Below are 907,477 nucleotides of genomic sequence, written 5' to 3' on the forward strand. Positions count from 1 at the left end.
GCCGCCTCGCCGCCGTGGACGTCTGGCAGTACGTAGCACTTGGACAGTTCGACGGCCGGCCGTTCCGGCACGGCGCGTTGGACGTCGGCGTCGTCGGCCACGCCGCGAATCAGCATGGTGTAGCCCAGGATTCGGGCCTCATCGTGAGCGATGAACACGGCTCGCTCGGGATCGCGCAGGTACTCACCGAACCGATCGGCGGACAGATTGCCGGCGATGAAGGCCGCGATGTCGTCGGGCGTCGATGACGGCGGGCAGGCCAGCGGGAACGTCGCGGCGGCCACCTGGGCCAGTTCTGCGACGTCCTCGGCTTGCGCCACCCGCACCTGCACCGTCATCGGGATCTCCTTACCCACGAACACAAAACTGCCCCTGTCCGCGAGGGGCAGGGGCAGTTTATGTCCGATCGTCGGAGTCTCAGGGCAACTGGTCGCCCGGCTGCCAGATGTTCCACTGCGCCAGGTGGGTGCCGGTGGCCGGGTTGAGCATGACCACATTGGTCACCAGCCCGCGGTAGACGTCCCAGTAGACGACGCCGTCGACGGTGGAGCCCGCGGGCGCGCTCAGCAGCTTGAGTTCCAGCGCGTTGGGGTCGTCGGTGTGCTTGGACGCGTAGGCGTCGGCGTACGGGGTGACTCCACTGAAAGTGACGCCCGAGGCCATCCAGTGGGGATTGGGCGTCGAGATGACGTGCACGGTGACGTCGGCCCTCCAGGGGCCGCCCTGATTGCGCCAGCGTGGCGAACCGTTCCAGGTCCAGCCCGGCGGTTCGTCCGATGGCTGCACGCTGCGGACGGTGACGTCCGCAACGAGGCCCTTGAAGTCGACGTGGAGGGTCTGGCCGAGGTTGCCGATGCTGGTCTCGGCCACCGCCGATGGCGCCATTGTGGCGGCCAGGAGGGTCAACGCACCGAGCAAGCCCGCCAACCAGCGGTAGGTCCTGTTGCCGTTCACGCCCGTGCTCATCGCGTCCTCTCCGTAATGACTGCATCGCATGATGGCATACCGCCATCATGGCCTCGCCGGAATGGACTAGATCTGGCCACTTCGTGGAGGTCAGTGGGCCGTTTCGTCCCTGTCAGTGGACACTCCTGCTTGCCCGGGCTGTTCCGCGGCTGATTTTTGGGCGGCGACGAAGTCGGTGAGCATCCTCTCGAGTTCGGTTTCGAGGCGGCCCTTGTCGACGCCGAGACGGGTCAACGGGCCGTCCGCGTCCTCGGATTCGAGCAGTGCCAACAGGATGTGTTCGGTTCCGATGTAGTTGTGCCCCAACCGAAGTGCCTCACGGAAGGTCAGTTCCAGCACCTTTTTGGCGGCGCCGTCGAACGGGATCAGGGCCTTGGGTTCGGCGGTGCCTGCGGGTACGGCGGCGGCCGCGCGGATCTGGTCGGCGGTGATGCCTTGGTTGCTCAGCAGGACCATGGCCAGTGATCCCGGGTCGGTGAGCAGTCCGAGCAACAGATGGTCCGGGGTGATCTCGGTGCTGCGGGACGTGTGGGCGGCTTGTTGGGCTTCGACGACGGCGGTGCGGGCGCGAGGGGTGAACCGGCTGAACCCGTCCTTGGGATCCATGGTGTCGAGCCTGGGTTCCTTGGGGACGAAGCGTTTCTGGGCGGCCTGCTTGGTGACGCCCATGCTGCTGCCGATGTCGGTCCACGACGCCCCGGAGCGGCGGGCCTGGTCGACGAAGTGGCCGATGAGATGGTCGGCGATGTCGCCGAGGTGTTCGGCGGCGAGCATCGCGTCGGTGAGTTGATCGAGTGGTTCGGCGTGCACCTTTTTGATCGCCTCGATCAGGTCGTCGAGGCGGATGGTGCCGGCAATCGGATTGGGGGTGGAGGTGTGCGCGGATTCAGGAGATGGAGACATACGTCAACCGTAGGTTGACGATCGGTGATCGTCAACCACAAGTTGACGATGCTACGAGTGGCGCAGCGTGTCCCAGTCGTGCTCGGTTTCCAGTTGCTCGATGGCCTTGGCGGTGCGTTCTTTGAGCACCAGGGTCACGGTCAGGGCGAGCAGGCCACCCACCAGCAGCGCAACCCAGGAGAACCGCGCCAACCACTTCTCGGCGGCCACGCCCAGGTAGTAGACGACGGCCGTGGTGCCGCACGCCCACACGATTCCGCCGGCTGCATTGGCGGCCAGGAAGCGCGTGTAGTGCATCTTGAGGGCTCCGGCCAGTGGCCCGGCGAAGATGCGCAGCAACGCGACGAAGCGGCCGAAGAACACGGCCCAGACGCCCCAGCGGCTGAAGAGCCGGCGAGCGAGTGCGACGTGGCCCGGACCGAAGTGTTTGGGGAACCGGCGGCCGAGGCGTTCGAACAATGACATGCCGAAGCGGCGGCCGATGCTGTATCCGATCGAGTCGCCGATGATGGCGCCGGCGGCGGCGGACAGTCCGACGCCCAGCGGGTCGATGTCCAGGGTGTGCCGAGACGACATGACGGCAGCCGTGACCAGAATGATCTCGCCCGGCAGCGGGATGCCCAGGCTTTCGAGCCCGATCACGAGCCCGACCACGAGATACACCGCTAGCGGCGGGATCGATTGCAGCAGCGCGTCGACGTCCATGCCGCTAAGGATGCACTACTACGGGGTAGCTGGCGGCGCAGGCGCCGCCGGTGCCGGGGCCGGCGCCGGGGCAGGAGCACCGCCGCCTCCGCCGAGGGTGCCGAGAATCGCGATCGCGGCGCGGGCCTGCGGGGAAATGTTGGGCCCCGGCCCGGCGGAATCCGGTGCGGCATCGGTGACGTGCCACGGCTGGCAGCCGCTGGTCTTGAACGCCTTGTCCGTCTCGTCGATGAGCACGACCTGGGGCTTGGCGGTCATGGCGCTGTCGATGACGTTGTTCTTGGCGTGTGGGTCCACGTTGTTCATCCGCCGCCAGTAGCAACGCTTGTCGCCGACGGGTCCGGCGGTGGCGTAGGTACCGGGTGCGATGTCCTTGCCGACGATGAACAGTCCGTCACTGTCGATGCTGGTCTTCAGTCCTCCGGCGGGGGCGGCGGGGCCCGGAGGGGCGGGCGTGGGGTCGGCCACGGCGGTGGCCGCCGATACGCCCCAGCTCACCACGGCCAGTGCCGCGGCGGCGGCGATCGACGTCTTTGAGCTCATGACGTCAAAGTTTAGCTCTTCTAGCTATGTGTGTGGAGCGCTGAGTGGCGGAGAAAACAGCGCAGGGCGTGGGCCGTTGCGGCCCACGCCCTGACGACGTCGTGCGCGAGGATCAGTGCTGCGGTGCGAAAACGCCGCCGACCAGGCCGACGAGCTGCTTCGTGGCGAAGGTGCCGAGCTGGCCCGCACCCTGCTCGTAGTAGGTGCCTGCAGTGCCTGCGGCCTGGTTGTAGTAGGTGCCGGCCTTGCCCAGGGCCTGCTCGTTGTCGGTACCGAACTGGCCGATCGCGTGGTTGAGCTGCGTGCCGAACTGGCCGATCTGCTGGATCGGGTTCGGCGGCGGGGTCGGGGCCGCGGAGGCTGCGCCGGCGCCGGCGAGCGCGACGATTGCGGCGCCTCCAGCGAGAGCGATCGATCCTGCGATGCGGGTGGTGATGTTAGCCATGATTGGTGTCCCTCCTGGAGCGAAACTCGCTTACAGCAAACATTTGTAGTCCACATTTGCGTGTGGCGCAACCAAGTGAGCGAACTTTTCGCAAATTGCTCGTTTGCAGATTCGGATTTGCTGACAGAAACGAGCGAGTTCCGCCGGCTGTTGCCTGCTGGGGCTGGTGTGGCGGCGCGGCGGTCTCGGCGTCCCATGCCCGGTTGAGCGGTCAATAAGCGGCATGAACTGGCCTGATGGCCGTCGCGCGCAACCCCTTGAGTGCGCTGGTCACCCGCGGCGCTCGAGGCGGGGATGTCGGGCCTGCGAATTAGCTAGGCCGAAGGCCATCATCGCCCACTGGCTATTGATAACGCTGCGCCGAGTTGGTTCATCGGCGGATGGCAGTAAATCGTTACGCACCGTGTGAGGCAAATCCACCGGTGTTCACTGTGTCTGCGCCTTCGGGGCGATCGGTGGTTGTGGGATGCCCTGGTGCCATGGGTTGCAAACGCGTAGGCTATGACTGAATGACCAAAGGAGTCATAGCAATGGCAGTGGCGTTCACGCCCGATGAGAAGGACCGCATTGCGCGCACCCTGGTCGATACGGCCGAGCAACTGTTCGCGACCCAGGGCCTGAAGAAGACGTCCTTGGACGAACTTGTCCGGCCCGCGGGGATTGCCAAGGGCAGCTTCTATGCCTTCTTCGACTCGAAGGAGTCGCTCTATCTTGAGGTGATGCTCCGGCGTGCCCCGCTGGTCGGCGCCGGGCTCGCTGAGGCGCTGGGCCGGCCCGTCGATGAGGAGAACCTCGTCGGCCTCATGCGCGCCATCACGGACGTGCTCGTCGACGATCCGTTGTACCGGCGGCTGCTGATGCGTGCCGACGAGCTGACGGCGGTCACCCGCCGCGTCGGGCCCGAACAACTCGCCCGGGTCCTGCCGCAGATCGTCAGTCCTGTGCTCGATCACCTCGCGGCCGGGCAGCGCGCCGGCGTCCTGGTCGACGACATCGCGCCGGAGACGCTGCTCGGCGTCATACGGTCCGTCGGGCTGCTGGTGATGAACCGCGACAGGTTCGGCGCCGAATACGGCGACGTGCTCGAGGCAACCATCCGCACTTTGGCAAGGGGAATGCTCCGATGAAGCTTCTGGACAAGTACGCCCGCGCCGCCGGTATGAGCGACGAGGCCTGGCGCCGCCATGCCAACCCGTGGAGCGTATGGACGCGATTCGCGGCCATCCCGCTGATGATGCTGGCGATCTGGAGCCGCGTTTGGATCGGGTGGTGGGCCCTCGCGCCCATCGGCCTGGTCGTCCTGTGGCTGTGGTGGAATCCGCAAGCGTTCGCACCTGTCGACAGACCGGTCGCCTGGTCGTCCCGTGGTATCTACGGCGAACGGCTGTGGATGCAGGACCGTTCCCGCATGCCGGCGGGTTTCGCTGTGGTGCAAAGAATTTGGATAGTCGGCGCGTTGGCCGGGGCCGCGCTGCTGACGTGGGGGCTCGCCGCCCTGCTCATCTGGCCGGCGGTGTTCGGCGCCGTCCTCGTCGGGTACGGGCAGCTGTGGCGGATCGACCGGCTGGGCATCTTCTACGACCAGGTGGCCGCCGGTTGGTGACCGGCGCCCCTAGCGTGCGCTGATCAGCCTTCGCAGGCGATGCCGTCGTTGTCGCGGTCCTGGGATGCCTTGTAGTCGGGGTCGCCTTGCGGGATGTTGTAGCGGCCGTCGGCGTGGGCCGCCGAACAGTTCTTGTACCCGGATGCCTGCGCGACGGGGGCGATGGCCACCCCGGCGGAAGTGATCAGGGCAGCAACGATCAACGCACGCAACATTTCGACCTCGGAGAGTTAGCTCGGATCGGCAATATGCCGATATTGCGAGCTGGACGCTACAACCATCTTCACTGGACTGGGCATGGATTCGAGAAAAAACAGCGCGAAGGTACGAATATATTGCGGGTTGCTGGTTGTCGGCGCAGCCGCCAGGGCGAAAAAGAAAGACCCGGTTCGGAAACCGGGTCTGTTCTGAAACTCTGGTGCGCGATACTGGGATTGAACCAGTGACCTCTTCCGTGTCAGGGAAGCGCTCTCCCGCTGAGCTAATCGCGCCGGGTTGAACCTTTTGGAGGTGGAGACGGGAATCGAACCCGTGTGCACGGCTTTGCAGGCCGTTGCCTCACCACTCGGCCACTCCACCACTGGGGCTGATGCCATTCGCACCTTCGAGCGGATGACGGGATTCGAACCCGCGACCCTCACCTTGGCAAGGTGATGCGCTACCAACTGCGCTACATCCGCGTTTCGCTTCGGTTGAACTTTGTTCGTCCGTTGCGATGCAAGACATTAGTGCACGAATGCGAGCAGACACAAATCGCGTGAAAACCGCTGGTAAACGGGCTGGTTCGCGCAGGTGACCGAGTCTTGGCCGGTGTTGCGGGCGTTGTGTCCCGTGACTCCTGAGGCGATGCGGGGGCGGTCCCGGGTGCCGGACGTGTGTGACCGGAGACGTCGGGGTGCGATTCCCGTTCGGGTCGCCGAACGTGTTAGTGTCTGTCGTCGCACCGATCCGATCGGTGAGATTCCCCGGTCTCGTAGCTCAGGGGGAGAGCGTCCGCCTCACACGCGGAAGGTCACTGGTTCGATCCCAGTCGGGACCACCACGCAAAACCTCCGTCACGCATCGTCGGGCATGACGGTTTCCCATTGTCCGAACAGCTGCAGTTTCGCGCTGGCCGCCAGCTTCATCGAGGCGGAGTTATCGAGCTGGCACCGGTATTGCGGCTCGTAGCCCTCGTTGAGCGCATAGCGAAACATCTCACGTACCAACGTCTTTGCGTGCCCTTGACCGCGTACGGCACCGAGGGTCAGCACTCCGATGTCTGCCAACGGAAACTCCGCGTCCCACGGATACATGCTGCCGATACTGACGAGGCGTCCGTGTTCGTCGAACGCGCCGAAAACTGCCCAGTGGTCGAGTTCGACGTACGCGCCGTCCCAGTCTTCTTCGGACACAGCCGCTTTGAACGACGCAAAGATGTCGGCGTCGCCACCGGTGAGCGGTCGGACATTGGTCGAAGCTATCTCGTCGAGGATGTCGTCGGCCGCCGATTCTGAGAGATAAAACACATTGTCGGCGCCGTTCAGCGCGACGCCCCGGGCCGCGAGCGCGGCTCTGATGTCGGCCTCGGTCGGATTGCCGAGTGCGGCAATGTCATTGGTCAACACGTCCGCGATGGCAGGGCTTACAGCGATCGACACGCGGTCGTCGCCTGCGGTGCGGAGGATGGCGACGCGTTCGTCGTGCGCGCGGTCCGGGTTGACGGTAATCGTCACAGTTTCGTTGCCGTGCAACGGTTTCCCGCTGAACGCGGCAGTCCAGTAGTCGGTGATGACCGGTGAGAATTCGGGCACTGAAGAAACTCCTGGAGGCGCGCTGGTGGGGTGTGGCAGGCAGGTCGCATCTTCCAGAGGCTTCGTTCGATTGGCAACGCATTTTCTCGCGCCACCGACCGGGCTGCTACCTTAATGAACATAGTTTTCATTATCGTTAGCGGGGCGGAGGGACTGGTGATGGCAATGCCGGTGTGGATGGCGTCGCCGCCGGAGGTGCATTCGGCCTTGCTCACCAGCGGTCCCGGCCCAGGACCGCTGCTCGCGACCGCCGCTGAATGGACCTCGTTGGGCGCGACCTACACGGCGGTCGCCGAGGAACTTCGCGCCCTCCTCGCCGCAACGCATGCGGGGGCGTGGCAGGGACCGACAGCCGAGATGTATGTGGCAGCGCACGCCCCGTATCTGGCGTGGCTGACCCAGAGCAGTCTCGAAAGCAACGCCCGTGCGGCCCAACATCAGGCCATCGCCGGTGCGTACAGCGTCGCACTGGCCACGATGCCCACCCTTGCCGAACTTGCCGCCAACCACGCCACGCAGGCCGCGCTGGTGGCCACAAACTTCTTTGGTATCAACACAATTCCTATTGCGGTCACCGAGGCCGACTATGTCCGGATGTGGGTGCAGGCCGCCACCGCGATGGCGACGTACGAAGCCGTGTCCGACGTGGCGACGACGTCAGCGCCGCACCCCACGCCCGCACCGTCGATCGTGGAGCATGACGACCACGATCACGACGACCATGACCATGACCACGATCACGACCATGACCACGATCACGACCACGGCCACGGCGATCTGGACCCCACCGACCTGGAGTGGTGGTTCGACGTGGGTGCCGAGATGGGCGAGCATCTCGAATTGCTGTGGAACAACTTGCTGACCGATCCCGCTGCGCTGCTGACCAATCTCCCGATGGTGTTGGCGGACGTGACTTTTCACGCCTCCCAGCTGGCTTCGGTGCTCGGCCAGTTCGCGCCGGCGTTGATCCAGCCGGCGTTGGGGCTGGCGATTGCCAACCTCGGCTGGGTGGCCGGATTTGCGGGGCTGGCCGGTATCCAGGTGGCCCCGGAGACAGTCGGCGCGGAACCTCTGCCCGCGGCGCAGGAACTGCCCACGCCCGCTACCGCGGCAACCCCCGCGCCCAGCGTGGCTTCGACGGCGACGCCGGCGTCCGCACCGGCAAGTGCTCCCGCGTCGGCAGCGACCGGCACCGTGTCGTCGCCCGCTCCGCCGCCCACCTCACCGCCGCCGATCGCAGACCCGGGCTTCCCCTACGCGGTCGGTGACGGCTCGGGTATCGGCGCGAGCGTGTGGCTTCAGCGTCAGACTCGCGCTGAATCCACGGCATCAGCACAGGCATCGACAACTGCCCGAGAAGCCTCAGCTGCGACGGCGGCGGCCCGGCAGGCACGCAGGCGCCGCGGCCGACGTAAACAAGAAGGGGACGCCGTCGAATACATGGACCTGGGCGTCGCCCCGGAATGGGAATCCGGCGTCTCCGGCAGCGGCGCCGGCCCCATCGGGTTCACCGGCGCCGTATCCCGGTCCGGCGCGACGCCGACGGGCTTGACGGCGGCGACGAGTGACGAATTCGGCGAAGGAGTGCGAGCACCGATGCTGCCCAGTACCTGGAATCCTGCCGAGACCGACGTCGCCGACTGACGGCCATTGCTCGGCCTTTCGTTCCTGGTCCGAGTCCGATCGTCGGGGGTGGCGAGGCGTTACCAGGGGGCTTCAGCCCAGCCGAGGTAGGTCGCGCCGGGGGTGGGGTTCCAGTTCGGGAGGACCTGCACGGTGTGTCCGGCGCCGGCCAGGCCGTGGTAGCTGCGGCTTACGCCACCAGAAACGAAGGTGCCGTCTGCCTGGGCGATGTCAACGTGGCCTTGATGAACGCCGTTCCACACGTCCAGGTCGCTGACCGAGAAAACCAGCGCCCCGGGCGGCGGGGTGCCGTCCATGCGGATTTTTCCTTGGCTGGCCAGTCGGTCGTGGAACGCCAGTGCTGATGTGGCGCCGAGCGCGGGCTGGCCGTAGGCGTTGGCGACGAACTTGCCGCAGGCGAAGTCGTAGGCGTCCGAGCCGATTTGGCCGTTTGCCCAGGCGACGGCGTTGGCCGCTTTCGACGAAGACTGGGCTGGTGGCGGCGGAGCGGCCCCGCCGCCGGAGCCACAATCGCTGGTCACGTCATTGAGGGTCCCGGTTTCGATGTCGACGTCGGCGACGAAGTGCCCATCGGAGGTTTGGTACCAGAGGTTGTCCCAGCCGCCCGGGATGTTGAAGCTGAAGAAGCCCTTCACGGGCTGGCCGCGTCGGGAGCACACCAGCGTCACCCTGTCGCCGGGGTTGTACCAACCGTCTTGATGGGAGCCGAGGTTGGCATCAGACATGCGCTGGGTTTTCACTTTGACGGTGGCGGTCGGATCCGCATGGGCCGGCGCGGCCAGTGCCATGGTCAGCAGCGCGCCCGCGGCGCAGATCGCCGTGATCGTGCTTCGTTTCCCGAGAGCCGCGCTCTTGTGCCGCAAATAGCCAGATGTAGTGAAGTCTTGAGCATTGGAGGTCGAACTTGTATGCGCAAACTTTCCTGTGCGTCTGTTCACGGAACCTCCTCATGTGCGGGAGCTACCAATGTGGCAGCGGTCCAATAGATATCAGATTGCGTTTGCCTGCGGCAATGGAATGCCGGCGCAAATGTGGCAAACAGGAGAAGATCCGTCCGATCGGATGACACAGCAAACCATCCGCACTATTGGCGCGGCCGGCGGGCTGCCATCTCGGAGATCGAACCGCTGACTTGGCGACTCACGCAAAAATGACACGACCCGAGAAACCCGGGCGTGGCGCAGATTGAGGGGGCCGATCCTCTTCGCACGTCACACGTGCGTTCTGTAAAGGCCTGTGTGCCAAGGACTTCCGTGCGAGTCTAGGCGGACTCGTTCTTCTCGACCTTGTCGGCCGCGGCCAACGCGTTGAGCTGGTTCTGCAGCAGCTGCATCGAGGTGCGCGCGTAGATCATCTGGCTCGTGATCGCCATCTGGGCGCGCCCGCGGCCGAGGAAGGTGACGAACCAGGTGAACAGCGTCGTCACCCGGTTCTTGTACCCGACGAGATAGACCAGGTGCAGCACCAGCCACGAGAGCCACGCGAGCGGCCCGGCGAATTCCAGCTTCTTCTTCGTCAGTGGCACCGGGACCTGCGCGACCGCATCGAAGCGCGACACGGTGGCCATGCTGCCCTTGTCCCAGTATTTGAAGGGCTCGCGGTTGGCGGGGTCGTCGTGGCCGGCCAGCGACTGCTTGATGATGTCGGTGGCGTAGGTGGCGCCCTGGATCGCGCCCTGCGCCATGCCGGGCACGCCCGGCACGGCCATCAGATCGCCGACGACGAACACGTTGGGGTGTCCCTTGACGGTGAGGTCGGGTTCGACGAGGACGCGGCCGGCGCGGTCCGTCTCGGTGCCGTCGGACTGTTCGGCGATGAGCTTGCCGAGCGGACTCGCCTGCACACCGGCCGACCAGACCTTGCACGCGCAGTCGATGCGGCGCTCGGTGCCGTCCTTGTCCTTGACGGTGATGCCCCGGTAATCGACGTCGCTGACCATGGCGTTCAGCTGGATTTCGACACCGAGCTTCTCCAGGCGTTTCTGTGCCTTGGCGCCGAGCTTGGGGCCCATGGGCGGTAGCACCGCGGGGGCGGCGTCCAGCAGGATCACGCGGCAGTCCTGCGGCTCGATGCTGCGGAACGCCCCCGCCAGGGTGCGTTCGGCGAGTTCGGCGATCTGCCCGGCCAGTTCGACGCCGGTGGGTCCGGCGCCGACGACGACGAACGTCAGCCGGCGTTCACGCTCCGCGGGGTCGGTGACCACCTCGGCGGCCTCGAACGCACCCAGAATGCGGCCACGCAACTCGAGGGCGTCGTCGATGGTCTTCATCCCCGGGGCGAACGTCGCGAAGTGATCGTTGCCGAAGTAGGACTGCTGGGCGCCGGCCGCGACGATCAGGCTGTCGAACGGTGTGACGGTCTCCTGCGACATGAGCTTGGAGGTGACGGTCTGGGCGTTCAAGTCGATGTGTTCGACCTCGCCGAGTCGGACCGTGACGTTCTTCTGCTTGCGCAGGACCAGTCGCGTCGTCGGGGCGATCTCGCCTTCCGACAGGATGCCGGTGGCGACCTGGTAGAGCAGCGGCTGGAACAGGTGGGTTGTCGTGCGCGAGATCAAGGTGATGTCGACGTCGGCGCGTTTGAGGGCCTTGGCGGCTTGCAGGCCACCGAATCCCGATCCGACGACGACGACGCGGTGACGCGGCGAAGCGATGGTCATGTTGCTCCTTCGGGTACAACCGTGAGGACCGAACGACAGGGCAAACATACTGGGAGTTGACGAACTATGGGCGGCAACGGGTTGACCCGCGGTGGAACGCCGCCGGCCGGGGCACGTTGACGCGCGGGCCGAGGGGGATTCGTCGTCGCGCCGCCTAGCGATCTGCCGGCATTTCGATCCCCATCTGCCGCAAGGCCTTTCGCATGGAGCTGTCTCCACGGTCCAGGTAGCCGCTCAGCTGGTCGAGTGCGGCGTCTGCGGTGCCTGGCGTCATCATCGTGCAGACGTGCGCGAACGAGCGAAAGTTGTCGATGCTGTCCTGCAACGACGAGTTGACTTCTTCGTCGGGGGTCGGCAGGTTCTTGCCGAGATCGTCCAAAGTCCCTTGTAGCTTGGTGCAGTCCCGCGACATGGTGACGAAGTCGTGTGCGGTCATCGCTTCCCCGACGGTGCCGAGGGTGCCACCCAGGCTGGACACCGAATCGGTGATGGGGCGTTGCCACTTGAGATCGTCCGGCGCGCCGGCCTGCCCGGGCACGGTCTGCGTGCAGGCGCTGAGCAGCGCACCTGCCACTGCCAGTGCCGCGATTCGACGCATACATCCAGCGTAGGCGAGTCGGTGGCCTCGTGAGAGCCTGGCGGTATGAGGCGCACTGTGATCCGAGGCGCGTCGGCGCTGGTCGTCGCGTTGGTCGTCACGGTGGCCGCGGGGTGCGGCGCGCCGGCCGAATCTCCGCCATCGGCGCTGAAGGTGTGCAGTACCGGCGACTACCGTCCGTTCACCTACCGCGACCCCGACGGCCAGTGGAGCGGCATGGACATCGATCTGGTCCGGGATTTCGCCCGGGCGTCCGACGTGGAACTGCAGCTCGTGCCGACCAGTTGGCCGACGCTCATGGCCGATCTGGGCCAGAAGTGCGAGCTGGCCGTCGGGGGTATCAGTATCACTGCCGACCGGGCCGCCAAGGCGCTGTTCTCCGCGCCGTATCTGCGCGACGGCAAGGCTGCCGTCGTGCGGTGCGCCGACGCCGCGAAATACCGGTCCCTGCCGGACATCGACCGCGGGGGAGTGCGGGTGGTCGTCAATCCCGGCGGCACCAACGAACAATTCGACCGCGCCCATCTGCGCCACGCGACCATCGTCGAATACGCCGACAACAACCGCATTTTCGATCAGGTCATCGACGGCAAGGCCGATGTCATGATCACCGACGGCAGCGAAATCCGTTGGCAGGTTACGCAACATCCACAATTGTGCGGGGTGTCGACCGACCAGCCGTTCACCGCAGCACAGAAGGCCTACCTGATGCCGGCGGGCGCCACGGCACTGCAACAACGAATCAACAAGTGGCTCAGTGCCATTCAACGCAACGGGAGCTATGCGACCGTCAGCCGGAAGTGGCTGGGTGCGGATATCGGTCCGAAGTGACGGTCTGTCAGCGCAGCGCGCCGTTGATCACCGGCTTGTCGATGACACCCATCTCCACGCCCCATTTGGTGGCGATCTCGCGGTATTCGCCGGTCTGCATCAGGTGTTTCAGCGCCGCCTGCAGCGCGGCGGCGAGCGACGAGCCCTTGGCCACGGGCCACCCGTACGGCTGCGCGTCGACGATTCCGCCGGCGGCTTCCAGCTTGCCGCCGCTGAGTTTGATCGCGTAGCCGGTAACGGGCGAGTCGGCTGCCATGGCGTCGACGGTGCCGGCCAGCAGCGCCGCGGTGACGCCGTCCTGACCGGCGATGGGGACGATCTCGATCGGCGCGACGCCCGCTGCCACACACGCGGCACTGCGGGCCGGCAAGTGGTCGGTCTCCTCGACCGAGCCCAAGTGCACGCCCACCCGGAGTCCGCACGCCGCGTTGGGATCCACACTCGATCCGACCCGCCGCGCCCACAGGACACCGGCTTTGAAGTACGTCACGAAGTCGGCCGACTTCTCGCGCTGTTTGGTGTCGGTGGTCGAGGACGCACCGACCGAGATGATGCCGTCGTGCACCGAGGCGACGATCTTGGAGATTCCGATCTCGCGAAACTCCGGTTCCAGCCCGAGCACCCGGCTCACCGCGGTCATCAGGTCGACGTCGAAACCCGTGAACTTTCCGTCGGGACCCTTGAATTCATTTGGCGCATAAGGGATGTTGACCCCGACCGTCAGCCGGCCCGAGTCCTTGAGGTCGGCAGGCAGCTTGGCGGCGATCGACGGGACCGACCCCGACGGTCCGACTTCGTACTGCCGCGACCAGTAGAGCCAGGCGGTGCCGGCACCGGCGGCCAGCACGACCACGGCGCCGACGGCGATGACGATGCGCCGGGTGCGGCCCTTCGGTTCGGCGGTCTGGACCGAATGACGGCCCGATCCCGATGGCCGCGATCCCGACGGCTTCGAGGCCCTGACCTGCGCACTCAGTGCGGCGCGGGCGTCCGCGGCGAGTTCGCCGGCGTGCTGGTAGCGCTTGGCGGGCTTCTTGGCCATGCCTTTGGCGATCACCTCGTCGAACGCGGCGAGGCGCCGGTCGACGTCGGACGGCTTCGGCGCGGGAGCGCTGACGTGCCCGGCGATCTGGTGCTCGAGACTGTCGGCCGGATACGGCCGCCGGCCGGTGAGGCATTCGTACAGCACGCAGGTCAGCGCGTAGATGTCCGACCGCGGATCGGCCTGGCCGCCCTCGAACCGCTCGGGCGCCATGTAGGCCAGCGTGCCCAGAGTGCTTCCGGCCGTGGTCAATCCGTGCTCACCGGCGGTGCGGGCGAGGCCGAAGTCGATGAGGTACGCGAAGTCGTGGTCGGTCACCAGGATGTTGGACGGCTTGATGTCCCGGTGGATGAGTCCGGTTTGATGTGCCGCGTCCAGCGCCGCGGCGATCTGCTCGACGACGCCGACAGAGAATGCGGGAGTCGGGCGGTGCTCGATGTCCGCCAGGATTTCGGCGAGGGTGCGGCCCTCGATGAGGCGCATGTCCAGGTACAGCTGGTTGTCGATCTCGCCGAAGCCGTGAATGGGGACGACGTGCGGCTCGTTCAGGCCGGCGGCGGCCTGGGACTCGCGCTTGAACCGCTCCTGGAACACCGGGTCCTTGGCGAGGTGCGGTGGCAGCACCTTGAGCGCGACGGTGCGCTGCGTGTGCGTGTCGTAGGCGACGTACACCTCGCCCATACCGCCGCGGCCTATGAGTTCGCGCAGCTCGTAGTGCCCGAATCGTGTCGGCTCCAACCAGCACTCCTTGGCAGTGTCAGTGTCTCGTGAAAGCTACAACACGTGGTCGGCGGTGGCCGGGTGAATCACAGTCGCGTGGTCTGGCGCGGTCGGCGGGCATCGGATCGCGTGCGAAATTGACCCTTGCCGTTCGAACATTTGTTCGATAGAATAGGGCATGGAAATCGCGCCGGTGTGATGTATCAGGACTTCGGTGACAGTTCTGTATCAGGACATCGGTGACAGTTGATGTATCAGGACATCGGTGACGTTTCGTCTGGTTTGGGGTGTGAGCCGCGGGGTTTTCCGTTGCCGACGTAGGTCACTCCGGGTGCGGGCCGGGTGTGCTCGATGAGGATTTCGCCGTCGAGGTCAGCCACGATGATCTTGTCGCCGTCGGTGGCGACCAAGACCTCGTGCAGGCCGTGTCGGCCGCCGACTTTGTAGATGACCCCGCCGAGCATGAATGTGCCGGCGGTGGTCAGCGTCCGGATGCTGGTGGTCGCGGGTAGCTCTGGTGGGGGCTGGAGCTGTTTGACGGCGGCCTGGATCAGCAGAGGCGGGTCGGGCTGGGGTCGGGGCGGGTCGGCTTTGGCGGTCGCTTCCCACGCGGTCAGCGGGGTGATGCGCCCGGGAAGCCCCTGATGTGGGCGCTCGGTGTTGTAGATGCGGTCGAACTCGTCGACCTGGGCCTGTAGTTCGGCAAGGGTCTCGGCGAGAGGCTGTTTATCCAGGTAGCGGAACAAGGTCTGATGGAAGCGTTCGTTTTTGCCTTGGGTGGTCGGTTTGTAGGGCTTGCCGGTGATGGCCTGGACTCCCAGGGTCCCAACATGATTAACGAATCTTCCGGTCAATCCGCGGCGCGAAGGATTGAGCGCGAGTCCGTTGTCCGACAGCAGTCGTTGGGGCACCCCGTGAGCGGCGACGGCCTTGTCAAAGACGGCGATCGCTGCCTCAGTGGTCTCGCCCCACGCCACGTGCGAGGCGACCGCGTAGCGGGAGTGATCATCGATGAGCTGGAAGATCACACATTTGCGTCCGCGGGCCAGGACGTACTCGGTGCCATCGAGTTGCCAGCAGGCGTTCGGGGCCGGGTAGACGAACCGTCGCCACGCCGAGCGGGGCTTTTTCTTCGGCTCCCGACGCGCCACGCCCGCTTCGCGGAAGATGCGGGCCAATGACGCCGTGGACGGGACCTGCGCCAGGCCCATCGCGTGCATCTTCTCGTGCACGCTGACCGGCCCATGGTCCAACCCGCAGGACTCCAGGGCAGCACGCACTCCGACGGCCTGTTCCTTGACCTCATCGCGCAACGTCGACGGGCTCGACTTCGGCCGTCGGGTCCGCGGTTCGAGCACCGCGGCCGAGCCGTCAGTCTTGGCGCGGTTACGCAACGCGTAGAACGACTTCCGCGAGATTCCATGCTCGGCACAGAACGTCGAGACCGCCCCACGAGGCGCGTCATCGGGCCACTGTGCGATCGCCAGACGGACACGAGGATCGATCGGTTCATGAACAGCCACCACCTGAGCCTGCGGACCCAAGTGTCACCACCAAGACCACCCAAACTGTCACCGATGTCCTGATGCAGAACTGTCACCTATGTCCTGCGACATGACACGGAAATCGCGCCGGATCTCACCCCACTCCTTGATCGGCTGCGTGACGTGGTCGTCCCTGAGGACATTGCGGGCGAGGACGCTGTCAACGTCATGCGGGTGCTGCAGCTGATCCGCGGCGTGATCGATCATCTGGCGGCGACGGTGGCTGGGGTGCTGGACCGCAGTGGTGTGGCGGCGGCGCAGGGCCGCACGGTGCGGGAGCTGTTGACGTCGCTGGGGTGTGCGCCCGCGGTGGCTGAGCGGCTGGTGCGGGTCGGTGGCGCGCTGCCGTTGTTGCCGACGCTGGCGGCGCATGCCGGCGATGGGGTGGTCTCCGGTGAGCATGTCGATGCGATCGTGAAGGGCATCAACCACATTCAGGCGCGTGCACCCGGTCCGGTCAGCGAGGCGGCCCGGTTCGCGCAGGTGACGGATTTGTTGGGGCAGTTCTTCTCCGGTGCTACTCCGGCCGCGATCGGCGACCGGGCCCGCCGGCTGGGGAACCGGGTCGCCGCGGCCGAAGGCGGGTTGCCCGCGGCGGAGGACCGCTCGATCAACACCCTCGATCACCGCGTCACCAGCGATGGACGCCTGCAGGTGCGGGCCGACCTGGATGCCGAAGTCGGCGCCAAGTTGGTGGCCGCGGTCGAAGAGCTGTCGGCGCCGCGCCCCGAACCCGACGGCAGCACCGACACCCGATCAGCAGGACGGCGCCGGGCCGACGCCCTCGAAACCGTGTTGGACATCGCGGCCCGCGGCGGAGATGTCGCGTCGGCGCCGCGCACACAGTTGTTGGTGACGGTGCCCGCCGACACCCCCGACCTCGCTCGGTTGGAGTTCATGGGGTCGATCAGCACCATGACCCTGGAGCGGTTGACCTGCGACACCGCGGTGACGACGGTGATCGTGGACGGCGAACAGGTACCCCTGGACATGGGCCGCGAGAAACGTCTGTTCCCGGCGCCTCTGCGCAAAGCGTTGTATCTGAGGGATCAGTGCTGCATCAAATGCGGCGCCCCACCCGGGCGCACCCACGCCCACCACATCGTGCACTGGACCCACCACGGCGAAACATCACTGGGCAACGGGTGCCTACTGTGCCCGGCCTGCCACGCCAACGTCCACCACGACGGCTGGGACGTCGTCATGGGCCTGGACAAACACCCCTGGCTCATCCCACCCGCCAGCGTCGACTCACAGCGCACACCGATCCCCGCCTACAACCGCCGCACCATGCGACTCGACGTAGCTGCATAGCACATAAAGCGTTGTGCACCTTGATAACTGAACAGTGTTGCGGTGACCGCCGGATCGCTCACACCGCGCGCAGATAGCGCTCGCCGATGAAGCGCTGCGCCACCCGGGCGACCGGCGCACCAAGCCGGCTCCACCACAGCGCCGGGCGCGAGAACGCGGTGATTGCGGCATACACGTCATCGGTGTCGGGGTCATAGCGCACGCAGAACAACTCTTCGCCGGACTCCGGGTGGCCCGGAAGCGTCCCGTACGCGAAACCGCGCCGGTCGGGTTCGTCGACGACATAAACCACGCGGCAGGGCACCCGCATCGGTCCGAGTCTGCCGAGCATGTCGGTGCCGGACGCCGCGGTCACGGTGGTCGCCTCCACCTTCATCCCGACGCCGCGCTGCATGCCCCAGCGCATGACGGCGTCAGCGCCCGCGTCGAATCGGGCTCGGCCGGAGCCGATTTGGCGCGCCGCATGGACATGGTGGTAGCCGCTCGGCAGGTTCCCGGCGGTCGCCCCGACATCGGGATAGGTGAATGCCAGCCCGGTCAGGTCGCTCAGTCGCATGAGGCCACCTTGCCACCGTGATAAGAGAAACAGGTGGACAACACCGAGGCCGTGCATGCAGGCGGGGGATTCAATCCGCCCCGACCCACCACCCAGGGCGGGCCGGATTACGGCCGGTTCGTCGAATCCGTCCGCGCCGCCGGTGACCACGCCCGCGGCGCCGACGCGCCCGATGACGTGATCACCCAGGCCGCGAATCTCATCGAGCAGGCCAACGCCCTGCTGGCGCCGTACCGCGCAGACGAGTGGCACTCACCGTCGGGCCGTCGCCTCGACCTGCCGAACCGCGGCAACGTCCTGAACGTCCCGTCCGATCTGAAGGTCGTCGACGGCCGGATCGCCGGTCCGGTCCGGTTCCGCCGCTTCCATCTGGGCCGCAACGGGGCTGCGCACGGCGGGTCCATCGGGCTGCTGTTCGACTCGGTGCTGGGGCATGCCGCCTACCGGCTCACCGACAGCCCGTTCCAACGCACCGCCTACCTGCACATCAACTACCGGAAGATCGTTCCCGTCGAGCGGGACCTGCACGCCACGGCGACCCTGGAGCGCGTCGAGGGCCGCAAGATCTTCATCACGGGCGCGCTGCTGGACGGCGACACGGTGCTCGCCGACGCCGAGGCCCTCTTCGTCAGGCTCAAGCCGGGTCAGCCTTGAGGCGGCGCTGGGCCGCGAAGCGATGACCGGTGCCGATAGCATGGTCGCGATCGTCACCTAACCAGTAGGAGTGTCTCGATGACCGCCGTCGCAAGCCCCGCACCAGCAGCCCCGATCCGGGTCGCTGCCGGGACTACCGCCGGCGCCGCGGTCCGCGAGGCCGGACTGCCGCAGCGCGGCGAGGTCGACGCCGTCGTCGTGGTCAAGGATGCCGACGGCCGCCTGCGCGACCTGTCCTGGACTCCGGAGGTCGACGTCGAGGTCGTCCCGGTGGCCGCGAATACCGAGGACGGCCGCAGCGTCATCCGCCATTCGTGCGCCCACGTGCTGGCCCAGGCCGTGCAGGACCTGTTCCCGGACGCCAAGCTCGGCATCGGGCCGCCGATCACCGACGGCTTCTACTACGACTTCGATGTCGCCGAGCCGTTCACGCCCGAGGATCTGGCGAAGCTCGAGAAGCGCATGCAGAAGATCATCAAGGACGGTCAGCTGTTCGACCGCCGCGTGTACGAGTCGAAGGATCAGGCCCGCGAAGAGCTGGCCAAGGAGCCGTACAAGCTCGAGCTGGTCGACGACAAGTCCGGTGACGCCGACATCATGGAAGTCGGCGGCGACGAGCTGACGGCTTACGACAACCTCAATCCCCGTACCCGCGAACGGGTTTGGGGTGACCTGTGCCGTGGCCCGCACATCCCGACCACCAAGCACATCCCGGCGTTCAAACTCACTCGCAGCAGCGCCGCGTACTGGCGTGGTGACCAGAAGAACGCCAGCCTGCAGCGCGTCTACGGCACTGCGTGGGAGTCGCAGGAGGCGCTCGACAAGCACCTCGAACTGATCGAGGAGGCGCTGCGCCGCGACCACCGCAAGTTGGGCGTGGAGCTGGACCTGTTCAGCTTCCCCGACGAGCTCGGTTCGGGCCTGCCGGTGTTCCACCCCAAGGGCGGGATCATCCGGCGCGAGCTGGAGGACTACTCGCGCCGCAAGCACCAAGAGGCGGGCTACGAGTTCGTCAACACCCCGCACATCACCAAGGAGCAGCTGTACATCACCTCGGGCCACCTGGAGTGGTACGCCGACGGCATGTACCCGCCGATGCACATCGACGCGGAGTTCAACGAGGACGGCACGCTGCGCAAGCCGGGGCAGAACTACTACCTCAAGCCCATGAACTGCCCCATGCACCACCTGATCTTCCGGTCGCGGGGGCGGTCGTACCGTGAGCTGCCGCTGCGGCTCTTCGAGTTCGGCAGCGTCTACCGCTATGAGAAGTCCGGTGTCGTCCACGGCCTGACCCGCGTGCGCGGCATGACGCAGGACGACGCGCACATCTACGTCACGCGTGAGCAGATGCGCGACGAGCTCACCACGCTGCTGCAGTTCGTGCTCGACCTGCTGAGTGACTACGGTCTGGACGACTACTACCTGGAGCTGTCGACCAAGGACCCGGACAAGTACGTCGGCGATGACGAAATGTGGGAAGAGGCCACCGAGACCTTGCGTGAGGTCGCCGAGGCCTCCGGCCTGGCCCTGGTGCCGGACCCGGGCGGCGCCGCGTTCTACGGCCCCAAGATTTCCGTCCAGGTCAAGGATGCGCTGGGGCGAAGCTGGCAGATGTCGACCATCCAGCTGGACTTCAACATGCCCGACCGGTTCGAGCTGGAGTACACCGCGGCCGACGGCAGCCGGCAGCGCCCGGTGCTCATCCACCGGGCCTTGTTCGGCTCCATCGAGCGGTTCTTCGGCGTGCTCACCGAGCACTACGCCGGCGCGTTCCCGGCGTGGCTGGCCCCGGTGCAGGTCGTCGGCATCCCTGTCGCCGACCCCCACCTCGACTACCTGTATGACGTTGCAGCCCAACTGAAGTCGCGCGGCGTGCGGGTCGAGGTCGATGGTAGCGACGACCGGATGGCGAAGAAGATCGTCAATCACACCAACCAGAAGGTGCCGTTCATGTTGCTCGCAGGCGACAAGGACATCGAATCCGGCGCGGTGAGTTTCCGGTTCGGTGACCGCACCCAGATCAACGGGGTCCCGCTGGCCGAGGCCATCGACCTGATCACGGGGTGGATCGCCCGCCGCGAGAACGCCGTCCCGACAGCAGAACTGGTGAACGAGGCGCGGGGCGCGCAGGCGTGACCGAGGATCGGAGCATAGTGGACCGAGGCGTCGGCGACGTCGACTATCTGCAGCGGCTCTGGACGCCGCACCGGATGAGCTACATCGTCGACGCTCCGATGAAGGGTGGCGAGGGCACGTCCGCGGGCTCGAAGCAGCCCTTCATCGACATCCCCACGATGTCCGACGAGGAGGGCCTGATCGTCGCGCGCGGCGAGCAGGTCTACGCGGTGCTCAATCTCTACCCGTACAACCCGGGCCACCTCATGGTGGTGCCGTACCGGAAGGTCTCCGAACTCGAGGACCTCACCGAGGCCGAGAGCAGCGAGCTGATGTCGTTCACCCAGAAGGCGATTCGGGTGATGAAGTCCATCTCGAACCCGCACGCCTTCAACGTCGGGCTCAACCTGGGCACGTCCGCCGGCGGCTCGCTGGCCGACCATCTGCACATGCACGTCGTGCCGCGCTGGGGCGGCGACGCCAACTTCATCACGGTCATCGGTGGCACCAAGGTGATCCCGCAGTTGCTGCGTGACACCCGCAAGCTGCTCGCCGACGAGTGGGCGGCGCAGGACGGGAAAACGAACCCGTGAGTGACTTCTACCTGCTGACCCGCGCGGCCTACACCAAGGTGAGCCGCCCGCTGGCCCGGGGTGCACTGCGCATCGGGCTGACGCCGGACAGCGTCACTGTCATCGGAACCACCGCGTCGGTCGTCGGTGCGCTAACTCTCTTCCCGACGGGGCACCTCTGGTACGGCGCTCTGGTCGTCTGGTTCTTCGTGTTGGCCGACATGCTCGACGGCGCCATGGCCCGCGAACGCGGCTACGGCACCCGCCTCGGCGCGGTACTCGACGCGACGTGCGACCGCATCGGTGACGGTGCGGTGTTCTGCGGCCTGCTGTGGTGGATCGCCTTTGAGATGCACGACAAGCCGCTGGCCATCGCCACGTTGATCTGCCTGGTCACCTCGCAGGTCATCTCGTACGTCAAGGCCCGCGCCGAGGCCAGTGGACTGAACGCCGACGGCGGCATCATCGAACGCCCGGAACGGCTGATCATCGTGCTGGTGGGCGCCGGGTTCTCGGACCTGCCCGTCCACCCGCTGCCGTTGGCGCTGCCCATCGCGATGTGGCTGCTGGCCGTCGCGAGCATCATCACGCTGGGCCAGCGGCTCGCCTCGGTGCGCCGGTCGCCGGGCGCAGATGCACCGCTGCCGTCGAGTTCGCCCACGAAGGAGCCGCAATGAGCGTCCCTACCGGCGGGGTGCCGTCCTTCGGGGGCTTCGACGTCCCGATGGGCGAGCAGCTCAAGGACCTCGGTTACGCCGCGGGGTGGGGTCTGATCCGGACCATGCCGGAGTTCGCCGCCCGCAACGTGTTTGACGCGGGTGCGCTGTATGCGGCCCGCGGCGGCGGCCCCGAGCAGTTGCGCAAGAACCTGTCCCGGGTGCTCGGCGTCCGGCCGGCCAAGGTGCCGGGCCGCGTCATCCGAGCCTCGCTCGCGTCGTACGGCCGGTACTGGCGGGAGGCCTTCCGGCTGCCGTCGATGAACCAGCGCACCCTGGGTGAGAGGCTCCGGCACTGTCTGGTCGGGACCGAGAACATCGCGGCGGGACTGCAGCGCGGCAAGGGCGTCATCCTGGCGGTGCCGCACAGCGGCAATTGGGACATGGCCGGCGTCGCGGTGGTGCACCAGTACGGAAAGTTCACCACCGTCGCCGAACGGCTCAAGCCCGAGTCTCTCTACAACCGTTTCGTCGAGTACCGCGAGTCGCTGGGATTCGAGATTCTGCCGCTGACCGGGGGAGTGCGCCCGCCGTTCGACGTGCTGAACGAGCGGCTGCAGGAAGGCCGCATCGTCTGCCTCATGGCGGACCGGGACCTGTCGCGAAATGGTGTGCAGGTCAACCTCTTCGGCGAGCCGACCCGCATGCCGGCCGGCGCGGCAAAGCTCGCCGTCACCACCGGTGCGACGCTGCTGACCGTGCACTGCTGGAACAAACCCAACGACTGGCAGTTCGACGTCTCCGGCCCGCTCGACACGTCCAGCGGCGATGTTGCGACCATCACTCAGGATCTCGCCACGCGATTCGAGGCGAGCATCGCCGCGCATCCCACCGACTGGCACATGCTGCAGCCGCAGTGGCTGGCCGACCTGTCCGAGGAACGTAGGGCCCGGTTGGCCGGGAACGACTGATGCGCATCGGCATGGTGTGCCCGTACTCATTCGACGTACCGGGTGGCGTCCAGGCACACGTGCTGCAACTGGCGCAGGTGATGCGCGGCTACGGCCACGAGGTCAGCGTGCTGGCACCGTCGTCGGCGGAGACGCACGCCGACCTACCGGACTTCGTGGTCTCCGGCGGCAAGGCCGTGCCCATCCCGTACAACGGGTCCGTCGCCCGGCTGCGGTTCGGCCCGGCCACCCGCCGCATGGTCAAACGCTGGATCGTCGAGGGCGACTTCGACGTACTGCACCTGCACGAGCCGAACGCGCCGAGCCTGTCGCTGCTGGCCTTGATGGTGGCCAGCGGACCCATTGTCGCGACGTTCCACACTTCGACCACGAAATCGTTCACGCTCAACGTCTTTCAGGGAATTCTGCGACCCTGGAACGAGAAGATCATGGGCCGCATCGCGGTGTCGGATCTGGCGCGGCGCTGGCAGATGGAGGCCCTCGGCTCGGACGCCGTCGAGATTCCCAATGGTGTCGACGTGTCGGCGTTCGACGACGCGCCGCTGTTGCCGGGCTATCCGCGACCCGGCCGCACCGTGCTGTTTCTCGGCCGGTTCGACGAACCGCGCAAGGGCATGCAGGTGCTCGTCGGCGCACTGCCCAAGCTGGTGGCGGCCTGCCCGGACGTCGAGGTGTTGATCGTCGGCCGCGGTGACGAGGAAGCGCTCAAGGAGACCGTCGGCGAGCATGCGGGTCACCTGCGGTTCCTCGGCCTGGTCGACGACGCCGAGAAGGCGTCGGCCATGCGCAGCGCCGATGTGTACTGCGCGCCGAACACCGGCGGCGAGAGCTTCGGCATCGTGTTGGTCGAGGCCATGGCGGCAGGCACCCCCGTGGTGGCGAGTGATCTGGATGCGTTCCGGCGTGTGCTCGACCAGGGTGCGGCGGGACGCCTGGTGCCGGTCGACGACGCCGAGGCCCTCGGCGATGCGCTGGTCGAGATGTTGTCGGACGAAGTAGCACGCCGCCGGTACGCCGAGGCGGCGACCCAGGCGGTGCGCCGCTACGACTGGTCGGTGGTCGCGCAGCAGATCATGCTGGTCTACGAGACGGTGGCGGGGGCTGGGATGAAGGTCCGGGTGGAGGCCTAGATGCACTGGCTGCTGATCGTCGCGCTCGTCTGCCTGGCGCTGGTAGTCGTGATCACGGTGGTGTGGGCGTATCAGACCGCGCACCGGCTGGACCGGCTGCACGTGCGCTATGACCTGTCGTGGCAGGCCCTGGATGGCGCGCTGGCCCGGCGCGCCGTGGTGGCCCGGGCTGTCGCGGCTGACGCGTACGGGTCCCGGCCGGCGGGCCGGCGCCTGGCGGCCCTGGCGGACGACGCCGAACGGGCGCCGCGCGCGGCCCGCGAGGTTGCCGAGAACGAACTGTCCGCGGCCCTGGCGCAGGTCGATCCGGCGTCCGTCCCGGTGACGCTGGTCGCTGAGCTTGCCGATGCCGAGGCCCGCGTACTGCTGGCCCGCCGCTTCCACAACGATGCCGTTCGTGACACCCTGGCCCTGCGCGAGCGCACGCTGGTGCGTTGGCTGCATCTGGGTGGAACCGCGGCCATGCCAACCTATTTCGAGATCGTTGAGCGGGCAGCCGGATCGGGCCGGTGGCACGACTCCGCCCCTGCCGGACGACGCACGTCGGCCCGTGTGGTGCTGCTCGACGAGGATGGGCAGGTGCTGCTGTTCTGCGGCAGCGATCCGGCCGCCGACCCGCTGCTGGCGCCGCGGTGGTGGTTCACCGTCGGGGGAGCAGTTGAACCGGAGGAGTCGCTGCCCGACGCCGCCGCCCGTGAGATCGCCGAGGAGACGGGACTGAAGGTCGACCCGGCCGACCTGACCGGACCGGTGTGGCGCCGGGAGGCGGTCTTCGAGTTCAACGGATCTGTGATCCGCAGCGAGGAGTTCTTCTTCGTGTACCGCACCTCACGCTTCGAGCCGGTGACCAGTGGCCACACGACGGTGGAACGGCAGTCGATCCACGCCCACCGCTGGTGCGACGCGACGGTCATCGCCCGGCTGGCCGCAGATGGTGAGACTGTCTACCCATTGCAGCTCGGCGAATACCTTTCGCTCGCAGGCGAATTGGCCGACGGGAAGCATCCGTCGGCGACAGCGGGTGCGGAGCCGCAGTCGATCCGCTGAGGTTGGCGTGACCTGCGCGGATAACCGATTTGGACTGGCCACTAGACTTGACCCGTACCAAATTCTTGAGGGAGATTGCAGTGGATACCGCAGCGGATAACAGCGGTCAGACGGGCACCGCCCGGGTCAAGCGCGGCATGGCCGAGATGCTGAAGGGCGGCGTCATCATGGACGTCGTCACACCCGAGCAGGCACGTATCGCCGAAGGCTCAGGCGCCGTCGCCGTCATGGCGCTCGAGCGCGTACCCGCCGATATCCGCGCGCAGGGCGGCGTCTCGCGGATGAGCGATCCGGACATGATCGAGGGCATCATCGACGCCGTCACCATCCCGGTGATGGCGAAGGCCCGCATCGGCCACTTCGTCGAGGCGCAGATTCTGCAGAGCCTCGGGGTGGACTACATCGACGAGTCCGAGGTGCTGACCCCGGCCGACTACACCCACCACATCGACAAGTGGAAGTTCACCGTGCCGTTCGTGTGCGGCGCCACCAACCTGGGTGAGGCGCTGCGGCGCATCAACGAGGGCGCGGCGATGATCCGCTCCAAGGGTGAGGCCGGCACCGGTGACGTTTCGAACGCCACCACGCACATGCGCAAGATCGGCGGCGAAATCCGTCGGCTGACGTCGTTGTCGGAGGACGAGCTGTACGTTGCCGCAAAGGAATTGCAGGCGCCGTACGAGCTGGTGGTCGAGGTCGCGCGGGCCGGCAAGCTGCCGGTGACGCTGTTCACCGCCGGCGGCATCGCCACTCCGGCCGACGCCGCGATGATGATGCAGCTGGGCGCCGAGGGCGTGTTCGTCGGTTCGGGCATCTTCAAGTCCGGTGACCCGGCCGCCCGCGCCGCGGCGATCGTCAAGGCGACGACGTTCTACGACGACCCCGACACGCTGGCCAAGGTGTCGCGCGGTCTGGGTGAGGCCATGGTCGGCATCAACGTGGAGGATGTGCCGGAGCCTCATCGGCTCGCCGAGCGGGGCTGGTAAAACCTACCGGTGGCAATCGAGCAGATACTCGACCTCGAGCAACTCGAGGTCAACATCTACCGCGGCAGTGTGTTCAGCCCGGAATCGGGTTTCCTGCAGCGCACTTTCGGTGGCCACGTAGCCGGTCAGTCGTTGGTGTCCGCGGTGCGCACCGTGGAACCGAAGTACCAGGTGCACTCGCTGCACGGGTACTTCCTGCGTCCCGGTGACGCCCGCGCACCGACGGTCTACATGGTGGAGCGCATTCGCGACGGAGGGTCGTTCTGCACCCGCCGCGTGAGTGCGATCCAGCACGGCGAGAACATCTTCTCGATGTCGGCGTCGTTCCAGACCGATCAGTCGGGTATTGAGCATCAGGACGTCATGCCGGTGCCGCCGCCACCTGACCTGTCGAAGGGATTCCGGTCCGCCGGCGCGTTCGACGACGCCGGGTTCGCCCAGTTCGCAGAGTGGGACGTGCGCATCGTGCCGCGCGACCAGGTGGCCCGGGTGCCCGGCAAGGCGTCGCAGCAGCAGGTCTGGTTCCGGCACCGCGACCCGCTGCCCGACGACCACGTCCTGCACATCTGTGCCCTGGCCTACATGAGCGATCTGACCCTGCTGGGTTCGGCGCAGGTGAATCACCTCGAGGTACGCAAACATATGAACATCGCCTCGCTGGACCACGCCATGTGGTTCATGCGGCCGTTCCGGGCCGACGAATGGCTGTTGTACGACCAGTCGTCGCCGTCGGCAACCGGCGGCCGGGCCCTGACGCAGGGCAGGATTTTCACCCAGTACGGCGAGATGGTGGCCGCTGTGATGCAGGAGGGGCTGACCCGCTACAACCGCGGCTTCACCCCGCCGGCCGAGTGAGCCCGCACGTCGGTGTCCTGGCCTTGCAGGGGGACACCCGAGAGCATCTGGCTGCCCTGCGTGCGGCGGGCGCCGAGGTGTCCACGGTCCGGCGCCTGGCGGAACTGAATGCTGTTGACGCCCTGGTGATTCCGGGTGGGGAGTCCACCGCGATGAGTCATCTGCTGCGCGAGTTGGAGCTGTTGGAGCCGCTGCGCGACCGCTTGGCCACGGGCCTGCCGTGCTACGGATCGTGCGCCGGCATGATCCTGCTGGCCACCGAGATCAACGACGCGGGCGTGCCCGGGCGCGAGGCCCTGCCGCTACGCGGGATCGATATGACGGTGCGGCGCAACGCTTTCGGTCGTCAGGTCGACTCCTTCGAAGACGACCTCGACTTCGTCGGGCTCGACGGCCCGGTCCACGCGGTGTTCATCCGGGCGCCGTGGGTCGAGCGCGTCGGCCCCGACGTCGAGGTACTGGCCCGCGCGGCCGGACATCCCGTCGCCGTCCGTCAGGGCCGCATGCTGGCGACGTCGTTCCACCCCGAGGTCACCGGCGACCGCCGCATCCACAAGCTCTTCGTCGACTCTCTCTGATCGCGACAACCAGACGCGCAGACGCTCGTAGATCCGCTCGTCGTTGAGCAGCGTGAAGTGGTGCGCCTCCGGCAGATGGAGCCGGTTGTCGCGTTCAAATCTCATGTCGCGCTTGCGGCTTCGGCCCTGCGCGCTGCGCACCTGCACCAGCCCGTCGCCGAGCACCCAGCCGATCGGGTTGGCCGGCGTGCGGGCGAGGGTCGCGGTCACGCAGTAGTAGGAGACCCTGTCGAGCAGCGGCACGTCGATCGGCGGCGCCGCGCGCAAGGCGTCCGGTTCGCGGTCGCGCCAGTCGCGTTCGTCGAGTGAGCCGAAGCGCAGATCACGGATTCCGGTGCTGCGCCGCCGTAGCAGGCTGCCGAACGGGCGGGTCTCGGGCAGCGCGCTGAGCGCTGCCGACCCGAAATGCACGACCTTCTCCAAGGGCGCTCCGGTGTGCGGGGTGCCGAGCATGACGACGGTGCGCACCCGGTCGACCCAGGTCTGGTCGGGAACTGCGCAGGCCGAGCGGATCACCAGGCCACCCATCGAGTGGCCGACCAGCGAGATCGACGTCACCGGTACCGGCCAGGCGGCCACCAGTTGGTCCAGGAGTTCGGCGAGCAGCAGGCCGTTGTCGGAGATGTGCAGGCCGGTGTTGTAGCGGATTTCGACGCCGGTGATGCCGATGTCGGTCCCGAGTCGCTGGCTGTACGTCGGCCGCTTGCCGAGCGCCCAGAAGGCCTCGGTCTCGATCAAACCGTGGAGAAACACGACGACGTCACCCGTGGCGCCGGGATACGCGGCCCGCAGGCTGTCGGGATCGAGGGTCACCGGCCGGCCGTCGACGCGCACCGACATCGTCGTCGCCAGTACGGAACCCTGCTCGTGCAGCTTGTCTCCGATCAATCCCTGCAGGACCGCGAGGACACGCGCGCCGCCGGACTGATCGGACAGCTTGCCGGCGGTCTGGTCGTGCACCGCCTTGCCTGCGATGGGCGCGGCCGTCGTGGCGACGTGACTGATGGTGGAGTAGACGCCGTCGGTGATGGCGTCGTAGACCACTTTCACGGGCTTGGCGGCGGGGCCGACACCGAGGCCGACCAGCCGGAACACCCGCTCGGAGATGGCGCGCTGGACCTTGTGGATGCCGTCGACGGCGGTGCCCAGCTCGGTGAGGCCCAGCTCGGCCAGGGCGCCGGCTTCGCTGGCGATGGGGTCGTCCATGAACTGAGTGTACGAGTGTTCACTGTAGAAATGTCTGTGAATCCGCTGACTGTGAGCAGTTTCATCGCGGCCCGATGTCATAGCGGCGGCTCGCCCGCTTCACAGCTCGGCCATAGCTGGGGCTGCCTTAATGGTCGGGTGACTACGACATCCGCCGCCGTCCTGGACGCCCCGACGGCCGAGCCGGAGACCACGGTGCCCACCAGGACCCGCGAGCGTGCGGCGCTGGCCCTGCTGCTGATCGTCACGGCCGTCGGCTACCTGTGGAACATCACGGTCAACGGCATGGGCAACCAGTTCTACGCCGCCGCGGTGTGGGCCGGTTCGCGGAACTGGGAGGCGCTGCTGTTCGGGTCCATCGATCCGAACAACGTCATCACCGTCGACAAGCCGCCGCTGTCGCAGTGGGTGATGGCGCTCTCCGGCCAGATCTTCGGCTTCAGCAGCGCGAGCATGCTGATCCCCGAGGCGTTGATGGCCGTCGGTTCGGTGTGGCTGCTCTACGCCGCGGTGCGCCGGATCAGTGGTCCGACGGCGGGCCTGCTCGCCGGCGCGGTTCTCGCGCTGACCCCGGTGTCCGCCATGATGTTCCGCTTCAACAACCCCGACGCGGCCATGGTGCTGTTGATGACGCTGGCGGCGTACTTCACGGTCCGGGCCCTGAAAGAGAAGGGCGCCAAGTGGATGGCGCTGGCCGGTGTCGCACTGGGTTTCGCGTTCCTGGCCAAGATGCTCGAAGGCTTGATGGTGATGCCGGCCCTCGGCCTGACATATCTGATCGCCGCGCCCGTCGCGCTGCGCAGCCGGCTGTGGCACCTGTTGGGCGCATTCGCCGCGATGCTGGTCTCCGCCGGCTGGTTCGTGGTGCTGACGATCCTGTGGCCGGCGTCGTCGCGGCCCTACATGGCCGGCTCGACCGACAACAGCTTCATGAACCTGGTGTTGGGCTACAACGGCTTTGGTCGCGTCCTCGGCAAGAACCACATGGGCCGGACCGACCCCGACAAGCCGTCGACAGTGCACACCCTCACCGGTGAGCACGCCGGGCATGCCGCCGGCGAGGCGATCAAGACGGCAGGCCATCACGGCTTTGGCATGGGCGATCAGACGCAGGGCCTGCCCCGGCTGTTCACCGGCGAATTCGGCTTCGAGATCGGCTGGCTGGTGCCGGCGGCGCTACTGGCCACGGTGTTCGTGGTGATCTCCCGCGGGCGCGCGCCCCGTACCGATCGGGTCCGCGCCGGCGCCCTCCTGTTCGGCGGCTGGTTGATCAGTGTCGGCCTGGTGCTGAGCTTCATGAAGACCAACGTGCACCCGTACTACTGCCTCGCACTGGCACCGGCGATGGCTGCGATGTTCGCGATCTTCGTCATCGAATTCTGGCGCCGTCGGGAGTCCCTGTTCCACCGGATCGGTTTGGCGACAGTGCTTTTGGTCAGTGGTGGATGGGGCTTCTGGCTGCTGCGTCGGAATGCCGACTGGCTGCCCGCACTGCGTTGGGTGATCCTGGCCGCCGCCGTGCTCGGTGCCGCGGCACTCGTCTGGGCGGGCCGCGTCAACCGCAAGCACATCGCGACCCTGGCGCTGGGCCTGGCGATGTTCGGAGCGGTGGGGGGATCGGTGGCCTACTCGCTCGCGACCTTCGGCCAGCCGCACCTCGGTGGCGGGCCGTCCGTCGGCCCGGCGGACAAGGATGACAAGGGGCATGGCGGCTTCGGTCAGCGTGACGCCAATCCTGACCTGAACGCGCTGCTCAAGGCCACGACCACCAAATGGTCCGCGGCGATCGACCGGTCGTCGGCGGCTGCCGGTCTGGAACTCGACACGCGCACGCCCGTCATCGCGATCGGCGGGTTCGGCGGCTCCGACCCGGCGCCGACGCTGCAGCAGTTCCAGTCCTACGTGGCGGGCCACGAGGTGGCGTACTACGTCGTCTCCGACAACAAAGGGCACTGGGGTGCGGACGCGCACAGCGACATCGCCGACTGGGTGGGTGCCAACTTCGCGCCGATGAAAGTCGGGTCCGACACGGTATACAACCTGACCGTGCCCTCACGTGTGAGCTAACAAACCACTCGGCATCGGAAATCGGGCCACCTGGCGGTGGCAAGTCATCCGTTCGACCGATATGAGCAGCATTTCGTGCTGTGCTGTAATCCAGCGGATTGCTATCGGGCGAGGGAGTGGCGATGCCGAATTCTGATGCTGGACAGAACGAGTCGGGGAGTAGTGCCGACCCGCACGGCGTATTCCGGCGCCAGCCCACGCAGCCGTACGGCTCGGCCGCACCCTCCCCGCCGCTGCCGCAGGGGCCGGCGCAGTTCGGTGCCGCACCCGGGGCACCGCAAACTGATCCCAGGTCCGGTTTCTACCGCCCGCAAGCTCCGGTGAACGGAACCGGTTATGCGCGTGGTGTGGCGCCGGCCCCGATGATTCCGCTGCGTGCAATGACGGTGCCCGAACTGTTCAGTGGCACCGCGAAGATCATGGTCCGGCACTGGCCGGCGCTGCTGGGCATACCGGTGGCGATCTTGGTCGGCTTCGCGCTGTTCGTCTTTGCGTCCGCCGAAACGATCGGCACCGTCATGGTGAAGGCATCGATGTCCCTTGGCGCCGGTGGCCTGGACAGTCTGAGCAGCCTGATGACCGGAATGTTGGTGGTCTGGGTTGTCTACTTCGTGGTTGTCGCGGCGATCGCCCTGCCCGCGGACGCGCTGTTGATCGCGCTGTCGGTAATCGCGACCGACAGCGCGGTGCGGGGTCGGCCGATCCAGCCGCGCGAGGTACTTGGTCAGGCTCGCCGGCGGATGTTCGCCGTGTGCCGGCTTACGTTGGTGTTCTACGCGATCCTGTTTCTGCCGCAGGTGGTGTTCTACCTGATGCTGACCAGCAGCCCGAAGATGATGATCGCACTGGCCGGGCCGGGCGGTTTGGTACTGACGTTCCTGGTGATGTTCCCGATCTACTTCGGTCTGGGCCTGGTGCTCAGCCTCGCGCCCATCGCCGTCGTGATCGAGGGACGTGGCGTCGGTGCAGCGCTCCGACGGTCGGTTCAACTGCTCAAGCCCGCGTTCTGGCGCATCCTGGGCATCCACGTGCTGTGGAGCGTCTGCATGCTGCTGGTCCTGTGGGCCTACTTCGCGCTGTTGGGTGAGCAGATGCTGACGAACCTGATCGACAGCCCGCTGTCGGCTGCGGGCGACCTGCTGCTGTTCGCCGGTGTGGTTGGGGTGATGATCGGCTTTTTCCGGGTTCTCCAGGCGCTCATCTACACCGACGTCCGAATTCGGCAGGAGGGCTACGACCACGAGCTTATCGCCGACTGGAACCGGGCCGCGGCAGCTGGCGTGGCAACCGGATCTGTGGCGACCGGCAAGGCGCTGCTGGTGGCGGGCATCGGCATCGCGGTCGTCGTGGCCATGTCGGTGGCGGTGTCGGCGTTCAGTGGGCCATCCGATGATGACGTGGTTCAAGCGCTGAAACGCTCCGACACGGCCGGAATATTCAAGAACGGCCGGCCGCTGTTCCACGTCACGGATATCGACGAAGCAGGAGCGGGCTGGTACGTGGCCAGGATCAAACGTGACGACGTCCAACTCGAGACGGGCACCGTGATCCTTCAGCGGGGTTCGGAGGGTAGGTTGACGGTCTTCATGGGACCTGGGACGGCGTTCCCCTGCAAATCGCTGGTCAAGTCGGTTGCGAAACAGGTGATCTGCTTCGACGGAAACTGATCGTGCGGACTGAGTGCGTCGAATGCCGCGCTGCGGTCCCCGCCTGCGCAGGCCTTGTGACTCGCCCACGTAAACTGGTCAATTGAAGTTTCACCAGAAAGAGGGCGTACACGCATGAGCGGCCATTCCAAGTGGGCGACTACCAAGCATCAGAAGGCCGTCAAAGACGCGCGCCGGGGCAAAGAGTTCGCCAAGCTGATCAAGAATATCGAGGTGGCCGCGCGTACCGGTGGCGGCGACCCCGGCGGTAACCCGACGCTGTACGACGCCATTCAGAAGGCCAAGAAGACTTCGGTTCCCAACGACAACATCGAGCGCGCGCGCAAGCGCGGTGCCGGCGAAGAAGCCGGTGGCGCGGACTGGCAGACCATCATGTACGAGGGCTACGGGCCCAACGGTGTCGCCGTGCTCATCGAGTGCCTGAGTGACAACCGCAATCGCGCCGCCGGCGAGGTCCGGGTCGCGATGACCCGCAACGGCGGCAACATGGCCGACCCGGGTTCGGTGTCCTACCTGTTCTCCCGCAAGGGTGTCATCACCCTCGAGAAGAACGGCAAGACCGAGGACGACGTGCTGATGGCCGTCCTGGATGCCGGCGCCGAAGAGGTCAACGATCTCGGCGAGGCGTTCGAGGTCATCTGTGAGCCGACCGACCTGGTCGCGGTCCGCACCGCGCTGCAGGACGCCGGCATCGACTACGACTCTGCCGAGTCCGGCTTCCAGCCGTCGGTGTCCGTCGAGGTCGACCTCGAAGGTGCCCGCAAGGTGTTCAAGCTCGTCGACGCGCTCGAAGACAGTGACGACGTGCAGAACGTCTACACCAACGTCGAGATCCCGGACGACGTCGCCGCGCAGCTCGACGAGGAATAGCCGCTCCGGCGGTAGCCTGCCGAGCATGCCCGAGCCGCCGCCGTTCAGCCCGACCGTCGCGCTGTTGACGGTCAGTCGCGTGTGGGACGCCGCATTCGCCGACGCCCTGAAGCCTCTCGGTCTGACGACGCGCAAGTACGGGCTGTTGGGGCACATCCGGGGCAGCGCCGGAATCTCGTTCAGTGAACTCGCCCGGCGCTCACGTATCACGGTGCAGAGTGCGCACGCAGCCGTCGCGGCCTTCGTCGAAGCGGGTCTCGTCGACGACGGCACCGCACATGCCGGTGCTGCCTCCACGTTGCGCGTGACACCCGCGGGGGAGTCGCTGCTGAAGCGCGCCGCGGACGTCGTGACCGATCTGGACGCCGAGTTCGCGGCGCAACATCCCGAACTGACCGAGGCGCTCCGTGCGTACATGAGACGGGTCACATCCGTTTCGTCGTAACCTTCAGTTAGGCTGAAGGTTATGCAAGCGTTGCTGCTGTCCGTCCATGTGGTGGCGGGCATTCTCTTCGTCGGGCCAATTGCCGTGGCCACCAGCCTGTTTCCCCGATATGCGCCCGTCGGCGGTCCCTCGGCGGACCCCGATCGCAACGACGGTGTCGCGCGCCTGTTGCATCGGATCACCCGGGTCTACGGCGTGCTGGCGCTCGCGGTACCGGTCCTCGGCCTCGCGCTCGCCGGTGTTCAAGGGCGCTCGACCGAGGTGTGGATCATCGCGGCGATGGTGCTCACGGCCATCGCCGGGGGACTGCTAGCGGCCCAGATCGCGCCGCGTCAGCGCAAGGCACTCGCCGCGCCGGGCAGCGCCGCCGAACTGCGGTCCCTCGGCATGGTGACCGGTCTGTTCAACCTGCTGTGGGTGGTCGTCGTTGTACTGATGGTCGTGCACCCTGGATCGAGGTACGTGTGAGCATCCGCCATTATCTGCGGCGACCGCCGGCGGTCACGGCAGTCGAAGCGCTTCGTCTCGTCGGCGAGGGTGCGTTGGTCGTTGATGTGCGCCGCGCCTTCGAGTGGAATCGGGTGCACATCCCGAGTGCCGTGCACCTGCCATTGGAAGCATTGCCCGGCGGGTGCCTCGAACTCCCGGACGATCGCCTGCTCATCACCTTCTGCACCGGTGGCATCCGGTCCGCTGGTGCGGCAAATCTGTTGGTGGAGAACGGTTTCGAGGCCGTGAACATGACAGGCGGGCTCATTCAGTGGCGGGCCGCCGGAGGTCCGCTCGTCGCCCGGTGAATCCGGTCAGCCGAGTGCTGTGGTGATCGGGGTGTCCCCGGAGATCAGCTCGAATGTCCGCCCGGCGGTCTGTGGCGCATCCAGTACCGCCAGGAGAACGGCTGCGACATCTCCGCGCGGAACGCTGCCGCGGCCCGTGGTCTCCGCGATGCGCACCCGGCCGGTGCCGGGTTCGTCGGTGAGCCGTCCTGGCCGGACGATCGTCGTCGCCAATCCGGTGCGGGCTCGCACGTCGGCGTCGGCCTCCGATTTGGCGCGGATGTACGCGCGGAACACCGGGTCGTAGCCCGGGTCCAGGCTCCGGTCGTCGGCCGAGATCGCCGAGACCATCACGTAGCGCGTGACCCCGGCGGATTCGGCCGCGTCGGCGAGCAGGATCGCCGCGTCCCGATCCACCGTCTGCTTACGTTCGGCGCCGCTGCCCGGGCCGGCGCCGGCCGCGAACACCACGGCGTCGGCACCAGCCAGTTGTGCCGCGACGTCGGCCACCGATGCGTGCTCGAGATCGAGCACTATCGGGATGGCGCCGATCGCTTCGAGGTCGCGCGCCTGCGCCGGATTGCGGATCAGCCCGGCTGCCGTGTCGCCCCGGCCGGCGAGCAGTTGCTCCAGCAATAAGGCGATTTTCCCGTGCCCACCCGCGATGACGACCCGCATGGATCCACTGTGTCACGTGCCCGCACGCATCTGGGGCGTGTCCCTCGCGGGAACTGTCGCCGCCGCCCGCTAAGCTATCGAACAGCTGTTCGGGACCTAGTGAGGAGTGGGCGTGCGGGTAATGGGCGTCGACCCCGGTCTGACGCGCTGTGGCCTCTCGATGATCGAGGGTGGCACGGGGCGCAAGGTCACCGCGCTCGACGTCGACGTGGTGCGCACTCCGTCTGATGCCGAGCTGCACCGCCGGTTGCTGGCCATCAGTGACACCGTCGAGCATTGGATGGACATCCACCGTCCCGATGTCATCGCCATCGAGCGGGTGTTCGCCAACCAGAACGCCAACACCGCCATGGGTACCGCGCAGGCGGGTGGCGTCATCGCTCTGGCCGCCGCGCGGCGGGGCATCGACGTGCACTTCCACACGCCCAGCGAGGTGAAGGCCGCGGTCACCGGTAACGGTCGTGCCGACAAGGCCCAGGTCACCACCATGGTCATGAAAATCCTTGGGCTGCAACAGAAGCCCACTCCGGCTGACGCCGCCGACGCGCTGGCTCTGGCCATCTGCCACTGCTGGCGGGCGCCCATGATCGCCCGGATGGCCGAGGCGGAGGCCAAGGCCGCCGAGTTCAAGAAGCAGTACGCAGCGAAGGTGAAGGCGGCGCGCGCATGATCGCATCGGTCCGTGGCGAGGTTATCGACATCGCACTCGATCACGCGGTGATCGAGGCCGCCGGCGTCGGCTACAAGATCATGGCCACCCCGGCGACCCTGTCCACGCTGCGTCGCGGCACCGAGTCGCGGCTGATCACCGCGATGATCGTGCGCGAGGATTCCCAGACGCTGTACGGCTTCGCCGACTCCGACGCCCGCGACTTGTTCAACGTCCTGCTCGGCGTGTCCGGCGTCGGCCCCAAGATCGCGCTGGCGACCCTCGCGGTCTACGACGCCCCGACCCTGCGGCAGGCGCTGGCCGACGGTGACGTCACCGCCCTGACCCGGGTGCCGGGCATCGGCAAGCGCGGCGCCGAGCGGATGGTGCTGGAACTGCGCGACAAGATCGGCGCGACGGCGGGCGCCGGCGCCGGCGTCGCCGGTGGGCACTCCATCCGCGGGCCGGTCGTGGAAGCGCTTATCGGACTTGGCTTTCCGGCCAAACAGGCCGAGGAGGCCACCGACAAGGTGCTGGCCGACGATCCCGAGGCCAACACCGCCACCGCGCTGCGGGCGGCGCTGTCGATGTTGGGTAAGAAGTGAGCCGGTTCGAGGACGACGGTACCGAGCCCGACGAGCGGGACGTCTCACCCGCGCTGACTGTCGGCGAGGGTGACGTCGACGCCAGCCTGCGGCCCAAGTCGCTGCGCGAATTCATCGGCCAGCCCCGGGTGCGTGAGCAGCTGCAGCTGGTGCTCGAAGGCGCGAAGAACCGCGGCGGGACCCCTGACCACATCCTGCTGTCCGGACCACCCGGCCTCGGCAAGACCTCGCTGGCCATGATCATCGCCGCCGAGCTGAGTTCGTCGCTGCGCGTCACCTCCGGCCCGGCCCTGGAGCGCGCCGGCGACCTGGCCGCAATGCTCAGCAACCTGGTCGAGGGCGACGTTCTGTTCATCGACGAGATCCACCGCATCGCCCGGCCCGCCGAGGAGATGCTGTACCTCGCCATGGAGGACTTCCGGGTCGACGTGGTGGTCGGCAAGGGTCCGGGTGCGACGTCGATTCCGCTGGAGGTCGCGCCGTTCACCCTGGTCGGCGCGACGACCCGCTCGGGAGCGTTGACCGGCCCGCTGCGTGACCGGTTCGGCTTCACCGCCCACATGGACTTCTACGAACCGCCTGAGCTGGAGCGGGTGCTGGCCCGTTCGGCCGGCATCCTCGGCATCGAACTCGGTGCCGAAGCCGGCGCCGAGGTGGCCCGGCGGTCCCGCGGCACACCGCGTATCGCGAACCGGCTGTTGCGCCGGGTCCGTGACTACGCCGAGGTTCGTGCCGACGGCGTCATCACCCGGGACGTGGCCAAGGCCGCCCTCGCGGTGTACGACGTGGACGAACTCGGCCTGGACCGTCTGGACCGGGCCGTATTGACCGCGCTGACAAAGAGTTTCGGCGGCGGTCCGGTCGGTGTCTCGACGCTGGCGGTCGCGGTCGGGGAGGAGGCCACCACCGTCGAGGAGGTGTGCGAGCCGTTCCTGGTGCGGGCCGGGATGATCGCCCGGACGCCGCGGGGGCGCGTGGCCACCCCGCAGGCATGGACACATCTGGGACTGCAGCCACCGATAAACGGACTTGGACAGGCCGGACTGTTTGAATAGGACCCATGCTGACTGCAGGGTTGATCGTTGCCGGCCTGGCCGCGCTGTTGCACGTGTACATCTTCGTGATGGAGTCACTCACCTGGACCTCGCCGCGAACCAGGGCCACGTTCGGACTCACTGAGCAACAGGCAGTGGACACCAAAGAGCTGGCCTTCAACCAGGGGTTCTACAACCTGTTCCTGGCCATCGTCACCGCCGTCGGTATCGCGGCAATCACGTTGGGTCACTGCGGCGTTGGTGTCGCCCTGATCTTCGCCGGAGTGGGCTCGATGCTGGCCGCGGCGTTGGTGCTGCTGCTGTCCTCGCCGGACAAGGCGCGCGCGGCCATCACGCAGGGCCTCTTCCCGGCGATCGCCGTTGTACTGCTGGTGATCGTGACGCTGAGGTGATCCGTCGGTGGGCGGCCACGGTCGCCGCCATCGTGCTGGCGTTCGCCGGCTCCGCCGAAGCCGTTGCGGACCCGCCGGATCCGGTACAACTCGCCGACACCCTCGTCGCCGACGAACAGGCCGTACGCGATCCGTCGACGCCGGAACCCGCATTGATCGACGCTGCGCACCGGCAGCAGGTGGCGTATCGCGAGATCGCCAGGCATCCGGAGTGGGATACGGTCATCGCGCCGCGCATCCCGCCCGCGCTGGCCGGGGCGTACAACAACAACGTCGACGCCGGTCGACAGCTGGCCGGGATGACACCACCGCGCGACACGCTCCCGCCATGGACCATCCAGCCGCCGGCGCCTGCCGACGAACTGCTCGGCTACTACCGCGAGGCCCAAACGGCCTCCGGTGTCAACTGGAATTACCTGGCGGCGATCAACCTCATCGAGTCCCGGTTCGGGCGGATCAACGGCGACAGCACCGCCGGGGCGCAGGGACCGATGCAGTTCCTGCCGTCGACGTTCGCCTCCTACGGCTCCGGTGACATCCGCTCGCCGCGTGATTCCATCCTGGCGGCCGGTCGCTACCTGGCGGCCAACGGTTTCGCCGGCGATCGCGACGGCGCCCTGCATCACTACAACCATTCCGGCGCGTACGTCCGCGCCGTCAACGACTATGCGGCGGTGCTGGCCGCCGATCCGGCCGCGTTCGCGGGCTACTACCAATGGCAGGTCTACTTCCGCACCACCTCGGGCGACGTGCTGCTGCCGGTCGGGTATCCCGCCACCCGTTAGTTCGTCGCCGGTTGCGGGCACGGACGCCCGTGATGGCACACTGGTCACTACCGCGGCACGGCGATCGGCTGGTCCGGCTCGCGTGCCTGTTCACAGACTCAACAGAACGAAAGATTTTCGCTGTCATGGATTTGGTTGTCTTTCTGCCGCTGCTCCTGGTCATGGGTGCGTTCATGTTCTTCGCGTCGCGCCGCCAGCGGAAGCAGATGCAGGCGACCATCGACCTGCACAACTCGCTGACGGTCGGCGACCGCGTGCACACGACGTCCGGTCTGCTGGGCACCATCACCCGGATCGACGACGACAATGTCGATCTGGAGATCGCTCCGGGCGTCGTGACCACCTGGATGAAGCTGGCCGTGCGCGACCGCATCGAGACCACCGAGGTCGAGGCCGCTGACGACCTGTCCTCGGCTGCCGTCGAAGAGGGCGCGCCGAAGACCGAAGGCTGATATTCCCGCACCAACACGTACCCTTTGCGGGGCTGACGTACCGATCTCAAGGAGACCCTAGAACCGTGGCATCGTCTTCGGCGCCGGTGCACCCATACCGCTATTTGTCGTTGTTCCTGGCGCTGCTCGTCGGTGCCTATCTTCTGGTGTTTCTCACCGGCGACAAGCAGGCCAAGCCCAAGCTGGGCATCGACCTGCAGGGCGGTACCCGGGTCACCCTGACTGCACGTACCCCTGATGGCTCGACGCCGACCCGCGAGGCGCTGATCCAGGCCCAGGAGATCATCGGCTCCCGTGTGAACGGGCTCGGTGTCTCGGGTTCTGAGGTCGTGATCGACGGTTCGAACCTCATCATCACCGTGCCCGGACAGGACGGCAGCGAGGCCCGCAACCTGGGCCAGACCGCGCGGCTGTACATCCGGCCCGTCGTGCACGTCATCCCGGCTCAGGGCGCGCAGCCCGCGAAGCCCGCCGCGCCGGCTGCTCCGGCTCCCGGTGGCATGCCCGGCGCACCCGGTGGGATGCCCGGTATGCCTGGTATGCCACCGCTGATCGCCCCGGCAGAGCCCGAGGCCCCGATCACGCCGCCGACGCCCGGCATGCCCGCGCATCCGGCATCCACCGCTCCGGCGCCTGCCCCGGCCCCGCAGCCGCGGCCCTTCCCGGAGGAGCCGACTCCGGCGCCGTCGGACACCTCGGCCGCCCCGGCTCCTGAGCCGGCCGCTCCCGGGGCACCCGCCGCTCCGGGCGCGCCTGAACCCGGTACCCCAGCCGCACCGGCCCCTGCCGCTCCGGGTGCCCCGGCTCCGGGTGCGCCCGCGCCAGGCCCGCACGGCCCCAAGGCCGAACTGGCCCAGCGCATCGCCGACGAGAAGGCCCTGCGCCAGAGCACTCAGCCGCAGATTCAGCTGCTGGCGCTGCAGTTCCAGGCCACCCGCTGCGACCAGCAGGACGTGCTGGCCGGCAACGATGACCCGAACCTGCCGCTGGTCACCTGCTCCAAGGACCACAAAGAGGTCTACCTGCTGGACAAGTCGATCATCAGCGGTGACGAGATCAAGGACGCGTCGTCGGGGCTGAACCAGCAGCAGGGCGAGTACGTCGTCGACGTGACGTTCAAGGAGAAGGCCGCCGACGTCTGGGCCACCTTCACCGCTGCCAACATCGGTACCCAGACCGCGTTCGTTCTCGACTCGCAGGTGGTCAGCGCCCCGGCCATCCAGGAGGCCATCCCGGGCGGACGTACGCAGATCACCGGTCACTTCAACGCCTCGACGGCGAAGGACCTGGCCAACGTGCTGAAGTACGGCTCGCTGCCGCTGTCGTTCGAGTCCTCCGAGGCGGAGACGGTGTCGGCCACCCTGGGTCTGACGTCGCTGCGCGCGGGTCTCTGGGCCGGTCTCATCGGCCTCGGACTGGTGCTGCTGTACTCGCTGGCCTACTACCGCGTCCTCGGCATACTCACCGCGCTGTCACTGGTGGCGTCGGGTGCCATGGTGTTCGCGATCCTCGTGCTCTTGGGCAGGTACATCAACTACACGCTGGACCTGGCAGGTATCGCGGGTCTGATCATCGGTATCGGTACGACGGCCGACTCGTTCGTGGTGTTCTTCGAACGCATCAAGGACGAGATCCGCGAGGGACGCAGTTTCCGCTCCGCGGTGCCTCGCGGTTGGGCTCGGGCCCGCAAGACCATCGTGTCGGGTAACGCGGTCACCTTCCTGGCCGCCCTGGTGCTGTACATCCTGGCTGTCGGCCAGGTGAAGGGCTTCGCCTTCACCCTGGGCCTGACCACGATCCTCGACATCGTGGTGGTGTTCCTGGTGACTTGGCCGCTGGTCTTCCTGGCATCCAAGTCGGCCCGGATGGCCAAGCCTGCGTACAACGGTCTCGGCGCCGTGCAGCAGATTGCGCGCGAGCGGCGAGCGGCCAGCCTGACGGGACAGGGGTAACACCGACATGTCGAAGCATTCAACTGACGACACCGATCTGGAACTGACCGAATCGGCTGCGACCGAAGAAGATTCGGCCACCGAGATCGAGGAGACCGCTGCCGCTGAACAGGGCGGCAACCTGCCGCGGCACGGATTCTTCGTCCGCCTCTACACCGGCACCGGCGCCTTCGAGGTCATCGGCAAGCGCCGCATGTGGTACGCGATCAGCGGAGTGATCATGCTGGTCATGATCGCCAGCATCCTGATCCGTGGTTTCAACTTCGGTATCGATTTCGAGGGCGGGACGAAGATCGCGATGCCGGTGGTGGGCGTTTCCACCACCGCCACGCCGCAGGCTGTCGAGGACGTCTTCAACAAGACGCTCGGCCATGCTCCGGAGTCGGTGGTTCGCGTCGGCAACGGCGACTCGGCCACCCTGCAAATCCGTACGGGGACGCTTTCTACGGCCGATACCGACAAGGTGCGCAACGCCTTGTTCGACGAGTTCCAGCCGAAGGGCGAGGACGGCAAGGCGTCGAAGGCCGTGATCAGCGACTCGGCCGTGTCATCGACCTGGGGTGATCAGATCACCAAGAAGGCGCTGATCGCGCTGGTGGTGTTCATCGTCATCGTCTCGATCTACATCACCATTCGCTACGAGCGCTACATGGCGCTGGCGGCGCTGGCCTCGCTGGCCTTCGACCTGGTGAGCACGGCGGGCGTGTACTCGCTGGTCGGGTTCGAGGTCACGCCGGCCACCGTCATCGGTCTGTTGACGATCCTCGGCTTCTCGCTGTACGACACCGTCATCGTGTTCGACAAGGTCGAGGAGAACACCCACGGCTTCGAGCACACGACCCGCCGGACCTTCGCCGAGCAGGCGAACCTGGCGGTCAACCAGACCTTCATGCGGTCCATCAACACCAGCCTCATCTCGGCACTGCCGATCATCTCGCTGATGGTGGTCGCGGTGTGGCTGCTGGGCGTGGGCACGCTCAAGGACCTGGCGCTGGTGCAGCTGGTCGGTGTCATCGTCGGTACCTACTCGTCGATCTTCTTCGCCACTCCGCTGCTGGTGTCGATGCGCGAGCGGACCGACCTGGTGAAGAACCACACCCGCCGGGTGCTCAACCGCCGCAAGTCTTCGATCGAGCGGGGAGTTACCAGCGGCGACGAGGTGACCGTCGGTGCGGTGGATGCACCGGAAAAGCCGGCTCCGGGGGCCAAGCCGTTGCGGCCCACCGGTAAGCCGTCGGGTAAGCGAAACGCCCGGGGCTAGCCCTCGATGCCCGCCCGGTTCCGCCGAACCGCCTTGGCCGGTGCGGTGATGTTGGTGGCCGGTTTCGGCCTGTCCGGTTGTGACAGTGCGGCTGACGCCGTCGACTACGTGGTCGACGGCGCGCTGCCTACCTACAACACCGCCTCCGTCATCGGCGCGGCTTCTGGTGCGCCGCAGGCATTTTCGCGGGTGCAGACCGGGTTCAACTTTCGTGGGCCCGACGGGCAGGTGGTCGCCGACCGCGACTTCGGCACCGTCTCGGTGATGGGTCGGGCTCCGCTGACGCTCGACTACAAGATCAACGACAGTGCCGTCTACTCGGACGGCAAGCCGGTCACGTGTGACGACATGGTGCTGGCCTGGGCCGCGCAGTCGGGGCAGTTCCCGGCGTTCGACGCGGCCAGCCGCGCCGGGTACAGCGACGTGGCGGTCGTCGACTGCACCCCGGGTCAGAAGCGAGCCAGGGTCACTTTCGTCCGCGACCGTGACATCACCGACTACGGGCAACTGTTCGCGGCGACGTCTCTGCTGCCGGCGCACGTGCTGGACGACACGCTCGGGCTCGGCGACGGCGGCGTGACGAAGGCGCTGCAGAGCGGCGACGCGCCGACCATCGAGAAGATCGCCGAAGCCTGGAACACCACGTGGGATCTGAAGCCCGATGCGGACCTCAAGCGGTTCCCATCGGCCGGCCCCTACAAGCTGGCGTCGGTGGCCAAGGACGGCTCGATCACGTTGGCGGCCAACGACAAATGGTGGGGCGCCAAGCCGGTGATCGACAAGATCACGGTGTCGCCCCGCGGTGCCGATATCGCGAGCCGGATCAAATCGGGCAAGGTTGAGGTCGTCGACATCGCCGCCGGAGTTATCGGCAAGGACGATGTGCCGACGAGCTACGTGCGCACGGACAGCGCGTCCGATGACATTCAGCAGTTGATCTTCGGCGCCCAGGGCGCGCTGGCCGATCCCGGTATGCGGCGTGCCGTCGCGCTGTGTACGCCGCGGGACGCCATCGCCGCCGCGGTCGGCGTTTACGTCAGCAACGCCCGCCTGAACACCGCTTCGGACGATTCCCTGGTGGTGGCCGAAAACGTCGACGCAAGTGGGCAATTCGGTGCCGCCGATGTGGACGGGGCGCGCGCTGCGGCAGGCAATCAGCCCCTGACGGTGCGGATCGGGTATCGCGGGCCGAATGCCCGGCTGGCCTCGGCGGTCGCCGCGATCACCAAATCGTGCGCCGCTGCGGGCATCACCGTGCAGGAGGTGGCCTCGCCGACGGTGGGCGCACAAAGCCTGCGGGCCAACGACATCGACGTACTCCTCTCCGGCGGCGGGGGAGCTGCGGGCAGCAGTTCCAGCGGTTCGTCGGTGGTGGATTCGTACGCCTTGCACAGTGGTAACGGCAACAACCTGTCGGGCTATGCCAATGAACGCGTCGACGGCGTCATCGCCGCACTTGCCGTGACCACCGATCCCAAGGAACAGGCGCGTCTGCTCGGTGAGGGAGCCGGCGTGCTGTGGGGCGACGTGCCGACCTTGCCGCTGTACCGCCAGCAGCGGACACTGCTGGTGACGAAAGACCTGACGTTGGTGCGTGCCAACCCCACGCGGTGGGGCGCCGGCTGGAACATGGACCGCTGGGGGAGCAAGTGACCGACCTGAACACCCTCTTCGCCGAACTGGTCCGTGAGGTACCGGATTTCCCGGAGCCCGGCATCCAGTTCAAGGATCTGACGCCGTTGCTCGCCGACGGCCGCGGGCTGGCGGCGGTGACGGCCGCGCTGGCCGAGGTGGCCGACGGCGTCGACCTGGTCGCCGGCATCGATGCCCGCGGCTTCCTGCTGGGCGCCGCCGTCGCGACCCGGTTGGGTACCGGCGTCCTGGCGGTCCGCAAAGGCGGGAAGTTGCCGCCGCCGGTACACACTCAGTCCTACGCACTGGAGTACGGCACAGCCACGCTGGAGATACCTGCCGACGGGATCGATCTGACCGGCCGGCGCGTTGTCGTGATAGACGACGTACTCGCTACCGGCGGAACGGTTGCTGCGACGGTCCGTCTGCTGCAGGCGGCAGGTGCGACGGTGACGGCGGCCGCTGTCGTGCTGGAGCTGAACGGCCTGGGTGGACGCGATGTCTTGGAACCGCTACCGGTCACCAGCCTGTACTTAGTCTGAGGGTCTATTCTCGACAAACCAGGTGTAGGAGGTGTGCGGCGTTGGCTGACGACAAGGTGACGCAGGTCCAGTCGGCGCCGCCCGAGCCGCCGCCGGGGGTGTCACTGGAGGCCGCCAAAGGCACCGTCAGCGCATCCCGGCGCGTACGTGCCCGGCTCGCCCGCCGGATGACCGCGCAGCGAAGCCTGGTCAACCCCGTCCTCGAGCCGCTGGTCGCGGTGCACCGGGAGTACTACCCGAAGGCCGACCTGGCGATCCTGCAGCGCGCCTACGACATTGCCGAGGAGCGGCACGCGCCGCAGCTGCGCAAGTCCGGTGACCCGTACATCACCCATCCGCTGGCCGTCGCCAACATCCTGGCCGAGCTCGGCATGGACACCACGACGCTGGTGGCCGCGCTGCTGCACGACACCGTCGAGGACACCGGCTACACGCTCGAGGCGCTCACCGCCGAGTTCGGCACCGAGGTCGGCCACCTGGTCGACGGTGTCACCAAGCTGGACAAGGTGGTGCTGGGGTCGGCCGCCGAGGCCGAGACCATCCGCAAGATGATCATCGCCATGGCGCGCGATCCCCGCGTGCTGGTCATCAAGGTCGCCGACCGGCTGCACAACATGCGCACCATGCGGTTCCTGCCACCGGAGAAGCAGGCCCGCAAGGCGCGCGAGACGCTGGAAGTCATTGCGCCGCTTGCTCATCGCCTCGGAATGGCCACCGTCAAGTGGGAGCTCGAGGACCTGTCCTTCGCGATCCTGCACCCCAAGCGGTACGAGGAGATCGTGCGGCTGGTCGCCGACCGGGCGCCGTCCCGCGACACCTATCTGGCGAAAGTCCGTGCCGAGATCGCCAATTCGCTGCTCGCGATGAAGATCAACGCGACGGTCGAAGGCCGGCCGAAGCACTACTGGTCCATCTACCAGAAGATGATCGTCAAGGGCCGCGACTTCGACGACATCCACGATCTGGTCGGTGTGCGCATCCTCTGCGACGAGATCCGGGACTGTTACGCCGCCGTCGGCGTCGTGCACTCGCTGTGGCAGCCGATGGCCGGGCGGTTCAAGGACTACATCGCCCAGCCCCGGTTCGGCGTCTACCAGTCGTTGCACACGACGGTCGTCGGCCCCGAGGGCAAGCCGCTGGAGGTGCAGATCCGCACCATCGACATGCACCGCACCGCGGAGTACGGCATCGCTGCGCACTGGCGGTACAAGGAAGCCAAGGGCCGCAACGGATTACCGGCGGGCGGGCACGCCACCGAGATCGACGACATGGCGTGGATGCGTCAGCTGCTCGACTGGCAACGGGAAGCTGCCGACCCAGGTGAGTTCCTGGAGTCGCTGCGGTACGACCTTGCCGTGCAAGAGATTTTCGTGTTCACGCCGAAGGGTGACGTGATCACACTGCCGGCCGGGTCAACGCCCGTCGACTTCGCGTATGCGGTGCACACCGAGGTCGGGCACCGCTGCATCGGCGCCCGGGTCAACGGCCGACTGGTCGCGCTGGAGCGCAAGCTCGAAAATGGCGAAGTCGTCGAGGTTTTCACCTCCAAGGCGCAGAACGCCGGACCGTCACGCGACTGGCAGACGTTCGTGGTGTCGCCGCGCGCGAAGGCCAAGATTCGGCAGTGGTTCGCGAAGGAACGCCGCGAAGAGGCACTGGAGACCGGTAAGGACGCCATCGCGCGTGAGGTGCGCCGCGGCGGAATGCCGTTGCAGCGGTTGATGAACGCCGAAATGATGGCCGCGCTCGCGCGGGAGCTGCGGTACGCGGACGTCTCGGCGCTGTACACCGCTGTCGGTGAGGGACATGTCTCGGCCCGGCACGTCGTACAGCGGCTGGTCGCCACGCTCGGTGGTGACGACGACGCCGCCGACGAGATTGCCGAACGGTCGACACCGGCCACCATGCCGGTGCGGCGCCGCACGAACGACGATGTCGGCGTGGCGGTTCCGGGCGCACCCGGTGTGCTGTGCAAGTTGGCAAAGTGCTGCACACCGGTACCTGGCGACAACATCATGGGTTTCGTGACCCGTGGCGGTGGCGTCAGCGTCCACCGGACCGACTGCACCAACGCCGCGTCGCTGCAGCAGCAGGCCGAGCGCATCATCGACGTGAAATGGGCGCCGTCACCGTCATCGGTGTTTTTGGTGGCCATCCAGGTCGAGGCGCTGGATCGGCACCGACTGCTTTCCGACGTCACCCGGGTGCTGGCCGACGAGAAGGTCAACATCCTCTCGGCATCGGTCACCACGTCCAACGATCGAGTTGCGATCAGCCGCTTCACTTTTGAAATGGGTGATCCGAAGCATCTGGGTCACGTGCTGAACGTGGTGCGCAACGTCGAGGGTGTGTACGACGTCTACCGCGTGACTTCGGCCGCCTAGCACTGGTTTCTGCTGCCGCTCGTGATCTGAGCAAACTCGTGCTCAGTGCTGCGCGAGATTGGTGCAGGACTGGGGTTGGTGGTGCGGGTAATCTCAGATGCGGGACTGTCCAGAAGTGGGGGTGGACGCGTTGAGCGAGCATTTGAGTATCGATCTCGAGACTATGTCGTGGTCGGCTGGCACGGTGAAGCCGGCTGAGGCCGTGAACATCCCCGCTAAGGCCGACCCAGTTAGCCTGATGCTTTCCTCATACCTGCCGACCTTGGTCGACGGTGCGAACGAAAAAGTCGCGGCGGCGCAGGCCAAAGATCATGAATTTGCGGGCAAGGTGTCGTCAGCGAAGGCTGCATACCAGAGCGGGGACGAAGCGGGCGCGCAGACGATCCAGAAGGCCAGTGCCAATCTGGATCCCGCATCCGGCGCAGGCAAGACTGGCGGCGCGGACGGCGGCATAGGCCAGTTTGGCCAGATGATGGGCATGGCGATGCAGGCGTTCCAGGCGCCCGCTCAGGCCATGCAGGCGCTGGGCTCGGTGCCGCAGACCGCGATGCAGGCTGCCCAGCAGATCGGGCAGCAGGTCCAACAGCTGGCTGGCCAGGCCGGTAAAGACGGTGGCAAGCCCGGCGATGCCGGCGCCGGCGCAGTCGGTGGGGCAGCCGGCCAACAGGTGAAGCCGGAGGACCGTAAGCCGGGCGACGAGAAGGCCCGCGAGGAGAAGCGCGACGAGAAGCCCGAGGAGAAGAAGGACCCCGAAGCCGACAAGAAGCACGCTGCCGCGGGTCCGTCCAGTGGTCCCAGCGCACCGGTTCCGCCTACCACGCCTGCGCCGCGCTCCGGCCGCCATGCCGCCAATCCCGCGGTTGATGTGTAATTTTCGATCTTGACTGTTTTGCGTTGTGAAGTTCTGAGGGAGGGCGATCTGTGACGCAACCGCCGACGTGGGGTGCGCCCCCGCCGCAGCAGCCGGGTGGCTGGCCAGGCCAGCCGGGACCGGGTGGGCAATGGGGTCCGCCTCAGCAGCCGTGGCCGGCTCCGGTTCCGCCGAAAAAGGGCGGCGCCGCTAAGTGGGCCATCGGTGCGGTGTCCTTGGTTGCGGTGATCGCTGTGACAGCCGTGGTGGCGGTGTCATGCACCAAGAACAGCGGTGACAGCAACGGCGGCGGTGGCGGCAGCAGCACTTCAGCTGCAGCATCGGATGTCGCGAGCGCAAACGACACCGGGCCGGTCGGCGTCATCACGGAAGACCCATCGTGTGCGCCATGGGCGCCGGTTAATAACACTTTGTATGACGTCGAGAACAAGGGTTGGCTACAACGCGATCCAGCCATTCCGGCTTCGTCCTGGACGCCGGAAATTCGAGCTCAATATGACGCGGTAGGAAAGGCTATGCGCAAGGCCGCCGATCAGGCGGTGCCACTGGCTAAAATGACCACCCACAGGGTGATGCGTGAGCTTTATGGGCAATTTACTGCGTATCTGCGCGCCTATGCCGATAGCATCCCCACCTACACAGCTCGCGACGATAACCTGGCGCGCGCCGGATCGACTGCGGAGAACACCATCATGGCTGTCTGTGCGGCCATTACATCAGGTTCGGCCGTAGCTCGGGCGGCTCTGGTTCCATCTCCGGCGCCACCAAGTTCGATCGCCCCTATTGGGGATTTGTCCAATCCGCAGCGCATGTTCAATACTCCCGACGCTGTCTGCTCGGATATTTCTGCAACTATTGATCAATTGCTATTGAGTCCGGCGTTTAAAAATTGGGTGAACACCGATCCCCAAATTGCTGTCGGCAATTGGTCTGCAGAGCAGCAGGTGCTGACGGATGCGGTCGTCCCAGTGATGAGTTCAACCGCAGACTCATTGGAAAAATTGGCTCGTACAAGTGCGAATCCCGTGGTTCAGGATTTCATTCAACTCGGAGTGCAATATCGGCGGACGTATGTCCAGTCTTTGCAGACTTATCAACCCAGTGATCAAGATATCTATGCAGCCGGTCAGAGGGCGCCCGGAGTACTGCTAGGCGCTTGCAAGTATGCGGCAGGGTGAGAATCAGCGGTCATGTGTCAGGAGTTGGCCTAGTTCTTCGAACAAGGAACCGAAGCAGCGTTGTCGACCAGGAGCTTTTCGTGATCCCGGAGTATCGCGGAGAAGGGTGGTGACCCATGGCAATTCCGCGTTTTAGCCCAGGTGATTACGGCCCGAAGACGGTCGAGGGCCCTGCGTTTCCGGATATTGATGAGAATGCACTGAACGATATGGCCGTGCGACTCATGTCTTTGGGGGATCGCCTCGACGGCGAGGTGATTCCGCACCATGCGCGGCAGCGGATGGAGCTAGCTGACTGGCAAGGCGAGGCCGGTCGACTTGCGATGGATTCGGCGAGCGGTGTTCTTGGTTCGTATGGGGATGCCTGTGCCGCTGTCTACGCTGCGGCGCGAAAGGTGTTTCGTGCCGAGGCGGCGGTAGTGCAGACGAAGCACGCGGTCAACAACACCGCGGAGACTACCGAGCGGGTCTGCAAGATATTCGCGCAGGCAGCCCTTCAAATGCTCACCGCTGGCTGCGCCGCAGCACGGTCGGGGGATGCGGCCGGAGCCAATTCATTCTTCAACACGGCCGTGACGTTCATTAAGTCGATCCAGTCGTTGGTGGCTGCAGGCCTTGCCGAGAACACCGCAGCGGTCGCGGCGTGCGCTGCTGGGCTAGCTCAGGAGTTGGATGTTCCTTCCGGTACACCCGGAGCAAAGGGCGAGATGCCGTCTCCTCCGCCGCCTATTCAGAATCCCCTGCCTCCGGGTGCCGTACCGACACCGGGATCGCGGGGCGGTCTCGCGAGTCCAGGTGGCGGCCAGGGTGAAGGGTTGGGAGATAGTGGCGGGGCAGGTGGGTCTACGTCGACAGACGCCGGGAAAAGTCCGCCCGCGACCGGTCATGGGAACGCCGAAGGCGATAGTGGTGGAGCAGGTGGGCTCCAGCCAACCAAGACGGTCCCCAACCCGCCGCCGGCCGCACAGGGCGACCGCGCCGGTGATTCCGGCGGTGGTACCCCGGGCAAAGTCTTGCCCCGGGCGGTGCCTTCAAATATTCCCGATGGGGGGCCTCCCGGTGGGAATGAGGCTCCCGCTGGCGGCATAAACCCGGCGATAGGGACACCGGGTTCACGTTCAGCGCCGTCCGGGACGACATCGACCGGTTCGCCCTCGACGTCGTCTGCCTCCAGTGCAGCCATAGGCGGTCCGTCAGGAACCCCAGGCGGTCCAGGGTCTGGACAGCAGGGCACAGGCCAAGGCACGGGACAAGGCACAGGACAGCCGACCGGCCAGCAGGCGCCGGATACTCCGAAGAACCCGTTCGGCCAACTTCCGACACAGCCCCTGGCCGCGGCGGCGAATGCCGCGTCACTCGCGACTCCCGACCCAGCAACGCAGACCCCAGCCGCGTCCGGTACCGCGGCTGCAAGTGGAGCAGCGACCGGCACCGGCGGCGCGGGTGCGGCACCCGTGTCCCAGGCGTCGGCGAGCACCGCGGCGGCGCCGCCGACGGGTGCACCGGCGGGCGCGGCACCGGCCGCTCCGCTGGGTCCGGCCCCGACGCCGTCCCCTGCCGCGCCAGTCGCAGCGCCGGCTACAGGTGCCGCAGGTGCAGGTCCAGGCGTCGCACCGATGTCGGCCAACCAGCAGCAGAACGCCGCTGCGGCGGCGCCGATCCCGGTGACGGCGGCGCGCGCCGAGCGTGACGCGATGGCCGCCGCGGCGCGGGCCGGTCTGGTGCGTAAGTCTGCGGGCGACGCGGATGTGCAGTTCGCCGAGCGGATCGCGGCCGCGTTGCACGCGCCGCCGTCGATCCCGCCGATGGCATGGAACTTCGTGTGGGCGGTCGGCGTGACGACCGATGGCGAGATCATCGCCGCGAATTCCTATGGGGTGTCGTTCATTCCGGACGGGATGTGCCTGCCGTCGCAGGTCATCTTCGTCAGCGCCGACGAGCGCGTCCCGGCCGGTCAGCGCGGCCGCTGGGTTCGTGAGCCGTTCGTCGCGCTGCAGGCGTGGTGCACCTTCCACGAGAAGACACTGAAAGTGGTCATCGGCACCGAGCAGGAAGTGCAGCCGTTCGCCGGCAGCCTGCAGACGAAAGTCATTCCGCCGGAGGATATTCCGACGGATGGCCTGATGAAGGGCCGCACCCGCTTGGAGGTCATCGCACCCGAGGCGGCGGCGAAGCTGGCGGAGTGGCCAGACGCGCAGCTGCATGAGGCTCTGCCGCCGCAGCCTGTTCAGTTGGTCCCGCCGGACCCTGCGGTCATCGGCAAGGCGTGGATGGAATCGATTCGGCCGCTGATGCAGACGACGGGTGAGACCTATCGGACCGCGCACCTGGAGAAGCTGGCCGCCTACGGCCGGCTACAGGAATCGGCTGCGCTGTACCGCGCCTACACCGCGCCGTACGCGGCCGACCTGCGGGCAGCGATCACCGATTGGGTATGGTGGCAACAGTTCTCGACGATCCAGGGCGATGCTCAGCTGGTGGAACTGGGCGCCTAACCGCGCGGCAGCATCGCCAACTGTCGGCTCTGCACGACAACCTGACCGGTGGAGTCGAGGATGACGTGGTCCTCCTCGAACCACGTCTCGCCGACGACGGTCGAACTGGCCTGCACCCGCAGCCAGCCCGGCGCCGGCCGCCGACGAACATAGGTGGTGAGTTGCACTGTGGGGGTCCAGCCGAAGTGCCCCTGATTCATGGTGACCGGGGGCGTGATGTCGCCCGCCATCAATGCGAACAGCAGGGCGGTGTCCGAATTGGCCTCGTCATCAGCGAAGGGCCGCAACCACATTCGGTTGATGGGGTCGCCTTCTTCGCCGGATAGGAATGGTGTAGTGGCATCGAGCAGGAACTCGCAGCCCTGCGCCACGTGCACAATCGCACCGACCGAATGGCCGGCGGTCACCGGCACCGCATCCGCGGGTGGTTCGACGGGCAGGTAGGACACCCCGAGCGATTCCTGGTAGCGCGGCGGCTTGGCGTCCAGCGGGCCCAGCGTCACGGCACAGCTGACCGCCGCGCGGCCATTCTGCGACAGCTGGACGTCGACCAGCGCGACCTGGCGCCCGTGCTTGCGGACCGTCGTCGTCAGCTGCACTTCACCGGGGTCGGGGGCGTTCAGGTAGTTGGCGCTCACGGCAACCGGCGCCAGCTCTGATTCTGAACCGCTGGCCTGCTGCGCGGCCGCGGCACACACCGCCATCATGCAGCCGCCGTGCACCTTCGGACCGATCGTCCACACCGGGTCGATGGTGGCCGTGAAGGTGCCATCGCCCGCCGCGGCGACGGCGGTGAGGTCGGTGAACGGGTGCGCAGTCATTTCATCTCCAACGGCCACGTGATGCTTGCTGATTCCGGGACGGGCAAAGGTCACTGCCTGTTCTGCCTGATTTCGATGTCACCTGCGGAAACGGTGGCAGTATCTAGATTATCGGTGACGATCACGCCAACCCGATTGCCGGACTCCCGGTCGACGAAGCAGAGCGGGCCCCGGCCGCCTTTCTGCAGGTGTTTGTCGCCCCACTGGCTCATCGCCAGATATACCGGCAGGAGGTCTTCACCGGCTTCGGTCAGCCGATACTCATCGCGGGCGCGTTTGCCGGGCTCCTGATACGGCACCCGAACCATCAGTCCGGACGTCTCCAACTGCTTGAGGGCGCGCGACACCGCTGGCGCCGACGTCCCGATCCGCTCGACGAAGTCTTCGAATCGTGTTGTCCCGAAGAGGCTTTCGCGGACAGCGAGGAATACCGTCTTGGTGCTGAGCAGGTCCAGCAGCTTGGCGACCGAGCAGCCATTGCCGATCGACCACTGGCGGTCGCGCAGCTTCTCTTCGAACTCCATCACACCCCCTTTTTTGGATAACGCTTGCGTTACTCAGATATCCGTGCTTCCATCTTAGTAACGGCATCGTTATTCAGCAAGGAGTGTGGTTCAGATGGTCGCAGTGGCAGGCAAGGTGGTTGTGGTGACCGGCGGTCGACGGGGCCTGGGTGCCGCCCTCGTCGACGAGCTGCTGGCCAGGGGCGCGCGCAAGGTCTACTCGACAGGCCGCTCGTCGTTCACCGACGAACGCCCCGAAGTGGTCCCGCTTGAACTCGAAGTACGTTCCGAGGCATCGGTTTCCGCGTTCGCTGAGCTCGCATCGGACGCCGAGATCATCTTCAACAACGCGGGCATCCTGCTGCCCGGCTCGCTGCTGACCGGCGGCTTCGACGATATCGAAGCGACCTTCGACATCAACGTGTTCGGGCCGCTGCGGGTGGCTCGGGCCTTCGCCCCGATCCTCGCGTCGAATGGCGGCGGGGCCCTGGTCAACATGCACTCGGTGCTCTCGTGGGTGGCCGGAAGCGCGGCCTATGGCGCCTCCAAGGCCGCGATCTGGTCGGTCACCAACTCGCTGCGCGGTGAGCTCGCCGCACAGGGCACGCAGGTGGTCGGTGTGCACGCCGGACTGATCGAGACCGAGATGGTTGCAGACATCCCGGGCCCGAAGACGACGGCGGTAGACATCGCGACACGCATCATCGACGGACTGGAAGCGGGCGCGGTCGAGATACTGGCCGATGACGTGTCGGTGGGCGTGAAGTCTGCGTTGTCCGGTCCCGTGGAGGACCTGACCTTCGCGATGGCGGTCTGAACAAGCATGCCGCTGTGGACCATTCACCACACGCCGGACTTCTTCACCGCAGAGGATAAGCGTGAGCTGGCAGGCCGCATCACCGATCACTACGAGAAGGCCGGTTTGCCGCGGTTCTACGTCGTCGTGATGTTCAACGAAACCCGCTCGGGCGACCTGTATGTCGGCGGTGAGCAGACCGACGTCGGGCTGCGGGTGGTCATCGACCACATCGCCCGGCGCGCCGCCGACAAAGAGCATCGCCATCGGATTGCCCACTGGATCAAGGCGATCCTCAGCCCGTACCTGGAAGCGCATGACAACCCGCACTGGGAGTTCCACGTCGATGAGACCAGCGAGGATCTCTGGATGATCAACGGTTTGATCCCGCCTCCGATGGGCTCTGACGCTGAAAAGCGTTGGGTCTCAGAGAACGCGGTGTCCGCGTACTGACCGTGACGATGCTGCTGCTGGGGTTAGCACCCCAGCGGCAGCATTGCCATTTGTCGACTCTGTACGACCACCTGGCCGTTGGCGTCGACGATGAGGTGGTCCTCCTCGAACCAGGTGTCGCCGATGACGGTGGAACTTGCCATCACTCGCAACCACCCGGGCGCCGGCCGGCGGCGCAGATAGGTGGTCAGCTGGACCGTCGGCGTCCACCCGAAAAGCCCACGGTTCATCGTGACCGGCGGTGTGATGTCGCCGGCCATCAGTGCGAAGAGTAGGGCGGTATCCGGATCAGCTTCATCGGAAGCGAAGGGGCGCAACCATATCCGGGTGACCGGGTCCCCTTCTGTGCCGGTGAGGAACGGTGTCGCGGCGTCCAGACGCATGTCGCAGCCCTGCGCTACATGGACCACCTGCCCGACGGCGTGGTCCGGCGTGACGCGAACCGCGTCGGTGGGTGGCTCGACTGCCATCGTGCTCGCCGCCAGCGGAACCTGGTGGCGCGGTGGCTTCGCGTCGAGCTGCCCCAGCGCGACCGAGCACGTGACGGCGACCCGCCCGCGTTGGGAGAGCTCGACTTCGACCAGGTTCACCTGCCTGCCGCGCTTGCGGATGGTGGTGCTGAGCTGGACCTCGCCGGGATCGGGTGCGTTGAGATAGTTGGCGCTCAAGGCGATCGGGGCCAGGTCGGCCGCGTCGGGAACGCTCTGTCGGGCCGCGGCGGCACACAGCGCCATCATGCAGCCTCCGTGCACCTTGGGACCGATCGTCCACCGGTCGTCGATGGTGGCGGTGAACATGCCGGCATCGACTGCGGCGACGGTGGTCAGGTCGGTGAAGGGATGCGGCGTCATGCCATCTCCAATTCCGTTGTTGTGCTTACGGTTTGCGTGGTGCGGGCGGGGCGCGTGCGGACCTTCAACGGCCACCAGAACCAGCGTCCGAGCAGCGCCGCGATCGATGGGGTGATCAGGGAGCGCACCACAAAGGTGTCGAACAGCAGACCGAGCCCGATCGTGGTGCCGATCTGTCCGACCGACCGCAAGTCGCTGGCGATCATCGAGATCATGGTGAAGGCGAACACCAGGCCCGCGGCGGTGACGACACCGCCGGTGGCGCCGGTGGCGCGAATCAGTCCGGTGCGCAGGCCCGCGCCGATCTCTTCCTTGAAGCGGGACACCACCAGCAGGTTGTAGTCGGAGCCGACGGCCAGTAGCACGATCACCGACATGGCGATCACCAGCCACTGCAACTCGACGCCCAGGAAGTACTGCCAGATCAGGACCGACAGGCCGAAGGACGCGGCGAGGGACAGCACCACGGTGCCCACGATGACGATCGACGCGACCAGCGCCCGGGTGATCAGCAGCATCACCACGAAGATCAGGATGATGGCGGCCAGGGCCGCGATCAGCAGGTCGTAGTGCGCCCCCTGTTGGATGTCCTTGTAGGTGGCGGCGGTGCCACCCAGGTGGAACTTCGCACTCGCCAGCGGCGTGCCCTTGACGGCCTCCTTGGCGGCCTGCAGCTCGGCGTCGACGTGCGAAATACCCTCCAGGGTGGCGGGATCCACGTCATGGGTGACGATGAAGCGGGCGGCTTTGCCGTCGGGGGAGAGCATGAGCTCCATGCCGCGCTGAAAGTCGGGGCTGCTGAACGCTTCTGGCGGTAGGTAGAACATGTCGTCGTTCTTCGCGTCGTCGAACGTCTGGCCCATGGCCGCCGCGGTGTCGGTCATGCGCTCCATCTGGGTGACCATGCCGTCGAAGGTGCTGCGCATGGTCTGCATCAGATCGCGGACGTCGGTGGACAGGCTGATCAGCGGTGGTAGCTGCGCGGCGATCTGCGGCGTCACCACATCGAGCTTGCCCATCGCGTCGGACAGCGCCTTGGTGTTGTCGGCCAGTCGGTCGAAGCCGTCCGTGGCGTCGAACACCGAACGCAGGGCATGGCAGACCGGAATGTCGAAGCAGTGCGGCTCCCAGTAGAAGTAGTTCCGCAGCGGCCGGAAGAAGTCGTCGAAGTCGGCGATCTGATCGCGCAACTCGGCGGTGGTGGCCGACATATCCTGTGCCGCAACATCGCCGGCGTGCGTGGCGTCTGCCAGCTGCACGCTGAGGTCGTGCATGTGCCGCATGATGCCGATCATCGAGGTGAGGTGGTCGGTCATGGTCTGCACGTCGCCGAGACGGGCCTTGAGGAACTGCAGGTTCTCGTTCATCGAGACGGCCTGAGCGCTGATCTGGAACGGCACCGAGCCGTGTTCCATGGGCGGGCCGAGCGGCCGGGTGATGCTCTGCACCCTGGCGATACCCGGTACCCGGAAGATGTTCTTCGCGATCCGGTCCAGGACCAGCATGTCCCGGGAGTTCCGTAGGTCGTGATCGGCTTCGACCATCAGCATGTCCGGGTTCATCCGTGCTGAGGTGAAGTGCTTTTCGGCGGCCGCGTAACCGATGTTGGATGGCACGTCGGCGGGCACGTAGAAGCGGTTGTCGTAATTGGTGCGGTACCCGGGCAGGGCCAGGACCCCGACCAGCGCGGCGGCGGTGGCCGCGACCAGGATGGGTCCGGGCCAGCGGACGACGGCGGTACCGACGCGACGCCAGCCGCGGGTCTTGTTGGCCCGCTTGGGGTCCAGCAACCCGAAGTGGGTGCTGACGACCATCACGGCGGGTGCGAACGTCAGCGCCATCACCAGGATGACGACCATGGCGGTCGCGCACGGCAGGGCCAGGGTGTTGAAGTAGTTCAACCGGGTGAACAGCAGGCACATCATGGCGCCGGCAATGGTCAGGCCCGAGCCGAGGATCACGTGATAGACACTGGAAAACGTTGAATAGTAGGCGGTTTCCCGGTCTTCACCGGCATTGCGGGCTTCGTGGTAGCGGCCGACCAGAAAGATCCAGTAGTCGGTGCCTGCGGCGATCGCCAGCGCGGTCAGCACGCTGACCGCGAACGTGGACAGGCTGATCAACTGGGCGTTGCCCAGTACGGCGACCAGCCCGCGGGCCATGCTCATCTCGGTCAGCACGACGAGCAGAGCGATGAATGTTGTTGCGAGGGATCGGTATACGACCAACAGCATCACGGCGATGACGACGAGCGTCACCACGGTCATCTTGACCATGCTCTTGTCGCCGGCCTCGTTGGTGTCGGCAACCAGGGCGGCCTGACCGGTGACGAAGGCCTTCACCCCGGCCGGTGGATGGCTGCGGTCGACGATGTGCCGGACCGCGTCGACGGATTCGACGCCCTCGGTGGACCCCTGGTCGCCGCGGAGGTTGACCTGGACATAGGCCGCCTTGTGGTCCTCGCTCTCGGAGCCTGCGGAAGTGATGCGGTCGCCCCAGAAGTCCTGCACGTGCTCGATGTGCGTGGTGTCCTGCTCGAGCTGGTGGACCAGATCGCCGTAGTACTGGCGTGCGGTGTCGCCGAGCGTCTGGTCGGACTCGATGATGATCATCAGGACGCTGTCGGAGTCGAATTCACCGAACTTGGTGCCGATGTGCTTCATCGAGATGACCGACGGGGCGTCCTGCGGCGAGAGGGAGACGGCGTTGTTCGCGCCGACGACTTCCAGTTTGGGCACCAGCAGGTTGGTGGCGGCGGTGGCTGCCAGCCAGATGAGGATGATCGGCACCGACAGGATGCGGACGAGGCGGGGATAGCCGCCGCGGGTGCTGTGCTGGCCGCTCATGCTGCCTTCACCAGGCAGAAGGTCGTCGCCGATGCGCCCTCGGCAGCCTGGTGGTCGCGTAGTTCACCGTTGACGGTGATCCGGCAGCTCAGGCGGCTGCTGTCGCCTTGGGCGACCAGGTTGGCGAACACGCTCGGCACCGTCGTGGTCAGGGTCTTCGACCACGGCAGTGCGGTGAAGCGCTCCTGCTGCGGCTGGGCCCTCTCGTCGACGTAGCTGATCATGCCGGTGGTGCCGGGTGGTCCGTCCACTTCGTACGTCACGTACTTCGGGATCGTGGAAACGATGTTGTCCGTGTGGGATTCGGCGGAATGCTGGCTGCCGAACACGCCGTGGAAGCGGTCGATGATGAAGCCCCCGACCGTCACGACACCGGCAACGGTCAACAACACCCAGCCGCGTTGCGCGGTCTTGAGCAACCAGTTCATGAGGAGCACCATACGACCGTATGTATACGCATGTATAGTTAGAGTGCGGTGGCGACGATCACACCTGGTCACCGACGGCGATTAGGGTGAAGGCATGGCGGGGTCGACACGGCAGCGGAATGTGCGAGGACAGGGCGCACTGCTGCGCGACGAAATCCTGGCAGCCGCGATTCGGGTCGTCGACTCGTCGGAGTCCACCAACGAGGTGTCGTTGCGGAGCATCGCGCGCGAGGCCGGCATCTCCAACATGTCGGTGTACGCCCATTTCGACAGCCGTGAGGACGTGCTGGCGGCCGTCGCGGAGCTGAGCTGGGACCAGGTCCGCCAGGACATCGCCGAGCAGGTACCGGGCGGCAAGACGCAGCGTGAGCGGCTACTGCTCGGCTGCCGCGCGTATGTCGCTTTCGCCCAACGTTTTCCATTGCGATACGTGTTGATGGTGAAGGTCGACGAGATCACCCCGTCGGCGCGCCAGGCTCTTCAGGTCGTGACGCGCGGCCTGCTGGCCGCCGGCGGCATGGACCCCGACTCTGAGCCGGGTCCCGATGCGCAGCGGGTGGCCGCGGCGCTGTCGGTGGCACTGCACGGCGTGGCGATGCTGCACCGCACGGACACCCCGCATCTGTGGATGAGCGATTTCAGTACCTGCGAAATCATCCAGACCATGGTGGACGCGGCCATCCTGCAACTCGAACAGGCGGCCGCGACGCCGCGGCCGTAAACCCTACTTCTTCTTCGACTCTCGCCAGCCGCGTTCGAACGGCAACCGCCAGGCGTTGGGTGCGATCAGTTGATGAATGGCGTTGGGACCCCAGGTGCCCGGCGGGTAGTTCTTCACCGGCGGCGGGTCCTCCAGCAGCGCAGCCGAGTTCGCCCACAGCGACTCGATACCCTCTGCGGTGGTGAACAGAGTGTGATCACCGCGCATGGCGTCCAGGATCAGTCGCTCATAGGCCTCCAGCACCTGGTCGGCTCCGTCGGCCTCGGTCGCCGAGAACTGCATGGACAGCTTCTCCAACCGCATCCCCGGCCCCGGCCGCTTGCCGTAGAACGACAGCGACACCTTCGAGTTGTCGGCCAGGTCGAAGGTCAGGTGGTCGGGTCCCTGGGAGCCGACGCCCGAGCCCGACGGGAACATGGTGCGCGGGGCCTCTTTGAAGGCGATCGAGATGATGCGCATGCCCTCGGCCATCTTCTTGCCGGTGCGCAGGTAGATCGGCACGCCGGCCCAGCGCCAGTTGTCCACCCGAACCTTCAGTGCGATGAACGTCTCGGTGTCGGAATCCCTTGATACGCCCTCTAGTTCGCGATAGCCGGTGAACTGGCCCCGGACCACGTCTGAACACTTGATCGGCAGCATCGATCGGAAGACCTTGTTCTTCTCCTCGCTGATGGCCCGCGGTTCCAGCGCGGTCGGCGGCTCCATCACGACGAAGGCCATCACCTGCAGCAGATGGGTCACCACCATGTCCTTGTAGGCGCCGGTGCTCTCGTAGAAATTCGCCCGCTGGTCCAGTCCGAGCATCTCCGGGATGTCGATCTGAATGTGATCGATAAAGTTGCGGTTCCAGATCGGTTCGAAGAGGCCGTTGGCGAACCGGAACGCCAGGATGTTCTGCGCCGCTTCCTTGCCCAGGAAATGGTCGATCCGGAAAATCTGTTCCTCGTCGAAGGTTTCGTGCACGAAGTCGTTCAGTTCGACGGCGCTGGCCAGGTCGGTGCCGAACGGCTTCTCCATGACGACGCGGGAGCGCTCGACCAGGCCGGCCTCGTCCAGCGTCGCGATCACGGCTCGTGCGGCTTTCGGCGGCACCGAAAGGTAGTGCAGGCGGCGCACATTCGGGCCCAGCTTCTTCTCCGCCGCGGCGACCGCAGCCGCCAGCCCCGACGGCCCGGCGCTCTGCGGCACGTAGGTGAGCGTCGCGGCGAAGCGTTCCCACTGCTCGGGCGTCAGGTGATGGCTGCCGAATTCGTCGATCGCCGCCTGGGCCAGCGCCCGGAACTCGTCGATCGTCAGGTCCTCCAACGAGGTCCCGACGATCTGGATGTCGGGGGCCAGCTCGGACTGGTCCAGATAGGCCAGGCCGGGAAGCAGTTTGCGTTTGGCGAGATCGCCGGTCGCGCCGAACAACACGATGACGTGCGGGTCGACGGCGACATCGTCGTGGCGGTTCGGCCGCGAGCCGGGCGCCGGGTACGAGATGGTCTGCGGTTTGGTGTTCGCCACGTTGCGCATGATTCCACCGCAGCCCGGTCTGTGCAGGGCCTACCGACAAGAAGGCCCGGTCACCGTGATCGGTGACCGGGCCTCATCGTGAAAATGTCAGTCCAGCTGGATGTACTTCACCGCGACCGGCTGCGCGGGCTTGCCGTCGCCGGCGCCGCCCTCGATACCGTTCTGGGCGATCTTGTCCAGGGTGGCCAGCCCGGTGGCGTCGACGGTGCCGAACGCGGTGTAGCCCGGAGGCAGCTGCGAGTCCTGGTACACCAGGAAGAACTGGCTGCCGTTCGTGTTGGGGCCGGCGTTGGCCATCGCCAGGGTGCCGCGCGGGTAGACGACCGGCTGGCTCAGCGCCGGGCTGTCGGGCTGGTACTGGTTGGTCGGGTACTCGTTGGCGAACTGGTAGCCGGGGCCGCCCATACCGGAGCCGGTCGGGTCACCACACTGCAGGACGGCCAGGCCGCCCTTGGTGAGCCGGTGGCAGGGGGTGTCGTTGAAGTACCCCTGCTGCGCCAGGCTGGCGAAGCTGTTGACCGTGCAGGGGGCCTTGGCGTTGTCCAGTGTCAGCCCGAGGTTGCCCTGGTTGGTGCTCATGCTGGCCGTCACCGTCGGCGGGGTGGTGGGGATCTTGCCGGTGTGCGGCGGGTTCACCTTCTTGCTGGCCTGCTCCGACGACGCCGGGTACTGGCAGTTCTCACCGAGGCCCGCGGGTGCCACGAACGGCGGCAGCTTGCCGTCGGCGGGCGGGTTCTGCGCCGGGGCGGTGGAGCTCTCGGTCGACGCCGAGGCCGTCGCGGACGAGGACTTGGAGTCCTTGTTGAGGTAGATGACGCCGCCGACGACGCCACCGATCACCGCGAGCACCACGACCACCGATGCGGCGATCGTCATGATGCGCTGCTTACGGGCCTTTTCGGCCCGGCGCTCCAACTGCCGGTCCAGCTTGCGCTTGGCAGTTTCCCGCCGTTGTTCATTCGTCGGCACCGCCGAAGTCCTCCTCGTGACGGTCGGAGCCAAAATGCCCCGACGTACAGCTGGTCGGCACCGAGTGTGCCAGGTCACGCTGAATGCGGGGGCCGCGACCCGCGTGACCAGCTGTCAATTGACGGACTTGAGCTGGTCCAGGAGCGCCTGCGGATCGGGATTCTGCAGCACGGCGTCGCCGATATCGGTGCCGTTCAGCAGCACCGTCGGCGTCGAGTTGATGCCCGCGCTCTTGACGGCGTTGTTGACCATGTCGCGGTTCTTGCCGCTGGTGATGCAGTCGGCGACCGAATCGGGAGCGCCGGCCTTCGCGGCCTGGGAGATCAGTTCGTCGTCAGACGGGAACGTGTACGCCGACTCGTCGGGCTGCTGCGTGAACAGCGCGGCATGGAACCGTTGGAACGCGGCCGTGTCGGCGTCGGCCACGCAGTACGCCGCTGCGGCAGCCCGCACCGAGTACGACTTCAGGTCACCGCGGCCCAGGATCGACACCATGGTGTAGTCCACAGCGATCCGGCCGTCGGTGATCAGCTTGCCGATGGTGGGGCCGTAGACCTGCTCGAACCGGCGGCAGAAGGGGCACAGGAAGTCTTCGTACACCGTCAGCGTCGCCTTCGGCTCGGAGCTGCCCGGTTTGGTGGCCACGTTCGGCGCGGCGAGGCGGATGGACCGCAGCGGCATCGGACCGGCGTCGGCGGACGACGTCTCGGCGGCCCCACCGACGGGCTTGTTCTCGTGGCGAATCACGATGAAGGCGGCGACACCCGCCGCGACCAGTGCGATGACCGCGATGACGGAGAACATCGCCCAGCCCGTGCGGGGCTTCTTCGGCGGCGGAAAGCCCGGAACATATTGCGGCGCACCGTAGTACTGGGGCTGATCGGGCGGCGGCGGCCCCCACGGTCCTGGCTGCGTCATGAGGGCAGTTTCCCACGTGGGAAAATGGTCGCGTGTTGTTGACGGGGTTTCCGGCCGGGATGTTGCAGTGCAACTGCTACATCCTCGCGGCGCGCGCCGGGTCGGACGCCATCATCGTCGACCCGGGTCAGCGGGCCATGGGTCGCATCCGCGAGATTCTGGATGAAAACCGGCTCACCCCGTCGGCGGTGCTGCTCACCCACGGCCACGTCGACCACATCTGGTCGGCGCAGAAGGTGGCGGACACCTACGGCTGCCCGGTGTACATCCACCCCGAGGATCGGTTCATGCTGACCGATCCGATCAAAGGGTTCGGTCCGCGACTGGCCCAGCTGGCGTTCGGGGTGCTGTTCTCCGAGCCCAAGCAGGTCGTCGAACTCGACCGGGACGGCGACAAGCTGGATCTGGGCGGGATCACCGTCACGGTGGACCACACCCCGGGCCACACCCGGGGCTCGGTGGTGTTCCGCGTAGGTGACGGCCCCGCCGAGCTGGCATTCACCGGCGACACCTTGTTCAAGCAGTCGGTGGGCCGCACCGATCTCCCGGGCGGCAGCGGCCGGGACCTGCTGGACTCGATCGTGACAAAACTGTTGGTGCTCGACGACGACACCGTGGTACTACCTGGGCACGGCCCACAGACCACGATCGGCGCCGAACGTCGTACCAACCCGTTCCTCGAAGGCTTATCAAGTTGAGCGATTTTCAGGCGCCCAAGGGCGTCCCGGACTACCTGCCCCCGGACTCGGCGGAATTCGTCGCGGTGCGCGACGGCCTGCTGAACGTCGCGAGACTGGCCGGGTACGGCCACATCGAGTTGCCGGTGTTCGAGGACACCGCGCTGTTCGCCCGCGGTGTGGGGGAGTCCACCGATGTGGTGTCGAAGGAGATGTACACCTTCGCCGACCGCGGTGACCGCTCCGTCACGCTGCGCCCCGAAGGCACCGCCGGCGTCATGCGCGCCGTCATCGAACACGGCCTGGACCGTGGCGCGCTACCGGCCAAGCTTCGGTACTCGGGCCCGTTCTTCCGCTACGAACGTCCGCAGGCCGGCCGCTACCGCCAGCTGCAGCAGGTGGGGGTGGAGGCCATCGGCATCGACGACCCGGCGTTGGACGCCGAGGTGATCGCGGTGGCCGACGCCGGCTTCCGTTCGCTCGGACTCGACGGTTTCCGCCTGGAGATCACCTCGCTGGGTGACGACACGTGCCGCCCGCAGTACCGGAAGCTGTTGCAGGACTTCCTGTTCAAACTCGACCTCGACGAGGACACCCGCCGCCGTGCGGAGATCAACCCACTGCGGGTGCTCGATGACAAACGGCCGCACGTCAAAGAGATGACCGCTGACGCCCCGGTGATGCTCGACCACCTGTCGGAGGCCGCCAAGGAGCACTTCGACACCGTCCTGGCGCACTTGGACGCCCTCGGCGTGCCGTACGTGATCAACCCGCGCATGGTCCGCGGACTGGATTACTACACCAAGACCACCTTCGAGTTCGTGCACGACGGCCTGGGCGCGCAGTCCGGTATCGGTGGCGGCGGCCGGTACGGCGGCCTGATGAAGCAGTTGGGCGGGCAGGACCTGTCGGGCATCGGGTTCGGGCTGGGTGTCGACCGCACGGTGCTGGCGCTCAAGGCCGAGGGCAAGACGGTCGCGTCTCCTGCTGCCGTCGACGTGTACGCCGTGCCGCTGGGGGCGCCGGCCAAGCTGGAACTGGCGAAGATCGTTGCGGCCCTGCGTGGTTCGGGTGTACGCACCGACATGTGCTACGGCGACCGTGGGCTCAAGGGCGCGATGAAGGCGGCCGACCGCTCCGGCGCGAAGGTGGCGCTGGTGGCCGGTGACCGCGACATCGAGGCCGGCACCGTCGGCGTCAAGGATCTGTCGAACGGCGAGCAGGTCGATGTGCCCATCGCCGACGTTGCTGCTCACGTGCGCTCGCGCCTGCAATAAACCACCTCCCGCGGGAACAACACCTCCCGCGAGCGGCCGTGTTTGTATACGACACGCCGCCCACCCCTGGCATTTTGGGGCCGCTCGTCAGTCGTGAGCGACCCCGAAATGCACACACAACACGGCGTGTCGCTGTGCAGACACGGCCGCTCGCGGGTTGTGGTCAGTGGGTCATGCGGCGCAGCATGCCGTCGCGCAGCGTCAGGGTGTGCAGCAGGATGGCACTGACGTGCGCGGCGATGGCGGCCACCAGCAGGTAGGCCACCACTGAATGTGCCTGGCGCAGAATGCCGTACAGGTCGGCGTCGAACGGGACGAGGTCCGGGAGCCGTAGGTTGCCGAAGATCCGGACCGGTGTGCCCGACGCCGACACCATGGCCCAGCCGACAAGCGGCTGCGCCAGCAGCATGGCGTACATCCCCAGTTCGGACCCGGCGATCAGCTTGCCTTCCAACGGCCCTACCGTGGCGGGCCATTTCGGCGCTTTGTGGGTGAATCTGTTTGCCGCCCGGACGATCACGATGACCAGGATGCTGATGCCCAGTGTCATGTGGACGGCGACCAAGGCTGCGTGGGAGCCGATGGCGTTGGTCATGGCGAAGCCGATCAGCAACGCGGCGAAGACCGCGACAGCGGTCAGCCAGTGCAATACGCGGGTGCGGACCGGGAAGCGGGATATCACGAGATAACCCGAACGGCCGGAGCGGTTTTCGGTTCGGTGGTGCGCGCCCGGTATGACCCGGCGTATACCGCAGACCGGGCACTGAGCAGCGGATCGTCGGACGGTTCGATGCCGTCGGGCAGGACCAGTGGGTCGAAGTTGATGTCGCGGGCGTTGCCGGCGGCATCGGTCTGGGCTTCGGTGAGGGTCAGGACGCCGGCGTCGATGACCTGACGGTCGGCCGGCCAGGGCAGCGTCGGATCGGTCGGGTCGCTGTCGTGTCCGACCGTCAGTCGCAGGTTCCATTGCAGGGGAGCCTTTTTCAACTGCAGGATCAGCGCGTCGAACAACGAGTTGGGGTCGTCGGACTTCGGTGGCAGTGCGGTCTGCTGCGGGACGAACGACCAGCGGACCGGGGTGCGGGTGCCGCCCCGGTCCACCAGATGGAACTTGTGCAGACCCGAGAACGTGCTGTCCGCGAAACCCGGTGTGGGCGGGCTCTTTTTGGCCAGTGCCATCGCCGCCGCGGTCTCGGGGTGCCGGCTGAGGAAGTCGGCCATGACCTTCGGATCGGGCTTGCCGCCGGCGACCGGTTTGGACGCCAGCAGCCGGTCGTAGAAGCCCTGCGGCGAATTGTCGAGGAACACCGGGAGGTTCAGCATCGCGGTCCGCCACTGGGCGGCGCCGGGAAAGCCGATGGCCAGGCCGAGCCCACGCGCCGCGCCGGGGGTGTCGGCGACGGTCGGGTTACCGCCGGCCAGGGAAAACCGGCCCGCGACGGGCGTCTCACCCGGCCCGAAGACCGCGGCTCGGGACAGGGCAGCCGCGTTGCCGTTGCTCATGAAATGGCCGACCACCGAGACCCCTTTGGCGTGGTTCTTCCGGAATCCCGGATGATCGCCGAAGACTCTCTGGAAGCCGTCCAGGAATGTCTGCCGGGTCAGCGTGCCGGCGCGGCTGGTGTACGCCACAATGCCGAGGTCTACGGCGAGGAACGCCCCGACGGCGCCGAGCCCGACGAGTATCGAACGCCGGGTCAGGGGAGTACCGCGCCAGGATGGGCCGTCCATGACCACCACAGGTACCACAAACTCCTGTGGCAACATCTGCGAACGTGCGGGTACTGGTGCAGCGGGTGACATCGGCGCGGGTGACGGTCGACGGGCAGATCGTCGGCGAGATCACCCCGACCCCTCAGGGCCTGGTCGCACTCGTCGGCCTCACCCACACCGACGATGCCGCGGTGGTGCGCAAGATGGCCGACAAGCTGTGGCGGCTGCGCATCCTCGACGGCGAGCTCAGCGCCGCCGACGCTGCCGCGCCGATCCTGGTGGTCAGTCAGTTCACCCTCTACGCCGACACCGCCAAGGGGCGCCGGCCGTCGTGGAATGCCGCGGCTCCCGGACCGGTGGCCGAGCCGCTGGTCGACGAGTTCGCGGCGGCGCTGCGGGCGCTGGGCGCAAACGTCGCGACCGGGCGGTTCGGCGCCCACATGCACGTCGAGCTGGTCAACGACGGGCCGGTGACGGTGCTGCTGGAGCTGCAGGCGGGGTGATACGTCTGATGCAGGGTGTAACGGTCCGGTACGGTCAGTCGATATGACCGGCATGCGTAAAGCGACAGTCAAGTTGTCAGTGGTGTGTGGCGCGGCAGCAGTGGCGGCCGCCGGGCTGATGGCGCCGGTGGCGTCTGCCGCCCCGGCCGGCCACGAGGTCCGATACACGCTGTCGGTGGGTGGCCCGGCCACGTTCGACCTGCTCTACCTGGTCAACCAGCCGGCGAACAAGGCGGCCTACAACGCCGACGCCTACGCCTATCTCAAGCGGGAGACGGTCACCGTCGCTCCGGATGCTCCGTGGGTGTTCACCACGACGCTGGCTGACCCGCAGTGGGCCATCTTCACCGTCAGCAGCACCACGCACGGTGGCCAGGCCGCCCCGGATTCGACATGCGACATCGCGGTCGACGGGCAGTCGGCGGCGCACCAGACCGCGCCGTACAACGTGCAGTGCCAGCTGAGCCAGTGGTAGTTCGCTAGCTGCGGCTGGCCCGGCGATTGGCTTTCTTGATCGCTTCCACCAACTCGCCCTTGTTCATGGTCGAGCGGCCTCGGATGTCGAGGCGGCGCGCGATCTCGAGTAGGTGTTCCTTGGTGGCCTCGGCGTCGACGCCTTCGGCGGTGGCACCTCGGGCGTTGGGTCCGCCGCTGTGCGACCGCTCGTCGGAGGGGCCTTTGTGGTCCTTCTTCTCCCAGTGGTCGCCGACCTTCTCATAGCTGTGCTTGAGAGCTGAGTACGCGACCCGGTGGGCACGTTCGCCTTCGCCGTATTCGTCGGCGGCCGAATCGTGCACCTTCGCGAAAGTGCGTTGCGCCTTGGCGCTCGACTTCTGCAGGGTGGCGGGCAGCTCGCTCTTCTTGGCCTGCCCCTGTTTCGTGGTCTTCGGCATGACGTTCCTCCTCGCGGTGTGAAAGCACTTGGCGCGGTGCAGACATCAGGCCGGCACCCGGACGCCCGCCTTGTTCGATGTTTCGTTCACCGTCGTGGGGTACCCGACGCGATTGGCAACAAACGCGGGGCCTGGCGCACCTGATTCACTGCGAGGCGGCCGGCGGATACTCCGGCGCGCACTGGTCTTCGTTCGACGCGGGGGCGACGCGCTTGACGAAGCCCGCGATGTAGTGGATTGCTCGGCGCCCTTCGGGCAAGACTGCGGCAGCGAGCGGGAAGTCGTGAATCTGCCCGTCCCACACGTGAAGGTCGCACTGTGCCCCGGCGTCGGTGAGCCGTTCGTACATCAGTTCCGCGTCGGGCCGGAGAAACTCGTCGCTGCTGACGTGGATCGTCACCGGTGGCATGTGGTGCAGATCCGCGTCAACGGGAGAGGCAATGGGTTGTCCCGACGGGTTCTTCTCGCCGTGCGCGGCCACATAGCGCATGAACGATGTCATGGCGCGCGCGGTGAACATTGCACAACGGTCTTTGCGGCCGGGGGACTTGTCGCGGGGGGTCAGCGTCGTCAGCGGAGAGATGGCCGCCACGCCGGCGGTGGGTGGGTGACCTTGCCGAAGTAGTTCGGCTGCGGTCTGCAGCGCCAGATATCCGCCCGCGGAATCGCCGGCCACCACGATGTCGGACCAGTGGTAGCCGCGACGCAGTAGCCAACGGAGTCCGTCCACCGCATCGGACAGCGCCGCCGACAATCCGTGGTCGGGCAACATCCGGTAGCCGACGTTGAGCACTTCGGCATCAGCACTGCGGGCCAGCCGTGCGGCGAGTGACCGATGCGTGTTGAGTCCGCACGTGAGAAACGCGCCGCCGTGCAGATAGAGGATGGCGCGGCGGGCCGATGTGCCCTCAGTGCCGATCAATTCGGCCGGACAGGACGGCAGGCGGACCCGGCGCACGGTCGCTGAGCTCGGTAGGGGGGCCAGCGCGGCGACCTGATCGATGGTGCTGAAGGGCCAATGAAGATTTGGTTGCAGGGCCCACATCCGGACCATGTTCTTGACGAATACCCGGCAGATGGCCCCTATTGCCTGGGACTGTGGGCTGCGTCGGCGATGATGATGCCGTACTCCCTGGTCATGCCCGGTATTTCGCATTTTGATCAACTCCTGTGCCCTCGGGTACCCGGCACGAAATTTGACGAAACGTTGCGCCAGAGGAGGTTTCCGATCGGCGTCGAACAGGTATGTCGGTAGTGCCGAACGGCGCAAGGCAAGGAACTGCTTGCGAAGCGCGTGGAATCGATCACGCCTCACAACCGCAAAACAAAGGAGAAACACCGTGGGAGAGCACAAGAGCGGTCCTGAAGAGGGCATCAAGGGCACCGTAGAGGGTGTCAAGGGCAAGCTGAAGGAAGCCGCTGGCAGCGTTGTCGGTCGGGACGACCTGGTCCGTGAGGGACAGGCCCAGCAGGACAAGGCCGACGCCGAACGCGATGCCGCCAAGCACGAGGCGCAGGCTGAGTCAGCCCGCTCCGGCGCGAAGGCGGCCGAGAAACGACAAGAGCAGAACCAGTAGCTCGAACTGGCCCGACCTTCCCGTTTCGTGGGGAGGTCGGGTCATTTCTTGTCGAAATCTATTGTGCGCGAGCGGTATCGTTGTGGCCGGTGTTCTGCATCACCAAGGGCACCAGCACCCAGAAGGTGCTGAAGCCGGCCAGGCCGATACCGCCGGCGACCCAGCCCGCCAATTGGCCCGCGACGGTACCGAAGATCAGCTCCGTCACTCCCGTCAGCGCTATGCCGAGCAGGAGCAAGCCGTAAAAGGCGCACCGGTGGGCCGCTGCGACGATGATCGACATGCGTCGCTGCCGAAACAGGATGCGGTGCATACCAACTGGCGCTATCAGCAGAATGGTCGAGGCCACGGAAAGGGCGACAGTCGCCAGGTAGACCATGCGATTTTGGGTATCCAGCGCGCTGAATCGCTGCTGGAACGGCAACGTCAGCAGGAAGCCGGTGAGCAGTTGCACTCCGGTCTGTGCCACGCGGAGCTCCTGAAGCAGACTCGACCAGTTCCGGTCCAGTCGTTCGATCTCGGTTTCGTGGCGGGCCATCCGGTCCCATTGCTGGTCGGATTCTTGGGGAGCACCCAGATCGCTGGCCATGGCTCACATCACTTTCTACGCCTGACCTTTTGAGCTCCGCCGACGGTGATGCGGTCATCGGGCCCCGCGCCGTAGAAGCTGAAGACGCCGTCACCCTTCGTCGAGATCACCTGGATTTCCTGGATGGTCAGCCAGCGACCGCCCGCAGGATCTTCGATAGTGTCGCCCTCCGCTAAGCGTGCGGGCTCGACAAGTTCGATGCGGTCGGTCGTGGTCATTGGATCCTGCTGTGTGTCAAGGGGTTTCGAAGGTCAGCGTGAGTACGACGAATCCGGCGATCAGGAGCGCCCAGGCGATCAGCGGTACCGCGATGCCGTAGCGCTTACGTGCGGTCACGAATGACAGCGCCACGGCCAGCACGGCGACCACCGGCGCACCATATTCGATCAGCCCGAACACGAACGGGCTGGGTCCCAGCCTGGCGCAGGTGCGTTCAGAACAGCCGGCGGTCGCAAGGACCTGGCCGTACTGGTAGAGGATGATGAGGAATGCTCCTGGCACGGTCAGGGCGGCCAGTATCCAGTTGGTGACTGTGCGTCGCCGGTCGTCGGCTCGCTGCGGCTCTGGATCATGTTGCGCGATCGCCCCGGCCTGGACCTCAGACATCGACACCTCCCGGTGGTAGCGGGCTTAATTCGGACTGTCTGCGGTGGAGGTACCCGGCCGGTTGCACCGTCAAACGCGTGTTTCGCCAGGTACCCAGGGGGTACGTGGCCTGCATGACGACGACTGTTGGGGACTACCTGCTCGAGCGGCTGCGGCAATGGCACGTCCGCCACGTGTTCGCGTATCCGGGTGACGGCATCAACGGAATCATTGCGGCATTCGGCCGGAGTGATGATGGGCCGCAATTCATTCAGACGCGCCACGAGGAGATGGCTGCGTTCGCCGCCACGGGATATGCCAAATTCGGGAATGCGGTCGGGGTGTGTATGGCGACATCCGGTCCGGGCGCCATCCATTTGCTGAACGGGCTGTACGACGCGAAGCTCGACCGGGTTCCCGTGGTGGCGATCGTGGGCCAGACAGCGCGTAGCGCGATGGGCGGTAGTTACCAGCAGGAAGTCGATCTCCATAGTCTGTACAAGGATGTCGCGAGCGACTACCTGGTCGAGGTCAATGTCGCCAACCAATTGCCCAACGCGCTCGATCGCGCGATTCGTACGGCTCTGGCCAGGCGTGCGCCCACCGCCCTGGTGATCCCGTCCGACCTGCAAGAGCAGCCGTACGAGGCGCCCGGACACGAATTCAAGCAGGTGCCGTCGAGTGATCCGCGGTATGTGCCGCCGGCGGTGTATCCGCAAGACGAACAGATCCGCAAGGCGGCAGATGTGCTCAATGCCGGTGAGCGCGTGGCGATTCTGGTCGGCCAAGGCGCCCGCCGGGCAGCCGAGCAGGTACGCGAACTCGCCGACAAGACCGGCGCCGGGGTCGCCAAGGCACTGTTGGGCAAAGACGTGCTGTCCGACGACTTGCCGTATGTCACCGGATCCATCGGGCTCCTCGGTTCACGACCCAGCTACGTGATGATGCGCGACTGCGACACCTTGCTGATCATCGGATCGAACTTCCCATACAGTCAGTTCCTGCCGAAGTTCGGCCAGGCACGTGCGATCCAGATCGACATCGACGGCACCGCGATCGGCATGCGTTATCCCACCGAGGTGAACATCGTCGCCGACGCGAGCGCGGCGGTCGGTGCGCTCCTGCCGCTGGTGGCGTCGAAACCCGATCGGAAATGGCGAGATACCATCGAGCACAACGTCTCTCGCTGGTGGGAGACGGTTGAACGACAGAGCATGTTATCCGCCCGGCCGGTGAACCCGATGCGCATCGCGTGGGAGCTTTCGCCACGGATCCCGGCGAACGCCATCGTGACCGCTGACTCGGGCTCGTCAACCACTTGGTATGCGCGGTGCCTCAAATTCCGTGACGGTATGCGCGGTTCATTGTCGGGCACGCTCGCCACGATGGGGTCCGGTGTGCCGTATGGAATCGGCGCGAAGTTCGCGCATCCGGACCGTCCGGTGGTGGCGCTCGTCGGTGATGGCGCTATGCAGATGAACGGGATGGCCGAGCTGCTGACCATCAAGCGCTACGAGTCGCAATGGTCTGATCCGCGACTGGTGGTGTGTGTGTTCCACAACGGTGATCTCAACCAGGTCACCTGGGAGCTGCGGGCGATGGGCGGCGCACCGAAATTCGTGCCTTCTCAATCGTTGCCGGATGTCTCCTATGCAGAAATCGCCTGTGCCATGGGGCTGGAGGGTATCGCGGTCGACAATCCCGATCGGTTGGGCGAGGCTTGGGACCGGGCGCTGGCGGCCGATCATCCGGTGGTGCTGGATGTCCGGTGTGACCCCGAAGTGCCGCCGATACCGCCGCATGCCACCTACGAACAGATCAAAGACATGACCGCCGCGGTTCTCAAAGGCGATCCCAATGGTTGGCACCTTGTATATCAGGGGTTGAAAACCAAAGCGCAAGAGTTCATTCCGGGTTGAGAAGCGCCACCCTCATTGCGTAATCCGCAACGCGGTGACGCGTAAACTCCGGCGGAATTCCGCCGGAGCATCGCCATTCCGGTGGTGGCGAAGAGTGGCCGCGTGTACTGTGAGAAGCACGGCGCTGTGACAAGCGTGGCCGCTTAGCCAAAAGCGGCGTTGGTCGAGGGACTGCTGCTCGGCGGGTGAATTTGGTCCAGAATGGGGCCTCGATTCCCGGTTCCGCCGATTGCGGTCCAAGCTCGACTCCGGCAGATTGCCGTTCCGTCGCAAGGCGGAAACCAGCACATCCCGACTCACCGTGTACTCGTTGTCATCTGTGCCGTAAACCGGTGGCGTCGTGCGTGCTGTAACACCCTGAAGGGGTGCTGCATGTCAGTTTCATTGTTGGAAAACAATTTTCGTGAAGTCAGTAAGTCGGCAGAGGTCGGTGCGGCCGGAGCAGGGCCGAATGTCGGCGCAGTGCCCGAAACGGATCAGACCCAGGACGAATACGCAGACGTCGTCACGATGCTCGCGGTGCTGCGTCAATTACCGCCCGACTCGAACGCGTACGCACGACAACTCGAACGCATCGTGTTGCGGTGTTGCCCACTGGCGGAGCGGGTGGCACGCCACTTCGATCGCCGAGGTGAAAATCTCGAGGACCTGATCCAGGTCGCCCGGGTGGGACTGCTGCAAGCGGTCAATCGATTCGATCCGGAGCGGGGATCCCGATTCGTCGCGTATGCCCTGCCCACGATGATGGGGGAGCTGCGCCGGTATTTCCGTGATTACGGCTGGAAGGTGCATGTCCCCAGGCGGATTCGCGACCGGCAACATGAAATTTCCTGTGCTACTTCATATTTGACGAGTGATCTGAGAAGGGCGCCGACCGTCGAGGAGCTCGCCGCCGAGTTGGAGATCGACCGCGGCCAGGTCGTGGAGAGCATCGTGGCAGCCAAGGCGTACCAACCCCAGTCGCTGGACGTGACCGTCGGCGACGACGACTCGCGGGCCCAGGTGCTCGGTGACTCGCTCGGTGAGGTGGATGCCGGCTTCGATCGGGTGACCGATCGCGAATCGGTGCGGTCCTTGCTGGCGGCGCTGCCTCAACGCGAACAGAAAGTGCTCTATCTGCGGTACTTCGGCGCCATGACACAGCGGCAGATCGCTGACTCGATCGGCGTTTCGCAGATGCATGTCTCACGGATATTGGACCGCACCTTGCGCGACCTCCGAACTCAAGTGGGTTGTGCCTGACCGGCACCCGTTCTCCGGCCGTCGGCGGCAGGCCGCGCCTGTCGCCGATGGCTGGTGTCGCACCACGGATAGGTTTTGCTGCGCTGGCAGCAGCAGATGGCAACCATGAATCTGTCCGAGCAGACGTGGGTGCCGTCTTCGAGTTCGACTTCGACGGGCCCCTGGATCAACATCGGGCCGCGGGGCACAATGCGTACGGTCCTTCGGGTGGCACTCATGGCTTGACCGCCTTGACGACGACCAGTTCTTCTGTTCGGCGACCAGGCGTCAATCGGCCGGTGTCCTCCAACCAGCTTGCCCGAGCGGCCATCACGGGCCCGAACGCGATGGTCCTGCGCGCCACCACGCCGGCGTGGAGCCCACCCTGACGCAGTGCTGTGACGCTGCGCGTGACGTCCGCGAACTCTGATTGGACGATGAGTGCGACGCCGCCACGCTTGAGCAGTGCAGGCGTTGCGGCGCAGAGGGGGTCGAGGACGAGTCGGCCGTCGGGACCCGCGTTGAACGACGTCGGCGGGCCACCGGCACCGATGATCTCCGCTTCGCGGTCCGCGGGTTGCGGTACATACGGCGGGTTGCACAACACCAGATCGAACGGCTCGAGTTCCAGTGCCGCCGACCAGGAGCCGAGACGGGCGTCGATCGTACGGCGGGCCAGTCGGGCGTTGGCGCAAGTCGCCGTGATCGCGGCCGACGACGTGTCGAACGCGACCACACTGTCTGCACCGGCGTCGGCCGCGGCGATCGCCGCGACGCCGCTGCCCGTGCACAGGTCGGCGACGCGCCTGCCCGTCGGGGGACAGCAGCGTTGCATGGTCTCGATCAACAATCGGGAATCACACTGCGGCAGATAGACGTTCGCGCACACAGGCGAGATATCGGAGCTCAGCATTCGGGCTTCCTCTCTGATCCGGCCTCTCCGATATAACCGCGATTCGGCACGGGCAAACGTATCGAACGGTAACGGCGCACAGGGACCAGAAAGGTGGTTGAGCTCGGCAGCTGTCTTTTTCTCCCGCGTTAGTTTGCCACCACGCACCCTTGGGTACTCCTTTCCTTGAGACCAGAGAGGTCTGTGTAGGAGGAGCCATGTTGCGAGGAAGCGTGGGCGTCATCGTGGTGGTCTGGCTGCTGGTCGGCGTACTGGCGGCCTGGCAGCGCGACTATTTCCGCGGCGGCGACACGAGCTGCGGCTCGGCAGGGCGTATCGCGCTGACCGTGGTAGCCGGGCCGTTGAACTACGCCGGGGTCAATCCGAAGGTCGTCGATTGCCGACTGCCACAACCAAGTTCGATGCGGTGAACCGCAACCGCGTGTGAGATAAGGAATCGATCATCATGATTGCTTTGGGAGTAGTCCTGCTCATCCTGGGCTTCGTCTTCAACGTGTATCTGCTGTGGGTCTTGGGCATCGTGCTCGTCGTGGTGGGCGCGATCCTCTGGCTCATGGGAGCGGCCGGCCATGCCGTCGCCGGGCGCCGTTACTGGTATTGATGCGAGCCGGCCCATTGCGGTCGGCGCCAGCGAAGAAAGAGAGCCCGGGCCTGAGGCCCGGGCTCTCTTCATGCTTGGGTCTTTACGCGGCCCGAGCCTTCGCCTTCTTTGCGGTACTGACCGCAGTACTGGCCAATTCGGTTGCCTGCTCTCGCGCGGTGTCGGCCAGCTCCGAGGCGCGTGCGCTGGCTTTCCGGTAGGCGGACTCCGCATACGGGGCAGCCTTCTCAAGGCCGTCTTCCAGCTTCTCGAGCGCCACACCGGCAAGTTCGCGGCCGTGCTCGAAACCGGTCTGCACCCCGTGCCCGACCTTCTCGCCCAACTCCGGCATGCGGGCGAGCGCTACTTCTGTCCTGGAAGGAACCGTCGACGAGAGGGTCTCCGCTGCCCGCTGGGCGGCGCGCCGTCCCCGCCAGCCCAGCGACGGCTTCCCTGCGGTGTCCGCCGACGCGAGAATCAGACCGCCGAGCAGGCTGAGGTCGGCCAGGAAACCCCGGCGTTTGGCGGTTTTGGCGGCAGGATCGTCCTCGGTCCAGAACATGTGGTTGCCCAGGTTTGCCGGAATCACCGTCGCCGCGAGCACCGCCGACGCGACGCGCGGAATGCGTCCGGTGGCCAGCAGCAGCCCACCGGCGACCTGGGCGGCCGCGGTCGCTTGTGCCACGGCGACGGCGTTGGACGGCACGTTGCGGGCAACGGGGTCCGGCATGTCCTTGAGGCCGTCCAGGGTGGGGCGCACAGCCTCGGCGCCGGAGTCGATGTTCAGCAAGGTTTCGACGCCCTGTCCGATGAACGCGGTGGCCAAAAGCGGACGGGCGATCCTACGAATGATCATGGGGCAGGGATTTCCCGTGCGACTCCCGCCCAAACATCATCCCGGCATCGTCTCGCCGCCGAGGGGTGCCAGTACCTCACCGCTGTAATACGACGACAGCTGGTCAGCGGCGAAGAACACGTACGACGGTGCGATCTCATCGGGCTGGGCGGGCCGCTCGAATGGCGTCTGACTGCCGAACGACCGAACCTTCTCCGGTGGCATGGTGGCCGGAATCAATGGCGTCCAGACCGGACCGGGCGCAACGCAGTTCACCCGGATACGGCGGTCCGTCAGCGATTGTGCCAGCGCATAGGTGAATGCGATGACGGCGCCCTTGGTGGCCGAGTAATCGATCAGCGAGGCGTTGCCGCGTAACCCGTTCACCGATGCCGTGTTGATGATCGCGGCGCCGTCCGGGAGATGGGGCAACGCGGCTTTGGTCACTTGGAAGTAGCTGTCGATGTTCACCGCGAACGTCCGCCGCCATTGTTCGTCGGTGATGTCGGTGAGATTCTCTGCGGGCGACTGGTATGCGGCGTTGTTCACCACGATGTCCAGTCCGCCCAGTTCGGCGAGCGTGCGTGCCACCACCTCGCGGCACTGGGCGGGCTCACCGAGATCGCCGGGGAACAGGGCGCACCTCTGGCCTGCCGCGCCCACCACGGCCGCCGTGTGGGTCGCATCGTCGTGCTCATCGAGGTAGGCGATGGCGATGTCCGCGCCCTCTTTCGCGAACGCCGCCGCGACGGCGCGTCCGATGCCGGAATCACCGCCGGTGACGAGGGCCCGACGGCCTTTCAGGAGATCGCGGCCGACGTACCGGCGCATCTCATCGTGCGGCTGCTCTGCCATGTCCTCGGTGTGCCCGGGATACGGGATCGGTGTGTCCATCTCAGGCGTCGCGTCCAAAATCGTCCTCGTCGGCGTCGATTTCGATGTCCTCGGTCTGTTCCAACCAATCGTGCGGTGCGGCTTCCGTCGGTGGGTTGTCGGGGCCGCTGACGGCGGCCTCGTCGTCGGGCACCTGCTCGCGCACATCGCGGGACTGCTCGACGGCGTCTGCGTCAGGGACTGCGTCCGGGATCTGTTCTGGCGTCATGTCAGAGCGGATACCCGTCGGGGACGTCGGAAACACCTCAACTGGTCGGCGGGGTGCGCGGTGCACCGGGATGGTCCTGGAGGTACTCCCGCTCGCGGCGTCGCACCCGGCGGTGCGTGATGGACAGCCACCAGCCGCCCACGAAGCCGACGACGACAGCGATGATCAGGGTTGTGCCCCCGACCGCCGGCTGACCATCGGCGAAGTAGTACAGGCTGACCACCAGGCCGACGACCGCTACGGCCACGGCGAGCAGGCCAGGGGCATTCCTGCCGTCCTTGACCGACTCGCCGGCGTGGGTTCGGGTGGTGCGAGCATGGTCGACGGGGTCTTTCATGTGTTACCTCCTGGGGACAAGTGCTCGGTGATGTAATGCCCGCTGCGGCGCGGTTTTACACCCCGCTGTGCGCCGACATGGGGTACCCGCAGTACCGGCGTCTACACCGTGAGCCCGCAATGCGAAGCGGGTTTAGCGGCGCTCGCCTGCGGGTATCGGGGAGGTCTCATGTGCACAGAAGAACTTGTCCAGCCTTTGCTACCGGACCCTCGTGGTCCCGTGTCCAGTGTGGTGATCGGACTGCTGGGCGAACGCCTGCCCACGCAGTATCTGGCGCGGATACAGCTACCGCTCGGAAACGCCGACCCCTTTGGCCTCGACCTGCAGCTGGCGCTGTATGTCTGCTACGAACTGCACTATCGGGGTTTCGCCGACACCGACGAAAAGTGGGAATGGAACCCCGCCCTGCTGGATGTTCGCCACCGCATCGAGGAGCGATTTCTGGCAGCGGTTCGGGAGCTCGTCGGCGAGATCAGCCCTGACAGTTCGGCGCACGCCGAACTGGAGCGCTGTGACACCGAGCCTGTCGATGATTCGAGTTTGTCTGTCTACCTACAGGATCAGGCGACGTGGCCGCAGATGCAGGAGTACTTCGTCCATCGGTCGCTGTACCACCTGAAGGAAGCCGATCCGCAGTCGTGGGTCATTCCGCGGTTGACCGGTCGCGCGAAAGCCGCGTTCGTGGCAGTGGAATACGACGAATACGGCGGTCGTGGCGGCTACGAGACCATGCACCAGCGGCTGTTCGCCGATCTGCTCGACGCCGCCGATCTGCGCAGCGACTACCTGCACTACCTCGGCAATGCGACGGGCAGCACATTGGCCGCGGTGAATCTCATGTCGATGTTCGGTCTGCATCGGCACCTGCGCGGCGCGGCCGTCGGCCATTTCGCCGCAACCGAACTGACCTCCTCGCCTGGGTCGCAGCGAATAGTCAAGGGCCTCAAGAGACTTGGTGCTCCGCTGCCGTGCATCGACTTCTATCGCGAGCACGTCGAGGCCGACGCGGTTCATGAACAGGTGGTTCGCAAGGACGTCGTGGCAGACCTGTTGTCACGCGAGCCGGGCCTCGAACTGGACGTCGTGTTCGGTATTCGGGCCTTCGACGCGGTCGAGGGACAGCTGGCCAAGCACATGCTGTGCAGTTGGGCGTCTGGGTGTTCGTCGCTACAGCACTGGCCCGTTTGACCGGGTGCGCCCTGGGTAACCGGTGGGGGACGCGCTCACAGCCCGGGCGCGCCACCCGTATTCACAGGAGGAAGCATGGCTGACAACGCCCTCAAGTCCCCGTCCGACGTGATCGATCTCCTCACCGATCAGCACGAGCAGATCAAGTCACTGTTCACCGAGACCCTGGTGCTGGCCGGCGACGAGAGAGTGCGCGCTTTTCGGGATCTGCGCCGGCTCCTCGCGGTGCACGAAACCGCGGAAGAAGAGATCGTCCATCCGCGCGCGAAGCAGAAGGTGCCCGGTGGCGAGCAGATCGTCGATGCCCGGCTGGAAGAGGAGAACGAGGCGAAAAAGGCTCTCGCAGAGCTGGAGTCGCTCGGCATCGACAGCGAGGACTTCACCAGCAAGCTGACAGAACTGCGCGACGCAGTGATCGCGCATGCGGAGCGTGAGGAGGCCGAGGAGTTTGCCAAGCTCGGCGCCGAACTGTCGCCGAAGGAACTCGAGCGGCTGGGGCAGATCGCCAAACTCGCCGAAGCCGTCGCGCCGACCAGGCCGCACCCCGGGGTGGAATCGCAGGCGGCGAACCTCATCGTCGGTCCGTTCGCCGCCATGCTGGACCGGGTCCGGGACGTGGTCGAGGCCGCCCGCTGACTCCGATGATCGAGCTGCTGCAGGAACTGTTGCGGGCGTACGGGCCCTGTGGCGAGGAGGATGCGGTTCGCGAGATCTGCCTGCGCGAACTCGCCCCTCTCGTCGACAGCGCCTGGGTGGACCGGGCGGGCAACGTGATCGGGCGGGTGTCGTCCTCGTCGCGAAACGAGGAGCACTCGCCCGTGCGCGTGATGGCCCACATGGACGAACTGTCGATGCTCGTGAAGCGGGTGCAGTCGGACGGCATAGTGCGACTGACGCCGCTGGGCACGATGTATCCAGGAAACTTCGGCCTCGGGCCGGTGATGATGCTCGGCGAGCGGGAACACGTATGTGGCGTTCTCACAGTGGGATCCGAACACACCACCCAGGAAAGCCCGCACATCTGGCAGACCAAACCGGACGGTGGCGACCGGGCCTTGAACTGGTCCGACGTATACGTTTTCAGTGGACGCACGTCGGCAGAGTTGGCCGAGGCGGGCATCCGCCCCGGCACGCGCGTGTGTGTGCACCGAAGTAAACGGGAACTCGTCGAGATCGACGATTACCTCGGGTCCTACTTCATGGATGACAGGGCGCTGCTGGTGGTTCTGCTGTCAGCGGCGCGCGAGTTGAAGGAGCGGGCGCAACGACCACCGCAGGACGTGTACTTCGTGTGCACGGTCAGCGAGGAGGTCGGCGGGCTCGGTGGCTCGTACGCCAGCCGGGCCCTGCCCGGCGAATTGACCCTGGCGCTGGAAGTCGGCCCGACCGAAGCCGAATACGGCACCACCGTGACGGGTGGGCCGATCGTCGGCTACAGCGACGCGCAGTGCATCTATGACAAGGCGGTCGCGGATCGCCTGATGGAGGTGGCGACGACACTGGGCACCGACCCGCAGCCGGCGGTGCTGGGCGCGTTCGAATCCGATGCGTCCCATGCGAAGTCGAACGGGCACGCCGCTACGGCGGGTCTGCTCTGCCTGCCCACGCTGAGCACCCACGGTTACGAGGTGGTGCCGCGCGATGGCATCAGTGCGCTCTCCGCTGTGCTGGTGGAGTTCCTGATGAATCCCAACGCTGTTTGCCGCGAGCCGTCCGGGGTAAACAACAGTGCCGAATCTGCCCGGTCGTGAAGCGGCCGGACAGCGCGGTGGCCCCAGGGCTTGCATCAGGAAAGGAATTGCCATGACCGCCTCCGACAATCCTGACCCCGACGTGATGCCGTCCGGTGTTACCGAGAAACTGTCGCTATTCGACCGATTCGCCACCAGCACCGCCGAGATCGTTTCCCGGGCCTGGTTCTTCCTGGCGTGCGTGCTGCTGGTGATCATCTGGGCGCCGACATTCGCTTTGATGACCGTCGACACGTGGCAACTCGTCATCAACACGATCACGACGATCATCACGTTCCTGCTCGTCGCGTTACTGCAGAACACTCAGAGGCGTTCCGATGACGCACTGCAGCACAAGCTCAATGCCATCGCCGATGCACTGGCAGATTTGATGTACCACCAAGCCAAGGACAATCCTGGCATCCGTACCGACGAGAAAGAACTGCGGGAGGCCGTCGGTCTCGAAGAACGCGAAGGCACCGGCTGAAGAAGCCTGACACGCCAGCACTGATCAGTGCTGCACATGGGCCTCGGCGCGCATCCGCTCCGACATATGTGGGTAGTGCAGCTCGAACGCCGGCCGCTCTGAACGGATCCGGGGCAGTTCGGTGAAGTTGTGCCGCGGCGGCGGGCAGGTGGTGGCCCATTCCAGCGAATTGCCGTGCCCCCACGGATCATCGACGACGACGGGCTCGCCGTAGCGCCAGCTCTTGAACACGTTCCACACGAAGGGCAGCACGGACAGCGCCAGGATGAACGACCCGATGGTGGAAACAACGTTGAGCGCGTCGAAGCCATCACCGGCAAGGTAGTCCGCGTAGCGGCGGGGCATACCCTGATCGCCCAGCCAGTGCTGCACCAGGAAGGTGGTGTGGAAGCCGATGAAGGTCAGCCAGAAGTGTAGCTTGCCCAGGCGCTCGTCGAGCAGCCGCCCGCACATTTTCGGGAACCAGAAGTAGATGCCGGCATACGTGGCGAACACGATGGTGCCGAACAGCACGTAGTGGAAGTGCGCCACCACGAAATAGGAGTCGGTCACGTGGAAATCCAGCGGCGGGCTCGCCAAGAGCACTCCTGACAGGCCGCCCAACAGGAAAGTGACGAGGAAGCCGACAGAGAAGAGCATCGGCGTCTCGAAGGTCAGCTGCCCCTTCCACATGGTGCCGATCCAATTGAAGAACTTGATGCCGGTCGGCACCGCGATCAGGAACGTCATGAACGAGAAGAACGGCAGCAGCACCGCACCAGTGGCGAACATGTGATGCGCCCACACCGACACCGACAGCACCGTGATGGCCCAGGTCGCGTAAACCAGTGTGGTGTAACCGAATACCGGCTTGCGGGAGAACACCGGAATGATCTCGGTGACGATGCCGAAGAACGGCAGCGCGACGATGTACACCTCGGGGTGCCCGAAGAACCAGAACAGGTGCTGCCACAGGATCGGGCCGCCGTTGGCGGCATCGTAGATGTGCGCGCCCAGATGACGCTGCGCCAAGAGACCGAACAGGGCCGCGGTCAGAATCGGGAAGGCAAGGAGAATCAGCACGCCCGTGGCAGCGATGTTCCAGGTGAAGATGGGCATGCGGAACATGGTCATGCCCGGCGCACGCATGCAGACCACGGTCGTGATCATGTTGACCGCACCGAGGATGGTGCCCAGGCCCGACACGATCAGACCGACCGCCCAGAGGTCACCACCAGACCCTGGCGAGTGGACGGCGTCGGACAGCGGCGTATAGGCCGTCCACCCGAAATCCGCTGCGCCGCCGGGGACGACGAATCCGGCCAGTACCACCAGACCGCCGAACAGGAACAGCCAGAACGACAGCGCGTTGAGCCGGGGGAAGGCGACGTCCGGCGCGCCGATCTGCAACGGCAGCACCAGATTCGCGAAGCCGAACACCACGGGCGTCGCGTACAGCAGCAGCATCAAGGTGCCGTGGACGGTGAACAATTGGTTGTACTGCTCGTTGGACAGGAACTGTAGGCCGGGCATGGCGAGTTCGGTGCGCATCAGCAACGCCATGATCCCGGCGCTGAAGAAGAACGTGAACGAGGCGGCCAGGTACATCTGGCCGATCACCTTGTGATCGGTCGTTCCGACGAGGCTGTACAACACGGCACCCAAACGCTTTCGGCGCGAGGGGAAGGGCCGTTGCGGTGACACCGGTACTTCGACAGCAGTCACCTCGGGGCCGTACCCGGAGCGACGCGGTGGTAAACGGTGTTTTACCGTCGGGCTCACCGGGTAGGCAGGGGTGACACCCGAGGAGTAAACACATGAGCGAATTCACCATTCCAGGGCTCTCCGAAGAGCAGAGCAGCCGTATCCGAGTCCTGTTGCAAATCCAACTGAGCACGTACAACGACCTGCACCTCACGCTCAAGCATGTGCACTGGAATGTCGTGGGCCCGAATTTCATTGGCGTGCATCAGATGATCGATCCGCAGGTCGAACTGGTGCGGGGCTATGCCGATCAGACAGCAGAGCGACTCGCGGCGCTCGGCGCGGCGCCGGAAGGCACGCCGGGGGCGATTCTGAAGTACCGCACCTGGGACGACTATTCGCTCGGCCGGGACACCGCTCAAGCACATCTCGCCGCACTCGACCTGGTCTATGACGGCGTCGTGCAGGATGCGCGCAAGGCCATCGAGGAACTCGACGACCTTGATCTGGTGTCTCAGGACATGCTGATCGGTCAGGTTGCCGAGCTGGAGAAGTTCCAGTGGTTCATCCGCGCACATCTCGAGAACGCCGGCGGCGAGTTGGCCACCAGTGGTGCACGTACCGAGCGGCAGGCCGCGGCTCAGGCGTAAACCGTCTGCTGGAATTCCGGCAGCACATCGCGCTCCCAGGCGTCGAAGAAACCGTCTATGTCGGGGCCGACCATCGCCTGACCGCGCTACGATGACGGCGGCTACCTGCCGACCCACGATGACATGAGTGAATCCGACGGCCAACTCGCCGACTCCGAAGCCTGGGACGTCGCCGCGGTATTCAGCGGCGGCGCTACGCAGCATGTCGGCAGCTTCAAGTTCAGTCTTGCCGAGCAGCGGTGGGTGTGGTCCGAAGAGGTCGCCCGCATGCACGGCTACGAGTTGGGGGAAGTCGAGCCGACCACCGAGTTGCTGCTGAGTCACAAGCATCCCGACGACCGGGCCAAGGTCGCCGAGATTCTGAAGCGAGTGCAGACCGGTGGTCTGTTCAGCAGCCGGCACCGCATCGTCGATTCCGGGGGCAAGGTCCATTGGGTCGTGGTGGTCAGCGACCGGATGACCGACGACGACGGCGAGGTGACGGGCACCCACGGCTACTACATCGACGTGACTGCCGGCATTCAGTCCGATCTCACGGTGGCCATGGCCTCGGTGGTGGAATCGCGCGCCGTGATCGACCAGGCCAAGGGGATCCTCATGGCGGCTTACGGCATCGACGCGGACCGCGCCTTCGACATTCTCAAATGGCGGTCGCAGGTCACCCAGGTGAAGCTCAGGACTGTCGCGACTCGCTTGTTGGAGGCCGTGATTCACCAGGGTCTGGACCCTGAGACCGTCACCGCGATCGATCACCTGTTGCTCATCGACGGTCCGCCCGACGACGAGGCTTGACAACAGGTCGAACAATTGTTCGAATGAAGTATGCGGTGGGACGGGCAGGCGGTGGCGTGGGCCGAAGCGGACGGGGCCCTGCCGGGTCTCGAACGGCTCGGGCTCGTCCGCAGCATCCGGGTCCCGAAGTTCGACGGCATCACATTCCATGAAGTGCTGTGCAAGTCGGCATTGAACAAGGTGCCGGAAGCGTCGAATCTGCCGTTCCGGTACACCGTCAATGCCTATCGTGGATGCTCGCACGCCTGCCGATACTGCTTCGCCAGGCCGACGCACGAGTACCTGGACTTCGACTCGGGAAACGACTTCGACCGCGAACTCGTGGTGAAGACCAACGTCGCAGAAGTGTTGCGGCGGGAGCTTTTTCGGCGATCCTGGACGCGCGACGCGGTCGCGCTGGGCACCAACACCGATCCCTACCAACGGGCCGAGGGCCGGTACGCCCTGATGCCGGGAATCATCGCGGCGCTGGCGGATTCCGGGACACCGTTCTCGATCCTGACCAAGGGCACGCTGCTGCGCCGCGACCTGCCACTGATTGTCGATGCGGGCAGTAGGGTCGGGGTGAGTGTTGCGGTGTCGCTGGCGATGTTGGACCCGGAACTGCACCGGTCGGTCGAGCCCGGGACCCCCACGCCCGCAGCACGATTGGAGCTCATCTCGGCCATCGCGCAGGCGGGGCTCGACTGCCACGTGATGGTGGCGCCGGTGCTGCCGTACCTGACCGACTCGGAAGTGCATCTGGCGGCGCTGCTGTCGCGGGTCGCGGCGGCCGGTGCCACCGGCGTGACAGTCTTCGGGCTGCATCTGCGTGGCGCGACGCGTGGCTGGTTCCTGGCGTGGTTGGGTGCGACGTATCCGGAGTTGCTGCCCAGATATCGCGAATTGTACGGGCGCGGTGCGTATCTCGGCCCGGAGTACCGCGAACAGCTGCGGAACCGGGTGGCGCCGCTGGTCGCCCGGTACGGCCTCGGCGGCAGGGCCAACAGACTTGACACCATGCGTACCGCCCCGGCGGCAGTGTCCGCCGGGGCGGTGCAGCCTGCCTTGTTCTGAATCAGCCGACGTCGAGGTCAACCGGCCCGGACGTGAAAGACGTCCGACAGTGGACGGCGCGGTGTCGGCGGTGGAACATCGTCGAGCACGGGCGCGACTCCGATCCGGACCAATGCCTGCGGTAGGGGATGGCCCGTGAGCGTGCTGACGATCTCGCGGGTGGCGGGGTGCTCGGTCACGTGGGTGAGCGTGCAGCTCGCCAGCCCGGCGCCGGTGGCTTCGATCAGTACCGCAGACAATGTCTCGCCGCAGGCCAAGATGTCGCTCGGGATGTCGTCGAATGCCGAGATCACCACGATGGTGGCCTGGTCGTCGCCGATGCCCTGCCGCCGTTCCCTGGTATGCGTCACCGGGAAGGTTCGTCCGACCTCGACCCGATCGGATTCCGCCGCCGAGACCAATGCGCTGTGCGGAATTCCGGTGGTTGCCCCGAAAGGAGCTGTCCACCAGGCTAATTCAGCGTGATACTCGGTGTCGTACATGCGTAGCGCCTCGGCGAGGTGCGAGGCTTCGGCTACTTTGTCGCGCTGCTGCGGCGCGATCAGGTCGACGTGGGTGGGACGGTCCTGGACTGCCAGTCGCAGCAGCATCTCGAACGCCTCACCGTTCTCCACCGGGTCGTAGGGCAGCCGGTCGGACCGCCGACTTGCGATGGCGTCGGCGTCCCGGCGCTGGGCCGGCGTGACGCCGGCCGATGGCCGGAACTCGATGTCGGCCAGGTGGTACCGGTTGTTCGGATTCGGAAAGCGGTCTATCTGGGCGTCCCAGCCGCGGGCCGCCATGGCCACCCGCAGATGGTCCAGGGCCGCACCACAACTCAGTAAAGCCTGACGACCCGAGTTGTCGGTGTCCACCAATTGGTCAGGATCGAGGAACAGCCGCAAGGTGGCCGATTCCAGCACCCACTGCCACGGCTGGCTGTTGTGGAATGACGGGGCGCGGCAGGCCGCATGTACAGCGTCCTCGATTTCCTGAAGTGCGACGGCGGTTTTCGTCATGAGTCCAGATTGCCCCGCCCCGAACCGGCTCAGACAGGGCCGGAAGTCATCAATTCTGCAATGCGCGCAGGCAGAACGCGTAGATGCGGTCGCTGCCGATCGGGGTGAGTTCGAGGCCCGGCCCGAGTGCGCGCAGTCGCAGGGCGCCGAAGATGGTCTGCATGACCAGCGCCGCGGTGGCTTCGACATCGAGGCCGGCAGAGAAGGTGCCGTCGGCCATTCCGCGTTCGACGATATCGACGATGAGTGCGTGCAACGGTGTCAGCACCCGGCCGTAGTCGTCCGGCATCGTCTCGGCCAGGCGATCGTGATAGAAGGTCAGGCCGCGATTGATGCTGTCCTGCGTGCTGGACGCCGGTGGCACACAGATCCGGTCGACCAGTTCACGCAGCGCATCCGTGGGCCCGAGCTGGGCTGCCTCGGCCTGCCAGGTCGTGGTGAACTCGGTCAGCATCGCGTCGATCAGTGCCAGCACCAACTCGTCCTTGGTGGCGAAGTGCTGATAGAAGGCCCGCAACGACGTCTTCGACCGCTCCACGACCTCGAGCACCGTGAATTCCGTGCGGCCGGTCTCGCCGAGGATGTCGAGGGCCGAGCGCATGAACTGTGTGGCGCGCGCCTGCGCGTCGAGACTGTTGTTTGCCACCTCGGCGTTCGACTTCGCCATGGCGACTGAGGTTACCCGGTCAGATCTTGAGATAACCCTTGTCTGCCGGGATTTGCGCAGCCGTTACCAACGACGACGCGTCGCTCGCCAACCACACGACGATGTCCGAGATCTGGTCCGGCTTGATCAGCGAATCCGTCGGCAGCGCGCCAGGGGAGAAGCTGTGGATGTACTGCGGATGATCCTGCAGGACCTGGTACATCGAGACGTCGTTGCCCATCGGCGTGTCGGTGCCGTAGGGGTGTATCGAATTCACCCGGATGCCGAACTCGCCGAGCTCGACGGCCAGCGCGTTGACCATACCCACGACGCCGAACTTGCTGGCGCAGTAGTGCCCGCAACCCGGCACCGCCTTGATGCCCGCCGCTGAACTGGTCGCGATGATCGACCCACCGTTGCCGGCCTCGATCATCGCCGGGACCACAGCCCGGATGGTGTTCCACACCCCGGTCAGGTTGATGTCCAAGGTGTCCTGCCACTGCTGCTGGGGAATCTCCCAGAGCCGCCCCCAGTTCAGCACTCCCGCGTTGGCCACCACGATGTCCAGCCGGCCGAACTGCTCGATGGTCTCCGCGACCATTCGCTGCTGGCCTTCCGCATCCCGGACATCGACCTCTTTGGCGTAGATCTTGCGGCCTTCGCCTTCAACGAGGTTCACCGTCTCGGCCAGATCCGCGGGAGTTGCCGGCTCGTAGCCGTTGCCCTCGGCCACCGGTGCGCAGGCGTCGATCGCGACGATGTCGGCACCGGCGCGCGCCAGCCGGACGCAATGTGAACGGCCCTGTCCCCGGGCCGCCCCGGTGACGTAGGCGACCTTGCCGGCCAGTGGTTGATCGGTCATGCGCTGAGCTCCTCACTCATCGTGGCGGCCCGAACGTCGCTGAACTCGTAGTCCGTGAGCGGCGAGCGTCGCGCGAAAATCCTTGCAGCGGTTATGGTTTGCGGGCGGTAGTACGGTGTCTCGTGCTGGGAGTTGACGAAATAGGTACGCAACTCGGGGTTGCGCGTGTAGTACGTGTGGGCGGTGCGACCGCGCCGATCCATCAGGTCATTCCACCGGTTGAACGCATCGCCCGTCACCGCGACGACCGGGGCGTCAGCGCGGCGGCTGGCTTCGGCGATCAGCCGAACTGCATGGGCGGCAACGGTTTCGACATAGTCCATCCACGCGAACCCGACATAGCCCAGCGGTCCGACGATCTCCCACCGGTTGGGCAGCCGGGGGTGCGCCGTGCCGGCGTAGGCACGCAGTCCGTGGGCGCGGTAGTACTCGGCGAGGTCGAAACCGCCTGATCCCATGATGGTTCCGGGGCGGTAGGTTTCCGGGTCGGTCCACAGTTCGTATCCGGTGGCGGTGACCAGCAGGTCGGCCGGATGGTCGACGCCGTCGACGGTGCGGACGCCATCGCGGGTGATCCGCTCGATCGGCGTGGTGATCAGGTGCGTGTCCGGATGGTTCAGCGCCGGCAGGAACGAACTGGAAATCACCGGACGTTTGGCCATGATGCCGTAGCGGGGCAGCAGCGCCTTGCGGGTCGCCGGGTCTCGCACCGTCGAGCGCAGCAGCAGTCGGTAGAGATTGCGGCTGTGGCCGTCGTACAGCGGCATGAGTTTGGTCAGCACCTTGCGGGGGAGCCGGGAGAAGACGTGGACGATCGGGACGACCATGGTCACGTCCATCAGCAGCCGTCCGAAAACATTGGCCGCACTGACGACTCCGGGCACCTTGAGCACCCGCCGCAGCCACGGCGGGATGTCGAAGTCAACCTTGGGCAGCACCCAGGCCGGAGTGCGTTGGTACACATCGAGATTGGCTGCCACTCCGGACAGCGCCCCGGTGATCTGCACCCCGCTGGAGCCGGTACCGATCACCGCGACGCGCTTGCCGCGGACGTCGTAGTCGTCGTCCCAGTCGTTGGGGCGCAGTTTGGTGCCCTCGAAGTCGTCGACGCCGTCGATGTCGATGACGTTCTTGGCATTCACATATCCGCCGACCGAGCTGATCAGGAACCGGGCCGTCACGTCCGGCTGATTGCGGATGGAGAGGCGCCACAGGCCGGTGTTGTCGTCCCACTCCTGGCGCAGCACTTCGGAATTGGCACGCAGGTGCGGACGCAGGCCGAGCTTGTCGGCGGTGTCGCGCAGGTAGGCGTAGATCTCGGGACCCGGCGCGAAGAACCTGCTCCAGTTCGGGTTGGGTGCGAACGACAGCTGGTACCACAGCGACGGGATGTCGACGGCGAGGCCGGGGTAGTGGTTGTCGCGCCAGGTGCCACCGAAGTCGTTGCCCCGGTCGACGATGACGAAGTCGTGAATCCCTTTCTGCTGCAGCAGGTGAGCGGCGGCGATGCCGCCGGGTCCTGAGCCGATGATGACCACTTCGTGGTCGGGTGAGGTCATGCTGTCTCTCCGGTGAGTCCGTTGATGATGTGGTCGGTGACGAAGCGCCGGATGGCGCGGGGGTTGTCGAGGTTGACGCCGATGGGCGGGAGGAGTTCGAAACTCAGCAGCACCCGAACGATCCACTCGCCGGCGCGGGCCGGGTCGACGTTCGCGCCGATCTCACCGTCACGTTGCGCTGCCTTGACGCGCGGCTTCCATAGCTCGACCGCGCGCTTCATCAGGTCTTCGCCGATGTTGCGCAACAGTAGGACGACAATGCCTTCGTTGATGCCCTTCTGCGGCGCCGAGGGGGAGTTCTGCCGGTGCGCACAGATCAGGACGGCGGCGGCGGCGACCTGGTCGGCCAGCGTGGACTGCTTGTCGATCTCGGCGGCCATGCCGTCGACGAACACGGAGGCCAGGTGGTCAAGTGCGACGCTGATCGCGTGGTCACGGCCGCCGAGCGCGTTGTAGACCGTGCCGCGTGACACGCCTGCGGCTTCGGCGACGGCGGTGAGGCTGAATTGCCTCGGCCCCAAGCGGTGGAGCGTCTCCGCGGTGGCTTCCAGTAGTGCCGGCGAGATGGTGCGGGGCGTCGGCGGCTTGGCGGGCATTTGCACACATTAACGAAATTTGTTCAATGTGGTCAACGATTCGGGAAACCGATTTGGGGGTGGTGCGAAACGGTGGGCGCGGGTACATTCGAACGTATGAGCGAAGTCCTGGTGGTGCTCGACTCCAACGCCGATGAGTCGGCGTTGTTGGGTCGCATGGCTGAGCTCGAACGCGGGAAGTCGGCTGCGGCGGCGGAGCAGGCCCGGTTGGCGGCCGCGTTGGAGGCGAAGCGGGTGGTGGCGGCGCGTGCGGGTGGTCCGCGGGTGTCGCGGGCGGCGCTGGGCTCGGAAGTGGGATTGGCGCGGCAGGAATCTCCGCATAAGGGTGAGCGGTTGATGGCGATGGCCCGGGTTCTGGTGGCGGATATGCCGTGCACGCTGGCGGCGTTGGAGTCGGGCGTGCTCTCGGAGCATCGGGCCGAATTGATCACGAAAGAAGCGGCGTGCCTGTCGGTGCTGGATCGTCAGCTGCTGGATGCCGACCTGTGCGGCGACCCGGGCCCGTTGGCGGGGTTGGGCAACGCCGAGATCACGGCGGAGGCCGCGCGGATCGCCTATGAGCTGGATCAGCAGAGCGTGCTGGAGAAGATGGCGCGGGCGCAGGCTACGCGGCACGTGCGGTTCCGGGTGACCGGTGACGGCATGATGTCGATGACGGTGCGGCTGCCGGCGGCCCAGGGTCAGCTGGTGCGCCAGACGCTGTCGCGTGAGGCGGCGTCGGCCGTGGCGGCGGGGGTGGGGCGCAGTCGTGCGCAGGTGTGGCTGACGTCGTGGTGGAGCGGGTGACGGGCCGCGATCCGGTCGACTCGCCGGTGCCGGTGACGCTGAACCTGGTCATGTCGGATGAGACGCTGCTGACCGGGGGCGAGGAGCCCGCGCGGTTGGACGGGTATGGGCCCATTCCGGCGGCGTTGGCTCGCGACATGGTGCTGGCCGCGGCGGCCGATGACACAGTGGGGGCGGCGTTGCGGCGCCTGTACGCCCAGCCGGGCACCAGCAAGTTGGTGGCGATGGAGTCGAGGGCACGGGCGTTTCCGAAGGCTCTCGCGATGTTCATCGGGTTGCGGGACCAGATTTGTCGGACCCCGTTCTGCAATGCGCGGATTCGGCATATCGATCACGTCACCCCGCACGCCAAGCGGGGGCGGACCAGTGCGCACAACGGGGATGGGTTGTGCGAGCACTGCAATTACGTCAAGGAAGAACCGGGTTGGCAGGCGGCGGCGAGTTATGACCGGTACGGCCGGCACACGATCGCGCTGACCACACCATCAGGAGCGGTCTACACCTCAACGGCGCCACCGACCCCGGACGGGTTGCGCATCTTCACCCGCGATGTCCACATCGCGCGGAGCCACCCTGCCGCCTAGCCCAGGTCCTGTGCGTTGTACGTGTCGCACTGCTTGGGGTCGCCGGTCTGATAACCGGTGGTGAACCACTTCTGCCGTTCTGCCGACGATCCGTGCGTCCACGACTCTGGATTGACGCGTCCGGTGGCCTGCTTCTGGATGTGGTCGTCACCGACCGACGAGGCCGCCGACAGCGCGTCGGCAATGTCCTTGTCGCTCAACGGCTGCAGGAACGGCACGCCCGTGCTCTTCTGCTTGACCGTCGACGCGTAGTGTGCCCAGACTCCGGCGTAGCAGTCGGCCTGCAGTTCGGTACGCACGCTGTTGCCCTCGGCGCCCTTCGGCCCCCGCTGCGCCTTGCCGATGTCACCGAGCAGGTTCTGCACATGGTGACCGAACTCGTGCGCCACCACATACTCCTGGGCCAAAGGTCCACCACTGGAACCGAATTCGTCGACCAGGGTCTGGAAGAAGCTGGTGTCGAAGTAGGCGACCTTGTCGCCGGGGCAGTAGAACGGGCCCACCGAGGTGTCGGCCGGGCCACATGCGGTGTTGACCTGCCCCCGGAAGAGCCGAATCTTCGGCGGTGTGTAGCCCTTCAGTAGCTGTGACCACACGCCGTCCACCGAGTTGCCGGTCGCCACGATGCGGCACTCCAGGTATTTGTTGGCGTCCGCGCCGGTCTTGCACTTGCTCAGGTCGTAAGCGCTGGATCCTTGGCTGGACTGGGGCGCCTGGTTCTGGTGGCCGAGAATTGAACTCGGATCCACTCCGAGGAACATGGCGACGACGACGATCACCAAGCCGCCCATGCCGCCGCCGATCGCGAGGCCCCGGCCGCCGAAGCCACCGCCCCCGCTGGTCGACGTGTTGCTCGTGTCGATCTGCATACCTTCGTTGAAGGACATCACCGCTCCGTCCGGGGCTCCAATACGACTGGATGTCAGCTTTCCACACCGGAACGACTGGTCGCACTCCTCAGCGCGATTCGTTCCTCATCGCTGGATCGTCGTACGACTAGGATTTCGGGTGTGGCCGTCCAGCCCGAAACCATCGACAGCTCGACCATCGTTCATACCGTCGCCGGCGCCCTCCGGGGCACCACCGAAGGCGGGGTGCACGTCTGGCGCGGCGTCGGGTACGCCGAACAGCCCGTCGGGCCGCTGCGGTTCCGCGGACCGCAACCGCTGATCCCGTGGTCCGGTATTCGCGACGCCATCGACCACGGACCCCTGCCGCCGCAGGGCAAGTCGTTCGTCGGCGGCGGGCGCGACGACCCCAAGATGCGCGACGAAGCCTGCCTGACCGTGACGGTGTGGTCACCGGACGTGACGGGCTCGCTGCCGGTGATGGTGTGGATTCCTGGCGGGGCGTTCGTATTCGGGGCCGGCCAGTTGCAGCTGTACAACGGATCCCGCCTGGCAGCCAACGGCAACGTGGTGGTCGTCAACGTCACCTACCGGCTCGGCGTCTTCGGTGGCTTCGAACTCAGCGACCTCGGCCCCGGATTCGAAGACAACCTGTGCTTGCGGGACCAGATCGCGGCGCTGCAGTGGGTGCGCGACAACATCGGCGCGTTCGGCGGAGATCCCGACCAGGTCACCGTCTTCGGTGAATCCGCGGGTGCGACGTCGGTGCTGGCATTGCTGGCCAGTCCTGCGGCCGACGGTTTGTTCAGCCGGGCCATCGCGCAGAGTCCGGCGCTGCCGCTCATCGCCGACCGGGAAACCAGGGCGCGTCAGGCCCACGAGTTCGTGCGCAGGCTCGGTGTGATGCCAGAAGAGTTATCCGCACTGCCGCAGCGTCAACTGCGCCGCGCCGCGGGGCAGTTGCAGGGCGAGAGCGCGGCCAACAGCCCCAAGTTGGCCTACGGGCTGACGTACGGCGTCGACTTGCTGCCCGCGCACCCGGTGCCGGCCGCCCGGGCCGGAGCCGTGGCGAAGGTGCCGCTGATCGTCGGCACCAACAGCCGCGAGGCGTCGATGTTCGCGTGGGGCAAGCCGCCCATGTTGCCCACCACCGTGCCGATGGTCGACGACTACTTCGCGCGCATCGCGCCGGCGGCCAAAGATGCTGTGCTGCAGGCATACCCGAGTTATCCGCGCCGCCGGGCACTGATCGGGATCGGCTCCGACGTCATGTTCGGCGCACCAACGTGGGCCTTCGCGGATGCCTACAGCGGGCACGCGCCGACGCACGTGTACCGGTTCGACCACACAACCTGGACGCTGAAAGTGCTCGGCCTCGGCGCGACGCACGGCAGCGAGATCGTGCACATCCAGCACAGCTACGGCTCGTATCTGGGCCGCATGCTGCATCCGCTGGGCCGTCAGGTGCAGCCGTCGGTCGGCCGGCGCATGCAACGCACGTGGCTGGATTTCGCGACGAAGGCGGACGGCATGGCCGATTGGCCGGCGTACGACACCGACCGCCGGGCCACCCGGGTGATCGGCTCGATGCGCGACGAGACCATCGACGACCCGGACCAGGTGCGCCGCGCGGCGTGGGACGGGCTCTACGCGCCGTAGCGTTCGTCGGTGTAGCGCCGCAGGTTGTGCAGGAACCGCTGGAACAGCCACGCCATCACGGGGCGCCCGGCCCGCATGCCGAGCTCACCGGCGAGGCCACTCGGCTTCATGGCCATCACCCACGTCAGGTGGCAGCCATCAGCGGTCTCCTCGACGGTGTAGCCCTCGGCGAAGGCCGAGAGCATGTTCGAGGTGCTCGTGTTGAACCGGAAAGCCATGTAGGAGAACGGCTCCCAGTCGATGAACTCCTCGTCGCCGACAATGTGGCCGCGCATCGTCACGGTGCGGGTGGTACCCACGCCGTACGGTTTCGGGCTGGTCCACTCCACGTTGGTGATCAGCGTCGCCCAATGCGGCCAGGACGTTTCATCCGAGAAGACCTCGAACAGCTGCTCCGGCTTGATCGCCAGGTCGACTTTGCTGACGAACCGGAACGGTGCGCTGTCGATGAAGTCGACGCCGACTTGCTCGCACTGGTAGGTCTTCATGAGTAGACACCCTAGAGCAGGTGTCTACTGATTCACGGTGTCCAGACCATCAGGTCTTCCATGCCGTTGTTCATGGTCACCGTCGTGGGGGCGGGACCGGTGACGTCGAAGTGGATCTTCCCGGTGGACTGCCCGCCCTGGGGGATGGTCGCGCCGCTGATGTTGATGGGGCTCGCGACCATCCACAGCACGCGGTATGCCGCCTGGTTCGGCGCGACGGCGTTGAACTGCGAAACGCCGGGTGTCACCGGGCCGCTCAGCGCGCGGACGGTGGCCGTGGCCTCCCAGAGCTTTCCGGCGACCCGGTAGCCCGGCATGACATCGGAGCTCGGCTTGAGGTCGGAGACCTGCCAGCTCAGCTGGACCTGACCGACGCTGTCCGTCATCGTCATGGCGCTGCCGAGCTTGCCGACGAGTGGATAGCCGGCCGACGCGATCGGCGCACTGGCGATGCCGATGACCGAGAAAACCGCAACAGCTGTTCCGGTGACCTTCACTTCTGCCTCCTCGAACGGTTTTTGTATGGCCCTGTCAATTACGGATTACCACTGAAAAGCGCTGATGGGAATAGGATCGGAACTACGCGAAACCATGAATCGAGACGCGTCTTTCGTGATCGTTCAGAAGCGGGGCGCGTACTGGCCGGTCTGCTGACGGCATATCGCGGCAGGCGCGATGTCGTCGTGCTCGGCCTGGCTCGTGGCGGTGTTCCCGTCGCCCGTGAAATTGCCGCCGCCCTCGAGGCGCCGTTGGACGCGCTGATCATCCGCAAGCTGGGCGTTCCCGGCCACGAGGAGTACGCCATGGGCGCGCTCGGCGGTGGTGGTCACATCGTCGTCAATCAGGATGTTGTTGGGCCGCTTCAGATTTCGCAGCAGACGCTCTCCGAGGTCGCCGCTGCCGAGCGCCGTGAATTACTGCGGCGCGAAGCCGACTACCGTCGGGGCCGGCCACCGGCCGACGTGAAAGGCCGAACCACGATCCTTGTTGACGACGGCATGGCCACCGGCGCGAGCATGCGGGTAGCTGCCGAAGTGGTGCGGGAAAGCGGGCCGCGGACGTTGGTGGTTGCGGTCCCCGTCGCCAGCGAAGCGGCGTGCCGGCAGCTCATGGAGATCGCGGACGACGTCGTGTGCGCCGACCTGCCGACACCCTTCGCAGCTGTCGGGGAGTCCTACCGCCACTTCGATCAGGTCAGCGACGCCGAGGTGCGCCGGCTGTTGCGTTAGCCCGGTCCGTCACTCGCCGCGGCCAGGAGCGGCACCAGCAGGTCACTGATCGGGGTGGCGATACCGTGCGCGGCACCCTTGCGCTGGATGACGCCGTTGCGGATGTCCCATTCCAGCGGACGGCGCGCTTCACGGTCGACCAGCATCGAGGTCGCCATCTCGGTGGGCGCTTGCTTGAGCATGTCGGCGATCTCGTCGACCACACTGTCGGGCAGCGTCGCGCCCTCGGCCCGCGCGACCGCCAGGCATTCGGTCAGGTATCTGCGGGCCAGCGCGGCGACGTCGTCGCGCCGGAACATCCCCGAGCGCCGGCCGGACAGCACCATGAAGCCCACCACGGCGTTGACCAGCAGCTTGCGCCACGCCGCGCTGAGGAAGTCCGGATCCAGTTCGACGGTGATCGTGCTGCCGTCCATTGCCGCAGCCAGGCGGGTCGCGGCCGCGTCGTCGGGCAGCACCAGCCGAGGCGCACTCAGCACCTGCACCCAGCCTTCGGGGCGGGTCTCCGCGGCAATCCAGATCGCCGCAGGTACGACGGCAGATCGGGGACAGTAAGGGCGCAGTCGGTCAGCCTGCTCGACACCGTTCTGGAGGGCACAGACCACGGTGTCCGGACCGCACAAGCGCGCCAGCCACGGGGCGGACGCCGCGTACTGGGTGTCCTTGACTGCCAGCAGCACCACGTCGACCGGTCCGGCGACGGTTTCGGGGTCAGTGTGCACCGGGCCGGGCACGACGATCGGCGCGTTGTCGTCCACCCGCACCTCGATCGCATCGCGCGGAGTGCGCCCGCACAGGACCACCTCACGGCCCGCGGCGTACAGCAGCGCGGCGATCGTTGATCCGATGGCACCCGGTCCCACGAGGGCAAAGCTCACTGTCGCCAAAATACCGGTCGAAGCGCCCCTTTAGACTTAGCGATCGAATTCAGACTTCTTGAGGAGATTTCGTGTTGCGCAGTCACGCCGCCGGTTCGTTGCGGTCCACCGATGCCGGTCAGACGGTGACCCTCGCCGGATGGGTGGCGCGTCGGCGCGACCACGGCGGCGTCATCTTCATCGACCTGCGGGACGCCTCCGGAGTCTCGCAGGTCGTGTTCCGCGACGCCGCCGTGCTGGAGCAGGCGCACCGACTGCGTGCCGAGTTCTGCGTCCTGGTCACCGGCGTCGTCGAGGTGCGGCCGGACGGCAACGCCAACAAGGACATCGCGACCGGTGACATCGAGGTCAACGCCACGACGCTCGAGGTGCTGTCCGAGAGCGCACCGCTGCCGTTTCAGCTCGACGAGACCCCTGGCGAGGAAGCCCGCCTGAAGTACCGGTACCTGGACCTGCGCCGGGAAGGCCCGGGCAACGCAATTCGGTTGCGCTCCAAGGTCAATGCCGCCGCGCGCGGTGTGCTCGACAAGCACGACTTCGTCGAGATCGAGACCCCGACCATGACGCGGTCGACCCCCGAAGGCGCTCGCGACTTCCTGGTGCCCGCGCGCCTGCAGCCCGGCTCGTTCTACGCGCTGCCGCAGAGCCCGCAGCTGTTCAAGCAGCTGCTCATGGTGGCCGGCATGGAGCGCTACTACCAGATCGCCCGCTGCTACCGCGACGAGGATTTCCGCGCCGACCGCCAGCCCGAGTTCACCCAGCTGGACCTGGAGATGAGCTTCGTCGACGCCGACGACGTGATGGGCGTCGCCGAAGAGGTGCTGGCGGCGCTGTGGAAGTTGATCGACGTCGACCTGCCACTGCCGCTGCCGCGCATCAGCTACGAGGAAGCCATGCGCCGCTTCGGATCGGACAAGCCGGACCTGCGCTTCGCCGTCGAGCTCGTCGAGTGCACCGACTACTTCAAGAACACCCCGTTCCGGGTGTTCCAGGCGCCGTACGTGGGTGCCGTCGTGATGCCGGGCGGGGCGTCGCAGCCGCGCCGCACGCTGGACGGCTGGCAGGAGTTCGCCAAGCAGCGCGGTCACAAGGGCCTGGCCTACGTGCTCGTCGGCGAGGACGGCGAGCTGGGCGGCCCGGTGGCCAAGAACCTCACCGACGACGAGCGGGCCGGTCTCGCCGAGCACGTCGGCGCGAAGGTGGGGGACTGCATCTTCTTCGCGGCCGGTCCGGCCAAGGGCGCCCGTGCCCTGCTGGGTGCGACCCGCATCGAGATCGCCAAGCGGCTCGACCTGATCGACCCGAACGCCTGGGCGTTCACCTGGGTGGTCGACTGGCCGATGTTCGAGTCGGCCGAGGAGGCCACCGCGTCCGGTGACGTTGCCGTCGGATCGGGGAAATGGACCGCGATGCACCACGCGTTCACGTCGCCGGCACCCGAGTCCGAGTCGACGTTCGACACCGATCCCGGCGGGGCGCTGTCCAACGCCTACGACATCGTGTGCAACGGCAACGAGATCGGTGGCGGTTCGATCCGTATCCATCGCAGCGACGTCCAGGAGCGGGTGTTCGCGATGATGGGGATCGGCCACGACGAGGCCCGGGACAAGTTCGGATTCCTGTTGGACGCCTTCACCTTTGGCGCGCCGCCGCACGGCGGCCTGGCCTTCGGCTGGGACCGCATCACCGCGCTGCTGGCGGGCGTGGACTCGATCCGCGACGTCATCGCGTTCCCCAAGTCCGGTGGCGGCGTCGACCCGCTGACCGACGCCCCGGCGCCGATCACCGCGCAGCAGCGCAAGGAGTCGGGTATCGACTTCAAGCCCGAGGCGAAGTAAGAAACCTCCGCAAGGCTTCAGCCATCTGGTCGCGGACGGGGACCCCGGACACCACGAGGTCGACCATGGTCGTCGACAGATGCGTATGGCCGCGCGCCTGGATGTGCTCGGTGGGCACCCCGGCCGCTGCCAGCGCGGCGGCATAGGCGTTGCCTTCGTCGCGGAGCGGATCGAACTCGCAGGTGATCACCATCGCCGGGGGTAGTCCGGTGAGGTCGCCGCGCAGCGGTGCCCGCCGCGGATCGTCGGCGGGACCGCCGTAGAGCTCGGCGAACCACCGCATGAGCGGCGTGGTCAGCCCGTAACCCTCGGCGTTGTCCTGATACGACGGGTACGGCTGCGTATCGGTGGCCGGGGTGAGCAGCAGCTGCCCACTGATGCGGGGGCCGCCGTGATCGCGCGCCCACTGGCACACCACCGCGGCGATGTTCCCGCCCGCACTCCAGCCGGCCACCGCCAGCCGGTCGGGGAGGCCGCCCAGGGTGGCCGCATTGTCGGCGGCCCACCGCAGCGCGGCGATGCCGTCGTCGATGGCCGCGGGGAACGGATGTTCCGGCGCGTGCCGGTAGTTCATCGAGACGATCAACGCGTCGGTGCGCAGGCACAGGTCGCGGCACAGTGGATCGTCTGATCGCGCGTCCCCGAGGACCCAGCCGCCGCCGTGGAAGTAGACGACCACCGGGTGCGGCCCCGGCGTCGGCGGCCGGTACAGCCGGTAGTCGAGTTCGCCTGCGGCCCCGGGAAATCCGCCGTCGATGATCTCGCCGACATCCGGGCCCGGCGGCCTCGTGCTGTTCGCCTCGGACATGGCGGCCCGGGCCAGCTCGACCGGAAGAGATTCCAGCGGAGGCGGATTCAGCGCCGCCACCATTTCCAGCACCATCTGGACATCGGGTTGCAGTCGGCGCACCACGCCGTCGTGGCATTGCGAGCCGGCCGGTCCGGTCAGTTGGAAGCCGAGATAGTTCCGGCCGACGACGTCGGCGCACGCCGCGCCGTAGAAGTCGACGCCCGCCGCGTACGGCATGAAGACCCGCGGCTTGCCGGGGATATTGGCGCCGACGTACCACGAATTCGCTTGGGGGAACATGGTGATGGCACCCGCATCGGCGACGTGTTGCATCCAGCCGGCCTCGGCGGTCGGGGTCGGTTCGATGGTGTCGAAGCCGTGCGCGCGTAGATATGCCATGGTGTCGGCGACGAGTTCGACGTGCTGCTCGATCGACACCGCCATGTTGGACAGCACCGAGGGGCTGCCCGGCCCGGTGATCAGGAACAGATTCGGGAACCCGGACGTGGTCAGGCCGAGGTAGGTCGACGGTCCCTGTGCCCATTTGGTTTTCAGCGCGAGTCCGTCGCGGCCGACGATGTCGACGGCCGCCACCGCACCGGTGATGGCGTCGAACCCGGTCGCGAGCACAAGGGTGTCGAACTCGAACGATTCACCGACGGTCTCGACGCCGGTTTCGGTGACGCCGACCAGTGGCTGCGTCCGCAGATCGACCAGCCGTACGTGGGATTCGTTGAACGTGGCGAAGTAGTCGGTGTCCAGGCACAGTCGTTTGGCGCCCACTGGATACCCGGTGGGGCACAAGAGTTCCGCGATGTGTGGATCGTCCACCGTGGCGCGGATCTTGTCGCGGACGAAGTCGGCGAACGACTCGTTGGCGGCCGGGTTGCTCATCAGGTCCGAGAACATGTTGAGAGTTTCCAGGAGTTCGCCGATCTGCCAGGCGCGTTCGTACCGCTGCTGGCGGTAGGCCTCGGGCACCGCGAACGTCGGGATCAGCGTGCGCTCCTGCGGCACCCCGCCGAACGACGCCCGCGCCGCCGCCCGGTACGCGGGCTCGTCGGCCAGCGCGGCCTCCTTCTCCTCCGACACCGGCCCGTTGTGCGCCGGGATGGAGAAACAGGGCGTGCGCTGGAAGACGGTCAGGTGCGCGGCCTGCGCGGCGATCAGCGGAATCGACTGGATGCCCGATGATCCGGTGCCGATCACCCCGACCCGCCGACCGGTGAAGTTGACCGGTTCGTGGGGCCAGCGGTTGGTGTAAAACGTTTCGCCCCTGAAGGTTTCGATGCCGGCGATATCGGGTTCTTTGGGGATGGACAGGCAGCCGGTGGCCATCACCAGGAACCGGCACGCGACGTCGTCGCCGCAGTCGGTACGGACGCGCCAGCCGCCGTCGGCCCAGTGCGCTCTGGTGACCCGGGTGCCCAAGGTGATGTCGCGGCGCAAATCGAACTTGTCCGCCACGTGGTTCAGGTACCGCAGGATCTCCGGCTGGGTGGCGTACTTCTCCGACCACTGCCAGTCGCGTTGCCAGTCCGGGTCGAAGCTGAACATGTAGTCGAGGCTGGGAATGTCGACGCGCGCGCCCGGGTACCGGTTCCAGTACCAGGTGCCGCCGATGTCGTCGCCGGCCTCGAAGACACGCACCGAGAAACCGTGTTCCCGCAGCCGGTGCACCAGATACAGGCCGGCGAACCCGGCTCCGACCACGACTGCGTCCACCTCTGGCGTCATCGGCACCTCCGTCAATATCAGGCAAGTATCGCGCCCGGACGGGAACATTTGGGCCGGTTTACGCGGTTGCGTCAGGCATGACCGAATTCACGGACGCCGCGTCCTTCCATGCCTTCAACGCCGCCATCGTCGACGAGTTCCGCGCCAACGGCGGCAAGGTGGGTGGTCAGTTCGAGGGCGGCAACCTGCTGCTGTTGCACACCACCGGCGCCAAGTCGGGTCAGCCGCGGATGTCCCCGCTGGCGTATCTGCCGGTCGACGGCAAGATCCTCATCGTCGGTTCGAAGGCCGGCGCTCCCACCCACCCTGACTGGGTACACAATCTGCGTGCCAACCCGGCCGCCCATATCGAGATCGGTAGCGACTCTTATGACGTCGTTGCCCGCGAACTGCCCGATGACGAGCGCGAGGCCACGTATCCGCTGATCACGGCCGTGGCCCCCGTCTTCGCCGACTACCAGGCGAAGACGTCGCGCGTCATCCCGCTGTTCGAGCTCGTGCGCGCCTGAGCGCTACAACCGCTCGATGATGGTGGCGTTCGCCATGCCGCCGCCTTCACACATGACCTGCAGGCCGTAGCGTCCGCCGCGCTGGTCGAGGGCGTTGACCAGCGTGCTCATGATCCGGGCGCCGCTGGCGCCGAGCGGGTGGCCGATGGCGATGGCGCCGCCGTTGACGTTGGTCTTGGCGAGGTCCGCCCCGGTGTCGGCCGCCCATGCCAGCACCACGGGCGCGAACGCCTCGTTCACCTCGAACAGGTCGATGTCGGACAGCGACAGGCCGGAGCGGGCCAGCACCTTCTCGGTCGCCGGGATGACGCCGGTCAGCATGTACAGCGGGTCGGAGCCCACCGCGGTCATGGTGTGGATGCGGGCGAGTGGCGTGAGTCCATGGCTGCGGGCGAAGGCGCCGCTGGTGATCATCACCGCCGCGCTGCCGTCGGACAGCGGCGACGAGTTGCCGGGCGTGATCTCCCAACGGATTTGGGGGAAGCGCGCGGCGTAGGCGTCGCTGTAGAACGCGGGCTTGAGTCCGGACAGGGTTTCGACCGAGGTGCCCGGCCGGATGATCTCGTCGGCGGTCAGGCCGGCCACCGGCACGAGTTCGTTGTCGAAGAGCCCGTCCTTGGCGGCGCGGGCCGCTTTCTCGTGGCTGGCGGCGGAGAACTCGTCCAGTTGGGTCCGCGAGAAGTTCCAGCGCGCCGCGATCAGCTCGGCGCTGATGCCCTGGGGGACGAGCCCGTCGGGGTAGCGCTCGGCCATGCCCACGCCGAACGGATTACTGCCGGGCAATACGGCGGCTCCCATCGGTACGCGTGACATGGACTCGACGCCGGCTGCGATCACCGCGTCGTAGGACCCCGCCAGCACGCCCTGTGCGGCGAACGAGATGGCCTGCTGCGAACTGCCACACTGGCGGTCGACGGTGGTGCCGGGCACGCTTTCGGGAAAACCGGCTCCCAGCAGGGCGTTGCGCGCGATGTTGGCGGCCTGGTCACCGGCTTGTGTGACGGCGCCGGCGATGACGTCGTCCACCAGGACCGGGTCGACGCCCGTGCGCTCGACCACGGACCGCAGGCTGTGGGCGAGCAGATCGGCGGGAAGGACGTCATGCAGCGCGCCGTTCGCCTTGCCCTTGCCGACCGGCGTGCGTACCGCCGCGACGATCACGGCATCGCGGTCTGTGTATCCCGACATGAGAATCCTCCTGTAACTCCACGCTGAGTACTGCTTCCTATACTCAGATCTAACACCTGGGTATGGTGAGAGCAACCCAGCGGTAGAGTGATTCGCATGACAGCGCTACAGGGTGCCCTCGCCGAACGCGACAAGTGGTCGGCCGTCGGCCAGTGCGCCATCGAGAAGACGATGTCGTTGGTCGGCACCAAATCCGCCATGCTGCTCATGCGCGAGGCCTACTACGGCACAACGCGTTTCGACGACTTCGCCAAGCGGGTCGGGATCACCAAAGCAGCCACCTCGGCCCGGCTGGCAGAGCTCGTAGAAGCCGGCCTGCTGACCAAACGGCCGTACCGGGAGCCGGGCCAGCGCAGCCGCGACGAATACGTGCTGACGCAGGCGGGCACGGACTTCATGCCGGTGGTGTGGGCGATGTTCGAATGGGGCCGCCATCACCTGGGCGACACCGGTTTGCGGCTCACCCACCTGGGCTGCGGCGCCGATGCCACTGTCGAGATCCGGTGCGCCGAGGGACACGAGGTCCCGCCGGATGAACTCGGGATGAAGCTGGCACGCCGGCGCGGTCGGTAATCTTCGGCGGTGCTGCATCTACGCGTGATCACCCCGCCGGAACTCGCCGACTCGGTGCTCGAGCTCTACCGGCACCACGGCGGCATCGCCAACGTGGTGGCTCACCCCGGCGCCGCGATCGATCCGCGCGGTGACGTGATCACCGCCGACATCGCCCGGGATGCGGCCGACGGACTGATCGGCGGGCTGCGGGCGCTGGGCATCGATCAGGACGGCGCCATCACGATGGAGGTGCTGGACACCGTGCTGTCGACAGCCGCCTACCGCGCCGAGGACGAGATCGACGGCGACGGCGAGGACGCCGTCGTCTGGGACGAACTGGTGCTTCGCACCCGCGAACAGAGCAGCCTCGGGATCTCCTACATGGCGTTCCTGTGCATCGCGTGTCTGCTGGCCGCCGTCGGCGTGCTGACCGATTCGGCGATCACCGTCGTCGGGGCCATGGTGGTGGGCCCCGAATTCGGACCGCTGGCCGCGCTGGCCGTGGCGGTGGTGCGGCGCAAGGGCTACCTGGCGAAGCGCGCGGCGCTGGCCCTGCTCGTCGGCTTCCCGGCGGCGATGCTCGTCACAGCGCTGGCCACGCTCGGCTTCGAAGCACTGGGCTGGGTTGAGCTGCGCAGCATTCACCAACTGCAGAATGTCGACTTCATCTTCCGGGTCGGACCGTTCTCGTTCGTGGTGGCGCTGTTGGCCGGTGCTGCCGGGATGCTGTCCCTGGTGACGTCGAAATCGGCTGCGCTGGTTGGGGTTTTCATCTCGGTGACGACAGTCCCGGCGGCCGGCATGTCTGTGGTCGCCGCCACCACCCGCGACTGGGATATCGCGCTGGCGTCGGCGGGACAGCTGGCGGTCAACATGGTCGGCATCGTGGCCGCGGGGGTGCTGGTCCTGGCCGGGTACAACCGGGCCCGCCGCAGATAGCTTTCTCCGCCCTGCGACCTGCCCGTTCTTGTGGTGGGATCGATCGCTATGGCAATCAAGGTGGCGCTGGAGCATCGCACCAGCTACACGTTCGACCGGCTGGTCAAGGTGTACCCGCACGTGGTGCGGCTGCGCCCCGCGCCGCACTCGCGCACGCCGATCGAGGCCTACTCGCTGCAGGTCGAACCCGCCGACCATTTCATCAACTGGCAGCAGGACGCTTTCGGCAACTTCGTGGGGCGCTTGGTCTTTCCGAACCGCGCCACCAGCCTGAGCATCACCGTCGGGCTGATCGCCGACCTCAAGGTCATCAACCCCTTCGACTTCTTCATCGAGGAATGGGCCGAGACCGTCCCGTTCGCCTACCCGGACAATCTGCTCGACGACCTCAAGCCCTACCTGCGTCCCGTCGATGACGCCGACGATCTGACGGCAGCCTGGGTCCGCGATTTCGACGTGGTGCCGGGTACCGGCACCATCGACTTCCTGGTGTCACTCAACCGGGCGGTCAGTGCCGACGTCGGCTACAGCGTCCGCCTCGAACCCGGCGTCCAGACACCGGATTTCACGCTGCGGACCGGCATCGGGTCCTGTCGGGACTCCGCGTGGCTCCTGGTCGCCATCTTGCGCAAGATGGGCTTCGCGGCCCGCTTCGTGTCCGGCTACCTGGTGCAACTGAGTGCCGACGTGGAGTCGCTCGACGGCCCGTCCGGCCCGGCGGCCGACTTCACGGACCTGCACGCCTGGACCGAGGTGTACATCCCGGGCGCCGGGTGGGTCGGCCTGGATCCGACCTCGGGCCTGCTGGCGGGGGAGGGCCACATCCCGCTGTCGGCCACGCCGCACCCGGAATCGGCCGCCCCGATCACGGGCGCCGTCGATCCCTGCGAATCCACGCTCGACTTCGTCAACGTCGTCACGCGGGTGCACGAAGACCCGCGCGTCACCCTGCCGTACACCGTGCAGGCGTGGGAGTCGATCCGCGTCCTCGGCGCCGTCATCGACGAGCGGATGGCTGAGCGCGATGTGCGGCTGACCGTCGGCGGCGAACCCACCTTCGTCTCGATCGACAACCAGACCGACGACGAATGGACCACGGCCGCCGACGGTCCGCACAAGCGCACGCGCGCCTCCGCGCTCACCACGCAGCTCAAGCAGCGGTGGGCCCCGGACGGACTGGTGCGCTGGGGTCAAGGCAAGTGGTATCCCGGAGAACCGTTGCCGCGGTGGGAAATCGGGTTGATGTGGCGCACCGACGGGACACCGCTGTGGTCCGATCCGGCACTGCTGGCCGACCCGTGGGCCGGTGCCGCCGCTACCGCGGCACCGGACACCGGACGCCGCCTGCTCACCGAGATCGCCACCGGTCTCGGGTTGCCCGACAGCCAGGTGCGACCGGCCTACGAGGATGCCCTGGCCTGGTTGGCGGCAGCCGTGCGCCGGCCGTCCGGCGACCCGGTCACCGACGATCTGGCCGACGACGGTGCCGCGCAGCGTAAAGCCTTGGTGGACAAGCTCGATGCCGCGGTGACCGAACCCGCCGCCCACGTCCTGCCGCTACACCGCCGCGACGACGACACCGGATGGGTCTCCGCCGACTGGCAACTGCGCCGCGGGCGATTGGTGCTCACGGGCGGCGATTCGCCCGCAGGCCTGCGGCTGCCGCTGGACTCGATCAGCTGGCAGCGGCCGCCGCCGGTACCCGACGCCGACCCGCTGGCGGGGGAGCGCGCCGAGGTTCCCACGCGGCCCGCCGCAGTCGTCAGCGCTGACGGCGCACCCCCCACCGCCCTGGTCGCCGAGGTGCGTGACGGCCTGCTGTACGTATTCCTGCCGCCGACAGCCGCATTCGACGATTTCGCCGACCTGGTCGGCCGGATCGAGAAGGCTGCCGCTCATCTCGGCGCCCCGGTCGTGATCGAGGGTTACGGACCTCCGCCGGACCCGCGGCTGCAGCAGATGACCGTCACCCCGGACCCGGGCGTGATCGAGGTCAACGTGGCGCCGACGGCCGGCTTCGCCGAGCAGGCCGCGCAACTGGAGACCCTGTACGAGGCCGCCCGGCAGGCCCGGCTGGGGACCGAGGCCTTCGATGTCGACGGCACCCATGGCGGCACGGGCGGTGGCAACCACATCACCCTCGGTGGCGTCACGCCCGCCGACTCACCGCTCCTGCGCCGGCCCGACCTGCTGGTGTCGATGCTGACGTATTGGCAACGGCACCCGGCACTTTCGTACCTGTTCTCCGGCCGGTTCATCGGGACGACGTCGCAGGCACCGCGCGTCGACGAAGGGCGCGCCGAGGCGCTGTACGAGCTGGAGATCGCGTTCGCGGAGATCGACCGGGTGGCCGAGGGATCACCGTGGGCCATCGACCGCGCCCTGCGGCACCTACTCACCGACATCACCGGCAACACCCACCGCGCCGAGTTCTGCATCGACAAGCTCTACAGCCCGGACAGTGCCCGCGGCCGGCTGGGCCTGCTGGAACTGCGCGGCTTCGAGATGCCGCCACATTTCCAGATGGCGATGGTGCAGTCGCTGCTGGTGCGGTCGCTGGTCGCCTGGTTCTGGGACGAACCGCTGCGCGCCCCGCTGATCCGGCACGGCGAGAACCTACACGGCCGATATCTGTTGCCGCACTTCATCATTCAGGACATTGCCGAGGTCGCCGGCGACCTGCGGGCGCACGGCGTCGCATTCGACACCAGCTGGCTCGACCCGTTCACCGAGTTCCGTTTCCCCCGAATCGGCAGCGTGATCCTCGACGGCGCCGAGTTGGAGCTGCGCAGCGCCATCGAGCCGTGGAACACCCTGGGTGAGGAGTCCACCGGTACGGGGACCGCCCGCTACGTCGACTCCTCGGTGGAGCGGCTCCAGGTGAGGCTGATCGGCGCCGACCGCGACCGCCACCTCGTCACGGTGAACGGCCATCCCATCCCGCTGCTGGCCACCGACACCCCCGACGTCCAGGTCGGCGGCGTCCGGTATCGCGCGTGGCAACCGCCGAGCGCGCTGCACCCCACCATCACCGTCGACGGGCCACTGCGATTCGAACTCATCGACGGGTTCACCGGATTTTCCCGAGGCGGCTGCACCTACCACGTCTCCCACCCCGGCGGCCGCACGTACGACACCCCGCCGGTCAACGCCGTCGAGGCCGAGTCGCGGCGTGGACGCCGTTTCGAAGCCATCGGATTCACTCCCGGCGCGGTCGACTTGGCCGATCTCCGGGAGAAGCGGGCCCGTCAATCCACCGATGGCGGAGCGTCGGGCATCCTCGATCTGCGCCGGGTGCGTACCGTTCTGCGGTAATGGTTCTCCGTCTTGACGACCCGATGGCCGGGTACCGCGCTGCGCGGGCCCAGGAGCCGCTGTTCGATGTCCGCGATGTGGCGCATCTCGGCTATGACGAACTCGTTTCCGAGTCCGGCGGGATTCGTCCGGCCTGGCAGGAACTGACGGACTGCGTCCGCGAGCGGGGCCGCCGCGGACTGGACCAGCTGCGCGGCATCGTGCGCGAACTCGTCGACAACGACGGCATCACCACCACCGACAGCGACGCCGAGGTCGACGCCTGGCAGCTCGATGCGCTGCCGCTGCTGCTGTCCGCCGCGGATTGGGCCACGCTGGAATCCGGTGTCGTGCAACGTTCCCGGCTCCTGGATGCGGTGCTGACCGATCTCTACGGTGCGCGCCGGTCCATCACCTCGGGCGTGCTGCCCGCACAGCTGGTGTACGGCCATCCCGGCTACGTGCGCGCGGCTCGCGGCATCGCGGTACCGGGCCGGCACCAGCTGTTCCTGCACGGCTGCGATATCAGCCGGCACCCCGACGGCAGTTTCGCGGTGAACGCGGACTGGACGCAGGCGCCGTCGGGGGCGGGCTACGCATTGGCCGACCGCAGGGTCATCGCGCACGCCGTACCCGATTTATACGAGCGGGTGGCACCCCGGCCCGCGTCGCCGTGGGCGCAGGCCCTGCGGCTGGCTCTCATCGACGCGGCGCCGGAAGCCGCGCAGGAGCCGATGGTCGTCGTGCTCAGCCCCGGTATCCACTCCGAGACGGCCTTCGACCAGGCGTACCTGGCCAGCGTCCTGGGCTTTCCGCTGGTCGAGAGCGCCGACCTGGTGGTGCGCGAAGGCAAGCTGTGGATGCGCTCGCTCGGCACCCTCAAACGGGTCGACGTGGTGCTGCGCCGCGTCGACGCCGACTACGCCGACCCGCTCGACCTGCGGCCGGATTCGCGGCTCGGTGTGGTGGGACTGGTCGAAGTGCTGCGCCGCGGCGCGGTCACGGTGGTCAACACGTTGGGCAGCGGCATCCTCGAGAGTCCCGGAATCATGCGGTTCCTGCCGGAGCTGGCGCATCTGCTGACCGGCGAGACCCTTGAGCTGGCGGGTGCCCGATGTTTCTGGGGCGGCATCGACACCGAGCGCGCACATTTGGTGAGCAAGCTGTCCACGCTGCTGATCCGGCCCGTGACGGGCGGTCCGGCGATCGTCGGACCGGGCCTGTCAGCGGTGCAGCGCGCCGAACTCGCGGCCCGCATCGAGGCCACCGGCTGGCAGTGGGTAGGGCAGGAACTGCCCACGTTCTCGTCGGCGCCCATGGATGTGCTGCCCAGCGGACTGTCGGCCGGCAGCGTCGGCATGCGGTTGTTCACCGTCGCCCAGCGCGGCGGGTACGCGCCGATGATCGGTGGCCTCGGCTACATCCTGGCCCGTGGTCACGCCGCCTACAGTATGAAAACCGTTGCGGCCAAAGATGTCTGGGTTCGGACACCGGACCGGTCGACCGCCGTCCCGGTAGCGCCTGCCGACCTGCCGGCCATCACGCCGAGCCCGACCCGCGCCGTCAGTTCGCCCCGGGTGCTCTCGGACCTGTTCTGGCTGGGCCGGTACGCCGAACGCGCCGAGTTCTCCGCGCGCCTGCTCACCGTCACCCGCGAGCGCTATCACGAGTACCGCTACCGCCCCGACGTCCCCGGGAGCGACTGCGTGCCGGTGCTGCTCACCGCGCTGGGGGAGATCACCGGCAGTGACACCGGTGGCGACGGGGACCACACCGAGCAGGTCGCGACGGCGCCGACCACGCTGTGGGCGCTGACCGCCGACCGGCACCGGCCGGGCTCACTGGCCCAGTCGATCGAGCGCCTCGGGCTGTCCGCGCGCGCGGTTCGCGACCAGATGTCGAACGACACCTGGATGGTGCTGGCCGCCGTCGAACGCGCGGTGCTGCATCCGGGTGACCGTGGCCGGCGGCGCGGCCCGCTGTTGCCGCCCGACTCGAAGGCCGAGGGCGAGGCCTACCTCGCCACCGCCCACAGCCAGACCCTGGCCGGGATGCTGGCCCTGTCCGGCGTCGCCGCCGAATCGATGGTGCGTGACGTCGGCTGGACCATGATGGACATCGGCAAACGCATCGAGCGAGGCCTGGGGTTGACGGCCCTGCTGCGTGCCACGCTCGCGACGGCCCGGGGCGCGGAAACCGACCGCACGGTCAGCGAGTCTGCGCTGGTGGTGTGTGAGTCGGCCGTGATGTACCGGCGGCGCACGCTGGGCAAGGTCAGTGTGACGGCGCTCGCCGACCTGGTGTTGTTCGACGAGGAGAATCCACGGTCCCTGGCCTTCCAGTTCGAACGCCTGCGTGCCGATCTGCGGGCGCTACCGTCGTCGACCGGATCCACCCGGCCGGAACGCATGATCGAAGAGATCGCGACCCGCCTGCGCCGTCAGGATCCTGCCGACCTCGAGCACCTCGACGGAGCGGGACGGCGCGACGAACTGACGGACCTGCTCAACAGCCTGCACGCCGACCTGCGGGAGCTGTCCGAACTCATCCGCGCCGCGCACCTGGCCCTGCCCAGTGGCATGCAGCCGCTGTGGGGTCCCGACGAACGGCGGCAGATGCCATGACGCGCGAATACCAGATCACCCACCGCACGCGGTACCGCTACTCCGACGTCGTCACCAGCTCATACGGCCGCGGGTTTCTCACGCCGCGCGACAGCGGGCAACAGCGCTGCCAGTCGTACCGGTTGCACATCGACCCCGAACCAGCCGACCGTTCCACGAGCCGCGACGCCTACGGCAACATCAGCTCGTACTTCCATGTGACACAACCACATAACGAACTCGTGGTGACCGGACGCAGCATCGTGGAGGTCGACCCGCCGCCCGCCGAGTGGTATGCGGCAGGAGCTGCCGTGGCGCCTTGGGAGGACTCCCGGCCTGCCGGTCCGGAAGGGGCGCTGGCCACCGAATTCGTCCTGGACCTGCAGCCCGCGGAGATCACCCACGAGGTAAGGGATTACGCCGCGCCGAGTTTCGTTCCCGGGCGGCCGCTGATCGAGGTGCTGCGCGACCTGAACTCGCGCATCTTCACCGACTTCACCTACCGGTCCGGGTCGACGACGGTGTCCACCCGGGTCGCGGAGGTACTGAACGCCCGTGCGGGGGTCTGTCAGGATTTCGCCCGCCTGGCCATCGCCTGCCTGCGCGCGAACGGCCTTGCCGCGAGCTACGTCTCGGGCTATCTGGCCACCGACCCGCCGCCGGGGAAGGAACGGATGGTGGGTATCGACGCCACCCATGCCTGGGCGTCGGTGTGGACGGCGCAGAACCGGTGGCTGGGGCTGGACCCGACCAACGACCAGATGGTCGACGAGCGCTACATCGTGGTCGGATTCGGCCGGGACTACGCCGACGTGCCGCCGCTGCGCGGCATCATCTACACCGACTCCGAGAGCAGCACCATCGACGTCTCCGTGGACGTCGCACCGATTGCGGGAGGGCAACTGCGTGCGTGACTTCAACTGTCCCAATTGCGGCCAGCGGCTGGCCTTCGAGAACTCGGTGTGCCTGAGCTGTGGCAGCGCGCTCGGCTTCTCGCTGGAGAACATGGCACTGCTGGTGATCGCGCCGCCGGACGGCACCGGCGACAACGACCACGCCGGTGCGGTGGCCTCGACCGACTACCAGCTGTGCGCGAATCTGCATTTGGCGCAATGCAATTGGTTGGTCCAGATCGAGCCGGTGCGGCAACTGTGTCCATCGTGCGCGTTGACCCGGACCCGCCCCGGCGACGACGACACCAAGGCCATGGCGGCTTTCGCCATCGCCGAGCAGGCCAAGCGCCGGCTCATCTTCGAGTTGGTCGAACTGGGCCTACCGATCATCGGGCGCGACAGCGACCCGGCGCAGGGGCTGGCCTTCGACCTCCTGTCCAGCGAGCAGCACCCGGTGGTCACCGGCCATCAGGACGGCATCATCACCCTGGACCTGGCCGAGGGCGACGACGTGCACCGTGAACAACTGCGGATCGCGATGGCCGAGCCGTACCGAACTCTGTTGGGCCACTTCCGTCATGAGATCGGGCACTACTACTTCTACCGGCTGGTGCAACCGTCGCCCGAGGCCGTTGCGCGCTTCACCGAACTGTTCGGCGACCCCGACACCGACTATCAGGAGGCGCTGGACCGGCACTACCGAGACGGCGCGCCGGCCGGCTGGGATCAGCAGTACGTGTCGTCCTACGCGACGATGCATCCCGCCGAGGACTGGGCCGAGACGTTCGCGCACTATCTGCACATCCGGGATGCCCTCGATACCGCGGCGGCCTTCGGGTTCGCACCCGCCGGTGCCACCTTCGAACGGCGGGTGCTGGGTCCCAGCGGGTTCGACACCCTGATCGAGCTCTGGCTGCCCCTGGCCTGGGCATTGAACATGGTCAACCGGTCGATGGGCAAGGACGATCTCTATCCGTTCGTGCTGCCGGCCGCGGTGCTCGAGAAGATGCGGTTCATCCATACGGCGGTGGACGAGGCCGGTGCCGCCCGCGCGGCGCGTTGACGCGGCCCACGGCAATAGAGCACGATCGCGCCCATGATGCGAGTACGGGTGGGGGCAGCGGTGCTGGTGGGTCTGGTGGCCCTCTCGCCGGCTGCGTGTAGCTCAAAGACCACGGTCAAGGCGGACGACGCGGCCAAGCAGGTGGTCAAACTGGTATCCGATCAGAACAAGTTCACCCCAACCGATGTGAAGTGCCCGTCCGACGTGGAGGCCACCAAGGGCGCCCAGTTCGACTGCCACTTCACCGGTCCGCGCAAGGTTCAGTACGTCGCGCACATGAAGATCGTGAAAGTCGACGGTGAGCGCATCACCTGTGACATCAAGGTCGAGAAGGCCCCGTAACCGGTCTGTGACGAAAACGCGGGTGGCGCAACCGGATCTGGCGCGCGATCGTTCCTAGGATCGGTGCCGTGAGCGACCGATACGGATCCGATGTACTGGCCCGCAACCCGAACGCCAGGAAGCGTTCGACCGAGCAGCCCGCCGAGAAGGGGCTCGTGGTCGAGTGCGCCACGACCGGCTTCGTGGGTGCCGTGGTCTCGGTCGAGTACGGCCGGATGGTTCTCGAAGACTTCGACGGCTACCGCAAGCCGTTCCCCATCGGTCCCGGCTACCTCGTCGACGGCAACCCCGTCATCCTCACCGAGCCGAAGCGCGCCGCGCCTGCCGCACCCAGTCGCACTGCGTCGGGTTCGGTTGCGGTGCAAGGACATCGGGCCCGCACCGCGTTGGCCAGCCGCATCTACGTGGAGGGCCGCCACGACGCCGAGCTCGTCGAGCAGGTGTGGGGACACGACCTGCGGGTCGAGGGCGTGGTGGTCGAGTACCTCGGCGGCGTCGACGATCTGGCCGCCATCGTGCGTGAGTTCCAGCCCGGACCCGGCCGCCGGCTCGGCGTGCTCGTCGACCACCTCGTGTCGGGCTCGAAGGAGGCGCGCATCGCCGAGCAGGTGCGGCGCGGACCCGGCGGTGAGCACACGCTGGTGGTCGGCCACCCGTTCATCGACATCTGGCAGGCCGTCAAGCCGGCCCGGATCGGGCGGGAGGCCTGGCCGGTCATCCCGCGCGGCATCGAGTGGAAGCACGGCGTCTGCGACGCGCTGGGCTGGCCGCACGCCGAGCAGGCCGACATCGCACAGGCGTGGCAGCGCATCCGCGGCCGCGTGCGCGACTGGAACGACCTGGAGCCCGAGCTGATCGGCCGGGTCGAGGAGCTGATCGACTTCGTGACGCAGGTCTAGCCGGCGCCACCCAGCAGGTCGGCATTCGCGCTGACCGCCAGCAGTGCGGCGCGATCCAGCAGCGACTCCTTCGTCATTCCGGCGGGGCGGTCGATCGCGATGCGCAGCGCGAGCTGCAGCATCATGCCCATGCCGAGATACAGCAGTTCGTCGACCACAGGGTCGGGCAGGCGTGGGTAGTGGTGCAGCAGGGCCAGCCGGGCAATGTGGTGCAGGTTGTCCTCGATGCCGGGCAGCACGTTGCTCTGGCTTCCCATCGGCAGGTCGTTGATCACGGCCGACATCACCCCGCGGTGGTCTTCGAGTGCGTCGACCAGCGCCGACAACACATGGCGGGCGCCGGCCACCATGTCCAGTGACAGCCCTTCGGCGAGCGCGCTGACCAGTCGCCGCATGATGTCCTCTTCGGTGCGGGCGCGCATGGCCACCACGATGGCGTCCTTGTCGGCGAAGTAGCGGTAGACGGTGCCGATGCTCAGGTGCGCGTGTTTGGCGATCTGATTGGTGGACACCGCGTGATAACCATCGCGCTCCAAAAGCTGAGCGGTTGCTTCGAAAATCTCGTTGATCGTCTGCTGAGAGCGCTTCTGTGTCGGGATACTGCGGTATGAGCTGGACATATGGTGACTCTCCCGACGCGGTCCATTGCGACAAAAAGTGAGTAGAAAGCGAGTTCTACTCAATTCTAGGTTGAGGTGAGCGAAAACAAGAGTCACGGGGAGGTGGCTGATCATGGCGTTGCTCGAAGACCTGATCCGTACGGTGGTGCCGGTCGAGGAGGTCATCCGCCGGATCGTCCCGCTGGACGACGGCTCGGTGCCCGATTTTTCCCCGATCTGGTCGGAAGTGCGCAGACGTCCCACGGCGCTGCTCAACCCGATGGACCTGTTCTTCGAGATTCAGCGGCCGGAGTACTTCAAGCACGTGCGTTTCGATGCGCCCGCAGGCGATCCGGGCTGGTTCGGCCCGGACAGCGCGGCCTGGTACGTGCACACCCACACCCCGTCGGTGTTCGTCGGGCTGGTCAACACCGCGATGATCGACATCCTGCATCAGGACATCCAGTACGCGGTGTACGACCACTCCAAGCTGGTCGGGCGCTGCCCGGACGGCAGTGTGCGGTCCGGGACGTTCTCGAGCGACGGCCTGATGATCCGTGCCGGACACAGCTTTTCGTTTTTCACCGGGGTCGTCTACGGCTCCACCGACTCGGCCGAATCGCTGTGCCGCACCGTCAAGGCGATGCACCACCGGGTGAAGGGGACGCGGCCGGACGGCAAGCCGTATGACGCAGACGAACCGGAGTTCTTCCGGTGGACCTACGCCACCGTGGTCGACGGCATGGCCGGCGCGCACCGCCGGTATCATCCGAAGCCGTTGCGCGGCAAGGATTTGGACGAGTTCTACCGGGACTACGCGAAGGTGGGCGAGGCGCTCGGTGGCACCGATCTGCCGCGGACCCGCGCCGAATGTCGCAGCGTGCTCGTCGAATCCCCGGCTGCGGCCGAGGTGGGTCTCAACGCCGACAACATCAAATATCTGCAACTGCTGAACCCGCCGGGCATCAATCCGCTGCGCCCGGTCTATGACTTCGCCTATTGGGTGATCATGGACATGATGCCCGAACCGGTGCAGCAGGCGGTGGGTTTCCATCAGCCGAACCTGCTGGTACGCAACGGATATCGGCAGCTGGCCCGCGCCATGCTGAATGCGCCCCGGCTGCTGGGCGAGATTCGTGAGGTGGAGGCCGCGACGCAGCGGGTACGGGAGCTCCGGCGGGCCGAACGGATCGCGTCATGACGGGCACCCATCCCTACGACTACCACTACCGCCCCGGTATGACGCTGCGGCCGGCGCCACCCCGGCTCAAACGCGACCCCGCATGGGCCGACCGCGCGGTGTTCGACGATTTCCGGGTGGCCATGCCCACTCAGCGCCAGCGCGACCTGCTCGAACTGTTCATCGACCACTACTGGCAGGGCGACCCGCTGATGGACGCCGTGGTCGAGCGGTTCCGGGTCATCAGCGTCGCCCGCGGTCGCCGCTTGCTCGACCAGGCCCTGGAGCACGGCATCGACAGCCTCGACGACCCACCGACCGAGCTCGTGAATCTGTTTGCCAGCCTGGACAATCCGCCTGCCTGGCACGACCCGCGGGACTGGGAACTCGGCCGGCGGCTGTGGATCGACTGCTCGCTGGCCGGCAAGGTCGGCATGGGTATCCAGGACGCCATCGGCACCTTTGTCGGCGCGGAGGTGTCGTCGGCGACCGGTGCCACCAAACGGTTCGTCAATGCCCCGCTGGTGCGCAACCTGGAGACCGCGAAGTGGTTCCACGACGCCACCAAGCCCGGTTTCGTCGACCGCTACAGCCCCGAGTTCAAGGACACCGTACGAGTGCGGCTGATGCACTCACAGGTCCGGCTCGGGCTGCGGAGATCGTGGGGGGACGAGCATTTCAGCGTGCACGGCAACCCGATCTCGACCAGCACCACGATGGGTGCCGCGGTGACCTTCGGCCTGCTGCCCATGCTGACCGACCACAATCACGGGCGGCGACGTTCCACGGCCGAGATGGACACCGTGATGCGCTACTGGTCCTATATCGCCTACGTATTCGGGGTCACGCCGGAGATCATCCCCACCACCGCGCAGGACGGAATCATGTTGGCGGACTACATGATCTCGACCGCCGGCGGGCCGACCGACTGGACCGCGCAGATGACGCAGGCGGCGGCGGACAACCTCGCAGGCATCGGCGGCGTGCCCGGCAGGCTCGCGCGCGCCGCCGTCGCCCCCGCTGTCGGCGCCGTCGCCTACTACAGCGGCGATCCGCTGGCACGAGCGTTGGTGTCGGCGACGCCGTACCGGGATGTGCCGATCCAGCCCTGGAAGACGCTGACCGGGCTGGCCGTGCACGTGAACGTCAAGTCCCGCATGATCCTCGACCGGGTTCCCGGAGCCGCGATTCGGCGCGTACTGCGCGCCCGGCACAGCGACCCGATGTGGGCACTGAACGTGCAGACGGCCAGGATGCTGGCCCGGCGCGGCGGGATCACCGGGACGCCCTACCGGCACCACGACCGGACGCCGGACACACCGGTCGGCTGTCCCATGCATTGAGGCATCGTCGCCGGGGCGTGGTATGCCTGAACCGTGTCTGACGGGTTGTTCGACGTAGGAGACGGCGCTGAGCCGGCAGCCGGCTCCGTCGTGCAGGCACCCCTGGCCGTGCGGATGCGGCCGGCCGGCCTGGACGAGGTTGTCGGCCAGGACCATCTGCTCAAACCGGGTTCGCCGCTGCGCCGGCTGGTCGAGGGCTCGGGCGCGGCCAGCGTCATCCTCTACGGGCCGCCCGGCACCGGCAAGACCACGCTGGCGTCGCTGATCTCCGGGGCCACCGGCCGCCGGTTCGAAGCGCTGTCGGCGCTGTCGGCTGGTGTCAAGGACGTCCGCGCCGTGATCGACGAAGCGCGGCGCAGCGCCATCCACGGCCGCCAGACGGTGCTGTTCATCGACGAGGTGCACCGCTTCTCCAAGACCCAGCAGGATGCGCTGCTGGCCGCGGTGGAGAACCGGGTGGTGCTGCTGGTGGCGGCGACCACGGAGAATCCGTCGTTCTCGGTGGTGGCGCCCCTGCTGTCGCGATCGCTGATCCTGCAACTGCAACCACTGACCGCCGACGCCGTGCGCACCGTCGTGGAACGCGCGATCGTCGACCCGCGCGGCCTGGGCGGCGCCGTCGAGGTCGATGACGACGCCGTCGGGCTGCTCGTGACGCTGTCGGCGGGCGATGCCCGCCGGGCGCTGACGGCGCTGGAGGTCGCGGCCGAAGCCGGGGAACGCGTGACCGTCGACGTGATCGAGCAGTCCCTCGACAAGGCCGCCGTGCGCTACGACCGCGACGGTGATCAGCACTACGACGTCGTCAGCGCGTTCATCAAGTCGGTGCGCGGCTCGGATGTCGACGCCGCGCTGCACTACCTGGCCCGGATGCTGACGGCGGGGGAGGACCCGAGGTTCATCGCCCGCCGCCTGATGATCCTCGCCAGCGAGGACATCGGCATCGCCGACCCGACCGCGCTGCCGACTGCGGTGGCGGCCGCGCAGACCGTGCAACTCATCGGGCTGCCGGAGGCCCAGCTGACTCTCGCGCACGCGACGGTGCACCTGGCGACGGCGCCGAAATCCAACGCGGTGACCGTCGCTCTGGGGGCGGCGATGGCCGACATCAAGGCCGGCAAGGCCGGCATGGTGCCCGCCCATCTGCGGGACGGGCACTATGCCGGCGCGGCCGCCCTCGGCCACGCGCAGGGCTACAAATACGCCCATGACCACCCGGGTGGCGTTGCGGCGCAACAGTATCCACCCGACGAGCTGGTGGGCGTCGACTATTACCGGCCCACTCCGTACGGGGCGGAGCGGGAGATCGGCGGCCGCCTGGAGAAGCTGCGCGCCATCATCCGGCGCAAGCGCTAGACGAGTTCAGGCACCCGCAGGTGGGCGATGGCGAGATCGAACGCGCAATCGTCGATCTCCGTCGCCCCGGCGGTCTGTACCGATTCGACCTTCAGTGCCGTCGCCTGCGGCCAGTAGTCCTCCATCAACTCGCGGGTGCGGAAGGACGCGGACGACACCGCACGGCCCGAGCCGCGGTCGACGAGCAGGCTGGCACTGCAGAATCCGGGCAGATGCTCGATCTGCCGCAGCACGGTGTCGCGGAAGTAGTCGATGCCGGCCTCCATCAGATCCGGCGGCACCGTGAGCCAGGTGGCCCGCACGCACGCGCCGTTGCCGCGCTCGCGGTGCAGGACGGCGATCTCCCACTCCTCGACCGTCGGAGCGCCGCCGCCGAAGCGTTCGGCAGCCAGGTTGCGGAGCCGACGGCCCTCGCCGGCGCTGTAGTGCAGGGCGTCCTCGGACTCCCACGCACTGGTGGCGATGCACCGTCCGGTTTCCCGGTCGACCATCAGAGAAAGACCGATGGAACCGGGAAGTTCCTGCAGCACGGGCATGACATCGTCGCGGATATGGGCAATGCCGGCATCGATCTGGTCGGGGCGCGCCATCATCGTGGTAGAACGTGCGAACACGGTCCACCCCCTCTTTATTCAGGGCGGCGCTCCGGTGGCGCCACCGGATAGAGACAACTGTCCTCCCCGGCGCCGCGACGCACAATGGATGTACGGGCTGGGGTCAAAGCGGTGAACCTGCAGACCGGTACTGTTATGCGGGCAACTACCCGGTCGATGAAGGACAGCAGCACGTGCAGACACACGAGATCAGGAAACGATTCCTCGATCATTTCGTGAAAGCGGGCCACACCGAGGTGCCGAGCGCATCGGTGATCCTGGACGATCCGAACCTGTTGTTCGTCAACGCCGGCATGGTGCAGTTCGTGCCTTACTTCCTGGGTGACCGCACCCCGCCGTACGACAAGGCGACCAGCGTCCAGAAGTGCATCCGCACGCCGGACATCGACGAGGTGGGCATCACCACCCGACACAACACCTTCTTCCAGATGGCCGGCAACTTCTCGTTCGGCGACTACTTCAAGCGTGGCGCGATCGCGCTCGCCTGGGATCTGCTGACCAACCCGGTGTCCGAGGGCGGCTACGGCTTCGACCCCGAAAAGCTCTGGGCCACCGTCTATCTCGATGACGACGAGGCTATCGGGCTCTGGGAGGAGATCGCCGGGTTGCCGCCGGAGCGCATCCAGCGCCGCGGCAAGGCCGACAACTACTGGTCCATGGGCATCCCCGGGCCCTGCGGTCCGTGTTCGGAGATCTACTACGACCGCGGCCCCGAGTACGGCATCGATGGTGGCCCGGAAGCCAACGAGGACCGCTACATCGAAATCTGGAACCTCGTGTTCATGCAGAACGAGCGTGGCGAGGGCACCAGCAAGACCGACTTCGAAATCCTCGGCCCGCTGCCGCGCCAGAACATCGACACCGGCATGGGTGTCGAGCGCATCGCCTGCCTGCTGCAGGGCGTCGACAACGTCTACGAGACCGACCTGGTCCGTCCGGTGATCGACAAGGTCGCCTCGGTGGCGCCCCGGCACTACGGCGCCGGAAACCACGCCGACGACGTGCGCTACCGCGTCATCGCCGACCACAGCCGCACCGCCGCGATCATCATCGGCGACGGCGTCACGCCGGGTAACGAGGGTCGCGGCTACGTGCTGCGCCGCCTGCTGCGCCGCATCATCCGGGCCGCCAAGCTGCTCGGTGTCGAGCAGCCGATCATGGCCGATCTGATGGCCACCGTCCGCGACACCATGGGTCCGTCGTACCCCGAACTGGTCACCGATTTCGAGCGCATCAACCGCATCGCCGTCGCCGAAGAGGTCGCCTTCAATCGCACGCTCGCGGCCGGCTCGCGGCTGTTCGAAGATGCCGCGGCGGCCACCAGGGCCGCGGGCAAGACCGTCGTCTCCGGTAGTGACGCCTTCACGCTGCACGACACCTACGGGTTCCCGGTCGAGTTGACGCTCGAGATGGCGGCTGAAGCCGGCCTGTCGGTCGACGAAGAGGGCTTCCGCGGCCTGATGGCCGAGCAGCGCGCCCGCGCCAAGGCCGACGCCGCGGCCCGCAAGCACGCCCACGCCGATCTGTCCGCCTTCCGCGACCTGGTCGACGCCGGCCCCACCGAGTTCACCGGCTTCGACGAATTGACTTCCGAGGCAAGGATTCTCGGTATCTTCGTCGACGGCAAGCGGGTTCCGGTGGTGACGCACGGCACCGAGGGTTCGGATCGTGTCGAGCTCGTCCTGGACCGCACGCCGCTGTACGCCGAGTCGGGTGGCCAGATCGCCGACACCGGCTCCATCACGGGCACCGGCTCCTCGGCCACCGCCAAGGCCGCGGTCACCGACGTGCAGAAGATCGCGAAGTCGCTGTGGGTGCACACCATCAACGTCGAGTCCGGTGAGTTCGTCGAAGGCGACACCGTGACGGCTGCGGTCGATCCCACGTGGCGCCGCGGCGCCACCCAGGGGCACTCGGGCACCCACATGGTGCACGCCGCGCTGCGACAGGTGTTGGGCCCCAACGCTGTTCAGGCCGGCTCGCTGAACCGTCCGGGCTACCTGCGGTTCGACTTCAACTACCAGGGCGCCCTGAGCGACGAGCAGCGCACCCAGGTGGAGGAGGTCACCAACGAAGCTGTGCAGGCCGACTTCGAGGTGCACACCTTCAACGAGAAGCTGGAGAAGGCCAAGGCGATGGGCGCCATGGCGATGTTCGGCGAGTCCTACCCGGACGAGGTCCGCGTCGTCGAGATCGGCGGACCGTTCTCCATGGAGCTGTGCGGTGGTACCCACGTGCAGCGCTCCGCGCAGATCGGCCCCGTCACCATCCTCGGCGAGTCGTCGGTGGGCTCGGGTGTGCGTCGTGTGGAGGCCTACGTCGGACTCGACTCCTTCCGGCACCTGGCCAGGGAACGCGCGCTGATGGCCGGTCTGGCTTCGTCGCTGAAGGTGCCCTCGGAAGAGGTGCCCGCACGCGTGGCCACCCTCGTCGAGAAGCTCAAGGCCGCCGAGAAGGAACTCGACAAGGTCCGGCTGGCCGGTGCCAAGGCCGCCGCCGCCAACGCCGCGGCCGGCGCCGAGCTGATCGGCAAGGTGCGCGTCGTCGCACAGCGGATGGCCGGCGGCATCTCCGGCGGTGACCTGCGCACCCTGGTCGGTGACATCAAGGGCAAGCTCGGCTCGGAGCCGGCGGTGATCGCACTCATCGCCGATTCTGGTGAGTCGGTGCCGTACGTGGTGGCCGTCAACGCCGCCGCGCAGGACCTCGGATTGAAGGCCAACGAACTGGTGCAGCAGCTGGGCACCGCGGTCGGTGGCCGTGGTGGTGGAAAGGCCGATCTGGCACAGGGTTCCGGTAAGGGGGCAGCGGGTATCGACGCGGGTCTGGCCGCGCTACGCGCTGAACTGGGCCGGAGCTAGCTTTGGCAGATACCGACCGCATGCCCGACCGCCCCGGGACCGACGACCCCGGTCGCGGTCGTCGCCTCGGCGTCGACGTCGGCACGGTGCGGATCGGTGTCGCGGTGTGTGACCCGGACGGCATCCTGGCGACCCCGTTGGAGACGGTGCGTCGCGACAAGACCGACAAGCACCTGGGCCGTCTGGTGAAGCTGGCCGGTGAGCAGGACGCGGTCGAGATCGTCGTCGGATTGCCGCGCACACTGAAGGACAAGTCGAGCGCCTCGGCGCGGGATGCGATCGAGGTGGCCGACGCGCTGGCGGTTCGGGTGGCCCCGACCCCGGTGCGGATGGCCGACGAACGGTTGACGACGGTCACCGCGCAGCGTTCGCTGCGAGAGGCCGGCGTACGTGCGAAAGGCCAGCGGCAGATGATCGATCAGGTGGCAGCCGTCGGCATCCTCCAGAACTGGCTGGACATGCGCCGGTCGGTGCTGGCCGCCGCAGAGCGCGAGGTCGGCGAGTGACTCCGGCCGAGGACATGAGTCCGGACGCCCCGGGCGATGACGATGAGTGGGGCAGCACCCGCATCAAGCCCGAGTCGGTGGGCCGACCACGTCGCGGCATGAGCCGCGCCGAGCGGGCCCGCGCCGAACGCAACCGCAAGCGGCGTCGTCGCCGTAGCGTGGCGGCACTGACGGTGTTCATCGTCGTCGTGGTCAGCGCGGTGTTCCTCGGATCACGGCTGTGGCACGGAATCTTCGGGTCGGGCACCGACTACTCCGGTGACGGTGGCAATGATCTGGTCGTCGAGGTGCACAACGGCGACTCGACGACCGCGATCGGACAGACGCTGCTCGACCACGGCGTCGTGGCGAATGTGAAGACGTTCGTCCAGGCCGCCGAGGGCAACAAAGCGATGACCGAGATCCAGCCGGGCTTCTACAAGCTGCGGACCGAGATCTCGGCCGCCAACGCGGTGTCCCGGCTCACCGAGAAGAACAATCGGGTCGGGCGCCTGGTGATCCCGGAGGGCCGCCAGCTCGACGACACCACCGACGTCAAGACCAACAAGATCAACCAGGGCATCTTCAGCCTGATCTCGGCGGCCTCGTGCGTCGACCTGGACGGCAAGCGCAAGTGCGTGTCCGTCGACGACCTGAAGAAGGCCGCCGGTGCCGCCGATGTCTCGGCGTTGCTGGTGCCGAGCTGGGCGGCTGGGCCGGTGAAGGCGCTGGGCGCCGATCACCGCAGGCTCGAGGGCCTCATCGCCCCCGGCACCTGGAACGTCGACCCGGCCGGCACACCGACGTCGATCCTGTCGGGGCTGATCAGCGCGAGCACCCGCCAATACGAACAGGGTGGCCTGCTCGACGCGGGTGCGACCGCCAACATGACGCCGTACCAGATCCTGATCGTGGCGTCCCTGGTGCAGCGCGAGTCCAACCCGCAGGACTTCGCCAAGGTGGCCCGCGTCATCTACAACCGGCTCGCGACCCCTGACCACCGCAGGCTGCAGTTCGACTCGACCGTGAACTACCCGCTGGACCGGCAGGAGGTGGCCACAACCGATGCCGATCGTGAGCAGCCGACGCCGTGGAACACCTATGCGCGCGAAGGCCTTCCGGTCACGCCGATCTGCTCACCCGGCCAGCCCGCGGTCGTCGCGGCGCAGGACCCGGCGCCGGGGGACTGGCTGTACTTCGTGACGATCGACCTGCAGGGCACAACGGTGTTCACCCGCGACTACCAGCAGCACCTCGCCAGCATCGAGCTCGCCAAGCGCAACGGCGTGCTCGACAGTGCCCGATGAGGGCGGCCGTCCTGGGCTCGCCCATCGCGCATTCGCGGTCGCCGCAACTGCACCTCGCGGCCTACCGGGAACTCGGACTGACCGACTGGACCTACGACCGCATCGAGTGCACCGAAGACCAATTGCCCGGGCTCGTAGGCGGTTTCGGCCCGGAATGGGTCGGGGTCTCGGTGACGATGCCGGGTAAGTTCGCGGCGCTGCGGTTCGCCACCGAGCGGACGGCCCGGGCAGAACTCGTCGGCTCGGCCAACACCCTGGTGCGCGTGGATGGCGGCTGGCGCGCCGACAACACCGACGTCGACGGGGTCATCGGCGCGCTGTGTGAGGTGTCGGGCGCCGCGGCGGTGCTGGGCTCCGGTGGCACGGCGCCCGCCGCTGTGGTGGCGCTGGCCGAGCTCGGTGTGCCGGACATCGCAATCGTCGCCCGCAACGCGGACAAGGCCGCGTCGCTGGTGGATTTGGGGGGCCGGCTGGGGATGGCGGCCCGGTGGGTGGCGCTCGGTGAGCCACTCGATTCCCTTGGCGTGGTGGTCAATACGCTGCCCGCCGCGGTTGCCGGCGAGTTCTCGGGCACGGTCGCCGGCACCGCGGTGCTGCTCGACGCCATCTACGACCCGTGGCCGACGCCCCTGGCTGCGGCCGTCACCGCGGCCGGCGGCCGTGTGGTCAGCGGCCTGCAGATGCTGCTGAACCAGGCCTTCGCCCAGGTGGAGCAGTTCACCGGGATGCCCGCGCCCCGCGAGGCGATGGCCGCGGCGCTCGCGGCGTCCTGATTTTCGTGTCGGGAAGCCCGGCGTAGCGCGCCTAGCCTCGAAACATGGGGGCGGGCTTGGTTGTTGGTGCTTGGATGCTCGCGCTCTGCGTCTACGACCTCCGCGAGCGACGGCTACCGAACTGGCTCACCTTGCCCGGTGCGGCAGCGATTCTGCTGACGGCCGTAGTACTGGGACGTGGCGTCGCGGCACTGGCCGGAGCAGCCGCACTCTTCGGCCTCTATCTCCTCATCCATCTGGTCAGCCCAGCGGCAATGGGCGGCGGTGACGTCAAACTCGCGCTCGGGCTGGGTGCGCTGACCGGGATGTTCGGCGCCGACATCTGGGTGCTGGCCGCCATCGGGGCACCGCTGCTGACGGCAGTCTGGGCGGTGGCAGTCCTGTTTCGGCGCCACGGCCGGACGGTGCCGCACGGACCGTCGATGTGCCTGGCGAGTGCGGTGGCCGTCGCGCTCGGTACCTTTGCCTCACCATGACCGTCCGCGCTGCCACCACCGCTGATCTGCCTGCCATCGCCGACATCTACGCGCACTACGTCGTGCACAGTGTGGCGTCGTTCGAGCTCGAACCGCCCGCGGCCGACGAGTGGCAGACCCGATTCGCGAACGTCGCCGCGGCCGGCCTGCCGTTCCTGATCGTCGAACGTGAGGACAGGGTCGCGGGGTACGGGTACTGCCTGCCGTGGAAAGCGCGGCCGGCCTACCACGGCACGGTGGAAGACTCCATCTACCTGGCGCCGTGGGCCACCGGGCAGGGCGCCGGCAAGGAACTGCTCGGCGCGCTGCTGGAGGCATCGCGTGCCGCGGGCGTCCGCGAGGTGATCGCCGTGATCGCCGACAGCGGTGACCCGTCGTCCATCGCACTGCACAAGAAGCTGGGTTTCGACGAGGCCGGCCGGCTGCGGCAGGTCGGCCACAAGCACGGCCGCGACATCGACACCGTGCTGCTGCAATGCAGCCTGCGCTGACGGATTTCAGCCGGTAAACCCCCTCATGGGACAATGGGACACGTGTTGCGATGGACCACAGCAGGTGAATCCCACGGTCGTGCCCTGGTGGCCATGCTCGAAGGCATGGTGGCCGGTCTTTCGGTGACCTCGGACGACATCGCCACGCAGTTGCAGCGGCGTCGTCTCGGCTACGGCCGCGGTGCCCGGATGAAGTTCGAAAAGGACGAGGTCACACTGCTCGGCGGCGTTCGGCACGGTCAGACGCTCGGCGGCCCGATCGCCATCCAGATCGGCAACACCGAATGGCCCAAGTGGGAGACCGTCATGGCCTCCGACCCGGTCGACCCGGACGCGCTGGCCAACACCGCACGTAACGAACCGCTGACCCGGCCCCGTCCCGGGCACGCCGACTACGCAGGCATGCTCAAGTACGGCTTCGACGACGCCCGCCCGGTGCTCGAGCGCGCCAGCGCGCGTGAGACCGCGGCCCGCGTCGCGGCCGGCACCGTCGCCCGCGCGTTCCTGAAGCAGGCGCTCGGCGTGGACGTCGTCTCGCACGTCATCTCCATCGGCGCGTCCAAGCCCTACGACGGTCCCGTCCCGCAGCCGCAAGACCTCGACGCGATCGACGACAGTCCGGTGCGCGCTTTCGACAAGGCCGCCGAAGAATCGATGATCACCGAGATCGAAGCCGCCAAGAAAGACGGCGACACCCTCGGTGGCGTGGTCGAGGTGGTCGTCAGCGGCCTGCCGATCGGACTTGGCTCGTTCACCAGCGGCGACAATCGGCTCGACAGCCAACTCGCCGCGGCTGTGATGGGCATCCAGGCCATCAAGGGCGTCGAGATCGGTGACGGCTTCGAGACCGCGCGCCGTCGTGGCACCGTCGCCCACGACGAGATGTACCCCGGTCCCGACGGCGTGATGCGCTCGACCAACCGGGCCGGCGGCCTGGAAGGCGGCATGACCAACGGCCAGCCGCTGCGCGTCCGCGCGGCGATGAAGCCGATCTCGACCGTGCCGCGCGCGCTGGCCACCGTCGACATGGCCACCGGCGAAGAGGCCGTCGCCATCCACCAGCGCTCCGACGTGTGCGCGGTCCCGGCCGCCGGTGTGGTCGTCGAGGCCATGGTCGCGCTGGTGCTGGCCCGGGCGACGCTGGACAAGTTCGGTGGCGATTCGCTGGCCGAAACCCGCGCCAACGTCGAGAACTACCTGCGTGCGGTGCAAGAGCGCGAACCGCAGATGTCCGGATAGCCGATGGTGCCCAAGGCTGTACTGGTCGGCATGCCCGGTTCGGGCAAGTCGACGATCGGTCGACGGTTGGCGAAGGCGCTGCAGGTGCCGATGCTCGACACCGATGCCAAGATCGTCGAGACCACCGGTCGCAGCATCGCCGACATCTTCGCCGAAGGCGAACCGGTGTTCCGCAAGATCGAAGCCGACGTGATTCGCGACGCACTGGCCGAACACGACGGTGTCGTGTCGCTCGGCGGTGGCGCGGTGACCACCCCGGAGGTGCGTGAGGCGCTCGTCGGCCACACCGTCGTCTACCTGGAAATCAGTGCGGCAGAAGGTGTTCGGCGTACCGCCGGTGGCGGCCGGCCACTGCTCGCCGGCGACGATCCCGGCGCCAAGTACCGCAAGTTGATGGCCGAGCGCGTGCCGCTGTTCCGGCAGGTCGCCACGCTCCGCGTGAACACCAACCGGCGCAATCCCGGTGCGGTGGTGCGCCACATCGTGCACCGGCTCGAGCAGCCGCGCTGCGACGAGCACTCCCGGCGCCGCCGCCGTGCGGCATGGCGCCGGCTGCCCACGGTCCTGAATCCGGGACCGACCAACGAGGCCCCGCCGAGCCCCGCGGCACTGGCGAAACGATCGAAAGGCTCCCATGACCGAGAGTGTCGCTGAACCTGTTGTGGTCGACGTGAACGTCGACCGGCCCTATCCGGTGATCATCGGGCGGGGGTTGCTCGGCGACCTCGGCCGCGTCCTGCAGGGCCGGCACCGCGTCGCCATCCTGCATCAGCCGGTGCTGACGCAGACCGCCGAGGCCATCCGTAGTTACCTCGCGGACAACGGAATCGACGCGCACCGCGTCGAGATCCCGGACGCCGAGGCAGGTAAGGAACTGCCCGTCGTCGGCTTCATCTGGGAAGTGTTGGGGCGCATCGGGATCGACCGCAAGGACGCCATCGTCAGCCTCGGCGGCGGCGCGGCCACCGACGTCGCCGGGTTCGCCGCGGCGACCTGGCTGCGGGGCGTGGACATCGTGCACGTGCCGACGACGCTGCTCGGCATGGTCGACGCCGCCGTCGGCGGTAAGACCGGCATCAACACCGACGCCGGCAAGAACCTCGTCGGCGCCTTCCACCAGCCGCTGGCCGTGCTGGTCGACCTTGCGACGCTGGAATCGTTGCCGCGCAACGAGATCATCGCCGGCATGGCCGAGGTCGTGAAGGCCGGCTTCATCGCCGACCCGGTGATCCTAGACATGATCGAGGCCGACCCGGAGGCCGCACTGGACCCGGCCGGAACCGTGCTGCCCGAGCTGATCCGCCGCGCCATCGCCGTCAAGGCCGAGGTGGTCGCCGCCGACGAGAAGGAGTCGGCACTGCGCGAAATCCTCAACTACGGACACACTTTGGCGCACGCCATCGAGCGGCGCGAGCGCTACCAGTGGCGGCACGGCGCCGCCGTGTCCGTCGGCCTGGTGTTCGCCGCCGAGCTCGGCCGGCTCGCCGGCCGCCTCGACGACGACACCGCTGACCGCCACCGCCGCGTGCTCACCGCGCTGGGCCTGCCGGTCAGCTACGACGCCGACGCCTTCGGTCAACTGCTGGAGTCGATGGCGGGGGACAAGAAGACCCGGTCGGGCGTGCTGCGTTTCGTGGTGCTCGACGGGCTGGCCAAGCCGGGCCGGCTGGAAGGCCCGGACCCCTCGCTGCTGGCGGCCGCCTATTCGGTGGTGGCGAAGGACTGAGCCGCGCTCAGTAGGTGGGATTGAAGTAGTCGGCGAGTCTTACACTTTTTCGCGAACACAAAATCGCGGCCCGTCTGATGACGGGCCGCGATTTTGTCTCCGCGTCTCAGGACTCGGGGTTTGTCTTCGGGGTGGCCTCGATGACCTCGGTTTTGCCTTCGGCGCCTTCGACGGGGACCGCGACGGCGACGGCAGCGAAGACGTCGGTGTCGGCGCGATCGCTCTCGCCCGGGTGGTCGTGCTTCGGCGGCGGCGGGGCGTGACGGTCGATCAGCCAGCGGCCGAGCGACACGCCGGAGACACCGCCCACGAACACGATCAGCGCGGTGAACGCGGCGAAGGTGGTGACCTCGGCGGCCAGCGCGTCGACGTAGATGTTGTCGTAGAACTGGCCGATGAGCCACGAGAAGAAGCCGCTGACGATGCCGGCGAACAAGCCGCCGACCAGCCACGCCATGGCCAGGTCCTCGCGGCGGTCGGGGTCGGGCTGCGCCTTCGCGTCGTTCTGCCCGTCGAGAACGCCCCAGGCGAACGCAGCGACGAAGTACAACACGACGAGCGTCACGCTGATCGTCAGAGACTGCTTTTCCCAGGCCCCGATCATCGCTCCCTGCAGCAATCGGACGATCACCATCAACGCCGCAAAGACGATTCCGCGCAGCAACCACTTACTCATGAGCAGACAGCGTAGCGAGTAGCGTCACATATCGTGACAATTTCCCACCGGCGCCACATTCTGCGTCGCCATCTGGCGGCCGCCGAGCTGGATGCGATTCTGGTAACCGACCTGGTCAACGTGCGTTATCTGTCCGGCTTCACCGGATCCAACGCCGCGTTGCTGATTCCCACTCACGGGGAGACGCCCGTGCTGGCCACCGACGGGCGGTACCGGACGCAGGCCGCGCAGCAGGCCCCGGATGCGCAGATCGTCATCGAGCGGGCGTGTGCGCCCCAGCTGGTGCGCGCTGCGGAGTCCGCCGGAGTGAAGCGGCTCGGCTTCGAAAGTCACGTCATGACGGTCGACGCCCACGCGGCGCTGCAACGGGTCAGCGGAGATCTCGAACTGGTGCGGGCACCCGGCATGGTCGAGGTGCTGCGGGAGGTCAAGGACGCCGGAGAGATCGCGATCCTGCGATTGGCCTGCGAGGCCGCCGACGCCGCGCTGAAAGACCTCGTCGAATCCGGCGGCTTGCGGGCGGGCCGGACCGAGAAAGAGGTCGGTCGCGAACTGGAGTCGCGGATGCAGGACCACGGGGCCGACGGCCCGTCGTTCGAGACCATCGTCGCGACCGGCGCCAATTCGGCGATACCGCACCACCGGCCGACCGATGCCGTGCTGGCGGCCGGCGACTTCGTCAAGATCGATTTCGGCGCGCTCGTCGAGGGCTACCACTCCGACATGACGCGCACCTTCGTGCTGGCGCCGGTGGCGCAGTGGCAGCGCGACATCTACGACCTGGTCGCGACGTCGCAGCGGGCCGGTCGGGAAGCGCTGGCTCCGGGCACGACGCTGGCGGCCGTGGACCGCGCGTCGCGCCAGGTCATCACCGATGCCGGATACGGCGAACAGTTCTCCCACGGGCTCGGGCACGGGGTCGGTTTGCAGATTCACGAAGCGCCGGGAATCAACTCCGCCGCCGCCGGTACACTGCTTGCTGGCTCTGTGGTCACCGTGGAGCCCGGTGTCTACCTGCCCGGCCGGGGCGGCGTCCGAATCGAGGACACGCTGGTCGTGGGCAGCGACAAGACACCCACACCTGAGTTACTTACCCGGTTCCCCAAGGAACTGGCCATCCTCTGATGACAGAGAGCTAGGAGCAGTACCGACCGTGGCATCTACCGCCGACTTCAAGAATGGTCTTGTCCTCAACATCGAGGGCCAGCTGTGGCAGATCACCGAGTTCCAGCACGTGAAGCCCGGCAAGGGCCCGGCCTTCGTGCGCACCAAGCTCAAGAACGTGCTCACGGGCAAGGTCGTCGACAAGACCTTCAACGCCGGTGTGAAGGTGGAGACCGCGACCGTCGACCGTCGTGACGCCACCTACCTGTACCGCGACGGCAGCGACTTCGTGTTCATGGATTCCGAGGACTTCGAGCAGCACCCGCTGACCGAGGCCCTCGTGGGCAACGCCGCGGGCTTCCTGCTGGAGAACCTGCAGGTGCAGATCGCGTTCCACAACGGTGTGCCGCTGTACCTGGAGCTGCCGGTCAGCATCGACATCGTCGTCGCGCACACCGAGCCGGGCCTGCAGGGCGACCGCTCGAACGCCGGCACCAAGCCGGCCACCCTGGAGACCGGCGCCGAAATCCAGGTCCCCCTGTTCATCAACATCGGCGACAAGCTGAAGGTGGACACCCGCGACAGCAGCTACATCAGTCGGGTCAATGCCTGACCGTCGCTCCGACAAGGGTCGGCACCAGGCGCGCAAGCGCGCCGTCGACTTGCTGTTCGAGGCCGAGGCCCGCGGGATCACCGCTGCCGAGGGCGCGAAGCTGCGCAACTCCATCGCCGACAGCGACCCCGAGGTCTCGGTGCTGAACCCGTACACGGTGACCGTCGCCAACGGCGTCACCGAGCACGCGGCGCACATCGACGACCTGATCTCCGCGCACCTGCAGGGCTGGACGCTCGAGCGCCTGCCCGCTGTGGACCGGGCGATCCTGCGCGTCGCGGTGTGGGAGCTGCTGCACGCGACGGACGTGCCGGAGCCGGTTGCTGTCGATGAGGCGGTCGAGCTCGCGAAGACGTTGTCGACCGATGAATCACCCGGTTTCGTCAACGGTGTCCTCGGCCAGGTGATGCTGGTGACGCCGCAGATCCGGGCGGCGGCCGCGGCGGTTCGGGGCGAGTAGCGGTGGACGAGCCGCAGGACTGGGCGCCGTACTCGAGTGTCGAGGACGCGGCGAAGGTCTACCTGCGCGACCCGGAGCTGGCGCTCGAACAGCTGCGCTCGGTGATCGACTTCCGGTCGATCAAGTCCTTCATCATGTCGCGCGGTGCGTCCGAGGAATCCTGGGGCGACGCCGTGTGGCAGGAGGTCGTCCTCACCGATGGTGAGCGGCTGATCATGTGGCGGGCCGACGACGACGCCAGTGGCGAGGACGAAGAGCTACGCCGGACGCTGGACACCTCGGTGCGGACGATCCTGTTGTCCACCATCACCGATCACATCCTGACCACGCAGTTCGAGGTGCTGGCCAACGGCACGCGGCGCCTGGCCGAGGTGCGGCTGCGGATGTACACCCAGCTGATCACCCGCAGCCGGCAGAAGTCGGCCATCGACAGCGACTTCTTCTGTGAGTCGTTCCGGTACACCAAGTCCGTCGACGACGGCGGCCTGGCTCAGATGCAGCGGCTGCTGCAGTTCGGCCGCGAGCTTTCGCGCGCCTTGTAGGCCATCTCCCGGACATCGGGAGCAATCGTGACCTGCGTCTCAGTAACACCGTTACAGTCGGACGATGGGAACCGAGCCACGTGTGATCGCCGAAGCCGGCGAAGACGGACTGCACCTGCACGCCTGCTGCCTGTGTGAAGCCATGTGCGGCTTGGAGATTCAGGTAACCGGCGGCAAGGTTGCGAGTATCCGGCCGAACAAGGCCGATGAGTGGAGCGCGGGGCACATCTGTCCGAAGGGCGCGTCCCTGGGCGCCCTGCACGAGGATCCCGACCGAATCCGCCGGCCGATGATCAAGGTCGACGGGCAGTGGCGCGAGGTCGACTGGGACACCGCTTTCCGGCGCTGCACCGAACTGCTGGCGCCGGTCATCGCGAAGCACGGCATCGGTGCCGTCGCGGCGTACACCGGAAACCCACTGGCGCACTCGTTTTCGCTGTCGCGGTACGCGGCGATCCTGCTCGGCCTGTCCGGCATGCCGATCACGTACTCGCCGGGCACCATCGACCAGTGGCCGAAGAACCTGTCGTCGCATCTGATGTACGGCAGCTGGTGGGCCTTCCCGACGCCGGACCTGCAGCGCACCGATCTGCTCGTGGTGATGGGCGCCAATCCCGCGGCATCACAGGGCTCACTGTTGGCCGCGCCCGACATCATGGGGATCATCGGTGGAATCCGTAAGCGCGGCAAGGTGATCGTGATCGACCCGGTGCGGACCCAGACCGCCGCCAAGGCCGACGAGTGGTTGCCCATCACGCCGGGCACCGACGCGGCGCTGCTGTTGGGCGTCATCCACGCGGTGTTCGACGAGGGGCTGGTGAACCTCGGCGACTTGGCTCAGCACTTGGACGGGGTGGCTGCCCTGCAGGCCGCCGTGGCCGATTGGTCACCCGAAAGAGTCTGCGCCGCAACAGGTATCGACGCCGGCCGGATTCGGGAACTGGCCCGCGAACTGGCCGGTACGCCACGAGCCGTCGTCTACGGCCGGATCGGCACCTGCAACCAGGAATTCGGCAGCCTCGCCAGCTGGCTGATCGACGTCGTCAACATCGTCACCGGACACTTCGACGTCGCCGGCGGCGCGATGTTCGCCACCCCGACCGCGTGGACCGTCACCAGTCAGACCATCCCGGGCCTCGAGGACGGGGCGCCGAATTTCGGTCGCTATCAGACCCGGGTGCGCGGGGCGAAGGAGGTCCTGGGGCAGGTTCCGGTCTCGTGCATGCTCGAAGAGATCACCACACCGGGGGAGGGACAGCTCAAGGCCCTCATCACGGTGGCGGGCAACCCCGTGCTCTCGACGCCGGGCGGCGACAAGCTCGACGAGGCGCTGCCGCAGCTGGACGCGATGATCTCGGTGGACCTGTGGCTCAACGAGACCACCCGGCATGCCGACGTGATCCTGCCCGGCGCCTCGTCGCTCGAACAGGCGCACTCCGCCGATCTCCTGCTGGGCACTGCCATCAACAGCTTCGCCCGCTACTCGCCGCCGGTGTTCCACCGCGAGGATCGGGAGGCGCCGGAGGAGTGGGAGATCCTGATCCGGCTCACCGGGCTCTGCACCGGTACGCCGGCCGAGGACGTCGACATCGCCGCGCTGGACGATGGCTGGTTCGACTACCTGTGCTTCACCCAGGGGCTCGACGGTGCCGAGATTCGCGCGAAATACGACCATGGCGGTCCCGAGCGCATGCTCGACCTGACGCTTCGCACCGCGGCATTCGGCGACCGGTACGGCGAGAACCCCGACGGGCTGACGCTCGAGAAGCTCAAGGCCCATCCGGACGGCATCAACTACGGCCCGATGGTGCCGCGGGTCCCCGAGGTGCTGGGGACCGCGGACAAGAAGATTCGCCTGGCGCCGCAGTACCTGCTCGACGACCTGCCCCGGCTTGCCGAGCGGCTGGAGCGGCCGGTCGACGAGCTCGTGCTGGTGAGCCGGCGGCACCTGCGGTCCAACAATTCGTGGCTGCACAACGTCGGCGCGTTGATGAAGGGCCGCGACCGTTGCACCTTGCTGATGCACACCCGGGACGCCGCGGCGCGGGGGATCGTGGACGGCGACAACGCCGAAGTCGCCTCCGGCGCAGGGAAGATCGTCGTACCTGTCGAGGTGACCGACGCCATCAAGCCGGGCGTGGTGTCCATGCCGCACGGCTGGGGCCACGGCCGTCCGGGCACCCGGCTGGGTATCGCCAACGCGTCGCCCGGGGTGAACACCAACATCCTGTCGTTGCCGGACTTCCTCGACGAGCCGTCCGGCAACGGCGCGCTCAACGGGATTCCGGTGACGGTGAGCGCGGCGGGAAGCTAGGGGCTGCGTTCTACCTGTTGATTGTGCGTCTACGCAGACGGCTACTCGAAGTTTCCCTGCGTCAGCGCAATCTCAACTACCGCAAGGGATTTGCTAGTCGGATGCCCAGCGGATACGGCCTGCCGAGTGCGCGGAGCGATACTTGGCTTCAATCACGAGGCGTCGTCGTACATCGTTATTGAAGCCAGGTACTGCTGCGGGGCGTCGGCGGTCCCTGAGCTCAATCACCACGCCAGATTGTCATCACGATTGAACTCAGGGAGTTTCGCAGAGTCGAAGGTTGTGCCGCGGGTAAACGCGATTCGATTCATCGAGATTCGAACTAGCGGGCGTTTTCGAGGTGGCGCAATGGCGCTCGAAGTGGGCATTTCCCCTGGTCACGCCGCTCAGAAGGCGGCGCAATGCAGGTACCTTCGAACCACCCGATTCGGGGGTGCAGACCTGATCGCCGCTGGTCCCTACCGTCATCCGCATGCCCGAGTCCTCCCCGTCGCTTCGCTCGCCCCGGGCGACCGATCCGACGCCGCTGCGGCGGCGCGCCGACCGCGCCCGCCAGGTGGCCGACGTACTGCGTCACCAGGTGCGTGACGGCGTCTACTCGGACGGGCTGCCGGGCGAGGCGGATCTGGTGGCTGAGTTCTCGGTCTCCCGCAACACCGTGCGCGAGGCCCTCGCGATCCTCAAGGCCGAGGGACTGATCGACCGCGGACCGCGGGTCGGCACCCACGTGACCCAGCGCAAATACGACCATGGTCTGCACGCCCTGGTCGGGCTGAAGGAGACCTTCAAGGACTACGGCGAGGTCCGCAATGAGGTGCGTGCCGCGACGCAGCTGCCTGCCCCCGCGGCGGTGGCGCGCCGGCTGCAGCTGAACCCCGGCGAGCCGGTCGTCTTCATCGAGCGGTTGCGGTACCTCGGCGACCTGCCGCTGAGCCTCGACCTGACCTATCTCGTACCGGATATCGGCGCCGCGGTGCTCGGGCACTCGCTGGAGACCAACGACGTTTTCGCGTTGATCGAGCAGGTCACGGCGCAGCGGCTGGGCTCGGCGGATATTGCGCTGGAAGCCGTTTCGGCCGACCCGCACACCGCGGCCACGCTGGACATCCCCGCGGGCGGCGCGATCCTGATGCTTGAACGGCTCACGACTCTCGACGACGGCCGTCCCGTCGACCTCGAATACATCCGACTGCGTGGTGACCGAATCACCATGCGCGGCAACCTATTACGGAGTGAATTATGACGCTGGTCAACAACCAACGAGCCGATGTACCGGTCACCATCGACGAGTCGCTGTGTATCGAGGGCTGCACCCTGTGCGTCGATGTCTGCCCGCTGGACTCGCTGGCCATCAACCCCGAAAACGGCAAGGCCTACATGCATGTCGACGAATGTTGGTACTGCGGGCCGTGCGCCGCACGCTGCCCAACCGGCGCCGTCACCGTCAACATGCCCTACCTGATCCGCTAAGGACACCATGAAACTCGTTACCGCCCTCGCTGCCACCGTCGTGCTGGCCGCCACCGGCTGCTCGGTCGATTCGGCAGGCAAGGACGACAATGTCGTCAACGTGGTCGTCGGCTATCAGTCCAAGACCATCAACACCGTCACCGCGGGGACTCTGCTTCGTGCGCAAGGATATTTGGAACATCGGCTCAGTGACATAACTTCTAAGACCGGCACGAAGTACCACGTCGAATGGCAGGACTACGACACCGGTGCGCCGATCACGGCGCAGATGGTCGCCGAGAAGATCGACATCGGTTCGATGGGTGACTACCCGATGCTCATCAACGGATCGAAGACTCAGAGCAACGAACGGGCCAAGACCGAACTGGTGGCGGCCACCGGGTCGAGCCCCACCGGGTCGCTGAACATGGTTGTGGTGTCCCCGGATTCACCGGTGCAGTCGCTGAACGAGCTGGCCGGGCAGAAGGTGTCCGCCAGCGTCGGGTCGGCCGGTCACGGCACCCTGGTCCGGGCGCTGTCGAAGGCGGGGGTCTCCGGTGTCGAGGTGGTGAACCAGCAGCCGCAGATCGGTGCGTCGGCGCTGGAATCCGGTCAGGTGAAGGCGCTTTCGCAGTTCGTCGCGTGGCCGGGGCTGCTGGTCTTCCAGGACAAGGCCCGCCTGCTGTACGACGGGGCCGAGCTGAACTACCCGACCTGGCACGGCGTGGTGGTGCGACGGGCTTACGCCGCAGCACATCCCGAGGTGCTCGACGCGTTCCTGCAGGCACAGCTCGATGCCACCGACTTCCTCAACACCAAACCGCTGGAGGCGGCGAAGATCGTCGCGCAGGGCAGTGGTCTACCGCAGGAAGTCGTGTACCTCTACAACGGCCCGGGCGGCACCCGGTTCGACACCACGCTCAAGCCCTCGCTCGTGGATGCGCTGAAAGGCGATGTGCCGTACCTGAAGTCGATCGGTGACTTCGCCGACCTGGACGTCGCCAAGTTCGTCGAGGACGGGCCGCTGCGCAAGGCACTGACCGAGCGGGGCCGCGACTACAACGCCGAGGTCGCCCGCACCGCGAATCCGTCGGTGGTGCACGGCACCGACCCGGTGTGCAACATTCCCGCCGACAATCCCGCGCTGGCCGGTGAGCTGTGGCTGGACGGTTCGGACACCACGCAACCGGCAGCCAACCCGGCCTGCCTGTTGAAGGCGATCCGGGCAGCGGAGGCCAAAGGGACCAAGGTCCGGGCCGCCTACGTGCCGGACGCCGAACTCGGAACCCGTTGGCTGGCCGACAAGTCCGTCTGGGTGCAGCAGGGCACGGACTTCGTGCCCTTCGACACCGACGCAGGCGCCCGCCGCTACCAGGCAGCCCACCCGGGTTCGGCGGTGGTGACCTACCAACAGGCGCTGGTGGGTGTGGCATGACAGCGATAGCCGCGGTGGCTGCCGCGCCGGCGCTGCCGATCGGGGTCGGGGCGTCGCGGCAGCGGGGACCGGCCAAGTGGCGCAGTTACCTCGTCAAGGCGCTGTCGGTCATTGCGGCCGTGGGCATCTGGCAGCTACTGACCGCGAGCCACGTCCGGTTCTGGCTGCGGTTCGACAACCTGCCGACGGTGACGCAGATCGCCGCGAAGTTCGTCGACCGCCTGGGTGCCACGCAGTACTGGCTGGATCTGACGCAGTCGGTGATCCGGATCGTCAGCGGCTTCGGGTTGGCGGCACTGCTCGGCGCGACCGTCGGTATCGCGCTCGGCCGGTCGCGGCTGTTCGCCGACATCGTCGGACCGCTGACCGAGCTGGCGCGGCCGATCCCGGCCATCGCGCTGGTGCCCGTCGCCATCCTGCTGTTCCCAACCGACGAGGCCGGCATCGTGTTCATCACGTTCCTGGCGGCCTTCTTCCCGATCATGGTCAGCACCCGGCATGCCGTCCGGGCCCTGCCGACACTGTGGGAGGACTCGGTGCGGACCCTCGGCGGCAGTCGCTGGGATGTGTTGCGGCAGGTCGTGTTCCCGGGTGTGCTGCCCGGGCTGTTCGGTGGGCTGTCGGTCGGGATGGGCGTGGCCTGGATCTGTGTCGTATCCGCCGAGATGATCTCCGGCCGGCTCGGTGTCGGCTACCGCACCTGGCAGGCCTACACGGTGCTGGACTACCCGAGCGTCTTCGTCGGCATCATCACCATCGGCGCGCTGGGATTCGGCACGTCGGCGGCGGTGGAACTGATCGGCCGGCGGCTGACCCGGTGGCTGCCGCGCGGTGAGGAGAATGGGTGATGACGACCCTGCCGAAGACCGGCCTACGCCTCGAACTCGACCGAATCCGGTTGTCCTACACCGGCGAGCCGGTCGTGGACGGATTGAGCCTGACGGTGCAGCCCGGAGAGATCCTGGTGCTCACGGGGCCGTCGGGCTGTGGCAAGTCGACGGTGCTACGGGCACTGGCCGGCCTGCTGAAGCCCGACGGCGGACGGGTTCTCGCCGATGATGAGCCGGTGACCACCACGTCACGTGATCGCGGCATGGTGTTCCAGGACAGTGCGTTGTTACCTTGGCGGACAGTGCGATCCAACATCGAACTGGCGCTGCAACTGCGCGGTGCGCCGCGTGCCGGCCGCCGGGAACGTGCCGAGCGCTGGATCGACGAGGTCGGGCTCGTCGGCTTCGCCGACTTCCTGCCGAAGAGCCTATCCGGCGGCATGCGCCAGCGGGTCCAGTTGGCGCGTGGACTGGCCGGAGCGCCGCGGGCCGTCCTGATGGACGAGCCGTTCGGCGCACTGGACGCCAAGACCCGAACCGCCATGCAGCACTTGCTGATCGAAACCTGGCAGGCCCACCCGACCACCATCGTGTTCGTCACGCATGACGTCGACGAAGCCCTCGCCCTGGGAGACCGGGTGGCGGTCCTCGGCCGCGCCGGCCAGCCCCTGCGCGCGCTGCTGGATGTCCCGAGTCCCCGTGATGCTGATGTTTCCCGCACCGAGCTGCGGGCCGAAATCCTTGGAGCACTACACCAATGAGCACTCTGGAGATTCCAGACCTCGACAATCCCGTCCGCATCGACTGTGACGTCCTAGTGATCGGCGGCGGTACCGCAGGCACCATGGCGGCGCTGACCGCCGCCGAGAACGGCGCCCAGGTCCTGCTGCTGGAGAAGGCCCACGTGCGGCACTCCGGAGCCCTGGCCATGGGCATGGACGGCGTCAACAACGCCGTCGTCCCCGGCAAGGCGACGCCGGAGGACTACGTCGCCGAGATCACCCGGGCCAACGACGGGATCGTCAACCAGCGCACCATCTATCAGACCGCGACACGCGGCTTCGCCATGGTGCAGCGGCTGGAACGCTACGGCGTGAAGTTCGAGAAGGACGAGCACGGCGAATACGCGGTGCGCCGGGTGCACCGCTCCGGTTCGTACGTCCTGCCGATGCCCGAGGGCAAGGACGTCAAGAAGGCGCTCTATCGCGTGATGCGGCAGAAGGCCATCCGGGAGAAGCTGCGCATCGAGAACCGGCTGATGCCGGTGCGCGTGCTGGTGCAGGACGGCCGCGCGGTGGGCGCGGCGGCCTTCAACACGCGCACCGGCGAATTCGTCACGGTGGGGGCCAAGGCCGTTATCCTCGCGACCGGAGCCAGCGGCCGGCTCGGGCTGCCCGCCTCGGGATACCTGTACGGCACCTACGAAAACCCCTGCAACGCAGGCGATGGCTACTCCATGGCGTACCACGCGGGCGCGGAACTCTCGGGTATCGAGTGCTTCCAGGTGAACCCGTTGATCAAGGACTACAACGGTCCCGCCTGCGCTTACGTCGCGAATCCGTTCGGCGGCTATCAGGTGAACGCGCTGGGGGAGCGGTTCGTCGACTCCGACTACTGGTCGGGCCAGATGATGGCCGAGGTCAAGAGCGAGATCGAATCGGCCCGCGGCCCGATCTACCTCAAGGTCACCCACCTGCCGGACGAGACCATCACCGCGATGGAGAACATCCTGCACACCACCGAGCGCCCGACGCGCGGCACCTTCCATGCCAACCGCGGCCACGACTACCGCACCCACGACATCGAGATGCACATCTCCGAGATCGGCTTGTGCAGTGGACATTCCGCTTCTGGGGTATGGGTGGACGAACATGCCCGCACCACGGTGCCCCGGCTGTACGCGGCCGGCGACATGGCGTGCGTGCCACACAACTACATGATCGGTGCCTTCGTCTACGGCGACCTGGCCGGTGAGCACGCCGCGTCGACCCTCGCCGATGTCGAAGCGCCCGTGGACCTTCCGCAGGATCAGCTGGCCGAGGCGCACGAGCTGATCTACCGCCCGCTGCGGCATCCCGACGGTCCGCCGCAGCCGCAGGTCGAGTACAAGTTGCGTCGCTTCGTCAACGACTATGTGGCGCCGCCGAAGACGGCGACCAAGCTGTCCATCGCGGTCCGCACCTTCGAGCGGATGGCCGAGGAGATCGAGCAGATGGGTGCCCGCACCCCGCACGAGCTGATGCGCACCGTCGAGGTGTCGTTCATCCGGGACTGCGCCGAGATGGCCGCGCGGTCGTCACTCACGCGGACCGAATCGCGCTGGGGCCTGTACCACGATCGCGCCGACATCCCCGAGCGTGACGACGAAGAGTGGCGCTATCACCTGAATCTGCGCAAGGGCGACGACGGTGAGATGGAGTTCCTGAAGCGGCCCGTCGCACCGTATTTCGTGCCCGTACCCGACCTGGACCACCTGCCGTCCGACCACGCGGTGCAGCATGTGCACCAGCCGAACCTGGTCGGGGGCAAGGCGCCGGCGACCGCGGGCTCGCGACTGCGCCCGGCCGAACCGGCGACGCCGCCGTCCCCGCGCATCGCCCATGTGGTCGCACTGGAGGAACCGGTGCTCGAGGATCTGACGGGCTTCCTGCAGGACGCCGACGCCGGGGTCCGCCGGGCCGCCGTCGCGGTGCTGGTGGAGAATTTGCCTGCGGGCTACCAGCCGTCGCTCGTAGCTGCGCTCGGCGATGACGACGGCGCGGTACGGGCGACCGCGGCCGATGCGCTGCGGGAACTGGTCGAGGTGCTGCCCGATCCGGCGACGGTCGGTCCCTATCTGGCGTCCGCTGACCCGGTCGTACGGGCGGTGACGCTGTACGTGCTGAGTTCGCGCCGGGTCGGGGCGGCCCCGGATTACCGTGCCGCAGTGACGGATTCCGATCACCGGGTGCGTATCGAGGCGGTGCGGGCGCTGGTCTCGGTCGATGACGTCGACGGGGTGGCCGCAGCCGCGGCCGACGACAATCGCGAGGTACGGATAGCGGCGAGCAATGGGCTGGCGACGCTCGGTTCCGGTGCCGACACCGTCCGGCAGCTGCTGGCCGACCGCGACCCGCTGGTGCGGGCGGCCGCGCTTGCCGCATTGGCAGCCGTCGGCTGCGCCGACCAGGACGTGCCGGAAGTGCAGCGCGCCCTTCGAGAATCGGCGTGGCAGATTCGTCAGGGCGCGGTGCGTGCGTTGTCGGGCGCTGCGCCCGCTGTTGCGGTGGCGCCGCTGTCGCAGGCGCTGCAGGACCCGCACCTGGACGTACGTAAGGCCGCGGTGCTGAGCCTGACCCGGTGGGCCGAATCCGAGGATGCTGCCCGGCAAGCGCTCGGCATCGCCCTCGAGGACGGCGATGCCGACGTGCGGGCCTACGCGCGGCACGCGTTGGCGACGCGCAACTAGGTGCGAACCGTCAGATCTCCTGTGCCGCAGCCTCATCGATGAGGTCGGCAACAGGGCCGGGCTGTGAGGCCAGTGAGGCATGGCTCGCCTCGAGTTCGATGACCTTGCGGGGGTTCATCCGCTGGGCCATCCGGCGTTCGTTGTCCGGGTGGATCATGCGGTCGGCGGCGGACACTTGGTAGAAGACCGGCTTGACCTTCCACGCCGGGTCTGTTGCGTTGTCCCCGAAAGTGGAAGCCAAGGGTGCCTTCTGTGTCACGGCCATGACCAATGCTTGGTCGGCCGGGAGGTCTTGGCAGAAGCTCTATACACACTGTGTTTCTTGCGTCAACGTGGCAGGTCAGTTCATCGCGCCCGCTGCCGATCGGCCCGAACTCAGCAGTGTGAAGGGTCGCTCGGCTTCCAGTAGGAAAGCCAATTCGAGCAGCGTGCGCTCGTCGCCGTAGGCGCCGGACAATTGGATGCCGACCGGTAGGCCGTCGGGCGACAGGCCCGCAGGCAGCGAGATCGCCGGAGTGCCCGCGATGTTGTTGAGCGGCGTGTAGGCGACGTAGCGACGGAGCCGGTCGATGAGATCGGGGAAGTCGACCGTCGGCGCAATGTAGCCGATCCGGGGTGTGGTGTGCGAAAGCACCGGAGACAGCACGACTTCGTGCCGCGCGAACATCTGCGCGTACTGGTCGGCGATGCCGCGCAGGCGCAGCAGTGCGCCCGGGGTGCGGTGCAGATTCCGGCGGTGATGCGCGCGCAGCCCCAGGGTGAGGCCGTCTGTCTTGGCGGCGTCGAACGACCGGTCCAGGATCAAGCGGCCGGTACCGACCGCGAGATCGGCCAGCAGCGCCCAGTATTGGACGAAGTCGTCAGCGAACTGTGCGGTGACCGGCAGCGTGATCGGCTCGACGAGATGGCCGGCGGCCTCCAGCAGCGCCGCGGTGTCTTCGACGGCCGTGCGGGTGGCAACGTCGACCGACTCACCGGTGACACTGCCGAACAGCACTCCGACCCGCAGGGTCCGTCGAGCCGGTCCGTTCACCCGGCCGATCGGTGCGAGTTTCGGGTTGCGCCAATGGTTCTCGCACGCCGCAACGAACGCCGCGGTGTCGCGGACGCTGCGGGTCAGCACGCCCTCGGAGATCATGTGGATCGGCAGGTGGCGCACCTGCTCGCCGTCGCGGTGCCGGCCCCGGCTCGGCTTGAGCCCGACCAGGCCCGCGCAGGCGGCCGGGATGCGGATGGACCCGCCGCCGTCATTGGCGTGGGCGATGGGCACGACGCCCGCGGCGACCAGCGCGGCCGACCCGCCCGACGAGGCGCCGACCGAGTAATCGGTATTCCAGGGGTTCCGGACCGGCGGTTCGGTCATGTATTCGGTGCTCGCGTTGAAACCGAACTCGGGCATCCGGGACTTGCCCATGAGCGTCATGCCGGTGCTGAGGAACTGCGTCGTGTAGGTGCCGTCCTTCTTCGCGGCTCGGGCCGTGAACGCCTCCGAACCGTGCGTGGTGGGCAGGCCGGCGACGTCGGTGTTGTCCTTGATGAACGTTGGGACGCCGAAGAATTCGGCGTTCGGATCGGTGCTGTGTCGTGGGGGCAGATCACACGCCACCGCCCGCAGGTCGGGGTCGACCAATCGCGCACGGGCGATTGCGGCAGCGGCGAGTTCGTCGGGGCTGACCTGCAGATCGCGGACCAGCTGGGCCAGCCCGACGGCGTCGTGGTCACCGAGTGCGTCATCGCCGAAAGCGTGGATCGTTGTCATCCGGGTCCTCATTCTCCGAGTACTTGGTGTAGGTAGTCGTTGGCGAAAGTCCGCCTGGGATCGAGCTTTTCGCGGACTGCGAGGAAATCGTCGAACCGCGGGTAGCTGTCGCGCAGATCCGCCGCGGTGCGGTTGTGCATCTTGCCCCAGTGTGGACGCCCGTCGTAGCGGCGCATGATCTGCTCGACCGCGGCGAAATACTCGGTCGGGTCGTCGCGCACATAGCGGTGCACCGCGATGTACGCGCTGCGGCGTCCGTACGCGGTGGAAAGCCAGTTCTCGTCGGCGGCCGCGGCGCGGACCTCGATGGGAAAGCCGATGCGCCAACCTCGTTCGGCGATCAGGCTGCGTACCTCGTCGAACGCGGCGCCCACCGCTTCGTAGGGGACGGCGTATTCCATCTCGCGGAACCGCACCCGCCGCGGCGAGGTGAAGACGCGGTCCGAGCGTTGGGTGTGCTCGCGATCGGACAGGAACCGGGTGACGGTGCGGTTGAGCGCGGGCACGGTCGCCGGCAGTGCGCTGCCGACGGCGCAGATCGCCCCCAGTACACCGTTCTCGACCAGTTCCTCCTCGATCCACTGCGACACCCGGTTGGTGGACTCCAGCGGGGTATAGGCGGGTAGCCGGATGTTGGCCTTGGTGAACGCGGTGTCGGTGTGCGGGAACCAGTAGAACTCGAAATGGTCTGTCTGCGTGCAGCGTTCATCGAACCCTGCGACGACGTCGTCGACCGGCTCGACGCGTTCGACGGCGTGGATCGCGAAACTCGGCACGCATTGCAGCGTCACCTCGACGATGATCCCCAGCGCGCCCAGGCCGACGCGCGCCGCCGGCAGCAACTCGCTGCTCTGCTCGTCGTCGATGCGGACCAACTCTCCGGTGCCCGAGACCAGAGTCAGCCCGACCACCTGGGTGGCCAGACCCCCGAAGGCCAGCCCGGTGCCGTGCGTGCCGGTCGAGATGGCGCCGGAGATGGTCTGGCGGTCGATGTCGCCCATGTTCTCGAGCGCGAGTCCGTGCCGCGCCAGCAGCTGCGTGAGCTGCCAGAGTGGCGTTCCACCACCGACGGTGACGCGCTCACGGTCCCGGTCGACGTCGATCAGCCCGGCCAGGCCACCCAGGTCCAGCTGGATATCGGGCGCGACGGCGATGCCGGTGAAACTGTGCCCGGACCCAACGACCTTGACCAGCCGGCCGGCGGCGCTTGCGCGGATGACCGCGTCACACACCTCCTGAACGGTCGTGGGCCGCACGACTTCCGTCGGCCGCGCGAACTCGCAGCGTCCCCAGTTCGTCCAGCTCACAGGAACGTCTTCCCTTCGCCTCGGTAGGTGGCAGCCGCGCCGATGGTCTTTCCCTCATGGACCACGGCGAACCGGTCGACGTGCTCACTGAGCTCGCCGGCCTTGCAGTGCCGGAACCACACCCGGTCGCCGACAGCCAGTGCGGCAGCGGCCTTTCCGCTCACCGGGGTCTGCACCTCGCCGGCCATTTCCGTGGACAGCAGGCTCAGCCCCGGCGGCCAGACCGGCAGCGGCACCCGGTCCCGGGCGGGCGGCCCGGAGGCGATCCAGCCGCCGCCCAACACCGTCGCGATCTGCGGTGTGGGTTTGCGCACCACCGACAGCGCGAACGCCGCAGCCGGCGCCGGCGTGAAACCGCGGTACGTGTCGAACAGATGCGGACCGAAAAGGCCACTGCCGGCGGCGATTTCGGTGACCGCCGGATCCGAGGCGGTGAACTCGACCGAACCGGTCCCGCCGCCATTGACGAATTCGAGCTCGGCGACCTGCCCGACCGCGGCCACGGCGAGACCGCGGCGTTCGAGGAGTTCGTCCTTGGACCGTCGTTGCATCCACCGGATCAGCTGGGACCTCGCGGCCTGGTCGCGGACGTCGTCACCAACTCCGGCGATCTGGGCTTCGTAGGACATCAGGCCGACCAGCGTGAAACCGGGACGGCCGGCGATGGTCGCGGCCAGCGCGCGGGCCTGCGCCGCGGTGTGGACAGGGGAGCGGCGCACCCCGAGGTGTCCGAGTACCGGTGCCTGCCACGACGCGTCGAGGTCCAGGCAGACCCGCAGCGACGGTCGCGTCGCCGGCGCGGCGACGCTGTCCACCAGATCGAGTTGGGCGGGTGCGTCGACCATGAGCGTGACCCGGGCCGCCAACTCCGGAGACGACGCCAGCCGGGCGATGGCGGTTCGGTCGGCCGTCGGGTAGGCGACGACGACGTCGTCGTGCGGGAGGTGCTCGTCGTCGCCTGCGGCCAGCCACAGTGCCTCGGGCAACGTGAACGCCAGCACGCCCGCATAGCCGTCGAGCGCCGTGACGGCGTCCAGGATGGTCCGCGACCGGACCGATTTTGACGCCACCCGGATGGGCGTTCCCGCCGCACGCCGGCGTAGATCGTGAATGTTGTGGCGCAACGCGTCGAGGTCGATCGCGGCCAGCGGGGTTTCCAGATGCGCGGTCGCGTCGGTCAATGCCGGCCAATACGTGTCCGGGAGCGCCCACGACCCCTCGACTGTGGGCGGCTCGGACAGATCGACCGGCATTGACGACACCATGGATCGGGAGCTAACCCCATGTCGCCGGGTGCGCACGAGGGCATCGGTGACCACAATGGGGGGAAAACCGGACACGTTGGGAGGTGTGGTGGACAGGCAAAGTGCGGCGTTGATCCCGACGTCGGTGCTCGTCAACGTCGTCGACGTCGCCGACCGCGCGGGTCTGCCCACGGAGCGGTGGCTGGCTGCGGCCGGCCTGTCCGCCGCGACGCTGAACTCTCCTGACACGCGCGTCTCGTTTCGGCAGGCCGCGATGGTCCTGCGGCATGCGGTGCGGGCCATGCCCGACCGGGGTCTCGGCATCGATGTCGGGGCGCGCGACATGTTCGTCTCGTTCGGCGTGCTCGGGCTGGCCATACGTTCCGCCGAAAACCTCGGCGTGGCAATGCAAGTCGGACTCGAGCTGCATCAGAGTGCCGGCAGTCTGATGGATGTCGGCGCCGAGCTGGTCGGTGACACGTTCGCGCTGCGCGCCTACGAGCGCCACCCGGAGCCGGAGCTGCTGCCGTTCCTGTGCGAGGAGTTGTTCTGCAGCGTGCTGGTCACGGTCCGGACCGTGCTCGAACTGCCTCAGCAGACGCCCGAGTACGTCCAGGTCAGCTACCCGCCGCCGGGGTATGCGCAGCGGTACCGCGAATTCTTCGGCTGTCCGGTCCTGTTCAACGCCGACGCCAACCGGCTGGCGTTCCCGGACCCGCTGTGGTCGCAGCGGCTACCGCGCGCCGATCCGGCGACGCACGCGGTCGCTGTGGCCGCCTGCCGCGACATGGTGACCCAGGGCGAGCAGCCGACCGACGTGGTGCAGACGGTCGAGACGATGTTGCGCGACAGCGTGCGGGAGCCGCTGACGATGGCCCAGATAGCGAAGCGGCTCAACGTCACCGAGCGGACCCTGCGCCGTCGCCTCAGCGCCGGCGGGCAGCAGTTCATCGCGTTGCGTGACAAGGTGCGCAGCGAGCGGGCGCGCTACCTGGTGCGCGAGACGGCGATGCCCATTCACGCCATCGCCGCGGAGGTCGGATTCACCGACCCGCGGGAATTCCGTCGGGCGTACATCAAATGGACGGGTCATCCGCCGACGTACGACCGGTAATCGGGCAGATCGATCGACTCTGCGGTGGAGAACCATTTGCGGCCGGCGTACAGCCGCAGCGGCCAGCGCTGGACCCACTTCATGGCGGACGCCGCACCGGCGATCTGGCGTTCGGACATCGGCGCATAGCCGTCGAGGCCGCCGGGCAGGTCCTGACAACGGTCGACGTACGGCCGCATGACCGTTTCGTAGCGCTGCAGGGCCGCCGGGATCCCGGCCGCGTCGAATTGCGCGGCCGGCCCGAGTTCGCCGGCCAGCACGTACGCCCCGACCAGTGCCAGGCTGGTACCCATGCCGGACAGCGGCGACGCGCAGTAGCCGGCATCGCCGCACAGCGTGACCCGGCCGGACGACCAGGTGTCCATGTGCACCTGGACGAAATCGTCGAAATAGAAATCCTCGGATTGCGCTGCGGCACTGAGTAATTCGTTGCAATACCAGCCCGCGTCTCGGAACCGCTCCGCCAGCAGCGCTCGCTGCGCGTCCGGGTCGCGGCGGTCGTACTCGATCGGCTCGGACCGGAACGCCAGGCCCGCCTTGGCTGTCGCCGCATCGTGCGACGGCCGCAGTGAGGCGTTCAGCCCGCCGGCCGCCTGGAACATCAGGAACCAGCCGTCCAGGCCGATCATGTCCGGCGCGGTGAACCAGGCGTTGTACCCGCCGAGGCGGCGGATGAACTGCTCCTCCGGGCCGAATGCCAACTGCCGCACCGCGGAATGTGGGCCGTCGGCGCCGACAACCAGGTCGGCCTCCACCACGGAGCCATCGGTCAGCGTGGCCCGGACTCCCGACTCGTCCTCCTCGAGCACGGAAATCCGCGTGCCGAAGCGGTATTCGGCCGTCTCGCGAGTTGCCTGGTAGAGCACATCGGTCAGGTCGCCGCGCAGGATCTCGAGTGCCGAGACGATCCCGTTGCCGTCGAACGCCTCGACCGGCATCTCCGCACGCCGGGTGCCATCGGCGCGCACCCAGGCGATGCCGCGCTGAACCAGGCACCGCTCGGTCATCGCGGACAGCAGGTCCATCCGGGTCACCACCTCGCGGCCCGCGCCGCGCAGGTCGACCGTCTGGCCGCCCGGGCGGATGCTCGGCGCCGCCTCGACGATCACCACCCGATAGCCGTTACCGGCCAGCCAGTGGGCCAGCGCAGGACCGGCGACCCCGGCGCCACTGATCAACACCGTTGGTTGCACCATGGCGAAAGCCTATGGCTTTCCCAGCATTGGCTCCTAGGCTGGCCCCATGGCGGACATCGACCGGCGCACAGTTCTCAAAGGCACGGCGGCGGTAGCGGGGGTGGCCGCGGCGGGGGTCGGTGGCTACCAGCTACTGTCCCGGACCGGCCGCGAGCACTCGGCGAACAGGCCGAACATCCTGGTGATCATCGTCGACCAGATGCGGGCGCCCCAATGGTTTCCCGATGCCAAACGACTCGGCGAACTGCTGCCCAACCTGGACCGGCTGCGGCAGCGCAGTGTGTCCTTCGAGTCGCACTACTCGGCGTCCAACATGTGCACGCCGTCGCGCGGCGTCCTGACCACCGGGTTGTACTCGCATCAGACGGGCTGCCTGTACACGGGTGAGGGGCCGACCGAATCCACCCTGGCGCCCCGCTTCCCGACCTGGGGCACCATGCTGCGGGACCAGGGCTACCGGACCTGGTGGTGGGGGAAATGGCACCTGGGTCAAATCTCCGACACCACTCCGGACGGCCTTGACGCCCACGGTTTTTCCGGCGGCACGTACCCATCGCCCAACGGTGGCCCGAACCAGGGACTCAAGGTCGACCACACCATCGCCGACCAGTTCGACGGCTGGTTCGCCAACCACGCCGGCACCGGCCCGTGGTGCACCACGGTGTCCCTGGTGAACCCGCACGACATCTGCTGGTGGCCGAGAAACCCGCTGCCGGAAGATGTCCCGCACGTGTTCTCCGGGACGCCAGTCAACTTCGAGAACTCTGACGACCTCCGCCGGCGTGGCAAGCCGCAGTTGCAGATCGACTACATGAACTTCATGTCGCCGTTGATGACCGGCCCGGTGCCGTATTCGGGTCCCGAGATGGCAGCGCAGTGGGCGCGGTGCCTCGACAACTATCTGTGGCTGCATCAGCAGGTGGACGTCCAGATCGGCCGGGTGCTGAACACCCTCGCCTCCCGCCCGGACGTGGAACGCGACACCATTGTGGTGTTCACCTCGGACCACGGGGAGTACGCCGGCTCGCACGGCCTGCGCGGCAAGGGCGCGGCGATCTATGAAGAGTCGATCCGGGTGCCGCTCTACATCCACGACCCGGCGGGGCACCTGACCCCCAAACCCGGTGAGCGACGCCGGCAGCTCACGTCCAGTGCGGACATCGCGCCGTTGCTGCTCACCATCGCTGCGGGCGGCAACCGCTGGCGATCGGACAGCCGCTACTCCTACCTGCAGGCGCGCGGCGACATCGCCGCCGTCGCGGCCGATCCGGGTGCGCCGGGCCGCCGGTGGGTGGCCCATGCCACTGACGACATGTCCGTCGAAGAAATGGCGACGCTGATGAAATCGCCTGCGGTGCAGAAGATGTTCGGCGGCGGTGCGGTGCCCACCGAGATACCGACATCGGCGCCCAGTCACATCGTGGCCGTGCGGACGCCCGACGCAAAGTTCGGCCGCTACTCGTACTGGCGGCCGGGCAGCATGGAGGCCGACCTCAGCCGCAAGATCGACTACGAGCTCTACGACTACGAATCGCCTTCGGGCGCACAGGAACTCGACAACCAGGCGGGTCGTAGCAGCAAACAGGCCAAGTTGCAGGGGCTGCTCGAGGGCGAGGTGCTGCCCGAGCTGCGGGCACCACTGCCGGCCTGGATGCGCGATGCCCAGGAGCAAGGCATGGCCGACATGCAGCGGCTCACCGCTGCTCGCGCCGGCTGATTACAGGCCGAGCGCCTGGTACGTCCGTTTCACGAATTTCGGTCGCGCGGAACGGAGTTTGGCCTGTGACGCGTTGCCGGCGACGGCAGCCGCGGCGTCGACGCTGAGCTCGGGCTGATTCTGGATCAGGTAGATCAGGATCAGGTTCGCGTTCGGATCGGCCTGCCACCAGGTACCGAAAGCGCCCGGCCAGCTGAACGAGCCGGGGCCGCCCGGACCGAAGAACGGCGTCGCCTTGGCCTCGTCGGTCACCAGCGACAGGTTCAGCCCGAAGCCGCGGCCGATCCAGAACGGCGCACCGAGGAAGTTCTGCGACTTCTGCTCGGCGGTCAACCGGTCGGTCCGCATGGACCGCACCGATTCCTCCGACAGCACCCGGACCCCGTCGACCTCGCCGCCGGCCAGCAGCATCCGCGCGAAGGTCAGGTAGTCGTCGACGGTCGACCACAGTCCACCGCCGCCGGCACAGAAGGTCGGCGGCATCACCTGCGGCGGCCCCATCTTTCCGGGCTGCAGGCTCAGGGTGTCGCCGTTGGCGGCCAGCTGGTACATGGTGGCCGCGCGACGCCGGCCCGAATGCGTCACCGCGAAGCCCGTGTCGACCATGTTCAGTGGTTTGAAGATGCGCTCCGCCAACACATCTGGCAGCGGCTTACCCTCGACGCGGGACAGCAGGAAGCCCAGCACATCGGTCGACTGGCTGTAGGTCAGCGCGTCACCGGGCTGGTGGGCCAGCGGCAGCTGTCCCAGCTCGGCCAGCCAGCGGTCCGGATCCTGCAGCGACTGCAACTTGTTGTAGGCCCTGCCCAATGGCGGCGGCACCGTGAACCCGTAGGCCAGGCCGCCGCGGTGGGTCATCAGGTCCTCGACGGTGATGGGCCGGCGCGCGGGCACGGACCGGTCCAACGGCCCCTCCGGGCTCGTCATCACACGCGGGTTGGCGAGCTCGGGAATCCAGTTCGCGATGGGGTCGGTCAGAGCCAGCCGGCCTTCGTCGACCAGAGTCATCGCTGCCGCGACCGTGATCGGCTTGGACATCGACGCGATGCGGAACACGGTGTCACGCTCCATCGGCAGCTTGGCGTCCACATCGCGGTGGCCGAGCGTGTTGACCTGCCGCACCGCGCCGTCCTGCCACACCAGCGTGACCGCGCCGGCCAGCAGGCCGGTGTCGATCGCCGCGCTGACCGATTCGGTGTTCGCGTCGAGATTCACCCCGGTCACGTTAGCCTGCCTGACGTGGCTGCAGACGTTTCGACCCCGAGCACACCGATGAACAAGGTGGCGTTCGCCAGTTTCATCGGCACCGCGATCGAGTTCTACGACTTCTACATCTACGGGACGGCCGCGGCGCTGATCTTCCCGCAGGTGTTCTTCCCCAACCTGCCGCCCGCCATGGCGACCATCTCGTCGCTGGCCACCTTCGCGGTCGCGTTCCTGGCCCGACCTGTCGGCGCGGCCGTCTTCGGGCATTTCGGGGATCGGCTGGGCCGCAAGAAGACTCTGGTCGCGACGCTGCTGATCATGGGGCTCTCGACCGTCGGCGTCGGTCTGGTGCCCAGTTCGGCGACGATCGGCCTGGCCGCCCCGATCATCCTGTTGATCCTGCGGGTGCTCCAGGGCTTCGCCGTCGGTGGGGAATGGGCCGGGTCGGCTCTACTGAGCGCCGAATACGCCCCGGCCGGAAAACGCGGCATGTACGGCATGTTCACCCAGTTGGGTGCCGGCGCGGGCCTGGCGGTCAGCAACCTGGTGGTGTTGATCGCCAACGTGACGATCGGGGAGAAGAGCCCGGTGTTCCTGGACTGGGGCTGGCGGCTGCCGTTCCTGTTCAGCGCGGTGCTGCTGGCCGTGGCGCTCTACGTCCGGCTGACCATCGACGAGACGCCGGTGTTCGTCGCCGAACAGAAGCGGGGGACGGTGCCCCGGGCGCCGTTGTCGGAACTCGTGCGCCGGCAGAGCAAGCAGGTGCTGCTCGGGGCCGGCTGCATGGTCGGCATCTTCACCATGAGCTTCCTCGGCGGCACCTATCTGATGAGTTACGCCAGTACCCGCATCCACCATCCGCGGACCCTGATCCTGTCGGTCGGCGTCCTGGCCGGGGCGTCGCTCATGGTGTTCTCCGCGATCTCGGCGGTGCTGTGCGACCGGTATGGCCGGCGTCGCGTCATCCTGGTCGGGTTCGGGCTCGCTCTGCCGTGGGCGTTTCTCGTCATGCCGCTCATCGACTCCGGGTCGCCGGTGGCCTTCGCGGTGGCGATCGCCGGCATCTTCTGCATCTTCGGGCTCGCGTACGGACCCATCGGGGCGTTCCTGCCTGAGACGTTCGCCACCCGCTACCGCTATACCGGTGCCGGCATGGCCTTCAATCTCGCCGGGATCGTCGGCGGCGCGCTGCCGCCCCTGGTCGCGGGGCCACTCGTCGCCGCGCTCGGGAGCTGGGCCGTTGGCCTCATGATCGCCGTCTTCGTGCTGGTCAGCATTGTCTGCACACTGGTGCTGCCCGAAACCCGGGGGTCCGAACTCGACGACATGCCCGACGAGGACGTTCTCGCGGCCTGCTAAGCTACGCGGCTAGTTAGACGTCCTTTAACGATCCGTCCAGAGAGGCGGAGAAGGAGGTCCGGTGTCTCGTGGGTGACTCCACTGACCGGGAATTGCTGTCCGCTGCCGATGTCGGCCGGACCATCTCGCGCATCGCGCACCAGATCATCGAAAAGACCGCGCTCGACGCGCCGGACGCGCCGCGCGTGGTGCTGCTCGGCATCCCGACCCGCGGCGTCACCCTGGCCGCCCGCATCGCCGAGAAGGTCAAGGAATTCGCCGACGTCGAGCTGCCCACCGGGGCACTCGACATCACGCTGTACCGCGACGACCTGAACTTCAAACCGCCGCGGGCGCTGGCCTCGACCTCGATCCCGGAGGGCGGCATCGACGACGCGACGGTGATCCTCGTCGACGACGTCCTGTACTCCGGCCGCTCGGTGCGCTCGGCCCTCGACGCGCTCCGGGACGTCGGCCGCCCGCGGATGGTGCAGCTGGCCGTCCTCGTCGACCGTGGGCACCGCGAGCTGCCCATCCGCGCCGACTACGTCGGCAAGAACGTCCCGACGTCGCGCAGCGAGAACGTCAAGGTGCGACTTCTGGAGACAGACGGAACTGATTCCGTCGCTATCGCCCCCTACGGAGGACCCACCCGCTGATGAGCGCTTGCGCGAAGAAGAGACGGCACGGATGAAGCATCTCTTAGCTGCCTCGGATCTGAGCCGCGATGCGGCCACGGCCATCCTCGATGATGCCGACAAGTTCCGTGAGGCACTGCTGGGCCGCGACGTCAAGAAGCTCCCGACGTTGCGTGGCCGCACCGTCATCACCATGTTCTACGAGAACTCCACCCGCACCCGGGTGTCGTTCGAGGTGGCCGGGAAGTGGATGAGCGCCGACGTCATCAACGTCAGCGCCTCCGGATCGTCGGTTGCCAAAGGGGAGTCACTGCGTGACACCGCGCTGACCCTGCGTGCCGCCGGCGCCGACGCACTGATCATCCGGCACCCGGCTTCCGGTGCGGCACAACAGCTTGCGGCCTGGACTCGGGAGGATGGGCACGGTGGCCCGTCGGTGATCAACGCGGGTGACGGCACCCACGAGCACCCCACGCAGGCGCTGCTCGACGCACTGACCATCCGCCAGCGCCTCGGCGGTCTCGAGGGCCGGCGCGTGGTGATCGTCGGCGACATCCTGCACAGCCGGGTGGCACGCTCGAACGTCTCGCTGCTGTCGACGCTGGGCGCCGAGGTGGTGCTGGTGGCGCCGCCGACGTTGCTGCCGGTGGGAGTTTCGGAGTGGCCGGTGACGGTGTCGCACGACTTGGACGCCGAACTGCCGGCCGCCGACGCGGTGCTCATGCTGCGCGTGCAGGCCGAGCGGATGAACGGCGCGTTCTTCCCGTCGGCGCGTGAGTATTCGGTGCGCTATGGACTGTCGGAGAAGCGCCTGGCCGGTTTGAGCGAGGACACGGTGGTGCTACACCCGGGTCCGATGCTGCGGGGCATGGAGATCGCGTCGTCGGTCGCCGACTCGTCGCAATCAGCTGTACTGCAACAGGTTTCGAATGGGGTGCATGTTCGTATGGCGGTGCTGTTCCAGCTTCTCGTGGGTGCCGGCCGGGAGGTGATCGCATGACCGTTCTGATTCGTGGGGTGCGGCTCTACGGCGAAGGCGATCCGGTCGATGTGCTCGTCGCGGATGGGCAGATTGCCGAGATCGGGACCGGTCTGAGCGGTGACGAGGTCATCGACGCCACCGGCCAGATCATGCTGCCCGGCTTCGTGGACCTGCACACGCACCTGCGCGAGCCGGGCCGCGAGTATGCCGAGGACATCGAAACCGGTTCGGCGGCAGCGGCACTCGGTGGCTACACCGCGGTGTTCGCGATGGCCAACACCGATCCCGCCGCCGACACCGTGGTGGTCACCGACCACGTCTGGCACCGTGGGCAGCAGGTCGGCCTGGTCGACGTGCACCCGGTCGGCGCGGTCACCGTCGGGCTCGACGGCAAGCAGCTCACCGAGATGGGCCTCATGGCCGCCGGCGCCGGACAGGTCCGGATGTTCTCCGACGACGGCATCTGCGTCGACGACCCGCTGGTCATGCGCCGCGCCCTGGAATACGCAGCGGGACTTGGCGTCCTGATCGCCCAGCACGCCGAGGAGCCGCGCCTGACGGTCGACGCCGTCGCACACGAGGGCCCGAACGCCGCTCGCCTGGGTCTGGCCGGCTGGCCGCGCTCGGCCGAAGAGTCCATCGTGGCTCGCGACGCGATCCTGGCCCGCGATGCCGGTGCCCGGGTGCACATCTGCCACGCCTCCACGGCGGGCACCGTCGAGCTGATCAAGTGGGCAAAGGCCCAGGGCATCTCGATCACCGCCGAGGTCACCCCGCACCACCTGCTGCTGGACGACTCACGCTTGGCCGACTACGACGGCCGCAACCGGGTCAACCCGCCGCTGCGCGAGGCCAGTGACGCCGAGGCCCTGCGCCAGGCTCTCGCCGACGGGGTGATCGACTGTGTCGCAACTGATCACGCCCCGCACGCCGAACACGAGAAGATGTGCGAGTTCGCGCACGCCCGCCCCGGCATGCTGGGCCTGCAGACCGCGCTGTCGGTCGTCGTGGAGACCATGGTGACGCGCGGCCTGCTGACCTGGCGCGACGTGGCCCGGGTGATGAGCGAGGCCCCCGCCGCCATCGTCGGCCTGCCCGACCAGGGCCGTCCGCTGGCAGTCGGCGAACCCGCCAACCTGACCGTCGTGAACCCCGACGCCACCTGGACCGTCAGTGGACCCGCGCTCGCGAGCCGTTCGGACAACACGCCGTACGAGTCGATGACACTGCCGGCCACCGTCACCCTGACGATGCTGCGCGGCAAGGTCACGGCACGGGATGGGGTCAGCCCCGCGTGAATACAGGGACACTGATCACCTACCTGGTGCTGGCCGCCGTCGTGGTGGTGCTGCTCGGGTTCGCGATCCGGCAGATGCTCAAGGGCTGGGTGCACCGGGTGCAGCGGCAGGCCGGCGCCGTCGGACTGCTGCCGGCCCTGCCCGACACCGTGGGCGCGCCGATCGTCTCGGCCACCAAGGGCATGTACATCGGCAGCACATTCACGCCGAGCTGGCAGGACCGAATTGCCGTGGGCTCCCTCGGGTTTCGCAGCAAGGCCGTGCTGACGCGCTATCCCGAAGGCATCATGCTGCAGCTCACCGGCGGCAGCCCGATCTGGATTCCCGAGGAATCCATCACCGCCATCCGCACCGAGCGGGCCATCGCCGGCAAGGTGCTCACCTACGACGGGATTCTCGCCATCCGGTGGCAGCTGCCGTCGGGCACCGAGATCGATACCGGATTCCGCAGCGACGACCGTCGCGAACTGGCCAAATGGGTTGAGGAGGACAGTAAGTGACGAGTGACCAGACCGCCGTACTGGTGCTGGAGGACGGCCGGGTGTTCACCGGGACGCCGTTCGGCGCCGTGGGCCAGACGCTGGGTGAGGCAGTGTTCTCCACCGGCATGTCCGGCTACCAGGAGACCCTGACCGACCCGAGCTACCACCGGCAGATCGTGGTGGCCACCGCCCCGCAGATCGGCAACACCGGCTGGAACGGCGAGGACAACGAGAGCCGCGACGACAAGATCTGGGTCGCCGGCTACGTGGTCCGCGACCCGTCGCCGCGCGCCTCCAATTGGCGGGCCACCGGCACCCTCGACGACGAACTGGTACGCCAAGGGATCGTCGGTGTCGCCGGCGTCGACACCCGCGCCATCGTGCGGCACCTGCGCAACTTCGGCTCGATGAAGGCCGGCGTCTTCTCCGGTCCCGCCCTGGCCGATACCGACACCCTGGTCGACCGCGTGCGCAACCAGCCGTCGATGCTTGGCGCCGATCTGGCCGGCGAGGTGAGCACCGGTGACCGGTACATCGTCGAACCTGATGGTCCGCAACGCTTCTCGATCGCGGCCATTGACCTCGGCATCAAGACCAACACCCCGCGCAACTTCGCGGCCCGCGGCATCCGCAGCCACGTGCTGCCGTCGTCGGTGACCTTCGACGAGATCGCCGACCTCAAGGTGGACGGCGTGTTCCTGTCCAACGGTCCGGGTGACCCGGCCACCGCCGACCACATGGTCGAGTTCACCCAGCAGGTGCTGTCGGCCGGCATCCCGTTGTTCGGCATCTGCTTCGGCAACCAGATTCTGGGCCGCGCCTTCGGCCGCGACACCTACAAGATGACCTTCGGTCACCGCGGTATCAACATCCCGGTGGTGGAGCAGGCCACGGGCCGCATCGCGATCACCGCGCAGAACCACGGCTTCGCGCTGGAAGGTGAAGCCGGGGAAGAGTTCGACACTCCGTTCGGCCGGGCCGTGGTCAGCCACACCTGCGCCAACGACGGTGTGGTGGAGGGTGTTTCGCTGCTCGACGGACGCGCCTTCTCGGTGCAGTACCACCCGGAGGCCGCGGCCGGCCCGCACGACGCCGAGTACCTGTTCGACAAGTTCGCCGCTCTGATGGCAGGGGAGACCAAGTAATGCCACGCCGTACAGACCTCAACCACGTCCTGGTGATCGGGTCCGGCCCGATCGTCATCGGCCAGGCCTGCGAGTTCGACTACTCGGGCACCCAGGCCTGTCGCGTACTGCGCGCCGAGGGCCTGCAGGTGAGCCTGGTCAACTCGAACCCGGCCACGATCATGACCGACCCGGAGTACGCCGACAACACCTACGTCGAGCCGATCACCCCGGACTTCGTCGAGAAGGTGATCGCCCAACAGGCCGAGCGCGGCAACAAGATCGACGCCGTCCTGGCCACCCTGGGCGGGCAGACCGCACTGAACACCGCTGTCGCGCTGCACGAGAACGGCGTACTGGAGAAGTACAACGTCGAGATGATCGGTGCCGATTTCGACGCGATCCAGCGCGGCGAGGACCGACAGAAGTTCAAGGACATCGTCGCCAAGGTCGGAGGCGAGTCGGCCCGCAGCCGGGTGTGCCACACCATGGACGAGGTCCGCGACACCGTCGCCGATCTGGGTCTGCCCGTGGTCGTCCGGCCGTCCTTCACGATGGGCGGCCTGGGTTCCGGCATGGCGTACACCAAGGAGGACGTCGAACGGATGGCCTCGGAGGGTCTGTCGGCCTCTCCCAGCGCCAACGTGCTGATCGAGGAATCGATCTACGGCTGGAAGGAATACGAGCTCGAGCTGATGCGCGATCACCGCGACAACGTCGTGGTGGTCTGCTCCATCGAGAACTTCGATCCGATGGGTGTGCACACCGGCGACTCGGTGACCGTCGCACCCGCCATGACCCTGACCGACCGCGAGTACCAGAAGCTGCGTGACCTGGGCATCGCGATCCTGCGCGAGGTCGGCGTCGACACCGGCGGCTGCAACATCCAGTTCGCCATCAACCCGGCCGACGGCCGTCTCATCGTCATCGAGATGAATCCGCGGGTCTCACGGTCGAGCGCATTGGCTTCCAAGGCAACGGGTTTCCCCATCGCCAAGATCGCCGCCAAGCTCGCCATCGGCTACACGCTGGACGAGATCGTCAACGACATCACCAAGGAAACCCCGGCCTGTTTCGAGCCGACCCTGGACTACGTCGTCGTCAAGGCCCCGAGATTCGCCTTCGAGAAGTTCCCCGGCGCCGACCAGACCCTGACCACCACCATGAAGTCGGTGGGCGAGGCGATGTCGTTGGGCCGCAACTTCATCGAGGCGCTCGGCAAGGTGATGCGTTCGCTGGAGACCAAGCGGGCCGGCTTCTGGACCGGGACCGACCCCGACAAGACCCTCGACGAGCTGCTCACCGGGCTGCGCACCGCGACCGACGGCCGGCTCTACGACATCGAACAGGCGCTGCGCCTAGGCGGTTCGGTCGAGGCCGTGGCCGAGGCCTCAGGTGTGGACCCCTGGTTCGTCGACCAGATCGCCACCCTGGTGGCGCTGCGCGGCGAGCTCGTCGACGCCCCGGTACTCAACGAGCGTCTGCTGCGCCGGGCCAAGCACAGCGGCCTGTCCGACGGTCAGATCGCCGCGCTGCGACCGGAATTGGCGGGCGAGACCGGCGTGCGCGCACTGCGAGAGCGGCTCGGCATCCGACCGGTGTACAAGACCGTCGACACCTGCGCCGCCGAGTTCGACGCCAAGACGCCGTACCACTACAGCAGCTACGAGCTGGACCCCGCGGCCGAGACCGAGGTGGCCCCGCAGACCGAGAAGCCCAAGGTGCTGATCCTGGGCTCCGGGCCGAACCGCATCGGTCAGGGCATCGAGTTCGACTACAGCTGTGTGCACGCGGCAACCACGTTGAGCGAGGCCGGTTTCGAAACCGTCATGGTCAACTGCAACCCGGAGACCGTCTCGACGGACTACGACACCGCCGACAGGCTGTACTTCGAGCCGCTGACCTTCGAGGACGTGCTCGAGGTCTACCACGCCGAGCAGGCCTCCGGGGCCGGCGGCCCGGGTGTGGTCGGGGTTATCGTGCAACTCGGTGGTCAGACCCCACTGGGCCTGGCCGAGCGGCTGGAGAAGGCCGGCGTTCCTGTCGTGGGCACCAGCCCCAAGGCCATCGACCTGGCCGAGGACCGCGGCGAATTCGGTGAGGTGCTGCGCGCCGCGGGGCTGCCCGCCCCGCGCTTCGGCACCGCAACGAGTTTCGAGCAGGCCCGCCGGATCGCCTCCGACATCGGCTACCCCGTGCTGGTGCGCCCGTCGTACGTCCTCGGCGGCCGCGGCATGGAGATCGTCTATGACGAGGAGACCCTGCAGGGCTATATCGAGCGGGCGACCGAGCTGTCGCCCGAGCACCCGGTGCTGGTCGACCGGTTCCTCGAGGATGCCATCGAGATCGACGTCGACGCCTTGTGCGACGGCACCGAGGTCTACATCGGCGGCGTGATGGAGCACATCGAGGAAGCCGGCATCCACTCCGGCGACTCGGCCTGTGCGCTGCCGCCGGTCACGTTGGGCCGCACCGACATCGCCGCCGTGCGCAAGGCCACCGAGGCCATTGCCCACGGCATCGGCGTGGTCGGTCTGCTCAACGTGCAGTACGCGCTCAAGGACGACGTGCTCTACGTGCTGGAGGCCAACCCGCGCGCGAGCCGTACCGTGCCGTTCGTCTCGAAGGCCACCGCGGTGCCGCTGGCCAAGGCCTGTGCCCGGATCATGCTGGGCGCGACCATCGCCGAGCTGCGTGCCGAGGGCATCCTGGTCGCCGAGGGCGACGGCGCCACCGTGGCACCCGACGCGCCGATCGCGGTGAAGGAAGCCGTGCTGCCGTTTCACCGGTTCCGTAAAGCCGATGGCTCGCAGGTCGATTCGCTGCTCGGACCGGAGATGAAGTCCACCGGCGAGGTGATGGGTATCGACAGCGATTTCGGTACCGCCTTCGCCAAGAGCCAGACCGCGGCCTACGGCTCGCTGCCCTCGGGCGGCACGGTGTTCGTGTCGGTGGCCAACCGCGACAAGCGTTCGCTGGTGTTCCCGGTCAAGCGCCTCGCCGATCTCGGCTTCCGGGTGCTGGCCACCGAGGGCACCGCGGAGATGTTGCGCCGCAACGGAATTCCGTGCGAGGTCGTGCGCAAGAACTTCGAAGAGCCCAGCCCGGACCGGCCGGCGATGTCGGCGGTCGACGCCATCAAGGCCGGTGAGGTCGACATGGTGATCAACACGCCGTACGGCAACTCCGGTCCGCGCATCGACGGCTACGAGATCCGCTCGGCCGCGGTGTCGGCCAGCATCCCGTGCGTCACGACGGTGCAGGGCGCGTCGGCCGCGGTGCAAGGTATCGAGGCCGGTATCCGTGGCGACATCGGCGTGCGGTCGCTGCAGGAGTTGCACAGCCAGCTGGGCGCGAAGTGAGCTTTGGGCCCAAACTGCGGGCAGCCATGGCACAGCGGGGTCCGCTGTGCCTGGGTATCGACCCGCACCCGGAGCTGCTGAGCGCCTGGGGCCTGCCGGTGTCGGCCGACGGCGTCGCGAAGTTCAGCGATATCTGTGTCGAGGCGTTCGCGGGCTTCGCGATCGTCAAGCCGCAGGTCGCGTTCTTCGAGGCCTACGGTTCGGCGGGTTTCGCCGTCCTGGAGCGGACCATCGCCCGGCTGCAGGAGGCCGGCGTGCTGGTACTGGCCGACGCGAAGCGCGGCGACATCGGCTCGACCATGGCCGCCTACGCGCAGGCCTGGGCGGGTGATTCGCCACTGGCCGCCGACGCGGTCACGGCGTCGCCGTACCTCGGGTTCGGCTCGCTGCAACCACTGCTCGACGTCGCGGCCGCCAACGGCCGTGGGGTGTTCGTGCTGGCCGCGACGTCCAACCCGGAGGGTGCGTCCGTGCAGCGCGCGGTGACCGGCGAGCGCACCGTGGCGCAGTCGATCGTCGACTCCGTGGCGGCGGTCAACTCGGCCGCCGACGGCTCGGTGGGTGTCGTGGTCGGTGCCACGCTGGCCGAGGTGCCCGATCTGTCACGGCTCGGGGGACCGGTGCTGATGCCCGGCGTCGGTGCTCAGGGCGGACGCCCCGACGCGCTGGCCGGGCTCGGCGGCGCCCAGCCGGGCACCCTCCTGCCCGCGGTGTCCCGTGAGGTCCTGCGAGCCGGGCCGGATGTCGCGGCCGTGCGGGCCGCGGGGGAGAAGCTGCGCGACACGGTGGCCTACCTGGCCTGACAGTGCCCGCACGAGACCGACGGCCCACCACGAAATGTGGTGGGCCGTCGTTTTCGTCGTGCTACCAGGCAGTCATCACAGCGGAATCCAGATGGGGCCCAGCCAGAAGCCCCAGGCGTTGAAGCCCTGGTCGAACACGGGGTTCACCCACTGGCCGTTGTACGCGAACGGCTGGTGGTCCCAACGGCCATCATCGATGCCGCGGCCATGCCAGTCGCGGCCGCGGTCATCGCGCCAGCCGTCGCGGTCGTTGTGCCAGTCGACGCCGCGCTGCCAGCCACCACGGTCGCCGCCGCGCTGCCAGCCACCATCACCGCGGTGGTCGTCGTGGCCCCCGCACGGTGCGCCGGGTGGGCACCAGCCCGGGTCGGCGCCGGCGGTGCCCAGTCCGATGCCCAACAGTCCGGCGGCGCCGATGCCGGCCGCCAGGGTGGACGCGGTCAATGCCCGCTTGATGTTCATAGGTGAACTCCGTTATCTGGGAAATCGGTTCTTCGGATATGGACCTCTGACGCTAGGCCCCTCCGATGGGCATGCACTTAGCTGAACTTATGTGTGTGCTGTGTATGCGACAACGGTGTGCAGACAAAGCACGCATCGGTTGCTTTCAGCTGCGTCGGTAGTTCTAAACGCTTTGTGCATCAAGATGTTTCGCCGCGTCTTTTCCGTCAGGTCAGCGGTGGGGTGATACCGAGACCGTCTGTAGGTGATTTGCCTGGTTGCGGGCCGGCGATCACAGCGGAATCCAGATCGGGCCGAGCCAGAAGCCCCACGCGTTGTGGCCGCCGTCCCAGACCGGGTTGACCCACTGGCCGTTGTAGTTGAACGGCTGATGGTCACCGCGGGCGTCGTCGATGCCGCGGTGCTGCCAGTCGCGGCCCTGGTTGTCATGCCAGTTGTCGTCCCGGTTGTCACCGGGTCCACGGTTGTCACCGGGTCCGCGGTTGTCGCCGCGGTGATCGTCGTGCTGACCGCACGGCGCGTTCGGCGGGCAGCCGGGGTCGGCATTGGCGCCGGCCAGGCCGACGCCGAACAATCCCGCGAGACCGATGCCCGCCGCCAGGGTGGATGCGGTCAGCGCTCGTTTGAAGTTCATCGCTGCACTCCTTCTCTTGCATGTGGGCATGTCGTCGCCGCACTAGAATTGAAGTTAGGGCCGCCTAATGTGTGCGCACTTTGGTCCTGTTAGGTGTGTGCTGTGCATGCCGCAACGGTTTGGCCACGGGGCGCTGATCGTTTCCTGTAGAGAGCCTTATCGCGGGGAAATTGTTGGGCGGGAAACGGTTTCATCACGATCGGCAGGTCGGAGCGATGCGGATGCGGTTGTCGGGGTCCGTTGATCGTGCAAAGACCGAGTTTGCCGAGGCGGTGTTGTGGCGATGTTCCGCGCCGTGCCGGCGGCCTCCCGGGGGTGCGCTACCGGTCGCAAAACCTGCCGCAACCTGTCGATTTGGGCGGTCGAACCGCCCAAATAGCGTCCCGGTGTCCTGGGCGCGTCACCGGCGACGTGCCAACCCGATCGGACTGGGCACCGACACGCCCGACACGCCGTGACCTGCGAAAATTTTCCTGAAAGACCCCGGATGGTGACCCGAAAATGCGCCAGGTCGGCCGCCCGCGGCTCGGCCGTCGTCCCACTGGGTGCTCAAAACCCTTGATACGCAGGCAGATCTGTGGCTGAAGCGCTCGACGCCGGGGCGGCCAGAGCTTGCACTTCGTGGTCGTCGAGAGCCGCTGTTCGCACTACACGCTGGGCTTTTAGCTTCGTTACCCGGGGGGTGGGGTTAGCGCTTGTCGGGAAGCGTGGGTACGGTCGTCGTCGCTGGCTGGTTCACCCCAGCCGTGAGAAGAAATTATTTGACGGAGATACGGAGGAACCCCGTGGCCCTTCCCCAGTTGACCGACGAACAGCGCGCGGCAGCGTTGGAGAAGGCTGCTGCCGCACGTCGAGCGCGAGCCGAGTTGAAAGACCGGCTCAAGCGCGGCGGCACCAACCTCAAGCAGGTCCTGACGGACGCCGAGACCGACGAGGTCCTCGGCAAGATGAAGGTTTCCGCTCTGCTGGAAGCCCTGCCCAAGGTCGGCAAGGTCAAGGCGCAGGAGATCATGACCGAGCTGGAGATCGCTCCGACCCGCCGTCTGCGCGGCTTGGGCGACCGTCAGCGCAAGGCCCTGCTGGAAAAGTTCGACTTTTCCTGATCTGACGCAAGACTGACGAGCAGTAGGGGCCGGCCGGCGATGAACCGTGTTGTTGTGCTGTCCGGCCCCTCTGCCGTGGGTAAATCGACGGTCGTGCGCTGCCTGCGTGAGCGGGTGCCCGACCTGCATTTCAGTGTTTCCGCCACGACGCGTGCACCGCGTCCGGGCGAGGTCGACGGTGTCGACTACACATTCGTCTCGGCCGACGAGTTCCAGCGCCTCATCGATGACGGTGAGCTGCTCGAATGGGCCGAAATCCACGGGGGACTGCAGCGCTCCGGCACCCCTGCCCGCCCCGTCCGGGAAGCCATTGCCGCCGGTCACCCGGTGCTCATCGAGGTCGATCTCGCCGGGGCCCGCGCCGTCAAACAGGCCATGCCCGAGGTGCTGACGGTGTTCCTCGCGCCACCCAGCTGGGAAGTGCTGAAGAGCCGGCTGGTCGGTCGCGGCACCGAGAGCGCCGAGGTGCAAGCCCGTCGTTTGGATACCGCGCGGGCCGAAATGGCCGCTCAGGACAGTTTCGATGTGACTGTTGTCAACAGTCAGTTGGAATCCGCCTGTGCAGAATTGGTATCCTTGCTGGTGGGCCGCTGAGCGGTCTGCGCGTTACCGCACAGATATCGCTGATAGCGACGCCAATCTTCACACCGAACGCCGGGAGAATTCTTCGTGAGCACCACTGTCGAGAGCATCGACTCCGACGCCGCCATCGCCTACGACACGCCGCTGGGTATCACCAACCCGCCGATCGACGAGCTGCTCGATCGGGTGTCGAGCAAGTACGCGCTGGTGATCTACGCCGCGAAGCGCGCGCGCCAGATCAACGACTACTACAACCAGCTCGGCGACGGCATCCTCGAGTACGTCGGCCCGCTCGTCGAGCCGGGTCTGCAGGAGAAGCCGCTGTCGATCGCCATGCGCGAGATCCACGGTGACCTGCTCGAGCACACCGAGGGCGAGTAAGGCCACCGAGTAGGGCCAGGAGGCGCCGACCATGGCCGACCGCAAGCGCATCGTCGTCGGAGTCGCCGGAGGTATCGCCGCCTACAAGGCGTGCACCCTGGTTCGTCAGCTGAGCGAGGCCGGTCACTCGGTCCGCGTGGTGCCGACCGAGTCGGCGCTGAAGTTCGTCGGCGCTGCCACCTTTGAAGCGCTGTCCGGCAATCCCGTGCACACGGGAGTCTTCGAGGACGTCTCCGAGGTGCCCCACGTCCGGTTCGGTCAGCAGGCCGACCTGGTGGTGGTCGCACCGGCCACTGCGGACCTCATGGCACGTGCGGTGGCGGGGCGCGGCGACGATCTGCTGACCGCCACCCTGCTCACCGCGCGCTGTCCGGTGCTGTTCGCCCCGGCAATGCACACAGAGATGTGGATGCACCCGGCCACCGTCGAGAACGTCGCGACTTTGCGGCGTCGCGGCGTCGTGGTGCTTGACCCCGCGTCCGGGCGCCTCACCGGCGCCGACAGCGGTGCGGGACGGCTGCCTGAGGCCGAAGAGATCACCACGTTCGCACAACTGCTGCTGGAGCGCGGCGATGCGCTGCCCCGGGACCTGACCGGGGTCAAGGCCGTCGTCACGGCCGGCGGCACGCGGGAAGCCATCGACCCGGTTCGGTTCATCGGCAACCGCAGTTCGGGCAAGCAGGGCTACGCCGTCGCCCGCGTCATGGCCCAGCGCGGCGCCGAGGTCACCCTGATCGCCGGCAACACCGCGGGCCTGGCCGATCCGGCCGGCGTCGAGGTCGTGCACATCGGCTCGGCGGCACAGCTGCGCGACGCGGTTTTCAAATATGTGCCCGACGCGCAGGTGCTCGTGATGGCCGCGGCCGTCGCAGATTTCCGGCCTACCGAGGTAGCGACCACCAAGATCAAAAAGACGCACGGCCCCGGCGACGCGGACACCGCGCCCGTCATCGAGCTGACGCGGACCGACGACATCCTGGCCGGAGCCGTGCGGGCCCGCACCGATGGTCAACTGCCGAACCTGCGCGCCGTCGTCGGATTCGCGGCCGAGACCGGTGATGCCAACGGCGACGTGCTGTTCCACGCCCGGGCGAAGCTGCAGCGCAAAGGCTGTGACCTGCTGGTTGTCAACGCGGTGGGAAACGGAAGGGCCTTCGAGGTCGACGTCAACGACGGCTGGCTGCTCGCCGCGGACGGGGCGGAGTCGGCGCTGGAGCACGGGTCCAAGACCTTGATGGCCAGTCGCATCGCCGATGCGATCACGGCCTTCCTGCGTGGCAAGGACGAATGAACATCACCTGAATGCGCCGCGGAACGAGTTTGCTGCGCAGGGGTACACGACAGTGACGAGCCGGGCGCGGATATTATGCGCCGGACCAAAGTTTCGGAAGGGATTTGCGACGTGAGTGAAGGTCGGCTGTTTACCAGCGAGTCAGTGACCGAAGGACATCCGGACAAGATCTGCGACGCCATCAGCGATTCGGTGCTGGACGCGCTGCTCGCACAGGATCCCAAGTCGCGGGTCGCGGTGGAGACCTTGGTGACCACGGGTCAGGTGCACGTCGTGGGCGAGGTGACCACCACCGCCAAGGAAGCGTTTGCCGACATCCCGCTGATCGTCCGTGACCGGATCCGCCAAATCGGATACGACCACTCCGACAAGGGCTTCGACTACGCCACCTGCGGCGTCAACATCGGCATCGGCGCGCAGTCCCCGGACATCGCCGCCGGCGTCGACACCGCCCACGAGGCGCGCGTCGAGGGCGCCGGCGACCCGCTGGACGCCCAGGGCGCCGGCGACCAGGGCCTGATGTTCGGCTACGCCATCAACGACACCCCCGAGCTGATGCCGCTGCCGATCGCGCTGGCGCACCGGCTGTCCCGGCGCCTCACCGAGGTCCGCAAGAACAACACCGTCGACTACCTGCGTCCCGACGGCAAGACCCAGGTCACCATCGAGTACCGCGACAACGTCCCGGTCCGCCTCGACACCGTGGTGCTGTCCACCCAGCACGCCGAGGGCGTCGACCTCGACAAGACGCTGGCCCCGGACATCCGTCGCCACGTCGTCGAGACGGTGCTCGCCGACCTCGGGCACGACACCATGGACACCTCCGACTTCCGGCTTCTGGTCAACCCGACCGGCAACTTCGTCGTCGGTGGCCCGATGGGCGATGCCGGTCTGACCGGCCGCAAGATCATCGTCGACACCTACGGCGGCTGGGCCCGCCACGGCGGCGGCGCCTTCTCGGGCAAGGACCCGTCAAAGGTGGACCGCTCCGCGGCGTACGCCATGCGCTGGGTGGCCAAGAACGTCGTCGCCGCCGGCCTGGCCGACCGCGTCGAGGTCCAGGTGGCCTACGCCATCGGCAAGGCCGCCCCGGTGGGTCTGTTCGTCGAGACCTTCGGCACCGAGCACTTCGACGTGGCCCGCATCGAGAAGGCCATCACCTCGGTCTTCGACCTGCGTCCCGGCGCCATCATCCGCGACCTGGACCTGCTGCGCCCGATCTACGCGCCGACCGCCGCGTACGGCCACTTCGGCCGCACCGACATCGAGCTGCCGTGGGAGCAGCTCGACAAGGTCGACGACCTGAAGGCCTCCGTCTGACGACGATCAAGCGGCGAGGGACGAGCCGCGTTGAGGAGTCAGACAACCAGGCCTCGGTCTAGTCTTTTCGCGCAACACCAATGCCCCCGCACTGCGGGGGCATTGGTGTGTGGTCAGCCGACAAGCTTCGGCTCCAGCCGACGGCTCCGGTACAACGCCAGCGCGACCAGCAGGCTGATGGCCGTGAGCGCCACCCAGATCAGTTCGGGCCGGCCGGCCGCACGCGCCGTCTCCATCAGCGCGCCGGTGGCCAGATTCCCCACCAGGATGCCGACGCCGACGATGGTGTTGTAGAAGCCGTAGTACGTCGCGACCAACCGGTCGCCCGCCAGCGACACCACGGTGTCCATCTCGAACGGGTACACCGCGGCGGATCCGACTGCGAGCAGCGCGGCCGTCGTCAGCAGTGCGGTCACCGCGGCCGCCGGCCCCCATCGGTCATCGGGCACGACGATCAGCGGGACGAACGCGGCCGCCAGCACCAGCACCCCGATCGTGAGCGACTGGGCGCGGCCGTAGCGTGCGGTGAACCAGGCCGTGATCCGGATTTGGCCGCCGATGGCGACCAGCCCTGACACCGCGAAAACGGCTGCCACGATGGCGGATTCATGGTGCGGTGAGAGCACCCTGGCGTGCAGCGGCAGCGCCAGATAAACCTGGAACGTCACCACGTAGGTGCCCACCATCGACGCGGCGAACAACAGGAACGGACGGTTGGCCAGCACGGTGCGCCAGTCATGCAGTACCGAAACACGTTCGGCGACAGTGGCGTGGTCTTTGGGCAGCGCGAACAGCTGCGCGATGGTCAGCACCGCGAACACCACCGCCGCCATGCCGGCGGTGGCCCGGAAGTCCAGCCCCATCAGGGCCAATCCCACCAACGGCCCGGCGAGAATGCCGCCCTGATAGAAGACGTTGAACACCGTGAACGCCGCCACCCGGCGCTCGCCCGAGTCCGCGGCGAGATAGGCGCGCACCGCCGGGTTGAACAGCGCCCCCGCGAAACCGGTTGCCGCCGAGGCGATCAGCAGCGTCGGTAGTGACTGCGCGACCGCCAATAACCCGAAGGCGGCCGTGCGCAACAGGCAGCCCGCCACGATCAGCGGCTTGTAGCCCAGTCTGTCGGCCAATGTCCCACCGACGATGAACATGCCCTGCTGCGAGAAGTTTCGCACCCCGAGCACCAGCCCGACGGCCCAGCCGGCCAGGCCGAGCGGGCCGGCGAGATACCCGGCCAGATACGGCATCAGCATATAGAAGCCGAGGTTGATGCCGAACTGGTTGAGCATCAGCACCCGGCTGGGCCAGCCGAAGCTGCGGAACTGGGCCAGCACCTCCATCAGAGTGACCCGGGCCTGCGCACCGTCGCGCAGCGTGTCCACGAATCCACCACGCGCTCAGTGGGATCGGCGATCACCGCGGGTTCGGCGGGCGGCGTGATCCCCAGCAGGTCGTGCCGGCGGCAGTAGTCGTCGTTGTAGACGGTGTCGAAATACCGCTGCGGACCATCGGGAAAGATCGCGGCGACCGTGGTGTCCGCGTCGTGGCGGCGCGCCGCCCAGCCGGCGACCAGCGCCACCGCGCCACCGCTCCACCCGCTGCTGGCGTAGCTGGTCGCCGCCAGCGCCCGGCACGCCCACACCGCTTCGGCGGGCGCCACCCAGTGCACCTCGGAGAAGGCCGCGTAGTCGACGTTGTCGGGGTAGATGCTCGACCCCAGCCCGCGCATCAGCCGGCTCTGCGCAGGTTGGCCGAAGATCGTCGATCCGATGGTGTCGACGCCGATCAGTTTCAGGTCGGGATTGAACTCGCGCAACACTTTTGCCACCCCGGCCGAGTGCCCGCCGGTGCCGACCGAGCACACCAGGACGTCGACGGCGCCGAGCTGCGAATGCAATTCCAGGGCGAGATCCCGGTAAGCGTCGACGTTGTCGGGGTTGCTGTACTGGTCGGGGTACCAGGCCGTAGGATCGGCGGCCAGGATCTCGGCCACCCGGTCACGACGGGCCTGCTGCCAGCCGCCGGTCGGATGCGGCTCGGTGACGAGGTCGATGTCGGCGCCGTACGCAGCCAGCATCCGCAGCATCATCGGTTCCATGCCCGGATCGGTCACCAGTGTGACCGGGTGCCCGTACACGGTTCCGGCCAGGGCGAGGCCGAGTCCGAGTGTGCCGCTGGTGGATTCGACGATCCGCGCGCCGGGCAGCAGGTCGCCGCGGGCACGGCCGCGTTCGACCATGTACATGGCGGGCCGGTCTTTCATGCCGCCGGGGTTCACGCCTTCGAGCTTGGCCCAGAAGCCACGGTCGTCAGTGGTGAACGGGGCGGCGATCCGCAGCACCGGGGTGCCACCGACCATGGTGCCGGGCCGGTCGTAGCGGGCCAGCCGGCAGGGGCCGGACGCCGGTTTCGAGGACTTTGTGGGCAGGGTGAGATTGGTCGAATTGTTCATGAGTGCATCACTTTTCGCTTAAGGCTGCGATGCGGCAGCGGGATCGGGCAGCGGACACCGACCAGCCACGAATGTGGCCGATCTGCGCTGACCGATCAGCGTCGGGAGATGCAGAGCCGGGTCAGGACCGCCCGGCCGGTGTGAATCGCGGCGGCGCGCCGGGGCGGGCCGCGACTGGTCACCGTCCGCAGCGCGCACCAGCACACCATGGCGACGCAGAGCGCCACGGCCAGGCCGAGAGCCAGCAGAGTGGAGGCGGAGCGGGGGAGTCCGGCGGTGGCCATCAGGTCCGGGGCCGACGGGATCGAGCCGTCCCGCGCGTGCGGGTGTTCGGCGGTCACCGACGGCAGCGAATGCCCGGGCGCGACGAGTACGGGTGCGGCGTGCGCGTGCGCCGTGGCAATGGGCCTGGCGCACAGTTGGATACCGATCCCGATGCCCAGCACACTCACGAGCAGCACGGCCGCTGCCCGCCATCGCATCGGCCGGGAAGTCACCTCCGCGACTGTACCGACGTTTCGGCGCCTATAGCCGTGCCGAGGTGCTCCGTGCGGGAAAAGTTACCGGGTTCAAAGAACTTTCACATGAGTGCGGACCCGAATACTCACGCGCTGAACTCATAGTCGTCGAGGTCGAACCGGCGACTGCGCACGTAGGCCTCGACCGTGGTGGCGGGCCGCAGCGGCACGTCGCCGTTCTTGTCGAAGTAGTAGCTGTTGGCCGACTGGCAGCTGTCCTGCCAGAACACCTGCCGGTGGCGCTTGCTCAGCATCTCCGCGAAGTAGCGGTCGTTGGCCTCCTGCGAGACCTCGACCCGCTGGGCGCCAACCTTTTCGGCCCGCTGCAGGCACCGCACGATGTGGTGCACCTGCGCTTCGATGAGTGCGAAATACGACGATCCCACGTACCCGTACGGCCCCATGACGGTGAAGAAGTTCGGAAAGCCGGGGATGCTGACGCCCTCGTACGCCTGCAGCCGCTGCGTCTCCCAGAATTCGCCGAGGGTGTGGCCGCCGGCGCCGGTGACGGGGAACGTCGGCACGCTGTCGACGTCCATCACCTTGAACCCGGTCGCCAGGATCAGCACGTCCACCTCATGCTCCTGCCCGTCGGAGGTGCGTACCCCGGTCGGCGTGATGCGCTCGATGGATTCGGTTACCAGGCTGACGTTTTCGCGGTTGTATGTCGCGAGGTAACTGTTGTGGAAGCCTGGCCGCTTGCAGCCGACGGCGTAGCGCGGCGTGAGCTTGTCGCGGACCACCGGGTCGTGGACCTCGCGGCGCAGGAACGACCGCCCCATCCGGGCCGCGCCGTCCGCCAGTGGGAACACGCTGTAGTACTGCGCCGACAGCGGAAACGTCAGCTCGACGTAGGCCTGGCTGGCCAGTCGCTGCAGCGTCTTGCCGCCAGGTATCCGCATGGCCCACCGGGCCGCGGCCGGCAGCGGCAGGTCCAGCTTCGGGAAGCACCAGATCGGCGTCCGCTGAAACACCGTGAGCTGCTCCACGAGCGGTGCGATCTCCGGGATCACCTGCACCGCCGAGGCGCCGGTGCCGATGATCGCGACCCGCTTGCCGCTCAGGTCGATGCTGCTGTCCCAGCGTGCGGTGTGCAGTGTGATGCCCGCGAAGTCGGTGACGCCCTCGATGTCCGGTGGCTTGGGCACCGTCAGCACGCCGCTGCCGTTGATCAGGAACCGTGCGGTGAGCGTGCCGGTGCCGGTGTGCACCCGCCACAGATCGGCGTCGTCGTCGTACTCGGCGCCGGTGACCTCGGTGCCGAACCGGATCCGGTCCCGCAGCCCGTACTTGTCGACGCAGTGCTCGGCGTACGCCTTGAGCTCGTGGCCCTTGGCGTAGGTTCGCGACCAGTCCGCGCTCTGCTCGAAAGAGAACTGGTAGGAGAACGACGGAATATCCACGGCGACACCGGGATAGGTGTTCCAGAACCAGGTGCCGCCGGGGCCGGAGCCGGCTTCGAGGATCAGGTAGTCGCCGAGGCCGGCCCGGTCCAGCAGGATGCCGGCCCCGATCCCGGAGAAGCCGGCGCCGACGATCAGAGTTTGGACATCAGGCGTTGTCATGGCTCCATACTTGCGCGAGCGGACGCAAAACTGTCGCTTTTGGCGAAGGAAACTCAGGCGTGGAGCGCAGCCTTGAGCGCCGCGAGGCCGCGGTCGGTGGCCTCGGTCGCCACCGGCGAAGCCAGTGCCAGGCTGACGAAGCCGTGCACCATGGTCGGCTCATTGCTCAACACGACCGGAACCCCGGCGGCGGCAAGCAGTTTGGCGTACTCGGCACCGTCGTCGCGCAGCGGATCGTGCTCGGCGGTCCCGATGTAGGCCGGCGGCAGACCGGCCAGGGACTCGGCGTTGGCCGGGGCCAGGTCGGTCGGCAGCGTCGAGGCGTCGCTGAGGTCCATGCCGGGCAGGTACCAGGACAGGAAGGCCGCGGTCACGTTGCTGTTGAGCATGGGCGCGTCGGCGTTCTCGGTGAACGACGGCAGCGACACGTCACCCGTGGCGACCGGGTACCAGAGCAGCTGGAACGCCAGTGCCGGGCCGCCCGCGTCGCGCGCCCGCAGCGCCATCACCGCGGAGATGTTGCCGCCGGCCGAATCCCCGGCCACCGCGAGGCGCGCCGGGTCACCGCCCAGTTCGGCGGCGTGCGCGGCGACCCACTGCAGCGCGGCCCAGGAATCCTCGATGGCGGCAGGGAAGGGATGCTCCGGCGCCAGCCGGTACTCAATCGACACGACGATGGCGCGGGCGCCGACCGCGTGCGCGCGCGCCACGTGGTCGTGGGAATCCAGGTCGCCGATGGCCCAGCCGCCGCCGTGGTAGAAGACCACGACCGGAAGTGGACGGGTCTCGCCATCGATGGGCGGCCAGTAGATGCGGGCCGGAATCTGGCCTGCGTCACCGCAGTCGAGCACGCGGTTCTCGATCCGCAGGTCCGGCAGCATCGCGGCGGGAGGCCGCATCGCGGCGATCTTGGCCCGTGCCACCTCGACACCGTCGTCGATGGTGAACTCCAGTGGCACGGCGTCCAGGAGGGCTTTGAGGATCGGGTCGATACCAGGGCGAGTGTCCGGCGTCACATCTGAAGTCATGGCTCAGGCTAACGCGGCCCGCAGCGCCACCAACGCCTTGTCGGCCGCTTCGGTCGTCGCCGGCACCACGCCGTAATAACCGAGGTAACCGTGCACCAGGGTCTCGGCGTTGTGCACCTCGACGGAAACCCCAGCCGCGGTGAGCATTTCGCCGTACCGGATGCCATCGTCGCGCAGCGGGTCGTATCCGGCGACGGCGATGTACGCCGGCGCCAGCCCGGCCAGCGACTCGGCGCGTGCCGGCACCAGTGCGGCCGGCGGATTCCGCAGATCGACGCCCTTGGCGTAGAGCAGCGAAAACCCACCGACGGCGTCGCGACCCAGAACCGGGGCGTCGGCGTTCTCGGTGAACGACGGCAGCGACGTGTCCCAGGTGGTCGCCGGGTACCAGAGCAGCTGGGCGCGCAGCGTGATGCCGGCATCGCGGGCCAGCTGCGCGACCGCCGCGGCCAGGTTGCCGCCGGCCGAATCACCGGCCACCGCAAGACGGTTCGGGTCGCCGCCGATCTCCTCGGCGTGTGCGGCCACCCACTGCGTGACGGCCCAGACGTCGTCCACCGCGGCGGGGAACGGGTGCTCGGGCGCCAGCCGGTAGTCCACCGACACCACGACGGCGCCGGTCCCGGCGGCATGCAGCCGGGCGGTGCCGTCGTAGGTGTCGAGATCGCCGACCACCCAGCCGCCGCCGTGGAAGAACAGCACGACGGGTGCTGAAGGTTCGACGTCCGCCGGCCAGTAGACCCGGACCGGCACCCCGTCGATGACGCGGTCCTCGGCGCGGACCTCCGGGAACACGGGCTTGCGGGGCAGCTCACGGAACCTGGCCCGAGCGGCTTCGATGCCACCGTCCATGGTCAATTGGAACGGAACGGCTTCCAGTACCTTTTGCAGAATGGGATCGAGCGGGGGACGCGCAGTGTCCGACATGGGTTCACCGTACGCACCGCGCCGGCGGCTGTGGGTAGCGGCCGCGGTGGTGGCCGCCGGCTACGGCATCTTCCTCATCGTGACGGCGTTGCGGCTGCCGCCGGGCGCCGACCTGATCGGGCAGTTCGCCCTGCAACCCGAGATCAAAGCGCTGCCGGCGCTGCTGCTGGCGGTGGCCGCGGCCGGACACGCCATCGTCCGCGAACGACGGTGGCTGGTCGCCGCGCTGGTGTTCTCGGCGGGCGGTGACTTCCTGCTGGCGATCCCCGGGTGGCAGCTGGGATTCGTGTTCGGGCTCGGCTCGTTCCTGATCGCCCACCTGTGTTTCCTGGCAGCTCTGCTGCCGCTGGCCCGGCGCACCCCGGCGGCCACCGCCGGCGCCGCCGCCCTCATCGTCGTCTGCGTCGGGCTGATCATCTGGTTCTGGCCGAGCCTGGTCGCACAGCAGATGACGATCCCCGTCACCGTCTATATGGCCGTCCTGGTGGCCATGGTGTGCACCGCCTTGTTCGCCGACCTGCCCACCCGCTGGACCGCCCTGGGCGCGCTGTGTTTCGCAGTGAGTGACGGGATGATCGGCATCAGCAAGTTCGTCCTCGGTGACGAGACGCTGGCCGTCGCGATCTGGTGGGCCTACGCCGCCTCGCTGCTGCTGATCACCGCCGGGTTCTTCGCGGGCCGGACGGTGTCGACGGTGTCGGCCGTGTCTGCTACACCGACTGCGTGACCGTCACCAGACAGCAGGCCGAGCACGAGCCTGTGGCTCGGGTGCTGCCGATGCTGTCGGTGCCGCATCTGGACCGCGAGTTCGACTATCTGGTGCCGGCCGACCTGTCTGACGACGCGCAGCCCGGCGTCCGGGCCAAGGTCCGGTTCAACGGCCGGCTGGTCGACGCATTCATACTCGAAAGACGTTCGGACACCGACCATTCCGGCAAGCTCGGCTGGCTGGAGCGCGTGGTGTCGGCCGAGCGGGTCCTGACCCCCGATGTGCAGCGTCTCGCCGAGGCGGTGGCGGCCCGGTACGCCGGCAGCCGGCCCGACGTGCTGCGGCTGGCCATTCCGCCCCGGCACGCGACCGTGGAGAAACAACCGCCGCCGGAGCTTCCGCCGTTCGTCCCGCGGGACGTCGACGCCGGCGCTTGGCAGCAGTACGGCCGCGGCGAGCAGTTCCTGGAGGCGCTCGCCGAGGGCCGCGCCGCGCGCGCGGTGTGGCAGGCGCTGCCGGGGGAGGACTGGGCCCGGCGGCTCTCCGAGGCGGCGGCCGTCGTCGTCAACGCCGGCCGTGGGGCCCTGCTGATCGTGCCGGATCAGCGCGACGTCGACGCCGTCCACGCCGCGGCCCTGACGCTCGTCGACGAGTCCCGGGTGGTGGCGCTGTCCGCCGGTCTCGGCCCGTCACAGCGCTACCGGCGCTGGCTGTCGGTCTTGCGCGGCCAGGCGCGGCTTGTGATCGGCACTCGCAGTGCGGTGTTCGCGCCGGTCGCCGACCTCGGGCTCGTCGTCGTGTGGGATGACGGCGACGACTCCCTCGCCGAGCCCCGTGCGCCCTATCCGCACGCCCGCGAGGTCGCGATGCTGCGGGCACACCAATTGCGTTGCGGCGCAGTGATCGGCGGCTTCGCGCGCACCGCCGAGGCGCAGGCGCTCGTCCGCAGCAAGTGGGCGCACGATCTGGTGGCCGGCCGCAGTGTGGTCCGTGCCAGAGCGCCGCGGGTCGTTGCCCTCGACGACGATGCGCACACCCACGAACGTGACGCCGCGGCCCGCACCGCGCGCTTGCCGTCGATGGCGCTGGGCGCCGCTCGGGCCGCGTTGAGCGCCGGGCGGCCGGTGCTGGTGCAGGTGCCGCGGCGCGGTTACGTCCCGGCGCTGGCGTGCGGCAAATGCCGGACCATCGCCCGATGCCGGCACTGCACCGGCCCGCTGTCACTGCCCGACCGCGACACCGTCGGCGCCGTCTGCCGGTGGTGCGGCCGCCAGGACGTCGCGCTGCGCTGCGGCCGCTGCGGCTCGGACGCGGTGCGTGCCGTCGTGGTCGGCGCCCGGCGCACCGCAGAGGAGCTGGGCCGGGCCTTCCCTGGCGTTCCGGTGATCACCTCGGGCGGTGACGCCGTGGTGGCGGAGGTACCCCACCGACCCGCTGTCGTCGTGTCGACCCCCGGCGCCGAACCGCGCGCCGACGGTGGTTACGGCGCGGCACTGTTGCTGGACGGCTGGGCCCTGCTGGGCCGCCAGGATCTGCGGGCCGCCGAGGACACCCTGCGCCGGTGGATGTCGGCGTCGGCCATGGTGCTCGACCGCGCTGCCGGCGGCACCGTCGCGGTGGTGGCGGAGTCGTCGATCCCGACCGTGCAAGCTCTGGTGCGCTGGGATCCCGTCGGGCATGCCGAGTCCGAACTCGACGGCCGCGCCGAGGTCGGACTGCCGCCCGCGGTGCACCTCGCCGCCGTCGACGGCGTCCCGGAGGCGGCGGATGCCCTGCTGGAGGCCGCCGCATTGCCGCCCGATGCCGAGGTGCTCGGCCCCGTCGACCTGCCGTTCGGCGCCCGCCGGCCGCCCGGCGTGGACCCGGGAGCACCGGTGCACCGCATGCTGGTGCGGGTCTCGCGCGACCGTGGGCTGGTGCTGGCGGCGGCCCTGCGGCGGGCGACGGGCGTGCTCAGCGCCCGTCACGATCAGCAGCCGGCGCGGGTGCAGATCGATCCGTTGCACATCGGATGACTGGGTTGGGCTTGTGCCCAAGTAGCCTGGTGGATCGTGCGTATCGTCTTCGCCGGAACACCGGAACCCGCGCTGCCGTCATTGCGCCGGCTCATCGCGTCGCCCCGCCACGAGGTGGTCGCGGTGCTGACCCGTCCCGACGCGGCCTCCGGTCGCCGCGGCAAGCCGGCGCCGTCCCCGGTCGCGGAACTTGCTCTGGCCGAAGGTATTCCGGTGCTGCGGCCGGCGAAGCCGAATGAGCCCGAGTTCGTCGCCGAACTGGCCGAGCTGGCTCCGGACTGCTGCGCCGTCGTCGCCTACGGTGCCCTGCTGCGCGACGAGCTGCTGGCCGTGCCCCGCCTCGGCTGGATCAACCTCCATTTCTCGGTGCTGCCCGCGTGGCGTGGCGCCGCCCCGGTGCAGGCCGCCATCGCCGCGGGCGACGAGGTGACCGGCGCGACCACGTTCCTCATCGAACGTGCCTTGGATTCCGGTCCCGTGTACGGCGTGCTGACCGAGGCGGTGCGGCCCATCGACACTGCGGGTGATCTGCTGGCCCGGTTGGCCGACGCCGGCGCCGGTCTCCTGGAGACGACACTCGACGGCGTCGAGGACGGTGCGCTGACGGCGGTGCGGCAGCCCACCGACGGCGTGACGGTGGCACCCAAGGTCACGGTGGAAGACGCGCGGGTGCGCTGGGACCTGCCCGCGCATGTCGTCGATCGCCGCGTGCGCGCCGTGTCCCCGAATCCCGGGGCCTGGACCGAGATCGGCGACCTGCGAGTCAAGCTCGGGCCCGTGGTCCCGGTTGAGGCAGAACCGTTGGCGCCGGGCGTAATTCGCGTGCAGAAGTCAGGCGTGCTGGTCGGCACCGGGAGCACGCCGGTGCGCCTGGGTACGGTTCAGCCGCCGGGGAAGAAGGCAATGAACGCAGCGGACTGGGCGCGCGGCGCCCGGCTGGACGAAGGTGTGGTGGCCCGGTGACCGAACGGAGCGGACGCGGCGGCGATCGCGGGCGGCAAGGCCGTTCCAGCAATCAGGGCCGTCCCAGTAATCAGGGGCGAGCCGGCGGCCGGGATCGGCAGGACCGGCAACCGGGCCGGTCGCAGTCCCGCCCGGCCGACGCCGAACGCCGGGCACCCCGCGGTCCGCGGCGCAAGCCACTCGATCCGGCCCGCCAGGCCGCATTCGATGTGTTGCGCGCCGTCTCCGAGCGTGATGCCTACGCCAACCTCGCGCTGCCGGCCATCCTGCGCGACCGTGACATCACCGGCCGCGACGCGGCCTTCGCCACCGAACTGACCTACGGCACCTGCCGCTGCGTCGGGCTGCTCGACGCGGTGATCGAGAGCGCCGCCGGACGGCCGACCGACCGGATTGACGCCGTCCTGCTGGACCTGCTGCGTCTCGGCGCCTACCAGTTGCTGCGCACCCGGGTCGACGCCCATGCCGCGGTGGACACCACGGTGGAGCAGGCCGCTATCGAATTCGATTCGGTGCGTGCAGGTTTCGTCAACGGTGTGCTGCGCACCATCGCGAGCAAAGACGAAGCAGCCTGGGTGGCCGAGCTCGCGCCGTCCGCCGCCGCAGACCCGATCGGCCACACCGCCTTCACCCATGCGCACCCGCGCTGGGTCGCGCAGTCCTTCGCCGACGCCTTGGGCGCCGATGCGGGGGAGCTGGACGCGATGCTCACCAGCGACGACGAACGGCCCCTCGTGCACCTGGCCGCCCGGCCAGGTGAAATCAGCGCCGACGAGCTCGCCGCGGCGATCGGCGGCGAAGTCGGCCGGTTCTCGCCTTACGCGGTGTATCTGCCGGGCGGCGACCCCGGCCAGCTGGACCCGATCCGGGACGGCCTGGCGCAGGTGCAGGACGAGGGCAGCCAGCTGGTGGCCCGGGCGCTGGCCGAGGTGCCGCTGGAGGGCAACGACACCCGCTGGCTGGACCTGTGTTCGGGTCCCGGCGGCAAGACCGCGATGCTCGCGGCCATCGCCGCGCAGTGCGGCGCCACGGTGACCGCGGTCGAACCGACGGAGCACCGCGCGGACCTGGTCGAGCGCAACACCAGGGGCATGGGCGTCGAGGTGCTCCGGGTCGACGGCCGCGAATCGGGCCTGGAGCCCGGCTCCTTCGACCGGGTCCTGGTCGACGCGCCCTGCACCGGCCTGGGCGCGCTGCGTCGCCGGCCCGAGGCACGGTGGCGCCGGCAGCCCTCGGATGTACCCGGCCTGGCCCGGCTGCAGCGTGAATTGCTGGCTGCGGCAATCAAACTCACCCGCCCGGGCGGTGTGGTGCTGTACGCGACGTGTTCGCCGCATCTGGCCGAGACCGTCGGCGTGATCGCCGACGCCCTGCGCCGCCAGCCGGTCGAAGCGATCGACACGCGTCCGCTGTTCGCCCCGGCCGATCGACTGGGCCCCGGACCACACGTGCAGTTATGGCCACATCGGCATGGCACCGATGCGATGTTCGCCGCCGCGCTCAAAGTAGTCTGACCGCCATGGCAGGCCCATCTCCCGTCGCTCCGCTCGCCCACGCCCCACTGATCGCCCCCTCCATCCTGTCCGCCGACTTCGCCCGGCTCGCCGAAGAAACAGCGGCCGTCGAGGGCGCCGACTGGTTGCACGTCGACGTCATGGACAACCATTTCGTCCCGAACCTGACGCTGGGTCTGCCGGTCGTCGAGAGCCTGCTGAAGGTCACCGACATCCCGATGGACTGCCATCTGATGATCGAGGACCCGAAGCGCTGGGCTCCGTCCTACGCCGAGGCCGGCGCCTACAACGTGACGTTCCATGCCGAGGCCACCGACGACCCGATCTCCGTCGCCCGTGACATCCGCGCGGCCGGTGCCAAGGCCGGCCTGTCGGTCAAGCCGGGCACCCCGATCGAGCCCTACCTCGAAATCCTGCGCGACTTCGACACGCTGCTGGTGATGTCGGTGGAGCCCGGGTTCGGTGGCCAGAAGTTCATCGCCGAGGTGCTGCCCAAGGTCGCCGCGGTACGCCGGCTGGTCGATTCCGGTGAGCTGACCCTGGTCGTCGAGATCGACGGCGGCATCAACGTCGACACCATCGAGGCGGCCGCCGCGGCCGGTGTCGACTGCTTCGTCGCGGGCTCCGCGGTGTACAACGCGGCGGATCCGGGTGCCGCGGTCGAGTCGCTGCGGCGGCAGGCCGCCGCTGCCTCACCACATCTGGTGCTGTGACGCCGGACCTCATCGACGCCGCGATGCGGCAGGCCATCGGCCAGGCTGCTGCGGTGAAGGGCACGACCTACCCGAACCCGCCGGTCGGTGCGGTGATTCTCGACCGTGACGGCGAAGTGGCCGGTGTCGGCGGCACCCAGCCCGCGGGCGACGCGCATGCCGAGGTCATGGCGCTGCGCCGGGCCGGTACGCGCGCCGCGGGCGGCACTGCCGTGGTGACGCTCGAACCGTGCAACCACCAGGGACGTACCGGCCCGTGCGTCGACGCGCTGTTGGCCGCCGGGGTGGCGGCCGTGGTGTTCGCCGTGGCCGACCCGAACCCGGTGGCCGCGGGCGGTGCCCAGCGGCTGACCGACGCCGGCGTCACGGTGTCCGCGGGCGTGCTCGCCGACGAGGTCTCCGGCGGGCCACTGCGCGAATGGCTGCACCGCCAGCGCACCGGCCGACCGCATGTGACGTGGAAATTCGGGGCCAGCATCGACGGCCGCAGTGCCGCCGCCGACGGCACCAGCCAGTGGATCACCGGCCCCGCGGCCCGGGCCGACGTGCACCGGCACCGCGCGGTGGCCGACGCCATCGTCGTGGGCACCGGGACGGTGCTGGCCGATGATCCGACACTGACCGCCCGCCGGCCCGACGGCACCCTCGCGGCCCGTCAGCCGCTGCGGGTGGTGGTCGGCGAACGCGAGATCTCGTCGGAGTCCAACATCCTGAACGATGACTCCCGGACCATGGTGATCCGCACCCACGACCCGCTCGAGGTGCTCAGAGCGCTGTCCGACCGGACCGACGTGATCCTCGAAGGCGGTCCGACGCTGGCCGGGGCGTTCATCCGGGCCGGCCTGGTGGACCGGATACTGGCCTACCTGGCGCCCACGCTGCTGGGCGGACCGATCACGGCGATCGACGATGCCGGGGTATCGACCATCTCCCAGGCGCGCCGCTGGCGGTTCGACGGGGTCGAGACCGTGGGTGCCGACGTCCGGCTCAGCCTGGTACCGAACTGATTGCTCGGGCGTTTCCAGCGAACTTTTCGCGCCGTGCGGGGAGCCTCGGCGTCTGCGATGCGCTGTCCGAAACACCCGAAGTGATTCCCGAAAGCGGCTGAGATGTGCGATTCACCATGGCGCTCAATGTGATTGGGCTCACCGTGCCCCATCTTTAGTTTTGCTAATCGTTATCAGTTCGAGATCAACGTCGCGACATTCGTGCAGGAAGCCTCGATTGCGCATCCGTAAAATTGGGGGCAGACACCGGATCACCTGGATCCGGCTGAAATATCGCGCTCACCGATGTCGTTAGAGCGAAGGTGATCACGAGCAAAGGATACGAGCATGACTGCACTGCAGGACTGGCTCAGCTTCCGTCCGAGTGAAGATGGCATCAGGGACATGATGTTCCGCCGGCCCCTGCGGGCGGTGCTGAGTGTCGTCGAAGAGTTCGACGAGGCCGTGGACGGGGCGTTGGAACGCCTCGCGGCGCACGCGAACGGGTTGCATCCCGAGCCCGCGGCCGCGCCGACCCCGGCGTACATCCCGGACAACGTGGTACTGATGCGCCCGGGTATCGAGCGGTGCTAGTACGCCGCCGCTGAACAGGCCACATGCAACGGAGCCGCAGAGTCGATCGACTCTGCGGCTCCGTTGTCGTATGGCCTAGGCCACCGGTGCGGGATCGACCTCGGGAGCCGTTTCGGGTTCCTCGGCCTGCTCGTGGCGGCCGGCGATCAGCAGACCGGCCAGCGCACCCACCACACACACGATGGCGGTGATCAGGAAGATCGAGCTGTACTGCATGGTGTACGCCGTCTTCACGTTCTTCGTGATCTGTTCCGCCGCGTCGGCAAGGCTGCCGCCCTTGGCCGGGGGCAAGGCTGCCAGGTTCTGGTTGAACTTGTACAGACCCCACGCGGACAGCGCCGCCATCCCGATCAGCATGCCGATCATGCGCGACACCACGACCGCCGCGGAGGCGATGCCGTGCTGGGCCGTCGGGACCACCCGCAGCGTGGCCGAGGTCAGCGGCCCGATGACCAGACCCAGGCCCAGACCGGCGATGACGAGGTCGGTCGGCAGCTTCGGCAGCGCCACGATCGCGAGATCGTGACTGGCCGTCAGCACGTTCATGTCCCAGTGCGACACCAACAGGTACGCCGCCGCCGCGATGAGCAGGCCGGCGAAGGCGACGATCCGGTCGCCGATGCGGGTGGCGATCCAGCCGCCGACCAGCGCGCCGACCGGCAGGGCACCCAGGAACCACGCCAGCTTGAAGATCGCGTGGGCCTGATCGATCCCGAGTACACCCCGGCTGAACAGCTCGACGTTCACCAGCGTGACCATCAGCGCCGCACCCGCGCACAGCGACGACGCTAGGCCCGCCAGGAACGGCCGGAAGTGCACGCCCACTGGATCGATCAGCTTGGTGCGGGCCACCTTCTCCCACACGAAGAACCCGACCGCGACGACCGCGGCCGCGATCAGCAACGGCGGGCCGTTTTCCGGGAGCACCTGCTTGCCGTCCGGGTTGGGGTTGTACAGACCCCAGGTCGCCAGCCCGAGCGCGACGGCCAGCAGCACGCCGCCGAGGACGTCGATCTTCTCCGGCGTCTCGGTCTCGACACGTGACGGCAGGCTGAAGTGGATCATCACGATGGCCGCCAGGGTCAGCGGCACGTTGATCCAGAAGACATCCCGCCAGTCGTGCAGGAGCCACACGACGCCGACGCCATAGAGCGGGCCGAGCACGCTGCCCAGCTCCTGCGCGGCACCGATACCGCCGAGCACACCGGCGCGGTTGCGCGCGGCCCACAGATCGGCGGCCAGGGCCAGTGTCACCGGCAGCAGCGCGCCGCTGGCGACACCCTGGATGGTCCGGCCGACGATCAGCTGGTTCAGCGGCTCGATCAGCTCGTTGGCCGGGGCGAACATGCCCGCCATCGCCGTGACGATCGAGCCCACGGCGAACAGCACCAGGCTGAGCTGCAGCACCAGCTTGCGGCCGAAGCGGTCCGAGGCCCGGCCCAGCAGCGGCATCGCCGCGATATAACCCAGCAGATACCAGGTGACGACCGGCGTGACCTGCTGAATCTTGTTGATCGGGATGCCGATGCCGTCCGGCGGGTCCTTCATCATGTCGGTCATGATCGTCACGACGACATAGGTGTCGAGCGCGCCGAGCAGGACCGCGAGGCTGCCTGCGGCTATGGCGACGTGGCGGTTGTTGCCCCCGGCCATTACTGAACGTCGGGCTTGTTGACGGTGACCGGCTTACCCCAGTCCGTCAGCGTCATCTGCAGGTTGTTGCCCGGGCTGGTCTCGAGCTGAGCCTGCGCCAACTGGTGGTTGCCGCCCTCTTCGATCCAGGCGGTGCCCGGCAGAGCGTTGGTGACCTTCAGCTGCGGGGCGATCTTGTTGACGGCCTCGGCGGTGACGGTGCCGGTGACCTTGACGGTCTTGATGCCGTTGATCTCCTCGCGGCCCACGGCCTTGGCCTCGGTGAAGTTGTCCAGGATGTTGGCCAGGCCGGTATCCGGGCGCAGGATCGCCGAGATGTCGTAGATGGCGTCGGCGGGGCCGAAGTCCGACAGCGGGCCGCCGGCCGACAGCGAGGCGTACAGGTGGTTGTCGTAGACGACGAACGGAGCGTCCTGGACGCCCATGCCACCCACCGACAGGTTGGCCTTGCCCTGGCCGGCGACGGCCGGGGTCAGCGTCATGTCGCCGGTGAGCTTGGTCACCGTCATCTTGGCGATCTTGCCGTTGACGGTCAGGACCAGGTGCACGCTCTGCTGGCCGCGGGTCGTGTCGGCGGACTGCTTGAGGAGCGCCGTGGCGTCGGGCAGCGGGGTCTTGGCCTCTTCGGACTTCGAGCAACCGGAGACCAGGAGCACCCCGGCCATCACGGTGGAGAGTAGGGAAACAAGCATGGCGGAGCGTTTGCGCGTCTGCATGTCCTGCATCGTAATAGGTGCGCCCGACTAACCAGTTGCCTCGACCGACCGGTAGAACCACAGACATGGTTGCTGAACTCGAATTCCGGGCGGTTCCGATCGACTGCGGCGACGGTGCCGCGCTGGTGGGAGCCATGGAGGCCGAGATGGCGGAGCTGTACGCCGACGTCCGGGGCGGACTCGATCTGAACGCGGCGGACATGCCCAAGGCCGGGCCCGCCGAGCTCGGCCCGCCGCATGGCGTCTACCTGGCTGGATACCGCGACGGCCGACCCGTTTGCGGTGGCGGCCTCAAACGGCTGCCGGATGGCGCCTGCGAGATCAAGCGGATGTACGTGACACCGGAGGCGCGCGGGCAGGGTGTGGCCCGAATCCTGTTGCGGGCCTTGGAGGACGCCGCCCGTGAACTCGGTTACACGGTAGCCAGGCTCGACACCGGAGCGCGGCAGCCGTATGCCCAGCGCCTGTACGAGTCGGAGGGGTATCGGCCGGTCGCCAATTTCAACGGCAACCCGGTGGCGCACTACTTCGGCGAGAAGCGGCTTTAAGCTGGGCCCCATGTTCACCGGCATTGTCGAAGAGCTCGGCGAGATCGTCAGCAAGGACCAACTCGCCGACGCGGCGCGGTTCGTCATCCGCGGCCCGTTGGTCACCACCGATGCCGGGCACGGTGACTCGATCGCGGTGAACGGTGTGTGTCTGACGGTCGTCGACGTGTTGCCCGACGGCGCGTTCTCCGCCGACGTGATGGCCGAGACCCTCAATCGGTCCAGCCTCGCCGGCGCCGAGGTCGGGGGACGGGTCAACCTGGAGCGCGCCGCGGCGATCAACAGCCGGCTGGGCGGACACATCGTGCAGGGCCACGTAGACGGAGTCGGCACCGTCCTTGCGCGCACGCCGTCGGAGCATTGGGAGGTCGTGCGCATCGCGCTGCCGGCGCAGCTGGCCCGGTACGTGGTCGAGAAAGGCTCGATCACCGTCGACGGGGTGTCCCTGACGGTGTCCGGCCTGGGCCGCGACGAGCAGGGTGACTGGTTCGAGATCTCTCTCATCCCAACCACGTTGCAGCTGACGACGCTGGGCCGCGCCCCGGTGGGGACCACGGTGAACCTGGAAGTCGACGTCATCGCCAAATACGTCGAGCGGCTGCTCACCCCGGCGCAGTAGCGCCCGGTCATGCCGTGTCCGCTGAGCGGACCGGCGGGAGTAAGTCGGCCTGTACCAGTGGTTCATACTGGTAGGTGATCAACATGGCCCCTGAGGTGGCCACGGCAAGGGTGGTGGAGATGACGAGGCTTGATTCCGTCGAGCGGGCGATAGCCGATATCGCGGCGGGCAAGGCTGTCGTCGTCATTGACGACGAAGATCGCGAGAACGAAGGCGATCTGATCTTCGCCGCGGAGAAGGCGACGCCGGAACTGGTGGCCTTCATGGTCCGGTACACCTCGGGATACCTGTGTGTGCCGCTCGACGGCGCGGTCTGCGACCGACTGGGCCTGCTGCCGATGTACGCGGTGAACCAGGACAAGCACGGCACTGCCTACACCGTCACCGTCGACGTGAAAAAGGGTGTGGGAACCGGCATTTCGGCATCAGACCGGGCCAAGACCATGCAGGCGCTGGCCGACCCGGACGCGGTTGCCGACGATTTCACCAAGCCCGGACACGTAGTTCCGTTGCGCGCCAAGGACGGCGGCGTGCTGCGCCGCCCCGGCCACACCGAGGCCGCGGTCGATCTGGCCCGGCTCGCCGGGTTGCAGCCGGCCGGCGCGATCTGCGAGATCGTCAGCCAGAAGGACGAGGGCGCCATGGCCCAGACCGACGAGCTGCGTGTCTTCGCCGACGACCACGACCTGGCGCTGATCTCCATCGCCGATCTCATCGAGTGGCGGCGCAAGCACGAGAAGCACATCGAGCGCGTCGCCGAGGCCCGTATCCCGACCCGGCACGGTGAGTTCCGGGCCGTCGGCTACACCAGCATGTACGAGGACGTCGAGCACGTGGCGCTGGTGCGCGGCGATGTCTCCCCGGAGAACGGCGACGACGTCCTGGTCCGCGTGCACTCCGAGTGCCTGACCGGTGACGTGTTCGGCTCCCGGCGCTGCGATTGCGGTCCCCAGCTCGATGCCGCCATGGAGATGGTGGCCAACGAGGGCCGTGGCGTGGTCCTGTACATGCGTGGCCACGAGGGCCGCGGCATCGGCCTGCTGCACAAGTTGCAGGCCTACCAGCTGCAGGACGCCGGCGCCGACACCGTCGACGCCAACCTGGAACTCGGCCTGCCCGCCGACGCCCGGGACTACGGCATCGGGGCCCAGATCCTGGTCGATCTCGGTATCCGCTCCATGCGGCTGCTGACCAACAACCCGGCCAAGCGCGTGGGTCTGGACGGCTACGGCCTGCACATCATCGAGCGCGTACCGCTGCCCATCGGCCCCAATGCCGACAACATCCGGTACCTGATGACCAAGCGGGACCGGATGGGTCACGACCTCATCGGCCTCGACGATTTCGCCGGTGACGCGACAGACGGAGAACTCAAGTGAGCGGTGTCGGTGTTCCGGATATGCCGGCGCTCGACGCGTCCGGACTGAAGCTGGCCATTGTCGCCAGCACGTGGCACACCAAGATTTGTGATGCGCTGCTCGACGGCGCGCTCCGGGTGGCCACCGCATCGGGGATCGCCGAGCCGACCGTGATCCGGGTGCTCGGTGCCATCGAAATCCCGGTCGTGGCACAGGAATTGGCCAAGACCCACGACGCGGTGATCGCGCTGGGCGTGGTGATCCGTGGTGGCACACCCCATTTCGACTATGTGTGTGACGCGGTCACGCAGGGTCTGACGCGAGTGTCGCTCGATGAGTCGACACCGGTCGCGAACGGGGTGCTGACGGTCAACACCGAAGAGCAGGCCATCGACCGTGCCGGCCTGCCCGGCTCGGCGGAGGACAAGGGCGAGCAGGCCGCATCGGCGGCTCTTGCCACTGCGATCACCCTGCGTGACCTGCGTCGATGACGAAGGAGACCACCAGCTGGGACCTGGAGGTCCGGCCGCAGCGGGTGAAGGTCGTCGCCTACGTGGCCGCCGCCGTCATCATCGCCGTGCACATCACGGTGGGCGCGCTGCTGAAAATTGGCGCCACCGGCGTGATCTTCCAGACCGCCGACCAGGTGTCCATGGCGTTGCTCGGGATCATCCTGGCTGGCGCGGTGCTGCTGCCGACGCGGTCGCGGCTGCGGGTCGGGCCGGCCGGCATCGTCGTCCGTAACGTGTTGAGCGACAAGACCATTGCCTGGCCCGACGTCGTCGGGGTGTCGTTCCCGCTGGGGGCGCGGTGGGCCCGCGTCGACCTGCCGGACGACGAGTACGTCCCGATCATGGCCATCCAGACCGTCGACAAGGCCCGTGCCGTCGACGCGATGGACCGCCTCCGCGACCTGGTCGCGAAGTACCGCCCGGACCTCAGCTCAACGTCAAAGACATCGTGAGCTCGTCTGCCGGACCGGGACCATGCGAACCCTCGGCCGCGTCGGCCGTGGCGACGAACCCGAAGGCGCGATAGACCCCCAGTGCGGCGGTGTTGTTGCGGTGCACTCGCAGCGTCACGGTGCGTGCACCCAGGTCCCGTCCCCAGTCGATGGCCGCGGTCAGCAGGGTGCGCGCCACGCCGTGGCCGCGGGCGACCGGATCGGTCCACAACGAGTACAGGTACACCGAGCCGGGACTGGCCCGATGCGCGGCGATCAGGCCTACCAGGCGGTCGTCATGTGCGAGGGCGAACTGGGCGTGGGCCCGCAACCGCCGGCGCCACTGCGTCCCGGTGAAGCTCATCTCGGTGCGATACTCGGCGTCGTCGGTCCCCGCCGAATCGGCCAGCGCGCGCAGTCGCAGCGCGGCGAACACCCGCCAGTCGGCTTCGGTGAGCCGGATCACCCCCACCTGGGTGCTCCCTCCATAGGATAGAATTTGCTGATAGTGACCGATTTTCGCATGCCTTCGCCGCCGCCGGACGTCGCGGCGATCGCACCCGCCGAACTGGTCGACCGCCTTGGTGCGTACCCGACGGTGACCGTGCCGATCTACCAGGGCCGGACCGTCGACACCGCGTGGCTGTGGCACCACCTCGCCGAACCCGCGGACTACTTCGGGCTGACCATGCCCACCCAGACCGATCTCGACCTGGCGCTGGCTCCGTTCTCGAGCGGGCCGGCCTTGGTGGCCGCGACCGTGACCATCACCGGCGAAGGCCGGTGTGCGGCGACGAGTGCGCCCTCCCAGGTGTATGCCCCCGAGCCCGTCCGGATCGGGTGGCGCGACGGCGACTGGACGGCGCCGGCCGCCACCGACGAGCAGTGGCTGCGGATGGCGGCCCGGACCACCAGCCTCGGCACCGTCGACCTGCTGCTGCGTCGGCTGGCCGAGCGGGGCTGCGTGGACGGCATCGGGCCCGGCCCCGACGTCACCCCGGCCGTGGCCGGTGCGCTGGTGCTCGACATCGGTGCCGAGCTGGTCGGCGTCGACAATCCGGAACCTGTCTCGATCCTCGAGCAGTTGCAGGCCTGTGGTGTCATGCGAGCCGTCGCGCGTCGCGCCGCCGTGCCGGTCGACCAAGTGCGCCACGCCTGGTGGATCTCGCCGCTGTACCGCACGCAGCCTGTCGCGCAATTCGGCGACCACGCTGTCCCCGTTGATTGTTCCCATCCGTCGTTCCTGGAGCAGCTGTGACCAAACCTTTTGTCCCACAGTCCTACAAGTCGTTCCGCATCGACGGGTACGACGTCGAGGGCGGCGTGTTCCGTGGGCGCTACACCATGTGCGGGGCCGATTCCGCCGACGACGTCAGCTTCGCCGAGACCGTCGATTTCGGGGACAGCCTGAGCGGTGGTCGTCCCGACGATCGGCTGCTGCGGTTGCTGACGCTCACCTGCTCGCTGAGCTACTACAAGGCCGCGGCGCCGCCGCAGATCGAAATCGCCTTCCCGACTTACGATTTCGAACGCGAATATCTGCGCCAGGTGCTGGCCGGTGGTCTCGGTGAATACGCATACCGCAACAACCTGCCCGGCGCGCTCAACCCGGAGATCATCGGTGACCGCGCGGATACCGGCCCGCACGACCCCGACACCTGGAACCCCGACGCGGCGCCACTGGTACCGGTCGGCGGTGGCAAGGACTCGGTGGTGACCATCGAGGCCCTCGCGCCGCTGCAGCCGGTGCTGTTCAACGTCAACAAGTTCGACCCCATCGACCGGTGCGTCGAGATCAGCGGACTGCCGCACGTGCGCGTCATGCGCTCCATCGACCGGACCCTCATCGACGTCAACGCCGCCGGTGCCTACAACGGGCACATCCCGGTCACCGCGATCAACAGCATCATCGGACTGATCGTGGCCGACGCCAACGGCCTGGGTCCGGTCGTGCTGTCCAACGAACGCTCGTCCAACGTCGGCAATGTCGAATGGATGGGCCAGGACATCAACCATCAGTGGTCCAAGAGCGTCACGTACGAGACGCTGCTGCGGGACACCCTCGCGTCGCACGGGCTGAATCCGGACCGGTATTTCTCGCTGCTGCGCGGCCTGTCGGAGTCGCAGATCGCCGATCGGTTCGCCGCCAGCCCACAGTATTTCCGGGCCTTCATCAGCTGTAACCGGCCGTTCGCGCTCGACGCCGGCCGGCGCGGCGCCACCTGGTGTGGCCACTGCCCGAAGTGCCAGTTCGTCTTCGTGCTGATGGCGCCGCGCCTCGGCCGCGACGAGGTGGAGGCGATCTTCGGGCGAAACCTGTTCGAGAACACCGACAGCCGCGCCGAGTTCGAGGACATTCTCGGAGTGGGTGCACACAAGCCGTTCGAGTGTGTCGGCGAGTACTACGAGGCCGCCGAATCGATGCTGACCATCCTCGACGACGACTCGTGGGCCGGTCTGCCGCTCGTCGAGCAGTTCCGCAGCGCGCGAGCCGATCTGGCGCGCGTCGCCGCCGACCATGACGACAGCCCGGCGGTGCAGTACGTGCCCGAGCGCTACCGCGCCGCCCTGGACCATCGGCCATGACGTCACAGCGTCCGCAGCTCACCGGCGCCGCTGTCGGCATCTGGGGTTTCGGCAAGGAGGGCCAGTCGCTGGCCCGGACCGCGGCGGCCGAGGGCGCGGCGCGGATCGACGCCGTCGACGACGCCGGCCGGGGAACGCTCGATGCCCCCGCAGATATCGCCAACCTGAACCTGTGGCGTGGTGCTGAGCACCTGACCCGACTGGCGGACTGCGACGTGGTGTTCCTCAGTCCCGGAATACCTTGGCATCAGCCATTTTTCGCCGAGCTGCGCGATGCCGGGACCACGCTGTCCAGCGCCGCCGACTGGTACCTGCGGCGGTATGCCGCGCAGACGGTCGGCGTCACCGGGACCAAGGGCAAGAGCACGACGGCGTCGTTCCTGTCGCACCTGCTGTGCCGGCTGGGCGCGGATGCCGTGGTGGCGGGCAACATCGGTACCCCGCTGTCGGATCTGGAGCCGGGCCCGGACGCTGTGGTGGTCGCCGAGCTGTCCAGCCAGCAGTGCGCACTGGTGACCGCCTCGCCGCGGATCTCGGTGATCACCAATCTCTTCGAGGACCACCTGGACTGGCACGGCGACATCTCGGCCTACCATCGCGCGAAGGCCAATATCTTCGCCTGCGGCGGTGAGGTTCTGGTCACCACACCACAGGTCCTGGCCGCCCTTGATCGGCTCGGCATCGTGTTGCCGCCCGTGGTGCGCACCGTCGACCCGGCGGGCGTGACACGTCCCGAAGGCGACTACGTCATGGCCTACGAGCACAACGTCGTCAACGGCGCCCTGGCGGCCGTCGCGGCCGCCGAGGTGCTCGGCCGGCCGGTGACCGAGGACGAATTCCTCGGCGCGGTAACGACATTCGAGGCCCTGCCGCACCGGCTCCAGGTGGTGCGCCGTACCGGGGGCGTGCGCTGGATCGACGACACCCTGGCCACCACCGGGGAGAGCGTGGTCGCCGCATTGCGCGCGATGCGGCCCGACGACCGGGTGGCCCTCATCGTCGGCGGCATGGACCGTCAACTCGACTATGACCAGATCGACGACTATCTGCTCGCCGGCGCACGTGACGTTCACCTCATCCAGGGGCCGACCAACGGGGCCGAGATCGGGCGCCGTTTCGCCGCGGCACACCCGGAGTCGGTGTACCCGGTGGACAGCCTGCGGGCGGCGGTGCGGACCGCGGCCGCGGTACCAGGCGTGACGGCCGTGCTGCTCTCGCCGGGTGCGGCGAGTTACGACCTATACGCCAACTACGTGGCGAAGGCCGCGGCGTTCTGCGAGTTCATCGATGCCGAGATCGGCGTCTCAGATGCTGTCAGCCAGTCGAACTAACCTGTAACAGTGCCTGATCCATCGACGTACCGGCCCGCGCCGGGAACCATCCCGTTGGAGCCGGGGGTGTACCGGTTCCGGGATCCGCACGGCCGGGTCATCTATGTCGGTAAGGCCAAGAGCCTCCGTAGTCGGCTGAACTCGTACTTCGCCGACCTGTCGGCGCTCGCACCGCGCACCCGCCAGATGGTAACCACGGCCGGCAGTGTCGAGTGGACGGTCGTCACGACCGAAGTCGAAGCGCTGCAACTGGAATACAACTGGATCAAGGAATTCGATCCCCGGTTCAACATCCGGTACCGCGACGACAAGTCGTACCCCGTGCTGGCGGTGACCCTGGGCGAGGAGTACCCGCGGCTGTTCGTCTACCGCGGCCCGCGTCGCAAAGGCGTCCGGTACTTCGGCCCGTACGCGCACGCCTGGGCCATCCGCGAGACGCTCGATCTGCTGATGCGGGTTTTCCCGGCGCGTACCTGTTCGGCTGGAGTTTTCAAGCGGCACAACCAGATCGGGCGACCCTGCCTGCTGGGCTACATCGACAAGTGCTCGGCTCCGTGCGTCGGGCGGGTGACCGCCGCCGAGCACCGCAAGATCGTCGACGACTTCTGCGACTTCCTGGCCGGCAAGACCGACCGGCTGGCCCGCGACATGGAACAGCAGATGGCCGAGGCCGCCGAGGAACTGGAGTTCGAGCGGGCCGCGCGGTTGCGGGACAACATCTCGGCGCTCAAGCGCGCACTGGAGAAGCAGGCCGTGGTGCTCGGTGACGGCACCGACGCCGACGTGGTGGCCTTCGCCGACGACGACCTGGAAGCCGCCGTGCAGGTCTTCCATGTCCGCGGCGGCCGGGTCCGGGGTCAGCGCGGGTGGGTCATCGAGAAGTCCGGCGAACCAGGGGAGTCCGGCGTGGACTACCTGGTGAGCCAGTTCCTCACGCAGTTCTACGGCGATCAGGCCGAACTGCGCGGAACCGGACCGACCGACGAGACCACCAACCCGGTGCCCAAAGAGGTTCTGGTGCCGGTACTTCCGGACAACGCCGGCGAACTCGCCGACTGGCTGTCCGGCCTGCGGGGCTCCCGCGTGCAGCTGCGGGTGGCGCAGCGCGGCGACAAGAAGGCCCTGGCCGACACGGTGCAGCGCAATGCGCAGGGTGCGCTGGCGCAGCACAAGCTCAAGCGGGCCGGCGACTTCAACGCCAGATCCGAAGCACTGCAAAGCATTCAGGATTCGCTCGAGCTGGACGACGCGCCGCTGCGCATCGAGTGCGTCGACATCAGCCACGTGCAGGGCACCGACGTGGTGGCCTCGCTGGTGGTGTTCGAGGACGGGTTGCCGCGCAAGTCCGACTACCGGCACTACGCGATTCGCGAGGCTGCCGGTGACGGCCGGTCCGACGACGTGGCATCCATTGCCGAGGTGACCCGCCGGCGCTTCGCGCGACATGTCGCCGACACCCAGGTCGTGGACCCCGAAACCACGGATACCGCCGGAACCCCCGCGCGGCCAAAGCGATTCGCGTATCCACCCAACCTGTTCGTCGTCGATGGCGGCGGCCCGCAGGTGAATGCGGCGGCGGCGGTGCTGGACGAATTGGGCATCACCGATGTGGCGGTCATCGGCTTGGCGAAACGCCTGGAAGAGGTGTGGGTTCCCGAACAGCCGGACCCGCTGATCATGCCGCGCAACAGCGAGGGCCTGTATCTGCTGCAGCGAGTGCGCGACGAAGCCCACCGGTTCGCCATCACCTATCACCGCAGCAAGCGGTCCAAGCGGATGACGGCGTCGGTGCTCGACGCGATCCCCGGTCTCGGCGAGCATCGGCGCAAGGCGTTGGTCACGCACTTCGGTTCGGTGGCGCGGTTGAAGGAGGCCGGCGTCGACGAACTGACCGCGGTGCCGGGCATCGGGGCGGCGACGGCGCAGGCAGTGGTCGATGCGCTGAGGTCTGATTCCCCGGGGCCCGATTCCCAGCCGGAATCGGGGGCGGCGCCGACCGATATCGGCAATGATCGGACAGGGCAGTGAGCGCAGCACCAGCGGATGAGCAGCGGGGGATGAACGAAGTCGTGACGGACGATCAGATGGACGGTGCAGCTGGTGACGCCGCCGGTGAAATCGACGTGGTCCTGGTCACGGGGTTGTCCGGCGCCGGCCGTGGCACCGCCGCCAAGGTGCTCGAGGATCTCGGCTGGTACGTCGCCGACAACCTGCCGCCGGAGCTCATCACCCGCATGGTCGAGCTGGGTCTGGCGGCCGGTTCCCGCATCACCAAGCTGGCCGTGGTGATGGACGTCCGGTCCCGGGGCTTCACCGGCGACCTGGATTTTGTTCGCCGTGAATTGGCGACCCGCAGCGTCGTTCCGCGAGTGCTGTTTCTGGAGGCGTCCGACGACATCCTGGTGCGCCGCTACGAGCAGAACCGCCGCAGCCACCCACTGCAGGGCAATCAGACGCTCGCGGAAGGTATTGCCGCCGAGCGGAGATTGCTGGAGTCGGTGCGCGCAACGGCCGATCTGATCATCGACACCTCGACGCTGCCGGTGCCGGCGCTGCGTGCCAGCATCGAACGCGCCTTCAGTGGGGAGGCTGTGGCCGGGACGAGCGTGACGGTCGAATCTTTCGGCTATAAATATGGTCTGCCGATGGATGCCGACACCGTGATGGATGTCCGGTTCCTTCCGAATCCGCATTGGGTCGACGAGTTGCGGCCCCACACCGGGCAACATCCGGCGGTTCGGGACTACGTGCTGGGACAAGAGGGCGCCGCCGAGTTCCTGGACACCTACCATCGGCTGCTGGGGGTTGTGATCGACGGCTATCGCAGGGAGGGGAAGCGCTATATGACGGTGGCCATCGGCTGCACCGGCGGCAAGCATCGCAGTGTTGCGATCGCCGAGGCGCTGGCCAACCGGCTGCGTGGTGGCGACCACCTGACCGTGCGGGTGCTGCACCGGGATCTGGGGCGCGAATGACGGAAGATCGCGCACCCGCGCGCATCGTGGCGCTGGGCGGCGGCCACGGTCTGTACGCGACGCTGTCCGCGGCGCGGCGGTTGACGCCACATGTCACCGCCGTCGTCACCGTCGCCGATGACGGTGGTTCGTCCGGCCGGCTGCGTTCCGAACTGGACATCGTGCCGCCGGGTGATCTGCGAATGGCATTGGCGGCCTTGGCATCTGACAGTCCGCACGGACAGCTGTGGGCCACCATCATCCAGCACCGCTTCAACGGCAGCGGCGCGCTGGCCGGTCACCCGATCGGCAACCTCCTGCTCGCCGGCCTCAACGAGGTGCTGGCCGACCCGGTGGCCGCGCTCGACGAGCTCGGCCGGATTCTGGGGGTCAAAGGCCGGGTGCTGCCGATGTGTCCCATCGCGCTGCAGATCGAGGCGGACGTATCCGGGCTCGAGGCCGATCCGCGGATGAGTCGCGTGATCCGCGGCCAGGTCGCGGTCGCCACCACACCGGGCAAGGTGCGCCGGGTCCGGCTGCAGCCGGGTGATCCGCCGGCCACCCGGCAGGCGGTCGATGCCATCATGTCGGCCGATCTCGTGGTGCTCGGGCCGGGCTCGTGGTTCAGCAGCGTGATCCCGCATGTGCTGGTGCCCCAGCTACTGGCCGCACTGCAGGCGACCTCGGCGCGTCGGGCACTGGTGCTCAATCTCGCCGCCGAGCCGGGGGAGACCGCCGGGTTCTCCGCCGAACGGCATGTGCACGTGCTGTCACAACACGCCCCGGGCCTGACGGTGCACGACATCATCGTCGATGCGGCGAGCGTGCCCAGCGAGCGGGAGCGCGACCAACTGCGGCGGGCGGCGTCGTTTCTCGACGCCCAGGTCGAGTTTGCTGACGTATCCCGACCTGGTACACCTTTACATGACCCGGCACGGCTTGCGGCTGCTCTGGAGCGGGTGCGTCTCAACGGCAGCGCACCGGCCCGGCCCGCATACGAGCCATCCACTCCCGCCGCTCGGTCGGCCGACGGATTCCGTCAGCAGCCGACCCCTGAAGGACCAAGAGGTGACGATTCGTGGCGATGACGTCGGAAGTGAAGGACGAGCTGAGCCGGCTGGTCGTCAACTCGGTGACCGCGCGCCGGGCCGAGGTGGCGTCGCTGCTGCGGTTCGCCGGCGGCCTCCACATCGTGGCCGGCCGCGTCGTCGTCGAGGCCGAGGTCGACCTGGGCAGCATCGCCCGGCGACTGCGCAAGGACATCTACGACCTGTACGGCTACAACGCCGTCGTGCACGTGCTGTCGGCCAGCGGCATCCGCAAGAGCACCCGGTACGTGGTGCGCGTCGCGCAGGACGGCGAGGCGCTGGCGCGCCAGACCGGTCTGCTCGATCTGCGTGGCCGGCCCGTTCGCGGTCTGCCGGCCCAGGTGGTCGGCGGTAGCGTCGGCGACGCCGAGGCGGCGTGGCGCGGCGCGTTCCTGGCCCACGGTTCGCTGACCGAGCCCGGGCGGTCGTCGGCGCTGGAGGTCAGCTGCCCCGGACCGGAGGCGGCGCTGGCATTGGTCGGTGCGGCCCGCCGGCTCGGAGTCAGTGCCAAGGCGCGTGAGGTCCGTGGCAGTGATCGGGTGGTGGTGCGCGACGGCGAGGCCATCGGTGCGTTGCTGACCCGGATGGGCGCCCAGGACACCCGGCTCAACTGGGAAGAGCGGCGCATGCGCCGCGAGGTGCGCGCGACCGCCAACCGGTTGGCCAACTTCGACGACGCGAACCTGCGCCGGTCCGCGCGCGCGGCCGTCGCGGCCGCGGCGCGGGTGGAGCGGGCCCTCGACATCCTCGGTGACACGGTGCCCGACCATCTGTCCGCCGCCGGCCGGTTGCGCGTCGAGCACCGGCAGGCATCCCTCGAGGAACTCGGCCGGCTGGCCGACCCGCCGATGACGAAAGACGCTGTGGCAGGCCGGATTCGGCGCCTGCTGTCGATGGCCGACCGGAAGGCGAAGTTGGACGGCATCCCCGACACTGAGTCGGCCGTCACCCCGGACCTGCTCGACGACGCCTAGCGCGAGTCTCCGGTACCGCACGTGAGGTTCCTCACCGCACTAGGCTGGCTGAGGATTCACCGCATGACCTGTCCAGGGATACCGGCAAAGGAGCACAGCAGTGACTATTCGGATCGGCGTCAACGGTTTCGGGCGCATCGGGCGTAACTTCTTCCGGGCCCTGGATGCGCAGCAAGCGCAAGGTCAGAACACCGATCTGGAGATCGTGGCGGTCAACGATCTGACGTCGACCGATGCGCTGGCGCATCTGCTGAAGTTCGATTCGATCCTGGGCCGGCTGCCCTATGAGGTGCGCGCCGAAGGCGACACCCTCGTGGTGGGCGACACCAAGATCAAGGCACTGGCCATCAAGGAAGGCCCGGCGGCGTTGCCGTGGGGTGAGCTCGGGGTGGACATCGTGGTGGAGTCCACGGGCATCTTCACCGACGCGGCGAAGGCGAAAGGGCATCTGGATGCCGGGGCCAGGAAGGTGATCATCTCCGCGCCGGCCACCGGTGAAGACATCACCATCGTGATGGGTGTCAACGACGACAAGTACGACGGCACTCAGAACATCATCTCGAACGCCTCGTGCACCACGAACTGCCTGGGCCCGATCGCCAAGGTGCTCAACGACGAGTTCGGCATCGTGCGGGGCCTGATGACCACGATCCACGCCTACACCCAGGATCAGAACCTGCAGGACGGGCCGCACAAGGATCTGCGCCGCGCCCGTGCGGCCGCGATCAATATCGTGCCGACCTCCACCGGTGCGGCCAAGGCCATCGGTCTGGTGTTGCCCGAGCTCAAGGGAAAGTTGGACGGGTACGCGCTGCGGGTGCCGGTGCCCACCGGGTCGGTGACCGACCTGACCGCCGAGCTGGGTAAGTCCGCGTCGGCGGCGGAGATCAACGCCGCGATGCAGGCCGCCGCCGAGGGGCCGCTCAAGGGGATTCTCAAGTATTACGACGCGCCGATCGTGTCGTCCGATATCGTCACCGACCCGCACAGTTCGCTGTTCGATTCCGGGTTGACCAAGGTCATCGACAACCAGGCCAAGGTCGTCTCCTGGTACGACAACGAATGGGGCTACTCCAACCGGATCGCTGATCTGGCTGCGCTGGTCGGCAAGTCGCTGTAGATGGCAAGTGAAGCAACAGAAAGACAGGTATGAGCATCAAGACCCTCGATGAGTTGCTGGGAGAAGGTGTAGAAGGGCGGGGCGTTCTGGTCCGTTCCGACCTCAACGTCCCGCTCGACGATGACGGCAACATCACCGATCTCGGCCGGATCATCGCCTCCGTCCCGACGCTGTCCGCGTTGGCCGACGCAGGTGCCAAGGTCGTCATCACCGCCCACCTCGGCCGGCCCAAAGGCGGGCCGGAGCCCAAGTTCTCGCTGGCGCCGGTTGCCGCAGCGCTGGGGGAGAAGCTGGGCCGGCACGTCCAGCTGGCCGGTGACGTCGTCGGCACCGACGCGCTCGCCCGCGCCGAGGGACTGACCGACGGCGACGTGCTGCTGCTGGAGAACATCCGCTTCGACCCGCGCGAGACCAGCAAGGACGACGCCGAGCGCGCGGCCCTGGCCCGTGAACTGGCGGCTCTGGTCGAGGGCCCCGACGGTTCGCCGGGCGCGTTCGTCTCCGACGGCTTCGGGGTCGTGCACCGCAAGCAGGCTTCGGTGTACGACGTCGCGAACATCCTGCCGCACTATGCCGGCACACTGGTGGACGCCGAGGTCAAGGTGCTCGAGCAGCTGACCAGCTCCACCGAGCGGCCCTACGCCGTCGTCCTCGGCGGGTCAAAGGTCTCCGACAAGCTCGCCGTCATCGAGAACCTCGCCACCAAGGCCGACAGCATCATCATCGGCGGGGGTATGTGCTTCACCTTCCTTGCGGCCCAAGGACTTTCGGTCGGCACCTCGCTGCTGCAGGAGGAGATGATCGACACCTGTAAGCGCCTGCTCGACACCTACGCCGACGTCATCCACCTCCCCGTCGACATCGTGGTGGCCGACAAGTTCGCCGCCGACGCCGCGTCGGAGACAGTCGCATCCGACCGGATCCCGGACGGCAAGATGGGCCTGGACATCGGACCCGAGTCGGTGAAGCGCTTCACCGCGCTGCTCTCCAACGCCAAGACGGTGTTCTGGAACGGCCCGATGGGCGTCTTCGAGTTCCCGGCGTTCGCCGACGGCACCAAGGGCGTCGCCGAGGCCATCATCACCGCAACGTCCAAGGGCGCGTTCAGCGTCGTCGGCGGCGGTGACTCGGCTGCCGCGGTTCGCCAGCTCGAACTGGCCGAAGACGGCTTCTCCCACATCTCGACCGGTGGCGGCGCGTCGCTGGAGTACCTCGAGGGCAAGACCCTCCCGGGCATCGAAGTGCTGGGGTCGTAGGCATGGCGCGCAAGCCCCTCATCGCCGGCAACTGGAAGATGAACCTCAACCATTTCGAGGCCATCGCTCTGGTGCAGAAGATCGCATTCGCCTTGCCGGACAAGTACTTCGCCAAGGTCGACGTGACCGTCCTGCCGCCGTTCACCGACCTGCGCAGCGTGCAGACCCTGGTCGACGGCGACAAGCTCCTGCTCACCTACGGCGCCCAGGACGTGTCACAGCACGACTCCGGTGCCTACACCGGTGAGGTCAGCGGTGCTTTCCTGGCCAAGCTGGGCTGCACGTTCGTCGTCGTCGGACACTCCGAGCGCCGGACCTACCACCACGAGGACGACACGCTGGTCGCCGCCAAGGCGAAGGCGGCACTCAAGCACGGTCTGACCCCGATCGTGTGTATCGGCGAGGGGCTCGACATCCGCGAGGCCGGTAACCACGTCGAGTACTGCACCAGTCAGCTCCAGGGCTCGCTGGCCGGGCTCTCGGCGGACCAGATCAGCCAGGTGGTCATCGCCTACGAACCCGTCTGGGCCATCGGCACCGGCCGGGTGGCCAGCGCCGCCGACGCGCAGGAGGTGTGCGCGGCGATCCGCTCGACCCTCGCAGAGTTGGCGTCGCCCGAGATCGCCGCGACCGTCCGCGTGCTCTACGGCGGCTCGGTCAATGCCAAGAACGTCGGCGAGCTCGTGGCGAAGCCCGATGTCGACGGTGCACTGGTCGGCGGTGCCTCGCTCGACGGCGAGCAGTTCGCGATGCTCTCGGCGATCGCCGCGGGCGGACCGCTGCCCTGATTCCGCGGTGTGGGGGCCGGCCCTAGTTGGCCGGCTCCAACACCATGGTGGGCAGATTGCCCCGGACCACGCCGCCCGGGAGCGGCCTCGTCGTCGTCAACGGCGCGTCAGCTGCCTTGGCAGGCGGCGCGTGGCAACCTGTCTCGGGATCCATGCCAGGGACGCCCCCGGAATCGATGCAGCACAGATCGGCGTTGCGGACCGTCTTTTTCATGCAGTTGTCGTAGGCCTCGATATCCCACGTGTCGTCGCTGGGCGCGGCGAGCGATATTGCCGGTGTCGTCAGCGCAAATGCGGCAGTCAGCAAAGCGGCGGAAACAATTTTGAGCGCTTTCACGGTGGCCTCCAATCAGGCCGATAACCGAACGTTTACCTGTCCATAGTGCGCCGTTGTCGGGAGTTGTGCCGCGAAACTGCGATGTTTCTGAGCAAATCTGGCAAACCAGCTGTGGTCGAGGTGGCGACGCCACGGTGGACCGCGGCAGGGGGACGGCGCCCTACCCGGTAAGCTGTGGGTCATGATTTTGGCCCTGCAGATCACGCTGATCATCACCAGCGTGTTGGTTGTGTTGCTGGTGTTGCTCCACCGGGCCAAGGGAGGCGGTCTGTCGACCCTGTTCGGCGGCGGCGTGCAGTCCAGCCTGTCCGGCTCGACCGTCGTCGAGAAGAACCTCGACCGGTTGACCTACTTCATCACGGGCATCTGGCTGGTGTCGATCATCGGCATCGCGCTGCAGATCAAGTACGGCGCCTAGCTTCAGACTCACAGAACCGGCCACGCCTGGCAGGCGTGGCCGGTTCTTGTTTGTCCGACAGCAAGTACCCAGCGTCCGCAGGGCGGGTGCTTATGCCGATGACAGGGGACGCTTAGCACCGGCACCTACGCTCGCCTCGTGGTGCATCTTCTTCGTATCGGCGCGAGCGCCGTGGCGATACTCGGCCTCGCCACCGGAGTGGCCGCTGCCGACCCACTGCCGGTCGCCGACGTGCAGCAGACCGTCAGCACCGAAGACGGTTGGCGCCTTGGGGTTTCGCTCACCCAGATGACCGTGAACTCGGTACCCAACATGGCCGCGACAGCCTTTACCCGTGAGGGTTTCGTCACCGGGCGGGCCGAGGCCACTATCGACGGGAGCGGTTCGTCTGCGGTCAACAACGGAACGCTGATCGTGGGCCTGCAACTCGGCTGCCAGGTCGACCTCAGCGAAGGTGCCAGCGTCGGCGGCGACGCCGACATCGGCATCAATCCTGGATTCAGCGGAAACGTGCTGAATGCCATCGGTCCCTACGCCGATCTGGGAGGAAACGTCTCGGTGAACCTGCTGCCGGGAACGATCACCAACGTGGTCCTGGGCAAGAAATCGCTCAAGGGCCGCACCGGTGGCATCACCGTGCACGACGCCCACGTCAAGGTCGACGCGTGCGGCGGTGCGGTGGCCATCCGGTTCTTCGCGACGGTGACCATCGACACCGACAAGAACGACGACAGTGTGAACGCCTACGGCGACGTCCTGCAGCTATGAGCGTCGCGCGAACGTCTGTCATATCGGGCCGTCGATGGGTCGCGGCGGCCGGCGTCGCGGTGGCGGCCTGGTTCACCGTCTGTCCGCCGGTTGCCCGTGCCGACTGCACCGGCGCCGGTGACTTCGGCGCCGGATCCGGTTGCGCGCCACCGGGTGGCGGCAGCTCGTCGGCCAAGGCCTGGCCGCCGACATCGGTCGACTGGCCGCCGACCGTGGACTCGGACAGTGGCAGCGGGGGCGGCGACGGCAGCGCCGATTCGCATCCGATCGTGCTGCCCGACGGGCAGAAGCCATCGACGACGACATCGCGTGCCTCCGGTGCCCCGGCCACGCCGTCGGTACCCATTGTCCCGGTCGGTTCCCCGTGATCCAGGCAGCCGTGCCCTGCGCCGCCGGCGCCGGGCGTCGATACTGAGGTGATGGCAGAGGTTCCGAACGCTCCCGACACCGCGCTGCTGCCGATCGGCTCGGTCCAGCGCACCGAACTCGGCCGCGAGGCCACCGAACCCATGCGCGAAGACATCCGATTGCTCGGGGCCATCCTCGGCGACACGGTGCGCGAGCAGAACGGTGACGCCGTCTTCGATCTGGTCGAACGTGCGCGCGTGGAATCGTTCCGGGTGCGGCGATCGGAGATCGACCGGGCGGAGCTGGCAGCGCTGTTCTCCGGCATCGACATTCATCAGGCGATCCCGGTGATCCGGGCATTCACCCACTTCGCGCTACTGGCCAATGTCGCCGAGGACATCCACCGCGAGCGGCGGCGCGCCGTGCACGTGGCGGCCGGCGAACCGCCGCAAGACAGCAGCCTGGCCGCGACGTACCGCAAGCTGGACGAAGCCGGGGGACTGGACGCGGCGGCCGTTGCCGATGCACTGCGCGGCGCGCTGGTGTCGCCGGTGATCACCGCCCATCCCACCGAGACCCGGCGGCGGACCATCTTCGACACCCAGAACCGGATCACCGACCTGATGCGGCTGCGACTGCACGGACACACCCAGACGCGCGACGGCCGCGACCTCGAGACCGAGCTGCGCCGGCACATCCTCACCCTGTGGCAGACCGCGCTGATCCGCTTGTCGCGGTTGAAGATTCAAGACGAGATCGCCACCGGGCTGCGCTACTACCCGGCCGCGCTCTTCGACGTCATCCCACAGGTCAACGCAGAGGTGCGCACCGCGCTGCAGGCGCGGTGGCCGGGTGAGCCGCTGCTGGAGACGCCGATCCTGCGGCCCGGTTCGTGGATCGGCGGTGACCGCGACGGCAACCCCAACGTGACCGCCGACGTGGTGCGCCTGGCTACCGGCAGCGCGGCCTACACCGCGTTCGACCGCTACTTCGCCGAACTCCTTGCGCTGGAACATGAGCTCTCCATGTCGGCACGGCTGGTCCGGGTCAGCGATGCGCTGCAGGCGCTGGCCGACCAGCATCCCGAGCCGGCCCATGCCGACGAACCGTACCGTCAGACGCTGCACGTGATCCGCGCGCGCCTGACGGCCACCGCCGCCGAGATCCTCGACCGGCAACCCGAGCACGAACTGGACCTCGGGCTGCCGCAGTACACCACGCCGGCCGAGTTGCTGGCCGATCTGGATGTCATCGACGCCTCGCTGCGCGCCGGTGGCACCAGTGTGCTGGCTGACGACCGGCTGGCCCGGCTGCGAGAGTCGGTGCGCGTCTTCGGCTTCCACTTGTGTGGGCTGGACCTGCGGCAGAACTCCGACGTGCACGAGCAGGTGGTCGCCGAGCTGCTGGCCTGGGCCGGTGTGCACCCCGATTACGCGTCGCTGCCGGAGGACGAGCGCGTCGCCGTCCTGGTGGCAGAACTGTCCACCCGCCGGCCGCTGGTGGGCCGCGAAGCGCAGTTGTCGGAACTGGCCCGCAAGGAACTCGACATCGTCGCGGCGGCCGCCCGGGCGGTCGAGGTCTTCGGACCGCAGGCCGTGCCCAACTACATCATCTCGATGTGTCAGTCGGTGTCCGATCTCCTGGAAGCCGGCGTGCTGCTCAAAGAGGCGGGCCTGCTCGACGCGGCCGGGCCCGAGCCGTACAGCCCGGTCGGCATCGTGCCGCTGTTCGAAACCATCGACGACCTGCAACGCGGATCATCGATTCTGGAAGCGGCCCTTGCCATTCCGCTGTACCGCTCGATCGTCACCGCCCGGGACGACCACCAGGAGGTCATGCTCGGTTATTCGGACTCCAACAAGGATGGCGGGTACCTGGCGGCCAACTGGGCGCTGTATCGGGCCGAGCTCGATCTCGTGGAATCGGCCCGCAAGACCGGAATCCGGCTGCGGCTCTTCCATGGCCGGGGCGGCACCGTCGGCCGCGGCGGCGGCCCGAGCTACGACGCGATCCTTGCCCAGCCTCCCGGCGCGGTCAGGGGGTCGCTGCGGATCACCGAGCAGGGCGAGGTGATCGCCGCCAAGTACGCCGAACCTCATGCGGCACATCGCAATCTCGAGACCCTCCTCGCCGCGACCCTGGAGTCGACCCTGCTCGACGTCGAAGGACTCGGCGACGCCGCGGCACCTGCCTACGATGTGCTGGACGACCTTGCTGCCCGGGCGCAACGTGCCTACAGCGAATTGGTCCACGACACACCGGGATTCGTCGAGTACTTCAAGGCGTCGACGCCCGTCAGCGAGATCGGTGCGCTCAACATCGGGAGCCGCCCGACGTCCCGCAAGCCGACCACCTCGATCGCCGATCTGCGGGCCATCCCGTGGGTACTGGCCTGGAGCCAGTCGCGCGTCATGCTGCCCGGCTGGTACGGCACCGGGACCGCGTTCGAGGAGTTCGTCGACAACACCGATGGCGGCCTCGACGTGCTGCAGGACCTGTACGCCAAGTGGCCGTTCTTCCGGACCGTGCTGTCCAACATGGCGCAGGTGCTGGCCAAGTCGGATCTCGGTCTCGCAGCGCGATATTCGGAGCTCGTGGACGACGAGGCGCTGCGCCACCGGGTGTTCGACAAGATCGCCGCCGAACATGAGCGCACCATCCGGATGCACGCGCTGATCACCGGTCACGACGACCTGCTCGCCGACAACCCGGCCCTCGCGCGGTCGGTGTTCAACCGGTTCCCGTACCTGGAGCCGCTGAACCACCTCCAGGTCGAGCTGCTGCGCCGCTACCGCTCGGGTGACGACGACGAACTCGTGCAACGCGGCATCCTGCTGACCATGAGTGGGCTGGCGACCGCACTGCGCAACAGCGGGTAGGGGCGGGCACGCGCGTCGAAGTGCCTAACGGTGCGAGGCGCGCTGGTGCGCAAAGCCGACGGTGCGAGGTTCACCCGCCGCGGCACGCCTCGGCGCGTCGTGATGCGGCGTAACCGAGCGTCGACTCAGCTTGTGGGACTGTCGCTTTCGCCGCCCTCGTCGTCGCTCTCGGGTGGGTAGAGGGTGGGGTGGTGGTATTGGTTGGTTCGCGGTTGGCCGACGTCCAGTAGTGGTGGTGGGGTCCAGTGGGTGCGGCCGTCGGGGCCCATGGTGGTGCTCCAGCCGCCGGTGTCGGCGGCTCGGTTGTCGGGCCCGCACGCCAGGGTGAGGTTGGTGATGTCGGTGGCGCCGCCGTGTTTCCACGGGACCAGGTGGTGGGCTTGGGAGCGCGAGGCGGGGGCGGTGCAGTTGGGTCGGGTGCAGCCCAGGTGGGCGGCGAACAACGCGAGGCGCTGGCCCGGTGATGCGGTGCGGCGGGCCCGGGCTAGATACAGCGGGATACTGGTGTGCTGGTCGAACACCGTCAGGTAGTGGTGCGCACCGCCGGCGGCCATGCGGATCAGGTCCCGGATCGGCAGTTTGGTGCCCGTATGTGTGACAGCGACACCGGTGCCGCGCTGCAGGTCGGTAACGGTGGCGGTGGCGACCACGGTGACCGGGAGGCCGTTGAGGTGACCGAGCATGCGCGATTGCAGGATCATGCGGCCGACCATTTTGTAGGCGTCGTGCCGGCGTTGGGCCGGGGTGCGGGTGTCGCCCGCGATCTGTTCTTGGGTGGGTGTGCCAGAGATGCAGGGCTGCGGGTCGGCGGGGTTGCACATGCCGGGTGCGGCCCACTTGTCGTTGATCGCGTCCCAGTAGGCGCGGGTTTCGGCGTCAATGGTGCCGCTGATCTCGGAGGTGTGGTCGGAGCGTTGCTTGCCGGTGGTCATGCCGCGTTTGGGATGCGGTTCTGAATCGTCGGGTTCGGGGCCGTCCGGATCGAGTGCGTCCATCAGCTTTTTCGCCACGGCCCGCAGTTCCTCGGGGGTTTGGTGCCGCGCCCCGGCCACTAGCGATTGTTCGCACTGGGTGGTGGTGGCCAGGTCAACCCACAACGGCAGATTGGCCAGCAAGTTCGCGATCACCTCGATGTGCTCGGCGTTGAGGTCACCGGCAGCCTGAGCCCGAGCCACCTCCTCCCACAAGGGCGGCAAAGCCTCTCCGGTCAGTCCGGTACGCGGGCCGACGTGTTCGCCGTGGCGGACCCGCCGCCGCGCATCCTCACTGCTGATGTGCAACCGGATGCGCAGCACGTCGGCCCAGTTCTTCCCGCCGATCTCTTTCGGTGTGGTTTGGGCCCGCAGACCGGCCAGCAGGGCGTGGTCGGCAGCCGGGAAGCGGCGCATCAGTTTCTCGCGGCGGGACAGCAGTTCGAGTTGGTCGCGGACTGACAGGCCGCTGTAATCGAATGAGTTGAGTTCGGTGACCACCTCCTCGGCCGCGGTATACGCGGCGAAGATGGCGGCCCGATCACTTCCCATACATCGAACACTAGTTCGAACCACCGACAAGAAACCGCCGCCCGTGTGACGCTAGTCACCTATCGTGACCAGCGCGCACAAAGTGACCAAAGTTTTCTTTACAACTGCGCTACGGAGCCCAGTCGCGTACTGACTTCAGCACGCTACGCACCGCGTTCTCTGTGACCGTGATCGGTGACAGGACTGTCTCGGCGACGCCGACGATGGCCTCGACGCGCGTCACGATCGCTTCCATTCGGTCGACCACGCCGAAGATGCGCGGCGCGAGCTCGTCGATCTGGGTGATGGTCTCGTTGAACCGCGACATTGTGGTGTCGAGGTCGCCCGTCAGTGTGCTCAGGGTCGACAGCGTGCCTTCCATGTCGACGAGCAGCGAGTCGACCTGGGACACCATGACGTCGGCGTTCAACGCGGCGTCCGTCAACGTTCGGATGCGGCCGCGCACGGGTCGTGAACGACCGTCGCCTTTGTCGACCATGGCTACAGTTTCGCCGCGGCGGCCTCGTCGAGCAACCACACGGTCGCCTCGGTGCCGATCGCGCCGGCCGCTGGAATGTCTTCTGCCGCTGCGCCACCGACGGCGGCTGCCACCGCGTCCGCCTTCTCCGCGCCGGCCACGACCAGCCAGACCTGACGGGAGCGACGGACCGCGGGCAGCGTCAGTGTGATCCGGCGCGGCGGCGGCTTGGGGGAGTCGGTGACGCCGACGACGTACCGCTCGGTCTCTCGGACGGCAACGGTGTGCGGGAACAGTGAGTTGACGTGTCCCTCGCCGCCCATGCCCATCAGGTGCACGTCGAATTCCGGTGTCGGCGAACCGTTCCCGGCTACCAAGGCCAGTTCGCGCTCGTAGGCGGCGGCCGCCGCGTCGATGTCGTCGCCGAACTCACCGTCACTCGCGGCCATCGCGTGCACGTTGTCCGCCGGGATGGCAACGGAATTCAGCAGCGCTTCCCGGGCCTGCTTGATATTCCGGTCGGCATCGTCGGCCGGGACGTAGCGGTCGTCACCCCAGAACAGATGCACCTTGGCCCAGTCGATCGGATGTCCACCGACATGCTTGAGCAGCTTGATGCCGGTGCCGCCGCCGGTCAATACGATGTACGCGATGCCGCGGGCCTCGATGGCGCTGTTGATGGCCGCGACGAGGCGATCGCCCACCGCGGTCACCAAAGCGTCAGAATCGGAATACTTTTCGATGATCTGCTCAGGCATAAATGACCTTGTCCAGGCCCTGCAGGGCACGGTGGTAGATCTCGTCGGCATCGAGCCGGCGCATCTCTTCGGCGAGGCAGTCGCGTGCTTCCCTGCGGGCCAAGGGAATCCGTGCCTCCGGCCGGCCGGTGCGGGTGAGCGACGCGGTGACTCCGGTTTGTGGCCGGCTCAACGTGATGGTTTCGGTCGGCCGGGTCAGCACGACTTTGAGCTCGCCGACCGCGCGCGTGACCGGCCCGTCGATGCAGGCCGCCAGCCAGCCGGCCAGAATGTCCAGGGCCGGTTCGTCTTTCAGCCCTGATACCAGCGCTTCGGTGATCGGTTCGTAGGGTGCCTGGTCCAAGGCGGCGGCGAGTAGCGCCCGCCAGTACGTCACCCTGCTCCAGGCCAGATCGGTGTCCCCCGATGTGTATCCGGCCAACCGGCTCTTGATACACACCTGCGGGTCTTCACCATTGGTGGCGTCGGTGATCCGGCGGATCGCCAGCTTGCCCAGCGGATCGGCCGCCGGCACCGCCGGTGCCACGTCGGGCCACCAGGTGACCACCGGGGTGTCCGGCAGCAGGAATGGCGTCACGACGCTACTGGCATGGCCGGCCAGGGGGCCCGAAAGGCGCAGCACCACAACCTCATTGGCGCCGGCATCGCGACCCACCCGCAGCTGCGCGTCGAGGCGGGCTTCGGTGGCCAGACGGTCACCCGGGATCACGACGATCACACGGCACGGGTGTTCGCGACTCGCGGTGTTGGCCGCCTCGATCGCCTCTTCCAGGATGGCCTCGGTGTCGGGAGCCACCACCAGGGTCAGTACGCGGCCGAGGGTGATGGCACCGCCCTCTTCGCGCAGGGAGACGATCTTCTTGTTGATGGCACCGGTGTTGGTGTCGGGCAGATCGAGAATCATGGCCGCCTCCATTCGCGGCCCGAGCGCCGCAGCATCTCGAACGCTGACTCCGGCCCCCAGGTGCCCGACTCGTAGGCCTCGGGCCGTCCGCCGTCCTTGTCCTGCGCGGCCCAATGCTCCAGTGCGGGATCGAGAATCTTCCACGACAACTCGACTTCGGCATTCACCGGGAACAGCGAGGGCTCACCGAGCAGGACGTCGAGGATCAGCCGCTCGTAGGCTTCGGGGGAGTCCTCGGCGAACGCCGAACCGTACGAGAAGTCCATGCTCACATCGCGGACCTCCATGAGATGCCCGGGCACCTTCGAACCGAACCGCAGGGTGATGCCCTCGTCGGGCTGCACCCGGATCACCAGCGCGTTCTGACCGAGCTCGTCGGTCATCGTGGCATCGAACGGCAGGTGCGGGGCCCGCTTGAACACCAATGCGATCTCGGTGACCCTGCGCCCCAACCGTTTTCCGGTGCGTAGATAGAACGGCACGCCGGCCCAGCGCCGGGTGTCGACTTCCACGGTGATGGCCGCGAAGGTCTCGGTGGTCGAAGTCGACGAGAACCCTTCTTCATCGAGCAGCCCGACCACCTTCTGCCCGCCCTGCCAGCCGGCGGCGTACTGACCGCGCGCCGTGGTCTCGTCCAGCGGCTCGGCCAGGCGGGTCGCCGACAGCACCTTGATCTTCTCGGCCTGCAGTTCATGCGGCGAGAAGTTGACCGGCTCCTCCAGCGCCGTCAGCGCCAGCAGTTGCAGGAGGTGGTTCTGGATGACGTCGCGGGCGGCGCCCACGCCGTCGTAATAGCCGCCGCGTCCACCGAGGCCGATGTCCTCGGCCATGGTGATCTGCACACTGTCGACGTAATGCGCGTTCCACACGGGCTCGAACAGTTCGTTGGCGAACCGCAGCGCCAAGATGTTCTGGACGGTCTCCTTGCCCAGGTAATGGTCGATGCGGAACACCGACGATTCCGGGAACACGCTGTTGACCACCCCGTTGAGGGCTTCGGCGCTGGCCAGGTCGTGACCGAACGGCTTCTCGATGACCACCCGGCTCCAGGACCCGTCGGGCTTGTTGGCCAGACCCGAGGTGGACAGTTGCTCACACACCTGGGGGAACGCGTTCGGCGGAATCGACAGGTAGAACGCGTGATTGCCACCGGTGCCGCGTTCCTCGTCGAGCTTGTGCAACGTGTCGCGCAGCCGTTCGAAGGCGGCATCGTCGTCGAACGTGCCCTGCACGAACCGGAATCCCTCGGCGAGGCGGTCCCAGACCTCCTGGCGGAACGGTGTCCGCGCATGCTGCTTGACGGCGTCGTAGACGACCTGGCCGAAATCCTCATCGGCCCAGTCCCGCCGCGCGAAGCCGACCAAGGCGAACGAGGGCGGCAGAAGCCCCCGGTTGGCCAGGTCGTAGATCGCCGGCATCAGCTTCTTACGGGCGAGATCACCCGTGACGCCGAAGATCACCACCGCGCACGGGCCGGCGATGCGGGGCATGCGCTTGTCGCGCTTGTCCCGCAGGGGGTTCACCCAATCCGCCGGCCGCCCGCTGCTGTCGCTCATTGCCTGTGTCCTCGGCTCTTCGCGCAAGCGCTCATCGCAAAGCGTCGAGTTGACCCTGCGTGGCTTCGAGCAGTTCGCCCCAGGACTTCTCGAACTTTTCCACGCCCTCGACCTCGAGGAGGTTGAACACGTCGTCCAGGTCGATGCCGACGGCCGACAGCTCCTCGAAGACGGCCTGCGCCGCGGCAGCCGTCCCGGAGACGGTGTCGCCGGTGACCTGACCGTGGTCGGCGACCGCTTCGAGGGTCTTCTCCGGCATGGTGTTCACCGTGTCGGCGGCGACCAGTTCGGTGACGTAGAGCGTGTCGGGGTAGTCCGGGTTCTTCACGCCGGTCGACGCCCACAGCGGACGCTGCACGCGAGCACCCTCGGCCTTGAGGTTCGTGAACTGCGGGCCACCGAAGACCTGCTCGAAGGCCGCGTAGGCCAGCCGTGCGTTGGCGACGCCGGCCTTACCGCGCAGACCCAGCGCCGAGCCACCGATCTTCTCCAGCCGCGCGTCGATCTCGGTGTCCACGCGGGACACGAAGAACGAAGCGACAGAATGGATCTTCGACAGGTCGTGGCCGGCTTCGCGGGCCTTCTCGAGCCCGGTCAGGTACGCGTCCATCACGGCGCGGTGCCGCTCCACCGAGAAGATCAGGGTGACGTTGACCGAGATGCCCTCGGCGATCACCGCGGTGATCGCCGGCAGGCCCGCCAGCGTCGCCGGAATCTTGATCAGCAGGTTCGGCCGGTCGACGATCTTCCACAGCTCGATGGCCTGCAGGATCGTCTTGTCGGTGTCGTGCGCCAGCCGCGGGTCGACCTCGATGGACACCCGGCCGTCGACGCCGCCAGAGGCTTCGTACACCTTGGCCAGCACGTCGCAGGCGTTGCGGACGTCATCGGTGGTGACAGTGCGGATGGTGGCGTCCACGTCGGCACCGCGGGACGCCAGCTCGTGCACCTGCTCGTCGTAGGCCGTGCCCTTCGACAGCGCGGCCTGGAAGATCGACGGGTTGGTGGTGACGCCCACGACGCTGCGGGTATTGATCAGCTCGGTGAGGTTCCCCGTCTGCAGCCGCTCCCGGGACAGGTCGTCGAGCCACACGGATACACCGGCGGCGCTCAGCGCCGCAAGGTTCGGGTTCTGAGTCATCTGAATGCTCCTTGTCGGTGGATCGGTTATCTGCGACGGCGAGCCGTCAGTTGTCCAACGAGCGTTCCGCGGCCGCCACAACCGCTTCCGCGGTGAAGCCGAACTCCCGGAACAGCGTCTTGTCGTCAGCCGACGCGCCGTAGTGCTCGATCGAGATGATCTCGCCGGTGTCACCGACCAGCTTGTGCCAAGGCTGGGCGATGCCGGCCTCGACTGCAACTCGTGCCGAGACGTCGGGCGGCAGTACCGCGTCGCGGTACTCCTTGGGCTGCGCCTCGAACCACTCCAGACATGGCATCGACACCACGTAGGCGACGATGTCCTTGTCTGCCAACAGCTTCTGTGCCTCGACGGCCAACTGCACCTCGGAGCCGGTCGCGATGATGATGACGTCCGCGTCGTCGGCCGGGTTGCCGCCACCGAGCACGTAACCACCGCGGGCAGCGCCCTCGGCGTCGGTGCCCTCGAGGACGGGTACCCCTTGGCGGGTCAGGATGAAACCGGTCGGGTTGTTGCCGTGGGTGCGCTGCAGGATGGTGCGCCAGGTGTAGGCGGTCTCGTTCGGGTCGGCGGGACGGACCACCGACAGGTTCGGGATCGCGCGCAGCGCGGCCAGGTGCTCGATCGGCTGGTGCGTCGGACCGTCCTCACCCAGACCGATGGAGTCGTGGGTCCAGATGTAGATCGGGTCGATGTTCATCAGCGCGGCCAACCGCACCGCCGGACGCATGTAGTCGGCGAACTGCAGGAAGGTACCGCCGAACGGGCGCGTCGGACCGTGCAGCACGATGCCGCTCAGGATCGAGCCCATGGCGTGCTCGCGGATGCCGAAGTGCAGCACCCGGCCGTACCAGTCGGCGGTGTAGTCCTCGGTCGAGATCGACGGCGGGCCGAACGACTTCACCCCGTTGATGGTGGTGTTGTTACTGCCCGCGAGATCGGCTGAGCCACCCCACAATTCGGGCAGCTTGGTGGCGACGTCATTGAGCACCTTGCCGAACGCCGCCCGGGTCGCGACGGCCTTGCTGCCCGGCTCCCAGTACGTCAGGTCGGCGTCCCAGCCCTCGGGCAGTTCGCCGGCGTGCAGGCGGTCCAGCAGCTTCTTGCGCTCGGGCTCCTTGGTGGCCCAGGCGTCGAACGCGACCTGCCACTCGTCGTGCGCCTTCTTGCCGCGGGCCACCAGCTCGCGGGTGTGGTCGATCACCTCAGGCTTCACGTCGAAGCTCTTGTCCGGGTCGAAGCCGAGCACCTTCTTGGTGGCGGCGACCTCGTCGGCGCCCAGCGCCGAGCCGTGCACCCCGCCGGTGTTCATCTTGGTGGGGGCGGGATAGCCGATGATGGTGCGAACCGAGATGAACGACGGCTTGTCGGTCACGGCGCGGGCGGCGGCCAGGGCCTCTTCGATCGCCACCACGTTCTCGCCGCCCTCGACCTCCTGGACGTGCCAGCCGTAAGCGCGGTAGCGGGCGCAGACGTCCTCGGAGAGCGCGATGTCGGTGTCGTGCTCGATGGAGATCTTGTTGTTGTCCCACAGCACGATGAGGTTGCCGAGCTGCTGGGTACCGGCGAGCGACGACGCCTCGCTGGTCACGCCCTCTTCCATGTCACCGTCCGAGGCGATGACGTAGATGAAGTGGTCGAACGGGCTCTCGCCGGGGGCGGCGTCGGGGTCGAACAGGCCCCGCTCATAGCGGGCGGCCATCGCCATACCGACCGAGGACGCCAGGCCCTGGCCCAGCGGGCCCGTGGTGATCTCCACACCCTTGGTGTGGCCGTACTCGGGGTGACCCGGGGTCAGCGAGCCCCACGTGCGCAGCGCCTCGATGTCGGCGAGCTCGAGGCCGAAGCCGCCCATGTACAGCTGCAGGTACAGCGTCAGGCTGGAGTGGCCACAGGACAGGACGAAGCGGTCGCGGCCGATCCAATGGGTGTCGGCCGGGTCGTGCCGCATCTGGCGCTGGAACAGCGTGTAGGCCAGCGGGGCCAGGCTCATCGCGGTTCCGGGGTGGCCGTTTCCGACCTTCTGAACCGCATCCGCGGCCAGCACTCGTACGGTGTCGACGGCGGCCGAGTCCAGCTCGGTCCAGTCGTCCGGGTGGTGCGGGCGGGTGAGTTCGGAAATCTCTTCGACTGTGGTCACGGGCGCACTCCTACTGGGGGACGTCTCGGGCTCGGCGAATTGCAAGCGAGCTGCATGACTACCCTAGTGCGCGCCGCTGGTGCGGTGCAGACCGCTTCACCTTTGGCCTGTCCGCGATTGGGTTTCCGTTCACCTGAATGCACCCTGCGGTGTGGAGCACTCAGGTGCGCGGTCTACCATCGTCTGTAGTAGAGGCTGCGCGGCCGTGACTTCCGAGGAGATATCTGCGTGAGCATTCGCGAGCGCCGTTCTGTCCACGGGGCGCACGGTTTCGGTCCCGGAGCTGCGGCGTCTGACGAGTCCGCCACCAAGTCGCCGAACCGTGTTCGGGACACGTTGCTGGCCTACATCGCCCTCACCAAGCCGCGGGTCATCGAACTGCTGCTGGTGACCACAATTCCGGCGATGCTCCTTGCCCACCGGTTCGATGTGGTGGCCAGCCAGGGCCCGATCAAACCGCTGTTGATCCTGAACACCCTGGTCGGCGGCCTGCTCGCGGCTGCCGGCGCGAACACCCTGAACTGTGTCGCCGACGCCGACATCGACAAGGTGATGAAGCGCACGGCCCGTCGGCCGTTGGCCCGCGCGACGGTGCCCACCCGGAATGCGCTGATCTTCGGCCTGGTACTGACCGTCACGTCGTTCCTGTGGCTGTGGCGCAGCTCGAATCTGCTGTCGGGCCTGCTGGCCCTGGCGACGATCGCCTTTTACGTCTTCGTCTACACGCTGCTGCTGAAGCGCCGCACCTCACAGAACGTGGTGTGGGGCGGTGCCGCCGGCTGCATGCCGGTGATGATCGGCTGGTCGGCGGTCACCGGCACCATTCAGTGGCCCGCGCTGGTGATGTTCCTGATCATCTTCTTCTGGACGCCGCCGCACACCTGGGCCCTGGCAATGCGCTACAAGGAGGACTACGAAGCAGCCGGCGTGCCGATGCTGCCTGTCGTGGCCACCGAGCGCGAGGTGACCAAGCAGATCCTCATCTACACCTGGGCGACGGTCCTGACGACGCTGGCACTGGCGTTCGCCACCGGCTGGCTGTACGCCGCCGTGGCTCTCGTCGCCGGCGCGTGGTTCCTGGTGATGGCGCACCAGCTGTACTCGGGTGTGAAGCGTGGCGAGCCGGTGAAGCCGCTGCGCCTGTTCCTGCAGTCGAACAACTACCTCGCCGTTCTGTTCTGTGCGCTGGCGGTCGACTCGGCGCTCGCGCTGCCGACGCTGTTCCACTGACCCGAGCCGCTAGCTTGGGGGCATGCCCCAACCGGTGAGCCCCGACAACTTCGCCCGCGCCGAATCCGATCTGTACTTCGGCGGTATCGTCCGCGACAACGGCTTCGGCGCCTTCTTCCACAACCGCGAACTCAGCTCGATCGACCACCAGATCGTCATCCGGCAGAACCGCGACACCCTCTACTCGGCAGCGGTATTCGACCTCGACGCCGGGCCTGTCACCGTCACTCTGCCGGACAGCGCGGACCGGTTCATGTCGCTCCAGATCATCAGCGAGGACCACTACACGATTCAGGTCGCGTACGCCCCCGCCGCGGTGACGCTCACGCGCGACGACGCGGGCACGCGCTATGTCGCGGCAGCGGTCCGGATTCTGGTCGACCCCGACGACGCCGACGACGTGGCTGCCGTGCACGCGCTGCAGGATGCGATCGCCGTCGCACAGGCTGTACCGGGCACGTTCGCGGTCCCGGACTGGGACCCGGTGAGCCAGAAGACCGTACGCGATGCGCTCATCACGCTGGCCACCACGCTGCCGGACACCAAGGGCATGTTCGGCACCGCCGCCGACACGGACCCGGTGCGGCACCTGATCGGGTCGGCCAACGCCTGGGGCGGCAATCCCGAGCGTGACGCGTTCTACCTGACCGTGGTGCCATCACAGCACGACGGCGCCACGGTGCACCGGCTGACCGTCAACGACGTTCCGGTGGACGGATTCTGGTCGGTCACCGTCTACGACAAGGACGGCTACTTCACCGCCAACGCGCAGAACGCGTACTCGGTGAACAACATCACCGCCGTCACGGAGACCGACGGCAGCACCACCATCCAGTTCGGCGGCACGGGTGCGGCCAACCTGCTACCGATCACCCCGGGCTGGAACTACACCGTGCGGCTCTACCGCCCGCGGCCCGAGATTCTCGACGGCAGCTGGACGTTCCCGGCCGCCGAGCCGGTCTAGGGCACCAGCACCACCGAGCCGACGGTCAGGCGGGCCTGCAGGTCGGCGTGGGCGCGGGCGGCGTCGGCCAGGGGATAGCGCTGGCTGACCGTCACATTGAGGGTGCCATCGGAGATGGCCTGCAGCAGTTCGCCTGCCCGCCACGAGAATTCGTCCGCATTGCGGGTGTAGTGGGCAAGAGTCGGCCGGGTCAGGAACAGGGACCCGGCACTGTTGAGGCGCTGCGGATCGAAAGGCGGCACGGGCCCGCTGGACGCACCGAACAACGCCAGGGTGCCCCGCACCGCGAGGCTGGCGATGCTGGCCTCGAACGTGGAAGCCCCCACGCCGTCGTACACCGCGGCGACGCCGGCGCCGTCGGTGAGTTCGCGAATCTTGGCGCCGAACTCGGCCGGGTCGGTGGGGTAGTCCAGCACCTCTACGGCGCCGGCCTGCCGGGACAGCGCAGCCTTGTCGCTGTTGGAGACCGTGGTGATGACGCGCACCGCCATACTCGTGGCCCACTGGGTCAGGATCAGCCCGACGCCGCCGGCGCCGGCGTGCAGCAGCACGGTGTCGCCCTGCTGCACGGGGTAGGTCGACTTGATCAGGTAGTGCGCAGTCATGCCTTTGAGCAGTGCCGCGGCGGCCACCTCGGGCTCCACGCCCTCCGGCACGTAGGCCACGTAATCGGCTGGCGCGACGCAGTATTCGGAGTAGGTGGCGTCCGCCGCGGCGGTGACCACCCGGTCGCCGACCGCCAGGGCGGCCACATCGTCGCCGACCGCGGTGATGGTGCCGCAGACCTCCTGGCCCGGGATGTAGGGGACCGGGCGGGGGTACAGCCCGGAGCGGAAGTAGGTGTCGATGAAGTTGACGCCGATGGCCTCGGCCTTGATCAGGACCTCGCCCGGGCCCGGCGTGGGCTCGGGGCGTTCGACGAAGGACAGGACTTCCGGACCGCCGAGTTCGGCGACTTCGATGGCGTGCATGCCCCCTATCATTCCAACGTGAAACTCGCGCGGCCCGATATCCGTCATCCCCGCATCGTTTTGGCTGGTTGCCGGGCTCTCGTCGACGGCGACGGCGACGACGACGGGTTGGTCAAGGCGTTGCGGGACCGCGGTTTGCACGCGCGTTGGCTGGCCTGGGACGACCCGGCCACGCTGCAGGCCGATCTCGTGGTCCTGCGGGCCACGTGGGACTACACCGAGCGGCACGACGAATTCCTCGCGTGGACCAGGAAGGTGCGCAATCTGCTGAACGCACCCGAGGTGGTCGCGTGGAACAGTGACAAGCGCTACCTGGCGGATCTGGCGGCGGCCGGGGTGCCCACGGTGCCCAGCAGCTTCTTCGCCCCGGGGGAGCCGGTGACGGTGCCTGCCGGCGAGGTCGTCGTCAAGCCCGCGGTGGGTGCCGGTTCGGTTGGGGCGCAACGATTCATCGATGCGGCCGCGGCCGCCGAGCACGCCGAGTCACTGCAGGCCGACGGTCGTACCGCGCTGATCCAGCCCTACGACGAGCGCATAGAGGCGGGGGAGACCGCGCTCGTGTTCCTGGCGGGCAAGCAGTCGCACGCATTCATCAAGGGGCCGATGTTGCCGCCACCCGGTGGCAGTCCGGAGATGCACGAATCCGGGACGTATGCCGAGGAACAGCTGCGACCGGCCGATCCCGATTTCGAATTGTGGGACGTCGGCTACGCGACACTGTCCGCGGCGGCAGCGCACCTCGGCATCGAGCCGGCGGAGCTGTTGTACGCCCGGGTGGACCTCATCGGCGATCGCCGGGACCCCCGGTTGCTCGAGCTGGAATTGGTCGAGCCGGGGTTGGGCTGGCGGCAACTGGCCGAGCCCGAACGTGCTCTGGCGCAACGGCAGTTCGCCATCGGCGTCGAGTCAGCTCTGGAGCGGCTCGGCCTCGGTCCGCTCTCGCATCGACGCCCATAGCGCCGCGGTTGCCGCGGTGCAGGCTCCGGCGCCCGCCACGTGGATGGCGACCAGCACCGCCGGCACGCCGGTGTAGAACTGGACGGAGCCGACCGCGCCCTGGGCGAGGACCAGCCCGGCAAGGACCGACAGCCGCAGCAGCACCGGCCTGGGGGCGCGCACCGCGAGCAGGGCGAAACCGAGGCCGATCACGAAGCTGAGGTAGGCCACCAACAGTGACGAGTGCAGGTGCGCCAGATCGGTGATCTCGACCTGGAGACGCTTGACCGGCTGCAGGGCACTCTTGTCGCCGGCGTGCGGTCCGGCTCCCGTGACCAACGTCCCGGTCACCAGCACCGCGGACAGCGTGACTGCGGTCAGGACGGTGAACCAGCGCAGTGGCTTCGGTACGACGAGTCGGTCGGTGCCCGAGTCGGGTTCGCCGATTTTGACGTAGAGCAACACCGCCAGCCAGACCATCACCATCGACACCAGGAGATGGACGGCGACGGTCCACCACAGCAGCCCGGTGCGGACCGTGATGCCGCCGATGACCGCCTGCACGACCGTCGACGCGGGCATCAGCCAGGCGTACAGCTTGACCTCACGGCGGCGGCCCGCGCGGATGACGGCGAGGACCGCCAGGGCAGCCGTCAGCACCACGCCGAATGTGAACATGCGGTTGGTGAATTCGACGGCCTGGTGCACCACGGGCACTTCGGCGTGTGGCACCGGCACGAAGCTGCCGGGGAAGCACTGTGGCCAGGTCGGGCAGCCCAGGCCGGACGCGGTCACCCGGACGATGGCCCCGGTGACGGCGATGCCGCCCTGGGTCAGGATGACCAGGAACGCGATGAGCCGCTGGACCCGAAGTGAGGGGATGGGCAGCTTGTCGAGCACGGCCTGATCGTAGAGCAGTGGTAACTACGCGGCGTAGTAGGGGCCGTCAGCTGAACCGGAACCAGCGCATCGCGGCCAGCCCGGCGAGCACGCCCCACGCGGCCAGCACCGCGATGCCGAACCAGTCCACCGACAGCGTCATCGCTTGTGTCAGCGATTCGGTCAGCGCGCCCGACGGCGTCAACCGGGCCACCCAGCGCAGCGCCTCGGGGACCACGCGGTGCTCGATGGTCAAGGCGCCGAGCGCGGCGAGGACGAACCACAGCAGGTTCGCCAGGGCCAGCACGATCTCGGCCTTGAGCGTCCCGCCGAGCAGCAGGCCCAGCGCCGCGAACGAGGCGGTGCCGAGCGCGATGATCACCGCACCGAGCAGCAGGCCCAGGATTGCGGGCCGCCAGCCGAGTGCAATGCCGATGCCGCCCAACAGGATTGACTGCAGAAACACCGTGGTGACCACGGCCAGCGACTTGCCGGCGATGATGCCCCACACCGGCAGCGCCGTCGCGCCGAGGCGTTTGAGTGCGCCGTAGCGGCGATCGAACGCGACGGCGATGGCCTGGCCGGTGAACGCCGTCGAGATCACGGCCAGCGCCATGATCGGCGGAGTGAACGTCCCCGGGCGGTGATCGCCGAGTGAGCCCAGCGGCAGCAGCGTGAGCCCGACCAGCAGCGTGATCGGGATGAACATCGTCAGCAGCAGCTGCTCGCCGTTGCGCAGCAGCAGTTTTAGTTCCAGGCCGTACTGCGCTGCCAGCATCGCGGGGATGCCGGCCGGTCGCGGATCCGGGGTGAACGTCCCCGGGGCGAACCGATTCGTCTCGGTACTCACGACCGCAGCTCCCGTCCGGTCAGGTCGAGGAACACGTCCTCGAGGCTGCGCTGCTCGACGCGCATGTCGGTGGCGAGCACGTTCAACCGGGCGGCCCAGGCCGTGACGGTGGCCAGCACCTGCGGGTCGATGTGCCCTTCCACCAGGTATTCGCCGCTGCCGGCTTCAGTGGCGCGGTAGTCCTCGGGCAGCGCGGAGATCAGCAGTGACAGGTCCAGCTTGGGCGGTGCGGAGAAACGCAACTGGTTCTCGGCGCCGCCGCGCGTCAGGTCCGCGGGCGTGCCGGCAGCCACTGCGGCGCCGTGGTCGATGATCACGATGCGGTCGGCCAGTTCCTCGGCCTCGGTCAGCTGGTGCGTGGTGAGCACGACGGTCACGCCGTCGCGGCGCAAGCCTTCGATCAGCTCCCACACCACGATTCGAGCGTGGGCGTCCATGCCCGCGGTGGGCTCGTCGAGGAACACCAGCTCGGGGCGTCCGACGATGGCGCATGCCAGCGCCAGGCGCTGCTGCTGTCCGCCGGACAGCCGGCGGTAGGTGGTGCGGGCCGCTTCGGTCAGGCCGAGGGTGTCCATCAGCCACTGCGGGTCGAGCGGATTGGCCGAGTACGCCGCGACCAGATTCAGCATTTCGCCGGCCTTCGCGGCCGGGTAGCCGCCGCCGCCCTGCAGCATCACCCCGATGCGGGCACGCAGCTTGGCGTTGTCCGCGGTCGGGTCCAGGCCCAGGATCGAGATGGCGCCGGAGTCGGGTTTGATGAAGCCTTCGCACATCTCGACGGTCGTGGTCTTACCGGCCCCGTTGGGTCCGAGCAGGGCCAACACCTCGGCGCGCTGCACCTCGAGGTCCAGGTTGTTCACGGCCTGGATATCGCCGTAGCGCTTGCTGACGCCGCGCAGCGATACGGGCGTCTCTCCGGAACTCACGGGGATTCAGCGTAAGCGTCGGGCCTGGCAGCGGCGCTACCAGGGGCGTCACCGTTGTCTGATTCCGGCAATCCGCGCCACGGCAGGCGACCGCGGGTCAGCGCGATCAGCAGCAGCACGATGACGGTGCTGGCCAGGGTGGCGTCGAGGATCTGGAAGAGCGCGAACCGGTCGCCGTTGGCCGTCGGGCCGAAGACGCCGACGACGAACGTCACCACGATGGTCGTGCCGCGGAAGCCCGGCCGGGTGGCCCAGCAGGCCAGCGGGATGATCGCCCACAGCAGGTACCAGGGCTGCACGACGGGGAACAGCAGCACCGTCGCCCCCATGGCGACGCCGAGCCCGCCCAGCGGATGGAGTCGGCCCCGCAGGACCGACAACAACAGCCAGCTCACCAGCACGCCGATGACGAAGACGCCGATCCCGCGGGTCAAGCCGAGGACCGCGGTCGTGTGGTCGCCAAGCCCCAGCAGGATGCCGACCTGCCCGGTGCCGAGCGCGACGAGCGTCGGCGGCGACATCCACGACCGCACGACGTTCGCGGTGCCGAGCGTGAAGAGCCAGCCGAAGCCGAGGCCGCTGGCCCAGCCGATGAGTGCCATCACCGCCAGGGCGACGATGCCCAGCGGCACACAGGCCTGGAAGAAGGCCTTGACCGTGCCACCGAGCCGACGCGCGAGGGCCATGGACACGAAGCCGAGGGCCAGCAGCGACGGCAGCTTGATCTGCGACGACATGGCGATGAGCACCGTGCCGGTGAGCAGCATCGCCAGCGGCCACCACGCCGCCCAGTCGTCGCGGTGTCGTGGCCAGTGCAGTGGCCGCGGGATGAACGGGTGGCCGGAATCGATTCCCCGCATGGCGAATTCGGTGCCGGCGAGCATCAGTCCGAGCATCGGCGCTTCGTTGTGGATGCCCGCGATGAGGTGCATGAAGAGCAGGGGATTACAGGGTCCCAGCCACAGGGCGCTGACCTCGGCCACGCCGCAACGCCGGGCCAGACGTGGCGTTGCCCACACTGTGGCGGCGACTCCGAGTAGTACGACCAGTCGATGGCAGAGCACTCCGGCGACGATGTTGTCGCCGGTGATCTCCGAGATGCCGCGCCCGATCCACAGGAACAGTGGTCCGTAGGGCGCCGGGGTTTCTCGCCACAGGCTCGGCACCGTGAGGGTGAAGACGTGGCCGAGCCCGAGGCCCGTGGCGGGGCCGACGCGGTAGGGGTCCAATCCGATGCTGGCGATCTGGCTCTGCGCCAGGTACGAGTAGACGTCCTTGCTGTACATCGGCGGCGCGATCAGCAGCGGCAGTGCCCACAGGAGCAGCGTCTGGTCCAGCTGACTGCGGGACATCCGGCGTTTGCCCAGCGTGTAGCGGCCCAGCATCAGCCACGCCAGCGCCATCATGACGGCGCCGGTCGTCGTCATGGTCAGCGAGACGGTCTGGATGCGGGACGGCAGGTTGAGCAGGCGCACCCCGAACGTCGGGTCCTGCACGACGGGCCGGGCGCCGGCGCCGAGTGCGCCGATGGCCATCAGTACCGTTCCGGTGGCGCCGAACCTCCGGGTCCGGCGCAGCGACGCGATCTCGGAGGCGTTGAGCGGGTAGCCGACGGACGGCTCGTCGGCATGCCAATGCGCGACGGCCGTGCTCAGGTGCTGAAGGCGGTCGGGCATCAGAGCAGATTAGCCGTAGGTCTCTTCGGCACCGGCCTACTCGGTGATAAGGGTTACCTTCCTAGATTCGGTTTCTGAATTCCGTCACAATGGTGTTGTGAAATTGCCGTCCGGAGCTCCCGAAGCTGTCGGCACCGCGACCGCGGTGGCGTCGGCAACGGCTGTTTCCGACGGTCACACCCGCTCGGCGATCGTGCAACTGCTGCTGGAAGGCGCCGTCACCGCCACTCAGATCGGCGATCAGCTCGGCATCTCGGCCGCCGGTGTGCGGCGTCATCTCGACGCGCTCATCGACGCCGGCGACGCGGAATCCAGCGCCGCCGCCGCGTGGCAGCACAACGGCCGCGGCCGGCCCGCCAAGCGGTACCGGCTGACCGCCGCCGGGCGCGCCAAGCTCGGCCACACCTACGACGACCTCGCCGCGGCCGCCATGCGCCAGCTGCGCGAGATCGGCGGTGACGATGCCATCAGGACGTTCGCGCGTCGCCGTATCGACTCGATCCTGTCCGGCGTCACCGCAACCGATGACATCACCGAGACCGCGGACCAGGTGGCCGCGGCGCTGACCCAGGCCGGCTACGCCACCACCACGACCCCGGTGACGGGACCGATCGGCGGGGTGCAGATCTGCCAGCACCACTGCCCGGTGTCGCACGTCGCCGAGGAGTTTCCCGAACTGTGCGACGCCGAGCGCGAAGCGTTCGCCGAGGTTCTCGGCACCCACGTGCAGCGCCTGGCCACCATCGTGAACGGGGACTGTGCGTGTACCACGCATGTTCCGGTCATAGCGGAACACGCAGTCTCATCAGCTTCTATAGCCATCCACCCCGCGACCCAAGAAGAAGGAGTGTCGCAATGACGACCACCCCGGAACAGTTGACCCAGGAGGAGACCATTGCGTCCCTGGGCACGTACGGCTACGGCTGGGCTGACAGTGATGTCGCAGGAGCCGCCGCGACCCGTGGGTTGAACGAGGCTGTCGTCCGCGACATCTCCGGCAAGAAGAGCGAGCCGGAGTGGATGCTCGACTTCCGGCTGAAGGCGTTGCGCATCTTCGACAAGAAGCCCATGCCGCGTTGGGGCAGCGACCTCGACGGCATCGACTTCGACAACATCAAGTACTTCGTGCGGTCCACCGAGAAGCAGGCCACGTCCTGGGAGGAACTGCCCGAGGACATCAAGAACACCTACGACCGCCTGGGTATCCCGGAGGCCGAGAAGCAGCGCCTGGTCGCCGGTGTCGCCGCGCAGTACGAGTCCGAGGTCGTGTACCACCAGATCCGCGAGGACCTCGAGGCGCTCGGCGTGATCTTCCTGGACACCGACTCGGGCCTGCGTGAGCACCCCGAGCTGTTCAAGCAGTACTTCGGCACCGTGATCCCGTCCGGTGACAACAAGTTCTCCGCGCTGAACTCGGCCGTGTGGTCGGGTGGCTCGTTCATCTACGTGCCGCCGGGCGTGCACGTCGACATCCCGCTGCAGGCCTACTTCCGGATCAATACGGAGAACATGGGCCAGTTCGAGCGGACGCTGATCATCGCCGACGAGGGTTCCTACGTCCACTATGTGGAGGGTTGTACCGCGCCGATCTACAAGTCGGACTCGCTGCACTCGGCCGTCGTCGAGATCGTGGTGAAACCCGGTGCGCGCGTTCGCTACACGACCATCCAGAACTGGTCGAACAATGTCTACAACCTGGTCACCAAGCGGGCCCGCGCCGAGGCCGGCGCGACCATGGAGTGGATCGACGGAAACATCGGTTCCAAGGTCACCATGAAGTACCCGGCGGTCTGGATGACCGGCGAGCACGCCAAGGGCGAGGTGCTCTCGGTGGCGTTCGCGGGTGAAGGCCAGCACCAGGACACCGGTGCCAAGATGGTGCACCTGGCGCCGAACACGAGCAGCAACATCGTGTCGAAGTCGGTGGCGCGCGGTGGCGGCCGGTCGTCGTACCGCGGCCTGATCCAGGTCAACAAGGGCGCGCACGGATCCAAGTCGAGCGTGAAATGCGATGCGCTGCTGGTAGACAACATCAGCCGCTCGGACACCTACCCGTATGTCGACATCCGTGAGGACGACGTCACGATGGGTCACGAGGCCACGGTCTCGAAGGTCAGCGAGGATCAGATGTTCTATCTGATGAGCCGCGGCCTGACCGAGGACGAGGCCATGGCGATGGTGGTGCGCGGCTTCGTCGAGCCCATCGCCAAGGAACTGCCAATGGAATACGCGCTCGAGTTGAACCGGCTGATCGAGCTGCAAATGGAAGGTGCTGTCGGCTGATGTGGGCGAGCGAAGCGACGGGAAGTAACGAGTGACCAACTTGACCGAGGCGACGGAAGGAATCGTCGCCAATAAGGGAGAGCTGTTTACGTCCTTTGACGTCAACGCTTTCGAGGTGCCGGGCGGCCGTGACGAGCTCTGGCGGTTCACGCCGCTGAAGCGCCTGCACGGTCTGCACGACGGATCCGCCGCTGCCACCGGCACTGCGCGGGTCGAGGTTTCGGAGCGCGACGGCGTCACCGTCGAGACCGTCGGCCGCGACGACGAGCGGCTGGGCCAGGGCGGCGTGCCCGCGGACCGCGTTGCCGCGCAGGCCTATTCATCGTTCGCCGAGGCGACCGTGGTGTCGGTCGGCCGGGACGTTCAGGTCGCCGAGCCCATCGAGATCGTCATCGCCGGACCCGGTGAAGGCAAGATCGCGTACGGCCACCTGCAGTTGCGGGTCGCCGAACTGGGCGAAGCCGTCGTGGTGATCGACCAGAGCGGCAGCGGAACCTACGCCGACAACATCGAATTCGTCGTCGGTGACGCGGCGCGGCTGACCGTCGTGTCGATCGCCGACTGGGCCGACGATGCGGTGAACATCAGCACCCACCACGCGACCCTGGGCAAGGACTCCGTGTTGCGGCACGTCGCCGTCACCCTCGGCGGCGACGTGGTCCGGCTGACCTCGCGCACTCGCTACCTGGCCCCCGGCGGCGACGCCGAGATGCTGGGCATGTACTTCGCCGACGACGGCCAGCACTTCGAGTCGCGTCTCCTCGTCGACCACGCGCAGCCGAACTGCCGCTCCAACGTGCTGTACAAGGGCGCGCTGCAAGGGGATCCGGAGTCGCGCAAGCCCGACGCCCACACCGTGTGGATCGGCGACGTGCTCATCCGGGCCGCCGCCACCGGCACCGACACCTTCGAGGTCAACCGCAACCTGGTGCTCACCGACGGCGCCCGCGCCGACTCGGTGCCCAACCTGGAGATCGAGACCGGCGAGATCGTCGGCGCCGGACACGCCAGTGCCACCGGACGTTTCGACGACGAGCAGCTGTTCTACCTGCAGGCCCGCGGTATCCCCGAGGATCAGGCCCGCCGCCTGGTGGTCCGGGGCTTCTTCGGCGAGATCATCCAGAAGATCGCCGTGCCGGAAGTCCGCGACCGCCTGACCGCCGCCATCGAACACGAACTTGAACTGACTGAAGGACGCAACAACTCATGACCACACTGGAAATCAAGGACCTGCACGTCTCGGTCACCGCACCGGACGGCGCCGATGTGCCGATCCTCAAGGGCGTCAACCTGACGGTGAAGTCGGGCGAGACCCATGCGGTCATGGGCCCCAACGGTTCTGGCAAGTCCACGCTGTCGTACGCCATCGCGGGTCACCCCAAGTACACAGTCACGTCCGGGTCCATCACCCTGGACGGCGCGGACGTGCTGGAGATGAGCGTCGACGAGCGTGCGCGCGCGGGCCTGTTCCTGGCGATGCAGTACCCCGTCGAGGTGCCCGGCGTCTCGATGTCGAACTTCCTGCGCACCGCGGCGACCGCGGTCCGTGGCGAGGCCCCCAAGCTGCGCCACTGGGTCAAAGAGGTCAAGGCAGCCATGACAGACCTGGACATCGACCCCGCGTTCGGTGAGCGCAGCGTCAACGAAGGTTTCTCCGGTGGCGAGAAGAAGCGCCACGAGATTCTCCAGCTGGGCCTGCTGAAGCCGAAGATCGCCATCCTCGACGAGACCGACTCGGGCCTCGACGTCGACGCGCTGCGCGTGGTGTCCGAGGGCGTCAACCGGTACGCCGAGGCCGAGCACGGCGGCGTCCTGCTGATCACGCACTACACCCGCATCCTGCGGTACATCCGTCCGCAGTTCGTGCACGTCTTCTTCGACGGCCGCATCATCACCTCCGGTGGACCGGAGCTGGCCGACGAGCTCGAAGAGAACGGCTACGAGCGCTACACGACTGCCGCTGCCGAGGCTTGATGTGACCGCGTCAGTTGATCTCGACCTGACGCGAATCAGGGCGGACTTCCCGATTCTCAGCCGCGTCATGCGCGGCGGGAATCAGTTGGCGTACCTGGATTCCGGGGCCACCTCGCAGAAGCCGCTGCAGGTTCTCGATGCCGAGCGCGAGTTCCTGACCACGTCCAACGGCGCGGTGCATCGCGGTGCGCACCAGCTGATGGAGGAGTCGACCGACGCCTACGAACAGGGCCGCGCCGACATTGCGGCGTTCGTCGGTGCCGACGACGACGAGCTCGTCTTCACGAAGAACGCCACCGAGGCGCTGAACCTGGTGTCGTATGCGGTGGGGGACAACCGGTTCGACCGGGCGGTGAGTGGCGACGGCCGTGACGTGATTGTCACCACCGAACTCGAGCATCACGCCAACCTGATCCCGTGGCAGGAGCTGGCTCGTCGCACCGGCGCCGAGTTGCGCTGGTATTCGGTCACCGACGACGGCCGCATCGACCTGGACTCGCTGCAGCTCGATGAGCGGGTGAAAGTGGTTGCCTTCACCCATCATTCGAACGTCACGGGTGCCATCGCGCCCGTCGCCGAACTGGTGTCGCGCGCCAAGGCAGTCGGCGCGCTGACCGTCCTGGACGCCTGCCAGTCGGTGCCACACCAGCCCATCGACTTCCATGCCCTGGACGTCGACTTCGCGGCGTTCTCCGGGCACAAGATGTTGGGTCCCACCGGGATCGGCGTGCTGTACGGACGTCGTGAACTGTTGAACGCGTTGCCTCCTTTTCTCACCGGCGGGTCCATGATCGAGACCGTCACCATGGAGTCGGCGACCTACGCGGCCGCGCCGCAGCGGTTCGAGGCCGGCACCCCGATGACCTCGCAAGTGGTCGGATTGGCCGCTGCCGCACGGTATCTCGATGCGATCGGGATGGCTGCCGTGGAGGCGCACGAGACCGAGTTGGTGGCCGCCACGCTCGATGGGCTGACTCAGATTCCGCAGGTGCGGATCATCGGGCCGACCACCACCGAGCACCGCGGTTCGCCGGTCAGTTTCGTGCTGGACGGTGTGCACGCGCACGATGTCGGCCAGATTCTCGACGATGAAGGCATCGCCGTCCGGGTCGGGCATCACTGCGCGGCGCCGTTGCACCGGCGGTTCGGTATTGCCGCGACGGCGCGCGCGTCGTTCGCGGTGTACAACACCCTCGACGAGGTGGACCGGCTGGTCGCGGGGGTCAAGCGAGCTGTGGAGTTTTTCGCGTGAGAATGGAACAGATGTACCAGGAAGTGATCCTGGACCACTACAAGCACCCGCACCACCGCGGCTTGCGCGAGCCGTTCGGCGCGCAGGTGCATCACGTCAACCCCACGTGTGGTGACGAAGTGACGCTGCGGGTGACGCTCTCCGACGACGGCGAGACCATCGCCGACATCTCGTACGACGGTCAGGGCTGCTCGATCAGCCAGGCATCGACGTCGGTGCTCACCGATCAGGTGATCGGCCAGAGTGTCGACGAGGCACTCAAGACCGTCGGCGCATTCACCGAGATGATTTCCTCCCGCGGCAACGTCGAGGGAGACGAAGATGTGTTGGGTGACGGCATCGCGTTCGCCGGTGTCGCCAAATACCCGGCACGGGTGAAATGCGCGCTGCTGGGCTGGACTGCGTTCAAAGCCGCGCTCGCCGAGGCGAGCGCCAAAGACACCGTGCTGGCAGCTGTCGGCACCAATGCGGAGGACAAGCGATGACTGAAGGCACACCCGAAGCCACCACTGAAGCCGCCACCAGTGCGGCCAACGCGGTAGACGACCCCGAACTGCTCGACGCCGTCGAGGAGGCCATGCGCGACGTCGTCGACCCGGAACTCGGCATCAACGTCGTCGACCTCGGGCTGGTCTACGGCCTGGCCCTCGAGGAGGGTGACGAGGGCACTGTCGCGAAGCTGGACATGACGCTGACGTCCGCGGCCTGTCCGCTGACCGACGTGATCGAGGATCAGTCGCGGACCGCTCTGGTGGGCGCGGGCCTGGTGACCGACCTCAAACTGAACTGGGTGTGGAACCCGCCGTGGGGCCCGGACAAGATCACCGACGACGGCCGCGAGCAGCTGCGGGCGCTGGGCTTCACCGTCTAGCTGGTTCTGCGCCGTAGAACGCGCGTCGATCACTGCCGCAGTTCGATGACATCGGCAGACAACGTCCCGCCGAATGCCTCCAGCGTGCCGGTGTTGCAGCCGCCCTTGACGCCGGTGGCACCGACGCTCAACTCATGGCCGCCGGCAGTTTTGGTGTAGGCGACCGGCGCCGTAACGGTGCTGCCGGGCCGCGCGATCGCGGGCGCACTGATCTGGCGGCCATCCAGGTAGAAACGCACCACGATGTCCGAACAGCCGTTGGCGTCGTTGTTGAACGACGCCAGCACCTTCTCGGCGATGTGGGCGTCGAAATGGATCGACGGTCTGGCATTGCAATCCTGGCCGTTGGGCGGGGAACAATATCCCCTGACGTATTCCCCGACCTGGTCGGCGACCGCAGGTGGTGCCACAGCGACACCCCCGGCACCGACACAGCCCATCAACGCCATTGCCACGCTGCCGAAGCGCCGGGTGGATACGAACATCTCGGTCCCTCTCTGTCGGCTGATGAAATCGACGCTAGGGTCGCGAGACCGCCGGGCATATAAGGGGATTCCCTACATTTCGTAACTCAGAGGCTGTGGACAACTCGGTGTTTCGGCTCCGCGCCCGGGTGTTCTTGTCGGTGGCGTTCTCTAGCTTCCAGCGCAACAGGACCACACAGGTCCGATACGACAGGAGGCAAACACCATGAACGCTGACATCGAACAACTGCGGGCCGCGTGCGAACGCGATCTCGGCGACCCCGTCGACTGGCCGGCGCCCGTCGGCTATCCGGATTCCCTGGCACTCTGCATCATTGACGCGATCTACGCCCCCGGCGCCCGGCATCTCACCGTCGACAAGATCATCGAGCGGTACCGCAGCTATCGGGCAGGGCAAGGTGGTGACGCCGACACCGACGGCGCTCCGGAATTGCTCGCCAACGTCGAGGCGCTCGGCGGGCCGCAGCAGTGGGCCGCTCAGATCGGCAATCGCCGGCCGACGTCGACTGCGAAGGATGCGCCGCTGCGATCGCTGGCACTGACAGAGGTGGCGCAATCCCTTGTCGCACTGGGGATTCGCACCACCGAGGACCTGCGCGTGATCTCCGCGGATCCCGAGCTGGCGTCGCAGGCCAGGCGCGTATGGTGCGCGGTGCCCGGACAGCGGTCGGGCTTCACGTGGCGCTTCCTGTTGATGCTGGCGCAGGTGCCCGGCACGGATCGGACGGTCGCGGCGTATGTCGCGCGCGAGATCGGTGACTGCGGGCCGGCCGAGGCGGCGGCGTTGGTCGGTGCCGTCGCGGGAGCGGCCGGCTGGGACGTGGCGGCGCTGAGCCAGGCGATCTGGCGGTTCGAGTCACGCCGTCCGGGGCAGTTGCCGTCGACTGCGTGACCGCCGCGGTGGCCGGTCGGTGGGTGCCCGCGGAATCCGATCCGCCATCACGGTGTTGCATAGGCTCATGACCGTCGATGCATCTGGACTCTTCGCCCCACTGGCCCTGCGGAACCTGACCGTGCCCAACCGGTTCGCGATGGCACCCATGACCAGGCAGGCGTCACCTGGAGGCGTCCCGGGGACCGACGTGGCGGAGTACTACGCCCGTCGGGCCGCCGGCGGTGTCGGCCTGATCATCACCGAGGGCGTGCGGGTGGGCGATCCTTCGGCCGCCGGCTCGCCGGACATCCCGACGCTCGTGGGCGCCGAGGCACTCGACGGGTGGCGCAACGTCACCAGCGCGGTGCATCGCCACGGCGCGACCATCGCCGCCCAGCTGTGGCACCAGGGCGCTGAGCGGGGCGACCGCGACGGGGTCGCCCCGGTCAGCCCGTCGGGCGTCAACGGCCACGGCGAACAGATCGGCCGCGCGCTGGCTGCCGACGAACTGCCGGCCGTCGCGCAGAGGTACGCCGCGGCGGCGCGCAACGCCAGGGAAGTCGGCTTCGACGCTGTCGAACTGCACGGGGCCCACGGCTACCTGCTCGACCAATTCCTTTGGGCCAGAACGAATCTGCGCACCGACGAATACGGTGGCTCGGTCGAGAACCGCACCCGCTTCCCGGCCGAGGTGGTCACCGCCGTGCGGGCCGCGGTCGGTCCGGACTACCCGATCATCTACCGCTTCTCGCAGTGGAAGGGCACCGACTACAACGCGACGCTGGTCGACGATCCGATGCAGCTGCAGGAACTGCTGGCGCCGCTGGTCGACGCCGGTGTCGATGCGCTGCATCCCTCGACCCGTCGCCACTATGTGCCGGCCTTCCCCGACGCCGACCCGGCCCTCACGCTGGCCGGCTGGACCAAGAAGGTCACCGGAACACCCGTGATCGCGGTCGGCTCGGTGGGCCTACAGACCGCGTTCCGGTCCGAGAAGCCCGGCCAGGTCATCGAGCCGGGGCCGGTGGACCAGCTGGTGGATCAGTTCGACGCCGGTGAGTTCGACATGGTTGCGATCGGCCGGGCCCTGCTCGCCGACCCCGGTTGGGTGAACCGACTGCGCAGCGGCACGCTGGACGGGTTCAATGGCTACGACGCGGCCAGTGCGCTGGCGCGGTTGAGCTGACCAGATACCGGGAACAAGCAGGTATATCGCAACGTTGGGAGAAGCGTGAGCACCAAGGACATCACCGCCGCCGAGTTCAACGGCATCATCAGCGACAACGACATCGTGCTGGTGGATTTCTGGGCGTCATGGTGCGGGCCGTGCCGGGCGTTCGCGCCGACCTTCACCGCATCGTCCGAGAAGCACCCCGACGTCTTCCACGCCAAGGTCGACACCGAGGCCGAGCAGGGTCTGGCCTCCGCGGCAGAGATCCAGGCCATCCCGACCCTCATGGCTTTCAAGAAGGGGCAGCTGGTCTTCCGGCACTCGGGCATGCTTGCGGCGAACCAGCTCGACGAGGTCATCAGCCAGATCAAGGAATTCGACATCGACGCCGCGATGGCCGACGACAGCGCGACCACCGACATCTGAGCAATCCGCACTGCGGGCAGGTGTGATATTCCGCACCCGCTAGCGTGCAGGGCGTGAGCGAACAGACCCCACTGGTACTCGTCGACCATCCGCGTCCGGGCGTGGCACTGGTCACCCTGAACCGCCCCGAGCGGATGAACTCCATGGCCTTCGACGTCATGGTCCCGCTCAAGGCGGCGCTCGACGAGATCACCAACGACAACGACGTCCGCGCGGTCGTCCTCACGGGCGCCGGACGTGGGTTCTCCTCGGGTGCCGACCACAAGTCGGCCGGCTCGGTGCCCCACGTGGCCGGGCTGACGCGTCCGACGTTCGCGCTGCGCTCCATGGAGGTGCTCGACGACGTCATCCTGGCTCTGCGCAAGCTCCACCAGCCAGTTATCGCCGCTGTGAACGGCGCAGCCATCGGCGGGGGCCTCTGCCTGGCGCTGGCGTGCGACATCCGGGTCGCCGCGACGGGTGCCTACTTCCGGGCCGCGGGCATCAACAACGGCCTCACGGCCAGCGAGTTGGGCCTGTCCTATCTGCTGCCGCGGGCCATCGGTACCTCGCGCGCGTTCGAGGCGATGCTCACCGGCCGCGACATCGACTCCCAGGAGGCCGAGCGCATCGGGCTGGTGTCGCGCAGTGTCCCTGATGATGAGCTTCTGCAAACGTGCTTCGACATGGCCGAGCGCATCGGCTCGTTCTCCCGCCCGGGAATCGAATTGACCAAGCGGACTCTCTGGAGTGGACTGGACGCCGGTAGTCTGGAGAGCCACATGCAGGCCGAAGGCCTGGGTCAGCTCTTCATCCGACTGCTCACCGCCAACTTCGAAGAGGCGGTTGCCGCGCGCGCCGAGAAGCGACCCGCGGTCTTCACTGACGACAAATGAGCTAAGGAGGCAGCTGCGTGATTACCGCAACGGACCTGGAGGTCCGCGCCGGAGCGCGCACGCTGCTGGCCTTCGAGGGTTCTGCGCTGCGCATCCAACCGGGGGACCGGATCGGTCTGGTCGGCCGCAACGGCGCCGGGAAGACCACCACGCTGCGCATCCTGGCCGGGGAAGGCCAGCCCTACGCGGGTTCGGTCGAGCGGATCGGTGAAGTCGGTTATCTGCCCCAGGATCCGAAGGAAGGCGACCTGGACGTCCTGGCCCGTGACCGGGTGCTCTCGGCCCGCGGCCTGGACGCCTTGCTCAAGGACCTGGAGAAGCAGCAGGCCATCATGGCCGAGGTCGTCGACGATGCCGAGCGCGACAAGGCAGTGCGCCGGTACGGCGTTCTGGAGGAACGGTTTTCGGCCCTGGGCGGTTATGCCGCCGAGAGTGACGCCGGCCGGATCTGCGCCAGCCTGGGCCTGCCGGATCGCGTGCTGACCCAGCCTCTGCGGACCCTGTCCGGTGGTCAGCGTCGGCGTATCGAACTGGCGCGCATCCTGTTCGCCGCATCCGAGGGCTCCGGGTCCAACACCACGCTGCTGCTCGACGAGCCCACCAACCACCTCGATGCCGACTCCATCGGCTGGTTGCGCACGTTCCTGCAGAGCCACACCGGAGGGCTCGTGGTGATCAGCCACGACGTCGAGCTGCTCGCTGACGTGGTGAACCGCGTGTGGTTCCTGGACGCGGTGCGCGGCGAGGCCGATGTCTACAACATGGGCTGGCAGAAGTACCTGGACGCTCGGGCCACCGATGAGCAGCGTCGCCGTCGCGAGCGGGCGAACGCCGAGAAGAAGGCCAGCGCGCTGCGGACGCAGGCCGCCAAGATGGGTGCCAAGGCCACCAAAGCCGTTGCCGCACAGAACATGTTGCGCCGCGCCGAGCGGATGATCGCCGAACTCGACGCCGAACGGGTGGCCGACAAGGTCGCCAAGATCAAGTTCCCGACGCCGGCGCCGTGCGGCAAGACGCCGCTGATCGTCAAGGGACTGACCAAGACCTACGGCTCGCTGGAGATTTTCACCGGCGTGGACCTCGCGATCGACCGGGGTTCGCGCGTCGTCGTGCTCGGCCTCAACGGTGCCGGCAAGACGACACTGTTGCGGCTGCTGGCCGGCGTGGAGACCGCCGACGCCGGCGGTATCGAACCGGGCTACGGCCTCAAGATCGGTTACTTCGCGCAGGAACACGACACCCTCGACAACGCGGCGACGGTGTGGGAGAACATCCGGCACGCCGCTCCGGACACCGGGGAGCAGGATCTGCGTGGCCTGTTGGGCGCCTTCATGTTCACGGGCCCGCAGCTGGACCAGCCGGCCGGCACCCTGTCCGGTGGTGAGAAGACCCGTCTGGCGTTGGCCGGCCTGGTCGCCTCGACCGCCAACGTGCTGCTGCTCGACGAGCCGACCAACAACCTGGACCCGGCGTCGCGTGAGCAGGTGCTCGACGCGCTGCGCAGTTATGCCGGTTCGGTGGTGCTGGTGACGCACGATCCGGGCGCGGCCGAGGCGCTTAATCCGCAGCGCGTGCTGCTGCTGCCGGACGCCACCGAGGACTTCTGGTCGGATACCTACCGCGATCTCATCGAATTGGCCTGACCTTATTCACCGAATCGCCCGCGCCGAGGGACCGCTGTTTCTTACGCTGATTCTCGTCAGCCCGGTATACCGCCGGGGGAGAGTCAGGGGACCGGCGATGAGGCAATCCAAGGCATCTCGCGACCAGCTGATGACCCAGCTGCGTAACGCCTACGAGCGCGGCGCCAGTATCAGGTCGTTGGTGGCCACGTCCGGCAAATCCTATGGGTCGGTGCACAGCATGCTGGTGCAATCGGGCGCGGTCATGCGCAGCCGGGGCGGCCCGAATCACCGCAGCCGCAAGATCGCCTGAACGCATCTGCGGCCCAGCCACTTTCGACGCGAATGGACATTCGCGGAACCGTCTTGCGCGTGTAACCCGTTAGCGCAGCCTAGATTTCGTCCGTCAACCGGACCGGGGCGATCATGTCGAAGACATCGCCCGGGCCGCGGTTCGTCGCAGCCGTCGACCCGCCGAACTGATCCATCACGGCCCACACCGCGTTGAGCGCCGTGGTGATCGCGCCCTCCGCCCAGCCCGCCGTCCACGAGATGTCGTCACCTGCCAGGTAGATGCCGCGATGGCGCGGGTCCAGCTCCCGCTGCATGAAGTGCGTGTACAGCGTCTCCTGGTAGCGGTAGTGGCCCGGTAGGTTCGCCTTGAACGCACCCATGAAGTTGCGCTCGGTCTCCCACGACACCGTCTTCGGGGTCTCGATGATGTGGCTGCGGATGTCGACGCTCGGGTAGATCGCCTGCAGGGACTTGAGCATCAGGTCCATGCGCTCGGTTGCGCTGAGCGGCACGATCTTCCGCGAGTCGTCCTCCCATGTGTACGACAGGCAGATGACGCCGGGCTTCTCGTTGCCGTCGGCGTCGAGTCCCTGGTCGAGCAGGTAGGTGCCGCGGCTCATCCGGTCGGTCAGCGTCATCGACATGACGTCGCGGCCCCGGGCGTCCTTGTCCTTCCAGAACGGGCGGTCCACCAACACGAAAACCTTCGACGAACCCATGTAGTGCGTCTGTTCGATCGCCGACCACACATTCGGTGGGAACAGGTCGTCATCGCAGCGAATGTTGTTGAGCAGCATCCAGGATTGGGCGGTGACGATGACGGCGTCGTACGTGCGGGTCTCCCCGGCGGCGTCGGTGATCGTGTAGCGATTCGGATGGGTGCGCCGGATGTCGGTGACCGCGCCGCGGGTCCGTCCGCCGTGCAGCGATTCGAGCGACGTGCCGGCGGGCCAGTGGGCGAGGCGCTGCGGCGAGCGCTTCCACAGCCGCAGCGGGAGCTGCTGGGAACCGCCCACCACACCGCGATGGTTGTCGTCGGCCTCGGTGAGGACGACGCGCAGGATTTCGAGCATCGAGCTCGGGTAGTCGGTGTCCCAGCCGCCGGTGCCGAAGCCGACCTTGCCGAATATCTCGCGCAGTTCGAACGACTTGAAGTGGTGCGACTTGGTCAGGAAGCCCCAGAACGTCTCGTCATCGAGTTCGCGAACGAGCTTGCCCCACGCCGATTTCAGCGTCTGGGTGTCACGCTCGCGGATGGCGTTCTGGATCGCGTGCAGGTCGGCGCCGTCCTCGAGCGTCTGGCGCCACGCGTCGGCGACGTCGGTGAAGGCCTGCGGCAGATCGGCGAGCTTCTCGGCGTAGTACGTCCGGCCCTTGAGGTCGACGACGGTGCTGGGCGCCGCGACCGAGAGCGGGTTCGGGAATTCGAAGGTCTCGATGCCGACCTTGTCGAAGTACTGATAGAGCGTCGTGGACGTCGGCGGGAAGCGCATCGAACCCATTTCGGCCATCGCGTCCGGCGCGTGCTCGAACGGGATGGACCGCATCCGTCCGCCGATCTGATCGGCTTCGTAGACAACGGGTTTCAGGCCCATCTTCATGAGTTCGTAGGCGGCGGTGATGCCGGCGCAACCGGCCCCGACGATGGCGACCTCGGTGCCGTGGCGCTCGGCCGGGATCGAGCCGAGGCCGTCCGCCGAGGACACGTAGTCGTCGTAGGCGAAGGGGAAGTCCGGTCCGAACATCGTGATGGGCTTGGCTGCCCGCTCGTCGGACAGCTGCGTTTCTTCGATGGGCTGGGGGACAGTCATCGGGTCTGATTCTCCTGGTAGAGATCTCGGCGACGATCGCTGAGATGTGTGTTGACTGCGCGGGACACGGCTACCGCGGTGGGATCGATGTGCGCGAGGAGCAGTTCCTCGGTTCGACCACCGCGACTCAGTTCGGTCGTGTCGGGCGCGATGGTGCAGCTCAGTCCGCAGTACTCGAGGCCGTTCTCGAACCCCGTGCGGTTGACGTATGACAGGAACAGCTGGCTCTCGTAGGCGCGGGCCGGAACGAGGTGTGTCGCAACGAAACTCCACGGCTCCATGAGTCCGGTCGGCACGACGAGCCACTGGGTTCCGGCGTCGGCGTGCGCGCGGGCGTTCTCGGGGAATTCGATGTCGTAGCAGATCAGCAGCCCGCAGGTGACGCCGTCGAGCTCGAACTGCGCGACCCACTGGGGTCCCGGGGTGAAGTAGTCCCGGTCGAAGCCGTAGAGGTGGGTCTTGCGGTAGTTGGCCAGTGATTCGCCGTCGCGGTCGACGACCTGGACGCTGTTGTACGGCTTACCCGGTCCCGCTTCGGGATATCCGTAGACGACGGCGATTCCGTTGTCGCGCGCGATCTTCCGGACGGCCTGGAAGATCGGGCCGTCGGAAGGTTCGGCACGTTCGGCGATCTCGGTGCCGATGTTGTAGCCGGTGGCCGACATCTCCGGTGTGATGACGATCTGGCAGCCGGCGTCGGCGGCCCGCCGCGCCGCCGACCCGATGGCGCTGAGGTTCTCGGCGACGGTCCCGGATTGCTGCGGGCCTTGGAACATGCCGACGGTGATCATCTATCCAGCCTGCACTCGCAGCTTGGACTTCCTGATGCTGTAGCCGAAGTAGACCACCAGACCGAGGGCACCCCAGATGCCGAACGCGATCCACGTCGCGATGGGCAGTGCCCACATCAGGTAACAGCAGAAGAGGAAGCCCAGTACCGGTGCGACGGGGAACAGCCGCAGCCGGAATGTGCGATGTAGGTCCGGGCGCGTGCGCCGCAGGATGATGACGGCGATGTTGACCAGTGCGAAGGCGAAGAGGCAGCCGATCGAGGTGGCGTTGGCGAGTTCACCCAGTGAGATGAAGCCGGCCAGCAGGGACACGACGACGCCGCAGATGACGATGTTCCAGGTCGGCACGAAGGTCCGCGGGTTGATCTTGGCGAACAGCGCGGGCACCAGGCCGTCGACGGCCATCGTGTACAGGATGCGGGTCTGTCCGTACTGGACGGCGAGGACGACGCTCGCGATGGCGATGACGGCGCCGATCGACAGGATGATGGCCGGCACGTTGCTGCTGGTGATGCCGCTGAGCGCGACGGCCAGGGTGGCTCCTTCGTCGGCGCTGAACTTGGTCCAGCTCATGGCGCCGAGCGCGGCCAGCGCGACCGCGAGGTACAGCACCGTCACGATCAGCAGCGAGGCCATGATCGCGCGCGGCAGGTCCCGTTTCGGGTCCTTGGCCTCGTTGCCTGCCGTGGATGCCGCGTCGAAGCCGATGTAGGAGAAGAAGACCTGGGATGCCGCGGCCGAGACGCCGAGGAAACCGAGCGGCATGAACGGGGTGAGATTGCCGGCCTTGAACGCGGTGAACGCGACCGCGCAGAAGAACACCAGGACGACGCACTTGAGGACCACCATCGCGGTGTTGACGACGGCCGATTCCGAGGCGCCCCTGAGCAGCAGGATCGAGGCGAGGACCACGATCGCGATGGCCGGGAGGTTGATGACGCCGCCTTCGCCGGGCGCACCGGTGATCGCGGCGGGCAGCTCGATGCCGAACAACTGCTGGAGGAGCGTGTTGATGTAGCCGCCCCAGCCGACCGCGACGGCGGCGACCGAGACTCCGTACTCGAGCATCAGGCACCAGCCGCACACCCAGGCCCAGAATTCGCCCAGGGTGGCATAGGCGTAGGAGTAGGAGCTGCCGGAGACGGGGATGGTGCCTGCGAGCTCGGCGTAGGACAGCGCCGAGAAGAGTGCGGTGACGGCGGCCAGGATGAACGAGAGCAGGACTGCGGGACCGGCTTTGGGCACGGCGGCGCCGAGGATGACGAAGATTCCGGTGCCGAGCGTCGCGCCGATGGACAGGGCGGTGAGATGGACGAAGCCCATCGACCGCTTGAGGTGGGGGCCGTCCGCGGTTTCGTTGGCGGCGACGATGTCGTCCACCGACTTTTGTGCGCTCATGGCGCGCAGAATGCCCGGCCGTGGGGCCGTAGTGATGGCCAAGGGGAGCTCCGTGGAGAGGAGGGCGCGCCACGAGATTTGTGACTCGGGTAACAGAGTGCGGTACGTCACTCCCATCTGTCAACATGTGGAGTGAGCTAGGAAACAATTGTTGCCTTTATCGGCGCCGGTGCCTACCCTGAGGCTCGGTGATCTGAGCCACATCAAAGGGGATGGCATGGCAGGTGCAATCGAGACGCGGTCCATCGACTGGATCCCGACCCGGGAACGCAAGGGCAAGGTGCACCACCAGGCGCCGTTCTGGTTCACCGGGAACTTCGTGCTGACCACGATGGTGACGGGCTTCCTCGGGCCCGCCAACGGCCTGTCCGCCGGGTGGTCGGTGCTGGCCGCCGTTGCGGGCGCCTGCTTCGGGACGCTGTTCATGTGTTTCCACGCCAACCAGGGCCCGACGATGGGGCTGCCGCAGATGATCCAGTCGCGCGCCCAGTTCGGCTCGCGCGGCGCGCTCGTCCCGTTCGTGGCCGTCATCTTCGTCTACATCGGCTTCAACGTCTTCAACACCATCCTCGCCACCTCCGGTTTCAAGACGGTGTTCGCCGGACCGAACTGGCTCTGGTACCTGGGGCTGATGGTGGCCGCCATCGTCATCGCCGTCGTCGGTTTCGACCTGATGATGGTCGTGCAGCGGTGGCTCACGTACGTGCTGATCGTCGTGTTCGGTGTCCTCACCGTCTACGCGCTGTCGACATTGCAGCTGAACGCCGCGGTTCCCGACGGCGGCAAATTCTCGCTGACGGTGTTCCTGATGCAGTTCGCCGCGGCGGCCGGCTATCAGATCTCGTACGCGGTGTACGTGTCCGACTATTCGCGGTACCTGCCGGAGAACACCTCGGCCAAGCACGTCATCTGGTGGACCTATCTCGGAGCCGCCGGGTCGTCGGTGTGGCTGATGTCGCTCGGCGCGGTGCTCGCATCGGCGTTGCCGACGCCCGACGCGATCGCGTCGATCCGCGCCGTCGGTAACCAATTGCTGCCCGGCTTCGGCACTTTCACGGTCGTGATCGCGTCGATCGCCCTGGTGACCATCATGTCGGTCAACGCCTACGGCGCGAGCCTGACGAGCATGAGTGCGCTCGACGCGTTCCGGCCGATCACTCCGACGGTGCGGTTGCGGGTGATCGGCATCGCGCTCACGTCGTTCATCGCGTTCGTCGTCGCGCTGTCGCTGCCCGAGGGCTACCTCGAATCGTTCAACACGTTCGTACTGCTGATGTTGTACTTCCTGATCCCGTGGACCGCGGTCAATCTCGTGGACTTCTACTTCGTTCGGCGCGGCCACTATTCGATCGTCGACATCTTTCGGCCGGACGGGATCTACGGACGCTGGTCGTGGCGCGGACTGGCGGCGTACATCGTCGGCATGGTGTCGATGGTGCCGTTCATCTCGTTGCATTTCTACGAGGGGCCCATCGCCAAGATGCTTGGGGGAGTGGATATTTCGTTCATCGTCGGCCTCGCGGTGTCCGGTCTCGCGTACTACGTCCTGACCCGCGGTGTCGACTTGGCACCCGAGCACGCCGCCGCCGAGCGCAGCCGCGACGAGCTGAGCGCCGCTTAGCTACTCGGCGGCCTCGGCCAGGCGCCGGTGGGCCAGGGCCGGGGTCAGCACCCACAACACCTTCGCGCCGGACTGTGCGTCGGCGTGAAAGGCATGCGGACGGTCCGCCTCGAAGGTCAGCGCGTCGCCCTGGTCCAGGGTGATGCGGCTGCCGTTGCCCTCGACGAAATCGATGTGGAGCCGGCCCTCGATGACCATGGCGAACTCGACCTCGGCCGGCAGGGAGTAGGTGTCGGTCCCGCTGCCGCCGCCCGGCGCGATGTCGCTCATCAGGACCTGGAAGCGTCGCTCGCCCGTCGGCGTCAGCTGAAACTCCGTCATCCGGGTGCCGCCGAACTCGATGCGCGGGTACTCGCCGGCGCGGACCACCTCGCCGACGGGCGTCTCGTCGAACAGGGATCCGACCTGGAGTTCCAGCGCTTCGCAGATGCGGATGAGTGCGGCCACGGACGCGTTCGACTGGCCGCGTTCGACCTTCGACAGGTAGCCCTTGGTGACGCCGCTGGCCGCGGCGAGTTCGTCGAGGGTCATGCGCTTGGCGCTGCGGGCGGCCTTCAAACGAGCGGCGATCGATAGTTGCGTTGCCGGCGAACCGCCCACGATTTCCTCCTAGGAAACAAAGGTTGACAATAATTCTACTGCCGGAAACAATGAGACCCAAGCCACACGCCACGACTTTGGAGAACCGATGAGTTTCGACCGGTACATCACGACCACCGCACCCGACGGCCGCGAGATCATCGGCCAGGTCGATGCGAGCCGCTTCCCGCGCTACGCCGAGCCGGCCACCTTCGCGCGAGTGCCGCGCCTGGACCAGGTGTCGTCACCCGACGTGACGATCCTCGGCGTCCCGTTCGACTCCGGGGTGTCCTACCGCCCGGGCGCGCGCTTCGGCCCCGGTCACATCCGCGCCGCGTCCAAGCTGCTGCGGCCCTACAACCAGGCGCTCGACGTGTCGCCCTTCGCCAATCAGCAGGTCGCCGACGCCGGTGACATCGGCGTCAACCCGTTCAACATCAACGAGGCCATCGAGACCATCGACACCGAGGTGACGGCGCTGCGCAAGGACGGCAGTGCCGTGCTGACGCTCGGCGGCGACCACACCATCGCGCTGCCGATCCTGCGCTCGCTCTACCGCGATCACGGCCCGATCGCCGTGCTGCATTTCGACGCCCACCTCGACACCTGGGACACCTACTTCGGCGCCGCGTACACGCACGGCACCCCGTTCCGCCGGGCCAGCGAAGAGGGCCTCATCGACATGGAGCGCTCGTTGCACATGGGTATCCGCGGGCCGCTCTACAGCAAGAAGGACCTCGAGGACGACGCGGTCCTCGGCTTCCAGGTGATCCGCTCCGACGACTACCAGGTCGACGGGCTGGCGAGTGTGCGCGAGCGCATGGTGAAGCGGCTCAAAGGCGGTCCGGTCTACGTATCGGTCGACATCGATGTGCTCGACCCGGCGCACGCGCCCGGCACCGGTACGCCGGAAGCCGGGGGGCTGACGTCGCGCGAACTCCTGCATTCGCTGCGCTCGCTCACGGGCCTGAACGTCGTCGGCGCCGACATCGTCGAGGTGTCGCCGGCCTACGACCACGCCGAGCTCACCGGAATCGCGGCCGCGCACGTCGGCTACGAGCTGCTGTCGGTGCTGAGCGCCAACCGCTGAAGAGCTGAGCCGCTAGGGCTTTCGGCGGACCGACGCCTCGACGATGTCGAGGACGGCGGCCAGATCCTCGCCGGTCTGACCGGAGGCCAGCCGGGCGATGAGGCCGTCGAGCACGAGGTCGAGATAGATGTGCAGCACTTCGGTGGGCACATCGTCACGCAGCGTGCCGGCGGCCTTCTTGCGTTCCAGGCGGGCGATGGTGGCCTGGTTGAGTTCCTCGTAGCGCTGCTGCCACTCGGCGCGGAACTCGGCGTCGGTGCGCAGCCTCCGGGCGATCTCCAGCCGGGTGCCCAGCCACTGGTAGTTCTCCGGCTTGGCCAGCATGTTGCGCATGACCTGGACGAGGCCGTCTTTCTCGACGGTCTCTGCCATCCGCTCGCCGTCTTCCTCCGCGAGCGCGAAGAAGAGCGCATCCTTGTCGCGGAAATGATGGAAGATCGCGCCGCGCGACATCGCGGTGGCTTCTTCGAGCAGCCGGACGGTCGCGCCCTCGTACCCGAACTCTGAAAAACAGCGTCGGGCGCCGTCGAGGATCTGAGCTCGACGGGCGGCGAGGTGATCGTCGCTAACTTTGGGCACCAGGACTCCTACCGGTGTTCGGTCGGGGCAGCCCCAGAGTCTGGGCCTGCCCCAACCGAATCAGCCAGATATCGGACTAGCTGCCCGACCGCAGCATGTTGCGCAGCACGTACTGCAGGATGCCGCCGTTGCGGTAGTAGTCGGCCTCACCGGGCGTGTCGATGCGGACCACGGCGTCGAACTCCACCTTGGTGCCGTCCTGCTTGGTGGCCGTCACGTGCACGGTCTTCGGCGTCTTGCCGTTGTTCAGCTCGGTGATGCCCGCGATGTCGAACGTCTCGGTGCCGTCGAGGCCCAAGGACTTCCACGATTCGCCCGCCGGGAACTGCAGCGGGACGACGCCCATGCCGATCAGGTTCGAGCGGTGAATGCGCTCGAAGGATTCGACGATGACCGCCTTGACGCCCAGCAGGCTGGTGCCCTTGGCGGCCCAGTCGCGCGAGCTACCCGAGCCGTACTCCTTGCCACCCAGCACGACCAGCGGAGTCCCGGCTGCCTGGTAGTTCTGCGACGCGTCGTAGATGAAGGACTGCGGGCCACCCTCCTGGGTGAAGTCGCGCGTGTAGCCGCCCTGCGTGCCCTCGAGGCCGATGCCGTCGAGCACGCGGTTCTGGAGGCGGATGTTCGCGAACGTGCCGCGGATCATCACCTCGTGGTTACCGCGACGGCTGCCCAGCGAGTTGTAGTCCTTGCGGGCCACCCCGTGCGAATCCAGGTACTGCGCGGCCGGGGTGCCCGGCTTGATCGGTCCGGCCGGGCTGATGTGATCGGTGGTCACCGAATCGCCCAGCAGGGCGAGGACTCGGGCGCCCGAGATGTCGGTGACCGGCGCCGGCTCCATCTGCATGCCGTCGAAGTACGGCGCCTTGCGGACGTACGTCGAGTTCTCGTCCCACTCGAACGTGTCACCCTCAGGGGTCGACAGGTTCTGCCAGCGCTCGTCGCCCGCGAAGATCGTCGAGTACGACTTGCGGAACATGTCCTGGCTGATCGCCGACTTGATGGTGTCGTCGATCTCCTGCGCCGACGGCCAGATGTCCTTCAAAAAGACGTCGTCGCCATTCTGATCTTGGCCCAGGGGATCGGTCTCGAAGTCGAAGTCCATGGTGCCGGCGAGCCCGTACGCGATTACCAGCGGCGGCGAGGCCAGGTAGTTCATCTTGACGTCGGGGGAGATGCGTCCCTCGAAGTTGCGGTTACCGGACAGCACCGCGGTGACGGTGAGGTCGTTGTCGTTGATGGCCTTGCTGATCTCGTCGGGCAGCGGGCCGGTGTTGCCGATGCACGTCGTGCAGCCGTAGCCGCCCAGGTAGTAGCCGAGCTTCTCGAGGTACGGCCACAGGCCGGCCTTCTCGTAGTAGTCGGTGACGACCTGCGAGCCGGGGGCCATGTTGGTCTTGACCCAGGGCTTGGTGGTCAGGCCCTTCTCGACGGCGTTGCGCGCGAGCAGTGCCGCGCCGAGCATCACCGACGGGTTCGAGGTGTTGGTGCAGGACGTGATGCCCGCGACCGCGACGGCGCCGTGGTCGAGGACGAACTCTCCGCGCTCGCCCTTGACCCGGATCGGCTTGCTCGGGCGGCCCTCGGCGCCGTTGGCGGCGGACTGGACGTCGACGGCACCGTCGTCGGCGAACGACAGGGCAGCCGGATCGGACGCCGGGAACGACTCTTCGACGGCCTCGTCAAGCTTGGTGTGGTCGGCCGGGTGCTGCTCCTCCACGTAGTTGTGGATGTCCTTGCGGAACGCGATCTTGCTCTCCGACAACAGGATTCGGTCCTGCGGGCGCTTCGGGCCGGCGATCGACGGCACGACTGTGGACAGGTCCAGCTCGATGTACTCGGAATAAGAAGGTTCGCGGGCTCCTTCTGCTTCCAAGTCGTGCCACATGCCCTGGGCCTTGGCGTACGCCTCGACCAGCGCGAGCTGCTCGTCGGTGCGGCCGGTGAGACGCAGGTAGTTGATGGTCTCCCCGTCGATCGGGAAGATCGCGGCGGTGGAACCGAATTCGGGGCTCATGTTGCCCAGCGTCGCGCGGTTCGCGAGCGGCACCTCGGCGACGCCCTTGCCGTAGAACTCGACGAACTTGCCGACCACGCCGTGCTTGCGCAGCATGTCGGTGACGGTCAGCACCACGTCGGTGGCGGTCACGCCGGGCTGGATCTCACCCGTCAGCTTGAAGCCGACGACGCGCGGGATCAGCATCGAGACGGGCTGGCCCAGCATGGCGGCCTCGGCCTCGATGCCGCCGACGCCCCAGCCCAGCACGCCCAGGCCGTTCTCCATGGTGGTGTGGCTGTCGGTACCCACACAGGTGTCGGGGTAGGCCTGGCCGTTACGGACCATCACGACGGGCGCCAGGTACTCGATGTTGACCTGGTGCACGATGCCCATGCCGGGGGGAACGACCTTGAAGTCGTCGAAGGCGCCCTGGCCCCAGCGCAGGAACTGGTAGCGCTCGCCGTTGCGCTCGTACTCCAAGTCGACGTTGCGCTCGAGGGCGTCGGCGGTGCCGAACACGTCGAGGATGACCGAGTGGTCGATGACCATGTCGGCGGGAGAGAGCGGGTTGACCTTGTTCGGGTCGCCGCCCAGGGTGGTGACGGCCTCGCGCATGGTGGCCAGGTCCACGATGCAGGGCACGCCGGTGAAGTCCTGCATGATCACGCGGGCCGGGGTGAACTGGATTTCGGTGTTCGGCTCAGCCGACGGATCCCAGTTGGCCAGGGCCAGGATGTGATCCTTGGTGATGTTTGCGCCGTCTTCGGTGCGCAGCAGGTTCTCCGCAAGAACCTTGAGGCTGTAGGGAAGCTTCTCGGTTCCCGGAACCGCGTCGAGGCGGAAGATCTCGTAGCTGTTTTCCCCGACAACGAGCGTGTCACGGGCTCCAAATGAATTGCTGCTCACATCAACTCCCGGCTAGATCTCGCCGCGACGGGCTGTGTCAGCGGCGCGTTGCTACCCTAACAGTACGCTTGTCCTATGAGCGCCCAGGGGGTGGTTACAGTCTTGTCGGGTTGTGGGTGCGCCGTCAGGGAGTTCGACGAAATTCCAGTACCGTTTGCCGCGTGACAACTTTCGCGGCGATGCCTTTCCTGCCGGCGTTCATTCCGCCGGATGTGTGCGCCACGGTCGGGCAGGACCCGGCCAAGACTCCCGTCGATGTCTGCATGGCGACGGTGATCACGCAGGTGCGTGACGGTGGGGTCAGTGCGCCGGGCATCGCGCCCGCCAAGACGCCGGCCACCCCGGGGGAAGCGAAGCAGGCCGCCGAGGCCGCCCAAGAGGCCGCCGCCCTCCGTCAGGTGGTCGCCGACGCCCACGCCAAGGGCATCGACCTCAAGATCGTGGTGCTGCCGACCAGCCCGGGTATCGACACCCCGCTGCGTGACATCGCCGCCGATGTCGGCCACCACTACCCGGAGTCGACGGTGTTGGCCCTCAGTCCCGGCTTCGCCGGCTCGGTGAGTCCGATCTATGACCGGGCGCAGTTGGAGGCGGGGCAGGACCTCGCGAAGACGCCGAGTGTCGTGCAGTCGTCGAAGAATTTTGTGAGCCAGCTGGAAACGCCGATATTTCCGTGGACGTCGTTCACTCTGGTGGTCATCGTCGGTGTGGTGGCGGCTGCCGTCGGCACCCGGTTTCTGCAGGTCCGGGCTCGGAAAGCGGCTACTGGAGCAGCTCCGGTGAATGCCGCGGCGAACTCCTCGGAGTAGCTGGGCGCAGCGCGCCGCGAATTCGAATATCACTATTCGGTCACACCTTTTTCAATTACAACGGTGTGGTTTGTTATCAACGTTTCATTTGTGCAACCTGTGACGTACGGTGCAGTTGGTACCGCATGTTGCAGTTGTTATGAATTGTGATTTCTGCGACTTACGGGACCACGGATCGAGCCCGCTTCTGCCTTACGCGGGCACCAGCGCGCTGGAGCCTTAGGAGACCTGAGTCAATGGGACGCAGCATTCGCCCCTTTAGCGGTGGGCTGGCCACCCGGCTGGGCAGCCGCGTCGGCACCGGGTCGCTGGTATTCGGTGTCATGACCGCGTCCGTTTTCGCGTCCGGTATCGCGTCGGCCCAACCCGGCGGCAATGAGATCGCGGCCCTGGTCACCGATCTCGCCAACGCCAACCAGAAACTCCAGGACCTCGGGGCGTCGATCCAGACCCGGCAGGAATCGGTGAACAAGGCCATCGCCGATGTCCAGACCGCCCGCGACAACGCCGCCACGGCGCAGGAGTCCATCGAGGCGAACCAGCGTCAGCTATCCGACGCAAACGCCGCGATCGCCGCCGCCCAGGCGCATTTCGACAAGTACGCCGAGGCCGCCTACATCAACGGCCCGTCCGCGTCGTACCTGACCGCCACCGACCCCGGCGAGATGATCAACACCGCCGCCACTGGCCAGGCCCTGACCATCAGCTCGCAGGAGGCCATCGCCGACCTGCAGCGCACCCGGACCGAATTGGCCAATCGCGAGTCCACCGCCCGCCTCGCCAAGCAGAAGGCCGACCAGGCCGTCAAAGATGCCCAGACCAGCCAGGACGACGCGGTCAAGGCCCTGACCGACGCCCGCACCACGTTCGCAGACCAGCAGACCCAGCTGGATCAGCTGGTCAGCCAGCGCAACGCGGCCCAGGCCAAGCTCGATGCGGCGCGCACGCAGTGGGCGGCCGCGTCCACCGGGCCGGGTACCGCGCCCGGCGCGGCCGCGGCCGACCCCGGCCGATACGCCGCCAACTGGGACGGCGCCCCCGCTGCTGCCGGCCCCCGCAAGTGGGACGACGGTGGCTGGGACCCGACCCTGCCCAAGATTCCCAGCGCCAACATCCCCGGTGACCCGATCGCCGTCATCAACAACGTGCTGGGCATGACGGCCACCTCGGCGCAGGTGACCCAGCAGATGGGCCACAGCTTCCTGCAGAAGCTCGGCCTGGTGCCCGCCGATGTCACCAAGACCGGCTACACCAACGGCGCCATCCCGCGCGTCTACGGCAAGCAGGCCTCCGAATACGTGATCAAGCGCGCCATGTCGCAGATCGGCGTGCCGTACTCCTGGGGCGGTGGCACGGCGGCCGGCCCTGGCACGGGGATCGACTCGGGCGCCGGCACCGTCGGCTTCGACTGCTCGGGCCTGATCCTGTACGCCTTCGCGGGCGTGGGCATCAAGCTGCCGCACTACTCGGGCAACCAGTACGAGATGGGCCGCAAGATTCCGACCTCGCAGGCCCGTCGTGGCGACGTCATCTTCTACGGCCCGGGTGGCAGCCAGCACGTCACCCTCTACCTGGGCAACGGGCAGATGCTCGAAGCGCCGTACACCGGTTCCAACGTCAAGGTCTCGCCGGTACGAACCAGCGGCATGACGCCGTACGTGATCCGTTACATCGAATACTGACTCAGGGCTAGCGACGGGCAGACTAGGAGTTATTGCATTGCAGGGCAAGGAGTTTCACCGGAGAGACCTGCTCGCGGGCGTCGGCGCGCTGGCGCTGGCATTCGCGATCGGGCCTGCGCCGAGTGCCGTTGCCGACCCAGACGGCGGGTGGGATCCGACACTGCCCATGCGGGCCAGTTCCGGCGCTCCCGGTGACCCGGTGGCCATTGCCAACGCGACATTTCAGGCCAGCCAGTTGGCCCTGCAGACCACCCAGAACCTCGGCCAGAGCTTCCTGTCCAGCCTGGGCATCGGCGGCAAGCCGAGTGGCGCCGGCGGCGGCAGTGCCGCGATGATGCCCGGCGGCCGCGTCGGCGGTAAGCAGGCCATCGAATACGTCATCCGGCGCGGCGGCTCCCAGATGGGCGTCCCGTACTCGTGGGGCGGCGGCACCCTGACCGGTCCCGGCCCTGGCGTGGATTACGACGCGGGCAAGATCGGCTACGACTGTTCCGGGTTCACGCGCTACGCCTACGCCGGCGTCGGTGTCCAGATTCCCAAGTACTCGGGCGACCAGTACAACACCGGCCGCGCCATCCCGCCGTCGCAGGCCAAGCGCGGCGACCTGATCTTCTACGGTCCCGGTGGCAGCCAGCACGTCACGATCTACCTCGGCGGCGGAAAGATGCTGGAGGCGTCCGGCAGCGCCGGCAAGGTGACCGTCAGTCCGGTCCGGACGGCCGGCATGTCGGCGCACCTGTCGCGCATCATCGAGACCTGATAATCACCTAAGTCCGTCGCGTCAACGTCGACGGATACCCGACCGCCTGGAATAGTTGAGTCCGGGCGCGCCGCTATATTGGCGGCTACCCGCTAGACCAGCGATTTTGTGTACGACGAATCAGACGAACAGTCGGTCTGAATAAACCCGGGAGGAAGCTAGATGACGTCACCGAGTGGGCCGCCCGACGGCGCCGGAGGCTACCCAGGCCCGGCACCCACGCAGGGTTACCCGCCCGGGGCGCATGCCGCGCCCGCCGCGCAGCAGCCCGTCAGCGGCACGTTGCAGTCCGAGGTGCACACCCTCGAGCGCGCCATCTTCGAGGTCAAGCGCATCATCGTCGGCCAGGACCTCTTGGTCGAGCGCATGCTGGTCGGCCTGCTGGCCAAGGGCCACGTGCTGCTCGAAGGTGTGCCGGGTGTCGCCAAGACCCTGGCCGTGGAGACCTTCGCCAAGGTGGTCGGCGGCTCGTTCGCCCGCATCCAGTTCACCCCTGACCTGGTGCCCACCGACATCGTCGGTACCCGCATCTACCGCGTCGGCAAGGAAGAGTTCGACATCGAACTCGGCCCCGTCATGGTCAACTTCCTGCTCGCCGACGAGATCAACCGCGCGCCCGCCAAGGTGCAGTCGGCGCTGCTGGAGGTCATGGCCGAGCGCAAGATCTCCATCGGCGGCAAGACTTTCCCGCTGCCCAGCCCGTTCCTGGTCATGGCGACCCAGAACCCCATCGAGCAGGAGGGCGTCTACCAGCTGCCCGAGGCGCAGCGCGACCGCTTCCTGTTCAAGCTGAACGTCGGCTACCCGTCGCCCGAGGAAGAGCGCGAGATCATCTACCGGATGGGCGTCAAGCCGCCGGAGCCCAAGCAGATTCTCACCACCGAGGATCTCCTGCGGCTGCAGGATGTGGCCGCCAACACCTTCGTGCACCACGCCCTCGTCGACTATGTGGTGCGCATCGTGACCGCCACGCGTGAGCCCGAGAAGTTCGGTATGCCGGACGCCAAGGCGTGGATCGCCTACGGCGCCTCCCCGCGTGCCTCGCTGGGCATCATCAGCGCGTCGCGCGCGCTGGCGCTGGTGCGCGGACGTGACTACGTCATCCCGCAGGATGTCGTCGAGGTCATCCCGGACGTGCTGCGGCACCGTCTCGTCCTCACCTACGATGCCCTCGCCGACGAAATCTCCGCCGAGACCGTCGTCAACCGCATCCTGCAGACCGTCGCGCTGCCGCAGGTGAATGCCATTCCGCAGCAAGGACATTCGGTTCCGCCCGTGATGGCCGGCGCAGCTGGGGCCTCTGGTCGGTGACCGCCTCCGGATCCGATCCTTCGGCTTCGCCGAGGCAAGGCCGGTCGGTCGACCTGCCGTCGTTGCAGCGCGGCCAGATTCGCGATCCCGAACTGTCGGCCGCGCTGCGCAAGCTCGAGCTCACGGTCCGGCGCAAGCTCGACGGCGTCCTGCACGGTGACCACCAGGGCCTGATCCCCGGCCCGGGCTCCGAGCCGGGGGAGTCCCGGCTCTACCAGCCCGGCGATGACGTCCGCCGGATGGACTGGTCCGTCACGGCTCGTACGACGCATCCACACGTGCGGCAGATGATCGCCGACCGGGAGCTGGAGACGTGGTTGGTCGTCGACATGTCGTCGAGCCTCGACTTCGGCACCGCCGGCTGCGAGAAGCGTGACCTCGCCGTCGCCGCGGCAGCCTCCATCGCGTTCCTGAACAGCGGTGGCGGTAACCGGCTCGGCGCGATCATCTCCAACGGCGACACCGTGCGCCGGGTGCCCGCGCTGTCCGGCCGGCTGCACGAGCAGGAGTTGCTGCGCGCCATCGCCACCACGCCCAAGGCCCCACCCGGGGTCCGCGGCGACCTGGCGGCGACCATCGACGCCCTGCGGCGGCCCGAGCGCCGCCGGGGCATGGCGGTGATCATCAGCGACTTCCTGGGGCCCATCAACTGGATGCGCCCGCTGCGGGCCATCGCCGGGCGCCACGAGGTGCTGGGCATCGAGATCATCGACCCGCGCGACGTGGAACTGCCGGCCATCGGTGACGTCGTCCTGCAGGACGCCGAGTCGGGCATCACCAAGGAATTCACCATCGACGAGCAACTGCGTGACGACTTCGCCCGCGCCGCCCAGGCGCACCGCGACGAAGTGGCCCGCACGCTGCGTCGATGCGACGCCCCACTCCTGACCCTGCGTACCGATCGGGACTGGATCGCCGACGTCGTCCGGTTCGTGGCGAATCGTCGCCGCGGGGCCATGGCGGCGCGCTGACCCTGCGCGCCGATTTCGGCCTCCACCGGCAAAGACGATAAGTTGACCAGCATGAGTGACACTGTTGCCACCGATGGCGCCACCACGGCTGCCGGCGGCCGCCCCGCCTTCGTTTCCCGTTCCGTGCTGGTCACCGGTGGTAACCGGGGTATCGGCCTGGCCATCGCGCAGCGTCTGGCCGCGGACGGCCACAAGGTTGCCGTGACCCACCGCGGTTCCGGTGCGCCCGAGGGCCTGTTCGGCGTCGAATGTGACGTCACCGACGCCGAGGCCATCGACCGGGCGTTCAAAGAGGTCGAGGAGCACCAGGGTCCGGTCGAGGTGCTGGTGTCCAACGCCGGCATCTCCAAGGACGCGTTCCTGATGCGGATGACCGAGGAGCGGTTCACCGAGGTCATCAACGCCAACCTCACCGGCGCGTTCCGCGTGACCCAGCGGGCGTCGCGCAGCATGCAGCGCAAGCGCTTCGGCCGCATCATCTACATCGGCTCGGTCTCGGGCATGTGGGGCATCGGCAACCAGGCCAACTACGCGGCCGCCAAGGCCGGCCTCATCGGCATGGCCCGCTCCATCTCGCGTGAGCTCTCCAAGGCCGGCGTCACGGCGAACGTCGTCGCCCCCGGTTACATCGACACCGAGATGACGCGCGCCCTCGACGAGCGCATCCAGGAAGGCGCGCTCGAGTTCATCCCCGCCAAGCGCGTCGGTACCGCCGAAGAGGTCGCGGGTGCGGTCAGCTTCCTGGCATCCGAGGATGCCGGCTACATCGCCGGTGCGGTGATCCCGGTCGACGGCGGCATGGGCATGGGGCACTGACCCCGAATTCTTTGGCTTACCCGAACTTTCGTTTAAAAGGAGTCAGACAATGGCAGGTTTGCTCGAAGGCAAGCGGATCCTGGTCACCGGGATCATCACCGACTCGTCCATCGCGTTCCACATCGCGAAGGTCGCCCAGGAGCAGGGCGCCGAGTTGGTGCTCACCGGCTTCGACCGGATGAAGCTCATCCAGCGCATCGCCGACCGGCTGCCCAACCCGGCGCCGCTGCTGGAGCTCGACGTGCAGAACGAAGAGCACCTGGCCTCGCTCGGTGCCCGCGTCACCGAGGTCATCGGCGAGGGCAACAAGCTCGACGGCGTCGTGCACTCCATCGGCTTCATGCCGCAGACCGGCATGGGCGTCAACCCCTTCTTCGACGCGCCTTACGCGGACGTCGCCAAGGGCATCCACATCTCGGCGTACTCCTACGCGTCGCTCGCCAAGGCGCTGCTGCCGATCATGAACGAAGGCGGCGGCATCGTCGGCATGGACTTCGACCCGACCCGCGCCATGCCGGCCTACAACTGGATGACGGTCGCCAAGAGCGCCCTCGAGTCGGTCAACCGGTTCGTCGCGCGCGAGGCCGGCAAATTCGGTGTGCGGTCCAATCTCGTTGCGGCAGGCCCCATCCGGACCCTGGCGATGAGCGCCATCGTCGGTGGTGCGCTGGGCGACGAGGCCGGTCAGCAGATGCAGCTGCTCGAAGAGGGCTGGGACCAGCGGGCGCCGATCGGCTGGAACATGAAGGACCCGACGCCGGTCGCCAAGACCGTGTGCGCGCTGCTGTCCGAGTGGCTGCCCGCGACCACCGGTTCGATCATCTACGCCGACGGTGGCGCCAGCACCCAGCTGCTCTAGTGGAGTTCGACGCACTGCTGCTGCTGTCGTTCGGTGGGCCCGACGGCCCCGACGACGTCCGTCCGTTCCTGGAGAACGTGACACGTGGGCGTGGCGTGCCACCGGAGCGCCTGGACGCCGTCGCCGAGCACTACATGCATTTCGGGGGCGCGTCGCCGATCAACGCCATCAACCGGGCGCTGATGTCGGAGCTCGAGGCGGCGATGCCGGAGCTGCCGGTGTACTTCGGCAACCGCAACTGGGAGCCGTATGTCGAGGACACGGTTGCCGCCATGCGGGACAACGGGATTCGTCGGGCGGCCGTGTTCACGACATCCGCGTGGGGCGGTTACTCCAGCTGCCGGCAGTACGTCGAGGACATCGCGCGCGGCCGGGCCGCGGCGGGACCGCAGGCGCCGGAACTGGTCAAGCTGCGCCAGTACTTCGACCATCCGCTGTTCGTCGAGATGTTCACCGAGGCCATCGGGGAAGCGGTCGCGCAACTGCCCGCCGAGCTGCGTGACGAGGCCCGTCTCGTGTTCACGGCGCACTCGATTCCCGTCCGGGTCGACGACCGGGACGGCCCGCGGCTCTACAGCCGACAGGTCGGGTACGCCGCCCGGTTGGTCGCCGCGGCCGCCGGCTACGACGACTACGACCAGGTGTGGCAGTCCCGGTCCGGGCCGCCCCACATCCCCTGGCTGGAACCGGATATCGGGGATCACCTGGCGACGCTCGCGGCGGCCGGCACCAAGGCCGTCATCGTCTGCCCCATCGGGTTCGTGGCCGACCACATCGAGGTGGTGTGGGATCTCGACAACGAGCTCGCCGAGCAGGCCGCCGGGGCCGGAATCACGTTGGTGCGCACCACGACTCCGAACGCCGACCCGCGGTTCGCGCGGTTGGCCGCGTCGTTGGTCGACGAGCTGCGGACAGGTGCGGCGCCGGCGCGGGTCGAGGGCCCGGACCTGGTGCCCGGCTACGGCTGCAGCGTCAACGGGGCATCCTGCCTGCCGGGCTGCTGCGGTTCCTGACGGGTCCTAGCGCTCCCAGGCCGAATGCAGGATGGCCGTCACGGCGGCGAGCCGGGCGGAGCGCACGATGTCTGACAGGGGCCGCATGGCCTCGGTGGCGATCTGCATCTCCGACGCGCTCTGCAGGCCGATGGGTGCCAGCCCGGCGCTGACGGTGATGATCGCGTCGATGTGCGCCGCCGTCTCCAGCACCCGCACCGCGCGGTTGGGCGCATGGTCGGGTAGCCGGTGCAGATGCCCGGCCTCGAGCAACTGCTCGACCATGTCGCGCGGATCATCGATGTCCGAACCGGGTTCGGCCCGCAGCCGGCCGAGGGCGTCGGCCGCAGACCGGACCGCGTCGCGCAGCCGGTACTCCTCTTCGCCGAGGTCGAAGTGGCCGGCCACCGGTGCGCTCGGCAGTGAGTACACCGTCCAGGACAGCGCCTTGACCTCGGCGTCGTCGGTGTCGTCCTCGTATTCGAAATCGGGGACCAGCCCCACGGCCTCGCCGTAGTTGGAGGTCACGACGATGGCTTCGCCCATGTCGACGGCGTCCTGCTGGAACTGGGTGCCCGGGGTCAGGCCGCGGACATCCCCGGGTACGGGGAGTACCAGATTCAGGGCCGGCTCCGCCCGCGCGGCACCCGCCGCGTGTCGCAGCGTCTGCAGCAAGGTCACGCCGCCGTAGTTGGTCAGGTCCGGCCACGGCAGGCCGGTTCGGCTGGCCGCGACGGCGTCGTACGCGGCAATGGAATGCCTTGGCGCCCACGGCGATAGCGCATCCAGGACATCGTCGGGCGCGGCCAGGCCGGCATGCCAGGCATTGGCCCACACCGTCAGCGAAACACTCGGACACCACATGATGCACGCAGTGTAATTCGCTCCGGCCGGTAAAGCCTGCAAGGCGCTACTCTGGTCGCATGCCGGTGCCGTTGCTGTGGCTCATCCTGGCGATCGGGCTTGCCGGCGCTGAAGCGCTGACTGGTGACATGTTCCTGCTCATGTTGTCCGGCGGGGCGCTGGCGACCGCGGGCCTGAGCTGGGCCACCGACTGGCCGATCTGGGCCGACGGCGCCTCCTTCCTCATGGTGTCGGTGCTGCTGCTGGTCTTGGTGCGGCCGACGCTGCGCAAGCGACTGGGCGCCGCGGGCCTGCCCGAACCGGTGAAGGCGCTGGAAGGCAAGACGGCCCTGGTGCTGGAACGGGTGGCCCGCCATGAAGGGCAGGTAAAACTCGACGGCGAAATCTGGACGGCGCGTCCGATGGCGGACGACGATGTCTTCGAGCCCGGCGATCACGTCACCGTGATGCGGATCGACGGCGCGACCGCGGTGGTCTTCCGGACCATCTGAAACGCAAGGAGAGCTGAAATTGACTGGTGCACTTGTTCTTCTGCTGATGCTGGTGGCGCTCGCCATCGTGGTGGTGGTCAAATCGGTGGCGCTGATTCCGCAGGCCGAGGCGGCGGTCATCGAGCGCCTGGGCCGCTACAGCAAGACCGTCTCGGGGCAGCTGACGCTGCTGCTGCCGTTCGTCGACAAGATTCGGGCTCGGGTCGACCTGCGTGAGCGCGTCGTCTCGTTTCCGCCGCAGCCCGTCATCACCGAGGACAACCTGACGGTCAACATCGACACCGTCGTCTACTTCCAGGTGACCAGCCCGCAGGCCGCGGTCTACCAGATCAGCAACTACATCGTCGGCGTCGAGCAGCTGGCCACCACCACGTTGCGCAACGTCGTCGGTGGCATGACGCTGGAGCAGACGCTGACCTCGCGTGACCAGATCAACGCCCAGCTGCGCGGCGTGCTCGACGAGGCCACCGGCCGGTGGGGCCTGCGGGTGGCCCGCGTGGAGCTGCGCAGCATCGACCCGCCGCCGTCGATCCAGGAGTCGATGGAAAAGCAGATGCGGGCCGACCGGGAGAAGCGCGCCATGATCCTGATGGCGGAAGGCAGCCGGGAGGCGTCGATCAAACAGGCCGAAGGCCAGAAGCAGTCGCAGATCCTGTCGGCCGAGGGCGCCAAGCAGGCCGCGATCCTGGCCGCCGAGGCGGACCGGCAGTCCCGCATCCTGCGGGCCCAGGGTGAACGTGCCGCCCAGTATCTGAATGCCCAGGGCCAGGCGAAGGCCATCGAGAAGACGTTCGCGGCCATCAAGGCCGGCCGGCCGACACCGGAGCTGCTGGCCTACCAGTACCTGCAGACCCTGCCGCAGATGGCAAAGGGCGAGGCCAACAAGGTGTGGGTGGTGCCGAGCGACTTCGGCTCTGCGCTACAGGGTTTCACCAAGATGCTCGGGGCGCCGGGGGAGGACGGGGTGTTCAGGTACACGCCGTCGCCGGTCGACGACGCCCCGGTCAAGGATGACGACGACGAGGTCGCCGACTGGTTCTCCACCCAGGCCGATCCGGCCATCGCGCAGGCGGTGGCGAAGGCCGAGGCCGAGGCCCGCACGCCGGTGCAGCAGCCGGGCTACAGCGCCCAGCCGTTGCCGCCTCCGGCGCCACCGACACAGCCCCTCCAGGCCCGTCCAAACCCTGAGATCGATCCGCCCGGACTACACGCGAGGTGACGATGAGTGCACTGACTTCCCCGAAGACCTACACCGCGCTGGCATTGCTGATGGCCGGCGATGCGGCGGCGTGTGCCGTCCCCGTCGCGCCCATCGAGAAGGCGCTCAACGGGGTGAACTTCCCGCTAGAGTACCGGTGGATCCTCGTCGGCTCCAAGGCGGCCGCAGCCGTGGGTCTGCTTGCCGGACAACGCAATTCAGCCCTGGCTCGGCTGACCACTGCGATGTTGGTGCTGTACTTCACGCTCGCGGTCACCGCACACATCAGGGCCCACGACAAGCCGCAGAACGCGGCGCCGGCCGTGTTGTTCCTGGCGCTGTTCACCGCGATGACGGCGAAGGGGCTGCCCGAGCGCGAGTGACGCTTACGACGTGGCGTCCACCGGGTGCTGCGCGGCGTGGGCGCGGCGATGGAGCCGAATCTCGTAGAGCAGCCCGCAGATCCCGATGGTCGCGGTGCAGGCCGATACGACGAGCAGCGACGGCCGAATCTGTCCGGTGAGCGCGTCGCCGAGGATGACGACGGCCGCGGTGCCGGGCAGCAGCCCGAAGAACGTCGCGAACGCGTAGGGCACCACGCGGACCGACGACGCCCCGGCCGCGTAGTTGAGCACCGAGAACGGCACCGCCGGGATCATGCGCATCGACAGGATCGCGGCCCAGCCCCGGTCCTTGAGCCGGGCGTCGAGGCTGTCGATGTGCTTGTGCGACAGCTTGCTCAACTGCCAGCCCAGCACCCGGACCAGCCACAGCGCGATCAACGCGCTGAGCGTGCTGGCGATGACGGCCAGTGTGACGCCGAGGGCGGAACCGAACAACAGGCCCGCGGCGAGGGTGAACGCGGTGCGCGGGAACGGCAGCACCGTGACGATGGTGTGTGCGACCAGGAAGGCCAGGGGGAACCACGGACCGGCCGCGGCGGCCCAGTCGCGCATCTGGACCGCGTTCGGCAACGGCACCCAGATCGCGATTGCGACGAGAATCACAATTGCCGTTCCGATGCCCACGGCCCTTCGCAACGGCATCTGCGCCGCAGTGGCTTGCACCGCAGACAGGACCGTGCGCAGCGCGCTGACAACGGAGTTCACGTCTTCCAAGGGTACGGGGCGACCAGCTGATCGCCGCCGTCAGGAGCTGTCCAGGATGCGGTCGATCGGGGCAGTCCGTCGTCGTCAGAGGTATGGACAGTCGGTGTGCCGTGGAGCTACTGGGTAGTAGCGACCTGTGTGATTTAGCCTGAAAATCGAATGTGATAGGCATTTCTGCATGCAGTGCCATATTTCTGATGGCCGAAAGATTGGGAGTCGCCGGTGACTGTCGACGCGTCCACCGTTCGGGACCGCTACGCGCGGTGGCAAGAGAACGTCGCAGGCGTGCTCGCCAAGAGCACCCGCAAGGCAGTCGAGGATCTTCCCGCAGACCCCGAGCGTCTGCTCGACTCGCCCACCTACGACGGTTTCCCGGTCCGTCCCCTCTACACCAGCCTGGACGGCCTGCCGGAGCCCGCGCTGCCCGGACACTGGCCGTTCACCCGTGGCGGTGACGCGCACCGTGATGTCCTCGCCGGCTGGAAGGTGACCGAGTCGTTCCCGATCGCCGGCGATGTTGATGCCGCTGACGTCCGTACGGTCAACGGCGCGATCCTGCTCGCCCTAACCGACGGCACCAGTGCCCTCGAGGTCCGGGTCGGGGCCGCGGGCGTGCCCGTCGACCAGCTGGACCGCGTGTTCGAGGGCGTCTTCCTGGATCTGGTTCCCGTGATCCTTGATGCCGGAGCCGACATCGGCGGTGCAGCCGACCAGCTGCTGACCCTGGTCAAGCCGTTCGACGCCGACCAGCGTGCCCGTCTGTCGATCGATCTGGGCGCCGACCCGCTGACCGCGCCGCTGTCCGGCCGTGCTGCCGCGACCGAAGCCGATGTCGTCGCCACCGCGGCGAAGCTCACCGAATACGACGGCGGAGTGCGTGCCGTCACGGTCGACGCCGCCGCGCTGCACAACCTCGGCGCCAGCGCCTCGCTGGAGCTGGCGGGTGCCATCGCTGCCGGGGTCGCCTACCTGCGCCTGCTCACGGAGAACGGCCTGTCTGCCGCGGATGCGTTCCGGCAGATCAGTTTCCGCTTCGCCGCCGATGACGACCAGTTCGCCACGATTGCCAAACTCCGTGCGGCCCGCCGGCTTTGGGCCCGGGTTGCCGAGGTCGTCGGTGCACCGGACTCTGGTGCCGCGACGATCCACGCCGTCACCTCGAAGGCCATGATGTCGCAGCGCGACCCGTGGGTGAACATGCTGCGCACCACGCTCGCCGCGTTCGCCGCGGGCGTCGGTGGCGCGGACACCGTGCTGGTCGAGACGTTCGACGCCGCCATCAACGGCGGATTGCCCGGTACCGCAGTCACTTTCAGCCGCCGCATGGCCCGCAACACCCAGCTGCTGCTGCTGGAGGAGTCGCACCTGGGCCGGGTCGTCGACCCGTCGGGCGGCTCGTGGTTCGTCGAGGATCTCACCGATCAGCTGGCGCAGCAGGCCTGGGCGAAGTTCCAGGAGCTGGAGTCGCTGGGCGGCTTCGTCGCGGCCCGCGATCACCTGAGCACCCAGATCGCCGAGGTTGCAGCCCGTCGCGCGGATGACATCGCGCACCGGCGCAACGCGCTCACCGGTGTCAACGAGTTCCCGAATCTCGACGAAACCGCACTCGCGCAGACTGATTCGCCTCCGGGCGTGGTCCGCTACGCGGCAGCTTTCGAGGCCCTGCGCAACCGCTCCGACGCCCACCTGGCCAAGACCGGGAAGCGGCCGCAGGCGGTGTTGCTGCCCGTCGGGCCGCTCGCCGAGCACAACATCCGCACGACGTTCGCGTCGAACCTGCTGGCTTCTGGTGGCATCGAGGCCGTCAACCCCGGCACCGTTGATGTTGCAGCCGCCGCATCCGCCAGCGCAGGACATGTCGCTGCTGTCCTCTGCGGCACCGACGCCCGGTACGCCGACGAGGCGAGCGACGTCATCAAGGCCGCCCGGGCCGCCGGCGTCAGGCACGTCTACCTCGCCGGTCCGGAGAAGGCAGTGGCAGCTGCCGCTGACCAGCCGGACGAGTTCCTGACCATGAAAATCGATGCTGTCGAAGCGCTTTCGACCCTGCTCACCCGATTGGGGGCATGACCATGACCGCTTCTGACGTAACCACGATCGGCAGTTTCGCCGACGTCCCGCTGCAGGGCGAGGCCGCTGCCGCGCCCACTGCCGACGCCGTCAGCACCCACGTCGCGGATGCGGCACAGGCGCACGGCTACACCGCGGAACAGGTCACCTGGTCGACGCCCGAAGGTATCGACGTCAAGCCGGTGTACATCGCCGAGGATCGCGATGCCGTGGCCGCCGCGGGCTACCCCCTGGACAGCTTCCCGGGCACCCCGCCGTTCATCCGCGGGCCGTACCCGACCATGTATGTGAACCAGCCGTGGACCATCCGGCAGTACGCCGGGTTCTCCACCGCCGCAGAGTCGAACGCGTTCTACCGCCGCAACCTGGCCGCCGGGCAGAAGGGCCTGTCGGTGGCCTTCGACCTGGCCACCCACCGCGGCTACGACTCGGACCACCCGCGCGTGGCGGGTGACGTCGGAATGGCCGGTGTGGCAATCGATTCCATCCTCGACATGCGTCAGCTGTTCGACGGTATCGACCTGGGCAGCGTCAGCGTCTCGATGACGATGAACGGCGCGGTGCTGCCGATCCTCGCGCTGTACGTCGTCGCCGCCGAGGAACAGGGCGTGCCGCCGGAGAAGCTGGCCGGGACCATCCAGAACGACATCCTCAAAGAGTTCATGGTCCGCAACACCTACATCTATCCGCCGAAGTCGTCGATGCGGATCATCTCGGACATCTTCGGCTACACCAGCACCAAGATGCCGAAGTTCAACTCGATCTCGATCTCGGGCTATCACATCCAGGAGGCCGGTGCGACGGCCGACCTGGAGCTGGCCTACACGCTGGCCGACGGCGTCGAGTACATCAAGGCCGGGCTGGACGCGGGTCTGGACATCGACAAGTTCGCGCCGCGACTGTCCTTCTTCTGGGGCATCGGGATGAACTTCTTCATGGAGGTGGCCAAGCTGCGCGCGGGCCGACTGCTGTGGAGCGAGCTGGTCGCCGAGTTCTCCCCGAAGAGCGACAAGTCGCTGTCGCTGCGGACCCACTCGCAGACCTCCGGCTGGTCGCTGACGGCGCAGGATCCGTTCAACAACGTCGCCCGCACCTGCATCGAGGCCATGGCCGCCACGCAGGGTCACACGCAGTCGCTGCACACCAACGCCCTCGACGAGGCGCTGGCGCTGCCGACCGACTTCTCGGCCCGCATCGCGCGTAACACCCAGCTGCTGCTGCAGCAGGAGTCGGGCACCACGCGGCCCATCGACCCGTGGGGCGGGTCGTACTACGTCGAGTGGCTCACCCACCAGCTCGCCGAGCAGGCCCGCGCCCATATCAAGGAGGTCGCCGAGCACGGCGGCATGGCGCAGGCGATCGGCGAGGGCATCCCGAAACTGCGCATCGAAGAGGCCGCGGCCCGCACCCAGGCCCGGATCGACTCCGGCGCCCAGACGGTGATCGGCGTCAACAAATACCAGGTGGACGAGGACCAGGAGATCGAGGTCCTCAAGGTCGAGAACAGCCGGGTGCGCGCCGAGCAGCTCGCCAAGCTCGAGCGGCTGCGGGCCGACCGCGACGAGGCCGCCACCCAGGCCGCGCTGGCCGAATTGACCCGTGCGGCAGGCGAATCCGGCCACGCCGGCGAGGACGGCCTGGGCAACAATCTGATGGCGCTCGCCATCAACGCGGCCCGCGCCAAGGCCACTGTCGGCGAGATCTCCGACGCCCTGGAGAAGGTCTACGGCCGGCACCAGGCCGAGATCCGGACCATCGCCGGCGTCTACCGCGACGAGGTGGGGAAGGCCGGAAACGTGAGCACCGCGACGGAATTGGTCCAGAAGTTCGCCGAGGCCGACGGCCGTCGCCCGCGCATCCTGGTGGCCAAGATGGGCCAGGACGGACACGACCGCGGCCAGAAGGTGATCGCCACCGCGTTCGCCGACATCGGCTTCGACGTGGACGTGGGCTCGCTGTTCTCCACGCCCGACGAGGTGGCGCGGCAGGCGGCGGACAACGACGTGCACGTGGTCGGGGTGTCCTCGCTGGCGGCCGGTCATCTCACGCTGGTGCCCGCGCTGCGCGACGCACTCGCCGAGGCGGGGCGGCCGGACATCATGATCGTGGTCGGCGGCGTGATTCCGCCGGGCGACTTCGACGAGCTGTACGAGGCGGGTGCCGCGGCGATCTTCCCGCCGGGCACCGTCATCGCCGACGCCGCGATCGGCCTGTTGGGCAAGCTCGCCGATCGTCTGGGCTACAAGCTCTGAGGACGCGGACTTGATTACGCCGGTTCCCGAGCTCGCAGCCAAGATCCGGGCCGGCGATCGCGCGGCGCTGTCGCGGGCCATCACATTGGTCGAGTCCACCCGGTCCGATCATCGCGATGCCGCGCAGCAGTTGCTGCTCGAACTCACTCCTGAAGCGGGCAGCGCGCTGCACGTCGGCATCACCGGGGTGCCCGGGGTGGGGAAGTCGACCACCATCGAAGCCCTCGGCATGCACCTGATCGAGCGGGGACACCGCGTCGCGGTGCTGGCCGTCGACCCGTCGTCGACCCGAACCGGCGGTTCGATCCTCGGCGACAAGACGCGCATGGCGCAGCTGGCGGTGCAGCCGGAGGCGTACATCCGACCGTCGCCGACGTCGGGCACGCTCGGTGGGGTGGCCAAGGCCACCCGCGAGACCATCGTGCTGCTGGAAGCGGCCGGCTATGACGTGGTGCTGGTCGAGACCGTCGGCGTCGGCCAGTCCGAGGTGACTGTCGCCAACATGGTGGACACGTTCGTCTTCCTGACCCTGGCCCGCACGGGCGACCAATTGCAGGGGATCAAGAAGGGCGTCCTGGAGCTTGCCGACGTCATCGTGGTCAACAAGGCCGACGGTGAGCACGCCATCGAGGCCAAGGCTGCGGCGCGCGAACTCGCCGGCGCGATCCGGCTGATCTACCCCCGCGACACCTTGTGGCGGCCACCCGTACTGACCATGAGCGCGCTGACCGGCGACGGTCTGGCCGCGATGTGGGACACCGTCCTCAAGCATCGTGAAACCCTCAGTGCGGCAGGCGAATTCGAAGCACGGCGGCGCGCCCAGCAGGTCGACTGGACCTGGACCATGGTGCGCGACACCGTGCTGGACCGGGTGTTGTCGAACGCGGCCGTCAAGGCGCATCGCGACGAGGTGGAACGTCAGGTGCGCGAGGGCGAGCTGACGCCCGCGCTGGCGGCACAGCGCATCATCGACCTCGCGAACTGACGGCCCGGGTTTCGGTCCGGGATTGCCGGTGGATTTTGCCGGCGCAATAACGAGACCGGACCCGGCGGGTATTCGGGCTGGGCTCTGGCGAAACCAAATTAGGGAGGGGTCGGCGGCCGGCCCGACGTACGAAGGAAAATGCTCCCGCCCGTGGGTGGCTAGCTGAGCATTTCGCCGGTTATATGTTCTGACATGCGAAATCGGTTGTAGACGGTGGACATCGCAACGTGTTACGTCGGCGTAAGTGCGATCTTGAAATGGGTTTACCGTTGCTTCGCAACCTGTGTATCCAGACTATTTAGCTAACAGATTGATAACGTCGGAGATGATCCGCGGCAGGCGCAGGTCATCATTTGGTAATGACCAACGCAATTCGCCGGGAGCGCAACGTCGCGCCTCTCCGGTCCGCCGGCGGGCCTCTCCCGCAGGGCGTTCACGGTGCCGCTGACCCGAACTTCGCGAGTGTGGTGCGGGCCTTCTCCGCCATGTTCCCCAGCCGCTATCTCGGCGGCGGCGCCTTGTCGGTGTACCTCGACGGCGTTCCGGTCGTCGATGTGTGGACGGGGTGGGCCGACCGTTGGGGCAGGCGGCGGTGGGACGCGGACACCGGCGCCATGGTGTTCTCGGCGACCAAGGGGCTGGCTTCGACCGTCATCCACCGACTGGCCGATCGGGGACTGATCGCCTACGACGCGCCCGTCGCCGACTACTGGCCCGCCTTCGCGGCCAACGGCAAGGCCGGCGTGACGGTGCGGGAGCTGATGCGGCACCGCGCCGGGCTGTCGCAGCTGAACGGCGCCACGCGCGACGAGCTGATGGACCATCGACTCATGGAGCAGCGGTTGGCCGCGGCGCCCATGAGCTGGATGAAGGGTCGGCCGGCGTACCACGCCATCACCTATGGCTGGTTGTTGTCCGGCCTGGCCCGTGCGGTGACCGGGCAGAGCATGCGGGATCTGTTCCGCACCGAGCTGGCGGAGCCGCTCGGCATCGACGGTCTGCACCTCGGGCGTCCATCGGCCGATGCGCCCACGCAGCCCGCGCAGATCATCGGCCCGCAGTTCCGCATCCGCAACCCGCTGTTCGACGCCGTGGCGCCGCACGTGGCGAAGTTGCCGTTCTCGGGCGGCTTCGGCTCGATGTACTTCACCGGCATGCGCTCCATGGCGCAGGGGGACACGCCGTTGCTGGACTCCGAGATGCCGGGCGCCAATGGGGTGGCCACGGCCCGATCGCTGGGCCGCCTCTACGGCGCCATCGCCAACGGTGGCCAGATCGACGGTATGCGCTTCCTGTCCGCGGGCACCGTGGCGCAGCTGCGGGGCACCGGCAGCGTATTTCCCGACCTGGGTCTCGGTCTGCCGATGGATTTCAATCTGGGGTATCACGGCGTGCCGTTCCCGGGCATCATGCCGGGCTTCGGGCACGTCGGTCTCGGTGGGTCGCTCGGGTGGGCCGACCCCGATCGGGGCCTGGCTTTCGGGTTCGTGCACAACCGCCTGTTGACGCCACTGATGGTTGCCGATCAGGCCGGTTTCGTGGCACTCGCGGCAATGGTGCGACACGGGGTCGCGCAGGCCCGCAGCAACGGTTTCTGCCGGGTGACGGAGTTCGGCTCTCCCTACGCCGATCCGGCGCCTGTTGCGGGCTGACAGAGTTTGCGCGCGCGAGATATGCGGCCGCATCGGAAACGGTGCGGACCGCCCTCAGCACCGGACTTTCGAATACGCGCAGATGTCTGGCGTGTTGATTTTTTGCCCGTATCGAGCGGAGTTCGTCACAGTAGGTATTTCATACCATGCGTATCGACCATTGCCGGAAATACGGCTTTATGGCCACAGCCAGTGGATATCGGATTTTTGAAATGTTGCTCTGTTTCTAATTTCGATATTTGCGCAAACATTTGCCCTGTCGCACCCCTCGTCTGCGCGCGGTGCTGGGGTGAACGATGTTCGCTACGGACCGCTATGCTTCCGCCCCGTGGCTGGTTCGAAAAGGCTCCGAACCAAACCCCTGCGCAACGGCGCGCCGGGCGGGTTGGGCCTTCCGCAGCGAGTGTGCTGCGGATATCCGGTGCTGACGGTCATCTGATAGCGATTCGGCCGAAACGGGTAGCCCCGAATCGTCGGATCAGTTAATTTGACCCGGTAGGATTTCGAGCCAGTTTGTTTAAAGCGGCAAAGACGATTTCGCAGAGATTTTGAGCGCGGTCTGCAAAGCCACCCGGCACAGCGTGTCGGGGTTCGGCCGGACTGCACGGAGAGGCGGTAGCTAAGTGGGTGGGTCACCGACGACACCCGTCGCGATCATCGGCATGGCATGCCGGCTTCCTGGCGGCATCAGTTCGCCGGACGAGCTGTGGGAAGCCCTGCTGCGCGGTGACGACCTGGTTACCAAAGTTCCGCTGGAACGGTGGGACGCCGAGGAGTACTACGACCCGGAGCCCGGTGTGCCCGGGCGGTCGGTATCCAAGTGGGGCGGCTTCCTCGATGACGTGGCCGGCTTCGACGCCGACTTCTTCAACATCAGTGACCGCGAAGCCACCGCGATCGATCCGCAGCACCGCCTGATCCTCGAAACCTCTTGGGAGGCCGTGGAGCACGCGGGCATCGATCCGGCCGCCCTGGCCGGCTCGCTCACCGGGGTGTTCGTGGGTATGACCCACGGCGACTACCAGCTGCTGGCCGCCGACGCCCACGCCATCGAGGGCCCGTACGGCTTCACCGGAAACAACTTCAGCCTCGCCTCGGGCCGCGTCTCGTACCACCTGGGTGCGCACGGCCCGTCGTACACGGTCGACTCGGCCTGCTCGTCGAGCCTGCTCGCCATCCACAACGCGTGCCGCAGCCTGCACGACGGGGAGAGCGACGCCGCCCTCGCCGGTGGCGTGTCGATCATGCTGGAGCCGCGCAAGATGTCCTCGGGTTCGGCCCAGGGCATGCTGTCGCCGACCGGCCACTGCCACGCGTTCGACGTCGCCGCCGACGGCTTCGTGTCCGCCGAGGCGTCGGTCATGTTCATGATGAAGCGCCTGGACGACGCGCAGCGCGACGGCGACCGCATCCTCGCGGTCATCCGCGGTACCGCGAGCAACCAGGACGGCCACACGGTCAACATCGCGACCCCGGGGGCCGACGCCCAGGTCGCCGTCTACCGCCGCGCCCTGGACCTGGCCGCCATCGATCCCGCAACCGTGGGCTACGTCGAGGCGCACGGCACCGGCACGCCGGTCGGCGATCCGATCGAATACTCAAGTCTGGCAACGGTTTACGGCAACCAAGGGCCGGTCGTGCTCGGCTCGGTCAAGACCAACGTCGGGCACGCGCAGTCAGCGTCGGGCGCCGTCGGCCTGATGAAGACCGTGCTGGCCCTGCAGCACGGCGTCGTGCCGAAGAACCTCTACTTCAACGAGATGCCCGCCGAGATGGCGGCCATCACCACCGGGCTGTTCGTCCCGACGGACCTGGTGCCGTGGCCGGCGACCGCCGACCACCCGCGGCGCGCCGCGGTGTCCGCGTACGGGCTGTCCGGCACCAACGTCCACGCCGTCGTCGAGCAGGCGCCGGCGGAATCGTCGCCGCGCGTCGTCGAGTCCGAAGGCCGGGGGAGCCTGGCCGGTAATGGCAAACTCCTGTTCCCGGTGTCCTCGACCTCTGCCGAGGAACTGCGCCGCACCGCGGGCAAGCTCGCCGACTGGGCCGTCGCCCAGGGCGAGGCCCTCGACCTGGCCGACACCGCTTACACGCTGTCGCGTCGCCGCGCGCACCGCCCGGTCCGCGCCGCGGTCCTCGCCGAGGACGCCGCGAGCCTGATCCAGGCGCTGCGCGACGTCGCCGACAGCGAAACCCCGTACCAGGCTGCCGCGGGCAAGGGTGACCGTGGCCCGGTGTGGGTGTTCTCGGGCCAGGGTTCGCAGTGGGCGGCCATGGGCGCCGGCCTGCTGGCCGCCGAACCCGCGTTCGCGGCCGCCATCGCCGAGATCGAACCGCTCATCGAGGCGGAGTCGGGTTTCTCGATCACCGAGGCCATCACCGCCGCCGAGACCGTCACCGGCATCGACCGCATCCAGCCCGCCGTGTTCGCCATCCAGGTGGCGCTCGCCGCGACCCTGCGGTCGTACGGCGTGCAGCCCGGCGCGGTCATCGGACACTCGATGGGTGAGTCGGCCGCCGCCGTCGTCTCGGGCGCACTGTCGCTGGCCGACGGTGTCAAGGTCATCTGCCGCCGATCGAACCTGATGCTCAAGGTGTCCGGCTCGGGTGCCATGGCCTCGGTCGAGCTGCCCGCCCAGCAGGTGCTCTCCGAGCTCGGCGCCCGCGGCGTCAGCGACGTCGTGCTGGCGGTCGTCGCCTCGCCGCAGTCGACCGTCGTCGGCGGCGACAAGGACGCCATCCGCACTCTGGTCAAGGAATGGGACGAGCGTGGTGTCATGGCCCGCGAGGTGGCCGTCGACGTCGCGTCGCACACGCCGCAGGTCGACCCGATCCTGGACGAGCTGGCCGACGCCCTCGAGGACCTCGAGCCCGACGAGCCGACCGTGCCGTACTACTCGGCGACGCAGTACGACCCGCGCGACCCCGCGGACTACGACGCCGACTACTGGGTGGACAACCTGCGCCACACCGTGCGCTTCGGTGCCGCCGTGCAGGCCGCGCTCGACGACGGTTTCCGGGTGTTCATCGAGCTGGCCCCGCACCCGCTGCTGGTGCACGCGGTCAACCAAAACGCCGCGAGCCAGGACATCGGCATCGCCGCCCTGGCTGCGATGCGTCGTGAACAGGATGTGCCGAACGGTCTGCGTGAGGTCGTCGCCGACCTGCACACGGCCGGCGCCGCCATCGACTTCTCGGCGATGTACCCCGACGGCGTACTCGTCGACGTGCCGTTGCCGACGTGGACCCGCAGCCATCTGATCCTCACGCGGGATCCGCACGAGCAGGCCCCCGGCGGTGCCTCGCTGGCGGTGCACCCGCTGCTCGGCGCGCACGTCCGGCTCCCCGAGGAGCCCGAGCGGCACGTCTGGCAGTCCGATGTGGGCACGGGTCTGCAGCCCTGGCTGGGGGACCACCAGGTCCACAACGTCGCGGCACTGCCGGGCGCCGCGTACTGCGAGATGGCGCTCGGCGCGGCCCGCGAGGTGCTGGGCGAGGCTTCCGAGGTCCGCAACGTGTCCTTCGAGGCGATGCTCCTGCTCGAGGAGGAGACCGCCGTGTCGGCGGTGGCCACCGCGGTTCCGTCCGGTGACATCGACTTCCTTGTCGAGACCTACCAGGACGGCGAGCAGGTGCGCCGTGCCGCTGCGACGCTGCACGCCATCGACGACGATGCGGCCCGCCCGGCGTACAACCTGGCCAAGTTGGTCGCCGCACACACCGACGACGTCGACGGTGGCGACCTGCGCACCTGGTTCGCCGAGCGCGGCATCCAGTACGGCCCGGCCTTCTCCGGTCTGACGGCGGCCCACACGACCGCGGGCACCACGGTGCTCGCCGCGGTCGCGCTGCCCGGTGCCATCCGCTCGCAGCAGAGTGCCTACACCGTGCACCCGGCGTTGCTCGACGCCTGCTTCCAGGCCGTGGCCGCGCATCCCGATCTGCACGGCGACACCACCGGCGCGCTGATGCTGCCGCTGGGTGTGGGCAAGCTGCGGGCCTACGAGTCGACCCGCAACGCGCACTACTGCTACGTCAAGCTGGTCAGCCTCTCGCCGACTGCGGTCGAAGCCGATATCGACGTGCTCGACGAGCACGGCGCGGTGCTGCTCGCCGTGAGCGGGCTGCGTCTCGGCACCGGGGTGTCCGAGGAGGGCCAGCGGGAGCGGTTGCTCAACGAGCGCCTGCTGAACATCGAATGGCGTAGCCAGGACGCGCCCGTCGCCAATGTGGTGGATCCGGGCCGCTGGCTGCTGATCTCGGCCGCGGCGGACGCCGACGGACTGACCGAGAAGCTGTCCGAGGTCCTGCAGTCCGACGAGGCCGACGTCTCCACCATGGCGTGGCCGGCCGACGCCGACCATGCGTCGAACCTCGAGGCGCTGCAGGCCACGCTGACGGCCAAGCCGTTCAAGGGCGTCGTCGTTGTCACGGGTGCGTCGGAGGGGCCGGCGGCTTCTGCCTCGGCGGCGACCGCGCAGCGCGGCGTGACACAGGTCGAGCAGCTGGTCCACATCGTGCGGGGCCTGCCGGACGTGCCGGGTCAGCCCGCGCGGCTGTACGTGCTCACCCGGGGTGCCCGCACCGTGCTGTCCGCTGATGTGGCCAACCTGGAACAGGGCGGCATCCGCGGCTTCATGCGGGCCATCGGCATGGAGTACCCGGCGATGCGGCCGACGCAGATCGATCTCGACGTGCAGGCCGACGTGGCACACGTCGCCGCGGAACTGCTGTCCGGCTCCGAAGAGGACGAGACGGCGTGGCGGTCGGGCGAGTGGTTCAACGCGCGCCTGAACCTGAGCCAGCTGCAGCCCGAGGAACGTCGCACCACCGTCGTGCGGCCCGAGACCGACGGCGTCCAGCTGCAGATCAGGACCCCCGGTGACCTGTCATCGGCGGAACTGGCCGCATACGAGCGCGTCGCTCCGGGACCCGGCCAGATCGAGGTGTCGGTCGCGGCGTCGAACCTCAATTTCGCCGACGTGCTGGTCGCGTACGGCCGCTACCCGAGCTTCGAGGGCCGGCTGCCACAGCCGGGCGCGGACTTCGCCGGTGTGGTCACCGCCGTCGGCCCGGGTGTCGGCGATCATCAGATCGGCGACCGGGTGGCGGGCATCTCGTTGACCGGTGCCTGGAAGACGTTCGTCACCTGCGATGCCAACCTGGCCGTGAAGATTCCGGACGACCTGCCCGAGGGCAGCGCGGCGGCCGTGCCCAGCGCGCACGCCACCGCCTGGTACGGACTGCACAACCTGGCCCGCATCCAGGCCGGCGACAAGGTGCTGATCCACTCCGCCACCGGTGGTGTGGGACAGGCCGCCATCGCCATCGCGCGGGCCGCGGGCGCCGAGATCTACGCCACCGCCGGTAGTGACGATCGTCGAAACCTGTTGCGCAGCTGGGGAATCCAGCACGTCTACGATTCCCGCAGCACGGCTTTCGCCGAGGAGATCCGCCGCGACACCGACGGCTACGGCGTCGACGTCGTGCTGAACTCGCTGCCCGGCGCGGCACAGAAGGCCGGTGTCGACCTGCTGACGTTCGGCGGCCGGTTCGTCGAGATCGGCAAGCGCGACATCTACGGCGACACCCGGATGGGCCTGTTCCCGTTCCGCCGCAACCTGTCGTTCTACGCGCTGGATCTGGCGTTGCTGACGTTGACCAACCCCGACGTCACGCGCGGCATGCTGGAGACGATCTTCGGGCAGATCGCCGACGGCGTGCTGCCGGTGCCGGACACCACGCACTACCCGCTGAGCGACGCCGCCACCGCCATCCGCGTGATGGGTGCGGCCGGCCACACCGGCAAGCTCGTGCTCGACATCCCGCACACCGGGGAGTTCCAGGCGGTGCTGTCGCCGGAACACGCGCCGGTGTACCGGGCCGACGGCTCCTACATCGTCACCGGTGGCCTGAGCGGCCTCGGCCTGTTCCTGGCCGAGAAACTGGCCGCCGGTGGTTGCGGACGCATCGTGCTCAACGCGCGTTCGGAGCCGAGTGCCGCGACGGCGAAGGCCATCGAGGCCGTCCGGAGCAAGGGTGCCGAGGTCGAGGTGGTGCTCGGTGACATTGCTGCCGCCGACACCGCCGCGCGCCTCGTCGCCGCTGCGGAGTCGACCGGCAAACCGCTGCGCGGCGTGCTGCACGGCGCCGCGGTGGTCGAGGACGCGACGTTGCCGAACATCACCGACGAGCTGATCGAGCGCGACTGGGCGCCGAAGGTGTACGGCGCTTGGTACCTGCACGAGGCGACGGCCGGGTCCGAGCTGGACTGGTTCTGCTCGTTCTCGTCGGCCGCCGCCATGGTGGGCTCACCCGGACAGGGCGCCTACGCCGCGGCGAACAGCTGGCTGGACGCGTTCACCCAGTGGCGCCGCGCGCAGGGCCTGCCGGCGACGGCCATTGCCTGGGGTGCCTGGGCCAAGATCGGCGCCGGGCAGGGCATGGCGGCCGACGAGACGATGGCGATCGATCCGGAGGACGGCGCGTACGCGTTCGACGCGATCATCCGTCACGACCGCGCCTACGCCGGCTACGCGCCGGTGGCCGGGGCGGACTGGCTGGTCGCTTTCGCCCAGACCAGCAAGTTTGCGGAGTCGTTTGCCAACATCGGGCGCGGCGGTGCGGGTACCAGCGAATTCCTCGCGGAGTTCCACGCCCTGTCGGAGGAGGAGCGGCCGGCTCGGCTGAGGCGCCTGATCACCGACGCTATGTCTATGATACTTAGGCGATCTGTCGATCCCGACCGTCCGTTGGCCGAGTACGGCCTCGATTCGCTCGGGGCGCTGGAACTGCGGACACGTATCGAGGCCGAGACGGGAGTCCGGATCGGTTCCTCGGACATCACGAATGTTCGCGCATTGGCAGAACGCCTGGGGGAGGCGATTTCGACGGCGATTTCGACATGACGGGTCAGGGTAGGGCGTCACAGAAGCCGCGCGCTGAATTCACCGAAGCACAGGAGAGTGAACATGGTTGCGATTAGGACCATCCATGACTGGATGGGTTCCTCGGGTGTTCTGACTTCCTGGAACCCTTCAGCTGCGTCGCTCACCAAGCTGCGCAACGCGCCGGTCAGCCCGGTGCCGGTGAGCTACCAGCAGAGCCAGCACATCCGCGCCTTCCGTTCGCACGAGCGCAACGGCACGGACATGGCCCGGTTGAACATCGCGGCGTGGGACATGCCGGGTAAGTGCGACGTCCGGGCGATGACACACGTCATCAACGCGTACGTCCGCCGGCACGACACGTTCCACAGCTGGTTCGAGCTGTCGGAGGACGACGTGGTCGTCCGCCGGACGGCGAAGAGCCCGCGCGACATCAAGCTGGTGGCCACCGAGCACGGCGAGATGAACGCCCAGCAGTGGCGCGACCACGTGCTCGCGACGCCCGATCCGCTGCAGTGGGACTGCTTCCACTTCGGCATCATCCAGCGCGACGACCACTTCACCTTCTACTTCAGCATCGACCACGTGCACACCGATGCGCTGCTGATGGGACTGGTGCTGGTCGAGATCCACCTCATGTACGCGGCCCTGGTCAGCGGTGCCCCGCCGATCCCGCTCGCCGACGCCGGCAGCTACGACGACTACTGCGTCAAGCAGGCCGAGTTCACCGGGGCGCTGACGCTGGAGTCGCCGGAGGTCAAGGACTGGATCAAGTTCGCCGAGGCCAACGACGGCACCCTGCCGTGCTTCCCGCTGCCGCTCGGCGACCCGTCGGTGCCGTGCGGCGGTGAGATGCTCACCGTCCGCCTGATGGACAAGCACCAGTCGGAGCGGTTCGAGTCGGTTTGCCTGTCCGCGGGCGCCCGCGTGATCGGTGGCGTCATCGCGTGCGCGGCGCTCGCCGAGCACGAGCTGACGGGCCGGCCGATCTACAACGTCATCACCCCGACCACGACGCGCCGCACTCCGGCCGAGTTCATGACGACGGGCTGGTTCACCGGCGTCGTGCCGATCAGTGTCCCGGTGGTGCCGGAGTCGTTCGGCGACACCGCCCGCGCCATGCAGAAGGCGTTCGACGCCGGCATGGATCTCGCGCATGTCCCGTTCGAGCGGGTGCTGGAACTGGCCGAGGGCAAGGTGGCCTCGATCCGCAAGGCGGACCCGGGCGTGCCGATGGTGTCGTATCTCGATACGAACCTGCCGCCGCTGTCGCCGGCGATCATGAACGAGTGGGAACGCTTGAACGGCCGCGTCTACAGCGATGCCCGCTCGGCGTACCAGATCGGCATCTGGGTGAACCGTTCCGAGAAGGAAACCTCGGTCACGATCGCCTACCCGGACAACCCGATCGCCCGCGAATCGGTGGACAAGTACCTGCACGCGATGCGTGCCGTGTATCTGCGCGTCGCCGACGGCGGTTCTGGTGCGGGGCGCTCAGACGCCTTGCGCCACAACGGATGCCGCAGCGAACTGATTCGAGCTGTGAAGGGCTGAGTTGTGACGACCTCCACGCGTCCGTCGCGTGTGCCTTTGTTGCGCCGCTGGCTGGCTGCGGGCAGCGACGACGAAGGCCGTGTGCTCGACTATGTCGATCAGGCGATGTTCCTGGGCCTGCGGGCCACCGGTCAGGCCGCGGTCATGCAGTTCGGCTGGGTTTACGAGCACCCGGTGGACATGGACGGACTGCGCCGCTTCCACTACAACTTCGGTCACGGTCTCGGCGGACGCCAGATCGAGCCGTCGGTCCTGCCGTGGGGCCGGCACCGCTGGGTGTCGGCACTCGGGCCGCCGGCGCCGATCCGGATGTATGAGACCGTGCGTCCCCGTTCGGAACTGGGCGACTTCCTGGACGAGCACGCCCAGATCCCGGTCGACCCCGAGTTCGGTCCGACCTGGCACATGGGCGTGCAACCGCTCGACGACGGTGCCACCGTGGTCAGCTTGGTCGGTTCGCACTGCATCGCCGACGGCGGCGGCGCCATGTTGACGGTCTTCGAGTCGGTGACGGGCCAGCGGCGGGACCTCGGTCTGCCGCAGCCGCACTCCCGGTCTCGGTGGGGGGCCGTCGGTGCCGACCTGCGCCAGACCTTCCGTGACCTGCCGGAACTCGGCCGTTCGATCAAGTCGGCGGCGAAGCAGGCCTACCAGAAACGCAGCGAGCTGCGGCGCTCCGGAAAGTCGGCGGCGGCCCATCTGGATTCGGCCACCGCCAACGAAAACCTGGTGGTACCGGCGATCTTCGCGTTCATCGACGCTGCCGAATTCGATGCCCGGGCCAAAGCGCTCGGCGGAAACAGCTACGCGCTGATCGCCGGGTTCGCCGCCCGGTTGTCCGAGCGGATGGGCCGGTTCAGCGAGGCAGAAGGCGTGGTGCCGTTGGTCGTGCCGATCAACGACCGCACACTCGAGGACACCCGCGCCAACGCCGTGCTGATCGGTGATGCCCGGGTCAACCCGAAGGGCGTGGCCGAGGACCTGACGGAAACGCGGGCGATCATCAAGGAAGCGCTGCGCAAGATGCGCGAAGAGCCCGACGAGAAGTTGGAGCTCCTGCCGCTGACGCCGTTCATCCCCAAGCGAGCGGTCACGCAGGCCGCCGAGATCGCGGTCGGGTTCGGTGAACTTCCGGTGTTCTGCTCGAACCTCGGGGTGCTGCCGGATGATCTGGCACGTGTTGACGGAACGCCGGCCGAGTACGTGATGGCACGCGGTGTCGATGGCCAGGTTCCACGTGGGGTGCTGGAGCACCGCAACGGCATTCTGACCGTCATCTCCATGCAGATGATCGGGCGGGTTTCGATGGCGGTCATCGGCTACCAGCCGGGCGCCGAGAATACGAAGGCTACGCTCCGCGCGTACGTGGAAGAGACGCTGGCCGAGTTCGGCCTGTCCGCGGTCTACGAATAATCCGCGTAATCCCAAGTTCGACAACCGAATAACCGAAGCGAAGGGCCAGGTCCATTTTGTCCACTGATACCCGGTCGAAGAGAACCGGCCGCGGCCGGTTCGGCAAGCTGCCACAGGAGCTGGACCGTCCGCAGGACCGTCTGGACTACATGGACGAGGCGACCTTCCTGTCGTACCGGGCCAGTGGCCGGGTGCAGGTCATGCTGGCGCTGTGGTTCTACGAAGGGCCCGTCGACCTCGACGGCCTGCGCCGTTTCCACGAGAACTTCGGCCGGAGTCTGGCGGCGCGGCGCATCGAGCGCTCGCCACTGCCGTTCGGCCGGGCCCGCTGGGTGGCCGCACCGGCCGTCGAGCGCCCGCTCGATGTCGTCGAAACCGCCCGTCCGCGTTCGGAACTGACCGACTGGCTCGAGGAACGCTCGCAGATCCCGATCGATCCGGAGCACGGTCCCGGCTGGCACCTGGGTGTCCAGAAGTTCAGCGACGGTTCGACGGGCGTCGCGCTGGCGTTGTCGCACTGCCTGATCGACGGCACCGGGGCGGTCGCCGCGATCATGGAGTCGGTGCTCGGTCAGGCCCGCGATCTGGGCTACGCCCAGCCGGGGACCCGCACGCGCTGGCAGGGTCTGCGCGCGGATCTGCGCCAGGCCCGGCGCGATTGGCCCGAGGTGCGGCGCACCGTGGTGGCCGCCGCGAAGATGCTCCACCGCAGGCGCCACGAACTCTCCGATTCGGGTGCCACCCGGCCGTCGGTGACGGCCGCCAACCCCGAGGAATACGTCCTGCTGCCGTTCGCCGGCACCCACATCGATGTCGAGCAGTGGGATGCCAAGTGCGCGACTCTCGGCGGCAACACCTACTCGCTGGCCGCGGCGTTCGCCGCCCGCCTGGGGGTACGGATGGAGCGGCACCGCAAGCACGACAACAACATCGCCCTCATGGTCGCGGTCAACGACCGGACCTCCATGGAGGACACCCGCGCCAACGCCATGGCGTTCGCCAACCTCACCGTCGATCCGACGCACGTGGCCAAGGACCTGACCGATCTGCGTGGCGCGCTGCGTACGTCGCTCTCCACCGCCAAGGAGCAGCCGGACGAGTCGTTCGTCCTGCTGCCGCTGACACCGTTCATCCCGCTGCGCGCGGTCAACAAGACGGCTGATCTGGTGCTCGGTGACATGCCGGTGACGTGCTCGAACTTCGCCGAACTGCCGGACCTGATGTGCCGCCCCGACGGGGTCAACCAGGCGACGTTCCTGAACTGCTGGGGCGTCGAGCAGAAGGTCAAACGGGCCGACATCGAGCGGCCCGGCGGCCTCCTCGTGGTGGCGTCCGGCCGGTACAACGGCCGGGTCAACCTCGGCATCGTCGGCTACCAGGTGGGCACCGAGAACACCCGGGCCATGCTCCGCGAGCTCGTTCAGGAGACGCTCGAGGAATTCGACCTCACGCCGCTCGTCATCTACTGACGGGCGTTTCCGCCCAGGCTTCTAACGGGCCTGGGCGGCCTTCTCCAACAGGTCCGCGGTGCGTGCGACGCTGTCCGCGGGCTTCGTCATGCGCGCGGCCGCGGCCCGCACCCGTGCGGCGCACTCCGGCTGCAGCGCGGTGCGCAGCGCGGCCTTGAGCGATGCCGGTGTGGTCTTCGAAAAGCGGCGTGACGCCCCGAGCCCCAGCTTCTTGACCTGTCCGGCCCACACCGGCTGATCGGCACTGACCCACAGCACCACCGTGGGTACACCGGCGCGCAGCCCCGCCGCGGTGGTGCCGGCGCCGCCGTGGTGGACCAGGGCCCGGCACAGCGGGAACACTGCGGCGTGGTTGACCGCACCGACCAGCTTCACGTGGTCGCCCAGCGGGGTGTCCGGCAGGTCCCAGACGCCCGAGCTGATCAGCGCCCGCTCGCCGAGTTCGGCGCACACCGCGTCGATCATCGCGACGGCCTCGGCGGGGGAGTCCACCGGCATGCTGCCGAAGCCGAAATAGATGGGCGGCTTGCCGTTCGCGATCCACGCCATCACGTCGGCGTCGGTGGCGGTCTGCAGCTCCATCGACATGGACCCGACCAATGGCTTGGCGTCGCCGTATTCGGCCGCCAGCCCGGGGAACAGCACCTCGTCGTACGCCTGGATTTCCAGTGCGCCACGGTCCTCCATCCGGCGGACCGCCCGTACGTCGGCAGATGGCAGCCCAAGGGCGCGTCGCTGGATGTCCTCGGCTTCCTTCAGCATGCGCCAGTGGAACCATTCGCCGACCGCGAAGCCGCGGCGGATGAGCGGCAGCGGCAGCGGTACCGGCAGCACCAGGCTGTTGGGGCGGAACGGGAAGTAGTGCAGCGCCGCCAACGGGATGTCGTAATACTCGGCGACGTTGGCCGCCACCTCTTGATAGGTGGTGCCGGCAAGGAGCAGATCCGCGCCGGCGGCGACCTCGGTCAGGGTGGCGCTCATCTCCTGCCAGCCCTGCGTCATGTAGTCCCTGAGTTCGCGGACCACGCTCACGGGGTTCTTGAGGCTCAGGTGGTCGCGAAAGATGTCCGCATCCAGTTGCTGCTGAGAATCGACGCCGTAGCTGGCGGGCTCCGGAAGACCGGCCGAAGCGACGAATGACACCAGATTCGGGGGCACGGCCATCCGCACTTCGTGGCCGCGGCGCAGCAATTCTCGGGCCACGGCGCCGCTGGGCTCAATGTCTCCACGCGTGCCGTGGATCGCGATAGCAAACTTCACAGGACGTCAAGCATATCGGTCTGCCGCTGATCTCCGCATTGCTGGGGCACCGATGGCAACGGGAAGGTGCGGCGCCCGGGGGTGCAGAGGGGGTTGGGTGACTTCATCACTGGCACACCCGATTACAGCATGGCGACAGATCTGCGGCTCTTTGACGGCACGGATATTGTGGTGCCGGTCGGTGCATCAGATCGGTTTGCGGCGTGTAGCCTGTCGGGGATGCTGAAACGTGCCAGGCCAAGCGGTGCTTTGGCACATGCGGGTTTCGCCGCACTCGGCAAGTTCGTGGTGCGGCGCCCCGTCATGGTTTTGGCGACCTGGGTCGGTGTGGCGGTCGTCCTGTTTCTCGCGCTTCCGACGTTGGTCGACGTTGCCAGCCGGCGCCCACCGCCCTTCCTGCCGGACGATGCGTCGACGCTGATCGCCAGCAACGCGATGAAGAACGCGTTCCGCGAAGCCGATGCCGGCAACATCGCGGTCGTCCTGCTGACCAACGACAAGGGCTTCAGCAAGGCCGACGAAGAGATCTACCGCCGCCTCGTCGACAAACTGAACGCCGACAAGACCAACGTCAAGTCCACGCAGGACTTCATCCACATTCCCGAGCTGCGCCAGGTGATGGCCAGCAAGGACGGGAAAGCGGTCCAGCTACCCGTCAGCCTTGTCGGCAGCATGGGCACCGGGCCGGGCCAGCTGGCGTACCGCAACGCCCAGAAGACCGTCCAAGAGGTGGTCAAGGGCAGCGATCTGACGTTGAACATCGTGGGCGCGTCGGCCACGTTCCAGGACATCAACGACATCGGCGCCCGCGATCAGCACATGATCGAAGCGGCCACCGGCATCCTGGTGTTCTCGATCCTGATGATCGTGTACCGCAGTCTGATCGCGATGCTGTTGCCTCTTGTCACCATCGGCGTCTCGCTGATCGTGGCGCAACAGCTCGTGGCCGGCCTGGGTTTGTTGGGGCTCGCGGTCGGGCCACAGACCCTGGTGCTGATGACCGGCATGATGCTGGGCGCGGGGACCGACTACGCCATATTTCTGTTCAGCCGATATCAGGAGTACATCCGGCAGGGCGTTGCCAGCGATCAAGCGCTGATTTCTGCGCTCACCTCGATCGGCGAAGTCATCGCCGGCTCGGCCGGCACTGTCGCCATCACGTTCCTGGCGCTGTCATTCGCCACCCTGGGCGTGTTTGCCACCATCGGGCCGGCGCTGTCGGTGACCGTGCTGGTGGGGTTCTTTGCGTCGGTGACGATGCTGCCCGCCCTGATCGTCCTGGTCGGACGACGCGGCTGGATCAAGCCGCGCAAGGACATGACGGGCCGGTTCTGGCGCCGTTCGGGCGTCAACATCGTGCGCCGCCCGGTGACGCACCTGGCAGGCAGCCTCGCGGTGCTGCTGGCGCTTGCGGGCTGCGCGACGATGGTTCGCTACAACTACGACAACCGCAAAGACCTCGACCCCGACGCGGCCAGCAACATCGCGTACGAAGCGCTGAACAAGCACTTCCCGGTCAGCACCACGATGCAGCAGTTCATCCTGATCCAGTCGCCGCGCGACCTTCGTGCCCCGAAGTCGCTCGCCGACATGGAACAGATGGCGCAACGCGTCGCCCAGCTGCCGCACATCGACGCGGTCCGCGGCATCACACGTCCCACCGGTGACGTCCTGGAACAGGCCAAGGCCACGTATCAGGCCGGTGAGGTCGGCAGCAAGCTCAAGGACGCCTCGAACCTCATCAACGGCAACGACGCCCTGCTGCAGAAGCTGGTCGATGGCGAGTACCAGCTCGCAGACGCGTTGAACCAGATCCGCACGCAGGTGCTCGGCTCCATCGGCCCGGTCCGGTCCATGCTCACCCAGATGTCCGCGCTGCAGAAGCAGTACGGCGGCTCCAAGACACTGGACGATCTGGACAAGTCGGCCAAGATGGTGTCGCAGATGACGTCGCTCGGCGACGCCGTGGGCGGGCAATTGGTTCGGGTCGGTGACGTCTACAAGTGGTCCGGAAAAGCGCTCGAGACGCTGAACGCGACGCCGTTCTGCAACTACTACCCGGCGTGCAACGACCTGAAGATCGGTCTGCAGAACGTCAACGAGGGCAACGATCCCGAGACTGTGCAGAAGGTCATCAACCTCGGCCACATGCTGCAGCAGTACAAGAGCGACCCCGGTATGGACGACAAGGTGCGCGGGATGGGCACCAACATCGAGGGCATCACCAGCCTGCTCAAGCAACTGCGCCTGTACGACACCGCGGACCTCGAGCGGCGCCTGCAGCAGGCGGTGGACGGCGTCAACCTGCTGGCCGATTCGAGCAAGCAGCTCGCCGACGGCGTGAAGCTGCTGGTCGACCAGGTCCGGGGGATGGGCGGCGGCCTGAACCAGGCATCGTCGTTCCTGCTCGGTATGCGGCGCGACGCCAACACCCCGCAGATGGCCGGTTTCTATGTGCCACCCGAGATTCTGACCCGGAACGAGTTCGAGAAGGCTGCGACGCTGTTCGTCTCCCCGGACGGCCACACGGTGCGCTACCTGGTGCAGACCGCGCTGAACCCGTTCGGCACGGAAGCCATGGACCAGACCAACGCGATCGTCAAGGCGGCCCAGACGGCGCTGCCCAACACGACGCTGTCCGATGCGAAGGTGTCGATGGTCGGTCTGTCCGCGGTGAACCGCGACATACGCGACTACTACAACAGCGACATCCAGTACATCGTCATCGTGACGCTGATCGTGGTGTTCCTCATCCTGGTGCAGCTGCTCAGGTCCGTCGTGGCGCCGCTGTACCTGGTGCTGTCGGTGGTGCTGTCGTACGGCTCGGCGCTGGGCATCGGGGTGGTGTTCTTCCAGTTCATCTTGGGCTACGACATCTCCTGGAGTGTGCCGGGTATCGCCTTCCTGGTGTTGGTGGCGGTCGGCGCCGACTACAACCTGCTGCTGATATCCCGAATACGTGACGAAGCGAAATGGGGCGTGCGCTCGGCGATCGTGAAGACGGTCGCCGCGACCGGCGGCGTCATCACCTCAGCCGGCCTGATCTTCGCGGCGTCGATGCTCGCAATGACGGTCAGCAGCATCCTGGGCGCAGTGCAGCTCGGTTTCATCATCGGTGTCGGCCTGCTGCTGGACACCTTCATCGTCCGCACGGTGACCGTGCCGGCGATGGCGGCACTGCTCGGTGACGCCAACTGGTGGCCGTCCAAGTCGCCGCGCCGCAAGCGGGAAGAGGCCGAGGAAGCCGAGGCGCTGGCCGCCACCGAACGGCTGCTGGCCGAGCGCAAGGCCCGTCGGGAGGCCGACGAGGTCGAGCCGTGCCCGGAGTGCGGTTACGCGGCGACCTGCGACGCGTGTCAGATGACGACGGCCTTCGAGGCCGCCGGAGCGGTGCAGCACCGCGGCTTCTTCGGCTGAGCCGATATCGAATTTCCGAGAAATTGAACTATCTCGTCAATAAACCTGGTTGAATTCCTGACGTCCGGTGGGGGATTTAGACGTCGATTGTGCGAAGGGCCCGACGCGCTCGCGCCGCGACTCTAGATGGACGGGATATTCGATCACCGATGGATCTCCGGAAATTCACTGAAGCATTGCGGCCACTGCCAGGATGGATCGGGGGTGGCATTCTCGACTGGTATCAGCTCGGGCTCAGAAAGCCGCGGGACGCGACCACCTATTACGGTGCCACCTTTCATTGCGACCCGGTCGATTCAATTCAGCGGAGCATCATCTATTACGGCGTGTGGGAACCCGCCATTTCGCGAATCATCGAAAGCCGTCTCACGCCGGGAGATCTGTTTGTCGACATCGGCGCGAACATCGGCTACGACACCATGCTCGCGGCTACCCGGGCCGACGTCATCGCCATCGAGGCGGCGCCCCACATCTACCGGAAGATGCTGCACAATCTCGACCGCAACCCTGAGCTCGCGCGTCGCATCCGCCCGGTGAATGTTGCGGTTTCCGACCATGTCGGCGAACTCGACCTGTATGACTTCGGCCCCCGCAACATCGGCGCCACCACGACGTTGCCGTCCCGCAACGGAAAGAAATGCGCGACCGTCGGAGCGGCTCCGTTGCTGGACATTCTGTCGGCCGAAGAATTGGCACGTGTACGGCTGATCAAGATGGATGTCGAAGGTGCTGAAACTACAATTCTCAATGATATTTTCGACCACATTGATGCGTTTTCCGAAGATATGAGCATCATCTTCGAGGCCAATCCCGAAGACGACCGAGCCGCATTCAATGACCTGTTCGAACGAATTCAGCAAAACTTCGTGGCTTACGAAGTGGAGAACGGCTACAGCAATGCCTGGTATCTGAAATGGAAAGAGGGTCCGCTCAATCAGCTACATGCGGCTCCGGCACGGCGGACCGATATTCTCCTGACTCGCGCATAGCGCCGGCGTCGTCCACCTCCGAGTCCCGGGCTGCGGCACGCGGCCCGGGACCGGAGGCGGATCACGCGTCGAGTCGCGCCAGTTCACCCTTGCGGTACAGCTCGGTGCAGGCCTGCCGGCGGATCTTGCCGCTCGTGGTGATCGGGATCGAGCCCCGGCCGACCAGCACCAGGTCGGCGGCGTTCACGCCGTGCACCTGCGAGATGGCCGAGGTGATGTCGTGCTTGACCTGGGCCAGGTTCTCGCGGACCTCGTCCTCGGTGTCGCCGCGCTTCTTCATCTCGATGACGACGGCGAACTGCTCGACACCGTCCTCCTCGAAGCCGACGGCGGCGGTGCGGCCGCCCGAGACCGCGCTGACGGTGGCCTCGATGTCGTCGGGGTACAGGTTGCGGCCGCGGATGATCAGCAGGTCCTTGATGCGGCCGATGATGAACAGCGAGCCTTCGGAGATGAAGCCGAGGTCGCCGGTACGCAGCCAGGTGTCCGTCGGGATGCCCTCGGGGGCGTCGACGAGCACGCCGCGGAAGGTCTTCTCGGTCTCCTCGGGCTTGTTCCAGTACCCGGCGCACACGTTCTCACCGTGCGTCCAAATCTCGCCCACGGTGCCCTCGGCGACCTCGCGACGGGTCTCCGGGTCGACGATGCGAACCAGCGGTGATGGCGAGAAGCCGTAGCTCACCAGCGGGCTACCCGACTCGACGCGCTCGACGATGCCGTCGGCCAGCTTGTCGGCATCGAAGTCCACGACCGTCGGCGGCTCACCGGATTCGCGGGACGCCACGTACAGCGTTGCCTCGGCCAGGCCGTAGCTGGGCCGGACGGACTTGCCCGGCAGGCCGAACTTGGCGAAGCGCTGAATGTAGCGCTTGACGGTGGTCGGCTGCACGCGCTCGGCGCCGCTGAAGACCGTCAGGACGGTGCTCAGGTCCTTGCCGGCCATGTCCTCGTCGGTGGTGCGCGCAGCGGCCAGGTCGAACGCGAAGTTCGGCGCGGCGGTGATGACGTTCCGGTGGCTGCCCATGAGCTGCATCCAGCGCGCGGGCTTGACCAGGAACGAGATCGGGCTGGTCATCACGGTGTGCCAGCCGCCGAGGATCGGCGTGCAGACGCCGAGCAGCAGGCCCATGTCGTGGTACAGCGGCAGCCAGGTCACCACGGTGCTTCCCGCTGGCGCGACCTTGCCCCATTCGGAGAAGAAGACCGCGATCATCTGCTCGTAGTTCGCGGACACGTTGCGGTGCGACACCATCACGCCGGCGGCGGTGCGGGTCGAGCCGGAGGTGTACTGCAGGTACGCGGTCTCCGGGCGAACTTCGCGGCGGGAGAACGGCTTCCGGCGGGTTTCCAGGTCCAGCTCGTCGACGGCCAGGACGGTCGGGCTACGGCCGTCGTCGTTCGGCGTCGCGTACTGCGCGACGGCGTCCTTGCTGGCCGCGGTGGTAAGGGCGACGACGGGCTGGGCGTCCTTCATGACCGAGATAACGCGCTCGTCGTGGTGGCCCATGATGGGCTGCGTCAGCGGGACGGCGATCATGCCGGCTTCGAGCGCGCCGAGGAATCCGACGACGTATTCGAGGCACTGCGGGGCGACGATCACCACGCGGTCGCCGATCTCACCGTGCTGGCGCAGTTCGTGGGCCACGGCGACGCTCTGCTGGTACAGCTGAGCCCAGGTAAGGGTCTTGGCCACACCATCGGGGTCGGTGTCGTAGTCCATGAACGTGAACGCCAGGTCGTTGGGTTGCAGGCTGGCGCGTTCGCGCAGGACGGCCGGCAGAGACGACTCGATCACGGACACTTCCTCCTCGGGGATGTTCGGCAGGGGGGTAGGCCGGGTGTCGTCGAAGGCCGTTGAACACAGTCAAACTGACACCGGGTGCCGGATAGCAGAGTAAGGCATACGCGCAGATTTTGACGTATCAGGCTTTTTGCTGACGAGTCGCCGACGGTCCGCGGCGGAGGCTCAGCGGGCCGCCTTCGAGAACCACTTGGTCTTGATCAGCCACGAGTGCGCGGAGGCCAGCGCGAAGACCCCGCCGCACATGCACGCGAACACCCAGACGAACTTGCCGTCTTCGAGGGGCTGCAGCTCCGGGACCAACGAAGTCAGGATGCGGGTGGCACAGGCCAGGATGCCGCTGCCGGTGGCGAACAGGTAGATATTGGCGATGCGCCGCGAGTCTTCGTTCTTGCGCAGGACCAGCAGGGCGCGCGCACCGAACACCAACAGGTAGGTCAGGGTCCCGCAGAGCACGAGCCAGTAGGCGGCCAGCCAGCCGTCGGTCGGCATGGTGAACAGGTCGGGGGAGTACTCGCGTCCGGCGACGCTCATGGAGAACAGGGCCAGCAGGATCGGGATGCACAGGGTGGCGGGCCGCTCGATGTACTGCGTGAACATCTTCTGCATGGCGGAATCGTCGGCCAGACGGCCGATGGCGTTGTAGACGATGGCGGAGGCGGCCACGATGTAGCAGTCGTGTCCGAGGTAGGCGGGCAGGTTCCAGACGCCGGTCATCGAGTGGATGGCGCGGCCCAGCGTGTCGGCGGCCATCGGGGACATCAGGGCGACGGCAGCAGCCTGCAGCGCGATGTTGAGGGTCGCCGCGACTTCCCAGCGGCAGGACCACGTGACGCGACGGATCCAGAGACTCCACGCCATACAGGCGAGAGTGATGGTGATGAGAAATGTGATAGCCATGGTTGAAGCCTTTGCCGGCGCCTGCGAACGCTCAGATTTTACTTGTCACAGCGGCGGTGCGTCAGCACGTCGCGTCATTTCCGACAACTTCGTGGCGCGTTTGGGGACCGCCGGCGCCGCCGTGGCAACCGCGAGGGGTGCCGACTGGATGTAGTTGATGACCTCGTCATGGCTCATCAAGCCGAACCGAACTTGCAGGTCGGGGTAGCTCAACCGGAAGTGATCGGCTACCAGGCGGAGCTCTTCCGCGTTGGGATAGTCGACTTCTTTGATCCTCCGGTAGTACGTACTGCTCGAGGTTCCGAGCGCACCGTAGATCTCCCTCGCTTCGACGTCGCCGTCGAAGATGTAGTCGAGCAGCGCTTTGAGCTGTCTGCCGTTCTGGTCTGTTCGGGGCACTCTGTCACGATAGACCCTTCCCCCCTTTGGTTGCTAGCAACTGTTTTTGCGACACATAAGCCGTAATTGACATGGGCGTCACAGTTTCGGGAGCTATGTCCCAAAATTGGGAATCGTGTTGTAGTGTGCATCACATGACTCTTGCGTACGCCGGTGAGTTCGACGCCGTTCTCCCTTCTGCTGCTGCGGCGACAATTCATGTCGCCGACTACGAGTTCGGCGGGTTCGACACCGCCGGTACTGCGGTCGATATGCGGCGCCTCGAGGCTCCGCTGTCGCCGGTGATCACCGCCGAGCTCGAGGGCGCTGTCGAATACCTGGGGGTCGATGCCGAGGTGTTGCTGATCGCAGCCCTCGGTCGCGCGATCGAGCGGGTGATCGGACCCGGCCGGGCCGCGGTTGACGTGGCCGCAGCGAAGGAACGCTCGGGCGGCGGGCTGGCCGTCATCCGACGGCTCGAAATCGACGCGGTCTCGGCATCCGACGTGGACGCCACGGCGATGGTTCAGGCAGTGCGCGGCGCCCTGGTGGACGCCGCCGCCGACCCGAATGACGTTGCCGATGTCTTGTTCAGTTACGGCATGTCCGCGATCGACGGCGAACACCCGGGCCCGGCCCACACGCTCGAGGTCCGCGCGTTCCACGCCGACGACGCACTGCACGTCGACTGGTGGTACGCGCGGCACCAGTTCGAGCCCTACACCGTGGAAGAACTCGCCGAGCAGTTCTCCTACGCCGTCATCGAGCTCGCCTCGGAGGCCATGCCGGTCGCGGAGTAGTCCGGCGTGATCCACGGCCGCCCGCGCCCGCTAGAATCGCTGCATTCGCATCGATCCGGCCATCACCGGGGAGCATTCGGAAGAACGGCCGGGGCCATCGAGGCTGCGGCTCAGTAGAACCGAACGGGTGGGCCCGTCATCGCCTGCAGTTGAGCGGCGCACGTGCGTGATCTTCCCTGGTCGGCCGCGCGCAAGCGGGGTGGTACCGCGGCGCTCGCGTCCAGACGCGAGATCGTCGTCCCCGTGCCTGGAACTGAGCACCTGATCGGTGCTGACGGCACTGGAGACCCTGACGTGAGCGCGTACCCCAAGACCGCAAGCGGCACACCGAATTTCCCCGACCTCGAAACCGAGGTCCTGGACTTCTGGGCCCGCGACGACACCTTCCGCGCCAGCATCGCGCGCCGCGACTCCGGTCCTGATGGCGCTGCCCCCGAATACGTCTTCTACGACGGTCCGCCGTTCGCCAACGGCCTGCCGCACTACGGCCACCTGCTGACCGGCTACGTCAAGGACATCGTTCCGCGCTACCGCACCATGCGCGGCTACAAGGTCGAGCGCCGGTTCGGCTGGGACACCCACGGCCTGCCTGCCGAGCTCGAGGTGCAGCGTCAGCTCGGGATCTCGGACAAGGCGCAGATCGAGGCCATGGGCATCGGGGCCTTCAACGACGCCTGCCGGGCCTCGGTCATGAAGTACTCGAACGAGTGGCAGTCCTACGTCACCCGCCAGGCCCGCTGGGTCGACTTCGACAACGACTACAAGACCCTGGACCTGACGTTCATGGAGTCGGTGATCTGGGCGTTCAAGCAGCTGTGGGACAAGGGCCTGGCCTATGAGGGCAACCGGGTGCTGCCGTACTGCTGGAACGACGAGACCCCGCTGTCCAACCACGAACTGCGGATGGACGACGACGTCTACCAGAGCCGGCAGGACCCGGCGCTGACCGTCGGATTCGTCGCGACCGACGGCCCGGCGGCCGGTGCCCGCCTGCTGGTCTGGACCACGACACCCTGGACGCTGCCGTCCAACCAGGCCGTCGCCGTCAACCCCGAGGTCACCTACGTGCAGGTGGTGGGTCCCGACGAGCAGAACTACGTCATCGCCGAGGCGCGGCTGGCCGCCTACGCGCGCGAATTCGGCGAGGAGCCGGTCGTCGTCGGCACCTACCTCGGCGCCGAGCTGCTGGGCTCGCACTACCTGCCGCCGTTCGCGTTCTTCGTCGATTCTGATAAGGCGGAGAACGCATTTCAGGTCTTGCCGGGCGACTTCGTCACCACCGAGGACGGCACCGGCATCGTCCATATGGCGCCGGCCTACGGTGAGGACGACAAGGCCACGTGTGACGCCGCCGGGATCGTCGCGGTCACGCCCGTGGACTCCACGGGCCGCTTCGACTCGACCGTGCCCGACTACCAGGGCCAGCAGGTCTTCGAGGCCAACCCGCAGATCATCAAGGACCTCAAGAACGGCACCGGTCCGGCCGCGGTCAATGCTCCGGCGTTGTTGCGCCACGAGACCTACGAGCACTCCTACCCGCACTGCTGGCGGTGCCGCAACCCGCTGATCTACCGCGCGGTGTCGTCGTGGTTCGTCAAGGTCACCGAGTTCAGGGACCGGATGGTCGAGCTCAACCAGCAGATCACCTGGTACCCCGAGCACGTGAAGGACGGCCAGTTCGGTAAATGGCTGTCCAACGCCCGCGACTGGTCGATCTCGCGAAACCGGTACTGGGGCAGCCCGATTCCGGTGTGGAAGTCGGACGATCCGGCGTACCCGCGCATCGATGTCTACGGGAGCTTGGACGAGCTCGAGCGTGATTTCGGAGTCCGGCCGGACAACCTGCACCGCCCTTACATCGACGAGCTGACCCGGCCCAATCCCGACGACCCGACCGGCAAGTCGACGATGCGCCGCATCGAGGACGTGTTCGACGTCTGGTTCGACTCCGGCTCGATGCCCTACGCGCAGGTGCACTACCCGTTCGAGAACGCCGACTGGTTCGACGGCGGCGCGAACGAAGCCGCCCATTTCCCGGGCGATTTCATCGTCGAGTACATCGGCCAGACCCGCGGCTGGTTCTACACCATGCACGTCCTGGCGACCGCGCTGTTCGACCGCCCGGCATTCAAAACCTGTGTGGCGCACGGCATCGTGCTGGGCAACGACGGCCAGAAGATGAGCAAGTCGCTGCGCAACTACCCGGACGTGTCCGAGGTGTTCGACCGCGACGGTTCGGACGCCATGCGGTGGTTCCTGATGGCCTCGCCGATCCTGCGGGGCGGCAACCTGATCGTCACCGAGCAGGGCATCCGCGACGGTGTCCGGCAGGTGCTGTTGCCGGTGTGGAACGCGTACTCCTTCCTGGCGCTGTACGCGCCGAAGAAGGGCACCTGGCGCACGGACTCCACGCATGTGCTGGACCGCTACATCCTGGCCAAGCTTGCCGATCTGCGGGACACGCTGACGGAGTCGCTCGATGCCTGTGACATCTCGGGGGCGTGCGAGCAGCTGCGCCAGTTCGCCGAGGCGCTCACCAATTGGTATGTCCGACGGTCCCGTTCGCGGTTCTGGGAAGAGGACGCCGACGCCATCGACACCCTGCACACCGTGCTGGAGGTGACGTGCCGACTGGCCGCGCCGCTGCTGCCGCTGGCCACCGAGGTGATCTGGCGTGGGCTGACCGACGAGCGTTCGGTCCACCTGACCGACTGGCCCGAGGCCGGCGTGGTCCCCGCCGACCCGGAGCTGGTCGCGGCGATGGACCGCGTGCGTGAGGTGTGCTCGGCGGGCTCGTCGCTGCGCAAGGCCAAGAAGCTGCGCGTGCGGCTGCCGTTGCCGAAACTGACTGTGGCGGTGGATAACCCGTCGGCACTCGCACCTTTCAAGGATCTCATCGCCGACGAGCTCAACGTCAAGGCGGTCGAGCTCACCGATGACATCGACACCTATGGCAAGTTCGAGTTGAGTGTCAACGCGCGGGTCGCCGGCCCGCGGATCGGCAAGGACGTGCAGGCGGCGATCAAGGCCGTCAAGGCCGGGGCGGGTGTCGTCAACCCCGACGGCACGCTGACCGCCGGCCCGGCCGTGCTGCTGCCGGCGGAATACAGCTCGAAACTCGTTGCGGCGGAGCCGGAATTCACCGCGGCGCTGCCGGAAGGCGCGGGCCTGGTCGTGCTCGACGCCACCGTCACTCCCGAGCTGGAGGCCGAGGGCTGGGCCAAGGACCGCATCCGTGAACTGCAGGACCTGCGCAAGGCCACGGGGCTCGACGTGTCCGACCGGATCACCGTGACGTTCGCCGTACCGGCCGACAAGCAGGCGTGGGCGACCACGCACGCCGACCTGATCGCCGGCGAGATCCTGGCCACCGGCTTCACCGTCGTGGATGTCGCGGCCCTGGCCGACGGCGCCGACGTCGGCGACGGTGTCCGGGCCGCGATCGCCAAGGCCTGAGCCGACTCAGCCCCCCGCGAACGTGCCGGCTTGCTTTTCAGCGTGCACGTTCGCGGGGCGCAGGCGGCGGCCGGTCGACGCGATCCAACCGAGGGTCACCACTGCTGCCGCGACGTACACCAACCCGGCCCAGGCCAGGTACCAGGGCCGGCCGAACTGCCACACGCTCGGTTCGGCGAGGGCAAGTGCGCTGGGAATGCCGAGAGCGGTGATGGCCACCCAGGTCCAACCGAGCGCGCGTGCTCCCGGCTTGTCCCGCCAGCATCCGCGGAACAGCCAGAGGATCAGCGGCACCAGCCATATCCAATGGTGGACCCACGAAATCGGTGACGCCAGCAAGCCGAACAGTTCGACCACCAGCAGCGACCCCAACGGGTCGCGAGGCGCCGCGTGCACACCCAGCGCGTGCCACGCCAGCGCGGCCAGTACCGCCGTTGCGGTGATCGCGGCCAATACCAGCGCGTTGTGGCCGGCATCGTGGCCAAGGATTCGGGAGATGCCGCCACTCCAGGATTGATTGATCGCGGTGCCCACCGGGACCGCGAAACGACCGATCAGACCGGTGAAATAGAAATGCGTTTCGCTCGGAAAGGCCAGCGCCGACACCGCCAATGTGGCGATGAAAACCAGCCCCGCGCACACCGCCACTGCCCACCGGCGCACGCCGACGAAGTAGAAGCCGGCGATCGCCGGGGTCAGCTTCACTCCGGTGGCCAGCCCGACCAGCAGCCCCGACACCCACCACCGCTTGCTGTAGACGGCATAGAGCACCGAAAGTGTCAAAAACACTCCGAGCTGACCCATGTTCAGACAGACACGTACCGGCTCGAGCCAGATCAGGCCGGCTGTCCACATCATCGCCTCGCGGTGATTGCCACTACGGATCAGCAACTGGCTGATCCGTACGATCCCGTAGACCGCCGCCAGAATCGCGAGTTGCCAGAGGATTCCCGTCATCCCGAACGGCAGCAGACTCAGCGGATAGAACAGCATCGCCGCGAAGGGCGGGTAGATGAATGGGAGCGGCTCGGTCGGTGTCCGTCCCTGCATGGGTGACTGGCCGGCATAGGTGAACGTGTACAAGGTGTTCGGATGCTCCAGCGCAGCGCCGCCCATCACGTACACGTGCAGATCGACGACATTGGGCGGGCTGGGGATGCTCACCGCGAGCAGGGCTGCGGCGCTGAGGAGAAGCAGCATCGGCGCCAACCACCCATGGCGGTCGATCTGCGCCGTCAGATCACGCACGCCGACCGGTCCTGACCATCCAGATCATGGTCGCCAGCGCCGCGAAGATGTACACAATCTCGGCCCACGCCAGGTACCAGGGGCGGCTGACCTGCCAGATGTTCGGCTGGGCGAACGACAGCAGGCTGGGGACGCTGAGCACCATGAGTGCCACCCAGCCCCAGCCCAGGAACCGGGCGCCCACCCGGTCGTGCCACGGGCCGTAGAGCAGCCAGATCATCAGCGGCAGCACCCATACCCAGTGATGCGTCCAGGACACCGGCTCGGCCAGCAACCCGAACAGTTGCACCACCAGTAGCGACCCGAGGCGGTCGCGCTCGCCCCCGAGCGCTCGGAACGCCAGCACCGCGAGCACCGCGGTGGCCACGATCGCGCCGATCACCAAGGGAGACATACCGATGTCGTGACCCGCGATGCGCGACAGCCCACCTTGCCAGGACTGGTTCCACGACGAGCCCACGGGCAGCGACTTTCCGGCCTCGGCCATCTGGTGCGGGAAGTAGCGCCGGGTCTCGTCGGGCAGAACCAGATACGCCAGGCCGACGGTCCCGAAGAACACCACGGCCGAGAACAGCGCGGCGCCCCAGCGTCGAACGCCGACGAAGTAGAAGCCGGTGATCGCGGGTGTCAGCTTGACGCCGGCGCCAACTCCGATGAGCAACCCGGACAGCCACCACCGCGAGTCATAGGCGGCGTACAGCACGGCGAGCATCAGGAAGATGCCGATCTGCCCGGACTGGATGCTGCTACTGGGCGCCTCCATCCAGAGCGCCCCCGCGGTCCACAGCATTGCCGTGCGCGGGCTGCCACCGCCGATGAACTTCTGGCTGAGTCTGACCGCCCCGTAGACGGCAGCCATCAGCGCGACCTGCCAGGCGAGCGCGACGAGCCAGAACGGCGCAAAGTGCAAGGGCGCGAACACGATTGCCGCGAACGGTGGATAGGTGAACGGTAGATGTTCGCCCTTTGTCGGGTCGACGTAGAAGAAGTCGTACAGGCCGTCAGGGTGCCCAAGCGTCGCACCCCCGAGCACGTACACCCGAAGATCGAAGAAGGCATCGCCCTTGACCAGGTAATAGCCCATCGTCGAGGCCACCCGCAGCGTTGCGCTGACGGCGAGGATCAGCGGCGCCAGAGTTTGCCAACGCGACAGCTCCGGACGCGTTGTCGAGATGGGCCCGGCGGTCACCGGCCGACTATATCGATCGGGTATTCGATCGTCCCGGTGAAACTGCTGGGAGCCGTCACACCCGTCGGCGCGATTCTCAGCGAACTCAAAGTTGCCACACAGCACCATGATTCACTTCGGGCTACGACAGCGAGCCAGAGAACACCAGATACAGACCCAACAGCGTCAACGCCGTCGCCATCACCCAGATCCGCCGCGCCCGTAGCCAATTCGGCACGTGCGCCAGATACTGCTGGGTCTTGGCGGGCGCTATCAGATAGCACAGCAACGGGATTTCGGCGAACGCGAACGACACGACTGCATACGTCACCACCGCGGCAACCTGGGTGGACTTGCACTGGCCGGACGCCAGGATCACGCCGAGTGCGCCGATCAATTCGACGTGCGGTCCTGGGCCCGCCCACAAGCCGGCCACGAACGACATCCACAACGACTGACTCCGCATCAGCTGACGTGCCCAGGTCGTCAACCACGCCGTCAGGGACGAGGCCGACGCCGGCGCCTCCGGTTCGACTTCTTGGTCGAGTTCCCCGACTGGGCCGGCAGTGCCGGCTGGCACCGCCACGGGCACCGGAGTTTTGGTCCCGGCCCGCAACAGCAGTGCCACCGCGACCAGCAGCACCATGCCGCCGATCACCAGTTTGGCGTCCGCCGCATCGATGGCGTCGGTGGTCGAGTTCATGTCGGCGATGAGCCGCTTGGTCGTGCCGTGCAGCAGGTAGACGGCGCTGAGGCCCACGAGCAGGCTCGACGTGAGACCGCCGAGGCAGAACACGAACAGGGCGGGGATGGGGCGGTTGCGCATCACGACGAAAACCGCCACCCCGAGTCGGACTGGATCCCACATCGCCATGACGGCGAACATCACTACGGTGGCCCACACGGGCCGGGACGCTACTGGTCGTAGCTGGCAACCCTCGCTCGGTTTCCTGCGAACGCCACCACATCGCCGGGCTTGAGCTGCCGACCACGGCGGGTCTCGACCTCGCCGTTGACTTCGACCAAGCCGTCGGCGATCACCGCCTTGGCATCGGCGCCGCTGTCGATCAGTGAAGCCAGTTTCAGGAATTGGCCCAGCCGGATCGACTCGTCGCGGATCGGCACGTCGTTCATGCCGAGAAGGGTAGCCACCTAGCATTGGCCACTGTGGATCGCTGGGTCATACATCTTGATATGGACGCATTTTTCGCGTCGGTCGAGCAGCTGACCCGGCCCACGTTGCAGGACCGTCCGGTCCTGGTCGGGGGTCTCGGCGGACGTGGCGTGGTCGCCGGCGCGAGCTATCAGGCCCGCAAGTTCGGCGCCCGCTCGGCGATGCCGATGCATCAGGCGCGCCGGTTGGTCGGTGCGGGTGCCGTGGTACTACCGCCCCGCGGTGCGGTGTACTCGGTGGCCAGTCGGCGGGCGTTGGATGCGGTGCGCGCGCTGGTGCCGGTGCTCGAGCAGCTGTCGTTCGACGAGGCGTTCGGTGAGCCGGCCGAGCTGGTCGGCGCCGACCTCGACCTGGCGCGTCAGTTCTGTGAGGACCTGCGGGCTGCGGTCCGCGCCGAGACGGGGTTGGTCGCCTCGGTCGGTGCGGGTTCGGGCAAGCAGGTCGCGAAGATCGCATCGGGCCTCGCCAAGCCGGACGGAGTCCGCATCATCGGCGGCGACGAGCAAGGGTCGCTCCTGGCGACGCTGCCGGTCCGCAAGCTGTGGGGGATCGGGCCGGTCGCAGAGGAGAAGCTGCACCGGCTGGGCATCGAGACCGTCGGCGCGCTGGCGGCGCTCAGTGATGCCGAGGCCGCCGACGTCCTCGGTGGCACTGTCGGCCCGGCGTTGCACCGGCTGGCGCGCGGCATCGACGACCGGCCCGTGGTCGAGCGTGCCGAGGCCAAACAGATCAGCGCCGAGTCCACGTTCCAGGTCGACCTGACCACCCTTGAGCAGTTGCGCGAGAAGATCGGGCCCATCGCCGAGCACGCGCATCGTCGGCTGCAGCGCGACGGCCGCGGTGCCCGCACGGTGACGGTGAAGCTGAAGAAGTCGGATATGAGCACGCTGACTCGTTCGGCCACGCTGCCGTACGCGACAACCGACCCGTCGACCTTGGCGGCGACGGCCCGTCGGCTGCTCCTCGACCCCGTTGAGATCGGCCCGATTCGTCTTGTGGGCGTTGGGTTTTCGGGTCTGACGGATGCCCGGCAGGAGTCCTTATTCCCGGAGCTGGAGCTGGTTGACGGTCCGGACGTGCCGATGTCGGCGGGTCAGGCTGTGCCGTCCAGTGCCGCGCCGGTCGAATCCCCGTGGCGCATCGGCGACGACGTCCGGCATCCGGACCACGGCCACGGTTGGGTGCAGGGCGCTGGGCACGGCGTCATGACGGTGCGATTCGAAACCCGGGCCAGCGGACCGGGGGTGGCCCGCACCGTCGCGGCCGATGATCCGCAGATCACGCGCGCCGATCCCGTCGAAAGCCTCGACTGGCAGGACTACCTGGCGCAGTTGCCGACCGACGACGGCGCGGCCTGACGCTAGCCTCTGTGGGGTTGAAGCCCGCGGGGCAGGTTCGGCGTACCGCTACCGCTGGTGACCAGCGCCGCCCGGCCTTGCCGATTGTCCGCGGTGGCGGACTTGTCGGCCGGCGCGAGGAGGGACATCACATCCGCGTCGACGATCGGGGCCAGCGCGGCGCTCATGTTCACCGTGAGATGGTGGCCGTCGCGGTAGACGAGCGTGTCCCCGAGGATGCTGGGGCAGACGGTGTCGTTGCACAGGTAGTCGCTGTAATCCAGATAGCTGAATGCGCCCCTGGTGGCCAGCTGCTTCTCGGCCTGGCGGACGGCCTGGTTCAGTGCTTTGGCCCGAGGCAGCGCGCACCGCTGGGCGTCGTCGGGGAATAGACCCAAGCAGAAGGTGGGCGCCACACCGATCGATGGGGTGTCGGCGAACACCGCGACGCGCGCTTGCGACGGCAGCTCACTGACGGTGTCCGTGAGGGCTTTCCCCCAGTGCGTCGTCGGGTCGGCATCGTTCAGCATGTAGCTGGACCCCCAAGCTCCGAGGAGAATCAGTGCCGGTTTGGCTGCTTCGAGGCTGGCGAGGACGTTTTCGCGCCATTCGGCACACCTCGGATAGTTGGCGATATGAATATGCGCCGAGGGGCAGTGACTCTTGGTGCGAGTGTCGAGGCGGATCAGGCCCTGATCGGCGAGCGCGGAAAGCGCCGGATACCAGTGCGCCGCATGGGAATCGCCGAACAGTACGACCAGCGGTGCCTGCGGGTTGGTCCCCACCGTGCAGCCCGCCGGGTCGGTGGCCCACTGTCCGCGGTGGCAGCCGTTCGCGTAGATGACAGGTTCGCCGCCGGCGCCGTCGGAGAGCTCCGGGGTGAGGTTGCTCGGCACGTACGGGGTCCCGGCGGGCTTCACGCTGAGCGCTGTGTGAAGCGCAGTACGGCCGGTATCGCGCCTGGGTGACTGCACCACGGCGACTGCGAGAACGACGGCGCAGACGGCGGCCATGACGCCCGCGGTCGCGGCGAGCGTCCGGCGCGGACGCGCGGCGTTCAGCCATGCCAGGTGCTGGCCGGGTTGCTCGACGTACCGGTAGAGCAGCCACGCCAGCGGGACACAGGTCGCCACGATCGCGCCACGCAGCCACATCGGCGAGGTGTGCATGTAGCCGGTGGCGGCGACGGGTAGGACGAGCAGTGGCCAGTGCACGAGGTACAGCGAGTACGAAATATCGCCTACCCAGGTGAGCGGACGCAGGCTCAGGAGCGCCGCGGGGCCCCAACGCACGGGGCCGGCGGCGATGAGCAGCGCCGTGCCGATGACCGGCACCGCCACCGCGTCGCCCGGATACTCGGTGGCGGTGGAGAACAGCACGCCGCTGCCGACGATCGCCGCGAGTCCGGTCCAGCCCGCGATGGCGCCAATGCGGTCGCCGAAGATCCGGTCGCGGTTCAGCAGCGCGAACGCGACCAATGTGCCCAGCCCGAATTCCCACATCCGCGGGAACAGGATGAAAAACGCGTTGGGTTGGGAGAAACCCGTCAGCCAGACACACAGCACGAACGACATCGCGATGATCCCGGCGATAGCTGCAACCCTGCGGGTGCGCTGCGTGAACAGCCCGAACAGCCACACGAGCAGTACCGGCCACAGCAGGTAGAACTGTTCTTCCACGCCGAGGGACCAGTAATGCATGAACAACGACGGGGTCTTGTCGGCGAGGTAGTCGGTGGCGCGGTAGGCGAACACGACATTGGGGACGTAGAACGTGGCGGCGATCGCGTCCTTGACGACGTACCCGAACTGTAGGGGAGACACCCAGCACGCGGCGGCCGCCACCGTGGCGACGATGACGGTCAACGCGGCCGGCAGCAGCCGTCGAACCCGCCGCGCATAGAACGCGCCGTACCGGATGTGCCCGCTGTCGCGCAGCTCGCTCAACAGGTGGGTGCTGATCAGGAAGCCGGAGATCACGAAGAAGACGTCGACGCCGACGTAGCCGCCGCCCACGCCGGGTATCTCGGCGTGGAACAGCACGACCAGGGCCACGGCGATCGCACGCAGGCCCTGGATGTCGAGGCGTTTTGGTTGTTTGCGCTGGCTACTTGTCGCCGTCAGCTCGGTGCCTTTCCCGGGAAGTTTGGCGAGGGGAAATTATCACTGGTTCGTCAATTGCGCGCGTCCTGAAACCGTGAGCCGTCCATCCAGTGGGACAGTCTGACTACGCCCACTCAGCGAACAGTTCTGACGCCGGTATGTCGGCGGCCAGTGCCGCCATCAGCAAAACCCGAGCCTGAGCTGCGCGCAACCCGCCCGCTGACACCGCTCCGGCGTCCAGCAACGCCCGTCCGGGACCGTAGCTCGACGTGACGCGCGTGCCGGGCACCCGCGTTGCAATCGCCACTGCCACACCCGCCGCGCACAGGCGCTGCACGCCGTCGAGAACTTTGGACCCCGCATTGCCCGAGCCCAGTGATTCGAGCACGATGCCGCCTGCCCCCGCCGCCGCAAACGCGTCCATGGCCAGTGCGTCGCTGCCGGCATAGGCGGCGACGATATCCACGCGCGGTGCCGTCGCCGCGGTCAGCGCGGCGAGCACGGGGCGCCGCTTGGCGGTGTCCGCAACGAACGAACCGTCGCTGATCGACCCGACTGCGGTGCCGACCAGGCCGTGCCCGGCCTTTGTCATGCCCAGGGGTTGCCACACCCGGCCGGCCATGCTGACCAGCACGCCGAGGTCGTTGGCGGACGGGCTGGCGGCCACGGTGATCGCGTCCCGCAGATTGGCCGGGCCGTCGGCGTCGGGTGCGTCGCTGCTGCGCATGGCGCCGGTCAAGACCACCGGCACGGTGCCGTCGTACGTGATGTCGAGCCACAGAGAGGTTTCTTCCATGGTGTCGGTGCCGTGCGTGATGACGATCCCGTCGGCGTCAGCGGCCGCGCGCACCGCGGCCCCGATCCGGTCCCAATCGGCCGGGGTCAGCTCGGAGCTGTCGACCGACATGAGGTCGACGGTGTCGACCTGGACGCCGGCACCGAGGGCACCCACCAGGTCGGTGGCGCTGCGTGTCGGCCGGGCTATTCCGTGTTGGTCGGTGCTGGTGGCGATGGTGCCTCCGGTGGCGATCACGACGACGCGAGTCATGGGCGGAATTGTTCCTCACGGTGTCTTTGGGATGATGGGGGAGTGACTGATGAATCCACGGAGCCGGAGGCGACCTCGGGCACCGGGCCGGAGACGGGCGAGCCGGCGGTGTCGGAGACGACTGAGCCGGCGGAGCCGGAGACGACTGAGAGCGCCGAATCTCCGGTGACCGCGACGCCGCAGGCGCAGCCCGTCCCGCGGCGGCTGCGGTTGTTGCTGATGGTCGCGGCGCTGGTGCTGGGGCTGGATGTGTTGACCAAGGTGCTGGCGGTGAAGCTGCTGGTGCCCGGGCAGCCGGTCGAGATCGTCGGCGACACCATCACCTGGACGCTGGTTCGCAATTCCGGGGCGGCCTTCTCGATGGCGACCGGTTACACGTGGGTGCTGACGTTGATCGCCACCGGCGTGGTGCTGGGCATCATCTGGATGGGGCGGCGGCTGGTCTCACTGTGGTGGGCGCTCGGCCTGGGGATGATCCTCGGCGGCGCGGTGGGCAACCTCATGGACCGGTTCTTCCGCTCGCCGGGGCCATTGCGCGGGCACGTGGTGGATTTCCTTTCGGTCGGCTGGTGGCCGGTGTTCAACGTCGCCGATTCCGCGGTGGTGTGTGGCGCGGTGTTGCTGGTTGGCCTCTCGATGTTCGGAATCGATTTCGACACCGAACGCAAGCAACCGGAAGTCGCTGACACGCAACAGGATTCGTCTACGTCGCCGGCGCCGGCCGCTGCGGCCGCCGACGACGCCGAAACCGGCCGATGAGTAGCCGATCGATGCCGGTCCCCGAAGGACTGGCCGGGATGCGGGTGGACGCGGGCCTGTCTCGGCTGTTGGGGTTGTCGCGCACCGCGGTGGCGACGATCGCCGAAGAGGGCGGGGTCGACATCGACGGCGCGCCGGCGGCGAAGTCGGACAAACTGGTGGCGGGCTCCTGGCTGGAAATCCGGTTGCCGGAGGCGCCGGCGCCGGTGGAGAACACGCCCGAGGAGATCGAGGGCATGGGGATCCTCTACTCCGACGACGACATCGTGGCCGTGGACAAGCCGGCCGGGGTGGCGGCACACGCTTCGCTGGGCTGGACCGGCCCGACGGTTCTCGGCGGGCTGGCCGCGGCCGGTTTCCGAATCAGCACCTCGGGTATCCACGAGCGACAGGGCATCGTGCACCGTCTCGATGCCGGCACGTCCGGCGTCATGGTGGTGGCGTTGTCCGAGCGGGCGTACACCGTCCTCAAGCGGGCGTTCAAGCACCGCACCGTGGAGAAGCGCTACCACGCCCTCGTGCAGGGCCACCCGGATCCGTCCAGCGGCACCATCGACGCGCCGATCGGCCGGGCCCGGGGCAACGACTGGAAGTTCGCCGTCACCGAGGGTGGCCGGCACAGCATCACGCACTACGACACCGTCGAGGCGTTCGTGGCGGCGAGCCTGCTCGACGTGCATCTGGAGACGGGCCGCACCCACCAGATTCGGGTGCACTTCTCCGCGCTGCACCACCCGTGCTGTGGTGACCTGACCTATGGTGCCGATCCGACGCTGGCGAAAAAGCTTGGGCTGGAACGGCAGTGGCTGCACGCGCGCTCGTTGGGGTTCGCCCATCCGGCTGATGGCCGGTGGATCGAGATCACCAGCGAGTATCCGCCGGAATTGCAGCACGCCCTGGATGTGTTGCATCGGCAGTGACCACTACCGCGACGGCCACGTCGAATCAGAACCGGGGATTGCTGCTCGGGCTCGGGGCCTACGGCTCGTGGGGTCTGTTTCCCGCGTTCTTCCCGCTGCTGAAGCCGGCGAGCGCGTTCGAGGTGCTGGCCCACCGCATCGTGTGGACCGTGCTGTTGATGTTCGTGGTGCTGGCTGTCTGTCGCCGCCTGGGTGACCTCCGGCGGCTGTCGGGCGGCACCTGGGGCCTGCTGGTGTGCGCGTCCGCCCTGATCTCGCTGAACTGGGGCATCTACATCTACGCGGTCAACAACGGCCACGTGGTCGACGCGGCCTTGGGTTATTTCATCAACCCGCTGGTGAGCGTGGCGTTGGGCGTCGCGCTGTTCGGCGAGCGGCTGAACCGCGCGCAGGCGGCAGCGCTGGCCATCGCCATTGTCGCGGTGGTCGTGCTGGCAGTCCAGGCGGGTGAAATCCCGGCGATCGGCCTCGGCGTGGCGGTGTCGTTCGGGGTGTACGGCGCGGTCAAGAAGGTGGTGCGCGCCGACCCGCGGGTCAGCGTCGGCGTCGAGGCCGGGGTGGCTGCCCCGTTCGCGTTGGCCTACCTCGCCGTCCTCACGGTTGCGGGGCAGGCGACGGTTCCCGCACTGGGCGCAGGCCACACGCTGCTGATGATGCTCTGCGGCCCGGTGACGGCGCTGCCGTTGTTGATGTTTGCCGGTGCGGCGCAACGGCTTCCGCTGGTCACCATGGGTCTCTTGCAGTACCTGACGCCGGCGCTGCAGATGGCGTACGGCGTCGTCGTCGGGCATGAGCCGATGCCGGTGGGCCGGTGGGCCGGCTTCGTCCTGATCTGGCTGGCGCTCGCGGTGTTCACCGCCGACGCGGTGTTGCGCGCCCGTCGCGCGCCGGTACCGGAAGCTCCGCAGAAGGATCCGATCGCGACGTAGGTGCTGCTAGGACGCCGCGGCGTGCCGGAAGTCGTAGGGCCGGGCGACGTTGCTCGGCTGCGGTACCGGGCGGTTGTCGACGACGCTGCGGAGCCTGGTGCGGAGCTGGTCCAGCTCCGCGCGCGCCGCGGCGACGCGCGACGTGACGGACTCGCTGTCCGACAGCATCTCGTCGAGGTAGGCGTTGATGGCAGCTGGTTCATCGGCCGGCAACGCGAAGCCACCGGGTTTCAGGGTGCGGATGGTCTTCTCGGTGGTCCAGTTCGACACCGCCAACGGGACGGCACCCTCGGTGGCGCCGATGATCAGCGCATGCAGCCGGTCGCTGGCGACGATCGCGGACTGCCGGTGGAGGGCGCGAACCTTGTCCTCGCACTCGGCATGAGACTGGTTGCCGAACAGCAGCGGCTCGGTACCGGGATGTAGCTGTTGCGCGAGTTTGGCCATGGCCTCGTCATCGTCCCGAACCTGGCTGAACACCTGAATCCGCAGCCCACGTGTTTGGGCGATGTCGCGCAGCAGGCGAATCTTGCTCGCGCTCAGGGTGTCTCGGTCCCACCGAGTGGATACCGCCAGGATTTTGCGTTCGCGGGGCGGGGCTCCCAGCCCTTCGGTCAGGGGATCGGGGCCTTCGCCGAACGCCCAGTCGGGCGCGACGTCGCCGACGCCGAAAGAGCCCAGCGTGCCGGGATCGCGCCAGGCCACCACCGCCATTTTGCGTCGTGCGTAGCGCTCCATCATCGGCACATCGACTGAGTTGCGGACTCGCCGGGTGCCGCGGGCTGCGGCTTTCCCGACCGTCGAGAGGCGCACGCCGGCACCGACCTGGACCGCGGTGCCACGGCGGGCCAGTGGCAGCAGCGCACAGAGTGCCGTCCACCAGCCCCAGTAGGAGCGAGTCCGTTCGGGATACACGATCTCGCCCGCCGGCATCACCATGACGGTGCGAGTAGCCATCGCGCTCGTCGCGTAGCGACTGAGCCAGCCGATAGCGGTGTCGTGTACGACCTCGTCGCCGCGCAGCCCGACGGCGGCGAGATACCTGTCATCGTTGGGGATCGGCATGAGCCTGCGGCCGACGAGCACGTGCAGTCGCGCACCGTCGATCCCGTGAAAAGTCCGCAACATGCCGCGCCGGAGGATCGAGTCGCCGATGTTGCCGTTATCTCCCCATGTGGACAGGAAAACTCGCGCCAATGTCCTACCCCCTTCGGCATCCCCGGTGCCAGAAAATTCTCGTCTCTGTGAGGATGTCCAGGACACTAACAGGTAGCTGTCAGCATTCAACTGCCCTTACGGACATTTCCCCTGAGGTCGGTGCGCACCCGCGTGGATTCTTTGCCGGCCTTCGTGTGAAAAAAGGCTTCCGCGCCTGGTCAGAGGGGTACTGTCCCGTCTGGAGATCGGGTCACACCGATGGAGGGCTATCGGGGGATGGCAATTTGAGCACGCTCACCGAGCACGGACATCGACGGGCTGACCGCTTGCTCGGAAAATTTGCCGCATATCGGCCGACGCCCACAGTTGCGGTCTCGCTGGTCGGGATATTGCTCGCGCTCTTTCTGGTACGCGCAATGTTGGCGACTTCGTTATCACACGATGACGGGATCACCATGTTGTCTGCCACCTGTAATCAGGGCCGCTACGCGCAGTCCATTCCGACCGGGCGGTGGGTATCGGTTCAATTCTGGCAGGACTATTGGAGCCTGCGTAATCCGGGATGTTTCGAACGGATTCGCGCCGACCTGGCGCATTCCGACATCCATCCGCCGCTGTATTTCTGGCTATTGCACATCTGGTTGTCGATTTTCGGTGTGTCGATACCGGCGGCAGTGACGCTGAACGTGCTGATCATCGTCATGACGGCGCATGTGCTCTATGCGGTGTGCGGGGTGCTCGACGTGCCAAGTGATTTGCGTTGCGTGGTTATTGTGACGTGGGCGCTCACGATGGCGGTCCGCTCGAGTACTTTCGCGATCCGCCAGTATGCCTTGCTCGGATTGTGGTCGGCGCTGCTGTTGTTGCTCGTAAGTTTGTGGTTCACGCGGCACAGATGTGTATATCTGTTGGCACTCGCCCCGGTCATCGCGCTGGGGCTGCTCACTCAGTACTTGTTCGTCGTTCCGGCCGGGGCGGCGTTGCTGCTCATCGGTGTGGCGACCGTAGCCCGGCGGCGGTATCGGGAGTTGGCGCTCTTGGTCGCCGTCGGCATCGTTGCCATCAGTGCGTTTGGCCTGGGCAACCCCGGTTTTTGGGAGTCCTTCCACCGCGGAGGTGAGCAGGCGCAGCAGTTCTCCTGGTCCACGTTGGCGATCCGGATCGTCGCGGTGCTCCGCCCGGTGTATGAGACGTTTCTGCCGATCGATCCCGCCTATCAGCTGTACGGCGTCAAGGTCGGCGCCGTGCTCGGCGGCGGTCTGACATTGGCGGTGGTCACGCCGATTCTGTGGATCGGCGCAAAGTGGTTGATTCGGGTTCGCGGCGGGTGGCATCAATTCATTCCGACTGCGCCGACGGTGCCCTTGTTGCTGTTCTTCGGTTGTTGGCTGAGCACCATCGTGCTGTACCTCTTTTTCATCATGCCGGTGCATTCCATGAGCCCGCTCCATGTATGTTTCCTCACCCCATTTCTCTTTGTCGGGCTTGCGGTGGCGGCTCGACAGTCCCGGGTGGTGACCGCGGTGTTGTCGCTGCTCCTGGTTTTCCAACTCTGCGGGGTGACGGCAGCGACTTTCCATTCCGGTTATCGCTACACGCAGAGGGCCGCGCTGCTGCCGGGGGAAAACGCGGCGATCATCATCGACTCCGACCGGCGTGGAGTCGTACCCGCTGCACTGTGGTCGATTCCAGCCGGCGCAGTGACGTATGTCGCCAGTCAGGACGAATTGCTCACACATTTTCCGGACCTCTCCGGAATCGCCGGCCGAATGGTCTTTTATGTGAGCAGAGTATTGCCCGCCGATCCGTACGGAAATTCAGTCGTCAAACGCAAACGGATTCTGAAGGAGTTCGCTGATCGCGGATATCTGCCTTCGGGTTCCGCAACCGACCCGGAACTCGGTGGTGCGGACGTGTACCGGCTGATGCGCGGATAGCCCCACGGGTCCGGATCTCGCGCGCCGACGGCGTCGGTGCCGGCCCGGGAAGCCCGTCTGGGGTTAGCTCGCCCGCGCCGCTACGGGCGTCGGCGATGGCGCCACTATTGACGAATTCGTCATTTGCGCGGGTTGCTGGAGTGTCGGCGGTAGCGGCCGGGGTCAGCGGCCGCTGAACACCTGACGGATGCTCGCCAGCTGCGCCGCGTTGTCCGGGTGGATGAAGATGAAGTTGTTCACGTAGTCGGGTGAGCGCTTACCGCCGACCGATTTCGCCGCGTCGGGCCGCTGCAACACCGCGGTGTCGAAGTCGGCGACGGGCCGGAGTGCGCCGCGGTGCAGGAAATACCCCTGATAACCCAGCGTGTCGAAAAACGCGAAGGTCTGTGCGACACCCCCGGCGTTGTGCCGCTCTTCGCATTCGACGATGCATGTCGGTTTGGTTGCCGCCAAGGTTCGCACGCCGCCGCGCAGAACGGCCGACTCGTGGCCTTCCACGTCGATCTTCATCACACCGATTCGACTGAGCTCGAGTTCGTCGATGGTCGTTGTCGGCACGGTGATGGTGCGCAGATCGAAACCCGGATTGGCATCTTGCTGCAGTGAACTCCGGGTGAGGACGTCGCGACCGCGGCGGGTGGGGATATGAAAGGTCGTCTCGCCGATGCGGTCGGACAATGCCACCGGCAGAACGCGGTTTTCGGGCTTGATGATCCGGCGTAATCCGGACGCCATGGCCGGATGCGCTTCGACGGCAATTACTTTGCGGAAGCGATTGAGTGCGTAGAACGAATAGACACCTGCGTTGGCGCCGACGTCGAGAAAATCCCGCCCCGAATCCTTGAGGATCGCAAGGAGTCTGAGTTCGGGTTCACCCTTGCGCAGCTCCCAGTTGACGAGCTGGCGGGCGCGGACGGCGTGTGGGGAGAACATGTTCGCTATTCGTTGCATTCTTTACGGGATCGGTGACGTGTTTCAGTGGCTGTAGCTGCGGTCGCGGAATACCGCGGCGGTGCGCGCGGCCGCCTCGCTCCAGTTGCTGTAATTGCCGGCCCAATCACGCATCGACTCACGGTCGACGCTACCGGCCTTTTCGCGCGCTTCGGTGAGGCCGACCGCCAGCCCGTCCACGCCGAGTTCAACCGGATAGAGGCGCTGTCCGCCGGCCAGGTCGACCAGGTGGTTGACCTCGGGCCCGATGACGGGGCAACCCATGCTCAGCGCCAGCAGGGCGCTGCCGGAGGTGAAGAAGCCGCGGTGCGCGATGACGGCGCCGTCTGCCGCGGCGAAGTACAACGGGACGTCTGATTTCGGAATCCGTTTCGCGCACACGAGGATTCGCGGGTCTTCGCGCGCGAGTGCGAGGTCGGCGGAGACGTCACCCTGAGGATTGCCGGCCAGGATCAAGCGGTCCTGTTCTCTGGCGACCTTCTGGAAGGCGTGAATGATGTCGCTGATTCCCTTGTAGGGACGCAGCAGTCCGAAGGACAGGGCGACGAAGCCGTCGATGGGCAGGCCCAGCTTGGTGCGCGCTTCCAACTGCGACGGCGGTGTCGGGTGTGAGTCGATGTAGTGCGGGTGCCGAACCACGGTGCAGGGCCCCGTGTATCCGAATTCCTTCGCCAGCGTTTCCTGGGCGCTGGGGAAGTGGATGAACACGTGGTCGACGAGCGTGAGCAGGTCCTTGCGGATGCTGCGACCCAGTTCGGGGTGGGGGTCGTCGTGCGGCACGAGGTTGTGCGCCGTCCAGGCAATGCGAACGCCGCGCCGTTTGAGTATGTGCAATTGGCGGTTGAACGCCGCGGCACGAGCTTCGTATATCCAACGCACATGGCTGGTATGCGCTTCTGTGGACCAATGGAGGTGCAACCAATCGCCGTCGTGGAGGCGAGCGGATTCGATGCTCAGAATATGCGGCGCAGAGACTTCCAGGCCTTCGCCGCGTAACCCATTGATCATGTTGGGTAGATACGGGTTGTCCAACCAGTGCGGCCACACCGCGACTCGAATCGGTTTTGTTTCCTTGGCGGCAGGTGCATCCAGAATTGGCTGTGCAGGCCGGGTTAGCGAACGAGCCATGCCGCGGACTCTACAGTTCCGCACCGCAAATCTGCCATACAACTGTGAATTAACTCGGGCGCGGGAAATTTCTTTGCTTACCAATGCAAACGATTATTCCGAACGTGGCCAGGGGATTTGCGATACGAGTGACGGCGATTTACATCCGGCGTGGTCGGAGGGTGTTCTCGACCGCAATTCTGACGACACGGGCAATTGCGTTGCCCCGCATATATCTGGCAAATAACGGTCGGTTGGATGGTTTGTCCTCGTTCAGTCCGGCCGGCAATCACGTGTGGCCGAATATCATGCGTTTTCGGGCGATAATCGGCGACATCGCATTTGCAGCACCGTTCCAGCAACTTCTGGGTGGGCCGATTCGGACCCGTCAGCGTCGATCGAGCAAATGGTGCGTGGCCATGCCCGGATGCCGGCTCCCGGCGTCGGCGGCAACGTCGGCGGTGCGGAGCGGTGCCCTCCGGGGGCCGGACCTCAGTTCGCGGCGTCTCGGCGAAGCCCCGGCGGCGCAGTGTGGTGTACTTAGCTGCGACGGCTGCTGCTCTCGAATAATCCCCGGGTCCGTGCGTCCCGACCGTGCGTTGAGCGCGCCGAGAATGATCGACCGGCGACCCTTCGGTGGTCGGAAAGTAACTGCGACGACGTGGAGTTCGGCTATATGAGATTGAGCGTGATTGGAACGGGCTACCTGGGTGCCGTTCACGCCGCTTGCATGGCACACATCGGGCACGAGGTCGTCGCGTACGACACCGATGCGTCGAAGATCGCCGCCTTGTCGGCCGGTACCTCGCCGTTTTACGAGCCCGGCTTCGACGAGTTGCTCGCGACGGTGCTCGCCACGGGACGGCTGCGCTTCACCCAGTCCGCGCAGGAAGCGGTCTCCGGCGCCACCGTGCACTTCGTCTGCGTCGGAACCCCGCAGTTGGCCGGCTCGGACGCCGCGAACATCGAGTACGTCGACAGTGCGTTCCGTGCGGTTGTCGCCAACGCTGACTGCGACGGGCTGATCGTCGGCAAGTCCACCGTTCCGGTTGGTACGGCCCAGCGCCTCTCTGCTGAGGTTGCCAAGACGTCGTCCGGTCTCGAAGTCGCCTGGAACCCGGAGTTCCTCCGGGAGGGCAAGGCGATCGAGGACACGCTGCAACCGGACCGTCTGGTGTTCGGGGTGACCTCCGAGTACGCCGAGAAGACGCTGCAGGAGGTGTACGGCGCACTGCTCGACGGCGGCACGCCCTACCTGACGGCGGATCTTCCGACGTCGGAACTCGTGAAGGTCGCGGCCAATGCTTTTCTGGCGACCAAGATTTCGTTCATCAACGCCATGGCCGAGGTGTGCGAGATCGTCGACGCCGACGTGACGGTGCTCAGCCGTGCGCTGGGATACGACGATCGCATCGGCAAGCGGTTCCTGAACGCGGGTCTGGGTTTCGGTGGCGGCTGCCTGCCCAAGGACATCCGGGCGTTCAGCGCCCGGGCCGGCGAACTGGGTGCCTCGGACGCGCTGAGGTTCCTGCACGAGGTCGACAAGATCAACCTGCGCCGGCGCGAGAAGGCCGTGTCCGTCGCGCGTGCGATCGTCGGTGGGGAATTCCTCGGCAAGAGCATTGCCGTCCTGGGTGCGGCGTTCAAGCCCAACAGCGACGATGTGCGGGACTCGCCGGCGTTGAACGTGGCCGCCGCGATGCACTTGAAGGGCGCCGACGTCCGCGTCCACGATCCGAAGGCGATCGACAACGCCAAGGCCCGCTTCCCGACGCTGGGCTACTTCGACAGCGCCGAGGATGCCTGCCGCAAAGCGGATCTCATCGTGCTGGCAACGGAGTGGGACGAGTACACCAACATCGATCCCGAGGCGTTCCGCTCGCTGGTGAAGGAGCCGCGCCTGCTGGACACCCGGAACGTCATCGACCGGGAGACCTGGTCGCGTGCGGGGTGGCAGGTGTATTCCCTCGGTCGTGGCGGATTGCACGTTTGATCCGCGGCCGCGCCGCTGCTCGACGAACTTGCGATAGGGGGGATTGATCCATGGCGGATCAGACGATCGAGGTGATCATTCCGGTCCGCGACATGGGTGATCACCTTCCGCGGCTGCTCCAGCCGTTGCTCGATCAGCTGTCCGACGGCGACCGGGTCACGGTCGTCGACGACGCATCGGTCGACGACACGGCAGCGGTCGCGCGTTCACTGGGCGCTCACGTCGTGACGCTGACCAACAGCCGGGGTCCGTACTACGCGCGCCAGGTTGCCGCGAGCCGGTCGGATGCCGACATCCTGCTTTTCATCGACGGCCGCTGCCGGCCCCTGCCCGGTCTGCTCGACGCCCACCGGGCACTGCAAGCGCGGCCGGGAGTTGCGTTGTCGTGCACCAACGTTCGCACGTTGTCGGGGCCGACCGTGGCCGCCCGGATGGCCGCGAAGATGCAGCCGTTCATGCTGCCCCGCGGCGGTGGCGCGATGAAGGCGGTCGTCGGCATGGTGCCGCCGCGGCCCGACTACTACCCGACCTGCAATCTCGGTATCGACCGGATCGCCTTCGAGAAGGTGGACGGGTTCCGGGCGATGCGTGGCGGCGGCGACCTCGATATCTGCTGGCGCATCCAGGATCAGTCGCTCGGCACCATCGCCACCGACACCCGGGTGCTGATGGAATGGGAGCCCCGGACGGCGATCCGCGATCTGGCCAGCCAGTGGAAGCGGTACGGCAACAGCAATGCGTACATCCGCTGGGCCCACCGCAATGACGCGGTCAGCAAGGGCGCCCAGGTGTCGACGCGACTCTCACCGGCCGAGGCCTGGACAACGCTGCGCGCCGAACTGCGGCGTCCGCCGTCGGAGCTCGCGGCGACCGCGATCCTCGGAATCGCTTTCCAGTACGGCTATTTCGCCGCGCAACTCAAGCGCAAAGAGTTCGAGATGCCGGTGCATTTCGACGTGTCCCAGTAGCCGGCTCAACCGTCTACTTTGCCGCCTTCGACTGCGGCGCGGTACGACCGCAGCGCCATCGGGACGACCACCGCCGCGATCACCACGAGCCACAGCAAGGCCACGGCGAGGGGTTGCCAGAACGCACCGTCGTTGGACAGCGCCCGCATGGCCTCGGCCGCGGGTGCGACCGGCTGGTAGTCGGCGATCGGTCGCAGCGCGGCCGGAATCTTCGCGGGCGGAATCAATGTCGCGAACGCGAGGCCCATGCACGCGGTGTTGGTCCACGTGAGGATCATCCGGCCCTGCGGTCGCAGGGCCAGGGTGATCACGATGGTCGCGAACACCAGCACGATGGCGACCGGGATCAACAGATAGGCCAGCATCGCGATCCAGCTGCCCGCGAATCGGAAGCCCATCAGGTAACCGGTCGCCACCACGAACGCCGACGCCAGGAAGGTGCGCAGGCCCTCGGCCAGCAGTGCGCCGGTCAGGGGAGATGTCCGCCGGACCGGCATGATCCACAGTCGGGTGAGCAGACCGCTGTCGCGGTCGTGGGGTACCGCGAGCCCGGCCCCGATGGCACCCGACATCGCGCCGGCCAGCGTGCACACGGGGATCAGGACATCCAGTCCGCTGTTGCCGGTGACGCGGACCATCGATTTGCCGACCAGGATGCCGTAGATGAGCAGCAGGAGGGTCGGGAACACCAGGGCCTGCACGGGCACCATCGGGTACCGGCGCCACTGGATGAACAGCCGACTGGCGAAGATCCAACTCTCGGTGAGCCGTGAATGTTGGTGCTGCTTGGTCGGATTCACGATGATCGCTCCTGAAGTCGAACGGCCGCAGTGCCGAAGACGACCAGCAGCCCGACGGTCCACGCGAGGCTGGCGCCGAGAATGCCCGTATCGATGTGGCCGCTCGTGAATCCGCGCAGCGCGTCGGTGATGAGCGAAACCGGTTGGTAGCGGACGAACGAATGCAGCCACGTGGGGAAGGCCTCGACGGGGGCCAGCCCGGTCGACAGCATCACGAGGAACAGCTGGGGGATCAGCAGCAACTGGCTGGCCACCTCGGCACGCCCCGCCTTGGAGCCGGTGGCGTCGGCGCCGAAAGACACCGCCAGGGTCAGCGTCAGCGCGAGCGCGATGAAGGCTGCCGCATGACCGATTCCGGTGGTGAGCCGGAATCCGAGCAGGTACGCGGCCAGTACCGATGCGACCAACGCCAGCAGGCCGCGGATCAGGCAGTAGGCCATCCGGGCCAGCAGCGGCGCATAAGGAGAGATGGGCAGCGTGCGCATCCGGGAGCCGAGGCCGCTGGCCTTGTCGCCGGCAGCCCGATCGGTCGTGGTGAGCGCACCGAACAACATCGCCTGCACGACGACCGCGGGCAGGATGTACTGCACGTAGCTCATATCGCCGGTGGCGATGACGCCACCGAGCATGAACGTGAGGCCGATCAACGTGGAAACCGGCACCAGTGCGGCGAAGACGAGGTCCAGCCAGCCCTTGCGGAGGATGCGGGCCGTCAGGAGTCCGAAAGCCGTCACTTCGACTTGACCGGGGTGGTGAGGTGCAGGAACACCTCGTCGAGCGAGGGGCGGCGGAGCGAGATGTCGATGAGTTCGACGCCGATCTCGTCCATCCGGCGGAAGACCTCGGTCAGGGTCGCGACGCCGCCCGGCGCCGGTACCGACACCGTCGTCGCGTCGGTATCGACCTCGATCTCGTCGAAGTCGGCCAGGGCCGTGGCGATCCGCGGCAGGTCGTCCGGGTTGAGCGGGGTCATCTCGCAGTAGCTCGAGCCCGTCTGGCGCTTGAGCTCGTCGGCCGTCCCGCGGGCGACGATCTGGCCGCCGTTGAGGATGACGATGGAATCGCTGAGGATGTCGGCTTCTTCGAGATACTGCGTCGTCAGAAGGACGGTGATGCCCTCGGCTTTCATCGAGGACACCAGATTCCAGACGTCGCGTCGGCTGCGCGGGTCCAGGCCGGTGGTCGGCTCGTCGAGGAACAGCACCTTCGGCGGGACGACGAGGGACACGGCGATGTCGATGCGGCGCCGCATGCCGCCGGAGTACCCACTGACCTGACGGTCGGCGGCGTGGCCCATGTCGAATTGGGCGATCAGCTCGTCGGCTCGGCTGCGGGCGTCGCCGCGCCGGAGTCCGCGCAGCCGCCCGAACAGGACGAGGTTCTCCCGTCCGGTCAGCCGGAGGTCGAGGGCGGCGTCCTGTCCGGTGACGCCGATCGCCTGACGGACCTTCGCCGGTTCCTTTGCCACGTCGTAGCCGGCAACTATCGCCTGTCCCGCGCTCGGCTTGAGCAAGGTGGACAGAATCTTGACCGTCGTCGTCTTGCCGGCGCCGTTGTGTCCCAGCAACGCACACACCGAGCCCGTGGGGACGGAAAAGCTCACGTCGCGGAGTGCGGGCACGGACCCGCCAAAAGTCTTGGCGACGTTAATGAGCTCGATCACGGACTCATACGATACAGAGAGCGACCGTGCATTCAATTCGCACAGCACCCGCCGCGATGTGGACATCATCACTATGCGACGCCCGTCGGGGGCGTCCGGCGGACCTCGGATCGGTTGCCCAATCTCTGCGTCGGCGACAAATTTTCGGGCAAATGAATTGCGGCGTGCGTCGGCGCCGCGGAACGGGCCGCCGGTCGAGCGTCCGGTGTGACGCCGTCTGTGCCGGTCATCGGACTGCATCGACCGATGGAGGCGGGATCCCTGAGCAAGTTGGCTGAGTGTTGACGAGGTAGCGGTTGACCACGTATCAGCAATGTCTTAGAGTTTGCTGAATTCGTAAATATCCCTTTCTGTGCGAGGACGTGGCATGGTGCATCTCGATGTTCTCCCAGTGAAGGCAACACGCCGCAGAGGTCGCCCGGCGGGTACCGATTCGGCTCAGACGAGGGCACGCATCCTGGGTGCCGCGCGCGAGGTGATCGCCGTCCGTGGCTACCACGCCACGACCATCCAGGCGATCGCCGAGATCGCCGAATTGAGCCGTCCCACGCTGCATTACCACTTCCAGACGCGTGAGGACATCTACCACTGCCTGCTGAATGAGATCGCCACGACGATCGACCTCTGCATCGCGCGGGCCGGCGCGGAATCGTCGCTTCCGTCGCAGATTTCGGTGCTGATCACCGAGTTCCGCAATGCCGGCGTCCATGAGCCGGAGAGCGTGGCACTGCTGGTCAGTTCGTACCTCGAGGCCGACCGCCTGCCGGCGCCGCGGCGGGACGCGAAGGCTGCCGTCCGCAAATTCATGGACCAGGCCGTGCGGGACGCCGTGGCGCGCGGCGAGTTGCCCGCCGAGACGGCTGTGGCCCCTGTTGCCGATCTGCTGTACACCATGGTGTGGGGACTCGGGTTCTACGCCGGGCTGGTCGCCGACCGAGATCGCGTCGAAGCGGTAACTAAGCAACTGCAACGGGTGTTGCGCGAGGGATTGCTGGTGGGTCCCGTGGCAACGGAAGTCGGCGCACCCGCAGACCGGGTGCCCGCGGGCGCCACGGCGTCGTCGTAGCCGCACGACGATCAAGCGGCGAGGGACGAGCCGCGATGAGGAGTGCGGCCAATCAGTCGTAGCCGCACGACGATCAAGCGGCGAGGGACGAGCCGCGATGAGGAGTGCGGCCAATCAGATCCAGCTCTCCCGACGACACAGCGCCCGACACGCCGAACCGTGTCGGTGGCCCGTTTTAGACTGGCAGCCCTATGAGCCAGTTCGTGCACCTCCACAATCACACCGAATACTCGATGCTGGACGGTGCCGCGAAGGTCAAGCCGATGGTGCAGGAAGCCATCCGGTTGGGCATGCCCGCCATCGGCATGACCGACCACGGAAACATGTTCGGCGCCAGCGAGTTCTACAACATCGCGACCAAAGAGGGCATCAAGCCCATCATCGGCATCGAGGCGTATATCGCGCCCGCGTCCCGCTTCAACACGAAGCGCGTCACCTGGGGTGATCCGAGCCAGAAGAGCGACGATGTCTCGGGTAGTGGTTCGTACACCCACATGACGATGGTGGCGGAGAACGCGACCGGTCTGCGCAATCTGTTCAAGCTGTCGTCGCTGGCGTCGTTCGAGGGCCAGCTCGGCAAGTGGTCCCGCATGGACGCCGAGATCATCGCCGAGCATTCCGCCGGCATCATCGCCACCACGGGTTGCCCGTCGGGTGAGGTGCAGACCCGGCTGCGGCTCGGGCACGAGCAGGAAGCCCTCGCAGCCGCGGCGAAGTGGCAGGACATCTTCGGCAAGGAGAACTTCTTCCTGGAGTTGATGGACCACGGCATCGAGATCGAGCGCCGGGTCCGCGAGGGTCTCCTGGATGTCGGCAAGAAGCTGGGCATCCCGCCGTTGGCGACCAACGACTGCCATTACGTCACGCGCGAGGCGTCGCACAACCACGAGGCGCTGCTGTGCATCCAGACCGGTAAGACGCTCTCGGACCCCACCCGCTTCAAGTTCGACGGAGACGGCTACTACCTCAAGTCGGCCGCCGACATGCGCGCCATGTGGGACCACCAGGTACCCGGTGCCTGCGACTCGACGCTGCTGATCGCCGAGCGGGTCCAGTCCTATGCCGACGTCTGGAAGTTCCACGACCGGATGCCGGTCTTCCCGGTGCCCGAGGGCGAGACGCAGGCCACCTGGCTGCGCAAAGAGGTGCTGCGCGGCCTGGACCGGCGCTTTCCGGCCGGCCCGCCTCAGGAGTACCTCGACCGTGCTGATTACGAGATCAGCGTCATCGTGCAGATGGGCTTCCCGGCGTACTTCCTCGTCGTCGGTGACCTCATCAGCCACGCCCGCGAAGTCGGTATCTGGGTCGGCCCGGGCCGTGGTTCGGCGGCAGGTTCGCTGGTCGCCTGGGCGATGGGCATCACCAACATCGACCCCATCCCGCACGGTCTGCTGTTCGAGCGCTTCCTCAACCCCGAGCGCGTGTCGATGCCCGATATCGACATCGACTTCGACGACCGCCGCCGTGGCGAGATGGTGCGCTACGCCAGCGAGAAGTGGGGTAGTGACCGCGTCGCCCAGGTCATCACCTTCGGTACCATCAAAACCAAAGCGGCACTGAAGGATTCGGCCCGAGTCCACTACGGGCAGCCGGGCTTCGCCATAGCGGACCGGATCACCAAGGCATTGCCGCCGCCGATCATGGCCAAGGACATCTCGGTGGCGGGAATCACCGACCCCACCCACGAGCGGTACAAGGAAGCCGCCGAGGTCCGTGCGCTGATCGACACGGACCCCGACGTGCGGACCATCTACGAGACCGCGCGGGGGCTCGAGGGCCTGGTCCGCAATGCGGGCGTGCACGCCTGCGCGGTGATCATGAGCTCCGAGCCGCTGATCGACGCGATCCCGATGTGGAAGCGCGCCCAGGACGGCGCCATCATCACCGGCTGGGACTACCCGTCGTGTGAGGCCATCGGTCTGTTGAAGATGGACTTCCTGGGCCTGCGCAACCTCACCGTCATCGGGGACGCGCTGGAGAACATCAAGGCCAACCGCGGCGTCGATCTCGATCTCGATCACCTGGGTCTGGATGACCCGAAAACCTATGAGCTGCTGGCGCGCGGTGACACGCTCGGCGTGTTCCAGCTCGACGGGTCCGCGATGCGCGATCTGCTGAAACTGATGCGGCCGACGGGCTTCGAGGACATCGTGGCGGTGCTGGCTCTGTACCGGCCAGGTCCGATGGGTGTGGATGCACACACCGACTACGCGAAGCGAAAGAACGGGCTGCAGGAGATCAAGCCCATTCACCCGGAGCTCGAAGAGCCGCTGCGTGACATTCTTTCTGAGACTTACGGTTTGATCGTCTACCAAGAACAGATCATGCACATCGCGCAGAAGGTCGCGGGCTACTCGCTCGGCCAAGCCGACCTGCTGCGGCGCGCGATGGGTAAGAAGAAGAAGGAAATCCTCGACGAGGCCTACGGCGGCTTCGCCGACGGCATGAAGGCCAACGGCTTCTCGCAGGCGGCGATCACCGCATTGTGGGACACGGTGCTGCCGTTCGCCGGCTACGCGTTCAACAAGTCGCACGCTGCCGGGTACGGCCTGGTGTCGTTCTGGACCGCCTACCTCAAGGCCAACTACCCGGCCGAGTACATGGCCGGTCTGCTGACGTCGGTCGGGGACGACAAGGACAAGGCCGCGGTGTACCTGGCTGATTGCCGCCGCCTGGGAATCACGGTGCTGCCGCCGGATGTCAACGAGTCTGTGCACAACTTCGCATCGGTCGGCAAGGACATCCGCTACGGGCTGGGCGGCGTGCGCAACGTCGGTGCCAACGTGGTGCAGTCCATCATCGCGGGCCGTACGGACAAGGGGAAGTACACCGATTTCTCCGACTACCTCAGCAAGATCGACATCACGGCCTGCAACAAGCGGGTCACCGAATCTCTGGTCAAGGCAGGTGCTTTCGACTCGCTCGGCCATGCCCGTAAGGGCCTGTTCCTGGTGCACGCCGATGCCGTCGACTCGGTGCTCGGCACCAAGAAGGCCGAGGCCATGGGTCAGTTCGATCTGTTCGGCGGCGGCGATGCCGGGGATGCGGGTGACGCGGCCTTCACCATCAGGGTGCCCGACGACGAGTGGGACGACAAGCACAAGCTGGCCCTGGAGCGCGAGATGCTGGGCCTGTACGTTTCCGGCCATCCGCTCAACGGTGTCGCGCACCTGCTCAATGCGCAGGTGGACACCCAAATTACGGCCATCCTCGAAGGCGCTGTCGCCAACGACACCCAGGTCCGCATCGGCGGCATTCTGGCGGGGGTGGTGCGACGGGTCAACAAGCAGGGATTGCCCTGGGCCTCAGCGCAATTGGAAGATCTCAATGGTTCGGTAACAGTGAACTTCTTCCCGAAGACCTACGCCGTGTTCGGTGCCGACATCATGGACGACGCCATCGTGCTGGTGAGCGGCAAAGCCCGCGTCGAAGACGAGCGGGTGTCGATCTTCGCGAGTGACCTTGTGGTGCCGGACTTTTCGAATGCACAGGCCGATCGTCCGCTCGCGGTGAGCCTGCCGACCCGGCAGTGCACCCCGGAAAAGGTCAGCGCGCTCAAGCAGGTGCTGGCCCACCACCCGGGCACCTCGCAAGTGCACCTCCGGCTGATCAGTGGGGACCGCATCACCACCCTGGAGCTCGATCAGACATTGCGCGTGACGCCGTCGTCGGCGTTGATGGGGGACTTGAAGGCGCTGCTGGGTCCGGGCTGCCTCGGAGGCTAGTCCCGGTTCAGAAGCGGTAGCGCAGGATCCTGGCCTTCCGCGCACCGGCGCGGGTATGCGCCGAAAGCCGGGTGGCGACCCGCAGAACTCCGGGAAACAGGTCGACCTCGGGCTGACGGGTCAGGCTGGCTTCCTCGACGAGCTCCATTCGGGGATTCCAGCTCAAGGGGTGCCGCGCATCTTTGAAACCCGCATAACCAAGTTGGCTGCCAACGTCTTTGAACATCTTCTGCGGCAGGTACTTGAAAGCGGCCAGGCTGATCGGTCCGAACTGTCCGTAGTCGTTGAACGCCAACTCGCCGCGGTGGAAGTGTTCGGTGACGCTGCGGAAAACCCGGGCGATGACGGCCTCGGTCAGGAAAGCGAACAGGCCGTCGGCCACGAGGATGGTGGGACGGTCCGCAGGAATCCCGGCGGCCCAGTCCGGATCGGCCACTGATGCCACCACCGTGTGAGAGTGCGGATTTGGCGGCAACAGCTGCTCACGCACCGCACAGATACCGGTCAGGTCCACGGTGTACCAATCAACCGTCGGTGGCGGATCCACCCGATGGAAGCCGCTGTCGAGGCCCCCGCCCAGATCGACGACGACGGCATCGGCATGTGATGCGGTGAATGCGCGGACGCGGTCGTCGAGCATCTTGGCGCGCAGCGCGGTCTGGCAGACCACGCTGGTCTGCACCCCGAGTGCGGCGAAGTCGTAGTCGATCGCCGCCACCACGGAATCTGCCCAGGTGTCGCGAAGGATCGAGCGGGGCTTGCGGTTGTCCAGGGCCCTGGCGTACACGGTCAGCAGGGCGGTCCGTTCCAGAGGCGTCAGCGACGTGACAGTTATTCCCATTGTTCCGACCATACGCCATCATTTGCGCTGAACAGTTTTCCCAAAACGTTTAGCGCCCTGTGGATTTCGCGCCGCGGCGCCATGAAACGCCCGCGATGTGCTTCGATCATGAGGCCCGTCGAGGAGGGACACCGGAATGTCTGAAGAGCTGCGGCCGACCACCTTGTGCGAAGCGTTCCAGAGCACGGCGTCGCTCGATCCGGACGCGGTCGCATTGCGTACCGCTGGTGGCGGCCCGGCACTGACCTGGGCGCAGTACTCCGATCAGGTGCGCGCCGCTGCTGCCGGGCTCAGTGGACTCGGGGTGGCCCGCGGCGACACCGTGTCGCTGATGATGGCCAACCGGGTGGAGTTCTATCCGCTGGAGGTCGGCGCGCAACACGTCGGCGCCACGTCGTTCTCGGTGTACAACACGCTGCCCGCAGCCGATCTGGCGCACGTCTTCGGCAATGCGGGAACCAAAGTCGTGATGTGCGAGGCGCAATACGTCGACCGCATCCGGGCGAGCGGTGCGCCAATCGACCACATCATCTGCATCGACGGGGCTCCGGACGGCACGCTGGGCATCCAGGAGCTGCTGTCGGCCGCGCCCGCGGACTTCGACTTCGACAGCACGTGGCGCGCGGTCCGGCCCGACGACATCGTCACGCTCATCTACACCTCGGGTACCACGGGCAAGCCCAAGGGCGTGGAGATGACGCACGCCAACATCCTGTTCGAGGCGTTCGGGGTGGACGAGGTGCTCGGCCTGCGGTTCGGCGACCGCGGGACGTCCTACCTGCCGACGGCCCACATCGCCGACCGGTTGACCGGCCTGTATCTACAGGAGGTCTTCGGCACGCAGATCACCGCCGTCGCGGACGCTCGGGCGGTGGCGGCGGCGCTGCCCGAGGTCCGGCCGACGGTCTGGGGCGGTGTGCCCCGGGTGTGGGAAAAGCTCAAGGCCGCAGTCGAATTCGCGGTCGCCGGCGAGGCGGACGAGACGAAGCGGGCGGCACTGCAGTGGGCGCTGTCGGTCGGCGCCAAGAAGGCGGCGGCGCTGCTCGCCCGTCAACCGGTGTCCGACGACGTCGCGGCCGAATGGGCCACCGCCGACGAGCTGGTGCTGTCCAAACTGCGCGAACGACTGGGCCTCGACCAGGTGCGGTGGGCCGTCTCGGGCGCGGCGCCGATTCCGGCGCAGACGCTCGGTTTTTTCGTCGGGATCGGGATTCCGATGACCGAACTGTGGGGCATGTCGGAGCTGAGTTGCATTGCGACGGTGAGCCATCCGCGGGACGCGAAGCTGGGCACCGTCGGCAGGCCGCTGCCCGGGGTCGAATGCCGGCTCGCTGATGACGGCGAGCTCCTGGTGCGGGCGCCACTGGTCATGAAGGGCTACCGGAAAGAACCGGCCAAGACGGCGGAAGCACTCGATGCGGACGGCTGGTTGCACACCGGCGACGTCGCGCAGATCGATGACGAGGGTTATCTGACCATCGTCGACCGCAAGAAGGAACTGATCATCAACGCGGCCGGTAAGAACATGTCACCGGCCAACATCGAGAAATCGATCAAGGCCGCGTGTCCGCTGATCGGCGTGGTCATGGCCATCGGCGACGCCCGGCCGTACAACACCGCGCTCATCGTGCTCGACGCCGAGTCCGCGGGCCCGTACGCCGAGCAGCGCGGGCTTGTCGACGCGTCGGCCGAGGCGCTCGCCGCCGACCCCGAACTGATCGCCCAGATCGCCGCCGGGGTGGCGCAGGGCAATACCGAATTGTCGCGCGTCGAGCAGATCAAGCGGTTCTCCGTCTTGCCGGCGTTCTGGGAGCCCGGGGGAGACGAGATCACGTTGACCATGAAGCTCAAACGGCGCCCCATCGCCGAGAAGTACGCCGCGCAGATCGACGCCCTTTACGCGCCCGAACTCAGCGCGGCCGTGCACGAACCGAAAGCGACTGTCGGCGCGGAGAATTGACTTCCCCGCCGCAGGTCACGCAGTGGTGCAGGCGAACTTGAGTCCGGTCCCTTCCGGCGCCGGGAGCACCGGTGTCAGGCAACCGAAGGTCTGGATGCCGGCATTGCTGAACCGGACCGCGGTGCGGCGCGCGTAGTTCACGCAGACCGGACCCGTGGCATCGGCGCGGCACTGGTAGTCGCCGAACCGCAGGCTCTGTCCGTCCTTCAGTTTGGGTCCGGTACCGGTGTTGAACCGCCCCGGATCCCCGTGCACCGAGCCGACTTCGGCGGTGGGCCCTTCGAAATCGACCCAGCCGGCCACCCAGTGTCCGTAGGTGTCGGCAGGTTGCGGCGGCGGGGAGGTCAGATGCATCAGGCAGGCCAGCGTGCCGTTGAAGGCCTTGTCTGTCATGCAGTTGGCGCCCGAGGCCGTGGTGAACGCGATGTCGGTACCCAAATCTGTGGGTGCGCCCTCACGAGTCGCGGTATGGAAACCGGCTGGGTCCGCCGGCGTGCCGGCCTCCACCCAGGCGATGACATCGGCGACGGGCGCGCCCGCCGGTGGCGGCGTGGCGGGTGCGGCTTTGGGCGTCGGGGCCGGGGGACGACTCGGTGGAGCGGCGACCGACAGGGACGGCTCGGAGATCGCCACGCCGGGCCGTCCGTGCTGGTCCGACGTCGCGGCACAACCCGCAACCAGGGCACATGCCGCGAGGACCACCGGGAGTCGCATGCCCGCCAGGGTAACGGGCACTGACCCAACACGCGGTTCAGGCACCCCGAAGGCGACACATTTTCGATAGTGTCCAGTTATGCACGAACGTACCGTCCGCGTGACCGTCGACAGTGGAACCATCGAGGGCTTCACGCGCGACGGCGTGCACCGCTGGCGTTCCGTCCCCTATGCGCGGCCGCCGGTGGGGCCGTGGCGCTACCGCGCCCCGCAGCCGGTGCAGCCCTGGCGCGGCGTGCGCTACTGCCACGGATTCACCTACTGCGCGCCGCAGGAGCGCAAGTACACGATGCTGAGCGTCGGCAAGTACCAGCCGATGGGCGAGGACTGTCTGACCCTCAACGTGGTGACGCCGGAGCAGCCCACCGGCGAGCCGCTGCCGGTGATGTTCTTCATCCACGGCGGCGGCTACATCCTGGGCAGTTCTGCCACCCCGATCTACGACGGTGCCGCACTGGCCCGGCGCGGCTGCATCTTCGTCTCCGCGAACTACCGGCTCGGTGCGCTCGGCTGCTTCGATGTGTCGACACTGGCAACTGCCGAACACCCCCTCGATGACAACCTGTTCCTGCGCGATCTGGTGGCGGCGCTGAAGTGGATTCGGGCCAACATCGCGGTGTTCGGCGGAGACCCGGGCAACGTCACCATCTTCGGCGAGAGCGCCGGCGCCCACGCCGTCGCTACCCTGCTGGCCGTGCCGGAAGCGAAAGGCCTCTTTCACCGAGCGATTGCGGAGAGTCCGGCCAGCGGCATGGTCCGTTCACCCGAGGCGGCCGCCCAGTTCGCGACGCAGTTCGCCGCACAGCTGGGTGCCGGCACGCGCGACGGCGCCGCCGCACTCATGTCGGCCAAGCCGGCTGAGCTGCTGGCCGCGCTGGACCGCGTCATCCACGGTGCGGTGGGCGAGATGCCCGGTGCCTTCCCTGCCGGGCCGGCGTACGGAACCGAGTTCCTGCCGGAAGACCCGATCGTCGCGATGCGCGAGGGCCGGGCCCACCAGGTGCCGCTGATCGTGGGCAGCAATGCCGACGAGGGTCGCCTGTTCACCAAGTTCATGCAGTTGCTGCCCACCAACGAGGCCATGATCGAACGCATCCTGGCTCACCTCCCTGCGGAACAGCGGGCCCGGATCACCGGTGCGTATCCGGGCTACCCGCGGTCGGCTGACGCCTGTATCAAGCTCGGCGGCGACTTCGCCTTCGGCACGGCGTCATGGGAGATTGCCGGCGCGCACATGCGCAACGCGCCGACCTACGCCTACCGGTACGACTACGCGCCGCCGGCACTGCATTGGACGGGTCTGGGCGCCACCCACGCCACCGAACTGCTCGCGGTGTTCGACGTGTACCGGACGCCGCTGGGTTCGGTGCTGACGGCCGCCCTGGACCGCAAGCCGGCGCTGCGGATCAGCAATGACGTCCAGAACCGCTGGCGGGCCTTCGCCCGCACGGGCGTCCCCGGCGAGGGATGGCCGAAATACGAGGCCGCCGACCGGGCGGTGCTGGTGTTCGACCGCAATACCCGCGTCGAATTCGATCCCCGGGCCGAGCAGCGTCGAGCCTGGGAAGGCTTTTCGCTGGTGCACGGCTAGGGCACTACTTCTTGACGACCTGAGTGCCGCCGGCGAGTTCGTCGTGCCGGCCCTGCTTGCAGGGGCTCGAGCTGATGGTGACGGCGATGAAGATGTACGCGATGAACGCCAGCAGCCCGCCGACCCACGGGATGATCGTCAGCAGGGTGAACGAGTTGCGGATGGCCGATTGCTTGAAGTCCGGCCTCGGCATGCCATGGGGCCCACGGACACTCAGCCCCAGCAGCATCTTGCCGGGCGTCGCGCCGGCCAGTACCTCGAACAGCACGAAGTACAGGAAGGTGCCCAGCCCGGAGAACAGACCGGTGACCATGATGTCGGACATCGAGCCGATCGAGAAGGCGCCGAAGAAGGCGAGCACCCCGACGATCAGCCCGTCGATGAACCGCGCGAAGAATCGGGGGAGCAGGTCGCCGGGGTGCACCGGGGTGGGTGCGCCGTAAGCGCCTGACGCAGGGTAGTTCTCGCCATAGGTCATGGCGCCAATCTACTGCCGACCGGCCAGCAATATCTGACTTAGCCGCGTAGTGGTGGCCTGGCCATCCGCGTTACCGCCGGCACCGTTCAAGGCATTCATGACGGCCAGCGTGAAACGTTGTCCGGGCCCGGCGAATCCGACGGTGTTCGTCACCCAGCCGCCCTGTTCGTCGGACCAGCCGTCCTTGTTGCCGGGCGCCATGTTCGGGCCGGCGCCCCAGACGCCCCACTGCTGGATCGGGTCGACGTTCTGCATGGCGTTCACAATCCAGGCGGTCTCGTTGGGGCGCAGCCGCGTCAGCATGTAGTTGACCATCTGGTCCAGGTCGTCTGTCGTGGACTTCTGAAAACCCCAGTAGGGGAACATGTCTCCGAATCCGCGTTGCGGTTGTACCCGCGTCATGCCGAAATGTGGGAAGTCGTTGTTGAAGATCGTGTGGTCGGGGCCGCCGTACCGCGTCCACAGGGTGTCGGCGGCGTCGTTGTCCGAGGTGTGCAGCATCTTGCCCATGAGGGCGATGTCGTTGTCGGTGAGCCGCAGCAGCCCGGCGCTCTGCCGGGCGAACAGGTCCACCACGATGCCGAGCTTGATGGTCGAGGCCGTCCACACCATGTCTCCGGCGTGCGAATTGCGGTACACCGCACCGGTTTTGCGGTCGCGCAGTACGTAACCGACGGCGCCGGGCCGGCTCGCCAGGTAGGCGTCTGCCGCTGCGATGCGTTGTTGCGCGTCGCAGGCGCCGGTGCATTCGGCCCGCGCGGCCGGCGCGGCCGGCGCGGTGAGACCGGTCAGCAGTGTCGCGACCAGTACCGCCCTGAGCAGTTTCACGCCGGTAGCCTCCCAGATCTCGGTGAATGTCATTCGGTTCAGACGGCCTCTGGGCGCGGCCACTTCGGCAGCGGCACCGGCCCGTTGCCCGGTCGTAGTCGGTCGAGCACCGCCCGCAACGGCGGCCAGTTGGTACGGCCTTTGCGCGTCACGGCATAGGCGGTGTGGATCACCGTCGGTCCGGCGAGCGGCACCACCTTGATGCCCGCGCTGGTGGGCCGCTCCAGCGGCAGCAGCCCGACGCCGTAGCCGGCGACGATCAGATCCTCGACCAGTTCCAGGCTGTCGATCTGATGGGCGATGCGCGGCGTGAATCCGCTGAGCGCGCCCAGCGTGCGGACGGCGTCCTCGTCAGCGGTGTTGCGCGAGTTGACGATCCAGGTCCGGTCCGCGTACGCGGACAGTTCGGCCGGTCCGTTCGCCTCGTCGGCCGGCAAGCCCAGTCCCCACGGAATCGACCACAGCGCAAAGCCTTCCAACAACGGACTGGGTGAGGCCGGCGCCAGGTTGTAGTCGTAGGTCAGGGCCAGGTCCAGGTCGTCGTCGGTGAGCAACGCGAAGGCTTCGATGGGCTCGTATTCGCTGATGGCAACGTCGATTCCGGGATGCTCCTGGGTCAGTTCCGTCAGGATCGGTAGCAGCGAGACGCGGATGCCGGTCGCGAAGCCACCGATCCGCAGGGTGCCGACGGGTTCGGCGCCGGAGTCGAGGTCGAGGCGCGCGGCGTCCACGGCGGCCAGAATGGTCACCGCATGGTCGGCCAGGCGCTGTCCGGCGGGCGTCAGCCTGACCCGGCGGCCTTCCGGTTCGATCAGCTGGGTCCCGGTTTCCTTGGCGAGCGCGGCGATCTGTTGCGACACCGTCGACGTCGTCAGATCGAGGTTCTCGGCGACGGCCCGCATCGACCCCAGGCGCGACAGCGCGAGCAGGAGGCGCAGCCGGCGGGTGTCCATCCCACTATTGTCCAGAAAATCTGCACGATTCCGCGTGATCTGGCCCGAAGTTATGAATATTTAGCCAATGTGCGACGATCCGAAAATGACCGCACGCCCCGCCCACTTCATCCCGATCGACGCCGACCGGGTTCAGCCGACCCGATTCGCCCAGAGCCTGTGGGGTGAAGACCACCTCAACGGTCCGGCGGTGGTGGGGCTGGCGGCCCATGCGCTGGAGGCCGCGTTCGGCTTGCCCGAGTTTCTGCCGGCCCGGCTCACGGTCGATCTGTTCCGCGCCGCGCGGGGAGTGCCGACGACGACCGAGGTGAAGTTGGTCCGGGACGGACGGCGGGTGCGCAACTCCGAGTGCGACGTGGTGCAGAACGGTGTGACGGTCGCCAGGGCCACTCTGGTGCAGTATCGGCTCGCCGAGGCGCCCCCTGGTGAGGAGTGGTTCGGCACAACCGATTTCGAGCCGCCGGCGGCGATCGATGGTGGCCTGGCACCGTACATCAGTAGTGACGGTGTCGGCTGGACGCGGACCATCGCCGAGCATCAGAACGCGGCCCGTAAGCGCTACGTCAACCAGCCCATCGATGTCATCGAAGGCGAGGTCAACACGCCGTTCGTCCGGGCTGCCGTAGCGGCCGAGGGCACCAGCATGGTCACGAACCTGGGCACCGCGGGCATCGGCTACATCAACGGCGACCTCACGGTGGCGTTGACGCGGCTGCCGCAGGGTGACTGGGTCGGCGTCGAGGCCGAGACGCACTGGGCGGCCCACGGCATCGCGGTCGGGGCCACCACGCTGTATGACAGCGCCGGGCCGATCGGCACCGGCCTGACCACTGCGGTCAGCAATCCCGCCGCGCAGATCGACTTCGGCCACAGCCGGTTCCCCGATCGGATCAGGCGCGAACTCTAGCGCGTCCGATTGTGAAGTGCTGCTGAAGGTTTAGCGCTGGGACTCCTGCGGTAACCAACAACTGTCCGAGCAATCCGTGGGGTGGACACCCCGCAATCATCTGATTGGAGGATCGCGATGAGGATGAAGAAAACAGCTGTCACCACTGCCGTTGCCGGTGCACTGTTCGCCGGCGCCGCAGGAGTCGGCACAGGCGTGGCCGGGGCCACCGTGGCACCGATTCCGCCTCCTGGACCCACCGTGGCGGCGCCGCCGGCCTGGGCACCCCCGAAGCCGGCTTACCCGATGTGGGCGATGGGCAATGCCCAGGTCTGGGACGCCGGATGGAACCACTGGGGCGTCTGGGTGAACGGCACGTTCGTTCCGACGTTCTGATCGGTTCGGTTTCTGATCCGGACCACGAAGGGGCCGTTGTTGCAGTCTTGCAGCAACGGCTTCATTCATAAATCATGAACGATATGTCCATGATTATCACGTGGACATGAACATTCTGGTTCCCGTTCAATACAACGATGACCACCGCAGCGGCGCGCAACGGCGCACTCATGACCGTCGCGTCCATGATGTCGGTGCAGCTCGGTGCTGCCCTGGCCGTGAAGCTGATGGACGGCATCGGTCCGGCCGGGGTGGCCTGGCTCCGCCTGGCCTGGGCCGGTGCGTTGATGCTGCTGTTCGTCCGGCCGCGGCCGGCGTCGTTCACCCGCTCGGCGTTCCTGTCGTGCGTGCTGCTGGGAATCACCACCGCCGGGTTCACGCTGCTGTTCATGGTGGCGGTGTCCCGCATTCCGCTCGGAACCGCCAGCGCCCTGGAATACCTTGGCCCCCTTGCCGTTGCGGTGGCCACGGGACGCGGACGCGGGCGGCTGCTGTTCCCGGCGCTGGCCGGCACGGGCGTCGTGCTCTTGACCGAGCCATGGGCGGCCGCCGTCAACCCCGTGGGGGTCCTGGCCGCGCTGGGGGCAGCCGTCTGCCTCTCTGCCTACATCCTGTTGACCCAGCGGGTGGGTGACGCGGTCACCGGCATCACCGGTCTTGCGGTGTCCATGCCCGTCGCCGGCCTGGTCGTCACCATGGTGGCCGGGCCGTCCGTCATCGGTCATCTGACGCCGCACCTGTTGCTGGCCGGCCTGGGCTTGGCCATCCTCCTGCCGGCCATCCCGTTCACGCTGGAGATGCTGGCGCTGCGCCGTCTGACCGCCGCGGCGTTCGGCACGCTGATGAGCCTCGAGCCGGCGTTCGCCATGATGCTCGGGCTGATCATCCTGCATCAGGTGCCGGGTCTGCCCGCCGTTGCCGGTATCGCGCTCGTCGTGCTGGCCGGTGTCGGCGCCGCGCGCGCCGGGGCCCGACCCGCAGCGGAGGCTGGCCAACACGAACCGGCCCTCGTGGTCGAATAGGGGAATGACGCCTCCGGCCACCGCGCTCACCGCCTCACCTTTCACCGGCCGCACCCCCAGCGGCGCCGGGGACATGTCGGTGGAGACCCATGGCATCGCCCCCATTCCGGCAGATCGCCGGTACGGGACGCCGGGCCGGCTGTTCACGGTGTGGTTCGCGCCGCAGATCAATATGACGTGCGTCTTCACCGGCGCGATGATCGGCGCACTGGGCCTGGGCTTCTGGCTGGCGCTGCTGGCGATGGTCGTCGGCACCGTGCTCGGGTCGCTGGTGGTCGGCTACCTGTCCACTCTCGGCCCCCGTACCGGCACCGCGCAACTACCCGGTGCGCGAATGGCTTTCGGCGGCTTGATCGTGGTTCCCGCTGTCCTGCAATGGCTCTCGTCGGTGGCGTGGGACGCGTTGGTCGGCCTGTTCGGCGGTGAAGCGCTGGCAGTGCTGCTCGATATCCCGTTCTGGGTCGCCGTGCTGATCGTGTTGGGCGTACAGGGTGCGGTCGGCTTCATCGGCTATGAGCTGATTCATCGGCTGCAGGCCGTACTCACCGTGGTGTTGTTCGTGACGTTCGTCGTGTTCGCCGTCAAACTTGTTGGCGGACACCAGGTCGTGACGCCGGCCGGCGCGCACGGTGCCGACCTCGCCGGCGCATTCGTGCTGGCGGTCACGATCGCGCTGAGCCTGGCCGTGTCCTGGGCCAGTTACGCTGCGGACTTCAGCCGCTACCTTCCGGCGGATTCCGCGCCGCGCAAGGTTTTCGCCTTCAGCTTCGCCGGGCTGGCTGCCGCGTACGTGTTCGTCGAGACCATCGGCATCGCCGCGGGGAGCCTGATCACCGACCAGACCGCCGAGGGGGTCCGGTCGGTGATGGGCGGGGGAGTACTGGGTGCCGTCGCGCTGGGGATCATCGCGCTGGCCTCGGTCGGCTCAGGCGTGATGAACGACTACAGCGGATCCCTGGCCCTGCAGACACTCGGGGTGCGCGTGCGACGGCCCGTCTCGTCACTGGTGGTGACGGCGCTGGCGTTCGGGCTGATCCTCTGGCTCCACACCGGCGACACTGCAACGCGATTCACCAATGTGCTGCTGCTGATCAGCTACTGGATTCCGGCGTTCGCGGCCATCGTGATCGTCGACTGGCGGCGCCGCAGCCGTGGCCGGCAGGCCGTGGACCCGGCGGCAGAGGCCACACCGCGGCAGGACGCCGTGGCCGCGCTGGTCGCATTCGTCGTCGCATACGGCGCCGCGATCCCGTTCATGAACACCACGCTGCTGCAGGGACCCATTGCCGTGGCGTGGCATGGTGCCGACCTGGCGTACTTCGTGAACTTCTTCGTCGCACTCGCGGTCTACGGCGGCTACCGGCGGTTCAGGGCTTCGTGACTCAGCGCACCGTCGCGAAGAACTTCCGCACATCGTCGACGAACAACTCGGGCTGCTCGAATGCGGCGAAATGACCGCCGCGCGACATCGTGGTCCAGTGGGTGATGTTGTAGTTGGCCTCGCACCAGGAACGCGGTGGGTGCCCGATCTCTTTCGGGAACGACGCGACGCCCGTGGGCAATTCGACCTTGGCCGCCCCGCCACCGAAGACCCGGAAGCTCTCCCAATAGATCCGGGCCGACGCCGCGCCCGTCGCGGTGGCCCAGTAGATCATCACGTCGTCGAGCATCTCGTCGCGACTCAGCGCGCTCTCCACATCGCCGTCGTGGTCGGTCCAGGACCAGAATTTCTCGACGATCCACGCCAGCTGCGCCACTGGTGAATCGACCAGGCCGTACCCGATGGTCTGGGGCCGGGTGGACTGCTGTTTGGCATATCCGGAGTCGTGGTCTTGATAATGCCGCAGCGCCGCCAAGGCCGCCTGCTCCTGCGCGGTGAACTCGGTCGCCCCCTTCGGGGGACGGCCCATCGGCATATTGGTGTGAATCGCGATGCAGTGTCCGACGTTTCGTCCGATCTGCGTCGTCACCGCACCGCCCCAGTCGCCGCCCTGGGCGCCGTAGCGGGTGTAGCCGAGTCGCACCATCAGCTCGTCCCACGCCCGCGCGATGCGCTCGACACCCCAGCCGGTCGCGGCCGGCTTGCCCGAGAACCCGAACCCGGGCAGCGACGGGCACACCACATGGAAGGCGTCCTCGGCGCGTCCACCGTGGGCCGTCGGATTCGTCAGTGGCTCGATGATCTTCTGGAACTCGGCGATCGACCCCGGCCACCCGTGCGTGATGACCAGTGGCAGCGCGTCGGGATGTGGCGACCGCTGATGGATGAAATGGATGTCCAGGCCGTCGATTTCAGTGACGTACTGGTCGAACCGGTTCAGTGCGGCCTCGCGAGCCCGCCAGTCATAGCCGTCCGCCCAATAATCGGCCAGCGCGCGGGTGTAACTCAGTGGGATGCCCTGGCTCCAGTCGTCGACGCACTCGGCCTCGGGCCAGCGGCTGTTGGTCAGGCGCTGGTGCAGATCGTCCAGCACCTCGTCGGACACGGCGATCTGAAAAGGCACGATGTCAGTCACAAGTATCCATTCTTATTCGATCGGTACGGAGGTGTGCGTGAGGCTCGACCGACCACGCAGCATCCGGCTGCCGCTGCTTCGCCAGTGCGGCCGTTCGGCGTTGTCGCACAGGCTGATCGCCGCGTCGGAGGCGAGGGTCCGGTGGGGCTCCTTCTTGGCGACATCGGCCAGCCGGGCGGCTTCGTTCACCGGGTCACCGATCACGGTGTACTCGTACCGGTTCTCGGCGCCGATGTTGCCGGCGAACACACTGCCGGCGCTGACCCCGATCCCGAAGTCGACCACCGGAAGCTGCTGCAGCGCAACGCCGAGCGTGCGAGCTGTCGCCAAGGCATCGGTGGCCGCGGAGTCCGAGCGCAGGGGAGCCCCGTAGATCGCCAGCGCGGCGTCACCCTGGAACTTGTTGATCAGGCCGCCGTGCTGGTCGACGGCGGCCACCACGATCCGGAAGAAGTCGTTGAGCACCGCGGCGATATCTGCGGGTGCCATGGTTTCGGCCATCCGGGTCGAGTTGGTCAGATCGATGAACAGCACCGCGACATCGCGCACCTCGCCGGCCACCGGCTCGTCGGACGACAGCGCCAGTCGCGCCACGTCCGGGCCGACGTGCCGGCCGAAGAGGTCCCGGAGCCGGTCGCGTTCGAGCAGTCCGGTCACCATGCGGTTGAATCCGCTTTGCAGGCGGCCGATTTCGGACTGCTCGTAGACGGGCACGGTGCGGCCGATGTGACCCCGTTCGACCTCGGCCATGGCGTCGACGACGTCGCGCACCGGATCGGAGATCGACAGCGAAACCACCATCAGCGCGCGCAGCCCCAGTGCCACCGACACCGCTGCCACGACCACGACGGGAATGTCCACCGACGCCGATTTGGGCATGAACCAGCCCATGTGGCGGCAGATGATCAGCACGGCGATGAACAGACTCGGCAGCGCGCTGTTCATCACCCACATGATCACCAGGCGCGCCAGCACCCCGGGCGTGCCGGTCCGGCCCAGATAGTCCTGAGTGGCCGCGGCCGCGAGGGGTCGGTAGCCGCGCTGGGTGAACAGCATGCCGGTGCTGAGCGTCGACATGGCGCCGAAGATGGCGGTCATGGCGAGCAGCGTCGCCGGTATCGGCTGATGATTGGTCGTGATCAGGGTGGCACCGCCGATGGCCCACACCACGGCGGACAGGGCCGCCTGCCGCTGCACGACGGTGACGGCGCGGCGCCGCTGGGTCTGGTCGGGTATCGCGGCGGCGGCGTACCAACGGGCGCTGTCGACAATGCTGCGATAACTGCCGATCGCCACAACCAGCGTGCCGAGCGTGACCACGGCGACCAGCGGCAGCAGGTTCGCCCGGCTCAGCAACGAACTGGCGGCACTGTGCGTTTCGGCGCACAGCGACACCACGGTCGCGACGACCTCGGCGGTGGTCAGCAGGTACGCGAAGGTGAATCCGACGGTGTAGCGGAGCGCGATGGAGGTGGCGCTTGGCCGGGTCGCGACGGGTTCGGTCACCGGGCACCCTCGACGATCACCACGTTCAGAATGCGCGGGCCGTGCACACCCTCGACGCGTTGCAACTCGATATCGCTCGTCGCACTGGGCCCGGAGATGAAGGTCAGGGGACGCGACGGGTCGAGCGCCGCGAAGGCTTGCGGCACGGTGTCGACGATCTGGTCGGCCCGGATGACGCAGATGTGATGGTCGGGCACCAGCGTCAACGCACGACGGCCCTGGGCCGCACCGGCATCCAGCACGATGGTGCCCGTCGCGGCGATCCCGAGGGCGCAGCCGGTCACCACCGCATCCACGCTGTCCAACACATCGATTCCGACAGGTGGGTCGTCGACGACGGTGCGCATGCCGGCCACCCAGTCCGGCGGTAGGTCGGCAGGGATCACCGCGGACCCGGTGCCGACAAGCGCCCCGATCGCCGTGGCGACCTCGCCCGCGCCCACGCGGTGGACCTGCGCCCGGTAGTCCTCGACCGTCTCGGCGAACAGCGCGATGTCACCGTTGCCGGTCAACGGTTGCCGCTCGTACTCGCGTGGCACGTGTACCGCGGCCGGCACATCGGATCCCAGTGCGGCGCTTATGCGGCCGAGCACGACCGCGCGGGCGTCGCTCATCGGTCGCCGCCGCGGTTGCGGGCCCACCACTGCCGGAACGTTTCCGCCGGTGGAGCCGGAATGTCGCGGCTCGCAGTCCATTTCGACGCCGGCCACGGTAGCCGGCTGATGCGGTGGTCCCTGCCCGCGAGCAGTCGCCCCGCGCCGAGAGCCTTCTCCGCCAATCCGAACCGCGCCGCGGACCCCATGGCCCATCCTGCGGTTTTCATCGCCAGATCCTGCCCGCTCGGCAACCCGCCGCGCTCTGAATCGACTTGGGCCGCACGCAGATGCACCAGGATCGACGGGATGTCGATGAGGACGGGGCAGGCGTCGAAACAGGCGCCGCACAGCGACGAGGCATACGGCAGGCTCGCGTTCGGATCGTCGTGACCGGTGGTGCCCGTCAGCTGCGGGCTCAGGATCGCGCCGATGGGGCCGGGATAGACCGAGCCGTATGCGTGCCCGCCGGTGCGTTCGTAGACGGGGCAGACGTTCAGGCAGGCGCTGCACCGAATGCAGTGCAGCGCAGCACGACCCACTTCGTCGGCGAGCACCCGGGTCCGGCCGTTGTCGAGCAGCACGAGGTGGAACTGCTGCGGGCCGTCGCCGCGGTGCACGCCGGTCCACATCGAGGTGTACGGGTTCATCCGCTCCGCGGTCGAGGACCGGGGCAGTAGTTGCATGAACACTTCGAGGTCGGTGAACCGGGGGATCACCTTCTCGATGCCCATGACCGTGATGAGGGTTTCGGGCAGGGTCAGGCACATCCGACCGTTGCCTTCGGATTCGACGACGGCCAGCGTCCCGGTCTCGGCGACCCCGAAGTTGGCTCCGCTTACGGCGACCTTGGCGGACAGGAACTTTCGCCGCAGGTGTGCGCGGGCGGCCATCGCCAGCACCCGGGGTTCGTCGGTGAGGTCCCCGGCGCCGGGCATCTCGCGTTCGAAGATCGCGCGGATCTCCGCGCGGTTGCGGTGGATCGCCGGGACCAGGATGTGGCTCGGCTTGTCGTGACCGAGTTGGACGATCAGTTCGGCCAGATCGGTTTCGACCGGCGTGATGCCCTGGGCCTCCAGGTACTCGTTGAGCCCGATCTCCTGCGTCGCCATCGACTTGACCTTGACGACCTCGTCGCTGCCGGTGGCCCGGATCAGTTCGGCGACAATGCGATTGGCTTCGTCCCCGTCGCGCGCCCAGTGCACGTGGCCGCCGCGGGCGGTGACATTGGCTTCCAACTCCGCCAGCAGTTCCGGTAGGCGGGCCAGCACGTCCTGTTTCAGTGCGCTGCCGGCGGCGCGGAGCTGCTCCCAGTCGTCGCATTCGGCAACGGCGGCAAGACGTTTGGCGCGGATGGCGCCGGTGGCATGGCCCAGATTGTGACGTAGCTGCGAATCGGCCAGTGCGGTGCGCGCCGCAACAGGGAAACTCTGGTCCCCACGCAGGTTGCCCACGCCGGGTTGTCCGAGAAACACCGCGGTCATGGTGTGGCCGCCAGGATTTCGGCCAGATGCACGGTGCGGACGGTGCTGCCGGCGCGGCTCAGGCCACCGCCGATGTGCATGAGGCACGACGAGTCACCCGCGGTACACACCTCGGCGGCCGTCACCGCGATGTTCGACATCTTGTCCTCGAGCATGGCCGTGGACACGTCGGCGTTCTTCAAGGCGAAGGTGCCACCGAAACCGCAACAGGATTCGGCATCAGGCAACTCGACGAGCGTCAGGCCCCGGACCTTGCGCAGCAATCGCAGCGGTTTGTCGCCGACGCCCAGCATCCGCAGCGAATGGCAGGTCGGGTGGTAGGTGACGCGATGTGGATAGTAGGCGCCGACGTCGTCGATGCCGAGTACGTCGACCAGGAACTCGGAGAGCTCGAAGGTGTGCGCCGCAAGTGTTTCGGCCTCGGCTGCCAGCTGACTGTCACCGGCGCGCCGCGCCACCATCGCATGCTGGTGACGCACCGAGCCGACACAGGAGCCGGACGGCGCCACGATGGCGTCGAAACCGGTGAACACGTCGACATGCCGACGTACCAACGGCACGGCCTCGCGCAGATAGCCGGTGTTGACGTGCATCTGCCCGCAACAGGTCTGCCCGGCGGGAAACTCCACGCGGTGGCCGAGCCGTTCCAGGAGCCGCACCGTGGCGATGGCGGCAGCCGGAAACATGGCATCGGCCAGGCAGGTCGCGAACAGGGCTATCCGCACCGGCCGACAGTACCCTTACTGTGCGTACCGGTCCGCCACGTCGAGGGCGCGGTCCAGGATCGCGAGCCCGGCGCGGACCTCGTCGTCGCCGGCGTTGCACGGCGGCACGACGTGGATGCGGTTGAAGTTGGTGAACGGCATCAGGCCGTTGTCCTTGCAAAATGCGACGACGGCGTTCATCGCATCGCTGGTGCCACCGTAGGGCGCCAACGGTTCCCGCGTGGCCCGATCCCTGACCAGTTCGACGGCCCAGAACACGCCCGCGCCACGCACCTCACCGACGCTGGGATGACGCTGCGCGAACTCGCGCAGAGCCGGTCCGATGATCTCCCTGCCGAGGCGGGCCGCGTTCTCTACCATGCCTTCGTCACGCATGGCGTTGATCGTCGCGACCGCCGCTGCGGTCGCCAATGGGTGCCCGGAGTAAGTCAGACCGCCCGGGTAGGCGCGCTCAGCGAAGGTCTGCGCGATGGCGTCGCTGATCGCGACGCCACCGAGCGGCACGTAGCCGGAGTTGACGCCCTTGGCGAACGTCAGCAGGTCCGGGACGACGTCGAAGTGGTTGATGGCGAACCACTTTCCGGAGCGGCCGAAGCCCGACATGACCTCGTCGGCGATCAACATGATGCCGTACTTGTCGCACAGGGCCCGGACGCCTGACATATAGCCGTGCGGCGGCACCATGATGCCCGCGGTGCCCGGGATGGACTCCAGGATGATGGCCGCGATGGTCGAGGCGCCTTCGAGCTCGATGACCCGCTGCAGCTCGGCGAGGGCCCGTTCGGATTCCTGCTGTTCGTTCTCGGCATGGAACACCGAGCGGTACAGGAACGGGCCGTTGAAGTGGACGACGCCGGCCGCGCCACGATCGTTGGCGAACCGCCGCGGGTCGCCGGTCAGGTTGATCGCGAGGTCGGTGCCACCGTGATAGGAGCGGTAGCGGGCGAGCACCTTGTGCTTGCCGGTGTGCAGCCGTGCCATGCGGACCGCGTGCTCGTTGGCGTCGGCCCCGCCGTTGGTGAAGAAGATGTGGTTCAGGTCGCCGGGGGTCAGCTCGGCGATCAGCCGGGCGGCCTCGGAGCGTGCGGCGTTCGCGTGCTGCGGTGCCACGGTGCACAACTTGGCGGCCTGTTCCTGAATCGCCGCAACGACTTTCGGGTGCTGGTGGCCGATGTTGGTGTTGACCAGCTGTGACGAGAAGTCCAGCAGGCGGTTGCCGTCGCCGTCCCAGAAGTAGCTGCCTTCGGCCGCGGTGATGGTCATGGGGTTGAGTGCGGCCTGGGCGGACCAGGAATGGAAGACGTGGGCGCGGTCGAGTTGGTAGGCGCGCTCGGCCTCGGCACGCATCGAGTCGATGGTGTGGCCGGCGGGCAGGACGTGGTCTGCGGCGAGGGTCATGTCAGGTCCTCTGTCTGGGTTTCGCGATCAGTTGTTCTCGGGGAAGCCCAGGTTGATGCCGCCGTGGCTGGGGTCGGCCCAGCGCTGGGTGACGGCCTTGGCGCGCGTGAAGAACTGCACGCCCTCAGGGCCGTAGGCGTGCGTGTCGCCGAACAGCGAGGCCTTCCAGCCGCCGAAGCTGAAGAACGCCATGGGAACCGGGATCGGGACGTTGATGCCGACCATGCCGACCTCGACCTCGTTCTGGAACCGGCGGGCCGCGCCACCGTCGTTGGTGAAGATCGCGGTGCCGTTGCCGTAGGGGTTGTTGTTGATCAGTTCCAGTGCCTCGTCGTACGTTTCGACGCGGACGACCGACAGCACGGGACCGAAGATCTCGTCGGTGTAGACGCTCATCTCGGGGGTGACGTTGTCGAGCAGCGTCGGACCCAGCCAGAAGCCGTCTGCAAGATCACCAGTGCCGTCGTCGATACCGACATTGCGGCCGTCGAGCACGACCTTGGCGCCCTCGGCCTCGCCGGCATCGATGTAGGAGGCCACCTTGTCGCGGTGCACCTTGGTGATGAGCGGGCCCATGTCCGAGTCCTTGGCACCATCACCGGTCTTGATGGCGGCGGCGCGCTCGACGATCTTGGCGACCAGGTCGTCGGCGATCGGACCGACCGCGACGCAGGCCGAGATGGCCATGCAGCGCTCACCGGCCGAGCCGAAGCCGGCGTTCACCATGCTGTCGGCGGCCAGATCCAGGTCGGCGTCGGGGAGGATCACCGCGTGGTTCTTGGCGCCGCCAAGGGCCTGCACGCGCTTGCCGGAGGCGGTGGCGGTCCGGTAGACGTACTGCGCGATCGGGGTGGAGCCGACGAACGAGACGGCCTTGATGGCGGGGTTGGTCAGCAGCTCGTCGACGGCGGTCTTGTCGCCCTGTAGGACGTTGAAGACGCCGTCGGGCAGGCCGGCTTCCTTCCACAGTTCGGCCATCCAGATCGAGGACGACGGGTCCTTCTCCGACGGCTTGACGACGACGGTGTTGCCGGCAGCGATGGCGATGGGGAAGAACCACATCGGCACCATGGCCGGGAAGTTGAACGGCGCGATGATGGCGACCGGGCCCAGGGCCTGCCGGATGTTGTAGACGTCGACGTTGGTGGAGGCATTCTCGGCGTAGCCGCCCTTGAGCAGATGCGGGATGCCGCAGGCGAATTCGACGACCTCGATGCCGCGGGCCACCTCGCCCATGGCGTCGGACAGCACCTTGCCGTGCTCGGCGGTGATGATCGCTGCCAGTTCCTCGCGGCGGGCGTTGAGCAACTCGCGGAAGGCGAACAGGGTCTGCACGCGCTTGGTGATCGAGGTGTCGCGCCAGGCCGGGAAAGCGGCCGCGGCGGCGTTGATGACGGCTTGCGCGTCCTCGACGCTGGCGAGCGCGACCTGACCGGTGACCTGGCCGGTGGCCGGGTTGGTGACCGGCGCGGCCTGTCCCGAGGATCCGGTGAAGATGTCGTTGTTGATCCAGTGGGAGATGGTCTGAGTCATCGTCTCGATTGGCCTTCCTGGTCGGAGCGGGTGTGCACTCAGCTTGCTCCGGCCAGACACCTGAATCGCCCGACAATCTGTATCAAGTTTCCATTCTCGATTTACACTTTGTAAATGCCGACCGTCGCCGCGATCGTCGCCCTCCCGGTGATTCAGCAGGGCGAGCCCGAGATTCTCTGTGCGCACGGTTTCGACAGCCCGATTCGTTGGGTGCACGTCAGCGACGTCCCGGACCTGTCGGACGTGCTGCAGGGCGGTGAACTGGTGCTGACGACCGGTGCCGCGCTGCGGGCCGCGCCCCTGGACTATCTGCGGTCGGTCGCCGCGGCGCACGCAGTCGGCGTGATCGTGGAACTGGGGGCGGGTGCCGTGCCGCTGCCGGTCAATGTCGGCGCCATCGCCGAGGAGCTCGGACTGGCCCTGGTCGCGGTACGCCGGGTGATCAAGTTCGTCGAGGTGACCGAACAGGTGCACCGCGTGATCGTCGCCGACCAGTACCAGGAGGTCGACTTCGCGCGGCAGACGCACGAGGTGTTCACCGATCTGAGCATGCGCCGGGCGACGCCCACGGGGATCGCGGAGGCGGCGGCGAATCTGCTTGGTGCGCCCGTCGTCCTCGAGGACCTCACCCACCAGGCGATTGCGGTGGCGACGGCCGGGCATCCCACCTCGGATGTGTTGCGGGACTGGCAACGTCGATCGCGGCAGCACGAGACCGGGGCCGAGCGGACGGACGACTGGGTGATCAGTGAGGTGGGTCGTGGCGACGAGGCGTGGGGCCGGCTGATCGCCCTGGGTGCGGCGGCGGAGGCAACGCGATTCACCATGGTGCTGGAGCGGGCGTCCCAGGCGCTGGTGCTGCACCGCATGGCCGAGCGCGGCCGCACTGACATCGAGCACCAGGCGCAAGCGGGATTGCTGGAAGACGTTGCACGCGAACGTATCCGATTCGAGGATGAAGCGACCGCGCGCGCCTTCGCGCTGGGCCTGCGCCCGGCGGCGCAGTATCTGCCCGCCACCCTGCGGATCGCCGGCTGGGCCCCGAAGCCCGGTTCGGACGCCGACCCGGTCTCCGAACAACGGCGCAGCGCACGCCTCCTCGACGTCGTCACCCGATCGGTGAAAGCGTTGGGACACAGCGGATTGTTCTCGCTGCGGGGGCCTGGTGAGATCGCGATGGTGCTGTCGCTCGACATGCGCCCGGGAGGTGGACTCGAACCGCTGGGCCGGGCGCTACGCCGCGATGCCGAACGCGCCGTCGACGCGCACGGCCTCGTGCTCGGCATCGGCACGCCGGCGCCGGGGTTGATCGACGCGATCCACCGCATCACGGACGCCGCCCACGTCGCCGAGGCGGCGCTGTCGCTGCCTGCTTCGCAGCGGGTCTGCTTCCGGGTCGCCGACATCCGGCTGCGCGGGCTGCTGTCGATGTTGCGGACCGATCCGCGGGTGCAGCGCTTCGCGGAAGGGGAGCTGCGTGCGCTGATCCTGCACGACATGGAAAGCGCCGGTGACGGGCTCCTCGATGTGCTGCGCGGATACCTCGAACTCGGCGGCAACAAGTCGGCGTTGGCCACGCGGCTGCACCTGAGCCGTCCGTCGCTCTACGCGAAGTTGAACCGCATCGAGCAGATTCTCGGCGTCGATCTCGCCGACGGCGAGTCGGCGACCTCGCTGCACGTGGCGCTGCTGATCCTGGAGACACGCAACGCTTTCGGTGGCGGCGGCGCACCGCTGTGACATGCTTCTGACCGTGTCGGGCACATCGCAGAACCGCCAGGGCAATGCCACCCGCGCCAAGTTGGTGAAGACGGCCGAGAAGCTGTTCGCCGAGCAGGGCGTGGACGCCGTATCTGTGCGCTCGGTCAACGCCGCGGCGGGCCTCGGCGCCGCGTCGGTGCACTACCACTTCGGTTCCAAGGACGAATTGCTGCGCGCGGTGGTCCTCGATCTGGGTGCGGCGGTGGGCACCGCCATTCAGGCCAATGTGGATGTGCTGGCTGCCAATTCGACTGCCGCGACGCCCGACGAGTTGGTCCGTGCCGTCACGGCGCCCTACCTGGAGCTGCTGCGCCGCCAGCGCACCCGGGGAATGCGCTGGATCAAGATCATGGCCCAGATCACGCAGGCCGGGCCGGCCGACGAGAACATCGAGCCCAAGCTGCGCGTCGCGCTGCTGGCGGAGGTCCGGCGGACCTTCCCGAACGCCGCCGAGGACCGGCTCGAGGCGCGGTGGGCGGTGTCGATCATGGGCTTCGTCCAGGGCCTGAGCCGCGCAGACGAATGGGACCGCGCCAAACTGTCGGCGCCTGCCCTGGAAGCGTTCTACGAAGACCTCGTGACGTTCGTCGTCGGTGGCACCGAGCGCCTGCTCAACTCTTAGCCCCAACTCCCGCGAGCCGGCCTGGGGGCACCTCCCGCTTGCGGGGGAGTTTGTACGGCAACACGCCGCGAACCGCGTGCAATTTCGTCACCCTCGCGGTTGGTGAGCGTACCCATATTTATGGATCACTTGATCCAATCAGTTGATCGGATTACAGTCGGCCGAGCAAGCCCGAGACATCCCTCACCGAGAACCAGGAGACCACCGTGAGCAGCGCTGCCCAGTGGAGCCCGACGTCCATGAAATTCGGGGCGTTCCTCGCTCCGTATCACCCGCTCGACGCGGACCCGGCGTTGCAGTTGCGCCGCGATATCGACCTGATGACCCACCTGGACCACCTCGGTTTCGAAGAGGCGTGGATGGGGGAGCACCACTCGACCGGCGCCGAGATCGTCCCGGCCCCAGACGTGTTCATCGCCGCGGCCGCCGAGCGCACCGAACGCATTCGCTTCGGTACCGGCGTGATGTCGCTTCCGTACCACCACCCGTTGATCACCGCGGACCGCATCACCCAGCTCGATCTGCAGACCCGCGGCCGCCTGATCGTCGGCACCGGCCCCGGCAAGATCCCGCTCGACGCGCACATGATGGGCATCACCACCACCAACCAGCGCCGCATGCAGGGCGAGGCGCTGGAAGCCGTGCTGCGCCTGCTGCGCGGCGAGGTGGTCAACATGGAGACCGACTGGTTCACGTTGCGCGACGCCCGCGCCCAGCTGCCCACCTACAACCCGGCGGGCATCGAGGTGGCCACCGCGTCGACCATTTCGCCCAACGGTTCGGTGCTGGCCGGCAAGCACGGCCTGTCACTGCTGTCGCTGGCCGCCAGCTCGCAGGCCGGCTACGAGTCGCTCGACCGCAACTGGGGTGTGTACGAACAGGTTTCGGCCGAGAACGGCTACGTGGCCGACCGGTCGACGTGGCGCCTGGTCAACCCGATGTTCATCGCCGAGACGCGCGAGGAGGCCGAGCGTGCGGTGAGCCGCCGGATCCATGCCATCGCCGAGTACGTCAACCGGCAGCAGAACATCAACCCCGAATGGGCGCAGACCCCGGCCGGCATCATCGACTACTGGCGTAACGAGTCGCTCGGTGAGTTCGGGCAGGCGATCATCGGCACGCCGGAGGACGCCATCGCCCAGATCGACCGCCTGATCGAGAAGACGGGCGGGTTCGGCACCCTGCTGATCATGCACGTGGACCTCGCCGACTGGGAGAACACCAAGCGCAGCTACGAGCTGTTCGCCTCGGAGGTCATCCCGCACTTCCGCCGGCGCAATGCCGGCCGCCAGGCGAGCCTGCAGTTCGCACAGGACAACTCCGAGCAGCTCATCGGCAACCTGGTCGGCGCCATCACCAAGGCCTACACCGATTACTACGGCAAGCCGACCGACTTGCCGGCCACCCCGGCGCCCGCCACTGACCTGACCACCGTAGGAGCCAAGGCATGAAGGCAGCACAGTTCATCGACGGCCGGTTCACCGTGACCGATGTGCCGGAGCCACCGGCCACCGGCCCCGGCCAGCTGCGGATCAAGGTGGCCGCCTGCGGCATCTGCGGCAGCGATCTGAGCATGTCCAAGGATCCGTGCCGGTTCGTGTCCGTCGCCGCGGGCGCCGGCTTCCCGTTCGCCGTCTTCGACGCCACCCGGCCGGTGGTCCTCGGCCACGAATGGGCCGGCGTCGTCGTCGAAACCGGTTCGGGCGTCGAGGATTTCAAGATCGGCGACCGCGTCACCGGCCTCGGTATCACCACCGAGCAGAACGGGATGCCGACGATCATCGGCTACTCCAACGACTATCACGGGGCCTTCGGCGAGTACATCGTCGTCGACGCGTTCTGGGTGCGGCATGTGCCCGACGGCCTGTCCCTCGAGCACGCCGCCCTGGCCGAGCCGTTGCACGTCGGTGAGATGCACATGCAGCAGTCGGGGCTGACGCCCGCGGACACCGCGCTGGTGATCGGCTGCGGCTCGATCGGCCTGGGCACCATCCTGGCCGCCAAGGCTGCCGGCGCACACCTCGTCATCGCCTCCGAGCCGTCGCCGAAGCGACGTGAGCTCGCCGCGAAGATGGGGGCCGACATCGTCGTCGACCCCGCTGAGCAGGACCCGATCGAGGTCTACAACGACTTGCTGGGCAGTGGCAAGACCGGTGGCGGTCTGCTGATCGCCTACGAGTGCAGCGGCCGGGTCGGCACGCTGAACACGCTGACCCACACGCTGCCGTGGGGGTCGCGGATTCAGGTGGTGGCCTCGCCGTTCGCCGAGGAGACGATCATCCCGGTGGTGGCGCAGATGCGGCAGATCGCGATCAACTTCGGGCACGGCCCGTACGAGCAGGCCTACGAGAAGGTGCTGGCCCGTCTGGCCGCCGGTGAGATCGACGCCGAGGCGCTGATCACCGGACGTACCGGGCTCGACGGCATCGCAGATGCCTTCTCGGCACTGCGGAATCCCGACGAGCACGTCAAGATCCTGGTACTCCCGTCTTGATCGTGAGCAGCGTTACCGACGTGTAGCCGTGTCGATCGCGGGACAGGCGGCCCTGGGTGCGGCACAGTTAACTGTATGGCCGGTCAAATGATTCCGAAGCCCAGCGACCTGAAGGCCGCGGCACAGTCCGCGGTCGATGCCGCCCAGTCCGCCGTCGAGATGACGCAGGCGGTGGCCAGCGGTGCTTTGCGCATTCCGCCGGCCTCCGTCCAACTCGCCGCGCAGGTACCCGATCTCATCGAGAACCTGGCGGTGGCCACCGAGCGGCTCAACACGACGATCGATCGAACCGAGCGGTTCATGGCGATGGCCGATCCCATGTTCCGCACGCTCGACGCGCTGCTGCCGCAACTCGAAGCCTTGGTGAACACCGGCAACGAGGTGTTCCGGCTGCTGTCGAACATTCCGGGGGTATCGAGGCTGAACCCGTTCGGCGCACCAAAGCCGCCGCCCCCGGCGAAATGATTGTCAGGGGAGCGCGGCGAAGCGGATGGCCAGCCCGTCGATGAACGACGTCAGGGCCAGTTCGAAACCGGCAGCGTCGATCTGGTCGGCCTTGCCGCGCAGCAGGTGCGCTTGGCCCATGTGTGGGTACCGGTCGCGGTAGACCTGCACGTCGTCGGTGAACCCGCGGGAGAAGGAGCCGACGGTCGAGCCCAGCACCAGTGACCGGGTGGCCGCGCCGATCAACGTCGCTTCCCGGGGTGGCCAGCCGGCGCCGACGAGGCCGCCGTGCACGGCATCGGCGATCCGCAGGCTGACGTCGCGACGGCCCGGTCCGGTCGCCAGGTAGGGCACGAGATTCGGGTGGGCTGCGAGCGCCGCCCGGTGGGAACGCGCCCACGCCGCCAGCGCGTCCTGCCAGTCGTCACCGCGGTCGAACCCGGACGTATCGATCTCCCCGGCGACCCGGCTCGCGACGGCATCGAGCACATCGTCCTTGGTGGGGTAGTGCTTGTAGAGCGACGACGCCTGCACGCCGAGTTCGGCGGCGAGTTTGCGCATCGACATTTCGGCCAGACCGTCGCGGTCGATCAACCCCAGCGCCGTGTCACGGATGAGTTCGCGGTTGAGCAGCGGCACGCGAGGCCTACCCATCTGCTTCTCCCTTGAATTAGCGAACGTCGTTAGCTTATGGTGACAGCAACAAGCTAACACTGTTCACCACTTCTGAGGAGATGTCTGTGAAACGCGAGGTCTACACCGAAGAGCACGAGGATTACCGGAAGATGATCCGGGCCTTCGTCGAGGCCGAGGTGACCCCGGTGTACGACGAGTGGTTCGAGAAGGGCATCGTGCCCCGCGAGTTCTACTACAAGCTCGGCGAACTCGGCATCTTCGGCGCGGAGATCCCGACCGAGTACGGCGGCGAGGGTCTGACCTCGTACAAGTTCCAGGCGATCCTCACCGAGGAACTGGCCCGGGCCGCGGTGTCCTTCGGTGGCTCCAGCGTGCATGTCGGCCTGTGTCTGCCCTACATCCGCGACATCGGTAACGAAGAGCAGAAGAAGCGCTGGTTCCCCGGCATGCTCAGCGGCGAGATCATGTTCGCGATCGCGATGACCGAGCCCGGTACCGGTTCGGACCTGGCCGGAATGCGCACCACCGCAAAGCTTTCCGAGGACGGCACCCACTACGTCCTGAACGGCTCCAAGACGTTCATCACCGGCGGTGTGCACGCCGACCGGGTGATCGTCTGCGCCCGTACCTCGGCCCCCAAGGAAGACGACCGTCGCTTCGGCATCTCGTTGCTGGTGGTCGACACCAAGCTGGAGGGCTACTCGGTCGGCCGTAAGCTCGACAAGCTGGGTCTGCGCTGCTCGGACACCGCCGAGCTGAACTTCACCGACGTCAAGGTCCCGGTCGAGGACATCCTCGGCGAGGCCGATCAGGGCTTCAACTACCTGGGCCAGAACCTGCCCCGCGAGCGGCTCGGCATCGCCGTCAGCGCTTACGCGCAGGCCAAGGCCGCGGTCCGGTTCGCCGTGCAGTACACCAAGGACCGCACCGTGTTCGGCAAGCCGGTGTCGTCGTTCCAGAACACCAAGTTCGAACTCGCCGCGTGCCAGGCCGACGTCGACGCGATGGAAGCCGTCGTCGACCGCGCCATGGAGGCCCACGACCTCGACGAGCTGTCCGCGGCCGACGCCGCCAAGGCGAAGTTGTTCTGCACCGATGCGGCCGCCCGCGTGATCGATCGCTGCCTGCAGCTGCACGGCGGCTACGGCTACATCAACGAGTACCCCATCGCCCGCCTGTACGCCGACAACCGCGTCGGCCGCATCTACGGCGGCACCAGTGAAGTCATGAAGATGATCATCGCCAAGGACATGGGCCTCTAAATCTGCTGTCGCACTGTGCGAAGGCGCCCGTCGGAGTAACTTCACTGTCGGGCGCCTTCCACATTTTTCCGGCTCGGGCGAGGTGCCCGAATCGAGGGAATGACGCAAGTGGCAGCCCCGCGACACCACGTGCACGTGTGCGACCACCCGCTCACGCGAGGGCAGGCGCGGCGACTCAGTCGGCGCTTCGCCGTCGCGGGCGTGCAGATCGAACCCGGACGCCTACAGGAGATCGCGGCGGGCGCGGCCACGGTCGGGGATGAACACATCGACGTCGCATTCGCGATGGTCGCGGTCGGCTACGTCGAGGATCGCCGCAGCGCAAAATTGACGCGCATTCGCCGCCGGATGGGCCGCTGGCTCCTGGTGGGTGCGATGATCGTGTTGAGTCTGTGTCTGCTCATCAGTTTGGCGATGGCCATGTTGACGCTGATGCAGCCGACGTTCACGGGGGTATGAGGAGTCGAGATCGAGAACGTACTGACGCGCTGGGCGATCGGCGTCATTGCCTTCGCGATGATCGTCGTCGCCGCTGTCCTGCCGTGGTACACGGCGCACAACGACCATGGCCGCGGTGCCATGAGCGGCTGGGGAATCTGGGACATCACGGGGAACCTCGGCGCCGAGCTGCGGCCGCTGCCCTTCGCCGTGCTGATTGTGCTCGCGGCCGGCACGATGATCGTCGCGGCGGTGCGCGCCATGTTCGGCATCGCGTTGGCGGCGGCGATCGCCTGCTTCGTCGTCAGCCTGTTGCCGTTGATGACGGGTGGCGCTGTCGACCGGCGGCTGGCCGGAAGTGATTCTGTCGCAGTGGTTCTCGGTCAGGCGGTGACTCCCATGATCGCCATCGGTCTCGTGGCCTGTGTGGTGACCTGGATCGGCTACGCGCGGTGCGTGCTGCGTGCGGCCCCGAAAGCCGAGGCCGAGGTCCAGCCGGCCTGACCGGCATTCCACTGATCGGACGTTCCACCTGTCCGGGCCGGCGCCCTGCGCTTTACTTCGGTCATGGGTGCACGAGAACTGTTCGGCGGCGGAGTCGCGGTCATCACGGGCGCGGGTTCGGGGATCGGGGCCGGCCTGGCCCGCTACGCGGCCCAGCTCGGGATGACGACGGTGCTGGCCGACGTCGACGCCGCGGCGATCGCCGCTCTGCGGGACGAGGTGACCGCCGCCGGTGCGACCGCCGTCGACGCGGTGTGCGACGTCCGCGATGCCGAGGCCGTGCAGGCCCTGGCCGACCGGGTCAACGGTGAGATCGGGCCGGTGCGGCTACTGGTGAACAACGCCGGCATCGAACAGTTCGGTTATCTGTGGGACACCCCCGTCGCCAACTGGGAACGCGTCATGGACATCAACGTCAGCGGCGTCTTCCACGGTGTCCGGGCCTTCCTGCCCGCCATGCTGGCGTCGGACCGGCCGGCGTGGGTGTGGAACATGTCGTCGGTCGGCGGGGTGTCGACGGTGCAGCTGCAGGCGCCGTACATCGTCAGCAAGCACGCCGTGCTGGCCCTGACCGAGTGCCTGCGCGTCGAGGTCGAACTGGCAGGTCACGACGACCACATCTGTGTGCAGGCGGTGCTGCCCGGTCCCGTGCAGTCGAACATCTTCACCGCGGCCGGTGGCGTGGACAACGGCGGGGGTGCAGGGGCTGACGCTTCAGAATCGGAGCGGACGGCGATGCATCAGCTCACCGCCATGGATCCGCTCGCGGCCGCCGAGGCCATCTTCGACCAGTCGGCCGCGGGCGGGTTCTACCTGACCACGCACCCTGACGCCGTCGCCGGCGCCATGGCCGAACGGGCCCGGGTGCTCAGCGAGCAGGCCGTCCCGAAACTGCGCGCCCGCCGCTTCGCCACCCAGTGACACCTCACTCCAGCGAGGCGAGCAGCGCGGCCAGACCGTACTCGAACACCGCGTCGTAGTCGGTGGGCGAACGCAGGGCCTCGACCAGATGCTGGTCGGGCCAGTCGTCACCCCACAGCGAAGGGTCTTCTTCCTCGTGCTCACCGCTGCGGATGGCCGAAAACTGCATCAGCGCAGACGAAATCACGTGCACCTCGATGGACCGCAACGCCAGGGCCGCCCGGTTGCCGGTGATGCCGAGCGCGGCCAGTTCGGCGGCGAGGGTCTGCTGCACCGGCTGGAACAGCGAGGGAGTGCGGTCGCGTTCGTGCGCGATCGCCATCAGATGCTGGCGTTCGATGAGCGCGGTGCGTTGTGCGCGGGCCAGCGCGGCGATGCGGTCCGCCGGAGTGTCGCCGGTCGCGGGCAGGCTCGCCATCACCTCGATGAGTCGGTCGATCAGATGGTCGAACAGTTTGTCGCGGCCCCCGACGTGCCAGTAGATGGACGTGACGGCGACGCCGAGATGCTCGGACAGGCTGCGCATGGAGAAGCCCTCGACGCCGTCGCGTTCCAACAGCGCCGCAGCGGTATCCAGGATCAGTTGAGCGTCAACAGTTTTCGACGTGCCATCCGACCCGCGTTGGGTTGCCTCGGCCATGGCCACCTCCTTCCGGTTTGCCGAACACCTAATCACACCCAATCGTGACCAGTCGCTAGATCTCCGTCGCATCACGGTGTAACACTGTTACAGTACTGCCGCTGACGGACGATCGCGGGCAGCGACAAGGGAGCAGATGTGTTCGATCTGAAGATCACCGGCGGCACTGTCGTCGACGGCACCGGCGCCGACCGGTTCACCGCCGACGTCGCGATCAAGGACGGCAAGATCGTCGAGGTCCATCGCCGCGGACCGAATGACCCTGTGCTGGCCGGGAATTCGGCCGAGACCATCGACGCGGGCGGCAAGATCGTCGCTCCCGGGTTCGTAGACATCCACACCCACTACGACGGCCAGGTCAGCTGGGACAGCGTGCTGGAGCCGTCGAGCAACCACGGCGTGACGACGGTGGTCGCGGGCAACTGTGGCGTCGGCTTCGCGCCCGTGCGACCCGGTCAAGAGGAATGGCTGATCGCGCTCATGGAGGGCGTCGAGGACATCCCGGGCACCGCCCTGACCGAGGGCATCACCTGGGGCTGGGAGAGCTTCGGCGAGTACCTCGACGTCGTCGGACAGCGTGAACTGGCCGTGGACATGGGTGCCCAGATCGCGCACGGCGCGGTCCGCGCCTACGCCATGGGGGAGCGCGGCGCCCGCAACGAACCGGCCAATGCCGACGACATCAAAGCCATGGCGAAGCTGGTCCAGGAAGCGATCGAGGCCGGCGCCCTTGGCTTTTCGTCGTCGCGGACACTGGCCCACCGCGCCATGGACGGCGAACCGGTGCCCGGTACCTTCGCCGCCGAGGACGAGTTGTTCGCTCTCGGCCGGGCCACCGCGGCCGGCGGGGCGGCGGTCTTCGAGCTGGCGCCGCAGGGCGCGGCCGGCGAGGACATCATCGCGCCACGCAAGGAACTCGACTGGATGCGCCGGCTGGGCGAGGAGATCGACTGCGCCCTGAGTTTCGCGCTCATCCAGGTCGACGCCGATCCCAACCTGTGGCGCGAGCAGCTCGACCTGTCGGCTGCGGCACACCAGGCCGGCAGCAGGTTGTTCCCGCAGGTGGCGGCGCGGCCGTTCGGCATGCTGCTCGGCTTCCCCGGCCACCACGCCTTCACCCACCGGCCGACCTACCGCCGGCTGGTCGCCGAATGCACGCGCGAGGAGCTTGCCGAGAAGCTGGCCGAACCCGCGGTGCGGGCCGCGATCCTGGCGGAAGACGACCTGCCGATCGATCCCACCAAGCTGTTCGACGGCATGTTCATGCTGGCCCAGAATGCGGCAAATCGCCTGTACCACATCGGCGAACCGCCGGACTACGAACCGACCGTCGAGCGCACCGTCGCGGCGATCGCGCAGCGGCGCGGCCTGGATCCATTGGCCGCGATGTACGACCTGATGCTCGAGGCCAGCGATGGTTCCCCGGCCGGCGCCATGCTCATGTACCCCATGTTCAACTATGCCGACGGCAACCATGACGCCATCCGCGAGATGCTCACCCATCCGGCCGGTGTGCTCGGGCTGTCCGACGGGGGCGCGCACTGCAGCATGATCTGCGACGCGTCGTACCCGACGTTCCTGCTCACGCACTGGGCCCGGGACCGCCATCGCGGCGAGAAGCTGCCGCTGGAGTACGTCATCCGGAAGCAGTCGCACGACACCGCCCAGCTCTACGGCATGTCCGACCGCGGCGTCATCAGCGTGGGCAAGAAGGCCGACCTCAACGTCATCGATCTGGAGGCGCTGACGTTGCATGCGCCGAAGATGGTGCATGACCTCCCGGCCGGCGGAAAACGGTTGGTGCAGGGCGCAAGTGGATACGACGCGACGATCGTCAGCGGTACCGTCACCCGCCGGCACGGCATCGACACCGGCGCACGTCCCGGCCGTCTGGTCCGCGGCGTCCGATAACCCACGGCCACCGGACCGGGCGCGCTCCTGCGCAGCGGTGCAGCCATTTTCAAAGCGCGCTGACGCGTCTGCGCGAGTCGTGGTGAGCGCCACAGCCAGTGACTGGTGTTCATGCCTAGGCTGGACCCATGACTCCGGGCAGCGGCCTTTTCCAGATCGAGGACTGCATCGACGAAGCGGGGACGGTGACGCTCCCGCCCGGCGCGACGCTGATCGCCTTGATCGAGGGGAATGTGGCACATCTGCCCGACACCGTGGCATACCGCTACCTGGACTACTCCGGCACTGAACCGCGAACCTTTGAATTGACCTGGTCCGAACTCGGGGTGCGCCTGGCCGCCATCGCCGCCCGGGTACAGGCCGTCACCGAGCGCGGCGATCGAGTTGCCATCATGGCGCCGCAGGGACTCGACTACGTTGCCGGCTTCTTCGCGGCGATCAAGGCCGGCGCCGTTGCGGTGCCGCTGTTCGCGCCCGAATTACCGGGGCATGCCGAACGTTTGGACACCGCGCTCCATGACGCGCGCCCGGCTGCGATCTTGACGACGACCGCGGCGCGGCCGGCCGTCACCGAGTTCCTCTGCGCGCACCAGGACTTGGGCAGCCCGGCAGTCATCGCCATCGACGAGGTGCCGGACGAGGCGGGCGTTTCGTTCGAACCTGTCCACCTCGAGATCGACGACGTCTCGCACCTGCAGTACACCTCGGGGGCCACCCGCCCGCCCGTCGGCGTGGAGATCACCCATAAAGCGGTGGGCACCAACCTGATTCAGATGATCCTGTCCATCGACATGTTGGATCGCAATACGCACGGCGTCAGCTGGCTGCCGCTGTATCACGACATGGGGCTGTCGATGATCGGCTTTCCCACGGTGTACGGCGGTCACTCGACGTTGATGTCACCCACCGCGTTCGTTCGCCGGCCGCTGCGGTGGATTCAGGCGTTGTCGGACGGCTCGAAGGTCGGCCGAGTGGTCACTGCCGCTCCGAATTTCGCCTACGAATGGGCGGCGCAGCGTGGTGCGCCGGGCCCGGGTGACGACATCGACCTGGCGAATGTGGTGATGATCGTCGGTTCTGAGCCGGTCAGCATGGACGCCATCAAGAGCTTCAACTCCGTCTTCGAATCGTATGGACTCCCGAAGACGGCGATCAAGCCGTCGTACGGCATCGCCGAGGCAACGCTTTTCGTGTCCAACATCGCGCCAGACGCGGAGGCGACGGTACGGTACTTCAACCGCGAGCAACTGGCGTCCGGGGTAGCCGTGCCGGTGTCCGAGGGCGCACCGTCTGCGGTTGCGCAGGTGTCCTGCGGCCAGCCGGCCAGTAGTCTCTGGGTGGTGCTGGTGGACCCCGCCACCGGGACCGAAGTGCCCGACGGGCGCACCGGTGAAATCTGGCTGCAGGGCAACAACATCGGCCGCGGATACTGGGGCCTGCCGGAGGAAACTCAAGCGGTTTTCCACGCTCGACTACGACGTGTCCTGCCACAGAACAGCCACGCCGACGGCGCTGATATCGACGGATTCTGGTTCCGCACCGGCGATCTGGGTTTCTACCTCGACGGCGAACTGTACGTCACGGGCCGGTTGGCCGACGTGATCACGATCGGCGGACAGAACCACTACCCGCAGGACATCGAGATCACCGCCGCTGACGCGTCGCCTCTGGTCAGGCGCGGCTACGTGACGGCCTTCACCGTGCCGGCAGCTACTGGGGAACAACTGGTGATCATCGCCGAACGCGCCGCCGGCACGGCGCGCAGTGACCCACAGCCCGCCTTCGCCGCGGTCCGCACTCTGGTCTCCGAGCGTCATGGTGTGACCGTCGCCGACGTACGGCTGCTGCCGGCCGGCGGTATCCCGCGCACCACGAGCGGGAAGCTGGCACGCCGCGCCTGCCGCGCCGCCTACCTCGACGGCACGCTGTAGTTCCGTTCGGGCCATCGGCGACCCGCTGCGCTATGAAGTTCTTCATAATCCAGTGGGCTCGGCGCAGCTATGGCGCGCGTTTTCCCGGCAGTGACGTGCGGTATTGACTCCCTGATATGAAACCCATCATAATTCGGGACGATTGATCCGACCGTCAGGAGTCGCCAGATGCCGCCCGACACTCGTCAGTCGATGGTGCTCGCCGCTGTCGAGCTGCTGCGCGAGCGCGGCGTCGACGGTGTCACGCTCGACGACGTGCTGAGCCGTAGCGGCGCACCCAGGGGGTCGATCTACCACCACTTTCCGGGCGGGCGCGCGCAGATCATCGACGAGGCCGCGCAGCTGAGTGGTGATGCCATCTCCCGGCTGATCTCCCGAGCGGCACCTGACGGACCTGCCGCCGTTGTCGACGCCGTGACCGGATTCTGGCGGAAGCTGCTGCGCCAGAACAACTTTGCTGTCGGGTGCCCGGTGGTTTCCATCGCGGTCAGCGCCGCGCCGGACACCGCCCTGGTCCGGCACGCGAGTCAGATCTTCCGCACCTGGCATCAGTTGGTCACCGACTGTCTGGTGGCGGACGGCCTCGACACCGCAGTCGCCCGCCGCCTCGCGACCATGTCGCTCGGCGCCATCGAAGGTGCCATCACCATGTGCCGGGCCACGGGGAGCTCGCAGCCGCTCGACGACGTCAACGCTGAGCTCAAGCTCCTACTGACAGCCCGGGCCCTGTTTGCCGCCGCCGAAACTACCCCGAAGGGAAGTTGAAATCATGGAGTGGACCGGTGCGGTGTATGCCGACGCCCCGACCGTCGAGGTTTCGACGTGGATCGACGCGCCCGTGGCACGGGTGTGGGAACTCGCCTCGGACATCACCGTGATGCCCGAGTGCAGCCCGGAGCTGAAGCGGGTCGAGTGGCTCGGCGGCTGCGACAAGCCTTGTCTCGGTGCGCGATTCGTCGGCTACAACAGCCACCCCGCACTCGGTGAATGGTCGACGGAGTCCGAGATCGTCGAGTACGAACCGCAGCAGGTGATGGCTTGGGCCATCGGCGATGCCACGAATCCGACCGCAACCTGGCGGCTCAGCCTGAACCCCGAGGGCACTGGAACCCGGCTCGCGCAATGGGTTCAGATGGGCCCCGCGCCTTCTGGTCTCTCGATCGCGATCGCCCAGATGCCGGACAAAGAGCAGAAAATCGTCTTCAACCGGCTCCGCGAATTCGAGGCCGGTATGCAGTGCGCCATCGAGTACATCAAGCAGCGGGCCGAAAACTGATGCGGGCCGCGACGACGGTCGAGGCCGACAGCCTCGGAAACTGGAACCACCAACGGACGTTCGTCTCCGAGGCCGAGAAGATGGGGCTCGACATCTGTTGGGTCGCCGAGGCGTGGGGCTCCGACGCACCGTCCGCACTGGGCTTCTACGCGGCGAGCACAGAGCGGATGTTGTTGGGCTCGGGCATCATTCAGCTCGGCACCCGCACGCCGGTGGCCATCGCCCAGGCCGCGATCACGCTGTCGAATCTGTCGGGCGGACGCTTCCTGCTGGGCCTGGGCGCATCGGGGCCCCAGGTAATCGAGGGACTGCACGGCGTACCGTTCGCCAAGCCGCTGGGACGGATGCGGGAGACCATCGACATCATCCGGCAAGCGGTCGCAGGCGATCGGGTCTCATACTCCGGCAAGCAGTTCCAGATCCCGTTGCCGGGCGGCGATGTGAAGCCCATGCGGTTGTCGATGCGGGCCGAGCACGAAATCCCGCTGTACATCGCCAGTCTCACGCCCGCCATGCTGCGTCTCACCGGCGAGGTCGCCGACGGCTGGCTCGGGACGAGCTTCGTGCCCGAGGGCGCGGACGATGCGTATTTCGCGCACCTCGACGAGGGGTTGACCCGCTCACAACGCACCCGCGACGATCTGGACATCTGTCAGGGCGCGGAAGTGTCATTCGCGCGTGACGAGGCGCATCTCAAAACCATGATCGACGCCCGGAAGTCAGAGTTGGCGTTCAGCCTCGGTGGAATGGGTTCGGCCTCAACCAATTTCTACAACCAGGCGTACAGCCGCCAGGGTTGGGCCGAGGTCGCGGCCGCGGTCCGCGAACGCTGGCAGTCCGGTGACCGCGATGGCGCGGCGGCGCTGATCACCGACGAGATGATCCTGGCCACCACCTTGATCGGCACCGCGGACATGGTGCGCGACCGCCTGCAGGTGTGGTGCGATGCCGGCGTCGACACCGTGCGCGTCTACCCGGCGGGTGACACCCTCGAGGAGCGGTTCACGACGCTCGGCGCGGCAATCGACTTGGTGCACTCGATCAGCAGGTAGGGCCGCCGCGAACCAGCCGCGAACCAGCCGCGAAGCTGACGGCGGCGGCAGATCAGCGGCACATCATAGGGAGATCCCTTATTTGCTGGATCGCGGTCCGGTCGTAGCGTCGAACCGTGGTTGAGGTTGGCCAGCACATCGCGATTTCATCTGCCAATTCCAGTGCCGAGGAGATGCCATGCCCGTCCGAATGAGAAGCCTGAAACGATGTGTCGTTTCGACAGTGGTCGCGTGTCTGTGTGCGTTCGGTTTGGTGCTGTCACCGTCGGCCGCTGCCGACCCGCTGTCCAACGGGCTCACCGCGTCCTGCACTCCCGACAGCGACGTCCATGTCACCTGCATCATCGGCGGATGCGCCCGGGTGCACGGCGATTACGTCATCGACGCCGTGCACGTCATGTGGAACGGGATCCAATCCGAATACGACTTCAAGTGCATCAACGGCGCCACCGCGCGGTGGGGACACGACAACGGCGGCAAGGCATTCAAGATCGCGGTTCAGGGCTGCCGCAAGAAGGACCTCGAGGGCGACTGGTGCGGGCCCTGGGCCGACTACAACTACACCCCGCCGGCCAAGCCGGAGGCGCCACAACCACCGGTGAAATGCCCACCAGGATCAAAGACTGCGACGGTTCCGGCCGGTCAGCAGTGCGAGGCAGCGCCATTGGCCGATATCAAGTGCCCCGACGGGTCGCCGACTCCGACGGTTCCGGCCGGTCAGCAGTGCGCTGCGATTCCCGAGGTGACCAATGCGATCGAGGCATCGTTCGGCGCTCCGGGTGCGACGAGCATTGCCTTCAACGTCACCAACACCTCGAAGCTGAGCGCGACGTGCAACTACGTTGCCACCACCAACTCGATCAATCCGTTGGTCCCGCCGAAAACCACCCGGCAGTTCACCGTCCCTGCCAACGGGAATCACACCGAGACCTTCAGCGGTGCCCCGACTTTCTCCACCTACAACGTCGTGTTGTCCTGCCATGACGCCAGTGGCAAGCAGAAGTCGGAGATCGGCCACGTCGAGACGTCGGTGACGTGGTGACCTGACGCGGCGCACGGGCGTCCTGCCACGGTCGGCAAAGGTGCCGGCCGTGGCAGGACGGCGTCTGCCTATGTGTAGGTGACGTGAACTCGGTGGATGTGCCCTTCGAACGGGAACGGTGCACGTTCGCGGTAGTCCATCGACACCGGTGACCCGAGGCACGTGCCGATGTCGAGGCAGTCGTTCGCGGTGAAGAGCAGCGGCGCGCTGACCGGCACCTGTCCGGTGGCCACCGTCTCGCCGTCCACGGCGACGGTGATGTCCAGCGGGCCGCCCGGTCGCACTTCGGCGTACTGGGTGGTCACCGTGATGGTGTGACGACCCGGTGCGATGGCGGCTCCGGACTGAATCTTGGTGCGCTGCAGGATGAACAGGTTGTACTCATAGTGCACCTGCCCGTTCTCGAGGTAGCAGGTCAAGCCGCCTGCGCCGCTGCCCAGGGCGTACAGCACGCCCGATGCGTTCTCGGGCACGTCGGCGTCGATGGTCACCACGTTGTTCTTGTTGCCCAACGCCGGCGCGCAGAACTCGGGCATGCGGATCATGTCGCCGGAGAACTGCCACTCCCTGAACGGCGGCGCGATGCGCAACTCCGGGTGGTAGACGGGAACCCAGAGCCCACCACCGATCGGCAGCACAGCGTTGCGAGCCGCCTCGATGGCGAACATTTCGCGCATCTGTGCCAGCTTCTCCGGCATCTGCGCCGCGAGATCATCGGCCTGCGACCAGTCTTCGTCCAGGTTGTACAGCTCCCAGACATCCAGATCGGGAGTCCACGTCGCGATGCCCGGGGGCTGTCCCGGCACCCACGGCAACCGCGGCCCGCGGGCCGACGCGATCCAGCCGTCGTGATAGATCGCCCGGCTGCCCATGATCTCGAAATACTGAGTCTTCTTGCCGCCCGGAGCGTCCCGGTCCGCCAGGGTGCGGGCGAAGCTGGCGCCGGCCAGCGGCATCTGCGGTTCGCCGTAGACGGTGCGCGGCGGTTCGATGCCGACCACTTCGTAGATCGTCGGCACGATGTCGTTGCAGTGCAGGAAGTTGTCCCGCGGCACGGTGTCGGCCGCGATCTTCGCGGGCCACCGCACCGCCAACGGATTCCGGGTGCCGCCGAGATGCGACGCCAACAGCTTCATGCCTTTGTACGGCGTGCTGCCGGCCCAGGCCCAACCCGCGTGGTACTGATTGTCGACCAGGGGAGAGCCCAGGACGTCCAGCCCGCCGAGTTCATCAAGTGCGTCGATGTGCTGGCGGACCGTGGTCGGAATTCCGTTCTGCGCCAACAGTTCCGAGATGGTGCCGTTCTGGCCTTCACCCGACGAACCGTTGTCGCCCCAGATGTACAGGAACAGGGTGTTGTCGCCGTAGCCGAGAGCATCGAGTTCGTCGCTGATCCGGCCGACCTGCACATCGACGTGCTCGGCGTAGCCGGCGGCGACCTCCATCAGGCGCCGCTGGAACGGCTTCTCGTCCTCGGGGATGTCGTCCCACGCCGGCAGGGTCTCATCGCGTTCGGTGAGTTCGCAGTCCTGAGGAATCCAGCCCTTGGCCTTCGCGCGCTCGAAGACCCGCTGCCGGTAGGCATCCCAGCCGTCGTCGAACTTGCCCGCGTACTTGTCCGCCCATTCCTTCATGATGTGGTGCGGGCCGTGCAGGCAGCCGCTCGCCCAGTACATGAAGAACGGCTTGTCGGCGTTGAAGGCCTTGTGCCGGCGAAGCCACGAGATGGCGTCCTCGGCCAGGTCTTCGGACAGGTGATAGCCCTCTTCGGGGGTCTTCGGCGGGGCGACCACGGTGGTGTTGCGCACCAGGTTCGGCTCGTACTGAGACGCCTCACCGGCGAGGAATCCGTAGAAGTATTCGAAACCCAAACCGGTGGGCCAGTTTTCGAACGGGCCGGCCGCGGTGGTCTCCTCCGCGGGGGTGTTGTGCCACTTGCCGAAAGCCGATGTGGCGTAACCGTACTGCTTGAGGACTTCGGCGACCGTGGCGCTGGACCGCGGAATCTTGCCCGCGTACCCGTCCCAGTCGTTGGCGAGTTCGGCGATCTGGCCGTTACCGATCTCGTGATGGTTCCGACCGGTCAGCAGCGAGGCCCGCGTCGGCGAACACATCGCAGTGGTGTGAAACCTGTTGTAGGAGACGCCTTCGGCGCACACCCGGTCGAGCGTGGACGTGGTCACCTCGCCACCGAGCGTGGACGGCAGGCCCGGGCCCGCGTCGTCGATGAGGACGATGACGATGTTGGGGGAGTCGTGGTGCAGTCGCTTGGGGACCGAGCGCGGCTGGTACGTCGACTCCTGCAGCGTCCGGCCGGCGATGCTGGCGGACGGCACTGGTGGAAAGGGCAACACGCCACCGTTCGGCAACACCGGTGCCACCACTTCGTCACGCGTTTCAGACAACTCGACCCCTCATTTCCGCAGATGACCGCAAAAGGATGTTCCCGAACCTGGCGTCTACTGTGCCGCACGCCACTTACGGTCACGTCAGCGGGGCGAGGTGTGTGCCGTGGCTGCTCAGCCCCGGTAACCGTCCAGGAACCCGGTGAGACCAGACGGGGAGTGCGGGCCGATGGCGATCTGTTCGACGACGCCGATCCCGGTGCGCTCACCCATGGTCGCCTTCACGACGTTCTGCAGATGCAGGGACGCGAAATCGGTGGGATCGAAATCGTCCAAACGGATCGATTCCCGGCCTGTTTCATACTGCCCGTGGTTGGAGCCGTGGCCCCAGTGTGGGTGCCAATAGCCGATGCCGCGCATCCTGAAGGTGTAGAGCGTCTCCAGCTCGATGTGAGTCTCGCCCTCGATGGGGTCGGTGAACCACAGGTGAGCCCGCTGGATCTCGCGGCGCCCGGGTTTCCAGTCGAGTTCGTAGCCGATGTCATAGCACTCGCGCACCCCGACCCGGCTGCACGGTGACGCGCCCACCGGCAACGGGTCCAGGATTTCGGCGGTTTCCAGCCAGCGGCGCCCGTCCTCGTGCTCGTGGAACGCGTAGTGGGTGAACCGGTCCTCGAAATGCAATGGCGCCCAAAGCCAGAAGACCTGGAACGGCATGGGCTGCCGCAGCACGGCGAGTTGTTCGCCGACGGGCCGGACACCCCAGGACCGATCCCGCGTTCCGGGCACGGCGCCGGCCTCGACCGTCAGGTCTTCGCCGTCGACGGTGATCGTCCCTTCCCACGACCCCCACTGCGTGAGCCGGGTGTGATCGGTCAGCACAATGCCTTCAGCGGTGCGCCGCTGCTGGCGCGGCTCTTCGATGGCCACGGTGGTGGCGCGGAAGGTCAGGTCGCAGGAGATGTTGTGTTCGTTGGAGTCGACCACGTACCGGACGGTGCGCAGCGGCTCGACCACCTCGATGCGGACCGGGCCGATGGTCGCCGATCGGTCCAAGGGCATCGCCCCGGAAGCGAACATCGAATGCTCGACACCGTCTTTCACCACGCTCAACGCGGCATCGATGACGCCGCGAACGGGGTAGAACCCCATGGCCGCACCGAAGTAGAAGTCGCCGTCGCGCTGGTGGCCGTTGAACCAGTAGCGGTCGTAGTGGTTGGGGTCGCCACTGGCCGGCACGCCCACCGGGTCGGCCGAGGAGTGGACCGGGTAGTCGTCAAACGGAGTCAGCACGGTGGCGTCACTGTCCCGGTTCGCTGATCGTCACCAGCATCTTGCCGATGTTCGCTCCGGTGAACAGGCCGTTGAGCGCGTCGATACTGGATTCCAGTCCGTCGTAGACGGTTTCGCGATGCACCAGCAGCCCCTGCTGCTCCCAGCCGCTCAGTGCGGCGAAGGCCTCGTCGAAGCGCGCCCACTCTTCGAGAGCGATGAAGCCCTGCATCGTCGAAGCCGTGGAGAGCAGGTTCACGTAGTTGGACGGACCGGGGTGGTCGCCGTTGAGGTATGTGGTGATGATGCCGCACATGACCACGCGTGCCCGGTGGGCGAGGTTGCCCAGCACGGCGTTGAGGATGTCGCCGCCGACATTGTCGAAGTAGACGTTGATCCCGCCCGGACATGCCGCCTTCAGCGCCGCGGGGAAGTCTTCGGCCTTGTAGTCGACGCAGGCGTCGAAACCGAATTCTTCGACAACGACACGACACTTCTCCGGACCGCCCGCGATGCCGACGACGCGCGCGCCGGCGATCTTGGCGATCTGCCCGGCCACCGATCCGGTGGCGCCGGCGGCGGCCGAGACGACCACCGTCTCGCCGGGCTGGGGCTTGCCCACTCCCGTCATCCCGAAGTAGGCGGTCGCTCCGGTGGGTCCGTAGATCGACATCACCGCGAGTGGATCCGTGTACCCGACAACGGGCGTGCTGAACAGATCGTCGCGGATGATCGCGTAGTCCTGGAGCCCGGTCAGGGTGGTCACGAGATCGCCGACTTTGTAGGCGTCGCAGCGTGATTCGACGACCTCGCCGATACCGGCCACGCGTACCACGTCGCCGAGTTCGAGCGCCGGTAGGTAACCGGGCTCACCGTCCAGCCAGGTCCTGGCGGCGGCGTCGATGCCGACATAGGTCGTCCGCAGCAGTGCTTCACCTTCGGCGGGGACCGGCGCCGGCACCGTCACCATCTCGGTGTCGTCGGGGGAGACCAGACCGTTCGGGCGGCGCCGCAGCAGGATCTGACGGTTTTCTCGGTTCATCGTGTCGTTTCTGTGGGGTGCCGGCGAGTTTTCATATTGATTATTAAAACTCATCTCGGTTATCGTCAACCCCGAATGTGAAAGTGGTCGCCAGGAGAGCCCGATGAGCGTCAACAACGCAGCGCCCCGCCGGGGGCGGCCGCCGCGCATTGACGAGAGTGCCATCGCCGCAGCGGTTTTGGAGATCGGGACCGAGAACGCCACCATGCGCCGGGTCGCCGAGCACCTCGGTGTCAGCCTGCCCGGGCTCTACCATCATGTGAAGAATCAACACGACCTGCTGCGCCTGGCCACCGTGAGCGCTCTGACGAACTCGCCGCCGCCGCGATACACCGGCGGGCACTGGGCCACCTGGTTGCGCGACTACGCGTCGTACATCCGGACGGTGCTGGCCTCGGAACCCGCGCTGGTGGAGAAATTCGTCAGTGGCGCCGTCGGCCACGACGTAGAGATGGAGTACACCGCGGAAGCGGTCGAAGCGCTTGCCGCGCAAGGCTTGTCACCGAGCGACGCCCTCGCGGTGTGGGCGTCGGTCAGCACGATGGCAGTCGGCAGCGTCACCGAAGCCCACCGCGAATACCTCTACTCCGAGAATGGGCAGCCGTGGCTGGCCCGGATTCTTGCCCTCACCGGCAAGCGTCCCCTGTCGGAGTACCCGACGCTGCGTGCCATCGCGAAGTCCGCCGACGACCCGTTCGGCGACAAGGCATTCCAGCATCGAATGACGTTGTTGCTCATCGGTATCGCGGCGCACTACGGGCTACCGCCGGAGCCGGCCTAGACCCGCGCGCCGTCAGGTCGCACGCTGGCCCTTCGCCCACGCCCACGACGCGATCCGCCAGCTGATGCCCTCCCGGCGCATGGCGAAGGTCAGGACCGCGCCGGTCTGGGTTATCTGAGTTCCCTTGAGGTTGAACGTCATCGACGCCGGTAGCACCACGTAGGCGGCGTCGTCGTTGATGTCGTTGTGCAGCGGCTCGCCGGCGGTCACGTGATAACCCGACGCTCCGAGATGTTCACCCTCGGCGAGCACGTCGCGGTACCAGTCCGCCGCGGCCGTCGGGCCCAGCCACTGGTGCGGTGCCATGCCGTCAAGAATCGAACCGTTGGGGGAGAAGACCGCCGACATGCCGTCTGCATCACCGGCATTGAACGCATCCAGGTACGTATGAATGGCGTCGATCGGGGTGTCGGTCATTTCGTGACCGTAACACCTGCTTGGGCACCCACGCGGCACCCAAGCAGGTATTCACGTCAACTGCGGGGGTACGTCGGGTACTCGATACCCGAGAGGAACTGCACGACGCGGACGACCTGGCACGAGTACCCGAACTCGTTGTCGTACCAGCAGTACAGGATCGCCTGATCGCCGTCGACGATCGCCGCGTTCGCGTCGATGATCGACGCCGCACGGGAACCGATGAAGTCGCTCGATACCGCGTCGGTCGCGGCGGTGTAGTCGAGGTTGCGGCTCAGCGGGCCCGACAGCGAAGTCTCGCGCAGGTGCGTGAGCACCTCTTCCTTCGTCGTCTCCTTCTTGAGCTGCAGGCTCAGGATGGCGATCGACACGTCGGGGGTAGGAACGCGGATCGAGTTACCCGTGATCTTGGCCTTGAGCTCCGGCAGCGCCTTGGCGACTGCCGAGGCGGCACCGGTCTCGGTGATGGTCAGGTTCAGCGGCGCGGAACGGCCGCGACGATCGGCCTTGTGGTAGTTGTCCAGCAGGTTCTGGTCGTTGGTGAACGAGTGGACCGTCTCGACGTGGCCGCGGATGATGCCGAACTTCTCGTCCATCGCCTTGAGCGGCGGCACGATCGCGTTGGTGGTGCACGATGCACACGAGAAGATCTGCTGGCTGACGTCCTGGCCGAGGTGGTTGACGCCGTGCACGATGTTCGGCACGTCGCCCTTGCCCGGTGCGGTCAGGACGACCTTGGAGATGCCGGGACGCAGATGCTGCTCGAGGCCGGCGCGGTCACGCCACTTGCCGGTGTTGTCGATGAGGATCGCATCGTTGATGCCGTGCGCGGTGTAGTCGACCTCGGATGGGTCGTTGGCGTAGATGAACTTGATGACGTTGCCATTGGCGATGAGGAGGTTGTTCTCCTTGTCGACCTTGATGGTGCCGTTGAAGTGCCCGTGAACCGAGTCGCGGCGCAGCAGCGAGGCGCGCTTCTTGAGGTCGTCGGCGCCACCGCTGCGGACCACGACGGCCCGCAGGTTCAGGCCGTTGCCGCCGCCGGCCTTCTCCACCAGCAGTCGGGCCACGAGGCGGCCGATCCGACCGAAACCGTAGAGCACCACATCGCGGGGACCCTGCGGCTCATCCTTGTTCTCACCGGTGACTGCCGAGAGGGCGTCGGCGACGAAGTCCGCGACGGAAAGGCCGCGCTCGTCGGCGCGGTAGGCGTGCACGAGCAGACCGAGGTCGATCTTGGCCGGGCCCAGATCGAGGTTCGCCAGTGCCTCCAGGAACGGGAAGGTCTCGACCACCGAAAGCTCTTCACCGGCGATCTGCCGGGCGAAGCGGTGCGTACGCAGGATGCTGATCACCGACTTGTTCACCAGCGACCGGCTGTGCAGCAAGACGGTGACGCCGCGCGTGCGGTGCAAGGTGCCGACGATCGGAATCATCGCCTCCGCCAGGGCTTCCTGGGTGTTCCAATTGGCAAGTTCTGGTGTATTCAACTCATCTGTCCTACGGGTCGCTTGGCCGATCGCGCTGAGCAGCGCATTCATGTTAGCGATCGGCATTTCCGGCTCTGCAGGTTGCTCCCGCTGGCAGGGCACGTAGGGGTTGACAGCCGCCCCAACAGGCGCTCACCCAGCGGTTACGGCCGCGTCGCAGGCTGTATCCGCCGCAGGATGGGCACCAGACCCACGAGGGCGATGACGTTCGCCACCACGATCAGCGCGATCGTGTACGTGGGGGAGATGTCGTAGACCACACCGAGCAGCCCACCGGCGATGAGCAACGCGACACCGCGCAACAGGGCCAGCCATCCGAAGGCAACCGCCCGCGTGTTAGCCGGGACCAACTCGGTGACGACGGATTTCACGGTCGAGTCGAGAACTCCGTTGACGATGCCCCACACTGCGACGCCGATCCACACCAGCGTCCGGTCTCCGGTGAAGGCAATCGCGGAGAATGCGGCGGCAATGGGGACCGCGACCAGAGTGACGGGCCCGCGCTTGTCGTACACCCGACCCATGACGAGACCAGCGGCGCCGTCGACCGCCATCGCAACCGCGAAGAGGACGGGGACCTGGGCGTCAGACAGCAGTCCGGTGCGTTGGGCATGGAATGCGAGCAACGGGAACGAGGCGACGCCGCACGACAACACCCCGATCGTGACGACGTACTGCCAGAATTGCGCGGGCAATCGCTTCGGTACCGCGTGGCCGGTGTTGGCTTCCGTGGCTTCGCGAACGGCCTCTTTCTCGTAGCTCCGCGGGTCGGGAACCCGAAAGCGAAGCCAGCCCAGCAGGATCAGGACCAGGACACCGGGAACGATCAGTACCCCGAAAGCCATTCGGTAGTCGCCCGCGTGGACGCTCAACACCGCGGCCAGCAGCAGTGGCCCGGCGATGGCGCCGGTCTGGTCGAGGGCCTGGTGCACGCCGAACGCGCTGCCGCGCCCGGTGCTCGTCGAAGCATGCGACAGCAAGGTGTCCTTGGCCGGCGAGCGGACGGCCTTGCCCAGGCGCTCGGTTCCGTACAGCAGCAGCGCCGGGACCAGGGAGCCGGTGACGCCGATCAGCGGCACACTCAAGACGGTCAACGCGTAGCCGGTGATGGTCCAGGCCCAGTAGTGCTGGGTGCGGGCAACGGCGTAGCCGGCCACAACGCGCAGCCCGTATCCGATGAATTCGCCTGCACCGGCGACCAATCCGACGATGGCAGCTGACGCGCCCAAGGTGGCCAGGTACGGCCCGATGATGCTGCGGGCGCCCTCGTAAACCATATCGGCGAGCAGGCTCACCATGCCGAAGACGAGGACGAAGTGCCAGGGCTTGAGTGGTCGGCCGGTCACGCACCGATTGTGCACGGGGCCCCGGGCGGAAGTGTCACCGATGTCCTGAGACACCCCACTTGTCGGACCCATCTGGCATAATCGAACATATGTACGAACACGTGGGAATCGGGGCCGGCGGAACGCTGGTACACGACGCCTCCGTGGTCGACGTCATCACTCACAGCGCCCGGGTGGAAGCGCGGGCTGCCTACATCCGCTTCGGTGCGATTGCCGACCTGGTTGCGCTACGTGTCGACGATCAGGGTGAGCGGCAGTGGTGGGCGTGTGATGGCTGGGATGTCGCGGCGGCTGAAGTCGGGGCGGCGCTGGGTATCGGGTCTCGTGAAGCGTCGGGGCAGTTGTCGATTTCGGTCGCGTTGCGGTTCCGCCTTCCTCGGGTGGCGGCGGTGTTCGCCGATGGTGGGGTGTCGGCGCGGACGGTGGGCGCGATCTGCTGGCGTACCCGTCTGGTGGAGGACCCCAACACCCTGGCGGTGATCGACGCGGCGTTGGCGGGGGCGTTGTGTGAGTGGGCGGGGTTGTCGCGCAAGAAGATCGAGAAGAAGATCGACGGCTGGGTGCAGAAGTTCGATCCCGCCGCTGTCTTGAAGGTGCGCTCGGCTGCCCGTCGCCGTGGGGTCGGGGTGGGCAAGCCTGATGATGAGACCGGGGTGGCGTCGATCTGGGGTGCGCTGCTGGCCACCGATGCGGAGTTGTTGGATCGGGTGCTGACCGAGATGGCCCGGCAGGTGTGCGACAACGATCCACGTACCTTCGGGCAACGCCGTGCCGATGCGTTGGGGGTGTTGGCGGTGCGTGGGGATCGGTTGGTCTGCCAGTGCGGCGTCCCGGACTGCCCGGCCGCGGGGCCTGACGCGCGGGCGGCGGCGGTGTTGGTTCATGTGCTGACCGGCGCACTGCCGGCGCCGGTGGCTGATCCGCTGCTGAGCGGGGATCCGGCCGCGCCGCTGGTGCCCACGCCTGCGCCCGAACCCCAGCCTGAGCCCGCGTCGAGTGTCACGTCCGGGTCGGCGCCAGCGGCCACGCGTACACATACTCCTGCGCCGGCGGCGGAGTCCGCACCCTCGCCAGCGCCGTCGTCACCTGCGTCAGCTCCCAGGCGGACCTCCGCGAAGCCTCCGGCGCCGGTGCGTACCCCGGTCGGTTATGTCCTCGGCGGCGGCGTCGTCCCTCCGGCGGTGTTGGCTGATCTGGTGGCCCGCGGCGCGAAAGTCCGCACCGTTGCCTCCGCCAGTGATCTGGCTGGGGTGCCGCGGTACCGGCCGTCGGTCGCGATAGATGAATTCGTCCGCATGCGGGCCATGACGTGCATGTTCCCCGGTTGCGATCACCCGGCCACCGCCTCCGATATTGACCACACGATCCCGTGGCCGGCCGGGCCGACCCATCCGGGCAACCTGAGCCCGAAATGCCGCAAACACCACCTACTCAAAACCTTCTACGGCGGGCCCGACGGCTGGCAGGACCGTCAACAACCCGACGGCACCATCGTGTGGACCGCACCCACCGGCCACACCTACATCAGCGTGCCCGGAAGCCGAATCCTGTTTCCCCGCAAGGTCACTGACACACCGTTGCCGAATCCACCACCGGACACCACCGATCTGGATACCTCGCCGGCTCCCGGCCGGGGCCTCATGATGCCCATCCGGGGCCGCACCCGCGCCCAGAACCTGGCGCAGCAGATCGCGTACGAGCGCACCCTCAACCAAGCCGATCTCGAAGCTGCAGCGGCCGCGCAAGAAGCTGCCGACCGACGCCGCGAAGAACTCAGAGCCGCCCGCGAAGCGGAAGGAGCCGCCCAGGCCGCAGAACAGCGAGACATCCCACCACCGCGGTGAATCTGCTAGCTAGTGCGCATGGTCGAACAGAACCAACGTGTCGGCCAGGTTGCCGTCGACGAAATAGGCGCGGCAGGTGAAGGGATCGTGAATCGTCCCGCCGGCTTCGGCTTGGGCGTCAACAGTTCCCGACACGTTCCACACGGTGATGCGGGAGTGGTCCATGCCCTTCAGCGGTTCGTCCGTCATCAGTGCGAACATGTCTTGGCCGTCGGCCTCCAGCGCGCCCGCCACCGCACGTACAGCCGAAAGCTTGGCTGATTCGGGTGCTGCCAGTTGTTTGCGCACATCGGCCTCGCACCTGTCGCGGGCCACGTCGTGCGCCAGACGGGGCGGCGGGTCCACGAGGCCGAAACCGTGTGTTTTCCAGGCAATCGCCGCCAGTACGCCGAGCACGCACGCGGTGGCGATGACGAGAAGTTGCCGCTTGGTCATGGCCCGAACGTAACCTGGTTCGCGTCGCATCCCGTCACCGGCTTGCCGGCAGGGAAGCCCCGCGGATCGACGTCCGGGATGACGCTGTCCCAGCGATACGCGTGCTCGGCATCGGCGGCGCAGCCTTCGTTTGCGGCGTCGTACAGTACCCGCAAGGTGTGCGGATCAGCGCCGGCGATCACCCGGTCTTGGTAGTAGGCCCGCTGATCGTCGACCGCATAGTTGAAGACGCTGTCATTGAGCCGACGGAAGGTCGCCGCGTTCGCGCCCGGGATGGCCGCGCACCGATAGAATACCGTTCGAATATCCTTGGCGTAGTCCAGGTTTCGGTCGTCGGGTGAGAAGTGCAGGATCTCGAAGTGTGCCGGGTCGTCCGAAATCTTCCGGTCCTTGCAGAACACCGCCCCGGCGTCCTTGGCCAGATCGCCGTTGATCATCACGAAATGGTCGGGGTCGTCGCTGATGGCTTGGGTGCCCGCCCAGATGTGGTTGCGGTCCTTGGCCCAGCCGTAATTCAGCCAGTCGAAGGTGGCGACATCGGCGCCGGCGATCGGAGCTCCGCGGTAATACGCCTGGGCTTTGTCGCGGGCGTAGCCGCTGGAAAGCTTCTGGAACGAGTCGGGGTCCGCGTCGGCGACCACCCGTGGTGACGAGTCGATGCCGCCCGTCCAGTAGACCTTGCCGCCCTCGACGTAGTAGCCGCCGACGACCTTGGGGCTGCAGGCGGGAACCAGGACCACAATCGAGACAGCCAGCGCGGTAATCCATCGGCGCACCTGCCCACCTCCTGTCTGCCCCGGGATTAGACGTTCGCACAAAGAAGGTGGCTGCGCATCTACCTATTGGCGGGTGTTCCGCGGAAGTGGTGCTCAGCAGGCTTGGGCTACTTGCGCACGAACCGGAAGGACGCTGGTGGGAATTCCAAGCCTGGACAACACAGCCGAAGAAGTGGTGGTGGCCCAACCCCGCGAACGCGGTCACGACATTCTCAACCGCGGCTTCGGATTTCGCGCCGCCCTGTCGCTGGCGTTCGCAGACATCTCACCGATCGTGGCCCTCTACGCCATCTTCGCGCTGGGTCTGTTCGCCGCGGGCCCCCGATTCTTCTGGGCCTTCCCGATCGTGCTGTGCGGGCAGCTGCTGGTCGCGCTCGTCTTCGGTGAGCTCGCATCGCGCTTCCCGTACGCCGGCAGCGTTTACCAGTGGGCCCGGCATGCCAAAGGTACGACGTGGGGGTGGACGGCCGCATGGGCGTACATCTGGGGCCTGACGCTGACGCTGTCGACCATGGCGTACGCCGCCGCGGGATTCATCCTCGAGGTGATCGGTGTCGCGTCACCCAGCCGCTGGCTCCTGGCCGCAGTCTCGATCGGCGTCATCTGCTTCACCACAGCGGCCAACATGATCGGCCGACAAGTCCTCAAGGTCATGATCGTCGCGAGCATCATCTGCGAGATCGTCGGCTCGGTCGGGTTGGGCACCGTCCTGTTGCTGTTCCACCGCGTCAACCCGATCTCCACATTGTTCGACGGCCTGCCCGACAGCTCGGGCAGCACCATGAGCACGATGCTCATCGCGGTCGCATTCGTGGGTTGGGCATTCCTGGGCTTCGAATCCGCCGGCTCGATCGCCGAAGAGGTGGAAGACCCCGAACGCAACGTGCCCAAGGCCATCATTTTCGCGCTGCTCCTCGTGGGCGTCATCGTGATGTACTCCGCCGCCGCGGTCATTCTTGCGATCCCCGACCTGTCTGCGGTGCTGACCGCACAGAGCGGTGATCCGGTGTCGGCGACACTGACGGCCCAGCTCGGCTCATCCATCGCCAAGCCGCTGCTGCTGATGTTCGTCATCGGCTTCATGTCCGCGTGCCTGGCCGTGCAGTCGGCAGTGTCGCGCGCCGTATACGGGATGGCCCGTGATCGCGCCCTTCCCGGCGCGGAATTCCTCTCGAAACTCGGTGGCCCCGAACGTATGCCGATCCGGGCCATCGGCCTGACGGCGGTCGTGGCCGCGTTCTTCTTGTTGTTCGCCGGCTCCGACCTCTACAACGTGCTCGTCAACTTCTCGGTGATGGGGCCCTACATCGCTTTCGCCGTACCGGTTTTCGCCGCTGCCTTCACCCGCCTCGCTGGGCGCTGGGTGCCTGGCGTCTTCTCGCTCGGGCGCTGGGGTGCGCCGGTGACCTATGCCGCGGCCGCGTGGCTCGCGTTCGAGGTGATCAACGTCCTCTGGCCCCGTACGCAGCCGGGCCAGCCGTGGTTCGTGAACTGGAGCATGGTGATCAGCCTGGTCAGTCTGGGGGCCGTCGGCGTCGTCGTGTACGCACGGTGCCGCAACCGCATCACCGAACCCGTCGGCGAACGACTGTGAACACTCCGGTTGTGCGAATGCTCAAACGAAGCCCGTCGGCTTATGGCAGAAACTGCTCGCAACCTGCCCTCGCGGGAAGCGATGCTGGCAATCGAACACCCCGCGAGTCGAGAGGCTGAACACGACAGATGAGCACCCGAAACGACATCATCGGCGCAGTTCCCGCCACCAAGGTGCCCCGGTACGCGGGGAAGGGCACATTCGCCCGTATCGCTGACATCCACGAGGTGTCCGACTACGACATCGCGATCCTCGGGGTGCCGTTCGACGGCGGCACGTCGTACCGGCCCGGCGCCCGGTTCGGCCCGATGGCGGTCCGGCAGGCGGCGCGCACCCTGCGCCCCGGTTACCACGTCGAGCTCGGCGTCGCCCCGGTGCAAGAGCTGCAGGTGGTCGACGCCGGCGACGTCGCCGTCACGCCGTACAACATCGACGAGGCCTGCCAACAGATTCAGGATCACGCCGCCGAAATCCTTCGCGGTGGTGACCGGCGAATCGTGTCCATCGGCGGCGACCACACCATCGCGCTGCCGAATCTCCGTGCGCTGCACGCCAAACACGGTCCGGTCGCGCTGGTGCACTTCGACGCCCACCTGGATACCTGGGACACCTACTTCAACGCGCCCGTCACCCACGGCACCATCTTTCGGCGCGCGTTCGAGGAGGGTCTGCTGATCGAGGACCACTCGATCCACGTCGGCATCCGCGGACCGATCTACGACCAGCTCGACCTGGACGACGATGCGCGCATGGGCTTCAAGATCATCCGTGCCGGTGACTTGGACGTGATCGGCATCGACGCGGCCATCGACGTGGTGCGTCGCCGGGTCGCGGACGTGCCGGTGTACTTGTCCATCGACATCGACGTGCTCGACCCGGCCTTCGCGCCCGGCACCGGCACGCCGGAGGCGGGCGGCCTGACGTCACGTGAGCTGCTGAAGATGCTGCGCAAGATGACCGGGCTGAACATCGTCGGAGCCGATGTCGTCGAGGTGGCTCCCGCCTACGATCATGCCGAAATCACCTGTGTCGCAGCGGCAACGCTGGTGTTCGACATCATCTCGCTGATGGCCGCCGGCGCGCGCACCGCCCTGCCAGTCAATGGTCAGGTTGCGAACGCGTTGACCTGACAGGCTACGATTGCGCAGACAACTCAATATGCCGACAACGCGCTGTGGGAGAACCTCCGGAAACGGGGGCGCCGTAGGAGCAAGTCCTCCCCGGGAATCTCTCAGGCTCAAATACCGCAGCGTCGAGGCAACTCTGGAGAACAGCGCGGATCCGTCGATCCACGCTTACCGAAGGTGAACGGCGCGCACGCGTCAAAGCTCTCAGGTGTCAGGACAGAGCGGGGAGGTGCTACCCAACGACGCGTCGAGCAGTCAGCGACGCCCCGCGAACCGGAGTCACCTCATGTCTTTTCCTGACCGTCATATCGGTCCCGACCACGCCGCCCGGCGGCACATGCTCGACGTCCTCGGCTACTCGTCGCTCGACGATCTGATCGATGCCGCAGTGCCCCAACAGATTCGCAGCACGCAGGGTCTGCACCTGCCGGCCGCGCGCTCCGAGCGGCAGGTGCTCGATGCGCTGCGCGTCCTGGCGGACCGCAACCAGTCCCGAGTCCAGATGATCGGCCTGGGTTACCACGACACCATCACGCCGCCGGTGCTGCGTCGCAACATGCTGGAGTCCCCGGCCTGGTACACCGCCTACACGCCGTACCAGCCAGAGATCTCGCAAGGCCGGCTGGAAGCGCTGCTGACGTTCCAGACGCTCATCGAAGACCTCACCGGTCTGCCGGTAGCCGGCGCCTCACTGCTCGACGAGGCGACGGCGGTGATGGAAGCCGTGCTGTTGATGCGCCGGGCGAACAAGTCCTCGAAGTCCAATCGTGTTGTGCTCGACGCGGATTGCCTGCCGCAGACCCTCGCGGTGGTGCGCGGGCGCGCCGCGGCGGTGGGCATCGAGGTCGTGCTCGCCGAGCTGAGCGAGGGGCTGCCCGACGGTGCTGCCTTCGGCGTCGTCTTCCAGTCCCCGGGCGCCAGCGGCGTCATCCGCAACCTCGCCCCGCTGATCGCCGCCGCGCACGACCGCGGCATGTTCACCACTGTCGCCGCCGACCTGCTGTCTCTGACCCTGCTCACCGCCCCCGGCGAGCAGGGCGCCGACATCGCTGTCGGCTCGGCCCAGCGGTTCGGGGTGCCGCTGTTCTTCGGCGGCCCGCACGCCGGCTACATGTCCGTGCGATCCGGTCTCGAGCGCATGCTGCCGGGACGTCTCGTCGGTGTCTCGGTCGACGTCGACGGCAAGCCTGCCTACCGGCTGGCATTGCAGACCCGCGAACAGCACATCCGCCGTGACAAGGCGACGAGCAATATCTGTACCGCGCAGGCGCTGTTGGCGAATGTCGCCGCGATGTACGCCGCGTATCACGGCCCGGAAGGGCTGTGCGCCATCGCATCTGAGGTACACGGACATGCTGTCGCGCTGGCTGCGGGGCTGCGGGCCGCCAGGCGGGAAGTCGTCCACGACCATTTCTTCGACACGGTGCTGGTGCGGGTTCCTGGTGAGGCAGCTCAGATTGTGGCGGCCGCAGACCGCGCGGGGATCAACCTGCGCCTCGTTGACGCCGATCAGGTCGCCATCGCGTGCGACGAGTGCACCACCGACGACGTGATTCGGCAGGTGCTCGCGGTTTTCGGTGCGACACCCGTCGCCTCTGACATCGCCGATGCACTTCTGGCGGTGGTGCTCCGCACCTCGGAATACCTGCGGCACCCTGTGTTCCATGCCCACCGGTCCGAGACGGCGATGCTGCGCTTCCTGCGCGAACTGTCCGACAAGGACCTCGCGCTGGACCGCACGATGATTCCGCTGGGCTCCTGCACCATGAAGCTCAACGCCGCCGCCGAGATGGAGCCGATCAGCTGGCCCGGGTTCGCCGGCATTCACCCGTACGCGCCGGCCGGGCAGACCGCCGGATACCTCGAGCTCATCGGCAACCTGGAGGACTGGCTGTCCGAGATCACCGGCTACGACCGGGTTTCGTTGCAGCCCAACGCCGGATCGCAGGGCGAGCTCGCGGGCCTGCTCGCCATCAACGCCTACCACCGGTCCCGCGGCGACGTCGACCGCGACATCTGCCTGATCCCACAGTCGGCGCACGGCACCAATGCCGCCTCGGCGGTCTTGGCGGGCATGCGGGTGGTGGTGGTCAACGCGGCAGGTAACGGCAACATCGACCACGACGATCTTGAGGCGAAGCTCGCCGAGCATGACGGCCGCGTTGCGGCGATCATGCTGACCTACCCGTCCACCCATGGTGTGTACGAAGCCGACGTCCGCACGGTGTGCGACCTCGTCCACAACGCCGGCGGCCAGGTCTACGTCGACGGCGCCAACCTGAATGCCCTTGTCGGCCTGGCCAAACCGGGTGAGTTCGGCGGTGACGTATCGCATCTGAACCTGCACAAGACGTTCTGCATCCCGCACGGTGGCGGTGGTCCGGGCGTAGGCCCCGTCGCGGTGCGCGCTCACTTGGCGCCGTTCCTGCCCGGCGATCCGCTGGCCGTCGACGGTCCAGGTCCGGTATCCGCGGCCAATTACGGATCAGCGGGCATCCTCCCGATCACCTGGGCCTACCTCGCGCTGATGGGTCCGGACGGCCTGACGGCGGCCACGAAGACCGCCGTGCTGGCGGCCAACTACCTGGCGGCGTCGCTCGGCGACCGCTACCCGGTGCTGTACGCCGGCGAGACCGGCCTGGTTGCCCACGAGTGCATCCTGGATTTGCGCGAGATCACCAAGCGCACCGGGGTGACGGCAGAGGACGTCGCGAAACGGTTGATCGACTACGGTTTCCACGCTCCCACGTTGTCATTCCCGGTCAACGGCACGCTGATGGTCGAACCCACCGAGTCGGAAGACCTGACCGAGCTGGATCGGTTCATCGCGGCGATGATCGGGATCCACGACGAGATCAGCCGGGTCGGATCAGGGGAGTGGACGCTGGAGCTGAGCCCCCTGCGCCAGGCCCCGCACACCGCCGAGCAGGTGACCGACGCCGACTGGACGTTGCCGTACAGCAGGCAGTATGCCGCGTATCCCGTTGCGACACTGCGGCGCAACAAGTACTGGCCACCGGTCCGTCGCATCGACGGCGCCCACGGTGACCGCAACCTCGCCTGTTCCTGCCCCGCGCCCGAAGCGTTCCAGATCGAATCCGCCGAAATCCTCGAGGAAGTTCTTGCATGACCACCGCCCCCGCATCCCCGCTGCTGGACGAACACCGTTCCCTGGCAGCCAGTTTCACCGATTTCGCCGGCTGGGAGATGCCGCTGAAGTACGGCAGCGAGCTCGCCGAGCACCGAGCGGTGCGCGAGGTCGCCGGCTTGTTCGATCTCTCGCACATGGGTGAGATCGCGGTGACCGGACCGCAGGCGGCCGCTGCCCTGGACTTCGCGCTGGCCGGTGAGGCCTCCAGAATTGCGGTCGGGCGGGCCAAGTACTCGCTGATGTGCGATGCCGACGGCGGCGTCATCGATGACCTCGTGGTGTACCGGCTGGGTGCGGAGCACTTCCTCGTCGTCGCCAACGCGGCCAACGCGCCGACGGTGGCACGGGAACTGGCCAGCCGGGCAGAGCAATTCGACGTGGTCGTCGACGACCAGTCACTGGCGACCGCGTTGATCGCGGTGCAGGGACCCGCGTCCGAGGCCATCGTCAGCTCGCTGGTGCCCGAGGACCAGCGCGCCACGGTTGCCGAGCTCAAGTACTACGCGGTGGCCGATGCTCAGGTGGCAGGTATCGACGTGCTGTTGGCGCGCACCGGTTACACCGGTGAAGACGGCTTCGAGCTATATGTGCCCAACGAACGGTCCGTGGCACTGTGGCAGACGCTACTCGCCGCCACCGTGGCGGCCGGCGGTGTGCCCGCGGGCCTGGCCTGCCGCGACACGCTGCGGCTGGAGGCCGGCATGGCGCTCTATGGGCACGAGCTCACCATGGCAACCAACCCCTTCCAGGCCGGCCTCGGCAAGGTGGTGCGCTTGACCAAGGACTTCGTGGGACGCGATGCACTGCAGCAGCTTTCGGAGCAGACCGTCCAGCAGGTTCTCGTCGGTCTCAAGGGTGACACCCGACGGGCCGCGCGGGCCGGGTACACCATCCACCACGACGACGAGGCCGTCGTGGGCACCGTGACCTCGGGCACGCTGTCGCCGACCCTGGGGTACCCCGTCGCCCTGGCCTACCTCGACGCCGCGTTGGCGGAGCCGGGCACCAAGGTGCAGGTCGACGTCCGCGGGCGAAAAGAGCAGTTCCAAGTCACCCCGGCGCCGTTCTACCGCCGCTCCTGACACCCCTACTTCAGACAAGGATCACCATGGCCACCAACACCATTCCCGCCGACCGCAGCTACACCGAGGAACACGAGTGGGTGCTCGTCGTGCCTGGTGCCGCACTTCCCGATACCCCGGTGCGGGTGGGAATCACCGCGGTCGCGGCCGCGGCCCTCGGCGATCTGGTGTACGTCGACCTGCCGGAGGTCGGGGCCACCATCACTGCCGGCGAAAGCTGTGGCGAGGTGGAATCGACCAAGACCGTCTCCGAGCTGTACCCACCGGTCAGCGGCACCGTCACAGCTGTCAACGCGGACGCCGTCGACGACCCCAGCATCATCACCGCCGACCCCTACGACGCGGGCTGGCTCTTCGAAGTGCAGGCGACCGCAACCGGAAACCTTTTGACCGCAGCGGAATACGCAACACGGAACGAGGGCTAGCGATGAGCATCCTGGATGAACGACTCGGCGATTTCGACCCCGAGATCGCCGCTGCGATCGGGGACGAACTGCACCGGCAGCGCCTCGGGCTGGAGATGATCGCCTCCGAGAACCACGCACCGCTGGCCGTGATGCAGGCCCAGGGCTCGGTGCTCACCAACAAGTACGCCGAGGGCTATCCCGGACGCCGCTATTACGGCGGCTGCGAGCACATCGATGTCATCGAACGGCTCGCCATCGCGCGGGTGAAGGAATTGTTCGGGGCCGAATTCGCCAACGTGCAACCACATTCGGGTGCGCAGGCCAACGCGGCGGTGATGCACGCACTGATCAAACCGCGCGACACCATCCTCGGCCTGTCACTGGACTGCGGCGGCCATCTCACGCACGGCATGCGGTTGAACTTCTCCGGCAAGCTGTACAACGTCGCTGCGTACGGGGTCTCCAAAGAGGCCTACCTGATCGACATGGACGCAGTCGCCGAGGCGGCTCGGGAACACAAGCCGCAGTTGATCATCGCCGGCTGGTCGGCGTACCCGCGCCGGCTCGATTTCGCCCGCTTCCGCGAGATCGCCGACGAGGTCGGCGCATACCTGATGGTGGACATGGCGCACTTCGCGGGCCTCGTCGCGGCCGGGCTCCATCCGTCTCCGGTACCGCACGCCCACGTGGTGACCTCGACGACACACAAGACCCTCGGCGGTCCGCGCGGCGGCGTCATCCTGACCAACGAGGCTGACATCGCCAAGAAGATCAACTCGGCGGTGTTTCCGGGTCAGCAGGGCGGGCCGCTGGAGCACGTGATCGCCGCGAAGGCAGTCGGTTTCAAGATGGCTGCGCAGCCGGAATTCGCCGAACGCCAACAGCGTGTGCTGCGGGGCGCGCAAATCCTGGCCGACCGGCTGAGCCGGCCGGACGTGAAAGCCGCGGGCATCACTGTCCTCACCGGCGGCACCGACGTGCACCTGGTTCTCGTGGACCTGCGCAACGCCGCCATCGACGGACAACAGGCGGAGGACCGGCTCGATGCCGTCGGCATCACCGTCAACCGCAACGCGGTGCCGTTCGACCCGCGGCCGCCCATGGTGACATCCGGTCTCCGCATCGGCACTCCGGCACTGGCCGCGCGCGGGTTCGGTGACGACGAGTTCGCGCGGGTCGCCGACATCATCGCCGCGGCACTCATCGCAGACAGTGCTGCCGATACCGAAGATCTTGCCGCGCAGGTGCGTACGCTGGCCGAACAGTTCCCGCTTTACCCGGAGTTGTAATGGCGATCAGCGTGTTCGACCTGTTTTCGGTCGGGATCGGGCCGTCGAGTTCGCATACCGTCGGTCCGATGCGGGCGGCCGGCATGTTCGTCGATGAACTCATCGCGCGCGATGTCGTCGACCATGTCACCGATGTCCGTGTCGACCTGTACGGGTCGCTGGCGGCCACCGGCGGCGGTCACGGCACGATGCCGGCCATCCTGCTCGGCTTGGAGGGCTACCGTCCCGAGACCATCGAGACCGACGAGATGCAACAGCGGTTGGCGGTCATCCGGGCCGACGGCACGATCCGGCTGGGCGGCCGGATCGTGCTCGCCATCACCGAGTCCGACATCGCCCTGCATCCGGCGCAGCAGCTCGACCGGCATCCCAACGCGATGACGGTCACCGCGACATCGGCGCACGGCGGGGTGCTCTACCGCGAAACGTACTTCTCGGTCGGTGGTGGCTTCGTGGCCACCGAAGCGGAGATGGCCCATCCACCCGAAGCGGGCTGTGGCGCCGACACTTTCACGTCGGCGGCAGAACTGCTGGCTCTCACGGACCGCGAGCGCATCTCCATCAGTGAAGCGATGATGGGTCAGGAGTCCACGAGCCGTACCGACACCGAGGTGCGTGCGCGGCTGCTGCACATCCGCGACGTGATGATCGCCTGCGCGACCAACGGGATGTCCCGCGACGGCTATCTGCCCGGCAACCTGCGGGTGCGCCGCCGGGCCAAGGACTGGTTCCTGCGCCTCGATGCCGAAGATCCGCACCGGGAGCCGGCGTTCGCCGAAGATTGGGTCAACCTGGTCGCGCTGGCCGTCAACGAGGAGAACGCCTCGGGCGGACGCATCGTCACCGCACCGACCAACGGCGCCGCCGGCATCATCCCCGCTGTCCTGTACTACGCCCTGCACTACACCTCTGCCGGTAAAGCCGATCCCGACGACGCCACCGTGAGGTTCCTGCTGACCGCCGGTGCCATCGGATCGTTGTACAAGGAACGCGCATCCATTTCCGGCGCCGAGGTCGGCTGTCAGGGCGAGGTCGGATCCGCGGCATCCATGGCGGCGGGCGGACTTGCCGAAATCCTCGGTGGGACACCGCAACAGGTCGAGAACGCCGCCGAGATCGCGATGGAACACAGCCTGGGGCTGACGTGCGATCCGATCGGCGGCCTCGTGCAAATCCCGTGTATCGAACGGAACGCCATCTCGGCGGGTAAGGCCATCAACGCCGCCCGGATGGCGCTGCGTGGCGACGGTACCCACCGGGTCAGCCTGGACCAGGTGATCGAGACGATGCGCGCCACCGGCATGGATATGAGCTCCAAGTACAAGGAAACCTCGACCGGTGGCCTCGCCGTCACGGTCAACGTCGTCGAATGCTGAGTTGACATGACCATTGCCCCGGACGGGCGCCGCTTGCTGCGGCTCGAGGTGCGCAACGCGCAGACCCCGGTGGAACGCAAGCCACCCTGGATGAAGGCCCGGGTCCGAACGGGTCCCGAGTACCGCGAGCTGGCCGCGCTGGTGCAGCGCGACGATCTGCACACGGTGTGTCAGGAAGCAGGTTGCCCCAACATCTTCGAGTGCTGGGAATCTCGCGAGGCGACGTTCCTGATCGGTGGTGACCAGTGCACGCGGCGCTGTGACTTCTGCCAGATCGCCACCGGCCGCCCTCAACCGCTGGACCGCGACGAACCCCGCCGCGTCGCCGAATCGATCGCGCAGATGCGGTTGCGCTACGCCACCGTCACCGGCGTGGCCCGCGACGACCTGCCCGACGGCGGTGCCTGGCTGTACGCCGAGACGGTCCGTCAGATCCATGCCGCATGCCCAGGCACCGGTGTCGAACTGCTCATCCCGGACTTCACCGGGACGCCGGCCCAGCTCGACGAGGTGTTCGGCGCCGCGCCAGAAGTGTTGGCGCACAACCTGGAAACCGTGCCGCGAATCTTCCGCCGCGTCCGTCCCGGCTTCGACTACGGCCGCTCGCTCGGTGTGCTGGAGCGGGCGCGTGGCGCGGGCCTGATCACGAAGTCGAACCTGATCCTCGGTATGGGGGAGACCAGGGCGGAAGCGCTGCAGGCGTTGTGGGATCTGCGCGAAGCCGGCTGCGAGCTCGTCACCATCACGCAGTACCTACGGCCCACGCCACGTCACCACCCTGTCGAACGGTGGTTCACCCCAGCCGAATTCGACGATCTCGACACCGCTGCTCGCGAGATCGGATTTCTCGGTGTCATGTCCGGACCGCTGGTGCGGTCGTCCTATCGGGCGGGGGAGCTGTATGCGCAGGCCCGTACCGTCATCCAACAGCAGAGGAGTCAGTCATGACCACAGCGGACGTCGTCATCCTGGGCGGCGGGCCGGGCGGCTATGCCGCCGCGATCCGTTCCGCACAGCTCGGTCGATCCGTCGTGCTGATCGACGAGGCCGCTGTCGGCGGCACGTGCCTGCACCGGGGCTGCATCCCGACGAAGGCACTGTTGCACGCCGCGGAGGTAGCCGACTCTGCCCGCACCGCAGCGCAATTCGGTATCGCGGCGTCGTTCGATGGTGTCGACACCGCCAAGTTGCATGCCTTCAAGAACACTGTCGTGTCCCGCCTGCACAAGGGCCTCACGGGATTGATTGCCGCGCTGGGCATCACGGTCATCAACGGCCGCGGCCGGCTGACCGGGCCGACCACCGTTGACGTCGATGGCACCACCGTGACCGGCGGGGCCATCGTCCTGGCCACCGGGTCGGCGCCCAAGGTTCCCGGGATGATCCAGACCTCGGACCGGGTGCTCACGAGTGATAAGGCGCTCAAGTTGGACCGCATACCGTCGTCGGCCATCATTCTCGGCGGTGGTGTGATCGGCGTCGAATTCGCCAGCCTGTGGACCTCACTGGGCGCCAAGGTGACCATCGTCGAAGCCCTTCCCCGGCTGGTGCCCAACGAGGACTCCGCCATCTCGGCTTACTTGGAGCGCTTGTTCCGCCGCCGCAAGATCACCGCCAAGACCGGGGTGCTGGTCACCGCGGTGAGCTCTGATGACGAGTCCGTGCGGGTCACCCTGGAATCCGGCGATGTGCTGACCGCCGACGTGCTGCTGGTTGCTGTCGGCCGCGGTCCGCGCACCGCGGATCTGGGCCTGACAGAGGCGGGCGTGCAGCTCGACGGTGGCTTTGTGTTGACCGACGCCAAGCTCCGCACCAGCGTGCCGACCGTGTACGCGATCGGCGATATCGTCGCCGGACTTCAGTTGGCGCACCGGGCATTTCAGCAGGGCCTCTTCGTGGCCGAGCAGATTGCCGGTCGGGAACCCGAGGCCGTGCCGGAGCTCGGCATTCCTCGGGTCACCTACTGCGACCCGGAGATCGCCTCCGTCGGCCTGACCGAAGATGCCGCGCGTGAACAGTACGGCGAAGGCGTCGAGACCGTCACCTATGACCTGGCCGGCAACGGCCGCAGTCAGATCCTCAAGGCGTCCGGCGCGGTCAAACTCGTCGTGGACCCGGCAGGCACGGTGGTCGGTGTGCATATGGTCGGTGCCGGGGTCTCCGAGCTGATCGGCGAAGCCCAGCTGCTGTACAACCTGGGCGTCAAGGCCGCCGAGGCCGCTCGTTTCGTACATGCTCACCCGACGCAGAACGAGGCGTTGGGCGAGGCGCTGATGGCAGTGTCCGGGGCGCCGTTGCACCTGCACGGGTGAGGCGGCACCGTGGCGGCGCCGTCGGCCCGGGCGGTGGAGGTTCGGGAGCAGCGTCGCCATGACCTCTCTCAGGCGTGGTTCGCGCTGGGACCCGTCACCATGTGCTGACACTGTCAGCACATGGTGACAATGTCAGCTGTTGCTGACAGGTCCCAGCGCGACATGTGCCAGAAACAGCCGACACGCCCGGGCTCACCCATCTCACCCATAGCGCGGCTCAGCCGCGGCGGTCCCCGAACTCCTCGTCAAGGATCGCGACCAGCCGGTCGACCATCCACTCGGTGAGCATCTTGCCCTTCTCGGCGCTCGCGGCTTCGGGGGAGGAGAGCACTCCGCTGGCCGTCGACATGCGGGTATCGATGGGCAGCACGTCGTAGTTCACCACCCGCTCGGGCGCGTCGGCCGCGATGTGCTCGGGCCGCACCAGGTGCGGCGCATGGTGCAGCAGCAGCGAGGTCTCGATGACGGCGGCGTGTTCGAGAGCGAGACCCGGGAAACCGTCGGGCCAGATGGCCTGCTGACGATCGGCGGTGAAGTCGGGATTGGCGTCCTCCATCACGAGGATCTTCAGCTCCGGGTGCTTCTCCGAGATGAGGAACGCCGGTTCGTAGATGAATCCGCTGTTCTCGTAGTGCCAGTTGTACAGCACGATGTTACGGAACCCGGCGCGCTTGAGTTCGCTCAGGATGTCCTCGAGCAGGGCGATGTACGTGGTGGCGCGCAGCGACAAAGTTCCCGGAATATGCTGTCCGCCACCGCTTCCCGGGCGGCTGCGATAGCCGAAGGGGACGAACTGTCCGACGATCAGATCGGTCCGCTCGCTGGCGGCTTCCAGCAGCTTCTCGGGGATGAGCCAGTCGGTACAGACCGGCAGATGATGGCCGTGCTGCTCGGTCGAGCCGATCGGAATGGCCACCGGGATGTCGGCGCGGGCGGCCTCGGCGATCTCTGGCCACGTCATCTCCCGGTACAGTCGGGACGGTTTCTGCTCGGTCATGTGAAACTCCTTGCGGGTCAGACGTTCTGGGAGACGCCGATGTTGCCGGCGGGGATGCACGTGGACCGTCCACCGTCGACGACGACATGCGTGCCCACCGCGTAGCTGGCGCGGTGGGACAGCAGGAACACCACGGCTTCGGCGATCTCCTGTGGCTCACCGAAGCGTCCGGCCGCGACGCTGGAGGCGATCTCGGCGATTTCGGCTTCGGGGTCTGCGCTGTCCTCGAATTCGACCATCAGCAGCGGCGTCCGGGTGGTGCCGGGGCAAACCGAGTTGACCCGGATGCCCCAGGACACCAATTCCGCTGCGGCACTGCGCGTCATCGCCACGATGGCACCCTTGGTGGCGGTGTACGCGACGAAGCCGGGCTGACCCATGAGGGCGAGTTCTGATCCGGTGTTGACGATGGCGCCCGCACCTCGGGGCTGCATGACCCGGGCCGCCTCGCGCAGCACGTAGAACGATCCGGCGACGTTGATCGCCAGGAGATCGTCGAAATCCTGGTCGGTGGTGTCGACAAGCGGTGCGACACGGGAGATTCCGGCGTTGTTGAGCACGGCGTCAATCGGCCCCAACTCGGCCTCGACGCGCTCGAATGCGGCTCGTACCCCGGCGGAATCGCGTACGTCGACACTCACCGGAAGGGCCCGACGGCCATGCGACGTCACCTGGCGCACGGCCTCGGACAGGTCATCTTCCGGCCGCGCGAGTACCGCGACGTCGGCGCCCTCCCGGGCCAGCGTCGCGGCGGTGGCCAGCCCGATCCCGGACGAGGCTCCGGTCACCAGTGCGATGCGGTTGGTCATCTCTCCCATGAGCGCGTTGTCCCTTTCGTCAGCGTTGCTCAGTGGACCGGATCCATTCGATCTGCGATTGCAGTCCCTTCTCGAGCTCCCATGCCGGCTCGTAGCCGAGGTCGCGGGTGGAGCAGGAGAGATCGAACTGAACCTGCCGGTCCCAGTCGGGCAGGTAGCCCGGGCCGATGTCGAAGTGAGCGTCGGGCAGGTACTTCGCGAGCAGTTCGGCGGTTTCGCACACCGTCATCCGATCGCCGCCGGAGACGAAGTAGGCCTGCTGGGTGAGCGTTTTGGTGTTGGCGGCCAGCCGGGCCGCGGTGGCGACGTCCTCGACGTGCACGAACTGGAAACCGTGGTCGCCGCCGGACTCGAGGGTGAAGGTCTCACCGCGCAGGCCGGCCCGGATCATGTCGCCGAGCAGGCTGGGCATCCACAGCCCAGGTCCATACACCTCGGTGATGCGCAGGGAGACGATCTCCATGCCGTACAGCGAGTTGTAGGCGCTGCCGAGCAGTTCGCCGGCCACCTTGGTCACGCCGTACACCGTGGTAGGTGCGGGCTTGACGTCTTCGGTGATGGGCCCGGGTTCGGAGATGTTGCCCAGCGCGCACTCCGACGAGAAGAAGACGATGCGACGGACGCCCGTCATCCGCGCTGCCTCGTAAACCGCAAGCGTGCCATCGGCATTCGCGGCGAACGTGGTGACCGGCAGTTCGATGGAGAGCGCCGGGTGGCTCTGCCCGGCGGTGTGGATGATGCGATCCACCTCGTAGGTGCGCAGGGTGTCGGCGAGGCGCGGAATGTCGAACAGCTCGCCAAGGACCGCGACTACTCCGGCTCGGGGGTCAACGGAGTAGTCGCGGTTGTACATGATGACCCGCTCGCCGTCGGCCAGGAGTTGGTCCACCAGGTGGCGGCCGACGAAGCCGCGGCCGCCGGTGACGAGTGTGGTCATCGTTGTCTTCCTTTTCCTTGGCGTTTGCCGTGCTGATCACACTGCCGTCGCCGCGCTACAGGCGGCAACGAGTGAACTGTCGAGGCTCGTTGTCTGTCCTTGTGCGATTGCACAAGGCGACTTCATGGGCTTGTGCGGATTCGCGGCCGCTCGACGGGTGTGATCCACGCATCATTGACCAACGGAAGTGACCGACTTGGAGTGCGACTGGTGAACACACAAAACATCGACGACGAGCCCGACGTCCTGATCATCGGGGCCGGAGCTTCCGGTGGGGTGGCGGCCCTCGAACTGGTTCAGCATGGCCTGAAGGTCGTCTGCCTGGAGCAGGGCGGCTGGAACCTGCCCGACGATTTCACCGCGGGCAAGCCGGAGTGGGAGCTGACCCGGCTCAAGCAGTGGAATGCCAGCCCCAACGTGCGCCAGAACCAGGCCGACTACCCGATCGACAGCAGCGACAGCCCGGTAGAACCGTTGATGTTCAACGGGGTTGGCGGCAGTACCATCATGTTCTCCGGGCACTGGGTGCGTCCCATGCCGTCGGACTTCCGGGTCAAGACCCTCGACGGGGTCGCCGAGGACTGGCCGTTCACCTACGACGACCTGCGGCCGTTCCTGGATGAGGTCACCCACCACATCGGCGCCTCCGGACTGGAAGGCGACCCGGCCTATCCCGACTCGCACACCTTCCCGCTGCCGCCGCTGCCGATCGGTAAGTACGGGCTGGTCGCCGCGAAAGGTATGGACAAGCTCGGTTGGCACTGGTGGCCCGCGCCCAATGCCATCGCGTCCCGCAAGTACAAGAACCAAGAAGGCTGCCAGCGTTATGGCGCCTGCGAATCCGGTTGCCCGGTCGGCGCCAAAGCCAGCACCGACATCACGCACTGGCGTGACGCGATCAAGCTCGGTGTACAGCTGGTCACCGGCGCCCGCGTCAGCCGGCTGACGGTGAACAAGAGGGGCCTGGTCACCGGTGCCGAATACATCGACTCGGGCGGCGCCCTGCAGCATCAGGGCGCGCGGGTGACGGTGCTGGCGGCCAACGGAATCGGCACCCCACGCCTGCTGCTGAACTCGGCGCCTGACGGTCTGGCCAACTCCTCGGGCCTGGTCGGCAAGCGACTCATGACCCACCCGTACGCCTCGGTCTACGGCGCCTACGACGAAGACCTGGAGACCTGGCTCGGTCCCGCCGGCCAGGCGCTGCAGTCGCTGCAGTTCTACGAGACCGACACCAGCCGCGGGTTCGTGCGCGGCGCCAAGTGGAACCTCATGCCCACCGGCGGCCCGCTGGCGCAGACCCTGTGGGAGCCGGGCAGCAACTGGCGCGACAATTTCGGTGCCAACTTCCATCCGCGCCTGGCGCGCACCTTCGGTCGCTACACCGAGTGGGGCATCACCACCGAAGACCTGCCCGACGAATCCAACACGGTCACACTGGATCCTGACGTCACCGACTCCGACGGCATCCCCGCCGCCAAGATCCACTATGAGATCGGCGAGAACTGCCGGCGGATGCTCGACTTCAACGTCGCGCGGGCCGTCGAGGCCCACGAGGCCGCGGGTGCCGTTGAGGCGCACCCGGTTCCGGTGGTTCGGCACAGCGCCTGGCACCTGCTCGGCACCACCAAGATGGGCACCGACCCGGCGACCTCTGTCGTCGACGAATGGGGCCGCACGCACGACATCCCGAACCTGTTCGTCATCGACGGCAGCACCATGGTCACGTCCACCGGGATGAATCCCACCGCCACGATCATGGCCGTCGCGCTGCGCTCCATGCGGCATCTGGCCGAAACCCGCTCCAGTATCCCGACGGCATTCTGAGGACGACCCATGCTCACTTCCGCACAGCGCCAGGTGTTCGCCACCTTGGCCGACGCTCTCATTCCCGCGAGCGACACCATGCCGTCGGCCACCACAGCGGACGTCTCCGGCGTCCTGCTCGATCAGGTCCTGCGCTACCGGCACGATCTCGTCGACGATCTCACCGCGGCACTCGACGCCAGTGCCGGAAAGGATGCCGAAGCCGCGCTCGACGACCTCGCGATCGGGCAGCCCGAGCAGTTCGAGGCGCTCACCGTCCTGGCGGCGGGTGCCTATTTCCTCAGTCCCGCAGTCAAATCCGCCATGCCCTATGACGGCGCGCCCCGCGCGGCCCGCGACGACATGGACACCTACATCGACATGCTCGAGCACGTCGTCGACCGCGGCTTCGTCATCCGCTGATCCTGCCGTTCTTCACCGAACATTCTGAAATCATCACCACACCAACGTGTAAGGACGTGTCCCATGCCGCATGACAGTGGCTCGAGGGTCGAGTATCTGACCATTCAACCGGTGCCGGAATCTCAGCGCACCGGAAAGGTGCGACACCTGTTCTCGTTCTGGTTCACAGTCCAGATCATCCCGCTCGCGGTGGTGACGGGCCTGCTCGGACCGACGATCTACAAGCTCGACGTCACCTCCACGGTCATCGCGATCATCATCGGCAGCGTCGTGGGTGCCGTGTTCATGGCGCTGCATTCGGTGCAGGGCTCGGGTCTCGGTGTGCCGCAGATGATTCAGGCCCGCGCACAGTTCGGCATGTACGGCTCGCTGCTGGTGATCGTCGTGGTCATCCTGGCCTACGTCGGCTGGATCGTCTCGCTGATGGTGCTGGCGCAGCAGACCCTGGTCGCGGTCTTCCCATCGTTGAATACCACTGTCGCGCTTGCCTTCAGTACGCTCGCCACCCTGGTCACCGTCGTCGTCGGCTACCAGCTGATCCTGCGGATGAATCGGGTGATGGTCTGGCTCTCGGGTCTCGCCCTGCTGCTCACCCTCGGCTATACCGCGGTCGCCGTGATGCACGGCGGCACCGGCAGTGGCGGTTCGGCCGGCTCGTTCAACTGGATCGGCTTCCTGGGCATGGCATCGGTCGCCGGCATCTGGCAGCTGTCGTACGCGCCGTACGTCTCGGACTACTCCCGCTACCTGCCGAGCTCGACGACTCCGCGTTCGGCCTTCTGGTACACGTATTTCGGCACCCTCGTGGGTGCCGTCGGAGCCATGATCGTGGGTGCTCTCCTCGTCGCGGGCCTCGGCTCTGACGCGTCACTGGCGAGCCTGTCGCGCATCATGCCGGGACCGCTGTTCGTCTTCGTGATGCTCGTGTTCTTCTTCGGTGCGGTCGATGCCGGCGTCATCAACATGTACGGGTCGTCGCTGTGCACCCTGACCTGTATCCAGGCCTTCAGGCTGAAGTGGTCACCGAAGTCCTCGGCCAGGAACATCACGGCGACGGTGATCGCGGCGGTCGTTTTCGTCGCCGCCATCGGATTCTCCGACGACTTCCTCGTTCAGTACTCCAACTTCATCAGCATCCTGATTTACCTGTTGATCCCGTGGAGCATCGTCAACCTGATCGACTACTACGTCATCAAGAAGGGGCACTACGACGCCGCCTCGTTCAGTGACCCGAAGAGCGGGTACGGCGCCTTCAACGTCCCGGCGGTGCTCAGTTACTTCCTCGGCTTCGTCATCCAAATCCCTTTCATGTCAACGGCGTTCTATACGGGCGGGGTGGCCAAGGAGATCGGTGGCATCGACACGGCATGGATCGTCGGTACAGTCGGGACGTTCTTCATCTACCTCGGCCTGATCAAGCTGTGGCGGGTGCGCGCGCCCGGTCAGGTACAGAGTGCACTCGCCGCCGAGGTGGCACCATAAGCCAGTTGTCCGCAATCGCGTTCGGTGATCTCGTCGCGAGATACGGTTGACCGGTGAGCATCACGGTTCGCGAATTGCTGGACATGCCGCACCTGCAGTTGCGACTGCACTCGGGCAAGGCCGGCCTGGACCGCCAGGTGACCTGGACGCACACGTCGGACCTGCCCGAGCCCTGGCAATGGGTCAGTGGCGGCGAGTTGTTGATGACCAACGGCATGTCGTTTCCGGCCGATGCCGACGGCCAGGAGCACCTGCTCGACGAGCTGCACCGGATCGGCGCCAGCGGGCTGGCCATCGGCGAACAGATGTACTGCCCGAAGCTCACAGGGCGATTCACCCAGGCGAGCGAACGCCTCGGGCTACCGGTGCTCTGGATCCGCTATCCCATGCCATTCGTGGCGATTTCACGCGCCATTGCCGAGGCCACACTCCTCGAACAGTCTCAGCGCCTCATGCGCACGGCACGCATCTACGACGCGCTGCGCCGCACGACCGGAGGCGATGTGGCCCGGTCCCGCACCGCCGATGCGCTCACCAAGGAGTTGCGGTGCCCGGTCTTCGTCTGCGACCGCGTGACCGCGGAGGCGTATCACCCCGACGGCCCGCATCCGCCGGCAGACGTGAAAGCCACTGTCCGGACGGCGTCGCAGGGCACGCTGGTCGCCGGAGCCCGCTCGGTGCTGACGCCCGGCGGCGTGGAAGTCCTGGTCGGCGAGGTACCCACGCACGACAACGCGGTACTGGCCGTGATCCGCGAGGGCAGCGTCGCCCTCGACGGCGTCCTCGTCCAGCATGCCGCGACCGTCGTGGCACTCGAGCTGTCCCAGACGCACCTGGCACTCGAACACACACGTCGTTCCGGCGCCGAGCTCACGGCGCAGCTCATGGACGGCAGCATCGACCGGCGGGGCGGACGCCGTCAATTGCTTTCCCTGGGACTGGATCCGACGCACTCGGTCTTCGTCTCGGCGACCGGCGCCGATGAACGACGGCTGCGGGATCTCCATGTTGCCTTGTGGCGCCGTCGAATACCGCACGTGACGGCATTCCGGTCGGGTGTTGCCCACGCCGTCATCCCGGGTACCGACGACGCCGTCGAGGCCATCGTCGGTTCGCTCGGTCCGAGCGCCAGGGTCGGTGTCAGCCGGGCAATGCAATCCATGAGCCGCTCTGCGGAGTCGGCACGAGAAGCGACCTGGGCGCTGGGCACCGCGCAACGCACAGAGGAGCAACTGGTCCGGTACGGCAGTGCCACATCATGGTTGGGAGTCGGTGGGGTCGACGATGCCCAGGCCATGGTGGAACGGTGGTTGGGCCCGCTCATCGAGCATGATGCGCAACACCGGACCGGGCTGGTCGAAACCTTGGAGGCATTTCTGGCCAACCAGCGGTCGTGGCAGCGCACGGCCGAAGCGCTCAACGTGCACCGGCAGACAGTGCTCTACCGCATTCACAAGGTAGAAGAACTGACCGGTGCACATCTGACCGATACCGCCGATATCGCTCAGCTATGGCTGGCGCTCCGGTCACGAGACCTGTTGGGCGGCAGCGCATGACGCAGAACGGCGCGCCGGTACGCTGTTGCGGGGCGGATCAGGTCAGCCGGCCGGCGACTGCTTGAAGCGGCGGACCATGAGGGCCACCACCGCGCCGATGGCCAGGACGACGACCGAACCGACGACATTGACCAGTCCGTTGGCAACGTCGAACGGGAACGTGAAGATGATGCCGAGCAGGACGGCCACCTGCAGCACCAGGCCGACGCCGACGACGCCACTCAGCCTGGTGTGCAATGCATGCAACGCGGCGGTCGGCGTGAGCGAGGTGGTCGTGGGCATGAATCGCGCCGCGACGAACTGCGTCATCGGCTTGCCGATGGCGCAGCTCGCCAGGAAGACCGCGGCGGCCACCCCGCCGACCAGTGTCTGCCCGGCCAGCACCAGCCGCGGATCCGTGGTCATCAACGCAACCGCCAGGGTGAGGCCGAACATCAACATCAGGTACCCCGAATACGGATCGAGCCGGCGTGCTTTCACGAGCCCGTACGCCACCGGGATGCCGGCGACGATCTTGGCGGCCAGCAGTGCGCAGTACTCGGAATGCCCGGTGGCGCGAAGTCCGTAGAACGCGACCAACGGCGTTCCGACCTCGAGAACGGTCCGGATGATCGCGCGCCGTTTGGCGGCCGATCCGTCGGCGCCCGGGCGGTCGACCGGCTCCGGTTCGATGGTGTCGATCGACATGGCGGTCATGGTGATGTCCTTCCCGGACGAGTCGGTGGGGTCGCAGTTCAGCGATGCCTACAGCGTCCCGCTCGGCCGGCCGCGGGTCTGTCGGGCGACCGGCCGATGTGGGGAGGAAATCGATGTCCACCGATCGGGGGAGCCGCTGACGGTGGCCGCCCGGCCATGCCCGCCAAATACCCACGTCAACCGGCCTGTCCGCGCTAGTGTCGTCACGACTTCACTCCCGTAAGGAGATTATGGCCATGGGCAGCTACCGGACCGTCCTCGTCGGAACTGACGGCTCAGAATCGTCGATGAAGGCGGTCGAGCACGCCGCGGTGTTCGCGGCGCAGCAGGGCGCGAAGCTGGTGATCGCGACGGCGCATCTCCACGAAGTCGAAAAGGGCGGGTGGGCACGGCCGGCCGCACCGGAAAAGGCAAGTGATCGCCGGGCCGAGGACGCACTGGGACGCGATGGTGGGTACCGGGTGCACGGTGACGCCCACGTGTATGAAATCCTGCGCGACGCAGGCGAACTCGCGCGCGGCATGGGCGCCCAGGACGTGGAGGAGCGGTCCGTCATCGGCGCGCCCGTCGAGGCGCTGGTCAGGTTGTCCGCAGATGTCGGGGCAGAGCTGCTCGTCGTCGGCGATGTCGGGCTGAACTCAACGGCCGGGCGATTGCTGGGTTCGGTCCCCGCCGACGTCGCCCGCAAGGCCAAGATCGACATCCTGATCGTGCACACCGTCGACTGACCGCGCGAGACTGCGAACCCATCTGCGACAGAGCATCTTTGGCGATTCGCTACGTCGTGGTGGTCGGGTCGAACTCCGCGGCAAGCGCGTCGAGTTGCTGCGCCGTTCCATGTTCCCGCCAGCTCGGCTGCTCCTGGCCGGGGAGATACATGCCGTGCTCGGTCAGCACCAGCAGGGTGCCGGCAGCCTCTTTGTGGAACTCGACGCTGGTAACCGACACGGTCGACAACACGTCGCCGGTACGCAGCGTCGACGTTGTGAGAATCCGTTCGTTTGTGGCGATCTCGACGTACTTTGCCTCGAAGGTCAGCGACCGACCCTGTCCGTCGAACCCTCTGGCCGTCTCGAGGCCGCCGACGACGAAGTCCTGCGAGTGCTCTGCGCCTTGGGCCATCCAGCGCTTGCGCGCGTCCGGATTCGCCCACGCGTCGAACACTCGCTCGACCGAGGCCGCATAGTGGCGTTCCAGCGTGAAAGTCGAATGCGTGACGTTCATGATCACTGCTCCTTCAGGTAGTCGTCGAGTTGATCGAGTTGCCGTTCCCATTCCGTGCGTTGTTCGCGCAGCCAGCGTTCCGCCGCGCGCAGTCTCGTCGGTTCGATCCGGCAACTGCGAACCCGTCCGACCTTCTCTGTGACGACGACGCCCGCGTCCACCAGTACCTGGAGGTGCTGCATTACCGCGGGCAGAGACATCGCCAATGGCTCGGCCAGGGTCTTGACCGGCGTCGGCTGTTGCACAAGCCGCCTCACGATGGCCCGACGGGTCGGGTCTGCGAGTGCGTGAAAAACGCGACCGACGTCGTCAATCCCTGATTGGTTAGGCACCTACTTAAGTATCGTCTTCGGGTTCGGGTTGGTCAAGTAAATACTTAACTATTGCTCGCGGCTTTGGCGAAGCGCTCGCTGCCAGGCGACCCGCCATGGGAACCTGATGTCCATGTCCACGCACGACTTTGCGACCTACGAGGAATTCGGCCGCAAGTTCTTCGAGGTCGCGGTCACAGCTGACCGCGTTGCCGAGGGCTTCGGCACGATGGCCGGCGACACCTTCGAGCTGGGGCCCTTTCCAGCTGGTCCGGCAGGCATAGCGCGGGTGACCGCCCGGGTCAGTATCGAACAGCCGCAAGTGACGCGCAGGGATGGCGACATGATCGCCTTCGATGTCCGCATTCCCCTCGACATCGATCTGCTGATCGATCTGCGGGTGGACCGTTCCCGCTTCGAGGTCACGGGCGAGATCGCATTGATCGCCACTGCCCGCGCCGCCGAGCCGCTGCTGCTGATCATCGACATTCCGAAGCCTGAGCGCAAAGACATCACCGTGAACGTGACGTCGCAGACGTTCCGCGGCGAACTCCTGCGGATCGTCGCGGACGTCGACTCCGAGATCAAACGCGTCATCGCCAAGCAGGTGGGCCGCCGCATCGAAGCGCCCGAGGCCCAGTCGGCCAAGGTTGTCGACATCGGTAAGCGGATCGCCAGCGCGTGGACCGGTATCTGATCGCGACGACGAAGGTGAGGCGATAGCGCCGCCCGCGCCATGGCGCGGCTCAGCCCGCAGGCGCAACGCCGTTCAAGACGAAGTCGATGACCTCGCCGGCCACATCGCGTTCTGTCTTGCCCGAGCCGACGGCATTGTGCAACAGCGCCGTCATCATGACCGCGCCGAAAATGCTGATCGCGTCGCTGCGCGGATCCGCGACGTGCCGCAGGGTGCCGTCCGCGGCGCCGGCCTCGAGCACTCGAGCGATGGGTTCGTAGAACGCGTGCTGAACGGCGGAAGCGAGGTCGGGGAGTCGGATTGCCCGTCCCAGGTCGCCAACCAGCGCCATGCTGGTCCCCGGGCGGTTCATCGTATGAGCGACCTGCGCGGTGATGACGGCGACGAGCCGTTCCTTGCCGCTGCCGACGGAATCGGCGGCAGCGGCAACGTCGCGGGCAAGGTCGCCCAGTGAATCCCGCAGTAGAAAGCCGAGGATGTCGTCCTTGCCGGTGAAGTAGTAGTACAGCGTGGCCTTCGGCACGCCGGACGCGGCCGCGATCTCTTCGATCTTGGTGTTTTCCAGGCCCTTGGTGGCGATCAGATCGGCTGCGGCATAGAGCTTGCTCGCCACTGCCGCGGGCACTGTCCGTCCCGATTGTTCAACCACGAATCGAAGTCTACGAGCAGCTGGCGGGTGGAATTCCGCGACCGTGGAACCCGCATTCAAACTGATATGTTGTACTCAGAGTCTAAACCGTCAGTACTAGATGCGTGTCGGAAGGGATCACCATGAGCAGCGTCACCGCAGACGTGGTTGTGGTCGGCTACGGAGCTGCCGGCGTATGCGCCGCACTCGAAGCGCGAGCTCAGGGAGCGGATGTCCTCGCCATCGACCGATTCAACGGGGGTGGTGCGACACAGGTGTCCGGGGGCATCATCTACGCCGGTGGCGGCACCTGGGTGCAGCGTCAGGCCGGTATCGACGACAGCGCTGACGCGATGTACACCTACCTGCACGCCGAGGTCGGCGACTCGGTGCGCCCGGAAACGCTACGGCGGTTCGTCGACGGCAGCCCCGCGATGATCGACTGGTTGACCGGACACGGCGTGCCGTTCGAGGCGTCGGTGTGCCCGTACAAGACGTCGTACCCGAACAACAAGTACTACCTGTACTACTCGGGCAGCGAGAACTCCGGCCAGTTCCGGGCGCTCACCCCGCCGGTCCAGCGCGGCCACCGCGCCAAGGGGCCGGGCGCGTCGGGGAAGAAGATCTACCAGCCACTGGCGGCCTCGGCGACTCGTGCCGGGGTGCGCACGATGTTCCACACCCGAGCCGACTCCCTTCTGACCGACGCCACCGGGCGCGTGGTGGGTGTCCGCACCAGCACCCTCGCACACGCCCCGGCGTGGGTGCAGCGACGCTACGCGACGTACGCCGCGCTGGCGGTGAAACCGGGCATCTACTACCCGCCGCTGCGCGCGGTGATGGATCGGCGCCTGGCCGCCCTGGAGCGCCGGTACGCGCAAACGGTCGACGTCCATGCCCGTAAAGGCGTAATCCTCTGTGCCGGTGGCTATATCGCCAATCGAGAGTTGATCGAACACCACGCTCCCGGATATCGCGAGGGCCTTCAGCTCGGAACCAGTGCGGACGACGGCAGCGGCATGCAGCTCGCCGTCGATGTCGGCGCGGCCGCCGATCGGCTCGACAACGTGTCCGCGTGGCGGTTCATCACCCCGCCCAGTGCCATGCTCGGCGGGCTGGTCGTCGACGAACAAGGGCAGCGCTTCATCGACGAAACCCGGTACGGCGCAGCGATCGGCAACGCGATGGTTCAAGGCCACAACGGTCGGGGATGGATTCTGGCGGACCGGACGCTGCTCGAGCAGGCGCGCAAACAAATGCCACAGCAAGCGATTTGGTTTCAGCGCCTGCAGATGGAGGCCATGTTGCGGACCGATCGTGTCGAGGGGGACACGATCGAAGCCGTGGCCGCCAAAGCGGGTGTCGACCCAGTGGGACTCCACCAGACCGTCACCGAACACAACGACGCCGCGGCCGCGGGACGCCCGGATCCGATGGGTAAGCCGGCCGAGTTCGTCCACCGCGTCGAGCGGGGGCCGTTCTCGCTCATCGCGATCTCGATCAAGCGCAGCCTGATCAATCCGTGTCCGATGTTCACCCTCGGCGGCCTCATCGTCGACGAAGAGACGGGCGCGGTGAAAACTCCGGAGGGACAACCGATCGACGGCCTCTTCGCGGCAGGGCGCACGGCGATCGGCATCTGCGCCAACTCATATGTGAGCGGACTATCGCTGGCCGATTGCGTGTACTCAGGACGGCGGGCCGCAGCGCATGCCGTCCGGCACCCGTCCATCTCTGCTCAGTGAGATCGGAAGCGGCACAACTGATCACGCTGAGCGGCCGGCGCATGCGACCGCGAGCGCTTGCGCGTGGGGAGCCAGGAAAGCAACCAACGTCTCCGAGTCCGCGACCCTGTGCGTGGGTGCAGAGGCGGCCAGCACGGCGATGAGACGGCAATCCTGACCGCGGATCGGGACGGCGAGGCAGCCGTGGCCGGGTACCAGCAGCCCGCGCTGCGAGGCGAATGCCGGGCGCTCGCCGCGCGCGTCCGCGGAGACGATGCGTCCGATGGCCGAGCAATCCGGCTCGGCGACGATGCGGTCGGGATCCGACAGTGGGAAATCCGGATCGATGTCGAACAGTTCCAGTACCGGCTGCGTGGCGGGAGCCAGAGGTCGATGCAGCACCAGGTGTATCCCGAACCGGGCTTCGGCGCGTACCGCGTCCACCGCCTCGCGCACCCGGTCCGCGGGTGTGGACGGGATGCCGACGAGCCGATCGATCCGGCGTCCCAGTGCGAATCCACCCAAATCGGGAGTGCGGACCAGGTATTCGCTCTCGACCAAGACCCCGAGCAAGCGGTACGCAACCGACCGCGACATCCGCAACCGATAGGTGATCTCCAACGCCGTGACTCCTGGCCCCGCAGCCGCCACTTCTTCGATGATGGCCAGGGCGGCGAGCGCGGAGCGCGATCCCGCATCCGGCCGCAACGCGCGTGTCATGGCGAGCCCCGCAGATAGCCGCGCCAGACCGCGGACCGGACTGTTCCGGAGTGCGCGCCAATCGATGCGAAAGCATCCGGGCGGCGGGCTCGTACCCAGTAGCCGACGGCGGCCCACAGCAGCATCCACGCGGCCGACACCGCCGCGCCGGACCACGATGGACCGGCGACCGTCAAACCCCAGAACCCAGCCACCACTGCGGCGAGGACCACCGCGCACGCTGGTCCGATTACCCACACCACGCGACTGGGTTCACCAAGGTGCCGCAGCATCAACGGCATCGCGCCGGCGAGCGCGGCATACGCCAGCAGGTAGCCACAGACCGCCCCGACCACCAAGGATCCGCACACCGCTGTCGGGTTGGCACCAAACGCGCTGACCGCGAACGGCACCCCGAACACGGCCGCCGTGCACACCGCGATCCCCACCGTCGGCGCCTTGCTGCGGAGATCGGTGTGGCCGAGGACTTCTGGGAGCACGCCTTCACGGGCCAGGGACAACAAGACGCGCGCCGCCGCAGTCGTGGACGCCAACGCGCAGGCGAAAAACGACAGAGTCGCCGCGAGATATACCGCCGGCACCAGCATCCGGCCGCCGGGACTGGCCGCCAGTGTCTGGAACCACGAAGTGGGCGTCGCGCCACTGAGCGATTCGGCCTGTGCCAGGGTCGCAAGCAGCACAACGGACCCGCCCACCAACAGTGAACCACGGACGGCTGCCGGCACCGTACGCAGCGGGGCGCGCGTCTCGACCGACAGCACTGTGGCGCTCTCGAAACCGACGAACGCCGTCATCGCCACCGCGATACCGCCGGCCAGTCGGTCGATATCGGGGACGGGAAGCAGCGCGGCCTCCTGCAGGATGTGTCCGTCACCGTGACAGAGCAGCCACAACGACACTGCCACCACGAGTAGTACGGCCACCGCTTCGGTCACCAGTGAAACCCGCGCTGACAGCCGGATTCCGCGAACCAGTACCAGCCCACTGGCCACCGCAAATCCGAGCGCGCCGACCGCGACGAGCCATCCGTGCGCCGTCATCCCCGCCGTGGACGCCAAGCGCAACGCGAACGACGACGATTCCGTGACGGCGAACATTCCCGTGCCGAGGTACCCGAGCAACAGTGCGCCGGCGGTGAGGAATCCGGACATCGGTCCGACACCGATGGCAGCGCAAGTGTAGAGGGAACCGGCAGCGGGCACGCGCCGGGCAAACCCCCGCACGAGCCACGACACCACCAGGGTGATGGCAAACGCGGTAGCCATGCTCGCCACGACGGGACCGCCTTGCGCGGCGACGAGTACGGGGATCGCGGTCGCGGCGCCGCACGGCGCCATCGCGGAAACGGACTGTGCCGCAACATCCGCGGCACCCAACGCCCCTTTGTCCAACCCGCCGAGGCGGGTCCGCGGGCCCAGGCCTCGTAGCGGCAGCGGTTGGTCAGAGACGAGCATCGCCGAGTATAGGAACTCTCCTGTTTCTTCAAGGTTTCCCGCCCGTGTCGCCAACATATCCCGCACTGGGACAACGCTTCCCACACGAATCGCCACCGACGCAACGTGACCGACACCGTCGCGCAAAGGCCTGGCCGCACGCTCGTCGGCACCCAGTTCCCTTCGATACCAACGGAGGTCACGTCATGACAGTGGAATCCACCTCAGTTGCCCCCAGTGAGTGGTGCGGACCACATCCGGCCGCCGACGCATTGGGTGAACTGAACGCCGACATCGCGACGGCGCTCTCTGATGCCAGTACCCGTCGGCGTTTCGATCCGTTTGTCGACATCGACTGGGATGCACCGGAAAATACGGTGCAAGAGGACGATCCGCGTTGGCAGCTGGACTCCGATATCGCGCCGCTCGCGGCGACCGACTGGTATGCGCGGCAACCTCTCGAGCAGCGCGTTGCCATGGGTCGGTGGCTGACCGCGAACATTCTCAAGGTCACGCTGCAGTTCGAAATGATGCTGATTCGCGGCGTGATTCACCACGCCGGCACCTTGCCGAACGGCTCCGCGGTGTTCCGTTATCTACTGCACGAACTGACTGACGAATGCCACCACATCCAGATGTTCCAGGAATTCGTCAACCGCACCGGCGCCGACGTTCCCGGGATGCGCAGAGGCTCCCGGTTCTTCGGGCCGATCCTGGGCTTCATCGGTGGCTATGCCAACATCTTCCTGTTCATCGGAGTGCTGTGTGGCGAGCAGCCGCTGCATTTCCAGCAGACGCTGCAACATCGTGGCGCGGCCGCCGTGCCCCCGCTGCTGAACAAGGTCACCTCGATTCATCTCGCAGAGGAGGCCCGGCACATCTCGTTCGCCAGCCACTATCTGGCGCAGGCGATCGCCGGCGTGGGTCGGTTCCGGCGGGTGTTGTACGCCTTGGCATTTCCCATCTATCTGCGCTGGTTGATCGGTGAGATGATCGCTCCGCCGCGGACGTTCGCCCGGCAGTTCGGGATTCCGCGGCACGTATTCAAGGCCGCCTACTGGCGCAGCGCCCGGTCGCGGCGGATGTTGGCGGAATCGGCCGCCGATGTCCGGCGCGTTGCCGAAGACCTCGGTCTGCGGACGGTCTGGTCGCGATGGGTGTGGCGTCTGCTGGGTATCGAAGGCCGGGTGCCGCGCTACCGCGGCGAGCCCGATCGCAGCCACCCATTCACCCGGACGACTCAGTTTCGAACGGTGACATGGGCGCGGGTGGCGGCCACGGGGATCATGGGAGGTATCGCCGTGGCCGGCACACCCGTCGGTTTACGGATCATCGCAGTAGCGACGCTGGGGGCGGCCGTCTGGGCGTCCTACCACCTGCTGCGGGCCCGTCGCGGTGGAGTGGTGGGTAACCAGCCGTTTGAGTGTCCCAGACTTCTGGTCTGGATCATGGTGTGCGGGATGATGATTCCCGCCGGCGGCTTGATCGGGCTGGCGCTGGTGGTGTCGATGATCCTCGCTCTGGCCGAATTCATGCCGGCGCTGTGAACACCGGTGTCAGCGTTCGCTCGATCCCACCAGATCGTCGTCCTCCGTCTTGTCCACCGGTGCGGGCCAGGCCGCGGGCACCGGGCGCTGGCGCACGATCTGCGGCCACCAGAACCACTTGCCCAGCAGCGCGGCGATCGACGGCGTCATGAACGACCGCACCACCAATGTGTCGAACAGCAGACCCAGACCGATGGTCGTACCGATCTGCCCGAGAATCACCAGCGGGCTGAAGATGAACGCTGCCATCGTCGCGGAGAACACCAAACCGGCTGCGGTGACGACGCTTCCGGTACCGCCCATCGACCGGATGATGCCGGTGTTGAGACCGGCATGCATCTCCTCTTTGAACCGGGACACCAGCAGGAGGTTGTAGTCCGCGCCGACCGCCAGCAGCAGGATGATCGCCAGCGGCACCACGACCCAGTAGAGATGGATGCCGAAGATGTACTGCCACACCAGAACCGACAAGCCGATCGAAGCGCCCAGCGACAGCACGACGGTACCGACGATGACGGCCGCGGCCACGATGCTGCGGGTGACGATCACCATGATCAGCAGGATGAGTGCGACTGCCGCCAGCGCGGAGATCAACAGGTCGTACTTGGTGCCCTCTTGAATGTCCTTGTTGGTGGCGCCGATACCGGCGACGTAGATCTTGGCGTCCGACATCGGTGTCGCCTTCAGGGCATCGAATACCGCGTCCTTGATCGCGTTGATGTGCGGGATGGCCTCGGGGTTGGCGGGGTTGCCCTGGTGGGTCACGATCATTCGCGCGGCCTTGCCATCTGGCGACAGGAACAGCTTGAGCCCGCGCTTGAAGTCGGCGTTGTCGAAGGCCTCGGGCGGCAGATAGAACGTGTCGTCGTTCTTGGCGTCGTCGAAGGCCTTGCCCATGGCGGTGGCATTCTTCAGCGCTTCATCGCTCTGGGAGTTGGTGCCACCGGTGGTCGCGTAATTCGACAGCGTCAGTTCGCGATTGCGTTCCTGGATGGCGATCTGCGGCGGGATCAGCGCCACCAATTGCGGCTGCAGGGCATCCAATTTGTCGAGGCTGGCGGTGATGTTGCCGAACTTGTCGGAGAGATCGGCGATTCCGTCCAGGGAGTCGAACACCGACCGCAATGCCGAGCACATGGGGATGTCGAAGCAGTGCGGTTCCCAGTAGAAGTAGTTGCGCAACGGACGGAACTGGTCGTCGAAATCGGCGAGCTTGTTCCGCAGGTCGTTGACCGTGACGACGGTGTCGTGGAACGCCTCGACCTGTTCATGGGTCGCCGCGGCGCTCTGCTTCTGCAGCGACAGCTGCTGCTTGAGCACACCGATCGTATTGTCGATCTCGTTGGCCTGCTTGAGCAGATCGTTCGCCCGGTCCTTCTGGTAGCCCAGGTTCATGATCTGGCTCGCACTGGATGCGCTGATCTGGAACGGGATGGAGCTGTGGGTGATCGGCGTGCCCAGCGGGCGCGTAATCGACTGCACCAGAGCAATTCCCGGCGTGTGCAGCACGGCCTTGGCGGCGCGTTCGAGGATCAGCATGTCCGCCGGATTCCGCATGTCGTGATCGGCTTCGATCATCAGCAGCTCGGGATTGATCCTGGCCTCGGTGAAGTGCCGCTCCGCGGCTTCCATGCCGACAACGCCAGGTGCGCTGGCGGGGATGTACGGGCGGTTGTCATAGCTCACTTCGAACCCGGGCAGTGCGAACACCCCGATGAGTGCGATCGCGCCGGTCACCACCAGGATCGGTCCGGGCCAGCGCACGATGGCCGTGCCGATCTTGCGCCAGCCCCGCGCCCGTTGAGCGACCTTGGGTTCCATGAGTCCGAAGCGGGTGGCGATCAACAACACCGCCGGTCCCAGCGTCAGCGCGGCCGCCAACGTCACGAGAACACCGATGGCCGCGGGAATTCCGAGCGTCTGGAAGTAGGGGAGTCGGGCGAAGCTCATGCAGGCGACGGCGCCGGCAATCGTCAGGCCTGAGCCGACCATGACGTGAACGGTGCCGTGCCACATGTCGTGGTAGGCCGAGATCCGGTCCATGCCCTTGCCGCGCGCCTCCTGGTAGCGGCCGACGACGAAGATCGCGTAGTCGGTGCCCGCCGCGATGGCGAGAAGCGTCAGCAGGTTCGTCGCATAGGTGGACAGACCGATGACGCCGGCGTGGGCGAGGAAGGCGACGACGCCACGGGCAGCAGCCAGTTCGACAGCGACGGTCAGCAGGACGATCAGCATCGTCACCAGTGATCGATAGACGAAGAGCAGCATGATGCCGATGACCAGGAAGGTGATACCGGTGACCTCGTTGGTACCGGCGCTGCCGACCTCGAAGTTGTCGGTCACCAACGGCGATGCGCCGGTGATGTATGCCCTGATACCGGGCGGAGGCGGATCGGCGGCGACGATCTTGCGGACGGCGTCGACGGAGATGTTGGACATCGCTTCGCCCTGATTACCGCGCAGATACAGCTGCGTGAGCGCGGCCTTGCCGTCCTTGCTCTGCGAGCCGCCGGCGGTGAGCGGGTCCCCCCAGAAGTCCTGGACGTGCTCGACGTGCTCCTTGTCGGCCTGAAGCCGCTTCACCAAGCCGTCGTAGTAGTTGTGTGCCGTGGGCCCGAGCGGCTGATCGCCCTCGATCACGAGCATCGCCGCACTGTCCGAATCGAATTCGTGGAAGACCTCGCCGATGTGCCGCATCGCGAGGATGCCGGGCGCGTCGGCTGCGTTCTGCCCGACGGATCGTTCCCAGCCGACGACTTCGAGCTGGGGCGAAATGGTGTTGGTGACGGCGGCGATACCGATCCAGATCAGCAGGATCGGCAGGGACAGCTTGCGGATGAGGCGCGCCGGAAGCGAGCCCTCGACGGCGGTATCGACTCCTCGCTGATGCTCGCTCATGCGGTCTTGTCCAGGCACGAGATGTATCCGTTCACGTGGTTGGAGGACCTTTCGTCCTTGACGATGCCGTTGACGGTGATGCGGCAACCGATGATGCTGCCGTCACCTTGAGCGCGCAGGTCGGCGTACATGGTCGGGTCGTCGGTGGTCAGCGCCTGTGACCACGGCAGGGTGACGTTCTCCACCCGCTGTGGCTGCGCATTGATATCGAGAAAGTTGATGGTCGCCGTGGAGCCGGGTGAACCGAACACCTCGAAGAGGACCCGTTTGGGGTTGTAACCGGTGTTCTCCAGGGCTTCTGAACCGGGCCGCGACAACTCGTTGTCGGAGCCGAAGATGCCCCGCAATCGGTAGACACTGAACCCGACGAGGGCAACCACCACGATCGCCACGATGGCGATCCACTGCCGCCGTGCCAACCTGCTCACCGAAAACTTGCTCAAGCCAAAGCCTTTCGACGCCCCCGCTGACGAACGGCCGAAGCTGTTCCGTCAAATCGTCCCGCAAAGGAGAACGGTACGGTACCGTACGCGCGATCGCAACCGAGTTGACATATGTGCGAAAGTCTGCGCTCAATGCCGTAACCGAGTGCAACACCGTGGTGTAACTCTGGTATTCCATCTGTGTGCGATCAGGAAGAGGTGTGGTGATGTCTGATGACACCTGCGATGCCTCGAGCTGCCCGTGGAGTGAGCGCGAGGCCGAACTCTTGGCGATCACGCTCGAGCTGTTGCAGGAGCACGGGTATGACCGGCTGAGTGTCGAAGCGGTGGCGACCAAGGCCAAGGCCAGTAAGGCGACGATGTACCGGCGCTGGCCGTCGAAAGCGGATCTGGTGCTGGCTGCCTTCATCGAAGGCACCCGAAGTTCCGCGGTGCCACCCCACACCGGCTCGCTGCGCGGCGATCTCCTGGAGATCGGCCGGGCGACGTGTCAACACGCTCAGGAGCACACGCCGACCATGCGGGCTGTGCTGAACGAGATGTCACACAGTCCGGGCCTGCAGGCGGTGATGCAGGAGAAGTTCGTCCTTCAGCGCAAGTTGGTGCTCGACGGCGTCCTTGCCGAGGCTGTCGAACGCGGCGAGATCGCTGCCGCCGCCATCAATGAAGAGATATTCGATCTGCTGCCGGGGTATCTGGTTTTTCGGGCGCTCGTCTCCGACCGGCCACCGACCGATGACACGGTGCGAATCTTGGTCGACGACGTGTTGCTACCCAGCCTCACGGGGCGCCGGTAGCGTGCTGTCGATCATCTGACGCGGTCGCCGATCCACACGCCGAGGGCGGCCAGCGCGAACACCGCACCTACCACGCTCGTACCGGTCCACCCCGAATGCGCGTACGCGACCGTGGCGGCGATGGCTCCGAGGCCTGTGCCGATCGAGTAGTAGACCATGTAGCCGCCGATGAGGCTCGTGGTCGCGGTGGGGTCGGACTCGACGATGATGTGCTGGTTGATCACGTGCAATGCTTCGCCCGCGAAATCGAGTGCGACCAAACCGATTCCGAGCAGGATCAGCGAGGTCGGCGTTTGGGAGATCGCCAGCCAGGAGGCGAGGAACACGACGAGCATGGCACCGGTGGCACGTTGGGTGTAACCCGCGTCGGCCCAACGGCCCGCACCCGACGCGCCGAGCGCTCCGGCGGCGCCGACGATGCCGAACAGCCCGATCTGCGTCACGGTCAGGTTCCAGGGTGCCGTAGCCAGCGGGAGTGCCAATGACCCCCACGCGGCTCCGAAGCTGGCGAACATCAACCCTCCGATGAGGCTTCGTACGCGAAATGCGTTGTCATACCGGGTGAGGGTGACGACAGAGGCGATCGCATGACGGTAGGGCACGGCGACTTTCTCGATGGTGTCGCGAGGGAGGGTCACGGCCAACCAACCGCAGACCGCCATCATGACAAGTGCCGCGATGACGAAGACTGCGCGCCACCCCCACAAGCCGGCAATCGACCCGGACACCGTGCGGGCCAACAGGATTCCGAGGACGACTCCGGTGGTGACGATGCCGACGGCCCGCCCGCGCCGATCCGGCGGGCTGGTCGCCGCGGCGAAGGCGGTGATCACCTGGACAACCGTCGAGGCCGCACCGAAAGCTGTGCTGCAGGCCAGGAACGTCCACGCCGACGGCGCCACAGCTGCGCCGAGCAGTCCGAGCGCGGTCACGGCCAGTTGTACGAGGATGACGCGGCGTCGGTCGAAGCGATCGCCCAGCGGCACCACCAGGATCAGACCCAGGAGGTATCCGCCCTGCGTCGCCGTCGTCACCCAGCCCAACTGAGCCGTTGACATGTGCAACTCGACGCCGAGGTTGTCCAGGAGTGGTTGGGCGTAATAGACATTGGCCACCGCCGCGCCACTGACGAAGGCGAGAAGCAACGCCATCGATGTGCCAATTGTCTGGTTCTGCCTGGAGTCGGGTTCGGTCGTGCACGACATTCGGTGGGCCATCCCTCTGGAGCATCCGACGAAGTGGTACTAGATTGCAACCAGACCATAAGCAGTCTGGTTGCAAATTGCAACCAGTGCGACTCGAGGGGTGTCATGAGCAGTCAGCTGGCTCGATCCACTTGTCCGGTATCGCGCACCGTCGACATCGTGGGGGACAAGTGGACGTTGATGATCCTTCGCGACGCCTTCGAGGGGTTGTCGCGGTTCTCGGAGTTTCAGCGCAGCCTGGGTGTCGCGAAGAACATCCTGTCGGGACGTCTGCGGCACCTGGTCGAAACCGGCGTGATGGAGTCGCGTCCCGACGCCGGCGGATCGTCCTATCGAGAATATGTACTCACTCCCAAGGGGGAGAAGCTGTTTCATCTCATCGTCGCACTGCGGGAATGGGGTGCCGACAACACATTCACCGACGGCGAACCCTGCACGTCGTACGTCGATTCGCGTACCGGCGTGCCATTGCCGAGATTGCAGTATCAATCGCCCGATGGCGACGAGATCAGACCTGAGCACACCCGGCCCGTACGGCCCGCCGGCTGGGTGGCTCCGTGACAGCGAATCAGGTTTTACCGGAACCGGTTTCGCGCCATCGGATGGTCATGCGATGGTTGCCACGCCGTCGAATTGGGATCGGTCTGCCCGCTCGAGCAGTTCGTCGCGCTGGTGGGGTTTCAGTGTCATGAGTGCCGTCGTGAGCTCACGAACGGTCTCGTCATGGGCCAGTCGGAGCCAGTCCAATTCGACGTCGAGCGCACGCGCATAACGGGTGTCGGCGTCGAAGTACGCGGCTTCTACGCCGAAGAATCCGGCCAACATCTCCGCGGTGCGCGGAGACGGGCACTTGCGAGTACCTGAGCGCAGTTGCGACAGGTATGGGGCCGACAATTGGTACCCGCGACGGGCGAGGGCCTCGGTAACCTCGAAGCTGCGATACGGCCCCCGCCCGGGCGGGCGAATGACGGCGAACAGTCGGTTGAGGCGTTCGGCGAAAGCCGCTGCGTCCGCTGAATATTGGCGTTGCTTGTTGCTGGCCACGCGATTCCCCCTTGAATCATGTAGTGGTGCAGTGACTTACGGTGTGCCAGTTGATGCCGGCTCGATCGTGGCGCCGAAGTGACCTGGTGATGACCGCCCGGGGGTGCGGCACCTGGGCGAGCTGCCGCAGGACGGTGTGCGGGCGTGCGCCCGTCACGACGAACGTTAGCTCACATTTCCGTGAATGCAACGACAGCTAATATTTGCGAAGAGTTGACGCGTCGGTAGGTTCGTGGAATTCTCGTGACATCAGTTGAGTGCCAGTAAAGCCGGGGGGCTTGGGGCCGGTCTTCTCAAGGGGGATGCAGTGTTTCGTGTTCTGCCGCGGGTATCGCGGTGTCTCGTGTCGACTTTCGCGTTGTTCACATTGCCGTAACGCCGACTGTGAGGTTGTCGGGTTCGGTGGTTGCTGGGTTCCGTTCGCGGGATTGACCGCGCGCATCGTCGCGCTGGACGACCACGTCAGCACCACACCGGCGAGCTTCGGCGGTAGCCGGTCTTGGCTCGGGGTCGCGCTCCGTGCCGCCTTGCATCGGGTGGTGCACGTTCGTGGGCATCTGGCCCCGACGCCATCATGCTGCTGCTTTACCACGTCACGGAAACGCCGCGGACGATAGGGAGACTCGAATGAATTCTGTTGGACGGCAAGACTGCTCCCGGCACGACTGCACAGAGTGGGCTGACGAGACCACGGGGATGGTGGCTCTGTTACGCGGCTCGCAGCTGTTGAAGCAGCCGCGTTCCGCGGCGCGCAACTCCGCACATATCCCCGGCATGATCAGCCAACCGCCACGTCCGGTTCGGGTGGCGTACTGGTGGGCCAACGCACTCCAAGCGCAGGGCTGGCGACTGCGTGCGTTGGGGGAGCAGCTCGCCGGTGGTGGCTTCATCGCGGAGATCGGGGTGGTGGGCGATGAGACATTGTGGGTGGTCTTTCCCCGCAACATGCCCGACGACGGCACCGAGGCGTCAGCGCTGGCAAACTTCCTTCAACGCTTGACCTATGACCAGCGGGACTACCTCCGCCGGCTCATCGCCACGGTGCCCGGGTACTCCCAGCGCGCGGCGCGGCCGTCCGCGCGAGCAGGTTCGATTCGGTGATCCAGGCGTTGATGACAGTGGTTGAACGTGAACGGCTTTCGGTCCCGGAGCCACTTGCCGACACGCTGCATACCTGGCCACGGCGAGTACGGAACCAATGTGTGGTGGGAGATTAGTGGTGTTGACGCCGAAGGTGAAGGACGAACTGGCCAGGACGGTCGTGCATCTGCCCAGTGCCCGCAAAGCCGAGGTGACCGCGCTGCTTCAGTTCGCGGGCGGGCTGCGGGTGGCGAATGGGCGTGTGGTGATCGACGCCGACGTCGACCGGGAGTCCGTTGCCAGCCGCGTGTGCAGGGACCTCAAGGACTTGTCCGGGTATGCGGCGGAGGTACGTGTACTGCCGAGCATCGGTTCGCGTAGTCGCTATCTGGTGCACGTCGCCCAGCAGGCAGAAGATGTGGCCCGATGGACCGGGTTGATCGACCGCTGGGGGCGGCCGGTCCGGGGTATGCCCGCACAGATCGTCGGCGGCAGCAGAGCCGAAGCCGAAGCGGTTTGGCGTGGGGCGTTTCTCGCTCGCGGGTCGCTGTCACTGGCGGGGCGTGCCCGGGGTCTGGAGGTGGAATGCCCGGGCATGGAAGCTGCCCTGGCGCTCACCGGAGCGGCACGCCGGCTCGGCGTGCACGTGAAGGCGCGACAGTTGCGCGGGGCCGATCGCGTCACGGTGCGCGACGCTGACACCATCTCCTCGTTGTTGAACCTGATTGGTGCCCAACAGACTCAAGCGGTCTGGCAACTTCATCGCGATCACGCGAACACCGGGACCGTCGGCGCGGCATTGGTGGATTCCAACCAACGTCGTGCACAGCAGTCGGCGATGACGACTGCGGTCAGGGCGCAACGTGCGCTGGAAATCCTCGGCGACAAGGCTCCCGCTCATTTCGTCGAGATCGCGCGTCTGCGGATCCGGCATCCTGACCTGTCGTTGGAGGACCTGGGTCGCCTCGCCGAGCCACCGCTGACGAAGCACGCAGCCGCTGGTCGTCTCCGGCGGGTTTTGGGAATGGCCGACCGCGAAGCAAAGCGCGCTGGGCTTGCCGACACCAGTGTGGTTGTCGCGGCAGGCTGATCTGAGCAGAACCGCTGTTACCCCAGCGGGTCGCCTTCGACGACGTCCGTGATGGTCACGTCGATCGGTCCGGCCGGATGCTCGCCGTTCTGATCGAGGTCATCGAGGATGGTGCGGATCGTGTCGAGCACCAACCGACGGATGTCGTCGCCCAGATCGCGCAGTTGAGTTCCGTAGCTTCCGGTGACGTCGATGTCGATGGCGCGCAGTACGGCGCCTTCCAGGGTGAAAGCAATTCGGGTCGGCTGGCAGACGAATCTGCGGCGGAGCTCCCGCGCCAGCAGGCTGCGCAGGGCGTGGTCACTGATGTACACCACTCCGGCACCGGTGTCCCGGGACGCCCGGATCGGCCAACCCGCGCGGGACGCCGCGTGCACCGCGGCACGCACTCTGTTGCTGATGGCGTCCCAGCCGGGTTCGGGCACAGTCCTCAGGTACGAAGCTGCGCGGTGCAGGAAGGGATCAGGCTCTGTCACTGCCACCTCCTCAACAGAACACGCAAAGTCTTGACAGCCCGAAGGTGGTGACCGCGCACCGCATCGGGGCTGAGGTGCAGCACCTCGCCGATTTCTGGGAACGTCATCTGCTCGACCTCCCGCATCATCCACACCGCGCGCTGGCGCACCGGCAGTTCCCCGAGCGCCAACTCGAGGGCATCCAGGAAGGCGGCATTGGACGCCGCGGTGAAGGGGTCCGCTGACGTGTCGGGCCCCGCCAACGGTTCCAGCACCCAATCTTCAACCGGCCGTGCGCGTTTGAGGCGGTGCGTGTCGGCGATCTTCCGGTAGCAGATCGCGAACAACCACGTCCGCAGTGACGAGCTGCCGCGGAAGGCACCGATCTGCTGCCACGCGGCAACGAACGTGTCCTGCACGACATCTGGGACGTCGGCCTCGTAGGCGAGCATGCGGCGCGCGTACCGGTAGAGCACGGGTCCATAGCGGTTGACGATGGCGTCGAACGCTTCGCGATCGCCGACGACCGCCGAGGCCCGTAAGGCCTCGTCGTCAGCGTCGCGTAGGTCGCCACCGGTTGGCGCTGTCACCACACTCCGCTCTCAGCTACGCTCCACCGCTCCTGAAATATAGGCCTTCGTACCAGAATTGGCGGTCGTCTGGGCTGTCTGAGGCGTGTTCAGCTGAGTAGATTTGCGATGTGTCCTGAATCACTCAAGAGGGACGTTCGGTTCGAGTTCTGAGTAACGACTACCCATATATCGACGTCGAAAGGGGAGCGGTGATGACCAGCGCACAGGCCGATGTGGAGCCGTCCGGCAAAGAAGTCAGCCCTTACCAGGGGGCACCTTTGGTGAGCTCGCAGGGCAAAACGACCATCGCGGACGTGGTCGTCTCCAAGATCGCCGGGATTGCGACCCGGGAGGTCAGCGGTGTCTACGACCTGGGTGGCGGGGCCTCACGGGTGGTCGGCGCCATCCGTGAACGGATACCTGGCGCCAGTGTCAACCAGAGCCAGGGCGTGTCTGTCGAGATCGGCGAGAAGCAGGCAGCGGTCGACATCGACATCGTGGCCGAGTACGGCGTGGCGATCGCCGACCTGGCCGCAGGCATCCGGCGGAATGTCATCGCCGCGGTCGAACGCATGACCGGCCTCGAGGTCACCGAAGTCAACATCACCGTGCACGACGTGCACCTTGACGGTGATGGCGGCGACGATGCCGACGCCGCGCCTGCCCGTGTCCAGTGATGCCCCGCCGGGGGACGGGGTTCTCGAGGATGCCACCGAACGCATCGCCGCCGCGGTGAGTGCCGTCGAGGGCGTGGCCGGTTTGCACCCGGGCATGTTCGGCGAGGTTGCCACCTATCTGCCCGGACGGCGGGTATCAGGCATTCGGATCGCGGCGGACCGTGTCGACGTGCATGTGAGTCTGGTGCTCGGCGTGCCCGTGCGGCCCACCGCAACCGCAATTCAGCGAGCTGTCGCTCACCTGACTGAGTTGCCTGTCGACGTCACGATCGAAGATCTCGTGCCGGTGACGCCAACGCCCGATCGCGGGCTGCAGTAGACCGCCGTGGTGCGGCGGCGCGACGAGGGGCGCGCCGCCACACCATGGGCAGCGAACTCGTAAGTGCCAGTACAACTTCGTTCTGCGGAAGGTTCACTTCATGACCTCATCGACACTGGGTCTGGTTGCGGGTCTGCTACTCGGCATTGCGGCGGCCGCCGGCGGACTTGGCGGTTTCCTCATCGCGCTGCTGCTCGGCGCGGCGGGCTACCTGATCGGCGCCCACCGCGACGGCGAACTCGATCTGGCCGCCTTGTTGCGGGGCCGAGACCGTGACTGATATCGAGGCGACCGAAGCCGATGCTGCTCAAGGTGATTCCGAGGATGACGGTGCCACCCGCGGCACCCTGACCGTTCGTGAGAAGGTCGCGCAACGGCTTGCGGTCCGGGCCGCGCTCGATACACCCGACGTGCTGCCATTCCCGGAAGGTCGCACGAAGCTCCCAGGTCGGTCTCTGCCGCAAGCGCAGCTGACCGTCACCGGCGACCGCGTCTCAGCCCACCTCAAGGTGACCGTGGCGTGGCCGGCGCCGGCGGTGGAGGTCGCACGTGCGGTCCAGCGCAACGTCGCGCAGACCTTGTCGAACATGGCCGGATTGCGGGTCGACCGCGTGGACGTCACCGTCGAGCAGTTCAGCACCGTCACCAAAGACACGAAAAGGACCCGATGATGACCGCCGACGACGTTGCACTACCGGCACCCGGCCGGTCCCCGGTCGCCGCTGCCACCGCCCGATACGTCGCGGTGGCGTTGGCGCTGGTCGTCGTGGGCGGCGGGGTCGTGTCTCTGCGTGAAGCCGGTGTCGAGCTGGGCTGGGTCGCCGGGACGCCCTGGATCGGGACGGCCATCACCGCGCTCGACGGCCTGCGCAGTCAGTGGTGGATGATGCCCGCCGGTGCCGTCGCACTGTTGCTGGGTATCTGGTTGGTTGTCGTCGCTCTGCGGCCCCGACGTAAGACGGTCGTTGCCGTCGACACCGGGGGATCGGTGTGGATGCGCCCGCGCGACGTCGCCCGACTGGCGTCACACGCGGCATCCTGCGTGCCTGGCGTCGAGGTGCTGAACTCGGCGGCCACCCGCCGCAAAGTCACCATGTATGTCGGAATCACCGGTATCGAGTCCGAGACCGCAGCGAAGGGCGCGATCGCCGCCGCCGTGGGCAGCGCGACCGAAATTCTCATCCCCGCACCGCGAATCGTCGTGCGCGTCGGCACGAGCGGGGCTGCATGAGCCTGCTGCCGACTGATTTCGTGGATCGTGCGGCGACATTCGTCGCAGGGATAGTCGTGACCTGTCTAGGGGCCGCGGCCGCTCTGTGGCCGACGCATCTGGTGCGTGTGGCTCCCGAACGCATCAGCGCAGGGCCGGCCGTGCGTGCCACCACCTCGACGTGGTGGCCCTGGGAACTGGCCGGAGCGGGCGCAATTCTGGTGGTGGTCGGCCTGGTCTGGCTCATTGCGCATGTGCCGGTCCGGAAGGCGCAGGTCCTGCGCGTTCCCGGCACCACCGACCCGGGATTCCTCACGGTGAACCTCGACGGTGTGGCCTCGGCGGCCGCCGCCGCGTTGGCGCAGGACTCGAATGTGCAGTCCGCCAAGGGCAAAACGCTCGCCGAGCGGGGCACGTCGACAGTGGAGTTGACCGTCACGACGGCGCACCCGGCCGGCCTCGCCGATGTCGTCTCCGCCATCGATGCGACCCTTGCCGACATCGCCCGGGCCACCGCGGGTACCAGCAACATCGTTGCGGCCCGCGCGGTTGTACAGATCGCCAAAACCAAACGCACCGGCTGAGCTCGCTGGGCAACGGATCACCCCTCGTCTGGCCGTCTCAGCAAACTTGAACTGCATCGAGGTAGTTTTGCCAGCGGAAGCCATCACCGTTCCGGCCGGCGTACAGCGGGCCGTGCGCAGGGAAATGGGCCGTCACCAGTCCGAGTCCTTCGTCGGCGCTGCGCTCGAGGATGGCGCGGCGCGTGTCGATCGCCCGCTGTGGGTTGTGGTCGGCGAAGAACACGAGGTCGGGATAGAGCGCCTGCACGGGGTGGTGCAAGGCGTCGCCGACGATGAGTAGACCGCCTCCGGGGCCGGCGATCTCGACAGCGAGATGTCCGGGCGTGTGTCCCGCAGCGTCGACCGCGCTGATCTGTGTGCCGCCGCTCGAATGAATGACGTCACCCGAGCTGACATCGCGGTGTGCGCCGCTTTGCAGGATGGGTAACACGCTGTCCTGGTAGACCCAGCCCGCGTCGCTCCGCCATTGCCCCGCCGGGGCTGACTTCCATTGTGCGTACAGGTATTCGAGCTCGGCGCCGCGAAACAAGTAGGTGGCGTTCGGGAAAGTCGGCGCCCATTCGCCGTCGACCAGACTGGTGTTCCAGCCGCAGTGGTCCAGGTGTAGGTGGGTATTGATGACGATATCGACGTCGGCGGGATGGAACCCCGCCCGCGAAAGCCGGTTCAGATAGTCGGTGTCGAGCATATGAAGGTCCGCGAAGTACGGTCGGTTCTTGTGATTGCCGGAGCAGGTGTCGATGACGATCACAGTGCCGTCGATCTCGACGACGTAGTTGTGGATCGCGAACAGCATCGTGCCGGCGTCATCGGTGATGGCGGAGGGTGCGAACAGCTGCTGCGCGGCATGCAGCTGTGAGTCGCTGATAGTGGGGTACCAGAGCCGGGGCGCGATCGGCCAGATATCCAACTCCGTGAGTTGCGTGACCGTCGCGCTTCCGACACCAAACGTGTGCACGGGGGTGGCCAACGCTGTTGACCCCGTATCTATTCCGGATTCTTCAAATGCCGGGACATCAGGCCGGATGGCGACGTTTGGAATGACCGACGACAGGGAATAGGTGAGTCAGCTGATGCCGTCGGCGCGTCACTCAGTGTGAGGAATCGAAATGGTCCACGAACTGGTATTCGCGTTACAAAGCCAGCCCGAAGCAGCCGGCTTCATCCTGCGGGGCATCAAGGGGATCTTTGTCGCGATCGGCAGTGTCATCGCCGCGATCATCTGTGCGGTGATCGCCGGCACGAAGGGCCGGAGTGCTCTCGGCTGGGGCGTCCTCGGCCTGTTCTTCTCGATCCTGACGTTGATCGTCGTGATCGTCATCCCCTCGAAGAAGTCTTGAGCCAAATGACATTTGGCGTCAATAACAGTCAGCACCACGGCAAAGGAGCCACCATGTCAGTTCGACGAATGATCTTGCTCGGAGGCGTCATCCTGCTACTGGTTGGCGTGATCGGCCTCCTGGTCCCGGTTTCGGCCTCGACCAGTGATGGCAAGGAGATCGGCTGCGGGAGCGCGCTATTCCAGGACCTGGACCAGGCTCGCTCGGCGAACGCGTCGAGCGTCGCGGGCGTACCCATCCTCAATGAGATTGTCCCGCATACGGACTACGTGGCACTGTGTGAATCGGAACTGTCCGGCCGCCGGACATGGTCTATTCCCGTTGCGATTCTCGGAATCGTGATCGCGGCGGCCTCCTTCGCGGTTCGCGGCGGGGCCGGCGTAGCCGCGTCGCACTGACGTAGCCAGGCCTCACGACGTCCGCGTGATGGGACGGTCACACCGAGGCGATGTAGTTGCTGCTGTAGAACTCTCGTGGGACTTGCGATTGGGTGCCCGGTAGATCGACGGCAAGCCAGATGCCGGTGATCCGCGACGAAATCTGGGCCTGCAGAGTGAGGCTGCCGTTCCCGAATTCGTCGGTGTCGAGTGTTCCGGTGGTGATGCCACGGTCGCCGGCCAGGCAGCCGAGTCGCGCATGCGGAGCGGGAATCATCCGCACGACATACCGCGTGCGGTCCGCACCGTTCGTCATGTCGATGTGCGCAACGACTGCCCGTCCGTCGGAGCGGATCTCGGCGAACGACTTTGCGCCTGCCCGACCCAATGGCGATGTCACCAGCTGGAAGTCACAGGTATGCATGTTGGGCAGCAGGAACATTCGATGTACGGGGGAGGCAGCGGCCGGGGTCGCGGCCGTGACAACCGCCGCGGCGGTCAGCGCGATTGCCGCCAGCTGTCGGCCGGCTGCGCTCGGCGAGTGAGATGGACTGGGCATGAGCGTTCTCGCTCTCGCGGATGGTACCGGGTATTCGTCGGCAGTGACTACGAGACACCTTGTGGCACTTTGTTTTCATCAGCGTATGAACGATGAGGCCTCGACGGATCGTGCGGCGGTCGGAGATTTCGACTCGGGCGTTGACCGCCCGGGGTAGGTATCGCACACCGCCCACGGCACGATGCCGAACGCCGAGCTTGCATGCGGGCAGCGGCGGCGTACCAACACGTTTGCGCTGGTTGGATACGGGTATCTGCCGGCCACGACATTGCCGGAAGAAAGCGATTGGACCATGGCTACCCACCCGAATCCGCTGAACCCAGGTCGGCTCACAGTATGTGCCGGCGCATTGGTGCTGGCAGTGTTCAGCCTTGCTGCATGTGGCGACAAAGCCTCGAACGACAAGTCGACGACGTCGGTGACCACGACGACGACATCGCCCACCGAAACATCGACGGTCACAGTGGTTCCGACGTCCGGTGCTCCGACGGTGGACTCGTCGGCACCGGCCACCGAATCGCCTGCACCGCAGATGCCTGCGCCTGAGACAGGCGGGCCGATGGTCCCCGCGCCGCCGGCAATGCCCGCGCCGCCCGCTATTCCGTCACCACCCGCTATCCCGTCACCGCCTGCGATTCCGTCGCCGCCTCGGATTCCGATGCCGTGACGTCGAACTCAGACATGCGCGGAGCGTAAGCAACTGCGCCGGTCAGTCCGCGGGCAGCGTGCCTGGCGGGCTCGTACCCGGATCCAGCCGGGCGACTTTGTTGGCACGTGCTGGTGGCATGACCAACTGATCCATATGCCGTGAACTGGCAATGTCTGAAATGAATATGAGTCAATTATGAAATTGGCATGCAGATCATTATGCGTCGGATATGAATATCTCGACGCGCGTTCGATCCTGGCTAGAATTGGAATACAGATAACACTGCAAACAGGATTTAATATCGAAGGGAAATTGCCTTGCTGAGCGGCAGGATTTTCAAGAGCGTTGTGGTTGCGTTCGTCGCGACCGTGCTGAGCGTGGGCACGTCGGCACCGTCAATGGCCGCTTCTGAAGTGCAGGCATCGGCGCAGGAGACGATCAGTGACTTGGAAGCCCGAGGGGTGCGGCCGATACTCAACAAGGTCGGTAACGCGCCCATCGAGCAATGCACGGTGACTGCAGTGCGGCCGGGCACCGCTGTCAAACATTCTTGGGTGCAGCGAGGCCCGACTGGAAACGTGGGAAATCTCGTTCGGTATAAGACCGCGTATGTTGATCTTATGTGCAATCGATGAATTGCACTAGGTGAATATGGTGAATCGCCATTCGATAATAAGGCATTAATTGCGTCAATTGCAGCCGCGGATTTACGGCACGATAAGCCGGTTGGTGGCGACAGGCGGTCAGGAATTCGCCAGTGCGGCGGTTCGTTGCCGACAATGCCGGTAGATGTCGTCGGACACCCTGCTGCGGTGTGTCTGAGACGCGCGATGCGGCGATCGGCAATGTGACGGGATAAGTGTTCAGCTCCGGCGCCAGCCTGGTCTCGGGAAGTTCGGCCGCGGTCGGCTGCTCGCCGAGCTGAATGGCGAAGCCCGGCGCGAACCGGGAGCGAGTGGCAAAGGTCTTGGCTGCCAGTAGCGGGACGAAACCAGCCTCCAGAAGCGCCGCAATGACCAACTCGCGCTGCGCGGAGGAAGGTCCCCGGGTAGCCGACGTAGACCAAGCCCTGAGCGCCCCACGTCGTCAGCGCGGCGGTGTAGAAGATCGTGCGAAGTTCGTCGTCGAAGGGAAGCGGAAAGAAGCCGCACCTCAACACTATTCGTCACTGTGACAAATAGTAGTTCGTCCCTTGTCGGTGGAGAGGGGGGTCATTCAGAGGCCCGCGGTATGCCGCACTCTGCCCCAGAACAGTCCCGGGCTCGATCCGACGCTGCACTTGGGTCGCTAGCTAACCTGTCACCGAAAAGTTCTCGCGGACAGGCGTATTCACACAGCCAGCGAGGCGCAGATAAAACGTCACTGTGACGTATTGTCGGGTCGGGGCCCGTAGGCTTGACCCAAGTCGCGTCGCGGCCGAGTGGGTGGCGCGAGTACCTCCCGCGCGTAGCCAAGGCGCCTTGCGCGCGACAACCGGGCAATTCATGGCATGGCCAGCGCCGGTGCGACTCTCGCCGAGTGCGCATCCGTGGCAGGAGCGTGACGGGCGATGGTCGGAGGGGTCAATACTCCAACGAGGCATCTGCCGGAAAGGCGAAGCGATGGATCTGACGCCGGAACGTGCCGTCGCGCACCTGCTGGAAGCTAAACGCCGATAAGGTACATTATGTCAGTTAAACCGGCGCCGTCTTCATGAGGCGAAACCCTGTGCTGCAACATGTTTGTGCAACGCAGCGTGGCCCCGACCGCTTCGATCAAGGCAGTGATCTCAGCACCGCTGTCAGTGCCACCGTTCTGGGCCGGTTGGTGTACTTGCCGTGAGACGGTGACAGATGTGACTGCTCACCGGCGCACCACCTCACTCCGACGGTATGGCGGTCGCGCCCGGGCCTAGTGCGATCGCCGCGTATCGGCCGGCCACTTGAACATCGTTGAGAAAGGAATCTCATGCGGGTGCCTCGTGCTGTCGCACAATTCAACCGCCGCATCACCAATCCGGTGGCCCGCTCGGTGACCCCGTGGCTCCCATGCTTGGGCACGCTTGAGCACACCGGACGGAAGTCAGGCCGGCGCTATCGAACGCCCCTGTTGGTATTCAAGACCCGCGATGGCTTCGCCATTCTCATCGGCTACGGACCTGAATCGGACTGGCTTCAAAATGTTTTGGCCGGCGGTCCGACAGTGCTGCACCGAAGGGGCAAAGGTGTCGCAGTTGGGAGTCCGCGGGTGGTCAGCAAGAGCGATGCCGTACCCCTCATCACACCGGCACCCCGACTTATCTATCGATTGTTCCCCTACAACGAAGCAGCTCTGATACTGACGAGTCGGAGTCACGTTGAACGGGCCCCGCTCTCCCGCGGTACGTCGTGATGGACAGATCAGACTGCTTAGTTGGCATCGGGAACCGCGTCCACGGCCTCCACCAGACCTACTTAGGTTGGTGGCTGGCCACCGCTGCGATACGAGGATCGGCCGAAGGTTCACGCTCCCCTGCGTCCATCGGATCATCATCGGCAGGAATATGACGGGTTGCCGGTATTAGTTGTGCGTTGTCAAACATATTGTGCAACAATCTATTTCACTCTTCAAAAGAGGCGATAGGCGCTGGGCTGTTTGTACGTTATTGTGCCGCAAGAAATTTGGCGCAGGTGGTGAAAAGCCGGCGCTTTGAGATGATGCGCCCAGATGAGTCAATTAGGACGGGACGTCCAAGTAGAGAACGCAACCTGTGATCGGATGTTACTTCGCGGCCGCGGGTTCCACGAAGACGCGGCCGGCTAGCTCGCCGGGAGATTCGTGCAGGACGCCGCCGGTGACGAGGGCGCCGAGATTGATCGGGACGTAGCGGAGGTCTTCGATGAGCCGGGCAGCGACGGCGTGGGCGTCGTCGTGGTCGCTGGAGTGGAACAACACCTTGGGCGCACCGTCGACGGTGGGGCCTTCGTCGTAGCTGGTGGACAGCATGTGGTTGAACGCCTTGACTACCTTCGCGCCGGGCGCGAGATCCTCAATGACCTCGCTGGAGGTTTTGCCGCCGGTGTCGGCTCGGGTGAAGCCGGGCATGATGATCGGGTTGTTGGTGTCGACGAGGATCTTGCCCGACAGGTCCAGATCGGCCAATGCGGCGGGGATGTCGCGCCAGGCCACTGCGACGAAGACGACGCCGCGGGCCGCGGCCTCGGCCGCGGTACCGACGCTGATGCCGAGCGGATCGAATGTTTCAGTGAGGGTTTGAGGGCCGCGGCTGTTGCTGACCAGGACGTCGTGGCCAGCCTTGGCCAGTTGGGTGCTGACGGCTTTGCCGATCATGCCGGCGCCGATGAAGCCGATCTTCATGGTGGTCTCCTCTTTGATGTTCTGCCCAATTCACCGGCGCTGATGAGACCGAATCCTCATCGTGGCCTCCCCTGTGCGGTGTCGGCGGCGTGGGCGTTGAATGTGTGGTGGTGGGTGTGGGCGGTGGTGGTTAGGCGGTGGCTTCGGTTGCGGGCCAGAGGGTGTCGATCTCGGCGATGGCGTCGGCGTAGCTCTTCTCGTGCAGCGGGATGAGGTCGGCCATGGCGGGGTTGACCGGAGCCATGGTCAGTTCGGCCGTGATTACGCGCGGCGCCAGTCCGGTCGGGGACACACCGGCCACGATCCACTTGGCGGCGTGGTCCCAGCCCGCGCGCGGGGTGCCTTCGCCGTAACCGCCGCCCTGGCTCTCCAGCACGATGAACTCGGTGTCACCGAGCAGGCCGGCGCCGGTGGCCGGGTCGAAGGACAGTCCGGCGGCGATGAGGTGGTCCACCCAGGCCTTCACGATGCTGGGGGCGCCGTAGTTGTAGAGCGGCAAGCCCAGCAGCACGGTGTCGGCGGCCTTGATCTCGTCGATCAGCCGCTTGGACAGGGCGAAGGATTCGGCCTGGGCCGGCGTGTGCCGTTCGGCGGGGATGTTGCGGGCCAGACCACTGACGGCGTCGAAATGCGGAATCGGCTCTGCAGCCAGGTCACGGTAGGCCACCGTGCCTCCGGGATGGGCCTGCGCCCAGCGCTGGGCGGCGTGTGCGGTCAGCCGCCGGCTGATGGACGCGTCACCCTGGATGGAGGAGTCGATGTGCAGAAGGTGGCTCATGGTGGTGCCTTCCAGTTGAGGAACGGGAACGAAAGTCGTTTGCGGAATGCAAACTATCATAGTGGTACATATCATCGAGATATTCCCGTAGTGTTGATTCCATGAGAGAAATAGCTGAGAACAACGACCGCTCCCCATGCATCCCGCCGTCCTATGGCGTGTTCGGCAGCTACGAGATGTTCCGCGATCTGGGTCCGCAGCAGTGGCGCGATATCGAGGCGCTGGGCTATGTCGGCCTGTGGGCCGGCGGCTCACCGCCGGCTGACCTGTCCTGGGTCGACCCGATCCTGGCCGCCACCGAAACCTTGCACGTGGCCACCGGCATCGTGAACATCTGGACCGCCGACGCCACCGAGGTGGCGCGGTCCTATCACCGCATCGCCGACACGTACCCCGGCCGGTTCGTCCTGGGGATCGGCGCCGGGCATCCCGAAGCCGTCAGCACCTACCGCAAGCCCTACGACGCCCTCAACGACTACCTCGACGAACTCGACCGCCAGGGCGTCCCCCGCGAACGCCGCGTGCTGGCCGCCCTAGGGCCGCGGGTGCTTCAACTCGCCGCCCGTCGCACCGGCGGAGCGCACCCCTACCTGACAACACCGCAGCACACCGCCCAGGCCCGCGACCTGATCGGCCCCCACGCCGGGCTGGCCCCCGAACAAAAAGTCGTGATGACCACCGACGTCGAGCAGGCCCGCGCCCAGAGCCGCGACGCACTGGCCGTCTACCTGCCGCTGGCCAACTACCGCAACACCTGGAAACGGCTCGGCTTCACCGACGCCGACATGGACGGGACCGCCAGCGACGCCCTCGTCGACGCGATGATCGCCTACGGCACCCCAGACCAGATCGCCGCACGACTGGGCGAACACATCACCGCCGGCGCCAACCACGTCGCCATCCAGGTACTCACCGAGCCGGACGACCTTGTGCCCGCCCTCACCGCCCTCGCCGGCTCGCTCGGGCTGACCGGACCGCTGGCGCCATAAGCCCGCACTGCCGCCGACCGTCAGACTCCGACAGCAACGATTTGTACAACGCAAATTGAAGGAGGGATGGGATTGTCAAGACTTGCCGGTAACCTCGCCCTCATGAGCAGTTCGAGCGGCGGCAATGACTTGAAATCACCGGAAAACATGGTGGGCGTGATGATGAACTACATCCTTCGCCGCATGCAGGCTGAAGCAGACCGGGACCTGCTTCCCCACGGAATGAAGACGCGTCATGCCGTCGTTCTGACCCTGCTGCGCGACCTCGGGGAACAACCCCAGTCGGAACTGCCTCAAGCGCTGGGTATCGATGCCACCGGTGTCGTTGCCCTGCTCAACGGCCTCGAAGATGAAGGGCTCATCGAACGCCGACGCGCCCCCGAAGACCGCCGCAGACACAACGTACTGATCACCAAAGCCGGGCGCCGCCGCCTCGCCGACATCGAACACGTCGCCGCCGACCTCGAGCAACAACTCCTCGGCCTCGAACCCGCAGAACTCCGCACCCTGCACACCCTCCTCACCAAAGCCATGACCAACCTCGCCAACGGCACCCAAAACCGCTGAACCTCTCGCCATAACTGGAGCGCACCCAGATCGGACAGCCCGGGTTACCCGCAAAACCCGCCGTTTTCATCAGATGAAATGTCGCACTGCAGCATGTTTCGACGCGGCGGATTTGTTTCGGGCGCGCCATCGCTATTAATTGCGCTGGTGCAACCAGTTCCGAATGCTGATTCCCGGGTTTCGATCGGTCTCCGGTTGCTGCATCTGATGCATCGACCGTTTTTGCTCATTCCGATCGGCATGCAGAGCCCGACCTACGCGCTGTGCTGCAATCCAGTGCCGGCGCCTCGGCCCCGCGTGACCGGTTGATTCACCTGTTGGTAAAGGCCGGCAACGTACGGAAAACGGTCTCTGCGTGGCGGCTAATTCGTTGGGGCGGAAAATCATCGGGTTCGGCAAGCACGAGCCGGCCAGCGTCCCAGAAGAGTGCGTAGATGGTGCGGGCGGTGAGTTCCACGTCGACGTCGCCGTGCCGTTTGACTGGCGTGCTCGAGCGTACGAATGTCGTCAGTGCCGCAATCATGGCCTGCCGACCGCTCTCGAGGCGCCGCCGGAAGGCTGGAGTGCTGCTGTCGGCCAGCATGAAGATCGCCCGCCACCGATTGGGGGCATCGTGCACGGCGGCGAGAAAGGTTGCGAGGCATTCGGACACGGCTTTGGCCGGGTCGTCGGTAGGCGTCCTCGGCACAGCTTCGGCCAGCTGGGCAAGTGCAGCGGCTTCCTCTCGATCGAGGCACGCACGTAGCAATTGCTTGGAATCTTCGAACAGCCCGTAGATGACCGGACGGCTGACGCCGGCCTCCTTGGCCACAGTATCGATCGAGACCTTGTGGACGCCGTCTTTCACGATGACGTCCAACGCCGCATCGAGGACTTGTTCACGACGGAGTTCCGGCGCCATGCGCGGTGCGTACGTGCGGCCCATCCGTCCAACCATAACGGCCGACCCCTTTCCCGCATCGCAACCCGCCTTGACATGAAGCACCGCCCTGTAAATACTACAGTCACTGTAGCTACATAGAGTGTAGATTCAAGGGAGGGCGCATGCCGCGTCGGTATTGCATCATCGGAGCCGGATACACCGGCCTCGCCGTGGCGAAGGCGTACACGGATCTAGGGCTGGACTACGACCAGGTCGAGGCAACCGACGCGATCGGCGGCAACTGGTCGCACGGCGTGTACGACTCGACGTATCTGATCAGCTCGAAGAGTGTCACTGAGTATCCCGACTATCCGATGCCGGCGGCTTACCCGGATTTTCCGAGTGCGGCGCAAATGCGCGAGTATCTGCGGTCCTTCGCGTGCGAGTTCGGCCTGGAGCGGCGTATCGAGTTTGGCGCTCTTGTCACCCGCGTGGCGCCACTGGACGACTCGGGGCTGGCCGGGTGGCGTGTCGAGTTCGCCGACGGCGCCATGCGTGAGTACGCGGGGGTCGTGGTGGCCAACGGTCACTATTGGGATGTGAACGTTCCCTCGTATCCGGGGGAATTCAGCGGCAGGCAAATCCATTCCAAAAACTACAAGCGGCCCGCCGATCTCGCCGGCCCGAGGGTGCTGGTCGTGGGTGCTGGGAACTCCGGCTGCGATCTGGCCGTCGAGGCAGCGCTGACGTTCGGGAACTCAGAGATTTCACTGCGCCGCAGCTACTGGTTCATCCCGAAATATGTCTTCGGCATACCCAGCGGCGCGTTCGACCGCGGATCGATCCCGGTTCCGAAAGTATTGCAAGAGGCGGTATTTCGCGCCATCGTTGCGCTCGGGATGGGCAGATTCGGCAGTTTCGGTCTGGAGAAGCCGAAACACCGGATCTTCGACCAGGACCTGGTTGTGAACCAGCAGCTGCCGTACTTCCTCAAACACGGCAGGATCACGGTCCGCGCGGAAATCGACCGCTTCGAGGGGCACACGGTCCATTTCACCGATGGCAGCAGCTGCGAGTACGACACCATCGTTTGGGCGACGGGCTTCAAAACCACCTTTCCCTTCCTGCGCGACGGACTGCTCACGTGGGAGCACGGCCAACCGCGCCTGATCGCGCACACCTTTGCGCCGGGCTTGGCAAATCTATATTTCGCCGGCCTGGTCGCCCCACGTTCGGGGGCAGGCCGACTGCTGATGAACAGTTCCCGGCTGCTCGCCGAGGCCGCAGTGCTGCAGTCTCGAATGGAAACCCCGGTGGGTGACCTTTACGGGCACGTCGCGAAGCCGTCGAGCGAGATCCTCGCCGGCGGTCCGGAGCTGCGATGGGAAATGCTGCGCGGTACATGGCTGGTGCGCATGATGGCCCGGTCGAAAACCGTGCGCTCGCTGGCATCTCGCACTCTGTCTGCAACAGCACCATCCCCGCGCGTCATCGCGCTCGCGGACCAATCCGATCCTCAATTCGATTGCCAGAGAGCAGGAGTCTTGTCATGACGAACAGCAATGCGTCCCGCGTGGTTGCAGTGGGCAGCCCGTTGACGCTGCCGTGTGGCGTGACGCTGCCGAACCGGATCGCCAAAGCGGCGATGAGCGAACAACTCGCCCACACCGACGGCAGCCCCAGCCAAACGCTGATCCGCCTCTACAGTGCCTGGGGCCGGGGCGGCGCGGGCCTTCTTGTCACCGGCAACGTCATGATCGATCGCCGTGCCTACGTCGAACCCCGCAATGTCACCGTCGAGGACGACCGGCACCTCGAGGCGATCGGCAACTGGACGCGTGCCGGTTCGCGTGAGGGTGCCGTGATGGTCATGCAGATCAACCACCCCGGTCGAGTCGCGGTGGGCCCGCTGCACCGGCGCCCGGTTGGGCCCTCGGCGTTGCGGCCACAGGCAGTCGGGTTCAACCTGCGCAAGCCACGCGCGTTGTCGCTCGACGACATCGCCGATGTTCGGCGGCGCTTCGCTCGAACAGCTGAACTCGCTGTGGCCGGAGGCTTTTCGGGTGTACAAGTGCATGCCGCGCACGGCTATCTGCTTTCACAGTTCCTCTCCCCTATCGCCAACCAGCGCGATGACCGTTATGGCGGTAACGCTGAGAACCGCCGGCGTCTGTTGTTGGAGGTCGTCGCCGACGTTCGGAAAGCCATCGGCCGCAACGCGATTCTGTCGGTGAAGCTCAACTCGGCGGACTTTCAGCGCGGCGGGCTCGAAGAGCGCGAATCCCTCGATATTGCGCTTTCGCTTGAACAAGCCGGTATCGACTTGCTCGAGATATCGGGAGGCAACTACGAGGCCCCCGCCATGACCGGTGTTGTGGTCAACCCCAATCGTTCACCGGAGGCATATTTCCTGCGGTACGCCGAGGCACTGCGGTCCCGATCCACCATGCCGGTGATGCTCACGGGTGGTATGCGGACCCTCAGCTTCATGAACAGGATGCTGCGTGACGGCACGGTCGACGTCATCGGTCTGGGCCGGCCGTTCGCGATCCGCCCTGACGTCGCCACCGGACTGCTGACCGGTTGCCGGGAACCAGTCACACTACCCACCGCGCCACGGATCCCGATCCCCGAAGCCGTGCCCGTCAACTCCTACTTGCAGCTGGCTTGGCACGCCGCGCATTTCAGGCGGATAGCCCGGGGCGCCACGCAAGTCAGCGGTCCGGGCGTGGTCCGCACTCTGCTCGCCGCCGGTTCCACTGTGACTGCGCACGCGCTCACGCAATTCTGATCAAAGGAGAATTTCCATGAGTCTGCCCACTCCCAGTTCGGGTACCCGCGCCGTGGTCACCGGCGCCTCCTCCGGTATCGGCGCCGCGCTGGCGAACGCTCTTGCCTGGCGCGGATATCCGTTGATTCTGGTGGCGCGCCGCGAGGACCGATTGCGCGAATTGGCCGACCGGCTGATGGCACGGCATTCGATCGAGGTCGAGGTCCGCGCGGCCGATCTGTCTGATGGTGATGCGCGCGACCGACTGTGCGACGAACTGGCCGATCGCGATATCGCAGTGCTCTGCAACAACGCCGGTTTCGCCACATATGGCGAGTTGGCCCGGTCGAATCCCGCACGCGAGCGCGAGCAAGTAGAGCTGAACGCCGTGGCAGTGCACGAACTCACCATGGCGGTCCTGCCGGGCATGATCAAACGCAACACCGGGGCAATCCTGATAACCGGATCTACCGCCGGCAACCAGCCGGGTCCGCACAATGCCACTTACGCCGCCACCAAGGCGTTCGCCAACACCCTCGCCGAATCGCTGCACGGTGAACTCGCCGGCACTGGTGTGCAATGCACGTTGCTTGCGCCGGGTCCGGTACGTACCGAGTACGCCGAGGCAGCACAAGCGCCGAACCTCGAGCGAATGGTGCCTGGCCCGCTGTGGGTGTCTGCCGAACAGGCCGCAGCCGCGGCAATTGCGGGCATGGGCGCCGGCCGCCGTCGCGTGGTGCCGGGTTCGTTCGCCAAGCTGCAGACCCTCGGTGGTCAATACACACCGCGCGGATTGATCGGTCCGATCTTGCGCACCGTTTACCGAAAGGTGAAGTGACATGAGCTTCGAACCAGTCACCCGAACGTCCGGTCGCTCGTTCGTGGGTGACGTGGGGCGTGCATGGACGCTCGCCGATCCGCGCCGCAGCCTCTACCGCGACGCCCACTATTTCAGCGCGACCGTCGAGATCGATCCCGAGCAGATGCAGCGGTGGCTGCCAGCAGGAGTCCGGCTCGCCGACCCGGCCCGCGCTGACTTATTCGTGGCGTGGTTCCCGGACTGCAACTACGGCTCGATTTACCATGAGGCCGGGCTATTCGTACACGTCAAGACCATGCAGGGCACAGGAATTCACTGCCCGTGGATGATTCTTGATGACGATGTCGCATTGATCCTCGGTCGGGAGTTACTCGGCTATCCGAAGAAGATGGGCGACATCAATTGGGTGCTCACCGACACTGAGATCAGCACTGTAGCCGCCAGACGCGGTCACAAACTACTCACCATGAGCGGGCGTCTCGGCGAGGTCATGGCCGATCCGCCTCCCATCCTGGCTCGCCCGCACCGCAACGTCACCGGGCTTGCGGGAGTCTTCCCTTCCTGGGTGGTGGCATTCACACCCCGCGAACGGGTGATCGAGGTCCGGCGCATCGACGACTTCTCGCTCGAAGTCCACGGGTCCGAACGCGATCCGATCGACCAGATGGGCATTGGACGTGTCACCGAGGCGCGGTTGCACCGGGTCGATTTGGCAAGCGGATGGATGCCCCCGATCCCCTTGCGCCCCTTGACTCCTCTGTTTGCGATGACTCGCCTTCGGCCTCGGACGCTGTGACCACCGTGGGTATCGCCGAACGTCTTACCACCGCACCGGTTGCTATTCCGCGACCGGAACTCACTGCGTCATTTCCCCGCATCGACACCTTTGACCAAGCACTGACCGCCCCCGGCGGCTACGGCGCTCGCCTACGCGCCTGCCGCACCGCAGCCCTGGACTTCCGGCGTCAATTCGCCGCAACGGGCCAACCAGATTCAGTCCGAACCCACGATCTGATCTCGTTGCCTTACCCGACCCGATATGGCTTGTTCCGGGCCGCTGCTAGCCCGACACCCTTCGTCACCATCACCAACAGAATGCTGATCATCCGCTGGACAGACAGCGATGGCGCGCGCCGCACCCTGTTGTTCGAGCCGAGCGATCATCAACTCGATGCCAACACACCGTATTTTGCCGAGTTGCAGCGGTTGTCACCTGGTCCGCTACGCAGCCTGTTCGTACACGAGCACACCGATGTCTTGACCGCCTGCATGGCCGCGGGTGTCTGTCCAACCGAAGTTGATTACATCGCATTCGACCATCTCCACACGCAGGATGTCCGGCGCTGGCTGGGCACCTCACGACCCCAACCCGACATCAGTCCGCGAGCGCCGGTGAAGGCCGCCTTTCCCAACGCCAAGTTGCTCGCCCAGCGCGACGAGCTGAACGCGATGGCCGACCTACATCCGTTCCAGCGACCCTGGTATCAGCCCACCACGTTCGTCGACGTGCCTCCGGAGAAGATCCAGCCGTTGGACGGCAGCGTGCTGCTCGGGCCCGGCGTCGCGCTGATCTCCACTCCCGGCCACGCGATGGGTAACCAGACCTTGATCCTCAACACGGACAACGGGATCTGGGCCATCAGCGAAAATGCCATCGCTAGCGAATGTCTCACTCCCGAACACTCTCGCATTCCCGGCCTCGCGCGCTCGGCACGGTCGTGGGGACACGAGGTCGTACTCAACGCAAACACCATCGAGACCACTTACGAGCAGTACAATTCCCTCGTCATTGAGAAGACCATCGCTGAAGTCTCACAACGGGATTCACGATTCCTGCAGTTCTTCCCCTCCAGCGAGCTAACCCCATCTCGCCTCAACCCTGGCACGGCGCCCACCTTCACCCATCGTGCGATCCGCCATGGCTGACCCACGTGTCGCCGGCGACAGGAATACGCCGGAACCGAATATTGCGGGGTGATCAGTAAGGGACTGGGTCTGCACCAGGATGAATCGCGAACGCACTCGTCGGCGCCACGTTTGTCGTCGGTCGGGCACGGGTAGCCAACCCATAGGAGAAAGCCGCAGAGCTCTGACCGCTCCGAGGCGGGCCCGAACATCTTGGGTCGGCCCGTTGCGGCACGTATGCGCAGCCACCACAGGAGAACTTATGTTGTCGAACATCTCGCTCACGTCGATGATCGCCGTCGCTGGCGCGACCGCCGCGGTGGTACTTGCGCCGGGTGCGTACGCAGACGGGGGGTCCGCCCCGTGTGCGGACGAAGGCAGTGCCACCGTTTGCCAGTCGCCGGGAAACGCCAATGTCATCGCCACGCCGCCCGAGCAGGCCGGTGGCAGTGGCGACGGCGGTGGCGGCGGTGCCTCGGGCGGGGGGAATAGTCAGAACGGCCCGTACGGACCGTCGGGCTCACAACCTCCAGTGGGCTAGGCCCGGCAAAGAAGCCCACGTAGACGCGCCAGGTCGCGCCTCTCCCCTGTAGCGAATTCACAGTCCGCGTTGTCTCCGGCTGGGCGGGCTGACCACTCAACGCGGTCCGACTGCTAGACGGGCACCAACTGGGTGGACACTATGGCGTGGCCCTTTCTGCAACAGTCTTCAAAGTCGAACTCGGCGTCTCCGATGTCGATCACGGTTACTACGCCGATCACGCGCTGACCGTGGCCCGTCATCCCAGTGAGACCGATGAGCGGATGGTGGTGCGCCTGTTGGCTTTTGGGCTGCGCGCACACCGACTCAGTGACGTCGACGGTGAGTTGGTGTTCGGGGCGGGCCTGTCCACTCCAGGCGTACCAGACTTGCGGCTCGCCGACTACACCGGCCGGATCCTGGAGTGGATCAACGTCGGCCAGCCCGACGAACGGGTCTTGGGCAAGGCGGCCAGCCAGGCCGAGCAGGTGCTGCTCTTCCCGTTCGCAGCGGGCGTGGCGACGTGGTGGCGAACCGTCGGTCCCAAAGTGGCAGGGCTGCCGAACCTGTCGGTGGTGCAGATACCGCACGCATCGGTGCAGCAACTGGCGCAGAGTGTCGACCGCCGGGTCTCGGCACAGGTGATGGTGATCGAAGGTCAGGTGACGATGACCGTAGGCGGAGTCGACGTCACCTTCACGCCTGAGCCATTGATGTGAGCGTTCGCGCCGAGCGACCAGTCCTGTCATTGGTTTCGGTTGCCGTGTAGCGCTTTCCGCCGATCACCACCGAACCGCGTTGCCAAGTTTGGCAGTGAGGCGCGTCGCCATACGAGATGCCTGCGGCCGATGCCAGGATCGAGATATGAAGAAGAACTCGGCGCGGCTGATCCCCAGAGGTACCGACGAATCGCGCCACGTGGTGGAACGGGTTCAGCTTGTGATGGACCTGACGTCGCAGCTGAACGTTCTACGGCACTCGGACGTGGATGGTCGCAACTCGTTGCTGAAGGAAATCCTGGGACAGTCGCTGCCTGAGACCACCACGATCTATCCGCCGTTTTATTGCGACTATGGCCTCAACGTGCGTCTGGGCGACCGGGTATTCGTCAACCAGAATTGCTCGTTTTATGACCTCGGGGGCATCACAATCGGTGACCGCACCATGATCGGGCCAGGGGTCACGCTCTGCACCGCCGGCCATCCCGTGGAACCGGCGGCCCGGTTCGACGGCATCACGGTCTCCCCGATCGATGTCGGGACGAATGTGTGGATCGGGGCCAACGCGACCATCGCTCCTGGCGTCACGATCGGCTCGGGATCGGTCGTTGCCGCGGGCGCCGTGGTGGCAACGGATGTCCCCCCAAACTCACTCGTCAGCAGCGCCAGCCACATCCAGCGACGCGATCTTGGCGCCCAACAGGTCGATGCGGAAGAACGAAAAGCACGCGACACCAACGAGTTTCGTCAGCCAGGCGCATGAGTCACGGTACGTGAGCGCTGCTCGCGTACCGTGACCGCGTCCTTATGCCGTCGCTGGTTGCGCTGACACCCGTTGACGACCTCGGATCAAGGAACCGAGACGCAACCTACGCCGGGCACACAACCTCCGCCGCCGCCGGGGCCACCGCCGCCGGACGGACCCCCGGGAATGCTGCCTCCGCCGCCTCCGGGCCCCCCAGCGCCGGTCGGTCCGCCCGGAATTGAGCCACCGCCGCCTCCGGGGCCGCCGGCGCCCGTCGGTCCGCCGGGAACGCTGCCGCCTCCGCCGCCGGGACCCCCGCTGCCGGTTGGTCCGCCCGGGATTGAACCGCCGCCACCTTCAGAGCCACCACCACCAGTGGCCCCACCTGGGGCGGAGCCGGGTGACGTGGTTGTCGGTGACATGGTCGAAGTCGGCGTCGTCACTGTCGTGGTCGTCGAGTTGGTGGTCGTCGTTTTGCTGCCTTCATCGGTGCCGCATCCCGTGGCGAGAGGAAGTACCGCGACGCCGGCGATCAGGCCGATCCAGGCCGAGTGCCTACGCCACGATGCTCGCGATTGCGGGCGGATGGTCGTGTCAGCTGTCAATCTCATGGTGATGTTTGCCTCCCTCTCGGCTGTCGTAGCGGTATTCCCCGAGATTGAGACTTCCAATCCTCAATGGCTCAATTGGCGACTCGCCTCGTCTGGATCGCCACTGGAAACGGACATTGACGTCAGTCAAACGCCGAGCGGATCTCTACGCTGGCATGCGCTTCTTGGAAGCCCTGGTCGGAGACGAGGGTCAGCCGGGCGCTGTCGTGGAATCGTCGGAGTGTGGTTGCGCCGCAAGATGTCATGGTGGCTTTTAGCTTGGCGATTGTCGCCGCGAGGCCTTCGTTGAGATCGCCGGCGTAGGGCACGTAGCCGTCGACACCTTCTTCGAAGGTCAGTCCGGTTCCGGGCTGTTCATAGCGCTGCCAATTGCGGGCGCGGTAGGAGCCCTCACCCCAATATTCTTTGACGTAGCCGTCGGCCGTGGCCACTTTCGCTCCGGGCGCCTGATCGAAGCGGGCGAAGTAGCGGCCCATCATGACGAAGTCCGCGCCCGTGGCCAAGGCGAGCGCCACGTGATAGTCCTGCTGCAGGCCGCCGTCGGAGCACACCGGCACGTATTGACCGGTGCGTTGTGCGTAGGCATCCCGCGTTGCCGCGACGTCGAGAACTGCGGTGGCCTGACCGCGGCCGATACCCTTCTGGTTGCGGGTGATGCAGATCGATCCCCCACCAACGCCGACCTTGACGAAGTCCGCCCCGGCATCGGCCAGGTACTCGAATGCACGCCCGTCCACGACGTTGCCCGCTCCGATCACCACATCGGGATAACGGGTTTTGACCCAGTCGAGCGCGCGGGCCTGCCACTCGCTGTAGCCGTCCGATGAGTCCAGGCACAGCGCGTCCGTGCCGGCGTCCAGCAGTGCGGGAATGCGCTCGCGGTAGTCGTGTGTGTTGATGCCCGCACCTACCCGCAAACGTTTTTCGGCGTCAAGCAACTGATGGGGATAGCGCTCGCCATCGGTGTAATCAGGACGAAAGTCCAAGTGCTGCAGCTGTTTATCAGAGTCCACGACTGGCAGGCAGTCCAGAGAGGTAGCGGGTCGTACGTTGGTGTCTCTGGCGACGAATCCTGCGTCGAAGGACTTTACTGCCTGGACGTCGGCGACCTGCTCCGCAGTCGGACGATTGTGATGCAGAAAGCTCAACCCGCCGTGGCGGGCCAGCGCGATCGCCAACTCCGGTGAACTGACCGCCTGCATGATCGCCGAAGTGAACGGCACCTGCAGTTGAAGCCGCGAAGGCTCCCCGATGGCGTGGCGCGCCAGCGGCGCAACGAGTTGCACGTCGTCAGCGCGGCACTCAGTCGATGTTCTATTGGGCAGGAGCAAGAATTCATTGAATGTGCGGGATACGCCCTCGACTATCTGTGCCATAGAACAGCTTGACGTACGGCGGAAGCGAGATCAACTCAGCCACGCCGCCGTCACAGAGTCTTCGTTGCGATGAAGACTTCGAGAGCGACAGACTCTATGAAGCGCCCCGATGGATTGACCGCCAGCAGGGCGGTGCTCAGCGCCTCCTCAAATGCGCTCTGACCGTTGCCGAGCAGTTGGCGAAGTGGCAGTGAGGTCGAGTACAGAAAGCCGATGATTCGATCGATCGTCCACGAACGGCGGAATTCATGGACCACCCGGCTCACCTCCGAAAAAGGTGAATCCGCCAATATCTCCTCATGAGTCCGGCGGTCATCAAATGATGGTGCACGAACAGCTTGGCGATGCGTCGCGACGAAGCGGAGCTGGACGTCTTGGATGGCCTGTTGCCACGGCGAGCTCGGCAATAGAAGGTTTGTGTCGCTGGCGATGATCAGACTGCCATCGTCATCGACCATGTCATCGAGGTCGGTGAGGACTTGTGCACGGTCCATCCAGTGAAAAGAACGTCCCATGACGACCGCCCTGAATTGACCCAGACCGGTCGGGATGTCTGATGAACTCCCTTGTTTCCAAAGCACATTGGTGATGCCCTGCTCTTCGGCTTGCCGGGTAGCCTCGGTGAGCATGTCGATTTCGGGGTCGACGCCGACCGCTTCGGCGACGTGGCCCGCCAACGGCAATGTGAGTTGACCAGTCCCACAGCCAAGGTCGAGCAGACGACCGGTGCCATCTAAGCCCACGTGCTGGAGCAACTCGTTGATGACGACCGCCGGGTAACCGGGGCGATAACGTGCGTAGTACCAGGCGGTGCCTTCAAAAAGGCTGCCATTCCGGCTGTGACATTCATTGGTCTCGCTCATGCTGGTCCTCCCCGAACGCCAGCCAGGTGCTTCGGCCTCGATTCTAAAGACGCAACAAGATCGGAGCCGTTCCCAAGGATGAAAATCCTTTGATTTCAGTACCGCCGTGCTGTCACGATTGCCCCATGCCCGTCAACATCAGGGACGCCGCGGCTGCGGACGCGATGGCTGTTGCGGAGGCCCATGTGCGGTCGTGGCAAGTCGGTTACCGCGGCCTGCTTCCGGCGGCGTACCTCGATGGCTTGCGACCCGAAGACAGAGCTAGTCGGTATAGCTTCGAGCAGATGCACCCCGACGGACCCTTCACCCAGGTCGCGATCGACGGGAACACGATCTGCGGTCACGTGACCACCGGCCGTTGCCGAGACGATGACCTGGCGTGCGGCGGCGAGATCTGGGCACTCTACGTCGACCCGCCCAGGTGGGGCGGCGGGATCGGACACTGCCTCATCACCGCTGGCTGCGCTCACCTGCGCAGTCGAGACTATGACATGGCCTCACTCTGGGTTCTATCGGGAAACGACCAGGCCCGTCGCTTCTATGAATCGGCCGGGTGGCACAGCGACGGCACCCAACGCACCGACCGCATCGGCGACCATCTCGTCCACGAAGTGCGCTACCAGCGGGCACTGCGACAAAGCTGATTACCGATCCCCTTGTATCGCAAAGGATTTCGAGTATTGAGCTACGCGTGCCCCGCGCCACGGCACGAGTATTGCGATTCGGGTGTTGTGTGCATCGGCCTGTTGTAGCTTAACTGGGGCTGGGTCAGGTCAATTCGATTCGACCGGAAGGCAAGCCATGACGCTCGAAGTCATCAAGACCATCCCTGTCGGCGGCTCCCCGAGCCGGGTGGCACTCACTCCCGATGGTGGCCGCGCTTACGTCCTCAACGGCGGCGGCGACTCCGTCTCGGTCATCAGCACCGCGACCAATACGGTCACCACCACCATCCCCGTCGGCGACTTGCCAGACTCGGTGGCCATCTCCCCCGATGGCACGCGTGCCTACGTCACGATCGAGAACGCAGGCACGGTCTCGGTGATCAGTACCGTCACCAACACCATCACAGCGAACATTCCCGTCGGTGACTTCTCGGGCGGAATCGCGCTGACTCCCAACGGCGCCCGTGCGTATGTCGCTGCGGCACATAGTCCGGCCACGTCCGGAGACGTCGTGGTGATCGACACGACCACCAACACGGTCACCGCGACCATCCCCGTCGACGGACATCCCAACGCCGTCGCGGTCAGTCCGAACGGCACGCGCGCCTACGTCACGAACTGGAACCTGGACGGCTCCGTGTGGGTGATCAACACCGCCACCAATACCGTGATCAAGACCATTCAGGTCGGTGACTTGCCCAGCGGTGTTGCGGTCAGCCCCAACAGTTCCCGCGTCTACGTCACCAACGCGGCGCCCATCGGAACGGTCTCGGTGATCAACACGACGACAAATACGGTCACCGAGACGATCCCTGTCGGCAACTCACCCATCGGCGTTGCGGTCGGCCCCAGCGGCGCCCGCGTCTACATCACCAACCGTGGCTACCCTGGACCCGGCTGCTTGCAGGTGATCAACGCCGCCACGAATGATGTCACCGACACTCTCGACGTCGGCGAAGACGCTTGGGCTCTGGCGGTCAGTTCCGACGAAAAGCGCATCTATGTCACCAATCTCGGCGACGATTCGGTGTCGGTGATCGGCGACCACGTTCGCCACTTCCCCGACGTGCCCGACCTGGTCGGCGACATACTCGGCGGTGTCGCGGGTGATGGTGGCGGATGGCTGATCGTCGGCCACCACTTCTACAAAATCCCGCCGCGTCCCCTCGCGGTCGTGCGGATCGCGCGAGCAATAGCACCCTTCCTCGGCCAGCCGATTGAGAACCGGGACTTGGCCAAACAACTGCGCAATGCCCTGAATAGACGCAAATAACCTCGTTCGTTCGTCGCCCCTAGGCCCGTCGTAACCCGCCCTCGGCTGTGTTGATCACCGCGTCTCCGACCGACAACGCCTTCCACGTCGCGCGGTCGACGCGCACAGTGATCGTTCGCCCGTCGTCGAGCCGAATGCGCATGCGCCGGTACAGGTTCGCCCCGTCGAGTAGTGCGCGGTACTTCTTGACGACGGTGCCCTCCCACTCTGCAGTTGACATCTCATCCACCGCCGTTCACCGAGCGACTCGGTAACGGAGGTGAGCGACGCCTGGGGCGTGCAGCACACGCACGAGCTCCAACTGCGGTTGGCCGGGCTGGAATCCGTCCAGTAGGCGCTCACCCGAGCCGAGGATCACCGACGACACCTGCAGATCGATCTCGTCGACCACGCCCGCCTTGATCGCCTGGCGTGCGCACGACGCGCCACCGGCGATCGAGATGTCTTTCCCGTCGGCGGCCGCCACAGCTTGTTTGTACGCGGATTCGATGCCGTCGGTGACGAAATGGAACGTCGTACCGCCGTTCATCTCGATCGGGTCGTGGGCGTAGTGCGTGAGGACGAAGACCGGGCAGTGATACGGCGGGGCGTCGCCCCACCAGCCTCGCCAATCCGAACCGTCCCAGTCACCGCGAACCGGTCCGAACATGTTGCGCCCCATGATGGTCGCACCCATGCCGTCCAGCATCTCGGACATCACCTGTCGGTTGACAGGGTGCTCTCTGCTGGGACCGATATGCCAGTCGTGGAGTGCGAGCCCGCCCACGCCTATCGGATTCTGTTCGGTCTGATCGGGCCCGGCGACATAGCCGTCGGCTGAGATCGACATCGAAAGGTTGGTTCGCGCCACGTCAAGTTCCGTTCCGTCGGTTCATCGGTTGACTCTGTTCAATAAGACCGCTGTGTCACCGGAAACTCATCGGCGTCCGATAGCGCCGTGCGCAATATTCACGCCTGCACGTCTTGACCCGCGCGTTCGCTTTCTAATCGGGCCCAGGCCCCGGTTTGTCCTCGCCGGCGGCCAGAGAGGCCAAGTGGACGAGTCTGTCGTGGCTGGGCGTACCTGGTTCAGCCGTCCAGACCACAAGTTGTTGGCTCGGATCTGTTGTGACATCCAGGGTTTCCCAGTCGAGAGTGAGTTCGCCGACGATCGGATGACGGATTGTCTTGGCGCCACCGGTCTGGGTCGCGACCTCATGTTCGGACCACCATTGTCGGAAGTGGGCATCCTTGGCCGAGAGGTCGTCGACGAGCTCGGCCAGCTGCGGATCGTCTGGGATGTGAGCGGCCTCCATGCGGAGAAAGGCGACGCATTCAGGGGCGACGCTGTCCCAGTCTGCGTAGCGCGATCTGATCTCGGAATCAGAGAAGACCAACCGGGCGTAGTTCCGCTGCTCCTCCGGAATTTGAGAGAAGTCGGTCAGCAGAATGGCCGCTTGCTGGTTCCAGGCCAGGATGTTCATTCGGTGGCCGAGAATTATCGCGGGGAATGCGAGCGCATCGAGCAAGCGCCTCGTTTGGGGCCGGATCGTTTGCGCCCGGGGCGGCGCCGCAGGTGGACTGTATTTTCCGGCTAGCTCGAACAGGTAGTTGCGTTGGTCGTCATTGAGGCGCAGCACTTCGGCGAGAGTGTTGAGCACGGGTGTGGACGCCTGCAGCCGACCCTGCTCGACTCGGGTGTAGTACTGGTCGCTGATCGAGGCAAGCTGCGCGACTTCCTCGCGACGAAGGCCGGGGACTCGTCGGCGCTGCCCGTCTTCGGGCAATCCCACCTCAGCAGGGGTCAGCGCCGCCCGTCGAGACTTCAGGAACCTCCCCAACTCGCTGCCGAGGGCATCGCTACTCACACGATCACGCTACCGTCGTCGAGTGTTTCAGCCAGCCGATTGCACGGCTGCCAGGCGGTAACAGGGTATGGATTTGTACCTGCCCCACCGTTGGTCCGCGTGGCAGGGTGGCAACTGAACAGAACGGCTCGGCGCAAAATTCGCGGCCGGCCTGTCCTAGCGGTGGCTGGCCGTCGTGACGTCAACAGTTCAAAGCCCAACGCGAGGAGGATTGCTGGTGGAGACAGTGAGTTTCAAGAACAAGCATGTGGACGTCGCAGCAGACCTTTACTTTCCCCCCGATTTCGACCCCGCTCGCAAGTACCCGGCGATCGTGAGTGCCCATCCAGTCGGCAGTTGCAAGGAGCAGACATCGGGAACCGTCTACGGGAAGGCCTTCGCTGAAGCTGGATTCGTGGTGCTCGCATTCGACGCAGCTTTTCAAGCAGCCAGCAGTGGTGAACCGCGCCAGCTCGAGGATGCGACATGGCGGGTCGAAGACTTCCGCTGTGCGGCTGACCATCTCGTGACACTTGACTACGTTGACGAGGATCGCATCGGCGTGTTCGGCATGTGCGCCGGCGGCGGCTATACCTGGGCCGCCGCGATGACCGAACGGCGATTCAAAGCGGTCGCCACGGTTACCGGAGTCAACTTGGGCCGGCTGCTGCGCCAGGGCGACATGTCCCCCGATGCGGCCATCAAGACTCTTGAAGCCATCGCCCAACAGCGCACCATCGAAGCTCGTGGAGGCGAACAGCGACTCGACAGCTCACTACCCCCTTCGGTCGAGAAGGCCAAGGAACTGGGCCTCGTCCCGCCACTTCACATCGACGTGGCCGAAGCCACGGAGTATTACAAGACACCGCGCGGGGCGCACCCCCACGGCACGAACCTGTGGTCGTTCTCGTCGCTGGCACCCACGGTCTGGTTCGATGCCTACCACCTTGCCGACAAGCTACTGACGCAGCCATTGTTGCTCGTCGTCGGCAACAAGCCGGGTGAATTCGGCGCCTATCGGGACGCATACACCGTCTTCGACCTCGCAGCCTCCAAGGACAAAGAGATTCTCGTCATTCCCGATGTGTCGCACTACGACCTGTACGACCAACCCGAGGCTGTCGGACCTGCGCTCGAAGCACTTATCCCGTTCTTCAAGAAGCACCTCTGATCGCAGAGGAGGCGGTGACTTTAGCGCAGCCGGTCTGTAGCGGATGTGCGTGAACGCCGCCTGGTCAACCAGCGCAGTCCGCCCCCGTCGCGAATTGGCACGTCGATGACCTCGAGGCGACCCAGCACTGGCCGGCCGAAGCGTCGCCGCAGCCGAAAGTCGGCGATGTAGAGGCGGTACACAAGCTGCAATACGAAAGGATTGATCAAGGCGTCAATGAAGCGCACTACCTTCAGGATTCGCTGGAACTTGCGTTCATCGGCCGGCGTCCAGTCCCACCCCATGAGTTCGCGAAACTCGGCAGGCAGCGTCGCGCGCGTCATGAACTGGTACGCCGGGCCGCCAATACGTGCCAACGCATACCCGAGGGCACCCCATGCCTCGCCGAGAAAAGTCAGGTTGGACAGCGACTCGAACTCTCGGCGCACTATCGGATCGATCGCCAGCTGCGGAACTGTTGCGGCCCAACGCTGCTCATACTCTGCGTACGACTGTGGCCACTCCGATGAGCGCACATTGACGCCGGTCGCCAGCGGTGCGGCTGCACGCGTCAGGATATCCAATGCATCCTCGTCCAATGGGCCGTGCAGCAGCGTGTACTGGTCGAGGTAGTACTTGAAGAGGCACATCGCAACCCACAGTTGAAGTTCGCGGCTGTTCCCGCTGAACTTCACCGGGCTGTCAGCGCGGGAGTGCACCGCGATGTGCACGTCGGCGACCGCCTTGCGCATGACCTCGCGATCGTCGTCGCCGCCCATCACCGACAGCGCCAAGTACTGCCCCGTGGTACGCGCTCGTTTGAGCGGATACCTGCGCGGGCTGCCAGATCGGACGCGGCTTTCGCTGACTCCGTGCCCGACTGGGGGCAACGACAACTGCATGATGATGTTCGCCACGCCGTTGGCCAGACCCACGGTCGTCAACAGGTCTCGCAGCTCCCGAGGGCTTCGGCTGTTTCGCGCCGCACGAGTACCGACGTGTCTACGGACGGGCATGGTCACGTTGGCCTCCAAATCTGAGAACGTCTGTTCTCAGATTGTGCTGGCGGCGCCGATGCCATGTCAATAGCGCGGTGCGAGCCCCCGCTGGGTGACGCGCACCCAGCGGGGGCGACTCCCCCCACTCGAAACGCTGCTGTGGGACTGCGCGCGGTCGGAATCAGCCTCGTGCGGGCGTGAATACGCCGCGGAAGCGCATCGCACCCGAGACCAGCCGTTCGTAGGCGTGAGTCGCCTCATCGAGCGTGAACGTCTCCACAAGGGGCTTGACCTTGCCGGTCGCGGCGAGGTTGAGCACCTCGCTGAGCATGTGCAGACCACCGTGAGTGGACCCGATCACTCGCTGACGCATCATGTGGAAGGGCACCCCCTCCGAAGAGATGCTGAACGGGTGGTTGAAATCCAGCCCGCTCAGAACGAGCCGGCCGTCCACCCGCAGGCCCGTCATCGCATCTTGGGCGGCGGCAAAGGAATTGGTCGTGACCAACAAGATGTCCGCTCCGCCGCGGGCGCGTAGTTGCTCCCCGTTCGCGACGACTGCGTCGGCGCCGAGCTGCATGGCAAGGTCATGCTTATCGGTCGAGTGTGTGACGGCGACGGTTTCGAAGCCGCTGGCCTTCGAAAGTTGCAGCGCAACATGTCCGAGTCCGCCGATACCGACCACGGCGATGCGCTCGTGCGGTTGCGGTGCGGCGTCACGCAGACCACTCCACGTCGTGTAGCCGGCACACATCATGGGCGCGGCGGCTTCGTATGACAGGCCCTGAGGCAGCAGCACGGTTCCCTCGGCCGAAAGGGCCACATACTCGGCATGGCCGCCTTGGGCGGAGAATCCCGAGGTTCGCGGTGCCGCACAGTTCATCGCGGTCTGGCCGGTCAGCGGCCGGCATTCGAGGCAATAGTCGCAGCGGCCGCACGCGGACTGAACCCAGGTGGCACCTACGCGGTCGCCGACTTGTCGTGTCCGCACCCCGGCGCCCACCTCGACGACTTCGCCAACGATTTCGTGCCCCGGTGTCTGCGGATAGATATCGCCACCGAACCCCTGCGTGGCCCATGCGTCGGTGAAGCACATGCCCGAGGCATGCACCTTGACCAGGATTTGGCCGGGTTCGGCCTCGGGAGTCGGAACCTCACGAACCACCCACGGCTGGTTCGCTCCCGTCATCACAACTGCCTTCAAAACATGCTCCTATATCTGCGGATTCGCGCTCGATGAATGAGTAGCCGCTGGTCGGCGCCTGCGGAACAGACAGCTTTGCTGCCTGTCGCCGCTCCCCCACAACCGCGGCGATGAGACGTTATGGCGCTGGTCGCGGCCACCACCTTCGAATTCCGACTGGGTTGCGAAATTTCCCGGCCCGGCACGCCGACCTGGAACTGCCGGCTGTCGCAATATGCGTGGTTCTGGCAGCCTGGAGCGGTGGCGCATGTTGAATTCGCGTTCGTCAGTCAGCACCTCAGTGGGTCCGCTGACTGCGAATATCATCAACCCCATCACGTCGTGATGGTGTATCGCCATGGACGCGTGGCCGCGAAGGAATACGACGTCGAAGGCATGGGCGGGCGTCGTGTCGAGACACCTAGGGCGGGCAGTACATGGGTATTGCCTGCTGAACACCGCGGCGCCGCACTGGCTCGTGGCAACTCCGAAGCACACTACTGTCAGCTGACGGTTCCGACTACAGCCTTGGGCACCAATCCCGTGCAGCCGACCGTCGGGTCTGATCCGCTCCTCTACGCACTGGTGCAGCGCATCCATGACATCGGTGGTCGAACCGATGTCGCCGCGCGGCTGCTATACGAATCGTTAACCGAGACTGTGCGTTTGCACCTGCACGATCAATACACGCCTCGTGCTGCGGCCCAAATCGTCGACTCACCCAAGCGACTGGACGAGGCCGCCGTCGCCGCGTTACGCGAATACTTGGCAGACAGTCTCGACTCCGCGATCAGTCTCCAGGCATTGGCCCAGCTGTCCGGCATGCCGGTCAACCGGTTCGCCAAGGCTTTCAGTGATGCCTTCCACACCACCCCGCACCAATACGTGATCGCGCAACGCATTTCGCGAGCCAGGGCATTACTGACCACCACAGGGCTGACGATCACCGAAATCAGTACGAGCGTGGGCTTCTCGACACCGAGCCACTTCGCCACCACATTCAAGGATCGACTGGGGGTCACCCCGACCCAATACCGGCAAAACATGACGAACGTCGGGCCGTAGCGCCCTCTTTCACGAACGGATGCAGCGAGATTGCGTCCGCCGGTCAGTTGGTGAGGATCACCGGACCATCGGCAGTTATCGCGATGGTGTTCTCGGTGTGCGCGGTGCGCGAGCCGTCGGCGGAACGGATGGTCCAGCCGTCAGGGTCGTAAACGATCCGGTCGGTGGTACGCGCCAGCCACGGCTCGAGCGCCAGCGTCATCCCCGGTCGCAATCGCAACCCGCGTCCAGCTCGGCCCCGGTTGGGTACATGTGGGTCTTCATGCATGGTCCGGCCGAGGCCATGACCGCCGAATTCGAGATTGACGGGGTATCCGTACGCGTCGGCGACGGCGCCGATCGCCGCGGAGATGTCGCCGAGCCGCCCGTCGGGCTGCGCGGCGGCGGTGCCCGCGGCGAGCGCCTCCTCGGTTGCGCGGATCAGTCGTACGTCCTCGTCGGCGGGAGTACCGACGATCAGGGTGCGGGCGGCGTCGGCGACCCAACCGTCGATCGAGACCGCGAGGTCCAGGCTCAGCACATCGCCGTCGTGCAACGCGTAGTCGAACGGAAGCCCATGCAGCACAGCGTCATTCACCGAGAGGCAGACCACATTCCGGAACGGGCCGCGGCCGAATGACGGGTCGTAGTCCCAGTAGCAGGACTGTGCTCCACGGCGTTTGAGCATGTCGCGGGCATGGTGTTCGAGGTCGAGAAGATTCACTCCGATGGCGGCGAGTGCGCCGAGTTCGCTGAGCACCTGTGCCACGAATTGTCCGGTGGTCCGCATCTTCTCGATCTCGGCGCCGGTCTTGAGTTCGATCACGATGCTTGCTCCTGTCCGGTATTTAAATACCTCGACGAGTGTAGCGGTATTTAAATACCCGGAATAGAGTGATCCCATGGTTCGCACCCCGTTGAGCCCTGCACAGGTCGCCGCAGGCCGCCGTCTGGGCGCGGCACTCCGCGCAGCCCGCGGCGCCCGCACGCTCGAGGACGTCGCCCGCGCCGCAGGCATCTCGCCCGAGACGCTGCGCAAGATCGAAACCGGCCGGCTGCCCTCGCCGGCCTTCGGCACCATCGTCGGCCTCAGTGACGCACTCGGACTGCCACTGGGCACCCTGGCCGATGTCTGGCGGCCTCTGGGCGCAGCGGCCTCTTGAGCAACGAGATGCCTCCCCACTCCCCGCCCAGGCGCAGAGATTTACCTTCGATCCGTCTGGTGGCCAACGGCACGCACCAGAATCACCCGGAATAAACTCGCGCCCGGTCAACTTGCCTCCTGAGTCGCCTCTTCCCGACTCAGGAGCAACCATGACCCGTCATGTTCGCGTCGCCGTGCAGATCCAGCCCGGCGGTACACCCGACTACCGCACATGGCGCGACGCCGTCCTGGCCGCAGACGATCTCGGCACTGATGTGATCTTCGGTTACGACCACTTCCACCGTCCGGCGATGGAAGGCATCGTCGACGGCAAGCCGGTCCTGTTCGCCGACCAGCCCGACGTCGCCAACTTCGAGGGCTGGACTGCGCTCGCGTCGTGGGGCGAGATCACCTCGCACGCCGAGATCGGGCTCCTCGTCACCGGCGTCGGTTACCGCAACCCGGACCTGCTCGCCGACATGGCGCGCACCGTCGACCACATCAGCGGCGGCCGGCTCATCCTCGGCCTCGGTGCCGGATGGTACGAAAAGGATTACACCACTTACGGTTACGACTTCGGCACCTTCGGCACGCGGTTTGATCTGTTCGACGAGAGCCTGATTCGCATCGAGAACCGGCTGACGGCCTTGATCCCGCCACCCGTCCGCAAGGTACCGATCCTCATCGGCGGCACAGGTCCCAAACGTTCACTGCCCGCAGTGGCCCGGCACGCCGACATCTGGCACGCGTTCCAGGAGCTCGACGCGTTCCGCCGGTCCAGCGACCGCGTCGATGAGCTGGCGGCGACGTTCGGCCGCAACGGCGCCGACATCGAGCGCTCGACGCTGTGGCAGAACGCCGACAGCGCCGACTCCTTCCGGGAGGCCGGGGTCACGTTGTTCCAGATCGAGCTCACCTCCGACAACGGATATGACCTCGAGTCCCTCAAACAGGTGCTCGCCTGGCGGGACAACGGCTGAGGACGCTGAACGGTCGTCGCCTCAGGCGCCGCGCGCAAGCGCATCCACGACAGCCGACGAGAACGCCGGGAGGTCATCCGGGCCACGACTGGAGATCACGTTGCCGTCGATGACGACTTCGCGGTCGACCACCGTCGCTCCGGCATTCTGTAGATCGATACGAAGACTCGGATACGACGTCAGCGTGCGCCCTTTGGCGACGCCGGCATCGATCAGCGTCCACGGTCCGTGGCAGATGACGCCCACGACCTTGCCTGATTCGACGAAGTCGTGGACGAACTTCACCGCTTTGTCGTCACTGCGCAGTTTGTCGGCATTCACCGTGCCGCCCGGAATGAGCAGAGCGTCGAAATCGTCGGGCGTGATGTCGGCGACCAAACGTTCGACGGGCTCGGTGCCGCCCGGATTCAGGTCGTTGTCACGCATGTCGATGGAGCCCTCTTGCAGCGAAACCAATTGCGTGCTGGCACCGGCGGCTTGTACCGCGTCGCGGGGCTCTTGCAACTCGCGGCGCTCGACGCCATCGGTGGCCAGGATCGCTACCTTCTTGCCCTCGAGTGGTGCGATGCTCTCATCCAGGTTCTGTTCGGCTTGCTCGGCGTAATCGGCCAGCTCAGCGATCGATTCATCGCCTTCTTCAGCACGCATCGTGAACTCCTTGCCTGCGCCACCACGTTGGCGGCACCGCTCGGCTGGGTACCCGGGGAGGCGGTGGCCGAAACCGACCGCCGACCGGCGCCGCCTGCGCAGGCCACGGTCTGACGAAACATTCCGTGCGACAAGCACTTCGAGGCGATATCCGGTGCGATCGCCATCACATCTCCCCTCGATCGAGGGCCTCTCCGAGCAGAGTGGGTTCGACGGTCATCAGCTGATCCGCCGCGGCGACCACGACCGCGAGCTCGGTGTGGGTCCACGGCCGCCCGCGCGCGATCAGGACGACGTGCTGGAGACTCAGATCCGCCAGTCGGCGGCAGCGTTCGACCAGCTGATCAGCGGACTCCCCAGGAGCCAGGGCCGTCGTGACGGTCCGCTCGATGTCCTCACCGGGACGTCCGAGCTCGCGGCAGTGACGAGAGAGCGCAGCGAGTTGACGGCGAATCACGTTCTCGCCATTGGGGATATCGAAGAGGTTGCACGCATCGGCGTACTCGGCGACCAGGCGCAACGTTCGGCGCTCCCCGGTGCCACCGATCAGTACCGGCGGCCGTGTGGTGGGCAGTGGCCGGCCGATGGGCCGTCCGGCACGGTAGTGGTCGCCCGCAAATGGGGATTCGTTGCCATCCCACATGCGGTTGGCCAGCTGCAGAAGCTCGGCCATGCGGTCGAATCGCTCCCCTGCCGGTGGCAGGAAAAGTCCGAGCGACTCCGCCTCGTCGGTGTTGTAGCCGGCGCCGAGTCCGAGCCATGCGCGTCCGCCGGACAGCACATCCAGGGTCGTGACAGCTTTGACCAACAGCGCGGGTTCGCGGAACGTCGCTGCGGATACCAGGGTCCCCAGGCGCAGTCGTGTGGTCTTGGCCGCCAGGAACCCGAGCGTGGTGTACGCCTCGAGCATGGGCTCATCGGGACGGCTGGCCGGATCGGCCTGCAGCAGGTGGTCCGCCACCCAGAGGGTGTCAACGGTTGTGCCGTCGAGGAATTCGGACAGTGCCGTCAGATTCGCGTGAATCCCGGTCGGCCCCGCCGGCCACGAGAAGTTGGTGATACTGACGCTGAGCTTCATGCCGGTTGGTTCCGTCCCGCGCGGCGCTTCGGCAAGAGAGCGCCGACGGCGACAAGCCAGATCAGCGCGGCGAATCGGGCGATCGGCAGCAGGGGCGCAATCGACGGCCAGATGAGTACCGCGGTGGTGAGTTCGGCGATCACGGAGATCCCGAGTCCGATCCATGCCCACGTCCGCGGGACCAGGTGCAGAATCAACGCCGGCACCGCAACCCCGGCCGTCAACAGGCCGAGCATCACGACGTGCGCGACCCCACCGGTGAGGAAGGTCAGATAGTAGAGCGCGTTGACCAGCGGGCCACCGGCGATGATCTCCGGCCGCGACAGCGTCCAGAGCAGCAGGCTCGACAGGCCCAGTCCCCCGGCTGCCAGCACGCCGCCGGCGAGCGCGATGGTGGCGCCCGGCGCAGTGACGCCGAGTTGTCGCAGCCGCGCACTGGCGGTGGCTGCGTAGATCGCCAGTGGGACCGACGATCCGAACACGAAGACGGCGCTCACCTGCGCGGCCACCGCATGTGCGCGGAAGTAGTCCAGTACCGCAGCGGGTTCGCGGTATGGCAGCGGCGGCGTACCGCCCAGTGCCGCAAGCAAAATGACGCCGACCAGGAGCAGGCCGAGCGAGACCGCGCCGAGCAGCCACAGCGGTGGGCCGGCCTGCTGCCGGGCTCGGTCGCGGTTTGACGGCCGATCATCGAGGTAATCGTTCATAAGGTGAACGATATTCGTCATGAATTAGATACGTCAACATGATTCACGAAGAAAATGGTTTGCCACCGGTAGTATTTGTCCATGCCGTCACCGTCCAGCGCTCCAGACCGGGGTGGAGTTGCCTTCATGCTCGCCCAGCTCGGCCATCACGCCGCTCAGCTGTTCGGCGAACGTCTTGGCGCCGTGAAGCTGACGCCGCCGCACGCCGGCATCTTGCGGATCATCGCCATCCGCCCGGGGCTCAGCCAGCAGGAACTGAGCGGCCAGTTGGGCCTGCTGCCCAGCCGCGTGGTCACCTACGTCGATGAACTCGAGGCGCGCGGCGAGGTCGAACGCCGGCGCAACCCGACCGATCGGCGGCTGTACGCGTTGTATCTGACAGCGTCAGGCGAGAAACTGATGGCGACGCTGTCCGAAATCGCGCGCGAGCACGAGCAAGCGCTGACGGCGGGCTTGACCGGTTCCGAACGCAAAACACTCGACGAACTTCTAGCCAAGGTGGCCGACCAGCAGGAACTCACGCCGGCGGTACATCCCGGTTACCAGCAGCTGGGCCGGCGGCGACGCAAGCCCTGATCTGTGCCCTGATTCGCGCTATAGCGGATTCAGAATGCGGTCCAGGAACTGCCGGGTGCGCTCTTCTTTCGGGTTGCCGAGCACCTCGTCCGGTGTGCCCCGCTCCAGGATGATGCCCCGATCGGTGAATAGCACCTGATTGGAAACCTGTCTGGCGAACTGGATTTCGTGGGTGACGATCACCATCGTCCAACCCTCGACTGCGAGATCCTTGATCACAGCGAGCACTTCGCCGACGAGTTCGGGATCCAGCGCCGACGTCGGCTCGTCGAACAGCACGAGCTTCGGTTTCAAGGCCAGCGCGCGGGCGATGCCGACGCGCTGCTGTTGCCCGCCGGACAGCTGATACGGGTACTGGTCCTTCTTCGCGGCAAGGCCGACCTGGTCCAGCAATGCCAGGGCTTCGGCTTCGGCCTCTTCTTTCTGCCGCTTCTGTACGATGACCGGCCCCTCGGTCACGTTCTGCAGGACCGTCTTGTGCGGGAACAGATTATGGCTCTGAAAGACGAAGCCGCTGCGCGACTGGAACCGGCGCACCTCGGGTTTCGGTGTCGGCGTTGAGAAGTCGATTTCGACGTCGTCCACTCGGATCACCCCGGCGTCGGCCCGGTCGAGCGCGTTCAGCGTCCGCAGCAGCGTCGTCTTGCCCGATCCGGATGGCCCGATGATGGCCGTTGCTGTCCCCTGCTCGACAGTGAACGAAACACCCTTGAGCACTTTGTTTTCCCCGAAGGCCTTGTGCACACCATCGGCCACCACACGGTTTTCGGTCATCTCGCAACGTACCTTTCCAGCCGACGTTCGATGCGACCCTGGCCGAAGGAGAGCGCCAGGCAGATCACCCAGTAGTACACCGCGGCGGTGCCGTACAACGCGAAGAACTCGAACGTCGGCGCCGCGATGATCTGAGCTTGCCGCAGCAGTTCGGTGACCAAGATCGTCGACGCGAGAGACGTGTCTTTCACCAGCGAGATCAACGTGTTCGACAGCGGCGGCACCGCCACCCGAGCAGCTTGCGGGAGAATGATGCGTCGAAGCGCGCCAACATAATTGAAGCCGATGGTCTCGGCTGCCTCCCATTGGCCTTTGGGAATGCTCTGGATCGCCGAGCGGATGATTTCGGCCCCATATCCGCCGACGTTCAAGGAGAACGCGATGACGGCCGCGGGGAATGGCGCGATCTTCACGCCCAGTTCGGGCAACGCGAAAAACACGATGAACAGCTGCACCAGCAGCGGCGTGCCGCGGATGATCGAGATGTAGAACCGCGCCGCGTTGGCAAGAACCACATTTGATGACAGCCGTGCCAGCGCCACCGCCAGCGCGAGGACAAGGCCGATCACGAAGCTGATCACCGTCAACGGGATGGTCTTGGTGATCGCCGCCTTCGCCAGGGGCACGAGGCTGTCCCCGATCAGCTCCCATGTCGACCGCGGCGCGTGCTGTGCACGGTCGGCGTCCGGCCCGCCAGATGCGTTGGCCTTGAGGTACTTCTGCGAGATCCGGGCCAGGGTTCCGTCGGCACGAAGTTCGTCGAGGGCCGTGTTCAGGCCTGGCAACAGTCCGCTGTTCTTCCTGGCGGCGAAGGCCTGCTCGCTCTTCTCACCGGTGTTGGCGGCGATCTTGACCGACTTGTCTCCCGTTTCGGCAAGGTAGGCATACACCGCGATGCTGTCGTTGACGACGACGTCGACTCGCCCCTGGTTGAGCAACTTGATGGCCTGGGTGAAACCCTCCACCGTCTCGATGCGGGCCCCCGCCTTTCGGACCACCTCCGCCCAGTTGCTGGTCGCGTTCTCGGCGGCGACCTTGCCCCTGATGTCGTCGAGCGACTTGACGGAGTTGTCGTCAGCGCGCGTGACGACGACTCCCTCTCCCACGGAATACGGCTCGGAGAGGTCGTATTTGGCCTTACGTTCGGGGTTGATCGTCACCTCGTTGGCGACGACGTCGAATCGGTTGGCCTCCAGGGCGGCAAAGATCGAATCCCATGGCGTCTCTACGAATTCGATACGGACGCCCAGCTTGTCGGCGACCGCCCTGGCGACGTCGACGTCATACCCGACAAGGTTGTTCGTTGCCGGGTCGTGGTAGCTGAACGGTGAGTAGACGCCTTCGGTACCGACGCGCAGCACGCCCGCCGTCTTGACCGGATTCTCGCCATTGTTGTTACCCGGCGACCCGCAGGCCGCCAATAGCAAGGCGACGAGCAGCAGCACCGGCAGGATGGCTCCTCGGATGTAGCGCACCGCCGGAAGTTAGCAAGTCGGAGGGCCGTCACCAAGGGTTCTGCTCAATCCGGCTGATACGGCCCTTACCGCCAGCAGGAATGAATGAAGTACCGCTTGCCGTAACCACGCAGTACCGCCGGCGTCCATGACGGCAGGCTCTCAACCGACAACACTGACTGCTGTCGGCTTGACCAACGAGGAGGCACCGCATGACCACGTCCATCGCCCGCAGCAGCCACACCGTCTCGCTACTCAACGGCGAGGTTGTCGAGGAATCTGAACTCGGCTCGATGCGCCGCGTCACCGCTGATGCCCTGCCGATTCTGAAGAACTTGTCGATCAAGCGGTTACTGCTCAACCCCGGGGCCATGCGCACGCCACACTGGCACGCGAACGCCAACGAACTCACCTACTGCGTCTCGGGCACCGCCCTCGTTTCCGTCCTGGACAACCACAGTGTGTTCTCGAACTTCATCGTCACGGCAGGACAGATGTTCCACATCGAGTCCGGCGCGCTGCACCACATCGAGAACGTCGGTACCGATGTCGCCGAGTTCATCATCGCCTTCCGCAACGAGCGGCCCGAGGACTTCGGCCTGGGCGCCAGCTTCGGAGCGTTCACCGACGCCGTGCTGGGCAACACCTACGACCTACCGTCTTCCGACATCGCCAACATCCGCCGCAGCACCGTCGACCACAAACTGGCAGCCCGCGTGGGCAACGCGAGTATCCCCGCCGCAGCCCGCTTCAACGATCCGCACAAATTCGACATCGAAGCGCAGGCACCCGGCCTCAACTTCGCCAGTGGTAACGCACGCTTCGCCCGAGACCAGTTCTGGCCTGCGTTGAAGGACATCTCGATGTACTCGCTGCGCGTCGCCGAAAACGGTATGCGCGAACCGCATTGGCATCCGGTCACCGCTGAGATGGGCTACGTGCACTACGGCGACGCCCGCATGACCATCATGAACCCGGATGGCACCCTGGACACCTGGCACCTCACCACCGGAGACATGTACTTCATCCCCCGCGCCTACCCCCACCACATCGAGAACATCGGCACCGACGACTGGCATTTCCTGATCTTCTTCGACCAGCCGTTCCCCGCCGACATCGGCTTCAAGGCCTCTGCCACCGCCTATTCCCGAGAAGTCTTGGCCGCCACGTTCAACACCCACATCGATGATCTGCCCGCGTTTCCGTTCACTCCCGCAGACCCACTGGTGGTTTCCCGGGTGAACCCCGTCGACGCGCGCGGGGCCGGCCAACCCTGATTCCCCACACGCGGGATAGGAATGCGCACGCACCGGGCCGTCATCGCGCACACTAGGACACGCCGTTCGCCGCCATGGAGGATTGATACCCAGAATGAGCCCCGCCGCCGACTTCGACTACATCATCGTGGGCGCAGGCAGTGCGGGCTGCCTGCTCGCCAACCGGCTGAGCGCCAACCCCGATCATCGGGTGCTGTTGATCGAGGCCGGCGGCAAAGACAACTGGTTCTGGATCAAGGTGCCGGTGGGCTACCTGTACACCATTGCGAATCCCCGCACCGACTGGTGCTTCACGACCGAGGCCGACCCAGGCTTGGCGGGCCGCAGCATTCACTACGCGCGGGGCCGCGTCATCGGCGGCTGCTCGTCGATCAACGCCATGATCCACATGCGCGGCCAGGCCTCCGATTACGCCCTCTGGGCGCAGGCCACCGGCGACGAACGCTGGCTGTGGGGTGGCGTTGACGGTCCCGGCGAGACGTTGGCGATCTACAAGGAGCTGGAGGACTACTTCGGCGGCGCCGACGACTGGCACGGCGCCGGTGGCGAGATCCGCGTCGAGCAGCCACGGGTGCGCTGGAAGATCCTGGACGCCTGGCAGGCCGCCGCTGCGCAGGTGGGCATCGCCCCGATCGACGAGTTCAACCGGGGCGACAACTCCGGCAGCGCGTATTTTCACGTCAACCAAAAGCGTGGCCGTCGCTGGTCGATGGCCGATGCCTTCCTGCATCCCGTCGCCCACCGACCCAATCTCACCGTCTACACCCAGACTCAGGCCGTGCGGCTGCTGCTGGATGACCAGGTTCAGGAACATCAGCGTCGCGGTGCCTGGACCACGGCGCAGCGCCGTGCCACCGGTGTGCGGCTGCTGAAAGATGGCGAACTCGTTGACGTCCGAGCCCGTCACGAGGTGATTCTGAGCGCCGGCGCCATCGGGTCACCCCAGCTCATGCAGGCCTCGGGACTGGGCCCGGCCGAGTTGCTCGCCCAGCATCACGTGCCGGTGGCCGTCGATCTGCCAGGAGTCGGCGAGAATCTTCAGGACCATCTGCAGCTGCGAACGGTGTACCGCATCCAGGGCGCCCGGACGGTGAACACGCTGTACCGGAATTGGCTCACCCGTGGCGGCATGGGTCTCCAGTACCTGGCGCTGCGCTCCGGACCGTTGACCATGCCGCCCTCGACGTTGGGTGCTTTCGCGAAAAGCGATGCGGCACTGGCTAGTCCGGATCTGGAGTGGCACGTACAGCCATTGTCCTTGCCCAAGTTCGGCGATCCGCTGCACTCTTTTGGCGCCATCACTCCCTCGGTTTGCAATCTGCGTCCCACCTCGCGTGGGCACGTCCGCATTGCCGCCGCGGATCCGCTGGTCTACCCGAAAATCTCGTGTAATTACCTGTCCACCGACGCCGATCATCACGCCGCGATCAAGGGCCTGCGCATGACGCGGCAGATCATGGCTGCGCCTGCGCTGGCCCCCTACCACCCGGACGAGCTACTGCCGGGCCCGCAAGTGGTGAGTGACGAGGACTTGCAGCAGGCGGCACGTGAGCTCGGCACGACGATCTTCCACCCGGTGGGCACCTGCGCGATGGGAGCCTTTGACACACAAGGTCTTCCGCGGTCAGCAGCGACGGTCCTCGACACCGACTGTCGTGTCTATCGCGTCGCTGGCCTTCGAGTCGTCGATGCGTCGGCGATGCCCACCATCACTTCCGGGAACACCAATGCGCCGGTCATGCTGATCGCCGAGCGCGCTGCGCGGGCGATCCTGACGTAAGCCGCATTGCCGCGCGGTGTGCCGCGAATCCATGCGATGGTGCTGAAATGACAACTTTCGTCATCGATGCGCCGGTGGCCATCCTTCTTGCCACGACGGGAGCTTCAATTCCGTCACAACACAACCTGGCGGCGCCGACGCTCCTGCGCTCGCAGGTCCTTGCCCTCGTGTACGAGTCGGTGCGCGGCGGTGAGATCGACGAACGGGCGGGCCGAAAGGTGCTCGACCGGATCCGTGGGCTGCGAATCCGGCTCCTCGGCGACCGATCGTTGCAGGATCACGCATGGCGAATAGCCGCCGAGCTGGACTGGCCCGACACCTACCGAGCCGAGTTCATCGCACTGACTCAGCTGCAGGCCGATGCGCTGGCGACTTCAGACCAGGAATTGGCCTCAGCCGCAAGCGCATTCGTTCCCACCGTGGCACCGGCTGAGATTCTGCGTTCGTCGCCGGCTACAACCCGGACGGAACGACCTTGCCATTGACCGTCACCTCGACCTGACCGGTCGTTGAGTTGTAAGCAATCTTGCCGTGCTCGAAAGTCGCAACGAGCTGATCGCCGGCGGGAGTCTCGTCACTGGTGACCACCCCCAAGGGACCTGCCGAACCGTTGGTGCCGGTGGCCGATGGCACGCCGTTCGCATCGCGCTGGATGTTCCAGGCCTGCCGGATCTTGCCCCAGATGATGTAGGCGGGCGTGCCTGCCTGGCTGTTCTTGGCCACGATCGCGCCGCCCTGGAATTGCTGGAACACGACGCCACTGTCGCGGGTTCCCGCGTTGTGATCACCCGTCAGCGGCTTGCCGAGTGCTGCCTTCTGCTTGTCGGTCGCCGACGAATATTTGGCGGCGATCGGGCCGGTCAGCGTGACCTCGACGTCCCGCTCCCCGGTGAGCTTCACCTCGGCCGGCGGTGCCGGGACCTCCGACGTAACAACCAATGCGACCTGCGGCTGTGCCGAGACATCGAGATTCATGCCGCTGCTGCAGCCCGTGGCGGTCAGTGCGGCGGCGGCCAGCCCGACGACTGCTGCCTGGCGGTATGCGATCGTCCTCATAGGTTTCCTCTCGCGTTTCCTGTGGTGTGCGTCATGTTGCGTCTGATCCCCCGACCCGGTCACGACCATAACCCGAGCCACTTCAGGGCCGCGCGCGCTGACCGCCCGGCATCAGGTGCCTGGTGAAGAATCGGGCCGCGTCCTCCCCCGCGAACTGCGGGACGCCTGTGTGTCCGCCCATGTTGGCGTGCAGTGTTTTCTCTTGGGAGCCAAAGGCATCGAACAGGTCGAGCGCCATCTGGCGATCATTTGATTCGTCGTCCCACTGCAGCAGGACGTGCAGCGGAATGGTGACCCGGCGAGCCTCGCCGAACATCGAACGCGGCACGAAACTGCCGGCGAACAAACCAGCAGCCGCGATGCGCGGTTCGACCACCGCCAAACGGATGCCGATCGCGATCACCCCGCCCGAGTACCCGATTGGGCCACTCAGCTCTGGCAGTGAGAGAAGTTCGTCGAGGGCGTGTTGCCATTCCGGGACCGCCGCCTCGACCAGGGGAATGACGAGCCGGTCGACGATCTCATCGACGGGCTCACCGGCTGCCAGCGCACGGTGCAGATCGGCACGGGCCTGCTCGGCAGCAGCTGACCGAGGGCGGTCACCACCACCGGGAAGCTCGATGGTGGCCGCGGCAAACCCGTTCGCCAAGGCGCTCCGGGCACGGTTCGCGAGCCGCGGATACATCTGGCGTAGACCGCCGGGATGGCCGAGCAAGATCAGCGGGGCCGGTGATGAACTGGGCGTCCACAGAATGCCCGGAATGTGGTCGAGAGCAAATGCGCGTTCGAGGCTGCCGTCGTCGAGGCGCTGTTCGGAACTGAAGTGCATGGTCGTGCCTTTCGGGAGTGCTCGCTGAGCGGTGCTCCCGGACGACCTATCGTCCGACCGTGACCCCGAAAAGGAGCACCCACGTCGATATGTTCACGGGTCCCACCTCCTCGTCTTTTCGCACGGCCTCCCGAAACGTAGCAGCGGTCACCCGTTGACCGCCAACGAGTTTCGGTGCCTTCAGCCCAGGCGAGTCAGCCGTTCCAGATGCGCTTGCCCGGCTTCGGTGATGGTGACAGAGCGGGGCGCTTTCCCTCTGGTGACCCATCCGCGTTCGAACAGGTGGTTCGCCAGCGCAGCGCCATGAGGTCCGGCGAGGTGGTGGGCTTGCTCGGTCCAGTCGACGCAGTACCGCAATGGGGTGTCGGTGGCCAACAGCGGCGTGGACAGGCCCCAATCGGCGAGCGCGGCGGCGCCGGCGTCGCTGAGGCGGTAGTGATGCCCCGTACCGGATGCGGACAGGCGATCGATGCCCTCTTCGGGGTGATGCCGCCCGTCACCGCCGCTCACCCATCCGCGGGCGATCATGCCGTGAAAGATGCTGACACCCAGTTGACCGGCCAAGTGGCCGTAACACGTCCGCGCTGCGCGCAGGGCATGGGCGCGGGTATGTGCCCGTAGAGAGTTGATGGGCCGTTGCGGCGCAAGGCGTGCGAGCGCCTCGAGAACGCCTTCGACATGCGGCGTCGCCAGCCGGTAGTAGCGGTGCCGGCCATGTTCTTCGACGGTGAGCAACCCATGGCTGAGCAGGTGCGCGAGGTGACTGCTGGTTGTCGAGGCGGCGACGCCGGCTTCCTGGGCGAGTCGACCGGCCGGAAGCGCGCGTCCATCAGCCAACGCCAGCAGGATCCGGATGCGCCGTGCATCTGCGAATGCAGCAGCTACTGCTGCCAAATCTGGTTCGCCACCACTCGCTGGACCCACACACCGACGATAGAAGCGAAATGCTTCGATCGTCGCCGAAGTGTTGGCGACGCATCCTGAAGACATGAGTGCTGATGAAAACTCTGACGAAGTCGACGTCGCGACCATCGAGGCGGTCACGCGCACGTGGGAAGAGGCCTTGGCCAACCATGATGCCGATGCCTTATTGGCCTGTTACGCCGTCGATGCGACTCTGGAAAGCCCTGTGGCGGCGCATATCCTGGGCGGGCGGGGCGTGTGTCGTGGCCATGAAGAACTGCGGCCCTTCCTGGCCGAGGTGGTGGCGCGTACCCCGGACGAGCGGCAGTACTACCGCGCCGGCTTCTTCACCGACGGCCACCGCGCCACCTGGGAGTATCCGCGGCAGACGCCGGACGGCGAGCAGATGGACTTTGTCGAGGTCATGGAGATCGAAGACGGCTTGATCCAGGCTCACCGCGTCTACTGGGGGTGGCGCGGGGTCGCGATCCTGGCCGAAGACAGTTATCACCGGTGATCTCGAATCCACGCACCGACCTGCCGCATTCGAGGCTAGCCTGAGGCGGTAGCCGATTCGTGGGGGGCGAACAGCGTGAATGTGGATATCAAGACCCGGGCGCACTGGCTTCTGGGCTACGGGCTCCCCCGCGCAACACTGAAGGTGCTCGCACGCCGGGGCGACCCGTTCGCCCAGCTACTTCTCGATGACGGTCAGCATGAGCATGCGTATGACCTGATTGCGCAGATTCGCCGGCAGGGCCGGATGGCGCCGGCGTTCGGGGGCAACGCGTGGGTCACCGCCGATCTGCAGCTCGTTCGAGACGTATTGCGCGACAGCAGGTTCCGTACAGCCAAGCCGCGGGATCGGTCGCCGTTCCGGACTGTCCAGCGACTGTTCGACAAGACCAATCCCCGCGTGATCAACCCCGTAGAGCCGCCGTCGCTGCTGATGGTCGACGAACCCGAACACGCACGGCTGCGCCGCCTGGTATCGCGGGCATTTACCCCGAAAGCGATCGACGGGCTGCGACAACGCATCCACGACGTCGCTGAAGGCTTACTGGACGAACTCGAGGACGGCAGGAGCGACTGCGATCTGGCGGCCGCCTACGCCTCCCGAATCCCCATCGAGATCATTGCCGACATGCTGGGAATTCCCCGCGCGGAGGCGCCCTACCTTCACGGAATGGGTGAACTGGCCTCCAAACTGATCACCACCACAGCGCCGTCGTGGCGGAACTTCCAGACCGCAATCGCTGGTCTACGTGAGTTCGAAATCTACCTCGCCCGGCATATCGAGCGGCTCCGCGGGAATGACGCCGACGACAGCATCCTGTCCGCGGTGGTCCAAGACACCGATCTCTCCGACTTCGAGGTCCGGACTTTCGCCGGTCTGCTCCTGGGCGCCGGATTCCTCACCACCGCACACCAATTCGGCAATGCCATCGTGGCGCTCATCAGTCATCCCGAGCAACTGGCCCGCCTCCAGACGCATCCGGAGGGTTGGCCCAACGCCGTCGAGGAGATGCTGCGCTACGACTCGGTCTCCCAGATCGGCGTCAGAGTGGCGACTGAGGAAGTTCAGGTCGGTGGATACACCGTGCGGGAGGGGACGGCGGTCTTCTTGCTCCTCGCCGGCGCCAATCGCGATCCAGCCGTCTTCGAATGCCCCGGCCAGTTCGACTCCACGCGCGCCAATGCCCGCGATCACGTCAGCTTCGGCACAGGCAGCCATGTCTGCCTCGGTGCGCCGTTGGCGCGCATGGAACTGCAGATCGGCCTGCAAGCCCTGTTCGAACGATTCCCTCGACTGACCACTGCCGGCACGCCGACCATGAACGACAGCACGCTCCTGCGAGGGATCAGTTATCTCCCGGTCGCCCTTGGGCCGTCAAGGGTGAGTCCGAACTGACGTCGGGGCGGTTGCCTCACAGTGCCGCATAGGTCGCTTCGATCAGATCGATTGCCCGACGATCCCCGGCGAGAGCGTCGCGACGCAGGTTGGGCACGAAAGCGAACGCCAGCTGATTGTCGACGTCACCAAAGGCGAACGCGCCACCGGCACCAGGATGCCCGAAAGCTCCAGGGCCCGCGTTGTCGGGAAAATCGAACAGCTGAGACGGTCGCATGTACCCCAGACCGTAGCTGGAATCGAGAACCATGACGGCATCAGAACCGCTGTGCCGCACGCGGATTGCATCGGCCAGGTTCTCCGGACGCAACAGCTCGCCGGCACTGAGGCGCGCGTAGAAGTCGGCCAGTGCGCGCGCTGTGGTTATCAACCCGCTCGCCGGCCAGCCGGCCGCCAACACGTCGGGATGGTTGTACCGCGCAGGTGGATTGGCGGTGGCGCGGGTGAACAAGGAGTCCGGATCCCGATAAGCCGCGACGAGACGCTCAACTGTTATTGCGGGGATGGTGGTTGTGTCCGTTGCCCATTGCTGTTCGCTGGCGTCGGGAAAGCCGGTTCGGGCGATGCCGTCGAGCGCGGCCGCGCTGCCGCCGATCATGAGCTCTCGACTGATGTGCGATCGAACGAAATCGCCCACCGTCATCTTGGTGTGCCGGCGTACGATCTCGCCGGCCAGCCACCCGAATGTGAATGCGTGATAGCCGTGCTTCGAACCCGGTTCCCACAACGGATCCTGATCTGCGAGCAGACCGGCCATCAGTTCCGGATCAGCAGCCTGCTCGATCGAAACGGGGCGCTCCACAACCGGTAGGCCGGCAGCGTGTGACAGCAGATGCTCACCCGTGGTTTCGCTCTTGTCCGCCGCGCCGTACTCGGGCCACCAACTCACCACCGGCGCTTGCAGGTCGATACCGTGGCGCTCGGCCACCATCAGCGCGGCCGTGGCGGTTACCGCCTTGGTGCACGAGAAGGTGACGCAAGCTGTGTCGCGTTGCCAGCTGCGGCCAGTCCGCACGTCAGCGATCCCGCCCCACAGATCGACCACCGGTCTGCCATCGACCACGACAGAGACCGCCGCGCCCCAGTTCTGCCCGTCGGCGAAGCTCGCTTCGAAGACATCTCGCACAGCGGCGAACGCCGGATCGAAGCTCCCCTCCGTCAGACCTGCCATGGCACCCATTAGAGCATGGTGGACGCAACAACATGGCTGGTTGGTGTAACGCGTCCACGATCCCCGCCCGCTGGGCGTCACCGGCAGGTCGACAGCGCAGGCGCGTGGAACACCCTGCAAGATAATCACTTTCCCCGCCAAGGCGTCTGCCGGCGTGGGCGCGGCCACGCTGCGAAGCTATCCGGCGCCCGTCGTTGTGTGCGAAGGTTTAAACCGTACCTAGGCGGTACTCACAGCACGACAGCGATTCAGTGGGGAACTCGAATGCTCGCAAACACGCCGTCGGGCGTACGTTTCGACACTGCCGCAGGACGGTGGGTTCTTGCCGCAACAGTTCTGGGCTCTGGCATGGCTCAGCTCGACGCGACCGTGGTCAATGTTGCGTTGCCGGCGATCGGTCGCGACCTGGGCGCTCAAACCAGCGGACTGCAGCTGGTTGTGAGTGCCTACGCAGTGACCCTCGCGGCGTTGATATTGCTGTCCGGCAGCCTGGGTGACCGCGTGGGCCGCAAGCGGGTATTCGTTGTCGGCGTGGTGTGGTTCGTGGTCGCTTCGGCTCTCTGCGCGGCAGCGCCGAATCCCGAAATGCTCATCGCGGCACGGGCTTTGCAAGGTATCGGTGGAGCATTGCTGACCCCGGGCAGCCTCGCCATCATCCAGGCCACGTTCGTGCCGGGCGACCGTGGGAAGGCCATCGGCGCCTGGTCGGCCCTCGGCGGCGTCGCTGCAGCGATCGGTCCATTGCTCGGTGGTTATCTGGTGCAAGCGCTCAGTTGGCGCACTATCTTTCTCATCAATGTGCCGCTGGGCTGCCTGGTCGGCTGGCTCGCACTGCGTCATGTGCCGGAGAGTCGTGATCCGTCGGCCGGCGGCCGGCTCGACTACGCCGGAGCCACGTCGGCGACGCTGGGGCTGGCCGGTACGACCTACGCGATTGTCGAAGGGCCCAACCGAGGCTGGAACTCGGCTGTGGTGCTGATGGCCGGGGCCCTGGGCGTCATCGCGGTCGTCGCGTTCGTGCTCATCGAACGGCGCACCGCGAATCCGATGCTGCCACTGGATATCTTCTCCGCACGGCAGTTCACGAGCGCGAACGCGGTCACCTTCGTCGTCTACACCGCCCTCGGCGGGGTCTTCTTTCTCCTGGTGGTCGTCCTGCAAACCGCCCTCGGCTACTCGCCCGTCGCCGCAGGCGCCGCTTCGCTGCCGGTGACGGTGATCATGCTTGCCCTCTCGTCGGCATCGGGTGCTCTCGCTCAGCGCATCGGCCCGCGCCTGCCGCTCACGGTGGGGCCGCTCGTCATCGCGGCCGGCATGGTGCTGATGACCCGCATCGGGCCGGGCGCGTCGTACGGCGCCGTCATCCTGCCCGCGGTGGTTGTTTTCGGTTTGGGCCTGGCTGCCACAGTCGCACCGGTCACCGCCGCCGCTCTCGCGGCCGCCGACGAACGGCACGCGGGTGTGGCTTCCGGAGTCAACAACGCGGTCGCGCGCACCGCGGGACTCCTCGCCGTCGCGCTGCTACCTCCCCTCGCGGGACTGACGGGGGACGCCTTCCAGTCGCCGACGGCGATCACCGCCGGTTTTCACACCGCGATGCTGATCTCGGCCGGACTTGCCGCCGCCGGCGGCATACTCGCTTTCGCCACCATCTCGAATGACCTGCTCGATGAAGCGCCGAGCGAGGAACCTCCCGCCCACCACTTTCACTGCGCACTCGCCGAGGTCCCCGCCGGCGAGCGTGGCGGCCACCGCTGACACAACACGGCCGCGAATTCGTCGTCTTCTCCCGATATCGGGAGAAGAATATGTACATGACGAACCAGAGCACCCTGACCGACCAGGAGAAGCAGGCCCGGCTCGACGTCAACCAGCTCAAACAGTTGGTCGGTCTGGTGGAGTACGACCCCAGTAACGACCCCTTCCCCGTAACCGGTTGGGACGCGATCGTTTTCGTGGTCGGCAATGCCACCGAGGCATCGAGCTATTTCCAATCCGCGTGGGGGATGGAACTGGTGGCCTACTCAGGTCCGGAGAACGGCAACCGCGACCACAAGGCTTTCGTGCTGCGTTCCGGATCCGTGCGGTTCGTCCTGAAGGGCGCGGTGCGCCCCGACAGCCCGCTGGTGGCTCACCACGCCAGCCACGGCGACGGCGTCGTCGACATCTCGCTGGAAGTGCCCGACGTCGACAAGTGCATCGCGCAGGCCAAGGCGGCGGGCGCCACCGTCCTCGAAGAACCCGCCAACGTCTCTGACGAGTACGGCACCGTGCGAATTGCGGCGATCGCCGCCTACGGCCAGACGCGACATACGCTGGTGCAGCGCGAGGTCGACGGCGCCCGCTACGACGGTCCCTACCTGCCGGGCTATCAGCCGGCCAGGAGCGGCTATGTCAAACGTGACGATGCTCTCCCGCGGCTTTTCCAGGCCTTGGATCACGTCGTCGGCAATGTGGAACTCGGCAAGATGGACGAGTGGGTCGGCTTCTACAACCGCGTCATGGGGTTCGTGAACCTGGCCGAGTTCATCGGCGACGACATCGCCACCGACTACTCGGCGCTGATGTCGAAGGTGGTCGCCAACGGCAACCATCGCGTCAAATTTCCCCTCAACGAACCCGCGGTGGCCAAGCGCAAGTCTCAGATCGACGAGTACCTCGAGTTCTACCGCGGCCCCGGCGTTCAGCACCTTGCATTGGCCACGAACGACATCCTGAGCAGCGTCGACGAACTCCGCAGAGCCGGCGTGCAATTCCTCGACACCCCGGACACCTACTACGAGGACCCCGAACTGCGGGCCCGCATCGGCGAGGTGCGCGTGCCCGTGGAGGAACTGCAGCAGCGCGGCATCCTGGTCGACCGCGACGAGGATGGGTACCTGCTGCAGATCTTCACCAAGCCGCTCGGTGACCGTCCGACTGTCTTCTTCGAACTCATCGAACGCCACGGCTCACTGGGTTTCGGCAAGGGCAACTTCAAGGCGCTCTTCGAGTCCATCGAACGTGAGCAGGACAAGCGCGGGAACCTGTGATGGCCGCCTACCAGTCCGGCTTCGGCAACAGCTTCGAAACCGAGGCATTGCCCGGCGCGTTGCCCGTCGGCCGCAACTCTCCGCAGCAGTGCGCCTACGGCCTCTACGCCGAACAGCTCAGCGGGTCACCGTTCACCGCGCCTCGCGCCGCCAACAAGCGATCCTGGCTGTACCGCATCCGGCCGAGCGTGGCCCACTGGGGCAATTTCACAGCCGTTCCCACCGAACACTGGCGCTCCGCTCCCGATGACGCACCACCGGTTCCCGTCGCCCAAATGCGCTGGAACCCCTTGCCGATGCCGGATCCGGCTGTTGAGGACACGACGTTCATCACCGGAGTCCGCACCATCACCACCGGTGGAGACACCAGCACCCGTACCGGATTTGCTTGCAGCATCTACTCCATCACGTCGTCGATGGTGGACGCCTACTTCTACAACGGCGACGCCGAAATGCTGTTCGTCCTGGAGCACAACAAGGTTCGGTTCTGGACCGAGTTCGGCGTCATCGACGCCGAGCCCTGCGAGATCGTCGTGATTCCGCGTGGCGTGAAAATGCGTATCGAGGTGCCCGACGGTCCGGCCCGTGGCTACCTGTGCGAAAACTACGGCGGCTCTTTCGCTCTGCCGGAGCGCGGCCCGATCGGCGCCAACTGTCTGGCGAATTCGCGAGACTTCCTGACGCCGGTCGCGGCCTATGAAGACCGCGACGTCCCGTCCACGTTGTATGTGAAATGGGGCGGGACGTTGTGGCGGGCCGAAGTGAACCAGTCGCCACTGGATGTCGTTGCCTGGCATGGCAATTACGCACCCTACAAGTACGACATGCGGCGCTTCTCCCCCGTCGGCCCGGTGCTGTTCGATCATGCCGATCCGTCGATCTTCACGGTGCTGACCTCGCCGAGTGAGACACCGGGAACCGCCAACGTCGACTTCGTCTGTTTCCCCGAGCGGTGGATGGTCGCCGAGGACACCTTCCGGCCGCCCTGGTACCACATGAACGTCATGAGCGAATTCATGGGACTCGTGCACGGTGTATACGACGCCAAACCGAACGGCTTCGTGCCCGGTGGTGTCAGCCTGCACAACGGCATGACCCCACATGGGCCCGACGCCAACGCTTTTCACGCCGCGAGCACCGAAGAACTGAAACCGGTGAAGCAGGGGAACACCCTCGCGTTCATGTTCGAAACCCGGTATCCGCAGAAGGTCACCGCGTACGCCGCGAATCATCCTCAGCGACAACAGGACTACGCGGACTGCTGGCGTGGCCTGGCCAAACGATTCGACCCGGGCAAACCGTGACGCCGGCACTGGATTTCACTCATGACCCGGGGCGACGTAGTTGGGTCGCCTCCGCGGGCTCCGACAGTGACTTTCCGCTGCAGAATCTCCCGTTCGGTGTGGTGGCCGGTCCTGACGCCGACCCGTCCGGCGTCGTGCGGATCGGCGACATGGTCCTGGATCTGAGCGGACTGGCGGCATCGGGGCTGCTTACCGGCGAAGCACAGGTGGCTGCCGAAGCTGCGGCCCAGGGAACGCTGAACGCCTTGTTCGCCTTGGGATCCGGCCCGCGCGCAGCTCTGCGCAGAGCCCTGCACGTACTGCTCGCCGCGGGCGCACAACACCAACAGACCGTGGCCGGTTTCCTGACCCCGCTGCATGACGTCGACGTCCTGCTGCCCGCCCGCATCGGGGACTACACCGACTTCTACGTCGGCATCCATCACGCCAGCAACATCGGCGCGCTGTTCCGGCCCGACGCTCCCCTGCTGCCCAACTACAAATGGGTGCCGATCGGCTATCACGGGCGTGCCTCCAGCGTGCGGGTCAGCGGCACTCCGGTCACCCGGCCGCATGGGCAACTGAAGACCGCCGAGATGTCGGCACCTGTGCTGGCGCCCACCCGGCGGCTGGACTTCGAGCTGGAACTCGGGGTGTGGATCGGCCCGGGAAATCGTCCCGGCGAACCGGTGCGTCTCGACGAGGCGCAATCGCACGTCGCCGGATACTGCTTGCTCGACGACTGGTCCGCCCGCGACGTGCAAGCTTGGGAGTATCAGCCCCTCGGCCCATTCCTCGCCAAGAGCTTCGCCACCACGGTATCGCCTTGGGTCATCACTCCAGACGCCTTGGCGCCGTTCCGGATTCCGGTCGATCGTCCCGAGGGTGACCCCGCTCCTCTGTCTTACCTCGACAGTCCGCCACACCGTGCCGGTGGTGGTCTCGACATCGAGTTGCAGGCCCTCATTCGTACCGCAAAGATGCGCGAAGACGGCAGCCCGCCATACCGGATTTCACGCTCATCGAGTCGCCACATGTACTGGAGCGTCGCGCAAATGGTCGCTCACCACACCAGCAACGGATGCAATCTCCAGCCTGGTGACCTGCTCGGCACCGGCACTCTGTCCGGGCCGGAGGCCGGCTCTGAAGGCAGCCTGATGGAGCTCAGTCGTGGCGGCACTGCCCCAATCACGCTGCCCAACGGCGAAACCCGCACGTTCCTCGAAGATGGTGACGAAGTCATGCTGACGGCCCGGGCTCAGCGCCCCGGCGCAGCCGCCATCGGCTTCGGTGAATGCGTCGCCGTCGTCCAGTCGGCGATCACCTACCCGTGACCTGAGACGCGTCGTGCGCCAGGCGCTCCACCATGTTGTCGTCGACGTCGGCGAAGAACCCACCGACGACGTCTTCGATCTCATCGAATCCCCTGGCACAGAATAGAATCGGCTGGTAGCGCGTGATGTCGTAGGTCTGCACACCCATGCGGGCAATGTTCAGTGGTCGCAGATCGGCCACATCGATCTGCTGGATCTCCCCGAATGACGACAGCAGGCCCGCGCCATAGGCGCGTACCTCGCCGTGCTGACGGACCACACCGAATTCCAGGGAGAACCAGAACACTTTCGAGATGAACTCAAGTGCCTCAGTGCTTTTCACCCGCTGCGCCGCCTGGCCGGCAAGCCGGTACAGCGCCGCGAAACGGTCATGTGCAAGGCAGTTGCCGTGGCCCACCACCTCGTGGATCAGATCGGGCTCGGGCGTATAGAGCGGCACGGAATGGTGCCGGATGTACTGGGTGGAGTGGAAGATTCCGTCAGCGAGGAGTCCGTAGAACTCGCGTAACGGCACCAAACCGGCGGCAGGCACGTACTGAAAGCCGGTGAGGGGCCCCAGCATCTCGTTGACGTCGACGAGTTGCGGGATCCGATCCTCGGGAAGTCCGAGCCGCTCCCTGCCCTGCAGGTACTCGGCACAGGCCCGGCGCTGGTGCAGCCGGTGCAGCTCGGCGCAGGCGATGCGCCAGACTTCCTGCTCGTCGTCGGTGTAACTCGCGATGGGTGGTGGCGTCCCTGCCTGCCAATCCATGGCGAGCGCGGCAATTGCGTTGCGGCGGGCACGGTATTCCGGGTCGACAGCGCCGGGATGATCGGCGGCCAGATGAACGGTGACCCCATCTTCCGAGCGCGTCACCGGCGCGTACAGCTGCGCTTCCTCGAACATCGCTGCCTCCCGGAGGTCCGGGCGTCGCACAGAGCGGCGTCTATCAACCAGGATATGCGCGCTGATTACTCGCGACTGGCAAGCACCTGTTCGCGCAGGATGTCGGCGTGCCCGCAGTGGTGCGCCAGCTCGCGCAGGACTTGCAGCATGACCCATCGCAAGGTTCGCGGCCCGCCCCGGTGTCCCGTGACGACGGTGTCCAGCGGGAGGTCGGCAACCGCTGCCCGCGCTGTCTCACAGACGTCACGGTGCGCGGCGAGGATGGTGGCGATCGTGTCGTCGCTTCCGAGCTGGAAGGACTCGTCGACGCTCTGCACCAAGCCAAGGGCCTGTCGGGAGCTGCCGCCGACGCATTCCTCGAACCACACGCGCTGCATCCAGGTGACGTGCTTGAGCAACCCGAGGAGCGTCGTCGCCGACGGCACAAGCCGCCGGCGGGACTCCTCCTCGGTGAGGCCGTCGAGAGTCAGCTCGATGGCCCGGCGATAGTCTTCCAGGAAAGCGTTGAACTGGGCCCGTTCGTCGCCCAGCAGTGCATCGAACGAGCCCATCGCCGTCTCCCATCACACCGTGGCGGCCGCCTGCTTCCTGGTGACCTTCACCATCATCTTGGCGTAGCCCTTCACGAAGTTGGATTGCGTGTACTCGGGCTCGCCCACGACCTCGATGTTCTCGAATCGCGCCAGCAGCTCCTCCCACAGGATCTTGAGCTGCAGTTCGGCGAGACGGCTGCCCATGCAGCGGTGGATGCCGATGCCGAATGCCAGGTGATGGCGGGCGTTGTGGCGACCGATGATGAAGTCGTCCGGATTCTCGAACTTGCGCTCGTCGCGGTTGGCCGAGGCGTACCACATGACGAGTTTGTCGCCCTTGCGGATGAACTGCCCGTTCAGGATGGTGTCCTGCTTGGCGACGCGGCGCATGTACGCCAGCGGGGTCTGCCAGCGGATGATCTCGTGGACCGCCTTGGTGATGAGGCCCGGATCGGCCTTCAGCCGCGCGAACTCGTCGGGATTCTGGTTCAGCGCGAGCACACCACCGGTCATCGAATTGCGGGTGGTGTCATTGCCGCCCACGATCAGCAGGATCAGGTTGCCGAGGAACTCCATCGGCCGCTCGATCAGGTCCTTGGTGTCCTCGGACGACTGCATGAGCGCGATGAGGTCGAAGCCAGGTTTTTCACCTGCCGCCAGCCGCGCCTTCTTGTCGTACCAAAGGGCACTGAAAGCGCGCGCCATATCGGCTGCTGCGCTGAACATCTCGTCCATGTCGGCTTCGCCGCCGGTGGCCGAGGCGCTGCCGGCGACGGTGTCGGTCCAGTACACCAGCTTGCGGCGCTCGTCGTAGGGAAAGTCGAGCAGGGTGGCCAGCATGCGTGAGGTCAGTTCGATCGAAACGGTGTCGACCCAGTCGAACGGCGTGTCCTCCGGCAGCCCGTCGAGGACCTCTCGCACCCGGGTCCGGATGAGCTCTTCCATTTCCTGGAGGTTCTGGGGCGCCACCACGCCCTGGACCGCTCCGCGCTGCTGTTCGTGACGCGGTGGGTCCATGGCGATGAACATCTCGACGTCCAGCCCCTCGGGCGTATTGCCGATGATGATCTGCGGCTCCGCGGAGAACCGTTCGTTGTCCTTGTCGACGGTGACGATGTCGTCGTACCGGGTGATCGACCAGAAGGGCCCGAACGGGCTGTTCGGCTGGTAGTGCACCGGCGCCTCGTCGCGGAGCCGCTTGAAGTAGGACTGCCAGCGGCCCTGGCGGAACATGAACGGGTTGCTGACGTCGATGTCAGCCAGCTCGACTTCCTCGACAGGGGGAATCGGGCGTTCGACGAAGACCGGCGACTTGTCGCCGACCACAGACTTCTTCGTCTTCTGATAGAGGTGCATGCCCTTGATCTGCAACGGCATTGGGATCGTCGCCTGCGCCCGGTTGAGCACGGGATCGAGGATCGCTTCCTGCGCCTTGGTGAGTGCCTGATCGAGAATGTTCATGAGCTGCTACTCCTTTATGACTATTCGCTGGCAATCACGCTACGAATGAAAAGCTGCAGCTGGGATACCCTGAGTGGCCGAATACTTACTCGAAGTGGCAATGTCAGGAGTGGTATGGCAAGCTTCGGCGGCACCAATTCGATGAACTGACCGATCTCCGTTCAGCGACTTACTAGATTTGGCAACGTGGTTGACTGGGACATCCCTCGCACGCCGGCAAGCGTCGGTGTGCTGCTCGGCCTGGCCGGCGAGCGTGGCGTCAGCCCGGAAACCTGCCTGGCGGGCTCTCGCCTGACCGTCCGCGGTCTGCAGAGTCCGAACGCTGAGGTCACCGCACGCCAGGAACTGACTGTCGTGACGAATCTACTTGAGGCACTTGACTATCCCGACGATCTCGGCGTCGAGGTGGGACTCCGCTATCGGCTCGCCACCTACGGAATCTACGGGTTCGCCTTGATCAGCAGTCCGAATCTACGCAGCGCGATCGATGTCGGACTGCGGTATCTCGACCTGACATTCGCCTCTTCTACCTTCCGCACCCGAGTCGTCGGTGACGAATTCCAGTTCGTTCTGGATGCTCCCGGCACACCGGATCGTGTCCGGCGGTTCGATATCGACCGGTTGGCCACGGCGATCTCGGTGATCAAACGGGAACTGTCGGTGGACCTGCCGCCCTTCGGTGTTCAGTTCAGGCATGGTCGCCCGGCCAACCTCGACCGGTACGTCGCGGCGTTCGACACCGAACCGCAGTTCGATGCGCCGGAAAATCTGCTGATTCTGCCCGTCGGACTGCTGGATCTCCCACTGCCCCAAGCCAACGCGTACAACTCCGCGGCCACACAGGAGCAGTGCCGCAATCTCCTCGAAGAACGGCGTAGCCGGACCGGGCTGTCAGGGCAGGTTCGCGATCTGCTGCTGGCATCACCGGCGCGGCCGCCGAGCGCACACGATATCGCCCACACCCTGCTGATGAGTCCGCGGACGTTGCGCCACCGGCTCGGCGCCGAAGGTACGTCTTATCGTGAACTCCTCGACGAGATCCGGCAGCGGCTCTCGGAGGAAATGCTGATCGGAGGACGCCTGACGGTGGCCGAGACGGCGAGTCGACTCGGGTACGTCGAGTTGTCGAGCTTCTCGCAGGCGTTCCGCCGCTGGCACGGGATGAGCCCCCGGGCCTTCCGCGCGTCTCGCGTCTGATGGGGCCGTCCGAAGAGTCTTGCCCAGCCGCGCATCCCGACGATCAGGACACAGAGTCCCACCAGTTGAGCAGCCGTGTCCCGTAGAGGGTGAGCCACTTCGACTGCTGACCGGCCGGCACGTCGACCTCGAACCAGACTCGGCCTGGCTGCCGACCGGTCTGCAACCAGGTGCCGTCCGGCTGCCAGGCAGCCCGCACGATATCGATCGCGTCGCGCATCCGGGGATCCGGCGCGGTGCCGTCCTGCAGGACGGCCCGGCGGAAATACTCACATGCGTTGAGGGCGCTGTAGGACCACCGCATCGGATAGCTGAAATCGTTGATCCAGTGTCCCACTGGCTGATTCGTGGTGAGCCGATTGAGCAGCCGTCGTTCGAGCAGGTACTCCTCCCCACGGTGACGCGCCGCACGGATGTCGGCGTTGCCCGCGGTGGCGGCCTCGAACGCGAGTAGGCCTTTCAGCGAGTTCAGCGTGGAATGGAACGACGAGCGGCGCGAACCTTCGACCCAATCGCAGTTCCACCCGCCGTCCGGCAGCTGATGCTCCAGAAACCAGTCCGCGATGCCATTTACGTTCGCGCCCAGCCAGACCCCGTTCGCCAGGGTCCACGCGTTGATGCAGCAATCCACCTCACCCGACCAGTAGGGCAGGTCGTCGTACTCCCAGCGGCAGTGTTCGTCAAGCCGCTCCGCAGTCCGGCGTTCCCGCAACACCGTTCCGTCAAGGCCCCACTCGCGCAGTGCATTCAGCGTCCATGTCGTAGCGGTCCAGGGCTGGCCGTCGTCAGCCCTGTCCGGGTCATCGAAGTCGTAGTCCGCAGGGAAGAATGCACCGCCGGCCCACTGGCCGTCGGCATCTTGCAGGGCGAGCAGCCGTGCGCCGAAGCCCTCGGTCGCGATCCGTGACCGCGTCGTCTCCCAAACCGCAGGTGGAGCGTCGAGCAGATCACGCTCGACCTGCCAGCGCAACGTCGGGTCCGATTCCAACAGCCAGTCCGTCACGGCTTCGCTCGTCATCAGACCCCGTCACGCTAGGAGCAATAAACCTGGCCGTTGAGAACACAATTCGACGGCGGCGTGTAGGTCCCACTCAGCACGCCGCGAATACCGCCATTGGCGGAACCGCCCGGTGGAATCATTCGATTCCAGCTCGCGGGGGTGATGACGTAGTGGGTGCCGTACTGGGTGAACGTGCTACTCCACGTGTGCGAGATGGATTGTCCCATCGGCATGTCGAATTCGAGCTTCCAGTCCGTCATCGGCACCGTGCTGTAGTTGGTGATGACATAGCGCGCGATGAAACCGTCCTGCCACGTGTGTTGCACCACCAAGCGCGCACCGGCTGCAGCTGCATGAGCCACCGGAGTGCCGGCGAATCCGAGGATGACGACCGCCAGTGCGGACATCAGCACATGAAGCGCTGTACCGCAGCGCTTCACCGTTGAGTCCAGTCCGGTCATCGGAATCAAGATTAGGTCCCACTCGGCGACGTCCACTCCATCGGCGCAGGTGAGCAGCCGTACCTTTGCGCAATTGCAACCGTCGCGAGATTTTCACGCTGGCATGTGTGCGGTTTCGGAAAGGTCCGGGCCGGATACACCTTCAGGAGAACCAACGACGCTGGTTCCTGGTTGCCAGGAACCCGATGGAGGGAGTTTGACGTGGCGTTTTCGCACATCACATCGAAGACAATGGCGGCTGCGGCCGGTATCGCGGCGGCGGGAATCCTGGCGGCGGCACCGGCGATCGCGGATCCCACAGCGGTGATGTTCGGCCAGCGGGCAGAAATTCCCAGCCCCGGCGGCGCGATCGAGTACACCGTGGTCAACCTGCAACCGAGCGGCCACAACGACGGCATCTGGTATTCGGACGTGACCGCTCGGGCCGTGAGTGGTTCGCCGACGCCGAACCTTTCCGACTTCAATGCGCGTGCGGTCAACAGCTCGACCTACGCAGATATGAAGGGCAATGAGGTGGACGGCCTGCCCAACCAACCGATCGCGTCGGGCAGCTACGCGACGGGTCGAATCTACTTCGACGTCCGCAACGGCACCGCGCCCGACAGCGTCGTGTACCGCGACGCCGGTGGCACCGACAAGGTGGTCTGGAAGAGCTAGTCGACTGCAATGGCGGATTTCCGCCAGCGCCGCACGCGGCGGGGCCAATAACGTCGACGCGTGACCACAACTGCGCACAAAGATTCGGTAATCACCGACACCACAGTCCTTTTCATGTCGCTGGCTGCGGCCCTGGGCACCGCGACGATCTATCCGCTACAGCCGGCCATCGCCGACATCGCGCGAGCGCTGGAGTCCGGGCCGGCGGTCGTCGGTGCCGCGCTGGCCTGTGGTCCGATCGGTTACCTGCTGGGCCTGGCATTCCTGGTCCCGCTGGTGGACAGGTTCTCGCCGCGGCGTGTGGTCGCACTGCAGTTCTCGGCCCTCGGCGGCGCGCTGATCATGACCGCCGCTGCGAACGCCGTCTGGCTGATCGGAGTGGGGCTGTTGCTGACCGGCGCGTGCTCGTCGGTGGGGGCCGGGTTGAGTTCCGTTGTCGGACGCCTCGCACCCGCGCGCCGGCGCTCGACCATTCTGGGCATCGTCACCGCCGGGATCTCGGCCGGGATTCTGGCCGGGCGGATCGTCGGCGGTTGGCTGAGTGACCTGATCGGCTGGCACGCAATGCTTCTCGCGGTGGCTGCGGCCAGTTTCGGGGTCGCCGCCGCCTGCCTGTGGTTCCTGCCGACCGCGGCCGGCGCAGTCGAGCGGAATTACCTCGCCGGATTGGCGTCGGTGCCCGGACTGCTCGTTCGTGATCGGGTATTGCGCCGCGGCGCGCTGCGCGGCTCGCTGTGGTTCTTCGCGTTCTGCGCGGTCTGGTCGGGAATCGCCGTGGCGCTGGCGCAGGAGCCATTCAGGCTGTCTGCCAAGGAGATCGGGCTCTACGCGCTGGCGGGTATTGCCGGCATCTTCGCGACGCGCATTGCCGGTGGATGCACGGACCGCTTCGGGTTCCGGCCGGTGATCGTGGTGGGCCTCGCAGCCGCGGGTGCCGCATGCCCGGTCCTCGCATTCGGGTTGAACAGCCCCGCGGCGACGATGGCCGCTCTCGCAGTGTTCGACGCCGGCTTGTTCGCCGCGCAGGTGGCGAATCAGTCCACCATCCTGGCGATCGACCCGTCTGCGCCTGCCCGATTCAACAGCGCCTACATGCTGGTCTACTTCGTGGGCGGGAGTCTCGGCACGGCATTCGGTGCGGCGGCGGTGACCTCATTCGGTTGGGCGATGACCATCGGCGCTTGCGGCACAGCACTTCTCATCGCCGCGCTGCTCACTGTTGGTCGACTGCCCCGCATGTCGTGAGCGCCGCCTCGATGGTGGCTTCGATGAGGACGTCATCGATCGGTCCGATGGGCGGCAGCGCGGCCCGCAGCAGCAGCGGACCGGTGAGCAGGTCGGAGATGACGCCCGGGTGCGCAGGTTGAGGGATCTCGCCGCGATCAGCCGCGCGGGCGAGCAGAGCTGCGACGGAGCGGCGCCGCGGTTCCATGAACCGTGCGTAAAACACCTCGGCGAGCTGGTCGTCGTTTCTGAGGTCGCTCAGCACGCCGGCCAAACCAGCCTGCACCATTGGATCGGTGAAGAAGTGGCGCTGCAGCTCCTGAATCGCGCGTAGGTCATCGCGCAGATTGCCACTGTCGGAAGCGGGGTCGAGCCCGAAACGGCTGACCAGTAGCGCGACCACCAGCTCCCCCGGGGTCTTCGCGCGGCGGTAGATCGCGGCCCGGGTGGTACCCGCCATTTTGGCAACCCGATCGATGTTCACCGTCGAGTAGCCATGTGAAAGCAACACCGTCTCAGTCGCATTCGCGATGGCGGTGTCCAGGATTGCGTCGCGTGGGCGACCTCGAAGACCAGACATGTGCTCGTCCGAACTTTAGCGTTGACCAATTAACGATGCACACTGTACCGTAAATGAATGCAGACAATCTGGGTACTCGGTGCGACCGGCAAAGGCGGCCGCGCCATCGCTTCTGAACTGATCGGCTCCACCACTGCCGATGTGGTTCTCGTCGGGCGTGACCACGGCCGACTCACCGCCGCCGCGTCTTCGTTGGGCGGCCGGAGCCGGACGCTGGTTGCTTCCGGACCGGCAGAGCTGGCCACTCGAATCGCAGCCGAGAACCCGACGGTCGTCGTGAACACCATCGGCCCGTTCGGCGAGACCACCGGCCCGCTCGCGCGGGCCTGCGTGGCCGCCGGAAGCCACTACGTGGACCTCGCCAATGAGCTTCCGCCGGTGCAGGAATTGCTCGGCCTCGACGCTGACGCGCAACGCGCAGGCGTCACACTCGTCACCGGAGCCGGCTTCGGAGTGCTCGCGACCGAAGCGCTCGTCCTCGAACTGGCCGACGGCCACCCTGCCGCGTCGCGCGCGACGGTGGCGGCAATGCCAACAGTGGACGGTTTGGGCTCCGCGGTGCTGGCCAGCGTGGTCGACGCCGTCGCCTACGGCGGCCGGCGCTATCGCCAAGGGCAGCTGCAGCGGACTCGTTTGGGCGCCGACCACGCGTGGATTCCCTTGCCGGACTTGCCTGCAATCCAGGCCATAGCAGTCCCCACCGGCGAACTGGAAGCAGCCCGCCGGGCGTCCGGCGCCGGCGACGTACTGGCCTTCTCCAGTGAGGTGCCAAGCGGGCGCGCCGTACGCGCCGCGCTCCCGGCGCTTTCGGCGCTGCTATCGACACGCCCGATACACGCCGGGGTACAGCGCCTGATCAGCCGCACTAGGCTGACTCCGCCTGCGAAGTCCGGCGATGTCTCGTGGGCGTATGCGCGCCTCGAGTGGCCCGATGGCACCCATCGCGAAGCCTGGCTCCGCACGGGCGAGGGCTACAGCTTCACCGCCAAGGTCGCCGCATTCACTGCCATGCGGCTGAGCGACGGACTGGGCCGGCCGGGAGCTCTCACTCCAGGAGCGCTGTTCGGCGCCGATTTGGCGCGCGATGCCGGCGCTCAGATCATCACCGCGGGCTCGGTGGCATCGTGACCGGCCAGACCACGGACCGTCGCCAGTTGCGGATCCCGGCACCCGGCGGTGACGAGCTTGATGCCTGGGTATACCTGCCTGACGTGCCGGGGCCTGTTCCCGTTGTCGTCATGGCGCATGGCATCGGCGGCATCAAGGCCGGCGGATTGGCGCCGTTCGCCGAACGTTTTGCCGGCAGCGGTTTCGCCGCAGTCGTGTTCGACTATCGCCACTGGGGTGAATCCACCGGCGTACCAAGGCAATTCCTGTCGATCGATCGCCAGGTGGAGGACTACCGCACTGCTCTGGCGTGGGCACGCGGCCAGGACGGATTCGATGCGACGCGAATGTTCGTATGGGGCACGTCGTTTGCGGGCATGCACATCGTCGAGCTGGCCGCGAGTGAACCCGGTCTGGCCGGTGCCATCGCCCAATGCCCGTTGGTTGACGGGTTAGCCGGGTTGACCAAAATCCCGCCCGCTCGCGCCCTCAAGCTCACCGGGTACGCGCTCGCCGACCTCGCTGGGTCCGTGTTCGGCAGGCGCCCAACATATTTGCCGATCAGTGTGCCCACCGGGCAGCTCGGCGTGATCGCCACCGACGACGCAATCGAGGGCATGGACCGACTCGATCCTGGCGATGGCTCGTGGTCCAACGAGATCACCGCGCGTTCGTTGCTCGACATCTCAGTGCACCGACCGGTGCGTCGGGCGGGGAATGCGCGGTGTCCGCTGTTGATGGTGGTCGCCGAGCACGACACCATGGCACCCACCGGACCGGCGTTGACGGTGGCCACCGCTGCGCCTCGTGGCGAGCTCTACCGCAGCCGCGGCGGACACTACGACGTCTACGCTGGTGGACGTGACCACGAGAACGTGGTGCGCGTCGAAACAGCGTTCCTGCAACGGCACTCATCGAATCCCCATCGCTGAGGCCAACGAGACACCAACTCAGATGGAGCGCTTCAGTCCGACGTGAGCGGCGTGGTACCCGAGGCCGTCGTAGAAGGCACGAGCCTGTTCGCGGGCTTCGTCCGTGGCCACCTGCGCCAACCGAGCACCGTGTGCCCGGCCGTACTCGTGTGACCACTGCACCAGGGCGGTACCCAGACCCTGTCGACGCTCTGCAGCGGTAACCCGCAATCCTTCTATCTGCAGTCGGGTCGAACCACCACGGGACAGCCCCGGAATCACGGTCAGCTGCACGGTCGCGACGATCACGTCGGAACAATTGCGGACAACCCCGAGATAGTTGGAGTGATCACGAACAAGGACGTCATAAGCCGCCTCGTAGTCTTCGAGGTCCGCGGTTTCGCGAGCCTGACCGAATTGGTCGTCGGACAGCAGCGCCACGATCGACGCGACGTCGTCACGGCCCGCGCGTTCCACCCGGAAACTGCGGTCCCCCACCCGCAGCAGTCCCCGAACCGACGTTCGTGCCTGCGCCTGCAGACGCGTCACCAACAGGTCGAGCCACGCCCCGACATTCGTTCGCGCCTCGTGCGTGTCGGGATAGCGACACCGCAAATGCAGGCCGGACTCGTCCAGGATGAACCACAGCATGACACCGTCGGTCTGGATGGCGGCGCTCACGTACTGAGCGTCGAGCCCGACGTCATCGATGCGGACCGGAAGCCGCCGCAGGTCCAGCCACGAGATCGCGAACATGCCGGGCGACATCGGCATGCCGCCCCACGGCGACAGCACGTCCGCCAACGGCCAGGAACCGAGTTGCACCGCTTCTTTGACCGCGCTGGCCGCGGCAAGTGGATCGGCGACGGTCGACTCCAGCACCGAATTGGTGATGAACCAGCCCACGGAGTCGTGCCAGTTGGTATCGAAGCGACTGTGCACCGGGAAAACCGCGCGAAGTGGCGCATCCGCCAATTCCCGGGTCACGGAGGTCATCGCGGCCACCGCCAGCGCCAGCGTCGATACCCCGTCGTTGCGGGCTTGGACCGCGAAGGCCGCACCGGCATCGACATCGAACACATCGCGGACTTCGACGCGCTCCGGCCCCAGCTCGGGCTCGCCCAGGGGCAGCGGAAATCGCGGCATCACCCCTCCGCTGTCGGCGATGATGCGCGCCCAGGTCTCCCGGACGTGAGCCGGCGCCGCGGGACGATCGAGCAGAGCCTGGGTGTGTTCGACGAACGCGGGTGCCGGCGGCAGCGAAGTAGCCCGTCCGAAGCGCGCATCGCTGAGTTGCGCCAGCAGATCCCGGGCGATCACCAGCATCGACCACATGTCGACGTGACTGTGGTCGGCGGCTATCACCACGGTCAAGGCCGCCGCGGTTTCCAACAGACACAATCGATGTGAGGGCTGCTGGTACGGCGAACAGGCCGCATCGAGAACGCCCTGCAGCGCATCGTTCACCGCCTGGCCGGCAGCTATCTCGTGCTCGACCCATCGGCCCGGACTGACACCGATCTCATGCAGTTGCGGATCGCCGTCCGGCCCCGCCGAGAATGCGGTCCGCAACGTGCCGTGGCGGGCGACCACTGCCAGCCATGCCTCGGCCAGGGAGTCCCGGCTCACCCGCGCCGGCAGGCGAATGGACAACGCCATCCAAGAACCCGGGCGGGCCCCGGCCGCCACGTGAATCCGCTGGTCAAAGGACACCGGGAGGCGTCGGCCCGGTGCGGACACCGTCACGTCATAGCCCCACAGACGCCCGAACGGGAGTCGCAGGTGCGAGACGTTCGTGAGCCGCATGGCGGTACCCTAGCGCCCCAGATAGCCTGAATGCTCGGTCGGCAGGTCGAGTCCACGGCGCGGCGACCGGTTACGGAAAGAGTTGCCTGATGCCTACTTTCGCGGTTCCCGGAGCCGAGCTTGCGGTTGAACTGAGCGACGAAGGTGGCCACCCGGTTGTCCAACTACACGGACTCACCTCCAGCCGCGCACGCGATCGGGTGCTCAATCTCGACCTCGGCCGGGGGCTCAGTGGCACGCGATTGCTGCGCTATGACGCACGGGGCCACGGCAAGTCGACGGGTCGGAAGGTCCCCGAGGACTACCGATGGGAACAGCTCGCCGATGACCTGCTGCAGCTGCTCGACCGGTGGTTTCCCGGTGAGCCGGTGCACGGGGTCGGCCCGTCGATGGGCACGGGAACGCTGCTGCACGCGGCGTCCCGCGCACCAGAACGGTTCACTGGCCTGACCTTGATGGTGCCGGCCACGGCCTGGGAGACCCGACGCGCGCAGGCTGCGACCTACGAGGTGGCGGCCACGCTCATCGAGACCGAGGGGGTCGGGGCGTTCATTGCCGCTACCCGTGGCGCGACACGGCCGCCGGCCACCGTGGGTGCGCCCGAAACAGTTCCCGACGTCGCCGACGCCCTGCTGCCGTCATTGTTTCGCGGCGCCGCACTGAGTGACCTGCCGGCGCCCGAAGCCATCGCGCGAATCGAGGTGCCGACAACGATCCTCGCCTGGATCGACGACCCGGCCCATCCGGTCTCGACCGCGGAATCACTTGCCGCGCTGATGCCACGGTCGACACTGACGCTCGCTCACACCCCTGAGGATGTCGAGACCTGGCCCAAGATTCTGAGTCAGGATGTCGGCCGCCGGGCCTGACGTGTATTGAACGCCGCCCTTGACATCGACGTAACACTCCTGCCATGAGGCGTCCCTAAGGTGAAGCGGTCATTCACGTGGGGAGAGGAATTCCATTGAGCGGAAACGCCACCCGCTTGCGCGCGATCGCAGGCGTCCAGGCCTATACGCCCCCGGCGTGCACCTTCGACCCTGCTGAGGCGCCCGGCGCGATCTTCGGCACGAACGTGTTCACCAAGGCCGAGATGCAGGCTCGTCTGCCGAAGGCGATCTACAAGTCGGTGGTGGCCACCATCGAGAAGGGCGCCAAGCTCGATCCGACGGTTGCCGATGCCGTTGCGGCCGCGATGAAGGACTGGGCGCTGGAGAAAGGCGCGACGCACTACGCGCACGTGTTCTATCCGATGACCGGCCTGACTGCCGAAAAGCACGACAGCTTCCTCGAACCGGTCTCTGACGGACAGGCACTGGCCGAGTTCGCCGGCAAGACCCTGGTGCAGGGTGAGCCCGACGCATCGAGCTTTCCGTCTGGCGGCCTGCGGTCCACGTTCGAGGCCCGCGGGTACACCGGCTGGGACGTGACCAGCCCGGCGTACATCCTGGAGAACCCGAACGGCAACACGCTCTGTATCCCAACGGTTTTCGTGTCGATGACCGGCGAGGCGCTGGACTACAAGACACCACTGCTGCGCAGCCAACAGGCCATGGGCATCCACGCAGAACGCATCTTGAAATTGTTCGGCCACAAAAATCTGGAGAAGGTCGTCTCGTTCTGCGGTCCCGAGCAGGAGTACTTCCTGATCGACCGGCACTTCTTCCTCGCCCGTCCCGACCTGATCAACTCCGGCCGTACGTTGTTCGGCGCCAAACCGCCCAAGGGGCAAGAGTTCGACGACCACTATTTCGGTGCCATCCCCGACCGAGTACTGGGGTTCATGATGGACACCGAGCGGGAGCTATTCAAACTCGGCATCCCCGCCAAGACCCGCCACAATGAGGTCGCCCCGGGACAGTTCGAAGTGGCCCCGATGTTCGAGCGCGCCAACATCGCTTCCGATCACCAGCAGTTGCTGATGACCGTGTTCAAGACCATCGCCAAGAAGCACGGCATGGAATGCCTGTTCCACGAGAAGCCGTTCGCCGGAGTGAACGGCTCGGGCAAGCACGTCAACTTCTCGGTCGGCAACGCCGAATTGGGGTCGTTGCTGGTGCCGGGCGACACGCCCCACGAGAACGCCCAGTTCCTGGTGTTCTGCGCCGCCGTCATCCGTGCCGTGCATAAATTCTCTGGGCTACTCAGGGTTTCGGTCGCCTCGGCGACCAACGATCATCGCTTGGGCGCCAACGAGGCACCACCCGCGATCATCTCTATCTTCCTGGGTGATCAGCTCGCCGACGTCTTCGAGCAGATCGCGAAAGGCGCTGCGACCTCATCAAAGGGCAAGGGCAGCATGATCATCGGCGTCGACACCCTGCCGGTGTTGCCGACCGACCCCGGTGACCGTAACCGCACCAGCCCGTTCGCGTTCACCGGCAACAGATTTGAGTTCCGGGCCCCGGGTTCAGGTCAGACGGTGGCGGTGCCGATGATCGTCCTCAACACCATCATGGCTGACTCGCTGGACTACTGCGCGACCGTTTTGGAGAAGGCAACCGCCGACGGTGAAGAGTTCGACACCGCGGTGCAGAAACTGCTGACCGATATCGTCACCGAGCACGGCGCGGTGGTCTTCAACGGCGACGGTTACTCGGAGAACTGGCAAGCCGAGGCGGCCGCCCGTGGACTGCCGAATCTGAAGACCACGCTGGACGCGATCCCAGAACTGATCAAGCCCGAGGCCGTGGCGGTCTTCGAGAAGTACGGCGTTTTCAACGAGCGCGAGCTGCACAGTCGCTATGAGGTGCGGCTGGAGCAATATGCGCTGACGATCCGCGTGGAGGCCAAGCTGGCGCTCGAGATCGGTTCCACCACCATTCTGCCGGCCGCTCTGCGCTACCAAACCGAGCTCGCGCAGAACGTCGCAGCATTGACGGCGGCTGGTATGACACCGAGTTTGACGCTGCTGCAATCGATCTCAGAGCCGATCAGCGCGCTCAGCGACGCCTTGGCCACGCTGACGGAGGCGCTGACAGATCATTCGGCCGCGTCCGCCTACGACGAGGCCAAACACGCTCAAGTTGCGCTGTTGCCCGCCATGGAGGCAGTCCGTGCCGCGGCCGACACACTGGAAAGTGTCGTGGCCGACGACCTGTGGCCGTTGCCGACCTATCAGGAGATGCTCTACGTGCTCTAACTGGTGTTTCAGACACCTGTCGCACCATCGATGCGTTCGCGGATGACGTCCGCGTGTCCGCAATGGCGGGCGTACTCCGCGATCATGTGCGTGTAGATCCAGCGCAGACTCACCTCGCCACCCATGGACGGGCTGACCTCCTCGAGCCGACGCACCGCGCAGTTGGCGCGCGCATGGGCGATCTCGTCCTGCCAGATCCGGAACGCGACCTCGTACGACGACTCCGGGGACAGCTCGAACCCGCCGTCGTGGCCCTCGGGGTGATCCGTGGGCCCGAAGATCGGCAGTGCCTGCTCGCCGGTCAGCACCCGGCGAAACCAGTTCCGCTCCACCTCCGCGGCGTGCCGCAGCAACCCCAGCAGCGTCAGCTCAGATGGTGGCACTGACGCAGTGCGCAACTGGTCGTCGTCGAGACCCTCGCATTTCGACGCCAACGTCGCACGATAGAAGTCCAGCCAACCTTCGAGTGTGGTGCGCTCGTCGGCATTCATGGGCGGCACCTGCCGCTGCACGGAAGTCACGCTTCTCGAGGGTAATCCCGGATCTGTCGAAATCCGGGGTCGCCGTTCGTGTAGAAGGTGAAGGGTGGCAGTCGGCCGCCCCAGATCGAGGAGTGACGGGTATGCACTACCTACTTGCCATGCATCAGCCAGTCGGCGATCCGCCGCCGCCGGAGGTGCTGGGACCGATCATGGATGCGCTGGACGGGGTCGAGCACGACATGAAGGCCGCCGGCGTGTGGGTGTTCTCCGGTGGATTGCACGGTCCCGACGCGTCGACCGTGGTGCGGGTCAGTGACGGCGAGACAGTGACGACGGACGGGCCGTACGTAGAAGGTAAAGAGCATCTCGGCGGCTTCACCATCATCGATGTAGCCGACTTGGATGCTGCGCTGGAGTGGGCGCGGAGGCAGGCGGAAGCCGTGCGGCTCCTGCCCATCGAGGTACGGCCGTTCCGGGGCGATCTGAGGGGCTGAACGCGACCGTGCCGCAGACGCCGCCCGCCGAGATCGCCGTCGTGTTCCGGCGGGAGTACGGGCGAGCGGTGGCTGCCCTGGTCCGCCGGTTCGGCGACATCGACCTCGCCGAGGACGCGGTCCAGGACGCCTTCACCAAGGCGGTGGACCGCTGGCCGCAGACCGGCCCACCACCGAGCCCCGCCGGGTGGATCATCACCACCGCAGCGCACACGATCGTCGACCGGTTCCGCCGGGAATCCATTCGCGGTGAACGACACGCGCAGGCGGCACTGCTCCATCCAGTTGACGATGACGAGCTGCTCGAAGAAGGTCCCGTGCGCGACGACCACCTACGCCTGATCTTCATCTGCTGTCACCCCGCGCTGGCCCTTGAGGCCCGCATCGCGCTCACGTTGCGGTTGCTCGGCGGACTGTCCACCAGGGAGATCGCCCGCGCCTTCCTGATCCCGGAAACGACAGTGGCGCAACGGCTTGTCCGCGCGAAGCGCAAGATCCGCGATGCGCACATCCCTTACCGGGTGCAACACGACGGCGATCTACCCGAGCGCGTGCACGGGGTGCTCGCCGTGGTCTACCTCATTTTCAACGAGGGACACACCGCCAGCTCCGGTGATGCTCTGGTACGGGCCGATCTCACCGCCGAGGCCGTTCGTCTCGGCCGGCTGCTGGCCGCATTGATGCCCGATGAGCCGGAGGTGCTGGGACTGCTCGCGCTGATGCTGCTGACCGATGCGAGACGCACGGCGCGGGCAGACGCGCAGGGGAATCTCGTCCTTCTCGCCGACCAGGACCGGACGAAGTGGGACCACGACCTCATCGCCGAGGGGCAGGCGCTCGTACGCCAATGCCTGCGCCGAAACCAGCCCGGGCCGTACCAGATCCAGGCCGCGATCAACGCCGTCCACACTGACGCACCGAGTGCCTCCGCCACCGACTGGCGCCAAATCCTCACGCTGTACGACCAGCTGATGGCGGTTGCGCCGACTCCCGTCGTCGCCCTCAATCGGGCCGTTGCGGTCGCCGAGGCGCAGGACCCGCAGACGGCCCTCGACCTGGTGGAAGCGCTCGACCTCGCGGACTACCATGTCTACCACGCGGTGCGGGCGTCACTGCTGTCCCGCCTCGGTCGAACAGCCGAGGCCGCGGACGCCTACGACCGGGCGGCCGGTCTGACCGCGAACGTCATCGAAGAGGCCTACCTGCGCCGCACTCGCGACGCCTTGGACGCTTGACCAGTCTCGGCCGTCAATGCGGGACCGTCAGCAGGTCGACGAGTTCAACCGGATGCGACAGCATCGCCATATGGCCACCCGGCATGACCTCGGGTTCGATCCCGAGGCGGTCGGCGACCACGCCCCGCATGAAGCGTTCGGGGAAGAATCGGTCGTCGCGAAACAGGAGGAACCGAGTCGGGATGTGTGGAAGTGCCTCAGCCGGCCACGGTTTCAGCGAGGGAGTCTCGGATTGCGCGCGTTCGATCTCTTCGTCGATCACCGCACGGTCGACTCCGTTGTAGTACAGCGCGACCGCGTCGTCGACGTCGTACCCGTCGGCGGTGGCCGCTTCCCGTTGCGCGGCAACGCATCCGGTGGCACTCCACCAATCCCCCGGACATTCGCCCGGGCGGGGAATCATCGCCGAGGCATAGATCAACGCCGCCGCGCCGACCCGCGGGCAGGCCAGCGCTCCGGTGAAGCCGCCGAACGAATGTGCCACGATCACCGGCGGTTCGCCATCGTCGTCCTGCTGAGCCGCGACCGCGTCGGCATACGTGTTCAGATCGGCCGAATCATCTTCGCAGGGCAGGTCCACGGCAATACCGCGATGTCCGCGAGTGGCGAGCTCGCGCACCACAAATCGCCAGTACGAAGGGTCGCAGCCGCCACCCGGTACGAGCAGGAATGTCGTCATGGGTGCCGCGGTCACAGCCTTCCGACGACGAAAGTTGCGGCCTGGTCGGCCATTCCGTTCGATCCGTACGTGATGTGGGCGAACGACGGCCCGCCGGCAGGCGCGCCGTCGCAGATGGTGTCGTCGGGCACGCACAACTCGATCGTCTTGGCCACATACGCGGGGCCGATGGCTATCGGCGGCGCACCGATGTCTGTCATGAACTGAGTCGACGGCTTTCCGAACAAGACAAGTGCCGCAACGTGATTCGCGATAGTTGGTGGCATCGGCTTGGGCGCGTACGAGGTGTACTCCGCCAGATCTGCCGGGATTTCCTTCGGTAGCGCGTTCGCGGTCGTGAATCCCGAAACCACGGCACCCTGGGAATATCCGCCGAGGACGATCCTGGTGTTCGGGCAATTCGCCGCAGTGGTCTCGACGTGCGTGGCGGCGTCCTTGACGCCGTCGACGACGCTCTGCACGAATTCGAGGCGGTTACCGAAATCGCTGCTGGCCGCGTAGTTCACCGGATACACCGCGACCGACTTGTTCCCCACCTGTGCCTGTAGGGCATCGACGAGCGCGCGGCCGGCCATTCCGATACCCGGGGGTTCACTGGTGCCGCGGGCGAACACCACCTCGACATCAGGGCACGGATCGGCGGACGCCGGTGGCGCCGGGGCACTCACAAAAGCGGATGCGACGACCATGGCGACCCCGGCGAGGTGGGGTAACCGCCTGACTTGGAACAGCTTGATGATGTCCATATCAGCTCCAGCGTCTTGCGCCAGCTAACTGCGACCGGCCTGTTCCATGCTGACACACAGCGGGTGGCGGCGATACCCGTCAGCCGCAGGAATCTGCCAAGAATTCGCCAAGAGCGGCGGCTCACCATTGCTGTCAGCGGTCGCCGCAGGCCGAAACAGCGAGAAGGAGACACCATGTTCACCACCACCATCAAGAAGGTCGCGGGCGCGGCTCTGCTGTCGAGCGGCCTGACGCTGATCGGCTTCGGACTGGCATCGGGCACGGCCCAGGCGTTCAATCCACAGCCGGAACCCCCGACCAAGCCCGTGACTGTCGGCCATTCGCAGGTCACCAATCCGGGGGTGATCCACGGCTTCAACCCGCAGCCTGATCCCCCGGGCCTGCCGGTCGCCGCAGGGATCCGCAGCTGTGATGGCTCGGTGTAGCGGTCAGGCGACGGTCAGGGTGTCCCCGGCGACCGTCACGGTCTTCGGCGCCAGTGGCTGGTCCGCCGGCCCCTTGACGACAGACCCGTCGACAGCACTGAATCGACTTCCGTGGCAAGGACAGTCGATGGTGCCGTCGGCGACCTTCGACACCGTGCACTGTTGGTGCGTACACACGGCGGTGAACGCCTTGAACGCACCGGCCGTCGGCTGAGTGACAACGACCTTGGCCTCGGTGAGGACCACGCCCCCGCCCACGGGTACATCCGCAGCCTTCACCGACGGGGCTGCAGCCTTGGCAGTGGTCTCACTGCCTCCGGACGGGCCGGCCGATGGCGGCGACTCTTTCCCGCCACAGGCGGCAAGCACCATCCCGGCGCTGACAGCACCCGCGCCGAGGAGTACGCCACGGCGGCTCGGGTGCCCGGTTTCGGCCATGAGTGGCTTACCGCCGGCCGCCGCCTCCGGCGTTGTATCCGGGCGAAGCGACTTCACCTTCGGTGAGCTCGAAGGGCGGGGTGAACAAGCTGGGATCATCGAGCGACGATTCCGGCGCGTTGAACGGACCCTGCGCCGCCTCCGGGGCCGCGGGGCCATCCGCCGGGGGCACGCAGGTGCCTTCGGACGCGACCAGGCCGTCCCCGCACGTGAGTTCGTCGGCATTCGCGATCGGCATGCTGATCAGGGCAGCCACCGCGGATGCGACGCCGAACGTTGCTGCCCCCATTGACATGCGAGCGAATCGCGTGGTCGTTGCGCTCATTTCACACCCATTCTCCGGCGCTATCTGGTTCGGTGAAGGTAGCACCCTTGCGCCCGTCGTGACGGCTCGTTTCAGCACTTGAGTCAATTGCGTTTACACACTGTTTTCACAGCAGACCGTAGGCCTCCTCCAGTGCCACCAATGCCTCGCCGGTCTTGATGGCCAGCTTTTGCATGTGCGGCATCGAGTCGCGGCAGCCGGTGAAGCCGAAATTCAAAGTACCCGAGTAGCTTTGGCAGGTGATGTTCAGACCGACACCGTGGACGGGAATCGATACCGGATAGGTGGACACCAGCTCGTTGCCCCGGAAGTACAGCGGATAGTCGGGCCCGGGGACATTCGACAGGATGACGTTGTAGGACGCCGGAGCCACTTTCGGAGCACCCACGGTGGCCGCACCGGTCTGCACGAGGAACGGCGCCATCAGTGCCGCGGTGTAAGCGAGGATCGCGGTGCTGGTCATGCCCGACAACTGCTCCTTGGCTGCCTTCGTCGACGCGCCGATCGTCTCGATCCGCTCGCGGGCGTCGGCGACGTCCGTGCCGAGCGTCGCGAGAATGGCGCCTACGGCGTTGCCGCCGCCGGGATCGTCTTTCGGCCGAATGTTCACCGGCAGCATGGCAATCAACGACTTCTCGGGCAGAGCGTCGAGCCCGAGCAGATAGTCACGCAGTCCGCCGCCACAGATGGCGAGCGCGACGTCATTGAGAGTCGTGCCGGCGGCATCGGCAACGGCACGCAAGCGCGCGATGTCGTACTGCTGCGTGGCGAACCGGCGGCTGCGACCGATGCGGCCGTTGAAGATGGTGTGCGGCGCCTGGCCGGGCCCGACGAGCGGATTGCTCTTGCTGACCGCGGTTACCGCCAGCTTGGCGAAGGCGGCAGGAAGATCGATGATCGCCGACAACTCCGAGGTGACGGACCGCAGCAACCCGCCCAGGTCGGGGATGCGGCCGCTGTCCTTCTCGTCCTTCTTCCGCTCCCGCTTGGGCACCGGGTTCCGGAAGAACAGCGGGGTGTCGGTGTCGGACGGGTCGGTGGACATCGACCGGATGAGTGTCTTCATGGCCGTGTAGCCGTCGACGAGCGAGTGGTGCATCTTCACGTACAGCGCGACGTTGCCGTCGTCGAGGCCCTCGATGATGTGCAGTTCCCACGGCGGTCGCGTCAGGTCCAGTTGCCGAGCATGCAAGCGGGAGATCAGGATTCCCAACTCGCGCTGGTCGCCGGGACGGGGCAAGGCGGACCGTCGAACGTGATACATCACGTCGAACTTCGGGTCCTCGACCCATCGCTGCAGCGGATTCAGCAGGAACCACGGCGTCTGCAGCTTCATGTTCCACGGTGGCTCGATCTCATTCGACCCGTAGATCTCGTCCCGCAGTTGATCGAGGATGTCCCCCGCGTCGCCAGATGTCGGGCGGAACTGCATCAGCCCGGCGACATGCATCATCGTCTCGGGAGATTCGGCCGCCAGGAACATCGAATCGAGCGGCGACAGTCGTTTGCTGGTCACCCGGGTGAACTTACTGCGGTCACCGCGTGAACACGCCGCCTTCGACGAGGATCGTGGTCCCGATCGCAATCAGGACGACGGGCAGGATGAGGTGACCCCACCGCGAGAACGTATCGGCGACGATCCGGTGGGAAGCGACGTACCGGCCGGCGGCACACCAGATCCCGACCCCGACGAGAAACACCGTGACGTACAGCGCGACCGTGCCGGCGCCGGCGACCGCGAACATCGGTACGTAGACACCGACGTTGTCGCCGCCGTTCGCGAAGGTGACGCCGGCGACTTGCCAGAGGCCCGGCGCGGACGACGCCGGCGCATCCTCCGCTTCCGACGGTTCGCGACCACGGCTCTGCCAGGCAACCCAGGCGGCCCTGAGCCCCAACAGGATTGGCAACAGTCCGAGGTAGGGCAGCGCGGTGGCCGGGAGCAGTGCAGCACCGAGAAGTGCGGTACCGATCGACACCAGCAAGATCGCGGCGAAGCCCAGGTACTGCCCGGCGATCACGCGCGTGGCCGCCCTTCGGTGGCCACGCGTCTGGCCGAAGAACACCGCGAGTACCACGAGGTCGTCGATGTTGGTGACGGCGAAGGTCGCGATCGCTTGAGTGATCGTGGCCAGGCTCATCGACGTGGACATTACGGGACGCTGCCGAGCCGGAACCGCAAAGTTCGCCTGGCGATCACCTGGTCGACGCCGGCCCATGACACAGTGCCCGCGTGACCGTCGACGCGGCGAGTGGCCTGCAGCGCGCCGTCGACCGTTTCCACCGCGGCTGCGAACTGACGGTCAGCCGGTTACCGTTCGGGCTCAAATCCATTGTCGCTCCGACATTTTTGGGCTTCGCTCTGATCAACGGCTGCACCTTCGCGATCGACCTGTTGTTGCTCACCGGATTGCGGGACGGGTTGCGACTGCCCCTGGCAGTGGCGGTCACGGTCTCGTATGTCTGCGCGTTCGGGCTCAGCTATGTCCTGAACCGGGTCTTCAACTTCAGCTCCCACAGCGCGGTCGGCCCCCAGCTCGCCCTCTACCTCGTCGTGGTCGCGGTCAACTACCTGGCATTCATCCTGGGCGTGTCCACCGGACTGTCGGCCTTGGGAGTCGAATACCACGTCGCTCGAATGGCTGCGGGCATCTGCGAGGCGGTCTACATGTACGCCGCGATGCGATGGGTGGTGTTCCGGCACTGAGGGGTTGCGGTGACCTGCGTCTCATCGCATGCGGGGATGCTGCAACGGTGTTAATTTTCCCTGGTCAAAGTTGTACTGGGGCACCAAACGGGGGTAGTCGGGGACGGCAGGGCCTATCACACGCGCCGGCGAGAGTCTTCCGCTCGATGCCGCCATCACCGCGCTGACTGATCAGCGAAATCCTCGGCAAGTCACCACAGCGACATCGTCGCTCGCATGGTGATGCGCTGCGCATCAATCAGATTTCTGTGCACAGATTGGAAACTGCCCCGTGGCCGGCCTGAACCGCTGCAGTGCAATAAGTTTCGTTGTCGCGCTCTGCGCGACGTTCGGCGTGCAGCCGTCTGCGGCCGCCTCGGATGAAAACTCCGCCCTCACCTTCTACCTGCAGGGCACCTGCTTGTGCGACGTGTCGCCGACCGCCCAGGAGGCCCTTGGCCTGGCCGACGGATACCTGGACTCCAGCGGCACAATCCACGGCATCGGGTACCCGGCCGGATTGCTGTTCGCGGCGGACGCCGTCGTCGGCTCCACCAAGGTGAACGCGACCCTGTCCACGGTGCCCGCGGGTTCGGCCGTCACCCTCGCCGGCCTGAGCCAGGGCGCCATCGTCCTGAACTACGTGAAACTGTCTCGGTCGCTGCAGGATTCGTTCGGCAGGCGCAGTACGGACAATCTGCAATTCGTGACCTTCGGTGATCCACAGAACGCCACAGGCGGTATCACGACCAAGAATCCGGCACTGCAACTGTTCGCGCCGAACGTGCCACGGGCAAGCGCATACCCCACCACCGAGATCGTTCGCGAGTACGACGGATTCTCGGACTGGCCGGACAAGCCGACACGTTTGGCCGTCCTCAACGCCGTGATGGGTATCGGATTCGTGCACACCGATTACGGGTCGGCGGCCAACCCGACGACACCGGGAACGCTGAAGACCGTCCGCACCAACTCCGCAGGCGGCACGACCACGCATTACGTCGTGCCCACGGCCCGGCTGCCGATCACTGAACCGTTGCGTGATGCCGGACTGAACACGTCCCTCATCGACGCCCTGCTGCGCCCGCAGATCGACCGCGCCTACGTTCGCCGCCCACAGGTCGCACCGCGCGATCCCGCTCCCCGGCCGTCGATCGTCGCTCTGGCGGCGAAGGCTCTGGGCCGGGCAAACCCGGCGCCCGCGAAACCAGCTGCCAGCGCCAAGGAGTCCGGCAGCACCAAGTCCAGCAGCGCCAAAGAAGGCAAAGAGAAGGCACCGAAGCCCCAGCGGGGGTTCGGTTTTCGGAAACCTCGCCGCGGCGGGGACTAGAGGAGGTAGCTCTGATGTGGGTCAAGACGCAGGCCGTAACGCTGTCCGTGGTGTGCTCGGCCGCCGTCGTGGTGGTTACCAGTGCCGCGCCGGTTCCCCCGGCGCCGACGCCGACGCATAGCGCCGAGTACCGATACGCGCTGACGGCCGCGGCCTTCGATGCCGCATTCAACCCGATTCGGTACGTCGGCAACGTCGGCGGTGCGGCCCAGGCCGTCGCCACCGACGTAATCTACTGGCAGACACCGGACTTCCCGCTGCTGGTGCTGAGCGCACAGGTCGACTCCAGCACCGGTCAGTACGAGGCCGTGCAGAAGGTGACGTCGACGACGGCGCATCTGCAGAGTCTGGTCGGCGCGGTCACCGCGTTTCCCGGCGCATCGTCGTCACCCCAGGTGCGGCAGCTGGTCAGCGGAATCGGATCGGCAGGTGCCGCTGCCGCCAGTGCCACGAAGACCGTGACAGCCACGCTGGCGCCCCACCTCGCACCGCTGACCCCGGTGATCTACGTCGTCAGGGTGGCCAGGGCAGCGGTCGGCGTGTACTACGCCGTCGCCACGCTGTCGACCACGGGCATCGGCACAGTGTTGAGTGGGCAGAACCCCGTGAGCGCCGTCGCCAACGTCGTGGCATCCGTCCAGGGATTGGCGAAGGTCCTCACCCATCCCCCGCGGCCGGCCTCGTCGGTTTCGACGGGCTCTACCGCCGAGTCAACCGCCGCCGCTTCGCAACTCGCCGCGAAACCGAGCACTGCCGCTGCCAAACGCGCCAAATCCGAAGGGAAGCGGGAGGAATCGTCCGTCTCCGAGCACAAATCGGACGCCAAGCACACCAAGAAGTCCAAGCGCGCGGCGAACGGCGACGAATCGTCCCCCAAGGCCGCGACCCCCAAGAAAGCCACAGCCAAGGAGAAGGGCGACCACGACCACAGTAAAAGCCACAGTAAAGACTGACCGTCGGGCGCGTGCGCTAGAACAGAGGTACGCGATTGCACCGACGAAGGGGACGCCCGCCATGGCGAAGACGCACCACTACGAACTCGATGTGACGTGGACCGGCAATACCGGCACCGGGACCTCGGGTTATCGCGAGTACGACCGCGCGCACGACGTCAGCGCCGGCAGTAAGCCCACGATCGCCGGTTCGGCCGACCCCGCCTTCCGCGGTGACCCACAGCGCTGGAACCCCGAGGAACTTCTGGTCGCCTCTCTGTCGCAGTGCCACATGCTGTGGGTCCTGGCCCTGTGTTCCCAGGAGGGCATCGTCGTCACCGGGTACACCGACCATCCGTCGGGCACGATGGCCCAAACCCCGGACGGCGGTGGATATTTCACCGAGGTGGTGCTGCGTCCGGTCGTCGAGATCACCGACGTCCGGCACCGCGAGGCACTGACGAGCGTGCACGAGCGGGCCCATCACCTGTGCTTCATCGCCAATTCCGTCAACTTCGACGTTCGGTGCGAAGCGCAGGTGAGCGTCGCCGAATCGGCGTGACCCACGGTGCCGCCGTGGGAAAATGCCGCATGGCCATCAAGATCGACGCGCTCGATTCGGCGCTGCTGTCGGCGCTGGCGATCGACCCGCGCACCCCGATCCTCGAACTGGCGTCGCGGCTGAAGGTCGCCCGCAACACCGTGCAGGCGCGCATGAAACGGCTCGAGGAATCCGGCCTGGTCCGTGGCTATCCACCGAACATCAACCTGTCAGAGCTCGGGTTCGCCGTACACGCGCTGGTGTTCGTCGAGACCGACCAGACCAAGATGAACGCGATCATCGAGGCACTGCGGGATATCCCGCACGTACTGGAAGTCCATGCAACAACCGGGCGGGCCGATCTGCTGGTCCGGATCGCTGCCCAGACGCAGGAAGAACTGCTCAGCGTCATCCAGCGAGTGCACCGGATCGACGGGGTCAAGCACTCCGAGACCATGCTCGCGATGGCGACTCCCGTCGAATACCGATCACTGCCCCTTGTGCAGTACGTGACGCATGGCCGAACAAAATGATGCGTGCGTCACAGTGCTCCACGTCACAATTGAGCAGTTTGATCAACATTTTCGCCGACTGTTGACGTAGATCACACTCCACGGCAGATTTCGCTGCACCGATTGCTTTTAGTTCTCGCTTTGCAGCTCACGATCTGAGTTGTGGCAAGTGTGGAGGTTGTTTCAAGTGACCAGCGTTCTCTCCCGATCCGAACTCACCGCGACGGAACCCGCCGCGCCCTACGACCTCGACGACCGCTACCGCTCCGGCGCCGGCCCCGTTCTCCTGACCGGCGTGCAGGCCATCGCCAGAATGATGGTCGAGCAGCACGTCCGTGACCTCCGCGCCGGCCGCCGCGTCGCGACCTTCGTCTCCGGCTACCAGGGCAGTCCGCTCGGTGGCGTCGACAAGATGCTGCTGGGCATGCCGACTGTCCTCACCGAGCATGACGTTGTCTTCACACCCGGGTTCAACGAGGAACTCGCTGCCACCTCGGTCTGGGGCAGCCAGACCGACCTGCCCGCCGGCAAAGCCACCCACGACGGCGTCATCGGCATCTGGTACGGCAAGGGGCCCGGCGTCGACCGCGCGACCGACGCGCTGCGCCACGCCAACATGTACGGAGTTAACCCCCGCGGCGGCGTGCTGCTGCTGGTCGGCGACGACCCGGCGTCCAAATCGTCGACGGTGCCCGCCGTGAGCGAGCGGTCCCTCGCAGCCCTCGGGATCCCGGTGCTGTTCCCGCGCAACGCCGAAGAGATCATCACGATGGGCATGCAGGGCGTCGCATTGTCGCGGGCCTCGGGTTGCGTCGTGGCGATGAAGATCGTCGCCGACGTCGCAGACGGCGCCTGGACCGTCGACGGTGACGTAGCTGACCTGTCCATCACGGTGCCCGAAATCCTCTGGGATGGAAAGCCGTTCACCTACCTCCAACGGCCGATGGCCGCCCCGGCCGACAGCCTGCTCGCCGAGGCCGACCTCTACGGTCCGCGCTGGGAGACCGTGCGTGCCTTCGGCGAGGTCAACAATCTCGACGCGCTCGAGGTGAACCCGGTCCGCGCGACGGTCGGCATCGCCGCCACCGGTACCACCTTCGACGCCGTCCGGCAGGCGCTGCTCGATCTCGGTGTGGACGACGCGGCGCTGCACCGCGCCGGAATTCGCTTGCTGCGCATCGGGATGCCGTACCCCGTTGGCCAACAGTCCGTCCGGGAGTTCGCGCGGGGACTCGAGCAGGTGATCGTCGTCGAGGACAAGACCGCGTTCATCGAAACCCAGGTCCGCGAAATTCTCTACGGCACCGCTGATGCGCCGCAGATCGTCGGCAAGCATGACGCCGCCGGGGCGCCGCTGTTCCCGCTCGGCGGCGAGCTCACTGCCGCGCGCCTCCTCGCGCCGCTGCGCCGGGTACTGCGCGATCGCGTCGAGCTGAAGCGCACGCCTCCCCCGCCGCTGTCGCTGGAAGTGTTGTCCGCCAAGCGAACCGCGTACTTCTGCAGCGGGTGTCCGCACAACCGCTCCACCGCGATCCCCGAGGGCTCGATCGGCGGCGGCGGCATCGGCTGCCACACCCTGGTCACCATGTCCGGCCGCAGTGACAGCGCCGTGGTCGGCCTGACCCAGATGGGCGGCGAGGGCAGCCAGTGGATCGGGCAGGCCCCGTTCACCGATGTACCGCACCTCTTCCAGAACGTCGGCGACGGCACCTTCTTCCACTCCGGACAGCTCGCGGTGCAGGCCTGCATCGCCGCCGGGGTCAACATCACCTACAAACTGCTCTACAACGAGGTCGTCGCCATGACCGGCGCACAGGACGTCGAGGGCGGACTGGTCGTCGCGGGGCTCACCCACAAACTCGCTGCCGAAGGCGTCAAGCAGATCATCATCTGCGCCGATGAACCCAAGCGGCACAACAAGAAAGCCCTGGCCAAGGGCACGCTGCTGTGGCACCGCGACCGGCTCGATGAAGCGCAGAAGGTGTTGCGCGAGATCCCGGGTGTCACGGTCCTCATCTACGACCAGCACTGCGCCGCCGACGCGCGCCGCCAGCGCAAGCGCGGCACACTGCCCACCCGCAACACCCGCGTGGTGATCAACGAGGCCGTCTGCGAGGGCTGCGGCGACTGCGGCACCAAGTCCAACTGCCTGTCGGTGCAGCCGGTCGACACCGAATTCGGCCGCAAGACACGCATCGACCAGACATCGTGCAACACCGACTACACGTGCCTGGACGGCGATTGCCCGTCGTTCGTCACGGTCGAGCTGACCCCGGACAAGAAGGGCCGCAAGACATCCCGGCGCAAGCAGACAGACCCGCCCCGTGTCGCGGACCCGGGTTTCGGCGTTCCCACCGGCACCCAGAACGTGCTGCTCGCCGGCATCGGTGGTACGGGCATCGTCACCGTCAACCAGGTTCTGGCCACCGCCGCACTGCGCGCCGGCTACGAAGTGGAGAGCCTCGACCAGATCGGCCTGAGTCAGAAGGCCGGACCGGTCGTGTCGCACCTGCGGTTCTCGACCGGCGTCCTGGAGCCGTCCAACCGGCTCACCTCGGGTAGCGCCGACTGCATCATCGCGATCGACCTGCTCACCGCGACCGACAACCGGAACCTGGCCTACGGCAATGCCGAACGCACCATCGCGGTCGCCTCGACGAGCCAGACCCCGACGGGCGACATGGTGTACGACAAGTCCATCGCCTACCCCGACACCTCGTCGCTATTGGAGCGGCTCAGCGCGACCACCCGTGCACTGACCCACTTCGATGCGCTCGCCGCCGCCCAGGCCCTGTTCGGCAACACCGCGGCGGCCAACTTCCTCGTGGTCGGCGCCGCCTTCCAGAACGGTGGGCTGCGGCTGCCCGAGGCGAGCATCGAGGAGGCCATCGGCATCAACGGTGTCGCGGTGGCCGCCAACGTGGCGGCCTTCCGCTGGGGCCGCGTCGCGGTCGCCGATCCGGCCGCGTTCGCCGCCGCGGTCGACGCCGCACGGCCGAAAGCCGTAGCCGCCGTGGCGAGCCCGGAATTGTTGGCGAGCACGACGTTCGATGGCGAGGTCCGCCGACTGGTTGAACTGCGGGCCGGCGAACTGGTCCGGTACCAGAACTCGAAGGTCGCCCGGCGCTACGTCGAGACCGTGCACGCGGTTTGGCAGTTCGAGCGCACCATCACCGACAACACCGCGTTCAGCGAGGCTGTGGCACGCGGGCTCCACAAGTTCACCGCCTACAAGGACGAGTACGAAGTCGCGCGACTCTTGGTCGACCCGGCGTTCCTGGCCGACGTCCAGGCGCAGGTGCCCGGCGGGGAGAACCTCACCTACAAACTGCATCCGCCCGCCCTGCGCGCGATGGGCCGCACGAAGAAAGTCGGTTTCGGCCCCAAATCTCATGTGGCACTGAAGGTCCTCGCCAAGGCCAAGGTGTTGCGCGGCACCAAGCTGGACCCGTTCGGCTACGCCCATGTCCGGAAAGTGGAGCGGCAGTTGCTGTCTCACTACACCGACATGGTGCTGCGGCTCGCGGCCGAGCTGACAGTCGACAACTACGCCACGGCTGTCGAGGCCGCCGGCCTGCCCGACATCGTGCGGGGCTATGAGGACGTCAAGCTCGGCAACGTCGAGCAGTACTGGGCGCGACTGCGCGACCTCGGCATCACGGCCTGACTGCCCGTCACCCATATCTGTCCCGCCGCCGAACATGCGGCAGTACACTCCGTGCCGCGCTGCGGCAGTACCACCCATGCCGCCAAACATGCGGCACCAGAAAGGAAGTAGTAGTGACCGCTGTGTCCAACCCACCGGTGTCCACCCCCGCCGGAGTCTTCGGCCGCTCGCACAAGTTGAGCTCCCGGAGCCACGAGCAGGTCGTGTTCTGCGAGGACGCCGAGTCCGGCCTGAAGGCGATCATCGCCATCCACTCGACGGCATTGGGTCCCGCACTCGGTGGTTGCCGCATGTACCCGTACGCCGACGAGTTCGAGGCGCTCGAGGACGTGCTGCGGCTGTCGTGGGGCATGTCGTACAAGGCCGCGGCGGCCGGGGTGAACCTGGGCGGCGGCAAGTCCGTCATCATCGGCGATCCGAACAGTGACAAGAGCGAAGCGCTGTTCGCCGCGTTCGCCCGCTACGTCAACACCCTGGGTGGACGGTATGTCACCGCGGGTGACGTTGGCACCAACACCGACGACCTGGACATCATGGGTAGGTACACCCCGCACGTCACCGGCCGCAGCGCCGTGGCCGGTGGCTCAGGCGACAGCGCCCGCCTGACCGCGCTGGGCGTGTTCAACGCCATGCGTGCGGGCGCCGAATCCGTCTGGGGCGCATCGACGTTGGCTGGCCGGACCGTGGGTGTCGAGGGCGTCGGCAAGGTCGGTGGCGAACTCATCGCGCTGTTGCTCGCGGACGGCGCGGACGTATACGCCACCGACGTGAACGCCGCGGCACTGCTGCGCCTGTCGAACGAGCACCCCTCGGTGCGCCTCCTCAATTCGGTTGCCGACGCCCCGGTCGATGTCTATGCTCCGTGTGCCCTCGGGTCTACTCTGACGCCTATGAGCGCTGACACCATCGAGGCGAAGCTGATTTGCGGTGCCGCAAACAACCAGCTCGCGACCCCGGACGTCGAGCTGTTGCTCGGCCGTCGCGGGATCACCTGGATACCTGACTTCGTCGCCAATGCCGGCGGCCTCATCCAGGTCGCCGGTGAGCTGCACGGCGCGGACCGCGCAGCCGTCGAAGCCGACGTCACCCGCATCTTCGACCGCTGTCGCGACATCATCGCCGCGGCGCGCGAGGCAGGCATCAGCATCGGCGCGGCCGCCAACCTCTTCGCCGAGCAGCGGCTCGACGGGACCATCTGATGGGCGCCGGCGGCGGGCTTTTCCGCACCAAGTCGGTCGAGCAGTCGATTCGGGACACCGATGAACCCGACTCGAAGCTCCGCAAAGACCTGACGGCAAGGGATCTCACCGTTTTCGGCGTTGCCGTCGTCATCGGCGCCGGCATCTTCACCCTTACCGCTCAGACCGCGGGCAACATGGCGGGGCCGGCCGTGTCGGTCGCCTTCGTCATCGCGGCGATCACGTGCGGGCTCACCGCGCTGTGCTACGCCGAGTTCGCCTCGACCGTGCCCGTCGCCGGCAGTGCCTACACCTACGCCTACGCCACCTTCGGCGAGCTGGTCGCGTGGATCATCGGCTGGGACCTGATTCTCGAGTTCGCGCTCGCGGTAGCCGTTGTCGCCAAAGGCTGGTCGCAATACCTCGGTGAGGTACTCGGGGCGGTGTCGCCCGTCGTACACCTCGGGTCGGTCAAGTTCGACTGGGGCGCACTGGTGATCATCGCGATCGTCGGGGTCCTCTTGGCGACCGGAACCAAACTGTCATCGCGGGTTTCGGCCGTCGCCGTGGCGATCAAGCTCTCCGTGATCGTCCTGATCCTTGTCGTCGGTGCCGGCTACTTCAAGGCGTCGAACCTCACCCCCTTCATTCCCGCGGCCCAGCCGTCGGCGAAGGCCGACGGCGTGCACCAGTCAATGCTGGCCTGGCTCACCGGAACTGGCGGCACGAGCTTCGGATGGCTGGGTCTGCTGACGGCGGCCAGCATCGCGTTCTTCGCCTTCATCGGTTTCGACGTGGTCGCCACGGCTGCGGAAGAGACCCGCAACCCGCAGCGCGATGTTCCGCGCGGCATCTTCGGTGCGCTGGCCATCGTCACGGTCTGCTACGTCGCCGTCTCGTTCGTGCTCACCGGCATGGTGTCGTACACGCAGTTGCAGGGAGAAAATGCCACCCTCGCAACGGCATTCGCACTCCACGGCGCTACTTGGACGAAGAACATCATCTCCATCGGCGCGCTGGCGGGGCTCTCGACCGTCGTCATGGTGATGTTCCTCGGCCAGACACGCGTGCTGTTCGCGATGTCCCGTGACGGCCTGCTCCCCCGGAAGCTCGCGCACACCGGCAAGCACGGCACGCCGGTGCGACTGACGGTCATCGTCGGCGTGGTCTGCGCGGTCCTCGCGGCGTTCGTGGACTTCGGCACGCTCGCGGGCATGGTCAACATCGGCACGCTCGTCGCCTTCATCCTGGTGGCGATCGGCGTCCCGATCCTGCGCCGCACCCGGCCCGATCTGAAGCGCGGCTTCCGCGTGCCCTTGGTGCCCCTCGTCCCGATCCTGGCCGCGCTGTCCTGCCTGTGGCTGATGCTCAACCTGGAAGTCGAGACGTGGCTGCGGTTCCTGATCTGGATGGCCATCGGCGTGGTGCTCTACTTCGCCTACGGCAGGCGACACTCGATGATGGCGCAACGGAAGAACGAGGCGCACAAGCACCTCAACGTCACCCAGATCGCGGCATGACGCTCAGCTGCAGGTAACGCGGATCTCGAAAGGCTTCGTCACCATCACCGGCGGTAGCGCTGCCGTCACCCCGGTGGCGCTACCGCTGATGATGTAGGTGGTGCCGTCCTTGGTCGACGTCGCCTGGCCGCCCGACATGCCCTGCTGGTAGCCGAGGATCACGCCGTTGATGTTGCCCAGGATCACCGAATGCACGGTCGCACCGTCCGGCGTCAGCACCACCGCGACCCCTGAAACCTTTTGGCCGATAGCGATGTTGAAGTTGCCGACGGCGTTGGTGCAAACCACGTTGCCGGTGATGTTCTGCCGTACGCCGTCGACGGTCACCTCGGCCTGGCCGGCCGGCGGATTGCCGGTAGCGGATCCGGTGGGCGACGTCGCCGTGCTGGACGTCGCTGACGTCGTCTTGGTGCTGGTGGCCGTGCCGCTCACCGAACTGCTCGTCGAACTCGTCGTCTCCGATGATGGCTTCTCGTTGGTGCAGCCGACACCGACAAACCCGATGATGACCGCGGTGCCCACCGCACCTGTCGCAACCCGTCGCCTCACCATGGAACCCCTTTGTCGTCGCAACCCGGCCACCACAACATCTACGCCGTTGAGCCGGTCGCCGCATTTCTTTTGGATACCCGGGTGCGGCAGTCGAAAGAACGAACTGAGTTTCAGGACGTCGGATGTGTGGGGAGAAAGACATCGTTGAAGGTCACCGTGCGCAGATTTCGCTTGCGGACGACCTCGGCGAGACGATCGAAGACGTGGGTCACCGGGGCATGGTTGAGGTGGCCGAGCACGATGTTCTGCGGCCGGAAATGTGTGTCGGCCATCTTCACGATGTAGTCCTCGGTGATGACCGTCGAGTCCGCCAGCGAGCCGGTCCACATGGTCGTGAGGGTGTAGCCGAGGTCGGCAGCGACCGCCCGGACGGTTGCGTTGTGGCGGCCGTACGGTGGCCGCAGATAGGGCCTCGCATCGACGCCGAACGTATCGGACAGGAACGCATGGTTGCGCTGAATCTGGTCGGCGATCTGCGCCGGCGACTGCGTGGTGAGGTCCGGGTGCGACCAGGTGTGGTTGCCCAGCTGGATCTGGCCCGATTCGACCAGCGGCCGCAACAAGCGCGCGTTGTCGGTCCAGGACCGATAGGTGCCGTTGACGAAGAACGTCAGCCTGATGCCGGTGTCCTTGGCGAACTGGGTGTACATCCGCACCACGTTGGTGTCGACGCCGTCATCGACGGTGAGGGCGAGGAGGTCGCCTTGGCCCGGCAGGACGGTCAGGACGCCGGTACCGGGCAGCGCGACGCGCGCTGCGGCCGGCGGCGGAGGCAGCAGAGCCGGCAGGCCCGGCCTGACCGCCGTACCGGCAAGTTCGGGCGTGTGCGGTGGTGCCGCCGCGGCATGCGGTGCCGTCAAGGAGGTGGACAGCGCCGTTCGTGCCACCTCGATGGTCGCCACGGCAGGGGGAATTGTGATGACTGCCCCGAGACCGGCCAGAAAGGCTCTTCGGTTCAGCACGGACACGGCCCGCAAACTATCAGGAGTTCCTGGCAATTACTGAGCGAGCGACTGCGGTCAGTCGAGGCAGAACTCGTTGCCCTCCACGTCCCGCATGACGATGCACGACTCGTTGATGTCGTCCGCCGGAAGCAGCCGTACCCGGACCGCGCCGAGTGCGACCAGCCGGGTGCACTCCGCCTCGAGTGCCGTGAGGCGCTCCTCCCCGACCAGCCCGGTGGCGACCCGCACGTCGAGGTGCACCCGGTTCTTCACTGCCTTGCCTTCGGGAACGCGCTGGAAGAACAGGCGCGGACCAATCCCTTCCGGATCCACGCACGCAAACTTCGAACCCTGATGTTCCGGTGGCAGGGCGCTATCGAAGTCGTCCCAAGACGCGAATCCCGGTGGCGGCGCCGGTACGACGTACCCCAGCACATCGCACCAGAACCGCGCGATGCGCTCGGGAACCTCGCAGTCGAAGGTGACTTGAAACTTCTTGACGGCAGCCATCATTCGCCTCAGCGGTCCAGGTTTCGAAGCCCGGCGACGGTGTCTGCCAACGTGATTCGCGGGTCGCGGTAGGTGACACCGAGCTCGAGCTCGCTCGGTGAGTCGTCCGACGCCGGCATCTGCGTGTAGTACTGCATGCCGGCCTCGGTGAACGGGGTCTGGAACGGCAGGAACGGCCCCAGCCGATCGAGCACCTGTCCGGCCATGCGCAGGACGGTGTCAGGCACCGGAACGGACAACATCGTCTTGTCGCCGACCTCGGTCAGCAGTCGCGCCAGCTCGTCCACCGGAATGCGATGGCCACCGGCCATGTACCGGCGAGGTCCCTTTCCAGGCCCCAGCAGCGCCGCGTGGAGATCGGCCAAGTCTCGGCCGTCGACCACCGTCCACGCCGCGCTCCGACCGGGAATCGCCCCGAGTTGAAGTGCCTGCGCCACGCCCTCGCCGGCTTCACCGAACTGGTTCCCGACCGGCGGGCCCATGACCATGCCTGGATAGGTGATGTTCACGGGTGCGCCGGCGTCCTGCATGCCGCGGGCGTAGATCTCGACCTGGGCTTTCGACCGTCCGTATCCGTCGGTGCCCCCGAACACCGGGAGATCGGCTTCGAGCCTGTCCACGTCGGGATTGAACAGTGCGGTAATGCTCGACACGTGGATGATCGGATCGAGGCCGAGTTCGGCGGCGCCGCCCAGCACGTTGCGCGCACCGTCCATGTTGGTGCTCAGCATCTGCGCAGTCCGGCTCGGATCCGTGGCCACCAGCGCCGCTGCATGCAGCACGGCGTCGCAGCCGTCGAGCGCGCGGAGCACCGAGTCGCGGTCGGTGATGTCGCCGACGACGTGATCGGAAACGTCGACACCCAATTCGGCCACACTGGTCTGCAGCCGGGCAGGATTGCGCACCAGGAAGCGGACCGAATGTCCTTTGTCCGCAATGGCTTTCGCACTCCAACCACCGACGAATCCGGTACCACCCGTGACCAGCACCCGCATGACGCCTACCCCCTCGGAAATGAACTGCCGCTCGCTGACGCTAGTACGGCAACACAGTCGACGGTCAGGAACCTGCGTTTACGCCGCGGGGTTGATGCGCGCGATGTAGACGTCGCGGGTGAAGATGCGTAGCCCTTCGGGACCCGGTGGTGCGGTGGACCGGTAGACCGCTCCCGACGGCGTGGTCAGTTGTACCGTGTGCCGGCCGTGCCGGTCATAGGTCGCGGCCGCCTGCCAGCCGGGTTCTTCTTTGACGTAGTTGCAGTGCTCGCAGAGACCTTGTCCGTTGTGGGCACTGGTCGGCCCGGTATTGCGATGTGGGGTGATGTGGTCGGTGTGCCGGATCCGGGCGTTGCAGAACGGGGTCCGACAAACCTGGTCCCGCAACGCGATGAACCGGGCCAAGCCTTTCGGGAACGCCCGGGCTTTCGATTCCATCGCCACCAACTTGCTCGTCCCGGGCTGGGCATACAACCGCCGCACCGCTGCTCCCGCCTTCGGGTCGGCCGCCGCGGCCAGCACCAGATCCCGCGCCAACGCCGCCGGAATGGGCCCATACCCGTCCAACTGGGCGGGCTCCTCGCCCCCGGTCAGCAGCGTCTCATCCGACATGACCAGGTTCAGCGCCACCGGCACCGGCGACTCGACCGGATCGCGGCCCGTCACCCGCTCCACCACGACGTCAGCCATCACCTGCGCACGACTGCGCCCCACCCCCGCCGCCACCACCGACGCCGCCTCACGCGACAGCGTCTGGCGCACCAGCTGACCCTGGTCCGCCGGCAGCCGCACCGTCATCGACATCATGCCGTCACCGGCCACCCGGAACCGCACATGCCGCGTAGCCTGCGCCCGCGCCATCTTCTCCAGCACGCTCTGCTGATCCAGCTCATAGGCGATCCGCGCGGCCTCCGCCGACACCTCGGCGTTGCCCAACCCCGCCAACGGGCCCGGGTCTCCACACAACTCGACATCCAGCAGCTGCCGATCCAACACCGACAGGCACGCCGCTTCTTTCGTGATCAGCTCAGCCCGATGCTCCGAGAGCACGCCCGACTCCAGAGCCGCCAGCGTGCACGGCATATCCGCGGTCAGGATGCGGGCCATCGCCATCAGCCGCTCACCCTTATGCGGAGATTCGTGGCGGGCCAATCCCACTTCCGAGCCCAGCGCCGCCCGCGACACCCGCGGCCCACCCGCACGCGCCGCCTCCACCCGCTTCGCCTCCAACGCGGCCGCCAACCGGGCCTGCTCCGCCGCCGCAGCCGACTTCCCGCGTTCGAGCTCAGCCATGCGACCCAACAACGCCGACTCATCGGCGTTGGAGTCGAGCATCACGACGCCTTCGCTCATACGTTCGAATATACCCGCGTCTACTGACTCAAACTTTTTGGCAGGGTCGCGTTATCCACAACGAGGCCAGGGTTGAGGAGGTTGAGTGAGTCATGGCCAGATCGCGACGGACGAAGATCCCTGCCGAAGAAAAGACCCGACTGGTGCTGGCCGTGTTGGCCAACGAAATGACGTGCGGGGAGGCCGCACGCCGCAGCGGGGTCTGCCGTGAAACCGTGACGAAGTGGAAGCATCAGTTTTTAGCCGCTGGCGCCGAGCGGCTTGAGGAGGTGCCCAGCGGCCCGGCCGGGGCTAAGGGCACACCCGAACAGCGGCGCCTGCAGATCGAAAACGAACAACTCAAACTGGCGCTGGCCGAAGCCACGGTGCAGCTTCGGATTTGGCAGCGCGGTGCGGCGCTGATCGATCAGGTCCCTTCCAAGACCTCGAAGCCCTAAGAGAGGCGGCGGGGCTGCCGGTTTCGAGGTTCGCGGTACTGGCAGACATCCCCGAACGCACCTATCGGCGGCGGTTGGCCCGATTGCGTCATGGCGCCGCGGATAGAGGTCCGTGGCCGGCGCCGGTGGTTGATCGCATCGAAGGCCTGGCTGCCAAATACGCCGAAGCATGGCCAGCCTGGGGCTACCGCAAGATCGCCGCCATGATGCGCGCCGACGGCCACGACGTCACCAATTCCTCAGTGCAACGAGCACTGAAACGACGCGGCTTGTTGCTGCCCCAGGGATTTCGCGCCGACCGCAAATCCTGGGCGATATTGCGCCGCAAAGTGTTCCGCGACCCACCCACCGAACGCAACCGGGTCTGGCAGACCGACTTCTCCGAATTCGAAACCACCAACGGCGGCATCTGGAGGATCAGTGCCGTCATCGACTACGCCACCAAATACTGCCTGGCGATCACCGTCACCCCCACCAGCCGCGGCATCGATGCCGTGCGCTGCATACAACTGGCCATCGACGAAGCCCAACGCATCCTGGAACTCGACCACCTACACGATGACCGCGCCCTGATGGACGTCCTCGACGCCCACGACAACGTCATCGGCCAGACACCCGCACCGATCGCCATCGTCACCGACAACGGCCCCTGCTACCGCGGCAAGGACTTCGGGGCACTGTTCGCCGACCACACCGACCCACTGCTGCGGCACGTGCGAACCCGGATCAAATCCCCACAAACCAACGGCGTCATCGAACGGTTCTTCGGCACCCTCAAATACGAACACCTATTTCGCGGATACATCGGCGACGGCGACGCCCTCGACATGGAAGCCCACCACTTCCGAACCATCTACAACACCATCCGACCCCACCAAGCCCTCGGCGACCGCACCCCCAAACAGGCCTACCTAAACTCGCCGAACCCACAAAACCTGCCAACTTCTTGACGCAAGACACGCGCCCACCGACGAGTGCCACAGTTTGTTCGACCGGATTCGGCCCGGCAAGGCCGGGGTGTCGGTCGGCTGGTAGTGGCGGCGACTTTGCCTGTGGTGCTGGGTATCTCACCGTCGTCGAGCGCCGCAGACGTAGGCTGCCAGCGTGCACGTCGCCGTGATGACCGTTCCCCAGCCATTGGCACAGATGAGCGCGCTTGCCCAGCGCACGCAGGCCGCTGGGTTCTCCGGCCTGCTGCTCACGGAAACCGGGAGGACGGCTTATCTCAGCGCCGCCGTCGCGTCGCAGGCCGCCCCGGGGCTCGAACTGTCCACCGGTGTGGCGGTGGCGTTCCCGCGCAGCCCGTTCGTCACGGCGGCCTCTGCATGGGAACTGCAGGAAGCCACCGGCGGCAAGTTCCGGCTCGGGCTCGGCACTCAGGTCCGCACGCACGTTGTGCGGCGCTATGGCATGCCGTTCGAACAACCCGGCCCGCGACTGCGCGACTACGTGCGCGCCGTGAGGGCCTGCTTCACCGCCTTCCGGACGGGCAAGCTCGACCATCACGGCGACTTCTACGACCTGGACTTCATCACCCCGCAGTGGAGCCCCGGCCCCATCGACGCACCCGACCCCAAAGTCGACATCGCCGCCGTGAACCCGTGGATGTTGCGCATGGCCGGCGAGGTTGCCGACGGTGTCCACATTCATCCGCTGGGCGAGCCGGGCTACATCGCCCGCCACGTGCTCCCGAATGTGGCAGCAGGCGCCGAGAAGGCGGGCCGCTCCCCCGCCGATATCGACACGATCATCCCGGCCATGACGATCGTCGGAGACAGCGACGAGGAACGCCACAACGAACGCGAGTTCGTCCGCGCGAGCATGAGCTTCTACGGCAGCACCCCGAACTACGCGTTCATCTGGGACGAGGCCGGTTTCGAGGGCACCACCGCGCGCCTGCGCGAGAAGCAGAAAGCCGGCGACATGGCGGGCATGATGGCGCAGATCACCGACGACCACATCGCCGCCTTCGCCACCGAGTCCAGCTGGGATGACTTGGCGGACAAGCTGATTGTCAAATACGAGGGCGTCGCCACGCGCGTCGTCCTCTACAACGCCCTCGGTGGATCGGACCGTTTCGAGCGGTACGGCGAGATCGCGCAGAGGTTGTCAGCGCGCTAGCGTCAGGACGACTTCAGTTCAACGCTGCCTAAGCGCCGTGCCCCGGGCTGAGATCCTTCACGTCGGCGAAGAACACCGGGCGGCGATCGGAATCAGCGGTGCCACCGGCCACGGGCTCCAGCAGGTGACCGATGTGATCGCCCATATCGAACCTCTGCGTGATCTTGCCGACGAACCACGCCAGAGCTGATTCGAGAATCGGGATCCCCTCCGGGCCCTCATGCCAGCTACACCGGGCGAACTTGTCGGTCGCATCGCCCGTTTCCCCGCCGAACAGTTCCGCCAGCGCCAGCTGATCGCGCGGCACCAGGTGCACCGCGAGATGGGTTGCCGTCCGTGCAATGGACGTCGTGTGATTCTGCCGGGACAGCCCGACGAGGAACGTCGGCGGGTCAATGCTGGCTTGCGTGGCGAAGCCGACCAGGCAGCCGCCGTTGCGGCCGTCGGCCCGCACCGTGACGACGAACATCGGGTAGTCGAGCAGTCCGACGAAATCGTCAAACACATCGTCCGGCTTCATCAGGGGTTCTCCGAGCGGTTTTGGGACACCGCAGTTGGGGTAGCCACAGCTCATTCTTGCAAACCGGCCACGTGCTCCGTCGATGGTCGAGATCAGAGATGGGAGTCTCGGCGTGAAGGCGGTTACTTGGCATGGTCGACGCGATGTCCGGGTCGACACGGTGCCCGACCCTGAGATCGAGACGCCGACCGACGCCATTATCGAGGTCACCTCGACAAACATCTGTGGATCGGATCTGCATCTGTACGAGGTGCTCGGCGCGTTCATGCACGAGGGCGACATCCTCGGGCACGAGCCGATGGGCATTGTCCGCGAAGTCGGCAGCGACGTCGACGGCCTGTCTGTAGGTGACCGGGTCGTCGTACCGTTCCAGATTTCCTGCGGGCACTGCTACATGTGCAACGAGAAGCTCTACACGCAGTGCGAGACCACGCAGGTCCGCGACCACGGCAAAGGCGCTGCGCTGTTCGGCTACTCGGAACTGTACGGTCAGATTCCGGGCGGCCAGGCCGAGTACCTCAGAGTGCCACAAGCGCAGTTCACCCACATCAAAGTGCCTGAGGGACCGCCGGATTCGCGATTTGTCTACCTATCGGACGTGTTGCCCACCGCGTGGCAGGCGGTCGCCTACGCCGACATTCCCGACGGCGGAAGCGTCACGGTACTGGGCCTCGGGCCGATCGGCGACATGTGCGCCAGGATCGCCCAGCACCTCGGACATCGTGTGATCGCCGTCGACCGGGTTCCGGAGCGGTTGGCGCGCGTGGCGCAGCGCGGCATTCATACCGTCGATCTCGACGCGGTCGACGGCAGTATCGGCGACATCATCCGGGACTTGACCGATGGTCGCGGCAGCGACTCCGTGATCGACGCGGTGGGTATGGAAGCCCACGGTTCGCCGGTGGCACAAACACTTCAGCGGATCACGGCGACATTGCCTGACCTGCTGGCGAAGCCCATGCTGCAGAACTTCGGGGTGGATCGACTTCACGCGCTCTACTCGGCTATCGACATCGTCCGCCGCGGCGGCACCATTTCGGTGATCGGCGTATATGGCGGCATGTCGGATCCGCTGCCGATGCTGACACTGTTCGACAAGCAGATTCAGCTGCGAATGGGCCAGGCCAACGTCAAGAAATGGGTTGACGACATCATGCCGCTGCTCGTCGACGACGATCCGTTGGGTGTCGACACGTTCGCCAGTCACGTTCTGTCCCTTGATGATGCGCCCCACGCCTACGACATCTTCCAGAAGAAGGAGGACGGCGCGGTGAAGGTGATGCTCAAACCGTGATGGGTGGTAAGGACCGATGACGCTACCTCGAGTGCAGCCCGGCCAACGCGACATCGCCGAGGCCCGAGAGATCATGGGCGCCGTGGCCTCGGCGTTCTCGCATCAGGTCGTCGGCCAGCATCAGCTGCGAGAAACGATGCTTGTCGCGCTGCTCGGCGGTGGCCACCTGCTGATCGAGAGCGTTCCCGGCCTGGCCAAGACCACCGCCGCGCGCGTGCTGGCCGCATCGGTCGGCGGCAGCTTCCGCCGCATCCAGTGCACGCCGGATCTCCTGCCCAGCGACATCATCGGTACACAGATCTACGAGGCCGACACCAACTCGTTCACCACCCAACTGGGCCCGGTACACGCAAACATCGTGCTGCTCGACGAGGTCAATCGGTCCAGTGCCAAGACACAGAGCGCCATGCTCGAGGCGATGGAGGAACGCCAGACCACCATCGCGGGAGTCGAATACCCGATACCTGAACCGTTTCTCGTCATCGCCACCCAGAACCCCGTCGACCAGGAAGGCACCTACCCGTTGTCGGAAGCCCAGACCGACCGCTTCATGCTCAAAGAGCTGGTGCAGTACCCGTCGACGACCGACGAGATCGAGATCATCGACCGCATGGACGCCGGTCGCTATGACCGCGACCATCATCCGGCTCCGGTGGTGTCCCTCGATGACGTACGTCGGGTGCAGGAGATCGTGCGCTCGGTTCATCTCGATCGGGCGCTCGTCGCGTATGCCAGCCGGCTGGTCGGCGTCACGCGTGAGCCCGCCCAACACTTGCCGGCCAACCTCGCCCGACTCATCGAGTACGGCGCCAGCCCGCGCGCGACCATCGCCTTCTGTCGATCCGCCCGCGCGCTCGCCGTCATCCACGACCGCGGATATGTGGTGCCCGAAGACATTTCGCAGCTGGCCCACCGCGTGCTGCGGCACCGGCTGCTCCTCGGCTTCGAGGCCGCCAGTGCCCGCATCACACCTGACACAGTGGTCGATGCGGTGCTGCAGACGGTCCCGGTGCCGTGAGGACGACATGGCCAAACACCTGGACGCCGCGAAAACTCACATTGGCCGCGACCCGAGCAGCCTCCTGGAAGGTGGCCGCTACGCGCTGATCCACACCCGCAGTCTCGAATTCGACGAACTGCGCCCCTACGTACCCGGAGACGACGTCCGTGACATCGACTGGAAGGCAAGTTCCCGCTCCGGTCACACCCTGATCAAACAGTTCGTCTCCGAAAAGCACCACAAGATTGTGGTGGTCGCCGATGCCGGCCGAAACATGTCGGCACTCGCGCCATCAGGAGAGCTCAAGAAGCACATCGTCATGCATGTCATCGGCGCCATCGGGCTCATGACGTTGCGCCGATCCGACGAAATAGGCCTGGTCACCGGAGATCGCCGCGGTTGCGTCGACACCCGGCTGCGCCGTGGCGAAACCCATATCGAACGCATGCTGCACCACTTTCTCCAGCTGACCGACCAAGCCCCCGCCCGCAGCGATCCGCTCGTCCAACTCCGCTGGCTGGCACGACATTACCGGCATCGACTACTCGTGGTCATCGTGTCCGACGAGCCCGACATCAGTGATGCCCTGCGCGACGTGCTGCGATCTCTGACTGCCCGGCACGACGTGCTGTGGGCGTTGGTCACCGATATGTCCCCGGTGGGATTCGACGGCGGCAGGAGCTACGACTCCGCCGACGGGCAGTTCCTCCTGCCGCCCAGTGCGCTCGATCATGCTGTCACCGAAGCTTACCTACGGTCAGAACAAGTGCGGCGACAGCAGCTTTCGGAGTTTCTGACCGTCTCGGGCATACCACATGCGCGAATCGGCGGGAGCACGGAGATCCGGTCCGCGCTGACGACGATGACAGGGACCTACGCACGTGCCCGATGACGATCTGCTGCGCTACCTGATCGGCCCGGAGCCCTATTCCGCGTGGTGGCCGTGGGTATCCGCCACACTGTTTCTCGGTGTGATCGGCTGGTACACCTGGCTGTTCACGGCGACGTCCGAGTCTCGGCACAGAGGCGACCTCCCGTTGGTCCGCGTCGCGCGGGACGAAATGATCAAACTCCGTGCGGTCCAGGGCATTCGGCGCATAGCCCGGCGCCATCGATCGGGCGACCTCTCGGCACCGACCGCGGGCGCCGAACTGAGCCGAGAGGTCCGCCGGTTCCTGCGTTCGGTCAGTGGGCTCCATGTCCAATACATGCACATCGGTGCCATCGCGGCAGGCCCCTTGGCCGCAGCCGCACCGCTGCTGTCCGAACTCGTTGACGTGCAATTCAATCCACGTTCGGATATCGATGTCGCCGATGCCTGCGCGACGGCCGAAGGACTGGTCAGACAATGGAGCTGAGCTGGCCGATCGCCGCGATCATCGGGTGCGTCGCGCTCGCGGCGTGCGTGGCGTTCGCCGTGCTGTGGCCGCACCGGAGTCAAGCTGGCGAACTGAGGCCGCTCGCCAACACCGGCCGTCTGACCAAGCTGCCCGAATATCTTCGCGCACAACGCCGGAACGCGATCTCGGTTTGGTCCGCGATCGCGCTACTCGTGGTCGGCTTTGGCGCCGCCGTGGTGGCCACGGCACGACCGAGCGGGCTGCCGTCACTGGATCGCCAATCTGAAGCCGCTGCGCCACAGGACATCATGGTCTGCGTCGGCGCCCCGCTCTCCGATGCCGCGGTGCGCACGGCGTTGCAGTACTTCGCCGATTCCGCCCGTGAATTCCGCACAGAACGGATCGGGCTGACGTCGGCCAATCGCCGCGTCATCCCCTTGACGCGGGACTATCAGTACGCGGCCGCGGAGTTCGTCGCCTACGCACGCCAGGTAAAGCGGAGCGACCCCAAACCGTTCGTGGCGCCGGTCCGGTACGCCGAGTACACCCCGAACATCGATGATCTGCTCGCGCTCTGCATGACCGGATTCCCTTCCGTCACCAGCACATCGCCGACGCGCCGTTCGCTCATCTACGTCGGGCCCGAAGCGCCGAACGGAAACGACGGCCAGCTGTTCAGCGGCGCCAGGATTCGCGACCTGGCCGCCACCGACAAGATCCAGGTCAACGCACTCATCGTCGGCGACAGCGCGGGCACGGTGTCCGAACTCGTGCGCGGAACCGGCGGCCGGTCACATCCTGCTGCCACCGATGTCGTCGCGTCGCTGCGCGACATCAGTAGCCATCCACCCCAGCGGGATTCGGCAAGCAATTCCGTCAGACCGATCGAGACGCCGGATATCGCACTGCTGGTGGCGCTCCTCGCGGTGTGCGGCGCCGCTTGGTGGCGGTACCGGGGTCCCGAACGCGCAGGATGGAAGACGTGGCACTGGGCCGGATTCGGCCTGGCCGCACTGCTGCTGATCGCGGCAGCCACCCGCCCGACGATCGGTACCAGTGTGCCGCCGCCTCAGACCGCGGGCGCGCTCGACCCGAATGTCTTCCTGGTCGTCGACCGCTCGGCCAACATGGCAGCACCGGGACCGGACGGCGGCGCGCGTGCGGCCGCGTTGAGTTCGGACCTCGCGCAGCTGATCGACCGCTACCCGAACGCCCGATTCGCCGTCGTCGGATTCGCTTCTGGCCCAGCACTGGAATGGCCGCTGTCAGCTGATGTGTGGAGTCTGAAGCCGATCGTCACGACGTCCGTGACCTACCCGGTGCAGGAGATGGCCGACGCCGGCGCGGCGAGCACCGTGCTGCGCTATCAGCTGCTCAGCGCGGCGCAGCAGTATCCGGACGCCAAGAACCTCGTCTACTACCTCGGCGCCGGTACGCCCGAATCAACCACGCCGCAAAGAGAATTCGACTTGCCGGAGCACCTGGTTGCCGGCGGCGCGGTGATCGGCTACGGCAGCGACGGGGTTTCCGCGCTGCGCGCCGTGGCGCAGCAGATCGGGGTGCCGTATGTAGAACGCGCCGGGGCCGGCGTGCCGGCCGAAGCGCTCACTGATGTCGCCCGGCCCATCCAGCGGCCCGCCGCGCCCGCCGACAGCGGAACGGAGCTCTACTGGGCATTCTCCGGCCCAGCCGCCATCCTGCTGCTCATCGAGCTGTTTCTGACGTTGCGTGCCGCCGCGCGCACCCGGCTGGATCGGGTCCGGCTGTGAAGACGCACCGCGCCCGGCTACTTCTCGGGTCCGCTCCCGTGGTGGCGGCGGCGCTGATCGTCGCGGCCAAGATGGCGTCGGTCGCCGTGGTCGGGGAGTCGGCGGCGAGCGATTACGCGGCCCGCGACACCGCGGCGCTCTCCGACGACGTCGCGATCCTGCGCCAGCTCAATTTCGTCGAACCGGGCAGAACGGCGTACGCCGGCGCAGCCCTCGCCGTGCTCGAGAATCGGCTCCGCGACGCCGACAGCGCGTTCAGTCAGGTCCTGGCTCGCACCGCGCACGACCAGTCATGCCCGGTCCGGGTCAATCTCGAACTGGTTCGCGAAACACTCGGCGATCGAGCGGCCGCATCGGACGATCGTGACACGGCCGTCCGGCAGTACACCGCGGCAAAAGACGCGGCTACCCAAGCGCCCGCGAACTGCTTCGCGGGCAATGTCGACGCGAATCCACAGCGTCGCCAGATCCGGGCCGAGGCAGTGCCGCGGCTGGACGCGAAGCTGACCGCGGCTGGGCAACCACCGACCGTGCCGCCGCCGCCCCCACCCGAGCTGACACCGCCGGCGCCGCCGCCCCCGGTCGCCGAGAGCGCCACGTCTACGCCTCCGCCGCCCCTCCCGCCGCCTGACCGCAGTGACCCATTGCGAGGGCTCCAGCAGATCTTGCGCGACGCTGCAGGATGAGGGTGTATCGGCCGCCGCCTGCGGGTATAGACCGTCGATGAGTGACACCGCTCTGCTGATCATCGACATGTTCAACGACTACCGGCACGAAGACGGCGACGAGCTCGCGGCGAATGTCGCCGAAATTCTCGACCCGCTGCAGCGACTGCTCGCAGCGGCCCGGGCCCACGACGGTGTCGACGTGCTGTACGTCAACGACAACCATGAAGATTTCCGCGCCGGCGCCGGCGGCATCGTCGACATCGCGTTGTCGGGACGTCACCCCGAACTGGTCGAGCCTTTCGTACCGACCGACGACAGCCCCTTCCTGACCAAAGTGCGGCACAGCGTGTTCTACGCCACCGCACTCGACTATCTGCTGCGGCAGCTCGGCGTCAGCACGCTGATCCTTACGGGACAGGTCACCGAACAGTGCATCCTCTACAGCGCCCTCGACGGATACCTGCGGCACTACCAGGTCATCGTCCCGCCTGATGCGGTCGCGCACATCGACCCACAACTCGGCGCGGCGGCGCTGAAGATGATGCAGCGCAACATGGGTGCCGAGATCGTCGAGTCCACCCGGTGCCTGCCTTGACGATGTAGGAGTGCGGCCAGAAGTCAGGGCACCGCGAGCGTGCGGTACGTCGCGGTGAGCCACTGCGGCCCATTGCAGAAATCGTGGTCGATCCACCACGCCAACAGGCCCAGTGTCGCTGACGTGTGGAACTCGGCGGCGACATCGGCGGGCACCGCCGGCTCGGCGGCCGTGAACTGGGGCCGCAGATGCGTACGCAGGACGTCGCCGATCAGCCGGCGCAGATAACGCTGCACGACATCGCCGCCGTGCCGTCCACACAACGCACGGTAGATCTGTTGATGCCGATGTGCGTGCTCGAAAAGCAGTGTGGCAGGCAGGGTTACGTCGATGGCCTGCGATACGGGAATCGCCGCCAGGGCTTCCTCGAGCTGGCCACGCATGTCATCGAAGCTCGCGGTCAGAAGTGCTTCCTTGTCGCGGAAGTGGACATAGAACGTTGACCGGCCGACATCGGCCCGGTCGAGAATGTCCTGAATGGTGATCTTGTCGTAGCCCTTCTCCATCACCAGTTCCAGGAAGGCGGCGTGCAGCAGCTTGCGGGTGCGCCTGACCCGCCGATCGCTGATCGATGTGCCACGATCTCCCGAATTCCGAACAGATTTCGGAGCATGTTCGGTTTTGGACATCTCGCCCCCGTTGGTTGTTGACGGAATTTCCGCAATCTTCCTTCAATTGAACATGCTGTTCGGAAACTAACCAAGTGTTCGACAGGATGAATGAATCGGAGAAAGCGATGAGCTATGCATGGGTGATCGTGGTTGCCGGGTTGGTCGGCACCATCGCAACGATCTGCGTGTTGTTGTACCGCGGTGCCATCACAGCCGACCTCGGGCGACGGACCGCCATCACCATCGCGGCCGCGTTCGGAATCGGCTGGACTACATGGGTTTTCGCGAGTGCGCGTCTCGCGAGTGCCGACGTCTATCGGTTTGCGCCGGCGAAGGTCGAACCCTGGCTCGCACTGGCGATGACCGTGCCATTCGTCGCGGTATTGCTGGCGACCCGGACACCCGCGGTGTCGCGAATCCTCGATCAACCGGGCATGCAGTGGTGGCTGACGATCGCGCAGATCTTCCGGGTCGAAGGCATCGCCTTCCTGATGGTCATGGCACTGGGGGAACTGCCGGCCGGATTCGCGCTGCCGGCCGGATTAGGCGACATCGCAATCGGCTTCGGCGCCTTCTATCTGGCCCGCAGCATTCGGCGCGCGAGCGCCGACCGGCGCCTGCTGTGGTTCAACATTCTCGGACTGCTCGATCTGGTGGCCGCGACGGTACTCGGCGTCATCGCGGCACCGGGGCTCGCGCATGTCCTCGAATTGTCGCCGTCCACCGAGCAGATCGGGCTCCTGCCGCTCGTCCTCATTCCGACCGCCCTGGTCCCACTTGCCGCGGCCCTGCACGTCGTTTCATTGCGCAAGCTCGCGGCGTCCGCACCCGCGACGTCCGAGTCGATCCTGATCGGAGCCTGACATGACCACGACCATCACGCACCAGGTCAACCGTTTCGTCCTTGACACGGACGACACATTCGACGGCTTGCGACAGCGCTTCGAAACCCTCATACCTACAGTCGATTTCGCCGAACTCACCGACGTCATCGAGTCCGGCGACCTGGAGGCGGTGCGTCGCTACACCGCGGCGCGCGCACCACATTCCTTCGTCAACTTCTGGGCGTTCGACCCGACACCGATGATGGCGCTGGCAGGCAACCGCACCCGTGCGGTCACCTACATGATGGGCAACAACGTGATCGCCGAAACCATGTTCCGCCACGATCCCGGCGTCATGCTCTATGCGCCGCTGCGCACGGCGATCTACGAAGACGCCGACGGCACAGTGCGTCTCAGCATCGACCAACCGTCGAGCAAATTCGCCAGCTTCGGCGACCCGCAGATCGCCGCGGTGGGCCGGCAGCTGGACGGCAAGCTCGCGGAGCTGCTGAGGCTGCTGGGCTTGGCCGTGCCAGCGGAGTTGGCGGCGCACTGAACGTGGAAGAATCGGCGCATGGTCGAGCAGAGCTTGTGGATGCAGAAAGTCGAAGCCGATCCCGGCCACTCGCAGTGGTACATCGAGCGCTTCCGGGCGCTGGCCAACGCCGGTGAAGACCTCGTGGGCGAAGCCCGCCTGATCGACGCGATGGCTGCCCGCGGGGCCCGCATCCTCGACGCCGGCTGCGGCCCCGGCCGGGTCGGCGCATACCTCGCCGGCGCCGGGCATGACGTCGTCGGGGTGGATGTCGACCCGGCGCTCATCGCGGCCGCCGAAGAGGATCACCCCGGACCACGCTGGCTCGTGGGCGACCTCGCCGAACTCGACCTGCCCGCCCGCGGCATTCCGGAGCCGTTCGACGTGATCGTGTCGGCCGGCAACGTCATGACGTTCGTCGCCCCGAGCACCCGCGTGCAGGTGCTCTCCCGGCTTCGCGCCCATCTGGCCGACGACGGCCGCGTCGTGATCGGTTTCGGTGCCGGTCGCGACTACGAGTTCAACCAGTTCTTGCAGGACGCCAGCCAAGCCGGCCTCACCCCCGAGCTGCTGCTGTCCACGTGGGATCTGCGGCTGTTCACCGACAAATCCGACTTCTTGGTCGCAGTCCTGATCCCGATCCCGCCCGGGTAGCGTGACACCGGTGAACTTCTCTCGCGTGTCCTCCTCCGTTGCACTGACCGCCTGCGCCGCGTCACTCGCCGTCGCGCTCACCGCGTGCGGCTCCGACGACAAGCCCGCCGCTGCGACCACCACCCAGGCGCCGCTGGTGACCACCACCCCGAGCCCCGTGACCGCCCTCGACAACTCGTCGACCGCGGCCGCGCGGAGCTGCCCGATGGCCGACGGACAGGCCGGCGCACCCGAGTGGACGCTCAACGGCGCCACCGGCAGCGTTGCCGTCACCGGATCGACCGATACCGCGGCCCCCGTCGTCACTGTCAAGGGCCCGTTCAGCGTGAACCAGACGCAGGTCCAGACGCTGAAGGCCGGCACCGGACCTGTCGTCCCCGAAACCGCGACGGTCTCGGTCTGCTACGCGGGCTTCAACGGCCGGGACGGTTCGAAGTTCGACAGCGCCTACGATCGCGGCGCCCCGGCCACGTTCTCCCTCATGCGCGTCGTGCCCGGCTTCCAGAAGGCCATCGCTGGTCAGAAGGTCGGCTCCACCGTCGCGGTCGCGATGACCTCTGCCGACGGTTACCCCGACGGCCAGCCCAGCGCCGGCATCGAGAAGGGCGACTCGCTGGTGTTCGCGATCAAGATCCTCGACGTATCGAACTGATCTTTGCGCTGCGGTTTCTCGGCGAACCTGTTATCAAGAACATCGTTCATCGTTACCGCGAAACACCGTCGAGAAATGGTGGCCACGAACTGAACTGACGCAACAATGGAAACGTTGCAGTGCCGCGCTGGGGAGGACAGCGCGGCGCGTCAGTAGTTCGTCGCTGCTGCGACGGGAGGATATATGCGCAGCACAGTCGCCACGGTCACCGTCGTCGTGACAAGTGTTCTCGCCGCGGGATGCGGCAGTACCCCCGGTAAAGCCGTGCCGGTCACCACCCCGCCGTTGGTCGCCCGGCCCCTGGTCGAACGTGAACTCGACGGGTTGCTGCTCAACCCCGATCAGGTGAACGCAACCATGGGGTCGGCGGCCATGACGGTGCTCAGCGCCCAGTCCACGATGTCGGACAACAGCGCCACCATGGCGCCGCCCGAGTGCCTCGTCATCGACGGCGCGGCGGAAGCCGCCGTGTACGCCAGCAGCGGCTTTTGGGCCGAGCGTGAGCAGAGCATGAACGACGGGGACAAGTTCACCCATTACCTGAAGCAGGCGGTGGTCCTGTTCCCGACGCAGGACAAGGCGCAGGAGTTCTTCAACGCGTCAGCGCAGCTGTGGCCGGCGTGCAAGCAGTACACGCACACGCAGAGTCAGTCGCAGTGGTCCGTCGGGCCCATCACCAACGCACACGACACCCTCAGCGTCGTCTCGACAGAACAAGACGCGGCCGCGCCCGGTTGGGGGTGCGGCCGCGCCTTGGCACACAAGAACAACGTCATCATCGACATCAACACCTGCAGTCCCAATCCGGCGGACACGGCGGTCCAGATCGCCAACCAGATCGGCACCAACGTCGCGGCGCGATGGTGACGCAGACGGCTATCCGCCGTTGGTGACCGGATTCGACGTCAGCGGGATGAAGCCGTCATTGATCCAGACGCCCCAGCGTCCACCCCAGGCCGACGTCCACACGACGGGCTGACCGTCCCACGCCTCAGCCGGCTTCTTCGGGGCCCATGGTGGCGGCTCCTCACCCAGCCCGGGTGCCGGCGGCGGAGGCTGAGCGGCGGCCAGCGGCATGCCGAAACCGAGCGCGGCTGCGGCGAGCGAACCCGCGACGGCGGCGGCGGACAAGGTCTTTCTGACAGTCGACATGCGCATGCTCCTCAAACTGCGATTACTTAGCGTATGTAATCACATTACCCCGAGGTGCTCAGTGCGATGGGGTGGGTGCGAATCCGGCGGCCGGTGGCGGTGGCGCGTCGGGACCGCCCGGGGCCGGAGTCACCGGAGCCGAACCCGGGGCGTCGTAGTACCCGGGCGGTGGCGGACCGTTCAGCGGGTAGTAGCCCGGGGGCAGCGCCGGTCCACCGGTCTTCGGGCCGGTGTCGACGATCGGGTTCGATGACGCGGGGTCGGTCAGCGAAATGAAGCCAGGTGGCAGTTTCGGCGCCGGGCCCGCACCGGGCGGTGCTCCGGGTGCCTCCTCGGGCTCCATGGTCAGCGCTTCGATCGGGTTGCCGCTGTGGAACGTGTGCCAGATGTCCCGAAGGTAACCAAGCTGGCCCGGAGTGCTTCCCGCGCCGTAGGTCTGATCCTGGATCTCGGGAACCGTCGGAGCACCGATCGGCGGCGCGGCCACCGGGCCGCTGGGACCGCCCGCGGGTTCCACGACCGGCTGGCCTGGTGCGGGTGTCGTCGGTGTGGCAGGGTCCGCCGCAGCCGGACCGGCAGCAGCGAGCGCACCGGCCAGCAGAATGCCGCCGACGATCACTGGCGGCTGGAAACGCTGTCGCTCGGTCTTCAAAATGCTCGTCTGTCCTTTCACCGGCGTCCGTAACGGGTCAGGCTATCGCGTGTAGCGGTCCGCGTCATCTCGTTCGGACCTGCAAAGCCCGGTACGCCGACTTGATTTCGTCGACGCGCGCCGCAGCGATTCCCCACGGTTCGTCGACGCCGACGCGTTGGTCGAGGTCCCACAGCGCGCACACCTCGTCGGGTGCGGCGACTTTTTCCCACGCGATGACGGTCCGCCGGAGTTGCTCGTGCATCGGCTCGGCCACGGCATCGGCCGGCGCCCCGCCTTCGGGATGATGGTGCAGAAACCGGCCGTAGGCCACGTCGCAGAACGCCGAATACCTTGCGGTGCAGAGGATCAGGCCATGCCAGGCCTCGTCGACGGCGTGCGACGGCATCCCGATCACCTGCCCGTCCCGCATGGCCGCCCCACAACACCGCAACCACTGCCGCAGGCCTTCCTCGACGAGTTCCCGTGGCTGCCAAGGGCAAGTCTTGTACACCGCGGCGGGCAATTCGAGATCCGCCACCGCGGCGTTCATCTGGTCCAGTGGCCCGTGACGCCTGAATCGCACATTGCAACTCTAGGTCGAGACGGTTCTCACGGGCATCCGCGCCACCGGCTGAGCGGTCAGTCGCGTTTCGCGAGCCCAGGCGCGGGTAGACGAATCAGATGACCGAGCCAACAGATCAACGTCGGCCCACCGGGCCCCCTGAGCCCACCGGGCCCGACGAAACCGAAACCGTCAGCGGCCCCGGCGGCGAGAGCCCGGATCCCGACTTCGGCGACGAACCGACGATCCCCGACTCGAAGACCTGAGGCGGCCGCCTGTCAGGCCGCCTGCGCAACGGCCTGCCGCCTGGCCTCCCAGCGCCGCAGCGCCATCCGGCACGGCTCCTCCAGCAGCGCGTAACTCACCGCGGCCACCGCGAATCCGAACGTCGTCGTCAGCACCATCACCACCGGCAGGGCACCGGGGAACGACGCCGGTCCGACCATGGCGAGCACCATGTCCAGAGCGGCCAGATGCCACAGGAACAGGCCGTACGACCATCGACCCAGCGTCACCATCGGCGCGCTGCCCAACACCCGGTGCCCAGTGTCCGGCGCATCGAGGACCAGTGGCGCCAAGAGTGCTCCGGCGATGACGGCGCCGAGCGCAGTTCGCACGATGAACTGGCCGAGCGTGGCGTGCTGGTGGCCGCCCGGCATGGCCAGCGGAGACGCACCCAGCACGAACGCCGCGACCGCCACCAGCAGCAGGATCGACCGTTGCCGCGCCAGCTGATGCAGCCGGCCGTAGGGCCGGAACATCCACTCTGCCAGCAACATCCCGACGGCGAACCACGAAGCGTAGGCGGGCAGCCAGGTCAGCGGATTGGCCCCGTGATAGGCCGGAATCGGCAGATAACCCCAGCCGAAGCTGAGCAGGGCCACGCCTGCGATCGCCGGAACCCGTAGCCGCACTTGTAGTTTCGCGGCAAGGACGGCCAACAGAGGCACGATCAGATAGAACGCCATCTCGACCGACAGGCTCCACATCTGCGTGAGCCCGGCGATCAGGGTCTTCGGGACGAAGACCTGGGTCAGCGTCAGGTTGGCGATCCACACCGACCGGCCCGCGCCATGCGCGTCCGGGAGCAGCGTCAGCACCGCGACCACCGTCACCAGATAGGCGGGCATGATCCTGACCAATCGGGAGCGGTAGTACGGCGCCACTTCGGGTTCGGCACGCAACCCGTGCGCTGCGGCGGCATGGCCACGCCAGAGCAGGAAACCCGACAACGCGAAGAACACCGCCACCGACAGGTCGAAGCGAGCCAGCAGCCGGCCGAACACGCCTTCGGTGTGGCCCGTCTGCAGCGCCACATGCGTGAGCACAACGCCCATTGCCGCGGCGGCCCGCAGCCCCTCCACCGCAGGCAGGAACCCGCTAGTGCCGCTGACAGGCGCGGGGGCAGGGGCGGTCATGCGCCCAGTGTGCCCGAGAACGGCGCTCAGCTACCGAAAAGGCCCGCATCGACGACCCGGATGACCGGTGCGCCGTCCTCGTCGGACGCGGCCAGGTCGACCTCCACGTCGATGCCCCAGTCATGGTCGTGGGCCGGGTCGTCGAAGATCTGCCGGACACGCCACACCCCCGGAGCCCGGTCGAAGATCAACATGGCGGGTCCGCGCGCGTCGGCCCCGGTGCCGATGTCCGCGTGCTCGGCGAAGTACTGCTCCCCCACCGCCTCCCAACGCGGCGCCGTCCAACCCGATCCGGAGTCGAGTGACCCGAGATCGTCCCAGCGGCGCCGGGCCCACAGCTCCACCCGCCGGAACAGCGCGTTGCGGACCATCGCGGTGAAGGCCCGCTCGTTGCCGGTCAGCGGCCGCACCGGCGCCATGACCGCCACCTCGTCGACCTGATCGGCGCTCGTCAACTGCTCCCATTCATCGAGCAGGCTCGAATCAACCTGGCGGACAAGCTCGCCCAGCCACTCGACGATGTCGGTGAGCTCATCGGTACGAGCGGCGGCCGGCACCCCGGACCGCAGCGCCTTGAAGGCGTCGGACAGGTAGCGCAGTACCGCACCCTCGGTTCTGGTCAAGCCGTAGGCACTGACGTACTCCTTGAACGTGAGGCCCCGCTCCCACATCTCGCGCACGACGGACTTCGGCGCCGGGTGCCCGTCAGCGGCCCACGGGTTGCTTCGGCAGTACACCTCGAAGCAGTGCGTCAGCAGTTCATCGAGCGGGCGCGGGTAGGTGATGTCGTCGAGGAGTTCGATGCGTTCGTCGTATTCGATACCTTCGGCCTTCATCGCGGCGACGGCCTCACCCCGGGCCTTCTTCAGCTGGGCCGCCAGGATCTGGCGCGGATCCTCCAGCGTCGCCTCGATCACCGAAACCACATCCAGCGCAAAGGTTTCCGATGCCGGATCGAGCAGTTCGACCGCGGCCAGCGCGAACGTCGACAGTGGCTGGTTCAGGGCGAAATCCGGCGGCAGGTCGACCGTCAGCCGGTAGCGCCTCCCGTCGGGCTCAGGTTCGGCGAGGCGTTCCAGCACCCCGGCCTGCAGCAGCGAGCGCGCGATACCGACCGCTTCACGGATGTGCCGTAGCTGCCGCTTGCGCGGCTCGTGATTGTCGCCCAGCAGCCGGCGCATGGCCAGGCACGGATCGCCCGGCCGGTCGACGACGTCGAGGATCATCGCCGTGGACACGCGCATGTTGCTCGTGAGCGCTTCGGGCGTGGCGTCGACGAGCCGGGCCATGGTGTTCTCACCCCACGGCACCATGCCTTCGGGAGCCTTGCGGCGCACTAGCTTTCGGCGCTTCTTGGGGTCGTCGGCGACTTTGGCGAACTGTTTGAGGTTCTCGACCTCGTGCTCGGGGGCCTGCACGACGACGGTGCCCGCGGTGTCGTAGCCGGCCCGCCCGGCACGACCGGCGATCTGATGGAACTCGCGGGCATTGAGCAGGCGGGTACGGGTGCCGTCGTACTTCGACAGCGCCGAGAAGACGACGGTGCGGATCGGCACGTTGATGCCGACCCCCAGGGTGTCGGTGCCGCAGATGACCTTCAGCAACCCGGCCTGGGCCAACTGCTCCACCAGACGTCGATACTTGGGCAGCATGCCGGCGTGGTGCACGCCGATGCCGTGCCGGACCAGCCGCGACAGCGTCGAACCGAACGCCGTGGTGAAGCGGAAACCGCCGATGTGGTCGGCGATGGCCGCCTTCTCCTCCTTGGTGCAGACGTTGACGCTCATCAGCGCCTGCGCCCGCTCGAGCGCGGCAGCCTGGGTGAAGTGCACGACGTAGATCGGTGACTGCTTGGTCTGCAACAGATCGGCGATGGTTTCGTGCATCGCGGTCGTGGCATAGCTGTAGAACAGCGGCACCGGCCGCTCGGCTCCGGCCACCAGCGCCGTCTGCCGGTTGGTGCGGCGGGTGAGATCCTCGCGCAACACCGTCACGTCGCCGAGCGTCGCCGACATCAACAGGAACTGGGCCTTGGGCAGTTCCAGGAGCGGCACCTGCCAGGCCCAGCCGCGGTCCGGGTCGCCGTAGAAGTGGAACTCGTCCATCACCACGAGCCCGATGTCCGCATCGGCACCCTCGCGCAGCGCGATGTTCGCGAGAATCTCGGCCGTGCACGCGATGATCGGCGCCCCGGCGTTGACCGCTGCGTCGCCCGTGAGCATGCCGACGTTGGCGGCGCCGAAGACGTCGCACAGAGCGAAGAACTTCTCGCTGACCAGGGCCTTGATCGGCGCGGTGTAGTAGCTGCGCCGGTTCGCGGCAAGGGCGAAGTACACCCCGCCGGTGGCCACCAGCGATTTGCCGGAGCCCGTCGGCGTCGCGAGCACCACGTTGGCGCCGCTGACCAGCTCGATCAGCGCCTCTTCCTGTGCGGGGTACAGCGCGGTGCCCGACGCGTCGGCCCACGCAGCGAACGACGCCAGCAGTTCGTCGGCGTCGTCGCCCGTGGCGCGCAGAGCGGTCAGGTCGGCGGGGTCGCGAAGTAGCGACCCCGAAGAATTCGGGCGGGACGGTAGGACTGGCATCGGGGATAAGCCTGCCTGACGCGCGGCAGCTATCGCCGACTGGGCTGGTCACCGTCCAGATCGGTTGCCGCGACGGCGTCAACGCGGCGGCTGCTGCGGAACTCGCTGCCCAACGATGCGGTCATGGTTTCGATGCTCAGTCGCGGGTACCCGAAGCAGCGGGCAGCGTTTCGAGGTCGCGCGCGCACGCCGCTAGGATGCGTCGAAACACGTGTTGGAGAACGGGCTTTACGATGAGCCGAGTCGCTGCGCCGGCGGCGAACGGAACCGCCATCTGCACACGCGTGGTCCATGTGACCACGGTATGGCCTGCATCGTCGACCTCGAACGTCATAGACCCGCCGTCATGGTTCGACGGGGGAAAGCTTTGATCGACAACGTATTCGAACGAGTGCGGCGGCTCGTATGCGGTAATCCGTTCATGGAACCGCCCGATCAGCCACGTGTGAACCCGGAGCGCACCGCGCCCATACGGCGCGTCCTGCCCGGGACAGATCAGTTTGTCGCTGAGGACCCACACGGTTGCCTCGTAGTTGGCGCTGTCGGCGCACCAATCGAATACTGCCTCCGACGCAGCCGCGATGCGGCGCTGCACGGTGATCGTCTCCATTGTCATGGTCTCCCTCTATGAGCGCGACAGGTTGAATACTCGGCCGATGTTGGTCAGCTTCTCCGGGTTCCGTACCGCATATATGCCGTGGATGAGCCCGTCTGCGATATCGAAAAGCACTACTTGGTAGGCGGTTTCTCCGTCCCAGCACGCCACAGCCGGCATTTCGTTGCACCGGGTGAGCTGCACGCGCAAGCGCGGCGCCTTACCCGCGACACCGATGCAGAACTGAGCCACGGCCCGGACGCCCGTCACGGGCCGCCGCGCGGCCACCACCCTGCCGCCACCGTCCGACAGTTGGACGACGTCCGGGGCCAGCAAGTCCATCAGCGATTGCAGATCACCGGAGCGCGCGGAGCCCAGAAACCGTGCGACCACCTCGTCAGCCCGATCGGGATGTGCTTCGAAACGGCGGCGGCGCGCCTGGACGTGGGATCGGGATCTACGGGCGATTTGCCGAACCGCCGCCTCCGACTTACCGGTGAACGCGGCGATTTCGGTCAGTGCGAACCCGAAAACCTCGTGCAGTACGAACACTGCCCGCTCGTCCGGGGTAAGGGATTCGAGCACGACCATCATCGCGACGGACACCGAATCGGCGAGGTCCAGATCGACGTCGATACCGCGGCCCGTCGAGACCGGCTCGGGCAACCAATTGCCGACGTAGCATTCGCGGCGGCGCTGTGATGAACGAAGGCGGTTGAGCGCTTGGCGGGCAACGATTTGGGCGAGATAGTTGCGCGGGTTCAGGACTGTGGACTGATCGACATCGATCCAACGTAGGTAGGCCTCCTGCAGTATGTCCTCGGCGTCGACGACGGTTCCGGCAATCTCGTAGGCGATGGTGAACAGCAGCGACCGATGTTCGATGAATGTGGCGTCGGCAGCAGTCACCTCGCTCCCCCTCAAATCGCGGCCCTGCTATATAGACACCACGCGCCAGTCGGATCGTGACACCGTCAAGTGTGACGCCGGTCACGCATCAACGAGAGGCACCCCCAAAGCAGCAGCCGGCTCGGGTCCACTGACAGACCGGACATGTGCGGCGGGCGGGCACTGGGATCGCTGATGTCAGGATGGCTGGTGTGACGTGGTTGATCCCCGACGCGCTGATCGTGGCGCTGTCCCCGATGGCGGTCCTGCCGCCGGTACTGCTTCTGCTGTACTCGGACCGGCCCCGCAGCGCCGGTCTGACCTACCTGTTCGGGTGGCTGGCCGGGATGACCGCGGTCATCGGCGCGGTGGTGCTGGTCTCACCGGTCGGTCAGTCGCACGCCGCTGCCACCAGTTCACGCCTGCAGCTGGGCATCGGCATCGCGCTGATCGTGCTGGGCGTCGCCACGTGGCTGCGGCGCAAGCACTACGCGCAGGCGACGGGCTGGCTCACCCGGCTGCAGTCGGCGTCGCCACTGGTCACGGGTGTCACCGGGCTGGTGTTCGCCGTCGCCAACCCGAAGTTCATCCTGGCGTGCATCGCCGGCGGCGTTGCCATCGATGCCCTGCTGACGGTACCGGCCGAAAAGGCCGGCGCGGTCGGCTTTTTCGTCGTGATGGCCGGATCCACCACTGCCGCGCCGATCCTCGCGCACCTGGTGGCCTCGCGATACGCCGAGACGGGCCTGGAGCGGATGCGCCACTGGGTGCAGGTACACACCGCCGCGATCACCGCGGTGACGCTGACGGCCGTCGGCTCGCTGCTGGTCGTGGTGGCGGGAATTTCCACCGCCGCTGCCGATCCGGTCGCCACGCTCCGCCCGGTGGTCCTCGAACAGTTCGACCACGACCCCGTCGCCTTCACCGAAGGCATGTTCGTCGACGGTGGGACGCTCTACGAGAGCACGGGCCTCGAGGGGAAGTCCGAGCTGCGCGAGCTCGACGCCGGCACCGGGCAGGTGCGCCGCGCCGTGCCACTGCCCCCGACCTATTTCGGCGAGGGCATCGCCGACGCCGGTGCACACCTGTGGCAGTTGACCTACGAGAACGGCGTCGCCATCGAGTGGGACAAGGCCACGCTGAGCATGCTGCGCGAGGTCCCGCTCGATGGTCAGGGCTGGGGCTTGTGCCGGGCCGGCGACCGGCTGATCCGCAGTGACGGTTCCGCCGTCCTGCGCATCCATCGTCTCGAAGACATGGGCGAAACCGGCACCATGGCGGTGACCTACAACGGAATTCAGGTATCGGGGCTCAACAGCCTCGACTGCGCCGGGAACCGGATCCGGGCGAACGTGTTCCCCACCGATCAGATCATCGAGATCGATGCCGCCACCGGTGTTGTCACGGCCGTCGTGTACGCCACCGGCCTCCGCGCGGCCGGCTGGCCCGGTGAGGTCGGGGTGCTCAACGGCATCGCCCATCTCGGCGGGGCGAACGGCAACGGACAGTTCCTCGTCACGGGCAAGTACTGGCCGACGGTCTACCGCGTGCGGTTCGAGCCGGCCACCGCTGCGGAAATTCAGGTGCGGTGACGGCCCGTCGGGTGTGACGATCACCGGCATGCCGAGTTCACTGATCGAGGTCCGACGCCAGTACGGCCGGTCCGACGAGGTCGCCATCATCGATGCCGTCCACGGCGCATTGGTCGCCGCGTTCCAGATCCCGGTCGGCGACAAGCACGTCCGGCTGGTGGTCCATGAACCCCACCGGTTTTCGCACGCGCCGCACCTCGCGTACCCGGAGCGCTACACCCTGGTGACGATCGACTGTTTCGCCGGCCGGTCGGTGGACGCCAAGCGCGCGCTCTACCTGGAGATCGTCAACCGACTCGGCGCGTTCGACATTCCGGCCGATCACATCACGATCCTGCTCCGCGAGAGCGCACTGGAGAACTGGGGTGTCCGGGGCGGGCAGGCGGCCGCCGACGTCGACCTCGGGTTCGATGTGAATGTCTGATCGCGTATTCCCGACCGCCCCGCGGCGATAGGCTCGGAGAGCTCATCGGAAACAAGCTCAGCAAGGAGCAGTCCATGACTCTCGAAGCAGTTGCGACGTCATTCGAGCAGAACGTCGCCGCCGTGCAGGAGTATTTCGACAGCCCCCGTTTCGACGGCATCACGCGGCTGTACACCGCCCGCCAGGTAGTCGAACAGCGCGGCACGATCCCGGCCGATTATCCGGTGGCCAGGCAGGCCGCCGAAGCCTTCTATCCGAGACTGCGCGAACTGTTCGCGCAGAAGAAGAGCATCACGACGTTCGGGCCGTACTCCCCCGGCCAGGCCGTGGTGATGAAGCGGATCGGCATCGAAGGCATCTACCTGGGCGGCTGGGCCACTTCGGCCAAGGGCTCCATCAGCGAGGACCCCGGCCCCGACCTGGCCAGCTACCCGCTGAGCCAGGTGCCCGACGAAGCCGCCGGCCTGGTGCGCGCCCTGCTGACCGCCGATCGCAACCAGCAGTACCTGCGCCTGCAGATGACCGAGGAACAGCGGGCGACCACCCCCGCCATCGACTATCGGCCGTTCATCATCGCCGATGCGGACACCGGCCATGGTGGAGATGCCCACGTGCGCAACCTGATTCGCCGTTTCGTCGAATCCGGCGTGCCCGGTTACCACATCGAGGACCAGCGGCCCGGCACCAAGAAGTGCGGCCACCAGGGTGGCAAGGTGCTGGTCCCTTCTGATGAACAGCTCAAGCGGCTCAACACCGCACGCTTCCAGCTGGACATGATGGGGGTACCGGGAATCATCGTCGCGCGCACCGACGCCGAGGCCGCCAACCTCATCGACAGCGCCGCCGACGAGCGCGACCAACCGTTCCTGCTAGGCGCCACCAATCTCAAGATCCCGTCGTACAAGTCGTGTTTCCTGGCCATGGTGCGCCGGTTCCACGACAAGGGCGTCACGGATCTGCGCGGACACCTGCTCTACGCGCTGCCCCAGGGCCAGTACGACACCGCGGACGCCTGGCTGGACAGCCACGGCATCGCGGCCCTCATCGACGATGCGGCCGCGGCGTGGGACCCGAATTCCGGGCAGGCCGTCGACTCGGTTTTCGACAAGGTCGAGTCGAAATTCGTCGAGGCCTGGCAAGCAGATTCGGGCCTGAACACGTACTGCGAGGCCGTCGCCGAAGTGCTGCAGTTCCGGGCCAAGGAAGGTGAAGCCGCGGCCATGAGCCCCGATGAGTGGCGCACGTTCGCCGCGCGCGCCTCGCTGTACGCCGCCCGGGAGAAGGCCCGCGAACTGGGTGCCGACGTGGCCTGGGACAGTGAGCTGGCCAAGACCCCCGAGGGTTACTACCAGGTGCGCGGCGGCATTCCGTACGCCATCGCGAAATCCCTTGCGGCCGCGCCATTCGCGGACATTCTGTGGATGGAGACCAAGACCGCCGATCTGGCCGAGGCCCGCGAATTCGCCGAAGCCATCCACGCCGAATTCCCGAACCAGATGATGGCCTACAACCTGTCGCCGTCGTTCAACTGGGACACCACCGGCATGACCGATGACGAAATGCGGGCATTCCCAGAAGAACTCGGCAAGATGGGCTTTGTCTTCAACTTCATCACCTATGGCGGCCACCAGGTCGACGGTGTGGCGTGCGAGGAGTTCGCGACGTCGCTGCGGCAGGAAGGCATGCTGGCACTGGCCCGGCTGCAACGCAAGATGCGTCTCGTCGAATCTCCTTACCGCACACCGCAGACGCTCGTCGGCGGGCCGCGCAGCGATGCCGCGCTGGCCGCGTCGTCGGGCCGGACGGCGACGACCAAGGCGATGGGCGCCGGCTCCACCCAGCACCAGCACCTGGTCCAGACCGAGGTGCCCAAGAAGCTGCTCGAAGAGTGGCTGGCCATGTGGAGCGACCACTACCAGATCGGCGAGAAGCTGCACGTGCAGCTGCGTCCCCGCCGCGCCGGTTCGGACGTCCTGGATCTGGGCATCTACGGCAGCGGCGACGAGCCGCTGGCCAACGTCGTGGTCGACCCGATCAAGGACCGGCACGGCCGCAACATCCTGACGGTGCGCGACCAGAACACCTTCGCCGAGAAGCTGCGGCAGAAGCGCCTGATGGACCTGATCCACGTGTGGCTGATCCACCGGTTCAAGTCGGAGATCGTCTACTACGTGACGCCCACCGAGGACAACATCTACCAGACCGAGAAGATGAAGTCGCACGGCCTGTTCAGCAACGTTTACCAGGAGGTCGGCGAGATCATCGTCGCCGACGTGAACCAGCCGCGCATCGACGAGCTGCTGGCACCGGACCGCGAAGCGCTGGGCCGCCTGATCCGCAAGGAGGACTAGACCGGGACCGCCGCCGGTTCCTCCTCTGCCGCGCCGAAGATCGCGATCGCCACCGCACCGGCGACCGCGGTGGCGAAGGCGACCCCCACCAGCCACCCGAGTCCCGGTTTGGCCACGTCGCCGAGGAGCAGGACGCCGACGATGCCGGGAATCACCGTCTCGCCCATGACGAGTGCGGCGGCCACGCCGTTCACCGACCCGATCTGCAGTGCGACGGTGAACAGGTAGAAGCCACCGCCGCCGGCGACCAGTACCGCCCACGCCGCCGGGTCGGAGATCAGTGCGTGCCACTGAAACGGGTCAAGGCCGTGAGTGATCCGGACCGCGACGGCCATGGCGCCGTACAGGATGCCGGCGATCAACCCGGCCGGAACCGCGGCCTTCTTGCCGAGCACCCGGACGAGCACGACGCCGAAGACGAAGATGAGCACCGAGGCCACCAGCACGCTCCAGTGCATGTGCCGCCCCGGCACCTCGGTGCCGAGTTCACCGGCACTGAAACCCAGAACACACAGTGCCGTAAGGACTATCGCGATCGCGGCCCAGTCCCGCGCGCGCAGGCGCACCCCCAGCACCAGCACACTCAAGACGGCGGTCACCGCGAGATTGGCGCTCATGATCGTCTGCGACAGGAACAACGGGATCAGCCGCGCCGACACCAGACTGCCGAGGAATCCCAGCCCGTCCAGGAGCATGCCGGCGAGGAACAGCGGCGCCAGCATCGCCGTCACCGTCGAGCGGAACGTCGGGGCGGTGACGGCAACTTCGCCGCCCCGACGTGCGGCGTGGGACTGCAGAACCGACGCGGTGCCGTAGCTGAAGCAGGCGACCAACGCCGCGATGACGCCGATCAGCATTGTGCGGCTCCGGAACGGGCGAACCGAGGATTGGCGGGCATCGGCCAATTGTAGGGAGGCCAATTGTAGGGAGCGGCACGACGCCAAACCGAGACCTGGCACTTACGTCAGGCATAGCTGATCCACAAGCTACTGCCGTTCCATGGTCGGACAGTCCGCCACGAACGGAGACGATCGATCATGAAACCCACCAAGATGATTGCCGGGTTGGCGATCGCCGGCAGCCTCGGCGCCGGCCTCGTGACGCTGGGTGCCGGCGTCGCCACCGCAGACCCCGGAATCGGCACCGCCCCGCTGCCTTCCGACTGGGGTCCGCCGCCGCCCCCGCCCGGCCCTGGCTGGGGGCCGCCGCCACCCGACCACAACTGGGGACCGCCGCCACGCGACCACAACTGGGGGCCACCCCCACGTGAGTGGGGACCGCCACCACCACCTGATGGAAATCCGCCCGGCACCTGGAACGGCGGCTGGGAGCCGGACGGCGGTGTGTGTTTGTTCGGCACCTGCATCTGAGGACCGAAAGCCGATCCCTAAGACGGGCACAGGCCATACATAGCTTGGCTAACGAGAATGGCTACAGACCGAGAAACAGTGACCGTCGCAACTTCCGCGGCGTTCACCTGAGTCGAGGAATGGGATAGCTATGAAATCGATAAAGCTCATTGTTGGTCTGGCCATCGCCGGCGGCGTCGCTGCCGGAGCCGTGGGACTCGGCGCCGGTACTGCCGGTGCCGACGCCGGTATGGCTCCGGTCCCGGCCCGCTGGGGCCACGGCCCCGGCTGGAACGGTCCGGGACCGGGCTGGGGTCCGCCGCCGCCACCGCCTCCGGCATGGGGCTGGAACCCGCCCGGAACCTGGAACGGCGGCTGGGAACCCGACGGCGGATTCTGCATCTTCGCCGCCTGCATCTGACTCAGTCCGCGTGCGGACGCGGTGCCGGCAGCTCCAGCAAAAGCCGGGCGCCGCCGAGTGGACTCTGCGCCAAAGACGCTGTGCCACCGTGCAGTTCAGCCTGCTGCGCAACCAACGCGAGGCCCAGGCCGGAACCCGAATGTGACGCGGTGGACCCACGTGCGAATCGATGGAACACCGCGTCACGTTCGTGTTCCGGTACGCCGGTGCCGTTGTCGTCGATGGCGATCTGCACCCCGTCGTGCGAGCTGACCGCTGACAGCTGCACCCGGGTCGCGCCACCGTGCTTGACCGCGTTGGCGATCGCATTGTCGACGACCAGCCGGAGCCCGACGGGCAGCCCCAGCATCAGCACCGTCGGCGACGGCACGAGGGCGACGTTGAGGTCGGGGTACACCCGCACCGCGTCGTGGGCCGCCCGGTCGAGCAGCTCGGTGATGTCGACGGGCACCAGATCGTCGGCCGTGGTCAGCTCGCCCTGAGCGAGGCGTTCCAGCGCCGTCAGGGTCGCCTCGATGCGGGTCTGGGTACGCATGACGTCACCGATCACTTCGGCACGCTGCTCCGCCTCGAGGTCCAGCGTGGACAGCACCTCGAGGTTGGTACGCATCGCGGTCAACGGCGTCCGCAATTCGTGCGACGCCACCGACGCGAAGTCGCGGGCGGACTCCAGCGCGGCCTTGGTCCGTTCCTGCTCCTCGCCGATGCGCGCCAGCATGCCCTCGACAGCCTCGGCGATCTCCACCGCCTCCGAGACACCACGCACGTGGACCTCTTCGGGCTTCGACTGCGCGTTGATCTGCCGGGCCTGTTGAGCGAGCTTCCGGAACGGGTTGATCATCACGAACCACATCGAGCCGCCGACCAGGAACGTGCCGAGGATGACGCCGCTGCAGATGGCCAGAATGCGGATGTGCAGCGTGCGGATCTGACGTTGCGCCTCGGCCAGCGGTGCGCCGAGGGCGATGGACGCCGATCCCGTGGTGACGGTGCGGACGCGGTATTCGACTCCATTGATCGTGGTGTTGGCATAGCCGGCGTCGAACTGCGGCAGCACGATATCCGCCGGCATCGAGACCGTGGCGGCACCGATGCGGACGGTCTGCACCAGTGAGCCCTCGGATTGTGGCGTGCCGGTCGGGCTCTGCCTGGCGATGCTCAGCAACGTATTGACGTCCGGCAGGCTGCTCAGCGAGTCCAGCCGGCGGTCGAGCTGGCTGTATTGGTCGTTGGTGACACCGATCCACACCCAGGTTCCGATGATCAGCACCGTCGCGACCACCGATAACGCGGCGACAACGACGATGGCTCGCAACGACAAAGCCGGTATCGGTAATCGCAACTGCACCAAGTCATCATGCCCGATGCGAAAACACGGACGGGGTGCGTGCCCCTGGCACACACCCCGTCCGTCGAAGAGCCGGTGTTACTTGGCGGCAGCCAGGGCCGCGTCGTAGTCCGGTTCCTGGGCGATCTCGGGCACCAGTTCGGTGTACGCGACGTTGCCGTCAGCGCCGATCACCACGATGGCGCGGGCGAGCAGGCCGGCCATGGGGCCGTCGGAGATGGTGACGCCGTAGTCCTCGCCGAAGCCGTCCCGGAACGCCGACGCGGTGGAGACGTTCTCGATGCCCTCGGAACCGCAGAAACGCTTCTGGGCGAACGGCAGATCCTTCGACACGTTCACGACAGTGGCGCCGTCGGCCGCCGCCCGCTCGTTGAAGGTCCGCACGCTGGTGGCACACACCGGGGTGTCGATCGACGGAAAGATGTTGAGCACCACGGGCTTACCGCTGAACTGGTCGTTGGTGACCGCACCGAGGTCGACGCCGGTCAGGGCGAACGCCGGAGCCGCCGACCCGACAGCGGGCAGGTCGCCGACGGTGTTGATGGGGTTTCCACGCAGGGTTATCTGTGCCATAGGAACCATTAAACAGTGTGCTCACTGGGTATTCTCGGTAGGTACCGGCGAACGTTGTGGGTCGTTATAACCTACAGTCAGCAAACAATCTGCTCACGTGTCGCGCGCTTGGTCGGTCCGGGCGTGTCCTATCCCGCCAAACCCTATGGCACTCTGCCGCGAATCATCTAACCATTGATTGAAGGTGATTGGTATGCAACAGATTTCACGAATCAGTGTCCTGCAATACCCGGTCAGATGCCAGTCTTTCGTCCAACAGCCGGTTCATCGCCTTCGGCGTGCCCACATAGCCGCACCTGCGGATGAACGCCAGCAGGGACAACTCTCGGTCAATCGTGTCTAGATCGCGCACACCTACATAGACGTTGATCGGCGGCGAACGGTTCCACCTATCTCGGTAGGCGTAACTGGTGAGGCTGCAACCACAGCACAGTACCGACGGTGTTGCAGCCGTCGGCTGTCGATAGATCCACCTGCACGACGGCCAGCCAGCCACCCGACGATGTGCGCACCCACGCTACCTGTTGGCCCGGATGGAATGCGCCGATGGTCAGCCCGTGCGCGCGAACATCGCCCGGAGCCAGCGACAGACTCGACAGCCCTGGTCGGCACCACAACCCGGTACCGAACACCTGCACGGGCCGATCCACGCGGCGACAAATCTCGACACCGGGCTGACTGACCCATTCTTCGAACATACGTTCGTATTCTAGTCGATTCCCCGCGCCTTGCTAATCTTCGTCCTCGTAACGGAAATCAAGAATAAGTGCGTTGAGGGGGACCAATGCCGCTGGCTGGAAGGTTGATCGATGCCAAACGATGGTCCGCCCGTGCCTAGCGATGCGGCAGAACTCGACGAGACCGGCGAACCGCTCCAGATCCTGCTGATTAGCCCTGGACAAATACAGGAGAACCAGAAAAGCGCGGCAGCTTGTTTGACCGCGCTTGGTGAGTTCAGCCAAAACATGTCGAAAGCTCGTGTCAGGGGCGAAATCTCCCTGGATGCGCGCGACAGACTGATACATGCAGATAATCTCACAACGACAATCCTTGAACTTCTGACATCAAAAATTGAGTTGCACAATTCGCGCCGAAATTCGCTTGTCGAGTTATCGCTATTCGTGCGCGCTTACGACCTAGACTACCTACGCGACGCGGTCAACAACGCGTCAGTCGAACTCAACCATCGACCTAACGAGGCCGGACCAACTCTGCACGGTTTGGTTCCACTCCTCCAGGCATGGGTCGATTCAATCATTCCCAGTGTTCTCGATGACCTTCAACTCCGAGCCAAGCTGGCCGGCTTCCGGATTGGCCTTCCCCCCCGTGCGCAAAACGTTCTAAGCGCATACCAGCACGAACGCCGAATCAGCGGCCTTGAACGTCAGGCCGAAACGGCAGTTGCGAACTTGAAGCAAGCGGCGGGTGAGGGCGGAAAAGAGCGCCTAGCACAGACTTTCGAGGCCCGTGCCACGGAGGAAACGACCAGCGCGACGAACTGGAACAGGCTTGTCATGGCATTCGTAGCGCTCGGCATCGTTTTGCCGCTGATCGCGATTGTTCTTGGTGGCCACATCCTTGGCACACCTTCGACAACTACCGGCGTGCTCATGAAGGCACTCATCGGCCTACCCATGTTTGCCCTCGCAACGTACAGCGGTCGCATCTCCGCCCAGCATCGCAAGATGGCGCAACACATGAAACTGCTGGTCGCTCAGATTGATTCTGTAAAAGCCTATGTAGAACCGCTTCCAACTGAGGTGCAACAAGACATCATCGCCACGCTCGGAAAACGAGCATTCTCTGAACCGGGGACCACAACCAACGCCGACGGTACGGTTGGCATTCCGCCCGAGCAGGTCTTACCCGTCCTGGAAAAGGCAATCGAGGCGCTCAAGCAAACCCGCAAGTAGCGTCAATCTCAGTGAAAGACTGATTGAAGTCAGACTTTTCGAGAAGCGGGCAACCCCAGACTCACATCCCATTGACCTTGGGCGTATACGTGCACAACGCCTTCAGGCCGTGGGCATCGATGTTGTCCCAGTCAATCTGCGAGATGACGTTGCGATCACACGTGAGCTCGAACAGCGTTGACATGTGCTGAACGCCGCCGACGCTTGTGGTCGGTCCGGTGACCGTGATGGTTCCGGTTTCGAAGCTCGGGTCAGCGAACAGCGTCTTCCATATCTGCCTAGTGGGTTGTACCAGCTCGATGTCGTTGTCGATCCCTGTCGATTCTTCGACCGCGTAGTAGACCTTGCACGATGTTTCGCCGGTGCAAGCGGCCGATGCAGCGCCAGCCAGTTTGGTAGCGCCCGAAGGTCGCCCGTCGCCGAGCGCGTTCTCGACCGTCTTAACTACAGCTTCGTTGCTGACGGTGTAAGAGCTTGGGGCCGCGTACTCGGAATGTGAACATGCCGCAACTATTGACGCGGCCAAGGAAGTCAAGATCAAGATACTTACCGAGCCCGTCTTTACGTTTCCCATGGGTGCATTGTGAGCCGCATGCGAGCGCTGGTTCGCCAAACCACGATTTTGCTGGCCATTAGGTTTGTCGCGTCCGATGCGCGCAAGTCACGCCAACCGAGCCCAGACGGCGGGGCCAAAATGTAGCTTGGCACTCATGGTCGGGGGTTGGTGACGGTGGGTTTCTGGCTCGGCGGTGTCGATCCTGCCAGCGGGGACCGCGTATGGGACTTCGGAACGATGCCATTGGAGACCAAGCTGGCTCCCGGTCCCATCGAAAAGTCAGATTATGAATTTCAACAGCTTTCGGACTTCCTGCGCGTCGCGCACGCTACCGGGGCGATCTCCGATCTTGAAAGCTACGAACCCGGCGGCGACCCGCCGGACTTCATCGTCACGCCGGCTGGCGGCGCGCCGCTAGCAGTGGAACTGACAACTCTGTCCGTCACAGATGTCTCCCGCCAACGGCTTAACGACATCCGCAGGCTTGGTCGCGATGTGGCCGCGAAGGTCGCTGAAGAGCCGGGCAAGTTCATGCACCTTGTCGGGCGCACCGTTTCGTTGGCCGAACACGCGGGCGATGCCCATCGCCCACGCAGAAGAAACCCATCGCAGCGTGCTGCGTTGGCCGAAGCCCTGGCCCAAGCGCTCGAATCTGATTTCGGCATCGCTTTCGAATGGCCGACTGAATACAACGACGCAAGGGAGATTCCGTCGCACATCGCCCAACTGGGTGTGCGCCGAATCGAAGAGTATGAGCTGACAGTACATCGCTCACACCAGGACCCCAGCGCTCCACCGTCGGTCACCGCAGATATTCAACTTCGATTCAACGAAACTGATCTCGTCAAACGACTTACGGATCGGATCGACGCGAAGGATGTCGCCGCCAACCAAATTCTCCTAGTTACCACCGGGCTGATTGACAGCCAGGGATATGTAGTACGTGGCGACCACTTCATCTATCACAAGGTGAAAGAGCTTCTCTCAGCCGGCAGACTGTCGCTCAGGCCAAAGCATCTAAATCAGATCATCGTGCATCAATGGCGGTCTAACGATGCGATGGTGATCTACCAACGGCCCGGAACCGCAGCGTTGGTGGACACGACGCCGCGGGAACAGATATAGCGAATCACAGCGGGCCGAGCTAGCCGGGTCCGCGTGGCTGCTGCCCACCTCGGCGCTAGATTCGACGGCGACACTTAGGAAGTACGGGCGCCAATGGTCCACACCGTCCGATACTGTGCACAACGTGTCGGGAACTGAACTAGCGGCCAGCCTCGTGTCATCGCTGGCCTGGCCGGTCGTCGTCTTAGTCCTCGTTGTCGTCATGCATAAGCAGATCAAAACCGCAGCAGATGCGCTGATCAAGCGATTCGCAGACATAAAGTCAATCAAGGCTGCTGGGATATCGGTCGAACTCGAAAATGAAATCAAGAAGGTAGCTGCCGACACGGAGAATCAGATAGCGGCCGATGCCGAACTCAAGGCCGAACTAGGCGGGTCAGAGAAATCAAAGCCAAATGTACGAATTTCGGGCTCTGATGGATTCAGAGAGGCGGACGACAGCGAACCCGAGGCTGCCACCTCCCCGACCGAACCTACAGAGGATCGTCTAGGCAAGTACCAACGACTGGCAGAGTTGGACCCCAAAGCTGCTGTTCTCGTGGGATTTTCGCATCTCGAAGGCCTGTTGCGACGCTATCACCAAGACCGGTTCCCCAGGCCCGGACGCCAATCGTTCCCCCCTTTTCCATATATCGTCAACGATTTTATCGAAAGCGAAATACTCCCGCCGGACATCGGTCGATCACTACTACAACTGAGCCGAATCCGCAACAAACTCGCACACAGCCACGAAGCGGAAATATCAAAAGAAGCAGCCGACGCATATATCGAAGCTATCGGCAATATCATCGGATACCTATTGCTCAGCGATTCACTTGCAGGCAAGCCCAAGCCATCGGATGATGGCGAATCAGATAAGGCTCATAAATATGCCATGCCGGGCAGCCCGTAGCACACCAAGCCAAGCCGAAAGTCGATGGTGGTGAAGTTGCTATATCGGCAAGTATGTTAACCCGGCGGGATACGGATGGTATCCCGCCGGGCGTTTGAGAAAACAGGCGAGGACGAGTTCATTTGTTTTCTCTCATTGGTTGAGACGGAAACCAACCGGCACACAAACGGGCGTGTGCAACCAATCCGACCGGTGAAGCGTTATGCCACCCCAAGGCACGAGGGGTTAGAGGAAAACCTCACCGGTACGGAAACCTGTTAGGCCGCTTCCAGACCGGTCACGATGTTGACCGCCGTGGGACGCTGCACACCGATAGCAATGCGTTCCTCGCAGCGGAACGACACCGCGTTGTTCTGCCATGAGTAGGTGTCGTTCTGGTTGATTTCCAGCGACATGCCCTGACGCGTCCACGCCAGCACCGCCTTGGACGTGTCGAACACCAGCGCCGTGCCCTCCGGGATGTAGGTGTTCACCACCATGCGGACGCCCCAGATGGTGTCCACCTGCCCGGTAGCCGGATCGGCGGCCAGCAGATAGCGGCCCATCGAATCCTTTTGGCTACGCAGATACGTCCACGTAGTCGGATGCATCGCCACGAGATTCGCGGTAGCGAACGACGTACCAATCCGCAGGTCATTAAACGCAAGCTGCATGCAATCCAGAGGTGTCTGCCCGGACGCAACCGCCCGCGTTAGCGTCCCGGAGGTGTTCAGGATGCCCGTCATGCCCGGCAGGACGCCGGTCGCCCCGGTGCCGTTGACCACCAGGTTCGTCTCAGCGTCCACGATGGCGCGGGACAGCTCCGACGGCACAAACGATAGGAATTCACGGAAGTCCTGTAGGGCCTCAGTCGATACAGAGGCCAACGCGGCGACCTTGGTGGGCGTCACGATGTGCTTGGTGAGCTGCATGCCAAGGTCGGGCTTCTGGCCCAGCTCCGCGACATAGGCGGCGGGATTCGTGTTGCCCGAATGTGCCAGGTACTCCACAGCGGGACCGTCCATAGATGCGCCGATGAACTCGGTGAACAGGCGGTTCGGCTCGTACGGCAGGGCCTGCGTCAGGTTCGGCACCTGTACCGGCGGAAAGAGTCCAGTTGAACCCATCGACGGCGCACCGCCGGCGATGGGCGACTTGACCTGCGCGCGCTTAAAGTCCTTGCCGGAGAATTCCATTCGGAACGACGGCAGTTTCTTCGACGCCGCTTCGAACAACTGCTCGTAGGCTTCGGCCGGGAGGTTCAGCGGTGACGGGGCGATCCAGCTATCGGTCTGGTTGACGTCGGTAGGGCCGTCGTATTGGCCTGCGCCCTCGCCGCGCATCCGGGCCATCAGGGCCTCGGACCGGACAAGCTGCCCCTTCTGCTCTTCGAGATAAGCGCGTTCGGCCTTGAATTCCTCGTACTCGTCGCCGACGGCATCCAGAGCCTTGTCCTGTGCAGCACCAACCGACTTAGTTCGCGCTACCTGGACCTTGGCCTTCAGTTCCTTGGCCCACTCAGCGAGTTGCCTTTCGCGGAACTGAATCTGAGATTGATTCATATTCTGTTGTCTCTATTCAGTTATATATTCAATTGTCTTTGTGAAACACCAACGGGACACCCAATATGGTGTGCGGCTGGTTGGGTTAGCCTCAGCGGCCGTATTCGAGGGTCATCATCCGGGGCATAGCCGATATTCGGTTATGAGCGGAACTAGCGTCAAACGCGGCGGGTGATTAACTAACCCGTGACGGCTACCTATCGCAATCCGTGAAGCATCACGTTGGTGTAATAGGCGTTGGTCATCTTTACGTAGTCCGAATCCGACTGGCTGAAAGACCAATCGAAAGCGGCATACGCCAAAGCGCGTGCGTAATCGATACGCTCGCACTCCGCATCATCCAAACCGTCACGTGGGCCGAAAGTAGCGGACAGGAATTCAAAGGACGAATCTTGAAGTTCGAACCAGTCAGATCCCATCGGGTACCTAACAGCGTCTGTAACGCGCTTGGCGAAGTTTCGGGGCATATCCCCGTCGGTAAGTGTTTTCATGTCTCACAATCGAAAATAGAGGCCATTATGGGCCATATCAGTCAACGGGGTGGGAAATTCGTGTAAAGTGGTCACCATGCGGCCGAATCCGACAAAAAGCTCCATTTTGTCACCGCACAGAAATGCCCACCGCGCGGTCATTTTGGATTCGCGCCTAGGGATTCTGGCCGCCCCCGGCGTTAACGACGACCGGGAAGCGTTCGATTCGCCCGAGCTTGCTTGACGTCTCCAAAGCGGCGACGTCGAGTAGTTGATTCACCTGGTGCGGTGACATCCACGTTGTGTCACCGCATCCGCACATGAACAGGATGGAACCGTCGGCGCGAGACGCCAGCACGGCTGGCCGGTCAGGCACGCGACCGGCGCCGCGTCGGCAGTTCAGACTGTGCGTACCGTTCGAATCGTTCGGCAATCATGCGCGCCTGACGTGGCGTGACAATCCAATCGAGCTCGCCATGCGATGTGGTGCCGAGACGCACGGACGCCACAGGCGCAGTGCCAGCGTGACCAGGAATGATGTCCATCTCGTCAACGAGAAGTGGAGTGCGGTTCTTAAGCAATTGTTGATCCTTTCGGGGAAACGGGTTGGTAGTCGGCGACTGAATACCCGTTGACGAATATCAACGGATTCTGCGCAGGCGTGTAAATGGGATCGAACCTGCCCATACGCTTGGCGGTTCCTTGCTTTCCGTATGTGGGTGTGTGATATGTCGCGAACTTCTTCAGTTGCTTGTTGTAGATTGCGTCGGCGTTTTCAGACCATCGCAGGTTCTCCGCAGCGCAATTACCCATATCGCCATCGATGTGCACCACGTCTGCCGTCGCCCACGATTTCGGTAGACCATGAAATGAAGTACAAACGATCTCATCAACAAGCCGGAACCGGCTAAGTCTTACCAACTCGAGATTAGCTTCTGTCCGGTTCTTTTCGAATGTGGGACCATAGTTGTGCGGTTCGCCCCGCATATCGTGATTGTTAGGCCGCGCACTACACATAGGCACCCAGCCGAGATATTCACCTTTGAAGTCCACGGCGGGCATATCGCCAAACATTTCCACCGATTGTTTGCGACGGTGGTGGAATATGTGGCCGGCCTCGTTTACTTCCCAACTGTCCGGCAACCCGTCAATGAGTCTGCGCGGATAACGCTTTTGTGCCATCTCCCCTTTTTGCGCGTTTCGCCTCGCGCATATCTTTCCGATAGTTCCGTAACGCAACCCCAGCGGGTGACCAATCACCTAGGTGCCGTGCAGACGTTTCGGAGTTTGTTTTAGGCGCGCGTTTTGCTGGGCACGTTCCTGTAGGCGACGTTCCCGGCGAAAAGCGCGCGCAAGAATTTTTGTGTGTTTTGCGGGGTACCCTCACCAGCCGTCGGGGTTTCCCCACGGGGTGCATTCATCACATCCGTGATGTGCCGCATTCGTTCAGCCGTTCCTTCGTCCCGGCTTCACTCGGTGCGGTAGGACGCTGACGCGACATTCCCTCTTACTATCAAGTTTACTGGCGGCATACCGGAATCGCTCCTTAGCAATTCACCGGCGTCTGACCAGCGGAAATTGCGCGCCTATTACTGACCAAAGGCAGTTGCCACAGTCGGCGCATCGATCACCAGCAACGGCCACGGGTAGCCAGCGGGCCGGGATCGCGGGCGGCAGGCCGACTGGGTGCCCGAACCGAAGCCCGACCACACAGAACAGCTCCGCTGTCATACCGGGCTGGCCAACGCCCCAACCGGGGGTACGAGGAACCGCACGGGCGATGTCACGCTTCGACGTTCTCGGCGTCGGGCTGGTACTCCCCCGGCCGCCTGGCCATGCCTTTGCGGCGGCGACGGGCGGCGACCGACTTGGCGGCCAGCCCGGCGTAATACGCCTTGCGCAGTGACTCCGACGCGGCGGCACGTGCAGACGGTGGTAGATGCTCGACTTGCTTGTCGAACTTGTCCAAGAGGCCACGACGCGCGGCCAGCGTCCGTGCACTGCGGTCAGCGGTATTTGCCCAAGACAGGTGGGCGGCCTTTTGAGCGCACAGGCGGCGCTCGGCTATGGATGCAGACAACGAAAACTCCCATGACACAAGGGGATTGGTTCGAATGTCCTGCGCGCCGACACTGTCGGCAGGTGGCAGCGATTGAGAGCCGCGACGGGGCTACTCCACCTGACTACGGGGGACCAACAGAACATACACCGCTCCGCCGGTCTGTGCGAGTAGCAATTTCTACGACTCGACACCTAGCCCGAGCCGGTCGAACTCTTCCGCCGCCAATGTCTCACGCGCTGACGCGACGTAGCGGTCAACCATCCGCCGGTCAGCCCACCCGGACTGGGCCATCAGACCCGTCTCCGACCCGCCAGCGGACAGCCAGCGGACCGCCGAGGTGTGCCGCAGTTGGTGCAGGTGGAATCCTGGTATCCCGGCCGCGTTGCCGCGTTTGGTCATGGCGTACCCCAATCCGGAGTAGGTCAGGCGTGTCCCCCGCCACCCAAGCCATAGCGGACCCTTTAGCGGGAACCCGCAGCGTTTGCGCTGGCGTAGGTACCGGTCGATGTGTTCGGCGGTCTGCGCGCTGAACTTCGAGCGCCGACCCTTGCCGCCCTTGCCGCGACGGACCGTCACCATGCAGTCCGCGATGGTCAGGTCTTCGAGGTCGATGCCGAGTAGTTCCGCTGCGCGCATGCCGGTATCGACACACAGCGCCACCATCGCCTTATCGCGCTTGTCCATCATTTCTGGGCCGTTGCACGCCGCCATCAGTGCTTTCACGCTGGCATCGGCTAAGTGGGGAACCACCTTGCCGTCGCCCTTGGGTGGCTTCACGGTCAGCACGCCGTCCACGTCCATGCCCTCCTCCTCGGCAAGCCACTTGGCGAACTGCTTCAGAGCATTCAGGCGGACTTTGCCCGTGTTGGGCTCCCCGGCGGCGATGGACGCCATGTGTTCGATGACGTTCTTTTTCGTCAGCTCGACAGGCAGGCCTTCGGCTTCGCACCAGGTCAGGTAGTTGCGGACATTGATCCGGTAGACCTTCAGCGTCGCCGGAGACTTGCGCCGACCCTTCAGCACGGTCAACCAGGAACCCATCAGCTCCGACAGGTCATCATCCAGCAAAGGAGTACCCACGCCAGATATCCTACAGTTGCAACGTTATGCGTGTGTTATATCTACAGTATTAACACTATTTCTGCAGGTCAACAGCGATTACCGGTTACACACCTGACTGAGGTTATCTGTGCCATACCCGACAGTCTGTCAAGACCGCGTCACGTCCGCAGCGCGGGGGTGCTGCTGCGCCGCCTACTGCCACTCGATGATGCGGCTCAGGTACGGGTCCATGCCGTTGGTGCGCACCTGGGTCAGTGACACCGACGGCTCGGTGCCCTCGATCATCTGGCCGTTGCCGACGAACAGGGCCACACTCTGCGAGCCGGCCGGCCCGTAGAACAGCAGGTCGCCGGGCAGTGCTTGGTCAGCGGTGATCTTGCGGCCGACCTTGTACTGCTCACCCGATGACCGCGGCAGCTTGATGCCGACGCCGGCGAACGCGTACTGCACCAGACCGGAGGCATCGAAGCCCGGCGTCGTCGGTGCCGGCGTGCTGGCGCCCGCGGCCGGCGACGGGCCGAACAGGCCCGACAGGCCCGGGATGACGGCATTGGACTGCGGTGCGGCGACTGGCTGGGTGACGCCCAACGGCTGCAGGCCGACCTGAGGCGCCGGCTGGGCCACCGGGGCCGCCGCTGTCGTGACGCTGGCCGGCGGCAGGCTGGGGCCGTTGGCGTTGCCGCCGCCGTAGACGAACGGCACCCCGCGCTGAGACAGCGCGCGCTGGATGACGAAGTCGATGGCCTGCCGGTGGGTGCCGCCGGTCCAGGTGGTGTCGGCCGATGCGACGGGCGCCGATACCAGCGGGGCCGCCACCGCCATGGGCGTCGCCAGCAGTGCTGCGCTCGCCACTGTCACAATCATCCGTCGCATTTCGGCCACCTCTCGTCGTGCGCCACCGGGACACACGACGCCGCGTTGTCTACGCGGGGGTCGTGACCCCGGAGGTCCCTCTCGTCACAAATTTCACTAACGTCACTTTTACCCCAAACCCGCGCCTTATCCCACATAAATGCAGGTCAGCGCGGGATTATTATCGAAAATGTGATCGAATGGTGATCGCAGGCAACAGATCTCGGCGCGGCCGGTGACCCGCGCCACTTGCCGCCGAGGTGGCTCGAGAGCACCTCTAGGCTTGCCCTCATGGCGGCGATCCTGACGGTGAATCTGGCGGTCCCACAACCCAGCCCCGACAAGGATCGGCTGAGCACGGGCATCGACAAGCGACCGACGTCCGAGCCGGTGGCGGTTCGCGCGCCCGGGCCCATGCACGGCGGCCTCGGCAGCGGCCTGATCGGTGACACCATCGGCGATCAGCAGTTCCACGGTGGTGACGACCAGGCGGTGTACGCCTATGCACGCGAAGACCTCGACGACTGGCAGGTGCGCCTCGACCGCGAACTGGCCAACGGCTCGTTCGGCGAGAACCTCACCACCGCAGGGCTCGAGGTGAACGACGCCGTCATCGGCGAGCGCTGGCAGATCGGTGACGGCGGCCCGCTCCTGGAAGTGAGCCGGCCCCGTATCCCGTGCCGCACCTTCGCCGAGTGGCTCGAAATCCGGGGCTGGGTCAAGACTTTCACCAAGCAGGCCCTGCCCGGCGCGTACCTGCGGGTCGTGACGCCTGGCGTGCTCCGTGCCGGGGCCCCGATCACCGTGGTCTCGCACCCGTCGCACGACGTCACGGTCGCGCTGGTGTTCCGCGCCCTGACCCTCGAACCGGAGCTGCTGCCGCGGCTACTCCCGGCCGACGCGCTGCCGGAGGCGATCAAGGACCGCGTCCACCAGCGGGCGAACCAGCACTAGTCGCGCAGCACGGCGGCCGCGGCAAGCGCCGCGACGATCTGCAGCCCGACGATGACGGCGGCCACGGCCGACCAGCCGGCGGCATCGAAGGCGATCCCGCCGACCCAACCGATCACACTCGAACCGGCGTAGTACGCCAGGTTGTACAGCGAGCCGGCCTGCGCCTTGCCCACCGTGGCCAACTGGCCGGTCCAGCCCGACGCCGTCGCATGCGCACCGAAGAAGCCGGCGGTGGCGACCAGCAGACCCGCGAGGACCGTGAACACGTTGTGGCTCAGCGTGATCACCACACCGACACCCATCACCGCGACACTGCCCAGCAGCACCGGGCGGCGGCCGAACCGGCCGGCCGCGGCGCCGGCCCACGCCGACGCCCACGTACCCGCCAGATAGGCCACGAACATCAGGCTGACGACGGTCTGCGGTAGCCCGAACGGCGCCGCGCTCAACCGGAAGCCGAGGAAGTTGTACATCGCGACGAACCCGCCCATGAGCAGGAAGCCCTGCAGATAGAGCACCACTTGCCTGGGGTTGCGCAGGTTGACGGCCAGCCGGTGTGCCAGCGAGCCCTCGGTTTCCCCACGGGCCGGAACGAACCCCTGCGGTTCGGGCGCGAGCCGCATGAACCCGATAGCCGCTGCGCTGCACAGCAATCCGACGACGAACATGGCCCACCGCCAGTCGGTGAACTCGGCGACCGGTGCGGCCACCAGACGGCCGAGCAGGCCACCGATGGTGGTGCCGGCGACGTAGGTCCCCGCAGCCCGTGCCGCGTGGCCGGCCTCGATCTCCTCGGTCAGATAGGCCACCGCGATGGCCGGCACTCCCCCGAGCGCCAACCCTTCGGCGAATCGGCCGGTCAGCAACAGCTGGAACGTCGGCGCGAACGGCACCAACAGCGCCAGACCTGTTGCGACACAGACGGAATAGGACATCGCGCGCACCCGGCCGATGCGGTCGGCGAGCGTCGACCAGCCGATGACCCCGAGGGCCAGACCGATGGTGGACGCCGACACCATGAGCGCTGACGCGGCCGCACCGGTATCGAGGCTGCGGGCGATCAGCGGTAGTACGGCCTGCGGAGAGTACAGCTGCGCGAACGTCGCAACGCCCGCGCAGAACAGTGCACCGAGCAGCCTGCGGTAGTCGGTGGATCCGCGCGCATGGCCGCTCCAGACAGGCGCTTCAACAGTCACAAAAGCAGGCTAGGAAGCGCCTTATTCATGTGTCCAATACATTAATTGTGGTCAATTCATGCATTATGCGCATCAATGGCGGTGGCACCGACGAACTCGGCGAATCGTGCTGCGGCGGGCGACAATTCGCGGCCCTTGACCCACGCCATGCCGATCTCGCGTTTGACCCGGGTATCGGACAGTGGGATGTAGGTCACCGAGGGAGCACCGCGGCCGGGCCGCGGCACCGGTACGACAGCGACGCCGAATCCCGCCGCGACCAATCCCTCCATCGTCGGGATCTCCATCGCCTCGAACGCGATCTCGGGCGTGATGCCGCTCTCGGCCCACACCTGATCGGTCAGCTGGCGCAGCCCGAAATCCGCCCCGAGCGCGATGAAGGTCTCGTCGGCCACCTCGCTCAAGCGCACGCGGGCGCGGCCCACCAGACGATGATCGGCAGGCACCGCCAGGCACAGCCGTTCGACGTACAGCACGCGCCAGGCGCACGGCACCTGAGCCGGCCGCGGAGACGTGATCGCGACGTCGGCCTGACCGGTGCGCAGCCGCTCCGCGATGTCGTGCGCCGCACCCTGGAACAACTCGAAGCGCACCGCGGGCGCGAGCGCCCGGAACTGCCGAAGTACTTCCGGCACAAACCAATTCGCCGTGGAATGCAGAAAAGCCAACCGCACCAGGCCACTGTCCGGGTCCAGCAAGGCCTCGATCCGGCTGTGTGCCGCAGCCATCTCGGCAATGCTGCGGCGGGCATGCTCGAGCATGATCTGCCCGTAGCCGTTCAGCCGGAGGCGGCGGCCGGTGCGGTCGAAAAGCGGTGTGCCGACCTGATTTTCCAGCCGGGCCAGGGCCCGCGACAACGTCGGTTGCGCGACGCCCAGTTCAGCGGCGGCGTCGGTGACATGCTCGGTCTCAGCCAGGACGACGAACCAGCGCAGTTCATCCAGGAGCACGAAAGCACAGTACCCCGTGAGCCCGGCGGCTCACGGGGTACTGAATCAGGTTGTTACTGGACGTCGAACCGGTCGGCGTCCATCACCTTGGTCCACGCTGCGACGAAGTCCTTGACGAACTTCTCCTTGTTGTCGTCCTCGGCGTACACCTCGGCCAGCGCCCGCAGCTGCGAGTTCGAGCCGAACAGCAGGTCGACCCGGCTGGCGGTCCACTTCGGCGCGCCGCTGGTGCGGTCGGTGCCGACGTAGGTGCCGTCATCGGCCGGCGACGGGGCCCACTTGGTGGCCATGTCCAGCAGGTTGACGAAGAAGTCGTTGGTCAGCTGACCCACGTTCTGCGTCAGCACGCCGAGGTCCGAACCACCGTGGTTGGCGCCCAGCACGCGCAGACCACCGATCAGCACGGCCATCTCCGGCGCCGACAGGCCCAGGAGGTTGGCGCGGTCGATCAGCCGGTACTCGGACGGCAGGGTGTCGCCCTTGCCGACGAAGTTCCGGAATCCGTCGCCCTTGGGCTCCAGGTAGGCGAACGACTCCACGTCGGTCTGATCCTGGCTGGCGTCGCCGCGGCCCGGGGTGAAGGGCACCGCGACGTCGAAACCAGCTGCCTTGATGGCCTTTTCGACGCCAACCACGCCGCCGAGGACCACCAGGTCGGCGAACGACGCACCGGTCGACGACGCCTGCTGGATCTCCTCGAGCTTGCGGATCACCTGAGCCAGCTCGTCGGGCTCGTTGACCTCCCAGCCGAGCTGCGGCTGCAGCCGGATGCGGCCGCCGTTGGCGCCACCACGCATGTCGCTGGAGCGGAACGAGGCCGCCGCCTTCCATGCGGTGTTGACCAGCTGCTGCACCGACAGGCCCGATTCGGCGATGGCGGTCTTGAGGGTGGCGACGTCGGCTTCGGACAGCGACTTACCGGCCGGGGTGACGTCCTGCCACAGCCACGTCTGCTTCGGCACCAGCGGGCCGAGGTAGCGCACCACCGGACCCATGTCGCGGTGCAGCAGCTTGAACCACGCCTTGGCGTATTCCTCGGCGAGCTCCTCCGGGTGATCCAGCCAGCGCTTGGTGATCTCGCCGTAGATGGGGTCGAACCGCATCGACAGGTCGGTGGTCAGCATCGACGGGTGGGTCTTGCCGGTGCCCTGTGCCATCGGCACCGAGTTGGCCCAGCCGCCATCCTTGGGCTTCCACTGGTTGGCACCCTGTGGGCTCTTGGTCAGCTCCCACTCGTTGCCGTAGAGGATCTCCAGGAACGAGTTGTCCCACTTGGTCGGGGTGTGGGTCCAGGTGACCTCGAGGCCACTGCTGACGGCCTCGTTGCCGACGCCGGGGTTGGCCCAGCCCAGGCCCATCGCCTCGAGCGGCGCGGCCTCGGGCTCGACACCGTTCTCGATGTCCGTGGCGCCGTGGGTCTTACCGAAGGTGTGGCCACCGACGATCAGGGCGGCGGTCTCGACGTCGTTCATCGCCATGCGGCCGAAGGTCTCGCGAATGTCGATGGCGGCGCCCAGGTAATCCGGATTGCCCTCGGGGCCTTCGGGATTGACGTAGATCAGACCCATGTGGCTGGCGGCCAGCGGGTTCTCCAGCTTGGTGCGGTCGGTGCCCGCGTAGCGGTCCTGCGAACCCAGCCACTCGTGCTCGGCGCCCCAGTAGATGTCCTCCTCGGGCTCCCAGAAGTCCGGGCGGCCGAAGGCGAAACCGGCGGTCTTGAAGCCCATGTGCTCCATGGCCCGGTTACCCGCGTAGACGATCAGGTCGGACCAGGAGATCTTCTTGCCGTACTTCTTCTTCAGCGGCCACAGCAGACGACGCGCCTTGTCCAGGCTGACGTTGTCGGGCCAGCTGTTCAGCGGGGCGAAGCGCTGCATGCCCCGACCGCCACCACCGCGACCGTCCTCGACGCGGTACGTGCCTGCGGCGTGCCACGACATGCGGACGAAAAGCGGGCCGTAGTGGCCGAAGTCGGCGGGCCACCACTCCTGCGAGTTGGTCAGCAGCTCATCGAAGTCGCGTTCGAAGGCCTCGAAGTCGAGGGTCTTGACGGCCTCGCGGTAGTCGTAGCCCTCGTCCGTCGGATCGATCGCCGGCGGGTTCTTCTGCAAGATCTTGAGGTTGACGGCATTGGGCCACCAATCCCGGTTGCTGCCACCCTCGACAGGCGGCTTGATGCGCATCGGGCAACCGCTTTCGGCGGGCTCGGTCTGTGCTTCTCCGATCGGAGGGTGAGTTTCCTCAGGCACTGCACTTCCTTTCGAGGTGAATTGAGCTGCGATCACGGATGTGATCGTGAACTTGTGGCTGCCGCGCAGTTGGGGCAGACGCCCCAATAGATGACTTCGGCCTCGTCGACGACGAAACCGTCGAGCACGCCGTGACTGTCCGAGGGCGTCAGGCACGGCGCTTCCCCAGTGGCACAGTCGATATCGGCGATGGTGCCGCACGAACGGCACACGACGTGGTGATGGTTGTCGCCCACCCGGGTTTCGTACCGGGCCACCGAACCCGAGGGCTGGATACGGCGGATCAGCCCGGCAGTGGTCAGCGCGGCCAGCACGTCGTACACCGCCTGGCGGGATACGTCGGGCAGGATCGCGCGGACAGCGTCGAAGACGCTTTCCGTATCGGCGTGCGGACGGCCGGACACCACCTCGAGTACCGCGAGGCGGGGCCGCGTCACACGGAGATCTGCGGAACGCAGCTGCTCCGTGTAGTCGGTCGTCACGTGTCCACTTCTACGCGCTTTTTTGGACTGAGTCAAGACTTGTTGGTGATGTGTGTCACGCGAATTCGTGGCGGGAAGGCCGGCACGGCTGCCATTCACCGAGGTCAAAGCCGTTGTTCCGCAGACACTTTAAGCGACCCTGCACGCACCCGCAGCGAAATCGGTCAAACCCGTCAACTGGTGCGTTTTGTTCGCCGACGGACGCAGCACCTCAGGCTGAGCATCTACACAGAGTTTGCCGACGGCCGCCAAAACCACGCCGTCCGATTGTTAATCTGCTGCATATGCAACGCAGCGTGACGTGTCGCCCGGTTCGCCGGCCGGCTGCCGCGGGACACCTCCGGGTACCCGCATGACCGCTGCCGGACTGAATCACTACTACTGGCTCACCTCGCTGCTCGCGACCCGCGGCCTGCAGACCAGAACCTGCCGCGTGATCGCCGCGCTCAACGCCGTGCTCGGCATGGTTCCTGTGCTGCTGATGGTCAGTCCGGCGGGCCCGCACGGACCGGTGCGGCAGGCGGTCGCCATCGCCATCGGGGTCTTCGCACTCGGCGTGGGTGCTGTCTGGCTCCGCCATTCCTGGCCGTCTCAGCGGTTCTCCGCGATCTCGGTGACCCTCGGCTCGATCCCGATGAGCGCGGCGTGCCTGATCATGTCGGACCCCATGCTCGGGCTCCTGTCGACCAGTGCATTCATCTTCTCGAGCGGCTACGTGGCGTTTCTGCACCGCCCCAGCGTGCTGGCCGGTCCGTGGACGCTGGGCGGGCTCACGCTGGGGTACCTGGCGATTCGGATCGGAGCGGACGACCCGGCGCTGGCCGCCTGCGCCGTCGTGATCATCGTGCTGCTCAACGTGTTCGTCTTCTTCACCTGCCGGGTCGCGATCGGACTGAGCTCGACGGACATCCACCACAGCGAGATCGAACCGCTGACCGGGATGCTTAACACCGACGGCCTGTATTCGCGCGCCGCGAACCTGCTCGCCGCCCGCAACCGGCAGGACGATCGCCACATGGTGCTGGCCGTGGTCAGCATCGACAGCTTCCCTCTGCTGACCTCGATGTCCGGGCCGCGCCGCGCCAACCGGGCCCGCATCGACGTCAGTCAGGCACTGCGGGAGACGGTGCGCCGCAACGCGATAGCCGCGCACATCTCCGACAGCGATTTCATCGTCGCGGACACCTTCACCACACCCGATGCGTCGCCGTTGATCGACCGCATCCAGGGCGCCATGAAGTCCACCCCGTCAAGGGTGACGGCGAGCATCGGGGTGGTGGTCACACCACTGGCCCCGCTGACTGTGCACCCGCCCGAGATCGTCATCGACGCGCTGTTGGCCGCCGCGGCAGCCGCCATGGAACATGCCCGCGAGGACGGCGGGAACGACGTCCGCTACGACGTGCGGGACGACCTGCCGATCAACGAGTAGGCAGTTCGGACCTGATCCGCGGCGCGATGAGGCCGGCCAGGTAGTCGTGGCCGGCGTCGGTCGGGTGCACACCGTCGGGCGCGATCAGGTCCGGGCGGTCGACGAACCAGCGCTCGGCAATCGGGTCGACGAACGTGGCACCGGTCATGCCGGCCTGCATCGCGAGCACGTCACGGATCTGCAGTACCGCGGTCGGCACGTCGGCTGTCGGCCAGGGCGGGCCGATCACCAGCAGCTTGGCGCCCGGGGCCGTCGCGCGCGCCTGGGCGAACGCGTCGTGCGCCATGCCCGACAGCTGTAGGAGATCGACGCCCTGGTCGTTGCGGGAGCCGAAGAACACCACGAGCGCGTCGTCGGGACGCACGGCCCGCGTGGTCAGGTCCCGGAAGATGCTGCCGTGGTCGCCGCGCACGACGTACCCGGCGCGGCCCTCGGCGGCCACGTCCTCGGTGATCGGGACCCCCCAGGCATCCAGGTTCCGCCGCGCCTGCGTCGTCCAGCTCCGCGGACCCTGGCCGCCGAAGTTCGTGCCGTTGGTGTACGAGTCGCTGATCACCGCCACGCGGTCGGGCGTCGCGCCCGGGCGCACGTTCCGGTACGCGTGTGCCGGACCGGGCGCACTCACCACGGACACCGCGCACAGCGCAGCGGTCAGCAACAAGGTGGTCAGATGGCGCACTACTCTCCCATGATCACTTGGTGGTACGACGGATTCCGGTCAGCCCGCCCGCTCGGCGCGCTCGACGTCTTCGTCGTCGTCAGATATCGCCTGCAGTTTACGTTGTCCCGCAACAACTTTCGAGTCGTCTGCCGGGCCTACCATGCGGCGCATCCAGTGCCGAGCCGGTTCTTCGACGTAGTGGAACAGCACCACCGCGCCGGCGAGAGAGCCGGCCAGCAGCGCCATCACGATGAACTTGGTGCCCCAGCTCGGCAACATCTCGATGCGGTACTGCGCCGCGGCCCAGTTCCAGCCTTGGTGCACCAGCTCATGGACCATGTAGAGGCCGAACGACACCTTGCCGCCGTAGACCATGACGCGGGTCGACAGCAGCGCGGGCAGGTTTCCGGTGCCGACCGACAAGGCCACCACCAACGGCAGGAAGAAGACGTCGACGAGGCCGAAGTCGTCGCGGATCGTCGGGATCGGATGCGCGTCGAACCAGTACACGAGCCCCACGATCAGGGCCAGCAACACCGCCGACAGGACGCCGGCGACGGTCCGGGCACGATCGGTCATATCCAGCTTGCGGACCGCCGCGCATGCCAGTGCGCCGGCCGTGAACTGCAGGACGATGCGCGGCAGCCAGCTCCACGGGGTGTAGAACTCGCCCGTGGCGGCCAGGAAGAGCAGCGGCGGCAGCGTGACCGCGAACGCCAGCCACAGCAGGGAGCGCGCCCGGCTGGCTCGCGCGACCCGGAAGAGCACGATGACCAGAAGCCCGAACAACAGGTAGGCCAGCCATTCCGCGCTGATGGACCAGGCCGGGCCGTCCCAGCTGGAGTTGTCGAAGTACGGCACGACCCACAGCTGGACCAGGAACAGCTGGCGCAGGTAATTGGGACCGGTGAGGGTGGCCGCCTCGGGCGACGGGAAGTCGCCGACGTTGAGGGTGAAGATGATCCACGCCACGGCCAGATGCATGGTGACCAGGTAGACGGGCCAGACGCGGGCCAGCCGCAGCCACAGGAAATGCAGCGTCGCGCGGGTCGACCAGGCCGGTCCCATGCGCTCGAGGTAGTTCCACGTCAGGACGAAGCCGCTGAGGATGAAGAACAGGTCCACGCCCTGCGCGCCGCAATCGAGAATCGGCGCGAGCGCGTCGCTCAGGGGCGGTGACGCCTGCTTCAACAGCGGACGGAAGTGGAACAGCACCACCCACACTGCGGCGACGATGCGCAGGCCGGACAGTGCCTTGATCTCACCGCTCGGCACAACACTCATGACGGGGAAAAGGGTAACAGCGACAGCGACCCGGGCCCTGATCGGAAACCTGTGACTTTCTTGGATGACACCCCGATCCGCGGGATACCGGCCCGCAATTCGGTTGTCGACCAAAAGGCTCGTTCAGCCGTAACGCTCCTCACAGAAATCGGTTCGAGGCTGCCTGAGGCTGGAATATCCAGCTTCCGGAGAGCATTCTGTAGACATGCTAATTAGGCGGAAATTCACGACATCAGCGGTCGCCGCGGTGGCCGCCACAGCAGCGATAGTTGCCGCTCCGGCGGCGGCGATCACGCTCTCCGGAAGCTTCGGCCCGGACCGAACTGTGGTTGCCGACAACGGCTACGGCGGACCTGACGGTCAGGGCGGCGGCGGTGGCTGCGGCGACGGCGCGAACTGGCGCGGCTGCGGTGGTTGGAGCCCCGGCACCGGCGGCTTCGGACACGGTTGCTTCAACGGCATCTGCGGCGGCTGGGACGGCAATCGCGGCTGGGGCGGATAGCCCTACTCGGCGCATTTGCTCGCGTCGCCCGATAGGCGCATTGTGCCTATTCACGGCGCCGAATAGGAATACGCGGTAGATGCGAGTGCCGATTCCCGTTCGGTAATTGCATTTACATCGCACGGGATATCCCTAAGCTCGCGGCCATGGATCTCCCGAGCCCGCAGCCCGATGCGCTGCACCTGGCCGACGTCGTGCCGGCCGTGCTGGCGGCAATGGGTGTCGCCGGCGCGCAACTCGACGGGGTACACCACCACATCGATCTGCCCGGCGGCATCCGTGGCGCGTGCGTGCTGCTGATCGACGGCCTCGGCGCCCAACTGCTCGACACCTACGCCGACGACGCGCCCGTGCTCGCGGCTCTTCGCGGCCGTCACCTGCGCGTCGGCTACCCCTCGACCACCAGCGCGGGTCTGGCGGCGGTGGGCACCGGCAGACGCTCGGGCGAACACGGCCTGGTGGGTTACTCGTTCCGGATTCCCGACCACGGCGTGGTGAACGCGCTGCGCTGGACGCCACATCCGTTCGGCGCCGATCTGCGCGACGTGCTCGTGCCCGAGGATGTGCAGCCCCTGCCGACGACCTTCGGTCAGGCCACGGCCGCCGGCATGTCCGTGAGCGTCATCTCCGGTGCCGAATTCACCAACTCCGGACTGACCCGGGCGGTGCTGCGCGGCGGGCAGTACGTCGGGGTACATCGGCTCGGAGACCTCGCCGCCCGCGTGCAGCAGGCCGTCGCCGACGGCGGTTTCTGCTACGGCTATCACGCCGACCTCGACATGCTCGGCCATCTGTACGGCGCGGGGTCGACGGCGTGGCGGATGCAGTTGCGGCAGGTCGACCGGCTGGTGGAATCGATCGTCGACACCTTGCCGGCCGGTGGCCTGCTGGCGGTCGTCGCCGACCACGGCATGGTGAACCTCGCCGAAGCCGACGTCGTCGACATCGATTCCCGTCCCGACCTACTGGAAGGTGTCGTCGCCGTCGCCGGGGAGGCCCGGGCGCGGCACGTCTACGTCGCCGACGGCGCAGCCGAATCGGTCGCCGACAGGTGGCGAGAAACGTTGGGCGCCAAGGCCTGGGTCCGCACGAAGGAACAGGCCATCGCAGAGGGCTGGTTCGGCGCGCGGGTCGGTGACGCGGCCAGGAGCCGCATCGGCGACGTCGTGGCGGCAGCCCGCGACAACGCCGGATTGGTACGTCGGACGGTCGAGCCCATGGAATCCGCCCTGATCGGCCAGCACGGGTCGTGGACAGATGCCGAGCAGCTGGTCCCACTGCTCATCGCTGTTGGTTGAGCGCTCGGCCGGCGAAGATTCGGTTGACGCAGACTCGATTGATGGAGAAGGGAGCCGGACTATTCCGGCTTCAGATGCGCGTCGTCGGCGAACACAAGAGTTCCGCTGTCCAGCAGGACGGCCCAGCGGCGCGCCGCGTCGACAATGTGGTTCTCGCCGACATCGACCGAATAGCCCGCATGATCGCCGTAGTCCTCGACGATCACCCCACGCACGTCTTTGGCGTCGCCACGGTTGACGCGAACCCGCATGTCAACGGCGAACTTGGCGTTCCTACCCATAACCACCCCAGCATTTCTGGTAATCACCGCAGGTACGGAACCTCGGCCCACCGACCTCTGCCCCGACGTCAGTAGGTACCGAACTTTAGGCCACCGCGACCACAGCGGCAAAGCAAACACCCCTGATTGACAGGTAGATGGTACGCGTCGTACCAATGAGCGTCGGCTACCGTCTTCGCCGTGATCGTGCTGCTGCCGCCCTCGGAGACCAAGCGCCCAGGTGGCGACGGACCGCCGCTGCAGATGGGCACGCTGTGTGTGCCGGAACTCACGCCACTGCGGACGGCTCTGGTCGACGAGCTCGTCGAGCTGGCAGCCGACCCGGAAGCCAGCCGCAGGGCCCTCGCCATCTCCGCTTCGCAGGACTCCGAGATCGAGCGGAACGCGCAACTGCGCAACGCCGCGACGATGCCGGCAATCGAGCGCTACACCGGCGTGCTGTACGACGCGCTCGACGTCGGCTCGCTGAAAGGCGCGACGGCGACGCGTGCCCGGGCCCGCCTCGCCGTCGGATCTGCGCTGTTCGGGCTGCTGCGCGCCGACGACATGATTCCCGCATACCGGCTGTCGGCCTCGTCGAAGCTGCCGGCCGGCGGCACCCTGGCCAGCAGGTGGAAGCCAGCCCTGGAACCGGTGTTGGACCAGCTTCAGCAGCAGGAGTTGATCGTCGACCTGCGGTCCGGCTCGTACGAAGCGCTCGGCAAAGTCCCCGGTGCGGTGACGGTCGACGTCTACACCGAACACGCCGACGGCCGCCGGACCGTCGTCAGCCACTTCAACAAGGCCCACAAAGGCCGGCTGGCGCGGGCACTGGCCGGCAGCCGGGCCGAGCCGAACGACGCCGCTGCCGTCGCCGCCGTCGCGCGCCGCGCCGGGATGCGCGTCGAACGCGACGGCGCGCAACTGACCGTCTTGGTCACTGCGTGACCGTGGCTGTGCGGCAGGCACGACAGCCGTCTGCGATAATGGCTCCCGAGGGGAGTATTCCTTCGCCACAGTGTCGTCATCACGTTGTCCAACGTCGGGCAGCCGGTGCTGTGGGCCGCTGCGGCGGTGGTAGAGACCTCGGTCGTTTTCTGACGCCCGGAGGCACCCTCGCATGAATGTTTCAACGCTCGAATGGTCGATCACCCTCGGGGTGACGATCGCCGTACTGCTCTTCGACGTGGTGGTGATCGGCCGCCGCCCACACGAACCGACGACACGTGAGACCGCGGGCTACCTCGCGGTCTACATCGGCCTCGCGGTCGCCTTCGGTATCTGGGTGTGGCAGTTCCACGGCGGCCAATACGGCGTCGAGTACTTCGCCGGCTGGCTCACCGAGTACAGCCTCTCGGTCGACAACCTCTTCATCTTCCTGATCATCATGGCCAGCTTCAAGGTGCCGAGAATCCTCCAGCAGGAGGTCCTGCTGATCGGCATCATCCTGGCGCTGATCTTCCGCGGCATCTTCATCGCCCTTGGCGCCGTTGCCATTTCGCAGTTCTCGTGGATCTTCTACCTCTTCGGCGCGTTCCTGGTGTACACGGCCGCAAAGCTCATGCGCGACACCGAGCACGACGACGACGCAGAGAACTCGATGGTGCGGTTCGCCCGCAAGTACCTCAAAGCCTCCGACCAGTGGGACGGCAGCAAGCTGCACACCGTGGTGAACGGCAAGCGGGTCCTGACCCCGATGGTCCTGGTCATCATCGCGCTCGGCACCACCGACCTGCTGTTCGCGCTGGACTCGATCCCGGCGATCTACGGCCTCACCCAGGAGCCCTACCTGGTGTTCACCGCGAACGTCTTCGCACTGATGGGTCTGCGGCAGCTGTACTTCCTGCTCGGCGACATGCTGAAACGACTGGTGTACCTGTCGCAGGGCCTGGCCTTCATCCTCGCCTTCATCGGCGTGAAGCTGGTCCTGCACGCGCTGCACGAGAACACGCTGCCGTTCATCAACGGTGGCGAGCCTGTCCACGTGCCGCAAATCCCGACGCTGCTGTCGCTTGCGGTCATCATCGTCACGCTCATCGTGACGACGGTGGCGAGCCTGTGGAAGACGCGCGCCGACGCGCGCAGCGCGAGCTAGTCGCAGGCCGCCGCCGGTCGGCGGCGGAAATCTGCGTGCAACAATTCGGACATGGTCATGTCGATCGATCGCCCGAAGCTGGAAGGCAACATCGCCGTCGGCGAGGACCGCCAGATCGGTTTCGCCGAGTTCGGGGATCCACAGGGACGAGCCGTGTTCTGGCTGCACGGGACGCCCGGCGCGCGCCGGCAGATCCCGACCGAGGCCCGTGCCTTCGCCGCCCGCAAGAACATTCGGCTGATCGGCATCGACCGACCCGGCATCGGGTCCTCGACGCCGTACCAGTACGAGAACGTGCTCGGGTTCACCGAGGACCTACGGACCATCGCCGACGTCCTCGGCATCAACCGGTTCGCCGTGATCGGCTTGTCCGGCGGCGGCCCGTACACGCTGGCCACCGCGGCCGCCATGCCCGACCGGGTGGTGATGGCCGCGGTGCTCGGCGGTGTCGCGCCGTTGATCGGCGAGGACGGCATCAGCAGCGGGCTGATGGAGCTGGCCAAGATCGTCCGGCCCATCATCGAGGTCGCCGACACCCCCATCCGCTGGGTGGCCGGGTCGCTGATCAAGCTGATAGGGCCGTTCGGCTCCCCCGCCCTCGACCTGTACGCCCGGATTTCGCCGGACGGCGACCGGAACCTGCTGAGCCGTCCGGAGTTCAAGGCGATGTTCCTCGACGACCTGCTCAACGGCAGCCGCAAACAGCTCGCGGCACCGTTCGCCGACATCGTCGTGTTCGCCCGCGACTGGGGCTTCCGCTTGGAGGACATCAAGGTGCCGGTGCGCTGGTGGCACGGCGATGCCGACCACATCGTGCCCTACGCCCACGGCGAGCACGCGGTGGCGCGCATTGCCGATGCCCAGATGTACACGCTGCCGGGCGAAAGTCACCTGGCGGGTCTCGGTGTGCCCGAGGACATCCTGACCAAGATTCTCGAGGTCTGGGACGCCGACCGGGCCGCGCAGTAGGGCCGTCGGCCGTGGTCAGACGGTGACAGGCTGACCGCTGAGCACCCGGCGCAGCATGTGCATGGCGACGGTCGTCGACCGCTCACGGATGTCCGCGCGGTTGCCCGGCAGGTGAATGGTCCTGGTGTGGCTGCCGCCACCGGCCAGTCGCACGCTGAAACACACTGTGCCGACGGGCTTTTCGTCGCTGCCGCCGCCGGGGCCGGCGATCCCGGTGATGCCCACGGCGACGTCGGCGCCGAACCGCTGCAGGGCACCGGCCGCCATGGCCTCGGCGACCGGTTCGGATACCGCGCCGTGGGTCGCGATCAGTGCGGGGTCGACACCCAGCAACTCGGCCTTGGCCTCGTTGGAGTACGACACGACGCCACCGGCCAGGTAGGCCGACGAGCCCGGCCGGTCCGCCAGCCGCGCGGCCAGCAGGCCTGCCGTGCACGACTCCGCCGTCGCGATGGTCCGGCCCGAAAGCAGTTGCGCCACTTGATCGTCGACCAGCGCACCGTCTTCGGAGAAGACATCGTGCGGATGACGCTCACGCAGCAGCGTGGCAAGTTGCCGGTAGCTCTCGGCGGCGCCCGGTTCGTAACGGGTGACGATCTCCAATTCGCCACGTCGCAGGCACGTCGTGATTTCCAGGCCCCCGAAACCGGGTACCAGGGTCTCGGCCTCCCGGAGGGTTTCGGCCAACCCCGACTCGGGCAGCCCGAACATCCGGATCGTCTCCTGCCGGTAGACGGTGCGCCCGGCGATCGCACGCTGGGCCGTCGCGGTCTCGATGGCGCGGGTCCACATCGGCTGCAGCTCGCGAGGCGGCCCGGGTAGCACGATCACCGTCGGCGCACCCCCGGTCCGCGTGACCACCACGCCGGGCGCGGTGCCGACGGGGTCCAGGATCTCGACGCCGTCGGCGCTGTCCCCCATCGGCACCAGTGCCTGTTTGCGGTTGGCCGCCCGCACGGCGTCGAAATCGGCGCCGGGGAACCGGCCAATGAAAGACCGCAGGATCTCCGCGATGCGCTCCTCGAGAGGCTCGTCGAGCACCAGTTCGCGGCCACAGAATTTTGCCACCACCGCGACCGTCATGTCGTCGGCCGTCGGCCCGAGGCCGCCGCTGGTGACGATCAGGTCGACGCCTTGCGCCGCAAGGAAATTCAGTTGGGACTCGATGTCCTCGGGCCGGTCGCCGCAGATGGTGATGTGGGCGAGCTCGACGCCGAGTTCCAGCAGCCGATCCGCCAGCCACGGTCCGTTGAGGTCCTGGACCCGGCCGGTGAGAACTTCGGTCCCGGTCACCACGATGCCCGCACGCACGCCCATGGCGATCACAGTACGACGCCGCGGCGTGGCGCCGCGGAGTGAGTCAGCCCGCCAGCCAGGCGCGCACCGTGTCGAGGTCGCGCGTGTAGTTCTCCATGATGTCGTCCTGGAAGCGCGAGCCGCCGCTGATCGCGTCGTCGCCCTGCCAGATCACGCGGACCCGGGACGCACCACGCAGGTAGACGTCGACGCGGTCGTCCGTGTGGCGCTGCCACCCGCTTTCCGCGGTGCGCTCGGCCAGTGCGGAGCGTTCGTCAGCCATCTATTTCTCCTTCGCGTCGGCTCACCATCTTGTCTCATGCACCCGGCCGCGGAACCCTCGGTACCGCATCGGGCGCAGCGGGCCGCACATCCGGCTCGGCCAGACCGGGGTCGGCGACCGCGGCCCGCGCGGCCGCGTCGGCAGAATCCCGCGGTGCGGGACCGCCCGTCACCGGGACCGTCACGGGCGGCGTGTTGTAGCCGCCGACCCGCACCCAGCCCGCGTTCACGCCGGGTTTCGGCACCAGCCCGCGGACATGCGCGGTCTCGCCCGGGTACACCGTCACGTAGTTGTCGCTGTACTCGATGGGCAGGATTTCGTCGGCGTCGGGAGCGGTGGTGAGTTCCGCCCGCTCGAAGAACGCGACCTGCTTGGTCGGGTTCCGCAGCGTGATGTCGACGACCTGCTGGCCATCGCCGTTCACCGAACCGGCGGCACTGACCTCCAGCCGGGACTTGGTCATGTAGTTCAGCGGTGTCATATCGGCCCAGCCGGTCTGGTGCAGCTCGAAGGCCACGTCCTTGCGGGGATCGCCGATGTCGTCCTGCTGCGACTGCCAGTAGTCGTTGTCGGCGATGACCTCACCGACGGGGTTCAACAGTTCGCACCGGACGAAGAACACGCGGGAGTCGGGCACTTCGCGCGGCAGCGTCATCGCCACCGCGGCAGCACCCGAGACGACGTCGTACGGATCGCTGGTGCGGTCGTCACGAACGTTCCCGTTGAGGTCGTACACCCGAGTACGAACCCGCAGTCCGACGGCGTTCTCCGGGCTCTGGTTGGTGATGCTGATCTTGGCGGTGCTGCGGTCGCCCGTGGCATACGAGTCGAAGGTCACCGACAGCGGTTGCAGGCCCTTCTTCGCGCCGTAGTACGCGCCGCCGGGCCGCAGGTAGTAGTCGAAGATGTTGCCGAAGAACGACGGCCAGTGGTTGTTGAGCATCCAGTAGATCGTCATCTTGTGGTCCGCCCAGCCCAGCGCGGCGAAAGACTCGAACTGTGCCCGCGTCGCCTCGTAATGGGCCAGCTGGGCCTTGCGGGTGAATTCTTCAGCGCCACTCGAGGATCCGTAGCGCTGCACGACGGCGTTCCGAATGCTGGCGAGCGCTTCGTTGCCCGGGTTGGAACCGGCGTGGAAGTACCACATGTCGTTGATCGGCCAGAGCTTGTCCGGCGGGATGAACTTGCGCAGGCTCGCGAACGGCGGGATGTGCTCGTTGTCGCCCTGCTCGGCCGACGCGCCGCGCGCGGCGGCGTAGTCGCCGTCGAACCAGTACGACGGGGGCCGCCATGTGTAGGGACCGGCCATCTGGATGCCGTCCCAGAGCCGGTTGCCCTGCGCATCGGTCGTGTAGGACGACACCGTGTCGACAACGGCATTCTGCCAGTGCAGCTTTCGCAGAATGTCGTGGTACTGCGCGAGGATGTCGGCCGGCGGATGACCGTCGCTGGCGTTGGCCCACACGAACGCCGACGCATGGGAGCGCAGCATCATGATCTGCGAGCGCAGGCTGTCCTGCGCGACCCGGTGGTCTTCCTGGCCCCACTGCGGCCACTTCTCCCACTGGTTGCAGCACATCCAGCCCACCATCAGTGGGATGCCCAGTTCGTCGGCCTGCTCGATGAAGCGCGCACCCGGAATCTTCGATTCCATCCGGATCATGTTGAGACCCAGATCTTTGACGTAGCGCAGAATCGCAGTGTCCCGGTCGGGATCGTCGCGGTACAGCAGGTCCGGGGTGTAGGTGGCCCCGCGCGCCAGGAAGTCGCGGCCGTTGACCTTCAGGTAGAAGTTGCCGCCGGAACCCAGCTGCGGAAACTCCTCGCTGCCGTCACGGCCCTGCTCGATGGACCGGATGCCGAACCGCTGCTTGAACTCGTCGGTGGCCTGCCCGTACTGCAGGAACTGCAGCCGCAGGTCGTACAGGTCGGGCTTGCCCATGGTGTACGGCCACCACAGGTCGGGATGCGAGACGCGCAGCGCCTCGTAGTCGGTGGGGCTGAACGTGACGTCGCGGCTCTCCCCCGGCCCGAGCGACACCGGTCGCTCGATGTCGATGTCCGCCTTGCCCGCGCGGGTGATGGTCGCGCGCAGGACACCGTTGACCCGTTCGCCCGAATAGTTGGTGAGGCCCGACCGGACGCTCAGCTGCGCGCTGTCGGTCCGCGGCAACGGCAACTGGCTGTTCACGGTGGCATCGGTGATCGCCACGTCGCCGGACATCTTGAGGGTGACCGGCTTGAAGATGCCGGCATTGCGGTCGGACACGAACGAGTTGCCGTTGGCCGGGTTCTTGCCCGGGCCCTGATAGCCGAGGTAGTTCCAGTTGATCCAGTCGAACCAGCTGTCGGCCAACTCCACACCGTCGACGTCCTGCAGTGCCCGCTCGGGCGTGACCTTGACGGCGAGTGTGTTGGTGCGGCCTCGGTCGATCCATCTCGACACGTCCAGGGTGTGGTCGACGTACATGCCCGCAACCTGCCGGCTGTCGGCGATCTGATGTCCGTTCAGCCAGACCTCGGCCCGGTAGTTGATGCCCGGGAAGTTCAACCGGTAGGTGGAGTGCCCGGACGGTGCGACGAACGTCGTGCGGTACCACCAGTCCTGCTTGTACAGGTCCTGCGGCACCTTGGTCAGCAGGTTGTCGCCGTAGTACAGGTCGGGGTAGGTGCCGTCGTCCTGGAGCGCCTGCAGGACCGTCGCCGGCATGTGCCGCACCTGGTGCCAGCCGGCGCCGGAGGCGGGGAAAGCGTCGAGACTGAGCTGCGCTCCGGTGGCCACCATGCCCTGCGCGGAGGCCAGCTGCCAGCCCTGCGCGAGCTCGACCTCGCCGGCCGGGCTCATGGGCTTCAGCAGGCGCGGCAGATCACCGGTGCACGCGAAAAGCAGCACCAGGGAAATGACCGCACCCAGCACTGCACCGCGGCGCAACTCGGTTGATATAGCCCTGCTCCCTCCGGAAACGTCAGCATCTGAACGCGCTTCTACAACCGAATGCGCGATGTGGGGGCATCTCATTGTGCCCCGTCAGACCGGCAGTTCCGGAATCGCTGAGGTCAGAACTTGTGCGGCACGTCGGTCGTCAGACCGCCGTCGACGACGAACTCGCTGCCGGTGGCAAACGACGATTCGTCGCTGGCCAGGAACACCACAAAGGTCGCTACCTCGTCGGACTGCCCGGGCCGGCCCAGCGGTGCGGTCATCATGTCGTCGGGAAAATATTTGGTCATCGGCGTGCGGATGAAGCCCGGCAGCACCGTGTTGACCCGGATGTTGTCCTTGCCGAGGTCGATGGCGGCCGACTTGGTCAGGCCGCGCACGGCCCACTTGGATGCGACATACGCGTGCAGGAGGGTCGCACCGCGCATGCCCTCGATGGACGAGATGTTGATGATCGAGCCACTGCCGGCCGCCCGCATCGAGGCGACGACGGCCTGCATGCCCAGGAACGTGCCCGTGAGGTTGACGTCGATGCACTTCTGCCACTTGGCCATGTCGAACTCGCCGATCTTGCCGAGGGCACTGATTCCGGCGTTGTTGACCAGGACGTTGAGCAGACCGAACTGTTCGGTGGCGGTGGTGACCGCGGCTGCCCACTGATCGGCGTCTGTGACGTCGAGGTGCACGTAGCGCGCGGCGTCCCCGAGTTCGGCGGCCAGAGCCTCGCCCGGCTCATCGAGGATGTCGCCGATGAGGACCTTGGCGCCCTCGGTGACGAGCATCCGGGCGTGCGCCGCACCCATCCCCCGAGCGCCACCAGTGATCAGTGCAACTTTTCCGTCCACGCGTCCCATGACGGGTCACGGTACCGCCCGGCTGACGGCGAGTCGGGAGCCGCGCGACAGATCCGTCGGGACGAGCGGAGCGACGGGGAGAATCCCGGCATACTGGTCAGCATGTCTGCGCCGAACGCCGGGCCGATCACAGGGCCGATCACTGCGGTCGACGCCGATGACCCTGGCGCGACGAGTCCTAACGTCGGCGCCTTCTTCGACGTCGACGGCACGCTGGTGTCCGGTTTCATCGCCACGGTGCACGCCGCCCACCGGTTCCGGCAGCGGCAGGCGGCCTTCGGCGAATTGACCGGCATCCTCGAGGCGACCGTCCGATACAAGTTGCGCCGTATGGAGTTCGAGCGGCTGCTGGTGCGGGCCGCAGGTTATATGCGGGGCGAGTCGCTGGCCGAGCAGGAGTCACTGGGCGAGCAGCTGTTCCTCAGCCACGTTCAGGCCAGGATTTTCCCGACGATGCGCGAGGTCGTGCGCGACCATCAGCGCTCCGGCCACACGGTCGTGCTGAGTTCGTCGGCGTTGACCATGCACGTCATGCCACTGGCCCGCTACCTCGGTGTCGAGCACGTCATCTGCAATCACTTCACCGTCGACGCGGACGGCACGCTCTCCGGTGACATCGTGCGGCCCATCGTCTGGGGCCATCGAAAGGCCGCGGCGGTCGCGGAGTTCAGCCAGGCCAATCAGGTTGACCTGCAGCAGAGTTACTTCTACGCCGACGGGGACGAGGATCTGCCGTTGATGCGCGTCGTGGGTCACCCGATTCCGGTGAATCCCCGTCCCGGGCTGGCGGCGGAGGCAGAGCGACTCGGCTGGACGGTCGTGCGCGCGGCGGCCCCACCCGGCCACCGGGCCGGCTGGTTACGACGCGTCGTGCGCCGCTGATCTTCTGGAACGGCCTTCGTCGGGAATATGGACCCGAATCCGCGCGTGGCCTTGCGCGCCGGACCGACACGCGGTACTAAATTAGAACACGTTTCAGTTTTGCCGCTTTCGCCTCGGCCCCAGCACAAGGAACCCCAATGCGCACCGCTATCTGCGACCAACTCGGCATCGAATACCCCATCTTCGCCTTCACCCACTGCCGCGACGTGGTCGTGGCGGTCAGCAAAGCCGGCGGCTTCGGCGTCCTCGGCGCTGTTGGCTTCTCCCCCGAACAGCTCGAGATCGAGCTGAAGTGGATCGACGAGAACATCGGCGACCACCCCTACGGTGTCGACATCGTCATCCCCAACAAGTACGAGGGCATGGACCAGGTCGACCTGGATCCCGACGTGCTCAAGAAGCAGCTGAACGCCCTGGTGCCCCAGGAGCACCTGGACTTCGCCAAGAAGATTCTCGCCGACCACGGCGTGCCGGTCGACCACAGCGATGACGATGCCCTGCAGTTGCTCGGCTGGACCGAGGCGACGGCGACCCCGCAGGTCGAGGTCGCGCTGCAGCACCCGAAGTGCACGCTGATCGCCAACGCGCTCGGCACTCCCCCGAAGGACATGATCGACCACATCCACGCCGAGGGCCGCAAGGTCGCCGCGCTGTGCGGTTCGCCGTCGCAGGCCCGCAAGCACGCCGACGCGGGCGTCGACATCATCATCGCCCAGGGCGGCGAGGCCGGCGGGCACAGCGGTGAGATCGGCTCGATCGTGTTGTGGCCCCAGGTGGTCAAGGAGGTCGCACCGGTGCCGGTGCTGGCCGCGGGCGGTATCGGCAGCGGCCAGCAGATCGCCGCGGCCCTCGCCCTCGGCACCCAGGGCGCGTGGACCGGCTCTCAGTGGGTGATGGTCGAGGAGAGTGAACACTCCGAGCAGCAGCACGCCGCATACGCCAAGGCCAGCAGCAAGGACACCGTGCGCAGCCGATCGTTCACCGGCAAGCCGGCGCGCATGCTGCGCAACGACTGGACCGAGGCCTGGGAGCAGGAAGGCAACCCGAAGCCGCTCGGAATGCCGTTGCAGTACATGGTTTCCGGTATGGCGGTGGCCGCCACCCACAAGTACCCCAACGAGAGCGTCGACGTCGCGTTCAACCCGGTCGGCCAGGTGGTCGGTCAGTTCACCAAGGTGGAGAAGACCGCTGCCGTCATCGAGCGCTGGGTGCAGGAGTACCTCGAGGCCACCGGCCGGCTCGAAGAACTGAACGAAGCCGCGTCCGTGTGATCGAGGCCGCCGGCAGCGGGTTCCTCATCGCCGTCCTGTGGATGGACCTGACCTTCGACGTTCAGGTACTGCGTTACCACAGGTCGGCCGAATAGCCGGGACCCGTGCTGGCGTCCGTCGGGGTTTGATCCTGCAGTGACGGCGCGGTCCACTCGACCTATTGCGCCCTACGCTCAGGATCAACGCAGCCGCAGCCCGCAGACCCGCACGAATTCGTGCCTAGACCGCCGCCAACCGATTATGTATGGTTGCATACATAATCGATGGAAGGGCGCGCATGTCTGGTCCTCGCGAACGCATGATCGTGTCCGCGGCATTGCTCATCCGCGAGCGGGGCGCACAGTCAACGGCCATCTCTGACGTGCTCGCGCACAGCGGGGCACCGCGCGGCTCGGCTTACCACCACTTTCCCGGCGGACGCACCGAACTGCTCTGCGAGGCAATCGATTTCGCCAGCGAACACATCGCCCGCCGGATAGCCAAGGCCGGCAGCGCACTCGAAGCGCTCGACCTGTTGACCGAGGGCTTCCGCACGCAGCTGACCGACACCGGATTCCGGGCCGGTTGCCCGGTGGTCGCCGTCGCGGTCGAGGCAGACAATCCGCCGGTGATCGAACGCGCCGCCGCGGCCTTCACGCGCTGGCTCGGCCAACTCGAAGAGCAGTTGCGGGCCGACGGCGCTTCGGCCGAACACGCCGCCGAACTGGCCATGCTCGCCACCACCGCCATCGAAGGCGCCGTGCTGGTGGCCCGGACCACCGGCTCCGTCACCCCATTGGACCTCGTGCATCGGCAGCTGCGCACCCTCGTGTCTGCCGCAACCGACTCGGAACGAAAGGCGTCGTCATGACCCAAACCCCGGAGTGGCAGTCCACCGCCTGCATCCTGTGCGAGTGCAACTGCGGCATCGTCGTCCAGCTCGACGGCCGGTCCCTTTCGAAAATCCGTGGGGACAAAGCACATCCGGCTTCACAGGGTTACACGTGCAACAAGGCACTCCGGCTGGATCACTATCAGAACAACCGCGACCGCCTGACGTCGCCGATGCGCCGCCGGCCCGACGGCACCTATGAGGAAATCGATTGGGACACCGCGATTTCCGAGATCGCCGACGGCTTCGCGCGGATCCGCGACGAATACGGCGGCGACAAGATCTTCTACTACGGCGGCGGTGGCCAGGGAAATCACCTGGGCGGCGCCTACAGCGGCGCCTTCCTCAAGGCTATCGGCGCCCGGTACCGGTCAAATGCGCTCGCGCAGGAGAAAACCGGTGAATTCTGGGTCGACGCGCAGCTCTACGGCGGACATACCCGCGGCGAATTCGAGCACGCCGAGGTGTCGGTGTTCATCGGCAAGAACCCGTGGATGTCGCAGAGCTTCCCCCGGGCCCGGACCGTGCTGCAGGACATCGCCAAGGATCCGGGGCGGTCGATGATCGTCATCGATCCGGTGTTGACCGACACCGCGAAAATGGCCGATTTCCACCTGCGTGTGCGGCCCGGGACCGACGCGTGGTGCCTGTCGGCGCTCGCCGCGGTCCTGGTCCAGGAAAACCTGTGCGACGAAGCATTTCTCGCCGCACACGTCACGGGCGTCGAGCCGGTACGGGCCGCGCTGGGCGCCGTCGATGTCGACGAATTCGCTCAGCGGTGCGGCGTCGACGCCGAGCTGTTGCGGGCCGCCGCGCGCCGCATTGCCGCAGCGGCAAGCGTTTCGGTGTTCGAGGACCTCGGCGTACAGCAGGCGCCCAACAGCACCCTGTGCTCCTACCTGAACAAGATGTTGTGGATCCTGACCGGCAATTTCGCCAAACGCGGTGGACAGCATCTGCATTCGTCGTTCGCTCCGCTGTTCGCGGCAGGCGGCGTCGGCCGCTCGCCGGTGACCGGAGCTCCCATCATCGCCGGATTGTTGCCGTCCAACGTGGTGCCACAGGAGATCCTGACCGACCATCCGGACCGCTTCCGCGCGATGATCGTCGAGAGCAGCAACCCGGCACACTCCATCGCGGACTCGAACGCGGTGCGCGAAGCGCTCGGCGCGCTGGAACTGCTGGTGGTCGTCGATGTCGCGATGACCGAGACCGCGCGCCTGGCTCATTACGTGCTCCCCGCGGCGAGTCAGTTCGAGAAGCCCGAGGCCACGTTCTTCAATCTCGAGTTCCCGCACAACACCTTCCACCTGCGGCATCCCCTCATGACGCCGCTGCCCGGAACCCTGCCCGAACCCGAAATCTGGGCACGACTGGTCCGCGCGCTCGGCGTCGTCGACGACGCGGAACTCGACCCGCTGCGCCGGGCCGCCCGCGACGGCCTCGACGCATACCTCGGGGCGTTCTTCGGTGCGGTCGGCGCCAACCCGTCGCTGGGCCGCGTGCTGCCGTATGTGCTGTACGAAACCCTGGGTCCGACGCTGCCGGACGGACTGGCCGGAGCGGCCGCGTTGTGGGGGCTGGCGCAGAAGACTGCGATGACGTATCCCGAAGCGGTGCGGCGGGCCGGCCACTCGGACGGCAACGCGCTGTTCACCGCCATCCTGCAGGGCCGGTCCGGGGTGACGTTCACCGAGCACGAATACGCGGACGACTGGAGCCTGGTCACTCATCCCGACCGCCGGTTCGTCCTCGAGATTCCCGAGATGCTCGCCGAGCTCGGAGCGCTCGCCACCGACCGGCCGCCGCTGATCTCCGACGAGTACCCGATCGTGCTGTCGGCCGGCGAGCGGCGCGCGTTCACCGCCAACGACATCATCCGCGATCCCGGCTGGCGCAAACGCGACGCCGACGGCGCACTCAGGGTCAGCGTCGAAGACGCTGCGGCACTCGGGCTGGTCGACGGTGGGCGGGCCCGGATCACGACGGCCGCCGGCACCGCCGAAGCCTCGGTGGAGATCACCGACGTCATGCTGCCCGGGCACGCCGCACTGCCGAACGGTTTCGGACTGGACTTCACCGATGCCGACGGCGGGAAGCACGTACCCGGTGTGGCGCCCAACAATCTCACCTCGGCGGACTGGCGAGACGAGTTCGCCGGGACTCCGTGGCACAAGCACGTGCCGGCCCGGATCGAGGCCCTGACCGCCTGACTAAGGGGCCACGGGCTCGTTCGGCAGCAGCAGGCGGTCGATGGTGCTGACGCTCTCGGCCGACAGCCCTTGCTGCGTCACCGCCGCAAGAAATTGTGCCGCAACAGTTTTCACCTTGACATGGGTCAGCTGGGAACGCCACGTGAGGATGTCGAACGCGCGGTCCGCATCGATCCCGTACGCCACCATGAGAATGCCCTTGGCCTGCTCGATGGTGGCACGGGATTTCACGACCTCTTTGATCCCCGACGTCAGGTCCGCCTGCATGGTGTCGGTGACATCGACGTAGTAGCCCTGGGTTCCGACCACCGCACCCGACTCGTCGGCCAAGTGGTCACCGACCACCACCATCCAATGGGTCTTGCCGTCGACGTCGATGATCCGGTGCCGGCTGCTGTACAGCCCTCCCGACCGCACGCGTTCCAGGATTTCGGCGACGCGCGCCCGGTCGTCGGGATGCTTGTGTGAAAGGAGCAACTCGGTCGTGGGCTCCACCTGCCCCGGCGCGTAGCCGTGCATCCGGGCCACCTCGTCGGACCATACCCACCGCTGACCGGCGACGAAGAACTTGAAGCCGCCGGCTTTCGGCGAATCGCCGCCGGCCAGGACCGCGGCGACTTCCCAGTGCTCGGGGGCGGTGTCGGCATCGGCGTCATCGGCCAGCGCATCAGACATACGGAAACCCAATCGTTGATCTCTATGAGGGCTACGCCGTGCTCTGCTGACCACCGGCCCGCAAATGATAGCCGCTATGTCAGCTCTCTGACATAGCAAATCACGCGTGTCTGCGACTGTTCACATCGGACGCCGCACAGGTCGAGTAACTTGCATGAGTGGGCATGGGCGTTGCGGTGAGCGATTTGCACCGCAATGCGGTGCTCGCCACCTTCGACAAGGCCCGCCTCGATCGATTGCTGCCCCACATCCAGATCGATGCCAGCCCGATCGGCCACATCGCGCAACGGGCCGGACACCCGTTGAGCCACGTCCATTTCCCACTCGACTCGGTGTATTCGGTGTTGGCCGAATCCACGCACGGCGTCGGGGTCGAAGTGGGGACCGTCGGATCAGAGGGCCTGGTCGGCATCGCCGGTCACCTGGGCGCGCGCAACAGCCGCCAGACCGCCGTCTGCTGGTGCGCCGGCGACACCGCCTACGTCCCCGTCGCCGAGTTTCTGCAGGTGACCACCGAAGCAGGCCCCTGGCACGACGCCATCGACCGGTTCACCGACTACCTGCTCATCCAGATGGCCCAGAACGTGCTGTGTACCAGTCAGCACTCGGTCCGCGCGCGGTTGGCCCGTTGGCTGCTCGCCGCACACGACCGATACGACTGCCAACAGTTCTCCAGCACTCACGAAAGCCTGTCGCAGATGCTTGGCGTACAGCGCCCGACCATCTCCGAGACGGCGGCGCGGATGCAACGCGAGGGCATGATCATCTACCGGCGCGGCAACATCGAGATCGTCGACCGCGTCGCACTCCGGCAGATCGCCTGTGAGTGCTACCAAGTCGTCGACCAGGCGCTGACGGCGGTTCGCGACGCCGGCCAGGACGGCTAGCCCGTCGGGACGTCCACGGGCGGCGCCGGCATGGGGGCTTCCGGGGCCGACGCCTGCGGACCGGCCGGCATGCCCGCGGGCGGGGCCGCGTCGGCATCCATGGGGCGCTGCGCCAGCAGCACGAGGGCCTGCTTCGGGCTGATCTCACGCTCCTGGACGGCATGCCAGACGTCGCGCAGATACGACAACTGGTCGGTGTCCTGAGACCCTTCCGCGGTGGTCGTGGTGTACGGCGGCAGATTCTCCGGACTGGACAGGTGCGGTACCGGGGCGGCGTTTGCCACCGGGACCGGCTTGCCGGCCGGTGCCGGCTTGGGCTCCGCGGGTGGTGGCGGATCGATGGGAGCAGCCGCGTGGTCGACTGCCGATGTGTCGCTGGACTTGGTGTCCGGCGCCGGTTCGTCGGCCCACGCCGACGCTGCCGACCCGACCGGCAGCAGCAACGCTGCGCAGGCCAGCCCTACGGCGCGGAATTTGACGCTGTCCAGGATTCTCATGTGTTGCCCTCCCGTCCATCTGCAGTAACCAATGGTGCTACAGGTAACTGCGGTATGGCTGGGAATTTGCCGGATCAATCTGGTGCGGCCGTACGAATCCGCGATCGCGACCGCCGCACCCCCCGCGCGCCCCCGGGCGGATTTGCTACGACGAATAGTCCTGCGTAAATCGGCGGGCACCGGCATTCACCCAGAATCTGAGCCGAATTATCGGCATAACCTTGCGGCCCAGTCCGGCACGCGGTACTAAATTGAAACACGTTGCAGAGTGAGGAGCGCCACATGTCGGCACCCAATATCCCCGCCGGATTCGACTTCACCGACCCCGACATCTACGCCCAGCGGCTGCCGGTCGCGGAGCTGGCCGAACTGCGGCAGGTCGCGCCGATCTGGTGGAACGAACAGCCCATGGGCAAGGGCGGCTTCGACGACGGCGGCTACTGGGTGGTGACGCGGCACCAGGACGTCAAAGAGGTGTCCCGGCGCAGCGACGTGTTCTCCAGCCAGGAGAAGACGGCGATCCCCCGGTATCAGGACGGCACCGTCACCGAACAGATCGAGCGGGGCAAGTTCGTGCTGCTCAACATGGACGCGCCGCACCACACCCACCTGCGCAAGATTATCTCGCGGATGTTCACCCCGCGCGCCATCGAGCTGCTGCGGGACGAGTTGGGCAAGCGCGCACAGCAGATCGCGGAAGAGGCCGCCGCCAAGGGCTATGGGGATTTCGTCGAGCAGGTGTCGTGCGAGCTGCCGCTGCAGGCGATCGCCGGGCTGATGGGTGTGCCGCAGGAGGACCGCAAGAAGTTGTTCCACTGGTCCAATCAGATGGTCGGCGACATGGATCCGGAATTCGCGGGCAACGACGCCATCACCGCCTCCGTCGAACTCATCATGTACGGCATGGCGATGGCCGCCGACCGCGGCGCCAACCCGCGCGATGACCTGGTGACCCGCCTGGTCCAGGCCGACGTCGAGGGTCACAAGCTCTCCGACGACGAATTCGGTTTCTTCGTCATCCTGCTGGCGGTCGCGGGCAACGAGACCACCCGCAACACCATCACCCAGGGCATGATGGCCTTCGCCGAGCACCCGGACCAGTGGGAACTGTTCAAGCGGGAGCGTCCGGCGACAGCGGCCGACGAAATCGTCCGCTGGGCAACCCCGGTCACCTCATTCCAGCGCACCGCGACACAGGACACCGAACTCGGCGGAGTGCCGATCAAGAAGGGCCAGCGGGTGGTGATGTTCTACCGGTCGGCCAACTTCGACGAAGAGGTGTTCGACGACCCCTACGCGTTCAACATCATGCGCGACCCGAATCCACACGTCGGCTTCGGCGGAACCGGAGCCCACTACTGCATCGGGGCGAACCTGGCCCGGATGACCATCGACCTGATGTTCAACGCGATCGCTGACCACATTCCGGACCTGCGCCCGCTCAGCGAACCGGAACGACTGCGGTCCGGCTGGCTGAACGGCATCAAGCACTGGCAGGTCGACTACACGGGCGTCAACGCGAAATCAGCTGCCGCGCAGTGACCTTCGGCCGGTCCGGGTAGTCGAGCAGCGACTGCCAGTAGTCGTCGGACAGCTCCCGGCCCGAGCGCAAAACCATCGCCAACCCGGTCGCCATCGCGACGCCGAGCAGGCCCAGCCACAGCCCGGTGAGCGCGATGATCACCCACAGCACCGTGGTGAGCGCCAGCCACGGCGAGACCGCCATGAGTGCCGGCGCGAAGAAGAAACCGGTACCGACGTACCAGGCCGAGCCGGTGCGGTCGGCCGCCATCACCGCCCGCAGCCAAACGGGCGGTGCCTGCGCCGACGGGTCGGTGGCGGGGTGGGTGGTGCGCATCTCGATCGCCTCCTGGTGCGTTGCCGGACGATTCGAGCCTGTCCCTGCCAGGTAATTGCCGCAATTACCTGGCAGGTAGTCGCCACCGGGACGGGCAGCGGCGACACTTGTGTCGTGACCGTCACCGCTGCCGCCCCGCCACACTCGCCGCAACCCTTCGGGACGCTGATGCGGCAGTGGCGCCAGCGGCGGCGCATCAGCCAACTCGACCTGGCGATCGAGGCCGACGTGTCCGCGCGTCACCTCAGCTTCATCGAGACCGGTCGTTCGACGCCGAGCCGGGCCATGGTGCTCAAGCTCGGCAGCGTGCTGGATGTTCCTGCGCGGGAACAGAACCGGCTGCTGCTGGCCGCGGGCCACGCGCCCGTGTACGCCGAGCGGTCACTCGACGATCCGGAGATGAGCGCGGTGCGCACCGGGATCAACCGCGTCCTCGCCGCGTACGAGCCGTTCCCATGCCTGGCCGTCGACCATCTGTGGCACATCGTCGCCGCCAATGCCGGCATCGCGGTGCTGCTCCAGAACGTGGCTCCCCCGTTGCTGGAATCGCCGAATGCCCTTCGCATTTCGCTGCACCCGGATGGACTTGCGCCCCGGATCCGCAATCTCGGGCAGTGGCGGCACCACGTGATCGGGCGGCTGCGGCGCGAGGTGGCCAGTAGTGCGTCAGCCGAACTCCACGACCTGCTGACCGAGATCGAGGACTACCCCGGCGGAGACGTCGCATCGTCCGATCTCGGAGGCGTCGCGGTGCCGTTGGAGATCGACGGGCCGGACGGCCAGGTACTGACTTTCCTCAGCACCGTCACCACATTCGGCACGGCGCTGGATCTGACTGCCGTGGAACTGAGCATCGAAGCCTTCCTGCCCGCCGACGAGACGACGGCGCAGGCCCTCCGAACGAGTGCTACGAGTTGATGACGATCGGGTCGCCGATGTTCACCTGGTTGTAGTACCACTGCGCGTTGTCGGTGCTGAGGTTGATGCAGCCGTGGCTGACGTTCGAATTGCCCTGTTGCGCAACAGACCACGGTGCCGCGTGCACGTAGACCCCACCTGAGGTGACCCGCACCGCGTAGTACACCGTCAACTTGTAACCCTCGGGGTCGTTGAGCGGGATGCCGATGGTCCGGGAATCCATGACGACGGGATTCTCCTTGCCCATCGCCGTGAACGAGCCCACGGGCGTCGGATGCTTGGGCTTGCCCATGGACGCCGGCATGGTCTTCACGACCTGGCCGTCGATGCTCACCGTGAAGGTGTGCCCACTGATACTCGCGACGCCGAGGGTGGCCGTGGCGGTCTCGAACGACTGCTTGACCCCGCCGACCGACACCATGATGGACGAATGCGCGGGCCAGTACGTGCTCGGCGTGAACTGCATCTTGTTGTCCGCGAGCCACGCGAACGTGCCGGCGGGGGCCTTCGTCATCTTCGGCGACGAGAACTCGATGGTCCGCTCGGCGCGTCCCCGGTCTGCGATCGGCCGGCTGAACGTCACCGTGACGGGCATTCCGACACCGACGGCGGGTCCGCCGCTCGGTGTGATCGCGGCGACCGGAAGGGGCTCGGGCAACGCCGCGACAGCAGCACCCACGGAGCCGCTCAGCATCATCACCGCAGATGCGGCGACGGCCAGCGCATAACGCACAGTTTTGGGCAAGGGGTCCATCCTCCGGTCCGAGATACGTTCACTACATATCGTAGTTCGGCGTCGGGCGTTACTACGGTCAGCCGCACGCCACCGACCCGGCGAGTGCGGAACGACCTCAGGGTTTACTGCGGCGGCGCGGCGGGCTCCGCCGGCGGCGCGACATCGGCAGGCGCCGGAACCGCCGGAGCGAGGGGCTCGGCCGGTGCGGGGACGACGACCGCATTCGCCGGCATCTCCACCGGCGGGATGTCCGTGGCGGCGGGCGGCACGTCGGCGGCAGGCAGGCCGTCAGGATGCGCTGCCGGTTCCGGTTCGACGACGGGAGCCGCCTGAGGTTCGACGATCGGTGCGTCGGGCAGTGTGGCCTCGACCGGTGCAGACACCTCTGCCGACGGCTCGGCGGCGGGCGCCACGTGCACTGTCGCAGGCTCGGCCGGCGCTACCGCCTGCTCGGCGGCCGCGGGGCGCGGGCTCTTGGGGACGGATGTCGGTGCCGTGCCGCGCGAAGGCAGGAACTGCAGCGTGACGGCCATCGACACGGACGCCACGAACGCCGTCGACCCGACGGCCAGCATCGCCAGAGGCAGCGCGGGCGAGCTCGACACCTGCTGCCATCGAGGCGAACCACCCGACCGGTGCCGTCCGACCGGTGCCACCGCCGCGGTGCGCTCGAACGTCTCGGCGGCCTCGAAAGCGTCGAAGGCCGGGTCCCAACCGAAGTCCTGGCCGGCCCATTCGTCGGGGCGCGGCACATCGCCGAAGTAGTACGGCTCGGACAGGTCGGAGTCGCCAGACCGCACGGACACCAGCGCCGCGCCGCGGGCCAGGGCCAGGTCGGCTTCCTCCGGCGTGAAAACCGGCACCGCGAGCGCCTCCTGCAGCCCCGGCAGAATGCTCTCGAAATTGCCGGCGGAGCCGATGACGACCAGCGCCTCCGGCTGCCAGTCCGCGCGGGCGAAGACGGCACTGAGCCAGCTGGTCAGCCCCGACCGGGAGCCGATGGAGTGATTCATGGCCGTGAGGACGGCGCCGCTGGCCGCATGCACGATCATGGTGATCGCGAATTCGGGCTCGATGGTGCACACCGCGGTGGTCCCGCAGCCCAACGCGTCGGCGATGCCGCGGGCCACGGCCTCGTTCGCCTCCGGGAAGCGCACCGGCACCACGTTGTCGAATCCGGACTCCGACAGCGACTGCATCAGGATCGAGGCCTCGGCGCCGGCGTCGTCGCTCCACGTCAGTCCGATCGACTTGAGCCGCAGCCCGCGCGTCGCCGCGAGGGCCTCGCTGCGCAGCACGGCAGCGGTGGCGTCTTCGGAGTTCATGATCTCCACGGCGTCGTGGTCCATGGTGAATCCGTCGACGTCATTGCCCTCGACCAGGACCAGGCCGATGGACGACGGAGTCATGGCCAAACCGAGCACCGCGTCCACGCAAACAACCCCTTCAGAACCGCATCGCGGCATCCCACGATCCTGGCGACGCGCGCTTCAGCGGGCGGAAACAATCCGGATTCGTGGTGAGACAAGCCACCTTTGACCGGTGACTTTACCCGTTACCTGGGCCACAGTGCACCCGTCCGCAAGCCACCGACCTGCGATGATTTGCCAGCATCCCACGGCCCTGTGTTCAAACCGTTATCAGCATTTGCCATCTTGATCGCGGCCGTGGCGTGGCCCGCCCGCGCACCGCGAAGTTTGAACGCAGGCGGTTGCGGTAATCCAGTGGCCTAGTTGTGACCTGTCGCTGCTGGATCCTGTGATGGGGCGGCGCGAGAATTATGGAGAAGACCGGCCAGGAGGTCAGCATCATGACGGCACCGCCACTCACCCCGCCCACCGTGGTGTTCCAGGGCGAGGTGGGCGTCCACGTTCGCGGCCTCGGCTGCTCGTACGCGACCTGCACCTGCGGCTGGACCGCACGCCCCCGGCACCTGAGGGCCTCTGCCGAACAGGACGCCTGGGCGCACTCCATCGAATCGGGCTGCGCGCCGGCATTCCCGCTCGTCAACCGGTAGCTCGCACACTTCTCGGCGCCTCGTGACGCAATGTTGCGCAGCGGCCGCGGTCGTAACACAGTGGGTTATGACCGAACAGTGGATAAAAGGATGCGCAGTGCAGCGGATCTCCTTCCGCGACGGACTGGTGCTGGACATGGAGGACTACAACGAGCTCGTGATCTCGGCGCCCCTGGCACTTACCCTGCCGGCCACCGAGACCGACCCGCAGGAAGTTGTCGCGATCAACCCGGCCGACGTACGCAAACAGGAACGGCCGTTGTTCGATTTCGCCGGCCAGAAGTGCACACACGCCGAATGGGACGACACCAACGGCAGCCTGCACCTGGCGTTCGCGGACGGACACCGGATCGACGTACCCACCGACGAGGACCACACCTCGTGGGAGCTCTACGGCAAGCGCCACGGCTACGCCGCGTGCCTGCCCCACGGGCGGGTACGGGTCGTCCGGCACGACCTGCCGGACGACGAGACCGTCGACAACTGACCGCGCCGGCCGTTCACCCGAAGGTGTAGTCCTCCGGGTCGGCAGCGCGCGTCCAGCTCCAGTAGTCCACGAGGCGCCATGGGCTGAGGGTGTAAATGTCGCCGTCGGCGTTCTTGTAGAACGAATGCCGGATCGACGGCTGCGACCACACCATCGTGCGCATCTCGGCCTGGCTGCGCCGCACCCAGTCGTCGAGCTTCTCCGGACGCGGTTCCATCCACCGGCCGCAGCCGGCCAGCAGCAGGTCCAAACATGCTGAGATGTAACGCATCTGGCATTCCGAATGGAAGATCAGGCTGCCGCCGCTGGCGAGATTGGTGCCGGGCCCGTACATGCAGAAGAAGTTCGGGAATCCCGGGATCGTGATGCCGAGATACGCCGTCGGCCGTTCACCCCACTGTTCCGCGAGCACCCGTCCGTCACGGCCGACCACGGTCATCGGCCACAGCACCTTCCCGGCGTGAAATCCGGTGGCGTACACGATCACATCGGCGGGATGGCGTCGCTCGTCGGCCGTCACGACCGCGTCATGTTCGATGCGTGCGATGGGCGTCCGGATGAGTTCGACGTGATCCTGCGTGAGCGTCCGGAGCCAGCTGCCGTTGTCCTGCAGTGTCCGTTTGCCGGTCGCCGGGTAGTCCGGGATGACCTTCGCCAGCAGGTCCGGGTTGTCCCCGATCTGCCCTTTGATCCATTCCGTGAACATGATTCGCGTGACGTCGTTGATCTCGCTCACCGCACGTTGCTGATCGGGATAGTCCGGGTCGACGCGAGCCGCCGCCAGGCCTTTGTCGCAACCCGGCCAGAACAGCAGGAAGCGGTACCAGCGGCCGTAGAACGGCAGATGCTTCAGTGCCCATTTGACACCGTCGCCGACCATGGCGTGGTAGTTGGGGTTGGGGAACATCCATTGCGCGGTTCGCTGAAAGATGTTGAGCGAGGCGACTTCACCGGAGATAGACGGCGCGATCTGAAAGCCGCTGGCACCGGCGCCGACCATCGCGACATGCTTTCCGGTGAGATCGACATCGTGATCCCAGAGTGCCGAGTGGAACGACGGACCCTCGAAATCGTCGCGTCCCGAGATCGGCGGTAGGTAAGGCCGATTCAGTTGCCCCACCGCGCTGATCACCGCGTGCGCCGACACCGTCTCGGCCGTCCCGTCGGCGCCGAGGACGCTCACCTGCCATGTCGCGGTGCCCTCGTCCCACGTGGCGCCGGTGACCTCGGTGTCGAAGCGGACGTGGGGCCGGATGCCGTACTTGTCCAGGATGCGTTCGAAATAGGCCTGCAGTTCGGGTTGTTCGGCAAAGAACTGCGTCCAGTGATCGCTGGGCTCAAAGCTGTAGCAGTAGAAGTGATTTCCCACGTCGACGCGAGCGCCGGGATAGCTGTTGTGCCACCAGGTGCCGCCGACACCGGCGCCGCGTTCGATGATGGTGAACGGAATCCCGGCTTCTTTCAGGCGGATACCGGCCAGCAAGCCCGATTCGCCGCACCCGATGACGAGCACCGGAAAATCAGCCGCCGATTCCGCGTCACGGCCGGAAGCGCCGCCCCGGAGATCGTTCCCGTCGAGCTCCATCTCCTCCAGCACCATCGGCACATATTCGTCGGGCACCGGCTCGCAGACGAGCCACTCCATCATCTCCTTCAGCAGCTCCGCGCTGATCGGCTCGGGCTCCGGACAGCCGCGGTCGCGGTAGTCCGCGATGACCGTCAGGGCCAGGGTGCGCACCGCCGCCTTGTCGTCCTCGGACATGTAGCCCTGGACCTCGTTGAGGAACAGTCCGGCAGGGCGCAGAGCGCCGCGGATCAGCTCGGGATCGCCCGACATGTGCACCAACGACAGCATCAGCGTGGGGATGCTGACGTCCATCAGAGCACGGGCGATTTCCTCGTCGGAGGCCGTAAACGGTTGTCCTGCATGTGGGTTGCGCACCACAAGGAACTATCACGTTCTGCCGAATTTTCGCAGCCGATTCCGCCGCGGTAGCGCCCGACCGCGCCTTACGCTCCGAAGATGGCCATCGCGTTACTCGACAACGGCGCACCGCCGGCAGACCTCGCACTCTCCGACGTGGACCTCAGTTCGGTCCGGTTCTGGGGCCGGAACGACGAGATCCGGGACGGCGCGTTCGCCACGCTGCGGCGCGAGGCACCCATCTCCTTCCACGCCGAACTGGGCCAGGAAGGGTTCGAACCCGGCCCCGGGCACTGGGCGCTGACGCGCTATGACGACGTGTTCTTCGCCAGCCGCCACCCACACATCTTCAGCTCCGCCGAGGGCATCACGATCCCCGAGCAAACCCCCGAACTGGCGGAGTATTTCGGCTCGATGATCGTCATGGACGACCCGCGGCACACGCGCCTGCGCAACATCGTGCGCAGCGCGTTCACGCCGAAAGTTGTGGCGCGGACAGAAGCCTCCGTGCGCAACCGGGCCCGCAGCCTGGTCGAGTCCATGATCGAACGCCACCCGGACGGCCACGGCGACATCGTGGCCGACCTGGCCGGCCCCCTGCCGCTGCAGATCATCTGCGACATGATGGGCATCCCGGAGCAGGATCACGAGCGGATCTTCCATTGGACCAACATCATTCTCGGCTTCGGCGATCCCGACCTGACCACCGATTACGAGGAATTCTTCCGGTGCGCCATGGACATCGGCGCCTATGCGACCGCGTTGGCCGACGATCGCCGCGTCAACCCGCACGACGACCTGACCACCGCCCTCGTGCAGGCCGAGGTCGACGGTGAACGACTGACGTCGAGCGAGGTGGCATCGTTCTTCATCCTGCTGGTGGTCGCGGGCAACGAGACCACGCGTAATGCGATCAGCCACGGGGTGCTGACGCTCAGCCGGTTCCCCGAGCAGCGGGACCAGTGGTGGGCCGACTACGACGCGGTGGCGCCGACCGCCGTCGAGGAGATCATCCGCTGGGCCTCCCCCGTCGTCTACATGCGCCGGACCCTGACCCAGGATTTCGAGCTCAGTGGAGTGAAAATGCAAGCCGGGCAGAAGGTTACGTTGTGGTACGGCTCGGCAAACCGGGACGAGGCGAAATTCGACCGGCCCTGGCTGTTCGACGTGCACCGGAATCCCAATCCGCACTTGGGCTTCGGGGGCGGTGGCGCACACTTCTGCCTGGGCGCGAATCTGGCGCGCCGCGAGATCGCCGTGGCGTTCGAGGAGATCCACCGCCGGGTACCGGACCTGAGGGCCACCGACGAGCCCGACCGGCTGTGGTCGCAGTTCATCCACGGCATCAAGCGCTTGCCGGTCAGCTGGACGCCACCACGCTGACGGGCTACTGGACGATCAGCACGCCGACCATTCCCGGGTGGTACACGCAGTAGTACGGGTAGCGGCCCGGGGTCGCGGGTGCGGTGAACGTCGCCTGCGTGTTGCCGCCGACTTTGACGTCGAACTGGCCCTTGACCTTTGACGTCACGGTGTGCGCGACGTCGTCGCTGTTCACGACGGTGATCTTCGCGCCGGGCGGCACGGTGAGCGGGTCGCCGAAGTTCAGCGCGGTGATGGTGATCGCCGGGCCCTGCACCGGGCCGGTCACCGGTACCGCACTGGTCGTCGGGGTGCTGTTCGGCCCCGGCGCCGAACACCCGGCGCCGCCCGTGATGACCAGTGTCAGCGCCACGACCACTGCCGATACGCGTGTAGTCGTCATGCCAGGTACCTCGCCATCCAGGACTGCGTCTGCTCCCAGGCGTCGGCGGCTGCCGCGGCGTTGTACCGGGGACCCGAGTCGTTGAAGAAGGCGTGATCGGCGTCGGGTTCGACCACGATCTGATGGACCATGCCGGCCTGCTCCAGTGCGGCCGCCGCCGCGTCCTTGCCGGCCGTCACCCGTTGGTCCTTGGCACCGTAAAAGGCCAGTACCGCAGCTTGTTTCGAGCCGCTGAAGTTGTGTGGGTCCGGCAGCGGCCCGTAGAACGGCAGGGCTGCTGCCAGCCTCGGTTCACCGGCGGCCAGCAGTTGCCAGGCGAGCCCGCCGCCGAAGCAGAAGCCGAGCACCGCGAGTTTCATGCCCGGCGCCCGGCGCTGCAGTTCGTCGAGCCCGGAGCGCAGATCCGCGATGAACCGGTCGGGCGGAATCTTGCCCAACGCGGCGGTGGCTTCGGCGGGGTCGGTGAAGGCCGCGGTGCCGCCCTGTGCCGACAACAGGTCGATGCCCAGTGCCGAGTATCCGATGCCGCCGAAACGGCCGACGACCGACCGCACCCAGTCATTCAGACCCTTGTTCTCGTGGATCACCAGCACCGCGCCGCGGGGCTGGGCGGCCGGCGCCCACGACCCCTGCAGCGCGCCGTCGGCCCAGGTGATCGGCGCGGGCTGGACGGCGTTCTCCATACCCGGCGGTGGCCCGGGCGCGATCGAGGCGTTGCTCGATGACGCGGGTGTACCGGACGCCGTCGGTCCGCGGCTCTCGCCGCACGCGGCGATCAATGTGGTCGCGGCCGCGGTGCCCATCCCCAACAGAGCGAGACGGCGCAGAGCTTCGCGGCGGGACAGCAATCCGTCGACGTGATCGGTGGCGATTTCCTCGGCGATGTACCGCTGCAAGGGGGTCACCTGAGCCAGTATCCGCCCCGATCCTGAGCGCTGCCCCAAGGTTTCCCCAGGACGAGTAGACAATTTCAAGAAAGTGTTCACTTTTTCATTGACATAGGCCTGACCGGCACGCTTCTATAGTTAGGTGACCTCTGCAACAACGTTCGACACGATCATCCAGGGCGGCCGCTGGTTCGACGGAACCGGCGCGCCTTCCGCGGTCCGGGACATCGGAATCCGCGACGGGCACGTCGTCGCGATCGGCGAGGACCTGGACGACACCGGATGCTCGAACGTCATCGATGCCACCGGCAAATGGGTGACGCCCGGCCTGCTGGACATCCACACGCACTACGACGTCGAGGTACTGGCCGGTCCCGGCTTGGCCGAGTCGCTCCGCCACGGCGTCACCACCGTGATGCTCGGCTCCTGCTCGCTCTCGACGGTGCACGTCGGCGGAGAAGACGCCGGCGACCTGTTCGGCCGGGTGGAGGCCATCCCGCGCGACCACGTCATCGCCGCCGTCGACGGGAACAAGACCTGGGACACCGCGGAGGGATACGTCAGCGCACTCGAGGACCGGCCGCTCGGGCCGAACGTGGCCGCGTTCATCGGCCACTCCGATATGCGCACCGCAGTCATGGGCCTGGACCGCGCAACCCGCAAGGACGTCCGCCCCACCCGTGGCGAGCAGGCCGAGATGGAGCAGATGCTGGCGGCCGCGCTGCAGGCCGGATTCGTCGGATTGTCCTCGCAGCAGCTGCTTTTCGACAAGATCGACGGCGACACCTGCCGGTCCCGCACCCTGCCGTCCACCTACGCCAAGGCACGGGAGTTGCGCCGGCTCAAGACGCAGCTGCGTCGCTCCGGCCGCATCCTGCAGTCGGGCCCGGACCTGGAGAACCCGCTGAACCTGGTGTCGCAGCTGGCCCAGTCGCTGGGCCTGTTCCGCGAGAACCTCAAGACCAGCCTGCTGTCGGCGGCCGACATCAAGGCCAACCCGTACGCCATCACCATCATGGGGCCGGTGGCCCGCCTGGTGAACAAGCTCGGCGGCAACTTCCGGTGGCAGCACCTGCCGGTGCCGTTCGAGGTGTACGCCGACGGCATCGACCTGGTGGTGTTCGAGGAATTCGGTTCGGGCGCAGCGGCCCTGCACCTGCGCGACGAGGTCGAGCGCAACGACCTGATGCGCGACGACGAGTATCGCCGCCAGTTCCGCAAGGACTACGAGAACAAGTTCGGCATCCGGGTGTGGCACCGCGACTTCTTCGACGCCGAGATCGTCGGCTGTCCCGACGAAGCCCTCATCGGCAAGACCTTCGGCCAGGTGGGCGTCGACCGCGGGCTGCATCCGGTGGATGCCTTCCTGGACCTGGTGCTCGAATATGGCCGCGATATCCGCTGGCGCACAACGATTTCCAATCATCGACCGGAGGTACTGAAGAAGCTCGCCCGCGATCCCGGTATCCAGCTCGGCTTCTCCGATGCCGGCGCCCACCTGCGGAACATGGCGTTCTACAACATGGGCCTGCGCCTGCTGCGTCACGTGCGCGACGCCGAGCGCGCCGGCACGCCCTTCCTGACCGTCGAGCAGGCCGTGCACCGGCTGACGGGTGAGCTCGCCGACTGGTATCGCCTGGACGCCGGACATCTGCGCGTCGGAGACCGGGCCGACCTGGTCGTCATCGACCCGGAGCGCCTGGACGATTCGCTCGACGCCTACGCCGAAGACCCCGTCGAGCAGTACGGCGGGCTGTCCCGCATGGTCAACCGCAACGACGCCACCGTCGCGGCGGTGTTCGTCGGCGGGCAACAGGTCGTCCGCGACGGTGTGCCGACCGAGCTGGTCGGCACCACCCGCACCGGCCGTTTCCTGCGGTTCGCGCGCCAGACCCCCGCTCTGCCCGTCGCCAAGGAAGGTGAGTTCGCCAGTGTCGGTTGAGGATACGATCCACGGATTGTGGAAGGCGTTGTCGGCGCGGGATTGGGAGCGGTTGAAGGACTTCGTGTCCGACGATTGCATCTACCTGGACATGCCGGTCGGCCCGGCCGCCGCGGCGCGGGGGCCCGAGGACATCGTCAAACGCCTGAAGATCGGACTGGAGCCGTTGGCCTCATATGAGAACTTCGACGGCCTGTTGCTGACCAACGGCGCCGACGCGATGTATGAGCACCACGAGGAATGGCATTGGGAGACCGGCGAATCGGCGGTACTCAAGTTCGTCACGGTGCACCGGGTCGAGAACGGCAAGGTGACGCTGTGGAAGGACTACTGGGACATGAGTGCGCTCTCGAACTTCGCCCCACCGTCGTGGCTGGAGAATTTCGCGACCGCTGACATGTCGTGGATCTTCGACGCGACGGGTCTGGTCTGATTCGCCCTCAGAGCGTGATCTTGCAGGCCTGACCGATGTCGAGCGTGCGCAGCATCCGCCCCATCCCGAGCCACATCGCGCAGGACAGCGCCAGGTCGGTCATCAGCTCATCACTGAAATGCTCTGCGGCACGGGCCCAGAAGTCCTCGTCGTCGCGCAGCCCGGTGTGGTCGGAGGCGAAGCGCTGGGCGAACTCGGCAGCGATGCGCTCCTGGTCGGAGTAGCCGGGCCAGGTCTGCCACACGCCGGCGTGGTTGTACAGGTCTTCGTCGACGCCTTCCGCCTCAGCCGCCGAATCACGGGTGTTCTGACACACCACGCACTCGTTGTCGAGGGCGATCACCACGCGGGCCAGTTCACGAACCCGGAGCGGCAAGCGCCCCTTGGTGTAGACGGCGTTGGTGAAACCCGCCATGGCCGTGCCGATGTCGGGTGACTTGACCACCCAGGCGGTTACGTCTTCGTCGGTGAAATCTCCGATTCGGCTCACTTTTCGCACGCTACGCCAAAACTGGAACAAGTTCTAGTTTTTTCGGCGGAGAATTCCACCCGGTACGACAACGGCCCCGCCCCGAGGGGCGAGGCCGTGTCCGATCGGGACCGCCTACGACGGCGGGCGCGACACGCACTGTGCCGCGTAGAGCTGCTCGCCCAGCTTGTCCATCAACTCCAGCTGCGTTTCCAGGTAGTCGATGTGGCCTTCCTCATCGGCGAGGATGGCCTCGAAGATGTTGGCACTCGTGGCGTCGCCCTTCTCGCGGCACATGATGATGCCCGGCTTCAGCCGGGTGACCACCTCGTACTCGATGGCGAGGTCCGCCTCGAACTGCTCGCGAAGGGTCTGGCCGACACGCAGCGAGAACAGCCGCTGGTAATTGGGCAAACCGTCCAGTAACAGAATGCGATCAGTCAGGGTCTCCGCGTGGCGCATTTCCTCGAACGACTCTTCACGGGTGTGCTTGGCCAATTCCGTGAAGCCCCAATTGTCCTGCATTTTCGAATGCAGGAAGTATTGGTTAATCGCGGTGAGCTCACTGGTCAATTGCTCGTTGAGCAGTTTGAGGATTTCGGGGTCGCCTTGCATTTCGGCTCCTTTAAACACCATCGGGCTGGGTCAAGTGTCACTGGCGCGGAACAACAACGTGCCTTCACCAAACGTAGTCGAGCGATCCCCGGTGAGCGACCGGTTCGGCCGGTGTTTCCCGGCCCGGTTCGACCCCAGATCCCGAAGTTCGGGATCCGCGACGTCATCGCTGGCCAGCAGCTATGGACTGGCTGCCCTAAGTAAGGTTAGACTGCACTAACCACCGCGGCACCCGTCCGCGGTCCCGAGCGACCCAGAACGGCAGGACCCGATGAGCGAGCACCCGTTGCACTCGCTCATTCTTGCCGCTGACTATCGCGTCGACGATGTGGAATCGATGTGGGAGCGGCTGAAATCGCACCGATCAATTCTCACGGAGCTCTCCGCCCATCACGTCGTCGTGTATTCCTCATTGTGGGAACCGGGCCGCGTGCTGGCCACTGTCGGTATCCACAATGCGAATTCGGTCCGCGAAGTTCTGCGTTCGCCGGCGATATTCGAATTCTTCGACGCCTCCGGCGTGGACGACATCCCCGCGATCTTCGCCGGCGAAGTGGTCGAGAAGATCGAACTCGCCGAACCTCCGCCCGGACAACATGCCGTCGCGTCCGTCGTCGTCGGCGTCGTGACCGCGGTCGAGGACGTGCCCGCCCTCATGGACAAGGTGCACGACGCGGCCGACCGTTTCCGGGATGCCGGCGTGTGCAAGGTGTGGGTGTACCGCGCCTTGGACGACGGCCACGAGGTCCTGATCCTGCAACAAATCGAGACCGAAGCCGCCGCACGTCGCTGGATCGATCACCCCGATGCCGCCGCCGAATGGATGTCGGCCGCCGGATTCGGCGTCTACCCAACGGTTTTCGTGGGCACGCTCGCGCACATCACCTCGATCGAACCGGCCGACGAACCGACCGACGAGGCGGCCGGCTGATGTTCGTCTGCCTGTGTACCGGGGTGACCAGCCAGGTCGTCACCGAACTCGTTGCCGGTGGCGCGACCACGTCGAAGCAGATCGCCGAGAAATGTGGCGCAGGCCTGGACTGCGGCCGCTGCCGCCGCACCGTGCGGGCCATCATCGAATCGGCCCGCACCGACTGTCCGGTGCACAGGGCGGGTTAGCCTCGGGCGTTCCATATCAAGGGCGCCTGCCGGATCCAGCTGCCTTGTTCGACGGCATCGAGGAGGAATCCGGCCAGCTCGGCGCGGTTGACGCGGGGGCCCGGCTTGACGTTGCCGGTCTCCGCCCTTAGGGGGCCGAGGGCCGGCTTGTCGCTGAGTGCGACGGCGCGGGCCAATGTCCAATCCGTGCCCGAGGCGCGCACGAGGTGGTCGAGAGCGTCGTGGTCGGCGAAGCCGACCTTGAGGTTGGACAGCTTGATGACCGCCTTGACCACCGGGTTGAGCCGGTTCCAGTCGTCGCCGGCGCCTTGCGTGGAGGCCAGCACGATCCGCCGGATACCTTGTTCGCCCATCACCGCGAGCGTGTTGCGGGCGGCGTCGGTCATGAACGTCGGCGGGCTGGTGGGCTTGGCCCATGGGTTGTCGGACGCCCTGGCGTTGCCGAGGACGCTGATGACGGCTTGTGTGTCCTGAGCAGCTCTGCGCAGGTCGTCGATGTTCGTGGACGTGCCCTGGACGAGTTCCACGGTGGGCGGGGCTTGGACAGTATCGGGGTTGCGCACCAGGGCGCGGACACGGTGGCCGCGTTCGGCGGCCTGGGCGAGTACGTGGATTCCGGTGCGGCCGCTGCCGCCGAGAACGAGCAGATTGGTCACGGGATTCGCCTCAGCGGGGTCAGGCGACGACGAGGAATCGATATGCGGCAGGTACGACATGTTGAAGCAACTCCAATTCTTACCATTTGTTCGTAACAACATGTTGCGTCAGAATCGGGAGGGGTACAAAAGGCACAGCGATGTGCGTGACGGAAAGGGATGGGCGCCATGCAGGATGGGGCGGCAGTAGCAATGGCGGCCGCGGCCGGTCCCTGCGCGAGCATCCCGGCCGAGCAGATGGAATTCATCCGTCAAGTACTCGACCGAGTCGGTGACAAGTGGAGCATGTTGATCGTCGCCGTTCTACAAGACGGCGCGCTGCGCTACACCGAGCTGCAAGGACAGATTCCCGGCATCTCCCAACGCATGCTCACTCACACCCTGCGTCAACTCCGGCAGGATGGACTGATCACCCGCACCGCCTACGCGGAAGTTCCACCCCGCGTGGAGTACACCCTCGCCCCGCTGGGCCATGGCCTCAACGACATCGTCAAGCAGCTGATCGGCTGGGCCGCCGCCCACCACAACGAGATTCGCGCCAACCGGCGCCGCGCCGAGACCGGCGCGTCCCGATCCTGAACGGATTACCCGAAACAGCTAGCCCTTGCGCCCCACGAACGCGCTCAGCGCATCGGCATTGGCAGCCCCGCCGAGCAGCTCAGCGAACTGGCCGGACTCGCGCTGCGTTGCCGCGACGGTCGCCTCTCGGGTGGGTTCGACCATCGCGTGCTTGACGGCCATCAGGCTCGAAAGCGGCCGCGAGGCAATGATTTCCGCGTGCCGACGCGCTTCCGGCAGCAGGTCGTCGGGCTCGCATACCCGCCACACCAGACCCATGCGCAGCGCTTCTTCGGCGCTCACCCATTCCGACGACAGCAGCAGCCAGGCGGCATTCTGCCGGCCCAGCAACCGCGGCAGCAGGTAGGACGACGCCGCCTCCGAAGCCACACCCAGGCTGGTGAACGGGCATTTGAGCCGCGCGGTGGTCGACATGAACGCCAGATCCGCGTAGCCGAGGATGGTGGTGCCGATACCCAGGCCAACGCCGTTCACCGCACAGATCAGCGGCTTCGGAAATGCCGTCAGTGTCTCGATGAGGCCAGGGAAGCCGTACTCCCCCATCTGATATTCGGGGTTGGTGACCATCTCCTGCATCTCGACCAGGTCGTTACCGGCACTGAAAGCGCGGCCGGAGCCGGTGAGCAGGACGACCGAGACGTCCGGATCAGCCGCGGCGTCTTTGAGGGCGGTCGTCGTCGCGTCGTACAGCGCTTCGCTGAACGCGTTGAGAGCGTCGGGCCGGTTCAAGGTGAGGGTCCGGACCCGGTTGGTGTCGTCGACCTGGACGAGCGCGGCGGGATCGGTCACAGGTTGTCTCCAAACGGGTTTCGCATGATGTAGCGGCTGGTGGGCACGGTGTCCACGTCGACGTTGGCGCCGAAGGCGGACGTGCTGGCGGCCATCTTGCCCGCACGGTCGGCCAGGTCGGCGTCGTCGGCGGCGCCGAAGAAGGCGTGCAGGCTCGCGGTCGCCTCGATGGGGAACAGCTCCTCGACGATGGCGCCGAGCTGTGGGGCGTCGGGCGTCAGCGAACGGACCACCGCGTTCTGCGTATAGCCGAAGGTGGACTGGGTGTCGATCGCCACCTGGGTGTGGTCGATGTGCCAGCGGCGGAACCACTCTCGCTCAGCCATCCCGTCGGGACGGCGCAGCAGCGCGACGTTCGCGAGGCCCGTGGTGCGCGCACCGAGAACACTGGCCGGACCGGCCATCGGGACCGATTCGGTGACCAGATACGCGGCCAGATCGGTGCATTCGGCACGCAAGCGGTCCAGCGCGGCGGTCATCTGAGTGCCGTAGTACTGCTGCGTCCACACACTGATCACCGCGACCACCGGCGGGTCGAGCGTGGTCAGCAACATCAGCGAGTCCCGGACCGCGCCATCTTTGACGTTGACCGCCAACCCGGGCACACCCAGCGCCAGCAGCTCGTCGGCGACCTCGGTGCGCAGACGCTCGCACCAGGCGTCGTCCGCCGTGTCACGCCGCAGCGTGACCATGACCTTCTCCATCGAATCTCCCGGTCAGTCCCGCGCCCAGCGCGGTGTGATGAACACGCCCTCGGCCTCCACCGTGATGCCCTCGGCATCGGCGATGTGGCCGACGGCGTACGTCTTGATGCCTTCGGTCCGCACGATGCGCGCCTCGGTGTGCAGGTCGCCGAGCCGCGTCATGCGCCGGTAGCGCATGGTGAGCGTGCCGGTCAGGCGCGGGCTGCCCGGGAGGCTGGCGCCCTCGCCGAGCACATGGTCGAGGATCATCGCCGACACTCCGCCGTGGACGTGGCCGGGTGGGCCCTCGTATGCCGCGCCCAGGTGGAAGTCGGCGGACACGCTGCCGTCGCCGGCGCGGATGAGGACCACCGGCGGCGCAATCGGGTTACGCACGCCGATCACCGCGTTGCCCCAAGGCATTTCGCTGCCCTGCGCCCCGAACCTGATGCCGAACGAGCCCTCGAGCTGCTGGGCTCGGAGCTGGGCGGTGGCGGCGTTGATCTCGGCCTGCACGGCGGCGATGGCCTCGGCACCGACCTCTGTCCGGATCGTGGCATCGATGAGCTCGCGTACCGACTGCGTCAGCGGTTCGTAGACGGCCCGCATTCGCGCCACCTCGTCGGCGCTCAGCTTCTGCAAAGTGTCTTCGACCACCATTGAACTAGAACACGTTCTAATCGAGCTGTCGAGAGTGGGGTCCCATTGCCTGCGCGCCAATAGATTTCAGACGACCGCGGCGGTTCTCGGAGAGGAAATCGACGCCCTGGATCGCGACGCTGTCAGCAACCAAGGAATACGAGCTCAGCAAATATCACTTGAAAGGCCCGAAACCCGACTTACCGAGACCAACGGTCCGCCACGCCACACCCGCGGAGCGACGACGCGCACCGCCGTGCGAGCACTCGCGGAACCGCCTCGACAACCGCGCCCAAACGCCATCTACCAGCTGCCTAGACTGACGCTCTACCACATTGCCAAATCGCCCCGCCCCACATTTGCCAAACATTCGCACCTTCTGCCGGAATGCTGTACATCACCGCGCCCGCGGATTAAAGTCTCGACACAGGTGCCGTCGGTGAATACGCAGCAAACATCGATGAAAACAAGGGCAATGCGATCCGGAACACTGCGGGCACGCCGGTGGGTCCGGTGTTAAGGAGTTCAGACCGATGCGGCTCGATCCGTTCGCTGGATGCCAGGTCTCACGCGTGACTGTCGTCGACTCGTACGAAGTCGTCCACGCGGGCATCGCGGCCTGGCTCCGCGACGACCGCGCGCTCTGCGCCACCACCGCGTCGTACTACGTCGACACCGAAGAATTTCTGCGAAGCCACCCCGTTCCCGACGACGACGCCCAAGTGGTCGTACTGGGCCTCACCGCGGACGACGCGAACAGCCTTGCCGCCGTGCGCCACCTCACCAATCGCGGATACCACGTCGTGGTGTACTCGCATCTCACCGACCGCGACGTGATTCGCACCGCCATCGACTCGGGCGCCCGGACCTACCTGTTCCAAACCGAGGGCCGGGAGCACCTGCTCAAGGCCATCCGGGCCGCCGTCACCCCGTTCCCGTACGTGGGCCCGAACGTGGCGGCCGCTTTCGACGACCGCAACTTCTGCCTGCGCCCGGTCCTGGCGCCGCGAGAGCAGGAGGTGCTGCTGGCGTGGTTCCGAACGGACAGCAAGGAACTCGTCGCCCAGCAGCTGTTCCTCGCACCCAGCACCGTCCGCACCCATCTGCAGCGCATCCGGGCCAAGTACATCGCCGCCGGCCGCCCGGCCGGCACCAAAGCCGCGCTGGTCGCGCGGGCCATTCAAGATCGGATCATCAGCATCGACGATCTGTGACTCCGTAAACTTCGCGCCATGACCGTCACCGCCGATGATCTGCGCCACCTGAATCGCTGCGTCGAACTGGCCCGCGAGGCGTTGGAGGACGGCGACCAGCCGTTCGGCTCGCTACTGGTGGACGCCGACGGTGTCGTGGTCTTCGAGGACCGCAACCGGGTTTCGGGCGGCGACCAGACGCAGCATCCCGAATTCGCCATCGCCCGTTGGGCGGCAACCAATCTCGATCCCGTGCAGCGGGCCGCCGCGGTGACATACACCTCCGGCGAACATTGCCCGATGTGCTCTGCCGCGCATGCCTGGGTGGGTCTGGGCCGCATCGTCTACGCGACGTCGTCGGCGCAACTGGGCGCCTGGCTCGCCGAATGGGGCGTCGCACCCTCCCCCGTTGCGGCGCTGCCGATTTCAGCAGTTGCACCCGGAGTGCCCATCGACGGCCCGGTCGACGAACTCGCCGCCACCATGAAGGACCTGTACGAAGCGTGCTTCCGGCCCTGAGCCCTGTTCCGAGTCGTAATCGTTAACCAATTGCGATGTCTCTCTTCGGCATCGGTCCATGGAACCGTGGCGTCGCGGTGCTTCACTGGTAACCACGGGAGCCTGCCGTTACCCCCGAGACGGCAGGCTCCCGCTCTCGTGCGCAGGGCGGGACCGCCGCATAATGTCGTCGCCGTGAGCGAGGCACAGTCCATGAGACCCATCATCCGCGGCATCCTCCTGGACATCGCTCCGCCGCTGATCGCCTACTACGGACTGCGCGCCGCGGGCATCTCGGAATATGTCGCCCTGCTCACCGCCACCGTGCTGGCCGGCACCAAGGTCGCCTATGACGCGATCCGGACCCGGCGCCTCGATCCGTTCGCCGGCTATCTGATGCTGAACTTCGGCCTCAGCCTGGCCGTCGGGCTCAGCACGTCGGACGCCCGGCTGCTGCTCGCCGGCACCACACTGGTCGGCGGAATCGGCGGGTTGGTCTTCCTCGGCAGTTGCGTGATCGGCACGCCGCTCACGCAGGTCGTGGGAGAACGGCTTCAGGGCGGACCGCAGGACACCAGTGCGACTGCCGTCACATATCGCCGCCGGGTGCACATTCTGCTCTCAGCGATGTGGGGCGTCGGCCTGATCCTCGGGACCGGGGTGCAGCTGGTGGTCATCTTCGCCACGTCGGTGGACGTCGCCAACGCCCTGGCCTCGGCGTTGTCACTCGCAACCACCGGCGTGCTGATGACCGCGACGTTCCTCGTCGGCAAGCGGGCCCGCACCAGGTGGGACGAGCGGGACGAAGCTGTCCTGGAGACCGCGGAACAAATCACCGACCCCAAAGGTTGAGCGCAGGAGATTCAACTTTGGAGGTACGGATGTCTGACGCCACAGCAGCGCCCATCGCTGTTCCCGTCCTGTTTGTCACCGAGCCGATCGTCCTGCCGGGCATGGTCGTGCCCATCGAGCTCGATGAGGCGGCGCGTGCCGCGGTGGATGCGGCCCAGGCCGCTGCCGCCACCGGCGAGGCAGGCAAGCTGCTCATCGCACCCCGCCTCGACGACCGCTACCCCACGCACGGCGTCCTGGCGTCGATCGTCCAGGTCGGCCGGGTGCCCGGCGGCGGTGCGGCGGCCGTCGTCCGCGGCGAACGTCGCGCGCACATCGGCTCCGGCACCACCGGACCGGGTAGCGCGCTGTGGGTGGAGGTCGACGAGGTCGAAGAGCCCGCGGCCACCGACGAGACCCGTGCGCTGGGCGCCGAATACAAGAAGCTGCTGCTGGCGGTGCTGCAACGCCGGGAAGCCTGGCAGATCATCGATGCGGTCAACCAGATCAGTGAGCCATCGGCGCTGGCCGACACCGCCGGCTACGCGTCGTACCTGACCGATGTGCAGAAGCGCGAGCTGCTGGAGACCGCGGACACAGCGGTCCGGCTGCGCAACCTCATCGAATGGACCGGCACGCACCTGGCCGAAGTCGAGGTCAACGACAAGATCGCCGAGGATGTCCGGTCCGGAATGGACAAGCGGCAGAAGGAATTCCTGCTGCGCCAGCAGCTGGATGCCATCCGCAAGGAGCTGGGCGAGCTGGACGGTAGCGCCGGGGCCGAGGAGCCCGCCGACTACCGGACCCGCATCGAGGCGGCCGAGCTGCCCGAGCAGGTGCGGGACGCGGCGCTGCGTGAAGTCGGCAAGCTGGAGCGGTCCAGCGAGCAGACACCCGAGGCGGGCTGGATCCGCACCTGGCTGGACACCGTGCTGGACCTGCCGTGGAACGAGCGCACCGAGGATTCGACGGATCTGACTGCCGCCCGGGCGATCCTGGATGCCGACCACCACGGACTGGACGACGTGAAGGACCGCATCGTCGAGTACCTGGCGGTGCGGGCCCGCCGTGCCCAGCGCGGCATGGCCGTCGTCGGCGGCCGGGGTTCGGGCGCCGTCATGGTGCTGGCCGGTCCGCCCGGCGTCGGCAAGACGTCGTTGGGCGAGTCGGTGGCACGTGCGCTGGGCCGCAAGTTCGTCCGCGTCGCCCTGGGCGGTGTGCGCGACGAGGCCGAGATCCGCGGGCACCGGCGCACCTACGTCGGCGCACTGCCGGGCCGCGTCGTGCGGGCCATCGGCGAGGCCGGTTCCATGAATCCCGTTGTGCTGCTCGACGAGATCGACAAGGTGGGCTCGGACTACCGCGGCGATCCGGCGGCGGCGCTGCTGGAGGTGCTGGACCCGGCGCAGAACCACACGTTCCGGGATCACTACCTGGACCTGGATCTGGACCTGTCGGATGTGGTGTTCCTGGCGACGGCCAACGTCATCGAGAACATCCCCAGCGCGCTGCTGGACCGTATGGAATTGATCACGCTCGACGGCTACACCGAGGACGACAAGGTCGCCATCGCCCGGGATTACCTGCTGCCCCGGCAGGCCGAGCGGGCGGCGTTGACCACGGACGAGGTGACGGTGACGGACGCGGCGCTGCGCAAGATCGCCGCCGACTACACCCGCGAGCCGGGCGTGCGACAGTTCGAGCGACTGCTGGCCAAGGCACTGCGGAAGGTGACGACGCGGCTGGCGTCCGGGGTCGACGCGGTCACTGTCGATGAACCGGAGCTGGTCGAGTACCTGGGCCGTCCGCGGTTCATGCCGGAGTCGGCCGAGCGCACCGCGGTGCCGGGCGTGGCGACCGGCCTGGCCGTCACGGGCATGGGCGGCGACGTCCTCTACATCGAGGCCGGCTCGAACGACGGCGAACCGGGTCTGCAGCTGACCGGTCAGCTGGGCGACGTGATGAAGGAGTCGGCGCAGATCGCGCTGTCCTACGTGCGGTCGCACGCGGCGGAGCTGGGTGTCGATCCGAAAGCGCTGGATCGCCGCATCCACGTCCACGTGCCCGCGGGCGCGGTGCCCAAGGACGGTCCGTCCGCGGGCGTCACGATGGTGACCGCGCTGGTCTCCATGGCGACCGGACGCCAGGTTCGCTCCGACGTCGGGATGACGGGCGAGGTCACGCTGAACGGGCGGGTGCTGCCCATCGGTGGGGTCAAGCAGAAGCTGATGGCAGCCCAACGTGCCGGGCTGACAACGGTTTTCATCCCGTCGCGCAACGAGCCGGATCTGGACGACGTGCCGGCCGAGGTCCTGGACGCACTCGATGTGCGGCCCATGACCGACGTGGCCGACATCATCGCCCTGGCGCTGGAGCCGGCCGCGGAGACAGCCACGGTGGCGGCCTGACAATCGAATGACGCGGGCGGGCTCAAATGCTCCTGTTCACCTCACGGTGGTAGGACATTTGGGCCTGTTCGCGTTAGATGAGCACATGCCCAACCTCAACGAAGTGAAACGCCGCGTGGTCCACACTGTCCAGCGTCGCCTCGTCAACCCCGTGGGCCGGCAGTTGCCGGTGACCATGCTGGAGACCATCGGGCGCAAGTCCGGCGAACCACGGCACACCGCGATCGGCGGCCGGGTGATCGACGGTGCGTTCTGGCTGGTGTCCGAGCACGGCGACCACGCCGACTTCGTCCGCAACATCAAGGCGAATCCCGCTGTGCGCGTACGCATCAACGGTGACTGGCGCAGCGGCACCGCCCACCTGGTACCCGGCGACGATCCGGTTGCCCGGCTGCGGCAACTCCCCCAGCTGAACAGCGCCGTGGTCCGGGTGATGGGCACCGACCTGCTGTCGGTGCGCGTCGACCTGGACTGATTCTCAGGCGATGTCGGCCGACGGCGGGACGTCGGCCAGGTGGATCGCGCGGTGCTCGATGAGTTCGTGGATGCGGTCGGGACCGAGCCGGGCGCGGAAGTCCTTGACGGTGTAACCGACGACGACCCCGTCCGTGACGGCACGCACCGTCGCCGTGCGCGGAATGCCGAACAGCGGCCCGATCTCGCCGAAGTACTCGCCCGGTCCGGCGGTGAACAGCAGCATCGTCTCGCCATCGGGCATCTCACGGGTGATCTCGAACCGGCCCTCCTTGACGACGTAGATCAGATCGCCGATGGTGGTCTGCTCGAACACCAGATCACCCGCGTCGAGCTCGAAGACCTCGGGCTCACGTTCCGTGCTCGAGACGGTCGGGACGAGTTCGACCACGCGGTCCGCCAACGGCAGCATGCGGCTGTCATGGGTGGCGACCACCACGACGCGGTCGTCGGCCAGTTCCCGGATGAGCCGCAACACCTCTTCGACCTGGATGAAGTCCAGATGCGCCGTCGGCTCGTCGGCGAGGATCAGCGGCGGATCCAGCGCGATGGCCCGGGCCACCGCAACCCGCTGTTGCTGCCCGCCGGACAAGTCGCCCGGCCGGTGCGTCATCCGATGTGACAGCCCGACGCGGTCCAGCAGTTCCGCGGCGCGCTGCCGGGCCGCGCCGCGGCTCATCCCCGCCGCGCGCATCGGCACCATCACGTTCTCCGCGGCCGTCAAGCTGGGCACCAGATTGAAGGCCTGGAACACGATGCCGACGGTGTTGCGGCGGTAGTCGGTGAGGGCCTTGGGTCCGAGTGCGGTGACGTCGATGCCGTCGAACAGGATCTGGCCCGACGTGGGCTTGAGGATCCCGCCCATGCACGAGAGCAGTGTCGTCTTGCCACAACCGCTGGGCCCCAACAGGATCGCCAGTGATCCGGCCGACAGCTCGAGTTCGAAATCATCGATGGGCCTGACCTTGTCCGCGGACTTGCCGTACTCCACCACCAGGTCGCGAATCTGTAAGCCGCTCATGGTCTATGGCCCCCCGAATGCCATCGCCGGATCGATTGTCACTGCTCTACGCATGCCCGCCAGGCTGGCGACGAGCCCGATGGTGATGGCCACGACGGGCAACAACAGGTAGGCCCCGGCCGGCACGTCCACCCGCATCGGGAACATCGGGCCGAGCACCATCGCCAGCAGCACCCCGATTGCCGCGGAGAAAACGGCAACTAAAACGGCCTGCATCGCCAGCCCAGCCATCATCGAATTCGTCTTCACCCCAACGGCTTTGAACACCGCAAAGTCCCGCGTGCGTTCCATGGCCGACATGTAGATGAACATGCCGATGATCGTCGCGGCCACCACCCAGAGCAGGACGGCCATGATGCTGATGGCATCGACTGCGACCTTCAGCGGCCGCATCATGTCGTCGATCGCACCGCGGCGGTCCACCAACCGGTAACCGTCGAGCGCCTTGGTCGGGTGGCCCCGGATGCCGACCGACGCGATGACAGGCTGCCCGCCGTACACCAGGCGCTGCGCGCCCACGGTCGTCAGGAACAGGTTGGGCTGTTGCGCCAGCACGGTGGAGTTGTTGACGATTCCCACCACCTGCAGCGTGTGCGACGCGATGTGCATCTGGTCGCCGATCCGGCGACCAAGCGTCGACGACACCGCGATCTCGTCGGGTGTGGCGGGCGGGCGGCCCTGCGACATCGCCGGCATGCCGGGCCCGGTGGTCGGGGCGCCGAACAGGTTCATGGTCCGCGGGGTGCCGTTGTCGAGCGCCGTCGTGCCCGCATAGACGACCGCGGCCGCCGCCTGGACGCCCGGAAGCTTCTGTGCGCGTTCGACTTCGGTCTGAGCGAATGGCGACGAGCCCAGGAACGGTCCGGCCGCCCCGTTCTGGATCATGAAGTAGTCGATGCCGAGGGCGTTGACCGTGTTACTGGCCTCCACCCGGAACCCGTTGGCCAGGCCGGTGAGCACCAGGGTCATCGCGAACACGAAGGAAGTTCCGACGACCGCGATGAGAAATCGGCGGCGCCGCCACTGCAGGTCCCGCACCGCCGCGATCAGCACCTGTGGAATCTAACGTGTTCGCTGACCGTGCTGCGGCAAGATAGCCAAAGCCGACGGTGCCGCCTGATCGGTGCCAGACTGACCACATGCCCTACGACGAGGATCTGGCCAACCGGATCCGTGAGCTGCTCGGTCCGGTTGGCGGCATCGAAGAAAAACGGATGTTCGGCGGGCTGGCTTTTCTTCTCAACGGCCACATGTCAGTGGCGGCGAGTCGTGACAGTGGCCTGTTGGTCCGGGTTGCGCCCGACGACACGGACAAGTTGCTGGGACGCGACCACGTCGAGCTGATGGTGATGGGTGGCCGCGAGCTGCGCGGTTGGTTGCGCGTGGCGCCGGACGGCCTGAAAACCAAACGGCAGCTTCAGGGCTGGGTCGACCGGGGCATCGGTTACGCGGGGACGCTGCCGCCCAAGTAGGCGTTTGCGCACCGCGCGGCCGGGTATGCCATGGGATATGGCACGGGATCGACAGATCGTCGCGCGGTTGCTCGACGCAGCCGGTACGACGTATGCCGAAGACGCCGGGATCACGCTCCGCGACAAGCCGATGCCGCTGTTCAAGCTGCTGTCGTTGTGCATGCTCGCCAGCAAGCCCATCGCCGCGGACGTCGCGGTCGCCGCGGCGCGCGAATTGTTCCGCGCCGGGCTGCGTACCCCTGCCGCCGTTCTCGATGCCGACCGAAAGCAGATGATCCGCGCCTTCGGACGCGCGGGATATGCCAGGTACGACGAGAGTTCGGCCACCCGCATGACGCGCATCGCGACCCGGGTCACCGACGAGTATGGCGGCGACCTGCGCAACCTGCGGGTCAGGGCCCACCACGACGTGAAGGCGGCCGGCAAGGCCCTGCAAGAGTTCGACGGGATCGGGCGGACGGGCGCCGACATCTTTCTGCGCGAAATCCAGGACGTCTGGACCTGGGCGCAACCGTATTTCGATGATCGAGCGCTCTCGACCGCGAAGTCGCTGGGCCTGCCGACCGACGCGCAGACGCTTGGTGGTCTGGCCCCGAACCGGAATGCCCGGCTGGCCGCCGCACTCGTCCGCGCGTCACTCGACGACGACCTGCGCCGGCGTATCGAAACCTAGCTCCGCAAGCACACATTCACATCGACGAAGGGAATCTCGACATGGCCGGCTCACCCACATTTGTGATCATCGGCGGCGGGCTGGCGGGCGCAAAGGCCGCGGAATCGCTGCGCAGCAAGGATTTTGGCGGACAGGTGGTGTTGTTCGGCGCCGAAGACCGACTGCCCTACGAACGCCCGCCGCTGTCCAAAGAATTCATGGCAGGCAAGAAGACCGTCGAAGAGTTCACCGTGCAGCCGAAGAGCTGGTACGCCGAACACGACGTCGACCTCCGTCTGGGCACCGAGATCACCACGATCGACCGCACCGCGCACATGGTTGCCTTCGATTCCGGCGATCACGAGCACTACGACAAGTTGTTGCTGGCCACCGGATCCCGCGCCCGCAAGCCACCGATCCCCGGCTCCGACGCCGACGGCGTGTACTACCTGCGGACCATCGACGACGCCACCGAACTGTTGGCTCAACTCTCCGAAGGCCGGCGGCTGGCGATCGTCGGGGCCGGCTGGATCGGGCTCGAGGTCGCGGCCAGTGCCCGCGGGCTGGGCGCCGACGTCACGGTAGTCGAATCCGCTGCGCTGCCGCTGCAGGCCTCCCTGGGCCGGGAAGCCGGTGAGGTGTTCGTCGGCCTGCACCGGGACCACGGTGTCGATCTGCGGTTGGACACGACGGTCGATGAGATCACCACCGCCGATCACCGGGCCACGGGGCTGCGACTCGGCGATGGGTCCACCGTCGAAGCGGACGCGGTCCTCGTCGCGGTCGGCGCCCAGCCGAACGTCGACTTCGCCGAACGCTCCGGGCTGGTGATCGCCGACGGCGGCCTCGCCGTGGACGAATCACTCAAGACCAGCGACGACGACGTCTTCGCCGTCGGCGACATCGCCGCCGCCGAGCATCCGTTGTTCGGCGTCCCGATCCGCACCGAGCACTGGGCCAATGCCCTCAAGCAGCCGGCGGTCGCCGTGGCCGGAATGCTGGGCACGCCAGGCACTTACGATGAGTTGCCGTACTTCTTCACCGACCAGTTCGATCTCGGGATGGAGTACGTCGGCTACGCACCGCAGTACCAGATGGTCGTCACCCGCGGCGATCTCGGCACCCGCGAATTCACGATGTTCTGGCTGGACGGCGGACACCGCGTGCTGGCCGGCATGAACGTCAACGTGTGGGAAGGCCTCGACGACATCAAGAAGATCATCCGGTCGCAGCGACCGGTCGACGTCGGGGTGCTCGCCGATCAGTCTGTTTCGTTGTCCACGTTGAGTGGGTAGGACCACCTCCGCCGCATAGCTTCCCGCGCACCTAGCATCGGTACAGCTGTGAGGATCGCCACCTCACAAATGCCGACGAGGGAGCGTCTACTGGGTGTGAAAGCCAAACCGCCCTTCGAGACCGTGGTGCGCGACCATGGCCCCACGGTCTTTCGGGTCTGTTGCGCCGTTGTCGGTGCGCACGACGCCGACGACGCCTGGTCAGAGACGTTCTTGGCAGCCCTGAAGGCCTATCCCGATCTACCGGTGGCGGCGAATCTCGAGGCCTGGCTGGTGACCATCGCACACCACAAGGCCATCGACATCACCAGAGCCCGGACCCGCCGGCCGATTCCCACTGACGTCGTACCCGAGCCATCGCGGCCCGGCGAGACCCGCGACTTCGATGACCTGGCCGCCGCGGTCGACGGGCTGCCGTCCAAACAGAAGCACGCCGTGGCGTACCACTACCTCGCGGGACTGCCCTACAACGAGATCGCCGAGATTCTCGGCGGCACCACCGCGGCCGCACGCCGCGCCGCCAGCGACGGCATCGCCACGCTCCGACGCACCTACCTCGCCGAACTCGTCGAAGTTGCCGCGCCGCCGCGGAACACCGGAAGGAGCCCGCAATGATCAACGGCGAAATCATCACCAGCGACCTGGAGCGCAGCACCGGCATCGACCCGGACCGGATGGCCGAACTGCACACCCAGCTGACCGCGGCCGCCCAGCGCGACGGGGTCCTCGACCTCGCCTACCGCACCGTGGACAGCCCCGTCGGACCGCTGCTCCTGGCAGCCACCGACCAGGGCCTGGTCCGTGTCGCCTACGCCGCCGAAGACCATGACGCCGTGCTGCAGCAGCTTGCCGACAAGGTGAGCCCGCGCATCCTGCGGGCGCCGGCCCGACTCGACGCGGTGGCCCGTGAACTCGACGAGTACTTCGCCCGGGCCCGCCGAGTCTTCGACGTCCCGCTGGATTGGCGGCTCGCCGCCGGATTCCGCGCCGCCGTGCTGCACCATCTGCCGGAGATCGGTTACGGGCAGACGGCCAGCTACGCGGCCGTCGCCGCGCTGGCCGGCAGCCCCAAGGCCGTCCGCGCCGTCGGCACGGCATGTGCGAAAAACCCACTGCCCGTAGTGGTTCCGTGCCATCGGGTGGTCCGCAGCGACGGTGCGATGGGCGGTTACCTCGGCGGCCCGGCGGCCAAGCGTCTCCTGCTGGATCTGGAGGCCGCGGCGTGAGCGTCTGGCAGCAGCGCGTCGCCGGCACCGACTGGGGCGCCGTCCGCACCGAACTCGAGACCGTCGGCGGCGCACTCACCGGACCTCTCGTCACCCCGGCCGAGGCCGCCGGGCTGGCGGCGATCTACCCCGATGCGGCCCGATTCCGGTCGACCATCGACATGGCCCGTTACCGGTTCGGCGAAGGCCAGTACCGCTACTTCCACCGGCCCTACCCCGAGCTCGTTACCGAGCTCAAGTACGCGCTCTACCCTCGGCTGCTGCCGATTGCCCGCGACTGGTGGACAAGGCTGCGCCGCGATCCACCATGGCCCGACAGTTTCGACGACTGGCTCCAGACCTGCCACCGAGCGGGCCAAACGAGAACCACCGCGTTGCTGCTGAAGTACGGTGCCGGCGGCTGGTGCGCACTGCACCAGGACCTGTACGGGGACTTGGTCTTTCCGCTTCAGGTCGTCATCAACCTGACCCGCCCGGAGGTCGACTACACCGGGGGCGAATTCCTGTTGTACGAGCAGCGGCCCCGCGCTCAGTCGCGCGGCTCCGCCATCTCCATCCCGTTCGGGCACGGGCTCGTCATCACCACGCGCGAACGTCCGGTGGCATCGAAAAGAGGGTGGGCCGTCGGCCCTGTACGCCACGGTGTTTCGACCCTGCGCTCGGGATCCCGCATGACCCTCGGCCTGATCTTCCACGACGCCGCGTGAGCCGGTACACGCTCATGGACGCCCACGGCCGGCCCTACGCCAGTGCGACACCGGGGCGCCTGGGCGGCCACCGGCGCAACAAGCTCTACGGGCGACTCGATTGCCCGTCGGCACTGCGGGCCATCGCCGCCGGCGGCTACCGCGCCAACCGGGTGTTCTTCGCCGACGAAACCGATGCCGTCGCTGCGGGATACCGCCCGTGCGCGGTGTGCCTACCCGAGGAGTATCGGCGGTGGAAGCGCCGTCACTGATTCCGCGCGAGCACGTCAATCCAGCCCAGCGGTGCCGTCCGGTTTGACGGTCACGGTCGCGCCGGCGAGATCCTCGCGGGTGCTGGCCGCGGCCTGCGATGCATCGGTGATCACCGCCAACGCCCGGCTGCCGCTGGGCGTGCGGACGGCGACGAACACCTTCTCGGGAGCACCCTCTCGGGTCACCGGCGTCGTCCACGTCTCGACGGTCCCGGTGCCCGACCAATCGGCCTCTGCCACCACCGTCGGTTCGGCGTCGACCTCCGATTGCACGTCTTCCCAACGGAATTCGTGTGCGGGCGGCTGCGTGCTGTAGACGCCGAAGCTGTGTTTGGTCAGGTACCCGCCGTTGGCGGTGATGAGGCCGACCTGGCCGGGTTGGGCCGTCAGCCGCTCGGCCATGGTGGCGATCGAATGCGAGACGTAGTTGTTCCACGGCCCGCCCGCGAACGTCAGACCACCGGTCACCGTCAGCGGCCGCGCCGGATCATCGAGACCCAGACCGAGCTCTCGCGCGGCCACCTGCACCGCCGACGGGAAGCACGAGTACACGTCGACCGCGTCGATGTCGTCGATGCCGAGGCCGGCGAGTTGCAGCGCCCGACGGCCGGCGATCCGGATGGCCGGCGACCCGGAGAAACTGCCGCGTTCACCCAGCACGTACGGATCATGCGCATCGGTACCCGCGTGCGGGAAAACCCAACGGTCCTTGGGAATCTGCAGCGCTTCGGCCTTGGCTACCGAGGTCAGGATCAGGGCGGCCCCCTGGTCGACCATGTTGTTGGAGTTCATCAGCTTGGTGTACGGCCAGCTGATCATCCGGTTGTCCGGTCCGGGTTGCCAGATCTGTTCGGCGGGCACTGCCTCGTGGCTCCAGGCGTGCGGATTGCTTGCGGCCACTTGACTGAATCGCGCCCACAGCTCGCCGATCCGGCGGCGGTGCTCATCGGGGGCCTCCCCTGCAGCGATCCGCAGCGCCTGCTCGAACATCGGATACACGTGCGACGGCGCCACCAGACCGATCCGAAGTTCGGCCGGGCCCACCATGTCCACGTCGGGGTCGCTCGGCGCCATCGGCACCGACTGGTCCTGCTCGGTTCCCGCCAGCCGCTCACCACGGGCCTTCAACCGCGTCCGGGTCCGCCAGGTCTCCCCGCCCGCGATCAGCACCACGCCGCTGTGGCCCTGCTGAATGTCCAGGCACGCCTGGTTCACCAGCGACTGCGGCACATTGCCGCCGACCGGGCTGTACCGCGTGACGGCATCGGGCGCCCCGATGCGCTGGGCCAGCAGCAGGCCGGGGTCGCGGTAGCGCAGCGAGAACACGTTGACGATCCGCACCGCATCGACCGCCTCGAGAACGCGGGCGTCCGCAGCGGCGCGGGCCGCGGCCACCATCAGGTCGACCGGCTCGCCGCCCGGATTCTCGTCGTACTGGTTGACCTGGCCGTAGCCGACGAGCACCGGCGTTCTGGGATCAAGGGGCACTGAGGGATTCCTCTCCGGCTGCGGGCCCTGTGAGTGGCCCCACACCCCACGTTAGTGGGTCGTCGCCAACGGTTGTGACCTGGCCTTTGTCGAGGATCGGTACACTCGCCACAGATGATCGACGCCGCGGCAGCCGCCGCCACACCATGCCTACCGACCGGCTCCCCAGCCGTGCGGCATCCGCGCGTGTACATCGACGTGGCCGTAGTCGTGGCCGTCCTGGTCGCGACCAACCTGCTCGCCCACTTCACCACCCCCTGGGCGAACATCGTCGTGGTGCCGCTGGCGGCGCTCGCGCTGGTGGCCCTGGTGCGCAAACGAGGCCTCGGCTGGACCGAGCTCGGCCTCGGCCGCGCGCACTGGCGGACCGGCATGCGCTACGCGCTCGGCGCGATTCTGCTCGTCGGATCGATCGTCGCGGTGGGCGTCCTGTTGCCCTGGACCCGGCCCATGTTCCTCAACAACCATTACGCGACCGTCTCCGGCGCCCTACTGGCCTCGATGATCGTCATCCCGCTGCAGACCGTCATCCCGGAGGAACTGGCGTTCCGCGGCGTCCTGCACGGCACACTCGACCGCGCCTGGGGCTTCCGTGGTGTCGCCGCCGCCGGCTCGCTGCTGTTCGGGCTCTGGCACATCGCCACCTCGCTGGGGCTGACCAGCAGTAACGTCGGATTCACCCGCGTGCTCGGCGGCGGGGTGGCCGGCATGGTCGCCGGAGTCGCCATGGCGGTCGTCGCCACGGCCGCCGCGGGATTCGTCTTCACCTGGCTGCGGCGCCGCTCGGGCAGCCTGCTCGCCCCGATCGCTCTGCACTGGTCACTGAACGGCATGGGCGCACTCGCTGCGGCCGCGGTCTGGCACTTCAGCTAGGCAGCCGGGGATTGGCCCCCTAACCGTCACCAGATCGCTGCGTTTCAGACGTCGTTGCGGCTCGCCGAACGGGGCTAGCCTCGAGTTGTATCAGTCAATCGAAAGGTCATGGCAATGATGCATATCGTTTGGTTGCTTCTACTCGGCCTCATCGTCGGGGCCATCGCCCGGTTCGTCGTTCCTGGTAAGGACGAGATGGGGTGGATTCTCACGTGCGTGCTGGGCGTCGCCGGGGGTTACGTCGGCGGCACGTTGAGCAGCGTCGTCTACGCGCCGCACAAGCTCGACTTCCGCCCGCCGATCGAGCACTCCTTCTGGGGTGCACTCCTCGGCGCGATCATCCTGGTGCTGATCTACCGCTTTGTGAAGTCAAAGAGTTCGGCCTAGAACCCGCACCGAAAAGAATGAGGACCGTGCCCGATCGGGCACGGTCCTCATTCTTTGGGCGACTATCCGGCCGGGGCCATCTCCGGCGGCGCGTTCGTCACCGGCACCGGCACGCCGACCATCGGGTGGGCCGGATCGGCGGGCTTGGGCGGGGCGTTCGGGTCGACCGGCGGCGGAGGCGGCGGGTTCCACGGACGGATCGACTGCGCCAGCGTCACCGCGGCGGCCTTGTCGACCGGGTGGTTGCCCGACCCCAGCCACACCACGAACCACCGCTGCGGGTTGCGCTGGCTGCGGATGGTGGCGTCCGGCGGCGGGTTGCCGACGACCCCGGCCCAGATCTGGCCGTTCGGCTTACCGGTGTCGGTGAACTTCACCTCGTAGAACGAAGCCGCACCCGGCAGGGAGCCGGCGGTCAGTGCGGTGGTCTCCTGGCCGACACGCGTGCCCGGGAAAGGCATGAAGAATTCACCCATGTCCGAGGCCAAGCGGTTGGCGGCCTTGCCGTTGTCGGATTCGGCACCGGCGAACAGCTTCAGGTCCAGCCGGCCCAGCAGCACGCTGGTGTCACTCGGGGCCTGCTCCGAACCCGCGGCCGGGACCTTGGTCAGCAGCGCCTGACCGTACGACAGCTGCGTCGCGTCGGCGATCTTCCAGCCTTGCGGCACAACGTAACTGAAGCCGCCGGCGTCGTTGTTGACGCGGCCGGGCTCAGCCGGCGGCGCGGGGGCGGCACCTGGCGCCGCGGGCGCCGCCGGTGCGCCGGGAGCGGCCGGTGGTGGCGGTGCGTTGGGGTCGGCCGGCGGCGCGGCCGGGTCCGCTGCGGGCGGCGGCGGCGGAGCGTCGACCGCCGGCGCCGGGGCAGGCGCCGGTTCACCGGCCGGGACGGGTGCCGGAGCAGGAGCCGGGGCGGGCGCGGGAGGCGGTGGCACAGGATCGGCGTAGGAGATCGCACTCGGCAGCGCGATGGCCGCGGCCGCCGCACCGGCCACAGCAGCAGTCAGTGATTTCGGAAGACGTTTGCGGGCACTTGTCCGCGCATCCGGGTGTCGCATGGGGACGAAAATACAGTGTTACCGGCGTGACGCAAGTGCGAGTTGCGGCTAATTCCCTCCAGTGTCGGTTAGCTCGGTTCCGGCATCCCGACAGACCACAGCGATATTGCGCGGTTGCTGAGGCGCCGCAGCGCCGCGCCCAGGCCCCGGACGGGCCGGGCGTGCCGTCACGCGGGCCGAATCGCCACGTCCCGCGGGTCCACGCGGAAGTACACCTGCTCCCCCGGAATAAGCCGCAGACCGGCCGCGATTTCCGCGCTGATGTCGGCCGCCAGGCCCCCGCTGCCGTCGTCGGGCGCCTCGGCGCGCACGCGGATGACCGGGCCGCGGTGATCAAGTTCCGCCACACCCACCGCGGCCACGTTCACGTCGTCCGCGGGCAGTTCCCGGGACACCGAGACCGCCGCCGGAGCGAACACCGCGATCGCGGCACCACCAGGAGTCAGGTCCGGCCCGGAGATGCCGCGCCACCTCTGCCCCGCGGCCAGCACCGAACCCCCGTCGTCCCCGGCACGCCCGCTCACCAGATTCACGCCCGCGAACCGCGCACCGAATGCCGTCCGCGGCGCCGTCAGGACATCGGCGACGGCGCCCGATTCGACGATGCGTCCGCCCTCGATGACAACAACCCGATCCGCGAGCGTCACGACGTCGAGCAGATCGTGGCTGACCAGGACCGAACTGCGTCCACCCATCGCCAGCACGCCACGCAGCAGGCGGCGCATCGCCGAGGCGGCCGCGACGTCGAGGCCGGACAGCGGTTCGTCCAGCAGCAGCACGTCGGGTTCGGCCGCCAGCGCCCGGGCCAATGCGACCCGCTGGGCCTGGCCACCCGACAGCTGTCCCGGTCGACGACCAGCCAGGTCAGCGGCGCCGACCTCGTTGAGCCAGCGCTCGGCCATCTGCCGCGCCTCGGTGTGCGTGCCCCGGCGACGGTGCTGCCGCGCACGTGGCCCGAAAGCGACGTTGGCAGCGACCGTCAGGTGCGGAAACAGCGCCGGGTCCTGCAGCAGCAGGCCGACCCGCCGGTTGTGCACCGCGACGTGCAGTCCGGACGCGCTGTCGGTGAGACGGTGTTGTCCCACGGTCACCGTGCCCACGTCAGGCCGCAACAGGCCCGCGATCAGGTGCAGCACGCTGGATTTTCCGGCGCCGTTGGGTCCGATGACGGCCACCACCTCACCGGCGGCGACCTCGAAATCCACGTCGATGCCACGGGCATCGATGACCGCACGAACCGAGAGGCCGCCCGTCACTGCCGGCTCTCCGCCTCGAACGGCCCGCGCCCGAACCGGGCGCCGCCCATGGCGAGAACCACCACGGCGGCGACCACGACCAGCACCAGCGACAATGCCACCGCCGCGTCGGCATCGGCCTCACGCTGCAGATAGATCTCCAGCGGCAGGGTCCTCGTCACCCCTTGCCGAGAACCCGCGAACGTCAGCGTCGCGCCGAACTCACCCAGCGACCGCGCGAAGGCCAGCACCGAACCCGATGCCAGTCCCGGCGCCAGCATCGGCAGCGTGACCCGCCGCCACACCGTGGTCGGCCGGGCGCCCAGCGTGGCGGCGACCGCTTCGTACTGCGTCCCAGCCGTGCGGGCCGCGCCCTCGAGCGCGATCACGAGAAATGGCAGCGAGACGAACGTCTGCGCCAGCACGACCGCCGTCGTCGAGAACGCGATGTGCACCCCCGCCGCGTCCAGGTACTTGCCGATCAGTCCCAACCGGCCGAAGGCGTACAGCAGCGCGATACCGCCGACGACGGGCGGCAACACCAGCGGCAGCAGGATCAGCGGGCGGGTCCAGCGCACCACCTGAGAGCCACTGCGCGCCAAGACCAGCGCCATAGGTACACCCAGCGCCACGCAGAGCAGGGTGCTGGCGGCGGCGGTCTTGAGGCTCAGGACCAGCGCGGTCACCGACGACTCGCTGCTGATCAGGTCCAGGAACCGCGACCAGTCGACCTTCGCCGCGACCGCGATCAGCGGCAGGACGACGAAGAGCGCACCCAGCGCCGCGGGGACATAGATCCAGCGCGGCAGTCCGGGGTTCAAGGCTTTGCGAACCCGAATTGGGCCAGGGTCTGACGGCCCGCGTCGCTCGTCACCAGGTCGACGAACCGCTGTGCGGCCGCCGCGTCCGCCGACGACTTCAGCACCCCGATCGGGTAGATGTTCACCGCTGACGCCGCCTGCGGGAAGTCGACCTTGGTCACCTTGTCGCCGGCCGACTTGGCGTCGGTCTGATAGACCACGCCGGCGTCGGCCTGGCCGCTGGTGACCTTGTTCAAGACGTCGGTCACCGAGGTCTCCTCGCTGACCGGCTCCAATTCGACGCCGACGATCTTCTCCACCTTCCGCGTCGCCGTACCGCACGGCACCTGACGCGCACACACCACGACGTTCAGTCCCGCTTGGGCCAGGTCACCGAAGTTGTTGAGGTGCTTCGGATTGCCCGGCCGGGTCACGATGACGAGCGTGTTGGAGGCGAAGTTCACCGGGGTGCCGGCGAGCAAGCCGGACTTCGCCGCCTTGGTCATGTTGTTGGCGTCGGCCGAGGCGAATACGTCGGCCTTCGCACCTTGCGTCAACTGTTCGACCAAGGCCGACGAGCCCGCGAAGTTGAATTGCACGTCCGCGCCGGGGTTGTCCTTCCGGTAGCGGTCGGCGAGTTCGGTGAACGCCTGCTTGAGAGACGCCGCGGCGTACACGTTGACCACGGGGCCCGACTTCTCGTGGGCCGAACCACAGCCGGACAACACCCCGACTCCGCCGAGCAGGGCCAACACCGCCACCGCACGCATCACCTTGCGCATGAGCCACATTCGCAAAACCCTATGGCCGTTTCCTCCGCGTGGCGAGTTTCGTCAGCTAGCTACTGTCCAGTAACATGGCCGCAACCGCGTTCAGCGTTGCACACGAGGAGGCCCTGCTCATGGACGTTCTGGTCACCGGAGGCGATACCGATCTCGGCCGCGTCATCGCCGAGGGATTCCGCGACGCCGGACACAACGTCGTCATCGCCGGTGCCCGCCGCGATGAGCTCGACGTCGCCGCCAAGGAGCTCGAACTCGAGTCGGTCGTCCTGGACAACACCGACGGCGCCGCGCTGGAGCAGATGCGCGACAAGCTGCCGCAGCACCTCGACACGATCGTGAACGTCCCGGCGCCGATCTGGTCCGCGGGCGACCCGCGCACCTACACGCTGGCCGAGCGCGCCACCGTGTGGCGCAACACCCTCGACTCGTCGCTGCTGTCGGCCGTGCTGACGGTCCAGATCCTCGGCGACCAGATGCGTTCGGGTGGCGCCATCGTCACCGTCGTACCGGAGTGCCCCAAGGACGGCACCCCGGACGCCGCCATCAAGGCCGCCGTGTCCAACTGGACCGCCGGACAGGCCGAGCACTTCGGGATCCGCGGCATCACGATCAACGTCGTCGCCGCCGGCCGTGGGTCCGAAGCGGGCTACGACGGCATCGACGCGAGCGGCGCGACCGTCGGCTCGGAGCTGACCAAGCTCGCGCTCTTCCTCACCACGCCGGCCGCCCGCCACATCACCGGCGAGACGCTGCACGTGAGCGCCGGGGCGCTCGCGACCTTCGCCTGACCTTTCACTTCTGGGCAGTTTTATTCCCAATTCGTGCTGGCTTCGCGCCCGGCGAAATGCGCGACACGCCAACGTGGTTGGTGACTAGTGTCGAATCGTGACGATTCGATTCGCTTTGCAGATCCCCAACTTCTCCTACGGCACCGGCGTCGGCGAGCTGTACCCGACCGTCATCGCCCAGGCACGTGAGGCCGAGGCCGCGGGCTTCGACTCCGTCTTCGTGATGGACCACTTCTATCAACTGCCGATGCTCGGCACCCCCGACCAGCCGATGCTCGAGGCCTATACGGCCCTCGGCGGTCTGGCGGCCGCGACCCAGAAGGTGCAACTCGGCACCATGGTCACCGGGAACACCTACCGCAACCCGACGCTGCTGGCCAAGGCCATCACCACGCTCGACGTCATGAGCCAGGGCCGGGCGATCCTCGGTATCGGCACCGGGTGGTTCGAGCTCGAGCACGATCAACTCGGCTACGACTTCGGCACCTTCACCGACCGGTTCAACCGGCTCAATGAGTCGCTGCAGATCGTGCTGCCGATGCTCAAGGGCGAGCGCCCGACCTTCACCGGCGAGTACTACCGCACCGTCGAGGCCATGGCCAACCCCCGCTTCCGCGACCATATCCCGCTCCTGATCGGCGGCCGCGGCGAGAAGAAGACCATTCCGCTGGCGGCGCGGCACTTCGACCACCTGAACATCATCGGCGGCTTCGACGAGCTGCCGCACAAACTGGGCGTCGTCCGCGATGCCTGCGAGAAGATCGACCGCGACCCGGCCACTCTCGAGACCAGCATGCTGCTCACCGCGTTCGTCGACCAGAAGGCGACGCCCGACGTGGTCCCTGCCGAAATGGCCCAGCGGATGCTGGCCGGCAGCGCCGAGAGCATCGCCGAACAGTTGAAGGCCAAGGCGTTCGACGTCGGCCTCGACGGCGTCATCGTCAACATCCCGACGCAGGTCACGGGCTACGTACCGGGCGTCATCTCGGCCCTCGGAGCCGCCCTGCACTCGGTGATCGGCGCCTGACCCGGTTCGGTGGGGCATCTCACTGCATTGATCGATTCAGCTACGACTAACCTGGTGGGGGTAAACAGTCTTGTAGTAGGTCGAGGAGCCCCTCAACATGGTCCACCCCGGAGCTACGGCATCGGATCGCCACAAGGTCGTCATCATCGGTTCGGGCTTCGGTGGCCTGACCAGTGCCAAAGCCCTCAAGCACGCTGATGTCGACATAAAACTGATCGCCCGCACCACCCACCACCTGTTCCAGCCGCTGCTGTACCAGGTGGCCACGGGCATCATCTCCGAAGGTGAGATCGCCCCACCGACCCGGCTGATCCTGCGTAAGCAGCAGAACGCCCAGGTGTTGCTGGGCGACGTGACGCACATCGACCTGGTGAACCAGACGGTCGACTCGGTCTTGCTGGGGCACACCTACAGCACGCCGTACGACAGCCTGATCATCGCCGCCGGGGCCGGTCAGTCCTACTTCGGCAACGACCACTTCGCCGAGTGGGCGCCGGGCATGAAGACCATCGACGACGCGCTCGAGCTACGCGGCCGCATCCTGGGTGCGTTCGAACAGGCCGAGCGCTCAAGCGACCCGGAGCGCCGCAAGAAGCTGCTGACCTTCGTGGTCGTCGGCGCCGGTCCGACCGGCGTCGAGATGGCCGGCCAGATCCAGGAACTGTCGGACCAGACGCTCAAGGGCAGTTTCCGGCACATCGACCCGACCGAGGCCAAGGTCATCCTGCTGGACGCCGCGCCCGCGGTACTGCCCCCGATGGGCGAGAAGCTGGGTCTGAAGGCCAAGAACCGGCTCGAGAAGATGGGCGTGGAGATCCAGCTCAACGCCATGGTCACCGACGTCGACCGCAACGGCATCACCGTCAAGGACAAAGACGGCACGATCCGGCGCATCGAGTCGGCCTGCAAGGTGTGGTCCGCCGGTGTGCAGGCCAGCCCGCTCGGCCGCGACCTGGCAAACCAGTCGGAGACCGAGATCGACCGGGCCGGCCGCGTCAAGGTGAACCCTGATCTGTCGATCCCGGGCCACCCCAACGTGTTCGTCGTCGGCGACATGGCCTTCGTCGACGGCGTGCCGGGTATGGCGCAGGGTGCCATCCAGGGCGGCAAGCATGTCGCCGCCATCCTGAAGAACGAGGCCAAGGCCCGCGCGCACGGCACCAAACCCAAGCCGCGCGAACCGTTCTCGTACTTCGACAAGGGCTCGATGGCCACGGTCTCCAAGTGGAACGCCGTCGCCCAGATCCCGCTCGGGGGGAAGTCCAAGCTCGAATTCGGCGGCTTCTTCGCGTGGCTGGCCTGGCTGGGGCTGCACCTGATCTACCTGGTCGGCTTCAAGACCAAGATCGCCACCCTCCTGTCCTGGACGGTGACGTTCATGAGCCGTCAGCGCGGTCAGCTGACCATCACCGAGCAGCAGGCCTATGCCCGCACCCGGATCGGTGAACTCGAGGAGATCGCATCCTCTGTTCAAGCCACGCCAAGCCCGGTGGCATCCTGACTAGAGCCGCGGTCCCTGCCAGGCCGACAGGCAACCCCCGTCGGCCAGCGCCATGACCACCTGATCTCGGCGTGATTCGGATCGCTCAGCGGTCCGAATCACGCCGAAATCGCTTTCTGGGTAACAGAACTCGCTGACATACGCGCGCGGCGCGGCGATCTCGTCGTCGCTGACCGCACCAGCGCCGAGCTCGACACGGTGCCGCACCACCGGAAGTGCGTCGCGGTCGACGTGCAGTGTGCCCTCCCAGAAGCCGTGCTGCTCGCCGGCACGCCCGACCTGCACCCGCTCGCGCAGCCGCACCCGGCCCGCGTCCGCGATCTGCAGCCGCGTCGTCGCCTGATGGCTGCTACCACCCGCGATGACCGTCGGCTCCGGATCCAGATCGAGTTGCCCGGCGACCTCGAGGTCCCAGGCCGAACGGGACTGCGTCGTCGTCGCGCCGGGCAGTACCACCATGGCCGCGACGCTGCGGACGAGCAGCCGCGCACCGGCCTCCACGATCACGCGGACATCGATGCTGTCACCGCCCAGCGGCGTTGCGGCCGTGGACACCAGGTGGACGGCGTCGGGCGCGGTGCGGCGCGCGGCCACACCGCCGACGCACTCGATGCGCGGGCCGCGGCCGGGCGCCGCGACGATCAGAACCTGGGTGTGCATGGCTCAGGCGTTCGTGACCCCGGCGCCGGCGAGTTGTTCACGCACCCAGGCCTGCACCAACGACGCCGCCGGATCCTCGGTCAGCGAGATCAGCACCGTCGGGCGGTCACCGCGCACCTGCCCGGCGTCGCGCCGCATGACGTCCAGATCGGCACCGACCATCGGCGCGAGGTCGGTCTTGTTGACCACCAGCAGATCCGAGTAGGTGACGCCCGGTCCGCCCTTGCGGGGCACCTTGTCGCCACCGGCCACGTCGACGACGAAGATCTGCACATCCACCAGGCCCGAGGAGAACGTCGCGGTCAGGTTGTCTCCCCCGGACTCGACCAGGATGAGGTCGAGCTTGTCGTTGGCTTCGATGAGGTCGTCGATGGCGTCGAGGTTCGCGGTGATGTCGTCGCGGATGGCGGTGTGCGGGCAGCCGCCGGTCTGGACCGCGGCGATCCGCTCGTCGGGCAGCACGGCGTGCCGGCGCAGGAAGTCGGCATCCTCGGTGGTGTAGATGTCGTTGGTCAGCACCGCCAGGGACAGTTCGTCGCGCAGCTGCCGGCACAGCGCCGCGACGAGCGCCGTCTTGCCGGATCCGACGGGGCCGCCGACGCCGATGCGCAGCGGCTCACCGGGTTGCCGCTCGCGCTTGGGCCGGTCGTGGTGATGATGCGGCTGACCGTCGATGAAATGTGGTGGCATGATGGACCTTTCGGTTCAGGAGGCGAACAGGGGGCGGTCGCGGCCGGCGTGTCGCTGCGCCAGGACGTCGAGCAGTGGATCAGAGAGGTCGGCGATGCCCTTCGCCGCTTCGGCGGCGGTGGCGTCGCACAGCGCCGACAGCTCGAAGGTGAGCGCGGCGACGTCTGCGGGATCGAGCGCGAGCAGGCGTTGCGCCGCTGTCGCGGAGCCGGTCATGGTGGTGTAAACGACGGTGGCACAGGTCTGTTCGGGATCGAGTCCACTGACCCGACCCACCACGCCCGAGGCCACCGCGAGGTGCGGACGGGTGCCCAGGGTTTGCCAGTGGTCATCGGGCCAGACGCGGCGCGCCAACCGCACCAGCCCACGCCCCTGCGCCCGGGACGCCTGCCGGGCCGCGGGAGCCGGTGTGCGCGCGTCGGTTTCGCGGTCGGCGGCCACCGGGTCGAGCCCGCTGTGGACGGCGGCCGCGATGGAGGCGGTGACCAGTCCGTGGGTCCGGATGCGCCGGCGCAGGTACGCGCGCAGCGTCACCACATCCTTGACCAGACCGCTGGTCACGGCCTCTTCGACGCCACCGGAGTGCACATGCCCGCCGGTCGGCAGTCGCGAATCTGCCAGTGCGAGCAGGGTGGCCAGGCCGGCGATCGTAGGATGCGCCATCAGAACAGAAAATACCGCTGCGCCATCGGCAGCTCGATGGCCGGCTGTTCCTGCCAGACCTCGCCGTCGATACGCACGGTGAAGGTGTCCGGATCGACGCGAATGTCGGGCATGGCGTCGTTGAGCGGCAGGTCCGCCTTGCCCCGGCCACGGACGTTCTTGACCGGAACGAGCCTGCGACGCAGGCCGAGTCGTGCCGCGAGGTCGTCTTCGATGGCGGTGGGCGACACGAAATGCACCGCCAGGCCGGCTGCCACCGTCGGATGGGCACCGAACATCGGCCGCGGGAGAACAGGCTGGGGCGTCGGAATCGAGGCGTTGGCGTCGCCCATCGCCGCCCAGGCGATCGCGCCGCCTTTGATCACGAGGTGCGGCCGGACTCCGAAGAACGCGGGCTCCCACAGCACCAGGTCCGCGAGCTTGCCGACCTCCACGGAGCCGAGTTCGTGGTCGATGCCGTGGGTCACCGCCGGGCAGATGGTGTACTTGGCCACGTAGCGCCGGACCCGGTTGTTGTCGGCCGGCCCATCGCCGGGCAGCGGCCCGCGGCGCTTCTTCATCACGTGCGCCGTCTGCCAGGTCCGCATCACGACTTCACCGATGCGCCCCATGGCCTGACTGTCGCTGCCGATCATCGAGATGGCGCCGATGTCGTGCAGCAGGTCCTCGGCGGCGATGGTCGACGGCCGAATCCGGCTCTCCGCGAACGCCAAATCCTCGGGCACGGCGGCGTTGAGGTGGTGGCACACCATCAGCATGTCGAGGTGCTCGTCGAGGGTGTTGACGGTGTGGGGACGGGTCGGGTTGGTCGAACTGGGCATCACATTCGGGTGGCTGGCGACCGTGATGATGTCCGGCGCGTGGCCGCCGCCCGCCCCTTCGGTGTGGTAGGCGTGGATGGCCCGGCCGGCGATGGCCGCCAGGGTGTCCTCGACGAATCCCATCTCGTTCAGGGTGTCCGAGTGCAGGGCCACCTGCACGTCGGCTTCCTCTGCGACCCGCAGGCAGGCGTCGATGGCGGCCGGGGTGGTGCCCCAGTCCTCGTGCAGCTTGAAACCGGCTGCGCCGCCGCGCAATTGCTCCCACATCGAGGCCGGGTTGATGGTGTTGCCCTTGCCGAGCAACAGGATGTTCATGGGCCAGCCGTCGAGCGCCTGCAGCATGCGCCCCAGGTGCCAGGCGCCGGGTGTGACGGTGGTGGCCTTGCTGCCCTCGGCCGGTCCGGTGCCACCACCGATCATCGTGGTGATGCCGCCGCCGATCGCCTCCTCGAGAATCTGCGGGCAGATGAAGTGCACGTGGCAGTCGATGCCGCCCGCGGTGAGGATGCGGCCGTTGCCGGCGATGATCTCGGTGGACGGCCCCACCACCAGGTCGGGGTGCACACCGGACATGATGTCGGGGTTGCCGGCCTTGCCGATCGCGACGATGCGGCCGTCCCGAATACCGATGTCGGCCTTGATGATTCCCCAGTAGTCGATGATGATCGCGCCGGTGATCACCGTGTCCGGCGCGCCGTCGGCCCGGGTTGCGCGCGCCTGACCCATCGACTCACGCAGCACCTTGCCGCCGCCGAAGACCGCCTCGTCGCCGGACCGGCCCGGGCCGCCACTGCGGTCCTCGGTGATCTCGATCAGCAGATCGGTGTCCGCCAGGCGGATCCGGTCGCCCGTCGTCGGCCCGAACAGCGCCGCATACCGGGCGCGGGAGAGTGCACTCATGAGGGATCCAGCTTTCCGGGCGGATTCAGCGACAGCCCATACACTTCCCGCGTCCCGCCCAACGGGACCAGGGAAACCCGCTGGGCCACACCGGGTTCGAACCTGATCGCGGTGCCCGCCGGCACGTCGAGCCGGTGCCCGTGCGCCGCGGTGCGGTCGAAGTCCAACGCGGAATTGGCCTGCGGAAAATGCACGTGGCTACCGACCTGCACCGGACGGTCACCGGTGTTGACGACGTCGAGGGTCAGTCGCTCGACACCGGCATTGATGGCGATATCACCGTCGCCATAGAGGATTTCGCCGGGAATCAGCCCCGACCCCGCACCGGTCGCACGCTCAGTCATGGTCGGGCCTCAGGCGATCGGGTAGTGGACGGTGACGAGTTTGGTGCCATCCGGGAAGGTGGCCTCGACCTGGACGTCGGGCAGCATCTCCGGGACACCGTCCATCACGTCGTCGCGACCGAGCACCTCGCGGCCGCTGACCATCAGCTCGGCGACCGTCCGCCCGTCGCGGGCGCCCTCCATCAGGTGATCGGTGATCACTGCGACCGCCTCGGGATGATTGAGGCGCAACCCACGGGCCTGCCGTCGTCGCGCCAGTTCGGCGGCGTACGAAATCAGCAGGCGTTCTTGCTCATGCGGCGTCAAACGCATAAGGGGCGATATTGCCACGACACGCCGGGAATGGCATGTCGGGCGGCAGTTTTCAGCCCCTCACCGCGCGCGGGGACTCAGCCCTCCAGATTCTGGAGCCGCACCTGGCCGCGCGCCACCGGACGATCGTCCTCGTCATTGATCGTCACCAGCCACAGCTGCTGACGGCGGCCGCGGTGGATCGGCGTCGACGTCGCGGTGACGGTTCCGGCCTTGAGCGCACGCAGGAAGTCGGTGTTGTTGTTGACGCCGACGACGGTGCCGCCACCGTGCTCGGCGAGCCAGACGTGCCCGGACACGCTGGCCAGCCCCTCGACGATGGCGCAGTACACACCGCCGTGCACGATCCCCCACGGCTGCAGGATCTTGTCGGTGATGGTCAGTTCGGCTCGGCCGCCGTCCGGGGTGACCTCCAGGTAGGTCAGTCCGATTTCGCTGTCGAAGCCCTTGCCGAGACCTTCGGGCACAGATGTCGTCACGAATAGGTGTCTACACGAGCGCCGGCGGGACGAGTTCGACACCCACTGAGCAGCCCACCCGAGCACGAAAGCGAGCAGGCCCCGCACCGATGGTGCGGGGCCTGCTCTTCGAATGGACCGGGAATCACTGCAGCCCTCAGGATTCCGGCGCGGTCCGTTGGTCTTTCGACTCCTAAAGAGTAGGCAAGGCTTGCCTAATTAGCAAGCCCTTGCCAGATTCACCCGATCGAGTCCGCGCACCGGCGCGCCGAACCCGACGAGGGTGTCCAGGACGGCCTGCGCCCGGCGCATACCGTCGGCCTCACCCACCCCGGCGAGCAATGGCACCTGAGTCGCGGCGCCCACCACGGCAGCACCCACGATGTGCCACATCGACCACACCGCGAGGACGCCACCGCTGACCTCGAAGAGCTTCGCGAACAGCGGGTTCAGCGCACGGTGGCACCGGTGCGCCAGCCAGGTGGCGAGCGCCTCCTCGCTCGGGAACGCGACGACACCCTCCCCGATCCGCCGGGTCGCCGGCACTCCACAGCCACCGAACACCGGATCATCGGGCAGCACCCGCAATGTCGGGTCCGCGACGCCGACCCAGTCGATGCCACCCTCGGAGTCGACATGAACCCACAGATTCTCCAGGCCGGGATCCCACGCGCGCCCTTCCAGGGCCAGCAACGGCACCACCCGGCCGATCACGACGTGCGCGAGCATCGCCGCCACCTGCTGCGCGGCGACGGACTCACTACCGGTCTCCGCGAGCGCGGTGTCGTACATCGCCCGCAAGCGGTCGCCGGTCACCGCCTCGGCGAGCGGCCACCACCGGCGACGGGAGATGTCGTCCATCACCGCGACGCCGTAAACCCGGGGATCGCTGGGGCACAGCTCGCGCAGACGACGGCTCGATTCGTGCACCGGAAGCACCCGACGGATGTCCATCGTGGCGATCAGCGGGTCAATCACAGCGGAGGGCATGAACACATCCTTAGGTTAGGTTAGCCTTACTATAGTGGCGACCCACGAGATGTAAACCGCTGTGACCGGACTCACAAACAGCGAAAAAACGGCCCTGACCGGGAACCGCGACACCCGACCGGGGCGTTGGGGGGAACATCCGAAATGGATACGACGCACGGTAGTAAATGCGTAGTACCCTGGAAACACTGCGGAAAGAGTGAAATAGGACATGGCGAAATTGACGCGACTGGGCGAGCTGGAGCGCGAAGTGATGGACCACCTGTGGTCCTCGCGCGAGCCGCAAACCGTGCGTCAGGTGCATGAAGCTCTCGCGACGCGCCGGGACCTGGCCTACACCACGATCATGACGGTGCTGCAGCGCCTGGCGAAGAAGAATCTGGTCGTCCAGCATCGCGACGACCGCGCGCACCGATACGCACCGACCCACGGCCGTGACGAGCTGGTTGCCGGCCTGATGGTCGACGCCCTTGACCAGGCCTCAGACTCCGGCAGCCGCGTCGCCGCACTGGTTCATTTCGTTGAACGCGTCGGTGTCGACGAGGCCGATGCACTGCGCCGGGCCCTCGACGAACTGGAAGCCAAGCACCGAATCCCGCCGGCGACTGGCAATTCCGGCACCGACTGAGAGACACTTAGCGCGTGTCCGCCCTGGCCTTCTCCTTCGTAGCGCTACTGCTGGTCGGGCCGGTCCCCGCCCTGCTGGCACGCGCTTCGTGGCCGCAGCGGGCGCCCCGGGCCGCGATCGTGCTGTGGCAGTCCGTCGCGATCGCCGCCGTGTTGTCCGCATTCAGCGCCGGCATCGCCGTCGCCAGCAGGCTCTTCGCACCCGGCCCCGACGGCCGGCCGACAACCACCGCAACCAGCGAAATCAGCGTCCTGGGCTGGCCGCTCTGGATCACCCACGTCGCGGTCTTCGCGCTGACCCTCGTCGTCGGCGGACGCCTGGCCATCGCTTTCGTCCAGGTCGCCATCGCGACGCGGCGCCGACGCGCCCACCACCGGATGATCGTCGACCTGCTGGACTGCTCGCGGGACACCGCCCCCGCACCGCAGGCCCGCCATCTGATCGGCCACGGCCTGCGCATTCTCGACGTTCAACAGCCCCTCGCCTACTGCCTGCCCGGCGTCCGCAGCCGCGTCGTGCTCAGCGAAGGTGCGCTCAAGCACCTCGAGGACAGCGAGATCGCCGCCATCCTCAGCCACGAACACGCCCACCTGCGCGCCCGGCACGACCTGGTGCTCGAGATGTTCATCGCCGTGCACGCCGCCTTCCCCCGCTTCGTCCGGAGCGCCAGCGCCCTCGACGCGGTCCGGCTCCTGATCGAACTGCTCGCCGACGACGCCGCCGTCCGCGCCACCGGCCCGACGCCGCTGGCCCGCGCCCTGGTGGCCTGCGCGTCCGGGCGGGCGCCCAAGGGCGCACTCGCCGCCGGCGGGCCGACCACCGTCCTGCGGGTACAGCGATTGGCCGGCGAACCCAACAGCCCATGGGTGGCCGCCGGCGCCTACCTGGCCGCCGCCTCCGTCCTGGTCGTTCCGACCGTCGCGGTGGCTGTGCCCTGGCTCACCGAATTGCACCGGTTGTTCTTCTCGTAGACTTTGCGACTGGCAGCATCAGCAGTGGCGGCGGACACGCCGTGCCGGCTCTTCAGCGGTACCGTGGCCGGCCCGAAAGACTGTGCGCCACAACCAAACAACGAAAGGGCCAGCCGTGAGCTCGTCGGGAAATCCGGAACCGTCCGCAACCACCGCCACCGCCCAGATCGGGGTCACCGGCCTGGCAGTGATGGGCTCCAACATCGCCCGTAACTTCGCCCGCCACGGCTACACCGTCGCGCTGCACAACCGATCCGTCGCCAAGACCGACGCCCTGCTCGCCGAACACGGCGCCGACGGCAAGTTCGTCCGGAGCGAAACCATCGCCGAATTCCTCGACGCACTGGAGAAGCCGCGCCGCGTGCTGATCATGGTCAAGGCCGGCGACCCGACCGACGCCGTCATCAACGAACTCGCCGACGCCATGGAGCCCGGCGACATCATCATCGACGGCGGCAACGCGCTGTACACCGACACCATCCGCCGCGAGAAGGCCATCCGCGAGCGTGGGCTGCACTTCGTCGGCGCGGGCATCTCCGGCGGCGAAGAGGGCGCGCTCAACGGACCGTCGATCATGCCCGGCGGCCCCGCCGAGTCCTACAAGAGCCTCGGCCCGCTGCTCGAGGAGATCTCCGCGCACGTCGACGGCGTGCCGTGCTGCACGCACATCGGCCCCGACGGGGCCGGGCACTTCGTCAAGATGGTGCACAACGGCATCGAATACTCCGACATGCAGCTCATCGGCGAGGCCTACCAGTTGCTGCGCGACGGCCTGGGTATGGCAGCCGGGCAGATCGCCGACGTGTTCGCCGAGTGGAACAAGGGCGACCTGGACAGCTACCTGATCGAGATCACCGCCGAGGTGCTCAAGCAGGTCGACGCGAAGACCGGCAAGCCGCTGGTCGACGTCATCGTCGACGAGGCCGAACAGAAGGGCACCGGCCGCTGGACCGTCAAGTCCGCGCTGGACCTCGGCATCCCCATCACCGGCATCGCCGAAGCGGTGTTCGCCCGCGCCCTGTCGGGCTCGGTGCCGCAGCGCCGCGCGACCGTCGGCCTGGCCTCGGGCCACCTCGGCGAGAAGCCGAGTGATGCCACGAAGTTCGTCGAAGATGTGCGGCAGGCGCTGTACGCGTCGAAGATCGTCGCGTACGCCCAAGGCTTCAACCAGATCGAGGCCGGCAGCGCCGAGTACGGCTGGAACGTCACACCCGGCGACCTGGCCACCATCTGGCGCGGCGGCTGCATCATCCGCGCCAAGTTCCTTAACCGGATCAAGGACGCGTTCGACGCCGAACCCGAGCTGGCCACCCTGCTGGCGGCGCCGTACTTCCGCACCGCGGTCGAGTCGGCCATCGACAGCTGGCGCCGCGTCGTGGTCACCGCCACCGAGCTGGGCATCCCGATCCCGGGCTTCGCATCGTCGCTGTCCTACTACGACGCGCTGCGCACCGAACGGCTGCCCGCCGCGCTGACACAGGGCCTGCGCGACTTCTTCGGCGCCCACACCTACGGCCGCACCGACGCGCCCGAGGGCCAGAAGTTCCACACCCTCTGGAGCGGCGACCGCACCGAGGTCGAGGCCTGACGTCCCTTCGCGAGCAGACGTGAACCTGGAGATTGCGGCGCGGAAAACGACAGGTTTGCGTCTGCTCGCGAGGGAACCGGACCACTAGGCTGGACGTGTGCAGTTTCTCGACAGCCACCGGCCTCCGTACGACCTGACCTACAACGACGTCTTCGTCGTGCCGGGACGCTCAGAACTGACGTCCCGCTTCGAGGTCGACCTGGCCACCACCGACGGCACGGGCACCACCATCCCGATCGTCGTCGCCAACATGACCGCGGTCGCCGGCCGCCGGATGGCCGAAACCGTGGCCCGCCGCGGCGGCATCGTGGTGCTGCCGCAGGACCTGCCGATCGACGTGGTCCGGGGCACCGTCGACTTCGTCAAGAGCCGCGACCTCGTGGTCGACACCCCCGTGGTGCTCGCCCCCGACGACGCGGTCTCCGACGCCCTCGCGCTGCTGCACAAGCGCGCCCACGGTGCGGCGGTGGTCCTCGAGGACGGACGTCCGCTCGGCCTCGTCACCGAGGCCGGCTGTGCCGGGGTCGACCGGTTCGCGCGCGTGCGCGACGTGACCACCACCGACTTCGTGTCCGCGCCCGCGGGCACCGAACCGCGCAAGGTGTTCGACCTCCTGGAGCACTCCCCGACGGGCCTTGCGGTCCTGACCAACGCCGACGGCTCGCTCGCCGGCGTACTGACCCGCACCGGGGCCATCCGCGCCGGCATCTACACCCCCGCCGTCGACGCGCAGGGCCGGCTCCGGATCGCGGCCGCCGTCGGCATCAACGGCGACGTCGCCGCCAAGGCCCGGGCCCTGGCCGAAGCCGGCGTGGACGTCCTGGTCGTGGACACCGCGCACGGCCATCAATCAAAGATGCTCGACGCACTGTCCGCAGTGGCCGCCCTGGATCTCGGCCTGCCGCTGGCCGCCGGCAACGTGGTGTCTGGCGCCGGTACCCGGGACCTGATCAACGCGGGCGCGTCCATCGTCAAGGTGGGCGTCGGCCCAGGTGCCATGTGCACCACCCGCATGATGACCGGGGTGGGCCGTCCGCAGTTCTCCGCCGTCGTCGAATGTGCTGCGGCGGCAAAGGAACTCGGCGGCCATGTCTGGGCCGACGGCGGCGTCCGGCACCCGCGCGACGTCGCGCTGGCTCTCGCGGCGGGCGCCTCGAACGTGATGATCGGCTCGTGGTTCGCCGGCACCTATGAGTCACCCGGTGACCTGCTGATGGACCGCGACGGCCGCGTCTACAAGGAGAGCTTCGGCATGGCCTCCAAGCGGGCGGTGGCGGCCCGCACGGCCGGCGACGGCGCCTTCGACCGGGCCCGCAAGGCCCTGTTCGAGGAGGGCATCTCGTCGTCGAAGATGGCGCTGGACCCGGTGCGCGGCGGCGTCGAGGACCTGCTCGACCACATCACCTCCGGCGTCCGCAGCACCTGCACGTACGTCGGCGCGGCAAACCTGGCCGAACTGCACGAGAAGGTGGTGCTCGGGGTGCAGTCGGCCGCTGGATTCGCCGAGGGACACCCGCTGCCGACCGGTTGGTGAGCAGGCCCGACGAGGCCGACCAGCTACCATTGCCCTACAGCCGGAGATCGCAGTAGGCGTCGGTCGGCCGTCGATATCGATTCAGCGAAAGGGAGCACGTGCCGCAGGCACCCGTTGGGGCGTCGACCGCCCCGAGCCAGGCGGGAGCGTGCCAGGCCGATCACGCGCTCCCCGACCCGAGCCCCGAGTCGATCGACTCCGAACCTCCCAGTAGCGGGCCGGGCCGTCGGCCCGGCGCCCCGAGCGGTGGTGCCCGGTGACCACCGCGCTGACCATCGCGAGCCTGGCCGCGTTCATCCTGCTCACTTTCGGGACGGCGATCTTCGTCGCCGCCGAGTTCTCCCTGACCGCGCTGGAACGCAGCACCGTCGAGGCCAACGCCCGCGACGGCGGCCGCCGCGACAGCATCATCCGCACCGCGCACCGCAGCCTGTCGTTCCAGTTGTCCGGCGCGCAGATCGGCATCTCGATCACCACGCTGATCACCGGCTATCTCGCCGAGCCCGTCGTGGCACGACTGCTGCACGGTCCGCTGCGCGCCGTCGGCCTGCCCGACAACTTCATCGACCCGGTGGCCCTCACGCTGGCCTTGCTGATCGCCACGTCGGTGTCGATGGTTTTCGGTGAGCTGGTACCCAAGAACCTCGCCGTGGCCAAGCCCGTCCCCACCGCGCGCGCCACCGTGCCGTTGCAGTGGTTCTTCTCTCTCGTCTTCTCCCCCGTGATCAAGCTGACCAACGGCACCGCCAACTGGGTGCTGCGCCGGCTCGGGGTCGAGCCCGCCGAGGAACTCCGCTCGGCGCGGTCGGCGCAGGAGCTGCTGGCACTGGTGCGCAACTCCGCTGAAAGCGGCTCGCTGGATCCACAGACGGCTGAATTGATCGACCGCTCACTGCAATTCGGCGGCCGCACCGCCGAGGAGCTCATGACGCCCCGGTCCATGATCGAGTCGCTGGAAGTCACCGACACCGCCGCCGACCTCATCGAGACGGCCATCCGCACCGGGTTCTCCCGCTTTCCGATCGTCGCCGGCGACCTCGACGAGACCGTCGGCATCGTGCATGTCAAACAGATCTTCGCGATCCCCACCGAGCTGCGCGCCGGCACCCGCCTGGCCCAGCTGGCGCGGCCCGTCCCGACGGTGCCGTCGACCCTCGACGGTGATGCGGTGATGACCCAGATCCGGGCCAACGGTGTCCAGACCGCCCTGGTGGTCGACGAGTACGGCGGCACCGCCGGCATGGTCACCGTCGAAGACCTCATCGAGGAGATCGTCGGCGACGTCCGCGACGAACACGACGACGCCACCCCCGACGTCGTCGAGGTGCGCGACGGCTGGCTGGTCTCGGGTCTGATGCGCATCGACGAGGTCGACACCGAGACCCCGTTCCGGGCGCCCGAGGGCGACTACGAGACCATCGGCGGCCTGGTCCTCGAGAAACTCGGGCGCATCCCGGACGTCGGCGACACCGTCGTACTCACCGAATTCGACCCGGACAACCCGGAACTGGACCCGGTGCACTGGAAGGCCACGGTGATCCGGATGGATGGCCGGCGCATCGATCAGCTCGAACTCACCGAACTGGGTGCGGACGAGTCGGGAGCCGGCGATGAATGACGTCTTCGGGATTCTGCTGACCATGGCACTGCTCGGTGCCAACGCCTTCTTCGTGAGCGCCGAGTTCGCCCTGATCTCGGCTCGCCGCGACCGGCTGCAGGCGCTGGCCGAACAGGGCAAGCACAGTGCCGTCACCGTGCTGCGTGCCGGCGAGCGACTGTCGATGATGCTGGCCGGCGCCCAGCTCGGAATCACCATCTGCTCGATCCTGCTGGGCCGTATCGGCGAGCCGGCCGTCGCGCACCTGCTGGAAGAACCCTTCGACGCGCTCGGCGTGCCAGAAACCGTGCTGCACACCGTGGCCTTCGCCGTCGCCCTGGCCATCGTGGTGATCGTGCACGTCCTGCTCGGCGAGATGGTGCCGAAGAACATCGCGATCGCCGGGCCCGAGAAGGCCGCGATGCTGCTGATCCCGCCGTACCTGGTCTACATGAGCTTCGCCCGGCCGTTCGTCATCTTCTACAACTGGTGCGCCAACAGCACGCTGCGGCTGCTCGGCGTCGAGCCGAAGGACGAGCTGGACGTCACGGTCTCGTCGGTCGAACTGTCCGAGATGCTGACCGAGTCGCTGTCGGAGGGCCTGCTGGACGCCGAGGAACACGTCCGCCTGACCCGGGCACTGGACATCCGGACCCGGACGGTCAAGGACGTGGCGATACCGCTGCAGGACATCCGCGCGGTGCCGATCGCCGCGCCCGGCACCGGACCCACGGTGGGTGCGGTGGCCCAGGCGCTGCGCGAGACCGGCTACTCCCGGTTTCCCGTCACCGACGGGCACAGCGCCTACCTCGGCTACCTGCACATCAAGGACGTGCTGCCGTGCATGGACGACAACGACGCGGTGCTCGACCGGTCCATGGTGCGCCCGCTGCCCATGGTGGCCTCGACGCTGCCCGTGGCCGACGCGCTGTCGTGGTTGCGCCGCAACAACAGCCACCTGTCGCTGGTGACCACCGACGGCTACGTCACCGCGATGGTGGCGCTGGAAGACCTGGTGGAAGACCTGGTCGGCGTGGTGCGTGACGGTACCCACCGTGTCTGAGACGGTGTGCGCGCCGATGCGGGTCCTGGCCGAGAGCGACTGGGCGCTAGGCGAACAGCGCTACCTGGACCGCGTCGACGCGTTCCTGGCCCCACATGAGCGACGCATGCGCGCCGGCGAGCCGCATCCGGTGTGGGACTTCCTGTTCACGTACTACAGCCTCAAACCCCGCCAGCTGCGGCGCTGGCATCCGGGTTTCGGCCGTGTGCTGACCGGCGCCGGCGCGCTGCGGTTCACCGACCGGGCCGGGTACGGCCGCCGGGGTGATGCCGTGACGGTGACCGCCGAGTACCTCGCGGGCCGCCGGGAGACTGTCACGTTCGTCGCCGACCTGTTGGCTGCGACGGCGGCCCGCCCGGCGCGGTTGAACTGTTTCGGCCTGCACGAATGGGCCATGGTGTACCGCGCTCCCGAGGTGCGGCACGCCCAGGTGCCGCTGCGGCTCAGCGCCGCGGACACCGATGCCGTGGTCGAGTCGATGCCCCTGCGGTGCACGCATTTCGACGCCTACCGGTTCTTCACCGCGGCGGCCGTACCGCGTAACGGAGAAACCCTCACCCGACACGCCCAGTCGGCCACCGAGCAGCCGGGCTGTGTGCACGCAAATATGGACTTGTACAAATGGAGTTACAAGCTCGGACCTTTGCTGGAGTCGAATCTGTTGATGGATTGCCTTGACCTCGCGGCGGACGCACGCGTCCTCGACATGCGGGCCAGCCCGTACGACCTGAGCGACTACGGCATCGAGCCGATCGCCATCGAGGACCCGACGGGCCGCGCCGAGTATGTCCGTCGCCAGCAGGACATCGCCAATCTCGCTGTGCCGCTGCGTGAATCACTGCTGTCCGAGTGCCTGGCACTGCTCGCGCACGACAGCGACGGCGGCACGCTGTGACGGCCCGTACGGTGCTCCGGGTCGCCGCCGTCGCCCTGGCCGCCGTACTGGCCGTCGCCGGCTGCTCGGACGACCGGTCCGATCGCAGCACCCAGCACAGTGGACAGGTGTTGCCGGGTGACTACAGCGGCGCCGGCCCCGGCACGCTCGTCGCCGCGCAGCCGCTGACGACCGTCGACCCCGAACTGGCCGGGCTGACCGCCATCTCGGCGCGCATCACGTACGTCTCCACCTCGGGCATCAACGACAGCCACCCCAAGGTGACGGGCTCGGTGTTCCTGCCGAAGGGCAAACCGCCCGAAGGCGGCTGGCGCATCATCGCGCTGGCCAATCCGGGCAGCGGTATCAAGTCCGACTGCGCGCCGTCGTCGTCGCCGAGCCTGCTGGGCCTGCTGCCGACCGTGCGGCTCATGGTCGGCGCCGGTTATCTGGTGGCGATCACCGACTATCAGGGCATTGGGCTCGACGAGACCTATCACCCGTATCTGGACTCCACGACCGAGGGTTTCAACCTGATCGATCTGGCGCGGGCCACGCGCAAACTGGTCTCCGCCGCGTCCACCAGCTGGGTCGCCGTGGGCACCGGGCAGGGCGGGCAAGCGGCCTGGGCGGCCGCCGAGCTGGCCACCGACTACGGCGGCGGACTCCGCCCGCAGGGCGCGGTCGCGCTGGCCCCGACCGCGGCGCTCGAATGGCTGGCCGACGCCTCGGCAGCCGGGAACCTGAACCGAGACCAGCAGCTCATGCTGCAGCAGTACCTGGCGATCATGCCGCAGGCCTATCCCGGATTCCCCATCGAGGACTACCGCCGCGGCGCCGCCCGCGACCACTGGGACACGCTGTCGGCCTGCCGCGGCCCGGCGGTCGCCGACCGCAGCGGTGTACTGGATTCTCTGGGTCCGAATGACCTCGGTCCGTCGACGCCGGCCGCCGCCGACGCGTTGCGCGGTTATCTGCGCAAGGCGACGCTGCCGCAGGCGCCGGCCGCCGCGCCGATGCTGATCACGCCGGGAGCGCCCGATGGGCTGGTGCCGCCCGAGCAGACCGCCGCCGCCGTCGAACGGGCCTGCGCCATGGGCGACGTGATCGACTACGTCCAACCCGACGAAGCCGACGCCCTCGGCTGGATCACCGATCGGTTCAACGGGGTGCCCGCGCCGAACACCTGCCCCGGGGCCGCCCCGACGTCCAGCACACCGACGACGACGGCCAGTTCGAGCTCGGACGAATCCGACACCCAGAGTTCGGACACCGAAGAGGTGACCTCGACCGCCCAGCCGCCTTCCTCCGACACCGAGCAGCCGGCGTCTCACCACGAACAGCCCGCGCCCCCGCCGCCGGCGGTCCTCGGGGACGGCGAATGAACGTCGGCCTGCTCGACGGCTGGCTGCCCACCCTGATCCAGGTGGTGACGGTGTTGGCGCTGCTCGTCGCCGTCGGCCGGCGGTCGCCGCGCTGGCTGCGGCTGTGGCTCCCGGTTGCGGTCGGGGCCGGTGTCGTCCTGGCACTGGCCAGCAGTTGGTTCATCTCCGACCAGGGTCTCGCGGGTGGTCCGGCGCCGACCTCGCTCTGGGTGTGGATCGTGCTGACCGGGGTGGCACTCGTGGTGGCCATCGCGGGGTGGCCGGGCCTGCGCTGGTGGCGCCGCGCGGTGGCCGTCGCCGTGGTGCCGCTCTGCGCCGTGTGCGCGGGTCTGGCCGTGAACACCTGGACCGGCTACCTGCCGACCGTCGAGGCGCTGTGGCAGCGCGCCACCGGCGCCGAACTGCGCGGCGAGATCGACCTGGAGACCGCATTGAACATGCGCCGCTCCGGCGAGCGTCCGGACCGCGGCGTGCTCGTGTCGGTGCAGATTCCCACCACCGCGTCCGGATTCCGCACCCGCCCGGAGTTGGTCTACCTGCCGCCGGCCTGGTTCGCCCACGATGCCCCGCAGCTGCCCGCGGTGGTCATGGTGGGTGGCGAGTTCGGGTGGCCCGCCGACTGGCCGACGGCCGGCGGCGCCCAGCGCGCCGCCGACGAGTTCGCGGCCGCCCACGGTGGCAACGCGCCGATCCTGGTGTTCGTCGACACCAGCGGCCAGTTCTCCAACGACACCGAATGCGTCAACGGGCCGCGCGGCATGGCTGCCGACCACCTCACCAAAGATGTTGTGCCATTTGTCACTTCGACGTTCTCGGCGAGCAGCGACCCGTCCCGCTGGGGCATCGTCGGCTGGTCGGCCGGTGGCACCTGCGCGGTGATGACGACGGTGATGCACCCGGAGCTCTTCCAGACCTTCGTCGACATGGACGGCCAGGTCGGGCCCAACGCCGGGTCCGAGCCCCAGACCATCGCGCGCCTGTTCGGGGGTGACGCGGCGGCGTTCGCCCAATTCGATCCGGCGACCGTGGTCCGCAAGCACGGGCCGTACACCGGCGTCGCCGGCTGGTTCGCCGTGTCGGAGAACGGGCCGGTGGTCCATCAACCTGCGCAGCCCGGTGCGGCGACGAACGTCCAACCGCCGGATAACCCGGAGAGCCACACGGCCGTCGCGACCTACATGTGCGCCTTGGTCAGCGCCGCCGGCATCGAGTGCTCCGTGGTCCCGCACGGCGGTGACCACACGTTCCCCAGCGCCGCAGAGGTATTCGCCGCGGCGCTGCCGTGGCTGGCCGGACGGGTGCACACGCCGGGCGTCCCGGCCATCGGCCTGCCCGGCGCAACACCGCAATGACGGTGTGACCGGGTTCTCATTGGCCGACACGGCGGTGAGCTGCGGTTACCCACGGGTAAAGTGGATGGTCGCCGTGTGGGCTGCTTAGGAGGAAGAAGAAAATGACTGATCGTGTGACGGTGGGAAATCTGCGGGTGGCCCGCGTACTGCACGACTTCATCACCAACGAGGCTCTGCCCGGCACCGGGGTCGACCCGGACAGCTTCTGGGCCGGAGTGGACAAGGTCATCACCGACCTGGCCCCGAAGAACAAGGACCTGCTGGCCCGCCGCGACGATCTGCAGGCGCAGATCGACAAGTGGCACCGGGCCCGGGTCATCGATCCGGTCGACACTGATGAGTTCAAGACCTCGTACCAGGAGTTCCTCACGGAGATCGGCTACCTGCAGCCGGAACCCGCGGAGTTCTGCATCCGGACCTCGGGCGTCGACCCGGAGATCACCAGCACCGCGGGACCGCAGCTGGTGGTGCCGATCCTGAACGCGCGGTTTGCGCTGAACGCGGCCAACGCCCGCTGGGGCTCGCTGTACGACGCGCTGTACGGCACCGACGTCATCTCCGACGAGGGTGGCGCCGAAGCCGGCAAGGGCGGCTACAACAAGGTGCGCGGCGACAAGGTGATCGCCTACGCCCGCAATTTCCTGGACCAGGCCGTCCCGCTGGCGTCCGGCTCGTGGGCCGACATCACCGGCCTCAAGATCGACTCGGAAGATGAGGCGCACCAGCTCGTTGCAGAATTGGGCGACGAGCTCTCGGTCGGACTTGCCAACCCCGAAGAGTTCGTCGGCTACACCGGCAAGCTCGGTGACTCGGCGTGGTCGGTGCTGCTGGTGCACCACGGCCTGCACATCGAAATCCTGGTCGACCCCTCGTCGCCGATCGGTTCGACCGACAAGGCCGGCATCAAGGACGTCGTGCTGGAGTCGGCGATCACCACGATCATGGACTTCGAGGACTCGGTCGCGGCCGTCGACGCCGACGACAAGGTGCTCGGCTACCGCAACTGGCTGGGCCTGAACAAGGGCGACCTGTCCGAAGAGGTCAGCAAGGGCGGCAAGACCTTCACCCGCACGCTGAACCCGGACCGCGTGTTCACCACGCCCGATGGCGAGGGTGAGCTGACCCTGCCCGGCCGGAGCCTGCTGTTCGTGCGCAACGTCGGTCACCTGATGACCAACGACGCCATCGTGGACGCCGACGGGAACGAAATTCCCGAGGGCATCCAGGACGCGCTGTTCACCGGCCTGATCGCCATGCACGGCCTGAAGTCGACCGAGGAGAACGGTGAGCTGACCAACAGCCGCACCGGCTCCGTCTACATCGTGAAGCCGAAGATGCACGGCCCCGACGAGGTCGCGTTCACCTGCGAGCTCTTCAGCCGCGTCGAGGACGTCCTCGGCCTGCCGGACGCGACCCTCAAGGTCGGCATCATGGACGAGGAGCGCCGCACGACGGTCAACCTCAACGCCTGTATCAAGGCCGCGGCCGACCGCGTCGTGTTCATCAACACCGGCTTCCTGGACCGCACCGGCGACGAGATCCACACCTCGATGGAAGCCGGCCCGATGGTCCGCAAGGGCGCCATGAAGAGCCAGACCTGGATCAAGGCCTACGAGGACGCCAACGTCGACGCCGGTCTGGCCGACGGTCTGGCCGGCCGCGCCCAGATCGGTAAGGGCATGTGGGCCATGACCGATCTGATGGCCGAGATGGTCAAGCAGAAGATCTCCCAGCCGCAGGCCGGCGCCACCACCGCGTGGGTGCCGTCGCCCACCGGCGCAACCCTGCACGCCATGCACTACCACCAGGTGGACGTGCGCGAGGTGCAGGAAGAGCTGGCCGGCAAGAAGCGCACCACCCGCGCCGAACTGCTGACCATCCCGCTGGCCAAGGAACTGGCCTGGGCGCCCGAGGAGATCCACGAGGAGGTCGACAACAACTGCCAGTCGATCCTCGGCTACGTGGTGCGCTGGATCGACCAGGGTGTCGGCTGCTCGAAGGTGCCCGACATCCACGACATCGCCCTCATGGAGGACCGCGCCACGCTGCGCATCTCCAGCCAGCTGCTCGCCAACTGGTTGCGGCACGGCGTCATCACCGAGGACGATGTGAAGGCGAGCCTGCGCCGGATGGCCGCGGTGGTCGACGAGCAGAACGCCGGCGACCCGGCGTACCTGCCGATGGCCCCGGACCCGGAGGGCAGCATCGCCTTCCAGGCCGCGCAGGAACTGATCCTCGAGGGGTGCAGCCAACCGAACGGCTACACCGAGCCGATCCTGCATCGGCGCCGGCGGGAGTTCAAGGCCGCACACGCCGGTTCGTGAACGGGCAACTCCCCCATCATCGTTGATTAAAATTCGGCGGGCCCGCGTCACTCGACACGGGTCCGCCGATTGCACGCCGACACCAGGAGCAGACACCAATGGGTAGGCACAGAGCTCCCGACGACGACGAATCAAACGCCGACGAGACACGCGCGGACGAATCGAACGACGCCGAAACCTCCCACTTCGACGCGTTGTCGCCGGACATCCCGGAAGCCGACGAGTCCGCCACCGGCGCCCCGGGGTTCCGTGTCCCGGACGACTGGGCCGAGATGCACGGGATGCCGCCCGCCGCCACCCCAGCTGCCGCTGCCCCACCTCCTCCTGCCGGCCCCGATGACCGGTATCAGACCGACGATCCCGACTCCGACTACCGCGATACCGACTACTCGGACCAGCCCGACCTCACCGGAGCCGACAGCGTCACCCAGGCGTTCCCGTCTGTCCCGCGCCGGGCGTCGGTCCGCTCGCACGGCGGCGACTGGGAGGGTGGCGAATGGACCGGCAGCCACCGGGCCATCGCCACCAAGCGCCGCGGCGTCAGCGTCGGCGTCATCGCCGCGCTCGTGACCGTCGTGGTCGTCGTCGCCGCGGTGATCCTCTGGCGCTTCTTCGGCAGCGTGTTGTCGGACCGCAGCCGGGAGGCGTCGGCGCGGTGCGTATCCGGCTCGGTCAGCGTGCCCGTGCTGGCCGACCCGTCGATCTCCGACCAGCTCAACACACTCGCCGGCAAGTACAGCCAGTCCGCCGCCCCCGTCGGCGACAAATGCGTCAAGGTCGAGGTCAAGGCGGCCGATCCGAACACCGTCGTCGACGGCGTGGTGAACAAGTGGCCGTCGAATCTGGGGCCGCGCCCCGCATTGTGGATTCCGGCCAGCTCGGTGTCGGCGGCCCGGCTGGTGGCCGGCGCCGGCGAACAGGCGATCAGCGGTGAAGCGAAGTCACTGGCCACCTCGCCGGTGCTGTTGGCCGTCCGCCCACAGCTCAAAGACGCTCTGGCCCAGCAGAACTGGGGCACCTTGCCGGCACTGCAGACGGCGCCGACGGCGCTGGACGGCCTGAGCCTGCCGGGCTGGGGCTCGCTGCGGCTGGCCCTGCCGACCGTCGACAACAGTGACGCGGCCTTCCTGGCGGCCGAGGCCGTCGCCTCCGCCGCCGCGAACGGTGGACCGGTCAACGCCGGTGCGGGCGCCGTGCACCGGTTGACGGCCGCGCAGCCGAAGCTCGCCGACCCCAAGGCCGCCACCGCGCTCGATGCGCTGATCTCCGCGAGCGACCCGGCCACCGCGCCGGTGCACGCGGTCGTCACCACCGAACAGCAGCTCTACCAGCGGTCGCAACACACCGACAACGTCAAGGGCAAGCTTGCGGCCTGGCTGCCGCCCGGCGCACCGGCCGTCGCGGACTACCCGGCCGTGCTGCTCGCCGGTGACGGTCTGTCGCACGAAGAGGTCACAGCGGCCAGCGAGTTCGAACGCTTCCTGCGCAAGCCCGAGCAGCTTGCCGAGCTGTCCAAGGCAGGCTTCCGCGTCAGCGGCGGCAATCCGCCGAAGAACGACGTGGTGAACCTCGGTTCACTGCCCGATGCCCTCGCGATCGGCGATACCGGCACGCGCGCCACGCTGGCCAACGCCGTCGGCGGTACGTCGAAAGGCGGCGCGGTGACGATCCTGCTGGACCAGTCCATGCCGATGAGCGACGGCGCCAAGACCCGCCTGGGCAACGTGACGACGGCACTGATGGACCGGCTCAAGGCGATGTCGCCGAACAGTGCGGTGGGCCTGTGGACGTTCGACGGGGTGTCCGGCCGCGCCGAGATTCCGGTGGCCCCGCTCAGCGAGCAGGCACACTCGGCGCAGCTGAGCTCGAACCTGAACAGCCAGAGCTCCTCTGGCGGGGGTCACGTCTCGTTCACGACGCTGCGCATGCTGTACGGCGACGCGATGTCGAAATACGTCGAGGGCCAGGCCAATTCGATCCTGGTGATCACCTCCGGTCCGCATACCGACCAGTCGCTGGACGGACAGGGCCTGCAGGACTACATCAAGTCGGCGTTCGATCCGGGTCGCCCGGTGGCGGTCAACGTCATCGACATCGGGTCCGACTCGGACGGCTCGACCTGGCAGGCCGTCTCGCAGCTCACCGGCGGCACGTTCACCAGCCTGCCGACCTCGGCGGCGCCGGAACTGGCCAACGCGGTCGCGGCCGCCCTGCCCTAGCTAGTTTTCACCACCCGCGAGCGGCCGTGTCTGTACGGCCGCTCGCGGTGTGTCGCGTGCAGTTTGCGCACGCTCACCAACGCCGAACGGCCGCAATCTGCACACCCAACACGGAGTGTCGGGGTACAGACGCGGCCGCTCGCGGGAGATGGATCAGGCAAACGCCTCGATCGGCGGGCAGGAGCACACCAGGTTGCGGTCGCCGAACGCGCCGTCGATGCGGCGGACGGGCGGCCACACCTTGGGCCGGAAGCCCTTGCCCAGCGGGTAGGCGGCGTGCTCGCGGGTGTAGGGGTGCTTCCACTCGTCGACCAGCAGGCACTCGGCGGTGTGCGGCGCGTTGTGCAGCGGGTTGTCGTCCGCCGGCCACTCACCGGAGCCGACCTGGTCGATCTCGGCCTTGATGGCGATCATCGCCGCGATGAAGGCGTCGACCTCGGTCAGGCTCTCGCTCTCGGTGGGCTCGACCATCAGCGTGCCGGCCACCGGGAAGCTCATGGTCGGCGCGTGGAAACCGTAGTCCGCCAGGCGCTTTGCCACGTCGTCGACGGTGACGCCGGTGGCCTTGGTGATGGCCCGCAGGTCCAGGATGCACTCGTGCGCGACCATGCCATTCTCGCCCGTGTAGAGCACCGGGTAGTGCTCGTCGAGTCGGCGGGCGATGTAGTTGGCCGACGCGATCGCCGTCAACGTCGCGGCGCGCAGCCCGGCCGCACCCATCATCCGGATGTACGCCCAGGTGATCGGCAGGATCGACGCCGAGCCGTACGGCGCCGCCGACACCGTGTGGTCGTCGGCGAGCTCGGCGGCCAAGGGATGGCCGGGCAGGTACGGCGCGAGGTGCGAACGGACCGCCACCGGGCCGACGCCCGGACCGCCACCGCCGTGCGGGATGCAGAAGGTCTTGTGCAGGTTCAGGTGGCTGACGTCGCCACCGAACTTGCCGGGGCGGGCCAGCCCGACGATCGCGTTGAGGTTGGCGCCGTCGACGTAGACCTGACCGCCGGCGTCATGCACTGCGGCACAGATGTCGGCGACGTCGTGCTCGTACACGCCGTGCGTGGACGGGTAGGTGATCATCAGCGCGGCCAGGTCACCGGCGTGCTCGGCGACCTTGGCCTGCAGGTCGTCCAGGTCGACGTCGCCGTTCTCGCGGCACGCCACGACGACGACCTTCATGCCGACCATCGCGGCCGACGCGGCGTTGGTGCCGTGCGCGCTCGACGGGATCAGGCAGATGTTGCGGCCCGTCTCACCGCGCGCCTCGTGGTAGGCGCGGATGGCCAGCAGGCCCGCGTACTCCCCCTGCGAGCCGGCGTTGGGCTGCAGTGACACCGAGTCGTAGCCAGTGATGCTGACCAGCCAGGACTCGACGTCAGCGATCAGCTTGCGCAGGCCCGGGGTGTCCGAGGCCGGGGCGAACGGATGCTGCTGCGCGAACTCGGTCCAGGTGATGGGTTCCATCTCGGCAGCCGCGTTGAGCTTCATGGTGCACGAGCCCAGCGGGATCATGCTGCGGTCCAGCGCGATGTCCTTGTCGGCGAGCGAGCGCAGGTAGCGCATCATCTCGGTTTCGGTACGGTACCGCGAGAACGCCGGGTGGGTCAGGAATTCCGAAGTGCGGGTGTGGATTTCGGGGCCGTCCCAGTGGTGTCCGCCGCGCGTCGCGCCGAACGCGGCGAGCACCGCGTCGACGTGCTCGGCGGTGGTGGCCTCATCGCACGACACCGAGATGTGGTCGGCGTCGACCAGCCAGACGTTGATGCCGCGCTCTTTGGCGGCCGCCTGCACCTGCGCGGCCTTACCGGGCACCCGGGCCAGCACGGTGTCGAAGAACCCGGAGTGCACGACCTCCACACCGGCTTCCTTCAGACCCATGGCCACCGCGAGGGCGTGGCCGTGGACCCGGTGCGCGATCGCGGTCAGCCCGCGCGGCCCGTGGTAGCTGGCGTACATCGCGGCGATCACCGCGAGCAGCACCTGGGCGGTACAGATGTTGCTGGTGGCCCGGTCGCGGCGGATGTGCTGTTCGCGGGTCTGCAGGCTGAGCCGGTAGGCCTTGGCGCCGTCGGCATCGACCGAGACACCGACCAGACGGCCGGGCAACTGCCGGGCATGCTTGCCGTGCACGGCCAGGTAACCGGCGTGCGGGCCGCCGAAGCCCATCGGCACGCCGAACCGCTGCGTGGTGCCGAAAGCGACGTCGGCGCCGATCTCGCCGGGCGGGGTGACGAGCGTCAGCGCCAGCAGGTCAGCGCCGACGGCGACCAGCGCGCCACGCTCGTGGGCCTGCGCGATCAGCGCGGACCAATCGTTGACCGCGCCACTGGCGCCCGGCACCTGGGCGATGACGCCGAAGAATTCGCCCTCGGGCAGGCCGTCCCGCAGGTCGGCGGTGACGATCTCGATGTTCAGCGGTTCGGCGCGGGTGGCGAGCACGGCGGCCGTCTGCGGGTAGATGTCGATGTCGACGGCCAGGCGGCGGCAGTCGCCCTTGACGGCGCGGTGCATCAGCGTCATGGCCTCGGCGGCGGCGGTGGCCTCGTCCAGCATGGAGGCGTTGGCGATCTCCATGCCGGTCAGGTCGGTGACCATGGTCTGGAAGTTGAGCAGCGCCTCGAGGCGGCCCTGGCTGATCTCGGGCTGGTACGGCGTGTAGGCCGTGTACCAGGCCGGGTTCTCGAGGATGTTCCGGCGCAGCACGGCGGGGGTCAGGGTGTCGAAGTAGCCCTGGCCGATCATCGACACCGCGACGGTGTTGGTGTCGGCGAGTGCGCGCAGTTCGGCCAGTGACTGCTCTTCGGAGGCCGGGGCGGCCAGCTCGTCGAGGCCGGGCGCCAGGCCGGCACCGGTCAGCGCGTCGAGGATGCCCGCGGGCAGGGCCTTGGCGGCGAGTTCTTCGAGGGAGTCGACGCCGATGACCCCGAGCATGGTGGCCACCGCGTCGGCGTCCGGACCGATGTGCCGGTCGACGAAGCGAAGCTGGTGGTGCTCAGCAGAGGAACGAGACGTGCTGTCGGTCATGACGGCCTCTCCAGACGTTAGGGGCTGCCCTCCCCCTCTGTCGTCGGTGCCTGAGAGATTCGGCCCGACAATGGTCGGCCTTTCCCCATGGGCGGGCGAGTCGCAGCTCGCCGCTTTCCAGAGGCATCGGGCTCCGGCGCGGTCCGGGGGCCTGAGAGGTTGATGGAGAGGTATTGCTCCTTCGGCGTCCATGGCTGGCGGCCACAGAACTCTCCCGCGTCGGGACGATGCGCGCGCCAGTCTACCGGTCGGTCACAAAAGGCCGCGAATAGACAGCAAACGGCCCCTCTCCGCGCGGAAAGGGGCCGTTGCTCGTACGTTGCTGGGGTCAGCCGATCTTGCGGTCGCGCTGCTTACGTCGCGACGCCAGCTCGTCCTCGGGTGCGGCGATGGACTCGCCGCCGTCGGCCCGCTCGCCCGGGAAGTCGGCGATGGCGCCGGTCAGTTCGCGCATGGCACCCGAGACCGCGATGCCGAACACGCCCTGGCCGCCTTGCAGCAGGTCGACGACCTCTTCGGCGGACGTGCACTCGTACACCGTGGTGCCGTCCGAGAACAGCGTGATGTTGGCCAGGTCGTGGACGCCGCGCTGGCGCAGGTGATCGACCGCGACGCGGATGTTGTGCAGCGAGATGCCGGTGTCGAGCAGTCGCTTGACGATCTTGAGGACCAGGATGTCCTTGAACGAGTACAGGCGCTGGCTGCCGGAGCCGGCGGCGCCGCGGATCGACGGGACGACCAGCGAGGTGCGCGCCCAGTAGTCCAGCTGGCGGTAGGTGATACCGGCGATCTGGCAGGCACTCGGCCCGCGGTAGCCGACCAGTTCGTCGGGAACAGACTCGTCAGGGAACAGGCCTGCCTGCACCGGCACGGGAGCCGGCATCGGGGCGGCCTGCTCAGGCGCGCCGTTGGTCGTCAGGTCCAACTGCTCTTGACGTGGCGTGTCGTCGCCCACTGCCTGATCCTCTCGCCGATCGAACTAACCCCGCCTGGCGGCCACTGCTGCTCGGCGGGCATGTCCGCTGCTCGAATGTGTCGAGCATACGCTTCCCGCCGGGCCTCTTCAGCCCATCGGCGGTGACCCGCCGATCGAACTGTTGCCAGAACGAGGAAAGTATGTGGCGCGAATTCAGCGAATCCGCAAACGGCGCACCGAGTGTCGACACGCGCTGACCTAACTGAGACGCATCCGTGACAACGGCCGTCCGGACGCGCCGCGGACCGCGTCAGGTGGCCTTGAAATCGTCCGGCGAAATGCTGTCGAGGAACTCCTTGAACTTCTCGACCTCGTCCTCGCGCACGGTGCCCGACGACTCCTCGTCGCCCTCGTCCGGGATCAGCAGACCGGCTTCGGCCAGCACCGCTTCCTCGACGTAGATCGGCACGCCCATGCGCAGGGCGATCGCCACCGAATCCGACGGCCGCGCCGACACCGTGATGTCGCGCTCGAACACCAGGTCGGCGTAGAAGGTGCCTTCCTGCAGGTCCACGATGCGCACCTCGCGCAGCGAATGACCAAGCGCGGCAATCAAATCCCGGATCAGATCATGCGTCAGCGGCCGAGCCGGCGAGACGCCCTGCTGCTCGAGCGCAATGGCCGCAGCCTCGGACTGCCCGATCCAGATCGGCAGGTAACGGTCACCGTCGGATTCGCGGAGCAACAGCACGGGTTGGTTCTGCGGCTGTTCCACCCGAATGCCGACCACACGAACCTCGCCCATCTGCGTCTGCCCTCCGCAATCCGTGTGCCATCAACGAATTCGAGTCTAGTCCTCAGCGATCGAGAACGTCGCGCACCGCAGACTTGATCAGCGAGGTGTGCAGCGTGATGGCGAGCGCCGCGACCTCGCGGGCCAGTTCGTCGGCCCGGTCGCGGGCCCCGGCGTTGCCGGCTTTGCCGATGGGACCGGCGATCTGGGCGATCAGGTCCGACTGCCGGTCGGCGGCGGACCGGAAGGCCCGCAGGTGCCGCGGTTCGACACCGTATTCGCCCAGCGCATGCGCGCATTGTGCGATGACCACGGCATGTTCGTCGAAGAACCCTGCCGGGCCGGGAATGATCACGCCGCTCTTGACCAGCGCGGCCAGTAGCTCCGATTTGATGCCGGAGCGCTGCAGCAGGTCCTCGCGGCTGAGCCGGACCTGGGCAGGTCCGACGTCCGCCGGGTCGCCGGCTTCGTCGCTGTCGAGATCGGGCACCAATTTCGGTACGCCGTAAGCGGATCCGTTCGTCGGCAGTGCGCCGTCGGCCTGGGCGTCCAGCTGCGCCTTGATGACCTTGAGGGGCAGATACTGGTCACGCTGCGCGGACAGGATGAACCGCAGGCGCGCACAGTCATAGGCCGTGAAACGACGGTAGCCCGACCCAGTGCGTTCGGGCGTGACCAGCCCCTGTTCCTCCAGGAACCGAATCTTGGAGATGGTCACATCCGGGAAGTCTGGTCGGAGCAGATCGAACACCGCTCCGATCGACATCCCGGCCACTGCACTGCGGTCGGGCTGCGTCATGGACTGACCGCCGGCTCTAGCCAGCCGAGCTGTCGTCGGTCTTGGGGCCGGTCAGGAACACCAGGCGGAACTTGCCGATCTGGACTTCGTCCCCGTTGGCCAGCACCGCCGAGTCGACGGGCTCGCGGTTGACGTAGGTGCCGTTCAGGCTGCCGACGTCGACGACCTGGAATTCACCGGACTCGAGCCGGAACTCGGCGTGGCGACGGCTCACCGTCACATCGTCGAGGAAGATGTCGCTGTCCGGGTGACGTCCCGCCGAGGTGCTCGGCTGATCCAGCAGGAATCGCGAGCCGGCATTCGGCCCGCGCTTGACCACCAGCAGGGCTGACCCCACCGGCAGTCCTTCAACTCCGGAGACGGCAGTGGTGCCGCTCGTCGAAGCCGGGGCGTCGAGCTCATTGAGGAAGTCCGCGCGGAAGACCGATGTGGTCTCCACCGTTGCCTCCTCGGACCCGAAATCAGTCCCCGAACCGCTGTCGTTATCCGTCACGCGCTGCTCCTCTACTGGCTGCTGTGGCGCTCTCTTGCACGACCAGCCGGCAGTGCTGCCAGCAGTCATCGATGTCGCATACGTCCCACTATTGACCGTACCGCGCGGCGCGGGTCAGTGTGCCCGCCACCGCCGGATCCGCCGAGCCGACTTTGGTGTCGCCACGGCCGAACCGGACCGCAGCACCCTAACAAAGTCGTCAGTCGTCCAAGGTCGCCCGGTAGCCGTCTGCGTCGAGCAGGCCCGCGAGCTGGCTGTCCAGTTCGGCCGCGTCGGCCTGCAGTTCGATGAGCCATCCCGCGTCGTACGGATCGGAGTTGACCAGGTCGGGCGAGCCTTCCAGATCACCGTTGACCGCAACGATTTTCGCGGAGATCGGGGCGTACAGCTCCGAGGTGGTCTTGGGCGACTCGACTTCACCGAACACGTCGCCGGCAGCCACGGTGGTGCCGACCTCGGGCAGATCGACGTAGACCACGTCACCCAGCGCGCCCTGCGCGAAATCGGTGATTCCGACGCGCACGGTGCCCTCGCCGGTTCGGCGCACCCATTCGTGCTCAGTGGTGTACAGCAGATCGGCTGGCGTTTCGCTCACGACGCTCCTTGCAGTTTCAGGTCGGTGTGTTGGTGGGGTACATACGATACGGCTCGACGATCAGGCCCGGCGTCTACTTGACGGGCTGAGCGTATTGGCGTGGTTTCGGTTGCCGCAAGGCGGTGACATCGATCGTGTCGGCCTGTTGCACGGTCATTGTGCCGCCCACCCGTTTCACACTGTCCGTCGCCCCACCAGGGATGTTCATCGCGGCCGCGAGGGTCGGCGGATCACCAATGGCGAGAATGGAATAGGGCGGGTTCATGGTGATGTTGTCGACGACCAGCGCGCCCGCCGTCCCGGTCACCCAGGTGTCGACCCCGACCCGCACCGCGGTCTGCTGATCACCCCCGCCGGACCGGATCTCCATGGCCTCGGCGCCCGCGGCGCGCAGCTCGTTGATGACGTCGAGCAAGGTCTCGGGCGACACGCCCGGAGCGATGTCCTCGATGGTGATGGTGACGCCCGGGCCGGTGGCCGCGACCGTGCCGATCAGGATCGACAGGGCGCGCAGCCGCGCCTGTGCGTTCTCGATGGCGGCCTGGTCACTGTTGCCCGATGCCTGCAGTGACGACAGCGTCTTCTGCAGATCGGCCACCTCGGTGTTGAGGGACGCCTCGCGCTGTTGCAGCGAGTCGAGCAACACCAGCAGATCCCCGGGCCGGGCGGTGTCCAGCGCGTCACCCGACTCGGTCTGACGGACCTGTGTCGCGATGGCGACCCCGAGCAGGACGCAGAGCAGTACGGCCAGCGCACCGAACATCAACTGAGACCGGGTGCGCGGCAGCCGAGCCGGAACGCCGTCGGGCAACTCGTGCCGGCCGTGGTGTTCCTCTTCCGCGTGCTGCTCGCCGTCCACCGTCACGCCCCGAACAACCTGCGCCGCAGCGCCGCCGCATTGCCGAAGATCCGGATACCCAGCACCACGATGATCGCGGTGGACAGCTGCGTGCCCACGCCCAGCTGATCACCCACGTAGACGATCACCGCGGCGACGAGAACGTTGAAGACGAACGAGATGACGAAGACCTTGGCATCGAAGATGCGCTCCAGGTAGGCCCGCAGTCCCCCGAACACCGCGTCGAGCGCCGCCACGACGGCGATCGGCAGGTAGGGCTGAACTGCTTCCGGCACGCTCGGGTGGAAGATCAACCCCACCACGATGCCGACCACCAGTGCCGCGATCCCGATCATGTGCCCCTGCTCACTTTGGTCCAATCTCCTTGGCGAAGTTGACATCTCGTACCGACGCGGCCGACACCGTGAGCCGGTCCCTGGTCTGGACGCTGACTCCCACCCCGTACGACTGGGCGAGCAGCATCAGCCGCTGCATTGCGGGAGTCTGCTCGAACACCTCCTGCATGGCGTGGGGCGGCCCGATCGCGACGACGACGTATGGGCTGGCCACCGGCTGGTTGTCGACGAGGATGCCACCGCCGGCCTGCCGCATGGTCACGTTCGGCCCGATCCGCACCCCGCCGACGGACACCGCCTCGGCACCGGCCGCCCACAACGAGTTCACCGCCAGCTGCAGGTCCCGGTCCAGGATGATCTGCGGGCTGCCTGCCACCCGCTGCTTGGACACGTCCGACAGGTTCGGGCTCGGCGGGGGTTCGGTGACGGTGACGGTCAGGCCCGGGCCGGTCACGGCGGTCACGGCGGCACTGAACTCGGTCTGCTCCAGGGCGGCGAGCAGTTCCCGGCCCTTCTCGTCGCCGGCCAGCCGGCTGCGGCGCGCGGCCTCCACCTGGCCGGCCAGGGCGTCGCGGGTGGCGGTGCTGTCCCGGGTGCGCTCTTCGGCGGTGCGTGCGTTGGCCGACAGCACGTGTTGAGTCTGGTCGTTGGCCGGGGCCATCGACACCGCGTGCTGTGCCGCCGTCACGAACACCACAGACACGGCGGCGACGCCGACCAGTAGCCAGGCGCCGTCGACGAACCGGGAGCCGCTGCGCCGGGCGCCCTCGTCATCGGCCTTGCGACGTTCGGCCGCGGCGGCGTACCCGGGATCGAGGTGATCGGTGAGCAGCGAGCGCAGCAGTGACGGCACCGGAATCCGGACCGGCTCGTCGGCGACGTGACTGTTGCGGCCGGCCTCCGGCCAGTAGCCACCCAGCGCCCGGTCCCGGGGTGTCCCGGCTTCTGTCACGCCGCGGACCTCGCCACCGGCGGCAGTTCTCTGAGCACCATGGTCACCTGGATCAGGTACAGCACGGCGGACCACAGATACATGGCCAGGCCCCACACCAGGAATGCCCAGCCGCAGGCCAGCACGACCCGGCTCCAGGCGTCCGGCCACTGCCCCAGCAGCACCAGCGGGAACCCGGACATCAGCGCGAAGGTCGCGGCCTTGCCGATGTAGGTGACCGGCAGCGCGGTCAGACCTCGGCTCCGCACCAGCGGCAGGGTCGCGGCCAACACCAGGTCGCGGCCGATCAGGGTCAGCACGAACCACCAGGGCACCACGTGCGCGATCGCCAACGCGACCGGTACGACGAGCATGTAGATCCGGTCGACCAGCGGATCGAGCAGCTCGCCGAGCCGCGAGGACTGGTTCGGCACCAGCCGCGCGATCTTGCCGTCCGCCCAGTCGGAGAAGCCGCTGAACATCAGGATCGCGACGGCCCAGCCATTGGCGTGCGCCGACAGCAGCAGGTACAGGAACACCGGGACCAGCAGCAACCGCAACGCGCTGAGCGCGTTGGGGATCGTCAGCACCCGGTCGCCGGAATCGGCTTCCGCGCTACTGGTACTCATCGGCTAAACCTAACGGAACACCCCGGGCAGGCTCAGCGCTGCCATCGTGTCGTCGGCCAGTGGGTTGTCGTGAATCATGTAGGTCCACGTCGACGTCGGGCGCGCCAGCTTCGACAGATCCAGGCCGGGCTCGTCCTCGAGCACATTGGCGGTCTCGAAGGTCTGCTGCGCGGCCTCGATGGCGTCGGCCGCCAGCGACGCGAATGCGTCGACCGCCATGCGGTGGAATTCGTCGAGCGGGTCCTGGCGGCCCAGGGCGCGCAGATGGATGCTCTCGCGGATGTCGGACAGGTAGGCCAGGTGGTCGGCCCAGCCACGGTCCAGGTGGTACAGCATGATCAGCCGGCAGATGTGCTCGAGCTCGTCCTCGGCACCCGCTTCCCCAATCTGGCTGGCCAGTTCCTGGTACCGGTCCGGCGCCAGCTCCTTGAGCTCGTCCCGCGCCGTTGTGGTGCGCAGCAACGTCTCTCGGCGTTCCACGATGATCGCGCGCTGCTGCGCGGTGAGCTGGTTGTAGCGCCAGGTGTTGGCGTGCACGTCCAGCAGTCGGCCCTCCGCCACGCGCTGGGCGTGCTCGAGCATCTGGCCGGCCCGGTCGCTGACGATCCGGCCGTCCTCGTCGGTCTGCATCGGCAGCTTCTCGGGCTCCAGGTGCGAGACGACGACGTCGTCCTCCCAGCTGGAGAAGAACACCGACGATCCCGGATCGCCCTGCCGCCCGGCGCGGCCGCGCAGCTGGTTGTCGAGGCGCTCGGTGTGGTGCCGGCCGGTACCGATGACGTGCAGGCCGCCGAGTTCGGCGACAGCGTCATGGTCGGCTTCGTCCGATCCGCCGAGGCGGATGTCGGTGCCACGGCCGGCCATCTGGGTGGAGACGGTGACGGTGGCGAGCTTGCCGGCCTCGGCGATGACGGCGGCTTCTTCCTCGTCGTTCTTGGCGTTCAGGACGACGGCGGGCACCCCGGCCTTGACCAGTTTCGCGTGCAGCTCTTCGGATTCGGCGACGTCGCGGGTACCGACCAACACCGGCTGCCCGGTCGCGTGGATCTCCTGGATGTGCTCGATGACGGCCTGGTTCTTGGCTGCCGCGGTGATGTAGACGCGGTCGGTCTCGTCTTCGCGGATGTTGGGCGTGTTCGGCGGGATCGGCGACACCCCGAGCCGGTAGAACTGGCGCAGCTGCTCGCCGGCGGCCAGCGCGGTGCCGGTCATGCCGCACACCGTCGGGTAGCGGTTGATCAGCGCCTGGACCGTGATGGTGTCGAGCACCTCGCCCGTCTCGGTGGTCTCGATGCCTTCCTTGGCCTCGACCGCGGCCTGCAGACCGTCGGGCCAGCGCTGCAGCGACGCGATGCGGCCACGGGAGGCGTTGATCAGGTGAACGGCGTTGTCCCGCACGATGTAATGCACATCGCGCTGCAGCAGCACGTGCGCGTGCAGGGCCACGTTGACCTCGGTCAGCGTGGTGCCGATGTGCTCCTCGGAGTACAGGTCGATGCCGCCGAGAGCCTTCTCGAGCTTGCGCGCGCCGGCGTCGGTCAAGTGCACGTTGCGCCGGTCGGCGTCGGTGTCGTAGTACTGCAGCGAGTCGTCAACGCGGTTCTCGGAGGTCATCTCCCCCACCAGCCGGATGATCTCCATACGTGGTGTCTCGCGGTGGGTGGTGCCGGCCAGCACCAGCGGCACCAGCGCCTCGTCGACCAGGACCGAATCGGCCTCGTCAATCAGCGCGACGTCGGGCCGCGGAGACACCAGGTCGTCGACGTGCGTGACCAGCTGGTCACGCAGCACGTCGAACCCGATCTCGTTGACCGAGGCGTAGGTGACGTCGCATTCGTAGGCAGCGCGCCGTTCGGCGGCCGTCGACTCGGCGGTGATCCAGCCGACCGTCAGGCCCATCGCGGCCAGCAGCGGTCCCATCCACTCGGCGTCGCGGCGCGCGAGGTAGTCGTTGACCGAGATGACGTGCACGTTCCGGCCGGCCAGCGCGTAACCGGCGGCGGCGATCGCACCGGCCAGGGTCTTGCCCTCACCGGTGGCCATCTCGACGACGTCGCCGGCCATCATGCGCAGTGCGCCGAGCAGCTGCACGTCGAACGGACGCAGGCCCGTGGTGCGCTCGGCGGCTTCCCGGGCGATGGCCAGGAACTGTGGGATGTCGGCGGCGTCGGCGAGGTCGGACAGCTGCAGCAGCTTGGCCGCCTTGGTGATCTGCTCGTCGTCCAGCCCGGCGGCCTTCTCGTCGAATTCGGCCGATGCCTGAACCTGATTCATCGATCGGTTCTGGTTCTTGTCGGTCGACGCACCGAGCAGCTTCCAGAACTTGCTGCTCAGCCGGCCGGATTTCGCGGTGCTGGTTTTCGCCACAGGTCAAAGGTACCGGTCCGGTCCGGCGGCTCTTCTGCAACCGTCCACCTGCCGGAGGCCGACGGAAGGTGACCACCGTCTCACCTCCGCGCCTGTCGCAGCGCGAACGTCAATAGGGCACGGGTACCTTGCGGGGATGGATTTGTTCACCCCGACCCTCGAATGGGGCAGTGAGCTCACGACCTCGCTGTGGTGGATCGCGAAAGCCTGGCTGATCGCCGCGGTATCGACGCTGGTGGTGGTGACCGCCATCGGCCGGTTCACGGTCTGGGGAAGGCAGTTCTGGCGCATCTCCGGCGCGTACTTCGTCGGCCGCGACAGCATCAAGGTGTGGCTGTGGCTGGCGGCGCTGCTGCTGTCGGTGATCACCGGCGTTCGGCTCACGGTGCTTTTCAGCTATCAGAGCAACGATCTGATGACGAGCTTCCAGGTGGTGGCCTCCGGTCTGGCCGGTCATGACCAGGCGGTCAAGGACTCGGGCGCCCACGGCTTCTGGATGTCGATCGGCATCTTCTCGCTGTTGGCCGTGCTGCACGTCTGCCGCATCATGCTCGACCTGTTCATGACGCAGCGGTTCATCCTGCGGTGGCGCGCGTGGCTGACCGACCGGCTCACGGGCGACTGGCTGGACGGCAAGGCGTACTACCGGTCGCGATTCATCGATGACACCATCGACAACCCGGACCAGCGCATTCAGAGCGATATCGACATCTTCACCGCCGGCGTGGGACCACTGCCCAACACGCCCAACAACATGACCACCTCGACGTTGCTGTTCGGCGCCATCAACGCCATCGCCTCGATGCTTTCGTTCACCGCGATTCTGTGGAACCTGTCCGGGACCCTGACCATCGCCGGGCTCACCATCCCCAAGGCCATGTTCTGGATCGGGCTCGGTTATGTCCTGATCGCGTCGGTGGTGGCCTTCTGGATCGGCCGTCCCATCATCTGGCTGTCCTTCGACAACGAACGCTTCAACGCGGCCTTCCGTTACGCGCTGGTCCGGATGCGCGACGCGGCCGAGGCCGTCGCCTTCTACCACGGTGAGATCGCCGAGCGGACGGGTCTGCGGCGGCTGTTCGCCCCGGTCGTCGACAACTACAAGCGGTACGTCAACCGGATGATCGGCCTCAACGGCTGGAACCTGTCGATGAGCCAGATCATCGTGCCCCTGCCGTATGTCCTGCAGTTCCCGCGGTTCCTCGCCGGTGAGATCAAGCTCGGCGACATGAACCAGACCGCGTCGGCGTTCGGCAGCATCCAGGACGGATTGTCGTTCTTCCGCAACGTGTACGACCAGTTCGCCGGCTATCGCGCCGCCATCATCCGTCTGCACGGCCTGGTGACCGCCAACGACGCGGCCCGGCACCTGCCCGCGCTCGCCACCGAGGACTGCCCCGACGACACCATCACGCTGGAGAAGGTCACGGTGAGCACGCCGGACGGCCGCGAACTCATCGCTCCGCTGGATCTGTGCCTGTACCCCGGCGAAGCACTGGTGGTCACCGGCCCGTCCGGCAGTGGCAAGACGACCCTGCTGCGCAGCCTGGCCAAGCTGTGGCCCTTCTGTCACGGCGCCATGCACTTCCCGATGGACGAGAACGAGACGCTGTTCCTGTCGCAACTCCCCTACGTGCCGCTGGGTGATCTGCGCGCGGTGGTGTCGTACCCGAGCAAGGTCGGCACCCACACCGACGCCGCACTGCAGGAAGTCCTGGGCAAGGTCGCGCTGCCACATCTGGCCAACCGCCTCGACGAGGTGGACGACTGGGCCAAGGTGCTCTCCCCCGGCGAGCAGCAGCGCGTCGCCTTCGCCCGCGTGCTGCTGACGCGGCCGAAGGCCGTGTTCTTCGACGAGTCCACATCAGCACTCGACGAGGGCCTGGAAATGATGCTGTACCAACTGGTTCGGACCGAACTGCCGGATACCACCGTGGTCAGCGTCAGCCACCGCAGCACCGTCGAACAGCACCACCAGCAGGAGCTGGAACTGCTGGGCGACGGCAACTGGCGGCTCACCCGGATCGACGACGAGGACGACGCGCCCGCCCGCGTCTGATCAGCGTGTCGCGGCGTGCTTTCCGGCGCGCCGGCCGAAGAACGACCCTTCACCCAGCTGGGTGCCGCTGGCGTAGCCCTTGCCGTCCTGCGCGATGTTCGACGCGCAGGCGCCCGCGGCGTACAGTCCCGGCACCGCGCTACCGTCCGCGCGCAGCACCTCGCCGTCGCTGCTGACGGACAGGCCACCCATGGTGAATCCGGAGTACAGGGCGCGGCCGAGCGACAGGTCGAATGCCGCCCACGGCCCATTGTCTTGGGCCGCAACGTAATCCGGCTGCTTGTGGAAGTCGGGGTCGTTGCCGGCCGCCGCGTTGGCGTTGTAGCGCTCCAGGGTGGCGGCCAGGTTTCCGGCCGGAATGCCCAGGGCCTCTTCCATTTCCGCGATCGTCTCCCAGCCGTCGATGAACCGGATCAACGGCATCGCCGGCATCTCGGTGTGCGCTTCGTCCACGATCAGGTAGGCCACCTGGTCGGGCTGCTCGAGCACGAAAGCCGAGGTGCGCGAATGGTAGGAGTCCTCGTTGACGAAGCGCCGGCCGTTCTGGTTGACGATGACGCCGGTGAGCAGAACCTCCGGTGGGTAGGCGGCAGCGGTGATGAACAGCTGGTCGAGGTTCTTGGCGACGCCGCCGGCCGACACACCGAGCTTGATGCCCAGCCCGTCGTCGTTCGGGTTGCCCAGGATGTAGGGCTCAACTTCGCCGTGGTGCTTGGTCTTTCGCTTCTGACCGAGCGCCGGCGTGTGTTCGGCCACCATCTCCGGGTTCATCGCGAAGCCGCCCGCGGCGATGACAACCGCACCGGCCTTCACGGCGCCCGTCACCCCGAAGTTCTTCCAGCGGACGCCGACGACGGCGCCCTGCTCGTCCACCACGAGGTTGGTCGCACCGGTCTCGTAGCGCAGTTCGACGCCGAGTTCGTCGGCCCGTTTCAGCAGCAGCTTGATGACCATGTCCGCGCCACCCAGTTCGCCCGGCACGGGGACCGAGTGCCCGCGGGGCGCGGCCTTGGCCTGCTCGCAGAACGGCCACACCTTTTCGTTGCCGGTGTAGGACAGTCCCTCGGTGCCCGGCGGCACCACCACCTTGCCCGGGTAGTAGCTGCGCTCGAACTGAAAACCCAAGTCCTCCAACCAGTTGAAGTGCTCGACGCTGCCGTCGCAGTAGGCGCGGATCTTGTCGTGCTCAGGTTCGTGGGCGACGGCCACCAGATACTTGTACATCTCGTCGGCGGTGTCGTCGTGTCCGGTCGCCAGTTGCACCGCGGTGCCGCCACCGAGGTAGAAGTGGCCGCCGGCCATGGACGTGGTGCCGCCCGCGCCGGCCGCCTTCTCCAGGACCAGCACCTTGGCTCCGGCCGCCGCGGCACTCACCGCCGCACAGCCACCGGCGATACCGAAGCCGATGACCACGACGTCGGCCTCGTCGGACCATTCGGTGACGTCGGCGGCGTTGACGGTCTCGGGAACTGTTTGCATCGTCTCTCCTGGGCCGGTCTCGGTGGTGCCCAGGGCGGTCGATTTCCGGCAACCTGGACACGTGTCTGATCAATGATCGACTAGACAATAACGTCGAGACGGCACCATGGCTAGAACGTGTTCTAGTTTTCTTTCACCCAGCGAGGCCGGCCCTCGACGAGTCGGGGCCGGCGGCGCGCGCCGGAGCGCGGTCCGTCAGCTGCCGGCAGCCTGCTGCACGACGGCGTCATTGGTCTGCTGATCAGTGGCACTCCACGAGACCGCCGCCGGGAAATGCCCCCACGTGCTGTTGAAGACGCCCACCAGGACGGCTCGGTTGTCCGGGGTGATGGTGTAGACGGGCCCGCCGGAGTCACCCTTCTGGCTGACGATGCCGTTGGACATGGTGAACCAGCCGTTGTTCACCGCGTCGACGGTGCCGCACGTCTCGCCGGTGACGACGCCGAAGTGGCACACAGGTGCGCCGCTCTGCGGATTGACCGCGGGATCGGTGACCAGCATCCGCCCGCCCGGCAGGATGTTGTTCACCATGACGTCGCCGGCGATGTTGATCGATTCCCAGTCGGAGATCTGATGGTCGGTCGCGATGGTGGCGCCGTCCGGTGTGTTGTCCCGGAACGTGATCATGGTGCCGATGAAGCGGCCGTCCTTGTCGGTAACGGGTCCGTTGCCGCGGCAGTGACCTGCGGTATAGCCGGTCCGCGCCGCCGGGTCGACATAGCCCAGGGTGCAGCGCGTCGTGCCCTGATGAATCTCCATGCCCGGGTAGACGAGCACTCCAGGATCAGCCGACGCGACCGGCGCCGGGCCGCCCACAGCGAACATCGGCACAGCGACCACGGCTGCTGCCGCGGCCCGCAAACCCCCCACAAACATGACCTTGCTCCCATCACCTCGGGACGGACGTCGCGCCAGCCTACCCCGCAAACCAGAACCCGGGACGGGTAAGCCCCGCGCGACGCCACCGCCGCCCGCTCCGCACCAGCAAACAAACTGCCCCTGAAATCGGACGTTGAAACACACTGGCGGCCCGGATCTTTCGATCCGGGCCGCCAGAGTCCGTCGAGGTCAGGGAATGGTCAGGAGCTGACCGGGCTGAATCAGGTCGGGGTTGTCGATTCCGCTGGCACCGGCAATCTCCGGGTAGCGGTTGCCGTCACCGTAGAACTGCTCGGCGATGGCCCACAGGGTGTCACCGGACTGCACTGTGTAGGTGCGAGCCGCCGGCGCCTCGGGCACCGGGGCGGGCGCGGGCTCGGGAACGACCTCGGCGGCGACGGGCTCGGCAGCCACCTCGGGCTCAGGCGCGGCCTCCGGAGCGGGCTCGGGGGCAGCCGCGACGGGCGGTGCGGGCACCTCGTCGGTGTGGGTGCCCGAGGACCACTTGGCATCGTCACCGCTGTACAGCACCAGGTTGCGGTCGTCCTGCAGCACCAGCCGGACGTTCTCGGCGCCCTTGGTGTCGCTGTGCCACACCGGCTTGTCCGGGGTGTACAGCACGAAGTTTCCGTCCTCCTGCACCTCGGCGCGCTGGACGTCCTGACCGTTGGTGCCGGTGGACCAGACGGACTGCTCCCCGGTGTACAGCACCAGGTTGCCGTCGTCCTGCAGGACCAGACGGTAGGCACCGTTGTTCGACGTCAGCGACTGACCGACCTCGAGCTTCTCACCCTTCTGAAGTGTGTCACCCATGTATGTCCAGCTCCTTTGGTTCTCGGTTCACCCTGTCGACCATCGACAGTACCGCCGGTTCCGGGGACCGCCACCGTTTACGCTCGCCCGAATCAAAACAGTTGGCAAACAATGAGTTATCGCGAGGAAATTCCGGTGCACCGACGACAGCGTTGACACCCCTGTCAACGCGTTGACACAGACTCCGGACCCGCGGGCTGCCATCCCGGCGGGCCGAACACATAGCCCATTCGGTCACCGAACCCGTTGGCCTGACGCACATCTCGGACCATCGAGACGTACTCGTGCGTCTGCAGTTTCCAGATATCGTACGTGCCAACAGGTTTGGTCAATCCATAGTTCGGCCGCGCGGCCTCGGGCGTGAAGCTGCCGAACATCCGGTCCCAGATGATCAGGATGCCGCCGTAGTTCTTGTCGAGGTACTGCCGGTCGCGGCCGTGGTGCACACGATGGTGCGACGGGGTGTTGAAGACGTATTCGATTGGCCGCCATAGCTTTCCGATACGCTCGGTGTGAATCCAGTACTGGTACACCAGGTTCAGCGAGAAACTGGCGAAAACGATCCACGGGGGCACGCCGAGCGCGGGCAGTAGCGCCTTCATCGCGAGGTCGCCGGAGGGATTCCATTTCTGTCGCAATGCGGTGGACAGGTTGAAGTACTCGCTGGAATGGTGTGCCTGGTGGGTGGCCCAGAACAGCCGCACCCGGTGCGCCATGCGGTGGTAGGTGTAGTAGATCAGGTCGACGCCGAGGATCGCGATCACCCACGTGTACCAGGCGTCACCCGGCAGATGCCACGGGGCGACATACACGTAGAGGGCCGCATAGCCGACCAGCGCGAGGAAATTCAGCACCCCGCTGGTGAACAGCGACGTCGCGCCCATCCAGATACTGGCCCAGGCATCGGCGCGCAGGTAGGCGCCGGACGGCGGCCGCTGCCGATCGTCGTGCGCGAGCTTGCGGGCCGCGCCCCACTCCAGCAGCAGCGCCACGACGAAGAACGGAATGGCGTACGAGACCGGGTCGTGCAGCATCGTCGGCAGCACGTCGGACAGCAGATCGGAACTCACGTTCGACACCTCCGCGCGCAGCGTATCCGGACGCGCACCGTCCGCCGGCCGGAAATGCCGTCGCGACGTCCTGTTCGGGACAGTCCGCGCTCACCACCCATGGTGCTCCGAATCGCGGCAAGATGGCGCGCATGACTGATCGGACCGCGTCACTCGTCGAGCTCGCCCGACGCCACGGGGTGGCTACCGAGTACGTCGACTGGAGCGGCGCGCAGCATGCCGTCGCCGCCACCACACTGGTTGCGGTGCTGGCGGCGCTGGGGGTACCGGCCGACTCGGAGGAAGCCTGCGCGGCGGCACTGGCCGATCAGGAACGCGCGTATTGGCAGCGGACGCTGTCCCCCACCATCGTCGCCCGGTCCGGAAAGCCGTCGAGCTTCTGGGTGCACGTCACCCACGGCGCCCCCGTCGGCGTCTGGATCCGGTTGGAAGACGGCTCGGTGCGGGCCGGGCTGCGCCAGCTGGAGAACAACCGTCCGCCGTTCAGCCTCGATGGCCGCCTGATCGGCGAGGCCACTTTCGAGCTGCCCGGCGACCTCCCGCTCGGCTATCACCGGCTGCATGTCCAGGCCGGTGCCGCGGCCGACGCCGAAGCCGTACTCATCGTCACCCCGGATGCGTTGACGCTGCCGAGCCGGTTGGGCAGCGGGCGGGCCTGGGGTCTGGCCACCCAGCTGTACAGCGTGCGCTCGCAAAACTCTTGGGGTACCGGCGATCTCACCGACCTTGCAGACCTGGCGGTGTGGTCGGCCGTCGAACACCGGGCCGATTTCATCCTGGTGAACCCGCTGCACGCCGCCGGGCCGGTGGCCCCGATGGAGCCGTCGCCATATCTGCCGACGTCTCGCCAATTCGCCAACCCGCTGTATCTGCGGGTGCAGGCCATCCCCGAATACACCGCCGTCCGCACGCCGGCCACGCTGCGCAAAGCGCGGGCCGACGCGCAGTCCCGCGCCGACAAGAACGAGTTCATCGATCGCGACGCCGCGTGGAAGTCCAAGCGCAACGCGCTCAAAGAGGTGTATCGGGCCAACCGCTCGGCCGGCCGGTCCGTCGCCTACGACGGCTACCGACGCCGGACCGGGCGCACGCTCGACGACTTCGCCACGTGGTGCGTGCTCGCCGAGAAACACGGCGACGACTGGCGCGACTGGCCGGCGGAGTTTCAGCACCCGGACCACCCAGCGGTCCGGGTCTTCGCCGAAAAGCACCGCAGCCGTATCGATTTCCATCGCTGGCTGCAGTGGCAACTCGATGACCAACTGACCGCCGCGCAGGCGACCGCGGTGCAGACGGGGATGTCGCTCGGCATCGTCCACGATCTGGCCGTCGGCGTGCATCCGGGCGGCGCCGACGCCTGGGCGCTGCAGGATGTGCTGGCCACCGGGGTCTCGGCCGGGGCGCCACCGGACGAGTTCAATCAGCTCGGCCAGGACTGGTCGCAGCCGCCGTGGCGACCGGACCAACTCGTAGAGCGGGCCTATGAGCCGTTCCGCGCCGTGGTCAGGGCGGTGCTGCGCCATGCGGGTGGAGTCCGCATCGACCACATCATCGGCCTGTTCCGGCTCTGGTGGATCCCCGACGGTGCGACGCCCGTCGACGGCACGTACGTCCAGTACGACCACGAGGCGATGATCGGCGTCCTGGCGCTGGAGGCACACCGGACCGGCGCGGTGGTGGTCGGTGAGGACCTCGGCACCGTCGAGCCGTGGGTTCGGGACTACCTGCGCGACCGCGGCCTGCTCGGCACCTCGATCCTGTGGTTCGAGGCTGATCGGGACGGCGGACCGCTGCCCGCGCCCCGGTGGCGCGAGTACTGCCTGTCGGCGGTGACGACCCACGATCTGCCGCCGACGGCGGGCTACCTGGCGGGTGCGCACCTGCGCCTGCGCCGGGACCTCGGTTTGCTGACCCGCCCCTATGAGGAGGAGGCCGCGGCCGATCACGCCGATCAGCAGCGCTGGCTGGATGTCCTGCGGACAGCGGGGCTGTTGCCGCCGAACGCGCCCGACGCGATCGACGCCGACCAGACCGTCGTTGCCCTGTACCGCTATCTCACCCGTACCCCGTCACGGCTACTGGCGCTGGCCCTGCCCGATGCCGTCGGCGACGTGCGGACCCAGAATCAGCCGGGCACCACCGACGAATACCCGAACTGGCGGGTGCCGCTGGCCGGCCCCGACGGCCGGCAAATCCTCCTCGAAGACCTGTTTTCCGATGCGCGCGCGGCCGCGTTGGCGCAGGTGATGGCCGACGCAGTGACACCAGGATTGGCTTGATTCGAGTTTCTCCACCCCGCCATCTGCGCTATCTTCGCTGTACTCGAGGAGGTCAGGTGAAGAAGCTGAAGATGCTGACGGCAGGTGCCGTGGCAGCAGGTGCGGTGGCGGTGGGTGCCACCGCGATGTTCGGCTCGTCGGTGGCCGCATCCGATCCCGGCGGTTCGAACTCCATGAATGTGGTGGGCGAGTCCTATGCCCGGGCCGTCTCGATCCTCAAGAGCCAGGGCGTGCGGGCCACGTTCGGCGGCTCGGTCGGCAGTGATGTGCCACAGGCGCAGTGCATCGTCGATCAGGAGAAGATGGGCAGCCATGGCCGCGTCATCCTGATGCTGAACTGCACCACCAAGGCCGTGGAGAATGCCCAGGCCGGCGCGCCCGCGGCCGGTGGCGGCGGCCCCGCCGGGGCTCCCGGCGCCCCGCAGGGTCCGCACGTCGGCTCCAATGGCGTGACGACGGTGCAGGCGACGCCTGTCGGTCCGCAGCCCGGCATGTCGGTCCCCGGAATGTAATTGTTTGCCGAATCGGCATTTCAGCAGGCCAACGCTCGATTTTTGGCAGCTGGGATGCCGATTCGGCATTTCTCGGCAAAACCCAGTACCGCCGTTCCCACATAATCCGCTTACACTGAATCCACCAGCAACGACGCTTGAGGATCCGGAGGTAGCTGTTTCATGCTGCGCCCACAACGATTCACCCACGAAGTAGACCCGGGTCCGGTGCAGATCCAGGCCCGTAACGTGGCTTTCGCGACCGCGGACAAGCCGAAGGATTGGATTCCCGGCCACCCGGTGTCGTCGCATCTGGTGAACCTGTTGAACGTCATGCTGCCGGCCGGCGAGCGCTGGTTCGTCGAGGTCTTCAACGAGGCGCTGCCCCTCATCAACGATCCGAAGCTGGCCGAGGACGTCCGCGGGTTCATCGGCCAGGAGGCCATGCACGCCGAGGCCCACGACACCGTGATGCACGACTACATGATCGCCTCCGGCGTCGACGTGGCCCCGCTGCTGAACCAGATCGAGTTCGTGTTCGAGAAGGTCCTGGCTCCCTCGAAGACGACCAATCCGCGGCGGAAGATGAATCACCTCATCGAACGGCTGTGGCTGATCGCCGCCATCGAACACTTCACCGCGGTACTCGGCGATTTCGTGCTGAACTGCACGTGGGACGACTACGACGCCGACCCGACGCTGACGGACCTCTACCGCTGGCACGGCGCCGAAGAGGTCGAGCACCGTTCGGTCGCTCATGACGTCGCCACCTACTTCCGGGACAGCTACCTGACCCGGGTACGCGCCATGGCTGTGGCCGGGACCGGCCTGTACGTCCTGTTCCAGCGCGGCATGCGGTTCCTGGTCAAGAGCGACCCGCAGCTGCAGCTGACGTGGTGGCAGATGCAGCGGATGCGGATGCGCGATTCCAAGCTCGGTCTGCTGCCCGAGTACTGGAACCTGTTGTTCGTGCAGACGCTGGCCTACTTCAAACCGAGCTACAGCCCCGAACACATGGGTTCCACGGCTCAGGCCGTCGCGTATCTCGCCAACTCCCCCGCCGCTCGCGCGGCGCACCACTGATGCGCACCCGTCCCCGGGTGCGGCTCGCACCGCCCAGCGTGTTCGGGCTGACGCGCCACGACATCGTGGTGACCGTCGCCGACGCCGTCATCAGCGGCGGGCTCGCGGTGACCACGGCAATCCGGCGCACCCGGCCGCTGGCCACCGTCGACCGGCAGGTTCGGCTCCGGTTGCTCGACCGGCAGGTGGTCGCCCACGACCAGGACGTGGTGGCGCTGACGTTCGGCTCGGCGGACGGCACCGCGCTGCCCGCCTGGCACCCCGGTTCCCACATCGACGTTCATCTGCCCAGTGGTCTGATTCGGCAGTACTCCCTGTGTGGAAACCCCGACGAGCAGGGCACGTACCGAATTGCCGTGCGCCGCATACCCGATGGCGGCGGCGGCTCGGTCGAGGCGCACACGCTCGCGGTCGGTGACGTGATCACCACCAGCGGCCCGCGCAATGCGTTCCCGATGACCGTCCCGGGCTTCGGGTCACCCACACAACGGCTCCGGTTCATCGCCGGCGGTATCGGCATCACACCGATCCTGTCCATGCTCCACCGCGCCGAGAAGCTGGGTATCGACTGGTCGATGATCTACACCGGTCGCGGCACGGACACCCTGCCGTTCCTGGACGAACTCGTCCAATTCGGTTCTCGCGTCACGATTCGCACCGACGATGTCCACGGCCTGCCCACCGCCGACGACCTGCTGGGCGACTGCCCGGCCGGCACCGCCGTCTACACCTGCGGCCCGGCGCCCATGCTGGGCGCGATCCGCGCCCGCCTGGTCGACGCCGACGACATCGAACTGCACTTCGAACGCTTCGCCGCGCCCCCGGTGATCGACGGCCGCGAGTTCGAGGTCGCGGTGGCGTCGACGGGCCAGACCATCGCCGTCGCAGCCGACGAAACCTTGCTGACGGCGCTGATCAAAGCCGGTGTGCACGCACCGTATTCGTGCCAGCAGGGTTTCTGCGGCACCTGCCGCGTGAAGGTACTCGCCGGTGCGGTCGACCACCGGGACGGCCTGTTGACCGAGACCGAACGCGCCGCCGGGCAGGCGCTCATCTGCGTGTCGCGCGCCCAGGGCGACGGCCCGCTGACGCTGGACCTCTGACGTTCCGCCGCGAGCAGTCCCCCGCCTGCGGGGGCTGCTCGCGAGCTCGGTTTACGATGCCCCAATGCCAATGGCCGAGGGGACCGACTTCGCCGGATACACCATCATCCGATGCCTGGGCTCCGGCGGCATGGGTGAGGTCTACGTCGCCCGGCACCCGCGACTGCCCCGGCAGGATGCGCTCAAGGTCCTGCGCCCGGAGATGTCCACCAACCAGGAGTTCCGCGAAAGGTTCCTGCGCGAGGCGGATCTGACCGCCGCGTTGTCGCACCCGAACATCGTCGGGGTGTACGACCGCGGCGAGTTCGACGGCCAGTTGTGGATCTCGATGGAGTACGTCGACGGTACCGATGTCAGCCGCCTGCTCCGGAGCCGTAGCGGTGTATCCGACGGTCAAGCGGTTGCGATCATCAGCGCCGTCGCCGACGCCCTCGACTATGCCCATCAACACGACCTGCTGCACCGCGACGTCAAGCCGGCCAACATCCTGATCAGTGAAACCGATCCGGCTAACAAGCGAATCAAGTTGGCCGACTTCGGCATTGCCCGCTGTGCCAACGACTCCGCGGGGTTGACCGCCACGAACATGACCGTCGGCACGGTGTTCTACGCCGCCCCCGAGCAGCTGACCGGCAGCGTCATCGACGGCCGTGCCGACCAATACGCTCTTGCGGCCACCGCATTTCAGCTCTTCACCGGCGCGCCGCCGTTCGAGAACTCGAACGCCGCGGTGATCATCGGCAAGCACCTCAGCACTCCCCCGCCGTCGCTCTCGCAGAGCCGGCCCGATCTCGCCGCGCTGGATCCGGTGCTCGCCAAGGCCCTTGCCAAAGATCCCAAGGACCGGTTCGACAAGTGTGCCGATTTCGCCCGGGCCCTGCAGCACGGGTTGGGAGTGGCCGGCGCGAATGCCACCATCTTGGCTCCCGCACAGCCGGGCCAGACGCAGGTCCTGCAACCCGACAAGATCAGCCGGTCCCGCCGCTCGCTGGTTCTGCCCGTCGTGCTCACCCTCCTGTTGATCGCCGCGCTTGTCTTCGCGGCCATCGAATTCACGCGCGCCAAGGACGAACAGCCCGCGCCGCAGCGTCCCGCGGCAACCTCCACCACGACCGCTCCGCCGGCCACCACCACGTCGCCGCCCGCCGAAGCGCCCGAGGCGCCCGCGGCACCCACCGAGCCGACCGTCACCAGTACGGTCACGGTCGAGACCACCACCGCCCCGCCGACGACCAGTACTACGGAAGCGCCTGTGCCGGAACAGGAAACACCGATCCGAGAGTGCATGGAACGGACGGGGATGACACGGCTGCAGTGCTGGGAAGAGATTCGCCGAAGCGAGCGGAGGCGTTGATGCCACCCAAGTTCGCCGTGGTCGCGCCCGTGGCGGCCGGAGTCACCGCCGATCCGGTCTGGATGACGCAGTTCGCCCGCCATCTGGAGAGCTGCGGTTTCGAATCCATTGTCGCCGTGGAACATACGGTGCTACTGACCGAGTATTCGAGTGTGTATCCCTACGACGCCTCCGGCCGGGTAGACATCCCGGCCGACTGCGCGGTCCCGGATCCGCTGGACCTGCTCGCATTCCTTGCCGGGCAGACCAGCACACTGGGCCTGGCGACCGGGGTACTGGTCCTGCCCAACCACCATCCGGTGGTACTGGCCAAACGTGTCGCCACGCTGAATGCGTTGTCCGGCGGGCGGATTCGCCTGGCCGTCGGAATGGGGTGGTTGCGTGAGGAGATCGAGGCGTGCGGCGCCCCGTTCGACGCGCGAGGGCGGCGCGCCGACGAGCAGATCGACGTCCTGCGGCTGTTGTGGTCCGACCAGGAAGGCGCCGACCACGCCGGCGAGTTCTTCGAGTTCGCCAATGCCGCTTGCTATCCCAAGCCGGTTTCGCCGATACCGATCCACATCGGTGGGCACAGCCGGGCCGCGGCTCGCCGGGCCGGCCGGCGCGGCGACGGTCTGCAGCCTCTCGGTGTTGCCGGCGCGGAATTGGCGGGGTTGATCGCGTTGATGCGAGAGTCGGCCGAGCGGGCCGGCCGGGACCCTGACGCCCTGGAGTTGTCCCTCGGGCACCTGGTGCCGAAGGTCGATGCCGACCGGGCGGGCCGGCTCGCGGAGCTCGGCGCCGACCGCGTGGTGCTCGCCATGCCGCCGGTCACCGACATCGACGAGGCCAAGGACATGCTGTCGGCGTGTGCCGAACGACTCGGGCTCACGCCATGTCGCTGACGGTGGCCGACCGATTGGCGCTGACCGACCTGGTGCACCGCTACGCCGCGGCCGTCGACGACCGCCGGTTCGACGATGTCGTCGAACTCTTCACCAGCACAGCGGAATTGATCCTCCCCGATCCGCCGCGAGCACTGGACCCGGTGCGGCCCGAGCTTGGGCACGAGGGGGTGCGCGCCGCGATGGCCACCCTGTCCGGCGTCGCCCGCACCCAGCACGAGATCGTCGGCGAGGTCTACACCGACGCCGCGGACCACGCTCGCGGGCGCATCACCTGCGTCGCCCACCACTGGACCCGCGGCGCCGACTCCGACCTCACCGATCTGGTGTGGCACCTGCGGTATGACGACGAGTACGTCCAGACCGATGACCGCTGGCGCATCCGGCGCCGCGCCCTGACGCTCAACGCCATCGAGACCCGGCCCGTCCGCCGCCTCCGCGACCAGCGGTGAGTTAGGCAGGTTGCGCGACGATCAGCAGGGTGTCGCCGCCGACCTGCACGCCACCGTCGCCGATCACCGCGCCCAGCCGGGCGCGCAGCTCCGCGGCGCGGTCAGCGGGGAGCACCAGGTGGTTGGAGTAGGTGAACACCAGGTCCAGCCATTGCTCACGGCTGTACTGCTCACCGCGCTCGTACGTGTGCTGCCGCACGGTGAAACCGGCGGCTTCCAGGTCGGCCACCAGGTCGGTGCTGTCCATCCCCGAGCCCGTCCCGCCGGTAGGTGTCCCGGTCACCAAAGGTGAAGCGGCGTCGAGGAAGTCGCGGTACACCGCAGCGAAGTCCGCGCGCGACGGCTGGACGGGAAACAGCCGGTTCCACGCCAATGCCAGCCGCCCGCCCGGGGCCAGCAACCGGCGTACCTTCGGCAGCGCCGCCGCCGGGTCGACCCAGTGGAACGACTGGGCGAACAGGACCACGTCGAACGTCCGGCCGGCGTCGTCCCAATCTTCGAACGTGGCCACCTCTACCGTGACGCCGTGCTCGGCGGCGATCTCGGCCATTCTCGGATCCGGTTCCAGCGCAACCAGTTCCGCCCCGTGGGCAATCAGCTGGCGGGACGCGATCCCGGTTCCGGCGCCGACGTCGAGCACCCGGACCGAGGCCGGGCCGACCAGTTCGTCGAGCATGGGCTCCGGGTACCGGGGCCGGTGCCGGTCATAGGCACGGGCGGCACCGCCGAAGGAATCAGCGCGGTCGCGTTGCCGGTACAGCTCATCAGACTCAGCCACGACTCGACGTTACCGGGAGACCGTGCCCCCGACTCCGACTGGTGCACCGGCGGCAGATCCAGGCATGCTGGAGCCCATGACGCGTCCGCCGCGCCGGTGGGACCCGCTCCGACCGTTCGATCTGTTCACCTCGGTGGTGTCGACCGCCGCGGTGCTGCCGGTGAGCACCGGGGCGGCCGCGGCGTATCGGACGGCGCTGCTGACGGTGCGGCCGCTGGTCATCGGCCGCCGGATCACGGTCCGGCTGAGTACCAGCGACCTGGCTCTGACCGTCGCCGAGTTCGATTCCCGGTGGGACGCGAGCATCTTCGCCGTCGGCCATATCGGCACCGTCAACATCACCGCGAACAAGGTGAAATGGGCCGGCACCGTGCTGAATTCGATCACGGCGAAGCTGCACAACCTGCATGTCCGGCCGTCGGTTCCACCGATGCTGGCCGCCGCGCCCGTGCAGCTGATGGTCGAGGTCCCTTCCGACTCGCTCGACGAGCTGATCCGGGCCGCTGAGCCTCGGGTCAGCACCGAGATCGGCGTGGACGGCGTCGCCCGAATCCGGTTGTCGCGCTTCCGCTCCGGGTCCGTCGAGGTCGATCCCCAGCTGCATGGCAACACGCTGTGGCTCAAGCCCCGCGGCCTGACGGTGGGTTCCACCCGGGTGCCGGTGCCCGGCCTCGCTCCGGCCTACCCGGTGCGGCTGCCCGAGCTGCCGTTCGGCATGACCCTGACCTCGGTCGAACTCGGTCCGGGCGTCGTGCGGGTCGGCGCGATGCTGCCGGAATGGCAGTTCGATCTACCCCGCGCCGTGCTGGACGAACTGATCAACCAACTCAGCGTGGTGGGCCGCCCGCTCGACGTGATCTGGCCGGGCTGACCGCCTGCGCTGAAGATCTGCCGATCGTTCATTACAGTCACGGTCGTGACCATCGGCTACTCCCGATACGTCGCGCTCGGCGACAGCCAGACCGAAGGCCTGTTGGACGTGGACGGCACAGACGACAACGCCATTCGGGGATTCGCCGACCGCCTGGCCTGGCGGCTCAACGCGTTGCAGCCCGGGCTTCACTACGCGAACCTCGCGGTGCGGGGCCGGCGCATCAGTGACGTACTCGACCGGCAACTGCCACTCGCCCGCACGATGAACCCTGACCTGATCACGAGCTGCATCGGCATGAATGACGTCACGCGGCCGGTGCGCAGCTTCGACCAGGCGCTGGCGGACATGCGGCGCGTGCACACCGAGCTCGCCGCGACCGGCGCGACCGTCGTCACGACGACGTTTCCCGATATCGCCCGCATCCTGCCGGTCGGACGGCTGCTCAGCGGCCGGCTGCGCCGGATCAACGAGGTGATCCGGGCCGATTCGAAGCACTTCGGATTCCGCCTGGTCGACCTGTCGGCGGCCACCTCGATGCTCGATCCCGCCACCTGGGCCGTCGATCGGGTGCACGGCTCCCCGCACGGTCATCAACTGTTCGCCGATGCCGCGGCCGAGGCGCTGGGATTGCCGGGCAGTGACCACCGCTGGGCAGAGGTCGATGGCGAACTTGTTCTGCCGCGACTGCGCGAGCGGATGTACTCGCAGCTGATGTGGGCCCAGAACATGCTGATGCCCTGGGTGTGGCGGCACACGCTGGGCAGTTCCCGGGGAAAGGGTCTCGAGCCGAAACGCCCGGTCATGACGCCACTCGACGCGCAGTCGGCGTTATCCGAGGCCGAGTAGTCCCATGGGCAGCGGCGATTCGCCACGGCCGAGCGCACCGACGACCCCCGGGCAGAACGACGAGATCGCGAAGCCGGTGAACATGGTGGCCGGGCCCAGCGACATGCCGGACGTGTCCGCGACCTTGGCTGCGGCGTCGGCCAGGGTCTGGCCGGGCTGAGCGAGCATCGGACACACCGACTGGCCCAACGCGACCGGGTCAGAGCCGTTCGGCAGCATCATGTCGGCGTTGCCGAGCGCGTTGTTGAAGGCGTCGACACCCGCATCTGCGCTGGCCGAACCGGCCGTGACCAGGCTACCGACGATGCCGGCGGTGGTTGCTGCGATTGCGATGGCGGTACCGAATGTGCTCTTCATGATCCCTGCATCGTACGGGAATCAAATTGCCGATACCGCCTCGCGGCCGTCTCAGACGCCGGTCCAGGCGCTCGCGATCCGGGTTCCGATGTCGATGACCTTGGCATCTGCGCCGTTGATCTCGCCTGCCACATGGTGGGCGATGAACCGCCGGATCTCGCCGTCGACGTTGGCGACGATCCGGAGCAGCTCCGCGCGGATCGACGACGACGTGACGTGGATGGCGATGTCCGACGACCGCGGCGTCTTGACGTCGATGACGAGCAGCAGTGGGTGCGCGGCCCGCGCGGTCGCGGTCAGGTTGATCTCGCCGAACACCATGAACCGCGGCCGGTCGATGCGCAGGTCGAGCGTCATGTCGATTTCCAGCGGGATGCGGATCGCAAAGGTGATCTCTTCACCGAGCGTCCTGGCCACCACGGGGTGTTTGATCTGCACGCGTGCGGTGACCTTGGCGAGCCCGCCGGGTCCCTGGGCGATGGGACCCATGTCGAAGGCTTCACCGGCGATGCCGCCGATCGCGTCCGCGACGCGCTCCTCACTGACAGCGACCTCGAAGAATCGTCGACCGAACTCCTCGTAGGACATGTATTCGTGTTGTGGTTGCACTGGCATGGTGTGACTACGTTCTCATGTCGGGGACGGAAGCCGCGGCAACTGGCGGCTTCATTCGGCAAAGAGTCGCAGGCCGCTGATACCCCGACTCCCGAGGGCCAACTCCGCGATGACCACCCCGCGGTAGCCGTCGCGCCGGACCCCGGCCAGGACGTACCGGCCTGCGGCTATCACCTTCTCCACCCGGGTTCCCGTCAGCTCCTCGACGAGTTCGGAGACGCTGAGGCGGACATCGAAGCCGCGGGTGATCTGCGATGGCTCACTCAGCCGCCGCTTGACCGCCAGGGCATCACCGGTCGCGGCGTCGGCCAGCAGCGCGGTGAGCAACCGTTTTGCCCGGGTTCCGCCGGTGCGCAGGCCGGCGAGGAATCCCACCGCGCCACCGGGTCCCTGGTTCCGCAACAGTGCCCCCGACAGTCCCAATCCGGCCGGGAGGGCCGCGGCACCGCAGCGCACGAACTGCGCGACCATGCCCGGAAGTTCCCAAAACGCTTGCAGCCGAGAAATTTTCAGTGACGGATCGGAGCCCTCGGTCACCACGTCGTACTGCAGGTAGACCGGAATCCGCAGCTGCACATTGGCGCCCATGTGCACTTCCAGTTCCAGGTCACGCACGACGGTGTTGCCGAGCACGATGTCGGCGTCGCGGTGGAACACGATGGTGCGGGGCCCGATGAAGGTGTCGTAGAACTGTCCGATCGCGCGGTGCCCGACGTGCGGCCGCGAGCCGACCGGGTCCTCGACACGTCCATCGGCGCTGAACAGACCCACCCAGGCCGCCTTGTCATGCGCCGCGGTGGCGGCGGGCGAGCGCTCGACGGTGGCCAGGAGGTCATCGCGGGTCGGCGATTGCGGTGCGGGCATGTCTCCATCGTCCACCACCGCCGAGTTCGGCTGCGAGGGGATGGCCGGCCGGATGGTCGTGGCAGATGTCGCCGATGTCGCGCACACTGGTCGGTATGAGCAACAACGGCCCGTTCGGCATCGATCCCGAAGAGTTCGATCGCGTCCTGCGCGAGACGGGCGAGGGCATCCGCGGCGTGTTCGACCGCCTCGGCCGCGGTGCTGCCTGGGCCAACGTGATGAACGACCTGACCCGGACGCCGCGGCATGCCACGCAGCCCGAGACGACGGGTGACACGGGCGACGGGGTGTGGGTGGTGTACACCGTGGCCGCGGACGGTGGGGCACACGTCGAGGAGGTCTACCCCTCCGAGTTGGAGGCGCTGCGGGCGAACAAGAACAACACCGACCCCTCCCGCAAGGTCAGGTTCCTGCCTTACGGCATCGGGGTGAGTGTGTTGGACGCGCCCGAGCAGACCGCGACGCCGCCGGCAGACGACGATCAAGCTCCGCGGCACGAACCGCACTGATATTGACCTGTCGACAATATCCCCGGCGACGCGGCTGACACGCTACGCTTTGCCACATTGTCGTGTGGCAGTAGTGCGAGGGGAGATGACCAGGATGTTTCGGGTACTGACGGTGGCCGCAGCGATCGCCGGAACCGCCATCGGGCTGGCCCCGTTCGCGAGTGCCGATCCGGCCCTGGGCGGCAACGACGATCCCGGCCGCTACCCCACCGATGTCCCCGGCATGAACTACCAGGCCGTCAACGGCGCACCGTGCGACAGCCACGACATCTTCATCTTCGGCCGCGGCCCCGGCGGCGCGTCGATGGCGTGTCACTGGATCCCCAATCAGTGGCCGCCGGTCGACACCGGATTCTGGGGCTACTCCTATGCGATCCAGGGCGTCAAGGACATCGGTTCTCCGTGCCCGGGTCCGCAGACCGCGGCCCAGGCCCCCGACGGCCGCCCGCTGCTGTGCCTCGGCCCGCAGGGCTGGCAGCCCGGTTTCAAGACCGGCGACGGGTTCTTCCCGAGCTGACCGCTACGGCTTGACCCGCCACGCCTGACCCGCTGCCCCACAGACCGAGCGGGCCGCGCCACCACGGGGTGACCACTGCGGCGGGGCGTCGACCGTCTACCTCCGGCAGTCGTTCGCAGCCAATTCGTCTGCAGCGCAACATTTTCGCCTCCCGCGGTAGTCGTAAACCGCCAGTAGTCGGTGGGGCCGGCCGCCGGCCCGGCACGCTCGGCGTGCCGTATCACCTTGTGGGACTGTCGCTTTCACCATCGCCGTCGGCGTCTCCGCCGCGCTCTGCGGTGTACAGCGTCGGGCGGTGGTACTGGTTGGTGCGTGGTTGGCCCACATCTAGGAGTGGTGGTGGGGTCCAGTGGGTGCGGCCATCGGGGCCCATGGCGGTGCGCCAGCCGCCGGTGTCGGCGAGCCGGTTGTCGCAGCCGCAGGCCAGGGTCATGACATCGACGTTGGTCAGTCCGCCGTCGCGCCAGTTGGTGAGGTGATGCACCTGGCTGCGCGAGGCCGGGGCGGTGCAGTTGGGGCGGGTGCAGCCCCGGTCCCGGGCGAACAGGGCCAGCCGCTGCGCCGTGCTGGCGGTGCGCGCGGCCCGGCCCAGATAGAGCGGTTGGCCGGTGTGGTCGTCGAAGACGGCCAGGTAGTTGTCCGACCCCTGTGCGGCCATCCGGATCAGATCTTTGACCGGCAGCTTGGTGCCGGTGTGGGTCAAAACGACCCCGGCACGTTTTTCCAACTCGGCGACGGTGCAGCTGCCGACCACCGCGACCGGGAAGCCGTTGCGCACCCCGGCGGATGAGGCCAGCATCATCCGCCCGACCATTTTGAACGCGTCGTACTGCCGCTGGGCCAGGGTGCGGGTATCCGCATCGATCTGTTCCTGGGTGGGCGTGCCCGACACGCACGGCACCTCGTCGGCGGGGTTGCACATCCCCGGGGCGGCGTATTTGTCGAACAGTGTCTGCCAGTAGGCCCGCCCTTCCGGATCGAGCTGGGCAGTGACCTCGGTGCGGCCGTCGGGCCGCTGCTTACCCATTACGAAGGAGCGTTTCGGGTCGGGCTCGTCATCGTCGGGTTCGGGCCCGTCCTGATCGAGTCGGTACAACAAGTCCGCGGCCGCGCGCCGTAGGTCCTCGGGGGTTTTGACTCGGGCGTCGGCCACCAGATCGGCCTCGCACTGCAACAGGGTGACCGGGTCGGCCGCCCACAGCGGCAGCTTCTGGAAAAACCAGGTGATCACCTGCACGTGCTCACCGTTGATGACGCCGTCGGCCTGGGCGGCGGCGACCAGTTCCCACACCGGACCCAACGGTTCCCCGGTGATCGCCGACCGCGGCCCCAGGTGATCGCAGTCGCGGACCCGGCGGCGGGCTTCTTCCCGGCTGATGCGCAGCCGGATGTGCAGTACCTCGGGCCAATCTTTGGCCCCGATGTCTTTGGCGGTGGCCTGGGTTTGGGCGGCGGCCAGGATGTGGTGATCGACCGCTTCGGCCGCGCACTTCACCGTTTCGCGGCGCGACTGCAGCTCCAGCAGGGTGCGCGCGTCCAGGCCGGTGTGGTCCAGGGATGCGATCGTGGCCGCGGCAGCTTCGTACGCGGCGTACGCCTGCTCGATGACAGCCGGATCGGTCAATCCCATGTATCGAACACTAGTTCGAAGTACCGACAATTCGCTGTGACCTATGCGGCCTCAGTTGCCTACCGTGACCAGCGGGAACAAAGTGACCAAAGTTTTTCGGAAGACGCCGCGCCATCCGTCCAGCAGGCCGATCAGCCCGCGCTTTCCTCGAAGTGGCGCCGAATCGCCGCCAGCATCGCCGCATGCGCTTTCTCCGCCGCCGCGGCAGTGAAAGCCGCGAGCGGCCGGGGCGCTTCTATATCTACCGCCTCTATGACGGTGGTACCGGCGCCGGCCGGCGCGAAGGTCACCGTGCCGCGGAGCCGTACCCGGGGAAATTGGCGCGCCTCGCTATGCACGACGCCGCCTGGCGCGATCAGCACCGTCGCGCGATAGGTCACAGCCAAGCTGAGCGGGCCCAGCGGGATGCGATCCCGCACTCGGTACGCCCGGAAGTGGCCTCGCGCATCCTGCCGGTCGTCCACGCAATCCACCGCCACCACGAGCGGATGCACCAGCTTCATGTTCGCCAGATCTGTATAGAAGGTGCGAACGTCTTCAGGCGCGCCCGGCACCGCTTCACGCAGCTCGAATCGGGACCGGGACAGCCACATCGATCCACCGTAACTTGACCGTTTCAGAAGGTCAGTCCGTATCCGCCGAATTGCCGTCATGAGCCGCCATGCCGAGGTCCAAAATCGGCGCCGAAACCGCGCAAGGGCCTCAGAGCACCGTCTCGGAATTAGCTGGTCACGACCTCGCAACGAGGGTTGCAACCTTGCATTTGCGCAAAAGCTGTGTATGGCAGTATGTTTTGCGCATTCACCTGCGAATACGCGAAATCACTTCTGCCCCATCATGATGCGAATAAACGTGGATGTAACGCACACCACAGGATTCGCGAAACGTGATGGCAGACACAGCATTTTGACGCTCTCGATTTTCCATTGCTAGCGTTCATCGTCATGTTTGCTATTGCGACCGCATCGCTGCTGGCTCTGGTCAACCAGGTTTCGGGTACGCCGTACATCTCCGGCGGCGACACAGCACACGGCACCGACTGCTCCGGATTGGTGTCCTGGGTGGCCAACGCAGCCACCGGCCGGCCCGTCTACGGCGACCGGTTCAACACCGGTAACGAAGAGGCGGCGCTGCGCGCCCGTGGCTTCCTCCCCGGCACCGCGCCCGGCGCCCTGAACGTCGGCTGGAACGGCGGCCACACTGCAGCGACCCTGCCCGACGGCACCCCGGTGTCCAGTGGCGAGGGCGGCGGCGTCCGCGTAGGTGGCGGCGGCGCCTTCCAGCGCCAGTTCACCCACCACATGCACCTGCCCATGGCCCCCGGCGACGAGATCCCCGCCGATCTGCCCCTGGATGGCCCTCTGGACGCCCCGCTGGCACCTCCGGCCGGTCCGGCCGACCTCCCGGCCCCTGAGATCGTCGAGGCCGCCAACTTTGCGCCGGCTCCCGAGGCTCCGGCGCCTGCTCCCGAGGCTCCCGCTCCGGCCCCTGAGGGCCCCGAGATGCCCGTCTAACCCTTCGAGAACCCCTCTGTTTCACAGTCAGGGCTGCGATCGACGACCGGTCGCAGCCCTGACTGCTATTTGACGTACTCGGCGAGGTGGGCTCCGGTCAGGGTGTTGCCGGCCGCGACCAGGTCCGCCGGCGAACCCTCGAAGATCACCCGGCCACCGTCGTGACCTGCGCCGGGACCGAGGTCGATGATCCAGTCGGCGTGCGCCATGACGGCCTGATGATGTTCGATGACGATGACGGACTTGCCGCCGTCGACGATCCGGTCCAGCAGCGCGAGCAGTTGCTCGACATCCGCGAGGTGCAGGCCGGTGGTCGGCTCGTCGAGGATGTAGACCTCCCCCTTCTCCCCCATCTGCGTGGCGAGCTTGAGACGTTGCCGTTCTCCGCCGGACAGCGTGGTCAGCGGCTGTCCCAGCGTGAGGTAGCCCAGTCCGACGTCGACCATTCGAGCCAGGATTTTCTGCGCGGACGGCACTTTTGCGTCGCCGTCGGCGAAGAACCGCTCGGCGTCGGCGACGGGCATGGCGAGTACTTCGGCGATGTTCTGCCCGCCGACGGTGTACTCGAGCACCGAGGCGCCGAACCGCCGGCCTTCGCATTCTTCGCAGCGGGATTCGACGGTCGCCATCACCCCGAGGTCGGTGTAGATGACTCCGGCGCCGTTGCACGCGGGGCACGCGCCCTCCGAATTCGAGCTGAACAGTGCGGGTTTGACGTTGTTGGCCTTCGCGAAGGCCTTCCGGATGTGGTCGAGCAGCCCGGTGTAGGTGGCGGGGTTGCTACGTCGGGATCCCCGGATCGGCGCCTGGTCGATGGTGACGACGCCGTCGCGGCCGGCGACCGAGCCGTCGATCAGGGAGCTCTTGCCCGAGCCCGCCACGCCCGTGATCACGGCTAGTACACCGAGCGGGATGTCGACGTCGACGTCCCGCAAATTGTTGGTGTTTGCCCCGCGAATCGGCAAGGCGCCGTTGGCTTCTCGCACCGAATCTTTGAGCGCCGCGCGGTCGTCCAGGTGCCGGCCGGTGACGCTGCCGCTGCCACGCAGCCCCTTCACGGTGCCTTCGTAGACCACCTGGCCCCCGCCCGAGCCGGCCTCGGGACCCAGATCCACCACGTGGTCGGCGATGGCGATGACTTCTGGCTTGTGCTCGACCACCAGCACGGTATTTCCCTTGTCCCGCAACTGGATCAGCAGTTCGTTCATGCGGGTGATGTCGTGGGGGTGCAGGCCGATGGTCGGCTCGTCGAACACATAGGTGACGTCGGTCAGCGCCGAACCCAGATGGCGAATCATCTTGACCCGCTGCGCTTCTCCGCCGGACAGCGTTCCCGCCGGCCGCGCGAGGGACAGGTAGCCCAGCCCGATCCCGACGAACGAGTCGAGCGTGTGCCGCAACGTCGCCAACAGGGGTGTCACGCCGGCGCCGAGGCGCTTGTCATCGGCCAGCGCCCCGACCCACTCGGCCAGGTCGGTGATCTGCATGGCGCATGCCTCAGCGATGTTGACGCCCTTGATCTTTGATGACCGCGCCAACTCCGACAACCGGGTGCCCTCGCACTCGGGGCACGTCGTGAACGTCACCGCCCGCTCGACGAAGGCCCGGATGTGGGGTTGCATCGCTTCGACGTCCTTGCTCAGGAACGACTTCTTGATCTGCGGAATGAGCCCCAGGTAGGTGAGGTTGACCCCGTCGACCTTGATCTTGGTCGCTTCCTTGTGCAACAGCGCGTCGAGTTCCTTCTTGGTGAACTTGCGAATCGGCTTGTCTGGGTCGAAGAAGCCGCAGCCGTTGAAGATTCGGCCGTACCAGCCGTCGATGCTGAAGCCGGGAATGGTGATCGCGCCCTCGTTGATCGTCTTGCTGTCGTCGTAGAGCGCGGTGAGATCGATATCGTTGACCGCGCCGCGACCCTCGCACCGGAGGCACATGCCGCCCACGATGTTGAAGTCGCGACGCTCTTTGACGGTGCGTCCGGCGCGTTCCATGGTCACCGCGCCGGCCCCGCTGATCGAGGCGACGTTGAACGAAAACGCCTGCGGTGAGCCGATGTTCGGTTCGCCGACCCGGCTGAACAGGATGCGCAGCAGGGCGCCGGTATCGGTGGCCGTGCCGACGGTGGAGCGCGGGTCGGAACCCATTCGCTCCTGGTCGACGATGATCGCGGTCGTCAGCCCTTCCAGCACGTCGACATCGGGACGGGCCTGCGACGGCATGAAACCCTGGACGAACGCGCTGTAGGTCTCGTTGATCAGCCGTTGCGATTCGGCGGCGATGGTGTCGAACACCAGCGAACTCTTGCCGGAACCGGACACGCCGGTGAACACCGTCAGGCGCCGCTTGGGTATCTCGACGCTGATGTCCTTGAGGTTGTTCTCGCGGGCACCGACCACGCGAATCAGATCGTGACTGTCAGCGGCATGCGTTCTGCTGGGCATACCCACACGCTAACCGGGGGCCGATCGACGTCGCTTCTCGATTCCTGATCTCTTCTTCATCCACGTTGAGCCTGCGGCCAGGGCGCTGCGCACTCGAGCTTTCGCGCCCTGGCCGCGGAGTCAAGTCGGCCCTACTTGCCGAAGCCCGCCTTGCGCAGCGCCTCGGCCATCGAACCCGACGGCGCAGCCTCGCGGCGGCCACCTCCGTTGCCGCGCTGCGGGTTACGGCCGCCGTTACCACCGCCGTTGCCGCCACGGTTGCCGCCGTCGCGCCCGCGTGGCTGTCCGCCGCCGTCACGCCGGGGGCCGCTGCCCTGCTCGGGCCGCTTGCCGTCGCGGGGACGCTGCGGATCGTCGTTCAACCGCAGGCTGAGCCCGATGCGCTGCCGTTCGGTGTCGACCTCGAGCACCTTGACCTTGACGACCTGCCCGGACTTGACCACGTCGTGCGGGTCGGAGACGAAGCGGTCGGCCATCGCCGAGACGTGCACCAATCCGTCCTGGTGCACACCGACGTCGATGAAGGCGCCGAAGGCGGCGACGTTGGTCACCACGCCCTCCAGGACCATGCCGACCTTGAGGTCGGACACCTTCTCCACGCCGGCTGCGAAGGTGGCGGTGGAGAACGCGGGCCGCGGGTCGCGGCCCGGCTTCTCCAGTTCGCCAAGGATGTCGGTCACCGTGGGGATGCCGAAACGCTCGTCGGCGAACTCCGCCGGCTTGAGGGCCCGCAGCTTGCGCTCGTCGCCGATCAATTCGGCGAGGGTGACGCCGGCACGGTCCAGGATGCGCCGCACCACCGGGTAGGCCTCGGGGTGCACGCCCGAGGCGTCCAGCGGGTCGTCGCCTTCCCGGATGCGCAGGAAGCCGGCGCACTGTTCAAAGGCCTTGGGCCCCAGGCGCGGAACGTCGAGCAGTCCATTGCGGCTGCGGAACGGTCCGGTCTTGTCGCGGTGCGACACGATCGATTCGGCCAGCGATTCGGTCACGCCGGAGACCTTCGCCAGCAGTGGCACCGAGGCCGTGTTGAGGTCGACGCCGACGGCGTTCACGGCATCTTCGACGACCGCGTCGAGGCTGCGGGCCAGCGTTCCGGGGGTCACGTCGTGCTGGTACTGCCCGACACCGATGGATTTCGGCTCGATCTTGACCAGCTCGGCGAGCGGGTCCTGCAGGCGACGGGCGATCGAGACGGCGCCGCGCAGCGTGACGTCCAGTTCGGGCAGTTCGTGGGCAGCGTAGGCCGACGCCGAGTACACCGAGGCGCCGGCCTCGCTGACCATCGCCTTGGTCGGCAGCCGGGTGGGCCCGGCGGCCCCGGCGGCCTTGAGGTCGGCGATGAGTTCGGTTGCCAGCGCATCGGTTTCGCGCGACGCGGTGCCGTTACCGATGGCGATCAGCTCGACGTTGTGCCGCGCGACCAGGGCGGCCAGCGTCGCCTTGGCGTCGTTCCACTTGTTCTGCGGCTGGTGCGGGAAGATGGCGCAGGTGTCGACGACCTTTCCGGTGCCGTCCACCACCGCGACCTTCACACCGGTGCGGAAACCGGGGTCGAGCCCCAGCGTGGACCGCGTCCCGGCGGGCGCGGCCAGCAGCAGGTCCTTGAGGTTCTTCGCGAACACCGCGACGGCGTCCTCCTCGGCACGCTGACGCAGCCGAATCCTGGCGTCGACAGCGGCCGAGAACATCAGCTTTGTGCGCCACGCCCAGGCGACCGTCGCGGTCAGCCACGGGGTGGCGGCGCCGCCGGCGCTCATGTCGACGCCGAGCGACTGGGCGATCATCGCCTGGTACAGCGTCTCGTCGCCGCCGTCGAAGTTCAGCGACAGCGCTTCTTCCTTCTCCCCGCGCAACACTGCCAGGACGCGGTGCGACGGCATGTCCTCCAGCGGCTCGGAGTATTCGAAGTAGTCGCGGAACTTCTGCGCGGCAGGGCTTTTCGCCGCTTCCTCGGACCACGGTTTGGTGGTCAGGGCGCCGTCGGACCAGAACTTCTCACGCACGGCGCCGACCAGTTCGGCGTCCTCGGATACCCGCTCCACCAGGATGTGGCGCGCCCCGTCGAGCGCGGCGGCGACGTCGGCCACCTCGTCACCGAGGAATTCGGCGGCGACTTCATCGGGCGTCAGCGTCGGGTCGGCAAGGAGCCGGTCGGCCAAGGGTTCCAGGCCGGCTTCACGGGCGATCTGCGCCTTGGTGCGCCGCTTTGGTTTGTACGGGAGGTAGATGTCCTCCACGCGCGCCTTGGTGTCGGCGGCCAGCAGCGCCGCCTTCAGGTCGTCGGTCAGCTTGCCCTGTTCTTCGATCGAGGCCAGCACCGCGTCCCGTCGCTGATCCAGTTCGCGCAGGTACCGCAGCCTCTCCTCCAGCGTGCGGAGCTGGCCGTCGTCCAGGCTGCCGGTGACTTCCTTGCGGTACCGGGCGATGAACGGCACCGTCGCGCCTTCGTCCAGCAGCCGTACCGCGGCGTCGACCTGACCTTCGGCGACGGCCAACTCTTCGGCCAGGCGGGTGTTCACGGACTTGACGCTCAAATTCACGGGCTGGACCCTACCCAATGCTGCCGACAGTCGTGGGCAGCGGCGAGTAAGTTTGCGCTATGCCGCAGCCGCACCCGACCCTTCTCGCCTGCCGACGTACCCGATAGCGCGACATGAATCCAGACGTGCGCACCCTGTGGATGGTCGTCTCGATGACCGCCCTGGTTTTCGGGTTGCTGCATGTCTGGGTTGGTGCCGGTAAGCGGCGGCATCCGGCGGTCCAGCTCTGGGGCGCGGGCAACTTCGCAGGTGCGGTCGGCGCTGGGCTGCTGAGCGCCCGCGGGTTGGTGCCCGAAGTGTGGTCGGTGACGGTGTCCAATGTCCTCATCGTCACCTGCTGGTCATTGATCTGGGGCGGGCTGTGCGCCTTCAACGGCCAGCCTGTCCGCGGCCGGGTGATGGCAGCGGGACCGCTGGCGGTCTTGGCCGCGTTCCAGTTGATACCGCCGTTCACGACCAGCATCCCGGCCCGCGTATCCCTGACCGCCCTCGTGCTGGCCGGGTACTTCACGGTCAGCGTCGTCGACGGCATCAAGGCCCAGCGCGTCGAGCGCCTGGCTTCGCGCCGCATCCTGATCGTCCTGTATGTGGTGGCGGCCGCGGCGACCATCGGCCGCTCGGTCAGCCTGCATCTCGACGCGGGCGCGGTCCAATTCGCCACCACGACCCCCGCCGTGTCGATGCCGATGCTGTTCTTCGCGTTCGCCGTGATGGCCATCAACCTGTGCCTGTCCCTGATGGGGTGGGAACGGCTCGAGGATCAACTGGCCGACGCGGCGATGCTGGACTCCCTCACCAGCACCCTGAATCGCGCCGGTTTCATGATCCAGGCGCAGCGACTCGCCGAGGAATGCGTCGCGCGGCAGCTCCGATGTTCGGTGATCGTGATGGACCTGGACGAATTCAAGGCCGTCAACGACGTCTTCGGGCACGAAGCGGGTGACCGGCTGCTGACCGAATTCGCCTGCGTCGCACGGTCGAACCTGCGGAGCGGCGACCTGCTGGCCCGGATCGGCGGCGAGGAATTCTGCGCCATGCTGCCGGGCGTCGACGAAAGCCAGGCGGCGGTCATCGCCGACCGGCTACGCGTCGCGTTCGCCGCCGCGTCGTTCAGCCACAATGACGTCGTGCTCGCGGGGACGGTGAGTATCGGGGTGTCGCAGCTCGGGCACAAGGCCGGATTGCGGTCTGCCATTCGCCGCGCCGACGTGGCGATGTACGAAGCCAAGAGCCGCGGTCGCGACCGGGTGATCCGCGCGTCCGCAGCGGGCGGCCGCGACTGAGTCGTCGACTCAGTACGTCCCGCAGTTCGGTGTCGTCGGTTCGCCGTTGAACCGGGCAGCGATCCATTGCATCGCCGGCTCGCCGTCGACCAGCATCGGCAACGCGTGGTTGATCACCAGTTTGTTCAGGAACGGCGGTTCCTCGTTGGTGCGGAACTCGATGTCGGCGCCCTTGTCACACCAGTCCCGGCCCAGCTGATTGGCGGCGGTCCACGGCACGAGTGGGTCGTATCGGTTGCTGTTGATCAGCACCGGGGCATTGGGCTTGTACTTGCCCAGTTTCTGCATCTCGAACAATGATTTGAAGGGCTCTTCCTCGATCAGCACATTGATGTCCTCGGTGAAGTACGGCTGCAGGTGCCGGAACATGAAGTCGACGATCGTCTGCCCGACGCACTGCCGCGAGACGCTCTCGAGCATGTCCTTGCCCCGCTGCGTCAGCTTGGAGCGGATCAGGTCGGCGAACTCCGGGTAGGCGTAGATCTCGCCGTTCAGCGCGTAGCCGACCACGCCGACGAGCGCACTGCCGTCGGTGTACGGAAACAACTCTTTGAGGTCGGCCACCGGCGCGCCGGCGTAGGTCCCGACGACGTGCAATTCCGGCGCATAGGACGACGCCAGCTCAGCTGCCGACGCCGCCGCACCGCCGCCCTGTGAGTAGCCCCAGAAGGCAACGGGCCCATCCGGATCCAGTGAGGTGCCTGGGAGCTTCTTGGCGGCGCGCGCGGCGTCGAGCACCGCGGCGGCCTCGGCGACGCGGTTGACGTACGTGTGCATCCCCGGAGTGCCGAGGCCCTCGTAGTCGGTCATCACGATCGCGAAACCGCGGGCGACCATCGTGGCGATGAACGCCTCTTCGTAGTTGACCATGATGTCCCAGCCACCCGAATAGTGGATGCCCTGGTTGAACTGCCGCGACGGCGCGCACTGGTTGCCCTGGCCCTGCGTACCCACCGCGTAGCTGATCAGAGGCCGCGGCCCCTTGCCCGGCCAGTCGTTGTACGGCTCGAAGTACGTGCCGGTCACGGCGACGGGATTTCCGCGAGCATCGGTGCTGCGGTACATGATTCGCGTCCCGGTGGCCATGATGGCGCCGAGCTGGCCGGACGGTTCGAGCACCAGCCGCGACGGTTCGGTGCGGATCAGGTCGCCGGGCCGGCCCGGCGGCAGCGGGTCCGGGGGCAGATAGAACTCGGCGTACTGCGGCTCGTCGCCGTCGGCATGGGCCGCAGGCATTCCCGCAAGCAATGAACCGATGAGCAGACACGCTGCCAGAAAGCCCCCGAAGCGATGCATAACGGGACAATAACAATGGGACTCTCGTACACGAAATCAGAGCTATTCGAATTTGAGAATTTTGTTCTTGACAGACGTCGAGTGGTGAGCCACACAGAGATTACCCACAAGCGATCCGCGAAGTCTGCGAGCACGATGTGTCCGTCACGGCATATCGCCGCCGATTCCGCATGACATCACACCTGCGAGAACGCCGCTATCGGAGTTTCTGCCCCGGCGCGCTGATTTACTGGCCATCGTTACTTCGACCCCGGAGATGAGCAGCAATGGACGACGAGACGACGGCCGCCCCCGACACAGCGGAGACCCCGCCGGTGATCACCGCGCAGGGCCTCGGCGTCGTCGGCGAGCACGGCCCGCTCTACTCCGACGTCGATCTGGAACTCAAGCCTGGGTTCCACGCCATCCAGATGCCCGGCGGGCCCGCTCAGCACACGCTGCTACTGACTCTGGCCGGCCGGCTCAAGCCCACCAAGGGCACCGTCACCGTCAACGGGGCGACGGGACCGCGTGCGATCCGTAAGCACTGCGCGATCGCGGCCTTCGAGGACATCGACGATCTGGAGGACATGGTCACGGTCCAGACCGTCCTCACCGAGCAGCGCCGCTGGGTGTCACCATTCCCGGCCTGGGTGCCGGTCCAGTCGGACGTACCGGAGATGGCCGCGGTGTTCGGCGACGTTCCCCTGCTGTCGCCGAAGACCTTCATCATCCAGCTGTCCGATCTCGAACTCTTCCTGCTGCGCATCACCCTTGCGCTGATGTCCGACCGGCCGGTGCTCATCGTCGGGGACCTCGAGCAGGTCCGGGACAACGAACGCCGCGACCTCGCGGTGCAGCGGCTCGGCGCGCTCGCCGAACACCGGACCGTCGTCGTCGGGGTGACCAACCCGCTGGGCGACGACGCGCCGTCGCACGCTCTGCACGACCTTCGCACCCAAACCGAAAGGGCCTGACCCATGCTTGCTGGACTCGCATTCGGCTCGGAGATCAAGCGATTCGGCCGCAGCCGCATGACGCGCGCGGCGATCGTGGTGCTGATGCTGCTGCCGCTGGTGTACGGCGCGCTCTATCTCTGGGCGTTCTGGGATCCGTTCGGCCAGGTCAACAAGATGCCGGTGGCGCTGGTGAATGCCGACCGCGGAGCTGTCGTCGAGGGCGTGCACGTCAACGCGGGCGACGAGATCGCCAAGAGCCTGACCGCCGACCACAGCCTCGACTGGCATGTGGTGAGCGACAAAGAGGCCCGCGACGGCGTCGAGCACGGCAAGTTCTACTTCATGCTGGAGCTGCCGGAGAACTTCAGCGAGGCCATCGCCTCACCCGTCAGCGGCGATCCGCAAAAAGCCCAGCTGATCGCGGTGTACAACGACGCCAACAACTACATCTCCTCGACCATCGGCCGCACCGCCACCAGCCAGGTGCTCAACGCGGTGTCCACGCGGATCTCCGGGCAGGCGGTCAATCAGATTCTGTCCGTGGTGGTTTCGTCCGGCGCCGGGATCAAGCAGGCCGCCGACGGGGCACAGAAACTGGCCGACGGCGCGGCTCAGGTCGATACCGGCGCGGGCAAGCTCGCCGGCGGCCTGGACGACGCGCGCAACGGCGCCGCCAAACTCGCGGCCGGCAACAAGCAGCTGTCCAGCGGCATCACTCAGGCCACCGACCCATTGTTGAAGGTGACCAAGGCCCTGTCACAGGTGGGCGGGAGCACCGAGCAGTTGCAGCAGAGCGCGACCGCGCTGGAGCAGGCCGCCGATCAGGCCGGCGCGCTGGCCACCGCGCAGGACACGGCAGCCGCGGCGATCGGTTCGGTGATCCAACAACTTTCGGTGAACCAGGACCCGGTATCGGTCGGCGCGGTGAACACCCTGCACGGTGTGCAGGATCAGCTGAACGGCCATCAGTTCACGCCACAGATCCGTCAGCAGATCACCGATGGGCGCAATGCCGCGATCTCGATGACCGAGACGCTGCGCTCCCCCGGCAGCCCGCTACGGACCGCTCTCGACCAGGTGGGGAGCAGCGGCCAGCAATTGACCGACAAGCTGAACCAGTTGCGCAACGGCGCCCAGCAATTGGCCACCGGCAGCGCGCAATTGTCCAGCGGCATCGTGCAACTCGATGACGGAGCCCACCAGTTGAAGTCCGGCACCGTGCAGCTCAAGGACGGCTCCCACGAGTTGGCCACCAAGCTCGGCGACGGCGCCAAGCAGGTGCCGACGTGGAGCGAGCAGCAGAAGCAGGCCATCGCCGACACCATCGGCGGGCCGGTGAACCTGGATTCCTCGCATGAGAACGGCGCCCCGAACTTCGCCACCGGCATGGCCCCGTTCTTCCTGACGTTGGCACTGTTCTTCGGCGCGCTCGTGCTGTGGATGGTGTTGCGGCCCTTGCAGAACCGTCCGATCGCGGCCGAGGTACTGGCCATCCGCGTGGTGTTCGCCAGCTATCTTCCGGCGGCGGTCATCGCATTGTTCCAGTCGGTCATCCTGTACTGCGTGGTGCGGTTCGGCCTCGGCATGCAGGTGTCGCATCCGGTGGCGATGCTGGGCTTCATGATGCTGATCTCGCTGGCCTTCGTCGCCGCGACGCAGGCCATCAACGCCTTGGTCGGTCCGGCGGTCGGGCGCGTGCTGATCATGGCGCTGCTGATGCTGCAGATGGTTAGCGCGGGCGGTATGTACCCGGTCGAGACGACGTCCAGACCATTCCAGGTCCTCCACACGTTCGACCCGATGACGTTCGGCGTCAACGGACTTCGGCAGCTGATCCTCGGCGGTATCGACGGCCGGCTGTGGCAGGCCATCATTGTGTTGGCATGCATCTGGATCGGCTCACTGGGCATTTCGAGTCTGTGTGCCCGCCGTAACCGGACCTGGAACCTGATCCGGCTCCTCCCTGCCATCAAGATGTAGGGCGGTAGGAGTCACCCGTTCGTCGCGGGCGACTAACCCAGGCTGACGGTGCCGTCGGCGTTGATGCGCCAGCCCGGATTATGTGCGATCTCCCAGATGACGCCGTTCGGATCCTGGACGTGCGCGTGGAACACCCCGCCGAACTGCCCGGGCTGCGGGGGTTTGAGAGTGGTACCGCCTGCGCCGGTCATGGCGGTCGCCAACGCGATGACCTCGGCCTGACTGTCCACGTTGTGCGCCAACGTGATTCCGCTGACCTGCGAGTGATCGGCCGCCTGTGCAAGATCGGCGTTGAACTTCTCGGCGAGGAAGAAGCCCAGCAGCTGGCCCGGTGCCGTCTGGTAGAAGATGATCTCCCCCGGCACATCGAGCGTCGGCGTCCAGCCCAGCGCGTCGTAAAACCGCCGGGTGGCATCGAGGTCAACCGTCGCCAGGGTGAAGAAGTGCAGTCGCTGCTCCATCACCCCAGGCTACGTAGCCCCACCGACACTCCGGCTAGAGCAAACAGACGCCGGCGACCAGGAGTCCGACGACCTTGATCAACTCCAATGCCACGTACACGTAGTGACCGCGAGAGCGGGGTCCGACGCGTCCGGCCAGCACTTCATCGGACCGGCGGTTCAGCCCGGGACGCACGGCCACCAGCTGCACCGCCAAGGCGCCGACGACCACGACGAACGCAGTCGTGACGGCCGCCGACGGCTGATTCAGGAAGGCCGCCGGCACAAGTACCGCGGCGAACACCAGCTCGACGGCGTTGAGCGCCCGGAACACCAGGCGGCCGATACCGAGGCCGATCGGCAGGGTGACGTTCGGCGCACGGAACTTGAGCGGAGCCTCCAGGAAGGAGATGGCGAGCACCATCCCCAACCAGACGAAGGTGACGGCAACCTGGACCGCTGTCGGAGTACTCATCGCAGGCGAGGCTAGACGGCCAGTGGGCTGAACGCTTCGAACCAGATGCGGTCTCGCGGTACGCCGGCCGCCCCGAGCTGCCCGACGGCCGCTTCCATGAACGGCGTCGGGCCGCAGATGTAGACGTTGGCGTCCGACGGAAAATCGATGGCGCTCAGATCGATTCGGCCACGTCGGTCCGGCTCCACCAGCGGATAGCCGTCCGGCAGTCCGTCGTACCACGTGTGCAGCTTCGCACCCGGGATCCGCGAGACCAGATCGGCCAGTTCGGCGCGGTGCGCGTGACTTGCGCGGGTGCGGTCGCAGTGCACCACGGTCACCGGGCGGGCCGGCTGCTCGGCCGCGATGAAATAGAGCATGCCCAGCACCGGGGTGATCCCGATGCCCGCCGAGATCAGCAGTAGCGGGGTCTCCGCGGGACTGTCGAGGGTGATGTCGCCGAACGGGTGGGAGACCTGCAACTCGTCGCCTTCGAACACATACTCGTGCAGGTACGACGACACCGCACCCTCACGGCGCACCGAGATGCGCCATCGATCATCCGCACCGGCATGCGACAAGCTGTACTGCCGAATCTGCCGGGCACCGTCCGGCAGCTGAACCGCCACCGAAATATATTGTCCCGGAGCGAAATCCGGAAGTTTGCCGCCGTCGGCGGCGGCCAGCCCGAAGGCCACGGTCAGCGGCGACTGCTGCACCCGCTCCACCACCTTGACCGGCATCCAGACGTGTTCCGGACCGGTTCCCGCCGCCTCGTACAGTTCTCGTTCGCGGCCGATCAGCGTGTCGGCCATCGACCAATAGACCGCGGTCCACGCATCCGCCACCTCCGCAGTCACGACATCGGCACCGAGCACCTCGACGATCGCCGCGAACAGGTGCTCATAGACCACCGGATACTGCTCCGGCGCCACGCCCAGCGACGCGTGCTTGTGTGCAATCCGCTCGATGACCTCCATCCCGGGAGCCTCAGGATCGACCAGCAGCGTGGCGTACATCGCGACCGAACCGGCCAAGGCCTTCTGCTGCGACCCGTTTGCCTGGTTGCCGCGGTTGAACAAATCCCGCTCCAACTCGGGATGCGCCGCGAACAGCCGGCGGTAGAAAACCGGTGTGATGTCGCCGATCGCACCTCCGACAACCGGCAGGGTGGCCTTGACAACCTCGGCCTGGGCCCGTGACAACGAGGACGTAGACAGCATGGCAGAACCTTTCACTTCGTCGTGAATGCGTTAGCGCGACCTGGACCGAGATTTCCGATGCCCGTCCTTCACCTGCCCACCACGCTATTTAAATCAGCATCATCGATGCAAGTATTACGAACAGTGAGCTACGACACAACGTAGTACCACTGGGGCCGCGCCACCCTGGCTCCGATTCCGCGAATCCATCAGCCCGATGTTTGACCACGCCGCAGGGCGGCAATGAACTAGACATGTTCAGTGACAAGTTGATTCCCCTCCTGGCGGCCGGAGCGTTTGCATCGGCTGGCGTGGCCGCCTCATTCGTGTCAGCCGATATCGTGCCGAGCACCGTGGGCGCCCATCCGGTGCTGACCAGCTACCCGCTGCAGCCCGCCGATGATCCCGGCCCCGGGCCGGGCGGCGGCGGTTGCGTCAACGGCCAGTGTGGTTCCGGTGGTGTGAACGGTGGACCCGGAGGCGGCCCGGGAGGTGCCGGCTGCGTGCCCACTCAATGGGGCACGGCCTGTGGTTCCGGTGGCGCGAACGCCGGTCCTGGCGGGATTCCCGGCGGCAGCGGCTGCATTCCCGGAGTCGGCTGCGGCGGCGGCCACGGCTAGACGTCGCCAACCCCGGCCGCGCGACGAGCAACCTGTCGACTGCGCTGGTGCGTCAGGGAAAACCCGAAATTCCTTGGCGCACCAGCGCATCCAGCAGTTGAGCGGCTGGCCCGGACCTGCCTGACCGTACCCGTCAGGGCTGCGCGACCTGCTCGCGAATCTCCCGCAGGGTCCGCTCCAGGATGCGGGAGACGTGCATCTGCGAGACCCCGATCGTGTCCGCGATCTGCCGCTGCGTCTTCGACGCGAAGAACCGGAGGTAGAGGATCCGTTGTTCGCGCACCGGCAGCGACTGCAGCACCGGTTTGACCGATTCGCGGTCGGTTATCCGCTCGAAACCGTCGTCGACATCACCGAGGAGTTCGGCGAGTGACTGCGGGTTGTCATCGTTGTCGACGACGGGCGTGTCGAGCGATTGCGGTTGATAAGCGTTGGCCGCCAACAGTCCGTCGAGGATCTGTTCCGGCGTAACGGACAACGCCTCGGCGAGTTCTCGGGTATTCGGCGTGCGGCCGAGGCGTTGCGTCAATTCCGTTGTCACGCCCTTGATTTGCTGACGGATGTCGCGAATGCTCCTTGGCACGTGGACTTTCCAGCCATAGTCACGGAAATGGCGGCGCAACTCACCCATGATGGTAGGGATAGCGAAGGCGACAAAGCCGGCCCCGTTGTCGGGATCGAAGCGGTTGACCGCTTGGATCAGGCCGACCCGGGCCACCTGGACGAGGTCGTCGAGGTTCTCGCCCCTGCCGTCGAAATGGCGAGCCAGCCGGTCCGCCAGCGGGCAGCACCGCAGCACGATGTGGTCGCGCTGCCGAACGAATTCGTCGGATTCTGCCGAAAGTGTGCGTAGCTTGGCCACCATGTCCGGAACGTCCGCATACTCGTCGGCGTAACGGACCCCTCCGGGTAAACGCTTCTCCAGCAACGAAGTTGACATGAACGTGCCTTCCCCAGGCCCACAACACGCATTGGGAGATCCGGCTCCCCGAGCATCGCCTCGGCGCCGCGGCATGCGCGTTGTTTCCACCAGTCAGGTGGACCGGCAATCTGCCGTCACCGATCGCCACCTACGGCAACTTATACAGCCGCGCCCAAATCTGGACCGCGGCCGCATACCCGACAGGTAGCTCTCAGCTTCCGTCGCTTCGGTCTAAGCAACTGCGCCATATGGGCGCTGTAACCGACCTTACCGCCGAACCGAACGGGGCACCACCGCAGCGCCCCGCCGGCGCACCATAACGGCTGGTCAGACGACAAAAAACATATCTGGCAGAACAGGTTTGGCCGGCAACGGCCCAGGGTATGCCCCCCAGCGGCATAGCGAACAGCTGAAAACCCTGACAGGAACGGCCTTTTTCGATGGCAGTGTGCATTACCTGCGGAACAGATTGCGACCAGTCGTTCACCGTCAACTGGAACGGACGCAGCGCGAGCTTCGACTGCATCGAATGCATGGCCACCATGGTGGCTCCGATGTGCCGCCACTGCGGATGCCGAATCTTGGGCCACGCGTTGCGAATCGATGGTCGCCAGTACTGCTGCGATCATTGCGCGCAAGCCGGCGACCACCTTGCCAAGCCGTCGGCGAATACCGACCGTTGGCAGTTCGGAGAGCGGACGATCAACTCGTTCCCGCGCGAGTGACGCCAGGTTGGTTTGACCGTCGGCGTGCGGGGTAACCACGCCGTATTCGTCGACCGCAATGCAGCGACCCGACCGGTGAGCCGAGGATCGGTGGTTCCGCCATGAAGACAATCACGTACTGCACTGCCGCGGCTGTGCCGTTGACCGCGCTGATACTGGCTGTGCCGGCCGGCGGCGCACCCACGCAACCCTGTCCGGATGTTCAAGTGGTATTCGCGCGCGGCACCATGGAACCGCCGGGAGTGGGGACGGTCGGTCAGGCCTTCGTCGACGCGCTCACCGCACGGGCTGCGGGCCGGACCGTCGACGTGGCCCCGGTGAACTACCCGGCCTCGCTCGACTTCGCCACCGCGGCGGACGGCGTCGTCGATGCGACGAACCGGGTCCAGAGCACCGCCTCGGTCTGTCCCACCACCAAGATCGTGCTCGGCGGGTATTCCCAGGGCGCCGCGGTAGCGGCCTACATCACCGAAGACGCCGTCCCCGCGGGCGTCACCCTGCCGATGGGCATCACCGGCCCGATGCCGGCATTCGTCGCGGACCATGTCTCGGCGGTCGTTCTCTTCGGCAAGCCGTCGTCCGGCTTCCTGCAGATGGTGTACACGGGTGCGCCGCCGATCACCGTCGGGTCGCGCTATGCGTCCAAGACTCTGGACCTCTGCATCGCCGATGACCCGATCTGCGCGGCGGGAGGCGGCGACAACGCCGCCCACATGGCGTACGCCGACAACGGAATGGCCGACCAGGCAGCACAATTCGTCATGAGCAAGCTCGGCCGTCCCGCTGGGCAACCCCGCGTCGAGCAGGCCGCGCCGCGCTGATCAGCGGTCCGTCAACAGCGGAAATTCTTCAGCTTCGACGCGCTGCGTGTGGTCCTCGGTCGCCTGCTGCAAGTCGGTCAGCGCGTTCTCGAATTCCGCTGACGCCAGGTCCAGCTGCTCCACGTGGTCGAGCTGCTCCTTGGTGTCGTCGGCCTCGTCGCGCAACGACTCCACCACGGGCGCGCGCCGCACTCTGGAATGCACCAGCAGCTCCTCGGTGACTTCCTGCGCCGTCAATGCCGCACGCAGTTCGGCGAAGTACTGCTGACGCTGGGTGACGTCCGCCGCGTCCAGCGTCTTGGCGAACAACTTGCGCGTCGTCAGGTGCTGGGCTTTCACGTAGTCGATGACGTCATCGTTGGCGGTCGTCGACACAAGTGTCATGGGATCCCCTCCAAGATTGTCTGCCGGGCGTATCCAGGTACTGCTACCCAGCGCGCGGCGAGGTAAACGCCGCGTTACTCCTGGGGCCCGTCGCCGACGCCCTCGTCCGGTGGCCAATGATGCCCCTGTGACACCGCACCCGGGTCGGCGAAGTCCCCGCGCGACAGCGGCACCCACTGCTCGCTGGCGGCGGCCTGCTCGGCGGGAAAATCTTCCAGATCGCCGAACGGCTGCGCATCCCACATCTCGAAGGTCAGTGGCGTTCGCAGCCAGCTGTAGAGCAGCAGGTACGTCGCTTCGAGGGAATCGAGGTGCGTGCGTTCCCAACCGTGGCTACCGTCGAGGCCGAATCCGACCAGGGCCGCGCGGGTGGCCGCGCCGGCTTCGATGGCCGCCGCAACGTCCGACCGGTAGTACCGGAAGATGTCGCGGGCGTATGTGATGCCCTTTTCCTGGGCCAGCCGGCACAGCTTGCGGGTCAGGTAATAATCGAACGGCCCGTGCATATCGGCCATCGGGATGGTGACGCCGTGCTCGAGGGAATGCTGGCCGGGCGCGCATACCGCGTTGTCGACCGAGACCAGTTCCGCGACGTCGGGCGGCAGGCCGTGACTGGCGCCGTGGCCGACCTCCTCGGTGATGGTCACCATGAGCGTGGTCCGGTGTGGCAGCACGATATTGCGCTCGGCGACCACCTTGGCCAGCGTCAGGGCAACGGCCACGCCGGCCTTGCCGTCGAGGTGCCGAGAGACGACGAAGCCGTCTTCCGTCAGCTCTGGGCTGGCCACCAATGCGACGAAGTCGCCGACGTTCAAGCCCAACTGCTCGAGGTCCGCGCGCGTCGACACATTGCGGTCCACCCGTACTTCGACGTCGTCCCAACTGGTCGGCTGCGTGTCGATCTCGTCGCCGAACGCGTGCCCACTCGCCTTGAGCGGCATCACCGTTCCGGTGAAGAACCGATCCGCGTCGTCGGGCAGGATCCGGACTCGCGCGCCGGTGGCGAAGCGTGCCGAGAACGTGCCGACGGGCACCAGCGCCAGCCGGCCGTTGTCCTTGAGTTCGCGCACCATGCAACCGATGGTGTCGGAGTGCACCACGATGGCGCGGTCGGTGGTCTGCGACCGCCCCGGCAGCTCGGCGATGAGTGCGCCGCGGCGGGTCAGGGTGAACGGCACACCCAATTTGGTCAGGATCTGGCCGATCAGTTGCATCACGGCGTCGGTGCGCCCCGACGGGCTCGGCGTCTGCAACAGCGCCAGGAGCGTGTCGACCATCCAGCCGCGGTCCTCCGGCGACATATGTACGTTCTGGGCATCGTCGGGCTCAGTCATCATGCCTCCAGTGCAGCAATTCCGTGTTCAACAAGCACATTCGATCTCGTCGAGCCATTCAGTGATGCTCGATCGGGTCGGGGTGCCAGGCCCACGGGGTGGCCGCCGTCCGCGGAAACAGGAGGTCGATGAACGCCTGCGCGGTGGGGCGCGGCTCATGATTGGCCAGCCCCGGACGCTCGTTCGCTTCGATGAACACGTAGTCCTCACCGTGCACCGTGGGCACGATCAGATCGATGCCGGTCACCGGGATGTCGATGGCGTCCGCTGCCTCCACCGCCACCCTCGCCAGCGTGGGATGAAGTTCGTCGGTGACGTCGTGGATGGTGCCGCCCGTATGCAGATTCGCCGTGTGCCGAACGATCAGGTGTTCGTTGGCGGGCAGGACGTCCTGCAGCTCCCAACCTTCTTTGTGCACGGTGTCGTCGGTGATGCTGTCCAGGGGGATCTCCGACTCCCCGTGCGTGGCAACGGCTCGACGCCGGCTCTGCGCCTCGATCAGCTGGCGAACGGTGTGGTTGCCGGTACCGATCACTTCCGGTGGCCGGCGGACGGCCGCGGCGACCACCTTGCCTCCGATGACGACGACACGCAGGTCCTCACCTTCGCAACGCTCTTCGATCAATACGTCGGGGCAATGCTGCCGCGCGAGGCCGATCGCCTGGTACAGCTCGTCAGCAGTGGTGACGCCGACGGTGATGCCCCTGCCCTGTTCGCCACGCGCGGGTTTGACGACGGCTGTGCCCACCTTCTCCAGGAAACGGACGTCTTCGTCGGTGAACGTCGCGGTGCAGCCTTCCGGAATCCGGATACCCGCGTCGGCGACCACCGACCGGGCCACCCGCTTGTCATCGCACCGGCTCATCGCGACGGCATTGGTCAGTTCGGACAGGGATTCGCGGGTCACCACGCTGGTGCCGCCGTGGGTGAGCCGCAGGTAACCGCCCGGAGCGTCGAGTACGTCCACCGCTATGCCGCGCATGATCGCTTCGTCGGCGATGATGCGTGCGTACGGATTCAGATGCGCCAGTTGCTCTTCCGGTTTGATCGGCGCGAACAACGGTTCGTTGATCGCGTTCTTGCGCTTGATGCCGAGAACTGCCGGGACGCGGGTGAATCCGATGCGCTCGTACAACGCGATGGCGCCGTCGTTGTCGTGTAGCACCGACAGGTCCATCTGGGACCGCCCACGGCGGATGAACTCCTCGATCAACGAGCGCACCAGTAGGCCGCCGGCGCCGGGTCGGGCCGCGGTCGGCTCGACCGCCAGGCACCACAGGCTGGAGCCGTTCTCGCGGTCTCCGAACAGCTGGCTGTGATCAATGCCGGTGACGGTGCCGACGATCTCACCGGTCTCGTCGTCGACCGCCACCAGATACACCACCTGGGGTGCGTTCTGGCTGTTGGACCACATCAGATCGCCGTCGGCGGGCACCATGTGATTGCGCAGGTAGATGTGATTGATCGCGACGCAGTCCTCGAACGAATTGACCGGCCGCACAGACAGTCCCGGGACATCGGGCGGTCGGTACTGTGCGGGCACGGTCAGGTCGAGCCGGTAGGTGAAGCTGGGGTCGATGAAGAATTCGTGGGGATGCAGCGCGACGAAGACGTGCGGCGCATCGAGGTACATCCCGATGTCACGGCGCCCGCTGCCCTCCTCGCGGAGCGCCGTGCCGAACTCGTCGGGGTCGTGGAAGGTCTGACCGAAAACCAGCCGTCCCCAACCCATGTCCTGTACGACACCCTCGGCTGTGCCGCCGGTGTCCATGGTCATGATCGCCGCGCCCCGTCGACGTGCTGGGCCAGCCAGAGTTCCAGCAACCCGATCTGCCACAACGGGTTTCCGCGTAGCGGGGTGAGACTGCCGTTTGGATCGTGGAGCATCTGCGTGACCACCTCCGGTGCGAACAGGCCGCGGTCGCGCGCGGCGCGGCTGTGCAACGCATCGCGGACCAGGTCCAGATAGGGCCCGGCGAGATGCTTGAGCGCGGGGACGGGAAAGTAGCCTTTGGGCCGATCGATGACCTCGGCCGGAATGACCTTGCGCGCAGCGTCTTTCAGCACACCTTTGCCACCCTGCGCGGTCTTCAACTCCGGCGGGCACGTCGCGGCGAGCTCGACCAACTCGTGGTCGAGGAAGGGCACGCGACCCTCCAGACCCCAGGCCATGGTCATGTTGTCGACGCGCTTGACCGGGTCGTCGACGAGCATGACGGTGGTGTCGAGCCGCAGTGCCCGGTCGGTCGCGGTGGCCGCTCCGGGATGGGTGAAGTGCTGGAGCGCGAACGCACCCGCGGAATCGTGGTCGAGTCGCCACTGCGGTTGCAGGAGCCGGTTGACGGCATCGTGACTGCGGTCGAAGAATGCGGCGCGGTAACGACCCAGCGCGTCGGCGGGATCGTTGTCCACCGCGCCCGCCATCGGCGGGTACCAGTGGTAGCCGGCGAAGATCTCGTCGGCGCCCTGCCCGGACTGTACGACCTTCACGTGTTGGCTGACTTCCTGCGACAGCAGGTAGAACGCCACGCAGTCGTGACTCATCATCGGCTCGCTCATGGCGTCGATGGCGCCGGAGAGCGCGGGCAACATGCGTGACGAGTCGACCCGGATCTGGTGGTGGTCGGTTTCGAATTGGCGGGCGATGACGTCCGAATACTTGAATTCGTCGCCTTCCTCACCACCTGCCGCCTCGAATCCGATGGAGAACGTGGCCAGGCCGTGCTGGCCGGCTTCGGCGAGCAGACCGACGATCAAGCTGGAGTCCAGCCCACCGGACAGCAGGCAACCCACCGGCACGTCGGCGACCAGGCGGCGCTCGACCGCGGTGCGCAGTGCCGCCAGCACCGCGTCCCGCCAGTCGTTCTCGGTCCAGTCGGCGCGCTCGACCGACCGCTCGAAAACCGGTTCCCGGTACGTCGTTTCCGTGCGTTTGCCATCGCGCTCGATACGCATGACCGTGCCCGGCGGCAGCTTCTGCACACCACGCAGAATGGTGCGCGGGGCGGGCACGACCGAATGAAAGCTCAGATAGTGCTGCAGCGCAACAGGATCGAGTTCGGTGTCGACTCCGCCCGCGGCAACCAGAGCCGGCAGCGAGGATGCGAAGCGCAGGGCTCCCCCGGCGGACTCACACCAATACAGGGGCTTGACCCCCAGCCGGTCGCGGGCCAGCAACACCCGGCCCGACTCCATCTCCGCGACGGCGAACGCGAACATGCCGTAGAGATGCTCGACGACCCGCTCACCCCACTCCTGATATCCCTTCAGCACGACCTCGGTGTCGCTGTGCGAGAAGAAGTGATACCCCTTGCTCGAAAGTTCCTGGCGCAGTTGGGGATAGTTGTAGATGCACCCGTTGAAGACAACGGTGAGGCCGAGCTCCGGATCGTGCATGGGTTGATGCCCGTGACTGGACAGATCGATGATGGCCAGACGCCGGTGGCCGAGCGCCACCCCGTCCCGTACCCACAATCCGCTACTGTCCGGGCCCCGCGGTGCCATCCGGTCGGTCATGGCAGCAACTGCCGCCAAATCAGCACCACGGCCCCAGGCGATTTCGCCGGCAATGCCGCACATGGTTGGAAGTCAGCTCCCTTGGTGGACGTCTCCGGTTCCACCGTACCCGATGTTCACCGCAGACGTAACGATCATTCAAATATGCTCTGCTGCACTATGTTTGCTCGCCAGGGTGGCAGCGATCCGATTGACGGCCAGGAAAATGGCCGGTCCGCGTACCCCGCTCCGGCAGTGTCATCTGGGTTTTCTCGTTGATTTCCAATCGATTTCGTGAGGCCAGGTCCGGTTAGCCGGCTACCGCCCTGTGCGGTAGCCGACTAACCTCGTCAAAATGTCTGTGCCACTGCCCTATTGGCGAGTGGAATGGCAAGCGGAATCTGCACCGGGGACCATCACCGTCGTCGCTACCGCGCCGGTCGCCGCCACGTGCCGAATCCAACGTATTGAGTTATCGCTCGCGTCCGTCAAGGACTGCTCCCCTCCATGGCTCCGCCCGGTCAGCCGAGGGCACACCCGCTGCCCTCGTCCTTACCCGTACCCAGCACCCGGCCGAGATAAACCTCGGGCCGCAAACTCGGGCCGAATCGCAGGCACACTTGTCAGGTGATCGATTTCCGCGGGCACCTGCTGGTCGCCGCCCTGCTCGCCACCACTGCCCTGACCCTGGCACTCGGAATCACCGATCCGGCGGCGCCGCTGTCCTATCCGACCTGGTTCCTGGTCTGGAACATGTTCTTGGCCTGGATTCCGATGCTGTTCGCCGCCGCCTTTGCCGCGGTGGCGCGGCGCGGGTGGCTGCTTCCGCTGGGGCTCGGCTGGCTGGCGTTCCTGCCGAACGCGCCGTATCTCGTCACCGACCTCGTGCATCTGGGCGAGCAGGACGAGCTGTGGCGCCACGTCCTGCAATACGGGTTCGCCGCGTGGACCGGAATCCTGCTGGGCACCGTGTCGCTGCTGCTGGTGCACAAGCGCATCGATCGCGAGTTCGGCCCCATCTGGGGTTGGCTGACGGTGGTCATGTCCGTGGGACTGTGCGCGATCGGTGTGGTGATCGGCCGGTTTCAGCGGTGGAACTCCTGGGACCTGGTCACCCGACCGCACGCCGTCGTGGCGGCCACGTTCGAGTGGGTGCGCTCACCGCTGTCATACGTGCAGTCCACCGGGGTCGGACTCGCCGTCGCCGCGTTCTTCGGATTGGCCTACCTGGTCATCTGGGCGCTGAGCGGTCTGCGGTTCAGCGCGAATCCAGGAAGGTGATGACCGCCAGCACCCGGCGGTGATCCTCACCCGTGTCGGGCAGGTTCAGCTTGCTGAGAATGCTGCGCACGTGTTTCTCGACGGTGCCTTCGGTCACCCACAGCTGGTGCGCGATGCCGGCGTTCGACCGGCCTTCCGCCATCAGGGCCAGTACTTCGTGCTCACGTTCGGTCAGCACGGCCAACGGGTCTTCCCGGCGTTGTGCCGCGAACAGTTCCTGCACCAGGGCGGGGTCCACCACCGAGGCGCCGCCGGTGATGCGGTGAAGCGTTTCCAAGAAGTCGGTCACATCGATGACGCGGCTCTTGAGCAGGTATCCGATGCGCTGGCCGCCGCTGAGCAGCTCCATCGCATGTTCGACGTCGACGTGCGCCGACAACACCAGGATCGCCACGTTCGGTAGCTCGCCGCGGATCACCTTGGCGGCGTCCAGGCCCTCGGTCGTGTGCGTCGGGGGCATCCGGATGTCCGTCACCACCAGGTCGGGAACCGTCTCCCTGACCAAAGTGAGCAGCTCGCCACTGTCACCGGCCTGCCCGACGACGGTGAAACCCGCCCCGGTGAGCAGGCTCGCCACCCCTTCCCGAAGCAGCACGTCATCGTCGGCGACGACGACACGCGTCGCCTCCCGTGCGCCTACTGCGTCCACGTATGTCCTGTTCGTCTCGACCCATGGCCGCCGTGCCGTCAGACGCCGGACGTGCCGCTCATCGGGTTCATCTTGCCTGGCGGTCAGCGGGCATCGCGCACCGTCCTGTAAATGAGCCCCTGACCAGCTGGCAGGGGGCTCGTGTTGCAGCTAGCCCTACCCCGAACTTGGGCGCTGGCAGCGACGACACCGACGACGTTCCCGAGCACTCTGAAGAACAGCCGCACGCGGCCAACCGAAGTCATCACAACGTCGAAAGCTGGTAGAGGACAATGCATATCACCCGCACCCGGATCATCCCGCTGGCTGCGACGGCCGCCGCGGCCCTGGCCATCATCGCCGCCCCGACCGCCGCGGCCGCGACCCTGCCCACCGGATCCACCGTCACCCAGAGCAACGGGAACGCGCAGATCGTGGCCACCCCGGGCCCGGCCGCCCAGGAAGCCGGTCAACTGCAGCAGCCGTTCGGCGGCGACTACGGCTTCCTGCTGTTCCGTAACCACTGACCTGATCCCCAGCCCACCTGTACCCACCCGTCCGACCCGAAAGCGAGCACCGATCATGAAGAACACCCTGAAGCGCGTCACCGTGTGGTTGTCCATCGCGGCGGTCGGCGGAGCCCTCGTGGTGGCACCCGTCGCCGCCGCGGACACCAACCCGACCGTCCCATCCGGCACCGACACCTACAGCCAGTACCAGAACGGCAACCACGGCTCGAACGCACCGGCAGGCCACGTCGATCAGTCGTTCTGACGCTTCGGCCAACTCGCCGTCGGCGGCGCCCTGACCGCGGTTAGGGTCGTGACGAGATCAGGCGACCTGGCGGGAGGCGGCGGATGAATCCGGCACGATGGAATCCGGCCGTCTCCACCCCGCCGTGGTACGTCGGGCTGCTGGTTGCCGCGGGCCTGATCGCCGCCGAGGTCGCGGTGGTCCGGTTGCTGCGCGACCCGCCGCCGCACAGCACCTACGCCATCGTCTTCATGTTCGGCGTGCTGGTCATAAGCGCGGGCTGGGGCCTGGGCCTGTCGCTACTGACCACGGTCGCCAGCGCCGTCGCCTATCTGCAGGTGCATCTGGACGGCGGCCCGCTCCTGCCCCTCAAGCCGATCGATGTCCTCACCCTCTCGGTGTTCCTGCCCATCGCCGGGATCGCGAATATCCTTGGCTGGCAACTGCGTAACCGGGCCCGCGACGCGCACCGGAGCTGGCAGGAGGCCAACGCCGCGCGCGCCGAGCTCGTCGCCTCCCGCGCCCGCATCGTCACCGCCGCCGACAACGCCCGCCGCGGCATCGAACGCGATCTGCACGACGGCGCCCAGCAGCGCCTTGTCACGTTGGCCCTGCAGGTTCGCACGCTCCAGATGGCGATCCCGGAGGATCCCGCCGAACTGCGGTCCCGCATCGCCGGCATCGGCGACGGCCTGCGCACCGCCAGCGACGAACTGCGCGAGCTGGCACACGGCGTACATCCCGCGATCCTGTCGCGCGGCGGACTTCGCCCGGCGCTGCGTGACCTCGGCCGACGCGCACCCCTGCCGGTCGAGGTCCACGTCGAGGTCCCGGCGCGACTGCCCGAGGCCGTCGAGATCGCCGCGTATTACACCGTCGCCGAAGCCCTCACCAACGCTGCCAAGCACGCGCAGGCCTCGGTGGTCACCGTGACCGTCGACACCGACGAAACGTCACTGCGCATCTCGGTCGCCGACGACGGGATCGGCGGCGCGAACCTCGACGCCGGCAGTGGACTGCGCGGTCTCGAGGACCGGGTCGCCGCGCTCGGCGGCAAGCTGCGCCTCACCGGCTCCGCGGGCGGCGGCACCACGCTGGTCGCCGAGATGCCACTGGCAGAAGCCGTCGCCGTCGGCACAAATGGCAGCTAGCAGGAATGCCTCGACGGGGTCCTGCGCGCGACAATTCAGTACATGACGAACCGCCGATCTCTGCGCTGCGTCATCGTCGACGACAACACCGACTACCTGGCCGCCGCGACCGCACTTCTGCAGCAGGGCGGTATCGAGGTCGTCGGAACGGCGCGGTCGGTCTCCGATGGGATGCACACCGTCGAACGCCTTCGGCCGGACATTGCGCTGGTGGATGTGAACCTCGGCGACGAGAATGGATTCGACCTTGTCGCCCAATTGCACTCCCACACGGGCACCGCCGCCGTCATGGCGATCCTGACCTCGACTTTCACCGAACTGCCCGTCGCCGATCTGACGGACTCGCCACCGAGATTTCTGCCGAAACTCGATCTGTCGGGTGACGCGATCCGCGCCCTCATCGCCTGACCACATCGGGCCGCGCCGCGCCGCACGCGCGAACGGTGATGCGGGCGCCCTCATCGGGGATCAGGGTGACGTGCTTGAGCCGCTGGCCTTCACCATCCGCGGTGGTCGTCTCCAGCTCGGCTCGGCGCAGCACTTCGCGCAGCACCACGCGCATCTCGACCAGCGCGAACGTCGCACCCAGGCAGCGCCGGTTCCCGCCGCCGAACGGCAGCCACGTGGTCGGGCCGGGAACGGTGCCGAGCATCCGGTCCGGATCGAAGCGCTCCGGGTCGGCGTACTGCGCGGCGCTGGCATGCACCAGGCCGACGCCCGGCACGACCATGACCCCCTTGGGCAGCCGGTATCCGCCGATCTCCACGGGCTCGGTCAGGACCCGGCCGACGTCGTAGACCACGGGCCGGATGCGCAGCACCTCCCGCACGACGGCGTCCAGGTACTCGTCGCCGGCGTCAACTCCGGCAGCACTCGCATGAGCGGCTGCCACTGCCTTTTCCAGCACGTCCGGGTGCCGGGTGAGGCGCTCCAGCGCCCAGGACAGGGCGGTCGCGGTGGTGTCGTGGCCCGCCGCCAGCAGCGTCATCAATTGGTCGCGCAGTTCGCGATCGGTGATGTGCCGGCCATCCTCGTCGGCGGCCCGAATCAGCATCGCCAGAACGTCGGTGCGCCGGGCCAGCCCCGGGTCGGCCCGCCGCTCGGCAATCTCGGCGTAGATCAGCTGGTCCGCTTCCGCGAGCCGTTTTTTCACGACGGTCCAGGGCCAGACCCGATAAAGCTCCGGACGGGCAATCGACAGTGCCGCAACCCAATTCAGGTCCAGTAGCTTCGGCATCGCCGTGCGCAATGCGGCCAGCCGGTCGGGATCGGTCGCGCCGATCACGGTCTGCAGGATCACTTCGAGCGTGAGCGCCGACATGTGCGGTGCCACCGCGAATTCTGTTCGCAGTGGCCAGTTCCCGATGGACTCCGCAGCGATGGCAGCCATGGTGCCGGCCTGTCGGTCGACGGCACCGCGGGTGAAGGGTTTGAGCATCAAGCGCCGCCGGTCCGCGTGCACCTCGTCGTCGACCACCAGTACCGACTGCTCCCCCACCAACCCCTTGAGCATCGAATTCGCTTCGCCCGCATGGAAAGTGCGCGGATCGCCGGCGAAGACCCGCTTGATGTGATCAGGTTCGGTCAGATAGACGAAAGTCCCCAATGAGGCGATCCGCAGGGTGAACATGGTGCCGTATCGCCGCTCGCATCGGCCGACGAAACCCGGCCAGTCCCGCAGCAGGAGTGCGGCCTGAGCCACCGCAGGCAGCCGCGGCCCAGGTGGCAGGCCGGTCCCTCGACGACGCATATTCGCTCACCCCGTTCGGTAAGCCGACTCTACCCATTCACCGCATGGCACGGGGTCGGACGCTGACTTATCATCAGCATCTGCGGCAACCTACCGAGGCGGCGACAAGGTGGAACAGAAGCGGCACTACGTGGCCATCGGCCGCGGAGAAGGTCTGGTCGCCCGATTCGGTGACGTGCTGACATACATCGCCGACGGTGCCCGAGCGCGTCCCCTCTTGCGGGTGCTCACCACCACCGTCGCGCCGCCGGCGTTGCCTCAGGCGCTCGCCGCACTGGCGTACGGCCCGGAATCCGACACGGTGTCGCCCTTCGGCGCGCTGGTACCGACCGGTGACTGTCTACACCTCATCGTGCGCGGCGAGGTGATCGCCGATATCGAGGCGGGCGGCGGTCAGCGGCGTGTCGGCAGCGGGGGCCGGCCGCTGGCCGACGAGCCGGTCGCTCCCTGGTTCGACCGGATCACGATCTGCGGCGCCACAACGACATTCGTACCCTGCGCGGACACCGATCTCATCGCCGGTGTGGTCCCCGGCAGCGGCTTCGTACTGCAGTCGAGAACGGCGCGGTCGGCCGCACAGCAGGCACCACACCAAGCGCCCGCGACCACCCGTGCTCGTCCCGTCACCGGATCACTGACCGCCGACGACGGCGCCGTGTATCCGTTGGACCGCGCGTACATCATCGGCCGCAATCCGATGATCGACCCCGCGGTCGTCAGTGGCGCCGCCTCGCCGATCAGCCTGCCCGACGACCCGCAGGTGTCCAGGGTCCACGCGTATGTCACCGTCAACGGCGGCATGGTCCTGGTCCGCGACGCGCAAACCGCCGGTGGGACCTACATCGCGTCGCCCGGAGACCAGAACTGGACCCAGATCGGCGACCAACCCGCCGAGTTGCTACCTGGCTGCTACCTGCGCATCGGCCAGAAGATCCTCACCTATCAGGTGCCGCCCCAGGATCAGTAGGCGAGTCTGTCGGCGTCGGACAGAATCTCCCAGTTCCCTGCCCGCAGCGTCCCCAGTGCCGTCGGCCCGACCCGCCGCTGCTCCCGGACTGCCTTTTGCGCGGCCGCGAGGTCGGCAGGATGGTGCCCCAGTACCGTCGCCCCGACCGCCCGGCCCCGCGACACCACGAGCCTGCGGTACGAGGGCACCGCAGGCCGGTCGATGACGACCACGTCGTCGCCCGGCCCGGGATCCACCGGACCGATCGAAAACAGTTCCAGGTCAACACCTTTGAGAATGGTCGGCGGGGTCTCGACCGGGACGGTCCGGTCGCCGCCGAGCGCGTTGACCGCCGCCGCCTCGGCTTGTTCGGTCGCCACCGGCCACAGGCCGAGCACCCGGCTGCCGTGCTCGGCGACGTCACCCGCGGCGTAGACACCGGGCACCCGCGTCTGCATGCGGTCGTCGACCAGCACTCCCTTGCCGACGGGAAGGCCCGCGTCCCTGGCCAATTCGATGTTCGGCCGGATGCCGGTGGCAGCCAGGAACACCTCGCACGACAGTATGCGGCCGTCTTTGAACCGCACGCCGGTCACGGCGGGGTCGCCGCGCACCTCCGCTGTTTCCGCCTTGTGGGCAATGGTGATGCCCGCGCGGGCGAAGTGCTCGGCCACGAGCTGTGAGCAGCGCGCGTCGATCTGCTTGCTCAGCAGGCGGGTGCCGCGTTCCAGCACGGTCACGTGCAGTCCGAGCTGATGCAGGCAGTACGCCGCCTCGAGACCCAGCAGGCCACCACCGGCCACCACCGCGTGCCGGGCCCGACGTTCCTGCACGTACGCGCGGATCCGCATCGCGTCGGCAGCCGACCGCAGCACGACGCTTCCGGGTCGGTTCAGTCCGGGGATGTCGGGTACCGCCGCACTGGACCCCATCGCCAGGATCAGCCGGTCGTAGGGCAGCGTCTCGCCGGTGCCCAGGCGCACCACCCGCGACCGCAGGTGGATGGAGGACGCCCACGTGTTCAGCCAGGCGGTGACACCGTGGTCGTCGTACCACTGTTCGGGCAGCAGGTACAGCCCTTGCATCGCCGACCGGCCGTAGACCAGTCGCGAGATGCCCATCCGGTTGTACAGCCCGTGCGGTTCGGCCCCCACCACATGGATTTCGCAGTCGGGGTGGCCGCGGCGCACGAAATCGGCAGCTGTCACTCCCGCGATGCCGTTGCCGATCACCACGACGCTGACGATCGAGCGGTCGTAGTTGACCGGCCTGCTCGCCGTGGTGTCCGCACGCTCGGGAGTCAGCGACACCGTCACGTCACCGCCCTGGATCCGCGCGCAGCATGCCATCCTGCTGGATTTGCCCAAACCGAGGCGATTCAGCGTCTTGAGTTCGTCGGCCTCCGCCGGCGACAGGCAGCCCATCCCCTCGACGATCGACACCGGGTCGGCACCGCACACCCCCATCCGGCAGCCGGCCTCGATCGACTGCCCGCTGCTTTCCGCGACATCGAGCAGACTCATCCCGATGTCGGCTCCGACAGGTTCGGCGTCTGATTCGAAACGGACTCGTACAGCACTGGTTTCGCCGCCGGCACCGGCAGCGCGGGCCGGCATCTTCGGCGAGTTCAGCAGTACCGGCTCGGAACGTGCTCCCGTCACATAGGCGAACTGCAGTTCGCTGACGCGGGTGCGGGCCAGCCACCACAGTGTCAGCAGTGCCATCACCGATGTGATGAGCCATCGCAGCCAGGGGGCGTCGACACCGGTGATCTGGCGCAGCGAGTCGGTGATGATGGGACCGGAGAACCAGTAGTAGGCGTTGATCGCCACTACGGCGAAGATCGCCGTGACCATCGACTGGCTCAGTGGTGTGACGGCTTGCAGCACGTAGCAGAGCCCGACACTCACCAACACGAAAAGCGCCAGGACACCATATTTCTCGGTCGCCGTGCCACCCTGCTGCGCGTGCACGGTGAAGAAGCCGATGATGAATCCCGGTAGGGCGGCGGCGAACAGCACGCGCGGCGCACTCCACCGCGGTTCGGGATCCGCCATGTCGGCCTGCCAGGCCGCTCGGGGTTTGAAGTCGTAACAGTTTTTCGCACAGCCGACACAGGATTCACAGTGACTGTTCGGTGAGGTGACGTACGGCGTCTGCCCGTACGTGCGCTGCAGTGGCAGCAGTGGGCAGATGCTCGAGCACCAACCGCTCTTGCCTTTGAACGCCAGACCTCCGGCGAACGCGGACGCGATGATCACGGCCAGCACCACGCCCATCGCGGGGCCGTTGCGATCGAGACCGACCAGCCGTGCCCCGGCGATACCGAAGAAGAGGGCCGCGGCGATCAGGAACCCGTTGCGTGTCCACCAGCCGGGCGCGGTGGCAGCCCGGCTGAATCCGGCGACCCGGGGCAGTTGATTCGACGCCGACAATGGGCAGATGTTGCGCCACACACCCGGTGCGATGAAGAACAGCGCCGGCCACAGCGCCACGATGATCCGGAAGAAGACGAACAGTCCGGCAGCGGGCCGCACGAACAGCAGCACCACCACCGCGAGATACGCCAGCACGGTGCCGACGCGGACCGCGAGCCAGACCTGGCGCGAAATCCTGTGTGGCAGTTCGATGTACGACGGGAACAGGTCCCGGGTGCCGGTGGGATCGATGCCCAGTGCGCGCTCGGCCAGCCGCAGCCCCGCCGGCCGGACCTCCGCCGCTGCGGCCGCTGGGACCGGGACGTCCGCGAGCTTGATCACCTGCATGGTCCGGGTCGGGTCGTGGGCGGCGGCCGCCGCGATCGGCGGTTGCTCCGCGCTCGACGGTTTCGGGGCGTGCAGCACGATGATCTCGGTACGGCCCAGCCGGATCACGTCGCCGGTCGACAGCGTGCCCCGCCCGGTCAGCGCCACCCCGTTGACGGTGCTGCCGTTGCTGCTCCCGAGGTCGACGACCGACAGCGCCGTCGGGGTCGGAACGAGGCGCAGATGGCGGCGGGACACCTCACTGTCGCCGAGGTTGATGCCGTCACACTCGCGGCCGAACTGCAGTGGCCTGCTCAGCGTCAACCGGCGGGCCGGCCGGCCCCATTCGCGGATCTCGATCACCGGCGGCTCAGCCATGGTCAGCTCCCCGAGAAGTCGTCACCACGCAGCGCCCGGATCAGCTGGGCGAAATCGCTGGCAGTCAGCTTAATTCGGGGCGGACCGATCCGCCTCCGATCCGCACTATCCGACTGGCAGTCCGTCACTCTCCGGTGCGGACGAACTTGTCGGTGAAATCGCCACCCTTGCACTCGCCGCCGGTCGAGGTATTGGTGCCTCGGCCTTCCAGTGTCGGGATCGGATCCTGGAGGTCCGCCGGCAGCGGGTATTCGGCGGTGATGTTGAGGTGCGTGGTCCCGCCGAGTGCGCACGGGACGGTCCCCTCCTCGGTACGCGTCCATTTACCCGCGGCGAAGATCAGCGTGACCACACCATCCATCGCGTGGAAGGCGCTGATGCACCGATCTCCGGTACGCAGGCACTGCGTACGGACCTGCAGATCCGCCGCACCGGGCGCGAAGCCGCCGACCGAGTACACGATGTTCTCGTGATAGCGGCCGTGCAGTGTCGACGCCGGTGAGGTGGTTCGCGGCGGCAGTGAAGCGGGGTCGGACACACCGCTCAACTCGCCGTCGCCGGTGCGGGTGAACGTGACCGTTCGTTTGACACTGCTGCACCCGTTGACCGCGCTCCGGGTGGTTTCACCGGCCAAGGTGCCGTCCGGCTTGGGCGTCAACGTGAAGACCACCCACACTTCGGTCGGTGCCTCGTCGGGCGCGTCAGTACATTTCACCGCCCCGGTCCCGACCGCGACCCAGTCACCGGAAATCTGATCGAACGTCATGTTCGACACCACGGGCACTGCGCTCTTGCCGGTATACGACGCGTTCGCGATGCACCCGTTGGCGCCGCAGGACGAGCGCACGTCCCACTGTCCCGTGATCGCCGGCCCGCCGGGAATCGCCGCGCCTTGCAGGTCGGTGGCCGGTCCGTATTCGGCGCGGTACCGGCCGCTGAAACCGCTGCCCGCCGCATTGGCGGCCGGACTCGGCGCGGCCGGTCTCGCGGTGGGACGATCGTCGCGTCCCAGCAGCTGCACTCCGGCGAACACCCCGCCGGCGACGACCAGCAGGGCGACCACCGCCAGGACCGCGATGAGGATCCCCGAGCGCGACGATCGCGTCGGCGGCGGCGAGGGCACCGGCGCGGCCACGGTCGGCTGGTTTCGAAAATCGTTGGGCGCCACTGGCGCTGGACGATGTGCCTGTTGCTGGAGGGCCTGCGCGAACTCACCGCAGGTGGCGAAGCGTGCCGCGGGCGTCTTCGACATCGCCCGGGCCAGTACGGGGTCCAGGCCGCGCAGTTCGGGGCGCTGGTCTCCCAGCGACGGTGCCGGTGCGGTGACGTGTTTGGTGATGACGACCGCCGGATTGCTGTCGGCGTACGGCGGATTTCCGGTGAGAAGCTGGAATGCCGTGCACGCCAGGGCGTATTGATCGGTGCGGCCGTCCATCCCCTCACCACGGAGTTGCTCCGGCGCGGCGTAGGCCACGGTCCCGACCGCCATGTTCGTGGCGGTCAGACCCGAGGAGTCGTTCATCGGCCGGGCGATCCCGAAGTCGGCGAGGTAGATACGTGACGTCTCGGCGTCCAGCAAGATGTTGGCCGGCTTCACATCTCGGTGCAGCAGACCCCGTCGGTGCGCGTGGTCGAGCGCCGACGCCACGGCGTGGATGATCGGCAGCGCCACCTCCGGCGGCATTCCGGCCGGATAGTGCTCACGCAGCAGTTGCGCGGCATCGGTCCCGGCCACGTAGTCCATCGAGATCCAGAGCTGACCGTCGCACTCGCCCCGGTCGTGGACGCCCAGGATGTTGGGGTGCGACAGGGTGGACACCAGGTCCGCTTCGCGCAGGAAACGCGGTCCGTACTCCGGGTCCGATGTCAGATCGGCCGACAGCACCTTGACCGCGTCCAGCCGCGGCAACCGCGGGTGCGACGCGAGGTAGACGCTGCCCATCCCGCCGGCGCCCAGTTTCCGCCGGATCGTGTAACCGGCGAAAACCTGACCCTCGGTGAGCAACACGGGCAAATCGTAGGCCCACCGTCGGGCCTGCGCAGGCAACGTCGACAAATCCGCCCAGCGGACGAGTTCGGTCCATCGCGCCCGCGGTCTCGATACAGTCCGACCATGGACGCCGCCGCGCTGAACCGTCTCGCCGATGCCCTGCCGGACGGCGCCATGATCACCGACCCCGACATCATCGAGCGCTACCGCCGGGACTCCGCTGCCGACCCCGCCGCCGGTACCCCGCTCGCCGTCGTGCGGCCCGTCAGTACCGCCGACGTTCAGCAGGTGTTGCGGTGGGCCTCCGAGCACCGCGTCGCCGTGGTGCCGCGCGGCGCCGGATCGGGGCTGTCCGGCGGGGCCGACGCCGTCGACGGATCAGTGGTGCTCAGCACCGAACGCATGCGGGACATCCGGATCGATCCGGCCACCCGGACCGCCGTGGTGCAGCCCGGCCCGACCAACACCGAGGTCAAACGCGCGGCCGCGGAACACGGTTTGTGGTACCCGCCGGACCCCTCGTCCATCGACATCTCCTCCATCGGCGGCAATGCCGCGACCAACGCGGGTGGCCTGTGTTGCGTGAAGTACGGCGTCACCGGTGACTACGTACTCGGCATGGAGGTCGTGCTGGCCGACGGCACCGCGCTGCGGCTGGGTGGTCCGCTGCTGAAAGATGTTGCGGGACTGTCCTTGACGAAGCTGTTCATCGGATCGGAGGGCATTCTGGGGGTGATCACCGAGCTCACGCTCCGGTTGATCCCGGCCCAGCCACCTGCGTCGACGGTGGTCGCGCTGTTCGACTCCGTCGCCGACGCCGCCAACGCCGTGGTGGCCATCACCGGTGAAATCCGTCCGGCGATGCTGGAATTCATGGACCACGCGAGTATCAACGCGGTCGAAGACCACCTGCGGATGGGTCTGGACCGGTCCGCCCGAGCCATGTTGTTGCTACAGTCCGATGCGCCGGGGGCAGCGGCCGAGGAAGTGGCGACGATGGTCGGCAACTGCGAGAAGTGTGGCGCCACCGAGGTTTTCGCCACCGACGATCCCGCGGAGGGAGCCGCGTTCACCGCGGCCCGCCGCGCCATGTTCGGCGCGGTCGAAAAGCTCGGCAGCTTGCTGCTCGAGGACGTGGGTGTCCCGATACCGCAATTACCCGCGTTGGTCACCGGGGTCGAGGACATCGCCGAGACCTGCGACGTGCAGATCTATACGGTGGCGCACGCCGGCGACGGCAATACCCATCCGATCATCGTGTACGACGCCACCGACCCTGACGCCACCGACCGCGCCGAGCGCGCTTTCGCCCGCATCATGGAGCTGGCCATCGGCCTCGGCGGCACCATCACCGGCGAGCACGGCGTCGGACGCCTGAAGCGGGACTGGCTGCCCAATCAACTGGGCGACGACGTCATGGCCCTCACCCGGCGCATCAAAGACGCGCTGGATCCCCGGGGCATCCTCAATCCTGGTGCGGTGCTGCGGTAGTCACCTCGATGTGGGCCCGAACCCGTCCGGCCTCGTCGCACCAGCCTTTGCTCGCCGCGTACGCCAGCATGCCGGCAAGATTCCGCCGCCACTCATCGTCTCCCCCGCGACCGGCAAGTTCGGCCAGCGTCTCCGGGTCGATCCAGGCATGCTCGGGCACGTCGATGACCACCTTGAAGGCCGTGAAATCGTCCGCTTCGCAAACCTCCAGGCCGGGTGGGACCTGGGTTGGGTCGATGTGCAGGTACATCCGAGCTCCTTCGTTGACAGTCACTCGGATTCTGGCGGCAGCCGGCGCCGGGTGATCACGGTTGTCCCACAGCGTGGCGCGAAAAGTCGATCTCACGTGCGCGTCGCCTGGAGGTAACCAACGATCCGTACAGTCGCTGTCATGTCCGAAGAACCCACGAGCCTCGCCGAGCAGACCTTCCGGGACCTGCTCACCGCGGCCATCACGCGGGGACACCGGCCACCACCCACCACCGTTTTGGGCCCGACCTGCTGGATTGCGATCGACACACTGGCCCGCGAGCACCCGAACGCCATGCCGGAGCGCGTGGTCGCCGCATTCGACGCGTTCGCGATGGAGCACGAGGACACCGACCGAACCGGGATCGACGTCGACGTCGAACTCGATCCCGCCACCGCGCGGGCAGCCGAGTACGCCGCCATCGACGCGCTGGTGGCCCAGTTGACAATCACGTACCCGAGCATCGATCCCCGGACCGTGACGGCCGTCGTCCGACGCATTCACGCCGATTTCCACGATCATGCGGTGCGGGACTTCATCCCACTCTTCGTCGAGCAGGCGGCGCACCGGAAACTCGCCTAGGCCTACCGGCGTCGAGAGCGGCATCACCCTGGCAAGGTAGTGGCCGTGTCCACTCACCTGACCGACGAAGAGGTCATGCTCGTCGAGACCGTGCGCGCGTTCATCGACCGCGACGTCAAGCCGACAGTGCGCGACGTCGAACACGCCAACGCCTACCCGGAGGCGTGGATCGAGCAGATGAAGCAGATCGGCATCTACGGTCTCGCCATCCCCGAAGAGTATGGCGGGTCGCCGGTGTCGATGCCGTGTTATGTCGAAGTGACACAGGAACTCTCGCGCGGCTGGATGAGCCTCGCCGGAGCCATGGGCGGCCACACCGTGGTGGCCAAGCTGATCGGCCTGTTCGGCACCGAGGAGCAGAAGCAGACCTACCTGCCGCGCCTGGCGACCGGCGAGCTACGCGCCACGATGGCGCTGACCGAACCCGGCGGCGGCTCGGACCTGCAGAACATGTCCACCACCGCCCGCCGGGACGGCACCGACCTCGTGATCACCGGCTCCAAGACGTGGATCAGCAACGCGCGCCGCAGCGGACTGATCGCCCTGCTGTGCAAGACCGATCCCACCGCAGAACCACGGCACAAAGGTATTTCGGTGGTGCTCGTCGAGCATGGCCCCGGCTTGACCGTGTCGCGGGATCTGCCCAAACTGGGCTACAAGGGCGTCGAATCCTGCGAGCTGACGTTCGACGCCTACCGGACGCCGGTATCGGCGATCCTCGGCGGCGAGCCGGGTAAGGGCTTCGGGCAGATGATGAAAGGCCTTGAGACGGGCCGCATTCAGGTTGCCTCGCGAGCACTCGGCGTCGCCACCGCGGCGCTGGAGGACGCGCTCAAATACGCCCAGGAGCGCGAGAGCTTCGGACAGCCGATCTGGAAGCACCAGTCGGTCGGGAACTATCTGGCCGACATGGCCACCAAACTCACCGCGGCGCGACAGCTGACGCGGTATGCCGCCGAACGCTACGAGAGCGGCGAACGCTGCGATATGGAAGCGGGCATGGCCAAGTTGTTCGCATCCGAGATCGCGATGGAGATCGCGCTCAACGCTGTCCGAATCCACGGTGGCTACGGCTATTCCACCGAATACGACGTCGAACGCTACTTCCGCGACGCCCCGCTGATGATCGTCGGCGAAGGTACCAACGAAATTCAGCGCAACGTCATCGCAGCGCAGTTGGTCGCCCGCGGTGGGTTGTGATGGATAGGGGACGCGCCGGCAACGTCGTCGGCTTCGTCCTCGCCGCGGCCGTGGTCGGTGCGCTGACGGGGCTGGCCGCGGCCAGCTTCCGGCTGCTTCTCGATCACGCGACGCAATGGCGGGCATCGCTGTCGCACTGGTCCCACGGAAGTTGGTGGGGCCCAATCGTCGTCGTCGTCATCTGCGCCGTGTGCACGGCGGCTGCCGCGTCGTTGGTCCGCCGCGTCGAACCGCACGCCGAGGGCAGCGGTATCCCCCGCGTCGAGGCGGTCGTCGCCGGCCGCGCCGAACCGGGCCGCTTCAGGATCCTGCCGATCAAGTACGTCGGCGGGCTGCTGTCCCTCGGCTCCGGACTGGCCCTCGGACGCGAAGGGCCGTCCGTCCAGATGGGTGGTTCCATCGCCATCATCGTCGCTTCGGCGACGCGACGTTCCCGGGCTGATCTGCGCGTCCTCGCCGCAGCCGGAGCGGCCGCCGGTTTGGCGACCGCATTCAACGCACCCATCGCCGGCGGCGTGTTCGTCTTGGAGGAACTCGTCAAGCGCTTCGACCCGCGTACCACGGTCGCCACGCTGGTCGCGTCCGCATCCGGCTTCATGGCGGCCTACCCGTTCGTCAACTCGGGCAGTGAATTCCAGGTACCCCCGCTGGCCGATCCCCAGCTGGCCGGCTCCGGGTGGGTGCTGGCCGTCGGCGTGCTCACCGGTGTCCTGGGCGTGCTCTACAACAAGGCGATCATGTTCGGTCTCCGCACCGCCGACACCAGCCGGTGGCCCGTCGAGGTCCGCGCCGCGCTCATCGGCGCCGGCGTCGGGGTGCTCGTCTGGTACTCCCCCGACCTTGCGGGCGGAGGCGACCACCTCACGCAGGAGGCACTGCTCGGGCACGGCGCCATCGGTGCCGTCACCGCGGTGCTGGTGCTGCGTTTCGTCCTCGGCGTGCTCTCATATGCCGCGGGCACGCCCGGCGGTCTGTTCGCGCCGATGCTCGTCCTCGGCGCCGACGTCGGATTGATCGTCGGACTGATCGCGACGCAATTCGCGCCGGATTCCGCGCCCAGCCCCGCCGCACTCGCCCTCATCGGGATGGCCGCGTTCTTCACCGCCACCGTCCAGGCACCGGTGACGGGGCTCATCCTCGCCACCGAACTCACCGGCAGCACAAACCAACTGCCGCCGATGCTCGGTGCCTGCGCAACGGCGCTGCTGGTAGCCATCGCTCTCGGGTCGCGCCCGATCTACGACCTGCTCACCGACCGGGCGGCGGCCTCGACCGTGACGACATAGCTCAGCGTAAGTTGCCGGCGTATCTGCTTGCCAGCGCGCCGATTTCGATGAGCCACAGCAGGGTGTCGCGGGCGGTCTCCTCGAAGGGGCGAGCGGCGATGCCGAGTTCTTCGGTGGTGCGCGAGGTGTCGAAGCGCGTGTCACGCGCGGCCAGTTCGACGGTCTCGACGTCGGCGGGCAGGTGCATGCTGTCGGGCAGCACCTTGTTCACCAGTTCGGCGAATTGTGTGAAGGGCTTGGCGACGATGGTGGGCGTATTGACGAAGGGCAGCCATCGTCCGGTGACCTTGTGCAGGGTGCCGTGCATCAGGTCACCGTCGAGGTGATGACCGGGCACCACGTAACGACGCGGCCCTCGACCCGGCACCAGGCAGGCGGCGACGACGTCGGCGACGTCGCGGACGTCGACGTAGTGCGCGCCGCCCGTCGGCCACACGGGCAAGCGCCCCTTGACAATCCACATGAACAGCTCCGCCTGGGTCCCCAGATACGGATCGTGTGGCCCCAGCACACCGCCGGGGTACACCGACACCACCGGCGCCCCGATCGACTGGAGCGCCCGAATCTGCACCTCTGATTCACGTTTCGACTTGGCGTAGGGCAGCTCCACGTCACCCAGTGGCAGATCCGGTCCGCCGCCGTCACGACATGTGAGTGCCACCGTCGACGAAATGTGCACGATGGGGTCGAGGTCCCGCTCGACCGCGCCGCCGACGACCAATTCGGTCGCGCGCAGGTTGGTCCGGGTGATCTCCGCCGCCCGGCGCGCGTCCAGGCTGAAGACCGCGGCAGCGTGCACCACGGCGTCGACACCGTCGAGCGCCGCGGCCACCACCTCGGGGTCCAGCACGTCACCGATGACGAGGTCGTCTACCGAAACCCCCAGCGGATCAAGCGATTTCGGCACCTGCTCGGCGCGCCGAACCAGCATCCGCACGTCGTGTCCGTCGCGGATCAGCGCGGCAACGATATGCGCACCAACATAGCCCGTGCCCCCGGTCACCAGAACCTTCATCAGCCATCCTTCCCAGGGACTCGCCGGCCATCGTTGGTGTGGCGACGACCCTGACAAGGTCGCTGGGCCGCATCGCCGCCCGCACCCTATCCCCGACCCGCGGCTATTCGCTGGAAAACTGGATCACGCTTCGGCGTCACTATCGGCATCATTTCCGGTGATGATCGACTTCACCGTCGCGACCGCATGCGTGCCGATGTCGACGGAGTTGTGGACAATTCCCGAAATTCCTTCGCCCACATCACCTCTGATGATGTCTGCGGCGTTGTCGACGATATCGGACGCCTTCTCGACGGAATGTACGGCGACGTCCCGTACCGCATCGAAGGAGTCCCTGGGGCTGAGTGGCATCGCGGCCTCCTCCGGTTGACGGTTAGCCAAGACGGTAGACCCGTCGACATCGCATCCGCGCGACTTTGCCGGTGTCGAGACTGAGCTTGCGTGCCAAATCACGACCGAATTCGGCACATAAGCTCATGCTCGCGGCTGTGATGATCGCCAAGACCGGTTCAACCAACCGTGCGCAGGATCATTATTGACTCCGGACATCAGACAATGCGGCGACCCGAAAGCATCGGCCATGAATCTCGACCTACGAATCTTCCACAGCATCAACGATTTTGCTCGCGATACCCCGTGGCTGCATCCGTTGATGGCCGCCTATGCCAACGACGGGTTGCTCGTGTTCCTGGTGTTGCTGTTGGCCGGGTGGTGGCTCGCCCGCAAGAGCACCGACCCGGCAGCCATGGTCGCGGCGGTGTGGACTCCGCTGGGAGTACTTGCCGCCTTGCTCGTTTACTATCCGATCGCCGTATCGGTGAATGAGGCGCGACCGTGCAACGCGCTGCACGACATTGTGGTTCTGCACTGCAATACCGACGGCGGTTTTCCCAGTATCCATGTCGTCATCGCGGCGGCGGTTACCGCGGGACTGTGGTTGGTGGACCGGCGCCTGGGCATCGTGGCGGCCTTGGCGACAGCGCTGATGGCGTTCGCGCGCGTGTACGTAGGTGCCCACTATCCGCGCGATGTCCTCGCGGGTCTTGCTCTGGGCATTGTGGTCAGCATGGCCGGCTACGCGCTGGCGCGGCCGGTCCTGCGCCGGTTCCTCGGCTTTGCGGGCAGAACCCGGCTGAGACTTCTGGTCACGAACACCCCGACCGACACGACTGACGGAGTGCGGAAACTTCAGTAGCCACAGCGATATTCCCGCTCTGCCTGCGTTCACGCCGGATACGGTCACCCACGATGCGCTCGACCAACAACGGGACGAACGCCTGAATCCGAGCGTCCGCGAACTGCATCGCGGCCTCCCGACACCAGCGCGTGATCTCCATGTCCCGCGCAATATCGTGGCGCCCCTCACGAAGAGTGAGTTTCGCCGCGACCCCGGCAACCCAGTCGGCACGGACGGTGTCACGGACCGTCCCCTTCCCGTAGTCGGTCAGTACCCGGGTCATGACTGCGCTGCCGTCAATAGCTCGATCGAATTCCGTTGGCCGGCGGCCACATCATCGTTCGACGCGCAACGAGACGGCCGAACGAACAACAGCGTGCAGTCGGAACCCTTCAATGTCCTGCGCATGTCGTCCCCGGTCAGCTCCGCCACCAATTCCCGATCGTCTCCAGGCACGATGACGAGCTGGTCGATGCACGCACTCTGCCGCAACAAGTTGCTCAGATGCCCCGGCATCGCCAGCGTGACCGACTCGAGGTGATTGTTGTCCGCGGCCGTCAAGTACCGCTCCAGGGCGGCATGCACCGGATGCCTGGCATCGACCGGCTCACCCGAATGCGACCAGGGCTCCAACATCAGGATCGGCGCATCACGCCACGCCGAATCCGCCTCGGCAGCCTTCAGTACGGCCGTGGCAGAGGCTGATTCGTCCAGCACGGCCACAATCCATTTGCGATGGTCGAACTCGCGGTGTGTCCGACGGATGATCGCTACCGTGCCTGACGCCTTCCGGGCTACCTCGACAGCCGTGGACCCGCGCGGACCATCAGGCGTGTCATGGGTTCCACGGTCGCCGACGCAGACGACCGCCGCACGACGGGACTCTTCGGCAAGGCGTTCAGCCGGACTGCCGGAAAGAATTTCCGACTCGAGCTTGACGTCGATGTGCGCGGCGGCCACCGCTTTCCACGCCTTGTGCAACGCGTGCTGCGCGCGATCGATGTTCTCGTGACGATCAGCATCGTCCGAGCCCATGACGTAGACCAGACGCAATGTGGCGTCGAGGCTCGCCGCTTCGAGCGCAGCCCAGCGCACAGCGCGCAGCGCATGTTTGGAACCATCGATACCGACCACGACCGTTTCGACTGGCGCTGGGTAGTTCATCGGAAGTCCTTGTGCGGTAGTAGTCACGCAGCCCGAGGTTGTGGCTCCGAGGCGAGGGCTGCGACGCTCGGTCCGGAGTTCCATCTCCGCTGTCATCTGACCTCGCCGCGGGAATCGGGCATAGTGCCGAAGGTCCCTCGCGGAGCGCGAAAATCCCCCGCGTCGAGGAAGCTGTGGCGGCACATTCGCAACGGCTGAGCGACTGGTGACTTCCGGCCCTGTGCGAGGCGTCCAGGGCGGGGCAGGGTCAGATTGCACGTCGTCGCTGCCGAGAAGGGCATCTCATGACCAAAACCCGGATTCCATTTCAGGAAGTCGAGGATGCGGTACTGCTGGCCTGCCGGGCGCCGTCATTCCACAACAGTCAGCCGTGGAAGTGGGTTCTCGAATCCGCGACGCTGACGCTGTATCTCGATACCGACTGGCTGGTCACCACCGACGGTTCAGGGCGCCAGGCACTGTTGAGCTGCGGTGCGGCATTGGACCATCTCCGCGTGGCGATGGCCGCAACCGGTTGGACCACCAAGGTCGACCGCTTTCCCGATCCTGACGACCACGAGCACCTTGCCGACCTCCAGTTCCGGCCGGCCGCCGGCGTCAGTCCGGCACAGCGGCAGGCAGCGGACGCAATCTTGAGCCGACGCACCGACCGCCTGCCGTTCGGTGCGGTGAATGATCGTTCGGCACTCGACAAACTGCTGCAGCTGGCCGTGGGCAATCGCCCAACCCGGATTGACATCCTGGCCGCCCAACAACGCACCGAGCTGGCCGAGGCCTCGCATCTCACCGAGGTGCTACGGATGTACGACGCCGCCTACCATGCCGAATTGGACTGGTGGACTTCGGGTTTTGGCACCATGATCGGCATTCCGGACAGCGCGCTGGTGTCGGCGGCAGAAAGTGACCGGGTGGACATCGGACGCTCGTTCCCGGTGACGCATACCCGCGAGCGACGCCAACACGCCGGAGACGACCAGGCGACGGTCGTGGTGATCTCCGCACTCGGCGACACCCGTGCGGACATCCTGGCGTGCGGCGAGACATTGTCGGCAGTGCTACTGGAGGCCACCGCTGCGGGTCTGGCCAGTTGCACACTCACCCATCTGACCGAGCATTCGGCCACCCGCGACATCATCAGCACGCTCACCGGCCACCCGCTGCCGCAGGTGTTGGTCCGCATCGGCACCGCTCCAGCTCTGGAGGATGTCCCGCCACCGACACCGCGACGCCAACTGGCGGATGTTTTCTGCTTCCGGCCACATCGCCCTGACGATCGGGATTGACGGCGGAGCACTGGATGCGCGTCTGGCGGCAGCCCACTTCCGCACCGGTCGGCTCGTTGCGCACAGCGCGGCCGCTAGGGCGATACCGGTTGCCAACTGCTTCTTCATGTGATCGACGATGGCGAGTCACCAAGGCCGTTCGCTAGGGCACATGGGCCCAGGGTCGCAGCCAACCGGCCTGGTCCAACAGGTCACTGTGACAGGTGACTAGGGACCAATGCCCCTGCCGCCGGCGGCCCGATCACACCTACCGTCGACGAATAGTCAGCTCGTGATGTCAGGAGAGTGTGAAGATGTACAAGTCAGCTTCACCGTCGTCGGCCGTCGTGGTCGGCATCGACGGCTCACGGTGGTCGGTCGACGCTGCCTTGTGGGCGGTCGATGAAGCAGTCAGTCGCGATGTGCCCCTGCGCCTGCTCTACGTGGTCGAACCACGCGGCCATGGTGCGGTCGATCCCCAGCAGGAAGCTCAAGATCTGGCGTGCGCCGACGTTTCCATAAGGCGCGCGCTGGTCGCTGTCGAGTCCACCGAGAAGCCGGTCAAGGTGGAATGGGAAGTACTGCAAGGGCATCCCTCCCGGGTCTTGCTGGACGCGAGCCGAACTGCCGATCTGCTGTGCCTCGGCTCGCTCGGTATCGCGCATGCGACCGGGCACCGGCTCGGTTCCACCGCTGCGACATTGGCCACTTCCGCGCCGTGTCCGGTGGCCATCGTCCGGAGCGGCAACAACCACGGGGCGATGCAGCCCAGGCACGTCGTTGTCGAAGTCGACGAAAGTCCGGACAGCGCCGTCGTCCTCGAGGCCGGGATCAGCGAGGCCCGACTACGCGGAGCGCCGCTGACGGTGCTCACCACACGGCAGCACTCAGTGGCGGACGGTCCGGACAAACTTCGAGACGAGGGCGTCCGGGCGCGTCTGGACAAACGTCTCGCCCGGCACCGCGTGGCCAATCCGGACGTCGAGTTCAACCCCGTCGCTGTCTGCGGTTCCACCATGAATTATCTTGAACGCCAAACCAATTCGATCCAATTGCTGGTCATCGGTAGACATCGCAGGCCCGGGATGGGTGAGATCGTGGGAACGGCACGCTCGGCCTCGCCTCAGGTGAACTGCACGGCACTGATTTGCCAACATAACCAGCGTCTGTAGCCGAAGCCTGGCCTATCGTCATAGCAGAACATCAACACTCACAAGCACGCCGGCGGCGTTCAGAAGGGCAAGTGAATGGTCACAGTATTTCTCGTCGATGACCATGAAGTCGTGCGCCGAGGACTCATCGACCTGCTGAGCGCGGACGCCGACCTGCAGGTCATCGGCGAAGCCGGCACTGTGGCGCATGCGATGGCCCAGATCCCCGCGCTCAGGCCCGATGTCGCAGTCCTCGACGTCCGTCTGCCGGACGGCAACGGCATCGAACTATGCCGCGATCTGTTGTCGCGCCTGCCCGACCTACGTTGCCTGATGTTGACGTCCTTCACCTCCGACGAGGCCATGCTCGACGCGGTCCTGGCCGGGGCGAGCGGCTACGTCATCAAAGACATCAAGGGCATGGAGCTGGCCGAGGCAATCAAAGCCGTCGGCGCCGGACGGTCCCTGCTGGACAATCGCGCTGCCGCCGCATTGATGGCGAAGCTCCGCAACGCGGCCGAGCGGTCGGATCCGCTTTCGGGCCTGACCGATCAGGAGCGGGTGCTTCTCGATCTGCTCGGTGAGGGACTGACCAACAAGCAGATTGCCGCCCGAATGTTCCTGGCGGAGAAGACGGTCAAGAACTACGTGTCGCGGCTGCTCGCCAAACTCGGTATGGAGCGACGCACGCAGGCCGCGGTGTTCGTGTCGAAACTGGACCGGCCGCGGCGCTCCGATGACTGATCTGCACCCGGTCTCAAATGCCTGGCGTGCCGCTGCCGCGGTGGCAGAATCACCCATGTGACACGCCAAGACAGCAGCGCCGAGCATCCGCTGCGCGCGCCGCTATCGGGACTACGACTGCGTGAGCTTCTCAGTGAAGTGCAGGACCGCGTCGAACAGATCATCGAGGGCCGTGACCGGCTCGACGGTCTGGTCGAGGCGATGCTCACGGTCACCTCCGGCCTCGAACTGGACGAGACCCTGCGCACCATCGTGCACACCGCGATCGAGCTGATCGACGCACGGTACGGCGCCCTCGGAGTTCGGGGCACCGAGCACGAGCTCGTCGAATTCGTCTACGAGGGCATCGACGAGGAGACGCGTTGCAAAATCGGCCCCCTTCCCCAAGGTCGCGGTGTGCTCGGCGCACTGATCGACGAACCGAAACCCATTCGGCTGGAAGACATTCGCACTCATCCGGCCTCGGTGGGGTTTCCTGATCATCACCCTCCCATGCGAACGTTCCTCGGTGTGCCGGTGCGCATCCGTGACGAAGTCTTCGGCAACCTGTACCTGACCGAAAAAGCATCCGGGCAGCCATTCAGCGAAGACGACGAAGTGCTCGCACAAGCGCTGGCCGCAGCGGCCGGCATCGCCATCGACAACGCACGGCTCTACCGACAGTCGCAGCAACGCCAGGCCTGGATCGAGGCGACCCGCGATATCGGCACTGCCCTGCTGTCCGGCACTGAGCCGTCGCGGGTGTTCCGTCAGATCGCCGAGGAAGCACGCTCTCTGACCGACGCGGACGTGACGCTGATAGCGGTTCCCGAGGACGACGATGCTCCGCGCAACGAGGTCACCGAACTCCAGGTCATCGATGTCGTCGGGGATGTCCGCACATCATCGTTGGAGGCGCCGGCGGCCGACGGGCCCATCGGCCAGGCCTTTCATGATCGAACGCCCGTGATCTGCCGGGCAGCGGAGCTACCTGAAGCGATAGCGGTCGACATGGCATCGGCACTGGTCCTGCCGCTGCGCACCACCGAGACCGTCATCGGAATCCTCATCGCGCTGCGACGTGCGGGCCGGCAGGAATTCACACCCGATCAGCTGGACTCGATGGCCGCGTTCGCCGACCAGGCTGCGCTCGCCTGGCAGCTGGCCGCCAGCCAGCGTCAGAAGCGTGAACTGGATGTGCTGGCAGATCGTGACCGCATCGCCCGCGACTTGCATGATCACGTCATTCAGCGGCTGTTCGCGGTTGGTCTGACGCTCCAGGGCGCGATCCCGCGCGCCAAGTCCAGCGATGTGCAGCGTCGCATCACCGACTGCGTCGACGACCTCCAGGAAGTGATCACCGAAATCCGCACGGCGATCTTCGATCTGCACGGCAGCACCGCCTCCACGACCCGGCTACGACAGCGCCTCGACGCCGCCGTCGCCTCCTTCTCGAGCCACGAATTGCACACCACCGTCCGTTATGACGGGCCCCTCTCGGTCATCGAGCCGGACTTGGCCGATCACGCCGAGGCCGTCGTTCGGGAAGCGGTGAGCAACGCCGTCCGGCACGGCCAGGCCGGCGCTGTCAGCGTCACCGTCAACGTCGACAACGACTTGCGCATCGAGGTGGCCGACAACGGCCGGGGACTACCCGGCGGAATCACCGAGAGTGGCCTGGCGAACCTGCGCCGACGGGCGAGAGACACCGGTGGTGACATGACCGTCGAACCCGGCGTCGACGCCGGCACCGTCCTGCGGTGGTGGGCGCCGCTGCCCTGATCCGCGGACATGCGGCAAAGCCCTTCAGTAAGTGACGTAGTGCTCTGTCGGTCATGTCGAATCACCTGCAGGATCGTTGTATGAGAACCGAGCAACGTGCGCGATCTGAGCGCCCGGCGTCGATCTCGACCACAGGTGTTGTGAGGTGAATCAGATGTCCGAGACCTTCCCCGACCATCAGACCGTGTGCGCAGCCATGGCGCTGGCAACACGTGCCCCCTCTGTCCACAACACGCAACCGTGGCGGTGGCGGATCGGCTCGAACAGTGTGCATCTGTACGCCGAATCATCACTGCACCTGATCCACACCGATCCCGACGGCCGCGACCTGTTGATCAGTTGCGGTGCGGCATTGCACCACGCGACCGTGGCTTTCCATGCCCTGGGCTGGCAGTCGACCGTACGCAGATTCCCCAACCCTGCCGAGCCTGATCACCTCGCCGCGATCGAATTGACCCCCTGCACCCCGGAGCAGCCCGACATCGCCCTTGCCGCGGCGATTCCGCGGCGCAGAACCGACCGGCGGTACTACAGCGGCTGGCCCGTGCCGCTCGGGGACATCGCGCTGATGACTGCCCGCGCCGCCCGTCTCGGCATCGGGCTACGCCGGGCAAAGCTCAATGATGTCCTCACCACCGCACTGCGCCAAGCAGTTTCGCAACATGTGCATGATCTGGACTACCTCACCGAACTGACGATCTGGAGCGGGCGCTACGCGTCGGTCGCCGGGGTGCCTGCTCGTAGTACGCCCTCGCCTGATCACAGCGCCGTCCTCCCCGGCCGCATCTTCGCCGGCCCCGTGCTCGGCCAGCCCGCGGGTACGACGGCCACTGACGACAATGGATCGCTGCTGGCGCTGGGCACCTCCACCGATGCTCCGATTGATCGACTGCGGGCCGGCGAAGCAACGAGCGCGGTTCTGCTCACTGCGACCGCACAGGGGCTGTCCACCTGCCCCGTCACGGAAGCGCTGGAAAATCCCGAGTGCCGAGCCATCGTGCGGACGGACGTCTTCGGCGACGAATTGTTCCCGCAGATGCTCATCCGGGTCGGTTGGGCACCCCTCAATGCCGACCCTCTGCCCGCGACACCGCGCCGGGCGCTGACGGACGTTGTTTCCCTTCTGCACGAAGAGGATCCGGTGCTGGGTTCACATCCCGCTGACGACGAGGAGGCGGATCGATGATCGAGCACCGCACCCGACTGTTCGCTCGGGTGCTCGGGCCCTACCTCGTCGTCGCGGCCGCCTCGCTCGTCGCCCGAGCCGACTACGTCAAGACACTGATGCTGACATTCGGTGACAACTCTGTATGGCCCTGGATCACAGGCGCATTCGTCTTACCGATGGGTCTGGTGGTCGTCACACTGCACCCGTATTGGCGCGGGTCTGCCGCCGCCACCGTGTCGGTGTTGGGGTGGTTGACAGTGTTCAAAGGAGCGGCCTTGATGTCGTTTCCCGGGGCGTACCTGACGATGGGCCACGACGTGCTGGCCGCCGCACCGTGGTGGCAGGCCAGCGTGATCGCCAGCGGACTGGTCGGGCTCTATCTCACTGCGGTCGGATGGGTTCCGAATCGTCGATCGGCATCATCCGGCACCGTGTCATCCGACTCCTGAAGATTTCCAACGGTATTCGGCTCGGCCGGCCAGGTGATTCGAGTTCAGCAAGCCCCGACTGACAACCACATGTCGTCATCGGCATCGGACTGCGCTTCTCGGTCCTCAACGGCACGTTCGACCATCGGAGAGTCCTCCCTGGGAATCACGACTTCAGCGGGCGCCCCTAGATGGTGCGCCGCGCAGTTGCGGGCCACACGGGCCAAAAGTCCTCTGACAGCTCGCCGGAAGGCCACCCTCCGTTCCACGCGTCTGCGCGGGTGGTGCCGAAGGTCCCTAGGACCGCGGTCCATCAGCCCTGCTCTCGCACCGCCGAGCAGCGCAACATCATTTGCGAATACCGCACCGCCCGCGGGCCGGCCCGTAAAGGACACCGATGAACGACAACCAGCTCACGGCTCTCGATGCCGGTTTCCTGCAGGCTGAGGATTCTGACAGTCATGCCAATCTTGCCGTCGCAGTGCTGGCCATCATGGAAGGTCCCGCACCGGATTTCGCCGAACTTCAGACCGTGCTCGACGAGCGGTCGGCCACCCTGCCACGCTGCCGACAGGTGTTGCACTCCTATCCGCTCGACCTCAGCGCTCCAGAATGGGTGCCGGCCCACAGTTTCGATATCACCCACCACGTCCGCAGGCTCACCGTGACGGCTCCAGGTGATGACACCGCGGTCCATCGCGCGGTTGCGAACTTGATGGAGCGCCGCCTCGACAGGTCCCGTCCCCTGTGGGAAGCCTGGATGCTGGACGGTCTGGCCGACGGTCGTTGGGCGATCGTCGTGAAGCTGCACCACTGCATCGCCGACGGCGTCGCGGCGACCGCGATGCTCGCCGGCATCTGCGACAACCAGTGGGCGCTCCGCGATGAAATCCCCAGCCTCCCTTCGGGATCAGACCGAAGTCCACTCCGCGGCTTCAATCCGATCACCCTCGGCACCGACGCTTGGCGGATGGTGACATCCACCGCGCGCAGTGGGGCTCGCATGGCGTTCGGGGCCGCTCAACTCGTCGCCGGCGTGCTCACCACATCGACCCAACCCCTCAACGGCCAACTCAGCGATATGCGCAGGTTCAGCGCTGTCGAGGTGTCATTGCGGGATGTCCAGATGGTCGCCAAACGGTTCGGCGTCACCGTCAACGATGTCGCGCTGGCAGCCATCACCGACGGTTTCCGGTCTGCGATGCTGCAGCACGATATGCAACCGTCGGCCGGGCCGATCCGCACCGTGGTACCGGTGTCCGTCCGGCCGGCCGAACTGCTCCATGTGCCCGATAACCGGGTCTCGGTGTTGCTGCCGGCCCTCCCCGTCGATCGACCGGATCCACTGGAACAGCTTCGGCTGGTCCACAAGCGGCTGACGACGGCGAAAAGCAGTGGACAGCGGCAAGCCGGCTCGTTGGTGGTTGCCGCGGCCAACCTGATTCCATTTCCGATCATGGCGTCTGCCGTGCGCCTGCTGGGCCGGCTGCCGCAACACGGTGTAGTTGCCGTTACGACGAATGTCCCCGGCCCCAGCCGGCGAATGCGCCTGATGGGCCGCCAGATCGCCGCGCTCGTACCGGTGCCGCCCATTGCGATGGGTATGCGCACCGGCATCGCCATCATGAGTTACGCCGACCGCCTGACTTTCGGCGTTATCGGCGACTACGACGCTGAGCTCGACGCGCACGATCTCGCCCGCGGCATCGAGCACGGGATCGCTCACCTGGTCGCTGTCGCGTCGGCCGCGACGCACACCCGCCGGCTGGGCAACCTGCTGCTGCTCAGTGGCTAGGAGCAAAGGAGCAAAGGAGCAACCATGATCGATCAGCAATGGGACGCACACAACTCGGTCCTCACCATTCGTCCCGAATCTCCCTTGAGCACGGGTGATTTCGTGGCGCTCGCCCGTACTGTCGACCCGACGATCGAGCAAGGCAGTAACCTTGCCGGTCTGATCATCGATGCGCCACATTTTCCAGGGTGGGATGGTTTCGGCGCGATGGCGGCCCACATCCGGTTCGTCCACGACCATCACCGGCACGTGAAAAAGATTGCTATCGTCACGGATTCGCCGATTGCCGGCGTCGCACAGCACCTGGTGTCACATTTCATCGCGGCGGAGATCCGGCCGTTCCCCGCGGGCCAGGTCGAGCACGCCAAGGAGTGGATCGCAAGTGGCGGTCAGTCTGAGGACCCAAGACCCTAGCCACCCGCAGCCCCTGAGGGCAGAGTCGTCATATGACGAGAACACATATTGGCGAAGCTGCGGTGGGCGCGGCGCTCCTGTATGCGGCACGCCGGTACTACCGCAATTGGGGTACGACGAAGGAAGAATGCGGAAGACGATTGCCGGGTGACGAGCTCGTTCGGTCGCCGGCACTGCAGTCGACCGAGGGCATCTTGATCGACGCACCGGTGAGTGTGGTCTGGGCCTGGCTGGTGCAGCTCGGCCAAGACCGCGCCGGTTTCTATACCTATGAGGCGCTGGAGAGCCTGCTCAGTCGCGATTACCACGGCGACCATGCCATCCGTCCAGACTGGCAGCGGCTCGGACCGGGCGATCCGATTCGCCTCGCAGCGCCGGGCTGGCTCGGCCGACGCGGCGGTGTCTTGCTGCGGGTTGCGCACATCGTCGACAGGCAATCGATCGTGCTGCGTGGGACACCTCCGGAATTCCCTTGGGACGCAGTGTGGTCACTCCATCTCGAGCCTCATTGGGACGACCAGTGCCGCCTGCTGGTCCGCACCAGGGCGGGGCTCCGCCACCCAGGCCAGGTCTTCGTCACCGAAGCGGCCGGGCCGTTGGTATCGCTGACCGTGCGTGGCATGCTGCTCGGGATCAAGGAGCGGGCGGAAGCGACGCCGCTGCCGGCGCTGACCCCGCAGCCCGCGGCCTGACCACGAGCAGCCACGCCAAATGTCCTAGCAGCAGATGTTTCTCGAGTTCAGGTGCAGGGTATGGCCTCATCGGTGACCTACACGAGGTTCCGTCCGGCACCGCGACCCTGGGCTGTCGCCGTGCTCATCGGGCTCATCGGCTACTGCGACTACCCGCTTCAGTGGATCATCGGGTCTCCGCTCAGCCCCACCCGGTCCTACATCAGTGAGCTCGCGGTCGACGGGCAACCGTATTACCAGATTTTCCGGATCGGCGATCTCGTCGCCGGCATAGGCCTCGCGATACTCGCCGGCATCCTGGTCATCTGGCGCCCGTCAGCACCGATGCGGCTCGGGAGCGCCGCGCTGGCGGTGGGCGCCGCGACTTCGATCGTCGACGCCCTGTCACCCATGAGCTGCGCCCCGTCGATTGACTTCCAATGCCGGGCAGCCGATCACGCCTCGCTATCGACCCAGCTGTCTCAATTGCACACCATCTCTGGAGTAGTCGGATTCACCGCGGTGCTGATCGCGATGGCGGCATATGGCGCCGCGCTCGGTAGGCAGCCGGGCACTCATCATCTGGGACTGGTAGGGCTCACGTGCGCGGCGATCGGAGCGGTGCTCGGCGGCGCCGAAATCGTGACTGCGCTCGCGGACACAGATTCGACGGGGCTGTTCGAGCGTTTGCACGTAACCGTCGTCAGCGCGTTTCTCCTGATGCTGACACTCGCCGTCGTGCATGCCACGAAGTTGGCCGCTCAACGATCAGTAGCCAATTCACTTCCACACTGAATCTCAGTTCCACGCCGAACCGCAGTTCGCCATGGGCCGGACGCGGCCACCCGCGCATCGTCATTCACCGGCCGGTTCCCAACGCCAGTGTTTGACCTCGGGCAGATCCTCGCCGTACGTCCGGATCCAGTCCCGGTGGCGATCGTGAGTCGCGACCATGTCGGCGCGCAACGCGCGTACGGCGGGACCATCGAGTCCGGGCACCAGATCGATGGCGTCGATCACCAACTGGAAGCGGTCCATCTTGTTCAGCACCAACATGTCGAAAGGTGTGGTCGTCGAACCCTCCTCCAAATATCCGCGCACATGCATGTGCTGATGGTTGCGCCGGCGGTAGGTCAACCGGTGAATCAACGACGGGTAACCGTGGTAGGCGAAGATCACCGGCCGGTCGGTGGTGAACAACATGTCGTACTCCGCATCGGTCATGCCGTGCGAGTGTTGGGTGTTGGACTGCAGACGAAACAGGTCAACGACGTTGACAACGCGAATTCCCAACTCAGGCAGGTGCTTTCGCAGTATCGATACGGCAGCCAGCACCTCGATGGTGGGCACGTCGCCGACAGAGGCCAGCACCACGTCAGGGAGCGAACCCCCGTCTGTGCTGGCCCATTCGAAGATGTCCGCGCCGCGCGCGCAGTGCACCGCGGCTTGCTCGGCGGTCAGCCACACCGGTGCGTCGTTCTTCCCGGCGACGATCACGTTGATGTAGTCCCTGCTGGCCAGGCAGTGTGCCGCCACCGACAGCAATGTGTTGGCATCCGGCGGCAGGTAGATGCGGGCGATTTCCGCGCGCTTGTTGGCCACATGGTCGATGAAGCCAGGATCCTGGTGCGAGAAGCCGTTGTGGTCCTGGCGCCACACGTGTGACGTGATCAGGTAATTCAAGGATGCGATCGGCGCACGCCACGGTAGTTCGCGACTCACCTTGAGCCACTTGGCATGTTGGTTAACCATCGAGTCGACGACGTGAGCGAACGCCTCATAGCTGTTGAGCAGGCCATGCCGGCCCGTCAGCAGATAACCTTCCAGCCAGCCCTGGCACATGTGTTCCGACAAGACTTCGAGCACTCGCCCGTCACGAGCCAGATGCTCGTCGTTCGGCAGTACTGCCGCGTTCCACTGTTTGTCACTGACGTCGTACACCGCGGCAAGCCGATTCGACGCGGTCTCGTCGGGTCCGAACAGCCTGAAGTTTCGGTAGCACGCGTTGCGCACCATGACCTCACGCAGATACTGCCCGAGCACCCTGGTCGGCTCCGCCGTGGTGTTTCCCGGCTTGACGGTGGACACGGCGAATTCCTTGGCGGCCGGCAGGTGCAACGGCGTCAGTAACAGGCCGCCGTTGGCATGCGGGTTTGCGCCCATCTGACGCTCGGGAGCCGGCACGTTGTCGGTGACCAGCGCTGTCGGGCAACCCATTTCGTCGAACAGCTCATCAGGGCGATAGGAGTCCAGCCAGTCGACGAACTGTCGACGGTGTTCGGGTTGGGTACGGATGTCGGCGATGGGCACTTGATGCGAGCGCCATGTGCCCTCGACCGGCAGACCGTCGACCCATCGTGGTCCGGTCCAGCCTTTGGGCGTCCGCAATACGATCATGGGCCACCGGGGTCGCGGAGGTGTCGACGCTGCCGTCCGCGCATCACTCTGGATGTCGCTCACCAGGGCTACTGCCTGGTCGAGTGCCGCAGCCATGTCCTGATGCATCAGGTCGGGGTCGTCGCCACTGACGTAGATCGGGTAATGCCCGTATCCACGCAACAGACAATCGAGTTCAGCGTCGGTGATCCGTGCCAGGACCGTCGGATTGGCGATCTTGTATCCATTGAGGTGCAGGATGGGCAGCACCGCACCATCGGTGACGGGGTTGATGAACTTGTTGGAATGCCAGCTGGCGGCCAGCGGGCCCGTCTCGGCTTCACCGTCACCGATTACGCACGCCACCAACAGATTCGGGTTGTCGAGCGCTGCGCCGTAGGCGTGCGCCAGGGAATACCCGAGTTCGCCGCCCTCGTGGATGGAGCCCGGAACTTCCGGTGCCACATGACTGGGAACGCCACCGGGAAAGGAGAATTCGCGGAACAACGTCGCCATGCCGTGTTCATCGCGGGCGATATCGGGACGTGTTCGGCTGTAGCTACCTTCGAGCCAGGCGTTCGCAAAGAGCGCCGGCCCGCCGTGACCGGGACCGATGACATACATCGCGTCGAGGTCGTGGTCGATGATGGCGCGATTCAAATGCGCGTAGATGAAATTCAGCCCCGGGGAGGTCCCCCAGTGCCCCAACGGTCGGGGCTTGATGTGCTGGCGCTCCAATGGTGTTCGCAGCAGTGGGTTGCCCATCAGATAAATCTGACCGGCCGTGAGATAGTTCGCCGCGCGCCAATATGCGTCGACTGTTCGCCGGCGTGTCGCTGGCAACGGCACACTCACCGAACGAGTTGCGCTGGTCATCGGGTGGACTCGCGAGCGTGCGGCCGCGCCACGAGCACCGGGCAATTTGCCTGGTGAATGAGTTTATGGCTGGTGGAACCGAGGAACAGTCCGGTCGCGTCGCCGCGACCATGACTTCCCGTGACGACCAACTGGGCGCGCTGGGCATGGCTCAGGAGAACGTGCCCGGGGTTGCCGATCGCCGCAACGCGGCGGACCGCGACCTCCGGGAATTTCTCCTGCCATCCGGCCAACCGCTCGGCCAGCAGCATCGCCTGTTGTTCTTCACGAGCCTGGCCGGTCAGGTCGTTCCAGGGACCTTGTGCATCGTAGAAATGCGCCGGCAAGTAGCCCCAGACCAGGATAGCGGTGAGCGCTGCCCCGCGCATGGAGGCTTCCTCGAAGGCCCAGGCAATCGCATCCTCGCTGTCCGGAGCACCGCTGATCCCGACGACAACAGGGCCCGTCACGGGCACTCCCGGTGCGCGGACCACGACCACCGGGCTGTGCCCGCGCGCCGTCAGCGCCACCGCGACCGACCCGGCCAGCAGACCGCTGAACGCGTTGAGTCCGCTGGAACCCACGACGGTCAGGAATGCACCCTCCGACAGATCGATCAACACCCGAGCCGGGCGGCCGGCCTTTCTGGTCAACGCCACCTCGAGATCGGGGTCCAGGGTCTGCACGCGATCCAGAGCTTCGTCAAGGAAACGCTGGCCGGCCGTCTCCAGATACTGGAAGAAGCTCTCCGAGGCGCCCGGATTGAAGCCCATCGCGAAACTCTCGAAGTCCACGGCGTGCACCAATCGGAGCGGAAGATTGCGCAACTGCGCTTCGTTGACGGCCCAGTTCAGGGCGAGCAGGGATGAGCTCGATCCGTCGATTCCAACCAAAATATAAGGGCGGGGCGGTAATTCGGTCACGATGTCCTCCCATGAATCGGCCTATCCGATGTCCACGACGGTACGAGCACGGCCCCTCGGCTGCCATGGCCGAAAGTCACTTCCTGAGTGACCACTCGCCACCACGCCAGGCCGTCGTTCCGTGGTGACTCATGCGGCGGCTCCAGGGCCTTTGTGCCCTCGACTCCCGGTACGTACCCGCGTGAGGATTCGATGACACATCCACGCTTCCGCACACGAGGGCAGATCTCGGCACCGCTGGGACACCCGCTCGATACCGCGGTGGTGGGGCACGCGAAAAGACCGGGGAGACAAGATGATCGAAACGCGGATTGGCGATTCTGTCGTGGTCGGCATCGATGGTTCGACCGCTGCCGTGTACGCCGCGCACTGGGCAGTATCCGAAGCAATGCTCCGAGACGTACCGCTACGGCTGGTGAGTTGCGTACAAGGCCCGCAGCGCTCAGATCGGATGTCCACCGAATACGCCAGGACCTGCCTGCGAGCTGCTCACGCGGCCATCGACGACACCGCCGCGCAGGTCAAGATCGAGACCGCCGTTGTAGTCGGCGACCCAACGGCGATATTGATCAGCGAATCCCGCCACGCTGCGATGGTGTGCGTCGGATCCGTCGGGATAGGCCGCTTCGCGAAAGCACTGCTGGGATCGACCGCGGCGGAGGTGGCCGAGGGGGCGGAATGTCCGGCCGCAGTCGTCCGCAGTTACGCACCGCGCCGAAGGTTACCGGCAGGCTCGATCGTCGTCGAAGTCAATGACGGGGAAGAGAATCACGACGTGTTTGCCGCGGCGGTCGCCGAGGGGCAACTGCGTGGACGGCCCGTCATCGCAGTCGGCGTCTGTCCGCCCGAGACGGGGATGAGCGCCCGCCAGGAGTTACTGCGCCGTAGTGCGGTATGGCAGGACCTCTACCCCGAGGTGTACATCACCGCGGTACCTATCACGACCAGTTTCGTGCGGTTCCTCCAGACGACGTCCGAACCGATCAGCCTCGTCGTCGTCGGTGCCCGCGAAGCTGCCTCGCTCGTGAAAATTGTGGGTTCACATGCCGACTCGAACTGCGACAATCCTTCTGTGCTCGTCGCGCGGGCCTGAGGGTACGCGGGCATGAGGTACAGGTGACCGCGCACGGTCACCTGCCCAATCAACGGTCTGACTACCGAGCCTGCGGGCGGGCAACCAGCACCGGGCACTCAGCATGCTGCACCAGCCGGTGACTCGTCGACCCGAGGAACCACCCGGCCGCGTTGCCATGTCCGCGGGTCCCGGTGACGATCAACTGCGCGCGCTGCGCATAGCCCAACAGGACGTGCCCTGGGTGACCGGCGGCGACCGCGCGGCGTACCGCGACTTCGGGGAACTTCTCCTGCCACCCGGCCAACCGTTCCGCCAACAGCATCGCCTGCTGGTCCTCCCGGGCCGGCCCGGGCAGCTCTTCCCAAGTGGGTTCTATGTAGTCGAAATAGGCTGGTACATAACTCGATACGAGAACGGCAAGCAGTTTCGCACCCCGCAGTGACGCCTCTTGGAAAGCCCAGCCGATGGCTTCCTCACTGTCGGGTGTACCGCTAACGCCAACGACGACGGGTCCACCGGCATGTTGACCCGGCGCCCGGACCACGACGACGGGACTGTGGCCGTGCGCGGTCAGCGACACCGCCACCGAGCCCGCGAGCAGCCCGGTGAATCCATGCAGCCCACTGGATCCGACAACGGTGAGGAACGCGTCCTTCGATTGTTCCTCCAGCAGCTGTGCGGGACGGCCGACAAGATTGTGGATGGAGACCTCCACCTCGGGCGCGAGCGCATGCACCCGCTCCTCGGCTTCGACGAGGAAGTTCTGGCCCGATGCCTCCACGTACTTGAAGAAGCTCTCCGAAGCGCCCGGATTGAACCCCATCACGAAGTTGCCATAGTCGACGGCGTGAACCAGCCGTAGGGGCAGGTTACGCAGTTGCGCCTCGCCGATCGCCCACAGCAACGCCTCCAGCGAGGAGCGTGAGCCGTCGATACCGACCAAAATGTAAGGGCGAGGAGATAACTCGGTCATGATGTCCGCTCCAGACGAAGATGCAAATCCGACACCTTCAACGGTACGGACGTCGACTGCCCGGTGCTACGGCCAAAAGTCACTCGAATCACTCGACCATGTGCATCCGGCACGGCATAATTCTTATTGACATGACTGCAACCATCGACGCCCGCGACGTGGGCACGCTGCCGCTCGCGCCGAAGAACCCGCTGCCGTTACGGCAGTTGCTAACCACCCGGCAATTGCACGCCGGGCTGGTTCTGCTGAGTGAAGTCGGCGGCCCCGTCAGCCGCATCGCGGTCGCGCCGAAGCGCGTCGCGCCGCCCGTCGTGCTCGTCACCTCCCCTAGCGGGATCCGGGACGTGCTGGGCCGCACCGACAACCTCGCGGAGCGCTCCACGATCCACGAAGAAGTGCGCAACGTGGTCGGCGACAACCTCTTCGTCCTGCCCAACAGCGCCTGGCCGCCGCGCCGGCGCGCCCTGCAGCCGGTCTTCACCAAACAGCACGTCGACCGCTTCGGCGGACACATGACCCAGGCCGCGCAGACCAGCGCCGACTGCTGGCGCGATGCCGGTGACGTCGATCTCGACATCGAGTGCCGTCGGCTCGCCATGCGGTCGCTGGGCTACTCGATCCTCGGGCTCGACATCAACGAGCACAGCAACACCATCGCCGAGAACATGCACGTGGCCTCCCGCTACACGGCCGATCGCGCTCTGCGTCCGATCAAGGCGCCGCAGTGGCTCCCGACGCCGGGACGCCGTCGCGCCCGCACCGCCGTCGCGCGGATGCGGCAGATGACCATGGCCGTCCTGCAGGACTGTCGCGCGAATCCGGACCGCGATGCGCCGTTGGTCAAGGCGCTGCTCGCGACCTCCGACCCCGAAACCGGCCAGAAGCTGTCCGACGACGACATCTGCAACGACCTGCTGATCTTCATGCTGGCCGGGCACGACACGACAGCGACGACGCTGACGTACGCCTTGTGGCAGCTCGGGCGCAATCCCGAGATGCAGGACCGGGTCGCTGCCGAGGTCGCCGCGATCGGTGATCGGGAGCTGACGCCGGACGACGTTTCCCGGCTCGCGTACACCGCTCAGGTACTCAACGAGTCGCTGCGACTGTGCCCGCCGGCAGCCGGCGTCGGGCGGACCGCGACACAGGACATCGTGGTGGACGGCTACCGCGTGGAAGCCGGCAGCATCGTCGCCATCGGGATCAGTGCCGTGCATCGGGACCCGACGCTGTGGGACCACCCGTTGGCCTTCGACCCGGACCGGTTCAGCCCGGAGAACTCCAAGACTCGCGACCGCTGGCAGTTCATCCCGTTCGCCGCGGGTCCGCGGTCCTGCATCGGTGAGCACTTCGCGATGTTGGTGACGACGCTCGCGCTGGCCACCATCGTGCGCTCGAACCGGATCGAGTCACTGAGCGACGACTTTCCCCTCGAGTCGCCGTACACGACGGTTGCGAAAGGCCCCATCCCGGTTCGGGTCGCCGCGCGGGTGTGACGCCGGCGGTGGCCAGAGTTCGGAACATGCTCGACTGGGACCACAACGCCTACTACCACCGATTGCTGCTCGGGCACCTGCCGCCGCGGTGCGAACGTGTGTTGGACGTCGGCTGTGGCGCCGGCGGCTTTGCAGTTCAACTCGCGCAACGCAGCGACCACGTCGACGCGGTTGACCGGTCCGGCGCGATGGTCGCCGAAGCCCGCCGACGGACGGCCGCGAATGTCGACTGCATTCAGGCCGACGTTCTGACCGACGCGCTGCCCGCGACGGATTACGACGCGATCGTGTCCATCAGCGCACTGCACCACATGCCGCTCGGTACTGTGCTGCCCCAGCTTGCCGCTGCGCTTCGGCCCGGAGGTGTCCTGGCGGCGATCGCGCTGCCTCGGACAGACCTGCGGCGGGAGTGGCCTCAGGAGCTCGCCGCCACGCTCGGGCATCGCGTGCTCGGTGTCCGGTTTCGCGCAGAACGCCTGCTGCGAACCGGCAGCGGCTTCGCGAAGACGCCTGATCACGACGCGATGCCCGTGGTCCTGGACCCACCGCTGACCACCCGCGAAGTCGCCGCGCAGGCAGCAACTCTGCTGCCGGGTGCCCGCGTGCGGCGCCTGCTCTTCTGGCGTTACCTGCTGGTGTGGCAGAAGCCGGCCCGGTAGCCCTACACGGCGCGTAGGAATCGTCGGCAACGTCAATTCCGACCCTCGCCCCTGGCTGATGGTGCAACGATGACGAGGCAAGCAAGTCCGCTCTCACTCGCGGAGGCCGACCGTGCCCGATCACGTCGCAACCGAGGCCTGCCACGTGATCCGTCTGCAGGACGGGCGCCGCATGAGTTATGCGCAGTACGGCGTTCCTGACGGATTCCCGATCGTCAGCGCCCACGGCGGGTTGGCCTGCCGGCTCGATGTCGCCGCCGCCGGGTCCATCGCCGAGTCGTGCGGCATCCGGCTGATCGCCCCTGACCGACCCGGCGTCGGGCGGTCGGATCCACAGCCGGACCGGACCATCCTCGACTGGACCCGCGACGTCACCGAGCTACTCGACCAGCTCGATGCCGACCAGTTCGCGGTGATGGGCTGGTCTCTCGGTGGCCAGTACGCGGCCGCGGTCGGTTACGCGTTGCGGCCACGCGTGACACGGACCGCCATCATCGCCGGCGCCGTACCTCTGACCGAACCCGGCGCGTTCGAGGGACTGCCACAGATCGACCGCACCTACATCCGTTTGTCACATCGCGCACCGTGGGCAGCCCGGCTCGGCTTTCGCGCGATGGCGCTTGCCGCGACGTGCGCGCCCGAACTCTACGGCCGGCTTGCGGCGCGGGATCTCGGGCCGGCGGATGCCGCGGTGTTGAGGGCCGAGGGTTTCGCCACATTCGCGCACATGTCGCGAGAAGCGCTCCGACAACCTCAGGGCGTCGTCGAGGAGTATCGCGTCATGGCTCGGCCATGGGGCTTCACGCCCGAGGAGCTTCAGCTGCCGGTGGACATCTGGGGCGGGACCGACGATCAACTCATCGACCCGTCGTGGCCGGGTGAACTGGCGCACCGGATACCGGAGGCGACACTGCATATGCGACCGGGCGGCCACTTCCTGGCGCACCTGTACTACCAGGACATCTTCCAGACATTGCTCAGCTCGTGATCAGATCGCACCTTTGCCGGACGACGACGTAAGTCTGTCCAGCACGTCCAGGGCTTCGCGGCACCAGTCCACCCAGGCCTGCTCCGTACGCAGTCCCGCCTTCAACACAAGATGGCGCAGTACGTCGGCGTCGGCGACCGGGGCTGCGAAATCGCGCGCGTCTATCTCGCGGTAGTTGGCCAACATCGCTTCATGCGCAGCGAGGTGGTGGGCGATCACGGCATGCACGGCGCCCGTCTCACCCAGTGCAGCGGCTGCGCGCACACGCACAGCGACGGACATTCGCTCCGGTGCGGGATCGTCAATGCCACAAAGCCATTCACGCAAAGCCAGCCGCCCAGCAGGCGTGATGCTGAATCGCTTGGGCTGCCCGCGCTCGGGGCGATCAGGAGTCGAGGCCTCGGCGAGTCCGGAGGTCTTGAGCTTGTCGAGTTCCCGATAGATCTGCTGGTGAGTCGCCGGCCAGAAGTAGCCGAATGCCCGATCGAACCGGCGGGTGAGTTCGATACCCGTCGATGCCCGCTCGGTGAGCGCAGTCAGGATGGCGAATTGCAGCGACATGGCGTGATCGTAGGTCCCATGGGGCTTCCGCTGGCGGAGCACAGCGGCAGACGTCCCGTCACGAATGTTATCCAATCTGTTGCATAAAACCTCGTCGACAGTCGGGCTCATCGTTGACCGCCGCCAAAATCTAACCAATTCCCAACAGGTTCGAGCATCACGGCAATGCGCGACCAGCTGCCAAAGCACGTTTATGCCACTAGTTGCATAATGACAGAAGCGCCGCTAAAGTCCAGTCCAACCACGGTTTCCGACTCGAAGGGCTATCACCACCATGGGCCTGCCTCCCGTCCTCGCACAGCGTCTGTCCCTGCCGGTGGTCGCATCGCCGCTGTTCCTGTGCTCAGGCCCTGAACTGGTGAAGGCGGAGTGCCAGGCGGGTGTCATCGGGTCGTTCCCCGCGCTGAACGCCCGCCCCTCCAGCCTGCTCGGCGATTGGCTGGATGAGATCCAGGAGTCCAACGCCGCCTACGCGCTCGCCAACCCCGACGCCATCGTCGCGCCGTTCGCGGTCAATCAGATCGTGCATCGCTCCAACGACCGCCTCGAACACGACATGAACGTGATCGTCGAGCACAAGGTCCCCATCGTGATCACCTCGCTCGGCGCACGACCCGAGATCAACGACGCTGTGCACTCCTACGGCGGCATCGTCCTGCACGACATCATCAACAATGAGTTCGCGCACAAGGCCATCGACAAGGGCGCCGACGGCCTCATCGCCGTCGCGGCCGGCGCCGGCGGCCACGCCGGCACCCAGTCCCCGTTCGCGCTGGTCCGCGAGATCCGCGAGTGGTTCGACGGTCCACTGCTGTTGTCGGGCGCCATCGCCCACGGACGATCTGTGCTTGCCGCGCTGGCCGCAGGGGCTGACTTCGCCTATGTCGGTTCAGCTTTCCTGTCCACCGATGAAGCCAACGCGGTTCCCGAATACAAGCAGATGATCGTCGACTCCAGCGCATCGGAGATCGTGTACAGCAATCTGTTCACCGGCGTGCACGGCAACTATCTGCGCGGCAGCATCGTCGCCCAGGGTCTCGATCCGGACAACCTGCCCGAATCGGACGCCTCCGCAATGAATTTCGGTTCCGGCGGGAATACGGACGCGAAGGCGTGGAAGGACATCTGGGGCGCTGGTCAAGGCGTGGGCAGCATCAAGGAACGCCTCACCGTGGCGCAACTGGTGGAGACCTTGAAGACGCAGTACGTCGAGGCTCGCCAGGACTTGCTGAACCGGACGCTCGACGACGACATGCTGCAGCCGGTGCACTAACCGGCTCGGTACACCACCGCACCGTCGTAGATGGTCGCGGCGACCAGCGAGGCATCCAGCGCAGCCAGCACCTCGGCCGGCGGTACCGACAACACACACAAATCGGCCGGCGATCCGACCACCAGCTCGCGGGGGGTGTGCGGCTGCTGGGGTGTTCCCAGGAACATGCCCAATGCCGTTGTGGCGTCGATGCTTTCATCCGCGCCGAGCACGCTGCCGGAGGGTGTGCTGCGGTGCACCGCGGCACGCATCGCCGCCCACGGGTCAGCATCGCCGAACGGCATGTCGGTGGACAGCGCGACGGGTATCCGGGCACTACACAGCGACGCCACCCGCCACAGCTGGCAGTGCTCGTCCGCGGGCACGTCGGTGAGGTACTGCTCGCCGCGCTCGGCGACGAAGTTCGGCTGGGTCACCACCAGCACACCGAGGTCGCGCAGGTCGGCCAGACAGTCGTCGGGGATGACGGCGCCGTGCTCGATGCGGTCCCCGGCGCGCGATCCCGCGTGCTTCAGCGCCGCAATCGCCACCACCAGCTGCATGGCCGTAACACAGTGCAGCGCAACGATTCCGCCCTGACCGTGTCGCGCCGCGATCCAATCCGCCAGCACGTCGAGGTCCAGATCGTCGTCGTGCAGAATGCGCTTGGCCGGCGCCAAGGTTTCGACGCGCTGGCGCAGTTCGCCATGTCGGCGCGCCTCGGCGAAGTCCAGCACGTCCTCGGCGGTGAGATCGGGGGTCGCGTCGGTGACGCCGGTGACGCCGAACGCCGAGAGGCGGCGGCTGATCTCGCCGAGCCCGGCGTCGCTGCGCTGCAACGCATGGGTCCAGCTCGGGTCCGCACTGCGCAGCCGGCCGTCGGGATGGTCGGGCAGCCCGACGGCCGTCAACCCCGCGGAGTTCAGGGTCCACAGCACCCCACTGCGGTGCTGGATTCGAACGGGTACGTTCGGTGAAACGTCGTCGAGCGCAGTGCGATCCAGCGGACCGGCCACCGCCTCGTGGTAACCGACGGCCCGAATCCAGCCGTCCTCGCCGACGGCGGCCTGCCCCAGTGCCGTACGCAGCGCGTCGCGGCTGCGCACCTCCCCCGGGCCGACCCGCACTGACGTCAATGCCGCTGCCGCCGAACGCAAGTGGACGTGGTGATCGTGGAGCCCAGGAATGACGGTGCCACCGGCCGCGTCGAGGACGTCCTCGCTCTGCTTCGGCTCGAGACGTTCCGCCACGGCCTCGATTCGCCGGTCCAGTCGGATATCCACGGTCCGGCCGTCGAGCAGTGTGGCTCGTTGAATCAGCATGCTGCCGTGATCCTTTCTCGCACGATGTCCCGCACCCTCGTGTTGTCGGCGCCCAGCGCACCGGCCCTCGACGACACCACGGGCGCCACCGGCTCGGCTACCGGACCTACGCCGTCACCGCCCGTCAACGGCAGCGCGGCGTATTCGGCCGCCACCGCCGCCAGAGCGATCTCGATGATCTCGCCGCCGCCTCGTCGCAGCGACTCTGCCACCGCCAGCGCGGCGTGCAGCCCTGTCAGCGGGTCCGCGATGGCATCACCGCAGAACACCGGCCCGGTGCCCGCCGGGTCGGAGCCGACCAGGCCACCGGAAACCGCGGCATCGTCGCCGAACCCGACCCAGTGGGCGTGGGCCCCAACGGTTCCGTGCCCGGTGACCCGCAGCCACACCCGGCCATCCCGGGCCGCAACGCCTTTCGGCCCCAGTCCCCGGTTCGCCAGGGCATCAGGGCGCGACGATTCGATCACCACATCGGCCACGGACAACAGCTGCCGCAGACCGTCAGGATGGCCGAAATCTGCGGTGTAACAGAGCTTTCCGGCATTCATCCAGTCGAAGAAGCGACGTTCTCCCTGTCGGGTCCCATCTGGCCGCGACGGGCTCTCCACCTTAACCACCGTCGCGCCGGCCCGGGCCAGCAGGTGCCCGCAGAGCGGGCCGGCCCACATCGAGGACAAGTCCACCACCAGTAGGCGGGCATGGTCCTGGAACGGTTTTCGGTTGCCGTATCGACGGACCACCGGTGCGGCGGCAGCGGTCTCCCCCAGCACGCCGACAGGAAGTCCGAGCAGACGCGCGCGCTCCGCGACGGCGGAGACCTGCCGGCGGCCGGCCCACTCGGTGATCGCCGACCATAGGTAGTCGATCGGCACATCAGATTCCAGCAGTGCCGGCACCGTGCCGACGTCATCCGGCCGCGCCAGCGTCAGCGCGAGCCAGCCGTCCCGGCCGGCGAGCAGCCGCGTAGCGCCACCAGCGCTGATCCGGCCTTGCCGGTGCAGCCCTGACAGCGCGGCCCGGCCCGCGAGAAGTGCCGCGGCATCGACCTCGATGCCCAGTTGGCCGGACAGCTCGGATGCGATTGCCCGCGCCCGGCTCAACACCGCGGCGCGACTGAGGTCCGGTGGTCCGTCCGGCATGCCGGTCAGCGCGGCCAGCCCGCTGGCCGACCAGTCCCGCACCGCCTCGTCACTCACGCACGCACCGCATCGACCAAGCCCCAGTCCCGCGCCGTCGCCGCGTCGATCGTCGCCCCGGACAGCACCAAATACGCTGTGCGCCATCGACCGATCCGCCGCGTGATGCTCACGGTGCCGCCCGCTCCGGGGATCAGCCCCAGCGCCAACTCAGGCAGCCCGAGGGCGGCATCCGGGTGACAGGTCACGTGCCCGCAAAACGCCGCCATCTCGAGCCCGCTGCCCAACACTTGGCCATGGACCACGGCCTGGCTCGCCGCGCCCAGTCGCGCCGTGATCTCGTCGAGCACCAGGGCCGGGCTGAAACGTGTGCGGGCCAGGTGCGCCGACGCCGGATCCTCGAAGGTCCCGAATTCGGCGAGGTCTCCTCCGCTGCAGAAGGACGGACCGTTCCCGGAGAGCACCAGCGCGGTCACCGAGGTGTCCAAACGAGCGACCTCCAGCGCCTCCAGCAGTGCCGCCCGCGCATCGGTCGAGAACGCGTTGTGCCGCTGCGAGCGGTTGAACGCCACACGGAGAGTGTCGCCATCCCGTTGCGACACCACCGGATCTGGGAGCAGCGGAACGGTTTTCGGGCCGCGCTCGGCCAGCCAGCGCGCGAACTCCCGGCCGGACTGCAGGGTCGAATAAGCCAATGATTCGGTGACCACCCCGGCGAACGTCGGCGCCGCGGGGTCGAACGCGCGCAGCACGTCGTCACACACGGCGGCCGTCTGTGGCCAGGTCGCGACCCGTTCGCTGATCTGCGCCAGCGCCTGGTCGACATCGGCTACCTGCACGGTTCTGCGGTCCGCACACGGGCGGTCGACCAGCGTGAAAGTCGCGTCCCGCAACCAGACCTCGGCGCCATCGCCGGACGGGTCTCCGACCCCGATCACCAGGCCGCCGGCACCCGGAACATCGGCGAGGTCGACGCCCCTCAGTTCGTCAGGCAATGGACACCCAGGGCTTCGCCTCACGGTGAGCCAGCGGCACGTTCTCGCCTCCTGCGGATGTCGACACCCGGATCATGCCATTTCCGCCGCGGTTTGACGGCTAGTGTCCTGAGTCGTTAATTCACCTTCTCTTGTTAGGGTGGGTCATGCCCTCGCCCCACGCTGTCGAGATTGTGTTGACCGATGACGAGCGTGCGGAGTTGGTGGGCTGGACGCGTCGGCGCACCAGTGCCGCGGGTCTGGCGCTTCGGGCCAGGATTGTGCTGGCCGCTGCCGACGGCGGCACCAATGTGGAGTTGGCTGATCGCCTAGAGCTCGATCGGGGCACGATCCGTAAGTGGCGCAACAGGTTTGTCGAGCTGCGCTTGGACGGGCTGCTCGATGAGCCCCGGCCAGGTCGGCCACGGGTGGTCGGTGACGAGCAGATCAAGGAGTTGATCACCACGACCCTGGAGACCACTCCGCCGCAGGCCACGCACTGGTCGACCCGGTCGATGGCCGAGCATCTCGGACTGTCGCAATCGATGGTCTCGCGGGTGTGGCGGGCATTCGGGCTGGCGCCGCACAAGCAGGACTCGTGGAAGCTGTCCAAGGACCCGCTGTTCGTGGAAAAGGTCCGTGACGTGGTGGGCCTGTACCTGGATCCGCCCGAACGGGCGGTGGTGCTGTGCGTGGATGAGAAAACCCAGATCCAAGCCCTCAACCGCACCCAGCCGGTGTTCCCGATGCTGCCGGGAACCCCAGCGCGAGCCAGCCACGATTACGTCCGCCACGGCACCTCAAGCCTGTATGCGGCACTAGATCTGGCCTCGGGCAAGGTCATTGGGTCCTTACATGCCCGGCACCGGTCCCAGGAGTTTCTGGCGTTCCTGAAAAAGATCGATGCCAATGTCCCGGCAGACCTCGATTGTCACGTCGTGCTCGACAACGCCTCGACCCACAAAACCCCGGCCGTCAAACGCTGGCTGCTGGCCCATCCACGTTTCACGCTGCACTTCACCCCGACCAGCTCCTCATGGCTCAACCTCGTCGAGCGCTGGTTCGCCGAACTGACCACCAAGAAACTGCGCCGCGGCACCCACACCTCAGTACGTCAGCTCAACACCGACATCCGTGCCTGGATCGACACCTGGAACGACAACCCCCGCCCCTACGTGTGGACCAAGACCGCCGACCAAATCATCGAATCCATCGCCAACTACTGCAGACGAATTAACGACTCAGGACACTAGTCGAGGTGGACCCGCACGGTCACGCGACCCTGGTCGTCACGCGTCGCGATCGCATGCCCGGCGCGGTCGGTGCCGCGAAAGTTGACCAGCGTGATGGGCGCGCCCGCGCCGAGGAAGTTGCGCCACCAACTCTTGGAGTCCGGCGTCATCACCCTGATGACGACCTCATCACCGGAGAGCCGGTAGTTCACCGGGGTCTGGAAGCTGCGCCCCGACTTGCGCCCCGTGTACCGGATCTCGACCAGGCTGCGGCCGACGATGCCGCCGAGGACGGGGACGGTGGTCAGGCCAACCGCGGCCTTGTTGAGGGCGCGGGCGACCGGGTTGTCGAAGAACGTGCTGGACATGGTCGCCAGGCTAGCGCGGGCGGAAGGAGTCGGCCCAGTGACCGATCTGGCATCAAGCGCAGTCGCGACAAATGCGGCCTTGCGATCGATCGGCAGCCAGATCGCTGAGCTCTCGAACGAGAATGCAACGGGTGCAGATGAATTCATTGACCTGCTGCGGCGTACGAACCAGCGGGTGCGGGCTGTCGTAATCGATCGTCATGTAGCCGGACCTTTCCGAGACGGACACCGCGCATACGGCATGTCCGCACCGAATGCCCCGTCCGCGTTCGAAGTAAACAATTTGGCATCGACTGCCGGCCATCCGGGCGCGGCCTCCCTCCGAATCACTGGGTAGGAAATGGCGGTTTGGGGAAATGCCGTAACTGTCAGCGTGAAGCCGCAGCCGAGGAGAATCTGTGACAGATGTGAATCAACGCACCTTGCGGGTACTGGTTACCGGCGCCACCGGATACGTCGGCGGGCGTTTGGTGCCACGCGTCATCGAAGCCGGCCACCGGGTGCGCGTATTGGCGCGTAACCCGGACAAGATCAGTGACGTGCCCTGGGCGGCCGACGTGGAGGTGGTGCACGGTGACCTCACCGATGCCGACACCCTCGGCGACGCCTGCCGCGACATCGACGTCATCTACTACCTCGTGCATTCGATGGGTAACCCTGGCGAATTCGCCGAAGCCGAACGCCGGAGCGCAGAGAATCTCGCGTCGGCGGCGCGCACTGCCGGCGTCAAACGCATCGTCTACCTGAGCGGCCTGCACACCGAATCGGATCGGCTGTCCACCCACCTACGGTCCCGCAGCCAGGTGGGACAGATCCTGGTCGACTCCGGTGTCCCGACAATCGTGTTGCAGGCCGGTGTGGTCATCGGTTCCGGCTCGGCGTCCTTCGAGATGATCCGCCATTTGACCAACCGGCTACCGGTCATGACAACGCCGCGCTGGGTCAACAACCGCATACAGCCCATCGCCATCCGCGACGTCCTCTACTACCTGCTGGCCGCCGCCACCGCCGAACTGCCCAACTCGCGGACCTACGACATCGGCGGACCCGATGTCCTGCGCTACGGCGACATGATGCAGATCTACGCCGACGTCGCCGGGCTGTCCAAGCGCAGAATCCTCGTCTTGCCCGTGCTCACCCCCAAACTGGCCGGGTTGTGGATCGGGCTGGTGACCCCGGTTCCACCGCAGATCGGCCGGGCCCTCATCGAGTCGCTGAGCACCGACTCCGTGGTCACCGAGCACGATATCGACGCGGTGGTCCCGCCGCCGCCGGGCGGGACCACCGGATACCGCGAATCGGTCAGGCTGGCGCTGCGTCGCATCAAGAACGGCGAGGTAGAAACCACCTGGGCAAACGCTTCGCCGACCGGCGCGCCCGCCGATCCTCTCCCCTCCGATCCCAGCTGGACCGGCGATGCCATCTACACCGATGACCGCAGCCTCGACTCCGACGCCGCCATCGAGCAGGTGTGGCGGGTCGTCGAAGGCATCGGCGGGGAACGCGGCTGGTACTCGTTTCCGCTCGCCTGGACGATCCGCGGCTGGCTCGACGTACTGACCGGGGGTGTCGGCTTGGCGCGGGGCCGGCGCAACCCGAACACCCTCTATACCGGTGACGCCCTCGATTTCTGGCGCGTCGAGCGCATCGAACGCCCGCATCTGCTGCGCCTGCGCGCCGAGATGCGCGCCCCGGGTAAAGCGTGGCTGCAATGGGAACTGCAGGCCCGCGGGAAGAGCACCAGACTCCATCAGCGCGCCATCTTCTTCCCCAAAGGCCTTGCCGGACGGCTGTATTGGTACGCGCTGATGCCGTTTCACGGCATCATCTTCACGGGCATGATCAAGAACATCGCGGCGGAAGCGCAAAAGGAACGGGCACGTACCGGCTAGCAACTGCCGCCCGTTGTCAGCTGCGCCGATTGATCCACCAGATGTGCGTCGACAGTACGGTCGCGAAAGCGCACCAGGCGGGATAGGCGGCCAGGGGTGCCGCCCGCAGTTGTCGAACCGCGACCGCGCGACGCGTCAGGTCGGCGCTGCTGACGGTCAGCGCGGCAGCGGTCAGTGCCGCCGCCCCGAGCCGGCGACGATTGAAGAAGACCCATGACCAGCTGGCGTTGAGCCCCAGATTGATCGCGAGTGCGGCGCCGAAACGGCGGGCGGCACGGGTGTCTTCCGCATCGCTCAGTCGGTCGAGCGTGTCGGCGGACACGAGAGCGATGTCCGCGTACAGCAGCGGCCACACAATGGGGAACGCCTGCCGTGGCGGCTGATAGTTCGGCTTGCGCAAGCGCGCGTACCACGGTGAGGCGACGGCCGGGCCCGATGCCGCCCCTCCCGCGATGGCAGTGACAACGGCACCGGTGGCGGTGGCGCCAATGGTTTTCAGCTTCATCGGTTGAGGCTCCTATGGGTGAGTTGGGGGCGTGTGACACCGGCGGGGGCGCCGACAATCCACCTTCCCGTTTCATCAGGTCGTCAAAAGTGGTTCGGCGCCGACGCCCCGGCGGATGGCCCCGACCAGTGCGATCAGTGGACAGTTGTCGCCAGGTGTTCACCCCCTCCCGTACGGTGTGTCTGTGAGTTTCGCGATTGACAGGTCAGTAGAGATCGACGCACCGGCCGAGCTGGTCTGGCAGGTGCTCACCGACGGGGCCAGCTACGGCGAGTGGAATCCGTTCTGCATCGAGTGCTCGTCGACGTTCGAGCCCGGCAGCCCGATCGACATGAAGGTGGTGCTGATCGGTCCGCCGAAGAAGCAGCGCGAATTCATCAACACCTTCACCCCGGGCGTCGAGTTCAGCTACAACATGAAGCCCGCCCCGCTGGGACTGCTGCGCAGTGAGCGCTCGCACCGGCTGACCCCGTTGCCCGACGGCCGCACCCGATACGACTCACACTTCCAGTTGTTCGGCCCGGTGGCGCCGATCGTCGCCGGCCTGCTGGGCCGTGCGCTGACGAAGGGCTTCAGCGGTATGACCGACGGGGTCAAGACGCGCGCCGAGTCCCTCCGGTAGGCGGGCGTCGCGCCGGCTGACCGATCTCCAGAGGTCTGTGGAACTGCTCGGCTGAGACGCGCCTGTTCCTGACCGATGAACCTTGCGCTCGGGTGACTGAACTGGGCCGACTATTGTTGCGCCCCGGCCAGACTCGACACCATCGCCGCTACCACGGGCAGCCATCGGCCCACGCGTGCGGACTGTGGTCTCCGCAATACGCCGATTTGATCGTCGGGGCAAAGGAGACCGGCACCGGTTGCGTCGTCATCGTGCTCGTGGTGTTCGCATTCCAGGTATCGGAGCTTGTGCTGGCCGAACTGGGTTGGTAGACAAGCGTTTGCGCCCCCATCGCGATGATGGCACCGACGCCGAGCGCCGCCAGAGCCGACTTCCCGCTGCGACGAGGCCGCTGAAAGCTCGTGTGTTGCATCGATTCTCTCCTTCATCGAATGGTCGCGGCGTGGCGAGGAATAGCCATCAGCAGTTGTGGTGCATTCTCATGTGGTCAGTTGCCCACGCACACAAATTGATGACGTACTGCGGTCTCGCCGACGACTCCGCACGGGTGACCGGAATCAGCGTGAGATTCGGATCAGCCGTCCAACGATCTTGACCGGTGCCGATGGCACTGGTCGGGTGGGCAACAGTTACCGCGCCCATCGTCAGTAGAGCGCCGACGCCCAGCGCTCCCGACAGCGCCTTCAAGCTGGGGCGACGCCGCCGGTGCGCGTTCGGTGGATTCGTCAATTCCGGCCTCCATGGGCGTCAGATCGTCCTGGCAGTGGCTTGTCTCACCTTTGCCACCTGCTGTGATGCAGGTCTCGATGATCTGCGGCCGGGTGCGGGCCGATCCACATCAATACGCCGCACAATCCGCGGGCGGCCGGTGCACAGTGCACCGGGCGGCGTACTTCCAGCTATCGAGCTTCCTGCTATCGAGCCGAGGCGACGATGATGTCGACTGCTTCGGCCACGCTGTCGGTGCAGTGGATCAGCTCCAGGTCGGATTCGGAGATTTTGCCTTCGGCCAGCATGGTGTTGCGGATCCAGTCGATGAGGCCCGACCAGTAGTCGACGCCCAGCATGACGATCGGAAACGCTGTGACCTTGCGCGTCTGGACCAGGGTCAAGGCCTCGAACAGTTCGTCCAGGGTGCCGAATCCGCCGGGCAGACACACGAATGCCTGCGCGTATTTGACGAACATGGTCTTGCGCACGAAGAAGTAGCGGAAGTTGATCCCGAGATCGACCCAGTGGTTGAGGCGTTGCTCGAACGGCAGCTCGATTCCCAGACCGACCGAGAAGCCGCCGGATTCGCTGGCACCGCGGTTCACCGCTTCCATCGTGCCCGGGCCGCCGCCGGTGATCACGGCGTAGCCCGCCCGCACCAGCGCGGTGCCCAATTCCTCACCCAACCGGTACTCGGGAGAATGCGGCGTCGTACGAGCGGAGCCGAAAACCGTGACAGCCCTGGGCATCTCGGCAAGGGCATCGAAGCCGTCGACGAACTCGCCCTGAATGCGCATCACTCGCCACGGATCGGTGTGGACCCAATCGGCGGGGCCGCGCCGGCCCAGCAGGCGCTGGTCGGCGGTCGTAGTGGCGCAACGATCACGGCGAAGTTGCACCGGGCCGCTGATCTGGAGCTCGCCGTCGTCCTCGTTGTCGTTCCCGTTCATGTCGGCCAGCGTATGGGAAGGCCATCACGCCGTTGTCCGTTGCGAAGGTTGAGAGAGGTTCAGCGACTCGCAGCGCCCTGGCGGATCAGCCCGGCAAGATCTTCACGGTCGGAGATGTCGAGCTTTGTGCAGGCGCGGTACAGGTGGCCCTCCACCGTCCGCACCGACACGGTCAACCGGTCGGCGATTTCGCGGTTGCTCAATCCCGCGGCGACCAGGTTGGCAATCTCCCGTTCGCGCACCGTCAGCGGCAACGGGTGCGTCGCCAATTCCAGTGCCGGAGTTCGCACTCCACCGCACTGCGCGGCCAACCGGTTGGCGACGGCTGCCGCCTGCGCGCTGCGCCGCCGGTCGTCGGCCGCCGCAAAGGCCGCCGATGCCTGCGCCGCCGCGTCGAGAGCCGACAACAACGCACCCACCTGCTCGAATTGCTCTGCGGCGGCGAATAATCCAGCACCGTCGCGATCACTGACTGCCTGGGCATGCGCCACAATCACCGCCGCGAGGCGGCCGCCGACGCTGGAGGCGACATCGATCAACCTCTCCGCGGCGCTCTGGTCACCGAATCGCACGGCATCGTGCAGCGCCAACATGGACACCGCACTCTGCCCGGAGCTGTCGGCCAACCTGGCGGCATCTAAGGCCAATTCGATAGCGGCGCTTACGCTTCCCTCGGCCGCGGCGAGCCACGACTCGGCAATCCTGAGCTGCGGGCCGAACACCGCGACGTGCCGGCCAGAGCGGACCTTCAGCTCGGCGACCATCTTCGCTCCGGGCTGCACCTGGCCCAACGCGCAGTAGGACTGTGCCAGCAGCAGGCGGGCCGGGAAACTCCACGAGGCCGCCGACTCGGCGGTCAGCGCAGCCACCGTCTGCTCCATCCGCGACACCGTCGCGATGAAGTCGCCGCGAGCCAGCCCGATGGTGCCGGCCAGCACGTTCGCCATTCCCCACGCCAGATACTGGCCCGACGAGGTGATCTGCATCATGACAGCGGAGCGACTGCTCGCTGCATCGAATTTTCCGGCGAGTACCAGAGCACGCACCTCCCCGAACGCGGTGAGGTAGCGGAGTAAACCGTCCGCCTTCGCGCTCGCCATGCGACCGCGGCGAGCCACTATCTCCACCTCGTCACTGCGTCCCATCAACGCCAACGCGAGCGCACCACCGAAGGCCGCCCACTGCACCGCGACTGGGTGCGCGATCGGGTCGGCCAGCACCCGCTCGGCCGTCGCCACGGCCTCGGGCAGTCGGTTCTCGAAGGTCAGCGTTGCCGACGCGGTGCCGTCGATGATCGGTACCAGCTCGGGGCTCGTGATCCGCTCACGCAGCAGTGCGAGTACTTCGTCGGCCCCCTCGGCATCGCCCATCGACCAGTGCAGGTTCGCGATACGCGCCCATCCCCACCGCAGCAGTTCCAGCTCAGTCATCTGTTCGGGGTCGAACGCGCTGAGCGTCTCCTCGGCTTCGGTCGCCTTGCCCTGCCACAACAGCGAACGCGCCAGCAATTCACCGGCCTCCAGGCCACCGCCCCGATTGGTGGCAGCGCGCGCCAACCGCTCACCCAACGTCACATTCGTGAGGGCGATCGCCTCTCTCGCCGCTGTGACGAGCAGGTCCAGTTCAGGGACCTCGTCGCTGTCCAGGGTCAGCTCCGCCAGGCGGATCCGATGTGCCGGACTACTCAGCGGGCGGTCGCGCATCGCGCGCACCAGCTCGCCACGGAGCCGACGCGCTGCGGCCATCCCCAGCCGACGACGGATCACCTCACCGAACAAGGGATGGGTGAACCTCACGTCGATGCCGCCCGGCTCCTCGCCGACTCGCACCAGGCCGCGGCTCTCCGCGTCTTCCACCACTTCCGCACCGACGATCACCGTCAGGGTGTCCAGGTCGAGTGGTTCGCAGAAGGTCAGCAACCGCAGCGCGTGCAGCACCGGGTCGGGCAACTGATCGACCCGGGAATCCAGCAACGATGCCAGCTCCGAGGTGACGGCAGCCCGACCGCGCAGCTGCCACACACCCCGCACCTGCCGCAGCGTGCCCGCCTCGATGGCCCCCTCCACCAGGTGGCGGACGAACAGCGCATTCCCGCCCGAGGCCTGCCACATCAGCTCCGCGGACAGCCCTTCCACCTGTCCGCCCAGTGCTGCCTCGATGAGGCCGACACATTGCTGCTGACTGAACGGCATCAAGTGCAACCGCTGGAGATATCGGTCCTTCCACAGCGACGTGATCGCGTCGGGGACCGGCGCACCGGCACGGACCGTGGCCACGATGCGCACCGACCCGTCCAATGCCAGCTGGTGCAACAGAGTCGCCGACAGCTGGTCCAACAGATGCGCGTCGTCCACGCCGATCACCGAATGACCTTCGGCCAGAATCGTTTCGCGCGCCGCGGACAGGAACGCCACTGGATCGCGCGACGTCGCGCTGCGAACGAGATGAGCGAACACCCCGAGCGGAATTCCCCGGGCCGACTCTGTCGCCGCCACCCAGTGCGCGCGCACCGGCAGCGACTGGGTGACCAACCGGGCCAGCGTGGTTTTGCCTACACCCGCGTCCCCGACCAGCACGATGCCGCAATCGCCGGATTCCCCGAGCAGCGCCCCGCGAATCACCGAGAATTCATTGTCGCGGTGAACGACCGGCCAGTTTTGGGCCACAGCGGATGAGTCTACCGGCCGGTTTCCGCTGCTGAAGGCGTTATGACAGTGAAAAATCGGGACCGCTTCTCGGGCCGGCAGCTAACGTCCGGCCCGAAATATCGGACCTCACATCTTGTCGTGCAGATCGGACACCATGTCGAATAACGTCTTGTTGTTGTGGGTCCTGGTGAGGACTTTCGACAACGTCGTGATTTGGTCGAACACCGAGCGGGTGGTGTTCTGCTTTTCGTCGAGCGGCTCGGTGTCCGGGGCCAGCAGGTCGACCATGCGGTAGTCCGCGCCATCGGGGCCGATCAGCGGCGTGCCGTCGGTGTTGGTGCCGTTCAGCATGTTCACGATGTCCTGGGTCTGCGCCATGGTGATCACTCCTGTCGTCCGGGTGGCGGCTACCGGTCCTGCACCGACAGCGCTTCCGATGCCGCATGCTGCGGCGAAATCATTGGGCGACAATCCATCTGCCACATTCATGTCGCAGTTGCCAAACGGATTGCAGCCCATCGGCAGGCCTTGATTGGCGCCGTACGCTCCGTCTGTGTACTGGTGGGCGATCTGGCCCGGCAGCAGCGGGTTGGAGCCGTACGACGCGGCAATCACCCGTAATCCCTTGGGCCGCGACACCCACATCGTGTTGAAGTCGCCCTGATTGGCATAGCCGATGATGCGCGCCGGGTTACCGGCATATTCGGCGAGGTTGTCGTACAAGGCGTTGATCCAGGCGGATCCGTCGCCGCCAGGATTACCGCCACTTTCGACGTCCAGCATCAATACGACCCTGGGGTGCAGTCCCCCGTTGGCGTCGATCGTCTGCCGCACCGTGTCGGCATTGTCCTGCCAATTCGGGCGCACGTAGGTGTACACGATGCCGCATTCCAACCGCCCGGTGTCCAGAGCATTGCGCATCCACGCATAGTTCTGCGCGAAGTTGGAATCCCGGTGGGTGCCGTCGCACACGCGGATGGAGAGAATCTTGTACGGGTAGGAATCGCCGACCGGCACTTGGAATTCGGACACGTCGGCAAAGAAGCTGTCGACGTGCCCCTGGGCCGGCGGTGTGCCGTCTTCGACAATCGGGCCGGCGACGTACCAGTGGTCGTTCCAGTAGTTGCTGTCAGACGGAATGGCTTTGGGGTTGGTGCAGCACCCCCACGAGCCCGACGATTCCATCGCTACGCCGTCGACCACGCAGTTCATGTGCGAGTGCGGACCGCCGTCGCCTTCATGGTGGAGGTTGATCACCACCGGCGCGTCGCCGGGCACGTCGCTCAACGATGCGACATGCATCAGATCGAACGGTCCGACGTGCTGCTCTCCGACAGCCTTGTAGCGGTACGACTCGGTGGACAGTCCTTGCCTGCCCCATACCATCTGGTCTCCGTTGAACACCGCTGAGAGCACGTCGGTCACCAGGCCCGAACAGTCACAGCCCACACTGCGATCACCGGGATCCCAGGTGCCGCCGTAGACGTAGTCATCGCCGAGCCGGTCGAAGAATATGCGTTTGGCGAACTCCACGCCGCCGCGAGTGACAGTCATCAGTCCCTCCTTGATGAAGTGATGGGAGACCCAGTGTCGCGACGAAATGGGCAGGGAAGCACCAGTAGCGCACTACTCGAATCGCGACACATCGGGCACCGAATGTCGGGGGCACGCGGCCACGGTCGAGTAGCCGGCTACGCAGGCGTCCGAGCTGCCAGAGCCGCAACGTCGTTGGCGCGTAGGCGAACTGGGTCGCGAGCTGACGCGGCGACTCGGTCGTCCTGCCATTGCAGCGGATCGACGTCCGTCGGCGGAGCGATTCTGATGACTGTCCACGCGCCGTTCCTGGGCACGGGAATTGTGCCGTAGCCATGGCGAATTCCGATTGATGACACCTGAATTCGAATATTCGAGTAGTCGACTACTCGATACAGGTACCCGCCGCCGTCATTAGCTTCGAATCCAGCAAAGGGAGGTGCGCGATGGCATTTCAGAGTCCGTCCCGGGCATCGGAATCCACCCAGGAACTGCGACTGGCGACCACGATGACCGGCGGTGTCAGCCTCGCGATCTGGATGGCCGGGGTGACGCGGGAGATCAATTTGCTTGCCCAAGCGTCGCAGTGGCGACTGAGGGGCGGCGACCTCACCGCCTCCACACTGACCACAGCGGCCGAAGCGTCCCTCAAACTCTATGCCGAGCTGATCGATCTGCTCGATGTCGTCGTCGACGTCGACGTGCTGTCAGGGACCAGCGCCGGCGGCATCAACGCAGCGTTCCTTGCCTGGTCCCGCGTCAAGGGAGCCGACCTCGGCAGTCTCCGCGAACTCTGGCTCGACCTGGGGTCCTTGACCGACCTGTTGCGCGATCCCACGGAAGCCGGCACGCCGTCGCTTCTCTACGGCGACAAATGCATGTTCAAGAACCTCGACGCCCAGATTCCGACCTTCACCAAGGGGCCGTTCTCGATCCCCTCCACCGCGGGCAACAACGAACTGCCGTCCACCACGCTCTACATCACGACGACGCTGCTCAACGGCGAGACCAGCAGGTTCACCGATTCATTCGGCACCCAGGTACAGGACGTCGACCGACGCGGCGTCTTCACCTTCACAGAGGCCAACCTCACGAGCGGTGATGCCGCATCGGCGCTGGCGTTGGCCGCCCGCAGCAGCGCCTCCTTCCCCGTCGCATTCGAACCGTCCTTCATCCCCTTCACGGAAAGAACAGTCGGGAACGGGGAGCTGCCGGCTCGGCCACCGATGGCACCTTTCACCAACTTCACGCGCCCGCACTGGGTCGCCGACGGTGGCATGCTGGACAACCGGCCCATTGACGTTCTGCTGCAACGAATCTTCGACCGGCCTGCCCAGCGACCGGTCCGCCGGGTGCTCCTGTTCGTCGTGCCGTCGTCGGGACCGACACCGACCGTGGACGTGGGCCCGCAGGACCGGCCCGACGAACCACTCGGCCTGCTCGACGCTCTCCTCAAGGACCTCACCGCGATGACCTCGCAATCGATCGCAGCCGACCTCCGCGCCATCCGCACCCACCAGGACCGCATGCAAGCGCGCATCAACACACTACTGCATCTGGCACAACTCGCCACCGGTCTACCGGAGCGGTTACTCACCCCGCAGTTGCTGGCGGACTACACGCGCCAAGAAGCCGCCCGGCATGCCCAGATCATCACCGCCGCCCTGCTTCGCCAACTCAGCACCTGGCCCGCGTCGGACGGTTCACCACAGAGCATTCCCCGGAAATGGGAGGCCAATCTGCAGATCGGCGGTAACGCCGAAACCCTCTGCCGCACAGCCATTACCGATTTCATCGCAAACAGGTGGTCGCCCCCGGGCCAACCGCCACCGGCAAGCACTGCGGACCTTGCCCGGTACTGCCGGCCGGCATTCGACCTCGCCAAAGCCTCCGCGATCGTCATCGTCCGGGCGGCCTGTCAGCTCGCGACCGCCCCGACCGACATGACGGCCGTCGCACACATCACCAGAGACATCTCGGCTGCCTGCGCACCGCCCGCACCGTTCGATCTCGGCGACCTCATCAATAGGGTCTGCACCAACGCACAGACCCGGGGCCGAGCACTGGGCGAGGCCGCACAGGACCTCGCCGCGGCGTATCTGGAGCACTTCAACGTCAACGAAAAGGCATGGGAAAAGCTGGGTTCCGCCATCGTCAACGGACATCGAAAGCTGACCACGATCGCCACCCGGCCACTGACTATCGGGCAGGCAGCCGACGCCGTCCGCCTGCCCGATAGTCAGCACCTCGATCAGCTGACGACCTACCTCGCCTACCTCGGGCAGGAACCCACAGCGGAGGCCGTGGCCACGAAGCTGTTCGATCTCGCCGCCGCGCAGCGGGCGATGCTCCCCACCGACGCGGACGTCGAGCAGTCGCTGGAACTGATCCAAGTCAGCGCCGACACACGCTGCCGGCTCGCGCCCGATTTTCAGACGGCCGCACAAAAGCTCACCGGCATGCAATTCCACCACTTTGGCGCCTTCTACAAACGGTCATGGCGTGCCAACGACTGGATGTGGGGCCGACTCGACGGCGCGGGTTGGCTCGTACACGCACTTCTCGACCCACGACGCGTGCAGTGGATCGTCCCGACACCCGCAGCCGACGGGGCAGTCAGCCGGGCGCAGTGGTTCGTGAACAAGCTCGAAGCGATTGGGGCGCCCGACATTCCGAGCGCCGACCCGACGCCTGCCGAGGTGCTCACAGAACTCCAATTCCTCGACAACCCAGACCAGCCAATGCCGACCAGCCTCCCCCACACATCCATGTGGCTGGCGCACTCGTGGCAGCGAAGTGTCCTCGACGACGAACTGGACGCACTCGCCGACGCCGTCCTCGACCCGCGACCGGGAGCATCCCCGGACTGGAGCCCCGAAACAACTCTCAGCTGGGCCGAATCGGTCCGGGCCGCCTCTGCCGCTGCCAAATACGGATTCCTACCCGAAAATCCCATTGCCGCAGAAACATTCGCCACTGACGGGGACTCCCCACTCATGTCACGCACCATCGCCAAAGCCCTGGCCACGGTGACCGCCGCGGCCGGTTCCGTCGAACAGTTACCCAGCGTTCTCAAGCCACCACTGACGGTCGCACGGATCATGGCCGTGGGTGCGTATCGCGCCGTCTGGTGGGCAAAAGGCAACACTCACCGAATCATCGTTCTCGGCGCAGCGCTACTCATTCTCGGCGCAGCGCTTCTCGTTGTCGGCGCCGCAGCCGCGCTGCATGGCTCGATCATCCTGGGACTATTGGGGCTCGTCGTCGTCGGCGGGACGGGCGCGTATCTCGTCGCTCTGGGAATGTGGCAGCAGCACTCCAGCAGACCGCCAGTCGCCCATACCGCCACCCGGCTCAGCCACGACGATGACGTGCGTGCTGCGCCGGAACCGGATCGACGCTTCCACGTCTCGCTCGCCACACCACGGGCCCGAAGGGCCCGGTCCGAGAGCCGCCCGTTGTCGAGATGATCGTCGAGTACACCTCGCCATCTGAATCACGTTGCCTGTCAACCATGTTCAGGACGAACGAGTAGTCAAACGCCATGAAGGGAGCACACCGATGCCGCTACCGTACGGGCCCGGAGCCCACGGAACAGAAATCGAATACTGGCAAGCCTGGTTCCGGCGTGAATACCGCGCTTACGCGCCGGCCAAGGATCGGGTTTACGGCGACAGTGATGTCGCCGCGGTCAGCGAAATGCAACGGCGCCTCGGGTTGCCTCAGACCGGCATCTTCGACGACACGACGGCGCAGGCCGCCCACTACGCTCCCCCGCCGCCGAATTTGCGTCCGATCATGTTCACGGTCGAGGGGCACCTGTCGGACATGTTCAGGGGGCCGGTGGCCGACACCGCGACAACCCTTGAGACGGAAGGCCTTTGCCATCATCAACCCGTCGGCTACAACAACGGGGCGCTGCCGTTCGACAACGACAGCGGAGTCAACGAACTCGCCCGGCTGCTCGGCGCCACCCAGATGGACAACGGCGTGCCGTTCCCGGAGGGCACACCCTGGTCGCTCGGCATCTACTCCCAGGGCGCGATCGTCGGGTCCTACTTCTACTTCCGGTTCCTACAGCCCGGGCAACCGCTGGCCTGGCGCACTCCGGATCTCAAAGGCGTTCTGGCGTACGCCAACCCGTGTCGGCAGACCGATTCCATCGCGCCGTGGGCCAGATCCGGAGTGACCGCGACGGGTACGCACGGCCTGGACCCGCTCAAGCGGTTCGGCATGCCCGGTTTCCCTGCCAAGCCCGACAACTGGATGGACGTCTACCGCGAAGGCGACATCTTCGCGGAGAACAAAGACGACCAGGCAAGTGCGGTCAAAGCCGCCGTCTATGAGGCGGTGATGAACGACTGGATCAGCAATCCGTTCTCCCTCGCCGGGCAGATCGCGTTCACGCTCCACGCGCCCTTCGAGGAGGTGTTCGCCGTGATCGAGGCGATGATCAGCGGCGCGGTGTTCCTGGCCAGTAACCCGAACCCGCACTATGCGCCGTTCGAGCTCAAGGGCGGTGAGCGGTGGATGCGGGAACGACTCATCAGCGGATCGGTTCCGGTTCCGCGGGCCAGGCCGGTAGTCGTCTGAAGAAACTCTCTAGGTGCGGACTTGGATCAACGCGTACCCGCCACTGGTCCGCCAACCCTGTCCGCTGGCATCGAGTTCTGCGAGCTGCTGGGACGTCAGGCCCACGACGACTTCCGATTTCAGCGTCCGCAGGGCCGTGACCGGAGACGGAAAATAGTCGACGGTTTCGTCGAACGGTGTTGTGGCGGGCCAGTATCGGTCTCCGACGAGGCGCCGGTAGTTGAGGTCGCCTTTCATCACCGTCATCGTGGCGGTCGCGAACTCCGCAGCCAGGTCGTCAGGCATGTCGTGGAACGCCAGTGGCGCACAGAAGAACTTGTGTGTGCGCACCTTGAGTCGGCCAGTGCGCACGGCGTCCCAGAGTCGGTCGCCGATGCCGCCGATCTGTGGACGTGGGTCGGCCCTCACGCGCCGGATGACCGCCAGTACGTCGGCCATGGTCGCATCCGAGACGTAGTAGGGGTACGGCTTGACGTACAGCACGATCTCGGCCGCCAAGCGCCGACTGAGCAGACTGTCGGCCAGGACGAGATCCGCCAGCAATTCGCGTCCGGCGTTGTCGGCGACAACGCAGACGATCGGGTTGTCCTGCGACCTCAGAGCAGACCACAGCAGCGCGCTGTCGTCGACGAGGATGCCCTCCGACCGGGCTTCTGCGGCGCCTGCGTTCCGTTGGAGTTGGAAGCTGAGGTCCGCGCGGTTACCCCAGAGTGCGGCGACCAGCAGCGCCTCGTGCTGCCGGTCCTCCGGGCCGTCGGCCAAGTCGGCGAACGCCCCCAGTTCCTGGTCGGCTTCTGGTCCCGTCAACTCGGCGTTCTTGACCGGCGCGAACGGGTCGATTCCCGACCAGGAGCCCGCCCCGAAGTAGCCGACAGCCTCGAGCACTCGCCGGTAGAAATAGCTTTCGCTCCAGAGGAACGGCACCTCACCCCACGGCCGTCCGTACTTCTGTTCGCCCCAGGCGAGCCAATCCGCGCAGTCATGAGCCGTCTCGGGCAGCGGCTCGATGACGCCAGTGGTGCTCTCGGCGAGAAGCTGTTGCAGCTTCGCCTCTTCGGTCGAGGTGTACGGCGAAGAGTCGAGGACCTGACGAATCAGCTTTGGGTGCCGGCCATGGAACACATCCCATTCGAAGGAGCCAGGCACCGCTGCGGTGATCGTCGGCGCCGCAGAGGTATCCACGGAGGTTCCGCTAGTTGCTAGGTGCGGAAATAGGGTTCAACCGTGCCGGTGAGCTTGACGACCATCGGGTTTCCGCGGCGGTCCTTGGCGGTAGGGACTTCGACACGCACCCAGCCCTCGGCGACGTCGTATTCGACCACGTTGGTCTTCTCGGCTTCGTTGAAGCGGATACCCACGCCACGGATGAGCGCCTCTTCGTCATAGAAGGGGCTGCGCGGATCGATGGAGAGGTGATTCGGGGGAACGTCGGTGTTCTGATCCTGAGACATGATGGCTTTCGTCGAGTGCTGCGTGGGTTCTTGGCTGCAATTCTCTAGGAACGTACGCGACCCGGTGGTAGCGGGTTCCGTGTAGGTCGTGGCGGGGGGCGCTACCGAAGCGCTCAGCTGATCGTGCGGCACACCCCGCCGCGGCGAAACCTAGTGGTGGCGTGGGCAATTGCCCGCTAGCGGCGTGCACAACATGCCCATCTACCTCATGCGTCACACCGGTCTCGGAAGTCCACCGGGACGGCTGTTCGCCTGCGCACATAACGATGCCAGCGCTCGAGAAGTCGGCCTACCATCGACATTTATAGGCCTGGTGAGGGCAACCCACCGGTGCCGCGCGACAGATCAAACCTCATGACAGAAGGAGGGATGGGCTGATGAAAATCGCACTGGCAACTGCCGCCGCCGCGCTCGCGTTCAGTCCCATCGGCGTAGCCCACGCCACACCAGGACAGTGCATCAACACCCCCTGGGGCGGATTCTGCGACGGGCAACCCGACAACAACGGCATCTTCAACCATTGCGAAGGTGCAATGGGCTTCAGCAACTGTTACTACGTCCGCGCCGTACCCACGGACGTCGACCCGCGTGGATGGGTGCCACTGACCTGACGCGGCGCTCCCCCCTGCCTCGACTGCGGCAGGCGGCGTTCAGTCCGGTATCAGCTTGAGTTGACGCGCCTTCTCCAGAATGATCCGGGCGCGGTTCAATCGAGGTAAGTCGCTGCCGTCCTTGGGTTTTCCGCCGCGGGCATTGAACTGCTCGACGAACTCGCGCGCCCAGCTGATGTCGGATTCGGATGGGCTCAGCCCGGCGTTGATGGTCTCGGCGTCGGACGAACGCAGCGCGAGCTTGCCCGTCATACCCATCTGACGGGTGAGCGCCACGCCCTCGGCCAGCTGATCGGGATCGCGGGTCGGCCCGTCGATCGGCCCTGGGATGTGCGCCGCGCGCGACGCGATGACCAGCTGGGAACGGCTGTAGGCGAGAGCCAACGGGTCCTGCTCCACCCCGATGTCCAGCGTGTAGTCATTGACGCCGAACGCGATGCGAAAGCACGGTCGCGCGGCAGCGATGTCATGCACGCGCGCCAGCCCGCGCGCGGTCTCGATCAACGCGATCACCGGCGACTCACCACCGAGGCGATTCGCGGTATCCCACATGTGATTACCGCCCTCCGTCTTGGCCAGCACGACGCCCTTCAGGCCGTGACACTCGGCCAGGGCACGACAGTCGGCGGACCAGAAATCACTCGACGCGTCGTTGACCCGGACCCACGCCCGGGCCCCGGAGTTCAGGAATTCGATGACTCGATCACGGGCCCCCTCCTTCTCGTCGGGAGCGACCGCGTCTTCGAGATCCAGAATCACCTCGTCGGAACTCGTGGTCGATAGCAGTGCCCCGAGATCAGGCTCGCGGGACGGATTGACGAGGAGCCAGGAGCGCGAAACCTGCGAGTTCACGGTCATGGCGCCAGGCTAGACGTTCTGAGTACGCCGCACCCGCTGGAAAAGCTGCGCGTCCGCTGGCGGAGGACGGGACGTCGCAGGCGACACCGGGTAGGTGTTCTCCCCCGAGGTTCCACCGAGTTCGGTCGCCTTTTCGGCGACGTGGACGTTTACGGCGGACTAACGTTCGGCAGGCTCTGGCCTGGAGTGCACCGTCGAGGCTAGTCTGGTCACGCACGTGACCAGAACGTCTTGGAGGCCTGATGACAGCCCTTGACATGCCCATGCCCGGAGTACGCGGCAGTGCGGACGAAACGGCAAGCGCCACGCACGTCAGCCAGTGCACGCTGTGCGAGGCGCACTGCGGCATCCATGTCACGGTCACCGGCGGCAAGGTCAGCCGCATCGAGGGCAATCCCGACGACGTCTTCTCGAAGGGCTACATCTGTCCGAAAGCCACGGCCATGGGAGCCCTCCACCACGATCCGGACAGGTTGCGCACCCCGATGCGCCGGGTAGGTGACAGCTTCGAGCCGGTCGGCTGGGACGAGGCGTTCACCGAGATCGGAGCCCGGCTGCGTCGCATCCGCAGCGAGCACGGATCACGATCGCTCGGGATGTACCTGGGGAACCCGGCAGCGCACAGTTCCGGCGCGTTCTACGGCCTGATGCTGCGGGCGGCCTTGCTCACGCCCAACTTCTTCTCGGCGTCCACGATCGACCAGATGCCTCACGAGTACGCGGCGTGGCGGGTTTTCGGCTCCAACGTGCTGGTGCCGATCACCGACATCGACCGCACCCAGCGGCTGGTGATCATCGGCGCCAATCCCGCGGTGTCGAACGGTTCGTTGTCGATCATGCCGGGCGCCAAACGCCGAATCAAAGCGATCCGCGAGCGCGGCGGGAAAGTCGTCGTCATCGACCCGCGCCGGACCGAGACCGCCCGGATGGCCGATCAGCATGTGTCGGTGCGTCCCGCCGGGGACGTGTACCTACTACTGGGCATGCTGCACGTGCTGCTCAACGAAAGCCTCTGCGACACAGCTACTCTCGACCAGTTGGCGACCGGCCGACAGGATCTTGTCAACTTGGTCGCCGACGCCACCCCGGAGGCCGTCGCGCAGCGCGCCGGTGTGGACGCCGAGACGATTCGCACCCTGGCCCGCGAGCACGCGGCCGCTGAATCGGCGGCCATCTACGCCCGGATCGGGATCTGCCAGCAGCAGACAGGAACCCTGGTGAGCTGGCTGGTCATGGTGCTCAACACCGTCACCGGCAACTTGGACCGTGCCGGCGGCACCATGTTCTCCACCCCGATCATCGACCTGCCGCGGGTGGCCAAACATGTCCCGGTCGGACACGGAGCGTGGACCGACCGGTCCGGCCGCTACAAGTCCTTCCGCGCCGAGCTGCCCGCCGTCGCGATGGCCGACGAAATCCTGACCCCCGGCGACGGCCAGATCCGGGCCATGATCACCTACGCCGGCAATCCCGTGTCCTCGATCCCCCAGAAGGGCCGACTGGCCCAGGCGCTGGCATCGCTGGATCTGTATGTGGCGGTGGACATGTACGTCACCGAGACCACCCGGCACGCGGACTTCATCCTGCCGCCGGTGTCGCCGCTGGAGCGCGAAGACGTCGGATTGCTGACCACGATCTTCAGCGTGCGCAACAACATTCGCTATCAACACCGGTCCTTCGACCCGCCCGCCGGTGCGCTGGAGGACTGGGAGATTCTCAGTCGCCTGACCTTCGAGCTGCTCCCGGCTCCGCTGCGGCAGCTGACCGCACCGCTCCGCAGCCCGCTGATCCAGTTCGCCAACCCATTGCGGATGGCCTCAGTTGCGCTGGCGACGGGACCCTACGGCCGAATCCGCAAGGGCCGCAAGGGAAAGACGATGAACGACCTACGCTCCAGCGCAGGTGGCCTCGACCTGGGCCCGCTCGAACCGCGGCTGGACAAGGTGATCGCCACCGACGACCGCAAGGTTGCGCTAGCGCCTGCCGAGTTCCTCGCAGCCGCCCGCCGGCTGCTCGACACTGCCGCCGAGGAGTCCGACCGCGAGTTCGATTTGCAGCTCATCGGGCGGCGGCAGTTGCGCAGCAACAACTCGTGGCTGCACAACGTGCCATCGATGACCAGCGGGTCCAACAAATGCACGGTGCTGATGCATCCAGCCGATGCCAATGCTCGCCGACTCGCCCAAGGCGACATGGTTCAGGTCACCTCTGCCGTCGGGTCCATCGAGCTGCCGCTGGACATCAGCGACGACATCCGGTCAGGCACCGTCGCAGTGCCCCATGGCTGGGGCCACACGAACACCGGCTGGCGCCATGCCAACACCCTGCCCGGCGCGAATGTGAATGACCTGCATGATCCGGCACTGGTCGATTCGTTCACCGGGACAGCGGCGGTCAACAACACCTGGGTCCACGTCAGCGCCTGCTGACCTGGCCTTAGCCGGCCGCTGCTGATGCCGGTTTGACCGCTAACGGTGCATAAACGGGCGTGGCACCTGCTCAACAGGCCCTGCGTGGCGTGATGCATACGCGCCGGCGAGGATGAGCTACACCGCCGCATTCTCCGGACCCAGCACGTAGCTTGCAAAAGGCCAGCTCAGCGTTACATCGTTACGTCAGATCTGGAGTTTGACGCGCATGACTACCGCGGTCCGTATAGCGCTGCCATCCAAATGTTGTACAACACCTCGACGACGACATCGGGGTCCGGGTAGGGCTCAGCCGAAAAGGACTGTGTCAGATAGCGTTCGTCCATCCACACCAGGGCCCGCGCGGTTTCCGTCACGTCCAGGTCGGCCTTGATCCGCCCGTCCGCCTGATCATCGGCGATACGCTTGGCGGTGGCGTCGATGAACTGCTGAATCAGTTGTGCGTAGGCGGCTTCGACCTTCTCATCGGAGCCCGCCGCATCCGACAGCGCGCGTAAGACGCGTCCGTGCTGCGAGTAGACCTCGGTCAGTCCCTTGAAGGCCGACCGGGCGTCGTTGACCAGATCGGTTCCCACGAGCCACCGGTCGACCATCTCTCCGATCTCCATCCCGAGATGCTCGACGACGCGCAAGGCGAGGTCATGACGGTCGCGGAAGTGTACGTAGAACGCCGGCCTTTTGAGTCCGGTGCGGCTCATCACCGCGTCGACCGTCATCTCGCGAAATGGCCGCTCCCGCAAGAACTCCTCCGCGGCCACGAGGATCTCGCGTTCGGACTCCTTGGGATCGTGCTTGGGACGCCTGCTCATCGTGTCCCTAGTTCATCACAACCGCTCGGCGGTGGTTGTCCATCGCCCGGTATGCGTAGTAGTAGACCGTCAGCTGCACCGCCCAGGTCGTCAGCGCCGCGGTGTAGAAGATGGTCCGGTTCGCGTCGTCGCCAGGTACCGAATAGAAGTCATACGTCACCGCGATGACGGCCCCCATGGCCGTGGCGAGGGCGACGAGCACCGCGTGCTTCGGCTCGCCGATGCGCCACAGCCGCGTCGCGAAGTAGATCAGGAAGACGGTGGTGAGGACGTTCGCCGCGACGAGGAACACGGCGCCGGCCAGCCCGATGTGGTGCGTGGTGGGTGATGCCGTCCGCAGAGCGTAGAACGTCAGGCCAAGGCCGACCACACCGGCAAGCGCGAAGACGCCGATGTCGACGGCGCGTGACGGCTTGTATCCGTGGGTCACGGCCATCAGGCCCAGTACCAGGATCAAGGTGATCCCGACCGATCTGGAGAACGCGTCGAAGAAGATCGCGACGTGGAAGCTCGGGCTGTTCTGGCTGAGCCTTAGCAGTCCGTAGACCAGAAAGTTGACCCCGGAGGTTGCGACGATGATCCACTCGAGGCCCAGCAGGTAGTTCTGATGATTGCGAATGAACTTCCAGCCGAAGGTGAAGCCGGCGAAGATCATGAACAGATCAGCGAGGGCAAACAACGTGCCGATGATTTCCATGTTCTGGTCCTCTGCCTAGATCCGGGCCAGGCGGTCGAGAACCCGGTCACCGAACCAACCGAGGGTCAGCGCCGGTTGGTTGACGAAGCTGGGCCAGAATCGGCCGTCATGCCAGATGGCCTTGAGGTCGTCCGGCATGCGGGCGCCGGACAATCTGTCGGCGAGCATGCTGCCGACGTACTGGGCCTGGGCGAAGCCATGTCCGTTGCATGCCAACGAATACAGGACATTCGGCGCTGCCTCCCCCGCGACCGGCAGCCAGGTGGAGCTCATGCCGATCCAGCCGCCCCAGGCACGTTGCGGCGCAACGTCGCTCAGGCCGGGGAACCGCTCACGGAAGCCGCGCACCAGGTCGTCGACGACGGGTGCGGACGGGGTCCGCGCCGCGAGCGCCCCCCGGGAGGTCTCGAGTCGCCGGGTGCCGAAAACGATGGTGTTCCTAGGTGTTACGCGGTAGCTCTCCAGGATCATGTGTGCCGTCACCATGGGTGCGCGACTGGTCCACCCGATGGCGTCCAGGCGCTCCGGGGAGACGGGCTCGGTCTCCACGAGGGACGTCCACACCGGCGACACCAGCCGGCGCGGCGTGATCGCGAGGTCCTTGCCGTAGGCGTTGGTGGTCAGCAGCGCCTGTTTGGCGCGCACCCGCCCGGCGGCGGTTTCGATGGTCACGCCGGCGGCAGTGGCACTGACGCCACGCACCTGGGTGCGTTCGAAAACCCTTGCCCCCGATGCCAGCACCGCGTCGCGCAGGCCGACCACATACTTCCCCGGGTTCAGTGTCCCACCGATGCCTTCGCGCATACCGCCGAGGAATCCGTCGGGCAGCCCTGCCCCGGGCCCTTCGACGAACTCGGCCGACGACCCCGCCTCGGCCATGATCTTCGCATTCCGCCGGGCTTTGCGCAGCTGCCCCTTGGACACCGCCGCCTGCACGATGCCGACCTTTTCGAAGTCGCAGTCGATGCCCCGGCTCGCTATGGCGTCCTGCGTGAATTCGACTGCAGACTCGGCGAACTGGAACAGCGCGCGGACCTTCTCCCGCCGGAACAACAGCGCCAGCAGGGCGGGGTCGGCGGCGATGGAGTTGGTCACGTAACCCGCATTCCGCGAACTCGCGCCCCAACCGCAGGTCTGCGCTTCGAGCAGCACGACGTCGGCGCCCGATTCGGCCAGACGCAGCGCGGCGGTCATCCCGCCGACGCCGCCCCCGACGACCGCGACGTCGCACGTCACCTCGCCTGCGAGCGGAGGTTCGGCGACCGGCCCACCGGCCCAACCGGTTTCGGTCAACAGGTTCATGCCGAGACCGCCTTCCTGGAGGTCACCGCGGTGCTCGGCGTGACGACCGCCTCGACCACCTGGTGCAGCGATGCTCCTCCAGTAGCCGCCAGCGCGTTGTAGAAGGTTTCGGGATCCGCCCAGTCCTCCGGCGCCAGTACGCCGGAATGTTCGGCCTGTCCGGGCTGGTGATCCAGGGCCAGCAGCATGAAGGCCGCGGTGGCCGAGCCGGTGAGCGACGCCATGGTGGTCCAGGGGGTTCCGGGACCACTCACCGGTGCCCGCCGCACCGACACCACCGGATGCCCGTCGCGGGTGCCGGTCACCCGCACATAGTTGGTGCCCCGGAACGGAGGGTGCTTCTTGGCCGCCGATGCGGCCATGAACTTCAGCACCTCGACCGCCCCGATCTCGCCGCGACGGATCGTGCCCCAGAGCCCCGACAACGCGTGCCGCCACACCTTGAGCGAGCCGTTCTTGTCGGTCAGCAGGTCGTTGACGAAGTCGATGGCCTCGTCCATGGTGATCTTGTTGTCCTGCACGGCTATTGCGACGCCGCGCATGATGCCATTGGTGGGCGGCGGGTCGAGCGCACCCAGAACGCGAATCCGATCCGCTCCGGGCCAGCGCCGCGGCAGCGTCACCGCCTCCGGGTGCGCGCACTCGTAGAACCGGTAGGCGTCGCCCAATGAGTTGCCGACATCGAACACGTCGGTCTCCAAGAACGTCTGATGTTGAACGGCGCGCCCGTTCTCCCAGGTCCAGCACGGGCCGGCGAAGCCCCGGATGGCGTGGTCGAGCACCGCACGCCCGAACGGCACCGGCCCCTCATCGCCGGTCACCCAGCAGATGTCAACGCGCTCAACAACATCCATATCGCGCGCCGCGTCCGCGGTCATCACATTGGTGTATCCGGGTGAGGCACCACAGCAGATGAAGATCGGCACGCCGGCGGCCCTGGCCCGGGCATCTAGCGCAAGCGCCGCCCGCGTGCTCGCCTCGTCGTCGTCTAGGTCGAGATAGGCCACCCGCTTCTCGATGCACGCCTCCATGACCGGCTCGGCGGTGCGGTTGTACGGCCCCGCCCCGAGCACGACGAGGTCGGCGCCGTCGATCGCGTTGCGCAGCGCGATGCCGTCGAACAGGTCGAACGAGCCGACCCTCGCCGAGCCGGCCGGCAGCTTCGCGGCGAAGTCGTGCAGGAGTTCTGGCCGGATGTCGTAGAGCTCGAGTGTCCAGTCGCCGTCGTCGGCAGCCTTGACGAAACGTTCGATGGCGACGCGGCACATCTCACCCGCCGCCCCGATGAAAACAATTCTCTTTGCCGTGGTCATGGCACCAGCTTGCGCTCATAATTACTTTATGTCAATGACACTGTGTAATTACCGTTGGGCGCGCACCGCCCTGCCGAGTCCGCGAACCTGTCCAGGTAATAACGCGATCGGGGCCCGACCGGCGCGCCCTTAGGAAATCTTGTTTCGATGTTGCGATACCGACGCCTGATCGCTCAGCTGCCGGTCCGCGCTCCGATCAGCACGCGGGGACCAAGTTGGTGTGCCAGTTCCAGGGCGAGTTCCACGGCGAGCCGCCGTTCGCCAGGCTGGTAGCCGAACAGTTCGGTGGTCCGGGCCACCCGCTGCAGGACGGTGTTGCGGTGGGTGTGCAGCCGGGTGGCGGCCCGAGGCGCGTTCTCGGCCTCATCGAGGAACACCCGCAGAGTGTCACGCAGCCGGGCCGCGGCCGGGGTGTCCTCGGCGAGCGGTCCCAGCGTCGCCGCGACGAATTCGGCTGCGCGGTCGGTGTTCTGGGCGGCCAGCGCGGTGACCTCGAGATCACGGAACAATGCCACGCGCGCGCCACCGGGGTGCCCGGCGAGCAGACTCTGGATCGACAACGCGGCCTCGTGAGAGCGGCGAAAACCGGTGACGCCCGGCCGCGTCGGACCCACGGCAACGCGAATATGGTTCCGCGCCTGACTGATCGCGTCAGATAGGGCATTGACCGCCGGCTCGGAGCTGCTGCCGAGCCACGCCCACAACGTCGACGGGCCGACGGACAACGTCAGCGGCGGGCGGGTGCCCGCGGCGCGGGCCAGCATCGCCGCGGCGGATTCGAGCGCACCCTGGACGTCGCCGTGCGGTGGCGTCCACAGGACCAGCGCGGTATGGCGCTGGCGGAGGTCGTAGCCCAGGCGTTCGCCGGCCCGGCCCGCGTCGATGACGGCGCCGTCGAGGATGAGCCGGATGGTCTCGGCGCGTCGGGCGATGGCCCCGCCGAGCACCTCCTCGCGTTCACGTTGCGCTGCGGCGATAACGTTGGCGATTACGTGGTCGACGTACTCGAACATGCGCCCCGACGCGACTTCCAGCAATTCGATCAACAGCGGGCCTGACGGCACGAGTTGCGTGGCGTGCGCCATGTAGCGCCGCCACGCGACGTTCTGGCCGCGCCGGTACGACTGGAAGATCACGTCGAGGTCCATGCCGCGTCGGGCCACCGTGCGGGCAATGTCGAGGGCCTCCGGCGGGACGTCGATGGGCGCCATCTTGGCGTCGCGTCGGGCGTACATCGACAGCAGCCGGGCGGCGTTGGCGCGGTTACTGGCCGAGGTGTCCGCCAAGACGGCGGCGTCTGAGGCGGCGGCAGGGGTAAGCGCGACCTCGGCGGCATCCATCTCGGCGACCAGGTCGTCGATTTCGGCCAGCATCAGCTCGGCGACGTCGCCCATGAGATTGATGACCTCAGGCGAAGGTGTCTCGGCCATCCACGAAGTATGCCCCCGCACATATCGGCGGTCGAGTAGTGGGCCATCGCACCTGTTTTGCGGCTCGCGGCGTCCTTAGCGTGATTGCCATCACAAACCATCCACTCGTCGGGAGCCGCACCGTGCCGAACTCCGTAGTCACCTCAACCTCACGGCCAGACACGCGGGACGTCGACGTGTTGATCATCGGTGCCGGCATCTCCGGCATCGGCGCGGCGTACCACCTGAAGGCGAACCGCCCGGGTACGTCGTTCCTGATCATCGAGGGGCGGGACGGTATCGGTGGCACCTGGAGCCTGCACAAGTACCCCGGCATCCGCTCGGACTCCGACATGCCTACCTTCGGCTTCGGATTCAAGCCGTGGACACACCGCAAGTCGATCGCCGACGGCCACATCATCCTCGACTACTTACAGGAGGCCGTCGACGAGAACGGCATCGGCGAGCACATCCACTTCGGCCGGCAGGTGCAGAACGCGAACTTCGATTCCGACACCGGACGCTGGACCGTCACCACTACCCAGGGCGATGACGAGACGACGTTCACCGGCCGCTTCCTGTTCCTCGGTACCGGGTACTACGACTATGAGAAGCCGTTCATCCCGGACTTCCCGGGCAAGGCGGATTTCGCGGGTCAGGTGATCCATCCGCAGCTGTGGCCGCAGGATCTGGACTACAGCGGCAAGAAGGTCGTCGTGATCGGCAGTGGCGCAACGGCGGTCACGCTGATCCCGTCGATGGCGGATAACGCCGGCCACATCACGATGCTGCAGCGCTCGCCGAGCTACGTGCTGTCGGTGCCGGCGGCCGACCCGATCACCAACGCGCTCAACAAAGTGCTGGGTCACGAGCGCGCCTTCCCGATCGTGCGGCGCAAGAACATCGCGACCGCCCGCGGGCTGTACAAGCTGTGCCGGAAATACCCGACGGTGATGCGAAAGCTGCTGATCGCCAACGTCGCCCGTCAGCTGCCCAAGGGCTTCGATGTCGACACCCACTTCACGCCGCGCTACAACCCGTGGGAGCAGCGCCTGGCGATGGTGCCCGACGGCGACTTGTTCAAGGCGGTCAAGGCCGGCAAGGCGTCGGTGGTCACCGACCAGATCGAGCGCTTCACCGAGCGCGGCATCCTGCTGCAGTCCGGGCAGGAGCTGGAGGCTGACATCATCGTCACGGCAACGGGTTTGAACATGTCACTGTTCGGCAAGATCGCGCTGAGCGTCGACGGTCAGGCGCTCAACATGCCGGACCACACGGTATACAAGGCCATGATGGTGTCCGGCGTGCCCAACATGGCGTTCGCGATGGGATACACCAACATCGCCTGGACTCTGAAGGTCGACCTGGTCTGCGAGCACTTCTGCCGGATGCTCGACCACATGGACGCCCACGGCCATGATGTCGTCGTCCCGGTGGTCGAGAATCCCGACATGGCACGCGGTCCGCTGATGGATCTGTCGTCCGGCTATGTCCAGCGCGGCATCCAGCAATTCCCTCGCAGTGGCGACAGCGGTTCGTGGCTGGTCAAGCACGCCTACGAGATGGACGCCGAGCGGCTGCGGGGCGGCCCCATCGAAGACCCGGGCCTGCGGTTCTCGTCGGTCAAGACCGTCGCATACGCGTCGTAGGGAGATCATTCATGAAGCAGCTCTACTTCTACAGCCACGGAGTGCGCTGTGCCGCTTGGCATCTGACCGCTACCACCGATTCACTGGCCGGTGAATCCGGCCAGCCGTGCGTCGTGATGGCGCACGGCTTCAGCGGGACGAAGGACACCGCCCTGCTCAGCTTCGCCGAGCCCTTCGCCGACGCCGGACTGGACGTGCTGGTGTTCGACTACCGGGGCTTCGGACAGTCCGAAGGCACTCCGCGACAGGACGTTTCGATTCGCCGCCAGCGGCAGGACTACCACGCCGCCATCGCCGCGGCGCGCCATCTGCCCGGGGTCGACCCGGACCGGATCGTACTGTGGGGGACGTCGTACGCCGGCGGCCACGTCATCGCGGTGGCGGCCCGAGACCAGCGCATCGCGGCGGTCATCTCGATGAATCCGGCGGTCGACGGACTGGCGACGCTGGCCCACCTTGTTCGCACCTGCGGTGCCGGATATCTGGTGCGCTCCGCGGCAAATGCCCTGCGGGATGTGGTTGGCAGTGCCCTGGGGCGGCCCGCGCACATGGTTCCGGTGGTAGGCGGGCCGAACGCGGTGATCGCGACGTCCGGTTCGGCAGAGGCTTGGCTCCCCGTCGCCGGGCCGTCGTGGCGCAACGAAGTTCGAGGTCGGCACGCCGTCGGGGTCGCGGTCAACCGGCCGATCACGAAAGCCGGCAAGCTGACATGCCCGATCCTCGTGCAACCCGGCACCCGTGACCGCGTCGCGCCACCGGCGGCGGCCCGTAAGGCGGCGCGACGCGCGGGTTATTGGGCGCAGCTGCGCGAATACCCCGCAGACCATCTCGACTTCTACAACGGTTCGTGGCAGCAGCGGGTGCTGGCCGATCAGCTCGACTTCCTCAAACGTGATCTGGCACCGGCTCGCGGACACCTACACGAAAACCACTCAGCCTGAAAGGCATCCATTGATGAAGACCACCGCAGCCGTACTGCTGGAGCCCGGCAAGCCCTTCGAGATCATGGAACTCGATCTCGACGGCCCAGGGCCGGGTGAAGTATTGATCAACTACACCGCCGCCGGACTGTGTCACTCCGACCTGCACCTGTCCGACGGTGACCTCCCACCGCGCTATCCCATCGTCGGTGGGCACGAGGGCGCCGGCATCATCGAGGACGTCGGCCCCGGCGTCACCAAGGTCAAGCCGGGTGATCACGTCGTGTGCAGCTTCATTCCGAGCTGCGGCCACTGCCGGTACTGCTCGACCGGCCGGCAGGCCCTCTGTGACATGGGAGCCACGATCCTCGAGGGCTCCATGCCGGACGGCTCGTTCCGATTCCACAAGGACGGCAGAGACTTCGGCGCCATGTGCATGCTGGGAACGTTCGCGAAGAAGGCGACCATCTCGCAGCATTCAGTGGTCAAGGTCGACGACTGGCTGCCGCTGGAGACCGCCGTGTTGGTCGGCTGTGGGGTGCCGACCGGCTGGGGCGCCGCCACTTACGCCGGCAGCGTGCGCCCGGGTGACATCACCGTCGTCTACGGCATCGGCGGCATCGGCATCAACGCAGTCCAGGGCGCCGCGCACGCCGGCGCGAAATACATTGTGGCAGTGGACCCGGTGGCGTTCAAACGTGATACCGCACTGAAATTCGGTGCCACACATGTCTTTGCGAGTGCCGAGGCGGCCGCAGAAAAGATCACCGAACTGTCCTGGGGGCAGGGCGCCGACCAGGCCATCATCTGCGTCGGAACGGTGGACGAGGACGTCGTCACGTCGGCGTTCCACGCCATCGGTAAGGGCGGGACGGTCGTCGTCATCGGTATGGCCAACCCCGAGAAGCTGACGATTCACGTCTCGGGCCTGGAGCTGACCCTGTTCGAGAAGACCATTCGCGGCTCGTTGTTCGGCTCGGCCAACCCGCAGTACGACATCATCAGACTGCTCCGGCTCTACAACGACGGCCAGCTCCAACTCGACGAGCTCGTGACCACGAGATACACACTGGAAGAGGTCAACCAGGGCTACCAGGACCTTCGGGAAGGCAAGAACATTCGCGGAATCATCACGTACTAGACGGGTTGGGGGCCGGCTCCCGCCGCGGTCAGCCGCGTTTCACCGATTGGCCGACGGCCTGATCGCTGACGCGCTGCAGGTAGGCCTGGCGCGCGACTGCGTCGACCGCCTCGACACCTCGGTCGTCCTTGAGCGCCTTGCGCAGAAGGCGGTTGACAGGATGAGGAAGTAGATTCGCCACCGTTACAGCAGTGCCCATCAACCTGGGCACTGCTGTTTCGACTCGCCGGGTGTGCACCGTGTCTACGACCGCCCGCGCGATCGTTTCGGGCTCAACCATGAGACCCCCCTTCGCGGAAATGCCGGACGTGAGCTCCGTCCTGACTCCGCTGGGCAAAATGGTGCTCACGCTCACGCCCGAGTTCTCGACCTCCGCCCGCACAGCGAGGCTGAGCCCGACGACGCCGAATTTACTTGCGTTGTAGACCGCCGCACCCGGCACGTGCGTCTTACCTGCCAGTGAGGCCACGTTGACGACGTGGCCGCGGCCCCGGTGCATCATGCCGGGCAGAACGGCCCTCATCCCATTGATAGGCCCCCACAGGTTCACGTTCAGTGTGGTGGCGCTGACCCGGTCGTCCTCCTCGAGGAAGCGGATCACCGGCATGACACCGGCGTTGTTCACGAAGACGTCGACGGGTCCGAGGTCGCGCTCGACGCTGGAGACGAAGTTGTCGACCGACGCCCGGTCGGTCACGTCGAGCACATACCCCATTGCGCCGACCTCTGCTGCGGTTGCGTCGACGACGGCGCCATCCAAGTCGCCGATCGCCACCTTGGCACCGCGGGCGATGAAAGCCCGCGCAGTTGCGCGGCCGATGCCTCGGGCGCCGCCGGTGATCGCGACGACGGCTCCGTCGAGATCGATTGCGGGATAGTCAGCACGCAGCCTCATGTTGCCTCCATTGATGTCACTTTGTCAGAAAACTATGCCACTATGACACCCGGGTCAAGAGTCCCGGGCGATTCGGAGAGGCGCGCCGATGACACCCACCGCACCGGCTCCGCGGCTGCGTATGCCACGCTGGTGGCAGGCTTGCTAGACGACGGGAGAATTGCTCTGTCGACCGTGAGTGCGACCTCGACGAGTGGTCGCAAGGCGTCCACCGACGACCTGTTCGACGCTGCGCGCGCCGAGTTCATCCGATACGGCTTCCGGCGCACGAGCATGGACGACATCGCGCGTCGAGCCGGCGTCTCCAGCCGGACGATCTACCGGCGACTCGGCGATAAGGATGAGATCGTTCGCGCGGTGGTCACCCGCGAGGTCGCCAACTTCTTGGATATGAGTGTCGCCGTGGTCGGACGCCTCGCCAAACCCGAAGAACGCCTGGTGGCATGCGTAACGTTGTCGACCTCCGAGTGGCTGCGGAACGACCTGGCGCAGGCTGCCCTCGTGCATGAAAGCGAGTTCTTACTGACGCTGATCCAGGACGACGAGATGTTCGAACACCTTGTACAAGCGTTCGCGATGGTTCTCGCGGGAGACGATATGCCCCTCGACAACGCGGCCGAGGCCGCCGAACTCATCCTGCGGGCCTTGGCAACGTTGATGACTTCGCCGTCATCCCGACTGCCGATCGGCACGCCGGAACAGTCGCGGGTGATCGCAGAAACGTACTTTGTCCCGATCCTTCAAGCTGCACGAGGCCGGCGCGCCTAGCACCCAGCGACCGACCATGGGTTCCATCCAACCGCGCTGTCCGACCCGCCAGACCTTCTATGCCTTTCGTCCAGCAGTTCCCCACATACCTTGAAGTCGGTACGCGACCTTGCTGAGCTGAGTCTGATGAACGCGAGCACGAACCATTCGACCACCTCACGCCTCGGTGACATCGGATCGGTTTGTGATTGACGTTCGCGCTTCGCGGCGCCGCCGACCGCACCGACCGATACACGGGGATAGCCCACGCGCCGTGACGTGGGTGCGCCGGCGTCGAACATCCCTGCACGACCCCAAGGTTCCCGACAACACCAGCGCCGTGCACGACGGCGGGATCGGCTGCAAGTGACGACTCAGTTGGACATCGCTTCCCTGCACGAAGCGCTTTCGCAGGAATTCGCCGACGATCCATGCATCATCGCCGACCGAATCTGGACGTGGTCGCAAACCACCGACCGCACCCGAAGACTAGCTGCCCTGTTGCGTGCCAACGGTATTGGTAGCACCCGTCCACCGGTGTCGTGTCCACCGTGGACAACCGGCCAAGACCACTTGGGCATCTTGATGTACAACTCCACTGAGTACTTGGAGTCTCTGCTAGGCGCCTACAAAGCCTCAACCGTACCGTTCAACATCAACTATCGGTATACGGCCGACGAACTCACTTACCTCCTGCTCGATGCCAAACCCAAGGCACTCATCTACGGGGGTACGTTCGCACCGATACTCGCTGAGGTGTTACCAACACTGCCCCATCGCCCATTCCTGATTCAGGTCGGCGGTGAGCTGCTCAACGGGGCGGTCGATTACGCGTCAGCGCTCGAATCAACCGCCCCCGAGGCATTCGACCCGTCGCCGGACGATCGCAGTCTGCTGTACACGGGCGGAACCACGGGCAAGCCCAAAGGTGTCATCTGGCGCAGTGGCGACATGGTCAGCGGTCCATTCGGAATCCGCGGAAAAGACGGATCACCGATGGATTTGGCTGGTGCAGTGGCACGGGCGAGGCGCCTCCGCGGCAGAGTTCTCCCTGCTCCACCGCTGATGCACGGGGCAGGCATGGCAGTGGCGATGGGCGGCTGGCTAGGCGGCGCGACAGTCGTCATCCAACCGGAGCCAGAGCGCTTCAATGCCCGAGTGTTGGTGGACACCCTTGCACACCAACAAGTTACGTCACTGTGCATAGTCGGCGACGCGTTCGCTGCGCCGATCTTGTCCGATCTGGAAGAGCGGCAACTGGCTCTGCCCGATCTACGCTTGATAGTTAGTGCCGGCGCCGCACTGCGGCCACAGCTCAAGGACCGACTGCGCGAACTGCTCCCCCAGACACGCGTCACCGACTTGGTCGCGTCTTCCGAGGGGATGGTCGGGAGCAAAGACACCACAAATGGCAGTCGGATCGACTCGCGCCGTGGAGCTGTGGTGCTGTCCGAAGACCGGACCCGTCTGCTGGCACCCGGCGCAGACGAGGTCGGCTGGTTGGCGTCAAGCGGGCCGATCCCTCTGGGCTATCTCGACGACCCCGAGAAAACTGCGCAGACCTTTGTCACCTTAGACGGCAACAGGTACTCCGTTCCCGGCGATCGCGCGCGACTGCTCACTGACGGCAGCGCCGAGTTCCTTGGCAGAGATGCGACGACGATCAACACCGGTGGTGAGAAGGTCTACGCCGACGAGGTCGAAGCTGTCGTTCGGTCGTTGCCCGGAGTACTTGACGCCGTGGTTGTCGGTCGGCAAAGCGAGGTCTGGGGCCAGGAGGTCGTTGCCCTGGTACACGTCACAGATGACGCGGTCATAGACGAGTTCGGATCTCTGTGCCGGGTGACCCTTGCTGGCTACAAAGTGCCTAAGCAGTTCATCCCGGTCGACACCGTGCGCAGGCACGCCAACGGCAAACCTGATTATTCGTGGGCCACAGCAGCGACTGCTTCCGCCGGCGCACGCACAAAGGTCGAAGACTAGGCCGTCAAAATCAGGCTACAAGATGGCTGACACCGAGATTCTCTGCCGTACTGGGTGAAGTAGTCAGCTTCGCCCATGCAACATACGTGTGTATTGCGAGACGGCCTCAGCTCGATTGGCAGCCTTCAGCTTTCGGAGGATCTGGCCGACGTGGGCTTTGACTGTGCCCTCCGAGACAATGAGGCGATCGGCGATCTGGCGGTTTGTGTCCCCGTGTGCCATCAGTTCGATGATCTCGATCTCGCGGCGCGTGAGGAGGTCGTGGATCGCTGACAACGGCGCGGCGAAGCTGGCCACGCGTGGCACCTTGCTGGTGGAGATCTCGCCTCCGTAGGCGCTGATAATCTGGAGGTCGGCCTCACGCAATTGTTCGAGGACGGCGTCTGTAGAGCGCATCAGTTCCCTCATCCGCTCGCCGTGTTCGTAGAGTCGCTCCACCAGGATGGTGCGCTCGAGTGCGTATCCGTAGCCTTCGGCGAAGGCCCATAGGATGTCGCGGTCCACGATGTCGACCGTGGATCCGTGTGACGCGTGCAAGAAGCCGATGACACGGCCTTCGGGCATGATGGGTGCCGCGACGTAGGACGGTGCACCGGCCATCCGCAGGTGTTCAGTGGTGACGCGTGGATCGTTGTAGGCGTCGTGCACGATCAGAGCCGAGCGGCGGCGGATCATTTCTGACTCGATCAGACTAGCGTTCAGATACACCGGCAGGCTATTGAGCATCGTGTCTTTGAATGTCGTTTCCCAGTCCGGGTTTTCGGCGTGGAAACCGCTGACTGGTATTACCCGTCCACCTTCGTCGACCCTCATCAAGGTGGCGATCTTGAACCCGCACTCATCGCACAATGCGCGCGGTGCGCGGGCCATCATTTCCTCTGTCGAGCGCACTGCACGCAGCTTGCCCAGTGCCAGCTGCACATTGCTCAATCCGTTGAGTCGGCGGTCTAGGGTGCCCGCGACCATCTGCCCATGGATCTCGGAGAGCTCGAACGCCAACAGCGCGAGGACGCCTACGTCTACGGTCCCCGACCGACTGGAGAGAATGTCGCGTAGTCGATGAAGGGCCTCATCAACGAGCTGCTCGACCAGCGAGTCCTCCAAGTCACCGTCTGGTAGCTCAACCGATCCGCTCATGGCGACGTGGGCGGCTTTGACAACGGCAATCGCCTTGCCTCGTCGCTCTTCTGCATTCATCACGGTGTCTTTCATGATCGCCACAGTTCATTAAACGACCTCGGAGGGTCGACTTGGTAGGACGGCCTGGTTATAGCCAATATGCCGAATCACCTCTGACGTCCGGCCAGACCTAGGCACCGCACCTTGTCACGGTGTTCCTCGCGTGATGCCCTGGGAGCACCGAATCGGATACGCGAATGGATCAAACATAATGGCGAGCACCGAGGTGCTGTTGGACCGCCCCTGCGACGGCGTGGCGGTGATTACGTTCAACCGCCCAGAACAGATGAATGCTGTTCGCCCATCGACAGTTTCGGCTTTCATCGACGTTATCTCGTCGGTGTCTGAAGATATCGGGACCCGCGCAGTCATCTTGACCGGAGCCGGCCGCGGGTTCTGCTCAGGTATGGACCTGTCCGCCCGAGCGGAATTCCCCCCTCAGGACATTCCTCAGGCGACCGAATGGATGCGCGAACTCTTCAAAGGCGCCGTCGCATGGAGTGAGCTTCCGCAACCCACCATCGCGGCCATCAACGGTCCTGCGATCGGCGGCGGATTTGGATTCGCGCTGGCCAGCGACATCCGGATTGCCTCGCCGCAGGCCCGATTCGCCGCTACGTTCGTCAAGATCGCGATGGGGCCCGACGCGGGACTGTCTCACACTCTGCCCCGTGTGGTTGGGCACGCCAAGGCACTTGAACTCCTCCTCACCGCAGAGACCGTGGACGCCGACGAGGCGCTAGAGCTAGGCATTGTCTCTCAGGTGAGCGACGATCCGATTGCAGCTGCGATCACGCTCGCGCAGCGGTTCGCCGCAGTGCCCGACCATGTCAGTCGCAGAATCAAGGCCACCCTTCGGCAGTCGGCATCGGCGGATCTGCCAACCGCAATATCCGAGATCGAGGCGCCGGCTCAGGCCGAGCACTACTGTCACCCAGAGTTTTTCGCCAATGCTGGGCGTTGGCTCGACGCCCACGCCTAACGACGTAGGCCCGCATACGGCGGGATCAAACCCAGGAATCGAAGGAGTTTTCGTATGGCTGAAGCTGTCATCGTCGAGGCGGTCCGGTCGCCCATCGGGAAGCGCAACGGCGCCCTGTCGGGTGTACACCCGGCCGAACTCTCGGCCCAGGTGCTCAATGCCCTGGTGCAGCGCGCCGGCGTCGACCCCGCCCTCGTCGACGACGTGATCTGGGGCTGTGTCAGCCAGGCCGGCGAGCAGGCGGTCGACATTGCCCGCAATGCGGTGCTGACCGCCGGCTGGCCCGAGACCGTCCCTGGCGTCACCGTCGACCGCCAATGTGGGTCGAGCCAGCAGTCGGTGCACTTCGCCGCCGCCGGTGTGGTCGCCGGCCACTACGACGTCGTCGTCGCCGGTGGCGTCGAATCGATGTCGCGCACCCCGATGGGTTCCTCGCTCGCCAACGGTGGACACCCCTACCCGGAGCCCTTCCTCGCCCGTTATGACCACAAGACCCCCAGCCAGGGCACCGGCGCCGAGATGATGGCCGAGAAGTGGGGCCTGTCCCGCACCCAGCTCGACGAGTTCTCGTTGCGGTCGCACGAAAAGGCCGCTGCCGCACAGGATGCGGGCGCCTTCAAGGACCAGATCGTGGCCATCAAGGACCAGGACGGCAATATCGTGTCCGAGGACGGCGGCATCCGCCGCGGTGGCACCGTCGAGTCCATGGCCGCGATCAAGCCGGCCTTCAAGGAAGACGGCGTCATCCACGCCGGCAACTCGTCGCAGATTTCCGACGGCTCGGCCGCGCTGCTGATCATGTCCGCGGAGAAGGCAAAAGAGTTGGGGCTCAAGCCCCTTGCTCGCCTGCACACGGGTGTCCTGGCCGGTGCCGACCCGGTGATGATGCTCAGCGCCCCGATCCCCGCCACGCAGAAGGCGCTGGCCAAGTCCGGCCTGAGTGTCGGCGACATCGGCGTGTTCGAGGTCAACGAGGCCTTCGCCCCCGTTCCGATGGCGTGGCTCAAGGACATCGGCGCCGACGAGAGCCGGCTGAACCCGAACGGCGGCGCCATCGCCCTCGGACACCCGCTCGGTGGTTCCGGTGCGCGCATCATGACCACACTGCTGCACCACATGCGGGACAACAACATTCAGTACGGTTTCCAGACCATGTGTGAGGGCGGCGGCCAGGCCAACGCCACCATCCTCGAGCTGCTATAGCCGCCGGGGCTAATCGACTCGCGCGACAATACCCAGACAAGCGACGGCGGGTGGCCGGGAAGCCCAGCCACCCGCCGTCGCAAATGTGCCTATCGGGGCGCCATCCGAATGGCGCCATCGAGGCGAATGACTTCGCCGTTGAGCATCGGGTTCTCAACGATGTGCACGGCCAGCGCACCATACTCGTCGGGGTCACCGAGCCTACTGGGGTGCGGTACTTGCGCACCGAGAGATGCCTGGGCCTCACTGGGCAAGGACGCGAGCATGGGTGTCATGAAGATACCCGGCGCAATGGTGCAAACTCGGATCAGGCTGCGCGACAAGTCACGGGCAATCGGCAGCGTCATGCCCACGACACCGCCCTTGGACGCCGAGTATGCCGCCTGGCCGATCTGTCCATCAAAGGCGGCGACCGACGCCGTGTTGATGATGACTCCGCGCTCCTCACCGTTGACCGGTTCGGTCTTGGCAATGCGTTCAGCCGCCAGTCTGATTACGTTGAACGTGCCAATGAGGTTGATCTCGACAACTTTACGGAAATCGGCAAGTGGAAACGGACCCGCTTGGGCCAAGGTCTTGATGGCATTGGCGACGCCGGCGCAGTTGACGTTGATGCGTACGGGCCCGAGCGTTTCCGCAACATCCAGCGCCCGGTTGACATCGTCCTCATCGGTGACGTTGGCCGCGACGAACTTTGCCCGCTCCCCCAGATCGGACACGACCTGCTCACCCTTGAGGTCAATAACAACGACGCTTGCCCCCGCCGCCAGCAATCGTTTGGTTGTCGCGAGGCCGAGTCCCGACGCCCCACCCGTGACTACAGCCACCGAGTCCCTGATTTCCATGTGCGCAATGCTTCCTTTCATTTTTGGTGTTCGCCCTGCGAGCATCGAACGAGCCGGGTCGACGTCGCGACTCGTCAGAGCGGTCGAGTCTCGGCGCCCGTGGATACTTCAGTCGCGCATCGTCCAGCGCTCCGCATGTGCTGAACGGGATGTCGCTCGCTAGGCCAGATTCATGCCTTTGGCGATGATCTCGTTCATGATTTCCGTGGCGCCTCCGCCGATGCCCATGATGCGCGCATCGCGGTAATGTCGCTCGACCTCGGTCTCACGCATGTAGCCCATGCCACCGAAGATCTGAACCGCGTGATGAACCACGAATTCACACGCGAAAGTCGCGGTGTTCTTCGCCATTGCCACCTCGGTGCTGACTCGCTCTCCTGCGTTATAGCGCGCCGCGACATCTCGGACGAAGGCGCGAGCAGCGGTGACCTGCCGTGCCATCTCGGCAAGTTTGTGCCGGATGACCTGTCGATTGATCAGCGGCTCTCCGAAGGTGACACGATCGCGAGCCCAACTGGTAGCGAGGTCGACACACCGCTGAGCGATCGCGCACGCCTGAACACACATCAACAGCCGCTCACTGTCGAACCGCTGCATGATCTGGATAAAGCCGGTGCCTTCTGGCCCAACGAGATTGGCAAGGGGCACCCGGACATCGGTGAAGCTCAGTTCGGCGGTATCCGAGCAGAGGCAGCCCATCTTGTCCAACTTCCGGGTGACGGCGAAACCTGGGCTGTCGGTGTCGATCACGAGCAGCGAGACGCCCTTGTGCGGGTGATCGCCGGTACGCACTGCAGCGGTCACAAAATCGGCACGGCACCCGGACGTGATGAAGGTCTTGGCCCCATTGACGATGTAGGAGTCACCGTCGCGCACGGCGCTCGTCCGCAGTGCCGCAACGTCAGACCCACCGCCGGGTTCCGTGACCGCCAGCGCACCGATCTTGGCACCGTCAAGGGCCGGCTTGACGTAGCGTTCGATCTGGCTGGGGTCGCCCGCTGCCGCGATGTGTGGAGTGGCGATAGCGTGCGTCATGAGAGCGCCGCACAGTCCCGCACTCCCCCCGTGCAGAATGACTTCCTCGTTGAGGATCAGGAAGTCGAGGAACTCCCCCGCACCGCCCGCCGATTCGGGAAAACCCAGTCCGAGCAGACCGAGCTCACCGGCCTGCCGGTGCAGATCTCGCGGGACCTGCCCGGCCGATTCCCACTCGTCCAGGTAGGGCGCAATCCTGCGGTCGGTGAAATCGCCGACCAGTTGACGCAATTCACGGCGTTCTGCCGTGGCCCATGGCGTCATGCCGAAATACCTTCCTTGACCGATACCCTGACCGGCAGGGCTTCGATGCCGTTGATGAAATTGGAGCGTTGCCGCACCGGCGCGCCGGTGATCTGGACCGATCCGAACCGCTCATAGAGGGCCGGCAGGATGGTTCTGGCCTCCGCGCGCGCGACGGCATTACCGAGACAGAAATGCTGGCCTGCGCCGAACGCCAGATGTGGATTGTCGGTCCTGGCGATGTCGAATCGCTGGGCATCCTCGAAGACGTCTTCGTCGCGGTTCGCCGACGCGAAACTCAGCACGACCTTGTCGCCCGTCGCAATCTGCCGGCCGCCCAACTCGAAATCGGCCACAGCAGTACGGCGGAACTGCGTCACCGGTGAGTGATAGCGCAGCACTTCTTCAATAGCGGTGGGCCACAGTTCCGGATCGTTGCGCAACAAGCGCAGTTGGTCGGGGTGCTCGCCCATGAGCAGCACAAAGCCTGTCAGCAGGTTTCGTGTCGTCTCATTTCCAGCGATCACGAGCAGCTGGAAGAACCTGCGCAACGACTCGTCATCGAGCTGCTCACCGTCGACTTCGGCGTTCACCACGGTGCTCCAGACATCCTCGCCCGGATGCGCGCGCTTGTGCTTTGTCAGCTCGGCGGCGTAGGCGAACAACTCCATGAATGCCTTGCCGTAGGACTCGGGATTGGTGATCGCGGCGGGGTCACCGCCGCCGACCATCTCGTTCGTCCAGTCATAGAGCAGGCGTCGATCGCTGGACGGCACTCCCAACAGGTCGGCCAACACCAGGACTGGCATCTCCGCGGAAAACCGGTCGACAAGGTCGAATTCAGTATCAGGCTCAAGCGATTCCACAATCTGGCGCGCATGGTTGTGCATGGAATCAGCCATGTCGCGTACGACCCGCGGGGTGAACGCCTTGCCGACGATACGGCGCATCGTGGAATGTTCTGGCGGATCCTGGTTCAGCATCGCCTTGCGCGCTTCACGCAACAGGTGCGGCGGGCTGTCGCGAATGAACGTGCCGCCCGCATAGGAACTGAACACGTCCGGCCGCTTACCCGCGGTTACGACGTCGGCGTGTCGGGTGACCACCCAGAATCCTGGTCCGCCAGGAAAGACGCCGTCAGCGGGCTCGGCCGACCATGCCACCGGGTTCTCCCGGCGCAGGCGGGTGAACAGCTCGTGTGGGTAGCCGCGCTCATAGGTGGCGGGATTACCTAGGTCCAGCTCAATCATTGCGATGCCGCCTCAACAAATATCGGATAGCTTTCGCCGTCCTCCGGGTGCACGAACTCCGCTTTCAGTGCCACGCCACAGCGGGGTTCGTCGATGACGATTCGCGCATAAACCCAAGGCCCCTCCGACAATTCGACAATTCCGACGGTGTAGGGCACGACGTCGGTGTACGCCCGGTTGGGTGCCCGGTGCACGACCGTCCAGGACACGAGAGCCCCTGCACCACTCGCGGGCATCCACGACAGTTGGGTGCCGCGGCAGGCAGTACACACCTGAGCTTCCGGTGCCGACGCGTGAGTGCAGACGTCACAGGTCTTCAATAGCAATAGATCGTCATCGGCAGCGTCGAAGAACTCGCCACTTTTTGCGTCCCGATCGATCGGTGGCCATGCGTTTGTCATTGTGCCCCACCAAGAATCAGCGTGGCATGGTGCTCTAACACGCCGCCGTTCCCACTTACCATGATGACATCTCGCCTCTCGACTTGGCGCCCACCGGCCATTCCGCGGCCCTGCAATACGGCCTCGACGATCGGTGTGAATCCGGAGAGGTAGTACGCCGAGAGCTGCCCACCGCCGGTGTTGCACGGTAGGACACCACCGGGCCCGAGCGCGCCGTCAGCCACGAACGCGCCTCCTTCGCCCTTCCCGCAGAACCCGTAGTCCTCCAGCGTCACCAGGACGGTGAACGTGTAGCAGTCGTACAGCTGCAGCAGGTCCACGTCGCTGGTCGTGACGCCCGCCATGCGCAGGGCCGCGGGCCCGGCAGCGGCTGCGCCGGTGCGCAACCCAAAGTCGCTGTCATGCTCCATGATTCGACCTGGGTGGGCCTGACTCCAGCCGAGAATGTCAACCGGGGGCCGGGCGAGATCGCGCGCACGTTGGCTGCTGGTGACGATCACTGCTGCGGCACCGTTGGAGACGAGACAGATATCGAACAGATGCAGGGGTTCGGCGATGATCGGCGAAGCCTGATGGTGCTCGATTGTTATCGGCTCACGATATTGCGCGTTCGGGTTGAGTGCGGCCCAACTGCGCTGTGCGACCGCGATGGCGCCGAGCTGCTCACTGGTGGTGCCGAAGGCGGCGAAATGGCGCTGGGCGGCCAGCGCGTAGAAGAGGTTGGGCGTCACCATGCCGATACCCGCGTGGTAGCCGGCGAAACCACTGGGCCCCCTGCGGTTTCCAGTTTTCGGCGAACCGAAGGCATCCCGGCCCGAGCCGGTCTGTTTCAGCGGGGCGTCGGCGAATACGCAGGCCACTGTCGATGCTTCGCCGGCCGCGATGGCGGCTGCGGCGTAGGCGATCATCACGGCGGGGCTGGCGCCGAGCACAGAGACTTCTGCCAGGAGCGTCAGATCACGTAGCCCGAGGACCTTCTGGAGCGAGAGTTTCGGCGCGCCCTGGGTTCCCGGCGTGACAAGCAGTCCGTCCAGGTCACCCAGGTCCAGCCCGGCGTCCGCTACTGCGAGCCGAACCGCTTCAGCGGCAAGGTCGGTCGCGCTTCGGCCGTAGACTTTTCCGACGTCGGTCAGACCGAGGCCGGCGATCGCGGCGGCGGTCATGTACCGCTCCAGATCGGTGCCCGCTTTTCGGTGAATGCCCGGGGCCCTTCCTTGGCGTCGTTGGTGCGCATCACTGTCTTGGCTTCGCCATCAGACAGTGCCCACGCGGCCGCGCCGAAATCCGAGCCGGCGTCGCGCGCGGCGTAGGTGACCTGCTTGCTGGCCCGAACTGCCAGCGGCGCATTCGCGGCGATCACCTCGGCGAGTTCCAGTGCCGTATCGAGCACTTGCTCCGGTGCGACCACGCGATTGACCAGTCCCCAGCGCAGAGCCTCATCCGCCGACATCGGCGCTCCGGTGAGGGTCATCTCGAGCGCGATCGACAGCGGAATCCGCTTCGACAAGCGAAGCAGGCCGCCGCCAGCGGCAATGATCCCGCGCGTGACTTCGGGCAGGCCGAGGGTGGCCGACTCGCTCATGACCGCGAGATCACATGCCAGCAGCAGCTCAGTGCCGCCGCCGAGGGCGTATCCATTCACCGCCGCGATCAACGGCTTGGAGAGTCCGGACTTCAGGAATCCGCCGAAGCCGCGCTCCCGCTGCGACGGGTCGATCAACGGCCGGCCGGCGGCTACCTCCTTGAGGTCTGCGCCGGCGCTGAAGGCACGATCGCCGGCGCCGGTGAGTATCCCAACGCGCAAGTCCGGATCGGCGATCAGTTCGTCGATCGCATCCTGCACGGCCAGCGACATCGCTGCGGTGATCGCGTTCATCGCGTGCGGACGGTTCAGCGTGATGACGGCGACGTGGCCCACTCGGCGCAGCAGGGCCGGGGCTGCTTCTGCGGTCGTCACGCGTAGAGTTCCTCGATCTGGGCGGCGTACTTGGCGGCGATCGGTTTGCGCTTCAGCTTCGATGTCGGGGTCAATTCATCGCTACCGGGAGCGAAGAACGTCGGCAGGATGGTGAACCGCTTGATCTGCTCGACGCGTGCAAGCTTCGCATTGCCGGCCTCGACAGCCTTCGCGACGATGTCGCGGATCTTGGGCTCGGCGGCCATGACCGCCGGGTCCGCGCTGATCTGCAATTCGGCGGCGAAGGTGGTTGCAGCATCAGGATCCAGGGTGATCAACGCCACGTTGTACGGGCGCCCGTCGCCGATGGCAACCACCGGGCCAAGCAACGGTGAGGATGAAGCGATAGCGCCTTCGATGTTGGTCGGCGACATGTTCTTTCCGGCCGCGTTGATGATCAGCTCCTTTTTCCGGTCGACGATGCGCACATAGCCTTCGTCGTCGATCTCGGCGATGTCGCCCGAGTGCAGCCACCCGTCGGCGTCAATGGCCTCGGCGGTTTTCACGGGATTGTTGCGATAGCCCTTCATCACCGACGGTGCCCGCAAGAGCAGTTCACCGTCATCCGCAAGCCGCAGTTCAGCACCGGGCGGCGCCATACCGACCGTGCCTTGCCGAGCCATCGACGGCGGAGCTCCGGTGCCGAGACCGCACTCGGACATACCCCACATTTCGCTGACCGGTATGCCCAGTTTCTGGATGAAAGCGAAGTCGTCGGGTGCGATGGCCGCAGCGCCGGATAGCGCCCATTTCAGTCGATCAAGCCCGAGCCGCGTCCTGATCGCATCGAGGACGTGGGGTGCGCCGCCATCGAAACTGGCTTTGAGGCGGTCATCGGCATTCAGCTGCAACTGAACGCCAGTCTTGAGCTTCTCCCAGGTTCGCGGAACGGCGATGAAAAGCGAGGGATGCACCTGCGACAACACCGCCGGCAGCAGCTTGGCTTCGGCCAAGGTGATCAACTCGATACCGGCAAGCACGCCGAAGTAGTGGGTGAAGAATCGATCCGCCGCATGTGCCGATGGCAAGTACGAGATGAACGTATCGCCGGATGCATACGGGTAGAAGGCATTAACGGCTTCGGCCATCGCCATGGCACTGCGGTGCGTATGTTCGACGCCCTTGGGAGGTCCGGTGGTTCCCGACGTATAGATCAAACACAGCACATCATCGGGGTGCACCGCCTGCCACGCGGCCTCGAAGTCGAAGTAGTCGTCAGGCCGCAGCCGAGTTATATCGTCGTCCTCGATCACGAGGATGTGCTCGACCGGAGACTGGGCCGCCTTCACCTTGTCGACGTACTGACGCTCGGTCACCACGATGCGGGTGTCGGCATCGGTCAGCAGATATTCGATCTGCTCGGTCGGACACGTGTTGTAGATCGAGTAGGTTGTCGCACCCAGATGGGAGGCGGCTGCCTCGGTCAGGTTGAACTCCGGCCGATTGGTTAGCAGTGCGGCGAAGGTGTCCCCGCGTCGCAACCCCAGGGCCGCGAGGCCGCCGGCGATCCTTCGGACCTCGTCGGCGTATTGGCGCCAGGTGTAGGTGCGAGCTCCGTCCGCGCTGCGAAGCGCGACGGCATCACCCCGGGCAGCGACCATCTGTTGGAACGCTTGGGGCAAGGTCTGGGGTTGCGGCATGTTCTGGTCCCTCGTCAGTTCGGTGGCGTGGTGATAGTCCGGGTGTACGTCGGCCCGAGCGACAGCTGGCGATCGGTTGTGCCCGAACGGGATAGGTCCATCAGCCAGTTGACCTTCGTCCGTCTGAGCTGGACTGCCGGTCAACATTCGACGCAAGGAACCAGCCCGCGTCCCACAGTGCCTCTCGAGCGGCTTGCGAGAACCGAGCCAGTGCTTGGAACACATGGATCTGATCCGGCCACACCTGCAATCGGTGCGACACCCCGGCCCGAGACAATGCATCCGCCAGACGTTGCGAATCCGTCAGCAGGCACTCGGTGTCGCCCACCTGGATCAGCACCGGCGGCCAAGCGCGCAGGTCCGCATCCAGAACGGCGATGCGGGCATCGTCCAGAGCTGCTGCGCCGACGTAGGCTTGCAACATCTTGCAACCCAGTTTCGGAGACAAGATCGGGTCCCGTTGTAGCGCGTCGCGCTGCACGGCGCTCGCGCCGCTGAGGTCCAAACATGGCGAGAACAGCACTGCGGCCGCGGGCATCGGAAGTCGGCTTCGAGCCGCGTCATTCAGCACCGAACACGCCAGATGACCGCCCGCCGAGTCGGCGGCGAGCGTGATCCTGCTCGAGTCGTATCCGTGGGCCAGGAGGTGCCGGTACGCCGCGAGCGCGTCATCAGCAGCGGCCGGAAACGGATGCTCGGGTGCCACCCGGTACCGCAAGAGGAACACTGCCATCCCACTGGCCTCCGACAAGCGTCGGACCATGCCCTGGTGCGACCGGGTTGAGCCGAAGACGAATCCGCCTCCGTGCAGATAAAGTACGACGCCGCGGTCTGCCGACGCGCTTGGCGCGATGATCCACGTACCCTGCGGCGCTCCACCGGCGATGTCCTGGTCGACTTGAGCTGCCCACGGCTTACGAAACAGCCCCGCGCCATCGGCGGTGCGCCGCAGCAATGCCAGCTGAAAGCCCTTCGGCTCCATTCGGTCTTGCAGGAGCCGGACGGTCCGTCCGATCGCCTTCAGCAGATGAATTCGCATTTGTTTGCACTCCATTGTGCTCGATTCCGCTCAGGCGGGCAGGTAGATGGACTTGGTGGACTGGTAGGCGAGTAGCCCTTCGGGACCTAGCTCGCGACCGAGGCCACTGGACTTCACCCCGCCGAAGGGCGCGCCGTGATCCATCGTGAACCCGTTGACTCCCACACTTCCCGTATGAACCCGTCGCGCGACATCCATACCCCGACCGGGGTCACTGGTCCACACCGTGCCGCCCAGACCGAACTCCGAATCGTTGGCGATCCGCACGGCATCGTCAACAGTGTCGTATGGAATCACCGCCAGCACCGGCCCGAAGATTTCTTCACGAGCGATGGTGGCGTCGTTATCGATATCGGCGAAGATCGTCGGCTCGACAAACCAGCCCTTGTCGCGCCCCCGAGGCCGGTTCCCGCCCGTGGTGATGGTGCCGCCCTCGGCTATTCCTTTGGCGATGTAGCCTTCCACCACCTCACGTTGGCGGGCGCTGGCCAGTGGCCCGATCACAGTGCCCGGGTCGAGCGCATCGCCGATGGGCAGCGACGACGCCAACGCGGTGAAGGCATCGACGATCTCCCGATAGCGCTTGCGCGGGGCCAGAATTCGGGTGCTGATGTAGCAGCTCTGCCCCTGGTTGAGCAGGGTGCTCGCGAACATGCCCTTCATCGCGACGCTCAGATCGACGTCATCGAGGATGATGCCCGCGGACTTACCACCCAGCTCCAGCGTGACCGGTCGCAGCAGTCGCGCACAAGCTTCGGCGATGGTGCGGCCGGCGCCTGTGGAGCCGGTGAATGCCACCTTGTCCACTCCTGGATGAGCGACGAGGTGTGCCCCGGCGCCGCGCCCCGAGCCGGGGACGATGTTGAGCACACCGGGCGGAAGCTCTGCCGCGAGAGCGGCTTCGGCGACCAGCATCGCGTCAAGCACTGTTTCCGACGACGGCTTGAGCACCACGGTGCACCCCGCCGCCAGCGCGGGGGCCAACTTGAAGAACGACAGCGTCTGCGGGAAGTTCCACGGGACCACAGCCCCGACAACGCCGATCGGATCCCGACGCACCACCGTGGTGCCGGTGACCAGTGACGCCCTGCGCTCCTCGATATCGTTGCAACGCACCAAATCTGCGTAGTAGCGCAGCAGTGTTGCCGGGACCTTCGCCTCGGTTTGGCGGGAAATCCGGATGGGCATGCCGTTTTGGCTACTGACGGCCCGCGCGATGCTATCGGCGCGTGCGACCAGTTCATCGGCGAATCGATCCAGTTTTTCGGCACGCCGCGATGGCTCCCAGTGGGCCCAGCCCTGCGGATCATCGAAGGCTTGGCGTGCGGCTGCTACCGCCCAGTCGACATCGGTGGCCTCGGCGGCGGCAACCGCACCGAGCGGTTCCTCGGTACTGGCCGAACAGACCTCGATTCGCCGCGATGTCGATGGCTCCACCCATTGGCCACCGATGAACAGCGCGTCGTACGCCGCCTTGTCGTCGGACATCAGCACTCCTGCAGTCGAAGGGCGCCGGTCGGGCAATTGTCGACCGCCGTCTGCACCTGGGCCTGTTCGTCGTCGGCGATATCCTCGCGGGCGAGAGTCAGTACGCCGTCGTCATCGATCTGGAAAATCTCGGGCAGCAAGGATTCACAGAGTCCGATGCTGGCGCACCGCGTTCGATCGACACTGAGCTTCATACCTGTCAGTAGACCCGTGGTCGGCATCGCGGGACCAGACCGTTGACCATTCGCTAGCCGTTCGGTCACCAAATCTGGCCAGTTGATGCGATGCCGCCGTGGATGGCGGACAGATAGCGTCGGATTATCCCAATCGAGGAGGCAACGATGCTGGCGCAGGCAGCCGTATTGGACGGTCCCACTGCCGAATTCACGGTGCGCGGCATCGAGGTCCGCGAGCCGCGCCCGGGCGAGGTATTGGTGGCCGTTCGGGCCGTCGGGATGTGTCACACCGACATCACGGCGCGGCACTCGCCGATACCGCTCGCATTCCCGGTTGTGTTGGGACACGAGGGCGCGGGAGTCGTCGAAGCCGTCGGTTCGGGCGTTACCGCAGTGCAGGCGGGCGACCGGGTCGTGCTGACCTACGACTCGTGCGGCGATTGCGACAACTGCCACACCGGCCAACCCGGATATTGCACAGAATTCTTCGGCCGCAACATGACTGGCCGTGGCCTCGGCTGCTCGTCGCCACTGCGGTGCGACGGCGAGGAGATCAACGGTCGCTGGTTCGGGCAGTCGTCGTTTGCGACTCATGCCATCGTCGGTGAACGATGTCTGGTCAAGGTCGGCGATGAGCTGCCATTCAGCGAGCTGGCGCCGCTGGGCTGTGGTGTGCAGACCGGCGTCGGCGCCGTAGTGCACACGCTCGGCCTCCGCTTCGGCCAGTCGCTTGTGGTGTATGGAGCTGGAGCGGTCGGCCTTTCGGCAGTAATGGCCGCGCACGCCAGCGGTGCGCGCGAGGTCATCGCGGTCGACCTCCACGAAAGTCGTCGCGAGCTGGCGCTGGAACTTGGCGCCACACGCGTGTATGACGGATCCGACCCCGAATTGGCGGCGCAGGTGCGTGCTGTCACGGGCGGATGCGATTTCGCGCTCGACACCACCGGAGTGCCGGCGGTGATGAACACGGCACTGACCACATTGCGTAGTAGGGGCATGCTTGGCATCGTGGGCAGCACTGCCCCCAAGTTGAGTTTCGCCACCGGCGCCATGGCGACCAAACGCATTGCTTTCCTGTTCGAAGGTGACACCGCCCCAAAACAATTCATTCCGCAACTGATCGCGCTGCGACTTGCCGGCCGTCTGCCGTACGACCGGCTGATCACCACATTCGACTTCGCCGACATCAACGATGCCGAAGCCGCATCGATCGACGGATCGGTCGTCAAACCTGTTCTGGTGATGTGAGATTCGTGGCGCTCTGATCACACCATCTTCTGGGCAGCTTCCAGAAAGTCGGTGAGGGCAGCGGCGGTTGCCTTGCGGCCGCGGCTGCTCTCGCCGGCAGCCCACCGGGGAAGGAACTCGCTCCACATGCAGACCAAGAGTGTTGCGCGAATCTCGGCCACTGCCGGCTTCATGCCGGAATTCTCGAGAGACCTACGCACCTTGCGGACCTGACGCACGAAAACTGCATCGGCCCAGCGCCGAACAGCAGGATCGACGGCAGCAGCCGCTTGAGCATGGTTCCAGATTCGGCCAAGCTTGCGCCACGCGGTGAGCGTGTGCTCGTATGCAGCCTCTGTCTCGGCACGTGTGTTTGCTGCGGCGAATTCGCGGAAGAGCTCGAGTTCACCTGGCAGGAGGTCCCGCAGCGCCGCCTGGAGAATCTCCGACTTACTGTCGAAGTGCAGATAGATGGTGCCGCGATTCAGATTTGCGCGTCCGGCGATGTCTTCCATTGTGGCGCCGGCGAAGTCGCGCTCATCGAAGACGTCGAGAGCCGCTTCGATCACCCTGCGGCGTGTCAGTTCCCGTTGCAACTGCCGCAGTGACGTTTTTTGTGCGGGGCGTTCGGCTGCGGACCGCGGCCGGCGGCGACCTTGAGGGGCACTGCGAGTCATCTCCCCCACTGACTTCGACCCATCCTTCGATTTCTTCCGCTCGTTTGAGATTACTCAGCAGGTCATCGTCCAGCGATGTCTCAAGCAGGTCCTTCGACGCCACGCACGCGGTCCTCGTATGCCTTGCGTTGAGCCACATCGACGTCGTCGACGAACAGTTTTTCGCTCCCGAGAGCCCTGGTGAGCGCCTCGTAGATGCCGCGAGGTACGAATCTCGACGTCGCCACCAGCAGACCGGCGACCCGAGGAACGTCTACCCGCGCTTTGGGCTTGCGAATGACGCCCACGATCGCATCGGCGATGTCCTCGGGCTCGGCATTCTTCAGCCCCTTCGGCCCGTGGGTCCCCGCAATCAGTTCGGTGTTGGTGAACGCGGGCAGCACTGCCGAGAATTTCACGCCCGAAGTCCGGTACTCCAAACGCGCACAATGGGTGAACTGTAATGCCGCGGCCTTGCTAGCGACGTACGTGGCCAGCCCCGGCGCCGGCCCTTCCGCGGCAAGCGAAGAAACATTGATCACATGACCGCTTCGGCGGGCGACCATGCGGCGGGCGGCAAGCTTGCTGCCGATGATCACGCCCATCACGTTGATATCGAGAATGCGGCGGGTAACCGCGTCGGGTTCGTCGATGATCTTGCCGACCGGCATGACTCCGGCATTGTTGATCAGCACGTCGATGGGCCCGAGTTCCCGCTCGACGCGGTCGAGAAATTCGGCAAACGAATTGGAGTCGGTCACATCTAGTTTCGCGGCCAATGGCAGTCCGAGCTCGGCGCCGGTGTCCTTGACCTTCAGCTCATCGATGTCACCGATCGCTACGCGTGCGCCGAGCCGGTGCAACGCGCCGGCGGTGGCGAGCCCAATGCCCCGTGCGCCTCCGGTGATCACGATGACCTTGTCGCGAATTGCGTTGTCCGACATCTACTTGCCTCCGTCGCTGATTCCGAGTCGACGCCCGCCGCGCGCGGCCAGGGCGCGCATGATCGTCGTCGCGATCTTGAATTTGGCCGGCGAGTACGGATACCAGATGAGTTCCTTCTTCTGGGTCGGGATGCGGGGCGTCGTGATGACCTGCTTGCGGCAGTACTTCCGGATACCGTCGGCTCCGCCCCAGCGCGCACCGATGCCCGACTCTTTCCAGCCGCCCATCGGTAGCGCGAAAGCGAAGAAGTTGGACCCCATGTCGTTGATGTTCACCGCGCCTGCTTCGATACGCCGCGCAACTCGCTCGGCACGGGCCTTGTCGCCGCTCCAGACTGTGGCAGACAACCCGTAGCGCGAGTCATTGGCCAGTGTGACGGCCTCGTCCTCGTCGGCGACCCGGATTATCGGCAACACCGGTCCAAAAGTCTCCTCTCGGACGCACGACATCGACTGTTGCACGTCCACCAGAACGGTTGGCTCGTAGAACGTGCCGGTGCCGGTGGGTTTCCCACCTGTCAGCACACGCGCACCCGCGGCGACGGCCTCGTCGACGTGGCGCGCGACGATGTCGCGCTGGGCCATCGTGGCCATCGGTCCGATGTCGAATTCCGGTTTCGGTCCGTCCTGTCCCTGCCGCAGCTCCCGGACGCACTGCACGACCTTGGCGACGAACTCGTCATGGACCGAGTCCTCCACGTACACACGCTCGATCGACACACACACCTGGCCCGCGTTCAACAGTGCGCCGTAGGTGATGCCGTTGGCTGCCCGGTCCAGATCGGCATCGGCGAGCACGATCGCCGGGTCCTTACCTCCCAGCTCCAGGCTGCACGGGATGAGCCGTTCGGCGCACGCACGCGCGATCGCCCGGCCCGTGGCCACCGAGCCGGTGAATGCCACGTAATCGACGGAATCCACTACGGCAGCACCGGTTTCGCCCCCACCAGTGACGACTGCGAGCACCTTCGGCGCCCCGATCTCGGTCCAGCCGCGGGCGAGCTCCAGCGCTGCCAGTGGCGTCACCTCTGACGGCTTGATCAGCACCGCCGCGCCGGCCGCCAACGCCGGGATCGCGTCGTAGACCGGCATGAGCATCGGGAAATTCCATGGCGAAATGACGCCGACTACTGGGAACGGCCGGTAGATCGTCGTGAGCCGCTTTACTTTTCCGAGCGCGTTGTGGGCCGACGGGTGCGTGTCACGTAGGAATCCGGCCGCGCTTGTCGCGTAATAGTTGATGAGATCAGTCGCCATCGGCACCTCGAAACTGGTCTCCAGGCGCGGCTTACCGGTCTCCGACTGCAGGACATCGCCGATACGTTCGGCGTTGTCGTACAGCCAATTCTGGAATCGGCGCAGCCAGCGTTCACGCCCCCTCGGTCCGATGGCCTCCCATTCCCGTTGCGCAGCACGAAGGTCGGCGACCGTGGCCGCGATTGACTCTGCCGTCTCGATGGGGACTTCGCCGACGATCCGACCGTCTGCGGGGTTTCGTACCACGATGGTGCTTGCAGCCAGGGTTTCGCTCTCCACGGGATGGGTCTCTTTCGCTGACAGTTACGCGCGGGGACCCGTGTGCATGGGCATGCTGCGGATCGCGTTCATGAAGTGGCCCGGGATGTAGCTGGGCTGAGCCACGGTCAATTCCGGATACGTCGTGAGCAGCCGGGTGAACAATGCGCGCAATTGTGCCTTCGCAATCGGGGCGCCCATACAGTAGTGGGCACCTCCCCCGCCGAAACCGAGATGGTCGTTGGGATTGCGCAGGATGTCGAACGCGTCGGGATTCTCGAACACCTGCTCATCGCGATTGCCCGACGAATACAAGAGCACGACCTTTTCGCCCTTCCGGATCGCCTGACCGCCGAGCTCGGTGTCGCAGGTCGCGGTCCGGGCGAACGTCATCACGGGAGTGGAATGACGGACGAATTCCTCGATCGCCGAGTTGATCCGGCCCGGCAGGTCGGCCAGCAGTAGAGCGCGCTGGTAGGGATTACGGGTGAGTTCGTACATCGCCGCCGACGTGGTTTGGCGGGTGGTGTCGTTGCCCGCGCTGGCGAGCAGCACGAAGAACGCCCCGATCTCGGCGTCGCTCAGTTTTTCGCCATCGAGCTCGGCTTCGACAAGCGCCGAGATCAGATCGTCGGCCGGATGGGTGCGCCGGTGCTCGGCCATCTCCATCGCGTAGGTGGCGAGAACGACGACGCCGCCGAACAGCACCTCCAACCCTTCCCTGCCCTCGAGGTATTCCTCGTCCGAACTGGACACCATGTCTTCCACCGCGGTCAGCATCGTCTCGCGGTCGGCCTCGGGGACGCCGAGCATGCGCGCGATCGTCATCGCCGGCAGGCGCATCGATACCCGCTGGACGAAGTCGCCGCCCTCGTCTTCAGCGAGTTGATCGACGACGGCCTGCGCGTCGTGTTCGATCTGGTCCGTGATCTGGCGCACGGCACGCATGCTGAACGCCTTCTGCACCAGCCCACGAACACTCGCATGCCGGGGATTGTCCATACCGAGGAACGACGCCGCCGCCTCGAGCATCTCGGGCGGAAGACTGTCGAGGTGAATCCCCTGCGACGAGCAGAAGGTTTCGTGATCCCGCGAGACGCGCCGAATGTCGGCGTGGCTGAGCGCTGCCCAGAATCCGTCCTCCGGGTCCGGTTCGGGGAACACCGGCGTGGCCGGCTGACGCACCCAGCGCACCGGCTGCTCCGCTCGGAGCTCGGCAAAGATCCTGGCGCGGGTGTCGGGATCCTGCGACCAGAATCCGTAGTCCGACAGGTCGGTGATCGTCTGTTGCTGCACTTCGCTCTCCTGGGTACGCGGCGTCACGCCGACGGTGTTGCGGCGTCTTTTTCCGCCGTCAGCTGTTCGTACAACGGGTACACCGGCTTGGCCGCCGGAATCAGTTTGAGCACCTTGGCGACTGCGCCTTCCACCTTCACCTGGCCGCGTGCCAGCGCAACCGCGGCATTCAGCTTGCCGCGCCAGAACTTATCGCCGTCGTCGGCCGACATCCGCATCGTGACATCCGGTACGACGTCGGTGTCACCCTCGAAAACCTCGATCGCCGGATCGCGCAGCACCAGTGTGAGCGCCGCGGACGGTTCGTGGAACTCGTAACGCAGAACCATGTCGGCCGCGCGCAGCTTGGGACCCGCCTCCGGATGGTCGTTCGCGAGCCGGAATGCTCCGCCGATATACCTGAACACCTCGCCCGCGTCGGCGAAATACGGCATGGTCGTCCTTTCGATAAGGCGAAACGCCTTGACTGTGAATGTAATCCCACTCACGGCCTATGCGATAGTAGGCTGCTCGTATATTGAGTGTACATGCTGTTGATTGACTAGCAAGAGTGTTGACATACCGCCGCCGCACCGCAATGCTGGCTACTGCGATCACACGGAATGGGATGGGATGGGCATGACAGTTACCGCTCGCATCGACAAAGACATCTGCATGAGTTCCGGTATCTGCGTGTCCAACTACGCCGAAACGTTCCGGTTGGACGCCGACGAACTTGCCGAGCCGATCGATGGTGGCATTGCGCTGACACTTGAGCAGTTGCGATCGGCGGTCGGTACCTGTCCGTCCGGAGCGATCGAGCTGCTGCGTGACGGCGTTCCGATCGATGACTGACCAATGGAGAACTCAGTGTCCTTATCGCCTTTGCCGGCCATATCTGCCTTTGCCCGTCGATTCCCCGACAAGCCGGCGACCATCTCGGGCAGCACCGGCGACGTCGTGACCTTCGGCGAACTGGACTCCGAATCACAGCTGTTGGCAAGGTATTTCACAGCCCGTGGGCTGCAGCCAGGCGACGTTGTCGCTCTGCTGTTGAAGAACACTCCCGGCTATCTCAATGTCAGCTGGGGTGCCGAGCGCAGCGGGCTGATATTCGTTCCGGTCAACTGGCACCTGGGCCCCGCCGAGGCGGCCTACATCGTGTCCAACAGCGGCGCGAAGGCACTCATCGCGTCGGCCGAGCTCACATCACTGGCCGAAGTCGTCGCCGCGTCGAATCCCCAGCTTGCCGTCACACTTGCCGTCGACGGCAGCATCCCCGGATTCGACGACTACGAGGTGGCCCTGGACTCTGTCGCGCCCGGCGTGGATTCGCACGAGCGCCAAGGCGCATACATGTTCTATTCCTCGGGCACGACCGGTTCGCCCAAGGGGATCATGCCCGCGGTCCCTGACGCCCCGTTCGGGGCCGGACTGCCCATTGAATCGTTGTTGAAGGCGCAGTTCGGCTTTGGCGAAGATACCGTGTACCTCAGCCTCGGCCCGCTCTACCACAGTGCGCCGCAAGGCTGGTCGCTCGGCACGCAGTCCCACGGGGGCACGACGGTGATCGTCGACAGCTTTGACGCCGAGCAGACCCTTGCGTTGATCGAGCAATACCGCGTGACGCACGTCCAGATGGTTCCGACAATGTTCGTACGCATGCTGAAGTTGCCGCAGGACGTGCGCGACCGCTACGACCTGTCGAGCTTGCGACTGGTGTTTCACGCAGCTGCGCCGTGTCCGCCGGACGTCAAGGAGCGCATGATCGAATGGCTCGGCCCGTGCGTGATCGAGTTCTATTCAGCCAGCGAGTTCAACTCGCTGTTCGTCATCGACAGCGCCTCGTGGCTGACACATCGCGGCTCGGTGGGGCGGGCTGTGGTCGGTACCCCGCATATCCTCGATGACGACGGCAACCAGCTGCCCGTCGGCGAAGTCGGCGAGATTTGGATCGAGAACGGTAACCGGTTCGAATACCACGGCGAGCCCGCCAAGACCGCCGCCGCCTACAACGAACGCGGTTGGAGCACTCTCGGCGATCTGGGTAGCCTCGACGCAGAGGGCTATCTATACCTGTCGGACCGGCGGACCGATCTCATCATCAGCGGCGGAGTGAATATCTATCCGCGCGAGATCGAAGACACCCTGGTGCTGCATGAGGCGATTGCCGATGTTGCCGTTCTCGGAGTTCCCGACGACGAAATGGGTCAGCAGGTCAAAGCGGTTGTGCAGTTGGCCCCTGGCCATGTCGCCGGCGCGCCGATGGAAGCCGAGATCATCGACTACTGCCTGGCCCGGCTCGCGAAGTTCAAATGCCCCCGCTCAGTCGATTTCGCGGACGAGCTCCCGCGGCTCCCAAGCGGAAAACTGCTGCGCCGCAATCTTTCCGAAAAATACGTCACCAACGGATTCCCCCGGTAGGGATGGCGGACGCCTCGGTTCCCGAAGCCGATTCGGCACACAGCCGATCGGCGGCCGAACAGCGGTTGCCGCTGCGGGAAGTGCAGAAGCAGCTCACCCGCGAACGGGTGATCGATGCCGCGATGGAGGTGTTCGGCGAGCGGGGCTTCGGCCCCACCACCATGAACGACATCGCGGCGCGCGCCAATCTCAACCGTGGCACGATCTATCTCCACTTCGCCGACAAATCGGGCATCATCCACGCCGCCCTGGACGCCCTCGCGCCAGAGGAATTGGCCATCTACGCGGCCGCCGAAACCGCCACCACGCGAAGCGAACTCGAGACGATCATGGATCACGCTGTCGAGGTCTGGGTCACTGGCCTGGGCCGAATCTGGCGGCACATGCGCGACGCCGTGGCGCTCGATCCGGCGGTACGGAACTGGCGGGACGAATTCGTCGATCGTCAGGTGTTGAGGGTGTGCGAAGTCCTCGAACACTTCGGGGTGCAACCGTACGAGCGCCGGTATGCGCGCTCTTTGCTCTTGGTCTGCATGTGGAACGACTTCGTGGCCAACGTGTGCGACCGGACGACAGCCGATCGTCGGGCGACCGTAGCTGCGTTGGCCGACTTCTTCTTCGCAGCCACGGGCGCCACGGTGTCAGACGAGTTGCCCTGACGCCGATCCAGCCTGCTCGACCGACTTCGCCGGCACCGCCGACATCGCACGCTCTGTCATCGCGGCGATGGTGAGGCTCGGGTTGGCGCCCACGTTCCACGGCACTGTTGAGCCGTCGCACACCAGCATGTTGCGGTAGCCCCAGACCTGGTGGTTGCCATCGATGACGCTGTTGTCCGGCGAAGTCCCGATCACGGCGCCGCCCAGAATGTGAGCGGTGACCGTGGTGTTGAGGAGGGCCTCCGGCACCAGGGTCTGCGGGACGGCGTCGAGTTCCTCGGCCATCAGCTTGATCGCTTCGTGCACTTCGGGAATGAATGTCGGGATCGGGTGCAGTGGGTCCGGGCGAGTGTTCATGCGAGTGCCGAGACCGAGGCGGCGCTTACGTGTCTCGAAGCTGAGCTTGCCCTCGATGTCCTGCATGGCGCCAAAGACCATTGAACGGCGCGACCAGCCGACCGGGTTGGTGACGCGGGCCGCGTCGATCGGGTGGCGCATGATGGCGGCCAGCATCTTCAGCGGACGGGTCACTCGGGTCCCGTTGGGCGTGAGAGGCGCGAACAGGAACTTCATCGAATCGCCTCCCGAGCCGAATGCGACGGTCTCCATATGCATGCTCGGCAGCGGGTGCGCGCTGCCGGTGATCGACACGCCGCCGAGGCCGAGCTCGACGTTGCGGTCACGCGGCGTCAGCGCTGTCAGCGATTCAGAGTTGGTGCGCACCTGCTCGCCGACCTGATCGCTCAGCAGCGGCAACATGCCGCGCACCTTGCAGTCACCGAGCAGCTTGTTGGTGCCGATGGCGCCAGCGGCGAAAACCACGCCACGAGAACGGATTACGCGCCTCTGCCGCCAGCCGAACACGCCGGGGCGGTGCGCAACGATCGCGTAGCCGTCCGAGCCGTCCGCGGCACCGATCGGCCTGACCTCCGATACCTGCATTTCAGGTTCCACCCGAGTGCCCCGGCGTTCAGCGAGCCAGAGATAGTTCTTGTCCAGACTGTTTTTTGCGTTGTGGCGACAGCCGATCAGGCACTCCGCGCAGCCGAGGCAGCCTGTCCGATCCGGCCCTTGGCCGCCGAAGAATGGATCGGGCACCGTTACGCCGGGCTCACCGAGGAAGATGCCGACCCGAGTCGGGTGACAGGTATCGCCGTAGCCGAGTCGGTCGGCCGCACGCTTGACGACCGCATCGCGAGGGGTCAGCCGCGGGTTGTCGACGACTCCGAGCATTCGTTCGGCCTCCCGGTAATGCGGGTCGAGGTCGACATGCTCGCCGACTGCGTCGGTCAGGCGGGACTGGAACTCCTCGCTGCCGCGATAGAGCGTCGCGCCGTAGACCAGACTGCCGCCGCCGACACCGGCGCCGCTGAGGATCGCGACGTCCCTGAACAGCGACATCCGCATGATGCCGCGCAGACCCAGTCGCGGGGCGAAGAGCAAGTCCCGGACTTTCCAGCCGGACGTCGGAAGGTCGGTGCTAGCGAACCGGCGGCCGCTCTCCAGCACGCACACCGAATAGCCGCGTTCGCTCAAGCGCAGTGCCGAGACACTGCCGCCGAACCCCGAGCCGATCACGACCCAGTCGAAATCGTGTTCCTGACTGACGGCACCCACCAAACCTCCAACACAGAGTCTCTAAACGAGTCAATACGTTAACTTACTGAACACGGTGTTGACCGTCAATGGACGATCGGTCAGACTGGCGGTATGGAAAGCAATTCGCCGCAATTCGATGTTCTCGTAGTCGGAGCGGGATTCTCCGGTCTCTACGCCCTGCACCTCCTGCGCGGCCGAGGGCTCAAGGTTCGGGTGCTCGATTCGGCACCCGAGGTCGGTGGCACCTGGTACTGGAACGCCTACCCGGGCGCACGTTGCGACGTCGAAAGCGCTGACTACTCCTACTCGTTCTCCCCAGAACTGGACCAGGAATGGGAATGGAGTGAGCGCTACGCCGCGCAGCCGGAAATCCTGCGCTACCTCAACCACGTCGCCGACCGATTCGCATTGCGCGACGACATTCTGCTCAACACGACCGTCCAATCGGCGACCTACGACGAAACCGCCGCTGAATGGACACTGACCACCGATTCCGGGACGCTGCGGGCGCGCTACTGCGTGTTCGCCACCGGCGGATTGTCAGCGCCATTGGCGCCGCCGTTCGATGGTGCGGAGACGTTCGCCGGCGAGTCGTACATGACGGCGACGTGGCCGCAGGGTGGAGTCGACTTCAAAGGCAAGAGGGTTGCCGTGATCGGCACCGGCGCGAGCGGGATCCAGTCGGTACCCGAAATCGCCGCCGATGCAGCGCATGTCACCGTCCTGCAGCGCACCCCGAACTTCAGCGTCCTCGGCCGCAACCGCGACCTCGATGCCACTGAAATCGCCGAGCAGAAGGCGACCTACCCCGAGCGGCGAAAGCGACAGCGCGCATCCTATGGCGGGACGAGCACCGAACCGCATCTCCGCCGCGCGGCAGAATGCACGCCGGACGAGCAACTCGAAGAACTGCGCCGCCGGTCCGCAGAAGGTGGCGCCCTCACATACGTGGGCGCGTTCCGCGACGTATTGACCGACCTCGACTCCAACCGGGTCGTCGCCGACTTCATCCGGTCTGACATCCGTTCGCGCGTAACCGATCCCGAGCTTGTCGACCTGGTGACGCCAACCGACCATCCCTTCGCCGGCAAGCGTCCGTGCGTCGACCACGGTTACTTCGAGGCCCTGTGCCGCGACAATGTCGACGTCGTCAACGTACGAGACAATCCGATCGCTGCGATCGAGCCGACCGGTATCCGGCTCGCCGACGGCACGTTCATCGACGTCGACATCATCGTCTACGCCATCGGCTACGACGCCATCTCCGGCGCGCTACTGCGCATCGATATCCAGGGCCGCAATGGAATTCGGCTTCGCGAGGCCTGGGCGCAGGGCCCCACAAGCTACTTGGGTCTGGCGATCGCGGGCTTCCCGAATCTGTTCACCGTGGCCGGCCCCGGCGGGCCACTCGGACTGACCATGATGGTCGCGTTGGCCGAACAGAACATCGAGTGGATCGCCGATTGCATCACTGACCTCGACGCTCGCGGCGTCCAGGCCATCGAGGCGACCCCCGAAGCACAGCAGCGCTGGACCGAGGAGGTCGAACAGCGAGCGCAGCGCAGCGTCTTCGCAGCGGCCCCGAATTCGTACTACACCGGCGCGAACGTCCCCGGCAAACCCCGGCGCTTCTCGATCTACCTCGGTGGATTCGCCCGCTATCAAGCGATTTGCAACGCCGTCGCAGCTGAGGACTACGACGGATTCAACGAACTGACTGTTGCGAACGCCCGTTGATCACTGACTCGGCACCGGCGCCGGTACCCACTGCTCGAATGGAGAATTAGGCAGATGCTGAGCACGATGCAGGACGAGCCCCTCTCGCTTGCAACACTTCTCAGATACGGAACCACCGTGCACGCGGAAGCCACGGTGTCTACCTGGACCGGTGACCGAACCCGGCCGATGAGCTACGGCGACCTCGGTGTGGAGGCAGCTCGGCTGGCAAATGCGCTACGCGGCTTGGGCATCGAAGAGGGCGACCTCGTCGGCACCTTCATGTGGAACAACAACGAGCACATGGTTGTCTACGGTGCGGTGCCGGCGATGGGTGCGGTGTTGCACACCCTGAATATCCGGTTGATCCCTGAGCAGCTGATCTTCGTCGTCAATCACGCCGCGGACAAGGTGATCATCGTCGACGCATCGTTGGTCCCGATGTTCATCGAGTACCTGCCGTCATTGCCGACGGTGCGCCACGTCATCGTTGCCAATGGTGATGCGTCGGCGCTGGAGGCGCCCAAAGGTGTAGCGGTGCATTCATACGCCGAGTTGTTGGATGGTCAGGCGGATCATTTCACCTGGCCGCACATCGACGAACGTTCGGCAGCGGCAATGTGTTACACGTCCGGCACAACGGGCGACCCCAAGGGCGTCGCCTATTCGCACCGATCGATGTACCTGCATTCGATGCAGGTCACCTCGACCAATGGAATGGCGCTCTCACAGGCGGACAAGGCACTGGTGATCGTGCCCCAGTTCCACGCAATGTCATGGGGCATACCGCATGCCGCACTCATGGTCGGCGCCTCGCTAGTGATGCCCGACCGGTTTCTGCAGCCTGAACCGATCACCACGATCATGGCCGCAGAGAAGCCGACCTTCGCCGCTGCGGTACCCACCATCTGGAACGGATTGCTGGCGCACCTCGACGCACATCCGCAGGACATCTCCCACCTGCGAGAGGTCGTCGTCGGTGGTTCCGCCGCAGCGCCGGCGCTGATGCACGCTTTCGAAGAGCGCTACCGGGTGCCGATCCTGCATGCGTGGGGCATGACCGAGACGTCCCCCTTGGGCAGTGTCGCGCGACCGCCTGCGTCCGCCGAGGGCCGGCATCGGTGGGCATATCGTTACACGCAAGGCAGGTTTCCGTCCCTGGTGCGGGCCCGATTGGTCGACGGTGATGGAGCGATTGTGCCCAGCGACGGAAACTCGCCGGGCGAGTTGGAAGTTCGCGGCCCGTGGATCACGGCGACGTACTACTCCCCTGACGATTCAGCCATCGACCCGGAGAAGTTCCGTGACGGCTGGCTGCGCACCGGCGACATCGGAACCATCACCGTCGATGGATTTCTCACGATCCTGGACCGGTCGAAAGATGTGATCAAGTCGGGCGGTGAATGGATTTCGTCGGTCGAACTGGAGAACGCCGTGATGGCGCATCCGGCGGTCGCCGAAGCAGCGGTCATCGGTGTGCCCGACGATAAGTGGGACGAGCGGCCGCTGGTCGCCGTGGTAGCACAGCAGGGCACATCGGTGACCGTCGACGAGCTGCGCGATTACTTGGCCGACAGGGTCGCGAAATGGCAGATACCCGACAGCTGGACGTTTGTGGACGAAGTGCCGAAGACCAGTGTCGGGAAGTTCGACAAGAAGGTGCTGCGCGCGCGTTTCGCACGTGGTGACCTGACGATATGCGGGCGATCTGAGGCCTGAGTTCCGCGTCGGACAACCAGCGGAGCTGGCATGAACCCAAAACTCTTGTTCCGCAACACATTTTTGAGGAGCGTGGCGATTCCTGGCACCCCGTCGTCAAACCACAAATAAGTCACTCCGTTTAGTCACTTGACGGCGCGTCCAGTCCGACAGCAAACTGTTCATCATGCCCATGCCAAACCTCGCCGACCGTTGGTTCTTTGTCGTCGACAACAACGATGTACCCACACACGTGGCGGTCATGGCAACCTTTGAACTTCCCGAGGGTGCGCCGCCGGACTATGTGCGCCGCCTGGCCGATGACCTGCGCTCAGTGCGGACGTTCTCGCCGCCGTTCAACTACCGACTGACCAACCCCAGCCTGCGGCGTTTCGCACCCTCCTTCACCGCGCTCGCCGACGACGAGGTCGACCTTGACTACCACTTCCGCTTTTCGGCGCTGCCGACGCCCGGCGGTGAGCGCGAGCTCGGCGTCCTGGTGTCACGGTTGTTTTCGCGGCCACTGGATCCGCAGCGCCCGCTGTGGGAAGTCCATCTCATCGAGGGTCTCGACAACGGCCGCTTCGCCTGGTTCTTCAAGGTTCATCACGGCGTGATGGACGGCGTCGGCGGGATGCGCCGACTTGGCCAGCTCATGGACACCGACCCCGAGTCCGGCGAACTGCGCGCAATCTGGTCGCTCCCCGTCCGATCGCGACGGCAACGGGCGAAGACTGCCCCGTCGCTGCAACAGCGCTTCGAACGCGCCCTCGGGACAGCGCGAGACGGCGCCGTCGCCGCCGCCTCGCTCGCGCTCACGACTGGACAGATGGTCAGTCAACGGGTCGTGGCGGCGGAGAAGGACTGGGTCGTGCCGTACTCGGCGCCGAGTTCCGTCCTCAACGGTCGCGTCGGGCAGCAGCGCCGGTTCGCGACGCAGAGCTACGACCTGGCGCGACTGGTCACGGTCGCGAAGGGCTTCGACGTCACAGTGAATGACGTCTTCCTCGCGATCTGCGGCGGCGGCTTGCGGAGCTACCTCGGCGAACTCGACCAGCTGCCCACCGCCAGCCTGACGGTCGGCATCCCGGTCTCGATCCGCGACGCGAGCGACGAGGAATCCAGCAACGCCATCAGCGTCGCATTCGCCAGCCTGCATACCGAAATTGCCGACCCCGTGGAACGCATCGCCGCGATCGCGCGTGGCACCCGGCGCTCCAAGGAGAAGCTACGTGAGCTCCCGACCGCCGCCGGAGACCTCTACGGTCCGCTTGTACTTAGTCCCATCGCCGTCGCCCAACTCACCGGTTTAGCCGGACGTACATTGCCGCCGTTCAACGTCCCGGTCTCCAACGTCCCGGGCCCGCCTGATCCGCTGTACTTGCGCGGCGCACGCCTAGAGGGCCTCTGGGGCCTGTCGATCATCTCCCACGGGGCCGCATTGAGCATCACCGCAGGCTCGATGGCGGGGCGCTTCAACGTCGGCTTCACCGGAGACCGAGATCGACTCCCCAGCCTGCAGCGCCTGGCCGTGTACACCGGCGAGGCACTCGAAGAGCTCGAACAAGCGCTATCCGCGTGACGCCGGCCTCGGATCCGGCCGCCGATCGCATTCGGGCCGCGGGACCCCGCGGTCTGTTTCGCGGCGGAGAAGGGCAGCCACTCGTGCTGCTGCACTGCGCAGGGATGACGTGGCGCATCTGGGAGCCTGTGCTCCCTCTGCTCGCGGCGCACCGCGATGTGCTCGCACCGACGTTGCCGGCACACCTCGGGGGTCCGCCGTTGCCCGATACGCCTGTGACGATCGGCGACTTCGCCGACGCGGCCGAGCGCGAGCTCGATGCCGCGGGCTTCGAGTGCCCCGATATCGTCGGCAACTCCCTCGGGGGATTCATCGCGTTTGAACTCGCGCGTCGCGGCCGGGTCCGCCGCGTGGTGGCCATCGGCGCAATGGGCATGCAAACGGACCGGCAAGGGCTCGCGATTGCCAGCCGCGTCGTGCAGGCACACCGCGTCGCGCGCGTACTAAAGTCGGCAGTACTTCCGGTGCTGGCGATTCCCCGGGTGCGTCGCATCCTGTTGCGCGCTGGTGTTGTTCGCGGTGAGCGCGTGCCAACCGCGTTGGCACGCCACCTCTTCCACGCCAGCACCACATGCGACGCGCCGGCGCTACATACCGCCATGCGCACAGCCGACGGGACGATGCCGCGCCTCGATGACGCGGGCCAGATCACAGCACCGACGTTGCTGATCCGCGGCGACCACGACACGGCGGCGACGGCGGACCAGATGGAGCGCTACCTCAACCAGCTACCCAACGCGCAGTCGCTTACCATTCCCGGCGCCGGGCACTGCCCCCAACTCGAGCTACCAAATCTCATCGCCAACGAGATACTCAAATTCACGCGATGACCGCACCGCGGCGCGCCCGAAACGTCGGATGCATCGGCATGGGCGTGAGATAGGCACAAAGGCCGCCACGTCCGGCCAAGGCCGGTTCCGGGCTTCGTTCCGCGCTGACTGTAATAATGACCCGATGAACTCGCACCCGGTGGCCGGTCGAATTGGCTAAGACCCCGACACCACGGCGCCGCGCTGCCAACAAGCCCGACGATGAGTCCGTCAAAGCGCCGCCCTCGCTGCGCGAGATGCAGAAGGCACTCACTCGTGGTCGCGTGATCGAGGCGGCACTCGAAGAATTTGACGAGCGAGATTTCGCCTCAACCACAATGGACGACATCGCCGTCCGCGCCAACCTCAGCCGTGGCACGATCTACCTCCATTTCGACAGCAAGGCTGAAATCCTGGTCGCCGCGCTGGAGAGCCTCGAGCCGGACGAGCTCTCACTCTTTCAGGAACTCGGTGCAGCCCAGACGCGCGCCGACATCGAAGCGATGTACGACCATGCGCTCACGGTCTGGAATCAAGTCGGCCGGATCTGGCGTCACGCGCGCGACGCAGCTGCGACCGAACCGACACTCAAGAAGTGGTCTGACGGCATGTTTGCCCGCCAGGTACGAAACTTGCGCAATGCGCTTCAAGAGCGCGGTGTCCCCGCGGCCGCAGCCGAGGTGCGGGCCACGCTACTGGTGGGCATGTGGAGCGAGTTCATGCCGCGTTGGGCTCTGAGCCCGGGGAGTCGCGGTCGCAAATTGACATCCGTCGCTCTGACAGACTTCACGATTGCCTCATTCTCCGAGGGCTTAGCGATCAGACGAGACTGACAATCCGTTTGACAGCCGAAGCCGGTTCGAGCGATCGGAGGGGTGAAAGCGGTTGCACGCTAACAACGGAGACTCGCCGGGGACCTCGATGGCCACCAGTGGTCACGGTGTCGCCAGCCTCCGCCCGATGATTTCCTTCATGATTTCGGTGGTCCCGCCGAATATCGTCGCGGCACGGGAGTCGAGGTAGTCCCGTGCCGCCTTGTACTCGCGCATGTATCCGTAGCCTCCGTGCAGTTGCACCGCACGGTGGACGACTTTCAGGTGTAACTCGGTGGTCCACCACTTCGCCATCGCGGCGTGCGCTTCGTCGAGTCCACCCTGGGTTGCTTCCAGGATGCAACGATCGACGAAGGTCTGTGCGATCTGAATCTCGGTGGCCAGTTCGGCGAGGTAGAACCGGTTCGCCTGAAAGTTACTCACCGACTGGCCGAACGCCGTTCGTGCCGAGCCATATTCGATCGCCTCGTTGAGCGTTCGGGTCATCGCGGCCATGGAGCTCAACGCGATGCTGAGCCGTTCCCGCACCAGGTTGCGTCGAAGATATTCGAATCCACTGTTTGCATCACCGAGAACATTGTCATTCGGGATGAAGACCTCATCGAAGTACAGCTCCGCGGTTGCCTGCAGCTTGAGGCCGACTTTATCCATCGGTCCGTGCCGAGTAAAACCGTCCATGCCCGCTTCGACGACCAGCAGCGAAACGCCCTTTCTGCCGGTGGCGGGATCGGTCTTGACTACGACAATGATGACGTCCGCGAGCGAGCCGTTGGTGACGAACGTTTTACTGCCGTTCAGTATGAAACCGCCCTCATCAGGCCTTGCGGTAGCCGAGATCGCCGCGAGGTCGCTACCCGTCGAGGGCTCGGTCATCGCGATGGCGCCGATTGCTTCACCACGACACAACGGAGCCAACCACCGCGCCTTCTGAGCTTCGGTGCCGAGATCCCTGAAGTAAGGCATCACGAGGTCGTTGATGCCCACAACGCTCATTGCGACCGCGTAGTCCCCTGCGGCACAAAGCTCTTCGGCGACGATCGCGCTGAACCGAAAGTCGTCAGCACCTCCGCCGCCGAAGCGCTCGGGAACATCGCTCCCGAGGAGCCCGATTTGCCCAGCCTTCTTGAAAAACTGTCGGTCGATCGCGTTGGACGACTCCCACGAGGCCAGATACGGCACAACTTCACGTTCGGCGAACGCTCGCACGAGTGCACGAAATGCGTCGTGCTCGGGTCCAAAAATACTGCGCGGCAGCGGTTTCAAGGACATGACGAGCCTCTCGAATTGATCATGATGGTGCAGAGCACGCAGCAGCACGCCCCGTGCTGCCAACCGTGCGCAGGCGAGTGTTGCGAAGTCGCTCGGCCGACCATATTGGCGGCGTCTACACAGCCTGTTGTTGAACAGGGAATGTCCATGACACACAATTAATTTCGGCCGAGGGCCAACCGGCCCATCGAATCACGGCAACATGTGTCCGCGACCGGCGCGCCAAACCCGATAGACAACAGCGCTCGCGCACGACGGGGCGACTGTCGACGTGGAATTAACCTGTCGATGCGCGCATCGCCCGTACCACGATGCCACTGCACTCACCTTGGGGAAACCAGGACGACAATTCTGGACCGGCTTCAATCGCGACGGCGAAGCGCGCTGGTCGCCACATCATGGCGGTCGTCGGCCTGCTGCTCAGCAGTGTGCAATCAGGACGGGCTTGCACCAGCCTGAGCACTTTCGCCGCAGCCGCAGGCAATACCGGGCCCATCGCTCGTCGTTCGGTCCGAATCGCGAAGCCATTGCCGTGCGTCGACGCGACAGCGTCCCGACCCGGGTCGCCGTCGAATGTTGCGAGGGTTTTCGGAATCGCCCAATTATCCCGTCCCCCGACCAGGCTGGCCGGTGAATCAACGGCGATGAACGGTACATGGCCGAAAACCGAGTACCGGCGGCGCATGACAACGAGCGCACCGATCTCCCCGTACTGACCGACCGGCGTATCCGTCCAATTGAGGAGAAACCCCAGAACGGCCACCGGAGTCGCATCACGTTGGATCGTCTCCGGGAGCTGGCGCTTCAGCACAGCTGCGCCGTCCGCAGAGACGCGGCGGCCCCACCAGATTCCGTGGCCCCCACCGATCCAGGGTGCCGGGGCCCGGTTCGGCGGCAAGGACGACTCGATCGATTTGTCGAGCTCCGTCTCCCGCACACCGGCGGCTCCCAGATCAACGACCTTCGGGCTGGTAGTCATTCTTAGACCTCTCCTTCAGACAAGAACCTGGCGAGACCGAATGATCTCGCTGAAGCCAGTTCCACTTTCTGCCAAAGCATTTCGCGTTCTCTCGCCGCAGGCAGACCAACACCCTTGAACATCTCGAACCGGAATCGAGGAAGGAAGTACGCAACAGGATTCCGGCGGTCCACACATACGCCCAATATTGGTCGACACGCTATCTACTTGCACAACACAGTGTCAAGCAAAATTGACATCGAAGCGATAGGGATGCCGTTCGGCCTGGCCGGCTGCGCGCCGGCACATCACCTCACATCGCCATCCTCGACCGGTAGCCGTTGGTCTACGAGATCTGGCCGTTCGGCGCGATGTAAGCACGATCACAGGTAGCTAGCGTTAGTCCTCATCTACGAGGAGGTAGCGATGGTGGACATCTAGCGGGGCCAGCGCAAACCACTATCAGGAGCAGTTGGCTCGATCGAGCATCACCGACGGTGCAACCCCAGCGTTCGCCCCGAAACACCGCCACGACACCACCCGATGCAGCTCCGACAGCGAGTCGGCTGTCGCGTGTCTCGCTTCCGGGCTAAGCGCGCCATATCCGTCCGATGATGAACACTGTGTCGCTTAAGTAAACGATTCGATCATCATTCAGCATGCGGTCTAGCTTCCAACCAAGGCCGTACCGACCGCCTACAGAACCATTCAACAACGCGAAACCAGCTGCTAATGAACGCAATATCTGCAATCCTGGCAAACTCCCAACGATCTGACGCACGGTGTGCTTATACTCAACGGCCTGTTCAGTGAAATCACAAACAGCCCTATGCTCGCTCTGGACGAACGCCTGCTCACTACGACCCAACGCCGAGGATTTGACTTGACCACGTCACGACACATTGGTCCGCGAGATGTCGGGCCGCGCAGCGGAGTCCGGAGACCACGCCGGCGTCACCTTCGGCCGACCCGCAGAGCGGCGGGCGACCCGGTGACCCCGATGCAGCAAACCGACACCACTGCCACCAGCGGGTCACTGCACGGTGGCTTCATCCATCAGCGGAAGTCAATCGCGAATGTTCCACTCCCCGACATGGAGGCCGCGTTCCGGTGACAACAAGCGATGAAATGACTATTAGCGCAGTGGCACAACCACGTTCAGCTACGCGTGAAGTTGGTGACTGGGGCCGCTCCTACCTGAACAACCACCCACTGTTGTCCCTGCGTACGGTCGGCGGCCAGGTGGTGTTGGCGATACGGACCATTGAGTGCCTGGTCCAAGACATCATCGGCCGCCGATTTCAGTTCGGCGAGTTCATTCATCAAGCCAGCTTCATGGCCAGCACAGCGGTGGTTCCCACTCTGTTCGTAACGATCCCGATCGGCGTCACGCTGTCAATCCAGTTCAGTTTGCTGGCCGGCCAGGTCGGCGCGACGTCCCTGGCCGGCGCCGCCACCGGCCTGGCGGTGATTCGTCAGGGCGCTCCGCTCGTGGCGGCGATTCTGCTGGCCGCAGCCGTCGGTTCAGCAATCTGCGCCGATCTCGGAGCGCGCACAATGCGCGAGGAAATCGACGCGATGAAAGTCATGGGCGTTTCGCCCATCCAGCGCCTGGTGGTGCCACGGTTCGTTGCCGTCATCTTGATCGGCATTGCGCTCACCGGGCTGACGAGTTTCGTCGGATTCCTGGCCGGCTACGCGTTCAACGTCTATATGCAAAGCGGCACGCCAGGGTCCTTCGTCGCTACCTTCTCCTCGTTCGCGACTGTCGATGACCTGCTACTGGCACTGGTCAAATCGGTGGTGTTCGGCGCCATTGTCGGCGTGGTGTGCTGCCACAAGGGTTTGGACACCCACGGCGGCCCCGCCGGGGTCGCGAACTCCGTGAACGCCGCCGTTGTCGAATCGATCCTGCTCTTGATGACCGTCAACGTCATCATGACGCAGCTCTACGTACTGATCTTCCCCAGAGCGAGCCTGTGACCATGGCGACTCCCACTCATTACCTCAACGCTGCATTGCGGCCGGTTGCCGCGGCCGCGGCCGCTCCCACTCAGGGCACGGCGAAGCTCGGACACATGGTCTTCTTCTTCGGCCGCATCTTGACCTCCATGCCGATAGCCGTGCGTCGCTACCGACACGAATATCTGCGAATCCTTGCCGACATCTCCTGGGGCAACGGCTCAATCGTGGTGGGCGGCGGCACAATTGGGGTCGCCCTTGTGCTCGGCGCCACGGCCGGTGCACTCATCGGGGTCGAAGGCTACAACGCACTGAATCTGCTCGGTTTGGGCCCAGCCACGGGCCTGCTCTCATCGTTCGTCGGAACCCGCGAGCTCGCGCCGATCATGATCGGTCTCGCATTCACCGTGCAGGCCGGATGCCGGTTCACCGCGCAACTCGGCGCAATGCGCATCAACGAGGAAGTCGATGCGCTGGACGTACTCGGCATCAACTCAGTGTCCTATCTGGTGACCACGCGAGTCGCCGCTTCCGTCACTGCAGCGCTGCCATTGTTCTTGTGCACGTTGGCCATCGCCTACATCGCCTGCCAGGGCGTCGTCGGAATTTCTGCCGGCCAGTCCGGCGGCACGTACCTGCACTACTTCTCCATGTTCGTCAACGGGCGTGACGTCGCACTCGCCACGATCAAAGCCGTGGTCTTCGTCTTCGCGACATCGACCGTGCAGTGTTACTACGGCTACTACGCAAGTGGCGGACCTGCGGGCGTGGGCGTCGCCGCTGGCCGGGCCATGCGGTCGGCCATCACCGTTGTCATCGTCTTGAACATGTTGCTGACCATGGCCCTATGGGGCGTGGATTCCGGCGCACGGTTCGGAGGGTAACGAATGCCGAATCAATACGACGTCAACGGCCGCGGGCCCTCAAACCGGGCACTGGTCGTGGCGGGCCTCTGCTTCATTCTGGTCGCGGCCGGGGTCGTGGTGACTGCCATCGCGAAGTCCAAGGGCGATCTGGACAACATCGTGCGTGTCACCGTCGCCCTGGTGAACGTCGGCGACGGACTGCCGGAGAAGTCCGACGTCAAATTCAACGGCGTCCTTGTCGGCCAGGTCGCCGATGTCGTCACCGCTCCCGCGGGGCAACCCAACCTCGTGCACGTCGACCTCAAGCCAGAACACGCGCCCGGCATTCCGTCGACGGTGACCGCGCGGGTGGTGCCCTCCAACGTGTTCGCGGTGTCCTCCATTCAGCTCGTCGGTCACGACAACGGCCCCAATGGACTTCGTGCCGGGGCAACGATCCCAGAGGACAAATCTCTGCCGACGGTGATGTTCCAGAACACACTCAACAAGTTCCGGCAGGTATTCGCTGCGCTGGGACACCAACCCACCGGCAACAGTGTGGGCGCAATCGCCGCGCTGACCGAGGCCACACAGGGACGCGGCCAGGCGATCAAACAGGCGGGACACGATCTCGACCAGATCGTCAACGAACTGAACCATGTGGTCGGCGACGGCAATGATCCATCGACCCTTTCGGCGCTCACCACCGCATCAGCCGCGCTGCGCCAAGTGTCCCCCGACCTGTTCGACGCTCTTGATTCAGCAGTGACCCCACTGCGGACGTTGGCTGAAAAGCGCAGTGCCTTGTCCGGGTTGTTGTCGGCCGGTCAGCAGACCGTCGGAACGTTGGCCGATGCGTTCGACCATCAGACAGACCGCTTGATCAACATCACCGCACGAATGACCCCCGTCGTCGGAGTACTTGCCGACAACGCCGGCGCCTTTCCTCTGATCACCAGTCGCATTCGGCGGGTATCCAATCAAGTCATGGATGCCTGGGACCCAGAAACCAACAATCTGACGGTCAAGGCGGCAGTGAGTTTGACCCCGTCACGGGTCTATGTGCGTGCGGATTGTCCTCGGTATGGCGAACTCGAAGGGCCCAGCTGCCACACGGCCCCCGAAGTTCCGACTGCTCCCGCGTTGTATCCGGCGCTCGGCTCGATGGGCTTCCCGGCGCCCCGCGTCGCAACCGAGAATCGGCCCAACTTCGCTCCGCCACGTGACTCCACTCGGCACGCCGGCGAAGTGCCGGGTGCACCTCAGGAACCTGGACCGTTGCCGGGGCCGGCACCGGATTCGCCTGCGGTACAACAGCCGCCCGCAGTACCAGGTCCCCCACTTCCTGCCGAGGTAACGCAGCAATCGGCCACCGTCGGCGGCAACGTCGGGCCTGTCGGCAGCCCCGAAGAGCTAGCTCAACTGAGCAAGATCACCGGGGGCAATGCCAACGCAGCGACGGCTCTTCTCCTCGGACCGGTGGTGCGCGGCACCACGGTCACCGTTAGCCCGGATACGGAAGGCGGATCGTGAGTTACCGAAAGCCGATGATTGGTCTCGCCATTTTCTTGGTGATCTCGATGGTGGTGACGTGGTTGGTCTTCAACACGCTCAGTCGGCAGATATCGGGCAGCACCAACACGTATTCGGCGGTGTTCACCGATGTGACCGGGCTCCATGAGGGCGACGACGTCCGCGTTGCCGGGGTTCGGGTCGGCCGAGTGGACGCCGTCGAACTCGACGGCACTCAAGCGAACGTCACGTTCCAGGTGCAAAAGGACCAGAAGCTGTTTGCCGATACCATCGCCGCGATCCGCTACCAGAACATCATCGGGCAGCGCTACCTCGGCTTGTCCCGCGGGCAGGTCGCCGACCAGCGGGCCCTGCCCAATAACGGTCGAATTCCGGTCGAGCACACCGAGCCATCGTTCGACATCACCTACCTGCTCAAGGGATTCGAACCACTACTGACGCTGTTGGACCCCAAGCAGGTTGACAACCTGACGAACGCGCTCATCGACGCGCTTCAAGGCGAAAACGGCACCGTACTGTCCCTGATCACACAGACGTCGGCATTGGCCGACCTGGTCGCCGGCCCCGACGACGTACTCGGTCAGGTCATCACCAACCTCAACGCGGTCACAACCAACCTGGCCGGCCAGAGCGCGAACTTGAACAACGTGATCGGCCGGACACGCGACATCTTGGTGGGACTCAATACTCACCGCGAGCAATTGCGCGCGTCAGTCGGCTCGATCAACTCCGCGTTGGGTCGACTATCGACCATCACCAACAACATCTACCCGGATTTCAACGCGCTGGTCACCCGTCAGCCCGGGTTCGCGAGCAACCTCACCGGCCCCGGCCGTGACCGGTTTGCATTCTTGGCGGCAAACCTGCCCTATCTCTTGAAAGGGGTGGCCCGCATGACGCAATCCGGGGCCTACACCGACATCTATATATGCGATGTCAATGTCAGCATTTTCCGTTTCTTGAAAACACTGATCCCCGCGTATGTGGCTGCGGCGACCCCGGGCAACGTCATCAACCACTCGGCGGTGTGCAGGTGAACACGATGAGTAAGACAAATAGGCCTCCGCTCGAGGATCGCAACCCACTTACCCTGGGTATCGCCGCGCTCTTGGCAATCGTGGTCGCAATCGCGATCGTCTTCGGAATCACGGCGCTGGACTTGGGTCAGCGCGACTATCGTGCAGAATTCGCCCAGGCGGCGGAGCTGCGTTCCGGTGACCAGGTCACCATCGCCGGGGTTCCGGTCGGCAGCGTCAAGAGTCTTGAACTCGCCGGCGATCGAGTGCGTGTCAGCTTCACCGTTAACAGCAACGTGCGCCTCGGCGCCGACACCCGCGCGTCAATCAAGATGACCACATTGCTCGGGTCTCGCTACATGCAGCTGTCCCCTGCGGGGCCCAGCTCGTTGGACCACGGCACCATCGCGCTGGCGAACACCGACGTGCCCTACAACCTGCAGCAAACCCTGGCCGACGCCACCACCACCTTCGAACGGGTCGACGCCGACCGCATCGCGACGTCGCTGACGACGCTCAATCAAGGATTGACCGGAGTCCCCGAGGCCTTGCCAGAAGCGTTGACGAACCTGCAAGCGCTATCTGCGATCGTCGCCGATCGCAGAGACCAGCTGCGCACGCTGCTGACCAGCACCGACACCGTCACCACCTTGATCCGTAACCAGAAAGCCAACTTGGGCGCGCTGATCGGTCAGGGCAATCAGCTGCTCAGCGAACTCACCACGCGGCGCGCCCAGGTGCAACGGTTGCTCGCCAGCACCACTGCCATGGTCGGCACGGTGAACCGCATCGTCGGTGATCAGGCAGGACTCAATGACTTGCTGACCAGCACTCGTCGACTCTCAGCCCTGATCGCCGACCACGACGACAGATTCCGGAATCTGCTCCAGGTCCTGCCTGTACCACTGCGCAACGTGGCCAACGCGACGGGCAGCGGCGTCTCGGTCGACGCCACCGCAGTCAACGGCATTCTGGTCGATTCCTGGATGTGCGCGATCAGCGGGCGCGCTCAGCAATTTCATCTCGTCGAATACTTCCAGGACTGCAAATGAAACGAAAACTGATCATCGCCACCGCCGTAGTGGCCGCGATCGCGGTGGCCGTGGCCGTATTCGTCATACCTCGAACCAAGCCGCAACCGATTACGGTCACGGCCCAATTCGAAGACACCATCGGGCTATACGCCGGCAACTCGGTCTCGGTGTTGGGCATGCCCGTCGGATCGATTGCGTCGATTACTCCGAAATCCACCTACATCGAGGTCAAACTCGTCATCAACCCCGGCGTCACCATTCCTGCTGACGCCACCGCGGTCACCGTGTCGACGTCGATCCTGACCGATCGCCATATCGAGCTCACGCCGCCGTACAAGGGGGGCGCCAAGCTCGGCAATGGCGACGTCCTCGGCCTCGGCCGCACACGCACGCCGGTCGAATTCGACCGCACCCTGTCGATGGTCGACAAGCTCGTCAGCGCGCTTCGTGGTGACGGCAAAGGCAATGGTCCGGTCGCCGACCTACTCAACGTCGGCGACCAGATCACTTCTGCGAACGGTACCCGGATCAAAGAAACCCTCGACAAGCTCTCTGCAGCGCTGAAGCTCGGCGACGACCACGGGGACAGAAGCAAAAAGAACATCCAGGCGATCGCCGCCGGCCTGGCGACGCTCACTCAAGAAGCCGCCGACAACGACACCACCATCCGGAATTTCGGTTCTAATGTGCGGCAGATCAGTGACATCCTGGCGGACGAAAACCTGGGCACTGGCCGCACCGGAGCCCAGATCAACGAAATTCTCACGCGGACTGCCACGCTGCTGGAAAAGAATCGCGACAACCTGAAAGTCACCACCGGCGATTTCCGGATAATTACTCAATCGCTGATCGATTACCAGCGTGAAGTCGCCGAATTCTTCGACATCGCGCCGATGACAATCGACAACCTCTCCAACGTCATCGACTACAACGCCCCCGGTCTGCGCGTCCACGCACTGACCGACAAACTCATGACGCAGAGCCAGTTCGGCAAAGAGATTTGCAACTTGATCGGCGCTAAGCAGCTCGGCTGCGCGACCGGCACGATCCGTGACTACGGACCCGACTTCGGCCTTAACGGAATGTTCGAATTGATGGCAGGTGAACCCCATGCAGCACCGTAAGAGCACGAGCGCACTAATGCGCGGCGCTGCCGCGGTCACCGTGGCCACCAGTGTTTCCGCCTGTGGCGTCGGGTTGGAGGCACTGCCATTGGCCGGGCCCGGAGCCGGCTCCGGTGGCACCTACACCCTCAACGCGGTCTTCGCCAACGCCCTGAACCTGCCGGCAAAGGCGAAGATCAAACTCAACGGCGCCGACATCGGCGAGGTCCAATCGATCACCGCTAGCAACTACACCGCGCACGCAGTCCTGAAGATCCGGGACGATGTGACGCTGCCGGAGGGCACCACAGCCGAATTGCGGTCCGCTACCCCGCTGGGCGACCTTTTCATCGCGGTGCACCGCAGCCCCGACCCGAAGGCCAACCAATTGCCGTTGCGCAATGGCGCCACCATCGGGCTGGAAGCCACCAGCGGTGGCGCCACCATCGAAGACGCTCTGAGCTCCGCGGCCCTTCTGGTCAACGGCGGTGTCATCCGCAACGTCACCTCGCTGATCAACGGTGCTGGTGCAGCCGTCGGTGGTAAAGGTGCGAATCTCAAAGGCCTGCTTGACCATTCGAATACCCTCATCGCCCGGCTCAATGGTCGTTCCACTGAGATCAAGGCCGCGCTGAATAACACCTCAGAGCTTGCCAAGACGCTGTCTGCTCGCCAGAACAGCCTCAACAACGCGCTCGAGGCGCTGGCCCCGGCCACCGATGTGCTCAACCAGGACACCAGCCAGATCATCGCCCTCACCAACACCGCCGCCCGCATCACCAGCCAGCTATCGCGGTTCCCGTCGCTGCAGGGAACGGACACACGCAGTCTGATAGCCGACATCAATCGGTTGTCCGAGGCATTCAACTCCATCACGACCGATCCCAATGTGTCTCTCACCGACATAAACCGACTCATCCCGATCGCGATGAAGATCACCAACTCACCGGCCATCCACGGCATCGCGGAAGTCACCCAGCTCGCGCTGGGCTCGCTACCCGACAAGAACTATCCCGGAGACCCCATGTTCCACGGTCCTGACGGCACCGACTGGCACGCGATGATCGGCAGTTTGCGTTACGAATGGAACCTCATGCTCGACAAGATCTACGGGCCGAACCGATGACAGCAAATCCGTTCGAACTCGTCTTGCGGCACATCGTCGACGTCACAAAGACATTGGCGCGCCACCGGATGCCAGTGGCGCTAATAGGTTTGGCCCTCACGCTTGTGCTCGCGCTGGCGTACGTGATGATCGATTCGCTGCGGATCAACCCCGCCCGTGGGGAATACACCGTGAAGGTGCTGCTGCGGGAATCCGGTGGCCTGATACCCGCTCAGGACGTCACGCTCCGCGGCGTGCCGATTGGACGGGTCCAATCGGTCAATCTCTCGGGAAACACCGTGACCGCCGTGGTGGCCATCGACTCTGATACCAAGATCCCCGCCAACACCGCCGCACGAGTCTCGGCTCTCACCGCCGCCGGCGAGCAATACCTTGATTTGCGGCCCACAGACGACTACGGCCCGTACCTGAGCGATGGCGCCACCATCGCAGAAAACCGCACGAACGTCCCGGTGCCATTCAATCTGCTTCTCGACCACGCGGAAGGGCTGCTGAACCAGGTCGACCCAGCCAAGGTCGACACCATCATCAGAGAACTGCACGTGAGCCCGGGAGGCCCCAAAAAACTCGAAGCAATCGTCGAGGGCGGTACCTTCCTCATCTCGACACTGGACTCCGTCCTCCCCGAGACGGTAAGCACCATCCGCTCCAGCCGCACCGTGTTCACCACACTGACCGACACCCGCCGCGGGCTCCAAGCAACCGCTGGCGACCTCCGGCAGGTCCTCGACGGCGTGAACCGGATGGATGGCGGCTTCCGGCGTTTGGTCGACACCGCGCCCCATGCACTCCAGCAAATCGACAACATCATCGCCGACAACTCCGACACGATGGTTGCGCTGCTGGGCAACCTGACCACCGTCGCCCAGCTGTCCTACGTGCGGGTGCCCGCGTTGAAGGCGCTGTTTCCCGCCGACCGGCCCTCGGTCCTGGAGGGGATCGCGTTGGTCGTACACGACGGCGGAATTTGGGGCATCGCCGACGGTTACCCCCGTTACTCGTGTGACTACAACCGGCCGCACCTGCCGACATCCACGCCTGATTTCCCCGAGCCGTACCGCTACTCGTACTGCGAGAACCCTGACCCCGCAGTGCTGATACGCGGCGCCCGCAACGCACCGCGGCCGCCCGGCGATGACACCGCCGGCCCACCACCGGGCTACGACCCGCTGGCCAAGACCGATCCAACTCCCGTTGGCCCGCACTCCGTCCCTCTGACAGTCGGTGGTCCCCAGCTGCCGTTCCAGCCCCCCAATTGAACGCACTGATAGGAGAAATCACCATGCGCAACGGATCAGCATCACGCGACGTGTTCGACGAGATCGTCGCCGAAGAAATCACGCGGGCAGGCAACACCGAGAGCGAGAATGTGCCAAACCCATCTGACATCGAGAGCTCTTCGGACATCGACGAACAGGTCACGGACCTCGGCGATCAGATCGAGGAAAACGATGGACCTGCTTCCGACGAACCCGTCGATGCAGATGCACCAAGTAATTCGGCTGAATCACCGCGACGAACCGGGCACCGTCGGCTGATCCGAGTGTTGGCCGGCGCGTTGGCTGGTCTCATCCTCATCGGCGCGGTCGGGCTCGCCGGCTTCTTCGGCTGGCGCCTCAAGCAGCAAGACGATGTCGCCGCGGCTGGGCGGGCCGCGCTCGACGTCGCGCGTGCCTACGCGGTCACTCTCACCAGCGTCGACAACGCCACGCTCGACAGCAACTTCACGCAGGTACTCAACGGAGCAACAGGCGAATTCAAGGACATGTACAGCCAATCGGCCGCCCAGCTCCGTCAGTTGCTGATCGACAACAAGGCCGTAAGCCATGGCACCGTCGTCGACGCAGCGGTGAAGTCAGCGACCCCCACCAGGGTCGCAATCCTGATCTTCGTCGATCAGTCCATCAGCAATAGCGCCAACCCTCAGCCCCGCATCGACCGCAGCCGGGTCGCGATAACCATGGAGAAGATTGACAATCATTGGCTGGCAAGCAAAGTCGACATCAAGTAACACCATGAACCTGTTACGGACTCGCGCCGCCGCGGCGCTCATCGCTGCAGGTACGGCAATCTCGACGTCGATTGTGACTGGCGGCGCGACAGCGCATGCGACCAACCCCTGCACCGATGCGATCGGTGGAGACTGGAACTTCAACGACGGAGTGTGCACGTCGGCGGTCACCTCGATACGCGAGGCGATCATGACGATGTCGGTGTCCCTTCCTCCCGGCGTCGTCGAAACGCCGGTTCGGGACTACCTCCGCTCCCGTGCTGGCAGCTGGCGCACCAAAGCCGCCACCATGATCCGGGCCAGCGACTCCAGTATCGACATTCAATCGTTCTCACATGGACCACTGAAGTCCTTGGTGGTCCACGAAGTTGAACAGACAGTCGGCAGCACGCCCAACAACTCCTACCGAACCTTCACGTTCAACGTCGGCTCCAACAGACAGTTGCAGCTGGGTGATCTGTTCAGACCGGGTATCGATCCGCTGACTGCGCTACCACCACTGGTGCGGCCCTTCCTCATCGATGCCCTCGATCGCGCTCAGCCCCCGCACGACCCCGGCACCTATCCGTTCACGCCCGACAAATTCGAACCGCAAGCCGACGGCTCCGGCTACGCCGACAACTATCGCGCCTTCGCCGTCACCGACACCGAATTCGTGCTCTACCTACCCGGCTGGCCGATGAGACACGAAAACCCTTATCCCCAGGACCGACTGCAATGGTCTATGGACGGCGGGGCGGTAATCGTGCGGGTACCGCTCGCTGCTCTCGCCCCGATCATGCGGGTGAGCTGAGGGCAAATGACCAACCGCCTGGATCCATTCGGGCTGGCCGACCGTGCCGTTGACGCCGCACGGCTGAGTGTCAGGGTCGCCGGCTGGTGCGAATATCAGGCTCTGACGATATTGCGCGACAGACTTGCGGCAATCGAGCCCATCTCGAAGGCGAGCGAATCAACCACAGGTCCTGCCGCAATATCGCTGCACACCAAAATGCGCATGCTGCTGGATCGGGCCCTTGATCAGGGCACTCATGACAGCCATGTTGAGCTCTATCACCGGCTGCTCGACCAACTGGTAGCCGACGAAGCCCGTATCATCGGGGCGCTGTCGGATGGCTCGGCCTCGCCACTGGTCAACGTGCACGCGTGGACCAAGGCGATCGGTTCCGGCCACACTGTGCTGGCCAATGCCTCGCTGATCGGCCGGACCGCCAATATCGCACTGCCACAGTCGTGTCCGCACTACATCGGACATCTGTTGAACCTCGGCCTCCTCGAGGTCGGCCCCGAAGATCCCGCACTCAAGACCGAATACGAAGTGCTGATGGCCGAGACCATGGTGCTCGACGCCATCAAGCACGCCTCGCGCGGGCCGCTGGCCGCGCGAGTGGAAAAGCTGACCGTCAGGCTGTCCGGAATGGGTGGGGATTTGTGGTCGGCGACGATGGAGGGGGACGTTCGATGAGCGCCGGTACAGTCCTGGCCATCCAAACCTGGGACCAGATCAAGCACGACTTCGGCCTCAACTGGATCATCTATTTGTCGATGCCCATCGTGGCCGCCTTCGTCGGGTGGGGCACCAAGATCGTGGCGCTGGAAATGGTGTACAAGCCGCTGGAATTCGTCGGCATCGGTCCAATCGGCTGGCAGGGCATCGTGCCGCGCCGGGCCGGCAAGGTCGGCTCCAAGACCATCCAGCTGCTCACCGCCAACTTGCTCAAACCCGAAGAGCTGCTTGACCGGGTAAACGCACGCGAGGCCGTCGAGGCGCTACGCGTGCCCCTGACACGGGCGGTCGATGAAATCTCCCGCGACCTTTGCGAAGAAATCCGGCCAGGGTTGTGGGATTCGCTCCCCCAGGCCGGCCGCAACGCCATCCAGAAGCGGGTCACCACCCAATCGCCCGCCATTGTCGAAAAGATGGTCGACGAGATGAAAGCGGACCTCGGCCGCTACGTCGATATGCAATTCATGGCGGTCACCATTCTGGTACGCAACAAGGCCAGCCTGGTGAAGCTGATGCGGTCAGTGGCCGACGACGCCATGAAGTTCATGCGCCGCACAGGCGTCTACTTCGGACTGGGTATCGGCGTGATTCAGATGTTCGCCTGGGGGCTGTTCCACAATCCGTGGATCATGCCGGTGTTCGGTTTCGCCGTCGGCTTCATCAGCGACTACATCGCATTGAACATGCTCTTCCGGCCCGTGCAACCAACCAAGTACCTCGGGTTCATTCCGTTTCAGGGACTGCTGCACGCCCAGCGGGAGAAGATCACCCGCGGCTACGCGAAGATCCTCGCCCAAGACCTCTTCTCGCCTGAGCTCATGATGGACGCCGTTCTCAACGGCCCTGGTGCGGACAAGCTGTTCGCGTTGGTAGCCAAGGAAGTTGACGGCGCGATCGACGCCCAATCCGGTTTTGCCAAGCCGCTCACAACACTTGTCGTCGGAACGGCGAGGTACCAAGGGCTCAAAGACCGGGTCATAGCGCTCGTTCTCGAACGAATTCCTACCACGATGGCTGAGGCGCAGGACTACACCATGGCCGTGATCGACTTGGAGGGCACCATCATCGACAAGATGGGTCAACTCACCAATGATGAGTACGAGTCGATTCTGCGTCCGGTATTCAAAGACGACGAGCCACTGGTGATCGCGGTGGGCGCGATCCTCGGCGGCCTCGTCGGTGAAATCCAGGTTCAACTCATGGAACTGTTCGCGCGATGACAGGTCACGGGCAGCCACGGACGGAACGATGAGCGCCCCGATCTGCCTCGGCCAACTCCGCAGCCACGCGGTCGGCTACCTGGAACGGGTCCTATCCGGCGAAGCATTCGAAGTAGTCCGACAGGGCAGGCGCGTCGCCAGGATCGTTTCGGCCACCGACAACCTCGTGACAACGAACCTCCCAACCGTTGAACGGGCCGTGGTGGCTGGCGGCGGACGAATAAGCCTTCAGGACTTGCGGATTCACGCAGGACGTTGTTTCGATCGGGTCGCAGACGGCGAAACTCTATGGGTCGTGTGGCGCGACCATCCCGTCGCCAAGATCGTATCGATCGCAGAGCCGCCCCGGCTCTAGCCAACGTCCGGCGCACAAAGGCACAGCCACTTTCCGCCAGCTCAAAACAGGACCTGGCCCACCGACAGGCCGACATTCCAAACCAAATTGCCAGGAGGACAATCGATGTCGTCTGACGACTGCAACGCGCGACTTGCAAACCTGATCGCCGATCTATACGCCGACGACGATCAGTTTGCCGCGGCCCGGCCTGACGTGACCATCGCCGCACGGATTGCACAACCAACACTGCGGCTTATCGAACTCGTCCAAATCGTTATGGAGGGCTACGCTCAGCGCCCCGCCCTCGCCCAGCGGGCTGCGCGACACGTGACCGACCCAACGACTGGGCGGGTTTCACTTGAACTCCTGCCGCGGTTCGAGAGCATCACCTACGAAGAGCTGTGGAACCGCGCAAGCCGGCTCGCGACCACGCTGGCCTGCGGACCAGACCCGGCGGTGCGACCTCGAGATCGAGTGTGCCTGTTGGGATTTGCCAGCATTGACTACACAATTGTCGAATTGGCCTTGATCCAGCGGGGCGCGGTATCGGTTCCACTCCAGACCGGCGCGCAGGTGACACAATTGGCGGCGGTGGTCGCCGAGACCGAGCCCACCGTAATTGCCACGAGCGTTGTCGATCTGGCCGATGCCGTCGAGCTGGTGACGAACAGTTCTGCGAGACAGCTCATCGTGTTCGACTATCACCCGGATGTCGACGACCAACGCGACGCGGTGGAGGCCGCCCGTTCGCGCCTGGCGGAAGCGGGCACGGAGAAAGTGCTGCACACCCTGCCCGACGCGCTGGACCGTGCAAACGCCGAACCGGCGCCCATATTCGTACCCGACGACGATCCGCTGACGCTGCTCATCTACACATCGGGAAGCACCGGCACCCCGAAGGGGGCGAGGTATCCCGAGCGACTGGTGTCAAATCTGTGGCGCGGTGCCATCATGGCGACGCTCGCACAGGAATGTCCCCCGCCGTCGATCACCCTCAACTTCATGCCGATGAGCCATGGCGGTGGCCGCGGTCTGCTGTATGGCACGCTCGGCAACGGCGGAATCGCCTATTTCATTGCCAAACGCGATCTTTCGACACTCTTGGAGGATGTCGCGCTGGCGCGTCCAACCCAATTGAGCTTCGTGCCACGCATCTGGGAAATGCTCTACCACAACTTCCGCACCGCGGTGGAACGCCGCTCGTCCGGCCAGGCAGATACGGCCGACATCGAAAGCGCGACGTTGAAGGAGATGCGAGAGAAGGTTCTCGGTGGCCGGTTCACGACCGCGATCACCGGCTCGGCACCCATATCGAACGAAGTCAAAGAGTTTGCCGAAGCGTTACTCGACATCGATCTCATTGACGGCTACGGCGCGACCGAGACCGGGCCCGTGATGCTCGATGGCTACATCCGCCGCCCGCCGGTGATCGACTACAAGTTGATGGACGTACCTGAACTCGGCTACTTCCGCACTGACCGGCCCTACCCACGGGGAGAACTGCTCGTCAAGTCGACGATTCTCTTTGACGGCTATTACAAGCAACCCGAAGCGACCGTCGAAGCTTTTGACGCCGAGGGCTTTTACCGAACCGGCGATGTGATGGCACAAATAGGCCCAGACCAGCTCGCCTATGTTGATCGGCGTCGCAACGTCCTCAAACTCGCACAGGGCGAGTTTGTCACCATCTCGAAGCTGGAGGCGTTGTACGTCAACAGCGCTCTGGTACATCAGATCTACGTTTACGGCAACAGTGCGCAGTCGTACCTCCTGGCCGTTGTCGTGCCTACTGCAGAAGCAATATTTCGGTACAACACCGACGAGCTCACGCGACTGATCGGCCTATCACTCCGGAACACCGCCAAGGCGGCCGGCCTTCAACCGTACGAAATCCCCCGCGACTTCATTGTCGAGCCAACACCATTCACGACCGAGGCGGGCCTCCTCACCGGCATCGGAAAGTTGGCGCGGCCGAGGCTGAAGGAGCGCTATGGCGAGCGGTTGGAACTGCTGTACGAGGAGCTGGCCCAGCGTCAATACGAAGAGCTGCAGGTGCTTCGCGACGGCGCCGCGGAACGGCCGGTCCTCGAGACCGTCCGTCGCGCGACGAGCGCCGTGTTGGGCGTGGACGCCGACGACGTCTCTCCCGATGCGCAATTCAGCAGCCTCGGCGGAGATTCCCTGTCCGCACTGTCATTCGGCAGCCTGCTGCGCGATATATTCGATGTCGACGTGCCGGTTGGTGTCATCGTCTCACCGGCAACGGATATCCGCGCACTCGCCGACCTCATCCACTCGCAGCAGAACTGTGCTGCGAGCGGGACGACGGCAGCAGCGGTCCATGGCCACGACGCCAGCGAGATACAGGCCCGCGATCTCACCCTGGACAAGTTCATCGACTCGCAAACACTCATCGCTGCAGCGACTTTGGCGCGTCCGCGCCGCGAGATCAGAACTGTTCTGTTGACCGGCGCGACCGGCTTTCTCGGACGCTACCTGCTCCTGGAATGGCTCGCACGGCTGGAAGCTGTCGACGGCACGTTGATCTGTCTGGTTCGCGCGACCGATGATGCCGCCGCGCGCAAACGTCTCGACGAGGTCTTCGACAGCGGCGACGCCACACTGCTCCAGCAGTACCAGACGCTGGCCGCGAAGCATCTCGACGTCATCGCCGGGGATAAGAGCGAAGTTGACCTTGGTCTCGACCAGAGCGCCTGGCAGCGGTTGGCCGACACCGTCGATCTGATCGTCGATCCAGCTGCTCTGGTCAATCATGTGTTGCCCTACCCCCACCTTTTCGGCCCCAATGTCGTTGGTACCGCGGAACTGATCCGCCTCGCGATCACCACGAAGCTCAAGCAGTTCACCTACGTTTCGACCATCGGCGTAGTTGTCGGGATCGTTCCAGAAACGTCGACCGAGGAAGCCGACATTCGCGCCATCAGTTCGACCCGCCCACTGGACGACGGCTACGCGAATGGCTACGCGAACAGCAAGTGGGCGGGAGAGGTCCTGCTCCGCGAAGCGCATCAGCTGTGCGGATTACCGGTCTCGGTGTTCCGATGCGACATGATCCTGGCGGAGCCCAAGTACGCCGGTCAGCTCAACGTCCCGGACGTCGTGACGCGATGGGTGCTGAGTCTGGTGGCCACGGGGCTCGCGCCCCAGTCGTTCTATCTGACGGATCAGAACGGAAGCCGTCAACGCGCCCATTTCGACGGCCTGCCGGTGGACTTCGTCGCCGACGCGATTAGCGCGCTCGGCGCGGAGACGACCGATGGTTTCCATACCTACAACGTTTCCAATCCCCACGACGATGGCATCGGGCTCGATGAATTCGTCGATTGGCTGATCGCCGCCGATTACCCAATCCAGCGCATCTCCGAATACCCGGAGTGGCTGCACCGTTTCGAAACCGCGCTGCGGTCCCTACCGGAGCACCAACGCCAGGCTTCCCTGCTGCCGCTCCTGCACAACTATGAACGTCCCGAGGTACCCCTCTGCGGTGCACTGGCCCCGACTGCTCGGTTCCGCACGGCAGTGCGGAACGCAAAAGTGGGTTCTGAGAACGACATCCCACACGTTTCCGCGGAGATGATCGTCAAGTACGCAACCGACCTGCAGCTGCTGGGTTTGTTGGGCACTGCAGAATCAATTCGTTGTTCAACGACCTTGAGGTGACGGTAGTGCCCAACCGCGATTGTTTCCCTCGGCTCTTCGCCCGGTGTCTGGCCTTCGGCAGCGTCCAGGTGACGCCACCATTGCCGAACGGCCGGATCATCCGGCTCGGCGACGGTGAGACCTTCCTGCGTGAGCTGCCCGGCCCGCCCGACTCGATTCCGGTCGTCCTGTTACACGGGGCGTCCATGACCGCCGATGTGAATTATGTCGATGTTTATCAACCGCTTTCACAGTCCCATCGGGTCGTCGCGCCGGACGTCAGGATGCACGGCCGCAGCTCACGCGAAGGCGGATTCACCTTGAAAAGCGCTGCCGACGATGTAGTCGCATTACTCGACGCGCTCGATATCGACCGCGCGATCCTGTGCGGGTTCTCGATGGGCGGCGGCATCGCCGCGGATGTGGTGTCGCGGTACCCGCAGCGGGTCGCCGGTTGCGTGATCTCCGGAACCGCAGCGTGTTATTCGGCGCGGCGGCGGGACCGACGACTCGTAACGGGTTTGAATGCCTTGCGGCGACTGGTGGCCGTCGGCGTCGACCCCTCACCCGGGCCGCTGCTGCTGATGATGACGCGCCGGCGGACCGAGTTGGCGTTGCAACGTCAGGCATGGATGCTCCGCGAATGCTCGCAGAACAAACTGTCGGATATCTTGGCGGTCAACGCTCAGCTGCCCATGGTCGATCTCAGGCCTCATCTCGACAAGGCGCCGGAGTGTCCCAGCGAGTACATTCTGCTCACCCGAGACCACTTGTGCCACCCGCAGTTGCAGCGCGAACTCGCCGACTTGCTGCGCGCGCAGGTCACCCCACTGGTTGTCGGCCACGACGTGCCGATTACCGATCCGGTGCGTTTTGCCGAATCGGTCGTGGCCGCGGTGGCACGGTTGGATGACCGCTTGAGCGCGGGTTGAACTGTACCCAGCGGACGGGCCGGGTTCAGAATGCTTCGACCGCCAGCTCCATCTCGTCGAGTGCCTGACGCTGGATCGACACCGCTGTCGCGGACAGCCGGGGCAGCATGTTCGATGCGAAAAACATTGCCGTCACGACTTTTCCGTCATAGAACGCCTGCTCCTGATCGCGGCCACCACGCTCGATTGCACCGAGAGCGACATCCGCCTGCCACAACAACAGCCAGCCGATGACGAGGTCGCCCACGGCTAACAGGTAAGGCACAGACTGTATCCCGACGCGATAGACGTCCTGCGGATTCGTTCGTGACTGCTGCTGATAGTCGACAAGGGTTGACGTCATCGCGCGAACCTCCGCCAGCGCAGTGCGTAGCTGCTCCACCCCTGCGTCGAGCTGCTCTGGCGGTGGGCCGTCGACGAAGTTCTGCACCTGACTGAGCAGGTGCCCAAGAGCGACACCTTGGTCTCGGATGATCTTTCGGAAGACGAAATCCTGCGCCTGGATCGCGGTCGTGCCCTCGTAGAGCGAGTCGATCTTGGCATCGCGGATGTATTGCTCAATCGGATAGTCCTGCAGATAGCCCGACCCGCCCAGCGTTTGCAGCGACTCGGTCAGGCATTGGTAGGCGCGCTCCGAGCCGACACCTTTCACAATCGGCAACAGCAGGCTGTTGACCCGGCCGGCCAACTCGCTGTCGGCACCCGAAACTCGTTGGGCCACTGACGAATCCTGATGCGCGGCGGCATAGCAGTACAGAGCGCGCAGCCCTTCGGCATAGGCCTTCTGGGTCAGCAGCGACCGACGCACATCCGGATGGGCGATGATGGGAACACGAGGTGCTGTCGAGTCTCCCGAGCGGGCCAGATCGGTGCCCTGCACACGTGTCTTGGCGTATTCCAGCGCGTTCAGATAGCCGGTCGACAAGGTGGCAATTGCCTTGATTCCCACCATCATCCGGGCGAACTCCATGATGTGGAACATCTGCGCAATACCGTCATGCTGGTCGCCGACCAGCCAGCCGACCGCGGGCTCGCCGGCCATGCCGAAACTCAACTCGCAGGTCGCTGACGCCGTCAGTCCCATCTTGTGTTCCAGACCCGTCACGATCACGCCGTTCCGTCGGCCAGGGGCGCCGGTCTGCACATCCGGCAGGTACTTCGGCACGAAGAACAGACTGAGCCCTTTGGTCCCTGGACGCGCATCGACGGGCCTGGCCAAGACCAGATGTGCGATGTTCTCGAACAGGTCGTCCGAATCGCCCGAGGTGATGAACCGTTTGACGCCTTCGATGTGCCAGGTTCCGTCGCTCTGCTCGATCGCCTTCGTGCGCGCAGCGCCGACGTCTGAACCCGCGTCAGGTTCGGTGAGCACCATGGTTGCACCCCATTCGCGCTCCACGCCGAGCTGCGCCCAGTGCTGCTGCTGAGTATTGCCCACCCGGTACAGCACATCGAGCATCGCGGGGCCCACGAGATAGAAGAACGCGGCGGGCAAACTACCGACGAGATGTTCGGTGACCACCGCAGTCACCACCGCCGGGGTGCGAACGCCGCCGATGTCCTCATGGATACCGATCCTCGACCAGCCCCCGTCCATCCACGCGCGCACCGATGCCTTGAAGCTCTCCGGGAGCGTGACGGTGTGCGTCGCTGGATCGAACCTCGGCGCACACCTGTCCGATTCGACAAACGATTCCGCGAGCGGACCTTCGGCCAGGCGCGCTACCTCACCGATCATAGTGCGGACGGTGTCGCCGTCGAGGTCAACGAATTCACCTGTAGCCAAGACGTTTTCCAGGCCCAGCATCTCGAACAAGTTGAACAGCTGGTCGCGAACATTGGACCGATAGTGCGTCATGGATCTCCTGCCCCTCATAAACACATGACCGCTTATTGACTGAGTACCCGGTCAATGACCTTAATCGAACCATACGGCTCGATCCCGTATGGCCGAGCGATCGCGGCTCAGCCGCGACGGTGCCGGAGTTGGCGATGCGCAGCAAAGGAATTGAGCGCAGCGCGTTACTGGATCTTTCGGCCGCAATGTTACCTCGACGGACCTCGACCACGACGAAGCAAGTAAAGGGTGGACCGACTGTTATCGGTCACGTCCGAAGGACGTCGCGTACTGGAGCTTCGGATAGACCGGACCCACCGATCCGGTTCGGCAATCAGCTCGCCGCAGCGTCAGTGTCCTCGTAAAGCCCGACAAGAACGTCGCGCGTGACTGTCGCGACGTGACCTGCAGGGTCCGTGAGGGTCGCAAGACCATATCGATCGACCAGTAACCCACCCAGAAAGGTGTCGACGAACGCCGCACCGACCTGTTGCGCCGTGAGCTCGCCATCGGGATCGAACCACACCCACATCAGCTGCAGCGAACTCCACAGCTGTATGGCCGCCAAATCGACGTTCACCGGCCGGAAAATGCCGTCCTCTGTGCCCTGGCGAATGAACTCTTCGGTCATTCTCACCAGCGCTCGCCGGCTATCGCGCACTTTCTGGAAGTCCGGGTCGAAGGCCAGTTTCGCCACTTCGCGCTGGCTCGCAACAGTCAGGTCCCGGTCGGTGGTGAACAGCATTGCGGCGAAGTAGACCACGGCAGCAACACGCTCGTCAGCTCGGGTCAGTCGCGTGCGCATCTCCTCGAAATGTGCGATGTGCCGGGCGGTGCAGTTCTCCTCCAACTCGCGCAACAGCTGAGCCTTCGAACCGAAGTGGTAAACGATTGTCCCTTGTGACATCCCCAACTCCGATGCGATATCACCGAAATTGGTTGCGTGATAACCACGTTCGGCAACATGCCGAATGAACGTATCGAGGATTTCCTTACGCCTGCCCGACGGTCGAGGCACCGTACCTCCCATGACGTTGACTGTGCATCGACTCGATACTAACTCCGGCCAATCACTATCGGAGCAGTTGACCGACTATGCGCTCGGTCAGGTTTTATAGGGTGTGCGCATGACACTGTCCGGGAAGACCATGTTCATCTCCGGTGCCAGCCGTGGCATCGGCCTGGCCATCGCCAAGAAGTTCGCGGCTGACGGCGCCAATGTGGCCCTGCTCGCCAAGACCGCCGAGCCCCATCCCAAACTCGAGGGCACCGTGTACACCGCGGCCAAGGAGATCGAAGAGGTCGGTGGCCAGGCGCTGCCGATCGTCGGCGACGTGCGCGACCCCGACTCGGTCACCGCCGCGGTGGCCCAGGCCGTCGAGCAGTTCGGCGCCATCGACGTCTGCGTGAACAACGCGTCGGCCATCAACCTCGGCTCCATCGAGGAAGTGCCGATGAAACGCTTCGATCTGATGAACGGCATCCAGATCCGCGGCACCTACGCCGTCTCGCAGGCCTGTATCCCCCACATGAAAGGCCGCGAGAATCCGCACATCCTGACCCTGTCGCCACCGCTGCGACTGGAGTCCGAGTGGCTCAAGCCGACCGCCTACATGATGGCGAAGTACGGCATGACGTTGTGCGCGTTGGGCATCGCCGAAGAAATGCGCGAGGCCGGAATCGCCTCGAACACCCTGTGGCCGCGCACCCTGGTCGCCACCGCCGCAGTACAGAACCTGCTCGGCGGTGACGAGGCGATGGCCAAGGCCCGCAAGCCCGAGGTGTACTCCGACGCCGCCTACGCCGTCTTCAACAAGCCGGCCCGCGAATACACCGGACAGAGCCTGCTGTGCGAGGACGTGCTGCTGGACTCCGGCGTCACCGACCTGTCGGTGTACAACTGCGTGCAGGGCGGCGAACTCGGCGTCGACCTGTGGGTCGACACCCCCGACCCGCCCGGATACACGGGCAGGTAGGTCAGTCCACCGGTCTGCCCTAGCGGTCAGTCGTTGCACCCTCCTCCGATTGCGGTGCGCAACAGCTGACCGCTACGCGGTTGTCGGCCCCCAAGAGGTCGACACTTGCACGGATCTCATCGATCACACGCTGAGGATCTTCCGCCCACATCAGATGCCCCACACCGCTGAGCACGATGGCGCGGCCGCGCGGTACTCGGGCGGCGGTCGCCAGCTGGTCGGCGACCGACAGCACGATGTCATCGGCACCGATGATTGAGCAGACCGGCACTGACAGCGACCCCAGCTCGTCGAACTGAGAGAACTTCGAGCCACCGCCGGTCAGCCAGTCCGTCCACGCATCCACATTTGCACTGCACGAGTCCTCAACCAAGTTGTCTATGGCGGCCATCGGCGGATTCTTGCTCGTCGCTGCGTAGGCCAGGCGCAGGGCCTCAGAGTTGCCGTGCAGGCGCGCCATTGCCGCGCTCATGGCTTCCGTCCCGTCATCGATCACTCCCTGAGCCGGGAACGGGACTATGCCGATCACCGTCCGCACCGCCTCTGGGCGATCCAGGGCCATGCGCAGTGCCACGCCGCCGCCCATGGATGCACCGATCACCGAATACTGGTCAATACCCAGCTCGTCCAGGACACTGTGGGCAGCGGCGGCGAGTGCTGGAATTCGGCAGTCGTTTCCTGCGGCCGCCGACCGGCCGAAGCCGGGAAGGTCAATGAGGATCGAGTGGTAGTCGCCGAATGCCTCAACGAGCCCTTGATGGCCGCGCGTGGACGAGCCGAACCCGTGGATCCACACCAGGTGGTCACCGCCGGTCCCACGCTCTTCGTAATAGATCCCCGCAGCACTGCTCGGCATTGGCCATACCCCTCTGGTTGGTCTCTCAGGCCCGCGATATCGCTTGTATGTAGACGCATCTCCAAGACGGGCGCGAAGGGTCGTGACCCGGCTGTCAGCGTCCTGGCAAACAAGTAACCATGGCGCGAATCGTGGCCCGGTCTTGTCGCGTTCTGGTTGACTGAGTGCACAGTTAGTAACCATACTTGAGCCTGTGCCGATAGGCGCCCGACCAAGCAACCACAATGAGGTGACCATGCTGCCCAGCCATGAGCGTTTGTCTCAGTTCCTCGCTCAGTGCCTGAGCTTCGGCCACACGCAAGTGACACCACTGCTGCCCGGCGGCAGAATGATCCAGCTCAAGGGACGCGGAAAAACGTTCGTGCGTGACGTTCCCGGCCCGCCCGACTCAGTTCCGATCGTGCTGCTCCATGGCTGGGGGATGACCGCAGATGTGAACTATGTCGATGTGTATGAACCGCTTTCGGCCACGCACCGCGTCATCGCACCGGACATCAGAATGCACGGGCAAGGTCCCCGTGACCGCGGGTTCACCGTCACCGACGCTGCCGACGACGTGATCGCGTTACTGGATGAGCTCGGGATCGAGCGCACGATCATATGCGGGTTCTCCATGGGCGGCGTCATCGCCGCCGACATCGTCACGCGCCATCCCGCACAAGTCGCAGGAACGGTGGTCGCAGCGAGCGCGGCCTGCTACCGGACCCGCTGGCGCGACCGACTGATCTTCGCCGGACTCAACGCTCTCCAACCCTTACTAGCGGTCGGGATCGATCCGCCCCCAGGACCGCTTGTGCTCGCCGGAGCCCGCGGTAGGACCGACACGGCAATGCAACGGCAGCGATGGATGCTCGGCGAACTGATGCGAAATCGGTTGTCGGACATCACATCAGTGAGCGGCCACGCCCAGAATGTCGATCTGCGGCCCCGCTTGGCCGCAGGGGCCAAACGGCCGAGCGAATACCTGCTGCTGAATCGCGACCGCGTGTGCCATCCGCAGTTGCAGCAGGAGCTTGCTGACCTATTGGGCGCGCACACGACCGCACTCGACCTTGACCACGACGTCGTCGTTGCAGATCCGGCGCTGTATGCGCAACTGGTCGTGGCCGCGGTGGCTCGGTTGGATGCACAACTGGAGTCCGCCCAAACAGTGTCAGCCTGAGTTCCGCGTCGGCCGTCAGCTCAATAGCGCCTTCTCCGCGTCCTCCAGGGCCTCGACCAGATAGACGGACAGCCGCTGAGAATGCGGAACCGCGTCTGGGCATGCCGTGAACGTGAAGCAGAGGTGGTCGTTCCAACTGGTGACAGTCACCACCAAGGCCTGGCCGTTGGTGATGATCGTGGTCGCATGCAGCGCTTCGGCCAGGGCTCCGTTCCAATACATCGGCACGTCAACCCCGGGCACGTTGGACAATCCCACGTTGAATGCCGGCAAAAGATGGCCCGTGCCGGTGAGCGTCGTTGCCAGGAACGGCAACAACATCAACGAGCTGTAGTTCATCGCGTCTTTGTTCAGCCCCAGCAGGTGATCCTTGCCCGCACGCGTGGACCGCACCACCCGCTTCGCCCGCTCATCGATGTCATCGATGTCGGTGGCCAGGTCGGCGAAGATGAAACTGATGACGTTCCCGGCATCTTCCGACGCAGCCTCATCAACGGTTGCCCGCAACGACGCCAGCACGCCGCCGACGAGGGTGCGATCCGGCAGCGCATCGTGCTCAATCAGATAGCGTCGAACCGCCCCGCCGAACACCGTCGCGATCGCGTCGTTCAACGTACCGTCGATGCGCCTCGCGATCGACCTGAGTCGGGCGAGCTCGACACGCTGAGTGGAAATCCGTCGACGCTGTGTTATCCGATCATTGAAGAGCGTCCGGGGTGGAGAGTACGGCGCCACGAGACCGTCGCCCGATCCGAAACCCGCGGCAACGGTCTTGGCCACGGCACCGCCGATCGACACGGCCGATTCTCCGACGCCCACAGCCACGTCGACGGCCCCCTGCGCCGCGCCGACGACCTTTCTGAGTAGCGACGTCTCGTCTTCTTTACCGCGCTTTCGTTGTGGTGCTTTGGATTTAAGTGCCGGCGCGCTGACCCATAACGGAGCAGCATCGGTTTGCGTCGGGTCTTCCGACAACCAACTCCGCAGTATCTTGAGGACGGTCATGCCGTCGACGAGGGAATGGTGAACCTTGACGAACAACGCGAAGCGGTCCTCTTGGAGTCCCTCGATGAGGTGGACCTCCCAAGGCGGTCGGCTCAAGTCGATCGGGTGGGTAGCGAGGCGCGACACCACCAAGGCAAGTTCCAATTCACTGCCCGGCCGAGGCAATGCTGAGTGCCGAAAGTGATAATCGAGATCGATGTCGTCGGGCGCCAGCACGTCCCATGCGGGAACCGCTTTGTCCGTCAACGACTTCGACAATCGCCAATTGAAGCGCGTGCGGGTAACCGGGAACCCCCGCATGTGCGCGGCGAGTCGCTGCATGTAGTCCGGCGGTGAGCCGGCCGGCTCCTGGAAGATGATCAGAATTGTGCCGTGCTGAGGCGATTCGTGCCGCTCCATCCGGATGAAGCCCGAGTCCAGCAACGTCATGCGCTTCTTCATGCGGGTTCGCTCTTTCGTAGAACTGCCGATTCGATGGTCGGGAAATCCCCCAGCGCAACAGCGCTTCCGGCCCACCAACGGGCAGGGCCCAGTACGGCATCGTGAACGCTCCGGCGGCACTGCAGAATCCAGAGCAACCGTGGGTCCTCCTCTAGATAACTGAGCGCACACTCAGCGTAGTCAACAGACATCGAGAGTGGAAGCGGAAAATATTCACCCAATCGCTTCCCCGTTAATTGAATAAACTGTATGTTTAGCGAATGTCCGCCGGATACATAGTCTTCGACCGCCCCTCAACCATCGCGCGGCGTCGGACTACCACCGAACACCGCATTCTCGAAGCCGCAGCCGCCGTACTTGTCGGCGGCACAAGGTTCTCCGATCTGACGGTCGAGATGGTCCTTGAGTTGGCAGGCGTGTCGCGGGCGAGCTTCTATAAGTTCTTCGCCGACAAGGCCGCGCTGGTTCTGCGCCTCGCCGAGCCGAGCATTGGCGAGGCGGCACAAGCGTCAACAGACTGGTGGCACGGCATGCCAGCTTCATCTTGGCATGGCCTGGCCGCGACAGTTGCCCACATGCTGACTATCGGACGCGCGAATACCGAACTGTGGCAAGCATATTTCGATGCCGCAGCCGCGGACCCAGACGTCGATGAAGCCTTGCGCGGAGCCATGGAAGGCCACGCAGCAATGGTGGCACAACGCATTATCGTGCTGCAGGACCAGAACTTGGCCACTTCAGAACTACAGCCAATTCACTTGGCCCGCTTCATGATTCGCACCACATTCACTTCACTGGTCGACCATTTGCAGCACGGAGATCGCGACGTCGATGAGGCGATCACCCGCACCCTCGGACGTTCGCTCTGGTTCGGCGTGTTCGGACACTGAGAGCTCGCCAGCACAGACTTTCTGATTGATCATTCAAGACACGGGACTGCTTAGGAGTCGCATGGCCACGAACGGGAAACCTCGCATCGTAGAGACGGTCGACGAACTCACCGCAGACTGGCTTACCGCCGCGCTGGAATCTACGGGACGCCTAGGCGGCGCCCGCGTGACGGACGTTGAAGCGGTCGCGATCGGTACCGGTCAGATTGCGATCTCCACGCGGCTGACGCTCACCTATGACCGCCCGACCGATGCGCCCCTGACCATAGTGGCCAAGACCGGTGAGACGGACGTCGCCATGCGTGCGGCGTTGAAGCGCCACCTCGCCTACGAGCGTGAGGTGTCCTTCTACCAGGAGCTGCAGCCGTTGCTCTCAGTGCGAACGCCTGAGGTCTACTATGCCGACATCGACACCGACGCATACATTTTCGTGCTCCTCATGGAGGACGTGGCGCATGCGGACCAGGGTGATCAGATCGCCGGGTGCTCAGTGCCGCTCGCTGCCGCAGCCGTCGATGAACTCGTCGGGCTGCACGCGCCATTGTGGTGCGACGCGTCGCTGGCGGAGCGGCCGTGGCTGTATGGAGACAAGGAGCGCGAGCGCCGGTTGCGCGTCGACGTGATGCCGACGATGTGGGCCGGATTCAAAGAGCGCTACGCCGACCGGCTCAGCGATGACACCGTGCGCGCCGGGGAGCAGTTCATAGCCGGGCTCAATGGCTACGTTCGTGCCGACGATCAGCCGTGGACCGTGGTGCACGGCGACTATCGCCTCGATAACTTGCTGATCGCACCGACGCCCGACGGAACACACGACATCACCGTGCTCGACTGGCAGACCTGCACGGTCGGCAACGCCATGCTCGACGTCGCATACTTCATCGGCGGGGGTCTGTTGCCCGACGACCGCCGCGCCCACGAGGAACGGCTGGTGCGTGACTATTTCGACAAGCTGGTAGCCGCGGGCATTGCCGACTACAGCTGGGATCGCTGCTGGACGGACTACCGGCGCCACACCTGGGCGGGGTTGTCGGTGGCCATCTTCGCCTCCATGCAGGCGCGGCGCACCGAGCGCGGCGACCACATGTTCATGGCGATGGCGGACCGCCATGCCAAGCACGCGTTGGACCTCGATGCGGCGTCGGTGACGGCATGACGCAAAACGAGGAGCTCGGTTTCTACTTGCTGGCTGGGCATGCCCCGAACCCCCGCGCGCTGCTCGATGAGATCCGTGACGCCGAGGACATTGGATTCGGCGCAACATTCATCTCGGAGCGGCTGAACCTCAAAGAAGCGGTGACCCTGTCCGGCGCCGCGGCCGCGGTATCGGAAAACCTTCGGATCATCACGGGCGCAACCAATCACAACACCCGCCACCCACTCGTCACGGCCGCGTACGCAACCACGATGCACCGGTTGACGGATGGGCGGTTCACGCTGGGGATCGGACGCGGGGCTGACTGGTTCTTCGACGCTCTCGGGCTCCCCCACATCACCACCGCACAGCTCGAGGATTTCGTCGGCTTGATGCGCAGGCTGTGGAAAGGCGAAACCGTGGTGGGCCACGACGGCCCAGTCGGGCGGTTCCCACTCCTAAGGCTCGACCCGACGTTCGACGAGGACATCCCGATGGCTTTCGTCGCGTTCGGGCCGCGCTCGCTGCGGCTCGGTGGGCGGCTCTTCGACGACGTCATCCTGCATACCTATTTCGCCGACGACACCCTGAAGCGGTGCGTCGAGACGGTCAAGACCGCCGCGGAACAGGCTGGGCGCGAACCGGATTCGGTCAGAGTGTGGTCGTGCTTCGCCACCATCAGCGACGATATTCCCGAAGAGCAGCGCCTACGCAAGACTGTCGGCCGACTGGCAACCTATCTGCAGGCGTACGGCGATCTGCTCGTCAACACCAACCACTGGGATATCGCCGTACTGGACCGTTTCCGCGCCGACTCGGTGGTCGCGGGCATGAACGGTCCGATCGACACTGTCGCGACTTCCGATCAGATCGAGCACATAGCCGGGATGATCCCGCCAGAGTGGCTGGCACCCTCGGCGACCGGAAGCCCACAACAATGCGCCGATGCAGTCAAAGGCCAGTTCGCACTCGGCGCCGATCGCGTCATCATGCACGGAGCGTCACCGTCGGAACTCCGTGCCGTCGTGGCCGCATACCGAAGCTGAACGAGGAGGATACGTTGTCCCACACATTATTTCGTGTGTTGACCGTAGCAACACCGGCACTTGCAGCGAGCGGGTGGGCATGCGCGCACCGCGCGTCGCGCGGACGACGCGGGAGAGCGCCGGAAAGCTACGCGTTCGGCCCGTTCGTTGCGCCTGCACAGTATTCTGCGCGGACCGTCAAAACGCTGGACGGCACCCGCCTGCACGTGCGGGAGTACGGTCCCTCTGACGCACCACCGATCGTGCTCATCCACGGTTGGTCGTGCTCGATCGAGGTCTGGTACGCGCAAATCAACCGGCTGTCAGCGGACTGTCGGGTCATCGCCTACGACCAGCGCGGCCATGGCCGCAGCGAGGCCGGTGGTCCGCCGTTCGCTGCAGGACACCTTGCCGACGACCTCGCGGCGGTGCTGGCCGAGACCGTATCCCGACCCGCCACCCTGGTCGGGCACAGCATGGGCGGCATCACGATCATGGCCTGGGCGGAGAAGTATCCGGACCAGGTGCGCAACTACACGAACGCGGTGTTGCTCGCATCAACCGGTGCGAACGTCGCGCGCGAACACGCTACTGCGGTAGCCGAGCAGAGCTGGCTCCAGCGCGCGATGACCAAGGTGTCAATGATGCCGCTGCCAAATCCGCCGAAGCGGTTGAGTCGCAGGGCATTCCGGCAAGCGGCACTTTCCGAATCGGCCTCGTCGGACCTGGTTTCGCTGGTCCAGCACATTGTCTATCAGTGTCCGACGCGTTCACGTGTCGGATGGGCGCGCGCGCTTCGGACGACCGATGTGTCCGCGGGCGTACCTGCCCTCACCGTCCCCACCACCTTCCTGTACGGGACGAGCGACTCACTGGTACCGCCACCGGTTGCAGATCGAGTCGTCGCACAACTGCGTGAACCGGGCTATCTCGACTCCGTCATCGCGTTGCCCGGCATCGGCCATGGCATCAACATGGAGGCATTTGAACAATTCAACGCAGAGATCATCCGGCTGCGCGCAATAAAATCAGACGAATCGCCGCAGCCGGCGACGGCCGGCGCCGACTGAATCGCAGCGCGTGTCTGAGAAGCTGACACCCAGGGAGTTTTGCATGTTTACGCTCACCAGCCCGTCATCCGAACGCACGTCGCAGCGGGTCACCCGGGTCGCACTCGGCGGTGTGATGACGTTGGCGGGGATTGCACACCTGACCTTCGCGCGCAAAGATTTTCAAGCGCAGGTGCCCAATTGGTTCCCCCTCGACGCCGATCTCACGGTACTCGGTTCCGGCGTCGTCGAGATCGCACTCGGCCTTGCGCTGTTGAGTCTCCCCCGCAAGCGGCGGATCGTCGGGCTTGCGCTTGCCGCATTCTTCGTCGCGATATTCCCAGGCAACATCGCGCAGTACGTCCAGGGCACCAGTGCATTCGGTCTCGACACCGACGCCAAACGCCTACTTCGGTTGTTCGGTCAGCCGTTGCTCGTCGCGGCCGCATTGTGGGCGGCCGGACTCCCCGAGCGCCCCAGGGACAGTCCGAAAGAATGAATCGCGCGCGTGCCGCCTGCGATGGAGCACCTGGCTGACCAGACACAGAACTGCCCCTTTCTGTGTCGAAAGGGGCAGTTCCGTATGTGTTCGGCGGAGAACTAGGCGTTCACGGCAACCCGGTGCTTGGTGAACTGCAGGGCCTGCTCGTCGACCTTGCCGTACCGGATGGTCCGCATGTCGAAGAAGTAGTTCTGCTTGAGCTTCCACGGCGCTTCCGAGCCCGACTTCGGCAGGCTGTCCATGGCCCGCTTGAAGTAGCCGGGAGTGAAGTCCATGAACGGCAGCTCGTCGACTCGGTCACCGGGGTGCTGCGGCTCGACGCGGTCAAATCCGTTGGCGTCCATGTAGTTCAGCACGCGGCAGATGAACTCGGACACCAGATCGGCCTTGAGCGTCCAGGACGCGTTGGTGTACCCGAAGGTGATCGCCATGTTCGGCACGCCCGAGAGCATCAGGCCCTTGTAGGTCATCGACTTGGGCAGGTCGATCGGCTCGCCGTTGCGGTACGCGACCGCGCCGCCGAACAGCTGCATGTTCAAACCTGTTGCGGTGACGATGATGTCGGCCTGCAGCTCTTCACCGGAGCTCAGCTTGATGCCGTTCTCGGTGAAGGTCTCGATGGTGTCGGTGACCACGCCCGCCTTGCCCGAGCGGATGGCCTTGAACAGATCTCCGTTGGGCGCCAAGCACACTCGCTCGTCCCACGGGTTGTAGCGCGGGCTGAAGTGCTTGTCGTAGTCGAAGCCTTCGGGCAGCCTGCGGGTCGCCATCTGGCGCAGCGCCTTCTTGAACACCGCGGGGAACTTACGGGCCAGCTGGTACTGCGCGGTGCTGTAGCCGATCTGCTTCCAGCGGTTTGCGAAGTGCGCCAGGTGCTTTGGCAGGTACTTGTTGGTCTGCTTGGCGACCGGGTCCTCCAGCGGCAGCGCGCCGATGTAGGTGGGCGAGCGCTGCAGCATGGTGACGTGCCCGACGCCGCCGTTCACCAGTGACGGGATCAGCGTGACGGCCGTGGCACCGGAACCGATGACGACGACGTTCTTGCCGGTGTAGTCGAGATCCTCGGGCCAGTGCTGCGGGTGCACGATCTGGCCCGTGAAGTCGGCCGCGCCGGGGAACTCGGGCGAGTAGCCCTCGTCGTAGTTGTAGTAGCCGCTGCACACCGACAGGAACGACGCGGTGATCTGCTTGTCTTCGCCACCCGCGACGATGTTGATGGTCCAGCGGTTGTCGGCATCCGACCAGTCCACCGAGGTGACCTGCTGGCCGGTGCGGATGTGCTGGCGGATGCCGTTCTCGTCGGCAGCCTCGTTGATGTAGTTCCAGATGGACTGGCCGTCGGCGATCGACTTGGCCGACTCCCACGGCTTGAACCGGAAACCGAGGGTGAACATGTCCGAATCCGAGCGGATGCCCGGGTACTTGAACAGGTCCCAGGTGCCACCGATGTTCTCCCGGCGCTCCAGGATCACATAGCTCTTGGTGGGGCAGCGGTCCTGCAGGTGCCAGGCGGTGCTGATGCCGGAGATCCCGGCGCCGACGATGACAACATCGAAGTGTTCGATCATGGTACCGACGGTATCAACACCATGTCGACAACGTCAACAGTCTGTCGAAAACTGTGGTTTCCGGCTACCATCGACGGTATGACCACCGCCAGCGCGAGCCGCGCACCCCGCGGCCGTCGCGCGGCCCGCCCATCCGGTGACGACCGCGAAGCGGCCATCCTGGCCACCGCGACCACCCTCCTGCAGCAGCGCACCTTCGCCGAGATTTCGGTCGACGACCTGGCAAAAGGCGCCGGCATCTCGCGGCCGACCTTCTACTTCTACTTCCCCTCCAAGGAAGCGGTACTGCTCTCACTGCTCGATCCACTGATCAAGCGGGCCGACACCGGATTCGACGGCGCACTCGAAGACATGCCGGCCGACCCCAAACAGGCCATCCGGCACGGCATCGAGATCTTCTTCAGCTCGTTCGGCTCGCACCCCGCGACCGCCCGAGCCGGCGTCGAAGCCGTCAGAACAGTCCCCGAATTCCGGGAATTCTGGGCCGGCCTCATGCAGAAGTGGATCAACCTCACCGCCGCCCTGATCGCCGCCGAACGCGCACGCGGCGCCGCGCCGGAAACGCTGCCCGCCCGAGACCTCGCAACCTCGCTGAACCTCATGAACGAGCGCATGATCATGGCCACCCTGGCCGGCGAGCCCGGCGCCGTCGCCCACGACGACGTCGTCGACACCCTGACCCACATCTGGCTGAACGGCATCTACGGCAACGCTCAATAGCGTTCGCGCCCACAGCCTTTGCGTAGGCACCGCCATACGACGCCGTTCCCGGGAAGCACATGAAGGTCCTGGCCTCATCCCGACACGGAAAAGGCGGCTTCCGATCTCTCGGAAACCGCCTCTGACCTGCTACTTCATCTGTCGGGCTGACAGGATTTGAACCTGCGACCACTTGACCCCCAGTCAAGTGCGCTACCAAGCTGCGCCACAGCCCGCGGCGCCACCGGACGAACCGGCAACGGTTGGAAAGCCTACCTCAGACCTCCCGCCGGACCCTAAACGGGTCCGGCGGCGCGGCGGCGATCAGCGCTTGGTCCCGCGCTTCTCGCGCACCCGCACATTGATCTTGATCGGGCTGCCTTCGAAGCCGAACTCTTCACGCAGTCGGCGCTCCAGGAATCGGCGGTAGCCGGCCTCCAGGAAGCCCGTGGTGAACAGCACGAAGGTCGGCGGGCGCGAGGCCGCCTGGGTGGCGAACAGGATGCGTGGCTGCTTGCCACCGCGCACCGGCGGCGGCGTGGCGGCCACGATCTCCTTGAGGAAGGTGTTGAGCCGTCCGGTCGGGATGCGGGCATCCCACGACGCCAGCGAGGTCTCCAGCGCCGGCACCAACTTCTGCACGGCCCGACCGGTTTTCGCGGAGATGTTCACGCGCGGCGCCCACTGCACCTGCACCAGCTCGCGCTCGATCTCCTTGTCCAGCAGGTAGCGCCGGTCTTCGTCGACCAGGTCCCACTTGTTGAACGCGATGACGAGCGCGCGCCCGGCCTCGATCACCATCGACAGCACCCGCAGGTCCTGTTCGGTCAGCGGTTGGGACGCATCGACCAGCATGACCGCGACCTCGGCAGCGTCGATCGCGCCGTGCGTGCGCACCGAGGCGTAGAACTCGTGCCCGCTGGCCTGGCCGACCTTCCGGCGCAGACCGGCGGTGTCGACGAAACGCCAAGTCTTGCCGTCCAATTCGATCAGCGAGTCGACCGGGTCCACTGTGGTGCCGGCGACGTCGTGCACGACGGACCGCTCGTCGCCGGTCAGTTTGTTCAGCAGCGAGCTCTTGCCGACGTTGGGCTTGCCGACCAACGCGACGCGGCGCGGGCCGCCAGTCCCGCCGGACATCTCGGACACCGTCGGCAGCACTTCGAGCACGGCGTCGAGCAGATCTGCCACGCCGCGGCCGTGCATGGCACTGATCGAATGCGGCTGTCCCAACCCCAGTGACCACAGCGCGGCGGCGTCGGATTCCACCTTCTCGTTGTCAACCTTGTTGGCCGCCAGGAAAACCGGCTTGCCGGAGCGCTGCAGGCGCTTGGCTGCGGCCTCGTCGGCCGAGGTCGCCCCGACCACCGCATCGACCACCAGGATGATCGCGTCGGCGGTGCGCATGGCAACGGTGGCCTGCTCGGCGACCAGCATCTGCAGACCCTTGGCATCGGGTTCCCACCCGCCGGTGTCCTGCACCATGAACCGGCGCCCGACCCACTGGGCGTCGTACGAAACGCGGTCGCGGGTCACGCCGGGGATGTCTTGGACCACCGCTTCACGGCGGCCCAGAATCCGGTTCACCAGAGTCGATTTGCCGACATTGGGACGCCCGACGACAGCCACCACCGGGGGCGGTCCCGCGTACTCCTCGAGCTCGGCCTCGAATCCCTCCGAGCCGACCTCCCAGTCACCTTCGTCGAACCACACACCATCGTCGTCGCTCATTGACGCACACCTACCTTCTGCTGCACGAGATCCAGCAGATGTGCCACCACACCAGCCTGGGTCATATCGCTGGAATCGACCACGACCGCATCATCAGCGGCCCGCAGCGGCGACACCGCGCGCGTCGAGTCCAGATTGTCCCGGCGCTGCACATCGGCCAGCACCGCTTCATAGTTGTCGCCCAGGCCATTTGCGACGTTCTGCGCATTGCGCCGACGGGCGCGCTCCTCGGCCGAGGCGGTCAGGAAGATTTTCAGATCGGCGTCGGGCTTCACCACGGTGCCGATGTCACGACCCTCGACGACAACCGAACCGGCCTCCGCGATCAGCTCACGCTGCCGCTGCACCAGCAGGGTCCGCACGGCCGGAATCGCCGATACGGCCGACACCGCCAGGGTTACCGCGTCGCCACGGATCTCGTCCGAAACGTCTTCGCCCGCAAGGTACGACGTGTCGTGGTCCGGGTCGAAGCTGACGGAGAAGTCGGTCTTCTCACACACCGAGACGACCGCGTCGGCGTCGGCAGGGTCGATACCCGCTCGCAGCACCGCCAGCGTGACGATCCGGTACATCGCACCGGTGTTGATGTGGTTGGCGCCCAGCGCGTGCGCCAAACCCGTTGACACCGAAGATTTTCCGGTACCCGCCGGGCCATCGATGGCAATTACGAGGGCGTTCACAGGCCCACCGCCTGGTACAACTCGCCGACTTCCTTGCGCGTCAGCGCCCGCAGGCTGTTGACGCGCTGGTCCCCCAGCGCCACCGTGCCGATGTGCGTGCGCACCAGTTCCTTGACGGGGAAACCGACCTCGGCCATCAGGCGGCGCACAATGCGATTGCGGCCCTCGTGCAGCACGATCTTCACCAACGACCTGCCGGCGGCCATGTCGACCACCGCGAACTCGTCGACATAGGCCGGGCCGTCGTCCAGTTCCACACCCTCGCGCATCTTCTTGCTCAACCCACGGGGCACGGTCCCTTGCACGGTGGCCAGATAGGTCTTGGACACCTCGTACCGCGGGTGCATCAGCCGGTGCGCCAGCTCGCCGTCGTTGGTGAGCAGGATCAGGCCTTCGGTGTCGGCATCGAGCCGACCCACATGAAAGAGCTTCTTGTTGCCGCGCACCCGGTGCTCGACCAGGTCGCCGATACAGGGCCGGCCCTGATCGTCAGACATGGTGGAGTGCATACCTTTTGGCTTGTTCAACGCCAGGTACACCAGGTCCTCGTCGACCAGCACGCGGGAACCGTCCACGCGGACGACCTGCCGATCCGGGTGCACGCGGGTGCCGAGTTCGGTGACGATCTGGCCGTCGACCTCCACCCGGCCGTCCATGATCATCCGCTCGGCGACCCGGCGGGAGGCGATTCCCGCCTGCGACAACACCTTCTGCAGGCGCACGCCTTCGGCTTCGTTTTCGTTGGCCACCATGTTCAGTCCCGATCTACGTCGAATTTGGCCGGCTCCGACGCCGGCGCAGGGGTTCCGCCAAGTTTGGCGAAACGCGGCTCCTCAGAGAGCGTTTCAGTGATGTCGTCGATGACGTCGACATCCGGCAACAGCGGGGCGAGTTCCGGCAGCTCAGCCAGCGAGGTCAACCCCAACCGCTCCAGGAACAATTCCGTCGTGGCGAAAGTCGTTGCGCCACTGTCGGCATCGGTGCCCGCTTCGATGATCAGGCCGCGTGCCGCAAGCGTCCGCATCACCGCGTCCACGTTGACACCACGCACCGCACTCACGCGCGCCCGCGTCACGGGCTGCCGGTAGGCGACCACCGCGAGCGTCTCCAACGCTGCTCGGGTCAGCTTCGACCGGGCGCCGTCGAGAATCAGCCGCTCGACATACGGCGCGTACCGGGCACGGGTGTACATCCGCCAGCCGCCACCGGCCTCGCGCAGGTCGATGCCGCTGCCGCGCTCGGCCAACTCGGCGGCCATCCGGCGCAGCTTGTCCTCGACCCGCTCGATCGTCTCGTCCAGTGCCGACGCCAGGGAATCCACCGGGGCGGGGGTGTCGACGACCAGGAGCAACGCCTCCAGCGCCGAGCCCAGCTCGTCATCGGTGATCTCGGTGTTGATCTCGTCGCCGTCGGCGGCGTCGTCGGCCTCGGTGTCGAGTTCGTCACCATCGGTGCCGGCGGCTTCGTCGGTCACACCGGCAACCGGGTCGACGGCCTCGCCCACACTGCTATCCGCGGTAATCACCGCGTCGTTGTCTGTCATTGGTCTTCTTCCACCGCCGCTGCCAGATGCTCGTTCGTCGGCCGCTCACCGGTCCACGAAACTTGCAGCACTCCAAGCGGTTCAATCTGCTCGAAGTTTACCGCCTTGGCACGGTAGAGCTCTAATAGCGCCAGGAACCGACCGACGATCTCCATCCCGCCGTCGCAATCGGCGACCAGATCGGTGAACGACGCCCATTCCCCGACGCCACGATTCTCCAGCAGACCCATCAACTTCATGGCCTGTTCGGGCACCGACACCGCCTGCACGTGCAGGTGATCGACGCGCAGCGACGGCACCGGACGCGGCGTGAACGCGGCCGCCGCGATCTGCGCGAACCGGTCGGCGTCGACGCCCAGCATCACCTCGGGCAGCAACTCGGTGAACCGGTCCTCCAGAGTGACGGCCCGCGGGTAGCTGCGCATCGCGGCGGCTTCGAGCTCGGCGAACATCAACGCGACGTGCTTGAACGCGCGGTACTGCAGCAGGCGGGCGAACAGCAGGTCGCGCACTTCCAGCAGCGCCAGGTCGTCCTCGTCGTGGACTTCTGCGGCGGGCAGCAGCCGCGCGGCCTTCAGATCCAGCAGAGTGGCCGCGACCACCAGGAACGCGGTCGTCTCATCCAGCTCGAGCTGGCTGCCGATCTCCTTGGTGTATGCGATGAACTCATCGGTCACCCGGTGCAGCGCCACTTCGGTGACGTCCAGCCGGTGCGCGAAGATCAGCTGCAGCAACAGGTCGAACGGTCCCTCGAAGTTGGTCAGCCGGACCTGGAACCCGGCCTTCTTCTCATCCGGCTGGTCGGACGCCGGATCCGCCGGCGCCGCGTCCCCGGCCACTTCACCGCCAGCGACGTCGGCCTCCGCAATCACGCGCCGAACCGGTCGATGACCTCAGCAGCCAACGCCCGGTACGCCTGGGCACCACCGGATTTCGGGGCCCAGGTGGTGATCGGTTCACCGGCGACGCTGGTCTCGGGAAAGCGCACGGTGCGGCTGATGACGGTGTCGAACACCAGATCGCCGAAGCGTTCCACGACCCGGGCCATGACCTCCCGCGCGTTGACGGTGCGGTTGTCGTACCGGGTGATCAGGATGCCGCTGATGTCGAGCTTGGGGTTCAGCCGGTCACGGACCTTGTCGACGGTGTCGGTCAGCAACGCGAGGCCACGCAGCGAGAAGAACTCGCATTCGGTCGGGATGATGACGCCATCGGCACAGGCCAGACCGTTCACCGTGAGCAAGCCGAGGGACGGCTGGCAGTCGATCAGCACATAGTCGTAGCGGTCCAGCACGGGATACAGCGCGCGCGACAGCGTCTGCTCGCGGCCGACCTCGTTGACCAGCTGAATTTCGGCAGCGGACAGGTCGATGTTGCTGGGCACCAGGTCCAGTCCCTTGACCCGCGTGTTGATCAGCACGTCGTCGATCGAGACCCGCGGCTCGATCAGCAGGTTGTGCACGGTGTGCTCGAGCTCGTAGTGCGGGACGCCGAGACCGGCGGACAGCGCACCCTGCGGATCGAGGTCCACCAGCAGCACCCGACGGCCGTATTCGGCCAGGCTGGCGCCCAGATTGATGGTCGACGTGGTCTTCCCGACGCCGCCCTTCTGGTTGCACATCGCGATGACCTTGGCCGGGCCGTGCACGCTCTTGGGTTTGGGCTCCGGGATGTATCGCGCCGGACGTCCGGTCAGCCCCAGCACCGGCTCAGGATCCGCGGACGCAGCCGCACCGGCGGCATCAAGCGTGAACGAATCGGCTTCCACCGGGCTCAGGCCCCCCAAGCCTGTGGGGACATCGGTCATGCGTCGCCGATCAGCGGCGTGACTCCCATAGCGAACATCCGGGCAAGTTTAACGGTGCCACGCCGCTGACGACGGCAGACCCGCTGTCCTAATCTCACTGGTATGAGCTGGAAGCAGCGGTGGTCCCTCGTTCGCATGGCACTCGGCATGCGCAAGTTCGTCCAGACCGGCCAATGGGGAGACGGCCGAGAAGCCGCCGCGGCGGCATACGTCGAAGCCAACGCCCGCCGGGGCGACGTCGATCACGTCCTCGCGACCATCGACACTTTCGCCCGCGAACAGTCGATGCTGGTCAATGTCGGCGACGAAAAGGGCCGACTCCTGGAGTCCGCGCTCATCCGGGCCAAGCCGTCGCGAGTTCTCGAACTGGGCACCTACTGCGGCTACAGCGCGCTGCTGATGGCTCGCACCGCGCCGGACGCGCACATCTTCACCGTCGAACTGTCGGCGGACAACGCCGAGATCGCGCGGCGCATCTGGACCCACGCCGGCGTCGCCGACCGCATCACCTGCGTGGTCGGCACCATCGGCGACAACGGCGAAACGCTCGACCGCCTCGCTAGCCACGGGTTCGGGCCGGGCAACCTCGACTTCATGTTCATCGACCACGACAAGAGCGCCTACCTCGGCGACCTGAAGTCGGTCCTGGCGCGCGGCTGGCTGCGGCCCGGCGCGGTGGTCGTGGCGGACAACGTGAAGGTGCCCGGCGCCCCGGCCTACCGCGCGTACATGCGCGACCAAGAAGGTGAGCACTGGCACACGCGGGAACACCCGACCCACGTCGAATACCAGAAGACGCTGCCCGACCTGGTGCTCGAGTCCGACTACTTGGGCTGACGGGCGTCCACCGGCTTGACCGGGCGCTGCCACGGCCACGAACCGGTCATCTCGACCTGCAGTGAGAAGCTCAAGAAAGTCCGGATCGCGACGATGCCCGCCAGCACCGCGACGCTCTGCGCGGTCGGCGTGACGGCGACGGTGCGGATGATGTCGGCCGCGACCAGGAATTCGAGGCCCAGCAGGATCGAGCGGCCGAGTTGGCGCCGAAAGGCGTCGTAGGCACCACCCTCAGTACCGCGCACCCGACCGACCGTGGCGGCCAAGGCGATCACGGCACCGCCCACGATCACCGCGACACCGACGGCGTCGATCACCTTGCCGGTCGTCTCGATGATGTCGTAGAAGGCCATCACCGGATGCTAACTCCGGCCGGCCGCCATCCTTATCTGGCGCGCGGGTGCGCGCCGGCCCACACTTCGCGCAGCGCGCTGACGGTCACCAGCGTGTAGATCTGCGTCGTGGTGACCGATGCGTGGCCCAGCAATTCCTGCACGACGCGCACGTCGGCACCGCCTTCGAGCAGGTGCGTGGCGAACGAGTGCCGCAGCGTGTGCGGCGAGACCGCGGCCGTGATGCCGGCCCGCTCGGCGGAGTCCTGCAGTACCTGCCACGCGCTCTGCCGGGACAACCGGCCGCCGCGCGCATTGAGGAAGATCGCGGGTGTCCCCTTGCCGCGGCGCGCCAGGTCGGGACGGCCCCGCACCAGGTAGGCATCCAGTGCCGTGACAGCGGGCCGGCCGATCGGCACGAGCCGCTGCTTGCCGCCCTTGCCGTGCAGCATCACCGACCGGGACTCGGTGTCGACGTCGTCGCGGTCGAGGCCGACCGCCTCGGAGATCCGCGCGCCGGTCGAATACAGCAGTTCCAGCAGCGCCCGGTTGCGCAGTGTCAGCGGGTTGTCGGCGTCGCTGTCGCCGCCCGCGCCGTCCAGGAGCGCGATGACGTCGTCGTAGCTGAGGCTCTTGGGCAGGCGTCGGCCGGGCGTCGGCGGCTTCACGCCGCGGGCGACATCAATGTCCGCGAGGCCTTCGGCCGCGGCGAACTTGTGCAGCCCGCGCACCGCGATGACGGCCCGCGCGGCCGACACCGAGGACAACGCGACGACGCCGTTGTCCGGATCGCCCTGGCGGAGCGCGACGAGGAACTCGCTGACGTCGGTCTCGGTCACGGCGCCGAGGTCGTCGATGCCGCGACCCGCCAGATGGGCGGTGTACCGCCGGATGTCACGCCGATAGGAGCTCAGCGTGTTGGCCGCGACGCCCCGCTCGATGCTGAGGTGGTTCAGGTAACCCTGGACCTGCTCCTCGAGCCGCGAACGGACACCTGCCGGGGCCGGCGTCATCAGCCGTTTTCCCGCCGGGTGCGTAGCGCGGTTGGACGGTCGATCCACGGCGCGTCGAGCGGGCGCAGCTGCGTTGGCCGATGCACTTCCTTCAGGTGAGCCGCGGCCAGAATCCCGGCCACCGCAAGGGCGTTGACGATCTCGCCGTCGAACACCATCTGCACGGCGTCTGACAGCGGCACCCGCTCGACCACCAGGTCGGCTTCTTCGTCGTGCGCGTGCGGGCGCCCGATCTCGGTCAGCCCGGTGGCCAGGAAGATCCGCACGCTCTCGTCACTGAAGCCCGGCGTCGAGTCGACGTCGATCAGCGGCTGCCAGTGGGCGGCGGCCAGGCCGGTTTCCTCTTCGAGTTCGCGCGCGGCGGTGAGGTGCGGGGCCTCATCGCCCATGTCCAGCAGCCCGGCGGGCAGCTCCCACAGCCGCCGCCCGATCGGGTGCCGGTACTGGTACACCAGTACCAGGTTCCCGTCCTCGTCGAGCGCGACGATCGCGACCGCCCCGTAGTGCTCGACCACCTCACGGCGCGCCGAACCACCACCGGGCATCGCGACCTCGTCGGCCCGCAACGCGAAAATTTTTCCTACATAGACGGTTTCGCTCGAGAGCGTGGCGAAATCGTGTTCAGCCACGGGATTCTTGCAGCTGCTCGGCATCCGCGTCCGAACCCTCCGCATGCGATCCGTTGGCGTGCACCTCGGAGTCGATCTCCTCCAGCGGCAGCCGTTCGGCAGCCTTGTAGTCCAGCGCCGCCCCGACGAACGCCGCGAACAGCGGATGCGGACGCGTCGGGCGGCTCTTCAGCTCCGGGTGCGCCTGCGTACCGACCAGGAACGGGTGCTGGTCGGCGGCATACTCGACGAACTCGACCAGCTGTCCGTCCGGCGAGGTGCCGGAGAACTTCAGCCCGCTCTCGGAGATGCGGTCGCGGTAGGCGTTGTTGACCTCATAGCGGTGCCGGTGCCGCTCGGACACCTCGGTCGCGTCGTACGCCTTGGCCACGATCGAATCCGCCTGCAGTACGGCCGGATACGCGCCGAGGCGCATGGTGCCGCCGAGGTCGGCCTCGCCGGCCACCGCGTCGAGCTGGTCGGCCATCGTGGCGATCACCGGGTCGGGCGTGTGCTCGTCGAACTCGGCAGAGTTCGCCCCGCTGATGCCGACGGACCGCGCGGCCTCGATGACGATGCACTGCAGCCCGAGGCACAGACCCAGCAGCGGCAGCCGCTGACGACGGGCGTAGCTGATCGCACCGAGCTTGCCCTCGATACCGCGGATGCCGAAGCCGCCGGGGATCAGCACGCCGTGCACGTCGCCGAGCGCGGCGGCCGCGCCCTGTTCGGTCTCACAGTCGTCCGAGGCAACCCAGCGGATCTCGACCTTCGAGTGGTGGGCGAACCCACCGGCGCGCAGCGCCTCGGCCACCGACAGGTAGGCGTCGGACAGGTCGATGTACTTGCCCACCAGGGCGATTCGCACCGTCTCCTTGGGCTCGTGCACCCGGCGCAGCAGGTCGTCCCACTCGGACCAGTCCACGTCGCGGAACGGCAGGTTGAGCCGACGCACCACGTAGGCGTCGAGTTCCTCCCGGTGGAGCACCTTGGGGATGTCGTAGATGGACGGGGCGTCCGGCGTCGAGATGACGCCGTCGATGTCCACGTCACACATCAGCGCGATCTTGTTCTTCAGCGGCTCCGGCACATCGCGGTCGCAGCGCAGGATCAGCGCGTCCGGGGTGATACCGATACTGCGCAGCGCAGCCACCGAGTGCTGCGTGGGCTTGGTCTTCAGCTCGCCCGACGGCGCCAGGTACGGCACCAGCGACACGTGCAGGAAGAAGACGTTCTCCCGGCCGACGTCGTGGCGGACCTGGCGAGCCGCCTCGAGGAACGGCTGCGACTCGATATCGCCTACGGTGCCGCCGATTTCAGTGATGACCACGTCGGGCCGCTTGCCCTTGGCGTCGGGCAGCGCCATCTCGAGGATGCGGCTCTTGATCTCGTCGGTGATGTGCGGGATCACCTGGACGGTGTCGCCGAGGTAGTCGCCGCGGCGCTCCTTGGCGATGACTTCCGAGTACACCTGACCGGTGGTGACGTTTGCCGACCGCGACAGGTTGCGGTCCAGGAAGCGCTCGTAGTGGCCGATGTCCAGGTCCGTTTCGGCGCCGTCCTCGGTGACGAACACCTCGCCGTGCTGGAACGGATTCATGGTGCCGGGATCGACGTTGAGGTACGGGTCCAGCTTCTGCATCGTCACGTGCAAACCACGCGCGGTGAGCAATTGGCCAAGGCTGCTGGCGGTCAGACCCTTACCGAGCGAAGAAGCGACCCCGCCGCTGACAAAAATGTGCTTCGTCGCGGCCTGTGGGTGCCTGCGTAGCGATGCCAAGAACGACCTCCGTGGTGATGGGGCAACGTAGCGGTTGAGCTACCTGGGGCCTGCCGACCCACGGAATTTCACCCTATCACCGACCGGCCCGAGCTGGGACTGACGCGCCGGTGACGGTCACCACGACTCGTTACTGCAGGACCGTCACCGAACTGGCACCGCGGCCGATGCCGAGCTGCGCCGGGTGACCGCCGGCGATGAGTTGCTGCAACGACAGGACGGCGGTGATGCGGCCGGCCTGGCTGTTGACGTCGTCGACGGTGCCGACCGCGCCGGACAGCCCGGCGTCCGAGCGCACGACGGCGACCGCCGCCGTGCCCGACGCGCAGCCGTCGCGGCCCGCCACCACAGTGCCCGCGCCGTGCGGCGCCAGACCCGAGGCCAGCCGGGCCACGGTGGACCCGCGGTTACCGGCGTCGTCGCCCAAGGCGCCGCCGGTGACGACCAACGCGGTGTCGGCGACCCCGATGCGCTGCGTGCCGTACGTGATGAAACCGGTGTCGCGCAGCGTGGCCAGCACGGTGTCGCGCTGCATGTCGTCGACAGGCAGGACCGCCGGGTTGCGATCACGCAGCAGGGTGATACCCAGCAGATCGCCGGCCTGCGACCCCTGATCGATGGTCCGGGTGCTCAACTGACGTCCGGCCGGCACGATCGGTGAGTTCACCACCGACAGCAGCTTCTCCGAGGCGTTGGCGTCCACGAACTGCTGCGTCAACGCGATGGTGCCGGTGACCGAACCACCAGCTGCCGCAACCAGTTTCGCGGCGGCGTCGACGTCGTCACCCACGGCGTCCGGGGTGCGGAACACCACGACCGACTTCCCCGCCAGCGCGTCGCGCACCAGGCGCGGCGACATCTGGGCATCGAACTCGCCTGCCGCACTGAGCTTCTGGTTCAGTGCGTTCTTCTCATCGGTGAGCGTGTTGATCTGGTTCTGCAACTCGTGTTTGTCGTCACGCAGCCCCGACAACAACGTGTTGGACAGCAGACCGGAACCGAGCATCACCCCGATGGCCAGTGCCAGGAACACCGCGGCCAGTGAGATCGCGTGCGAGCGTAGGGAAATCATCGCCGGAGCTAGCTCACCAGACCCTGGGCCCACAGCAGGAAGCGGTTCCAGTAGTCGGTCACCAGGTGCAGGACGGTGGCGTCGGCGCGCGCGACGTACAGCGCGACGATGACGGCCACCAGCATCGCCAGCACCAGCAGCGCGATGGCGCCGCCGGAGACGCGGCTGCGGTACAGGGTCGCAACGGCTTTGGCGTCGACCAGCTTCTCCCCCACCTTCAGGCGGGTCAGGAACGTCGACGGGGTGCTCGACTGCCGGGTGCGGTCGAAGAACTCTTCGATGTTGGCGCGGTGGCCGGCGGTGACGATCAGCGCGGCACCGTGGTGGTCGACCAGCAGCAGCGCCAGGTCCGCAGCCGAGCCGGCAGCCGGGAAGGTCATGGCGCCGACGCCCAGATCCTGAATCCGCTCAAGGCCTTTCGCGTGGCCATCGGCGTCGGCCGGCAGCACCACCTGGGCGCCGGACCGCAGCACGTCGGCACTCATCTCTTCGGGGTCACCGACGATCAGCGCGGGCCGGTAGCCGGCCTTGCGCAGCACGTCCGCGCCGGCCCCGACACCGACCAGCACCGGCTGGTACTCCTTGATGAACGGCTTGATGGCCTTGAGGTCACCCTCGGCGCTGGGGTCGTCGGTCACGACCACGACATGCCGGCGGGCCACGTCGACGTCGATGTCCGGGATACCCATGCCGTCGATCAACAGCGGGCTCTCACTGCGGATGAATTCGATGGTGTTGCCGGCGAAGGCCTCCAGGTGCGCGACGAGGCCGCTCTTGGCCTCGTGCATCATCTCGTGGATCTGCTCGTCGTTGCGCTCGTTACCGAGAACCAGCCGACGGTCGCCGTTGTAGATGCCGCCGTTGTGCAGCCGCACCTTGGCGCCGTCCTTGACCTTCTTGAAGACCTCGGGGCCGGTTTCGTCGATCAACGTAACCCCGTTGGCGACAAGCACTTCCGGGCCCAGGTTCGGGTAGCGGCCGGAGATGGACGACGATGCGTTCACGACGGCCGCAACCTCGGCCTCCACCAGCGCGTCGGCGGTGATGCGGTCCAGGTCGAGTGCATCGAGGATGACGATGTCCCCCGGGCCGACGCGGCGCAGCAGTCGGTCGATGTCGCGGTCAACGCGGGCGGTTCCAGTCACGCCCGGCTTCGGTCCGGCATTTCGGGTGAGCAGCGCTGCCATCTTCATGCGTCGATTCTGTCGACGAACCCTCAAGTTGAGGTGGAGGCGCGCCGTAACATCAGCCTCAGAAGTTTTCTTTTGTCACATCCGTAACAGCCGAATGGTCTCAATCTCGCTTCGCTGCGTAGTGCCGAGCCGCCTTGGCGCGGTTTCCACACGTGGTCATCGAGTGCCAGCGCCGGGTGCCGTTCTTCGACGTGTCGTAGAACCAGAGGACGCAGTGCGGATGCGCGCACTGCTTGATCCGGCCGGCCGACTCGGCGAGCAGTTGCAGCAGGTTGTCGGCGGCGAGCCACCCGGGCAGCCATTCGGGTCGCGGCACATCCACGTCATCCCGCGGCTCGCCGTCGGCGAGGCTGCGCCGGATGCGCCCGCGGTCCAGGACCTCGTTCACGTCATCGGCCGGGCCGCCGGTGACCACTCGCAAGATCGCCTCCCGCGCGCGCACCACCGCGGCGCGGGTCTTCTCGTCGGCAGCGCACCGGTCACCGAGATCGTTGGCCACCAGCCAACATCGGAGCCCCGCCACATCGGTCAGGAGATCCTGAGGCCCGTCCGCCGACATCCACCGGGTGTTCAGCAGGTCCAGCGCGAGGGGTTCGCCGACATGCGGGCGCGGATCACGCATAACTGAGATTAACCGCCTCTCCTGCATCGACAGCCTCCCGACAGTCCGCTAACCATCTATTTCTATTTTGGTGGTTGACACCTTGCGACTCCGATTCTAACCTTCAAATGTCACTTAACTAGTTACAACGGAGGAACCGATGACCACCGCCATCACACCCAAGCTCGCGCCCGGACACGTCGGGTTGAACGTCACCGACCTGTCGCGGTCCGTCGACTTCTACCGGCGGGCTTTGGGTTTCGAACAACTGGGCATCAGCGACGAGGGCGATCACCGCTTCGCGTTCCTGGGTTCCGAAGGCACTTTGCGACTGACCTTGTGGCAGCAGAGCGACGGCGCGTTCTCCGCCAAGACCCCAGGCCTGCACCACCTGTCGTTCCAGGTCGACACCATCGAGCAGGTCCAAACCGTGGAGTCGGCGCTCAAAGAACTGGGTGTGACGTTCGCCCACGACGGCGTGGTGGCGCACGGAGAGGGCGCCGCATCGGGTGGCATCTTCTTCACCGACCCCGACGGCATCCGGCTGGAGATCTACGCACCGAATGGCGCGGAGACCGCACCGGCGCCGAGCGGCGCCGCCCCCACCTGCGGATTCTTCTGAGTCGCGCCATGAATGGCTACCACGCCGGTGAGGTGGCAGTGCAGCGGCGCATGGGGCAGTCGGAGATCGCTGCCCGCGTCGGCCGGATGATCCGTACGGAGATTCCGGCCGCCGCGGCGGCCTTCCTGGTCGAGCAGCCGATGATCGTGCTCGCCGCGACCGACGACGCGGGTCGGGTGTGGGCCAGTCTGGTCACCGGCCCCGCCGGCTTCGTGCATGCCGACGACGACCAGACCATCGCGGTCGACGCCCTGCCCGTCCCGGGCGACCCGCTCCACGACATCCTCCGCCGCCCCGACCAACAGGTCGGCATGATCGCCATCGAACCGCAGACCCGTCGCCGCATGCGGGTCAACGGCATCGCCCAACCGGCCGGCGCGGACATCCCGGCCGGGCTGCGGATCCATCCCGACCAGGTGTACTCGAACTGCCCGAAGTACATCTCGCGCAGGCACATCGACCAGGTCGCGGAAGTGGCGTCTCACCCGATCGTCCGTGGCGCCGACGTGCTCGACGAGCGCACGCAGCAGCTCATCGAACGCGCCGACACCTTCTTCATCGGATCGACCGATCCGGACGGCAACGCCGATGCTTCGCACCGCGGTGGCAATCCCGGCTTCCTGCAGGTGCTTTCGCCGAACCGGCTGCGGTGGCCGGACTATCGCGGGAACTCGATGTTCATGACGCTGGGCAACATCAGCGCCCACCCGCGCTGCGGACTGCTGATCCCGGACTGGGAGACCGGGACCACCCTGCAGCTGACCGGCACCGCCGAGATCATCTGGGGCGAGGGACCCCAGTGCTGCGTCGAATTCACCGTGGATGAGGTGATCGAGCTGACCGACGTCAGCCCACTGCGGTGGGGCCGGGCCGAGCTCTCGCCCGCCAACCCCGCCTGACCGTTACGGTGCGGCGTGCTCCTGCTGCGCCGCCGCCAGCAGCTCGCGGGCATGCGCGCGACCACTGTCGGTGTCGCCGAGTCCGGCCAGCATGCGGGCCAGTTCGGCGACCCGCTCATCATCCTCGAGGCGGACCACGCGGCTCGACTTCGGTCCGCTCTCCACCACGAGGTGCACGTCGCCGTAGGCCGCGACCTGCGGCAGATGCGTCACGACGATGACCTGGTGGGTACGAGCCAGCCGGGCCAAACGCTTACCGATCTGCACGGCGGCCCGGCCGCCGACACCGGCGTCGACCTCGTCGAACACCATGGTGGTGCCCTCGGCGGACGCGGACAGCACCACTTCGAGCGCCAGCATCACGCGGGACAACTCACCGCCCGACGCGCTCTTGGCCAGCGGCAGCACGTCCGAGCCGCTATGCGGCGTGAATCCGAATTCCACGGCGTCGACGCCGTCATGGCCGGCATGCACGGCAGTGCCGTCCGGCAAGGTCAGCGGCGCGCTGTCGTCGGCGCGAGCCTCCAGCGGCGAGACCGCGATGCTGAATCCGGCGCCGCCCATTGCCAGCCCCGCCAGCTCGGCGGTGACCGCCTTGGCCAGAGACTTGGACGCCTTGGTCCGGGCCTTGGTGACGTCGGCGGCGGCCAGCACCACCTTGTCGTGCCGTTCGTCGACCTGCTTCTGCAGTTCGGCCAACGCCTCTTCGGAGACGTCGAGCTGCGACAGCCGCTGCCGGGCGTCGGCCGCCCACTGCAACACCCCGTCGATATCGGCGGCGTACTTACGGGTGAGGTTGCGCAGCTCGGCCTGCCGGGCCAACTTGGATTCCAAAGTGCTTGCGTCACTGGGCAACTCGGAGAGGTAATCGCCCAGTTCGCCGGACACGTCGCCCAACACCGCCAACGCCTCACTCAGCCGGTCGCCAAGGGCCTGCAGCACCGAGTCGTCCGTCGCCGACAACACCGACTTGGCCTGCGCCGCCGCATCGAGTGCAGAGCCGGCGTCGTCCGACGGCCCGTCGCCGAGCTCTCCGGACAGCGCGGCACGGGCGGTCTGCGCCGCGTCCCGCAGCGCGTCCAGCTCGGACAACCGACGGATATCGGCCACCAACGCCTCGTCCTCGCCGGCTTCCGGCGCGACGGCGTCGATCTCGCCCAGACCGAACTGCAGCCGGTCGGCCTCCATGGCGAGATCCCGGGCGCGGTTCCGCCGGTCGATCAAATCTCTTCGGGCGGTGAGCCATTCGTCCCGCAGCTTGCGGTACTTCGCCAGCAGTCCCGTCACGTCGACGTAGCGGTCCAAGGCTCCGCGCTGCTCGTCCGGACGCATCAGGCGCAGCTGGTCGTTCTGCCCATGCAGGGCAAGCAGTTCGGTGGTGAATGTCGCCAGCGACTTCGCCGGCACGCTGCGGCCGCCCAGGTACGCCCGCGACGGCCCGTCCTTGCTCACCGACCGCGCGGCGATGACGCTGCCGTCGTCGTCCCGGTCCGCGCCCGAGGCCTCCAGAATCCCATCGACCCGCTCGGATACCCCGTCGCCGAGTTCGGTTGTGGTGAAACGACCTTCGACGACCGCGCGGGCGGAGCCCGAACGTACCCGGCTGGGATCGGCCCGCGCCCCACCCAGCAGATGCAGGCTGGTGACCACCATGGTCTTACCGGCGCCGGTTTCCCCGGTCAGCACAGTCAGACCACGGCCGAATTCGGCCGTGGCCGCACTGATGGCGCCCAGCGCCTCGATGCGAATCTCGGTCAGCATTACTGGCCGCGCCACCCTTTCACCGGCAACCGGAATTTGCGCACCAAACGATCCGAGAACGGGGCGCTGTCGAGACGGACCCACTTCAGCGAGACATCGCAGCGCGTGACTTCCAGCCGGCCACCGGCCGGGACCACCATCTGGCGACGGCCGTCGCAGAACACCATGGCGTCATTGTTGCCTGCCTCGACCTCGATCGCGATCGATGCGTCGGGGCTGGTCACCATCGGCCGGGCGAACAGGGCGTGAGCGTTGTTGGGTACCACCAGGATTGCTTCCAGATCCGGCCACAGAATCGGGCCGCCCGCGGAGAAGGCATACGCCGTCGAGCCGGTGGGCGCCGACACCAATACACCGTCGCAGCCGAACGCCGACACCGGGCGGCCGTCGACCTCCAGCACCACGCTCAACACACCGAACCGGCTGCTCTTCTCCAGACTCGCCTCGTTGAGGGCCCACCCGCGCTGCACGATCTCGCCGTCCACGCGCACCCCGATGTCGAGCGTCATCCGCTCTTCGACGCGGTAGTCCTTGTCGATGATGCGTTCGAGGACGTGGTCGATTGCCTCGGCCTCGGCCTCCGCCAGGAACCCGATGTGGCCGAGATTCACCCCGACCACGGGGATCTCGGCATTGCGGGCCAGCTCAGCTGCCCGCAGGAACGTGCCGTCACCGCCGAGCACCAGGACCAGTTCGCAGCCCTCGGCCGCATGCTGGTCCGGGTCGACGACCGTGATGTCGACACCCATTGCCCGCATGTGGTCCGGCGCCAGGTGCAGGGTGCCACGGTCGACGGCCTCGGCGGCGAGCACACGCAATCCGATTCCGTTGTCGCCCAGCACTTTCTCGACCCGGGTTGCGGTTTCGGTGGCTTCGTCGCGGCCGGTGTGGATGACCAGCAGGACAGTGCGTTCGCGCATCACTGGGGTCCCTCGGCAACCGCGCGGCCGACGGCGGCGACGAGAGCATCGCCTGCCAGCGGCTCATCGGTGGTGGCGCGCAGCCGCAGGAAGTACTCGACGTTGCCGGACGGACCGGGCAGCGGGCTGGCCGTGACGTCGACGGCGTGCCAGCCGAGTTCAGTTGCCCGCCGCGCCACCGTCAACACGGCGTCGGCACGCAATTCCGGGTCGGAGACCACACCACCGGCTCCGACTCGATCCTTGCCCACCTCGAACTGCGGCTTCACCATGGGAACGATATCGGCTTGGGTCGACGCACATGCGGTCAGTGCCGGTAGGACGGTGGCCAGCGAGATGAACGACAGATCGGCCACCACGAGGTCGACGGGACCGCCGATGGCTTCGGCGGTGAGCTCCCGCACGTTGGTCCGCTCCATGACGATGACGCGATCATCGGACCGCAACGACCACGCCAGCTGGCCGTAGCCGACGTCGGCCGCGACGATTTCGCGCGCGCCGCGATCCAGCAGCACCTCGGTGAATCCCCCGGTGGAAGCCCCGGCATCGAGGCAGCGCCGTCCTTCTGGCGATACGCCGAACGCGTCGAGGGCGCCGATGAGCTTGTGCGCACCACGGGAAACCCAGCTGCGTTCCGCGGATTCGGCGACCAGGAGGTTGGCCGCGGGCGTAACCGCGGTCGAAGCCTTCGATGCCCGCATGCCGTCGATCGTCACCCGGCCGGCCTCGATCAGTTCGGCGGCCTGCTGACGAGACCGGGCGAGCCCACGCCGGACGAGTTCGGCATCAACACGTGCGCGTCGCGTCACGTGCGATCACCCCTTCTCGACCGATTCCAGGGCCCGGACCAGCAGATTGTGGGCGTGGTCCAAACCCGCCGCGACAGCCTCGAGGTCCGGCGTCTCGTCACCTTCGCCGGACAGATCCGGGAGGTGGGACAGCAGGACCGCGATGTCTTCGCGGATCTGGTCAGGATCGGTACTCATAGCGATGTTCACGCTAGCGGATGGGTGCCGCCGAGCAGCGACCACCGATCCAATGCCGCGCGTGCCGTGTCGTCCCCCGCCGCGATCCGCACGCGGCCGTCGGCACCGGCCCACACCGCGCCGGCGGTCGCGCGCACCACCGACAGGTCGTCGTCGACGGGTTCACCGGTGGCGTGGACGATGACGTCGTTGCCCGATGTCTCCACCTGCCAGGCCGGGTGCGGCCCGATCCGCAATGTGTCTGCCGGGGCGTCCAGCGAGCGCAGATCAGCGGCCAGATAGTCCGGACGCTCGGCGGCGATGGCGTGGACCATGTCGGCCGCGCTGTTCACCCCGGTGAGCACCATCAGGCTCGGTAGACCGGTGGCATTGGCTCCGGCGATGTCGGTGTCGAGCCGGTCCCCGACGACCAATGGGGCCTCGTACCGGCCGCGGGCCAGGGCGTCGTTCATCAGTGTGGGCTGCGGCTTGCCGGCGACCTGCGGCACCTGTCCGGTCGCGGTCTGAAGCGCAGCGACCATCGACCCGTTGCCCGGCAGGAGTCCACGTTCCGACGGCAGCGTCTTGTCGGCGTTCGCCGCGACCCAGAGGCCACCGGCTCGGATGGTCAGAGCCGCCTCGGCCAGATCGGCCCAGCCGGTCTGGGGCGAATGTCCCTGCACGACCGCGACGGGTTCTTCGGCGAACTGGCGAACGGGGTTCAGCCCGGCGTTGATGACCTCCGCGGCCAGTGCATCGGTCCCGATAACCAGCACGTTCGCTCCAGCAGGGAGCTGCAATGCCAGCAGGTGTGCCGCGCTCTGGGCACTGGTCACCACATCGTCGGCGTGCGCGGAGAAGCCCAGCGCATCGAGGTGGTCAGCCACCTCGGAAGGGCTTCGCGACGCGTTGTTGGTGACGTAGAGCTTCCGCGATGTGACCGCGGCGAGCGCGGCGACCGCCCCTTCGGTGGCCTCATGACCACGGAACACCGTGCCGTCGAGATCCAGGAGCAGACAGTCGTGCAGCTGAGCCAGCGTCGTCACATCAGCCCAATTCGGCGACGCGGTCCTCGGCGTCCGTGACGCCTTCCAGGTCAGCGGCTGCCGCATGGAGGAACCACTGCAGTGCGTCATTCGTGCGGTCGAGGGCCAGTAAGGTCTCGGCGTACACGTAGAACAGGCGAGCCGCGGTCTGGCCGGTCCTGGTGGAATCGAGCGGCGGATTCGACAGCAGCGCCAAGGCCTGTGCCGGCTGGCCCAGGTCGCACCGGGCGCCGGCGAGGACGATCTTCAGTTCGTCGGCATCGTCACCGGTGAGCTGCTCGGCTTCGGGACTGCGACCCAACTCGATGGCGCGCTCCGGACGGCCGACGCCACGCTCGCAGTCGGCGATGAGGGCCAACAGCGGTGACTTGCTCCCCATCCGTCGGGCGGCACGCAGCTCCGACAGGGCCTGCGCCCAGTCACCACAGTGATAGGCCGCGATACCGACGGCTTCGCGGATCGCCGCGATCCGCGAAGCACGGCCGCGTGCGGCGCGTGCGTGCTCGAGAGCCGCTTCCGGGTCCTCGTCCAGCAGATCGCCGGCCATGACCAGATGCTTGGCCACGTAATCCGCCGTCGCCTTGTCGAGGGTCGTCAATTCACGGCGCACCTCGGGTGACAGCTGCTTGGCTTCGACGTCGTCAGGCAGCCTGGGACCAGTCGGCCGATCCGACGGTGCTGCGGAATCACGCGACTGAGGCGGCCGACCGTTCCGATCGGAGCCGGGCCGTCTGGGCGCCTGCGCGCGGTCGCGCTGAGGCCACTGTCCCCGCCGTCCGTCGCCGTCGTCTCTGCGCGAGGGGCGACGATCGCCGCCCTGCCTGTTGTCGACCACTGGAACCTTTCCCTACGAAATCTCAGGTCAGAATACGGCCCCAAGCCGCGAAACTTGCCATCCGAGCACCGGCGCCGAACCGAACGTCGCCGGCACGGCGCATATTTCCGAGCCGAGAAATGGAAATCCCTCAAATAGAATCACCCCCCACATAAATGTGGGGGGTGATTCCTAATTTGTGTTCGGCGGTGTCCTACTTTTCCGCCCGTGCAGGGCAGTATCATCGGCGCTGGCAGGCTTAGCTTCCGGGTTCGGGATGGGACCGGGCGTTTCCCTGCCGCTGTTGCCGCCGTAACTCTATTTAATTACGCCTCCACCGGTTCCTTGTAACACCCTTTTGGGGTGTTATTTGGTGGTGGGGTGTGGTCTGTTCGACTGTTGTGTGGATTGTGGTTGCGCGCATTGATGTGCGAATGTTCTTGGTTTACACACTGGTTCTTTTTTGGTGTGTGTAAGTTTTCGGCCGGTTAGTACCAGTTCCCTGAATCTATTGCTAGATGTGCAGGTCTGGCCTATCGATCCCGTGGTCTGCGGGGGGCCTTATCCCTCTAAAAGGGTGAGAAACCTGGTCTTGGAAGAGGTTTCCCGCTTAGATGCTTTCAGCGGTTATCCTGTCCGAACGTAGCTATCCAGCGGTGCCCCTGGTGGGACAACTGGTAGACCAGAGGTTCGTCCGTCCCGGTCCTCTCGTACTAGGGACAGGTTTCCTCAAGTTTCTGACGCGCGCGGCGGATAGAGACCGAACTGTCTCACGACGTTCTAAACCCAGCTCGCGTGCCGCTTTAATGGGCGAACAGCCCAACCCTTGGGACCTGCTCCAGCCCCAGGATGCGACGAGCCGACATCGAGGTGCCAAACCATCCCGTCGATATGGACTCTTGGGGAAGATCAGCCTGTTATCCCCGGGGTACCTTTTATCCGTTGAGCGACACCCCTTCCACTCGGGGGTGCCGGATCACTAGTCCCGACTTTCGTCCCTGCTCGACTTGTAGGTCTCGCAGTCAAGCTCCCTTGTGCACTTACACTCAACACCTGATTGCCGTCCAGGTTGAGGGAACCTTTGGGCGCCTCCGTTACATTTTAGGAGGCAACCGCCCCAGTTAAACTACCCACCAGGCACTGTCCCTGGACCGGATATACGGTCCGAAGTTAGAAGCCCAATACGATCAGAGTGGTATTTCAACAACGACTCCACACACACTGGCGTGTGCGCTTCACAGTCTCCCACCTATCCTACACAAACCGTACCGAACTCCAATACCAAGTTGTAGTGAAGGTCCCGGGGTCTTTTCGTCCTGCCGCGCGTAACGAGCATCTTTACTCGTAGTGCAATTTCGCCGAGTCTATGGTTGAGACAGTTGAGAAGTCGTTACGCCATTCGTGCAGGTCGGAACTTACCCGACAAGGAATTTCGCTACCTTAGGATGGTTATAGTTACCACCGCCGTTTACTGGGGCTTAAATTCTCCGCTTCACCCCCGAAGGAGTTAACAGGTCCTCTTAACCTTCCAGCACCGGGCAGGCGTCAGTCCGTATACATCGTCTTGCGACTTCGCACGGACCTGTGTTTTTAGTAAACAGTCGCTTCTCACTGGTTTGTGCCACCCCCTCCCGCTGCCGGCCGCGAAGGCCTTGACGGTATGGAGGTCCCCCTTCTCCCGAAGTTACGGGGGCATTTTGCCGAGTTCCTTAACCATAGTTAACTCGTACGCCTTAGTATTCTCTACCTGACCACCTGTGTTGGTTTGGGGTACGGGCCATGTGTGCACTCGCTAGAGGCTTTTCTTGGCAGCATAGGATCACCGAATTCGCCTCACTCGGCTATGCATCACCTCTCAGACATATGAACGACGGATTTGCCTATCGTTCGTCCTACAGGCTTACCCCGGTATTACCACTGACCGGTACGGCTACCTTCCTGCGTCACCCCATCGCTTGACTACTACCCACCAGGGTCCCACGCAGCCGGCAACACGTGATCCCCGAAAGGATCATCACGTGCCATTTGGATGGTTAGCACAATGGATTCATCACGGACGCACACACACGGGTACGGGAATATCAACCCGTTGTCCATCGACTACGCCTGTCGGCCTCGCCTTAGGTCCCGACTCACCCTGGGCGGACTGGCCTGCCCCAGGAACCCTTGGTCTTTCGGCGGGCAAGGTTCTCACTTGCCTATTCGCTACTCATGCCTGCATTCTCACTCCCACACCCTCCACAGCTCCATCACTAGGCTGCTTCACTGGATGCAGGACGCTCCCCTACCCATCCTTGCGGATGCCGCGACTTCGGCGGTGTGCTTGAGCCCCGCTACATTATCGGCGCACAATCACTTGACCAGTGAGCTATTACGCACTCTTTCAAGGGTGGCTGCTTCTAAGCCAACCTCCTGGTTGTCTTCGCGACTGCACATCCTTTTCCACTTAGCACACGCTTAGGGGCCTTAGTCGGCGATCTGGGCTGTTTCCCTCTCGACGCACGGAGCTTATCCCCCGCCGTCTCACTGCCACGCTTTTGTCTTACCGGCATTCGGAGTTTGGCTGACGTCAGTAACCTGGTGAGGCCCATCGGCCATCCAGTAGCTCTACCTCCGGCAAGAAACACGCAACGCTGCACCTAAATGCATTTCGGGGAGAACCAGCTATCACGGAGTTTGATTGGCCTTTCACCCCTACCCACAGCTCATCCCCTCAGTCTTCAACCTAAGTGGGTTCGGGCCTCCACGCGGTCTTACCCGCGCTTCACCCTGGCCATGGGTAGATCACTCCGCTTCGGGTCCAGAACACGCCACTACACCCTTACGGGATACGCCCTATTCAGACTCGCTTTCGCTACGGCTACCCCCCACGGGTTAACCTCGCGACATGTCCCTGACTCGCAGGCTCATTCTTCAAAAGGCACGCCATCACCCCACCACGAAGGAGGGCTCTGACGGATTGTAGGCACACGGTTTCAGGTACTATTTCACTCCCCTCCCGGGGTACTTTTCACCATTCCCTCACGGTACTAATCCGCTATCGGTCATCAGAAGGTATTTAGGCTTACCGAGTGGTCTCGGCAGATTCACAGCAGATTTCACGGGCCCGCTGCTACTCGGGAACACCATCAAGGCAGACATCGGGTTTTCACGTACGGGACTCTCACCCTCTACGGCAGGCCATCCCAAGCCACTTCCGTTAACCACGACATTTTCTTACTGCCCTCCAGCCGGATAGAACTGGAAAGATAGGTCCCACAACCCCGCACACACAACCCCTACCCGGTATCACATGCATACGGTTTAGCCTCATCCGCTTTCGCTCGCCACTACTCACGGAATCACAATTGTTTTCTCTTCCTACGGGTACTGAGATGTTTCACTTCCCCGCGTTACCTCCCACACCCTATATATTCAGGCGTGGGTAACACGACATAACTCGTGCTGGGTTTCCCCATTCGGACATCCTCGGATCAACGCTCGGTTGGCAGCTCCCCGAGGCATATCGCAGCCTCCTACGTCCTTCATCGGCCTCTGATGCCAAGGCATCCACCATGCGCCCTTAAACACTTACGACACAAAAAACCAATTGAAAACAAGAATCAAAATTGCACATCAACACACCCAGAACACACAACCCGGAAACCGAAGCCTCCAGGCGCATCATTCTGCGTGCATTAGATGCTCGCAACCACTATCCACAAGTCAAACACCACACCCCACCACCAAAACCGGTGAGGCAACAACAACCCCCACCACCCCCAACGGGACGGTGTCTCCCACCCACCAGGGCAGAAGCGAACGGGCCTGTTGTCTCAGGACCCAACAGTGTGTCTGGCAATTTCTTCGATCAACGTGTCATCCCAGCTGATCAGCGTTCGTTGTCATATGCACCCGCCGGACAAGCCCACTACAGGCGCCGGCGACAATCCCAACCACCAATTCCCGCAATTTGTACGGGGATGGGGGAAACCCCGAAGGGCATGTAAATGGTGCTCCTTAGAAAGGAGGTGATCCAGCCGCACCTTCCGGTACGGCTACCTTGTTACGACTTCGTCCCAATCGCCGATCCCACCTTCGACGGCTCCCTCCACAAGGGTTAGGCCACCGGCTTCGGGTGTTACCGACTTTCATGACGTGACGGGCGGTGTGTACAAGGCCCGGGAACGTATTCACCGCAGCGTTGCTGATCTGCGATTACTAGCGACTCCAACTTCACGGGGTCGAGTTGCAGACCCCGATCCGAACTGAGACCGGCTTTCAAGGGATTCGCTCCACCTCACGGATTCGCAGCCCTTTGTACCGGCCATTGTAGCATGTGTGAAGCCCTGGACATAAGGGGCATGATGACTTGACGTCATCCCCACCTTCCTCCGAGTTGACCCCGGCAGTCTCTTACGAGTCCCCGCCATAACGCGCTGGCAACATAAGATAGGGGTTGCGCTCGTTGCGGGACTTAACCCAACATCTCACGACACGAGCTGACGACAGCCATGCACCACCTGCACACAGGCCACAAGGGAACCGACATCTCTGCCGGCGTCCTGTGCATGTCAAACCCAGGTAAGGTTCTTCGCGTTGCATCGAATTAATCCACATGCTCCGCCGCTTGTGCGGGCCCCCGTCAATTCCTTTGAGTTTTAGCCTTGCGGCCGTACTCCCCAGGCGGGGTACTTAATGCGTTAGCTACGGCACGGATCCCAAGGAAGGAACCCACACCTAGTACCCACCGTTTACGGCGTGGACTACCAGGGTATCTAATCCTGTTCGCTCCCCACGCTTTCGCTCCTCAGCGTCAGTTACTGCCCAGAGACCCGCCTTCGCCACCGGTGTTCCTCCTGATATCTGCGCATTCCACCGCTACACCAGGAATTCCAGTCTCCCCTGCAGTACTCTAGTCTGCCCGTATCGCCCGCACGCCCACAGTTAAGCTGTGAGTTTTCACGGACAACGCGACAAACCACCTACGAGCTCTTTACGCCCAGTAATTCCGGACAACGCTCGCACCCTACGTATTACCGCGGCTGCTGGCACGTAGTTGGCCGGTGCTTCTTCTATAGGTACCGTCACTTGCGCTTCGTCCCTATTGAAAGAGGTTTACAACCCGAAGGCCGTCATCCCTCACGCGGCGTCGCTGCATCAGGCTTGCGCCCATTGTGCAATATTCCCCACTGCTGCCTCCCGTAGGAGTCTGGGCCGTATCTCAGTCCCAGTGTGGCCGGTCACCCTCTCAGGCCGGCTACCCGTCGTCGCCTTGGTAGGCCATTACCCCACCAACAAGCTGATAGGCCGCGGGCCCATCCCACACCGCAAAAGCTTTCCACCACACCCCATGAAGAGCGTGGTCATATTCGGTATTAGACCCAGTTTCCCAGGCTTATCCCAAAGTGCAGGGCAGATCACCCACGTGTTACTCACCCGTTCGCCACTCGAGTACCCCGAAGGGCCTTTCCGTTCGACTTGCATGTGTTAAGCACGCCGCCAGCGTTCGTCCTGAGCCAGGATCAAACTCTCCAAACAAAAACGTCCCATCCAAAGACAGGCAGAATTCGAATCAGAAAAATCCGATCACAAACAAAAGACACCAAACAAACTGGCATCAAAAAAAACAACCACACCCCACAAACGGGAAAACACGGAGTGCAGTCAAAAAACAACAAACAAAAACCACCAAACACACTATTGAGTTCTCAAACAACACGCCCGGCCTGACCGCGCAACAAACCCGCGGCTAAAAGCCGCGGTCCGTACTGCGGGCAGTGAGGAACTCCCAACTTAATGGGTGTTACTCTCGGATTTGGTCTTCGCTCTCCGGCGCTTGTCCGTGTCGCTCTGACCTGGAATAAGTTACGGCAGGGCTAACAGCGAGTCAAATCGCCAGGTCAGCGGATCGTTTCCCCTGGTCAGAGGGGTCGCTGGTCCTGACCAGACCCGGCAACCCGCCGCACCCCCGCGATGTGGCGCTTGCCACGCCGCAACACCAGCCAGCGCTCACCGAGAAAATCCGTCGGCTGTGGTACCCACTCGTCGCTTTCCACCCGCGCGTTGTTCACGTAGACGCCGCCCTCGGCGACCGTCCGGCGCGCTTCCCCACGACTCTTGGACAGCCCGGTGGCAACGAGCAGGTCGGTGATCCCGTCGGGACCACCCGGCGTCAGCTCCGCGACCTGGCCATTACTGGCCTCGGTCAGTGCCGCCGACAGCGTCGACTCGTCGAGATCCCCGAGTTCGGCACGGCCGAACAGCGCCTGACTTGCCAATTCGACGGCGTCGGTCGCGGCCTGGCCGTGCACCAAAGTGGTCAGTTCCCGTGCCAGCCGGCGTTGCGCCGCCCGTTCGTGGGGACGTTCTGTCGTCGCGGTCGCGAGTTCACCGAGCTCATCGGCGGACAGGAAGGTGAACCAGCGCAGATACCCGACGACATCGGCGTCGGCCGCGTTCACGAAGTACTGGTACCAGGCATACGGGCTGGTCAGCTCGGGATCGAGCCACAGATTGCCGCCGCCGGTCGACTTGCCGAACTTCTTGCCGTCGGCCGAGGTGACCAGCGGAACCGTGAGTGCATGAGCGGTCGCGCCCAACTTCTGGCGCACCAGACGGACGCCGGCGATGATGTTCCCCCACTGGTCGGAGCCACCGATCTGCAGGCTGCAGCCATGCTTCTTGTGCAGCTCGACGAAGTCGTTGGCCTGCAGAAGCATGTAGCTGAACTCGGTGTACGAGATGCCGTCGCCTTCGAGCCGGCGTTTGATGGTGTCGCGGTCGAGCATGACGTTGACCGAGAAGTGTTTACCCAGGTCACGTAGGAACTCGATAGCGGATAACTCGGCTGTCCAACTGAGGTTGTTCTCGACGATCGCACCGTTGCCGGAGTCGTTGAACTCGACGAATCGCTCCAGCTGGCCGCGGATACGTTCAGCCCAGTCGGCGACGGTGTCGGCGGTGTTCATCGTCCGCTCCCCGTTGTCCCGGGGATCACCGATCATCCCGGTGGCACCACCGGCCAGCACGATTGGACGGTGCCCGGCCTGCTGGAATCGCCGCAGCGTGAGGAGGGGAACCAGGTGTCCGGCGTGCAGGCTGGGCGCGGTCGGGTCGAAGCCCGCATACAGCGTGAGCGGCCCATCGGTCGTCGCGGCGGCGAGCGCTTCGCGGTCGGTCGATTGCGCGATCAGTCCGCGCCAGTCCAGTTCGTCGAGGATGCCAGTACTCACGACGTCGATCTTCCCCTATAGCAGATCGACTACCGCCATCAGTCGCTCTCGCCCGGCGCCGGCGCCCGGGGACTGCGTCGGTAGTTCGACACCTCGGGGGTACCGGGCAACCAGAACCGCCAGGCCCGGTCGGCGGCCTGGCTGACTCCGACGCGCGGGCCGGCGCTCCCCTCTAGCGGCGAATTGAGTTCCAGCCGAACCGGAGACCGGCGATCCATCAGGTCAATACCGTTGTCCGCCAATGCGATTCCAAGTGCCTCACACAGATTTCCCGGCCCGCGGGCGTACGCGACGGGCGTGATGCCGGCTCGCCGCCTAACCTCCGCGACGTCACCGCCGTCGATCACGCGGGCGGCGCGGAGCAGCACCGCACCCGCCACCCCGTCGGTGCAGCAGACCACGTTGGCGCACACATGAATTCCGTGGCTGCGATACGTGTAGAGGCGGCCGGCCGGCCCGAACATCACCGCACTGCGGACGGTCGGGCCCCGGTACGAGTGCGCTGCCGCATCCGGCCAGGGTCCCGACGGTGGCCCGCCGTAGGCCTCGACTTCCACCACGGTGGCAACCACGTCACGGCCGTACAGCGTGGCCCCCAGCAGGCGGCGAGCCGCCGTGACCGGGTCGACGGCGAGGTGCTCGGCGCTCATGGCCCGTAATTCTGCCTGTTCGGCAGCCGATCATTGACATGTCCACGCCGCGAGCGGATTATTCATCATATGATGAGTTCATCGGCTGATGAATTAGCGGATCATGCCCCTGACGTCGCGATTCGGATCGACGGCCTGACCGTCGTCCGCGGCAGCCGACGCGCAATCGACGACGTGTCGCTGCAGGTGAGGCGCGGCAGCATCACCGGGTTGCTCGGCCCGTCGGGCTGCGGCAAGACCACGCTGATGCGGGCCATCGTCGGCACCCAGATCATCACCAAGGGCACCGTCACCGTCCTCGGAAAGCCCGGCGGATCGGCGGATCTGCGCCGTCGGGTCGGCTACGTAACCCAGGACCCGACGGTCTACAACGACCTGCGCGTCATCGACAATGTGCGCTACTTCGCCGCACTGACCGGCGCCGGCAAGACCGCGGCCGACGACGCGATAGCCGCCGTCGGGCTGCAAGATCACCGAACAGCGTTCTGCGGCAACATGTCCGGCGGTCAACGAACCCGGGCTTCGTTGGCCTGCGCACTGGTCTCCCAACCCGACCTGCTGGTGCTCGACGAACCGACCGTCGGACTGGATCCGGTGCTGCGCGTCGACCTCTGGGAGCAGTTCGACCGACTTGCCCGCGGCGGTACCACGCTGTTGGTGTCCAGCCACGTGATGGACGAAGCCGACCACTGCGGCGAAGTGCTGCTGATGCGCGAAGGCCGCCTGCTCGAACACACCACGCCCACCCAATTACGAGAGGACACCGGATGTTCATCGCTGGAGGAAGCGTTTCTGACCGTCATCCGGCGCAGCACCGCGGCCAGAACCGCCTGACGTTGCGGCCCTACCTGGCCACCACCACCCGCATCCTGCGTCAGCTCGCCGCCGACCACCGCAGCATGGCGATGATCCTGGTGGTGCCGAGCGCCGTCATCACCCTGATGTACTTCATGTTCGACGATCTGCCACACCGCCCCGGCACACTGTCGCCATTCAACAACGCTTGCCTGATCCTGCTGGGTCTCTTCCCGTTGATCGTCATGTTCCTGATCACCTCGATAACCATGCAGCGCGAGCGGGTGTCGGGCACGTTGGAACGGATCCTGACCACTCCCCTGCGCCGACTGGAGCTCTTGTCCGCCTATGGATCGGCGTTCTCGGTGGCCGCGGCCGCCCAGGCGACGCTGGCCTGTCTGGTGTCGTTCTGGTTCCTCGGGTTCGACACCGCCGGCAGTCCCGCACTGGTCTTCCTGATCGCGATCATCAATGCGGTGCTCGGCGTCGGCCTCGGTCTGTTGTGCAGTGCCTTCGCGCGCACCGAGTTCCAAGCCGTGCAGTTCATGCCGGTGGTGATAGTGCCGCAATTGTTGTTGTGCGGCATCATCGTTCCGCGTGAGGTACTGCCCGACTGGCTACGGTGGATCAGCAACGCGCTGCCCGCGACCTACGCTCTGGAGGCACTCCGAGGGGTGGCCGACCACGCCGACATCACCGGCACGACGGTGCGGGACATCGTCATCGTGATCGCGTTCGCGGTCGTCACCATGTGTCTGGCCGCCGCGACCCTGCGCCGTCGGACCCCATGACCGCGACCGGACCGCGGCCCCGCCGCAAGCCCCCCGGCCGGCCGACCGGCCCCTCGGACACCAAGGAGACGATCCTGACCTGTGCGCGGGATCTGTTCGCCCGCAATGGGTTCAACAACACGTCGGTGCGGGCCATCGCGTCGGCTGCCGGCGTCGACGCGGCGCTGGTACACCACTACTTCGGGACGAAGCAGCAGCTCTTCGCGGCGGCGGTGCACATTCCGATCGACCCGCAGGTGGTGCTGGGACCGCTGCGGAACACCCCCGTCGATGAGCTGGGCCGCACCCTGCCGTCCCTGTTGCTACCGATCTGGGATTCCGAACTCGGCGTCGGATTCATCGCGGCACTGCGTTCGATGCTGGCCGGCGACGAGGTCAACCTGATGCGAATCTTCCTGGAAGACGTCATCACCACCGAAGTCGGTGCGCGCGTTGACAATCCAGCCGGAACCGGACGAATCCGCGTACAGTTCGTCGCTTCCCAGCTGATCGGCGTCGTGATGGCGCGTTACATCCTGGAACTCGAGCCGTTCAGATCGCTTCCGGTGCAACAGATCGTGGAAACGATCGGGCCGAACCTGCAGCGCTACCTCACCGGCGACCTACCGGCACTGAGCTAGCGCCGGGCGGCGTCGAGCAGTCGCTGGTGCTCGGCGTCGTCGGTGACGTCGACGGCTTCGTCGATGAGCAGCACCGGTACCCCACCGTCAATCCGGTAGGCCCGACGCAACCGCGGGTTGTACAGGCATTCGTCCCCGACCAGCAGCAGCTCACCGCGGTCCTGCGGGCACACCAAAATCGCGCGCAGCGCTTCGTCGATCATCGTGCGTCAGCCACCCAACGGAATCTGCGAGCCACCGGTACCCGGCACCAGGCCGGGCGGCAGACCACCCGGGCCACCGATGACGATGGGGTTCTGCGGCTTCGCACCGGCGGCGCGGGCCTGATTGCGCTTCTGGAACTTCACGGTGTCCTGCAAGGCGTGGATCAGCGGTACCTGGTTGGGGCGCTGGTCGAGGGCCGCCTCGATATCGGCGAGGTTGCCCCTCGACGGACCGAAACCCTGGGAACGCAGCTTGAGCGCGGTGTGAAGCAGCTTCGAGAGGTCACCGCCGCTGGCACCGATGTCGTACTGGGCGTCGAGGTCATCGAGAACGTCGGCGTGCGCAGCGGCGGGACTCATCATCATTCCGGCAGCCACGGCGCCCGCCAGAATCGCGCCGGCAACACCGCGCCGGCGACGGCTGGTGTGTGACGTCATGCGTCCTCCATTCAGGTATGACCATGCGCAGCCTAACAGCGCCGACCGGCGCCGGCAGGCTGTCACGACAGACCGCTCGTCCCGGTCAATTCGGCATGGGCGGCCAGGGTGAACGGCACGAACGTGTCGCTGTCGACGTCGAACTGCCACGAGTTGTCCGACGATTCGGGCACACCCGAGGCGCGCAACTCGGCGAGCACCGGGCGATACGACGCGTTCAGCGTCAGCTCCGGCACCACGTGGATCAGGTCCGGCACGACCCCGACCGGCAGCTCGACGAACGCCTCACGGAGGTCGGCGGCGAGCACGCTGCCGCCGGGACGCAGACTCAATGCAGTGACCGCCAGCTCACGGTCGCCGACCGGCACCCGGTAGGTGACGGCGATGTCGACGGCGTCGAGACGGCCCAGCGTGTTGCCCACCTCCTTGCCGAACACCGCACCGCGCGGGGTGCGGATGACCGAACGGCGGTTGTCGACCATCCAGTAGTCGCCGTCGTCGTCCCGGCGGAACAGGAATTCGGTGGACACCCAGGTGTCGCCCGGCGCGAAGACGCCGCGCTTGACCGATGCCGTCGGGTCGACGGGTCCACGCGGCTTGGCCAGCAGCACGCCGACCTCATTGGGCTCGGCGATCGCCACGAAGCCGTCGTCGCCTTCGAGGATGAGATCGTCGTCGACGTCGTAGGCGGCCAATGCGACCTGTCCGCCGCCCGGCAGTGGCCGGCCCTCGCTGCCGATCTTGAGGCCCGACACGTTGGCCAGCACGGCCTGACCGTCGGTGGTCGTGAAGAACTCCAGAATGTGCGCGGGCTGGAACGCCTCTTCGACGCGGCGCCACAACCCGGCCGGCATTCCCGAGCCGATGAACAGCCGCACCGGGTGAGTTCCGTTGATCACGAACGACGGATCGTCGATGACGTCACGCAACATTGCCCAGGTGTAGGACACCACGGTGACGCCGTACTGCCGCAGTTCGTGCACGAAGCGGTCGGGTCGCAGGCCACGCGAGAGCGCGATACGGGCCCCGCCGACAACCGCCCCGCCCAGCGACACGAGCAGACCGGACTGGTGGTGCAACGGAGTCAGGCAGTAGACGGTGTCGCCGCGGCCGAGGTTGGCCGCCGACGCGGTGCCGAATGCCGAGAGCGCCCAACGGAAGTTGGTGATCTGTCTGGCCACGAGCTCGCCGCCGACGTTCGCGAAGGCGATGTAGGCCAGATCCTGCGCGTAGCCCGGGTTGGGCCGGTACCAGCCGGGCAGCTCGACGACCGCGGGGTCGATCTGCTCCATATCTATGACGTCATCGGCGGCGGACGAATCGCTGTTCAGGTGCAGGTCGCGGTTCTCACCGCCGCCGAGCACCAGCACCCGGGTCCGCAGTTGCCGCGCGGCATCGAGGTTCGCCGGATCGGAGATGATGTCGGTGACGCCGCCGAGGCGGGCCGCCACGGCCAGGTCGGCATCGGGCGGCATCAGCACCGCCACCGCGCCCAGACGCGACAACGCCGCGATGGCGACGAGCGCACTGGGCCGGGTCTCCATCAGCACACCGACCCGAACGCCCTGTCGCACACCGACTTCGATCAGACCGCGCACGACGTTGTTGATGCGGCGATCCACCGCCTCATAGGTGTGCACGCGGCCGTCGAAGAGCAGGAATTCACCATCCGGCGCGCCTTGGGCCTGCTCGCAGATGATGCGGCCCAACGAGATTCGCGTGTGGTCATTGATCTGCCCCAGACGGGCCAGCCGGGGCAACGTACGAACCGTCTCGATGGCCAGCGCCCGCGCCGACTTGCCCGCCGTCAACACCGCGTCCGCCGCGGTGCTGGCCAGGCTGAACGTCATTTCCGTGGCGGCCGCGGCGCCGTGTGCCACGCGCGTCGCCAACGGCACCGACTCGCGCGGCAGATCGGACTGCAGCGGCATCGGCACCACGTCGGCCGGCATCGGCCCACCGGCGTCGAGCCACTTGACCCAGGACGCCACCGTCGGCCAGCTCTGGCCGGCCGCCTTGGAACCCACGACGAGACCGAAATGTCCGACCCGGATGAGGTATTCGTAGACGTCCGCCTCCGGCGCGGCCCGCTTGATACCGCGCACCGCGGCGGGCTGACCGATGTCGTCGACCTCGCCGACCACGGCCAGCACCGGGCAGGTGATGTCGGACAGCGTGACCAGGTTGCCGTGGATGGCGAAACCGCCGGTCATCATGCGGTTGTGCGCGATGAACTGCTTGAGCAGCTCGGCGATGGCCGGGCCGGACCAGGCGATCCAGCCGTCGCTGGCCAGGAAGCGGCGCTGCTGTTCGCGCGGCAGCAGGGCCTCACGGTCGTGCAGCTGGCGCAGGAAGTCGAGCCGTGACTGCGCGGTCTTGATCGGGTCCAGCATCTGGAAACCGTTGCGCGCCAACCAACCCGGGATGTTGAGGCGACTGAAGACGTGGTCGGCCATGAAGTCGGCGACGCCGGATGCCAAATTTGCCGGCATGTTCATGGGCAGCGCGGCCAGCGTGTCGACCGGGGAGCCGAAGGCCACGATGCTGGCCAGATCGCGGGACTGCCGGTACGCGGCGGTCTGGTAGGCGAACATGCCACCCTGCGAGTAGCCCGCCAGGTGTACGTCTTTGCCGGTGGTCGCCTTGACGGTGTCGATGGCCGCGCTGAGCCCCACCACATGGTCCGCGAGATTGCGGTCCATCCCGCCCTCGACCTGATCCGGTGAGCCGAAGTCGATGACCCACGGGTCCAGGCCCGCGGCGTGCAGGATGCCGACAGCACCGTCGTCGCGCGTCACGTCCCACATGTCCGCGGACATCATCATCGGGTGCACCATCAGCACCGGTGAGCCCGCGGGCGCCGCGCCGGGACGGGCGTCCGGCGGGAAGTAGCGCCGGAGGCGGTACATCGGCACGCTCTCGACGATCTGGAACGGCGACGGGACGGCACCGGTCTCCAGCCCGCCGTAGCGCAGCACTTCCAGGCCGTTCTGGGCGGTAGCTACCAACCGCTCCACCGGCCCGGTGATCGCTGAAAAGTCCACCACCGGGTGCTCCCTTTTGGTCAAATCGGTACAAATCCCCCTGATTACGACGCCATCATGGCACAACGCGCTGGTTACCTCGGTGTTGTGGCGTGGCGTGAAGCCCTGCGGCGGACGCCTATGATCGGCGCCTGATGGCGCATCTACTGGGGGCCGAGGCCCTGCATCTCGAGTTTCCGACCCGTGTGGTTTTCGATTCGCTGACGGTCGGGATCGAGGAGGGCGACCGAATCGGCATCGTCGGCCGCAACGGCGACGGCAAATCGAGTTTGCTGGCGATGCTGGGCGGGCGACTGAAGCCCGACTCCGGACGCGTGACGGTGCGCGGCGGCGTTCGCATCGGGATGCTCGACCAGGCCGACACCCTCGACCACACCGACACCGTCGGGCACACCGTCGTCGGCGACGTGCCCGAGCACGAGTGGGCCGGCGACCCCCGCGGCCGCGACGTCATCGCCGGACTGCTCGGCGACCTCGACTGGGATGCGGTGGTCGGCACCCTGTCCGGCGGCCAGCGCCGCCGCGTGGCGCTGGCCCGGCTGCTCGCCGGTGACCACGACGTGTTGATCCTCGACGAGCCGACCAACCACCTCGACGTCGAAGCCATCACCTGGCTGGCCGCACACCTGAAGAAGCGCTGGGCCGCCACTGCCGGTGGCCTGCTGGTGGTGACCCACGACCGGTGGTTCCTCGACGAGGTATGTACCGCCACCTGGGAGGTGCACGACCGCATCGTCGAACCGTTCGAGGGCGGCTACGCGGCGTACATCCTGCAGCGCGTGGAGCGGGACCGGCAGGCGGCTGCCAGCGAGGCACGGCGGCAGAATCTGGCGCGCAAAGAGCTGGCCTGGCTGCGGCGCGGGGCCCCGGCACGGACATCGAAGCCGAAATTCCGGATCGATGCCGCCAACGCGCTGATCGCCGATGTGCCCGAGATCCGTGACAAGGTGGCGCTGCAGTCGCTGGCCGTGACCCGGCTGGGCAAGCAGGTCGTCGACATCTTGGACGCCTCGGTGAGCTACGGCGAGCGGGAGGTGCTGCAGGACGTCGAGTGGCGGATCGCACCCGGCGAGCGCACCGGCATCCTGGGCGTCAACGGCGCCGGCAAGTCGACACTGCTCGGATTGATCGACGGCACGGTCGAGCCGACCAGCGGCCGGGTCAAGCACGGAAAGACTGTGCAGGTCGCCGCGCTCACCCAGGGCGTGGAGAAGCTGGCCGAGCATCTCGACGAGCCCGTGCGGGTCGTGCTGAGCCGGTTGGCGACGACCTACAGCTTCGGATCCGGTTCCAAGGCACAGGAACTCACACCCAGTCAGCTGCTGGAACGGCTCGGCTTCGCCAGCGCCCAGCTGTCCACCCCGGTAAAGGACCTCTCCGGTGGGCAGCAGCGGCGACTGCAACTCCTGCTGATCCTGTTGGAACAGCCCAACGTGCTGATCCTCGACGAGCCCACCAACGACCTCGACACCGACATGCTGGCGGCCATGGAAGACCTGCTGGACTCCTGGCCGGGCACGCTGATCGTCGTCAGCCACGACCGGTACTTCCTCGAACGCGTCACCGATCAGCAATTCGGCATCCTGGGCGGCCGGTTGCGGCACCTGCCCGGCGGGGTCGACGAATACCTGCGACTGCGCGCCTCGCACGCGGCCCAGACCGGTACCGCCGCAACCAAACCGGCTGTCGTCGCGTCTGAGGGGCTGTCAGGGGCCGAACTGCGCGCGGCGCAGAAGGAACTCACCGCGATCGAGCGGCGACTGGAGAAGCTCGCGGGCCAGATCGACGCCGCACACCAGCGTCTCGCCGAACATGATCAGGGCGATTACGAAGGGCTGCAACGTCTTACGGCCTCGCTGCGCGAACTCGAAGGCGAAGTGACCGAGCTGGAGGAACGCTGGATGGAACTCTCCGAGGAAGTTCAGTAGCTGAACGTGGTGGCCGGCTCGTCGCCGATCCACTGCCACAGTGGAATGGTGCCGCCGAGGTCGGCGTTGGCCAAGATTTCGGCTGCGTCAAGGGCTTTGGCGTTGAAGCAGATGGGGCAGATGAGGAACTTGCCGCCGGCAGCTTCATAACGGGTCATCAGGTCCGGCAACGGTGGGCACCCGTCGCAGGCGACGCCGAGTGCGAAGCCGGGCTGGGCCAGTCGCACCGCTTCCTTGGCCAGGAACATCATCGTCGGATGTCCCTGTTCGGCGGCGCCGACGGCCATCAGCAGGGCGATGGTGACTTTCTCGGCGTCTTCCAGACCGGTGGTGAGGCTGATCGCCACTTTCGAGCTCATGAGCGGTTCTCTTTCTGTTCGGGCTGAAATCCTGAGCACAGCAGGTCGATTGACCGGATGCGGTCGTCGGCGGCAGCGAACATGCACTGTTCGACGAGCCGGATGACGGTAGGGTCCCCCGGCGGCGAGGTCCGCACGCGCCAGCTGAGGGTGATGCGGTCCCCGACCCGGCCGACCGAGGCGTCGACCAGTTCGAAGTTGTCGGCGCCGAACCAGCACCGGAACCGGCCGACGGTGTCGTCGATCCCCGTCACATCGACGAGACCGGGCGGAATCAGGGCGCGGAAATGTACGTCGGGATCGAGGCATCCGGCCAGTGCGGCGAAATCCTGGCCGGCGAAGGCCTCCAGGAAGGCGCCGGCCACCGCCCATCCCAGGTCGGTGTCATTGCTCATGTATCGGTTCTACGGCCCACCGGTACTCGGGCACATCGGGTGAATACCCGATCTATCGAGCCGCGCTGACCAGGCCGTGACGCATGGCGAACATCGCCGCGGCGCCGCGGGTCGACACCCCGATCTTGGTGTAGATGTGTTCGACGTGGGTGCCGACGGTCCGCGGCGTGATCGAAAGATGTTGGGCGATCTGGCGATTCGACGAACCACGGACCAGCAGCTCGAGGACTTCGAGTTCGCGGCCGGTCAAACCGGCGACCGAGCGGGTTCGTCGACCCGGCCGGCAGCCCGCGGCCGTGAGCACCGCGCCGACGGCGGCCGCGTCGAGCCGTCCGGCGGTGACCTCGGCCTGGAGGGCCGCGCTACGGTCGGCCCGGGTGTACGCGAGCCGGTGCGGGCGGTCCTCTCCCAGTGCCTGATAGACCGCTGCGGCGGCGAGCAGCCGGGCGGTCATGGGTATGGCCGGACCGCTGAGGCCGCGTGGATATCCGCTGCCGTCGATCCGTTCGTAACCGGCCGCGGCGACCGTGCCGATCTCGCACAGCCGGGGTTGGCGGCACAGCACCCGTTCGGTGAGATACGGGACCGTGCGGACGCGTTCGCGTTCAGCAATGGTCAAGGGACCCGGCTTGTTCCAAATACCCGTAGAGACTCCGATGGCCCCGATCCGGTGCACCAGGGCGGCGCGCTCGGCGAGGGCGACGTCGTCAGCGCTGAGCCCGGCCGATCTGGCCGCCGCGGCGGTGAGTTCCGCGACCCGGCGTGAACAGCCGAGGAACCAGGGCGATTTCAGGTCGGCATAGTCGGCGAAGACCCGCAGCACGGCGGTCAATTCGGCGTCGGGGATGGTGCAGTCGAGCGATGCGCAGCCGTCGATCACCGAGCCCCACGCATCGACGGTGTCCAATCCTCCGAAGATCTCCTCGGACCGACCGCTGCAGAGATCCACCAGCTGGGGGTCGAACTCGGTTCCCCGCCGGCTGCGCAGCATCGCCAGCGCAGCCTCGACCCCGCCGGTTCGGTGGTGCACCTCAGCGTCGTCGGCGATGTGCACGACACGCATCACGGGTTGGATGTCGGTCCCCCGCACCCGTCCCGGCACGCCCTTGCCGTCCCAGCGCTCGAAGGCGTCCAACAGCGCGGTGTGCACCTCGGGCGGCAGGTCCAGCCGGTCGGCGATGTCGCTGGCCGTCTGACAGTGACTGACAAACAGTTTCGGCATATCGGCGGCGCCCTGGGCCAGGAAGCGGCCGACCATGGTGATGCGTTGCAGCGCCGGCCGGCCCTGCGCGAGGTGCCCGAGTAGGAAGCGCGCCATGCCGGGGCCGGCCTTGTCGAGGTGGTAGCTGTCGGCGCGCAGCTGAAGGTCGTCGCCGAACCAGTGCGCCAGCTCATGCGAGTCGGCGACGCAGCCCATCCAGGCCAGCAGCGACACGTAGAAGGCGGCGGCCTGATGCCCGGGCGTCATCCCGGCTGCGGCGGCCAGACGTGTCGCGATGACCGTCTGGCGCAGCACGTGTTCCTGCGGCTGTCCCAGACCGAGATCGGTGGCCAGCGACAGCGAGGCGATCAACTCCGCCAGGCGCACTTCGGGCGTCTGGGTACCGGCCATCGGCTCAGCGTAGGCGCCGGGCGCCGTCAGGATTCGGAATCGGACTGACTCGAGTTGTCCTCGTGGTCGGCCAGTTCCCTGGCGACGAGGGCCTTCCTGAGCAGAAACCTGCCTTCGTCCAACTTCTTTCGGCGCAACCAACCGGTGACTTCGGCATTGCACTTGCTCGCGTTGCACGACCGGCAGGCCGGCACCACGTTGTCGAGCGTGTATCGCCCGCCGCGGGAGATGGGCTGAACACAGTCCTTCTGCAGATCGGTGTCGTCGGCCCCGCAATAGGCGCAACCACCCCAAAACTGTTGCAAGACAGCCCACTGCTGCGTTGTCAGGTCGTGGTCGACCTTCGCCATCCGACGTTTACGACGTCTGGCGTAGACCGCGGCGCGGCTTCTCGCTGGCACCGCATGAGCCTACGGCCGCGGGCAGGCTCAGCCGTGCAGGCGGGCCCGCAGCCGATCGGGCGGTGTCGGCTCTTTCAACGGCCGGGTATCGCGGGCACCGTGAAGGTCGGTACGGGCCGCAATGGGGTGAACGACGGCACCTGAATGTTGCCGGGTGACAACGGACCCGGCTGGTACTTGAAATCGACGCTCGCCGCCCGGTAACCACACCACAGCACCAGCCACGCACAACCGGCGAGGAACAGTGCCGCCACGACGAACCCCGGCCACCGCAGGCCCCGACCGGCCAGAGCCACGACGTACTCCACGCAGCGGACCCCGAACACGATCGGCACCACCATCAGCGCGAACCACAGCGCACCCGGCTGCGCCGCCAATCGGTAACACGCCCATCCGAGGGCGACCGGCAGCCCCAGGCCGAGCAGCCACACCAACCAGTAACCCGATTGTTCGGCCAGATGGTCGCCCAGGCTCACGTCGCGGTCGCTGCGGAGGCGCCCGATGGTCACCATGACGTGTGCGACCCCGGCCAGCAGGCACGCGACGATCAGTGCGTCGTACCCCAGGCGTACCCCGTCCGCGCTCCATCCGACGATGACCAGAGCCGGTGCCATGGTGGCGATGACGGCGGCCAACGCGGCCAAACCGATGCCGGCCAACACAATCGGACTGCGCCGCAGCCGTCGGGCCAGGTAGCCGCGCGGAAGCTGCTTGCGCACCCGAAAGAAGGTGCGAATCCAGGCCACCAGCAGCGGCGCCATCAACACCGGCGCCAGGTGACGCAACGCCGATGGCGGCACCCAGGCAGAGAAGAGGATCACCGCCAACGTATAGATCCACACACCGCTGGCAAGCCGGGCGATGGTGCCCCACACGGTTTGGGCGAGAGTGTGCCGTGCTGCCTGGTGGGTGGGTTCGTCGACCAGAACCGCGGACAGACCCGCCACGCGCTCACCGGCGAAAGTCCGAGCCGAGGCGGCCTCGGTTTGCAGATCGGCATTTGATGGATCGAGGTCCAACCCGGCGGCGATGAATTGCGCAGCACGGTCGTCGCCGAACCGGCGCGCCACGCGTGCCGCCGCCAAAAACAGCTCGGGGTCCTGGGATTCGAGTTCCAACGCGCGATCCAGGGCCGCTGACGCGGCAGCCCGATCCGGTACCTGCGCCAGGCAGGTCGCCAGGAGCATGTGTGCGTCCGCGTCACGGGGGTTCGCTTCGGCCGCCCGGCGGGCATATCTGACCGCGTCGGCGGGGCGGCTCACCGAGAGGCTGACCCGCGCCAGGACCTGCAACGCCAACAGCGACGTCCCCTGTTGCACCATCGCCGACTCTGCCGCGGCGCGCGCACGATCCAGATCACCGGTGTTGTACGACGCAACGGCGAACGCCTCGAGCAGCCGGCCATCGTGTGGGTGCTCGGCGAGAGCGGACGACAGCAGGTCCGCGGCGGCTTGCCAGCGGCCGACGTCGATGAGCAACTGGGCCCGCTGCACCACCGCTTCGACGTCCACCGGCGTCTATCCCAGGTGCGACCGCAGTCGTGCCGCCTCATCCCGAACGATGGTGAGCTGCTCGGCGACCCGGCTCGGTGCGGTGCCGCCGCGGGCGTCGCGAGACTCGACCGAGCCGGCGATGGTCAGCACTTCCCGTACTTCGGCGGTCAGACCCGGATGGATACCGGCGAGCTCGTCGGCGGCGAGTTCTTCCAGTCCGACTCCCCTGGCCTCGGCGGCCTTCACCGCGGCACCGGCGGCCTCGTGCGCGATCCGGAACGGAATGCCTTGGCGCACCATCCATTCCGCGATGTCGGTGGCCAGGGTGTAGCCGAGCGGCGCCAGCGCGGCCATCCGGTCGGTGTCGAACGTCAGGGTGCCGACCAGCCCGGCCATCGCGGGTAGCAGCAGTTCCAACTGGGCCACGGAGTCGAAGACCGGCTCCTTGTCCTCCTGCAGATCCCGGTTGTAGGCGAGCGGCTGCGCCTTGAGCGTGGCCAGCAGGCCGGCCAGGTTGCCGATCAGGCGACCCGACTTGCCGCGGGCCAGTTCGGCGATGTCGGGGTTCTTCTTCTGCGGCATGATCGAACTGCCGGTGGACCACGAGTCGTGCAGCTTGACGTAGCCGAATTCCGTTGTGCTCCAGAGGATGATGTCCTCGGACAGCCGCGACAGATCCACCGCGATCATGGCGAAAACGAAGGCGGCCTCCGCGGCGAAGTCCCGCGAGGAGGTGGCGTCGATCGAATTGTCCGCAGCCGCATTGAATCCCAGATCCGCCGCGATGGCATCGGGATTCAGGCCCAGCGAGCTGCCGGCCAGCGCACCGGATCCGTACGGCGACACCGCCGCCCGCTTGTCCAGGTCGAGCAGCCGATCCGCGTCGCGCAGCAGCGGGTGCGCGTGCGCGAGAAGGTGATGGGCGAGCAGCACCGGCTGCGCCGACTGCAGGTGCGTCTTGCCGGGCATGATCGCCGTCGGGTGTGCGGCAGCTTGTTCGGCCAGCGCCGCGGCCACGTCGAGCACGCCGTTGCCGACGACCTTGATGGCGTCGCGGAGCCACATCCGGAACAGCGTCGCGACCTGGTCGTTTCGGGACCGGCCGGCACGCAGCCGGCCACCCAGGTCGTCACCGACCCGGTCGATCAGGCCGCGCTCCAGCGCGCCGTGCACGTCCTCGTCGGAGGCCAGCGGGCCGAACGAACCGTCGGCGACGTCGTTCCCGAGGCTGTCCAGCCCGGCCAACAGGCCGTCGCGCTGCTCATCGGTGAGCAGGCCGGCGTTGTGCAGCACGCGGGCGTGTGCCTTGGACGCCGTGACGTCATACGGCGCCAGCGCCCAGTCGAAGTGCGTCGACTTGCTCAGTGCGGCAAGTGCTTCGGAAGGCCCGGACGCGAACCGTCCGCCCCACAGCGAGCCTTCGTTGGTCCCACCGGTGCTCATTAACGTGCCCCTCGTCGAGTGCGAGCGGCCGCTTTTGTACAGCTGAACACGGTGTGTCGGTGTACAAACACGGCCGCTCGCGGGAAGTGGTTGTTACAGGCCCAGATCGCGCTTGGCAGAGATCTTGGAGCTCAGGCCGTGCAGCTGAACGAAGCCCTTGGCGGAGCTCTGGTCGAAGCTGTCGCCCTCGTCGTAGGTGGCGAGGTTGAAGTCGTACAGCGACTCGTTCGAGCGACGGCCGTTGACGGAGATGTGGCCACCGTGCAGGACGAGGCGGATGTCGCCCGAGACGTGCTGCTGGGTGTGCTCGACGAACGCCTCCAGCGAGGCCTTCAGCGGGCTGTACCAGAGGCCGTCGTAGGTCAGCTCGCCCCACTTGCGGTCGACGCCACGCTTGTAGCGGCCGAGCTCGCGCTCCAGGCAGACATGCTCGAGCTCGGTGTGGGCGGTGATGAGCACCATGGCGCCCGGGGCCTCGTAGATCTCGCGCGACTTGATGCCGACCAGACGGTCCTCGACGACGTCCAGGCGGCCCACGCCCTGCGCACCGGCGCGGGAGTTGAGCTCCTGGATGATCTGCAGGACGCTCAGCGGGCGGCCGTCGATGGCGACGGGGCGGCCCTTGTCGAAGCTGATGATCAGCTCGTCAGGGGTGCTGAAGTGGACCGTCGGGTCCTCGGTGTAGTCGTAGACGTCCTTCGTCGGGGCGTTCCACAGGTCCTCGAGGAAGCCCGTCTCGACGGCGCGGCCCCACACGTTCTGGTCGATGGAGAACGGCGACTTCTTGGTGACGTTGATCGGGATGTCGTTCTCCTGCGCGAAGGCGATGGCCTTCTCGCGGGTCCAGGCGTAGTCGCGGACCGGGGCGATGACCTCCAGCTCGGGGGCCAGGGTGTTGAACCCGACCTCGAAGCGCACCTGGTCGTTGCCCTTGCCGGTGCAGCCGTGCGCGACGACAGTTCCGCCGTGGCTGCGGGCCGCCTCGACCAGGTGCTTGACGATGAGCGGGCGCGAGATGGCCGACACCAGCGGGTACCGGTCCATGTACAGCGCGTTGGCCTTGATGGTGGGCAGGCAGTACTCGTCGGCGAACTCGTCACGCGCGTCGACAACCACGGCCTCGACGGCGCCGCAATCGATGGCACGCTGACGCACCACCTCCATGTCCTCGCCGCCCTGGCCCAGGTCGATGGCCACGGCCACTACTTCCTTGCCGGTCTCCTTGCCGATCCAGCTGATCGCGACCGAAGTGTCCAGACCGCCGGAATACGCCAGGATGACGCGCTCGGACATGTGTCAATCTCCTTGTTCTAGTACTGCTACAGGTTCTCGAAGGTGGCGGCGAGTTCGGCGCCGCTCATCGGTTCGCGGGCGACAACCAAAAGGGTGTCATCACCGGCGATCGTGCCCACAACATAAGGCAGAGCCGCCCGATCTATTGCACTGGCCAGGTACTGCGCCGCCCCAGGTGGCGTACGTAACACGGCCAGGTTGGCGCTGGCGTCGGTGGACACCAGCAGCTCGCCGAGCAGTCGGGACAACCGCTCGGTGCCGCCGGAGACACCTTTGACGGGGCTGCCATCCTCGGGGACGACGTACACGCCGGTGCCCCCGTCGGCGCCGCGCAGCTTGACCGCACCGAGTTCCTCCAGGTCACGCGACAGCGTGGCCTGGGTGACGTCGATGCCCTCCGCGGCCAGCAGGGCCGCGAGTTCGGTCTGGCTGCGCACCGGGTTCGACGACAGCAGTGCCACGATGCGCGACTGCCGTCCGGCCCGGGTCGGTGCGGTCATCAGGTGTTTTTCTCCAACAGCCACACCAGCATGGCCTTCTGGGCGTGCAGTCGGTTCTCGGCCTCGTCGAACACCGCGCTCTGCGGGCCGTCGATCACCTCGTCGGTGATCTCGTCCCCGCGGTGCGCCGGCAGGCAGTGCAGCACGACAGCGTCATCGTTGGCGCGGCCCAGCAGCGCGGCGTTGACCTGGAACGGACGGAACGGCCGCACGCGGTCCAGCCCGTCGTTCTCCTGACCCATCGAGGTCCAGGTGTCGGTGACGAGGACGTCGGCACCATCGGCGGCGGCCTGCGGGTCAGTCGTCACGGTGACGGTCGCGCCCGTCTCCGCCGCACGCTTCTTGGCGGCTTCGACGAATTGCGGGTCAGGTTCGAACCCCTTCGGCGCGGCGATGGTCACGTTGATACCGGCCGTGACGCCGCCGACCATCAGCGAGTGCGCCATGTTGTTCGCACCGTCGCCGAGGTAGGACATGTTGAGTCCGGCCAGCTTGCCCTTGCGCTCTGCGATGGTCTGCAGGTCGGCCAGCACCTGACAGGGGTGGAACTCGTCGGACAGGGCGTTGACGATCGGGACGGTCGCGCCGGACGCCATGGCCGTCAGGCGCTCCTGCGCGAACGTGCGCCAGACGATGCCGTCGACGTACCGGGACAGCACGGCGCCGGTGTCCTCGAGGGTCTCCTCGCGGCCCAGCTGCGTGCTGCGACCGTCGACGACGACGGCGTGCCCGCCGAGCTGGGCGATGCCCATCTCGAACGAGAACCGGGTGCGGGTGGAGTTCTTCTCGAAGATGACGGCGATGCCCCGCGGGCCCTCGAGCGGCCGCCGGCTGAACGGTGCCGTCTTGAGTTCGGCGGCCAGCGCCAACACTTCGGCCTGTTCCTCGGGGGTCAGGTCGTCGTCACGAAGGAAATGGCGGATCACTGGGACTCCCCTGCTGCGATGTCGAGAACTGTGGGTAATGCGGTCAGGAACGCGTCGATCTGCGTGTCGGTGATGACCAGCGGCGGCGCCAGCCGCACGACGTCGGCAGCCGCGGCGTTGACGAGGAAGCCCGCGTCGCGCGCGGCGTTTTCGACGGCCTTGGCCTGCGGCGCGGTCAGGACGACGCCGAGCAGCAGACCCCGGCCCCGGACGTGATCGACCAGCGGGTGGCCCAACTCCTCGATGCCGTGCGCCAGCGTCTTGCCGGCGGCGTCGGCCCGGTGCACGAGGTCATCGTCGGCCAGGGTCTTCACCACTGCGAGGCCCGCGGCGGTGCACACCGGGTTGCCGCCGAAGGTGCTGCCGTGCATACCCGGCTGCAGCAGGTCGGCAGCTTCGCCGATCGCGATGCAGGCGCCGATGGGCAGCCCGCCGCCGAGGCCCTTGGCCAGCGTGATGACGTCGGGCGTGATGCCGTCGTGCTGATAGGCGTAGAAGGCGCCGGTGCGGCCGATACCGGTCTGGACCTCGTCGAGTACCAGCAGCGCACCATGTTTCGTGGTGAGCTCGCGGGCCTTGGCCAGGTAACCGGCCGGCGGGGTGACGACGCCACCTTCGCCCATGATCGGTTCGAGGAACACCGCGGCGGTCTCGTCGGTCACAGCCGCCTCGAGAGCAGGGGCGTCGCCGTACGGGACGTGAGTGACGTCGCCGGGCAGCGGCAGGAACGGCTCCTGCTTACCGGGCTGGCCGGTCAGCGCCAGGGATCCCATGGTGCGCCCATGGAAAGCCCCTTGGGCCGCAACGATTTTGGTGCGGCCGGTGAGCCGGCTGATCTTGAACGCGGCTTCGTTGGCCTCGGCACCCGAGTTGCAGAAGAAGACCCGGGCCGGCGCACCGATCTGGGCCACCAGGGCTTCGGCCAGCGCGATACCCGGTTCGGTGGCATACAGATTCGAGGTGTGCCCCAGCGTGTTCAGCTGAGTGGTGACGGCCTCGATCACCGCGGGATGCCGATGGCCCAGCACGTTCACCGCGATACCGGCCAGGAAGTCGACGTAGCTCTTGCCGTCGGCGTCGGTGACCACGGCGCCGTCGCCGCTGACCAGAACGACGGGCGGCGTGCCGTAGTTGTTCGTCATCACTGCTTGCCAACGGGATTGCATTGCTTCCGTTTCCGTCATGTGGGGGTGACCACCTTGGTTCCGGTGCCCTCGTCGGTGAACAGCTCGACCAGGACGCAGTGTTCGACACGGCCGTCGATGACGTGTGCACTAGGGACACCGTTCTCCACGGCCCGCAGACAGGCTTCAATCTTGGGCACCATGCCGGATTCGAGCCTGGGCAGCAGCTGTGCCAATGCGGCCGTGTCGATTTCGGTGACCAGCGAGTTGCGGTCCGGCCAATCGGTGTACAGGCCTTCGACGTCGGTGAGCATCAGCAGCTTCTCGGCGCCGAGCGCCTCGGCCAGGGCGGCCGCCGCGGTGTCGGCGTTGATGTTGTGGACCACGCCGTCCGCGTCGGGACCGATGGTGGAGACGACCGGGATCCGGCCCGCGGCAATGAGATCCAGCAGCGCATCGGTGTTGACGTGCTCGACGTCGCCGACCAGACCGATATCGGTGGGCACTCCGTCGACCGTCACGCTGCGCCGCACCGCGGTGAACAGGTGCGCGTCCTCGCCGGTGATGCCCACCGCGTACGGGCCGTGGGCGTTGATCAGGCCGACCAGCTCGCGACCGACCTGGCCGAACAGCACCATCCGCGCGACCTCGAGCACCTCGGGCGTCGTGACCCGGAAGCCACCTTTGAAATCACCTTCGATACCAAGGCGTTTCAGCATCGCGCTGATCTGCGGTCCGCCACCGTGCACGACCACGGGCTGGATGCCGCAATTGCGCAGGAACGCCATGTCGGCGGCGAAGGCCGCCTTGAGGGTGTCGTCGGTCATGGCGTTGCCGCCGTACTTGACCACGACGATCTTGCCGTGCAGCTGTTTGAGCCACGGCAGGGCCTCGGCCAATACCGCCGCTTTCGTGTGGGTGGAGAGCCCGGCCGTCGTCATGAGCTGTAGGCCGAGTTCTCTTCGACGTAGGCGTGCGACAGGTCGGTGGTCCGGATGGTCGCCTCGTGCTCGCCGATCTTCAGATCGACGATGACGTCGATGTCCTTACCGGTCAGGTCGACGTCGCGGGCACCCGGTGCACCAGCGCCGTCGACGCACACCGCAGAACCGTTGAACGACACGCTGATTCGGTCGGCAACGAGTTCGATGGGCGCGATGCCGATGGCGGCGAGGACCCGGCCCCAGTTGGGGTCTGACCCGAACAGCGCGGTCTTGACGAGGCTGTCGCGCGCCAGGGCCCGGGCGCCCACGAGGGCGTCGTCTTCACTGGCCGCGCCCTTGACGGTGATCGCGATGCGCTTGGTGACGCCTTCGGCGTCGGCCTGCAGTTGTGCACACAGGTCGTCACAGACGGCGAAGACGGCTTCGTCCAATTCGCTTTGGCTGGGCCGGATTTCGCTGGCGCCGGACGACAGCAGCAGCACCGTGTCGTTGGTGGAGCAGCTACCGTCGATGTCGAGCCGGTCGAAGGTTCGCCCAGCGGCGTTCTTGAGCGCCAGGTTGAGTGCCTCGGCATCGGCGACGGCGTCGGTGGTGATGACCACCAGCATGGTCGCCAGCGACGGCGCCATCATGCCGGCACCCTTGGCCATGGCACCGACCGTCCACTTGCCCGGGTGGTGCAGCGCAACCTGTTTCGGCACGGTGTCGGTGGTCATGATGGCCCGTGCGGCCTCGTCCCCGCCCGACAGGCCGCCGGCCATCTCGTGCACGATCTCGGTGACGCCGGCGAGCACCTTGTCCATCGGGAGCCGGTCGCCGATCAGCCCGGTGGAGCACACCGCGACCTCGATGGCACCGGTCTCGGTACCCCAGTCACTCAGCGCGGCAGCCAATGCCTCGGCGGTCTGGTGGGTGTCCTGGAAACCCCCCGGACCGGTACACGCGTTGGCGCCACCCGAATTCAGGATCACCGTCCGCAACCGACCGGACTTGAGCACCTGCTCGCTCCACTGCACCGGAGCCGCCCGCACCTTGTTTCGGGTGAACACCCCGGCGGCCGACAGGTCGGGTCCCTCGTTGAACACCAGGGCCAGGTCCGGTTTCCCGGAAGCCTTGATACCGGCGGCGATTCCGGCTGCCCGGAAGCCTTCCGGCGCGGTGACGCCCTGGTTGCGATGCAGGGACGGAGTGTCGGTCACGGTGCTACTCCCACGGTGGATAGTCCTTCGGTTTCCGGCCAGCCGAGCGCGATGTTCATGGACTGTACTGCCGCGCCGCCGGTGCCCTTGGTCAGGTTGTCGATGGCGCACAGCGCGACGAGCGTCTTCGCATCCTCGTCGACCGCGACGGCGATCTGCGCGGCATTGCTGCCGATCACCGAACCGGTCTTGGGCAGCTGACCTTCCGGCAGCAAGTGGATGAACGGCTCACTGGCGTAGGCCTTTTCGTACGCCGCCCGGATTTCCTCGACGGACGCCGTGGTGCGCGCGGTGCAGGTCGCGAGGATGCCGCGCGATGTGGGGATCAGCACCGGGGTGAACGACACCGTCACGTCCTTGTCCGTGACGGCCCGCAGGCCCTGGGCGATCTCCGGGGTGTGCCGGTGTGCGCCGCCGACGTTGTAGGCCCGGGCGGATCCGATGACCTCGGCGGCCGAGAGGTCGACCTTCGCCGACTTGCCCGCGCCCGAGGTGCCGCTGACCGCCACGACGGTGACGTTCGGTTCGACAAGCCCGGCGGCGACGGCGGGCACCAGGGCCAGCAGGGCCGAGGTCGGGTAACAGCCCGGCACCGCAATACGTTTGCTGCCGACGAGCTTGTCCCGGCCGCCGGGCAGCTCGGGCAGACCGTAGGGCCAACTGCCGGCGTGCTCGGAGCCGTAGAACTTCTCCCAGGCGGCGGCGTCGGTGAGCCGGAAGTCGGCGCCGCAGTCGACGATCAGCGTGTCGGGGCCGAGTTGCTGCGCCAGCGCGGCGGAATGTCCGTGCGGGAGACCCAGGAACACGACGTCGTGCCCGGCGAGAACGTCGAGCTCGGTGGGCTGGAGCACCTGCTGCGCGATCGGCAGCAGGTGCGGATGGTGCTCGCCGACCGTGGTTCCGGCATTACCCGCGGCGGTCAGCGCACCGATGGTGAGGCGGCCGTCGGCGTAGGCCGGGTGGCCAAGCAGAAGCCGCAGAATCTCGCCGCCGGCATACCCACTGGCGCCGGCCACCGCCACAGAAGTCATGACACCGATTCTGCATGGTTATGCATCAACTTGCAAACCCATTAAGGGCTAGGCGGTCTGCCTGAGCGCCTCGTACAGCCACCGCTGCAGGCTGCCGACGTTGGTGGCCTCACCGGTGATCTCGGTGACCCGCTCCCAGTATGTCCGAACCCGCGGATCGTGGTCGGCACCGCCGTTGTCGATCAGCGCCTGCCGAAACTGCGGTGTATCTGCCTCACGACGCGACCTGGCATGCGCCTCGACGAACCTGTCGACAGCCGGCCCGGCAGCGGGTGGCCGGCCGGCGGATACCAACGGCAGCGCCAGATCGCATGCCTGCGCCACGCCGGTAACCAGTCCGCGACGATCGTTGATCCTCGACGGGTCGAAGCGCCACAACTGCCGGGCCATGACCAAGCCGAAGTCCGGTTGCCGGGCCAGCGCGACCAGCTCCGCGAAGGCGAGGGCACATGCCAAATTCGGCTGCGCCGGCGCCGGCGGCACGGTCATCGCTACGAAGCCGTCGAATGCCCCCGGCGGAGACGCGCCGTCGAACAGCTGCCGCCAGAACTCCACAAGTCGGTGCCGCGCGCCCGGACCGTCTTGGACCACCGATTGAACAGTGGCCAGGGCCGCCTGGCGGTCGACCAGCGCGGCGAGACGGACATCCACCGCTGCCTGCTCGACGCGGACAGCCTCGTCGATGGAGATCCGCGTGGCCTGGATGTCGCCGATCACCTCCAGACCGAGACCCAGGGCGCGCAATCGCCGGACCAACAACAGCGCGTCAACCGCACCGGCGGCGAACACGCGGTGTCCACCCGAGCTGCGGTCGAAGTCGAGCAGACCCTCGTCGCAGTAGAACCGGATTGTCCGCACCGGCACACCCGTCGCCTGAGACAACTCCCCGATGGTTGTGCGCCGCGTCACAGCCACTTGAACCTCCACCCGACTGGAGTTTCTAGCGTAGGCGTAGACCCGAAAGGAGCAACCGTGAACGCCGAAGACATCTGGCGGGCGGTCGACGCCGAAAAGGACAGCCTGCAGGGACTCCTGGCGCAGCTGAGCGAAGTGCAGTGGAGCCGGCCCAGCCTGTGCGACCGGTGGCAGGTCCGGGACGTGGTCGCACACATCGTCCTGTCCGCCCGCGCTACCCCGTCGCAGTTGGCACTCGGTTTGATCCGGGCCCGCGGCGATATCAACCGCATGGCCTGCGAAACCGCGACCCGCCACGCCGGTGGCCGCACTGACTTCCAGTTGCTGGACGAACTCCGCAGCACCGTCGGGTCACGGTTCACCCCGTTCGGCACCACGCCGGCCGACCGGCTGATGGATCTGCTGGTGCACGGGCAAGACATCGCGATTCCGCTCGGCATTCATCACGCGATGCCGCCCGCAGCGGCGCAACTGGCGATCGAACGAATCTGGACCGCCCGCTTCCCGTTTCGCGCGACCACCCGGCTGACCGGCCTGCGATTGCACGCGGTCGACACCGGATGGACGGCCGGCGACGGGCTCCCCATCGAAGCACCGGTTTCCGCATTGCTCCTGCTGGCTACCGGACGCGCCGTAGCCGCATTACCGCAGCTGCGAGGCGACGGTGTCGAGCTGGTGCGGGCCCGTCAGGCGCGCTGAACCGCGCCCAGCCGCTCAGTGGCCAGGGCCACCGCCGCGTCGCGGGAGGCACTGGCCTCGTCCTCGGTCAACGTCCGGTCCGGCGCCCGGAACCGCAGGGCCAGGGTCAGCGACTTGCGCCCCTCCCCGATCTGCGGGCCGGTGTACACGTCGAACAGCCGGGCGTCCTCGAGGAGACCGCCCGCACCTTCACGCACCACGTCGACAACCGCCGCGGCAGCGACCTCGTCGGCGACGATCAGGCTGACGTCCTGGAACACGGCCGGGTACGGCGACACCGACGGCACGATGGCGCGCTCGATAACCGGGATGGCGTCCAGGTTCACCTCGACGGCGCAGGTGCCCTTCGGCAGACCCGTGCGCTCGATGACCGCCGGGTGCAGCTGGCCGGCATAGCCGACCACCGTGTCACCGACGAGCACCTCGGCGCAGCGCCCCGGATGCCACGGGAGTTCCTGAGCGGCCCGCAGCGTCACCTCGACGCCGCACGCCCGGGCGATGATCTGCACGGTCTCCAAGGCGTCGGTGGCCTCGACCGCCCGGCCCGCACCCCACGGACCGGCCGGCTCACGCAGGCCGGTGAGGACCGCCGCGACATGCAGCGGCTGATACGGCAGGGCCTGGTCGATCTCGGCCAGCTCGGCATCGGTCGGGCGACGGTCCACCGGGATCGGCGCCAGGGCCTTGGTATTCGGCGTCGCCTGCACCACCTGCTCGATACCGAACAGCGCGACATCGGCCGCACCGCGGGACACATTGCGCACCAACGCCTCCAGCAGGCCGGGCAGCAGCGTGGTGGCCAGTGCGGGCCGGTCGGCTTCGAGCGGGTTGAGCACCGAGATGGTGGCCCGGCGTGGGTCGTCGGCCGGCAGGTCCCACGCGTCGAGCACGCCCGCAGGCAGGAACGGCGTCGGCAGCACCTCGACAAAGCCATTGAGCGCCAACGACTTACCGATGGCACGACGACGCTGCTGCGCGGCCGTCAGACCGCGGCCTGCGGGCGCCTGCGGGAGCACCGACGGGATGGCGTCGAGACCTTCGAGCCGCAGCACTTCCTCGACCAGATCGGCAGGCTGCTTCATGTCGGGTCGCCAACTCGGCGGCACGACAGTGGCCACAGTCCCGGACTCAGCACCGGACACGCTCACAACTGCGCCGATCTGCATGAGGCGACGGGCCGTGGTGCCGTCGGCATAGCTGACGCCGGCGATCCGGTCGGGCAGGTCCACGGCGATGGTCACCGGCGGCTGCGACCAGTCCGGGGCGGCGTGCTCGGCGCGCCAGTCAGTGAGCGTGGGTTCGACTGCGCCGCCGGCGATTTCGGCCAGCAGCGCGGCACAGCGGTCCAGCGCGGCCCGGGAAATCGCGGGGTCGACAGATCGCTCGTAGCGGCGGCTGGCCTCGCTGACCAGGTGCAGGCGACGCTGGGTGCGCGACACCGCGGCCGGGTCCCACACCGCGGCTTCCAGCAGCACGTCGGTGGTGGTGTCGCGGACCTCGGTGGTGCCGGCGCCCATGACGCCGCCGATAGCTGCGGTGGCTACGTCGTCGACGATCAGCACGTCGCCCGGATCCAGTTTGCGCTCGACATCATCGAGGGTGACGACCGTCTCCCCCGGGTTGGCGAACCGCACGTCGAAACCACCGGTGATCAGCTTGCGATCGTGGGCGTGCATCGGGTGGCCGAGCTCGAGCATCACGTAGTTGGTGACATCGACGGCCGGCGAAATGGCGCGGATACCGGATAGCAGGAGGCGCCGCTGCAGCCACCACGGCGACACCGCCGTCGGGTCGATGCCGACGACCGGACGCAGCCCGAAACGCTGCACGCCGGTGCCGGGCTGGACCGTCAGCGGCCAGGCCTCACCCTCGGCGGGCAGGGCCGGCACGTCGGCGGGGTCGACGAAATCCAGGTCGAAGGCGCACGCGATCTCGCGTGCCATGCCGCGGATCGAGAGGCAATAGCCGCGGTCCGGGGTGATGGCGAGGTCGAACACCACGTCGTCCAGGCCCAGCACCTCGGCGCCCGAGGCGCCCGGCTCCGCAGTGCCCGGCGGCAGCACGATGATGCCGGAATGGTCGGAGCCGAAGTTCAATTCGGCGGCCGAGCAGATCATGCCGTCGGACACCCGGCCGTAGGTCTTGCGCGTGGCGATCTTGAATTCGCCGGGTAGCACACAACCCGGCAGCGCCGCGACGACCAGGTCGCCGACGGCGAAGTTCCGTGCCCCGCAGACGATGTCGCGCGGCTGCGCTTCACCCACGTCGACCTTGCAGGCCCGGATGGGCTTCTTGAACTCGGTCAGTTCCTCGATCTCGACGACGCGGCCGACGGTCAGCGGACCCGTGACCGGCCCGGCGGCGATGACGTCCTCGACCTCGTGCCCGATGCGGATGAAGGCCTCTTCCAGTTCGGCCGGCGACACATCCCAACCGGGGGCTCCGACCTGGACAGCTTCACGCAGCCAGCTGTAGGGAATACGCATCAGGCACCAACCCCGAACGGCAGGGAGAAGCGCACGTCACCCTCCACCATGTCGCGCATGTCGGGAATTCCGTTGCGGAACTGCAGGGTTCGCTCCAATCCCATGCCGAAGGCAAATCCGGAGTACTCGTCTGGGTCGATGCCGCAGGCCCGCAACACATTCGGGTTGACCATGCCGCAGCCGCCCCACTCGACCCAGCCGGGGCCGCCCTTCTTGTCCGGGAACCAGACGTCGACCTCCGCCGACGGCTCGGTGAACGGGAAGAAGTGCGGACGGAACCGGGTACGGCCCTCGGGGCCGAACTGGGCGCGCGCCAGCGCATCCAGGGTGCCACGCAGGTTGGCCATGGTCAGGCCCTTGTCGACGGCCAGACCCTCGACCTGGTGGAACACCGGGGTGTGGGTGGCGTCCAGTTCGTCGGTGCGGAACGTGCGGCCGATCGAGACGATGTACACGGGCAGTTCGCGCTCCAGCAGGGCACGGATCTGCACCGGCGACGTGTGCGTGCGCAGCACCTGCCGCGAACCCTCGGGGGCGATGTGGAAGGTGTCCTGCTCACTGCGCGCCGGGTGGTCCGGCGGGAAGTTGAGCGCGTCGAAGTTGAACTGTTCGGTCTCGACCTCGGGGCCTTCGGCCAGCTCCCAGCCCATCGCCACGAAGGTGTCGGCGACGTTCTCGGCGAGGATCGTGATCGGGTGCCGGGCACCGATGGGCTGCCGGGTGGTCGGCAACGTCACGTCGATGCGCTCGGCCACCAGGGCGGCGGCGTCGCGCTCGGCACGCAACACCACGATGCGGTCGTCGTACGCCTGCTGCGCGGCAGCGCGGGCGACGTTGACGCGCTTGCCGGCGTCGGCCCGGTCCTCCTTGGCCAGCGTGCCCAGCGCCTGGCGAGCCAGCGCGATGGGCGCCTTGTCCCCCAAGTGCTCGGTCTTCGCGCGCGCCAGTGCGTCGAGGTCAGCGGCCTGGTCGAAGGCGAGACGGGCGGCATCGACCGCCGCGGTCAGTGCTACTTCGGATAGTTCTTCACCCTGCTCAGCCACCCGGAGATCATAGCGACGAGCACGGCGCCCACCGCACTCGCAGGGATCCCGACCGCCGCCAGCTCCGGCGTATGGACCAGTACGGCATACCCGAAACACACGCCGATCCCGAACGCCACAGCCTGTCCGCGCGGCCATCGCAACGGCGCCTCCAGTCGCGTCGAGAGCACCACACCCAGCGCCAGAGCGACCACATGACCGGCTTCGGTGAACTCGTCGCTCACTGCCAGAACCGCGACCGAACCGGCCAGCCACCAGCCGAGCCAGGCTGGTTTCAACCGTGGGGGCACCACGGCGGTCAGTGCTCCGACCACTGTCAACACCCCGTAGCTCACCCCGACGTCGGCAACCCGGCTGATCGACCACGGCAGCCACCCCAGCTCGACGGCGGCCACCAATCCGGCCGCGACGACGAGCGTCGTGCCGATATGGCCGACGAGGAACACCACCAGCAGTCGGCGGCTCTGCCAGAGCAATTCCGCGACCGCGAGCAGGCAGATCAGCCCGGGCAACCACAGGAAGAACCGGCCGTCGTCAGCGATGAGGGCGCTGGCCAGCAGCGTGCCGACCTGGCCTTCACCGAGGTTGTGCAGATTGGTACTCGCGTACCCGACCACCCGGTCATGCACCGCCGGGCCGAGCGCCGCCAAGGTCACCGTGATCACGACCAGCAGCGCGGCGTAGCCGACGGTGACCGGGACGCGGGGCAGGCGGTGCCGCACCGGGCCGACCCTAGGCTTCAGCGAGCTCCCCGTCGTCGGGTTCGGTGCCCGCGTCCTTGCGCTGCCGGATCCAGTACATCGACAAGTCCTCGGGCACCCCCGACGCCTTCGCGGCGAACAACTGCTTGCGCACCTTCTTGGGCGTCACGCCGAGGGCGTCCAGGTACTGCTGGTCGATCCGGTCAAGGGTGGCCTGCGAGATGATCAGCCCGCCCTTGGTGGCCCGCTCCATCACCCGCGCCGCGATGTTGACATCGACGCCGAGCAGGTCCGACCCGATGCGCTGCGGATGTCCGGTGTGGATGCCGGCACGCATCTTGGGGTGATAGCCGTCGATCTCGACTTCTTTGAGTGCATCGAGCGCCCGGATGACCGACCGCAGCGCGGTGACCGGATTGCTGAACACGGCCATGGACCCGTCACCCATGCGTTTGACGATGTGACCGCCCGATTCCAGCAACGGCGGCTCGAAGACCTGCGCCACGCGGCGCAGCAGCCGCAGCGTGGTCTCGTCTCCGACGCTCAGCGACCACTTGGAGAAGCCGACGAGGTCGGTGAAGACGATGGTCACCTCGGGGTTCGCCGGGCGTCCGGAGACCCTCTCGGTGAGGGCCTGCCACACCTGCAGCCCCGCCAGACTCACCTCGTGCGACGCCCCACCGCGTGGCAGCAACCGATCGGCGGCACGGGCCGCGGCGCTGGGCCCACCGACGCCGGCGACCGACAACGGGTCACCGAATTCCGGGTCCCCCGGTAGTGCGCGGCGGGCCCGTCGGATGAATCCGACGACAGCCGGACTGTGATTGGTGTTCTGCAACCACCCCAACGGTCCATTTGATCCTGGCGCAGCGTGTGAGGCTGGGCCGATCTCTCCGACACCGTCGGATCGTTCTTCGAACGATTCGACTTCCACGACGCCACCCTAGGTGGCGGCCCGCGGCACCGGCAACGATCCTGGCCGCGCGTCGGAGAACTGGCTGGTCACCGAGCTATACCGGCCAGGTGGACGCTCCGTAACAGTGCCGGCGACACCGGCCGCAAATCGTGGACAACATACGTTGTCACGATTATCGTGGCGACACAGAACCCTCGGTATCAACGTTGAGCGGGGACACCATGACTGCACGAACGAAGCCCGCCGCCGAACCATTGGGCCCGGATTCGCTGACCTGGAAGTACTTCGGCGACTTGCGCACCGGAATCCTCGGCGTGTGGATCGGCGCGATCCAGAACATGTACCCCGAACTCGGCGCCGGCGTGGAGGACCACTCGATCCTGCTTCGGGAGCCGCTGCAACGGGTCGCGCGCTCGGTGTACCCGATCATGGGCGTCGTCTACGACGGTGACCGCGCCGCCGACACCGGCGCCCAGATCCGCGGCTATCACGAGACCATCAAGGGCATCGATCACGATGGCCGCCGCTATCACGCGCTGAACCCCGAAACGTTCTACTGGGCGCACGCGACGTTCTTCATGCTGATCCTCAAGACCGCCGAGTACTTCTGCGGAGGTCTCACCGAAGCCGAGAAGCGCCAGTTGTTCGACGAGCACGTGCAGTGGTACGCGATGTACGGCATGAGCATGCGCCCGGTCCCGGAGACCTGGGAGGACTTCCAAACCTATTGGGAGCACAAGTGTTCTGAAGAGCTCGAGATCAACCGGGCCACGCTCGACATCTTCACCATCCGCATCCCCAAGCCGTGGTTCGTGCTGATGCCCACGCCGGTGTGGGACCAGATGTTCCGGCCACTGGTGGGGGCGCAGCGCTGGGTCGCGGCCGGGGTGTTCGAACCCGCCGTCCGGGAGCGGGCCGGCATGCGCTGGACCCCCAGCGACGAGGTGGTGCTGCGCCTACTGGGCAAAGCCGTCGAGCTGGCCTTCCTCGCCGTCCCCGATGAAATCCGTTTGCACCCAAGAGCATTGGCCGCCTACCGCCGAGCCGCCGGGCGGGTACCGACCGATGCGCCGCTGGTCGAGGCACCGGGATTCATGGCCCCGCCCAAAGATCGTTGGGGCCTGCCGATGCATTATGTGCCACGTCACAAATCATTGATGGAACGCGCTGGGTCACTGGTACACACCACGTTCTCGTTGGCCGGTCTGCGTCCCGCGCGCAACCGTTCAGTTTCCGGAGAGGCTGCCTGAATACATGCTTGACTGGTCCGACGTCGATATCGCCGTGCGCGATGCTGTTCGCGAATTCGTGGACAAGGAAATCCGCCCGCACCTCGACGAGCTCGAGGGCGGCGACATGGAGCCGTACCCGATCATCCGAAAGCTGTTCGCCACCTTCGGAATCGATGTGATGGCGCGGGAGTCGCTGGAGCGGCGGCTATCCCGCCTGCGGTCCGGGGAGGCCTCGGACGGCAAGCCACGGGCGTCCGGCGGGATGTTCGGCGGCGGACCCGACCAGGCCGGCATGGGCATGGTGTTGATCAGCGAATTGTGCCGCGTCAGTTCGGGTCTGGTCACCGGCGTCGGCGTCAGCCTGGGCCTGACGGTGCCCACCATCCAGAGCCGCGGCACCCTGGCCCAGCAAGAGCGCTGGCTACCGGGCCTGGTGACGTACGAGAAGGTCGGCGCCTGGGCCATCACCGAACCCGACTCGGGCTCAGACGCATTCGGCGGCATGAAGTCCTATGTGGTTCGTGCCGCAGATGGTTCGGGCGACTACATCCTCAACGGGCAGAAGACCTTCATCACCAACGGTCCCGACGCCGACGTCGTCGTCGTGTACGCCAAGCTCGACGAGGGTGACGGGGCCGACAAGCGCGACCGCAAGGTACTGACCTTCGTACTCGACCGCGGCATGGAGGGCTTCGTCCAGTCGAAGCCGTTCCGCAAGATGGGCATTCACTCGTCGCGCACCGGCGAGCTGTTCTTCAACAACGTCCGGCTCGGCCGCGACCGGCTGCTGGGCGAGACCGAAGAGAACAAAGCGGGCGATGGCCGCGACAGCGCCCGGTCGAGCTTCTCGGCCGAACGCGTCGGCGTCGTGTCCATGTCGCTGGGCATCATCGAGGAATGTCTGCGGCTGTGCGTCGACTACGCCAAGACCCGCACGTTGTGGGGCAAGGAGATCGGGCAGTTCCAGCTGATCCAGCTGAAGCTGGCCAGCATGGAAGTGGCGCGAATGAATGTGCGCAACATGCTGTTCCGCGTCATCGAGTCCGGCCAGGCCGGCCGCCAGATTCCGCTGGCGGAGGCGTCGGCGATGAAGTGGTACTGCTCGCAGGCCGCCACCGATGTCGCGATGGATGCCATCCAGTTGTTCGGCGGCAACGGTTATATGACCGAGTACCGCGTCGAGCAGCTGGCGCGTGACGCCAAGTCGCTGATGATCTACGCCGGCAGCAACGAAGTGCAGATCACCCACGTCGCCAAGGGGTTGCTGGCATAAATCAGGAGTGGGCGCGAGAGCTCTCATAGAGGCAGATCGATGCGGCGGCAGCCACATTGAGGCTCTCGGCGCTCCCCCGCATCGGGATGTGCACCCGCTGCGACGCCAGCGCCAGGACGTCGGCGGGCAGGCCGTGCGCCTCGGGTCCGAACAGCCACGCGGTGCGCGCTGACAGATCGGCGGACCGGATGTCGACGGATGCGTCCAGCGCGGTCGCGAGCACCTCGATGCCGCTGTCCCGCATCGCCGAAACCACCGCGGCCGCATCGGGATCCACCACGACCGGCAGGGAAAAGATGCTGCCTGCCGAGGATCGCAGGCACTTGCCGTTGTAGGGGTCCACACTGTGACCGGCGAACACCACGGCGTCGGCACCCATGGCGTCGGCGATACGGATCAGCGTGCCGGCATTGCCGGGCTCGGACATGCCGACCGGCACCGCCAACAGCCGTGGCTCTGCGGCCAGCACGTCCTCCAGCGTCACCGAAGGCAGCGCGCACACCGCGATGAGCCCAACCGGAGTGACGGTCTCCGACAACGCCTTGGCGGCCTTCTCGGTGATCACCGAAACCGGGGCACCAGTCAGCAGCGCGCCGAACCGTTCCAGGGCGCTGGAGGTCGCAAAGACCTCAGAAACAAGACCGCGCCGAAGCGCTGCCTCGACGAGGTTGGGTCCCTCGGCAAGGAAGCGCCCGGCGCGTTTGCGCCCGACGTGGCGCTGCAGCTTGGCTGCGGCAACCACCCGGGCAGATCGCTCGGTGAGCGCTGAGTCTGTAGTCAGACTCAGGCAGCCTCTCCGGACGGAGCGTTGACATCGGCAGGCAGAGCGGCCTTGGCCACCTCGACCAGCGCGGTGAACGCGGCCGGATCGCTGATGGCGATCTCCGACAGGTTCTTGCGGTCGACCTCGACACCGGCCAGCTTCAGACCCTGGATCAGGCGGTTGTAGGTGACGCCGTTCTCGCGGGCCGCCGCGTTGATACGCGTGATCCACAGCTTCCGGAAGTCACCCTTGCGGGCGCGACGGTCGCGGTAGGCGTAGGTCAACGAATGGAGCTGCTGCTCCTTGGCCTTGCGGTAGAGCCGCGAGCGCTGGCCGCGGTAACCCTTCGAGGCCTTCAGTACTGTGCGCCGCTTCTTCTGAGCGTTCAGTGCGCGCTTCACGCGTGCCATGAGGTGTTCCTATCCTTCGATGTTCTTAGGGAGCGGGCGGTACTAGCCGGCCAGCATCTTGGCGACACGCGCGGTGTCGTTGGCAGCAACCACGGCGCGACCGTCGAGACGACGGGTGCGCTTGGTGGCCTTGTGCTCCATCAAGTGGCGACGGTTGGCCTTCTGGCGCACGATCTTGCCGGTCCCGGTCTTGCGGAACCGCTTCGATGCGCCACTGTGGGTCTTGGCCTTGGGCATGTGTCCTCAGTTTCTTTCCATGCGCTTGCTCGCGACGGCTGGAGGCCGCTGCGGGCAAGCGCGACTGCTGTTACGCGGTTGCGTCAGATTCAGGTGCCTCGGGCGCCGGCCGGCCGGCCGGTGCGTCGGCATCATGCGCCGCCTTGGCGCGGGTCTTCGCGCCGCGGTGCGGTGCCAGCACCATCGTCATGTTGCGGCCGTCCTGCTTGGCGGACGTCTCGATGAAGCCGTATTCGGCGACGTCGGCGCCCAGCCGCTGCAGGAGTCGGTAGCCCAGTTCGGGCCGCGACTGCTCACGTCCGCGGAACATGATGGTCACCTTGACCTTCGACCCGGCCTCCAGGAAGCGGACCACGTGGCCCTTCTTGGTCTGGTAGTCGTGATCGTCGATCTTGGGTCGCAGCTTCTGTTCCTTGACGACGGTCTGCTGCTGGTTCTTGCGAGACTCGCGCTCCTTCAGAGCCGTCTCATACTTGAACTTGCCGTAGTCCATGATCTTGCAGACCGGCGGCTTGGCGCCTGGCGCAACTTCGACAAGGTCGAGATCGGCGTCCTGGGCGACGCGGAGGGCATCTTCGATGCGCACGATGCCTACCTGCTCGCCGTTCGGTCCGATCAACCGAACTTCAGGTACTCGAATGCGCTCGTTGACGCGTGTCTCAGTGCTGATGGGGCCTCCCGGGTTGTTCCATTACTTGTCCAGTAGAGGTCACACCCGGCTCAGCCATCTGTTCACACGAACAGAAAAGCCCTGCATATAGCAGGGCCCATTGCCGACCGATCACGGCTCACGCCGCCTGCGCACAACGCAGAACAGGCACAATGTGCCTGTGACCGGACCGCCAAGCCGTGAGGCCGACGGTGGGAGTGGGACTCCACTTGCTGTCCTGACGTAAGCCAGGACGGTCGCGCATGACACTCTAGCAGTCATGACCGACCCGAACATAATGCGCGACGCCGACACCGCAGCTGAGGAAGCCCAGGTACGGGAGCTGGCCGAGATCCCCGCCGTCGAGGTGATCACCCGCGCCGCCGTCATGCTGATGAGCGCCGCCGCAGAGAAGCTCGGGCTGGCCGACGCCGATCCGGACGAAAGCCCGCACCGCGACCTCGACGAGGCCCGCCGCCTGATCACCGCACTGGCCGGCCTGGTTCAGGCCTCGGCCGAGTACCTGGGACTGCACGCCGGCCCGGTCCGCGACGGCCTCAAGAGCCTGCAGCTGGCCTTCCGCGAGGCGAGTGTCGCGCCGGATGAGCCCGGTAAGGGTCCGGGCGAGAAGTACACCGGCCCCGTCTGGTAGTCCGGGGCCCTGCAGACACTTCCAGGTTTCACCGCATATTGTCCGAACTCATGACGTTGACGCCGAGCAGACCGCAGCAGCGCCCGACGACATTGGGGTGGGTTCCGGCAGCGGCCGGCTGGGCCGTCGGTGTCGTCGCGACGCTGTCGCTGTTCGCCAGCCTGTCGCCGCTGATCCGCTGGATCATCCGCATTCCCCGCGAGTTCGTCAACGACTACCTGTTCAACTTCCCGGACACCAGCTTCGCCTGGTCGTTCGTGCTGGTCCTGCTGGCCGCGGCACTGGCCGCACGCAAGCGGATCGCCTGGTGGATCCTGTTGAGCTACATGGTCGGCGCCATCGGCTGGAACGTCTACGGGCTGCTCTCGGGCAACCGCCCGGTCGTCGACCTGAGCGTCGTCGAGGACTTCGGCGAGGCACTGGGTCTGGTGTTCCACATCGGCGTCATCATCGTGCTGCTGCTGTCGAGGAAGCAGTTCTGGGCCAAGGTCCGCCGCGGGGCGCTGCTCAAGGCCGCCCTGACCCTGGTCGCCGGCATGGCCGTCGGCATCCTGGCGGCTTGGGGCCTACTGGAGATGTTCCCCGGCCGGCCCCCGCTGGACCCGGACTACCGGCTGGCCTACGCGGTGAACCGGGTCAGCGGTTTCGCCGCCGTCGGCAAAGAAGCGTTCGAGGGCGGCCATCCGCACGCCCTCCTCAACGCGCTGTTCGGTCTGTTCGGCGCACTGGCACTGATGGTGGCGGCGATCGTGCTGTTCCAGTCCCAGCGCGCCGAGAACGCCCTCACCGGTGAGGACGAGTCCGCCATCCGGGGCCTGCTCGAACTCTGGGGCAAGAACGACTCACTGGGCTACTTCGCCACCCGCCGCGACAAGGCAGTGGTGTTCGCGCCCAACGGCCGTGCGGCCATCACCTACCGGGTCGAGGTCGGCGTCTGCCTGGCCAGCGGTGATCCCGTCGGCGACCCGCGGGCCTGGCCGGCCGCCATCGACGCCTGGCTCGCGCTGTGCCAGACCTACGGCTGGGCACCGGGCGTCATGGGCGCCAGCTCGACCGGGGCGGAGGCTTATCGCCAGGGTGGTTTGAACGCGCTGCAACTCGGGGACGAAGCCATCCTGCATCCACAGAACTTCCGGCTGTCGGGTCCTGACATGCGGGCAGTCCGCCAGGCCGTCACCCGCGCCCGCCGGGCCGGTCTGACGGTGCGGATGCGGCGGCACCGCGACATCAGTGCCGACGAGATGGCTCGGGTCATCGCGCATGCCGACGCCTGGCGCGACACCGAGACCGAACGCGGGTTCTCGATGGCGCTTGGACGGCTCGGGGACGCCGCCGACGGGGACTGCCTGCTGGTGGAAGCCGCGGCCGGGGACGGCCAGGTGGTGGCGATGCTCTCGCTGGTGCCGTGGGGCAACAACGGGGTGTCGCTGGATCTCATGCGCCGCTCCCCCGCCTCTCCCAACGGCACGATCGAACTGATGGTCAGCGAGCTGTGCCAGCGTTCGGAAGAGATTGGCGTCACCCGCATTTCGCTGAACTTCGCCATGTTCCGCTCGGCGTTCGAGCAAGGATCACAGCTGGGCGCCGGACCCATCCTGCGGCTGTGGCGCGCGTTGCTGATCTTCTTCTCCCGGTGGTGGCAGCTCGAGACGCTGTACCGCTCCAACATGAAGTACCTGCCCGAGTGGGTGCCGCGCTACGCCTGCTACGAAGACGCGCGGCTGATCCCGCGTGTCGGCGTCGCCTCGGTGATCGCCGAGGGCTTCCTGGTGCTGCCGTTCTCCCGGCGCGACGAACAACCCCACACCGGCCACCACACTGCGGCCCCCAAAAACCTGATCGAATCTGGGCGGCTGCATCCCGACGGCAGCGCACCCGATGTGGCCGATCTGGCAGCCGGAGTGTCCGACACCGCCGACGCCCGCCGCCTGCCCGACCAGGTGCGGGTCCGGATGGCCAAGCTGCAGGCATTGCAGGCGGGCGGCATTGACGCCTACCCCGTCGGACAGGCGCCCAGCCACACCATCGCCGAAGCACTGGAGTCCACCCCCGACACCGCGGTCTGCGTCGCCGGCCGCGTGTTGCGCCTGCGTGACTATGGCGGCGTGCTGTTCGCCCAGCTGCGCGACTGGTCCGGCGAAGTCCAACTGCTACTGGACAATTCGCTCCTCACCGAGGGAACCGTGACTGATTTCACGGCAGCCATCGACCTGGGCGACCTGATCGAGGTATCCGGCGTCATGGGTGCCAGCCGCAACGGCACCGTGTCGGTCCTCGCGCACGACTGGCGCCTGATCGGCAAGTGCCTGCGCCCACTGCCCGACAAGTGGAAGGGCCTCACCGATCCCGAGGCCCGCGTCCGCACCCGGTACCTGGACCTGGCCATCAACACGGAGTCGCGGGAGCTGATCACGGCACGCAGCCGGGTGCTGCACGCCATCCGGGAAACCTTGGTGGGCAAGGGATTCCTGGAAGTCGAGACCCCGATCCTGCAGCAGATCCACGGCGGCGCGAATGCGCGGCCGTTCGAGACGCACATCAACGCCTACGACCTGGATCTGTACCTGCGCATCGCACCCGAGCTGTACCTGAAGCGGCTGTGCGTGGGCGGCGTCGAGCGCGTCTTCGAGCTGGGCCGCGCTTTCCGCAACGAGGGTGTGGATTTCAGCCACAACCCCGAATTCACCCTGCTGGAGGCGTACCAGGCGCACGCCGACTACAACGTCTGGATCGACGGGTGCCGCGAGATCATCCAGAACGCCGCGGCGGCGGCCAACGGCGCTCAGGTCGTCATGCGTCCAGGGCCCGACGGCAACCTTGCGCCCGTTGACATCTCGGGACTCTGGCCCGTCAAGACGGTGCACGACGCGGTGTCCGAGGCGCTGGGCGAGCACGTCACGCCGGAGACCACCGTGGCAACCCTGCGCAAGCTGTGCGACGCCGCGACGATCCCGTACCGGACCCACTGGGACGCCGGGGCGATCGTGCTGGAGCTGTACGAGCACCTCGTCGAAGACCGCACCGAAGCACCCACGTTCTACAAGGACTTCCCCACCTCGGTGTCCCCGCTGACCCGGCCGCACCGCAGCATCCCGGGCGTTGCCGAAAGGTGGGACCTGGTGGCCTGGGGTGTCGAGCTCGGCACCGCCTACAGCGAGCTGACCGATCCGGTGGAACAGCGCCGGCGGCTCGAGGAACAGTCGCTGCTGGCCTCGGGCGGCGATCCCGAGGCCATGGAGCTGGACGAGGACTTCCTGCAAGCGATGGAATACGCGATGCCACCGACCGGTGGTCTTGGCATGGGGGTCGACCGCGTGGTCATGCTGATCACCGGGCGCAGCATTCGCGAGACGCTGCCGTTCCCGCTCGCGAAGCCGCGCTGAACACAGGAGCCTCCCAGGTTTGCGCGGCACCCTGGCCTCGTGACGATCGGGGCAGCGAACGCCGAGCTCTATGGCGAGCAACATGTTTCGTTGACACACGGGTGGCTGCCCATCACGGTCCAGGCCCTCGCGGTGGCAGTCCTGCTCCTCGCGATCGGCTGGCGTAACGGCCGGTGGCGCACCGTCTGGCTGCCCGTCGCCGCTGCGTCCGGCTTGCTACTGGCTGCCGCCGCGCGCTGGATCATGGCATCGCAGGGCTGGTCCGACGAACCCGCACCGACCCGGCTGTGGATCTGGACCGCGGTAACGGGCGCCGCGGCAGTCCTGCTGATCGTCGGCTGGCACGCCACCCGCTGGTGGCGCCGCGCGCTGGCGATGCTGTCGGTGCCGCTGTGCGTGTTGTCCACCGGGCTGACGCTCAACACCTGGGTCGGGTACTTCCCCAATCTCGACACCGCCTGGGAACAGGCCAATTCAGCGCCGCTGCCCAACCAGACACGGCCCGAAACCGTGGTCGCGATGCAGAAGGCACGGCAGATACCGAGCAAGGGAAGCGTCGTCGCGGTCCAAACGGGCTCGGCCGCATCGGGATTCAAACACCGCGACGAATACGTCTACCTGCCGCCGGCGTGGTTCGCCGGCAACCCGCCACCCCGGCTGCCGATGGTGATGATGATCGGCGGCGAATTCAACACGCCCGCCGACTGGCTGCGGGCCGGCAACGCGATCAAGACGGTCGACGATTTCGCGACCGCCCATCACGGCAACGCGCCGGTGTTGGTGTTCGTCGATCCCGGCGGTTCCTTCAACAACGACACCGAGTGTGTCAACGGGCCGCGCGGCAACTCCGCCGACCACCTGATCAAGGACGTGCTGCCCTTCATGACGGCAAACTACGGCGTGAGTAGCGACCGCCGTCACCGCGGCATCGTCGGCTGGTCCATGGGCGGTACCTGCGCGGTGGACCTGACCGTGATGCATCCCGATCTGTTCAGCGCGTTCCAGGACATCGCCGGGGACATCGCACCGAATGCCGGTGACCGGCCCCAGACCGTTCAACGACTGTTCGGTGGCAGCACCGCCAAATACGCCGACTGGGACCCGGTGACGGTGATGTCCCGCCGCACCTACGACGACATCGCGGCCTGGTACGACATCAATGGACCGGAACTCTCCCGCAACCCGCTGCCCGCACAAACCGTTGCGGCACATTCGCTGTGCGGCACCGGCAGCAGCCGTGGCATCCGGTGTGCGGTGGTCGAGCGACCGGGCAAGCACGACTGGCCGTTCGCCGCGCAGGCGTTCGCGGCGGGACTGCCGTGGCTGGCCGGTCAGCTCGGGACGCCCGACGTGCCGCGGCAGCCGTTGCCGGGTGCGACGGCGCCGGCCATGCCTGTCGAGGCGTCTCGCCGCTGACCTAGTAATCGGCCTCGGCAGCCAGGATCTCGGCGAGGAACGCATCGGGGCCCGGCGCCGCGATCCGGGCGCGCACGTAGCGCCGGACCCGGTCCCGAACCGCTTCGGTCTCGCCGGTCCGGGCGCCCACCGTGACCGTGGTGCCGGTCCAATCGTGTGCCCATGCTTGGGTTTCCGTGGCCGGCAACGGAAGAGTGGCGTTTCCGTCGACGTCGAGCGTGCCGCCGCCGGCGATCGAACCGGAGTCCAGACGTACCGGAATCCCGTCCGCCGGACCGATGGTGGCCACGCGGATGTCGGCGACGACCGCACCGTCACGCGCCCGCACGGACCAGTCGATGGTGCGTTCGGCTGCGTCGAAGGTCCGTGGTGGCACCGCGGTCCACGAGACCGAGGCGACGCCGCCGGCGATGGCGTCGTCGGCAGCGGCACCGGGTTGCCCCGCGGCGAGCGCGTAGTCGTCCTGTCGCGGCGGCCCTTGGCCCGCAAGGGCTTCCGACCAGTCCCCCAGCCCGGCTTCGTCCGCGAGGCCGACGCAGCCGCGGACCAGGTCGAGCACCCTCGGCTCACCGGTCGCCGCGAGACCCGACAAGGCCTGACGGTGCGGCTGCAGCAGTCCGGCGAGGTCCGAATCCAACGTGTCCTGGGTGAAGTAGTCCTCCAGCGCCGCGGTCGACAGCGCCACCTCCGCGTCGAGCACAGCGGCGTCCAGCGGGGTGATGCCGTCGCGGGCACTCGCCGGCCACCAGCGCCGCAGCCAGTGCCCGACGGCTAGACGGCGAAGGGCGGCAAGGGGTTCGGGCAGCGGCAGTACTTCGGTGAGGTCGAGTTCGGTCGCGGCTTCGGCAGCGGCGACGACCGCAACGTGCCCGGCCTCACCGACCAGCCGCCACAACCAGTCGGCGGCGGGCAGATCCGTGAACGTGATCCGGACCGCCTGCGCCGGGTCGTGGATCGTCCATGCCAGGACGGCGCCGCTGACCTCGAGGACCGCCACCTCCGGCGGTGCGTCGACGTCGGGCCCCAAGGCCCACAATCCGGAATCGACAGTGAGTTTCATCCGGTCGCCTCCAACTCCAGCATCGCCTTGATGCGCTGGCGGTGATCCAGGCTCACCGACCGGGCGACCCCGTCCAACAGGCCGCGCACCTCGCCGGCGTCGTCGCAGGATTCCTGCCAGACGTCACGTCCATGTAGTCGTGCCCACAACCGTGCGACATAGGGACGGACGAACCCCGCGAGGTCGTCGACCACCTGCTGCTGGCGCGGATGCACCGGACCGCCGTCGGTGAGGTACCGGCGGGCGTGCAGCACGTACGCCTCCTTGCGGAGCCGGGCCTGAATCTGGCCGGAGAGGTGGTAGCGCGTCCGGTGGTTCACCTCGAGCGGAGCCAGGTCCACCCCGACCTCGATACCGGCGACGAGAGTGGCCTGGTTGTCCTCGGCGAGCAGGCCCCACGGCGAGGCCGCACGATCGGCCTCTTCGGCGCACAGCGTCGGCAGGTCGGGCAGCTCGTCGCGGTCCAGGGCGCGGCGCAGCGTCGCCCGGACCCGGTCGACGATGCTGCGGTCGAGTGGACGTCCTGTCGTACGGGAAGCGGCGACCGCCGGCTTCGATTGCGTTGCGGCAGCGCACAATCCGATCTGGTCGACCGACCACGGCGCGGCGGCCGCGACGTGTCGCAGCTGGGCACCGAAGTTGTACGGGGTGGCGTCTCCGATCAACGCGGTCCAGACCCGCTGCCGGGCGGCATCGGCGTTGTGGCCGCCCGACGGGCCGAGCACCGTCGTCAGGCCGGCCAGGAACGGCGCGGACGGCTCGCCTCCGGCCCTGACGTCGTCCCAACCGGCGTCGAGCTGACGCGACAGCGCGTCCAGCACCGCGGGGTCGGCGAGGTATTCGTGCAGCCGCTCCACCGCGGTGCGGTCCCGGTCACCGTGCACGTCGCGCAGCGCCTCGGCGACGATACCTGAATCATCCTGTCCCGGTTCGCCTCTGGTCGCGGCCAACTCGAAACACACCGGGAAGTAGAGCTCTTGGGCGTTGCCGGTGGTGATCCGGTCCCGTCGGCGTTGCGCCTTCAACAGTGCGAACCACTCTGCTGCGGCGCGCAACTGCTCGGCGTGGTCGAGAATCACCTGGCGCATGTCGTCCGCGACCTCGGCGGCGACGATTGGTGCCGAGTACTCGGGATGTGCCCGCAACCGGAGTACCAGCGGATCGATGATGCGCTTCACCGCGCGGCTCAGCGGGCCGCCGTCGGGGCTGCTCAGCAGTTCGAGACCGGGGCCTATCTCCCGCCACGCGGCGTCGATCACGGCGCGACGTGGCTGCGGCCCGGTAGTCATCAGCGTGCCCCGTCAACGGTGAACGTCATCACGGCGGCCCAATGCACGGGGCTCAGCGCCGCGTCGCCGCTTCGCCAGCGCCGCAGGCAGTCTCGCTGCCAGCTGTTCACGGCACGAGCCGGCGTCGTTGCCTCATGTGCGGTATCGACCGCAATGATCACGTCCGACATCGGATCGCCACTGCAGGCCGTGGCCACCCGGTATCCGGCGGTCGTCGGCAGCGACCAGAGGGTCGCGGTAACCACTTGTGCGCCACCGAGAATCATCGCAGCGACCAGACCCGTGGCTTCGTCGAAGCGATAGTCGGCGCCCGATGCGCAGGCCAGCAAGGCGACACGGGGCGGGATCCGCAGGCCCATCACCATGATGTCGGCGGCAGTCAGCGGCTCGGGCTCAGCCAGGTGCAAGGCCGCCTGGTCGGCCGATCCGTCGCGGTGGGGAGCAGCACTGGCATGCCCGACGTAAACAAGCCGTGATGGCTGCCGCGCCAATTGTTCGGCCAGCCACTGCCGGTCGGCGTCGGCTCGGCGGAAGAGCTCCACCGGGGCGGTGACGGTCGGCAATGCGGGCCGCTCGCCGAAGTGCCGGGCCAGCATCGTGTCCGATGATGGTCGGCCCAATACCGAGCCGAGCGCTGAATCCGGCCGCTGTCCCGGCACTTTGGGGTCCAGCAGCAAAAGAGGCGGTCCGTCGGCCGGATGCGGTTGCCGGCGCGGCGCATTCGCGATGTTCGGCGGCACCGTCAGCAGGACATCGGCCAGTTCGATCAAACGCTCGTCGTCGGTGCCGGTGGATTGCGTGAGCAGTCCCCACGGCACCCGGCTCAGCCGGGCACTCGGCGATACGAAGAGCACTGGCAATTCGGGAGCGCCGGTGCACTGCCGCAGCAGGTCCCAGGCCTCATCGGGCAGCAACGCCCCCAGGAGCCTGGCGAGTTCCCGCTCCCGTTCCATGACAGCGAAGGGACCGGCGGCCAGTGACCGGATCAGCGCTTCGGAAAGCTGTTCACCGTCAAGCGGATCCGGCAACGCCTCGGCCAGGGCGGAGGTCACGGCGAGCAGCACATCTTCGGCCACCACCCAGGTGACCAGCCGGTCGGGCTCCCCGACGACCCGAAGACTGACGTAGATCGCGATCCCGATGTCGGCGAACCGCAGCACCAATGTCGGTGCGGTGGAATTGGTTACGGGCATGTCGACCACGCGTCCTGATCCGCGGTGACCGCACGGCCGTAGCGCACCTGGGCCAGCTGCCGGTAACGCGCCAGGACCGGCTCGCCGTCGGGCTCCATCTGCAGCGGCGGCAAGGGTCCGAGTCGGATGAGGCCGGCGGCGCCGACCACGACCGGTCCGGAAGCAACCGAGGCGAGTTCGTCGACGTCGAGGACCGGCGCGGCCGTCGTGGTGGCCCGGGCCCATTCCATCGTCGGGCCCTTCGCCGCATCGACGCTGAACGCCCCTCGGGCGCTGTGATATTCGATCAGTTCGCCGACCAGGGCCGGATTCTGCGACTCCCAGGCCACCGCGAACGCCCCGGCCAACAGTGGCGCGGCCACGCCGGTGGCCCAGCGGGCGCGGGCGTCGGCGTCGGTGATCGAGTACCGCACCGAGTCGACGGCCAGGGCGGCGGGCAGCTTCAAGTCGGCTGCGGTGGCCAATTTGGCCATGCCGGAACGGTATTGATCGGTGTCCGGTTCGGCAGACCACGTCCCGAGCGCGTCGCGGTAGCGGGCTTCGGCCTGTGCCCAGCTGTCGGTGGGACTACCCGCGGCATCGAAACCGAGGTCTGCCAACGCCTCGGCTCGCCACACGGTGCCGAGTTGATCGTCGAGGCGCGCGTATTGCAGCCAGCTGCTGCGCGGCGAGGAATCCAGGCACGCCCGGGCCTGATCGATCAGTGCCCGGGCCTCGTCGTATCGGCCCCGGAAGATGGAAATCCAGCTGCGCTGCAACAGGATGCGGTGCACGTGCAGAGGTTTCCCGAGCTCGCGCCAGTGCCGTTCGGCGTGCCCCCAGCATTCGTCGGCGGCCTGCAGCGCCCCGACGGCCAAGCGGGTGAGCCCGAAGTACAACCAGCAGCGAGACACCTCATGGGCCCGCGCCTGCCGGGCGATCTCGGGATACGCGGCGGTGACCAGCGCCTCGGTGGACTGCTGGTCATCGGCCAGCCAACGCACCGCCGCCCGCTCCAATTGCGCCCGGGCCGTGGCCAATTCCCAGCCCCGGGCCTGTGCCCGGGCCTCCGCGCGGCGTAACCACGGCAACGCTTCGTCCACTTTGCCGGTTTCGATGCAGAACCGCGCGTAGCCGAGCGCGCCGGCGACCCAGAGATACTCGCGCTCCGGGTCGGCGGCCGGCGAAGCGATCGTGGCCAGCACCTGCTCCCACAACGGCACCGAACGGACGTGCAGGTCGTCGTCGCAGAGCGCGAGCGCGCACAGGATGCGGGCGTGAGTCAGGAGGTAAATGTGTTCGCCCTCCAGATCGGCGTACCGGGACGCGGCATCGAGTCCGGCCAGGGACCGCGCCGCCCCCTCGTGGTCACCGATGGCGGCGGAAAGGCCGGTCCGCAGGAAAGTGGCCCGGCGGCGGTAGCGGCTGAGCATGTGGTCCGCGTCCTCCGGGGTCATGGTCATCTGAGCCACGATCTCTGCCGGCGCGCGGCCGGCCAGGATCGATGCGTAGATGTCGAGGCAGTCGTCGATCCGCCGGATGCATTCGCGTACCCCGTCGAGGGCGCTGCGGATCAGATAGATCTCGCCGAGCTGGGCACAGACCTCGAGCATGTGGTCATCGCGGTCGGCAGCTTCGATGGCGGGCAGCAGCGACAGCAGCAGTTCTTTGGCCGTCAACTCGTCGGCGGCGAACATCAGCGCGCGGGCGCGGGCGAGTTCGCCGGTGATCGACACGGCCGCATCATAAGGCCGGCGAGCGCAGCGACGCGAAGCCCGGAAGCGGGTGCATCCGGTGTACCGGTTGCACCCGCCGCCTGAGCGACTCATGTCAGCCGCAGGTCACCTTGATCTCGAAGTTCTTCGAGATCATCCCGGCCATCGGGTTCTTCATGTCAGCGCCGGCGGCCTGTCCGGTGATGGTGTAGGTGCTGCCGTCGACCTTGACGTCAGCGGAGCCGGTCTTCATGCCGCCCATCTCCGACACCGCGAGCGTGTTGCCGTCGACCACCAGGCCCAGGGACTGCACCTTCGGCGGCGAGGCATCGGTCATCACGACGCCGAGGCCCTGCGCGCCACCCCCGATCGGTGCGCTGGCGATATTGATGGAGCCGCCCTGCTTCACGCAGGTCACCGACTTCAGGTCGAGGCCGGCCAGGTCCTGTCCCTCGACCTTGACGACGGTGTTGCCGCCGCCCGTCACCGAACCCGGGCCGGAAGCCTTCGGGCCCGCGTCCTTGTCGCTCGAGCAGCCGATCAGGGTGGCGCCCACGGCCAGCAAGCCGACACCGGCGGCCAGAGTGCGCTTGATGTTCATCGCATTGGTCTTCATGTGCGGGAGCTTTCCTTCCTCAGTCCGACGCCCCGGTGGCGTCGTCGTGCGGTAAGTACACGCGGACGCCGCGGCTACCGATCCCAACATTCCTGCCCCGGACTCCAGCCTTGTACGGTGAAGCCATGGCCGACGAAACCGCCGCCGAGCAGCCGATCGACGCCGAGATCGTGCCGCTGGAGCCTGCTCCGGCTGCCGCGCCCGCGCCGCCGGTGCCGGTGTCCCCGCCGATCGATCCGGGCTACACGCCCGGCGGGGTGCCGACGTTCGAGTCGGTGCGGGAGAAGATCGAGAACCGGTACGGCACCGCGATCGGCTCGGCCGAGCTGGCGGCGGAAACACCCGAAGGTCGGTCGGTCGAGGAACAGTACGAAGCCCGGCAGAAGGCGGCTGCCGAGCGCCTCGAGCAGATCCGTCGATCGATGCACGACAGCTGAGTTGCGCACCTTCACCATCGCCGAGCGTCGCGATCGCCTGGCGCAGCGTCATTTCCTGAGTGATCCCGCCTCGAACCAGCACGAGGTGATCCGGTCACTGGTGGGCCTGCACGGCACCGATCCCGCGACCCCGTACCTGTCGCTGTGGGCCCGGCTGCCGAGCTTCGCCGGGGCTGATCTCGACGCGGCGCTGTATCAGGACCGGCAGCTGGTCAAGCACATGGCCATGCGCCGGACGCTCTGGATCGTGCACACCGCGGACCTGCCCGCCGTCCAGGCCGCGGCCAGCGATCGCGTGGCCGCCACCGAGCGCAAAAGACTGATCGGTGACGTCGAGAAGGCCGGTATCGCGGCCGACGGCGCGGAATGGCTGGAGCTCGCGTCGGTCGCGATCCGTAAGCACCTGGCGGACGGTGTACACGCCGGCACCGCGACCCTGCGCGCAACGCTGCCGGAATTGGCCGGCAGTTGGGACCCGGCACCCGGAAAGACCTGGGGCGGAAGCACTCCCGTCGCGCCCCGGGTACTGACGGTGTTGTCTGCCCAGGGACACGTGCTGCGCGGACCCAACGACGGCACCTGGACGACATCGCGCCCATTGTGGGCCGCGGCGGCACACTGGCTGCCCGAACCCGCCGCCGCCGTGACGGCTGACGATGCCCGCGCGGCACTGCTGCGTTCCTGGCTGCGCACCTTCGGTCCGGCCACCGCCGCCGATATCAAGTGGTGGTTCGGCCAGACTCTGTCGTGGGCCCGCGACGGGCTGCGCGACCTCGATGCCGCCGAGGTCGCGTTGGAAGGCTGCGACGAGGCCGGGTACGTCCTCCCCGATGATCTCGCCGACACTCCCCCGGTTGCCCCTTGGGGTGCGCTGCTACCCGGGCTGGATCCGACCGTGATGGGCTGGCAGGCCCGATCGTGGTACCTGGGCCCGCACGCCGGGCAGCTGTTCGACCGCTCCGGCAATGCCGGTCCCACGGTGTGGTGGCACGGCCGCGTCGTCGGTGCCTGGGGTCAGGACGCCGATGGCCGAGTGCAGCTGGAATTCGTCGAAGACGTCGGAGCGCCGGCGCGGAAGGTTCTGCAGCGCAAGGCTTCCGCGCTGACAGACTGGCTCGACGGGGTCCGCGTCAAGCCACGGTTTCCGTCCCCTCTTAGCCAGGCCCTCTGCCGCTGACCCTAGACACTCACCTTGCGCCGCCTGGTCTTCGGCGGTTCTGGCACGACGGCCGGCAACATCTCGGCGAGGAACTGCCCCGTGTAACTGTCAGCGTTGGCCGCGACGTCCTCCGGCGTGCCGGACACCACGACGGTGCCGCCGCCGGCGCCGCCTTCGGGACCCATGTCCACGATCCAGTCCGACGTCTTGATTACGTCGAGGTTGTGCTCGATGACGATGACCGTGTTGCCCTTGTCGACCAGACCGTTGATCACCTTGAGCAGCTTGCGAATGTCTTCGAAGTGCAGGCCCGTGGTCGGCTCATCGAGGATGTAGACGGTGCGCCCCGTGGACCGCTTCTGCAGTTCGGCGGCGAGCTTCACGCGCTGGGCCTCACCACCGGACAGCGTCGGCGCGGGCTGACCCAGCCGGACGTAACCCAGACCGACGTCGACGAGCGTCTTGAGGTACCGGTGGATCGAGCTGATGGGCTCGAAGAACTCGGTGGCCTCCTCGATCGGCATGTCGAGGACCTCCGAGATGGTCTTGCCCTTGTAGTGCACCTCCAGGGTCTCCCGGTTGTACCGGGCACCCTGGCACACCTCACACGGCACGTACACGTCCGGCAGGAAGTTCATCTCGATCTTGATGGTGCCGTCACCCGAACATGCTTCGCAGCGACCACCTTTGACGTTGAACGAGAACCGGCCCGGCTGGTAGCCGCGAACCTTGGCCTCGGTCGTGGCCGCGAACAACGTGCGGATCTTGTCGAACACACCGGTGTAGGTGGCCGGGTTGGACCGCGGGGTGCGACCGATCGGTGACTGGTCGACGCGCACCAGCTTGTCCAGCTGATCGAGCCCGTTGATCCGGGTGTGCCGGCCCGGCACCTGCCGGGCGCCGTTGAGCTTGTTGGCCATCACGGTCGCGAGGATGTCGTTGACCAACGTCGACTTGCCCGAACCCGAGACACCTGTCACCGACGTCAGCACACCCAGCGGGAACGCCACGTCGACCTCTTTGAGGTTGTGTTCGCGCGCGCCGACCACGGTGATCTGCCGCTTGCGGTCCACCGGGCGCCGGATGGCCGGCACCTCGATCTGCTCCCGGCCCGAAAGGTAGGCGCCGGTAAGCGATTTGGCGTTCTTCAGCAGTTCCTTGTAGGTGCCGCTGTGCACGATCTGGCCACCGTGTTCACCGGCGGCGGGGCCGATGTCGACGACCCAGTCGGCGTGCGCGATGGTGTCGAGGTCGTGCTCGACGACGATCAGCGTGTTTCCGAGGTCGCGCAGCCGGACCAGGGTGTCGATGAGCCGGCGGTTGTCCCGCTGATGCAAGCCGATGGACGGCTCGTCGAGCACGTAGAGCACGCCGACCAGACCCGAACCGATCTGCGTGGCGAGCCGGATACGTTGTGCCTCACCGCCGGACAGCGTGCCCGCGGCCCGGGACAGCGTCAGGTAGTCGAGGCCGACGTCGAGCAGGAAGCCCAGCCGGGACTGCACCTCTTTGAGCACCTGGCCCGCGATGGCCTGTTCGCGAGAGCCCAGGGTCAGCGCATTGAGGAACTTGGAGCAGTCCGAGATCGACAGATCACACACCTGCGCAATGGATTTCGCTTCGTCAGCCGCGGACAGGGTGACGGCCAGAATCTCCGGCTTGAGACGGGTGCCGGCACACTCGGGGCACGGGATGTCCCGCATGAAGCCCTCGTAGCGTTCCTTCATCTGCTCGGACTCGGTCTGCTCCATGCGGCGCTGCAGGAACGCCAGCACGCCTTCGAAGTCGGCGTAGTAGGAGCGCGTACGGCCGTACCGGTTCTTGTACCGGACGTGCACCTGATGGTCGGAGCCTTCCAGAATCGCCTTGCGCGCCTTGGCCGGAAGCTTCTTCCACGGAGTGTCGATGTCGAAGCCCAGCTCTTCGCCGAGCCCGGCCATCATGCGGGTGAAGTAGTCGGCGTTGTGTCCCATGGACCACGGCGCCACCGCACCCTCGCCGAGCGTCAGCTCCGGATCCGGTACGACGAGCTCGGGATCGACTTCCTTCTTGATGCCCAGGCCGGTGCACTCCGGGCAGGCGCCGTACGGCGAGTTGAACGAGAACGACCGTGGCTCAAGGTCGTCGACGGCGAGCGGGTGCGCGTTGGGGCAGGCCAGCTTTTCCGAGAAGCGCTGCTCGCGCTGTGGGTGGTTGTCGTCGCGATCGACGAATTCGAGCACGACGATGCCGTCGGCGAGGCCCAGCGCGGTCTCGACCGAGTCGGTGAGCCGCTGCTTGGAACTGGCCTTGACGGTGAGGCGGTCGACGACCACCTCGATGTCGTGCTTCTCCTGCTTCTTGAGCTTCGGCGGGTCGGTCAGCGAATGCACGACGCCGTCGACCCGGACACGGCTGTAGCCCTGGCCGTTGAGCTTGTCGAAGAGGTCGACGAACTCGCCCTTGCGGGTGCGGACCACCGGCGCGAGCACCTGGAAGCGGATGCCCTCGTCCATGGCGAGCACCTGGTCGACGATCTGCTGCGGCGTCTGCCGGGCGATGCGCTCGCCACAGACCGGGCAGTGCGGGGTACCGGCCCGCGCGTAGAGCAGACGCAGGTAGTCGTAGACCTCGGTGATGGTGCCGACGGTCGACCGCGGGTTGCGGTTGGTCGACTTCTGGTCGATGGACACCGCGGGCGAGAGGCCCTCGATGAAGTCCACGTCGGGCTTGTCCATCTGGCCCAGGAACTGGCGGGCGTAGGCCGACAGCGACTCGACGTAACGGCGCTGTCCCTCGGCGAAAATGGTGTCGAACGCCAGCGAGCTCTTGCCCGATCCCGACAGGCCCGTGAACACGATCAGCGAGTCTCTGGGCAGGTCAAGGTCGATTCCGCGCAGGTTGTGCTCGCGCGCACCTTTGACGATCAGACGGTCCGACACACGTATCCCTTCACAGATGAGTCTGGGCAGTCCAGACACCACAGCGCCATGCTATGTGCCCCCACCGACAAGTCCGGATACGGTGGCGGCATGACCGTCGTCAATGACACCTACACCGGCCACGTCGATGCGGGCACTGCGGCACGTCGCACCCTCCCCGCCGCGACGATCGTCAAGGCATCGGTCGGACCGATGGACAACAACGCATACCTCATCACTTGTTCCGCGACCGGAAAGACGCTGCTCATCGACGCCGCGAACGACGGACCGGCGCTCGTCGAGCTGATCAGGTCGCAGGCCCCGGACGTCGAACTCATCGTCACCAGCCACCAGCACTTCGACCACTGGCAAGCGCTCGCCGAAGTGGCCGAGGCCACAGGTGCGCCCACCGCGGCCCACGCCCTCGACGCCGAGCCACTGCCCGTCAAGCCCGACCGGATTCTCGCCGACGGCGACACCATCACCATCGGCGAGCTGACCTTCGACGTCATCCACCTGCAGGGGCACACCGAGGGTTCGGTGGCTCTGGCACTGCGCGGCGCCGACGGTGCGGTCACCCACCTGTTCACCGGCGACTGCCTGTTCCCCGGCGGCGTGGGCAAAACCTGGCAGGACGGCGACTTCGAGCGGTTGCTCGGCGACGTCACCCGCAAGGTCTTCGACGTCTACCCCGATTCGACGGTCATCTACCCCGGGCACGGCGACGACACCACGCTCGGCGCCGAACGGCCGCATCTCGAGGAATGGCGGGCGCGGGGCTGGTAACTCAGCCCACGCACTGAGCCGTCGGGACGGGCTGGGTGTTGCCGACCAGCGCCAGATGGGGTCCCACTTCCTTCGCGGTCAGCGCGAAACTGGTGTCGGGATCGTCCTGCGCTGCACCGAAGACCACACCACGCACCCGACCATCCAGGTCGACCACCGGCCCGCCCGAATTTCCTTGCTGCACAGCACCTCTGAGGGCATACACCTCGCGCGTCACCGTGCCGGCGCGGAAGATGTCCGGGCCCTGGAGCTTGATGACCTCGCGGACCCGGACGGGCTTGGCTTCGTACGGACCCCCATGAGGGAACCCGAGTGCGGCCGCGTCGGCACCGCTGACGGCAGGTGCCTCGGAGAACATCAACGGAGCCGTCGGCAGGTCCGGGACCGCGAGGATCGAGATGTCCATGTTCGGATCGAAGGACACCACCTGGCCGTTGTACTTCGCGCCGTCGACCTCGACCGACACTTCGTCGGTCCCGGCGACGCCGTGCGCTGTGGTCATGACCCGCTTGGGAGCGACCACAAACCCGGTGCCCTCCAACCGCTTTCGGCAACTGTGGGCGACTCCGTGGACGCGCACCACACTCGCCTGCGCCGCGGCCACCGCAGGATGCTGCGCCACGTTGGGGTCCGGCGGGGCGACGGCCGGGATGGTCGATTCGGTCTCGGACGACGCGGCAGACGTCGTCACCGGTGTCGCGGTCCGATTGTTCGCGCCGCAGCCGGCGACCAGCGTTGCAGCCAGTGACAGCGTCACGCAGGACGCACGGACGAGACTTCTTCGGGCCATGGCTGGAACTTTACGGGCACGAAAAAAACTGCGGCCCCCGGTGTACTACCGGGGGCCGCAGTGAAAAATCCGAATCTTACGAGGTGTGGACGATCAGCACGTCGACCTTGGCGCGGCGGGCCACGTTGGCCGGCACCGAGCCCAGCAGACGACCGGCGATGGTGCTCAAGCCGACGTTACCGACGACCAGCAGGTCCGCGTTGGAATTCTCCGCCAGATCGACGAGCGCGTCGACGGGAGCACCGACGATGGCCTTCTCTTCCACCTGGGTGGCACCGGCAGCCTCGGCGCGGTCGCGGGCCTCACGCAGGATCGCGTAGATCGGCGCGTCGCCGTGCACCTTGTAGCCCTCGTCCTTCAGGACGTCGGCCGCACGCTGATCATCGGCGTGCGGGAAATAGGCGGTTGCCACGACCAACTTCGCATTGGCCCCCGCGGCGATCTGGGCAGCGCGCTCCACGGCGCGCAGTGACGAATCCGATCCGTCCGTACCGACGACCACGGTCTGGTAGCCGCTCATCAATGGCCTCCCGTTATGCAGGTTTGTGTATCCGGCGTTCTGTCCGGCATCCCCGCAGACAGTAGCCGCTGAATCGTGGCCATTGGTGCGGTTTCACCACACAAGTTCGCCGGGGACACCGTGAAAAATGTGCTTTACCGGCACTGATGTTAGCGGCAGCCGCCGCAGCGGGCCTGCTAATGGTGACGAAACGGTCGCGTGTTTCGCCCGGTGAGCGGGACCGCTTCGAGCCCCCGATCGTTAGCCACGACCGAAATACAGCTCCTGTGTGGCCACGCACACCAGCTGCCCGGCGCGGTTGTACATCGTCCCGCTCGCCAGGCCGCGGCCGCCGATACCGCTCGGCGAGGTCTGGTCGGACAACACCCAATCACTCAGATCCACCGGCCGGTGGAACCACAGTGCGTGGTCGATGAGAGCGGAGAAAGTGTGGGCCGGCAACGCGCCGCGCGGGATCATCGCCGCCTCCAGCATGGTGGTGCCGGTCAGGTATGCGAGCAGCCCGGCGTGCAGGGCCGGGTCGTCGGGGATGGCGTCGGTCGGCCGCCACCACATCCGCAGATGCGCGTGTGGGTCCGATAAATCCTTGGCCAGCCGCGGGTGCGGATCGATGTACCGCAGCTCGAACGGTTGGTCACGCACCCAGAAACCGTCCGATTCGTCAGCGTAGTCCGCGAGGTGTTCTGCCATGGTCGGCACCGAAAGTGGTTCGGGCACATCGGGAATCACGTTCTGATAGTCGAGTGCGTCGACGGGAGCACTGAACGACGCCAACGCCTCCAGCAGGATCTCGCCGTCCTGACGGGCAGTGATGCGCCGGGTGGCGAGTGTGCCGCCGTCGCGCGCCGCATCGACCTGGATCTCGACCGGGTACCGGGAATCCCCTGCCCGCAGATAATAGACGTGCAGGCTGTGCGCGCTGCGGCCCGGCGCGGTCCGGCTCGCCGCCACCAGCACCTGGCCGGCGAGATGTCCGCCCGCGATGTGGTGGCTGGGGTTGTCGAGCTGGGTGGCCTTGAAGTGGTGGTCATCGGTCTGATCCACCAGCAGCGTGTTCACGAGATCGGACAAGGTCGGCGAACGGTACGTCACCTGAGGCATCTTGCCTGAGTCGTTGACGCACCCGTCGGCGCCCTCTGGGAGCTGTCCACAGGCGCACGCTGCTGGCCGATCTCGACACCCACCGTCGCCCGGCCGCGGCATCATGATGCCCATCCGGCACCGCACCCGCGCCCAAACCTCGCCCAGCGCAATGCCTGCGAACGTGCTCTCAACCAAGCCGATATCGACGCTCGAGAGGCCGCGCAGGAAGCCGCTGCGCGCCAACGCAAAGAACGGGAAGCTGCCTGCGCAGCCGAACAGCACCCAGCTATGGACACCGACATCCCGCCACCGGTCTGAGGCCACGTTTATACCCCTGAAAGAGCACGACTTTGAGGGGTATTCACGCGTGTTCAACGCCAGCTGGGCTCGGCGAACAGCGGACACCTGAATTACGGCAGCCGACGCCATCCGCTCATCTAGGCTGGCGCGATGCCATCGGGTGCTGCAGCGATGCAGAAGTTCAGCAGTCTGGTGGCACATGCGGTACCGCTGAGGTGGCGCAGGTTCCTGCTCTACACACGCCGACATCGGCGCCTGCCCGTGCTGACCGAACCAAAGCGCTTCAGCGACAAGGTCAATTGGCGCGTTCTGTATGACCGCCGCGAGCTGCTGAGCCCGACCTGCGACAAACTCGCCGTCAAGGACCTGGCCCGTCGCACGGCCGGCGACTCCGTTCGTATTCCCCGCACCCTGTGGTCGGGCACCGACCTGACGGAACTCGCCTCCGTCGAACTGCCCGATCAGTGGATTCTCAAACCCACGCACTGGTACGGGAAGATGCTCGCCGGCAAGGGAATTCCCGATATCGGGTGGCTGACCGCCCGCACCGACGGCTGGTTGTTCAACGAGAACTGGCACGTCATGGGCGAATGGGCCTATAGCCGCGCTACCGCTACGTTTCTCGTCGAGGAACGGATCGGCAACGGCGAAGGTTTCCCGACCGACTACAAGATCTACGTATTCGACGGCGTCGCACGCTATGTGCTGCATGTCGATGAGCAAGCCGCCGACCCGCGTCCCACGTACTACGACCGGACGTGGACCAGGGTGGCCACCCGGCCGGGATCCGAAGAGGCACCGCCCGTCCCGCCGCCACCCCAACTGCCCGAAATGCTGGCTGCTGCCGAACGAATCGGCGCGGGTTTCGACTTCCTTCGCGTCGACCTCTACAACGTCGACGGCGAGGTGTGGTTCGGCGAGACGGCCGCCTACCCGGTCAGCGGTCTGGCGCAGTACTCACCGGCGACATTCGACCTGGAGCTCGGGCGCTGGTGGCAGCTACCCGAGCTCCAGTAGTGGAGCGAGTGACGGGATTCGAACCCGTGTGAACGGCTTTGCAGGATGATTACGCACTCCCCCGCGCAAACGTCTTGGCTGCCAGCGGTTACCGGGCTTTTCAGGGTTAGCCCTGATAGGCCCGGTGAGATGCCGACTGTCAGTACGGTGATCTGCGCACTCGTCGCCGGTAGCAACCGCAGGATTTGCGGACCGTATGCGGACCGCAGCCCATAGGCTTGTTCCATGCGCAACCTCGCCGCGATTGATGCCGAACTGAGGTTGATTGCCGCTGTGCGCGAGGTGTGCGCGGAGCACGGCGCAGTGCCGTCTACCGAACTACTGGACGCGCTGCTAGACGAGCGCAACGCCTGCTGGGAAGATGCTGTGCGCCAAGCACAGGCGTGAAGGGGGAGGAATCGCGATGAACTATGCAGCCGACAACAACGATGGCTTTGGCGCTGCCCTAGCCGCCTTCAGTTGGCTTTGGCTCTTCTTTTGGCTGTTCGTATGGTTTATCTGCGCGATTGTCGCCGGTGCTATCGCCGAAGAACGCGGGCGCAGCGGCATCGGTTTCGCAGCCGCGACGTTTTTCTTCCTGGGGCCGCTCGGGGTCGGTGTAGCGCTGCTGGCGACACGCGGTGAGTTGGACCGCTTACCGCCTGCCCAGGCCAAGCGCAAGGTCGCGGAGGGACGGCGGCGCTTTATCTGCCTGCGTTGCGGTGCCGAAACCGACATTCGAGACGCGGACACTTCGTTTACGTGCTGGCGTTGCGATGAGTCCTGCACCGTGACGCCCAAGGCAGGGGCGAAGGTCGCACCGAAGCCAGCGCCCAAATCTGCACCGACCCCCGCGCAGGCACCGACCGGCAAGGCGGGCCGCGCTAAGGTGTCTGACGCCTGACCACTGCACGGCGCGGCGTGCTTGTCTTGGCAACGCCCGCTGGGACGATGGCCGGGTGGATTGTTGGGACTACTACTGCTATTACCCGTGGCCGATTGAGGTCACTGTGCAACCCAACGGCGCAAGCCTATGGGCGTGGCTCGGGCCTCTCTTGCTGTTCTGTGCATCGCTTGTCGCGTCGGGTGTGGCATATCTCGGCATTCGCAAGAGCAACGCAACGAATGAGGCCGCGATCACCGCTGCCGACAACCGCGAGATGGCGAAATGGCGGCGAGAGACGTTGCTGAAGCTTGCATCCGAGGCGAACGTTGCCGCAGTCGAATTCTCGATAGCTATGCGAAATGCGCGAGATAGGAAGTCCGACGAGACAGTCGATCCCGATGACATGGATACCCTGCGTAACGCGATCAAGCTCCTGCGAGACCTCGCCGACCACCTACTACTTGTTGGGGCGACTCAGCTGAGCAAGCTCAGCGGAGAAGTATTCGAGGCGTCGAAGACTGTGTTAGAAACCTACGTCGTGCTCAGTCGGGCGAAAGCCCAGATGGCCAAACAAATGTCAGCAGACGTTGACGAACTCAGCGAGCTCGGCGCAAACACACCAGAAGAGATCGAAGATCATGAGAAGGCGGTTCACGCAGAGTTAATCGCGGGTCCTCTGACGACCTTCGACGCTGCGACAGAGGCGCTTGCGACCGCTCGGCGTGCGTTTGTTGAAGAGGCGCAGCGGCAGCTAAACCCAGCAGTCAAAACCCCATAGGCCCCAACAGCACCACCGGTCACACGGCGACACGCGGGCGCGCTTGAGAGGCGCAAGAGTGTCGGTGGCCGCTGGGAGAATGGGCGCGTGACCGCAGATGACCCGCCGCCCCAGCCGACCTGGCAGGGCGTATGGAGCTTTGGCGGTGACCTCCAAATCAGGGACCTTAGCTTTGCCATCGGCGACGACGGGACTTTCACGCCGTCTACACCAACGGTGCGGGTTCGTACCGACCTCTGGCCTTTCTGGCTGCACGACGCGGTAGACGCGGCGGACGCCGCCTGTCGCGCAGCCGAGCGCATCGGGCCACTCATTGCGCGGCTCGCAGCAGCGGCCTCAGCGTCATCGGCGGCGAACAACGTCCTTCCGTTCAAGCGGTAGACCCGCGCTGAACTTGCGGACCTGCGGCGGACCTCCGCGCTGCACGAAGGCCCATACACAGAGCCAAAATGGGCTCTGATCAGCGAGCGAGTGACGGGATTCGAACCCGTGTGAACGGCTTTGCAGGCCGGTGCCTAGCCACTCAGCCACACCCGCACTGATGACCACAGTGCCAGCCGAGCCGGCAGGCGCCCAGAGTTGCGATCGCGGTGATTGCTACCCCTCGCAGCAGTCCCCGACCGGCCTGCCCACCGCGGGACCACCTTGCGGCCAGCCGGCCGGCGAGTCCTCCCACGGTTCCTGACGGCCGTACGGCGTCAGATCCAGGAACGGGTAACCCACCGCCGAGTGGTCGAGCCCACGGGCATACGCCGAATACGTGTGGAACACCTCGTCGCCCTGGCGCAGGAAAACGCTTGCGCCGGGCCAGTCTCCGCGCAGGTCGTCGTCGGTCCAGCCGTCGGCGTGTAATTCCTCGAGCGACTTGTAGTTGTATTCGATCGGCGCTCGCGCCGGGTCGAGCGTCACATGGAAGTCGTAGGTGAAGTCGCCATCGCGCGACGAGTACCACGGGAACGTCCAGCCGTGCTGGTCGCGGTACCGGGCAATGCTCTCGTACGGCGCCCGGGACACGCACGCGAACGTGACGCCCTTGCCGTGCAACAGCTCTCGATCACCTTCGGTGAACGTCAGGTCAGCTGCGGCAGTACAACTCGGGCAGCCGGCGTCGATCGCGTCGATCCACATGAAGTGGTGGATGTAGAGCTGATTGCGGCCGTCGAACATGTCCAGCAGACGGACGGGACCGTCCGGGCCGTCGAAGACGTAGTCCTTCTCGATCTTCACCATCGGGAGCCGACGGCGTTCGGCGTTGACCGCGTCGCGGAGATGCGTCGCCTCCCGTTCCCGGGCCAGCAGCTTCGTACGAGCCCCGCGCCATTCCTCCCGTGTGACGACATCGGGATACGCAGTTGGTTGCGTGGACATGGGCATCACTCCTCGTCAGAAAATCGGCCTATACAAAGACAGACTTCGACTGCCGCCAAAAGTCATCGGCGCGCGTTAGTTTGTCCCTCATGGAATGGCTGGCAGATCCCGCCTTTTTCGGCGGGCCCGGGCAGGGCTCGCGGCAGGTCATCGAACTCGTCGTCGCGTTCGGCCTGACCGCGCTCATCGGGCTGGAACGCGAAATCCAGGGCAAGAGTGCCGGTTTGCGCACGCAGACCATCGTCGGAACCGCGGCGGCACTGATCATGCTGGTCAGCAAGTACGGCTTCGGCGATGTGCTGACCCCCGGCCTGGTGGTCGTCGACCCGTCGCGGGTCGCGGCCCAGATCGTCTCGGGCATCGGATTCCTCGGCGCGGGCATCATCATCGTGCGCCGGGGTTCGGTGCACGGGCTGACCACTGCGGCCTCAGTGTGGGAATCAGCGGCGATCGGCATGGCCGCCGGGGCCGGACTGCTCCTGCTGGCCACCGTGATGACCGCGATGCACCTGCTGATCATCATCGGGTTCATGCCGCTGGCCCGTCGGCTGGCTTCGCGACTGGGCGGGTCCGTGCGACTGCACATCACCTACGCCGACGATCGAGGCGTCCTACGGGATGTGTTGCAGGCGTGTGGCCGGCGCGACTGGCAGATCACCGACCTCGAGACCGACCCTCCCGGGGAGCCGCTCGAAGCACCACCTGGTCACGTCGGCGTTCAGGTGACGCTCGCCGGTACCGGAGTCCTGCGTGCGGCGAACCTCCTCGCTCAGGTCGAGGGCGTCACCGGGGTCAGACAACTCGAAGAAGACCCCGACTGACGGGCGGTGTGACGCAGTCGTAAGTTCCCGTTCCTGTACGTTCCCCAAGACACGGGATGGGACGGACAATGCGCGACCTGACAAATGCTGAATATCTAGCCGAGCTGGAGCCAGCAGCCGCCGACGCGCTCAACCAGCATCTGTCGAGATCCGTTCTCTGGTATCCGCATGACTATGTGCCCTGGGGTAACGGCAAGAACTTCGTGGCGACAGGCGGCCACGAGTGGGACCCGGAACAGTCTCAGCTGAGTGAACTCGCCAAAGCCGCGATGATCACCAACCTGCTCACCGAGGACAACCTGCCGTCCTACCACCGCGAGGCCATGACCCATTTGTCGCTCGACAGCGCGTGGGGCACGTGGGTCAACCGCTGGACCGCAGAAGAGAACCGGCACGGCATCGCCCTGCGCGACTATCTGGTGGTGAACCGCGGGGTGGACCCGGTGGCGCTGGAGCAGGCCCGAATGGAGCACGTAACCAACGGGTTTGAGCCGACCGCCGACGAGGAGGACGCCATCGGCGCCGGGGTGCTGATGGCCATCGTGTATCCGACGTTCCAGGAACTGGCCACTCGAGTCAGCCATCGCAACACCGGCAAGGTGTGCCACGACCCGGTGGCCGACCGCCTGCTGCAACGGGTGGCGGCCGACGAGAACCTACACATGATCTTCTACCGCCAGATGAGTGCAGCCGCACTCGATCTGGCGCCGGACCAGACCCTGCACTCGATCGCCTCGGTGATCGAAAAGTTCCGGATGCCCGGCACCGGCATGCCGAACTTCCGCCGCTATGGCGTCCTGATGGCCAAGCACGGCATTTACGATCTGCGCCAGCACCTGGAGGAAGTCGTCCTACCGCCGCTGCGTCAGTGGAAGATCTTCGATCGAACCGATTTCACCGCCCGCGGCGAGAAGCGCCGCGAAGAACTGGCCGCCTATCTGGAGACGATGGAGAAGCAAGCCGGCAGGTTCGAGGAACAACGCGACCGGCTGCTGGCGCGGGAGGCCGCTCGCCACGAAGAGCGTCAACCCGCGGCAGTCGGCTAGGCGCCCACGAGTCGGCTCCGGTCAATCCGAGAGCGCCCGGCTGACGTGTCCGGCGATCATCTCGTAGACACCGCGCGTGACGTCGGTCGCGTCGCTCATGATGTTGTAGCCATGATCGACGTCGGGCACCTCGTAGTACTCGGCCAAAGCACCGACGGCGTCGAGCTTTTGCGCATAGCGCCATGCCTCATCCCGCAGCCTGTCGTACTCCGCGGTGACGACCAGCGCGGGCGCGATCCCGTCGATGCCGTCGGCGTTGCTGCCCCACGCCGGTGAGGCGAGCCGATCCGTACGCTGCGCGGGGTCCGGAATGTAGGCCGTGTCGAACACCTCGCTCATCCACGGTCGCATCACGGCCTTGGCTCCCAGTGGAGACTTCTTGTCCTTGCTCGCCGTCACCAAATCCAGTGGCGCATAGTGCAACATCTGCAACCTGAGGTCGGGGCCACCCTGTTCCAGCACCAGCCGCGCCGCGGCCGCGGACAGACTGCCGCCCGCGCTCTGCCCACCCACACAGAGCTTGCTGCCGTCCCATTGGCGTTCGGCGGCGGCGGCCCAGACGAGAACGTCGTACACCTGCTCGACCGGCGCCGGAAACCGATACCGCGGAGCCAGCACGTAATCGGTGTTGACCACAACGACATTCGCGTGCGCAGCGAGGTAGCGGCACCATGGATCGTCCTGCTCGCGGTGGCCGACGACGAAGCCACCGCCGTGGACGTTGACGTACACGCCAGGTGCGACGCCACTCGGTTGCGGCCAGTACACCGTCGCCGCGGTATCCCCGTGGCGGGTCGGAATCACCACCGTCGTTGTGTTCCCTGGGATCTGCGGAAAGCGAACGCCAGGCTTCGGCGCCGGATTGATGGTGGACGAGAACAGGCGCGCAACGGCATCTGCCACAACCGGTTTGGCGAGGATCGACACAATGCGACTGTACCGACGCCGGTGCCGACGTCCCACCACCCGACTAAGCCACTCCCCTGCTCGCCCGGAACGACGCCACACAACCCAGTACCGCCAACCCGGCGAAAACCGCGAACAGCCAGCTCGCCCCGACGGCGTCGGGCCGATCAACCGTGTTGACGACGATGCCGGCCAGCCCGGCCCCGAACGCCCCGCTGATCAACTGGACGGTGTTGATCGCCGCGGCGGCCACCGTGCCCTGCGCCGGATCGTCGACCCGGCCCATTGCCCACACCGACAGGTGCGGCCACGCCATCCCGACGCCGACTCCGGTCACCAACAGGCACAACGCCCAGACCGCCACCACGGCCGGTGATGCGCCATCGACCTGGCTGAGCGCCGCGGCGCCAAGGCCGACACCCATCACCAACGGCGCCACCGCCACGATGCGCGCCGCCCGCGCAGGCCTGGTGACCGACGCACTGACGATCTCGCTGACCGTCCAGCCGGCGCTCAGCGCAACGGCCAGAAAGCCCGCCGTCAACGGCACCAGGCCGGCCAGGCGCTGGCCGTACAGCGGCACGTACATGTCGGCCATGGTGGCCGCCATCAACACGCCGAGGGTCACATAGATCCATCTGAATGGGCCCGGGCCGTAGGCGGTCTGCGGCAGCACGCTCACCGGCATCCGCCGGTCCACGATGATGAACACGCCGACCAGCGCCACCCCCGCGGACAGCAGCACCACCATCAGTGGCACGCTCCGCTGGATGCCGGCGACGCTGATCGCCATCGCCGCCGATCCGAGAATCACCAACGACCACAACGGAATCCGCAGCGGCTCGCGCTCCCGGTCCCCGGACCTGCCCGGCAGACTCAACGGCACCAGGACCATGACCGCCACAGTCAGGAGCGCCAGCGCGCCGAACGCCCAGCGCCACACGCCCAACTGCGCGAACAATCCCCCGGACGAGGGGCCAAGCAGCGTCCCGACCCCCCACATCGCCGACACCAGTGCTGACGCCTTGGGCCAAAGCGCTTGCGGCAGAGCCGTGTTGATCACCGCATAGCCCAGCCCGGCCAGCGTGCCGCCCGCGGCGCCCTGCACCACGCGCCCGGCCAGCATCACCTCCATGGTCGGCGCCAGGGCACACAAGACACTGCCGAGCGCAAAAACGCTGAACCCCAGCAGATATGCCCGCCGCGGACCGAAGCGCGCCACCATGCCGCTGACCGTCGTCGCCGCCATCACCGACGCCACCAGGTACACCGTGGTGACCCACGCATAAAGCCGTCCACCGCCAATGTCGCTCACCGCGCTGGGCAGCAGGCTGATGGTCAGGAACTCGTTGGTCGCGTACAGCGCGACGCCACCGGCCAACACGGTCGACGCACCCAGATACTTGGGACCGAGCAGTTCCCGCCAGCTGCCGGTGGTCACGGTTTCGGCGCGCATCTGGGTCACGTCGGCGACGGTAGGGGCTCAACCGTGGTTGAGGTCAAGGTGCGCTCATTTCAGCCCGGCCGCATCCATTCCGCGCAGTTCCTTCTTCAGGTCGGCCACCTCGTCGCGGATGCGGGCCGCCAGTTCGAACTGCAGATCCCGCGCCGCGTTCATCATCTGGGCGGTGAGGTCCTTGATGAGGTCCGCCAGCTCGGCACGCGGCATGTTCGCGGTGTCGCGGCCTTCCACGATGCCGGCGCTGACCGCCCGGCCCGGCTCGCCCTGGGCCCGGCGACCACGGGAGGCGTTCCGGCCCGAACCGCCGATCTCGACGGTTTCGGTGTCCTCCGCCTCGCGATAGACCTGATCGAGGATGTCGGCGATCTTCTTCCGCAGTGGCTGCGGGTCGATGCCGTTCTCCTCGTTGTAGGCGACCTGCTTGGCGCGGCGACGCTCGGTCTCCTCGATGGCCGCCTGCATGGAGTCGGTGATCTTGTCGGCGTACATATGCACCTCGCCGGACACGTTGCGCGCCGCGCGGCCGATGGTCTGGATGAGACTTCGCGTGGAGCGCAGAAAGCCTTCCTTGTCGGCGTCGAGAATCGCGACCAGAGACACCTCGGGCAGGTCCAGGCCCTCGCGAAGCAGGTTGATGCCGACCAGGACGTCGTAGTCGCCGAGCCGCAGCTGGCGCAGCAGCTCCACGCGGCGCAGGGTGTCGACCTCGGAGTGCAGATACCGCACTCGGATACCGGTCTCCAGCAGATAGTCGGTGAGGTCCTCGGCCATCTTCTTGGTCAGGGTGGTGACCAAGACGCGCTCGTCGCGCTCGGTGCGCTTGCGGATTTCCCCGATGAGGTCGTCGATCTGCCCCTTGGTCGGTTTGACGACGATCTGGGGGTCGACCAGGCCCGTCGGCCGGATGACCTGTTCGACGAACTCGCCGCCGGACTGTGCCATCTCGTAGGACCCGGGCGTCGCCGACAGGTAGACCGTCTGGCCGATGCGGTCGGCGAACTCCTCCCAGGTCAGCGGCCGGTTGTCGACCGCCGACGGCAACCGGAAGCCGAAGTCGACCAGGTTGCGCTTGCGGGACATGTCGCCTTCGTACATGGCGCCGATCTGCGGCACCGTGACGTGCGATTCGTCGATGACGAGCAGGAAATCCTCGGGGAAGTAGTCCAGCAGCGTGGCCGGAGCTGAACCGGCGGCGCGGCCGTCGATGTGCCGCGAGTAGTTCTCGATGCCCGAGCAGAACCCGACCTGCTTCATCATCTCGACGTCGTAGTTGGTGCGCATCCGCAGCCGCTGCGCCTCCAGCAGCTTGCCCTGGCCTTCCAGCTGGGCGAGCCGCTCCTCCAACTCCTGCTCGATGGTCGAGATCGCCATGGCCATACGCTCCGGGCCGGCCACATAGTGGGTGGCCGGGAAGATACGCAGCGAGTCGACCTTGCGCACCACGTCGCCGGTCAGCGGGTGCAGGTAGTACAGCGCCTCGACCTCGTCGCCGAAGAACTCGATGCGCACCGCCAGTTCCTCGTAGGACGGGATGATCTCGACGGTGTCGCCGCGCACCCGGAACGTGCCGCGGGTGAACGCCACGTCGTTGCGGTTGTACTGGATGTCGACGAGCAGGCGCAGCAGCCCGTCGCGCGGCACGTCGTCGCCGACCTTCAGTTCGACGGAGCGGTCCATGTACGACTGCGGGGTACCCAGGCCGTAGATGCACGACACCGACGCCACCACGACGACATCGCGGCGTGACAGCAGGCTGGACGTCGCCGAGTGCCGGAGCCGCTCGACGTCGTCGTTGATCGAGCTGTCCTTCTCGATGTAGGTGTCCGTCTGCGCGATGTACGCCTCCGGCTGGTAGTAGTCGTAGTACGAGACGAAGTACTCGACGGCGTTGTGCGGCAGCATCTCCCGCAGCTCGTTGGCCAGCTGCGCGGCCAGGGTCTTGTTGGGTGCCATGACCAGCGTCGGGCGCTGCAGCCGCTCGATGAGCCAGGCGGTGGTCGCGGACTTGCCGGTACCGGTGGCCCCGAGCAGCACGACGTCGCGCTCCCCCGCCGTGATGCGGCGCTCGAGTTCGTCGATGGCGGCCGGCTGGTCACCCGCCGGGTCGTACGGGCTGACCACTTCGAACTTGCCGCCGGCGCGCACCATGGCGTCGATCGGCCGGTATTCCGAGTGCGCGAGGACGGGGTATTCGGTCGCGAAGGCCATGAGTACCAGGGTAGAGGCGGGCACCGACAGGCGCTGCCGACCGCACGTCGAGCGCGTACGCTGACGCCATCCACCCACCGAAGCACGAGACGTTCGACCTGGCCGCCCGCACGAACACTGACCCCAAGGGCATCGTGCGGGCCGTCGATGTGTACCGAGTCGAGCCGTGGGGCCTCTACATGGCGCGTCCCACCCCCGGCCGCCCGCAATTCCACTACCTGGAGTCGTGGCTGCTGCCGACCATCGGTCTGCGGGCCAGCATCTTCCATTTCAATCCGGGGCACGAGCGTGACCAGGATTTCTACCTCGATGTCGGCCGGTTCACCACCGGCGAGCGGTCCTGGACGTCCGAGGACCACTATCTGGATCTGGTCGTCCGGTCGGGCAAGAGTGTCGAACTGGAGGATGTCGACGAACTGCTCGACGCGGTACGCCACCACCTGCTGAGCACCGACGACGGCAAGCGCGCCATCACGAGAGCAACGGCCGCCATCGAGGGCCTGGCCCAGCACAACTACCAGCTGGGCAATTGGCTAGCCAGTCTCGGTATGTCACTGACCTGGCGCGACAGGTAATGTCAACAACTATGACATCGATCAGGCGCGGACACCTGGCCGCGGCATCGCTGGCGTGCGTCACCGCTGTGGCCACGAGCACCTCCCTGTTGTTCGCCGCGACGGCGGCTGCCGATCCGGCACCCCCCGCCCCGCCGGCACCGACAGTTCCGGCCGGCGACAACGCACCGCCGAGCCCCGGACCGCACAACGTCACCTACCGGGCCCGGATCGACGGCGTCTCCCGCGGGACACTCGTCACCTATCGGCTCACCGATACCCAGCTCAATTCGGCGACGCCGTCGTTGCTGCCCGGCGAGCCGTTCGAAGCCTCGGCGGTGCTCAACAACTCGGCCAATGCCGGCATGCAGGTGTCGATCCAGTGGCCGTACTCGGCGAGCCTGCACTGCGAGATCCTGGTCGACGACGAGATCGTCGCCCAGGCCGACCAGTTCGTCGCCCCACGACTGACGCCGCAGCGTCAGGACCCCGGGTACGGCGTGCTCAGCTGCGGTTCGGTGACCGACTTCGATCCCAGCCAGCAGTACAGCGCCGAGGTGCCGGGCACGCCGGCAACCCCGGCTCCGGCACCCACCGCCTAAGGGCGCCAACCGGTTTCGTCGGCCCAGGCCCAGGCCCGCCGGTACGCACCAGCGAGCCAGGGCTCCTTGGCGTCGGCGTACTCGCCGCTGGTGGCCGGCGCGGCCGCCATCGCATCGTGTTTGAGCGCCAGATACTCGACGCGCTCGTCCGGGTTGGCGGCAAGCCACGCCGGGAACAGCAACGCGAACTGCTGGCCGGGCCAGCCGTCGACTCGGATGTGCACGTTGGTCGGCCGACCCGGATCGGCCGAGGCGTGAAACCGCTTCTGCCACAGCGCCTTGTCGTCGGTGTGGGCCACGTCTTCGGTGATGTCCGTCCGCGGATAGCCGGCGGCCAGGAGCAGGTCGGTGAGCTCGTCGGCCACCTCCAGCGACGGCACGGTCACCTGGATGTCGATGACGTCCTTGGCGTCCAGACCCGGAACCGCCGTCGACCCGATATGGTCGACCCGCACCGCGCGGTGCCCGCACGTGGTGCGCAGCCGGGCCACGATCCGGCGGGCCTGCTCGGGCCACGTCTCGTCGTAAGACACCACCGCCGGCGCGACGGAGGCCGGTACGCCGGCCTGCACGTTGCGCGCGAACGGGACGATCCGCTGCTCCCACAGCTCCCGGGCCTTGGCCGCCAGTTCGTCGGGGCTGCCGTGGTTGTCCAGCCAGACATCGGCAACGGCCTGACGCTGTTCGATGGTCGCCTGCGCCGCGATCCGGGCGCGGGCGTCCTCCTCCGAGAAGCCGCGGTGCTCGATCAGCCGCGCGACGCGCACATCCTCGTCGGCGTGGACCATGACGACCAAGGGGAACAACGGCGCCATCTGGGACTCGACCAGGAGCGGGATATCCTCCACCACAACAGCACCCACCGGCGCGGCGTCGATGAGCTCGGCCCGGCGCTTGCCGACCAGCGGGTGCACGATGCCGTTCAGGGTCTGCCGCTTCTGCTCGTCGCTGAACGCCACCGCGGCCAGCGCCGGCCGGTTCAACGAACCGTCCGGCAGCAGGATGTCCTTCCCGAAGGCTTCCACCAGGGCGGCCAGCCCCTCGGTACCGGGCTCCACCACCTCACGGGCGATGACGTCACCGTCGACGATGATGCCGCCGGCGGTCGCGAAGGTCGATGACACAGTGGATTTTCCGGCGCCGATGCCGCCGCTCAGTCCGATACGAAGCACGGCTTCAGTGTGTCAGGTGCCCGACCCACCTCAGCCGCGGACTCCGGTCATCTCGATCACCGGCCGCGCCAACGTGGTTTCGGCGACAGCCGCACCGCCCGCCAGGTCGACAGCCACCAGCCGGCGGGCGTGCGGATCGCTGACGTATGCGATGCCATCTTGCACATGCAGATTCGGCATCGGCTCATGCCAGTCGTCCGGCTCACGCCATGGTGCGATGACGCCGATGTGCGCAATACGTCGGGCGGTCTGCGCATCGAATATGTGCAGCGCGCCGTCGGTGGCCAGGATGATCGCCTCACCACGCGGCCCGCGGTCCAGCGAGCGGAAGCTGTAGCCGGCATCGAGCGGTACCACCGTGATCCGGCCGGTCTGCGTGTCGGTGAGGGTAAATCGTTGGGGGCGTTCGAGTTTTGCGCCGGCTTCGGTCTTGTAGTCGCCGAGCACAACCGCCGACTCCGCGCTGCCCGCCTGATTGCCGATGCGCCCGTACCGATCGGCACTTGCAGATTTTTCAATGGTGTTGCCGCGGACGATGAGAATGCCGTTCTGACAGCCGAACGTCAGGACGCCGTCGGCGGCCGCGGCCTCGCCATGCAGACCCGGGCACTCGTCATTGATCGCGATCGGCTTGCCCCCGGCATCGCGGATCTCCAGACCGGACCTCGAGTGCTCGTCGCCGCGGCTCACGACCACGGACCCGTCAGCGCGCGCGACGGCAACGCCATGATGGGCGGGAACGGCGAAATGCGAAGCTACGTCGGCTTTTCCGGCGGCCAGTGAGTGCGGGTCGACGATGTCCACCGCGCCGCTGCCGTCGAAGAACAGGGTGAGCTTGTCGGCATGAGCCACCGCATGGCCGGGCTCGGTGCCACTGAATCGTATACCGGTCGACCGTGGGGTGGCGGTGTAGTGATGCCCATGATCGCCGTGGTCGTCAGTCCAGGTGCCGAGGTCGAGAACAGCGAAGCCGCCAGATTGCGACACCAGTACATGTCGTCCGTCTGCGGCGGAATTGAGCCGCAGGAAGCCCTCGAGCGGTATGTCACCGGCCTGTTCGAGTGTCTTGGCATCGAGTACCAACACCCCGCCGTCATAACTCAGGGCCAGCCGCGGGGTGCGCGCGGACTGTTCCACCGGAGCGGCGCTGGGGCTCTGTGAGCACCCGGCCACGAGCGTCGTCGCCAACAGTGCGGCCAGGAATCCATTGCGGTTGAGCACGCCGCACAGCCAAGCGCTTAATGAAAATTATTGTCAAATAGATACATACGCACGTGTCAACCAAAAGAACTCCCCGGCTCGGTATGAGCCGGGGAGTTCTCTTGTACTACGTGTTGCTACTTAGGCGTTGCCTGCGAGCTTCTCGCGCAGCGCCGCCAGCTGGGCGTCGCTGGCCAGGGTGCCACCGGTCGACTCCTCGGAACGCGAGGAACCGCTGGTCGCCGGACGGGCAGCTGCCTCGGCGTCGGCCGCGGCGAACTTCTCCATCTGGGCGGTGTGCATCTTGTGGCGACGCTCGGCCTCGGCGTACCGGGCCTCCCACTCGTCACGCTGCTTCTCGAAGCCTTCCAGCCATTCGTTGCTGTCGGCGTCGAAGCCCTCGGGGAAGATGTAATTGCCCTGGTCGTCGTAGCTGTCGGCCATGCCGTACTTCGACGGGTCGAACTCCTCGGTGTAGTCCTCGTTGGCCTGCTTGAGGCTCAGCGAGATCCGGCGACGCTCCAGGTCGATGTCGATGACCTTGACCATCGCGTCGTCGCCGACCTGGACCACCTGGTCCGGGACCTCGACGTGGCGCTCGGACAGCTCCGAGATGTGCACCAGGCCCTCGATGCCCTCCTCGACGCGGACGAACGCGCCGAACGGCACCAGCTTGGTGACCTTGCCCGGGACGATCTGGCCGATCGCGTGGGTACGGGCGAAGTGGCGCCACGGGTCTTCCTGAGTCGCCTTGAGCGACAGCGAAACCCGCTCGCGGTCCATGTCGACGTCCAGCACCTCGACGGTGACCTCGTCGCCCACCTGAACCACCTCGGACGGGTGATCGATGTGCTTCCAGGACAGCTCCGAGACGTGCACCAGGCCGTCCACGCCGCCCAGGTCGACGAACGCGCCGAAGTTGACGATCGAGGACACGACACCCTTGCGGATGGCGCCCTTGGTGAGCTGGTTGAGGAACTCGCTGCGGACCTCGGACTGGGTCTGCTCCAGCCACGCGCGACGCGACAGGACCACGTTGTTGCGGTTCTTGTCGAGCTCGATGATCTTGGCCTCGATCTCCTTGCCGATGTACGGCTGCAGATCGCGGACGCGCCGCATCTCGACGAGCGAAGCGGGCAGGAAGCCACGCAGGCCGATGTCGAGGATCAGGCCGCCCTTGACGACCTCGATGACGGTGCCCTTGACGGCCTCGTCCTTCTCCTTGAGCTCCTCGATGGTGCCCCAGGCGCGCTCGTACTGAGCCCGCTTCTTGGAGAGGATCAGGCGGCCTTCCTTGTCCTCCTTGGTGAGAACGAGGGCTTCGACCTCATCGCCCACGGAAACGACCTCATTGGGGTCGACGTCGTGCTTGATGGAAAGTTCGCGAGAAGGAATGACACCTTCGGTCTTGTAGCCGATGTCGAGCAGGACCTCGTCACGGTCCACCTTGACGATGGTCCCTTCGACGATGTCGCCATCGTTGAAGTACTTGATGGTCTTGTCGATAGCGGCGAGAAAGTCCTCGGCCGAGCCAATGTCGTTGATGGCTACTTGCGGCGAGGTGATGGAGGGACTTGGCATGTGGTGGGATGCTCCGGACAGGTTAAATCGTAGGGACAATTGGTTGTTTTTCCGTGACGCGTCGGTGCGTTACCGCCTGACGTCTCACGCGCACCCATAGCCCATGTGGACACAGGTACTTGTTGAGGGTACTAGACCCGTAGTCGCAGGCCAAACGCGGTCTACTCCACTGCAGGGGAATGCCGTTCCGGGCCGATATCCTGCGTGACGTGTATCCCGCCCCGTCGCCCGTACCGCCGCCATACCCGTACCTGGCGCCGATGCCGCGGCGTATCCGCAAGGTCGGTGCGCCACTGGGCGTGATCATCGGGCTGGGTGTGCTGATCGGGTGCGTGCTGATCCTGACCACCCTCACCAACCCGATCGGGATGACCATCGGGTTCGTGCTGGCCAGCATCGCGACGGCGGTGGTGCTGCTGACCTACCTGTGGTTCGACCGCTGGGAACCCG

Annotated in this window: 859 protein-coding genes, 6 tRNA genes, 3 rRNA genes, 8 pseudogenes and 2 riboswitches (2 of these 878 running past the window's edge); of the genes and pseudogenes, 469 read left to right on the forward strand and 407 right to left on the reverse strand. The window is 66.5% G+C overall.

Annotated elements, in window-relative coordinates; all coding sequences use genetic code 11:
* The 8 genes and pseudogenes from ACWW1C_RS11980 to ACWW1C_RS12015 all read right to left on the reverse strand — a co-directional run.
* Positions 1-338, reverse strand: partial view of an N-acetyltransferase family protein gene (locus tag ACWW1C_RS11980; protein WP_455983632.1) — the 5' portion only. It extends 193 nt beyond the left edge of the window; only the first 338 of its 531 coding nucleotides appear in the window; the start codon lies at positions 336-338; its stop codon lies beyond the left edge, outside the window.
* 79 nt (positions 339-417) lie between these two features.
* Positions 418-966, reverse strand: coding sequence for a hypothetical protein (locus ACWW1C_RS11985; RefSeq protein WP_455983633.1), 549 nt, complete (start codon positions 964-966; stop codon positions 418-420).
* A 90-nt stretch (positions 967-1,056) separates the two neighbouring features.
* The gene (locus ACWW1C_RS11990; protein WP_455984248.1) at positions 1,057-1,236 is read right to left on the reverse strand and encodes a hypothetical protein; all 180 of its coding nucleotides are present in this window, start codon (positions 1,234-1,236) and stop codon (positions 1,057-1,059) included.
* A pseudogene (locus ACWW1C_RS11995) lies at positions 1,227-1,338 on the reverse strand (Clp protease N-terminal domain-containing protein); the annotation flags it as partial. The gene ACWW1C_RS11990 and the pseudogene ACWW1C_RS11995, both read right to left, overlap by 10 nt.
* Before the next feature lie 93 nt (positions 1,339-1,431).
* Positions 1,432-1,869, reverse strand: a pseudogene (locus tag ACWW1C_RS12000) (Clp protease N-terminal domain-containing protein); the annotation flags it as partial.
* A gap of 51 nt (positions 1,870-1,920) precedes the next feature.
* A complete protein-coding gene (locus ACWW1C_RS12005) occupies positions 1,921-2,574 on the reverse strand; it encodes a DedA family protein (protein WP_455983634.1) in 654 nt (217 codons plus the stop codon).
* A gap of 18 nt (positions 2,575-2,592) precedes the next feature.
* The gene (locus tag ACWW1C_RS12010; RefSeq protein ID WP_455983635.1) at positions 2,593-3,117 is read right to left on the reverse strand and encodes a hypothetical protein; all 525 of its coding nucleotides are present in this window, start codon (positions 3,115-3,117) and stop codon (positions 2,593-2,595) included.
* Between the two features lie 112 nt (positions 3,118-3,229).
* Positions 3,230-3,562, reverse strand: a complete 333-nt coding sequence (locus ACWW1C_RS12015; protein ID WP_455983636.1) for a hypothetical protein — start codon at positions 3,560-3,562, stop codon at positions 3,230-3,232.
* Positions 3,563-4,092: 530 nt separating this feature from the next.
* Between ACWW1C_RS12015 and ACWW1C_RS12020 the strand changes: the two genes are divergently transcribed.
* Positions 4,093-4,689, forward strand: a complete 597-nt coding sequence (locus tag ACWW1C_RS12020) for a TetR/AcrR family transcriptional regulator (RefSeq protein ID WP_455983637.1) — start codon at positions 4,093-4,095, stop codon at positions 4,687-4,689.
* Positions 4,686-5,165 (forward strand): DUF6653 family protein, encoded by a 480-nt coding sequence (locus ACWW1C_RS12025; RefSeq protein WP_455983638.1) that lies wholly within the window; start codon positions 4,686-4,688, stop codon positions 5,163-5,165. The genes ACWW1C_RS12020 and ACWW1C_RS12025 overlap by 4 nt, the downstream gene beginning before the upstream one ends.
* A 23-nt stretch (positions 5,166-5,188) precedes the next feature.
* On the opposite strand, the gene ACWW1C_RS12030 is transcribed toward ACWW1C_RS12025, so the two are convergent.
* The 4 genes from ACWW1C_RS12030 to ACWW1C_RS12045 form a co-directional block, all read right to left on the reverse strand.
* Complete coding sequence (locus ACWW1C_RS12030; protein ID WP_135356918.1) at positions 5,189-5,380, reverse strand: excalibur calcium-binding domain-containing protein; 192 nt, start codon at positions 5,378-5,380, stop codon at positions 5,189-5,191.
* A 201-nt stretch (positions 5,381-5,581) separates the two neighbouring features.
* Positions 5,582-5,656 (reverse strand) — tRNA-Val (locus tag ACWW1C_RS12035).
* Between the two features lie 14 nt (positions 5,657-5,670).
* Positions 5,671-5,744, reverse strand: a tRNA-Cys gene (locus ACWW1C_RS12040).
* Positions 5,745-5,772: 28 nt separating this feature from the next.
* Positions 5,773-5,845: transfer RNA gene (locus tag ACWW1C_RS12045), tRNA-Gly, on the reverse strand.
* A gap of 287 nt (positions 5,846-6,132) precedes the next feature.
* Between ACWW1C_RS12045 and ACWW1C_RS12050 the strand changes: the two genes are divergently transcribed.
* Positions 6,133-6,207 (forward strand) — tRNA-Val (locus tag ACWW1C_RS12050).
* A gap of 13 nt (positions 6,208-6,220) precedes the next feature.
* Here the strand turns inward: ACWW1C_RS12050 and ACWW1C_RS12055 are convergent.
* Entirely contained in the window at positions 6,221-6,958 is a 738-nt protein-coding gene (locus ACWW1C_RS12055) for a GNAT family N-acetyltransferase (RefSeq protein ID WP_455983639.1), read from the reverse strand.
* A gap of 156 nt (positions 6,959-7,114) precedes the next feature.
* Here ACWW1C_RS12055 and ACWW1C_RS12060 point away from each other — a divergent pair, with 156 nt between their 5' ends.
* The gene (locus ACWW1C_RS12060; RefSeq protein WP_455983640.1) at positions 7,115-8,602 is read left to right on the forward strand and encodes a PPE domain-containing protein; all 1,488 of its coding nucleotides are present in this window, start codon (positions 7,115-7,117) and stop codon (positions 8,600-8,602) included.
* Positions 8,603-8,661: 59 nt separating this feature from the next.
* Here the strand turns inward: ACWW1C_RS12060 and ACWW1C_RS12065 are convergent, their stop codons facing one another.
* From ACWW1C_RS12065 to ACWW1C_RS12075, 3 genes are all read right to left on the reverse strand, one after another.
* A complete protein-coding gene (locus ACWW1C_RS12065) occupies positions 8,662-9,540 on the reverse strand; it encodes a hypothetical protein (RefSeq protein ID WP_455983641.1) in 879 nt (292 codons plus the stop codon).
* 323 nt (positions 9,541-9,863) lie between these two features.
* Positions 9,864-11,261 carry an NAD(P)/FAD-dependent oxidoreductase gene (locus tag ACWW1C_RS12070; protein ID WP_455983642.1) on the reverse strand — a complete coding sequence of 466 codons (1,398 nt, stop codon included), beginning with the start codon at positions 11,259-11,261 and terminating at the stop codon, positions 9,864-9,866.
* A 154-nt stretch (positions 11,262-11,415) separates the two neighbouring features.
* A complete protein-coding gene (locus ACWW1C_RS12075; RefSeq protein WP_455983643.1) occupies positions 11,416-11,859 on the reverse strand; it encodes a hypothetical protein in 444 nt (147 codons plus the stop codon).
* Between the two features lie 45 nt (positions 11,860-11,904).
* Between ACWW1C_RS12075 and ACWW1C_RS12080 the strand changes: the two genes are divergently transcribed.
* Positions 11,905-12,690, forward strand: a complete 786-nt coding sequence (locus ACWW1C_RS12080; RefSeq protein WP_455983644.1) for a transporter substrate-binding domain-containing protein — start codon at positions 11,905-11,907, stop codon at positions 12,688-12,690.
* 7 nt (positions 12,691-12,697) lie between these two features.
* Here the strand turns inward: ACWW1C_RS12080 and stpK7 are convergent, their stop codons facing one another.
* Positions 12,698-14,470 carry a serine/threonine protein kinase StpK7 gene (gene stpK7 / locus ACWW1C_RS12085; RefSeq protein ID WP_455983645.1) on the reverse strand — a complete coding sequence of 591 codons (1,773 nt, stop codon included), beginning with the start codon at positions 14,468-14,470 and terminating at the stop codon, positions 12,698-12,700.
* A gap of 236 nt (positions 14,471-14,706) precedes the next feature.
* Positions 14,707-15,978 carry an integrase core domain-containing protein gene (locus tag ACWW1C_RS12090; RefSeq protein ID WP_455981104.1) on the reverse strand — a complete coding sequence of 424 codons (1,272 nt, stop codon included), beginning with the start codon at positions 15,976-15,978 and terminating at the stop codon, positions 14,707-14,709.
* Positions 15,979-16,119: 141 nt separating this feature from the next.
* On the opposite strand from ACWW1C_RS12090, the gene ACWW1C_RS12095 reads away from it, so the two are divergent.
* Positions 16,120-17,310 (forward strand): DUF222 domain-containing protein, encoded by a 1,191-nt coding sequence (locus ACWW1C_RS12095; RefSeq protein WP_455983646.1) that lies wholly within the window; start codon positions 16,120-16,122, stop codon positions 17,308-17,310.
* 58 nt (positions 17,311-17,368) lie between these two features.
* Here ACWW1C_RS12095 and ACWW1C_RS12100 read toward each other — a convergent pair whose 3' ends face one another.
* Entirely contained in the window at positions 17,369-17,866 is a 498-nt protein-coding gene (locus ACWW1C_RS12100) for a DUF1990 family protein (protein WP_455983647.1), read from the reverse strand.
* Positions 17,867-17,899: 33 nt separating this feature from the next.
* On the opposite strand from ACWW1C_RS12100, the gene ACWW1C_RS12105 reads away from it, so the two are divergent.
* The 10 genes from ACWW1C_RS12105 (at position 17,900) to pdxT (ending at position 27,433) form a co-directional block, all read left to right on the forward strand.
* Complete coding sequence (locus ACWW1C_RS12105; protein WP_455983648.1) at positions 17,900-18,520, forward strand: PaaI family thioesterase; 621 nt, start codon at positions 17,900-17,902, stop codon at positions 18,518-18,520.
* 78 nt (positions 18,521-18,598) lie between these two features.
* Positions 18,599-20,659 carry a threonine--tRNA ligase gene (gene thrS / locus ACWW1C_RS12110; protein WP_455983649.1) on the forward strand — a complete coding sequence of 687 codons (2,061 nt, stop codon included), beginning with the start codon at positions 18,599-18,601 and terminating at the stop codon, positions 20,657-20,659.
* Entirely contained in the window at positions 20,656-21,231 is a 576-nt protein-coding gene (locus tag ACWW1C_RS12115; RefSeq protein ID WP_455983650.1) for an HIT family protein, read from the forward strand. The genes thrS and ACWW1C_RS12115 overlap by 4 nt, the downstream gene beginning before the upstream one ends.
* On the forward strand, positions 21,228-21,887 hold the full coding sequence (gene pgsA / locus ACWW1C_RS12120) for a phosphatidylinositol phosphate synthase (RefSeq protein WP_455983651.1): 660 nt from the start codon (positions 21,228-21,230) through the stop codon (positions 21,885-21,887). The genes ACWW1C_RS12115 and pgsA overlap by 4 nt, the downstream gene beginning before the upstream one ends.
* Positions 21,884-22,837, forward strand: a complete 954-nt coding sequence (locus ACWW1C_RS12125) for a phosphatidylinositol mannoside acyltransferase (protein ID WP_455983652.1) — start codon at positions 21,884-21,886, stop codon at positions 22,835-22,837. The genes pgsA and ACWW1C_RS12125 overlap by 4 nt, the downstream gene beginning before the upstream one ends.
* Complete coding sequence (locus ACWW1C_RS12130; RefSeq protein ID WP_455983653.1) at positions 22,837-23,967, forward strand: glycosyltransferase family 4 protein; 1,131 nt, start codon at positions 22,837-22,839, stop codon at positions 23,965-23,967. Before ACWW1C_RS12125 ends, ACWW1C_RS12130 begins: the two co-directional genes overlap by 1 nt.
* Entirely contained in the window at positions 23,968-25,014 is a 1,047-nt protein-coding gene (locus ACWW1C_RS12135) for an NUDIX domain-containing protein (RefSeq protein WP_455983654.1), read from the forward strand.
* Positions 25,015-25,151: 137 nt separating this feature from the next.
* The gene (gene pdxS / locus ACWW1C_RS12140) at positions 25,152-26,000 is read left to right on the forward strand and encodes a pyridoxal 5'-phosphate synthase lyase subunit PdxS (protein ID WP_231388049.1); all 849 of its coding nucleotides are present in this window, start codon (positions 25,152-25,154) and stop codon (positions 25,998-26,000) included.
* A gap of 9 nt (positions 26,001-26,009) precedes the next feature.
* On the forward strand, positions 26,010-26,855 hold the full coding sequence (tesB, locus tag ACWW1C_RS12145) for an acyl-CoA thioesterase II (RefSeq protein ID WP_455983655.1): 846 nt from the start codon (positions 26,010-26,012) through the stop codon (positions 26,853-26,855).
* Complete coding sequence (gene pdxT, locus ACWW1C_RS12150; RefSeq protein WP_455983656.1) at positions 26,852-27,433, forward strand: pyridoxal 5'-phosphate synthase glutaminase subunit PdxT; 582 nt, start codon at positions 26,852-26,854, stop codon at positions 27,431-27,433. Before tesB ends, pdxT begins: the two co-directional genes overlap by 4 nt.
* A gap of 90 nt (positions 27,434-27,523) precedes the next feature.
* Here pdxT and ACWW1C_RS12155 read toward each other — a convergent pair.
* Positions 27,524-28,720, reverse strand: a pseudogene (locus ACWW1C_RS12155) (esterase/lipase family protein); the annotation flags it as partial.
* 57 nt (positions 28,721-28,777) lie between these two features.
* Here ACWW1C_RS12155 and ACWW1C_RS12160 point away from each other — a divergent pair.
* The 6 genes from ACWW1C_RS12160 (at position 28,778) to ACWW1C_RS12185 (ending at position 34,485) form a co-directional block, all read left to right on the forward strand.
* On the forward strand, positions 28,778-30,706 hold the full coding sequence (locus ACWW1C_RS12160; RefSeq protein ID WP_455983657.1) for an ArnT family glycosyltransferase: 1,929 nt from the start codon (positions 28,778-28,780) through the stop codon (positions 30,704-30,706).
* 122 nt (positions 30,707-30,828) lie between these two features.
* A complete protein-coding gene (locus tag ACWW1C_RS12165; RefSeq protein WP_455983658.1) occupies positions 30,829-32,373 on the forward strand; it encodes a hypothetical protein in 1,545 nt (514 codons plus the stop codon).
* Between the two features lie 114 nt (positions 32,374-32,487).
* Positions 32,488-33,243 (forward strand): YebC/PmpR family DNA-binding transcriptional regulator, encoded by a 756-nt coding sequence (locus ACWW1C_RS12170; protein WP_155899047.1) that lies wholly within the window; start codon positions 32,488-32,490, stop codon positions 33,241-33,243.
* A 25-nt stretch (positions 33,244-33,268) separates the two neighbouring features.
* On the forward strand, positions 33,269-33,688 hold the full coding sequence (locus ACWW1C_RS12175) for a MarR family winged helix-turn-helix transcriptional regulator (protein ID WP_455983659.1): 420 nt from the start codon (positions 33,269-33,271) through the stop codon (positions 33,686-33,688).
* 21 nt (positions 33,689-33,709) lie between these two features.
* Positions 33,710-34,156, forward strand: coding sequence for a hypothetical protein (locus ACWW1C_RS12180; RefSeq protein WP_455983660.1), 447 nt, complete (start codon positions 33,710-33,712; stop codon positions 34,154-34,156).
* On the forward strand, positions 34,153-34,485 hold the full coding sequence (locus ACWW1C_RS12185; protein ID WP_455983661.1) for a rhodanese-like domain-containing protein: 333 nt from the start codon (positions 34,153-34,155) through the stop codon (positions 34,483-34,485). Before ACWW1C_RS12180 ends, ACWW1C_RS12185 begins: the two co-directional genes overlap by 4 nt.
* A gap of 6 nt (positions 34,486-34,491) precedes the next feature.
* On the opposite strand, the gene ACWW1C_RS12190 is transcribed toward ACWW1C_RS12185, so the two are convergent.
* Positions 34,492-35,142: an NAD(P)H-binding protein gene (locus tag ACWW1C_RS12190; protein ID WP_455983662.1), complete on the reverse strand. Its 651-nt coding sequence runs from the start codon at positions 35,140-35,142 to the stop codon at positions 34,492-34,494.
* 112 nt (positions 35,143-35,254) lie between these two features.
* On the opposite strand from ACWW1C_RS12190, the gene ruvC reads away from it, so the two are divergent.
* The 14 genes from ruvC to ACWW1C_RS12260 all read left to right on the forward strand — a co-directional run bounded on the left by ruvC (position 35,255) and on the right by ACWW1C_RS12260 (position 51,395).
* Positions 35,255-35,812 (forward strand): crossover junction endodeoxyribonuclease RuvC, encoded by a 558-nt coding sequence (ruvC, locus tag ACWW1C_RS12195; RefSeq protein WP_455983663.1) that lies wholly within the window; start codon positions 35,255-35,257, stop codon positions 35,810-35,812.
* Positions 35,809-36,396: a Holliday junction branch migration protein RuvA gene (gene ruvA, locus ACWW1C_RS12200; RefSeq protein WP_455983664.1), complete on the forward strand. Its 588-nt coding sequence runs from the start codon at positions 35,809-35,811 to the stop codon at positions 36,394-36,396. Before ruvC ends, ruvA begins: the two co-directional genes overlap by 4 nt.
* Entirely contained in the window at positions 36,393-37,451 is a 1,059-nt protein-coding gene (ruvB, locus tag ACWW1C_RS12205) for a Holliday junction branch migration DNA helicase RuvB (RefSeq protein WP_455983665.1), read from the forward strand. The genes ruvA and ruvB overlap by 4 nt, the downstream gene beginning before the upstream one ends.
* Before the next feature lie 5 nt (positions 37,452-37,456).
* Entirely contained in the window at positions 37,457-37,843 is a 387-nt protein-coding gene (locus tag ACWW1C_RS12210) for a DUF1304 domain-containing protein (RefSeq protein ID WP_455983666.1), read from the forward strand.
* A 32-nt stretch (positions 37,844-37,875) separates the two neighbouring features.
* Positions 37,876-38,628: a transglycosylase SLT domain-containing protein gene (locus tag ACWW1C_RS12215; RefSeq protein ID WP_455984249.1), complete on the forward strand. Its 753-nt coding sequence runs from the start codon at positions 37,876-37,878 to the stop codon at positions 38,626-38,628.
* A gap of 125 nt (positions 38,629-38,753) precedes the next feature.
* Positions 38,754-39,080, forward strand: coding sequence for a preprotein translocase subunit YajC (yajC, locus tag ACWW1C_RS12220; RefSeq protein WP_455983667.1), 327 nt, complete (start codon positions 38,754-38,756; stop codon positions 39,078-39,080).
* Positions 39,081-39,145: 65 nt separating this feature from the next.
* Positions 39,146-41,032 carry a protein translocase subunit SecD gene (gene secD / locus ACWW1C_RS12225; protein WP_455983668.1) on the forward strand — a complete coding sequence of 629 codons (1,887 nt, stop codon included), beginning with the start codon at positions 39,146-39,148 and terminating at the stop codon, positions 41,030-41,032.
* A gap of 7 nt (positions 41,033-41,039) precedes the next feature.
* A complete protein-coding gene (gene secF / locus ACWW1C_RS12230) occupies positions 41,040-42,293 on the forward strand; it encodes a protein translocase subunit SecF (RefSeq protein WP_455983669.1) in 1,254 nt (417 codons plus the stop codon).
* Between the two features lie 6 nt (positions 42,294-42,299).
* Positions 42,300-43,946: an ABC transporter substrate-binding protein gene (locus tag ACWW1C_RS12235; protein ID WP_455983670.1), complete on the forward strand. Its 1,647-nt coding sequence runs from the start codon at positions 42,300-42,302 to the stop codon at positions 43,944-43,946.
* Positions 43,943-44,467 carry an adenine phosphoribosyltransferase gene (locus tag ACWW1C_RS12240; RefSeq protein WP_455983671.1) on the forward strand — a complete coding sequence of 175 codons (525 nt, stop codon included), beginning with the start codon at positions 43,943-43,945 and terminating at the stop codon, positions 44,465-44,467. The genes ACWW1C_RS12235 and ACWW1C_RS12240 overlap by 4 nt, the downstream gene beginning before the upstream one ends.
* 41 nt (positions 44,468-44,508) lie before the next feature.
* The gene (locus ACWW1C_RS12245) at positions 44,509-46,851 is read left to right on the forward strand and encodes a RelA/SpoT family protein (RefSeq protein WP_455983672.1); all 2,343 of its coding nucleotides are present in this window, start codon (positions 44,509-44,511) and stop codon (positions 46,849-46,851) included.
* Between the two features lie 130 nt (positions 46,852-46,981).
* The gene (locus tag ACWW1C_RS12250) at positions 46,982-47,722 is read left to right on the forward strand and encodes a hypothetical protein (RefSeq protein ID WP_455983673.1); all 741 of its coding nucleotides are present in this window, start codon (positions 46,982-46,984) and stop codon (positions 47,720-47,722) included.
* A gap of 233 nt (positions 47,723-47,955) precedes the next feature.
* Positions 47,956-48,900 carry a hypothetical protein gene (locus ACWW1C_RS12255; RefSeq protein ID WP_455983674.1) on the forward strand — a complete coding sequence of 315 codons (945 nt, stop codon included), beginning with the start codon at positions 47,956-47,958 and terminating at the stop codon, positions 48,898-48,900.
* Between the two features lie 1,454 nt (positions 48,901-50,354).
* Positions 50,355-51,395, forward strand: coding sequence for a secretion protein EccK (locus ACWW1C_RS12260; protein ID WP_455983675.1), 1,041 nt, complete (start codon positions 50,355-50,357; stop codon positions 51,393-51,395).
* Here ACWW1C_RS12260 and ACWW1C_RS12265 read toward each other — a convergent pair.
* Positions 51,392-52,216, reverse strand: a complete 825-nt coding sequence (locus ACWW1C_RS12265) for a thioesterase family protein (RefSeq protein ID WP_455983676.1) — start codon at positions 52,214-52,216, stop codon at positions 51,392-51,394. The two genes, ACWW1C_RS12260 and ACWW1C_RS12265, sit on opposite strands and share 4 nt — an antisense overlap.
* A gap of 50 nt (positions 52,217-52,266) precedes the next feature.
* The gene (locus ACWW1C_RS12270; protein WP_455983677.1) at positions 52,267-52,740 is read right to left on the reverse strand and encodes a winged helix-turn-helix transcriptional regulator; all 474 of its coding nucleotides are present in this window, start codon (positions 52,738-52,740) and stop codon (positions 52,267-52,269) included.
* Positions 52,741-52,834: 94 nt separating this feature from the next.
* On the opposite strand from ACWW1C_RS12270, the gene ACWW1C_RS12275 reads away from it, so the two are divergent.
* Together ACWW1C_RS12275 and ACWW1C_RS12280 are read left to right on the forward strand one after the other, a co-directional pair.
* Entirely contained in the window at positions 52,835-53,536 is a 702-nt protein-coding gene (locus ACWW1C_RS12275; protein ID WP_455983678.1) for an SDR family oxidoreductase, read from the forward strand.
* Positions 53,537-53,542: 6 nt separating this feature from the next.
* Positions 53,543-53,968, forward strand: coding sequence for a tautomerase family protein (locus ACWW1C_RS12280; RefSeq protein WP_455983679.1), 426 nt, complete (start codon positions 53,543-53,545; stop codon positions 53,966-53,968).
* A 23-nt stretch (positions 53,969-53,991) separates the two neighbouring features.
* Here the strand turns inward: ACWW1C_RS12280 and ACWW1C_RS12285 are convergent, their stop codons facing one another.
* Genes ACWW1C_RS12285 through ACWW1C_RS12295 form a run of 3 tightly spaced genes read right to left on the reverse strand, consistent with a single transcriptional unit; the run spans position 53,992 to position 58,093 of the window.
* The gene (locus tag ACWW1C_RS12285; RefSeq protein ID WP_455983680.1) at positions 53,992-54,819 is read right to left on the reverse strand and encodes a thioesterase family protein; all 828 of its coding nucleotides are present in this window, start codon (positions 54,817-54,819) and stop codon (positions 53,992-53,994) included.
* Positions 54,816-57,665 carry an MMPL/RND family transporter gene (locus ACWW1C_RS12290; protein WP_455983681.1) on the reverse strand — a complete coding sequence of 950 codons (2,850 nt, stop codon included), beginning with the start codon at positions 57,663-57,665 and terminating at the stop codon, positions 54,816-54,818. The genes ACWW1C_RS12285 and ACWW1C_RS12290 overlap by 4 nt, the downstream gene beginning before the upstream one ends.
* Positions 57,662-58,093 carry an MmpS family transport accessory protein gene (locus tag ACWW1C_RS12295; protein ID WP_455983682.1) on the reverse strand — a complete coding sequence of 144 codons (432 nt, stop codon included), beginning with the start codon at positions 58,091-58,093 and terminating at the stop codon, positions 57,662-57,664. The genes ACWW1C_RS12290 and ACWW1C_RS12295 overlap by 4 nt, the downstream gene beginning before the upstream one ends.
* 94 nt (positions 58,094-58,187) lie before the next feature.
* Here ACWW1C_RS12295 and ACWW1C_RS12300 point away from each other — a divergent pair, with 94 nt between their 5' ends.
* Entirely contained in the window at positions 58,188-58,814 is a 627-nt protein-coding gene (locus tag ACWW1C_RS12300; protein WP_455983683.1) for a TetR/AcrR family transcriptional regulator, read from the forward strand.
* A 3-nt stretch (positions 58,815-58,817) separates the two neighbouring features.
* On the opposite strand, the gene zwf (ACWW1C_RS12305) is transcribed toward ACWW1C_RS12300, so the two are convergent.
* The 3 genes from zwf (ACWW1C_RS12305) to ACWW1C_RS12315 all read right to left on the reverse strand — a co-directional run bounded on the left by zwf (ACWW1C_RS12305) (position 58,818) and on the right by ACWW1C_RS12315 (position 62,216).
* On the reverse strand, positions 58,818-60,320 hold the full coding sequence (zwf, locus tag ACWW1C_RS12305) for a glucose-6-phosphate dehydrogenase (protein ID WP_455984250.1): 1,503 nt from the start codon (positions 60,318-60,320) through the stop codon (positions 58,818-58,820).
* A gap of 96 nt (positions 60,321-60,416) precedes the next feature.
* Complete coding sequence (locus ACWW1C_RS12310; protein WP_455983684.1) at positions 60,417-61,298, reverse strand: peptidylprolyl isomerase; 882 nt, start codon at positions 61,296-61,298, stop codon at positions 60,417-60,419.
* Between the two features lie 114 nt (positions 61,299-61,412).
* Complete coding sequence (locus ACWW1C_RS12315; protein WP_455983685.1) at positions 61,413-62,216, reverse strand: DsbA family protein; 804 nt, start codon at positions 62,214-62,216, stop codon at positions 61,413-61,415.
* A gap of 32 nt (positions 62,217-62,248) precedes the next feature.
* Here ACWW1C_RS12315 and ACWW1C_RS12320 point away from each other — a divergent pair, with 32 nt between their 5' ends.
* Both ACWW1C_RS12320 and hisS read left to right on the forward strand, forming a co-directional pair.
* On the forward strand, positions 62,249-62,914 hold the full coding sequence (locus ACWW1C_RS12320; protein WP_455983686.1) for an MBL fold metallo-hydrolase: 666 nt from the start codon (positions 62,249-62,251) through the stop codon (positions 62,912-62,914).
* A complete protein-coding gene (gene hisS / locus ACWW1C_RS12325) occupies positions 62,911-64,170 on the forward strand; it encodes a histidine--tRNA ligase (RefSeq protein WP_455983687.1) in 1,260 nt (419 codons plus the stop codon). Before ACWW1C_RS12320 ends, hisS begins: the two co-directional genes overlap by 4 nt.
* Before the next feature lie 163 nt (positions 64,171-64,333).
* Here the strand turns inward: hisS and ACWW1C_RS12330 are convergent, their stop codons facing one another.
* Both ACWW1C_RS12330 and ACWW1C_RS12335 read right to left on the reverse strand, forming a co-directional pair.
* Positions 64,334-64,852 (reverse strand): cytochrome b, encoded by a 519-nt coding sequence (locus ACWW1C_RS12330; protein WP_455983688.1) that lies wholly within the window; start codon positions 64,850-64,852, stop codon positions 64,334-64,336.
* Positions 64,849-65,901 (reverse strand): catalase family peroxidase, encoded by a 1,053-nt coding sequence (locus tag ACWW1C_RS12335; protein WP_455983689.1) that lies wholly within the window; start codon positions 65,899-65,901, stop codon positions 64,849-64,851. The genes ACWW1C_RS12330 and ACWW1C_RS12335 overlap by 4 nt, the downstream gene beginning before the upstream one ends.
* A gap of 44 nt (positions 65,902-65,945) precedes the next feature.
* Here ACWW1C_RS12335 and dtd point away from each other — a divergent pair, with 44 nt between their 5' ends.
* Both dtd and ACWW1C_RS12345 read left to right on the forward strand, forming a co-directional pair.
* A complete protein-coding gene (gene dtd / locus ACWW1C_RS12340; RefSeq protein WP_455984251.1) occupies positions 65,946-66,386 on the forward strand; it encodes a D-aminoacyl-tRNA deacylase in 441 nt (146 codons plus the stop codon).
* Positions 66,387-66,429: 43 nt separating this feature from the next.
* Complete coding sequence (locus tag ACWW1C_RS12345) at positions 66,430-66,861, forward strand: hypothetical protein (RefSeq protein WP_455983690.1); 432 nt, start codon at positions 66,430-66,432, stop codon at positions 66,859-66,861.
* A 4-nt stretch (positions 66,862-66,865) separates the two neighbouring features.
* On the opposite strand, the gene ACWW1C_RS12350 is transcribed toward ACWW1C_RS12345, so the two are convergent.
* Both ACWW1C_RS12350 and ACWW1C_RS12355 read right to left on the reverse strand, forming a co-directional pair.
* On the reverse strand, positions 66,866-67,279 hold the full coding sequence (locus ACWW1C_RS12350; protein ID WP_455983691.1) for a ChaB family protein: 414 nt from the start codon (positions 67,277-67,279) through the stop codon (positions 66,866-66,868).
* A 145-nt stretch (positions 67,280-67,424) separates the two neighbouring features.
* A complete protein-coding gene (locus ACWW1C_RS12355) occupies positions 67,425-68,324 on the reverse strand; it encodes an alpha/beta hydrolase (RefSeq protein ID WP_455983692.1) in 900 nt (299 codons plus the stop codon).
* A 295-nt stretch (positions 68,325-68,619) separates the two neighbouring features.
* Between ACWW1C_RS12355 and mbp1 the strand changes: the two genes are divergently transcribed.
* Entirely contained in the window at positions 68,620-68,856 is a 237-nt protein-coding gene (mbp1, locus tag ACWW1C_RS12360; protein ID WP_455983693.1) for a microaggregate-binding protein 1, read from the forward strand.
* Positions 68,857-68,914: 58 nt separating this feature from the next.
* On the opposite strand, the gene ACWW1C_RS12365 is transcribed toward mbp1, so the two are convergent.
* Genes ACWW1C_RS12365 through ACWW1C_RS12375 form a run of 3 tightly spaced genes read right to left on the reverse strand, consistent with a single transcriptional unit; the run spans position 68,915 to position 70,051 of the window.
* Positions 68,915-69,445: a DUF6328 family protein gene (locus ACWW1C_RS12365; RefSeq protein ID WP_455983694.1), complete on the reverse strand. Its 531-nt coding sequence runs from the start codon at positions 69,443-69,445 to the stop codon at positions 68,915-68,917.
* 8 nt (positions 69,446-69,453) lie between these two features.
* Positions 69,454-69,663, reverse strand: coding sequence for a hypothetical protein (locus ACWW1C_RS12370; RefSeq protein ID WP_455983695.1), 210 nt, complete (start codon positions 69,661-69,663; stop codon positions 69,454-69,456).
* A 16-nt stretch (positions 69,664-69,679) separates the two neighbouring features.
* Complete coding sequence (locus ACWW1C_RS12375) at positions 69,680-70,051, reverse strand: hypothetical protein (RefSeq protein WP_455983696.1); 372 nt, start codon at positions 70,049-70,051, stop codon at positions 69,680-69,682.
* A 113-nt stretch (positions 70,052-70,164) separates the two neighbouring features.
* Between ACWW1C_RS12375 and ACWW1C_RS12380 the strand changes: the two genes are divergently transcribed.
* On the forward strand, positions 70,165-71,949 hold the full coding sequence (locus ACWW1C_RS12380) for a thiamine pyrophosphate-requiring protein (protein ID WP_455983697.1): 1,785 nt from the start codon (positions 70,165-70,167) through the stop codon (positions 71,947-71,949).
* 510 nt (positions 71,950-72,459) lie between these two features.
* On the forward strand, positions 72,460-73,191 hold the full coding sequence (locus ACWW1C_RS12385; protein WP_455984252.1) for a SigB/SigF/SigG family RNA polymerase sigma factor: 732 nt from the start codon (positions 72,460-72,462) through the stop codon (positions 73,189-73,191).
* Here ACWW1C_RS12385 and ACWW1C_RS12390 read toward each other — a convergent pair.
* The gene (locus ACWW1C_RS12390) at positions 73,173-73,409 is read right to left on the reverse strand and encodes a CDGSH iron-sulfur domain-containing protein (protein ID WP_455983698.1); all 237 of its coding nucleotides are present in this window, start codon (positions 73,407-73,409) and stop codon (positions 73,173-73,175) included. The genes ACWW1C_RS12385 and ACWW1C_RS12390 overlap by 19 nt on opposite strands.
* Positions 73,406-74,083 carry a methyltransferase gene (locus ACWW1C_RS12395; protein WP_455983699.1) on the reverse strand — a complete coding sequence of 226 codons (678 nt, stop codon included), beginning with the start codon at positions 74,081-74,083 and terminating at the stop codon, positions 73,406-73,408. Before ACWW1C_RS12395 ends, ACWW1C_RS12390 begins: the two co-directional genes overlap by 4 nt.
* A 200-nt stretch (positions 74,084-74,283) precedes the next feature.
* Between ACWW1C_RS12395 and ACWW1C_RS12400 the strand changes: the two genes are divergently transcribed.
* Both ACWW1C_RS12400 and ACWW1C_RS12405 read left to right on the forward strand, forming a co-directional pair.
* Positions 74,284-74,493, forward strand: coding sequence for a hypothetical protein (locus tag ACWW1C_RS12400; protein WP_138230491.1), 210 nt, complete (start codon positions 74,284-74,286; stop codon positions 74,491-74,493).
* A gap of 35 nt (positions 74,494-74,528) precedes the next feature.
* A complete protein-coding gene (locus tag ACWW1C_RS12405; RefSeq protein WP_455983700.1) occupies positions 74,529-74,684 on the forward strand; it encodes a DUF6131 family protein in 156 nt (51 codons plus the stop codon).
* 82 nt (positions 74,685-74,766) lie between these two features.
* Here ACWW1C_RS12405 and ACWW1C_RS12410 read toward each other — a convergent pair whose 3' ends face one another.
* From ACWW1C_RS12410 to ACWW1C_RS12425, 4 genes are read right to left on the reverse strand one after another with little or no spacing between them, the layout of a single operon-like run.
* Positions 74,767-75,519 (reverse strand): DoxX family protein, encoded by a 753-nt coding sequence (locus tag ACWW1C_RS12410; RefSeq protein WP_455983701.1) that lies wholly within the window; start codon positions 75,517-75,519, stop codon positions 74,767-74,769.
* A gap of 36 nt (positions 75,520-75,555) precedes the next feature.
* A complete protein-coding gene (locus tag ACWW1C_RS12415; RefSeq protein WP_455983702.1) occupies positions 75,556-76,392 on the reverse strand; it encodes an SDR family oxidoreductase in 837 nt (278 codons plus the stop codon).
* Position 76,393: 1 nt separating this feature from the next.
* Positions 76,394-76,600, reverse strand: coding sequence for a hypothetical protein (locus ACWW1C_RS12420; RefSeq protein WP_455983703.1), 207 nt, complete (start codon positions 76,598-76,600; stop codon positions 76,394-76,396).
* A 37-nt stretch (positions 76,601-76,637) separates the two neighbouring features.
* The gene (locus tag ACWW1C_RS12425) at positions 76,638-76,937 is read right to left on the reverse strand and encodes a protein UsfY (protein ID WP_455983704.1); all 300 of its coding nucleotides are present in this window, start codon (positions 76,935-76,937) and stop codon (positions 76,638-76,640) included.
* 168 nt (positions 76,938-77,105) lie between these two features.
* On the opposite strand from ACWW1C_RS12425, the gene ACWW1C_RS12430 reads away from it, so the two are divergent.
* From ACWW1C_RS12430 to ACWW1C_RS12445, 4 genes are all read left to right on the forward strand, one after another.
* Positions 77,106-78,125 carry an iron-containing redox enzyme family protein gene (locus ACWW1C_RS12430; protein WP_455983705.1) on the forward strand — a complete coding sequence of 340 codons (1,020 nt, stop codon included), beginning with the start codon at positions 77,106-77,108 and terminating at the stop codon, positions 78,123-78,125.
* Between the two features lie 75 nt (positions 78,126-78,200).
* Positions 78,201-78,761 (forward strand): hemerythrin domain-containing protein, encoded by a 561-nt coding sequence (locus tag ACWW1C_RS12435; RefSeq protein WP_455983706.1) that lies wholly within the window; start codon positions 78,201-78,203, stop codon positions 78,759-78,761.
* A gap of 5 nt (positions 78,762-78,766) precedes the next feature.
* On the forward strand, positions 78,767-79,876 hold the full coding sequence (locus ACWW1C_RS12440; protein WP_455983707.1) for a M42 family metallopeptidase: 1,110 nt from the start codon (positions 78,767-78,769) through the stop codon (positions 79,874-79,876).
* Between the two features lie 52 nt (positions 79,877-79,928).
* Positions 79,929-80,342, forward strand: coding sequence for a low affinity iron permease family protein (locus tag ACWW1C_RS12445; RefSeq protein ID WP_455983708.1), 414 nt, complete (start codon positions 79,929-79,931; stop codon positions 80,340-80,342).
* A 24-nt stretch (positions 80,343-80,366) separates the two neighbouring features.
* On the opposite strand, the gene ctaD is transcribed toward ACWW1C_RS12445, so the two are convergent.
* Positions 80,367-82,046, reverse strand: a complete 1,680-nt coding sequence (gene ctaD, locus ACWW1C_RS12450) for an aa3-type cytochrome oxidase subunit I (protein ID WP_455983709.1) — start codon at positions 82,044-82,046, stop codon at positions 80,367-80,369.
* Between the two features lie 92 nt (positions 82,047-82,138).
* Here ctaD and ACWW1C_RS12455 point away from each other — a divergent pair, with 92 nt between their 5' ends.
* The 3 genes from ACWW1C_RS12455 to ACWW1C_RS12465 all read left to right on the forward strand — a co-directional run bounded on the left by ACWW1C_RS12455 (position 82,139) and on the right by ACWW1C_RS12465 (position 84,523).
* Positions 82,139-82,675, forward strand: coding sequence for a Dps family protein (locus ACWW1C_RS12455; protein WP_455983710.1), 537 nt, complete (start codon positions 82,139-82,141; stop codon positions 82,673-82,675).
* 123 nt (positions 82,676-82,798) lie between these two features.
* On the forward strand, positions 82,799-83,467 hold the full coding sequence (locus ACWW1C_RS12460; protein ID WP_455983711.1) for a PAS and ANTAR domain-containing protein: 669 nt from the start codon (positions 82,799-82,801) through the stop codon (positions 83,465-83,467).
* A gap of 30 nt (positions 83,468-83,497) precedes the next feature.
* Complete coding sequence (locus ACWW1C_RS12465) at positions 83,498-84,523, forward strand: Rv2578c family radical SAM protein (protein ID WP_455983712.1); 1,026 nt, start codon at positions 83,498-83,500, stop codon at positions 84,521-84,523.
* Positions 84,524-84,540: 17 nt separating this feature from the next.
* Here ACWW1C_RS12465 and ACWW1C_RS12470 read toward each other — a convergent pair whose 3' ends face one another.
* From ACWW1C_RS12470 to ACWW1C_RS12490, 5 genes are read right to left on the reverse strand one after another with little or no spacing between them, the layout of a single operon-like run.
* Entirely contained in the window at positions 84,541-85,521 is a 981-nt protein-coding gene (locus tag ACWW1C_RS12470) for an Acg family FMN-binding oxidoreductase (protein WP_455983713.1), read from the reverse strand.
* Between the two features lie 49 nt (positions 85,522-85,570).
* The gene (locus ACWW1C_RS12475) at positions 85,571-86,188 is read right to left on the reverse strand and encodes a TetR/AcrR family transcriptional regulator (RefSeq protein WP_455983714.1); all 618 of its coding nucleotides are present in this window, start codon (positions 86,186-86,188) and stop codon (positions 85,571-85,573) included.
* Between the two features lie 19 nt (positions 86,189-86,207).
* Positions 86,208-87,029, reverse strand: a complete 822-nt coding sequence (locus ACWW1C_RS12480; RefSeq protein ID WP_455983715.1) for a mycofactocin-coupled SDR family oxidoreductase — start codon at positions 87,027-87,029, stop codon at positions 86,208-86,210.
* Positions 87,026-88,588, reverse strand: coding sequence for a flavin-containing monooxygenase (locus tag ACWW1C_RS12485; RefSeq protein ID WP_455983716.1), 1,563 nt, complete (start codon positions 88,586-88,588; stop codon positions 87,026-87,028). Before ACWW1C_RS12485 ends, ACWW1C_RS12480 begins: the two co-directional genes overlap by 4 nt.
* Positions 88,585-89,184 (reverse strand): TetR/AcrR family transcriptional regulator, encoded by a 600-nt coding sequence (locus ACWW1C_RS12490; protein ID WP_455983717.1) that lies wholly within the window; start codon positions 89,182-89,184, stop codon positions 88,585-88,587. The genes ACWW1C_RS12485 and ACWW1C_RS12490 overlap by 4 nt, the downstream gene beginning before the upstream one ends.
* A 96-nt stretch (positions 89,185-89,280) precedes the next feature.
* On the opposite strand from ACWW1C_RS12490, the pseudogene ACWW1C_RS12495 reads away from it, so the two are divergent.
* Positions 89,281-90,554, forward strand: a pseudogene (locus tag ACWW1C_RS12495) (HNH endonuclease).
* On the opposite strand, the gene ypfJ reads toward ACWW1C_RS12495, so the two are convergent.
* On the reverse strand, positions 90,551-91,441 hold the full coding sequence (gene ypfJ / locus ACWW1C_RS12500) for a KPN_02809 family neutral zinc metallopeptidase (protein ID WP_455983718.1): 891 nt from the start codon (positions 91,439-91,441) through the stop codon (positions 90,551-90,553). The pseudogene ACWW1C_RS12495 and the gene ypfJ sit on opposite strands and share 4 nt — an antisense overlap.
* A gap of 123 nt (positions 91,442-91,564) precedes the next feature.
* Here ypfJ and ACWW1C_RS12505 point away from each other — a divergent pair, with 123 nt between their 5' ends.
* Positions 91,565-93,061, forward strand: coding sequence for a carboxylesterase/lipase family protein (locus ACWW1C_RS12505; RefSeq protein ID WP_455983719.1), 1,497 nt, complete (start codon positions 91,565-91,567; stop codon positions 93,059-93,061).
* Here the strand turns inward: ACWW1C_RS12505 and ACWW1C_RS12510 are convergent.
* Both ACWW1C_RS12510 and ACWW1C_RS12515 read right to left on the reverse strand, forming a co-directional pair.
* Positions 93,049-93,549: an SRPBCC family protein gene (locus ACWW1C_RS12510; protein WP_455983720.1), complete on the reverse strand. Its 501-nt coding sequence runs from the start codon at positions 93,547-93,549 to the stop codon at positions 93,049-93,051. The genes ACWW1C_RS12505 and ACWW1C_RS12510 overlap by 13 nt on opposite strands.
* Positions 93,550-93,581: 32 nt before the next feature.
* Entirely contained in the window at positions 93,582-94,046 is a 465-nt protein-coding gene (locus tag ACWW1C_RS12515) for an MPT63 family protein (protein WP_455983721.1), read from the reverse strand.
* Positions 94,047-94,121: 75 nt separating this feature from the next.
* Between ACWW1C_RS12515 and ACWW1C_RS12520 the strand changes: the two are divergent.
* A pseudogene (locus ACWW1C_RS12520) lies at positions 94,122-94,772 on the forward strand (phosphoribosyltransferase); the annotation flags it as partial.
* Between the two features lie 2 nt (positions 94,773-94,774).
* Here ACWW1C_RS12520 and ACWW1C_RS12525 read toward each other — a convergent pair.
* Positions 94,775-95,656 (reverse strand): oxidoreductase, encoded by an 882-nt coding sequence (locus ACWW1C_RS12525; RefSeq protein WP_455983722.1) that lies wholly within the window; start codon positions 95,654-95,656, stop codon positions 94,775-94,777.
* A gap of 71 nt (positions 95,657-95,727) precedes the next feature.
* Here ACWW1C_RS12525 and aspS point away from each other — a divergent pair, with 71 nt between their 5' ends.
* Positions 95,728-97,494: an aspartate--tRNA ligase gene (aspS, locus tag ACWW1C_RS12530; RefSeq protein ID WP_455983723.1), complete on the forward strand. Its 1,767-nt coding sequence runs from the start codon at positions 95,728-95,730 to the stop codon at positions 97,492-97,494.
* Here aspS and ACWW1C_RS12535 read toward each other — a convergent pair.
* The gene (locus tag ACWW1C_RS12535) at positions 97,475-100,021 is read right to left on the reverse strand and encodes an alpha/beta hydrolase fold domain-containing protein (RefSeq protein ID WP_455983724.1); all 2,547 of its coding nucleotides are present in this window, start codon (positions 100,019-100,021) and stop codon (positions 97,475-97,477) included. The genes aspS and ACWW1C_RS12535 overlap by 20 nt on opposite strands.
* Positions 100,022-100,098: 77 nt before the next feature.
* Here ACWW1C_RS12535 and ACWW1C_RS12540 point away from each other — a divergent pair, with 77 nt between their 5' ends.
* A complete protein-coding gene (locus ACWW1C_RS12540; RefSeq protein WP_455983725.1) occupies positions 100,099-100,530 on the forward strand; it encodes a nitroreductase family deazaflavin-dependent oxidoreductase in 432 nt (143 codons plus the stop codon).
* Between the two features lie 3 nt (positions 100,531-100,533).
* On the opposite strand, the gene ACWW1C_RS12545 is transcribed toward ACWW1C_RS12540, so the two are convergent.
* Positions 100,534-101,718: a thiolase family protein gene (locus ACWW1C_RS12545; protein WP_455983726.1), complete on the reverse strand. Its 1,185-nt coding sequence runs from the start codon at positions 101,716-101,718 to the stop codon at positions 100,534-100,536.
* A 96-nt stretch (positions 101,719-101,814) separates the two neighbouring features.
* On the opposite strand from ACWW1C_RS12545, the gene ACWW1C_RS12550 reads away from it, so the two are divergent.
* From ACWW1C_RS12550 to ACWW1C_RS12585, 8 genes are all read left to right on the forward strand, one after another.
* Positions 101,815-102,291 (forward strand): winged helix-turn-helix transcriptional regulator, encoded by a 477-nt coding sequence (locus ACWW1C_RS12550; RefSeq protein ID WP_455983727.1) that lies wholly within the window; start codon positions 101,815-101,817, stop codon positions 102,289-102,291.
* A 9-nt stretch (positions 102,292-102,300) separates the two neighbouring features.
* Positions 102,301-103,212 (forward strand): DUF389 domain-containing protein, encoded by a 912-nt coding sequence (locus ACWW1C_RS12555; RefSeq protein ID WP_455983728.1) that lies wholly within the window; start codon positions 102,301-102,303, stop codon positions 103,210-103,212.
* A gap of 48 nt (positions 103,213-103,260) precedes the next feature.
* Positions 103,261-106,527, forward strand: a complete 3,267-nt coding sequence (locus tag ACWW1C_RS12560; protein ID WP_455983729.1) for a transglutaminase family protein — start codon at positions 103,261-103,263, stop codon at positions 106,525-106,527.
* On the forward strand, positions 106,527-109,130 hold the full coding sequence (locus ACWW1C_RS12565; protein WP_455983730.1) for a circularly permuted type 2 ATP-grasp protein: 2,604 nt from the start codon (positions 106,527-106,529) through the stop codon (positions 109,128-109,130). The genes ACWW1C_RS12560 and ACWW1C_RS12565 overlap by 1 nt, the downstream gene beginning before the upstream one ends.
* Complete coding sequence (locus ACWW1C_RS12570; protein ID WP_455983731.1) at positions 109,127-110,023, forward strand: transglutaminase family protein; 897 nt, start codon at positions 109,127-109,129, stop codon at positions 110,021-110,023. Before ACWW1C_RS12565 ends, ACWW1C_RS12570 begins: the two co-directional genes overlap by 4 nt.
* The gene (locus ACWW1C_RS12575; RefSeq protein ID WP_455983732.1) at positions 110,016-111,065 is read left to right on the forward strand and encodes a zinc-binding metallopeptidase family protein; all 1,050 of its coding nucleotides are present in this window, start codon (positions 110,016-110,018) and stop codon (positions 111,063-111,065) included. The genes ACWW1C_RS12570 and ACWW1C_RS12575 overlap by 8 nt, the downstream gene beginning before the upstream one ends.
* Before the next feature lie 33 nt (positions 111,066-111,098).
* Complete coding sequence (locus ACWW1C_RS12580; protein ID WP_455983733.1) at positions 111,099-111,407, forward strand: DUF4333 domain-containing protein; 309 nt, start codon at positions 111,099-111,101, stop codon at positions 111,405-111,407.
* A 68-nt stretch (positions 111,408-111,475) separates the two neighbouring features.
* Positions 111,476-112,306, forward strand: a complete 831-nt coding sequence (locus tag ACWW1C_RS12585) for a DUF3097 domain-containing protein (RefSeq protein ID WP_455983734.1) — start codon at positions 111,476-111,478, stop codon at positions 112,304-112,306.
* Here the strand turns inward: ACWW1C_RS12585 and ACWW1C_RS12590 are convergent.
* Positions 112,303-112,926, reverse strand: a complete 624-nt coding sequence (locus ACWW1C_RS12590) for a TetR/AcrR family transcriptional regulator (RefSeq protein WP_455983735.1) — start codon at positions 112,924-112,926, stop codon at positions 112,303-112,305. The two genes, ACWW1C_RS12585 and ACWW1C_RS12590, sit on opposite strands and share 4 nt — an antisense overlap.
* Positions 112,927-113,038: 112 nt before the next feature.
* Between ACWW1C_RS12590 and ACWW1C_RS12595 the strand changes: the two genes are divergently transcribed.
* The 3 genes from ACWW1C_RS12595 to ACWW1C_RS12605 are packed head-to-tail and all read left to right on the forward strand — an operon-like array spanning position 113,039 to position 116,784.
* Positions 113,039-114,106, forward strand: coding sequence for an oxygenase MpaB family protein (locus ACWW1C_RS12595; protein ID WP_455983736.1), 1,068 nt, complete (start codon positions 113,039-113,041; stop codon positions 114,104-114,106).
* Positions 114,103-115,428 (forward strand): oxygenase MpaB family protein, encoded by a 1,326-nt coding sequence (locus ACWW1C_RS12600; RefSeq protein WP_455983737.1) that lies wholly within the window; start codon positions 114,103-114,105, stop codon positions 115,426-115,428. The genes ACWW1C_RS12595 and ACWW1C_RS12600 overlap by 4 nt, the downstream gene beginning before the upstream one ends.
* A gap of 33 nt (positions 115,429-115,461) precedes the next feature.
* Positions 115,462-116,784 carry a replication-associated recombination protein A gene (locus ACWW1C_RS12605; protein ID WP_455983738.1) on the forward strand — a complete coding sequence of 441 codons (1,323 nt, stop codon included), beginning with the start codon at positions 115,462-115,464 and terminating at the stop codon, positions 116,782-116,784.
* On the opposite strand, the gene ACWW1C_RS12610 is transcribed toward ACWW1C_RS12605, so the two are convergent.
* On the reverse strand, positions 116,781-117,398 hold the full coding sequence (locus tag ACWW1C_RS12610; RefSeq protein ID WP_455983739.1) for an antibiotic biosynthesis monooxygenase: 618 nt from the start codon (positions 117,396-117,398) through the stop codon (positions 116,781-116,783). The genes ACWW1C_RS12605 and ACWW1C_RS12610 overlap by 4 nt on opposite strands.
* 173 nt (positions 117,399-117,571) lie before the next feature.
* Between ACWW1C_RS12610 and alaS the strand changes: the two genes are divergently transcribed.
* Genes alaS through aroB form a run of 9 tightly spaced genes read left to right on the forward strand, consistent with a single transcriptional unit; the run spans position 117,572 to position 126,756 of the window.
* The gene (gene alaS / locus ACWW1C_RS12615) at positions 117,572-120,259 is read left to right on the forward strand and encodes an alanine--tRNA ligase (protein WP_455983740.1); all 2,688 of its coding nucleotides are present in this window, start codon (positions 117,572-117,574) and stop codon (positions 120,257-120,259) included.
* A gap of 2 nt (positions 120,260-120,261) precedes the next feature.
* Positions 120,262-120,765 carry a Holliday junction resolvase RuvX gene (gene ruvX, locus ACWW1C_RS12620; RefSeq protein WP_455983741.1) on the forward strand — a complete coding sequence of 168 codons (504 nt, stop codon included), beginning with the start codon at positions 120,262-120,264 and terminating at the stop codon, positions 120,763-120,765.
* A 14-nt stretch (positions 120,766-120,779) separates the two neighbouring features.
* Positions 120,780-122,051 carry an endolytic transglycosylase MltG gene (locus tag ACWW1C_RS12625; protein WP_455984253.1) on the forward strand — a complete coding sequence of 424 codons (1,272 nt, stop codon included), beginning with the start codon at positions 120,780-120,782 and terminating at the stop codon, positions 122,049-122,051.
* Positions 122,048-122,824 (forward strand): shikimate dehydrogenase, encoded by a 777-nt coding sequence (locus ACWW1C_RS12630; RefSeq protein ID WP_455983742.1) that lies wholly within the window; start codon positions 122,048-122,050, stop codon positions 122,822-122,824. Before ACWW1C_RS12625 ends, ACWW1C_RS12630 begins: the two co-directional genes overlap by 4 nt.
* A gap of 44 nt (positions 122,825-122,868) precedes the next feature.
* Positions 122,869-123,300 carry a prepilin peptidase gene (locus tag ACWW1C_RS12635; RefSeq protein ID WP_455983743.1) on the forward strand — a complete coding sequence of 144 codons (432 nt, stop codon included), beginning with the start codon at positions 122,869-122,871 and terminating at the stop codon, positions 123,298-123,300.
* Positions 123,297-123,791, forward strand: coding sequence for an N-acetyltransferase family protein (locus tag ACWW1C_RS12640; protein ID WP_455983744.1), 495 nt, complete (start codon positions 123,297-123,299; stop codon positions 123,789-123,791). Before ACWW1C_RS12635 ends, ACWW1C_RS12640 begins: the two co-directional genes overlap by 4 nt.
* 42 nt (positions 123,792-123,833) lie before the next feature.
* Positions 123,834-125,030 (forward strand): chorismate synthase, encoded by a 1,197-nt coding sequence (aroC, locus tag ACWW1C_RS12645; RefSeq protein WP_455983745.1) that lies wholly within the window; start codon positions 123,834-123,836, stop codon positions 125,028-125,030.
* Positions 125,031-125,033: 3 nt separating this feature from the next.
* Positions 125,034-125,684, forward strand: coding sequence for a shikimate kinase (locus tag ACWW1C_RS12650; protein WP_455983746.1), 651 nt, complete (start codon positions 125,034-125,036; stop codon positions 125,682-125,684).
* Entirely contained in the window at positions 125,665-126,756 is a 1,092-nt protein-coding gene (aroB, locus tag ACWW1C_RS12655) for a 3-dehydroquinate synthase (protein ID WP_455983747.1), read from the forward strand. The genes ACWW1C_RS12650 and aroB overlap by 20 nt, the downstream gene beginning before the upstream one ends.
* Before the next feature lie 106 nt (positions 126,757-126,862).
* Here the strand turns inward: aroB and ACWW1C_RS12660 are convergent, their stop codons facing one another.
* On the reverse strand, positions 126,863-127,432 hold the full coding sequence (locus ACWW1C_RS12660; RefSeq protein WP_455983748.1) for a B-4DMT family transporter: 570 nt from the start codon (positions 127,430-127,432) through the stop codon (positions 126,863-126,865).
* A 33-nt stretch (positions 127,433-127,465) separates the two neighbouring features.
* Here ACWW1C_RS12660 and ACWW1C_RS12665 point away from each other — a divergent pair, with 33 nt between their 5' ends.
* The 11 genes from ACWW1C_RS12665 (at position 127,466) to ACWW1C_RS12715 (ending at position 139,627) form a co-directional block, all read left to right on the forward strand.
* The gene (locus ACWW1C_RS12665; RefSeq protein ID WP_455983749.1) at positions 127,466-128,557 is read left to right on the forward strand and encodes a M24 family metallopeptidase; all 1,092 of its coding nucleotides are present in this window, start codon (positions 127,466-127,468) and stop codon (positions 128,555-128,557) included.
* A gap of 28 nt (positions 128,558-128,585) precedes the next feature.
* Positions 128,586-129,149 (forward strand): elongation factor P, encoded by a 564-nt coding sequence (efp, locus tag ACWW1C_RS12670; RefSeq protein WP_455983750.1) that lies wholly within the window; start codon positions 128,586-128,588, stop codon positions 129,147-129,149.
* Entirely contained in the window at positions 129,142-129,609 is a 468-nt protein-coding gene (gene nusB, locus ACWW1C_RS12675; protein WP_455983751.1) for a transcription antitermination factor NusB, read from the forward strand. The genes efp and nusB overlap by 8 nt, the downstream gene beginning before the upstream one ends.
* Before the next feature lie 2 nt (positions 129,610-129,611).
* On the forward strand, positions 129,612-130,151 hold the full coding sequence (locus tag ACWW1C_RS12680; RefSeq protein ID WP_455983752.1) for a hypothetical protein: 540 nt from the start codon (positions 129,612-129,614) through the stop codon (positions 130,149-130,151).
* Positions 130,152-130,215: 64 nt separating this feature from the next.
* Positions 130,216-132,465, forward strand: coding sequence for a molybdopterin-dependent oxidoreductase (locus ACWW1C_RS12685; protein WP_455983753.1), 2,250 nt, complete (start codon positions 130,216-130,218; stop codon positions 132,463-132,465).
* 472 nt (positions 132,466-132,937) lie between these two features.
* The gene (locus tag ACWW1C_RS12690; protein WP_455983754.1) at positions 132,938-133,708 is read left to right on the forward strand and encodes a GntR family transcriptional regulator; all 771 of its coding nucleotides are present in this window, start codon (positions 132,938-132,940) and stop codon (positions 133,706-133,708) included.
* Positions 133,705-133,935, forward strand: a complete 231-nt coding sequence (locus ACWW1C_RS12695; protein ID WP_455983755.1) for a 4Fe-4S dicluster domain-containing protein — start codon at positions 133,705-133,707, stop codon at positions 133,933-133,935. The genes ACWW1C_RS12690 and ACWW1C_RS12695 overlap by 4 nt, the downstream gene beginning before the upstream one ends.
* Positions 133,936-133,942: 7 nt before the next feature.
* A complete protein-coding gene (locus ACWW1C_RS12700) occupies positions 133,943-135,349 on the forward strand; it encodes an ABC transporter substrate-binding protein (protein WP_455983756.1) in 1,407 nt (468 codons plus the stop codon).
* Entirely contained in the window at positions 135,346-136,197 is an 852-nt protein-coding gene (locus ACWW1C_RS12705) for an ABC transporter permease (protein ID WP_455983757.1), read from the forward strand. Before ACWW1C_RS12700 ends, ACWW1C_RS12705 begins: the two co-directional genes overlap by 4 nt.
* Positions 136,197-136,940, forward strand: a complete 744-nt coding sequence (locus ACWW1C_RS12710; protein ID WP_455983758.1) for an ABC transporter ATP-binding protein — start codon at positions 136,197-136,199, stop codon at positions 136,938-136,940. The genes ACWW1C_RS12705 and ACWW1C_RS12710 overlap by 1 nt, the downstream gene beginning before the upstream one ends.
* Complete coding sequence (locus ACWW1C_RS12715) at positions 136,937-139,627, forward strand: fumarate reductase/succinate dehydrogenase flavoprotein subunit (RefSeq protein WP_455983759.1); 2,691 nt, start codon at positions 136,937-136,939, stop codon at positions 139,625-139,627. Before ACWW1C_RS12710 ends, ACWW1C_RS12715 begins: the two co-directional genes overlap by 4 nt.
* Before the next feature lie 10 nt (positions 139,628-139,637).
* On the opposite strand, the pseudogene ACWW1C_RS12720 reads toward ACWW1C_RS12715, so the two are convergent.
* The 4 genes and pseudogenes from ACWW1C_RS12720 to ACWW1C_RS12735 all read right to left on the reverse strand — a co-directional run.
* Positions 139,638-139,931, reverse strand: a pseudogene (locus ACWW1C_RS12720) (alpha/beta hydrolase); the annotation flags it as partial.
* A gap of 36 nt (positions 139,932-139,967) precedes the next feature.
* A complete protein-coding gene (locus ACWW1C_RS12725) occupies positions 139,968-141,386 on the reverse strand; it encodes an amidase (protein WP_455983760.1) in 1,419 nt (472 codons plus the stop codon).
* Positions 141,387-141,394: 8 nt separating this feature from the next.
* Positions 141,395-142,693, reverse strand: coding sequence for a D-arabinono-1,4-lactone oxidase (locus ACWW1C_RS12730; protein ID WP_455983761.1), 1,299 nt, complete (start codon positions 142,691-142,693; stop codon positions 141,395-141,397).
* Complete coding sequence (locus ACWW1C_RS12735) at positions 142,690-143,946, reverse strand: alanine racemase (protein WP_455983762.1); 1,257 nt, start codon at positions 143,944-143,946, stop codon at positions 142,690-142,692. Before ACWW1C_RS12735 ends, ACWW1C_RS12730 begins: the two co-directional genes overlap by 4 nt.
* Before the next feature lie 100 nt (positions 143,947-144,046).
* Between ACWW1C_RS12735 and ACWW1C_RS12740 the strand changes: the two genes are divergently transcribed.
* Positions 144,047-145,051, forward strand: a complete 1,005-nt coding sequence (locus ACWW1C_RS12740; RefSeq protein WP_455983763.1) for an AraC family transcriptional regulator — start codon at positions 144,047-144,049, stop codon at positions 145,049-145,051.
* Here ACWW1C_RS12740 and ACWW1C_RS12745 read toward each other — a convergent pair.
* The gene (locus tag ACWW1C_RS12745) at positions 145,027-146,247 is read right to left on the reverse strand and encodes an FAD-dependent monooxygenase (RefSeq protein WP_455983764.1); all 1,221 of its coding nucleotides are present in this window, start codon (positions 146,245-146,247) and stop codon (positions 145,027-145,029) included. The two genes, ACWW1C_RS12740 and ACWW1C_RS12745, sit on opposite strands and share 25 nt — an antisense overlap.
* A gap of 46 nt (positions 146,248-146,293) precedes the next feature.
* Between ACWW1C_RS12745 and ACWW1C_RS12750 the strand changes: the two genes are divergently transcribed.
* Positions 146,294-147,964 (forward strand): sulfatase-like hydrolase/transferase, encoded by a 1,671-nt coding sequence (locus ACWW1C_RS12750; RefSeq protein ID WP_455983765.1) that lies wholly within the window; start codon positions 146,294-146,296, stop codon positions 147,962-147,964.
* Here the strand turns inward: ACWW1C_RS12750 and ACWW1C_RS12755 are convergent, their stop codons facing one another.
* Positions 147,965-149,179: a serine hydrolase domain-containing protein gene (locus ACWW1C_RS12755; RefSeq protein ID WP_455984254.1), complete on the reverse strand. Its 1,215-nt coding sequence runs from the start codon at positions 149,177-149,179 to the stop codon at positions 147,965-147,967. It lies immediately after the preceding gene.
* 57 nt (positions 149,180-149,236) lie between these two features.
* Between ACWW1C_RS12755 and ACWW1C_RS12760 the strand changes: the two genes are divergently transcribed.
* The 8 genes from ACWW1C_RS12760 to pyrF all read left to right on the forward strand — a co-directional run bounded on the left by ACWW1C_RS12760 (position 149,237) and on the right by pyrF (position 159,197).
* The gene (locus ACWW1C_RS12760; protein WP_455984255.1) at positions 149,237-150,529 is read left to right on the forward strand and encodes an MFS transporter; all 1,293 of its coding nucleotides are present in this window, start codon (positions 149,237-149,239) and stop codon (positions 150,527-150,529) included.
* 68 nt (positions 150,530-150,597) lie between these two features.
* On the forward strand, positions 150,598-151,167 hold the full coding sequence (pyrR, locus tag ACWW1C_RS12765) for a bifunctional pyr operon transcriptional regulator/uracil phosphoribosyltransferase PyrR (RefSeq protein ID WP_455983766.1): 570 nt from the start codon (positions 150,598-150,600) through the stop codon (positions 151,165-151,167).
* Between the two features lie 31 nt (positions 151,168-151,198).
* Positions 151,199-152,146 (forward strand): aspartate carbamoyltransferase catalytic subunit, encoded by a 948-nt coding sequence (locus tag ACWW1C_RS12770; RefSeq protein ID WP_455983767.1) that lies wholly within the window; start codon positions 151,199-151,201, stop codon positions 152,144-152,146.
* Complete coding sequence (locus ACWW1C_RS12775; protein ID WP_455983768.1) at positions 152,143-153,426, forward strand: dihydroorotase; 1,284 nt, start codon at positions 152,143-152,145, stop codon at positions 153,424-153,426. The genes ACWW1C_RS12770 and ACWW1C_RS12775 overlap by 4 nt, the downstream gene beginning before the upstream one ends.
* Positions 153,423-153,926, forward strand: coding sequence for a PH-like domain-containing protein (locus ACWW1C_RS12780; protein WP_455983769.1), 504 nt, complete (start codon positions 153,423-153,425; stop codon positions 153,924-153,926). Before ACWW1C_RS12775 ends, ACWW1C_RS12780 begins: the two co-directional genes overlap by 4 nt.
* Positions 153,923-155,053 (forward strand): glutamine-hydrolyzing carbamoyl-phosphate synthase small subunit, encoded by a 1,131-nt coding sequence (gene carA / locus ACWW1C_RS12785; protein WP_455983770.1) that lies wholly within the window; start codon positions 153,923-153,925, stop codon positions 155,051-155,053. The genes ACWW1C_RS12780 and carA overlap by 4 nt, the downstream gene beginning before the upstream one ends.
* Positions 155,053-158,394, forward strand: coding sequence for a carbamoyl-phosphate synthase large subunit (carB, locus tag ACWW1C_RS12790; RefSeq protein ID WP_455983771.1), 3,342 nt, complete (start codon positions 155,053-155,055; stop codon positions 158,392-158,394). The genes carA and carB overlap by 1 nt, the downstream gene beginning before the upstream one ends.
* Before the next feature lie 26 nt (positions 158,395-158,420).
* On the forward strand, positions 158,421-159,197 hold the full coding sequence (gene pyrF, locus ACWW1C_RS12795; RefSeq protein WP_455983772.1) for an orotidine-5'-phosphate decarboxylase: 777 nt from the start codon (positions 158,421-158,423) through the stop codon (positions 159,195-159,197).
* A gap of 75 nt (positions 159,198-159,272) precedes the next feature.
* Here pyrF and ACWW1C_RS12800 read toward each other — a convergent pair whose 3' ends face one another.
* Positions 159,273-159,659, reverse strand: coding sequence for a hypothetical protein (locus tag ACWW1C_RS12800; protein WP_455983773.1), 387 nt, complete (start codon positions 159,657-159,659; stop codon positions 159,273-159,275).
* A 271-nt stretch (positions 159,660-159,930) separates the two neighbouring features.
* Positions 159,931-160,293 carry a hypothetical protein gene (locus ACWW1C_RS12805; RefSeq protein ID WP_455983774.1) on the reverse strand — a complete coding sequence of 121 codons (363 nt, stop codon included), beginning with the start codon at positions 160,291-160,293 and terminating at the stop codon, positions 159,931-159,933.
* Positions 160,294-161,078: 785 nt separating this feature from the next.
* Here ACWW1C_RS12805 and mihF point away from each other — a divergent pair.
* The 5 genes from mihF to metK all read left to right on the forward strand — a co-directional run bounded on the left by mihF (position 161,079) and on the right by metK (position 164,970).
* Complete coding sequence (gene mihF / locus ACWW1C_RS12810) at positions 161,079-161,396, forward strand: integration host factor, actinobacterial type (protein WP_011894593.1); 318 nt, start codon at positions 161,079-161,081, stop codon at positions 161,394-161,396.
* Between the two features lie 39 nt (positions 161,397-161,435).
* Positions 161,436-161,990 carry a guanylate kinase gene (gene gmk / locus ACWW1C_RS12815; protein WP_455983775.1) on the forward strand — a complete coding sequence of 185 codons (555 nt, stop codon included), beginning with the start codon at positions 161,436-161,438 and terminating at the stop codon, positions 161,988-161,990.
* Positions 161,991-162,065: 75 nt separating this feature from the next.
* Positions 162,066-162,359 (forward strand): DNA-directed RNA polymerase subunit omega, encoded by a 294-nt coding sequence (gene rpoZ, locus ACWW1C_RS12820; RefSeq protein WP_020101623.1) that lies wholly within the window; start codon positions 162,066-162,068, stop codon positions 162,357-162,359.
* A 31-nt stretch (positions 162,360-162,390) separates the two neighbouring features.
* Entirely contained in the window at positions 162,391-163,650 is a 1,260-nt protein-coding gene (gene coaBC, locus ACWW1C_RS12825) for a bifunctional phosphopantothenoylcysteine decarboxylase/phosphopantothenate--cysteine ligase CoaBC (RefSeq protein WP_455983776.1), read from the forward strand.
* Between the two features lie 111 nt (positions 163,651-163,761).
* Positions 163,762-164,970, forward strand: coding sequence for a methionine adenosyltransferase (gene metK, locus ACWW1C_RS12830; RefSeq protein ID WP_455983777.1), 1,209 nt, complete (start codon positions 163,762-163,764; stop codon positions 164,968-164,970).
* 113 nt (positions 164,971-165,083) lie between these two features.
* On the opposite strand, the gene ACWW1C_RS12835 is transcribed toward metK, so the two are convergent.
* The 6 genes from ACWW1C_RS12835 to ACWW1C_RS12860 form a co-directional block, all read right to left on the reverse strand.
* Positions 165,084-166,310 carry an MFS transporter gene (locus ACWW1C_RS12835; RefSeq protein WP_455984256.1) on the reverse strand — a complete coding sequence of 409 codons (1,227 nt, stop codon included), beginning with the start codon at positions 166,308-166,310 and terminating at the stop codon, positions 165,084-165,086.
* Positions 166,310-167,329 (reverse strand): PLP-dependent cysteine synthase family protein, encoded by a 1,020-nt coding sequence (locus tag ACWW1C_RS12840; protein ID WP_455984257.1) that lies wholly within the window; start codon positions 167,327-167,329, stop codon positions 166,310-166,312. The genes ACWW1C_RS12835 and ACWW1C_RS12840 overlap by 1 nt, the downstream gene beginning before the upstream one ends.
* Before the next feature lie 188 nt (positions 167,330-167,517).
* Positions 167,518-167,919 (reverse strand): putative copper homeostasis (lipo)protein LpqS, encoded by a 402-nt coding sequence (gene lpqS / locus ACWW1C_RS12845; RefSeq protein WP_455983778.1) that lies wholly within the window; start codon positions 167,917-167,919, stop codon positions 167,518-167,520.
* 107 nt (positions 167,920-168,026) lie between these two features.
* The gene (locus ACWW1C_RS12850; RefSeq protein ID WP_455983779.1) at positions 168,027-169,505 is read right to left on the reverse strand and encodes a flavin-containing monooxygenase; all 1,479 of its coding nucleotides are present in this window, start codon (positions 169,503-169,505) and stop codon (positions 168,027-168,029) included.
* A 53-nt stretch (positions 169,506-169,558) separates the two neighbouring features.
* The gene (locus ACWW1C_RS12855; RefSeq protein WP_455983780.1) at positions 169,559-170,533 is read right to left on the reverse strand and encodes an alpha/beta hydrolase; all 975 of its coding nucleotides are present in this window, start codon (positions 170,531-170,533) and stop codon (positions 169,559-169,561) included.
* 3 nt (positions 170,534-170,536) lie between these two features.
* Positions 170,537-171,460 (reverse strand): alpha/beta hydrolase, encoded by a 924-nt coding sequence (locus tag ACWW1C_RS12860; RefSeq protein ID WP_455983781.1) that lies wholly within the window; start codon positions 171,458-171,460, stop codon positions 170,537-170,539.
* Here ACWW1C_RS12860 and ACWW1C_RS12865 point away from each other — a divergent pair.
* From ACWW1C_RS12865 to ACWW1C_RS12895, 7 genes are all read left to right on the forward strand, one after another.
* Positions 171,459-172,187, forward strand: a complete 729-nt coding sequence (locus ACWW1C_RS12865; protein WP_455983782.1) for a lysoplasmalogenase — start codon at positions 171,459-171,461, stop codon at positions 172,185-172,187. The two genes, ACWW1C_RS12860 and ACWW1C_RS12865, sit on opposite strands and share 2 nt — an antisense overlap.
* Complete coding sequence (locus tag ACWW1C_RS12870) at positions 172,184-174,184, forward strand: primosomal protein N' (protein ID WP_455983783.1); 2,001 nt, start codon at positions 172,184-172,186, stop codon at positions 174,182-174,184. Before ACWW1C_RS12865 ends, ACWW1C_RS12870 begins: the two co-directional genes overlap by 4 nt.
* Positions 174,185-174,220: 36 nt before the next feature.
* Complete coding sequence (gene fmt, locus ACWW1C_RS12875; protein ID WP_455983784.1) at positions 174,221-175,147, forward strand: methionyl-tRNA formyltransferase; 927 nt, start codon at positions 174,221-174,223, stop codon at positions 175,145-175,147.
* On the forward strand, positions 175,144-176,661 hold the full coding sequence (locus ACWW1C_RS12880) for an RsmB/NOP family class I SAM-dependent RNA methyltransferase (protein WP_455983785.1): 1,518 nt from the start codon (positions 175,144-175,146) through the stop codon (positions 176,659-176,661). The genes fmt and ACWW1C_RS12880 overlap by 4 nt, the downstream gene beginning before the upstream one ends.
* A gap of 5 nt (positions 176,662-176,666) precedes the next feature.
* The gene (gene rpe, locus ACWW1C_RS12885) at positions 176,667-177,374 is read left to right on the forward strand and encodes a ribulose-phosphate 3-epimerase (RefSeq protein ID WP_455983786.1); all 708 of its coding nucleotides are present in this window, start codon (positions 176,667-176,669) and stop codon (positions 177,372-177,374) included.
* Positions 177,375-177,397: 23 nt separating this feature from the next.
* Positions 177,398-178,381, forward strand: coding sequence for a bifunctional diaminohydroxyphosphoribosylaminopyrimidine deaminase/5-amino-6-(5-phosphoribosylamino)uracil reductase RibD (ribD, locus tag ACWW1C_RS12890; RefSeq protein WP_455984258.1), 984 nt, complete (start codon positions 177,398-177,400; stop codon positions 178,379-178,381).
* 327 nt (positions 178,382-178,708) lie between these two features.
* On the forward strand, positions 178,709-178,954 hold the full coding sequence (locus ACWW1C_RS12895) for a hypothetical protein (protein WP_455983787.1): 246 nt from the start codon (positions 178,709-178,711) through the stop codon (positions 178,952-178,954).
* Positions 178,955-179,029: 75 nt separating this feature from the next.
* Here the strand turns inward: ACWW1C_RS12895 and ACWW1C_RS12900 are convergent, their stop codons facing one another.
* Entirely contained in the window at positions 179,030-180,607 is a 1,578-nt protein-coding gene (locus tag ACWW1C_RS12900) for an MFS transporter (protein WP_455983788.1), read from the reverse strand.
* Complete coding sequence (locus tag ACWW1C_RS12905) at positions 180,607-181,323, reverse strand: LppX_LprAFG lipoprotein (RefSeq protein ID WP_455983789.1); 717 nt, start codon at positions 181,321-181,323, stop codon at positions 180,607-180,609. The genes ACWW1C_RS12900 and ACWW1C_RS12905 overlap by 1 nt, the downstream gene beginning before the upstream one ends.
* A 65-nt stretch (positions 181,324-181,388) precedes the next feature.
* On the opposite strand from ACWW1C_RS12905, the gene ACWW1C_RS12910 reads away from it, so the two are divergent.
* From ACWW1C_RS12910 to ACWW1C_RS12930, 5 genes are all read left to right on the forward strand, one after another.
* Complete coding sequence (locus tag ACWW1C_RS12910) at positions 181,389-181,871, forward strand: GNAT family N-acetyltransferase (protein WP_455983790.1); 483 nt, start codon at positions 181,389-181,391, stop codon at positions 181,869-181,871.
* A 10-nt stretch (positions 181,872-181,881) separates the two neighbouring features.
* A complete protein-coding gene (locus ACWW1C_RS12915; protein WP_455983791.1) occupies positions 181,882-182,490 on the forward strand; it encodes a riboflavin synthase in 609 nt (202 codons plus the stop codon).
* A gap of 119 nt (positions 182,491-182,609) precedes the next feature.
* The gene (locus tag ACWW1C_RS12920) at positions 182,610-183,869 is read left to right on the forward strand and encodes a bifunctional 3,4-dihydroxy-2-butanone-4-phosphate synthase/GTP cyclohydrolase II (protein ID WP_455983792.1); all 1,260 of its coding nucleotides are present in this window, start codon (positions 182,610-182,612) and stop codon (positions 183,867-183,869) included.
* A gap of 20 nt (positions 183,870-183,889) precedes the next feature.
* Positions 183,890-184,339, forward strand: a complete 450-nt coding sequence (ribH, locus tag ACWW1C_RS12925; RefSeq protein ID WP_455984259.1) for a 6,7-dimethyl-8-ribityllumazine synthase — start codon at positions 183,890-183,892, stop codon at positions 184,337-184,339.
* Positions 184,336-184,812, forward strand: a complete 477-nt coding sequence (locus tag ACWW1C_RS12930) for a PH domain-containing protein (RefSeq protein WP_455983793.1) — start codon at positions 184,336-184,338, stop codon at positions 184,810-184,812. The genes ribH and ACWW1C_RS12930 overlap by 4 nt, the downstream gene beginning before the upstream one ends.
* Here the strand turns inward: ACWW1C_RS12930 and ACWW1C_RS12935 are convergent.
* Positions 184,787-185,263: an N-acetyltransferase family protein gene (locus ACWW1C_RS12935; protein WP_455983794.1), complete on the reverse strand. Its 477-nt coding sequence runs from the start codon at positions 185,261-185,263 to the stop codon at positions 184,787-184,789. The two genes, ACWW1C_RS12930 and ACWW1C_RS12935, sit on opposite strands and share 26 nt — an antisense overlap.
* Positions 185,264-185,299: 36 nt before the next feature.
* Between ACWW1C_RS12935 and ACWW1C_RS12940 the strand changes: the two genes are divergently transcribed.
* The 10 genes from ACWW1C_RS12940 (at position 185,300) to tpiA (ending at position 196,888) form a co-directional block, all read left to right on the forward strand.
* Positions 185,300-186,049 (forward strand): hypothetical protein, encoded by a 750-nt coding sequence (locus ACWW1C_RS12940; protein WP_455983795.1) that lies wholly within the window; start codon positions 185,300-185,302, stop codon positions 186,047-186,049.
* A complete protein-coding gene (locus ACWW1C_RS12945) occupies positions 186,046-187,377 on the forward strand; it encodes a hypothetical protein (protein ID WP_455983796.1) in 1,332 nt (443 codons plus the stop codon). The genes ACWW1C_RS12940 and ACWW1C_RS12945 overlap by 4 nt, the downstream gene beginning before the upstream one ends.
* Positions 187,374-188,708, forward strand: coding sequence for a UDP-N-acetylmuramoyl-L-alanine--D-glutamate ligase (murD, locus tag ACWW1C_RS12950; RefSeq protein ID WP_455983797.1), 1,335 nt, complete (start codon positions 187,374-187,376; stop codon positions 188,706-188,708). The genes ACWW1C_RS12945 and murD overlap by 4 nt, the downstream gene beginning before the upstream one ends.
* Before the next feature lie 9 nt (positions 188,709-188,717).
* A complete protein-coding gene (gene uvrC / locus ACWW1C_RS12955) occupies positions 188,718-190,736 on the forward strand; it encodes an excinuclease ABC subunit UvrC (protein WP_455983798.1) in 2,019 nt (672 codons plus the stop codon).
* A gap of 56 nt (positions 190,737-190,792) precedes the next feature.
* The gene (gene rapZ, locus ACWW1C_RS12960; protein WP_455984260.1) at positions 190,793-191,683 is read left to right on the forward strand and encodes an RNase adapter RapZ; all 891 of its coding nucleotides are present in this window, start codon (positions 190,793-190,795) and stop codon (positions 191,681-191,683) included.
* Positions 191,680-192,750, forward strand: coding sequence for a gluconeogenesis factor YvcK family protein (locus ACWW1C_RS12965; protein ID WP_455983799.1), 1,071 nt, complete (start codon positions 191,680-191,682; stop codon positions 192,748-192,750). The genes rapZ and ACWW1C_RS12965 overlap by 4 nt, the downstream gene beginning before the upstream one ends.
* Entirely contained in the window at positions 192,747-193,724 is a 978-nt protein-coding gene (gene whiA, locus ACWW1C_RS12970; protein WP_455983800.1) for a DNA-binding protein WhiA, read from the forward strand. Before ACWW1C_RS12965 ends, whiA (ACWW1C_RS12970) begins: the two co-directional genes overlap by 4 nt.
* 100 nt (positions 193,725-193,824) lie before the next feature.
* A complete protein-coding gene (gene gap / locus ACWW1C_RS12975; RefSeq protein ID WP_455983801.1) occupies positions 193,825-194,844 on the forward strand; it encodes a type I glyceraldehyde-3-phosphate dehydrogenase in 1,020 nt (339 codons plus the stop codon).
* A 29-nt stretch (positions 194,845-194,873) separates the two neighbouring features.
* The gene (locus tag ACWW1C_RS12980) at positions 194,874-196,100 is read left to right on the forward strand and encodes a phosphoglycerate kinase (RefSeq protein ID WP_455983802.1); all 1,227 of its coding nucleotides are present in this window, start codon (positions 194,874-194,876) and stop codon (positions 196,098-196,100) included.
* A gap of 2 nt (positions 196,101-196,102) precedes the next feature.
* A complete protein-coding gene (gene tpiA / locus ACWW1C_RS12985) occupies positions 196,103-196,888 on the forward strand; it encodes a triose-phosphate isomerase (RefSeq protein ID WP_455983803.1) in 786 nt (261 codons plus the stop codon).
* A 22-nt stretch (positions 196,889-196,910) separates the two neighbouring features.
* On the opposite strand, the gene ACWW1C_RS12990 is transcribed toward tpiA, so the two are convergent.
* Positions 196,911-197,225 carry a hypothetical protein gene (locus tag ACWW1C_RS12990; protein WP_455983804.1) on the reverse strand — a complete coding sequence of 105 codons (315 nt, stop codon included), beginning with the start codon at positions 197,223-197,225 and terminating at the stop codon, positions 196,911-196,913.
* A gap of 181 nt (positions 197,226-197,406) precedes the next feature.
* Between ACWW1C_RS12990 and secG the strand changes: the two genes are divergently transcribed.
* The 4 genes from secG (at position 197,407) to ppc (ending at position 201,638) form a co-directional block, all read left to right on the forward strand.
* Positions 197,407-197,643: a preprotein translocase subunit SecG gene (secG, locus tag ACWW1C_RS12995; RefSeq protein WP_029105032.1), complete on the forward strand. Its 237-nt coding sequence runs from the start codon at positions 197,407-197,409 to the stop codon at positions 197,641-197,643.
* A 141-nt stretch (positions 197,644-197,784) separates the two neighbouring features.
* The gene (locus ACWW1C_RS13000; RefSeq protein ID WP_455984261.1) at positions 197,785-198,411 is read left to right on the forward strand and encodes an MspA family porin; all 627 of its coding nucleotides are present in this window, start codon (positions 197,785-197,787) and stop codon (positions 198,409-198,411) included.
* Positions 198,408-198,779, forward strand: coding sequence for a hypothetical protein (locus ACWW1C_RS13005; protein ID WP_455983805.1), 372 nt, complete (start codon positions 198,408-198,410; stop codon positions 198,777-198,779). The genes ACWW1C_RS13000 and ACWW1C_RS13005 overlap by 4 nt, the downstream gene beginning before the upstream one ends.
* 51 nt (positions 198,780-198,830) lie before the next feature.
* The gene (gene ppc, locus ACWW1C_RS13010) at positions 198,831-201,638 is read left to right on the forward strand and encodes a phosphoenolpyruvate carboxylase (protein ID WP_455983806.1); all 2,808 of its coding nucleotides are present in this window, start codon (positions 198,831-198,833) and stop codon (positions 201,636-201,638) included.
* Positions 201,639-201,763: 125 nt separating this feature from the next.
* Here the strand turns inward: ppc and ACWW1C_RS13015 are convergent, their stop codons facing one another.
* The 7 genes from ACWW1C_RS13015 to tkt all read right to left on the reverse strand — a co-directional run bounded on the left by ACWW1C_RS13015 (position 201,764) and on the right by tkt (position 210,117).
* Positions 201,764-203,161 (reverse strand): DUF222 domain-containing protein, encoded by a 1,398-nt coding sequence (locus ACWW1C_RS13015; protein ID WP_455983807.1) that lies wholly within the window; start codon positions 203,159-203,161, stop codon positions 201,764-201,766.
* Positions 203,162-203,270: 109 nt separating this feature from the next.
* Positions 203,271-203,639 carry an ATPase gene (locus ACWW1C_RS13020; protein ID WP_455983808.1) on the reverse strand — a complete coding sequence of 123 codons (369 nt, stop codon included), beginning with the start codon at positions 203,637-203,639 and terminating at the stop codon, positions 203,271-203,273.
* A 2-nt stretch (positions 203,640-203,641) separates the two neighbouring features.
* The gene (gene pgl / locus ACWW1C_RS13025; protein ID WP_455983809.1) at positions 203,642-204,376 is read right to left on the reverse strand and encodes a 6-phosphogluconolactonase; all 735 of its coding nucleotides are present in this window, start codon (positions 204,374-204,376) and stop codon (positions 203,642-203,644) included.
* Positions 204,369-205,280, reverse strand: a complete 912-nt coding sequence (opcA, locus tag ACWW1C_RS13030) for a glucose-6-phosphate dehydrogenase assembly protein OpcA (RefSeq protein WP_455983810.1) — start codon at positions 205,278-205,280, stop codon at positions 204,369-204,371. The genes pgl and opcA overlap by 8 nt, the downstream gene beginning before the upstream one ends.
* Complete coding sequence (zwf, locus tag ACWW1C_RS13035) at positions 205,277-206,836, reverse strand: glucose-6-phosphate dehydrogenase (protein ID WP_455983811.1); 1,560 nt, start codon at positions 206,834-206,836, stop codon at positions 205,277-205,279. The genes opcA and zwf (ACWW1C_RS13035) overlap by 4 nt, the downstream gene beginning before the upstream one ends.
* A gap of 31 nt (positions 206,837-206,867) precedes the next feature.
* Positions 206,868-207,977, reverse strand: coding sequence for a transaldolase (gene tal, locus ACWW1C_RS13040; RefSeq protein WP_455983812.1), 1,110 nt, complete (start codon positions 207,975-207,977; stop codon positions 206,868-206,870).
* 46 nt (positions 207,978-208,023) lie between these two features.
* The gene (tkt, locus tag ACWW1C_RS13045) at positions 208,024-210,117 is read right to left on the reverse strand and encodes a transketolase (protein WP_455983813.1); all 2,094 of its coding nucleotides are present in this window, start codon (positions 210,115-210,117) and stop codon (positions 208,024-208,026) included.
* Between the two features lie 336 nt (positions 210,118-210,453).
* Between tkt and ACWW1C_RS13050 the strand changes: the two genes are divergently transcribed.
* Together ACWW1C_RS13050 and ACWW1C_RS13055 are read left to right on the forward strand one after the other, a co-directional pair.
* Positions 210,454-211,347, forward strand: coding sequence for a heme o synthase (locus ACWW1C_RS13050; RefSeq protein ID WP_455984262.1), 894 nt, complete (start codon positions 210,454-210,456; stop codon positions 211,345-211,347).
* Positions 211,348-211,381: 34 nt separating this feature from the next.
* Complete coding sequence (locus tag ACWW1C_RS13055) at positions 211,382-212,311, forward strand: DUF1214 domain-containing protein (protein ID WP_455984263.1); 930 nt, start codon at positions 211,382-211,384, stop codon at positions 212,309-212,311.
* Here ACWW1C_RS13055 and ACWW1C_RS13060 read toward each other — a convergent pair.
* Entirely contained in the window at positions 212,308-213,282 is a 975-nt protein-coding gene (locus ACWW1C_RS13060; protein ID WP_455983814.1) for a quinone oxidoreductase family protein, read from the reverse strand. The genes ACWW1C_RS13055 and ACWW1C_RS13060 overlap by 4 nt on opposite strands.
* Positions 213,283-213,300: 18 nt before the next feature.
* Between ACWW1C_RS13060 and ACWW1C_RS13065 the strand changes: the two genes are divergently transcribed.
* A complete protein-coding gene (locus ACWW1C_RS13065; protein ID WP_455983815.1) occupies positions 213,301-214,239 on the forward strand; it encodes an ATP-grasp domain-containing protein in 939 nt (312 codons plus the stop codon).
* Here ACWW1C_RS13065 and ACWW1C_RS13070 read toward each other — a convergent pair.
* The 4 genes from ACWW1C_RS13070 to mptB are packed head-to-tail and all read right to left on the reverse strand — an operon-like array spanning position 214,189 to position 218,549.
* On the reverse strand, positions 214,189-215,118 hold the full coding sequence (locus ACWW1C_RS13070; RefSeq protein WP_455983816.1) for a COX15/CtaA family protein: 930 nt from the start codon (positions 215,116-215,118) through the stop codon (positions 214,189-214,191). The genes ACWW1C_RS13065 and ACWW1C_RS13070 overlap by 51 nt on opposite strands.
* Before the next feature lie 46 nt (positions 215,119-215,164).
* Complete coding sequence (locus tag ACWW1C_RS13075) at positions 215,165-215,947, reverse strand: ABC transporter permease (RefSeq protein WP_455983817.1); 783 nt, start codon at positions 215,945-215,947, stop codon at positions 215,165-215,167.
* Positions 215,944-216,873: an ABC transporter ATP-binding protein gene (locus tag ACWW1C_RS13080; protein WP_455983818.1), complete on the reverse strand. Its 930-nt coding sequence runs from the start codon at positions 216,871-216,873 to the stop codon at positions 215,944-215,946. The genes ACWW1C_RS13075 and ACWW1C_RS13080 overlap by 4 nt, the downstream gene beginning before the upstream one ends.
* Complete coding sequence (mptB, locus tag ACWW1C_RS13085) at positions 216,870-218,549, reverse strand: polyprenol phosphomannose-dependent alpha 1,6 mannosyltransferase MptB (RefSeq protein ID WP_455983819.1); 1,680 nt, start codon at positions 218,547-218,549, stop codon at positions 216,870-216,872. Before mptB ends, ACWW1C_RS13080 begins: the two co-directional genes overlap by 4 nt.
* 103 nt (positions 218,550-218,652) lie before the next feature.
* Here mptB and ACWW1C_RS13090 point away from each other — a divergent pair, with 103 nt between their 5' ends.
* From ACWW1C_RS13090 to ACWW1C_RS13120, 7 genes are all read left to right on the forward strand, one after another.
* On the forward strand, positions 218,653-219,408 hold the full coding sequence (locus ACWW1C_RS13090) for a helix-turn-helix transcriptional regulator (protein WP_455984264.1): 756 nt from the start codon (positions 218,653-218,655) through the stop codon (positions 219,406-219,408).
* Positions 219,405-220,832, forward strand: coding sequence for a Fe-S cluster assembly protein SufB (gene sufB / locus ACWW1C_RS13095; protein WP_455983820.1), 1,428 nt, complete (start codon positions 219,405-219,407; stop codon positions 220,830-220,832). The genes ACWW1C_RS13090 and sufB overlap by 4 nt, the downstream gene beginning before the upstream one ends.
* Positions 220,833-220,863: 31 nt before the next feature.
* A complete protein-coding gene (sufD, locus tag ACWW1C_RS13100; RefSeq protein ID WP_455983821.1) occupies positions 220,864-222,042 on the forward strand; it encodes a Fe-S cluster assembly protein SufD in 1,179 nt (392 codons plus the stop codon).
* The gene (sufC, locus tag ACWW1C_RS13105) at positions 222,039-222,806 is read left to right on the forward strand and encodes a Fe-S cluster assembly ATPase SufC (protein ID WP_455983822.1); all 768 of its coding nucleotides are present in this window, start codon (positions 222,039-222,041) and stop codon (positions 222,804-222,806) included. Before sufD ends, sufC begins: the two co-directional genes overlap by 4 nt.
* Before the next feature lies 1 nt (position 222,807).
* Entirely contained in the window at positions 222,808-224,058 is a 1,251-nt protein-coding gene (locus tag ACWW1C_RS13110; protein WP_455983823.1) for a cysteine desulfurase, read from the forward strand.
* A 2-nt stretch (positions 224,059-224,060) separates the two neighbouring features.
* Positions 224,061-224,543 (forward strand): Fe-S cluster assembly sulfur transfer protein SufU, encoded by a 483-nt coding sequence (gene sufU / locus ACWW1C_RS13115; protein ID WP_455984265.1) that lies wholly within the window; start codon positions 224,061-224,063, stop codon positions 224,541-224,543.
* 92 nt (positions 224,544-224,635) lie between these two features.
* On the forward strand, positions 224,636-224,929 hold the full coding sequence (locus tag ACWW1C_RS13120; RefSeq protein WP_455984266.1) for a metal-sulfur cluster assembly factor: 294 nt from the start codon (positions 224,636-224,638) through the stop codon (positions 224,927-224,929).
* A 29-nt stretch (positions 224,930-224,958) separates the two neighbouring features.
* On the opposite strand, the gene ACWW1C_RS13125 is transcribed toward ACWW1C_RS13120, so the two are convergent.
* Positions 224,959-225,414 (reverse strand): hypothetical protein, encoded by a 456-nt coding sequence (locus ACWW1C_RS13125; RefSeq protein ID WP_455983824.1) that lies wholly within the window; start codon positions 225,412-225,414, stop codon positions 224,959-224,961.
* A gap of 205 nt (positions 225,415-225,619) precedes the next feature.
* Here ACWW1C_RS13125 and ACWW1C_RS13130 point away from each other — a divergent pair, with 205 nt between their 5' ends.
* The 6 genes from ACWW1C_RS13130 to ACWW1C_RS13155 all read left to right on the forward strand — a co-directional run bounded on the left by ACWW1C_RS13130 (position 225,620) and on the right by ACWW1C_RS13155 (position 230,695).
* Positions 225,620-226,306 carry a heme peroxidase gene (locus tag ACWW1C_RS13130; RefSeq protein WP_455983825.1) on the forward strand — a complete coding sequence of 229 codons (687 nt, stop codon included), beginning with the start codon at positions 225,620-225,622 and terminating at the stop codon, positions 226,304-226,306.
* A gap of 67 nt (positions 226,307-226,373) precedes the next feature.
* Positions 226,374-227,474, forward strand: a complete 1,101-nt coding sequence (locus tag ACWW1C_RS13135) for an NADH:flavin oxidoreductase (protein WP_455983826.1) — start codon at positions 226,374-226,376, stop codon at positions 227,472-227,474.
* Positions 227,475-227,519: 45 nt separating this feature from the next.
* Complete coding sequence (gene trxA, locus ACWW1C_RS13140; protein WP_043396413.1) at positions 227,520-227,885, forward strand: thioredoxin; 366 nt, start codon at positions 227,520-227,522, stop codon at positions 227,883-227,885.
* 44 nt (positions 227,886-227,929) lie between these two features.
* On the forward strand, positions 227,930-228,760 hold the full coding sequence (locus ACWW1C_RS13145; RefSeq protein ID WP_455983827.1) for an enoyl-CoA hydratase: 831 nt from the start codon (positions 227,930-227,932) through the stop codon (positions 228,758-228,760).
* A gap of 17 nt (positions 228,761-228,777) precedes the next feature.
* Entirely contained in the window at positions 228,778-230,403 is a 1,626-nt protein-coding gene (locus tag ACWW1C_RS13150) for an ABC-F family ATP-binding cassette domain-containing protein (protein WP_455983828.1), read from the forward strand.
* 97 nt (positions 230,404-230,500) lie between these two features.
* Positions 230,501-230,695 (forward strand): helix-turn-helix domain-containing protein, encoded by a 195-nt coding sequence (locus tag ACWW1C_RS13155; protein WP_455983829.1) that lies wholly within the window; start codon positions 230,501-230,503, stop codon positions 230,693-230,695.
* A 79-nt stretch (positions 230,696-230,774) separates the two neighbouring features.
* Here the strand turns inward: ACWW1C_RS13155 and ACWW1C_RS13160 are convergent, their stop codons facing one another.
* The 3 genes from ACWW1C_RS13160 to ACWW1C_RS13170 are packed head-to-tail and all read right to left on the reverse strand — an operon-like array spanning position 230,775 to position 234,676.
* Positions 230,775-232,487, reverse strand: coding sequence for a flavin monoamine oxidase family protein (locus tag ACWW1C_RS13160; protein WP_455983830.1), 1,713 nt, complete (start codon positions 232,485-232,487; stop codon positions 230,775-230,777).
* Positions 232,484-233,278 carry a carbon-nitrogen hydrolase family protein gene (locus ACWW1C_RS13165; RefSeq protein WP_455983831.1) on the reverse strand — a complete coding sequence of 265 codons (795 nt, stop codon included), beginning with the start codon at positions 233,276-233,278 and terminating at the stop codon, positions 232,484-232,486. The genes ACWW1C_RS13160 and ACWW1C_RS13165 overlap by 4 nt, the downstream gene beginning before the upstream one ends.
* Positions 233,279-234,676, reverse strand: a complete 1,398-nt coding sequence (locus ACWW1C_RS13170; protein WP_455983832.1) for an amino acid permease — start codon at positions 234,674-234,676, stop codon at positions 233,279-233,281.
* A gap of 217 nt (positions 234,677-234,893) precedes the next feature.
* On the opposite strand from ACWW1C_RS13170, the gene ACWW1C_RS13175 reads away from it, so the two are divergent.
* Entirely contained in the window at positions 234,894-236,297 is a 1,404-nt protein-coding gene (locus tag ACWW1C_RS13175) for a purine-cytosine permease family protein (RefSeq protein ID WP_455983833.1), read from the forward strand.
* On the opposite strand, the gene ACWW1C_RS13180 is transcribed toward ACWW1C_RS13175, so the two are convergent.
* Positions 236,298-236,897, reverse strand: a complete 600-nt coding sequence (locus ACWW1C_RS13180) for a helix-turn-helix domain-containing protein (RefSeq protein WP_455983834.1) — start codon at positions 236,895-236,897, stop codon at positions 236,298-236,300.
* A gap of 88 nt (positions 236,898-236,985) precedes the next feature.
* On the opposite strand from ACWW1C_RS13180, the gene speB (ACWW1C_RS13185) reads away from it, so the two are divergent.
* On the forward strand, positions 236,986-237,966 hold the full coding sequence (gene speB / locus ACWW1C_RS13185; protein ID WP_455983835.1) for an agmatinase: 981 nt from the start codon (positions 236,986-236,988) through the stop codon (positions 237,964-237,966).
* 12 nt (positions 237,967-237,978) lie between these two features.
* Here speB (ACWW1C_RS13185) and ACWW1C_RS13190 read toward each other — a convergent pair whose 3' ends face one another.
* Positions 237,979-238,545, reverse strand: a complete 567-nt coding sequence (locus ACWW1C_RS13190; RefSeq protein ID WP_061000866.1) for a TetR/AcrR family transcriptional regulator — start codon at positions 238,543-238,545, stop codon at positions 237,979-237,981.
* A 76-nt stretch (positions 238,546-238,621) separates the two neighbouring features.
* Entirely contained in the window at positions 238,622-241,450 is a 2,829-nt protein-coding gene (gene acnA, locus ACWW1C_RS13195; RefSeq protein ID WP_455983836.1) for an aconitate hydratase AcnA, read from the reverse strand.
* Positions 241,451-241,629: 179 nt separating this feature from the next.
* Between acnA and ACWW1C_RS13200 the strand changes: the two genes are divergently transcribed.
* The 8 genes from ACWW1C_RS13200 (at position 241,630) to ACWW1C_RS13235 (ending at position 249,671) form a co-directional block, all read left to right on the forward strand.
* On the forward strand, positions 241,630-242,259 hold the full coding sequence (locus ACWW1C_RS13200; RefSeq protein ID WP_455984267.1) for an Rv1476 family membrane protein: 630 nt from the start codon (positions 241,630-241,632) through the stop codon (positions 242,257-242,259).
* A gap of 236 nt (positions 242,260-242,495) precedes the next feature.
* Entirely contained in the window at positions 242,496-243,941 is a 1,446-nt protein-coding gene (gene ripA, locus ACWW1C_RS13205) for an NlpC/P60 family peptidoglycan endopeptidase RipA (RefSeq protein ID WP_455983837.1), read from the forward strand.
* Between the two features lie 37 nt (positions 243,942-243,978).
* On the forward strand, positions 243,979-244,701 hold the full coding sequence (ripB, locus tag ACWW1C_RS13210) for an NlpC/P60 family peptidoglycan endopeptidase RipB (RefSeq protein WP_455983838.1): 723 nt from the start codon (positions 243,979-243,981) through the stop codon (positions 244,699-244,701).
* Between the two features lie 162 nt (positions 244,702-244,863).
* Positions 244,864-246,012 (forward strand): chaperone MoxR1, encoded by a 1,149-nt coding sequence (gene moxR1, locus ACWW1C_RS13215; RefSeq protein WP_455983839.1) that lies wholly within the window; start codon positions 244,864-244,866, stop codon positions 246,010-246,012.
* Positions 246,013-246,065: 53 nt separating this feature from the next.
* Positions 246,066-246,983 (forward strand): DUF58 domain-containing protein, encoded by a 918-nt coding sequence (locus ACWW1C_RS13220; protein ID WP_455984268.1) that lies wholly within the window; start codon positions 246,066-246,068, stop codon positions 246,981-246,983.
* 51 nt (positions 246,984-247,034) lie between these two features.
* A complete protein-coding gene (fabG1, locus tag ACWW1C_RS13225; RefSeq protein ID WP_455983840.1) occupies positions 247,035-247,799 on the forward strand; it encodes a 3-oxoacyl-ACP reductase FabG1 in 765 nt (254 codons plus the stop codon).
* A gap of 49 nt (positions 247,800-247,848) precedes the next feature.
* Complete coding sequence (gene inhA / locus ACWW1C_RS13230; protein ID WP_455983841.1) at positions 247,849-248,658, forward strand: NADH-dependent enoyl-ACP reductase InhA; 810 nt, start codon at positions 247,849-247,851, stop codon at positions 248,656-248,658.
* The gene (locus ACWW1C_RS13235) at positions 248,658-249,671 is read left to right on the forward strand and encodes a ferrochelatase (RefSeq protein ID WP_455983842.1); all 1,014 of its coding nucleotides are present in this window, start codon (positions 248,658-248,660) and stop codon (positions 249,669-249,671) included. The genes inhA and ACWW1C_RS13235 overlap by 1 nt, the downstream gene beginning before the upstream one ends.
* Before the next feature lie 6 nt (positions 249,672-249,677).
* On the opposite strand, the gene ACWW1C_RS13240 is transcribed toward ACWW1C_RS13235, so the two are convergent.
* On the reverse strand, positions 249,678-250,514 hold the full coding sequence (locus ACWW1C_RS13240; protein WP_455983843.1) for a hypothetical protein: 837 nt from the start codon (positions 250,512-250,514) through the stop codon (positions 249,678-249,680).
* A gap of 59 nt (positions 250,515-250,573) precedes the next feature.
* Here ACWW1C_RS13240 and ACWW1C_RS13245 point away from each other — a divergent pair, with 59 nt between their 5' ends.
* Genes ACWW1C_RS13245 through ACWW1C_RS13255 form a run of 3 tightly spaced genes read left to right on the forward strand, consistent with a single transcriptional unit; the run spans position 250,574 to position 252,586 of the window.
* Positions 250,574-251,005, forward strand: coding sequence for an NfeD family protein (locus ACWW1C_RS13245; RefSeq protein ID WP_455983844.1), 432 nt, complete (start codon positions 250,574-250,576; stop codon positions 251,003-251,005).
* A 46-nt stretch (positions 251,006-251,051) separates the two neighbouring features.
* Complete coding sequence (locus ACWW1C_RS13250) at positions 251,052-252,224, forward strand: SPFH domain-containing protein (RefSeq protein ID WP_455984269.1); 1,173 nt, start codon at positions 251,052-251,054, stop codon at positions 252,222-252,224.
* A gap of 2 nt (positions 252,225-252,226) precedes the next feature.
* Positions 252,227-252,586, forward strand: coding sequence for a DoxX family protein (locus ACWW1C_RS13255; RefSeq protein WP_455983845.1), 360 nt, complete (start codon positions 252,227-252,229; stop codon positions 252,584-252,586).
* 3 nt (positions 252,587-252,589) lie between these two features.
* On the opposite strand, the gene ACWW1C_RS13260 is transcribed toward ACWW1C_RS13255, so the two are convergent.
* Positions 252,590-253,312 (reverse strand): TVP38/TMEM64 family protein, encoded by a 723-nt coding sequence (locus ACWW1C_RS13260; protein WP_455983846.1) that lies wholly within the window; start codon positions 253,310-253,312, stop codon positions 252,590-252,592.
* A 222-nt stretch (positions 253,313-253,534) separates the two neighbouring features.
* On the opposite strand from ACWW1C_RS13260, the gene mutA reads away from it, so the two are divergent.
* The 8 genes from mutA to ACWW1C_RS13300 all read left to right on the forward strand — a co-directional run bounded on the left by mutA (position 253,535) and on the right by ACWW1C_RS13300 (position 271,594).
* Positions 253,535-255,382 carry a methylmalonyl-CoA mutase small subunit gene (gene mutA, locus ACWW1C_RS13265; RefSeq protein WP_455983847.1) on the forward strand — a complete coding sequence of 616 codons (1,848 nt, stop codon included), beginning with the start codon at positions 253,535-253,537 and terminating at the stop codon, positions 255,380-255,382.
* A 2-nt stretch (positions 255,383-255,384) separates the two neighbouring features.
* Positions 255,385-257,634 carry a methylmalonyl-CoA mutase gene (scpA, locus tag ACWW1C_RS13270; protein ID WP_455983848.1) on the forward strand — a complete coding sequence of 750 codons (2,250 nt, stop codon included), beginning with the start codon at positions 255,385-255,387 and terminating at the stop codon, positions 257,632-257,634.
* 10 nt (positions 257,635-257,644) lie between these two features.
* The gene (gene meaB / locus ACWW1C_RS13275; protein WP_455983849.1) at positions 257,645-258,619 is read left to right on the forward strand and encodes a methylmalonyl Co-A mutase-associated GTPase MeaB; all 975 of its coding nucleotides are present in this window, start codon (positions 257,645-257,647) and stop codon (positions 258,617-258,619) included.
* Positions 258,620-258,978: 359 nt separating this feature from the next.
* Positions 258,979-260,271 carry an esterase/beta-lactamase LipL gene (gene lipL / locus ACWW1C_RS13280; RefSeq protein ID WP_455983850.1) on the forward strand — a complete coding sequence of 431 codons (1,293 nt, stop codon included), beginning with the start codon at positions 258,979-258,981 and terminating at the stop codon, positions 260,269-260,271.
* Between the two features lie 662 nt (positions 260,272-260,933).
* Positions 260,934-267,179: a sulfolipid-1 biosynthesis phthioceranic/hydroxyphthioceranic acid synthase gene (pks2, locus tag ACWW1C_RS13285; RefSeq protein ID WP_455984270.1), complete on the forward strand. Its 6,246-nt coding sequence runs from the start codon at positions 260,934-260,936 to the stop codon at positions 267,177-267,179.
* A 63-nt stretch (positions 267,180-267,242) separates the two neighbouring features.
* Positions 267,243-268,712: a condensation domain-containing protein gene (locus ACWW1C_RS13290; RefSeq protein WP_455983851.1), complete on the forward strand. Its 1,470-nt coding sequence runs from the start codon at positions 267,243-267,245 to the stop codon at positions 268,710-268,712.
* A gap of 3 nt (positions 268,713-268,715) precedes the next feature.
* Positions 268,716-270,125: a hypothetical protein gene (locus tag ACWW1C_RS13295; RefSeq protein WP_455983852.1), complete on the forward strand. Its 1,410-nt coding sequence runs from the start codon at positions 268,716-268,718 to the stop codon at positions 270,123-270,125.
* Positions 270,126-270,181: 56 nt separating this feature from the next.
* Positions 270,182-271,594, forward strand: coding sequence for a hypothetical protein (locus ACWW1C_RS13300; RefSeq protein ID WP_455983853.1), 1,413 nt, complete (start codon positions 270,182-270,184; stop codon positions 271,592-271,594).
* 21 nt (positions 271,595-271,615) lie between these two features.
* On the opposite strand, the gene ACWW1C_RS13305 is transcribed toward ACWW1C_RS13300, so the two are convergent.
* The gene (locus ACWW1C_RS13305; RefSeq protein ID WP_455983854.1) at positions 271,616-272,854 is read right to left on the reverse strand and encodes a glycosyltransferase; all 1,239 of its coding nucleotides are present in this window, start codon (positions 272,852-272,854) and stop codon (positions 271,616-271,618) included.
* A 219-nt stretch (positions 272,855-273,073) separates the two neighbouring features.
* Here ACWW1C_RS13305 and ACWW1C_RS13310 point away from each other — a divergent pair, with 219 nt between their 5' ends.
* Positions 273,074-276,271, forward strand: coding sequence for an MMPL/RND family transporter (locus ACWW1C_RS13310; protein WP_455983855.1), 3,198 nt, complete (start codon positions 273,074-273,076; stop codon positions 276,269-276,271).
* A 149-nt stretch (positions 276,272-276,420) separates the two neighbouring features.
* Positions 276,421-277,260: an FkbM family methyltransferase gene (locus ACWW1C_RS13315; RefSeq protein WP_455983856.1), complete on the forward strand. Its 840-nt coding sequence runs from the start codon at positions 276,421-276,423 to the stop codon at positions 277,258-277,260.
* 61 nt (positions 277,261-277,321) lie between these two features.
* Here the strand turns inward: ACWW1C_RS13315 and ACWW1C_RS13320 are convergent, their stop codons facing one another.
* From ACWW1C_RS13320 to ACWW1C_RS13330, 3 genes are all read right to left on the reverse strand, one after another.
* Positions 277,322-279,061, reverse strand: coding sequence for an AMP-binding protein (locus tag ACWW1C_RS13320; RefSeq protein ID WP_455983857.1), 1,740 nt, complete (start codon positions 279,059-279,061; stop codon positions 277,322-277,324).
* A 165-nt stretch (positions 279,062-279,226) separates the two neighbouring features.
* A complete protein-coding gene (locus ACWW1C_RS13325) occupies positions 279,227-279,961 on the reverse strand; it encodes a hypothetical protein (RefSeq protein WP_455983858.1) in 735 nt (244 codons plus the stop codon).
* 45 nt (positions 279,962-280,006) lie between these two features.
* Positions 280,007-280,360, reverse strand: coding sequence for an XRE family transcriptional regulator (locus ACWW1C_RS13330; protein ID WP_455983859.1), 354 nt, complete (start codon positions 280,358-280,360; stop codon positions 280,007-280,009).
* Positions 280,361-280,494: 134 nt separating this feature from the next.
* On the opposite strand from ACWW1C_RS13330, the gene ACWW1C_RS13335 reads away from it, so the two are divergent.
* Complete coding sequence (locus tag ACWW1C_RS13335) at positions 280,495-281,139, forward strand: hypothetical protein (RefSeq protein WP_455983860.1); 645 nt, start codon at positions 280,495-280,497, stop codon at positions 281,137-281,139.
* A 294-nt stretch (positions 281,140-281,433) separates the two neighbouring features.
* The gene (ileS, locus tag ACWW1C_RS13340; protein ID WP_455984271.1) at positions 281,434-284,595 is read left to right on the forward strand and encodes an isoleucine--tRNA ligase; all 3,162 of its coding nucleotides are present in this window, start codon (positions 281,434-281,436) and stop codon (positions 284,593-284,595) included.
* Between the two features lie 6 nt (positions 284,596-284,601).
* On the opposite strand, the gene ACWW1C_RS13345 is transcribed toward ileS, so the two are convergent.
* The 4 genes from ACWW1C_RS13345 to ACWW1C_RS13360 form a co-directional block, all read right to left on the reverse strand.
* A complete protein-coding gene (locus tag ACWW1C_RS13345; RefSeq protein WP_455983861.1) occupies positions 284,602-285,843 on the reverse strand; it encodes a mannosyltransferase in 1,242 nt (413 codons plus the stop codon).
* Positions 285,836-287,032 carry a mannosyltransferase gene (locus ACWW1C_RS13350; protein ID WP_455983862.1) on the reverse strand — a complete coding sequence of 399 codons (1,197 nt, stop codon included), beginning with the start codon at positions 287,030-287,032 and terminating at the stop codon, positions 285,836-285,838. The genes ACWW1C_RS13345 and ACWW1C_RS13350 overlap by 8 nt, the downstream gene beginning before the upstream one ends.
* Positions 287,033-287,153: 121 nt before the next feature.
* Positions 287,154-287,915: a GAP family protein gene (locus ACWW1C_RS13355; protein WP_455983863.1), complete on the reverse strand. Its 762-nt coding sequence runs from the start codon at positions 287,913-287,915 to the stop codon at positions 287,154-287,156.
* Between the two features lie 11 nt (positions 287,916-287,926).
* Positions 287,927-288,145 carry an RNA-binding S4 domain-containing protein gene (locus ACWW1C_RS13360; RefSeq protein ID WP_455983864.1) on the reverse strand — a complete coding sequence of 73 codons (219 nt, stop codon included), beginning with the start codon at positions 288,143-288,145 and terminating at the stop codon, positions 287,927-287,929.
* A gap of 60 nt (positions 288,146-288,205) precedes the next feature.
* On the opposite strand from ACWW1C_RS13360, the gene ACWW1C_RS13365 reads away from it, so the two are divergent.
* On the forward strand, positions 288,206-289,543 hold the full coding sequence (locus ACWW1C_RS13365; protein WP_455983865.1) for a DNA polymerase IV: 1,338 nt from the start codon (positions 288,206-288,208) through the stop codon (positions 289,541-289,543).
* A gap of 2 nt (positions 289,544-289,545) precedes the next feature.
* Here the strand turns inward: ACWW1C_RS13365 and ACWW1C_RS13370 are convergent, their stop codons facing one another.
* Positions 289,546-291,576 (reverse strand): acyltransferase family protein, encoded by a 2,031-nt coding sequence (locus ACWW1C_RS13370; protein ID WP_455983866.1) that lies wholly within the window; start codon positions 291,574-291,576, stop codon positions 289,546-289,548.
* Positions 291,577-291,748: 172 nt separating this feature from the next.
* On the reverse strand, positions 291,749-292,672 hold the full coding sequence (locus tag ACWW1C_RS13375; protein ID WP_455983867.1) for an asparaginase: 924 nt from the start codon (positions 292,670-292,672) through the stop codon (positions 291,749-291,751).
* 108 nt (positions 292,673-292,780) lie between these two features.
* On the opposite strand from ACWW1C_RS13375, the gene lspA reads away from it, so the two are divergent.
* The 3 genes from lspA to rarD are packed head-to-tail and all read left to right on the forward strand — an operon-like array spanning position 292,781 to position 295,280.
* On the forward strand, positions 292,781-293,431 hold the full coding sequence (gene lspA / locus ACWW1C_RS13380; protein WP_455984272.1) for a signal peptidase II: 651 nt from the start codon (positions 292,781-292,783) through the stop codon (positions 293,429-293,431).
* Positions 293,428-294,351 (forward strand): RluA family pseudouridine synthase, encoded by a 924-nt coding sequence (locus ACWW1C_RS13385; protein ID WP_455983868.1) that lies wholly within the window; start codon positions 293,428-293,430, stop codon positions 294,349-294,351. Before lspA ends, ACWW1C_RS13385 begins: the two co-directional genes overlap by 4 nt.
* Positions 294,348-295,280: an EamA family transporter RarD gene (gene rarD, locus ACWW1C_RS13390; RefSeq protein ID WP_455983869.1), complete on the forward strand. Its 933-nt coding sequence runs from the start codon at positions 294,348-294,350 to the stop codon at positions 295,278-295,280. The genes ACWW1C_RS13385 and rarD overlap by 4 nt, the downstream gene beginning before the upstream one ends.
* A 6-nt stretch (positions 295,281-295,286) precedes the next feature.
* Here rarD and ACWW1C_RS13395 read toward each other — a convergent pair whose 3' ends face one another.
* A complete protein-coding gene (locus ACWW1C_RS13395) occupies positions 295,287-296,477 on the reverse strand; it encodes a hypothetical protein (RefSeq protein WP_455983870.1) in 1,191 nt (396 codons plus the stop codon).
* 245 nt (positions 296,478-296,722) lie between these two features.
* Between ACWW1C_RS13395 and ACWW1C_RS13400 the strand changes: the two genes are divergently transcribed.
* On the forward strand, positions 296,723-298,375 hold the full coding sequence (locus tag ACWW1C_RS13400) for a glycosyltransferase family 39 protein (protein WP_455983871.1): 1,653 nt from the start codon (positions 296,723-296,725) through the stop codon (positions 298,373-298,375).
* 162 nt (positions 298,376-298,537) lie between these two features.
* Here ACWW1C_RS13400 and ACWW1C_RS13405 read toward each other — a convergent pair whose 3' ends face one another.
* Entirely contained in the window at positions 298,538-299,308 is a 771-nt protein-coding gene (locus ACWW1C_RS13405; protein WP_455983872.1) for an FkbM family methyltransferase, read from the reverse strand.
* Between the two features lie 42 nt (positions 299,309-299,350).
* Positions 299,351-300,205, reverse strand: a complete 855-nt coding sequence (locus ACWW1C_RS13410; RefSeq protein WP_455983873.1) for a glycosyltransferase — start codon at positions 300,203-300,205, stop codon at positions 299,351-299,353.
* A 904-nt stretch (positions 300,206-301,109) separates the two neighbouring features.
* On the opposite strand from ACWW1C_RS13410, the gene ACWW1C_RS13415 reads away from it, so the two are divergent.
* Together ACWW1C_RS13415 and ACWW1C_RS13420 are read left to right on the forward strand one after the other, a co-directional pair.
* Complete coding sequence (locus ACWW1C_RS13415; protein ID WP_455983874.1) at positions 301,110-302,426, forward strand: UDP-glucose dehydrogenase family protein; 1,317 nt, start codon at positions 301,110-301,112, stop codon at positions 302,424-302,426.
* A gap of 50 nt (positions 302,427-302,476) precedes the next feature.
* Entirely contained in the window at positions 302,477-303,394 is a 918-nt protein-coding gene (locus tag ACWW1C_RS13420; protein ID WP_455983875.1) for a glycosyltransferase, read from the forward strand.
* Between the two features lie 5 nt (positions 303,395-303,399).
* Here the strand turns inward: ACWW1C_RS13420 and ACWW1C_RS13425 are convergent, their stop codons facing one another.
* From ACWW1C_RS13425 to ACWW1C_RS13435, 3 genes are read right to left on the reverse strand one after another with little or no spacing between them, the layout of a single operon-like run.
* Positions 303,400-304,194, reverse strand: a complete 795-nt coding sequence (locus ACWW1C_RS13425) for an ABC transporter permease (protein ID WP_455983876.1) — start codon at positions 304,192-304,194, stop codon at positions 303,400-303,402.
* Positions 304,191-304,928: an ABC transporter permease gene (locus tag ACWW1C_RS13430; RefSeq protein WP_455983877.1), complete on the reverse strand. Its 738-nt coding sequence runs from the start codon at positions 304,926-304,928 to the stop codon at positions 304,191-304,193. Before ACWW1C_RS13430 ends, ACWW1C_RS13425 begins: the two co-directional genes overlap by 4 nt.
* Positions 304,925-305,857: an ATP-binding cassette domain-containing protein gene (locus ACWW1C_RS13435; RefSeq protein WP_455983878.1), complete on the reverse strand. Its 933-nt coding sequence runs from the start codon at positions 305,855-305,857 to the stop codon at positions 304,925-304,927. The genes ACWW1C_RS13430 and ACWW1C_RS13435 overlap by 4 nt, the downstream gene beginning before the upstream one ends.
* Positions 305,858-306,248: 391 nt before the next feature.
* Between ACWW1C_RS13435 and ACWW1C_RS13440 the strand changes: the two genes are divergently transcribed.
* Positions 306,249-306,923 (forward strand): TetR/AcrR family transcriptional regulator, encoded by a 675-nt coding sequence (locus ACWW1C_RS13440; RefSeq protein WP_455983879.1) that lies wholly within the window; start codon positions 306,249-306,251, stop codon positions 306,921-306,923.
* A gap of 191 nt (positions 306,924-307,114) precedes the next feature.
* Positions 307,115-310,648 (forward strand): DNA polymerase III subunit alpha, encoded by a 3,534-nt coding sequence (gene dnaE / locus ACWW1C_RS13445; protein ID WP_455983880.1) that lies wholly within the window; start codon positions 307,115-307,117, stop codon positions 310,646-310,648.
* Positions 310,649-310,655: 7 nt separating this feature from the next.
* On the opposite strand, the gene ACWW1C_RS13450 is transcribed toward dnaE, so the two are convergent.
* Entirely contained in the window at positions 310,656-311,489 is an 834-nt protein-coding gene (locus ACWW1C_RS13450) for a class I SAM-dependent methyltransferase (RefSeq protein ID WP_455983881.1), read from the reverse strand.
* A gap of 136 nt (positions 311,490-311,625) precedes the next feature.
* On the opposite strand from ACWW1C_RS13450, the gene fadD11 reads away from it, so the two are divergent.
* Positions 311,626-313,449, forward strand: coding sequence for a fatty acid--CoA ligase FadD11 (gene fadD11, locus ACWW1C_RS13455; RefSeq protein WP_455983882.1), 1,824 nt, complete (start codon positions 311,626-311,628; stop codon positions 313,447-313,449).
* Positions 313,450-313,464: 15 nt separating this feature from the next.
* On the opposite strand, the gene ACWW1C_RS13460 is transcribed toward fadD11, so the two are convergent.
* On the reverse strand, positions 313,465-314,163 hold the full coding sequence (locus ACWW1C_RS13460; RefSeq protein ID WP_455983883.1) for a hypothetical protein: 699 nt from the start codon (positions 314,161-314,163) through the stop codon (positions 313,465-313,467).
* Between the two features lie 79 nt (positions 314,164-314,242).
* On the opposite strand from ACWW1C_RS13460, the gene ACWW1C_RS13465 reads away from it, so the two are divergent.
* Complete coding sequence (locus ACWW1C_RS13465; RefSeq protein WP_455983884.1) at positions 314,243-315,754, forward strand: carboxylesterase/lipase family protein; 1,512 nt, start codon at positions 314,243-314,245, stop codon at positions 315,752-315,754.
* Positions 315,755-315,758: 4 nt separating this feature from the next.
* Here the strand turns inward: ACWW1C_RS13465 and ACWW1C_RS13470 are convergent, their stop codons facing one another.
* Genes ACWW1C_RS13470 through ACWW1C_RS13480 form a run of 3 tightly spaced genes read right to left on the reverse strand, consistent with a single transcriptional unit; the run spans position 315,759 to position 318,013 of the window.
* Positions 315,759-316,232, reverse strand: a complete 474-nt coding sequence (locus ACWW1C_RS13470; RefSeq protein ID WP_455983885.1) for an RDD family protein — start codon at positions 316,230-316,232, stop codon at positions 315,759-315,761.
* A gap of 9 nt (positions 316,233-316,241) precedes the next feature.
* The gene (locus ACWW1C_RS13475; RefSeq protein WP_455983886.1) at positions 316,242-317,060 is read right to left on the reverse strand and encodes a tat pathway signal sequence; all 819 of its coding nucleotides are present in this window, start codon (positions 317,058-317,060) and stop codon (positions 316,242-316,244) included.
* A gap of 38 nt (positions 317,061-317,098) precedes the next feature.
* Complete coding sequence (locus tag ACWW1C_RS13480; protein ID WP_455983887.1) at positions 317,099-318,013, reverse strand: LysR family transcriptional regulator; 915 nt, start codon at positions 318,011-318,013, stop codon at positions 317,099-317,101.
* An 85-nt stretch (positions 318,014-318,098) separates the two neighbouring features.
* Here ACWW1C_RS13480 and ACWW1C_RS13485 point away from each other — a divergent pair, with 85 nt between their 5' ends.
* The 4 genes from ACWW1C_RS13485 (at position 318,099) to ACWW1C_RS13500 (ending at position 321,698) form a co-directional block, all read left to right on the forward strand.
* On the forward strand, positions 318,099-318,920 hold the full coding sequence (locus ACWW1C_RS13485) for an acyl-CoA thioesterase domain-containing protein (RefSeq protein ID WP_455983888.1): 822 nt from the start codon (positions 318,099-318,101) through the stop codon (positions 318,918-318,920).
* A 123-nt stretch (positions 318,921-319,043) separates the two neighbouring features.
* A complete protein-coding gene (locus ACWW1C_RS13490) occupies positions 319,044-319,295 on the forward strand; it encodes a hypothetical protein (protein WP_455983889.1) in 252 nt (83 codons plus the stop codon).
* A gap of 137 nt (positions 319,296-319,432) precedes the next feature.
* Complete coding sequence (locus ACWW1C_RS13495) at positions 319,433-320,317, forward strand: EamA family transporter (protein ID WP_455983890.1); 885 nt, start codon at positions 319,433-319,435, stop codon at positions 320,315-320,317.
* A 4-nt stretch (positions 320,318-320,321) separates the two neighbouring features.
* Complete coding sequence (locus ACWW1C_RS13500; protein ID WP_455983891.1) at positions 320,322-321,698, forward strand: purine-cytosine permease family protein; 1,377 nt, start codon at positions 320,322-320,324, stop codon at positions 321,696-321,698.
* A 1-nt stretch (position 321,699) separates the two neighbouring features.
* On the opposite strand, the gene ACWW1C_RS13505 is transcribed toward ACWW1C_RS13500, so the two are convergent.
* Genes ACWW1C_RS13505 through ACWW1C_RS13535 form a run of 7 tightly spaced genes read right to left on the reverse strand, consistent with a single transcriptional unit; the run spans position 321,700 to position 330,072 of the window.
* Positions 321,700-322,824 carry an epoxide hydrolase family protein gene (locus ACWW1C_RS13505; RefSeq protein ID WP_455984273.1) on the reverse strand — a complete coding sequence of 375 codons (1,125 nt, stop codon included), beginning with the start codon at positions 322,822-322,824 and terminating at the stop codon, positions 321,700-321,702.
* Positions 322,825-322,845: 21 nt separating this feature from the next.
* Positions 322,846-324,339, reverse strand: coding sequence for an adenylate/guanylate cyclase domain-containing protein (locus ACWW1C_RS13510; protein WP_455983892.1), 1,494 nt, complete (start codon positions 324,337-324,339; stop codon positions 322,846-322,848).
* Positions 324,336-324,953, reverse strand: coding sequence for a LutC/YkgG family protein (locus ACWW1C_RS13515; RefSeq protein WP_455983893.1), 618 nt, complete (start codon positions 324,951-324,953; stop codon positions 324,336-324,338). Before ACWW1C_RS13515 ends, ACWW1C_RS13510 begins: the two co-directional genes overlap by 4 nt.
* Complete coding sequence (locus ACWW1C_RS13520; RefSeq protein ID WP_455983894.1) at positions 324,950-326,416, reverse strand: LutB/LldF family L-lactate oxidation iron-sulfur protein; 1,467 nt, start codon at positions 326,414-326,416, stop codon at positions 324,950-324,952. Before ACWW1C_RS13520 ends, ACWW1C_RS13515 begins: the two co-directional genes overlap by 4 nt.
* Complete coding sequence (locus tag ACWW1C_RS13525) at positions 326,413-327,141, reverse strand: (Fe-S)-binding protein (RefSeq protein ID WP_455983895.1); 729 nt, start codon at positions 327,139-327,141, stop codon at positions 326,413-326,415. Before ACWW1C_RS13525 ends, ACWW1C_RS13520 begins: the two co-directional genes overlap by 4 nt.
* A gap of 15 nt (positions 327,142-327,156) precedes the next feature.
* Positions 327,157-328,539, reverse strand: coding sequence for an aminotransferase class III-fold pyridoxal phosphate-dependent enzyme (locus tag ACWW1C_RS13530; protein WP_455983896.1), 1,383 nt, complete (start codon positions 328,537-328,539; stop codon positions 327,157-327,159).
* Positions 328,540-328,566: 27 nt separating this feature from the next.
* Entirely contained in the window at positions 328,567-330,072 is a 1,506-nt protein-coding gene (locus ACWW1C_RS13535; RefSeq protein ID WP_455983897.1) for a CoA-acylating methylmalonate-semialdehyde dehydrogenase, read from the reverse strand.
* A 114-nt stretch (positions 330,073-330,186) separates the two neighbouring features.
* Between ACWW1C_RS13535 and ACWW1C_RS13540 the strand changes: the two genes are divergently transcribed.
* The 5 genes from ACWW1C_RS13540 to ACWW1C_RS13560 all read left to right on the forward strand — a co-directional run bounded on the left by ACWW1C_RS13540 (position 330,187) and on the right by ACWW1C_RS13560 (position 335,414).
* Entirely contained in the window at positions 330,187-331,812 is a 1,626-nt protein-coding gene (locus ACWW1C_RS13540) for a PucR family transcriptional regulator (RefSeq protein ID WP_455983898.1), read from the forward strand.
* Between the two features lie 13 nt (positions 331,813-331,825).
* Positions 331,826-332,455: a TetR/AcrR family transcriptional regulator gene (locus ACWW1C_RS13545; RefSeq protein WP_455983899.1), complete on the forward strand. Its 630-nt coding sequence runs from the start codon at positions 331,826-331,828 to the stop codon at positions 332,453-332,455.
* A 206-nt stretch (positions 332,456-332,661) separates the two neighbouring features.
* Positions 332,662-333,906 carry an LLM class flavin-dependent oxidoreductase gene (locus tag ACWW1C_RS13550; RefSeq protein WP_455983900.1) on the forward strand — a complete coding sequence of 415 codons (1,245 nt, stop codon included), beginning with the start codon at positions 332,662-332,664 and terminating at the stop codon, positions 333,904-333,906.
* On the forward strand, positions 333,903-334,949 hold the full coding sequence (locus ACWW1C_RS13555; RefSeq protein WP_455983901.1) for an alcohol dehydrogenase catalytic domain-containing protein: 1,047 nt from the start codon (positions 333,903-333,905) through the stop codon (positions 334,947-334,949). The genes ACWW1C_RS13550 and ACWW1C_RS13555 overlap by 4 nt, the downstream gene beginning before the upstream one ends.
* A gap of 75 nt (positions 334,950-335,024) precedes the next feature.
* Positions 335,025-335,414, forward strand: a complete 390-nt coding sequence (locus tag ACWW1C_RS13560) for a hypothetical protein (protein ID WP_455983902.1) — start codon at positions 335,025-335,027, stop codon at positions 335,412-335,414.
* A 3-nt stretch (positions 335,415-335,417) separates the two neighbouring features.
* On the opposite strand, the gene ACWW1C_RS13565 is transcribed toward ACWW1C_RS13560, so the two are convergent.
* Complete coding sequence (locus ACWW1C_RS13565; protein ID WP_455983903.1) at positions 335,418-336,047, reverse strand: TetR/AcrR family transcriptional regulator; 630 nt, start codon at positions 336,045-336,047, stop codon at positions 335,418-335,420.
* 86 nt (positions 336,048-336,133) lie between these two features.
* Between ACWW1C_RS13565 and ACWW1C_RS13570 the strand changes: the two genes are divergently transcribed.
* The 4 genes from ACWW1C_RS13570 (at position 336,134) to ACWW1C_RS13585 (ending at position 339,154) form a co-directional block, all read left to right on the forward strand.
* Positions 336,134-337,291, forward strand: coding sequence for an acyl-CoA dehydrogenase family protein (locus ACWW1C_RS13570; RefSeq protein WP_455983904.1), 1,158 nt, complete (start codon positions 336,134-336,136; stop codon positions 337,289-337,291).
* Positions 337,292-337,399: 108 nt separating this feature from the next.
* On the forward strand, positions 337,400-337,750 hold the full coding sequence (locus ACWW1C_RS13575) for a hypothetical protein (RefSeq protein ID WP_455983905.1): 351 nt from the start codon (positions 337,400-337,402) through the stop codon (positions 337,748-337,750).
* 57 nt (positions 337,751-337,807) lie between these two features.
* Positions 337,808-338,233: a hypothetical protein gene (locus ACWW1C_RS13580; RefSeq protein ID WP_455983906.1), complete on the forward strand. Its 426-nt coding sequence runs from the start codon at positions 337,808-337,810 to the stop codon at positions 338,231-338,233.
* A gap of 63 nt (positions 338,234-338,296) precedes the next feature.
* Positions 338,297-339,154 (forward strand): SDR family NAD(P)-dependent oxidoreductase, encoded by an 858-nt coding sequence (locus ACWW1C_RS13585; RefSeq protein ID WP_455983907.1) that lies wholly within the window; start codon positions 338,297-338,299, stop codon positions 339,152-339,154.
* A gap of 4 nt (positions 339,155-339,158) precedes the next feature.
* On the opposite strand, the gene ACWW1C_RS13590 is transcribed toward ACWW1C_RS13585, so the two are convergent.
* On the reverse strand, positions 339,159-339,794 hold the full coding sequence (locus tag ACWW1C_RS13590) for a TetR/AcrR family transcriptional regulator (protein ID WP_455983908.1): 636 nt from the start codon (positions 339,792-339,794) through the stop codon (positions 339,159-339,161).
* A gap of 138 nt (positions 339,795-339,932) precedes the next feature.
* Here ACWW1C_RS13590 and ACWW1C_RS13595 point away from each other — a divergent pair, with 138 nt between their 5' ends.
* From ACWW1C_RS13595 to ACWW1C_RS13620, 6 genes are all read left to right on the forward strand, one after another.
* Positions 339,933-341,705 (forward strand): N-acyl-D-amino-acid deacylase family protein, encoded by a 1,773-nt coding sequence (locus ACWW1C_RS13595; RefSeq protein ID WP_455983909.1) that lies wholly within the window; start codon positions 339,933-339,935, stop codon positions 341,703-341,705.
* Between the two features lie 128 nt (positions 341,706-341,833).
* Positions 341,834-343,636 carry a fatty acyl-AMP ligase gene (locus ACWW1C_RS13600; protein WP_455983910.1) on the forward strand — a complete coding sequence of 601 codons (1,803 nt, stop codon included), beginning with the start codon at positions 341,834-341,836 and terminating at the stop codon, positions 343,634-343,636.
* Positions 343,637-343,804: 168 nt separating this feature from the next.
* Positions 343,805-344,401 carry a TetR/AcrR family transcriptional regulator gene (locus ACWW1C_RS13605; RefSeq protein WP_455983911.1) on the forward strand — a complete coding sequence of 199 codons (597 nt, stop codon included), beginning with the start codon at positions 343,805-343,807 and terminating at the stop codon, positions 344,399-344,401.
* 4 nt (positions 344,402-344,405) lie between these two features.
* Positions 344,406-344,912 (forward strand): SRPBCC family protein, encoded by a 507-nt coding sequence (locus ACWW1C_RS13610; RefSeq protein ID WP_455983912.1) that lies wholly within the window; start codon positions 344,406-344,408, stop codon positions 344,910-344,912.
* Positions 344,912-345,964 carry an LLM class flavin-dependent oxidoreductase gene (locus tag ACWW1C_RS13615; RefSeq protein WP_455983913.1) on the forward strand — a complete coding sequence of 351 codons (1,053 nt, stop codon included), beginning with the start codon at positions 344,912-344,914 and terminating at the stop codon, positions 345,962-345,964. Before ACWW1C_RS13610 ends, ACWW1C_RS13615 begins: the two co-directional genes overlap by 1 nt.
* Before the next feature lie 253 nt (positions 345,965-346,217).
* Positions 346,218-347,006, forward strand: a complete 789-nt coding sequence (locus tag ACWW1C_RS13620; RefSeq protein ID WP_455983914.1) for a hypothetical protein — start codon at positions 346,218-346,220, stop codon at positions 347,004-347,006.
* Positions 347,007-347,074: 68 nt separating this feature from the next.
* On the opposite strand, the gene ACWW1C_RS13625 is transcribed toward ACWW1C_RS13620, so the two are convergent.
* The 3 genes from ACWW1C_RS13625 to ACWW1C_RS13635 form a co-directional block, all read right to left on the reverse strand.
* A complete protein-coding gene (locus ACWW1C_RS13625) occupies positions 347,075-349,411 on the reverse strand; it encodes an arylsulfatase (RefSeq protein ID WP_455983915.1) in 2,337 nt (778 codons plus the stop codon).
* A gap of 114 nt (positions 349,412-349,525) precedes the next feature.
* Complete coding sequence (locus ACWW1C_RS13630; RefSeq protein WP_455983916.1) at positions 349,526-350,644, reverse strand: hypothetical protein; 1,119 nt, start codon at positions 350,642-350,644, stop codon at positions 349,526-349,528.
* A 7-nt stretch (positions 350,645-350,651) separates the two neighbouring features.
* Positions 350,652-351,665: an NADP-dependent oxidoreductase gene (locus ACWW1C_RS13635; RefSeq protein WP_455983917.1), complete on the reverse strand. Its 1,014-nt coding sequence runs from the start codon at positions 351,663-351,665 to the stop codon at positions 350,652-350,654.
* A 103-nt stretch (positions 351,666-351,768) separates the two neighbouring features.
* On the opposite strand from ACWW1C_RS13635, the gene ACWW1C_RS13640 reads away from it, so the two are divergent.
* On the forward strand, positions 351,769-352,446 hold the full coding sequence (locus ACWW1C_RS13640; protein WP_455983918.1) for a TetR/AcrR family transcriptional regulator C-terminal domain-containing protein: 678 nt from the start codon (positions 351,769-351,771) through the stop codon (positions 352,444-352,446).
* A 12-nt stretch (positions 352,447-352,458) separates the two neighbouring features.
* Here ACWW1C_RS13640 and ACWW1C_RS13645 read toward each other — a convergent pair whose 3' ends face one another.
* From ACWW1C_RS13645 to ACWW1C_RS13655, 3 genes are all read right to left on the reverse strand, one after another.
* Entirely contained in the window at positions 352,459-352,863 is a 405-nt protein-coding gene (locus ACWW1C_RS13645; protein ID WP_455983919.1) for a nuclear transport factor 2 family protein, read from the reverse strand.
* A 56-nt stretch (positions 352,864-352,919) separates the two neighbouring features.
* On the reverse strand, positions 352,920-354,353 hold the full coding sequence (locus ACWW1C_RS13650) for a glyceraldehyde-3-phosphate dehydrogenase (RefSeq protein ID WP_455983920.1): 1,434 nt from the start codon (positions 354,351-354,353) through the stop codon (positions 352,920-352,922).
* 143 nt (positions 354,354-354,496) lie between these two features.
* Positions 354,497-355,699: an MFS transporter gene (locus ACWW1C_RS13655; protein ID WP_455983921.1), complete on the reverse strand. Its 1,203-nt coding sequence runs from the start codon at positions 355,697-355,699 to the stop codon at positions 354,497-354,499.
* 89 nt (positions 355,700-355,788) lie between these two features.
* On the opposite strand from ACWW1C_RS13655, the gene ACWW1C_RS13660 reads away from it, so the two are divergent.
* A complete protein-coding gene (locus tag ACWW1C_RS13660; RefSeq protein WP_455983922.1) occupies positions 355,789-357,543 on the forward strand; it encodes a DUF222 domain-containing protein in 1,755 nt (584 codons plus the stop codon).
* A gap of 9 nt (positions 357,544-357,552) precedes the next feature.
* Here ACWW1C_RS13660 and ACWW1C_RS13665 read toward each other — a convergent pair whose 3' ends face one another.
* Together ACWW1C_RS13665 and ACWW1C_RS13670 are read right to left on the reverse strand one after the other, a co-directional pair.
* On the reverse strand, positions 357,553-357,978 hold the full coding sequence (locus tag ACWW1C_RS13665) for a hypothetical protein (RefSeq protein WP_455983923.1): 426 nt from the start codon (positions 357,976-357,978) through the stop codon (positions 357,553-357,555).
* Entirely contained in the window at positions 357,975-358,754 is a 780-nt protein-coding gene (locus ACWW1C_RS13670; RefSeq protein ID WP_455983924.1) for a DKNYY domain-containing protein, read from the reverse strand. The genes ACWW1C_RS13665 and ACWW1C_RS13670 overlap by 4 nt, the downstream gene beginning before the upstream one ends.
* 136 nt (positions 358,755-358,890) lie before the next feature.
* On the opposite strand from ACWW1C_RS13670, the gene ACWW1C_RS13675 reads away from it, so the two are divergent.
* From ACWW1C_RS13675 to lpdA, 9 genes are all read left to right on the forward strand, one after another.
* On the forward strand, positions 358,891-360,348 hold the full coding sequence (locus tag ACWW1C_RS13675) for an amino acid permease (RefSeq protein ID WP_455983925.1): 1,458 nt from the start codon (positions 358,891-358,893) through the stop codon (positions 360,346-360,348).
* Between the two features lie 128 nt (positions 360,349-360,476).
* Positions 360,477-361,478 carry an agmatinase gene (gene speB, locus ACWW1C_RS13680; RefSeq protein ID WP_455983926.1) on the forward strand — a complete coding sequence of 334 codons (1,002 nt, stop codon included), beginning with the start codon at positions 360,477-360,479 and terminating at the stop codon, positions 361,476-361,478.
* 35 nt (positions 361,479-361,513) lie between these two features.
* A riboswitch (glycine riboswitch) is annotated at positions 361,514-361,605 on the forward strand.
* Positions 361,606-361,761: 156 nt separating this feature from the next.
* Entirely contained in the window at positions 361,762-364,605 is a 2,844-nt protein-coding gene (gcvP, locus tag ACWW1C_RS13685; RefSeq protein WP_455983927.1) for an aminomethyl-transferring glycine dehydrogenase, read from the forward strand.
* Positions 364,602-365,708, forward strand: coding sequence for a glycine cleavage system aminomethyltransferase GcvT (gene gcvT / locus ACWW1C_RS13690; RefSeq protein WP_455983928.1), 1,107 nt, complete (start codon positions 364,602-364,604; stop codon positions 365,706-365,708). The genes gcvP (ACWW1C_RS13685) and gcvT overlap by 4 nt, the downstream gene beginning before the upstream one ends.
* Before the next feature lie 26 nt (positions 365,709-365,734).
* On the forward strand, positions 365,735-366,133 hold the full coding sequence (gene gcvH, locus ACWW1C_RS13695; protein ID WP_455983929.1) for a glycine cleavage system protein GcvH: 399 nt from the start codon (positions 365,735-365,737) through the stop codon (positions 366,131-366,133).
* A gap of 2 nt (positions 366,134-366,135) precedes the next feature.
* A complete protein-coding gene (gene glyA, locus ACWW1C_RS13700) occupies positions 366,136-367,404 on the forward strand; it encodes a serine hydroxymethyltransferase (RefSeq protein WP_455983930.1) in 1,269 nt (422 codons plus the stop codon).
* Positions 367,404-368,780 carry an L-serine ammonia-lyase gene (locus ACWW1C_RS13705; protein ID WP_455983931.1) on the forward strand — a complete coding sequence of 459 codons (1,377 nt, stop codon included), beginning with the start codon at positions 367,404-367,406 and terminating at the stop codon, positions 368,778-368,780. The genes glyA and ACWW1C_RS13705 overlap by 1 nt, the downstream gene beginning before the upstream one ends.
* 6 nt (positions 368,781-368,786) lie before the next feature.
* Positions 368,787-369,728 (forward strand): lipoyl synthase, encoded by a 942-nt coding sequence (gene lipA / locus ACWW1C_RS13710; protein WP_455983932.1) that lies wholly within the window; start codon positions 368,787-368,789, stop codon positions 369,726-369,728.
* A complete protein-coding gene (lpdA, locus tag ACWW1C_RS13715) occupies positions 369,725-371,092 on the forward strand; it encodes a dihydrolipoyl dehydrogenase (RefSeq protein WP_455983933.1) in 1,368 nt (455 codons plus the stop codon). The genes lipA and lpdA overlap by 4 nt, the downstream gene beginning before the upstream one ends.
* A gap of 217 nt (positions 371,093-371,309) precedes the next feature.
* Here the strand turns inward: lpdA and ACWW1C_RS13720 are convergent, their stop codons facing one another.
* The 3 genes from ACWW1C_RS13720 to ACWW1C_RS13730 are packed head-to-tail and all read right to left on the reverse strand — an operon-like array spanning position 371,310 to position 373,844.
* Positions 371,310-372,089, reverse strand: a complete 780-nt coding sequence (locus ACWW1C_RS13720; protein WP_455983934.1) for a creatininase — start codon at positions 372,087-372,089, stop codon at positions 371,310-371,312.
* A gap of 17 nt (positions 372,090-372,106) precedes the next feature.
* Positions 372,107-372,898: an SDR family NAD(P)-dependent oxidoreductase gene (locus ACWW1C_RS13725; RefSeq protein ID WP_455983935.1), complete on the reverse strand. Its 792-nt coding sequence runs from the start codon at positions 372,896-372,898 to the stop codon at positions 372,107-372,109.
* A 28-nt stretch (positions 372,899-372,926) separates the two neighbouring features.
* Positions 372,927-373,844, reverse strand: coding sequence for an NAD-dependent epimerase/dehydratase family protein (locus ACWW1C_RS13730; protein ID WP_455983936.1), 918 nt, complete (start codon positions 373,842-373,844; stop codon positions 372,927-372,929).
* 201 nt (positions 373,845-374,045) lie between these two features.
* Between ACWW1C_RS13730 and ACWW1C_RS13735 the strand changes: the two genes are divergently transcribed.
* From ACWW1C_RS13735 to ACWW1C_RS13750, 4 genes are all read left to right on the forward strand, one after another.
* A complete protein-coding gene (locus ACWW1C_RS13735; RefSeq protein ID WP_455983937.1) occupies positions 374,046-375,671 on the forward strand; it encodes a GMC family oxidoreductase in 1,626 nt (541 codons plus the stop codon).
* Positions 375,672-375,680: 9 nt separating this feature from the next.
* Positions 375,681-376,073: a hypothetical protein gene (locus ACWW1C_RS13740; RefSeq protein WP_455983938.1), complete on the forward strand. Its 393-nt coding sequence runs from the start codon at positions 375,681-375,683 to the stop codon at positions 376,071-376,073.
* Positions 376,074-376,136: 63 nt separating this feature from the next.
* Positions 376,137-377,555, forward strand: a complete 1,419-nt coding sequence (locus tag ACWW1C_RS13745; protein ID WP_455983939.1) for a purine-cytosine permease family protein — start codon at positions 376,137-376,139, stop codon at positions 377,553-377,555.
* A 53-nt stretch (positions 377,556-377,608) separates the two neighbouring features.
* Positions 377,609-379,111 (forward strand): PucR family transcriptional regulator, encoded by a 1,503-nt coding sequence (locus tag ACWW1C_RS13750; protein ID WP_455983940.1) that lies wholly within the window; start codon positions 377,609-377,611, stop codon positions 379,109-379,111.
* A 42-nt stretch (positions 379,112-379,153) separates the two neighbouring features.
* On the opposite strand, the gene ACWW1C_RS13755 is transcribed toward ACWW1C_RS13750, so the two are convergent.
* Positions 379,154-379,807, reverse strand: a complete 654-nt coding sequence (locus ACWW1C_RS13755) for a VC0807 family protein (RefSeq protein ID WP_455983941.1) — start codon at positions 379,805-379,807, stop codon at positions 379,154-379,156.
* Between the two features lie 236 nt (positions 379,808-380,043).
* Here ACWW1C_RS13755 and ACWW1C_RS13760 point away from each other — a divergent pair, with 236 nt between their 5' ends.
* Positions 380,044-380,535, forward strand: a complete 492-nt coding sequence (locus tag ACWW1C_RS13760; protein WP_455983942.1) for a universal stress protein — start codon at positions 380,044-380,046, stop codon at positions 380,533-380,535.
* 49 nt (positions 380,536-380,584) lie between these two features.
* Here ACWW1C_RS13760 and ACWW1C_RS13765 read toward each other — a convergent pair whose 3' ends face one another.
* Both ACWW1C_RS13765 and ACWW1C_RS13770 read right to left on the reverse strand, forming a co-directional pair.
* Positions 380,585-381,031, reverse strand: a complete 447-nt coding sequence (locus tag ACWW1C_RS13765) for an SRPBCC family protein (protein WP_455983943.1) — start codon at positions 381,029-381,031, stop codon at positions 380,585-380,587.
* Between the two features lie 2 nt (positions 381,032-381,033).
* A complete protein-coding gene (locus tag ACWW1C_RS13770; RefSeq protein WP_455983944.1) occupies positions 381,034-381,276 on the reverse strand; it encodes an ArsR/SmtB family transcription factor in 243 nt (80 codons plus the stop codon).
* Positions 381,277-381,475: 199 nt separating this feature from the next.
* Between ACWW1C_RS13770 and ACWW1C_RS13775 the strand changes: the two genes are divergently transcribed.
* Positions 381,476-382,039, forward strand: coding sequence for a hypothetical protein (locus ACWW1C_RS13775; RefSeq protein WP_455983945.1), 564 nt, complete (start codon positions 381,476-381,478; stop codon positions 382,037-382,039).
* A 49-nt stretch (positions 382,040-382,088) separates the two neighbouring features.
* Here ACWW1C_RS13775 and ACWW1C_RS13780 read toward each other — a convergent pair whose 3' ends face one another.
* Positions 382,089-382,688 (reverse strand): TetR/AcrR family transcriptional regulator, encoded by a 600-nt coding sequence (locus ACWW1C_RS13780; RefSeq protein ID WP_455983946.1) that lies wholly within the window; start codon positions 382,686-382,688, stop codon positions 382,089-382,091.
* 122 nt (positions 382,689-382,810) lie between these two features.
* On the opposite strand from ACWW1C_RS13780, the gene ACWW1C_RS13785 reads away from it, so the two are divergent.
* Positions 382,811-384,412 carry an FAD-binding protein gene (locus ACWW1C_RS13785; RefSeq protein WP_455983947.1) on the forward strand — a complete coding sequence of 534 codons (1,602 nt, stop codon included), beginning with the start codon at positions 382,811-382,813 and terminating at the stop codon, positions 384,410-384,412.
* A gap of 21 nt (positions 384,413-384,433) precedes the next feature.
* Here ACWW1C_RS13785 and ACWW1C_RS13790 read toward each other — a convergent pair whose 3' ends face one another.
* Positions 384,434-385,111 (reverse strand): helix-turn-helix domain-containing protein, encoded by a 678-nt coding sequence (locus ACWW1C_RS13790; protein WP_455983948.1) that lies wholly within the window; start codon positions 385,109-385,111, stop codon positions 384,434-384,436.
* Positions 385,108-386,565, reverse strand: coding sequence for an APC family permease (locus ACWW1C_RS13795; protein WP_455983949.1), 1,458 nt, complete (start codon positions 386,563-386,565; stop codon positions 385,108-385,110). The genes ACWW1C_RS13790 and ACWW1C_RS13795 overlap by 4 nt, the downstream gene beginning before the upstream one ends.
* A 185-nt stretch (positions 386,566-386,750) precedes the next feature.
* On the opposite strand from ACWW1C_RS13795, the gene ACWW1C_RS13800 reads away from it, so the two are divergent.
* Positions 386,751-388,091 (forward strand): AurF N-oxygenase family protein, encoded by a 1,341-nt coding sequence (locus ACWW1C_RS13800; protein WP_455983950.1) that lies wholly within the window; start codon positions 386,751-386,753, stop codon positions 388,089-388,091.
* A 9-nt stretch (positions 388,092-388,100) separates the two neighbouring features.
* Here ACWW1C_RS13800 and ACWW1C_RS13805 read toward each other — a convergent pair whose 3' ends face one another.
* Positions 388,101-390,989 carry an MMPL/RND family transporter gene (locus ACWW1C_RS13805; protein ID WP_455983951.1) on the reverse strand — a complete coding sequence of 963 codons (2,889 nt, stop codon included), beginning with the start codon at positions 390,987-390,989 and terminating at the stop codon, positions 388,101-388,103.
* Positions 390,986-391,432 carry an MmpS family transport accessory protein gene (locus ACWW1C_RS13810; protein ID WP_455983952.1) on the reverse strand — a complete coding sequence of 149 codons (447 nt, stop codon included), beginning with the start codon at positions 391,430-391,432 and terminating at the stop codon, positions 390,986-390,988. The genes ACWW1C_RS13805 and ACWW1C_RS13810 overlap by 4 nt, the downstream gene beginning before the upstream one ends.
* Before the next feature lie 206 nt (positions 391,433-391,638).
* On the opposite strand from ACWW1C_RS13810, the gene ACWW1C_RS13815 reads away from it, so the two are divergent.
* The gene (locus tag ACWW1C_RS13815; RefSeq protein WP_455983953.1) at positions 391,639-392,229 is read left to right on the forward strand and encodes a TetR/AcrR family transcriptional regulator; all 591 of its coding nucleotides are present in this window, start codon (positions 391,639-391,641) and stop codon (positions 392,227-392,229) included.
* Positions 392,230-392,240: 11 nt separating this feature from the next.
* On the opposite strand, the gene ACWW1C_RS13820 is transcribed toward ACWW1C_RS13815, so the two are convergent.
* Positions 392,241-393,380, reverse strand: coding sequence for an MFS transporter (locus ACWW1C_RS13820; RefSeq protein WP_455983954.1), 1,140 nt, complete (start codon positions 393,378-393,380; stop codon positions 392,241-392,243).
* Between the two features lie 159 nt (positions 393,381-393,539).
* Between ACWW1C_RS13820 and ACWW1C_RS13825 the strand changes: the two genes are divergently transcribed.
* The gene (locus ACWW1C_RS13825) at positions 393,540-393,995 is read left to right on the forward strand and encodes a winged helix-turn-helix transcriptional regulator (protein WP_455983955.1); all 456 of its coding nucleotides are present in this window, start codon (positions 393,540-393,542) and stop codon (positions 393,993-393,995) included.
* Between the two features lie 45 nt (positions 393,996-394,040).
* On the opposite strand, the gene ACWW1C_RS13830 is transcribed toward ACWW1C_RS13825, so the two are convergent.
* Positions 394,041-394,478: an XRE family transcriptional regulator gene (locus ACWW1C_RS13830; RefSeq protein WP_455983956.1), complete on the reverse strand. Its 438-nt coding sequence runs from the start codon at positions 394,476-394,478 to the stop codon at positions 394,041-394,043.
* Positions 394,479-395,105: 627 nt separating this feature from the next.
* Here ACWW1C_RS13830 and ACWW1C_RS13835 point away from each other — a divergent pair.
* Together ACWW1C_RS13835 and whiA (ACWW1C_RS13840) are read left to right on the forward strand one after the other, a co-directional pair.
* Entirely contained in the window at positions 395,106-395,579 is a 474-nt protein-coding gene (locus ACWW1C_RS13835) for a hypothetical protein (RefSeq protein ID WP_455983957.1), read from the forward strand.
* A gap of 121 nt (positions 395,580-395,700) precedes the next feature.
* A complete protein-coding gene (whiA, locus tag ACWW1C_RS13840; RefSeq protein WP_455984274.1) occupies positions 395,701-396,648 on the forward strand; it encodes a DNA-binding protein WhiA in 948 nt (315 codons plus the stop codon).
* Between the two features lie 17 nt (positions 396,649-396,665).
* Here whiA (ACWW1C_RS13840) and ACWW1C_RS13845 read toward each other — a convergent pair whose 3' ends face one another.
* Positions 396,666-397,124, reverse strand: coding sequence for a hypothetical protein (locus ACWW1C_RS13845; RefSeq protein ID WP_455983958.1), 459 nt, complete (start codon positions 397,122-397,124; stop codon positions 396,666-396,668).
* Positions 397,121-397,693 (reverse strand): RNA polymerase sigma factor, encoded by a 573-nt coding sequence (locus ACWW1C_RS13850; protein ID WP_455983959.1) that lies wholly within the window; start codon positions 397,691-397,693, stop codon positions 397,121-397,123. Before ACWW1C_RS13850 ends, ACWW1C_RS13845 begins: the two co-directional genes overlap by 4 nt.
* A 194-nt stretch (positions 397,694-397,887) precedes the next feature.
* Here ACWW1C_RS13850 and ACWW1C_RS13855 point away from each other — a divergent pair, with 194 nt between their 5' ends.
* The 6 genes from ACWW1C_RS13855 (at position 397,888) to ACWW1C_RS13880 (ending at position 400,465) form a co-directional block, all read left to right on the forward strand.
* Complete coding sequence (locus ACWW1C_RS13855; protein ID WP_455983960.1) at positions 397,888-398,352, forward strand: Asp23/Gls24 family envelope stress response protein; 465 nt, start codon at positions 397,888-397,890, stop codon at positions 398,350-398,352.
* Entirely contained in the window at positions 398,321-398,671 is a 351-nt protein-coding gene (locus ACWW1C_RS13860; protein ID WP_455983961.1) for an Asp23/Gls24 family envelope stress response protein, read from the forward strand. Before ACWW1C_RS13855 ends, ACWW1C_RS13860 begins: the two co-directional genes overlap by 32 nt.
* Positions 398,672-398,771: 100 nt before the next feature.
* Positions 398,772-398,951: a hypothetical protein gene (locus ACWW1C_RS13865; protein WP_267317478.1), complete on the forward strand. Its 180-nt coding sequence runs from the start codon at positions 398,772-398,774 to the stop codon at positions 398,949-398,951.
* Positions 398,944-399,342, forward strand: coding sequence for an Asp23/Gls24 family envelope stress response protein (locus tag ACWW1C_RS13870; RefSeq protein ID WP_455983962.1), 399 nt, complete (start codon positions 398,944-398,946; stop codon positions 399,340-399,342). Before ACWW1C_RS13865 ends, ACWW1C_RS13870 begins: the two co-directional genes overlap by 8 nt.
* Positions 399,342-399,902 (forward strand): DUF6286 domain-containing protein, encoded by a 561-nt coding sequence (locus ACWW1C_RS13875; protein WP_455983963.1) that lies wholly within the window; start codon positions 399,342-399,344, stop codon positions 399,900-399,902. Before ACWW1C_RS13870 ends, ACWW1C_RS13875 begins: the two co-directional genes overlap by 1 nt.
* Positions 399,899-400,465, forward strand: coding sequence for a hypothetical protein (locus tag ACWW1C_RS13880; protein ID WP_455983964.1), 567 nt, complete (start codon positions 399,899-399,901; stop codon positions 400,463-400,465). The genes ACWW1C_RS13875 and ACWW1C_RS13880 overlap by 4 nt, the downstream gene beginning before the upstream one ends.
* A 37-nt stretch (positions 400,466-400,502) precedes the next feature.
* Here ACWW1C_RS13880 and ACWW1C_RS13885 read toward each other — a convergent pair whose 3' ends face one another.
* Positions 400,503-401,423 carry an MBL fold metallo-hydrolase gene (locus ACWW1C_RS13885; protein WP_455984275.1) on the reverse strand — a complete coding sequence of 307 codons (921 nt, stop codon included), beginning with the start codon at positions 401,421-401,423 and terminating at the stop codon, positions 400,503-400,505.
* A 151-nt stretch (positions 401,424-401,574) separates the two neighbouring features.
* On the opposite strand from ACWW1C_RS13885, the gene ACWW1C_RS13890 reads away from it, so the two are divergent.
* Both ACWW1C_RS13890 and ACWW1C_RS13895 read left to right on the forward strand, forming a co-directional pair.
* Positions 401,575-401,805, forward strand: a complete 231-nt coding sequence (locus ACWW1C_RS13890) for a deoxyribodipyrimidine photolyase (RefSeq protein ID WP_455983965.1) — start codon at positions 401,575-401,577, stop codon at positions 401,803-401,805.
* 53 nt (positions 401,806-401,858) lie between these two features.
* Positions 401,859-402,203: an aminopeptidase gene (locus ACWW1C_RS13895; RefSeq protein ID WP_455984276.1), complete on the forward strand. Its 345-nt coding sequence runs from the start codon at positions 401,859-401,861 to the stop codon at positions 402,201-402,203.
* A gap of 37 nt (positions 402,204-402,240) precedes the next feature.
* Here the strand turns inward: ACWW1C_RS13895 and ACWW1C_RS13900 are convergent, their stop codons facing one another.
* A complete protein-coding gene (locus ACWW1C_RS13900; RefSeq protein ID WP_455983966.1) occupies positions 402,241-402,741 on the reverse strand; it encodes a hypothetical protein in 501 nt (166 codons plus the stop codon).
* A 378-nt stretch (positions 402,742-403,119) separates the two neighbouring features.
* Here ACWW1C_RS13900 and ACWW1C_RS13905 point away from each other — a divergent pair, with 378 nt between their 5' ends.
* A complete protein-coding gene (locus ACWW1C_RS13905) occupies positions 403,120-403,287 on the forward strand; it encodes a hypothetical protein (protein WP_455983967.1) in 168 nt (55 codons plus the stop codon).
* Positions 403,288-404,008: 721 nt separating this feature from the next.
* On the opposite strand, the gene ACWW1C_RS13910 is transcribed toward ACWW1C_RS13905, so the two are convergent.
* The gene (locus ACWW1C_RS13910; protein WP_455984511.1) at positions 404,009-404,410 is read right to left on the reverse strand and encodes a hypothetical protein; all 402 of its coding nucleotides are present in this window, start codon (positions 404,408-404,410) and stop codon (positions 404,009-404,011) included.
* Between the two features lie 37 nt (positions 404,411-404,447).
* Positions 404,448-404,540 (reverse strand): annotated as a pseudogene (locus tag ACWW1C_RS13915) (transporter); the annotation flags it as partial.
* A 797-nt stretch (positions 404,541-405,337) separates the two neighbouring features.
* Between ACWW1C_RS13915 and ACWW1C_RS13920 the strand changes: the two are divergent.
* A complete protein-coding gene (locus ACWW1C_RS13920; protein WP_455983968.1) occupies positions 405,338-405,760 on the forward strand; it encodes a nitroreductase family deazaflavin-dependent oxidoreductase in 423 nt (140 codons plus the stop codon).
* Between the two features lie 369 nt (positions 405,761-406,129).
* On the opposite strand, the gene ACWW1C_RS13925 is transcribed toward ACWW1C_RS13920, so the two are convergent.
* Positions 406,130-406,726 carry an NADPH-dependent F420 reductase gene (locus ACWW1C_RS13925; RefSeq protein WP_455983969.1) on the reverse strand — a complete coding sequence of 199 codons (597 nt, stop codon included), beginning with the start codon at positions 406,724-406,726 and terminating at the stop codon, positions 406,130-406,132.
* 130 nt (positions 406,727-406,856) lie between these two features.
* A complete protein-coding gene (locus ACWW1C_RS13930) occupies positions 406,857-407,504 on the reverse strand; it encodes an FMN-dependent NADH-azoreductase (RefSeq protein WP_455983970.1) in 648 nt (215 codons plus the stop codon).
* A 101-nt stretch (positions 407,505-407,605) separates the two neighbouring features.
* On the opposite strand from ACWW1C_RS13930, the gene ACWW1C_RS13935 reads away from it, so the two are divergent.
* Positions 407,606-408,493 (forward strand): LLM class F420-dependent oxidoreductase, encoded by an 888-nt coding sequence (locus ACWW1C_RS13935; RefSeq protein ID WP_455983971.1) that lies wholly within the window; start codon positions 407,606-407,608, stop codon positions 408,491-408,493.
* Between the two features lie 102 nt (positions 408,494-408,595).
* Positions 408,596-409,060 (forward strand): MarR family winged helix-turn-helix transcriptional regulator, encoded by a 465-nt coding sequence (locus ACWW1C_RS13940; RefSeq protein WP_455983972.1) that lies wholly within the window; start codon positions 408,596-408,598, stop codon positions 409,058-409,060.
* Positions 409,061-409,370: 310 nt separating this feature from the next.
* On the opposite strand, the gene ACWW1C_RS13945 is transcribed toward ACWW1C_RS13940, so the two are convergent.
* Entirely contained in the window at positions 409,371-409,985 is a 615-nt protein-coding gene (locus tag ACWW1C_RS13945) for a TetR/AcrR family transcriptional regulator (RefSeq protein ID WP_455983973.1), read from the reverse strand.
* 167 nt (positions 409,986-410,152) lie between these two features.
* Between ACWW1C_RS13945 and ACWW1C_RS13950 the strand changes: the two genes are divergently transcribed.
* The 7 genes from ACWW1C_RS13950 (at position 410,153) to ACWW1C_RS13980 (ending at position 417,419) form a co-directional block, all read left to right on the forward strand.
* Positions 410,153-411,475, forward strand: a complete 1,323-nt coding sequence (locus ACWW1C_RS13950) for a flavin-containing monooxygenase (protein ID WP_455983974.1) — start codon at positions 410,153-410,155, stop codon at positions 411,473-411,475.
* On the forward strand, positions 411,472-412,713 hold the full coding sequence (locus tag ACWW1C_RS13955; protein ID WP_455984277.1) for an NADH:flavin oxidoreductase/NADH oxidase family protein: 1,242 nt from the start codon (positions 411,472-411,474) through the stop codon (positions 412,711-412,713). The genes ACWW1C_RS13950 and ACWW1C_RS13955 overlap by 4 nt, the downstream gene beginning before the upstream one ends.
* A gap of 16 nt (positions 412,714-412,729) precedes the next feature.
* Entirely contained in the window at positions 412,730-413,530 is an 801-nt protein-coding gene (locus ACWW1C_RS13960) for an SDR family NAD(P)-dependent oxidoreductase (protein WP_455983975.1), read from the forward strand.
* Between the two features lies 1 nt (position 413,531).
* Complete coding sequence (locus tag ACWW1C_RS13965) at positions 413,532-414,308, forward strand: acetoacetate decarboxylase family protein (RefSeq protein WP_455983976.1); 777 nt, start codon at positions 413,532-413,534, stop codon at positions 414,306-414,308.
* A gap of 5 nt (positions 414,309-414,313) precedes the next feature.
* Complete coding sequence (locus ACWW1C_RS13970) at positions 414,314-415,438, forward strand: hypothetical protein (protein WP_455983977.1); 1,125 nt, start codon at positions 414,314-414,316, stop codon at positions 415,436-415,438.
* Between the two features lie 666 nt (positions 415,439-416,104).
* Positions 416,105-416,656, forward strand: coding sequence for a YaeQ family protein (locus tag ACWW1C_RS13975; RefSeq protein WP_455983978.1), 552 nt, complete (start codon positions 416,105-416,107; stop codon positions 416,654-416,656).
* 145 nt (positions 416,657-416,801) lie between these two features.
* The gene (locus ACWW1C_RS13980; RefSeq protein WP_455983979.1) at positions 416,802-417,419 is read left to right on the forward strand and encodes a DapH/DapD/GlmU-related protein; all 618 of its coding nucleotides are present in this window, start codon (positions 416,802-416,804) and stop codon (positions 417,417-417,419) included.
* A gap of 86 nt (positions 417,420-417,505) precedes the next feature.
* On the opposite strand, the gene ACWW1C_RS13985 is transcribed toward ACWW1C_RS13980, so the two are convergent.
* The 3 genes from ACWW1C_RS13985 to ACWW1C_RS13995 all read right to left on the reverse strand — a co-directional run bounded on the left by ACWW1C_RS13985 (position 417,506) and on the right by ACWW1C_RS13995 (position 420,251).
* Positions 417,506-417,943, reverse strand: coding sequence for a hypothetical protein (locus tag ACWW1C_RS13985; RefSeq protein ID WP_455984278.1), 438 nt, complete (start codon positions 417,941-417,943; stop codon positions 417,506-417,508).
* 191 nt (positions 417,944-418,134) lie between these two features.
* Positions 418,135-419,388, reverse strand: a complete 1,254-nt coding sequence (locus tag ACWW1C_RS13990; RefSeq protein WP_455983980.1) for an IMP dehydrogenase — start codon at positions 419,386-419,388, stop codon at positions 418,135-418,137.
* 50 nt (positions 419,389-419,438) lie between these two features.
* Positions 419,439-420,251, reverse strand: a complete 813-nt coding sequence (locus ACWW1C_RS13995) for a class I SAM-dependent methyltransferase (protein WP_455983981.1) — start codon at positions 420,249-420,251, stop codon at positions 419,439-419,441.
* A 125-nt stretch (positions 420,252-420,376) separates the two neighbouring features.
* Between ACWW1C_RS13995 and ACWW1C_RS14000 the strand changes: the two genes are divergently transcribed.
* A complete protein-coding gene (locus tag ACWW1C_RS14000) occupies positions 420,377-420,895 on the forward strand; it encodes an N-acetyltransferase family protein (RefSeq protein WP_455983982.1) in 519 nt (172 codons plus the stop codon).
* Between the two features lie 157 nt (positions 420,896-421,052).
* Positions 421,053-422,189, forward strand: a complete 1,137-nt coding sequence (locus ACWW1C_RS14005; RefSeq protein ID WP_455983983.1) for a YncE family protein — start codon at positions 421,053-421,055, stop codon at positions 422,187-422,189.
* 19 nt (positions 422,190-422,208) lie between these two features.
* Here ACWW1C_RS14005 and ACWW1C_RS14010 read toward each other — a convergent pair whose 3' ends face one another.
* From ACWW1C_RS14010 to ACWW1C_RS14020, 3 genes are all read right to left on the reverse strand, one after another.
* On the reverse strand, positions 422,209-422,409 hold the full coding sequence (locus ACWW1C_RS14010; RefSeq protein WP_455983984.1) for a DUF7489 domain-containing protein: 201 nt from the start codon (positions 422,407-422,409) through the stop codon (positions 422,209-422,211).
* Positions 422,410-422,424: 15 nt separating this feature from the next.
* Positions 422,425-423,039 carry a dihydrofolate reductase family protein gene (locus ACWW1C_RS14015; RefSeq protein WP_455983985.1) on the reverse strand — a complete coding sequence of 205 codons (615 nt, stop codon included), beginning with the start codon at positions 423,037-423,039 and terminating at the stop codon, positions 422,425-422,427.
* 133 nt (positions 423,040-423,172) lie between these two features.
* Entirely contained in the window at positions 423,173-424,036 is an 864-nt protein-coding gene (locus tag ACWW1C_RS14020; protein ID WP_455983986.1) for a helix-turn-helix domain-containing protein, read from the reverse strand.
* A gap of 226 nt (positions 424,037-424,262) precedes the next feature.
* Between ACWW1C_RS14020 and ACWW1C_RS14025 the strand changes: the two genes are divergently transcribed.
* The gene (locus ACWW1C_RS14025) at positions 424,263-425,186 is read left to right on the forward strand and encodes an alpha/beta hydrolase (protein WP_455983987.1); all 924 of its coding nucleotides are present in this window, start codon (positions 424,263-424,265) and stop codon (positions 425,184-425,186) included.
* A gap of 20 nt (positions 425,187-425,206) precedes the next feature.
* On the opposite strand, the gene ACWW1C_RS14030 is transcribed toward ACWW1C_RS14025, so the two are convergent.
* Together ACWW1C_RS14030 and ACWW1C_RS14035 are read right to left on the reverse strand one after the other, a co-directional pair.
* Complete coding sequence (locus tag ACWW1C_RS14030) at positions 425,207-426,181, reverse strand: oxygenase MpaB family protein (protein WP_455984279.1); 975 nt, start codon at positions 426,179-426,181, stop codon at positions 425,207-425,209.
* 163 nt (positions 426,182-426,344) lie between these two features.
* Positions 426,345-427,352 carry an alcohol dehydrogenase catalytic domain-containing protein gene (locus ACWW1C_RS14035; protein ID WP_455983988.1) on the reverse strand — a complete coding sequence of 336 codons (1,008 nt, stop codon included), beginning with the start codon at positions 427,350-427,352 and terminating at the stop codon, positions 426,345-426,347.
* A 135-nt stretch (positions 427,353-427,487) separates the two neighbouring features.
* On the opposite strand from ACWW1C_RS14035, the gene ACWW1C_RS14040 reads away from it, so the two are divergent.
* Positions 427,488-428,411, forward strand: coding sequence for a helix-turn-helix transcriptional regulator (locus tag ACWW1C_RS14040; protein ID WP_455983989.1), 924 nt, complete (start codon positions 427,488-427,490; stop codon positions 428,409-428,411).
* Between the two features lie 43 nt (positions 428,412-428,454).
* Here the strand turns inward: ACWW1C_RS14040 and map are convergent, their stop codons facing one another.
* Positions 428,455-429,216, reverse strand: a complete 762-nt coding sequence (map, locus tag ACWW1C_RS14045) for a type I methionyl aminopeptidase (protein ID WP_455983990.1) — start codon at positions 429,214-429,216, stop codon at positions 428,455-428,457.
* A 76-nt stretch (positions 429,217-429,292) separates the two neighbouring features.
* On the opposite strand from map, the gene ACWW1C_RS14050 reads away from it, so the two are divergent.
* Positions 429,293-429,553, forward strand: a complete 261-nt coding sequence (locus ACWW1C_RS14050; protein ID WP_455983991.1) for a helix-turn-helix domain-containing protein — start codon at positions 429,293-429,295, stop codon at positions 429,551-429,553.
* A gap of 151 nt (positions 429,554-429,704) precedes the next feature.
* Complete coding sequence (locus tag ACWW1C_RS14055) at positions 429,705-430,514, forward strand: LLM class F420-dependent oxidoreductase (protein WP_455983992.1); 810 nt, start codon at positions 429,705-429,707, stop codon at positions 430,512-430,514.
* Positions 430,515-430,535: 21 nt separating this feature from the next.
* Here the strand turns inward: ACWW1C_RS14055 and ACWW1C_RS14060 are convergent, their stop codons facing one another.
* The 3 genes from ACWW1C_RS14060 to ACWW1C_RS14070 all read right to left on the reverse strand — a co-directional run bounded on the left by ACWW1C_RS14060 (position 430,536) and on the right by ACWW1C_RS14070 (position 432,947).
* A complete protein-coding gene (locus ACWW1C_RS14060) occupies positions 430,536-431,162 on the reverse strand; it encodes a type 1 glutamine amidotransferase domain-containing protein (protein ID WP_455983993.1) in 627 nt (208 codons plus the stop codon).
* Between the two features lie 166 nt (positions 431,163-431,328).
* Entirely contained in the window at positions 431,329-432,240 is a 912-nt protein-coding gene (locus ACWW1C_RS14065; protein WP_455983994.1) for a TIGR03560 family F420-dependent LLM class oxidoreductase, read from the reverse strand.
* Positions 432,237-432,947, reverse strand: coding sequence for a hypothetical protein (locus tag ACWW1C_RS14070; RefSeq protein ID WP_455983995.1), 711 nt, complete (start codon positions 432,945-432,947; stop codon positions 432,237-432,239). The genes ACWW1C_RS14065 and ACWW1C_RS14070 overlap by 4 nt, the downstream gene beginning before the upstream one ends.
* Positions 432,948-433,073: 126 nt before the next feature.
* Between ACWW1C_RS14070 and ACWW1C_RS14075 the strand changes: the two genes are divergently transcribed.
* Positions 433,074-433,523, forward strand: coding sequence for a MarR family winged helix-turn-helix transcriptional regulator (locus ACWW1C_RS14075; RefSeq protein ID WP_455983996.1), 450 nt, complete (start codon positions 433,074-433,076; stop codon positions 433,521-433,523).
* 18 nt (positions 433,524-433,541) lie between these two features.
* Here the strand turns inward: ACWW1C_RS14075 and ACWW1C_RS14080 are convergent, their stop codons facing one another.
* A complete protein-coding gene (locus ACWW1C_RS14080; RefSeq protein ID WP_455983997.1) occupies positions 433,542-434,297 on the reverse strand; it encodes an amino acid ABC transporter ATP-binding protein in 756 nt (251 codons plus the stop codon).
* The gene (locus ACWW1C_RS14085) at positions 434,294-435,772 is read right to left on the reverse strand and encodes an ABC transporter permease subunit (protein WP_455983998.1); all 1,479 of its coding nucleotides are present in this window, start codon (positions 435,770-435,772) and stop codon (positions 434,294-434,296) included. The genes ACWW1C_RS14080 and ACWW1C_RS14085 overlap by 4 nt, the downstream gene beginning before the upstream one ends.
* A 191-nt stretch (positions 435,773-435,963) precedes the next feature.
* Between ACWW1C_RS14085 and ACWW1C_RS14090 the strand changes: the two genes are divergently transcribed.
* From ACWW1C_RS14090 to ACWW1C_RS14100, 3 genes are all read left to right on the forward strand, one after another.
* On the forward strand, positions 435,964-437,028 hold the full coding sequence (locus tag ACWW1C_RS14090; RefSeq protein WP_455983999.1) for a cupin domain-containing protein: 1,065 nt from the start codon (positions 435,964-435,966) through the stop codon (positions 437,026-437,028).
* Between the two features lie 94 nt (positions 437,029-437,122).
* On the forward strand, positions 437,123-438,808 hold the full coding sequence (locus ACWW1C_RS14095) for a GMC family oxidoreductase (protein WP_455984000.1): 1,686 nt from the start codon (positions 437,123-437,125) through the stop codon (positions 438,806-438,808).
* Positions 438,809-438,855: 47 nt separating this feature from the next.
* Entirely contained in the window at positions 438,856-439,293 is a 438-nt protein-coding gene (locus tag ACWW1C_RS14100; protein WP_455984001.1) for a type II toxin-antitoxin system VapC family toxin, read from the forward strand.
* Here the strand turns inward: ACWW1C_RS14100 and ACWW1C_RS14105 are convergent.
* The 3 genes from ACWW1C_RS14105 to ACWW1C_RS14115 form a co-directional block, all read right to left on the reverse strand.
* Positions 439,262-439,864: an LGFP repeat-containing protein gene (locus ACWW1C_RS14105; protein ID WP_455984002.1), complete on the reverse strand. Its 603-nt coding sequence runs from the start codon at positions 439,862-439,864 to the stop codon at positions 439,262-439,264. The genes ACWW1C_RS14100 and ACWW1C_RS14105 overlap by 32 nt on opposite strands.
* An 82-nt stretch (positions 439,865-439,946) precedes the next feature.
* Positions 439,947-440,693, reverse strand: a complete 747-nt coding sequence (locus ACWW1C_RS14110) for an alpha/beta hydrolase (RefSeq protein WP_455984003.1) — start codon at positions 440,691-440,693, stop codon at positions 439,947-439,949.
* Positions 440,694-440,873: 180 nt separating this feature from the next.
* Positions 440,874-441,617, reverse strand: a complete 744-nt coding sequence (locus ACWW1C_RS14115) for an ArsR/SmtB family transcription factor (protein WP_455984004.1) — start codon at positions 441,615-441,617, stop codon at positions 440,874-440,876.
* Positions 441,618-441,681: 64 nt separating this feature from the next.
* On the opposite strand from ACWW1C_RS14115, the gene ACWW1C_RS14120 reads away from it, so the two are divergent.
* Together ACWW1C_RS14120 and ACWW1C_RS14125 are read left to right on the forward strand one after the other, a co-directional pair.
* On the forward strand, positions 441,682-442,113 hold the full coding sequence (locus ACWW1C_RS14120) for a nuclear transport factor 2 family protein (RefSeq protein ID WP_455984005.1): 432 nt from the start codon (positions 441,682-441,684) through the stop codon (positions 442,111-442,113).
* 75 nt (positions 442,114-442,188) lie between these two features.
* The gene (locus ACWW1C_RS14125) at positions 442,189-443,508 is read left to right on the forward strand and encodes a cytochrome P450 (RefSeq protein ID WP_455984006.1); all 1,320 of its coding nucleotides are present in this window, start codon (positions 442,189-442,191) and stop codon (positions 443,506-443,508) included.
* 16 nt (positions 443,509-443,524) lie between these two features.
* On the opposite strand, the gene ACWW1C_RS14130 is transcribed toward ACWW1C_RS14125, so the two are convergent.
* A complete protein-coding gene (locus ACWW1C_RS14130; RefSeq protein WP_455984007.1) occupies positions 443,525-444,679 on the reverse strand; it encodes a serine hydrolase domain-containing protein in 1,155 nt (384 codons plus the stop codon).
* A gap of 348 nt (positions 444,680-445,027) precedes the next feature.
* Here ACWW1C_RS14130 and ACWW1C_RS14135 point away from each other — a divergent pair, with 348 nt between their 5' ends.
* Genes ACWW1C_RS14135 through fahA form a run of 4 tightly spaced genes read left to right on the forward strand, consistent with a single transcriptional unit; the run spans position 445,028 to position 450,328 of the window.
* A complete protein-coding gene (locus ACWW1C_RS14135; protein ID WP_455984008.1) occupies positions 445,028-446,437 on the forward strand; it encodes a DHA2 family efflux MFS transporter permease subunit in 1,410 nt (469 codons plus the stop codon).
* 56 nt (positions 446,438-446,493) lie between these two features.
* Complete coding sequence (gene hppD / locus ACWW1C_RS14140; protein WP_455984009.1) at positions 446,494-447,711, forward strand: 4-hydroxyphenylpyruvate dioxygenase; 1,218 nt, start codon at positions 446,494-446,496, stop codon at positions 447,709-447,711.
* The gene (gene hmgA / locus ACWW1C_RS14145) at positions 447,711-449,015 is read left to right on the forward strand and encodes a homogentisate 1,2-dioxygenase (protein ID WP_455984010.1); all 1,305 of its coding nucleotides are present in this window, start codon (positions 447,711-447,713) and stop codon (positions 449,013-449,015) included. The genes hppD and hmgA overlap by 1 nt, the downstream gene beginning before the upstream one ends.
* Positions 449,012-450,328 carry a fumarylacetoacetase gene (fahA, locus tag ACWW1C_RS14150; protein ID WP_455984011.1) on the forward strand — a complete coding sequence of 439 codons (1,317 nt, stop codon included), beginning with the start codon at positions 449,012-449,014 and terminating at the stop codon, positions 450,326-450,328. The genes hmgA and fahA overlap by 4 nt, the downstream gene beginning before the upstream one ends.
* On the opposite strand, the gene ACWW1C_RS14155 is transcribed toward fahA, so the two are convergent.
* The 3 genes and pseudogenes from ACWW1C_RS14155 to ACWW1C_RS14165 all read right to left on the reverse strand — a co-directional run.
* A complete protein-coding gene (locus tag ACWW1C_RS14155) occupies positions 450,315-451,214 on the reverse strand; it encodes a phenylalanine 4-monooxygenase (protein WP_455984012.1) in 900 nt (299 codons plus the stop codon). The genes fahA and ACWW1C_RS14155 overlap by 14 nt on opposite strands.
* Before the next feature lie 65 nt (positions 451,215-451,279).
* Complete coding sequence (locus ACWW1C_RS14160; RefSeq protein WP_455984013.1) at positions 451,280-451,765, reverse strand: DinB family protein; 486 nt, start codon at positions 451,763-451,765, stop codon at positions 451,280-451,282.
* A gap of 39 nt (positions 451,766-451,804) precedes the next feature.
* Positions 451,805-453,208: pseudogene (locus ACWW1C_RS14165) on the reverse strand (cytochrome P450); the annotation flags it as partial.
* 186 nt (positions 453,209-453,394) lie between these two features.
* Here ACWW1C_RS14165 and ACWW1C_RS14170 point away from each other — a divergent pair.
* The gene (locus tag ACWW1C_RS14170) at positions 453,395-454,405 is read left to right on the forward strand and encodes an AraC family transcriptional regulator (RefSeq protein ID WP_455984014.1); all 1,011 of its coding nucleotides are present in this window, start codon (positions 453,395-453,397) and stop codon (positions 454,403-454,405) included.
* Positions 454,406-454,448: 43 nt separating this feature from the next.
* Here ACWW1C_RS14170 and ACWW1C_RS14175 read toward each other — a convergent pair whose 3' ends face one another.
* Positions 454,449-455,423: a squalene cyclase gene (locus ACWW1C_RS14175; RefSeq protein WP_455984015.1), complete on the reverse strand. Its 975-nt coding sequence runs from the start codon at positions 455,421-455,423 to the stop codon at positions 454,449-454,451.
* 14 nt (positions 455,424-455,437) lie between these two features.
* On the reverse strand, positions 455,438-455,866 hold the full coding sequence (locus ACWW1C_RS14180) for a cellulose-binding domain-containing protein (protein WP_455984280.1): 429 nt from the start codon (positions 455,864-455,866) through the stop codon (positions 455,438-455,440).
* Positions 455,867-456,097: 231 nt separating this feature from the next.
* Here ACWW1C_RS14180 and ACWW1C_RS14185 point away from each other — a divergent pair, with 231 nt between their 5' ends.
* Positions 456,098-456,523 (forward strand): DUF1942 domain-containing protein, encoded by a 426-nt coding sequence (locus tag ACWW1C_RS14185; RefSeq protein WP_455984281.1) that lies wholly within the window; start codon positions 456,098-456,100, stop codon positions 456,521-456,523.
* Between the two features lie 60 nt (positions 456,524-456,583).
* Positions 456,584-457,768, forward strand: a complete 1,185-nt coding sequence (locus tag ACWW1C_RS14190) for an MFS transporter (protein WP_455984016.1) — start codon at positions 456,584-456,586, stop codon at positions 457,766-457,768.
* On the opposite strand, the gene ACWW1C_RS14195 is transcribed toward ACWW1C_RS14190, so the two are convergent.
* Positions 457,737-458,291, reverse strand: coding sequence for a TetR/AcrR family transcriptional regulator C-terminal ligand-binding domain-containing protein (locus ACWW1C_RS14195; RefSeq protein WP_455984282.1), 555 nt, complete (start codon positions 458,289-458,291; stop codon positions 457,737-457,739). The genes ACWW1C_RS14190 and ACWW1C_RS14195 overlap by 32 nt on opposite strands.
* 93 nt (positions 458,292-458,384) lie before the next feature.
* Between ACWW1C_RS14195 and ACWW1C_RS14200 the strand changes: the two genes are divergently transcribed.
* Both ACWW1C_RS14200 and ACWW1C_RS14205 read left to right on the forward strand, forming a co-directional pair.
* Positions 458,385-459,455 carry a saccharopine dehydrogenase NADP-binding domain-containing protein gene (locus ACWW1C_RS14200; protein ID WP_455984017.1) on the forward strand — a complete coding sequence of 357 codons (1,071 nt, stop codon included), beginning with the start codon at positions 458,385-458,387 and terminating at the stop codon, positions 459,453-459,455.
* On the forward strand, positions 459,452-460,366 hold the full coding sequence (locus tag ACWW1C_RS14205) for an alpha/beta hydrolase (protein ID WP_455984018.1): 915 nt from the start codon (positions 459,452-459,454) through the stop codon (positions 460,364-460,366). The genes ACWW1C_RS14200 and ACWW1C_RS14205 overlap by 4 nt, the downstream gene beginning before the upstream one ends.
* 18 nt (positions 460,367-460,384) lie before the next feature.
* Here the strand turns inward: ACWW1C_RS14205 and ACWW1C_RS14210 are convergent, their stop codons facing one another.
* The gene (locus ACWW1C_RS14210) at positions 460,385-462,151 is read right to left on the reverse strand and encodes a GNAT family N-acetyltransferase (protein WP_455984019.1); all 1,767 of its coding nucleotides are present in this window, start codon (positions 462,149-462,151) and stop codon (positions 460,385-460,387) included.
* An 89-nt stretch (positions 462,152-462,240) separates the two neighbouring features.
* On the opposite strand from ACWW1C_RS14210, the gene ACWW1C_RS14215 reads away from it, so the two are divergent.
* Both ACWW1C_RS14215 and ACWW1C_RS14220 read left to right on the forward strand, forming a co-directional pair.
* A complete protein-coding gene (locus ACWW1C_RS14215) occupies positions 462,241-463,020 on the forward strand; it encodes an alpha/beta fold hydrolase (protein ID WP_455984020.1) in 780 nt (259 codons plus the stop codon).
* 95 nt (positions 463,021-463,115) lie between these two features.
* Entirely contained in the window at positions 463,116-465,293 is a 2,178-nt protein-coding gene (locus ACWW1C_RS14220) for a glutamine synthetase III family protein (protein WP_455984021.1), read from the forward strand.
* Positions 465,294-465,301: 8 nt separating this feature from the next.
* Here ACWW1C_RS14220 and ACWW1C_RS14225 read toward each other — a convergent pair whose 3' ends face one another.
* Positions 465,302-465,784: a DinB family protein gene (locus ACWW1C_RS14225; RefSeq protein WP_455984283.1), complete on the reverse strand. Its 483-nt coding sequence runs from the start codon at positions 465,782-465,784 to the stop codon at positions 465,302-465,304.
* A gap of 149 nt (positions 465,785-465,933) precedes the next feature.
* On the opposite strand from ACWW1C_RS14225, the gene ACWW1C_RS14230 reads away from it, so the two are divergent.
* Both ACWW1C_RS14230 and ACWW1C_RS14235 read left to right on the forward strand, forming a co-directional pair.
* Positions 465,934-466,269: a YciI family protein gene (locus tag ACWW1C_RS14230; protein WP_455984022.1), complete on the forward strand. Its 336-nt coding sequence runs from the start codon at positions 465,934-465,936 to the stop codon at positions 466,267-466,269.
* Positions 466,270-466,277: 8 nt separating this feature from the next.
* Entirely contained in the window at positions 466,278-467,504 is a 1,227-nt protein-coding gene (locus tag ACWW1C_RS14235; protein WP_455984023.1) for an RNA polymerase sigma factor, read from the forward strand.
* 13 nt (positions 467,505-467,517) lie between these two features.
* Here the strand turns inward: ACWW1C_RS14235 and ACWW1C_RS14240 are convergent, their stop codons facing one another.
* Positions 467,518-468,183, reverse strand: coding sequence for an alpha/beta fold hydrolase (locus ACWW1C_RS14240; RefSeq protein WP_455984024.1), 666 nt, complete (start codon positions 468,181-468,183; stop codon positions 467,518-467,520).
* 11 nt (positions 468,184-468,194) lie between these two features.
* Complete coding sequence (locus ACWW1C_RS14245) at positions 468,195-468,929, reverse strand: cutinase family protein (RefSeq protein ID WP_455984025.1); 735 nt, start codon at positions 468,927-468,929, stop codon at positions 468,195-468,197.
* Positions 468,930-469,103: 174 nt separating this feature from the next.
* On the opposite strand from ACWW1C_RS14245, the gene ACWW1C_RS14250 reads away from it, so the two are divergent.
* A complete protein-coding gene (locus tag ACWW1C_RS14250; protein WP_455984026.1) occupies positions 469,104-469,355 on the forward strand; it encodes a hypothetical protein in 252 nt (83 codons plus the stop codon).
* Positions 469,356-469,358: 3 nt separating this feature from the next.
* Here ACWW1C_RS14250 and ACWW1C_RS14255 read toward each other — a convergent pair whose 3' ends face one another.
* The 4 genes from ACWW1C_RS14255 to ACWW1C_RS14270 all read right to left on the reverse strand — a co-directional run bounded on the left by ACWW1C_RS14255 (position 469,359) and on the right by ACWW1C_RS14270 (position 472,271).
* A complete protein-coding gene (locus ACWW1C_RS14255; protein WP_455984027.1) occupies positions 469,359-469,793 on the reverse strand; it encodes a Rieske (2Fe-2S) protein in 435 nt (144 codons plus the stop codon).
* Positions 469,794-469,800: 7 nt separating this feature from the next.
* Complete coding sequence (locus ACWW1C_RS14260) at positions 469,801-470,082, reverse strand: hypothetical protein (RefSeq protein WP_455984028.1); 282 nt, start codon at positions 470,080-470,082, stop codon at positions 469,801-469,803.
* Between the two features lie 142 nt (positions 470,083-470,224).
* Entirely contained in the window at positions 470,225-471,601 is a 1,377-nt protein-coding gene (locus tag ACWW1C_RS14265; protein WP_455984284.1) for a WS/DGAT/MGAT family O-acyltransferase, read from the reverse strand.
* 52 nt (positions 471,602-471,653) lie between these two features.
* Entirely contained in the window at positions 471,654-472,271 is a 618-nt protein-coding gene (locus ACWW1C_RS14270) for a cadmium resistance transporter (RefSeq protein ID WP_455984029.1), read from the reverse strand.
* A gap of 80 nt (positions 472,272-472,351) precedes the next feature.
* Between ACWW1C_RS14270 and ACWW1C_RS14275 the strand changes: the two genes are divergently transcribed.
* The 8 genes from ACWW1C_RS14275 (at position 472,352) to ACWW1C_RS14310 (ending at position 482,484) form a co-directional block, all read left to right on the forward strand.
* Positions 472,352-472,825 (forward strand): GtrA family protein, encoded by a 474-nt coding sequence (locus ACWW1C_RS14275; protein WP_455984030.1) that lies wholly within the window; start codon positions 472,352-472,354, stop codon positions 472,823-472,825.
* A gap of 271 nt (positions 472,826-473,096) precedes the next feature.
* Positions 473,097-474,134 (forward strand): PE-PPE domain-containing protein, encoded by a 1,038-nt coding sequence (locus ACWW1C_RS14280; RefSeq protein WP_455984031.1) that lies wholly within the window; start codon positions 473,097-473,099, stop codon positions 474,132-474,134.
* Between the two features lie 14 nt (positions 474,135-474,148).
* Positions 474,149-475,087 carry a hypothetical protein gene (locus ACWW1C_RS14285; protein WP_455984032.1) on the forward strand — a complete coding sequence of 313 codons (939 nt, stop codon included), beginning with the start codon at positions 474,149-474,151 and terminating at the stop codon, positions 475,085-475,087.
* Between the two features lie 61 nt (positions 475,088-475,148).
* Positions 475,149-475,628, forward strand: coding sequence for an OsmC family protein (locus ACWW1C_RS14290; RefSeq protein WP_455984033.1), 480 nt, complete (start codon positions 475,149-475,151; stop codon positions 475,626-475,628).
* Positions 475,629-475,657: 29 nt separating this feature from the next.
* Positions 475,658-476,140 (forward strand): Lrp/AsnC family transcriptional regulator, encoded by a 483-nt coding sequence (locus ACWW1C_RS14295; protein ID WP_455984034.1) that lies wholly within the window; start codon positions 475,658-475,660, stop codon positions 476,138-476,140.
* A gap of 166 nt (positions 476,141-476,306) precedes the next feature.
* The gene (locus tag ACWW1C_RS14300; protein WP_455984035.1) at positions 476,307-479,786 is read left to right on the forward strand and encodes an indolepyruvate ferredoxin oxidoreductase family protein; all 3,480 of its coding nucleotides are present in this window, start codon (positions 476,307-476,309) and stop codon (positions 479,784-479,786) included.
* A gap of 113 nt (positions 479,787-479,899) precedes the next feature.
* Positions 479,900-480,985: a Glu/Leu/Phe/Val dehydrogenase dimerization domain-containing protein gene (locus tag ACWW1C_RS14305; protein ID WP_455984036.1), complete on the forward strand. Its 1,086-nt coding sequence runs from the start codon at positions 479,900-479,902 to the stop codon at positions 480,983-480,985.
* Complete coding sequence (locus tag ACWW1C_RS14310; protein ID WP_455984037.1) at positions 480,985-482,484, forward strand: amino acid permease; 1,500 nt, start codon at positions 480,985-480,987, stop codon at positions 482,482-482,484. The genes ACWW1C_RS14305 and ACWW1C_RS14310 overlap by 1 nt, the downstream gene beginning before the upstream one ends.
* A gap of 3 nt (positions 482,485-482,487) precedes the next feature.
* Here the strand turns inward: ACWW1C_RS14310 and ACWW1C_RS14315 are convergent, their stop codons facing one another.
* The 5 genes from ACWW1C_RS14315 to ACWW1C_RS14335 form a co-directional block, all read right to left on the reverse strand.
* A complete protein-coding gene (locus ACWW1C_RS14315) occupies positions 482,488-483,036 on the reverse strand; it encodes a lipoprotein LpqH (protein WP_455984038.1) in 549 nt (182 codons plus the stop codon).
* A 110-nt stretch (positions 483,037-483,146) separates the two neighbouring features.
* Positions 483,147-483,995, reverse strand: a complete 849-nt coding sequence (locus ACWW1C_RS14320; protein WP_455984285.1) for a polysaccharide deacetylase family protein — start codon at positions 483,993-483,995, stop codon at positions 483,147-483,149.
* Positions 483,996-484,055: 60 nt separating this feature from the next.
* Positions 484,056-484,490, reverse strand: coding sequence for a VOC family protein (locus ACWW1C_RS14325; protein ID WP_455984039.1), 435 nt, complete (start codon positions 484,488-484,490; stop codon positions 484,056-484,058).
* A gap of 8 nt (positions 484,491-484,498) precedes the next feature.
* A complete protein-coding gene (locus ACWW1C_RS14330) occupies positions 484,499-485,485 on the reverse strand; it encodes an NAD-dependent epimerase/dehydratase family protein (RefSeq protein WP_455984040.1) in 987 nt (328 codons plus the stop codon).
* Between the two features lie 78 nt (positions 485,486-485,563).
* A complete protein-coding gene (locus ACWW1C_RS14335) occupies positions 485,564-486,838 on the reverse strand; it encodes an HNH endonuclease (protein ID WP_455984041.1) in 1,275 nt (424 codons plus the stop codon).
* A gap of 92 nt (positions 486,839-486,930) precedes the next feature.
* Between ACWW1C_RS14335 and ACWW1C_RS14340 the strand changes: the two genes are divergently transcribed.
* From ACWW1C_RS14340 to ACWW1C_RS14350, 3 genes are all read left to right on the forward strand, one after another.
* The gene (locus ACWW1C_RS14340) at positions 486,931-487,275 is read left to right on the forward strand and encodes a transposase (RefSeq protein WP_418001499.1); all 345 of its coding nucleotides are present in this window, start codon (positions 486,931-486,933) and stop codon (positions 487,273-487,275) included.
* A 125-nt stretch (positions 487,276-487,400) separates the two neighbouring features.
* Positions 487,401-488,225 (forward strand): transposase, encoded by an 825-nt coding sequence (locus ACWW1C_RS14345; protein WP_455980067.1) that lies wholly within the window; start codon positions 487,401-487,403, stop codon positions 488,223-488,225.
* 154 nt (positions 488,226-488,379) lie between these two features.
* Positions 488,380-489,396: a TIGR03617 family F420-dependent LLM class oxidoreductase gene (locus tag ACWW1C_RS14350; RefSeq protein ID WP_455984042.1), complete on the forward strand. Its 1,017-nt coding sequence runs from the start codon at positions 488,380-488,382 to the stop codon at positions 489,394-489,396.
* 28 nt (positions 489,397-489,424) lie between these two features.
* Here the strand turns inward: ACWW1C_RS14350 and ACWW1C_RS14355 are convergent, their stop codons facing one another.
* Positions 489,425-489,916, reverse strand: a complete 492-nt coding sequence (locus ACWW1C_RS14355) for a flavin reductase family protein (RefSeq protein WP_455984043.1) — start codon at positions 489,914-489,916, stop codon at positions 489,425-489,427.
* Between the two features lie 112 nt (positions 489,917-490,028).
* On the opposite strand from ACWW1C_RS14355, the gene ACWW1C_RS14360 reads away from it, so the two are divergent.
* Genes ACWW1C_RS14360 through ACWW1C_RS14390 form a run of 7 tightly spaced genes read left to right on the forward strand, consistent with a single transcriptional unit; the run spans position 490,029 to position 496,582 of the window.
* Entirely contained in the window at positions 490,029-491,210 is a 1,182-nt protein-coding gene (locus ACWW1C_RS14360; protein ID WP_455984044.1) for a zinc-dependent alcohol dehydrogenase, read from the forward strand.
* 16 nt (positions 491,211-491,226) lie between these two features.
* On the forward strand, positions 491,227-492,228 hold the full coding sequence (locus tag ACWW1C_RS14365) for an AAA family ATPase (protein WP_455984045.1): 1,002 nt from the start codon (positions 491,227-491,229) through the stop codon (positions 492,226-492,228).
* A gap of 7 nt (positions 492,229-492,235) precedes the next feature.
* Positions 492,236-493,102, forward strand: a complete 867-nt coding sequence (locus ACWW1C_RS14370; protein WP_455984046.1) for a DUF58 domain-containing protein — start codon at positions 492,236-492,238, stop codon at positions 493,100-493,102.
* On the forward strand, positions 493,092-493,568 hold the full coding sequence (locus ACWW1C_RS14375) for a hypothetical protein (protein WP_455984047.1): 477 nt from the start codon (positions 493,092-493,094) through the stop codon (positions 493,566-493,568). Before ACWW1C_RS14370 ends, ACWW1C_RS14375 begins: the two co-directional genes overlap by 11 nt.
* Positions 493,559-495,319 (forward strand): hypothetical protein, encoded by a 1,761-nt coding sequence (locus tag ACWW1C_RS14380; RefSeq protein ID WP_455984048.1) that lies wholly within the window; start codon positions 493,559-493,561, stop codon positions 495,317-495,319. Before ACWW1C_RS14375 ends, ACWW1C_RS14380 begins: the two co-directional genes overlap by 10 nt.
* The gene (locus ACWW1C_RS14385; protein WP_455984049.1) at positions 495,316-496,005 is read left to right on the forward strand and encodes a hypothetical protein; all 690 of its coding nucleotides are present in this window, start codon (positions 495,316-495,318) and stop codon (positions 496,003-496,005) included. Before ACWW1C_RS14380 ends, ACWW1C_RS14385 begins: the two co-directional genes overlap by 4 nt.
* 37 nt (positions 496,006-496,042) lie before the next feature.
* Positions 496,043-496,582 (forward strand): cysteine hydrolase family protein, encoded by a 540-nt coding sequence (locus ACWW1C_RS14390; protein WP_455984050.1) that lies wholly within the window; start codon positions 496,043-496,045, stop codon positions 496,580-496,582.
* 23 nt (positions 496,583-496,605) lie between these two features.
* Here the strand turns inward: ACWW1C_RS14390 and ACWW1C_RS14395 are convergent, their stop codons facing one another.
* Positions 496,606-497,211, reverse strand: coding sequence for a TetR/AcrR family transcriptional regulator (locus tag ACWW1C_RS14395; RefSeq protein ID WP_455984051.1), 606 nt, complete (start codon positions 497,209-497,211; stop codon positions 496,606-496,608).
* A 107-nt stretch (positions 497,212-497,318) separates the two neighbouring features.
* Between ACWW1C_RS14395 and ACWW1C_RS14400 the strand changes: the two genes are divergently transcribed.
* From ACWW1C_RS14400 to ACWW1C_RS14420, 5 genes are all read left to right on the forward strand, one after another.
* Positions 497,319-498,056 carry a hypothetical protein gene (locus ACWW1C_RS14400; protein ID WP_455984052.1) on the forward strand — a complete coding sequence of 246 codons (738 nt, stop codon included), beginning with the start codon at positions 497,319-497,321 and terminating at the stop codon, positions 498,054-498,056.
* Position 498,057: 1 nt separating this feature from the next.
* On the forward strand, positions 498,058-498,573 hold the full coding sequence (locus ACWW1C_RS14405) for a DUF302 domain-containing protein (RefSeq protein WP_455984053.1): 516 nt from the start codon (positions 498,058-498,060) through the stop codon (positions 498,571-498,573).
* Positions 498,574-498,591: 18 nt separating this feature from the next.
* Positions 498,592-499,206 carry a class I SAM-dependent methyltransferase gene (locus ACWW1C_RS14410; RefSeq protein WP_455984054.1) on the forward strand — a complete coding sequence of 205 codons (615 nt, stop codon included), beginning with the start codon at positions 498,592-498,594 and terminating at the stop codon, positions 499,204-499,206.
* 25 nt (positions 499,207-499,231) lie between these two features.
* Positions 499,232-499,858: an FKBP-type peptidyl-prolyl cis-trans isomerase gene (locus ACWW1C_RS14415; protein WP_455984055.1), complete on the forward strand. Its 627-nt coding sequence runs from the start codon at positions 499,232-499,234 to the stop codon at positions 499,856-499,858.
* A 183-nt stretch (positions 499,859-500,041) separates the two neighbouring features.
* Positions 500,042-500,725, forward strand: a complete 684-nt coding sequence (locus ACWW1C_RS14420; RefSeq protein ID WP_455984056.1) for a sensor domain-containing protein — start codon at positions 500,042-500,044, stop codon at positions 500,723-500,725.
* A gap of 9 nt (positions 500,726-500,734) precedes the next feature.
* Here ACWW1C_RS14420 and ACWW1C_RS14425 read toward each other — a convergent pair whose 3' ends face one another.
* The 3 genes from ACWW1C_RS14425 to ACWW1C_RS14435 form a co-directional block, all read right to left on the reverse strand.
* Positions 500,735-501,010 (reverse strand): hypothetical protein, encoded by a 276-nt coding sequence (locus ACWW1C_RS14425; protein ID WP_064859205.1) that lies wholly within the window; start codon positions 501,008-501,010, stop codon positions 500,735-500,737.
* A 58-nt stretch (positions 501,011-501,068) separates the two neighbouring features.
* Complete coding sequence (locus ACWW1C_RS14430) at positions 501,069-501,662, reverse strand: hypothetical protein (protein ID WP_455984057.1); 594 nt, start codon at positions 501,660-501,662, stop codon at positions 501,069-501,071.
* Positions 501,663-501,726: 64 nt separating this feature from the next.
* The gene (locus ACWW1C_RS14435; protein ID WP_455984058.1) at positions 501,727-502,227 is read right to left on the reverse strand and encodes a hypothetical protein; all 501 of its coding nucleotides are present in this window, start codon (positions 502,225-502,227) and stop codon (positions 501,727-501,729) included.
* A gap of 98 nt (positions 502,228-502,325) precedes the next feature.
* Here ACWW1C_RS14435 and ACWW1C_RS14440 point away from each other — a divergent pair, with 98 nt between their 5' ends.
* On the forward strand, positions 502,326-502,472 hold the full coding sequence (locus ACWW1C_RS14440; RefSeq protein ID WP_455984059.1) for a hypothetical protein: 147 nt from the start codon (positions 502,326-502,328) through the stop codon (positions 502,470-502,472).
* Positions 502,473-502,484: 12 nt separating this feature from the next.
* On the opposite strand, the gene ACWW1C_RS14445 is transcribed toward ACWW1C_RS14440, so the two are convergent.
* The 4 genes from ACWW1C_RS14445 to sigJ all read right to left on the reverse strand — a co-directional run bounded on the left by ACWW1C_RS14445 (position 502,485) and on the right by sigJ (position 507,713).
* Positions 502,485-503,624, reverse strand: a complete 1,140-nt coding sequence (locus tag ACWW1C_RS14445; protein WP_455984060.1) for an acyltransferase family protein — start codon at positions 503,622-503,624, stop codon at positions 502,485-502,487.
* Between the two features lie 26 nt (positions 503,625-503,650).
* Entirely contained in the window at positions 503,651-506,209 is a 2,559-nt protein-coding gene (locus tag ACWW1C_RS14450) for a DEAD/DEAH box helicase (RefSeq protein ID WP_455984061.1), read from the reverse strand.
* A 136-nt stretch (positions 506,210-506,345) separates the two neighbouring features.
* A complete protein-coding gene (locus ACWW1C_RS14455; protein ID WP_455984062.1) occupies positions 506,346-506,819 on the reverse strand; it encodes an SRPBCC family protein in 474 nt (157 codons plus the stop codon).
* A 15-nt stretch (positions 506,820-506,834) separates the two neighbouring features.
* Complete coding sequence (gene sigJ / locus ACWW1C_RS14460) at positions 506,835-507,713, reverse strand: RNA polymerase sigma factor SigJ (protein WP_455984063.1); 879 nt, start codon at positions 507,711-507,713, stop codon at positions 506,835-506,837.
* Positions 507,714-507,904: 191 nt separating this feature from the next.
* On the opposite strand from sigJ, the gene ACWW1C_RS14465 reads away from it, so the two are divergent.
* The 3 genes from ACWW1C_RS14465 (at position 507,905) to aceA (ending at position 512,059) form a co-directional block, all read left to right on the forward strand.
* Positions 507,905-509,284 carry a glutaminyl-peptide cyclotransferase gene (locus ACWW1C_RS14465; RefSeq protein ID WP_455984064.1) on the forward strand — a complete coding sequence of 460 codons (1,380 nt, stop codon included), beginning with the start codon at positions 507,905-507,907 and terminating at the stop codon, positions 509,282-509,284.
* A 28-nt stretch (positions 509,285-509,312) separates the two neighbouring features.
* A complete protein-coding gene (locus ACWW1C_RS14470; RefSeq protein WP_455984065.1) occupies positions 509,313-509,708 on the forward strand; it encodes a tautomerase family protein in 396 nt (131 codons plus the stop codon).
* Positions 509,709-509,782: 74 nt separating this feature from the next.
* The gene (gene aceA / locus ACWW1C_RS14475; RefSeq protein ID WP_455984066.1) at positions 509,783-512,059 is read left to right on the forward strand and encodes an isocitrate lyase ICL2; all 2,277 of its coding nucleotides are present in this window, start codon (positions 509,783-509,785) and stop codon (positions 512,057-512,059) included.
* On the opposite strand, the gene ACWW1C_RS14480 is transcribed toward aceA, so the two are convergent.
* Complete coding sequence (locus tag ACWW1C_RS14480; protein WP_455984067.1) at positions 512,056-512,916, reverse strand: hypothetical protein; 861 nt, start codon at positions 512,914-512,916, stop codon at positions 512,056-512,058. The genes aceA and ACWW1C_RS14480 overlap by 4 nt on opposite strands.
* A gap of 180 nt (positions 512,917-513,096) precedes the next feature.
* Between ACWW1C_RS14480 and ACWW1C_RS14485 the strand changes: the two genes are divergently transcribed.
* Both ACWW1C_RS14485 and ACWW1C_RS14490 read left to right on the forward strand, forming a co-directional pair.
* Positions 513,097-513,429: a hypothetical protein gene (locus ACWW1C_RS14485; protein ID WP_455984068.1), complete on the forward strand. Its 333-nt coding sequence runs from the start codon at positions 513,097-513,099 to the stop codon at positions 513,427-513,429.
* Positions 513,430-513,559: 130 nt separating this feature from the next.
* Positions 513,560-513,829 carry a hypothetical protein gene (locus ACWW1C_RS14490; RefSeq protein WP_455984069.1) on the forward strand — a complete coding sequence of 90 codons (270 nt, stop codon included), beginning with the start codon at positions 513,560-513,562 and terminating at the stop codon, positions 513,827-513,829.
* A 1-nt stretch (position 513,830) separates the two neighbouring features.
* Here ACWW1C_RS14490 and ACWW1C_RS14495 read toward each other — a convergent pair whose 3' ends face one another.
* The 3 genes from ACWW1C_RS14495 to ACWW1C_RS14505 all read right to left on the reverse strand — a co-directional run bounded on the left by ACWW1C_RS14495 (position 513,831) and on the right by ACWW1C_RS14505 (position 516,448).
* Positions 513,831-515,177, reverse strand: a complete 1,347-nt coding sequence (locus ACWW1C_RS14495) for a sensor histidine kinase (RefSeq protein ID WP_455984070.1) — start codon at positions 515,175-515,177, stop codon at positions 513,831-513,833.
* A 78-nt stretch (positions 515,178-515,255) separates the two neighbouring features.
* Positions 515,256-515,750: a thiol peroxidase gene (gene tpx / locus ACWW1C_RS14500; RefSeq protein ID WP_455984071.1), complete on the reverse strand. Its 495-nt coding sequence runs from the start codon at positions 515,748-515,750 to the stop codon at positions 515,256-515,258.
* Positions 515,751-516,139: 389 nt separating this feature from the next.
* A complete protein-coding gene (locus ACWW1C_RS14505) occupies positions 516,140-516,448 on the reverse strand; it encodes a hypothetical protein (RefSeq protein WP_455984072.1) in 309 nt (102 codons plus the stop codon).
* Positions 516,449-516,559: 111 nt separating this feature from the next.
* On the opposite strand from ACWW1C_RS14505, the gene ACWW1C_RS14510 reads away from it, so the two are divergent.
* The gene (locus ACWW1C_RS14510; RefSeq protein ID WP_455984073.1) at positions 516,560-517,663 is read left to right on the forward strand and encodes a hypothetical protein; all 1,104 of its coding nucleotides are present in this window, start codon (positions 516,560-516,562) and stop codon (positions 517,661-517,663) included.
* A gap of 61 nt (positions 517,664-517,724) precedes the next feature.
* Here the strand turns inward: ACWW1C_RS14510 and ACWW1C_RS14515 are convergent, their stop codons facing one another.
* Complete coding sequence (locus ACWW1C_RS14515) at positions 517,725-518,237, reverse strand: hypothetical protein (RefSeq protein ID WP_455984074.1); 513 nt, start codon at positions 518,235-518,237, stop codon at positions 517,725-517,727.
* Between the two features lie 150 nt (positions 518,238-518,387).
* On the opposite strand from ACWW1C_RS14515, the gene ACWW1C_RS14520 reads away from it, so the two are divergent.
* Complete coding sequence (locus ACWW1C_RS14520; RefSeq protein WP_455984075.1) at positions 518,388-519,344, forward strand: hypothetical protein; 957 nt, start codon at positions 518,388-518,390, stop codon at positions 519,342-519,344.
* Positions 519,345-519,468: 124 nt separating this feature from the next.
* A complete protein-coding gene (locus ACWW1C_RS14525; RefSeq protein WP_455984076.1) occupies positions 519,469-520,236 on the forward strand; it encodes a hypothetical protein in 768 nt (255 codons plus the stop codon).
* Between the two features lie 257 nt (positions 520,237-520,493).
* Here the strand turns inward: ACWW1C_RS14525 and ACWW1C_RS14530 are convergent, their stop codons facing one another.
* From ACWW1C_RS14530 to ripD, 6 genes are all read right to left on the reverse strand, one after another.
* Positions 520,494-521,777 (reverse strand): phage major capsid protein, encoded by a 1,284-nt coding sequence (locus ACWW1C_RS14530; RefSeq protein WP_455984077.1) that lies wholly within the window; start codon positions 521,775-521,777, stop codon positions 520,494-520,496.
* 197 nt (positions 521,778-521,974) lie between these two features.
* Positions 521,975-522,268, reverse strand: coding sequence for a hypothetical protein (locus ACWW1C_RS14535; protein WP_455984078.1), 294 nt, complete (start codon positions 522,266-522,268; stop codon positions 521,975-521,977).
* Positions 522,269-522,820: 552 nt separating this feature from the next.
* On the reverse strand, positions 522,821-523,429 hold the full coding sequence (locus ACWW1C_RS14540; RefSeq protein WP_455984079.1) for a hypothetical protein: 609 nt from the start codon (positions 523,427-523,429) through the stop codon (positions 522,821-522,823).
* Between the two features lie 601 nt (positions 523,430-524,030).
* On the reverse strand, positions 524,031-524,327 hold the full coding sequence (locus ACWW1C_RS14545) for a hypothetical protein (RefSeq protein WP_455984080.1): 297 nt from the start codon (positions 524,325-524,327) through the stop codon (positions 524,031-524,033).
* Between the two features lie 159 nt (positions 524,328-524,486).
* On the reverse strand, positions 524,487-525,389 hold the full coding sequence (locus ACWW1C_RS14550) for a tyrosine-type recombinase/integrase (RefSeq protein WP_455984081.1): 903 nt from the start codon (positions 525,387-525,389) through the stop codon (positions 524,487-524,489).
* Between the two features lie 174 nt (positions 525,390-525,563).
* Positions 525,564-526,244 carry an NlpC/P60 family peptidoglycan-binding protein RipD gene (ripD, locus tag ACWW1C_RS14555; RefSeq protein WP_455984082.1) on the reverse strand — a complete coding sequence of 227 codons (681 nt, stop codon included), beginning with the start codon at positions 526,242-526,244 and terminating at the stop codon, positions 525,564-525,566.
* 270 nt (positions 526,245-526,514) lie between these two features.
* Here ripD and ACWW1C_RS14560 point away from each other — a divergent pair, with 270 nt between their 5' ends.
* Positions 526,515-527,177, forward strand: coding sequence for an MOSC domain-containing protein (locus ACWW1C_RS14560; RefSeq protein ID WP_455984083.1), 663 nt, complete (start codon positions 526,515-526,517; stop codon positions 527,175-527,177).
* Here ACWW1C_RS14560 and ACWW1C_RS14565 read toward each other — a convergent pair.
* From ACWW1C_RS14565 to ACWW1C_RS14580, 4 genes are read right to left on the reverse strand one after another with little or no spacing between them, the layout of a single operon-like run.
* The gene (locus ACWW1C_RS14565; RefSeq protein WP_455984084.1) at positions 527,174-528,373 is read right to left on the reverse strand and encodes an MFS transporter; all 1,200 of its coding nucleotides are present in this window, start codon (positions 528,371-528,373) and stop codon (positions 527,174-527,176) included. The genes ACWW1C_RS14560 and ACWW1C_RS14565 overlap by 4 nt on opposite strands.
* Before the next feature lie 56 nt (positions 528,374-528,429).
* Positions 528,430-529,323, reverse strand: coding sequence for a LysR family transcriptional regulator (locus ACWW1C_RS14570; protein ID WP_455984085.1), 894 nt, complete (start codon positions 529,321-529,323; stop codon positions 528,430-528,432).
* Positions 529,324-529,376: 53 nt separating this feature from the next.
* A complete protein-coding gene (katG, locus tag ACWW1C_RS14575; protein WP_455984086.1) occupies positions 529,377-531,572 on the reverse strand; it encodes a catalase/peroxidase HPI in 2,196 nt (731 codons plus the stop codon).
* Positions 531,573-531,604: 32 nt separating this feature from the next.
* Entirely contained in the window at positions 531,605-532,054 is a 450-nt protein-coding gene (locus tag ACWW1C_RS14580; RefSeq protein ID WP_455984087.1) for a Fur family transcriptional regulator, read from the reverse strand.
* A 352-nt stretch (positions 532,055-532,406) separates the two neighbouring features.
* Here ACWW1C_RS14580 and ACWW1C_RS14585 point away from each other — a divergent pair, with 352 nt between their 5' ends.
* A complete protein-coding gene (locus ACWW1C_RS14585; protein WP_455984088.1) occupies positions 532,407-533,486 on the forward strand; it encodes a GGDEF domain-containing protein in 1,080 nt (359 codons plus the stop codon).
* Here the strand turns inward: ACWW1C_RS14585 and ACWW1C_RS14590 are convergent.
* Both ACWW1C_RS14590 and ACWW1C_RS14595 read right to left on the reverse strand, forming a co-directional pair.
* Positions 533,476-534,165: an Rv0518 family GDSL lipase gene (locus ACWW1C_RS14590; protein ID WP_455984089.1), complete on the reverse strand. Its 690-nt coding sequence runs from the start codon at positions 534,163-534,165 to the stop codon at positions 533,476-533,478. The genes ACWW1C_RS14585 and ACWW1C_RS14590 overlap by 11 nt on opposite strands.
* A gap of 39 nt (positions 534,166-534,204) precedes the next feature.
* On the reverse strand, positions 534,205-535,422 hold the full coding sequence (locus ACWW1C_RS14595; protein WP_455984286.1) for an acyltransferase family protein: 1,218 nt from the start codon (positions 535,420-535,422) through the stop codon (positions 534,205-534,207).
* 214 nt (positions 535,423-535,636) lie between these two features.
* Between ACWW1C_RS14595 and ACWW1C_RS14600 the strand changes: the two genes are divergently transcribed.
* Both ACWW1C_RS14600 and ACWW1C_RS14605 read left to right on the forward strand, forming a co-directional pair.
* Complete coding sequence (locus tag ACWW1C_RS14600) at positions 535,637-535,933, forward strand: hypothetical protein (protein WP_455984090.1); 297 nt, start codon at positions 535,637-535,639, stop codon at positions 535,931-535,933.
* 146 nt (positions 535,934-536,079) lie between these two features.
* Positions 536,080-537,231 carry an alkaline phosphatase family protein gene (locus ACWW1C_RS14605; RefSeq protein WP_455984091.1) on the forward strand — a complete coding sequence of 384 codons (1,152 nt, stop codon included), beginning with the start codon at positions 536,080-536,082 and terminating at the stop codon, positions 537,229-537,231.
* A 59-nt stretch (positions 537,232-537,290) separates the two neighbouring features.
* Here ACWW1C_RS14605 and ACWW1C_RS14610 read toward each other — a convergent pair whose 3' ends face one another.
* On the reverse strand, positions 537,291-537,512 hold the full coding sequence (locus ACWW1C_RS14610; protein ID WP_043392134.1) for a hypothetical protein: 222 nt from the start codon (positions 537,510-537,512) through the stop codon (positions 537,291-537,293).
* Between the two features lie 180 nt (positions 537,513-537,692).
* Here ACWW1C_RS14610 and yaaA point away from each other — a divergent pair, with 180 nt between their 5' ends.
* The 3 genes from yaaA to ACWW1C_RS14625 all read left to right on the forward strand — a co-directional run bounded on the left by yaaA (position 537,693) and on the right by ACWW1C_RS14625 (position 540,555).
* The gene (gene yaaA / locus ACWW1C_RS14615; RefSeq protein WP_455984092.1) at positions 537,693-538,439 is read left to right on the forward strand and encodes a peroxide stress protein YaaA; all 747 of its coding nucleotides are present in this window, start codon (positions 537,693-537,695) and stop codon (positions 538,437-538,439) included.
* A gap of 172 nt (positions 538,440-538,611) precedes the next feature.
* Entirely contained in the window at positions 538,612-539,586 is a 975-nt protein-coding gene (locus ACWW1C_RS14620) for a TerC family protein (protein WP_455984093.1), read from the forward strand.
* 51 nt (positions 539,587-539,637) lie between these two features.
* A complete protein-coding gene (locus ACWW1C_RS14625) occupies positions 539,638-540,555 on the forward strand; it encodes an alpha/beta fold hydrolase (RefSeq protein WP_455984094.1) in 918 nt (305 codons plus the stop codon).
* 15 nt (positions 540,556-540,570) lie between these two features.
* On the opposite strand, the gene ACWW1C_RS14630 is transcribed toward ACWW1C_RS14625, so the two are convergent.
* From ACWW1C_RS14630 to ACWW1C_RS14645, 4 genes are all read right to left on the reverse strand, one after another.
* Positions 540,571-541,872: a competence/damage-inducible protein A gene (locus tag ACWW1C_RS14630; RefSeq protein ID WP_455984095.1), complete on the reverse strand. Its 1,302-nt coding sequence runs from the start codon at positions 541,870-541,872 to the stop codon at positions 540,571-540,573.
* A 43-nt stretch (positions 541,873-541,915) separates the two neighbouring features.
* Positions 541,916-542,134, reverse strand: a complete 219-nt coding sequence (locus tag ACWW1C_RS14635; protein ID WP_455984096.1) for a hypothetical protein — start codon at positions 542,132-542,134, stop codon at positions 541,916-541,918.
* A 34-nt stretch (positions 542,135-542,168) separates the two neighbouring features.
* Positions 542,169-544,979, reverse strand: a complete 2,811-nt coding sequence (locus ACWW1C_RS14640; RefSeq protein ID WP_455984287.1) for a glycosyl hydrolase 2 galactose-binding domain-containing protein — start codon at positions 544,977-544,979, stop codon at positions 542,169-542,171.
* 212 nt (positions 544,980-545,191) lie between these two features.
* Positions 545,192-545,929: a glucose 1-dehydrogenase gene (locus ACWW1C_RS14645; RefSeq protein ID WP_455984097.1), complete on the reverse strand. Its 738-nt coding sequence runs from the start codon at positions 545,927-545,929 to the stop codon at positions 545,192-545,194.
* 102 nt (positions 545,930-546,031) lie between these two features.
* Between ACWW1C_RS14645 and ACWW1C_RS14650 the strand changes: the two genes are divergently transcribed.
* The 4 genes from ACWW1C_RS14650 (at position 546,032) to ACWW1C_RS14665 (ending at position 551,166) form a co-directional block, all read left to right on the forward strand.
* On the forward strand, positions 546,032-546,811 hold the full coding sequence (locus ACWW1C_RS14650; RefSeq protein WP_455984098.1) for an HAD family hydrolase: 780 nt from the start codon (positions 546,032-546,034) through the stop codon (positions 546,809-546,811).
* A 137-nt stretch (positions 546,812-546,948) separates the two neighbouring features.
* Complete coding sequence (locus tag ACWW1C_RS14655) at positions 546,949-548,082, forward strand: nitronate monooxygenase (RefSeq protein ID WP_455984099.1); 1,134 nt, start codon at positions 546,949-546,951, stop codon at positions 548,080-548,082.
* A 277-nt stretch (positions 548,083-548,359) separates the two neighbouring features.
* Positions 548,360-548,932 (forward strand): TetR/AcrR family transcriptional regulator, encoded by a 573-nt coding sequence (locus tag ACWW1C_RS14660; RefSeq protein WP_455984100.1) that lies wholly within the window; start codon positions 548,360-548,362, stop codon positions 548,930-548,932.
* Positions 548,929-551,166 (forward strand): molybdopterin-dependent oxidoreductase, encoded by a 2,238-nt coding sequence (locus ACWW1C_RS14665; RefSeq protein WP_455984101.1) that lies wholly within the window; start codon positions 548,929-548,931, stop codon positions 551,164-551,166. Before ACWW1C_RS14660 ends, ACWW1C_RS14665 begins: the two co-directional genes overlap by 4 nt.
* Here the strand turns inward: ACWW1C_RS14665 and ACWW1C_RS14670 are convergent, their stop codons facing one another.
* Positions 551,167-551,841 (reverse strand): PAS and ANTAR domain-containing protein, encoded by a 675-nt coding sequence (locus ACWW1C_RS14670; RefSeq protein ID WP_455984102.1) that lies wholly within the window; start codon positions 551,839-551,841, stop codon positions 551,167-551,169. It abuts the gene before it with no gap.
* Between the two features lie 176 nt (positions 551,842-552,017).
* Between ACWW1C_RS14670 and ACWW1C_RS14675 the strand changes: the two genes are divergently transcribed.
* Entirely contained in the window at positions 552,018-552,728 is a 711-nt protein-coding gene (locus tag ACWW1C_RS14675) for a Crp/Fnr family transcriptional regulator (RefSeq protein WP_455984103.1), read from the forward strand.
* On the opposite strand, the gene ACWW1C_RS14680 is transcribed toward ACWW1C_RS14675, so the two are convergent.
* Positions 552,725-553,225: a hypothetical protein gene (locus tag ACWW1C_RS14680; protein ID WP_455984104.1), complete on the reverse strand. Its 501-nt coding sequence runs from the start codon at positions 553,223-553,225 to the stop codon at positions 552,725-552,727. The genes ACWW1C_RS14675 and ACWW1C_RS14680 overlap by 4 nt on opposite strands.
* Positions 553,226-553,507: 282 nt before the next feature.
* On the opposite strand from ACWW1C_RS14680, the gene ACWW1C_RS14685 reads away from it, so the two are divergent.
* Positions 553,508-554,767 (forward strand): cytochrome P450, encoded by a 1,260-nt coding sequence (locus tag ACWW1C_RS14685; RefSeq protein ID WP_455984105.1) that lies wholly within the window; start codon positions 553,508-553,510, stop codon positions 554,765-554,767.
* Here ACWW1C_RS14685 and ACWW1C_RS14690 read toward each other — a convergent pair.
* Positions 554,739-555,083: a hypothetical protein gene (locus ACWW1C_RS14690; RefSeq protein WP_455984106.1), complete on the reverse strand. Its 345-nt coding sequence runs from the start codon at positions 555,081-555,083 to the stop codon at positions 554,739-554,741. The two genes, ACWW1C_RS14685 and ACWW1C_RS14690, sit on opposite strands and share 29 nt — an antisense overlap.
* Before the next feature lie 168 nt (positions 555,084-555,251).
* Between ACWW1C_RS14690 and ACWW1C_RS14695 the strand changes: the two genes are divergently transcribed.
* Complete coding sequence (locus tag ACWW1C_RS14695; protein ID WP_455984288.1) at positions 555,252-556,001, forward strand: helix-turn-helix domain-containing protein; 750 nt, start codon at positions 555,252-555,254, stop codon at positions 555,999-556,001.
* Here the strand turns inward: ACWW1C_RS14695 and ACWW1C_RS14700 are convergent.
* Positions 555,991-556,755, reverse strand: coding sequence for a L,D-transpeptidase (locus ACWW1C_RS14700; RefSeq protein WP_455984107.1), 765 nt, complete (start codon positions 556,753-556,755; stop codon positions 555,991-555,993). The genes ACWW1C_RS14695 and ACWW1C_RS14700 overlap by 11 nt on opposite strands.
* 104 nt (positions 556,756-556,859) lie before the next feature.
* Positions 556,860-558,146, reverse strand: a complete 1,287-nt coding sequence (locus ACWW1C_RS14705) for a DUF7159 family protein (protein ID WP_455984108.1) — start codon at positions 558,144-558,146, stop codon at positions 556,860-556,862.
* Positions 558,147-558,547: 401 nt separating this feature from the next.
* Here ACWW1C_RS14705 and ACWW1C_RS14710 point away from each other — a divergent pair, with 401 nt between their 5' ends.
* Both ACWW1C_RS14710 and ACWW1C_RS14715 read left to right on the forward strand, forming a co-directional pair.
* Positions 558,548-558,754, forward strand: a complete 207-nt coding sequence (locus tag ACWW1C_RS14710) for a hypothetical protein (RefSeq protein ID WP_455984109.1) — start codon at positions 558,548-558,550, stop codon at positions 558,752-558,754.
* Positions 558,755-558,821: 67 nt separating this feature from the next.
* The gene (locus ACWW1C_RS14715; RefSeq protein WP_455984110.1) at positions 558,822-559,241 is read left to right on the forward strand and encodes a DUF6188 family protein; all 420 of its coding nucleotides are present in this window, start codon (positions 558,822-558,824) and stop codon (positions 559,239-559,241) included.
* A 13-nt stretch (positions 559,242-559,254) separates the two neighbouring features.
* Here the strand turns inward: ACWW1C_RS14715 and ACWW1C_RS14720 are convergent, their stop codons facing one another.
* The gene (locus tag ACWW1C_RS14720; protein ID WP_455984111.1) at positions 559,255-561,183 is read right to left on the reverse strand and encodes a flavin-containing monooxygenase; all 1,929 of its coding nucleotides are present in this window, start codon (positions 561,181-561,183) and stop codon (positions 559,255-559,257) included.
* 81 nt (positions 561,184-561,264) lie between these two features.
* On the opposite strand from ACWW1C_RS14720, the gene ACWW1C_RS14725 reads away from it, so the two are divergent.
* Positions 561,265-562,548 (forward strand): cytochrome P450, encoded by a 1,284-nt coding sequence (locus tag ACWW1C_RS14725; protein WP_455979072.1) that lies wholly within the window; start codon positions 561,265-561,267, stop codon positions 562,546-562,548.
* A gap of 4 nt (positions 562,549-562,552) precedes the next feature.
* On the opposite strand, the gene ACWW1C_RS14730 is transcribed toward ACWW1C_RS14725, so the two are convergent.
* On the reverse strand, positions 562,553-562,930 hold the full coding sequence (locus tag ACWW1C_RS14730; RefSeq protein ID WP_455979073.1) for a cupredoxin domain-containing protein: 378 nt from the start codon (positions 562,928-562,930) through the stop codon (positions 562,553-562,555).
* On the reverse strand, positions 562,927-563,835 hold the full coding sequence (locus tag ACWW1C_RS14735) for a dienelactone hydrolase family protein (protein WP_455979074.1): 909 nt from the start codon (positions 563,833-563,835) through the stop codon (positions 562,927-562,929). The genes ACWW1C_RS14730 and ACWW1C_RS14735 overlap by 4 nt, the downstream gene beginning before the upstream one ends.
* Before the next feature lie 124 nt (positions 563,836-563,959).
* Between ACWW1C_RS14735 and ACWW1C_RS14740 the strand changes: the two genes are divergently transcribed.
* A complete protein-coding gene (locus tag ACWW1C_RS14740; RefSeq protein WP_455979075.1) occupies positions 563,960-565,759 on the forward strand; it encodes an N-acyl-D-amino-acid deacylase family protein in 1,800 nt (599 codons plus the stop codon).
* Complete coding sequence (locus ACWW1C_RS14745; RefSeq protein WP_455979076.1) at positions 565,749-566,192, forward strand: nuclear transport factor 2 family protein; 444 nt, start codon at positions 565,749-565,751, stop codon at positions 566,190-566,192. Before ACWW1C_RS14740 ends, ACWW1C_RS14745 begins: the two co-directional genes overlap by 11 nt.
* Before the next feature lie 7 nt (positions 566,193-566,199).
* On the opposite strand, the gene ACWW1C_RS14750 is transcribed toward ACWW1C_RS14745, so the two are convergent.
* A complete protein-coding gene (locus tag ACWW1C_RS14750) occupies positions 566,200-566,682 on the reverse strand; it encodes a carboxymuconolactone decarboxylase family protein (RefSeq protein ID WP_455979077.1) in 483 nt (160 codons plus the stop codon).
* Positions 566,683-566,796: 114 nt separating this feature from the next.
* Complete coding sequence (bfr, locus tag ACWW1C_RS14755; protein ID WP_020100210.1) at positions 566,797-567,276, reverse strand: bacterioferritin; 480 nt, start codon at positions 567,274-567,276, stop codon at positions 566,797-566,799.
* A gap of 271 nt (positions 567,277-567,547) precedes the next feature.
* On the opposite strand from bfr, the gene ACWW1C_RS14760 reads away from it, so the two are divergent.
* Together ACWW1C_RS14760 and ACWW1C_RS14765 are read left to right on the forward strand one after the other, a co-directional pair.
* Positions 567,548-568,207 carry a fatty-acid--CoA ligase gene (locus ACWW1C_RS14760; protein ID WP_455979078.1) on the forward strand — a complete coding sequence of 220 codons (660 nt, stop codon included), beginning with the start codon at positions 567,548-567,550 and terminating at the stop codon, positions 568,205-568,207.
* Positions 568,207-568,395 carry a (2Fe-2S)-binding protein gene (locus ACWW1C_RS14765; protein WP_455979079.1) on the forward strand — a complete coding sequence of 63 codons (189 nt, stop codon included), beginning with the start codon at positions 568,207-568,209 and terminating at the stop codon, positions 568,393-568,395. The genes ACWW1C_RS14760 and ACWW1C_RS14765 overlap by 1 nt, the downstream gene beginning before the upstream one ends.
* Here ACWW1C_RS14765 and ACWW1C_RS14770 read toward each other — a convergent pair.
* Entirely contained in the window at positions 568,392-569,051 is a 660-nt protein-coding gene (locus tag ACWW1C_RS14770; RefSeq protein WP_455979080.1) for an NAD(P)-dependent oxidoreductase, read from the reverse strand. The genes ACWW1C_RS14765 and ACWW1C_RS14770 overlap by 4 nt on opposite strands.
* Before the next feature lie 168 nt (positions 569,052-569,219).
* On the opposite strand from ACWW1C_RS14770, the gene ACWW1C_RS14775 reads away from it, so the two are divergent.
* Complete coding sequence (locus ACWW1C_RS14775; RefSeq protein WP_455979081.1) at positions 569,220-569,630, forward strand: winged helix-turn-helix transcriptional regulator; 411 nt, start codon at positions 569,220-569,222, stop codon at positions 569,628-569,630.
* Positions 569,631-569,648: 18 nt separating this feature from the next.
* Here the strand turns inward: ACWW1C_RS14775 and ACWW1C_RS14780 are convergent, their stop codons facing one another.
* Genes ACWW1C_RS14780 through ACWW1C_RS14790 form a run of 3 tightly spaced genes read right to left on the reverse strand, consistent with a single transcriptional unit; the run spans position 569,649 to position 571,762 of the window.
* Positions 569,649-570,419, reverse strand: coding sequence for an enoyl-CoA hydratase/isomerase family protein (locus ACWW1C_RS14780; protein WP_455979082.1), 771 nt, complete (start codon positions 570,417-570,419; stop codon positions 569,649-569,651).
* Positions 570,416-571,123, reverse strand: coding sequence for an EthD domain-containing protein (locus tag ACWW1C_RS14785; protein WP_455979083.1), 708 nt, complete (start codon positions 571,121-571,123; stop codon positions 570,416-570,418). The genes ACWW1C_RS14780 and ACWW1C_RS14785 overlap by 4 nt, the downstream gene beginning before the upstream one ends.
* A 12-nt stretch (positions 571,124-571,135) precedes the next feature.
* On the reverse strand, positions 571,136-571,762 hold the full coding sequence (locus ACWW1C_RS14790) for a PaaI family thioesterase (RefSeq protein ID WP_455979084.1): 627 nt from the start codon (positions 571,760-571,762) through the stop codon (positions 571,136-571,138).
* 551 nt (positions 571,763-572,313) lie between these two features.
* Here ACWW1C_RS14790 and ACWW1C_RS14795 point away from each other — a divergent pair.
* From ACWW1C_RS14795 to ACWW1C_RS14815, 5 genes are all read left to right on the forward strand, one after another.
* A complete protein-coding gene (locus ACWW1C_RS14795; RefSeq protein WP_455979085.1) occupies positions 572,314-572,955 on the forward strand; it encodes a LuxR C-terminal-related transcriptional regulator in 642 nt (213 codons plus the stop codon).
* An 18-nt stretch (positions 572,956-572,973) separates the two neighbouring features.
* Positions 572,974-573,453, forward strand: coding sequence for a nucleoside deaminase (locus ACWW1C_RS14800; RefSeq protein ID WP_455979086.1), 480 nt, complete (start codon positions 572,974-572,976; stop codon positions 573,451-573,453).
* Positions 573,454-573,627: 174 nt separating this feature from the next.
* On the forward strand, positions 573,628-574,284 hold the full coding sequence (locus ACWW1C_RS14805; RefSeq protein WP_455979087.1) for a VC0807 family protein: 657 nt from the start codon (positions 573,628-573,630) through the stop codon (positions 574,282-574,284).
* 29 nt (positions 574,285-574,313) lie between these two features.
* Entirely contained in the window at positions 574,314-576,671 is a 2,358-nt protein-coding gene (lon, locus tag ACWW1C_RS14810) for an endopeptidase La (RefSeq protein WP_455979088.1), read from the forward strand.
* Between the two features lie 85 nt (positions 576,672-576,756).
* On the forward strand, positions 576,757-577,146 hold the full coding sequence (locus ACWW1C_RS14815; RefSeq protein ID WP_455979089.1) for a nitroreductase family deazaflavin-dependent oxidoreductase: 390 nt from the start codon (positions 576,757-576,759) through the stop codon (positions 577,144-577,146).
* A gap of 3 nt (positions 577,147-577,149) precedes the next feature.
* Here ACWW1C_RS14815 and ACWW1C_RS14820 read toward each other — a convergent pair whose 3' ends face one another.
* Together ACWW1C_RS14820 and ACWW1C_RS14825 are read right to left on the reverse strand one after the other, a co-directional pair.
* Positions 577,150-578,166 (reverse strand): ABC transporter ATP-binding protein, encoded by a 1,017-nt coding sequence (locus tag ACWW1C_RS14820; RefSeq protein WP_455979090.1) that lies wholly within the window; start codon positions 578,164-578,166, stop codon positions 577,150-577,152.
* 3 nt (positions 578,167-578,169) lie between these two features.
* A complete protein-coding gene (locus ACWW1C_RS14825; RefSeq protein ID WP_455979091.1) occupies positions 578,170-579,219 on the reverse strand; it encodes an ABC transporter permease in 1,050 nt (349 codons plus the stop codon).
* Between the two features lie 86 nt (positions 579,220-579,305).
* Between ACWW1C_RS14825 and ACWW1C_RS14830 the strand changes: the two genes are divergently transcribed.
* The 7 genes from ACWW1C_RS14830 to ACWW1C_RS14860 all read left to right on the forward strand — a co-directional run bounded on the left by ACWW1C_RS14830 (position 579,306) and on the right by ACWW1C_RS14860 (position 583,769).
* A complete protein-coding gene (locus tag ACWW1C_RS14830; protein WP_455979092.1) occupies positions 579,306-579,638 on the forward strand; it encodes a TfoX/Sxy family protein in 333 nt (110 codons plus the stop codon).
* A gap of 37 nt (positions 579,639-579,675) precedes the next feature.
* On the forward strand, positions 579,676-580,311 hold the full coding sequence (locus ACWW1C_RS14835) for an endonuclease (protein ID WP_455979093.1): 636 nt from the start codon (positions 579,676-579,678) through the stop codon (positions 580,309-580,311).
* 41 nt (positions 580,312-580,352) lie between these two features.
* Positions 580,353-581,585, forward strand: a complete 1,233-nt coding sequence (locus ACWW1C_RS14840; protein ID WP_455979094.1) for an NAD(P)/FAD-dependent oxidoreductase — start codon at positions 580,353-580,355, stop codon at positions 581,583-581,585.
* A 69-nt stretch (positions 581,586-581,654) separates the two neighbouring features.
* The gene (locus ACWW1C_RS14845) at positions 581,655-582,200 is read left to right on the forward strand and encodes an RNA polymerase sigma factor (protein ID WP_455979095.1); all 546 of its coding nucleotides are present in this window, start codon (positions 581,655-581,657) and stop codon (positions 582,198-582,200) included.
* 59 nt (positions 582,201-582,259) lie between these two features.
* The gene (locus ACWW1C_RS14850; RefSeq protein WP_455984289.1) at positions 582,260-582,811 is read left to right on the forward strand and encodes a methylated-DNA--[protein]-cysteine S-methyltransferase; all 552 of its coding nucleotides are present in this window, start codon (positions 582,260-582,262) and stop codon (positions 582,809-582,811) included.
* A complete protein-coding gene (locus ACWW1C_RS14855; RefSeq protein WP_455979096.1) occupies positions 582,808-583,518 on the forward strand; it encodes a 2OG-Fe(II) oxygenase in 711 nt (236 codons plus the stop codon). Before ACWW1C_RS14850 ends, ACWW1C_RS14855 begins: the two co-directional genes overlap by 4 nt.
* A complete protein-coding gene (locus tag ACWW1C_RS14860; protein ID WP_455979097.1) occupies positions 583,515-583,769 on the forward strand; it encodes an Ada metal-binding domain-containing protein in 255 nt (84 codons plus the stop codon). The genes ACWW1C_RS14855 and ACWW1C_RS14860 overlap by 4 nt, the downstream gene beginning before the upstream one ends.
* A 15-nt stretch (positions 583,770-583,784) precedes the next feature.
* Here the strand turns inward: ACWW1C_RS14860 and ACWW1C_RS14865 are convergent, their stop codons facing one another.
* Entirely contained in the window at positions 583,785-585,257 is a 1,473-nt protein-coding gene (locus tag ACWW1C_RS14865) for an acetyl-CoA acetyltransferase (RefSeq protein WP_455979098.1), read from the reverse strand.
* Between the two features lie 114 nt (positions 585,258-585,371).
* Here ACWW1C_RS14865 and ACWW1C_RS14870 point away from each other — a divergent pair, with 114 nt between their 5' ends.
* Both ACWW1C_RS14870 and ACWW1C_RS14875 read left to right on the forward strand, forming a co-directional pair.
* Entirely contained in the window at positions 585,372-586,130 is a 759-nt protein-coding gene (locus ACWW1C_RS14870; RefSeq protein WP_455979099.1) for a CPBP family intramembrane glutamic endopeptidase, read from the forward strand.
* A gap of 114 nt (positions 586,131-586,244) precedes the next feature.
* A complete protein-coding gene (locus tag ACWW1C_RS14875) occupies positions 586,245-586,517 on the forward strand; it encodes a GlsB/YeaQ/YmgE family stress response membrane protein (protein ID WP_455979100.1) in 273 nt (90 codons plus the stop codon).
* A gap of 62 nt (positions 586,518-586,579) precedes the next feature.
* On the opposite strand, the gene ACWW1C_RS14880 is transcribed toward ACWW1C_RS14875, so the two are convergent.
* The 4 genes from ACWW1C_RS14880 to modA form a co-directional block, all read right to left on the reverse strand.
* Complete coding sequence (locus ACWW1C_RS14880; RefSeq protein ID WP_455979101.1) at positions 586,580-587,572, reverse strand: APA family fibronectin-binding glycoprotein; 993 nt, start codon at positions 587,570-587,572, stop codon at positions 586,580-586,582.
* Between the two features lie 167 nt (positions 587,573-587,739).
* Positions 587,740-588,828 (reverse strand): sulfate/molybdate ABC transporter ATP-binding protein, encoded by a 1,089-nt coding sequence (locus ACWW1C_RS14885; RefSeq protein ID WP_455979102.1) that lies wholly within the window; start codon positions 588,826-588,828, stop codon positions 587,740-587,742.
* Complete coding sequence (locus ACWW1C_RS14890; protein ID WP_455979103.1) at positions 588,825-589,628, reverse strand: ABC transporter permease; 804 nt, start codon at positions 589,626-589,628, stop codon at positions 588,825-588,827. Before ACWW1C_RS14890 ends, ACWW1C_RS14885 begins: the two co-directional genes overlap by 4 nt.
* A complete protein-coding gene (gene modA, locus ACWW1C_RS14895) occupies positions 589,625-590,398 on the reverse strand; it encodes a molybdate ABC transporter substrate-binding protein (protein ID WP_455979104.1) in 774 nt (257 codons plus the stop codon). The genes ACWW1C_RS14890 and modA overlap by 4 nt, the downstream gene beginning before the upstream one ends.
* Before the next feature lie 110 nt (positions 590,399-590,508).
* Here modA and ACWW1C_RS14900 point away from each other — a divergent pair, with 110 nt between their 5' ends.
* The 3 genes from ACWW1C_RS14900 to ACWW1C_RS14910 all read left to right on the forward strand — a co-directional run bounded on the left by ACWW1C_RS14900 (position 590,509) and on the right by ACWW1C_RS14910 (position 593,708).
* Positions 590,509-591,180, forward strand: coding sequence for an SDR family oxidoreductase (locus ACWW1C_RS14900; protein ID WP_455984290.1), 672 nt, complete (start codon positions 590,509-590,511; stop codon positions 591,178-591,180).
* Positions 591,181-591,277: 97 nt separating this feature from the next.
* On the forward strand, positions 591,278-592,207 hold the full coding sequence (locus ACWW1C_RS14905; RefSeq protein ID WP_455979105.1) for an LLM class F420-dependent oxidoreductase: 930 nt from the start codon (positions 591,278-591,280) through the stop codon (positions 592,205-592,207).
* Between the two features lie 97 nt (positions 592,208-592,304).
* Positions 592,305-593,708, forward strand: a complete 1,404-nt coding sequence (locus ACWW1C_RS14910; protein WP_455979106.1) for an NAD(P)/FAD-dependent oxidoreductase — start codon at positions 592,305-592,307, stop codon at positions 593,706-593,708.
* Here ACWW1C_RS14910 and ACWW1C_RS14915 read toward each other — a convergent pair whose 3' ends face one another.
* The 8 genes from ACWW1C_RS14915 to ACWW1C_RS14950 all read right to left on the reverse strand — a co-directional run bounded on the left by ACWW1C_RS14915 (position 593,709) and on the right by ACWW1C_RS14950 (position 599,546).
* Positions 593,709-594,368, reverse strand: coding sequence for an urease accessory protein UreD (locus ACWW1C_RS14915; protein ID WP_455979107.1), 660 nt, complete (start codon positions 594,366-594,368; stop codon positions 593,709-593,711). It abuts the gene before it with no gap.
* A 3-nt stretch (positions 594,369-594,371) separates the two neighbouring features.
* Positions 594,372-595,058, reverse strand: a complete 687-nt coding sequence (ureG, locus tag ACWW1C_RS14920) for an urease accessory protein UreG (protein ID WP_455979108.1) — start codon at positions 595,056-595,058, stop codon at positions 594,372-594,374.
* 15 nt (positions 595,059-595,073) lie between these two features.
* A complete protein-coding gene (locus ACWW1C_RS14925) occupies positions 595,074-595,706 on the reverse strand; it encodes an urease accessory protein UreF (RefSeq protein ID WP_455984291.1) in 633 nt (210 codons plus the stop codon).
* 14 nt (positions 595,707-595,720) lie between these two features.
* Positions 595,721-597,442: an urease subunit alpha gene (locus ACWW1C_RS14930; RefSeq protein WP_455979109.1), complete on the reverse strand. Its 1,722-nt coding sequence runs from the start codon at positions 597,440-597,442 to the stop codon at positions 595,721-595,723.
* Positions 597,439-597,753, reverse strand: a complete 315-nt coding sequence (locus ACWW1C_RS14935) for an urease subunit beta (protein ID WP_455984292.1) — start codon at positions 597,751-597,753, stop codon at positions 597,439-597,441. Before ACWW1C_RS14935 ends, ACWW1C_RS14930 begins: the two co-directional genes overlap by 4 nt.
* A gap of 42 nt (positions 597,754-597,795) precedes the next feature.
* Positions 597,796-598,098, reverse strand: a complete 303-nt coding sequence (locus ACWW1C_RS14940; RefSeq protein ID WP_455979110.1) for an urease subunit gamma — start codon at positions 598,096-598,098, stop codon at positions 597,796-597,798.
* 77 nt (positions 598,099-598,175) lie between these two features.
* Complete coding sequence (locus tag ACWW1C_RS14945; RefSeq protein ID WP_455979111.1) at positions 598,176-598,577, reverse strand: PaaI family thioesterase; 402 nt, start codon at positions 598,575-598,577, stop codon at positions 598,176-598,178.
* A 198-nt stretch (positions 598,578-598,775) separates the two neighbouring features.
* Positions 598,776-599,546, reverse strand: a complete 771-nt coding sequence (locus ACWW1C_RS14950) for an iron reductase (protein ID WP_455979112.1) — start codon at positions 599,544-599,546, stop codon at positions 598,776-598,778.
* Between the two features lie 211 nt (positions 599,547-599,757).
* Here ACWW1C_RS14950 and ACWW1C_RS14955 point away from each other — a divergent pair, with 211 nt between their 5' ends.
* The 11 genes from ACWW1C_RS14955 (at position 599,758) to ACWW1C_RS15005 (ending at position 615,081) form a co-directional block, all read left to right on the forward strand.
* Positions 599,758-600,174 (forward strand): BlaI/MecI/CopY family transcriptional regulator, encoded by a 417-nt coding sequence (locus ACWW1C_RS14955; protein ID WP_138230874.1) that lies wholly within the window; start codon positions 599,758-599,760, stop codon positions 600,172-600,174.
* Positions 600,175-600,188: 14 nt separating this feature from the next.
* Positions 600,189-601,145 (forward strand): M56 family metallopeptidase, encoded by a 957-nt coding sequence (locus ACWW1C_RS14960; protein ID WP_455979113.1) that lies wholly within the window; start codon positions 600,189-600,191, stop codon positions 601,143-601,145.
* Between the two features lie 115 nt (positions 601,146-601,260).
* A complete protein-coding gene (gndA, locus tag ACWW1C_RS14965; protein ID WP_455979114.1) occupies positions 601,261-602,733 on the forward strand; it encodes an NADP-dependent phosphogluconate dehydrogenase in 1,473 nt (490 codons plus the stop codon).
* A gap of 97 nt (positions 602,734-602,830) precedes the next feature.
* Positions 602,831-604,267 (forward strand): GuaB1 family IMP dehydrogenase-related protein, encoded by a 1,437-nt coding sequence (locus tag ACWW1C_RS14970; RefSeq protein ID WP_455979115.1) that lies wholly within the window; start codon positions 602,831-602,833, stop codon positions 604,265-604,267.
* A gap of 256 nt (positions 604,268-604,523) precedes the next feature.
* Complete coding sequence (locus ACWW1C_RS14975; protein ID WP_455979116.1) at positions 604,524-605,885, forward strand: hemolysin family protein; 1,362 nt, start codon at positions 604,524-604,526, stop codon at positions 605,883-605,885.
* A complete protein-coding gene (locus ACWW1C_RS14980; RefSeq protein ID WP_455979118.1) occupies positions 605,878-606,927 on the forward strand; it encodes a hemolysin family protein in 1,050 nt (349 codons plus the stop codon). Before ACWW1C_RS14975 ends, ACWW1C_RS14980 begins: the two co-directional genes overlap by 8 nt.
* Before the next feature lie 16 nt (positions 606,928-606,943).
* A complete protein-coding gene (locus tag ACWW1C_RS14985; protein WP_455984293.1) occupies positions 606,944-607,822 on the forward strand; it encodes a 3-methyladenine DNA glycosylase in 879 nt (292 codons plus the stop codon).
* Entirely contained in the window at positions 607,819-609,186 is a 1,368-nt protein-coding gene (locus tag ACWW1C_RS14990) for a lipase (protein WP_455979119.1), read from the forward strand. Before ACWW1C_RS14985 ends, ACWW1C_RS14990 begins: the two co-directional genes overlap by 4 nt.
* Positions 609,183-610,538 carry an alpha/beta hydrolase-fold protein gene (locus ACWW1C_RS14995; protein WP_455979120.1) on the forward strand — a complete coding sequence of 452 codons (1,356 nt, stop codon included), beginning with the start codon at positions 609,183-609,185 and terminating at the stop codon, positions 610,536-610,538. Before ACWW1C_RS14990 ends, ACWW1C_RS14995 begins: the two co-directional genes overlap by 4 nt.
* 101 nt (positions 610,539-610,639) lie before the next feature.
* Positions 610,640-612,862 (forward strand): malate synthase G, encoded by a 2,223-nt coding sequence (locus ACWW1C_RS15000; protein ID WP_455979121.1) that lies wholly within the window; start codon positions 610,640-610,642, stop codon positions 612,860-612,862.
* A gap of 98 nt (positions 612,863-612,960) precedes the next feature.
* Positions 612,961-615,081 (forward strand): hypothetical protein, encoded by a 2,121-nt coding sequence (locus ACWW1C_RS15005; protein ID WP_455979122.1) that lies wholly within the window; start codon positions 612,961-612,963, stop codon positions 615,079-615,081.
* A gap of 153 nt (positions 615,082-615,234) precedes the next feature.
* Here the strand turns inward: ACWW1C_RS15005 and gcvP (ACWW1C_RS15010) are convergent, their stop codons facing one another.
* The 11 genes from gcvP (ACWW1C_RS15010) to secA2 form a co-directional block, all read right to left on the reverse strand.
* A complete protein-coding gene (gene gcvP, locus ACWW1C_RS15010; RefSeq protein WP_455979123.1) occupies positions 615,235-618,105 on the reverse strand; it encodes an aminomethyl-transferring glycine dehydrogenase in 2,871 nt (956 codons plus the stop codon).
* Positions 618,106-618,234: 129 nt separating this feature from the next.
* Positions 618,235-618,332: riboswitch (glycine riboswitch) on the reverse strand.
* 101 nt (positions 618,333-618,433) lie between these two features.
* Positions 618,434-619,060, reverse strand: a complete 627-nt coding sequence (locus tag ACWW1C_RS15015) for a MerR family transcriptional regulator (RefSeq protein WP_455979124.1) — start codon at positions 619,058-619,060, stop codon at positions 618,434-618,436.
* Positions 619,061-619,331: 271 nt separating this feature from the next.
* Entirely contained in the window at positions 619,332-619,826 is a 495-nt protein-coding gene (locus tag ACWW1C_RS15020; RefSeq protein WP_455979125.1) for a bifunctional nuclease family protein, read from the reverse strand.
* A gap of 52 nt (positions 619,827-619,878) precedes the next feature.
* The gene (gene ftsR / locus ACWW1C_RS15025) at positions 619,879-620,613 is read right to left on the reverse strand and encodes a transcriptional regulator FtsR (protein ID WP_455979126.1); all 735 of its coding nucleotides are present in this window, start codon (positions 620,611-620,613) and stop codon (positions 619,879-619,881) included.
* Positions 620,614-620,629: 16 nt separating this feature from the next.
* Positions 620,630-621,106 (reverse strand): glycogen accumulation regulator GarA, encoded by a 477-nt coding sequence (gene garA / locus ACWW1C_RS15030; protein WP_267317675.1) that lies wholly within the window; start codon positions 621,104-621,106, stop codon positions 620,630-620,632.
* A gap of 199 nt (positions 621,107-621,305) precedes the next feature.
* Positions 621,306-621,701 carry a glycine cleavage system protein GcvH gene (gcvH, locus tag ACWW1C_RS15035; protein WP_455979127.1) on the reverse strand — a complete coding sequence of 132 codons (396 nt, stop codon included), beginning with the start codon at positions 621,699-621,701 and terminating at the stop codon, positions 621,306-621,308.
* A 73-nt stretch (positions 621,702-621,774) separates the two neighbouring features.
* Positions 621,775-622,566, reverse strand: a complete 792-nt coding sequence (locus tag ACWW1C_RS15040; protein ID WP_455979128.1) for a DUF881 domain-containing protein — start codon at positions 622,564-622,566, stop codon at positions 621,775-621,777.
* Positions 622,563-622,895, reverse strand: coding sequence for a small basic family protein (locus ACWW1C_RS15045; protein WP_053856224.1), 333 nt, complete (start codon positions 622,893-622,895; stop codon positions 622,563-622,565). The genes ACWW1C_RS15040 and ACWW1C_RS15045 overlap by 4 nt, the downstream gene beginning before the upstream one ends.
* Before the next feature lie 10 nt (positions 622,896-622,905).
* Positions 622,906-623,847 (reverse strand): DUF881 domain-containing protein, encoded by a 942-nt coding sequence (locus ACWW1C_RS15050; RefSeq protein ID WP_455979129.1) that lies wholly within the window; start codon positions 623,845-623,847, stop codon positions 622,906-622,908.
* Positions 623,844-624,455, reverse strand: coding sequence for a CDP-alcohol phosphatidyltransferase family protein (locus tag ACWW1C_RS15055; RefSeq protein WP_455979130.1), 612 nt, complete (start codon positions 624,453-624,455; stop codon positions 623,844-623,846). Before ACWW1C_RS15055 ends, ACWW1C_RS15050 begins: the two co-directional genes overlap by 4 nt.
* Positions 624,456-624,464: 9 nt before the next feature.
* A complete protein-coding gene (secA2, locus tag ACWW1C_RS15060; protein ID WP_455979131.1) occupies positions 624,465-626,822 on the reverse strand; it encodes an accessory Sec system translocase SecA2 in 2,358 nt (785 codons plus the stop codon).
* Between the two features lie 136 nt (positions 626,823-626,958).
* Here secA2 and ACWW1C_RS15065 point away from each other — a divergent pair, with 136 nt between their 5' ends.
* Positions 626,959-628,881, forward strand: a complete 1,923-nt coding sequence (locus ACWW1C_RS15065; RefSeq protein WP_455979132.1) for an ABC transporter ATP-binding protein/permease — start codon at positions 626,959-626,961, stop codon at positions 628,879-628,881.
* Here the strand turns inward: ACWW1C_RS15065 and ACWW1C_RS15070 are convergent, their stop codons facing one another.
* The 4 genes from ACWW1C_RS15070 to ACWW1C_RS15085 all read right to left on the reverse strand — a co-directional run bounded on the left by ACWW1C_RS15070 (position 628,882) and on the right by ACWW1C_RS15085 (position 633,086).
* Complete coding sequence (locus ACWW1C_RS15070; RefSeq protein WP_455979133.1) at positions 628,882-630,360, reverse strand: FAD-binding protein; 1,479 nt, start codon at positions 630,358-630,360, stop codon at positions 628,882-628,884.
* A 195-nt stretch (positions 630,361-630,555) separates the two neighbouring features.
* Positions 630,556-631,236, reverse strand: coding sequence for an Rv1815 family serine proteinase (locus ACWW1C_RS15075; RefSeq protein ID WP_455979134.1), 681 nt, complete (start codon positions 631,234-631,236; stop codon positions 630,556-630,558).
* A gap of 192 nt (positions 631,237-631,428) precedes the next feature.
* Positions 631,429-632,052, reverse strand: coding sequence for a LysM peptidoglycan-binding domain-containing protein (locus ACWW1C_RS15080; protein ID WP_455979135.1), 624 nt, complete (start codon positions 632,050-632,052; stop codon positions 631,429-631,431).
* A 164-nt stretch (positions 632,053-632,216) separates the two neighbouring features.
* Positions 632,217-633,086: a sterol desaturase family protein gene (locus ACWW1C_RS15085; RefSeq protein WP_455984294.1), complete on the reverse strand. Its 870-nt coding sequence runs from the start codon at positions 633,084-633,086 to the stop codon at positions 632,217-632,219.
* A gap of 167 nt (positions 633,087-633,253) precedes the next feature.
* Here ACWW1C_RS15085 and malQ point away from each other — a divergent pair, with 167 nt between their 5' ends.
* The 7 genes from malQ to ACWW1C_RS15120 all read left to right on the forward strand — a co-directional run bounded on the left by malQ (position 633,254) and on the right by ACWW1C_RS15120 (position 640,768).
* On the forward strand, positions 633,254-635,401 hold the full coding sequence (gene malQ, locus ACWW1C_RS15090; protein WP_455979136.1) for a 4-alpha-glucanotransferase: 2,148 nt from the start codon (positions 633,254-633,256) through the stop codon (positions 635,399-635,401).
* A 56-nt stretch (positions 635,402-635,457) separates the two neighbouring features.
* Positions 635,458-635,913 (forward strand): hypothetical protein, encoded by a 456-nt coding sequence (locus tag ACWW1C_RS15095; protein WP_455979137.1) that lies wholly within the window; start codon positions 635,458-635,460, stop codon positions 635,911-635,913.
* A 162-nt stretch (positions 635,914-636,075) separates the two neighbouring features.
* Positions 636,076-636,975: a metal-dependent hydrolase gene (locus ACWW1C_RS15100; RefSeq protein ID WP_455979138.1), complete on the forward strand. Its 900-nt coding sequence runs from the start codon at positions 636,076-636,078 to the stop codon at positions 636,973-636,975.
* Positions 636,975-638,078: a PDR/VanB family oxidoreductase gene (locus ACWW1C_RS15105; RefSeq protein WP_455979139.1), complete on the forward strand. Its 1,104-nt coding sequence runs from the start codon at positions 636,975-636,977 to the stop codon at positions 638,076-638,078. Before ACWW1C_RS15100 ends, ACWW1C_RS15105 begins: the two co-directional genes overlap by 1 nt.
* 64 nt (positions 638,079-638,142) lie before the next feature.
* Positions 638,143-639,432, forward strand: coding sequence for a serine/threonine-protein kinase (locus ACWW1C_RS15110; protein ID WP_455979140.1), 1,290 nt, complete (start codon positions 638,143-638,145; stop codon positions 639,430-639,432).
* On the forward strand, positions 639,432-640,316 hold the full coding sequence (locus ACWW1C_RS15115) for an LLM class F420-dependent oxidoreductase (RefSeq protein ID WP_455979141.1): 885 nt from the start codon (positions 639,432-639,434) through the stop codon (positions 640,314-640,316). Before ACWW1C_RS15110 ends, ACWW1C_RS15115 begins: the two co-directional genes overlap by 1 nt.
* Positions 640,307-640,768 carry a nuclear transport factor 2 family protein gene (locus tag ACWW1C_RS15120; protein ID WP_455979142.1) on the forward strand — a complete coding sequence of 154 codons (462 nt, stop codon included), beginning with the start codon at positions 640,307-640,309 and terminating at the stop codon, positions 640,766-640,768. The genes ACWW1C_RS15115 and ACWW1C_RS15120 overlap by 10 nt, the downstream gene beginning before the upstream one ends.
* Position 640,769: 1 nt before the next feature.
* Here ACWW1C_RS15120 and ACWW1C_RS15125 read toward each other — a convergent pair whose 3' ends face one another.
* Positions 640,770-641,528 (reverse strand): class I SAM-dependent methyltransferase, encoded by a 759-nt coding sequence (locus tag ACWW1C_RS15125; protein WP_455984295.1) that lies wholly within the window; start codon positions 641,526-641,528, stop codon positions 640,770-640,772.
* A 94-nt stretch (positions 641,529-641,622) separates the two neighbouring features.
* On the opposite strand from ACWW1C_RS15125, the gene ACWW1C_RS15130 reads away from it, so the two are divergent.
* Positions 641,623-642,417: an LmeA family phospholipid-binding protein gene (locus ACWW1C_RS15130; RefSeq protein ID WP_455979143.1), complete on the forward strand. Its 795-nt coding sequence runs from the start codon at positions 641,623-641,625 to the stop codon at positions 642,415-642,417.
* A gap of 45 nt (positions 642,418-642,462) precedes the next feature.
* On the forward strand, positions 642,463-643,266 hold the full coding sequence (locus ACWW1C_RS15135) for an SGNH/GDSL hydrolase family protein (protein WP_455979144.1): 804 nt from the start codon (positions 642,463-642,465) through the stop codon (positions 643,264-643,266).
* On the opposite strand, the gene ACWW1C_RS15140 is transcribed toward ACWW1C_RS15135, so the two are convergent.
* From ACWW1C_RS15140 to ACWW1C_RS15150, 3 genes are read right to left on the reverse strand one after another with little or no spacing between them, the layout of a single operon-like run.
* A complete protein-coding gene (locus ACWW1C_RS15140) occupies positions 643,249-643,623 on the reverse strand; it encodes a DUF732 domain-containing protein (RefSeq protein ID WP_455979145.1) in 375 nt (124 codons plus the stop codon). The genes ACWW1C_RS15135 and ACWW1C_RS15140 overlap by 18 nt on opposite strands.
* 51 nt (positions 643,624-643,674) lie before the next feature.
* Positions 643,675-644,238, reverse strand: coding sequence for a hypothetical protein (locus tag ACWW1C_RS15145; protein WP_138249430.1), 564 nt, complete (start codon positions 644,236-644,238; stop codon positions 643,675-643,677).
* Between the two features lie 51 nt (positions 644,239-644,289).
* Positions 644,290-645,102 carry a nuclear transport factor 2 family protein gene (locus ACWW1C_RS15150; RefSeq protein ID WP_455979146.1) on the reverse strand — a complete coding sequence of 271 codons (813 nt, stop codon included), beginning with the start codon at positions 645,100-645,102 and terminating at the stop codon, positions 644,290-644,292.
* A 95-nt stretch (positions 645,103-645,197) separates the two neighbouring features.
* On the opposite strand from ACWW1C_RS15150, the gene ACWW1C_RS15155 reads away from it, so the two are divergent.
* Together ACWW1C_RS15155 and ACWW1C_RS15160 are read left to right on the forward strand one after the other, a co-directional pair.
* The gene (locus ACWW1C_RS15155; protein WP_455979147.1) at positions 645,198-645,611 is read left to right on the forward strand and encodes a hypothetical protein; all 414 of its coding nucleotides are present in this window, start codon (positions 645,198-645,200) and stop codon (positions 645,609-645,611) included.
* Between the two features lie 94 nt (positions 645,612-645,705).
* Positions 645,706-646,128: a hypothetical protein gene (locus ACWW1C_RS15160; protein ID WP_418005913.1), complete on the forward strand. Its 423-nt coding sequence runs from the start codon at positions 645,706-645,708 to the stop codon at positions 646,126-646,128.
* A 220-nt stretch (positions 646,129-646,348) separates the two neighbouring features.
* On the opposite strand, the gene ACWW1C_RS15165 is transcribed toward ACWW1C_RS15160, so the two are convergent.
* Positions 646,349-647,758 (reverse strand): DUF222 domain-containing protein, encoded by a 1,410-nt coding sequence (locus tag ACWW1C_RS15165; RefSeq protein WP_455979148.1) that lies wholly within the window; start codon positions 647,756-647,758, stop codon positions 646,349-646,351.
* Between the two features lie 131 nt (positions 647,759-647,889).
* On the reverse strand, positions 647,890-648,351 hold the full coding sequence (locus ACWW1C_RS15170; RefSeq protein WP_455979149.1) for an SRPBCC family protein: 462 nt from the start codon (positions 648,349-648,351) through the stop codon (positions 647,890-647,892).
* Positions 648,352-648,702: 351 nt separating this feature from the next.
* On the opposite strand from ACWW1C_RS15170, the gene ACWW1C_RS15175 reads away from it, so the two are divergent.
* Entirely contained in the window at positions 648,703-649,272 is a 570-nt protein-coding gene (locus ACWW1C_RS15175; protein WP_455979150.1) for a peptidoglycan endopeptidase, read from the forward strand.
* A 65-nt stretch (positions 649,273-649,337) separates the two neighbouring features.
* On the opposite strand, the gene ACWW1C_RS15180 is transcribed toward ACWW1C_RS15175, so the two are convergent.
* Entirely contained in the window at positions 649,338-651,713 is a 2,376-nt protein-coding gene (locus ACWW1C_RS15180; RefSeq protein ID WP_455979151.1) for an ATP-binding cassette domain-containing protein, read from the reverse strand.
* 131 nt (positions 651,714-651,844) lie between these two features.
* Positions 651,845-654,253, reverse strand: a complete 2,409-nt coding sequence (locus ACWW1C_RS15185) for a Tex family protein (RefSeq protein ID WP_455979152.1) — start codon at positions 654,251-654,253, stop codon at positions 651,845-651,847.
* A 113-nt stretch (positions 654,254-654,366) separates the two neighbouring features.
* Here ACWW1C_RS15185 and ACWW1C_RS15190 point away from each other — a divergent pair, with 113 nt between their 5' ends.
* Positions 654,367-655,536, forward strand: coding sequence for a GGDEF domain-containing protein (locus ACWW1C_RS15190; RefSeq protein WP_455979153.1), 1,170 nt, complete (start codon positions 654,367-654,369; stop codon positions 655,534-655,536).
* Between the two features lie 9 nt (positions 655,537-655,545).
* Here ACWW1C_RS15190 and ACWW1C_RS15195 read toward each other — a convergent pair whose 3' ends face one another.
* Entirely contained in the window at positions 655,546-656,832 is a 1,287-nt protein-coding gene (locus ACWW1C_RS15195) for a lipase family protein (protein ID WP_455979154.1), read from the reverse strand.
* Positions 656,833-657,098: 266 nt separating this feature from the next.
* Between ACWW1C_RS15195 and ACWW1C_RS15200 the strand changes: the two genes are divergently transcribed.
* Positions 657,099-657,788 carry a hypothetical protein gene (locus ACWW1C_RS15200; protein ID WP_455979155.1) on the forward strand — a complete coding sequence of 230 codons (690 nt, stop codon included), beginning with the start codon at positions 657,099-657,101 and terminating at the stop codon, positions 657,786-657,788.
* Positions 657,789-657,791: 3 nt separating this feature from the next.
* Positions 657,792-659,750, forward strand: coding sequence for a YhgE/Pip family protein (locus ACWW1C_RS15205; RefSeq protein ID WP_455979156.1), 1,959 nt, complete (start codon positions 657,792-657,794; stop codon positions 659,748-659,750).
* A gap of 32 nt (positions 659,751-659,782) precedes the next feature.
* Here ACWW1C_RS15205 and ACWW1C_RS15210 read toward each other — a convergent pair whose 3' ends face one another.
* From ACWW1C_RS15210 to ACWW1C_RS15220, 3 genes are read right to left on the reverse strand one after another with little or no spacing between them, the layout of a single operon-like run.
* Positions 659,783-660,211, reverse strand: a complete 429-nt coding sequence (locus ACWW1C_RS15210; protein ID WP_455979157.1) for a VOC family protein — start codon at positions 660,209-660,211, stop codon at positions 659,783-659,785.
* Between the two features lie 34 nt (positions 660,212-660,245).
* Positions 660,246-660,665: a hypothetical protein gene (locus tag ACWW1C_RS15215; protein WP_455979158.1), complete on the reverse strand. Its 420-nt coding sequence runs from the start codon at positions 660,663-660,665 to the stop codon at positions 660,246-660,248.
* 11 nt (positions 660,666-660,676) lie between these two features.
* On the reverse strand, positions 660,677-661,867 hold the full coding sequence (locus ACWW1C_RS15220; RefSeq protein WP_455979159.1) for a globin domain-containing protein: 1,191 nt from the start codon (positions 661,865-661,867) through the stop codon (positions 660,677-660,679).
* A 233-nt stretch (positions 661,868-662,100) separates the two neighbouring features.
* On the opposite strand from ACWW1C_RS15220, the gene ACWW1C_RS15225 reads away from it, so the two are divergent.
* Positions 662,101-662,466 (forward strand): PE-PGRS family protein, encoded by a 366-nt coding sequence (locus tag ACWW1C_RS15225; protein ID WP_455979160.1) that lies wholly within the window; start codon positions 662,101-662,103, stop codon positions 662,464-662,466.
* Positions 662,467-662,599: 133 nt separating this feature from the next.
* Here the strand turns inward: ACWW1C_RS15225 and ACWW1C_RS15230 are convergent, their stop codons facing one another.
* A complete protein-coding gene (locus ACWW1C_RS15230; protein WP_455979161.1) occupies positions 662,600-663,406 on the reverse strand; it encodes a SigB/SigF/SigG family RNA polymerase sigma factor in 807 nt (268 codons plus the stop codon).
* A gap of 808 nt (positions 663,407-664,214) precedes the next feature.
* On the opposite strand from ACWW1C_RS15230, the gene ACWW1C_RS15235 reads away from it, so the two are divergent.
* Complete coding sequence (locus ACWW1C_RS15235; protein ID WP_455979162.1) at positions 664,215-664,934, forward strand: cutinase family protein; 720 nt, start codon at positions 664,215-664,217, stop codon at positions 664,932-664,934.
* Here ACWW1C_RS15235 and ACWW1C_RS15240 read toward each other — a convergent pair whose 3' ends face one another.
* From ACWW1C_RS15240 to ACWW1C_RS15255, 4 genes are all read right to left on the reverse strand, one after another.
* Positions 664,935-665,318: a hemerythrin domain-containing protein gene (locus ACWW1C_RS15240; protein ID WP_455979163.1), complete on the reverse strand. Its 384-nt coding sequence runs from the start codon at positions 665,316-665,318 to the stop codon at positions 664,935-664,937.
* Positions 665,319-665,392: 74 nt separating this feature from the next.
* Entirely contained in the window at positions 665,393-666,655 is a 1,263-nt protein-coding gene (locus tag ACWW1C_RS15245) for an osmoprotectant NAGGN system M42 family peptidase (RefSeq protein ID WP_455979164.1), read from the reverse strand.
* Positions 666,656-666,710: 55 nt separating this feature from the next.
* Positions 666,711-668,429: an N-acetylglutaminylglutamine synthetase gene (ngg, locus tag ACWW1C_RS15250; RefSeq protein ID WP_455979165.1), complete on the reverse strand. Its 1,719-nt coding sequence runs from the start codon at positions 668,427-668,429 to the stop codon at positions 666,711-666,713.
* The gene (locus ACWW1C_RS15255; protein ID WP_455979166.1) at positions 668,426-670,231 is read right to left on the reverse strand and encodes an N-acetylglutaminylglutamine amidotransferase; all 1,806 of its coding nucleotides are present in this window, start codon (positions 670,229-670,231) and stop codon (positions 668,426-668,428) included. Before ACWW1C_RS15255 ends, ngg begins: the two co-directional genes overlap by 4 nt.
* Before the next feature lie 543 nt (positions 670,232-670,774).
* On the opposite strand from ACWW1C_RS15255, the gene ACWW1C_RS15260 reads away from it, so the two are divergent.
* Positions 670,775-671,428 (forward strand): DUF1361 domain-containing protein, encoded by a 654-nt coding sequence (locus tag ACWW1C_RS15260; RefSeq protein ID WP_455979167.1) that lies wholly within the window; start codon positions 670,775-670,777, stop codon positions 671,426-671,428.
* On the opposite strand, the gene ACWW1C_RS15265 is transcribed toward ACWW1C_RS15260, so the two are convergent.
* The gene (locus ACWW1C_RS15265) at positions 671,406-672,077 is read right to left on the reverse strand and encodes a response regulator (RefSeq protein WP_455979168.1); all 672 of its coding nucleotides are present in this window, start codon (positions 672,075-672,077) and stop codon (positions 671,406-671,408) included. The genes ACWW1C_RS15260 and ACWW1C_RS15265 overlap by 23 nt on opposite strands.
* A 272-nt stretch (positions 672,078-672,349) precedes the next feature.
* Between ACWW1C_RS15265 and ACWW1C_RS15270 the strand changes: the two genes are divergently transcribed.
* From ACWW1C_RS15270 to ACWW1C_RS15285, 4 genes are all read left to right on the forward strand, one after another.
* Entirely contained in the window at positions 672,350-672,583 is a 234-nt protein-coding gene (locus ACWW1C_RS15270) for a hypothetical protein (RefSeq protein WP_455979169.1), read from the forward strand.
* A gap of 55 nt (positions 672,584-672,638) precedes the next feature.
* Positions 672,639-672,830 carry a hypothetical protein gene (locus ACWW1C_RS15275; protein ID WP_455979170.1) on the forward strand — a complete coding sequence of 64 codons (192 nt, stop codon included), beginning with the start codon at positions 672,639-672,641 and terminating at the stop codon, positions 672,828-672,830.
* 83 nt (positions 672,831-672,913) lie between these two features.
* A complete protein-coding gene (locus ACWW1C_RS15280) occupies positions 672,914-673,960 on the forward strand; it encodes an ATP-binding protein (RefSeq protein WP_455979172.1) in 1,047 nt (348 codons plus the stop codon).
* 42 nt (positions 673,961-674,002) lie between these two features.
* Positions 674,003-674,368 (forward strand): LytR/AlgR family response regulator transcription factor, encoded by a 366-nt coding sequence (locus tag ACWW1C_RS15285; protein ID WP_455979173.1) that lies wholly within the window; start codon positions 674,003-674,005, stop codon positions 674,366-674,368.
* On the opposite strand, the gene ACWW1C_RS15290 is transcribed toward ACWW1C_RS15285, so the two are convergent.
* On the reverse strand, positions 674,358-675,710 hold the full coding sequence (locus ACWW1C_RS15290) for a cytochrome P450 (RefSeq protein ID WP_455979174.1): 1,353 nt from the start codon (positions 675,708-675,710) through the stop codon (positions 674,358-674,360). The two genes, ACWW1C_RS15285 and ACWW1C_RS15290, sit on opposite strands and share 11 nt — an antisense overlap.
* A 109-nt stretch (positions 675,711-675,819) precedes the next feature.
* On the opposite strand from ACWW1C_RS15290, the gene ACWW1C_RS15295 reads away from it, so the two are divergent.
* Complete coding sequence (locus ACWW1C_RS15295; protein WP_455979175.1) at positions 675,820-676,677, forward strand: FHA domain-containing protein; 858 nt, start codon at positions 675,820-675,822, stop codon at positions 676,675-676,677.
* Here the strand turns inward: ACWW1C_RS15295 and ACWW1C_RS15300 are convergent.
* Together ACWW1C_RS15300 and ACWW1C_RS15305 are read right to left on the reverse strand one after the other, a co-directional pair.
* Positions 676,671-679,778, reverse strand: coding sequence for an FAD-dependent oxidoreductase (locus ACWW1C_RS15300; RefSeq protein WP_455979176.1), 3,108 nt, complete (start codon positions 679,776-679,778; stop codon positions 676,671-676,673). The genes ACWW1C_RS15295 and ACWW1C_RS15300 overlap by 7 nt on opposite strands.
* A gap of 124 nt (positions 679,779-679,902) precedes the next feature.
* Positions 679,903-681,786, reverse strand: a complete 1,884-nt coding sequence (locus tag ACWW1C_RS15305; RefSeq protein ID WP_455979177.1) for a serine/threonine-protein kinase — start codon at positions 681,784-681,786, stop codon at positions 679,903-679,905.
* Positions 681,787-681,891: 105 nt separating this feature from the next.
* Here ACWW1C_RS15305 and ACWW1C_RS15310 point away from each other — a divergent pair, with 105 nt between their 5' ends.
* Positions 681,892-683,259: an FAD-binding oxidoreductase gene (locus tag ACWW1C_RS15310; RefSeq protein WP_455979178.1), complete on the forward strand. Its 1,368-nt coding sequence runs from the start codon at positions 681,892-681,894 to the stop codon at positions 683,257-683,259.
* On the opposite strand, the gene ACWW1C_RS15315 is transcribed toward ACWW1C_RS15310, so the two are convergent.
* Positions 683,234-683,509, reverse strand: coding sequence for a hypothetical protein (locus tag ACWW1C_RS15315; RefSeq protein ID WP_455979179.1), 276 nt, complete (start codon positions 683,507-683,509; stop codon positions 683,234-683,236). The genes ACWW1C_RS15310 and ACWW1C_RS15315 overlap by 26 nt on opposite strands.
* Before the next feature lie 141 nt (positions 683,510-683,650).
* Between ACWW1C_RS15315 and ACWW1C_RS15320 the strand changes: the two genes are divergently transcribed.
* From ACWW1C_RS15320 to ACWW1C_RS15330, 3 genes are all read left to right on the forward strand, one after another.
* Positions 683,651-684,091: a three-helix bundle dimerization domain-containing protein gene (locus tag ACWW1C_RS15320; protein WP_455979180.1), complete on the forward strand. Its 441-nt coding sequence runs from the start codon at positions 683,651-683,653 to the stop codon at positions 684,089-684,091.
* Positions 684,092-684,166: 75 nt separating this feature from the next.
* Complete coding sequence (locus tag ACWW1C_RS15325) at positions 684,167-685,291, forward strand: acyl-CoA dehydrogenase family protein (RefSeq protein ID WP_455984296.1); 1,125 nt, start codon at positions 684,167-684,169, stop codon at positions 685,289-685,291.
* Positions 685,291-686,577, forward strand: coding sequence for a ClC family H(+)/Cl(-) exchange transporter (locus ACWW1C_RS15330; RefSeq protein WP_455979181.1), 1,287 nt, complete (start codon positions 685,291-685,293; stop codon positions 686,575-686,577). Before ACWW1C_RS15325 ends, ACWW1C_RS15330 begins: the two co-directional genes overlap by 1 nt.
* Position 686,578: 1 nt before the next feature.
* Here ACWW1C_RS15330 and ACWW1C_RS15335 read toward each other — a convergent pair whose 3' ends face one another.
* Together ACWW1C_RS15335 and ACWW1C_RS15340 are read right to left on the reverse strand one after the other, a co-directional pair.
* Positions 686,579-687,592: an NAD-dependent epimerase/dehydratase family protein gene (locus tag ACWW1C_RS15335; RefSeq protein WP_455979182.1), complete on the reverse strand. Its 1,014-nt coding sequence runs from the start codon at positions 687,590-687,592 to the stop codon at positions 686,579-686,581.
* A gap of 123 nt (positions 687,593-687,715) precedes the next feature.
* Entirely contained in the window at positions 687,716-687,943 is a 228-nt protein-coding gene (locus tag ACWW1C_RS15340) for an Rv1893 family protein (protein WP_455979183.1), read from the reverse strand.
* Positions 687,944-688,172: 229 nt separating this feature from the next.
* On the opposite strand from ACWW1C_RS15340, the gene ACWW1C_RS15345 reads away from it, so the two are divergent.
* Positions 688,173-688,787 (forward strand): phosphatase PAP2 family protein, encoded by a 615-nt coding sequence (locus ACWW1C_RS15345; RefSeq protein WP_455979184.1) that lies wholly within the window; start codon positions 688,173-688,175, stop codon positions 688,785-688,787.
* Here ACWW1C_RS15345 and ACWW1C_RS15350 read toward each other — a convergent pair.
* Positions 688,738-689,052 carry a three-helix bundle dimerization domain-containing protein gene (locus ACWW1C_RS15350; protein ID WP_455979185.1) on the reverse strand — a complete coding sequence of 105 codons (315 nt, stop codon included), beginning with the start codon at positions 689,050-689,052 and terminating at the stop codon, positions 688,738-688,740. The two genes, ACWW1C_RS15345 and ACWW1C_RS15350, sit on opposite strands and share 50 nt — an antisense overlap.
* Entirely contained in the window at positions 689,049-689,933 is an 885-nt protein-coding gene (locus tag ACWW1C_RS15355; protein ID WP_455979186.1) for a universal stress protein, read from the reverse strand. Before ACWW1C_RS15355 ends, ACWW1C_RS15350 begins: the two co-directional genes overlap by 4 nt.
* A 284-nt stretch (positions 689,934-690,217) precedes the next feature.
* On the opposite strand from ACWW1C_RS15355, the gene ACWW1C_RS15360 reads away from it, so the two are divergent.
* The 10 genes from ACWW1C_RS15360 to ACWW1C_RS15405 all read left to right on the forward strand — a co-directional run bounded on the left by ACWW1C_RS15360 (position 690,218) and on the right by ACWW1C_RS15405 (position 700,122).
* Positions 690,218-691,216 carry an Acg family FMN-binding oxidoreductase gene (locus ACWW1C_RS15360; RefSeq protein WP_455979187.1) on the forward strand — a complete coding sequence of 333 codons (999 nt, stop codon included), beginning with the start codon at positions 690,218-690,220 and terminating at the stop codon, positions 691,214-691,216.
* Positions 691,217-691,542: 326 nt separating this feature from the next.
* Positions 691,543-692,367, forward strand: coding sequence for a universal stress protein (locus tag ACWW1C_RS15365; RefSeq protein WP_455979188.1), 825 nt, complete (start codon positions 691,543-691,545; stop codon positions 692,365-692,367).
* Positions 692,368-692,442: 75 nt separating this feature from the next.
* Positions 692,443-693,090, forward strand: a complete 648-nt coding sequence (dosR, locus tag ACWW1C_RS15370) for a hypoxia response regulator transcription factor DosR/DevR (protein ID WP_455979189.1) — start codon at positions 692,443-692,445, stop codon at positions 693,088-693,090.
* Positions 693,091-693,138: 48 nt separating this feature from the next.
* A complete protein-coding gene (locus ACWW1C_RS15375; protein WP_455984297.1) occupies positions 693,139-694,851 on the forward strand; it encodes a sensor histidine kinase in 1,713 nt (570 codons plus the stop codon).
* A gap of 154 nt (positions 694,852-695,005) precedes the next feature.
* A complete protein-coding gene (locus ACWW1C_RS15380) occupies positions 695,006-696,037 on the forward strand; it encodes an Acg family FMN-binding oxidoreductase (protein ID WP_455979190.1) in 1,032 nt (343 codons plus the stop codon).
* Positions 696,034-696,468, forward strand: a complete 435-nt coding sequence (locus ACWW1C_RS15385; protein ID WP_455979191.1) for a hypothetical protein — start codon at positions 696,034-696,036, stop codon at positions 696,466-696,468. The genes ACWW1C_RS15380 and ACWW1C_RS15385 overlap by 4 nt, the downstream gene beginning before the upstream one ends.
* A gap of 376 nt (positions 696,469-696,844) precedes the next feature.
* Positions 696,845-698,242: a wax ester/triacylglycerol synthase family O-acyltransferase gene (locus ACWW1C_RS15390; RefSeq protein ID WP_455979192.1), complete on the forward strand. Its 1,398-nt coding sequence runs from the start codon at positions 696,845-696,847 to the stop codon at positions 698,240-698,242.
* Positions 698,243-698,266: 24 nt separating this feature from the next.
* Entirely contained in the window at positions 698,267-698,656 is a 390-nt protein-coding gene (locus tag ACWW1C_RS15395) for an STAS/SEC14 domain-containing protein (RefSeq protein ID WP_455979193.1), read from the forward strand.
* 32 nt (positions 698,657-698,688) lie between these two features.
* A complete protein-coding gene (locus ACWW1C_RS15400; RefSeq protein WP_455979194.1) occupies positions 698,689-699,348 on the forward strand; it encodes an SRPBCC family protein in 660 nt (219 codons plus the stop codon).
* Positions 699,349-699,408: 60 nt separating this feature from the next.
* Positions 699,409-700,122, forward strand: a complete 714-nt coding sequence (locus ACWW1C_RS15405) for a DUF998 domain-containing protein (RefSeq protein ID WP_455979195.1) — start codon at positions 699,409-699,411, stop codon at positions 700,120-700,122.
* Between the two features lie 60 nt (positions 700,123-700,182).
* On the opposite strand, the gene ACWW1C_RS15410 is transcribed toward ACWW1C_RS15405, so the two are convergent.
* Together ACWW1C_RS15410 and ACWW1C_RS15415 are read right to left on the reverse strand one after the other, a co-directional pair.
* Positions 700,183-702,579 (reverse strand): phosphoketolase family protein, encoded by a 2,397-nt coding sequence (locus tag ACWW1C_RS15410; protein ID WP_455979196.1) that lies wholly within the window; start codon positions 702,577-702,579, stop codon positions 700,183-700,185.
* A complete protein-coding gene (locus ACWW1C_RS15415; protein ID WP_455979197.1) occupies positions 702,576-703,481 on the reverse strand; it encodes a universal stress protein in 906 nt (301 codons plus the stop codon). Before ACWW1C_RS15415 ends, ACWW1C_RS15410 begins: the two co-directional genes overlap by 4 nt.
* 295 nt (positions 703,482-703,776) lie before the next feature.
* On the opposite strand from ACWW1C_RS15415, the gene ACWW1C_RS15420 reads away from it, so the two are divergent.
* Entirely contained in the window at positions 703,777-704,574 is a 798-nt protein-coding gene (locus ACWW1C_RS15420) for a universal stress protein (protein ID WP_455979198.1), read from the forward strand.
* Between the two features lie 61 nt (positions 704,575-704,635).
* Here the strand turns inward: ACWW1C_RS15420 and ACWW1C_RS15425 are convergent, their stop codons facing one another.
* Positions 704,636-705,529, reverse strand: coding sequence for a universal stress protein (locus tag ACWW1C_RS15425; RefSeq protein WP_455979199.1), 894 nt, complete (start codon positions 705,527-705,529; stop codon positions 704,636-704,638).
* Between the two features lie 131 nt (positions 705,530-705,660).
* Between ACWW1C_RS15425 and ACWW1C_RS15430 the strand changes: the two genes are divergently transcribed.
* The 3 genes from ACWW1C_RS15430 (at position 705,661) to ACWW1C_RS15440 (ending at position 708,672) form a co-directional block, all read left to right on the forward strand.
* Complete coding sequence (locus tag ACWW1C_RS15430; RefSeq protein ID WP_455979200.1) at positions 705,661-707,025, forward strand: cytochrome P450; 1,365 nt, start codon at positions 705,661-705,663, stop codon at positions 707,023-707,025.
* A 26-nt stretch (positions 707,026-707,051) separates the two neighbouring features.
* Positions 707,052-707,684: a class I SAM-dependent methyltransferase gene (locus ACWW1C_RS15435; protein WP_455979201.1), complete on the forward strand. Its 633-nt coding sequence runs from the start codon at positions 707,052-707,054 to the stop codon at positions 707,682-707,684.
* 172 nt (positions 707,685-707,856) lie between these two features.
* Positions 707,857-708,672, forward strand: coding sequence for an alpha/beta fold hydrolase (locus ACWW1C_RS15440; RefSeq protein WP_455984298.1), 816 nt, complete (start codon positions 707,857-707,859; stop codon positions 708,670-708,672).
* On the opposite strand, the gene ACWW1C_RS15445 is transcribed toward ACWW1C_RS15440, so the two are convergent.
* Positions 708,673-709,233, reverse strand: coding sequence for a PadR family transcriptional regulator (locus ACWW1C_RS15445; protein ID WP_455979202.1), 561 nt, complete (start codon positions 709,231-709,233; stop codon positions 708,673-708,675). It lies immediately after the preceding gene.
* 274 nt (positions 709,234-709,507) lie between these two features.
* Between ACWW1C_RS15445 and ACWW1C_RS15450 the strand changes: the two genes are divergently transcribed.
* A complete protein-coding gene (locus tag ACWW1C_RS15450) occupies positions 709,508-710,506 on the forward strand; it encodes an NAD(P)H-dependent flavin oxidoreductase (RefSeq protein ID WP_455979203.1) in 999 nt (332 codons plus the stop codon).
* On the opposite strand, the gene ACWW1C_RS15455 is transcribed toward ACWW1C_RS15450, so the two are convergent.
* From ACWW1C_RS15455 to ACWW1C_RS15465, 3 genes are read right to left on the reverse strand one after another with little or no spacing between them, the layout of a single operon-like run.
* Positions 710,503-711,807, reverse strand: coding sequence for an amidohydrolase family protein (locus ACWW1C_RS15455; RefSeq protein WP_455979204.1), 1,305 nt, complete (start codon positions 711,805-711,807; stop codon positions 710,503-710,505). The genes ACWW1C_RS15450 and ACWW1C_RS15455 overlap by 4 nt on opposite strands.
* Entirely contained in the window at positions 711,801-713,003 is a 1,203-nt protein-coding gene (locus tag ACWW1C_RS15460; RefSeq protein ID WP_455979205.1) for a CoA transferase, read from the reverse strand. Before ACWW1C_RS15460 ends, ACWW1C_RS15455 begins: the two co-directional genes overlap by 7 nt.
* Positions 713,000-713,938, reverse strand: coding sequence for an enoyl-CoA hydratase/isomerase family protein (locus tag ACWW1C_RS15465; RefSeq protein WP_455979206.1), 939 nt, complete (start codon positions 713,936-713,938; stop codon positions 713,000-713,002). Before ACWW1C_RS15465 ends, ACWW1C_RS15460 begins: the two co-directional genes overlap by 4 nt.
* A gap of 146 nt (positions 713,939-714,084) precedes the next feature.
* On the opposite strand from ACWW1C_RS15465, the gene ACWW1C_RS15470 reads away from it, so the two are divergent.
* A complete protein-coding gene (locus ACWW1C_RS15470; RefSeq protein ID WP_455979207.1) occupies positions 714,085-715,170 on the forward strand; it encodes an IS630 family transposase in 1,086 nt (361 codons plus the stop codon).
* On the opposite strand, the gene ACWW1C_RS15475 is transcribed toward ACWW1C_RS15470, so the two are convergent.
* Both ACWW1C_RS15475 and ACWW1C_RS15480 read right to left on the reverse strand, forming a co-directional pair.
* On the reverse strand, positions 715,167-715,517 hold the full coding sequence (locus tag ACWW1C_RS15475; protein WP_455979208.1) for a hypothetical protein: 351 nt from the start codon (positions 715,515-715,517) through the stop codon (positions 715,167-715,169). The two genes, ACWW1C_RS15470 and ACWW1C_RS15475, sit on opposite strands and share 4 nt — an antisense overlap.
* A gap of 52 nt (positions 715,518-715,569) precedes the next feature.
* A complete protein-coding gene (locus tag ACWW1C_RS15480) occupies positions 715,570-715,719 on the reverse strand; it encodes a DUF4193 family protein (RefSeq protein ID WP_455979209.1) in 150 nt (49 codons plus the stop codon).
* A 205-nt stretch (positions 715,720-715,924) separates the two neighbouring features.
* On the opposite strand from ACWW1C_RS15480, the gene ACWW1C_RS15485 reads away from it, so the two are divergent.
* Positions 715,925-717,409: an SDR family oxidoreductase gene (locus ACWW1C_RS15485; RefSeq protein WP_455984299.1), complete on the forward strand. Its 1,485-nt coding sequence runs from the start codon at positions 715,925-715,927 to the stop codon at positions 717,407-717,409.
* A 16-nt stretch (positions 717,410-717,425) separates the two neighbouring features.
* Here ACWW1C_RS15485 and ACWW1C_RS15490 read toward each other — a convergent pair whose 3' ends face one another.
* A complete protein-coding gene (locus ACWW1C_RS15490) occupies positions 717,426-717,914 on the reverse strand; it encodes a TspO/MBR family protein (RefSeq protein ID WP_455979210.1) in 489 nt (162 codons plus the stop codon).
* A gap of 184 nt (positions 717,915-718,098) precedes the next feature.
* On the opposite strand from ACWW1C_RS15490, the gene ACWW1C_RS15495 reads away from it, so the two are divergent.
* Both ACWW1C_RS15495 and ACWW1C_RS15500 read left to right on the forward strand, forming a co-directional pair.
* Complete coding sequence (locus ACWW1C_RS15495) at positions 718,099-718,536, forward strand: SRPBCC domain-containing protein (protein ID WP_455979211.1); 438 nt, start codon at positions 718,099-718,101, stop codon at positions 718,534-718,536.
* Between the two features lie 92 nt (positions 718,537-718,628).
* A complete protein-coding gene (locus ACWW1C_RS15500) occupies positions 718,629-718,847 on the forward strand; it encodes a hypothetical protein (RefSeq protein WP_455979212.1) in 219 nt (72 codons plus the stop codon).
* A gap of 603 nt (positions 718,848-719,450) precedes the next feature.
* On the opposite strand, the gene ACWW1C_RS15505 is transcribed toward ACWW1C_RS15500, so the two are convergent.
* From ACWW1C_RS15505 to ACWW1C_RS15515, 3 genes are all read right to left on the reverse strand, one after another.
* Positions 719,451-720,197 carry an LOG family protein gene (locus ACWW1C_RS15505; RefSeq protein ID WP_455979213.1) on the reverse strand — a complete coding sequence of 249 codons (747 nt, stop codon included), beginning with the start codon at positions 720,195-720,197 and terminating at the stop codon, positions 719,451-719,453.
* Positions 720,198-720,256: 59 nt separating this feature from the next.
* Positions 720,257-722,863, reverse strand: a complete 2,607-nt coding sequence (locus ACWW1C_RS15510) for a LuxR C-terminal-related transcriptional regulator (protein ID WP_455979214.1) — start codon at positions 722,861-722,863, stop codon at positions 720,257-720,259.
* Between the two features lie 108 nt (positions 722,864-722,971).
* A complete protein-coding gene (locus ACWW1C_RS15515) occupies positions 722,972-724,399 on the reverse strand; it encodes a hypothetical protein (protein ID WP_455979215.1) in 1,428 nt (475 codons plus the stop codon).
* A 425-nt stretch (positions 724,400-724,824) separates the two neighbouring features.
* Between ACWW1C_RS15515 and ACWW1C_RS15520 the strand changes: the two genes are divergently transcribed.
* Together ACWW1C_RS15520 and ACWW1C_RS15525 are read left to right on the forward strand one after the other, a co-directional pair.
* On the forward strand, positions 724,825-727,848 hold the full coding sequence (locus tag ACWW1C_RS15520; RefSeq protein ID WP_455979216.1) for a patatin-like protein: 3,024 nt from the start codon (positions 724,825-724,827) through the stop codon (positions 727,846-727,848).
* 91 nt (positions 727,849-727,939) lie between these two features.
* Entirely contained in the window at positions 727,940-728,971 is a 1,032-nt protein-coding gene (locus ACWW1C_RS15525; protein ID WP_455979217.1) for a peptidoglycan-binding domain-containing protein, read from the forward strand.
* Positions 728,972-728,980: 9 nt separating this feature from the next.
* On the opposite strand, the gene ACWW1C_RS15530 is transcribed toward ACWW1C_RS15525, so the two are convergent.
* Positions 728,981-730,153, reverse strand: coding sequence for a damage-control phosphatase ARMT1 family protein (locus tag ACWW1C_RS15530; RefSeq protein WP_455979218.1), 1,173 nt, complete (start codon positions 730,151-730,153; stop codon positions 728,981-728,983).
* A gap of 17 nt (positions 730,154-730,170) precedes the next feature.
* On the reverse strand, positions 730,171-730,422 hold the full coding sequence (locus ACWW1C_RS15535) for a DUF3297 family protein (RefSeq protein WP_455979219.1): 252 nt from the start codon (positions 730,420-730,422) through the stop codon (positions 730,171-730,173).
* Positions 730,423-730,799: 377 nt separating this feature from the next.
* Here ACWW1C_RS15535 and ACWW1C_RS15540 point away from each other — a divergent pair, with 377 nt between their 5' ends.
* Entirely contained in the window at positions 730,800-731,033 is a 234-nt protein-coding gene (locus tag ACWW1C_RS15540; protein ID WP_455979220.1) for a hypothetical protein, read from the forward strand.
* Positions 731,034-731,072: 39 nt separating this feature from the next.
* Here the strand turns inward: ACWW1C_RS15540 and ACWW1C_RS15545 are convergent, their stop codons facing one another.
* The gene (locus ACWW1C_RS15545; protein WP_455979221.1) at positions 731,073-731,891 is read right to left on the reverse strand and encodes an HpcH/HpaI aldolase/citrate lyase family protein; all 819 of its coding nucleotides are present in this window, start codon (positions 731,889-731,891) and stop codon (positions 731,073-731,075) included.
* Positions 731,892-732,133: 242 nt separating this feature from the next.
* Between ACWW1C_RS15545 and ACWW1C_RS15550 the strand changes: the two genes are divergently transcribed.
* Positions 732,134-734,320 (forward strand): molybdopterin-dependent oxidoreductase, encoded by a 2,187-nt coding sequence (locus tag ACWW1C_RS15550; RefSeq protein ID WP_455979222.1) that lies wholly within the window; start codon positions 732,134-732,136, stop codon positions 734,318-734,320.
* Positions 734,321-734,532: 212 nt separating this feature from the next.
* Here the strand turns inward: ACWW1C_RS15550 and ACWW1C_RS15555 are convergent, their stop codons facing one another.
* The 5 genes from ACWW1C_RS15555 to ACWW1C_RS15575 form a co-directional block, all read right to left on the reverse strand.
* Entirely contained in the window at positions 734,533-735,129 is a 597-nt protein-coding gene (locus tag ACWW1C_RS15555; protein ID WP_455979223.1) for a TetR/AcrR family transcriptional regulator, read from the reverse strand.
* A gap of 7 nt (positions 735,130-735,136) precedes the next feature.
* Entirely contained in the window at positions 735,137-735,826 is a 690-nt protein-coding gene (locus ACWW1C_RS15560; protein ID WP_455979224.1) for a transporter, read from the reverse strand.
* Between the two features lie 15 nt (positions 735,827-735,841).
* Positions 735,842-737,128: an NAD(P)/FAD-dependent oxidoreductase gene (locus ACWW1C_RS15565; RefSeq protein ID WP_455979225.1), complete on the reverse strand. Its 1,287-nt coding sequence runs from the start codon at positions 737,126-737,128 to the stop codon at positions 735,842-735,844.
* Entirely contained in the window at positions 737,125-738,441 is a 1,317-nt protein-coding gene (locus tag ACWW1C_RS15570) for a saccharopine dehydrogenase family protein (protein WP_455979226.1), read from the reverse strand. Before ACWW1C_RS15570 ends, ACWW1C_RS15565 begins: the two co-directional genes overlap by 4 nt.
* A gap of 173 nt (positions 738,442-738,614) precedes the next feature.
* Positions 738,615-739,871 carry a PucR family transcriptional regulator gene (locus ACWW1C_RS15575; RefSeq protein WP_455979227.1) on the reverse strand — a complete coding sequence of 419 codons (1,257 nt, stop codon included), beginning with the start codon at positions 739,869-739,871 and terminating at the stop codon, positions 738,615-738,617.
* A 122-nt stretch (positions 739,872-739,993) separates the two neighbouring features.
* Here ACWW1C_RS15575 and ACWW1C_RS15580 point away from each other — a divergent pair, with 122 nt between their 5' ends.
* Genes ACWW1C_RS15580 through ACWW1C_RS15590 form a run of 3 tightly spaced genes read left to right on the forward strand, consistent with a single transcriptional unit; the run spans position 739,994 to position 743,560 of the window.
* Positions 739,994-741,499, forward strand: coding sequence for a flavin-containing monooxygenase (locus tag ACWW1C_RS15580; RefSeq protein WP_455979228.1), 1,506 nt, complete (start codon positions 739,994-739,996; stop codon positions 741,497-741,499).
* Between the two features lie 11 nt (positions 741,500-741,510).
* Positions 741,511-742,440: an alpha/beta hydrolase gene (locus ACWW1C_RS15585; protein WP_455979229.1), complete on the forward strand. Its 930-nt coding sequence runs from the start codon at positions 741,511-741,513 to the stop codon at positions 742,438-742,440.
* Between the two features lie 13 nt (positions 742,441-742,453).
* Complete coding sequence (locus tag ACWW1C_RS15590; protein WP_455979230.1) at positions 742,454-743,560, forward strand: NDMA-dependent alcohol dehydrogenase; 1,107 nt, start codon at positions 742,454-742,456, stop codon at positions 743,558-743,560.
* Positions 743,561-743,588: 28 nt separating this feature from the next.
* On the opposite strand, the gene ACWW1C_RS15595 is transcribed toward ACWW1C_RS15590, so the two are convergent.
* Complete coding sequence (locus ACWW1C_RS15595; protein ID WP_455979231.1) at positions 743,589-744,455, reverse strand: SDR family oxidoreductase; 867 nt, start codon at positions 744,453-744,455, stop codon at positions 743,589-743,591.
* A 174-nt stretch (positions 744,456-744,629) separates the two neighbouring features.
* Between ACWW1C_RS15595 and ACWW1C_RS15600 the strand changes: the two genes are divergently transcribed.
* Together ACWW1C_RS15600 and ACWW1C_RS15605 are read left to right on the forward strand one after the other, a co-directional pair.
* A complete protein-coding gene (locus ACWW1C_RS15600) occupies positions 744,630-745,223 on the forward strand; it encodes a TetR/AcrR family transcriptional regulator (RefSeq protein WP_455979232.1) in 594 nt (197 codons plus the stop codon).
* A gap of 345 nt (positions 745,224-745,568) precedes the next feature.
* Positions 745,569-747,185, forward strand: coding sequence for an AMP-binding protein (locus tag ACWW1C_RS15605; protein ID WP_455979233.1), 1,617 nt, complete (start codon positions 745,569-745,571; stop codon positions 747,183-747,185).
* Between the two features lie 63 nt (positions 747,186-747,248).
* Here ACWW1C_RS15605 and ACWW1C_RS15610 read toward each other — a convergent pair whose 3' ends face one another.
* Positions 747,249-748,397, reverse strand: a complete 1,149-nt coding sequence (locus ACWW1C_RS15610) for a LuxR C-terminal-related transcriptional regulator (RefSeq protein ID WP_455979234.1) — start codon at positions 748,395-748,397, stop codon at positions 747,249-747,251.
* 178 nt (positions 748,398-748,575) lie between these two features.
* Here ACWW1C_RS15610 and ACWW1C_RS15615 point away from each other — a divergent pair, with 178 nt between their 5' ends.
* A complete protein-coding gene (locus ACWW1C_RS15615) occupies positions 748,576-749,346 on the forward strand; it encodes an enoyl-CoA hydratase/isomerase family protein (protein WP_455979235.1) in 771 nt (256 codons plus the stop codon).
* Positions 749,347-749,400: 54 nt separating this feature from the next.
* Positions 749,401-750,549, forward strand: coding sequence for a thiolase family protein (locus tag ACWW1C_RS15620; RefSeq protein WP_455979236.1), 1,149 nt, complete (start codon positions 749,401-749,403; stop codon positions 750,547-750,549).
* An 89-nt stretch (positions 750,550-750,638) separates the two neighbouring features.
* On the opposite strand, the gene ACWW1C_RS15625 is transcribed toward ACWW1C_RS15620, so the two are convergent.
* The 10 genes from ACWW1C_RS15625 to ACWW1C_RS15670 form a co-directional block, all read right to left on the reverse strand.
* Complete coding sequence (locus tag ACWW1C_RS15625) at positions 750,639-751,394, reverse strand: 3-hydroxyacyl-CoA dehydrogenase (RefSeq protein WP_455979237.1); 756 nt, start codon at positions 751,392-751,394, stop codon at positions 750,639-750,641.
* Between the two features lie 159 nt (positions 751,395-751,553).
* A complete protein-coding gene (locus ACWW1C_RS15630; protein WP_455979238.1) occupies positions 751,554-752,693 on the reverse strand; it encodes an acyl-CoA dehydrogenase family protein in 1,140 nt (379 codons plus the stop codon).
* Positions 752,690-753,730 carry a cytochrome P450 gene (locus ACWW1C_RS15635; RefSeq protein WP_455979239.1) on the reverse strand — a complete coding sequence of 347 codons (1,041 nt, stop codon included), beginning with the start codon at positions 753,728-753,730 and terminating at the stop codon, positions 752,690-752,692. The genes ACWW1C_RS15630 and ACWW1C_RS15635 overlap by 4 nt, the downstream gene beginning before the upstream one ends.
* 188 nt (positions 753,731-753,918) lie before the next feature.
* A complete protein-coding gene (locus ACWW1C_RS15640; protein WP_455979240.1) occupies positions 753,919-754,131 on the reverse strand; it encodes a Zn-ribbon domain-containing OB-fold protein in 213 nt (70 codons plus the stop codon).
* A 188-nt stretch (positions 754,132-754,319) separates the two neighbouring features.
* Entirely contained in the window at positions 754,320-755,486 is a 1,167-nt protein-coding gene (locus ACWW1C_RS15645; RefSeq protein ID WP_455979241.1) for a thiolase family protein, read from the reverse strand.
* Positions 755,483-756,280 carry a crotonase/enoyl-CoA hydratase family protein gene (locus ACWW1C_RS15650; RefSeq protein ID WP_455979242.1) on the reverse strand — a complete coding sequence of 266 codons (798 nt, stop codon included), beginning with the start codon at positions 756,278-756,280 and terminating at the stop codon, positions 755,483-755,485. The genes ACWW1C_RS15645 and ACWW1C_RS15650 overlap by 4 nt, the downstream gene beginning before the upstream one ends.
* Entirely contained in the window at positions 756,277-757,920 is a 1,644-nt protein-coding gene (locus tag ACWW1C_RS15655; RefSeq protein WP_455979243.1) for an AMP-dependent synthetase/ligase, read from the reverse strand. Before ACWW1C_RS15655 ends, ACWW1C_RS15650 begins: the two co-directional genes overlap by 4 nt.
* Positions 757,921-758,020: 100 nt before the next feature.
* Positions 758,021-758,959 (reverse strand): alpha/beta hydrolase, encoded by a 939-nt coding sequence (locus tag ACWW1C_RS15660; RefSeq protein WP_455979244.1) that lies wholly within the window; start codon positions 758,957-758,959, stop codon positions 758,021-758,023.
* Between the two features lie 30 nt (positions 758,960-758,989).
* Entirely contained in the window at positions 758,990-760,447 is a 1,458-nt protein-coding gene (locus tag ACWW1C_RS15665; RefSeq protein ID WP_455979245.1) for an aldehyde dehydrogenase, read from the reverse strand.
* Positions 760,447-760,641, reverse strand: a complete 195-nt coding sequence (locus ACWW1C_RS15670) for a ferredoxin (protein ID WP_455979246.1) — start codon at positions 760,639-760,641, stop codon at positions 760,447-760,449. Before ACWW1C_RS15670 ends, ACWW1C_RS15665 begins: the two co-directional genes overlap by 1 nt.
* Before the next feature lie 147 nt (positions 760,642-760,788).
* Between ACWW1C_RS15670 and ACWW1C_RS15675 the strand changes: the two genes are divergently transcribed.
* Positions 760,789-761,871 (forward strand): NAD(P)-dependent alcohol dehydrogenase, encoded by a 1,083-nt coding sequence (locus tag ACWW1C_RS15675; protein ID WP_455979247.1) that lies wholly within the window; start codon positions 760,789-760,791, stop codon positions 761,869-761,871.
* Positions 761,872-761,888: 17 nt separating this feature from the next.
* On the opposite strand, the gene ACWW1C_RS15680 is transcribed toward ACWW1C_RS15675, so the two are convergent.
* The 5 genes from ACWW1C_RS15680 to ACWW1C_RS15700 form a co-directional block, all read right to left on the reverse strand.
* Positions 761,889-762,419 (reverse strand): TetR/AcrR family transcriptional regulator, encoded by a 531-nt coding sequence (locus ACWW1C_RS15680; RefSeq protein WP_455979248.1) that lies wholly within the window; start codon positions 762,417-762,419, stop codon positions 761,889-761,891.
* Positions 762,420-762,607: 188 nt separating this feature from the next.
* Entirely contained in the window at positions 762,608-763,450 is an 843-nt protein-coding gene (locus ACWW1C_RS15685; protein WP_455979249.1) for an SDR family oxidoreductase, read from the reverse strand.
* Positions 763,451-764,986, reverse strand: a complete 1,536-nt coding sequence (locus tag ACWW1C_RS15690) for an aldehyde dehydrogenase family protein (protein ID WP_455979250.1) — start codon at positions 764,984-764,986, stop codon at positions 763,451-763,453. It lies immediately after the preceding gene.
* Positions 764,987-765,010: 24 nt separating this feature from the next.
* Positions 765,011-766,261, reverse strand: a complete 1,251-nt coding sequence (locus ACWW1C_RS15695; protein ID WP_455979251.1) for a cytochrome P450 — start codon at positions 766,259-766,261, stop codon at positions 765,011-765,013.
* A gap of 23 nt (positions 766,262-766,284) precedes the next feature.
* A complete protein-coding gene (locus ACWW1C_RS15700; RefSeq protein ID WP_455979252.1) occupies positions 766,285-766,695 on the reverse strand; it encodes an SCP2 sterol-binding domain-containing protein in 411 nt (136 codons plus the stop codon).
* A gap of 184 nt (positions 766,696-766,879) precedes the next feature.
* Between ACWW1C_RS15700 and ACWW1C_RS15705 the strand changes: the two genes are divergently transcribed.
* From ACWW1C_RS15705 to ACWW1C_RS15715, 3 genes are read left to right on the forward strand one after another with little or no spacing between them, the layout of a single operon-like run.
* Complete coding sequence (locus ACWW1C_RS15705) at positions 766,880-767,095, forward strand: ferredoxin (protein WP_455979253.1); 216 nt, start codon at positions 766,880-766,882, stop codon at positions 767,093-767,095.
* A gap of 15 nt (positions 767,096-767,110) precedes the next feature.
* Positions 767,111-768,664 carry an AMP-binding protein gene (locus tag ACWW1C_RS15710; RefSeq protein ID WP_455979254.1) on the forward strand — a complete coding sequence of 518 codons (1,554 nt, stop codon included), beginning with the start codon at positions 767,111-767,113 and terminating at the stop codon, positions 768,662-768,664.
* 2 nt (positions 768,665-768,666) lie between these two features.
* Positions 768,667-769,323, forward strand: coding sequence for a TetR/AcrR family transcriptional regulator (locus ACWW1C_RS15715; RefSeq protein ID WP_455979255.1), 657 nt, complete (start codon positions 768,667-768,669; stop codon positions 769,321-769,323).
* On the opposite strand, the gene ACWW1C_RS15720 is transcribed toward ACWW1C_RS15715, so the two are convergent.
* Positions 769,306-770,940, reverse strand: coding sequence for a GMC oxidoreductase (locus tag ACWW1C_RS15720; RefSeq protein ID WP_455979256.1), 1,635 nt, complete (start codon positions 770,938-770,940; stop codon positions 769,306-769,308). The genes ACWW1C_RS15715 and ACWW1C_RS15720 overlap by 18 nt on opposite strands.
* A 93-nt stretch (positions 770,941-771,033) precedes the next feature.
* On the opposite strand from ACWW1C_RS15720, the gene ACWW1C_RS15725 reads away from it, so the two are divergent.
* The 5 genes from ACWW1C_RS15725 (at position 771,034) to ACWW1C_RS15745 (ending at position 777,560) form a co-directional block, all read left to right on the forward strand.
* Positions 771,034-772,659: a flavin-containing monooxygenase gene (locus ACWW1C_RS15725; RefSeq protein WP_455979257.1), complete on the forward strand. Its 1,626-nt coding sequence runs from the start codon at positions 771,034-771,036 to the stop codon at positions 772,657-772,659.
* Positions 772,660-772,713: 54 nt separating this feature from the next.
* Positions 772,714-774,357, forward strand: a complete 1,644-nt coding sequence (locus tag ACWW1C_RS15730) for a long-chain fatty acid--CoA ligase (RefSeq protein WP_455979258.1) — start codon at positions 772,714-772,716, stop codon at positions 774,355-774,357.
* Positions 774,358-774,523: 166 nt separating this feature from the next.
* Positions 774,524-775,918, forward strand: a complete 1,395-nt coding sequence (locus ACWW1C_RS15735) for a WS/DGAT/MGAT family O-acyltransferase (RefSeq protein WP_455979259.1) — start codon at positions 774,524-774,526, stop codon at positions 775,916-775,918.
* A 104-nt stretch (positions 775,919-776,022) separates the two neighbouring features.
* A complete protein-coding gene (locus ACWW1C_RS15740) occupies positions 776,023-776,748 on the forward strand; it encodes an alpha/beta fold hydrolase (RefSeq protein ID WP_455984300.1) in 726 nt (241 codons plus the stop codon).
* A gap of 152 nt (positions 776,749-776,900) precedes the next feature.
* Positions 776,901-777,560 (forward strand): TetR/AcrR family transcriptional regulator, encoded by a 660-nt coding sequence (locus ACWW1C_RS15745; RefSeq protein ID WP_455979260.1) that lies wholly within the window; start codon positions 776,901-776,903, stop codon positions 777,558-777,560.
* A gap of 102 nt (positions 777,561-777,662) precedes the next feature.
* Here ACWW1C_RS15745 and ACWW1C_RS15750 read toward each other — a convergent pair whose 3' ends face one another.
* Positions 777,663-778,829, reverse strand: coding sequence for an acyl-CoA dehydrogenase family protein (locus tag ACWW1C_RS15750; protein WP_455984301.1), 1,167 nt, complete (start codon positions 778,827-778,829; stop codon positions 777,663-777,665).
* 277 nt (positions 778,830-779,106) lie between these two features.
* On the reverse strand, positions 779,107-779,808 hold the full coding sequence (locus ACWW1C_RS15755; RefSeq protein ID WP_455979261.1) for an acetoacetate decarboxylase family protein: 702 nt from the start codon (positions 779,806-779,808) through the stop codon (positions 779,107-779,109).
* Between the two features lie 1,107 nt (positions 779,809-780,915).
* Between ACWW1C_RS15755 and ACWW1C_RS15760 the strand changes: the two genes are divergently transcribed.
* The 14 genes from ACWW1C_RS15760 (at position 780,916) to ACWW1C_RS15825 (ending at position 798,073) form a co-directional block, all read left to right on the forward strand.
* Positions 780,916-781,770, forward strand: coding sequence for an MlaE family ABC transporter permease (locus ACWW1C_RS15760; protein ID WP_455979262.1), 855 nt, complete (start codon positions 780,916-780,918; stop codon positions 781,768-781,770).
* A gap of 2 nt (positions 781,771-781,772) precedes the next feature.
* Positions 781,773-782,633: an ABC transporter permease gene (locus tag ACWW1C_RS15765; RefSeq protein WP_455979263.1), complete on the forward strand. Its 861-nt coding sequence runs from the start codon at positions 781,773-781,775 to the stop codon at positions 782,631-782,633.
* A gap of 3 nt (positions 782,634-782,636) precedes the next feature.
* On the forward strand, positions 782,637-784,127 hold the full coding sequence (locus tag ACWW1C_RS15770; RefSeq protein WP_455979264.1) for an MlaD family protein: 1,491 nt from the start codon (positions 782,637-782,639) through the stop codon (positions 784,125-784,127).
* Positions 784,124-785,164 carry an MCE family protein gene (locus ACWW1C_RS15775; protein ID WP_455979265.1) on the forward strand — a complete coding sequence of 347 codons (1,041 nt, stop codon included), beginning with the start codon at positions 784,124-784,126 and terminating at the stop codon, positions 785,162-785,164. Before ACWW1C_RS15770 ends, ACWW1C_RS15775 begins: the two co-directional genes overlap by 4 nt.
* A gap of 5 nt (positions 785,165-785,169) precedes the next feature.
* Positions 785,170-786,195, forward strand: coding sequence for an MCE family protein (locus tag ACWW1C_RS15780; RefSeq protein ID WP_455979266.1), 1,026 nt, complete (start codon positions 785,170-785,172; stop codon positions 786,193-786,195).
* Positions 786,192-787,301, forward strand: a complete 1,110-nt coding sequence (locus ACWW1C_RS15785; RefSeq protein WP_455979267.1) for an MCE family protein — start codon at positions 786,192-786,194, stop codon at positions 787,299-787,301. Before ACWW1C_RS15780 ends, ACWW1C_RS15785 begins: the two co-directional genes overlap by 4 nt.
* Positions 787,288-788,406: an MlaD family protein gene (locus tag ACWW1C_RS15790; RefSeq protein WP_455979268.1), complete on the forward strand. Its 1,119-nt coding sequence runs from the start codon at positions 787,288-787,290 to the stop codon at positions 788,404-788,406. Before ACWW1C_RS15785 ends, ACWW1C_RS15790 begins: the two co-directional genes overlap by 14 nt.
* Positions 788,403-789,665 carry an MlaD family protein gene (locus tag ACWW1C_RS15795; RefSeq protein WP_455979269.1) on the forward strand — a complete coding sequence of 421 codons (1,263 nt, stop codon included), beginning with the start codon at positions 788,403-788,405 and terminating at the stop codon, positions 789,663-789,665. The genes ACWW1C_RS15790 and ACWW1C_RS15795 overlap by 4 nt, the downstream gene beginning before the upstream one ends.
* 50 nt (positions 789,666-789,715) lie before the next feature.
* Positions 789,716-790,417, forward strand: a complete 702-nt coding sequence (locus tag ACWW1C_RS15800; protein WP_455979270.1) for a hypothetical protein — start codon at positions 789,716-789,718, stop codon at positions 790,415-790,417.
* Between the two features lie 4 nt (positions 790,418-790,421).
* Positions 790,422-791,210, forward strand: coding sequence for a mannan-binding protein (locus tag ACWW1C_RS15805; RefSeq protein ID WP_455979271.1), 789 nt, complete (start codon positions 790,422-790,424; stop codon positions 791,208-791,210).
* Positions 791,211-791,216: 6 nt separating this feature from the next.
* Positions 791,217-791,882, forward strand: coding sequence for an Abi-alpha family protein (locus tag ACWW1C_RS15810; protein WP_455979272.1), 666 nt, complete (start codon positions 791,217-791,219; stop codon positions 791,880-791,882).
* Positions 791,879-793,144, forward strand: coding sequence for a DUF445 domain-containing protein (locus ACWW1C_RS15815; RefSeq protein ID WP_455979273.1), 1,266 nt, complete (start codon positions 791,879-791,881; stop codon positions 793,142-793,144). The genes ACWW1C_RS15810 and ACWW1C_RS15815 overlap by 4 nt, the downstream gene beginning before the upstream one ends.
* 460 nt (positions 793,145-793,604) lie before the next feature.
* Positions 793,605-797,162 carry a carboxylic acid reductase gene (gene car, locus ACWW1C_RS15820; protein ID WP_455979274.1) on the forward strand — a complete coding sequence of 1,186 codons (3,558 nt, stop codon included), beginning with the start codon at positions 793,605-793,607 and terminating at the stop codon, positions 797,160-797,162.
* 185 nt (positions 797,163-797,347) lie between these two features.
* Positions 797,348-798,073 (forward strand): alpha/beta fold hydrolase, encoded by a 726-nt coding sequence (locus tag ACWW1C_RS15825; protein ID WP_455979275.1) that lies wholly within the window; start codon positions 797,348-797,350, stop codon positions 798,071-798,073.
* A gap of 25 nt (positions 798,074-798,098) precedes the next feature.
* On the opposite strand, the gene ACWW1C_RS15830 is transcribed toward ACWW1C_RS15825, so the two are convergent.
* Both ACWW1C_RS15830 and ACWW1C_RS15835 read right to left on the reverse strand, forming a co-directional pair.
* Entirely contained in the window at positions 798,099-799,931 is a 1,833-nt protein-coding gene (locus ACWW1C_RS15830; RefSeq protein WP_455979276.1) for an acyl-CoA dehydrogenase, read from the reverse strand.
* 313 nt (positions 799,932-800,244) lie between these two features.
* On the reverse strand, positions 800,245-800,940 hold the full coding sequence (locus ACWW1C_RS15835; protein ID WP_455979277.1) for a TetR family transcriptional regulator: 696 nt from the start codon (positions 800,938-800,940) through the stop codon (positions 800,245-800,247).
* 97 nt (positions 800,941-801,037) lie between these two features.
* Between ACWW1C_RS15835 and ACWW1C_RS15840 the strand changes: the two genes are divergently transcribed.
* Positions 801,038-801,886: an SDR family oxidoreductase gene (locus tag ACWW1C_RS15840; protein ID WP_455979278.1), complete on the forward strand. Its 849-nt coding sequence runs from the start codon at positions 801,038-801,040 to the stop codon at positions 801,884-801,886.
* Positions 801,887-801,905: 19 nt separating this feature from the next.
* Here ACWW1C_RS15840 and ACWW1C_RS15845 read toward each other — a convergent pair whose 3' ends face one another.
* Positions 801,906-802,742, reverse strand: coding sequence for an alpha/beta fold hydrolase (locus tag ACWW1C_RS15845; RefSeq protein ID WP_455979279.1), 837 nt, complete (start codon positions 802,740-802,742; stop codon positions 801,906-801,908).
* A gap of 235 nt (positions 802,743-802,977) precedes the next feature.
* On the opposite strand from ACWW1C_RS15845, the gene ACWW1C_RS15850 reads away from it, so the two are divergent.
* A complete protein-coding gene (locus tag ACWW1C_RS15850) occupies positions 802,978-803,904 on the forward strand; it encodes an alpha/beta fold hydrolase (RefSeq protein WP_455984302.1) in 927 nt (308 codons plus the stop codon).
* Between the two features lie 15 nt (positions 803,905-803,919).
* Here the strand turns inward: ACWW1C_RS15850 and ACWW1C_RS15855 are convergent, their stop codons facing one another.
* Positions 803,920-805,350, reverse strand: a complete 1,431-nt coding sequence (locus ACWW1C_RS15855) for a wax ester/triacylglycerol synthase family O-acyltransferase (RefSeq protein WP_455979280.1) — start codon at positions 805,348-805,350, stop codon at positions 803,920-803,922.
* Positions 805,351-805,610: 260 nt separating this feature from the next.
* Between ACWW1C_RS15855 and ACWW1C_RS15860 the strand changes: the two genes are divergently transcribed.
* The 5 genes from ACWW1C_RS15860 (at position 805,611) to ACWW1C_RS15880 (ending at position 809,948) form a co-directional block, all read left to right on the forward strand.
* A complete protein-coding gene (locus ACWW1C_RS15860) occupies positions 805,611-806,240 on the forward strand; it encodes a TetR/AcrR family transcriptional regulator (protein ID WP_455979281.1) in 630 nt (209 codons plus the stop codon).
* A 166-nt stretch (positions 806,241-806,406) separates the two neighbouring features.
* The gene (locus ACWW1C_RS15865) at positions 806,407-807,396 is read left to right on the forward strand and encodes a phosphotransferase family protein (RefSeq protein ID WP_455979282.1); all 990 of its coding nucleotides are present in this window, start codon (positions 806,407-806,409) and stop codon (positions 807,394-807,396) included.
* Positions 807,393-808,421 carry a TIGR03857 family LLM class F420-dependent oxidoreductase gene (locus tag ACWW1C_RS15870; protein ID WP_455979283.1) on the forward strand — a complete coding sequence of 343 codons (1,029 nt, stop codon included), beginning with the start codon at positions 807,393-807,395 and terminating at the stop codon, positions 808,419-808,421. Before ACWW1C_RS15865 ends, ACWW1C_RS15870 begins: the two co-directional genes overlap by 4 nt.
* Positions 808,313-809,470 (forward strand): alpha/beta fold hydrolase, encoded by a 1,158-nt coding sequence (locus ACWW1C_RS15875; RefSeq protein ID WP_455984303.1) that lies wholly within the window; start codon positions 808,313-808,315, stop codon positions 809,468-809,470. The genes ACWW1C_RS15870 and ACWW1C_RS15875 overlap by 109 nt, the downstream gene beginning before the upstream one ends.
* A gap of 43 nt (positions 809,471-809,513) precedes the next feature.
* Positions 809,514-809,948, forward strand: coding sequence for a DoxX family protein (locus ACWW1C_RS15880; RefSeq protein WP_455979284.1), 435 nt, complete (start codon positions 809,514-809,516; stop codon positions 809,946-809,948).
* Positions 809,949-810,049: 101 nt separating this feature from the next.
* On the opposite strand, the gene ACWW1C_RS15885 is transcribed toward ACWW1C_RS15880, so the two are convergent.
* Positions 810,050-811,519, reverse strand: coding sequence for a flavin-containing monooxygenase (locus ACWW1C_RS15885; RefSeq protein WP_455979285.1), 1,470 nt, complete (start codon positions 811,517-811,519; stop codon positions 810,050-810,052).
* 78 nt (positions 811,520-811,597) lie between these two features.
* Between ACWW1C_RS15885 and ACWW1C_RS15890 the strand changes: the two genes are divergently transcribed.
* Positions 811,598-812,239, forward strand: coding sequence for a TetR/AcrR family transcriptional regulator (locus ACWW1C_RS15890; RefSeq protein ID WP_455979286.1), 642 nt, complete (start codon positions 811,598-811,600; stop codon positions 812,237-812,239).
* Positions 812,240-812,380: 141 nt separating this feature from the next.
* Here the strand turns inward: ACWW1C_RS15890 and ACWW1C_RS15895 are convergent.
* The 7 genes from ACWW1C_RS15895 to ACWW1C_RS15925 all read right to left on the reverse strand — a co-directional run bounded on the left by ACWW1C_RS15895 (position 812,381) and on the right by ACWW1C_RS15925 (position 817,979).
* Positions 812,381-812,454: transfer RNA gene (locus ACWW1C_RS15895), tRNA-Pro, on the reverse strand.
* Positions 812,455-812,542: 88 nt separating this feature from the next.
* The gene (der, locus tag ACWW1C_RS15900; RefSeq protein WP_455979287.1) at positions 812,543-813,949 is read right to left on the reverse strand and encodes a ribosome biogenesis GTPase Der; all 1,407 of its coding nucleotides are present in this window, start codon (positions 813,947-813,949) and stop codon (positions 812,543-812,545) included.
* Positions 813,946-814,629, reverse strand: a complete 684-nt coding sequence (gene cmk / locus ACWW1C_RS15905; protein ID WP_455979288.1) for a (d)CMP kinase — start codon at positions 814,627-814,629, stop codon at positions 813,946-813,948. Before cmk ends, der begins: the two co-directional genes overlap by 4 nt.
* Entirely contained in the window at positions 814,626-815,381 is a 756-nt protein-coding gene (locus ACWW1C_RS15910; RefSeq protein ID WP_455979289.1) for a pseudouridine synthase, read from the reverse strand. Before ACWW1C_RS15910 ends, cmk begins: the two co-directional genes overlap by 4 nt.
* A 2-nt stretch (positions 815,382-815,383) precedes the next feature.
* The gene (gene scpB / locus ACWW1C_RS15915) at positions 815,384-816,172 is read right to left on the reverse strand and encodes an SMC-Scp complex subunit ScpB (RefSeq protein ID WP_455979290.1); all 789 of its coding nucleotides are present in this window, start codon (positions 816,170-816,172) and stop codon (positions 815,384-815,386) included.
* Positions 816,169-817,011 (reverse strand): segregation/condensation protein A, encoded by an 843-nt coding sequence (locus ACWW1C_RS15920; RefSeq protein ID WP_455984304.1) that lies wholly within the window; start codon positions 817,009-817,011, stop codon positions 816,169-816,171. Before ACWW1C_RS15920 ends, scpB begins: the two co-directional genes overlap by 4 nt.
* Before the next feature lie 29 nt (positions 817,012-817,040).
* A complete protein-coding gene (locus ACWW1C_RS15925) occupies positions 817,041-817,979 on the reverse strand; it encodes a ParA family protein (protein WP_455979291.1) in 939 nt (312 codons plus the stop codon).
* 102 nt (positions 817,980-818,081) lie between these two features.
* On the opposite strand from ACWW1C_RS15925, the gene ACWW1C_RS15930 reads away from it, so the two are divergent.
* Positions 818,082-818,816: an O-methyltransferase gene (locus ACWW1C_RS15930; RefSeq protein ID WP_455979292.1), complete on the forward strand. Its 735-nt coding sequence runs from the start codon at positions 818,082-818,084 to the stop codon at positions 818,814-818,816.
* Here the strand turns inward: ACWW1C_RS15930 and ACWW1C_RS15935 are convergent.
* The 7 genes from ACWW1C_RS15935 to ACWW1C_RS15965 all read right to left on the reverse strand — a co-directional run bounded on the left by ACWW1C_RS15935 (position 818,804) and on the right by ACWW1C_RS15965 (position 825,436).
* Complete coding sequence (locus tag ACWW1C_RS15935) at positions 818,804-819,169, reverse strand: DUF1622 domain-containing protein (RefSeq protein WP_455979293.1); 366 nt, start codon at positions 819,167-819,169, stop codon at positions 818,804-818,806. The two genes, ACWW1C_RS15930 and ACWW1C_RS15935, sit on opposite strands and share 13 nt — an antisense overlap.
* A 32-nt stretch (positions 819,170-819,201) precedes the next feature.
* Positions 819,202-820,161 (reverse strand): site-specific tyrosine recombinase XerD, encoded by a 960-nt coding sequence (gene xerD, locus ACWW1C_RS15940; RefSeq protein ID WP_455979294.1) that lies wholly within the window; start codon positions 820,159-820,161, stop codon positions 819,202-819,204.
* Complete coding sequence (locus ACWW1C_RS15945; RefSeq protein ID WP_455979295.1) at positions 820,161-820,790, reverse strand: NUDIX domain-containing protein; 630 nt, start codon at positions 820,788-820,790, stop codon at positions 820,161-820,163. The genes xerD and ACWW1C_RS15945 overlap by 1 nt, the downstream gene beginning before the upstream one ends.
* Positions 820,783-822,549, reverse strand: coding sequence for a CTP synthase (locus ACWW1C_RS15950; protein ID WP_455979296.1), 1,767 nt, complete (start codon positions 822,547-822,549; stop codon positions 820,783-820,785). The genes ACWW1C_RS15945 and ACWW1C_RS15950 overlap by 8 nt, the downstream gene beginning before the upstream one ends.
* A gap of 130 nt (positions 822,550-822,679) precedes the next feature.
* Complete coding sequence (locus ACWW1C_RS15955; protein WP_455979297.1) at positions 822,680-823,621, reverse strand: copper transporter; 942 nt, start codon at positions 823,619-823,621, stop codon at positions 822,680-822,682.
* A gap of 8 nt (positions 823,622-823,629) precedes the next feature.
* Positions 823,630-824,814 (reverse strand): putative cytokinetic ring protein SteA, encoded by a 1,185-nt coding sequence (steA, locus tag ACWW1C_RS15960; RefSeq protein WP_455979298.1) that lies wholly within the window; start codon positions 824,812-824,814, stop codon positions 823,630-823,632.
* A gap of 100 nt (positions 824,815-824,914) precedes the next feature.
* Positions 824,915-825,436, reverse strand: a complete 522-nt coding sequence (locus ACWW1C_RS15965) for a CGNR zinc finger domain-containing protein (RefSeq protein ID WP_455979299.1) — start codon at positions 825,434-825,436, stop codon at positions 824,915-824,917.
* 139 nt (positions 825,437-825,575) lie between these two features.
* Between ACWW1C_RS15965 and ACWW1C_RS15970 the strand changes: the two genes are divergently transcribed.
* Positions 825,576-826,037, forward strand: coding sequence for a VOC family protein (locus tag ACWW1C_RS15970; protein WP_455979300.1), 462 nt, complete (start codon positions 825,576-825,578; stop codon positions 826,035-826,037).
* Positions 826,038-826,045: 8 nt separating this feature from the next.
* On the forward strand, positions 826,046-826,936 hold the full coding sequence (locus ACWW1C_RS15975) for a pyridoxamine 5'-phosphate oxidase family protein (protein ID WP_455979301.1): 891 nt from the start codon (positions 826,046-826,048) through the stop codon (positions 826,934-826,936).
* 3 nt (positions 826,937-826,939) lie between these two features.
* Here ACWW1C_RS15975 and recN read toward each other — a convergent pair whose 3' ends face one another.
* From recN to ACWW1C_RS16030, 11 genes are all read right to left on the reverse strand, one after another.
* Positions 826,940-828,697 carry a DNA repair protein RecN gene (gene recN, locus ACWW1C_RS15980; RefSeq protein ID WP_455979302.1) on the reverse strand — a complete coding sequence of 586 codons (1,758 nt, stop codon included), beginning with the start codon at positions 828,695-828,697 and terminating at the stop codon, positions 826,940-826,942.
* Complete coding sequence (locus ACWW1C_RS15985; protein ID WP_455979303.1) at positions 828,697-829,617, reverse strand: NAD kinase; 921 nt, start codon at positions 829,615-829,617, stop codon at positions 828,697-828,699. Before ACWW1C_RS15985 ends, recN begins: the two co-directional genes overlap by 1 nt.
* Complete coding sequence (locus ACWW1C_RS15990) at positions 829,617-830,426, reverse strand: TlyA family RNA methyltransferase (protein ID WP_455979304.1); 810 nt, start codon at positions 830,424-830,426, stop codon at positions 829,617-829,619. The genes ACWW1C_RS15985 and ACWW1C_RS15990 overlap by 1 nt, the downstream gene beginning before the upstream one ends.
* Positions 830,427-830,432: 6 nt before the next feature.
* A complete protein-coding gene (locus tag ACWW1C_RS15995; RefSeq protein WP_090562517.1) occupies positions 830,433-830,603 on the reverse strand; it encodes a hypothetical protein in 171 nt (56 codons plus the stop codon).
* 8 nt (positions 830,604-830,611) lie between these two features.
* Positions 830,612-831,628 carry an HAD-IIA family hydrolase gene (locus tag ACWW1C_RS16000; RefSeq protein ID WP_455984305.1) on the reverse strand — a complete coding sequence of 339 codons (1,017 nt, stop codon included), beginning with the start codon at positions 831,626-831,628 and terminating at the stop codon, positions 830,612-830,614.
* Between the two features lies 1 nt (position 831,629).
* Positions 831,630-832,463 (reverse strand): tetratricopeptide repeat protein, encoded by an 834-nt coding sequence (locus ACWW1C_RS16005; RefSeq protein ID WP_455979305.1) that lies wholly within the window; start codon positions 832,461-832,463, stop codon positions 831,630-831,632.
* Between the two features lie 180 nt (positions 832,464-832,643).
* Positions 832,644-832,757 (reverse strand): 5S ribosomal RNA (gene rrf / locus ACWW1C_RS16010).
* Positions 832,758-832,910: 153 nt separating this feature from the next.
* Positions 832,911-836,018: ribosomal RNA gene (locus tag ACWW1C_RS16015) — 23S ribosomal RNA — on the reverse strand.
* 427 nt (positions 836,019-836,445) lie between these two features.
* A 16S ribosomal RNA gene (locus ACWW1C_RS16020) occupies positions 836,446-837,962 on the reverse strand.
* The 16S, 23S and 5S rRNA genes sit together here, the layout of an rRNA operon.
* A gap of 383 nt (positions 837,963-838,345) precedes the next feature.
* Positions 838,346-839,656 carry a tyrosine--tRNA ligase gene (gene tyrS, locus ACWW1C_RS16025; protein ID WP_455979306.1) on the reverse strand — a complete coding sequence of 437 codons (1,311 nt, stop codon included), beginning with the start codon at positions 839,654-839,656 and terminating at the stop codon, positions 838,346-838,348.
* Positions 839,657-839,694: 38 nt separating this feature from the next.
* Positions 839,695-840,306 carry a DNA-3-methyladenine glycosylase gene (locus ACWW1C_RS16030; RefSeq protein WP_455979307.1) on the reverse strand — a complete coding sequence of 204 codons (612 nt, stop codon included), beginning with the start codon at positions 840,304-840,306 and terminating at the stop codon, positions 839,695-839,697.
* A 69-nt stretch (positions 840,307-840,375) separates the two neighbouring features.
* On the opposite strand from ACWW1C_RS16030, the gene ACWW1C_RS16035 reads away from it, so the two are divergent.
* From ACWW1C_RS16035 to ACWW1C_RS16045, 3 genes are read left to right on the forward strand one after another with little or no spacing between them, the layout of a single operon-like run.
* Positions 840,376-841,140, forward strand: a complete 765-nt coding sequence (locus ACWW1C_RS16035) for an ABC transporter ATP-binding protein (RefSeq protein ID WP_455979308.1) — start codon at positions 840,376-840,378, stop codon at positions 841,138-841,140.
* Positions 841,074-841,892 carry an ABC transporter permease gene (locus ACWW1C_RS16040; protein ID WP_455979309.1) on the forward strand — a complete coding sequence of 273 codons (819 nt, stop codon included), beginning with the start codon at positions 841,074-841,076 and terminating at the stop codon, positions 841,890-841,892. Before ACWW1C_RS16035 ends, ACWW1C_RS16040 begins: the two co-directional genes overlap by 67 nt.
* Positions 841,889-842,512 (forward strand): TetR/AcrR family transcriptional regulator, encoded by a 624-nt coding sequence (locus ACWW1C_RS16045; RefSeq protein ID WP_455979310.1) that lies wholly within the window; start codon positions 841,889-841,891, stop codon positions 842,510-842,512. Before ACWW1C_RS16040 ends, ACWW1C_RS16045 begins: the two co-directional genes overlap by 4 nt.
* On the opposite strand, the gene ACWW1C_RS16050 is transcribed toward ACWW1C_RS16045, so the two are convergent.
* From ACWW1C_RS16050 to ACWW1C_RS16060, 3 genes are all read right to left on the reverse strand, one after another.
* Complete coding sequence (locus ACWW1C_RS16050) at positions 842,509-842,715, reverse strand: Trm112 family protein (RefSeq protein WP_155898933.1); 207 nt, start codon at positions 842,713-842,715, stop codon at positions 842,509-842,511. The genes ACWW1C_RS16045 and ACWW1C_RS16050 overlap by 4 nt on opposite strands.
* Before the next feature lie 6 nt (positions 842,716-842,721).
* Positions 842,722-843,153, reverse strand: a complete 432-nt coding sequence (locus ACWW1C_RS16055; RefSeq protein WP_455979311.1) for a hypothetical protein — start codon at positions 843,151-843,153, stop codon at positions 842,722-842,724.
* Positions 843,154-843,215: 62 nt separating this feature from the next.
* Positions 843,216-846,200 carry an acyl-CoA synthetase gene (locus tag ACWW1C_RS16060; RefSeq protein WP_455979312.1) on the reverse strand — a complete coding sequence of 995 codons (2,985 nt, stop codon included), beginning with the start codon at positions 846,198-846,200 and terminating at the stop codon, positions 843,216-843,218.
* 131 nt (positions 846,201-846,331) lie between these two features.
* On the opposite strand from ACWW1C_RS16060, the gene ACWW1C_RS16065 reads away from it, so the two are divergent.
* The gene (locus tag ACWW1C_RS16065) at positions 846,332-848,125 is read left to right on the forward strand and encodes an ABC-F family ATP-binding cassette domain-containing protein (protein WP_455979313.1); all 1,794 of its coding nucleotides are present in this window, start codon (positions 846,332-846,334) and stop codon (positions 848,123-848,125) included.
* On the opposite strand, the gene ACWW1C_RS16070 is transcribed toward ACWW1C_RS16065, so the two are convergent.
* The 14 genes from ACWW1C_RS16070 to ACWW1C_RS16135 all read right to left on the reverse strand — a co-directional run bounded on the left by ACWW1C_RS16070 (position 848,119) and on the right by ACWW1C_RS16135 (position 861,760).
* Positions 848,119-848,484: a DsrE family protein gene (locus ACWW1C_RS16070; protein ID WP_455979314.1), complete on the reverse strand. Its 366-nt coding sequence runs from the start codon at positions 848,482-848,484 to the stop codon at positions 848,119-848,121. The two genes, ACWW1C_RS16065 and ACWW1C_RS16070, sit on opposite strands and share 7 nt — an antisense overlap.
* Entirely contained in the window at positions 848,481-848,879 is a 399-nt protein-coding gene (locus tag ACWW1C_RS16075; RefSeq protein ID WP_455979315.1) for a nuclear transport factor 2 family protein, read from the reverse strand. Before ACWW1C_RS16075 ends, ACWW1C_RS16070 begins: the two co-directional genes overlap by 4 nt.
* A gap of 52 nt (positions 848,880-848,931) precedes the next feature.
* Positions 848,932-850,491, reverse strand: coding sequence for an HD domain-containing phosphohydrolase (locus ACWW1C_RS16080; protein WP_455979316.1), 1,560 nt, complete (start codon positions 850,489-850,491; stop codon positions 848,932-848,934).
* Between the two features lie 26 nt (positions 850,492-850,517).
* Positions 850,518-850,841 (reverse strand): HNH endonuclease, encoded by a 324-nt coding sequence (locus tag ACWW1C_RS16085; protein WP_455984306.1) that lies wholly within the window; start codon positions 850,839-850,841, stop codon positions 850,518-850,520.
* 125 nt (positions 850,842-850,966) lie between these two features.
* Positions 850,967-852,403 carry a tetratricopeptide repeat protein gene (locus tag ACWW1C_RS16090; RefSeq protein ID WP_455979317.1) on the reverse strand — a complete coding sequence of 479 codons (1,437 nt, stop codon included), beginning with the start codon at positions 852,401-852,403 and terminating at the stop codon, positions 850,967-850,969.
* A 6-nt stretch (positions 852,404-852,409) separates the two neighbouring features.
* Positions 852,410-853,828: an argininosuccinate lyase gene (gene argH / locus ACWW1C_RS16095; RefSeq protein WP_455979318.1), complete on the reverse strand. Its 1,419-nt coding sequence runs from the start codon at positions 853,826-853,828 to the stop codon at positions 852,410-852,412.
* 93 nt (positions 853,829-853,921) lie between these two features.
* Positions 853,922-855,121 (reverse strand): argininosuccinate synthase, encoded by a 1,200-nt coding sequence (locus tag ACWW1C_RS16100; protein ID WP_455979319.1) that lies wholly within the window; start codon positions 855,119-855,121, stop codon positions 853,922-853,924.
* A gap of 26 nt (positions 855,122-855,147) precedes the next feature.
* On the reverse strand, positions 855,148-855,621 hold the full coding sequence (locus tag ACWW1C_RS16105; RefSeq protein ID WP_455979320.1) for an arginine repressor: 474 nt from the start codon (positions 855,619-855,621) through the stop codon (positions 855,148-855,150).
* Positions 855,621-856,547, reverse strand: coding sequence for an ornithine carbamoyltransferase (gene argF / locus ACWW1C_RS16110; protein ID WP_455979321.1), 927 nt, complete (start codon positions 856,545-856,547; stop codon positions 855,621-855,623). Before argF ends, ACWW1C_RS16105 begins: the two co-directional genes overlap by 1 nt.
* The gene (locus ACWW1C_RS16115; protein ID WP_455979322.1) at positions 856,544-857,731 is read right to left on the reverse strand and encodes an acetylornithine transaminase; all 1,188 of its coding nucleotides are present in this window, start codon (positions 857,729-857,731) and stop codon (positions 856,544-856,546) included. The genes argF and ACWW1C_RS16115 overlap by 4 nt, the downstream gene beginning before the upstream one ends.
* Complete coding sequence (argB, locus tag ACWW1C_RS16120; RefSeq protein ID WP_455979323.1) at positions 857,728-858,612, reverse strand: acetylglutamate kinase; 885 nt, start codon at positions 858,610-858,612, stop codon at positions 857,728-857,730. Before argB ends, ACWW1C_RS16115 begins: the two co-directional genes overlap by 4 nt.
* Positions 858,609-859,814, reverse strand: coding sequence for a bifunctional glutamate N-acetyltransferase/amino-acid acetyltransferase ArgJ (gene argJ / locus ACWW1C_RS16125; RefSeq protein WP_455979324.1), 1,206 nt, complete (start codon positions 859,812-859,814; stop codon positions 858,609-858,611). Before argJ ends, argB begins: the two co-directional genes overlap by 4 nt.
* Positions 859,811-860,845 carry an N-acetyl-gamma-glutamyl-phosphate reductase gene (gene argC, locus ACWW1C_RS16130; RefSeq protein ID WP_455979325.1) on the reverse strand — a complete coding sequence of 345 codons (1,035 nt, stop codon included), beginning with the start codon at positions 860,843-860,845 and terminating at the stop codon, positions 859,811-859,813. The genes argJ and argC overlap by 4 nt, the downstream gene beginning before the upstream one ends.
* A 48-nt stretch (positions 860,846-860,893) precedes the next feature.
* Positions 860,894-861,760 carry a MerR family transcriptional regulator gene (locus tag ACWW1C_RS16135; protein WP_455979326.1) on the reverse strand — a complete coding sequence of 289 codons (867 nt, stop codon included), beginning with the start codon at positions 861,758-861,760 and terminating at the stop codon, positions 860,894-860,896.
* 57 nt (positions 861,761-861,817) lie between these two features.
* Here ACWW1C_RS16135 and ACWW1C_RS16140 point away from each other — a divergent pair, with 57 nt between their 5' ends.
* Positions 861,818-862,459 (forward strand): maleylpyruvate isomerase family mycothiol-dependent enzyme, encoded by a 642-nt coding sequence (locus ACWW1C_RS16140; protein ID WP_455979327.1) that lies wholly within the window; start codon positions 861,818-861,820, stop codon positions 862,457-862,459.
* On the opposite strand, the gene pheT is transcribed toward ACWW1C_RS16140, so the two are convergent.
* From pheT to ACWW1C_RS16160, 4 genes are read right to left on the reverse strand one after another with little or no spacing between them, the layout of a single operon-like run.
* Positions 862,447-864,945, reverse strand: coding sequence for a phenylalanine--tRNA ligase subunit beta (gene pheT, locus ACWW1C_RS16145; protein WP_455979328.1), 2,499 nt, complete (start codon positions 864,943-864,945; stop codon positions 862,447-862,449). The genes ACWW1C_RS16140 and pheT overlap by 13 nt on opposite strands.
* On the reverse strand, positions 864,945-865,988 hold the full coding sequence (gene pheS / locus ACWW1C_RS16150) for a phenylalanine--tRNA ligase subunit alpha (protein ID WP_455979329.1): 1,044 nt from the start codon (positions 865,986-865,988) through the stop codon (positions 864,945-864,947). Before pheS ends, pheT begins: the two co-directional genes overlap by 1 nt.
* Entirely contained in the window at positions 865,955-866,710 is a 756-nt protein-coding gene (locus tag ACWW1C_RS16155; protein ID WP_455979330.1) for a rhomboid-like protein, read from the reverse strand. Before ACWW1C_RS16155 ends, pheS begins: the two co-directional genes overlap by 34 nt.
* A gap of 10 nt (positions 866,711-866,720) precedes the next feature.
* Entirely contained in the window at positions 866,721-867,623 is a 903-nt protein-coding gene (locus ACWW1C_RS16160; RefSeq protein WP_455979331.1) for an adenylate/guanylate cyclase domain-containing protein, read from the reverse strand.
* A gap of 203 nt (positions 867,624-867,826) precedes the next feature.
* On the opposite strand from ACWW1C_RS16160, the gene ACWW1C_RS16165 reads away from it, so the two are divergent.
* Both ACWW1C_RS16165 and ACWW1C_RS16170 read left to right on the forward strand, forming a co-directional pair.
* The gene (locus ACWW1C_RS16165) at positions 867,827-868,855 is read left to right on the forward strand and encodes an oxygenase MpaB family protein (protein ID WP_455979332.1); all 1,029 of its coding nucleotides are present in this window, start codon (positions 867,827-867,829) and stop codon (positions 868,853-868,855) included.
* A 4-nt stretch (positions 868,856-868,859) separates the two neighbouring features.
* Entirely contained in the window at positions 868,860-870,110 is a 1,251-nt protein-coding gene (locus ACWW1C_RS16170; RefSeq protein ID WP_455979333.1) for an acyl-CoA dehydrogenase family protein, read from the forward strand.
* Position 870,111: 1 nt separating this feature from the next.
* Here ACWW1C_RS16170 and ACWW1C_RS16175 read toward each other — a convergent pair whose 3' ends face one another.
* The 4 genes from ACWW1C_RS16175 to infC all read right to left on the reverse strand — a co-directional run bounded on the left by ACWW1C_RS16175 (position 870,112) and on the right by infC (position 872,190).
* A complete protein-coding gene (locus tag ACWW1C_RS16175; protein WP_455979334.1) occupies positions 870,112-870,852 on the reverse strand; it encodes a TrmH family RNA methyltransferase in 741 nt (246 codons plus the stop codon).
* 41 nt (positions 870,853-870,893) lie between these two features.
* Complete coding sequence (rplT, locus tag ACWW1C_RS16180; RefSeq protein ID WP_029121325.1) at positions 870,894-871,283, reverse strand: 50S ribosomal protein L20; 390 nt, start codon at positions 871,281-871,283, stop codon at positions 870,894-870,896.
* A gap of 42 nt (positions 871,284-871,325) precedes the next feature.
* Positions 871,326-871,520 carry a 50S ribosomal protein L35 gene (rpmI, locus tag ACWW1C_RS16185; protein WP_020103309.1) on the reverse strand — a complete coding sequence of 65 codons (195 nt, stop codon included), beginning with the start codon at positions 871,518-871,520 and terminating at the stop codon, positions 871,326-871,328.
* 70 nt (positions 871,521-871,590) lie between these two features.
* Positions 871,591-872,190 (reverse strand): translation initiation factor IF-3, encoded by a 600-nt coding sequence (gene infC / locus ACWW1C_RS16190; protein ID WP_455984307.1) that lies wholly within the window; start codon positions 872,188-872,190, stop codon positions 871,591-871,593.
* A 259-nt stretch (positions 872,191-872,449) separates the two neighbouring features.
* Here infC and ACWW1C_RS16195 point away from each other — a divergent pair, with 259 nt between their 5' ends.
* From ACWW1C_RS16195 to ACWW1C_RS16205, 3 genes are read left to right on the forward strand one after another with little or no spacing between them, the layout of a single operon-like run.
* Entirely contained in the window at positions 872,450-872,821 is a 372-nt protein-coding gene (locus tag ACWW1C_RS16195; RefSeq protein WP_455979335.1) for a DUF1844 domain-containing protein, read from the forward strand.
* A 50-nt stretch (positions 872,822-872,871) separates the two neighbouring features.
* On the forward strand, positions 872,872-876,204 hold the full coding sequence (gene lysX / locus ACWW1C_RS16200; RefSeq protein ID WP_455979336.1) for a bifunctional lysylphosphatidylglycerol synthetase/lysine--tRNA ligase LysX: 3,333 nt from the start codon (positions 872,872-872,874) through the stop codon (positions 876,202-876,204).
* Positions 876,205-876,243: 39 nt separating this feature from the next.
* Entirely contained in the window at positions 876,244-877,620 is a 1,377-nt protein-coding gene (locus ACWW1C_RS16205) for an alpha/beta hydrolase (protein WP_455979337.1), read from the forward strand.
* A gap of 1 nt (position 877,621) precedes the next feature.
* On the opposite strand, the gene ACWW1C_RS16210 is transcribed toward ACWW1C_RS16205, so the two are convergent.
* From ACWW1C_RS16210 to ACWW1C_RS16230, 5 genes are all read right to left on the reverse strand, one after another.
* On the reverse strand, positions 877,622-878,680 hold the full coding sequence (locus ACWW1C_RS16210) for a hypothetical protein (protein ID WP_455979338.1): 1,059 nt from the start codon (positions 878,678-878,680) through the stop codon (positions 877,622-877,624).
* Positions 878,677-879,969: a hypothetical protein gene (locus ACWW1C_RS16215; RefSeq protein WP_455979339.1), complete on the reverse strand. Its 1,293-nt coding sequence runs from the start codon at positions 879,967-879,969 to the stop codon at positions 878,677-878,679. Before ACWW1C_RS16215 ends, ACWW1C_RS16210 begins: the two co-directional genes overlap by 4 nt.
* Positions 879,969-881,171 carry a CHAT domain-containing protein gene (locus tag ACWW1C_RS16220; RefSeq protein ID WP_455979340.1) on the reverse strand — a complete coding sequence of 401 codons (1,203 nt, stop codon included), beginning with the start codon at positions 881,169-881,171 and terminating at the stop codon, positions 879,969-879,971. Before ACWW1C_RS16220 ends, ACWW1C_RS16215 begins: the two co-directional genes overlap by 1 nt.
* Positions 881,153-882,877, reverse strand: coding sequence for a hypothetical protein (locus tag ACWW1C_RS16225; RefSeq protein ID WP_455979341.1), 1,725 nt, complete (start codon positions 882,875-882,877; stop codon positions 881,153-881,155). The genes ACWW1C_RS16220 and ACWW1C_RS16225 overlap by 19 nt, the downstream gene beginning before the upstream one ends.
* Before the next feature lie 94 nt (positions 882,878-882,971).
* Positions 882,972-883,457: a lipoprotein LpqH gene (locus ACWW1C_RS16230; RefSeq protein WP_455984308.1), complete on the reverse strand. Its 486-nt coding sequence runs from the start codon at positions 883,455-883,457 to the stop codon at positions 882,972-882,974.
* 140 nt (positions 883,458-883,597) lie between these two features.
* Here ACWW1C_RS16230 and ACWW1C_RS16235 point away from each other — a divergent pair, with 140 nt between their 5' ends.
* The gene (locus ACWW1C_RS16235; protein ID WP_455979342.1) at positions 883,598-883,909 is read left to right on the forward strand and encodes a hypothetical protein; all 312 of its coding nucleotides are present in this window, start codon (positions 883,598-883,600) and stop codon (positions 883,907-883,909) included.
* 1 nt (position 883,910) lies between these two features.
* Positions 883,911-885,086: a winged helix DNA-binding domain-containing protein gene (locus ACWW1C_RS16240; RefSeq protein ID WP_455979343.1), complete on the forward strand. Its 1,176-nt coding sequence runs from the start codon at positions 883,911-883,913 to the stop codon at positions 885,084-885,086.
* Between the two features lie 2 nt (positions 885,087-885,088).
* On the opposite strand, the gene uvrA is transcribed toward ACWW1C_RS16240, so the two are convergent.
* Complete coding sequence (gene uvrA / locus ACWW1C_RS16245) at positions 885,089-887,989, reverse strand: excinuclease ABC subunit UvrA (RefSeq protein ID WP_455979344.1); 2,901 nt, start codon at positions 887,987-887,989, stop codon at positions 885,089-885,091.
* Between the two features lie 90 nt (positions 887,990-888,079).
* On the opposite strand from uvrA, the gene ACWW1C_RS16250 reads away from it, so the two are divergent.
* A complete protein-coding gene (locus ACWW1C_RS16250) occupies positions 888,080-888,754 on the forward strand; it encodes an MBL fold metallo-hydrolase (protein WP_455979345.1) in 675 nt (224 codons plus the stop codon).
* Position 888,755: 1 nt separating this feature from the next.
* Here ACWW1C_RS16250 and ACWW1C_RS16255 read toward each other — a convergent pair whose 3' ends face one another.
* The 3 genes from ACWW1C_RS16255 to ACWW1C_RS16265 form a co-directional block, all read right to left on the reverse strand.
* Positions 888,756-889,544: a MarP family serine protease gene (locus ACWW1C_RS16255; protein ID WP_455979346.1), complete on the reverse strand. Its 789-nt coding sequence runs from the start codon at positions 889,542-889,544 to the stop codon at positions 888,756-888,758.
* A 76-nt stretch (positions 889,545-889,620) separates the two neighbouring features.
* Positions 889,621-890,064: a universal stress protein gene (locus tag ACWW1C_RS16260; RefSeq protein ID WP_020103294.1), complete on the reverse strand. Its 444-nt coding sequence runs from the start codon at positions 890,062-890,064 to the stop codon at positions 889,621-889,623.
* Positions 890,065-890,304: 240 nt separating this feature from the next.
* A complete protein-coding gene (locus ACWW1C_RS16265; protein WP_455984309.1) occupies positions 890,305-891,165 on the reverse strand; it encodes an acyl-CoA thioesterase in 861 nt (286 codons plus the stop codon).
* A gap of 432 nt (positions 891,166-891,597) precedes the next feature.
* Between ACWW1C_RS16265 and ACWW1C_RS16270 the strand changes: the two genes are divergently transcribed.
* The 5 genes from ACWW1C_RS16270 (at position 891,598) to ACWW1C_RS16290 (ending at position 894,488) form a co-directional block, all read left to right on the forward strand.
* Positions 891,598-892,464: an ATP-grasp fold amidoligase family protein gene (locus ACWW1C_RS16270; RefSeq protein ID WP_455979347.1), complete on the forward strand. Its 867-nt coding sequence runs from the start codon at positions 891,598-891,600 to the stop codon at positions 892,462-892,464.
* Between the two features lie 225 nt (positions 892,465-892,689).
* Positions 892,690-892,851, forward strand: coding sequence for a hypothetical protein (locus ACWW1C_RS16275; protein ID WP_455979348.1), 162 nt, complete (start codon positions 892,690-892,692; stop codon positions 892,849-892,851).
* 16 nt (positions 892,852-892,867) lie between these two features.
* On the forward strand, positions 892,868-893,347 hold the full coding sequence (locus tag ACWW1C_RS16280; protein ID WP_455979349.1) for a hypothetical protein: 480 nt from the start codon (positions 892,868-892,870) through the stop codon (positions 893,345-893,347).
* Positions 893,348-893,402: 55 nt separating this feature from the next.
* Positions 893,403-894,107 (forward strand): hypothetical protein, encoded by a 705-nt coding sequence (locus tag ACWW1C_RS16285; protein WP_455979350.1) that lies wholly within the window; start codon positions 893,403-893,405, stop codon positions 894,105-894,107.
* Positions 894,108-894,194: 87 nt separating this feature from the next.
* Entirely contained in the window at positions 894,195-894,488 is a 294-nt protein-coding gene (locus tag ACWW1C_RS16290) for a hypothetical protein (protein ID WP_455979351.1), read from the forward strand.
* Positions 894,489-894,573: 85 nt separating this feature from the next.
* Here the strand turns inward: ACWW1C_RS16290 and ACWW1C_RS16295 are convergent.
* Together ACWW1C_RS16295 and ACWW1C_RS16300 are read right to left on the reverse strand one after the other, a co-directional pair.
* Positions 894,574-894,644, reverse strand: a tRNA-Cys gene (locus ACWW1C_RS16295).
* Between the two features lie 60 nt (positions 894,645-894,704).
* Positions 894,705-895,475: a DUF899 domain-containing protein gene (locus ACWW1C_RS16300; RefSeq protein WP_455979352.1), complete on the reverse strand. Its 771-nt coding sequence runs from the start codon at positions 895,473-895,475 to the stop codon at positions 894,705-894,707.
* 89 nt (positions 895,476-895,564) lie between these two features.
* Between ACWW1C_RS16300 and ACWW1C_RS16305 the strand changes: the two genes are divergently transcribed.
* Entirely contained in the window at positions 895,565-896,296 is a 732-nt protein-coding gene (locus ACWW1C_RS16305; RefSeq protein WP_455979353.1) for an MgtC/SapB family protein, read from the forward strand.
* A 68-nt stretch (positions 896,297-896,364) separates the two neighbouring features.
* A complete protein-coding gene (locus ACWW1C_RS16310) occupies positions 896,365-897,342 on the forward strand; it encodes an acyl-ACP desaturase (protein ID WP_455979354.1) in 978 nt (325 codons plus the stop codon).
* Positions 897,343-897,363: 21 nt separating this feature from the next.
* Here ACWW1C_RS16310 and ACWW1C_RS16315 read toward each other — a convergent pair whose 3' ends face one another.
* The 3 genes from ACWW1C_RS16315 to uvrB are packed head-to-tail and all read right to left on the reverse strand — an operon-like array spanning position 897,364 to position 901,918.
* Positions 897,364-898,269, reverse strand: a complete 906-nt coding sequence (locus ACWW1C_RS16315) for an alpha/beta hydrolase (RefSeq protein ID WP_455979355.1) — start codon at positions 898,267-898,269, stop codon at positions 897,364-897,366.
* Between the two features lie 43 nt (positions 898,270-898,312).
* Positions 898,313-899,704, reverse strand: a complete 1,392-nt coding sequence (locus ACWW1C_RS16320; RefSeq protein ID WP_455984310.1) for an MFS transporter — start codon at positions 899,702-899,704, stop codon at positions 898,313-898,315.
* Between the two features lie 54 nt (positions 899,705-899,758).
* A complete protein-coding gene (uvrB, locus tag ACWW1C_RS16325) occupies positions 899,759-901,918 on the reverse strand; it encodes an excinuclease ABC subunit UvrB (RefSeq protein WP_455979356.1) in 2,160 nt (719 codons plus the stop codon).
* A gap of 68 nt (positions 901,919-901,986) precedes the next feature.
* Here uvrB and ACWW1C_RS16330 point away from each other — a divergent pair, with 68 nt between their 5' ends.
* Both ACWW1C_RS16330 and ACWW1C_RS16335 read left to right on the forward strand, forming a co-directional pair.
* Complete coding sequence (locus ACWW1C_RS16330) at positions 901,987-902,493, forward strand: DUF402 domain-containing protein (RefSeq protein ID WP_455984311.1); 507 nt, start codon at positions 901,987-901,989, stop codon at positions 902,491-902,493.
* An 11-nt stretch (positions 902,494-902,504) separates the two neighbouring features.
* Positions 902,505-903,074 (forward strand): hypothetical protein, encoded by a 570-nt coding sequence (locus ACWW1C_RS16335; RefSeq protein ID WP_455979357.1) that lies wholly within the window; start codon positions 902,505-902,507, stop codon positions 903,072-903,074.
* On the opposite strand, the gene coaE is transcribed toward ACWW1C_RS16335, so the two are convergent.
* From coaE to rpsA, 3 genes are all read right to left on the reverse strand, one after another.
* The gene (gene coaE / locus ACWW1C_RS16340; protein ID WP_455979358.1) at positions 903,071-904,246 is read right to left on the reverse strand and encodes a dephospho-CoA kinase; all 1,176 of its coding nucleotides are present in this window, start codon (positions 904,244-904,246) and stop codon (positions 903,071-903,073) included. The genes ACWW1C_RS16335 and coaE overlap by 4 nt on opposite strands.
* A 30-nt stretch (positions 904,247-904,276) precedes the next feature.
* Positions 904,277-905,467 carry a hypothetical protein gene (locus tag ACWW1C_RS16345; protein WP_455979359.1) on the reverse strand — a complete coding sequence of 397 codons (1,191 nt, stop codon included), beginning with the start codon at positions 905,465-905,467 and terminating at the stop codon, positions 904,277-904,279.
* A gap of 120 nt (positions 905,468-905,587) precedes the next feature.
* On the reverse strand, positions 905,588-907,027 hold the full coding sequence (rpsA, locus tag ACWW1C_RS16350; protein WP_455979360.1) for a 30S ribosomal protein S1: 1,440 nt from the start codon (positions 907,025-907,027) through the stop codon (positions 905,588-905,590).
* Positions 907,028-907,287: 260 nt separating this feature from the next.
* Between rpsA and ACWW1C_RS16355 the strand changes: the two genes are divergently transcribed.
* Positions 907,288-907,477 carry the beginning of a PrsW family intramembrane metalloprotease gene (locus tag ACWW1C_RS16355; protein ID WP_455984312.1) on the forward strand. The gene runs 908 nt beyond the window's last position, so only the first 190 of its 1,098 coding nucleotides appear in the window; it begins with the start codon at positions 907,288-907,290; its stop codon lies off the right edge, out of view.

Source organism: Mycobacterium sp. HM-7 (assembly GCF_053852335.1).

What these genes read in the sequence shown, in the direction of transcription:
- fadD11 (WP_455983882.1), top strand. Translation starts at nt 311,626, where the DNA reads ATGTCTGAAGAGCTGCGGCCGACCACCTTGTGCGAAGCGTTCCAGAGC.
- ACWW1C_RS14310 (WP_455984037.1), top strand. Translation starts at nt 480,985, where the DNA reads ATGGGCGCCGGCGGCGGGCTTTTCCGCACCAAGTCGGTCGAGCAGTCG.
- ACWW1C_RS14900 (WP_455984290.1), top strand. Translation starts at nt 590,509, where the DNA reads ATGGACGTTCTGGTCACCGGAGGCGATACCGATCTCGGCCGCGTCATC.
- ACWW1C_RS13825 (WP_455983955.1), top strand. Translation starts at nt 393,540, where the DNA reads ATGAGCAGTCAGCTGGCTCGATCCACTTGTCCGGTATCGCGCACCGTC.
- ACWW1C_RS16035 (WP_455979308.1), top strand. Translation starts at nt 840,376, where the DNA reads ATGATGAGTTCATCGGCTGATGAATTAGCGGATCATGCCCCTGACGTC.
- ACWW1C_RS14040 (WP_455983989.1), top strand. Translation starts at nt 427,488, where the DNA reads ATGGCGCTGGTCGCGGCCACCACCTTCGAATTCCGACTGGGTTGCGAA.
- ACWW1C_RS14340 (WP_418001499.1), top strand. Translation starts at nt 486,931, where the DNA reads ATGGCCAGATCGCGACGGACGAAGATCCCTGCCGAAGAAAAGACCCGA.
- ACWW1C_RS14640 (WP_455984287.1), bottom strand. Translation starts at nt 544,979, where the DNA reads ATGAGCCCGGCCGGCGAGGTCGAGCTCGCGCAGGGCTGGCAGCTGGCC.
- fabG1 (WP_455983840.1), top strand. Translation starts at nt 247,035, where the DNA reads ATGAGTGACACTGTTGCCACCGATGGCGCCACCACGGCTGCCGGCGGC.
- ACWW1C_RS12595 (WP_455983736.1), top strand. Translation starts at nt 113,039, where the DNA reads ATGGCGTTGCTCGAAGACCTGATCCGTACGGTGGTGCCGGTCGAGGAG.
- ACWW1C_RS16080 (WP_455979316.1), bottom strand. Translation starts at nt 850,491, where the DNA reads ATGGCCGGTACCCAGACGCCCGAAGTGCGCCTGGCGGAGTTGATCGCC.
- ACWW1C_RS15560 (WP_455979224.1), bottom strand. Translation starts at nt 735,826, where the DNA reads ATGGAAATCATCGGCACGTTGTTTGCCCTCGCTGATCTGTTCATGATC.
- ACWW1C_RS14255 (WP_455984027.1), bottom strand. Translation starts at nt 469,793, where the DNA reads ATGGCCGAAACCGGGCACCCGAGCCGCCGTGGCGTACTCCTCGGCGCG.
- ACWW1C_RS13515 (WP_455983893.1), bottom strand. Translation starts at nt 324,953, where the DNA reads ATGAGCGACGCCCGCGCGGTCGTGCTCGGCCGCATAAGCGCCGCACTG.
- ACWW1C_RS16260 (WP_020103294.1), bottom strand. Translation starts at nt 890,064, where the DNA reads ATGAGCGGCTACCAGACCGTGGTCGTCGGTACGGACGGATCGGATTCG.
- ACWW1C_RS15215 (WP_455979158.1), bottom strand. Translation starts at nt 660,665, where the DNA reads ATGAGTACTCCGACAGCGGTCCAGGTTGCCGTCACCTTCGTCTGGTTG.
- ACWW1C_RS13290 (WP_455983851.1), top strand. Translation starts at nt 267,243, where the DNA reads ATGGTTGCGATTAGGACCATCCATGACTGGATGGGTTCCTCGGGTGTT.
- ACWW1C_RS12175 (WP_455983659.1), top strand. Translation starts at nt 33,269, where the DNA reads ATGCCCGAGCCGCCGCCGTTCAGCCCGACCGTCGCGCTGTTGACGGTC.
- coaBC (WP_455983776.1), top strand. Translation starts at nt 162,391, where the DNA reads ATGGCCGACCGCAAGCGCATCGTCGTCGGAGTCGCCGGAGGTATCGCC.
- ACWW1C_RS15760 (WP_455979262.1), top strand. Translation starts at nt 780,916, where the DNA reads ATGACTATTAGCGCAGTGGCACAACCACGTTCAGCTACGCGTGAAGTT.
- ACWW1C_RS13385 (WP_455983868.1), top strand. Translation starts at nt 293,428, where the DNA reads ATGAGTAGCCGATCGATGCCGGTCCCCGAAGGACTGGCCGGGATGCGG.
- ACWW1C_RS14250 (WP_455984026.1), top strand. Translation starts at nt 469,104, where the DNA reads ATGTTCACCACCACCATCAAGAAGGTCGCGGGCGCGGCTCTGCTGTCG.
- ACWW1C_RS15310 (WP_455979178.1), top strand. Translation starts at nt 681,892, where the DNA reads ATGGACGCCGCCGCGCTGAACCGTCTCGCCGATGCCCTGCCGGACGGC.
- ACWW1C_RS14035 (WP_455983988.1), bottom strand. Translation starts at nt 427,352, where the DNA reads ATGACGGGAGCGAACCAGCCGTGGGTGGTTCGTGAGGTTCCGACTCCC.
- ACWW1C_RS14605 (WP_455984091.1), top strand. Translation starts at nt 536,080, where the DNA reads ATGGATCTCCCGAGCCCGCAGCCCGATGCGCTGCACCTGGCCGACGTC.
- ACWW1C_RS15325 (WP_455984296.1), top strand. Translation starts at nt 684,167, where the DNA reads ATGCTCGTCGAGACCGTGCGCGCGTTCATCGACCGCGACGTCAAGCCG.
- ACWW1C_RS15595 (WP_455979231.1), bottom strand. Translation starts at nt 744,455, where the DNA reads ATGAGGCTGCGTGCTGACTATCCCGCAATCGATCTCGACGGAGCCGTC.
- ACWW1C_RS12905 (WP_455983789.1), bottom strand. Translation starts at nt 181,323, where the DNA reads ATGCAGACGCGCAAACGCTCCGCCATGCTTGTTTCCCTACTCTCCACC.
- ACWW1C_RS15765 (WP_455979263.1), top strand. Translation starts at nt 781,773, where the DNA reads ATGGCGACTCCCACTCATTACCTCAACGCTGCATTGCGGCCGGTTGCC.
- ACWW1C_RS12070 (WP_455983642.1), bottom strand. Translation starts at nt 11,261, where the DNA reads ATGACCATCGCTTCGCCGCGTCACCGCGTCGTCGTCGTCGGATCGGGA.
- ACWW1C_RS15300 (WP_455979176.1), bottom strand. Translation starts at nt 679,778, where the DNA reads ATGGCTGAGCCGCCGGTGATCGAGATCCGCGAATGGGGCCGGCCGGCC.
- ACWW1C_RS13415 (WP_455983874.1), top strand. Translation starts at nt 301,110, where the DNA reads ATGAGATTGAGCGTGATTGGAACGGGCTACCTGGGTGCCGTTCACGCC.
- ACWW1C_RS15130 (WP_455979143.1), top strand. Translation starts at nt 641,623, where the DNA reads ATGACGCGTCCGCCGCGCCGGTGGGACCCGCTCCGACCGTTCGATCTG.
- ACWW1C_RS12480 (WP_455983715.1), bottom strand. Translation starts at nt 87,029, where the DNA reads ATGACCGATCAACCACTGGCCGGCAAGGTCGCCTACGTCACCGGGGCG.
- argC (WP_455979325.1), bottom strand. Translation starts at nt 860,845, where the DNA reads ATGACTTCTGTGGCGGTGGCCGGCGCCAGTGGGTATGCCGGCGGCGAG.
- ACWW1C_RS13865 (WP_267317478.1), top strand. Translation starts at nt 398,772, where the DNA reads ATGACCTCATCGACACTGGGTCTGGTTGCGGGTCTGCTACTCGGCATT.
- ACWW1C_RS15910 (WP_455979289.1), bottom strand. Translation starts at nt 815,381, where the DNA reads ATGGTGGCCAACGAAAACGAAGCCGAAGGCGTGCGCCTGCAGAAGGTG.
- ACWW1C_RS14830 (WP_455979092.1), top strand. Translation starts at nt 579,306, where the DNA reads ATGCCCTACGACGAGGATCTGGCCAACCGGATCCGTGAGCTGCTCGGT.
- ACWW1C_RS16265 (WP_455984309.1), bottom strand. Translation starts at nt 891,165, where the DNA reads ATGCCTCAGGTGACGTACCGTTCGCCGACCTTGTCCGATCTCGTGAAC.
- ACWW1C_RS15955 (WP_455979297.1), bottom strand. Translation starts at nt 823,621, where the DNA reads ATGATTTCCCTACGCTCGCACGCGATCTCACTGGCCGCGGTGTTCCTG.
- ACWW1C_RS12600 (WP_455983737.1), top strand. Translation starts at nt 114,103, where the DNA reads ATGACGGGCACCCATCCCTACGACTACCACTACCGCCCCGGTATGACG.
- ACWW1C_RS15420 (WP_455979198.1), top strand. Translation starts at nt 703,777, where the DNA reads ATGATCGAAACGCGGATTGGCGATTCTGTCGTGGTCGGCATCGATGGT.
- ACWW1C_RS15855 (WP_455979280.1), bottom strand. Translation starts at nt 805,350, where the DNA reads ATGAAGAAGCGCATGACGTTGCTGGACTCGGGCTTCATCCGGATGGAG.
- ACWW1C_RS15730 (WP_455979258.1), top strand. Translation starts at nt 772,714, where the DNA reads ATGCTGAGCACGATGCAGGACGAGCCCCTCTCGCTTGCAACACTTCTC.
- ACWW1C_RS13765 (WP_455983943.1), bottom strand. Translation starts at nt 381,031, where the DNA reads ATGAACGTCACGCATTCGACTTTCACGCTGGAACGCCACTATGCGGCC.
- ACWW1C_RS13590 (WP_455983908.1), bottom strand. Translation starts at nt 339,794, where the DNA reads ATGGCCGAGGCAACCCAACGCGGGTCGGATGGCACGTCGAAAACTGTT.
- ACWW1C_RS14800 (WP_455979086.1), top strand. Translation starts at nt 572,974, where the DNA reads ATGACCGTCACCGCCGATGATCTGCGCCACCTGAATCGCTGCGTCGAA.
- secG (WP_029105032.1), top strand. Translation starts at nt 197,407, where the DNA reads ATGATTTTGGCCCTGCAGATCACGCTGATCATCACCAGCGTGTTGGTT.
- ACWW1C_RS15645 (WP_455979241.1), bottom strand. Translation starts at nt 755,486, where the DNA reads ATGACCGCCGCCGCGATCGCCGGCCTCGGTCTGACCGACGTCGGAAAA.
- ACWW1C_RS15200 (WP_455979155.1), top strand. Translation starts at nt 657,099, where the DNA reads ATGGACGACGAGACGACGGCCGCCCCCGACACAGCGGAGACCCCGCCG.
- ACWW1C_RS14650 (WP_455984098.1), top strand. Translation starts at nt 546,032, where the DNA reads ATGTCTGCGCCGAACGCCGGGCCGATCACAGGGCCGATCACTGCGGTC.
- ACWW1C_RS12580 (WP_455983733.1), top strand. Translation starts at nt 111,099, where the DNA reads ATGATGCGAGTACGGGTGGGGGCAGCGGTGCTGGTGGGTCTGGTGGCC.
- ACWW1C_RS16100 (WP_455979319.1), bottom strand. Translation starts at nt 855,121, where the DNA reads ATGTCCGAGCGCGTCATCCTGGCGTATTCCGGCGGTCTGGACACTTCG.
- ACWW1C_RS14335 (WP_455984041.1), bottom strand. Translation starts at nt 486,838, where the DNA reads ATGAGCGAAGGCGTCGTGATGCTCGACTCCAACGCCGATGAGTCGGCG.
- ACWW1C_RS15975 (WP_455979301.1), top strand. Translation starts at nt 826,046, where the DNA reads ATGAATGGCTACCACGCCGGTGAGGTGGCAGTGCAGCGGCGCATGGGG.
- ACWW1C_RS13785 (WP_455983947.1), top strand. Translation starts at nt 382,811, where the DNA reads ATGAGCAGCGTCACCGCAGACGTGGTTGTGGTCGGCTACGGAGCTGCC.
- nusB (WP_455983751.1), top strand. Translation starts at nt 129,142, where the DNA reads ATGCCTGACCGTCGCTCCGACAAGGGTCGGCACCAGGCGCGCAAGCGC.
- ACWW1C_RS16075 (WP_455979315.1), bottom strand. Translation starts at nt 848,879, where the DNA reads ATGAGCAATGACACCGACCTGGGATGGGCGGTGGCCGGCGCCTTCCTG.
- ACWW1C_RS15210 (WP_455979157.1), bottom strand. Translation starts at nt 660,211, where the DNA reads ATGGAGCAGCGACTGCACTTCTTCACCCTGGCGACGGTTGACCTCGAT.
- ACWW1C_RS15000 (WP_455979121.1), top strand. Translation starts at nt 610,640, where the DNA reads ATGACTGATCGTGTGACGGTGGGAAATCTGCGGGTGGCCCGCGTACTG.
- ACWW1C_RS15965 (WP_455979299.1), bottom strand. Translation starts at nt 825,436, where the DNA reads ATGCGTGATCCGCGCCCGCATGTCGGCGAACCCCTCGCGCTGGACCTG.
- ACWW1C_RS12715 (WP_455983759.1), top strand. Translation starts at nt 136,937, where the DNA reads ATGAGCACTCTGGAGATTCCAGACCTCGACAATCCCGTCCGCATCGAC.
- ACWW1C_RS15150 (WP_455979146.1), bottom strand. Translation starts at nt 645,102, where the DNA reads ATGCCCGCACCGCAATCGCCGACCCGCGATGACCTCCTGGCCACCGTC.
- ACWW1C_RS14470 (WP_455984065.1), top strand. Translation starts at nt 509,313, where the DNA reads ATGCCGAGTTCACTGATCGAGGTCCGACGCCAGTACGGCCGGTCCGAC.
- ACWW1C_RS12930 (WP_455983793.1), top strand. Translation starts at nt 184,336, where the DNA reads ATGACGAAGGAGACCACCAGCTGGGACCTGGAGGTCCGGCCGCAGCGG.
- ACWW1C_RS15555 (WP_455979223.1), bottom strand. Translation starts at nt 735,129, where the DNA reads ATGAGCAGGCGTCCCAAGCACGATCCCAAGGAGTCCGAACGCGAGATC.
- ACWW1C_RS12625 (WP_455984253.1), top strand. Translation starts at nt 120,780, where the DNA reads ATGAGTCCGGACGCCCCGGGCGATGACGATGAGTGGGGCAGCACCCGC.
- ACWW1C_RS14670 (WP_455984102.1), bottom strand. Translation starts at nt 551,841, where the DNA reads ATGTCTGATGCGCTGGCCGATGACGCCGATGCCGACACCGCCCCCGAG.
- lysX (WP_455979336.1), top strand. Translation starts at nt 872,872, where the DNA reads ATGACGTTGACGCCGAGCAGACCGCAGCAGCGCCCGACGACATTGGGG.
- ACWW1C_RS15360 (WP_455979187.1), top strand. Translation starts at nt 690,218, where the DNA reads ATGACCAAAACCCGGATTCCATTTCAGGAAGTCGAGGATGCGGTACTG.
- pyrF (WP_455983772.1), top strand. Translation starts at nt 158,421, where the DNA reads ATGGCACAGCGGGGTCCGCTGTGCCTGGGTATCGACCCGCACCCGGAG.
- ACWW1C_RS13805 (WP_455983951.1), bottom strand. Translation starts at nt 390,989, where the DNA reads ATGAGCGAGCATCAGCGAGGAGTCGATACCGCCGTCGAGGGCTCGCTT.
- hppD (WP_455984009.1), top strand. Translation starts at nt 446,494, where the DNA reads ATGACGAACCAGAGCACCCTGACCGACCAGGAGAAGCAGGCCCGGCTC.
- ripA (WP_455983837.1), top strand. Translation starts at nt 242,496, where the DNA reads ATGGGACGCAGCATTCGCCCCTTTAGCGGTGGGCTGGCCACCCGGCTG.
- ACWW1C_RS13605 (WP_455983911.1), top strand. Translation starts at nt 343,805, where the DNA reads ATGCCGCCCGACACTCGTCAGTCGATGGTGCTCGCCGCTGTCGAGCTG.
- ACWW1C_RS12725 (WP_455983760.1), bottom strand. Translation starts at nt 141,386, where the DNA reads ATGACAACGATCCACGCTTTCGGCGATGACGCACTCGGTGACCACGAC.
- ACWW1C_RS13875 (WP_455983963.1), top strand. Translation starts at nt 399,342, where the DNA reads ATGACCGCCGACGACGTTGCACTACCGGCACCCGGCCGGTCCCCGGTC.
- ribH (WP_455984259.1), top strand. Translation starts at nt 183,890, where the DNA reads ATGCCGGCGCTCGACGCGTCCGGACTGAAGCTGGCCATTGTCGCCAGC.
- ACWW1C_RS14765 (WP_455979079.1), top strand. Translation starts at nt 568,207, where the DNA reads ATGTTCGTCTGCCTGTGTACCGGGGTGACCAGCCAGGTCGTCACCGAA.
- ACWW1C_RS14070 (WP_455983995.1), bottom strand. Translation starts at nt 432,947, where the DNA reads ATGAACGATTACCTCGATGATCGGCCGTCAAACCGCGACCGAGCCCGG.
- ACWW1C_RS15380 (WP_455979190.1), top strand. Translation starts at nt 695,006, where the DNA reads ATGTCCGAGACCTTCCCCGACCATCAGACCGTGTGCGCAGCCATGGCG.
- ACWW1C_RS14630 (WP_455984095.1), bottom strand. Translation starts at nt 541,872, where the DNA reads ATGGGCGTGCGTGCGGGCATCGTGGTGACCGGGACCGAAGTTCTCACC.
- ACWW1C_RS13015 (WP_455983807.1), bottom strand. Translation starts at nt 203,161, where the DNA reads ATGGGAAGTGATCGGGCCGCCATCTTCGCCGCGTATACCGCGGCCGAG.
- ACWW1C_RS14425 (WP_064859205.1), bottom strand. Translation starts at nt 501,010, where the DNA reads ATGTCGACTGTCAGAAAGACCTTGTCCGCCGCCGCCGTCGCGGGTTCG.
- argB (WP_455979323.1), bottom strand. Translation starts at nt 858,612, where the DNA reads ATGACGACGGCCGGGCTCTCCACCCACACGAAAGCGGCGGTATTGGCC.
- ACWW1C_RS14095 (WP_455984000.1), top strand. Translation starts at nt 437,123, where the DNA reads ATGAGCCCCGCCGCCGACTTCGACTACATCATCGTGGGCGCAGGCAGT.
- ACWW1C_RS14955 (WP_138230874.1), top strand. Translation starts at nt 599,758, where the DNA reads ATGGCGAAATTGACGCGACTGGGCGAGCTGGAGCGCGAAGTGATGGAC.
- ACWW1C_RS12735 (WP_455983762.1), bottom strand. Translation starts at nt 143,946, where the DNA reads ATGCCGGTCGATCTGTCCGAGCCGCCCACAGTCGAGGGGTCGTGGGCG.
- aceA (WP_455984066.1), top strand. Translation starts at nt 509,783, where the DNA reads ATGACTCTCGAAGCAGTTGCGACGTCATTCGAGCAGAACGTCGCCGCC.
- ACWW1C_RS13890 (WP_455983965.1), top strand. Translation starts at nt 401,575, where the DNA reads ATGGTCCACGAACTGGTATTCGCGTTACAAAGCCAGCCCGAAGCAGCC.
- ACWW1C_RS15450 (WP_455979203.1), top strand. Translation starts at nt 709,508, where the DNA reads ATGGGCCTGCCTCCCGTCCTCGCACAGCGTCTGTCCCTGCCGGTGGTC.
- ACWW1C_RS15205 (WP_455979156.1), top strand. Translation starts at nt 657,792, where the DNA reads ATGCTTGCTGGACTCGCATTCGGCTCGGAGATCAAGCGATTCGGCCGC.
- ACWW1C_RS15410 (WP_455979196.1), bottom strand. Translation starts at nt 702,579, where the DNA reads ATGACCAGCGCAACTCGTTCGGTGAGTGTGCCGTTGCCAGCGACACGC.
- ACWW1C_RS15630 (WP_455979238.1), bottom strand. Translation starts at nt 752,693, where the DNA reads ATGACGCCATGGGCCACGGCAGAACGCCGTGAATTGCGTCAACTGGTC.
- ACWW1C_RS13405 (WP_455983872.1), bottom strand. Translation starts at nt 299,308, where the DNA reads ATGTTCTCCCCACACGCCGTCCGCGCCCGCCAGCTCGTCAACTGGGAG.
- ACWW1C_RS13500 (WP_455983891.1), top strand. Translation starts at nt 320,322, where the DNA reads ATGACGCCTCCGGCCACCGCGCTCACCGCCTCACCTTTCACCGGCCGC.
- ACWW1C_RS12005 (WP_455983634.1), bottom strand. Translation starts at nt 2,574, where the DNA reads ATGGACGTCGACGCGCTGCTGCAATCGATCCCGCCGCTAGCGGTGTAT.
- ACWW1C_RS13005 (WP_455983805.1), top strand. Translation starts at nt 198,408, where the DNA reads ATGAGCGTCGCGCGAACGTCTGTCATATCGGGCCGTCGATGGGTCGCG.
- ACWW1C_RS12015 (WP_455983636.1), bottom strand. Translation starts at nt 3,562, where the DNA reads ATGGCTAACATCACCACCCGCATCGCAGGATCGATCGCTCTCGCTGGA.
- ACWW1C_RS15885 (WP_455979285.1), bottom strand. Translation starts at nt 811,519, where the DNA reads ATGATCGAACACTTCGATGTTGTCATCGTCGGCGCCGGGATCTCCGGC.
- ACWW1C_RS12635 (WP_455983743.1), top strand. Translation starts at nt 122,869, where the DNA reads ATGGGGGCGGGCTTGGTTGTTGGTGCTTGGATGCTCGCGCTCTGCGTC.
- ACWW1C_RS13565 (WP_455983903.1), bottom strand. Translation starts at nt 336,047, where the DNA reads ATGGGTAGGCCTCGCGTGCCGCTGCTCAACCGCGAACTCATCCGTGAC.
- ACWW1C_RS15105 (WP_455979139.1), top strand. Translation starts at nt 636,975, where the DNA reads ATGCGCACCCGTCCCCGGGTGCGGCTCGCACCGCCCAGCGTGTTCGGG.
- ACWW1C_RS14355 (WP_455984043.1), bottom strand. Translation starts at nt 489,916, where the DNA reads ATGAAGCCGGACGATGTGTTTGACGATTTCGTCGGACTGCTCGACTAC.
- ACWW1C_RS13800 (WP_455983950.1), top strand. Translation starts at nt 386,751, where the DNA reads ATGACAGTGGAATCCACCTCAGTTGCCCCCAGTGAGTGGTGCGGACCA.
- ACWW1C_RS13535 (WP_455983897.1), bottom strand. Translation starts at nt 330,072, where the DNA reads ATGACTCAGACCATCTCCCACTGGATCAACAACGACATCTTCACCGGA.
- ACWW1C_RS13935 (WP_455983971.1), top strand. Translation starts at nt 407,606, where the DNA reads ATGAGAGAAATAGCTGAGAACAACGACCGCTCCCCATGCATCCCGCCG.
- ACWW1C_RS12900 (WP_455983788.1), bottom strand. Translation starts at nt 180,607, where the DNA reads ATGGCCGGGGGCAACAACCGCCACGTCGCCATAGCCGCAGGCAGCCTC.
- ACWW1C_RS12685 (WP_455983753.1), top strand. Translation starts at nt 130,216, where the DNA reads ATGGGAACCGAGCCACGTGTGATCGCCGAAGCCGGCGAAGACGGACTG.
- ACWW1C_RS15805 (WP_455979271.1), top strand. Translation starts at nt 790,422, where the DNA reads ATGAACCTGTTACGGACTCGCGCCGCCGCGGCGCTCATCGCTGCAGGT.
- ACWW1C_RS15670 (WP_455979246.1), bottom strand. Translation starts at nt 760,641, where the DNA reads ATGAAGCTCAGTGTCGATCGAACGCGGTGCGCCAGCATCGGACTCTGT.
- modA (WP_455979104.1), bottom strand. Translation starts at nt 590,398, where the DNA reads ATGTGGCTCATGCGCAAGGTGATGCGTGCGGTGGCGGTGTTGGCCCTG.
- ACWW1C_RS14760 (WP_455979078.1), top strand. Translation starts at nt 567,548, where the DNA reads ATGAGCGAGCACCCGTTGCACTCGCTCATTCTTGCCGCTGACTATCGC.
- ACWW1C_RS16320 (WP_455984310.1), bottom strand. Translation starts at nt 899,704, where the DNA reads ATGCGCGCCGAAACCGTGACCACCGGCAGCTGGCGGGAACTGCTCGGT.
- ACWW1C_RS12355 (WP_455983692.1), bottom strand. Translation starts at nt 68,324, where the DNA reads ATGTGGGCCCTGCAACCAAATCTTCATTGGCCCTTCAGCACCATCGAT.
- ACWW1C_RS12460 (WP_455983711.1), top strand. Translation starts at nt 82,799, where the DNA reads ATGAGTGAATCCGACGGCCAACTCGCCGACTCCGAAGCCTGGGACGTC.
- ACWW1C_RS16270 (WP_455979347.1), top strand. Translation starts at nt 891,598, where the DNA reads ATGCCATCGGGTGCTGCAGCGATGCAGAAGTTCAGCAGTCTGGTGGCA.
- ACWW1C_RS14130 (WP_455984007.1), bottom strand. Translation starts at nt 444,679, where the DNA reads ATGGCAGGTCTGACGGAGGGGAGCTTCGATCCGGCGTTCGCCGCTGTG.
- car (WP_455979274.1), top strand. Translation starts at nt 793,605, where the DNA reads ATGTCGTCTGACGACTGCAACGCGCGACTTGCAAACCTGATCGCCGAT.
- ACWW1C_RS15045 (WP_053856224.1), bottom strand. Translation starts at nt 622,895, where the DNA reads ATGATCGGGATCGCGGCACTGGTGGTCGGCATCGTGGTGGGGTTGATC.
- gcvH (WP_455983929.1), top strand. Translation starts at nt 365,735, where the DNA reads ATGGCCACCAACACCATTCCCGCCGACCGCAGCTACACCGAGGAACAC.
- ACWW1C_RS13860 (WP_455983961.1), top strand. Translation starts at nt 398,321, where the DNA reads ATGCCGACGCCGCGCCTGCCCGTGTCCAGTGATGCCCCGCCGGGGGAC.
- pks2 (WP_455984270.1), top strand. Translation starts at nt 260,934, where the DNA reads ATGGCATGCCGGCTTCCTGGCGGCATCAGTTCGCCGGACGAGCTGTGG.
- ACWW1C_RS15570 (WP_455979226.1), bottom strand. Translation starts at nt 738,441, where the DNA reads ATGACCACGGCAAAGAGAATTGTTTTCATCGGGGCGGCGGGTGAGATG.
- ACWW1C_RS13365 (WP_455983865.1), top strand. Translation starts at nt 288,206, where the DNA reads ATGGACGCATTTTTCGCGTCGGTCGAGCAGCTGACCCGGCCCACGTTG.
- ACWW1C_RS14175 (WP_455984015.1), bottom strand. Translation starts at nt 455,423, where the DNA reads ATGACGAGCGAAGCCGTGACGGACTGGCTGTTGGAATCGGACCCGACG.
- ACWW1C_RS15615 (WP_455979235.1), top strand. Translation starts at nt 748,576, where the DNA reads ATGGCGAGCACCGAGGTGCTGTTGGACCGCCCCTGCGACGGCGTGGCG.
- ACWW1C_RS13905 (WP_455983967.1), top strand. Translation starts at nt 403,120, where the DNA reads ATGTGGCGACAAAGCCTCGAACGACAAGTCGACGACGTCGGTGACCAC.
- ACWW1C_RS16275 (WP_455979348.1), top strand. Translation starts at nt 892,690, where the DNA reads ATGCGCAACCTCGCCGCGATTGATGCCGAACTGAGGTTGATTGCCGCT.
- ACWW1C_RS14870 (WP_455979099.1), top strand. Translation starts at nt 585,372, where the DNA reads ATGATCGACGCCGCGGCAGCCGCCGCCACACCATGCCTACCGACCGGC.
- ACWW1C_RS13610 (WP_455983912.1), top strand. Translation starts at nt 344,406, where the DNA reads ATGGAGTGGACCGGTGCGGTGTATGCCGACGCCCCGACCGTCGAGGTT.
- ACWW1C_RS14535 (WP_455984078.1), bottom strand. Translation starts at nt 522,268, where the DNA reads ATGAAAACACTTACCGACGGGGATATGCCCCGAAACTTCGCCAAGCGC.
- ACWW1C_RS12850 (WP_455983779.1), bottom strand. Translation starts at nt 169,505, where the DNA reads ATGACAACGCCTGATGTCCAAACTCTGATCGTCGGCGCCGGCTTCTCC.
- ACWW1C_RS14785 (WP_455979083.1), bottom strand. Translation starts at nt 571,123, where the DNA reads ATGGAGAAGGTCATGGTCACGCTGCGGCGTGACACGGCGGACGACGCC.
- sufB (WP_455983820.1), top strand. Translation starts at nt 219,405, where the DNA reads ATGACGACCACCCCGGAACAGTTGACCCAGGAGGAGACCATTGCGTCC.
- ACWW1C_RS14600 (WP_455984090.1), top strand. Translation starts at nt 535,637, where the DNA reads ATGCTAATTAGGCGGAAATTCACGACATCAGCGGTCGCCGCGGTGGCC.
- ACWW1C_RS15195 (WP_455979154.1), bottom strand. Translation starts at nt 656,832, where the DNA reads ATGCATCGCTTCGGGGGCTTTCTGGCAGCGTGTCTGCTCATCGGTTCA.
- ACWW1C_RS12385 (WP_455984252.1), top strand. Translation starts at nt 72,460, where the DNA reads ATGCTCGCGGTGCTGCGTCAATTACCGCCCGACTCGAACGCGTACGCA.
- ACWW1C_RS15870 (WP_455979283.1), top strand. Translation starts at nt 807,393, where the DNA reads ATGACGCAAAACGAGGAGCTCGGTTTCTACTTGCTGGCTGGGCATGCC.
- ACWW1C_RS13020 (WP_455983808.1), bottom strand. Translation starts at nt 203,639, where the DNA reads ATGGTCGACAAAGGCGACGGTCGTTCACGACCCGTGCGCGGCCGCATC.
- ACWW1C_RS14160 (WP_455984013.1), bottom strand. Translation starts at nt 451,765, where the DNA reads ATGGGCTCGTTCGATGCACTGCTGGGCGACGAACGGGCCCAGTTCAAC.
- gcvP (WP_455983927.1), top strand. Translation starts at nt 361,762, where the DNA reads ATGTCTTTTCCTGACCGTCATATCGGTCCCGACCACGCCGCCCGGCGG.
- ACWW1C_RS12270 (WP_455983677.1), bottom strand. Translation starts at nt 52,740, where the DNA reads ATGGAGTTCGAAGAGAAGCTGCGCGACCGCCAGTGGTCGATCGGCAAT.
- ACWW1C_RS13815 (WP_455983953.1), top strand. Translation starts at nt 391,639, where the DNA reads ATGTCTGATGACACCTGCGATGCCTCGAGCTGCCCGTGGAGTGAGCGC.
- ACWW1C_RS14200 (WP_455984017.1), top strand. Translation starts at nt 458,385, where the DNA reads ATGCAGACAATCTGGGTACTCGGTGCGACCGGCAAAGGCGGCCGCGCC.
- ACWW1C_RS13980 (WP_455983979.1), top strand. Translation starts at nt 416,802, where the DNA reads ATGAAGAAGAACTCGGCGCGGCTGATCCCCAGAGGTACCGACGAATCG.
- rpmI (WP_020103309.1), bottom strand. Translation starts at nt 871,520, where the DNA reads ATGCCCAAGGCCAAGACCCACAGTGGCGCATCGAAGCGGTTCCGCAAG.
- ACWW1C_RS15245 (WP_455979164.1), bottom strand. Translation starts at nt 666,655, where the DNA reads ATGATGACTGAGCCCGACGATGCCCAGAACGTACATATGTCGCCGGAG.
- ACWW1C_RS15170 (WP_455979149.1), bottom strand. Translation starts at nt 648,351, where the DNA reads ATGTGGCTGTCCCGGTCCCGATTCGAGCTGCGTGAAGCGGTGCCGGGC.
- ACWW1C_RS12910 (WP_455983790.1), top strand. Translation starts at nt 181,389, where the DNA reads ATGGTTGCTGAACTCGAATTCCGGGCGGTTCCGATCGACTGCGGCGAC.
- ACWW1C_RS14230 (WP_455984022.1), top strand. Translation starts at nt 465,934, where the DNA reads ATGCATCAGCCAGTCGGCGATCCGCCGCCGCCGGAGGTGCTGGGACCG.
- ACWW1C_RS15350 (WP_455979185.1), bottom strand. Translation starts at nt 689,052, where the DNA reads ATGACCCGGGTACTGACCGACTACGGGAAGGGGACGGTCCGTGACACC.
- ACWW1C_RS12855 (WP_455983780.1), bottom strand. Translation starts at nt 170,533, where the DNA reads ATGACTTCAGATGTGACGCCGGACACTCGCCCTGGTATCGACCCGATC.
- ACWW1C_RS14980 (WP_455979118.1), top strand. Translation starts at nt 605,878, where the DNA reads ATGAATGACGTCTTCGGGATTCTGCTGACCATGGCACTGCTCGGTGCC.
- ACWW1C_RS13855 (WP_455983960.1), top strand. Translation starts at nt 397,888, where the DNA reads ATGACCAGCGCACAGGCCGATGTGGAGCCGTCCGGCAAAGAAGTCAGC.
- ruvA (WP_455983664.1), top strand. Translation starts at nt 35,809, where the DNA reads ATGATCGCATCGGTCCGTGGCGAGGTTATCGACATCGCACTCGATCAC.
- ACWW1C_RS15475 (WP_455979208.1), bottom strand. Translation starts at nt 715,517, where the DNA reads ATGTCCAGCACGTTCTTCGACAACCCGGTCGCCCGCGCCCTCAACAAG.
- gcvP (WP_455979123.1), bottom strand. Translation starts at nt 618,105, where the DNA reads ATGACCGACAGCACGTCTCGTTCCTCTGCTGAGCACCACCAGCTTCGC.
- ACWW1C_RS14725 (WP_455979072.1), top strand. Translation starts at nt 561,265, where the DNA reads ATGGCCATCGCGTTACTCGACAACGGCGCACCGCCGGCAGACCTCGCA.
- ACWW1C_RS14485 (WP_455984068.1), top strand. Translation starts at nt 513,097, where the DNA reads ATGAAACCCACCAAGATGATTGCCGGGTTGGCGATCGCCGGCAGCCTC.
- ACWW1C_RS12030 (WP_135356918.1), bottom strand. Translation starts at nt 5,380, where the DNA reads ATGTTGCGTGCGTTGATCGTTGCTGCCCTGATCACTTCCGCCGGGGTG.
- ACWW1C_RS14185 (WP_455984281.1), top strand. Translation starts at nt 456,098, where the DNA reads ATGGCGGCTGCGGCCGGTATCGCGGCGGCGGGAATCCTGGCGGCGGCA.
- ACWW1C_RS13790 (WP_455983948.1), bottom strand. Translation starts at nt 385,111, where the DNA reads ATGACACGCGCGTTGCGGCCGGATGCGGGATCGCGCTCCGCGCTCGCC.
- ACWW1C_RS13480 (WP_455983887.1), bottom strand. Translation starts at nt 318,013, where the DNA reads ATGGACACCCGCCGGCTGCGCCTCCTGCTCGCGCTGTCGCGCCTGGGG.
- ACWW1C_RS15255 (WP_455979166.1), bottom strand. Translation starts at nt 670,231, where the DNA reads ATGTGCGGCATTGCCGGCGAAATCGCCTGGGGCCGTGGTGCTGATTTG.
- ACWW1C_RS14540 (WP_455984079.1), bottom strand. Translation starts at nt 523,429, where the DNA reads ATGGCACAAAAGCGTTATCCGCGCAGACTCATTGACGGGTTGCCGGAC.
- ACWW1C_RS14225 (WP_455984283.1), bottom strand. Translation starts at nt 465,784, where the DNA reads ATGAATGCCGACGAGCGCACCACACTCGAAGGTTGGCTGGACTTCTAT.
- ACWW1C_RS12435 (WP_455983706.1), top strand. Translation starts at nt 78,201, where the DNA reads ATGGCTGACAACGCCCTCAAGTCCCCGTCCGACGTGATCGATCTCCTC.
- ACWW1C_RS13600 (WP_455983910.1), top strand. Translation starts at nt 341,834, where the DNA reads ATGACTCCGGGCAGCGGCCTTTTCCAGATCGAGGACTGCATCGACGAA.
- sufC (WP_455983822.1), top strand. Translation starts at nt 222,039, where the DNA reads ATGACCACACTGGAAATCAAGGACCTGCACGTCTCGGTCACCGCACCG.
- ACWW1C_RS14400 (WP_455984052.1), top strand. Translation starts at nt 497,319, where the DNA reads ATGAGCTATGCATGGGTGATCGTGGTTGCCGGGTTGGTCGGCACCATC.
- ACWW1C_RS16235 (WP_455979342.1), top strand. Translation starts at nt 883,598, where the DNA reads ATGGCCGACGAAACCGCCGCCGAGCAGCCGATCGACGCCGAGATCGTG.
- ACWW1C_RS15120 (WP_455979142.1), top strand. Translation starts at nt 640,307, where the DNA reads ATGTCGCTGACGGTGGCCGACCGATTGGCGCTGACCGACCTGGTGCAC.
- ACWW1C_RS13795 (WP_455983949.1), bottom strand. Translation starts at nt 386,565, where the DNA reads ATGCTCGTCTCTGACCAACCGCTGCCGCTACGAGGCCTGGGCCCGCGG.
- ACWW1C_RS16115 (WP_455979322.1), bottom strand. Translation starts at nt 857,731, where the DNA reads ATGACGGAAACGGAAGCAATGCAATCCCGTTGGCAAGCAGTGATGACG.
- ACWW1C_RS15970 (WP_455979300.1), top strand. Translation starts at nt 825,576, where the DNA reads ATGACCACCGCCATCACACCCAAGCTCGCGCCCGGACACGTCGGGTTG.
- ACWW1C_RS12760 (WP_455984255.1), top strand. Translation starts at nt 149,237, where the DNA reads ATGAACAAGGTGGCGTTCGCCAGTTTCATCGGCACCGCGATCGAGTTC.
- mptB (WP_455983819.1), bottom strand. Translation starts at nt 218,549, where the DNA reads ATGCCCGACCGCCTTCAGCACCTGAGCACGGCCGTCGCGCATTGGCAT.
- rpsA (WP_455979360.1), bottom strand. Translation starts at nt 907,027, where the DNA reads ATGCCAAGTCCCTCCATCACCTCGCCGCAAGTAGCCATCAACGACATT.
- ACWW1C_RS16195 (WP_455979335.1), top strand. Translation starts at nt 872,450, where the DNA reads ATGACCGACCCGAACATAATGCGCGACGCCGACACCGCAGCTGAGGAA.
- ACWW1C_RS15070 (WP_455979133.1), bottom strand. Translation starts at nt 630,360, where the DNA reads ATGCAAACAGTTCCCGAGACCGTCAACGCCGCCGACGTCACCGAATGG.
- ACWW1C_RS13740 (WP_455983938.1), top strand. Translation starts at nt 375,681, where the DNA reads ATGCTCACTTCCGCACAGCGCCAGGTGTTCGCCACCTTGGCCGACGCT.
- ACWW1C_RS13635 (WP_455983917.1), bottom strand. Translation starts at nt 351,665, where the DNA reads ATGAACCGAGAAAACCGTCAGATCCTGCTGCGGCGCCGCCCGAACGGT.
- ACWW1C_RS12540 (WP_455983725.1), top strand. Translation starts at nt 100,099, where the DNA reads ATGACCGAATTCACGGACGCCGCGTCCTTCCATGCCTTCAACGCCGCC.
- ACWW1C_RS12165 (WP_455983658.1), top strand. Translation starts at nt 30,829, where the DNA reads ATGCCGAATTCTGATGCTGGACAGAACGAGTCGGGGAGTAGTGCCGAC.
- xerD (WP_455979294.1), bottom strand. Translation starts at nt 820,161, where the DNA reads ATGACGCCGGCCCCGGCAGGTGTCCGTTCGCGGCTCGAGGAGCAGGTC.
- ACWW1C_RS15610 (WP_455979234.1), bottom strand. Translation starts at nt 748,397, where the DNA reads ATGAAAGACACCGTGATGAATGCAGAAGAGCGACGAGGCAAGGCGATT.
- ACWW1C_RS14240 (WP_455984024.1), bottom strand. Translation starts at nt 468,183, where the DNA reads ATGACGACATTCCTGCTCGTACCGGGTGGCGGCTGCGACCCTTCGTAC.
- ACWW1C_RS15665 (WP_455979245.1), bottom strand. Translation starts at nt 760,447, where the DNA reads ATGTCCGACGACAAGGCGGCGTACGACGCGCTGTTCATCGGTGGCCAA.
- ACWW1C_RS15490 (WP_455979210.1), bottom strand. Translation starts at nt 717,914, where the DNA reads ATGAAGCTGAAAACCATTGGCGCCACCGCCACCGGTGCCGTTGTCACT.
- ACWW1C_RS14620 (WP_455984093.1), top strand. Translation starts at nt 538,612, where the DNA reads ATGAATGTTTCAACGCTCGAATGGTCGATCACCCTCGGGGTGACGATC.
- ACWW1C_RS13165 (WP_455983831.1), bottom strand. Translation starts at nt 233,278, where the DNA reads ATGATCACCGTCGGCATGTTCCAAGGCCCGCAGCAATCCGGGACCGTC.
- ACWW1C_RS16085 (WP_455984306.1), bottom strand. Translation starts at nt 850,841, where the DNA reads ATGGCGAAGGTCGACCACGACCTGACAACGCAGCAGTGGGCTGTCTTG.
- ACWW1C_RS14695 (WP_455984288.1), top strand. Translation starts at nt 555,252, where the DNA reads ATGCGGCAGTGGCGCCAGCGGCGGCGCATCAGCCAACTCGACCTGGCG.
- ACWW1C_RS15270 (WP_455979169.1), top strand. Translation starts at nt 672,350, where the DNA reads ATGCATATCACCCGCACCCGGATCATCCCGCTGGCTGCGACGGCCGCC.
- ACWW1C_RS14000 (WP_455983982.1), top strand. Translation starts at nt 420,377, where the DNA reads ATGCCCGTCAACATCAGGGACGCCGCGGCTGCGGACGCGATGGCTGTT.
- ACWW1C_RS14270 (WP_455984029.1), bottom strand. Translation starts at nt 472,271, where the DNA reads ATGTCCACGTCGATGAGCCTGGCCACGATCACTCAAGCGATCGCGACC.
- ACWW1C_RS16040 (WP_455979309.1), top strand. Translation starts at nt 841,074, where the DNA reads ATGTTCATCGCTGGAGGAAGCGTTTCTGACCGTCATCCGGCGCAGCAC.
- ACWW1C_RS13745 (WP_455983939.1), top strand. Translation starts at nt 376,137, where the DNA reads ATGCCGCATGACAGTGGCTCGAGGGTCGAGTATCTGACCATTCAACCG.
- ACWW1C_RS15725 (WP_455979257.1), top strand. Translation starts at nt 771,034, where the DNA reads ATGGAAAGCAATTCGCCGCAATTCGATGTTCTCGTAGTCGGAGCGGGA.
- ACWW1C_RS15620 (WP_455979236.1), top strand. Translation starts at nt 749,401, where the DNA reads ATGGCTGAAGCTGTCATCGTCGAGGCGGTCCGGTCGCCCATCGGGAAG.
- ACWW1C_RS16045 (WP_455979310.1), top strand. Translation starts at nt 841,889, where the DNA reads ATGACCGCGACCGGACCGCGGCCCCGCCGCAAGCCCCCCGGCCGGCCG.
- ACWW1C_RS15155 (WP_455979147.1), top strand. Translation starts at nt 645,198, where the DNA reads ATGAGCAACAACGGCCCGTTCGGCATCGATCCCGAAGAGTTCGATCGC.
- ACWW1C_RS15430 (WP_455979200.1), top strand. Translation starts at nt 705,661, where the DNA reads ATGACTGCAACCATCGACGCCCGCGACGTGGGCACGCTGCCGCTCGCG.
- opcA (WP_455983810.1), bottom strand. Translation starts at nt 205,280, where the DNA reads ATGATTCTCGATCTGCCCGACACCAACACCGGTGCCATCAACAAGAAG.
- ACWW1C_RS13125 (WP_455983824.1), bottom strand. Translation starts at nt 225,414, where the DNA reads ATGTTCGTATCCACCCGGCGCTTCGGCAGCGTGGCAATGGCGTTGATG.
- ACWW1C_RS13465 (WP_455983884.1), top strand. Translation starts at nt 314,243, where the DNA reads ATGCACGAACGTACCGTCCGCGTGACCGTCGACAGTGGAACCATCGAG.
- ACWW1C_RS16055 (WP_455979311.1), bottom strand. Translation starts at nt 843,153, where the DNA reads ATGACGTCACACACCAGCCGTCGCCGGCGCGGTGTTGCCGGCGCGATT.
- ACWW1C_RS15100 (WP_455979138.1), top strand. Translation starts at nt 636,076, where the DNA reads ATGCTGCGCCCACAACGATTCACCCACGAAGTAGACCCGGGTCCGGTG.
- ACWW1C_RS13775 (WP_455983945.1), top strand. Translation starts at nt 381,476, where the DNA reads ATGTCCACGCACGACTTTGCGACCTACGAGGAATTCGGCCGCAAGTTC.
- ACWW1C_RS16300 (WP_455979352.1), bottom strand. Translation starts at nt 895,475, where the DNA reads ATGTCCACGCAACCAACTGCGTATCCCGATGTCGTCACACGGGAGGAA.
- ACWW1C_RS12800 (WP_455983773.1), bottom strand. Translation starts at nt 159,659, where the DNA reads ATGAACATCAAGCGGGCATTGACCGCGTCCACCCTGGCGGCCGGCATC.
- recN (WP_455979302.1), bottom strand. Translation starts at nt 828,697, where the DNA reads ATGCTGACCGAGATTCGCATCGAGGCGCTGGGCGCCATCAGTGCGGCC.
- ACWW1C_RS13200 (WP_455984267.1), top strand. Translation starts at nt 241,630, where the DNA reads ATGCCTTTCCTGCCGGCGTTCATTCCGCCGGATGTGTGCGCCACGGTC.
- ACWW1C_RS15085 (WP_455984294.1), bottom strand. Translation starts at nt 633,086, where the DNA reads ATGCTGCACGACCCGGTCTCGTACGCCATTCCGTTCTTCGTCGTGGCG.
- ACWW1C_RS12135 (WP_455983654.1), top strand. Translation starts at nt 23,968, where the DNA reads ATGCACTGGCTGCTGATCGTCGCGCTCGTCTGCCTGGCGCTGGTAGTC.
- zwf (WP_455983811.1), bottom strand. Translation starts at nt 206,836, where the DNA reads ATGAGCGACAGCAGCGGGCGGCCGGCGGATTGGGTGAACCCCCTGCGG.
- ACWW1C_RS12590 (WP_455983735.1), bottom strand. Translation starts at nt 112,926, where the DNA reads ATGTCCAGCTCATACCGCAGTATCCCGACACAGAAGCGCTCTCAGCAG.
- ACWW1C_RS15735 (WP_455979259.1), top strand. Translation starts at nt 774,524, where the DNA reads ATGCCCATGCCAAACCTCGCCGACCGTTGGTTCTTTGTCGTCGACAAC.
- lon (WP_455979088.1), top strand. Translation starts at nt 574,314, where the DNA reads ATGTCTGACGCCACAGCAGCGCCCATCGCTGTTCCCGTCCTGTTTGTC.
- ACWW1C_RS15880 (WP_455979284.1), top strand. Translation starts at nt 809,514, where the DNA reads ATGTTTACGCTCACCAGCCCGTCATCCGAACGCACGTCGCAGCGGGTC.
- ACWW1C_RS13640 (WP_455983918.1), top strand. Translation starts at nt 351,769, where the DNA reads ATGAGCGTCAACAACGCAGCGCCCCGCCGGGGGCGGCCGCCGCGCATT.
- ACWW1C_RS13995 (WP_455983981.1), bottom strand. Translation starts at nt 420,251, where the DNA reads ATGAGCGAGACCAATGAATGTCACAGCCGGAATGGCAGCCTTTTTGAA.
- ACWW1C_RS14560 (WP_455984083.1), top strand. Translation starts at nt 526,515, where the DNA reads ATGGCGGCGATCCTGACGGTGAATCTGGCGGTCCCACAACCCAGCCCC.
- ypfJ (WP_455983718.1), bottom strand. Translation starts at nt 91,441, where the DNA reads ATGTCCTTCAACGAAGGTATGCAGATCGACACGAGCAACACGTCGACC.
- ACWW1C_RS14155 (WP_455984012.1), bottom strand. Translation starts at nt 451,214, where the DNA reads ATGTTCGAGGAAGCGCAGCTGTACGCGCCGGTGACGCGCTCGGAAGAT.
- lpdA (WP_455983933.1), top strand. Translation starts at nt 369,725, where the DNA reads ATGACCACAGCGGACGTCGTCATCCTGGGCGGCGGGCCGGGCGGCTAT.
- ACWW1C_RS14845 (WP_455979095.1), top strand. Translation starts at nt 581,655, where the DNA reads ATGCCGACGAGGGAGCGTCTACTGGGTGTGAAAGCCAAACCGCCCTTC.
- ACWW1C_RS14405 (WP_455984053.1), top strand. Translation starts at nt 498,058, where the DNA reads ATGACCACGACCATCACGCACCAGGTCAACCGTTTCGTCCTTGACACG.
- ACWW1C_RS13925 (WP_455983969.1), bottom strand. Translation starts at nt 406,726, where the DNA reads ATGAAGATCGGCTTCATCGGCGCCGGCATGATCGGCAAAGCCGTCAGC.
- ACWW1C_RS12860 (WP_455983781.1), bottom strand. Translation starts at nt 171,460, where the DNA reads ATGTCGGACACTGCGCGTCCCCCGCTCGATCCCATTCTGCAAAAGGTA.
- ACWW1C_RS13250 (WP_455984269.1), top strand. Translation starts at nt 251,052, where the DNA reads ATGCTGGTGGCGCTCGCCATCGTGGTGGTGGTCAAATCGGTGGCGCTG.
- rapZ (WP_455984260.1), top strand. Translation starts at nt 190,793, where the DNA reads ATGGACGGTGCAGCTGGTGACGCCGCCGGTGAAATCGACGTGGTCCTG.
- ACWW1C_RS12280 (WP_455983679.1), top strand. Translation starts at nt 53,543, where the DNA reads ATGCCGCTGTGGACCATTCACCACACGCCGGACTTCTTCACCGCAGAG.
- ACWW1C_RS15525 (WP_455979217.1), top strand. Translation starts at nt 727,940, where the DNA reads ATGCCGCTACCGTACGGGCCCGGAGCCCACGGAACAGAAATCGAATAC.
- ACWW1C_RS12570 (WP_455983731.1), top strand. Translation starts at nt 109,127, where the DNA reads ATGACGCGCGAATACCAGATCACCCACCGCACGCGGTACCGCTACTCC.
- ACWW1C_RS14635 (WP_455984096.1), bottom strand. Translation starts at nt 542,134, where the DNA reads ATGGCTGACGAACGCTCCGCACTGGCCGAGCGCACCGCGGAAAGCGGG.
- ACWW1C_RS13310 (WP_455983855.1), top strand. Translation starts at nt 273,074, where the DNA reads ATGCTGAAACGTGCCAGGCCAAGCGGTGCTTTGGCACATGCGGGTTTC.
- ACWW1C_RS15220 (WP_455979159.1), bottom strand. Translation starts at nt 661,867, where the DNA reads ATGCTGTCTACGTCCTCGTTGTCACGGGCCCAGGCCGAGGTTGTCAAG.
- ACWW1C_RS15445 (WP_455979202.1), bottom strand. Translation starts at nt 709,233, where the DNA reads ATGTCGCTGCAATTCGCCATCCTGACTGCGCTCACCGAGCGGGCATCG.
- ACWW1C_RS13615 (WP_455983913.1), top strand. Translation starts at nt 344,912, where the DNA reads ATGCGGGCCGCGACGACGGTCGAGGCCGACAGCCTCGGAAACTGGAAC.
- ACWW1C_RS14285 (WP_455984032.1), top strand. Translation starts at nt 474,149, where the DNA reads ATGTGGGTCAAGACGCAGGCCGTAACGCTGTCCGTGGTGTGCTCGGCC.
- ACWW1C_RS15575 (WP_455979227.1), bottom strand. Translation starts at nt 739,871, where the DNA reads ATGGCCGAGACACCTTCGCCTGAGGTCATCAATCTCATGGGCGACGTC.
- ACWW1C_RS14120 (WP_455984005.1), top strand. Translation starts at nt 441,682, where the DNA reads ATGAGTGCTGATGAAAACTCTGACGAAGTCGACGTCGCGACCATCGAG.
- ACWW1C_RS12395 (WP_455983699.1), bottom strand. Translation starts at nt 74,083, where the DNA reads ATGCTGAGCTCCGATATCTCGCCTGTGTGCGCGAACGTCTATCTGCCG.
- ACWW1C_RS15320 (WP_455979180.1), top strand. Translation starts at nt 683,651, where the DNA reads ATGTCCGAAGAACCCACGAGCCTCGCCGAGCAGACCTTCCGGGACCTG.
- ACWW1C_RS15455 (WP_455979204.1), bottom strand. Translation starts at nt 711,807, where the DNA reads ATGCTGATTCAACGAGCCACACTGCTCGACGGCCGGACCGTGGATATC.
- whiA (WP_455983800.1), top strand. Translation starts at nt 192,747, where the DNA reads ATGACGTCGGAAGTGAAGGACGAGCTGAGCCGGCTGGTCGTCAACTCG.
- dnaE (WP_455983880.1), top strand. Translation starts at nt 307,115, where the DNA reads ATGAGCCAGTTCGTGCACCTCCACAATCACACCGAATACTCGATGCTG.
- pheT (WP_455979328.1), bottom strand. Translation starts at nt 864,945, where the DNA reads ATGCGTATTCCCTACAGCTGGCTGCGTGAAGCTGTCCAGGTCGGAGCC.
- ACWW1C_RS15280 (WP_455979172.1), top strand. Translation starts at nt 672,914, where the DNA reads ATGAATCCGGCACGATGGAATCCGGCCGTCTCCACCCCGCCGTGGTAC.
- ACWW1C_RS12695 (WP_455983755.1), top strand. Translation starts at nt 133,705, where the DNA reads ATGACGCTGGTCAACAACCAACGAGCCGATGTACCGGTCACCATCGAC.
- ACWW1C_RS14090 (WP_455983999.1), top strand. Translation starts at nt 435,964, where the DNA reads ATGACCACGTCCATCGCCCGCAGCAGCCACACCGTCTCGCTACTCAAC.
- ACWW1C_RS13560 (WP_455983902.1), top strand. Translation starts at nt 335,025, where the DNA reads ATGGCCGGTCAAATGATTCCGAAGCCCAGCGACCTGAAGGCCGCGGCA.
- ACWW1C_RS16310 (WP_455979354.1), top strand. Translation starts at nt 896,365, where the DNA reads ATGCGCGACCTGACAAATGCTGAATATCTAGCCGAGCTGGAGCCAGCA.
- ACWW1C_RS13965 (WP_455983976.1), top strand. Translation starts at nt 413,532, where the DNA reads ATGAGCTTCGAACCAGTCACCCGAACGTCCGGTCGCTCGTTCGTGGGT.
- ACWW1C_RS14010 (WP_455983984.1), bottom strand. Translation starts at nt 422,409, where the DNA reads ATGTCAACTGCAGAGTGGGAGGGCACCGTCGTCAAGAAGTACCGCGCA.
- ACWW1C_RS13725 (WP_455983935.1), bottom strand. Translation starts at nt 372,898, where the DNA reads ATGACCAACCGCATCGCACTGGTGACCGGAGCCTCGTCCGGGATCGGG.
- ACWW1C_RS14245 (WP_455984025.1), bottom strand. Translation starts at nt 468,929, where the DNA reads ATGGACATCATCAAGCTGTTCCAAGTCAGGCGGTTACCCCACCTCGCC.
- ACWW1C_RS13990 (WP_455983980.1), bottom strand. Translation starts at nt 419,388, where the DNA reads ATGGCACAGATAGTCGAGGGCGTATCCCGCACATTCAATGAATTCTTG.
- ACWW1C_RS12545 (WP_455983726.1), bottom strand. Translation starts at nt 101,718, where the DNA reads ATGTCGGGATACACAGACCGCGATGCCGTGATCGTCGCGGCGGTACGC.
- ACWW1C_RS13420 (WP_455983875.1), top strand. Translation starts at nt 302,477, where the DNA reads ATGGCGGATCAGACGATCGAGGTGATCATTCCGGTCCGCGACATGGGT.
- ACWW1C_RS14325 (WP_455984039.1), bottom strand. Translation starts at nt 484,490, where the DNA reads ATGGCTGCCGTCAAGAAGTTTCAAGTCACCTTCGACTGCGAGGTTCCC.
- ACWW1C_RS15795 (WP_455979269.1), top strand. Translation starts at nt 788,403, where the DNA reads ATGACAGCAAATCCGTTCGAACTCGTCTTGCGGCACATCGTCGACGTC.
- ACWW1C_RS15740 (WP_455984300.1), top strand. Translation starts at nt 776,023, where the DNA reads ATGACGTGGCGCATCTGGGAGCCTGTGCTCCCTCTGCTCGCGGCGCAC.
- ACWW1C_RS12425 (WP_455983704.1), bottom strand. Translation starts at nt 76,937, where the DNA reads ATGAAAGACCCCGTCGACCATGCTCGCACCACCCGAACCCACGCCGGC.
- ACWW1C_RS12705 (WP_455983757.1), top strand. Translation starts at nt 135,346, where the DNA reads ATGACAGCGATAGCCGCGGTGGCTGCCGCGCCGGCGCTGCCGATCGGG.
- ACWW1C_RS12370 (WP_455983695.1), bottom strand. Translation starts at nt 69,663, where the DNA reads ATGACCACGACCGACCGCATCGAACTTGTCGAGCCCGCACGCTTAGCG.
- ACWW1C_RS15405 (WP_455979195.1), top strand. Translation starts at nt 699,409, where the DNA reads ATGGCCTCATCGGTGACCTACACGAGGTTCCGTCCGGCACCGCGACCC.
- ACWW1C_RS12405 (WP_455983700.1), top strand. Translation starts at nt 74,529, where the DNA reads ATGATTGCTTTGGGAGTAGTCCTGCTCATCCTGGGCTTCGTCTTCAAC.
- ACWW1C_RS14790 (WP_455979084.1), bottom strand. Translation starts at nt 571,762, where the DNA reads ATGGTGGTCGAAGACACTTTGCAGAAGCTGAGCGCCGACGAGGTGGCG.
- ACWW1C_RS15285 (WP_455979173.1), top strand. Translation starts at nt 674,003, where the DNA reads ATGACGAACCGCCGATCTCTGCGCTGCGTCATCGTCGACGACAACACC.
- ACWW1C_RS14585 (WP_455984088.1), top strand. Translation starts at nt 532,407, where the DNA reads ATGACCGCTGCCGGACTGAATCACTACTACTGGCTCACCTCGCTGCTC.
- ACWW1C_RS12700 (WP_455983756.1), top strand. Translation starts at nt 133,943, where the DNA reads ATGAAACTCGTTACCGCCCTCGCTGCCACCGTCGTGCTGGCCGCCACC.
- ACWW1C_RS15845 (WP_455979279.1), bottom strand. Translation starts at nt 802,742, where the DNA reads ATGCCGAGCAGTGCTGCGGGGATCTATTACGAAGAGCGTGGGACCGGC.
- ACWW1C_RS13460 (WP_455983883.1), bottom strand. Translation starts at nt 314,163, where the DNA reads ATGCGACTCCCGGTGGTCCTCGCGGCATGTGCCCTGGTTGCGGGTTGT.
- ACWW1C_RS15005 (WP_455979122.1), top strand. Translation starts at nt 612,961, where the DNA reads ATGGGTAGGCACAGAGCTCCCGACGACGACGAATCAAACGCCGACGAG.
- ACWW1C_RS12775 (WP_455983768.1), top strand. Translation starts at nt 152,143, where the DNA reads ATGACCGTTCTGATTCGTGGGGTGCGGCTCTACGGCGAAGGCGATCCG.
- ACWW1C_RS16105 (WP_455979320.1), bottom strand. Translation starts at nt 855,621, where the DNA reads ATGACCGCACCGACCCGGGCCGGACGGCAGTCGCGCATCGTGGCACTG.
- ACWW1C_RS15675 (WP_455979247.1), top strand. Translation starts at nt 760,789, where the DNA reads ATGCTGGCGCAGGCAGCCGTATTGGACGGTCCCACTGCCGAATTCACG.
- ACWW1C_RS12565 (WP_455983730.1), top strand. Translation starts at nt 106,527, where the DNA reads ATGGTTCTCCGTCTTGACGACCCGATGGCCGGGTACCGCGCTGCGCGG.
- ACWW1C_RS13705 (WP_455983931.1), top strand. Translation starts at nt 367,404, where the DNA reads ATGGCGATCAGCGTGTTCGACCTGTTTTCGGTCGGGATCGGGCCGTCG.
- secF (WP_455983669.1), top strand. Translation starts at nt 41,040, where the DNA reads ATGTCGAAGCATTCAACTGACGACACCGATCTGGAACTGACCGAATCG.
- ACWW1C_RS16335 (WP_455979357.1), top strand. Translation starts at nt 902,505, where the DNA reads ATGACATCGATCAGGCGCGGACACCTGGCCGCGGCATCGCTGGCGTGC.
- ACWW1C_RS15340 (WP_455979183.1), bottom strand. Translation starts at nt 687,943, where the DNA reads ATGCCACTCAGCCCCAGGGACTCCTTCGATGCGGTACGGGACGTCGCC.
- ACWW1C_RS12300 (WP_455983683.1), top strand. Translation starts at nt 58,188, where the DNA reads ATGGCGGGGTCGACACGGCAGCGGAATGTGCGAGGACAGGGCGCACTG.
- ACWW1C_RS12510 (WP_455983720.1), bottom strand. Translation starts at nt 93,549, where the DNA reads ATGAAGACCTACCAGTGCGAGCAAGTCGGCGTCGACTTCATCGACAGC.
- speB (WP_455983835.1), top strand. Translation starts at nt 236,986, where the DNA reads ATGAGTTTCGACCGGTACATCACGACCACCGCACCCGACGGCCGCGAG.
- ACWW1C_RS14995 (WP_455979120.1), top strand. Translation starts at nt 609,183, where the DNA reads ATGAACGTCGGCCTGCTCGACGGCTGGCTGCCCACCCTGATCCAGGTG.
- ACWW1C_RS12690 (WP_455983754.1), top strand. Translation starts at nt 132,938, where the DNA reads ATGCCCGAGTCCTCCCCGTCGCTTCGCTCGCCCCGGGCGACCGATCCG.
- ACWW1C_RS12475 (WP_455983714.1), bottom strand. Translation starts at nt 86,188, where the DNA reads ATGGCGAAGTCGAACGCCGAGGTGGCAAACAACAGTCTCGACGCGCAG.
- ACWW1C_RS15165 (WP_455979148.1), bottom strand. Translation starts at nt 647,758, where the DNA reads ATGGGATTGACCGATCCGGCTGTCATCGAGCAGGCGTACGCCGCGTAC.
- der (WP_455979287.1), bottom strand. Translation starts at nt 813,949, where the DNA reads ATGAGCGACGACGATGGTGTGTGGTTCGACGAAGGTGACTGGGAGGTC.
- ACWW1C_RS13160 (WP_455983830.1), bottom strand. Translation starts at nt 232,487, where the DNA reads ATGACTGTCCCCCAGCCCATCGAAGAAACGCAGCTGTCCGACGAGCGG.
- ACWW1C_RS15890 (WP_455979286.1), top strand. Translation starts at nt 811,598, where the DNA reads ATGACCACCGCCAGCGCGAGCCGCGCACCCCGCGGCCGTCGCGCGGCC.
- ACWW1C_RS11985 (WP_455983633.1), bottom strand. Translation starts at nt 966, where the DNA reads ATGAGCACGGGCGTGAACGGCAACAGGACCTACCGCTGGTTGGCGGGC.
- ACWW1C_RS12075 (WP_455983643.1), bottom strand. Translation starts at nt 11,859, where the DNA reads ATGCGTCGAATCGCGGCACTGGCAGTGGCAGGTGCGCTGCTCAGCGCC.
- ACWW1C_RS14625 (WP_455984094.1), top strand. Translation starts at nt 539,638, where the DNA reads ATGGTCATGTCGATCGATCGCCCGAAGCTGGAAGGCAACATCGCCGTC.
- ACWW1C_RS14265 (WP_455984284.1), bottom strand. Translation starts at nt 471,601, where the DNA reads ATGTTCCTGGCGGCCGAATCTCCCGAGACGATGATGCATGTCGCCGGG.
- ACWW1C_RS13720 (WP_455983934.1), bottom strand. Translation starts at nt 372,089, where the DNA reads ATGACCGAGCAGAAACCGTCCCGACTGTACCGGGAGATGACGTGGCCA.
- ACWW1C_RS16030 (WP_455979307.1), bottom strand. Translation starts at nt 840,306, where the DNA reads ATGAGCGCCGAGCACCTCGCCGTCGACCCGGTCACGGCGGCTCGCCGC.
- ACWW1C_RS15020 (WP_455979125.1), bottom strand. Translation starts at nt 619,826, where the DNA reads ATGGGCGAGGTTCGTGTGGTCGGCATTCGGGTGGAACAGCCGCAGAAC.
- ACWW1C_RS15930 (WP_455979292.1), top strand. Translation starts at nt 818,082, where the DNA reads ATGAGCTGGAAGCAGCGGTGGTCCCTCGTTCGCATGGCACTCGGCATG.
- ACWW1C_RS15140 (WP_455979145.1), bottom strand. Translation starts at nt 643,623, where the DNA reads ATGAAGAGCACATTCGGTACCGCCATCGCAATCGCAGCAACCACCGCC.
- ACWW1C_RS12180 (WP_455983660.1), top strand. Translation starts at nt 33,710, where the DNA reads ATGCAAGCGTTGCTGCTGTCCGTCCATGTGGTGGCGGGCATTCTCTTC.
- ACWW1C_RS12190 (WP_455983662.1), bottom strand. Translation starts at nt 35,142, where the DNA reads ATGCGGGTCGTCATCGCGGGTGGGCACGGGAAAATCGCCTTATTGCTG.
- pdxS (WP_231388049.1), top strand. Translation starts at nt 25,152, where the DNA reads ATGGCCGAGATGCTGAAGGGCGGCGTCATCATGGACGTCGTCACACCC.
- ACWW1C_RS15225 (WP_455979160.1), top strand. Translation starts at nt 662,101, where the DNA reads ATGTTCAGTGACAAGTTGATTCCCCTCCTGGCGGCCGGAGCGTTTGCA.
- ACWW1C_RS14075 (WP_455983996.1), top strand. Translation starts at nt 433,074, where the DNA reads ATGCTCGCCCAGCTCGGCCATCACGCCGCTCAGCTGTTCGGCGAACGT.
- ACWW1C_RS12650 (WP_455983746.1), top strand. Translation starts at nt 125,034, where the DNA reads ATGGTGCCCAAGGCTGTACTGGTCGGCATGCCCGGTTCGGGCAAGTCG.
- ACWW1C_RS14060 (WP_455983993.1), bottom strand. Translation starts at nt 431,162, where the DNA reads ATGCGTGCTGAAGAAGGCGATGAATCGATCGCTGAGCTGGCCGATTAC.
- ACWW1C_RS13530 (WP_455983896.1), bottom strand. Translation starts at nt 328,539, where the DNA reads ATGACCCTCGCCGCAGACCACGTCCTGCCCGCCGGCCACACCATCGAC.
- ACWW1C_RS12535 (WP_455983724.1), bottom strand. Translation starts at nt 100,021, where the DNA reads ATGACGCCAGAGGTGGACGCAGTCGTGGTCGGAGCCGGGTTCGCCGGC.
- ACWW1C_RS15180 (WP_455979151.1), bottom strand. Translation starts at nt 651,713, where the DNA reads ATGCCCAGCAGAACGCATGCCGCTGACAGTCACGATCTGATTCGCGTG.
- ACWW1C_RS15935 (WP_455979293.1), bottom strand. Translation starts at nt 819,169, where the DNA reads ATGGCCTTCTACGACATCATCGAGACGACCGGCAAGGTGATCGACGCC.
- ACWW1C_RS13155 (WP_455983829.1), top strand. Translation starts at nt 230,501, where the DNA reads ATGAGGCAATCCAAGGCATCTCGCGACCAGCTGATGACCCAGCTGCGT.
- scpB (WP_455979290.1), bottom strand. Translation starts at nt 816,172, where the DNA reads ATGACAGACAACGACGCGGTGATTACCGCGGATAGCAGTGTGGGCGAG.
- ACWW1C_RS13540 (WP_455983898.1), top strand. Translation starts at nt 330,187, where the DNA reads ATGCCGACCGTCGCCGCGATCGTCGCCCTCCCGGTGATTCAGCAGGGC.
- ACWW1C_RS15435 (WP_455979201.1), top strand. Translation starts at nt 707,052, where the DNA reads ATGCTCGACTGGGACCACAACGCCTACTACCACCGATTGCTGCTCGGG.
- ACWW1C_RS14480 (WP_455984067.1), bottom strand. Translation starts at nt 512,916, where the DNA reads ATGCTGATCGGCGTCATCGCGGCGTTGGTCGCCTGCTTCAGCTACGGC.
- ACWW1C_RS15440 (WP_455984298.1), top strand. Translation starts at nt 707,857, where the DNA reads ATGAGTTATGCGCAGTACGGCGTTCCTGACGGATTCCCGATCGTCAGC.
- ACWW1C_RS13900 (WP_455983966.1), bottom strand. Translation starts at nt 402,741, where the DNA reads ATGCCCAGTCCATCTCACTCGCCGAGCGCAGCCGGCCGACAGCTGGCG.
- ACWW1C_RS13960 (WP_455983975.1), top strand. Translation starts at nt 412,730, where the DNA reads ATGAGTCTGCCCACTCCCAGTTCGGGTACCCGCGCCGTGGTCACCGGC.
- ACWW1C_RS14450 (WP_455984061.1), bottom strand. Translation starts at nt 506,209, where the DNA reads ATGCCAGTCCTACCGTCCCGCCCGAATTCTTCGGGGTCGCTACTTCGC.
- ACWW1C_RS14395 (WP_455984051.1), bottom strand. Translation starts at nt 497,211, where the DNA reads ATGTCCAAAACCGAACATGCTCCGAAATCTGTTCGGAATTCGGGAGAT.
- ACWW1C_RS15160 (WP_418005913.1), top strand. Translation starts at nt 645,706, where the DNA reads ATGTTTCGGGTACTGACGGTGGCCGCAGCGATCGCCGGAACCGCCATC.
- ACWW1C_RS16215 (WP_455979339.1), bottom strand. Translation starts at nt 879,969, where the DNA reads ATGACTACCGGGCCGCAGCCACGTCGCGCCGTGATCGACGCCGCGTGG.
- ACWW1C_RS14700 (WP_455984107.1), bottom strand. Translation starts at nt 556,755, where the DNA reads ATGGACCCCTTGCCCAAAACTGTGCGTTATGCGCTGGCCGTCGCCGCA.
- ACWW1C_RS14330 (WP_455984040.1), bottom strand. Translation starts at nt 485,485, where the DNA reads ATGCGGGTGCTGGTCACGGGTGGTACCGGATTCGTCGGTGGTTGGAGT.
- ACWW1C_RS15240 (WP_455979163.1), bottom strand. Translation starts at nt 665,318, where the DNA reads ATGACACTTGTGTCGACGACCGCCAACGATGACGTCATCGACTACGTG.
- ribD (WP_455984258.1), top strand. Translation starts at nt 177,398, where the DNA reads ATGCGGCAGGCCATCGGCCAGGCTGCTGCGGTGAAGGGCACGACCTAC.
- hmgA (WP_455984010.1), top strand. Translation starts at nt 447,711, where the DNA reads ATGGCCGCCTACCAGTCCGGCTTCGGCAACAGCTTCGAAACCGAGGCA.
- ACWW1C_RS14515 (WP_455984074.1), bottom strand. Translation starts at nt 518,237, where the DNA reads ATGGGAAACGTAAAGACGGGCTCGGTAAGTATCTTGATCTTGACTTCC.
- ACWW1C_RS14850 (WP_455984289.1), top strand. Translation starts at nt 582,260, where the DNA reads ATGGCCGAACTGCACACCCAGCTGACCGCGGCCGCCCAGCGCGACGGG.
- ACWW1C_RS16280 (WP_455979349.1), top strand. Translation starts at nt 892,868, where the DNA reads ATGAACTATGCAGCCGACAACAACGATGGCTTTGGCGCTGCCCTAGCC.
- ACWW1C_RS15835 (WP_455979277.1), bottom strand. Translation starts at nt 800,940, where the DNA reads ATGGGAGGTACGGTGCCTCGACCGTCGGGCAGGCGTAAGGAAATCCTC.
- ACWW1C_RS14730 (WP_455979073.1), bottom strand. Translation starts at nt 562,930, where the DNA reads ATGACGACTACACGCGTATCGGCAGTGGTCGTGGCGCTGACACTGGTC.
- ACWW1C_RS12025 (WP_455983638.1), top strand. Translation starts at nt 4,686, where the DNA reads ATGAAGCTTCTGGACAAGTACGCCCGCGCCGCCGGTATGAGCGACGAG.
- ACWW1C_RS12010 (WP_455983635.1), bottom strand. Translation starts at nt 3,117, where the DNA reads ATGAGCTCAAAGACGTCGATCGCCGCCGCCGCGGCACTGGCCGTGGTG.
- ACWW1C_RS13665 (WP_455983923.1), bottom strand. Translation starts at nt 357,978, where the DNA reads ATGACCAAGCGGCAACTTCTCGTCATCGCCACCGCGTGCGTGCTCGGC.
- ACWW1C_RS14030 (WP_455984279.1), bottom strand. Translation starts at nt 426,181, where the DNA reads ATGCCCGTCCGTAGACACGTCGGTACTCGTGCGGCGCGAAACAGCCGA.
- ACWW1C_RS15290 (WP_455979174.1), bottom strand. Translation starts at nt 675,710, where the DNA reads ATGCGTCGTCGAGGGACCGGCCTGCCACCTGGGCCGCGGCTGCCTGCG.
- ACWW1C_RS14455 (WP_455984062.1), bottom strand. Translation starts at nt 506,819, where the DNA reads ATGGAGACGATCACCGTGCAGCGCCGCATCGCGGCTGCGTCGGAGGCA.
- dosR (WP_455979189.1), top strand. Translation starts at nt 692,443, where the DNA reads ATGGTCACAGTATTTCTCGTCGATGACCATGAAGTCGTGCGCCGAGGA.
- ACWW1C_RS13880 (WP_455983964.1), top strand. Translation starts at nt 399,899, where the DNA reads ATGAGCCTGCTGCCGACTGATTTCGTGGATCGTGCGGCGACATTCGTC.
- ACWW1C_RS14490 (WP_455984069.1), top strand. Translation starts at nt 513,560, where the DNA reads ATGAAATCGATAAAGCTCATTGTTGGTCTGGCCATCGCCGGCGGCGTC.
- ACWW1C_RS12295 (WP_455983682.1), bottom strand. Translation starts at nt 58,093, where the DNA reads ATGAACTGGTTGCTCAAGACCGCGCAACGCGGCTGGGTGTTGTTGACC.
- ACWW1C_RS15825 (WP_455979275.1), top strand. Translation starts at nt 797,348, where the DNA reads ATGACCGCCGATGTGAATTATGTCGATGTTTATCAACCGCTTTCACAG.
- ACWW1C_RS14530 (WP_455984077.1), bottom strand. Translation starts at nt 521,777, where the DNA reads ATGAATCAATCTCAGATTCAGTTCCGCGAAAGGCAACTCGCTGAGTGG.
- ACWW1C_RS13245 (WP_455983844.1), top strand. Translation starts at nt 250,574, where the DNA reads ATGCCGGTGCCGTTGCTGTGGCTCATCCTGGCGATCGGGCTTGCCGGC.
- tpiA (WP_455983803.1), top strand. Translation starts at nt 196,103, where the DNA reads ATGGCGCGCAAGCCCCTCATCGCCGGCAACTGGAAGATGAACCTCAAC.
- murD (WP_455983797.1), top strand. Translation starts at nt 187,374, where the DNA reads ATGACGTCACAGCGTCCGCAGCTCACCGGCGCCGCTGTCGGCATCTGG.
- ACWW1C_RS14690 (WP_455984106.1), bottom strand. Translation starts at nt 555,083, where the DNA reads ATGCGCACCACCCACCCCGCCACCGACCCGTCGGCGCAGGCACCGCCC.
- thrS (WP_455983649.1), top strand. Translation starts at nt 18,599, where the DNA reads ATGACCGCCGTCGCAAGCCCCGCACCAGCAGCCCCGATCCGGGTCGCT.
- ACWW1C_RS12410 (WP_455983701.1), bottom strand. Translation starts at nt 75,519, where the DNA reads ATGATCATTCGTAGGATCGCCCGTCCGCTTTTGGCCACCGCGTTCATC.
- ripD (WP_455984082.1), bottom strand. Translation starts at nt 526,244, where the DNA reads ATGCGACGGATGATTGTGACAGTGGCGAGCGCAGCACTGCTGGCGACG.
- ACWW1C_RS14295 (WP_455984034.1), top strand. Translation starts at nt 475,658, where the DNA reads ATGGCCATCAAGATCGACGCGCTCGATTCGGCGCTGCTGTCGGCGCTG.
- ACWW1C_RS15790 (WP_455979268.1), top strand. Translation starts at nt 787,288, where the DNA reads ATGCAGCACCGTAAGAGCACGAGCGCACTAATGCGCGGCGCTGCCGCG.
- ACWW1C_RS14390 (WP_455984050.1), top strand. Translation starts at nt 496,043, where the DNA reads ATGAGTGACACCGCTCTGCTGATCATCGACATGTTCAACGACTACCGG.
- ACWW1C_RS12745 (WP_455983764.1), bottom strand. Translation starts at nt 146,247, where the DNA reads ATGGTGCAACCAACGGTGTTGATCAGTGGCGCCGGGGTCGCCGGTCCT.
- ACWW1C_RS14100 (WP_455984001.1), top strand. Translation starts at nt 438,856, where the DNA reads ATGACAACTTTCGTCATCGATGCGCCGGTGGCCATCCTTCTTGCCACG.
- ACWW1C_RS13255 (WP_455983845.1), top strand. Translation starts at nt 252,227, where the DNA reads ATGAGTGCACTGACTTCCCCGAAGACCTACACCGCGCTGGCATTGCTG.
- ACWW1C_RS12365 (WP_455983694.1), bottom strand. Translation starts at nt 69,445, where the DNA reads ATGGCCAGCGATCTGGGTGCTCCCCAAGAATCCGACCAGCAATGGGAC.
- ACWW1C_RS12345 (WP_455983690.1), top strand. Translation starts at nt 66,430, where the DNA reads ATGACCGGCATGCGTAAAGCGACAGTCAAGTTGTCAGTGGTGTGTGGC.
- lipL (WP_455983850.1), top strand. Translation starts at nt 258,979, where the DNA reads ATGACCAACGCAATTCGCCGGGAGCGCAACGTCGCGCCTCTCCGGTCC.
- ACWW1C_RS15860 (WP_455979281.1), top strand. Translation starts at nt 805,611, where the DNA reads ATGTCCGCCGGATACATAGTCTTCGACCGCCCCTCAACCATCGCGCGG.
- ppc (WP_455983806.1), top strand. Translation starts at nt 198,831, where the DNA reads ATGGCAGAGGTTCCGAACGCTCCCGACACCGCGCTGCTGCCGATCGGC.
- ACWW1C_RS13120 (WP_455984266.1), top strand. Translation starts at nt 224,636, where the DNA reads ATGCGCGACGTCGTCGACCCGGAACTCGGCATCAACGTCGTCGACCTC.
- rpe (WP_455983786.1), top strand. Translation starts at nt 176,667, where the DNA reads ATGGCAGGCCCATCTCCCGTCGCTCCGCTCGCCCACGCCCCACTGATC.
- ACWW1C_RS14835 (WP_455979093.1), top strand. Translation starts at nt 579,676, where the DNA reads ATGGCACGGGATCGACAGATCGTCGCGCGGTTGCTCGACGCAGCCGGT.
- ACWW1C_RS15810 (WP_455979272.1), top strand. Translation starts at nt 791,217, where the DNA reads ATGACCAACCGCCTGGATCCATTCGGGCTGGCCGACCGTGCCGTTGAC.
- ACWW1C_RS15065 (WP_455979132.1), top strand. Translation starts at nt 626,959, where the DNA reads ATGGATTTGTTCACCCCGACCCTCGAATGGGGCAGTGAGCTCACGACC.
- uvrB (WP_455979356.1), bottom strand. Translation starts at nt 901,918, where the DNA reads ATGGCCTTCGCGACCGAATACCCCGTCCTCGCGCACTCGGAATACCGG.
- ACWW1C_RS14135 (WP_455984008.1), top strand. Translation starts at nt 445,028, where the DNA reads ATGGCTCAGCTCGACGCGACCGTGGTCAATGTTGCGTTGCCGGCGATC.
- ACWW1C_RS14940 (WP_455979110.1), bottom strand. Translation starts at nt 598,098, where the DNA reads ATGCGTTTGACGCCGCATGAGCAAGAACGCCTGCTGATTTCGTACGCC.
- ACWW1C_RS14505 (WP_455984072.1), bottom strand. Translation starts at nt 516,448, where the DNA reads ATGTTCGAAGAATGGGTCAGTCAGCCCGGTGTCGAGATTTGTCGCCGC.
- ACWW1C_RS15275 (WP_455979170.1), top strand. Translation starts at nt 672,639, where the DNA reads ATGAAGAACACCCTGAAGCGCGTCACCGTGTGGTTGTCCATCGCGGCG.
- ACWW1C_RS12440 (WP_455983707.1), top strand. Translation starts at nt 78,767, where the DNA reads ATGATCGAGCTGCTGCAGGAACTGTTGCGGGCGTACGGGCCCTGTGGC.
- ACWW1C_RS14215 (WP_455984020.1), top strand. Translation starts at nt 462,241, where the DNA reads ATGCCTACTTTCGCGGTTCCCGGAGCCGAGCTTGCGGTTGAACTGAGC.
- ACWW1C_RS15830 (WP_455979276.1), bottom strand. Translation starts at nt 799,931, where the DNA reads ATGACGCACTATCGGTCCAATGTTCGCGACCAGCTGTTCAACTTGTTC.
- ACWW1C_RS16170 (WP_455979333.1), top strand. Translation starts at nt 868,860, where the DNA reads ATGCTTGACTGGTCCGACGTCGATATCGCCGTGCGCGATGCTGTTCGC.
- ACWW1C_RS15230 (WP_455979161.1), bottom strand. Translation starts at nt 663,406, where the DNA reads ATGTCAACTTCGTTGCTGGAGAAGCGTTTACCCGGAGGGGTCCGTTAC.
- tpx (WP_455984071.1), bottom strand. Translation starts at nt 515,750, where the DNA reads ATGGCACAGATAACCCTGCGTGGAAACCCCATCAACACCGTCGGCGAC.
- ftsR (WP_455979126.1), bottom strand. Translation starts at nt 620,613, where the DNA reads ATGACGCAGCCCGACCGCAGTGCAGTGGCCGGGATGTCGATCGGAGCG.
- ACWW1C_RS14775 (WP_455979081.1), top strand. Translation starts at nt 569,220, where the DNA reads ATGCAGGATGGGGCGGCAGTAGCAATGGCGGCCGCGGCCGGTCCCTGC.
- carB (WP_455983771.1), top strand. Translation starts at nt 155,053, where the DNA reads ATGCCACGCCGTACAGACCTCAACCACGTCCTGGTGATCGGGTCCGGC.
- ACWW1C_RS14410 (WP_455984054.1), top strand. Translation starts at nt 498,592, where the DNA reads ATGGTCGAGCAGAGCTTGTGGATGCAGAAAGTCGAAGCCGATCCCGGC.
- ACWW1C_RS13555 (WP_455983901.1), top strand. Translation starts at nt 333,903, where the DNA reads ATGAAGGCAGCACAGTTCATCGACGGCCGGTTCACCGTGACCGATGTG.
- ACWW1C_RS13895 (WP_455984276.1), top strand. Translation starts at nt 401,859, where the DNA reads ATGTCAGTTCGACGAATGATCTTGCTCGGAGGCGTCATCCTGCTACTG.
- ACWW1C_RS15705 (WP_455979253.1), top strand. Translation starts at nt 766,880, where the DNA reads ATGACAGTTACCGCTCGCATCGACAAAGACATCTGCATGAGTTCCGGT.
- pgl (WP_455983809.1), bottom strand. Translation starts at nt 204,376, where the DNA reads ATGCCTGAGCAGATCATCGAAAAGTATTCCGATTCTGACGCTTTGGTG.
- ACWW1C_RS13315 (WP_455983856.1), top strand. Translation starts at nt 276,421, where the DNA reads ATGGATCTCCGGAAATTCACTGAAGCATTGCGGCCACTGCCAGGATGG.
- ACWW1C_RS15335 (WP_455979182.1), bottom strand. Translation starts at nt 687,592, where the DNA reads ATGAAGGTTCTGGTGACCGGGGGCACGGGCTATGTTGGTGCGCATATC.
- glyA (WP_455983930.1), top strand. Translation starts at nt 366,136, where the DNA reads ATGAGCATCCTGGATGAACGACTCGGCGATTTCGACCCCGAGATCGCC.
- ACWW1C_RS13485 (WP_455983888.1), top strand. Translation starts at nt 318,099, where the DNA reads ATGACCGCACGCCCCGCCCACTTCATCCCGATCGACGCCGACCGGGTT.
- ACWW1C_RS14710 (WP_455984109.1), top strand. Translation starts at nt 558,548, where the DNA reads ATGACGGCACCGCCACTCACCCCGCCCACCGTGGTGTTCCAGGGCGAG.
- ACWW1C_RS15520 (WP_455979216.1), top strand. Translation starts at nt 724,825, where the DNA reads ATGGCATTTCAGAGTCCGTCCCGGGCATCGGAATCCACCCAGGAACTG.
- ACWW1C_RS12290 (WP_455983681.1), bottom strand. Translation starts at nt 57,665, where the DNA reads ATGAGCGGCCAGCACAGCACCCGCGGCGGCTATCCCCGCCTCGTCCGC.
- yajC (WP_455983667.1), top strand. Translation starts at nt 38,754, where the DNA reads ATGGATTTGGTTGTCTTTCTGCCGCTGCTCCTGGTCATGGGTGCGTTC.
- bfr (WP_020100210.1), bottom strand. Translation starts at nt 567,276, where the DNA reads ATGCAAGGCGACCCCGAAATCCTCAAACTGCTCAACGAGCAATTGACC.
- ACWW1C_RS15425 (WP_455979199.1), bottom strand. Translation starts at nt 705,529, where the DNA reads ATGACCGAGTTATCTCCTCGCCCTTACATTTTGGTCGGTATCGACGGC.
- ACWW1C_RS14110 (WP_455984003.1), bottom strand. Translation starts at nt 440,693, where the DNA reads ATGCACTTCAGTTCCGAACAGCGCCTCGACGACGGCAGCCTCGAACGC.
- ACWW1C_RS14985 (WP_455984293.1), top strand. Translation starts at nt 606,944, where the DNA reads ATGCGGGTCCTGGCCGAGAGCGACTGGGCGCTAGGCGAACAGCGCTAC.
- ureG (WP_455979108.1), bottom strand. Translation starts at nt 595,058, where the DNA reads ATGCCACCACATTTCATCGACGGTCAGCCGCATCATCACCACGACCGG.
- ACWW1C_RS13335 (WP_455983860.1), top strand. Translation starts at nt 280,495, where the DNA reads ATGACTCTTGCGTACGCCGGTGAGTTCGACGCCGTTCTCCCTTCTGCT.
- ACWW1C_RS15875 (WP_455984303.1), top strand. Translation starts at nt 808,313, where the DNA reads ATGCGCCGATGCAGTCAAAGGCCAGTTCGCACTCGGCGCCGATCGCGT.
- ACWW1C_RS13835 (WP_455983957.1), top strand. Translation starts at nt 395,106, where the DNA reads ATGAATTCTGTTGGACGGCAAGACTGCTCCCGGCACGACTGCACAGAG.
- ACWW1C_RS15480 (WP_455979209.1), bottom strand. Translation starts at nt 715,719, where the DNA reads ATGACGATCGATTACGACAGCCCGCACCCGCTGGTTCGTACGCCGCAG.
- ACWW1C_RS13135 (WP_455983826.1), top strand. Translation starts at nt 226,374, where the DNA reads ATGACCGTCGATGCATCTGGACTCTTCGCCCCACTGGCCCTGCGGAAC.
- ACWW1C_RS12210 (WP_455983666.1), top strand. Translation starts at nt 37,457, where the DNA reads ATGCTGACTGCAGGGTTGATCGTTGCCGGCCTGGCCGCGCTGTTGCAC.
- ACWW1C_RS12285 (WP_455983680.1), bottom strand. Translation starts at nt 54,819, where the DNA reads ATGACGCCGCATCCCTTCACCGACCTGACCACCGTCGCCGCAGTCGAT.
- ACWW1C_RS12770 (WP_455983767.1), top strand. Translation starts at nt 151,199, where the DNA reads ATGAAGCATCTCTTAGCTGCCTCGGATCTGAGCCGCGATGCGGCCACG.
- ACWW1C_RS16070 (WP_455979314.1), bottom strand. Translation starts at nt 848,484, where the DNA reads ATGAGCTCGAAAGTGGCGATCAGCCTCACCACCGGTCTGGAAGACGCC.
- ACWW1C_RS14820 (WP_455979090.1), bottom strand. Translation starts at nt 578,166, where the DNA reads ATGAGCGGCTTACAGATTCGCGACCTGGTGGTGGAGTACGGCAAGTCC.
- ACWW1C_RS12640 (WP_455983744.1), top strand. Translation starts at nt 123,297, where the DNA reads ATGACCGTCCGCGCTGCCACCACCGCTGATCTGCCTGCCATCGCCGAC.
- ACWW1C_RS12980 (WP_455983802.1), top strand. Translation starts at nt 194,874, where the DNA reads ATGAGCATCAAGACCCTCGATGAGTTGCTGGGAGAAGGTGTAGAAGGG.
- ACWW1C_RS14065 (WP_455983994.1), bottom strand. Translation starts at nt 432,240, where the DNA reads ATGAAGCTCAGCGTCAGTATCACCAACTTCTCGTGGCCGGCGGGGCCG.
- ACWW1C_RS13760 (WP_455983942.1), top strand. Translation starts at nt 380,044, where the DNA reads ATGGGCAGCTACCGGACCGTCCTCGTCGGAACTGACGGCTCAGAATCG.
- ACWW1C_RS14915 (WP_455979107.1), bottom strand. Translation starts at nt 594,368, where the DNA reads ATGCACACCCAGGTTCTGATCGTCGCGGCGCCCGGCCGCGGCCCGCGC.
- ACWW1C_RS14875 (WP_455979100.1), top strand. Translation starts at nt 586,245, where the DNA reads ATGATGCATATCGTTTGGTTGCTTCTACTCGGCCTCATCGTCGGGGCC.
- ACWW1C_RS14370 (WP_455984046.1), top strand. Translation starts at nt 492,236, where the DNA reads ATGGCCAAACACCTGGACGCCGCGAAAACTCACATTGGCCGCGACCCG.
- ACWW1C_RS15345 (WP_455979184.1), top strand. Translation starts at nt 688,173, where the DNA reads ATGAATCTCGACCTACGAATCTTCCACAGCATCAACGATTTTGCTCGC.
- rplT (WP_029121325.1), bottom strand. Translation starts at nt 871,283, where the DNA reads ATGGCACGCGTGAAGCGCGCACTGAACGCTCAGAAGAAGCGGCGCACA.
- ACWW1C_RS12660 (WP_455983748.1), bottom strand. Translation starts at nt 127,432, where the DNA reads ATGAGTAAGTGGTTGCTGCGCGGAATCGTCTTTGCGGCGTTGATGGTG.
- ACWW1C_RS12265 (WP_455983676.1), bottom strand. Translation starts at nt 52,216, where the DNA reads ATGACTGCGCACCCGTTCACCGACCTCACCGCCGTCGCCGCGGCGGGC.
- ACWW1C_RS15515 (WP_455979215.1), bottom strand. Translation starts at nt 724,399, where the DNA reads ATGACTGTCACTCGCGGCGGCGTGGAGTTCGCCAAACGCATATTCTTC.
- ACWW1C_RS16250 (WP_455979345.1), top strand. Translation starts at nt 888,080, where the DNA reads ATGACCGTCGTCAATGACACCTACACCGGCCACGTCGATGCGGGCACT.
- ACWW1C_RS12750 (WP_455983765.1), top strand. Translation starts at nt 146,294, where the DNA reads ATGGCGGACATCGACCGGCGCACAGTTCTCAAAGGCACGGCGGCGGTA.
- ACWW1C_RS16065 (WP_455979313.1), top strand. Translation starts at nt 846,332, where the DNA reads ATGGCGCATCTACTGGGGGCCGAGGCCCTGCATCTCGAGTTTCCGACC.
- ACWW1C_RS15175 (WP_455979150.1), top strand. Translation starts at nt 648,703, where the DNA reads ATGTTTGCTATTGCGACCGCATCGCTGCTGGCTCTGGTCAACCAGGTT.
- ACWW1C_RS16305 (WP_455979353.1), top strand. Translation starts at nt 895,565, where the DNA reads ATGGAATGGCTGGCAGATCCCGCCTTTTTCGGCGGGCCCGGGCAGGGC.
- ACWW1C_RS15190 (WP_455979153.1), top strand. Translation starts at nt 654,367, where the DNA reads ATGAATCCAGACGTGCGCACCCTGTGGATGGTCGTCTCGATGACCGCC.
- ACWW1C_RS12415 (WP_455983702.1), bottom strand. Translation starts at nt 76,392, where the DNA reads ATGGACACACCGATCCCGTATCCCGGGCACACCGAGGACATGGCAGAG.
- ACWW1C_RS13490 (WP_455983889.1), top strand. Translation starts at nt 319,044, where the DNA reads ATGAAGAAAACAGCTGTCACCACTGCCGTTGCCGGTGCACTGTTCGCC.
- ACWW1C_RS16230 (WP_455984308.1), bottom strand. Translation starts at nt 883,457, where the DNA reads ATGAACATCAAGCGCACTCTGGCCGCCGGTGTCGGCTTGCTGGCCGTG.
- ACWW1C_RS15550 (WP_455979222.1), top strand. Translation starts at nt 732,134, where the DNA reads ATGACAGCCCTTGACATGCCCATGCCCGGAGTACGCGGCAGTGCGGAC.
- ACWW1C_RS12020 (WP_455983637.1), top strand. Translation starts at nt 4,093, where the DNA reads ATGGCAGTGGCGTTCACGCCCGATGAGAAGGACCGCATTGCGCGCACC.
- ACWW1C_RS15850 (WP_455984302.1), top strand. Translation starts at nt 802,978, where the DNA reads ATGCTGCCCAGCCATGAGCGTTTGTCTCAGTTCCTCGCTCAGTGCCTG.
- ACWW1C_RS16050 (WP_155898933.1), bottom strand. Translation starts at nt 842,715, where the DNA reads ATGATCGACGAAGCGCTGCGCGCGATTTTGGTGTGCCCGCAGGACCGC.
- ACWW1C_RS15390 (WP_455979192.1), top strand. Translation starts at nt 696,845, where the DNA reads ATGAACGACAACCAGCTCACGGCTCTCGATGCCGGTTTCCTGCAGGCT.
- ACWW1C_RS13470 (WP_455983885.1), bottom strand. Translation starts at nt 316,232, where the DNA reads ATGACCTATGGCGAGAACTACCCTGCGTCAGGCGCTTACGGCGCACCC.
- ACWW1C_RS15785 (WP_455979267.1), top strand. Translation starts at nt 786,192, where the DNA reads ATGAAACGAAAACTGATCATCGCCACCGCCGTAGTGGCCGCGATCGCG.
- ACWW1C_RS13520 (WP_455983894.1), bottom strand. Translation starts at nt 326,416, where the DNA reads ATGACCGCGGTGTTTCTCGGACAACCCGGCGTGGGCAACCTGCGTGGG.
- ACWW1C_RS13940 (WP_455983972.1), top strand. Translation starts at nt 408,596, where the DNA reads ATGAGCAGTTCGAGCGGCGGCAATGACTTGAAATCACCGGAAAACATG.
- ACWW1C_RS13585 (WP_455983907.1), top strand. Translation starts at nt 338,297, where the DNA reads ATGGGTGCACGAGAACTGTTCGGCGGCGGAGTCGCGGTCATCACGGGC.
- inhA (WP_455983841.1), top strand. Translation starts at nt 247,849, where the DNA reads ATGGCAGGTTTGCTCGAAGGCAAGCGGATCCTGGTCACCGGGATCATC.
- lipA (WP_455983932.1), top strand. Translation starts at nt 368,787, where the DNA reads ATGACCATTGCCCCGGACGGGCGCCGCTTGCTGCGGCTCGAGGTGCGC.
- ACWW1C_RS12445 (WP_455983708.1), top strand. Translation starts at nt 79,929, where the DNA reads ATGACCGCCTCCGACAATCCTGACCCCGACGTGATGCCGTCCGGTGTT.
- ACWW1C_RS16165 (WP_455979332.1), top strand. Translation starts at nt 867,827, where the DNA reads ATGACTGCACGAACGAAGCCCGCCGCCGAACCATTGGGCCCGGATTCG.
- ACWW1C_RS15770 (WP_455979264.1), top strand. Translation starts at nt 782,637, where the DNA reads ATGCCGAATCAATACGACGTCAACGGCCGCGGGCCCTCAAACCGGGCA.
- ACWW1C_RS13920 (WP_455983968.1), top strand. Translation starts at nt 405,338, where the DNA reads ATGCGGGTGCCTCGTGCTGTCGCACAATTCAACCGCCGCATCACCAAT.
- ACWW1C_RS12560 (WP_455983729.1), top strand. Translation starts at nt 103,261, where the DNA reads ATGGCAATCAAGGTGGCGCTGGAGCATCGCACCAGCTACACGTTCGAC.
- moxR1 (WP_455983839.1), top strand. Translation starts at nt 244,864, where the DNA reads ATGACGTCACCGAGTGGGCCGCCCGACGGCGCCGGAGGCTACCCAGGC.
- ACWW1C_RS14715 (WP_455984110.1), top strand. Translation starts at nt 558,822, where the DNA reads ATGACCGAACAGTGGATAAAAGGATGCGCAGTGCAGCGGATCTCCTTC.
- ACWW1C_RS15315 (WP_455979179.1), bottom strand. Translation starts at nt 683,509, where the DNA reads ATGTACCTGCACATCGACCCAACCCAGGTCCCACCCGGCCTGGAGGTT.
- ACWW1C_RS13175 (WP_455983833.1), top strand. Translation starts at nt 234,894, where the DNA reads ATGGCAGGTGCAATCGAGACGCGGTCCATCGACTGGATCCCGACCCGG.
- ACWW1C_RS12100 (WP_455983647.1), bottom strand. Translation starts at nt 17,866, where the DNA reads ATGCGACTGAGCGACCTGACCGGGCTGGCATTCACCTATCCCGATGTC.
- ACWW1C_RS12965 (WP_455983799.1), top strand. Translation starts at nt 191,680, where the DNA reads ATGACGGAAGATCGCGCACCCGCGCGCATCGTGGCGCTGGGCGGCGGC.
- scpA (WP_455983848.1), top strand. Translation starts at nt 255,385, where the DNA reads ATGACCGCTTCTGACGTAACCACGATCGGCAGTTTCGCCGACGTCCCG.
- ACWW1C_RS14685 (WP_455984105.1), top strand. Translation starts at nt 553,508, where the DNA reads ATGTCGGCACCCAATATCCCCGCCGGATTCGACTTCACCGACCCCGAC.
- ACWW1C_RS12455 (WP_455983710.1), top strand. Translation starts at nt 82,139, where the DNA reads ATGAGCGAATTCACCATTCCAGGGCTCTCCGAAGAGCAGAGCAGCCGT.
- aroB (WP_455983747.1), top strand. Translation starts at nt 125,665, where the DNA reads ATGACCGAGAGTGTCGCTGAACCTGTTGTGGTCGACGTGAACGTCGAC.
- ACWW1C_RS15400 (WP_455979194.1), top strand. Translation starts at nt 698,689, where the DNA reads ATGACGAGAACACATATTGGCGAAGCTGCGGTGGGCGCGGCGCTCCTG.
- ACWW1C_RS13645 (WP_455983919.1), bottom strand. Translation starts at nt 352,863, where the DNA reads ATGACCGACACCCCGATCGACGCCATTCATACGTACCTGGATGCGTTC.
- ACWW1C_RS14705 (WP_455984108.1), bottom strand. Translation starts at nt 558,146, where the DNA reads ATGACTCCGTCGTCCATCGGCCTGGTCCTGGTCGAGGGCAATGACGTC.
- ACWW1C_RS15625 (WP_455979237.1), bottom strand. Translation starts at nt 751,394, where the DNA reads ATGGAAATCAGGGACTCGGTGGCTGTAGTCACGGGTGGGGCGTCGGGA.
- ACWW1C_RS15145 (WP_138249430.1), bottom strand. Translation starts at nt 644,238, where the DNA reads ATGCCAGTGCAACCACAACACGAATACATGTCCTACGAGGAGTTCGGT.
- ACWW1C_RS15080 (WP_455979135.1), bottom strand. Translation starts at nt 632,052, where the DNA reads ATGGGTGACACACTTCAGAAGGGTGAGAAGCTCGAGGTCGGTCAGTCG.
- ACWW1C_RS14680 (WP_455984104.1), bottom strand. Translation starts at nt 553,225, where the DNA reads ATGAGAATCCTGGACAGCGTCAAATTCCGCGCCGTAGGGCTGGCCTGC.
- ACWW1C_RS15115 (WP_455979141.1), top strand. Translation starts at nt 639,432, where the DNA reads ATGCCACCCAAGTTCGCCGTGGTCGCGCCCGTGGCGGCCGGAGTCACC.
- ngg (WP_455979165.1), bottom strand. Translation starts at nt 668,429, where the DNA reads ATGACCATGGACACCGGCGGCACAGCCGAGGGTGTCGTACAGGACATG.
- tal (WP_455983812.1), bottom strand. Translation starts at nt 207,977, where the DNA reads ATGACTCAGAACCCGAACCTTGCGGCGCTGAGCGCCGCCGGTGTATCC.
- ACWW1C_RS12080 (WP_455983644.1), top strand. Translation starts at nt 11,905, where the DNA reads ATGAGGCGCACTGTGATCCGAGGCGCGTCGGCGCTGGTCGTCGCGTTG.
- ACWW1C_RS14950 (WP_455979112.1), bottom strand. Translation starts at nt 599,546, where the DNA reads ATGCCCTCCGCTGTGATTGACCCGCTGATCGCCACGATGGACATCCGT.
- ACWW1C_RS12805 (WP_455983774.1), bottom strand. Translation starts at nt 160,293, where the DNA reads ATGAACTTCAAACGAGCGCTGACCGCATCCACCCTGGCGGCGGGCATC.
- ACWW1C_RS13955 (WP_455984277.1), top strand. Translation starts at nt 411,472, where the DNA reads ATGACGAACAGCAATGCGTCCCGCGTGGTTGCAGTGGGCAGCCCGTTG.
- ACWW1C_RS15075 (WP_455979134.1), bottom strand. Translation starts at nt 631,236, where the DNA reads ATGTTTGTGGGGGGTTTGCGGGCCGCGGCAGCAGCCGTGGTCGCTGTG.
- ACWW1C_RS13495 (WP_455983890.1), top strand. Translation starts at nt 319,433, where the DNA reads ATGACCACCGCAGCGGCGCGCAACGGCGCACTCATGACCGTCGCGTCC.
- ACWW1C_RS15815 (WP_455979273.1), top strand. Translation starts at nt 791,879, where the DNA reads ATGAGCGCCGGTACAGTCCTGGCCATCCAAACCTGGGACCAGATCAAG.
- ACWW1C_RS13945 (WP_455983973.1), bottom strand. Translation starts at nt 409,985, where the DNA reads ATGGGCCGCACGTACGCACCGCGCATGGCGCCGGAACTCCGTCGTGAA.
- ACWW1C_RS12920 (WP_455983792.1), top strand. Translation starts at nt 182,610, where the DNA reads ATGACGAGGCTTGATTCCGTCGAGCGGGCGATAGCCGATATCGCGGCG.
- ACWW1C_RS13755 (WP_455983941.1), bottom strand. Translation starts at nt 379,807, where the DNA reads ATGACCGCCATGTCGATCGACACCATCGAACCGGAGCCGGTCGACCGC.
- ACWW1C_RS14180 (WP_455984280.1), bottom strand. Translation starts at nt 455,866, where the DNA reads ATGACCGGACTGGACTCAACGGTGAAGCGCTGCGGTACAGCGCTTCAT.
- ACWW1C_RS14440 (WP_455984059.1), top strand. Translation starts at nt 502,326, where the DNA reads ATGACCGAGCCAACAGATCAACGTCGGCCCACCGGGCCCCCTGAGCCC.
- ACWW1C_RS12350 (WP_455983691.1), bottom strand. Translation starts at nt 67,279, where the DNA reads ATGCCGAAGACCACGAAACAGGGGCAGGCCAAGAAGAGCGAGCTGCCC.
- ACWW1C_RS14910 (WP_455979106.1), top strand. Translation starts at nt 592,305, where the DNA reads ATGGTCCACCCCGGAGCTACGGCATCGGATCGCCACAAGGTCGTCATC.
- argH (WP_455979318.1), bottom strand. Translation starts at nt 853,828, where the DNA reads ATGAGCACCGGTGGGACCAACGAAGGCTCGCTGTGGGGCGGACGGTTC.
- ACWW1C_RS12315 (WP_455983685.1), bottom strand. Translation starts at nt 62,216, where the DNA reads ATGACGCAGCCAGGACCGTGGGGGCCGCCGCCGCCCGATCAGCCCCAG.
- ACWW1C_RS13660 (WP_455983922.1), top strand. Translation starts at nt 355,789, where the DNA reads ATGTACGAACACGTGGGAATCGGGGCCGGCGGAACGCTGGTACACGAC.
- ACWW1C_RS15925 (WP_455979291.1), bottom strand. Translation starts at nt 817,979, where the DNA reads ATGACCGATGTCCCCACAGGCTTGGGGGGCCTGAGCCCGGTGGAAGCC.
- gcvT (WP_455983928.1), top strand. Translation starts at nt 364,602, where the DNA reads ATGACCACCGCCCCCGCATCCCCGCTGCTGGACGAACACCGTTCCCTG.
- ACWW1C_RS12840 (WP_455984257.1), bottom strand. Translation starts at nt 167,329, where the DNA reads ATGGTCGGTGGCACCCCGGTGCTGCGGATCGCCGCCCCGTTCACCACT.
- ACWW1C_RS14445 (WP_455984060.1), bottom strand. Translation starts at nt 503,624, where the DNA reads ATGACCGCCCCTGCCCCCGCGCCTGTCAGCGGCACTAGCGGGTTCCTG.
- ACWW1C_RS14210 (WP_455984019.1), bottom strand. Translation starts at nt 462,151, where the DNA reads ATGCGGCTCACGAACGTCTCGCACCTGCGACTCCCGTTCGGGCGTCTG.
- ACWW1C_RS13325 (WP_455983858.1), bottom strand. Translation starts at nt 279,961, where the DNA reads ATGGCTATCACATTTCTCATCACCATCACTCTCGCCTGTATGGCGTGG.
- ACWW1C_RS15995 (WP_090562517.1), bottom strand. Translation starts at nt 830,603, where the DNA reads ATGAGTACCGATCCTGACCAGATCCGCGAAGACATCGCGGTCCTGCTG.
- ACWW1C_RS14380 (WP_455984048.1), top strand. Translation starts at nt 493,559, where the DNA reads ATGGAGCTGAGCTGGCCGATCGCCGCGATCATCGGGTGCGTCGCGCTC.
- ACWW1C_RS12470 (WP_455983713.1), bottom strand. Translation starts at nt 85,521, where the DNA reads ATGACGAAAACCGCCGTCGCACTTCAGGAAATCGAGGACGCTGTACAT.
- ACWW1C_RS15545 (WP_455979221.1), bottom strand. Translation starts at nt 731,891, where the DNA reads ATGACCGTGAACTCGCAGGTTTCGCGCTCCTGGCTCCTCGTCAATCCG.
- ACWW1C_RS12420 (WP_455983703.1), bottom strand. Translation starts at nt 76,600, where the DNA reads ATGACGCCAGAACAGATCCCGGACGCAGTCCCTGACGCAGACGCCGTC.
- ACWW1C_RS14005 (WP_455983983.1), top strand. Translation starts at nt 421,053, where the DNA reads ATGACGCTCGAAGTCATCAAGACCATCCCTGTCGGCGGCTCCCCGAGC.
- ACWW1C_RS12915 (WP_455983791.1), top strand. Translation starts at nt 181,882, where the DNA reads ATGTTCACCGGCATTGTCGAAGAGCTCGGCGAGATCGTCAGCAAGGAC.
- ACWW1C_RS14815 (WP_455979089.1), top strand. Translation starts at nt 576,757, where the DNA reads ATGCCCAACCTCAACGAAGTGAAACGCCGCGTGGTCCACACTGTCCAG.
- sufU (WP_455984265.1), top strand. Translation starts at nt 224,061, where the DNA reads ATGGAACAGATGTACCAGGAAGTGATCCTGGACCACTACAAGCACCCG.
- ACWW1C_RS12630 (WP_455983742.1), top strand. Translation starts at nt 122,048, where the DNA reads ATGAGGGCGGCCGTCCTGGGCTCGCCCATCGCGCATTCGCGGTCGCCG.
- ACWW1C_RS15840 (WP_455979278.1), top strand. Translation starts at nt 801,038, where the DNA reads ATGACACTGTCCGGGAAGACCATGTTCATCTCCGGTGCCAGCCGTGGC.
- ACWW1C_RS15055 (WP_455979130.1), bottom strand. Translation starts at nt 624,455, where the DNA reads ATGAGTACCAGTAGCGCGGAAGCCGATTCCGGCGACCGGGTGCTGACG.
- ACWW1C_RS13930 (WP_455983970.1), bottom strand. Translation starts at nt 407,504, where the DNA reads ATGAGCCACCTTCTGCACATCGACTCCTCCATCCAGGGTGACGCGTCC.
- ACWW1C_RS14080 (WP_455983997.1), bottom strand. Translation starts at nt 434,297, where the DNA reads ATGACCGAAAACCGTGTGGTGGCCGATGGTGTGCACAAGGCCTTCGGG.
- ACWW1C_RS12130 (WP_455983653.1), top strand. Translation starts at nt 22,837, where the DNA reads ATGCGCATCGGCATGGTGTGCCCGTACTCATTCGACGTACCGGGTGGC.
- ACWW1C_RS14290 (WP_455984033.1), top strand. Translation starts at nt 475,149, where the DNA reads ATGGCGAAGACGCACCACTACGAACTCGATGTGACGTGGACCGGCAAT.
- ACWW1C_RS15540 (WP_455979220.1), top strand. Translation starts at nt 730,800, where the DNA reads ATGAAAATCGCACTGGCAACTGCCGCCGCCGCGCTCGCGTTCAGTCCC.
- ACWW1C_RS14105 (WP_455984002.1), bottom strand. Translation starts at nt 439,864, where the DNA reads ATGAGGACGATCGCATACCGCCAGGCAGCAGTCGTCGGGCTGGCCGCC.
- ACWW1C_RS12485 (WP_455983716.1), bottom strand. Translation starts at nt 88,588, where the DNA reads ATGACCTCACCCGACCACGAAGTGGTCATCATCGGCTCAGGACCCGGC.
- ACWW1C_RS12390 (WP_455983698.1), bottom strand. Translation starts at nt 73,409, where the DNA reads ATGAGTGCCACCCGAAGGACCGTACGCATTGTGCCCCGCGGCCCGATG.
- ACWW1C_RS12170 (WP_155899047.1), top strand. Translation starts at nt 32,488, where the DNA reads ATGAGCGGCCATTCCAAGTGGGCGACTACCAAGCATCAGAAGGCCGTC.
- ACWW1C_RS12380 (WP_455983697.1), top strand. Translation starts at nt 70,165, where the DNA reads ATGACGACGACTGTTGGGGACTACCTGCTCGAGCGGCTGCGGCAATGG.
- ACWW1C_RS13820 (WP_455983954.1), bottom strand. Translation starts at nt 393,380, where the DNA reads ATGGCGTTGCTTCTCGCCTTCGTCAGTGGCGCGGCGGTGGCCAATGTC.
- ACWW1C_RS12465 (WP_455983712.1), top strand. Translation starts at nt 83,498, where the DNA reads ATGCGGTGGGACGGGCAGGCGGTGGCGTGGGCCGAAGCGGACGGGGCC.
- speB (WP_455983926.1), top strand. Translation starts at nt 360,477, where the DNA reads ATGAGCACCCGAAACGACATCATCGGCGCAGTTCCCGCCACCAAGGTG.
- ACWW1C_RS14610 (WP_043392134.1), bottom strand. Translation starts at nt 537,512, where the DNA reads ATGGGTAGGAACGCCAAGTTCGCCGTTGACATGCGGGTTCGCGTCAAC.
- ACWW1C_RS15235 (WP_455979162.1), top strand. Translation starts at nt 664,215, where the DNA reads ATGAAGACAATCACGTACTGCACTGCCGCGGCTGTGCCGTTGACCGCG.
- ACWW1C_RS12710 (WP_455983758.1), top strand. Translation starts at nt 136,197, where the DNA reads ATGACGACCCTGCCGAAGACCGGCCTACGCCTCGAACTCGACCGAATC.
- ACWW1C_RS13580 (WP_455983906.1), top strand. Translation starts at nt 337,808, where the DNA reads ATGATCGTCGTCGCCGCTGTCCTGCCGTGGTACACGGCGCACAACGAC.
- ACWW1C_RS16210 (WP_455979338.1), bottom strand. Translation starts at nt 878,680, where the DNA reads ATGAAACTCACTGTCGATTCCGGATTGTGGGCCTTGGGGCCCGACGTC.
- ACWW1C_RS15110 (WP_455979140.1), top strand. Translation starts at nt 638,143, where the DNA reads ATGCCAATGGCCGAGGGGACCGACTTCGCCGGATACACCATCATCCGA.
- ACWW1C_RS15590 (WP_455979230.1), top strand. Translation starts at nt 742,454, where the DNA reads ATGAAGACCACCGCAGCCGTACTGCTGGAGCCCGGCAAGCCCTTCGAG.
- ACWW1C_RS15330 (WP_455979181.1), top strand. Translation starts at nt 685,291, where the DNA reads ATGGATAGGGGACGCGCCGGCAACGTCGTCGGCTTCGTCCTCGCCGCG.
- ACWW1C_RS13450 (WP_455983881.1), bottom strand. Translation starts at nt 311,489, where the DNA reads ATGGGAATAACTGTCACGTCGCTGACGCCTCTGGAACGGACCGCCCTG.
- ACWW1C_RS13240 (WP_455983843.1), bottom strand. Translation starts at nt 250,514, where the DNA reads ATGTGGTGTCCGAGTGTTTCGCTGACGGTGTGGGCCAATGCCTGGCAT.
- ACWW1C_RS12125 (WP_455983652.1), top strand. Translation starts at nt 21,884, where the DNA reads ATGAGCGTCCCTACCGGCGGGGTGCCGTCCTTCGGGGGCTTCGACGTC.
- ACWW1C_RS12235 (WP_455983670.1), top strand. Translation starts at nt 42,300, where the DNA reads ATGCCCGCCCGGTTCCGCCGAACCGCCTTGGCCGGTGCGGTGATGTTG.
- ACWW1C_RS15585 (WP_455979229.1), top strand. Translation starts at nt 741,511, where the DNA reads ATGAAGCAGCTCTACTTCTACAGCCACGGAGTGCGCTGTGCCGCTTGG.
- ACWW1C_RS12375 (WP_455983696.1), bottom strand. Translation starts at nt 70,051, where the DNA reads ATGTCTGAGGTCCAGGCCGGGGCGATCGCGCAACATGATCCAGAGCCG.
- ACWW1C_RS14510 (WP_455984073.1), top strand. Translation starts at nt 516,560, where the DNA reads ATGCCAAACGATGGTCCGCCCGTGCCTAGCGATGCGGCAGAACTCGAC.
- ACWW1C_RS14880 (WP_455979101.1), bottom strand. Translation starts at nt 587,572, where the DNA reads ATGCGACACCCGGATGCGCGGACAAGTGCCCGCAAACGTCTTCCGAAA.
- ACWW1C_RS15565 (WP_455979225.1), bottom strand. Translation starts at nt 737,128, where the DNA reads ATGAACCTGTTGACCGAAACCGGTTGGGCCGGTGGGCCGGTCGCCGAA.
- gmk (WP_455983775.1), top strand. Translation starts at nt 161,436, where the DNA reads ATGAACCGTGTTGTTGTGCTGTCCGGCCCCTCTGCCGTGGGTAAATCG.
- ACWW1C_RS15355 (WP_455979186.1), bottom strand. Translation starts at nt 689,933, where the DNA reads ATGAACTACCCAGCGCCAGTCGAAACGGTCGTGGTCGGTATCGATGGT.
- ACWW1C_RS13375 (WP_455983867.1), bottom strand. Translation starts at nt 292,672, where the DNA reads ATGACTCGCGTCGTCGTGATCGCCACCGGAGGCACCATCGCCACCAGC.
- ACWW1C_RS15505 (WP_455979213.1), bottom strand. Translation starts at nt 720,197, where the DNA reads ATGAACGGGAACGACAACGAGGACGACGGCGAGCTCCAGATCAGCGGC.
- ACWW1C_RS14840 (WP_455979094.1), top strand. Translation starts at nt 580,353, where the DNA reads ATGGCCGGCTCACCCACATTTGTGATCATCGGCGGCGGGCTGGCGGGC.
- ACWW1C_RS14665 (WP_455984101.1), top strand. Translation starts at nt 548,929, where the DNA reads ATGACCCAAACCCCGGAGTGGCAGTCCACCGCCTGCATCCTGTGCGAG.
- ACWW1C_RS15755 (WP_455979261.1), bottom strand. Translation starts at nt 779,808, where the DNA reads ATGACTACCAGCCCGAAGGTCGTTGATCTGGGAGCCGCCGGTGTGCGG.
- ACWW1C_RS15385 (WP_455979191.1), top strand. Translation starts at nt 696,034, where the DNA reads ATGATCGAGCACCGCACCCGACTGTTCGCTCGGGTGCTCGGGCCCTAC.
- ACWW1C_RS15700 (WP_455979252.1), bottom strand. Translation starts at nt 766,695, where the DNA reads ATGCCGTATTTCGCCGACGCGGGCGAGGTGTTCAGGTATATCGGCGGA.
- ACWW1C_RS13730 (WP_455983936.1), bottom strand. Translation starts at nt 373,844, where the DNA reads ATGACCACACTCGTCACCGGCGGCCGCGGCTTCGTCGGCCGCCACCTG.
- ACWW1C_RS15660 (WP_455979244.1), bottom strand. Translation starts at nt 758,959, where the DNA reads ATGCGAATTCATCTGCTGAAGGCGATCGGACGGACCGTCCGGCTCCTG.
- ACWW1C_RS12835 (WP_455984256.1), bottom strand. Translation starts at nt 166,310, where the DNA reads ATGGAGGTGCTGGCCCAGTTCCGCAGCTTCGGCTGGCCCAGCCGGGTG.
- ACWW1C_RS13060 (WP_455983814.1), bottom strand. Translation starts at nt 213,282, where the DNA reads ATGCACGCCATCGAAGTCGCCGAACTCGGCGGTCCGGAAGTCCTGTCC.
- ACWW1C_RS14655 (WP_455984099.1), top strand. Translation starts at nt 546,949, where the DNA reads ATGCGCACCGCTATCTGCGACCAACTCGGCATCGAATACCCCATCTTC.
- ACWW1C_RS14365 (WP_455984045.1), top strand. Translation starts at nt 491,227, where the DNA reads ATGACGCTACCTCGAGTGCAGCCCGGCCAACGCGACATCGCCGAGGCC.
- ACWW1C_RS16255 (WP_455979346.1), bottom strand. Translation starts at nt 889,544, where the DNA reads ATGGCCCGAAGAAGTCTCGTCCGTGCGTCCTGCGTGACGCTGTCACTG.
- ACWW1C_RS15535 (WP_455979219.1), bottom strand. Translation starts at nt 730,422, where the DNA reads ATGTCTCAGGATCAGAACACCGACGTTCCCCCGAATCACCTCTCCATC.
- ACWW1C_RS15395 (WP_455979193.1), top strand. Translation starts at nt 698,267, where the DNA reads ATGATCGATCAGCAATGGGACGCACACAACTCGGTCCTCACCATTCGT.
- ACWW1C_RS15780 (WP_455979266.1), top strand. Translation starts at nt 785,170, where the DNA reads ATGAGTAAGACAAATAGGCCTCCGCTCGAGGATCGCAACCCACTTACC.
- ACWW1C_RS12895 (WP_455983787.1), top strand. Translation starts at nt 178,709, where the DNA reads ATGACTGCACTGCAGGACTGGCTCAGCTTCCGTCCGAGTGAAGATGGC.
- ACWW1C_RS13360 (WP_455983864.1), bottom strand. Translation starts at nt 288,145, where the DNA reads ATGAACGACGTGCCGATCCGCGACGAGTCGATCCGGCTGGGCCAATTC.
- malQ (WP_455979136.1), top strand. Translation starts at nt 633,254, where the DNA reads ATGACTGATCGGACCGCGTCACTCGTCGAGCTCGCCCGACGCCACGGG.
- ACWW1C_RS12490 (WP_455983717.1), bottom strand. Translation starts at nt 89,184, where the DNA reads ATGCCCGCCAAGCCGCCGACGCCCCGCACCATCTCGCCGGCACTACTG.
- ACWW1C_RS14050 (WP_455983991.1), top strand. Translation starts at nt 429,293, where the DNA reads ATGGTTCGCACCCCGTTGAGCCCTGCACAGGTCGCCGCAGGCCGCCGT.
- ACWW1C_RS15985 (WP_455979303.1), bottom strand. Translation starts at nt 829,617, where the DNA reads ATGCGCGAACGCACTGTCCTGCTGGTCATCCACACCGGCCGCGACGAA.
- ACWW1C_RS14420 (WP_455984056.1), top strand. Translation starts at nt 500,042, where the DNA reads ATGCGCAGCACAGTCGCCACGGTCACCGTCGTCGTGACAAGTGTTCTC.
- ACWW1C_RS12430 (WP_455983705.1), top strand. Translation starts at nt 77,106, where the DNA reads ATGTGCACAGAAGAACTTGTCCAGCCTTTGCTACCGGACCCTCGTGGT.
- ACWW1C_RS14660 (WP_455984100.1), top strand. Translation starts at nt 548,360, where the DNA reads ATGTCTGGTCCTCGCGAACGCATGATCGTGTCCGCGGCATTGCTCATC.
- ACWW1C_RS12550 (WP_455983727.1), top strand. Translation starts at nt 101,815, where the DNA reads ATGACAGCGCTACAGGGTGCCCTCGCCGAACGCGACAAGTGGTCGGCC.
- ACWW1C_RS12865 (WP_455983782.1), top strand. Translation starts at nt 171,459, where the DNA reads ATGGGTTCACCGTACGCACCGCGCCGGCGGCTGTGGGTAGCGGCCGCG.
- ACWW1C_RS13130 (WP_455983825.1), top strand. Translation starts at nt 225,620, where the DNA reads ATGAACGCTGACATCGAACAACTGCGGGCCGCGTGCGAACGCGATCTC.
- ACWW1C_RS14645 (WP_455984097.1), bottom strand. Translation starts at nt 545,929, where the DNA reads ATGGGACGCGTGGACGGAAAAGTTGCACTGATCACTGGTGGCGCTCGG.
- ACWW1C_RS14260 (WP_455984028.1), bottom strand. Translation starts at nt 470,082, where the DNA reads ATGGGGGCAGCAACGTTCGGCGTCGCATCCGCGGTGGCTGCCCTGATC.
- steA (WP_455979298.1), bottom strand. Translation starts at nt 824,814, where the DNA reads ATGAAGATGGCAGCGCTGCTCACCCGAAATGCCGGACCGAAGCCGGGC.
- ACWW1C_RS14315 (WP_455984038.1), bottom strand. Translation starts at nt 483,036, where the DNA reads ATGGTGAGGCGACGGGTTGCGACAGGTGCGGTGGGCACCGCGGTCATC.
- ACWW1C_RS12335 (WP_455983689.1), bottom strand. Translation starts at nt 65,901, where the DNA reads ATGGACGGCCCATCCTGGCGCGGTACTCCCCTGACCCGGCGTTCGATA.
- ACWW1C_RS15470 (WP_455979207.1), top strand. Translation starts at nt 714,085, where the DNA reads ATGCCCTCGCCCCACGCTGTCGAGATTGTGTTGACCGATGACGAGCGT.
- ACWW1C_RS15685 (WP_455979249.1), bottom strand. Translation starts at nt 763,450, where the DNA reads ATGTCGGACAACGCAATTCGCGACAAGGTCATCGTGATCACCGGAGGC.
- ACWW1C_RS15655 (WP_455979243.1), bottom strand. Translation starts at nt 757,920, where the DNA reads ATGCCGCAACCCCAGACCTTGCCCCAAGCGTTCCAACAGATGGTCGCT.
- ACWW1C_RS13170 (WP_455983832.1), bottom strand. Translation starts at nt 234,676, where the DNA reads ATGAGCGCACAAAAGTCGGTGGACGACATCGTCGCCGCCAACGAAACC.
- ACWW1C_RS15750 (WP_455984301.1), bottom strand. Translation starts at nt 778,829, where the DNA reads ATGTCCTTGAAACCGCTGCCGCGCAGTATTTTTGGACCCGAGCACGAC.
- ACWW1C_RS14055 (WP_455983992.1), top strand. Translation starts at nt 429,705, where the DNA reads ATGACCCGTCATGTTCGCGTCGCCGTGCAGATCCAGCCCGGCGGTACA.
- ACWW1C_RS12275 (WP_455983678.1), top strand. Translation starts at nt 52,835, where the DNA reads ATGGTCGCAGTGGCAGGCAAGGTGGTTGTGGTGACCGGCGGTCGACGG.
- ACWW1C_RS15715 (WP_455979255.1), top strand. Translation starts at nt 768,667, where the DNA reads ATGGCGGACGCCTCGGTTCCCGAAGCCGATTCGGCACACAGCCGATCG.
- ACWW1C_RS14930 (WP_455979109.1), bottom strand. Translation starts at nt 597,442, where the DNA reads ATGAGTGCACTCTCCCGCGCCCGGTATGCGGCGCTGTTCGGGCCGACG.